General features: G+C 63.3%; 816 protein-coding genes, 5 tRNA genes, 3 rRNA genes, 10 pseudogenes and 1 riboswitch (2 of these 835 cut by a window edge). Of the genes and pseudogenes, 407 read left to right on the forward strand and 427 right to left on the reverse strand.

What is annotated here, in order from left to right; translation table 11 throughout:
- Positions 1–117, forward strand: partial view of a hypothetical protein gene (locus tag CUJ90_RS21085; RefSeq protein WP_090518813.1) — the end only. The gene continues 1,524 nt to the left of window position 1, outside the view; 117 of the gene's 1,641 nt are visible here — the last part of the coding sequence; its start codon lies off the left edge, out of view; it ends in the stop codon at positions 115–117.
- 132 nt (positions 118–249) lie between these two features.
- On the opposite strand, the gene CUJ90_RS21090 is transcribed toward CUJ90_RS21085, so the two are convergent.
- Positions 250–882 carry a LysE family translocator gene (locus CUJ90_RS21090; protein WP_073430873.1) on the reverse strand — a complete coding sequence of 211 codons (633 nt, stop codon included), beginning with the start codon at positions 880–882 and terminating at the stop codon, positions 250–252.
- Between the two features lie 203 nt (positions 883–1,085).
- The gene (locus CUJ90_RS21095) at positions 1,086–1,619 is read right to left on the reverse strand and encodes a GNAT family N-acetyltransferase (protein ID WP_114163848.1); all 534 of its coding nucleotides are present in this window, start codon (positions 1,617–1,619) and stop codon (positions 1,086–1,088) included.
- Positions 1,620–2,245: 626 nt separating this feature from the next.
- Between CUJ90_RS21095 and CUJ90_RS21100 the strand changes: the two genes are divergently transcribed.
- Both CUJ90_RS21100 and CUJ90_RS33040 read left to right on the forward strand, forming a co-directional pair.
- Positions 2,246–6,532: an NACHT domain-containing protein gene (locus CUJ90_RS21100; protein ID WP_208645279.1), complete on the forward strand. Its 4,287-nt coding sequence runs from the start codon at positions 2,246–2,248 to the stop codon at positions 6,530–6,532.
- Entirely contained in the window at positions 6,474–8,414 is a 1,941-nt protein-coding gene (locus CUJ90_RS33040) for a hypothetical protein (RefSeq protein WP_208645280.1), read from the forward strand. Before CUJ90_RS21100 ends, CUJ90_RS33040 begins: the two co-directional genes overlap by 59 nt.
- A gap of 794 nt (positions 8,415–9,208) precedes the next feature.
- Here the strand turns inward: CUJ90_RS33040 and gcvA are convergent.
- Positions 9,209–10,123: a transcriptional regulator GcvA gene (gene gcvA, locus CUJ90_RS21105; RefSeq protein WP_114163849.1), complete on the reverse strand. Its 915-nt coding sequence runs from the start codon at positions 10,121–10,123 to the stop codon at positions 9,209–9,211.
- Between the two features lie 100 nt (positions 10,124–10,223).
- Between gcvA and CUJ90_RS21110 the strand changes: the two genes are divergently transcribed.
- The gene (locus CUJ90_RS21110) at positions 10,224–11,066 is read left to right on the forward strand and encodes a DMT family transporter (RefSeq protein WP_114163850.1); all 843 of its coding nucleotides are present in this window, start codon (positions 10,224–10,226) and stop codon (positions 11,064–11,066) included.
- 100 nt (positions 11,067–11,166) lie between these two features.
- Here CUJ90_RS21110 and CUJ90_RS21115 read toward each other — a convergent pair whose 3' ends face one another.
- From CUJ90_RS21115 to CUJ90_RS21155, 9 genes are all read right to left on the reverse strand, one after another.
- Positions 11,167–11,640 carry a VOC family protein gene (locus CUJ90_RS21115; protein WP_114163851.1) on the reverse strand — a complete coding sequence of 158 codons (474 nt, stop codon included), beginning with the start codon at positions 11,638–11,640 and terminating at the stop codon, positions 11,167–11,169.
- Positions 11,641–11,850: 210 nt separating this feature from the next.
- Entirely contained in the window at positions 11,851–13,284 is a 1,434-nt protein-coding gene (locus CUJ90_RS21120) for an efflux transporter outer membrane subunit (RefSeq protein WP_114164673.1), read from the reverse strand.
- Positions 13,285–13,294: 10 nt separating this feature from the next.
- Positions 13,295–14,866 carry a DHA2 family efflux MFS transporter permease subunit gene (locus tag CUJ90_RS21125; protein ID WP_114164672.1) on the reverse strand — a complete coding sequence of 524 codons (1,572 nt, stop codon included), beginning with the start codon at positions 14,864–14,866 and terminating at the stop codon, positions 13,295–13,297.
- Positions 14,867–14,873: 7 nt separating this feature from the next.
- Positions 14,874–15,965 carry an HlyD family secretion protein gene (locus CUJ90_RS21130; RefSeq protein ID WP_208645281.1) on the reverse strand — a complete coding sequence of 364 codons (1,092 nt, stop codon included), beginning with the start codon at positions 15,963–15,965 and terminating at the stop codon, positions 14,874–14,876.
- Between the two features lie 86 nt (positions 15,966–16,051).
- Positions 16,052–16,474, reverse strand: coding sequence for a MarR family winged helix-turn-helix transcriptional regulator (locus CUJ90_RS21135; protein ID WP_083082620.1), 423 nt, complete (start codon positions 16,472–16,474; stop codon positions 16,052–16,054).
- Positions 16,475–16,553: 79 nt separating this feature from the next.
- Positions 16,554–16,976 (reverse strand): MarR family winged helix-turn-helix transcriptional regulator, encoded by a 423-nt coding sequence (locus tag CUJ90_RS21140; protein ID WP_083082621.1) that lies wholly within the window; start codon positions 16,974–16,976, stop codon positions 16,554–16,556.
- A gap of 156 nt (positions 16,977–17,132) precedes the next feature.
- Complete coding sequence (locus CUJ90_RS21145) at positions 17,133–18,023, reverse strand: transglutaminase family protein (RefSeq protein WP_073430846.1); 891 nt, start codon at positions 18,021–18,023, stop codon at positions 17,133–17,135.
- Entirely contained in the window at positions 18,020–20,698 is a 2,679-nt protein-coding gene (locus CUJ90_RS21150; RefSeq protein ID WP_114163853.1) for a circularly permuted type 2 ATP-grasp protein, read from the reverse strand. Before CUJ90_RS21150 ends, CUJ90_RS21145 begins: the two co-directional genes overlap by 4 nt.
- A 64-nt stretch (positions 20,699–20,762) precedes the next feature.
- Positions 20,763–24,242 (reverse strand): transglutaminase family protein, encoded by a 3,480-nt coding sequence (locus CUJ90_RS21155; RefSeq protein WP_114163854.1) that lies wholly within the window; start codon positions 24,240–24,242, stop codon positions 20,763–20,765.
- A 19-nt stretch (positions 24,243–24,261) separates the two neighbouring features.
- On the opposite strand from CUJ90_RS21155, the gene CUJ90_RS32450 reads away from it, so the two are divergent.
- Positions 24,262–24,615 carry a hypothetical protein gene (locus CUJ90_RS32450; protein WP_143031965.1) on the forward strand — a complete coding sequence of 118 codons (354 nt, stop codon included), beginning with the start codon at positions 24,262–24,264 and terminating at the stop codon, positions 24,613–24,615.
- A pseudogene (locus CUJ90_RS21160) lies at positions 24,612–25,676 on the forward strand (zinc-binding metallopeptidase family protein); the annotation flags it as partial. The gene CUJ90_RS32450 and the pseudogene CUJ90_RS21160, both read left to right, overlap by 4 nt.
- Positions 25,677–26,220: 544 nt before the next feature.
- Here the strand turns inward: CUJ90_RS21160 and CUJ90_RS21165 are convergent.
- Entirely contained in the window at positions 26,221–26,643 is a 423-nt protein-coding gene (locus CUJ90_RS21165; protein WP_114163856.1) for a phasin family protein, read from the reverse strand.
- A 140-nt stretch (positions 26,644–26,783) separates the two neighbouring features.
- On the reverse strand, positions 26,784–26,951 hold the full coding sequence (locus CUJ90_RS32685; RefSeq protein WP_161553713.1) for a hypothetical protein: 168 nt from the start codon (positions 26,949–26,951) through the stop codon (positions 26,784–26,786).
- Positions 26,952–27,068: 117 nt separating this feature from the next.
- Here CUJ90_RS32685 and CUJ90_RS21170 point away from each other — a divergent pair, with 117 nt between their 5' ends.
- Positions 27,069–27,533, forward strand: coding sequence for a tetratricopeptide repeat protein (locus CUJ90_RS21170; RefSeq protein WP_114163857.1), 465 nt, complete (start codon positions 27,069–27,071; stop codon positions 27,531–27,533).
- An 828-nt stretch (positions 27,534–28,361) separates the two neighbouring features.
- Here the strand turns inward: CUJ90_RS21170 and CUJ90_RS21175 are convergent.
- Positions 28,362–29,459 carry an NADH:flavin oxidoreductase/NADH oxidase gene (locus CUJ90_RS21175; RefSeq protein ID WP_114163858.1) on the reverse strand — a complete coding sequence of 366 codons (1,098 nt, stop codon included), beginning with the start codon at positions 29,457–29,459 and terminating at the stop codon, positions 28,362–28,364.
- 86 nt (positions 29,460–29,545) lie between these two features.
- On the opposite strand from CUJ90_RS21175, the gene CUJ90_RS21180 reads away from it, so the two are divergent.
- On the forward strand, positions 29,546–29,875 hold the full coding sequence (locus CUJ90_RS21180; protein WP_073430839.1) for an ArsR/SmtB family transcription factor: 330 nt from the start codon (positions 29,546–29,548) through the stop codon (positions 29,873–29,875).
- Between the two features lie 110 nt (positions 29,876–29,985).
- Here CUJ90_RS21180 and CUJ90_RS21185 read toward each other — a convergent pair whose 3' ends face one another.
- Positions 29,986–30,177: a hypothetical protein gene (locus tag CUJ90_RS21185; RefSeq protein WP_114163859.1), complete on the reverse strand. Its 192-nt coding sequence runs from the start codon at positions 30,175–30,177 to the stop codon at positions 29,986–29,988.
- Positions 30,178–30,251: 74 nt separating this feature from the next.
- Entirely contained in the window at positions 30,252–31,244 is a 993-nt protein-coding gene (locus CUJ90_RS21190; RefSeq protein WP_114163860.1) for a LacI family DNA-binding transcriptional regulator, read from the reverse strand.
- Positions 31,245–31,468: 224 nt separating this feature from the next.
- Between CUJ90_RS21190 and ptsP the strand changes: the two genes are divergently transcribed.
- The 12 genes from ptsP (at position 31,469) to CUJ90_RS21250 (ending at position 46,451) form a co-directional block, all read left to right on the forward strand.
- Positions 31,469–33,982 (forward strand): phosphoenolpyruvate--protein phosphotransferase, encoded by a 2,514-nt coding sequence (ptsP, locus tag CUJ90_RS21195; RefSeq protein ID WP_114163861.1) that lies wholly within the window; start codon positions 31,469–31,471, stop codon positions 33,980–33,982.
- Entirely contained in the window at positions 33,979–34,998 is a 1,020-nt protein-coding gene (locus tag CUJ90_RS21200) for a 1-phosphofructokinase family hexose kinase (RefSeq protein ID WP_114163862.1), read from the forward strand. Before ptsP ends, CUJ90_RS21200 begins: the two co-directional genes overlap by 4 nt.
- Before the next feature lie 13 nt (positions 34,999–35,011).
- Positions 35,012–36,790, forward strand: a complete 1,779-nt coding sequence (locus CUJ90_RS21205) for a PTS fructose-like transporter subunit IIB (protein WP_114163863.1) — start codon at positions 35,012–35,014, stop codon at positions 36,788–36,790.
- Positions 36,791–36,819: 29 nt separating this feature from the next.
- The gene (locus CUJ90_RS21210) at positions 36,820–37,149 is read left to right on the forward strand and encodes a DNA-binding protein (protein WP_114163864.1); all 330 of its coding nucleotides are present in this window, start codon (positions 36,820–36,822) and stop codon (positions 37,147–37,149) included.
- 582 nt (positions 37,150–37,731) lie between these two features.
- Positions 37,732–38,826 (forward strand): ABC transporter ATP-binding protein, encoded by a 1,095-nt coding sequence (locus CUJ90_RS21215; protein ID WP_114163865.1) that lies wholly within the window; start codon positions 37,732–37,734, stop codon positions 38,824–38,826.
- Positions 38,813–39,937, forward strand: a complete 1,125-nt coding sequence (locus tag CUJ90_RS21220; RefSeq protein ID WP_114163866.1) for an ABC transporter ATP-binding protein — start codon at positions 38,813–38,815, stop codon at positions 39,935–39,937. Before CUJ90_RS21215 ends, CUJ90_RS21220 begins: the two co-directional genes overlap by 14 nt.
- Complete coding sequence (locus CUJ90_RS21225) at positions 39,934–40,848, forward strand: carbohydrate ABC transporter permease (RefSeq protein WP_083082646.1); 915 nt, start codon at positions 39,934–39,936, stop codon at positions 40,846–40,848. The genes CUJ90_RS21220 and CUJ90_RS21225 overlap by 4 nt, the downstream gene beginning before the upstream one ends.
- Positions 40,838–41,650, forward strand: coding sequence for a carbohydrate ABC transporter permease (locus tag CUJ90_RS21230; RefSeq protein ID WP_073430829.1), 813 nt, complete (start codon positions 40,838–40,840; stop codon positions 41,648–41,650). The genes CUJ90_RS21225 and CUJ90_RS21230 overlap by 11 nt, the downstream gene beginning before the upstream one ends.
- Positions 41,650–41,931 carry a DUF2160 domain-containing protein gene (locus CUJ90_RS21235; RefSeq protein WP_073430828.1) on the forward strand — a complete coding sequence of 94 codons (282 nt, stop codon included), beginning with the start codon at positions 41,650–41,652 and terminating at the stop codon, positions 41,929–41,931. The genes CUJ90_RS21230 and CUJ90_RS21235 overlap by 1 nt, the downstream gene beginning before the upstream one ends.
- A gap of 95 nt (positions 41,932–42,026) precedes the next feature.
- On the forward strand, positions 42,027–43,769 hold the full coding sequence (locus CUJ90_RS21240; protein ID WP_083082654.1) for an ABC transporter substrate-binding protein: 1,743 nt from the start codon (positions 42,027–42,029) through the stop codon (positions 43,767–43,769).
- A gap of 603 nt (positions 43,770–44,372) precedes the next feature.
- Positions 44,373–45,812, forward strand: a complete 1,440-nt coding sequence (locus tag CUJ90_RS21245; protein ID WP_114163867.1) for a sialidase family protein — start codon at positions 44,373–44,375, stop codon at positions 45,810–45,812.
- Between the two features lie 138 nt (positions 45,813–45,950).
- Complete coding sequence (locus CUJ90_RS21250; RefSeq protein ID WP_114163868.1) at positions 45,951–46,451, forward strand: low affinity iron permease family protein; 501 nt, start codon at positions 45,951–45,953, stop codon at positions 46,449–46,451.
- 27 nt (positions 46,452–46,478) lie between these two features.
- Here CUJ90_RS21250 and CUJ90_RS21255 read toward each other — a convergent pair whose 3' ends face one another.
- From CUJ90_RS21255 to CUJ90_RS21285, 7 genes are all read right to left on the reverse strand, one after another.
- Positions 46,479–46,808 (reverse strand): hypothetical protein, encoded by a 330-nt coding sequence (locus CUJ90_RS21255; RefSeq protein WP_073430824.1) that lies wholly within the window; start codon positions 46,806–46,808, stop codon positions 46,479–46,481.
- A 213-nt stretch (positions 46,809–47,021) separates the two neighbouring features.
- Positions 47,022–47,783, reverse strand: a complete 762-nt coding sequence (locus tag CUJ90_RS21260) for an IclR family transcriptional regulator (RefSeq protein ID WP_114163869.1) — start codon at positions 47,781–47,783, stop codon at positions 47,022–47,024.
- A 30-nt stretch (positions 47,784–47,813) separates the two neighbouring features.
- Positions 47,814–48,566 carry an amino acid ABC transporter ATP-binding protein gene (locus CUJ90_RS21265; protein ID WP_114163870.1) on the reverse strand — a complete coding sequence of 251 codons (753 nt, stop codon included), beginning with the start codon at positions 48,564–48,566 and terminating at the stop codon, positions 47,814–47,816.
- Positions 48,563–49,213, reverse strand: coding sequence for an amino acid ABC transporter permease (locus CUJ90_RS21270; protein WP_083082665.1), 651 nt, complete (start codon positions 49,211–49,213; stop codon positions 48,563–48,565). Before CUJ90_RS21270 ends, CUJ90_RS21265 begins: the two co-directional genes overlap by 4 nt.
- A gap of 22 nt (positions 49,214–49,235) precedes the next feature.
- Positions 49,236–49,952, reverse strand: a complete 717-nt coding sequence (locus CUJ90_RS21275; protein WP_073430820.1) for an amino acid ABC transporter permease — start codon at positions 49,950–49,952, stop codon at positions 49,236–49,238.
- A 40-nt stretch (positions 49,953–49,992) separates the two neighbouring features.
- Positions 49,993–50,829, reverse strand: coding sequence for an ABC transporter substrate-binding protein (locus tag CUJ90_RS21280; protein ID WP_073430819.1), 837 nt, complete (start codon positions 50,827–50,829; stop codon positions 49,993–49,995).
- A gap of 195 nt (positions 50,830–51,024) precedes the next feature.
- A complete protein-coding gene (locus tag CUJ90_RS21285; RefSeq protein WP_073430818.1) occupies positions 51,025–51,951 on the reverse strand; it encodes a LysR family transcriptional regulator in 927 nt (308 codons plus the stop codon).
- A gap of 170 nt (positions 51,952–52,121) precedes the next feature.
- On the opposite strand from CUJ90_RS21285, the gene CUJ90_RS21290 reads away from it, so the two are divergent.
- The 6 genes from CUJ90_RS21290 to CUJ90_RS21315 are packed head-to-tail and all read left to right on the forward strand — an operon-like array spanning position 52,122 to position 58,859.
- A complete protein-coding gene (locus CUJ90_RS21290) occupies positions 52,122–53,648 on the forward strand; it encodes an ABC transporter substrate-binding protein (protein WP_114163871.1) in 1,527 nt (508 codons plus the stop codon).
- A gap of 57 nt (positions 53,649–53,705) precedes the next feature.
- Positions 53,706–54,623, forward strand: coding sequence for an ABC transporter permease (locus CUJ90_RS21295; protein WP_073430816.1), 918 nt, complete (start codon positions 53,706–53,708; stop codon positions 54,621–54,623).
- Positions 54,624–54,632: 9 nt separating this feature from the next.
- Positions 54,633–55,538 (forward strand): ABC transporter permease, encoded by a 906-nt coding sequence (locus CUJ90_RS21300; RefSeq protein ID WP_073430815.1) that lies wholly within the window; start codon positions 54,633–54,635, stop codon positions 55,536–55,538.
- Positions 55,539–55,552: 14 nt separating this feature from the next.
- Positions 55,553–56,542 (forward strand): ABC transporter ATP-binding protein, encoded by a 990-nt coding sequence (locus tag CUJ90_RS21305; RefSeq protein WP_114163872.1) that lies wholly within the window; start codon positions 55,553–55,555, stop codon positions 56,540–56,542.
- Positions 56,539–57,405, forward strand: coding sequence for an ATP-binding cassette domain-containing protein (locus CUJ90_RS21310; protein WP_114163873.1), 867 nt, complete (start codon positions 56,539–56,541; stop codon positions 57,403–57,405). The genes CUJ90_RS21305 and CUJ90_RS21310 overlap by 4 nt, the downstream gene beginning before the upstream one ends.
- 29 nt (positions 57,406–57,434) lie before the next feature.
- Positions 57,435–58,859, forward strand: a complete 1,425-nt coding sequence (locus tag CUJ90_RS21315; RefSeq protein ID WP_114163874.1) for a M20 family metallopeptidase — start codon at positions 57,435–57,437, stop codon at positions 58,857–58,859.
- Positions 58,860–59,013: 154 nt separating this feature from the next.
- On the opposite strand, the gene CUJ90_RS21320 is transcribed toward CUJ90_RS21315, so the two are convergent.
- Together CUJ90_RS21320 and CUJ90_RS32455 are read right to left on the reverse strand one after the other, a co-directional pair.
- Entirely contained in the window at positions 59,014–60,111 is a 1,098-nt protein-coding gene (locus CUJ90_RS21320; protein WP_073432981.1) for an IS5 family transposase, read from the reverse strand.
- A 420-nt stretch (positions 60,112–60,531) separates the two neighbouring features.
- Positions 60,532–61,098 (reverse strand): hypothetical protein, encoded by a 567-nt coding sequence (locus CUJ90_RS32455; RefSeq protein ID WP_152035372.1) that lies wholly within the window; start codon positions 61,096–61,098, stop codon positions 60,532–60,534.
- Positions 61,099–61,518: 420 nt separating this feature from the next.
- Here CUJ90_RS32455 and CUJ90_RS21325 point away from each other — a divergent pair, with 420 nt between their 5' ends.
- Positions 61,519–61,995, forward strand: coding sequence for a cupin domain-containing protein (locus CUJ90_RS21325; protein ID WP_244220105.1), 477 nt, complete (start codon positions 61,519–61,521; stop codon positions 61,993–61,995).
- 98 nt (positions 61,996–62,093) lie between these two features.
- Here the strand turns inward: CUJ90_RS21325 and CUJ90_RS21330 are convergent, their stop codons facing one another.
- The gene (locus CUJ90_RS21330; protein ID WP_114163875.1) at positions 62,094–62,969 is read right to left on the reverse strand and encodes a LysR family transcriptional regulator; all 876 of its coding nucleotides are present in this window, start codon (positions 62,967–62,969) and stop codon (positions 62,094–62,096) included.
- Positions 62,970–63,136: 167 nt separating this feature from the next.
- On the opposite strand from CUJ90_RS21330, the gene CUJ90_RS21335 reads away from it, so the two are divergent.
- The 3 genes from CUJ90_RS21335 (at position 63,137) to CUJ90_RS21345 (ending at position 64,900) form a co-directional block, all read left to right on the forward strand.
- On the forward strand, positions 63,137–64,006 hold the full coding sequence (locus CUJ90_RS21335; protein ID WP_073430802.1) for an NmrA/HSCARG family protein: 870 nt from the start codon (positions 63,137–63,139) through the stop codon (positions 64,004–64,006).
- A gap of 236 nt (positions 64,007–64,242) precedes the next feature.
- Entirely contained in the window at positions 64,243–64,407 is a 165-nt protein-coding gene (locus tag CUJ90_RS21340) for an FmdB family zinc ribbon protein (RefSeq protein WP_073430801.1), read from the forward strand.
- Positions 64,408–64,513: 106 nt separating this feature from the next.
- Entirely contained in the window at positions 64,514–64,900 is a 387-nt protein-coding gene (locus CUJ90_RS21345; RefSeq protein WP_114163876.1) for an ester cyclase, read from the forward strand.
- Positions 64,901–64,938: 38 nt separating this feature from the next.
- Here CUJ90_RS21345 and CUJ90_RS21350 read toward each other — a convergent pair whose 3' ends face one another.
- Positions 64,939–65,382 carry a hypothetical protein gene (locus CUJ90_RS21350; RefSeq protein ID WP_083082685.1) on the reverse strand — a complete coding sequence of 148 codons (444 nt, stop codon included), beginning with the start codon at positions 65,380–65,382 and terminating at the stop codon, positions 64,939–64,941.
- An 86-nt stretch (positions 65,383–65,468) separates the two neighbouring features.
- Here CUJ90_RS21350 and CUJ90_RS21355 point away from each other — a divergent pair.
- Positions 65,469–65,887 (forward strand): annotated as a pseudogene (locus CUJ90_RS21355) (DUF5131 family protein); the annotation flags it as partial.
- Here the strand turns inward: CUJ90_RS21355 and CUJ90_RS32880 are convergent.
- Entirely contained in the window at positions 65,864–66,151 is a 288-nt protein-coding gene (locus CUJ90_RS32880; RefSeq protein ID WP_167449677.1) for a hypothetical protein, read from the reverse strand. The pseudogene CUJ90_RS21355 and the gene CUJ90_RS32880 overlap by 24 nt on opposite strands.
- Here CUJ90_RS32880 and CUJ90_RS21360 point away from each other — a divergent pair.
- The 3 genes from CUJ90_RS21360 to CUJ90_RS21370 all read left to right on the forward strand — a co-directional run bounded on the left by CUJ90_RS21360 (position 66,150) and on the right by CUJ90_RS21370 (position 67,927).
- Positions 66,150–66,533: a DUF2946 domain-containing protein gene (locus CUJ90_RS21360; RefSeq protein ID WP_083082686.1), complete on the forward strand. Its 384-nt coding sequence runs from the start codon at positions 66,150–66,152 to the stop codon at positions 66,531–66,533. The genes CUJ90_RS32880 and CUJ90_RS21360 overlap by 2 nt on opposite strands.
- A gap of 102 nt (positions 66,534–66,635) precedes the next feature.
- Positions 66,636–67,532: a hypothetical protein gene (locus CUJ90_RS21365; RefSeq protein WP_073430398.1), complete on the forward strand. Its 897-nt coding sequence runs from the start codon at positions 66,636–66,638 to the stop codon at positions 67,530–67,532.
- 56 nt (positions 67,533–67,588) lie between these two features.
- Positions 67,589–67,927: a copper resistance CopC family protein gene (locus CUJ90_RS21370; protein ID WP_227470623.1), complete on the forward strand. Its 339-nt coding sequence runs from the start codon at positions 67,589–67,591 to the stop codon at positions 67,925–67,927.
- 363 nt (positions 67,928–68,290) lie between these two features.
- Here the strand turns inward: CUJ90_RS21370 and CUJ90_RS21375 are convergent, their stop codons facing one another.
- Together CUJ90_RS21375 and CUJ90_RS21380 are read right to left on the reverse strand one after the other, a co-directional pair.
- Complete coding sequence (locus tag CUJ90_RS21375) at positions 68,291–68,737, reverse strand: hypothetical protein (protein ID WP_073430400.1); 447 nt, start codon at positions 68,735–68,737, stop codon at positions 68,291–68,293.
- Positions 68,738–68,769: 32 nt separating this feature from the next.
- The gene (locus CUJ90_RS21380) at positions 68,770–69,138 is read right to left on the reverse strand and encodes an antibiotic biosynthesis monooxygenase family protein (RefSeq protein ID WP_073430401.1); all 369 of its coding nucleotides are present in this window, start codon (positions 69,136–69,138) and stop codon (positions 68,770–68,772) included.
- Positions 69,139–69,242: 104 nt separating this feature from the next.
- Here CUJ90_RS21380 and CUJ90_RS21385 point away from each other — a divergent pair, with 104 nt between their 5' ends.
- Positions 69,243–69,719, forward strand: a complete 477-nt coding sequence (locus CUJ90_RS21385; RefSeq protein WP_073430402.1) for a MarR family winged helix-turn-helix transcriptional regulator — start codon at positions 69,243–69,245, stop codon at positions 69,717–69,719.
- Between the two features lie 144 nt (positions 69,720–69,863).
- Here the strand turns inward: CUJ90_RS21385 and CUJ90_RS21390 are convergent, their stop codons facing one another.
- From CUJ90_RS21390 to fae, 6 genes are all read right to left on the reverse strand, one after another.
- A complete protein-coding gene (locus CUJ90_RS21390) occupies positions 69,864–70,811 on the reverse strand; it encodes a quinone oxidoreductase family protein (RefSeq protein ID WP_073430403.1) in 948 nt (315 codons plus the stop codon).
- Positions 70,812–70,858: 47 nt separating this feature from the next.
- Positions 70,859–71,713, reverse strand: coding sequence for an SDR family oxidoreductase (locus CUJ90_RS21395; RefSeq protein ID WP_114163877.1), 855 nt, complete (start codon positions 71,711–71,713; stop codon positions 70,859–70,861).
- A 408-nt stretch (positions 71,714–72,121) separates the two neighbouring features.
- Positions 72,122–72,523 carry a cupin domain-containing protein gene (locus CUJ90_RS21400; RefSeq protein WP_083082691.1) on the reverse strand — a complete coding sequence of 134 codons (402 nt, stop codon included), beginning with the start codon at positions 72,521–72,523 and terminating at the stop codon, positions 72,122–72,124.
- Positions 72,524–72,611: 88 nt separating this feature from the next.
- On the reverse strand, positions 72,612–73,436 hold the full coding sequence (locus tag CUJ90_RS21405; protein WP_114163878.1) for an AraC family transcriptional regulator: 825 nt from the start codon (positions 73,434–73,436) through the stop codon (positions 72,612–72,614).
- Positions 73,437–73,517: 81 nt separating this feature from the next.
- Complete coding sequence (locus CUJ90_RS21410; RefSeq protein WP_114163879.1) at positions 73,518–74,831, reverse strand: MFS transporter; 1,314 nt, start codon at positions 74,829–74,831, stop codon at positions 73,518–73,520.
- Positions 74,832–75,004: 173 nt separating this feature from the next.
- Positions 75,005–75,538, reverse strand: coding sequence for a formaldehyde-activating enzyme (gene fae, locus CUJ90_RS21415; RefSeq protein ID WP_073430408.1), 534 nt, complete (start codon positions 75,536–75,538; stop codon positions 75,005–75,007).
- Positions 75,539–75,886: 348 nt separating this feature from the next.
- On the opposite strand from fae, the gene CUJ90_RS21420 reads away from it, so the two are divergent.
- The 3 genes from CUJ90_RS21420 to CUJ90_RS21430 all read left to right on the forward strand — a co-directional run bounded on the left by CUJ90_RS21420 (position 75,887) and on the right by CUJ90_RS21430 (position 78,917).
- Entirely contained in the window at positions 75,887–76,885 is a 999-nt protein-coding gene (locus CUJ90_RS21420; protein WP_084561445.1) for a quinoprotein relay system zinc metallohydrolase 2, read from the forward strand.
- Between the two features lie 65 nt (positions 76,886–76,950).
- The gene (locus CUJ90_RS21425; RefSeq protein WP_235004902.1) at positions 76,951–77,829 is read left to right on the forward strand and encodes a quinoprotein dehydrogenase-associated SoxYZ-like carrier; all 879 of its coding nucleotides are present in this window, start codon (positions 76,951–76,953) and stop codon (positions 77,827–77,829) included.
- A gap of 11 nt (positions 77,830–77,840) precedes the next feature.
- Positions 77,841–78,917 carry an MBL fold metallo-hydrolase gene (locus tag CUJ90_RS21430; RefSeq protein WP_114163880.1) on the forward strand — a complete coding sequence of 359 codons (1,077 nt, stop codon included), beginning with the start codon at positions 77,841–77,843 and terminating at the stop codon, positions 78,915–78,917.
- A gap of 13 nt (positions 78,918–78,930) precedes the next feature.
- Here CUJ90_RS21430 and CUJ90_RS21435 read toward each other — a convergent pair whose 3' ends face one another.
- Both CUJ90_RS21435 and CUJ90_RS21440 read right to left on the reverse strand, forming a co-directional pair.
- Positions 78,931–79,188, reverse strand: coding sequence for a hypothetical protein (locus CUJ90_RS21435; protein ID WP_073430409.1), 258 nt, complete (start codon positions 79,186–79,188; stop codon positions 78,931–78,933).
- A gap of 191 nt (positions 79,189–79,379) precedes the next feature.
- Positions 79,380–81,101 carry a hypothetical protein gene (locus tag CUJ90_RS21440; RefSeq protein ID WP_244220106.1) on the reverse strand — a complete coding sequence of 574 codons (1,722 nt, stop codon included), beginning with the start codon at positions 81,099–81,101 and terminating at the stop codon, positions 79,380–79,382.
- A 1,043-nt stretch (positions 81,102–82,144) separates the two neighbouring features.
- On the opposite strand from CUJ90_RS21440, the gene pncA reads away from it, so the two are divergent.
- Positions 82,145–82,891 (forward strand): bifunctional nicotinamidase/pyrazinamidase, encoded by a 747-nt coding sequence (gene pncA / locus CUJ90_RS21445; RefSeq protein ID WP_422879726.1) that lies wholly within the window; start codon positions 82,145–82,147, stop codon positions 82,889–82,891.
- 36 nt (positions 82,892–82,927) lie between these two features.
- On the opposite strand, the gene CUJ90_RS21450 is transcribed toward pncA, so the two are convergent.
- Positions 82,928–84,112, reverse strand: coding sequence for an acyltransferase family protein (locus CUJ90_RS21450; protein ID WP_114163883.1), 1,185 nt, complete (start codon positions 84,110–84,112; stop codon positions 82,928–82,930).
- Positions 84,113–84,341: 229 nt separating this feature from the next.
- Here CUJ90_RS21450 and CUJ90_RS21455 point away from each other — a divergent pair, with 229 nt between their 5' ends.
- From CUJ90_RS21455 to CUJ90_RS21465, 3 genes are all read left to right on the forward strand, one after another.
- On the forward strand, positions 84,342–85,667 hold the full coding sequence (locus tag CUJ90_RS21455; RefSeq protein ID WP_114163884.1) for a PQQ-dependent sugar dehydrogenase: 1,326 nt from the start codon (positions 84,342–84,344) through the stop codon (positions 85,665–85,667).
- A gap of 143 nt (positions 85,668–85,810) precedes the next feature.
- Positions 85,811–86,368 carry an inclusion body family protein gene (locus CUJ90_RS21460; RefSeq protein ID WP_114163885.1) on the forward strand — a complete coding sequence of 186 codons (558 nt, stop codon included), beginning with the start codon at positions 85,811–85,813 and terminating at the stop codon, positions 86,366–86,368.
- Between the two features lie 151 nt (positions 86,369–86,519).
- Positions 86,520–87,077: an inclusion body family protein gene (locus tag CUJ90_RS21465; RefSeq protein WP_073430415.1), complete on the forward strand. Its 558-nt coding sequence runs from the start codon at positions 86,520–86,522 to the stop codon at positions 87,075–87,077.
- Positions 87,078–87,171: 94 nt separating this feature from the next.
- On the opposite strand, the gene CUJ90_RS21470 is transcribed toward CUJ90_RS21465, so the two are convergent.
- Entirely contained in the window at positions 87,172–87,795 is a 624-nt protein-coding gene (locus CUJ90_RS21470) for an acyl-homoserine-lactone synthase (RefSeq protein WP_083082706.1), read from the reverse strand.
- 561 nt (positions 87,796–88,356) lie between these two features.
- Here CUJ90_RS21470 and CUJ90_RS21475 point away from each other — a divergent pair.
- The gene (locus CUJ90_RS21475; RefSeq protein ID WP_114163886.1) at positions 88,357–89,067 is read left to right on the forward strand and encodes an autoinducer binding domain-containing protein; all 711 of its coding nucleotides are present in this window, start codon (positions 88,357–88,359) and stop codon (positions 89,065–89,067) included.
- Between the two features lie 32 nt (positions 89,068–89,099).
- Here the strand turns inward: CUJ90_RS21475 and CUJ90_RS21480 are convergent, their stop codons facing one another.
- A complete protein-coding gene (locus CUJ90_RS21480) occupies positions 89,100–89,774 on the reverse strand; it encodes a TetR/AcrR family transcriptional regulator (protein ID WP_073430417.1) in 675 nt (224 codons plus the stop codon).
- A 122-nt stretch (positions 89,775–89,896) separates the two neighbouring features.
- Here CUJ90_RS21480 and CUJ90_RS21485 point away from each other — a divergent pair, with 122 nt between their 5' ends.
- The 4 genes from CUJ90_RS21485 to CUJ90_RS21500 are packed head-to-tail and all read left to right on the forward strand — an operon-like array spanning position 89,897 to position 94,417.
- Positions 89,897–90,853, forward strand: coding sequence for an HlyD family secretion protein (locus CUJ90_RS21485; RefSeq protein ID WP_114163887.1), 957 nt, complete (start codon positions 89,897–89,899; stop codon positions 90,851–90,853).
- Complete coding sequence (locus tag CUJ90_RS21490; RefSeq protein WP_114163888.1) at positions 90,850–91,794, forward strand: ABC transporter ATP-binding protein; 945 nt, start codon at positions 90,850–90,852, stop codon at positions 91,792–91,794. The genes CUJ90_RS21485 and CUJ90_RS21490 overlap by 4 nt, the downstream gene beginning before the upstream one ends.
- Complete coding sequence (locus tag CUJ90_RS21495; protein ID WP_073430420.1) at positions 91,791–92,933, forward strand: ABC transporter permease; 1,143 nt, start codon at positions 91,791–91,793, stop codon at positions 92,931–92,933. The genes CUJ90_RS21490 and CUJ90_RS21495 overlap by 4 nt, the downstream gene beginning before the upstream one ends.
- An 11-nt stretch (positions 92,934–92,944) precedes the next feature.
- Entirely contained in the window at positions 92,945–94,417 is a 1,473-nt protein-coding gene (locus CUJ90_RS21500) for an efflux transporter outer membrane subunit (protein WP_114163889.1), read from the forward strand.
- Positions 94,418–94,446: 29 nt separating this feature from the next.
- Here CUJ90_RS21500 and CUJ90_RS21505 read toward each other — a convergent pair whose 3' ends face one another.
- Positions 94,447–96,111: an alpha-amylase family protein gene (locus CUJ90_RS21505; protein ID WP_114163890.1), complete on the reverse strand. Its 1,665-nt coding sequence runs from the start codon at positions 96,109–96,111 to the stop codon at positions 94,447–94,449.
- 34 nt (positions 96,112–96,145) lie between these two features.
- Between CUJ90_RS21505 and CUJ90_RS21510 the strand changes: the two genes are divergently transcribed.
- From CUJ90_RS21510 to CUJ90_RS32460, 3 genes are all read left to right on the forward strand, one after another.
- Entirely contained in the window at positions 96,146–97,723 is a 1,578-nt protein-coding gene (locus tag CUJ90_RS21510; RefSeq protein ID WP_114163891.1) for an alpha-amylase family glycosyl hydrolase, read from the forward strand.
- A gap of 512 nt (positions 97,724–98,235) precedes the next feature.
- Positions 98,236–98,814 (forward strand): phosphatase PAP2 family protein, encoded by a 579-nt coding sequence (locus tag CUJ90_RS21515; protein ID WP_114163892.1) that lies wholly within the window; start codon positions 98,236–98,238, stop codon positions 98,812–98,814.
- Between the two features lie 296 nt (positions 98,815–99,110).
- On the forward strand, positions 99,111–99,716 hold the full coding sequence (locus tag CUJ90_RS32460) for a hypothetical protein (protein ID WP_152035373.1): 606 nt from the start codon (positions 99,111–99,113) through the stop codon (positions 99,714–99,716).
- A 32-nt stretch (positions 99,717–99,748) separates the two neighbouring features.
- Here the strand turns inward: CUJ90_RS32460 and CUJ90_RS33620 are convergent, their stop codons facing one another.
- The gene (locus CUJ90_RS33620; protein WP_277998138.1) at positions 99,749–99,880 is read right to left on the reverse strand and encodes a hypothetical protein; all 132 of its coding nucleotides are present in this window, start codon (positions 99,878–99,880) and stop codon (positions 99,749–99,751) included.
- Between the two features lie 9 nt (positions 99,881–99,889).
- On the opposite strand from CUJ90_RS33620, the gene CUJ90_RS21520 reads away from it, so the two are divergent.
- The gene (locus tag CUJ90_RS21520) at positions 99,890–100,705 is read left to right on the forward strand and encodes a helix-turn-helix domain-containing protein (protein ID WP_244220107.1); all 816 of its coding nucleotides are present in this window, start codon (positions 99,890–99,892) and stop codon (positions 100,703–100,705) included.
- Between the two features lie 6 nt (positions 100,706–100,711).
- Here the strand turns inward: CUJ90_RS21520 and CUJ90_RS21525 are convergent, their stop codons facing one another.
- The gene (locus CUJ90_RS21525; protein WP_114163894.1) at positions 100,712–102,112 is read right to left on the reverse strand and encodes an MFS transporter; all 1,401 of its coding nucleotides are present in this window, start codon (positions 102,110–102,112) and stop codon (positions 100,712–100,714) included.
- 358 nt (positions 102,113–102,470) lie between these two features.
- Here CUJ90_RS21525 and CUJ90_RS21530 point away from each other — a divergent pair, with 358 nt between their 5' ends.
- Positions 102,471–103,424: a 2-hydroxyacid dehydrogenase gene (locus tag CUJ90_RS21530; RefSeq protein ID WP_114163895.1), complete on the forward strand. Its 954-nt coding sequence runs from the start codon at positions 102,471–102,473 to the stop codon at positions 103,422–103,424.
- A 102-nt stretch (positions 103,425–103,526) separates the two neighbouring features.
- Positions 103,527–104,456 (forward strand): LysR family transcriptional regulator, encoded by a 930-nt coding sequence (locus CUJ90_RS21535; RefSeq protein WP_114163896.1) that lies wholly within the window; start codon positions 103,527–103,529, stop codon positions 104,454–104,456.
- Here CUJ90_RS21535 and CUJ90_RS21540 read toward each other — a convergent pair.
- The 5 genes from CUJ90_RS21540 to CUJ90_RS21560 form a co-directional block, all read right to left on the reverse strand.
- Positions 104,431–105,465, reverse strand: coding sequence for an NAD(P)-dependent alcohol dehydrogenase (locus tag CUJ90_RS21540; protein WP_114163897.1), 1,035 nt, complete (start codon positions 105,463–105,465; stop codon positions 104,431–104,433). The genes CUJ90_RS21535 and CUJ90_RS21540 overlap by 26 nt on opposite strands.
- 108 nt (positions 105,466–105,573) lie before the next feature.
- On the reverse strand, positions 105,574–106,554 hold the full coding sequence (locus CUJ90_RS21545; RefSeq protein WP_114163898.1) for a sugar-binding transcriptional regulator: 981 nt from the start codon (positions 106,552–106,554) through the stop codon (positions 105,574–105,576).
- A gap of 70 nt (positions 106,555–106,624) precedes the next feature.
- Entirely contained in the window at positions 106,625–107,509 is an 885-nt protein-coding gene (locus CUJ90_RS21550; RefSeq protein WP_084561447.1) for a carbohydrate ABC transporter permease, read from the reverse strand.
- The gene (locus CUJ90_RS21555; RefSeq protein WP_244220108.1) at positions 107,506–108,444 is read right to left on the reverse strand and encodes a carbohydrate ABC transporter permease; all 939 of its coding nucleotides are present in this window, start codon (positions 108,442–108,444) and stop codon (positions 107,506–107,508) included. Before CUJ90_RS21555 ends, CUJ90_RS21550 begins: the two co-directional genes overlap by 4 nt.
- A gap of 70 nt (positions 108,445–108,514) precedes the next feature.
- Positions 108,515–109,867, reverse strand: coding sequence for an ABC transporter substrate-binding protein (locus tag CUJ90_RS21560; protein WP_114163899.1), 1,353 nt, complete (start codon positions 109,865–109,867; stop codon positions 108,515–108,517).
- 258 nt (positions 109,868–110,125) lie between these two features.
- Between CUJ90_RS21560 and CUJ90_RS21565 the strand changes: the two genes are divergently transcribed.
- On the forward strand, positions 110,126–111,250 hold the full coding sequence (locus CUJ90_RS21565; protein WP_114163900.1) for an ABC transporter ATP-binding protein: 1,125 nt from the start codon (positions 110,126–110,128) through the stop codon (positions 111,248–111,250).
- A gap of 26 nt (positions 111,251–111,276) precedes the next feature.
- Here the strand turns inward: CUJ90_RS21565 and CUJ90_RS21570 are convergent, their stop codons facing one another.
- From CUJ90_RS21570 to CUJ90_RS21595, 6 genes are all read right to left on the reverse strand, one after another.
- The gene (locus CUJ90_RS21570) at positions 111,277–112,065 is read right to left on the reverse strand and encodes an IclR family transcriptional regulator (RefSeq protein WP_227470627.1); all 789 of its coding nucleotides are present in this window, start codon (positions 112,063–112,065) and stop codon (positions 111,277–111,279) included.
- Positions 112,066–112,196: 131 nt separating this feature from the next.
- Positions 112,197–113,738, reverse strand: a complete 1,542-nt coding sequence (locus CUJ90_RS21575; protein WP_114163901.1) for an AMP-binding protein — start codon at positions 113,736–113,738, stop codon at positions 112,197–112,199.
- 25 nt (positions 113,739–113,763) lie between these two features.
- On the reverse strand, positions 113,764–115,545 hold the full coding sequence (locus tag CUJ90_RS21580; protein WP_114163902.1) for an ABC transporter permease subunit: 1,782 nt from the start codon (positions 115,543–115,545) through the stop codon (positions 113,764–113,766).
- A gap of 19 nt (positions 115,546–115,564) precedes the next feature.
- Positions 115,565–116,635, reverse strand: a complete 1,071-nt coding sequence (locus tag CUJ90_RS21585; RefSeq protein WP_114163903.1) for an ABC transporter ATP-binding protein — start codon at positions 116,633–116,635, stop codon at positions 115,565–115,567.
- Between the two features lie 10 nt (positions 116,636–116,645).
- The gene (locus CUJ90_RS21590) at positions 116,646–117,707 is read right to left on the reverse strand and encodes an ABC transporter substrate-binding protein (protein ID WP_073430438.1); all 1,062 of its coding nucleotides are present in this window, start codon (positions 117,705–117,707) and stop codon (positions 116,646–116,648) included.
- Positions 117,708–117,752: 45 nt separating this feature from the next.
- Positions 117,753–118,514, reverse strand: a complete 762-nt coding sequence (locus CUJ90_RS21595) for an enoyl-CoA hydratase/isomerase family protein (protein WP_083082733.1) — start codon at positions 118,512–118,514, stop codon at positions 117,753–117,755.
- 358 nt (positions 118,515–118,872) lie between these two features.
- On the opposite strand from CUJ90_RS21595, the gene CUJ90_RS21600 reads away from it, so the two are divergent.
- Positions 118,873–119,247 (forward strand): DUF2784 domain-containing protein, encoded by a 375-nt coding sequence (locus CUJ90_RS21600; protein WP_073430440.1) that lies wholly within the window; start codon positions 118,873–118,875, stop codon positions 119,245–119,247.
- A 60-nt stretch (positions 119,248–119,307) separates the two neighbouring features.
- Here CUJ90_RS21600 and CUJ90_RS21605 read toward each other — a convergent pair whose 3' ends face one another.
- A complete protein-coding gene (locus tag CUJ90_RS21605) occupies positions 119,308–119,793 on the reverse strand; it encodes an aminoacyl-tRNA deacylase (RefSeq protein ID WP_073430441.1) in 486 nt (161 codons plus the stop codon).
- 185 nt (positions 119,794–119,978) lie between these two features.
- On the opposite strand from CUJ90_RS21605, the gene fusA reads away from it, so the two are divergent.
- Both fusA and CUJ90_RS21615 read left to right on the forward strand, forming a co-directional pair.
- A complete protein-coding gene (fusA, locus tag CUJ90_RS21610; protein ID WP_114163904.1) occupies positions 119,979–122,030 on the forward strand; it encodes an elongation factor G in 2,052 nt (683 codons plus the stop codon).
- Positions 122,031–122,143: 113 nt separating this feature from the next.
- The gene (locus CUJ90_RS21615) at positions 122,144–122,767 is read left to right on the forward strand and encodes a LysE family translocator (protein WP_073430443.1); all 624 of its coding nucleotides are present in this window, start codon (positions 122,144–122,146) and stop codon (positions 122,765–122,767) included.
- Between the two features lie 14 nt (positions 122,768–122,781).
- Here the strand turns inward: CUJ90_RS21615 and CUJ90_RS21620 are convergent, their stop codons facing one another.
- A complete protein-coding gene (locus CUJ90_RS21620) occupies positions 122,782–124,197 on the reverse strand; it encodes an aminotransferase-like domain-containing protein (RefSeq protein ID WP_073430444.1) in 1,416 nt (471 codons plus the stop codon).
- A gap of 206 nt (positions 124,198–124,403) precedes the next feature.
- Here CUJ90_RS21620 and aptA point away from each other — a divergent pair, with 206 nt between their 5' ends.
- The gene (gene aptA, locus CUJ90_RS21625) at positions 124,404–125,732 is read left to right on the forward strand and encodes an omega-aminotransferase AptA (protein WP_114163905.1); all 1,329 of its coding nucleotides are present in this window, start codon (positions 124,404–124,406) and stop codon (positions 125,730–125,732) included.
- Positions 125,733–125,824: 92 nt separating this feature from the next.
- Here aptA and CUJ90_RS21630 read toward each other — a convergent pair whose 3' ends face one another.
- Positions 125,825–126,349 (reverse strand): DUF6496 domain-containing protein, encoded by a 525-nt coding sequence (locus tag CUJ90_RS21630; RefSeq protein WP_114163906.1) that lies wholly within the window; start codon positions 126,347–126,349, stop codon positions 125,825–125,827.
- 180 nt (positions 126,350–126,529) lie between these two features.
- On the opposite strand from CUJ90_RS21630, the gene CUJ90_RS21635 reads away from it, so the two are divergent.
- A complete protein-coding gene (locus CUJ90_RS21635; protein WP_073430447.1) occupies positions 126,530–126,781 on the forward strand; it encodes a hypothetical protein in 252 nt (83 codons plus the stop codon).
- 103 nt (positions 126,782–126,884) lie between these two features.
- Here the strand turns inward: CUJ90_RS21635 and CUJ90_RS21640 are convergent, their stop codons facing one another.
- From CUJ90_RS21640 to CUJ90_RS21690, 11 genes are all read right to left on the reverse strand, one after another.
- Positions 126,885–128,093: an ABC transporter substrate-binding protein gene (locus tag CUJ90_RS21640; RefSeq protein ID WP_083082743.1), complete on the reverse strand. Its 1,209-nt coding sequence runs from the start codon at positions 128,091–128,093 to the stop codon at positions 126,885–126,887.
- An 81-nt stretch (positions 128,094–128,174) separates the two neighbouring features.
- Positions 128,175–131,786: a molybdopterin cofactor-binding domain-containing protein gene (locus CUJ90_RS21645; RefSeq protein ID WP_114163907.1), complete on the reverse strand. Its 3,612-nt coding sequence runs from the start codon at positions 131,784–131,786 to the stop codon at positions 128,175–128,177.
- Complete coding sequence (locus tag CUJ90_RS21650; protein ID WP_073430450.1) at positions 131,783–132,310, reverse strand: (2Fe-2S)-binding protein; 528 nt, start codon at positions 132,308–132,310, stop codon at positions 131,783–131,785. Before CUJ90_RS21650 ends, CUJ90_RS21645 begins: the two co-directional genes overlap by 4 nt.
- A 16-nt stretch (positions 132,311–132,326) precedes the next feature.
- Positions 132,327–133,526 (reverse strand): amidohydrolase family protein, encoded by a 1,200-nt coding sequence (locus CUJ90_RS21655; RefSeq protein ID WP_083082748.1) that lies wholly within the window; start codon positions 133,524–133,526, stop codon positions 132,327–132,329.
- 37 nt (positions 133,527–133,563) lie between these two features.
- Positions 133,564–134,277, reverse strand: coding sequence for an ABC transporter ATP-binding protein (locus CUJ90_RS21660; protein WP_083082750.1), 714 nt, complete (start codon positions 134,275–134,277; stop codon positions 133,564–133,566).
- Positions 134,274–135,083, reverse strand: a complete 810-nt coding sequence (locus tag CUJ90_RS21665) for an ABC transporter ATP-binding protein (RefSeq protein ID WP_073430453.1) — start codon at positions 135,081–135,083, stop codon at positions 134,274–134,276. The genes CUJ90_RS21660 and CUJ90_RS21665 overlap by 4 nt, the downstream gene beginning before the upstream one ends.
- Entirely contained in the window at positions 135,080–137,020 is a 1,941-nt protein-coding gene (locus CUJ90_RS21670) for an ABC transporter permease (RefSeq protein WP_114163908.1), read from the reverse strand. The genes CUJ90_RS21665 and CUJ90_RS21670 overlap by 4 nt, the downstream gene beginning before the upstream one ends.
- Before the next feature lie 145 nt (positions 137,021–137,165).
- Positions 137,166–137,750 carry an amino acid synthesis family protein gene (locus CUJ90_RS21675; protein WP_114163909.1) on the reverse strand — a complete coding sequence of 195 codons (585 nt, stop codon included), beginning with the start codon at positions 137,748–137,750 and terminating at the stop codon, positions 137,166–137,168.
- Between the two features lie 92 nt (positions 137,751–137,842).
- Positions 137,843–138,433 carry an amino acid synthesis family protein gene (locus CUJ90_RS21680; protein WP_114163910.1) on the reverse strand — a complete coding sequence of 197 codons (591 nt, stop codon included), beginning with the start codon at positions 138,431–138,433 and terminating at the stop codon, positions 137,843–137,845.
- Entirely contained in the window at positions 138,409–139,347 is a 939-nt protein-coding gene (locus CUJ90_RS21685) for a UPF0280 family protein (protein WP_114163911.1), read from the reverse strand. Before CUJ90_RS21685 ends, CUJ90_RS21680 begins: the two co-directional genes overlap by 25 nt.
- Before the next feature lie 48 nt (positions 139,348–139,395).
- Positions 139,396–141,006, reverse strand: a complete 1,611-nt coding sequence (locus CUJ90_RS21690) for a 6-hydroxynicotinate reductase (RefSeq protein WP_114163912.1) — start codon at positions 141,004–141,006, stop codon at positions 139,396–139,398.
- Between the two features lie 374 nt (positions 141,007–141,380).
- On the opposite strand from CUJ90_RS21690, the gene CUJ90_RS21695 reads away from it, so the two are divergent.
- Positions 141,381–142,088 carry a TetR family transcriptional regulator gene (locus CUJ90_RS21695; RefSeq protein ID WP_114163913.1) on the forward strand — a complete coding sequence of 236 codons (708 nt, stop codon included), beginning with the start codon at positions 141,381–141,383 and terminating at the stop codon, positions 142,086–142,088.
- A 60-nt stretch (positions 142,089–142,148) separates the two neighbouring features.
- On the opposite strand, the gene pcaC is transcribed toward CUJ90_RS21695, so the two are convergent.
- From pcaC to CUJ90_RS21720, 5 genes are all read right to left on the reverse strand, one after another.
- A complete protein-coding gene (pcaC, locus tag CUJ90_RS21700; RefSeq protein ID WP_073430461.1) occupies positions 142,149–142,541 on the reverse strand; it encodes a 4-carboxymuconolactone decarboxylase in 393 nt (130 codons plus the stop codon).
- Complete coding sequence (gene pcaD, locus CUJ90_RS21705) at positions 142,538–143,329, reverse strand: 3-oxoadipate enol-lactonase (RefSeq protein WP_114163914.1); 792 nt, start codon at positions 143,327–143,329, stop codon at positions 142,538–142,540. Before pcaD ends, pcaC begins: the two co-directional genes overlap by 4 nt.
- A gap of 5 nt (positions 143,330–143,334) precedes the next feature.
- Positions 143,335–144,714: a 3-carboxy-cis,cis-muconate cycloisomerase gene (locus CUJ90_RS21710; RefSeq protein ID WP_114163915.1), complete on the reverse strand. Its 1,380-nt coding sequence runs from the start codon at positions 144,712–144,714 to the stop codon at positions 143,335–143,337.
- Positions 144,715–144,874: 160 nt separating this feature from the next.
- Positions 144,875–145,534, reverse strand: a complete 660-nt coding sequence (locus CUJ90_RS21715; protein ID WP_114163916.1) for a 3-oxoacid CoA-transferase subunit B — start codon at positions 145,532–145,534, stop codon at positions 144,875–144,877.
- A gap of 13 nt (positions 145,535–145,547) precedes the next feature.
- Positions 145,548–146,243 (reverse strand): 3-oxoacid CoA-transferase subunit A, encoded by a 696-nt coding sequence (locus CUJ90_RS21720; RefSeq protein WP_114163917.1) that lies wholly within the window; start codon positions 146,241–146,243, stop codon positions 145,548–145,550.
- A 380-nt stretch (positions 146,244–146,623) separates the two neighbouring features.
- Between CUJ90_RS21720 and CUJ90_RS21725 the strand changes: the two genes are divergently transcribed.
- Complete coding sequence (locus CUJ90_RS21725) at positions 146,624–147,553, forward strand: LysR family transcriptional regulator (RefSeq protein WP_073430466.1); 930 nt, start codon at positions 146,624–146,626, stop codon at positions 147,551–147,553.
- A 167-nt stretch (positions 147,554–147,720) separates the two neighbouring features.
- A complete protein-coding gene (gene folE / locus CUJ90_RS21730; protein WP_114164675.1) occupies positions 147,721–148,359 on the forward strand; it encodes a GTP cyclohydrolase I FolE in 639 nt (212 codons plus the stop codon).
- Positions 148,360–148,372: 13 nt separating this feature from the next.
- On the opposite strand, the gene CUJ90_RS21735 is transcribed toward folE, so the two are convergent.
- On the reverse strand, positions 148,373–149,278 hold the full coding sequence (locus CUJ90_RS21735) for a DMT family transporter (protein ID WP_114163918.1): 906 nt from the start codon (positions 149,276–149,278) through the stop codon (positions 148,373–148,375).
- Between the two features lie 283 nt (positions 149,279–149,561).
- Here CUJ90_RS21735 and CUJ90_RS21740 point away from each other — a divergent pair, with 283 nt between their 5' ends.
- Complete coding sequence (locus CUJ90_RS21740; protein WP_114163919.1) at positions 149,562–150,605, forward strand: VTT domain-containing protein; 1,044 nt, start codon at positions 149,562–149,564, stop codon at positions 150,603–150,605.
- A gap of 119 nt (positions 150,606–150,724) precedes the next feature.
- On the opposite strand, the gene CUJ90_RS21745 is transcribed toward CUJ90_RS21740, so the two are convergent.
- Positions 150,725–151,585, reverse strand: a complete 861-nt coding sequence (locus CUJ90_RS21745) for a CHAD domain-containing protein (protein ID WP_114163920.1) — start codon at positions 151,583–151,585, stop codon at positions 150,725–150,727.
- 207 nt (positions 151,586–151,792) lie between these two features.
- Here CUJ90_RS21745 and CUJ90_RS21750 point away from each other — a divergent pair, with 207 nt between their 5' ends.
- A complete protein-coding gene (locus tag CUJ90_RS21750; protein WP_083082772.1) occupies positions 151,793–152,392 on the forward strand; it encodes a short chain dehydrogenase in 600 nt (199 codons plus the stop codon).
- A 106-nt stretch (positions 152,393–152,498) separates the two neighbouring features.
- Positions 152,499–154,085 (forward strand): inorganic phosphate transporter, encoded by a 1,587-nt coding sequence (locus CUJ90_RS21755; protein ID WP_114163921.1) that lies wholly within the window; start codon positions 152,499–152,501, stop codon positions 154,083–154,085.
- A gap of 67 nt (positions 154,086–154,152) precedes the next feature.
- Here the strand turns inward: CUJ90_RS21755 and CUJ90_RS21760 are convergent, their stop codons facing one another.
- The 8 genes from CUJ90_RS21760 to ppk2 all read right to left on the reverse strand — a co-directional run bounded on the left by CUJ90_RS21760 (position 154,153) and on the right by ppk2 (position 163,211).
- Entirely contained in the window at positions 154,153–155,499 is a 1,347-nt protein-coding gene (locus tag CUJ90_RS21760; RefSeq protein WP_114163922.1) for an amidase, read from the reverse strand.
- Positions 155,500–155,518: 19 nt separating this feature from the next.
- Positions 155,519–156,499, reverse strand: a complete 981-nt coding sequence (locus tag CUJ90_RS21765; RefSeq protein ID WP_114163923.1) for an ABC transporter substrate-binding protein — start codon at positions 156,497–156,499, stop codon at positions 155,519–155,521.
- A 44-nt stretch (positions 156,500–156,543) separates the two neighbouring features.
- The gene (locus CUJ90_RS21770; RefSeq protein WP_083082777.1) at positions 156,544–157,401 is read right to left on the reverse strand and encodes an ABC transporter permease; all 858 of its coding nucleotides are present in this window, start codon (positions 157,399–157,401) and stop codon (positions 156,544–156,546) included.
- Positions 157,398–158,174 carry an ABC transporter ATP-binding protein gene (locus CUJ90_RS21775; protein ID WP_073430475.1) on the reverse strand — a complete coding sequence of 259 codons (777 nt, stop codon included), beginning with the start codon at positions 158,172–158,174 and terminating at the stop codon, positions 157,398–157,400. Before CUJ90_RS21775 ends, CUJ90_RS21770 begins: the two co-directional genes overlap by 4 nt.
- Before the next feature lie 51 nt (positions 158,175–158,225).
- On the reverse strand, positions 158,226–159,521 hold the full coding sequence (gene oxlT, locus CUJ90_RS21780) for an oxalate/formate MFS antiporter (protein ID WP_083082779.1): 1,296 nt from the start codon (positions 159,519–159,521) through the stop codon (positions 158,226–158,228).
- Positions 159,522–159,630: 109 nt separating this feature from the next.
- Positions 159,631–161,241: a gamma-glutamyltransferase family protein gene (locus tag CUJ90_RS21785; protein WP_114163924.1), complete on the reverse strand. Its 1,611-nt coding sequence runs from the start codon at positions 161,239–161,241 to the stop codon at positions 159,631–159,633.
- Positions 161,242–161,368: 127 nt separating this feature from the next.
- Positions 161,369–162,115: a GntR family transcriptional regulator gene (locus tag CUJ90_RS21790; protein ID WP_114163925.1), complete on the reverse strand. Its 747-nt coding sequence runs from the start codon at positions 162,113–162,115 to the stop codon at positions 161,369–161,371.
- Between the two features lie 169 nt (positions 162,116–162,284).
- Positions 162,285–163,211, reverse strand: a complete 927-nt coding sequence (gene ppk2, locus CUJ90_RS21795) for a polyphosphate kinase 2 (protein WP_073430479.1) — start codon at positions 163,209–163,211, stop codon at positions 162,285–162,287.
- Positions 163,212–163,497: 286 nt separating this feature from the next.
- On the opposite strand from ppk2, the gene CUJ90_RS21800 reads away from it, so the two are divergent.
- Positions 163,498–164,595: an IS5 family transposase gene (locus CUJ90_RS21800; protein WP_073432981.1), complete on the forward strand. Its 1,098-nt coding sequence runs from the start codon at positions 163,498–163,500 to the stop codon at positions 164,593–164,595.
- Positions 164,596–164,816: 221 nt separating this feature from the next.
- On the opposite strand, the gene CUJ90_RS21805 is transcribed toward CUJ90_RS21800, so the two are convergent.
- The 3 genes from CUJ90_RS21805 to CUJ90_RS21810 all read right to left on the reverse strand — a co-directional run bounded on the left by CUJ90_RS21805 (position 164,817) and on the right by CUJ90_RS21810 (position 166,403).
- The gene (locus CUJ90_RS21805) at positions 164,817–165,440 is read right to left on the reverse strand and encodes a hypothetical protein (protein WP_143326548.1); all 624 of its coding nucleotides are present in this window, start codon (positions 165,438–165,440) and stop codon (positions 164,817–164,819) included.
- Between the two features lie 110 nt (positions 165,441–165,550).
- Positions 165,551–165,943: a hypothetical protein gene (locus tag CUJ90_RS32465; protein WP_152035374.1), complete on the reverse strand. Its 393-nt coding sequence runs from the start codon at positions 165,941–165,943 to the stop codon at positions 165,551–165,553.
- Positions 165,944–166,010: 67 nt separating this feature from the next.
- A complete protein-coding gene (locus CUJ90_RS21810) occupies positions 166,011–166,403 on the reverse strand; it encodes a VOC family protein (protein ID WP_073432163.1) in 393 nt (130 codons plus the stop codon).
- Positions 166,404–166,581: 178 nt separating this feature from the next.
- Between CUJ90_RS21810 and CUJ90_RS21815 the strand changes: the two genes are divergently transcribed.
- Positions 166,582–167,628, forward strand: a complete 1,047-nt coding sequence (locus CUJ90_RS21815) for a S1C family serine protease (protein WP_073432162.1) — start codon at positions 166,582–166,584, stop codon at positions 167,626–167,628.
- A 136-nt stretch (positions 167,629–167,764) separates the two neighbouring features.
- Here the strand turns inward: CUJ90_RS21815 and ggt are convergent, their stop codons facing one another.
- The 9 genes from ggt to ehuR all read right to left on the reverse strand — a co-directional run bounded on the left by ggt (position 167,765) and on the right by ehuR (position 179,122).
- Positions 167,765–169,498, reverse strand: coding sequence for a gamma-glutamyltransferase (gene ggt, locus CUJ90_RS21820; protein WP_073432161.1), 1,734 nt, complete (start codon positions 169,496–169,498; stop codon positions 167,765–167,767).
- A gap of 191 nt (positions 169,499–169,689) precedes the next feature.
- A complete protein-coding gene (locus tag CUJ90_RS21825) occupies positions 169,690–171,087 on the reverse strand; it encodes an aspartate aminotransferase family protein (protein ID WP_114163926.1) in 1,398 nt (465 codons plus the stop codon).
- A gap of 41 nt (positions 171,088–171,128) precedes the next feature.
- Positions 171,129–172,649, reverse strand: a complete 1,521-nt coding sequence (locus CUJ90_RS21830; protein WP_114163927.1) for an NAD-dependent succinate-semialdehyde dehydrogenase — start codon at positions 172,647–172,649, stop codon at positions 171,129–171,131.
- Positions 172,650–172,793: 144 nt separating this feature from the next.
- The gene (locus CUJ90_RS21835) at positions 172,794–173,285 is read right to left on the reverse strand and encodes an Lrp/AsnC family transcriptional regulator (RefSeq protein WP_073432158.1); all 492 of its coding nucleotides are present in this window, start codon (positions 173,283–173,285) and stop codon (positions 172,794–172,796) included.
- A 7-nt stretch (positions 173,286–173,292) separates the two neighbouring features.
- Complete coding sequence (doeB, locus tag CUJ90_RS21840; protein ID WP_114163928.1) at positions 173,293–174,321, reverse strand: N(2)-acetyl-L-2,4-diaminobutanoate deacetylase DoeB; 1,029 nt, start codon at positions 174,319–174,321, stop codon at positions 173,293–173,295.
- A gap of 5 nt (positions 174,322–174,326) precedes the next feature.
- Positions 174,327–175,559, reverse strand: coding sequence for an ectoine hydrolase DoeA (gene doeA / locus CUJ90_RS21845; RefSeq protein WP_114163929.1), 1,233 nt, complete (start codon positions 175,557–175,559; stop codon positions 174,327–174,329).
- 9 nt (positions 175,560–175,568) lie between these two features.
- Positions 175,569–176,570, reverse strand: a complete 1,002-nt coding sequence (locus CUJ90_RS21850; RefSeq protein WP_114163930.1) for a cyclodeaminase — start codon at positions 176,568–176,570, stop codon at positions 175,569–175,571.
- On the reverse strand, positions 176,567–177,571 hold the full coding sequence (gene eutB / locus CUJ90_RS21855; protein ID WP_114164676.1) for a hydroxyectoine utilization dehydratase EutB: 1,005 nt from the start codon (positions 177,569–177,571) through the stop codon (positions 176,567–176,569). The genes CUJ90_RS21850 and eutB overlap by 4 nt, the downstream gene beginning before the upstream one ends.
- Before the next feature lie 153 nt (positions 177,572–177,724).
- The gene (ehuR, locus tag CUJ90_RS21860; RefSeq protein ID WP_073432167.1) at positions 177,725–179,122 is read right to left on the reverse strand and encodes a MocR-like ectoine utilization transcription factor EhuR; all 1,398 of its coding nucleotides are present in this window, start codon (positions 179,120–179,122) and stop codon (positions 177,725–177,727) included.
- Positions 179,123–179,354: 232 nt separating this feature from the next.
- On the opposite strand from ehuR, the gene ehuB reads away from it, so the two are divergent.
- The 4 genes from ehuB (at position 179,355) to ehuA (ending at position 182,546) form a co-directional block, all read left to right on the forward strand.
- Positions 179,355–180,209 (forward strand): ectoine/hydroxyectoine ABC transporter substrate-binding protein EhuB, encoded by an 855-nt coding sequence (ehuB, locus tag CUJ90_RS21865; RefSeq protein WP_114163931.1) that lies wholly within the window; start codon positions 179,355–179,357, stop codon positions 180,207–180,209.
- A gap of 134 nt (positions 180,210–180,343) precedes the next feature.
- On the forward strand, positions 180,344–181,003 hold the full coding sequence (gene ehuC / locus CUJ90_RS21870) for an ectoine/hydroxyectoine ABC transporter permease subunit EhuC (protein ID WP_073432153.1): 660 nt from the start codon (positions 180,344–180,346) through the stop codon (positions 181,001–181,003).
- Entirely contained in the window at positions 181,000–181,659 is a 660-nt protein-coding gene (ehuD, locus tag CUJ90_RS21875; protein ID WP_073432152.1) for an ectoine/hydroxyectoine ABC transporter permease subunit EhuD, read from the forward strand. Before ehuC ends, ehuD begins: the two co-directional genes overlap by 4 nt.
- Before the next feature lie 62 nt (positions 181,660–181,721).
- Positions 181,722–182,546, forward strand: coding sequence for an ectoine/hydroxyectoine ABC transporter ATP-binding protein EhuA (gene ehuA / locus CUJ90_RS21880; protein ID WP_083083086.1), 825 nt, complete (start codon positions 181,722–181,724; stop codon positions 182,544–182,546).
- A gap of 58 nt (positions 182,547–182,604) precedes the next feature.
- Here the strand turns inward: ehuA and CUJ90_RS21885 are convergent, their stop codons facing one another.
- The 5 genes from CUJ90_RS21885 to CUJ90_RS21905 all read right to left on the reverse strand — a co-directional run bounded on the left by CUJ90_RS21885 (position 182,605) and on the right by CUJ90_RS21905 (position 187,551).
- On the reverse strand, positions 182,605–184,008 hold the full coding sequence (locus tag CUJ90_RS21885; RefSeq protein WP_073432151.1) for an MFS transporter: 1,404 nt from the start codon (positions 184,006–184,008) through the stop codon (positions 182,605–182,607).
- Between the two features lie 218 nt (positions 184,009–184,226).
- The gene (locus CUJ90_RS21890; RefSeq protein WP_114163933.1) at positions 184,227–184,991 is read right to left on the reverse strand and encodes a phosphocholine cytidylyltransferase family protein; all 765 of its coding nucleotides are present in this window, start codon (positions 184,989–184,991) and stop codon (positions 184,227–184,229) included.
- A 25-nt stretch (positions 184,992–185,016) separates the two neighbouring features.
- Positions 185,017–186,036 carry a flippase-like domain-containing protein gene (locus tag CUJ90_RS21895; RefSeq protein ID WP_073432149.1) on the reverse strand — a complete coding sequence of 340 codons (1,020 nt, stop codon included), beginning with the start codon at positions 186,034–186,036 and terminating at the stop codon, positions 185,017–185,019.
- The gene (locus CUJ90_RS21900) at positions 186,033–186,854 is read right to left on the reverse strand and encodes a HalD/BesD family halogenase (RefSeq protein ID WP_073432148.1); all 822 of its coding nucleotides are present in this window, start codon (positions 186,852–186,854) and stop codon (positions 186,033–186,035) included. Before CUJ90_RS21900 ends, CUJ90_RS21895 begins: the two co-directional genes overlap by 4 nt.
- 4 nt (positions 186,855–186,858) lie before the next feature.
- Positions 186,859–187,551 (reverse strand): CDP-alcohol phosphatidyltransferase family protein, encoded by a 693-nt coding sequence (locus CUJ90_RS21905; protein WP_083082798.1) that lies wholly within the window; start codon positions 187,549–187,551, stop codon positions 186,859–186,861.
- A gap of 240 nt (positions 187,552–187,791) precedes the next feature.
- Between CUJ90_RS21905 and CUJ90_RS21910 the strand changes: the two genes are divergently transcribed.
- On the forward strand, positions 187,792–188,220 hold the full coding sequence (locus CUJ90_RS21910; RefSeq protein ID WP_073432146.1) for a hypothetical protein: 429 nt from the start codon (positions 187,792–187,794) through the stop codon (positions 188,218–188,220).
- Positions 188,221–188,492: 272 nt separating this feature from the next.
- Here the strand turns inward: CUJ90_RS21910 and CUJ90_RS21915 are convergent, their stop codons facing one another.
- The gene (locus CUJ90_RS21915; RefSeq protein ID WP_073432145.1) at positions 188,493–190,445 is read right to left on the reverse strand and encodes a PhoX family protein; all 1,953 of its coding nucleotides are present in this window, start codon (positions 190,443–190,445) and stop codon (positions 188,493–188,495) included.
- 217 nt (positions 190,446–190,662) lie between these two features.
- Positions 190,663–191,193: a hypothetical protein gene (locus CUJ90_RS21920; RefSeq protein ID WP_073432144.1), complete on the reverse strand. Its 531-nt coding sequence runs from the start codon at positions 191,191–191,193 to the stop codon at positions 190,663–190,665.
- Positions 191,194–191,820: 627 nt separating this feature from the next.
- Between CUJ90_RS21920 and CUJ90_RS21925 the strand changes: the two genes are divergently transcribed.
- From CUJ90_RS21925 to CUJ90_RS21935, 3 genes are all read left to right on the forward strand, one after another.
- Positions 191,821–192,972 (forward strand): porin, encoded by a 1,152-nt coding sequence (locus tag CUJ90_RS21925; protein WP_073432143.1) that lies wholly within the window; start codon positions 191,821–191,823, stop codon positions 192,970–192,972.
- A gap of 289 nt (positions 192,973–193,261) precedes the next feature.
- A complete protein-coding gene (locus tag CUJ90_RS21930) occupies positions 193,262–193,618 on the forward strand; it encodes a sugar ABC transporter ATPase (protein ID WP_084561516.1) in 357 nt (118 codons plus the stop codon).
- Positions 193,619–193,759: 141 nt separating this feature from the next.
- Positions 193,760–194,275: a metal-dependent hydrolase gene (locus CUJ90_RS21935; protein WP_073432141.1), complete on the forward strand. Its 516-nt coding sequence runs from the start codon at positions 193,760–193,762 to the stop codon at positions 194,273–194,275.
- A gap of 3 nt (positions 194,276–194,278) precedes the next feature.
- On the opposite strand, the gene CUJ90_RS21940 is transcribed toward CUJ90_RS21935, so the two are convergent.
- The 3 genes from CUJ90_RS21940 to CUJ90_RS21950 form a co-directional block, all read right to left on the reverse strand.
- A complete protein-coding gene (locus tag CUJ90_RS21940) occupies positions 194,279–195,079 on the reverse strand; it encodes an AraC family transcriptional regulator (RefSeq protein WP_235004993.1) in 801 nt (266 codons plus the stop codon).
- Positions 195,080–195,108: 29 nt separating this feature from the next.
- A complete protein-coding gene (epsC, locus tag CUJ90_RS21945; protein ID WP_073432139.1) occupies positions 195,109–196,035 on the reverse strand; it encodes a serine O-acetyltransferase EpsC in 927 nt (308 codons plus the stop codon).
- 131 nt (positions 196,036–196,166) lie between these two features.
- Positions 196,167–196,400: a hypothetical protein gene (locus tag CUJ90_RS21950; RefSeq protein WP_073432138.1), complete on the reverse strand. Its 234-nt coding sequence runs from the start codon at positions 196,398–196,400 to the stop codon at positions 196,167–196,169.
- A 345-nt stretch (positions 196,401–196,745) separates the two neighbouring features.
- Here CUJ90_RS21950 and CUJ90_RS21955 point away from each other — a divergent pair, with 345 nt between their 5' ends.
- Positions 196,746–197,195: a DUF3005 domain-containing protein gene (locus CUJ90_RS21955; protein WP_073432165.1), complete on the forward strand. Its 450-nt coding sequence runs from the start codon at positions 196,746–196,748 to the stop codon at positions 197,193–197,195.
- A 216-nt stretch (positions 197,196–197,411) separates the two neighbouring features.
- Positions 197,412–198,017 (forward strand): short chain dehydrogenase, encoded by a 606-nt coding sequence (locus CUJ90_RS21960; RefSeq protein WP_073432137.1) that lies wholly within the window; start codon positions 197,412–197,414, stop codon positions 198,015–198,017.
- A 34-nt stretch (positions 198,018–198,051) separates the two neighbouring features.
- On the opposite strand, the gene CUJ90_RS21965 is transcribed toward CUJ90_RS21960, so the two are convergent.
- The 6 genes from CUJ90_RS21965 to CUJ90_RS21990 all read right to left on the reverse strand — a co-directional run bounded on the left by CUJ90_RS21965 (position 198,052) and on the right by CUJ90_RS21990 (position 204,436).
- A complete protein-coding gene (locus tag CUJ90_RS21965) occupies positions 198,052–198,981 on the reverse strand; it encodes an ABC transporter permease (RefSeq protein WP_073432136.1) in 930 nt (309 codons plus the stop codon).
- Entirely contained in the window at positions 198,981–199,859 is an 879-nt protein-coding gene (locus tag CUJ90_RS21970; protein ID WP_073432135.1) for an ABC transporter permease, read from the reverse strand. The genes CUJ90_RS21965 and CUJ90_RS21970 overlap by 1 nt, the downstream gene beginning before the upstream one ends.
- A complete protein-coding gene (locus tag CUJ90_RS21975) occupies positions 199,856–200,935 on the reverse strand; it encodes an ABC transporter ATP-binding protein (RefSeq protein WP_114163934.1) in 1,080 nt (359 codons plus the stop codon). Before CUJ90_RS21975 ends, CUJ90_RS21970 begins: the two co-directional genes overlap by 4 nt.
- Positions 200,936–201,052: 117 nt before the next feature.
- On the reverse strand, positions 201,053–202,222 hold the full coding sequence (locus CUJ90_RS21980; protein ID WP_073432133.1) for an ABC transporter substrate-binding protein: 1,170 nt from the start codon (positions 202,220–202,222) through the stop codon (positions 201,053–201,055).
- A gap of 276 nt (positions 202,223–202,498) precedes the next feature.
- Positions 202,499–203,437 (reverse strand): SMP-30/gluconolactonase/LRE family protein, encoded by a 939-nt coding sequence (locus tag CUJ90_RS21985; RefSeq protein WP_114163935.1) that lies wholly within the window; start codon positions 203,435–203,437, stop codon positions 202,499–202,501.
- 63 nt (positions 203,438–203,500) lie between these two features.
- Entirely contained in the window at positions 203,501–204,436 is a 936-nt protein-coding gene (locus CUJ90_RS21990; protein ID WP_114163936.1) for a dihydrodipicolinate synthase family protein, read from the reverse strand.
- A gap of 246 nt (positions 204,437–204,682) precedes the next feature.
- Here CUJ90_RS21990 and CUJ90_RS33045 point away from each other — a divergent pair, with 246 nt between their 5' ends.
- Together CUJ90_RS33045 and CUJ90_RS21995 are read left to right on the forward strand one after the other, a co-directional pair.
- Positions 204,683–204,925 carry a hypothetical protein gene (locus tag CUJ90_RS33045; RefSeq protein ID WP_152035375.1) on the forward strand — a complete coding sequence of 81 codons (243 nt, stop codon included), beginning with the start codon at positions 204,683–204,685 and terminating at the stop codon, positions 204,923–204,925.
- Between the two features lie 36 nt (positions 204,926–204,961).
- Positions 204,962–205,666, forward strand: coding sequence for a helix-turn-helix transcriptional regulator (locus CUJ90_RS21995; RefSeq protein ID WP_114163937.1), 705 nt, complete (start codon positions 204,962–204,964; stop codon positions 205,664–205,666).
- On the opposite strand, the gene CUJ90_RS22000 is transcribed toward CUJ90_RS21995, so the two are convergent.
- The gene (locus tag CUJ90_RS22000; protein ID WP_083082817.1) at positions 205,650–205,967 is read right to left on the reverse strand and encodes a helix-turn-helix domain-containing protein; all 318 of its coding nucleotides are present in this window, start codon (positions 205,965–205,967) and stop codon (positions 205,650–205,652) included. The genes CUJ90_RS21995 and CUJ90_RS22000 overlap by 17 nt on opposite strands.
- Positions 205,968–206,120: 153 nt before the next feature.
- Here CUJ90_RS22000 and CUJ90_RS22005 point away from each other — a divergent pair, with 153 nt between their 5' ends.
- On the forward strand, positions 206,121–206,714 hold the full coding sequence (locus CUJ90_RS22005; protein WP_073431532.1) for an acyl-homoserine-lactone synthase: 594 nt from the start codon (positions 206,121–206,123) through the stop codon (positions 206,712–206,714).
- Between the two features lie 162 nt (positions 206,715–206,876).
- Here the strand turns inward: CUJ90_RS22005 and CUJ90_RS22010 are convergent, their stop codons facing one another.
- Positions 206,877–207,566 (reverse strand): FadR/GntR family transcriptional regulator, encoded by a 690-nt coding sequence (locus CUJ90_RS22010; RefSeq protein ID WP_073431533.1) that lies wholly within the window; start codon positions 207,564–207,566, stop codon positions 206,877–206,879.
- A gap of 288 nt (positions 207,567–207,854) precedes the next feature.
- On the opposite strand from CUJ90_RS22010, the gene CUJ90_RS22015 reads away from it, so the two are divergent.
- The 3 genes from CUJ90_RS22015 to CUJ90_RS22025 all read left to right on the forward strand — a co-directional run bounded on the left by CUJ90_RS22015 (position 207,855) and on the right by CUJ90_RS22025 (position 210,768).
- Positions 207,855–208,334: a universal stress protein gene (locus CUJ90_RS22015; RefSeq protein ID WP_073431534.1), complete on the forward strand. Its 480-nt coding sequence runs from the start codon at positions 207,855–207,857 to the stop codon at positions 208,332–208,334.
- Positions 208,335–208,544: 210 nt separating this feature from the next.
- A complete protein-coding gene (locus CUJ90_RS22020) occupies positions 208,545–209,333 on the forward strand; it encodes a helix-turn-helix domain-containing protein (protein ID WP_422879721.1) in 789 nt (262 codons plus the stop codon).
- Between the two features lie 130 nt (positions 209,334–209,463).
- Positions 209,464–210,768, forward strand: a complete 1,305-nt coding sequence (locus CUJ90_RS22025) for an SUMF1/EgtB/PvdO family nonheme iron enzyme (protein ID WP_073431535.1) — start codon at positions 209,464–209,466, stop codon at positions 210,766–210,768.
- Positions 210,769–210,834: 66 nt separating this feature from the next.
- On the opposite strand, the gene CUJ90_RS22030 is transcribed toward CUJ90_RS22025, so the two are convergent.
- A complete protein-coding gene (locus tag CUJ90_RS22030) occupies positions 210,835–211,461 on the reverse strand; it encodes a TetR/AcrR family transcriptional regulator (RefSeq protein WP_073431536.1) in 627 nt (208 codons plus the stop codon).
- Between the two features lie 135 nt (positions 211,462–211,596).
- Between CUJ90_RS22030 and CUJ90_RS22035 the strand changes: the two genes are divergently transcribed.
- From CUJ90_RS22035 to CUJ90_RS33625, 4 genes are all read left to right on the forward strand, one after another.
- On the forward strand, positions 211,597–211,908 hold the full coding sequence (locus CUJ90_RS22035) for an H-NS histone family protein (protein WP_073431537.1): 312 nt from the start codon (positions 211,597–211,599) through the stop codon (positions 211,906–211,908).
- A 69-nt stretch (positions 211,909–211,977) separates the two neighbouring features.
- Positions 211,978–212,133, forward strand: coding sequence for an NAD-dependent epimerase/dehydratase family protein (locus CUJ90_RS33345; protein ID WP_235004969.1), 156 nt, complete (start codon positions 211,978–211,980; stop codon positions 212,131–212,133).
- A 98-nt stretch (positions 212,134–212,231) separates the two neighbouring features.
- Positions 212,232–212,408, forward strand: coding sequence for a hypothetical protein (locus CUJ90_RS33350; RefSeq protein ID WP_227470565.1), 177 nt, complete (start codon positions 212,232–212,234; stop codon positions 212,406–212,408).
- Between the two features lie 146 nt (positions 212,409–212,554).
- Positions 212,555–213,175 carry a serine O-acetyltransferase gene (locus CUJ90_RS33625; RefSeq protein WP_277998139.1) on the forward strand — a complete coding sequence of 207 codons (621 nt, stop codon included), beginning with the start codon at positions 212,555–212,557 and terminating at the stop codon, positions 213,173–213,175.
- 80 nt (positions 213,176–213,255) lie between these two features.
- On the opposite strand, the gene CUJ90_RS22050 is transcribed toward CUJ90_RS33625, so the two are convergent.
- From CUJ90_RS22050 to CUJ90_RS22080, 7 genes are all read right to left on the reverse strand, one after another.
- Positions 213,256–214,215, reverse strand: a complete 960-nt coding sequence (locus tag CUJ90_RS22050) for a hypothetical protein (protein WP_227470567.1) — start codon at positions 214,213–214,215, stop codon at positions 213,256–213,258.
- Between the two features lie 89 nt (positions 214,216–214,304).
- Positions 214,305–214,559, reverse strand: coding sequence for an RNA-binding protein (locus tag CUJ90_RS22055; RefSeq protein ID WP_073431540.1), 255 nt, complete (start codon positions 214,557–214,559; stop codon positions 214,305–214,307).
- Between the two features lie 23 nt (positions 214,560–214,582).
- Positions 214,583–215,374, reverse strand: a complete 792-nt coding sequence (gene fabI, locus CUJ90_RS22060; RefSeq protein ID WP_073431541.1) for an enoyl-ACP reductase FabI — start codon at positions 215,372–215,374, stop codon at positions 214,583–214,585.
- A gap of 12 nt (positions 215,375–215,386) precedes the next feature.
- Positions 215,387–216,565: an acetate/propionate family kinase gene (locus tag CUJ90_RS22065; RefSeq protein ID WP_073431542.1), complete on the reverse strand. Its 1,179-nt coding sequence runs from the start codon at positions 216,563–216,565 to the stop codon at positions 215,387–215,389.
- A 4-nt stretch (positions 216,566–216,569) separates the two neighbouring features.
- Positions 216,570–217,616: a phosphate acetyltransferase gene (locus tag CUJ90_RS22070; protein WP_176035764.1), complete on the reverse strand. Its 1,047-nt coding sequence runs from the start codon at positions 217,614–217,616 to the stop codon at positions 216,570–216,572.
- The gene (locus tag CUJ90_RS22075; RefSeq protein ID WP_114163938.1) at positions 217,541–219,862 is read right to left on the reverse strand and encodes a DUF3141 domain-containing protein; all 2,322 of its coding nucleotides are present in this window, start codon (positions 219,860–219,862) and stop codon (positions 217,541–217,543) included. The genes CUJ90_RS22070 and CUJ90_RS22075 overlap by 76 nt, the downstream gene beginning before the upstream one ends.
- Positions 219,863–220,315: 453 nt before the next feature.
- Positions 220,316–221,023, reverse strand: a complete 708-nt coding sequence (locus CUJ90_RS22080; protein WP_083082825.1) for a YadA family autotransporter adhesin — start codon at positions 221,021–221,023, stop codon at positions 220,316–220,318.
- Positions 221,024–221,095: 72 nt separating this feature from the next.
- On the opposite strand from CUJ90_RS22080, the gene CUJ90_RS22085 reads away from it, so the two are divergent.
- Positions 221,096–221,800 carry a response regulator gene (locus tag CUJ90_RS22085; protein ID WP_083082827.1) on the forward strand — a complete coding sequence of 235 codons (705 nt, stop codon included), beginning with the start codon at positions 221,096–221,098 and terminating at the stop codon, positions 221,798–221,800.
- A 59-nt stretch (positions 221,801–221,859) separates the two neighbouring features.
- Here CUJ90_RS22085 and CUJ90_RS22090 read toward each other — a convergent pair whose 3' ends face one another.
- Complete coding sequence (locus CUJ90_RS22090) at positions 221,860–222,117, reverse strand: hypothetical protein (protein ID WP_073431545.1); 258 nt, start codon at positions 222,115–222,117, stop codon at positions 221,860–221,862.
- Positions 222,118–222,550: 433 nt separating this feature from the next.
- Between CUJ90_RS22090 and CUJ90_RS22095 the strand changes: the two genes are divergently transcribed.
- Entirely contained in the window at positions 222,551–223,396 is an 846-nt protein-coding gene (locus CUJ90_RS22095) for an autoinducer binding domain-containing protein (protein WP_073431546.1), read from the forward strand.
- Positions 223,397–223,514: 118 nt separating this feature from the next.
- Entirely contained in the window at positions 223,515–224,447 is a 933-nt protein-coding gene (locus tag CUJ90_RS22100) for a helix-turn-helix transcriptional regulator (protein ID WP_073431547.1), read from the forward strand.
- 64 nt (positions 224,448–224,511) lie between these two features.
- Here the strand turns inward: CUJ90_RS22100 and CUJ90_RS22105 are convergent, their stop codons facing one another.
- Positions 224,512–225,408, reverse strand: a complete 897-nt coding sequence (locus tag CUJ90_RS22105; RefSeq protein ID WP_161553715.1) for a helix-turn-helix transcriptional regulator — start codon at positions 225,406–225,408, stop codon at positions 224,512–224,514.
- 123 nt (positions 225,409–225,531) lie between these two features.
- Between CUJ90_RS22105 and CUJ90_RS22110 the strand changes: the two genes are divergently transcribed.
- Positions 225,532–226,383, forward strand: coding sequence for a LysR substrate-binding domain-containing protein (locus CUJ90_RS22110; protein ID WP_073431549.1), 852 nt, complete (start codon positions 225,532–225,534; stop codon positions 226,381–226,383).
- A gap of 49 nt (positions 226,384–226,432) precedes the next feature.
- Here CUJ90_RS22110 and CUJ90_RS22115 read toward each other — a convergent pair whose 3' ends face one another.
- Entirely contained in the window at positions 226,433–227,065 is a 633-nt protein-coding gene (locus CUJ90_RS22115; protein ID WP_073431550.1) for an FMN-dependent NADH-azoreductase, read from the reverse strand.
- Positions 227,066–227,475: 410 nt separating this feature from the next.
- Entirely contained in the window at positions 227,476–228,159 is a 684-nt protein-coding gene (locus CUJ90_RS22120) for a zf-HC2 domain-containing protein (protein ID WP_073431551.1), read from the reverse strand.
- On the opposite strand from CUJ90_RS22120, the gene CUJ90_RS32475 reads away from it, so the two are divergent.
- Together CUJ90_RS32475 and CUJ90_RS22125 are read left to right on the forward strand one after the other, a co-directional pair.
- Positions 228,160–228,678: a hypothetical protein gene (locus tag CUJ90_RS32475; protein WP_143031997.1), complete on the forward strand. Its 519-nt coding sequence runs from the start codon at positions 228,160–228,162 to the stop codon at positions 228,676–228,678.
- A gap of 14 nt (positions 228,679–228,692) precedes the next feature.
- Entirely contained in the window at positions 228,693–229,097 is a 405-nt protein-coding gene (locus CUJ90_RS22125; protein ID WP_073431552.1) for a hypothetical protein, read from the forward strand.
- Positions 229,098–229,213: 116 nt separating this feature from the next.
- On the opposite strand, the gene CUJ90_RS22130 is transcribed toward CUJ90_RS22125, so the two are convergent.
- Positions 229,214–230,152, reverse strand: coding sequence for an SET domain-containing protein (locus tag CUJ90_RS22130; protein WP_114163939.1), 939 nt, complete (start codon positions 230,150–230,152; stop codon positions 229,214–229,216).
- Positions 230,153–230,417: 265 nt separating this feature from the next.
- Here CUJ90_RS22130 and CUJ90_RS22135 point away from each other — a divergent pair, with 265 nt between their 5' ends.
- Positions 230,418–231,764: a hypothetical protein gene (locus CUJ90_RS22135; RefSeq protein ID WP_073431554.1), complete on the forward strand. Its 1,347-nt coding sequence runs from the start codon at positions 230,418–230,420 to the stop codon at positions 231,762–231,764.
- A gap of 112 nt (positions 231,765–231,876) precedes the next feature.
- Here CUJ90_RS22135 and CUJ90_RS22140 read toward each other — a convergent pair whose 3' ends face one another.
- Together CUJ90_RS22140 and CUJ90_RS22145 are read right to left on the reverse strand one after the other, a co-directional pair.
- Positions 231,877–233,604, reverse strand: a complete 1,728-nt coding sequence (locus CUJ90_RS22140) for an amidohydrolase family protein (RefSeq protein ID WP_114163940.1) — start codon at positions 233,602–233,604, stop codon at positions 231,877–231,879.
- Between the two features lie 213 nt (positions 233,605–233,817).
- Positions 233,818–236,571, reverse strand: coding sequence for a hypothetical protein (locus CUJ90_RS22145; protein WP_422879722.1), 2,754 nt, complete (start codon positions 236,569–236,571; stop codon positions 233,818–233,820).
- 907 nt (positions 236,572–237,478) lie between these two features.
- Between CUJ90_RS22145 and CUJ90_RS33765 the strand changes: the two genes are divergently transcribed.
- From CUJ90_RS33765 to CUJ90_RS22180, 5 genes are all read left to right on the forward strand, one after another.
- On the forward strand, positions 237,479–237,979 hold the full coding sequence (locus CUJ90_RS33765) for a hypothetical protein (protein WP_152035378.1): 501 nt from the start codon (positions 237,479–237,481) through the stop codon (positions 237,977–237,979).
- On the forward strand, positions 237,966–241,253 hold the full coding sequence (locus CUJ90_RS22165; RefSeq protein WP_152035379.1) for a hypothetical protein: 3,288 nt from the start codon (positions 237,966–237,968) through the stop codon (positions 241,251–241,253). Before CUJ90_RS33765 ends, CUJ90_RS22165 begins: the two co-directional genes overlap by 14 nt.
- Before the next feature lie 305 nt (positions 241,254–241,558).
- On the forward strand, positions 241,559–242,386 hold the full coding sequence (locus tag CUJ90_RS22170; RefSeq protein ID WP_114163945.1) for a hypothetical protein: 828 nt from the start codon (positions 241,559–241,561) through the stop codon (positions 242,384–242,386).
- Positions 242,387–242,476: 90 nt separating this feature from the next.
- A complete protein-coding gene (locus CUJ90_RS22175) occupies positions 242,477–243,517 on the forward strand; it encodes a hypothetical protein (RefSeq protein ID WP_083082837.1) in 1,041 nt (346 codons plus the stop codon).
- A 307-nt stretch (positions 243,518–243,824) separates the two neighbouring features.
- On the forward strand, positions 243,825–244,721 hold the full coding sequence (locus CUJ90_RS22180) for a DMT family transporter (protein WP_161553717.1): 897 nt from the start codon (positions 243,825–243,827) through the stop codon (positions 244,719–244,721).
- A 75-nt stretch (positions 244,722–244,796) separates the two neighbouring features.
- Here the strand turns inward: CUJ90_RS22180 and sctC are convergent, their stop codons facing one another.
- From sctC to CUJ90_RS22230, 10 genes are all read right to left on the reverse strand, one after another.
- Positions 244,797–246,890: a type III secretion system outer membrane ring subunit SctC gene (sctC, locus tag CUJ90_RS22185; protein WP_083082841.1), complete on the reverse strand. Its 2,094-nt coding sequence runs from the start codon at positions 246,888–246,890 to the stop codon at positions 244,797–244,799.
- Between the two features lie 11 nt (positions 246,891–246,901).
- Positions 246,902–248,350 carry a helix-turn-helix transcriptional regulator gene (locus CUJ90_RS22190; RefSeq protein ID WP_073431563.1) on the reverse strand — a complete coding sequence of 483 codons (1,449 nt, stop codon included), beginning with the start codon at positions 248,348–248,350 and terminating at the stop codon, positions 246,902–246,904.
- A gap of 151 nt (positions 248,351–248,501) precedes the next feature.
- Positions 248,502–249,332, reverse strand: a complete 831-nt coding sequence (sctT, locus tag CUJ90_RS22195) for a type III secretion system export apparatus subunit SctT (protein ID WP_073431564.1) — start codon at positions 249,330–249,332, stop codon at positions 248,502–248,504.
- Between the two features lie 3 nt (positions 249,333–249,335).
- Entirely contained in the window at positions 249,336–249,815 is a 480-nt protein-coding gene (locus tag CUJ90_RS22200) for a hypothetical protein (RefSeq protein ID WP_186813999.1), read from the reverse strand.
- An 8-nt stretch (positions 249,816–249,823) separates the two neighbouring features.
- Positions 249,824–251,146 carry a type III secretion system ATPase SctN gene (sctN, locus tag CUJ90_RS22205; RefSeq protein ID WP_073431566.1) on the reverse strand — a complete coding sequence of 441 codons (1,323 nt, stop codon included), beginning with the start codon at positions 251,144–251,146 and terminating at the stop codon, positions 249,824–249,826.
- Complete coding sequence (gene sctL / locus CUJ90_RS22210; RefSeq protein WP_083082845.1) at positions 251,143–251,964, reverse strand: type III secretion system stator protein SctL; 822 nt, start codon at positions 251,962–251,964, stop codon at positions 251,143–251,145. Before sctL ends, sctN begins: the two co-directional genes overlap by 4 nt.
- Complete coding sequence (locus CUJ90_RS22215) at positions 251,949–252,668, reverse strand: type III secretion protein HrpB4 (protein WP_114163946.1); 720 nt, start codon at positions 252,666–252,668, stop codon at positions 251,949–251,951. Before CUJ90_RS22215 ends, sctL begins: the two co-directional genes overlap by 16 nt.
- Complete coding sequence (gene sctJ / locus CUJ90_RS22220; RefSeq protein WP_083082848.1) at positions 252,665–253,435, reverse strand: type III secretion system inner membrane ring lipoprotein SctJ; 771 nt, start codon at positions 253,433–253,435, stop codon at positions 252,665–252,667. Before sctJ ends, CUJ90_RS22215 begins: the two co-directional genes overlap by 4 nt.
- Before the next feature lie 29 nt (positions 253,436–253,464).
- Positions 253,465–253,896 (reverse strand): hypothetical protein, encoded by a 432-nt coding sequence (locus CUJ90_RS22225; protein ID WP_073431570.1) that lies wholly within the window; start codon positions 253,894–253,896, stop codon positions 253,465–253,467.
- Positions 253,897–253,912: 16 nt separating this feature from the next.
- Entirely contained in the window at positions 253,913–254,380 is a 468-nt protein-coding gene (locus tag CUJ90_RS22230) for an HrpB1 family type III secretion system apparatus protein (protein ID WP_073431571.1), read from the reverse strand.
- Positions 254,381–254,619: 239 nt separating this feature from the next.
- Between CUJ90_RS22230 and sctU the strand changes: the two genes are divergently transcribed.
- From sctU to CUJ90_RS22285, 12 genes are all read left to right on the forward strand, one after another.
- Positions 254,620–255,756 carry a type III secretion system export apparatus subunit SctU gene (gene sctU, locus CUJ90_RS22235; protein ID WP_421376657.1) on the forward strand — a complete coding sequence of 379 codons (1,137 nt, stop codon included), beginning with the start codon at positions 254,620–254,622 and terminating at the stop codon, positions 255,754–255,756.
- Positions 255,757–255,774: 18 nt separating this feature from the next.
- A complete protein-coding gene (locus CUJ90_RS22240; RefSeq protein ID WP_208645282.1) occupies positions 255,775–257,700 on the forward strand; it encodes an FHIPEP family type III secretion protein in 1,926 nt (641 codons plus the stop codon).
- 14 nt (positions 257,701–257,714) lie between these two features.
- A complete protein-coding gene (gene sctP / locus CUJ90_RS22245) occupies positions 257,715–258,545 on the forward strand; it encodes a type III secretion system protein SctP (protein ID WP_083082852.1) in 831 nt (276 codons plus the stop codon).
- 13 nt (positions 258,546–258,558) lie between these two features.
- Positions 258,559–259,635, forward strand: coding sequence for a type III secretion system cytoplasmic ring protein SctQ (gene sctQ, locus CUJ90_RS22250; RefSeq protein WP_114163948.1), 1,077 nt, complete (start codon positions 258,559–258,561; stop codon positions 259,633–259,635).
- Positions 259,619–260,266 carry a type III secretion system export apparatus subunit SctR gene (gene sctR, locus CUJ90_RS22255; RefSeq protein WP_073431575.1) on the forward strand — a complete coding sequence of 216 codons (648 nt, stop codon included), beginning with the start codon at positions 259,619–259,621 and terminating at the stop codon, positions 260,264–260,266. The genes sctQ and sctR overlap by 17 nt, the downstream gene beginning before the upstream one ends.
- 4 nt (positions 260,267–260,270) lie before the next feature.
- On the forward strand, positions 260,271–260,531 hold the full coding sequence (gene sctS, locus CUJ90_RS22260; protein WP_073431576.1) for a type III secretion system export apparatus subunit SctS: 261 nt from the start codon (positions 260,271–260,273) through the stop codon (positions 260,529–260,531).
- Positions 260,528–261,400, forward strand: coding sequence for a hypothetical protein (locus CUJ90_RS22265; RefSeq protein WP_083082855.1), 873 nt, complete (start codon positions 260,528–260,530; stop codon positions 261,398–261,400). The genes sctS and CUJ90_RS22265 overlap by 4 nt, the downstream gene beginning before the upstream one ends.
- Positions 261,401–261,444: 44 nt before the next feature.
- Positions 261,445–262,455 (forward strand): HrpD5 family protein, encoded by a 1,011-nt coding sequence (hrpD5, locus tag CUJ90_RS22270; protein WP_143031994.1) that lies wholly within the window; start codon positions 261,445–261,447, stop codon positions 262,453–262,455.
- A gap of 11 nt (positions 262,456–262,466) precedes the next feature.
- Positions 262,467–262,697, forward strand: coding sequence for a hypothetical protein (locus CUJ90_RS22275; RefSeq protein WP_143031993.1), 231 nt, complete (start codon positions 262,467–262,469; stop codon positions 262,695–262,697).
- Positions 262,698–262,851: 154 nt separating this feature from the next.
- Positions 262,852–263,004, forward strand: coding sequence for a hypothetical protein (locus CUJ90_RS32890; RefSeq protein ID WP_167363307.1), 153 nt, complete (start codon positions 262,852–262,854; stop codon positions 263,002–263,004).
- A 136-nt stretch (positions 263,005–263,140) separates the two neighbouring features.
- Positions 263,141–263,596, forward strand: coding sequence for a CesT family type III secretion system chaperone (locus CUJ90_RS22280; RefSeq protein ID WP_073431580.1), 456 nt, complete (start codon positions 263,141–263,143; stop codon positions 263,594–263,596).
- A gap of 24 nt (positions 263,597–263,620) precedes the next feature.
- A complete protein-coding gene (locus tag CUJ90_RS22285) occupies positions 263,621–263,845 on the forward strand; it encodes a hypothetical protein (protein ID WP_083082857.1) in 225 nt (74 codons plus the stop codon).
- A gap of 98 nt (positions 263,846–263,943) precedes the next feature.
- On the opposite strand, the gene CUJ90_RS22290 is transcribed toward CUJ90_RS22285, so the two are convergent.
- Together CUJ90_RS22290 and CUJ90_RS22295 are read right to left on the reverse strand one after the other, a co-directional pair.
- Positions 263,944–264,810 (reverse strand): response regulator transcription factor, encoded by an 867-nt coding sequence (locus CUJ90_RS22290; protein ID WP_114163949.1) that lies wholly within the window; start codon positions 264,808–264,810, stop codon positions 263,944–263,946.
- A 478-nt stretch (positions 264,811–265,288) separates the two neighbouring features.
- Positions 265,289–265,606 (reverse strand): hypothetical protein, encoded by a 318-nt coding sequence (locus CUJ90_RS22295; protein ID WP_083082860.1) that lies wholly within the window; start codon positions 265,604–265,606, stop codon positions 265,289–265,291.
- Between the two features lie 319 nt (positions 265,607–265,925).
- Here CUJ90_RS22295 and CUJ90_RS22300 point away from each other — a divergent pair, with 319 nt between their 5' ends.
- From CUJ90_RS22300 to CUJ90_RS22310, 3 genes are all read left to right on the forward strand, one after another.
- The gene (locus CUJ90_RS22300) at positions 265,926–266,420 is read left to right on the forward strand and encodes a lytic transglycosylase domain-containing protein (RefSeq protein ID WP_083082863.1); all 495 of its coding nucleotides are present in this window, start codon (positions 265,926–265,928) and stop codon (positions 266,418–266,420) included.
- 333 nt (positions 266,421–266,753) lie between these two features.
- Positions 266,754–268,115 (forward strand): RNA polymerase sigma factor, encoded by a 1,362-nt coding sequence (locus CUJ90_RS22305; RefSeq protein WP_114163950.1) that lies wholly within the window; start codon positions 266,754–266,756, stop codon positions 268,113–268,115.
- Between the two features lie 240 nt (positions 268,116–268,355).
- Positions 268,356–269,183, forward strand: a complete 828-nt coding sequence (locus tag CUJ90_RS22310) for a class I SAM-dependent methyltransferase (RefSeq protein ID WP_114163951.1) — start codon at positions 268,356–268,358, stop codon at positions 269,181–269,183.
- Here the strand turns inward: CUJ90_RS22310 and CUJ90_RS22315 are convergent.
- Positions 269,180–269,908 carry a response regulator transcription factor gene (locus CUJ90_RS22315; protein ID WP_114163952.1) on the reverse strand — a complete coding sequence of 243 codons (729 nt, stop codon included), beginning with the start codon at positions 269,906–269,908 and terminating at the stop codon, positions 269,180–269,182. The two genes, CUJ90_RS22310 and CUJ90_RS22315, sit on opposite strands and share 4 nt — an antisense overlap.
- Positions 269,909–270,332: 424 nt before the next feature.
- Between CUJ90_RS22315 and CUJ90_RS22320 the strand changes: the two genes are divergently transcribed.
- The 4 genes from CUJ90_RS22320 to CUJ90_RS22335 all read left to right on the forward strand — a co-directional run bounded on the left by CUJ90_RS22320 (position 270,333) and on the right by CUJ90_RS22335 (position 274,084).
- Complete coding sequence (locus tag CUJ90_RS22320) at positions 270,333–270,929, forward strand: RNA polymerase sigma factor (protein WP_083083097.1); 597 nt, start codon at positions 270,333–270,335, stop codon at positions 270,927–270,929.
- 2 nt (positions 270,930–270,931) lie between these two features.
- Positions 270,932–271,573, forward strand: coding sequence for an anti-sigma factor (locus CUJ90_RS22325; RefSeq protein WP_143326552.1), 642 nt, complete (start codon positions 270,932–270,934; stop codon positions 271,571–271,573).
- Between the two features lie 279 nt (positions 271,574–271,852).
- On the forward strand, positions 271,853–272,608 hold the full coding sequence (locus CUJ90_RS22330; RefSeq protein ID WP_114163953.1) for a TorF family putative porin: 756 nt from the start codon (positions 271,853–271,855) through the stop codon (positions 272,606–272,608).
- A 66-nt stretch (positions 272,609–272,674) separates the two neighbouring features.
- Positions 272,675–274,084 (forward strand): S8 family peptidase, encoded by a 1,410-nt coding sequence (locus CUJ90_RS22335; RefSeq protein ID WP_114163954.1) that lies wholly within the window; start codon positions 272,675–272,677, stop codon positions 274,082–274,084.
- 43 nt (positions 274,085–274,127) lie between these two features.
- On the opposite strand, the gene CUJ90_RS22340 is transcribed toward CUJ90_RS22335, so the two are convergent.
- From CUJ90_RS22340 to CUJ90_RS22350, 3 genes are all read right to left on the reverse strand, one after another.
- On the reverse strand, positions 274,128–274,433 hold the full coding sequence (locus tag CUJ90_RS22340; RefSeq protein ID WP_114163955.1) for a hypothetical protein: 306 nt from the start codon (positions 274,431–274,433) through the stop codon (positions 274,128–274,130).
- Positions 274,434–274,587: 154 nt separating this feature from the next.
- The gene (locus CUJ90_RS22345; RefSeq protein ID WP_073428660.1) at positions 274,588–275,520 is read right to left on the reverse strand and encodes a LysR family transcriptional regulator; all 933 of its coding nucleotides are present in this window, start codon (positions 275,518–275,520) and stop codon (positions 274,588–274,590) included.
- A 304-nt stretch (positions 275,521–275,824) separates the two neighbouring features.
- Complete coding sequence (locus CUJ90_RS22350) at positions 275,825–276,589, reverse strand: reverse transcriptase domain-containing protein (protein WP_479724651.1); 765 nt, start codon at positions 276,587–276,589, stop codon at positions 275,825–275,827.
- Positions 276,590–276,681: 92 nt separating this feature from the next.
- On the opposite strand from CUJ90_RS22350, the gene CUJ90_RS22355 reads away from it, so the two are divergent.
- Positions 276,682–277,439, forward strand: a protein-coding gene (locus CUJ90_RS22355) for an IS5 family transposase (protein WP_114163956.1) whose coding sequence is annotated in 2 segments (ribosomal slippage) — positions 276,682–277,006 and positions 277,006–277,439 — 759 coding nt in all. Because the reading frame shifts where the segments join, the coding sequence is not laid out codon by codon here.
- On the opposite strand, the gene CUJ90_RS33835 is transcribed toward CUJ90_RS22355, so the two are convergent.
- Complete coding sequence (locus CUJ90_RS33835) at positions 277,432–277,863, reverse strand: reverse transcriptase domain-containing protein (RefSeq protein ID WP_479724652.1); 432 nt, start codon at positions 277,861–277,863, stop codon at positions 277,432–277,434. The two genes, CUJ90_RS22355 and CUJ90_RS33835, sit on opposite strands and share 8 nt — an antisense overlap.
- A 350-nt stretch (positions 277,864–278,213) precedes the next feature.
- Here CUJ90_RS33835 and CUJ90_RS33050 point away from each other — a divergent pair, with 350 nt between their 5' ends.
- From CUJ90_RS33050 to CUJ90_RS22380, 4 genes are all read left to right on the forward strand, one after another.
- Positions 278,214–278,513, forward strand: a complete 300-nt coding sequence (locus CUJ90_RS33050) for a hypothetical protein (RefSeq protein WP_208645283.1) — start codon at positions 278,214–278,216, stop codon at positions 278,511–278,513.
- A gap of 87 nt (positions 278,514–278,600) precedes the next feature.
- Entirely contained in the window at positions 278,601–279,371 is a 771-nt protein-coding gene (locus CUJ90_RS22370) for a putative hydro-lyase (protein ID WP_114163957.1), read from the forward strand.
- Positions 279,372–279,390: 19 nt separating this feature from the next.
- Positions 279,391–280,698, forward strand: a complete 1,308-nt coding sequence (locus CUJ90_RS22375; RefSeq protein ID WP_083082261.1) for an MFS transporter — start codon at positions 279,391–279,393, stop codon at positions 280,696–280,698.
- Positions 280,699–280,729: 31 nt separating this feature from the next.
- A complete protein-coding gene (locus CUJ90_RS22380) occupies positions 280,730–284,380 on the forward strand; it encodes a hydantoinase B/oxoprolinase family protein (protein ID WP_114163958.1) in 3,651 nt (1,216 codons plus the stop codon).
- A gap of 96 nt (positions 284,381–284,476) precedes the next feature.
- Here the strand turns inward: CUJ90_RS22380 and CUJ90_RS22385 are convergent, their stop codons facing one another.
- Complete coding sequence (locus tag CUJ90_RS22385; protein WP_083082256.1) at positions 284,477–284,731, reverse strand: hypothetical protein; 255 nt, start codon at positions 284,729–284,731, stop codon at positions 284,477–284,479.
- A gap of 79 nt (positions 284,732–284,810) precedes the next feature.
- On the opposite strand from CUJ90_RS22385, the gene CUJ90_RS22390 reads away from it, so the two are divergent.
- A complete protein-coding gene (locus tag CUJ90_RS22390; RefSeq protein WP_114163959.1) occupies positions 284,811–287,852 on the forward strand; it encodes a hypothetical protein in 3,042 nt (1,013 codons plus the stop codon).
- Between the two features lie 77 nt (positions 287,853–287,929).
- Here CUJ90_RS22390 and CUJ90_RS22395 read toward each other — a convergent pair whose 3' ends face one another.
- The gene (locus CUJ90_RS22395; protein ID WP_114163960.1) at positions 287,930–290,578 is read right to left on the reverse strand and encodes a sensor histidine kinase; all 2,649 of its coding nucleotides are present in this window, start codon (positions 290,576–290,578) and stop codon (positions 287,930–287,932) included.
- A 478-nt stretch (positions 290,579–291,056) separates the two neighbouring features.
- Between CUJ90_RS22395 and CUJ90_RS22400 the strand changes: the two genes are divergently transcribed.
- The gene (locus CUJ90_RS22400) at positions 291,057–291,269 is read left to right on the forward strand and encodes a hypothetical protein (protein ID WP_310122418.1); all 213 of its coding nucleotides are present in this window, start codon (positions 291,057–291,059) and stop codon (positions 291,267–291,269) included.
- 7 nt (positions 291,270–291,276) lie between these two features.
- Here the strand turns inward: CUJ90_RS22400 and CUJ90_RS22405 are convergent, their stop codons facing one another.
- From CUJ90_RS22405 to CUJ90_RS22450, 10 genes are all read right to left on the reverse strand, one after another.
- Entirely contained in the window at positions 291,277–292,149 is an 873-nt protein-coding gene (locus CUJ90_RS22405; RefSeq protein ID WP_083082249.1) for a hypothetical protein, read from the reverse strand.
- A 163-nt stretch (positions 292,150–292,312) separates the two neighbouring features.
- Entirely contained in the window at positions 292,313–292,522 is a 210-nt protein-coding gene (locus CUJ90_RS22410; protein WP_073428668.1) for a hypothetical protein, read from the reverse strand.
- 31 nt (positions 292,523–292,553) lie between these two features.
- A complete protein-coding gene (locus CUJ90_RS22415; RefSeq protein WP_073428669.1) occupies positions 292,554–292,820 on the reverse strand; it encodes a hypothetical protein in 267 nt (88 codons plus the stop codon).
- Between the two features lie 114 nt (positions 292,821–292,934).
- The gene (locus CUJ90_RS22420) at positions 292,935–293,567 is read right to left on the reverse strand and encodes a response regulator (protein ID WP_073428670.1); all 633 of its coding nucleotides are present in this window, start codon (positions 293,565–293,567) and stop codon (positions 292,935–292,937) included.
- Complete coding sequence (locus tag CUJ90_RS22425) at positions 293,545–295,194, reverse strand: response regulator (RefSeq protein ID WP_073428671.1); 1,650 nt, start codon at positions 295,192–295,194, stop codon at positions 293,545–293,547. Before CUJ90_RS22425 ends, CUJ90_RS22420 begins: the two co-directional genes overlap by 23 nt.
- On the reverse strand, positions 295,191–297,359 hold the full coding sequence (locus CUJ90_RS22430; RefSeq protein WP_114163961.1) for an ATP-binding protein: 2,169 nt from the start codon (positions 297,357–297,359) through the stop codon (positions 295,191–295,193). Before CUJ90_RS22430 ends, CUJ90_RS22425 begins: the two co-directional genes overlap by 4 nt.
- A 113-nt stretch (positions 297,360–297,472) precedes the next feature.
- Entirely contained in the window at positions 297,473–297,778 is a 306-nt protein-coding gene (locus tag CUJ90_RS22435) for a hypothetical protein (RefSeq protein WP_073428673.1), read from the reverse strand.
- Between the two features lie 207 nt (positions 297,779–297,985).
- Positions 297,986–299,434 (reverse strand): MEDS domain-containing protein, encoded by a 1,449-nt coding sequence (locus CUJ90_RS22440; RefSeq protein ID WP_114163962.1) that lies wholly within the window; start codon positions 299,432–299,434, stop codon positions 297,986–297,988.
- 270 nt (positions 299,435–299,704) lie between these two features.
- On the reverse strand, positions 299,705–300,709 hold the full coding sequence (locus tag CUJ90_RS22445; protein WP_073428675.1) for a substrate-binding domain-containing protein: 1,005 nt from the start codon (positions 300,707–300,709) through the stop codon (positions 299,705–299,707).
- Between the two features lie 94 nt (positions 300,710–300,803).
- Entirely contained in the window at positions 300,804–302,141 is a 1,338-nt protein-coding gene (locus CUJ90_RS22450; RefSeq protein ID WP_073428676.1) for a leucine-rich repeat-containing protein kinase family protein, read from the reverse strand.
- A 201-nt stretch (positions 302,142–302,342) separates the two neighbouring features.
- On the opposite strand from CUJ90_RS22450, the gene CUJ90_RS22455 reads away from it, so the two are divergent.
- Positions 302,343–302,966, forward strand: a complete 624-nt coding sequence (locus CUJ90_RS22455; RefSeq protein ID WP_114164678.1) for a methylated-DNA--[protein]-cysteine S-methyltransferase — start codon at positions 302,343–302,345, stop codon at positions 302,964–302,966.
- A 137-nt stretch (positions 302,967–303,103) separates the two neighbouring features.
- Positions 303,104–303,409 (forward strand): panthothenate synthetase, encoded by a 306-nt coding sequence (locus CUJ90_RS22460; protein ID WP_073428677.1) that lies wholly within the window; start codon positions 303,104–303,106, stop codon positions 303,407–303,409.
- 118 nt (positions 303,410–303,527) lie between these two features.
- On the opposite strand, the gene CUJ90_RS22465 is transcribed toward CUJ90_RS22460, so the two are convergent.
- The 4 genes from CUJ90_RS22465 to CUJ90_RS22485 form a co-directional block, all read right to left on the reverse strand.
- The gene (locus CUJ90_RS22465; protein ID WP_114164679.1) at positions 303,528–304,388 is read right to left on the reverse strand and encodes a GNAT family N-acetyltransferase; all 861 of its coding nucleotides are present in this window, start codon (positions 304,386–304,388) and stop codon (positions 303,528–303,530) included.
- 148 nt (positions 304,389–304,536) lie between these two features.
- On the reverse strand, positions 304,537–306,129 hold the full coding sequence (locus CUJ90_RS22475; RefSeq protein WP_114163963.1) for an alpha/beta hydrolase: 1,593 nt from the start codon (positions 306,127–306,129) through the stop codon (positions 304,537–304,539).
- A gap of 121 nt (positions 306,130–306,250) precedes the next feature.
- On the reverse strand, positions 306,251–306,958 hold the full coding sequence (locus CUJ90_RS22480; protein WP_114163964.1) for a dienelactone hydrolase family protein: 708 nt from the start codon (positions 306,956–306,958) through the stop codon (positions 306,251–306,253).
- Positions 306,959–307,101: 143 nt separating this feature from the next.
- On the reverse strand, positions 307,102–307,749 hold the full coding sequence (locus CUJ90_RS22485; protein ID WP_073428815.1) for a helix-turn-helix domain-containing protein: 648 nt from the start codon (positions 307,747–307,749) through the stop codon (positions 307,102–307,104).
- Positions 307,750–307,852: 103 nt separating this feature from the next.
- On the opposite strand from CUJ90_RS22485, the gene CUJ90_RS22490 reads away from it, so the two are divergent.
- Genes CUJ90_RS22490 through CUJ90_RS22505 form a run of 4 tightly spaced genes read left to right on the forward strand, consistent with a single transcriptional unit; the run spans position 307,853 to position 312,319 of the window.
- Positions 307,853–309,142 (forward strand): MFS transporter, encoded by a 1,290-nt coding sequence (locus tag CUJ90_RS22490; RefSeq protein WP_073428680.1) that lies wholly within the window; start codon positions 307,853–307,855, stop codon positions 309,140–309,142.
- A gap of 25 nt (positions 309,143–309,167) precedes the next feature.
- On the forward strand, positions 309,168–310,694 hold the full coding sequence (locus tag CUJ90_RS22495) for an amidase (RefSeq protein ID WP_073428816.1): 1,527 nt from the start codon (positions 309,168–309,170) through the stop codon (positions 310,692–310,694).
- Between the two features lie 4 nt (positions 310,695–310,698).
- The gene (locus CUJ90_RS22500) at positions 310,699–311,055 is read left to right on the forward strand and encodes a RidA family protein (RefSeq protein WP_073428681.1); all 357 of its coding nucleotides are present in this window, start codon (positions 310,699–310,701) and stop codon (positions 311,053–311,055) included.
- A 31-nt stretch (positions 311,056–311,086) separates the two neighbouring features.
- Complete coding sequence (locus CUJ90_RS22505) at positions 311,087–312,319, forward strand: NAD(P)/FAD-dependent oxidoreductase (protein WP_073428682.1); 1,233 nt, start codon at positions 311,087–311,089, stop codon at positions 312,317–312,319.
- Positions 312,320–312,386: 67 nt separating this feature from the next.
- On the opposite strand, the pseudogene CUJ90_RS22510 reads toward CUJ90_RS22505, so the two are convergent.
- A pseudogene (locus CUJ90_RS22510) lies at positions 312,387–313,139 on the reverse strand (DUF899 domain-containing protein); the annotation flags it as partial.
- A 127-nt stretch (positions 313,140–313,266) separates the two neighbouring features.
- On the opposite strand from CUJ90_RS22510, the gene CUJ90_RS22515 reads away from it, so the two are divergent.
- From CUJ90_RS22515 to CUJ90_RS22525, 3 genes are all read left to right on the forward strand, one after another.
- Positions 313,267–314,487: a helix-turn-helix domain-containing protein gene (locus tag CUJ90_RS22515; protein WP_073428684.1), complete on the forward strand. Its 1,221-nt coding sequence runs from the start codon at positions 313,267–313,269 to the stop codon at positions 314,485–314,487.
- A 44-nt stretch (positions 314,488–314,531) separates the two neighbouring features.
- The gene (locus tag CUJ90_RS22520; protein ID WP_114163965.1) at positions 314,532–315,173 is read left to right on the forward strand and encodes a Vgb family protein; all 642 of its coding nucleotides are present in this window, start codon (positions 314,532–314,534) and stop codon (positions 315,171–315,173) included.
- Positions 315,174–315,464: 291 nt separating this feature from the next.
- Positions 315,465–316,973, forward strand: coding sequence for an MFS transporter (locus CUJ90_RS22525; protein WP_073428686.1), 1,509 nt, complete (start codon positions 315,465–315,467; stop codon positions 316,971–316,973).
- 144 nt (positions 316,974–317,117) lie between these two features.
- Here CUJ90_RS22525 and kdgD read toward each other — a convergent pair whose 3' ends face one another.
- The 3 genes from kdgD to CUJ90_RS22540 form a co-directional block, all read right to left on the reverse strand.
- The gene (gene kdgD, locus CUJ90_RS22530; protein WP_114163966.1) at positions 317,118–318,035 is read right to left on the reverse strand and encodes a 5-dehydro-4-deoxyglucarate dehydratase; all 918 of its coding nucleotides are present in this window, start codon (positions 318,033–318,035) and stop codon (positions 317,118–317,120) included.
- Positions 318,036–318,088: 53 nt separating this feature from the next.
- Positions 318,089–319,438 (reverse strand): glucarate dehydratase, encoded by a 1,350-nt coding sequence (gene gudD, locus CUJ90_RS22535; protein ID WP_083082238.1) that lies wholly within the window; start codon positions 319,436–319,438, stop codon positions 318,089–318,091.
- 145 nt (positions 319,439–319,583) lie between these two features.
- The gene (locus CUJ90_RS22540; RefSeq protein WP_073428689.1) at positions 319,584–320,912 is read right to left on the reverse strand and encodes an MFS transporter; all 1,329 of its coding nucleotides are present in this window, start codon (positions 320,910–320,912) and stop codon (positions 319,584–319,586) included.
- A 408-nt stretch (positions 320,913–321,320) separates the two neighbouring features.
- On the opposite strand from CUJ90_RS22540, the gene CUJ90_RS22545 reads away from it, so the two are divergent.
- The 3 genes from CUJ90_RS22545 (at position 321,321) to CUJ90_RS22555 (ending at position 323,523) form a co-directional block, all read left to right on the forward strand.
- Positions 321,321–322,034, forward strand: a complete 714-nt coding sequence (locus tag CUJ90_RS22545) for a FadR/GntR family transcriptional regulator (RefSeq protein WP_073428690.1) — start codon at positions 321,321–321,323, stop codon at positions 322,032–322,034.
- Positions 322,035–322,085: 51 nt separating this feature from the next.
- Complete coding sequence (locus CUJ90_RS22550) at positions 322,086–322,904, forward strand: alpha/beta fold hydrolase (RefSeq protein ID WP_114163967.1); 819 nt, start codon at positions 322,086–322,088, stop codon at positions 322,902–322,904.
- Positions 322,905–323,295: 391 nt separating this feature from the next.
- On the forward strand, positions 323,296–323,523 hold the full coding sequence (locus CUJ90_RS22555; protein WP_073428692.1) for a hypothetical protein: 228 nt from the start codon (positions 323,296–323,298) through the stop codon (positions 323,521–323,523).
- A gap of 101 nt (positions 323,524–323,624) precedes the next feature.
- Here CUJ90_RS22555 and CUJ90_RS22560 read toward each other — a convergent pair whose 3' ends face one another.
- Together CUJ90_RS22560 and CUJ90_RS22565 are read right to left on the reverse strand one after the other, a co-directional pair.
- On the reverse strand, positions 323,625–325,853 hold the full coding sequence (locus CUJ90_RS22560; RefSeq protein WP_114163968.1) for an NADP-dependent isocitrate dehydrogenase: 2,229 nt from the start codon (positions 325,851–325,853) through the stop codon (positions 323,625–323,627).
- Positions 325,854–326,274: 421 nt separating this feature from the next.
- The gene (locus CUJ90_RS22565) at positions 326,275–327,282 is read right to left on the reverse strand and encodes a TauD/TfdA family dioxygenase (protein WP_114163969.1); all 1,008 of its coding nucleotides are present in this window, start codon (positions 327,280–327,282) and stop codon (positions 326,275–326,277) included.
- 576 nt (positions 327,283–327,858) lie between these two features.
- Here CUJ90_RS22565 and CUJ90_RS22570 point away from each other — a divergent pair.
- The gene (locus CUJ90_RS22570; RefSeq protein WP_114163970.1) at positions 327,859–329,022 is read left to right on the forward strand and encodes an iron-containing alcohol dehydrogenase; all 1,164 of its coding nucleotides are present in this window, start codon (positions 327,859–327,861) and stop codon (positions 329,020–329,022) included.
- A 64-nt stretch (positions 329,023–329,086) separates the two neighbouring features.
- Here the strand turns inward: CUJ90_RS22570 and CUJ90_RS22575 are convergent, their stop codons facing one another.
- The 3 genes from CUJ90_RS22575 to CUJ90_RS22585 form a co-directional block, all read right to left on the reverse strand.
- The gene (locus CUJ90_RS22575; protein ID WP_114163971.1) at positions 329,087–330,127 is read right to left on the reverse strand and encodes an ABC transporter substrate-binding protein; all 1,041 of its coding nucleotides are present in this window, start codon (positions 330,125–330,127) and stop codon (positions 329,087–329,089) included.
- Between the two features lie 62 nt (positions 330,128–330,189).
- Entirely contained in the window at positions 330,190–331,584 is a 1,395-nt protein-coding gene (locus tag CUJ90_RS22580; protein ID WP_114163972.1) for a sensor histidine kinase, read from the reverse strand.
- Complete coding sequence (locus tag CUJ90_RS22585) at positions 331,574–332,251, reverse strand: response regulator (RefSeq protein ID WP_073428698.1); 678 nt, start codon at positions 332,249–332,251, stop codon at positions 331,574–331,576. The genes CUJ90_RS22580 and CUJ90_RS22585 overlap by 11 nt, the downstream gene beginning before the upstream one ends.
- Positions 332,252–332,522: 271 nt before the next feature.
- Between CUJ90_RS22585 and CUJ90_RS22590 the strand changes: the two genes are divergently transcribed.
- The 4 genes from CUJ90_RS22590 (at position 332,523) to CUJ90_RS22605 (ending at position 335,903) form a co-directional block, all read left to right on the forward strand.
- Positions 332,523–333,542, forward strand: coding sequence for an ABC transporter substrate-binding protein (locus CUJ90_RS22590; protein ID WP_073428699.1), 1,020 nt, complete (start codon positions 332,523–332,525; stop codon positions 333,540–333,542).
- 51 nt (positions 333,543–333,593) lie between these two features.
- Positions 333,594–334,388, forward strand: a complete 795-nt coding sequence (locus tag CUJ90_RS22595; protein WP_073428700.1) for an ABC transporter ATP-binding protein — start codon at positions 333,594–333,596, stop codon at positions 334,386–334,388.
- 40 nt (positions 334,389–334,428) lie between these two features.
- Complete coding sequence (locus tag CUJ90_RS22600) at positions 334,429–335,271, forward strand: ABC transporter permease (RefSeq protein ID WP_073428701.1); 843 nt, start codon at positions 334,429–334,431, stop codon at positions 335,269–335,271.
- Between the two features lie 314 nt (positions 335,272–335,585).
- Positions 335,586–335,903 carry a DUF4148 domain-containing protein gene (locus tag CUJ90_RS22605; RefSeq protein ID WP_073428702.1) on the forward strand — a complete coding sequence of 106 codons (318 nt, stop codon included), beginning with the start codon at positions 335,586–335,588 and terminating at the stop codon, positions 335,901–335,903.
- Positions 335,904–336,129: 226 nt separating this feature from the next.
- Here CUJ90_RS22605 and CUJ90_RS22610 read toward each other — a convergent pair whose 3' ends face one another.
- The 5 genes from CUJ90_RS22610 to CUJ90_RS22630 form a co-directional block, all read right to left on the reverse strand.
- Positions 336,130–336,378 (reverse strand): hypothetical protein, encoded by a 249-nt coding sequence (locus tag CUJ90_RS22610; RefSeq protein WP_073428703.1) that lies wholly within the window; start codon positions 336,376–336,378, stop codon positions 336,130–336,132.
- A 238-nt stretch (positions 336,379–336,616) separates the two neighbouring features.
- On the reverse strand, positions 336,617–337,663 hold the full coding sequence (locus tag CUJ90_RS22615) for a phytoene/squalene synthase family protein (RefSeq protein ID WP_073428817.1): 1,047 nt from the start codon (positions 337,661–337,663) through the stop codon (positions 336,617–336,619).
- 229 nt (positions 337,664–337,892) lie between these two features.
- Positions 337,893–339,794, reverse strand: a complete 1,902-nt coding sequence (locus CUJ90_RS22620; protein ID WP_208645284.1) for a feruloyl-CoA synthase — start codon at positions 339,792–339,794, stop codon at positions 337,893–337,895.
- Positions 339,795–339,915: 121 nt separating this feature from the next.
- Positions 339,916–341,367 (reverse strand): aldehyde dehydrogenase, encoded by a 1,452-nt coding sequence (locus tag CUJ90_RS22625; RefSeq protein WP_114163973.1) that lies wholly within the window; start codon positions 341,365–341,367, stop codon positions 339,916–339,918.
- Between the two features lie 51 nt (positions 341,368–341,418).
- Positions 341,419–342,246 (reverse strand): p-hydroxycinnamoyl CoA hydratase/lyase, encoded by an 828-nt coding sequence (locus CUJ90_RS22630; RefSeq protein ID WP_073428706.1) that lies wholly within the window; start codon positions 342,244–342,246, stop codon positions 341,419–341,421.
- A gap of 158 nt (positions 342,247–342,404) precedes the next feature.
- On the opposite strand from CUJ90_RS22630, the gene CUJ90_RS22635 reads away from it, so the two are divergent.
- From CUJ90_RS22635 to CUJ90_RS22660, 6 genes are all read left to right on the forward strand, one after another.
- Positions 342,405–342,884 carry a MarR family winged helix-turn-helix transcriptional regulator gene (locus tag CUJ90_RS22635; RefSeq protein ID WP_374709801.1) on the forward strand — a complete coding sequence of 160 codons (480 nt, stop codon included), beginning with the start codon at positions 342,405–342,407 and terminating at the stop codon, positions 342,882–342,884.
- Positions 342,885–343,358: 474 nt separating this feature from the next.
- On the forward strand, positions 343,359–344,531 hold the full coding sequence (mhpT, locus tag CUJ90_RS22640) for a 3-(3-hydroxy-phenyl)propionate transporter MhpT (protein WP_244220122.1): 1,173 nt from the start codon (positions 343,359–343,361) through the stop codon (positions 344,529–344,531).
- Positions 344,532–344,613: 82 nt separating this feature from the next.
- Positions 344,614–345,753 carry a porin gene (locus tag CUJ90_RS22645; RefSeq protein ID WP_114163974.1) on the forward strand — a complete coding sequence of 380 codons (1,140 nt, stop codon included), beginning with the start codon at positions 344,614–344,616 and terminating at the stop codon, positions 345,751–345,753.
- Positions 345,754–345,763: 10 nt separating this feature from the next.
- Positions 345,764–347,497, forward strand: coding sequence for a tannase/feruloyl esterase family alpha/beta hydrolase (locus tag CUJ90_RS22650; protein ID WP_073428710.1), 1,734 nt, complete (start codon positions 345,764–345,766; stop codon positions 347,495–347,497).
- 390 nt (positions 347,498–347,887) lie between these two features.
- A complete protein-coding gene (locus CUJ90_RS22655; RefSeq protein WP_114163975.1) occupies positions 347,888–349,363 on the forward strand; it encodes an ATPase domain-containing protein in 1,476 nt (491 codons plus the stop codon).
- A gap of 6 nt (positions 349,364–349,369) precedes the next feature.
- Entirely contained in the window at positions 349,370–349,720 is a 351-nt protein-coding gene (locus tag CUJ90_RS22660) for a response regulator (RefSeq protein ID WP_073428712.1), read from the forward strand.
- A gap of 41 nt (positions 349,721–349,761) precedes the next feature.
- Here CUJ90_RS22660 and CUJ90_RS22665 read toward each other — a convergent pair whose 3' ends face one another.
- The 11 genes from CUJ90_RS22665 to oxlT (CUJ90_RS22715) all read right to left on the reverse strand — a co-directional run bounded on the left by CUJ90_RS22665 (position 349,762) and on the right by oxlT (CUJ90_RS22715) (position 362,628).
- Positions 349,762–350,736 (reverse strand): HPP family protein, encoded by a 975-nt coding sequence (locus CUJ90_RS22665; RefSeq protein WP_083082203.1) that lies wholly within the window; start codon positions 350,734–350,736, stop codon positions 349,762–349,764.
- An 84-nt stretch (positions 350,737–350,820) separates the two neighbouring features.
- Positions 350,821–352,215, reverse strand: coding sequence for a Re/Si-specific NAD(P)(+) transhydrogenase subunit beta (pntB, locus tag CUJ90_RS22670; RefSeq protein ID WP_073428714.1), 1,395 nt, complete (start codon positions 352,213–352,215; stop codon positions 350,821–350,823).
- 9 nt (positions 352,216–352,224) lie between these two features.
- Positions 352,225–353,799, reverse strand: coding sequence for a Re/Si-specific NAD(P)(+) transhydrogenase subunit alpha (locus CUJ90_RS22675; RefSeq protein WP_083082201.1), 1,575 nt, complete (start codon positions 353,797–353,799; stop codon positions 352,225–352,227).
- Position 353,800: 1 nt separating this feature from the next.
- Entirely contained in the window at positions 353,801–354,580 is a 780-nt protein-coding gene (locus CUJ90_RS22680; RefSeq protein WP_114163976.1) for a fumarylacetoacetate hydrolase family protein, read from the reverse strand.
- A 110-nt stretch (positions 354,581–354,690) separates the two neighbouring features.
- Positions 354,691–355,938: a formyl-CoA transferase gene (gene frc, locus CUJ90_RS22685; protein WP_073428717.1), complete on the reverse strand. Its 1,248-nt coding sequence runs from the start codon at positions 355,936–355,938 to the stop codon at positions 354,691–354,693.
- Positions 355,939–356,018: 80 nt separating this feature from the next.
- Positions 356,019–356,261, reverse strand: a complete 243-nt coding sequence (locus tag CUJ90_RS22690; RefSeq protein WP_073428718.1) for a hypothetical protein — start codon at positions 356,259–356,261, stop codon at positions 356,019–356,021.
- A 22-nt stretch (positions 356,262–356,283) separates the two neighbouring features.
- Entirely contained in the window at positions 356,284–356,718 is a 435-nt protein-coding gene (locus tag CUJ90_RS22695) for a PAS domain-containing protein (protein ID WP_073428719.1), read from the reverse strand.
- A 112-nt stretch (positions 356,719–356,830) separates the two neighbouring features.
- Positions 356,831–358,081: a formyl-CoA transferase gene (gene frc / locus CUJ90_RS22700; protein WP_073428720.1), complete on the reverse strand. Its 1,251-nt coding sequence runs from the start codon at positions 358,079–358,081 to the stop codon at positions 356,831–356,833.
- A gap of 25 nt (positions 358,082–358,106) precedes the next feature.
- Positions 358,107–359,849, reverse strand: coding sequence for an oxalyl-CoA decarboxylase (gene oxc, locus CUJ90_RS22705; RefSeq protein ID WP_083082198.1), 1,743 nt, complete (start codon positions 359,847–359,849; stop codon positions 358,107–358,109).
- A gap of 401 nt (positions 359,850–360,250) precedes the next feature.
- Positions 360,251–360,967: a GntR family transcriptional regulator gene (locus CUJ90_RS22710; protein WP_114163977.1), complete on the reverse strand. Its 717-nt coding sequence runs from the start codon at positions 360,965–360,967 to the stop codon at positions 360,251–360,253.
- Between the two features lie 353 nt (positions 360,968–361,320).
- A complete protein-coding gene (gene oxlT / locus CUJ90_RS22715; RefSeq protein ID WP_083082196.1) occupies positions 361,321–362,628 on the reverse strand; it encodes an oxalate/formate MFS antiporter in 1,308 nt (435 codons plus the stop codon).
- A gap of 296 nt (positions 362,629–362,924) precedes the next feature.
- On the opposite strand from oxlT (CUJ90_RS22715), the gene CUJ90_RS22720 reads away from it, so the two are divergent.
- Entirely contained in the window at positions 362,925–363,893 is a 969-nt protein-coding gene (locus CUJ90_RS22720; protein ID WP_114163978.1) for a LysR family transcriptional regulator, read from the forward strand.
- Positions 363,894–364,013: 120 nt separating this feature from the next.
- Positions 364,014–364,403 (forward strand): hypothetical protein, encoded by a 390-nt coding sequence (locus tag CUJ90_RS22725; RefSeq protein WP_083082180.1) that lies wholly within the window; start codon positions 364,014–364,016, stop codon positions 364,401–364,403.
- A gap of 112 nt (positions 364,404–364,515) precedes the next feature.
- Here CUJ90_RS22725 and bla read toward each other — a convergent pair whose 3' ends face one another.
- Positions 364,516–365,457 carry a class A beta-lactamase gene (gene bla / locus CUJ90_RS22730; protein WP_083082178.1) on the reverse strand — a complete coding sequence of 314 codons (942 nt, stop codon included), beginning with the start codon at positions 365,455–365,457 and terminating at the stop codon, positions 364,516–364,518.
- A 99-nt stretch (positions 365,458–365,556) separates the two neighbouring features.
- On the opposite strand from bla, the gene CUJ90_RS22735 reads away from it, so the two are divergent.
- Positions 365,557–366,465: a LysR family transcriptional regulator gene (locus CUJ90_RS22735; RefSeq protein ID WP_083082164.1), complete on the forward strand. Its 909-nt coding sequence runs from the start codon at positions 365,557–365,559 to the stop codon at positions 366,463–366,465.
- On the opposite strand, the gene CUJ90_RS22740 is transcribed toward CUJ90_RS22735, so the two are convergent.
- Both CUJ90_RS22740 and CUJ90_RS22745 read right to left on the reverse strand, forming a co-directional pair.
- A complete protein-coding gene (locus CUJ90_RS22740) occupies positions 366,462–366,716 on the reverse strand; it encodes a hypothetical protein (RefSeq protein ID WP_073428728.1) in 255 nt (84 codons plus the stop codon). The two genes, CUJ90_RS22735 and CUJ90_RS22740, sit on opposite strands and share 4 nt — an antisense overlap.
- Positions 366,717–366,762: 46 nt before the next feature.
- Positions 366,763–367,260 (reverse strand): lecithin retinol acyltransferase family protein, encoded by a 498-nt coding sequence (locus tag CUJ90_RS22745; RefSeq protein ID WP_083082162.1) that lies wholly within the window; start codon positions 367,258–367,260, stop codon positions 366,763–366,765.
- Positions 367,261–367,719: 459 nt separating this feature from the next.
- On the opposite strand from CUJ90_RS22745, the gene CUJ90_RS22750 reads away from it, so the two are divergent.
- Complete coding sequence (locus tag CUJ90_RS22750; protein ID WP_073428730.1) at positions 367,720–368,007, forward strand: hypothetical protein; 288 nt, start codon at positions 367,720–367,722, stop codon at positions 368,005–368,007.
- A gap of 5 nt (positions 368,008–368,012) precedes the next feature.
- Positions 368,013–368,783 (forward strand): PP2C family protein-serine/threonine phosphatase, encoded by a 771-nt coding sequence (locus tag CUJ90_RS22755; protein ID WP_083082160.1) that lies wholly within the window; start codon positions 368,013–368,015, stop codon positions 368,781–368,783.
- An 18-nt stretch (positions 368,784–368,801) separates the two neighbouring features.
- Here the strand turns inward: CUJ90_RS22755 and CUJ90_RS22760 are convergent, their stop codons facing one another.
- The 9 genes from CUJ90_RS22760 to CUJ90_RS22800 form a co-directional block, all read right to left on the reverse strand.
- Positions 368,802–370,157: a sigma-54 interaction domain-containing protein gene (locus CUJ90_RS22760; protein WP_083082158.1), complete on the reverse strand. Its 1,356-nt coding sequence runs from the start codon at positions 370,155–370,157 to the stop codon at positions 368,802–368,804.
- The gene (locus tag CUJ90_RS22765; RefSeq protein ID WP_083082156.1) at positions 370,157–373,213 is read right to left on the reverse strand and encodes a peptidase domain-containing ABC transporter; all 3,057 of its coding nucleotides are present in this window, start codon (positions 373,211–373,213) and stop codon (positions 370,157–370,159) included. The genes CUJ90_RS22760 and CUJ90_RS22765 overlap by 1 nt, the downstream gene beginning before the upstream one ends.
- A 61-nt stretch (positions 373,214–373,274) precedes the next feature.
- Entirely contained in the window at positions 373,275–374,027 is a 753-nt protein-coding gene (locus CUJ90_RS22770) for a peptidylprolyl isomerase (protein ID WP_073428734.1), read from the reverse strand.
- 37 nt (positions 374,028–374,064) lie between these two features.
- On the reverse strand, positions 374,065–375,438 hold the full coding sequence (locus tag CUJ90_RS22775; protein ID WP_114163979.1) for a beta-barrel domain-containing protein: 1,374 nt from the start codon (positions 375,436–375,438) through the stop codon (positions 374,065–374,067).
- Positions 375,416–378,016 carry an FHA domain-containing protein gene (locus tag CUJ90_RS22780; protein WP_083083042.1) on the reverse strand — a complete coding sequence of 867 codons (2,601 nt, stop codon included), beginning with the start codon at positions 378,014–378,016 and terminating at the stop codon, positions 375,416–375,418. The genes CUJ90_RS22775 and CUJ90_RS22780 overlap by 23 nt, the downstream gene beginning before the upstream one ends.
- A 251-nt stretch (positions 378,017–378,267) precedes the next feature.
- Entirely contained in the window at positions 378,268–379,704 is a 1,437-nt protein-coding gene (locus CUJ90_RS22785; RefSeq protein ID WP_114163980.1) for an efflux transporter outer membrane subunit, read from the reverse strand.
- 293 nt (positions 379,705–379,997) lie between these two features.
- On the reverse strand, positions 379,998–380,273 hold the full coding sequence (locus CUJ90_RS22790) for a hypothetical protein (RefSeq protein WP_073428736.1): 276 nt from the start codon (positions 380,271–380,273) through the stop codon (positions 379,998–380,000).
- Positions 380,274–380,556: 283 nt separating this feature from the next.
- Positions 380,557–380,991 (reverse strand): DUF4399 domain-containing protein, encoded by a 435-nt coding sequence (locus tag CUJ90_RS22795; protein WP_083082152.1) that lies wholly within the window; start codon positions 380,989–380,991, stop codon positions 380,557–380,559.
- Positions 380,992–381,044: 53 nt separating this feature from the next.
- Positions 381,045–381,443, reverse strand: coding sequence for a DUF4399 domain-containing protein (locus tag CUJ90_RS22800; RefSeq protein ID WP_114163981.1), 399 nt, complete (start codon positions 381,441–381,443; stop codon positions 381,045–381,047).
- 394 nt (positions 381,444–381,837) lie between these two features.
- Here CUJ90_RS22800 and CUJ90_RS22805 point away from each other — a divergent pair, with 394 nt between their 5' ends.
- Positions 381,838–383,790: an SUMF1/EgtB/PvdO family nonheme iron enzyme gene (locus CUJ90_RS22805; protein ID WP_083083040.1), complete on the forward strand. Its 1,953-nt coding sequence runs from the start codon at positions 381,838–381,840 to the stop codon at positions 383,788–383,790.
- A gap of 67 nt (positions 383,791–383,857) precedes the next feature.
- Here CUJ90_RS22805 and CUJ90_RS22810 read toward each other — a convergent pair whose 3' ends face one another.
- Positions 383,858–386,062: a serine/threonine protein kinase gene (locus CUJ90_RS22810; RefSeq protein WP_114163982.1), complete on the reverse strand. Its 2,205-nt coding sequence runs from the start codon at positions 386,060–386,062 to the stop codon at positions 383,858–383,860.
- Between the two features lie 415 nt (positions 386,063–386,477).
- Between CUJ90_RS22810 and CUJ90_RS22815 the strand changes: the two genes are divergently transcribed.
- The 6 genes from CUJ90_RS22815 (at position 386,478) to CUJ90_RS22840 (ending at position 389,439) form a co-directional block, all read left to right on the forward strand.
- Positions 386,478–386,750 (forward strand): hypothetical protein, encoded by a 273-nt coding sequence (locus CUJ90_RS22815; protein WP_073428740.1) that lies wholly within the window; start codon positions 386,478–386,480, stop codon positions 386,748–386,750.
- 88 nt (positions 386,751–386,838) lie between these two features.
- Complete coding sequence (locus CUJ90_RS22820; RefSeq protein WP_114163983.1) at positions 386,839–387,117, forward strand: hypothetical protein; 279 nt, start codon at positions 386,839–386,841, stop codon at positions 387,115–387,117.
- 182 nt (positions 387,118–387,299) lie between these two features.
- On the forward strand, positions 387,300–387,521 hold the full coding sequence (locus CUJ90_RS22825; RefSeq protein WP_073428742.1) for a hypothetical protein: 222 nt from the start codon (positions 387,300–387,302) through the stop codon (positions 387,519–387,521).
- A gap of 379 nt (positions 387,522–387,900) precedes the next feature.
- Positions 387,901–388,104, forward strand: a complete 204-nt coding sequence (locus CUJ90_RS22830; protein ID WP_073428743.1) for a hypothetical protein — start codon at positions 387,901–387,903, stop codon at positions 388,102–388,104.
- 243 nt (positions 388,105–388,347) lie between these two features.
- Positions 388,348–388,503, forward strand: coding sequence for a DUF3309 family protein (locus CUJ90_RS22835; protein WP_073428744.1), 156 nt, complete (start codon positions 388,348–388,350; stop codon positions 388,501–388,503).
- A gap of 135 nt (positions 388,504–388,638) precedes the next feature.
- Positions 388,639–389,439 (forward strand): glucose 1-dehydrogenase, encoded by an 801-nt coding sequence (locus CUJ90_RS22840; protein WP_083083037.1) that lies wholly within the window; start codon positions 388,639–388,641, stop codon positions 389,437–389,439.
- On the opposite strand, the gene CUJ90_RS22845 is transcribed toward CUJ90_RS22840, so the two are convergent.
- From CUJ90_RS22845 to CUJ90_RS22865, 5 genes are all read right to left on the reverse strand, one after another.
- Positions 389,436–390,836 (reverse strand): four-carbon acid sugar kinase family protein, encoded by a 1,401-nt coding sequence (locus CUJ90_RS22845; RefSeq protein ID WP_227470522.1) that lies wholly within the window; start codon positions 390,834–390,836, stop codon positions 389,436–389,438. The two genes, CUJ90_RS22840 and CUJ90_RS22845, sit on opposite strands and share 4 nt — an antisense overlap.
- Entirely contained in the window at positions 390,833–392,131 is a 1,299-nt protein-coding gene (locus CUJ90_RS22850) for a ribulose-bisphosphate carboxylase large subunit family protein (RefSeq protein ID WP_083082122.1), read from the reverse strand. The genes CUJ90_RS22845 and CUJ90_RS22850 overlap by 4 nt, the downstream gene beginning before the upstream one ends.
- Complete coding sequence (locus tag CUJ90_RS22855; protein WP_114163984.1) at positions 392,128–392,667, reverse strand: VOC family protein; 540 nt, start codon at positions 392,665–392,667, stop codon at positions 392,128–392,130. Before CUJ90_RS22855 ends, CUJ90_RS22850 begins: the two co-directional genes overlap by 4 nt.
- Before the next feature lie 93 nt (positions 392,668–392,760).
- Positions 392,761–394,647, reverse strand: coding sequence for a TRAP transporter large permease (locus CUJ90_RS22860; RefSeq protein WP_114163985.1), 1,887 nt, complete (start codon positions 394,645–394,647; stop codon positions 392,761–392,763).
- 79 nt (positions 394,648–394,726) lie between these two features.
- Positions 394,727–395,752 carry a TRAP transporter substrate-binding protein gene (locus CUJ90_RS22865; protein WP_083082116.1) on the reverse strand — a complete coding sequence of 342 codons (1,026 nt, stop codon included), beginning with the start codon at positions 395,750–395,752 and terminating at the stop codon, positions 394,727–394,729.
- 195 nt (positions 395,753–395,947) lie between these two features.
- On the opposite strand from CUJ90_RS22865, the gene CUJ90_RS22870 reads away from it, so the two are divergent.
- A complete protein-coding gene (locus CUJ90_RS22870; RefSeq protein WP_114163986.1) occupies positions 395,948–397,003 on the forward strand; it encodes a LacI family DNA-binding transcriptional regulator in 1,056 nt (351 codons plus the stop codon).
- Between the two features lie 602 nt (positions 397,004–397,605).
- Positions 397,606–398,079 carry an Lrp/AsnC family transcriptional regulator gene (locus tag CUJ90_RS22880; protein ID WP_073428750.1) on the forward strand — a complete coding sequence of 158 codons (474 nt, stop codon included), beginning with the start codon at positions 397,606–397,608 and terminating at the stop codon, positions 398,077–398,079.
- A gap of 9 nt (positions 398,080–398,088) precedes the next feature.
- Here CUJ90_RS22880 and CUJ90_RS22885 read toward each other — a convergent pair whose 3' ends face one another.
- Positions 398,089–399,324 carry a YbfB/YjiJ family MFS transporter gene (locus tag CUJ90_RS22885; protein WP_083082110.1) on the reverse strand — a complete coding sequence of 412 codons (1,236 nt, stop codon included), beginning with the start codon at positions 399,322–399,324 and terminating at the stop codon, positions 398,089–398,091.
- 404 nt (positions 399,325–399,728) lie between these two features.
- On the opposite strand from CUJ90_RS22885, the gene CUJ90_RS22890 reads away from it, so the two are divergent.
- Together CUJ90_RS22890 and CUJ90_RS22895 are read left to right on the forward strand one after the other, a co-directional pair.
- Positions 399,729–400,208 (forward strand): hypothetical protein, encoded by a 480-nt coding sequence (locus tag CUJ90_RS22890; RefSeq protein WP_083082108.1) that lies wholly within the window; start codon positions 399,729–399,731, stop codon positions 400,206–400,208.
- A gap of 12 nt (positions 400,209–400,220) precedes the next feature.
- Entirely contained in the window at positions 400,221–401,093 is an 873-nt protein-coding gene (locus CUJ90_RS22895) for a 4'-phosphopantetheinyl transferase family protein (RefSeq protein ID WP_083082106.1), read from the forward strand.
- Here CUJ90_RS22895 and CUJ90_RS22900 read toward each other — a convergent pair.
- The 5 genes from CUJ90_RS22900 to CUJ90_RS22920 all read right to left on the reverse strand — a co-directional run bounded on the left by CUJ90_RS22900 (position 401,090) and on the right by CUJ90_RS22920 (position 406,372).
- Entirely contained in the window at positions 401,090–401,785 is a 696-nt protein-coding gene (locus CUJ90_RS22900; protein ID WP_114163987.1) for a 4'-phosphopantetheinyl transferase family protein, read from the reverse strand. The two genes, CUJ90_RS22895 and CUJ90_RS22900, sit on opposite strands and share 4 nt — an antisense overlap.
- Positions 401,786–401,868: 83 nt before the next feature.
- Complete coding sequence (locus tag CUJ90_RS22905; protein WP_083082102.1) at positions 401,869–403,197, reverse strand: MFS transporter; 1,329 nt, start codon at positions 403,195–403,197, stop codon at positions 401,869–401,871.
- Positions 403,198–403,380: 183 nt separating this feature from the next.
- Complete coding sequence (locus CUJ90_RS22910; RefSeq protein WP_083082100.1) at positions 403,381–403,617, reverse strand: DUF2783 domain-containing protein; 237 nt, start codon at positions 403,615–403,617, stop codon at positions 403,381–403,383.
- 44 nt (positions 403,618–403,661) lie between these two features.
- On the reverse strand, positions 403,662–405,371 hold the full coding sequence (locus CUJ90_RS22915) for an FAD-dependent oxidoreductase (protein WP_114163988.1): 1,710 nt from the start codon (positions 405,369–405,371) through the stop codon (positions 403,662–403,664).
- Between the two features lie 41 nt (positions 405,372–405,412).
- Positions 405,413–406,372 carry an MBL fold metallo-hydrolase gene (locus tag CUJ90_RS22920; protein WP_083082097.1) on the reverse strand — a complete coding sequence of 320 codons (960 nt, stop codon included), beginning with the start codon at positions 406,370–406,372 and terminating at the stop codon, positions 405,413–405,415.
- 235 nt (positions 406,373–406,607) lie between these two features.
- Between CUJ90_RS22920 and CUJ90_RS22925 the strand changes: the two genes are divergently transcribed.
- The gene (locus CUJ90_RS22925) at positions 406,608–407,507 is read left to right on the forward strand and encodes an IclR family transcriptional regulator (protein WP_083082095.1); all 900 of its coding nucleotides are present in this window, start codon (positions 406,608–406,610) and stop codon (positions 407,505–407,507) included.
- Positions 407,504–408,406 (forward strand): IclR family transcriptional regulator, encoded by a 903-nt coding sequence (locus tag CUJ90_RS22930; protein ID WP_083082065.1) that lies wholly within the window; start codon positions 407,504–407,506, stop codon positions 408,404–408,406. The genes CUJ90_RS22925 and CUJ90_RS22930 overlap by 4 nt, the downstream gene beginning before the upstream one ends.
- 133 nt (positions 408,407–408,539) lie before the next feature.
- Here CUJ90_RS22930 and CUJ90_RS22935 read toward each other — a convergent pair whose 3' ends face one another.
- The 3 genes from CUJ90_RS22935 to CUJ90_RS22945 form a co-directional block, all read right to left on the reverse strand.
- On the reverse strand, positions 408,540–409,403 hold the full coding sequence (locus tag CUJ90_RS22935) for a MurR/RpiR family transcriptional regulator (RefSeq protein ID WP_083082063.1): 864 nt from the start codon (positions 409,401–409,403) through the stop codon (positions 408,540–408,542).
- A gap of 94 nt (positions 409,404–409,497) precedes the next feature.
- Positions 409,498–410,580 (reverse strand): ABC transporter ATP-binding protein, encoded by a 1,083-nt coding sequence (locus CUJ90_RS22940; RefSeq protein WP_083082061.1) that lies wholly within the window; start codon positions 410,578–410,580, stop codon positions 409,498–409,500.
- Positions 410,581–410,643: 63 nt separating this feature from the next.
- Entirely contained in the window at positions 410,644–411,417 is a 774-nt protein-coding gene (locus CUJ90_RS22945; protein ID WP_114163989.1) for an SDR family oxidoreductase, read from the reverse strand.
- 434 nt (positions 411,418–411,851) lie between these two features.
- On the opposite strand from CUJ90_RS22945, the gene CUJ90_RS22950 reads away from it, so the two are divergent.
- From CUJ90_RS22950 to CUJ90_RS22985, 7 genes are all read left to right on the forward strand, one after another.
- Positions 411,852–413,084, forward strand: coding sequence for an ABC transporter substrate-binding protein (locus tag CUJ90_RS22950; protein ID WP_083082058.1), 1,233 nt, complete (start codon positions 411,852–411,854; stop codon positions 413,082–413,084).
- 163 nt (positions 413,085–413,247) lie between these two features.
- Positions 413,248–414,138 (forward strand): carbohydrate ABC transporter permease, encoded by an 891-nt coding sequence (locus CUJ90_RS22955; RefSeq protein ID WP_083082056.1) that lies wholly within the window; start codon positions 413,248–413,250, stop codon positions 414,136–414,138.
- The gene (locus CUJ90_RS22960) at positions 414,135–414,986 is read left to right on the forward strand and encodes a carbohydrate ABC transporter permease (RefSeq protein ID WP_073428766.1); all 852 of its coding nucleotides are present in this window, start codon (positions 414,135–414,137) and stop codon (positions 414,984–414,986) included. The genes CUJ90_RS22955 and CUJ90_RS22960 overlap by 4 nt, the downstream gene beginning before the upstream one ends.
- Positions 414,987–415,677: 691 nt before the next feature.
- Entirely contained in the window at positions 415,678–416,148 is a 471-nt protein-coding gene (locus CUJ90_RS22970; protein WP_114163990.1) for a hypothetical protein, read from the forward strand.
- Between the two features lie 277 nt (positions 416,149–416,425).
- The gene (locus tag CUJ90_RS22975) at positions 416,426–417,316 is read left to right on the forward strand and encodes a LysR family transcriptional regulator (protein WP_083082052.1); all 891 of its coding nucleotides are present in this window, start codon (positions 416,426–416,428) and stop codon (positions 417,314–417,316) included.
- A gap of 164 nt (positions 417,317–417,480) precedes the next feature.
- Positions 417,481–418,647, forward strand: coding sequence for a CaiB/BaiF CoA transferase family protein (locus CUJ90_RS22980; protein ID WP_114163991.1), 1,167 nt, complete (start codon positions 417,481–417,483; stop codon positions 418,645–418,647).
- The gene (locus CUJ90_RS22985) at positions 418,644–419,405 is read left to right on the forward strand and encodes an enoyl-CoA hydratase (RefSeq protein ID WP_083082048.1); all 762 of its coding nucleotides are present in this window, start codon (positions 418,644–418,646) and stop codon (positions 419,403–419,405) included. Before CUJ90_RS22980 ends, CUJ90_RS22985 begins: the two co-directional genes overlap by 4 nt.
- Here CUJ90_RS22985 and CUJ90_RS22990 read toward each other — a convergent pair.
- Complete coding sequence (locus CUJ90_RS22990; RefSeq protein ID WP_083082046.1) at positions 419,383–419,976, reverse strand: nucleoside 2-deoxyribosyltransferase; 594 nt, start codon at positions 419,974–419,976, stop codon at positions 419,383–419,385. The genes CUJ90_RS22985 and CUJ90_RS22990 overlap by 23 nt on opposite strands.
- A gap of 191 nt (positions 419,977–420,167) precedes the next feature.
- Between CUJ90_RS22990 and CUJ90_RS22995 the strand changes: the two genes are divergently transcribed.
- Both CUJ90_RS22995 and CUJ90_RS23000 read left to right on the forward strand, forming a co-directional pair.
- Positions 420,168–420,602 carry a YeeE/YedE family protein gene (locus CUJ90_RS22995; RefSeq protein ID WP_083082044.1) on the forward strand — a complete coding sequence of 145 codons (435 nt, stop codon included), beginning with the start codon at positions 420,168–420,170 and terminating at the stop codon, positions 420,600–420,602.
- Between the two features lies 1 nt (position 420,603).
- Positions 420,604–421,038 carry a YeeE/YedE family protein gene (locus CUJ90_RS23000; protein ID WP_083082042.1) on the forward strand — a complete coding sequence of 145 codons (435 nt, stop codon included), beginning with the start codon at positions 420,604–420,606 and terminating at the stop codon, positions 421,036–421,038.
- A gap of 227 nt (positions 421,039–421,265) precedes the next feature.
- Here CUJ90_RS23000 and CUJ90_RS23005 read toward each other — a convergent pair whose 3' ends face one another.
- From CUJ90_RS23005 to CUJ90_RS23020, 4 genes are all read right to left on the reverse strand, one after another.
- The gene (locus CUJ90_RS23005) at positions 421,266–421,706 is read right to left on the reverse strand and encodes a hypothetical protein (protein WP_083082040.1); all 441 of its coding nucleotides are present in this window, start codon (positions 421,704–421,706) and stop codon (positions 421,266–421,268) included.
- Positions 421,707–421,915: 209 nt separating this feature from the next.
- Positions 421,916–423,607 (reverse strand): purple acid phosphatase family protein, encoded by a 1,692-nt coding sequence (locus tag CUJ90_RS23010; protein WP_083082038.1) that lies wholly within the window; start codon positions 423,605–423,607, stop codon positions 421,916–421,918.
- Positions 423,608–423,865: 258 nt separating this feature from the next.
- Positions 423,866–425,218: an MFS transporter gene (locus CUJ90_RS23015; protein WP_083083035.1), complete on the reverse strand. Its 1,353-nt coding sequence runs from the start codon at positions 425,216–425,218 to the stop codon at positions 423,866–423,868.
- 181 nt (positions 425,219–425,399) lie between these two features.
- Positions 425,400–427,142, reverse strand: coding sequence for an IlvD/Edd family dehydratase (locus tag CUJ90_RS23020; RefSeq protein WP_083082036.1), 1,743 nt, complete (start codon positions 427,140–427,142; stop codon positions 425,400–425,402).
- Between the two features lie 152 nt (positions 427,143–427,294).
- On the opposite strand from CUJ90_RS23020, the gene CUJ90_RS23025 reads away from it, so the two are divergent.
- Entirely contained in the window at positions 427,295–428,254 is a 960-nt protein-coding gene (locus CUJ90_RS23025) for a LysR family transcriptional regulator (RefSeq protein WP_083082034.1), read from the forward strand.
- A gap of 19 nt (positions 428,255–428,273) precedes the next feature.
- Here CUJ90_RS23025 and CUJ90_RS23030 read toward each other — a convergent pair whose 3' ends face one another.
- Positions 428,274–428,693, reverse strand: a complete 420-nt coding sequence (locus tag CUJ90_RS23030) for a hypothetical protein (RefSeq protein WP_083082032.1) — start codon at positions 428,691–428,693, stop codon at positions 428,274–428,276.
- Between the two features lie 147 nt (positions 428,694–428,840).
- Between CUJ90_RS23030 and CUJ90_RS23035 the strand changes: the two genes are divergently transcribed.
- Positions 428,841–429,464: a TetR/AcrR family transcriptional regulator gene (locus CUJ90_RS23035; protein WP_073428781.1), complete on the forward strand. Its 624-nt coding sequence runs from the start codon at positions 428,841–428,843 to the stop codon at positions 429,462–429,464.
- A gap of 12 nt (positions 429,465–429,476) precedes the next feature.
- Here CUJ90_RS23035 and CUJ90_RS23040 read toward each other — a convergent pair whose 3' ends face one another.
- The 4 genes from CUJ90_RS23040 to mqo all read right to left on the reverse strand — a co-directional run bounded on the left by CUJ90_RS23040 (position 429,477) and on the right by mqo (position 434,426).
- Positions 429,477–431,411 carry a putative bifunctional diguanylate cyclase/phosphodiesterase gene (locus CUJ90_RS23040; protein ID WP_114163992.1) on the reverse strand — a complete coding sequence of 645 codons (1,935 nt, stop codon included), beginning with the start codon at positions 431,409–431,411 and terminating at the stop codon, positions 429,477–429,479.
- A gap of 167 nt (positions 431,412–431,578) precedes the next feature.
- Complete coding sequence (locus CUJ90_RS32485; protein ID WP_152035380.1) at positions 431,579–431,869, reverse strand: hypothetical protein; 291 nt, start codon at positions 431,867–431,869, stop codon at positions 431,579–431,581.
- 313 nt (positions 431,870–432,182) lie between these two features.
- A complete protein-coding gene (locus tag CUJ90_RS23045; protein WP_114163993.1) occupies positions 432,183–432,665 on the reverse strand; it encodes a lipocalin-like domain-containing protein in 483 nt (160 codons plus the stop codon).
- A gap of 45 nt (positions 432,666–432,710) precedes the next feature.
- On the reverse strand, positions 432,711–434,426 hold the full coding sequence (gene mqo, locus CUJ90_RS23050) for a malate dehydrogenase (quinone) (protein ID WP_114163994.1): 1,716 nt from the start codon (positions 434,424–434,426) through the stop codon (positions 432,711–432,713).
- A 330-nt stretch (positions 434,427–434,756) separates the two neighbouring features.
- Here mqo and CUJ90_RS23055 point away from each other — a divergent pair, with 330 nt between their 5' ends.
- Both CUJ90_RS23055 and CUJ90_RS23060 read left to right on the forward strand, forming a co-directional pair.
- Positions 434,757–435,200, forward strand: a complete 444-nt coding sequence (locus CUJ90_RS23055; RefSeq protein WP_159442554.1) for a VirK family protein — start codon at positions 434,757–434,759, stop codon at positions 435,198–435,200.
- A gap of 135 nt (positions 435,201–435,335) precedes the next feature.
- Positions 435,336–435,854, forward strand: a complete 519-nt coding sequence (locus CUJ90_RS23060) for a hypothetical protein (RefSeq protein WP_143326535.1) — start codon at positions 435,336–435,338, stop codon at positions 435,852–435,854.
- 75 nt (positions 435,855–435,929) lie between these two features.
- Here the strand turns inward: CUJ90_RS23060 and CUJ90_RS23065 are convergent, their stop codons facing one another.
- The 4 genes from CUJ90_RS23065 to CUJ90_RS23080 form a co-directional block, all read right to left on the reverse strand.
- On the reverse strand, positions 435,930–436,685 hold the full coding sequence (locus tag CUJ90_RS23065; RefSeq protein WP_318557855.1) for a carboxypeptidase regulatory-like domain-containing protein: 756 nt from the start codon (positions 436,683–436,685) through the stop codon (positions 435,930–435,932).
- Between the two features lie 112 nt (positions 436,686–436,797).
- Positions 436,798–439,059, reverse strand: a complete 2,262-nt coding sequence (locus tag CUJ90_RS23070) for a YjbH domain-containing protein (RefSeq protein ID WP_114164681.1) — start codon at positions 439,057–439,059, stop codon at positions 436,798–436,800.
- Between the two features lie 810 nt (positions 439,060–439,869).
- Positions 439,870–441,150 carry a DUF3443 domain-containing protein gene (locus tag CUJ90_RS23075; protein WP_114163996.1) on the reverse strand — a complete coding sequence of 427 codons (1,281 nt, stop codon included), beginning with the start codon at positions 441,148–441,150 and terminating at the stop codon, positions 439,870–439,872.
- A gap of 10 nt (positions 441,151–441,160) precedes the next feature.
- Positions 441,161–441,583 (reverse strand): DUF2844 domain-containing protein, encoded by a 423-nt coding sequence (locus CUJ90_RS23080; protein ID WP_073428788.1) that lies wholly within the window; start codon positions 441,581–441,583, stop codon positions 441,161–441,163.
- A 982-nt stretch (positions 441,584–442,565) separates the two neighbouring features.
- Between CUJ90_RS23080 and galU the strand changes: the two genes are divergently transcribed.
- From galU to CUJ90_RS23095, 3 genes are all read left to right on the forward strand, one after another.
- The gene (gene galU / locus CUJ90_RS23085) at positions 442,566–443,447 is read left to right on the forward strand and encodes a UTP--glucose-1-phosphate uridylyltransferase GalU (protein ID WP_114163997.1); all 882 of its coding nucleotides are present in this window, start codon (positions 442,566–442,568) and stop codon (positions 443,445–443,447) included.
- A 185-nt stretch (positions 443,448–443,632) separates the two neighbouring features.
- Entirely contained in the window at positions 443,633–444,055 is a 423-nt protein-coding gene (locus CUJ90_RS23090) for a hypothetical protein (protein ID WP_143326533.1), read from the forward strand.
- Positions 444,056–444,253: 198 nt separating this feature from the next.
- A complete protein-coding gene (locus tag CUJ90_RS23095; protein ID WP_073428791.1) occupies positions 444,254–444,628 on the forward strand; it encodes a hypothetical protein in 375 nt (124 codons plus the stop codon).
- Between the two features lie 871 nt (positions 444,629–445,499).
- Here the strand turns inward: CUJ90_RS23095 and CUJ90_RS23105 are convergent.
- The 10 genes from CUJ90_RS23105 to CUJ90_RS23155 all read right to left on the reverse strand — a co-directional run bounded on the left by CUJ90_RS23105 (position 445,500) and on the right by CUJ90_RS23155 (position 459,825).
- Complete coding sequence (locus CUJ90_RS23105; RefSeq protein ID WP_083083029.1) at positions 445,500–446,429, reverse strand: GlxA family transcriptional regulator; 930 nt, start codon at positions 446,427–446,429, stop codon at positions 445,500–445,502.
- 328 nt (positions 446,430–446,757) lie between these two features.
- Complete coding sequence (locus CUJ90_RS23110) at positions 446,758–448,128, reverse strand: endo-1,3-alpha-glucanase family glycosylhydrolase (protein ID WP_422879723.1); 1,371 nt, start codon at positions 448,126–448,128, stop codon at positions 446,758–446,760.
- The gene (locus CUJ90_RS23115) at positions 448,103–449,422 is read right to left on the reverse strand and encodes a hypothetical protein (RefSeq protein ID WP_227470516.1); all 1,320 of its coding nucleotides are present in this window, start codon (positions 449,420–449,422) and stop codon (positions 448,103–448,105) included. Before CUJ90_RS23115 ends, CUJ90_RS23110 begins: the two co-directional genes overlap by 26 nt.
- Before the next feature lies 1 nt (position 449,423).
- On the reverse strand, positions 449,424–451,667 hold the full coding sequence (locus CUJ90_RS33360) for a glycosyltransferase (RefSeq protein WP_227470514.1): 2,244 nt from the start codon (positions 451,665–451,667) through the stop codon (positions 449,424–449,426).
- On the reverse strand, positions 451,654–452,730 hold the full coding sequence (locus CUJ90_RS23130) for a glycosyltransferase (RefSeq protein ID WP_083082009.1): 1,077 nt from the start codon (positions 452,728–452,730) through the stop codon (positions 451,654–451,656). Before CUJ90_RS23130 ends, CUJ90_RS33360 begins: the two co-directional genes overlap by 14 nt.
- Entirely contained in the window at positions 452,708–454,201 is a 1,494-nt protein-coding gene (locus CUJ90_RS23135) for a hypothetical protein (protein WP_083082008.1), read from the reverse strand. The genes CUJ90_RS23130 and CUJ90_RS23135 overlap by 23 nt, the downstream gene beginning before the upstream one ends.
- Entirely contained in the window at positions 454,198–456,432 is a 2,235-nt protein-coding gene (locus CUJ90_RS23140; protein ID WP_083082006.1) for a polysaccharide biosynthesis tyrosine autokinase, read from the reverse strand. Before CUJ90_RS23140 ends, CUJ90_RS23135 begins: the two co-directional genes overlap by 4 nt.
- Before the next feature lie 12 nt (positions 456,433–456,444).
- Positions 456,445–456,882 carry a low molecular weight protein-tyrosine-phosphatase gene (locus tag CUJ90_RS23145; RefSeq protein ID WP_083082005.1) on the reverse strand — a complete coding sequence of 146 codons (438 nt, stop codon included), beginning with the start codon at positions 456,880–456,882 and terminating at the stop codon, positions 456,445–456,447.
- A complete protein-coding gene (locus CUJ90_RS23150; RefSeq protein WP_422879724.1) occupies positions 456,879–458,036 on the reverse strand; it encodes a polysaccharide biosynthesis/export family protein in 1,158 nt (385 codons plus the stop codon). Before CUJ90_RS23150 ends, CUJ90_RS23145 begins: the two co-directional genes overlap by 4 nt.
- A 409-nt stretch (positions 458,037–458,445) precedes the next feature.
- On the reverse strand, positions 458,446–459,825 hold the full coding sequence (locus CUJ90_RS23155; protein WP_114163998.1) for an undecaprenyl-phosphate glucose phosphotransferase: 1,380 nt from the start codon (positions 459,823–459,825) through the stop codon (positions 458,446–458,448).
- A 1,093-nt stretch (positions 459,826–460,918) separates the two neighbouring features.
- Between CUJ90_RS23155 and rfbC the strand changes: the two genes are divergently transcribed.
- A complete protein-coding gene (gene rfbC, locus CUJ90_RS23160; protein WP_083082000.1) occupies positions 460,919–461,467 on the forward strand; it encodes a dTDP-4-dehydrorhamnose 3,5-epimerase in 549 nt (182 codons plus the stop codon).
- Positions 461,468–462,216: 749 nt separating this feature from the next.
- Here the strand turns inward: rfbC and CUJ90_RS23170 are convergent.
- Positions 462,217–463,215 carry a GlxA family transcriptional regulator gene (locus tag CUJ90_RS23170; RefSeq protein ID WP_083081996.1) on the reverse strand — a complete coding sequence of 333 codons (999 nt, stop codon included), beginning with the start codon at positions 463,213–463,215 and terminating at the stop codon, positions 462,217–462,219.
- A 499-nt stretch (positions 463,216–463,714) separates the two neighbouring features.
- Here CUJ90_RS23170 and CUJ90_RS23175 point away from each other — a divergent pair, with 499 nt between their 5' ends.
- Positions 463,715–463,900, forward strand: a complete 186-nt coding sequence (locus CUJ90_RS23175; protein WP_073428810.1) for a hypothetical protein — start codon at positions 463,715–463,717, stop codon at positions 463,898–463,900.
- A gap of 90 nt (positions 463,901–463,990) precedes the next feature.
- On the opposite strand, the gene CUJ90_RS23180 is transcribed toward CUJ90_RS23175, so the two are convergent.
- Positions 463,991–464,995, reverse strand: coding sequence for a GlxA family transcriptional regulator (locus CUJ90_RS23180; RefSeq protein ID WP_073428811.1), 1,005 nt, complete (start codon positions 464,993–464,995; stop codon positions 463,991–463,993).
- A 672-nt stretch (positions 464,996–465,667) separates the two neighbouring features.
- Between CUJ90_RS23180 and CUJ90_RS23185 the strand changes: the two genes are divergently transcribed.
- From CUJ90_RS23185 to CUJ90_RS23240, 12 genes are all read left to right on the forward strand, one after another.
- Complete coding sequence (locus CUJ90_RS23185) at positions 465,668–468,040, forward strand: bifunctional salicylyl-CoA 5-hydroxylase/oxidoreductase (protein ID WP_114163999.1); 2,373 nt, start codon at positions 465,668–465,670, stop codon at positions 468,038–468,040.
- Positions 468,037–468,810, forward strand: a complete 774-nt coding sequence (locus CUJ90_RS23190) for an SDR family NAD(P)-dependent oxidoreductase (protein WP_114164000.1) — start codon at positions 468,037–468,039, stop codon at positions 468,808–468,810. Before CUJ90_RS23185 ends, CUJ90_RS23190 begins: the two co-directional genes overlap by 4 nt.
- Positions 468,807–469,364, forward strand: a complete 558-nt coding sequence (locus CUJ90_RS23195; protein WP_114164001.1) for a MarR family winged helix-turn-helix transcriptional regulator — start codon at positions 468,807–468,809, stop codon at positions 469,362–469,364. Before CUJ90_RS23190 ends, CUJ90_RS23195 begins: the two co-directional genes overlap by 4 nt.
- Positions 469,365–469,403: 39 nt before the next feature.
- Entirely contained in the window at positions 469,404–470,255 is an 852-nt protein-coding gene (locus tag CUJ90_RS23200) for an enoyl-CoA hydratase family protein (protein ID WP_114164002.1), read from the forward strand.
- 1 nt (position 470,256) lies between these two features.
- Positions 470,257–471,462: an acyl-CoA dehydrogenase family protein gene (locus tag CUJ90_RS23205; RefSeq protein WP_114164003.1), complete on the forward strand. Its 1,206-nt coding sequence runs from the start codon at positions 470,257–470,259 to the stop codon at positions 471,460–471,462.
- A complete protein-coding gene (locus tag CUJ90_RS23210; protein WP_114164004.1) occupies positions 471,459–471,905 on the forward strand; it encodes an acyl-CoA thioesterase in 447 nt (148 codons plus the stop codon). The genes CUJ90_RS23205 and CUJ90_RS23210 overlap by 4 nt, the downstream gene beginning before the upstream one ends.
- Positions 471,902–472,300, forward strand: a complete 399-nt coding sequence (locus CUJ90_RS23215) for a RidA family protein (RefSeq protein ID WP_083081988.1) — start codon at positions 471,902–471,904, stop codon at positions 472,298–472,300. Before CUJ90_RS23210 ends, CUJ90_RS23215 begins: the two co-directional genes overlap by 4 nt.
- 62 nt (positions 472,301–472,362) lie before the next feature.
- The gene (locus tag CUJ90_RS23220) at positions 472,363–474,003 is read left to right on the forward strand and encodes an AMP-binding protein (protein WP_114164682.1); all 1,641 of its coding nucleotides are present in this window, start codon (positions 472,363–472,365) and stop codon (positions 474,001–474,003) included.
- Between the two features lie 73 nt (positions 474,004–474,076).
- Positions 474,077–474,754, forward strand: coding sequence for a glutathione S-transferase family protein (locus CUJ90_RS23225; RefSeq protein WP_114164005.1), 678 nt, complete (start codon positions 474,077–474,079; stop codon positions 474,752–474,754).
- 190 nt (positions 474,755–474,944) lie between these two features.
- Positions 474,945–476,435 carry a DHA2 family efflux MFS transporter permease subunit gene (locus CUJ90_RS23230; RefSeq protein WP_114164006.1) on the forward strand — a complete coding sequence of 497 codons (1,491 nt, stop codon included), beginning with the start codon at positions 474,945–474,947 and terminating at the stop codon, positions 476,433–476,435.
- Between the two features lie 150 nt (positions 476,436–476,585).
- Positions 476,586–477,419 carry an AraC family transcriptional regulator gene (locus CUJ90_RS23235; protein WP_114164007.1) on the forward strand — a complete coding sequence of 278 codons (834 nt, stop codon included), beginning with the start codon at positions 476,586–476,588 and terminating at the stop codon, positions 477,417–477,419.
- Between the two features lie 129 nt (positions 477,420–477,548).
- A complete protein-coding gene (locus CUJ90_RS23240) occupies positions 477,549–477,752 on the forward strand; it encodes a helix-turn-helix domain-containing protein (RefSeq protein WP_244220110.1) in 204 nt (67 codons plus the stop codon).
- An 85-nt stretch (positions 477,753–477,837) separates the two neighbouring features.
- On the opposite strand, the gene CUJ90_RS23245 is transcribed toward CUJ90_RS23240, so the two are convergent.
- Positions 477,838–478,737 (reverse strand): SDR family oxidoreductase, encoded by a 900-nt coding sequence (locus tag CUJ90_RS23245; RefSeq protein WP_114164008.1) that lies wholly within the window; start codon positions 478,735–478,737, stop codon positions 477,838–477,840.
- A 100-nt stretch (positions 478,738–478,837) separates the two neighbouring features.
- On the opposite strand from CUJ90_RS23245, the gene CUJ90_RS23250 reads away from it, so the two are divergent.
- Positions 478,838–479,728 carry a helix-turn-helix transcriptional regulator gene (locus CUJ90_RS23250; protein ID WP_114164009.1) on the forward strand — a complete coding sequence of 297 codons (891 nt, stop codon included), beginning with the start codon at positions 478,838–478,840 and terminating at the stop codon, positions 479,726–479,728.
- Here CUJ90_RS23250 and CUJ90_RS23255 read toward each other — a convergent pair.
- A complete protein-coding gene (locus CUJ90_RS23255; RefSeq protein ID WP_114164010.1) occupies positions 479,725–480,339 on the reverse strand; it encodes a dioxygenase family protein in 615 nt (204 codons plus the stop codon). The two genes, CUJ90_RS23250 and CUJ90_RS23255, sit on opposite strands and share 4 nt — an antisense overlap.
- A gap of 618 nt (positions 480,340–480,957) precedes the next feature.
- Between CUJ90_RS23255 and CUJ90_RS23260 the strand changes: the two genes are divergently transcribed.
- The 3 genes from CUJ90_RS23260 to CUJ90_RS23270 are packed head-to-tail and all read left to right on the forward strand — an operon-like array spanning position 480,958 to position 484,827.
- Positions 480,958–483,039 carry a ferritin-like domain-containing protein gene (locus CUJ90_RS23260; RefSeq protein WP_073429728.1) on the forward strand — a complete coding sequence of 694 codons (2,082 nt, stop codon included), beginning with the start codon at positions 480,958–480,960 and terminating at the stop codon, positions 483,037–483,039.
- Between the two features lie 13 nt (positions 483,040–483,052).
- Positions 483,053–484,006 (forward strand): MNIO family bufferin maturase, encoded by a 954-nt coding sequence (gene bufB / locus CUJ90_RS23265; protein ID WP_114164012.1) that lies wholly within the window; start codon positions 483,053–483,055, stop codon positions 484,004–484,006.
- Positions 484,003–484,827, forward strand: a complete 825-nt coding sequence (locus CUJ90_RS23270) for an HvfC/BufC N-terminal domain-containing protein (RefSeq protein ID WP_114164013.1) — start codon at positions 484,003–484,005, stop codon at positions 484,825–484,827. Before bufB ends, CUJ90_RS23270 begins: the two co-directional genes overlap by 4 nt.
- 115 nt (positions 484,828–484,942) lie before the next feature.
- Here the strand turns inward: CUJ90_RS23270 and CUJ90_RS32690 are convergent, their stop codons facing one another.
- The 5 genes from CUJ90_RS32690 to CUJ90_RS23295 all read right to left on the reverse strand — a co-directional run bounded on the left by CUJ90_RS32690 (position 484,943) and on the right by CUJ90_RS23295 (position 486,926).
- Positions 484,943–485,098: a hypothetical protein gene (locus CUJ90_RS32690; RefSeq protein WP_161553720.1), complete on the reverse strand. Its 156-nt coding sequence runs from the start codon at positions 485,096–485,098 to the stop codon at positions 484,943–484,945.
- A gap of 68 nt (positions 485,099–485,166) precedes the next feature.
- Positions 485,167–485,619, reverse strand: coding sequence for a GNAT family N-acetyltransferase (locus CUJ90_RS23280; RefSeq protein WP_083081966.1), 453 nt, complete (start codon positions 485,617–485,619; stop codon positions 485,167–485,169).
- The gene (locus CUJ90_RS23285; RefSeq protein ID WP_114164015.1) at positions 485,616–486,044 is read right to left on the reverse strand and encodes a VOC family protein; all 429 of its coding nucleotides are present in this window, start codon (positions 486,042–486,044) and stop codon (positions 485,616–485,618) included. Before CUJ90_RS23285 ends, CUJ90_RS23280 begins: the two co-directional genes overlap by 4 nt.
- Positions 486,041–486,544: a helix-turn-helix transcriptional regulator gene (locus CUJ90_RS23290; RefSeq protein ID WP_244220111.1), complete on the reverse strand. Its 504-nt coding sequence runs from the start codon at positions 486,542–486,544 to the stop codon at positions 486,041–486,043. Before CUJ90_RS23290 ends, CUJ90_RS23285 begins: the two co-directional genes overlap by 4 nt.
- The gene (locus CUJ90_RS23295; protein ID WP_073429721.1) at positions 486,531–486,926 is read right to left on the reverse strand and encodes a lysozyme inhibitor LprI family protein; all 396 of its coding nucleotides are present in this window, start codon (positions 486,924–486,926) and stop codon (positions 486,531–486,533) included. Before CUJ90_RS23295 ends, CUJ90_RS23290 begins: the two co-directional genes overlap by 14 nt.
- A gap of 154 nt (positions 486,927–487,080) precedes the next feature.
- Here CUJ90_RS23295 and CUJ90_RS23300 point away from each other — a divergent pair, with 154 nt between their 5' ends.
- Together CUJ90_RS23300 and CUJ90_RS23305 are read left to right on the forward strand one after the other, a co-directional pair.
- Positions 487,081–487,566 carry a GNAT family N-acetyltransferase gene (locus tag CUJ90_RS23300; protein ID WP_073429720.1) on the forward strand — a complete coding sequence of 162 codons (486 nt, stop codon included), beginning with the start codon at positions 487,081–487,083 and terminating at the stop codon, positions 487,564–487,566.
- Positions 487,567–487,624: 58 nt separating this feature from the next.
- Positions 487,625–487,954, forward strand: coding sequence for a low molecular weight protein tyrosine phosphatase family protein (locus CUJ90_RS23305; RefSeq protein ID WP_114164017.1), 330 nt, complete (start codon positions 487,625–487,627; stop codon positions 487,952–487,954).
- A gap of 21 nt (positions 487,955–487,975) precedes the next feature.
- Here CUJ90_RS23305 and CUJ90_RS23310 read toward each other — a convergent pair whose 3' ends face one another.
- The 3 genes from CUJ90_RS23310 to pdxR (CUJ90_RS23320) form a co-directional block, all read right to left on the reverse strand.
- Positions 487,976–488,554, reverse strand: coding sequence for a flavin reductase family protein (locus CUJ90_RS23310; RefSeq protein ID WP_114164018.1), 579 nt, complete (start codon positions 488,552–488,554; stop codon positions 487,976–487,978).
- Positions 488,555–488,724: 170 nt separating this feature from the next.
- Positions 488,725–489,057, reverse strand: coding sequence for a hypothetical protein (locus CUJ90_RS23315; protein WP_073429740.1), 333 nt, complete (start codon positions 489,055–489,057; stop codon positions 488,725–488,727).
- Between the two features lie 222 nt (positions 489,058–489,279).
- Entirely contained in the window at positions 489,280–490,752 is a 1,473-nt protein-coding gene (pdxR, locus tag CUJ90_RS23320; RefSeq protein ID WP_114164019.1) for a MocR-like pyridoxine biosynthesis transcription factor PdxR, read from the reverse strand.
- Between the two features lie 101 nt (positions 490,753–490,853).
- Between pdxR (CUJ90_RS23320) and CUJ90_RS23325 the strand changes: the two genes are divergently transcribed.
- The gene (locus CUJ90_RS23325) at positions 490,854–491,579 is read left to right on the forward strand and encodes a GNAT family N-acetyltransferase (RefSeq protein ID WP_114164020.1); all 726 of its coding nucleotides are present in this window, start codon (positions 490,854–490,856) and stop codon (positions 491,577–491,579) included.
- A gap of 108 nt (positions 491,580–491,687) precedes the next feature.
- On the opposite strand, the gene CUJ90_RS23330 is transcribed toward CUJ90_RS23325, so the two are convergent.
- Positions 491,688–492,221 (reverse strand): GNAT family N-acetyltransferase, encoded by a 534-nt coding sequence (locus CUJ90_RS23330; RefSeq protein WP_114164021.1) that lies wholly within the window; start codon positions 492,219–492,221, stop codon positions 491,688–491,690.
- A gap of 246 nt (positions 492,222–492,467) precedes the next feature.
- Between CUJ90_RS23330 and CUJ90_RS23335 the strand changes: the two genes are divergently transcribed.
- Together CUJ90_RS23335 and CUJ90_RS23340 are read left to right on the forward strand one after the other, a co-directional pair.
- On the forward strand, positions 492,468–493,046 hold the full coding sequence (locus CUJ90_RS23335) for a DUF4337 domain-containing protein (RefSeq protein ID WP_073429715.1): 579 nt from the start codon (positions 492,468–492,470) through the stop codon (positions 493,044–493,046).
- 74 nt (positions 493,047–493,120) lie between these two features.
- Positions 493,121–493,738, forward strand: coding sequence for a LysE family translocator (locus tag CUJ90_RS23340; RefSeq protein WP_114164022.1), 618 nt, complete (start codon positions 493,121–493,123; stop codon positions 493,736–493,738).
- 13 nt (positions 493,739–493,751) lie between these two features.
- Here CUJ90_RS23340 and CUJ90_RS23345 read toward each other — a convergent pair whose 3' ends face one another.
- From CUJ90_RS23345 to CUJ90_RS23370, 6 genes are all read right to left on the reverse strand, one after another.
- The gene (locus CUJ90_RS23345) at positions 493,752–495,026 is read right to left on the reverse strand and encodes an RNA polymerase sigma factor (protein ID WP_073429713.1); all 1,275 of its coding nucleotides are present in this window, start codon (positions 495,024–495,026) and stop codon (positions 493,752–493,754) included.
- A 4-nt stretch (positions 495,027–495,030) separates the two neighbouring features.
- Positions 495,031–495,438: a VOC family protein gene (locus CUJ90_RS23350; protein ID WP_073429739.1), complete on the reverse strand. Its 408-nt coding sequence runs from the start codon at positions 495,436–495,438 to the stop codon at positions 495,031–495,033.
- Positions 495,439–495,534: 96 nt separating this feature from the next.
- Positions 495,535–495,948 (reverse strand): YciI family protein, encoded by a 414-nt coding sequence (locus tag CUJ90_RS23355; RefSeq protein ID WP_083081949.1) that lies wholly within the window; start codon positions 495,946–495,948, stop codon positions 495,535–495,537.
- Between the two features lie 148 nt (positions 495,949–496,096).
- Complete coding sequence (locus CUJ90_RS23360; RefSeq protein ID WP_083081947.1) at positions 496,097–496,450, reverse strand: YciI family protein; 354 nt, start codon at positions 496,448–496,450, stop codon at positions 496,097–496,099.
- 305 nt (positions 496,451–496,755) lie between these two features.
- The gene (locus CUJ90_RS23365; RefSeq protein ID WP_073429710.1) at positions 496,756–497,229 is read right to left on the reverse strand and encodes a hypothetical protein; all 474 of its coding nucleotides are present in this window, start codon (positions 497,227–497,229) and stop codon (positions 496,756–496,758) included.
- Positions 497,230–498,048: 819 nt separating this feature from the next.
- The gene (locus CUJ90_RS23370; protein WP_083083025.1) at positions 498,049–498,321 is read right to left on the reverse strand and encodes a DUF1488 family protein; all 273 of its coding nucleotides are present in this window, start codon (positions 498,319–498,321) and stop codon (positions 498,049–498,051) included.
- A gap of 442 nt (positions 498,322–498,763) precedes the next feature.
- Here CUJ90_RS23370 and CUJ90_RS23375 point away from each other — a divergent pair, with 442 nt between their 5' ends.
- Together CUJ90_RS23375 and CUJ90_RS23380 are read left to right on the forward strand one after the other, a co-directional pair.
- Positions 498,764–499,249 carry a GNAT family N-acetyltransferase gene (locus CUJ90_RS23375; protein WP_114164683.1) on the forward strand — a complete coding sequence of 162 codons (486 nt, stop codon included), beginning with the start codon at positions 498,764–498,766 and terminating at the stop codon, positions 499,247–499,249.
- Positions 499,250–499,286: 37 nt separating this feature from the next.
- A complete protein-coding gene (locus CUJ90_RS23380; protein ID WP_114164023.1) occupies positions 499,287–499,637 on the forward strand; it encodes a DOPA 4,5-dioxygenase family protein in 351 nt (116 codons plus the stop codon).
- Between the two features lie 55 nt (positions 499,638–499,692).
- Here CUJ90_RS23380 and CUJ90_RS23385 read toward each other — a convergent pair whose 3' ends face one another.
- The 5 genes from CUJ90_RS23385 to CUJ90_RS23405 form a co-directional block, all read right to left on the reverse strand.
- Entirely contained in the window at positions 499,693–500,004 is a 312-nt protein-coding gene (locus CUJ90_RS23385) for a high-potential iron-sulfur protein (protein ID WP_083081942.1), read from the reverse strand.
- A 107-nt stretch (positions 500,005–500,111) separates the two neighbouring features.
- Complete coding sequence (locus tag CUJ90_RS23390; RefSeq protein WP_114164024.1) at positions 500,112–500,912, reverse strand: ROK family protein; 801 nt, start codon at positions 500,910–500,912, stop codon at positions 500,112–500,114.
- Positions 500,913–500,952: 40 nt separating this feature from the next.
- Positions 500,953–502,560, reverse strand: a complete 1,608-nt coding sequence (gene zwf, locus CUJ90_RS23395) for a glucose-6-phosphate dehydrogenase (RefSeq protein WP_114164025.1) — start codon at positions 502,558–502,560, stop codon at positions 500,953–500,955.
- A gap of 78 nt (positions 502,561–502,638) precedes the next feature.
- Positions 502,639–505,458 carry an MGH1-like glycoside hydrolase domain-containing protein gene (locus CUJ90_RS23400; protein WP_073429704.1) on the reverse strand — a complete coding sequence of 940 codons (2,820 nt, stop codon included), beginning with the start codon at positions 505,456–505,458 and terminating at the stop codon, positions 502,639–502,641.
- A 71-nt stretch (positions 505,459–505,529) separates the two neighbouring features.
- Positions 505,530–507,530 carry an amylo-alpha-1,6-glucosidase gene (locus tag CUJ90_RS23405; protein WP_114164026.1) on the reverse strand — a complete coding sequence of 667 codons (2,001 nt, stop codon included), beginning with the start codon at positions 507,528–507,530 and terminating at the stop codon, positions 505,530–505,532.
- Positions 507,531–507,741: 211 nt separating this feature from the next.
- Here CUJ90_RS23405 and CUJ90_RS23410 point away from each other — a divergent pair, with 211 nt between their 5' ends.
- Together CUJ90_RS23410 and CUJ90_RS23415 are read left to right on the forward strand one after the other, a co-directional pair.
- Positions 507,742–508,062: a hypothetical protein gene (locus CUJ90_RS23410; protein WP_114164027.1), complete on the forward strand. Its 321-nt coding sequence runs from the start codon at positions 507,742–507,744 to the stop codon at positions 508,060–508,062.
- Positions 508,063–508,129: 67 nt separating this feature from the next.
- Complete coding sequence (locus CUJ90_RS23415) at positions 508,130–510,262, forward strand: phosphocholine-specific phospholipase C (RefSeq protein ID WP_114164028.1); 2,133 nt, start codon at positions 508,130–508,132, stop codon at positions 510,260–510,262.
- Positions 510,263–510,295: 33 nt separating this feature from the next.
- On the opposite strand, the gene CUJ90_RS23420 is transcribed toward CUJ90_RS23415, so the two are convergent.
- Together CUJ90_RS23420 and CUJ90_RS23425 are read right to left on the reverse strand one after the other, a co-directional pair.
- On the reverse strand, positions 510,296–511,411 hold the full coding sequence (locus CUJ90_RS23420) for a succinylglutamate desuccinylase/aspartoacylase family protein (protein ID WP_114164029.1): 1,116 nt from the start codon (positions 511,409–511,411) through the stop codon (positions 510,296–510,298).
- A 45-nt stretch (positions 511,412–511,456) separates the two neighbouring features.
- Positions 511,457–512,224: a transporter substrate-binding domain-containing protein gene (locus CUJ90_RS23425; RefSeq protein ID WP_083081929.1), complete on the reverse strand. Its 768-nt coding sequence runs from the start codon at positions 512,222–512,224 to the stop codon at positions 511,457–511,459.
- A gap of 119 nt (positions 512,225–512,343) precedes the next feature.
- Here CUJ90_RS23425 and CUJ90_RS23430 point away from each other — a divergent pair, with 119 nt between their 5' ends.
- Positions 512,344–513,264, forward strand: a complete 921-nt coding sequence (locus CUJ90_RS23430) for a LysR substrate-binding domain-containing protein (protein ID WP_073429698.1) — start codon at positions 512,344–512,346, stop codon at positions 513,262–513,264.
- Between the two features lie 32 nt (positions 513,265–513,296).
- Here CUJ90_RS23430 and CUJ90_RS23435 read toward each other — a convergent pair whose 3' ends face one another.
- The 3 genes from CUJ90_RS23435 to CUJ90_RS23445 all read right to left on the reverse strand — a co-directional run bounded on the left by CUJ90_RS23435 (position 513,297) and on the right by CUJ90_RS23445 (position 515,387).
- Positions 513,297–513,713: a rubredoxin gene (locus CUJ90_RS23435; protein ID WP_073429697.1), complete on the reverse strand. Its 417-nt coding sequence runs from the start codon at positions 513,711–513,713 to the stop codon at positions 513,297–513,299.
- Positions 513,714–513,772: 59 nt separating this feature from the next.
- Positions 513,773–513,973, reverse strand: a complete 201-nt coding sequence (locus tag CUJ90_RS23440; protein ID WP_073429696.1) for a hypothetical protein — start codon at positions 513,971–513,973, stop codon at positions 513,773–513,775.
- A gap of 175 nt (positions 513,974–514,148) precedes the next feature.
- Positions 514,149–515,387, reverse strand: coding sequence for an aromatic ring-hydroxylating oxygenase subunit alpha (locus CUJ90_RS23445; RefSeq protein WP_114164030.1), 1,239 nt, complete (start codon positions 515,385–515,387; stop codon positions 514,149–514,151).
- 290 nt (positions 515,388–515,677) lie between these two features.
- Here CUJ90_RS23445 and CUJ90_RS23450 point away from each other — a divergent pair, with 290 nt between their 5' ends.
- The 4 genes from CUJ90_RS23450 to CUJ90_RS23465 all read left to right on the forward strand — a co-directional run bounded on the left by CUJ90_RS23450 (position 515,678) and on the right by CUJ90_RS23465 (position 519,159).
- On the forward strand, positions 515,678–516,742 hold the full coding sequence (locus CUJ90_RS23450; RefSeq protein WP_083081923.1) for a DMT family transporter: 1,065 nt from the start codon (positions 515,678–515,680) through the stop codon (positions 516,740–516,742).
- A 176-nt stretch (positions 516,743–516,918) separates the two neighbouring features.
- Positions 516,919–517,122: a DUF3562 domain-containing protein gene (locus tag CUJ90_RS23455; protein WP_073429693.1), complete on the forward strand. Its 204-nt coding sequence runs from the start codon at positions 516,919–516,921 to the stop codon at positions 517,120–517,122.
- Positions 517,123–517,269: 147 nt separating this feature from the next.
- On the forward strand, positions 517,270–518,373 hold the full coding sequence (locus tag CUJ90_RS23460; protein ID WP_114164031.1) for an NAD(P)/FAD-dependent oxidoreductase: 1,104 nt from the start codon (positions 517,270–517,272) through the stop codon (positions 518,371–518,373).
- 324 nt (positions 518,374–518,697) lie between these two features.
- Positions 518,698–519,159 carry a GNAT family N-acetyltransferase gene (locus CUJ90_RS23465; RefSeq protein ID WP_083081920.1) on the forward strand — a complete coding sequence of 154 codons (462 nt, stop codon included), beginning with the start codon at positions 518,698–518,700 and terminating at the stop codon, positions 519,157–519,159.
- 79 nt (positions 519,160–519,238) lie between these two features.
- Here the strand turns inward: CUJ90_RS23465 and CUJ90_RS23470 are convergent, their stop codons facing one another.
- From CUJ90_RS23470 to CUJ90_RS23535, 14 genes are read right to left on the reverse strand one after another with little or no spacing between them, the layout of a single operon-like run.
- The gene (locus tag CUJ90_RS23470; protein ID WP_114164032.1) at positions 519,239–520,642 is read right to left on the reverse strand and encodes an MFS transporter; all 1,404 of its coding nucleotides are present in this window, start codon (positions 520,640–520,642) and stop codon (positions 519,239–519,241) included.
- A 25-nt stretch (positions 520,643–520,667) separates the two neighbouring features.
- Positions 520,668–521,933: an NAD(P)/FAD-dependent oxidoreductase gene (locus tag CUJ90_RS23475; RefSeq protein WP_114164033.1), complete on the reverse strand. Its 1,266-nt coding sequence runs from the start codon at positions 521,931–521,933 to the stop codon at positions 520,668–520,670.
- Complete coding sequence (locus CUJ90_RS23480) at positions 521,926–522,891, reverse strand: VOC family protein (RefSeq protein ID WP_083081915.1); 966 nt, start codon at positions 522,889–522,891, stop codon at positions 521,926–521,928. Before CUJ90_RS23480 ends, CUJ90_RS23475 begins: the two co-directional genes overlap by 8 nt.
- Before the next feature lie 27 nt (positions 522,892–522,918).
- The gene (locus CUJ90_RS23485) at positions 522,919–524,409 is read right to left on the reverse strand and encodes an aldehyde dehydrogenase (protein ID WP_114164034.1); all 1,491 of its coding nucleotides are present in this window, start codon (positions 524,407–524,409) and stop codon (positions 522,919–522,921) included.
- A gap of 32 nt (positions 524,410–524,441) precedes the next feature.
- Positions 524,442–525,272, reverse strand: coding sequence for an aspartate dehydrogenase (locus tag CUJ90_RS23490; protein WP_114164035.1), 831 nt, complete (start codon positions 525,270–525,272; stop codon positions 524,442–524,444).
- Positions 525,265–526,923, reverse strand: a complete 1,659-nt coding sequence (locus CUJ90_RS23495) for a thiamine pyrophosphate-binding protein (RefSeq protein WP_114164684.1) — start codon at positions 526,921–526,923, stop codon at positions 525,265–525,267. Before CUJ90_RS23495 ends, CUJ90_RS23490 begins: the two co-directional genes overlap by 8 nt.
- Complete coding sequence (locus CUJ90_RS23500) at positions 526,916–527,713, reverse strand: SDR family oxidoreductase (protein WP_114164036.1); 798 nt, start codon at positions 527,711–527,713, stop codon at positions 526,916–526,918. The genes CUJ90_RS23495 and CUJ90_RS23500 overlap by 8 nt, the downstream gene beginning before the upstream one ends.
- Positions 527,710–528,618, reverse strand: a complete 909-nt coding sequence (locus CUJ90_RS23505; protein ID WP_227470504.1) for an IclR family transcriptional regulator — start codon at positions 528,616–528,618, stop codon at positions 527,710–527,712. The genes CUJ90_RS23500 and CUJ90_RS23505 overlap by 4 nt, the downstream gene beginning before the upstream one ends.
- Positions 528,619–529,509, reverse strand: coding sequence for an alpha/beta fold hydrolase (locus tag CUJ90_RS23510; protein WP_114164037.1), 891 nt, complete (start codon positions 529,507–529,509; stop codon positions 528,619–528,621).
- A gap of 38 nt (positions 529,510–529,547) precedes the next feature.
- On the reverse strand, positions 529,548–530,075 hold the full coding sequence (locus tag CUJ90_RS23515; RefSeq protein ID WP_073429682.1) for a cupin domain-containing protein: 528 nt from the start codon (positions 530,073–530,075) through the stop codon (positions 529,548–529,550).
- Between the two features lie 26 nt (positions 530,076–530,101).
- The gene (locus CUJ90_RS23520; protein WP_114164038.1) at positions 530,102–530,869 is read right to left on the reverse strand and encodes an SDR family oxidoreductase; all 768 of its coding nucleotides are present in this window, start codon (positions 530,867–530,869) and stop codon (positions 530,102–530,104) included.
- A complete protein-coding gene (locus tag CUJ90_RS23525; protein WP_114164039.1) occupies positions 530,862–531,953 on the reverse strand; it encodes an aromatic ring-hydroxylating dioxygenase subunit alpha in 1,092 nt (363 codons plus the stop codon). Before CUJ90_RS23525 ends, CUJ90_RS23520 begins: the two co-directional genes overlap by 8 nt.
- A 48-nt stretch (positions 531,954–532,001) precedes the next feature.
- Complete coding sequence (locus CUJ90_RS23530) at positions 532,002–532,313, reverse strand: recombinase-like helix-turn-helix domain-containing protein (protein ID WP_073429679.1); 312 nt, start codon at positions 532,311–532,313, stop codon at positions 532,002–532,004.
- Position 532,314: 1 nt separating this feature from the next.
- Positions 532,315–532,629: a non-heme iron oxygenase ferredoxin subunit gene (locus CUJ90_RS23535; RefSeq protein ID WP_073429678.1), complete on the reverse strand. Its 315-nt coding sequence runs from the start codon at positions 532,627–532,629 to the stop codon at positions 532,315–532,317.
- 439 nt (positions 532,630–533,068) lie between these two features.
- On the opposite strand from CUJ90_RS23535, the gene CUJ90_RS23540 reads away from it, so the two are divergent.
- Positions 533,069–534,142 carry a porin gene (locus CUJ90_RS23540; protein WP_114164040.1) on the forward strand — a complete coding sequence of 358 codons (1,074 nt, stop codon included), beginning with the start codon at positions 533,069–533,071 and terminating at the stop codon, positions 534,140–534,142.
- Between the two features lie 72 nt (positions 534,143–534,214).
- Here CUJ90_RS23540 and CUJ90_RS23545 read toward each other — a convergent pair whose 3' ends face one another.
- Entirely contained in the window at positions 534,215–535,195 is a 981-nt protein-coding gene (locus CUJ90_RS23545; RefSeq protein WP_114164041.1) for an IclR family transcriptional regulator, read from the reverse strand.
- A 201-nt stretch (positions 535,196–535,396) separates the two neighbouring features.
- Between CUJ90_RS23545 and CUJ90_RS23550 the strand changes: the two genes are divergently transcribed.
- From CUJ90_RS23550 to CUJ90_RS23580, 7 genes are all read left to right on the forward strand, one after another.
- Positions 535,397–535,684: a hypothetical protein gene (locus CUJ90_RS23550; protein ID WP_114164042.1), complete on the forward strand. Its 288-nt coding sequence runs from the start codon at positions 535,397–535,399 to the stop codon at positions 535,682–535,684.
- A 120-nt stretch (positions 535,685–535,804) separates the two neighbouring features.
- Positions 535,805–537,487, forward strand: coding sequence for an acid phosphatase (locus CUJ90_RS23555; protein WP_114164043.1), 1,683 nt, complete (start codon positions 535,805–535,807; stop codon positions 537,485–537,487).
- Between the two features lie 356 nt (positions 537,488–537,843).
- The gene (locus CUJ90_RS23560; protein ID WP_073429673.1) at positions 537,844–538,203 is read left to right on the forward strand and encodes a DUF3564 domain-containing protein; all 360 of its coding nucleotides are present in this window, start codon (positions 537,844–537,846) and stop codon (positions 538,201–538,203) included.
- Positions 538,204–538,539: 336 nt separating this feature from the next.
- The gene (locus CUJ90_RS23565; protein WP_114164044.1) at positions 538,540–539,289 is read left to right on the forward strand and encodes a DNA/RNA non-specific endonuclease; all 750 of its coding nucleotides are present in this window, start codon (positions 538,540–538,542) and stop codon (positions 539,287–539,289) included.
- Positions 539,282–539,542 carry a hypothetical protein gene (locus tag CUJ90_RS23570; RefSeq protein ID WP_073429671.1) on the forward strand — a complete coding sequence of 87 codons (261 nt, stop codon included), beginning with the start codon at positions 539,282–539,284 and terminating at the stop codon, positions 539,540–539,542. Before CUJ90_RS23565 ends, CUJ90_RS23570 begins: the two co-directional genes overlap by 8 nt.
- A gap of 225 nt (positions 539,543–539,767) precedes the next feature.
- Positions 539,768–540,145, forward strand: a complete 378-nt coding sequence (locus CUJ90_RS23575; protein WP_114164045.1) for a hypothetical protein — start codon at positions 539,768–539,770, stop codon at positions 540,143–540,145.
- A gap of 254 nt (positions 540,146–540,399) precedes the next feature.
- Positions 540,400–540,738 (forward strand): hypothetical protein, encoded by a 339-nt coding sequence (locus tag CUJ90_RS23580; protein ID WP_114164685.1) that lies wholly within the window; start codon positions 540,400–540,402, stop codon positions 540,736–540,738.
- A 91-nt stretch (positions 540,739–540,829) separates the two neighbouring features.
- Here the strand turns inward: CUJ90_RS23580 and CUJ90_RS23585 are convergent.
- A pseudogene (locus tag CUJ90_RS23585) lies at positions 540,830–541,302 on the reverse strand (Crp/Fnr family transcriptional regulator); the annotation flags it as partial.
- Positions 541,303–541,393: 91 nt separating this feature from the next.
- Here CUJ90_RS23585 and CUJ90_RS23590 point away from each other — a divergent pair.
- Positions 541,394–541,933, forward strand: coding sequence for an Mpo1 family 2-hydroxy fatty acid dioxygenase (locus CUJ90_RS23590; protein ID WP_083081895.1), 540 nt, complete (start codon positions 541,394–541,396; stop codon positions 541,931–541,933).
- 26 nt (positions 541,934–541,959) lie between these two features.
- On the opposite strand, the gene rarD is transcribed toward CUJ90_RS23590, so the two are convergent.
- A complete protein-coding gene (gene rarD, locus CUJ90_RS23595; protein ID WP_114164046.1) occupies positions 541,960–542,856 on the reverse strand; it encodes an EamA family transporter RarD in 897 nt (298 codons plus the stop codon).
- A gap of 519 nt (positions 542,857–543,375) precedes the next feature.
- On the opposite strand from rarD, the gene egtD reads away from it, so the two are divergent.
- Positions 543,376–544,356 carry an L-histidine N(alpha)-methyltransferase gene (gene egtD / locus CUJ90_RS23600; RefSeq protein WP_073429667.1) on the forward strand — a complete coding sequence of 327 codons (981 nt, stop codon included), beginning with the start codon at positions 543,376–543,378 and terminating at the stop codon, positions 544,354–544,356.
- Positions 544,357–544,467: 111 nt separating this feature from the next.
- Here the strand turns inward: egtD and CUJ90_RS23605 are convergent, their stop codons facing one another.
- A complete protein-coding gene (locus CUJ90_RS23605) occupies positions 544,468–544,761 on the reverse strand; it encodes an acylphosphatase (protein WP_073429666.1) in 294 nt (97 codons plus the stop codon).
- 169 nt (positions 544,762–544,930) lie between these two features.
- Between CUJ90_RS23605 and hpnA the strand changes: the two genes are divergently transcribed.
- The gene (hpnA, locus tag CUJ90_RS23610) at positions 544,931–545,941 is read left to right on the forward strand and encodes a hopanoid-associated sugar epimerase (RefSeq protein ID WP_073429665.1); all 1,011 of its coding nucleotides are present in this window, start codon (positions 544,931–544,933) and stop codon (positions 545,939–545,941) included.
- A 150-nt stretch (positions 545,942–546,091) separates the two neighbouring features.
- Positions 546,092–546,571, forward strand: coding sequence for a hypothetical protein (locus tag CUJ90_RS23615; RefSeq protein ID WP_073429664.1), 480 nt, complete (start codon positions 546,092–546,094; stop codon positions 546,569–546,571).
- A gap of 70 nt (positions 546,572–546,641) precedes the next feature.
- On the opposite strand, the gene CUJ90_RS23620 is transcribed toward CUJ90_RS23615, so the two are convergent.
- Positions 546,642–547,814 carry a glycosyltransferase gene (locus CUJ90_RS23620; protein WP_114164047.1) on the reverse strand — a complete coding sequence of 391 codons (1,173 nt, stop codon included), beginning with the start codon at positions 547,812–547,814 and terminating at the stop codon, positions 546,642–546,644.
- Positions 547,814–548,680: a squalene synthase HpnC gene (gene hpnC / locus CUJ90_RS23625; RefSeq protein WP_083081889.1), complete on the reverse strand. Its 867-nt coding sequence runs from the start codon at positions 548,678–548,680 to the stop codon at positions 547,814–547,816. Before hpnC ends, CUJ90_RS23620 begins: the two co-directional genes overlap by 1 nt.
- 346 nt (positions 548,681–549,026) lie before the next feature.
- Here hpnC and ispH point away from each other — a divergent pair, with 346 nt between their 5' ends.
- Both ispH and hpnH read left to right on the forward strand, forming a co-directional pair.
- Complete coding sequence (ispH, locus tag CUJ90_RS23630; RefSeq protein WP_073429661.1) at positions 549,027–549,971, forward strand: 4-hydroxy-3-methylbut-2-enyl diphosphate reductase; 945 nt, start codon at positions 549,027–549,029, stop codon at positions 549,969–549,971.
- A 10-nt stretch (positions 549,972–549,981) separates the two neighbouring features.
- Positions 549,982–551,133 carry an adenosyl-hopene transferase HpnH gene (gene hpnH, locus CUJ90_RS23635; RefSeq protein ID WP_073429660.1) on the forward strand — a complete coding sequence of 384 codons (1,152 nt, stop codon included), beginning with the start codon at positions 549,982–549,984 and terminating at the stop codon, positions 551,131–551,133.
- A 119-nt stretch (positions 551,134–551,252) separates the two neighbouring features.
- Here the strand turns inward: hpnH and CUJ90_RS23640 are convergent, their stop codons facing one another.
- The gene (locus CUJ90_RS23640; RefSeq protein WP_114164048.1) at positions 551,253–551,858 is read right to left on the reverse strand and encodes an MlaC/ttg2D family ABC transporter substrate-binding protein; all 606 of its coding nucleotides are present in this window, start codon (positions 551,856–551,858) and stop codon (positions 551,253–551,255) included.
- Between the two features lie 248 nt (positions 551,859–552,106).
- Here CUJ90_RS23640 and hpnN point away from each other — a divergent pair, with 248 nt between their 5' ends.
- Positions 552,107–554,728: a hopanoid transporter HpnN gene (gene hpnN / locus CUJ90_RS23645; protein WP_114164686.1), complete on the forward strand. Its 2,622-nt coding sequence runs from the start codon at positions 552,107–552,109 to the stop codon at positions 554,726–554,728.
- Positions 554,725–555,750: an MlaA family lipoprotein gene (locus CUJ90_RS23650; RefSeq protein WP_114164049.1), complete on the forward strand. Its 1,026-nt coding sequence runs from the start codon at positions 554,725–554,727 to the stop codon at positions 555,748–555,750. The genes hpnN and CUJ90_RS23650 overlap by 4 nt, the downstream gene beginning before the upstream one ends.
- A gap of 172 nt (positions 555,751–555,922) precedes the next feature.
- Here the strand turns inward: CUJ90_RS23650 and CUJ90_RS23655 are convergent, their stop codons facing one another.
- The 7 genes from CUJ90_RS23655 to CUJ90_RS23685 all read right to left on the reverse strand — a co-directional run bounded on the left by CUJ90_RS23655 (position 555,923) and on the right by CUJ90_RS23685 (position 563,033).
- Positions 555,923–556,654 (reverse strand): phosphorylase, encoded by a 732-nt coding sequence (locus CUJ90_RS23655; protein ID WP_114164050.1) that lies wholly within the window; start codon positions 556,652–556,654, stop codon positions 555,923–555,925.
- A 3-nt stretch (positions 556,655–556,657) separates the two neighbouring features.
- Positions 556,658–558,715: a squalene--hopene cyclase gene (gene shc / locus CUJ90_RS23660; RefSeq protein ID WP_114164051.1), complete on the reverse strand. Its 2,058-nt coding sequence runs from the start codon at positions 558,713–558,715 to the stop codon at positions 556,658–556,660.
- Positions 558,712–559,980 (reverse strand): hydroxysqualene dehydroxylase HpnE, encoded by a 1,269-nt coding sequence (hpnE, locus tag CUJ90_RS23665; RefSeq protein WP_114164052.1) that lies wholly within the window; start codon positions 559,978–559,980, stop codon positions 558,712–558,714. The genes shc and hpnE overlap by 4 nt, the downstream gene beginning before the upstream one ends.
- A gap of 4 nt (positions 559,981–559,984) precedes the next feature.
- Positions 559,985–560,833: a presqualene diphosphate synthase HpnD gene (hpnD, locus tag CUJ90_RS23670; protein WP_073429654.1), complete on the reverse strand. Its 849-nt coding sequence runs from the start codon at positions 560,831–560,833 to the stop codon at positions 559,985–559,987.
- 280 nt (positions 560,834–561,113) lie between these two features.
- On the reverse strand, positions 561,114–562,052 hold the full coding sequence (locus CUJ90_RS23675; protein ID WP_073429653.1) for a sensor domain-containing diguanylate cyclase: 939 nt from the start codon (positions 562,050–562,052) through the stop codon (positions 561,114–561,116).
- Positions 562,049–562,672 (reverse strand): chemotaxis protein CheC, encoded by a 624-nt coding sequence (locus CUJ90_RS23680; RefSeq protein WP_073429652.1) that lies wholly within the window; start codon positions 562,670–562,672, stop codon positions 562,049–562,051. The genes CUJ90_RS23675 and CUJ90_RS23680 overlap by 4 nt, the downstream gene beginning before the upstream one ends.
- Positions 562,665–563,033 carry a response regulator gene (locus CUJ90_RS23685; RefSeq protein ID WP_073429651.1) on the reverse strand — a complete coding sequence of 123 codons (369 nt, stop codon included), beginning with the start codon at positions 563,031–563,033 and terminating at the stop codon, positions 562,665–562,667. The genes CUJ90_RS23680 and CUJ90_RS23685 overlap by 8 nt, the downstream gene beginning before the upstream one ends.
- Positions 563,034–563,238: 205 nt before the next feature.
- Between CUJ90_RS23685 and CUJ90_RS32490 the strand changes: the two genes are divergently transcribed.
- The 3 genes from CUJ90_RS32490 (at position 563,239) to CUJ90_RS23695 (ending at position 567,256) form a co-directional block, all read left to right on the forward strand.
- Complete coding sequence (locus tag CUJ90_RS32490) at positions 563,239–563,709, forward strand: hypothetical protein (protein ID WP_152035381.1); 471 nt, start codon at positions 563,239–563,241, stop codon at positions 563,707–563,709.
- Positions 563,710–563,721: 12 nt separating this feature from the next.
- Complete coding sequence (locus CUJ90_RS23690; RefSeq protein ID WP_114164053.1) at positions 563,722–566,004, forward strand: hybrid sensor histidine kinase/response regulator; 2,283 nt, start codon at positions 563,722–563,724, stop codon at positions 566,002–566,004.
- A 208-nt stretch (positions 566,005–566,212) separates the two neighbouring features.
- Positions 566,213–567,256, forward strand: coding sequence for a hypothetical protein (locus CUJ90_RS23695; protein WP_114164054.1), 1,044 nt, complete (start codon positions 566,213–566,215; stop codon positions 567,254–567,256).
- A gap of 81 nt (positions 567,257–567,337) precedes the next feature.
- Here the strand turns inward: CUJ90_RS23695 and CUJ90_RS23700 are convergent, their stop codons facing one another.
- Complete coding sequence (locus tag CUJ90_RS23700; protein ID WP_073429734.1) at positions 567,338–567,892, reverse strand: NADPH-dependent FMN reductase; 555 nt, start codon at positions 567,890–567,892, stop codon at positions 567,338–567,340.
- Between the two features lie 342 nt (positions 567,893–568,234).
- Here CUJ90_RS23700 and CUJ90_RS23705 point away from each other — a divergent pair, with 342 nt between their 5' ends.
- Positions 568,235–568,441: a hypothetical protein gene (locus tag CUJ90_RS23705; protein WP_114164055.1), complete on the forward strand. Its 207-nt coding sequence runs from the start codon at positions 568,235–568,237 to the stop codon at positions 568,439–568,441.
- 126 nt (positions 568,442–568,567) lie between these two features.
- Here CUJ90_RS23705 and CUJ90_RS33770 read toward each other — a convergent pair whose 3' ends face one another.
- The 3 genes from CUJ90_RS33770 to CUJ90_RS33630 form a co-directional block, all read right to left on the reverse strand.
- The gene (locus CUJ90_RS33770) at positions 568,568–568,849 is read right to left on the reverse strand and encodes a DUF6723 family protein (protein WP_073429647.1); all 282 of its coding nucleotides are present in this window, start codon (positions 568,847–568,849) and stop codon (positions 568,568–568,570) included.
- Positions 568,849–569,133: a hypothetical protein gene (locus CUJ90_RS23715; protein ID WP_073429646.1), complete on the reverse strand. Its 285-nt coding sequence runs from the start codon at positions 569,131–569,133 to the stop codon at positions 568,849–568,851. Before CUJ90_RS23715 ends, CUJ90_RS33770 begins: the two co-directional genes overlap by 1 nt.
- Before the next feature lie 554 nt (positions 569,134–569,687).
- Positions 569,688–569,819 carry a hypothetical protein gene (locus CUJ90_RS33630; protein WP_257030615.1) on the reverse strand — a complete coding sequence of 44 codons (132 nt, stop codon included), beginning with the start codon at positions 569,817–569,819 and terminating at the stop codon, positions 569,688–569,690.
- Positions 569,820–570,253: 434 nt separating this feature from the next.
- Here CUJ90_RS33630 and CUJ90_RS23720 point away from each other — a divergent pair, with 434 nt between their 5' ends.
- Together CUJ90_RS23720 and CUJ90_RS23725 are read left to right on the forward strand one after the other, a co-directional pair.
- Positions 570,254–570,862, forward strand: a complete 609-nt coding sequence (locus tag CUJ90_RS23720; RefSeq protein WP_083081874.1) for an RNA polymerase factor sigma-70 — start codon at positions 570,254–570,256, stop codon at positions 570,860–570,862.
- A complete protein-coding gene (locus CUJ90_RS23725) occupies positions 570,843–571,052 on the forward strand; it encodes a zf-HC2 domain-containing protein (RefSeq protein ID WP_176035781.1) in 210 nt (69 codons plus the stop codon). The genes CUJ90_RS23720 and CUJ90_RS23725 overlap by 20 nt, the downstream gene beginning before the upstream one ends.
- Positions 571,053–571,123: 71 nt before the next feature.
- On the opposite strand, the gene CUJ90_RS23730 is transcribed toward CUJ90_RS23725, so the two are convergent.
- Complete coding sequence (locus CUJ90_RS23730) at positions 571,124–571,414, reverse strand: DUF1272 domain-containing protein (protein ID WP_114164056.1); 291 nt, start codon at positions 571,412–571,414, stop codon at positions 571,124–571,126.
- 357 nt (positions 571,415–571,771) lie between these two features.
- Positions 571,772–571,993, reverse strand: a complete 222-nt coding sequence (locus CUJ90_RS32495; RefSeq protein WP_152035382.1) for a hypothetical protein — start codon at positions 571,991–571,993, stop codon at positions 571,772–571,774.
- A gap of 287 nt (positions 571,994–572,280) precedes the next feature.
- Between CUJ90_RS32495 and CUJ90_RS23735 the strand changes: the two are divergent.
- The 3 genes and pseudogenes from CUJ90_RS23735 to CUJ90_RS23745 all read left to right on the forward strand — a co-directional run.
- Positions 572,281–572,944 (forward strand): annotated as a pseudogene (locus CUJ90_RS23735) (twin-arginine translocation signal domain-containing protein); the annotation flags it as partial.
- 919 nt (positions 572,945–573,863) lie between these two features.
- Positions 573,864–574,526: a ParA family partition ATPase gene (gene parA, locus CUJ90_RS23740; RefSeq protein ID WP_073429642.1), complete on the forward strand. Its 663-nt coding sequence runs from the start codon at positions 573,864–573,866 to the stop codon at positions 574,524–574,526.
- A 24-nt stretch (positions 574,527–574,550) separates the two neighbouring features.
- Positions 574,551–575,606: a ParB/RepB/Spo0J family partition protein gene (locus tag CUJ90_RS23745; RefSeq protein ID WP_083081871.1), complete on the forward strand. Its 1,056-nt coding sequence runs from the start codon at positions 574,551–574,553 to the stop codon at positions 575,604–575,606.
- Positions 575,607–575,674: 68 nt separating this feature from the next.
- Here the strand turns inward: CUJ90_RS23745 and CUJ90_RS23750 are convergent, their stop codons facing one another.
- Positions 575,675–577,021, reverse strand: coding sequence for a replication initiation protein (locus CUJ90_RS23750; RefSeq protein WP_073429640.1), 1,347 nt, complete (start codon positions 577,019–577,021; stop codon positions 575,675–575,677).
- A 2,089-nt stretch (positions 577,022–579,110) separates the two neighbouring features.
- Between CUJ90_RS23750 and CUJ90_RS23755 the strand changes: the two genes are divergently transcribed.
- Complete coding sequence (locus tag CUJ90_RS23755; protein ID WP_083081870.1) at positions 579,111–580,316, forward strand: DNA-binding protein; 1,206 nt, start codon at positions 579,111–579,113, stop codon at positions 580,314–580,316.
- 70 nt (positions 580,317–580,386) lie between these two features.
- Here the strand turns inward: CUJ90_RS23755 and CUJ90_RS23760 are convergent, their stop codons facing one another.
- From CUJ90_RS23760 to CUJ90_RS23770, 3 genes are all read right to left on the reverse strand, one after another.
- Positions 580,387–581,469: a tyrosine-type recombinase/integrase gene (locus tag CUJ90_RS23760; protein ID WP_114164057.1), complete on the reverse strand. Its 1,083-nt coding sequence runs from the start codon at positions 581,467–581,469 to the stop codon at positions 580,387–580,389.
- A gap of 55 nt (positions 581,470–581,524) precedes the next feature.
- Entirely contained in the window at positions 581,525–581,923 is a 399-nt protein-coding gene (locus tag CUJ90_RS23765) for a DUF2471 family protein (protein ID WP_114164058.1), read from the reverse strand.
- A gap of 106 nt (positions 581,924–582,029) precedes the next feature.
- A complete protein-coding gene (locus CUJ90_RS23770; protein WP_073429636.1) occupies positions 582,030–582,668 on the reverse strand; it encodes a helix-turn-helix domain-containing protein in 639 nt (212 codons plus the stop codon).
- Between the two features lie 146 nt (positions 582,669–582,814).
- On the opposite strand from CUJ90_RS23770, the gene CUJ90_RS23775 reads away from it, so the two are divergent.
- Complete coding sequence (locus CUJ90_RS23775; protein WP_114164059.1) at positions 582,815–584,014, forward strand: glycine C-acetyltransferase; 1,200 nt, start codon at positions 582,815–582,817, stop codon at positions 584,012–584,014.
- 13 nt (positions 584,015–584,027) lie between these two features.
- Positions 584,028–585,059, forward strand: coding sequence for an L-threonine 3-dehydrogenase (tdh, locus tag CUJ90_RS23780; RefSeq protein ID WP_114164060.1), 1,032 nt, complete (start codon positions 584,028–584,030; stop codon positions 585,057–585,059).
- Positions 585,060–585,105: 46 nt separating this feature from the next.
- On the opposite strand, the gene CUJ90_RS23785 is transcribed toward tdh, so the two are convergent.
- A complete protein-coding gene (locus CUJ90_RS23785; RefSeq protein ID WP_114164061.1) occupies positions 585,106–585,756 on the reverse strand; it encodes a YceI family protein in 651 nt (216 codons plus the stop codon).
- A 114-nt stretch (positions 585,757–585,870) separates the two neighbouring features.
- Between CUJ90_RS23785 and CUJ90_RS23790 the strand changes: the two are divergent.
- From CUJ90_RS23790 to CUJ90_RS23800, 3 genes and pseudogenes are all read left to right on the forward strand, one after another.
- Positions 585,871–586,544, forward strand: a pseudogene (locus CUJ90_RS23790) (TetR/AcrR family transcriptional regulator); the annotation flags it as partial.
- A gap of 16 nt (positions 586,545–586,560) precedes the next feature.
- The gene (locus CUJ90_RS23795; RefSeq protein WP_073429632.1) at positions 586,561–587,040 is read left to right on the forward strand and encodes a nuclear transport factor 2 family protein; all 480 of its coding nucleotides are present in this window, start codon (positions 586,561–586,563) and stop codon (positions 587,038–587,040) included.
- A gap of 225 nt (positions 587,041–587,265) precedes the next feature.
- Complete coding sequence (locus CUJ90_RS23800) at positions 587,266–587,784, forward strand: hypothetical protein (protein ID WP_114164062.1); 519 nt, start codon at positions 587,266–587,268, stop codon at positions 587,782–587,784.
- A 124-nt stretch (positions 587,785–587,908) separates the two neighbouring features.
- Here the strand turns inward: CUJ90_RS23800 and CUJ90_RS23805 are convergent.
- Positions 587,909–588,380: pseudogene (locus CUJ90_RS23805) on the reverse strand (BCCT family transporter); the annotation flags it as partial.
- A 1,015-nt stretch (positions 588,381–589,395) separates the two neighbouring features.
- On the opposite strand from CUJ90_RS23805, the gene CUJ90_RS23815 reads away from it, so the two are divergent.
- A complete protein-coding gene (locus tag CUJ90_RS23815) occupies positions 589,396–590,091 on the forward strand; it encodes a DNA alkylation repair protein (RefSeq protein ID WP_114164063.1) in 696 nt (231 codons plus the stop codon).
- A gap of 21 nt (positions 590,092–590,112) precedes the next feature.
- On the opposite strand, the gene CUJ90_RS23820 is transcribed toward CUJ90_RS23815, so the two are convergent.
- Positions 590,113–591,885, reverse strand: coding sequence for a phospholipase D-like domain-containing protein (locus CUJ90_RS23820; RefSeq protein ID WP_073429733.1), 1,773 nt, complete (start codon positions 591,883–591,885; stop codon positions 590,113–590,115).
- A gap of 277 nt (positions 591,886–592,162) precedes the next feature.
- Between CUJ90_RS23820 and CUJ90_RS23825 the strand changes: the two genes are divergently transcribed.
- Genes CUJ90_RS23825 through CUJ90_RS23840 form a run of 4 tightly spaced genes read left to right on the forward strand, consistent with a single transcriptional unit; the run spans position 592,163 to position 596,264 of the window.
- Positions 592,163–594,553, forward strand: coding sequence for an ATP-binding protein (locus CUJ90_RS23825; protein ID WP_114164064.1), 2,391 nt, complete (start codon positions 592,163–592,165; stop codon positions 594,551–594,553).
- Positions 594,554–594,598: 45 nt separating this feature from the next.
- Positions 594,599–595,321 (forward strand): methyl-accepting chemotaxis protein, encoded by a 723-nt coding sequence (locus CUJ90_RS23830; protein ID WP_073429627.1) that lies wholly within the window; start codon positions 594,599–594,601, stop codon positions 595,319–595,321.
- 8 nt (positions 595,322–595,329) lie between these two features.
- Positions 595,330–595,878, forward strand: coding sequence for a hypothetical protein (locus CUJ90_RS23835; protein ID WP_073429626.1), 549 nt, complete (start codon positions 595,330–595,332; stop codon positions 595,876–595,878).
- Between the two features lie 20 nt (positions 595,879–595,898).
- Positions 595,899–596,264 (forward strand): response regulator, encoded by a 366-nt coding sequence (locus tag CUJ90_RS23840; protein WP_073429625.1) that lies wholly within the window; start codon positions 595,899–595,901, stop codon positions 596,262–596,264.
- Between the two features lie 632 nt (positions 596,265–596,896).
- Here CUJ90_RS23840 and CUJ90_RS23845 read toward each other — a convergent pair.
- Positions 596,897–597,655, reverse strand: coding sequence for an SDR family oxidoreductase (locus CUJ90_RS23845; protein WP_073429624.1), 759 nt, complete (start codon positions 597,653–597,655; stop codon positions 596,897–596,899).
- Positions 597,656–597,859: 204 nt separating this feature from the next.
- Here CUJ90_RS23845 and CUJ90_RS23850 point away from each other — a divergent pair, with 204 nt between their 5' ends.
- The 4 genes from CUJ90_RS23850 to CUJ90_RS23865 all read left to right on the forward strand — a co-directional run bounded on the left by CUJ90_RS23850 (position 597,860) and on the right by CUJ90_RS23865 (position 602,470).
- Positions 597,860–598,810, forward strand: coding sequence for a LysR family transcriptional regulator (locus tag CUJ90_RS23850; RefSeq protein WP_073429623.1), 951 nt, complete (start codon positions 597,860–597,862; stop codon positions 598,808–598,810).
- A 105-nt stretch (positions 598,811–598,915) separates the two neighbouring features.
- Positions 598,916–600,109 (forward strand): CaiB/BaiF CoA transferase family protein, encoded by a 1,194-nt coding sequence (locus CUJ90_RS23855; RefSeq protein ID WP_073429622.1) that lies wholly within the window; start codon positions 598,916–598,918, stop codon positions 600,107–600,109.
- Positions 600,106–601,080 carry a hydroxymethylglutaryl-CoA lyase gene (locus CUJ90_RS23860; RefSeq protein ID WP_073429621.1) on the forward strand — a complete coding sequence of 325 codons (975 nt, stop codon included), beginning with the start codon at positions 600,106–600,108 and terminating at the stop codon, positions 601,078–601,080. Before CUJ90_RS23855 ends, CUJ90_RS23860 begins: the two co-directional genes overlap by 4 nt.
- Before the next feature lie 58 nt (positions 601,081–601,138).
- Positions 601,139–602,470, forward strand: coding sequence for an MFS transporter (locus tag CUJ90_RS23865; RefSeq protein WP_073429620.1), 1,332 nt, complete (start codon positions 601,139–601,141; stop codon positions 602,468–602,470).
- A gap of 453 nt (positions 602,471–602,923) precedes the next feature.
- Here the strand turns inward: CUJ90_RS23865 and CUJ90_RS23870 are convergent, their stop codons facing one another.
- On the reverse strand, positions 602,924–603,649 hold the full coding sequence (locus tag CUJ90_RS23870; protein ID WP_083081850.1) for a GntR family transcriptional regulator: 726 nt from the start codon (positions 603,647–603,649) through the stop codon (positions 602,924–602,926).
- A gap of 162 nt (positions 603,650–603,811) precedes the next feature.
- Here CUJ90_RS23870 and CUJ90_RS23875 point away from each other — a divergent pair, with 162 nt between their 5' ends.
- The 4 genes from CUJ90_RS23875 (at position 603,812) to CUJ90_RS23890 (ending at position 610,411) form a co-directional block, all read left to right on the forward strand.
- On the forward strand, positions 603,812–605,032 hold the full coding sequence (locus tag CUJ90_RS23875; RefSeq protein ID WP_083081849.1) for a pyridoxal-phosphate-dependent aminotransferase family protein: 1,221 nt from the start codon (positions 603,812–603,814) through the stop codon (positions 605,030–605,032).
- A 251-nt stretch (positions 605,033–605,283) separates the two neighbouring features.
- Complete coding sequence (locus CUJ90_RS23880) at positions 605,284–606,570, forward strand: MFS transporter (RefSeq protein WP_083081847.1); 1,287 nt, start codon at positions 605,284–605,286, stop codon at positions 606,568–606,570.
- A gap of 35 nt (positions 606,571–606,605) precedes the next feature.
- Positions 606,606–607,355 carry a 2-keto-4-pentenoate hydratase gene (locus tag CUJ90_RS23885; protein WP_083081845.1) on the forward strand — a complete coding sequence of 250 codons (750 nt, stop codon included), beginning with the start codon at positions 606,606–606,608 and terminating at the stop codon, positions 607,353–607,355.
- A gap of 23 nt (positions 607,356–607,378) precedes the next feature.
- Complete coding sequence (locus tag CUJ90_RS23890; RefSeq protein WP_114164065.1) at positions 607,379–610,411, forward strand: FAD-binding and (Fe-S)-binding domain-containing protein; 3,033 nt, start codon at positions 607,379–607,381, stop codon at positions 610,409–610,411.
- A 24-nt stretch (positions 610,412–610,435) separates the two neighbouring features.
- Here CUJ90_RS23890 and CUJ90_RS23895 read toward each other — a convergent pair whose 3' ends face one another.
- On the reverse strand, positions 610,436–611,311 hold the full coding sequence (locus CUJ90_RS23895) for a helix-turn-helix domain-containing protein (protein ID WP_114164066.1): 876 nt from the start codon (positions 611,309–611,311) through the stop codon (positions 610,436–610,438).
- A gap of 198 nt (positions 611,312–611,509) precedes the next feature.
- On the opposite strand from CUJ90_RS23895, the gene CUJ90_RS23900 reads away from it, so the two are divergent.
- From CUJ90_RS23900 to CUJ90_RS23935, 8 genes are all read left to right on the forward strand, one after another.
- Entirely contained in the window at positions 611,510–612,409 is a 900-nt protein-coding gene (locus CUJ90_RS23900) for a DMT family transporter (RefSeq protein ID WP_073429613.1), read from the forward strand.
- A 494-nt stretch (positions 612,410–612,903) separates the two neighbouring features.
- Positions 612,904–613,620, forward strand: a complete 717-nt coding sequence (locus tag CUJ90_RS23905; protein WP_083081840.1) for an ABC transporter permease — start codon at positions 612,904–612,906, stop codon at positions 613,618–613,620.
- The gene (locus CUJ90_RS23910; protein WP_083081839.1) at positions 613,617–614,513 is read left to right on the forward strand and encodes a glycine betaine ABC transporter substrate-binding protein; all 897 of its coding nucleotides are present in this window, start codon (positions 613,617–613,619) and stop codon (positions 614,511–614,513) included. The genes CUJ90_RS23905 and CUJ90_RS23910 overlap by 4 nt, the downstream gene beginning before the upstream one ends.
- A gap of 13 nt (positions 614,514–614,526) precedes the next feature.
- The gene (locus CUJ90_RS23915) at positions 614,527–615,180 is read left to right on the forward strand and encodes an ABC transporter permease (protein WP_083081837.1); all 654 of its coding nucleotides are present in this window, start codon (positions 614,527–614,529) and stop codon (positions 615,178–615,180) included.
- Entirely contained in the window at positions 615,177–616,382 is a 1,206-nt protein-coding gene (locus tag CUJ90_RS23920; RefSeq protein WP_073429609.1) for an osmoprotectant ABC transporter ATP-binding protein OsmV, read from the forward strand. Before CUJ90_RS23915 ends, CUJ90_RS23920 begins: the two co-directional genes overlap by 4 nt.
- Before the next feature lie 477 nt (positions 616,383–616,859).
- A complete protein-coding gene (locus CUJ90_RS23925) occupies positions 616,860–619,043 on the forward strand; it encodes an NHL repeat-containing protein (RefSeq protein ID WP_073429608.1) in 2,184 nt (727 codons plus the stop codon).
- Positions 619,044–619,153: 110 nt separating this feature from the next.
- Positions 619,154–619,411: a hypothetical protein gene (locus tag CUJ90_RS23930; RefSeq protein ID WP_073429607.1), complete on the forward strand. Its 258-nt coding sequence runs from the start codon at positions 619,154–619,156 to the stop codon at positions 619,409–619,411.
- A gap of 122 nt (positions 619,412–619,533) precedes the next feature.
- Complete coding sequence (locus CUJ90_RS23935) at positions 619,534–620,133, forward strand: LysE family translocator (RefSeq protein WP_114164067.1); 600 nt, start codon at positions 619,534–619,536, stop codon at positions 620,131–620,133.
- A gap of 21 nt (positions 620,134–620,154) precedes the next feature.
- On the opposite strand, the gene CUJ90_RS23940 is transcribed toward CUJ90_RS23935, so the two are convergent.
- The 9 genes from CUJ90_RS23940 to CUJ90_RS23980 all read right to left on the reverse strand — a co-directional run bounded on the left by CUJ90_RS23940 (position 620,155) and on the right by CUJ90_RS23980 (position 630,482).
- Positions 620,155–621,378 (reverse strand): winged helix-turn-helix domain-containing protein, encoded by a 1,224-nt coding sequence (locus CUJ90_RS23940; protein ID WP_114164068.1) that lies wholly within the window; start codon positions 621,376–621,378, stop codon positions 620,155–620,157.
- Between the two features lie 149 nt (positions 621,379–621,527).
- On the reverse strand, positions 621,528–621,833 hold the full coding sequence (locus CUJ90_RS23945) for a hypothetical protein (RefSeq protein WP_073429604.1): 306 nt from the start codon (positions 621,831–621,833) through the stop codon (positions 621,528–621,530).
- A gap of 187 nt (positions 621,834–622,020) precedes the next feature.
- Entirely contained in the window at positions 622,021–623,736 is a 1,716-nt protein-coding gene (locus tag CUJ90_RS23950; protein WP_073429603.1) for an FAD-dependent oxidoreductase, read from the reverse strand.
- A 92-nt stretch (positions 623,737–623,828) separates the two neighbouring features.
- Positions 623,829–624,821: a DedA family protein/thiosulfate sulfurtransferase GlpE gene (locus tag CUJ90_RS23955; protein ID WP_073429602.1), complete on the reverse strand. Its 993-nt coding sequence runs from the start codon at positions 624,819–624,821 to the stop codon at positions 623,829–623,831.
- Positions 624,822–625,196: 375 nt separating this feature from the next.
- Positions 625,197–625,448 (reverse strand): hypothetical protein, encoded by a 252-nt coding sequence (locus CUJ90_RS23960; RefSeq protein WP_035560791.1) that lies wholly within the window; start codon positions 625,446–625,448, stop codon positions 625,197–625,199.
- Positions 625,449–625,781: 333 nt separating this feature from the next.
- Positions 625,782–626,363, reverse strand: a complete 582-nt coding sequence (locus CUJ90_RS23965) for a DinB family protein (protein WP_083081830.1) — start codon at positions 626,361–626,363, stop codon at positions 625,782–625,784.
- A gap of 366 nt (positions 626,364–626,729) precedes the next feature.
- Complete coding sequence (locus CUJ90_RS23970; protein WP_114164069.1) at positions 626,730–628,406, reverse strand: methyl-accepting chemotaxis protein; 1,677 nt, start codon at positions 628,404–628,406, stop codon at positions 626,730–626,732.
- Positions 628,407–628,572: 166 nt separating this feature from the next.
- The gene (locus CUJ90_RS23975; RefSeq protein WP_114164070.1) at positions 628,573–628,974 is read right to left on the reverse strand and encodes a RidA family protein; all 402 of its coding nucleotides are present in this window, start codon (positions 628,972–628,974) and stop codon (positions 628,573–628,575) included.
- Positions 628,975–629,081: 107 nt separating this feature from the next.
- Positions 629,082–630,482, reverse strand: coding sequence for a GntP family permease (locus tag CUJ90_RS23980; protein WP_114164071.1), 1,401 nt, complete (start codon positions 630,480–630,482; stop codon positions 629,082–629,084).
- Positions 630,483–630,792: 310 nt separating this feature from the next.
- Here CUJ90_RS23980 and CUJ90_RS23985 point away from each other — a divergent pair, with 310 nt between their 5' ends.
- Positions 630,793–632,265 carry a sigma-54 interaction domain-containing protein gene (locus CUJ90_RS23985; RefSeq protein ID WP_114164072.1) on the forward strand — a complete coding sequence of 491 codons (1,473 nt, stop codon included), beginning with the start codon at positions 630,793–630,795 and terminating at the stop codon, positions 632,263–632,265.
- 87 nt (positions 632,266–632,352) lie between these two features.
- On the forward strand, positions 632,353–632,613 hold the full coding sequence (locus tag CUJ90_RS23990; RefSeq protein WP_083083017.1) for a YgdI/YgdR family lipoprotein: 261 nt from the start codon (positions 632,353–632,355) through the stop codon (positions 632,611–632,613).
- A 211-nt stretch (positions 632,614–632,824) separates the two neighbouring features.
- Here CUJ90_RS23990 and CUJ90_RS32500 read toward each other — a convergent pair whose 3' ends face one another.
- The gene (locus CUJ90_RS32500) at positions 632,825–633,067 is read right to left on the reverse strand and encodes a hypothetical protein (protein WP_143326529.1); all 243 of its coding nucleotides are present in this window, start codon (positions 633,065–633,067) and stop codon (positions 632,825–632,827) included.
- 56 nt (positions 633,068–633,123) lie between these two features.
- On the opposite strand from CUJ90_RS32500, the gene CUJ90_RS23995 reads away from it, so the two are divergent.
- From CUJ90_RS23995 to CUJ90_RS24015, 6 genes are all read left to right on the forward strand, one after another.
- A complete protein-coding gene (locus CUJ90_RS23995) occupies positions 633,124–633,327 on the forward strand; it encodes a hypothetical protein (RefSeq protein ID WP_073429596.1) in 204 nt (67 codons plus the stop codon).
- Positions 633,328–633,402: 75 nt separating this feature from the next.
- The gene (locus CUJ90_RS24000) at positions 633,403–634,602 is read left to right on the forward strand and encodes a serine hydrolase domain-containing protein (protein WP_083081826.1); all 1,200 of its coding nucleotides are present in this window, start codon (positions 633,403–633,405) and stop codon (positions 634,600–634,602) included.
- Positions 634,603–634,731: 129 nt separating this feature from the next.
- The gene (locus CUJ90_RS24005; RefSeq protein WP_073431298.1) at positions 634,732–635,022 is read left to right on the forward strand and encodes an H-NS histone family protein; all 291 of its coding nucleotides are present in this window, start codon (positions 634,732–634,734) and stop codon (positions 635,020–635,022) included.
- 397 nt (positions 635,023–635,419) lie between these two features.
- On the forward strand, positions 635,420–635,692 hold the full coding sequence (locus CUJ90_RS32505) for a hypothetical protein (protein ID WP_143326528.1): 273 nt from the start codon (positions 635,420–635,422) through the stop codon (positions 635,690–635,692).
- Positions 635,693–635,804: 112 nt separating this feature from the next.
- Positions 635,805–637,406 carry a peptide chain release factor 3 gene (locus CUJ90_RS24010; protein ID WP_073431299.1) on the forward strand — a complete coding sequence of 534 codons (1,602 nt, stop codon included), beginning with the start codon at positions 635,805–635,807 and terminating at the stop codon, positions 637,404–637,406.
- A 232-nt stretch (positions 637,407–637,638) separates the two neighbouring features.
- On the forward strand, positions 637,639–640,017 hold the full coding sequence (locus CUJ90_RS24015; protein WP_114164073.1) for a GNAT family N-acetyltransferase: 2,379 nt from the start codon (positions 637,639–637,641) through the stop codon (positions 640,015–640,017).
- Between the two features lie 119 nt (positions 640,018–640,136).
- Here the strand turns inward: CUJ90_RS24015 and CUJ90_RS24020 are convergent, their stop codons facing one another.
- Entirely contained in the window at positions 640,137–640,682 is a 546-nt protein-coding gene (locus tag CUJ90_RS24020) for a hypothetical protein (RefSeq protein ID WP_073431301.1), read from the reverse strand.
- Between the two features lie 125 nt (positions 640,683–640,807).
- Positions 640,808–641,602 (reverse strand): IclR family transcriptional regulator, encoded by a 795-nt coding sequence (locus CUJ90_RS24025; RefSeq protein ID WP_073431302.1) that lies wholly within the window; start codon positions 641,600–641,602, stop codon positions 640,808–640,810.
- Between the two features lie 266 nt (positions 641,603–641,868).
- On the opposite strand from CUJ90_RS24025, the gene CUJ90_RS24030 reads away from it, so the two are divergent.
- The 9 genes from CUJ90_RS24030 to CUJ90_RS24070 all read left to right on the forward strand — a co-directional run bounded on the left by CUJ90_RS24030 (position 641,869) and on the right by CUJ90_RS24070 (position 650,858).
- Positions 641,869–642,918, forward strand: coding sequence for a sugar ABC transporter substrate-binding protein (locus tag CUJ90_RS24030; protein WP_083081823.1), 1,050 nt, complete (start codon positions 641,869–641,871; stop codon positions 642,916–642,918).
- Complete coding sequence (locus CUJ90_RS24035; protein WP_083081821.1) at positions 642,915–644,435, forward strand: sugar ABC transporter ATP-binding protein; 1,521 nt, start codon at positions 642,915–642,917, stop codon at positions 644,433–644,435. Before CUJ90_RS24030 ends, CUJ90_RS24035 begins: the two co-directional genes overlap by 4 nt.
- Positions 644,425–645,474 (forward strand): ABC transporter permease, encoded by a 1,050-nt coding sequence (locus CUJ90_RS24040; protein WP_083081820.1) that lies wholly within the window; start codon positions 644,425–644,427, stop codon positions 645,472–645,474. The genes CUJ90_RS24035 and CUJ90_RS24040 overlap by 11 nt, the downstream gene beginning before the upstream one ends.
- A gap of 31 nt (positions 645,475–645,505) precedes the next feature.
- Complete coding sequence (locus tag CUJ90_RS24045) at positions 645,506–645,832, forward strand: UxaA family hydrolase (protein WP_083081818.1); 327 nt, start codon at positions 645,506–645,508, stop codon at positions 645,830–645,832.
- Between the two features lie 42 nt (positions 645,833–645,874).
- Positions 645,875–647,188, forward strand: coding sequence for a UxaA family hydrolase (locus tag CUJ90_RS24050; protein WP_083081817.1), 1,314 nt, complete (start codon positions 645,875–645,877; stop codon positions 647,186–647,188).
- Between the two features lie 97 nt (positions 647,189–647,285).
- Positions 647,286–648,326: an aldo/keto reductase gene (locus CUJ90_RS24055; RefSeq protein ID WP_083081815.1), complete on the forward strand. Its 1,041-nt coding sequence runs from the start codon at positions 647,286–647,288 to the stop codon at positions 648,324–648,326.
- A 7-nt stretch (positions 648,327–648,333) separates the two neighbouring features.
- Positions 648,334–649,164, forward strand: a complete 831-nt coding sequence (locus tag CUJ90_RS24060; RefSeq protein WP_083081814.1) for an amidohydrolase family protein — start codon at positions 648,334–648,336, stop codon at positions 649,162–649,164.
- A gap of 41 nt (positions 649,165–649,205) precedes the next feature.
- A complete protein-coding gene (locus CUJ90_RS24065; RefSeq protein ID WP_073431310.1) occupies positions 649,206–649,949 on the forward strand; it encodes an SDR family oxidoreductase in 744 nt (247 codons plus the stop codon).
- 60 nt (positions 649,950–650,009) lie between these two features.
- Positions 650,010–650,858 carry an ureidoglycolate lyase gene (locus CUJ90_RS24070; RefSeq protein WP_114164074.1) on the forward strand — a complete coding sequence of 283 codons (849 nt, stop codon included), beginning with the start codon at positions 650,010–650,012 and terminating at the stop codon, positions 650,856–650,858.
- A 25-nt stretch (positions 650,859–650,883) separates the two neighbouring features.
- On the opposite strand, the gene CUJ90_RS24075 is transcribed toward CUJ90_RS24070, so the two are convergent.
- Positions 650,884–651,318: a PaaI family thioesterase gene (locus tag CUJ90_RS24075; RefSeq protein ID WP_073431312.1), complete on the reverse strand. Its 435-nt coding sequence runs from the start codon at positions 651,316–651,318 to the stop codon at positions 650,884–650,886.
- Positions 651,319–651,590: 272 nt separating this feature from the next.
- Here CUJ90_RS24075 and CUJ90_RS24080 point away from each other — a divergent pair, with 272 nt between their 5' ends.
- Complete coding sequence (locus tag CUJ90_RS24080) at positions 651,591–653,213, forward strand: methyl-accepting chemotaxis protein (RefSeq protein WP_114164687.1); 1,623 nt, start codon at positions 651,591–651,593, stop codon at positions 653,211–653,213.
- A gap of 112 nt (positions 653,214–653,325) precedes the next feature.
- On the opposite strand, the gene CUJ90_RS24085 is transcribed toward CUJ90_RS24080, so the two are convergent.
- A complete protein-coding gene (locus CUJ90_RS24085; protein WP_007178724.1) occupies positions 653,326–653,529 on the reverse strand; it encodes a cold-shock protein in 204 nt (67 codons plus the stop codon).
- Positions 653,530–653,747: 218 nt separating this feature from the next.
- Between CUJ90_RS24085 and CUJ90_RS24090 the strand changes: the two genes are divergently transcribed.
- The gene (locus CUJ90_RS24090; protein ID WP_083081812.1) at positions 653,748–654,023 is read left to right on the forward strand and encodes a hypothetical protein; all 276 of its coding nucleotides are present in this window, start codon (positions 653,748–653,750) and stop codon (positions 654,021–654,023) included.
- Between the two features lie 53 nt (positions 654,024–654,076).
- Here the strand turns inward: CUJ90_RS24090 and CUJ90_RS24095 are convergent, their stop codons facing one another.
- A complete protein-coding gene (locus tag CUJ90_RS24095) occupies positions 654,077–655,192 on the reverse strand; it encodes an AGE family epimerase/isomerase (protein ID WP_083081811.1) in 1,116 nt (371 codons plus the stop codon).
- A 158-nt stretch (positions 655,193–655,350) separates the two neighbouring features.
- On the opposite strand from CUJ90_RS24095, the gene CUJ90_RS24100 reads away from it, so the two are divergent.
- From CUJ90_RS24100 to CUJ90_RS24115, 5 genes are all read left to right on the forward strand, one after another.
- Positions 655,351–656,037 (forward strand): MgtC/SapB family protein, encoded by a 687-nt coding sequence (locus tag CUJ90_RS24100; RefSeq protein ID WP_114164075.1) that lies wholly within the window; start codon positions 655,351–655,353, stop codon positions 656,035–656,037.
- Between the two features lie 131 nt (positions 656,038–656,168).
- Positions 656,169–657,506: a hypothetical protein gene (locus CUJ90_RS24105; protein WP_114164688.1), complete on the forward strand. Its 1,338-nt coding sequence runs from the start codon at positions 656,169–656,171 to the stop codon at positions 657,504–657,506.
- Between the two features lie 219 nt (positions 657,507–657,725).
- Complete coding sequence (locus CUJ90_RS24110) at positions 657,726–658,034, forward strand: hypothetical protein (protein ID WP_083081808.1); 309 nt, start codon at positions 657,726–657,728, stop codon at positions 658,032–658,034.
- Positions 658,035–658,224: 190 nt separating this feature from the next.
- Positions 658,225–658,383 carry a hypothetical protein gene (locus CUJ90_RS32900; protein ID WP_167363282.1) on the forward strand — a complete coding sequence of 53 codons (159 nt, stop codon included), beginning with the start codon at positions 658,225–658,227 and terminating at the stop codon, positions 658,381–658,383.
- Between the two features lie 429 nt (positions 658,384–658,812).
- On the forward strand, positions 658,813–659,127 hold the full coding sequence (locus CUJ90_RS24115) for a hypothetical protein (protein ID WP_083081806.1): 315 nt from the start codon (positions 658,813–658,815) through the stop codon (positions 659,125–659,127).
- Positions 659,128–659,241: 114 nt separating this feature from the next.
- On the opposite strand, the gene CUJ90_RS24120 is transcribed toward CUJ90_RS24115, so the two are convergent.
- Together CUJ90_RS24120 and CUJ90_RS24125 are read right to left on the reverse strand one after the other, a co-directional pair.
- Entirely contained in the window at positions 659,242–659,886 is a 645-nt protein-coding gene (locus tag CUJ90_RS24120; RefSeq protein ID WP_114164076.1) for a helix-turn-helix transcriptional regulator, read from the reverse strand.
- Positions 659,887–660,060: 174 nt separating this feature from the next.
- Entirely contained in the window at positions 660,061–661,029 is a 969-nt protein-coding gene (locus CUJ90_RS24125; RefSeq protein ID WP_114164077.1) for an ornithine cyclodeaminase family protein, read from the reverse strand.
- 231 nt (positions 661,030–661,260) lie between these two features.
- Between CUJ90_RS24125 and CUJ90_RS24130 the strand changes: the two genes are divergently transcribed.
- Together CUJ90_RS24130 and CUJ90_RS24135 are read left to right on the forward strand one after the other, a co-directional pair.
- A complete protein-coding gene (locus CUJ90_RS24130; RefSeq protein WP_114164078.1) occupies positions 661,261–662,040 on the forward strand; it encodes an ABC transporter substrate-binding protein in 780 nt (259 codons plus the stop codon).
- A 31-nt stretch (positions 662,041–662,071) separates the two neighbouring features.
- Positions 662,072–663,313, forward strand: coding sequence for an NAD(P)/FAD-dependent oxidoreductase (locus CUJ90_RS24135; protein WP_114164079.1), 1,242 nt, complete (start codon positions 662,072–662,074; stop codon positions 663,311–663,313).
- Positions 663,314–663,323: 10 nt separating this feature from the next.
- Here CUJ90_RS24135 and CUJ90_RS24140 read toward each other — a convergent pair whose 3' ends face one another.
- Positions 663,324–664,196 carry an endonuclease/exonuclease/phosphatase family protein gene (locus tag CUJ90_RS24140; RefSeq protein ID WP_114164080.1) on the reverse strand — a complete coding sequence of 291 codons (873 nt, stop codon included), beginning with the start codon at positions 664,194–664,196 and terminating at the stop codon, positions 663,324–663,326.
- Positions 664,197–664,318: 122 nt separating this feature from the next.
- On the opposite strand from CUJ90_RS24140, the gene CUJ90_RS24145 reads away from it, so the two are divergent.
- Positions 664,319–664,765 (forward strand): hypothetical protein, encoded by a 447-nt coding sequence (locus tag CUJ90_RS24145; RefSeq protein WP_114164081.1) that lies wholly within the window; start codon positions 664,319–664,321, stop codon positions 664,763–664,765.
- A 22-nt stretch (positions 664,766–664,787) separates the two neighbouring features.
- On the opposite strand, the gene CUJ90_RS24150 is transcribed toward CUJ90_RS24145, so the two are convergent.
- The 3 genes from CUJ90_RS24150 to CUJ90_RS24160 all read right to left on the reverse strand — a co-directional run bounded on the left by CUJ90_RS24150 (position 664,788) and on the right by CUJ90_RS24160 (position 668,441).
- A complete protein-coding gene (locus CUJ90_RS24150) occupies positions 664,788–666,419 on the reverse strand; it encodes a glycoside hydrolase family 32 protein (protein ID WP_083081802.1) in 1,632 nt (543 codons plus the stop codon).
- 95 nt (positions 666,420–666,514) lie between these two features.
- Entirely contained in the window at positions 666,515–666,766 is a 252-nt protein-coding gene (locus CUJ90_RS24155; protein ID WP_073431324.1) for a GntR family transcriptional regulator, read from the reverse strand.
- 85 nt (positions 666,767–666,851) lie between these two features.
- Positions 666,852–668,441, reverse strand: coding sequence for a glycoside hydrolase family 68 protein (locus CUJ90_RS24160; RefSeq protein ID WP_244220112.1), 1,590 nt, complete (start codon positions 668,439–668,441; stop codon positions 666,852–666,854).
- Between the two features lie 456 nt (positions 668,442–668,897).
- On the opposite strand from CUJ90_RS24160, the gene CUJ90_RS24165 reads away from it, so the two are divergent.
- Positions 668,898–669,908, forward strand: coding sequence for a substrate-binding domain-containing protein (locus CUJ90_RS24165; RefSeq protein ID WP_073431325.1), 1,011 nt, complete (start codon positions 668,898–668,900; stop codon positions 669,906–669,908).
- 52 nt (positions 669,909–669,960) lie between these two features.
- Here the strand turns inward: CUJ90_RS24165 and nosR are convergent, their stop codons facing one another.
- Genes nosR through CUJ90_RS24185 form a run of 4 tightly spaced genes read right to left on the reverse strand, consistent with a single transcriptional unit; the run spans position 669,961 to position 673,785 of the window.
- Positions 669,961–671,355, reverse strand: coding sequence for a response regulator c-di-GMP phosphodiesterase, NosR family (gene nosR / locus CUJ90_RS24170; RefSeq protein WP_073431326.1), 1,395 nt, complete (start codon positions 671,353–671,355; stop codon positions 669,961–669,963).
- A 33-nt stretch (positions 671,356–671,388) separates the two neighbouring features.
- Positions 671,389–671,991 (reverse strand): chemotaxis protein CheC, encoded by a 603-nt coding sequence (locus CUJ90_RS24175; protein ID WP_073431327.1) that lies wholly within the window; start codon positions 671,989–671,991, stop codon positions 671,389–671,391.
- Entirely contained in the window at positions 671,984–672,352 is a 369-nt protein-coding gene (locus CUJ90_RS24180; RefSeq protein ID WP_073431328.1) for a response regulator, read from the reverse strand. The genes CUJ90_RS24175 and CUJ90_RS24180 overlap by 8 nt, the downstream gene beginning before the upstream one ends.
- Before the next feature lie 8 nt (positions 672,353–672,360).
- Positions 672,361–673,785, reverse strand: coding sequence for an ATP-binding protein (locus CUJ90_RS24185; protein WP_073431329.1), 1,425 nt, complete (start codon positions 673,783–673,785; stop codon positions 672,361–672,363).
- 332 nt (positions 673,786–674,117) lie between these two features.
- On the opposite strand from CUJ90_RS24185, the gene CUJ90_RS24190 reads away from it, so the two are divergent.
- From CUJ90_RS24190 to CUJ90_RS24205, 4 genes are all read left to right on the forward strand, one after another.
- Positions 674,118–675,236, forward strand: coding sequence for a substrate-binding domain-containing protein (locus CUJ90_RS24190; protein ID WP_083081800.1), 1,119 nt, complete (start codon positions 674,118–674,120; stop codon positions 675,234–675,236).
- Between the two features lie 30 nt (positions 675,237–675,266).
- Complete coding sequence (locus tag CUJ90_RS24195; RefSeq protein WP_083081798.1) at positions 675,267–677,006, forward strand: ATP-binding protein; 1,740 nt, start codon at positions 675,267–675,269, stop codon at positions 677,004–677,006.
- 112 nt (positions 677,007–677,118) lie between these two features.
- Positions 677,119–677,730: a flavin reductase family protein gene (locus tag CUJ90_RS24200; protein WP_073431331.1), complete on the forward strand. Its 612-nt coding sequence runs from the start codon at positions 677,119–677,121 to the stop codon at positions 677,728–677,730.
- 161 nt (positions 677,731–677,891) lie between these two features.
- The gene (locus tag CUJ90_RS24205) at positions 677,892–678,326 is read left to right on the forward strand and encodes a cupin domain-containing protein (RefSeq protein WP_073431332.1); all 435 of its coding nucleotides are present in this window, start codon (positions 677,892–677,894) and stop codon (positions 678,324–678,326) included.
- Positions 678,327–678,415: 89 nt separating this feature from the next.
- Here the strand turns inward: CUJ90_RS24205 and CUJ90_RS24210 are convergent, their stop codons facing one another.
- Positions 678,416–679,882, reverse strand: a complete 1,467-nt coding sequence (locus CUJ90_RS24210) for a polyhydroxyalkanoate depolymerase (RefSeq protein ID WP_083081796.1) — start codon at positions 679,880–679,882, stop codon at positions 678,416–678,418.
- A gap of 215 nt (positions 679,883–680,097) precedes the next feature.
- Between CUJ90_RS24210 and CUJ90_RS24215 the strand changes: the two genes are divergently transcribed.
- Positions 680,098–680,751, forward strand: a complete 654-nt coding sequence (locus CUJ90_RS24215; RefSeq protein WP_114164083.1) for a glutathione S-transferase family protein — start codon at positions 680,098–680,100, stop codon at positions 680,749–680,751.
- A gap of 71 nt (positions 680,752–680,822) precedes the next feature.
- Here CUJ90_RS24215 and CUJ90_RS24220 read toward each other — a convergent pair whose 3' ends face one another.
- Positions 680,823–682,796, reverse strand: coding sequence for a methyl-accepting chemotaxis protein (locus CUJ90_RS24220; RefSeq protein WP_073431335.1), 1,974 nt, complete (start codon positions 682,794–682,796; stop codon positions 680,823–680,825).
- Positions 682,797–682,959: 163 nt separating this feature from the next.
- On the reverse strand, positions 682,960–685,557 hold the full coding sequence (locus CUJ90_RS24225; RefSeq protein WP_083081793.1) for a heavy metal translocating P-type ATPase: 2,598 nt from the start codon (positions 685,555–685,557) through the stop codon (positions 682,960–682,962).
- A gap of 361 nt (positions 685,558–685,918) precedes the next feature.
- Between CUJ90_RS24225 and CUJ90_RS24230 the strand changes: the two genes are divergently transcribed.
- Entirely contained in the window at positions 685,919–687,337 is a 1,419-nt protein-coding gene (locus CUJ90_RS24230) for a DUF1254 domain-containing protein (protein WP_114164084.1), read from the forward strand.
- Between the two features lie 250 nt (positions 687,338–687,587).
- Positions 687,588–691,400, forward strand: a complete 3,813-nt coding sequence (locus CUJ90_RS24235) for a DUF748 domain-containing protein (RefSeq protein WP_114164085.1) — start codon at positions 687,588–687,590, stop codon at positions 691,398–691,400.
- 90 nt (positions 691,401–691,490) lie between these two features.
- Here the strand turns inward: CUJ90_RS24235 and pdxR (CUJ90_RS24240) are convergent, their stop codons facing one another.
- Positions 691,491–693,038, reverse strand: coding sequence for a MocR-like pyridoxine biosynthesis transcription factor PdxR (pdxR, locus tag CUJ90_RS24240; protein WP_083081788.1), 1,548 nt, complete (start codon positions 693,036–693,038; stop codon positions 691,491–691,493).
- Positions 693,039–693,223: 185 nt separating this feature from the next.
- Here pdxR (CUJ90_RS24240) and CUJ90_RS24245 point away from each other — a divergent pair, with 185 nt between their 5' ends.
- The 6 genes from CUJ90_RS24245 (at position 693,224) to CUJ90_RS24270 (ending at position 700,299) form a co-directional block, all read left to right on the forward strand.
- The gene (locus CUJ90_RS24245) at positions 693,224–694,321 is read left to right on the forward strand and encodes an ABC transporter ATP-binding protein (protein ID WP_073431340.1); all 1,098 of its coding nucleotides are present in this window, start codon (positions 693,224–693,226) and stop codon (positions 694,319–694,321) included.
- Positions 694,322–694,429: 108 nt separating this feature from the next.
- The gene (locus CUJ90_RS24250; protein WP_073431341.1) at positions 694,430–695,479 is read left to right on the forward strand and encodes an ABC transporter substrate-binding protein; all 1,050 of its coding nucleotides are present in this window, start codon (positions 694,430–694,432) and stop codon (positions 695,477–695,479) included.
- Positions 695,480–695,653: 174 nt separating this feature from the next.
- Positions 695,654–696,922: an ABC transporter permease gene (locus CUJ90_RS24255; protein ID WP_186814168.1), complete on the forward strand. Its 1,269-nt coding sequence runs from the start codon at positions 695,654–695,656 to the stop codon at positions 696,920–696,922.
- 16 nt (positions 696,923–696,938) lie between these two features.
- Positions 696,939–697,778: an ABC transporter permease gene (locus CUJ90_RS24260; protein ID WP_114164086.1), complete on the forward strand. Its 840-nt coding sequence runs from the start codon at positions 696,939–696,941 to the stop codon at positions 697,776–697,778.
- A gap of 161 nt (positions 697,779–697,939) precedes the next feature.
- Positions 697,940–699,226, forward strand: coding sequence for a sensor histidine kinase (locus CUJ90_RS24265; RefSeq protein WP_227470492.1), 1,287 nt, complete (start codon positions 697,940–697,942; stop codon positions 699,224–699,226).
- Entirely contained in the window at positions 699,223–700,299 is a 1,077-nt protein-coding gene (locus CUJ90_RS24270) for a hypothetical protein (RefSeq protein ID WP_083081781.1), read from the forward strand. The genes CUJ90_RS24265 and CUJ90_RS24270 overlap by 4 nt, the downstream gene beginning before the upstream one ends.
- Positions 700,300–700,449: 150 nt before the next feature.
- Here CUJ90_RS24270 and acnA read toward each other — a convergent pair whose 3' ends face one another.
- From acnA to CUJ90_RS24300, 6 genes are all read right to left on the reverse strand, one after another.
- On the reverse strand, positions 700,450–703,167 hold the full coding sequence (gene acnA, locus CUJ90_RS24275) for an aconitate hydratase AcnA (RefSeq protein ID WP_083081779.1): 2,718 nt from the start codon (positions 703,165–703,167) through the stop codon (positions 700,450–700,452).
- A 46-nt stretch (positions 703,168–703,213) separates the two neighbouring features.
- Positions 703,214–704,665, reverse strand: a complete 1,452-nt coding sequence (locus CUJ90_RS24280) for a bifunctional 2-methylcitrate dehydratase/aconitate hydratase (RefSeq protein WP_114164087.1) — start codon at positions 704,663–704,665, stop codon at positions 703,214–703,216.
- 24 nt (positions 704,666–704,689) lie between these two features.
- A complete protein-coding gene (locus CUJ90_RS24285; RefSeq protein WP_114164088.1) occupies positions 704,690–705,199 on the reverse strand; it encodes a hypothetical protein in 510 nt (169 codons plus the stop codon).
- Positions 705,200–705,302: 103 nt separating this feature from the next.
- Positions 705,303–706,490, reverse strand: coding sequence for a bifunctional 2-methylcitrate synthase/citrate synthase (gene prpC, locus CUJ90_RS24290; protein ID WP_114164089.1), 1,188 nt, complete (start codon positions 706,488–706,490; stop codon positions 705,303–705,305).
- Positions 706,491–706,650: 160 nt separating this feature from the next.
- Entirely contained in the window at positions 706,651–707,667 is a 1,017-nt protein-coding gene (locus tag CUJ90_RS24295) for an HpcH/HpaI aldolase/citrate lyase family protein (RefSeq protein ID WP_114164090.1), read from the reverse strand.
- Positions 707,668–707,961: 294 nt separating this feature from the next.
- A complete protein-coding gene (locus CUJ90_RS24300; RefSeq protein WP_073428566.1) occupies positions 707,962–708,945 on the reverse strand; it encodes a malate dehydrogenase in 984 nt (327 codons plus the stop codon).
- Positions 708,946–709,438: 493 nt separating this feature from the next.
- On the opposite strand from CUJ90_RS24300, the gene CUJ90_RS24305 reads away from it, so the two are divergent.
- The 7 genes from CUJ90_RS24305 (at position 709,439) to gltA (ending at position 715,351) form a co-directional block, all read left to right on the forward strand.
- Entirely contained in the window at positions 709,439–710,242 is an 804-nt protein-coding gene (locus tag CUJ90_RS24305; protein ID WP_114164091.1) for a GntR family transcriptional regulator, read from the forward strand.
- 156 nt (positions 710,243–710,398) lie between these two features.
- Entirely contained in the window at positions 710,399–710,812 is a 414-nt protein-coding gene (gene sdhC / locus CUJ90_RS24310; RefSeq protein WP_073428568.1) for a succinate dehydrogenase, cytochrome b556 subunit, read from the forward strand.
- 4 nt (positions 710,813–710,816) lie between these two features.
- Positions 710,817–711,185: a succinate dehydrogenase, hydrophobic membrane anchor protein gene (gene sdhD, locus CUJ90_RS24315; protein ID WP_114164092.1), complete on the forward strand. Its 369-nt coding sequence runs from the start codon at positions 710,817–710,819 to the stop codon at positions 711,183–711,185.
- Positions 711,186–711,189: 4 nt separating this feature from the next.
- Complete coding sequence (gene sdhA, locus CUJ90_RS24320; RefSeq protein ID WP_073428570.1) at positions 711,190–712,965, forward strand: succinate dehydrogenase flavoprotein subunit; 1,776 nt, start codon at positions 711,190–711,192, stop codon at positions 712,963–712,965.
- Positions 712,966–712,989: 24 nt separating this feature from the next.
- Positions 712,990–713,694 carry a succinate dehydrogenase iron-sulfur subunit gene (locus tag CUJ90_RS24325; RefSeq protein ID WP_073428571.1) on the forward strand — a complete coding sequence of 235 codons (705 nt, stop codon included), beginning with the start codon at positions 712,990–712,992 and terminating at the stop codon, positions 713,692–713,694.
- Position 713,695: 1 nt separating this feature from the next.
- Positions 713,696–713,968: an FAD assembly factor SdhE gene (locus CUJ90_RS24330; protein ID WP_083081771.1), complete on the forward strand. Its 273-nt coding sequence runs from the start codon at positions 713,696–713,698 to the stop codon at positions 713,966–713,968.
- An 81-nt stretch (positions 713,969–714,049) separates the two neighbouring features.
- Positions 714,050–715,351: a citrate synthase gene (gene gltA / locus CUJ90_RS24335; RefSeq protein WP_073428573.1), complete on the forward strand. Its 1,302-nt coding sequence runs from the start codon at positions 714,050–714,052 to the stop codon at positions 715,349–715,351.
- Between the two features lie 155 nt (positions 715,352–715,506).
- On the opposite strand, the gene CUJ90_RS24340 is transcribed toward gltA, so the two are convergent.
- Positions 715,507–716,556, reverse strand: coding sequence for a helix-turn-helix domain-containing protein (locus tag CUJ90_RS24340; protein ID WP_114164689.1), 1,050 nt, complete (start codon positions 716,554–716,556; stop codon positions 715,507–715,509).
- 144 nt (positions 716,557–716,700) lie between these two features.
- On the opposite strand from CUJ90_RS24340, the gene CUJ90_RS24345 reads away from it, so the two are divergent.
- The 18 genes from CUJ90_RS24345 (at position 716,701) to CUJ90_RS24440 (ending at position 737,660) form a co-directional block, all read left to right on the forward strand.
- Positions 716,701–717,951, forward strand: coding sequence for a DUF1479 domain-containing protein (locus tag CUJ90_RS24345; RefSeq protein ID WP_114164093.1), 1,251 nt, complete (start codon positions 716,701–716,703; stop codon positions 717,949–717,951).
- 196 nt (positions 717,952–718,147) lie between these two features.
- Positions 718,148–719,557, forward strand: a complete 1,410-nt coding sequence (gene leuC / locus CUJ90_RS24350; RefSeq protein WP_114164094.1) for a 3-isopropylmalate dehydratase large subunit — start codon at positions 718,148–718,150, stop codon at positions 719,555–719,557.
- A 5-nt stretch (positions 719,558–719,562) separates the two neighbouring features.
- On the forward strand, positions 719,563–719,721 hold the full coding sequence (locus tag CUJ90_RS24355; RefSeq protein ID WP_073428576.1) for an entericidin A/B family lipoprotein: 159 nt from the start codon (positions 719,563–719,565) through the stop codon (positions 719,719–719,721).
- 86 nt (positions 719,722–719,807) lie between these two features.
- Positions 719,808–720,461, forward strand: a complete 654-nt coding sequence (gene leuD, locus CUJ90_RS24360; protein ID WP_114164095.1) for a 3-isopropylmalate dehydratase small subunit — start codon at positions 719,808–719,810, stop codon at positions 720,459–720,461.
- Between the two features lie 56 nt (positions 720,462–720,517).
- Positions 720,518–721,585: a 3-isopropylmalate dehydrogenase gene (gene leuB / locus CUJ90_RS24365; protein ID WP_073428578.1), complete on the forward strand. Its 1,068-nt coding sequence runs from the start codon at positions 720,518–720,520 to the stop codon at positions 721,583–721,585.
- 373 nt (positions 721,586–721,958) lie between these two features.
- The gene (gene asd, locus CUJ90_RS24375) at positions 721,959–723,080 is read left to right on the forward strand and encodes an aspartate-semialdehyde dehydrogenase (protein ID WP_114164097.1); all 1,122 of its coding nucleotides are present in this window, start codon (positions 721,959–721,961) and stop codon (positions 723,078–723,080) included.
- A 138-nt stretch (positions 723,081–723,218) separates the two neighbouring features.
- A complete protein-coding gene (locus tag CUJ90_RS24380; protein WP_114164098.1) occupies positions 723,219–725,921 on the forward strand; it encodes a FimV/HubP family polar landmark protein in 2,703 nt (900 codons plus the stop codon).
- Positions 725,918–726,730 carry a tRNA pseudouridine(38-40) synthase TruA gene (truA, locus tag CUJ90_RS24385; protein WP_073428582.1) on the forward strand — a complete coding sequence of 271 codons (813 nt, stop codon included), beginning with the start codon at positions 725,918–725,920 and terminating at the stop codon, positions 726,728–726,730. The genes CUJ90_RS24380 and truA overlap by 4 nt, the downstream gene beginning before the upstream one ends.
- Positions 726,727–727,425 carry a phosphoribosylanthranilate isomerase gene (locus CUJ90_RS24390; RefSeq protein ID WP_083081762.1) on the forward strand — a complete coding sequence of 233 codons (699 nt, stop codon included), beginning with the start codon at positions 726,727–726,729 and terminating at the stop codon, positions 727,423–727,425. The genes truA and CUJ90_RS24390 overlap by 4 nt, the downstream gene beginning before the upstream one ends.
- 59 nt (positions 727,426–727,484) lie before the next feature.
- On the forward strand, positions 727,485–728,678 hold the full coding sequence (gene trpB, locus CUJ90_RS24395) for a tryptophan synthase subunit beta (RefSeq protein WP_073428584.1): 1,194 nt from the start codon (positions 727,485–727,487) through the stop codon (positions 728,676–728,678).
- Positions 728,679–728,689: 11 nt separating this feature from the next.
- The gene (locus tag CUJ90_RS24400; protein ID WP_073428585.1) at positions 728,690–729,595 is read left to right on the forward strand and encodes a DNA-methyltransferase; all 906 of its coding nucleotides are present in this window, start codon (positions 728,690–728,692) and stop codon (positions 729,593–729,595) included.
- 44 nt (positions 729,596–729,639) lie between these two features.
- Entirely contained in the window at positions 729,640–730,452 is an 813-nt protein-coding gene (trpA, locus tag CUJ90_RS24405) for a tryptophan synthase subunit alpha (protein WP_073428586.1), read from the forward strand.
- Between the two features lie 81 nt (positions 730,453–730,533).
- A complete protein-coding gene (gene accD, locus CUJ90_RS24410; protein WP_073428587.1) occupies positions 730,534–731,406 on the forward strand; it encodes an acetyl-CoA carboxylase, carboxyltransferase subunit beta in 873 nt (290 codons plus the stop codon).
- A 304-nt stretch (positions 731,407–731,710) separates the two neighbouring features.
- Positions 731,711–733,021: a bifunctional tetrahydrofolate synthase/dihydrofolate synthase gene (gene folC / locus CUJ90_RS24420; protein ID WP_114164100.1), complete on the forward strand. Its 1,311-nt coding sequence runs from the start codon at positions 731,711–731,713 to the stop codon at positions 733,019–733,021.
- Positions 733,022–733,050: 29 nt separating this feature from the next.
- Positions 733,051–733,971 (forward strand): SPOR domain-containing protein, encoded by a 921-nt coding sequence (locus tag CUJ90_RS24425; protein ID WP_114164101.1) that lies wholly within the window; start codon positions 733,051–733,053, stop codon positions 733,969–733,971.
- A 7-nt stretch (positions 733,972–733,978) separates the two neighbouring features.
- Positions 733,979–734,473 (forward strand): CvpA family protein, encoded by a 495-nt coding sequence (locus CUJ90_RS24430; protein ID WP_073428590.1) that lies wholly within the window; start codon positions 733,979–733,981, stop codon positions 734,471–734,473.
- A gap of 146 nt (positions 734,474–734,619) precedes the next feature.
- On the forward strand, positions 734,620–736,170 hold the full coding sequence (purF, locus tag CUJ90_RS24435; protein WP_073428591.1) for an amidophosphoribosyltransferase: 1,551 nt from the start codon (positions 734,620–734,622) through the stop codon (positions 736,168–736,170).
- Positions 736,171–736,469: 299 nt separating this feature from the next.
- A complete protein-coding gene (locus CUJ90_RS24440; protein WP_073428592.1) occupies positions 736,470–737,660 on the forward strand; it encodes an O-succinylhomoserine sulfhydrylase in 1,191 nt (396 codons plus the stop codon).
- A 58-nt stretch (positions 737,661–737,718) separates the two neighbouring features.
- On the opposite strand, the gene CUJ90_RS24445 is transcribed toward CUJ90_RS24440, so the two are convergent.
- Together CUJ90_RS24445 and CUJ90_RS24450 are read right to left on the reverse strand one after the other, a co-directional pair.
- Entirely contained in the window at positions 737,719–738,504 is a 786-nt protein-coding gene (locus CUJ90_RS24445) for an AraC family transcriptional regulator (protein ID WP_073428593.1), read from the reverse strand.
- Between the two features lie 45 nt (positions 738,505–738,549).
- Positions 738,550–738,891 (reverse strand): FKBP-type peptidyl-prolyl cis-trans isomerase, encoded by a 342-nt coding sequence (locus CUJ90_RS24450; RefSeq protein WP_027803023.1) that lies wholly within the window; start codon positions 738,889–738,891, stop codon positions 738,550–738,552.
- 185 nt (positions 738,892–739,076) lie between these two features.
- On the opposite strand from CUJ90_RS24450, the gene CUJ90_RS24455 reads away from it, so the two are divergent.
- Both CUJ90_RS24455 and CUJ90_RS24460 read left to right on the forward strand, forming a co-directional pair.
- On the forward strand, positions 739,077–739,883 hold the full coding sequence (locus CUJ90_RS24455; protein WP_083083005.1) for a sensor histidine kinase: 807 nt from the start codon (positions 739,077–739,079) through the stop codon (positions 739,881–739,883).
- Positions 739,884–739,979: 96 nt separating this feature from the next.
- Positions 739,980–741,323 (forward strand): hemolysin family protein, encoded by a 1,344-nt coding sequence (locus tag CUJ90_RS24460; RefSeq protein WP_073428594.1) that lies wholly within the window; start codon positions 739,980–739,982, stop codon positions 741,321–741,323.
- A gap of 24 nt (positions 741,324–741,347) precedes the next feature.
- Here the strand turns inward: CUJ90_RS24460 and treY are convergent, their stop codons facing one another.
- The 8 genes from treY to CUJ90_RS24500 form a co-directional block, all read right to left on the reverse strand.
- A complete protein-coding gene (gene treY / locus CUJ90_RS24465) occupies positions 741,348–744,206 on the reverse strand; it encodes a malto-oligosyltrehalose synthase (RefSeq protein WP_114164102.1) in 2,859 nt (952 codons plus the stop codon).
- Positions 744,203–746,419: a 4-alpha-glucanotransferase gene (gene malQ, locus CUJ90_RS24470; protein ID WP_114164103.1), complete on the reverse strand. Its 2,217-nt coding sequence runs from the start codon at positions 746,417–746,419 to the stop codon at positions 744,203–744,205. Before malQ ends, treY begins: the two co-directional genes overlap by 4 nt.
- On the reverse strand, positions 746,416–748,335 hold the full coding sequence (treZ, locus tag CUJ90_RS24475; protein ID WP_114164104.1) for a malto-oligosyltrehalose trehalohydrolase: 1,920 nt from the start codon (positions 748,333–748,335) through the stop codon (positions 746,416–746,418). Before treZ ends, malQ begins: the two co-directional genes overlap by 4 nt.
- Before the next feature lie 135 nt (positions 748,336–748,470).
- The gene (gene glgX, locus CUJ90_RS24480) at positions 748,471–750,690 is read right to left on the reverse strand and encodes a glycogen debranching protein GlgX (protein WP_073428598.1); all 2,220 of its coding nucleotides are present in this window, start codon (positions 750,688–750,690) and stop codon (positions 748,471–748,473) included.
- A 98-nt stretch (positions 750,691–750,788) separates the two neighbouring features.
- The gene (gene glgB, locus CUJ90_RS24485; protein ID WP_114164105.1) at positions 750,789–752,999 is read right to left on the reverse strand and encodes a 1,4-alpha-glucan branching protein GlgB; all 2,211 of its coding nucleotides are present in this window, start codon (positions 752,997–752,999) and stop codon (positions 750,789–750,791) included.
- A complete protein-coding gene (gene treS, locus CUJ90_RS24490) occupies positions 752,992–756,456 on the reverse strand; it encodes a maltose alpha-D-glucosyltransferase (protein ID WP_114164106.1) in 3,465 nt (1,154 codons plus the stop codon). The genes glgB and treS overlap by 8 nt, the downstream gene beginning before the upstream one ends.
- Positions 756,453–759,893, reverse strand: a complete 3,441-nt coding sequence (locus CUJ90_RS24495; protein ID WP_114164107.1) for a maltotransferase domain-containing protein — start codon at positions 759,891–759,893, stop codon at positions 756,453–756,455. The genes treS and CUJ90_RS24495 overlap by 4 nt, the downstream gene beginning before the upstream one ends.
- A 414-nt stretch (positions 759,894–760,307) precedes the next feature.
- The gene (locus CUJ90_RS24500; RefSeq protein ID WP_083081740.1) at positions 760,308–760,970 is read right to left on the reverse strand and encodes a DUF1345 domain-containing protein; all 663 of its coding nucleotides are present in this window, start codon (positions 760,968–760,970) and stop codon (positions 760,308–760,310) included.
- Between the two features lie 116 nt (positions 760,971–761,086).
- On the opposite strand from CUJ90_RS24500, the gene CUJ90_RS24505 reads away from it, so the two are divergent.
- Positions 761,087–761,824, forward strand: coding sequence for a metallophosphoesterase (locus CUJ90_RS24505; protein ID WP_114164690.1), 738 nt, complete (start codon positions 761,087–761,089; stop codon positions 761,822–761,824).
- Positions 761,825–761,852: 28 nt separating this feature from the next.
- Here CUJ90_RS24505 and CUJ90_RS24510 read toward each other — a convergent pair whose 3' ends face one another.
- Positions 761,853–762,554, reverse strand: a complete 702-nt coding sequence (locus tag CUJ90_RS24510; protein ID WP_083081738.1) for an RES family NAD+ phosphorylase — start codon at positions 762,552–762,554, stop codon at positions 761,853–761,855.
- The gene (locus tag CUJ90_RS24515; protein WP_073428604.1) at positions 762,551–762,988 is read right to left on the reverse strand and encodes an MbcA/ParS/Xre antitoxin family protein; all 438 of its coding nucleotides are present in this window, start codon (positions 762,986–762,988) and stop codon (positions 762,551–762,553) included. Before CUJ90_RS24515 ends, CUJ90_RS24510 begins: the two co-directional genes overlap by 4 nt.
- Before the next feature lie 114 nt (positions 762,989–763,102).
- On the opposite strand from CUJ90_RS24515, the gene CUJ90_RS24520 reads away from it, so the two are divergent.
- Entirely contained in the window at positions 763,103–763,723 is a 621-nt protein-coding gene (locus CUJ90_RS24520) for a hypothetical protein (RefSeq protein ID WP_114164108.1), read from the forward strand.
- A 41-nt stretch (positions 763,724–763,764) separates the two neighbouring features.
- Here the strand turns inward: CUJ90_RS24520 and CUJ90_RS24525 are convergent, their stop codons facing one another.
- Entirely contained in the window at positions 763,765–764,616 is an 852-nt protein-coding gene (locus CUJ90_RS24525; protein WP_083081735.1) for a LysR family transcriptional regulator, read from the reverse strand.
- Positions 764,617–764,717: 101 nt separating this feature from the next.
- Between CUJ90_RS24525 and CUJ90_RS24530 the strand changes: the two genes are divergently transcribed.
- Positions 764,718–765,101: a tautomerase family protein gene (locus tag CUJ90_RS24530; protein ID WP_073428607.1), complete on the forward strand. Its 384-nt coding sequence runs from the start codon at positions 764,718–764,720 to the stop codon at positions 765,099–765,101.
- A gap of 110 nt (positions 765,102–765,211) precedes the next feature.
- Here CUJ90_RS24530 and CUJ90_RS24535 read toward each other — a convergent pair whose 3' ends face one another.
- The gene (locus tag CUJ90_RS24535; protein ID WP_114164109.1) at positions 765,212–766,006 is read right to left on the reverse strand and encodes an SDR family NAD(P)-dependent oxidoreductase; all 795 of its coding nucleotides are present in this window, start codon (positions 766,004–766,006) and stop codon (positions 765,212–765,214) included.
- A gap of 234 nt (positions 766,007–766,240) precedes the next feature.
- Between CUJ90_RS24535 and CUJ90_RS24540 the strand changes: the two genes are divergently transcribed.
- Positions 766,241–767,077, forward strand: a complete 837-nt coding sequence (locus tag CUJ90_RS24540; protein WP_114164110.1) for a TOBE domain-containing protein — start codon at positions 766,241–766,243, stop codon at positions 767,075–767,077.
- Positions 767,078–767,127: 50 nt separating this feature from the next.
- Here the strand turns inward: CUJ90_RS24540 and CUJ90_RS24545 are convergent, their stop codons facing one another.
- The 4 genes from CUJ90_RS24545 to CUJ90_RS24560 form a co-directional block, all read right to left on the reverse strand.
- Positions 767,128–767,829: a sulfate/molybdate ABC transporter ATP-binding protein gene (locus tag CUJ90_RS24545; protein ID WP_114164111.1), complete on the reverse strand. Its 702-nt coding sequence runs from the start codon at positions 767,827–767,829 to the stop codon at positions 767,128–767,130.
- A gap of 1 nt (position 767,830) precedes the next feature.
- Positions 767,831–768,505 carry a molybdate ABC transporter permease subunit gene (gene modB / locus CUJ90_RS24550; RefSeq protein ID WP_083081729.1) on the reverse strand — a complete coding sequence of 225 codons (675 nt, stop codon included), beginning with the start codon at positions 768,503–768,505 and terminating at the stop codon, positions 767,831–767,833.
- A gap of 46 nt (positions 768,506–768,551) precedes the next feature.
- Positions 768,552–769,325, reverse strand: coding sequence for a molybdate ABC transporter substrate-binding protein (gene modA, locus CUJ90_RS24555; RefSeq protein ID WP_114164691.1), 774 nt, complete (start codon positions 769,323–769,325; stop codon positions 768,552–768,554).
- A 137-nt stretch (positions 769,326–769,462) separates the two neighbouring features.
- Positions 769,463–770,164: a phosphatase PAP2 family protein gene (locus tag CUJ90_RS24560; protein ID WP_114164112.1), complete on the reverse strand. Its 702-nt coding sequence runs from the start codon at positions 770,162–770,164 to the stop codon at positions 769,463–769,465.
- A 356-nt stretch (positions 770,165–770,520) separates the two neighbouring features.
- On the opposite strand from CUJ90_RS24560, the gene CUJ90_RS24565 reads away from it, so the two are divergent.
- Entirely contained in the window at positions 770,521–771,714 is a 1,194-nt protein-coding gene (locus tag CUJ90_RS24565; protein ID WP_114164113.1) for an extracellular catalytic domain type 1 short-chain-length polyhydroxyalkanoate depolymerase, read from the forward strand.
- A 107-nt stretch (positions 771,715–771,821) separates the two neighbouring features.
- Entirely contained in the window at positions 771,822–771,998 is a 177-nt protein-coding gene (locus CUJ90_RS24570; RefSeq protein ID WP_073428615.1) for a DUF3563 family protein, read from the forward strand.
- A 92-nt stretch (positions 771,999–772,090) separates the two neighbouring features.
- Here the strand turns inward: CUJ90_RS24570 and CUJ90_RS24575 are convergent.
- The 6 genes and pseudogenes from CUJ90_RS24575 to CUJ90_RS24600 all read right to left on the reverse strand — a co-directional run.
- Positions 772,091–772,354, reverse strand: a pseudogene (locus tag CUJ90_RS24575) (deoxyribodipyrimidine photo-lyase); the annotation flags it as partial.
- A 295-nt stretch (positions 772,355–772,649) separates the two neighbouring features.
- Entirely contained in the window at positions 772,650–773,069 is a 420-nt protein-coding gene (locus CUJ90_RS24580) for an organic hydroperoxide resistance protein (protein ID WP_083081724.1), read from the reverse strand.
- 172 nt (positions 773,070–773,241) lie between these two features.
- Positions 773,242–773,694 (reverse strand): MarR family winged helix-turn-helix transcriptional regulator, encoded by a 453-nt coding sequence (locus tag CUJ90_RS24585; protein ID WP_083081723.1) that lies wholly within the window; start codon positions 773,692–773,694, stop codon positions 773,242–773,244.
- Positions 773,695–773,863: 169 nt separating this feature from the next.
- Positions 773,864–774,670, reverse strand: a complete 807-nt coding sequence (locus tag CUJ90_RS24590) for a BPSS1780 family membrane protein (protein WP_073428618.1) — start codon at positions 774,668–774,670, stop codon at positions 773,864–773,866.
- Complete coding sequence (locus CUJ90_RS24595) at positions 774,661–775,656, reverse strand: homoserine kinase (protein WP_114164114.1); 996 nt, start codon at positions 775,654–775,656, stop codon at positions 774,661–774,663. The genes CUJ90_RS24590 and CUJ90_RS24595 overlap by 10 nt, the downstream gene beginning before the upstream one ends.
- Positions 775,657–775,907: 251 nt before the next feature.
- Positions 775,908–776,303: a hypothetical protein gene (locus CUJ90_RS24600; RefSeq protein WP_083081720.1), complete on the reverse strand. Its 396-nt coding sequence runs from the start codon at positions 776,301–776,303 to the stop codon at positions 775,908–775,910.
- Between the two features lie 200 nt (positions 776,304–776,503).
- Here CUJ90_RS24600 and CUJ90_RS24605 point away from each other — a divergent pair, with 200 nt between their 5' ends.
- On the forward strand, positions 776,504–778,030 hold the full coding sequence (locus CUJ90_RS24605) for an AMP nucleosidase (RefSeq protein WP_083081718.1): 1,527 nt from the start codon (positions 776,504–776,506) through the stop codon (positions 778,028–778,030).
- A 79-nt stretch (positions 778,031–778,109) separates the two neighbouring features.
- Here the strand turns inward: CUJ90_RS24605 and CUJ90_RS24610 are convergent, their stop codons facing one another.
- Both CUJ90_RS24610 and CUJ90_RS24615 read right to left on the reverse strand, forming a co-directional pair.
- Positions 778,110–778,640 (reverse strand): chromate transporter, encoded by a 531-nt coding sequence (locus tag CUJ90_RS24610; RefSeq protein ID WP_083081711.1) that lies wholly within the window; start codon positions 778,638–778,640, stop codon positions 778,110–778,112.
- On the reverse strand, positions 778,637–779,206 hold the full coding sequence (locus tag CUJ90_RS24615) for a chromate transporter (protein ID WP_073428623.1): 570 nt from the start codon (positions 779,204–779,206) through the stop codon (positions 778,637–778,639). Before CUJ90_RS24615 ends, CUJ90_RS24610 begins: the two co-directional genes overlap by 4 nt.
- Positions 779,207–779,302: 96 nt before the next feature.
- On the opposite strand from CUJ90_RS24615, the gene CUJ90_RS24620 reads away from it, so the two are divergent.
- A complete protein-coding gene (locus tag CUJ90_RS24620) occupies positions 779,303–780,220 on the forward strand; it encodes a transcriptional regulator GcvA (protein WP_114164115.1) in 918 nt (305 codons plus the stop codon).
- A gap of 57 nt (positions 780,221–780,277) precedes the next feature.
- Here CUJ90_RS24620 and CUJ90_RS24625 read toward each other — a convergent pair whose 3' ends face one another.
- Positions 780,278–781,021 carry an LOG family protein gene (locus tag CUJ90_RS24625; protein WP_114164116.1) on the reverse strand — a complete coding sequence of 248 codons (744 nt, stop codon included), beginning with the start codon at positions 781,019–781,021 and terminating at the stop codon, positions 780,278–780,280.
- 1 nt (position 781,022) lies between these two features.
- On the opposite strand from CUJ90_RS24625, the gene polA reads away from it, so the two are divergent.
- The 3 genes from polA (at position 781,023) to CUJ90_RS24640 (ending at position 786,278) form a co-directional block, all read left to right on the forward strand.
- Positions 781,023–783,764, forward strand: a complete 2,742-nt coding sequence (gene polA / locus CUJ90_RS24630; RefSeq protein ID WP_114164117.1) for a DNA polymerase I — start codon at positions 781,023–781,025, stop codon at positions 783,762–783,764.
- Positions 783,765–783,952: 188 nt separating this feature from the next.
- Entirely contained in the window at positions 783,953–785,302 is a 1,350-nt protein-coding gene (locus tag CUJ90_RS24635; protein WP_083081707.1) for an NAD(P)/FAD-dependent oxidoreductase, read from the forward strand.
- A gap of 103 nt (positions 785,303–785,405) precedes the next feature.
- The gene (locus CUJ90_RS24640) at positions 785,406–786,278 is read left to right on the forward strand and encodes a dienelactone hydrolase family protein (RefSeq protein WP_073428628.1); all 873 of its coding nucleotides are present in this window, start codon (positions 785,406–785,408) and stop codon (positions 786,276–786,278) included.
- A 137-nt stretch (positions 786,279–786,415) separates the two neighbouring features.
- Here CUJ90_RS24640 and CUJ90_RS24645 read toward each other — a convergent pair whose 3' ends face one another.
- The 3 genes from CUJ90_RS24645 to CUJ90_RS32510 form a co-directional block, all read right to left on the reverse strand.
- A complete protein-coding gene (locus tag CUJ90_RS24645; protein ID WP_083081703.1) occupies positions 786,416–787,285 on the reverse strand; it encodes a sulfurtransferase in 870 nt (289 codons plus the stop codon).
- Between the two features lie 172 nt (positions 787,286–787,457).
- Positions 787,458–788,564 (reverse strand): aromatic ring-hydroxylating oxygenase subunit alpha, encoded by a 1,107-nt coding sequence (locus tag CUJ90_RS24650; RefSeq protein ID WP_114164118.1) that lies wholly within the window; start codon positions 788,562–788,564, stop codon positions 787,458–787,460.
- Between the two features lie 88 nt (positions 788,565–788,652).
- A complete protein-coding gene (locus CUJ90_RS32510; protein WP_143326527.1) occupies positions 788,653–788,853 on the reverse strand; it encodes a hypothetical protein in 201 nt (66 codons plus the stop codon).
- On the opposite strand from CUJ90_RS32510, the gene CUJ90_RS24655 reads away from it, so the two are divergent.
- The 4 genes from CUJ90_RS24655 (at position 788,852) to folE2 (ending at position 793,017) form a co-directional block, all read left to right on the forward strand.
- Complete coding sequence (locus CUJ90_RS24655) at positions 788,852–789,160, forward strand: exodeoxyribonuclease VII small subunit (RefSeq protein WP_073428631.1); 309 nt, start codon at positions 788,852–788,854, stop codon at positions 789,158–789,160. The two genes, CUJ90_RS32510 and CUJ90_RS24655, sit on opposite strands and share 2 nt — an antisense overlap.
- Complete coding sequence (locus CUJ90_RS24660; protein ID WP_073428632.1) at positions 789,157–790,038, forward strand: polyprenyl synthetase family protein; 882 nt, start codon at positions 789,157–789,159, stop codon at positions 790,036–790,038. Before CUJ90_RS24655 ends, CUJ90_RS24660 begins: the two co-directional genes overlap by 4 nt.
- 85 nt (positions 790,039–790,123) lie before the next feature.
- On the forward strand, positions 790,124–792,031 hold the full coding sequence (gene dxs / locus CUJ90_RS24665; RefSeq protein WP_073428633.1) for a 1-deoxy-D-xylulose-5-phosphate synthase: 1,908 nt from the start codon (positions 790,124–790,126) through the stop codon (positions 792,029–792,031).
- Between the two features lie 179 nt (positions 792,032–792,210).
- Positions 792,211–793,017 (forward strand): GTP cyclohydrolase FolE2, encoded by an 807-nt coding sequence (gene folE2, locus CUJ90_RS24670; RefSeq protein ID WP_114164692.1) that lies wholly within the window; start codon positions 792,211–792,213, stop codon positions 793,015–793,017.
- Positions 793,018–793,107: 90 nt separating this feature from the next.
- Here the strand turns inward: folE2 and tsaD are convergent, their stop codons facing one another.
- Entirely contained in the window at positions 793,108–794,136 is a 1,029-nt protein-coding gene (gene tsaD / locus CUJ90_RS24675; RefSeq protein WP_083081702.1) for a tRNA (adenosine(37)-N6)-threonylcarbamoyltransferase complex transferase subunit TsaD, read from the reverse strand.
- 112 nt (positions 794,137–794,248) lie between these two features.
- Here tsaD and CUJ90_RS24680 point away from each other — a divergent pair, with 112 nt between their 5' ends.
- The 8 genes from CUJ90_RS24680 (at position 794,249) to CUJ90_RS24715 (ending at position 803,631) form a co-directional block, all read left to right on the forward strand.
- Complete coding sequence (locus tag CUJ90_RS24680) at positions 794,249–795,466, forward strand: BaiN/RdsA family NAD(P)/FAD-dependent oxidoreductase (RefSeq protein ID WP_083081700.1); 1,218 nt, start codon at positions 794,249–794,251, stop codon at positions 795,464–795,466.
- 68 nt (positions 795,467–795,534) lie between these two features.
- Complete coding sequence (gene rpsU / locus CUJ90_RS24685) at positions 795,535–795,747, forward strand: 30S ribosomal protein S21 (protein WP_073428636.1); 213 nt, start codon at positions 795,535–795,537, stop codon at positions 795,745–795,747.
- Positions 795,748–795,971: 224 nt separating this feature from the next.
- On the forward strand, positions 795,972–796,418 hold the full coding sequence (locus CUJ90_RS24690; RefSeq protein WP_073428637.1) for a GatB/YqeY domain-containing protein: 447 nt from the start codon (positions 795,972–795,974) through the stop codon (positions 796,416–796,418).
- An 82-nt stretch (positions 796,419–796,500) separates the two neighbouring features.
- Complete coding sequence (gene dnaG, locus CUJ90_RS24695; protein WP_114164119.1) at positions 796,501–798,375, forward strand: DNA primase; 1,875 nt, start codon at positions 796,501–796,503, stop codon at positions 798,373–798,375.
- Between the two features lie 92 nt (positions 798,376–798,467).
- Positions 798,468–800,867, forward strand: coding sequence for an RNA polymerase sigma factor RpoD (rpoD, locus tag CUJ90_RS24700; RefSeq protein ID WP_073428639.1), 2,400 nt, complete (start codon positions 798,468–798,470; stop codon positions 800,865–800,867).
- A 153-nt stretch (positions 800,868–801,020) separates the two neighbouring features.
- Positions 801,021–801,108: transfer RNA gene (locus tag CUJ90_RS24705), tRNA-Ile, on the forward strand.
- Positions 801,109–801,406: 298 nt separating this feature from the next.
- Entirely contained in the window at positions 801,407–801,664 is a 258-nt protein-coding gene (locus CUJ90_RS24710; RefSeq protein ID WP_244220115.1) for a hypothetical protein, read from the forward strand.
- 824 nt (positions 801,665–802,488) lie between these two features.
- The gene (locus CUJ90_RS24715) at positions 802,489–803,631 is read left to right on the forward strand and encodes a porin (protein WP_073428641.1); all 1,143 of its coding nucleotides are present in this window, start codon (positions 802,489–802,491) and stop codon (positions 803,629–803,631) included.
- 209 nt (positions 803,632–803,840) lie between these two features.
- On the opposite strand, the gene CUJ90_RS24720 is transcribed toward CUJ90_RS24715, so the two are convergent.
- Together CUJ90_RS24720 and CUJ90_RS24725 are read right to left on the reverse strand one after the other, a co-directional pair.
- Entirely contained in the window at positions 803,841–805,400 is a 1,560-nt protein-coding gene (locus tag CUJ90_RS24720; RefSeq protein WP_073428642.1) for a methyl-accepting chemotaxis protein, read from the reverse strand.
- Between the two features lie 178 nt (positions 805,401–805,578).
- Positions 805,579–806,325 (reverse strand): Crp/Fnr family transcriptional regulator, encoded by a 747-nt coding sequence (locus tag CUJ90_RS24725; protein WP_073428643.1) that lies wholly within the window; start codon positions 806,323–806,325, stop codon positions 805,579–805,581.
- A gap of 159 nt (positions 806,326–806,484) precedes the next feature.
- Here CUJ90_RS24725 and CUJ90_RS24730 point away from each other — a divergent pair, with 159 nt between their 5' ends.
- Complete coding sequence (locus CUJ90_RS24730; protein ID WP_114164120.1) at positions 806,485–808,116, forward strand: acyl-CoA synthetase; 1,632 nt, start codon at positions 806,485–806,487, stop codon at positions 808,114–808,116.
- 105 nt (positions 808,117–808,221) lie between these two features.
- Here the strand turns inward: CUJ90_RS24730 and CUJ90_RS24735 are convergent, their stop codons facing one another.
- From CUJ90_RS24735 to CUJ90_RS24745, 3 genes are all read right to left on the reverse strand, one after another.
- Positions 808,222–808,446 (reverse strand): hypothetical protein, encoded by a 225-nt coding sequence (locus tag CUJ90_RS24735; RefSeq protein WP_073428645.1) that lies wholly within the window; start codon positions 808,444–808,446, stop codon positions 808,222–808,224.
- Between the two features lie 288 nt (positions 808,447–808,734).
- Positions 808,735–808,938, reverse strand: a complete 204-nt coding sequence (locus tag CUJ90_RS24740; protein ID WP_012428559.1) for a cold-shock protein — start codon at positions 808,936–808,938, stop codon at positions 808,735–808,737.
- 305 nt (positions 808,939–809,243) lie between these two features.
- Positions 809,244–809,879, reverse strand: a complete 636-nt coding sequence (locus CUJ90_RS24745; RefSeq protein ID WP_073428646.1) for a LysE family translocator — start codon at positions 809,877–809,879, stop codon at positions 809,244–809,246.
- A 501-nt stretch (positions 809,880–810,380) separates the two neighbouring features.
- Between CUJ90_RS24745 and CUJ90_RS24750 the strand changes: the two genes are divergently transcribed.
- Together CUJ90_RS24750 and CUJ90_RS24755 are read left to right on the forward strand one after the other, a co-directional pair.
- Positions 810,381–810,644 (forward strand): H-NS family nucleoid-associated regulatory protein, encoded by a 264-nt coding sequence (locus tag CUJ90_RS24750; RefSeq protein ID WP_073428647.1) that lies wholly within the window; start codon positions 810,381–810,383, stop codon positions 810,642–810,644.
- Positions 810,645–810,797: 153 nt separating this feature from the next.
- Positions 810,798–812,039 carry a serine hydrolase gene (locus CUJ90_RS24755; protein ID WP_114164121.1) on the forward strand — a complete coding sequence of 414 codons (1,242 nt, stop codon included), beginning with the start codon at positions 810,798–810,800 and terminating at the stop codon, positions 812,037–812,039.
- 129 nt (positions 812,040–812,168) lie between these two features.
- On the opposite strand, the gene pcaG is transcribed toward CUJ90_RS24755, so the two are convergent.
- A complete protein-coding gene (gene pcaG, locus CUJ90_RS24760) occupies positions 812,169–812,756 on the reverse strand; it encodes a protocatechuate 3,4-dioxygenase subunit alpha (RefSeq protein WP_073432927.1) in 588 nt (195 codons plus the stop codon).
- A gap of 3 nt (positions 812,757–812,759) precedes the next feature.
- On the reverse strand, positions 812,760–813,464 hold the full coding sequence (pcaH, locus tag CUJ90_RS24765) for a protocatechuate 3,4-dioxygenase subunit beta (protein WP_073432926.1): 705 nt from the start codon (positions 813,462–813,464) through the stop codon (positions 812,760–812,762).
- A 106-nt stretch (positions 813,465–813,570) separates the two neighbouring features.
- Here pcaH and pcaQ point away from each other — a divergent pair, with 106 nt between their 5' ends.
- Entirely contained in the window at positions 813,571–814,587 is a 1,017-nt protein-coding gene (gene pcaQ / locus CUJ90_RS24770) for a pca operon transcription factor PcaQ (protein WP_114164122.1), read from the forward strand.
- Positions 814,588–814,801: 214 nt separating this feature from the next.
- Positions 814,802–815,935 (forward strand): 4-hydroxyphenylpyruvate dioxygenase family protein, encoded by a 1,134-nt coding sequence (locus CUJ90_RS24775; RefSeq protein WP_114164123.1) that lies wholly within the window; start codon positions 814,802–814,804, stop codon positions 815,933–815,935.
- A gap of 22 nt (positions 815,936–815,957) precedes the next feature.
- On the opposite strand, the gene CUJ90_RS24780 is transcribed toward CUJ90_RS24775, so the two are convergent.
- Positions 815,958–816,890: a LysR substrate-binding domain-containing protein gene (locus tag CUJ90_RS24780; protein ID WP_208645286.1), complete on the reverse strand. Its 933-nt coding sequence runs from the start codon at positions 816,888–816,890 to the stop codon at positions 815,958–815,960.
- Positions 816,891–817,058: 168 nt separating this feature from the next.
- Between CUJ90_RS24780 and CUJ90_RS24785 the strand changes: the two genes are divergently transcribed.
- Positions 817,059–818,096 carry a DUF1338 domain-containing protein gene (locus tag CUJ90_RS24785; protein WP_114164125.1) on the forward strand — a complete coding sequence of 346 codons (1,038 nt, stop codon included), beginning with the start codon at positions 817,059–817,061 and terminating at the stop codon, positions 818,094–818,096.
- Positions 818,097–818,154: 58 nt separating this feature from the next.
- Here CUJ90_RS24785 and CUJ90_RS24790 read toward each other — a convergent pair whose 3' ends face one another.
- From CUJ90_RS24790 to CUJ90_RS24825, 9 genes are all read right to left on the reverse strand, one after another.
- Positions 818,155–818,796: a helix-turn-helix domain-containing protein gene (locus CUJ90_RS24790; protein WP_114164126.1), complete on the reverse strand. Its 642-nt coding sequence runs from the start codon at positions 818,794–818,796 to the stop codon at positions 818,155–818,157.
- Between the two features lie 339 nt (positions 818,797–819,135).
- Entirely contained in the window at positions 819,136–820,098 is a 963-nt protein-coding gene (locus CUJ90_RS24795; RefSeq protein ID WP_340638544.1) for a type VI immunity family protein, read from the reverse strand.
- A gap of 1 nt (position 820,099) precedes the next feature.
- Complete coding sequence (locus CUJ90_RS33380) at positions 820,100–820,450, reverse strand: hypothetical protein (RefSeq protein ID WP_244220116.1); 351 nt, start codon at positions 820,448–820,450, stop codon at positions 820,100–820,102.
- Between the two features lie 20 nt (positions 820,451–820,470).
- A complete protein-coding gene (locus CUJ90_RS24800; RefSeq protein WP_114164127.1) occupies positions 820,471–821,796 on the reverse strand; it encodes a type VI immunity family protein in 1,326 nt (441 codons plus the stop codon).
- Positions 821,797–821,843: 47 nt separating this feature from the next.
- On the reverse strand, positions 821,844–823,088 hold the full coding sequence (locus CUJ90_RS24805) for a VRR-NUC domain-containing protein (protein ID WP_114164128.1): 1,245 nt from the start codon (positions 823,086–823,088) through the stop codon (positions 821,844–821,846).
- 21 nt (positions 823,089–823,109) lie between these two features.
- Entirely contained in the window at positions 823,110–825,872 is a 2,763-nt protein-coding gene (locus CUJ90_RS24810) for a type VI secretion system Vgr family protein (protein ID WP_114164129.1), read from the reverse strand.
- Between the two features lie 920 nt (positions 825,873–826,792).
- Positions 826,793–827,122, reverse strand: a complete 330-nt coding sequence (locus CUJ90_RS24815; protein WP_114164130.1) for a DUF4148 domain-containing protein — start codon at positions 827,120–827,122, stop codon at positions 826,793–826,795.
- A gap of 179 nt (positions 827,123–827,301) precedes the next feature.
- Positions 827,302–828,369 carry an aldose epimerase family protein gene (locus CUJ90_RS24820; RefSeq protein ID WP_073432026.1) on the reverse strand — a complete coding sequence of 356 codons (1,068 nt, stop codon included), beginning with the start codon at positions 828,367–828,369 and terminating at the stop codon, positions 827,302–827,304.
- A 33-nt stretch (positions 828,370–828,402) separates the two neighbouring features.
- Complete coding sequence (locus CUJ90_RS24825) at positions 828,403–829,620, reverse strand: XylR family transcriptional regulator (protein WP_073432047.1); 1,218 nt, start codon at positions 829,618–829,620, stop codon at positions 828,403–828,405.
- A gap of 271 nt (positions 829,621–829,891) precedes the next feature.
- Here CUJ90_RS24825 and xylA point away from each other — a divergent pair, with 271 nt between their 5' ends.
- From xylA to CUJ90_RS24845, 4 genes are all read left to right on the forward strand, one after another.
- A complete protein-coding gene (xylA, locus tag CUJ90_RS24830; RefSeq protein WP_073432027.1) occupies positions 829,892–831,214 on the forward strand; it encodes a xylose isomerase in 1,323 nt (440 codons plus the stop codon).
- Between the two features lie 172 nt (positions 831,215–831,386).
- Entirely contained in the window at positions 831,387–832,415 is a 1,029-nt protein-coding gene (gene xylF, locus CUJ90_RS24835; protein WP_073432028.1) for a D-xylose ABC transporter substrate-binding protein, read from the forward strand.
- 79 nt (positions 832,416–832,494) lie between these two features.
- Positions 832,495–834,054: a D-xylose ABC transporter ATP-binding protein gene (gene xylG / locus CUJ90_RS24840; RefSeq protein WP_073432029.1), complete on the forward strand. Its 1,560-nt coding sequence runs from the start codon at positions 832,495–832,497 to the stop codon at positions 834,052–834,054.
- Positions 834,051–835,250, forward strand: a complete 1,200-nt coding sequence (locus CUJ90_RS24845) for a sugar ABC transporter permease (RefSeq protein WP_073432030.1) — start codon at positions 834,051–834,053, stop codon at positions 835,248–835,250. The genes xylG and CUJ90_RS24845 overlap by 4 nt, the downstream gene beginning before the upstream one ends.
- A 245-nt stretch (positions 835,251–835,495) precedes the next feature.
- Here CUJ90_RS24845 and CUJ90_RS33385 read toward each other — a convergent pair.
- Positions 835,496–835,771 (reverse strand): annotated as a pseudogene (locus tag CUJ90_RS33385) (helix-turn-helix domain-containing protein); the annotation flags it as partial.
- Positions 835,768–836,103, reverse strand: a complete 336-nt coding sequence (locus CUJ90_RS24855) for a type II toxin-antitoxin system RelE/ParE family toxin (protein WP_073432031.1) — start codon at positions 836,101–836,103, stop codon at positions 835,768–835,770. The pseudogene CUJ90_RS33385 and the gene CUJ90_RS24855, both read right to left, overlap by 4 nt.
- Positions 836,104–836,456: 353 nt before the next feature.
- Between CUJ90_RS24855 and CUJ90_RS24860 the strand changes: the two genes are divergently transcribed.
- Together CUJ90_RS24860 and CUJ90_RS24865 are read left to right on the forward strand one after the other, a co-directional pair.
- A complete protein-coding gene (locus CUJ90_RS24860; protein ID WP_114164131.1) occupies positions 836,457–838,727 on the forward strand; it encodes a xanthine dehydrogenase family protein molybdopterin-binding subunit in 2,271 nt (756 codons plus the stop codon).
- A 37-nt stretch (positions 838,728–838,764) separates the two neighbouring features.
- On the forward strand, positions 838,765–839,223 hold the full coding sequence (locus CUJ90_RS24865; RefSeq protein WP_073432033.1) for a (2Fe-2S)-binding protein: 459 nt from the start codon (positions 838,765–838,767) through the stop codon (positions 839,221–839,223).
- Positions 839,224–839,510: 287 nt separating this feature from the next.
- On the opposite strand, the gene CUJ90_RS24870 is transcribed toward CUJ90_RS24865, so the two are convergent.
- Both CUJ90_RS24870 and CUJ90_RS24875 read right to left on the reverse strand, forming a co-directional pair.
- The gene (locus CUJ90_RS24870) at positions 839,511–841,169 is read right to left on the reverse strand and encodes an ATP-binding protein (protein ID WP_073432034.1); all 1,659 of its coding nucleotides are present in this window, start codon (positions 841,167–841,169) and stop codon (positions 839,511–839,513) included.
- Between the two features lie 4 nt (positions 841,170–841,173).
- A complete protein-coding gene (locus tag CUJ90_RS24875; protein ID WP_114164693.1) occupies positions 841,174–842,691 on the reverse strand; it encodes an ATPase domain-containing protein in 1,518 nt (505 codons plus the stop codon).
- A gap of 155 nt (positions 842,692–842,846) precedes the next feature.
- Here CUJ90_RS24875 and CUJ90_RS24880 point away from each other — a divergent pair, with 155 nt between their 5' ends.
- The gene (locus CUJ90_RS24880) at positions 842,847–843,287 is read left to right on the forward strand and encodes a hypothetical protein (RefSeq protein WP_083081664.1); all 441 of its coding nucleotides are present in this window, start codon (positions 842,847–842,849) and stop codon (positions 843,285–843,287) included.
- A gap of 61 nt (positions 843,288–843,348) precedes the next feature.
- Here CUJ90_RS24880 and CUJ90_RS24885 read toward each other — a convergent pair whose 3' ends face one another.
- Positions 843,349–843,960, reverse strand: coding sequence for a histidine phosphatase family protein (locus CUJ90_RS24885; RefSeq protein ID WP_073432036.1), 612 nt, complete (start codon positions 843,958–843,960; stop codon positions 843,349–843,351).
- Between the two features lie 76 nt (positions 843,961–844,036).
- A riboswitch (adenosylcobalamin (AdoCbl) riboswitch) is annotated at positions 844,037–844,175 on the forward strand.
- A 19-nt stretch (positions 844,176–844,194) separates the two neighbouring features.
- On the opposite strand from CUJ90_RS24885, the gene CUJ90_RS24890 reads away from it, so the two are divergent.
- Complete coding sequence (locus CUJ90_RS24890; RefSeq protein WP_073432049.1) at positions 844,195–844,416, forward strand: CbtB domain-containing protein; 222 nt, start codon at positions 844,195–844,197, stop codon at positions 844,414–844,416.
- A gap of 11 nt (positions 844,417–844,427) precedes the next feature.
- On the forward strand, positions 844,428–845,180 hold the full coding sequence (locus tag CUJ90_RS24895; RefSeq protein ID WP_073432037.1) for a CbtA family protein: 753 nt from the start codon (positions 844,428–844,430) through the stop codon (positions 845,178–845,180).
- Positions 845,181–845,320: 140 nt separating this feature from the next.
- On the opposite strand, the gene CUJ90_RS24900 is transcribed toward CUJ90_RS24895, so the two are convergent.
- Both CUJ90_RS24900 and CUJ90_RS24905 read right to left on the reverse strand, forming a co-directional pair.
- A complete protein-coding gene (locus CUJ90_RS24900) occupies positions 845,321–847,276 on the reverse strand; it encodes an FUSC family protein (RefSeq protein ID WP_073432038.1) in 1,956 nt (651 codons plus the stop codon).
- A 185-nt stretch (positions 847,277–847,461) separates the two neighbouring features.
- Complete coding sequence (locus CUJ90_RS24905; RefSeq protein WP_176035746.1) at positions 847,462–848,289, reverse strand: 2OG-Fe(II) oxygenase; 828 nt, start codon at positions 848,287–848,289, stop codon at positions 847,462–847,464.
- 387 nt (positions 848,290–848,676) lie between these two features.
- On the opposite strand from CUJ90_RS24905, the gene amaB reads away from it, so the two are divergent.
- The 8 genes from amaB (at position 848,677) to CUJ90_RS24945 (ending at position 863,023) form a co-directional block, all read left to right on the forward strand.
- Positions 848,677–850,176, forward strand: coding sequence for an L-piperidine-6-carboxylate dehydrogenase (gene amaB, locus CUJ90_RS24910; RefSeq protein ID WP_073432039.1), 1,500 nt, complete (start codon positions 848,677–848,679; stop codon positions 850,174–850,176).
- Between the two features lie 137 nt (positions 850,177–850,313).
- Positions 850,314–851,486, forward strand: a complete 1,173-nt coding sequence (locus tag CUJ90_RS24915) for an NAD(P)/FAD-dependent oxidoreductase (RefSeq protein ID WP_073432040.1) — start codon at positions 850,314–850,316, stop codon at positions 851,484–851,486.
- A gap of 520 nt (positions 851,487–852,006) precedes the next feature.
- On the forward strand, positions 852,007–853,806 hold the full coding sequence (locus tag CUJ90_RS24920) for a DUF2138 domain-containing protein (protein WP_114164132.1): 1,800 nt from the start codon (positions 852,007–852,009) through the stop codon (positions 853,804–853,806).
- Positions 853,807–853,842: 36 nt separating this feature from the next.
- On the forward strand, positions 853,843–854,724 hold the full coding sequence (locus CUJ90_RS24925; protein WP_422879727.1) for a DUF1175 domain-containing protein: 882 nt from the start codon (positions 853,843–853,845) through the stop codon (positions 854,722–854,724).
- Complete coding sequence (locus CUJ90_RS24930; RefSeq protein ID WP_114164133.1) at positions 854,721–859,538, forward strand: alpha-2-macroglobulin family protein; 4,818 nt, start codon at positions 854,721–854,723, stop codon at positions 859,536–859,538. The genes CUJ90_RS24925 and CUJ90_RS24930 overlap by 4 nt, the downstream gene beginning before the upstream one ends.
- Before the next feature lie 10 nt (positions 859,539–859,548).
- Entirely contained in the window at positions 859,549–861,327 is a 1,779-nt protein-coding gene (locus tag CUJ90_RS24935; protein ID WP_073432042.1) for a DUF2300 domain-containing protein, read from the forward strand.
- A 98-nt stretch (positions 861,328–861,425) separates the two neighbouring features.
- On the forward strand, positions 861,426–862,223 hold the full coding sequence (locus CUJ90_RS24940; RefSeq protein ID WP_073432053.1) for a YfaP family protein: 798 nt from the start codon (positions 861,426–861,428) through the stop codon (positions 862,221–862,223).
- A gap of 269 nt (positions 862,224–862,492) precedes the next feature.
- A complete protein-coding gene (locus tag CUJ90_RS24945; protein ID WP_073432043.1) occupies positions 862,493–863,023 on the forward strand; it encodes a hemerythrin domain-containing protein in 531 nt (176 codons plus the stop codon).
- 116 nt (positions 863,024–863,139) lie between these two features.
- Here the strand turns inward: CUJ90_RS24945 and CUJ90_RS24950 are convergent, their stop codons facing one another.
- Entirely contained in the window at positions 863,140–863,583 is a 444-nt protein-coding gene (locus CUJ90_RS24950; RefSeq protein ID WP_073432044.1) for a PRC-barrel domain-containing protein, read from the reverse strand.
- Positions 863,584–863,851: 268 nt separating this feature from the next.
- Between CUJ90_RS24950 and CUJ90_RS24955 the strand changes: the two genes are divergently transcribed.
- Complete coding sequence (locus CUJ90_RS24955) at positions 863,852–864,235, forward strand: hypothetical protein (protein ID WP_073432045.1); 384 nt, start codon at positions 863,852–863,854, stop codon at positions 864,233–864,235.
- Positions 864,236–864,304: 69 nt separating this feature from the next.
- Here CUJ90_RS24955 and rpoD (CUJ90_RS24960) read toward each other — a convergent pair whose 3' ends face one another.
- Entirely contained in the window at positions 864,305–866,302 is a 1,998-nt protein-coding gene (gene rpoD / locus CUJ90_RS24960) for an RNA polymerase sigma factor RpoD (RefSeq protein WP_073432046.1), read from the reverse strand.
- Positions 866,303–867,084: 782 nt separating this feature from the next.
- Here rpoD (CUJ90_RS24960) and CUJ90_RS24965 point away from each other — a divergent pair.
- The 5 genes from CUJ90_RS24965 to rrf all read left to right on the forward strand — a co-directional run bounded on the left by CUJ90_RS24965 (position 867,085) and on the right by rrf (position 872,358).
- A 16S ribosomal RNA gene (locus CUJ90_RS24965) occupies positions 867,085–868,617 on the forward strand.
- A 65-nt stretch (positions 868,618–868,682) separates the two neighbouring features.
- Positions 868,683–868,759: transfer RNA gene (locus tag CUJ90_RS24970), tRNA-Ile, on the forward strand.
- Between the two features lie 53 nt (positions 868,760–868,812).
- A tRNA-Ala gene (locus CUJ90_RS24975) sits at positions 868,813–868,888 on the forward strand.
- Between the two features lie 309 nt (positions 868,889–869,197).
- Positions 869,198–872,077, forward strand: a 23S ribosomal RNA gene (locus CUJ90_RS24980).
- A gap of 167 nt (positions 872,078–872,244) precedes the next feature.
- Positions 872,245–872,358, forward strand: a 5S ribosomal RNA gene (gene rrf / locus CUJ90_RS24985).
- The 16S, 23S and 5S rRNA genes sit together here with 2 tRNA genes alongside, the layout of an rRNA operon.
- 198 nt (positions 872,359–872,556) lie before the next feature.
- Here rrf and CUJ90_RS24990 read toward each other — a convergent pair.
- Positions 872,557–873,021: a hypothetical protein gene (locus tag CUJ90_RS24990; protein ID WP_073430646.1), complete on the reverse strand. Its 465-nt coding sequence runs from the start codon at positions 873,019–873,021 to the stop codon at positions 872,557–872,559.
- 313 nt (positions 873,022–873,334) lie between these two features.
- The gene (locus CUJ90_RS24995; protein ID WP_073430647.1) at positions 873,335–874,180 is read right to left on the reverse strand and encodes a FadR/GntR family transcriptional regulator; all 846 of its coding nucleotides are present in this window, start codon (positions 874,178–874,180) and stop codon (positions 873,335–873,337) included.
- A gap of 277 nt (positions 874,181–874,457) precedes the next feature.
- Between CUJ90_RS24995 and CUJ90_RS25000 the strand changes: the two genes are divergently transcribed.
- The 8 genes from CUJ90_RS25000 to CUJ90_RS25035 all read left to right on the forward strand — a co-directional run bounded on the left by CUJ90_RS25000 (position 874,458) and on the right by CUJ90_RS25035 (position 882,107).
- Positions 874,458–875,666 carry an ABC transporter substrate-binding protein gene (locus CUJ90_RS25000; RefSeq protein WP_073430648.1) on the forward strand — a complete coding sequence of 403 codons (1,209 nt, stop codon included), beginning with the start codon at positions 874,458–874,460 and terminating at the stop codon, positions 875,664–875,666.
- Positions 875,667–875,749: 83 nt separating this feature from the next.
- Positions 875,750–876,610, forward strand: coding sequence for a branched-chain amino acid ABC transporter permease (locus CUJ90_RS25005; RefSeq protein ID WP_073430649.1), 861 nt, complete (start codon positions 875,750–875,752; stop codon positions 876,608–876,610).
- On the forward strand, positions 876,607–877,686 hold the full coding sequence (locus tag CUJ90_RS25010) for a branched-chain amino acid ABC transporter permease (protein ID WP_114164134.1): 1,080 nt from the start codon (positions 876,607–876,609) through the stop codon (positions 877,684–877,686). Before CUJ90_RS25005 ends, CUJ90_RS25010 begins: the two co-directional genes overlap by 4 nt.
- The gene (locus CUJ90_RS25015) at positions 877,683–878,450 is read left to right on the forward strand and encodes an ABC transporter ATP-binding protein (RefSeq protein WP_073430651.1); all 768 of its coding nucleotides are present in this window, start codon (positions 877,683–877,685) and stop codon (positions 878,448–878,450) included. Before CUJ90_RS25010 ends, CUJ90_RS25015 begins: the two co-directional genes overlap by 4 nt.
- Positions 878,447–879,148 (forward strand): ABC transporter ATP-binding protein, encoded by a 702-nt coding sequence (locus CUJ90_RS25020; protein ID WP_073430652.1) that lies wholly within the window; start codon positions 878,447–878,449, stop codon positions 879,146–879,148. The genes CUJ90_RS25015 and CUJ90_RS25020 overlap by 4 nt, the downstream gene beginning before the upstream one ends.
- Before the next feature lie 33 nt (positions 879,149–879,181).
- Entirely contained in the window at positions 879,182–880,465 is a 1,284-nt protein-coding gene (locus CUJ90_RS25025) for a Zn-dependent hydrolase (protein ID WP_073430653.1), read from the forward strand.
- Positions 880,462–881,952 carry a M81 family metallopeptidase gene (locus CUJ90_RS25030; protein WP_073430654.1) on the forward strand — a complete coding sequence of 497 codons (1,491 nt, stop codon included), beginning with the start codon at positions 880,462–880,464 and terminating at the stop codon, positions 881,950–881,952. Before CUJ90_RS25025 ends, CUJ90_RS25030 begins: the two co-directional genes overlap by 4 nt.
- A gap of 78 nt (positions 881,953–882,030) precedes the next feature.
- Positions 882,031–882,107: transfer RNA gene (locus tag CUJ90_RS25035), tRNA-Val, on the forward strand.
- 91 nt (positions 882,108–882,198) lie between these two features.
- On the opposite strand, the gene CUJ90_RS25040 is transcribed toward CUJ90_RS25035, so the two are convergent.
- Positions 882,199–883,083, reverse strand: a complete 885-nt coding sequence (locus tag CUJ90_RS25040; protein WP_073430655.1) for an amidohydrolase family protein — start codon at positions 883,081–883,083, stop codon at positions 882,199–882,201.
- 3 nt (positions 883,084–883,086) lie between these two features.
- Entirely contained in the window at positions 883,087–884,388 is a 1,302-nt protein-coding gene (locus CUJ90_RS25045; RefSeq protein ID WP_114164135.1) for an MFS transporter, read from the reverse strand.
- A gap of 158 nt (positions 884,389–884,546) precedes the next feature.
- On the opposite strand from CUJ90_RS25045, the gene CUJ90_RS25050 reads away from it, so the two are divergent.
- Both CUJ90_RS25050 and CUJ90_RS25055 read left to right on the forward strand, forming a co-directional pair.
- Positions 884,547–885,284, forward strand: coding sequence for a GntR family transcriptional regulator (locus CUJ90_RS25050; RefSeq protein WP_073430657.1), 738 nt, complete (start codon positions 884,547–884,549; stop codon positions 885,282–885,284).
- Positions 885,285–885,520: 236 nt separating this feature from the next.
- Positions 885,521–886,831, forward strand: coding sequence for an MFS transporter (locus CUJ90_RS25055; RefSeq protein WP_073430658.1), 1,311 nt, complete (start codon positions 885,521–885,523; stop codon positions 886,829–886,831).
- Between the two features lie 26 nt (positions 886,832–886,857).
- Here CUJ90_RS25055 and CUJ90_RS33635 read toward each other — a convergent pair whose 3' ends face one another.
- From CUJ90_RS33635 to CUJ90_RS25075, 5 genes are all read right to left on the reverse strand, one after another.
- The gene (locus CUJ90_RS33635) at positions 886,858–886,992 is read right to left on the reverse strand and encodes a hypothetical protein (protein ID WP_268802003.1); all 135 of its coding nucleotides are present in this window, start codon (positions 886,990–886,992) and stop codon (positions 886,858–886,860) included.
- Positions 886,993–887,010: 18 nt separating this feature from the next.
- The gene (locus tag CUJ90_RS25060; protein WP_114164136.1) at positions 887,011–888,066 is read right to left on the reverse strand and encodes a permease; all 1,056 of its coding nucleotides are present in this window, start codon (positions 888,064–888,066) and stop codon (positions 887,011–887,013) included.
- Positions 888,067–888,092: 26 nt separating this feature from the next.
- On the reverse strand, positions 888,093–889,160 hold the full coding sequence (mnmH, locus tag CUJ90_RS25065) for a tRNA 2-selenouridine(34) synthase MnmH (RefSeq protein WP_073430660.1): 1,068 nt from the start codon (positions 889,158–889,160) through the stop codon (positions 888,093–888,095).
- Positions 889,161–889,327: 167 nt separating this feature from the next.
- The gene (gene selD / locus CUJ90_RS25070; protein ID WP_114164137.1) at positions 889,328–890,416 is read right to left on the reverse strand and encodes a selenide, water dikinase SelD; all 1,089 of its coding nucleotides are present in this window, start codon (positions 890,414–890,416) and stop codon (positions 889,328–889,330) included.
- A gap of 138 nt (positions 890,417–890,554) precedes the next feature.
- Positions 890,555–890,881: a beta-xylosidase gene (locus CUJ90_RS25075; RefSeq protein ID WP_073430662.1), complete on the reverse strand. Its 327-nt coding sequence runs from the start codon at positions 890,879–890,881 to the stop codon at positions 890,555–890,557.
- 193 nt (positions 890,882–891,074) lie between these two features.
- On the opposite strand from CUJ90_RS25075, the gene fdnG reads away from it, so the two are divergent.
- The 8 genes from fdnG (at position 891,075) to CUJ90_RS25120 (ending at position 901,673) form a co-directional block, all read left to right on the forward strand.
- On the forward strand, positions 891,075–894,143 hold the full coding sequence (gene fdnG / locus CUJ90_RS25085; RefSeq protein WP_083081618.1) for a formate dehydrogenase-N subunit alpha: 3,069 nt from the start codon (positions 891,075–891,077) through the stop codon (positions 894,141–894,143).
- 9 nt (positions 894,144–894,152) lie between these two features.
- Positions 894,153–895,085 carry a formate dehydrogenase subunit beta gene (gene fdxH, locus CUJ90_RS25090; protein ID WP_073430665.1) on the forward strand — a complete coding sequence of 311 codons (933 nt, stop codon included), beginning with the start codon at positions 894,153–894,155 and terminating at the stop codon, positions 895,083–895,085.
- Positions 895,072–895,728: a formate dehydrogenase subunit gamma gene (locus tag CUJ90_RS25095; RefSeq protein WP_073430666.1), complete on the forward strand. Its 657-nt coding sequence runs from the start codon at positions 895,072–895,074 to the stop codon at positions 895,726–895,728. Before fdxH ends, CUJ90_RS25095 begins: the two co-directional genes overlap by 14 nt.
- A gap of 131 nt (positions 895,729–895,859) precedes the next feature.
- The gene (gene fdhE, locus CUJ90_RS25100; RefSeq protein ID WP_073430720.1) at positions 895,860–896,855 is read left to right on the forward strand and encodes a formate dehydrogenase accessory protein FdhE; all 996 of its coding nucleotides are present in this window, start codon (positions 895,860–895,862) and stop codon (positions 896,853–896,855) included.
- A gap of 32 nt (positions 896,856–896,887) precedes the next feature.
- A complete protein-coding gene (gene selA / locus CUJ90_RS25105) occupies positions 896,888–898,318 on the forward strand; it encodes an L-seryl-tRNA(Sec) selenium transferase (RefSeq protein WP_073430667.1) in 1,431 nt (476 codons plus the stop codon).
- The gene (gene selB, locus CUJ90_RS25110) at positions 898,315–900,225 is read left to right on the forward strand and encodes a selenocysteine-specific translation elongation factor (RefSeq protein WP_114164138.1); all 1,911 of its coding nucleotides are present in this window, start codon (positions 898,315–898,317) and stop codon (positions 900,223–900,225) included. The genes selA and selB overlap by 4 nt, the downstream gene beginning before the upstream one ends.
- A gap of 148 nt (positions 900,226–900,373) precedes the next feature.
- A tRNA-Sec gene (locus CUJ90_RS32515) sits at positions 900,374–900,469 on the forward strand.
- Positions 900,470–900,915: 446 nt separating this feature from the next.
- Positions 900,916–901,673 (forward strand): IS5 family transposase gene (locus tag CUJ90_RS25120; protein WP_114163956.1). Its coding sequence is split into 2 segments (ribosomal slippage): positions 900,916–901,240 and positions 901,240–901,673, totalling 759 coding nucleotides; the frame shifts between segments, so codons are not numbered across the junction.
- 241 nt (positions 901,674–901,914) lie between these two features.
- Here CUJ90_RS25120 and CUJ90_RS25125 read toward each other — a convergent pair.
- From CUJ90_RS25125 to CUJ90_RS25165, 8 genes and pseudogenes are all read right to left on the reverse strand, one after another.
- Positions 901,915–904,128 carry a beta-glucosidase family protein gene (locus tag CUJ90_RS25125; protein ID WP_114164139.1) on the reverse strand — a complete coding sequence of 738 codons (2,214 nt, stop codon included), beginning with the start codon at positions 904,126–904,128 and terminating at the stop codon, positions 901,915–901,917.
- A 681-nt stretch (positions 904,129–904,809) separates the two neighbouring features.
- The gene (locus CUJ90_RS25130) at positions 904,810–905,220 is read right to left on the reverse strand and encodes a DUF3331 domain-containing protein (RefSeq protein ID WP_073430670.1); all 411 of its coding nucleotides are present in this window, start codon (positions 905,218–905,220) and stop codon (positions 904,810–904,812) included.
- Between the two features lie 170 nt (positions 905,221–905,390).
- A pseudogene (locus CUJ90_RS33395) lies at positions 905,391–905,594 on the reverse strand (OsmC family protein); the annotation flags it as partial.
- A 386-nt stretch (positions 905,595–905,980) separates the two neighbouring features.
- On the reverse strand, positions 905,981–906,394 hold the full coding sequence (locus tag CUJ90_RS25145) for a carboxymuconolactone decarboxylase family protein (RefSeq protein ID WP_159442583.1): 414 nt from the start codon (positions 906,392–906,394) through the stop codon (positions 905,981–905,983).
- Positions 906,395–906,412: 18 nt separating this feature from the next.
- Positions 906,413–907,399 carry an alpha/beta fold hydrolase gene (locus CUJ90_RS25150; protein ID WP_073430672.1) on the reverse strand — a complete coding sequence of 329 codons (987 nt, stop codon included), beginning with the start codon at positions 907,397–907,399 and terminating at the stop codon, positions 906,413–906,415.
- Between the two features lie 253 nt (positions 907,400–907,652).
- On the reverse strand, positions 907,653–909,110 hold the full coding sequence (locus CUJ90_RS25155; RefSeq protein ID WP_073430673.1) for a mechanosensitive ion channel domain-containing protein: 1,458 nt from the start codon (positions 909,108–909,110) through the stop codon (positions 907,653–907,655).
- A gap of 100 nt (positions 909,111–909,210) precedes the next feature.
- The gene (locus tag CUJ90_RS25160) at positions 909,211–910,419 is read right to left on the reverse strand and encodes an NAD(P)/FAD-dependent oxidoreductase (RefSeq protein ID WP_073430674.1); all 1,209 of its coding nucleotides are present in this window, start codon (positions 910,417–910,419) and stop codon (positions 909,211–909,213) included.
- A 225-nt stretch (positions 910,420–910,644) separates the two neighbouring features.
- Entirely contained in the window at positions 910,645–911,367 is a 723-nt protein-coding gene (locus tag CUJ90_RS25165; protein ID WP_073430675.1) for a hypothetical protein, read from the reverse strand.
- A gap of 356 nt (positions 911,368–911,723) precedes the next feature.
- Here CUJ90_RS25165 and CUJ90_RS25170 point away from each other — a divergent pair, with 356 nt between their 5' ends.
- On the forward strand, positions 911,724–913,238 hold the full coding sequence (locus tag CUJ90_RS25170; RefSeq protein WP_073430722.1) for an ATP-binding protein: 1,515 nt from the start codon (positions 911,724–911,726) through the stop codon (positions 913,236–913,238).
- 65 nt (positions 913,239–913,303) lie between these two features.
- Here CUJ90_RS25170 and CUJ90_RS25175 read toward each other — a convergent pair whose 3' ends face one another.
- Positions 913,304–914,290: a LysR family transcriptional regulator gene (locus tag CUJ90_RS25175; protein ID WP_318268296.1), complete on the reverse strand. Its 987-nt coding sequence runs from the start codon at positions 914,288–914,290 to the stop codon at positions 913,304–913,306.
- 11 nt (positions 914,291–914,301) lie between these two features.
- Here CUJ90_RS25175 and CUJ90_RS25180 point away from each other — a divergent pair, with 11 nt between their 5' ends.
- Complete coding sequence (locus tag CUJ90_RS25180; protein WP_073430676.1) at positions 914,302–915,051, forward strand: SDR family NAD(P)-dependent oxidoreductase; 750 nt, start codon at positions 914,302–914,304, stop codon at positions 915,049–915,051.
- A gap of 97 nt (positions 915,052–915,148) precedes the next feature.
- Here the strand turns inward: CUJ90_RS25180 and CUJ90_RS25185 are convergent, their stop codons facing one another.
- The 4 genes from CUJ90_RS25185 to CUJ90_RS25205 all read right to left on the reverse strand — a co-directional run bounded on the left by CUJ90_RS25185 (position 915,149) and on the right by CUJ90_RS25205 (position 920,101).
- A complete protein-coding gene (locus CUJ90_RS25185; protein WP_073430677.1) occupies positions 915,149–915,733 on the reverse strand; it encodes a YbhB/YbcL family Raf kinase inhibitor-like protein in 585 nt (194 codons plus the stop codon).
- Between the two features lie 332 nt (positions 915,734–916,065).
- Entirely contained in the window at positions 916,066–916,998 is a 933-nt protein-coding gene (locus tag CUJ90_RS25190; protein ID WP_073430678.1) for an MBL fold metallo-hydrolase, read from the reverse strand.
- Between the two features lie 688 nt (positions 916,999–917,686).
- The gene (locus CUJ90_RS33640) at positions 917,687–918,412 is read right to left on the reverse strand and encodes a fucose-binding lectin II (RefSeq protein ID WP_114164140.1); all 726 of its coding nucleotides are present in this window, start codon (positions 918,410–918,412) and stop codon (positions 917,687–917,689) included.
- 663 nt (positions 918,413–919,075) lie between these two features.
- Positions 919,076–920,101 (reverse strand): LacI family DNA-binding transcriptional regulator, encoded by a 1,026-nt coding sequence (locus CUJ90_RS25205; protein WP_073430724.1) that lies wholly within the window; start codon positions 920,099–920,101, stop codon positions 919,076–919,078.
- A gap of 258 nt (positions 920,102–920,359) precedes the next feature.
- Between CUJ90_RS25205 and CUJ90_RS25210 the strand changes: the two genes are divergently transcribed.
- A protein-coding gene (locus CUJ90_RS25210; RefSeq protein WP_073430680.1) for a fatty acid desaturase crosses the window boundary here: on the forward strand, positions 920,360–920,617 show its start. The gene runs 801 nt beyond the window's last position; only the first 258 of its 1,059 coding nucleotides appear in the window; it begins with the start codon at positions 920,360–920,362; its stop codon lies off the right edge, out of view.

Consider the following 920,617-nt stretch of genomic DNA (forward strand, 5'->3'; position numbering starts at 1 on the left):
GCCCTGCAATACGCGCTCGGCGAGGCGGGCGGCGCTCACTCCTATGCGGAGGAGCTTGGCCTGCCGCCGCGCGCGGCGGATACGGCGCGGCCTGGTTTGTCGCGTGCGCCGGTTTAGCTGATCTCTTACTGGCCGACGTCTACGCAGACCCTCGACCGATCGCCATTCGCTGCGAATGTAAAAAGCAGAAACCGACCCGCTTCGGCCATTCAAATCCCGAATTTCATGGTCCGCTTCCGGGCAAACCCGCTAAGCCGCGTGACGTCGGTACAGTGCCAGAGACCCCGCGAGGGCAACCAGCGCAGCACCACAAGAACGTTCGAGCCATAGTGCGCCCGACTCCTTTAGCAGGCGAATTGCCCGTGCGCCGAGCAGTGAATAGCCGAACATGATCGAGCAATCCAGCATCGCGAACGTTATAGCGAGTGCCAGGTACTGCGGCGCAAGTGGGGCGGACGGCGCTATAAACTGGGGCAGAAATGCGGAGAAGAACAGATATCCTTTCGGGTTCGTGACTGCGGTCAGGAAACTCTTGAGGAAAATCGCCGAGTTGCTGTCGCGGCTTACTTCGCCCTGCATGCTCGCGACGCTCAACGAACCCTTTGACATCAACAGCTTGATGCCAATGTACGCCAGGTAGGCCACGCCCACCCATTTGACGACGTTAAACCAGAATGCCGACGCTGCCAGCAACGCACCAAGGCCAAGCGCCACGGCGAAAATCAACACGAAGTCGGATGCGATTGCGCCAGCGAACCCATACGCGGCACGGCGAAGACCATAGCGCGAGCCATTGGTCAACGCCAGCAGAACTGTCGGTCCGGGAGTTACGATACCTACAAAGGCTACAGCGGCAAAAATTAGCAATGTACTTTCACTCATGATGGCCTTCTCCGTTGTGAGTGAATGGGATATGTCAAATAGCCACCCAGTATAGATCCGCATTCTCACCTGCAAGTCACACATGGCCCCGGTCGCCCTTGCTAGCGTGGAAATGCCATGCAGCTTTTCGCAAGCGGACGTTCACGCGATAATCGGCAACGGCGGCTCGTGGCCGACGGATGTCAGTTGGAAGACTGAACCGCTTATATCTCGCTCGTAACTGGCTGCCGAGGAATTCGGAAAACGACGGACTTGTACTTTGGCGTCACCTGGCTTCCCACGATCACGCCGCCTAACGATTCGGCGATGCGCCGGCTGGGGCGGTTCTCTTCGGCAACCGGATAGGTAAAGCTTTCACAGCCAATGGTTCGCGTTGCCCAACGTGCAATCAGAGTGACGGCTTCGCAACCGAAGCCATTTCGATGACCATCTTCACGAATCCAGATGCCGAGTTCCGGACTCTCAGTACGTACGCGGTGAAGTCCGGCCAAACCAAGGAAACTCCCGTCAGCGCGTTGCCGTATCGCGAATACATAGTCCGACCCGTCGTCTATCGACGGTATCCACGACCGCCAAACACCATCGAAGTCATGCCGTGATGCTGGCGGCTCCCACGCCATGTGGCGAGTGAGCGAAGGGGTGATGCATGCGAACGTGGCATCTGCGTCGTCGGCCGAGAACGGTTTGATCAAGAGCCGGGTTGATTCAATCTGGATTTCTGTCGGCCGCAGCGGCATCTTAAGTTTTCCGTGGAAGTTGTTTGTATTCTCCAATTGTCGACGAATCAGAAACGTGTGTCGAACGTCTCTTCATGACCTGCGGGTCGCCTCATGCAATAGGCATGCGCAGTTTAAACTGCGCATGCCTGCGATCGGCAGCATGCGACCTGCCCATTGCCGTCGTTCGCGACGAGTGCATGTCAATGACGGCTTTCGAGGTACAACAGCCTTGATCCGACATTCGAAAGCGCCGGCAATTCGGCCTTAGCCGACGGTCGCCGGTCTGCCGATGTGCGGCATCTGCTCTTCACTTCGCCGACATTCGCAAACAGGTGCCAACGAAAGTTGGCCCCGTTAGGGACGAGTGAGTCTTTCCCGGACCCGAAGCGGACCGAAAGCAAGAGGTTTACGTATCTGAGAATTCCCTGCAAGGCCGGGCGGGCAGAGGAAGATAGCGTGCCACCCCGTCGGGAGATGGAGCACACCTCCGGCTTGGGACGGGCACGTTCCCTCGCCTAGACTCGTTACGCCATCGGGTCTCTCGGCGGGTGGCGCGATGGCGTTAGGGGGCACCCTCGGCTTATATATAATTGGTGAAATCCCAAAAGTAAGCGCCGCTGAGAAAAAGAGCACAAGTAAGAAAAATGCCGAATATTGACGCAGACATCGATAACGTTCGCGCATCTCGCGCCGGCCACACATTCCACGAGCGGTGGGCCGCCAGGCGAGCGCTGCAGTTGGTCTTCCCGAATGACAATCTATTTGCGATCGCCGTAGAGGGGATTTCATCGACCGAGACTGCGAGCCCCGGAGCTCGGGCCGAAGAGATAGCTGACCTCATCCTCTATTATGGCCGCGGAGACAATTTTCAGACCTGCGAGCGGCTCGAGACCGTTCAATTCAAATACAAGCTTCGCGAAGAGGCTGTCACAGCAGCTTATCTAAAAAAGACGGTCGAGAAGTTCTCCGACACGATCCTCGGCTACGAAAAGGAGTTTTCAGCAGCCGACGTCGACAACAAGGTGTCGTTCATCTTCGTCACGAATTCTGAATTCACGGACAGTCTTTGGGACGCGATACAGTCCCTCATCGAGGGAACGACGCCTTCAGCTCCCGGCTCAGCCACTCAGGCTCGAAACATCAAGAAGTGGTGTGCCGATCGCGGCCTATCTGACGCAAGCCGCCTCTTCTCGAGGATAGTATTTCGAGCCGGAGAGAAGAGCCTTGCCGGTCAAGACAATGCGCTCAGGAGAACACTCACCGACTGGTCTGCCGGCGCGGATTCAGAGGCCAGGCTCCGGCTTCACGGGCTCCAGGATCTCGTCCTGAAGAAGGCGGGCCCAAGCGGTCAGGGCAAGAACCTGATCCGCCGCGAAGATGTCTTGGATGCCCTCGATTGCGAGCCAGAGAATCTTTTTCCGGCCGACACCCGCTTCATCGACGTGGGTGCCGTCGTTGAGCGAGCTGAAATTTCGAAAGTCGGGGATTTGGTCAAGGCGTCGAATCTACCCGTCCTCGTCCACGCCGAGGGTGGGGTGGGCAAAACCGTGTTTATCCAAAGCCTCGCTGAGAGGATGGCGAACGAATTTGAGGTCGTCGTTTTTGACTGCTTCGGTGGTGGCTCATACCGCTCGGACAATCATTCTCGGCACCTCCCGAGAATTGGGCTGGTGCAGATCGTCAACGAGCTGTCATCGCGGACACTATGTGACCCGATGCTGCCAGGCGGCGATGACAATCGCAAAATTATCAAAGCGGCGCGTAGACGACTTGCACAAGCTGCGGCCGCGATCCGAACTCAATCGAAAAAGCTTGATTTGCTTATCATTGTCGATGCTGCGGATAACGCCCAGCTCGAAGCCGATGACCGCCACGAAACAGCATTTCCAAAGCTTCTTCTCTCAGCTATCGATGAAGATCCGATCGATGGCGTGATGTTGCTGCTTACGGCGCGCACGCACCGCAAAGACAAGGTTATTGGTCGCGCCACAGTGAATGAAATCGAGCTAGGACCATTCACCGATTCGGAGGCACGTGAATTTCTGAAAGATCGCAAGCCAAGTGCTTCCGGCCTGGAGATCGCTACCGCCTTAGCGCGCTCTGGTCGGAACGCGCGTGTACTCGACTACGTTGTTCAGACCTGGGACACAAATGTCCTCGGCAAAACTTCGGCTACCCCTATCACTGTCCGCGAAATCATCGCTCAGCGTTGCACCAAGATTGTCTCGGATCTTCATGTTGCAGGATGGCCGGATTCAGAGGTAACCGAGTTCTTCGTCGCGCTGTCACTCCTTCCTCCGCCGATTCCGCTAGAGGAACTGGCAAACGCGCTCGGGTGGTCTGCGCCTCAGGTGAATACTGCAGCATCGGATTTGGCTCCAATGCTCGAGATCACGTCGCACGGTGCGATTTTCAGAGACGAGCCCACGGAGACATATGTTCGGGAGACATACTCTGATCGACCAATGGCTCAAAGTGCCATTGCCGACCGCCTTTTGTCTTCGCAGGCAACATCAACCTATGCCGCCGAAGCACTGCCACACTTTCTAGTCGTTATCAAAGATAGCGATCGAGCATTCGCGCTCGCCGATTCAACCGGCTTCCCAACAACGGTTCAGTCGGAGTTCGGCCGCCGTAGGCTAACGCTTGCACGACTTCGTGCGGCCTTTCGATTGGCGGTATCAGAAGATGACTTCGATCGGGTGCTTGCCCTCAGCATGCGGCTATCTCAGGCCGCAACAGCCAACATGCGAGGAGACGAGTTTATTCGAGGCTGGCCTGCTCTGGCGATCGTACTCGGTGACGCTGACTCCTATCGCCGCCTTGTCTCGGACCGCTCAGGGTGGCGCGGTGCTAGAAGTGCGCGACTGACGGTCGCACATCGATTTGCAGGGGATGCCGAAGAAGCACAAATTCAGTGCGAGAGCACAGTTCGGTGGATTAACTGGCATACAGCGCAGCCGCATGACGAGATACATCGCGACCGCGCCGGTCCTGGGGTTGACGACTATGCAGCGGTGCTATTCCAACATGCCGCCGAAGGCGAGTTCAGCATCGTCGATCGCAATCTCGCTCGCTGGAGTGATCGCTTCTCGCTGTCCGCCAGTTGTGAACTTTTGAAATTGCTAGCGCTGTTTGACCAAGCAAACGGCACAGCGGCGCTCTTGGATTTGGTGTCGTTTGCGGTAAGCGACCACTGCGCATCTCAAGCGCTCAAGCTGCGGCTTCTCTCGTATTCTCGCTATCTCAGTAAAAAGCAGGTGAAGGTGCTCGCGAAGGCGATTGCTAAGCCCGCACCCGACGAAGACGATGAGGATGAAAGCTTCTCCTCCGACGCCGAGCGTGGGAGTAACGATGCCATCGAGTTGGCGGCATTGACAACGCTCTTCCACAGCTCGCGAGCTGCCGCCGCCGCGATCATTCGCCGTGTGCCACGTACCCGTCCGTCGGCTTATGACTACGGCGAGCGTTACGGTCCCTCGAGAGCTTGGTCTCCAATCCTCCGAGCCTGTATTCGCGCCTGGTCTGCTGGAAGGCCGGTTGCCTATCGTGACTTACTCCCGGACGGAATAAAGCTTACCAAGCAGGCAAAGGCTGTCACGACTCGGGCAGCGCTGGTGACGTTTCTGAAGGAACTCCGCGAACCGGCGTCCGGCGGCAATGCCAAGGGTGGAGGCAAAAAGCAACTCAGGGCGAAATTCAACGACCGAGAACGTAAGGACATCAGCGAAGGCATCGAGCTTGCGCGCAAGCTAACCAAGCCAATCGAAGATGCTGTCCTCTCTGGTAATCCTCTCTCAGATGCGAGTGTCACCGACTTCGTAAATGTCTGGAGCAGACATTTGCGCGAGGGCGTGCACTGGAGAGCTGAAAGCGCAGCGGATTCGCTAGTCCGTACCGTTGGGCTCGGTTGTGCCTGCATTGTGCTGAACCACGCGTCCAATATCTCGGCCGACCAGGCCAAGACATTGATTGGTCTGATTTCCGCCGGACGATTCTTCGTTCCAGAGAAGATCGAAGTGTTGGCGCTGCTTGTTAAGCGACCGGTCCTCCATGAGCTTGCGGGCGAATTCGCACGCCACGTCGCGGAACAAATCCGTCAGGATGACAATATCGGAGGACGCGGCGACTCCTACGTAAAACTCGCTGCTTCTCTTGTGCCCATGAGTATCGATGAGGCCCGTGAGTATTATCGGCAAGGTCTGGCCGAGCTGGACCAGATAGGTGGAGAAAGCTACGAGCAGATCTACTCACTGCTTCATTTTGCAAGCGCTCAGCAAGGTGGTTTTTTAAGACCCGCACTGGCGCAACGGCTAATGAACCTTTGCCAAACCATCGTGCGAAACGAACCAAGAAAGTTCGGATGGACGTTGTTCGCGCATGCCGCAGCCAACTCCATTGGTTTTCCGGCAATAGCCAAGCTCGTGCGTTGGTATGACCAAGACGTTGCAGACCTGTCCTACGGATTGCCGCAGCTTGCATGCTTTCTGGCAAAGAATGGAAATCTCGATCCACGCCGTACCGCCTTTGTTCTCACAATTTGTGAGGAGCACGGCTGGTGGGACTGGCGTACCGGCGATGGGGTCGCCGACTTGCTGAAAATGTCCCGGCCTGCGGACCAGAGGCGGATCTTCTTGGCGATCATCACAAAACTGCGCGCTGAGTACCCGTTCGGTGCTTGGCCGTCTCTTTGGGAAGGCTTCCTGGAGACGACGGGTAATCTGTACCCAAACGCAATCACCACCGAAGAGCGGGAGGAGATCGAACGGCTCAGGGCAGAGGCTAAGCGCAAGCAGGATGAGTCTAACAGTCGCAATAACTCGTCGCCGGCCTTCCTGACTACTCAAACCCTAAAGCCAAGCAAAGAGGATATTGACAGCGCCATCGCCGCGTTGGTCTCGCTGCGATCTGGCCTCAGCAACTTCGATTGACGAAAGTCTGAAGGCCATCGCTGCAGACAATAATCTTCGCTACTCTGCTCGACAGCAATTTATCGCCGGATTGCGTGCTGCGTGCCCGTACCCCGAGCGTTTGAACTTTTTGTCCGCGATCTGCTCCGCGTCCCAGCTGAGCCTCACTCAATCATTGGAAATCCTAGCCGAGTGTTTCGCTGCTTGGAACAATTCATCCACGCACCTAATCTCCAAGGCGAAAACGCTGGTTGAGCGACTGTTTGAGTGCAAGAGCGCCGAACTGTTCGAAGGTCAATTTTCCAGTATCGCGCGCGATATCCGCCGACTGTCGGATCTCTGCAATGACAAGGCCTTCGTGCTACAGCTCGTCCTCCGCAAGGTCGCAGAGGATGAAGTCGAACTCGACGGTGATGAGTGGCTTCAACTGGCCACCGTGTTATGCGATGTAACCTCAGGACGAGCCGGTCTCGACGCGTTGGAGTTGCTACTTTCCGGTCCGGCCGCTCGCATCGCCGACGAGATCGGAGAGGGACCATTCCGCCCTGAACAGGAAATCGCGGGAAACGACGCGGAGTTGATTTCAGACGTCACGTGGCACCTCCTTGGCGAGGACGATGCCTATGTCCGCTGGTCGGTCGCGAGGGGACTGAAGACGCTTGTCGAGTTGGGGCTCAACGACGACCTAGCGCTATTGCTTGACCGTTTCGATCAAACAGAAGTCGCGACCCTAGCGTCGGCGGATAAGAAGCTTTCTTTCCAAAATTCCCGGCAGTGGTTGCTGATGGGGTTGGCGCGAGCCGCTTTGCACCATGGACAAGCCATGGGTGCCCTTCGGCCCAAGCTGCTTGCTCTCTCCGGACGAGACGACCTGCACGTCATAGAAAAAGTCCATATCGCTAGATGTCTGGGTCACATTAGCAACGGGGAACGGCGCGACGCAGAGTTGGAGGCGTTGCTTGATGAGATCAACCGGCCTCAGTGCGGCATTGTCATCAGCGACGTCTACCCGAGTGCGGCGAAACCGACATCGGATTTTCGCTTCGATTATGAGTTTGCAAAAATCGAGATCAGCACCCTGGCTCATCTGTTCAATGTCGCACAGGCAACGGTCGAAGACGCAATTGCGGCAGAGATTACGCGCCGATGGCCCGATGCCACCTCGCTAGATTATTTTCCCGGCCGTGAGCGGTACCAGCGGGACCAGAGCGACCGGTACGAAACCTATCGGGAGCATATTCAAAGACACGCATTGCTTAGCGCTGCCAGTAGACTGTCAAAGACACTGCCCGTGGTCGTTCGGAGCTACGAGACCCGAGGCGACTCACCTTGGCTGAAGTGGCGTGATCGCTACGACCTCACGTTCGATGATGGTTCGTGGTTGTCCGACCGGAAGGATTCCGTCCCTCGGCAGGCGAAAGAAGGTCTGTTAGGTGAGAGAATCGGCCAGCAGGAAACGCTACAGGATCAAAATGAAGTGCTGCGGAAATTGGGCTTTGTGGAGACCGCCGCTGATGCACTGCTTCCGCTATATGGATGCTGGTCATCGCCTGACGGCGTGAACGTACGGATCACGTCGGCGCTGACGGAGCGAAAGGGTTCCATAGGTCGCTGTATGGCATTCGCCAAGCGGCCCAGCCATGAGCTTTGGTTACCGGAGTTTTGGGACGAGGGGTACTACGACCACCGCTATCGCCAAGAGAGCCCTTTCGCTCCATTGGTGTGGGCTCCGGAGACCCGCAGTCTCGGTATAGATGTGGGTGACGAGATCGCGGCGAAGGGGCCGGGTGGGCGACCGCGTCTTGGGATCACCCTGACGAAGAGCCTAGAGTTGGCGAATGAGCCAAACTGCGATGATTGGCGTGAGACAGATGGACGTCTCGCTCTGAGAAGCCAGGTTTGAGGTAGTTGGAGGCCCGATCCCGATCACAGCGGACATCGCCATCAGGATGATGGCGCGATTCTATGGGCTTCGCCCGATTGGCTTGACGCAACATTGTCCGCCCTCGACCGGCGACTTGTTTTCACGGTGACGCTGTGGAAGTACCGCTCGTCGCGTGACTACGACCCCTCAAGCGGCGTCAAATCCGTTCTTGTTGGGCTAAGAACTGATAACAGGAGGTTTAGGCTTTGGCAAGCAAAGAAGACTACGAAGCAAGACTATTGAAGCAATCGAATTGAGCCGCCCCCCCTGCGTGTGAACTTCAAAACCGTTGAGTTGACCGAGATCATAGATGAAAGGTATCTCATTGAGTTTGCCGTATCCATTTGAGCTCAAACCGTCATGCGTCTGAGTTAATAGGAGCGGCTGTTCGGGGTCGGGTGCCGTCCTCTGACAGGGCGTAAGGCTGTCACTCGAACTGACATGCAGTCCAACGATCGCAGAGTCGCCCCTTGGCCGAGGATCGGACCAATGACCGCAATAGCCGACGACATGCCTCACATCGCTGGCGGTCGAACGGCTGTTCATGGCGCGAAGCGGCCGCACGAACGTCCATCTGGCAGCCAACGCCTCACGGCAGATCCCCGCCCTTCATCGATCGACGGCAAGCGACCCGAGGGCCCGGATCACCTCCGTATCACCTATCAGCAAACCGCCGACGACTCAGCCGTGCGTCGAATCAAACCACCAACCAAAACCCCACCCCCGCACCCACCCCATTCGCAATTGCCCCGCTCCAACAGCACTCCGCGACCTCACCCCCGAGGACCCGTCTCCGCCAATGAACCCATCCCCTCACGCTCGATCCACGATCGAAACAGCACAACCAGTTCATCGCCGGACTTCCCATCCGGAACATAAGTGCAATAGCTTCGGGACGGCAGACGAGGACCGGAGAACGGCGTGACAAGCCGGCCAGCCGCGAGATCGTCGGATACCAGCGCAGTCGGTCCCATCGCAACGCCTATCCCCTCGATGGCGGCCTGCAAGGTCAGATAGAAGTGATCGAAGGTCAGCGTGGCCGCCGGCCGCAGTTCAGGAATCCCCGCCCGCGTCAGCCAGTCCGGCCAGAGTCGCGGCAGACTCGACGTGTGCAGCAACGTATGCTGCCGCATATCGTCCGGCACCCGAAGCGGCAGTCGATGCAAGAGCGCGGGACTACAAACCGGCAGCCTTTCCTCAGCGAGGAAGAGTCGCATCGAGTAGCCATAGAACGTGTCGGGGCCGCCCCGGATGACGATGTCAAAGGTCTCGGCCAGGCTCTCCACCGACTCGTTCGACGTCTCCACTTTGACATCCACGTCGGGATACTCGGCGCGGAATTGCGCCAGTCTCGGCACCAGCCAGCGCAACGTAAATGTCGCAGGCGCATTCACCGACAGTGTCCGCGAGACGGTTTCCGGAAAACCATATCTTGAGGTTGCCTGCGAGAGCTGCTCGAACAGAGGACCGATTTCCGCGAGGTAGGCCTTTGCCGCTGGCGTCAGCAACACGCGCCGGTTGTGCCGTTCGAATAACGATGCGCCGAGCCACGCCTCGAGCAGCCGCACGTGCTGGCTCACCGCACCATGCGTGACGTGCAATTCCGCAGCGGCTTCCTTGAAACTGCCGAGCCGGCCAGCGGCCTCGAAGGCGCGCAGTGCGTTGAGTGGAGGCAATGCCCGCTTCATTCGAAATAGTTTCTCTAACTCGAACAGGCAATTTATCTGGTTTGTCGATCGGCAACAAGATAGATATTCTCCTTGCAACACAGCTTCCCCGGAACCCCGCATGCTCAGTTACACCGGCGGTCTCGTCCTTCTCGCCGCCCTGCTCCACGCGAGCTGGAACGCGATGCTGCATGGCAACGAAGACCGGTTCCTGTCCATGACATGGATGAGCATCGCCATCGCAGCGGTCTCCACGCTGGTGATCCTGTTCACGCCATTGCCGGCCAGCGCGGCCTGGCCGTACATCGTCGCATCGGGGATCGTGCATATCGTCTACAACGTGACCCTCGTGCGGTCGTACCGCCGCAACGACCTGGCACAAGCGTATCCGATCGCGCGCGGCTCATCGCCGCTGCTCGTTACGCTCGGCGCGGCGCTCTTCGCGCATGAGGTGATTCGCCCCTCGCAGGTACTTGGCATCTTGATGATATCGGGCGGCATCATCGCGATCGCGCTGGAGCGGTTTCATGTATCGCGAGCAGGTTTGCGGGCCGCGCTGACCACCGGCGCGACCATCGCCGTCTATACCGTGATCGACAGCATCGGCGTGCGCTTGTCCGGTGGCGAGGCGCTCGCCTACACCGCATGGATGTTCCTGTTCTATTGGCTGATGCCGCTACTGTTCGTCGCGCTGCGTGGGGTCACGGCGCTGTGGCCGCCGGTACGGTCCGCGCCAGTGTCGATCGGCTCATCGCTCGTCGGCGGCCTGGTGTCCATCGCGGCGTACGGCATCGTGATATGGGCGCTGCAGTCGGGCGCGACGGGAACGATATCGGCGTTGCGCGAGACCAGCGTGGTATTCGCGGTGCTGATCGGGCGAGTGTTTTTACGTGAAGCGGTAAGTGCAAAGCGCTGGATCGCTTGCATGATCGTCGCGGCCGGGGCGGTTTGTCTCGGGCTTTGACATGAGCTCAAGCGGGGCATCCGTGTCGAGCGCACGAACCATCACGATCGCTCGACACTGACAAGGAATTTGCAAACACGTAGGAGATGAAACGTCGCCCCTAACCTGTCGTTCCCGCATACGCGGCTTTCAGCGCCGCAACGTCGAACTTCACCATGGTCAACATGACGTCGGCAACACGCTTGGCCTTGACCGGATCGGGATCAGCCATCATCTGAACGAGATCGTTAGGCACGATCTGCCACGAAACGCCGAAGCGGTCTTTCAGCCAGCCGCACTCCTCGGGCACACCGCCGCCCTCTAGAAGCGCGTTCCAATAGCGATCGAGTTCCGCCTGATCATTGCAGTTGACCATAAGCGATATCGCGTGGTTGAACGGGTCGAGTCGCCCGGCGCTCATGGCGATGAAAGGCTGCCCGAAGAGAACGAACTCGACAACCTTCGTCGAGCCAGCGCTCGGCACCCCGGTGACTCGAACGACGCGCGAATCCGGAAAGATATTCGCATAGAAAGCAGCGGCCTCCTCGGCTTCGTTGGCGTACCAGAGAAAAGGCGTGATCTTCTGAATTGTCATCGCAAATCTCCTGTCAGTTTCCACTGGATGTGGAGGCGAGCCGCACACCGGTAACGCATACGGCAATCTCCTCCGTCTATGCGGGTTCCTTCAATATCGGCCCTGACGGTGGTCGACGCATCTTCGCCCGCAATTGTCGCGATTGTATTCCCGAACCGCTCCGACGAGGAGCCGCGCTCAACGCCGCAAGAACCACGACCGCGGAGATCGTCAGTTTTCCGACGATACCGTCGTGACGGTTTCACGCGCATCCCAGCCGCCGCCGAGCGACCGGTACAACGCCACGGCCGCGAGCGCATGCTCGCGCCTCGCCTGATTCAACGATTCCGCGTCGCGCAGATACGCCTCTTGCGCCGCGAGCACGTCGAGGAAACTCGATGCCCCGCCCTTGTACAGTTCACTCGACAAACGCAGCGCCTGGTTCGATGCATCGAGCGCGCCGCCAAGACGCTCCACCTGTACGGCGCCGTTCACCAGATCGCTGCGGTTGTCCTCGATCTCCTTGAGCGCTTGCAACATGGTCTGCTGCAAGCCGAGTTGCGATTCGCGCATGCGGCTTTCGCTCGCGTCGATGTTCGCGGTAATGCGGCCCGCGTTGAAGATCGGACTCGTCGCGTTCAATGCGGCGCTAAAGAGATTGTCGGTGAGCGTCGGCAGGCCGAGATAGGACGACGCCAACAAGCCGTCGGCGAGATTGAGCCTGAACTGCGGATAGCGCTGCGCTTTCGACACGCCCACTTCCGCCGCGCGCTGTTCGACAGCCGCATACGCATTGCGAACGTCGGGGCGCTGCAGGAGTGCTTCGGACGGCAACACCCGCGGCACGCCTTGCGAGGGCACCGGAATATCGCGAGCATCGGCGAGCGTCAAACCATCCACACTCTCGGGCGTGCGCCCCGAATACACCGCGATTAAACTCAGTTGATGCTGCACCGTCGATTGCATGCGTGGAATCCGCGCCTGCAAATCCTTTAGCTGGTTCTGCGCGCGCGCGACGTCGAGTTGCGTCGACAAGCCGTATCGCAGACGCTGCTGCGTGAGCTTCAACGCGCGGGCACGGATCTGCTCGTTCTCGCTGAGAATCCGCAGTTGCGATTGCGCCCAACGCAGATCGACATATGCCGCTGCCGTGTTCGCCGCGAGCGCGAGGCGCAACTGATTCAAGGCGGACTGACGTCCCGACACCTGCGCCTGCGCCGCGAGCACCGCGAGACGTTCGCCGCCGAATACATCCGGCGTCCAGCTCGCCGCCAAACCGAAGCCGGCCTGGCGTACATAACCGAGCGGCGGCGGCGTGTTCTGGCGCGAATCGGAAGCGCTCGCGCTTGCGTTCAACTCCGGCATCAACGCCGCGCGATCCTGCGTCACGAGGTTCTGCGCCTGCTTCACGCGCTCCGCTGCCGCCTGCACGTCGAGGTTGCCGGTCAATACGGATTCGACCAGTTGATGCAGGACGGGGTCGCCGAATTGCGTCCACCATGTGTCGGCGCTCACGCTGTCTTGCGGCGCATCGACGCTCCACGCGGCCGGAGCGACGGTTTCAACCGTTTTCGGCAAATCCGCGTGCGTTTCCGGTTGCACCGCGCACGCCGCGAGCGTCAGCAGCGCGGCGCTCGCCAGTACCTTGATGATGATCGGTTTCATGTTCAATTCCTCAATGGGCATCGGGCGGCGGCGCATTATGGCCGAACGGCCGCGAGAACAGCACGCTCAGCAAACCGACCGCAAAACATAGCGACACGGCGAGAAACGTGTCGGAGAACGTCAGCACGAGCGCCTCGCGCATCAGCAGCGAATGCAACTCGCTGAGCCCCGCGTTGGCCGCATTCAGCACGTTTCCGCCAACCGCCGCGAAATGCGCGCTCTGCTGCCGCAAGATCGATTCGACCAGCGGGCGGCCCGCGTTCAAATGTTCATCGAGCCGCTCGTAATGCAGATTCAGGCGGTCGTTGAGCATCGTGCTGCTCACCGCGATGCCGATGGCGCCGCCGAGATTGCGCATCAAATTGAACAGGCCGCTCGCCGAGCGAAGCCGCGACGGCGGCAACGAGCCGAGCGCCATCGTCACGATGGGCGCGATGCTGAACTGCTGACCGATGCCGCGCAACGCCTGCGGGATCAGCAGTTCCTGCCAGCCCCATTGATTGGTCAACGGCACGTAGAGATAACAGCCGGCGCCGAACAGCACGAGGCCGAACACCATCAGCAGGCGCATGTCGACAATCCGCGCCAGCGTCGAATACGCGGCCAGCGCGATCAACTGGAAACAACCGACCGACAGCAACGCCAGGCCGATCTGCAACGAATCGAAGCCACGCACGCGCGACAAAAACAACGGCGTGAGGAACACCGTGCAGAAGATGCCAATGCCCGTGATGAACGACAGCAAACTGCCGATACCGAAGTTGCGAACCGCCAACGCACGCAAATCGACGATCGGCTCTTTCGCGGTGAACGCATGCACGAGGAACAAGAAGCCGCAAATGGCCGACACCCACGTGCATAGAATGATGACGTCGTCGCCGAACCAGTTCTTGCGCGGACCCTCTTCGAGCACATATTCGAGGCAGCCGAGAAAGCCGGACATCAGCAGGATGCCGAGGTAGTCGCCTTTTTTCAGCAGCGACAGATCGACGTTGTCGACGTGAACGTATTTCGGCACCATCAGCGTGACGGCGATGCCCGGCACGAGGTTCAGATAGAACAGCCAATGCCACGACCATTGCGACGTGATCCAGCCGCCTATCACCGGCCCGATGGTCGGCGCGAGCGAAGCCAACGCACCGATGGTGGTGGCCGCGATCAGCCGCTGTTTGCCGGGGAACAACACGAACGCCGTGGTGAACACGGTCGGGATCATCGCGGCCCCGAGCGCGCCTTGCAAGCCGCGAAACAGGATCATCGAGTTGATGTCCCATGCGAGGCCGCACAGCATGCTGGTGATCGTGAAGCCGAGTGCGGAAAAGGCGAACAGCCAGCGCGTCGAGAACACGCGCGTGAGCCAGCCGGACATCGGAATCACGAGAATCTCGGCAATCAGATACGACGTCTGCACCCACGAGAGTTCGTCCTGACTCGCGGACAATCCGCCGCCGATGTCCTTGAGGGACGACGCGACGATCTGGATATCGAGCGTCGCCATGAAAAAGCCGAGACACATGAGCGCGAACGCGAAAACCTTGGTGCGCATCGGCTGGTCGGCGGGATTGGCGAGGGGTTGAGTCATGATCGCTTTATCCGCGTGCCGGCGCGTCGACATGTACTTTCACCGTTGCCGAGAGGCCGGGCCGCAGCACGCCCTGCACGTTGCGGGGCACGTCGAGGCGGATGCGAACCGGCACGCGCTGCACGATCTTCGTGAAGTTGCCGGTGGCGTTTTCGGCGGGCAGCACACTGAAGGTCGCGCCGGTGGCCGGCGCAAGGCTCTCCACCACGCCGCGGATCCGCTGGCTCGACGCGTCCAGAGCGACGTCGACGCGATCGCCGACGTGCATCTTCTTCAGTTGGTCTTCCTTGAAGTTGGCGTCGATCCACAGTCCGCTCGCGGGCACGATCGTCAAGAGCGACACGCCCGTGTTCGCCAGCAGGCCGACGCGCGCGGTGCGGTTGCCGACATAACCGTCGATCGGCGAGCGGATCGTCGTGTACTCCACGTTCAATGCCGCGACTCGCTGTGCCGCTTGCGTGGTGGCGATACGCGCCTCGGCGTCGCCGATCTGCGCGTCGAGCACGGCAATCTGACGCTGCGCCGCGATCAGCGCCGCGCCGCTGCGATCGACCGCGGCATGCGCCTTCGTCAGATCGGCCTCGGCCCGCTCGACCACCTGGCTCGACACCGCGTCGTCCTTCACCAGTTCGCGATAGCGCGTGCGATCGGCGGCGCTGCGCGTCAGCTCGGCGCCCGAGGCTCGAACCTCGGCGGCCTGCTGGTTGATCGTCGCGAGTTGCAAGGATTTCTTCGCCTGCAATTCGGTGACCGCCGCTTGCGCGCCGCGCACTTCCGCGCTGGCTTGCGCGAGGCGGGCGTCGTAATCGCGCGCGTCGAGCCGGATCAGCACCTGGTTTGCGTGGACGAACTGATTGTCACGCACGAGTACATCGGTAACGAATCCGTTCACCTTCGGCGCCATCACGGTGACATCGCCGCCCACGTAGGCGTCGTCGGTGGTTTCCACGAAGCGGCCGACGAAGAACCAGTACGACGCCGCCAGTGCCAGCACGGCAAGCACCGAGATGATCGCGAGAAGCATCCAGGGTCTGCGCCGCGCCGATGTGGCCGAGGGCGCCGCACCGGACGGCGCGATAGTCGAAGGGGTAGTGGACATGATGTCGGTGTGTGCGTATGCACTCGTTACGTTAAAAAAAACGGCGCGTTGGATTGCGCCGACCATGCGTTAGCTGATACGAAGCTTCAGACTGAATCTCGAATGATTGCAAACAGTTCACTGCGCAATGCCGCCGCGCGCTGCACGCCGAAACGGTGCTCGAATTCGGCTTGCGCGGCATGCCAATGCTGACGTCCGGCTTGTAACAGTTCTTCGCCTGCACTGGTGAGCGAAATGGACAGTGTGCGCACATCCGCGCCGAGCGCCTCGCTCGCTATCAGGCCGTTGCGCCGCAGCGGCTGAATCGTGCGAACGAGCGTAGTGCGCTGCATGCGCATGGTGTCGGCCAATTGCTTCATCGTCATCGGACCGGCGCGCTTCAGGCGCCCCAGCAGCGAAAACTGCGTGATAGTGAGTCCGACATTCGCCAGATGGCGGTCGTAAAGCTGCGATACGTGACGTGCGGCCTGACGGATCGCAAAGCAGTCGTCGTCGAATGGCCCTTCCATTGCGCGCTTCCCTCACTCAAAGTGCGTATGCACATACACGGATGCAACGATGCTCGCCAAAGCGAACACGCGTGCGTTGTTAACCGGTGATGCCGAATAATTCGGCGCGCAGCACCTTGGCGCGCCCGCGCCCGAACCTGGATTCGAATTCGTCCTGCGCGGCGCGCCATGCAATGGCGGCCTGATCGAAAGTGGCTTCGCCCTTCTCCGTCAAGCTGAACAGATAAGTGCGGCCGTCATGCTCCGCCGATTCGGCGGCGACGAGGCCGTCGCGCTGCAACGGCTTCATGGCGCGGACCAGCGTGGTGCGCTCCATCACCATCGAGTCCGCCAGATCCGCGATGGGCAGGTTCGGCTTGCGCGCGAGCTTGGCGAGAATCGTGAACTGCGCGGCCGTCAGCCCGACCGGGCGAAGATGGCGCTCATACATTTGCGTGACGCGCCGGGCCGCCTGGCGCAGCGCGAAACAGTTGCATTCGTCGTAAGAGAGGGGGCGGTTCATGATCGGCAGTGTAGGTGTGCATACGCACAGCGTCAAGTTCAATTGCAGCACTGCAGTGTTGCAAAAACGGCAAGCGGCGCTTTTTTGGCGAACATGCGCGGGCACGCGAGCGGCGGACAAGCGGCTTGCCGAACCGAAATGAAATACGGCGAAGGGCTAAAGCGCGAGAACGGTCACGCCCACTTCCACCCGATGCGCGCCGCCGCCGAGAATCATCCCGCGCAGCAAGGACACGTCGCTGTAGTCGCGGCCGATCGCGAGCGTCACGTGATCCCTATCTGCGAGCACGTCGTTGGTGGGGTCGAGATCGATCCAGCCGCTCTCGGGACAATGCACCGACACCCACGCATGCGACGCATCCGCGCCGATCAAACGCGGCTGCCCAGGCGGCGGATCGTTGCGCAGATAACCGCTCACATAGCGCGCCGGCAAACCCAGCGAACGCAAGCAGCCGATCATCACCTGCGCGAAATCCTGGCACACGCCGCTCTTCAATTCGAAGGCGCGCTCGGCCGGCGTGTCGAACATCGTCGCCGAAGGTTTGTATGCGAAGTCTTCGTGAATCCGGTGCATCAGATCGATCGCCCCCGCGGCGATCGGCGTGCCAGGCGCAAAGCTCGGCAACGCATACGCGCGCAGCGACGGCCGCGGCACGATATTCGGCGACGCGAAGCAGAACTCGACCTCGGGCCGGAACTGCCCGCCCACGCGAAAGCGCAGCGCGTCGGCCACGTCTTCCCATGGTGGCGTCGCATCGGGATCGAGATCGGTCCAGCGCGGCATGAGCGCCACCGTCGTTTCGCTGACGAGTTGCAGCCGCTCGTGCGGCGCATCGAGCGCGAAGTACAGCACGTCGTTGCCGAACGCGTCGATCCGGCTATGCAGATACGACGGTTCCGGCTCGATGCGTTCCTCGTGCGAGACCACGCGTTGCCAGGCGCACGCGATCGGCCGGATGGTCGCGAGATGCTGCGCCGTTTCCACATACGTGGAGTAATGGTAGGTCGTGCGATGCGAGACGGACAGCACGGTCGGCGTGTGCTTCATGACCACACCTGCGACGCCACCGTACTCGCGTGACTGAAATAGCGCGCGCTGATCTCATGCGCGGCGGCGCCGACAAAACCGCCGATCTGATCGCACATTGCAATCAGATCGACGTAGGCGCCGTTTTCATCGGTTGCGCACAGCGCTTCGAGCGTCGGCAGCGACGCGGCGTGCGGCATCAGTTCCGCGAACGGACGATGCCGCACGCTGCCCGCCGCCACCGCGATCTCATCGAGCTTCTTGCGCAAACGCTCATAGACGCCGTAGATACCGCGCGGATTGGTCGGCTCGATCACCAGCAGATCCAGCAGGGCCGGCACTTCGAAACGGCCTGGATAAAGCGAGCGATACGTCAGCGTGCAGTCGAAGAATTGCAGCAGCAGATCGAAACCGGCGGGCGTCGCGAGTTGGCCTTTATCGGCGACCACGCGGAGAAACGACGTCATCGCCGACACGCGTTCGATATGCCGCCCGACGAACAGCAAACGCCAGGCTTCGTCGCGCGTCATGCGATCGCCTTGCGCGCCGCTGATCGCCGACAACTGCACCGAGAGATGTTCGAGCGCATTCATCAGCGTCACGCGGTCGTAACGATCGTAGCGTTCGCCGCGGCCATTCAGGCCGCCGTTGCCCTGTCCGTTGCCGGAGCCGTTGCTAGACCCGTTGCCATTGCCCTGCGACGCGCCCCCGCTGAAACCAGGCGCCGGCATCAGCATGTGCAACGCATCGCGGAAGTCGTTGCGCGACGCGAGAATCGTGCGCCAATGATCGTTCGACAAGCGCCCGCGTACTTCACCATTCGAGCGCGCCTGGCACTGCAGGTTCTGCCCGATGCTCGACGCGCCGGTGCTCTCGCTCAGATTCGCGACCAGCGCGCGCTCGAAAGCTTGCGGCGAATGCGGCGAGAACATGTCGCCGGACTGCACGAGCCCGCAGTAATTCGCGAGCTCGACGAGCGTGGGGAACATCGCGTCGGCGTCGTTGCCTTCCAGCGAGCCGAGAATCAGCCGCAGCAGCCGCACGTTGTTTTCCGCGCGCTCGCCGTAACGCCCGGCCCAGTAGAGGTTTTCCGCCGCGCGGCTCGACACGGTGCGATGCTTGCGCGCGAGATCGGCGGGCTGCATCGGCGAAGGCAGCAGCGTGAAGGTCGAGGTCGGCTGGCTCGACAGCACCCACGTATCGACACTGCTGCCGCCGTATTGCATCGAGACCGTCGGCTGGCGCTCGGCGGCCATGCGCGTGAAGCCGCCCGGCATCACATGCCAGCCGCCGTTCACGTCGGCGATCGCATAGACGCGCAACACCGACGGACGGCGGCCAATGGTGCCTTCCTCGTAACGCGGCGTGCAGGAGAAACGTTGCGACTGCTGGATCGTGTAGTTGTCAGGCATGGCTTCGATACGTTCGCGCCACGTCGAAAGCCGCTGCCTGCCGTGCTCGATGCCGGGCGGCGCGTCGCGCGCGGCGAGCGGCCACGTCGGCACGATCAACGCTTCGTCCAGGCGCGCGAACGCGTGTTCGCGCGCCGCCTCTTCGCCGCACCACCAGGTCGCCACGCTCGGCAGCAGTAGATCCTCATCGAGCAGCACTTCGGCGATGCCCGGCAGAAACCCGTGCAAGGCCGGCGATTCGACAAAACCCGAGCCCGGCACGTTGGAGACGATCACGTTGCCCGCGCGCATCACCTGCAACAAGCCGGGCACGCCGATGCTCGAATCGGCGCGCAGTTCGACCGGGTCGCAGAACGCATCGTCCAGACGGCGCAGCACGACGTGCACGCGTTCGAGACCGGCGAGCGTCTTCAGATAGAGCATGTCGTCGCGTACCGTGAGGTCCTTGCCCTCCACCAGCGTGACGCCCAGATAACGCGCGAGAAACACGTGCTCGAAGTAAGTTTCGCTGAACGGCCCCGGCGTGAGCAAGGCGATATGCGCCGACGTCTCGGCGCCGTCATGATCGTGCCGCATCGTGGCCTGGGCCGCCTGCGCGAGCGTCGCGATCAGTTGCGAATAGGTCGGCGCGAGGCGGCTCACGCGCATCGCGCGAAACGGATCGGCGAACAGCGCCGACACGATCAGCCGGTTTTCGAGCGCGTAGCCGAGCCCGGAGGGCGCTTCGGTGCGATGCGCCATCACGGTCCAGTCGCCGCCGGGCATGCGCGCGAGATCGACCGCCACCACTTGCAGGAATTGCCCGCCGGGCGGCGCATAGCCCTTCACCGAGCGCAGATAGCCGGGATGACCGAACACCAGCGCGGGCGGCAACTGCCCGCGCTCGAGCAAGGTCTGCGGCCCATAGATATCGGCGACGATCGCATTGAGCAGATGCGCGCGCTGCGTCACGCCACGCTCGATGTGCGCCCACTCGGCCTCGCTGATCAGGAACGGCAGCAGATCGAGCGCCCACGGCCGCGGCTCGCCGTTGTCCGCGTAGACGTTGTAGCTGATGTCGTTATCGCGGATCTGCTGCGCGATGGACGCGCAGTGATCGTCGAGCCGCGCGATGCCGTCTTCGCCCAGCCGCTCGAAGAACTGCCGCCACGGTTCGCGCAAGGCGCCCGACGCGTCGCGCAACTCGTCCCAGTGTCCTTCGTGGGCCGGCAACAGCCGCAGCAAGGACGAAGCGTCCGCGCGCGCCGCGGACGTTTCGAAGGGAAAAGTCGATTGAAAGGCCAAGGTCGTGTCGTTCTTTAGTGTGCCGCGGCGTGCTGGATATGCCGCGGCGTGTCAGTCTACCAGGTTACCAATAGCGCAGGTCCAGCGTGAACGGAAACTCGAGGCTGCGCTGCGGCGTATCGACCGCGAGCGGCCCCGGCGTATGCCCCGATGCGAAGAACCGCGCACGCCGCCGGCTTTCCGCCTCGTAAGCGTTGACCGGGAAGGTCTGGTAGTTGCGCCCGCCCGGATGAGCGACATGATACTGGCATCCGCCGACCGAGCGGCCGCTCCATGTATCGACCAGGTCGAACGTGAGCGGCGCATCCACGCCGATGGTCGGATGCAGCGCCGATGGCTGCGACCACGCGCGAAAGCGCACCCCGGCCACATATTCGCTGACGCGCCCAGTGGGTTGCAACGGAACCGGCACGCCGTTGACCGTCAGCACATGGCGGTTATCGTTCAAACCGAGCGCGCGCACCTCGAGCCGCTCAACGGACGAATCCACGTAACGCACCGTGCCGCCCGGCGAACCCTCCTCGCCCATCACGTGCCAGGGTTCGAGCGCGTTGCGGATCGTCAGCGAGACGCCGTTTACCGTCGCCTCGCCCACCAGCGGGAAGCGGAATTCGAAGTGCGGCGCGAACCAGCCGCTGTCGAACGCGAAGCCCGCGCGGTTCAGTTCGTCGAGCACGTCGTCGAAATCCATCTTCACGAAGGTGCCGAGCATGAAGCGGTCGTGCAGTTCGGTGCCCCAGCGCGTGAGCCGCTGCGTGTACGGCGTGTGCCAGAAGCGCGCCACCAGCGCGCGCAGCAGCAACTGCTGCACGAGACTCATGCGCGCGTGCGGCGGCATTTCGAAGCCGCGCAATTCGAGCAGGCCGAGGCGCCCGGTCGGGCCATCGGGCGAATAGAGCTTGTCGATGCAGAACTCGCTGCGGTGCGTGTTGCCCGTCACGTCGATCAGAATGTTGCGCAACGAGCGGTCGATCATCCACGCCGGCAGGTTCGCGCTGTCGCGGCCGCCGAGCAGATCGATCTGCCGCTGCAATTCGCGGAACGCGACTTCCAGTTCATACACCTGGTCGTTGCGGGCTTCGTCGATACGCGGCGCCTGGCTGGTCGGCCCGATGAAGAGCCCCGAGAACAGATACGACAGCGAAGGATGGTTGTGCCAGTACGCGATCAGGCTCGCGAGCAGATCGGGACGGCGCAGGAACGGACTGTCCGCGGGCGTCGCGCCGCCGAGCACGAAGTGATTGCCGCCGCCGGTTCCGGTATGGCGGCCGTCGGTCATGAACTTCTCGCTGCTCAGATAGCTTTCGGCGGCGGATTGGTACAGGTACTCGGTGTGATCGACCAGTTGCTCCCAGTTCGAAGCCGGATGAATGTTCACCTCGATCACGCCGGGGTCCGGCGTCACCTGCAGCACCTTCAGACGCGCATCGCGCGGCGGCGGATAGCCTTCGATCACCACCTGCATCCGCAACTCGGCCGCCGTGGCCTCGATCGCGGCGAGCAGTTCGAGGTAATCGTCCAGTTCGGTGAGCGGCGGCATGAACACATGCAGGAGCGTGCGGCCGCTGCCGAACGTCTCGGCTTCGGCCTTCGGTCCGGCGGCACGTTTGGGATCGCGCGCCTCGACGCAGATCGCCGTGCGAACCGTGTCCTTCGACGACTCCCCGCGCGCGGGCGGCGACAGGTTTGCCGCGTCGGCGTCGGCTGCATGGCCCAGCGCGCCGCTGCCCGCCATGCCGCTCAACAACTCCGCCGCCGATGACGACAACCCCGCCACACGCCGCGCGTCGGCGGTGGTCATCTTGCGGGAGTCGCCGTCGAACTGCATGCGCAGCTGCGCGGCCGAACGCAACGGCACCGGCGGCGCAAACGGATCGTGCGCGTGCTGATACGGATAGTCGGTTTTCGACACCCACGGCAGCGAGTCGAGCGGCAGCCGATAACCCATCGGCGAGTCGCCGGGAATCAGGAACATGTGCTCGTCGCGCAGAAACCAGCGGCCGGTGACCCATCGGGGCGGCTCGTGCGGCACGTCGCGCTCGCGCGCGAGCGGCAGGACATAGCCGGTCGCGCCGCCCAGGCCCGCGTCGAATACGCGCCGCAAGCGCACGCGCTCCAGCTCGTCGTCGAGTCGCGCGTCGAGCGGATCGACGTTGACCGGCAGACGGCGCTCGCGCCACAGGTAGTACCAGACGTCCTCGAAACCGGCGTGGATGCAGTCCTTGTCGAGCTCCAGCTTCGCGGCCAGGTGCGCGAGGAAGCGTTTCGCGTCGTCGGCGGTATAGGTGCCGGGCTCGCGTTCGTCGGCGAACAGCGTGGCGTCTTGCCAGCACGGCTCGCCGTCGGCGCGCCAGTACAGCGACATCGCCCAGCGCGGCAACTGCTCGCCCGGATACCACTTGCCCTGGCCGGTATGCAGAAAGCCGTTCGCGCCGTAGCGCGAGCGCAGCTTCTCCATCAGCGTGACCGCGTAGCTGCGCTTGGTCGGGCCGAGCGCGTCGGTGTTCCATTCGGCGGCGTCGCGGTCGCGCACCGAGACGAAGGTCGGCTCGCCGCCCATCGTCAGGCGCACGTCCATCTCGGCGAGGCGTTCGTCGACCTGTGCGCCCATCTTCAGCACGTCGCTCCACACGTCCTCGCTGAACGGTTTGGTGACGCGCGGCGTCTCCAGCACGCGTTCGATCGACATGGTGTGCTCGAACTCGACCTCGGACTCGTCGACCGCGCCGGAGATCGGCGCGGCGCTGCCGGGCTCGGGCGTGCAGGCGACGGGAATGTGCCCTTCGCCGGCGAGCAGGCCGGAAGTGGGATCGAGTCCGATCCAGCCCGCGCCCGGCAGATACACCTCGCACCACGCGTGCAGGTCGGTGAAGTCGACTTCGGTGCCGCTCGGGCCGTCGATGGATTTGACGTCCGGCGCGAGTTGCAGCAAATAGCCGGACACGAAACGCGCCGCCAGCCCCAGTTGCCTGAGCGTCTCGACCAGCAGCCAGCCGGAATCGCGGCACGACCCCGCCGCGCTCACCAGCGTCTCCTCGGGCGTCTGCACGCCGGGCTCCATGCGGATCAGGTAGCGAATCTCGCGTTGCAGCCGCTGGTTCAGCGCGACGAGGAAATCGGCGGTGCCTGCCGGCGTGCGGTCGATGCTCGCGACGAACTCCCTGAAGCGCGGCGTCATCGCGCGCTTGACGCGGTACGGCGCGAGTTCGAGCGCGAGGTCGGGCGAATAGTCGAAGGGAAACTGCTCGGCCGATGGTTCCAGAAAGAAATCGAACGGGTTATAGACGGCCATCTCGGCGACCAGGTCCACGGTCACCTTGAATTCGCGCGTTTTCTCGGGAAAGACGAGCCGCGCCTGATAGTTGGCGAACGCATCCTGCTGCCAGTTGATAAAGTGCTCGGCCGGCTCGACCCGCATCGAATAAGACAGAATGGGGGTCCGGCAATGCGGCGCAGGCCTCAGACGCACGACCTGGGGCGACAGCGAAACCAGCCTGTCGTAGCGGTAATGTGTGACATGATTCAACGCGACGCGTATGGACACACGGACTCCTGGACGAAGGATGGCAGCCCGCCAAAAAGCAAGCTTCATGCCGTTTGTGGAACAAGCGCGAAAAACCGCGCGAACCGTCTGCTTTGCTCCGGATGACAGCCTGCTGCAAAGTTTGCCGCGTGCGCCGATCGTCCGGTCGATCGAACAGCGCGTCTTTCCACTGCCTTTTACAAGGCGGCGCACCAAAGCGGCGCAGCGCCGATGCACGATCATGCACGTAATGTGCGTTAAAGCAGTGACCTGTGGCAAATGCGGTACGACGATTGCGACGCTCGAGAAGCGCCGTGGTCGCCGCGCGCCGCCCGCGGCCAAAGCACGCCATGCTCACCATGACCGCCACTCACTACTCGGGCTCGACCCATGAAAACCTTCCACTGCAACCGCTGCTCGCATCTCGTCTTCTACGAAAACGTTCGCTGCGAACGTTGCGAGGCGTTGCTGGGCTACGTGCCTGAACTGGCCGAGATCAGCGCGTTCGAGGACGCCGGCGAGGGACGCTGGCGCAGCCTGCATCCGGGCGCCGAAGGTGCGTTGTTCCGCCAGTGCCACAACTACGCCGTCGAAAACGTCTGCAACTGGATGATCCCCGCCGACTCGCCGGACACGCTGTGCCGCGCCTGTCAGCTAACCCGAACGATTCCGAATCTGAGCGCGCCGGAAAACCGGCTCTACTGGTATCGCCTGGAGGTGGCCAAGCGGCGTCTGCTTTACACGCTGGCCGCGCTCGGCCTCGACGTCAAATCGCGCGAGACCGATCCCGAACGCGGGCTCGCCTTCGAATTCCTCGAGGACAGCGACGACGGTTCGCGCGTGATGACCGGCCACGACAACGGCCTGATCACGCTGAACATCGCTGAAGCCGACGATGCCTACCGCGAGAAAATCCGCAGCGCGATGGGCGAGCCTTACCGGACGCTGCTCGGCCACTTCCGTCACGAGACGGGCCATTACTACTTCAGCCAGCTCGTGGAGAACAACCCGCGCTGGATCGAGCCGTATCGCAAGCTGTTCGGCGACGAGCGCGCCGATTACGGCGAGTCGCTCACCGCCTACTATCGTGACGGCGCGCCGGCCGAATGGCAGGCGTCGTACATCAGCGCGTATGCCACGATGCATCCCTGGGAAGACTGGGCGGAGACGTGGGCGCATTACATGCTGATCGTCGACGTGCTCGACACCGCGACGTCATACGGTGTCGCGCTGCTGCCCGACGACCCAAGCGAACCGACCCTGACCGACCGCACGCCGGTGGAAGACGCGAGCTTCGATAATCTGATGAAGCGCTGGTTTCCGCTCACGTATGCGCTGAACAGCCTGAACCGCAGCCTCGGCATGCCGGATGGCTACCCGTTCACGCTGGCCGCGCCGGTGGTGGGAAAGCTGCGCTTCGTGCATCGGGTGATCGCGGAGGCCGGCGACAAGTCGCAGCCGCGCGAAGCGGCGGCCCCGCCGACGAAGGCGACGCCGCCGTCAGCGCCGCGGCGCGTCGCGCGGACCGGCGCGGGACGCAAGGCGGCTGCGCCGTCCGCGACGCAAACTGCTGCGCAGCCGGTGACGCAGGCTGTGGTGCGGACCGACGTGCAGACGGTCGCGCCGCATGCGCCGTTGCCATTGCCATTGCCATTGCCTTCGGCAAAGCAGCCGGCAACGCCACTGTCGAACGCGGCACCGGTCGCGCCGACGATCGTGGTGCAGGCAGCGGATCGAGCGGTAGTGTCCGAAGCTTCCGTACTGGCGGCACCGCCGTTGCAATCGGAAGACGCAGCCGCCGTCAAGGGAACACGGCCCAAGCGGACAGCGCGGCGCAGCTAGGCCAAAGAGACGCCTTCATGCGAAGCCTTTCATGCGAAACGAAAGCGGCGACATGAATCGTTTCGCCCAATAAAAATGCCGCGGACAACTCGGGGTTATCCGCGGCGTCGGCTTGCCTTCTTCGTGATGCCGACGCGATCGAACGCGCGGGCGCCGGCTACTTTTTCTGCTGATCGAGGAGCGACTTGAGCTCCGCAACATTTTCCTCGACGCGCTTCGCGATCACCGCATACGACTCGGCTTGCGTCTGATAGGCGGCTTGCGCGAGTTGCTGCATGTCGGCGAGCGACTTGTGCAGACTCTGCTGGATCAACTCCGCCGCTTTCGGCGACGGCGCGCCGCCGGCGGACAACTGCCCCGTCAGCGACTGCAACTCGCTCAGCGTGGTGCGCAACATGTCGGCCTGTTTCTGCGCGAGCGACTGCATGCCCTGGAAGGCCGTCTGATTCGCCTGAACCAGTGCTTCCACGTCCTTGCGTCGCGCTTCCATGATGGCGGGTACGTCGAAGCCGGGGAGCTTGAACTGCTCCAGCATTTTGGTGAAATCGCCAAACGGATTGGCGGCGTCAGGTCGGTCCATGCGAAATCCTCCTTCACGGTTGAGTACTCGCCCGCGGTGCATCGCCGCGATGTGCTTCTCTCACGCATGCACCGATGGCCTCGCGTGCGCCGCGCGCCCCGCCGACGCGTGAACGTTGTGGGGTCGGACGGCACATTGCTTCAATCATGCGCCATCCAGGATGATTGCGCCAGCGGGCGCACCCTGGCCTCGATGCCGCGCGCTTCACGGCATTCGCGGTTGCGGTTGCGGTTGCGGTTGCGGTTGCGGTTGCGGTTGCGGTTGCGGTTGCGGTTGCGGTTGCGGTTGCGGTTGCGGTTGCGCGGCATGCAAGGTTCGGTAAGCGATCCGCGCCGCTTTGGTAACGCGGCAAACCGGCACGTCGCTTATCGTTGCTCCCATGCCGACGCACTGTTGCGTCGACGCTGTCCAGAGGGAGCGACATCATGAACAAGAGATTTGCGAGCGCGGCACTGGCCGCCCTGTTGACCGTGTCGGCGACGGCCGCGCTTGCCGAGGAAGCCTCACCGCCGCCAGCCATGTTCACCCCTGCGCATGGCAAGACGGAACGCGGCGACGGCCCGCCGCATGGACCGATGGGTCCGATGATGGGACCGATCGGTCCTGGCTTCGCGGTGATCAACGACCTGGAACAGTTACGCCGCCTGTATGCCATGACCGGCCGTGAAGCCGACATCATCGCGGTGTATCACGAGGTATTGAACAAGACGCAAGATCCGATGCTGCGTCACTTCGTGTACGACTCGCTGGCTCGCGAGCAGTTGAAGCCCGCCAATCCTGACCAGGCGATCGCGACGCTGCGCACCAGTCTCGCGGAAGATCTCGCCGCGGCGAACAAGCTGCCGCGCGGCATGCCGCCAGCGATGCAGCCGCCGGCTCAATCGCAGTGAGAAAACATGCGCGATGAGTTCGCGCCGGAACCGTGCCGCAGCCTGTTTGCGTCGGCGCGCGTCCACGGCAACGCCTTGAAACGAGCCAGGCGCAAACTGGAAGCGCTCCCGCCAACACGCTGCGCAGCCCGTTCGGCGCGCAGCGTTAGCTGTCCCACATAGCCGCTTCACTGCCCACTTTTCATCTTCCGTCAGGTGATTGACGATGAAAGCACTTTAACGTTAGTGCCTGGGTGAAGAAGAATGCGCTACCCACTGAACATGGCCGTTGCCGCCGCCCTACTCATCTTCGTTCTTGGCTGCATCATCAAGCTCGCCCTGAAGTGATGCCCGGAGCCGCTTGCGCGATGACATCGCGCGAAATAATTGTTGAATGGAGTTCGACGAGCGGCTCGCTCATATCTCGTTTCGCTGCCGGCGCGTACAAAACAGAACGCATGAGATCAAGGGTGTTTCACGTGCGAATGAGCTCGCCGACGATCAACGATCCCACGGTTGCCCGATCATCGAAAGCGTCATTCGAAGGCCTTCGACGGAGCATCGTGAGCGGTTGTGAAGCGCGGTGGGTTGAGTGATGTGATGGGTTTCAGCGGTGGGTTTGGGCGGTGGGTCTAAGCGGCTGGTCCCCAGCGATAGTTTTAAGCGGCAAAAGCGCGCGGCGGAGTGAAGCGAACCTCACTGCGCCGCGCGCTTTTTTGCGCTCTCGTATCCTCGGGGCGAACCTATATCGCGCTCCGCTTATTAGCGAACGACAGCGCCGGAGCCATGAACGGGCATCCCATGCGGCCGCGTGCAGTCACGCCCCGGCAAGCGATTTGCGCTCCGGGCTTACGCCACCGCGTATCGTTCGAGCCAATGCGCGTACGGCGCCGGCAGTGTCCACGAAGGCCGTTCGATGCCGAGCTTGCGCGCCGCGTGATACGGCCAGTGCGGGTCGGCCAGATGCGCGCGGCCGACCATCACCAGATCCAGTTGCCCGTTCTTCACCGAGCGGTCCGCGAGTTCCGGCGTATCGATACCCCACGCCGACGACACCGGAATCCCGGCCTCGCGGCGCACGCGCTCGGCGATCGGCGCGAGGAACGCCGGCGCCCACGGAATCGCCGCGCCCGGCGTGGAGAAGCCGACGCTCACGCTCAACATGTCCAGCCCTTCGCGCCGGAAATTCCTCGCCAGTTCGATCGACTCCGCCAGCGTTTCCTCATCGCGTCCGTCGTACTCGATCACGCCGAAGCGCGCGGTCAGCGGCAGATGTTCCGGCCACACCTTGCGCACCGCCGCCAGCGTTTCCAGCAGAAAGCGGCTGCGGTTTTCGAGGCTGCCGCCGTAGGCGTCGTCGCGTTGATTCGAGTGCGTCGAGAAGAAGCTCTGGCCCAGATAGCCGTGCGCGAAGTGCAGTTCGAGCCATTCGAAGCCCGCGTCGCGCGCGCGCCGTGCGGCGGCGACGAAGTCTTCGCGAACCCGGGCGACGTCGTCGAGCGTCATCGCCTTCGGCACCTTGGGCAGATTGCCGCCGAACGCGATCGCCGACGGCGCGATGGTCTGCCAGCCGCGGCTGTCGCCCTCGGCGATATGGTCGTCGCCCTCCCACGGACGATTGGCGCTGGCTTTGCGGCCCGCGTGACCGATCTGGATGCCCGGCACCGCGCCCGCCGCCTTGATGGACGCGACCACGGGCGCGAAGGCCTGCGCCTGCTCGTCCGTCCAGATGCCGGCGCAGCCCGGCGTGATGCGGCCTTCCGGCGACACCGCCGTGGCCTCGACGATCACGAGGCCGGCGCCGCCGCGCGCGAGACCGGCGAGGTGCACGCGGTGCCAGTCGTTGATCAGGCCGTCTTCGGCGGTGTACTGGCACATCGGCGGAATGGCGATGCGGTTGCGCAAGGAGACGTCCTTGAGCTTGTAGGGCTGAAACAATGCGGACATCGGGCTAAACTCCTGTGTATAAGCTCGTACGATAGTTCGATAAACATCGAACTATGAGTATCGCAGAAACCTTTACCATCTGCACAATGCGCACCTATAACCATCCCGCCGCCGAGGACTTGACGCTCGGACGGCTGTTCCATGCTCTCAGCGACCCCGCCCGGCTCGATATCGTCCGGCGGCTCGCCTTGGTCGAAGAAGCCACCTGCGGCGAACTCGACGGCGGGCGCCCCAAGTCGAGCGTGTCCCATCACTTTCGGATCCTGCGTGAAGCGGGGCTGGTGCGCACGCGCGTCGCCGGCACCGTGCATCAGAATTCGCTGCGGCGCGCGGAACTGGACGCCCGCTTTCCGGGCTTGATGCAGGCGATCCTCGAACAGATCGTCAGGGAGCCGGCGTTGAGTGAGTCGGCTTGAGACGCCACGGTTTGAACTAGCTGAAGGGTTCGAACTAGTCGAAGGGGTTGAACTAGCCGAAGGGGTCGAAGAGGCGAACTACGAGGTCGGGCGAGTACCGAGCCTTGCGCTCAGCCTCGTCCCAGCACGCGCATGAACGCGAAGAACGCGCTCGCCGCAAGCGCGAAGCGGAAGCCAAAGCCAAAGCCGCCGGTCACGCCCGCGGCGAATTTCGTCACCAACCCGCGCTCGATGAAATCAGCCCTGCGGCCCACAGCGCGCACAGCGACCGCCGGCCCGACATAACCGAGATCGAACAGCAAAGCGCTCCCAAACACCGACGCGATACAAACGTGGGAAGCGCGTCGAACAGACAAGGCGCCGCCTTACCCCCCACCTACCGCGCCGCCGTCGACCCGCGAATCACCAACTCGCCGGGCAGAACCAGCGAACGCGTCGACATCGACGGGTCCGCGAGCCGCTGTGTCAGCAACTGCATGGCGATCTTGCCGATCTCGTACACCGGCTGCGCGATGACGGTAATGCCCGGCGTCACGAGATCGGTCCACGAGTCGTTGTCGAAACCGGCGAGCGCGATGTCCGCGCCGGGCGTCGCGCCGCGCGCCCGCATTTCACGGTAAGCACCGAGCAGCAGCAAGCCGTTGCTCGCGACGATCGCATCCGGCCGCGACGCCGGATCGTCGGCGAGCCACGCGCCGACATGCCGCAGCGCGCTCTCCGGGCTCGGCTCGACGAACTCCGCCCGCACCGGCAAGCCATGCCGACCCAGCGCCTGCGCAAAACCGTCGTGACGTTCGCGGCCCGTGGTACTGGCGTTGCCGAACAGCCCGGCGATGCGCCGATAGCCCCGCTCTACCAGATGCTCGACGAGACGCGCCGCCGCGTCGCGGTTATCGAGCACCACCGCATCCGCGCTGCCCGCGGGACCGGCGCGGTCGATCATCACCACCGGGAAATCGTAGGCCTGCGCCTTGAAGCGCTGCGCGGCGTCGTGAGTCGGCGAATAGATGCAGCCCGTCACGCGCTCCTCTTCCATGAGCCGCAGATACATCGCCTCCTTTTCGCTGTTTTCGTCCGTGTTGCAGAGAATCACGCGCAGCCCCTGCTGATATGCGGCGTCTTCCACCGCGCGGCTGACCTCGGTAAAGAACGGGTTGCGCACGTCCGACACGATCAGGCCGATGGTGGCCGTGTCGCCCGAACGCAGCCGACGCGCGGCGGCGTTCGGGCGATAACCCAATTGCTCGATTGCGCCGAGCACCCGCTGACGCACCGCATCGCGCACCGGCCCGTTGTTCGACAGCACACGCGAGACGGTCGTGACCGACACTCCTGCCGCTTCGGCAACATCCTTGATTCGTAGATTCATGAAGTGGTATCGATTCCTTGAACCGCTCAGTATTTTCCCTGGATTGCATTCATGCCAGTGAATTCGCCGCGTCGCGGCGAGTACCGGCCAATTGGCGTTTTCCGGCCATTCTACCTGGCTTTCCGCGATTTTCACTGAAATCCGTAACACCGGTTCAGGCTTGACGCGCAAAGTGGTATCGATTCCAATAGGCACACTTCAACGATTCGATTTCAGGAGACGCGATGCCGTCGCTGCTTACCGCAGAGCTGGTTCGACTGAACGCACGTGCAAGCTCGAAACACGAGGCGATCGTCCAGGCCGGCCAGTTGCTGGCCGCCGCCGGTTATATCGAGCCCGCTTACGTCGACAGTCTTCAGGGCCGCGAAAAAGTCTCGAACACGTATCTGGGCAACGGCGTCGCGATTCCGCACGGCATGCAGGAAGACCGCCATCTGATCCGGCGCACCGGCGTGGCCGTGCTGCAATTGCCCGAAGGCGTCGAATGGCACGACGGCGAGCGCGCCAATCTGGTGGTCGCGATCGCCGCGCAATCCGACGAACACATCGCGCTGCTGCAACGTCTCACGCGTCTGATCGGCGATCCGCGGCAATTGCAGGCGCTGGTCGAAGCGCGCGATCCACAGGTGCTGGTCGACGCGCTGAACGGCGCCGCCGCCAACGCCGCCAACGCCGCCGAGGTGATCGACGCGACGCCCGCGGATTTCGAGCAGGGCGTCGAACTGGTGCTGGACTATCCGCACGGCTTGCACGCTCGCCCGGCCAGCGCCTGGGTGGCGACCGCCAAGCGCTATCAGGCCGCCTTGCGCGTGCGCAACGGCAAGCTCGCCGCTGATCCGAAGAACCTCGTCAGCCTGCTGCAACTGGGCGCGACCGCGAATGCGCACCTGGTGTTGTCCGCGCAAGGCGTCGATGCGGCGGACGCGCTGGCCGCGTTGAAACGCACCATCGAAGCGTTGTCGGCGGAAGAACACGAGCGCGCCGCGGCGGCTCGCGCGCGCCGTCAAAAAGCACAGCCTGTATCGTGGACGCCGCTCGACCCGGCGACGGTGTTCGAAGGCGTCAGCGCCGGTCCCGGCTTTTCGATCGGACCGGTACGCGTGCTGCGCACCGCGCGCCTGGAAATTCAGGACCGCCCCGGCGAGACCGTCGAAGCCACGCATCGGCTCGACGAAGCGCTGCGCAAAACCGCCGACGAACTCGACGCCCTCACCCGCGACACCGCCGCGCGCCTCGGCGCGGCGGAAGCCGAAATCTTCGCGGCGCATCGCGAACTGCTGAACGACACGGACCTGTTCACCGAAGCCGCGCGTCTGCTGCTCGACGGCCACGGCGTGGCCTGGTCCTGGCATCAGGCGGCCGAGCAACAGGCCGCGCGCCTCGCCGCCCTGCCCGATCCGCTGCTCGCCTCGCGCGCCACCGATTTGCGCGACGTCGCGCGGCGAGTGCTGAAGCACCTCGGCGAAAACGTGGCGACCGACACGCGGCTCGACACGCCCGCCATCCTGATCGCCGAAGACCTCACGCCCTCCGACACCGCGATGCTCGACCCGGCCGTCACGCTCGGCTTCTGCACGGTGTCGGGCGGACCCACGTCGCACACCGCGATTCTCGCGCGCACGCTCGGCGTGCCGGCGGCGGTCGCGTGCGGCGCGGCGTTGATGGAGATCGCCGACGGCAGCGACGCGGTGCTCGACGGCAGCGGCGGTCGTCTCTATGTCGGCGTGTCGGCGCGCGACCGCGAGCGCGCGCGGCAAACGCAATTGCAACTGGCCGAGGAAGCGCAGCGCGCGGCGGCCAACCGCGCGCTGCCCGCCGCGACGCTCGACGGCCACGTGCTGGAGATCGGCGCGAACATCACGCGACCCGACCAGGTGCGCGACGCGCTCGCCAACGGCGCGGACGGCGTCGGACTCATGCGCACCGAGTTCCTGTTTCTGGAGCGCCACGACGCGCCGAGCGAAGACGAACAATACGATTGCTATCGGCGCATGGTCGAAGCGAGCGGCGGGCGTCAGTTGATCATTCGCACGCTCGACATCGGCGGCGACAAGCAGGTGCCGTATCTGAACCTGCCGCACGAATCGAATCCGTTCCTCGGCGTGCGCGGCGTGCGCCTGTGCCTGCGCCGCCCGGACCTGTTCGTGCCGCAATTGCGCGCGCTCTACCGCGCCGCCAAGGATGGCCCGCTGTGGATCATGTTCCCGATGGTCTCCACGCTCGACGAGGCGCGCCAGGCCATCGCGCTCGCCGAAACCGTGCGCGCCGAACTCGACGCGCCGAAAGTGCCGCTCGGCATCATGGTCGAAACGCCGTCGGCGGCGGCGTTCGCGGATCACTTCGCCGCGCTGGTCGATTTCTTCTCGATCGGCACCAACGATCTGACGCAATACGTGCTGGCCGTGGACCGCGAGCATCCCGAACTCGCGCGCATGGCCGAGAGCCTGCACCCCGCCGTGCTGCGCATGATCAAGCAGACCGTCGACGGCGCGCGCCGCCATCGCAAATGGGTCGGCGTATGCGGCGGTCTCGCGGGCGATCCGCTCGGCGCGTCGATTCTCGCGGGTCTCGGCGTCGACGAACTGTCGATGAGCTCGCGCGATATTCCCGCCGTCAAATCGCGGCTGCGCGCGTCGCGGCTCGACGCGATGCAGGCGCTCGCGCGCCGCGCGCTGGATTGCGAGGACGTCGACGCGGTCCGCGCGCTGGATAACACCGAGATCAAGGCGGCGGCATGAAAACCGTCGTCACCGTCACACCGAATCCGGCGCTCGATCAAACCGTGCGCGTCGCCAACCTCGCGCTCGGCGAGGTGAATCTCGCGGCGTCGCTCGAATTCAACGCGGGCGGCAAGGGCGTGAACGTCGCGGGCTGTCTCGCCGACTACGGCATGACGACGATCGCCACGGGCCTGCTCGGCGCCGAGGACGCCGCCGCATTCGACGCGATGTTCGCCGACAAGCACATCGTCGACCGCTTCGTGCGAATCGCGGGACGTCCGCGCATCAACGTGAAGCTCGTCGATACCGCACGCAACGAAACCACCGACATCAATCTCGCGACCTCGCTGCCGGGCGCGGCCGATGTCGACGCGTTGGAGCGGCGCGTGGTCGAACTCGCCGAGCCTGGGCGCTGGTTCGTGCTGGCGGGCAGTCTGCCGCCGGGTGTCGACGTGTCGTTCTATCGGCGCATCACGCGTGCGTTGCATGCGGCGGGCGCGCGCGTCGCGCTGGATACGAGCGGCGCGCCGCTCGCCGACGCATTGCGCGCCGGCGAGCCGGACGGTCTGCCGGATCTGGTGAAGCCGAATCGCGCGGAACTGGAAGCGGCGCTCGGCCGCTCGCTCGCCGACGACGACGCGCTGATTCATGCGGCCTGCGAACTCGTGGAACGCGGCATTGCGTATGGGGTGGTTTCGCTGGGCGAGCGTGGCGCGCTGGGCGTGACGCGCGCATCGGGCGACAAGACATCAGCCTACGAGGGCTGGCGCGCCGCGCCTTTACGCGTGCCGGTGTCCAGCACGGTCGGCGCGGGCGACGCGCTGGTGGCGGGCCTCGTCGCGAGTCTCATCGAAGCGCGCCCGTGGCCCTCGGTCGGCCAACGGGCCACCGCGTTCGCGGCGGGCAAGCTCGCGCGGGTCGGCCCGCACTTGCCCGATCACGCGAGCCTCGACGCCCTCGCCGCGCAAGTCGAACTCGTCACCTTCAGCGTCGCCGCGAATCCGCCGCGCGTCACCCAACATCAAGCCGTGTAAGCCAGAGAGAGCAATGGACAAGCTGATTGGACTGGTATCGTCCCCGCAACAAAGCGCGTCGCCGATGGTCGCGGCGCAAGCCTTGAACCGCGCGGCGCAAAAACGCGGCGCCTCGCTCGCGGTGGAAACGCGCAGCGCGCTCGGCGTTCACGAGCCGTTGAACGCCGAGCAGATCGACGCGGCGCACGCTGTGCTGATCGCCGCCGACGCGGGCGAGCGCGTCGACGAAACGCCGTTCGCGGGCAAGACGATTCATCGCATTTCGCTCGACGATGCGATCCGCGAAGCCGATGCGGTGCTGGCGCGCGTGGCGGCGAGCGTCGGCGCGGATGCGCCGAGGAACGCCGCGGCCGCGCAAACCTCGCCGCGCGCGCTCAAGATCGTCGCGATTACCTCGTGCCCGACCGGCATCGCGCACACCTTCATGGCCGCCGAGGGACTCGCGCAAGGCGCGAAGTCGCTGGGACACGACATTCACGTCGAAACGCAAGGCTCGGTCGGCGCGCAGAACACGCTGAGCGACGAGCAGATCGCGGCGGCGGACCTCGTGGTGATCGCCGCCGATACGCAGGTCGACAAGAGCCGCTTTCGCGGCAAGCGGCTCTATGAAACGGGCACTAAAGGCGCAATCGGCAAAGGCGCGGCGCTGATCGAAAGGGCGATCGCCGAGGCGACCGTCGACGGAGCCGCTCAGAGCGCAAGCGCGGGCGGTGGCGCCCTCGCAGACCAGGTCGCGGCGGCCAAGAAACAACGCTCGGCGAAGTCGTCCGGCCCCTATCGTCACCTGATGACGGGCGTGTCGTTCATGCTGCCGTTCGTGGTCGCGGGCGGTTTGCTGATCGCGATCTCGTTCGCCCTGGGCGGCATTTACGCATTCGACGACGCTCATAAAGGCACGCTCGCATGGGCGCTGTTCCAGATCGGCGCGAAGTCGGCCTTCGCGTTGATGGTGCCGGTGCTGTCGGGCTACATCGCGTATTCGATCGCCGACCGGCCGGGCATCACGCCGGGCATGGTGGGCGGCATGCTCGCCGCGAGCCTCGGGGCAGGTTTTCTGGGCGGCATCATCTCCGGCTTTCTCGCCGGGTATACGGCCTTGCTGATCAGCCGCAAGCTGAAACTGCACCGCAATCTCGAAGGACTGAAACCCGTGCTGATCATCCCGCTGGTGTCGACGCTCGTGGTCGGCCTGCTGATGATCTACGTGGTCGGCACGCCGGTCGCCACCGCGCTGCACGGCCTCGAAGACTGGCTGCGCTCGATGCAGACCGGCAGCGCGGTCACGCTCGGCCTGCTGCTCGGCGCGATGATGGCGTTCGACATGGGTGGTCCCGTGAACAAGGCGGCCTACGCGTTCAGCACCGGCCTGATCGCGAGTCAGGTGTACACGCCGATGGCGGCCGCAATGGCCGCCGGCATGACGCCGCCGCTCGGCATCGCGCTCGCCACGTGGATCTTCCGCAACCGTTTCGTCACCGACGAACGCGAAGCCGGCAACGCCGCCGCGGTGCTCGGCATGGCCTTCATCACGGAAGGCGCGATTCCGTTCGCCGCGCGCGACCCGATGCGGATTATCCCGGCGTGCGTGATCGGCTCGGCGATCACGGGCGCGATTTCGATGGCGTCGAGCGTCGAACTGAAGGTGCCGCACGGCGGGATTTTCGTGCTGCCGATTCCGAACGCGGTCACGCATCTGGCCATGTACGTGGTGGCGATCGCGGCGGGCACCATCGTGACGGCGCTCGCCGTTGGGCTGCTCAAGCGGCCCGTCGAGGCGGCGGCTGCCGTCTGACGCTCACTCTTCCTGACGACGGCTCGAACATGGCGCAACAACTCAGCGAAACGTATCGCGGATTTCATGTACTGATCGAAGCCGTGCCGCACGACGGCCACGGCCACGGCGTGCGCTTGCGCCGCACGATCACGCGGCAGTTGGGCGGACGCCTGATGGCCGTGCGGGAGCGCGGCGGGACCGGTTTTTCCCACGTCGCGTCGAGCAGCGAGTCTCTGGCCGACGCGTTGCGCGACGCTCGGGAGGCGATCGACCGATTGCTCGGCGGCTGGCATCCCTCCTATACACAAGAGCCGGCCCATACGGACAACGCTCCCCGAGTGAACGGACCGGCTGCCGAGACCCGCATCGGCCTGTAGGGCCGGTTCGCGCCTGCCGGCGCGCTCTCGCGCCGCCCGCGCGCATACCTTCAACACGGTTCGAGGATGGCGATTCGCGGGCTCAAGGGTCTGCGGGACGCCCCACCAAATATCGCATCCCATGCGATCTCCTCTTGCCGCCTCTTTCTGCTACGCTGACCGCCAACTTTCAGACCGCCGCGCATGCATGCCGGCTGCGTAATCCGTTATTCCATCGCTCGTAAGGGGTATCGACCACAAATGTTTCGCATTTGTATGGTTAACCCCGATTTATACGTAAACGAACAAAAAGGAACATCTTATTTGTTGTTTTGATTTCCATTCTGAACATAAGTACCCGCCTCGCATACAGAGCAGCGGCATAAAAAAGCCGGAGACAAATGGATGAGCAACACCACCTCAAGCAAGGTTCCAGCCCGCAACTTTTCGCCTCACGGCGCGCTGAAAGTTCATTTCGCCCGCCGGGCGCGCAGGCGAATGCCGCCCGCTTGAACGGGCCATGAACGCGACGCCGCCAGCGCGGCTATCTGACGTCCAGCAGCAACCGCAGCACCGAAAAGCGACACAAAAAAGGAGAGCAATTTGGTCTTGGAACTGGAGCGGGTCACCGTCGTTTCGGGCGGGCAGACGCATCTGTACGGCGTCGATCTGAGGCTCGTCCCCGGTGCCATCAACGTGCTGCTCGGGCCGACCCAGGCGGGCAAGACCACGCTGATGCGCGTCATGGCAGGACTCGACAAGCCGGCCACGGGCCGCGTGCTGGCCGACGGCCGGGACGTCACCGGCGTGAGCGTGCGGCGACGCAACCTCGCGATGGTCTATCAGCAGTTCATCAACTATCCGGCGATGACGGTGTTCGACAACATCGCATCGCCGCTCAAACTGCAAAAGACCGCCGCCGACGAAGTGACGCGGCGCGTCAATGAAGTCGCGGCGAGACTGCATATCGAACATCTGCTGCAACGGCGTCCGGCCGAACTGTCCGGCGGCCAGCAGCAGCGCTGCGCGCTCGCGCGCGCGCTCGTCAAGCGCGCTTCGCTGGTGCTGCTCGATGAACCGCTGGTGAATCTCGACTACAAGCTGCGCGAGGAATTACGCGTGGAACTCGCCACGCTCTTCGCCGACGGCAAGACGACCGTGGTCTACGCGACCACCGAGCCGCTGGAGGCACTGCTGCTCGGCGGCTATACGGCGATCGTCGACAAGGGACGCGTGTTGCAGCACGGCCCGACGCTCGACGTCTACAACGCGCCCGCCAGCGTCGAAGTGGCCGCCGTTTTCAACGATCCGCCGATGAACATGCTCGTCAGCGATCTGACCGCCCAGGGCACCGCGCGTCTGCCGATCGGCATCGAGGTGCCGGTCAGGCAGGCGGCGAACGGCGCCGGCACGTGCCGCATCGGCATTCGCCCGGGCCACTTGCGGCTCGCGCCGCGCACGGCGCAATCGGTCGCCGTGCCGTGCCGGCTCGAACTCGCCGAACTGAGCGGTTCCGAAACCTTCCTGCACCTGCATACGCACACCGGCGGCATCGACCTGATCGCGCAGTTGCAGGGCGTGCATCAGATCGAACTCGGCACGCAGCTCGACGTGTTCATCGACCCCGACGAACTGTTCATATTCGGCGCGGACACCAAACTGCTGTCCGGCCCGGAGGCGACTCATGGCGCGCATTGAGTTTCAGAATCTCGCGCACGCTTATGGTGTGAAACCCGGTGTGAAACCCGGCGCGCATCACGGCCCCGCTCCCGCCTCGCTCGAGGATTACGCGTTGCAGCCGATGAGCATGGTCTGGGAAGACGGCGGCGCGTATGCGCTGCTGGGGCCCTCCGGTTGCGGCAAGTCCACGCTGCTGAACATCGTCTCGGGACTCGTCACGCCGTCGGAAGGCAAGGTGCTGTTCGACGGACGCGACGTCACCGCGATGAGCCCGCGCGAGCGCAACATCGCGCAGGTGTTCCAGTTCCCGGTGATCTACGACACGATGAGCGTGTTCGACAACCTCGCGTTTCCGCTGCGCAACCGCAAGATCGCCGCCGCCGAAGTGCGCAAGCGCGTGCATGAAGTCGCGGAGATTCTCGACATGACGCGCGAATTGCCGCGCAAGGCGAGCAATCTCTCGGCGGACGCGAAGCAGAAAATTTCGCTCGGGCGCGGGCTCGTGCGCAAGGACGTCGCGGCGATCCTGTTCGACGAACCGCTCACCGTGATCGATCCGCACATGAAGTGGATCCTGCGCCGTCAGCTCAAGAAGATCCATCAGCAACTCAAGCTCACGCTCATTTACGTCACGCACGATCAGGTCGAAGCGCTCACGTTCGCCGACGAAGTGGTCGTGATGACCAATGGCCGCGTCGTGCAGAAAGGCGGACCGGAAGCGCTGTTCCTGCGGCCCGATCATTCGTTCGTGGGCTATTTCATCGGCAGTCCGGGGATGAATCTGTGCCCGGTCGATCTCGATGCCGATGGCGTGAAAGTCGGCTCGCAGCGCCTGCAACTCGACGCGAACACGCTCGCCACGCTCAAGCATGCGAACGGCACGCTGACGCTCGGCATCCGCCCCGAGTTCGTGCGCCTCGCCGGCAGCGGCGAGGCCGGCGCGGTGAAGGCGCAACTGCTGCGCACGCAACAACTCGGCAACTACCAGTTGGTCACCGCGCAATGCGACGGCAATGTGTTCAAGGCGAAGGTGGATCCTCATGTGCAACTGAATGAAGGCTCGCTCTGGCTGCGTCTCGCCGCGCCCGAAACCGTGTTCTTCGCCAACGACGAAAGGATCGCACGATGAACAAGCCCATCAACCAGAAGGCGTGGCTGCTGGTCGTGCCGGTGTTCATCTGCGTCGCGTTCTCCGCGATCCTGCCGCTGATGACCGTGGTCAACTATTCGGTGCAGGACATCATCAGCCCGACGCAGCATGTGTTCGTCGGCACCGAGTGGTTCCGCGCGATCATGAACGACGGCGACCTGCGCGGCGCGCTCGGCCGGCAGATCATCTTTTCGGCGTGCGTGCTGCTGTTCGAGATTCCGCTCGGCGTCGGCCTTGCGCTGGCGATGCCGGCTTCGGGCTGGCGCGCGTCGGCGGCGCTCGTCGTGCTCGCCATGCCCTTGCTGATTCCATGGAACGTGGTCGGCACCATCTGGCAGATTTTCGGCCGCCCGGATATCGGCCTGCTCGGTTACGTGCTCAACGTCTCGGGCATCGAATACAACTACACCGCGAGCCCCACCGCCGCGTGGGTCACCGTGCTGGTGATGGACATCTGGCACTGGACACCGCTCGTCGCCCTGCTCTGCTACGCCGGATTGCGCGCGATTCCCGACGCGTTCTACCAGGCCGCCGAAATCGACGGCGCGAGCCGCTTCGCCGTGTTCCGCTACATCGAGTTGCCGAAGATGCGCGGCGTGCTGATGATCGCGGTGCTGCTGCGCTTCATGGACAGCTTCATGATCTACACCGAGCCCTTCGTGCTGACCGGCGGCGGCCCCGGCGACTCCACCACGTTCCTGAGCCAGTATCTGACGCAAAAAGCGGTCGGCCAATTCGACCTCGGCCCGGCCGCGGCCTTTTCGCTGATCTATTTCCTGATCATCCTGCTGCTGTGTTTCATCCTTTATAACTGGATGGAGCGCGTCGGCAAGGGCGGCCCCGCCACCACGGGCACCGCGGCCGCCACCGGAGACGACCATGCGCAATGACCGCCGCTGGACGCGCACGCTGGTGCTGCTCGTCTACATTCTGTTCGCGCTGATTCCGCTCTACTGGATGCTGTCGATCTCGTTGCGCACCAACGAGGAAACGATGTCGACGTTCGCCATCTGGCCGCATCACGTGACCTTCGAGAACTACAAGGTGATCTTCACCGATCCCTCGTGGTACTGGGGCTACATCAACTCGATCATCTACGTGCTGATGAATACGGTGATGTCGGTGCTGGTCGCGCTGCCCGCCGCGTATGCGTTCTCGCGCTACCGCTTTCTCGGCGACAAGCACATGTTCTTCTGGCTGCTCACCAACCGCATGACGCCGCCCGCCGTGTTCCTGCTGCCGTTCTTCCAGCTCTATTCGAGCGTCGGTTTGATGGACACGTATATCGCCGTCGCGCTCGCCCACATGCTGTTCAACGTGCCGCTCGCGGTGTGGATTCTCGAAGGCTTCATGTCCGGCGTATCGCGTGAAATCGACGAGACCGCTTATATCGACGGCTATACGTTCCCCGCCTTCTTCGTGAAGATTTTCCTGCCGCTGATCAAATCGGGTGTGGGCGTGACGGCGTTTTTCTGCTTCATGTTCAGTTGGGTCGAACTGCTGCTCGCGCGCACGCTGACCACCGTCAACGCGAAACCGATCGCGGCCGTGATGACGCGCACCGTGTCGGCGGCGGGCATGGACTGGGGCGTGCTGTCGGCGGCGGGTGTGCTCACCATCGTGCCGGGCGCGCTGGTGATCTACTTCGTGCGCAACTACATCGCCAAGGGCTTCGCAATGGGGAGAGTGTGATGCTGACGTGGATGTACTGGACGCCCGAGGTGGCGATCTTCTTCGGCTGCGTGGTGCTGATGCTAGCCGGCATGACCGTGTGGGAACTCCGTTCGCCCACCATCGAACGCAAGGGTTTTCTGCCGATCGCCACCACGCGCGGCGACCGGCTGTTCATTGGCCTTCTCACCGCCGCGTACATCAACCTCGCGTGGATCGGCATCGGCGCCGAAGGCGCGAATGCGTGGCCGGGCTTCGCGGCCTCGATGCTCGTGCTTCTGGCGATCATGTGGAAAGGCTGACGCTGCGGCGCAACTGAAAAAATACCGGCTCCCGTTGATGCCCCGGGCGGGCGCAGGAAGATGATCCAAGGGGTGTGGAGACACAGGAGAAGACCATGCAACAGAGGAGACGGATCGTCGCGCTCGCGGTCGCGGGCATTGTCGCGGGGGCCTTTGCGAACCACGCGGCGCTGGCCGGCATGCCCGAGGCGCAGAAATGGGTCGACAGCGAATTTCAGCCGAGCACGCTGTCGAAGCAGCAGCAGATGGACGAAATGAAGTGGTTCGTCGACACGGCCGCGAAACTGAAATCGCAGGGCGTGAAGGAGATTCACGTGGTGTCGGAAACGATCGACACGCACATGTACGAATCGAAAACGCTGGCCAAGGCGTTCACCGAAATCACCGGCATTCAGGTGAAGCACGACATCATCCAGGAAGGCGACGTCGTCGAAAAGCTGCAGACGTCGATGCAATCCGGTCAAAGCATTTACGACGGCTGGATCTCGGATTCGGATCTGATCGGCACGCACTATCGCTATGGCGTGATCGTGCCGCTGTCCGACTACATGGCGGGCGAAGGCAAGCCGTACACGAATCCCGGTCTCGATCTGAAGGATTTCATCGGCACGAGCTTCACGACGGCGCCCGACAAGAAGCTCTATCAGTTGCCCGACCAGCAGTTCGCCAACCTTTACTGGTTCCGCGCCGACTGGTTCGCGCGCAAGGACTTGCAGGACAAGTTCAAGGCGAAATACGGCTACGAACTCGGCGTGCCGGTGAACTGGTCCGCGTATGAGGACATCGCCGATTTCTTCACGAACGAGGTCAAGACGATCGACGGCGAGAAGGTCTACGGGCACATGGATTACGGCAAGAAAGATCCGTCGCTCGGCTGGCGGTTCACCGATGCGTGGCTCTCGATGGCGGGCGAGGCCGACAAAGGCATTCCGAACGGCATGCCGGTCGACGAATGGGGCATTCGCGTGACGCCGGATGGCTGTCATCCGGTCGGGGCATCGGTCTCGCGCGGCGGCGGCACCAACAGCCCGGCCGCCGTCTTCGCGACGACGAAGTACATCGACTGGCTGAAGAAATACGCGCCGCCCGAAGCCTCGGGCATGACGTTCAGCGAAGCGGGCCCCGTGCCGGCGCAAGGCAAGATCGCGCAGCAGATCTTCTGGTACAGCGCGTTCACGGCGTCGATGCTCAAGCCCGGCAACGTGACCAATGCCGACGGTACGCCGAAGTGGCGCATGGCGCCGTCGCCGCACGGTCCGTACTGGAAGGACGGCATGCAGAACGGCTACCAGGACGTCGGCTCGTGGACGTTCTTCAAGTCCACGCCGCCGAACCAGCGCGCCGCCGCGTGGCTGTATGCGCAGTTCGTGACGTCCAAGAGCGTGTCGCTGAAAAAGTCGATCACCGGTCTTACGTTCATTCGCGATTCCGACATTCATAGCGATTACTTCACCAAGAACGCGGACAAGTACGGCGGTTTGATCGAGTTCTACCGCAGCCCGGCGCGGGTCGCGTGGACGCCGACCGGCAACAACGTGCCGGACTATCCGAAGATGGCGCAATTGTGGTGGAAGAACGTCGCGACCGCGGTGGCGGGCGAAAAGACGCCGCAAGCCGCGATGGATAATCTCGCGAAGGAAATGGACCAGGTCATGAGCCGGCTGCAGCGCGCGGGCATGAAGGTGTGCGCGCCGCAGTTGAATGCGGAAAGCGATCCGTCGAAGTGGCTGTCCGATCAGCACGCGCCGTGGAAGAAGCTCGCTAACGAAAAGCCGAAGGGCGAAACGGTGAAGTACGAGCAGTTGCTGTCCGCGTGGAAGGCGGGCAAGGTGCGGTAACCGCGGCGGTATGGCGGGAAGGTTTGAGGGGGCGGCACTTTTGGGTGCCGCCTTTTTTGTTGGCTGAGGCGCACGGGCTTATGCTGCACCGCGCACATTCCCCACTCGGGCCAACGAGCGTTGTCACCGCCACATGTTCCATTCGTTTACTTCGCCGCGTTTCCCCTGGCGTCTGCGCGCTCGCGCGGCCCGTGCATTTTCATTGTTGGACTGGGCCGCCAGCGTTGCGCGCCGCAGCGCCGTGCGGCATGTTACAAAAAATCGCTGGCGGCGCGGTTCGTACGACCTAAATTCTTTTTCAATCCTTGATGGTTGTCCTTGGCGCAAATGGACGCCAAGGCGGACGCACGTCCTTCAGCCAGCAACGCAGACCGTGTTCGTAACGAAGTCCGTAGCCGACGCGCTGACGGTATCCAGCGCTTGCGGCCCGTAGCATTGAAGCGGCAGTAGAACCGACGAAAAAAATGGCGAACCAGGCGGGCGCTTTCGAGACGTTCATCGCGGGCGTATCAGCCGAGCCGAGCAATGCGAATCTCTCCTTTCCAGGCTGCGTGGAAGCTGCCGCTCCAACTGTTATGGGTCGCATATAAAAAGGAGTCTTTCATGCGACGCAACAAGTCTGTTCAGTATCTGGCCGGAATTCCGTTCGCCGTCATGCTGGCGGCCAGCACCACGAGCGGGGCTGCGCCCACGCTTGTTTCGGGCGCCAGTCCGTTTGCAAGCTGCAACATTGGCGGGCCCGGCACGCTCTACGTGAACGCCGAGGTCGAACCGTGGCTGGCCGTGAATCCCACCAATCCTTCCAATCTCATCGGAGTCTGGCAACAGGACCGATGGTCGAACGGCGGCGCGCATGGGCTCGTGGCAGGCTTCTCGTTCGATGGCGGCCTGACGTGGAGACAGACGCCGCTGCCCTTCAGCGCCTGCGCCAACGGTCTCGGATATGAGCGCGCTTCCGACCCGTGGGTGTCCATCGGTCCGGACGGCACCGCCTACTCCGTGTCCATTTCATTTAACCAGTCTAACAACAGCAATGCGGTGGGCGCGGCCGTTTCCCGGGACGGCGGCCAGAGCTGGGGGAATCTGAGTGTTCTCATCGCCGACAATGAGCCGACACTGCAATTCTTCAACGACAAGGAATCGGTGACGGCGAATCCCATCAAGGCCGGGGTGGCCTACGCGGTCTGGGACCGGCTCGAACTGCCGAACGGCAACCCCTACGCCAACCTGCATACCGCCGCCTTCCGGGGCCCGGCGATGTTCGCGAGGACCGTCGACGGCGGCGTGACCTGGAGCTCACCGTCAGTCATCGTGGACACCCCCGCGCGCCAGCAGACGATCGGCAATCAGATCGTGGTCAACTCGCAGGACGGCACGCTGTACAACTTCTTCGATCTGATCAGCCCGCCGTTCAGCAAGGCGGCCGGCAAGGTCGCGTTCGTCAGGTCGACCGACGACGGCGCCACATGGAGCAAGCCGCAGATCATTTCGGGTCTGCAAACCGTTTCGGTCACGGACCCCAACACGGGACAGCCGGTGCGCACCGGCGACATCATCCCCGAACCGGCGATCGATCCGGCGACAGGGCAACTCTATGTCGTCTGGCAGGACTCGCGTTTCAACGGCGGCCAGTACGACGAGATCGCACTGTCGACGTCGACAGATGGCGGGCGGACGTGGAGCGCACCGATTCGCGTGAACACGCCCTCTGGAAAACCCGCGTTCAATCCGTCGGTTCGCGTCAATTCGGCCGGAACAGTCGCCGTCACGTATTACGATTTCCGCGACCTCGCGGCAAGCAACACGACGACGCTGCCGACCAACTACTGGCAGACCACCTCGACCAACGGCGGCGCCAGTTTCGGCAGTGAGTTGAAGCTGTCCGGTCCGTTCGACATGATGACCGCGCCCGTTGCCGGGGGATTCTTCCTCGGTGACTATTCGGGCCTGGATGCAAGAGGCACGTCGTTCCTCTCGTTCTTCGTTCAAACCAACTCGGGCAACACGTCCAATCGCACGGATGTCTTTTTCGTGGCGCCCTAGTTCCTGTCAGTCTGACGAATCGCCGACCGCCCCATGCAACTGGGCGGCCGGTGCCTTGCATGAGCGCCGATAGGAAGGAAAGCCACGCCGCCGTCTATGCCATGATCCCGTATATCAAACCGAATAACGGAGATCAGGATGAACGGCAAATGGTTTTCGAGGTTCTCCAGCTACCTTTCGACAATGACTGGACGGCCCACCACTTTTGTCGTCGCCGTTGGGCTGGTGGTCGCCTGGGGATTGACCGGCCCGCTGTTTCACTTCAGCGACACATGGCAACTGGTGATCAACACATCGACCACGATCGTCACGTTCCTGATGGTGTTCCTCATTCAGAACACGCAGAACCGCGATACGGCCGCCATGCAGATCAAGCTCGACGAACTGATCCGCGCAATGGAAGGCGCGCACAACGCGCTGCTCGATCTCGAGGAACTCGACGAAAAAGATCTACGCCGTTTCCGCAAGCAGTATGAAAAACTGGCCGAGGCCGCGCGCTCGGCGCTGAGCGAAGGGGGCACCGACACCGATTCGCCGTTCATCGACAACAGGAATACCGATGAACATAAGGATCGCGATGAGCGCCGGGACAAAGAGGACCGCGATCGCAAGCCGGGTGCCCCGCCGCCACGCCGCTAGCCGACGCGCCGCGCGTCGCCCGTGCTTCTATGGACAAGCGACATGGTCGCTCTTCGAGCCGACATAGATGCTGTCCACCTTGCATCGGGAAGTGGACTTCGCGCCGTTGACCGTGAAGTGCGCGTCGCCGGGTTGATGACAGCCTTTCGTCACTTCCAGCACGCAGGCCTGTGGACCGTCGATGATCTTCTGAAGCGCCGTGCTCTTGTTCCGCAAATACTCCGTCGCCTCCGACTTCGTGTATTGCGCAACGTTGCTGTTCTCCTGACTGTCCCAACCGTCCTTGAATTGAATCGCCGCGTAGCCGGGCGTGCCGGCGAAAAGCAGTGCAGCGCAAAGAAAGATAAATCTAAGCATGTCGTTCTCCTGGTGGTTGACGCGTCTTTATTGTCTTTTGCGTCGCGGCGCGTTTCCATGGAGCAAACGACATGGGGCGACTACCCATGCCGGGCGACATACTCGTCGATGAAAGGAGAAGATCATGCAAGCGAAGCGGACAAACCCGGCGCAGACCTGACAGCGGCAGCACTCGAGCAATGCTCCGGGCAAAAGTCCAACGGCTCGTGGCCGTTACAACCGCGCGTAAGGCTGCGATAACGCCTTTGCTGAGCGAATGAGATCTTCCAGCATCGTCGCGCGCTTTTCCGGCGCGGTGTCGCGGCTCGTCATGAAGCAAAGCGCGGCCACGGCCAGGCCCGAGCGGTCGCGAATGGGCGCAGCCATGCAGTAGCGAAACGTGTGCGAGAGCCCTTCGGTGCAGCAGTAACCCAATTCGGCCGCGCGTTCGACGTCGCTGAGAAACGCCTCGAATTCAACGCGCCGGCCATTGTCGAGCACGAAGTCTTCGTCTGGAATCAACGCGCGAATCTCGTTCGCGCGCAGGTGCGCGAGCAATAGGCGGCCCGTTGCGGTCCACGGAATCGGCACCTTCACGCCGATGTCGGAACTAATATTGAACGGCCGAGAACTGTTCTCCGACAACACCACCGTGTACTTGTTGCCTTCGAGCATGCACAGTTGCGCGGTCTCGTCGTGATTGCGGACCAGCGCGAGAATCGCCTGATGCGCGCGGCTGATCAGATCGTTGTGCACCGCATAGTCGGACCCGTAGTAATGCATCTCGCGGCCGAAAAACACGCTGCCGTCCGCGGCGGTTTCGAGCCATCCCGCTTCCGTGAGAATCGTGACCAGTTCGTAGATGCTCGAACGCGGCGCACCGGTCGCTTCGATCAACTCGCGCATCGTCAGCGGACGCCGCGCGATATGCAACTGCTTGAGTATGCCGACAACGCGGTGGACTCCCCTCGCCCTCGATGATTCAGGTGCAGGCATGCATTCAACTCCGTCGGCGACAGGTTTTCGTTAGTGGTCGAGTACGCGATGCAGGAACTGGCGCGTGCGCTCGTTCTGCGGATTCACGAAAATCTGTTCGGGAGCGCCCTGCTCCGCGATCACACCCTTGTCCATGAACACGACGCGATCAGCGGTCTTGCGTGCGAAGCCCATCTCGTGCGTGACGACAACCATCGTCATGCCATCGCGCGCCAAGCCGCGCATGACCTCGGTGACTTCGCCGACCAGTTCGGGGTCGAGCGCGGACGTGGCTTCGTCGAAGAACATGATGCCGGGCTCGACGGCCAACGCCCTCGCGATCGCCACGCGCTGCTGCTGTCCGCCCGAAAGCTGGCTCGGGTAATGCTCGGCGCGATCGGCGAGACCCACGCGGTCGAGCGCTTCGAGCCCACGCTTGCGCGCGTCCGCCGCGCTCATCTTGCGCGCCTTGATGAGCGCGAGCGTCACGTTGCCGAGCGCGGTCTTGTGCGGAAACAGGTTGAACTGCTGAAACACCATGCCCACGTGGCCGCGAATGTCGCGCGCGCGGCGCGCGTCGTGCAGCGGTACTTCATTGACCCAGACCTCGCCCGCATCGGCGGTTTCGAGACCGCTCATGATGCGCAGCACCGTGCTTTTTCCGGAACCGGACGCGCCGATCAGCACGAGGACTTCTCCTGGGCTAACGCCGAGGTCGATGCTCTTCAGAACCTGCGTGGCGCCGAACGACTTGCTGACGCCGGCAAGATTGATGATCGGTTTCGACGTAATGACGCTGGTCATGACAACACGCTCCTTCTTCGATCATGGTGGCGCACCCACTGCGATAGCGGAAAGCACACGATGAAATACAGCACGGCGACCAGTCCATAGATTTCGACCGGTTTTCCGACCCGGTCGACGATGGCCTGGCCGCCGTGCATCAACTCCGACATGCCGATCATGCTGACGATCGACGTATCCTTGATGAGCGACAGATACTGGCCGATGAGCGGCGGCATGACGATCTTCCCGGTTTGCGGCAGCGCCACCGAAAAGAACGTTTGCGTCTTGCTGAGGCCGAGAATCTGCGAGACTTCCCATTGGCCCTTGGGGACCGCCTCGATACCCGAGCGGAACACCTCGGCGATATAGGCGCCTTGATAAATGCTCAGGCCCAACGCTCCCGCCGCGAACACGTCGATTGCATAGCCGAAGTACGACACACCGAAATAGATCAGCATCAGCGTGATCAGCACGGGCGTGCCGCGAAACAGTTCCGTGTAGAGCCGCGCGATGCGTGGCGTGCCCCACGGCCCGAATGAGCGCAATACCGCCGCGAGCAGTCCGATCAGCGTGCCGCCGACAATCGATGCCGCTGAAAGCAGCAACGTCATCAATAATCCTTGCAGCAGGATCGACAGGCTGGTCAACAGCAAGTCGCTAGACATGTTCGATCTCCGGTTGAGGCGCTTACGTGCGGTCGGCTTGCCGCGCGGCGAAGAACAGCCGGCGCGCGCGCTTCTTCATGACGAGCGGCGGATGAAAAATCCGCGCGCCGAGCTGGCCCGCCGCCCATGACAGCACGTTGCTCAGCACCAGATACGCGGCGAGCGTGATCGCGAACGTTTGAATGTAGAGCAGCGTGCGCGCATTGATGACGGTCGCGGTTCCGCTCAACTCCGGCAACGCGATTGCGGACAGCAGCGAGGTGCCGAGCAAAAGCTGGATCAGGTTATTCACGATCGCCGGATAAACGGCGCGGGCCGCCTGCGGCAGCACGACCTCCATGAAAATCTGCGAGCGTTCCAACCCGAGAATCGACGCGGCCTCCAACTGGCCGCGCGGCACCGACTGGATACCCGCGCGAAACACTTCAGCCAGATAAGCGCCGACGTTGACGCCCAGCGCGATCACACCGGCCGTATAGGCGTTAAGCGTGACGCCGAGCGAAGGAAGACCGAAGAACACGATGAAGATTTGCAGCAGCACCGGCGTGTTGCGAATCGCCTCGATATAGACACGCGCGGCCACTCGCAACAACCTGATGCGCGCTGCGCCTGCGAGCGCCGTCAGCAAGCCGAGCAGCATGGCGATGGCGAAGGCGAGCAACGTGACCTGGAGCGTCAGCCACGCGGCGCGAACGAAATCGTTCGAATAACCCGCGAGGGTCACCCATTCATAGCTCATGGTTCCTCCGTCTCTCGCGCGGCATTCGGCCCACCGCCGATCAGTATTGCGGATTCAGCGGAAAGCGCGGCTCTGCGCCGAACCACTTCTTGTAGAGTTGCGCGTTCATCTTCGACGCGTTGATCTGGAACAGGAACAGGTTCAGGTAGTTGAGCCAGATCTGATCGCCCGCCTTGACGCCGAATGCGTTGTATTCGAGCGGAACCAGCGCTTCGTCGGTCACGGTCAGGTTCGGATCGAGCGATGCCTGATACGCGAGAAAGTTGTTGTCCTCGATCATCGCGTCGGCCTGGCCCTGCTTCACCGCGAGGATCGCGGCTTGCGAGCTGTCGAATTCCTGGATCTTCACCTTCATGTTCAGCGAGCGCACTTCGTCGCCATTGGTCGAACCCTTGACGGTGGCAATCGTGCGATCCGCCATGTCGTTGACGGACTTGATGCCGCTGCTCTTCTTCACCAGCAGCGCTTCGCTCGCCACCACATACGGATTGGTGAACGCGATTTCCTTCGCCCGTTCCAGATTGCGAGTGAAGTTGCAGAACACCACGTCGACCTTGCTGGTTTGCAGATTCGGAATACGGTTCGCGCTCGTCGTATTCACGACTTCGAGCTTCACGCCCATCTGCTTCGCCAGTTCTTTCGCGAGATCGACGTCGTAGCCATCGGGCTGGCCGTCCTTGTCATAAAAGCCGAACGGCGCAAACGTCAGGCAATCGCCCACTCGCAACGTCCCGCGCTGAAGCACCTGTTTCAGCGTCGAATCGGCCGCGGCCCCAGGCTGATCCGACGGCGCGACCTTCGTGCAACCGGCAAACACCAGCAGACCGGTCACAGCGAACAAACAAGCGAATCTGGCGCTTTCTCTGACAAATCTCATTTTGGGTTCCGCTCGGAAAGAAAGAAGGTCGGCGCGATTGAATCGACGCTGAGGCGCTCATGCGCGGCTGTCCGATATACCGGAATGCAATCCGGCACAGCAGATGGAGCGCAGTGTTTCACGGAAAAAAAACCGTTGCAATGGGGTGGACAACGGGTACGCGATGCCCGCGCAACGCGTGCGAAGCGCGATGCGCTAACGCGTGCTGTCGGCCTCGGCTTCCGCGAAACGGCCGCGCAGAAACTCCAGAAACAGTTGCACGACCTTCGGCAGCGTGCGGCCGACGAGCGTCTGCAATTCGATGCAGCGCGCGTCCATGCCGAGGTCATGAATCGGGATCACCGCCAGTTCGCCGCGCAGTTGCCGGTGTCGAACCGTGACTTCGCCCGCGATCGAAATGGCGTCCGACGCAAGCGCGAAATTATGGAGCGACACGATGTAGTTGCTCACCACGACAGGCTCGATCACGAGGCGCAACTGGCTCGCGACGATATCGAACACTTGCCGGATCGTCGTGCCGGTGTCGGGCAGTGCGAGCGGATAAGCGCTCACTTGCGACAGCGATACCTGTTCGAAGCGCGCGAGCGGATGACCGCGGCGCATCACCGCCATGACGGGCGCCGCCTGCCGGTGCTCGACCTTGATCTCGCTCTGTGGCGTCCGGCTGAACGTCACGCCGATGTCCGCTTCGCCCTTGCGCACGCGCCGCGTCACCTCGGCCGGCGCGCTCACCAGGAGTTGGAAGATCATGCCCGGATACTTTTCGCGGAAGTCCGAGATCACCTGCGGCAAAAACTCGATCGCGAATCCCTCCGAGGTCGCGACCCGCACCAGGCCGCGCCGCAAGCCTTGCAGCGCATCGACGTCCTGCACCAGCCGGTCCGCCTCGAGCGCCATGCGAAACGCGTAAGCGGCGAGCATTTCGCCCGCCGCGCTCGCGACCATGCCGCGCGGCCGGCGCTCGAACAGCGGCGTGCCGAGCGCCTGTTCGAGGTTGGCGATCTGGCGGCTGATCGCCGAGCCGGCAACATTCAACCGCGTCGACGCTTCACTGATCGAGCCGCATCGCACGACCTCGAGAAAATAGCGCAGCGAGGTTTCCTGAAGATGGTGATGTTTCATGCCGGTCGTCCCATGCTGCGTGTGCGATGCCGCGTGTGCGATGCCGTTTCGGCAACGGAGATTTATTGTTTCGATAATAGTCGCAACAAAATTCCCCGATTAGTCTTCTCCTGTGATCGCATGACGTGAATCGTCGCGTCGTGGCGGCAACCTCTTCACGGGAGCTTGCAATGAATCGTCGTGCCGAACCCTTGCGCCTCGCGCTGCTCGCTGTTTGCCTGTCGGTTTCGCTGCATGCCCATGCGGGCAAGTCGAACGACACGCTCATTTACGCGTCCGACAGCGAGCCCGAGAACATCTCGCCCTATCACAACAATTTGCGCGAAGGCGTGATCATCGCGCACATGGTGTGGGACACGCTGGTCTACCGCGACCCCGCCACCGGCAGCTACAAGCCGGAACTGGCCACCGCGTGGAAATGGGAATCGCCGACCGCGCTGCTGGTCGATCTGCGCCGCGACGTGTCGTTCCAGAACGGCGACAAGCTCACCGCCGACGACGTCGTCTTCACGCTCAACTACGTCGTCTCGCCCGACTCGAAGGTCGTCACGCGGCAGAACACCGACTGGATCAGGAGCGCGGAGAAAGTCGGCGACTACCAGGTTCGCATCAACCTGAAGGCGCCGTTCCCGGCGGCGCTCGAATATCTCGCCGGCCCCACGCCCATCTATCCCGCGGCCTACTTCAAGAAGGTCGGCCTCGAAGGCTTCAGCAAGGCGCCGATCGGCACCGGTCCGTACAAGATCACCGCCGTCACGCCGGGCGTCGGCGTGACGATGGTGAAGAACCCCGCTTACTTCAAGGGCAGCCCGCTCGGCACGCCGAAGATCGGCACCGTCAAGTTCGTCGTGATTCCCGATCCCGAAACGCGCTCGGCGCAATTGATGACCGGCGCGGTGGACTGGATCTGGCGCGTGCCCGCCGACCAGGCCGATTCGCTCAAGGCGTCGCCGGATCTGACGGTGATCGGCGGCGAGACCATGCGGGTCGGCTATCTGTCGATGGACGCCGCCGGCACCTCCGCGCCGAACTCGCCGTTCAAGGACGCCCGCGTGCGCCAGGCGGTCAACTATGCGATCAACCGCGCCTCGCTCTCGAAGGACCTGGTGCGCGGCGGCAGCCAGCCGGTCTACGCGGCGTGCTTTCGCACGCAGTTCGGCTGCGATACGTCGGGCGTCGTCAAATACGAATACAACCCCGCGAAAGCCCGCGAGTTGCTGAAGGCCGCCGGTTATCCGAACGGCTTCGAAACGGATCTCTATGCGTATCGCGAGCGCGAATACGCGGAGGCGTTGATCGGCGACTTGCGCAAAGTGGGCATCAACGCGCGGCTGCATTATTTGCAGTACGCCGCGTTGCGCACCGCGCAGCGCTCCGGCAAGACGCCGCTGACGTTCCAGGCGTGGGGTTCGTTCTCGGTCAACGATGCGTCAGCCTTCGTGAGCGTCTATTTCAAGGGCGGCCCCGACGACAGCGCGAAAGACGCGACTGTGGCGAAATGGCTCGATACCGCCGATACGTCGAACGATCCCGCGGTCCGCAAGGCGGATTACGCGCAGGCGCTCAACCGCATCAGCAAGGAAGCGTACTGGGCGCCGCTCTTTTCCTATTCGACGAACTATGCGTTCACGTCGTCGCTGAACTTCAAGGCGTATCCCGACGAGTTGCCGCGCTTTTACGAGGCGAGCTGGAAATAAGCCGCGCGCGCGTTTTGCCGACGCGCTGTTTCGTTACCTCACTTTGCTGGAGCGCTCATGCTTGCCTACGTGCTTCGCCGGCTCGGTCTCGCAATCGCGGTCGCGCTGACCGTGTCGATCGTCAGCTTCGCGCTGCTGCACTTCTCCGGTGACCTGGCGACCGCGATCGCGGGACCGGAAGCGACCGCGGCCCAGGTCGACGCGCTGCGCGTGCAATACGGCCTCGACCGTCCCGTGACCGCGCAATATGTCGACTGGTTGTGGCACGCGGTTCATCTGGACTTCGGCCGCTCGTTCTTCTTCCAGTCGTCGGTGATGGAACTGATCGCCGAGCGCCTGCCGATCACGCTGAAGCTTGGCGGCATCGCGCTGCTGATCGCGGTGCTGGTCGCGATTCCGCTGGGCGTGATCGCGGCGCTCTACCGCGACAGTTGGGTCGACCGCCTCGCGCTGCTGATCGCGGTGATCGGCCAGGCCATGCCGAGCTTCTGGTTCGGCCTCACGCTGATCCTGGTCTTCGCGGTCGGCCTCAAATGGCTGCCGGTGGCGGGCAACGCCAGTTGGCAGCATTTCGTGTTGCCGGCCATCGCGCTCGGCTACTACGCGACGCCCGCGATGATGCGGCTCACGCGCGCCGGCATGCTCGACGTGCTCGGCGCGGACTACATTCGCACCGCGCGCGCCAAGGGTCTGAGCCCGGCTCGCGTCGTGTTCAAGCATGCGCTGCGCAATGCGCTGATTCCGGTGGTCGCGCTCGCCGCCGTGGAACTGGGCTTCATGCTCGGCGGTTCGGTGGTGATCGAATCGGTGTTCTCGCTGCAAGGTCTCGGCCAGCTCGCGTGGGACGCCATCGCCCGCAACGACTTTCCGGTCGTGCAGGCCGTCGTGCTGATCATCGCCATGTTCTATATCGCGCTGACCTTTCTCGCCGACGTCGCCAATGCGGCGCTCGACCCTCGCATCCGCACTCGCTAGGAACGGCTCATGGCATCGCATTCCCCCACCTTGCCCGCGCTGCGCGTCGACACCGCGCCAGTGCCGCCGTGGCGCCGCGCGCTGCGCCGTGTGCTCGGCCAGCACGGTCTGACGATCGGCGCGACGCTCCTCGCGATCATCGTCATGGCCGCGCTGTTCGCACCGCTGCTCGCGCCGCACGATCCCTACGGCCAGGATTTGTCGCGCCGTCTGCTGCCGCCGGTGTGGCACGCCAAGGGCAGTTGGCTGCATGCGCTCGGCACCGACAAACTCGGCCGCGATTATCTGAGCCGGCTGCTGTACGGCGCGCGCGTCTCGCTGATGATCGGCGCGGCCGCGGCAGCCATCTCCGGGCTGATCGGCACGACGCTCGGCGTGCTCGCCGGCTATTTCGGCGGCCGCGTCGACGGCCTGATCAGCTACGTCATCACGACGCGGCTCGCGATGCCGGTCGTGCTGGTCGCGCTCGCCATGTCGTCGCTGATCGGCGGTTCGCTCAAGACCGTGATCCTGCTGCTCGGCCTGCTGCTGTGGGACCGCTTCGCGGTCGTATCGCGCTCCGTCACGCAGCAGTTGCGCGACGCCGAATTCATCGCCGCGGCCAAGGCCGTGGGCGCATCCACGTTCTACATCCTGTTGCGCGAACTGCTGCCGAACATCATGAGCGCGCTGATCGTCGTGGCGACGCTCGAAATGGCGCACGCGATCCTGCTCGAAGCCACGCTGTCGTTTCTCGGTCTCGGCGTGCCGCCGCCGATGCCGTCATGGGGGCTGATGATTTCCGAAGGCAAGGCGTACATGTTCTTCCAGCCGTGGGTGATCCTGATTCCGGGCAGCGCGCTCGCGGTGCTGGTCCTCGCCATCAATCTGGTGGGCGACGGCATGCGCGATCTGACGACCCCCGACGGCCGCTAACGAGGAGACAGACGATGGACGTATTGCTCGACGTCAACAACCTGCAAGTCGATCTGCCCACGCCAAACGGCATGCTGCACGCGGTGCGCGGCATCGACTTCCAGATCGAGCGCGGCGAGATGCTGTGTCTCGTCGGCGAATCCGGCTGCGGCAAATCGATGACCTCGCTCGCGCTGATGGGCCTGCTGCCGCGTCGCGCGACGCGGCGCGCGAACCGGCTCGCGTTCGACGGCATCGACTTACAGACGCTCGACAACCGCGCGATGAGCAAGCTGCGCGGCAACCGCATCGCGATGATCTTCCAGGAGCCGATGACGTCGCTGAATCCGTCGTACACGCTCGGCAACCAGCTTTGCGAAGGACTGCGGCAACACCGCAACGTATCGAGCCGCGAGGCGCGCGACCGCGCTGTCTATCTGCTCGAACGCACGGGCATCGCCAACGCCGCCGAGCGGCTCGGCCAGTATCCGCATCAGCTCTCGGGCGGTCTGCGCCAACGGGTCATGATCGCGATGGCGCTCATGTGCGAACCCGATCTGATCGTCGCCGACGAACCGACCACCGCGCTCGACGTGACCATCCAGGCGCAAATCCTGCGCATGCTGCGCGATTTGCAGCGTGAATTCGGCACCGCCGTGCTGTTCATCACACACGACCTGGGCGTGGTCGCGCGAATCGCCGATCGCGTCGCCGTGATGTACGCGGGACAGGTGGTGGAAACCGCGCCCGTCGCGCAACTTTTCGCGCGGCCGGACCATCCGTACACGCGCGGCCTGCTCAACAGCATTCCCGTGCGCGGCAAGACGGCGCCGGGGAGTCATCTCGATGCGATTCCCGGCGTCGTGCCCTCGCTCGTCGGCGAGATCGACGGCTGCGCGTTTCGCAACCGCTGTTCGCTCGCTCGCGAGGCTTGCGTGCAAACGCAGCCGTTCGTCGAAACAGAGGCCGGTCATCACGCCCGCTGCATGTTGGCCGAAGCGTGCGCCGAGGAGGTGTTGCGATGAATGCCGTCATGCCCTCTCCCGCTGCATCAGCGGGAAACGCTGCGCGAAACGACATCGCGCTCGAGTTGTGCGCGCTCGGCCGCACCTTTGAACTGGGCCGCGGACTGTTTCGCGCGCCGCGCCTGTTCAAGGCCGTGGACGATGTGTCGCTGCGGCTCTATCGCGGCGAGACGCTCGGTCTGGTCGGCGAATCGGGATGCGGCAAGAGCACGCTCGCGAAGATGCTGCTCGGCCTGCTCGCGCCCACCACCGGCAGCGTGCTGATCGACGGCCAGCAGATCGACCCGCGCGCGTCGCTGCAAATGGCGCAAAAGATCCAGCCGATCTTTCAGGACCCTTATTCGTCGCTCAATCCGCGCAAGACCGTCGCGCAGATCGTCGGCCTGCCCTTGCTGCTGCACCGTCGCGGCACACGCGCGAGCCAGGCCGCCGAAGTGAAACGGATGCTCGACCTGGTGGGCATGCCGGAACGCACGCACCGGCAGTATCCGAATCAGTTGTCCGGCGGACAGCGGCAGCGCGTCGCGATTGCCCGCGCGTTGATTTTGCGGCCCGGCATTCTGATTTGCGACGAACCGACTTCCGCGCTCGACGTCTCCGTGCAGGCGCAAATTCTCAACCTGCTGCTCGACCTGAAGGCCGAGTTCGGCTTGAGCTATTTGTTCATCAGCCACGACCTGGGCGTGGTCGAACATCTCGCGGACCGCGTCGCCGTGATGTATCGCGGCAGCATCGTCGAACAGGCGAGCCGCGAAGAAATTTTCGCCAATCCACGCAATCCGTACACGCGGACCCTGCTGTCCTCCGTGCTGACGCCGGAGCCGGGCCTCGGCCTGCCCGAACTGAACCGCGACGCGGCCTGAACACCTACTTTTTCCTGGAGATCGACACGATGAACCGCAGCCACGCCATCGACATGGCTACCTCCTATTTCGACGACGGCCGCTTCATGCACGTACTGGCCGAACGCGTCGCGCTGCATACGGAAAGCCAACTGGCGTCGAGCCGGCCTGCACTCTACGCGTACCTGCATGAGCAGATGGTCCCGGAACTCGAGGCGCTCGGTTTCACCTGGCAGATCGTCGACAACCCGATTCCGGACAAGAGCCCGTTTCTGATCGCCGAAAGAATCGAGGACCCGTCGGCGCTGACCGTGCTGACCTATGGACACGGCGACGTGGTCCCCGGTTACGACGCGCAGTGGCGCGCGGGGCTCGACCCGTGGCGTATCGTCGTGGACGGCGACCGCTGGTATGGACGCGGCACGGCCGACAACAAGGGGCAGCACACGATCAACCTCGCCGCGCTCGCGCAGGTGATCGACGCGCGCGGCGGCCGGCTCGGCTACAACGTCAAGGCGATCATCGAAATGGGCGAGGAAACCGGCTCGCCCGGCCTCGCGAGCGTGTGCGCCGACCATCGCGAGGCGCTCGCGGCGGACCTGTTCATCGCGTCGGATGGTCCGCGCGTGGCGGCGTCGCGGCCGACGATCTTCCTCGGCTCGCGCGGCAATTTCAACTTCACGATGCGGCTGGAATTGCGCGAGGGCGCGCATCATTCGGGCAATTGGGGCGGCCTCCTGCGCAGCCCCGGCATCCGCCTCGCCAACGCGCTCGCCACGATGGTCGACGCGCACGGGCGGATTCTCGTCAAGACGCTGCTGCCGGAATCGCTGCCGCAAAGCGTGCGTGACGCGCTGCGCTCGATCGAGGTCGGCGGCGGTCCGAACGATCCCGAGATCGATCCGAACTGGGGCGAGCCGGGACTCTCGCCCGTCGAGCGGCTGATCGGTTGGAACGCGCTCGAAGTGCTGGCGTTCAAGACCGGCAATCCCGAGTCGCCGGTCAATGCGATTCCGGGCTATGCGTTCGCGCACTGTCAATTGCGCTACGTGGTCGGCAGCGATAGCGAAAACCTGCTGCGGCACATTCGCGAGCACCTGGACATGCACGGTTTCACCGATATCGAGGTCACGACGAGCGGCACGCCGATGCAGGCGACGCGGCTCGATCCCGACGATCCGTGGGTGCGCTGGGGACTCGCCTCGATTCAGGCGACCACAGGGGAGGAGCCGGCGCTTTTGCCTAACCTGGGCGGGTCGCTGCCGAACGACGTGTTCGCGGAGATTCTCGGTTTGCCGACGCTGTGGGTGCCGCATTCGTATGCCGCGTGCTCGCAGCATGCGCCGAATGAGCATTTGCTGGGTAGCGTTGCGCGGCAGGCGTTGCAGATCATGGCGGGGTTGTTTTGGGATCTGGGGGAACAGGGGGCGGGGGTTCGCGAGGGAGTGCGGGTGGCGGGGGCGGTGGTGGGTTAGCAGGCTGCTGAAATACAGTCCGACAGAAGCAGCCTTTCTGCACTTACGCGGCTCTCGCCACAAGGTTTATCGCATTGTGCAATTTCAACGTGAATTCCACGCTTGTTCGGCAGTTTGAGGCCAATTTCTGGCTTCATTGCCGCGTTTTTCGCTGCTACAGACGGACTTGTGTCAGTGAGCGCATGCGCACGAGGTTGTAGGCAGCCATGTTCAACACGAACATCTGGTCCACTTTCTTCAACCCGCGCACCACCACCTGGCGCATGCGCCCCACGGTCTTGGCCCACCCGAAGCCTTGTTCGATCAACTTGCGCTTTTGCTGCGAAATGGCGTAGCCCACGCTCGAGGCAATGGTATCGGGCACGGATGAACGCCGCCCCGAGGTGTTTTGCGCAACGTGCGGTGTGACCTTCATCTGCTGGCACGCCTCGATGAATTCCTGTGCGTCGTAACCCTTGTCTGCGCCCAGCGTGATTTCTGCGCTCGCATCTTCTGCCGCTTGCCGCGCGTCGTTGATCATGACCTTGGCCGCTTCGCGCTCGGCGTGCCCGTCAGCGCGCGTCACGCACGCGTTGACCACCAGACCATGTCGATTGTCGGTCAGCGTGTGGCCCATGTAACGCAATTCGCTGGCCGTATTGCCTTTGCGATAGAGCCGTGCATCGGGATCGGTCCGGGACTCATGCGTCTCGTTGCTGCGCTTCTCGCCTTTAAAGTCGCCTGCGTTGCCGCCGTCGCTGTCCTGATCGTCACTGTCCTTGGGCACGAAGCTCTTGTGCCCCGCCCACGCCTGGATCAGCGTGCCGTCCACGCTGAAGTGCTCTCCCGAGAGCAGGCACTTCTTCTCAGCGATCGCCACCACTTCGTTGAAGAATTCGATCACCGCATCATGCTTGATCAGGCGTTCGCGGTTCTTCGTGAAGACCGTCGGTACCCAAACCTCGTCATCCATCGCCAGGCCGATGAACCAGCGAAACAGCAGGTTGTATTGCACCTGATCCATCAATTGGCGCTCCGAGCGGATGCTGTAGAGCACCTGGATCAGCATGGCTCGCAGCAACTTCTCCGGCGCGATGCTCGGCCGCCCACCCTTGAGGTCGGCCTCGTACATCCCGGCAAACAACCGATCCATCTTCACCAGTGCTTCGTTCGCCATCACCCGGATCGAACGCAACGGATGCGACTTCGGAACGAAGTCGTCCAGCTTGCGCATGGAAAACAAACTCTCGGTGAATGTGTCGGCGCCGCGCATGATCTCCAAGGGGCAAGTGGGGGTCTTCCATCAACGCTTCAGGGGCCTTCAGCGATGACATTACCGCCGATACTTCAGCAGCCTGTTAGGCGGGGAAGCGGCTGCGATTCATCCAGGGAGTAAGGGATGGGCAGGACGGAGAACCCTGGCGCAGACGACGCCGCCAGGGCGCAGAAGATTGGGCAGATCCCATTCACTTCATCATGCTCCCGGCCGGTCGCGTAGCACCCCGTTTTGCCAGGAGCGTGTCCTCGTATGGATTCGGATTTACATTCCTGTTTTGAACGACGCAGAACAAATCAATTAGTGAATCCCATTGCGCTGGTATAGACCCAATTCTGACCAAAGATTCGGTTGAAGTTCGGCGGTCCCCTACGTCTGAATTTTGTGTTTGCATTTAGGTTGGCAGGTCGGATAGCATCAAGCGCAACTGATTCCCTTGGCGCTTATAAATGTCCTGCTGGTTGTTCCGGTCGGAACGACTTCGAGGTTATTTGTCGTATCGGTAAGCAGGACATCGGTGTAGCTTACGCACGCCAGCACTGAACTCTGTCCGGATGGGCAAGAAAAGCTTCCCGGCCCCGGCGGCTCTACTGTGATGCTGGATACGACACGGCCATTCTTCACTTTTACGTTTGTGAGACTGGCGCTGATAGGCGATGGGCCCACCTTGTTGGTGGACTGGGGATGGTTGCCGCCGCCATTGATGCAGGCATACACGGCGGTACCGCTCGCCGTCAGGGTATAGCTGACATCGGCGTTGCCCAGCCCGCGTTCGTCAAAGGCCACGGTCAGTGCTCCGTTGGAACCGACACTCGCGTCCGCACTGAAGAAAAACGCTGCTAAGGCTGAAGCCGCGACAACGGAAAGAGCCGCTGCTACTATCACTTTTTTCATTTCAACCTCACTCGAAAATGAAAATGGAAAGTCATGTATTGTGCTCAACTTCCAATCTATGTTGCTTTCTGCGCTTGCGAAATTCGTCAAAGCTTTTCCCTGCGGCCTAGCGATAGGCAACGCACAGTCGTCGACACTGCTGTCGGAATGAATAAAAGGCTGGTGATAATCTAAATAACGCGAATTGCTGGTCTCCTCCTTTTTGTATTAAAAATATAGATGCTTGTATTTACGGGATTTGCTACGGATAATTTAATTTCCGTCGCCTATATTTCATGACCCAGTATAGGTTTATTGGAAGACCTCTTTTACAGTCGCCTTCGGACAAATCCCCCGTCTGCGACGCCGCTTGTGGCGATGCCGAGCGGCAGCTTCGGCCGATTCGCGATGGCCGCTTATGCGAGTTGCGGAGGTGACTCCAATGGCGACCGAGTACTTTGCTGGGACTAATTCAGGCACAAGAACATTACATTGCCGCGCTCGCAGGTTGGCATGGCGTGCGCGCTTTACGTGCGTGACGCTACCGATTGCTTTTCGGACCCATTCGCCGTTTCATTCTCTTCTGACGATCCTTGGGAGAAGCGCATGGAACATCCACTTCCCGACGCGCCACAGCGCTTCGTTATCAGCCATGACGCCGAGACCGACTTCAAGACCGGCGGCCTGCGCGACTATTCCGCTTATCGAGACCTCGGCGTCGCGGCGGCAACGAATGGGCTCGTCAAGGCGCACGTGATCCGCATGATCGCTCCGTTCCGTCCGGAACTCAGCGTGCGGCATCATCACAACGTGCAATTCCAGTGGGTCTACTGTCTGAAGGGTTGGTTTGAAACCGACTTCGAAGGCATTGGGCCGCAACGGCTCGTGGCCGGATCATGCTGGGTTCAGCCACCGGGCATCCGCCATACCGTTGTCGGCTGGTCAGATGATTGCGAATTGCTCGAGATTTTGATGCCGGCGGAGCACGAAACGATCAACGATCGCTGAGCGGCAGGCCGCGTCGTTCGAGATCGACGCTGGACATTCAGGGCGAGCCGATGCGCAATCCGCGATGGCGGGAATGGCCGTTGTACGTTGGTTGCCTTCTATCCCTTCAGCACGAGCGACGCTTCCGGGAATTGATCGCACATGAAGTCGACAAAAGCACGAACCTTCGGCGAAGAAAGACGCCGCGAGGTGTGCAAGACCCATAGCGCGGCTTCCACCCCCGAAACCGTGCCCCACTGGACCAACTCCCCCCGACTAAGCTGGCTCCATGCAATCGACTGTGGCAGCAGGGCAGCGCCTCCGCCCGCGACAGCCGCGTCGCGGATCATGAGGAACGAGGAAAGTCTGAGCCTTGGGACGGGTTGCAAAACCAGGCGCCCGTCGTCGAGGATCCAGTTGGTGGGTTCGAAGTTCGAAAACACGATGCCGGGAACCGCGCTGACCGCGCCCGGGTCGGGAATGGGTACCGAGGGCGCGGCCACCACGACGAGCCGGTCCTTGGCGAAGCACCGGCCCACCAGACTGCTATCCGGGCTCGGATTGATCCGGATCGCGACATCGAACTGCTCCTCGACGAGGTCGACGACGCGATCCTCAGCCACCAGTTCGATCGTGATCTCCGGATAGGCCGCACAGAACCCGGCGCAAATCCGCCCCATCGCGAGCTGCGAGAACAGCATCGGCGCTGCGACACGCAAGCGTCCGCGCGGCGCCGACAGTCCCTCCCTGGCCGCGGTCATGGCTTCGGCCACCTCGTACATCGGCCCTTCGGTTCGAGCCATCAGCATCTCGCCGGCTTCCGTGAGTTTCAGCCCGCGGACGCCGCGCTCGATGAGCCGCACGCCGAGTTGCTCTTCCAGATCGGCAATGCGCCGGGACAGCGTCGCCTTCGACTTGCCACTTGCACGGCTTGCCTTTCCCAGTCCTCCATGTATTGCGACAAGCGCGAAGTCGGCCAGAGCGTTCAGATCCATGGTGTTTCACTTTTGAAACAAGGTGTCTACATTTTCACGTCTTCGTTTTAAGAGTGCAACAGCTTATCTTCTCGTTACCGCAACTCGATAGAGAGCGCAAACGACTTCCGCAGCGGCGAGGTCGTGGCGGACTTCTCGCGCTAATCCATTCCTTTCTGGAGATTCACATGAGCATTCTGGTTACCGGTGCGAATGGCACCATTGGTTCTCTCATCGTTCAACGCCTGGCCGACGCTGGCGCCGAGGTCAAGGCGCTCGTTCGCCAGCAGGGCAAGCGGAGCTTCCCCGCGGGCGTCACCGAAGTGGTCGGCGACCTGACGGACGTACCCTCGATGCGCGCGGCGCTGTCGTCGGTGCGAACGCTATTCCTGCTGAACGCCGTCACGCCCGACGAGTTGACACAAGGCCTTATCGCGCTGAACCTGGCTCGCGAGGCCGGCATCGAGCGCATCGTGTATCTGTCGGTGATCCATGCGGACAAGTACACGAACGTGCCGCACTTCACGAGCAAGCACACCGTCGAGCGCATGATCGAGAGCCTCGATGTTCCGGCGACCATCCTGCGTCCCGCCTATTTCATGCAGAACGAGCAGATGGTCCAGCAGGTGATCCAAAACCATGGCGTCTATCCGATGCCGATCGGCTCGGCCGGCGTCGCGATGGTCGATACGCGAGATATCGCGGACGTCGCCGTCGCGGAACTCCTGCGCCGTGACCGGGCTCCCGCTCCGCTTGCGCGAACCACGTTGGAACTGGTCGGCCCGGATGCATTGACGGGCGCGTCAGCGGCGCGGATCTGGAGTTCCGCGCTGGGACGCGAGGTGACTTACGGGGGCGATGACGTGGCGGCGTTCGAGGCGCAGATGGCCTCGTGGGGTCCCGCCTGGCTCGCGTACGACATGCGCCTGATGATGGGCGGCATCCAGAAGTTCGGGATGCATGGCGCGCAGGACGCGGTGGATCGCTTGCAGGCGATTCTGGGGCGGCCCTTGCGCACGTACGTCGAGTTTGTGGCGGAGGCCACTACTGCGGGCTAGACGGCGCAGGTGAGGTGAGACGCGGGCACGGTCCGTTCAGCTCATGGATATTGCGGCGACAGGTCGTGAACGGGAATATCGGCGTTGCCTGCGGCGCATACGCTGAGCGCGGCGTGAGACGCGTCCGCCGGCGTTTCCTGCGCGTTCCTGCACTAGAATGGATTATTCTTGGCTGCGGGCCGTCGCCGGCAATATCTGGCCAGCACGACGTGCGGGATTCTCGTTGGAGGAATGCCATGCCGACTTACCAGTACAGGTGCGAGAAGTGCGGTGAAATGTTCGAACATGCCGAGCATCTTGCTGAACATGAAACCGCTCATCCGGCTTGCCCGAAGTGCGGCAGCCAGCAGGTTCAGCACACACCCACGCCATTTGTCGCGAAGACATCCAGAAAGAGCTGAAATCCGGCTGGCCGAGCAAAGGTAAAATCCGGCCAGAACCGGCTGTTCGACGTCATGGCCTGGATCGTTATCACTTAGCTGATCCGTTAAAGCACGGGGGCTTGCGATGGGCGAACCCAATCTTTCGGAAGTCTATCGGGGCTACATTGCCTGCCTTAACGCGCAGGACTGGTCGAAGCTCGGACGCTTTGTTGGCGACAACGTGAAATACAACGGCCAACGGATCGGCTTATCGGGCTATCGCGAGATGCTTGAAAGAGATTTCCGCGAAATTCCGGATTTACGCTTCGAGATTCAGCTCCTCGTTTGCGAGCCGCCGCACATTGCAAGCCGATTGCATTTTGACTGTACGCCGATCGGTACGTTTCTCGGGCTTCCCGTGCAAGGTAGACGAGTGGCGTTCGCAGAAAACGTCTTCTATCAGTTTCGCGGAGAGAAAATTCAGGAAGTCTGGTCGGTTATCGATAAGGCTGCGATTGAGAGGCAGTTGTAGCGGCGCATGGGCGTCGGCGCCGGGTTGGCTGACTTCGGTCAGGCGAGATTCTCGTGCAACCATACGATCCACCAACGCCACATCGGTACCTGATGATAAAGCTGAGTGGTTGTAATAGACATACAGGTCGTGATCTCAGCGTATTTTCCAGCCACCATTCCGAACCGCGAGTCTGGAACTTCGTCCTCTGACCATTGACACCACCAGTTCTTCGTATCGCCAACAAGACAGTATGGGAAGCGCTGGGGTCGGCTCATATCATTCATCCTCCGAGCCGACACGAAATTCTGATCAATCAGAACCTTGTAAGTCATCGGGATGTCGGTCTTTTCGTTGCCGCGGCAAATGCCGTTTACCTGTTCTCCATCACAAGACAACATGTAAACAGTAACTTCATTTTCGAAGGGCATCCAGGTGGCTATCTGGTCGGGTAAAAACCAGAAGCTTGCGGCGACTACGAGATGACCAATAAGTCGATTCATTCTGCAGACACCTCCGTCAGGTGGCCACGACAGCAGCGAAAAGGGCGACCCAGGTCTCGCGGCCCTTGTTGAGGGGCAACCCTGTCATGAGCGAGAACAGCAAAATCGCATGGATTGACCACACGTTCGACCCGTGGGAGGGTTGTCAGGAGGTCGGCCCCGGCTGCGACCACCGCTACGCTCAAACGCACAACGCGCGCTTCTCTGACGGCACGGCCGCGGGCGTACTTGCGGCGCCGCACGTCGGCAGCGAACCGGCGCAAACCGCTGCAGTGGTCCAGACTGGCTTCTGCTCACGAAGCGGATCGGAAATGCAGCGGCAATGATCGAGAAGAGCCTTCGCCTCGTCGGGCGGGACGTCAACGCACCGTGGCCATTGTCGAACGTCTGGCTCCGCGCGACAGTGGTAAACCAAACAGAAGCGGATCTGTGACATCCCCAGTCACTCGCGATGCCGGCGAGCGCGATCCTTTGCGCGGAACTACTGGTCGGTCCGGTCGATGTCGAACGGCCAATGCCCGGGCCGGACCTCGATCGGTGCGGCCGATTGCTTTCCCAGATGCGAGAAAATCAGACGAGGTAGCCGGCAGGCGATATCGGTGAGCATTGCGTGGCAACGCTGACGTACGTCTCGACGGCATGTCGCCAGGATATTGATCTCGCGGAATCGTCCCATCAACAAATGTGATGTACCCCATACGCGCCTTATACGCTGGGTGCCATAATCGCGCACCATGACGACAGCGTCGCCCCAACCGGCCAGACCCATGCTCGCGCGTTTCCACCTGAAGATTGGCAGCCTTCTGGGATTGCTGGCGATCCTGATGGCGACATTCGCGCCGACCGTGTCCCAGACGCTCGCCGCGAGCCGCGATGGGACGGCTCTTTTTTCCGCCACGCTTTGCTCCGCGCAATCGTCGCCAGACGACGCGCCGGATAGCCATGGTGCTTCCCACTCGCTGGCGTCCCACTTGCAGGCCTGCGGATACTGCAACCTGCTTGCGCACATGCCAGCGTTGCCAGGCGTTCAAGTCGCGTTTGCCGTTGTGGTCTGGGCAATCCAGCATCGCATTGCAACCCGGTTCGATAGCATCCGGCGCGTCCTGCCATTCGTCGCTGCCCAGCCCCGCGCCCCGCCAGCGTCATTCTGAATCAAGTCTTAGCGACGCGATGCATTAGCCGCATCGCAGTGTGTCGCGCGCCTGTCACCAGACAGGCGGCGGCCTGACGACGACTTCAAACAGGAATGAATCATGCACACCATTTCAAGGCGCGGCGGTAAACCGCTGTTCGCGGCAGCCATCCTTTCGGCTGCCATCAGTTCACTTCTGCTATTCCCCTCGCTCGCATCTGCTCATGCGATTGCGGGCGACCGCGTCTTTCCGGCCACCATGGCCGTGGATGATCCCGGCGTAGGCGACGAAGCCAACCTTGTATACGGCCACCAGCGCGTGCCCGGTGACGATGGCGATCAGAGTATCAATACCTTTGATTTCGAGTACGACAAGCTGATCACACCAAGGCTGGCCCTCTCGGTCACCGGCTCCTATGAGATGCAAAACAACCCGACCGCCCGTGGTTTCAACAACTTCGGTCTCGGCCTGAAGTACCTGTTGTACGTCAACGAGGCGCACGAGTTCATGACGTCTGTCGGCGTCAATGCCGAATTTGGCGGCACGGGAAGCCGCGCGATTGCCGACAACTTCTCGACCATTTCGCCGACCGTTTATGTCGGCAAGGGCATGGGAGACCTGCCTGATTCGCTGGCCTACCTGCGTCCTATCGCGCTTACCGCCGAAGCCGCACCCGCCCTCACCACGGGCGCGGGACAGCCTAACGCCTTCAACTACGGCTTCACGTTCCAGTACAGCCTGCCGTACCTGCAGCAGCATGTACGTGACCTGGGTTTGCCGCAACCGCTTGCGAATATCATTCCGATAGTCGAGGTTCCGTTGTCGAGAAGCCAGGGGCAGACAACTGGCACGGTCAACCCTGGTTTCATCTGGGTCAACCGCTACGGTCAATTCGGCGTCGAAGCGCAGATCCCAGTGAACCGCGCGAGCGGCTCGCACGTGGGCATTCTCGTACAGGCCCACATCTTCCTCGATGATGTCGCGCCGAGAACACTCGGCAAACCGCTGTTCCAGTGATGAAGGAGTCCACGATGAACCGGAATCGAAGCACCCGGAGACAGGCCATCGTGGGCATGGCCGGCTTCTTCGCCGGCCTTGTTTTCGCCGACACCGCGTTTGCACACGTATTTCCGCAGAAACAGGAACCGGGAGCCGGCGCGAGCGTTGCTGCACCGTCGGGGGTGAAAATCATCTTCGACGGGCCGCTGGAGCCGGCATTTTCATCGCTCACGATCACCAATGCCGCAGGAAAGCAGGTCAACGCCGATAAGTCCCTGGTCGACCCGCATCAGCCAGAAGCGATCACCGTTGCACTGCCTCCTCTGCAGACCGGGCGCTATATCGTGCACTGGGTGGCAGTCGCTTCGGACGGGCATCGCAGCCACGGCGATTACACGTTCGAAGTCAAGTAGGCGTCGGCGGCATCGCAGCATGTCGAATTCTTTCTCGTACAGTTTGCGGTGCCGTCCGGCCTTTAAGGCGTTGAAGACGTGTTCGACTATCGTCTCGTCGAATTTCGTATCGGGGTCGAGGGTCTGCAAAGATCGCGACTTGCGGTTTGTGTGTGACCGTGAGAATTGAGCAGGACATTACTTTATCGCTGACCGATTCATTCGAGCCGGCAAGCGGACGCCCGCCACTTTTAATTGAGAGGCAGCAACGGGTCGGTCGCGTGCCGCGAATCGGCGACAGAGCGGTGACCGCCCAATCTCACCGATTCCACACGCCTGCGCGGATCGCTGACAACCAAAGTCGCTCCATCGCTGTTTGCGTGTTTACGCTGGTCGTCGGCGAAACCGACCTTTCATTCGCAGACCATCGCGCATGTTCAAGCCGAGCAATGCGATATTTGCAGCTCCCGCAAAAAGCTCGAGAGCCTGAACGCTATAGAAGACAGCATCGAACTCGCCCCCCTTCGCCTTGGCCGCGAGGAAAAAGGCCGCGGGCATGAGCACCAGAATGCCGTTGGCGGCGATCAGCTGTGTGCGCCTGATCTTCGCGTCGACCAGCATCGGTCGCCGTCCCCTGGCGGAAGCGAACCCTGAGCCTCCCGTTGCTGCGAGCGCCGGAACAAGTAGCGTGAAGCCCCAGCATATGGCCGCTTTGACTACAGCAACGGTCGCGTGAGACGCGAACAGTTCCGCAAGAACCGTTGACATCCAGAACGCCGCAATCGTGAGAATCGCGAGCATGCCGGCAACTGGATGAATCATTTTGAGCATGGTGTCCTTCCTTTTCCGCAAACCTGTTTTCGCTATGCGACGCAGATGCCCGACACTGCAACTTTCTGGAACAGATGCGGACTGGCAACGGTCGAGGACGGATACGTCGAGAGCTTTGCCCGAAACTCCGGATGTGTAAACGCTGCCCGGAAATGGGAGGTCGTCTCCCAGACGGCATAGTTGAGATAGGCCGGGCTATCGCCGATCGCCCGGTGAAGCTGGGTCGAAATGAAACCCGGTTGCTGCTTCATGAACCCCGCGTCGTCTCGCCAAGCCTGGAGGAATACCTGCTCGTCGCTTCTGTCCAACGTGAACACATTCACCAGGATGACGGGGGAGACGTCGAGGGCGATCTGACGCTCAAGCGGAAAGGCAGCATCCAGAGGGCGGATGGATGGCATGATTGGACTCCGGAAGATGAGTGGATAACGATACGAAGCTTCCTATGTTGACACCATGTTGTCAATTGGTAAACTTTGATTCATATTGGATTTCTGGTAACCAAATGAAAAAAACCAAGCGAACCCGGGCGGGAACGGCTCTGACTGACCTCATCCTCGGCATGTTTCGGGCCAATAATCTTACATTGGCGTGGGGCGACCGCCTTGTCGCTCCTCTTGGACTAACAAGCGCCCGCTGGCAGATTCTCGGCGCCATTGTGGCGGCGGATCGCCCCCAGCCGGTGGCTTGGCTCGCACGCGATCTCGGCGCCAATCGCCAGAACGTGCAGCGCATCGTCAACGATCTGGGTAAGGAAGGGCTTATCAGCTTCGAGCCCAATCCGCATCACCGCCGCGCGCAACTCGTCGTGCTAACCGACAAGGGACAGCGGACATACGACGCCGCCATCAGCCTGTACGACCCTCAGGTGAACGCACTCGCGGACGAATTCACCTTCGAAGACATCGAAATCGCCGGCCGTGTCATGACGGCCTTGCGGAAGAGACTCGAAGGAGATGAAGGTGCGGGAGGAGAAAGCTGAGCCCAGCGGCGCGTACGGCCGCGAAGCGGATGTAGGCAGGCGCTAGACCGGCGCGACTGGCCAGTTCGCTGCCTTGACGACAACGCTGGCGCGCGCGGTGGTGACCGCCATCGCGTCCCGAAGAATGGGGCGCGGTTGGCGGTTTCAGGCACGCAGTACGAGCCGGTAATCGTCCGCGCCGTCTTCCCACGCTTCAGCGACAGCCGAAAGCGGCAACGTTCTAACCGGCGTGTCAAAACCAGCCTCCGGTATCGCGGCAAGCAACTCGCCAGCGCCTGCAACCAGCTCGTTCATCGAGAGGCTTCCGATGCCACATCCGAGAATCTCCAGTCCTGAACTACGCAGGCTGTGAGCGCTGATCGCAATCGACTCTCCCGCGATCGAACCAATCTGGACGTAGCGAAGCCGTGGCTCTCCGGCACTTGAGCCGCGATTGGCCGTCGCAGCAGCGATTATGCGAGTGGCCGGTTCACCCCAAAGGTAGTCCAGCACCACATCGACCCCCTCCAAAAAGGCGCGACGCAGCGCCTCATCCGCATTCTGGTCCAGAGGGATCTTATCGACTGCCTCGGGCAGTGAGGCCAGCTTGGTCTCGTTGCGACCAGTGGCAATAATCCGGCTCGCCCCGAGATTTGTCGCGATCTGGACGGCGAGTGCGCCGGCGGAACCCGTTGCCCCATTGATCAGCACAGTTTCGCCTGCTTGAAATTCGGCGCGGCTTCTGAGCGCAACCCAGGAGGAGAGCCCTGCGGTCACGACGGCCGCCGCGCGCTCGTCGGCGACGCCCTCTGGCACGGGAACGACGGAACTCGTCGCAACGAGCGTTTTCTCCGCCATGGATCCGAACGGCGGCTTTGGAAACAGGAAGTACACCCGCCGACCGGCAGCGTCGGTCCCGACGCCATCGATCCCCGGCACAAAACCGGCCGCGGCACCACTGGCGTAGTGCTTGCCGGCGGCGAGACTTTTCACGATCGGGCTAAGCGGTGCGACACTCACATTGACGACCGTCTCACCCTCACCCGCCTCTGGTTCGTCGTAATGGCCGAAGACGGGTGGCGATCCAAATGCATGAACGACTGCAGCCCGCATTTGCCTATCCTTTTACGAAAAGCATCTCAATTTCATAAAAACCGCCTTCAGCCTTTCAGGGCTTGAGCTACGGCATCGTATAGCGATGTGGTGGAGCGGCCGATCAGACGGCTCAAGCTGTGGCTGTCATCATGCAGGGCGCCTTTTGAGGCGGCGACATCGTATTCCACGAGCTTATTGGCTACCGGTTCGGCCAGACCGGCCCTGATCAGGGCCGTGCGAAACTCCCCTTCGGGCAAATTCGTATAGCCGATGGATCCGCCGGTCTGGCGCGCCACTTCGGCAGCAAGCTCAGCTAGCGTGTAGGGCTCGTCCCCCGCCAGTTCGTAGACCTTTCCAGCCTGTCCCGCCGATGTGAGAACCGCGGCCGCGGCCTCGGCATAATCGCGACGGGTCGCCGAGGCGATCCGGCCGTTGCCGGCGCAGCCGATGAAGGCATTGCGCTGAAGGGCCGACGAGAGCGACGCCAGGTAGTTTTCCGTGTACCAGCCGTTGCGGAGCAGCACATATGGCAAACCGCTTGCCTTGAGCATCGCCTCTGTTTCCCTGTGCGCAGCGGCAAGGCCGAGCGGCGAACTGTCGGCATGCAGCAAGCTTGTATAGGCGATCAGGCCGACCTTGTCCTTATTTGTGGCATCAATCACGTTGCGGTGCTGATGCACACGCTCGCCGGTGTCGGCGGATGAGATCAGAAGCAGCTTGTCCACGCCGGCAAAGGCCCGCTCGAGGCACTGCGCGTTGTCATAGTCTCCCTGACGGACCGTTACACCGTTGGCTTTCAAGACATCGGCCCTGGCGGGACTGCGAACGACGGCAACGATTTCCGCTGCGGGAACGGTCTTCAGAAGAGCGTCGATAACGAGTTTGCCCAGTTGGCCAGTAGCGCCGGTAACTGCGATCAAAGGGCCTCCGAGGTAAATGCCATTCTGAGCAATGTACCCTTGTTGACATCATGATGTCAACAAGGGTACATTGTATCAAATAAGAAAATACCGCACATTCGGGCTGCTATCGCTGATACCGACACGCCAAGGATGGAAGAAGCCTCATATCGCGATTGAGACATTGTTGGTGAAGAGGGGAACGTCCGCTTCCCTCTGCCTCGACCGTTCCTTGTGGATCGTTTCCCCCAACCGCCCTATTCGCCACGATCAACAAACAATCGGACTCGCTTCAGCCCTGGTCCGGCCAACCCCGATCGTTCGCCCACCGTCTTTAGATGCTTGCCCCGCGAGCCCCACATTCCTGAGCGCGAGCCGCCGCCGCGCCCTACGAAACTCGCCCGCTAACCCCCCCTCGCCGGCACCACATCAAACCCACACATCATTCATCACCGTCCGATCGCTCGCCGTATCCCCAGTATTGACAACACCCCGCGGCTCGATAAGCAAAAGCTTGACCTCCGACTCCGCATACGGCTTATGTTCGACGCCCTTCGGCACCACCGCCAGTTCGCCCGCGCGCAGCAGGATGGAACCGTCGCGAAAGTCGATCCGCAATTCGCCCGCGAGCACGATAAAAGTTTCATCGGTTTCAGCGTGCCGATGCCAGAGGAAATCGCCTTCGATCTTCACCACCTTGAACTGATAGTCGTTCATTTCGGCAACCACGCGTGGCTGCCAATGACCGTCGATCAGGCCGATCTTCCCGATCAGATTGATTGCCTCGCCCTGACCACGCGACGCGGGCGCGGGTCCGATTATCTGCGTCATGATCTGCTCCGTCTGCTGTTGAACATGAAGCAGAGAATACGACTCGCAGCGAACCCCGTCTTGAACGATCGTGCGTACCGGCTCGGCGCTAACGCACGCCTTTCGCGATTTGCAGCCAGCGAGCCGGAGGCATGCCGTATGTCTTCGTGAAGTGCCGCGTCATGTGGCTCTGGTCGGCGAAGCCGACGGCTGCGGCCACGTCGGTTAGCGTGACGCCACGCAGCATCATCGCTCGCGCGGCATCGAGCCGGCGCATGGTCAGGTAGCGGTAAGGGCTCGTGCCATAGAACGTCCGAAAATCGCGCGACAGGCTCCAGCGGTCCCGTCCGGTTGCTGTTTCGATTTCCTCCAGCGTGACGACCCGTTGCGAGTGCGCATGCAGATAGTCGCGCGCGAGTCGAGCGCTGGCGAAATCTCCGCCGGCGCGCGGCGACGGCGCGCGGGACACCGCCGCGAGCGCAAGCGCCAGTTCAGCGAGCGCGTCGTGTCGTTCGAGCGGCTCGATGCGATGGGACGGTTGCTGCAGCAGGGTCTCGGTCGCCATCGACAAACGGACGTCCGTCGTCACGCCGCCCTCGATGAACGGCAGCGCCCGGCCGCCGAGGACGTCCTGAAACAGCGCCGGCTCGATATAAACCATCCGGTAATGAAAGCCTTCACCCGTGCCGGCCTGACCGTCGTGCGGTTCGTCGGGATGAAGCACCATCGTATGGCCGGGCAAGCTGTGGCGCATGCCGCGCCGGTAGTTGAACGTTTGCACGCCGGCCAGCGTGCGGCCGATCGCGTAGGTATCGTGCCGATGCAGCGCATAAGCCTTGCCTTCGAAGAAGGCTTCGATGCGTTCGATCCCTTCCATCGGTTCAGCCCGATGCACCCAATCAGCGCGTTTCAGAACATTGTCTCGTTGCTTCATCGCGGTTATCGCACGCCGGCGATCGAAAGTTGAGCCTGTCTCCTAAGGCATTCGATAATAACGCAGCCGCGATTTGCCGCTCTACGCAGCGGCATCGTCCCTGATCGGTTGCCGAGCCATAAACCAGTAGAACAGCGCCGCACACCCCGCGATAGCGCCGCCTGAAATAAACGCGAGCGCATACGATCCCGTCCGGTCGACAATAAAACCCGCGACAACAGGCGAGAAGGCCCCGCCGAAATAACCGCCGAAGTTCTGAATCGCGCTCACCGACGCAATCATCGACGAAGGCGCAATATCCGCCGCGAGCGCCCAGGCCGAACCAATCACCGCGGCAATGAAAGCAAGGCCGATGGTAAACAACACGAGCGTCACACTCAGCGCATGCGTAAACGGTATGGCAATCGCGCAAACGGCGGCGCCCGCCGCGCAGCACGCGATCAACAGCCGCTTCGCGCCGATGGGCGACGCGAGTTCCCGATCGACGATCTTCTTCGCCAGATAGCCCACCGCGATTTCACCCAACGCGCCGCCGACCCAAGGAATACCCGCATACATGCCGAGTTGCGCGAACGAGATATGAAAGCGGTCGAGCAAATACAACGGTAAAAATACGAGGAAAATATTCCACAGCCAGATCGTGCAGAAGTAGCCGAGAATCATCCCCCACACGCTACGGCGAGTGAACAGCGAGCGCCACTTGAGCGACGACGTCGCGAGCGATCGTTCACGGCCGCCGCCGCCCGCCTCGATATAGTCGAGTTCTTCCTTCGACAAGCGTTGGCTGTCGACCGGGTTGCGATAAAGCAGCAGAAACAGCAGCGCGAAGCCGATGCCAAACGCACCCGTCACATGAAACAGCGAGCGCCAGCCGAACGCGATCATCAATGCGACAAGCATGGCCGGCGCGAGCGCCGGTCCCCATTTCGACGACGAGTCCCACACGCCGGTCGCGAAGCCGCGCTCCTTGGCCGGGAACCATGCAGCGGTGATTTTCGCCGAGGTCGGCCAGCACGGCGCCTCGCCCACCGCGAGCAACGCACGCATCACCACTAACCCCGAGATCGACCCGACCACGCCCGTCAACCAGGTCGCCACGCTCCACCAGATCATGCCGAGCGCGTACGCACGCTTCGCGCCGAAGCGGTCGATCACCCATCCGGCCGGCAACTGCATCACCGCGTAAGTCCATGCGAACACGCTGCCGAGCAAGCCGATCTGCGTGCGCGTGAGCCCGAGTTCCTGAATCATTCCGGGCGCGGCGATCGACAGGCTCGCGCGGTCCAGATCGTTGATGATCCCGCCGAGCAGCAGCCAGATCAGCACATGCCAGCGGTAATTGAGGCGAGCGGGCCGCGTTGCGGCGGCCGATGCGGTGATGATGTCCTTGTCCAAATCGCGTCTCCGTTCAGATGGCCTCGCGCGGCCATTTTTGGTCGTGGGTGACTGAACGGAAAGTGTACGAATGGAAACGCTCCGGCTTCAATGTCGAAACCGGATGGGCCGATAGCGTTTGCGTTATCGAATGGCGGCTTTCATCGAGCATTCACAAGCCGGCTCGCCGCCGCTCAACTCCAGTCATCCATATCGTGTTTGATGCTGTGGCGATTGGCGATCAGCGTCTCGACGCTCGGCTCGTTGTTCATCGCGCGCTGGATCGCGAGCTTCGTCGCCTCGTAGTTGGTGCGGTACATGTCCTTCTTGTCGAGGTTGGGGTCCGTCACGCAACGCGGGTCGATCCATACGAGGCTGATGATGCACAGGTCGTTGGCCTGGTCCTTGGGCAGAATGCCCTCGATCAAACAATCGACCACCGCGTCGGCAGTGGCGGACTGCACGACTCCGCCGAACAGATCGATGGTCGCCATGTCCTTCAGCGTGACCTTCGGGACGATGATGGTCGCGGGCCGCACCATCTGATTGCACGCGCGAATCGCGAACATCGCCGTGTGCCCCTTGCTTTGCGCCATCATGCCGGCGAACGCGTGACCGACCGGGCCGTCGACGCGGCCGATCAGGATCTCCGGCATGGCGTCGGTCGCCTGGCCGTCGGCGGCGAACACGGTCGCTTCGCCCGCGCGGAATGTCAGATCGGTACTCATGGGTAAGCTCCTTGGCTGGTTGCAGGGATAAATCGCTGGTCGAAAAGACGGCTGAATGCAAGGACAATGCCCAGGGCGCGCGATCGAGTGCGCGACCGGCGCACATGCCGCTATATCGGTGTGCAGTCGTAGCGCTACGGCGTTTTTTTGTTTCTGACGGCACGACGCACGGATACGCATGACGGGCGGCCGTGGAAGGTGACAGTGAGCAAAGTGTCAGCCTTTCGTTACAGCAAGCCGCGGGAAGTCGCTAGGTTATTCGCGGAAGCCCGCGCTATGATTTCGCCGAGCCTCACTTCTTTATCAACTTACGGTGAAGACCGCAGTGCATCCCATCTCCGGTTCCTTATGGTCGCGGAAATAAACGGCTTGATCCGCCCGGAGATCCGCGCGCTCATCGCAGGGTTATGCGCCGCGTTGCTGTGCGCCGCAGCAACGCCGTCAGCGGATGCGGCGCCATCCACGGCCAAGGCCGTATCCCAGCCGGCCGTGTTGAGCGTCACGCAACTGGCGCCGGGGCTCTACGCCCACCGCGGCCACGACGATGTTGCGACGCGTCAGAACGGCGGCGACATCGCCAACGTCGGCTTCGTGATCGGCACACGCTGCGTCGCGGTAATCGATACCGGCGGCACCGCCGCCGAGGGCCGCGCGCTGCGCGCCGCGATTCGCGCCGTCACGCCGCTGCCGGTGTGTTATGTGATCAATACCCACATGCATCCCGACCACATTCTCGGCAACGCCGCGTTCGTCGACGATCATCCGCAATTCGTCGGCAGCGACAAACTGGCGGAAGCGGAGATGTCGCACGCGGCAAACTATCTGCGCGTGCTGACGCGCGAACTGGGCGACGTCGCCGCCGGCAGCCGCGTGATTCCGCCCACGCTGCCGGTTCACGACACGCTCGATCTCGACCTCGGCTCGCGCGTCCTGACGTTGCGCACGTGGAAAACTGCCCATACGAACAACGATCTGACCGTCTACGATAAAAGAACAGGCACGCTGTGGCTCGCCGATCTGCTGTTTGCGGGCTGTCTGCCGGTGATCGACGGCAGCGTGCTCGGCTGGCTCGACGACCTCGCGACAATCCGCGCACTGCCGGGCGTGCGGCGTGTGGTGCCGGGGCACGGTCCCCTGCGCGTTCAATGGCCCCAGGCGCTGGATGCCGAACGCGACTATCTGGCTCGCCTCGCGCGCGATGTCCGCGCGGCAATCCGTGCCGGCCAGACCATGCAGCAGGCCGTCGATACGATCGGCGTCGATCAGCGCGGCCGGTGGCGGCTGGTCGATGTCTATCACCGCCGCAATGTGACGGCGGCGTATGCCGAACTCGAGTGGGAGCAGTAGCAGTAGCAGGACCCATGAGCGCCGCGCGCATGCCGTGCCCGCGCCGCGAATGAAGGAGACGACAGATGCAAGCCATGAAACCTCACGCGGTGACATGGGCCGCAGGATTCGCGCTCGTCAGCATGCTGACGATGGGCCACGTGACCCAGGCGGCGCAGTCCTCGCCCGACGACGACCCCAACAAGGTGGCCAGTTGGCTGGATTTCCGCGCGGGCACCTTCCAGGACCGGCCGATCGACGCCCACGGCGATGCGGTCATCAAGCTCGACGCGCCGAAGCGCGCCGCCGACGCCGCGATCGTGCCGATCTCGATCACCGCGCAATTCCCGCAAACGCCCACGCGCTACATCCGCAAGATTTATCTGTTCATTGACCAGAACCCCGAACCCTACGCGGGATGGTTCGAGTTCACGCCCGAGTCGGGACGCGCCAGCATCGAAACGCGTGTACGTGTGGAGGATTACACGTTCATGCGCGCCATTGCGGAGACCAACGACGGCCGCCTGTATAGCGCGGTGCGTTTCGTCAAGGCGTCGGGCGGCTGTTCGGCGCCGGCCGGCAAGGACGACGAAGCCGCCGCGGTGAATGTCGGCAAGATGCGTCTGCGCACCGAGGGCGCCGCGCCCGCCGGCCAACCGCAACTCGCGCAGCTGATGATCAGCCATCCCAATCGTACCGGCATGGCGATGAACCAGATCACCCGCATGTATGCGTCCGCCTATTACGTTCGCAAGATCGACGTGACCTACGCGGGCAAGCCGGTGATGACCGCGAACGTGAATTTCTCGATCAGCGAGAATCCGAACTTCCGCTTTTATTTCATGCCGCGCGGCAGCGGCGAACTGAAGGCGGCCGTACAGGACACGCAAAAACACGTCTTCGAAAGCGCGATCAGCGTGCCGGCGCAAGGCGTCGCGGCCCAGCCCGCGCCGGCGCACATGTGACGAAGAAGCGGATGAGCGAGGCACGTCACGCGCGCGCCGCTTCGACCCAGCGCATCTCGCGGTGCATGGCGGCAGCGCTCGCCGGTACATGGCTCGCGTTGCTGATGCTGGTCCTGCCGTTGCGCACCGCGCACGCGCAGCCGGCCGAGGCCGACGCAGCGTCCACGCAAGCGTCGCCCGCGATGGCGGCATCGGGCAGCGCTGTCCTGCCCGCGGTCGCGACGGGGCGTGACATTCCGAAGCCGGTCGAACTCGCGCCGGGCGTCTACGCGATGCTCGGCAACGGCGACGCGGTCGCGCCGCGCAATCATGGCATCGTCGCGAATAACGGCTTTCTGGTGGGCCCGAGCGGCGTGGTGGTGATCGACACCGGCTCGTCGTACCGCTATGGCCGCGCGATGATCGAAGCGATTCATCGCGTCACGCCCTTGCCGATCGAGTTGGTGATCCTCACCCATCAAGCGCCCGAATTCGTGTTCGGCGCGGCCGCGTTTCGCGATGCGGGCGTGCCGATTCTGGCGCACCGCCGCACCGCCGAATTGATCGCCGCACGCTGCGCGATCTGTTTGAAGAATCTGCGCCGCACACTGGGCGAGGACGAAATGGCCGGCTCGCGCGTGACGGTGCCGGACCGCACCGTCGACGATTCGACGCGCCTCCAGGTGGGCGGGCGCGAACTCGAACTGCTCTACTTCGGCACCGCCGCGACGCCGGGCGACCTTGCGGTGCGCGACGTGCAAACCGGCGTGCTGTTCGCCGGCGCGCTCGTGAACATCGGACGTATTCCCGAGCTTCGCAACGAGTCGATCCCCGGCTGGCTCGCTGCGCTCAAGCAGATCGACAATACGCCTGGCGTCGCCAAGGTGGTGCCCGCCTTCGGTCCGGTGGTCGCGCCTGCGCGCATCGGCGAGACCGGCGAGTACCTGCGCGCACTCGATGCGGCGGTGCGTCACGCGTACGCTTCCGGCGACGGACTCGTGAGCGCGAAGGAGCGCACACAAACACCGCGCTTTCGTACATGGAAACTGTATTCGGTGGCGCACCCGCAAAACGTGCAACGGGTTTATCTGGAGTTGGAGCAGCGCTGAGCGATAAGGAAACTCATTGCTTGATCGGTGCTGTCTCGCTCGACGCCGACGCTCCCTCGGGCGACATCGCTTTCGCGCGCTTGTCCATCAGGGTGCCCGACGCGTTGCCATGAACGCCCTTGCCGGCTTCTTCCTGCATCTGCTGTCCGGCCTTTCCCGGTTCCTCGCGTGGCTGGGCCTGCGTGGTCGATTTATCGGTTCCGCCTTGCGCAAACGCGCAGACGCTGGCGGCGATCGCTATCGCGCCGCTCGCTATTCTGATCATGTTCATGGTCGTCTCCCATTCGAAGCTGTCTCGTCGCCGTATAGGCACAGTGATATCAGCATCACGCGTGCCAGCAACCGTTGAGACGAACGGGAAATCCAACCGAGGTTATCGACGCGCCGCCGTTCGCGAGCGGCGCGTCAATGGTTCTGAACGCTCTCCTATTGGCGTTTCTCGTCGGCGTTTATCGTCGGCGTTTATTGACCGGTATAGCCGAGCGGCACCGTCGCATTGCTTTTCGCAATCGTCGCGTTATTCGACACGATGTACTGCGGCACCTCCGTGAGTGTCAGCGCGACCCGGCCGTCGGTATAGGGGAGCGTGCTCGTGTTCCCGTAACCGTCGATCTTCGTCACGTTACCCGACGTCCCCGGACTGTCGACCTGAAGCGAATAACCGGTCGAGTACGTCTGGCTATACACGCCGCCGCTGGTGGGCCACTGCGCGTTGCTGTGCGCCCATGCGGCGGTCACGACCTTGCCGTTGCCGAGTTGCTGGAACGCATACACGAAGGTTCCCGACGGCGCGCCCGTGACCCGGCCCAAGGTGTTGGTGCCGTCCAGAACGCGAGTCATCGTGGCGAAGGCCATCGCTTCGGGCTTCGGCGAAAGATTCGTTGCGCCGAATGCGCCCTGTGCGTTATTCAGGTCGAAGAACGTGCCGTATCCCACTTCGCCCGGATAGTCAGCCCCATAGAAAAACGTGGTGAGCTGTGCGCCGCCGCCGAGCACGATGATGTGCGCCCGCACGCCAACCGCGGCATGCGCGAACAACTGGTTCTGCGACGGCACCGTGGGGCCGTAGCTGAGGCCGGGATCGTAGCTCGCGCCTGCTTCGGTGAAGAAGAGCTTCATGTTCGGCTTGCCCGCCTGCATCACCGAGCGCAACTGCGCCATCTGTTTGTCGAGCGCGTTGGCCTGGTTCGCCGGATCGGGATCGGAATCCTGCAACTCGGGCGGATGAGCCGGATAGGTGCCGGCATTCCAGTAGCCATGCGTCGATACGGCATCGATGTAATTCCACAGACCCAGCGCGCCGAACTTCTTCAGATAGCCGGTGGTGCAGGTGTCGCAATTCGCGGCGAACGGATTGGCCGTGCCCATCACGACTGCGTTCGGATCGGTGGAGTGAATGCCTTCGTAAGCAGCCTTGTACATGGCGACGAAATTCGCGTCGCTATCCGACCAGCCGAGGCTCGGCTCCCACGTCACCTGATAGTAGTTCTTCTGCTGGTTCGGATAGTTTGCCGCGCGGATCAGGCTCGTATCGCTACCGACTCTCGCCATGAAGTTCTGGAACTCGGGCATGTTCAGCGGCGCATAGTAGCTGTCGGTGTACTGGCCGGTCTTCGAATTCCAGGCGGGCAGTCCATCGAGACGCACGATGCGCATCTGATCAGGATTGGCTTTATAGAACGGATCGAGATCGTTCACGCTCGGCGTGTAGGTGTTCGGGCCATTGGGCTCCATGACCGATTGCTGACGATCGTCGATCGTCCACGAGATCCCCAGAGCGCGCAGCGCGGCGATATTGCCGTTGAAACCCTGCATGCCGAAACGGTGTTGATCCTGGTGCGCGTACGTCACGGTGCCCAATACCGGCTTGAGATTGGGCAATACACCGAATGTCGCGATACCCATCGGGCGCGTTCCGCTTCTCGGCAGCGTGCCGCCATTCGCGCGCAGCGTCGCGGTAAGCGCGCCGTAGCCGGACCATGTCGACGTACAGGGAATCGTATTGGTCTGCGCGCCGGCGCTCACCGCGAAACTTCCCTGCGCCTTGATCGCGCCATTCGTGTCGGCAACGGACCAGATCACCGTATCCGCGCTCTGCGAATTTGTCGTGATCGCGAGCTTGAACGGTGCGTTGTTCTGGAAGATGCGCAGGCCGTCGGTGGTGGGGGTGTCCGCGCTGATCAATCCGTTCGCGCTGCCACCCGCCGTTTGGGTCGGCGTGCCGCAGGAGAGTGTCGAGGTTGTTGTTGGTGCGGGCGTTGGTGATGGAGTTGGTGATGGAGTTGGTGATGGAGTTGGTGATGGAGTCGGTGATGGAGTCGGTGATGGCGTTGGCGTTGGCGTTGGCGTTGGCGTTGGTGCCGGTGCCGGTGCCGGTGTCGGCGTGGCGGCGTTAGCCAGCCTCACCCAGCACGATTTGCCGTAGCCGAACGCGGGATCTGTCTGCGAAACCGCGCCGACGTAACAGCCCACCCCATTGCTGAAGGTACGCGGCGCCGTCAGCATGACCGACGGCGAATTGGGCGGAACGGCCCCGAACACCACCGAACCGGTTCCCGAGAATGTGCAATTGCCATTCTCCTGTCCGCACAGCGCGTATTGCAGTCCCGAAACGGTAATCGTGCTGGTTTGAGCCAATGCGTTTTCCGCGCCAAACCACGCCAACGCTGTCGCCGCGGCGACCTGCAGTAATCTTGGATGTCTCATCATCGCCTGTATGTATTCGCTAAAAAGCCGGTTAGCCCCAAGGATTCAGCCGGATCGATCAAAGTCGTCCCGCTTTGGCGTTATCGAGTAGAGAAGTAAAACCAGAGGGCGCGCTGACTGCGCTCTATTGATGGTGAAGCCGGTGTTTAGATGTGTCGTCATCCGCTCGCATGAACATTCCACGAACGGACAGCAATGCGGCAGATAAGCCAAGGGCGGCGCGCTCGCTTTCTTCACGGCACGTGCGGAACGGGCGCACGCAGACGTGCGTCGCCGGCTCCGCTTTGTTCTCGCGCCAGGAAAGATGGGAAATCGCCGAAAGGCAACCGCAGGGGTGTATCGATACCCGATGCTAATTGCAGCGCGAATCTCACGCAGTCAGGAAGCACGGAAAAAAAACGACAGGTATCCGGAATGGCCGCTAGGGATATCCTGACGCCATGCTCGGAATGACGGCAATGCGCGGCATGAATTTGGCGCCGCTATGATTAAGGTTTCGATCAGAATGGAGATTCGCCGTGATAGCAAACCATCGCAGGGCGCTCATCAAATCGACCACCGCGCTTGGTCTGACTCATCTTTTCGGCCTGGGAGGTTTGAGCGCTCTTGCGGCGTCGGCGTCATCGGGAACGACGATCAAGCCCGACAGCAAGTCCGTGTTGATCGTCGTGGACGTCCAGAATTGCTTTATCGAAGGCGGCTCCTTGCCGGTGAAGGGCGGCGCCGAGGTCGTGCCGCTCATCAACCAGTTGGCCGAGAAGTTCGAGAACATTGTCATCACGCAAGACTGGCACACGGCGGGGCACGCGTCGTTCGCCAGCTCCCATTCCGGCAAGAAGCCGTTCGAGACGGCGCAGTTGTCGTACGGCACGCAGGTCTTGTGGCCGGACCACTGCGTGCAAGGCACCGAAGACGCCGCGCTCGAAAAGAATCTCAAGCTGCCCACGGCACAATTGATCATCCGCAAGGGCTTTCACAAGAACATCGACAGCTACTCCGCGTTTGAGGAAGCCGATCACAAGACCAAGACCGGCCTGTCGGGATACCTCAAGCAGCGGCATATCGACACCGTGTTCGTGACGGGCCTGGCAACCGACTTCTGCGTTGCATGGACGGCAATGGACGCCCGCAAGGCGGGATTCAAGGCCTATGTGATCGAAGATGCGACGCGCGCCATCGACCTGAACGGCTCGCTAGCGGCCGCGTGGAAGAACATGGACCGCGCGGGCGTGAAGCGGATTCAATCGAAGGACATTTTGTCGGCCTAGCGGGTGACCTGGCACCAGACCTCGTTGCATCAACCATCACACCCGGCCACCGCCATGAAAGCGCCGGTCCACATGCGCGAGGATGCTGCGTGACAAACGCGTCGCGCGTCCCTGAATCATCCGGTCGGAGACGCGCGAGAACGCATACGACGCGGCGAGCACCGCCAGCACCGTCGCGATGAAGAGCACGAGCGACGTCTTGCGGTCGCTCTGCCCGAACACGCCCTCGAAGAAATGCAACGTCGCATAAACGCAGACGAAGTGCCACAGATAGATGCCGTAGCTTTCGCGGCCAAGCGCGTCCGCACAGCGGCGAATCAACGTGCCGCGCGGTTCGCCGCCACGCGCGTCATGGCGGCGCGAGCAGACGAACAGCAGAAACGCGACCGCGCTGCACGCGGCGAAAATCGGCGCGAGTTCATGGGCTTTCGCAAGCCACACGCCGAGCGCCGCGGTCGCGAGCGCGAAGACCGAAGCGAGCGAGAAAAATAACCACGCCGTGCGCCGCGTCACGCTCGATGCGCCCGTCAGATGCGAGCGGAACGCGTACCACGCCCACATGCCGATGATGAAGCACGGCCCTTGCACCGGCGGCCAGAAATAGCTGAACGAGTTATTGCTCACATGACAAACGAACGTGCCGCGACAATCGCCGATCGACAACGCGAAGAGAGAAAGCGCCAGTAGCAACACCGTGGCGATCAATAAGCGCAGACGGTTCATCGCGACAAAAAACAGCAGCGGCGCGATCAGATAGAACAGCATTTCGACGCCGATCGACCACCCTCCGGGCACCACGTTGTTGATCGCGGTAGGCGACAGCGCGTGCAGAAACAGTACGTTGAGCAGGATGTCCGTTGCGCCGTGCGCGCCGAGCACCCACGCGCGCTCGTAGCCCGACTGCGTCGCGCCGTAGCTGATCAGTCCATAGACGGCGATCGCCGCGTAATACATCGGGGCAATGCGAAAGAAACGCTTGATATAGAAACGCAATGTGACGTGCCGCGCGCCCGCGCAACGCTCATGGTCCGCCTCGAGCGTCATGAAGATCGTGATGGCGCTGATCACGAAGAACAACTGCACGCCGTATTGACCCATGCGCGCCAATAACGTGACGCTATGCGGCAGATTCGGAAACTGAAACGACAGGTGTACTGCAACCACACCGACGATCGCGAGCGCCCGGCCGACGTCGAGCGCGGCAACGCGTCCTTTTTCCATCGATACATCCTCCTCGCGGTTCGTGCCGCCCGGTCAGGGGCCGCGAGCTTCGTGGACAAGACCTGTTCCGCGGAAGTTCCTGTTTTTTTTCGCTAATTTCCACATCCCGACTCTCACGATCCGAAACAGCTTGTGCGACTTGCACACCGGCATGCCTGATGGCCCGAATCGTCGGGCAGATATCTTGCTACCGAGGATGTGAACTCAACGAATCATTCCCGGAGATGCCATGCGGGTGCCTGCTCATCTCATCGCCTTGTTGGCACTGCCCCTGCTGGCGTGCGCAATCGGTCCCTCGGCGTCGGTCGAAACGGGCTTCGGCCCGAATCCTGTCCTGCCGGCCCCGCAGTCGTCCTTGCTGCCGACCCTCAACATCGCGCCCGCCCAACAGCGCACACCCGGCACCGCGCCGGCCGCGCCGCCGGGCTTCACCGTCACGGCATTCGCCGAGGGCCTCGATCATCCACGCTGGCTGTATACCTTGCCGAATGGCGACGTTCTGGTTGCCGAAAGCAATGCGCCGAAGGCGCACGACCAGGGAAGCGGCGTATTCGGCTGGATCACGCGACAGGTGATGAAACGCGCCGGAGCCGGCGTGCCCAGCCCCGACCGGATCATTCTTCTGCGCGCGGCAAGCGGCGGGGCCGCTGCGACAACGCAAGCGGTTTTTCTCAAGGACCTTCACTCGCCCTTCGGCATGGCGCTCGTCGGCGATCAGCTTTATGTCGCCAATACGGATGCATTGCTTCGCTTCCCCTACCGAACCGGCGAAACGACGATCACCTCGCCGGGCGTGAAAGTGGCGGATCTGCCGGCCGGGCCGATCAATCATCACTGGACCAAGAACATTGTCGCGGACCGCGACGGCAAGCATCTGTACGTGACGATCGGATCGAACAGCAATGTCGCCGAAAACGGCATGGAGGCCGAGGCGGACCGCGCACGGATTCTGCAATTCGATATCGTCACGCAGACCCTGCGGCCGTTCGCGACCGGCTTGCGCAATCCCAATGGCTTGTCGTGGCAACCCGAAAGCGGCGCGCTATGGACCGTCGTGAATGAACGCGACGATCTCGGCAATGAACTCGTGCCCGACTACATGACCGCCGTGCACGACGGCGCGTTTTACGGCTTCCCTTATAGCTACTACGGCCAGCATGTCGACACGCGGGTCAAACCGCAACGCCCGGATCTGGTCGCGAAGGCGGTTGTGCCCGATTACGCGCTGGGCAATCACACCGCGTCGCTCGGACTGGTTTTCTATACCGCGCGGCTATTCCCGAAACATTACTGGAACGGCGCATTCATCGGCCAGCATGGCTCGTGGAATCGCAAGCCGCATAGCGGCTACAAAGTCGTGTTCGTGCCGTTTTCGGGCGGACGACCGGGCGCAGGACCCGAAGATTTCCTGACCGGCTTTCTCACACTCGACGGGCATGCACAAGGCAGACCCGTAGGCGTGGCGATCGATGCAAAGGGTGCATTGCTGGTCGCGGACGACGTCGGCAATACCATCTGGCGTGTCGCACCGGCTGGCGCGCGCGGCCAGCCATGAGTAGCGCGGCGAATGGCACGCGGGCCGCGTTCGCCCTGACGATACTGACAGGTTCACAAGAGAGGGCCTAAGCGCAAAATTGGCTCGACACGTTCCACCAGTGTTGTTCACGCCACGGCGAGTGGCGAACCTATCGAGCGCATATGGAATCCGAATATCCGATACGACCGGCCCCGCGGCGCATCAATGTGCTTGTCGTCGTCGACACCGACGAAATCACCAGCGCTTATCGACCCAATCGCGACGCATCGCACCCGAAGGCTTTGGGCCACCATTGCCCGGTTTCGATCTGCACGGACGCGCGAGACGCAATCCGCTTTCAGGCAACAGGAAAGCCGAGGCTCAACGCAAATATTGGCGACATCGTCTCGATTGCGGGCACCTCCAGTTCCGCCAATTCGCAAGACGCCGTGCTGCTCTATTCTTTGCGACCTTCCGTCGACGGAAGCATTGTCGCGCCGCCACAACTCGTCGTTCTCACGAGATCGGGGGCAGTCGAACCTAACCCGGACTCGCAGGATCGCGACGGTTTGCCGCCCACCCACAGGGAAGCCAGTTTCTCGCGCATCTCATCGACCGTTCTCGAACGCGGCGTTGAGACGCTGGAGCTCGCCTTCGCGCTCTATACACTGGCTGACGATGGACAGACCCAGAAGACTTTCGGCTATTACGCCTGTCACTTTGTCATCGCCTCGATATGAAAAAAGTGGTTTGACGGCTGTCGATCTACTCCCTCTCCTGTTTACTTTGCGAGCTGTGTGAACCCGGAAATAAGAGGACATTGCACGTGACACTTAGACCAGGTGTCGCCAGGCAGTCTCGGACAAACAAAGGAAACTGGAGAGGAACATCATGGCTGAAACAGTGTTGAAAGCAAGCGGTGTGGACATCAACGTGCTCGTCGTCGTTGACACCGAATATATCAAGCAAGCGTATCCGAACCCGAGCAAGGACCAGAACACGCCGACCGGTATCGCTCACGATCATCAGTTCATGCTGTGCACGGGTTCGCGAGGCATCATCTCCGGCCAGGGCACGGGCGATCTGGAATTCAGGGCGAACGTGGGGGACAACGTGGCCTTCACCGGCGTTTCGATTTACAACAACTCCGACGACGCCGTGATCGTGTACGACGTCAAGCATTTCTCGGGCGATCAGGTCTTCAATCAGTTCAACGCGGACATGGTCGTGCGAAACGGCGCGGTACAACCCAACGCCGATTCACCCAGCCGGAATGGACTCCCGCCCATTCGGAAGCAGACGAACTTCTCGGTGTTCGATTCGAAAGTCCGGTCGAGCGGCAGGGAAGGATTCGGCATCGCCTTCGGACTTTATAAACTGGCCGACAATGGACAGGACCAGGAACTGTACGGCTACTTCTGGTGGGACCCGTACATTACCGTCGCGTAATGTGCTGAACTAGCGGAGCTTCATAACAATCCGCATGTACCTGTTGGATTCACGAGGACGGATCCAACAGGTTCCAGCGCACGTTGAATTCGCATCAAACGGGCGCGACCAGTTGGCGAATTCCGCCATGCGCGACTTCGACACCGAGCGCTGAAAGCGTTTGATTGTCGATATCTATCCAGCATGCAACGACCATTCTTCCATCAATGCATTGCGCGGGCCCGGCACGGTGCGCCTGCACGCCGATGCGCCGGAATAGCCGCTCCATGCTGAGGTAAGTCACGCCGATCAGGCGCCGCGCGCCCAACTGCGCCGCGCATCGCACGACGGCAGCGAGCATCGGGCGAAACACCCACGCAAGATTGCCGGCCGCCACATGACCGGCGCTAAGCGTACTCGCGGCGAAGCGCGACAGTTCCCACACGTCAGGCGATTCCGGCGCCGACATTCTTTCGGCAAGCAGAAACGGAAACAGGTCTTTGAGAAGATACGGCAGTGTCGTCGGCAAAAGCCTGGCGCAGCCGCAAATCGACCCGGCCTCGTCATTGGCGACGACGTACACCGTGTCGTCACGATCATATTGATCGCGTTCGAAGCCGTCGTGTGCCATGGGCAGGCGCCATCCCAACTGCTTGACGAATACCGCATGCCGATACTGCGCAAGCGCGTCGCCCACGGCCTCAGGCAGCCGTCCATTGTCGTGAACGAAAGTCTCCATCATGCATCCCCGTTTCTTTTTATCGAGCGCATTAAAGCGCGGGGATTGGCGTGGGGTAACTGATAGAGTTGACAGGGCATTACGGCAAAAAAATCGCCATTGCCTGAAATGCTCGGCTAGTAACTACCCATGATTGAAAAGCGATCCGCTTTTGCTTATAAATGAGTGCGGCGACGTTCGAGATCCATGCATTTCAGATGCAACGCTCAGTGTCGGCAAACGGAGGAGACAATGGACTGCGGCTCCTTGACGGTAAGCGGAATCGTGGCCGCCACCGTATGCGGCCAGTTCAAGCGCATGAGCCGGTGTGCAGGCGCTTATGCGGAACCGCCCATTTCCAGATCGGCGCCCATGCGATCAACGCCCATGAGCTTGCTTCGCACGTTGCTTCGCACTTTGTTTCGCACGTCGCCCCAGGCGATCAGGAAAGTGCCTCACGTACCGTCGATATACCCATCCCGCCCAACTGACGCCCGCCCGGTCAATGGAGGGATTGCGCGTTGCCATTCTATGTAGCCCCTGGACGGGCTTGCTCATAAAAACGGTTAGTTCGGGGACGCAATGGAATCGTACTTTGATGATGCTTACCAGCTATTCCGCTCGGCAAAAGACGAATACGAGCTGTTCGAGAAGATTGCGTCATTCGCGGAGCGTCTTGGATTCGAATATTGTTGCTACGGTATTCGCATGCCGTTGCCGGTATCGAAACCCACGGTCGCGATTTTCGATACTTATCCGCCGGGCTGGATGACGCACTACCACGTCAATCGTTTTCTCGACATCGATCCGACCGTACGCGCGGGCATGCGCAGCGCCGATCTGATCGTCTGGCCTCAATCGACGCATGACGAGGCTCAACGTTTGTGGTCCGATGCGCGCGACTTCGGCATCAAGGTCGGCGTCGCCCACCCGAGCTGGACGACGCATGGCGCCTTCGGGTTGCTGACAATGTCGCGCCACGCAGACCCGTTGACGCCCGCGGAGATCGAGCAGTTGCAAATGCCGGCTAACTGGCTGTCGAATGTTTGTCACATGCTGATGAGTCAGTTCCTTCAAAGCAAGCTCGCAGCCGAGGCGAGCATCATGCTGACCGCCCGGGAGCGCGAGGTGCTGCGCTGGACCGGCGACGGCAAGACGTCCTATGAGATAGGGAAAATCCTCAGCATCTCCGAGCGCACGGTCAATTTTCACGTCAACAACGTGCTATCGAAACTGGCTGCCACCAACAAGGTGCAAGCCGTCGTCAAGGCCATCGCAACTGGGCTGATCTAGCCGGCGGGACAATCTCATGCGTTGGCGCGGCGCTAACGATGAGCGGCGGCAATCGCGTCGAGCCCGGCCATCACGAAGCACACGAGATCCTGCTCGAGCGCTTTCGCGTCTTGTGCCACGGCCGGCAGCAAGGCCTCTTTCATCGGCTTCGGCGCGATCATCATTGCGATGCACGGCAGGATCGTGAACATCATTGCGCGCTGCACGACCGGCGCCAGCGGATTCAATCCCAAGACCTCGCTGAGCAAGCCCAACAGGAATACGGCCTTGGGGCGCACGGCTTTCTCGATCAACGCGGGCATGGCGGGCGACGGGGAAAACGCCTCGCGCAGCATCAGCATGAAACCCCACGGCGTGGCGGCGTTGGTTGAAAGACCGACAAACCGCGAAATCACCGCGCGAAGCCTGTCTCTCGGGTCGTCCAATCCCTCAACCAGCGCCGCGAGTTCCTCGAGGCCGACCACCTGCCGGTGCGCCTCGACCAGCGCCGCTTCATAAAGCGCCTCGCGACTGCCGAAGTGATAGTTGACCGAGGCCATCGGCGTGCCGGCGCGCTCGCAGATTTCCTTGCTCGTCGCGTCCGCGAAACCGCGCTCGGCGAACACTTGCCCAGCGGTGTGGAGCAGATGTTGACGCGTGGCCGCGCCGTCGGGCCGCGTGGCGCGCCGTGGCGGTTTCGCTGCGGTTTTTCTCGGGGACGTCGGCATGGTCAGAGCGTCAGGCTGCAAACACTTTGAATACGAATTCAAATTCGCATATGATCGATTCTACTTCGGACGACAACGTCTGTGTGGGAATAGAACCCATGCCCCGCTTCGTGGAGGATGGCATGACCCGTGTTCTCTTCATCGTATTGCCGCTGCTGGTCGGCGGCATGCTTGCGGGTTGCTCGCGTCACGAGACACCTGCGTATCAGGGCTACGTCGAGGGCGAATACGTTTATCTCGGGTCGTCGCAAGCGGGCAAGCTGACACAGTTGCCGGTCGCACGCGGGGACATGGTGAGAGCGGACGCGCCGCTGTTTGCGCTGGAATCCGTGGACGAAACAGCCGCGCTCGAACAAGCCCGGCAGCAGCTCGCGTCGGCGCGCGCGCAACTCGCGGACATCGAGACGGGCAAGCGTGCGCCCGAAGTGAACGTCACGCGGGCGCAGCTCGCCGAGGCCGTCGCCAACGCGCGCAAAGCGTCATTGCAACTCGTGCGCGACGAGGCGCAGTTCAAGGCAGGCGGCATTGCGAAAGCCCAACTCGACGATTCGCGCGCGAACGCGGAAGCCACCGCCGCGCAAGTGCGGGAAATGACCAACCAGGTCGAAGTGGCGCGTTTGCCGGGCCGCGCTCAGCAGATCGCCGCCCAGCGAGCGCAAGTCGCCGCCGCCGAAGCCGCTCTCGCGCAAGCCCAGTGGAAGCTCGATCAAAAACACGTGCGCGCGCCAGCCGAGGGACGGATTTACGACACCCTTTATCGCATCGGTGAGTGGGTGCCCGCCGGCAGCCCCGTCGTGCAGATGTTGCCGCCGCGGAACATCAAGGTGCGTTTCTTCGTTCCCGAGAACATCGTCGGCGGCCTCGCGCCGGGGCGTGCGGTGGCGATACATTGCGACGGCTGCGCAGCCGACATATCCGCGACAATCACCTACCTATCGAACCAGGCGGAATATACGCCGCCCGTCATCTACAGCAACGAGAGCCGCAGCAAACTGGTCTTTCTGATCGAAGCGCACCCGCAGGTTGCGGACGCCGCCATGCTTCATCCGGGGCAACCCGTGACGGTGGTGTTGAAATGACAGAAAAAAAGTACGACTACGCCATCGACGTTCATGATCTGAACAAGCGTTTCGGCGACAAGCATGTGGTCAACGACGTATCCATGCGCGTCGCGCGTGGCGAGATCTTCGGCTTTCTCGGGCCGAACGGCAGCGGCAAGACAACCTGCATCCGGCTGATGTGCGGCCTGCTCACCCCCGACTCCGGCACCGGCACCTGCCTCGGTTACGACATCCAGCGCGAGAGCGGGCAGATCAAACGCAACGTGGGCTACATGACGCAGCGTTTCTCGTATTGGGAAGATCTGACCATCCGCGAGAACCTCGACTTCGTCGCACGCCTCTATCAGATGCGCAACCGGCGCGAAGCCGTCGACCGCTCGCTCGAATCGCTTGGATTGCAAAGCCGCGCGCATCAGTTGACGGGCTCGTTGTCCGGCGGCTGGAAACAACGTCTCGCGCTCGCCGCGTGCATGCTGCACGAGCCCAAACTGCTGCTACTGGATGAACCGACTGCCGGTGTCGATCCCACCGCGCGGCGCGACTTCTGGGAGGAACTGCATCGGCTCGCGGCGCGCGGCATTTCGGTGCTCGTCAGCACGCATTACATGGACGAAGCCGAACGTTGCCACAAGCTCGCGTATATCGCCTATGGCAAGCTGCTGGCGCAAGGCACGTCGAGCGAAGTAATCGAATCGCAGGATCTCGCCACCTGGGCGATTCATGGCGAGCGCCTGAGCGCACTGTCGGAGCAGCTTCGCGCAACGCCCGGCGTCGACCAGACCGTCGTATTCGGTGCGGAACTGCACGCGAGCGGACAAGACCACGCGGCATTGGAACGCGCGGTGAGGCAAGCCACCGAAAACACGCCGCTGCGCATCGAGCCGATCGCCACCGGTCTCGAAGATGTATTCATCTATTTGATGAGCCACGCGAAAGACAATTTCGGAGCGGCATCGTGAGCGAGCGCGTCGTGTTCTCGCTGAGCCGCTGGTGGAGCATCGTGCTCAAGGAGTTTCTTCAATTACGGCGCGATCGCGTTACCTTCGGCATGATCGTCGGCTTGCCGATCGTTCAACTGGCGCTGTTCGGCTTCGCGATCAACACCGACCCGCGGCATCTGCCGACCGCCGTGATCGTTCACGACCAGAGCGAATTCTCGCGCAGCTTCGTCGCCGCGATGAAAAATTCGGCCTATTTCGACATCGTCGAAACCCTGCCCGACGAGCAGGCCGGGCGCCGCGCGCTCGCGCAGGGCCGCGTGCAATTCGTGCTGAACGTACCCGTCGATTTCTCGAAGAGACTGCTGCGCGGCGAGCATCCGTCATTGCTGGTCGAAGCCGATGCCACCGATCCGACCGCGACCAACGCGGCGGTCGCCGCGTTGCCGAATCTGGCCCAGACCGTCGCGCAACGAGACATCACCGGTCCGCTCGCGCCGCTGCGCGGCGGTCAAAGCGCGTTCGGCGTGCAGGTTCACAACCTGTACAACCCGGAAGGCATTACGCAATACAACGTGGTTCCCGGCTTGATGGGCGTGATTCTCACGATGACGCTCGTGATGATGACAGGCCTCGCCGTCACGCGCGAACGCGAGCGCGGCACGATGGAGAACCTGCTCGCCACGCCCGTGCTGCCGGTCGAGGTGATGACGGGCAAGATCGTCCCTTACGTGGCGATCGGCCTGATTCAGGTATCGATCATTCTGGTCGCGACGCGCTTCGTATTTCATGTGCCCTTTGTCGGCAGCACGGTGGCGATCTACCTCGCGGCGTTGCTCTTTATTGCCGCGAACCTGACGGTCGGCATCACGCTCTCGTCGCTCGCGAAAAATCAGTTGCAGGCGGTGCAGCTCACCATCTTCTACTTTCTGCCGAACATCCTGCTGTCGGGCTTCATGTTTCCTTTCGCGGGCATGCCGCAATGGGCGCGCTGGATCGGCAACCTGTTGCCGCTAACGTATTTCAACCGGCTGATTCGCGGCATTCTGCTCAAGGGCAATGGCTGGACGGATCTGTGGCCTTCGGTATGGCCCATGATGCTGTTTACGGTCATCGTGATGGCAATCGCGCTGCGCTTTTATCGCCGCACGCTCGATTAGGAAATACGCCCATGAAACCGCTCGCTATCTTTTACGCATTGGCGCTGTGCGGCTGCGCGGTCGGCCCGGATTTTCAGGCGCCAGCGGCTCCGGACACGCAAGGCTATCTGCATGACACGGCGCCCGGCTCTACCCCGTCGAAGAGCAGCGCAACGGGATCGGCGCAAACATTCAGCACCGCCGGCAATGCGCTACCGATGTGGTGGCGACAGTTCCATTCGGACGCGCTCGATCGCCTGGTCGACCAGGCGCTGCATCAAAGCCCGACCCTCGCGCAAGCTCGCGCGAAACTGATCCAGGCCCGCGAAAACTACACCGCGCAAGCGGGCGCGACGCAGTTTCCGGCGATCGATGCTAGCTTCTCCGCCGCCAGGCAAAAAGTCGACCCCGCTGCCTTCGGCATTCCGAATGTGCAGAATCCGGGGCCGTTTTCGTTGTTCAATGCGTCGGTAAGCGTGTCTTATGTATTCGATCTGTTTGGCGGCAATCGTCGCGCACTCGAAGCGAGTCTCGCGCAAGTGGATTACGAGTCGTTCGAACTCGACGCGGCGCGCTTGTCCATCGCCGGCAATATCGTCTCCGCGGCGGTACGGCGTGCTTCATTGCAGGAGCAGATTACGCTGACCCAGCGCCTCGCCGACGCACAGGCGCTGCAACTTGAAATCATTGAGGCACGTTTGGCGGCCGGCGGCGTTTCGCAACTCGACATTCACAGTCAGCGCACGCTGCTTGCACAGACACGGGCAACGTTGCCGCCGCTCGCGACGCAACTCGCCCAGGCCGATCATCAACTCGCGATCCTGGTGGGCGTCGCGCCGTCGAAGGCGGATTTCAGCGACCTCACGCTGGACGCGCTGCATCTGCCCGACGACGTGCCCGTTACTCTGCCGTCGACACTCGCCCGCGAGCGCCCCGACATTCGAGCCGCCGAAGCGCTGCTGCATCAGGCGAGCGCCAACGTCGGCGTGGCGACCGCGAATCTGTATCCGCGGTTTTCGTTGTCGGCGGGCATCGGCTCCGAGCGAACCCGCATTCAGGACATCGTGAACGGCCTGAACATCTGGAACGTGGGACTCAACCTGACGCAGCCCGTCTTTCGCGGCGGACAACTGCGCGCCGAACGACGCGCGGCCCAGGCGGCTTACGACGCCGCGTTTGCCGGATACCAGCGGACGGTGTTGCAGGCATTGCAGCAAGTAGCCGATTCGTTGACGGCGTTGCAAAACGACGCGCACGAACTCCATGCACGCGACGAAGCCGCCGACGAGGCGCGGGCCAGCCTCGACGTCGCGCGCCGGCGCTATTCCGCTGGCGGCATCAGTCACATTAACCTGCTCGATGCCGAACGCGAGGCGCTGGAAACCGCATTGGATAGAACGCGCGCGCACGCGGGCCGCTTGACGGATACGGCGGCGTTGTTTCAGTCGCTAGGCGGCGGCACCCTGGACACGCAAACGAAAACGACGCTGCAAAGCGCGCCGTGAGGCATCCTGCGCGCCCGCAACGTGTGCGCTTAAAGCTCGCTTCGCTTCAACAGATAATCGAGGCCGCCCACCCGATACCAGCGATACCCATACGGCTCCAGCACCACCGTATGCCGGCCATCATCGCCCTCCTCGCTGTGGTCGTCGGAGAGAAGATTGACGAGGCGGTTCTCGCCTGGCCCGTTGCAGCCCGAGCGGAATTTCACGGTGCAGGCCTCGGCTGCGAAGTTATGCACGCACACCACCGAGTTGTTGCGCCAGTCGTAGCGTAAGGCGAGAACATCGTTGCGCGACGCACGCAATATCGCGAAATCGCCCCAACTGATTTCCGGCACTTCGCGGCGCATGCGGATCATGCGCTCGGTCCAGTTCAGAAACGAATTCGGATCGCGCCGCTGACTCGCGACGTTCACGCGCTCGAACCCGTATGCGCCGCCCGATATGACGCGCGACGAAGGATTGGGGTGCTTCGTGAAGCCGCCGTGGGGTTCGGTCGACCATTGCATCGGCGTGCGCGCGCATTCACGCTCCGGCAAGCTCAGGTCCTCGCCCATGCCGATTTCATCGCCGTAACGAAATACCGGCGTGCCCGGCAAGGTCAGCATCAGGCTGTAAGCGAGTTCGACGCGGCGCCTGTCGCCCGAGAGCATCGGCGCAAGCCTGCGGCGAATGCCGCGCCCGTAGAGCTGCATGTCGGGATCGGGGCCGAACGCGGCGAACACGGCCGCGCGTTGTTCGGGCGTGAGGCGGCCGAGATCGAGTTCATCGTGATTGCGCAGGAATACGCCCCATTGCGCGGTCGCGGGACGCGCTTTCGTCGCTGTCAGCGCTTTCTTCAACGGACCCGTATCGCCGGTCGCGAGCGTGTAAAACGTGTTCTGGTTGACCTGAAAGTTGAACATCATTTGCAGGCGCTCGCCTTCGTCGCCGAAGTAATCGAGGTCGGTATCGGGCAGGACGTTTGCTTCCGCGAGGATGATCGCGTCGCCCGTGCGCCATTGCAGGAACTCGCGGAACGAGCGCAGCATGTCGTATTGCTCGACGGGTTGGCGTACCTTCGCGCCCTTCGTGCCAATCACGAAAGGCACGGCGTCCATGCGGAATCCCGATACGCCCAGTTGAAGCCAGAAGCCCATTATCTTGAGCAGTTCGGCGTGCACTTGCGGGTTCGCGGTATTCAGATCCGGCTGGAAATCGTAGAAGCGATGGAAAAACCAGCGCTTCGCCTGCTTGTCGAAGGTCCAGGTCGACTTCTGAACGCCGGGAAACACGACCCCGTCCCTGGCATGAGGCGGCTGCCTGTCGGCCCATACGTACCAGTCGTGATACTTCGAGGCGGGATCGCTGCGTGCTTCCCTGAACCACGGGTGCTGGTCGGACGTGTGATTGATCACGAGGTCGACCATGACGCGCATGCCTCGCTCGTGGCACGCATGTGTGAACTCGGCGAAGTCGCCCAGCGTGCCGTACTTCGAATCGACGTTGTAGTAATCGGAGATGTCGTAGCCGTTGTCGCGACCGGGCGACGGCTGGAACGGCATTAGCCAGATCGTCGTGACGCCGAGTCCCTGAAGATAAGGCAGCCGGCGCACCAAGCCCTGAAAGTCGCCGACACCATCTCCGTTCGAGTCCATGAAAGTGCCGACGCTGAGGCAATAGACGATTGCATTCTTGTACCAGAGGTCATTTAGCATAGGTCTAAACGATCGATCAGTGAAAGGAACGGCAATGCCCGAACTGACGTGGTGGCAACGCGGCGTGATCTATCAGGTGTATCCGCGCTCGTTTCAGGACAGCAACGGCGACGGCATCGGCGACCTGGCGGGCATTGGCGCGCGTCTCGAGTATCTCGCGGCACTTGGCGTCGATGCAGTCTGGATCTCCCCGATCTACCCTTCGCCGATGGCGGATTTCGGCTACGACGTCGCCGACTATTGCAATATCGACCCGATCTTCGGCACGCTCGACGACTTCCAGCAACTTTTGGACCGCGCCCACGCACTCGGGCTGAAAGTGCTGCTCGACTTCGTGCCGAATCATTCGTCGGAGCGTCATGCGTGGTTCGAGGAAAGCCGATCCTCCCGCGATAACCCGAAGCGCGACTGGTATCTGTGGCGCGATCCCGCGCCCGACGGCGGGCCGCCGAACAACTGGTTGAGCCGCATGGGAGGGTCGGCGTGGCAGTGGGACGCGCATACGGGCCAGTATTACTACCATGCGTTCCTGCGCGAGCAACCCGACCTGAACTGGCGCAATCCCGAAGTGCGCCGGGCGATGGACGAAGTGCTGCGCTTCTGGCTGGCCCGCGGCGTCGACGGGTTCCGCGTGGACGTGTTGTGGCTGCTGATCAAGGACGCCCGGTTCCGCGATAACCCGCCGAACCCTGCTTTCACGCCGGGCGAGCCGGAGCATCATCGGCTATTGCAGACCTATACCGAGGATCAACCGGAGGTACACGAGATCGTGCGCTCGATGCGCGCCACGCTCGATAATTACGGCGAACGTGTGTTGATCGGCGAAATCTATCTGCCCGTGCCGCAGTTGATGCGGTACTACGGCGCGAGCGGCGATGGCGCGAATATGCCGTTCAATTTCCAGCTACTGAACGCAGCGTGGAATGCGGCCGACATCGGCAGAATAATCTGCGATTACGACCGCGCATTGCCGGAACACGCCTGGCCCAACTGGGTACTCGGCAATCACGACAACCCGCGCGTGGCGTCGCGCCTCGGCGCCGCGCAAGCACGCGTGGCCGCGGTGCTGTTGCTGACGCTGCGCGGCACGCCAACGCTCTATTACGGCGACGAGATCGGCATGACCGACAGCGCCATTGCGCCCGAACAGGTGCGGGACCCGGCCGAACTTCGGCAGCCCGGCATCGGCCAGGGCCGCGACCCTGAGCGCACGCCGATGCAATGGGATTCGTCCCTGCCCAATGCGGGTTTCACGAGTGGCCGGCCATGGTTGCCGGTGAACTCGACGACCAGCGTCGCCAGTCAACGCGATGATGCGTCGAGCATGCTGTCGCTGCATCGCCGGCTCTTGTCGATTCGACGCAGCTATACGGCGCTCGTGGACGGCGCGATCGAGCACGTCACCGCGAACGGCGACGTGCTGACTTATGAGCGGCGCTCGGGAACTCAACGGCTTCTGATTGCGCTGAACATGAGCGCCGCCGACGCAGCCGTGCATTTGCCGCGGGGCATCGTGTTGTTGTCGACGATACCGGGCCGCGATAGCGGACCGATTACCGAAGGCGTCGATTGTCTTGCGGGCGGCGAGGCGCTCATTGTCCGGCTCGGCTAGTCGCGCCGGTACTGCCAGGTTTTGACCGCTTCCGCCAAGAACGTGTTCTGTGCCGCCGTCACGTCGTTTTCCACCGGCAACTCGCCTATAGTCCGCCTTGGTCCGTCCAAGAAGCTTCTCTGATTGGAAGTTACCCCGCTTGGACGCTTAGCCTGTCGACACTCCCGTCCGACAGGCTTTTTTTCTTCTCCGCCATACCGGTAGAGTCACGTGCGTCCTGGCGCAGCGTCGATGCGTAGCTGGCACACCCGTTCCGGTCTTTCCGCGAGTGCCTTGCGTTGCGGCCCGCTAGCGGCGATGCCTTGCAACTGACAGATGCAATCCAGTCGTTGCCGACGGACGAGAACGAGCGGCTATTCGCTTACCGGTATGATGGCGCTCGTTTCGACTGCGGCAGCACCCCGAAGTGGCGGCGGATTTCGAACACCACTTCGCTGCCCGCATGGCGACGATGCATATTTGACCGAAAACGGCGGGCGCTTGCAGCGCCGCCCAACCAAAAAGGAATCCGAATGTGGTCTGCTCTCAGCAACCTCGGCGACGCGGCGCTCACGCTGCCGCTCGCCATTGCCTGCGCGGCATGGCTGGCCATGTCGCTGGCCGGCTGGCGCTCGGCGACATCATGGCTGACGCTGCTGGCGGCCGGCGCGTTCATGGTCGGCGTGACGAAGATCCTGTATGCCGGTTGCAGCATACAGATACGCGCTATCGACTTTCGCGTGATCAGCGGCCACACGATGCTCGCGTCCGCCGTGTGGCCGATGGCGCTCATTCTTTGTCTGCCTCGTCGCGATAACGCGCAGCCCCGCCTCGCGCTTACCCTCGGACTCGCACTGGCGGCCGGCATCGGCACCGCGCGCGTGTTCGACGACGCGCATACCGTGTCCGAGGTCATCGCAGGCTGGGGGGTCGGCTCGCTCGTTACCGTGCTGTTCGTGTGCTGGAAGAATGCTCCCGTGCTGCCGGCGCGGTTTCGGCCGCTCGCAATCGCGTCGCTGCTCGGCATCTCGACCCTCGCATATGGACACCACGCGCCGATCCAGGAGGCGATCGATACGTATTCGCCCTTCTTGTGCGGGCGTGGCATTTAGCGCGCCTCGGTCGTTACTTCCTGAATGCGCCTGGCGGAGACGAGAAGCAGGTCGTAATAATCGCGGTTATCCCGCCGATGCAGACGATTGGCAAGATTAACGTCTTCGCGAGGCGCTCTTCATGGATGAGATAAATCTTTGCCCAATTAATTCAGGAAGAGCGCGCATAACTGATATTCAATTCATTGCAAAGTTATTTCTATGTTCTTTTTACGCCAGCGATAAACCGCTGGATGGCGGAATCCGCCACATGAACCGACGCGCCTAAACGCCCGAAACACTAAACACCTGCGGCAATGCAACATAGTCGCATTTACGCGGCGCCCAGCCTTTTCTTACTAAGTGAAAGCGCTCTTGCTTCGCGCAATCTGGTATGGCAATCTGAGGACGATTTGCTGCTCTGCAGCCCCAGCACCGCATGCCCGATGGCGCGACGAACGAACGTTCGCGTACTATCCGAGCGCTTTCCGCTGCGGGCCTGGTCCGATTCAAAACCCGGAATGCCATTTCAAATTGCCATGCATGATATTGCCGGCGTCAATTTAAGCATCGGGCATTCTCAAACCCGCCGTGTCATTGAATTCGGGTGTTTCGAACAATTTATCGGCGTAAAACGTTTGCGAATCGCAACCGGCGCTCTCAATGCATATTTCATATTCCGTTGCAATATAAGGCTAGCAATCGAGGCGCACGCCGATACCTTTGGATGCGTTAAAGCCGGCGTGAAAATCTCCACATCTTCTGCCCGCTTTCCAAGCGCCTTTTTTGCCCCGCAGCGCGTGCTCGCCCACGGCCCCAAAAGTAATTCCGTAGCAATCGCGGTCGTGGACGAAGCGCTGAATCGAGGCGTTAGGCGGCTCAAGCAGGGTAAACCTTGTCACCGGGGAAGTTCATGGGACTGATTCAATATGCGCAATCACACCATGCGCGGCAGTCAGTCGTTTTGCCGCAAACGAGCACCGTCAAACGCATCGAAATCGCAGTGTTCAACGGGTTCTCGCTGCCGGACGCGGCGTCGATTGTCGAACTGTTTCAGGCCGCGAATGCGCTGAATCGTGAGGCGCACGCCGGCTCCGTGCAATACGAGGCGACGCTTCTCTCCGCTTCGGGCGGGCGGATCGCGAGTTCGTCGTCGGTGTTCGTGTGGACCGAAAGTTTCGCTTCGCATGGTCTCACGGGCGAATCCCGTGCCCTCTTCGTCGTGGGAGGGACAGGTGCGGACGGCGCTTTGCGCGACGCTCGCCTGATCGCCTGGCTACGCGAGGCGTCGAGGCGCGGCGAGACGATCCATCCCATCGCGGAGGGCCGCCTGTTGCTCGAGGCGGCGGGTATCGACCGCGCCGGAACAACCGGCTTTTTCGACGACGACGTCACCTGGTCGCGATTTGCCGAGGGGCTGTGCTCGAACGTGCCGCATCGAATACGCGCGGCTCTATGTATTGTCGAAGACGACCTCGGGCCCGCCGTCGCGCGACGGGTTGCCGAGTCGGTAACACGTGGTCACACGGTGCCGGAGGCGCGCGTCAGCGCTCAGATCATGGAGTCCGCGCGCTGGCTGGAAGCGAACATCGGCCGCGCCGTGACCATGGACGAAGCGGCGCGCGTCGCCATGATGAGTGAACGGAACTTCCTGCGGCGTTTCAAGAGCGAGATGGGGAGAACGCCGTCCGATCATCTGCTTCAGGCACGTCTCGACATGAGCCGGCGATTGCTGGTTGAGACGAGCCTGCCGGTCGAGAAGATTGCAAGGCACTGCGGGATCGGCGGTGGCGGCCGACTGGCGAAACTGTTTCGCAAGCATCTGTCGACAACACCGACGCAATACCGCGCGCTCATGGGACAGTGTGGAACTGATCCGCAATGCTGGCCCGTCCAGAACATCGTCCGGTAACGCGGTCTATTTGGGTTTCCGCACTCCGCCACTCGCACCCGTCTCCCCCGCCACCGGCTCCACGACGCTGAGCAACAGCACCGCACACAACAGCGCCGTCCCGACCATATACAGAAACACACTGGTCCAGCTATAGGCATCCAGCAGCATGCCGACGGCCAACGGTGCGCATGCGCCGCCGATTTGCCCGACGCAGTTCACAATGCCGAATGCCGTCGGGTATGTCGATTTAGTGGCAAGGCCCATCGGATAGGCGGAATACCCCGCGAAGCCGATGCCCAGCATGAGACCCGACATCACCAGCACCACGCCAAGAAAGGCGACGCTGTCGGGTGCGTCGATGAGCAGCAACATCATGAGCATTGTTCCCAGCGCGCCGAGAATCATCATCGGCTTGCGTCGTCCGCCAAGGATGCGATCCGAAATGACGCCGCCGAGCATGTTCCCCGCCACTGCGCCAATGAAGGGCGCCGATGCAAGAAAGCCCATTTTCACAGAGGCAAAGCCCTTGACCGTGACGAGGTAGGTTGGCATCCACGACATGAAGATGTTGCTGATGCCGATCATGCAGCCATAGCCGATAGCCACGCCGAAGATATTCCATGAACCGAACACCTGGCGAATCGTCTCGAGTTGCGGTACACGCCTGGTACGATTGAAGGCGTCCAGATACGGAATGGTTGCCCATTGATGACGGCGTAATGACTCTCTGCCGCTGCTCTCAACGGACGCGCCGTCCATGATATAGCGGCGTTCCGCCGGAGAACAAAACCTATTCTCGCTGGGCGAGTTCGTGACCAGCAGCATCCAGACGATCGCAAACAATATTCCCGGTACGGCGAAAACATAAAAGATCTCTCGCCATCCCCACAACTGGATCACGACGATGCACACCGAAGGCACGATCAATGGGCCCAATTTCGATGCGGCAATCCAAAGACCCGTGGCCGTGCCTTTTTCCCTGGCGGGGAACCAGCGATTGATCACATTCGTGCAGCCGATGCCCAGCGGACCTTCGGATAAGCCGAGGCCGACGCGGTACACCTGCATCAGAAAGACCGACGAAGTCGTTCCCATCAGGCCCGTGAAAATCGAAGTGAAGATCATGAAGACCGCGAACAGAAAGCCGGTCGTCTTTTCACTGAGCCGCTTATAAAGCAGGCCGACGGGAATTTGCACGAAGCCGTATGCGAACGAGAAAAGGCTGACGATCAAGCCGGCTTGCGTGTTGGATATGCCGTACTCCTTTTTCAAGTAGGGCAAGGCGATACCGAAGTTGGCCCGGTCGGCACAGGCGATCGCCCAGATACAGAAGATGAGGCCCATGACTATCCAACGGTGGCCCGTGCGTCTTTCCGCGACGGAGCCTGCTTCGGGATTGGCGACAACGCTGTCAGCATTGTTCATTCTGCTTCCCTCCGATTCTCCGGCCGGAATCCGGCACTGTGTTCGAGAACGAAGACCGATAGGGATAGGGATGTACCAAGAGGCGTTGTCACGACGTTGTCTCCGATCTAATTGAAAAGGCTTTTTTAATGATCTTCTCTGATGACAAGACCAATTCTGTTGATCGGCGAGCCCACCGTCCAATCTTTTCTCGCTATTACTTGATGCCCGGATTGAATCGATCGCGAACCACGGCACGGTCCCATCGATTCGTGGATCAATTGATAGACTTTTCGGATTGGACGCGATTCCGCAAATGGCACATCATCCGCGGCGACACTGACTCAAACACGTTGTCCGTCAACAAGGAGCGTCTGAATTGAAGCCGAACATCCTGCAACTGAATCCCATCCTGGTTCCGGCAATCAACGACACATTGGGCGAACGCTACACCGTGCATCGCCTGTTCGAACAGCACGACAAGGATGCCTTCATTCGTGAACACGGCGCCTCGATCAGGGGCGTGATTACCGGCGGACATACCGGCATTTCCAACGATCTGATCGCAAGACTTTCCGCATTGGAAGTGATTGCCGTCAACGGCGTCGGCACGGATGCAGTCGATCTGGCGTTTGCGCGTGCCCGCGGCATTCCGGTCACCGCGACCTTCGGTGCATTGACCGAGGATGTAGCGGATCTCGCCATCGGATTGATGCTGGCTGTTTGCCGCGAAATCTGCACGGGCAATGATTTCGTGAAAACGGGTAACTGGAAAAAAAATCCGCATCCGGGCGCATTGCCGCTGTCCCGTCGTTTCAGCGGAAAACGCGTCGGCATTGTCGGCATGGGAAAAGTCGGCCGCGCTATCGCGCAACGCGCTTGCGCTTTCGGCTGCCCGATCGCGTATACGGATTTGCGCCGCATGGAGGACGTCCCCCATCAATTTGTTCCTGATCTTCTGGCGCTCGCGCGCGGTTGCGACATCCTCGTATTGGCCGCGGCCGCCGACAAGGCGCAAGGCATCGTCGATGCGGCAGTGCTCGACGCGCTCGGGAAAGACGGCTACCTGGTGAATGTAGCGCGCGGAAAACTGGTGGTGGAAAGCGATCTGGTGGAAGCGTTGTCCAAAGGCGCCATTGCCGGCGCGGGCCTGGATGTGTTCGTCGACGAACCGAATGTGCCTGCCGCCCTCTTCGGCATGGATCGCGTGGTGCTTCAGGCGCACCGCGCGAGCGCAACCGTCGAATCGCGCACCGCGATGGGCGAAATGGTGCTGGCGAGTTTATCGCAGGCGCTCGCCGGGCAACGACCCGAAGGCAGCCTGACCACGTAACCGCCGATGAGGCTAGCGCGTCGCGCCGGCGAGGGCCACGTCACGTATTCCAACGTCCGCACCTATAATGACCGTCGACTTATCCCTTCACGTCGACACAGAATGCTCGATCTCGCACAGGTACGTTGCTTCGTCACCGCGGCGACTGAATTGAATTTCAGACGCGCCGCGGCACTGCTGAACATGACACAGCCGCCGTTAAGCAGACAGATTCACTTGCTGGAAGACAATCTGGGCGTCAAGCTGTTTGAGCGGGTTGGCCGCACGGTCAAGCTGACCACGGAAGGGCGCGTGTTCCTCGCGGATGCGACACGGCTGCTGAACCTCTCCGAGCAAGCTGAGAGCACGGTCCGGCGCGCGAGCAAAGGAAAAACGGGCCGCGTGCGGATCGGCTTCACCGGCGCGGCCGGCTACGAATTGATACCGGGGTTATTGGTCGCCGCAAAAAATGTCTTGCCCGACATCGACGTGGTGCTGCTCGAACTGATCTCCGTCGCGCAGATCGAAGCCTTCTCCGCGAATACCATCGATCTGGGATTTCTCCGGCCCATCACTTCGCGGCAGAAACTGGAGTTTCTGCTGGTGGAGGAAGAACCGCTGATTGTCGCTTTACCGAAAGGGCACGCACTCTGCCGGCATAAGCGCATTGAACTCAAACAATTGCACAATCAGCCATTCATCATGCACTCACCCCTCCACGGCAAGTACTTTCATGACCGGATCATGAGCATGCTCGCCGCCGAGGACGTGCAACTCAACATTACCCAGTACATTGATCAGACGCCGACAATCTTGTCCCTGGTTCGCGCGGGGCTGGGTGTGGGAATTCTTCCAGCCTCCGCGCAACGATTCCACTACGACAACGTCGAATTCAGGTCCATTGCCAACAACTCCACTCAGGCCGAAATGAGCATGGCCTGGCGCTCCGATCAGGACAACCCCGCCGTCACCGCCTTCAAACTGATGGCGACGGAGTACTTCGCCGAGAAACGCGCCTTTCACCCGCTCACTCCAGAACGATCTGCACCTTGACGTCGCTGGGGTTGCCGCTTGCCGCTTCCTCGAATGCCTTCACGCCATCCGCAAAAGCGAACGAACGCGAAACGAACGGTTTGACGTCGAGCCGGCCAGAAGCGATCAACTGGATCGCGCGCGGGAACATATTGGCGTAGCGGAACACCGATTCGATGCGCAATTCCTTGACCTGCACCGCCACGATGTCCACGGCCACCGCGCGCTGCGGCATTCCGACGAGCACGAGGCAACCGCCGGGACACAGCAAATCGGCAATGCCATCAAATGCTCGTTCGTTGCCGCTGGCTTCAAAGACGACGTTCGCGCCCCACCCATCGGTGAGTTCCGCGACAACATCCTTCGGCTTCCGGTCGCGAATGTCGACCGCCGTCACGCCCTGGACCTTGCCGATCAGTTCGAGTTTCTCAGGCACCAGATCGCACACGATCGCGCGGCTGCACCCCCCGGCGAGCGCGGCCAGCGCGCACATCATGCCGATGGTGCCCGCGCCCAGAATAACGGCCACGTCCCCCGGTTTTATCTTCGCCTTCGTCGCCGCCTGCATGCCGATCGCCAACGGTTCGACAATCGCGCCTTCGGCAAAGCTGACGTTGTCCGGCAGCTTGAACGTGAATGCGGCGGGATGCACGACGAAGGGCGTGAGGCAGCCATGCACCGGCGGTGTCGCCCAGAAGCGCACGCTCGGATCGAGGTTATACATGCCTTCGCGCGCCGCGCGCGATTCCATGTCAGGCACGCCGGGCTCCATGCAGACGCGGTCGCCCACCTTTAGATGCGTGACCTCGTCGCCGATCTGCACCACGGTGCCGGCCGCTTCGTGGCCGAGCACCATGGGTTCGTTGACGACAAACGGTCCGATACGCCCGTGCTGATAGTAATGAATGTCGCTGCCGCAAATACCCACCGTATTGATACGGATGCGCACGTCGCGCGGACCCACGACTTGCGGCAGCGTGAACGGGCGCAGGCTGATGCGATGCGCTTCTTCGAGAACCAGTGCTTCCATGGCTAAAGCCCTCTACTAAGGGATAAAGGAAATAGAACCGCGTCGAAGGCCGTGCTCTCCTGCATTCGATCCATGCGCCGAATGCACCAAGACCGGTTCATCATTGCTTCAAGGTTCATCGCAGAGACGGCGAGCCGTGTCTTCGTCGGTCACCAGCACCGACGGATATCGTCCGCGCAACGCGGCCCGCGTCACGGCAAACTTTTTCGCGCCGCCGCTCACCAGAATCACGCGGCGGATCTTGCGTAGATCGTCGAGCGTGACGGCAACCGTGCGACGATTCAGCGGATGGTCGATGGCCTCGCCGTCGGCGTCCATGAAGTGGCCGAGCATGTCGCCCACCGCGCCCGCTTTCTTCAGTGCCCGAACCTGCTCGGGATCGGTGATGCCATATGTCACCACCAGCGACTCCGCCAGGTCGCCGCATGTCAGCAGCGCGAGATCCGATTTCCGGGCACGTTCATAGGTCTCGCGAACCGCATCTTCCCGCAGCAGCATGTCACGCACCGCCTGGCTGCTCACGTAGATCGGCGCCGGGAACAGGAAACCATCGGCCTGACATAAGTCGGCGAAGTCGGACACGATGTCGAACGTATTGATGCTCGGACAATGCGACAACCCACCCTGCAACGACACGGCGGATAACGGTCCATAAGCCCGATGCGGCAGCGCCCGCAATACGGCGCGGATCGTGCGGCCCCAACCGAGCCCGATGGTCTGCCCCGCCTCGATCTGCCGCGCCAGGTAATTCGCCGCGCCAATGCCGATCGCGGCCATGTTGCCTTCCGCATCGCCGCCGCTGGGCACCACCACCGCGGCCTCCAGGCCGAAGCGTTTGGCAAGCGACTCTTCCAGCGCCACGCACGGTGCGAGCCGGCTGTTGATGGTGATCTGCACCATTCCCGATTCGCGGCTCGCGGCGAGCAGCCGGTTCACGCGCACGCGATTGCTGCCGATCAGGTGTGCAATCTCCTGTTGCGTGAGGTTGCCCACGTAGTAATGCCATGCGACGCGCGCCTGCAATTCCTCCTCGGTATCGACAGGGAGTTCGGGCAGCGACGCAATAGCGGATGGCGCGGATCTGGTCATGGATAGGTTCGCTTTCGATGCTTTCGATGTAAATAGCGCGATGGTAATTCACCGTCGACCGCGTCAGCGTTCATTTCACCGCGCCCATCGTAAGCCCTTGCACCAGCCGGCCCGATACCGCCAGCGCAAAGACGACCATCGGCAACACAATCAGCGTACCTGTCGCCATGATTTCGCCCCACGGCAACTCGTAGCCGCTCATGTAACTGGTGGCGGCAACCGGTGACGTGATCGCGTCGGTGCGTGTCAGCACCAGTGCATAGAGCAGGTCGTTCCACGAAAAGATGAACGCGAAAATCGCGGACACCACGATGCCCGGCATCGCGAGAGGCAGGTTGATGCGCCAGAACACACGCCACGGCGACGCACCGTCCAGCCGCGCGGCTTCATCGAGTTCGACCGGTATGTTGCGGAACTGGTCGGTGCAGATCCATACGACGATGGGCAGCGAGAACGTCAGATACAGCAGGATCAGAACGATGTGCGTATCGACGAGGTCGAGCTTGGTCGCGATCAGGAAAAACGGCACCGCGAGCACCACGGGGCTCACCATCCGGTTCGAGATAAACCAGAACCACAGGTCTTCCTTGCCGCGAAACTCGAAGCGGGCGAGCGCGTAGGCTGCCGGCGTGCCGAGCAGGATGGAGAGAAACGTCGCGCTGCTCGCCACGATCAGCGAGTTCAACAGGCTCTGCGCCACGTCGTGTTCAAAGAGCGCGTCGGTGTAGTGCGCGATTGTCGGCGTGAAGAACCAGACGGGCGGCACCGCGAGCGCATCGGCCTGGCTCTTCAAGCTGGTCGTGACCATCCAGTAGAACGGGAATACCGACGAGAGGAATACGATCAGCAAGCCGATCGCATGCCAGAGCGTCGCACGGCGACGCGCATTTCTCGCGCGGCGGGCGCGCAGCGACAACGGCAACGCACTGGTGCTGGTATCCGTCGATGTGCTCACACAGCCTCCCGATAAACAAAGCGAATATAAAGCCGCGATAGCATGATCGTGAGGATCAACAGCAAGATTGCCTGGGCCGACGCCATGCCCTGATCGAACAGCCGGAACGCAACGCGCTGAATGTAGATGCTGATGAATTCGGTGGCCGTGCCCGGCCCGCCGCGCGTCATGGTGAACACGGCGTCGAACATCTTGAGCATGTCGGCGGAGCGCAGAATCAGGATCGCGGTGAGCCCCGGCAACAGATAGGGACGCTGCAGGTGCCACAAAATCTTGCTCCACTTCGGGGTTTCGAGCCGCGCCGCTTCTTCCGCTTCCTTCGGGACCATTGCAAGGCCCGCTAGCAGGATCAGTGCACAAAACGGCGTCCATTGCCAGATGTCCATGATCATCACGGAGATCACCGCGAGCGTGGGATCGGCGAGCCAGTCGAGCGGCGGAATACCGAAGAAGCTCAGCAAATAATTGACCACGCCGAACTGGCGATTGAAGATCAGCCGGCCGATCAGTCCGACTACCGCATACGTGGTTGCCATCGGAATCACGAGGCCCACGCGGGCCGCCACGCGCAACCACGGCAACGCCGTGCGGTGCAGCATCAACGCCGCGAACAGACCGAGCGCGATCTCGATCGGCAAGGTCATGCAGAGAAACAGCACGGTACGGCCGAGCGCGCCCCAGAACGATGGATCGGCCAACGTGGCCGTGTAGTTGTCGAGTCCGACGAAGGGCGTGCCCCCGGCGAGATCCGCGAGCTTGTACCGATGAAACGAGTTGTAAAGCGCGAGCAGCAGCGGATAGATGCCGATGATCGCCAGCGCCGCCACCGCGGGGAACAGAAACCAGAACGCAGGCGAGCGCGGCATGAAGCGAAAGCGCGCACGCCGCGGCGCTCGCGCTGCGCCGGTCGCTGGTGGAACCGTGGACTTCAGCATGAATCGTCTCCGCAAGTTGGCTTGCGTCAGCGAGCGAGGCATTGCACACGCTGCCTCGCTCGCCGCGGTGTTACTTCAACAAGGACTTCTTGCCGTCGTAATAACCCGCTTTCTTCAGGATCTCTTCCGTCTTGGCGCCGATGGTCTGCGCACCGTCCTTGACCGAAACCTGCCCGAGCATGATCTTGCTGCCCCACTCGCCGATTACCTCCGACACCGCCGGCCATTCCGGGAAGCGCGGCCGATAGTCGGGGACGCCGCCCTGCCACGACTCCACCATCGGTTTGACGAACGGATACTTGCTTTGCACCGCCGGGTCTTTATAGACCGCCGTGCGGCCGCTGACGCCGCCCGCATCGAGATACGGTTTCGCCATTTCCTCGGAGGTGATCCACTGAATGAAGAGCCACGACGCCGCCTGTTTCTTTGCATTCGACTTGGCATTCACCGCGAGCGAGAAACCGCCGAGCGCGGGTTTGAGTCCGGCGGCTCCCTTCGGCTCAGCCGTGATCGCGAGACAGTTGCCGATCTTCGACTTGCTCGGATCGGTTAGCGTCGGATAAAACGCGGACCACTCGGTGATCATGGCGACCTGCCCTTGCGCGAGCGCGTTCACCGCTTCCGCATGGTCGAAATCGACAATGCCCGGCGGCATGTATTTCATCAGCTTCTGTCGATAATCGAGTCCCGCCTGCGATTGCGGCGACATGAGATTCGATTTGAACTTCGCATCGAGCAATGAGCCGCCGTTCGGCCACAGTACGCGCATGAAGCTATCGGCCGATTGCGTTTCGCCACGGCGCGATTGCAGTGCGAACGCAAACTGGTTTTTCTCGGGCTTCGTGAGCTTGGGCGCATAGACGTTGAGTAGCTCGTCCCAGGTTTTCGGCGGCTCGTTGAAACCCGCGTCCTTCAACATGCATTTGTTGTAGAACATCAGGCCCGAGTAATTATCGAACGGCAGACCGTAGGTGGTCTTGTCCCATGTGCCGAACGAATCGAGCAGGATCGGAAAGAAGCCCGGCAGATTGAGTTTGGGGTCGGCCAGTTTGGGATTGTCGGTGAACGTCTTGATGGGAACCAGCCATTTATTGCTCGCGAACTCGCCGATCCACACCACGTCCACCAGCACCACGTCCTGATCGCCGCCGCCCACGAAGTTGAGCACCTCTTTTTCGCGGGTGCTCTCATAAGGGACCACTTCGGTACGAACCTTGATGCCGGTTTCCTTCTCAAACTGCGGAATCAGTTTCGACGCGGCCTTGTAACCCGGCCGGTCGAGAAATATGGCTTTGATGGTGGTGCCCGAATAGGGCTCGGCTGCCTCCTTCAGCGTCCAGGCGGACGCGTTGGATACCGACAGCAAGGATGCGGTAACGCCCGCGAGCGCGAACGCCGCGGCCTGCGTGCTGTGCTTTTTCATGCCTGTCTCCTGGGTAGTTCTTTTTAAAAGGGCCCAAAGCGGTCAAGGCCGGCTGAGCCGTTCGAAGCATGTCTCACAGGTTCTTACCGACTTCGTTTCACTTGTAATTTCAGTTTTACAATTGTATATTTGGACTCGATCCGGTTGTCAAGAACAAATTCGATAAGGGGTTCATGCTGCGTTGCACGGCACAGGCGCACACGAGTCCGTTACCTTGCGCACGCCGACTCACGGCGCGCGCATCAGCAGGAGACACGCATGAGCGCAGTTCAATTGCATCAGATCCGCAAGACGTTTGCGGGAACGGAAGTGTTGAAGAGCGTCGACATTGCCGTGGCAGATCGTGAATTCATGGTGTTTGTCGGCCCTTCCGGCTGCGGTAAATCCACGTTGCTTCGCACGATTGCCGGACTGGAGCGCTGCGACTCGGGGCAGGTTCTGATCGGCGGAGAAGACGTGACTGAACTGGAGCCGTCGCAACGCGGCGTGGCGATGGTGTTCCAATCGTATGCGCTCTATCCGCATATGTCGGTCTACGAGAACATTGCGTTCGGGCTGCGGATGATCAAGCTCCCCGAAGCGCAAATCAGGCAACGCGTGCAGCGCGCGGCACAGATCCTGCAGATCGAGCAATTGCTGGAGCGCAAACCTCGTGCGCTATCGGGCGGGCAACGTCAGCGCGTCGCCATTGGGCGCTCGATCGTGCGCGAACCCAAGGTGTTTCTGTTCGACGAACCTTTGTCGAATCTGGACGCCGCATTGCGCGTGCAGATGCGGCTCGAGTTGATCAAGCTGCACAAGCAGCTCGAGGCAACGATGATCTACGTCACGCACGATCAAACCGAAGCCATGACCATGGCTGACCGTATCGTCGTGTTGAATCATGGCAAGGTCGAACAGGTCGGCTCGCCGCTCGACCTGTACAGAACGCCCGTGAACCGCTTTGTCGCGGGGTTTATCGGCTCGCCGAAGATGAATTTCCTGCCGGTGAAGGTACTACGCGCGGATGCAGCGGGCGTGACGGTCGGGCTGCCCGGCGACACGCCGGTCACGCTGCCGTTTATCGCGGATGACGTAAAAGCGGGCGACGTCCTGACCTTCGGCATTCGTCCCGAGCATCTGACGGAGAGCGCGGCGGGCGGCATGGAGGGCAAGCTGTCCGGCAAGGTCATCGTCGTCGAGCATTTCGGCGGCGAGACCTTGTTGCACGTCAATCTGGAAGGCGACGTACTGATTCAGGTAAAGGGCTCGGGCGAATCCACCACCACCGACGGCCAATCCATCGAGGCCGGTTTCGGGCTTCGTCACGTGCACCTGTTCCGCGAAAACGGCGAGGCGTTGAAGCGCTTTCAGACAGTGGCGTGGACCGCCGCAACGGCTTGACCCGCCGGCACATCGCCTTACGCTGCTCAGTCGGCCCGCCGCCGCGATGAAATCGCCGACGCCGTCGATATGACCAGATCGGCAAAGCGACGCTCGTCGCGATCCGCTTGCCAGCGCGGCCGCGCAACAGCGATATTGACCGCGCCAATGCCGCGCCCGCGCGAATTCGTCACAGCCGCGGCCGTGGAAATATCGCTGACGAAGTACTCGTCTTCCGTGTGCGCGTACCCCTGCTTGCGAATCTGCGCAATGCGCTCCTTGATCTTGCGAGGCTGATAGACCGTGGCCGAGGTGTACGCGACAAGATTCGTGCGCTGAAGAATGTCGTCGATCTCGCCGTCGTCGAAAGTCGCGAGAATCGCCAGCCCCGGCGCCGTGCAATAGGCCGGCAGGCGCGAGCCCGTGATCACGTGCGCATTGAAGACGTTGCGGCTCACTACGCGCAACACGAAGATAATGTCCGTGCCGTCCAGAACCGTGAGATTCGTGGCCTCCTCGGTCTCCGAACCGAGTTGCTGCAAATACGGCGTGGCGCGGCTTACCAGGTCGTTCGAGGTCAGATAGTGGTAAGTGAAATCGAGCAGCTTGGGCGACAGTTCATATTTGCGGCTTTCGGGATCCTTGAACAGATAGCCGAGCGCCGCAAGCGTGAACGTGAAGCGCTGCGTCGAACTCATGTCGAAGCCGGTGAGCGCGGCGATCTCCGAGAGCGACAACTGCCGCTTGCTGCCGTCAAAAGCGGTGAGCACGGTCATCGCTTTCTCAACCGATTGGACGTACAACGAAGACGCCGTTGGATCGGCCGCAGCTTCCACAAGCGCAGTGGGGTCGCTCTTTTTCTTACGCGGAGTTTTGGGCGGCGCAGTGGTCACGATGGAAACCCGTTGTGCTAACAAGCCTGAATTATCGCATACAGATATTGGCTATCTATATGCGATAGAGCATCTCACGCCGCCACGCTGTTCAATCGGTCCCATGCATCGCTGACATCGCGTGCCAGCAGGTGCTTTTTAATGCGCTCGCTGGGCGTCAGTTCGAAGTGTGTCACCGCGCGATAGTAACGCGGCAACTGGAAGCTCGCGAGACGCTCCGCCGCCCACGCATGCACCGATTCCCAGTCGGGCGCGGCGTCCTTGAACTGCACGTTCAGCAGAATGTCCTGCTCGCCGATCGCCGAGGCCACCCCGATCGCGGCGCTCGCCCTGATCGCCGGATGCTGCGCGAACACGCGCTCGATCTCCCACGCCGAGACGTTCTCACCACGCACACGCATGCTGTCGGTGCGCCTGCCGACGAAGTACAGGTCGCCATCGGCGTCCCGGCGCGCGCTATCGCCGGTGTGCAGTTTGCCATTGCGAAGCGCCCCCCGCGTCGCGTCGTCATTGTTCAGATAGGCCGGCAAGAACGTGCCTTCCACGCGGCTCGACAGGACGATTTCGCCCGCCTCCCCGTCCGCGACCGGCTCGCCGTTCTCGTCGAGCAATTCGACGTCGATCCACGGCAACGCCTTGCCGATCGAACCGGGCTTGCCGCTCGCATTCAGTGTCGCGAAGCTCGAACACTCGGTCATGCCATAGCACTCGCGCAGTCGAACCCGCAAACGCGACTCGATGGCCGCCCACGCGGACGCGCTCACACCCGCGCCCCACGCGACGCGAAGCGTGTGCGCGTGCGGTTGCGCGTCGGCGGGAAGCTGCATCAGGATATCGAGCACGCCGCCCAGGTAATGCAGTTGCGTCGCCCGTGAGCGGGCAATCTGCGCCCAGAACTGCGTGGCCGAAAAGCGCGGCACGACGTGCAACTCGACCGCTTCGAGAAAGGGCAGCAACAGCATCTGCGCGCCGCCGATGTGGCAAAGCGGCTCCCAAAGAAACAGCCTGTCGCCGGCGCGCACGTCCGCCACCTGCAACGCCGCCTCGCTCGCGATTCGCATCATCCGGTGCGTGAACACCACGCCCTTGGGCGCGCCCGTCGTGCCCGACGTATAGATCACACACAGCGGATCGAACGGATCGATGCGCGGCGCGGACAGCGCGGCGCCGCTATCGCCCGCGTCGAACGCCGGCATTCGAACGAGGCGGGTCGGCCCGCACGCCACACCGTCGATCGCTTCGTCGAACATCGGCTCGGAGACGAAGAGCTTCGGCTCCGCATGCTCAAGCAGATATTCGAGCCCGGCACGGCGCAGCTTCGTATTCACCGGCACCCACACGAGACCGCTGACGATCAGCGCATGGATGAGATGGATATGCTCGGCGCTGTTGCCGAGCATTACCGCGACGCGGTCGCCCGCCGTCAGCTTCTGCTGCGCGAACCAGCGTTGCAATTGCGCGATGCGTTGCGCGGACTCGGCACGCGGGACCGCGTGCCCGTCGAAATGCAGTATGGCGTTCGACGCACCATCGCGCAGTCCGGCGACGATCAGCGGCGCGCAGTCCAGCGCGTCTTGCGGGTGACGTTGGGCGAAATACTGGGAATAGCTGTGCATGGGTCGATAGCGTGGAAACGGTACGTTAGCGCGTCGTGCGCCGAAGCCGTGAGGAAATGAAAACGACCAGTGCGATCAGAACGACGAGCGTCGTCGAGACCGCGGCGAGCGTCGGTGTAACGGCAAGCTGGATGTCGTCCCACATCTGCTTGGGCAGCGTGGTGTTGATGCCGCCGCTCACGAAGATCGCGATCGTCAGATCGTCGAACGAAACGATGAAGGCGAACAGGAAAGCCGCGGTGACGCTCGCCATCAACAACGGCAGCACGATCGTCGCAATGCGTCGGACGGGCGACGCGCCCATCACCCGCGCCGCGTCGTCGAGGCGCCAGTCGAACTGGCGAAAGCCGGCCGCGAGCGTGACCACCACATAGGGAATCGCCAGCACGGTGTGGCCGATCACGAGGCCGGCGTTGGTGCCGGTCAGCCCAAAGCGCGCGAACAGATACAGCAGGCCGACCGCGATCACGATGCGCGGCACGATCAGCGGCGCGACGAGCAACGCGAAGAGCGGCTTGCTCGCGCGCTGCGACATGCGGGTCAGCGCAAGCGTCGCGCCGAGACCGAGTGCCAGCGACAGCACCGCGGTGCCGAGCCCGACTTCAAAGGAGCGAATCAATGCGCTCTGCCATACCGGCGATTGCAAAAACGTGCCGAACCATTTGAAGCTGAACAGCTTGGGCGGAAATGCAATGAAGTCGCTGCGCGTGAAGGCATACGGAATGACCGACAACACCGGCGCCACCAGCACCGCAAGGACCGCGAACGTGTAGAGACGCAGCGGCCCGAAGCCTCGCTCGGCAGGCGCCGCGCCCGTCATGCGGCGTTTGACGAGCGGCGCAGTCAAGCGGCCCGCCGCTATCAGCAAGGCCAGCTTCACGCCGTGCGCGCGCGAGCCGCGGCGCTTGTCCCGCACTTCCCCCGTCAACGACGAGAGGCCCACGAGCCGGTCGTAGACGAGAAAGATCACGATCGAGCACACCAGCAAGACCGTGGACAACGCACCGGCGAAGCGCATATCGAACAATTCGAGCACCGACGAGATCACCAGTTGCGCGATCATCGTTTCCTTCGGCGAACCGAGCAGCGCGGGCACGATGAAGAAACCGAGGCTCGAAATGAACACGAGCAGGCCAGCCGCCGCGACGCCGGGCGAGGAGAGCGGCAGAAACACCGTGAAGAAACTCGTGCCGCGCTCGGCACCCAGCGTCTCGGCGGCCTGCGCGAGACGATCGTCGATGCCGCGCATGACCGGCAACATCGTCATGACGGCGAGCGGCAGCATTGCGTGCACCATGCCGATCAGCACACCCGTCAGCGACGGAATCGTGCCGTTGGTCCGGCTAACGAGACCGAGGGCGAGCGCGACCGTCGAAAGCACACCGGTCTTCGACAGCAGCAGCATCCACGCATAGGTTTTCACGAGGTAGCTGGTCCAGAACGGCAGCATGATCCACAGCAGCCACCGCTCGCGCGAGCGCGGCGACAGACGGCTTAGCAAATACGCCACGGGATAGCCGAGCAGCACGGAAATCGCGGCGGTCAGGAACGAGATGGAAAACGTAATCCACAGCACTTTGGCGTAGACCGGCGTGCGCGCGATCCGCTCGAATTGCGCGAGCCCGAACGTGCCGTCCGCGCTGAAGAGACCGCCCTGCAGAATCTCGCCGACCGGCACGATGAAAAACAGCAGCAGGAACAGCAGCGCCGGGACGATCGGCAGCAGACGCATCGAGTGCGCAACCCAGCGGAAACGGCGCGCACGCGCGGCGTCGCGTGGAGGCTGAGCCTGGAGGGCAATGGTCATGGTCGTTCCTTGGCGCTCGTCATGCGGACAGCAACGTGGTGCGATGCGGATCCCACACCAGCCCGACCGTATCGCCGATGCACGGCGACAGGCCGCGCTCGCACCGCACGCTCAGGTGACTGCCGTCGGACAGGGTGAGTTGAACACGCGTATCGCTGCCGAAGAACACGATGTCGGAGATCGTGCCGTCGAGGAAGCCGCTCTTCGGCTCGACGAGACGCGGCGCTTCAGGGCGCAACAGCAGGCAGTGCCTCGCGCCTGGCGAGCCGGGCATGGCGGCGCCACGTTGCGGCAGCGGGACGCGGCCACCCGCGGTCAGCAGAATCGGTTCGCCCGCCGGGCCGCGCTCGTGATCGACAGCGCCTTCAAGCAGATTCGAATGACCGATGAAACCCGCCGCGAAGCGCGTGGCCGGCCGGTCATACAGATCGACCGGCGTGCCCACCTGTTCGATGCGCGCCTGATTCATCAGGCAGATGCGATCCGACAGCGTCAGCGCTTCGTCCTGGTCGTGCGTCACGTACACGAAGGTCGCGCCGAGCTCCTTATGCAAGCGGCGAATCTCCGACTGCATGTGCTCGCGCAATTTCTTGTCGAGCGCACCGAGCGGTTCGTCGAGCAGAATCACCGAAGGCCGGTAAGCGAAGCAGCGCGCCAGCGCGATGCGCTGCTGCTGGCCGCCCGACAGTTCCTGCGGATAACGCTTCGCGTAGTCGTTCATGCGCACCATCGTCAGCGCATCGTCCACCGCGCGTTTGACTTCCTCGCGCGACTGGCGGCGCATGCGCAAACCGTACGCCACGTTGTCCCACACGCTCATGTGCGGGAACAGCGCATAGCTCTGGAACACCATGCCGATGCCGCGCTTGCCGGGTTCCACATGCGTGACGTCGCGGCCGGCGATTTCGATGCGCCCCGCGCTCGGCGCGACTAGTCCGGAAATCATCTGCAACAGCGTGGTCTTGCCCGATCCGGACGGGCCGAGCAGCGTGAGAAATTCGCCGGCCTGCACGGTCAGATCGGTAGGCTGCAACGCAACCGTTTCACCGTAGCTTTTGGCGATGCCGATGGTTTCGAGTTTGGCACTCATCGCGACCTCTTCAGGAAATGATCCAGGTATTGAAGCGCTCGGTCACCTTCTGACGGTTGTCCGCCCACCATTGCGGACTCGGCAGGCGCATTTCGCGCAGATTGTCCGGGGCGGTGGGCAGGATCGCCGCGCGAGCGGCCGGGATCGATTCGAACGATTTGCGATTGGTCGGACCGTAGGCAAGCGTGGCCGTCAGCGTCGCCTGGCGTTTCGCATCGGCGCAAAAGCGCACGAACTGCCTCGCGAATTCGGCGCGCGGCGTGCCTTTCGGAATACCCCATCCCTCGATTGAATAGAGACCTTGATTCCACACGATCGTGACCGGCGCACCGCCGTCGCGGGCGGCCTGAGCACGGCCGTTCCACGTCGAGATCATGTCGACGTCGCCGCTCTGGATCGCCTGCATGGCTTGCGCGCCGGACGTCCACCAGATGTTCACGTGCGGCTTGATCCGGTCGAGACTGCGGAACGCGCGATCGACGTCGAGCGGATACAGCTTGTCGAGCGGCACGCCGTCGGCGAGCAGCGCCTGTTCGAGCGTGTCCAGCGGACTGCGGCGCAGACAGCGGCGGCCCGGAAAGCGCTTGACGTCCCAGAAGTCCGCCCACGACTTGGGACCGTTCTGGCCGAACTTGTCCTGGCGGTACGCGAGCACGGTGGCGTAGACATCGACGCCAAGCCAGTTCGGCGTCACCGCATCGGTCATCAGATCGGGAAAATCGCTCGCCTTCAGACCGATCGGTTCGAGAAAGCCTTTTGATTCGAGGTACGGGATATCGGCGGAAAGCGTGAGCGTGGTGACGTCCCAGACGAAGTTCTTCGTCTGCACCATCGCCGCGAGTTGCGCGACGGGTTGCGATTCGCGCGCGACACTCACCACCTTGATGCCGGTGGCTTTTTCGAACGGAGCGTAAAACGCGTCGCGATAGGCGGTGGTGTAGGGACCGCCGGGATCCGATACGACGATCTGTTTGGACTGCGCGCCGGCCAGTACCGGCATGGCGCCCGCGAGTGCTGCGCCGCCGACGCCCTGCAGAAAGCGGCGCCGGTTCAGGTTGAGGTCTTGCGTCATGCTCGGGTCTCCCGCACAGGATGAAAAGGAACGGCCGCTGCGTGGCTACTTCGCGCGTTCGCGAAAGAACGCTTCCATCATTCGCGCCGGCTCGCCGGAGTCGTAGGCTTCACGCTGGATGCGTGCGCCGGCTGCGATGGCGTCGCGAAAGCCCGGCTCGGTCATCTCGCGAAAACGCTGCTTGTCCAGACGCATTGCGACGGGCGGCTTCGCGGCGAGCTCAGTGGCGATTTCAAGCGCCTTCGCGAACACCTGGTCTGCCGGCACGATGTGATGAATCAGCCCGATGCGGTGACATTCGTCGGCATCCATCAGGCGGCCCGTCAGCGTCAATTCGATCGTGCGCGACATGCCGAGCATTTCGCTCATGATCCACGGCCCGGTAGTGCTCGCAATGCCCGCGTTGATCTCGGGCTGCCCCATGCGCACGCCCGGATGGCCGACGCGAATATCGCCGAGCAACGCAACCTGAAAGGCCGAACCGGCGGCCGTACCGTTCAACGCCATGACGAGAGGCTTCTTCAAGCCGCGCAGCACCGCGTAGTAGCGCTCCCACTCCTTGACCCACGCCACCGCGCGCTCGCCGTCGAAGTCGTGCGCCTCCGACAGATCCTGTCCCGCCGAAAACGCGCGGTCGCCGGCGCCGGTCATGACGATCGCGGCCACGTCGCTGTCCGCGTCGAAACGCTGCAATGCGTCGATGATCATTTCGCGCATCGCGGTAGTCCAGGCATTGAGGCTGGCGGGACGATTCAACGTAATGACGGCGACGCGCCCGTGGCTCGAAACAAGAATGTCTTCGTTCATTTGTTATCTCATAGAGATAGTTGATGGTGTATAGAAATATACGTTTGCCAAAATACACATGCAAGGTGAATGGGCTGGGGGTTTACGCGCAGCGGCAACTCATGCGTGAGTTCGCAACCAGAGGCAGGCTCGTGGGATCGGCTCAATGTCCGGCACAGGTACTTCGCGCCGGTCGAGACGGGGCAGGAGCGATAGCGCGGGACGCAATCGACTCGTCGCCGGGTCGCCGGAAGGTGCGGCGCAGGCGCTTGCGGGAAGGGGGATGCCACCGTGCATCGAGCTCGGCCGGGTCGATGCGGCAACGTCGATACAGTGCGAATTTCAGTCTACAGTTGGCCGTGGATGATGCGAGGACATCATGATCTGGCTCGCCGATGCGGTACTCGTAATGCATGCGCTAATTGCGCTTTTTATCGTGGGCGGACTCGCGGCGATCTGGGTCGGTTCGCTCCTCGATTGGGAATGGGTGCGCCACCGGCTGTTCCGGCTCGCGCATCTGTTCGCGATCGGCCTGGTGGCGATCTTGTCGCTAGTCGGTGTGGTCTGTCCGTTGACCGCGCTGGAAGACTGGCTGCGCGGCGGCTCGGTTGACACGCAAGGCTTCATCCAGCGCTGGGTGAGCCGCCTGCTCTACTACGACGTGCCGGTCTGGATGTTGACGCTCCTATACGTGGTGTTCGCGCTGGCAGTTCTGCTGAGCTGGCGCGCAGTTCCACCTCGCCAACGCACGTAGCGCACGTAGCGCAAAGCCCGCACTGTGTAAGTCTCTCTGCATCCGGCACCCACTCACTAGTCACATCGGCATGCCTTGCATGCGACGCGCGAAACGCGCCCGTTCGGCCTGATCCATCAAATCCAGAAACTGATCCGTGTCCATGTGAATCAGTTCTTCATGATCGCCGGCTTCGAAATAGACGTCCGGCTGCCGCGCGAGGCTCTCGTCGAGAAAGGTCGGCATGCCATAGGCCGCGCATACCGGCGGGAGCGCACCCGCGTCGCAATCCTTGAATAGCTCCCGCAGATCGACCTCTTTCGCCAACACGAGACGGCGTCCGGTCTGCGCCCACAGTTCGGAAAGCCGCACGGCGTAGGTCGATGGCAGCACCGCCGCCACATAGCCGTGCTCGTCTTCGAGCAGCACGGTCTTGACGAGACGGTCGCCGGGAATATGCGCCGCCGCCGCGGTTTCAACGCTGGAATGGCTGTACGGATGGTGCACGATTTCGTACCGGGAACCCTTGTTGCGCAGACAGTCCTGGAGAGTCGCGGACATGGACATGACGCACCTCCTTTGAAAACGAAGGGAACGGAAGATGATTGCGCGAGACTTCTAAAGGATAGGTCGCTTTCGCGCGCATGTGAAAAACATGCGGACGGAAACGATCGTGCGCGATTATCCCGTATGGCATGCGGGCCGGTTTTCGCCAATAATGGCCCGACATCCACTACCGGACGAGGGCGGCCATGCATTACAGCCCCGACGCCATTCGCACGATCGCCCTGGTCGGGCATGCCGGATGCGGCAAGACCTCGCTTGTCGAAGCCCTGCTCCACCAGGGCGGCGCGATCCATGCGCCCGGCAGCGTGGAGCGCGGCACCACGGTCTGCGATTTCGACCCGCTCGAACGCAAATATCAGCACTCGCTGAACTCCGCCGTCGTCCACCTCGACTACCGCGATACGCGCGTCTATCTGCTGGACACCCCCGGCTATCCGGATTTCTGCGGTCTGTCGATCAGCGCGCTGCCCGCCGTGGAAACGGCCGCCGTCGTCGTCAATGCGCAGACCGGCATTGAAATGACCACCCTGCGCATGATGGCGTGGGCACAGGAACGCAAGCTGTGCCGGATGCTCATCGTGAACGGCATCGACGGAGAAAAGGTCGACCTTCCGGCGCTCCTCGCGCAAATCCAGCAGACGTTCGGCACGGGTTGCCTGCCCATCAACCTGCCGGCGCAGAACGGTCGCCAGGTGGTGGACTGCTTTTTCAACCCGGCCGGCGACGCCGATTTTCTGTCGGTTGCGGCTGCGCACAATGCGCTGATCGATCAGGTGATCGAGATCGACCCCGCCCTGATGGAGCTTTACCTCGAACAAGGCGAGGCGATCAGCCCCGAACAGTTGCACGAGCCCTTCGAGCGGGCGCTGCGCGAAGGACATCTGGTGCCGATCTGCTTCACGTCGGCGGCCAACGGCGCGGGCGTCGCGGAATTGCTCGACCTGTTCGTCCGGCTGCTGCCCAATCCGCTGGAAGGCAACCCGCCGCTCTTCTACCGCGACGCCGGTGAACGCCGGCAAGTCGTGCGCGCGGAACCGGTCGCCGACAAGCACGTCCTGGCGCACGCCTTCAAGATCGTGATGGACCCCTACATCGGCAAGATGGCCGTGTTTCGCATCCATCAGGGCACGGTCAGGCGCGACAGCCAACTTTATATCGGCGATGGACGCCAGCCGTTCAAGGTCGCCCATCTGATGCTGCTGCAAGGCAAGGAGCACGTGGAGGTCACGCAGGCCGGCCCCGGCGATATCTGCGCAACGGCCAAGGTCGACGAAATCGGCTTCGACGCCGTGCTGCACGACGCCCCCGAGGACGGCGACATCCACCTGACTCCGCTCGACTTCCCCACGTCCATCTACGGTTTGGCGATCGAGCCCGCGCGGCGCGGCAACGAGCAGCGCCTCTGGGAGGTTCTGCAAAAGCTCAGCGCGGAAGACCCGTGCCTGCGCATCGAGCACCCGGTCGGCACCAACGAAACGGTGGTGCGAGGTCTGGGCGAACTGCACCTGCGCCTCATGCTGGAGCGGCTATCCGACCACTACAAGCTGGAGGTCGTCACGCGGCCGCCGAAGATCGCCTATCGGGAAACCATCGGCGGCGGGGCCGAGGGGCATCATCGCCACAAGAAGCAAACCGGCGGCGCCGGGCAATTCGGCGAAGTGATGCTGCGCGTGGAGCCGTTGCCGCGCGGCGCGGGGTTCGAGTTCGTCGACGCCGTCAAGGGCGGCGCCATTCCCGGGCAATTCATGCCCGCCGTGGAAAAAGGCATCCAGCAGGTTATCGAGAGCGGACCGCTCGCCGGCTTTCCGATGCAGGACGTGCGCGTCACCGTGTTCGACGGCAAGAGCCATTCCGTCGACTCCAAGGAAGTGGCCTTCGTCGCCGCCGGGCGCAAGGCCTTCGTCGATGCGGTGCTGAAGGCCCAGCCCATTCTGCTGGAGCCGATCGTGGGCATCGAGGTGACGACGCCGGAAGCCGCGATGGGCGACATCATCGGCGACCTGTCCGCCAAGCGCGGTCAGGTGCATGGCACGCGCGCGGCCGCCGGCAACGCGGTGGTGGTATCGGGGCAGGTGCCCTTGTCCGAACTCAACGACTATCAGTCGCGCCTGAACGCCATCGCCGGCGGGCACGGCAGCTATAGCATCCAGTTCAGCCACTATGACCCGGTGCCGCCCGCGCAGCAGGAGCGAATGGCGTCGCAGCATAAAAAACAGGGCGACGGCACGGCGCCATGAGCCGCCTGCCCCGCTTCATCGTACCGGACACCATCTCACAAACCGTATAGGTACTGTACCGGGCTGTCTCGCTAGAATGCTCGAAAGCCTCATCGACCGATTCGGAGACGTCCATGTCGTACCTTAGCTTCAGCGCGCTGCCCGCCGGCATTCTGTTCGCGCTCGTCACCAGCATCACGCCCGGCCCGAACAACACCATGTTGCTGGCCTCGGGCGTCAACTTCGGTTTTCGCCGCACGCTGCCGCATGTGTCCGGCATTAGCGTGGGCGTCGTGCTGTTGATGCTGTCGGTCGGAATCGGCCTCGGCGAAGCCTTCGTTCATTTCCCGGTGCTGTACACGGTGCTGGAGGTCGCGAGCGTCGTCTATCTGCTGTACCTGGCGTGGAAAATCGGCACGTCGGGCGAACTGAAGGTGAAGAACGGCGAACGCCGGCCGATGAAATTCCATGAAGCCATCGCCTTCCAGTGGGTCAACCCGAAGGCATGGATGATGGTGCTGACCGCCGCCACGACGATCCACCTCAGCGCGAGCACCAGCATGAACGCCGTCGCCATGGCGGCGGTCTTCTACGTGATCGGCTTTCCGTGCATCTGCCTGTGGGCGGGCTTCGGCACCGCGATGCGGCGCGTGCTGTCGGACCCGAAGCGCCTGCGCGTCTTCAATGTGGCGATGGCGCTGCTGCTGGTGTTCTCGTTGTATCCGATCGCGCTGAAGCTCGTCGGGCTGGACGCGTGAGCGCCTGCGCGCGGCTAGAGCGTGCCCTGCCCGACTCGTTCGATGAACCGCCATAGCGCGTCGTCGGTCGAGTACGGCGCGTTGAAGCGGAACCAGGCGCTCGGGGCGTCGTCGGGACGGAAATAGGAACCGGGCGCGAGCCAGATGCCATGCGCGAGCGCGGCGGTCGCCACTTCGCCGGCGCGCCCGGCGTCGATCGGCAGGCGCGCCCACAGAAACAGGCCGGCGCGCGGCCGGTGAAACACGTCGAGCCCGAGCGAATCGAGCCGCTCCTCCACCGTCGCGTGCGCCAGCTTGAGCCGCTCGTTCACCGCTTCCACGTGACGCGCGTAGCGCCCTTCCAGCAGCACCTTGTCGACGATCCGCTCGATCGCCTCCGACGACGTCAAGCCCACCGCCATCTTCGTGCGCGCCAGTTCGCGCAGCACCGCGCGCTCGGCGACCACGTAGCCGCAGCGCAGCCCCGGCGTCACCGTCTTCGAAAAGCCGCCCACGTACAGCACGCGCTGCAAGCCTTCCATCGCGGCGAACAAGGGCGCGCCGGAGGGTGCAAGCTCGCGGCTCACGTCGTCCTCGATCACCCACATGCGCTGACGCTCGGCGATTTGCAGCAGGCGGAACGCCGCCGACATGCCGAACGTCGCGCCCGTCGGATTCTGCAAGGTGGTGTTGACGAAGATCGCCTTCGGCTTGTGCTGCGCGACCAGCGCTTCGAGCACATCCGTATCGACGCCGGCCGGCGTGCGCGGCACGCCATGCACGACCAGTCCCGCCAGCTTGAGAATCTGCAGCAGATTGCAATAGCCGGGATCTTCGACGATCACGGCGTCGCCCGCGCGCAGCAACGTGCGGACGATCAGGTCGAGCCCTTGTGTCGCGCCTTGCGTGAGCAGCACGTTGGAAACATCGACGGGCAAGCCGCGGCGGTCGAGTTGTTCGGCGATCCGCTCGCGCAACGGCGCGAAGCCGTAGGGATGCCCGTAATCGCCCAGACGCGCCGCCGGCACCCGGCTCATGGCGCGCAGCGCGTGCTGCAAACCGGTCTCGTTGATCCATTCGTTCGGCAGCCAGCCGCCGCCCGCCTTGATCGGCACCGAATGGTCGGCGAATACGTCCGAGAGCAGCCAGGTCGCGGTGAGGCTCGGCGGCTGCCAGTCGGTGGCGGCCACCCGCGTGGATTGCGAGCGCGCCGCCACGCGATAGCCGGAGCCGCGCCGCGCGACCACCAAACCCATGGAAACGAGACGGTTGTAAGCCTCGGTGACGGTGAAGGTGCTCAGTTCGTGGCTGTGCGCCAACTGACGCACCGACGGCAGCAACGCGCCCGCGCGCAGCGATTGCGCCTCGATCGCGCTCGCGAAACCCTGCACGACCTGCTCGACGAGCGTGGGAGCGGCGCGCCGGTCGCGTTCAAGTTGTAGTTCGATCATGGTCGGGATCAGGAGCCTGGCGGCGGCCGATTTAGCGTGACAGGGTGCGAGACGAAGGCGATTCATCGACACAGTTCGCACAGATCCACCAACACAGTTAGCGTCACACTGCGTCAACTGTTTATGCCGCCATTAAACCGCGGACGCTACAGTTTCGCAACGCCCCAAAGGAAGTCGCCTTGGGGGACCACTTCGAGGAGAAACCCATGACTTCGCGCCCCGTCATCGACGACCTGTCGTCTTTCTGGATGCCCTTCACGGCGAACCGCCAGTTCAAGGCCGCGCCGCGCCTGCTGGAATCGGCCAAGGGCATGTACTACCGCAGCACCGACGGGCGCGAGGTGCTCGACGGCTGCGCGGGTCTATGGTGCGTGAACGCCGGCCACGGCCGCGACGAGATCGTCGCCGCGATCACGCGGCAACTGTCCACCATGGACTTCGCGCCGACGTTCCAGATGGGCCACCCGCTCGCGTTCGAAGCCGCCACGAAAGTCGCCGAACTGATGCCGCAAGGCCTCGACCGCATCTTCTTCACGAACTCGGGTTCCGAATCGGTCGACACCGCGCTGAAAATCGCGCTCGCATACCACCGTTCGCGCGGCGAAGGCCAGCGCACGCGTCTGATCGGCCGCGAGCGCGGCTATCACGGCGTGGGCTTCGGCGGCATTTCGGTCGGCGGCATCGCGCCGAACCGCAAGACCTTTTCCGGCGCGCTGCTGCCGGCGGTCGATCATCTGCCGCACACGCACAACCTCGAACACAACGCGTTCTCGAAGGGCCAGCCCGCCTGGGGCGCGCATCTGGCCGAGGACCTGGAGCGCATCGTCACGCTGCACGATGCGTCGACGATCGCGGCCGTGATCGTGGAACCGGTGGCCGGCTCCACGGGCGTGCTGATTCCGCCGCAAGGCTATCTGCAGAAGCTGCGCGAGATCTGCACGAAGCACGGCATCCTGCTGATTTTCGACGAAGTGATCACCGGTTTCGGCCGCGTCGGCAAAGCGACGGCGAGCGAATATTTCGGCGTGACGCCCGACCTGATCACGATGGCGAAGGCCATCAACAACGCCGCGATTCCGATGGGCGCGGTCGCGGCAAGCCGCACGATCCACGACACGATCGTCAACAGCGGCGCGCAAGGCGCAATCGAGTTGTTCCACGGCTACACGTATTCGGCGCATCCGGCAGCGGCTGCCGCCGCGGTCGCGACGCTCGACCTGTATCGCCGTGAAGGTCTGTTCGAGCGCGCCGCGTCGCTAGCGCCGACGTTCGAAGCCGCCGCGCACTCGCTGCGCGGCGCGAAGCACGTGAAGGACATTCGCAACCTCGGCATGATCGCGGGCGTCGAACTCGAACCGCGCGACGGCGCGCCGGGCGCGCGCGCTTACGAGGCGTTCGTCAAGTGCTTCGAGGCGGGTGTGCTGGTGCGCTTTACCGGCGACATTCTCGCGTTCTCGCCGCCGCTCATCATCGATGAAGAGCAGATCGCCCACCTCTTCAAGACCGTGGGCGACGTGCTGGCGACGGTGCAGTAAATCGCTTGAACGGCGGCGGCGGCGCGGCTCCATGCGCTGCGCGCCGCCGCGCCGTTTGTAAAGCACACGCTCGCCGGGCGTTACGCCGTGAGCTAGTGATGCGCGCGTGCAGCCCTTGTCCGCGCGGCTTTCTTGGCGGCTGCGGAGCGTCCCGCGGCACCCTTCGTGGCAGCGGCCTTTTTTGCCGCGGCCGAACGGCTGGCCGCCGGGCGTTTGGCCGCAGCCGACTTGGCCTGTTTCGACATCGCCGCGTGCGACGCGCCCGCGCCGCTTTCACGCTTGAGCACACTCTCCGACACGCGTGAGCGCTTGGCCCTCGTTTCGGTGCTGGCGCTCTTCTTCGCCGTGCTCTTGTGCTGGCCGGCGGCGCTGTCCTTCTCCGCTTTCTTGCGGGTGGCCTCGCTCGTGGTGCCCTTCTTCGGCGGCTTCAGCGCGACACCCGCGCGGCGCGCTTCCGACAAACCAATCGCAATGGCCTGCTTGGCCGATTTGACGCCGTGCTTGCCGGCGCGCACCTTGTCGACCTGTTCCTTGACGAACTCACCGGCCTGAGTGCTGGGTGCCTTGCCGGCGCGTTTATCGGCTTCGGCACGCTTGATGGTTTTCTTTTCGGGCATGACAGTCCTCCAGTTGGCTGTGGGCCTCTGTCATGCAGCAACACCCGTGCCGGGGGTCGACAACCGAGCCGACAGCCGAACCACGTCGCGAAATCGGCTGCGGGACTCGCGCCGCTCACGTGGACGGCGTATGGTAATGGCGAGGGTTGGCGCCGTGGTCCGACCCGCCTGGAGACGCCCATGAAGATACCCACTGTTCGCGCAGGCGTGCATATCGAAGGCGTGCACTGGATCGCCGAATACGCCGAAGACGTTCACGAGATTCGCGTGTTTCGCGAAGGCCAGGAAGTGGACGTGCATGACGCGCCCTCCTCGCTGTTCGGCGACGAGGAGAACGCGGGCTCGAAGAGCACCGCGGATCATCGCGCCGTCGAGGCCGCCGTGCTGGCTTATCTGAGGCGGTTCGTGATCGAGCACGACGCGGAGGAGTAGGCTTGCTGGCCTGTTTGCCTTTTTGGCCTTTGGTCCGCGCCGCATTTCTCCGTAGGCCCGCGGCGCTCGCTGGCCGCCGCGGCGGGCCTACGCACAACCCACCCTACTCCGCGGCCCGCAGCTTCTTCACCTCGGCATCCGACGGCTGAACGCTCGCGCCGTCGATATAACGATACGAAGTCATCACCCCCTTGCCGTCCTTCAAACCCGTCACGCCGACATAAGCGCCCATCGTCGACTGATTGTCCTGCGCGCGAAACGTGACCGGCCCGAACGGCGTCTCCACGCCGAGTCCCTTGAATGCGGCCGCGAGCTTGTCCGAATCGACCGAACCCGCCTTCCTGATGCCAGCCGCGAGCGACATCAGCGCCGAATAACCGACGACCGAGCCGAGCCGCGGATAATCGTGATACCTGGCCTGATACGCATCGACGAACTTCTTGTTGGCCGGCGTATCGATCGAATACCACGGGTAGCCGGTCACGATCCAGCCGCTCGGCGCTTCCGCACCCAACGGGTCGAGATAATCCGGTTCGCCGGTCAGCAGCGAAACCACGCTGCGGTCCTTGAACAAACCGCGCGTATTGCCTTCGCGCACGAACTTGCCGAGATCGGCGCCGAACAGCACGTTGAAGATCGCATCGGGCTTCGCATCGGCGATCGCCTGGCTCACCGCGCCCGCGTCGACGCTGCCGAGCGGCGTGGCCTGTTCCGCGACGAACTGCACGTCCGGCTGCGCTGCCGTCAGCAGCTTCTTGAACGTCGCCACCGCCGATTGCCCGTACTCGTAGTTCGGATACACCAGCGCCCAGCGCTTCTTCTTCAGCTTGACCGCCTCCGGCACCAGCATCGCCACCTGCATATACGTGGAAGGACGCAAACGGTACGTGTATTTATTGCCATCGGCCCACACGATCTTGTCGGTCAGCGGCTCGGCGGCGAGGAAGAAAATCTTCTTCTGCTTGGCGAAGTCGGTAAGCGCGAGGCCGGTGTTCGACAGGAAACCGCCGAACAGCAATTGCACCTGCTCGCGTGCGATCAACTCCTGCGCGACGCGGATCGTGTCGCCGGGGTTGCCGTTGTCGTCGCGCGAGACCACTTCGAGCTGCTTGCCGAGCACGCCGCCCGCCGCATTCACCTGTTCCAGCGCGAGATTCCAGCCGTTCTTGTAAGGCCCGAGAAAGGCGGGCTGCGCCTTGTAGCTGTTGATCTCGCCGATCTTGATGGTCTGCTGGGCGCTCGCGCCCAACGCGGCGAGCGACAACACCGTCGATATCGTGAGGCGGGACATCCATCCTGCGCGCGTGGTCATGCGTTTCTCCGTGATCAAAGGGATTGCGGGAATGCGGGTCGTTGTTATCAGGCACTCGATGCGGCCAATGCTTCACTCGGTTCACTCTGCCCGCGGCGTCGCGCGAATCCGGGCGACGCTCGCCGTCACGTTCTGCCAGGCGGGCTTGCCGCCGGCGAACTGCTGACGCAGATACGTGACGAGTTCGGCGATCTGGGCGTCGTTGAAACTGTCGCGGTAAGCCGGCATCGTACCGAGTTCAGGACGCGCAGGCGAGCCGATGCCGTCGAGAATCACGCGAATCAGGTTGTCAGGCGTCGCGCTGTGCAGGTTCGTGTTGAGCGCGAGCGAGGGATGCGCGCCGAACAATTGCGGCCCGCTGCCGGTGTGATGACAGGCCGCGCACGCGCCGTCGAAAAGCCGCGCGCCGAGGCCCGACGGTGTGCCCGTGATCGCGCTCGCCTGTTCGTACTGACGCGCGAGCGCCGCCGGATCGGCATTCGCTTGCAATGGATTGAGCGACGCGAGATACGCGGCCATCGCGCGAATATCGCTATCCGGCAACGCCGCGAGTTCGCTGACGACGGGCGCCATCGGCCCGGCCGCGACGCCGTGCAGCGGCGCGTGACCCTGCCGCAAATAGCTGAACAATTCGTCCTCGCTCCAGGGCACGGGGGCGTTGGAAAGCGTCGACAAGGCAGGCGCTTCCCACCCTTCCGCCAGGCCGCCGCCCATGAAAGCCGCGCCGGTCTTCTCGGCGCCGAATGCGTTGCGCGGCGTGTGGCACGCGCCGCAATGGCCGAGCCCGTTCACCAGATACGCGCCGCGATTCCATTGCGCGCTTTGCGTCGCGTCGGCGGTGAACGCCGTGCGCTCGAGAAAGAGCCCGTTCCATGCGGCCATCAGCGGACGCACGCTGAACGGAAACGCGAGCCTGGTTTCCGGCGGACGCGAACGCACCGGCGTTTGCGCCATCAGGTACGCGTAGAGCGCTTTGAGATCGTCGTCGGAGGTGTTCCTGAACGACGTGTACGGGAACGCGGGATACAGGTGATGCCCATCGCGGCTGATGCCTTGCCGCATCGCCCGCACGAATGCGTCGAGCGACCATGTGCCGATGCCGGTTTGTGCATCGGGCGTGATGTTGGTGCTGTAGACGATGCCGAACGGCGTATCGAGCGGCTTGCCGCCCGCGTTCGGCACGCCGTTGCGCGCGGTATGGCAAACGGCGCAATTGCCGAGCGACGCCAGCAGTTTGCCGCGCGCCACCCGTTCCGGCGAAAAGGCGCTCGCGAGCGGCGGCGTGATCGGCGCAATGGCTTGCGGCGCGAGCGTCAATGCGCCGAGCCAGCCGGCCGCGCCCGCCGCGAACGCGCCGAGAAAACCCAGACGCCAGCGCTTTTTCTTGCGCGCCGCCGCTTCCTCGGCTTGCGCATCGGCGAGCGCGGCACGGATCGTTTCCGGCGTGAATGGCGGCCGGCGAAAGCGCACACCTGTCGCGTCGTAGAGCGCATTGGCGATCGCCGCCGCGCCGGGCAGCGACGCCGATTCGCCGGTGCCCATCGGCGGCTCGCCGTGGCGCGGCATCATCACCACATCGATGACCGGCACTTCACGGAACGTCAGAATCGGATACGCGCCCCACTCCTGGCTCGTCACCGCGTTTTCGCCGAAGGTCACGCGCTCCTTCAACGCGCGGCTGGTCGCCTGAATCACATTGCCGTGTATCTGATGGCGCACGCCGTCCGGATTGATCATCGTGCCGGTGTCCTGGCCGACCACCACGCGCGTCACGGCGAGTTCGCCGCTCTTGCGATTCACTTCGACGTCCGCGACCCACGCGGACCACGCCGCGCCGAAGCCCGGAAACTTGCTGTGTATATAACGGGCGTAAGCGAAGCCCCGGCCGCGCGCGATGTCGCCTTGTTCCCGCGCCTCTTTCAACGCGGCGTTGCGCGGTTCCCAGCCGGCTTTTTCGGCCACCGCCTTGACCAGATCGATCGCGCGCGGATCGCTCAGATGCCTCAGACGAAACTCGATCGGATCGACGCCCGCCTGCGCCGCGAGTTCGTCGATGAACGATTCATGCGCGAAAGTGTTCGGCACCGCCGACACGCCTCTTAGCCACGACGCCCGCACGATCGGCGGGGTATCGTCGCAAACGATGCGCATCGCGCGATAGTCATACGGCGGCACCGCCGTGCGGTCGCCCATTTCGAACACTTGCGGTTCCGCCGAGATCGCGCCGGTGAGCAGCAGCGCCAGCGTGGGCGCATCGTTCGACGGATAACGCGTCGCGAAGTCATACGCCGCCAATTCGCCTTCCGCGCCTAAAGCGCCGCGCACGTCCATGAGTTGCGCGGCGCCCTTCGGTTCCCACGCATGCTCGTCCTCGCGCGACAGTTGCACGCGCACCGGGCTACCGGTCGCGCGTGAAAGCAGCGCGGCGTCGGCGGCGACATCGTCCGCGCAATTGCGGCCGTAGCAGCCCGCCGCGTCCATGCGCACGATGTCGATCCGTGCTTCGTCCATCGACATCAGCAACGCGAGATCGGCGCGCAGCGAATGCGGATTCTGCGTGCCCGACCAGACCTTCAGCTTGCCCTCGCGGTAATCGGCGACCGCGCACGACGGTCCAATCGACGCATGCATCTGAAACGGCCATACGTACGTGCTTTCGAGCGTGCGCGCGGGGTCTCGCGCCAGCGCCGCGTCCACCTCGCCCTCGATCACCAGATCGCGGCGCTTCGCCGGATTGGCGCGCAACGCGGCTTCCACTTCCGCGCTGGTTTCGAGCGGCGGCAAAGCCTGCACCGTTTTCCACCGCACGTCGAGCCGCTTCGCTGCCTGCTGGGCGACTTCCTCGCGCTCCGCCACGATGCCGACGAAATCGCGAATCACCACCACCTTGACGATGCCCGGCAAATCGCTGACCGAGTTTTCATCGACATGCAGCAGGCTATTGCCGATCAACTCGCCCTGCGCGATGCCCGCATAGGGCGGCCTCACCACACGGCCGTGCAGCATGCCGGGCACGCGCACGTCATGCACGAAGCTCAATTCGCCGGTTGCCTTGGCGGGAATATCGACACGCGGCGCGCTCTTGCCGACGATCTTGTACGCATCCGGCGATTTCAACGGCGCGTCGGTGGCGAGCGTCAATTCCACGCGCCGCCCGGCGATCAGTTCGCCGTAGCCGATGCCTGTGGCCGCATCGCCGCCGCGCGGAAAGACCACGCCGTCGCGCACGTCGAGTTGCTCCACACCGAGATGCAAACGCGCGGCCGCTTCCGCCAGGAGATACTGCCGCGCCTGGGCCGCCGCGTGCCGCAAAGGCACCGCTGAAATCTGAATCGTCGCGCTGGCAATCGTCGGCCCCTGATTCGGCGCTTCGCCGGTATGGCCGAGCACGATCGAAACGCGCGTCAAGGGCACATCCAGTTCTTCCGCGACGACCTGCGCGAGCGCCGTGCCGATGCCGGTGCCGAGATCCACGTGACCGTTGAACGCGACCACGCTGCCGTCGTCGCGCACCACGAGAAACATGTCCGCCTCGGTCGGCACGAACGACGAGCGCGAGCCCGGCTGACCGATCGCGGGCTTTACCGGCGCTTGCGCGGGCCGCGTGACGATCAGCACGTTCCGCGCGTCGTAGAGCTGCCGGCGCGACGGCGGCGCGGCGCGTCGATCGACGCTGAAGTCCGGCCCCGTCATGCGCGCGCTCCCTCATGCGTTCCCTGCTGCGCGGCCGTCGCCGCCGCTTGCGCGGCGAGCAGTTCGGCGGCGCGCTGCACCGCGCGCACGATCTCGACATGCGTGCCGCAACGGCACAGATTGCGCGACAACTCGCGCCGAATCGTCTCGACACCCGGATGCGGATCGCGATCGAGCAGCGCCTTGGCCGTCATGATCATGCCGTTCAGGCAATAGCCGCACTGCGCGGCCTGTTCCTCGATGAACGCCTGCTGTACCGGATGCGGCGCGGTGCGCGTGCCGAGCCCTTCGAGCGTGGTGATTTCGCGGCCTAGCGCGACCTTCGCGGTCGTCACGCATGAACGCGTCGGCACGCCGTCGAGCAAGACTGTGCATGCGCCGCATTCGCCGAGACCGCAACCGAATTTCGGACCATTGAGCGCGAGATCGTTACGCAGTAGATAAAGCAACGGCGTGTCGGCGGCGGCGCTGACGAGATGCGTCGCGCCGTTCACCTTCAGCGTAAGCGGTGCCGGGCGGTTCATGAAGCGCGGCGCGCGTTCAAAGCACGACCGGCACTTCGGTCGCCGGCGGCGTGTTGCGGCTGCGCCGGCAACGGATCAGACCGTCGATCATCACCATGCCCACGCCTGGAATATCGCCGAGTCGCACGCTTTCGAGCAGCGTATCCGCCGCGGTGTGCTGCGCGCGATCCATGAACACGAGGTCGGCGGGACGGCCCACTTCGATCAAACCCTGACGCAGATTGCGTTGCCGCGCGGTGTTGCCGGTTGCGAAGCAGAAGGCGATTTCAGCGGGAATATCGGCGAGGCTCGAAATCAACGCGATCATCCGCAGAATGCCGAGCGGTTGCACGCCGGAACCCGCGGGGCTGTCGGTGCCGAGAATGATCCGGTGCGGGCATTTCAGTTCGATCGCGTGACGCGCGGTGAGCAACGCGATTCGCTCGTTGCCGTTGTGGACGATTTCCAGCGCGCGGCTCGATTGCTCGCACAAGTCGCACACGTGCCGATAGGAAAGCGACGTATGGCCGCCGTTGATATGGCCGATCACGTCGGCGTCGGCGGCAAGCACCACGTCGCGGTCGATCAGCCCGGAGCCGGGAATCGACGGACCGCCCGTGTGAATCGTGCTTTGAATGCCGTATTTGCGCGCCCACGCCACCATTTGCGCGGCTTCCTCGCCGCCCTTCACGCTGCCGAGGCCGACTTCGCCGAGCAGCTTCACGCCCGCTTCCGAGAGTTCCTTGAAGTCCTCTTCGACCATGCCCTTCTCGATCACCGGCGCGCCGGCCATCACCTTCACGCCGCCGCCGACGCCCGCGCCGCGCATTCCCTCGAACGAGCGTTGCGCGGTGATCGCCAGCGCCTTCACGCCGAGCACGTCCTTGGGGCGGCCGGGCAGATGCACCTCGCCGGCGGAGATCATCGTGGTGACGCCGCCGTTCAGATTCGATTCGATCCAGCCCATCTGATTCTGGCGCGGCGTCCAGTCGCCGAATACCGGATGCACGTGCGAGTCGATCAGACCGGGGGCGACGGTCGTGCCCTTGCAATCGACCGTGGTGCGCGCGCCTTCCAGATCGCAGTCTTTCTCCATGCCGATCGCGACGATCACGCCGTCGTCGATCACGAGCGTATTCGCATCGAGAATCGGCTGATCGATGTCGCCGGATAACAGCAGCCCGATGTTCGTTATCGCGACCTTGCCCGACAAGCCTGTCAACGTCTCTGCTGCCATCTGCTTCTCCTTTCGCAATTTCCGCGTGCCGACGCAATCACACGCTCAGATAAGCGCGCCTGACGGTTTCGTTCTTCGTGAGTTCGGCGATCGTGCCGCTGAAACGGATCTGCCCTTTTTCGAGCACATACGCGCGGTCGCTCACCAGTTCCGCGAAATGCAGGTTCTGTTCCGACAACAGAATCGACAGTCCTTCGCGCTTGAGTTCGAGAATCATGTTCGCCATCTGTTCGACGATCACGGGCGCAACGCCCTCCGACGGTTCGTCGAGCAACACCAGATAGGGATTGCCCATCAGCGTGCGCGACACGGTGAGCATCTGCTGCTCGCCGCCGCTCATCTGGCCGCCGGGGCGTTTCGGCATTTCGCCCAGATTCGGAAAGAGGCGGAAGAGTTTTTCCGGCGTCCATTGCGGCGCGCCTTCGCGCGGCGGCTGACGGCCGGTGTCGAGGTTCTCCATCACCGTCAAGTCCGCGAACACGCGGCGGTCTTCGGGAACGAAGCCCATGCCCATGCGGGCGATCTTGTACGACGGCAGCGCCGCGATGTTCTGTCCGCGGAAATGCACCTCGCCCTGACGGCGCGGCAGCAAACCCATCACGGCTTTCATCGTCGTGGATTTGCCCGCACCGTTGCGGCCCATCAGCGCCACCACTTCGCCGCGCCCGACTTCGAGCCCGACGTCGAACAGAATGTGCGCGCGGCCATAGAACGCGTTGAGGCCGGCGACTTTCAGCATCGGCTCGCTCATTGCAGCGCTCCTCGTCCTTGCTCGCCCGCCGCCGCTTCGTGCAGCGGCGCATGCGGCTGGAAGGTCTTGCCGGTGCCGAAATACACTTCCTGCACGCGTGCATCGTTGCGGATCGTCTCGGCGTCGCCCTCGGCGATCAGCTTGCCGCGCGCGAGCACGATCATGCGATCGGCGTAGGCGAACACCACGTCCATGCTGTGCTCGGTGAAGAGCACGCCGATCTTGTGCTCGGTGACGAGACGCTTGGTGAGCGCCATCAACTCGTTGCGTTCCTTCGGCGCCATGCCGGCGGTGGGTTCGTCCATCAGCAACAGCTTCGGTCGGTTGGCGAGCGCAATGGCGAGTTCGACGCGTTTCACGTCGCCGTACGCGAGCACGCCGCAGGCGCGGTTCGCGTCGGCGGCCATGCCGACCTGTTCGAGCAGCGCGAGCGCTTCATCGGCGTAGCGCGAGCCCGCGGGTTTCCACAAGCCGAACGTCTTGCGTTCGCGCGACACCAGCGCCATCTGCACGTTTTCAAGCACGGTCATCGAATTGAAGGTCGCGGCGATCTGGAACGTGCGGCCGACGCCCAGCCGCCAGATATCGCGCGGCCGCATGCCGACCAGTTCATGATCGTTCAGGCGAATCGAGCCGGACGACGGTTGCAACTGGCCGTTGACCATGTTGAAGCAGGTCGACTTGCCCGCGCCGTTCGGGCCGAGCAGCGCCAGCAGTTGACCGGCTTCGAGATCGAAGGACACATCGTCGACCGCTTTCAGGCCGCCGAACGACCTGGAGAGGCCCGAGACGCGCAGCAAGCTCATAGCCCCTCCTTGATCGCCGCGCGCCGCGAAGGCGGCGCGGCGTTCGCTTCGGCCTGGTCGAGGTTGTCGTCGCCGAAACGCTCGCGAATGAAACCGACGATGCCTTGCGGAAACGCGATCACCAGCAGCAGGATCGTCAAGCCCAGCAGCGCCTGCCAATAGTCGGTTTGCCGCGCGACCGTGTCTTGCAGCCACGTGAACACCGCCGCGCCGACGATCGGCCCGGTCAGCGTCTGCAAGCCGCCGAGCAGCACCATCACGAGGCCGTCCACGGAACGGCTCACGCTGATTACCTCCGGGGAAATCGTCCCCTTGGAGAACGCATAGAGCGACCCGGCCAGCCCGCAAAACAGCGACGCGATCACGAAGGCCGCCCACTGCACGCGCTTCACGTCGATGCCGATCGCCTCCGCGCGCAACACCGAATCGCGCGACGCCCGCATCGCGTAACCCAGCGGCGAGAACAGCATCTTGCGCAGCAGCCACACGCCGAGCACCGCGCACGCGAGCGTCAGATAGTAATAAGCCACCGGCGAGGACAACCAGTTCGACGGCCACAAACCGAGAATGCCGTTGCTGCCGCCCGTCACGTCGTCCCACTGGAACACCACCGACCACACGATCTGTGCGAACGCGAGCGTCAGCATGGCGAGATAGACGCCCGAGAGGCGCACGCAGAACCAGCCGAACACCAGCGCGCCGGCCACGGCCAGTAGCGGCCCGAGCAGCAACGCGGCTTCCATCGGCAGATTCAGAACCTTGATGAATAGCGCCGCGCCGTAGGCGCCCAGTCCGAAGTAAGCGGCGTGGCCGAACGAATGCATGCCGCCCGGTCCCATGATGAAGTGCAGACTCGTCGCGAACAGCACGGCGATCAGGATTTCCACCAGCAGCACGGGCATGTAGGGAAACGCGTTGGCCGCGAGCGGCGCGAGCACGAGCACCAGCAGCGCGACCGCGGCGAGCCATTTCAGGCGCTTGCCCGCAGGGCGCAAAGGCGTTTCCGGCGCGGCCATGCCGCGCACCGCGGCGCTCGCCTTGCCTAGCAAACCCCAAGGCCGCACCACCAGCACGACAGCCATCACGACGAACTCGGCCACCAGCGTAAAGCGGCTCAACGAAAGGCCGACGCCGAAGATCGTCACGTGTCCGATGCCGATGCACAGCGCCTTGATCTCCGCGATGATCAGCGCGGCGACGAACGCGCCCGGAATCGAACCCATGCCGCCGACCACCACCACGACGAACGCGTTGCCGATGGTCTCCAGATCGAGCGACAGATTCGCCGACATGCGCGGCCCTTGCAGCGCGCCGCCCAAACCCGCGAGAAACGCGCCGACGAAAAACACGCCGGTAAACAGCCACGCCTGATTGATGCCGAGCGCGCCGAGCATCTCGCGATCCTGGGTCGCGGCGCGCACCAGCGTGCCCCAGCGCGTGCGCGTCAATGCATACCAGAGCAGCAGCAACACCACCGGCCCGATCACGATCAGCGCGATATCGTAGGTGGGCAGCGGATGGCCGAGGAAATCGACCGCGCCGGCAAGATGCGGCGCACGCGGTCCGAACAGGTCTTGCGGACCCCACAGCCACAACGCGGCGTCGCGGAAGATCAGCACCAGCGCGAACGTGGCGAGCAGATGAAACAACTCGGGCGCCTGATAGATGCGCCGCAACACGATCATCTCGACCAGCGCGCCGAGCACCGCGACCACCAGCGCGGCTGCCAGCACCGACAGCCAGAAACCGCCGGCCGTTTGCCCGAAGCGGCTCGCGATGCTATACGCGACGTAGATGCCGAACATATAGAACGAGCCGTGCGCAAAGTTGACGATGCGCGTCACGCCGAAGATCAGCGACAAACCGGCGGCCACGAGAAACAGCGTCGACGCATCGGCGAGTCCGTTGACCAGTTGTACCAGCAAATTCGAAAGCATCGTGCCCCTCGGCAGCTTGCGGTTCGAGCGTCGCGATTGGCCCGCCACGCACGAACAGCAGACGTTATAGCGTGCGGCACCATGCGCGCACGCGTCGACGGCAGGACAATACGCCGGAAGTCCCCTTGGGGGCCAGCGCAACGACTCAGCGCAAACCGTCTTCGCCCTTGATCTCGCTCACCTGCAGGCCGCCGATGCGCGGCAACGGCCGGCCCGAAGCCGTCACCGCGACCGCCACGACGATTTCGTTGGCGCGCGGCGCGTCCGCAACACGCGCTTCGATCGCATCGAAATGACTGCGCACGAAAGCTGCGTCCTTGTGGCCGAGCGGCACGTCGATCGCGGTGCCGAGCGTGCCCATCTTTTTCGCGGACGGCACCAGCGCCGCGCCCTTTTCGACCGCCACCCGCAGCGGCGCGCCGAGCTTGGGATGCAAGATCGCCGCCGCATGTTCCAGTTCGCCCGCCTCGCCGACGATCGCCGCCTTGCCGTAGCTCTGCGCTTCGCCGGGCTCGATGCCCAGCGCCTCGACGCACTTGTTGCCGAGCAGGCCGCCCAGTTCCTCGCCGGCTTCGATCAGCGCGTCGAGCGTCGGCTCGTAGCGGCCCGCATAGGGATTATCGATCACCGCGATGGCGACCGCGCGGCGCGTCGGCGGCTCGATGGCCTGCCCCATTTCAATGCGCGTTTCGTCCACCTGCACGATCAGGTTGCGAAGCTTGATTGCCATGTCGCTCTCCGGTTTCGATGCGTTGTTCCGCGGGTATGTTTCAGCGCGGTGCGGCGGTTCGGTTCGAAGTTTCAGTTCGAATCAAGCGCCGCTCAGCGCAAGCCGTCCTTGCCGACGACCGCCTCTTTCGCGAGACCGCCCACGCGTGCATGCACGCGCTGCCCGGTGCTCATCACGAGGATATAGACCAGTTCATCCGCCGCGGGCGCGCCGGGCACGCGCACCTCGATCGCATCGAAGTGGCTGCGCACATAGCTCGCGTTGACGTGCGTGAGCGGCACGTCGAGCGCGGTGGAAGGCGCGCCGACCTTCTTGGTCGACGGCACGATCGCGTTGGTCGGCACGCCGTTCTTCTCCAGCAATTCGCGCATCGCATAGCCGCCGGGGACGTGCCACAACGCGCCGTGCTCCAGTTCTCCGCGCGAGCCGACAATCGCGCCCTTGCCGTAACCCTCTATCGACGCATGCGGCACCTTCATCGCCGCAAGGAGCCGCTGCGCCATGTCGAGGCCGATCGGCTTGAGCGCTTCCATCGCGTGTTCGATGTTCGCTTCATAGCGGCCGGCGAACGGATTCGTCAGCACCACGGCAATCGCGCCGCGCCTGAGCGGCTGCGCGGGCGCGGGGCCGAACTCGTGAAAGATGTCTTCGACGTGCGTCAGCACGCGGCGTATTTCGAACACGGCGCCTCCTTTGTTATCGACGCGCGCTGCGTGATCCGCGCGCCGCTTTGCTGAATGCCGGCCACACGCACGCGCCCTTGCAGGAACAGTGCGGCGCCTTCGATCGAACCGTCCGCCTGCAAACGCCGCGCGGCTTCGACGCCACGCGCCAGCGCGAAATCGATCAGCGGCTGCGGTAAAGGCGGGACGTCGACGGTGACGAGCCTGTCGCCGAGATCGCTCTCGTCTTTCAACGACGAAGCCGGACGGCGCACGATGCCTGCGTGGTCCACGTTCACGGCGTTGGCGATCATCGTCGCGGCGGCATCGGCGCTCGCGGCGTCGCTGGCGAGCACGGTCACGCTGTCGGCGATACCGAGGCTGAAGCTGCGGCCACGCCAGCCGCTCGTCGCGATGCCGCGAACCGGCATGGCGGCGTCGAGCGTGAGGTTGGCGTCGAGCGGCGGTTCATCCGGCAACCGCGCGCCCGAATATTGCGCGAGGTCCGCGAATACGCCGATGCGGTACTGCTGCCCCTCGGTTAAATATAGTGCGATGTCGCCGCCGTTGTTGATGAACGCGCGCGCGATGCCTGCGCGCGCGAACGCCGCGATCAGTTCGTCCGCGACGCTGCCCGCCACGGCCGCCATGGGGGTGATGAAGCGCGCACGATGACGATGGCACGCCGACCACATGCGGCGCGCGACCGTGCCGTTGAGCGGGCATTCGTTGAACGCGGCGTCGGCGGGCACCGGTTGCCGAAGCAGCTTCAATTCTCCGACCAACTCCGGCAACACTTCGACAAACCGTGTCCAGCACGCTTCATACGCGGCGCGCACCGCGGCGGGCTCGCCGTCCGCGCTGAGGATCAGATCGATCGGGCCGTGCTGCCAATGCCAGCGGGTCGCGTCGAGTCGGGTGCGGGTTGCGTTCATTGTGTCGCCATGATGGTTGCCGTGGTTGCCTTGATCGCCTTGATCGCCTTAGCCGAGCATCGGCGGCATCGCCGGCGGCCACGGGTTGTCGGCATGGCGCGCCAAGGTTCGCCGTGCGAGCGGCGCGCCCTCCGTGTGTTCCGGCCCGTTCGCCAGCACGCTTTCGAGCGAACGCACGGCGTCGAGATGACCGCCGAGATCGCGATACGCGTCGTACGTCATGGTGAATTCGATCGGCGCGACGATCGCGGGCGTCGGCACCGTGCCGAACGAGCGGTCGGGCATGCGCGAGACGTCGACCATCACGGTGATGCCGCCGCCCGGCCACACATAGGCCGGCGCGCCGCCGCACGTGACGTTCACCAGCTTCTGCTTGATGGCGCGCGTAAGCAGCACCGGATTCTCCGTGGCGCCCGCCCGCAGACTGCCGCCCGCGCCGCCGAGAAACAGCACGGTGGCGAGCGACGGCTCGCAGTTCTCGCCGATCCGTTCGACCGTGCGGCGCACCGCGTCGGGCATGGCCGCGAGACGCGGCACGAGGTGCTGATCGAGTTCATACCATTGCGCGTGCTCGCCGGTGGTGGACACCATCAGCAGACGCATGCCCGGTTTCGCGACGGCGGGATCGAAGCCTTCGACAATCGCCAGCGGGTCCTGGATGTCGGTGCCGCCCCAACCGGTGCCGGGATTCGCGACCTGGAAATAGCGGCCCGGCGTGGATTTGCGCCCGCGAATCTTCACACCTGAGCGCGTCATGCCGAGGCAGCGTCCCGCCTGGTGTTCGGTCAGCACGCCCGTGATGTGATCGTCGACCACGACGACTTCGTCCGCATGGCCGAACCATTGCTTCGCGAAGATGCCGATCGTGGCCGAACCGCAACCCACGCGCATGCGCTGCTCTTCGACGCCGTCCACAATCGGCGCGGCGCCCGCGCGAATCACGAGATTCGCGCCGCCGTCGATGCTCAACGCCACCGCTTGCTTGTTGCCGAGCGCGAGCATCATGTCGCAAGTCACGCGGCCTTCCTTCTTGCTGCCGCCGGTCAGATGATGGACGCCGCCTAGGCTCAGCATTTGCGAGCCGTATTCGGCGGTCGTGACATGGCCGACGATTTCGCCCTGGCAACGCACGTTCGATTGCTCCGGCCCGAGAAAGCGGTCGGTGTCGATTTTCACCTTGAAGCTGCAATAGCTGAAAATGCCTTCGGTGACGACGGTGATCATGTCGACGTCGTCGAGCTTCGAGGCCACGATGAACGGCGCGGGCTTGTAGTCGGGATAGGTCGAGGAGGCGCCGACGCCTGTCACGAACAGCGCCTGTTCCACTTGGGCGGAATCGTGGGCTTCGGACGATGCGCCGAACGCGACGGTGGCATTCGTACTACTTTCGCCCGTGTCGGACGAAGCGGCGGCACGCGACAGAAACACCACCGGGTCGACGCGAATCAGCCGCCCCTGCGCATTCGCATAGCGGTCGCATGCACCGGTGCGGCCCTCCGATATCTGACACAGCACCGGGCAGGCATTGCATTCGATCTTGTTCGACGCCATTCGCTCGCTGCGCGGCGCCGCCTTCTCGAGCACGGTCGGACCCGGCGTCGAAGCGGTTTCGCCGTCGACGCGTTCCGCACCGAAATCGACCTTCATATGTTCTGTCATGGTGGGGTTCCCATACGACGACATTACAATCGGTCCCGCTCCGGCTGACGAATAGCCCTTGTTTCAAGGCACTTTCGCGTGATCCGCCTATTTCCGTGTTGCGGTCACTCACCGTTCGTGTAGTATCCGCTACACCAAACTTGCTTGAAATCTACTCGATCAAAATAGACTTCGCAATGAGTTTCCCGGCGGTCGCGGCAATGGTGCGACGCGGCATCGTCGCGTGAATCACCATTCAATCCGCGCCGAAGCACACGATCGCGCAGTGCATTCCGCAACGCGTGATGCGGGCTGTATGATGAAGGCGCGCCCAGGCGTCAGCCGTTGCGGTGCAGGTCGTTCAACCGACGCTAACAAAGAGATTCAAGACCGCCATGAGTCCCATTGCCGTCCGCAAGCCGGGTGCTACCGGCATCCGCGCGAAACAGGCGCAGGACACCCGCGCCAAGATTCTGAAAGCGGCGATCAAGGTCTTCGCGAAACAGGGGTATGCAAGCGGCCGCGTGGAAAGTATCTCGAAGGCCGCGCGTTCGCACGACCGGATGATCTACTACTACTTCGGCAGCAAGGAACAGTTGTTCGTCGAAGTACTGGAAACGATCTACACCCAGTTCAACGAGGCCGAGAGCAAGCTCGATCTCGATCTTGACGACCCCGTGCATGGTCTTGAGCAGATGGTCGAATTCGTCTGGCAGTACTACCTCGATCATCCCGAGTTCGTCACGCTGCTTTCCAGCGAAAATCTGCATCAAGGCAAGCATGCGAGGAAATCGTCGAAGCTCAAGGAGATTTCCGGCTATGCGATTTCGGTGGTGCAAAAGGTATTGGATGCGGGCAAGGCGCAAAACGTGTTTCGCGCCGACGTGAAGGCACGCGATGTTTATCTGACGATTGCATCGCTCGGCTATTTCTATAACGCCAATCAGTACACGCTGGGCGCGTTTCTCGGTGAGCCGCTAATGGATAAAGCGGCGCTCGCGCATTGGCGCGAGGTGATGAAGGATACGGTGTTGCGCGCGGTGCGTTTGCAGTTGCCGAGTGAGGTGGCGGCGGTGAGTGTGAGCGAAAGCGGCGCGGCGTGAAAAAACGCGCGCTGTGTTGCCGGCGCGCGTTTCTTTATCGCATGACGGCAAGCAACAGCGCTACGGATTCGCCGCCGCATCCTCTTCCCGAAACAGCTTGTCCGCAAGATGAAACGCCGAATTGGCCGCCGGCACGCCGCAATAAATCGCCGTTTGCAGCAGTACTTCCTTGATCTGCTCGCGCGTCACGCCGTTGTTTTTCGCGGCGCGCAAATGCAACGCAAGCTCCTCGCTGCGATTGAGCGCAACCATCATCGCGATGGTCAACAGGCTGCGCGTATGACGCGGCAAACCATCACGCGTCCAGATTTCGCCCCACGCATAGCGGGTAATCAGGTTCTGGAATTCTTCCGTCAATTCAGTGCGGTTCGCGAGCGAACGATCGACGTGCGCGTTGCCGAGCACCGCGCGGCGCACACCCATGCCCGCTTCGTAACGATCTTCATCGTTCATTTCGGCTCCGTCAGGAAGTCGAGCACGGTCTTCGTGAAAGACTCGGATTTTTCGATGTTGGAAATATGCGCGGCGTCCAGTTCGACGTAGCGCGCGCCGGGCAACGCCTGCGCCAGTTCGCGCCCTTGCTCCGGCAACGTGGCCACGTCGTGCGTGCCGCTGATCACCAGCGCCGGCACCTTGATGCCGGGCACTTCAGGGCGTAGATCGGTGGCGTCGATGGCCTCGCAATTCAATGCGTAGCCTTCCTTGTCGATATGCACGAACACGTCGCGGATCATCGCGAACACCACCGGTTCCCGTTCGATGAACTCGGCGGTGAACCAGCGCGGCAAGACCGCCTCGGCCAGCGCGACCATGCCTTCGCCGCGAGCCCTCGCGACGCGCGGCGCCCACACTTCCGGCGAGCCGATGCGCGCGGCCGTGTTGGACAGCACCACGCGCTCGAGCCGGTCCGCGTGACGCGCGGCCAACGCGACGCCGGTCAGGCCGCCCATCGATATGCCGCAGAAATTCGCGCGGGCGATCTTCAGCGTATCCATCAGGCCGAGTACGTCGCCGGCCAACTGGTCGATCGTGTACGGGCCTTTCGGCACTTCCGAATGACCGTGGCCGCGCGTGTCGTAGCGCAGCACGCGAAAGTGTTTCGACAGCGGCTCGACTTGCGGCGTCCACATCGACAGATCGCTGCCGAGCGAATTCGACAAGATGATCCACGGCGCGTTGCCGTGACGGTCGCCGTCGATTCGATAATGAAGCTCGGTTCCGTTGACTGCGGCGTAAGGCATGCCGGTTACTCCCTGGAAGTGGCGCGTGTCGCGCGCGCGGTATGAAGCGCCAGCGCGGCATCCACGTAAGCGTGGGCCTGGCCGACGTATTGAGCGGGATCGAGCAGTTGCCGCAAGCGCTCGATCGAAAGATGTTCGGTGACGGCGGTCTCGGACGAAAGCACGTCGAAGAGCGTCTTGCCTTCGGCGATGGCCGTCTTCGACGCGCGCTCGACCAGACGATGCGCGTCGAGCCGGCCGATGCTGTCGCCGAGCGCGAGCATCACCGCCTCGCCGAGAATCAGGCCGTGCGTGACGTCGAGATTCGCGGCAAGGCGCGGCACGTTCACGTTCAGGCCCGCGGCGATCTGTTCGATGTTGGCGAGCGCGCCGCCAGCCAGCCGCGCGAGGTCGGGCAGCGCGTCCCATTCGGCTTGCCAGCCGCCGAGCGCGCGCTCGTGCTCCTGCACCATGCCGGCGAACACCGTGGCGACCAGCCCCGGCGCGCGCGTGGCGGCGGTCAGCACGGCGGCGCAGCCGACCGGATTGCGCTTGTGCGGCATGGTCGACGAACCGCCCTTGCCGGCCGCGGCGGGCTCGGCCAGTTCGTCGACTTCGGTTTGCATCTGCAAGGAGATATCGCGCGCGATCTTGCCGAGCGTGCCGATCAGCATGCCGAATAGCGAGGCGGTGTCCGCCATGCGATCGCGTTGCGTATGCCACGGCAAGGCCGGCACCGCGAGGTCGAGTTCTCGCGCCAGCGACTGCGTGACCTGCGGCGCGGCATCGCGCAGACTCGCGAGCGTGCCCGCCGCGCCGCCGAATTGCAGCACCAGCACGCGCTCGCGCAACGCGTCGAGCCGTTCGCGGTGACGCAGCAGCGCGTCGAGCCATTGCGCGAATTTCAGCCCGAGCGTGATCGGCAGCGCTTGCTGTAACCAGGTGCGGCCGATCATCGGCGTCGAGCGATGCGTGGCCGCGAGTTTCGCGACGGCCTCGCAGGTGGCTTGCAGGCCGGCGTCGAGCAGATCGAAGGTGTCGCGCAGTTGCAGCACCGTTGCCGTGTCGATGATGTCCTGGCTCGTCGCGCCCCAATGGACGTACTTCGACGCTTCGGCGTCGGCCGCCTTCACGCGCGCGGTGAGTTGCTTGACGAGCGGAATCGCGAGGTTGCCGCCGAGCGCGGCGTCGCGCGCAAGGGTTTCGGCGTCGAGCTGGTCGGCGTGGCAGGCGGCTTCGATCGCCGCGACCGCGCGATGAGGAATCACCTGATGCGCCGCCGAAGCGCGCGCGAGCGCCGCTTCCACGTCGAGCATCCGTTGCAGCGTGGCGCGCGGCGACCAGACATCGTTCATCGGCTGGGTGCCGCAAAGAAGGCCGGTCAGACGGGCGCTGGAGTCGAGCATGATGGCGTCGATGATCGAGGATCGAAAGTGAGGTTTGCGCCGCGGCGTGCGCGGCGCTTCTGACGATAAGCGCCTGACGCTGCCCGCCGCTTCCTATCGTACAGACAGCGGACAGCGTAACGCACGCTGCGTTGCGGCGTATTGTGCGCCTCGCGGCGGGTTAAGCCGCGCGAGCCGTCTGCGTGCCGTCGATCAGCGGCACGCCGGTGAGCTTGTGCAGCGCATCGAAGTCGATGTCCGAGAAAATCTCGCGCACCACGAGGCCTTGCGCGGTGACGTCGATCATCGCCAGATCCGTATAGATACGGTTGACGCAGCCCACGCCCGTCACCGGGTACGTGCATTCGGCGGCGATCTTGCTTTCGCCCTGCTTGGTCAGGTGTTCCATCATCACGTAGACCTGCTTCGCGCCGATCGCCAGATCCATCGCGCCGCCGACAGCCGGAATCGCATCGGGCGCGCCGGTATGCCAGTTCGCCAGATCGCCCTTCGCGGAGACCTGGAACGCACCGAGCACGCAGAAGTCCAGATGGCCGCCGCGCATCATCGCGAACGAATCCGCGTGGTGGAAGTAAGCGCCGCCCGTGAGCAGCGTGACGTGCTGCTTGCCGGCGTTGATCAGTTCGTCGTCTTCCTCGCCTTTCGCGGGCGCGGGGCCCATGCCGAGCAAGCCGTTTTCGCTGTGCAGGAAGATTTCCTTGTCGGCGGCGAGGTGGTTCGCCACCAGCGTCGGTACGCCGATGCCGAGGTTCACATAGGCGCCTTCGGGAATATCCAGCGCAACGCGCCTGGCCATTTCATCGCGGGTCAGTTTTTTCATGTCGGTCTCCGGGTCAGGCGGCGGTGGCTGCGGATTGATGCGCCGCTTGCGGCACTTCGATCACGCGCTGCACGAAAATGCCGGGCGTGACGATCGCTTCGGGATCGAGCGCGCCGAGCGGCACCACTTCCGTCACCTGCGCGATCGCGGTTTTAGCCGCGCTCGCCATGATCGGCCCGAAATTGCGCGCCGTCTTGCGATAGACGAGGTTGCCCCAGCGGTCGCCCTTATACGCCTTGATCAACGCGAAGTCCGAATGGAGCGGCGCTTCCAGCACGTAGTGCTTGCCGTCGATCAAGCGGGTTTCCTTGCCCTCGGCGAGCTTCGTGCCGTAACCGGTGGGCGTGAAGAACCCGCCGATGCCCGCGCCCGCCGCGCGGATGCGCTCCGCGAGATTGCCTTGCGGCACCAGTTCGAGTTCGATTTCGCCGGCGCGATAGAGCGCGTCGAAAACATACGAATCGGTTTGACGCGGAAACGAGCAGATGATCTTGCGCACGCGCTTCGCCTTGAGCAGCGCCGCGAGGCCGATGTCGCCGTTGCCCGCGTTGTTGTTGACGATGGTGAGTTCGCGCGCGCCTTGCTCGATGAGCGCGTCGATCAGTTCCGACGGCATGCCGGCCGTGCCGAAGCCGCCGATCATGACGGTGGCGCCGTCGTGGACATCGGCGACCGCCGCTTGAAGTGACTCGAAAATCTTGTTGATCATGTCGAATTCCTGTTGGGGCGCTGCGTGCCGTCGGGCTGGCTGTCCTCGCGGACAGCGCTTCTCGCGGCAACGGTCTCCGGCCTGGGCTCGCGGCGGCATCGCCGGTTGAAGATACGGCGCGCGCCTTCGGTTTATTCGCTGCCGATTTGTTCGTTATATGAACGTCGATTCGTTTAGCGAACGCTCTGGCGATTATGGTTGCGCCGTGGGCGCGTTGTCAAGGCGGGGGCTTTCCCTTAATCATAGGTTCTCGTATTCGGCGTTGCGGTGGTGTTGTTCCCACTATCGCAAGTGCGCATGGTTGGGCTACCCTCTATTCGCCTATTCAATAGCCCCGATTCAATAGCCGATGCGTCCCGCGTCTCGCGGACAAACCCAGCATGTCAGACACCGCCCTGGATCTGAACCTGATCCCCTACCTGGTCGCCATGGAAGACACGCGCAACGTCAGCCGCGCCGCCGAGCAACTCGGCGTGAGCCAGCCGCGCGTGAGCACCGCCTTGGGACGCCTGCGCGAATACTTCGACGACCCGCTATTCGTGCGCACCTCGAAAGGCATGGAGCCCACGCCGCGCGCGCTCGCCATTCTCCCGGCCGCCCGCGACGCGCTGCTGCGCATCGAGAAAGGCATGCTCGATGTGCAGGAGTTCCACCCCGCCACCAGCACGCACACCTTTTCGATCGCGCTCTCCGATGTCGGCGAAATCGTCTTTCTGCCGCGCCTGCTGCAACTCTTCGCCGCACGCGCGCCTCACGCGAATCTGCGCTCGGTTTCGCTGTCGCCGTCGCAAGTGGAACGCGGGCTCGAATCGGGCGACGTCGATCTCGCGGTCGGTTATTTCCCCGACCTGTCGGGCAATAACTTTTTCCAGCAACGGCTCTTCACGCACCGCTTCATCTGCCTGATGCGCACCGGCCATCCGCTTTCCGGCGCGCCGCTCACGCTGCCTCAATACGTGGCCTCGGGTCACGCGGTCGTGCGCGCCGAAGGACGCAGCCAGGAAGTGCTCGAACAATTCCTGGCGAAGAAACGCATCAAGCGCCGCGCGGTGCTCGAAACACCGCATTTCATGAGCTTGCCGTTCATCCTCGCGCGCACCGATCTGCTCGCGACGGTGCCGCACGCGATCGGCTTCGCGTATGTCTCCGAGCATGCGTCGATCACGCTGGTCGAGCCGCCGCTGCCGTTGCCGCGCTTCGATCTGCGCCAGCACTGGCATCGCAAGTTTCATAACGATCCGCGCGGGACCTGGCTGCGCGGCGTGGTCGCGGAACTCTTCAACGACGCTCTGGACGAGTGGCCGAAGTAAAGGGCCAAACTGAGGGCCAAACCCGGGCCGAACTGAGCCCCAAACCAAGCGCCCCGACAGCGACAGGGGAGATCGTCACGATTCGTCGCAAAACATGGAACAATGACCGCACACAACGAACCCGCGCGCTACGCATGACGTCGACGCGCGATCCAGAGGAGCGCCGCATGACCAGCAGCAAGACAAAGAAAATCAAACCCGCGGCCGCCACGGGCCGCCCAAGCCGCGAGGAAGCCGAAGCAGCGGTTCGTGTGCTGCTGCGTTGGGCCGGCGACGATCCCGAACGCGAAGGCCTGCTCGACACGCCGGGGCGCGTGGTGCGCGCTTACGAGGAGTTCTTCGCGGGCTACCAGGTCGACCCGCGCGAAATTCTCGCGCGCACCTTCTCCGAGGTGGACGGCTACGACGAAATGATCGTGCTGAAAGACATCCGCTTCGAAAGCTATTGCGAACATCACATGGTGCCGATCATCGGGCGCGCGCACGTCGCGTATCTGCCCGTGCATCGGGTGGTCGGCATCTCGAAACTGGCGCGCCTCGTCGATGCGTTCGCCAAGCGTCTGCAGATCCAGGAAAAGATGACGGTGCAGATCGCCGATACGCTGAACGACGTACTGCAACCGGCAGGCGTCGGCGTGATTCTCGAAGCCGCGCATCAATGCATGTCCACGCGCGGCGTGCACAAGGCCGGCGTCACGATGGTCACCTCGCGCATGATCGGCACGTTCCGCACCGATCCGTCGACGCGTCGCGAGTTTCTGGCAATCGTCGGCAACCCGGGCGTGGTGGCGGTCGCCAATACGTAAGCAAGCTGAAGCCTTACGCCGCGCCGCGCACGGTACGCATCTGCCCGAACGTCGCGAGCAACACCGCCCCGAGCACGCAAGCCACGCCCGTCAACTGCGCCGCGCTGACCGCCTCGCCCAGCACGAGCGCGGCCAGCGCCACGGTGCTCACCGGCACCAGCGCGGTCATCAGTCCGGCTTCCGCGCCGCTGATACGCGCCGCGCCCGCATACCAGAGCACGAAGCCCGCCACCGTCGGCACCAACGCGTAATACAGCACGCCGACCAGCGCGCTCACGTCGACGGGCATGTTCCACGGCTGCTCGAAGCAGGCCGGCACGATCGACACCGCGAAACCGATGCCGCACATCAACGCCGACAGCGGCAGCGGCGCGACAGGCGTGCGCAGTTTGCGATTGAGCAGAATGAACAGCGCCTCGCAGACGATCGCTGCGAACACGAGCGCGTTGCCGGCGAGCGATCGGGCCGCATGCGGCGCGGTGAAATCGTCGAGCCGCACGGTGCACACCAGCACGCCGGCCGTGGCGAGAACGATCGCGCCGATCAACGCGGGCGCGGGACGCTCGCCGAGCGCGAGCATCGCCACCAGCGCGGACACGGCGGGCAAGGTGCCGGCAATCACGCCGGCATCGGCGGCCGAGGCGAGCTTCATCCCGCTGATGAGCAACACCGTATAGCCGACGCTGCCCGCGCCCGCCTGGGCGATCACGAGCAAGGTGTCGCGTCGATCGAGACGCGGCCAGCGCACGCCGCGCCAACGCATCGCCAGCACGAACAACGGGAACGCGATCGCGAAGCGCAACGCGGTCGCGCTGAAGGGCGGCAGTCCGGCCGCGATCGACTTGCTGACCACGACGGTGCTGCCGACCCCGAGCATGGCCAGCGCGCAAAACAGGTATCCGGCGTAACGCGCATTCATGGTGCTGTCCTTATTCGATGGAACGAGCACGCAGATTAAGCACGCGCGGACGCCGGGTCTTGAACGAAATTGCAGCGCATCCGCAGGTGACGCCCCGCGCTGGCCGGGCGCGAGATCCATCGAGTATCCTGAGCGGCATACGACCTCAGCGGACACGCGAACGAATGGAAGAACGGGCGAACTCAAGGGTCTGCAAGCCGGCCGCTCCAAAACACCTGTCGTCCAGCGACCGCCCAGGCCCCCGCCGCGCGTGCGCTCATTCGCCGGAACGGGAGCGCCTCAATTGATAGAGATTCCGTCCACGGCGGTTTCCACGTGGGGCGGCGCGGCCGTGTTTCTCAACGTGCTGTTGACGCGCCTCGGCGTGCCGATCCCCGCGGTGCCGATGCTGCTGTTCGCCGGCACGGCGATCGCCGCTGGCCATCTGTCGTTCTGGCCGATTCTGTGCGCCGCCGTGCTCGGCGCGCTCATCGGCGACGGCGTCTGGTTCAGCGCCGGCCGCATCTACGGGCGCGGGCTGATCGCCGCGCTCGTCCGGTTCGCCCCGGCCGTCGATGTGAAGCTCGCCAAGGCGCGCTCGCTATTCGAGCGCTTCGGCGTGCCGCTCGTCTCGATCTCGAAGTTCGTGCCGGGGCTCGCGTTCATCACGCCGCCGCTGATGGGCACGACTGTCGTCGATGCCCGCATTTACGCGCTGTGGGATCTTGCGGGCGCCGCGGCATGGGCCACCTTCTGGCTGCTCGGCGGGGCGGCGGCGGAACAGCAGTTGCATATGCTGCTGGCATTCGTCAGAGCGCGCGGCGGCACCGTGATCGACGTGCTGCTGGGCGCGGCGCTGATCTATCTGGTCTACCGCTTGATACAGCGATTCCGTGAACGCCGCCTCGCGCGCGCCGCGTCCGCCGCGGCGTCGCGCACGGAGTCCGGTGGAGCGCGCCCAATCTTGCCGCCCAAGGTGCTCGACGCTCGCCCCGAGGCGCTGGCGCTCGATACACAGCGCCGCATTCCCGGCGCGCTTGCACTCGATCCGCGCTCGCCGGAACAGCTCGACGGCGCGCTGCTCGCTCATGACCTCGTGATTTACTGCATTTGCCCGGACAGCGCGACCGCCGCCGAGATCAAGCAACGGATGCGCCGCCACGGCTATACGCGGATTCGTGCGTTGAAGGGCGATCTGGATGCGTGGCAAAGGCGCGGTTTTCCGATCGAGCCGCTGGAAGCCCAAGGCCAGCCCGGCACCGGCAAGCGCGCACGGCGAGCGCGCGGCGACGCCAGCGAGGCGGTCACGCTGCGCGGCTTCGCGCCACGGCGCAGCCGGAGCGCCTGATTCGCGGATGCGCGTCGCAAGCGCCCGCGGACATGCGAACGCTCGCGAGGCTTACGCATAGCACATAGCTTGAGGGCGCGGCTTTCGATCAATCTGTGCCGGCTCCGACTCCGCAAGCATTACAGTGTGCGCAGCAATCCGGCCGCCGAGCGCATGCGGCGTTTGCGCTCCTTCTTCAGCCATTGCAGTACCGCGTCGGTATCGCCGGAACCGGCCAGCAAGGCGGCGTTGTCACGCAACAGCATTTCGCTGGCGACGATATCGTTCAGCGTCCCGAATCGCTTCTGGATCTGCTTCAGGCGCTTGACCGTGCGTTTGCGGCCGCCCTTGAGCACCGGCCCGAAAAACTCCAGCAGATAGCGCAGTTTCTTGCCCGCCTTCCTGACATCGTGAAAGGCGGTGTAGTTCGAGCGCTTTGCATGCCGCGCGCGTTTCATGCGCTTCTTGAGCGTCCGCTCGGAGGCGGCCACGCGTTGATTGGCGAATTTGCCGAGCGGCACGCGCTCGTGCGCGGTGTTCAGTTCGCGGGTGGCGCTGCTCAAGGCCTCGCGCAGCAGATGTTTGACGTCGGCGTTCGAGAGCGTTTCCCGGCTCGTCGCCAGCGCGTCGCCACGCGCGTCCTCCAGGGTCGGCGTCAGGCCGCGCGCGATGCCGCTCTCCTGTGCAAGCAACTCGATCAGAATGTCCCAGTCGCGGGTCTTGCCGGCCGCCGTGGCGAGATACTTGTACAGCGCCCGTTGGCGCGTGTTCTCGCCCTCCTCGAGCAACGGTTGAAAGGCCCACCATAGCGAGCGTAAACGCCGCAGCGAAACCCGCAACTGGTGGAAATCTTCCGGTGATGGATCCTCGCGCACCGCATTGGCGTATTCGATCGCATGATCGACGAGCGGCGCCGCATACGACGCGAACGCGGTCTGCGCCGAAGGCGCTTCGTCGGCCGGCGTGCTGTCGGCCGGCTCTTTATCGTTTTTCCGATTCATCGTTGGGGCTCTCCCGCTCGATCGGTGGTCCTTCGAATACGCCTTTAGAAAGCGTAGCAAAATTAGTTCCCACCGCGCAAAGGCGCTGCGATTGAATAGTCATAACGCGCGCACACGGCAGGTTCTTTACGTCGATGGCGCGACGTCATGGAGAGACTATCTTGAACACACGCGTCGGCGCGCTTCGTCGATGCATCAGGAGGATGTATGCGAATACTCATTGTCGGTGCAACGGGCCTGCTCGGCGGAGAACTGGTGAAGCTCCTCGCGGCGGAACATGAAATCGTCACCGCGAGCCGCAAGGGCTCCGATTTGCACGTGGATCTGTCCGACAAGGCCAGCATCGAGTCGATGTACCGGCGGGCCGGTACGCTCGACGCGGTGATCTGCGTGGCCGGCACGGCGAAGTTCGCGCCGCTCGCGAGCCTCGCCGACGACGACTTCTCGTTCAGTCTCGCCAACAAGTTGATGGGCCAGGTCAACCTGGTGCGCTGTGGCGCCGCGCACGTGTCGCAAGGCGGCTGCTTCACGCTGACGAGCGGCGTGCTCGCGCAACAACCGATGGAAGGCAGCGCGGCGGTCAGCATCGTGAATGCCGGCGTGGAGGCGTTCGCGCGTTCGGCGGCGCTGGAATTGCGCGGCAAGGCCCGCGTGAACGTGGTGAGTCCGGGGTGGGTCGCCGAAACGCTGAAGTCGATGGGCCGCGATCCGTCGCAAGGCGTGCCCGCCGCCACCGTCGCGCAGGCGTACAAACGCAGCCTGGGCGGCAGCGCGACGGGCGAGGTCATCTCCGCCACGTCGCCGTAAGCGCGGATGCAACGGCGGCGGCGCCGGCGTCACGCCCTCGTCATCATTTCGACACGCAAGCCCCGCAGCATCGGAAGTTCCGCGACCAACTCCTGGGGCACACGTCATGCCGGAACTTTCGTACCCGCAATCGGGCGCTGCAAGCGGCAAGGGCCGTCATCTCGGCCTTGCCGTTTTCGTCGCCGTGATTGTTGTCGGCGCCGTCTATTGCGCCACGCATTTATTGGCCGATTTGCAACCGGTCCGCGAAAGCTCGGTTCTACCTTATCTGCTGCTCGGGACCGCGCTGCTGATCGCGCTCGGCTTCGAATTCGTCAACGGTTTCCATGACACCGCCAACGCGGTCGCCACGGTGATCTACACGCACTCGCTCGCGCCGAACCTCGCGGTGGTGTGGTCGGGCGCATGGAATTTCCTCGGCGTGCTGACGTCGAGCGGCGCGGTCGCGTTCGGCATTCTGCAATTGCTGCCCGTGGAACTGATCCTGCAAGTGGGCAGCAGCGCCGGTTTTTCGATGGTGTTCGCGTTGCTGATCGCCGCCATCATCTGGAACCTCGGCACCTGGTACCTCGGCTTGCCCTCGTCGAGCTCGCACACGCTGATCGGCTCGATCATCGGCGTCGGCCTGATGAATCAGTTGATGCACGGCACCAACGGCACGAGCGGCGTGGACTGGAATCAGGCGCTCGGCGTCGGCAGGTCGCTGCTGTTTTCGCCGCTGGTCGGCTTTCTCGCGGCCAGTTTGCTGCTGCTGATCCTGAAGGCCGTGGTGCGCATTCCCGCGTTGTACGCCGAGCCGAAGGGCAAGGAGCCGCCGCCGTTCTGGATCCGCAGCCTGCTGATTCTGACCTGCACGGGCGTGTCGTTCGCGCATGGTTCGAACGACGGACAGAAAGGCATGGGCCTCATCATGCTGATCCTGATCGGCACCGTGCCGACGGCGTATGCGCTGAACAAGGCGGTCACGCCGGCACAGACGCAGACCTTCGTCGCGGTCGCGCAGCAGACGTCGGCGACGCTCGCGAAATACACGCGGGGCGCCGCGCCGTCGGCCGATCCGCGCGCCGATGTCGAGACGTATGTGCGCACCCGCCAGTTGACGCCCGCCACCTTGCCGGCGCTCCAGCAATTGACCGATGTGATCGGCCGTCAGGTGGGCGCATCGGGATCGATGGCCGCCGTGCCGCAAAACGCCATCGATAACGTGCGCAACAACATGTATGTCGCCTCCGAGGCGATCCGTCTGATAGAGAAGGCGAAGCAACCGCCCTTCGCGCCGGAGGACGCCAAGGTGATCGACAACTTCAAGGCGCAAACCGATCACGCCACCAAGTTCATTCCGACATGGGTCAAGGTTGCGGTCGCGATTGCCCTGGGGCTGGGCACGATGGTGGGCTGGAAACGCATTGTCGTGACGGTCGGCGAGAAGATCGGCAAGCAGCATCTCACTTACGGTCAGGGGGCCTCGGCGGAACTCGTGGCGATGCTGACGATCGGCGCGGCCGACGTGTACGGCTTGCCGGTGTCGACCACGCACGTGCTTTCGTCGGGCGTGGCCGGCACGATGGCGGCCAACGGCTCGGGCTTGCAATGGGCCACCGTGCGCAGCCTGGTCCTCGCGTGGGTGCTCACGCTGCCGGCTTCGATCGCGCTGGCGGCGGGCTTGTACTGGGTGTTCCGCGCGGTGTTCTAGAACTCGAAGAAGGGTCGACGGCGCATCGACGGCCCTTCGGCGTGATCCGCTCAGGCTGTCCGCGTGCTCACGCGCCGCGCCGCTGCACGACCGCCGCTTCCCAGCCCGTGCGCGCCTCGACCCATTCCGCCAACGCCAGCAACCCGGCGTCGCCGTGCGCGGCGCCCACCAGTTGCGCGCCGAGCGGCAGACCCGCCGGCCCGAAGCCGACCGGCACCGTCACGGCGGGCACGCCCAGAAACGTCCACGGCGCGCAGAACGCGGCGTCGCCCGTATAGTCGAGGCCGCGCGGCGGCTCACCCGTGGCGGGCGCAACCAGCAGCGCATCCAGCGCCCAGGTTTGCGCGAGCCACGCCTGAAAGCGCTGCGCCATCGGCACCTGCAGCGCCTTGATCGTCGCGTAGGCGGTGGCCGGCAGCTTGCGCCCATCGTCGACCAGACCGCGCATCGCGGGGCTCACGAGTTCGGGCGTGCGATCGACCAGATCGCCGTGCGTGATCGCCGCTTCCACCGCCATCAATTGCAGCGCGTGCGCCGGCGTCGCGAAGATTTCCTGCGGCAACTCCACCGTGACGATCTCCGCGCCGTCGCGCGCGAGCTGCGCCGCGAGCCGGTCGAGCGCGGCTTGCTGGGCCGGCTCGATCGCGCCGCCGGCCTGCTTCGACAACACGCCGATGCGCCGCGTGCCCGCGCCGCGCGCCGCCGCGGCCACATGCGAAACATGCGAAACATGCGAAACATGCGGATCGGCGGCATCGGCGCCCGCGACGAGTTTCAACACATACGCCACGTCCGCGACGCGCCGCGCGAACAGCCCGACGTGATCCAGCGACCACGCGAGCGGCAACACACCGGTTCGCGCGATCGTGCCGTAGGTGGGCTTGAAACCGACGATGCCGCAATAAGCCGCGGGGCGGATCACCGAGCCCTGCGTCTGGGTGCCGAGCGCGAGCGGCACGATCCCGGCCGCGACCGCCGCCGCCGAACCGCTCGACGATCCGCCCGGCGTGAACGCGCCGTTCCACGGATTGACCGTCGGCCCCGGATGACGCCACGCGAACTCGGTGGTCACCGTCTTGCCGAGAATCGCCGCGCCCGCCGCCCGCAAGCGGGCCACGATCCAGGCATCCCGCTCGGGACGCCGCCCCTTGTAGGCCGCCGAGTTGAATTCGGTGGGCATGTCGGCGGTATCGATGACATCCTTCACCGCGACCGGCACGCCGGCGAGCGGCGCGGTGGCATCGGCGAAGTTGGCCGGCGGCGTATCGGGCAGATAACAGAACGCGTGCAACGCCGCCTGCGAATGTTGCGCGGCATCGTAAGCGCTTGAAATGTACTGCGCCACGGTGGCGTCACCCGCGGCGAGCGCCGCGCGGATCTCGCCGATGGTCGGCGCTTGATTGAAGGTCGTCATGAGAGCGTCGGAAAGCCGTTCATTTCGCGGCAAGCGCGGGCTGGATATAACTGTGGACGATGAACGTATCGTACTTCGGCTGCTGCTTCAGATTGCCGAGCGCGATTTGCGTATCCATCGCAACGGCCAGCGCTTTGGGCGTGATGTCGACGCTCTTCGGATACACGCCTTCGGTCAGCATGCGCTTGACGGCCGCGTCCACCACCGCCGGGTCGAGCGTCGGGAATTCCTTGCGCGCGATCGCCTGGGTTTCGGCCGGATTGCTCTGCATGTAGCGCAGCGCGTTTTGCAGACCCTTCACGAAGCGTGCGGCCGCATCGGGATCGACGCCGCGCTTCGCCGAAATCGACGAGAACGCGTACTCGCCATAGAGCTTCGGAAATCCGAGCACGACCTTCATGCCCTTCGCGACCGCCTGGTCGAGGCCCGGCTCGTACATCACCGCGATCTTCGACTGCCCGGCCACGAGCGGCCCGATCTCCGAGCCGAGCGGCACCTGAATCAGCTTGACGTCGCTCTGCGACATGCCGTTTTCCTTCAGCAGCTTCAGGAACAGCGACGTGCTGGTGGTCGGCATCTGCCCGGACACCACGACCTGATCCTTCACGTCCTTGATGCTGTCGAATTTGACGTCGGGCGCGGCGGCGATCCATACCGCCGCGCCGTTCACGACGTTGGCGATGATATCGACATCAACGCCCTTCTCCGCGGCGACCGCCGTCCACTCGGGTCCGTGCAGCGAGAAATCGGCGCTACCCGACAACACCGCCGAGAGCGCCGCGCTCGGGCTGCCCGCCGTCTGCCTCGTGACGTCGAGCCCTTCCTTCGTGAAGAAGCCGCCGTCGATCGCCACATAGAGCGGCAGATAGAGCATCGACTGGAACGCCTGCGAAATGGTGACTTTCTTGTCGGCGGCCAACGCCGGCAATGAAACGGATGCAACGGTCAGCGCCAAAGCCGTGGTCAGCGCGGCGAGCGCTTTTTTTGCTGTGAATGCCATCGTCCTGTCCTGGGAGAGAAGTGATTGGACTGCCGGGAATGCGTTTAAACCTTCAGCGTGCTCGTATTCGACGCCTGCCGCCACGGCAGCAATTTGCGCTCGACGAGGTCGATCAGGAAGTACAGCACGAAGCCGATCGCCATCAACACGAAGAGTCCCGCCCATACCGTGTTGAGGTCGTACAGGCTCGACGCGGTGAAGATCATGTGCCCGAGCCCTTTCTCCGATGAAATGAATTCGCCCACCACCGCGCCGACCAGGCCGAAGCCGACGTTGATGCGGAACGTGGAGATCACATAGGGCAGCGTGAACGGCACCACCACCTTCATGAACACGTCGTTCTTGTCGGCGCCGAGCGTGACGAGCAGCGCCTGCAGATCGGGATCGGCGTCTTTCGCCGCCTCGTAGGCCGCGATCAGCGCGACGATGGCGGTGAGCGAAATCGCCAGCGCGACCTTCGATATCAAACCAGTGCCGAACCATAAGATCACGATGGGCGCGAACGCGATCTTCGGCACGCTATTGATCGCGACGATGAACGGCTCGATCAGCCGCGCGACGAACGGCGAATACCAGAGCGCGAGCCCGCACACCGAGCCGACCGCCGTGCCGAACACGAAGCCGAGAATGGCTTCGAAGAGCGTGTAGCCGGTATCGACGAATAGCTGATGAGAGCGGATGTCGCGTATCAGCGCGTCGAGAATTTTCGCCGGCGAGCCGACCAGGAAGTTCGACACCCAGCCAAGACGCGCCGCGCCTTCCCAGAGCGCGAAGAACGCGAGCACCGCCGCGAGTTGCAGCAACGAGCGGCCCCAGCCGCTGTCGAGCACGAGCCGCCGCGAGCGTGCGCGCGGAGCGCGCCGCGCCGCCGCGCTTTTATCGATGGAAACGGATTGCGTCATGCTGCCCTCACCTCGGTCTGGATATCCAGCTCGCCGCACAACGCATGGAAATAGCCCGCGAAGTTCGGATCGCTGCGCGCGCCGATCGGCGAACGCGCGGCAATGTCGATGTCGTAGATCTTCTTCACCTGCGAGGGACGCCCGCCGAGCACCACGACGCGTTTGGACAACGCGACGGCTTCGTCGATATCGTGCGTGACCAGCACCACGGTCTTGTGGAACGTCTCGACCGCTTCCATCAGCACGCCCTCCAGATAGAGGCGCGTTTGATAGTCGAGCGCCGAGAACGGCTCGTCGAGCAGGATGATGTCGGGATCGTTGATCAGCGTGCGGATCAGCGCCACACGCTGGCGCATGCCGCCCGACAGCATGCGCGGATAAGCGTTCTCGAAGCCGGCGAGACCATAGGTGTTGAGATACTCCATCGCCATTTCATGCGCCTGCGCCGCCGGCATGTTCGACAGTTCGGGGCCGATCAGCACGTTTTGCAGCACCGTGCGCCACGGCAGCAACAGGTCGCGCTGCATCATGTAGCCGACCTTGCCGCGCAATCCATTCACGGCCTGCCCGCGATAGACGATGTCGCCGCTATCGGCCTCGAGCAGCCCCGCGATCACATTGAACACCGTCGTCTTGCCGCAGCCCGACGGCCCGATGATGCTGACGAAATCACGCTCGTGAATGTCGAACGTGAGGCCGCCGAGCACGTCGACCGAACCCAGTTTGTTCGAAAACGATTTGCGGATGTTGCGTAATGCGAGCTGAACTGACATGCCTGCTCCTCGATCACGATTCATGGTGCGCCGGCACAAACCGCCGCTCCGTCAAAGACCGCGCGGCGTGGCGAGAAAACGGCGGCGCATCGGCTTGAGCACGGCAATCGCGAGCAGCGCGGTCACGATGTCGAGCGTGATCGCGGTGGCGAATACCGGCACCCAGCTTCCGGCATGCTGGTGCATCAGCGCCGCCAGCGGGCCGCCGAAGATCGAACCGATGCCTTGCGAGATGTACAGCCAGCCGTAGTTCTCGGTGGCGTGACGGGTGCCGAAGGTGTCGGTGAGCGTCGAGGGGAACAGCGAAAAAATCTCGCCCCAGCCGAAGAACACCACGCCCGACAGCAGCACGAACAGCACCGCGTTTTCGCGGGTGAGAAGCCATAGCGCCATTGCCACGCCTTCGAGTGCGAACGCGAAGAACATCGTGTTTTCACGGCCGACCTTGTCGGACACCCAGCCGAACAGCGGCCGCGTGAGGCCGTTGGTGAAGCGGTCGATGGTCAGCGCGAGCGGCAGCGCCGCCATGCCGAACACGAGCACCTTGGTCACGCCGAAATCGGCGGCGAAGGTGGCCATTTGCGAGGTGACCATCAGGCCCGAGGTGGACATCATGGTCATCATCGCGAACATCAGCCAGAACACGGGCGTCTTGAGCGTTTGCGAAGGACGCAGATTCGCCACGGCCGATGCGCCGGAACCGGCCGCGCTCGCGGCGACGCTATCGTGCGAAGGCGGCACGCGCAATCCTTGCGAGGCCAGCAAGCCGACCAGCGCGAACGCAATGCCGAACATCCACAACGTGGCGTCGATGCCGCGCGCCTGCAGCGACGTGGCGATCGGAAAGGTCGTGACGATCGCGCCCATGCCGTAGCCGGCCGCCACCGCGCCCGCCGCGAAGCCGCGCTGCTTCGGGAACCAGCGCACCATCAAACCCACCACGCCGACATAGACGATGCCGGTGCCCAAGCCGCCGACCACGCCATAAGTCAGATAGAGCATCGGCGCGCTTTGCACCTGCGCGGCCAGCACCCAGCTCAGGCCCGACATCACGGTGCCGATCGAGATCAGCATGCGCGGACCGAAGCGGTCGATCAGCTTGCCCTGGAACGGCGAGAAGAAAGTTTGCAGAATGATCAGCAGCGAGAACGTCACTTGCAGTTCCGGCAGCGCGACGCCCAGTTTCGCGGCGAGCGGTTTGGTCATCAGCGTCCAGACGTATTGCGGGCTCGAAATCGCCATCATGCAGACGAGACCGAGTCCGAGCTGAAGCCAGCGGTTGTGCGCGGCGGACGTCGAGACGTTCCCGATGTCCGCGGATGTCATGGGTTGAGAGCGTGTGGTCATGATGACTCCAGTTACCGAGCGCATGCCTGCCGGCAAGCGGCAAACGTGCGGCGTCCTCCGTGCCGATAGGCCGGACCTGCGGTTCGATTGAAAAAAAGCGCGCGTGCTTTTACCAGCCCGCGGCAACCCCGTCACTGCGCGGATCGTGGCCCGCTTCGATAAGTCCATCGGGATACCGGACGATCGCGCCGGCATGGCCCATTGCTTCGTCGTAAGCCGGCATCGTCTCGACCTCGTGACCGAGCGCTTCGAGCCGCGCCACGGTGCCGGGCGCAAAGCGCGCCTCCAGCTTGAGCGTGTCGGTCGACTGGCCCCACGTGCGGCCGAGCAGCCAGCGCGGCGCGTCGATCGCGGCTTGCGGATTCCAGCCGAAGTTGGCGATGCGCGAGAACACCGCGCTTTGCGATTGCGGCTGACCGTCGCCGCCCATGTTTCCGTACACCATCGTGCGGCCGTCGTCGAAACGCGCGAGCGCCGGGTTCAGCGTATGGAAGGGTCGGCGCAACGGCATCAGCGGATTCAGCGCGCGCTCGTCGAGCGAGAAACTGCAGCCGCGGTTCTGCCAGTTGATGCCCGACCCCGGCAGCACGATGCCGCTGCCGAACTCGTGATAAATGCTCTGGATGAAGCTCACCGACACGCCGTCGCTATCGGTGACGCCGAGCCACACCGTGTCGCCCGGCCCACGCCCCGCGCCCCACGGCGCAGCCTGCGTCGGCGAGATGCGCGCGGCCATTGCGTCGAGCGCCGCCGGTTCGAGCAGCGCGCGCGGATCCGCGCGCATGTGGTCGGGATCGGTGATCCCGGTATCGCGCACGGCGAAGGCCAGCTTGGTCGCCTCCACGCAGGCATGCACGAACTCGGGACCGAGCGGGTCCATGTCCTTGGTCAGCACCCGGTCGAGCATGCCGAGAATCAGCAGCGAGACGAGTCCTTGCGTGGGCGGCGGCATGTTGTAGATCGTGCCGAGCGAGTGCTTGAGCGCAAGCGGGGTGCGCAGCCGCGCCTCGTGCCGTTCGAGATCCGCGAGCGTCAGCAGCGAGCCGGCCGATTGCAGATCGACCGCGATGCCGCGGGCGAGGTCGCCGCGATAAAAGTCGTCGAGACCGGCGTCGGCGAGACGCTCCAGGGTGGCGGCGAGGCGCGGCGCAACGAAACGCTCGCCGGTAGCGGGCGCGCGATCGTCGTGCAGAAAGGTTTCGGCGAAGCCGGCAACCGGACGCAATTCGTCGAGCCGGCTCGCCACGCACTGCGACAGGCTGCGCGTGACCGGCACGCCGTGCCTCGCGTAATGGATCGCGTCTTCCAGCAAACGCTTGACCGGCACTTTGCCGCCGAGCATGTCCGTCGACCAGCGATGCGCGAGCTGCCAGCCCGACACGGTGCCGGCCACGGTGTTCGCCGCGAGCGGACCGCGCGTCGGAATCGCGGCAAGGCCGCGCGAACGGTATTCATCGATCGTGGCGGCGAGCGCTGCCGCGCCGCATGCCTCGATGCCCACGGGCGCGGCGCCGGGGCGCGCGATCAGCCAGAAACCGTCGCCGCCGATGCTGTTCATGTGCGGATAGACAACCGCGATCGTCGCGGCGGCGCCGATCATCGCTTCGACGGCATTGCCGCCGTCGCGCAGGATCGCGAGGGCGCTCTGCGCGGCGAGCGCATGCGGCGCGACCGCCATGCCGCGGGTTCCGCGGGTCGAATTCAGATAGTCGGCTGACATATTTCCGGCAGAAGTTTGCTTGTATACATGGCGTGCAGTTATGCGAAAACCATGCCAATCCGCATCGCGGACTGAAACGTCCGCTACATAGGGCTTTGGGGCAAATCGGGATGACTAAGGGATGACCCTAGGTGGTGCGCCGCAACCTGGGTGGTGCATACGGAGCGCCGTGCGGCTCCATTGCAGTGCGGGCGCGTTGCAGGCGTTCGGCGGTCAGGCTGCGCACTTCGGCGCGGCTGCCTTCTATATGACGCCCGATCAAGGCGACGCTGCGCTCCGTCTCGAGATGGCGGATCGCGTCGAGAATCGCGATGTGCTCGTCGTAGGTGTCGTCGATGCAGTCGCCGTAGACGAGATCGAGCCGCCGCACCACGCGGATGCGGTCGGTCACGCGCTGCATCGCGGCGCTCAGTTCCGAGTTGTCGGCGGCGATGACGAGCGCCTGGTGGAAGGCTTCGTCGAGCGCCACCATCTCGCAGCCCTCGCGGATACGCTCGGCGCGGGGCACGTTCCAGACGGCGTCGAGCCGGTCGAGCATCTGCTGCACGCTGCCGGATAACGACATGTCGGCGGCAACCAGCCGGCCCACCGCGAAGGTTTCGATCAGCTTGCGCATCTCGTACAGGTCTTCGAAACGCTTGAAATCGATCGGCACGACTTCCCAGCCGCCGCGCACGTAGCCGCGCATCAGGCCGTCGCTTTGCAGGCGCTGCAGCGCCTCGCGCGCGGGTGTGCGCGACACGCCGAAACGCTCGGCGATGCTGCCTTCCGTCAGCCGGTCGCCGGGCAAGAGACGCATGTCGAAGATATCGTCGCGCACGCTGAAATAGACATGGTCAGCGCGCGATGAGGAAGAGCGGGTTGTGTTGTTCACGCACGGAGCCTGGAATTAACGGACCTTTCGGGCCAAGACTATCGGTCAGCCCCAAAACATCCGTCAACGGAAATTAAATCCGCCGCCGCGGGCCGACATCGCATTGTCGGCCAACCCCGCCCGCTTCGCGCGCCTTTCCGGCGGCAAGCGAGCCGTGCGCGCTCAACGCTCAATACACCTCGGGCACGATCATCGACTCCGGCACCGGCTGGCGGCTGTATTCGTCGTGATAGACCCGGTCGGGCAATTCGACACGCGGATGCTCGATCTCGTGATACGGCACCTGGCTCAGCAGATGATGAATGCAGTTCAGGCGCGCGCGCTTCTTGTCGACCGCCTGCACGACCCACCACGGCGCCTCGGGAATGTGCGAACGCTGCAGCATGACTTCCTTGGCGAGCGTGTACGCTTCCCAGCGGCGCCGGCTTTCCAGATCCATCGGACTCAGCTTCCACTGCTTCAGCGGATCGCGAATGCGGTTCTGGAAACGCAGTTCCTGTTCTTCGTCGGTGATCGAAAACCAGTATTTGAGAATCTGCACGCCGCTTCGCGCCAGCATCTTTTCGAATTCGGGCACCGAGCGGAAAAACTCTTCGTACTCTTCCTCGCTGCAAAAATTCATCACGCGTTCGACGCCCGCGCGGTTGTACCAGCTACGATCGAACAGCACCATTTCGCCGCCCGCCGGCAGATGCGAAACATAGCGCTGGAAATACCATTGCGTGCGTTCACGGTTGTTCGGCGCGGGCAGCGCCGCCACGCGGCAGACCCGCGGATTGAGCCGTTGCGTGATGCGCTTGATCGCGCCGCCCTTGCCGGCCGCGTCGCGTCCCTCGAAAATCACGACGAGGCGATGGCCGGTCTGCACGATCCAGTCCTGCAGCTTGACGAGTTCGCCTTGCAGCCGGAACAGTTCGCGGAAATACATCTTGCGCGCCTCGCGATGCTCGAGCGTGAAGCCTTCGGCGCCGTCGATGATGCGGTCGTCGACCTCCATTTCGAGTTCCTCGTCGTACGCATCGATGAGGTCCTCCTCGAAACGGCGTTGCCGCTCTGCCAGCATCTCGGCTTCAGGTCTCGGATCCTGCTCTTTCATTGCGGCTCTCCTGGCAACGGAAACGGTTAAGCGCGCGTCGGCAAGCGCGACGCGGACGCGCTCGATTATCGAAGCGCCAAGTGTCATCCATGTTACCGCCGCGGCGGCGTATTGGTGGTGGCGTTGGTGGTGGCGTTGGTGGTGGCGTTGGTGGTGGCGTTGGTGGTGCGTTGAATCGGCCGCTCGGCCTTTTTGCGCTAGCAGGCTGCTGAAGTATCGGCGGTAATGTCATCGCTGAAGGCCCCTGAAGCGTTGATGGAAGACCCCCACTTGCCCCTTGGAGATCATGCGCGGCGCCGACACATTCACCGAGAGTTTGTTTTCCATGCGCAAGCTGGACGACTTCGTTCCGAAGTCGCATCCGTTGCGTTCGATCCGGGTGATGGCGAACGAAGCACTGGTGAAGATGGATCGGTTGTTTGCCGGGATGTACGAGGCCGACCTCAAGGGTGGGCGGCCGAGCATCGCGCCGGAGAAGTTGCTGCGAGCCATGCTGATCCAGGTGCTCTACAGCATCCGCTCGGAGCGCCAATTGATGGATCAGGTGCAATACAACCTGCTGTTTCGCTGGTTCATCGGCCTGGCGATGGATGACGAGGTTTGGGTACCGACGGTCTTCACGAAGAACCGCGAACGCCTGATCAAGCATGATGCGGTGATCGAATTCTTCAACGAAGTGGTGGCGATCGCTGAGAAGAAGTGCCTGCTCTCGGGAGAGCACTTCAGCGTGGACGGCACGCTGATCCAGGCGTGGGCGGGGCACAAGAGCTTCGTGCCCAAGGACAGTGACGATCAGGACAGCGACGGCGGCAACGCAGGCGACTTTAAAGGCGAGAAGCGCAGCAACGAGACGCATGAGTCCCGGACCGATCCCGATGCACGGCTCTATCGCAAAGGCAATACGGCCAGCGAATTGCGTTACATGGGCCACACGCTGACCGACAATCGACATGGTCTGGTGGTCAACGCGTGCGTGACGCGCGCTGACGGGCACGCCGAGCGCGAAGCGGCCAAGGTCATGATCAACGACGCGCGGCAAGCGGCAGAAGATGCGAGCGCAGAAATCACGCTGGGCGCAGACAAGGGTTACGACGCACAGGAATTCATCGAGGCGTGCCAGCAGATGAAGGTCACACCGCACGTTGCGCAAAACACCTCGGGGCGGCGTTCATCCGTGCCCGATACCATTGCCTCGAGCGTGGGCTACGCCATTTCGCAGCAAAAGCGCAAGTTGATCGAACAAGGCTTCGGGTGGGCCAAGACCGTGGGGCGCATGCGCCAGGTGGTGGTGCGCGGGTTGAAGAAAGTGGACCAGATGTTCGTGTTGAACATGGCTGCCTACAACCTCGTGCGCATGCGCTCACTGACACAAGTCCGTCTGTAGCAGCGAAAAACGCGGCAATGAAGCCAGAAATTGGCCTCAAACTGCCGAACAAGCGTGGAATTCACGTTGAAATTGCACAATGCGATAAACCTTGTGGCGAGAGCCGCGTAAGTGCAGAAAGGCTGCTTCTGTCGGACTGTATTTCAGCAGCCTGCTAGGTGCGCCGCGTGGCGAGTGACAGATTCAGCACGGGTCTACGGTTCGGTTCGAGAAATGAAATATTACTTGCACTTTGCCTTATTGCACTTGAAGAAGGATTTCACGGCGCCTGCAGTCTTATAGGGAAACAAGGTTTGCTCTCCCTCTTGATAGCCATCCATTCCGGTCATTGCGCTGTTGTCGACCACCCTCTTATTTTCGATCAGTCGGCCTTGTTCGTCCGAGGTATATGCAAATATTTGGTAGTATTTTCCGTATGTACCGATTCCGCGAGAATTTACATCCCAATGAACAATGGTGAAAATATTTGGCTTGCCATCGAGATTCATGAAAAACAGGGAGTCGACATTCGGCGCTCCGCCTTCTATAGAGTATTTCGCGAAGACAGTCTTTTCGCAGTCGTTCGAATTCGGTCGGTAAATCGATAAGTTTATCGTGTGATCTGCATCGTTCTTTTCGATCGAAACGACCGAGTTTTTGTATATTTTCTCTGCGGAAAATACACCCATGGATGGCGATACAGCGGGGCAGACAGCACGTTCGTCTCCGTTGGCATTAGCCAACGAGGCGGACGAAAGCAAAAGGCAGCAAGCAAGGCATTCCAAAAAACGTTTAATTCGTTTCTTGCGGAAGCCCCAAAATCGGTGCAACTCTGTTGTACGCAATGAGTCTTTCGGCATGTCCATTTTGTCCTCCGTTGATCTGTTGAGTCACAGCTGCAACATCTCCCGTATCTGCTACCGGATTCACGCTGCGAGTTATGGCCCAATGATTGCATACCCTTTCGCGTATTTGTTCAAATATGGCAGGATCTGCCGGTGATATTCGACTGATCCGGCGGATCCACGGCATTCAGCATCTCGAGCGTAATCAACTCCGCTGCCACCTTAAAATTTCCTACCAATCCAAGCGGATGAATGTGGGAAACAGTGGCGCTCGACGGGAAACCTTCAACCGGTGCGACTTCGTGCCAAAACCGCAGCCCGTCGATACGCGCCTTTTCCGCTTGCCAGACAGTCAAGCCCGCCAGAAAACCATTTTGCAACTCGCTGCCCGAACCGAGACAACTGATAGTGGTGAAGGCAGCCGAACATTTGCGTCCCCTCGATTTGATTGTGCCCGCCGTGATCCTGCTCGCCGCCCGTACCGCGCTTTCGGCCCCGGATAAGCGTGCATGGAATTGCGCCATGACATGCGCACCGACCCAAACGAGAGGTGTTCGTCCCCACGCACACCGGATTGCGAGTGCCCGAGCGCTAGCGCAGCGGTCTCGCGAAGCTGAGTTCGTGGCCGTCAGGATCGGTGATGTGGAAATAGCGCTCGCCCCACGACGCATCGGAGGGTTCGAGCGAGGGCTTCAATCCCGCCGCGAGCGCCTTGCGGTAGAGCGCGTCGACGTCCGACACGTGGACGATCACGCGGCCCCACCAGGCGACCGGCGCGCGTGTGTCGAGAATCAGGTTCAGATACGAACCGCCGAACGCGAACGATGTAAACGCCGCCTGCGGCCCACCGTAGTTCATCGGAAAGCCGAGCGCCTGATAAAACAGCACGGCGCGCGGCATGTCGGCGGTGGCGAGCGTGATCGCGCTGAGCGATTCGATCCGTGGTTCGGCCGGCGCGCTCGATGGCGTCGAAGGTGAGTTCATGGCGGCTTGTCTCCTTGGGTTCGCGGCGCGGCTCGTGACTGCGACCTGCGGGCAGGGTGTCCGGCGTGTGCCTTGGGGAAAGTGTCTCATAGCCACGCCGGCACGCGCCGCCTCGCGCCGCACTTGAAAACCCTGGCCCCGCCCCGCATCTGCATGCCTGTTTATCCGGAGCATCGCCATGGGAAGCCGTCCACGCTTCATCGATGACCTGTCGCGCGCCGCATCCGACGCCCCCGGGCCGAATCCACTCAACCCCTTATCCGACGACGCGCTGCTCGACGCCTATTCCCGCACCGTGATCGGCGCGCTGGAACGCGTGCAGCAGGCGGTCGCCTTCATTGCCGTCGAACGCCGGCTGCCCGGCGAGCCGTCCGCGCGCGACAGACGCGGCGCGCGCGGCGGCACCGGCTCGGGCTTTCTGTTCACGCCCGACGGCTATCTGCTCACCAACAGCCACGTCGTGCACGGCGCGACGCACATTCAGGTGACGCTCGCGGACGGCGCGAAATTCGACGCCGATCTGGTCGGCGACGACCCCGGCAGCGATCTGGCCGTGTTGCGCATCGGCTCGCCGGAACCGTTGCCGCACGTCGAACTGGGCGAATCGTCGAAGCTGCGCGTGGGGCAAATAGCGATCGCCGTCGGCAATCCGCTCGGCCTCGCGCAAACGGTGACGACCGGCGTGGTCTCGGCGCTCGGGCGCTCGCTGCGCTCGAACTCGGGCCGCATGATCTATGACGTGATCCAGACCGACGCGGCGCTCAATCCCGGCAATTCGGGGGGTCCGCTGATCAATTCGGCGGGGCAAGTGATCGGCGTGAATACCGCGATCATTCCGGGCGCGCAGGCGATCTGCTTCGCCACCGCGATCGATACCGCCAAGTGGGTCATCATGCAGATCTTCGCGCACGGCCGCGTGCGGCGCGCCTATATCGGCGTGGCCGGCACCACGACGCCGCTGTCGCGCCGCGTGCAGCGCTATTTCGGCTTGAGCCTGGAAAGCGGCGTACACGTCATGGAGATCGTCAAGGGCAGTCCGGCCGCGCTCGGCGGCCTGCGCACCGACGATACGATCGTCGCGATCGACACGCTTGCCGTGCCCGACGTGGACAGCCTGCAACGCGCGCTCGACGCGTCGCGTATCGACAAGCCCGTCAACGTGACGGTGCTGCGCGGCGCGCAGCGGGTCGAATTGACGTTGACGCCGGTCGAACAGGTGAGTTGACGCGATGGGCTTCCCGTAGACGAAAAAAAGCCCGGCGCTCGATCGGTTCGGGCGCCAGGCCAGGCTTTTTCGTCTCAGTCTTCGTCTTGATACGGCGCGTCCATCGAGACGCGCCGCCCGCCATGCGCAGATCCGCTTACTGAATCACCCGCGTCACACCACGGCCACGCGGATCGGCCGCCGCTTCCGGCGTGTCGCCGTCGATTCTGATCGCCTGAATATCGCCGTTGAAACCCTGCTGCTTCAGCGTATAGCCCTTGGCTTCGACCTCCTTGGCAAGGTCGCCGTCGATCGGCTTATACGACTCCGTGAAAATCGTGTTCGGCGGCAGCAACTGGTGATGGAAACGCATCGCGCCAACCGCTTCCTTCAACGGCATATTGAAGTCGTAGACGTTGTTGATCACCTGGAAGATCGACGTGAAGATGCGCGAGCCGCCCGGCGTGCCGATCACGAGCGACACCTTGCCGTCCTTCGTCAGAATCGTCGGGCTCATCGAAGAAAGCGGGCGCTTCTTCGGTTCGATCGAATTCGCGTCGCTGCCCACCACGCCGAACATGTTGGCGACGCCCGGCTTCGCGGAGAAGTCGTCCATTTCGTCGTTCAGCACGATGCCGGTGCGATCCGCCACCACGCCCGAGCCGAAATAGCCGTTGATGGTGTACGTGTTCGCCACCGCGTTACCCCACTTGTCGACCACCGAGAAATGCGTGGTTTCCGCCTTCTCCGGCATCGAGGTGCCCAGACCCGGCTGCACGCTCTTGGTGTCCGACGGCTCCTTCGGATTGACTTCGGCGGCGCGTTTGGCGATATACGCCTCGTCGGTCAGTTGCGCGACCGGCACCTTGTAGAAGTCGGGATCGCCGAGATATTGCGCGCGGTCGGCGAACACGCGCTTTTCGATTTCCGCGATCAGATGGATGTATTGCGCGGAATTGTGCGGCACGTCCTTGAAGTCGGACGCGAGGTCGGCCTTCATCTTCAGCAGTTGCACGAGCCCGATGCCGCCCGAGCTCGGCGGCGGCGCGGTGTACACGCGATAGCCCTTCCAGTCGGCCTGGATCGGTTGACGCCACACGGCCTTGTACTGTTGCAGATCGGCCTTCGTGATCAGGCCGTGGCCGCGCATGGACTCCGCGATCAGATCCGCCGTCTTGCCTTGATAGAAGTCTTTCGCGCCCTGATCGGAAATGCGCTGCAGCACGGCGGCGAGATCGGGTTGCTTGAAGTTGACGCCCTCTTTCAGATTGCCGAAGTAGGTGTCGAAGTTGGTCTTGCCGGCGAACTCTTTAGCCGCGTCGTCGCGGCGTTTCTGCAATTGCTGGCTCACCTCGAAACCGTCGCGCGCATAGTGGATCGCCGGCGCCAGCACCTGCTTCCATTTGAGCTTGCCGAAGCGGCGCTGCGCCTGCCACATGCCGTCGACGGTGCCCGGCACGCCCACCGCGCGATAGCCGTACAGGCTCATGCCCTTGATGACCTCGCCCTTGTCGTCGAGATACATGTTCTTGGTCGCGGCCAACGGCGCGCGCTCGCGATAGTCGAGGAAGTACGGCTTGCCGTCGACATAAAGCGTCATGAAGCCGCCGCCGCCGATGTTGCCGGCTTCGGGATATGTCACGGCCAGCGTGAAGGCGATCGCAACCGCCGCGTCCACGGCATTGCCGCCTTCCTTGAAAATCTGCTCGGCGGCGTCGGCGCTATATTTATCCGCGACCGCAATGGCGGACGCGGTGAGTACGGCGGGCTGGGCTTTCGCGGGCGGCTTCGCGACGGCCGGCGTGGCCTCGAGAAAGCCGGTGGAAAGGGAAACGAGTGCGACCAGCGCGAATGCACTGGCGGACGATTTGGCGTTGCCGAACAACTTCATTGCATATCCCCCAAGACTCTTTCATCGGACGGTCACGAAAGCTGTCTTGGGCTTATAACATGCGAAGCGCCCGTTTGCGAAGCCGTGCATTCCGTAGTTGCAATGCGCGGTACACAAACGGGCGTGCTGTTAGCCGGGTTCAGGGGCCCGCCTCGGTTAGCCGCCGCCAGGCTGCCAACCGGGCATGCCGCTTAAGCCGAAGCCGCCGGCGTGAGCACCTGCGAAGCGACTTCATCCACCGCCGCGCGCGCGAGCTTCACGATCTCATCCACCTCGCTGCGCGAGGTGACGAGCGGCGGCGCGAAGCCGAGAATGTCGCCGTGCGGCATCGCGCGCGCAATCAAGCCGCGCTCCAACGCGGCGGCCGAGACGCGCGGACCCACCTTCAACGCCGCGGCGAAAGGCTGACGCCCGTCCTTGTCGGCCATGAATTCGAGCGCGGCCAGCATGCCCGCGCCGCGCACTTCGCCGACGAGCGGATGCGAGTCGAATGCGGCATGCAGTTGTTCGAGCAGGTACGCGCCCGTTTGCGCCGCGTTCTGCGTGAGGTTCTCGCGTTCGAGAATATCGAGGTTCGCCAGCGCCGCGGCCGCGCAAATCGGATGACCCGAATAGGTCCAGCCGTGACCCATCGCGCCGAATTCCTGCGAGGCCTTGTCGATCACGTCCCACACGCCTTCGCTGACGATCACGCCCGACAGCGGCGCATAAGCACTGGTCAAGCCCTTCGCCACCGTGATCAGATCCGGCGTGATGCCGTAGTGCTGCGCGCCCATCTTCGAACCGAGCCGGCCGAAACCGCACACCACTTCATCGCAGATCAGCAGAATGTCGTGCTTCTTCAAGACCTGCTGGATCGCCGCCCAGTAACCGGCCGGCGGCGGCAGGATGCCGCCCGTGCCCATCACCGGTTCGGCGATGAAGGCGGCGATCGTATCGGCGCCTTCCTGCGCGATCAGCTTCTCCAGTTCCTCGACGCAATACGCGACGAACTGCGCCTCGTTCATGCCGGCGGGCGCATGCCGATACCAATGCGGGCACACCGTATGTTTGACGCGCTCGATCGGCAAGTCGAAACATTGATGAAAACTCGGCAAGCCGGTCAGGCTGCCCGTGACGATGCCCGAGCCGTGATAGCCGCGCTGGCGCGAGATGATCTTCTTCTTGTTCGGCCGGCCCTTGACGTTGTTGTAATACCAGACGAGCTTGATCTGCGTTTCGTTGGCGTCCGAACCGGACAGGCCGTAGTACACCTTCTTCATGCCCTGCGGCGCCCAGTCGATGATGCGCGACGACAGTTCGATGATCGTGTCGGTCGAGTGGCCGACATAGGTGTGATAGTAGGCAAGCTTCTTCGCCTGCTCGTAGATCGCTTCGGCGACTTCGGTGCGGCCGTAGCCGATGTTCACGCAATACAGGCCCGCGAACGCGTCGATATACGACTTGCCCTGGTGGTCTTCGATGCGGATGCCTTTCGCGCCCGTCACGATGCGGCCCGGCAGCGCGCCGCTCGCATGGTCGTGAGCGTGCGTGGAAGGATGCATGAAATGCGCGCGGTCGGCGTCGAAGAGTTGGTCGAGTTGGGTCATGGGAAGCTCCTTCGTTGAATCGTTGAATGCGTTGTGCGGGTTCAGGCCGCCGCTGCGTGCGGCGCCGTGTTCGTGCGGTGAGCGGGCATGCTGTCGGTCACCGGCAAGCCGAGTTGGCCGAGGCAGAAATAGCGCGTCTCGACGAACGGCTCGAAGCCCTCGGCCCCGCCCTCGCGGCCGAGGCCGGATGCCTTCATGCCGCCGAACGGAATCGGCGCGCCGGTAAACTTCACGCCGTTCACGGAGACCATCGCGAAGTCGAGGCGGCGAATCAGTTGAAACACCGTGTTGAGGTCTCTCGCACACACGTAGGCGGCAAGCCCGTATTCGGTATCGTTCGCGCGTTCGATCACTTCATCGAGCGAATCGAACGGCGAGACGGCCGAGATCGGCGCGAAGTTTTCCTCGTCGTAGATGCGCATGCCCGGCGCGGCGTCGGCGACCACGGTCGGCTGGAAGAACCAGCCGCCGCGTTCATGCGCGGCGCCGCCCACGGTGATGCGCGCGCCCTTCGCGCTGGCGTCCGCCACGCGCGCCGCGGTGGTGTCGAAAGCGGCCTGATGCATGAGCGGGCCGACGTCCACGTTGGCTTCGAATGCGGCGCCCACGTTGAGTTTTTTCACGGCGTCGCTGTATTGCGTGACGAATGCTTCATACACCGCACGCGCGACGAAAATGCGATTCGCCGCGCAGCAGTCCTGCCCCGAGGTTTGAAACTTCGCGGCGATCGCCACGCGCACGGCCTGGTCGAGGTCGGCGTCTTCGGTCACGATGAAGGGCGCGTTGCCGCCCAGTTCCAGCGCCGTTTTCTTGATGCCCGCTTTCGCCGCCGTCTGCATGACCAGCGAACCGACGCGCGTCGAACCGGTGAAGCTCACCGAACGCACCCGCGTATCGCTCACCAGCGTTTCCATCGCCATGTGCGGCTCGCCGAGCACGACGTTGAAGACGCCTGCCGGAAAGCCCGCTTCTTCCGCGAGTTGCGCGAGCGCCAATGCCGAGAACGGCGTTTCATGCGCGGGCTTCACGACGACGGTGCAACCCGCCGCTAGCGCGGCGGCCGCCTTACGCGTAATCATCGCGCAGGGGAAATTCCACGGCGTGATCAACGCGGCCACGCCGACCGGTTCGATCACCGTGCCGAGTTGCGCGCCGTCGATATGCGTGGGAATCGTGCGGCCGTTCAAACGGCGCACTTCATGCGCGAACCACTCGACGAAACTCGCGCCATAAGCGATTTCACCGCGTGCTTCCGCAAGCGGCTTGCCCTGTTCGAGCGACAGAATCGCGGCCAGATCATGCTGATGCCGCAGGATCAGTTCGTGCCAGCGCAGCAGCAGCGCGGACCGTTTTGCGACCGGCAGCCAGCGCCACGTCGAGAACGCGCGTTGCGCGGCGTCGACGGCTTCGGTGATCTGCGACGCGTCGAGCATCGGCACGTGGCCGAGTATCCGCTGATCGGCGGGATTGAGCACGGCGACGCTGGCGGCGCTGGCGCTGTGCACCCAGCGTCCGTCGACGTAGCACAGCGATTTGAAGAGAACCGGATGACCCAGCAACATGACGACCTCCTGTGTGCGATGTATGTCTGTCACTGTACGTTCCGCGGCGACGCGGTTTTTTTGGTTCCGGCGTCCAGAGGTGCGGGTTTTTTCTGGATTTCGCCGTGGCGTGTGGTGAATTTCGGGCCATGCCGCCGCGCTGCTTCAACCGCTTTCGCCAACGGCTTCGTCCGCCCAATCCGGCAAGCCTTCCGGCATGCTCTTCACCACCTTGGTGACGATATACGTGAAATACTTTTCGATGCCTAGCTCATCGGTCAGCAGCGAATCGATGAAGCGCTGATAGTGATCGATGTCGCGCGACATCACGTGCATCACATAATCGACGCCGCCGCCCGTCGCATGGCATTGCACGACTTCGGACGCCGCGCTCACGCGTTCCTCGAAGCGCCGCATGTCCTGCGCGGTATGCCGCGCGAGCGTCACTTCAACCACCACGCGGCTGCCCTTGAACGCGCGCACCCAATCGATATCCGCGCGGTAGCCGCGAATCACGCCGCTCTCTTCAAGACGTTTGACGCGTTCCCACGCCGGCGAAATCGACAGATTGATTTCCTCGGCGAGGCGCGACTTGGTGATGCGTCCGTCGCGCGCGAGGATGCGCAGAATCGCGAGGTCGTAGCGGTCGAGTTTCATCGCGCGATCAAACGCTCACCGGTATGCCGCGCTCGACGACATCCGCCACCACCGCCACCGTATCGCCGATCCGCACGAGCCCGGGAAAATGCCGCGCCGCGAGCAGGCCGCTGCGGCGCGCGCGATATTCAACGGGCGCGACACCCGTGCGCGACGCGTCGTAAATCCGCGCGATCAGTTCGCCGCTTTCGACCATGTCGCCGAGGTCCTTGCACATCTCCAGCAGGCCGTCATGTTCGCTGGTCGTATAGCACGAGCCGTCGGGCATATCGAGCAGCGTGGTGGTGCGAGGCGTGTGCCGGTCCGCTGCTTGACGCCGATCGAGAATGCCCGCATTCAGCAGAAAGCCTTGCACGCCGCGCGAGGCCACCGCCACGCTTTGCGCCGTCGCGGTTCCGCCGCCGCCGAGTTCGGTCGACACGAACACCTTGCCCGCCTCTTCCACCGCCGTATCGAACAGGCCCACGCTATCGAGTTCGAGCATCCGCATCGAATACGGCGCGCCGAACGCGCGCATCGCCGCCTCGCACTGCGCCTGCTGGCGTGCGTCGGCCAGCACGTGAATCGCGGCGAACGGCACGAAGTCGAGCGTGCGGCCGCCCGCGTGCAGATCGAGCACGTAGTCCGCGAGCGGCAACAGGTAGCGCTGGAAATAGTCCGCGATTTTCTCGGTGACCGTGCCGTCCGGCTTGCCCGGAAAACTGCGATTCAGATTGCCGCGGTCGATCGGCGACGTGCGGCTGCCCGCGCGAAACGCCGGGTAGTTCATGAACGGCACGATGATCACGCGGCCCTTCACGTCAGCCGCCTTCAGCGTCGCGGCGAGCTTCGACAACGCGATCGGTCCTTCGTACTCGTCGCCGTGGTTGCCGCCGGTGAGCAGCGCCGTGGGGCCCGCGCCATTGCGAATCACGCTGATCGGGATCATTACCGCGCCCCACGCGGACGCATCGTGCGAATACGGCAGCTTCAGAAAACCATGCTGTTCGCCGTCGGCATCGAAATCGACCGTCGGCTGAATGGGTGATGCCCGCATGTGCGCTACTCCTTCACGAACAGCTTGCGCGGCGTGTTGCAAAAGGTCTCGACGCCGGTCTCGGTAATCAGGATGCTTTCTGTGATTTCGAGTCCCCAATCGTCGAGCCACAGGCCCGGCATGAAGTGGAACGTCATGCCGGGTTCGAGGACGGTCTTGTCCCCAGGGCGCAGGCTCATCGTGCGCTCGCCCCAGTCCGGCGGATAGCTCGCGCCGATCGGATAGCCGCAGCGGCTGTTCTTTTCGATGCCGTATTTGTGCAGCATCGCGAAGAAGGCGTTGGCGATGTCCTCGCAGGTATTGCCGGGTTTGGCCGCGGCAAGCCCGGCTTCGATGCCCTCGATCACCGCGCGTTCGCCTTCGATGAAATGCTTCGGCGGCTTGCCGAGATACACCGTGCGCGACTGCGGGCAGTGATAGCGCTTGAAGCAGCCGGCGATTTCGAAGAAGGTGCCGGCGTTCCTCGCGAACGGCGTGTCGTCCCACGTCAGATGCGGGGCGGCGGCGTCCGCGCCGGTCGGCAGCAAGGGCACGATGGCCGGATAGTCGCCGCCATGTTCGTCCACACCCGTAATCCCCGCCGAGTAGATCTCAGCCACCAGATCGTTCTTGCGCATGCCGGGCTCGATACGCTCGACGATATGCGCGTGCATCTTCTCGACGATGCGGGCGGCGACCCGCATGTATTCGATCTCGCGCGGCGACTTCACCGCGCGCTGCCAGTTGACCAGCGCGGTCGCATCGCGCCATTGCACCTTCGGCAAGTGATTGACGAGCGAGCGATAGGCGGCGGCGCTGAAATAGTAGTTGTCCATTTCCACGCCGATCTTCAACGCGCCCCAGCCGCGCGACTCGATCACCTCACGCGCCAGATGGTCCATCGGGTGACGCTCGGCGGACTGCACGTAATGATCCGGGTAACCGATGATCTGCTCGTGCTGCATGAACACCGTGCGCTTCGCGCCATTGGCGTCCTGGCCGCGGCCGAACCAGACCGGCTCGCCGTCGAGCGCCAGCAGCACGCATTGATGCACATAGAACGACCAGCCGTCGTAGCCGGTCAGCCACGCCATGTTGGTCGGGTCCGACACGATCAGCAATTCGATCCCCGCGGCCTGCATCGCCTTGCGCGTCTTGCCGATACGCGCGGCGTATTCGGCCCGCTCGAACGGCAAACGCACGGCCGGCGCTTGTGCGCTCACGCCCGCCTTTCGTTCCAGTTGTGTTGTCTCAGCCATCGTGCCCTCTCAGCCCTTCACGTCGTTGCGAAAAATCGTTCCCACGCCCGCGCTGCGCGCTCGCTGCAGCGCGAGCGCCGCGATCGCGGTGTCCTGCGCGCCGGTGCCGGTCAGGTCGCAGATCGTCACGTCCGAATCGTCGACGCGGCCCGCGGCCTGTTCGGCGATCACCTGGCCCAGTTCGGTCACGGCGGCGTCGGCGCGCATCGTGCCCGCATTCAGCGCGTGATGCAGTTCGCCGAGCACGCGCGTCTGCTGCGCGCGGTCGCAGATATAACGCGCCGCCGCCAACGCATCGGGCGCGATCTCGTTCTTGTGTTCGGCGTCCGAGCCCATTGCCGTGATGTGCAGACCCGGATGCAGATGCGCCGCTTCGATCAACGGCGTGCGGCTCGGCGTCGTGGTGATGGCTACGTCCGCCTCGGCCAACGCGTGATGAACGTCGCGCGCGACCTCGCAGGGCACGCCCAGCGATGCGCTCATCTCTTCGGCGAAACGCCGCGCATTGGCGGGATTGCGCGCCCACACGCGCACGTGTTCGACGCGGCGTACGAGCGTCAACGCCTGCAACTGCAAACGCGCCTGTTCGCCGGCGCCGAGCACCGCGACTTGCGGCGTGTGCTGCCTCGCGAGCCAGCGCGCGGCGACCGCGCCCGCGGCCGCGGTGCGCACGGCGGTCAGATAGCCGTTGTCGAGCAGCACCGCCTCGGTCAAACCCGTCTTGGCGGAAAGCACCAGCATCAGCCCGTTGAGGCTCGGCAAACCGAGCGCCGGGTTATTGAAAAAGCCGGGGCTCACCTTGATGGCGAAACTGTCGAAGCGCGGCAGGTACGCGGTTTTCACGTCCACTTCGCCGTTGTGTTCGGGCAGATCGAGCCGGAGGATCGGCGGCATCGCGACGGCCTCGGTGGCGAGGGCGAGAAAGGCCGCTTCCACCTGGTCGATCGCGGCGCGATCGAGCGGCACGAGTTCGCGAAGCTGCGCTTCGCCAAGGAGCGTGATCGAGGTCATAGAGGATTGAGCGGGTCGGATTGCACCGGCGTGGATTCGACGATGCGGTGATGCAGCTTCATATCGATGTTGGCGCCCGTCACGATCAGCACGAGCGGACCGCGTTGAATGCGGTCGGCCGGCAATGCGCCGTCGAGCAGCGCGGCGATTCCGACCGCCGCCGCGCCTTCCACGACGAGCCGCTCGTGCCGGTACGCATGGACGATGCCGCGCGCGATCGACGCCTCGTCGAGCAATACCGTCTCGTCGATCAGATCGCGCGTGAGCGCATACGTATAGCGGTTTTCGAGGCCGATGCCGCCGCCGAGCGAATCCGCAAGCGTTTCGACTTCGTCCACGAGGACGGGCCGGCCGGCCGTGAGGCTCGCGTGCATCGCGGCGCCGCGCGCCATCGTCACGCCGGTCAGACCGATCGCGCGATTCGCATTTTTAGCGGCGAATGCAACGCCCGCAAAGAGCCCGCCGCCCGATAGCGGCACGACGATATTCGCGACGTCCGGCAATGCTTCGACGATTTCGAGTCCGATCGTCGCCTGGCCCGCGATCACGTGCAGATCGTCGAACGGCGGCACGTAGGCGAAGCCTTCCTCGCGGACGAGCCGCAGCGCTTCGTGTTCCGCGTCGTCCTGGCTGTTGCCGACAATGCGCACTTGCGCGCCGAGCGAGCGCACCGCCTCGACCTTGTTGCCGGGCACGAGCGCCGACATGCACACCGTTGCTTCGATACCCAGCGCGCGCGCCGCATGCGCGACGGCGCGGCCATGATTGCCCGTGGAGGCGGTGACGACCTTGCGGCAGCCTTGTTCGGCGAGACGCGCGAGCGCGTTGGTCGCGCCGCGCAGTTTGAAACTGCCGGTGGGTTGCACCGTTTCCAGCTTGAGAAAGACCTGCGTACCGGCTGCGGCCGACAGCGTCTGCGATTCGATCAGCGGCGTGCAAACGGCGCGCCCCTCGATACGGCGACGCGCGCGATAGACATCGGCTAGCGACAGTACGGACATGAACTCGGCCTTGCACGAAAGGATTCGGTGCCGATGCCGCCGCGCCTGCATGAGTGGGCTGATTGCGGCCGCATCGTCTTCAATGCAGCCCAGTCTAATGTTCTAAAAAACGATTTCTATTGTCCTAGTTCATTTCGTTTATGTCGCTCGCTCTCACGTGAAATCGTGCACCTGCGGGTACTGCTCGAACACGTCGCGCATGATTTCCAGCGCGCCTTTATAGGTCTCTTCATTCACTTCGGCGCCGACGCAAACGCGCACCGCGTTCGGCCGGTCCGCGCCGCGCACGAGAAAAGGATCGGGCGAGGTCACGGCGATATCGCGGTTGCGCAACTCCCTCACCAGCCTGTCCGCCTGCCAGTGATCCGGCACGCGCAGCCACGCCGACAACGCCTGCGGATGCGCGCCGAGCACGTAGCTGCCGAGCGTCTGCTGCAATTGCGCCTGACGCCGCCCCAAGCGTTCGCGTTGTATCTGCACCAGACGTTCGGCCGTGCCGTCGACGATCCAGCGTGTCGCCACTTCGGCCATCGGCGAGGTCGCCATCCAGCTACTCACGCGCAGCACGCTTTCGGCGCGCAGCGCGAGCCGCCGCGGCGTGGTCAGATAGCCGATGCGCAAACCGGTCAGCACCGATTTGGTCATGCTGGTGCAATAGAACGACAACTCCGGGATCAGGCTCGATATGGGCGTGGCGGCCTTGGCGGGCAAAGGGCCGTAGACGTCGTCCTCGATCACGTACACGCCGTAGCGCTCGGCAATGCGCGCAATCGCGCGGCGCCGCGAATCCGGCATCAGCGCGACGGTGGGATTGTTCAGCGTGGGCGTGCAGACGAGCGCGGTGATGCGCTCGCTGTCGCACATCTCCTCGAAGTGTTCGGGATGAATGCCGTACTCGTCGATCTCGAGACCCTTCAGCGTGAATCCCAGTACATTCGCGGAGCCGATCACGCCGTGGTCGGTGAGGCTTTCGCACAGCACCGTGTCGCCGGGGCCGACGAGCGATGCCAGCGCGAGGAAGATGCCGTGCGCCGCGCCGTTCGTCACGAGCAGCGTGTCGGGCGAGGCGGGCATGCCGAGCGACGCGAGCCACGCCATCCCCGCCTGCCGATGGTGCTCGAAGCCGGCAATCGGCCGGAACGCACGAATCCACGGTTGATCGTCGAGCGTGGAGAGCGTCGCGCACACCTTGCGCCACATGGCGTCGTGCTCCGGCGTATGCACGATGCGCGCGATCGAAAAGTCGACCACCGAGCGCTCGGCCGTATCGAGCATGTAGCTCGACATGGTTTCGGTCACGCGCGCCGCCACGAAGCTGCCGCGCCCCACTTCGCAGCGGATCAGCCCCTGGCGCTCCAGTTCCTTATAAGCGTTGGTGACCGTCTGCACGCTGATCGCCAGTTCCGCGGCCACGTCGCGCTGCGGCGGCAGGCGCGCGCCGGCCGGCAACGACGCGCTCTCGATGTCGCCGGCAATCGCCTTCACCAGCCGTTTATATTTCGATTCCACGCCATGCACCGCGCGCACGGCCTCCCGCCACTGCTCGATCAACGCTGCCTCCACGGTTCCAGGCCCCCGCCCTTGTCTGCTTCGACTTCCATAGTGCGGCCAAACGATACGGGAAAATTATTGTCCTAGAGCAATCGCAAACAAAAAAATGGCTTTGTATGCTGCGTTCACGGGTTCGACGCGATGCAAGCGGATCGCGGGCAACGCAAGCCCTTTCGGCTGCCGCACCGCATGATGCGGCGCGGCATTCACCACGCCACACAATGGGATCGATATGAAAGCGAAGCGCACTTCACGACTGCTGGGAGCCCTCTGCGTCGCGGCAGCGGCTCTGGCGACGCAGGCGCAACATGCGTCGGCGGAAACGACGTTGCAGCGCATCCAGCGCACCGGGGAAGTGCGCATCGGCTATGCGAACGAATCGCCGTTTGCCTACACGACGCCTGACGGCAAGGTGACGGGCGAATCGCCGGAGATCGCCCGCAAGATATTCACCAAGATGGGCGTGAAGAAAGTGGACGGCGTGCTGACCGAATGGGGCTCGCTGATTCCCGGCCTGCGCGCGGGCCGCTTCGACGTGATCGCGGCCGGCATGTACATCACGCCGGAACGCTGCAAGCAGGTCGCGTTCGCCAATCCGCAATACCAGATTCAGGACACGCTGCTGGTGCTGAAGGGCAATCCGAAGAATCTGCATTCCTACGCCGATATCGGCAAACAGTCCGACGTGAAGCTCGCCGTCATGGCCGGCGCGGTGGAACTCGCCAATTCGCGCGATGCGGGCGTGAAGGATGCGCAGCTCATGCAGGTGCCCGACACCACCGCGCAATTGCAGGCGGTGCGCGCACGCCGCGCCGACGCCGCGGCCGGCACCGCGCTGACGATGAAGGGCCTCGCCGCGAAAGCCTCCGACCAGGTCGAGGCGGTCGCCAAATTCACGGACGATCCGAAGCACATCGGCTACGGCGCGCTCGCGTTCCGTCCCGAGGACGCCGATCTGCGCGACGCAGTCAATCAGCAATTGCAGGTATGGCTCGGCACGCCGGATCATCTGCAAACCGTGGCGCCCTTCGGTTTCGACAAGACGAATCTGACCACGCGCACCGCCGCCGAGATTTGCGGCAAGTAATCCTCAACCGAGCGCAACGGCTCGCCCACCGAGCGCGCATTCACCCGAAGTCCGCACGCGCCGGCATGCGCCGGCCGTGAAGTTCCCTCAGGCGCGTGCAACCGCACGCGCCGTCATGCAAGCGAGGAACCGCCATGCGTGAACTGTTTCCCCTGTTGCTCCAGGGCACGCTCGTGACGATCGAGATCGCCGCCTGCGCCACCTTGCTCGCCATCGTCATGGCGTTTGTCGCGACCGCCGCCAAGCTCGCGCCGTGGACGCCGCTGCGCTGGCTCGGCAATGCCTACGTCGAAATTTTTCGCGGCACCTCGTTGCTCGTGCAGCTTTTCTGGTTTTTCTTCGTGCTGCCGCTGCCGCCGTTTCGCATCGAGATGACGCCGTTTACCGTGGCGATCGTCGGCCTGGGTCTGCACTATGGCGCCTACGGTTCGGAGATCCTGCGCGGTGCTCTGCGTTCGGTGCCGGGCGGCCAGTTCGAGGCGGCGCTCGCGCTCAACATGTCGCCGCTTTCCAGAATGCGCCGCATCATCCTGCCGCAAGCGATGATCAACGCGCTGCCGCCCGCCACCAACCTGATGATCGAATTGCTGAAGGGCACCTCGCTGGTGTCGCTGATCACGCTGTCGGACCTGACGTTTCGCGCCCGCCAACTCGACGAGGCGACCTTCAAGACCGCGGAGATTTTCGTGCTCACGCTGGTTATCTACTTCGTGCTCGCGCAAATCCTCGTCGCGCTGATGCGGCATTTCGAGCGCCGCGTGAGTCACGGCATCATTCAGAGGGCCGTCCGATGAACAGCTTCTTCGACCTGCATTACGCGGAGCAGATTCTGCCGGCGCTGCTGCGCGCGTCGATGTACACGATCTTCATCACGCTGATCGGTTTTGCGATCGCGCTGGTGCTGGGGCTCGTGCTGGCGGTGCTGCGGCGCAGCCCGATCAAGCCGCTCGCGCGGACGGTCGGCTTCATCGTCGAATTCATTCGCAGCACGCCGCTGCTGATCCAGGTGTATGTGCTGTTCTATGTGCTGCCGGTGTACGGCATCACGATGTCGGCGCTGACCGCGGGCACGGTCGGGATCGCGCTGCACTATGCGTGCTACACGTCGGAGGTATATCGCGCCGGCTTGAACGGCGTGGCGCGCGGCCAGTGGGAAGCGGCGTGCGCGCTGTCGTTGTCGCCGTGGCGCACCTATAGCGGCGTGATTCTGCCGCAGGCGATTCGTCCCGTGATTCCGGCGCTCGGCAATTATCTGGTGGCGATGTTCAAGGACACGCCGGTGCTCTCCGCGATCACCGTGGTCGAATTGATGCAGCAGGCGAAGAACATCGGTTCGGAAACGTTTCGCTACCTTGAACCGATCACGCTCGCGGGCATTTTCTTCCTGCTCATCAGCGTGAGTTTCGCGCACCTCGTGCGGCGGCTCGAATACAGCTTGAGGCTGCCATGACCGTGAAAACCGACCTCGACATCCCTACCCCGCCGCATGCGGACCTATCCGTGGAGAAACCGATGAAACGAGACGATCCCGCCTCAGTACTTGTCCCGCAGGGCGGCACCCAGGAGGAGCCGATGGTGCGCTTTGCCGGCGTGACGAAGCGCTACGGCGCGCTCACGGTGCTCGACGCGCTCGATCTGGAAATCGGCCGCAACGAGAAGGTCGCGATCATCGGCCCGAGCGGCTCCGGCAAATCGACGCTGTTGCGCGTACTGATGACGCTCGACCCGCTGACCGACGGCATGATCGAAGTGGACGGCGAACCGCTCACGCACATGCGCAAGAACGGTGTGCTGGTGCCCGCCTCGCTCAAGCATTTGCGGCGCGTGCGCAGCAAGATCGGCATGGTGTTTCAGAGCTTCAACCTGTTCCCGCACATGACCGCGCTCGCCAACACGATCGAAGCGCCGATGCAGGTGTTGGGGCTCTCGCGCAAGGAAGCGACCGAGCGTGCGCGCGATCTGCTGTCGCTGGTCGGGCTGGAGGATAAATGCAATCACTATCCGTCGCAGTTGTCGGGCGGTCAGCAGCAGCGGGTGGCGATTGCCCGCGCGCTCGCCATGCGTCCGAAAGTGATGCTGTTCGACGAGGTCACCTCAGCGCTCGATCCCGAGCTGTGCGGCGAGGTGCTGAACGTGATCCGGCGACTCGGCAGCGAGCACAATCTGACGATGCTGATGGTCACGCATCAAATGGGTTTCGCGCGCGAATTCGCGGACCGTGTGTGCTTTTTCTCGCAAGGCAAGATCATCGAGCAGGGGCCGCCGCAGCAGTTCTTCTCCGCGCCCCGGCATGAACGCACGCAGCAGTTCCTGAGAGCGGTGAAGGAAGCGGTTTGATCGAGGTTCCCACCGGGGGCGTCGAGGCTGACAAAAAAACAAAGGCGCCGCTCACGATTCACGCGGTGCCACGGTTGCCGCGCGCGAGTTCATCGCCGGTGCCGTGCGGCAAGCGCGCGGTCACCGGAATCGACATGAACGAGAACAGGCCGACCACGAGAAACGCGGGCCAGAAGTCGGAAAACACGATGGTCGAATGACCCTGCACGTCGTGTGAAATCTGCAGCACGATGCCCGCGATCGTCACGCCGAGTCCCAGCGAAATCTGCTGGATCACGCTCGCGACGCTCGTAGCGCGGCCGATGTCGCGGCTCGGAATGTCCGCATACGCCAGCGAATTCAGCGACGTGAATTGCAGCGACGGGAAGAAGCCGCCGAACAGCACGACGCACCAGATCAGCCAATGCGGCGTACCGGGGAAGAACAATCCATAGACCGCGATGACGAGACCCGCGCAAGCCGCGTTGAACATCAGCACCGTGCGAAAACCGAAGCGCCAGAGAATGCGCGAGGCCGCCGCCTTCATGAAGATCGACCCGAACGCGGACGCGCAGGTGATCGACCCCGACACGAACGCGCTCATGCCCAAGCCTTCCTGCAACGCGAGCGGCAACAGAAACGGCACGGCGCCGAGGCCGATGCGAAACAGCGAACCGCCCGCCACGCTCGCGTGAAAACTCGGAATGCGCAGCAGGCGCAGATCGAGCACCGGCAATTCGACGCGGCTCGCGTAGAGCGCGTAAATCGCCAACAGCAGCACGCCGATCACACACATGCTGACCGATAGGCTGTTCGACACGAGACCGCTGCCGACCAGCGAAAGCCCCAGCATGAACAGCGACGCGCCGCTCGCGGATAACACGAAGCCGGTCCAGTCGAGCCGGCCGGGATGCGCTTCGCGCACGTTGGCGATGTGCCGGTTCGCGAGCCAGATGCCGAGCAGGCCAATCGGAATGTTGATGAAGAAGATCAGACGCCAGTGCAGATACGTCGTGATGAAGCCGCCGAGCGGCGGCCCCATCACCGGCCCGAGCAAGGCCGGCACCGTCAGATAGTTGACCGCGCGGATGAAGTCGGACTTCGGCACCGAACGGAAAATGATGATGCGCCCCACCGGCACCATCATCGCGCCGCCGATGCCTTGCACGAAGCGCGCGGCCACGAACATGCCGAGCGAGGTGGAGGCCGCGCACATCAGCGAGCCGGCCATGAAAATGCCGATGGCCGTGCGAAACACCGTGCGTGAACCGAAGCGGTCGGCAACCCAGCCGCAGATCGGAATGAAGACGCCGAGGCCGATCACATACGCGGTGACGGCCAGCTTGAGGGTGATGGGGTCCTGGCCCAGGTCGCGCGCCAGAACCGGCAGCGACGTCACGATGATCGTGCCGTCCACGTTTTCCATGAACATCGCGCACGCGACGATCAGCGGAACGATGAAAGTGCCTAAAGCGAGAGGCATTGGCATGACGACGGGATGCGAGGCCGTCGGTGTAAAGCCGCGATTATCGCATCGCATCCGCGATATATGCTGCCGAACGCGGCTTCTGAACACGGGTTTTATGCCGCGCGTCGATGCCGCGCGCGAGAGTCAAGCGCGCAAGGAAACTTGAAAGACGAGGTGAGCAGCGAAGCGAGGTGAGCCGGCACGCAGCCGACTCACTCTGCCATGCGGAAGATTTAGCGCGACGTGCTGACCAGCGGTTGCAACTGCGGCAGGATCTCGACGTTCGCACGCGCGACGTCGTTCGGGAAGTCGATTTCGATCCACGGCGCGCCGGTCACGTCGGCGGTGTCGAACACCTGGCTGCGTTCCAGCAGCAGGTCGCGCACCGCTTCTTCGTGCGGCAGGTTCGCGCGGCCACTATCAACGTACCCGGCCACGATCTGCGCAAAACGCCGCGCGGTTTCCTCGCGGAAGCGGAAGAACCCAACCGATTCGCCGATGGTGTCGTACTCGAGATTGACGGCAAGCTGCTTGCGCAATTCGACCGGCACGCCGTCTTTCAGGCACAGCTTGACGGGCTCGTCGCCGGCTTCGAAATCACGGTCGATCAACAGGCGGTTAACGGTTTCGCCCGCCACCAGCGCGTGCAGAATGCGCTCGTCGTAGAGCACGTCGGCGTCCATCAGCAGCACGTCGCCGCCGCGCGTCAGCGCTTCGGCCACCGTGTGCACCGTCAGCACGCTGCCCAGATCGAAACGCGTGTTCAGCACGGTTTCCACCGCGTGCGGCCAGTTGATGCGCTTCAACTCACCCTGCACCGATTCCGGCTGAAAACCCAGCGCCAGCACGGCGTCCGTCACGCCAGCGGTTTCGAGCATGTGCAGATGCCGTTCGAGCAGGCTCATGCCGTCGAACTGCAAGAGGCACTTCGGGAACTGGGCTTCCGGCGGTTGCTGGAGACGCAGGCCGAGGCCCGCCGCGAGGATGATGGCACGCATGCGCGGTCCTTTGAAAAGAAACGGATTAATCGGCAACGGGCACGCGCCGCATGGCGCGCCGCCGTTGCCAGCTTCGTTCGCTGAAGTGCAAGACCAGCAGACCCGGCAAGCCTAGCAGGATTTCACGCGCGCGCTTGCTGAGCGACAAGGCCAGCGCCGCGTCCGACGGCAAGCCGACCAGCGGCGCGAGCAGCAGATAGCCGCCCTCCTGGACGCCGAGCGAGCCCGGAATCATGAACGCCGCGCCGCGAATCGCTTGCCCGAGACTTTCGAGCAGCAGCGCGTCGACCCAGTCGACCGGATGGCCGAGCAGGCGCAGCGCGAGCCACACCTCCACCGTGCCGACGATCCAGCCCGCGAGACTCAACGCGAAGCTGACCGCCACGCGGCCGCGCTCGCGGTACATGGCCTGCACGGCGGCGTCGACGGCTTCGGCGCGCGTCATCAGCGCGGACCAGTCGCGCTTGCCGAACAGCTTGGAGACCACGCCGAGCAGCCGGCCGAACATGCCGCGCCGCTGCGCGAAGTAGAAGCCGACGATCATCGCGCCCAGCACGCCGGTGGCGATCAGCGTCGCGGTTTGCAGGTCGTGCAGCGCGCCGTGCGCCGTGTAGGCGCCGAACAGCAGCAAGCCGAGCAACGCGAAGATGATTTGCGCGAGCGCTTGCGCGGTCGTGCTGACGGTGATCGCGGCGGCCGCGTCGCGCATGGGCATGCCGCGCTGCGAGAGTTGCCGCACCATCACCACGGGCCCGCCGATCTGGCCGGCCGGCAACAGACTGTTCACCGATTCGCCGACCCAGCGCGCGAACAACGCGTCGCGCAGCGACAAATGATGATGCGCGCGCTCGGGATGCCGATGCAGCAGCACTGAGATCGCGCCAGCGTCGAGCGCGAGCGGCACGAGATGGAACGCCGCGACGAGCGCGAGCCCCCAGCCCGCCGCGAGCAGCGTCGAGGCGACCGAACCGAAACCCTGCCACGCGAGCAGCCCGACGAACAGCGCCGTCCCGATCGACAACAGAATCAGAGCCGCGCGAGTCATGCGCGGTCCTTGCGGCGGTGAGTCATTTGACGGAAAACCTGGCGAAAACCGAAGTACGCGATCGCGTCCTTCATGTTCGAGATCAAGCGGCGCCACGGGCGCATGTTCGCGTCGGTGACGTATTCGAAAGTGAGCGACACGCGCATTTCATTCGCGCCGGCCGGCGTGATGCGATGGCGCAGCTTGTCGCCGTCGAAAAACACGAGGCCGCCCGGCGGGATTTGCACCGAGCCCGGTTGGTCCGGCACGTCAGGATTGCGCGTGTGCAGTTCGTAGTCGAGGCGGCACGACGATTCGTCGATCACGCCGAGCAGCAGCGTATAGCGGCGGCCGTCATAGTACGAAGTATCGTAGTGCCAGCCGATGTGATCGCCTGCCCGCGTGTAGTAGTAGAGCGCATATGCGTGCGGGTCGTCGGCGGGCGAGAGTTGCAGCTTGTCGCCGCTTAGTTGCTCCAGCCAGCCGATCAGCTCCTTCGAGCGATACAGCTCCGCGATGAACGGCGCGAGGCGGTCGATCGTATGGCGGCTCACGCTGCCGCCCTGCTTGTGCCCCGGCAGATAGTTGCGGTTCACCTCGTCGAGCAGGCCGTGCGCGCTTTGAATCAACTGGGCGGTGACCTCGGGCGCGAGGAAGTCTTCCAGATAGAGGAAGGCGCCCTGATCGGCGAACTGCCTTGCGAGGCGCGGCGTATCGAACGCGCGCGTGCGGCTTGCGACCGCGCGGTCGGCATTGGGCGCCGGCGCAACCGGCGACGAGGCCGGGGAATCTTCAACTGAAATTGGCGCGATCACGTCGTCTTCGGCGTGCGTACTCATTCACTTAGCCCACATTTGACTGTTTTGGAAAGCCGCTGGCGGCCTCGGCCGGGCGCGCGGCGCGGCGCGTCACGCGCCAGTAGTCGACCACCACCCAGATTGCGAACAGCGGCGCGCCGATCGACGCGGCCACGACGAAGGGCATCACCACGCTCGTCAGCGTGACGAGGGGCAGCAGATACAGCACGTCTTCGGTTTCGAAGCCGCCGACCGATGCCTGCTTCGTGCCCGCCTTGCCGGCCATTTCCTCGATACGCATGCGCAGGAAGAAAATCACCGCGACGGCAATACCGGCCACGGCGCCGAGCCAGCCCGACGATACCGGCAAGCCGCCGATCCGCGTGGCGCCTACACCGATACCCATGCCGACAAACAACAGGATGGTGACGATCGCATCGCTGGCAAGGTCGTAAAAATGACCGATACGGCTCGACTTGCCGCCGATGCGCGCGAGTTCGCCGTCGGTATGGTCGACGAAATTGGACAGTACGATCAGCAACGCGCCCGCATTGGCCCATTCGAATCCGCCACGCGCAAGACAGAGCGCGCCAGCCACACCGATCATCAAACGCAGCGTGGTCAGATGATTGGGCGTGATGCGCGTGTTGACGAGCGGCGTGACGAGCCGGCGGGCAAGCCGCGCGTCCCATGTTCTGGGCGGCGGAACGTTCGTGGGAGGCAGGGGGCTCGAATTCATAACCCGGAAATATATACGGGATCGTGAAATATTGCTTTCTTCCCGTAGGTTTCTTTGAGGTGCGTTCATTACCGCTTCATGTCCGTCGTGAAGCAGGATTTGCCGAACCGGGATAAAGTGCGGGTCGAGTTGCGCCCGCCACGCTGATCGCCTAGATGCGCAACGCTCCTGCGGGTCCAGGCATCCATGCGCTACCCGTTGTGAATACACTACATCGAATAGGGGTCGCCGTTCACGCTCATGAAACGTTTTTTTTCCGTGCTTCTCGCACTCGCCGCCGCGCTGCCGCTCATCGCTTATGCCACCGTCCTCGATGCGCCGCTCGCCTGCAATGAGAGCGGCCATCAGTTCATCGCGGATCTTGCCGAGCAACGTGCCATCGATCCCAAGCCGTGGCGCGTGGAAAGCAATTCGATCAACGCATTTACGCCGGCGTCGGGCGCCGATCTGAGCGCGTTCGGTTTTCATGTGTTCGCGGTGGTCGGCTACGAAAAAGACGACCCGATGTTCCGGGTCGGCGATGGCGAACCGGTCGCCAGTTCGGCCTACGGCGTCGTGGTGTTCGGCAGCGAATCCAAGGTGCGCAACGCCGTGGCCGGCACCGGCAGCACGGCGATCGTGCATCGTGTCGCGCCGCTCGTGACGGCGATTTTTTGCAAGCGGAGTTGAGGGGAGCGGTGGTCGCGGCGTGGCACGAATGGCCGGTTGGCTAGTGTTGCCGCGATCTGCCGGGAAGGCATGGTCGCGGCGGATGGATTTTTCGCGGCCTGCAAGGGCGTCCATCTGCCTCGTGCATTTACCTCATGGTCAGCAGGATCCAGCCGTGCTGGTTGAAGTCGAGTCGGTTCACACCGACCAGGCGCAACCGCGAAGTTATGAGGCCCCGACGCGGGGCCTCACCTCTTTCGTCTCTGCCAGCGCGGGTTTCGCGCCATTCGCCCTTACAACTTGATCCCCGTCGGATCCGCCGTCAGATATCCCACGGTCGCGCCGAAGCGGTCCTTGTAGTTCGCCCGCACCAGCGGATCGAGCGTCGCCTGGACCTTGTCGTGCAGCGGACTTTCCCAGTCGCCGACGTGCTGGAAGTTGCTCATCACGTAGGTCCAGCCGTTGATTTCGTCGACCGCGTGCAAGCCCGTCGATTCCGCGCCCGCCGGACACGACAGCACGCGCGAGAGCGTCTTCGTGTCGACGTTGTACGCCCACAGGAAGTTGTTCACGTGCATGCCGCTGTCCTCGCCGATGAACAGCGTGCGCAGTTTTTCCGAGAACTTGAGGTTGTCCGGGTTCGCAATGCGGTCCGGGTTCGCGGTGTTGCCGAGCGCGTCGGCGGCGGCGAGATCCTGGCCCACCAGCGCCGCGGGCGGCGCCATGTCCACCGGCACCCACTCGCTATTGATCGCGCCGCCGCTGCGATCGAGCTGGCCGCCCTTCATGTTCAGCGCGTACACCGCGCCCGCGCTGATCGCCTTGTCGACGGCGACATCGGTCGACGCGACGTTGCCGCGCACCATCGATTTCTCGACGCGCGACATCGCCGAATACAGCACCTTGTCCTTGATGTCGACCGTCGTGCCCTCGAGTTTCGTGAAACCCATGCTGCCGCCGGCGAGCGCCGCGTAGCGGTGCGTCTCGAGGAAGGTCGCCGCCTTGGTCATGCCCGGCTTGATGCGCACCCAGTTGAAGGTGCCGTTGTAGTTGATCTTCGTGTAGCTCGTATCGAGCGGGTCCTTGGTCGCGACGTCCAGAATGTCGGCCGCGGTGAGCTGATTGGCGAGCGTTTCGATCTCGGCGCTGGTCGCGTGGCCCAGGTTGATCCACGAAAGCGTTGCCGCGCCCGCGCCGCTCGAGGACACCTGCGTCCACTTCGCGACATACAGCGTGCCCGCGGACAAATCGGCTTCGCGATCCGCGATGAACATGAACAGACCGCCGTTGGTCGCGTCGTCGCCCATCAGTACGGTGCGCTTGTCCGGCATCACCTGAATCAGTTCGTGCGAGATGCGGCCGAGGCAATAGTGCTTCCTGATCGTGCCGGTGCCGTCGGGATTCACGGTCACTTCCGGCAAATGCCCGTAGTGGTACGGATTCGCGGTCGTTTCGTTGCCGAAGAGGCTGCGGCTGAAGCCCTTGAACTGGCTATTGGCCGCGATCGTCGTCGCGTCGGGTTCGTACTCTTCGCTCGACAGATGCGTGTTCCACGGCGACAGGCTCGCGCCGCAGGTGATCCACAAGCCGTGCGCCGGCGACGTATCGACGTTGTGATAGCCCACCAGCGTGAGCTTGCCGGTAGCCGGGTCCTGATCGAGCGTCAGCACCGCGATCGGCGACGGCAGTTGGCCGTACATCGACTTGAGGCTTTGATCGCGCGTCGCGTATTCGAACTGCACCACGGCGAACACCGCGTTGCCCTTGAGGCCCTTCACCGTCGGATTGTCGAGTCGAATCAGCGAACTGCCGTCCGGGCAGTCCGAATAGAACTGGCGCTCCTTACCCGCGACCGAGGTGTCGATGATCGGCTGATTGTTGATGTCGAAATAGCCGCCCGCCAGGATCGTGCCGCCCTTGATGTTCGGCACGCTGTCGCCGGTGATGAAGAACGGCTGATAGGCGAGCTTGAAGGTGCGGCTGCTGCCGTCGCTCAGTTGCACGGTGAGAGTCGAGCCGACCGTGGTTTTCGCCATTGCGGCGGGGTCGGCCAGCGTGGGCGCGGCCATGCTGTTGAAGGCGGCCGAGACGAAGTTGGCCACGGGTTTGACCGGCGTCGCCAGGTCGTCGCTGCCGCCGCACGCGGTGAGCATCGACGCCGTGGCGAGACCGCCCAACGGCAGCATCGGTACACCGGCAAGTAGTTTCAGGGCTTTACGGCGGGAAAGATCGAGCGGCTCTGCCATGTTGTCGTGATCCAGGGTTTCGGTAGCGTGGGGAAATGCACAGTCGGCACGCACTCAAAACCGCATGGTTCACGCTCGCGCCGCTATGACGCGAGGATTCTATGAAGCGAATGTGAAAGTATATTGACAGCTTGCGGTAATACCTTGATTCGCCTTTCGTCGGCGATCGGTTGGCTGAACCGGACCACGTCGCCTTTAACCAGGACTTAACCCGGACTCAACCCGGACGGCGAAATCCGTTTTCGACCCAAGCCGCCGCGCTCGCCTTGCTGAGCTTGAAGTTGGGCGCGACCTGCACTTGCGCGAGTTGCTCGCCGAACGTGTCGAGCGCGGTCAGCAGCGCATACGGCTCGTCTTCATCCGGCACGATGTCGAGCGTGACGTCGAGTTCGTCGTTGCCGTCGGCGGTCGCCACCCGCACTTCCTTATGCAGTTGCGCGCGCAGTTGCTGCTCATGGCGGCGCAGCACTTCGGAGGCGGTCTTCACCAGCGTGTTGAACGCCGACGTGTCGAGCGGCTTCGGGTCCTTCTTGTTGCGGCCCATCGTCCACGGCCCGACGAGCGCCGGTTCGGCCTCGCCGTCCTTGATCATCTCGACGGCCCAGCCTTCGTCGTCTTCGTTCTTGATGACGCGCGCGGTCCAGCCGTCGTCGCGCCACAGACGCGCTTCATGCAGCGGTTCGTCCATCGCGGGCGCGCCTTCCGTGATATCAGCGGCGTCGGACGATGGAAGGGGGGTATCGGTCATTGCAGGTTCACTCACGTTCGCGGGGCGGAGACATATTTCGAACCTGCGATTCTACCCGTGCCGCAAGCGCCCGACGCGCTCCCCTGACGAACGGACAAGCCAGGACGGGCATTTCGCCCATCGACATATTCCATTTCGCTATGCGCGGGAACTTATAAACCGGTTATAAAAAAGACGCAAAAAAACGCGGCCCGAAAGCCGCGCGTAAAAATGAAAAAGGCAACCCTTGGTTAGAGGGCAAGCCATTGTAGAACTGCAATTAGCCGCAATAGACCATGCGAATGGGAACACTGCATTGCGCGAAACACAGTGAATGACCCACGCCGCGGCGACATGCGCGACAACCTGCCGCATAAGCACGCCACGTGCGGCGTCGCGAGTCAGCAACACCGCATGCATTGACAAACTCAGCCTCGAATCCACACATGATCGGATTGTTCTTTATTTACTCGCACTTACACAATTCAAATTCGCCATTACCGATTCGAGAATTCATTGTTGCGTCATATGCGATTAAACATCGGAATAGCAGGCATACACTTCGCAGCGGATCGTCAGGCACCCGACGAAGTCGGCGATAAGCACTGGAATGCGATTCTCTATGCACTGTCCCGGAGTTATCTCAACATGAAAAAAACCCTCATCGCAGCAAGCCTCATGGGCGCGTTTGCCATCACCGCTCATGCACAAAGCAGCGTCACGCTGTACGGCACGTTGGACGCCGGTCTCGTGTACTCGAACAACCAGGGCGGCCACAGCAATTGGCAACAAGGTAGCGGTTCGGTGTCGAACACCTACTTCGGCCTGCGCGGCAGCGAAGATCTCGGCGGCGGTCTGCACGCGATCTTCACGTTGGAAAGCGGCTTCAACCTGAACAACGGCCAGTTTTCGGAAAACAGCACGATGTTCAATCGCCAGGCTTACGTCGGCCTGAAGAGCGATCAGTACGGCGCGTTGACGCTCGGCCGTCAATACGATTCGGTGGTCGATTACCTCGCGCCGTTGTCGGAAGCGGGCGCGGGCTACGGCAACAACCTGGCCGCTCATCCGTTCGACAACGACAATCTGGACAACTCGTTCTCGATCAAGAACGCCGTGAAGTACACGAGCGCGAACTACGCGGGCCTCAAGTTCGGTGGCCTGTACGGCTTCAGCAATTCGGCCGGCCAGTTCTCCAATAACCGCGCGTGGAGCGCCGGCGCCTCGTACGATAACGGCCCGTTGAGCTTCGCCGCGGCTTACCTGCAACTGAACAAGTCCGGCAGTTCGAACCTGAGCGGCGCCGTCTCGCAAGGCGACGGCACCGCGGCGATCGCAGCGGATCTGCAACGCACGTACGGCGCGGGCATCAACTACACGTACGGCCCGGCAACGGCAGGTTTCGTGTACACGCATACGCAACTCGACGGCATCAGCGGCGTGAACGTCGGCGGCACGACGCTGCCTGGCATCGCGGGCACGAACCTGCACCTGGACAACTACGAAGTGAACGGCCGTTATGCGCTGACGCCGGCATTGAGCCTCGCTGCTGCTTACACGTTCACCGACGGCAAGCTGTCCGGTTCGAACGGCTCGGGCGATCCGAAGTGGCACACGGTGTCGCTGCAAGGCGACTACTCGCTGAGCAAGCGTACCGACGTGTATGTGGAAGGCGTGTATCAGCATGCATCCGGCGAACTCGGCAACTTCGGTTCGAACGTGGCGGCAATCAATACGCTGGCGCCCTCCTCGACCGGCAATCAGGTTGCCGCGGCTGTGGGCCTGCGTCACCGCTTCTAAGGTCTTTTCGTTTGGCAAGTGCGAGGCGGATATCCATCCGCTTGGCAATCAAAAACCCGCGCGCGACATAATCGCGCGCGGGTTTTTTTCATGGGACCGCGTTTCGACGCGGCAAGGGTGACGCCGCAAGCGTGCGATCGGTATACTGGGTCCGGCTGCCTTCCTTGCCGCGAGTTCGTTGCGGCGGAACGGCGGCTTCGTCGCGAAGCATGGCGTTGTTTCAAATCGCGTCGCGCTTCGCCCGCGCACCAGGTTCCCACGCACCACCGGGGACGCCGACGACCGAACCATGAAAAGACTTCTTCTGCCTGTTGCCGCTGCCGCCGTGATCGCTTCGCTCGCTGCCTGCGGTTCTTCCAGCGGCCCCACCGCTCACGATGCGTCGCAACCGATGATCTACGTATCCTCGCCGCGCGCCCCGGCCTATATCGCCAATTGCCTTGAAAGCCGTTTGTCGCGTGTGCGTATGTCGCGCGTAGGCGGAGCAACCGAGATCGCGGTCGGCTCCGATTCGAACAACTCGTACTTCGTCACGTTGACGCCGTTGAACGCCGGTTCGGTCGTCAAGGTGACGCATCCCGCGAATGCGCCGGATGATCCGCCGGAACCGGAAATGCGCTTCAGCATCGCGCGCTGCGCCACCTGACGTTTGCACCACAGCGCGATGTTTTGAAGGCCACGCCGATACGCCAATTTATATCTGGCGTGTCGGCTATTTTTTTATCCGCTCATCTGCGAACATAGCCGCCCCTTGTCTTTTATGCGGCGGCGCCGTGCCGCGAGTTCGATGGCATCCAGCAAAGCACATCATGCAACCGGTTTTGCAGCCGGCGTCATCGCGGCGGCCATTGTCACGCGCATCGGCGGCGGCGGTTCGTTTCATATCGGCGTGTTGCTGAGCTTTATCGCCGGGATGGCGGGAAGCACGGCGCCGGATTGGCTGGAAGTGGCGTGGTGGTCGCGGGCGCGGCGGCTGTGGATCACGCATCGCACGTTGACGCATTGGGGCCTCGGATGGCTCGCGCTGCTCGCGGTTTCTTATCACTGGCTCGGGCATTCGCTCTATGCCGCGCCGGCGTTCGGCTTCGCTTGCGGCGGGTTGATGCATTTGCTCGCGGATTGGCCGAATCCCCTCGGCGTGCCGTGGATTGCCGGGCGGCATTCGCTCAATCTGTGGAATAGCGGTCGCTGCGATTTGATCGTGGTGGGCGCTTCGTGGGTCGCGGCATGGTTTGTCGGCGCGCACGCCTGGTTGCCTGGCGCACAGGCGGCGGCCTTGCTGCGGCATCTGAGAATCGGCTAGGCGTTACCGCATGGCGGCCGCATAGTTGGCGGGCGTCACGCCCAACAGCCTCACGAACGCCCTCGTCATGTGACTCTGATCGGCGAAACCCGCCGAAGCCGCCGCGTCGGCAAGGGTCGCGCCGCGCGCGATCAACTGCCTCGCCAGCACCACTCGCCGCTGCATCCGGTACGTGTGCGGCGGCAATCCCATCTCATGCGCGAAGGCTCGCAGCAACTGAAAGCGGCTCATGCCGGTATCGGCCGCGAGATCGGCAAGCGTGAGCGGTGACGACGGGTCGTCGTCGATGCGCGCTTTTGCTCGCGCGACCGGCCCGAGCGAACAGGTCGACACCGAACCTGCCGGATGCGTCGCATGCGCTCGCACCAGATGCCCGAGCAGTCCGAGCAACGCTTCCTCGCGCACCAGATCGTCGGGCACTTGCGGCGCTTCCACGGCAACGGCGAACAGCCGCTCGAACAGACGTTTCAGCAACGGATCATGCGCCACCGGCTGCGTGAGTTCGATCTCGCGCGCCGCCGCGCCGGTCAGCTCACGAGCGACGCCGGCCAGCAGCGACGGCTCGAAGTACAACATGCGCCATGCGCGGCCACGCTCGTCGAGCGGACTGCCGTCGTGCACCTCGCCGGGGTTGACCATGATCGCGTCGTTCGCGCGCGCTTCCACCATGCCGCGCCCGCTCGCCGACCGATGCCCGCCGCTGACGATCACGCCCACGCCGAAACGGTCGTGCGAATGGCGCGGAAACGCGTGCGCCGTTTGCGCCACGGTCGCCTCGACGCCGCTAATCGCGCAGCGAGGCATGTGAACGCGGCCGCGCGCCGGGCCCTGCATCACTGACGCCCCTCGTCGGTCCGCTCGCCTTCGCGGACCTTGCCTTGCGACACGCTGCTGCCCGGCGGCACGCTGTGCGTGAGCCACACGTTGCCGCCGATCACCGAGCCGCGCCCGATCGTCACGCGGCCAAGTATCGTGGCGCCTGCATAAATCACCACGTCGTCCTCGACGATCGGATGACGCGCGTTGCCCTTGATCAGCGCGCCGTCGAGATCCGCGGCGAAGCTCTTCGCGCCGAGCGTCACCGCCTGGTACACCCGCACGCGCTCGCCGATGATCGCCGTTTCGCCGATCACCACGCCCGTGCCGTGGTCGATGAAAAAGCTCGGCCCGATGGTTGCGCCGGGGTGAATGTCGATGCCGGTTGCCGAATGCGCGATCTCGTTGATGAAACGCGCCAGCAAGGGCACGCCGAGGCGATGCAGCGCGTGCGCGAGGCGGTGGTGCGTCATCGCCCACACGCCGGGGTAGCACAGCAGAATTTCGGTGATGTGCTGCGCGGCCGGGTCGCCGGTGAAGGCCGCCTGAATGTCGCTGACCAGCAGCGCGCGGATGCCCGGCAACTGCGTGGCGAATTCACGCGCGACGTTGAATGCGCGCTCCTTCAGTTCGGCGTCGGGCGTTCCGGCGAACTCCGGCAGGAATCGCAGGGCGCGCCGGATCTGCTCGGCGAGCAGGCGCAAGGTGCTCTCGAGCGTGTGGCCGACGTAGTAGTCGACGGTTTCGTCAGTCAGATCGGGGGCGCCGTAGTGCGTGGGGAACAGCGCCGCGCGCAGGCCGGTGACGATGCTGACCACCGCTTCGCGCGACGGCAGTTCGCGAATGCCGAGCGGATGCCGCGTGCGATGCAATTCCTCACGCGACGCGCGCAGGTCGGCGACGATCTGTTCGAGACCCCAGTCATGGGAAGGCACGTTAGGCATAGAAGGACAGCGCCGTGCGAAGGCACGGTTCGGAGTGATTGTCCCGAGAGATTACCGCGTTTTAGGGCGGCTCGCGCGGCCCCGCATGCGCACTGCCACCCGCCTTGCGAGTGTTCGCCTGCCGGAGGCGCTCAGATCGTCACGCTGCTCGCGTCGATCCAGCGCACGGCCCAATCGCGAGCGTGGGCGATGGCGGCGGCTTCGTCAGGAAAACGCAAGTCTTGAGGAAAGAAACGGTTGGCGACCAGTTCGCCGTCGCTCGACCGGGAGATGACCACATACGGTTGCCACGTGCCATCGACCGCGCGCGCCGGCGCGCAATTCAGCAAATAGCCGCGATGTGTGAATGCAGCATCGAAGTGCATGTGTCACCCGCCCTGACGGCCCCGTAAATGTTTGAGTAGCGCTGCGCTTTCGCCGGTGTTTGCCGCTTGTTCCGTTCATGCACATCCGTGCCGATGATGTGGAACGTACCGGAAAAAATATAGCCAATGCGACCGCGCTTCGCTCGTCGGAGTAAGATCATACTCTGTAGAAAATACGCGTCCATTAAAAAAAACGAAAAGAATCCCGGACGCAATCGCCATGTGAAATGCCCATCACATGGAGTCGCGACGAACGCCGCGATGCGACTTCAGCGTTAAAGCATTGCGCCAACCGGAATGGGTTTTGCTGTGCTTCGACCATGTCCTCTTCAAGGAGAATGCATGATGAACAGCGATATCGACAAACCAGCGGAGACGACCAGGCAACCGCACGTCGGTCCGCGCACGGCGGAACTGCACAACGACCGCACGCACGACAGCACGGTGGACACCGACGGCAAGAACTACGAAGCCGCCCGCCTCGCGGGCTATGGCCCGATCGCGGCCGATGAAATCACCATGAGCAACGCGACGCTCACCAACAGCGTGCCCGAGGCGCACGACGGCATGGCCGGCTTCGACAGCCGCGTCGGCGGCAATCATCTGCTGCTCGCGCTCGAACCGGGCTATACGGTCATCGACAAAGGCATGGTCGAGCCGCAGGGTCCCCATTCGGCCGATCCCCGGTTCGACGAGCCGCGCGAGGCCGGCAGCCGCGACGAACGCGGCCGCATTCATTACGCTCTTAATCATCTGCGCCCCACGCGAGTGATCGAGTTACACCGGGTGAAATGAGTGTTCGCGTTTCAACGGCGCGTTTGAATTCCGGCGCACGCGCCCGTTAATCAGCGAATCGTCAGCGCGCATCGTTGGCGCGCATCGTTTGAATCATGGCGCGCGCCTGGCCCGATTAGAAACCGGGGGTTGCAAGACCTGCGCATGCACGCGGCTTTTTCTTGCGAGCGGCTGCCCGCACAATCGACCCCACGTTAACCCTCAGCGGAGCAGTCAATGAAAAAGATCGTCGTGATCGGCGCCACCGGCACGCTTGGCCAGGCAGTGAGCGCGGAACTCAAGGCGCGCCACGAAGTCATCGAAGCGGGCGCGACGCGCGGCACGCACCGCGTGGACAGCACCGATCCGGCGAGCATCGAGCGGCTCTTTCGCGAGATCGGCAAGGTGGACGGCGTGGTCACCACCACCGGCAAGCTGCATTTCGGTCCCTTACCGGAAATGAGCATCGAACAGTTCTGGATCGGCCTGCGCGACAAGCTGATGGGCCAGATCAACGTGGTGCTGGCCGCCCAGCAATACGTGAACGACGGCGGCTCGTTCACGCTGACGAGCGGCATTGTCGGCGACGAGCCAATTCGCCTGGGTGCGAACGCCACCACCGTCAACCTGGCGCTCGAAGGCTTCGTGCGCGGCGCGGCGATCGAACTGCCGCGCGGCATTCGCATCAACGTGGTCAGCCCGACCGTGCTGACCGAATCGCTCAACGCTTACGCGCCCTACTTTCGCGGCTTCGAACCGGTGACGGCGCAACGCGCGGCGCTGGCCTATCTGCGCAGCGTGGAAGGCGCGCAGACGGGCCGGGTGTATCGCGTGGGCTATTGAATGCGAGTGCGTGCCGCGTGAAGCGTTGAGCGTTTCAGTGCTTCTGCTCCTTCACGCGCGAGACGATTTGCGTCGGGCTCACGAATTGCAGGGCGATCAGCACCCAGATCAACGTGATCGCCATGTAGATCATCGCCATCGCGTCGATCGATTGCGGCGCTCGCACCCCGGTTGAAAACACCGCGTAGTACAACGCGACCACGAGTGTTTGCGTCGCCGGACCCGCCGTGAAGAACGTCAGTTCGAACATGCCGATGGTGCGCACCAATACCAGCAGCGCCGCCGCGAGCATGCCGGGCACCAGCAGCGGCAGCAGCACGTAGCGGAAATAGCGGAACGTGTTGGCCCCGAAAATACGCGCCGCCGCTTCGAGATTGGGATCGATCTGTTCGATGAACGGCGTCATCACCAGAATCACGAACGGCAGCGCCGGCACGAGGTTCGCAAGAATCACACCGGAGAGCGTGCCGGCCAGGCCGATCTTGTACATCACCGTCGCCATCGGAATGCCGTAGGTGACGGGCGGCACCATCAACGGCAGCAGGAAGATCAGCATCGCCGTGCGCTTGCCCGGAAATTGCACGCGAGCCAGCGCGTAGGCCGCGGGCACGCCGAGCAGCACCGAGAGCAGCACCACCGCGCCGACCACTTCGACCGTGACCCACAACACGCTCGCCAACTGAAAATCGCTCCACGCCTGCGCATACCAATGCAAGGTGAAGCCTTGCGGCAACAGGGTGCCGAACCAGCGCGTCGCCACCGAGTTCACCGCGACGGTTGCGATCAGCAACACCACGTTGACGAGGAAGAACAGCATCGCGCCCCACACCAGCACGCGCCACACACGCCCCGGCACGCTGGCGCGCTGCTTCGCGCGTTTGCCGGGCTGGCGGGCGCCGTCGTCGTGTTCCTTCGATGCGGACGTGGACCAGGAAGGGTGCGCCGCTTGGCGATCGGTCGTCATCAGCCCTTGCCTCCCGTTACCGGACCGCTGTAGAAGAAGCGGCGCGCGCCGAGCATCGCGACCACCACCAGCAATTGCACGAAGCCCATCACCATCGCGATCGCGGAGGCGAGCGAATAGTCGTAGCTTTCGAATGCGGCTTCGGCCGCGGCGATCGACATCACGCGCGTCGGGCCGGCGGGCGCGCCGAGCAGCACCGCCGACGGAAACACCGAGAACGCCTGCACGAACGACAGGCACGCGGCCATCGTCAAGCCCGGCACGAGCAGCGGCAAATAGATGCGGCGAAACTGCTGCCACGGACTTGCGCCGAGCGTCGCCGCCGCGCTCGCGAGCGTGGGGTCGATGCCGGTCACGTAAGACAGCGTCAGCAGAAACGCGAATGGGAACCCCGACACGATCAGCGAGATCAGCACGCCCCAGAAGTTATGCGTGAGCCGCACTTCGCTCGTATAGAGATGCAGGCCCTGCAACGCCTGCGGAAACCAGCCGTTCGGACCGAAGTACGTGAGCATGCCGTCGGCGATCAGCACGGTGCCGAGCGTCACCGGAATCACCAGCAAGGTGGTGATGAACTTCTGATAACGGGAGTGGCGGCGCAGCGCGAACGCGACGGGAACCGACACGCCGACGTTGATGAGCGTGGCGGGCACGGCGAGCTTGAGCGTGACGATGATCGTCGGCCACATCGACGTGTCGGTAAAGAACGTCAGATAGTTGGCCCACGGTCCGCTGCCGTTCATCGGCTGGAACGACAGGATCAGCCCATATGCGAACGGGTAAATGAACAATGCGACGATGAAGATCAGCGCCGGCGCGACGAGCCACGCCTTGGCGTCGCGCGGCGCGAGCGGCGGCGACAGCGTGGGCGTGTTCATGCAGCCTCTCCTTCGTAGACGAGCGTGCGCGACGGCGGCACGCGCAGGCTGATTCGCTCGCCCTCCTGGAATTCACCGCCAACGCGCGCCCACAAATCGCCGAACGCGGTTTTCACGCGCAGCAGCGAATCGCGGCCGCCGTATTCGACGGTGGTCACGAGCGCATCGAAAGCGTTTTCCGCGCCGGGCGCCGCGCGCTCCATATCCTCGGGACGCAGCGCGACGCTCACGCGCTTGCTGTCGAAGCCGGCCATCGGCGTACCGATCAGACGCACACCGTTCGCGCTCACCGCGATGCCTTCGCCTTGCGTGCCTTCGAGCATGAAGTCCGCCACGTTGCGATAGCCCATGAAACGCGCGACATGCAGATTCTGCGGGCGCGTATAGACCTCTTTCGGCGTGGCGATCTGCTGCACCACGCCCTCTTTCATCACGACGATGCGATCGGCCATGGAAAGCGCTTCGTCCTGATCGTGCGTCACGTAGAGCGTCGCGCGTTCGAGCTGACTGTGGATGCGGCGAATCTCGGCGCGCATTTCGATGCGCAGTTTGGTGTCGAGATTCGACAGCGGTTCGTCCATCAGAATGAGCGGCGGCTCGATCACGATCGCGCGCGCAATCGCCACGCGCTGCTGCTGGCCGCCGGACAATTGACCGGGCAGCTTGCGTTCATGCCCGACCAGTTGCACGAGTTGCAACGCTTCGCGCGCGCGGCGCATGGTTTCGCTCCTGCCGACGCCGCGCATTTTCAAACCGAAGCCGACGTTATCGAGCACGCTCATATGCGGAAACAACGCGTAGTTCTGAAACACCATGCCGAAGCCGCGCTTTTCCGGCGGCAAGACGTCGATGCGTTTGTCGTCGAGCCAGATGCCGCCGCCGCTCAAGGGCTGCAAGCCGGCGATGCAGTTGAGCGCCGTCGACTTGCCGCAACCGGAGGGCCCCAGCAACGCGATGAATTCGCCACGCCGGATGTCGAGGTCGAGCCCTTGCAGCGCCGCGACGGCCTGGCCTTCCGCGTTCGTGAAACTGCGGCTCACGGCGTCGAGCCGCAACTGCTCAAAGTGATGCTTCATGGCGAATTTCCTGGCGGTTCCCTGGCGATGTCGTGATGCGCGTCAGACGCGCGATACGCGCGCGCTGCGCGGATCGCATCGGCGCAAACACATAGAAGCGCTGACTCCCGGCGCGAACTACTTGGTCTTCTGCGCGCCGACTTCGGTGTCCCACTTCCTGAATGCCGCGACCATCGCGCTCGCATTCAGCGGCAACACGTGCGGGCGTTCCGCCAGCAGCTTCGCGTACTCCGGCCGGCCGTACTTCTTCAGCACGTCCTGGCTGCGCGCGGGCGCCTGTTCGACCGTCACGCCCTTGATCGCCGGGCCCGGATAGAAGTAACCATCGTCATAGGTCATGGCCTGCTGCGCGGGTTCGAGCATGAAGTTCATCAGCTTGTAGAGCACCTCGATCTTTTCCTTCGGCACGCCCTTCGGAATCACCATGAAGTGCGCGTCGTTCACCCACGTCATGTTGTCGAACGCCTGCACCCTGAATTCAGCCGGCACGATGCCGAGCGCGCGAGGATTGATGTCCCAGCCGGTTACCGTGACGGTCATGTCGCGCGTGCCCTCGCCGAGTTCCTTCATGACCGCCGAGGTGCCGCCCGGATAGTAGGGAATGCATTCGTTCAGTTGCTTGAGGAACGCCCACGTCTTGTCCCAGCCGTGAATCGGGTCTTGCGGATCCTTGTCGCCGAGCACGTAGGGCAGCCCCATCAAAAACGTGCGGCCGGGCCCGGAGTTGGCCGGCCGCGCATAGATGAGCTTGTCGGGATGCGCCTTGCACCATTGCAGCAGTTGCTCGGGCGTTTTCGGTGGATCGCTGACTTTCGCGGGGTTGTATTCGAGCAGCGGACCGGCCGGCATGTACGCGACCTCGAGCCCGTAGCCTTGCGCGAGATCCTGCATCTTGCGCGGACCGGGCGCGTATTTGTCGAGCACGCCGGGGAAAGCCGCCGCATTGTCCGGCAGCAGTTTCGTCCAGAGACCCTGTTCGATGCCGGCCGCCAGCGCGTCGGTGCCGGTGAGCACGAGATCGATATCGGAGCGGCCCGCGGCCTGCATCGCCTTGATCTTGCCGGGCAACTGCGGCGCGGGCGCGTTCGTGAACGTGATGTTGGCGACGAGGTTCGGGTACTTCGCCTTGAAGGCCTCGAAACCCTTTTGCGTGAGTTGAAGATCGCCCGCCACGTCGACGATATTGAGCGTGACCGGATCGGCCGCGTGCGCGGCGGAGGCGAAAGCGGCGCTCGCCGCGAGACATACGGACACCAGCTTGAGCGACAACCTGCGTGAAACAGTCATTGCGTCTCCTCGCTTCTTGGTATGGAAGTCCGCCGGTCAGATGCGCTGCGGGCGGTGATCTACCAGAGGAACATAGCGAAGCGGGACTGCCGATGTCAAGCAAATACTCACGGCGGCGATTTGCTCACGAAATCGCGGGATTTTGGCTGGAATCCTTTTAGCTCAATGGTTTGCGCGCGTCATCCGAGGGCAAACCCGAAGCCCGCGGCCGGCGTTGACGAGCACTTGTCAGGCAAGTCGTCGATGCGCGCCGATGCGCGCGGACGCGCGCCGAACTCAGCCGCCTTGCACGCCCTGCGTGTTGACGTAGAGCGAATAGAGCCCGTGGCTTGCCGCCATGAAGAGCCGGTTGCGATGGCGGCCGCCGAAGCACACATTCGCGCAGCGTTCCGGCAACGCAATGTGGCCGATGGGCTCGCCTTGCGGCGTGAAAACGCGCACGCCGTCGAGTTCGTCGGTGCCCATGCCCCAGCCGCACCACAGATTGCCGTGCACGTCGACGCGAAAGCCGTCGGGCGTGCCGGGGCCGGCGTCGATCAGCACGCGATTGTTCGACAGCGCCAGGCCGTTGCCGTCGACGTCGAACGCGCGGATCTTGCGCGGCTCGCCGCGCGACTCGACGACGTACAGCACGGACTCGTCCGGCGAAAACGCGAGGCCGTTGGGTCCGAGCACGCCGTCGGCGACCACGCTGACTTCGCCGGATTGGCCGTCGATGCGATACACGCATGCCGGCAGTTCCGAGTCCTGCCGCTCGCCCTCGTAAAAGCTGTCGATGCCGAAGGTCGGATCGGTGAACCAGATCGAGCCGTCCGACTTCACGATGACGTCGTTCGGCGAATTGAAGCGCTTGCCGCGATAACGGTCGGCGAGCACGGTGATCGAGCCGTCGTATTCGGTGCGCGTGACGCGGCGCGTCAGATGCTCGCAACTGACGAGTCGGCCCTGGCGATCGCGCGTATGGCCGTTCGCATTGTTCGACGACTGGCGATAGGTCGTGACCGTGCCGCTGGGTTCGTCCCAGCGCAGGATGCGGTCGTTCGGAATGTCGCTCCACAGCAGATAGCGGCCGTCGCCGAACCAGACCGGCCCCTCGGACCAGCGCGTGCCTTGATACAGACACTCGACGGAAGCGGAGGCAAGGATCAGCGACTTGAAGCGCGGATCGAGCACGCGGACGGAGGGATCGGGATAGCGTCGGCTGTTGTCGGTCATGCTGGTGCTTTCTCGTTTCGGGTTGATGGTGTGGTAGGCATGGGCGGGCGTGGCGAGGCGCCGTTATGCATCGGCTTGTGCGAACCGCCGTTCCAACGCAAGCAGTTCCCGCGCGGCGTGCTCGATCTTCGCATGATGTTCGGGCGGCGTCGAACTGAGCAGCGGCAAAATCGGCCCCATGTCGGCGATCTTCGAGAACGTGACCGCGTCGTGCAGCACGCGGATCAGCGAGATATCGTCGCGCAAGGTTTCGAGCGGCAGGAAGGCATCGTGGAGACGCTGCGCCGTGTCCCGATCGCCGGACTTGACGGCGTGCAGCAACGCCATGACCATGCGCGGCGCGATGCATCCCGAACCCGTGGTCCATGCGGCGAGACCGAACTCGCGCACGTGCACGAGCGCCGGCCGCTCGCCCATGCCGGACACCACTTTGGCGGCCGGCACCTGTTGCAGCAGGCGGCGCAGATAAGGATCGTTCGCGGGATCGGCGCGCACGATCGCGTATTTCACGGCCAGCAGCGTGCCACGGTCGACCATGCGCGCCAGCGTGTCGACCTCGACGTAGTCTTCGTTCTTGATGTACAGCGTGAGGGGAATGCCTGCCGTGTCGACGATGCGCGTCAGCCCCGCCTCGACGCCCCCGGAGGTCGTGAAACCGCCGAGCGGCAGCACCATCGCCGTCCGATAACGGCTTTGCGCAAGGATGCGCGCCTGGTCCAGCATTTTTCCGTAGTCGGGACCGATTGCCGGGATCACGCGCGTGCCCGGGCTCGCGGCGTCGGCGAGCAGATCGAGCAAGTCGCGGTATTCGCTGACGGCGACGTGATAAAGATTCGCGTTGCCGCCATACAGCAAGGTGCGCACGCCGCCGGCTTCGATGTGGCGAATCAGCGCCAGGTTTGCGGCGGGATCGAGCGCGTAGTCGGCGCGGCGCGCCAGCGGCGGCACGGCCATGACCGAAGCGGCGAATTCACTGTCGAGTATGGGAGATTCGTTCATGGCGCCTCAAACCCGGTGAACAGGTAGGGGCATTGAAGTTAGCATTGGGCCCGCAAATTTGTCAAACAACTTGCAGGAATCTGAGAATGGTCAGCGACAAAGCCGGAAACGCGTCGTTATATGACAATGAGCGGCCAAAGACACGGAGCCCCGCAAACGGGCAACGAAATCCGACATGTCGAGTGGGAAGGTATCGCCCGATTATGAAGAGGGTTATTAGCCTGAATTAGCTAATAATGCAGGCCGATGAAAAAACAGACCGGTTGCCGCGAAGAGTTTCACCACTTTTATCGGCTTGGAATCGTCGTGGCGTTCAGGGAATTTCGCATGGGCTGCGTTTCATTCGCTCCCTGGCCGCCCCTCGCAACGCCTTTATGCACATTAGATGTCGGCTTTGCGAAGTTATTTTTAGTGTTAGATTGTGAATACACAACAGCCGGACGGAATACCGTACCGCAATTAAACCGCAACGGGACGTTGCGAGCCTGAGAGAGTTGAAAATTGCCGTTACACTTTATCGAGCAGATGGCGCCGCTGCAGAACGCCGTCGACGAAGCGGAATGGTTCAGCGCGATTGTCGACCTTGCCGAAACATGGGGTTTCGACAGGCTTTTGATCGCGATGCTGCCGCGCCCGACCATGCGCCTGGAAGACGCTTACGTGCGCAGCACCTATGCGCCGGCATGGCGCCGCGCCTATGACGATCAGGGACTGGCTCACATCGACCCAACCGTCAGCCATTGCGCGACACGCGCCACGCCATTGATCTGGTCGCCGGACATTTTTACTACCGCCGAGCAGCAGTCAATGTACGAGGAAGCTCGCGGGCATGGCCTGCGTGCCGGGGTGACCTTGCCGATTCACGGACCCAACCAGCAAGCCGGCATGATGTGCTTCGTCAACGACAGCAACCCGACCGACGCCTTCTGGCGTCATATCGACGTTGCGTTGCCGAACCTGGTGTTATTGCGCGACCTGGTGATCGACACCGCCCAGCGCCATTTGAATACCCACACTCAGACCTTATTGCCCAAACTCACGCCGCGTGAACGTGAATGTCTGAAATGGACCGCGCGCGGTAAATCCACATGGGAAATCTCCCACATCCTGAACTGTTCGGAAGCCGTGGTGAACTTCCATATGAAAAACATCAGGACGAAATTCGGTGTGAATTCGCGCCGCGCGGCGGCCGTGATTGCGGCGCAGCTCGGGCTTATTGACCCGGGTTGAACAATGCGGCCGCGTCGCGGCTATACAGCACCCGTTCGGCCCGGCCGAGATCCGCGTCGGACACGGTTTTCGTGAAGTACAGACCCAGCAGGATCGAGACCGGCGCCGGAATCTCAGCGCCCGATTCGAACCGGCTGCCGCGCGACTGCGTTACGCCGAAGCGCGCCCAGAAACGGCGCTGGCTCTCTTTTTTCTTTTTGCGGTAAGCAATGATCAAAACGCGGTCCACGGCCGAGGGAGCCTGCGCGGGGCGCGTTTGAATATCGGTTTGCGGTTTCCAGTGATTTTCGAGGAGTTCCATTGTCGTGTCCCGTCGGTTATGTGCAGATGCTGTCTCGAATTCTGCGTTATCCGATAAGCATGCACACCTATCCAGGTAGGTAGGTAGCGCAAAGATTCAGAATGCATAAGTTTTCCTGCGTATTGGGTACCCCAACACGTTCAGGAGAACGTCATGCAAACAGCAATCCGGATTGGAATGCGGCAGGAATTCGACAACGCCGATATCAACGAAATGTACCGTCTACGAGCCCGCGTTTTTCACGGGCGTCTGGGATGGGACATCCCCACTATCGCGGGCATGGAAATAGACGGCTACGACGCACTCGGGCCGCATTACATGCTGATTCAAGGCGAGGACCGGCAGGTGCGCGGCTGTTGGCGCCTGATGCCCACCGAAGGCCCCAACATGCTCAAGGACACGTTCCCGCAATTGCTGCACGGCGCGGAGGCGCCGGTCGGCAGGCACATCTGGGAACTGAGCCGCTTCGCGATCGAAACCAGCGGCGAGGAGCAGTCGTTCGGCTTTGCCGATGTGACCATGCAGGCGATTCACGAGCTCGTCACGTTCGCGGACCGCATGGGCATCACGCGCTACGTCACGGTGACGACGACGCCGATCGAACGGCTGCTGCGCAAGACCGGCATCGAGATCAGCCGGCTCGGCGCGCCGTTGCAGATCGGTGTGGAGCGGGCCGTCGCGCTGGACATCGCGGTGAGTCCGAAAACCCGTACCGCGCTGTTCGGGCCGATCGCCGCCGCGGCTTAGTGGCTGCTTGGTAGTGCCCGCTTAGTCGTGCCCGCTTGGTGGCAACCAAGCGGGCAAATCGCACGCCCCGGGCCGGGAGCTGGACGGCCCGGTGGTGCGGCGACGCAGTGCCGCTCCATGCTCCGCCCGCAACACTGCGGTGAAGCACGCGAACGTCCCAGCCTAGGAGCCGAACATCCGCTCCAGCGCATTCTCGAGATGCGCCCGCATCGCCCTTCCGGCCGCGGGCGCGTCCTTACGGCGAATCGCGTCGAGCACCGCCATATGCTCGGCCTGCACGAGCCGTTGGCGCTCCACCGTTTTCACGAGCGACAGATTGCGCGACAGGTTCATGCTGAACACGATTTGCTCTTCGATAAACGACATGACCGTGATGAAAAACGGATTCTTCGATGCGCGCGCCACCGCCAGGTGGAACATGAAGTCGTCCTTTGCGCCGATACCCCGTGTTTCGATGATGCGCTCCAGTTGCTCCCACGCGTGCTGGATCGCGGCGATGTCGTCGGCGTCGGCCTTGAGCGCCGCCTGCTCCGCCGCGCCCGCTTCCGTCACGATACGAAACTCATAGCAGCGGCGGATGTCGGACAGCGTTTCGAGCGGCGCGAAACGGCGCACATCCGGATCGGGCCGCCGCGCGACCGTGGTGCCCGAACCATGCCGCGTCATGATGATGCCGTCCGCCCGCAAGCGCGCCAGGGCTTCGCGCACGGTCGGCCGCGAAGTCGCAAAGCGTTCGGCCAACGCATGCTCGGTGGGCAGCCGTTCGCCTTCCTTGTATTCGCCTTCGAGAATGCGATTGAGGATGTCGCCGTAGATTTTGTCGGGCAAGCCCGTCGTTTTGCGCTCGTTCATCAGCGGGGCTGAAGCAGCTTGTCTGAGTAGGTTTTGATTGTAAGGCAAATCATGTTTCACCCTAGCCGGCGATATGCGTCATGGATTGCGATGAAGGCCGCCAGTGCTTGCTGCACGGCGCTCTCGCGTCAGGCGGCGGTGTCGTCGAATTTGACAAGTGTTTGATTTACATCCTGCCGCATGGCCGTTTTTCAGCGATCATTAAAACTCGAAGCGGTCATGCACCGTCAAGCCGCCCGGTCCGCCAAGCGGCTGTGGCAATCCGAATCCTTCTGACACGGAGTCGATATGTACCAACGCATCCTTGTAGCGGTCGATGGCAGCCAAACCTCGCGCCGTGCGTTCGAAGCAGCGCTCGCGCTCGCCAAATCCTCGGGTGCGGTTTTGCAGCCGTTGTATGTGGTCGAGAACACGCCGTTGTACTTCGAAGCGCCGGGCTACGACCCTTCGGTTCTGCGCAATCGTCTCATCGACGAAGGCAAGGAACTCGGCGCGGAGTTCGCCAGGTTCATGGCCGCGCAAGGCGTGAAGGGCGAACTCGTGGTAACCGAAGCGTCGTCGCTCGACGACGTTTCCGCGGTCGTGCTGAAGGCGGCCGCCGATTTCAACGCCGATCTGCTGGTGATGGGCACGCACGGCAGGCGCGGTTTCCAGCGTCTGATTCTCGGCAGCGTGGCCGAGCGTTGCGTACGGCAAGCGAGCTTGCCCGTGCTGCTGATTCCATCCGCCGCGGCCAAGGAAAGCAAGGAAGCCGGCTCGGCGTCGTGACGCGCTTCGCGGCGCATCACGAGTGCGGCGGCGCTGCGTCGACGGCTAGAGCCGCGAGCTCCGCCTTCTCACGACGCGCGGCAATTCGCGACGCCAAACAGTCTGACGTCGCGCAAGCGACCCGACCGTGCGAACGCGTCGTTTTGCCGCTAAGCGGCGCGCATGGCCGGTGGGACAATCCGTTGTCATCCCGATCAATGGCTGCCGAACATGCTGACTCCCACCGTTGCTGCTCGCTCCATCGGCAGTGCCGAACCCGCCGCGCAATCGCCGCTGCGCGGCCGCCACATCGCGCCGCCGAGGGCGACCGCGCGCACCGCCGCGCGCTGTTCGAGCTGTGCGATGCGGCAGCTCTGCATGCCCCAAGGTTTGTCGTCCGCCGAACTGTCGAAGCTCGAAACGCTGATCTGCGCCGCGCGCTCCGTGCGGCGCGGCGAAGCGCTGTATCGCAGCGGCGACCGCTTCGACAACATTTACGCCGTGCGCTCCGGCTCGATGAAAACCGTCATGGCGCATCGTGACGGCCGCGATCAGGTGACCGGCCTGCGCATCGCGGGCGAGGCGCTCGGTCTCGACGGCATCAGCGACGACGTGCATGCATGCAGCGCGCTCGCGCTCGAAGACAGCACCGTTTGCATCGTCCCGTACGACGCGCTCAAATCGTTGTGCCGCGAAAGCGGCCCGATGCAGGAGCGTTTGCATAAGCTGCTCGGCGAGCAGATCGTGCGCGAGGCCGCGCAGATGATCGTGCTCGGTTCGCTGTCGGCGGACGAACGTGTCGCCGCATTCCTGCTCGACGTTTCCGAGCGCAATGCGCAGCGGGGCTATTCATCGGCGGAATTCAACTTGCGCATGACGCGCGAGGACATGGGCAGCTATCTCGGCATGACGCTCGAAACCGTGAGCCGCACCCTGTCAAGATTTCAAAAGCGTGGCCTGATCGACACGCACGGCAAGCGCATCCGCATCGTCGATCTCGAAGGATTGCGGCAGGTCTGAGCCGCGAGCCGGGGACTGGCTCGCGCCGCCGGACCCCCGTCCACATGCTTTTTCAGCGCGCTTTCGCCTTGGCATGGCTGCTGCGACCGGGTACAGTCTTAGTCCGTCCCCCGCAAGGAGACCCGGCGAAATGAATCGCGACCCCGCCCCGCACCACCCGCTCGTCCAGCGTCTCATCGACGCGCGTCAAGTCACCGACGCATTGTTTTCCATCGTCAAACCCGAGTTTCTGTACGAACGGCCGATCCGGGAGCGCCACCGGATCGTGTTTTACATCGGCCATCTGGAAGCGTTCGATCGCAATCTGTTCGATCAGCGTTTGTGCGATCTGCCGGCGTTCGACCCGCGGCTCGATCAGCTCTTCGCTTTCGGCATCGACCCCGTCGACGGCGGTTTTCCGACCGATCAGCCAGGCGACTGGCCGTCGCTCGACACGGTGCGCGCATATGGTTCGCGCGCGCGCGAACAGATCGACCGCGAGCTCGATGCGCTGACCGACTCGGCGCGTGTCGGCCGCGGCGGCACGCAAGCCGACGCGTCGGAGCAGTTGCTGAATGTCGCGATCGAGCATCGGCTGATGCATGCCGAAACGCTCGCGTACATGCTGCATCAGCTACCGCTCGAACAGAAGGTCACGGACTTGCGCGAGCCGGTACGCACACGTGGCGAACGCGGCGGCGAATTGTCTTCGATGGTCGGCGTGCCGGCCGGCGCCGCGCTGCTCGGCATGCCGCGCGACGGCGGCCGCTTCGGCTGGGACAACGAGTTCGGCGAAATGCGCGTCGACGTGCCCGCCTTCGAGATCGATCGCTACATGGTGACGAACGGCGCGTTTCGCGAGTTCATCGAGGCAGGCGGCTATCGCGAGCGCAAATGGTGGTCGGATAACGATTGGGCGTGGAGGCAAGCCGAGCAGATCGAGCACCCCGCCTGCTGGTCGCGGCCCGACGGAGATCAAGGCGCATGGATGCTGCGCACGATGTTCGACGAAGTGCCGCTGCCGCTCGACTGGCCCGTCTACGTGAGCCACGCCGAAGCGAGCGCCTACGCACGCTGGACCGGCAAGGCGCTGCCCACGGAGGCGCAATGGCAACGCGCGGCGCAGGGTGCGCCGCATGCCGCGTCGGGCAATTTCGATTTTCGCAGTTGGGACCCGCAGCCGGTCGACGCGTATCCGGATAACGTCAGCGCGTTCGGTGTCGAAGGTCAATTCGGGAATGGCTGGGAATGGACGTCGACGCTGTTCGACGCACTGCCGGGGTTTGAAGCGTTTCCGTTTTATCCCGGCTATTCGGCCAACTTTTTCGACGGGCAGCACTACGTGATCAAGGGCGGGTCGTCGCGCACCGCGCGGTGCATGTTGCGACCGGCGTTCCGCAACTGGTTTCAGCCGCATTATCAGCATGTGTATGCGGGGTTCCGGTGCGTGAGGTGATGACTCATCAAGCGGAAGTTGGAAACAAACTCCGGCTTCCGCTTTAACGAAGGTCATTCTTGCAGATCAGCGCACCCGCGGCGCCGCGGCCAACAGGCTGCGCAGGAACACCATGATCATGTGTCCAATGGGCGCCTCGGCCAGCATCGACCGCTGCAGCGCGAGGCCTTGTGAGAGACCCATGAAGGCCGCCGCCAATACGGTCGGCGATTCGGGCGGCACTTTTTCCAGCCTGGCGAAAATCTGCCCGATGCAATAGGCAAGGCCATCACGATGAGCGTCCAGCAGCGCCTGTGAGGCCGTTGCAAAAACGGGGTTGCGGCGTCCCTGAAGCTTGAATTCAACGCCCAACACAGACCATTCGGGCTCTGCATCGAGCGTCTGCGCCCAGACCTCCAACGCGTTCAATATGTCGTCCGCAGACGCAGACGGGTCGCTCAACGTTCGGCCAATGTCGCTCACTTGCGTCCTCGACCGCTCTCGCATCAGTTCCACGAACAGATCTTCCTTGCTCGCGAAGTTCGAATAGAAAGCGCCCTGCGTATAACCTGCCTCGGCCGCGATATCCCTGAGAGACGTACCACCGAAACCTTTCTCGACAAACAGCCGCTTCGCCGCAGCAAGCAAATCTGCCCGAGTCTGCAATCGACTTTCTTCGCGGCTCAGCCGCTGGGGTTTGGTCGCCGTGTACATGGCCGGAAGGATATCAGTTGATATTTAAAATTCAACTCGATAGTATTACGATTGCATTTCACATCTCACTTGAAATCTCACAATGTGGTTATCGGACTCTGGCGACAACTTGGTCATGTATTACGGAAAGAGAACATGAGCAGCAGGGTAAAGATGCTGAAGCAGCAGCTCGCGCAACTCGATGAGCGGATATCGGTCGCCTGGCAGCAGGAGCAGAACGCGGCTATCGAACACGTCCGCCAGGTCATGAACTTCTTCAACCTCGTGCCTAACCAGTTACGCGTCGACCGGCGAGGCACCTACAACACCAAACCGCTTCAGATGAAATACCAGGACCCCGTGACCGGTGCCACCTGGAGCGGCCGCGGACGCGCGCCGTCCTGGATCCGGAACCGGAGCTACAACGATTTTCTGGTCAAGCCGTCCGACGACGCCGAATCGGACTAGCCGTGGCCGGTCCTAGCGAGCCCAGCGCAAGACGAGTGCGCCGAGGCGCCGGGCGATCTCGACGAGGCTCTGCCGGTATCGACCACTCATTGCTCGAACAACTACGGCCCCTACCAGCATGAAGAGAAATTCATCCCGACCGTCGTCAGGCGCTGCCTCGAGGGAGCCGATATTCCGGTGTGCGGCAATGGCTCCAACATCCGCGACGGTGGGAGAAACCTATAACGTCGGGGGTGCAACGAATGGAGAAACGTCGATATCGTGGCGCTCATCTGCACGCTGATGGACCGGCTCGACCCGACGGAGCGCCGCATGCGCGTCTCGTGAAATTCGTCGCCGACCGTCCTGGTCATGATTGGCGTTACGCGATCGATGCGAGCAAGACGATGCGCGAACTGCAATGGCGTCCGATCGAGAGCTGTGAAAAAGGGATAGCAAGAACGCTGGAATGGCACCTGAATGGGTCGTCGGCGCTACGGAATGCCGGGCAACGTGGTTGAGTTCCTTGCTGTACCGATGGTGCGATTCGCCGCAAATGGATTCGCCGCATGCTCGTTACGCTAGGGGGCAGGGGCCTGCTTTTACTTCCCACGGATGGTTTTGTACCTCACATATCCTGGCGTCGAATGGGTATAAGGTACCGGAGGTGAAGACTTTTCAACGGTTGCCAAAAACGATGAAAACAACTATTGAACTGATAAAAAGCGACCTCTTTCGCGTGGCGGGGCGAATCGACTTGAAATGCTTCATGAGGAAGTTCATTGGCAACGAGGGCTTCAACTACATGTTCTGGTTTCGCCTGGCGAGCGCTCACCGGAACGGCGTAATCGGTTTCATGCTTCGGGCAAAGTTGCGTGCGACTCAACGAAAATTTGGAATCGTCATTCCCGTTGGAACCACGATTGGTCCGGGCTTCTTCATTTCGCATTTTGGCGGCATCGTGGTCAATGAAACCGCCGTGTTCGGTTCGAATTGCAATATTTCCCAATGCACCACGATTGGCAGCAATCACGGCAAGGCCGCCACGATTGGGAACAACGTATATATCGGCCCTAACGTCTGCATCGTCGAAGCAGTGACTATCGGCGACAACGTCACGATCGGAGCGGGCAGCGTAGTGACGAGAGACGTGGTCGCAGGCGTAACCGTCGCCGGTAGCCCGGCGCGCGTCATGACCAACGACGCGGCGCTGAACCGGGAAGGGCGATACATCACGCGGCGTTGGGTGACGTCGCATCCCGAGCCTCGTCAACGATCAGAGGTTTAGCCGCCGCCCTTCATTCACACATTCGCCCCTTTGACGCTTAAGGCACCCCGACACACGATGCGATAGCGTTCGCGGCGGCGTCAGACCAGGAACTTTCGCTCTTCATCGGCCATGCTGGGCGCCGGCAGTAAATCGACGCGTGCGAATCGCACCAGCGCAAACGCCCGCATCGCACCCGCTGTTTCCGGCATGCTTGCGAGCCTCAATTCGATCGTTGCGCCCTCGCGAGCGTATCCGTTCTCCGCGATCACGTTCATGTGATCGAGCCGCAGTTCCCGCTTGACTACATGCAGGTGTTCCGCAGGCGAGCCGAGTACCTCGGCAATAGTCTCCAGACGACGGTCGATCGCCTCGGTCGCGAGTCCCAGACGCGCCATCTCCGCGTCGTTCTTTTCCAGCTCCGCTTGCAGGTGCGCCACCTCCACGAAACTGGACAACGGCTGCGCGCCCAACACGGCGCTCATCCCGCTGCCTTGCCGCTGCAACAGAGCCAGGCGCGTCTTGAGCAGCGCACGCTCCTGCTCGAGCTCGCCGCGGCGCGACACGTCCGCCCCGATTCGTTCGATGGCGACGAGCACGAGCTGATCCACCACACGGCGCACGATCTCCTCTCGAAGCGTGTCTTCGGTGTCGGCGCATACGCGTGCCCGGTGATCGCTGAAGCTCACGGTGGTGAGTTGCACGTCGGTACGCGCCGTCGATTCGTGTTGCGCCACGCCGAATGTCCGCCGTTCAGTCATCGACATGCCGAGCACGGCGAAGACCTCGTTCGCCAAGGGGTGGGCATCGAAATAGGCATGCAGTTCAGTGGCATGACTCAGGACGCGCGGCACCTCTTCCGGCGTGGCGAAAAAGGCCCGAATATACGGGTCCGTCATCCAGGCGGATGCGCTCGCCTCGCGTGCCGGCGGCATGTCGTCCACCAATGCCCGGACATAGTCGAGCGAAGTCGTGACCGACGCCGCGAGGCGCTCACGATAATGCTCCGCGAGCCGCAACTGCGGAGTCAGTTTTGCAATGCGCTCGATGGTGTCGCTCACCTGTGCGGAATTCCGGGTGTGCTTTTCCGATGCGCCTTCACGATGAAACAGCCTGATCAGAATGCTCATTGGTCGCCCTCTTTTGCGGCTCAGTCTTCCCGTTCCAGCAGGATCTGCGCAGTGATGGTGTGATTCTTCCAGAACATGTTGTGAATTCTCGACCGGAGCAGGTTGAGTGCCTCCGCCGAAAGGTTGCTGAACATTAGCAGCGCGACGGGCCGTCCGATTCCCGCGGGCACGCGCTCGATCGAATCGAACGGAGGGAAGCCGTATCTCTGCAGGAACTCGCTGATTTCCTCGTCCAGAACGCTTTCTTCGACATTACCCAGTAAAAGCTCAGCCATGATGTTTTCTCTCCAAAGCCAGATCAGGCCATGATGTTGACGCCGCCGTCGACATACAGCGTTTCGCCGGAAACCCGCCGCGCGTAGGGCGTGGCGAGAAACGCGCAGGTGTAGCCCACATCCATGATGTCGACCAGCTCGCCGAGCGGCGCGCGTTCGACCGCCTCGTTGAGGAGCAGGTCGAAGTCCTTGAGGCCGGAGGCCGCCCGCGTCTTGAGCGGACCCGGCGAAATCGCATGCACGCGAATGCCCTTCGGTCCGAGCTCATAGGCGAGGTAGCGCGTGCAGGCTTCGAGCGCGGCCTTCACCGGCCCCATCACGCTGTAGTTCGGCACGACCTTGTTGGCGCCGTAATAGCTCATCGTGAGCAGGGTGCCGCCCTGGTCCATGAGCGGCGCGGCAAGCGCCGCCATGCGCACGAATGAATGACACGAAATGTCCATCGCGCGCGCAAAGCCCTCGCTGGAGCAATGCAGCAGTCCGCCATGCAGATCGTCTTTCGGCGCCCACGCGATGGAGTGCAGCAGAATGTCGAGACGTCCCCAGCGCTGCCCGATCTGCCCGAATACCGATTGAAGCTGCGCCGCGTCACCGACATCGAGCGGCAGCAGAAGCTCTGCGCCAAGCTCGCTCGCCAACGGTTCGACATAAGGCTTCGCCTTCTCCGAGGCGTAGGTGATGGCCAGATCCGCGCCGAGCTCGCGAAACGCCTTGGCGCAACCGTATGCAATCGAGTGTTCGTTGGCAATGCCGGTGACCAGCGCTTTCATGCCCGCTAGTACAGGACGTAATCCCTCGGCGGGTTCAGACGACATGACGTTGCTCCTTCATTTGAGAACCTCGCGCGTATGGCGCGCGATCATCAGCTCTTCGTTGGTCGGGATGACCCACGCCGACATCCGGCTCGATGCCGTGGTGATGAGCGCTCCGCCGTTGCGGTTCGCTTCGGCGTCGAGTTCCGCGCCGAGCCAGGCCGCGTGCCGCACCACGCCCTCGCGAATCGCCGCCGCATGCTCGCCGATTCCCGCCGTGAAAACCAGCGCGTCGATCCCGTCCATTGCCGCGGCAAGCGCGCCAAGCTCGCGCGATATGCGGTAGATGTAAAGCTCGATGGCGAAATGGGCGTGAGGATCGTCGCTGGCGAGCAGCACGCGCATGTCGCTCGATACGCCGGATACGCCGAGCAGACCCGAGCGGCGATAGATCAGATCCTCGACGGCATGCGCATCCATTCCGAGCGCTTCCATCAGGTAGAGCACGACGCCGGGGTCCAGGCTGCCGCACCGCGTACCCATCGGCAATCCGTCCACGGCGGTGAAACCCATCGTGCTCGCCACGCTCCTGCCCGCCACGAGCGCGCACATGCTCGCGCCGTTGCCAAGGTGCGCGACCACGGTGCGTCCGCTTGCCGCCTTCGGCGCGACGTCGGGCAGCACACTCGCGATGTACTCGTAGGAAAGCCCATGAAAGCCGTAGCGCCGCACGCCCAGGCCGGTGATCGATCTGGGCAGCGCGAACGCCTGGGCCACCTCGGGTTGCGTGCGATGAAAAGCCGTATCGAAGCACGCCACCTGAGGCACGCCCGGTTGCAATTCGCCGAGAATGCGGACGGCCTTCAGGTTGTGCGGCTGATGCAGCGGCGCGAGCGGCGTAAGCTTCTCCAACTCGTCCGTTATGTCAGGCGTGACTCGCACGGGACCGCTGAAGCGCTGCCCGCCGTGTACGACGCGATGGCCGATCGCGACGAGGCTGTGCCCTTCGCGATGCTCGCTCAGGAACGCGCCGATAATCTCCAATCCTTGCCGGTGGTCCAGCTCGCCGCCGTCGCTCCGTTCACTCGCATGGTGCTCGCCGTGACGGTCGACGGCTTCGAACCGCGCGGTGCTCGTGTACAGGCCCTCGACCTGGCCATGCACGACCAGATCGAGCGCGTCGCCCTGCTCCTCGAATGCGGAGAACTTGATGCTCGACGAGCCTGCGTTCAGAACCAGAATCACATCTGCCATGACGTCACCCGACGATCTTCGCGGCTTCGCGCCGCGCCTGCGCGACGAGCACCGCCACCGCACAGGAGGCGAGTCGCGTAATGAGCGAATCCGCGCGGCTCGTCAGGATGATCGGCACACGCGCTCCGAGCACGATGCCGGCCGCGTCCGCGCCCGCGAGGAACGACAGGCTCTTGGCAAGCATGTTGCCCGCTTCGAGGTCGGGCACCATGAGGACATTGGCGCGCCCGGCCACGGGCGAATCGATCTGCTTGATGCGCGCGGCCTCGGGGTCGATGGCGTTATCGAGCGCAAGCGGGCCGTCGACGAGCGCACCCGTGATCTGCCGCCGATCCACCATCTTGCATAGCGCGGCGGCTTCGATGGTCGAGGGCACCTTTGGGCTGACGGTCTCCATGGCCGAGAGAATCGCCACCCGTACCTCCGGAAACTGAAGCGCGTGCGCAAGGTCGATCGCGTTTTGCAGGATGTCGACCTTTTCCTCCAGCGTCGGCGCGATGTTCACGGCGGCGTCGGTGACGATCAGCGCGTCCGCGTGGGCGGGCACGTCCATCACGAAGCAATGGCTGACGCGCCGGCCGGTGCGCAGCCCCGCATCGCGCCGGACGACCTCGGCCATGAGCTCGTCGGTGTGAAGGCTGCCTTTCATCAGCGCCTCGGCCTTGCCCTCGCGCACCAGTTGCGTGGCCGCGGCTGCCGAGGCCTCGCTGAACGGCGCGTCGACGATCTGATAATCGCTAATCGAAAGCTTGCACTCGGCGGCAAGCGATTCGATGCGAGCGCGCGGCCCGACGAGGATCGGCACGATCAGGCCGCTGCGCGCCGCTTCCACGGCGCCTTCCAGCGAGCTTCTGTCGCATGGATGGACCACGGCCGTGGGCATCGGCGCGAGTGTCTGACAGTGGGCAATGAGCTGGCGATACTTCGCGTGTCTGGGTTCCACGGACGAGTCCTCAGTGGGAAATATGGGCACGCTCATGACAGAGCGTGCTCTGGCCGCACCGCGGGAGCCGCGCCGAGCACCGCGCGAATGCGTTGCAACGCGTCCCATTGGTGCGCGGTCGGCGGCACGCTTTGCACGCGCGTGTCGGCCAGCAGACTGTCCAGCAACGTCAGCAGCCGCTGGCGGTCGTCCGGTTTGGCGAGCAGCGCGGGAAGCGTCGCGATGGCCTGTTGCGGCTCATAAGTCGCGATGAGTTCCTGTTCGCCGCGAACGCGCCGCCACTGATCGGGCGGCAAGCTCGGCAGATATTCGGCGTAGGCTTCAGCCAGTTCACGCTGCGTCGCAAGCCGGGCAAGCGAGAGCGGCTCGCCGCTGCGTCCAAGCAGGAAGGCCGCGCGCGCAACCGCTTCGTCGTAGCCGCCCTGCGCGATTGACGCCAATGCCTCCTTCACGAAAGGCAGTTCGCGCGGATTAGTAGCCGTGGACACGGCGATCTCGCGACTGCGATACCGTTGCGCGAAATGAAGCAGGAAGGGCGCGGTGTAGAGGCTGAAGAACAGCGACTCGGTGCCGGCGTCGCGCATCGCCCGATAGTGGTCGAGCGAGGCGCTGACGATTTCCGCGCCGCGATGTTCGAGCGCGCGCCACGGCGCGATATCGTCGGCATGCTGCCGGTTCGCCTTGACCGCTTCAGCCGCCGGGCGCAGCCAGGCAAGCCACGGATTCAGATCCGAAAAGGCCCAGCGCTGAAAGCGTAGCGGATGAAACTGGCGCAGGCATCGCGCAGTGGTCTCGTTCGACATCCACTGAACGTAGGGCTGCATGAACAATTCATAGGCGCGCTGGTTGAATTCGGAAAGCTCGGCAACGGCTTCGAACGGCTTTTCGTCCTCGCGCTTGAAGCGGTTGAAATGCTGCGCGATTTCTTCGAGACGATGTTCGACGAATGTCACCTCGTAAGCGACCTTCCCGTCGGCGCCGTTCACCTCGTCGATCAGCATCGCGTAGAGGCCCGGCGCGAGCGTCTCGATCATCTCGAGCACGTTGACAATCTGCGCATGCTGCTTCTTCGCCACCTTGCCCGACACGAAAACGCCAAGATGTCCGGCCTCCTGGTCCATCAGCCCGATGATGACCTGGCCGCGCGCCTTGATTTCCTCGGTGCTGCCATAGAGATCGGTCACCCAGTTGAAGGCCTGCTGCGGCGGCGTGATGTTGTCGCCCATCGAGGCGAACAGGATGATCGGCGAGCGGATCTCGCGCAGGTCGAACGCCTCGCCCGAAACGCCGCGCACTTCGCCCGACCAGAGCTTGTTGCCGATGAACAGATTGCGCGTGATCCACTCGATCTCTTCGCGGTTCATCAGGTAGTAGCCGCCCCACCAGCGCTCGAATTCCAGAAAGCGTGGCGGCTCCGTGTCGATGTTGTCGTAGACGTGGTAGTACTTGTCCCACAACGTGTTGGCCGGGTTCAGGTTCTCGAAGTTCTGCACGAGATAGGCGCCATCGAACTTGCCGTTGCCGAGATCGGACGAAAACGACGCGAGCCACGTGCCGCCCAGTATCCCGCCCGCATAGCGCATCGGATTGTCGCCTGCGCCGTCGCTCCACGCGCCGCTCCAGTACGACATCGGCGCGCCGTTGATGACGACGGGACCGGTATCCTCCGCCGACGAACTCGCGAGCATCATCGCGGCCCAGCCGCCCTGGCAGTTGCCGATGATGGCCGGCTTCGCGCTGTCGGGATGCAGCGCACGCACCTTCCTGACGAACTCCTGTTCGGCGGCGCATACGTCGAGCAGGGTCTGGCCGGGTTCGGGGTTCTGGAAGAACACGACGAAGTACACGGGGTGGCCCGCGCGCAGCGCGACGCCGACCTGCGAATCGTCTCTGAAGCCGCCAATGCCCGGACCGTGGCCGGCGCGCGGATCGATGATCAGATAAGGCCGCTTTTTCGCGTCGACGATCACGCCTTCGGGCGGCTTGATATACAGCAGCGCGTAATTGACGGGGCGCGGGAAATGCCTCGCGTCGAGCACGATGTCGTAGTCGAAATGAAGCGCGGGCTTGAGTTCCTGCGAAGCGCGTTCGACGTATTGCGTGCCGCGCTCGCGCATCGTGTCCCAGAACAGCAGCGAGCGCTGTGCGACGTCGACGGCGTAATGCCATGCGCTCAAGGGGTTGAGTTGCGCCGCGAATGAGGTCACGCTCTGGTCGCTGCCGGCGTCGCCGTCGACGGCTGCGCGCAACCGTTTCCCGTATTGCTCCATTGCGTTCTGCGTGCGCTTTTCCAGCACGCACGCGACTTTCCCGGCAATTTCCTGACTGCGCGCCAATTGCGTGGCTGCGTCCATGACACCGTCCTCCGTTGCTACATTGATTGAGCCGCGCTAGCGGCTGCCCCGCAGGCTGCTGGCGGGCTCGATGATTCGTGCGCGCACCGATAACGCATGCAACTCGTGCAGCGTACGCGTGCGGCTTTGGTCTGTTGTGACCTAGATCAATCGTGCGGCTGCCGATAGACGAAGGCAGGATGCCGCACCAATGCGGGGCGCATCTAATGGTGCTGACGAAGTGTCCGCGCCTGCTTCGAAACACGCGGCGGCGTGGTCACGTTTTGAACGACGAAGTCAGCAGTGCCAGCCACGTCGAGGAGGTGGAGGGAATGCACGAGCAGGTAACGCGGGAAACAAGGGGAGCATTGCCGGCACCGCGACAAAACCTCGACTCCATAAAAAAAGGACGCCGATTTCTCGAACGTCCTTGGCCCTGCAATGACTGCATGCAGCAGTCAGGTCATCGGCGAATTACCAGACATACCCGGCACTAGCGCCGACCGCTACCGTGCCGCGCGAGTTGGTCGAACCACCGCCCTTCAGGATCCACTTGCCGTTAGGCGTGTAGGTCGACAGACCGAATGCGACTGCCGACTGTCCGCCATATGTGCCGCCCGACATGCCCACCACGCTCTTTCCGGCAGCCGGTGCCTGCGGCAGCATGCTCAGTGCGACGGCGGACGCCGTTCCCGCGTTCGAGTCGCGGCGATAGCCTTCCATGTCGGAGCGCACGCTGCCGATCTGGTCGTTCATCTGCTGCACGTTGACCGCATCGGTCGGTGCGGTGCCCGCCGCGACGTTGGTGATCTGGCGTTCGTTGCCGATCGAGCCCACCGAGACGCTGTTGTCCCGATCCGCCACCGAACCCGCGCCCAGTGCGACGGAGTTGTTTCCATTCGCGCTGGCGTTCGCGCCCAGTGCCGTGCTGTTCTCACCCGATGCCATTGCGCCCGCACCGTTCGCCGTGCTGCTGCTACCCGACGCCGTCGCGCCGACACCCGTGGCCGTGCTGTTGATGCCCGTTGCCACCGCGCCGTTGCCGAGCGCCGTGCTGTTCGAACCCGACGCGTTCGCGTTTGAGCCCACCTGCACACTGCCATCGCCGCTGCCCGGCAGCGACGGATCGATCGTGCCGCCACCCGACGCGCCGCTTTCGATGTTCGACACACGGTCGTTCATCTGAGGGTCAATTTCGGGTACAGTCACGAGCCAGTCCGCCTACATTCATTCTTATATTCTGCGGGGGTCCACATGAGCACGATGAAGATTCGTGTCGTACTCGCCGACGATCATCCGGCACTGCTTTCGGGTATCAAACATGCGCTGTCCGTGCTTCCCACGCTGGACGTCGTGGGTACCGCCGGAGATTCGGGCGAACGTATCAGGCTGCTGAACGCGGTGCCCTGCGACGTCGTCATCACCGACTACGCAATGCCCGGCGGCGAGTATGGCGACGGCATGACCCTTCTCGCTTACCTGCGAAGGACTTATCCGGCGCTCAAGATCGTGGTCTTCACAACCATAGAAAACCCCGCTATCGCTCAGGAGATCGCCAACCTCGGGGTGCATGGGGTATTGGGCAAATCGCATGACACCGGTCACGTGATCTCGGCGATTCATGCCGTGTACGCGGGCGCCACGTACTTCCGCCTCACGTCGCGCGCGCCCGAGGGCGCACACGCCGAACTCGCCTCTAACGCGAGCGCACGCACGCGCACGCTGACCACGCGTGAAATGGAAGTGGTGCGGCTTTTTGTATCCGGCATGTCCGTCAACGAAATCGCGGAGCGGCTTCATCGCACGAAGCAGACCATCAGCTCGCAGAAGACGCGGGCAATGCGCAAGCTCGGTATCGACCGCGACGCCGATCTGTTCCGGTTTGCGTACGAAACGGGGCTCGCGGTCGCGACCGATGCGCCCGGAACCAGTTCCGCGGGCAACCTCGCCATCGAATGAGCGGCGCGCTTGCGCGCCGCCGCGAAGCCGCGAGGAGAAGGCACAGGCTTCCACTCGCGCTATGAACGGCGCTTCTTCCATGCATAGTCCGCGGGTGGGTCCGCTGCGCCCGAGCGTCCAACCGATTGCGGATTCTCGCTGCACAACGTCACAAAGCTGACGCCGCCGCCTTGCAATTGGGCATTGCGTAAAACCTCGGTGAATTTGAGCGCTTCCGCGAGCGCGCCAGGGTCGAAGCGCCTGAAGCGGGCGGATTCCTGTCCGGGGTTGCCGCTCGCGCTGTCGAGTCCACTTTCGAGCCAATAGACAACGAACATCACAGGCTCCATTTCGAGCGCAATGAGTTAAAGAAACCGCGATCGCACAACCGCGATCATCTGAAGGCACGAACCGCACGCGTCATACCTGAAACCAGAAATGCTTTAATAAAAATGTGGCAAACCGTAAAATCTGCCGAATTAACGGCTTTCGTTAAATCAATCGGCATATCGTTCCCGCGGCGCCTTCGAATTAACTCGCCATTGCGGTTTCGTCACGCGAGTTCGTAGTTTTACGTCACCCGAAACCCCTGCACACTCCGAAAACTACGCGAGTGCCAATTGTCGGACGATTTATTCGCTTCTAGAATTGAGCCACGTCCCGGCGCTCGCTTGCCCGAATCGGCGCGAGCGCGAGCCAGCTCCGCGTAGGCCTGTCGGGCGCTTGCGGAGCGGCAAAACGGAACACGAAGTTCCAGCGGAAAATCAATCAATGAGCGAAACGGGCGAAGAGCACACCGCTTTATTCACCTTCGGCGATACCCAACTCGATCACGAGGGCGCACAGGCGGCGCCGGACACGGCGCTGAGCGCCGGTGGGCAGGGGCTGGCCGGTATCGGCCGGCAGTTGCTCGAAGCACCGGGCAGCGAGGCACGGCAAGCGCTCATGCGTGAAGTGATCCAGCGCGCGGGGTTCGACTCGCTCTGCTATTGCCATATCGTGCGGATTGGCGAATTCGTCAGCCGCGCCGCCTGGTTCGACACTTACTCGCCGCCCGGCTGGGCCGAGCGCTATGGGCGCGAGCAGTTCTTCCAAATCGATCCGCGCGTGGCCTATGCGTGCCGTTTCGAATGGCCGTTCGCGTGGGATCTGGAATCGATGTTTTCCACGCCGATGGCCGAGCGCTGCGAAGCCTTCGCGCGCCGCTTCAGCCATGCGGCGAAGCAGGCGGGCCTGCAGAGCGGCGTGAGTGTCGGCCTCGCCACCGGCAATCCGCTCGAGCACTGCATCATCACGCTGTCGAGCACGCAAACGGGTCGCGGCTGGATCGCGGACACCACGCTCGGCGAAGCGTACGCAATCGGCGTGGGCCTGCACACCTTCATCGAGGCGCGCGCGCGCAGTCTGCTGCCCTCGCTGACGGCCGATACGCTCAACGACGTGCAGCGTTCGATCCTGCGCTTCGTCACGCAGGGCTTGAGCGATCGTGAAATGGCCGAATCCCTGTCGATGTCGGCGCACAACGTCGGCTATCACTTGCGGCAACTGAAGAAAATCTATAACGCGCAGAACCGCGTGCAGCTCGCGTATATCGCGGGCTGCATTCTCGGCGACTGACGCTGTACGCTCGCGGCCGCTGTCACGCGGACGGCCGCACCACCACCTGGCTACGGGACATCCGGCGACACGATTCGCCGGGGCCGAGGTGTGTCCATAACGACAACAGGGGGAGCGTATGACATACGGAACGGAGGTTCTGAACGAGCCTGCGGGCCTCGCGGTGCGCCGCATGGCGATGAGCGGCTACGACCGCAAGCCGTCGGCCTCGGCGAGCGAGGCGGCGGTCACGGCGCGAGCCGTCGACACGCCTGACATCAGCTACTTCGACGAAGCGGAACTGCTGGGCACGATCCGCCGCGACGAACTGGGCGGCGAAACCCATATCGCCGCCAACCTCGGCGCCGCCCGCAATACCGACGAGCGGATGCGCCTCGTGCGCGGCATGCTGCGCCTCGTCGGCTTCAGCGAACTCGGCTATCTGACGGTGAAGCTCGACGCGCAGGGCCGCCCGGAGCGTCTTTATTTTCCGCGCAGCTATCTGTCGGCGAATCTCGCGCCGCACTATTTCGAAGCCGGCTATCACCGTCATGATCCGCGCTTCGCCGCCGCGCTGACAGGCAGCGCGCCGCACGTCTGGGACCGGCGGCGGCTCGTCGAAGCGTGGCGCCGCGCGGGCTCACCGCCGGGCATGCGCGCGATGTTCGACGAGATGCGCGACGGCGGCATCGGCAGCGGCCTGATCTTCGGCCTGCCGATTCCGCACACGCGGCTGCGCTCGATCATCAGTTTCGCCGCGCCGAGCGAGCAGGCGGGATGGATCACCGACAGCGTCGTGGTGCAGTCGTTGACGTTGGGCCTGTCGGTGCATCAGCGCTTTTCGGCGTATGTGCGCGCGATCAACCGGCGCGAATCGGCAGCCGAATTATCGGCGCCGCAGATGCGCATTCTCGGCTTCCTGGCGGCCGGCCTGTCCGACAAGGAAATCGCGTTGCGCATGCATATCACCGCGCACAACGTCGACTACCATCTGCGGCGGCTGCGCCAGAAATGCGGCGTGACCAACCGCACGCAACTGGCTTTTCTGGCGGGGCAGATGCCGACCTCGTGACGTCAGCGCGCTCGTGCGGCGCGTGAGGAGGCCATGCAGCACGATCGCGCACGGACGTTCGCGTTCATCCATTCAAGCGCAAACGTCCCGCCAGATACGCCAGCTCCGAGCGATGGCGAACGCCATACGTTTTGCGCAGCAGCCGCAAGTGATAGTCGACGTTATGCACGCTCGTATGCAGCCGCAACGCGATCTGCTTGTCCGACAGACCGGACGCCACGCACAGCAGAATCTCCCGCTGCCTCTCCGACACCGTCGCCGCCACGGACTGCCGCGCGATCGTGCGCCGGTACGCGGCCGCAAGCTGATGCAGCGATAAACCGAGCCCAAGCGTCTGCGCGAGGATGCTGCTGTCGATCCACTTGTTCCTCGGGTTCATCGACGTGAAACTGACGATCACCTGGAAACCGCTCGATGGAACCGGCAGGCCGAGCATGATGCCCGAGCGCATGCCGTCGGCGTCCATCTCCTGCAGGAAGCGGTTCGCGCGCGGATCGCGGCCGCGGCTCCTGCACGCCTTGTTCAGTTGCGACAGGTCCCACACGACCGGCGGCGCATGCGCACGGCCGATCGCGAGGCGAGGATCGACTTCGAAATAACGTTCGTGGAAGTAATTGCCGCGAAACTGCGCCGGCACCAGGCCCTCCACCATGAACGCGCGCGCCACCCGCTCGTTGACGACTTGCAGCGTCACATAAGCGACCGTATTGAAGCCGATGATCCGCAGCAAGCCCGCGAAAAGCCGCATGCGCTCCGCCGGCGTGGCCGCCGACGCCAGTTCCCGGATCAGATGCGATTGCGCGTCCGGGCGGCGCGCGGTGGAATCCGCCGCGAGATCGCGATCCGTATGCCAGATCAATTCCGGCGGCGCGTCGGCGGTCTGCGCGGCTCCCGCCGCGGCGGGTTGCCCGCCGGCCTGGCGGCGCTCCATGTCGATCAACGGTACCGAAAAGCCATGCATTGGACTGCTCCGGTGAACGTGAGAGTAAAGCGGTAAGCGATCCGTCCTCGTCACACTATCCCAGCCTGTCTTCGTGAATTGAAAGTAACATCGTCGGACTTCAGGGAGCGTTTCGAGTGAACCATGTTTGATACCGTGCTTCTGCGATCCTTCGTGACCGTCGTTCAGGAAGGCGGCTTCACGCGCGCGGCGAACCGTTTGCATCTGACCCAATCCGCGATCAGCGCGCACTTGCGGCGGCTCGAGGAACAGGCCGGAAAAAGCCTGCTGTTTCGCACCACGCGTTCCGTCACGCTGACATCGGACGGCGAATTGCTGATGGGCTACGCGCGCGCCATCCTCGCGCTCAATCAGGACGCGCTCACGCAACTGACCCGCGTGTCGCCCCGAGGTCCGATGCGCATCGGGCTCTCCGAGGACATCGTCAGCGCCGCGTTGATGCAGGCGCTGCAGCGATTCGCCGCCAGCCGCCCCGGCCTGACGGTCGACGTCAGAGTCGGCATTCCCGCGCATCTGCTGCAAATCATGGACGAAGGCGAACTCGATCTCGTGATCGGCGGCCGCTGCCACGACGCGCGCCCCGGCCGCCTGCTGTGGCGCGAACCGCTCGTCTGGGCGTTCGCCGAAGGCGCGGCGCTCGACCCTGCGCTGCCGGTGCCGCTGGCACTCTTTCCCGAGCCCTGCCCCTATCGCGAAGCGGCGCTCACCGCGCTCGCGCAAGCCGGCGTAAGCTGCCGCATCGCGATGGTCTGCCCGAGCAGCGCGGGGCTGCGCGCCGCGGCACTGGCCGGCTTCGCCGTGATGCCGGCCGTGCGCGGCCAGTTGGGAGGCGGACTCCAGACGCTCGCCGGCGAGCCGCGGCTGCCGGCGCTGCCGAAGGTGGAATTCACCGTGTTCGCCGCGCCCCATGCCGCGCCCGCCACCGTCGATGAAATCTGCAACGCGGTGCTGCCTACTCCTGGCGATCCGAACTAACGCAAGTTCGCCCCGACAGCACGCGAGCGCAAGCTGCCAGCATGCCGCGTCAAAAATCGCGCGCCAACGTGCGCGCGGCGCCGAGCGCCGCGGCGCGGTCGGGCTCGCCGTCCGCCCCGAAAAGCGTCTTCTCCACCACGATCGGCTGCACGTCCGTCACGCCGACGAATTTCAGCCACATCTCCATGTACGGCCGTTGCAGGTCGTACTCACGCGCCGGCGTGAAGGACCCCGGCGACGCGTAATCCAGGCCGCGCGCGTAAACAACCGCCGCCTTCTTGCCGGCCAGCTTGCCGCTAAAGCCCGCGCCGTCGAACGTGAACAGCACGTCTTTCTGCGAGATCACGTCGATCAGTTGCTTGAGGCGGTACGGTATGCCGAAATTCCACAGCGGCACGCCGAACAGCAGTTTGTCGGCCTCGTGAAACGGCGCCGCGAGCGCTTCGATTTGCCGCCACGCCGACGCCTGCTGCGGCGTCAATGCGTCGCCACGCAGACCGGCGTACTTGGCCGCCAGCGCGTCGCCGTCGAACTCGGGCAGCGTGAGCGCCCAGATGTCCAGCGTCTCGATCGCGTCGCCGGGATGCGCGGCTCGGTACGCGTCGAGAAACGCATTGCACACTTCAATGGATGCCGAATGCTGCTTGCGCGGCGAGCATTCGATGTACAGCAGCTTGGCCATGACGTTACGCTCCGCTCCTGGGATGAAAGAAGACACCGAGGTCGGGACGACGACGTCGCCCGATGCGTAGAGGGTATGGCCGGAGCGCGGGACGGACAAACGAAGAAAACCGGCCCGATTAAGTGGCTTTGGTGATGAATGGCGCCCAACCCGCCGGGGAGAAGCGTCTCCGAAACGCATCATCTGAACATCTTTGCGACGGAATTAAAACTACGGATCTTCGCTGAAACAGGCGATTGAAACGACGCGCGGCGGGAGAGCGCCCGTCAGGCGGGACCGGACGGCCGCCGGACCCTGCATCTGAAGGCGCGAGGGGGAAGCGCTCAGGAAGCGGCTGCAAAGCGCCGCGCCATTGCACCGCGGGCGCCAGGCTCCGCACCGGAACCCGCGCGGGCCAAGCGTTCACGTCGTCAAGGCGTGGCGGCGGCTCGTCCCACAGGCTCGGCAAAACGCACGCCGGGGGTGGCGCGCAGCACGGCGATCTGCTTCGACGTATCGGCATTGGCCTGCATCGACGCGAGCGAATAGACGCCGGCTTCGCTCGGCCCCGCGACGATCTGCAATTGCAACTGAGCCAGAACGGACTGCAGCCGACCGATCGGCATGGCCGGATCGACCACGAGCCGCACGGTCGGCGCCGCGCTCGTGTCCTCGGCCTGCGACAGCGTGCGATATTGCGAAGGGGGCAGCCGGCTGAACCATTGCCCGCCCAACACGGCCAGCGCGCCGGCCTGGAGCAGCACTGCGGCGGCGAGCCCATACGACAACACCGCGAGGCGCCCGCGCGACGCCCAGCCGGCCAGTTTCGCCGACGGCGCGGGCGAGTGTTGACCGGCATCGTCGAAACGCTGCCAGAAATGCGCAAGACCGCGCTCGGCGGCACTGTCGGCGGCCGCGTCCGTCGACTGTTCCTCCGTCGACATCGCGATGTAAACCTTGCGCTGAAATTCCCACTCGGCCCGGCACCGCGCGCACTCCCGCAGATGCGCCTCGACGGCACGGCGCTGGTGTTCCGACGCGCTGCCGTTGAGCACCCAGGGAATCAACTCCCATGCGTGCCGATGCACAGCGTCCCTATCGACCGGAGGATTCACTTGTCGCTCCTCCTGAAACCGGCCCGCGCCGGCCGGCGGTCGAGCGGTTTTCCCGCGCCGCGCGCGGCGGCTAAAACGCGGCTCTGGTTGACTCCCTGGCTCGGCATGCGGCTGTCCTCGAACGTCCTGATCCCAATGTTTGGACGTAAGTGCCCGCCGCCGCCCCTAAAGTTGCGGCGCGGCAAAAATAAAACGGTGCGGATCGCGGAACGCATCCTTGCCGGAGCGCCACATCGACATCGACGCGCGGCGCGGCGCGTCGTGCTTGCGGTTCGGCTGGATGCGCGGGGGTTCGGTCCCCGTGGCGCGGATGCCAGTGATGCGATGGGACAATCGAGGTTTGCGCTGCCGCGGCGCATCGGCGCCAGGCCGTTGATGAACCTCGCATTGCAGCGCGGCGAACGGGGCTTCTCGCGGGCACGCAAGCTGCGCGGCGCGGCCAACCGATGTATCGTTACGTCGATTGTCGGCTGTCGCGTCGACTGCGAGCCGAGCCCGTTACATATGATGAATTGCTGAATACTCTTCGATACATGAAACCTTTGAAGCGCTCGTCCCGTGCCGGCGAACCGCGCGACGTCGACGGCGATGCGCCCCGGCTCGCACTCACTTATCCGCCGGAGCAGTTTGCCGCGTTGCTCGAAAAACACTTCGAGCAGATTCGCGGCTACTGCGCGCAACTCGACCTGTGTCTGTCCGAACACCGCTATGCGGATGCGCTGTCGATCGCTCGCCAACTCACGGGCACGGCGCAATGCCTCGGAACATCGGGCGACGACATCGCCGTGTTGCGCGAATACGAACGCGCGCTCGAACGCCAGGAGGCCGACGCCGTCGAGCGGGCCGGCGGCGAGGCGCAAATCGTCGCCTTCCGTCTGTGCGTCGCCATCAAGGAAGCGCTCGCGGAGCGGTCGGCGAAACGCGACCGCTCCGACTGACGCATCGTTTCACGCACGCGCGCTTCGGCGCGTGCGCCTTATATCGGCCGACGCGCCGGATCGAAGCACGGCGGCCGGCAGCAACGCTTCCACGAATGAACACGCATGCCCGCGGGTCAGCCCGAATAGAGCTCGCTCGCGCGCACTCGTTGCACTTGCCGCCGCGCGCCGCCAAAGACATGCTCGACGATTTCCGGCGAATAGCGATAGTTCCACCTCAGTTCGGCGCCGGGCCCGATATCTCTTCGCGCAAAGAACGCGCGGATCGAAAAGTGCCGGCCGCAGCGTGACGACGCATCGAACGTCTGCGCCTCCATGTTGTAGCCGTCGTCATCGGCCTGGGCAACCGGCACGCCCTCGGCGTCGTAGGCGAGGGACGTGTTCGCCATCGCCAGAATGTTCTCGCCGTCGATGAAAGCGACGCTATCGCCCGAATTCGCGCTGAGCACGAACGACTCCTCGATGCACGAGAAAAACATCGCCGCGCTCATGAGGCGTCCGCCGTAGACGCCGAGACATTCGCCCGCGCGAATCGCCCGCGCCGCGAACGCGCCGCGCTCGCCGATCAGCGCGTGCTCGCGCGCATCGCGCAAGTCAGCGGGGCTGATCGTGCGACAGTGCATTGCGTTCGCATAGGCTTCGGCGCGCACGCGATCAGGCAGAGCCGGATCGATATAGGGCTGCACCGCGGCGAGACGCGAGTCCGCCGTCGCATCCGTCGTGCCCTGCTTCGAGCGCAGCGCGACGATGTGAACCGGGTTCGCCAACTCATCGCGATACGGATAGCGCGCGTCGATTTGCGGCGAGTACGGCAGACGCGCAATCGCGTGGTCGCGTTTGAACGCTTCGAAGGCTTCGCGCAGCGACTGCAGGGCTTGGCCCGCGGCGAGCGTGTCGCCGGCCAGCGACGCGTCGATTTGCGCCTTCAACGCGGGCACGATGTCGAAGATGGCTTCGTGCCGCGCCGCCAGTCCCGAAACGCGCGCCGCCTCGGCAATGCGCTCGCGAATCGTGTCGACAAGCGCTTGCGCGCGCGGTTGGATTATTGCTGTCATCGGACCTCGCCTTGCCGTATCCGGCTGGAATCGCTTCTATGAATAGCGCGACGTTAGCCAGTTCGACCCTTGTCCGCGCGACACGGCGGCGAAACGGCTGCGCCGGCAGCGAAGTCGTCACGACGCTTCGTTTGCGGCGCCACGGCGTCGCCGCGCGCGCGGGCGGCGCGGGCCGCGCGGGTCTACGCTCCGATATCCGCGCGAGCCGCAAACCGGCCGCTCATCACATCGCGAATGCGCGCATCCGCGGCACAAGGAGCATCCGATGCCCGATCGAATCACTTCCTCGCCCAGCATTTCGACCGTCGATAGACCGGACACGGCGCCGGCTCAGGACCACGCCGCCGCGCGAGGCAATCGGCCTTCGCGCGCCTTGAGCGCCGGCTTGCAGGAGGGGCCCGGAAGCGCGGCTTCGTTGCAGCGGCGAACGCAGGGTGCGCCCGCGCCGCGCACGTTGCGGCGCACGCTGTCGCATAGCGACATCACGAATCGCGTCGCCGCCTTCTCGCGCCGCTTTCAGGCGGATCAGGAAACGCCGCCCGCCGCGCGGTTCAGCGTCGCGCGCGCGCGTGAGGCAGAAGAGCGGCCGGCGCCGCCAACGCAGAGGGATGCAGCGGTGGAGCACCCGGCAACGGCAACGGCGTCGTCGACCGGCAACGCGAGCAATCCGCCAAGCGCAACCAGCGCGACCACAACGGAGACCACGGCGACCACTCCTGCCGCGCCCGGCCAAACCACCGCCGGCTCGCATGAGGCTCAAAGCGGCCACGACGCTCCCGCCTACCCGTATCCGGTGCCGTATTTCGGTCCGCATCTCGGGCCGAGCTATGCGTCTTACGCGTCCTATGCGTACGCGCCGCACATGCAACCGTGGGCGGCGCCGTACCACGCGCCCTATCATTCGAACTGGAACTGGACGGCCCAGCATACGCATCCCGCAACGGCGTCCGCGTTCTCGCCGCACGGATACGCGGCCTACACGCAACCGCAGCACTGGCAACCGCAGCCGACCTGGGGCATGCCCTCCTATCACAGCCGGGTAGTCGGCGCGAACAGCCGGTTCGGCTTCAGCTACGGCTCCGGCGACGGTCCCGTCGGCAAGCAGATGCACATCGGCTTCCATTTCAACGGGCGCTTTCGCACGTTGAGCTTCGGGCTCTATCCGAGCGCGACGCGGCCGTTCTTCGTCTCGACGCAAAGCGGCCGCATGAACGCGATGCCGCCTGCCTGGCCCTCGGCGGCTCCGTGGCACACGCCGCCCGCGTATCACTACGGTCCCGCCGCGCATGCCCATCATGCGGCTTACGCTCCAAGCGGAGCGTCGTCGGCGGCCTCGAACCAGCGCGTTGAAGGCGAACCGGCGCAAGTCGCCGGTCACACCGCCGGTACACATGCGGCGCGCCCTTGGCACACGGTGCTCGGTGTGCCACAAGATCAAGCGACGGTCGAGTTCGTGACGCGGCGCTATTTCAGCAAGAAGCGTGTGCTGAACCCGGAGACGGCCAGCGGCAAGATCGCACTCCTCGAACTCCGTGCGGCCTACGAAAGCGCAATGGAAGCGCTCGCCATTCGCGCGTCGTTGGAAGAGACGCCGCGAGCGAATGTAGGCTGAAGCTCACCGCGTCTTTCATCGTTGCAGGGCTCAAGACGAGAAAACGCGCCCCGCGGGGCGCGTTTCTCATCGACGCCGGCCGACGCGCGAGCGCCGGTCAGCCAGGCAACGCTCAGTGCACCGCGGCGTCCAGCGGACGCCCGTTGTGATCGACACCCGCGTTCGTATACGCTTCATCGCGCGCGGCGCGCAAGGCCTCGGGATCGATATGCGGACCGTCGTTGACGCGGCCGTCGCCCGACGAACGCAAGCCCTTTTCCACGAAGTCGCGAGTCAGCACGTGCTGTTCGAAAGCCCGCACCTTCGGACGCGCCTCCGTGAGCACGCGATCGTAGTTGCCCGTCTTCACCGCGACACGCGCTTCCGGCGTCAATTGGTCGAGCAGCGGCTTATACATGTTGCCGGTTTCCGCCCAGGTGTCCTTGACCTGCGGATTGAGCGCGTCCGAGCCGAACAGGAAACGATCCGGAAACTCGTTGATGAGCGCCGCCCACGCATGCACGGATTCGTGATCCGGCACTTCGGTGCCGTCGGGCTGCGTCTTCATGACGATCTGACGGGCCACGCGCGACCACGAAATGTCGATGTGGATGTGGCTCATCTGCGGATCGGAGAGGATCGTGCGCAGGTTGTTCGCGTGGTCGATCGGCTTGCGCACGAAGCGTCCGATACCGCCGCAATGCGCCCAGATCAGCGTGGTCTTGCTGGTCTCCGGCGACGCGAAAAGCTTCTTGAGATCGTTCAGATACTGCGGCTGGCCGATGCCGTTGGCTCGCTGGTTCTCCGTCGAATCGACGTCGCAATGCAGCACCACCGGCATGCCGATCACGCCGGCCGTCGCCACCAGTTGCTTGAACGACTGCACGTTGTTGGTCAGGTTGGCCTGCCGCGATCCCTCGTATTGCTGCTGCACCAGTTCCTTGTGGATCGTCACCTCGCCCACGCCGGTGAACATGCCGGGATGCGTCGCGAGCTTGAGCAGCAGCGCTTGCGGACTCAGCGGCGAACCGAGGTGCAGGCCGGTCACCATCGGGTCGAGGCGGTCGCGTTCGGCATGCGAGAGCTGCGCGATCTGCATGAACAACGCGGTGTCGGCGTCCACCTGCTGGTTCAGCATCAAGTGCGCGCCCTGCGTGATTTCCTTCTCGACCTCGGGCGTCAATTCATGCGGCTGAATGTTGGTGTGCTTCTGCTGCACGTAGTACGACTCGGCGGGAATCTTGTTGTGGTTCGGCGCGTGCGTGTGCTCGTCATGGCTGCCGCACGGCATCACGTCCGTCGGGATCGGCGACATCACGCTGCGGTGGATGCCGACCTCGTCCATCATCTTCAGCATCTCGCGCGGCACCATGCCCTGCTGCACGTAGTTCGTCGGGTGGAAGTGCGAATCGGACATCCAGTCGCCGGTCGCGTTGCGGCTCGCGTGCGCATTCTCCAGCGGATGCTGCGCGAGGGTGTCGACGGTGGCGGTCAGCATGGCGGACAGCTCGGGCGTGCCGCGCAGCGCCTGCGAAACCGCGCGCTTCTGCCCCGCCGCGCCGGGCCCCGCGGGAGACACGTCGAAGCCCCGCACCGACACGCTGTTGTCGTCGAAAAAGCGTGTGTGAGCGCGCAGCAGCTTGTCCGCGCCGGCCCGCACCGGCGGATTGGCGGTCTCGCCGCCGCCGGTGGCGGCGCGTTTGGGCGCCGACGGCTGCGGGCTGCCGGTGCCGCCCAGCGACGTGGCGCCGCGCTTGCGCGACGTGCCGCCGCGGCGCGCGGCGGGTTGGCCGGCGCCGGACGAGCCGGCCTCCGAGGTGTGATCGGTCGCCGGCGTATGAGCCGAATTGATGCGAGTCATGTCTTTCTCCAAGAGAGTTTCGGGGTGGCGCGCGAAAGCATGCTAGGCGTCACCCGGTGCTCTCCTTCGCAGCGGCAGCGAAACATGGCATCCCTTAACGAAAACCTCGCGAAACCTCGCGCAACCCCGCGAAACCCGAAGAAACGCCGACGCAACCCGGCGCCACTTCGAGGAAACCCGTGCAGACTCATCGATATCCGGCCCTTCGACACCTCACGCTTTCGAGCGCAGCAGTTCACGCTGCGCGAGCACGCTTGCCGAAGCGACGCCGCCGATCGGCGTAATCACGCCCGGTGTGCTGTGCACGCGTCCCGCCACTTCGTTGACCGCGATCCGCTCCGGCAGCCACGACGCGCGCTCGCGCAACATGGCGTCGAGCGGACGCGACCAGTCCTCGCCCTTGCCGCCCGCCCCTTGCGCGGCGGCATCGTGCATGCGTTCGAGCGCGCGATAGACGTCGCCGCGCCGCGCGTACTCCGGCTTCAGGCGACGCCGCACGAGGAACGTGTGATTCGAGCGCTGATGGCTCTGCAGCATCGCGAGGTCGGCGTTCATCTTGACGACCGCCGTCGGATAGTCGCAGTTGTGATTGTTCCGGTACATCTCGATCCATTCTTCGCGCGAACTGTTGACCGCCGCGACAAAGGCGTTGAACGACGCGAACTGCTGGTCCGCGTAGCAGCCGCGATTGAGCAGCCGCCCCTCGCGCTCCGGCAGCATCACGCGCGCGGCAACGAGCCGCTCCGGCAACGCGCCGCCGATGCCGAGCGGCGACGCGCCCGGCAACCCGCCCGTCAGATCGCCCTTGTGCCACGCCGGGCCGACGCCGACCGTGCCCTGCGTGGAGACGCGCACGCTCGATGTCACGGTGCGGCGGTCGTAGCGGAGCGAACCGGTTGCCTCGTTGACGGCCGTGTCGTTGCGGCTGTTCAGGTCCACGGTCACCGTGCCGTCGAGCCCTAAGGTGCCGCGTCCCTTCGACTGCGGACCGGACACCGACGCGCCGCCCGTCGCCTGAATGCCCTGGCGCGACGCCTTGGTCTTACCGTCCTGCCAGCCGATCGAAATATCGGTGCGATCGCCGATGCGCGCCGCGAGACGCTCGAACAGCGAGGTTTCGGCGCCCTTCTCGCGCACCGGTTCGCGCGCTTCCTCGAACAGGAAGTCGACCATGTCGAGCACGGTTTCGGTGGTGCGCGGATCGTCGTACTTCATCGCGACCCAGTCGAGGTTCTCGTCGGTCAGACGCTCGCGCGCGACGCGGATCATCACGCCGCGCGGCTCGCGCAACTCGCGATCGACCGGCGCGATGCGCAGCGAGCCGCCCAGGCGCAAGCCGCAGAGCCAGTCGAGACGCCTGGCGTAGCCGATGCGCGCGCCCACCTTGAGTTGCGAGCGCTTGATATGTTCGGTGCCGATGAAGATATCGAAGCCGACGTTATTGCGCTGCAGGGTCACGAGAGCGCGGCGGCCGCGGTAATGCCCAACCGTGAGTTCGCCTCCGAACGGCAAGTGGTGATGCAGCCCCTTGGTGGCCGAGACCGACAGACCGCGCGTGCTGAAGCCGTAACGCGCGCCGTCCGCGAAGGCGACCTGGGTCGATTGCTGCAGATCGTTGATCAACTGACGCAGCACGGTTCTGACTTCCGCGCGGCCCAATTTCTCGGGCTTGAGCGCCTTGGCCTCGCCGACCTTCTCGGCTTGCGCGAACGCGGTTTTCACGTCTTGCCAGCGATGGACCTGAAAGCGCTTCGCGCAGTCGCGCAACGCGCCGAGGTCGAGCAGCAGGGGCGCGTCGTCGCGTTGCGCGACGCTCGGCACCGGCTCGCGATTTTCCAGCGCGGCCCTGGTGGCTTCGTCCAGTTCGAGGTCGCCGATGTGCGCCGCGGGCCGCGCGGCAATCGCCTCCAGCGCCGCCGCCGCGGCTTCGCGCGCGCGCGCCTCGGGACCGTCCGGTGCGCCGGTCGCGAGACGCGGGTTGCGCAGCGAGGCGGCCAGGGTCGCGCTGGCCGCCTTGAGCGCGCCGGCGTAACGGCTCGCCTCTTTCGTGTACGACGCGAGCGCCGCGCTCGACGTGCCGAGCATCATGCTGCGCAACGCGGACTTCTTCATGCCCCACATGCGCTGGAAAAACCAGTTGGCCTTGTCGAGCCGCAACATCCCGCGCGTCACGAAACGATTCAGCCGCGTTTGCGCCTGCTTCAGCGGACTGCCTGGCGCGTCGCTGCGAAACGCCTGGCGCCACGCGAACAGCGCCGCGGCATCGCGCGGCGTGCTCGAACCCGACAGCGCACGCAGCACGCGTGGAGCGAGGTTGCCTTTGTCGTCGACCGTGGCGTGCGCGGCGGCGAGCGCCGCATCGAGGTCGGCGGGCGGCTGGGGCAACGCTTGCCACGCTTGCAGCACCGCGAGCGCGGTCGCATTCTCGTCGCCCGATGCGCCGCTTTGGGTGAGGTTCTTCAGTACGTCGAAGCCCAGGTGGGTGTTCGCGAGCGAGCGGGCAATGCGCCACGCGTCCGCGTGCGCCTGATTGACCGGCGCGTGAGACGAAGTGGGATCGAGCGTATCGGTCGCGCGGACGTTGCCGTGGTCTTGCGTGATTTCGCCTGCGTCTTCGGACGTGATTTCCTCGGCGGATGCTTCGGCTGCGTAGCTCAGCGGGAGAGGGTTGCCATTCCGCGGTGACTGAGCGGGCGTCGTCGCGGCCGAGGCGTGCTCGGCGTTCGGATCGAACGCCGCGGCCCGCTGCGCGATCTCCTGGATGCTCACTACTTCGGGCAACGCCTGCAATGCCGCCGCCGCGCGCGCCGGTTCGTTCGAGCCGAGCGCGGAGAGCACGGCATAGCCGAGCATCAGCGAAGGCGCGAATCGGTGCGTGCCTTCGGTTGCGGACGGATCGGCTGGCTCGATGACGTCGCCCGTGGCGGCGTGGACGGACCCCGTTGACTGCGCCGCCTGGGCCAGCAATGCGGATAGGGTGGCGACTGGATCGGCTGGTGCGGGGGGGCGGTTGACGTTGTTGTTCTGGTTGACGTCGTCGGTGTCGTGAACGTTATCGCTAACGTGTAGCTCGTCGCTACCGTTGACGTTGTTGCTGCCGTTGACGTCATCGCTTTCGTGTACGTCATCGTCCCCGTGTACGTTATCGCTTCCGTGTACGTCATCGCCCCCGTGTACGTCGTCGCCCCCGTGTACGTCATCGCCCCCGTGTACGTCATCGCCCCCGTGTACGTCATCGCCCCCGTGTACGTCATCGCCCCCGTGTACGTCATCGCCCCCGTGTACGTCATCGCTCTCGTGAACGTCGTCGCTCTCGTGAACATGGTTGCTCCCGTGAACATGGTTGCTCCCGTGAACGTCGTCACCCCCGTCGACTTCACTCCCCTCGTTAACATCACCCTCCTCGCGCACCCCGCTTGCCGTCCCCGCCCCGCTGCCGCGCGCCGCGCTGAAATACTCCCGCACCCAGCTATCCAGCCCCTCCCGATGATTCAGCCAATGCTCGAGTTCGGCCGCATCGCGCGGGCGTCGATTTGCGTGCGCGGCGTCGGCGTTCGCCGACTTGTCCGCGCGCTTCGCCGTGAACTTGCCGATGGTCTTGGCCAGCATGCGCTGCGCCTTCGACGCGCGCCGCTGGGCGGATGCGCTCGTACCCGGCGCCGGGCCCGCCTTGCTCGCCTCGCCCCACGCGCCGGACGGATCGAGCGGACTAGCCGGTTTCTGCGGCGCGATCCGCACGGCTTGTGCCGGAAAGGAGCGCCCGAACCTGTTCGCGCGCACGAACGGCATGCGCCACTCGGTCTCCACGAGCGCGCGGCGATCCGTCGGCACCTTGGGTGACGCGTAGGGCGGACGGCTCAATCCAAGCAGGCTCTTGAAGCGCTCGCGCGTGGCCGAGAAGCCGGCCTTGATGCCCGCGCGCGCGCCGCCCGACGACGACGGTGGCGGCGCGCCCGCTCCCGTCGATCCAACGGGACTCGCGGTCGGCACCACTGTGGTCGACGTGTGCGGCGTGCCGCGCAGCACCGCGGTCGTATTCCTCACGAAGCTCCTGAAGTCCATCGTCGTTCCTCCTCCAATCTCGCCGATTATCGGGACCGTATATGTCACGCCCGGCCCAGCGGCGAAACCATATCGACCGCAACGAAACTTCCGGTTTTTCGGCCGCGCCAACGCATCGCGCGTGATTTCGCCAGCACGCACGGCATTTCGCAGCGGCCGGCCCAAGGTCGATGCTTCACGCCGCTACCCTGTCGATACCCCGGCGCCCTTGCTTCGACCTTGCATTCCTGCGAGCCGCCGCGAGACTCGCGCAAGCCGCGGCCGCCTGCGTGCAACGTCCACTCTTCAACACGACGCCCATGAACCCTCCTAACGTATCCAGTTCGAACCGCGCGCACTCGACCGTCGCCACCGACGAAGTCAGCGTCGACACCGCGCCGAACGCCACCTCTCCCGCGCGACCGGAGCCGACGCGGCCCGCCACGAGCCGGCGCAACGATAGTTTCTGGGCGAACATGAAACGCAAGCTCGCGCCGCGGCCCGTCACGATCTCGAACTCGCTGCTCGGCAGCATCACGCGCACGCGGCCCACGCCCGCGCGCGCGCGCGTCGGGGTGACGCCGGATCAGCGGCATCAGCCCGATCCGAATGCGACGCCGCCCTCGGCCGTCGCGAAGCACAAGCACAACGCCGCCCTCGCGCTGGCGGGCGCGACGAAGGGCGCGCCGGTCGCGAATATCGTCGGCATAGGCGGCGCGGAAGCCACTGCGGCCCAACTGTTCAATCCCGCTGGACCGGCGGCGCAACGCCAGCTCCCGCAGGACATCGCCGGCTATTTGCGGCAGCATCTCGGCGCACCTGATGACGCCGATGCAGGGGCGCAACTCGAAGCGTCAGCCCGGCAGGAACTGGTGCTGCGCCGTCTGCATCAGGCGTTCGGCGCGAACGCCGAGCCCGCGCGCGCGGCGCTCCAGGATCTCACCGGCGCGGCTTCGCTGCTGGAAGTGCAAGGCGGAGCGTTCGAACTGGCGCGCCGGCTCGCCGCGTCATCGCTCGGCTACGGCGCGTTGAGTGAACTGCGCGGCGGCATCGCGACGGATGCGGACCCGGTCGCGCGAGCGGTGCGCGACGACGCGACCAAACTGTCGCTGCGCGCGGCCAACGCGTTGATCGCCGCGCTGCCCGAAGGCCATCCGCCTCCCAGCAACATGGACGACGTGGTGCGCCTCGCTCTCGCCGCGCTCCCCGAGCACGAGCGTCCGACGGGCATCACGGGCGTCCCCGCGCCATTGCGGATGAACGGCGACGTGAGCGTGCCGGCGAAGGCGCTGATCGCGGCGCTGCAACTCGCCGAGGACCCCGCCGCCGAACCGCAGGGACACCTGAAGTCCGCCTATTTCACCTGGCGCTGCGGCTTCACGCACGAGGGACCCGGCACGCCGCTCGCGCGCACCCAGCACCGCCTGATGAAGCTGTCGCGCTACGCGCGGCGCGCGAGCCAGCCGGGCATGCTCGCCAATCTGAGGCGCATGTTCGGCTTCAACAAGTCGCCGATGTCCGCACTTGCGCTCGGCACCGGCGGCGCGAGCCTGCGCCATCCCGAGGACGATTTGCAGAAGGCCGACGTGATCTGGCAGTTGGCCGGCGCGCTGGCGGAGCGCGCGCAAACGCGGAGCGCGGGACCGCTCGAGCCGCGCATTGCCGACGCCGTGCAAGCGGCCACGCTGGAAGCCTGGTATCAGCGCGTGGCGCACAAAGGTTGGCGCGATCAGACGAAGGTGCCGAAGCACATGCGGCACGCGATCGCCGCGCGCGCCGCCGCGTTGGCGGGCGTGAGCGAAGGCGAGATCAAGCTCAGTCCGGAATATGCCGCGCTGAAATCACGCGCCGGCTCGCGGCTCACGACCGATACGCTGACAGGCTTGATCGACCAGTTGGAATCCAGGCAGCCGCGCGAAGCCATCCCGTCCGGCAGACTGCAAATCGTCCCGGAAGAAATGCTGGACCCAGAGCTGGAAGACATCGCGGACGACCCGCATGAGGCATCCGGCCCGGGCGGCCAGATCGCCGCCTCGCGGGAGAGCGCGGCCTCGACGGCCGCCAGGCTGAAAACCGCGCTGACGCAACTCAAGACGCTCGAACGAAACGGCGAGGCGTTGCCCGACACGTCCACGCCGCAAACCGTGCTCGATAACTTCAAGCGCGTGATCACCGAACCGCGCATGACCTACGACGTGCGTCTGTCGGACGGCGGCCAGTTCGGCATCAACACCGGCGTGGCCGAACTGCTCAACTTGCCGGGCGCGAGCAAGCTGCCGTTCGTGCTCGCCGGGCCCGACGTCAAGGTCATCCACGGCCGCCACGCGATGATCAACGGCGGTTCGTCGGCGAATCACGGGCAACTGTTCGTCGGCAGCGATCGACGCTGGGCGTCGCATGCGGGCGTGAGCGCGGCAGGCGGCGTCAATCTGTTTCACAAGAGCTTCCAGGTGATCGGTTCGGCGCAAGTCCTGCCGGCCGTGTTCGACATGTCGCAGCCGAAGGGCGTGATGGTGCGCGCGCGGCTTCAGCCGACCGGCACGTTGCCGGCCGGGCAGCAGCCCGCGGGCGAGCCCGACCCGTGGCGCGCGAAGATGCTCGGCGTGATCGACGCGGCAACCGCGAGCGGATCGAACCACGGTCTGCCGCGCGACGCGGGGTCGATGTGGGACGCCATTGCGCACTCGTTCTACAAGGACCCGGACGTGTCGGTGAACTGGCTCGACTCCAAGGCGCAATCGCTTTCGACGACGGTCAGCGCGTCGGCCGGTGCCCGTTACGAACACGATGGATACAAGATCGGCCCGTCGCTGCAGGCGGGCGGCACGAAGACCTGGTTCACGCGCACGCGCCGCCAGGAAACCGGTCCGTTGAAAGCCGAGTTCGCGGGCAGCAGTAGCTCGCGGATGGCGGCTGCATCGGCGACGCTCGTCGCCGGCCTCGCGCCGCAAGGCAATTTCTCCGACGAGACCGGCCATGTGAAATCGGTCGTGCTGCCCAATGTCTCGATCGTCGGCTTCGGCACCACGGTGCTGCAATCGGAAACCGGCTCGACATGGCGAATCGCCGAGGAAGACGGTCACATCGACGCATCGCTCAGCTATCGCGACACCACCTTCACGAGCATGAAGGAGTTCAAGCGCTATGTGGACAGCCGCCGCGCCTCCTGGGACGACACGTACAACAGGCAGCCCGCGGGCGCCGCGCAACCCGAGCCGATCGACGAGTATCTCGCGCGCGCCGAGCACGACGCCGACCGCGGCAATCAGCTCTTTGCGGAGCGTGTCTGGCTCAAGCCCGACGCCGCGCGCAAGATCAACGTGCTGCGCGAATTGCGCGACGCGGTGGTTCAGCCTGGCGCCAGGCCGGACGCGCGCGAGGCTGCGGAAATCAACACGCGCAATGCGCAGATCGCCACGCTGCTCGAGGCGGACGACAGTTGGGATAACCGCTTCCTGTACACGCTCGAAACGAACGGCACGTCGCGCACGCTCGGACCGAGTTTCCTCGCGACGCTGCAACGCGTCACCGAGGTCTCCCATCCGCGTCAGTTGAGCGTGCTGCGCGCGGAGCGGCCGGTCGCGCCGCCGGAGCCCGAGGGTTCCTGAACGTTCCTGAACGTTCCTGATCGTTGATCGGTTGCCGGTTCACCGGTCATGGCGGCGCCGCGCGTTTCGCGCGGCGCCGCATCGTCTCTCCCCCCGTGGGCTCCTCTGCCCTGCGACGCCATCCCCGTCAATTCGCCGCCACGCTTGGTGTTTCGTTTACCGAAACAGCCCGACCCATCGAGTCTCTTACGCTTGGTTACGGGACGGTTGCCATGCTGCGACCGTCGCGCGGCCACCAGGATTTCATACGCGCAGCGTGCTCAAGCCGCTGCGCTTCTCTCATCGTCTACTGTAAGAGGCTATTCATGAGCAAGGTTACCAACGACTCGGGCAACAGTGCCATTCAGGCCGATATCCAGCAACTGGAGTCGGATCTGCAAGGCGGCGGCAAGCTCAGCAACAACGATATCGAGAAGCTGCTCGAACTGATTCTCGCGATCATCGAACAGAAGCTGGGCGGCAGCTCGCAGAGCGGCAACACGTCCACGGGCGGCGACGATAACTCGACGCAAGATCCGGGCTCCACACAGGATCCGGGCTCGACGCAAGATCCGGGCTCGACGCAAGATCCGAGCTCGACCCAGGACCCTAGTTCGACGCAGGATACGTCGGGCGATAACACCGTCGATTCCAGCAACAATTCGAACGACGTGCAAAGCCAGATCATGTCGCTGTTGCAGCAGATCCTGAAGATGCTGCAACAGTCGTCGCAAAACGGCCAGGGGCTCGACAAGCAGACCGGACAGATCGTCGATGATCTGCTCAAGCTGCTGCAACAGATCGAAGGCGCGCAAGGCGGCAACCAGGCCGGCGGCGGCGGCGACCCGAGCAAGGGCGGCGGCGATCAGACCTCGCAGATCCAGCAGTTGCTGTCCGAAGTGATCCAGTTGTTGCAACAGCTTCAGGGCTCGTCGCAAACCGACGGTTCGGACAGCGGCGACACCGATCCGAGCAGCACGGATGATCCGAGCACCGATCCGGGCAACACCAGCACGAACAGCACGGACGGCTCGAACAACAACACGAACGGCACGACCGATCCGAGCACGCTCACCAACGAGTTGCTCAAGCTGCTGTCGCAATTGCTGCCGCTGCTCACCAAGGCGATGAACGAGCAAACGTCGAAGACCTGAAGCACCTTCATCCACTTCGTCGCGCGGCCTCGCCACGACGCCATCTGAACGGCCCCGCTCGCGTGGGCCGCGCGCATTGAGGAGCACACAATGAGTATATTTTCAAAGATCAAGCATGCGTTCCAGCATCTTGGCCACGATATCGAGAAGGCTGCGAAGGCAGTCGTGCACGGCGTCGAGCATGTGGCCCACTCGCTGGAGAACGACCTCAAGAAGGTGTTCCAGGATGCACTGGCAATGACCGAGGCGTTGATGCAGGGCAATCTGAAGCTGGCGATGCAAGACCTGCTGAAGACGGCCGAGGATGTCGGCAAGACGGCGACGGACGCGGCCACCGCGAGCGCGGAGGCCACGCTCGAGGGTTTGCAGGGACTGCATCTCGGCAAGGGTTTCGACAAGGTGTTGAATAGCGTCGAAAAGGAAGTCGAGACCGTCAAGAGCGATGTCAACAAGGGCCTCGATGCCGCGGCGGAGGACCTGGTGTCGTCCGTCGAAGGTGTCGTGTCGGGTTCCGTGAGCGCATTGAAGGATCTCGCGCATGGCGACCTCCACGGGATGATGAACGACCTCGCGAAGGTCGGCGAGGATGCGATCCAGGTCGCCGCCGACCTGACGCCCGAAGGGCTGGGGGCGACTGTCGTGGCCTCGACGCTCGCCGCGGCGCATATCGGCAACGCCCAGCTCGATGAAACCATCGCGGCCGCCATGCATGGCGGCGTCGGCAAGGTCGTCAAGTCGGTCACCGAACTGGAAGTGGGCCAGGGCGCGCAGAAAGTCGGCGAGAAGCTGATGAGCAGCGGCGGCGACCCCACCACGGCAGCCACCACGGGCGGCGACGTGCTGGCGCTTGCCTCGATGGTGCCTGGCGGCACCGGCCGGCGCGGTGGACGTCGCGGCTCGGAAGGCTCGCATGAAACCCGTTCGGCGGAAGGTGAAACACCGAAGAACGGCGGGGCCGACGGGCACGAGCGCGACGGGAAGACCGAAACCAAGACCGACTCCAAGGAAAAAACGGACGACTCGAAGGAGAAGGAAAAGGACGAGAAGACTCAGCAGGCGGGACCGCCGCCGAACACGCTCGATACGCTGTTGCTCAGTTATCTCGCCGACAACCATCGGCGTATTGCCTGACGATAGATAGATAGGGTTTTTCAGGTCGTAGTAAGAATGCGGCCCGCACATTGTGCGGGCCGCATTCGTTTGGGAAAACGGAAGGCATATTTCGCGGTATTTACGCGACTGCCGGTTCTACTACCGGTTATGTGATGCTCTCCGACAGGAGAAGCAGGAGCGCCTGATTGTTTATGAAAATCGGTGAAGTCAAAGTAGTTCATTGCAACGGTTTTGATCGGCCGCAGCGCGAATCTCACGTTCCCGCCGCACGCAATTGATGACGAGCAAGGCATCCACGGCATTTGCGCAACACGAGACAAAACCAATGAAATATTTCCTGTACATCATCGCCTCGGTCGTCATGCAAGCCTTCTCATACGGCTACGTATCCAGAACAATGGACAGACCGTCGAACCTGCTATTCGTCATCCTCGCGTTTCTCTCCTGCACGGTCTTTTACTTCTTGCTGGCAAGGAAACAAAAACAGAACATCAAGAAAAAAGACATCGCACCATTGGCGTTATTGAACATAGGGACAGCCGTTGCGTTCGTTGCCTTCTACGCCTCTATTTCCCTCACCCAGGCTTCGGTAGCGAGTCTGGTCGAGGCTGCCGTTGGCCCGCTGTGGATCGTGATCTTTTCACGATCTTTGCGGAACGGCAGCGGTCAGTGGCGAGAATTGGCAGTGGCGACGATCGTCCTGGCGTGCGCGGTTTTTTCCGCAACAACGACTATGCAGACGTACACGATTGCAGACGGTCTCGGACTCGCGCTTGCGCTCATGGCGGGCGGCGGTGCGGCACTGGTAGCGATCTGGTCGCGGAAAGCCGACGCGTTGGGCATTTCGCCTCAAATCATCCTCGCACACCGATTTCACGGCACCTATCTCGTCGCATTGGCTTTGCTCATGTTCCATGGCGGCGTGCATATCGATGCAAGCCATCTCGCGCGCGATTTTCTGATCGCCTGCTTCGGCGTCGTTGGTCCCATGTATCTCCTGCAATTGGGCATGCAGCGCTGCGAACCGATTGCGACAATGCTATGCCTCAGCGTCGTTCCTCTCGCCACCTATGGATTCGAGCTTGCATTGGGCGGAGCATTCCACTGGAGCACGCTCCTGTTCCTCTCCTTGGGCGTGACCTGTTCCAGCACCTATCTGATCTTCAAAGGTTCGTTCGAGCGGCGCAATGCAAAGCAAGCGTTAGGGGCCAGCCCAAACTGACCGGCACAACCTTGGCCGGCCCGCCGTACTCAGGCGAGCCCCCACAATCCCACGCGTCTCGCCGACCGCATCGACTCAATGCTTGTCGTCCGAAGCCGTGCTGACGTTGCCGCCCGCACCGCCCGCACCGCCCATTCGCCGCGGCGGCAACCCGACGAGTTGCGCGACACGAGCCGCACCAGACTGACCAGGAAGATTCATCGCACCCGAGGGCGGCGGCGGTGGCGGCGCAAAGCCCGCCCCATCCCCGTTACCGCCAGGCACGCCATCCGCACCACCCGGCGCCCCGTTCGCAGGCCCGCCCGCCGCCGCCGACAACACCCGCGGCGTCAACAGAAACAGCCGCTGAAACCGCTGTCCCTGATGCTTGCGATAGCGGAACAAGCCGCCTATCAACGGAATCTTCGAAAGCCCAGGCACCGCCGTTTCGGTGTGATCGTCCTGATCCACCGAATAGCCCGCGATCAGCAGACTGTCGCCCTCGTTGATCAGCGCCTGCGTGTCGATCGTGCTGTTGCTCACGACCGGCAACTGCCCGACTTGCTGGTCGGTGAGCTTGCCGTCCTCGATATGCACGTCCATGCGAATCTGCTCGCCATTGCCCGCGCTCACGATCGACGGCAGCACGCGCAGCGACACGCCCGCTGAAACGCTATACAGGTCCGCCGACTGATACCCGGACACCTGCACATAGAAAGTCTGCTTGTTGTCCATCAACGCCTCGACATTGTCGAGCGTCTCGACTTTCGGGCTCGCCGTGATGCGCGCCTGGTCGGTCTGCTGCATCGCGCTGATGCGAGTCAGCAGATAGCGTCCCGCGCCGCCGACCACGGCGGTCAGCACACCGCCCGCCGGCGTCGCCAGCACGCCCGCGGTGGCCGCGTCGAGCGGGTTGCCAAAGCCCTGCGGATTGAGCGAACCGGGGTTGCTGGTCTGCGATTGCTGGCCATTGCCGGTCTGAATGTCGACGTGCCCGGAATGCAGCCGCCAGTCGACGCCGAGTTCCTGCAACGCGTTGTCCGTGATCTCGATGATGCTGGCGTCGATTTCGAGAATGCCCGGCCGCGTGTCGAGCGATTCGATGAGCGTGCCGAACGCGGCCATGTTCTCCGCGCGGTCGCGCACCAGGATCGAATTGCTGCGCGAATCCGCCTCGATGGTCGGCGCGCCGCGCGCAGCGGAACTCTGCCTCGCGCGGCCCGCCGTGGACAGCGCCGTGCCGTTGTTGTCGCGCGCCGAGGCGGGCTCCATGCCGGCATCCGCGATATTCCCGGCAGGCGGCGGCACCGCGCCGTCGCCCGAGCCCGCATACGACTGCGCCGCGCCGAGGCCGGGCAGCGTCGGCAACGGCGGCAGGTGCGAGCCCCCTTGCGTTCGCGTCGCGCCGGTCGTCATGCCGTCGTCCTGCATCTCGCGCACGCTCGGCACGCGGTAGGCGTCGCGCCGCGCCGGCGGCGGATCGCCGCCCGCGTCGCCGTTGGCGGGCACCCCCTGGCCATACAGCGTGCGCAGCAACGACGCGACGCCTCGCACGGTCACGCCGCGGCCGTTGATGGTGATGGTCCGGTCGGTCGCCCATGCGTAGTGCAGCGGAAAGCGTTGCACGACCACCTTCGCGCCGGACACCGATTTGTGATCGATCAGATGCGCGACATCGGTCACCAGTTCGACGAAGCGCGGCGGCCCGGACACCACCGCCGTGCCGGACACGCTGTCATAGCGCACCGGAAAGCGCGGATCGTCGATCTGCAAGCGCCCGAGCGCGCGCCGCAAGTCCTCGGTGCCCGCGTGGGTCAGACCGAGCGTCGCGCTGCGGGCTTCGTTGGCGCCGTAGATGCGCAGCACGGAGCCGTCGTAATACCAGAGCACGCCGAACGACTCGGCCATCTGATCGAGAAAGCGCTGCGGCGCGGCGTTGAACCGGCCCGACACGCTGCCTTCGACATGCGGCGAGATCCACGTCATCACATGCTGGCTCGCGCCGAAATCGCGCAGCACGTCCTTCAGGTCTTTATGGTCCGCGACGTATTCGAAGCGTGTGCCCTGCCACGCGACACGTTCTGCATGAGCCGGCAACGACGCAGCCAGCGCGCCGGCTGCGACGAGGGCCGCGCACAGCGTGCGCACACGGAGAGCCGCGCCGCGACGGGCGGAAACGATAGCTTTCATGGCGGCTCCGCTTAACGATGGATCGTCTCGGACGGCGATTCGTTGAACTCGCGGCGATAACCCTTCGCGAGCGCGGAACGGCTTTTCACACCCCAGCGGCTTGCCGTATCGAAAATCGAGCCTTGCATGCGCTCGTCGTTCAACAGGTCGTTGCGAATGCCTTCGAGCCGCAGCTTGCGGATCAGCGCACCGGGCGACATGCCGATCGAACGCTTGAAAGCCAGTTGCAGCGCGCGCTCGGTGACGTCGATCTGCGAGGCGATTTCGCGCGTATTCAAATCGGCGCGATCGAGGTTTTCGATGATGTAGCGATACGCGCGGCGATACTTCGCGGGCAGGCGCGCTGAAACGTCGTCCGCAGGCAGCGCGCGGCTCGCCGGCGATTGAATCGCGCCGAGGCCCGGCGTCTCGCTGCGCAGGCAGCGCAACGCTTCCGACGCGTAGCTCGCGTAAAGCTTGAGCGCCTCGGTCGGATTGCCGCGCCATACCGCGATCTTCGAGACGCAATACAGGTAGTCGAAATTGCAGCGGCGCGTGCCGGTATCGGCTTCGGCGCGGCTGATCTTGGCGAGCACCGAGTCGGCGACATCGTCGAGTCCGCCGGCCAGTCCGGCGAGCACGATGTCCAGCTTCGCGAGAAACGCCTGGCCCGCGCCGCGAAAATGCTGCGGCCGGCTGATCGCGTCGAAGAGCGGCGCGGCCGCAATGCGCTCGCCGCGCGCGAGCGCCGCAAGCTGTTCCAGATACTCGTGGCGCTGCGCGAGAAGCGCGGGCATCGGCGACATCAGGACCGTTGTCTCGGTGAGTTTGCGCGTCACTTCGGCGCGGTCGCCGGCACTTTGCGCACGCGTCACGTGCGCCGAACTCCAGAAGGCGTGATCGCTCAGCGTGGTCGCCGTGCGAATGCGCAATTGCACGTCGAATTCGCGGGCGAGCAGCGCGATCACGAGCCGCCAGCCGGGTTCCTCATGCATGTCGGCGAGTTCGGCGGCTTGCACGAGCGCGTCGTCCGCATCGCGTTGACGTCCCACCTGATGTTGCACCATGGCCGAGGCGATCAATGCTTCGAGAACCTCCGCGGGACTCGCCGCCTCGTCCTGGACGATGCGCGCAAAGCACTTGGCGGTGGCCGCGTAGCGGTCACGCATCATCAATTGCCAGCCGGTGTTGCGGCACGACATGATGCGCAGACGGTCGTCGTCGCCGACGATCGTCTTCTGAGCGCGCCGGTACATCTCTTCGGCATCCTGCTCGTAGCCGAGCAGAAGCGATGCATCGGCTACGGCGACGAGACGCGCGACGTCCGCGTCGTCCAGTTTGTGCGACGGGCGTTCAAGCACGTCGTCGACGAGGCAATAGCCGCGTTCCGACGCGCCGTCGAGCATGGCGGCCGCATACGCCGGCAAACGGTTCTTCTGCGCGAGCCCCGACGACAGAGCGAAATAGATTGTCGAAAACATGATGGTTCCACCTCAGGAGTGACCGATGTGGCGGACCATGCGATCCGCCCTGAGAACCTGTGGCCCCGACAATTCGCCGGGCACGGAAACCATGGTAGAGACATCGTGCTCAACAAAACTCAACAATCCGCAGGGGACTTCACAACAATGTTCAGTGCGCCGGTTCCGGCAGCATGCCTTTCGCCAATGCCGCCGATAGACCACCGAGTTGCACGTCGCCGACAACCTGTGAAGCGAACACCGCGACTAGCGCGATCAGCATCAGCACGCCGATCACGCCGCGCAGCGGCTGACTGAGCGAACTCGGTTCGAGCTTGTCGGCCGCGCGCGCGACGATGCCGAGGCCGAGATCGACCAGCACCAGCACCAGCATCACCGGCGTGCCGAGCTTGGCGAGCGCGGTCCAGATCGTGTCGGTGCGCTGGATCAGAAACGTCTCGGCCGAATTGGAGAGCGACGGATACAACACATACGGCGGCCACCATTTGAACGATTGGAAGAGCGCGCCCAGCACGAACAGCATGCCGCCGCCGACATAGAAGAGCGTCACGACGAGTTGCAGCAGCAGCGTGGAAACCGGCGTGCTTTGATCGCCGCGCAACGGGTTGGTCATCTGCACGTTGTTGAAGCCGGCGAGGTCGTCGATCAAGGTGCCGAGCGACTGCGCGATCCAGAACACCGGCGCGGCGCAATAGCCGAACGCGAAACCGAGAAACGCTTCCTTGCAGGCCAGCACCAGCAGCGCCGCGCTGTTGAGCGAATCGAACGCCTGCGGAACCTGGCCCGCCGCGACGAACATCGTCAGCACGTACACCACGCCGTTGCGCGCGGTGCCGGGCAACGCGGTATCGCTCGTCGCGGGCAGCAGGATGAACGTCACCATGATGCGGATGCCCGTGAGCATCAGCATGATGATGAGGTTGTGATACGCCTCGAAAAAGCCGAGCAGGGCCTCGGACCACGCGTGAAAATCATGTGTCATCGGCTACCTCGCGTAACGGCGCGCCAGCAGGTTTTCCGCGGCTTCCTCGTCGGCGGCGAGTTCGGCGGCCGTGGCGGCGGCCCGCACCAGGGTATCGAGCTTGCGGCGGCATTCGTCCACCGCGGCTTGCGCGCGCGCGAGCGCGGCTTGCACCTCGGCCACCTTCTGCCGCTGACGATCCAGCGCCGTGCGGCGCTTTTGCTCCGCCGCGCGCGCGGCTTCCAGCGCCTCTTTCAGCGGCGCGCGCCAGGCGTCGTGACACAGATAGTCGGAGGTGGCGACGCGCGCCTCGCCGTCGAGCAGGGCCACGATGCGCGCCTCGTGCTCCGCGCGTTTTTGCCGCGCTTCGACATGCGCCTGCGCGGCTTCGTCGAACTGCGCCTCGCGCTCGGCGAGCGCCGCGCGTTCGCGCGCGAGATCGGCCTCGATGCGCTCGCAACGCCGGACCTTGGCGGCGACGATGGTGCGCCACTTGCGAATCACGAGCGCCCTCATGACTGCGCGAAGCCGGAGATGAACGCGTGGCTGTCCTCGCCTTCGGTCAGTTCCTCGGTGCTCTGGCCGAGGAACGATTCGATGGTCTCATGCTGCGCGATCGCTTCGTCGGAGAGCGGGTCGGCGCCCTGCTGATATTCGCCCATCTGCAGCAGCAATTCGACCTCGTCATAGCGGGCGAGCAGCTTGCGCACGTGCCCCGCGCCGCTGCAATGCCCGGGGCTCGCGACCAGCGTCATCACGCGGCTCAGGCTGTGCAATACGTCGATGGCCGGATAACGGTTGCGCGCCGCGATCGCGCGCGACAGCACCAGGTGTCCGTCGAGAATGCCGCGCACTTCCTCGCTGATCGGATCGTTGCCTTCCTCGTCCTCGGCGAGCACCGTGTAGAACGCGGTAATCGACCCCTCCTCGCCCATGCCGGCGCGTTCCAGCAAGCGCGGCAGTTCCGCGAAAATCGACGGCGGAAAACCGCGGCGCGTCGGCGGCTCGCCGGCCGACAGGCCGATCTCCCGCTGCGCGCGCGCGAAGCGCGTCAGCGAGTCCATCATCAGCAGCACGCGCAAGCCGCAATCGCGAAAGTACTCGGCGATCGCGGTGCCCACATAAGCCGCCTTGGCGCGTTCGATCGAAGAGCGATCGGACGTCGCGCACACCACCACGCTGCGGGCCATGCCCGCTTCGCCCAGAATCAGTTCGATGAACTCGCGCACCTCGCGGCCGCGCTCGCCGATCAGCACGATCACGTTGACGTCGCAGGCCGCGCCGCGCGCGAGCATGCCGAGCAGCGTGCTCTTGCCGACGCCTGCGGGCGCGAAGATGCCGACGCGCTGGCCCTCGCCCACCGTCATGAGCCCGTCGATGACCCGCACGCCGGTATGCAGCGGCGTATCGACCATGCGCCGCTTCAGCGGATCGGGCGCGGCGGCCATCACCGGGCGCGGTGCGTCGCAGTGCAACGGCCCAAGGCCGTCGATCGGTTCGCCCAGGCCGTCCACCACGCGTCCGAGCAGCATCTCGCCGACCGGCACCGACAGCGGACGCCCGAGCCCGGTGACGCGCGTGGTGCGCGACAGGCCGGCGACGCTGCCGAACGGCGCGAGCAGCGCGAACTGACGCGTGAAGCCGACCACTTCGGCGCGTTGCAGCAGCACGCCGCGCGCATCGCGCAGCTCGCATTGCTCGCCGAGCGTCGCGTCGAGCCCGCCGACCTTCAGCAAGGTGCCGACGGCTTCGACCACCTTGCCGTGACGCGTCGTACCGTCGGAGACGGCGAGCTCCTGGGTCAACGCGTCGATGAAAGCGGTGACTTCGTTCATTGCGGCGCTCCGGCGGGCTGGTCGGCGAAATGCGGGACATCGAACTGCGGGTCGTCGATTTGCCGATCGTCGAAATGCGGCGCATCGTCGAGCAGTTCGTCGGCGGCGATGTTCACGGCGGCGGCGGTCTGCGGCTCGGTGTCGGTGCGCGTCACGCGTCGTATCGCGCTTGCAATCGCGCGCAACTGCATCGGCAGTCCCGCTTCAATCAGACCGTGGTCCCATTCGCACACGCAACTGCCGGGCTCCGCCTCGGCGTCGCTCACCACCTCGGGATTCACCGGCCAGCGATGCTCGTCGCACACGCGCCGAAACGCGCGCGTCGCCTCGTCGAGGTCGCATTCGGCGACGCGCACGGTGAGAAACGATGTGCCTTCGAGGCTGCGCGACAATCCCACCGCGATCTGCGCGAACAACGCGTCGCGCTCGGCTTCGCCCAACACCCGCGTGACGGTGCGCATGACGATGTCGGCAATGCGCTCGCGCAACGCCACCAGCAGATCGCGCTCGGACGCCGCGCCGTGCAGCATCGCTTCATGCGCTTCGCGGATCGCGCGACGGCGTCCGGCCTCGTAACCCAGGCGCGCGGCGTTGTCGTATTTCGTTTGCGCGGCGCGCAATACGCGCTCAGCCTCTTCCTCGGCCGCGCGCTGTATCGTTTCGGCCTCGCGCCGCGCGCTCGCGAGCAGTTCGTCGGCACGCCGTTCGAAGTGGCCTGACGCGCGATCCAGTTCGATCAACTGCGCCAGTTCCGCTGCTCGCACGACATCGCGCTCGATGCCGATGCCGCCCTGTTGCGCTCTTAGCCAAATAACCATGTCAGCTCCGGAAACAGCATGCAGGCCGCGTATAGAAATTCTTCGGATTGGTCCTCCGCCGCGAGCCCGGCATCGGACGTCGGCGCTTCGCCTGGACGAGCGCAATCGGTGGAATCGGCGTAATCGGTCCCATCATCGGCGTCGGCGTCCAACGTCAAGCCGATCAATCTGCGCGCCGGCGCAAGCGGCCAGGCTTCGTCGCGTTCGAACAGCGCGCGCCCGGCGCCGACCAGCGCATCGACGGACAGATCGGCGGGAAGCGGCGCGCTGGCCGTCGATGCGTTCACGCCCAACTGCGTGAGCGCGGCCAGCGCATGTTCCCCTAACACATCGGCGAGCGCGCGACGCCGCGCGCCCGACACGATCCGGCGCAGCGTGCCGCGCGACGGATAGATCGCGCGCGCAGCGAGCACCGGACGCAGCGACGCCGCGTCGAGCAACGCAAGCCGGTTCGCGCGCGGCGCGTAGGCGCTGAGCGGCAGCGGCGAGCCGAGCCATAGGTCGCGCGCCGCGTAGGCGTCGCGGCGCGCGCGGCCGGTGAACGGCACGCCCCAACGCCGGCATTGCCGCTCGCCGAAGCGGGCCGCCGCGTCGGCAACACGCGCTTCGTAGGAATGCAGCCACCGAAGCTGGCGCCGCGGGTCCGGCATGTCAACGCCGGTCTCGATGGCGGCCGCCGCTGCCTGCGCGCCGCTCACGCTCACGTCGCCGCCCCGCCGGTGCGCCCGCGCAAGCGCGTGCCCATGCCCTTCAGCGCCGCGCCGAAGCGGCGGGCGAGATACGCCAGCGCGGCGGCCAGCGCGGCAGCCCCGGCGATTCCGCCGGCCCACAACCACTCCTGCGGCACGCCCGGCGCAACCGGCGGCGGCGGCTCGGGCGCCGCCGAACCCGGCACCATCGTCACGCTGACGTTGTCGTAGGTGAGCCCCTCGACCGCATGCACGACGAGGTTCTTCAGATTCGGCGTGAGCGTCGACACATCGGTGCCCGGCAGATACTTGATGAACACCGCAGCCGACGACGGCTTGACCGTCGCGGCGAGGGGATCGTTATTCGGCAGCACGATCTGAACGTTCGCATACGCCACCCCGTCGATTCGCGACAGCACCTCGGAGAGTTGCTGCGACACGCCGTAGATAAAGCGCACGCGTTCCTCCGTCGGCGTGGAGATCAGTCCGTCCTTCTTGAACATGTCTCCCAGATTCTGGAAGCGCTGATGCGGCAAGCCATGCGCGCGCAGCACGTCCATCGCCCGGGCGAACTGACCGCTTTCGACCGCCACGCTCCAGGTCTTGCCGCCGTCGTCGCTTTGCTTCGAGACGTCGACCCGCGCGTCGAGCAGCACGGCCAGCATGTCGTTCGCGTCGCTCTCCGACAGTTGCGCGAACAGTTGCTTGCTGCAGCCGGTCATCAACGCGGTCACGCAGCACAGCAGCACGACCGTGCGCGCCAGTTTTGAATAGGAAGCCATTTGAGTCCGTCCTGTCGTTCGCACGCCAACTACTGGTTCTTCATCAGCGTCTGCACGGAGCCCTTGGTGCCCTGAGCAACCGCCTCGCCGACGTAGAGCTTGCCGACCATCTCCGACACCTGAAGCTGCACCTTAATCGACTGAGCCGCCGCTTCCTGCACGGTCATCATCGGCGCTTCGCCGGCGAATCGGTCGACCTCGCCGCGCAGGCTCGCCACCGCATGGTCCTCCTGCGTCACGACTTCCGACAACGCGGACGGACCATGCGTGTGCGAGGCGCTCGGCGGCGACAGACGCGCCGCATCGAGCTTGCTGCGAAACAGGTCGACGAGTTCCGAGGCGGGCTCGGGCAGCGCGCCCGGACCCGACGCGCCGCCGGCTCCCGCGCGGCCGACCGGTTCGTCGGGCCGCACCGCGGAGGCGGCGTCGAGCGGTGGAATGGGTGGGATCGTTGCGTTCATCGCGGTACTCCTTGCACTAGGCGCGCAGATGGCGGTGCTGCATCAACTTCTGAAGCTCGCCGCGGTCGATTTGCACTTCGGCCGCGGGCTTCGCGGCCGAGCCCTGCTTGCCCATCAAGGTCATCACGAGCTCGACGGAATCCGGGTCCTCGTTGCGCGTCGCCACCTCGTTGGCATAGACGCGCCATGCGGGATCGTCGAGACCGCATAGCGACACCGCGAGCAGCGCGGCGACGTAAGGACCGAACGAGCCGCGCAGCGTGCGCTGCTCGAGCGGACGCAGCAGGCGCACGGCCTCGGCGAAATCGCGCCGGCGGATCATCAGCCACGCGTCGTAAGCATGCAATTCGACGAAGTCGGGACGCAGCACGTGCAGCGCGGCAAGCAGCCGCTCCGACTGTTCGATATGGCCGTGCTTCGCGCCGAACATCAGCGCCTCGATCAATGCCGACACAAGCCGGTTACTGCATTTCGTCAGGGACATGGAGCACTCCTTTGGTGATCAGAACGCCGTAGTTCCGCGTGTCTGCCGAGATGGCGGACGACAACGCTGTGGCCGGCGGTGAGCGAACCGTAACGCGGGGTGCTTGCCGCGGCGGCGCGGGACGCCGAACCGCGAGCGCGCCGAACGAACAGGACGCTTCGCCGGCAAGCGGCCCGGAGGCGGGTTCGGCGCCGGACCCATCGCTTCGCCGCGCGCGCGGATCACGGCGGCGCCGGCCGATGACAATCCGCCGCAATCCACTGCAATTCGTTGCAATTCACCGCAATCCACCGCACGAAGGCTTCGCGATGTCCGACGAGAAGACCGAACAGCCCACCGACAAAAAGCTGCGCGACGCGCGCCAGGACGGCGAGACCGTGAAGAGCACGGACCTGCCGTTCGCGGCGATCCTGCTCGCCGCAGCCGTTGGCTTCGGCGTCGGCGGCCCGCGCATGGCGGAACAACTGCGCATCGTGATGCGCAACGGCCTCGACGTGGCGCACTTGCAGACGCCCGATGCGCCGTTGCACGACCTGCTCGCCGAAGCCGGCCTGCACGCGCTGCTGCTGGTCTTTCCGATCGCACTGGGCGCGGCCCTCGTCGGCATCGCCGCGATCGCCGCGCAAGTCGGTTTGCAGATTTCGCTCAAGCCGCTCGAACCCAAGTTCGACGCGATCAATCCCGCGTCCGGTCTGAAGCGCATCTTCTCGGTGCGCTCGCTGATCGATCTCGCCAAGACCGTCATCAAGGCGGTGGTGATCACGGCGGTGCTTTGGAAAACCCTCGTGCTGCTGGTGCCGCTGATGGTCGGCGTGGTGTATGAGCCGATCGGCAGCATCGACAGCATTGCCTGGGGCACGCTGTGCCGCGTGCTCGGCATCTCGGGCGCGCTCTATCTCGTGATCGGCGCAGCGGACTACGGCGTGCAGCATTGGCTGTTCATCCGCGACCACCGCATGAGCAAGGACGAAGTGAAGCGCGAGAACAAGAATTCCGAAGGCGATCCGCACATCAAGGGTCAGCGCCGCAAGCTCGCGCGCGAGTTCGCTTCGTCCGATCAGCAGCAGCCGGTCAAGAACGCGAGCGTGGTGGTGGTGAACCCCACGCACTACGCGGTCGCGCTGCGCTACGTGCCCTCCGAATCCGGCTTGCCGCGCGTGATCGCCAAGGGCGTGGACGCGGAAGCGCGCGTGATCCGCGAGGAAGCGGCGCGGCGCGGCATACCGATCGTCGGCAATCCGCCGCTTGCGCGGGCGCTCTACCGCGTGGCGCTCGAAGACGCGATTCCCGAACCGCTGTTCGATGCGGTCGCCTCGGTGCTCGCCTGGGTGGAAAGCATCGGCGGACGGCGCGACGGCACCGAGGCAACCCCCTGACATCCGATGGAGAAGGCCATGTTGAAGACGCTCCGCCTCAATGAGTTCGGCGGCGAGGTGGCGATCGCGTCGCTGATCGTCGCCGTGATTTCGCTGATGATCCTGCCGCTGCCGCCGTTTCTGATCGACGCGCTGCTTGGGCTCAACATCACGATCAGCGTGGTGCTGCTGATGGTGACGATGTACGTACCGTACGCGACCTCGCTGTATTCGTTTCCGTCGCTGCTGCTGTTCACCACGTTGTTCCGGCTGTCGCTGAACATCGCGTCGACCAAGTCGATCCTGCTGCATGCGGAAGCCGGGCACATCATCGAGAGCTTCGGCGAGCTGGTGGTGGGCGGCAATCTCGTGGTCGGCCTGGTGGTGTTCCTGATCATCGCGACAGTGCAATTCATCGTGATCGCGAAGGGCTCGGAGCGGGTGGCCGAAGTCGGCGCGCGCTTCACGCTCGACGCGATGCCGGGCAAGCAGATGAGCATCGACGCCGACGTGCGCGCCGGCAACATGACCGCCGAGGACGCGCAAAAGCGCCGCGGCATGCTGGCGATCGAAAGCCAGTTGCACGGCGGCATGGACGGCGCGATGAAGTTCGTCAAGGGCGACGCGATCGCCGGCCTCGTCATCACGCTCGTCAACATTCTCGCGGGCATCGTGATCGGCGTGAGCTATCACGGCATGACCGCGGGCGAAGCGGCGAACCGCTTCTCCGTGCTGTCGATCGGCGACGCGATGGTCTCGCAGATTCCCTCGCTGCTGATTTCGGTGGCGGCGGGCATTCTCATCACGCGCGTCGCCGACGAGCACAGCAAGCCCAGTTCGCTCGGCACCGAGATCGTGCGCCAGCTTTCCACCAGTTCGCGCGCGCTGTATAGCGCCGCCGCGCTGCTGGGCGGCTTCGCATTGGTGCCGGGCTTTCCGTCCGCGCTGTTCGTCGTGCTCGCGGTCGCGCTGTTCGGCGCGGGCCACGTGCTGCGCAAGCAGTTGAAGGACAAGCAGCCGCACGCCGGGCCGGAACTGTCGTCGTTGCGTACCGACGGCTACAAGGGACAGCCGCCGACCATCGGCGAGCATCCGCCTTCGTTCGCCGCGCCGCTTTCGGTGCGCCTCGCGCCGCAGCTGGCGACGAAGCTCGACACGGCCGAACTCAACCGCGCGTTCGACGCCGCGCGCCGCGCGCTCGTCGACGAATTGGGGCTGCCGTTTCCGCGCACCGCGGTCTGGACCGCTGCGGCGGTGCCGGACGCTTCCTATCAGATCCTGCTGCACGACGTGCCGCAAGCGCCGGTCGAACTCGCGCCCGCGCGCAGCGGCCGCGAACAGGCGCTCGCCGACGCGGTGGGCAACGCGGTGCGCGAACACGCGCATCTGTTTCTCGGCTTGCAGGAGACGCAATGGATTCTCGAACGCGTCGGCACCGAATATCCGGGGCTCGTTGCCGAGGTGCAGAAGGTGGTGCCGGTGCTGCGCATCGCCGAAGTGCTCAAGCGGCTGCTGGAGGAACACGTGCCGATCCGCAACTTGCGCGCGATTCTCGAAAGCCTGGTGAACTGGGGCGCCAAGGAAAAAGACCTGCTGCTGCTCACCGAATACGTGCGTGGCGATCTGGGCCGCTTCATCGCGCATCGGGCGACGGGCGGCACCGGGCAGTTGCCGGCGATCGTGCTGGACGTGGAGGTCGAGCAGACCATCCGTCAATCGATCAAGCAGACGCCGGCCGGCAACTTTCTCACGCTCGAACCGCAACAGGTCGAACAGTTGCTCGAGACGCTGGAGGAACTGGTCGGCATGCAGCCGCCGCCCAACCTCGCGATCGTCACGTCGATGGATATTCGCCGTTACTTCCGCCGCATGATCGAGCAACGGATGAAGTGGCTGCAGGTGTATTCGTTCCAGGAACTGGGGGATGACGTCGATCTGCGGCCGGTCGGGCGCGTCGCCTTCTGATCGGGAGCGACGCGATGACACGAATTCGCTCCACGCGCGAAGTGCGCATCACGCCGCCGGCTCCGCCGCGTGCATCGGCCACGAGCGCAACTAGCGCAGCAAGCGGCAAAACCGCCGAGGCCGACGCCGATGCGCAACGCTTCGGAGCGCTCTTCGAGACCGCGCGGCTGCGCGTCGGCGAAGGCGAACGCGATGACATGCCCGACCAGGAAGCACCGGACGATTCCACGCCTGACGACGACGGTTCCAGCGACGACACGCAAGATCGTGAAGCGGCCGAGCGCATCGACGCCACCGATGCTCCCCTGTCCCTGCTGCCCGCCGTGCCTCCGCTTCCGCCCCTGCATGCGCTGAACGGCGCATTGCTCGCCATCCGCGAGCAACGCCGCACGTCCGCGTCGGACGCACAAGGCGTGGCGCGCAAGACCGGCGTGCGCGGCGCGACGAGCGCATCCGGCCGGCAGACCGCGCAAGCCACGCAAGACGCGCAAGATACGCGGCACGTGGCCGCCGAACCTTCATTCGACACGCAGATGATTCGCCGCTGCACCCAGGCGATCGAAGGCGATCTTCTCGCCGAGCATCTCGCGGAACGTGTCGCCGGATTTTGCACGAGTCCCGCCGTCGAACGCACGGGCCAGTGGGACGTCGCCGTCGAACTCGACCCGTCCATTTTGCCGCGCACGGAGCTGCGTTTGAGTCTTTCGGGCTGGGGTTTATCGCTTCGTTTCGATAGCCGGGACGCGCGGGCGCGGCAGCTAATCTGTGACAACAGCAACGAGCTTAAGACCCGCCTCGAAACGCGTCTCGGCGGTCGTATCGCGGTGGAAGTCACGGTCATCTGAAGGGTTCGAGATCATGTCAATGCCTCAAGGCTGCACCAGCATCGGCGACCGGTTGCGCTGCTATACACCGGCGCTCGCCGGCGTGTCGCGCGCACTGTTCGATGCGCGCAGCCGGTTTGGCGTGAAACCGGCTGCGGCGCAATCCTCGTCGTCCCGCACGGCGCGTTTGCGTATCGGCAGCGCGCATGGCGAACTGTGCGTGCGTGTCGACGTGAGCGGTCATGCCGCGCTCGAAGCGATTGCCTCGGAGCCGGACCAGGACCGCCGCGCGGCGCTCGGCAATCTGTGGCTCGCCGCGCCGCTCGACACGCTTGCCGGTCACGGCGTCGCGCAACCCTCGGTGCTGGACATTTCGCTCGATGCCGAACAGCCCGGCAACCACGACACCGCGAGCGCGCTCCACTTCGAATTCGGACACGCGGACACCGCCGCCCACACGGCGGCGCTGCTGGAAGTTCCCGCGCCGCTCGCGGCCGCGCTGGAGCGCCGCATAACCGGCACGCGCGCGGCTTCCGCCGCGCTGCCCGACGCGCTTGCCGCCATCGCCGTGCCGACCCGCATCCGCTTGCGCAGCCGCCGTTGCACGACGGCGCTGCTCGCTTCGCTGCGCGTGGGCGACGTGCTGCTCGGCTGGCCGCGTGCGAGCGGCCATGCACAAGGCGCGCCGCTCGAACATGCGAGTGCGCTATGGGGCGCGGCGGATGGCCGCGTCGCCTGCGCGCAGGCCCGCATCGACGGCCACCACCTGATCCTTGAAACGTTCCCTGAGACGATGAGCCACGATCCCGATCTTTCCCTTGAGAGCACTGCCGGGTCCACCGGCGAGACCGCCGCCGCGGAGCGCACCGTCGATCTGAACGATATGGAACTGCCCGTGCATATCGAGGTGGCGACCGTCAATCTGCCGCTCGGGCAAATCGCCGCGCTGCGGCCCGGCTACATCCTGACCTTGCCGCTCAAACTCGCCGATGCGGAGATCCGTCTCGTCGCGCATGGGCAGACGCTCGCGCTCGGCGAACTCGTCGCGGTCGGGGACAACCTCGGCCTCCTCATCCAGCACATTGCGAACTCCGATGAACGGCACACCTGAAATCGCCTCGCTGCTCGTCGCGGCGCTCGCGCTGGCCGTCCTGCCATTCGCCGCGATGGTGGTCACGTCCTACACGAAGATCGTGGTCGTGCTCGGGTTGCTGCGCAACGCGCTGGGCTTGCAGCAGGTGCCGCCCACTTCCGTGCTGAACGGCGTCGCCATCATGGTGTCGTGCTTCATCATGGCGCCGGTCGGCATGGAAGCCATGCACCGCGCGCAGCTCTCCAACGACGCCGGTTCCGGCATGCAGGTGATGCCGCTTCTCGACGCCGCGCGCGAGCCGTTTCGCGTGTTTCTGAAACGTCATGCGTCGGAGCGCGAGAAGGCCTTCTTCCTGCGCTCGGCGCGCGAAATCTGGCCGCCCGAGCGCGCCGCCGAACTCAAGCAGGACGACCTCATCGTGCTCGCGCCCGCCTTCACGCTGAGCGAGCTGACCGCCGCCTTCAAGATGGGCTTCCTGCTGTATCTCGCCTTCATCGTGATCGACCTCGTCATCGCGAACGTGCTGATGGCGCTCGGGCTGTCGCAGGTCAATCCGACCAACGTGGCCATTCCATTCAAGCTGCTGCTGTTCGTTTCGATGGATGGCTGGTCGACGCTGATTCACGGTCTCATCTCCACCTACAGGTAACGCCGTGGAATACGACGCGATCACTCATTTCACCACCCAGGCGCTCACCCTGTGCCTGCTCGTGTCGTTGCCGCCGGTGGCGGTGGCGGCCGTGACCGGCCTGCTCATCGCGTTCCTGCAAGCGGTCACGTCATTGCAGGATTCGAGCATTTCGCAAAGCGTGAAACTGGTGGTGGTCACGGTCGTCATCGTGATCGCCGCGCCGTGGGGCGCGGCCGCGATCCAGAACTTCGCGCGCAACCTCGTGCAGGTGATGTTCACATGAGCATTTCACGCATAGGCGGCGGCTATACGCCGCCCGCCGATCTTTCCGCGGATGCCGATGCCGCCGCCCAGCAGCAGGCGGTGCAGGTCCCCGCGCCTCACCATCATGGGCATGGACTGTCGCGCGCCAAGCGTCAGTCGCTGAGAAAGCGACGCAGCGCCGAAAGCCCCGATGCGAACGACCCGGCCGCCGAGAGTGAAGAACTCTTGATGATGCTGGACCAGCATCTGAAACGAAGCGAAACCGGCCTGACCCGGGTCGAGGCGCGCGAGTCGGGCGGCAATCAGCATGCGTTCGATCAGGACGAGCATGCCGCGAGCGCGGGGCCAAACGACAAACGGGCACGTTCCGACGACACCCGCGACCTGCCAGCGCGCGCGCTGCCGATGCGCTTTGCACCGCGCATGGCGCGTGACGAAACGGCCTTGCTCAAGCACTGGCGCGCGGCCATTCATGGACCGGCACGCCTGCATACCGATCGAACCGGGGCGGCGCTCATCGGCGTGCAAACGGCGACGCGCATCGACGAACCGGCCCCGGCGGGCAAGGATGCCGCGCGTGCGAGCCCGACCTATGCCGTGCTCGCCATCGTCCGCGAATTCCTGCAGATGCCGGACGACAAACGCACCTCGCGCGCCACCCTCGCCCAGATACGCGACGAGCTCGTGTCCGCATCGACGCGAGCAGGACGTGAAACGCACAACGGCATGCGCGGGGCCGCTCAACGCCCGCTCTCCGCCGCGGAGGAATCGATGAATCTGCTGTTGCCCATCGCGCTGCTCAACCTCGGACGCAGCCGCACCCGCGCGGGCCGCGCGATGGGCATGTCCGCGCTTGCTGCACTGATCCGCCGCGGACGCGGATGGTGACGGCGGGCGCCATCCCGTCAATCACAATCGAAGAGGTTTCGTTCATGTCCAAAGAAATTCGCGTACTGACCGGCTTCCATGCCGGCGCTCAAATAGAGTTGAGTACAACAACGATGTCGATCGGCGCCAAACCCGATGCGGACATCCTGATCAACGACTGGAGCGAGTGCACTATGCAGTTGGCAATCGATGCGCAAGACAACGTGACGATCGGCGTGCCGGACGACGCCGACGTCATGTCGATGGACGACTTCATGCCGCGACGCTTCGGTGAAGTCGTGTTGTGCGCGGGCCCTGCCGACGCGCGCTGGCCGTCCGATCTGCAACTGATGGAGTCGATGCTGGCGGCGCATCACGAAGGGCGCAAGTACGACGGCGAAGCCAGCGACGGCGTGTTTCCGGCCGGCCCGCCCTCGACACCGATCGTCATGCGTGCGCGCCGCGCGCCGTGGGTGCATGCCGGCGTCGCGGCCTTGCTGATCGGTTCGATGGGCGCCGCCGCCGTGGTGTTGCCGGCCGGCAAGACGACGCTCGCCGCCGACCGGCCGCAAGCGCGCGCCACGCTCGCCGACGTGCAACAGGCGCTCGCGCAGCTGCACCAGCCGGATATCACGGTGACGCGGCAAGCGGACGGCTTTCTCGTGACGGGCATCGCATCGAACACCGCCGACGCCCGCCGAACGCGCGCCGCGCTTCAGGCACTCGCGGGCAACCGCCTGAACTGGAGCGTGCGCTCCGGTGACGAGATCGCCGGGTCGCTCGCGGAATCGCTGCACGAAGCGAACGTGCGCGTGCGCTACGCCGGCGCAGGCCGCCTGGAAGTGACCGGCAGCGCGCGCCATCCCGGCGAAGTGAGCCAGGTGGTCGAGCGGTTTCGCGGCGACATGGCGCCGCTCGTCGAGCGCATCGACGTGGACGTGACGCGCACCGACGATCTGCGAGTCGCCGGCGACATCGATTCGGTGTTGTCCGCGGACAGCGTGAAATACGTGGAATCGAGCGACGGCACCAAGAATTTCATGGCCGAACTGCCCAGCAACACCACCCTTCATTGAGGATGACCAACATGTACGAAGCGATGACCGACAAACTGATCGACGTGCTTGCCGATCTGCCGCAAGCCGTGGCGCAGCCCCATCGTCAGGGGGAAGTGCGCGAACTGGCGGACGCACTCGATACGGTGGCCAACACCGTGGCATCGCGCTCGACCGATACGGGCAGCACGGAAGCCCAGGCCGGACGTGTCGTCGTAGACGGATTTCGCGCCGCGGCGCAGTTGTGCCGCAGCGCGATGTAGCAGTGCGCGTGCAGCGCGGCGCACCTGATACACGCGGTGCGCTGCACGCGAGCAGTCGTGCGCAGCCCAGCGGGCACGCACTTTTTCCCCGACGTTCCGCATGGGGCGGAATGTTTAGATGCCGTACCAACTGTCTCTTTCGAGGATATTCATCATGAGTGCACCTGTTTCCAGCGCAGCAGCAACCGGCAGCTCCGTTTCCGAGATCTATCAGGCAATGGCTGAAGAAAACGAAATCAACAAGGCCAACACGCTCGCGAAGATTGCGACGATGGGTCTGAAGGCCGCGAAGGACATCGTCGGCTAAGCGCTCCGGCGCGCCATCCGGCCGCGCATGGTGCGCCGGTTGGGAACCGTCCGCGGTTCCTGACCGGCTTTTTTTTTGCTCCACGGCGTGGGCTTACACGCCGGACATAGGCTCGTGAAGCGATTCGACCATAGCGATGAGTATCGAAAGACGTGATGAACTGATCCGCGAGATTTGCGAACTGCGCGACATGCCCGCGCCGGACGCCGCGCTCGAACGCGGTGTGCTGGAGATCGACGGCTTCGACGCGGCGATCGACCATTTCGAGGAAGATCCGGACGCGCTGTACATGACGTTCCAGTTCGGCATCGTCACGGCGGGGCGCACGTTGCGCGTGTTTCGCCTGTTGCTGGAGGCGAATCTCGCCGTCTACGCGCAGGACCAGGCGCAGCTCGGCCTGGAGGCGGATACCGGCGCGATCGTGCTGATCGCGCGCGTGGCGTTGAGCGAGGAAATCACGGGGCAGTGGATGCTGGAGCTGATCGAGCACTATGTCGAGCATGGCCGCTACTGGCGGGACAACATCTTCGTCGCGCGAGACGACATGTTCGAGAATCTCGCGCGTGGCGATTACGTGTGGATCCGCGCATGAACCCTTTTTTCAACGGAGAATGAAATGACGCAAGTCAGCCACAATCACAGCACGACCAGCAATCCGTCGACCCACAAGACGGACGACAAGGACACGAAGAGCAAGGACAAGAAAGACGACCAGGGAGGCAGTCAGAGCGACCTGGATGCGGCGATCCAGGCTTTCGGCTCGCAGGTGATGATGCAGATCTTCCAGGACCAGCAGGAACGCCGGGCGGAGGACCGCGAGGAGGACGAGGACGCCGCCTGAGCGCGTGAGCGCGGGCCGCTCGCGTCATGTGTCGTGACGCGGCGACCCGCCGGCGCCGGCCGCCTCGACAGGCGAGGCGCGACGCAAGCGGACGGCCGCTACGCCGCCGTCACGACGAACTGCGCGGAGGAATCGCACGCGCGCTCGAGCAGCGTTGCGTCGCCAGCGCGCCGCGTGCCGCCCTGCCCCAGGCTTGCCGGCAACCTGTCGAACCCCGGCTGCGCGCCGGCGTCGAAGCCGGACTGCGCCGCCTGAGCGACATCGAGCTTGTAGCCGAGCGCATACACGGTCTTCAGATTCAGCTCGGCGGTGCGCGATAGCTGCAGCTTCTTGCGCAGCTTGTAGATGTGCTGCTCCAGCGTGCGCGCGGCGATCTGCTCCGTCGCACCCCACACGCCGGCTGCGATCTGCGCGCGGCTAAGAAATTTTCCGGGGTTCGAAAAGAACATCCAGGCGATGGAGAACTCGCGCGCTGTCAGCGCAATCTCGACGCCGTCGATCGTCGCGAGACCGAGGTCGCGCTGAAGCACATAGCGGCCGATCTGGATCTGATGCGTGACGGTATCGGAAAAACGCCGCTGCAACGCCACGTGGACGCGAAAGCGGATCTGCTCCATGTCGAAGCGATTCACGACGTCGGTCGCGCCCGCATCGATCCAACGCAACAGACCCGACCAGCTCGACTGGTTCGTCAATACGATCACGGGCGTGCAGACATCGGCATTGCAGTCGCGCCACGACAGCAACGCGCTGGTTGGCGTCGGCTCGGTCTTGGCGTCGATCAGCACCAGGTCATAACGGTTCGCACGCATTGCGCGCAGCAAATCGAGTTCATTCGAGAACGACTCGATGACGACCCCGTCTCCGGCAAAGGCTTCAGAAACAGTCCGTCGAAGCAGCCGGTCGTCAGTTGCAATGGCAAATAGCAGGTTATTGTTCACGGCGGTTCGCATCCAAAAAAGCATCCACGCTTCTCGATTCCAGCCGTCACCCCTCCAGCGGAGACGGCGGCGTTTCCCCAAAGCACAACTTTTTATTCCCTCGCTCGTCTGGTCGTCGTGGTTTTAGTCAATGGCCTTAGCGGCGCGATGCAAGACCCATTGCATTGCGCCACCGGCATTGATCGTATCGAGCGAGGTCTCTCTCTCCGTTAGTGCATCGGGAGCACGCGGTGGATGCGCATGACGCGGATATTTTCATGCGAGGCGCCGGAACTCGATTCGCGAGCCGAGGCATCTTCCGACAACTCTCGTGAATTGCGTGCCATTCCACGCGATACAGTCATGAACCGGCTGGCGCGGCGTCATGCGAAAAAAATCACGGCCTTTATGGCGACTGAAAGTCTCTTGTAGTGTTGATGACCGTTGCCTTACGCCACGCGAACCACGAATCCGTCACGACGGCTGCGCAATAGTGGATTCCGCTGTTGATGCACACGCATGCTTACTGTTCCGGATTGCCAAGCGAGTCCGTCCTGGATGCGCCGCTGTCCGCCAGCAAATGACGTCGCGTGAGCCAATCGATGTTGTGCCGGCCCGGCTCGTCCGCCGCACGCGTTTGCACATGCGCGGCACGCGGCGGCATCGAGGTCTTGCCTGCTGACGCCGCGGCGCTCGCCGGACGTCGCGGCAGCAACAGCGCGCCGGGCGCGGTCAGGCTGCGGGCAACCGGCCTCGGGCTGACGCCTGCCCTCGGCAGCGTGGCCGTGTCCGCGCTGGAACGGGTTCCGTGGAAGAAACGCGAAAGACGGTTGATCGTCATAGAACCCTCGCAATGGAGCCTGTCACTTGAAGCGGTATTGAAGCCTGACTGAAGCCTGACTGAAGCCGTATTGAACGATTCGCCAGGCACCGCGCCGCCATTGCCTTGCGAAAAGCTGAACCCTTGCGCGAATGAACGCCCACGCCAACGTCCTTCACGACCGCGCAAATACTGGGACAACCATCGATACGCGCGCCTCGCGCAACAGGGTTCGCACGCGACCTCATGTTTTCGCGCCGCCGCTTCGAAGCCCATACGGAAGGCGATCACAATCGCGCCGTTCACCGGTACGTACCGGCACGCATTCGAGGAGACCGTCATGCACCACGCCATCCGTTATCGTCCGCCGCTTGCGCGCCGCGCGCTGATCGCCGTCGCCGTCGACCTTGCGCTTGCGCTCGCCGCGCAATCCGCATGGGCCGACTGCTTCGACGACGCCGGGGCGTATCAGCGTGTCAATCCGATGGTGCTGCGCGCGATCGCATGGCAGGAGTCGCATAACCGGCCCAACGCGACGCATCTGAATGCAAACGGCTCGCTCGACTACGGCGTCATGCAGATCAACTCCATTCACCTGCGTGAACTGTCGCGCTACCACATCGATCGCGATGCGCTGATGCAGCCGTGCAAGAACGTGTACATCGCGGCCTGGCATCTGCGCGGCAAGATGGATAAATACGGCAACACGTGGGCCGCGATAGGGGCCTACCATTCGGAGACGCCCGCCGAGCGCGACGTGTACGCGCGCCATATCGCCGCGATTCTCGGGGGCTGGCATCAACTGCGGCAGCCCGAGCACGCCGCTCAAAAATGATGTCCCGAACCGGCCGGCGCCGCCGCGCGATTAAGCGCGCCTTTTGAGGTTTGCGCCGGCAGTTAGCGACGCGATTCATCAACAAGTCATATACTTCCCGATATCTGGAACGAGAAAACGACGCTCCACCTCCCTACAAAACGATTGCAATAATTTTCCGGCTATCAAGGCGGTATCCTCATACCCTGGCAAGCGCGGGCGCAAGCATGCAGGCCGCGCGGCAGCGTATTACGCGACCAGCCCTTGAATCCGCGCCTCGCTTGCCCGCATGACGCACAGCCGTTCTTCGGTTCGGCGTGCGAGAGTCAACGAGGAAAACAATGAGGAACGCTGATGGCGCCAACCCCAGCCCACGACACGCGCGTTTTCTGGTCCAGCTCCGCGGGCCGTTCGATGCCGGCTGTCATGCAGCGTCATGGGGCGCGGGCTTTACGGCCGCCCCATCTGATCGCGGACCCGTCGCCGGCGGTGGTGTTCGTCGATTGCGCCAGCGTCGAGGCCGGCGCGGAGATCGAGAAATTGCGCATCGAGAACGGCGACGAGCACTACCTGATTCCGGTGCTGCCCGAACGCTCGGCGGAGCGCATCGTCTCGCTGATCGCGCGGGGCGCCAACGATGCCGCCGACGACCTCGACCTGCTCGACCCCGAACCGATCATTGCGCGCGCTCTCGATCAAACCCGGCTGCTCTCCTTCGCGCGCGACGGCGCGGTTGATTTTCCCGCCTTGCAGCGTCACGCGGACGGGATGGTCTCCCCCGTCTTCTTCAAGGACGCGAACGGCATTTACACCGGCTGCAACCCCGTATTCGAAAACTTTCTGGGCCTGGATCGCGGCGGCATCCTCGGCAAGTCGGTCTATGACATCGCGCCCTCGGATCTGGCGCTCACCTATCACAAGGCCGATCTCGACCTCGCGTCCGAAGGCGGCACCCAGGTTTATACCGCCGGCGTGCGCCATGCGGCCGGCCTCGTGCGCACCGTGCGCTTCTATAAAGGCGTGGTTCATGACGACAGCGGGCGCATCACCGGCATCGTCGGCGCGATGCACGACATCGGCAACGAGCGCGGCCACGAAGCCGCGCGCCTGGAAATCGACGAAGTCACGCGGCACATGTCCGCGAATGCGTGGAAAAGCAACGGCTTCCCGTCGTCGGTCGATCATGACCGGCCCCTGCTCGATCGCATAGCGGCCGGCGATGCCTCCGCCCTCTCGCGTCTGTACCGGCTCTACCATCGGCGGCTCGCCCGCTTTCTGAACCGGCTCACGTGGAAGAACGAGGTGATCGACGAAATCGTCAACGACACCTTCATGATCGTGTGGCAAAAGGCGGGCGAGTTCCGCGGCGATTCGAACGTGTCCACATGGATCATCGGCATCGCGTATCGCTCCGCCCTGCGTTCGTTGCGCGATCAGCGCCGTTCGGAGTTCGAGCTGCTGGATGCCGATCACGCCGATACCCTGGTTCAGTACTGGCACGACCATGAGCTTTCCGACCTGCTCTCCAAGGCGCTCGATCTGTTGCCGGCCGAACAGCGCCTCGTGATGGCGCTGGCTTACGTTCTCGGGCATTCCGTCGAGGAGATTTCGCAGATCACGGCTTGCCCGGTGACGACGGTCAAGGCGCGCATGCATCGCGCGCGCGCCAAACTGCGGGAAACGATCGACATACTTGGCAAGGCCAAACGTAGCTGAACGCGGCGCGACATCGCCTGGAAACCGCAAGGCGGTGCTCGCGAGCGAAAGCGATCTCGATCCGCCTGACGGCGGCTGAATACCGCACCCTCTCCATCCTCCCTGCTCGCGGTGGCGCAATCGTCGTGGAAAACGTTCGCCCCAAGCCTTGTCGTTTCGGCGTCGTGTCAGCGCGGCCGATCGCGCCGCTTATGATGAGTCAGCACGCAATACGCCCCTGACCTTTCCATCGCGAACGACATGCTGAAACACGACAACCCGGAAGAGATTGACGCCGCCCGAGAAGGACGCTTCGCGCCGCTCACCTTTTCGAAGAGAGACGGGCTGCTCTACATGCACAACGGCGATGAATGGGACTCCACGTTCGGCTGCATGATGCTGCGCCATCCCGCGTTTCTCTGGATGGAGTACCCGCAGAAAATGATGTCGTGGATGCTGTTCGCCGAGCGTTTTTACGAGCAGCCGCGTCTCATCGCGCAACTCGGATTGGGCGCCGGGGCGTTGGCCCGCTTCTGCCACGCGCGCTTTCCGCTCGCGCGTATCGAGGCTGTCGAGATCAATCCCGCGGTAATCGACGCATGCCGCGAGATGTTCCGCATGCCGCCCGAGGGCGAGCGCCTCGGCATCATCGAGGCTAATGCGCTGGACTATGTCAGCGCGCAAGAGCGTCGTGCATCGATCGACATCTTGCAGGTGGACCTTTATCTGAGCGAACGCGACGGGCCGGCGGGGCAAGGGCGCGCATTCTATCGGGCCTGTTGTGAAAGCCTCGCGGCGGACGGCATGATGACGATCAACATCTTCGGCCCGAATCTCGCGGCGCTGACGCGGCAAAACCTGCAATGGCTGTCCGAGCTATTCGACGCCGTTCTGCTGTTGCCGTGCGAGACCAATAACGTGCTCATCTGCTTCAAGCGCGCGCCGGTCATCGATATGCAGCAACTGAAAATGAAAGCCGCCGCGCTCGAAGCGTCCACTGGCATGCCCGCGTCTTCGTGGGCATTTTTTCGCCACGGCGGCGAAGCGCCGGATTGCGAAAAGGCATTGGAACTCGAGGCGGTGATCTAGGCGGGTTGCGCCACGCGCGCCAATGCGTCGGTCGATTCGCCAACCGACGCAACGCAGTCCAGCTTGTAGCCGAGCGCATAGACGGTCTTCAGATTCAGGCCCGATTCCGGCGACAAACGCAGCTTCTTGCGCAGCTTGTAGATGTGCTGCTCGATGGAGCGCGCGGCCACGTCCTCGCATGAACCCCACACGCCGCCGGCGATCTGCGCGCGCGTCACGAACTTGCCCGGATTCGAAAAGAACAGCCACGCCATCGTGAATTCGCGCGGCGTGAGCGGTATCTCGACGCCGTCGAGAGTCAGCACGCCGAGGTCTCTTCGCAACACGTAGCCGCCCAGCGTGACGGTGTCCGCCCCCGCCCGATGATTTTCACGCTGCAGCACGACATGGGCGCGCAGACGCGTCTGCTCCAGATCGAAGCGATACGCCACGTCCGTGGCGCCCGCGTTGATCCACCCGAGCATGGCCGTCCAGTTCGGGAACGGCGTGAGAACGATCACGGGCGTGCAGGCGGTCGCGTTGCAATTGCGCCATGACAGCAACGAATCGAGCAGCAATGAACCGTTCTTCGCGTCGATCAGCACGAGGTCGTAGGCGGTGGCGCGCATCGCACGCACGAGCGGCAGTTCGCCGTCAAACGATTCGACGGCGATCGAATCGGCGGCAAAACAGCCGGCCAGATCGCGAGTCAATAGGGGGTCTTCGGTCACTAGGGCGAATCGCATGTCTTCTCCTGGTCGGCCTGATGTCGATCAATCGTTCATACGGACGAGATGCAAAGTTCTCACTCCCGGTTCCGGTAAGTGTCGCTCCAAGCGAAACCGGATGCGCCCGGGCGCTGGCGATCGGCCCCGTTGCCCGGCACGCCGCCGCGCGGCACGGCCGCCGCATATCGCTGAACCCTCGCAGCCACGGTGCGTCGCGGCGCACGCGTCGGCGCGCCCTTACCGAACGTTCAGGATGTGCTGACACGAGAACCCGCGCTTCCTGACTCGAATTCTGGCGACCGCCCCGGCATGGTTGCAGCATCCGCATCACGTATCGCGGCGCCCCGGCAAATCTTTTGTTTCGTTCGCAACTTTGCTCGCGCTCGACGTCACTTACGGACATCTTTCCAATTTCACTCCGGCGGATTACGAGCACGACCTCATGTCACCTGACCCGATCGCCAAGAGCAGCGTCCCCTATGCCGCGCGCACCGTCGACGCGGACGACGCCGCGTTGCTCAAACGCGTCTCCGACGGAGACAAAGCCGCGCTGGCCGCGCTCTATCGCGAGTATCACCGCCGCCTTGCGCGCTTTCTCGGCCGCTTCACGCGGCGCGACGACATGATCGAGGAAGTCATCAACGACACCTTCATGATCGTCTGGCAGAAAGCGGGCGAATTTCGCAACGAGGCGCGCGTCTCCACGTGGCTCATGGGCATTGCTTATCGCGTCACGCTCAAGGCGCTGCGCCAGGGCAGCTTGCCGTCGGCGCCGCCGTCGCACGATCACGAGGGGCTGACGAGCGAGCCTTTCGTCGCGCACGAACTCATCGACTGGGTGACCAAGGGTCTTACCCGGCTCTCTCCCGAGCAGCGCGCCGTGATGGAGCTGGCCTACGTGATGGGCCACTCGCTCGAAGAGATCGCGGAGATCGCCGACTGCCCGGTCAGCACGGTGAAAGCGCGGATGTTTCACGCGCGGGTCAAATTGCGCAACCTCATGCCGGAGCTTGCCGGCCTTGCCGGGGACGGTCTATGAACATGTCAGGGAAAGGCGAACTCACTCATCTCCACGCGTGGGAACTGCTGCCGTGGATCGTCAACGGGCGCGCGTCGGAGGCCGACGAGCGCCTCGTCGGCGCACACGTGCGCGATTGCGAACAGTGTCGCGATGAACTGGCGGCGCAGCGCCGGCTGCACGCGGCCATGACGCCGCACGAGCATGCCGGGGATCTCGATATCGAGCGCGGTCTCGCGCGTTTGTGGGAGCGCTTCGACGAGGCCGAAGCGCCGGCCGCGCGCGGCGCGGCTTCCGCACCGCGGCGAAGCCGCATGGCGGCGCTGGCCGCCGGGCTCGCGGTGCTCGCGCTGCTGGAAGCGGGCGGACTCGCGATGCTCGGCATCCAGCATGACGACGTCGGCGCGCCGGCGAACTACCGCACGTTGTCCGAGCCCGCCGCCGCGACGCGCGCAACGATCCGGCTCGTCGCCGATCCGGCAATGCCGGTGGGCCGGTTGCAGGCGCTGCTCGCACCGCTGCATTTGCAGATCGTCGGCGGCCCCGGTGAAAACGGCGTCTATTCGCTTGCGCCGAGCGCCGGACATGCGGACGTTGCCGCGCAGTTGTCGGCGTTACGGGCGGCACCGCAGGTCCGCTTCGCTGAGCCTGTCGGCGGCGCCTGAGCAGTCACGCAGGGATAGCGCCCGGCACGCGCGGGCGCGGCGCTGTCCCGCGAATTCGCGGGCATCGACGGTTTCGGCTCAGGAAGCGGCATCAGCAAACGCGCATCGTCACCGCCTTCGAGACGATTTTTTTCGCCGGCTCCCCGAGATTTGTCCGGTCACCTTTATCGGTTAGGATTGGCACGACCCGGTAGCGGCGCATCGTCGTCGCGCCGGGTCATCCAGATGGCTTGACTTTACGGTCACCGTCCCCGATCCACCGGAACGTGAACGATCAATATGGAGTTGCGGCGTCCTTTGTCCCCGCCTTGTCGCGGGGCAGCCAGCTTGCCCGGCCTGATCCGATGCTGCGCGGTACTCGTCACGCTTGCCGTTTTATCCGCGCCGGCCGCGGCCATGAGCGACGATTGGCAGTTCGAGGCGGGACTCGCCACCGACAAGGTCACGCGCGGCATGGACATCAGCGACGGGCAGCCGTCAGTCAGCGCAGGGGCCAACTGGTATCCGGGCAACGGCTTCTTCGCGGGCGCGTCGGCGGGGTCGTTCCGGTTCGTCGGCTCGTCGGGCACGGGCGTGGAAACGGTGCTCAACGGCGGATACGGTTGGCGCCTGGCCGGCGACTGGAGCGCCCAGGCGATGCTGGGGCATTACCAGTTCATCCGCGGGGCGCACACAACGCGCTTCAACTACGACGAACTGGTGCTGACCGCGGGCTGGCGCGACTCCGTATTCGCATCCGTCGCGCTCTCGCCGAACACCGGCTTCGGGCCGTCGCCGAGTTCGCGCGCCGTCGCCTACGATCTGGTCGGCCGCCTGCCGCTCGTGCACGGCTGGACCGCGACGGCCGGCATCGGTTACTACGATCTGCACTCGGTGCTCGGCATCGGCTACGTCTACGGCAACGTCGGACTGACTTACCAGTATCGCGCGTGGCAATTCGACGTGTCGTATATCGCCACCAACAACGAAGCCAAGGCGCACCTCGGACCGGGCGCATCCAATCGCTGGATCGCCGATGCAATCTGGCATTTCTGAGCGGCGGCGTAACTTTTTACACGACGACGCGCACCTACGGCTATTTCCATCATGAATCGAGTTGCCATGACGCCCAAGGACCGCTCCGCCCCGCACCCGCCGTACGACGCGAGCCCGGCAGCGAACGGCGACGAGCGCGGCACGTGGGCCGCCCTGGCGCGGCGCACGCTGCTCTGCTGGCTGTCCCTGTGCGCCGCGTTCGCGATGTCCGCCTGCGCGCTCGTGCCCGCGACGCCCGACCCCGCTGTCGCGACGCAGCAGATGAAGGCGCGTCCCGAACGGATGATCGTGCTGGCCGTCGCCAATCCGCCCGAAACGCTGATGCTGCGCGCCGGCTCGACCGCGGCCGGATACGGCGCGGCCGGCGGCTATTCGCCGGGCGGCAGCGCGCGGGCGCAAGTCGCGGCGCTCGCGCGGCAATACGGCTTGCGTGAGGTGTCGGCCTGGCCGATCCCGTCGCTGAAGGTGCATTGCGCGATGCTGGAGATCATCGGCGATACGCCGCGCGAGGAAGTCGTCGCGCGGCTCGCCGCCGATTCCCGCGTCAGCCTCGCGCAGCCGTTGCAGACCTTCGACTTGCTCGCCGACGCGCCAGCCGGCAACAACGACTACACCGACTTGCAACAGGGCTTCCGCGAAATCGGCGCGGGCGCGGCGCAAAAGGTCACACGCGGCGATTCGGTGCGGGTCGCGGTGATCGACACCGGCGTCGACACCACCCATCCCGATCTGCACGACCGCATTGTCTCGACACGCAATTTCGTTGACGAGGACTGGACGCAATTCAATCGCGACCTGCACGGCACCGCGGTCGCGGGCGTCATCGCGGCGGATCGCGCGGGCGGCGCGGACGGCAAGGCCGGCATCGAAGGCGTCGCGCCGCACGCGAAACTGATCGCGGTCAAGGCCTGCTGGCAAGCGGACAATCGCAGCGGACCTTCGCGCTGCAATTCGTTCACGCTCGCCGAGGCGATCCAGTCGGCGCTCGAAGCGCATGCACAGATCATCAATCTCAGCCTGGGCGGGCCGAAGGATCCGCTGCTCACTCAACTGATCGAACTGTCGGTGAGAAAAGGAGTGATCGTGGTGGGCGCGGTGCTGCCGGACGGCAACCTCAAGGCGTTTCCGGTCGGCGTGCCGGGCGTGATCGCGGTGGACTCCGCACGCGCGTCGGCACGCGCGACGAATGGCCCCGCCTCCGATTCCACCGCGCGCGTGCTCTACGCGCCCGGCCACGACATCCTGACGCTCACGCCCGGCGGACATTACGACTTTGTCTCGGGCTCGTCGTTCGCGACAGCGAATGTGACGGGCACCATCGCGTTGCTGCTCGGCTTGCAGCCCAACCTCGACGCGCGCTCGATCGAAACGTTGCTCGACCAGACGAGCGGTCCGAGCCGGCAGCATGTCCGGGTCATCAACGCATGCCGGGCGGTCGAGGCGCTTCGTCACACGTGCGTGGAGGCGGCCCGTTGAACGGGAACGCGGCGATGCGGCGACCCCGGCGACGCGGCGTTGGTTAATCCTCGCGAAGGCGCTCTTCACGCAAGCGATCGGCGCGCAATCGATCCGAACGTAGCCGCTCTTCACGCAGGCGATCCGAGCGCAACCGCTCGGAACGTAAGCGCTCGGAGCGCAGGCGTTCCTCGCGTAGCTGTTCTTCCCGGTGACGTTCGGCCCGCACATTGTCGTCGTGGGTGCTGATGCGCAGCAAGCTCGCGCAGTCGTCAGCCGTTGGACAGGGCTGTGAAAACGCATTCGCGGAGGCGAGCAACAATGCGCAAGCAACGCCCGCGGTCAGGTTGAGTGAACGCAGCAGCAACATTCCGAATCCCGCTCACGGTTGAAAAAAACCATCCTCGTACCGATGGCCCATCCGCACCGCGCCAATAGCGAATCGGGTTGGCGCGAGACGAAACGCTTTTTTCACCGCGTGAAATGAACCTGCTGCTCAAGCTCGACCAAAGCGATCAAAGCGATCAAAGCGCCTCGACCAGATCCTTGCGCCGCGTCTGACAATACGCCGAGCACGCAAGCTGCGCCGCATTCGCGGCGGCATGAATCATCGGGCTCGCGTCCACCGGCTTGCAAATCGACACGATGATCGGCGGCGGCACGGGTTTGAGCGGCAACTCGATGAATTCGCCGCTCTGCAAGGCCTCCGCGACGAACAGGCCCGGAATGGCGGCGACGCCATAGCCGTCGCGCACCAGTTGAACGATCGCGGCGACCGACGGCGAGCAGGTGATGCGCGTTTGCCCGGCCGGCATGCCGAGCTGCTGCGCGAGCGCATGAACGATGCTTTCGAGCGCGACTTGCGGCGCGGTGCCGCGCCCAAAGGTCAACACCGGACGCTCCAGCACACGCAGCGCGAGCCCTTCGGCGCGTTTCGACAACAAGCCTCGTTTCGCGATCCAGCGAACCGGATAACTGGCGATCGCGCGGGAGACGATCTTCGTGCTGTCGATGCCCTCGACCCGTATCACGAGGTCCAGATCGCCGCTCAGGAGACGCCGTTGCAGCACCGAACTCGAATCGACGGTCAGGTCCACTTCGAGCCGCGGAAAGCTCGCGTTCAACTGCGTGACGTAGTGCGCGAGCCAGCTATGCACGACCGTTTCGATGACGCCCAACCGCAGCTTGCCGCCGACCACGACTTCCTGGCCCGCCGCCTCCCGCAATGCGCGCGCCGCGTTGACGACGTTCTTCGCGGGCCCGAGCAGATTCTGGCCCGAGGGCGTCAGCCGGAAGCCCGTTGTCGAACGGTCGACGAGTTCGGTCTTGAGCTCGTCCTCCAATGAGCGGATGCGCAGCGAAATCGTCGCCGGGGTCGCGTGCAGCACGCGCGCCGTCGCTCGAAAGCTTTCGAGTTGAGCGAGCGTCACGAAGGTTTCGAGAAAGCGCGTGTTCATGGGGCAGGTCTGAAGATTGGCGGATTTTTTTATTGTTTCCGGCTTGCAGTATGCCTTAACAAAAAGCGCCGTTTATACGAAACCGGCCGCTTTTGTGGCCGGTATGACGAAACGACGCGAGGTATTCGCCATGCATTGAAACGCCTCGATCTTGTCCACCCACATTGCCCGTCCATCAATGCTTTCGGGGCGACAAGCAGGCGCTTGCCGCGACGCACCCCCAAGCATCCGATTGCGGTAGGGATGCCCATTACTGAGCACCCCCCGCACAGATCCCGGCGTGCCCAATTCGGGCACCGGGCTCCTACCTCGGGTGTTTGACGGCGAAGCGCCGATCAGGCCACGGATGAAGGATTCGAGGGGGCGGAAGCCAGGCATTGGCGATTCGTCGCATTCGCTCCCACGTCATGGCGTCCTTCTGACTACGCCGCCGGAGCGTGCGCCGCCATAGATCGGTGACGTGATGTCGGAATGCGACGAGTGCCCGCGAGTTGGTAGGCACCGCGTGATACGCGAAGTATCCGCGAACCACCTGCCTGAGCCATTGCCCTTGCACTGGAATCGGTTCGTGCATGCGCTTCCGTAGCGCCTCCTTGATCTGCCTGAGTCTCGCCCGCATGCGATCCCCTCGGGTCTTCCGCTGTAACTGGAAAGCCCCGCGACGGGATCTGCCGCAGATGAAGATGAAACCCAGAAAGGTGAAGGTCTCCGGTCGGCCAAGACCCCGACTCTGGCGGTTGACCGCTGCATAGCGGCCGAACTCCAGCAGCCTCGTCTTGTCCGGATGTAGCTCAAGCGAGAACTCTTCCAGCCTCGATCGCATCGCGTCCCAGAAGCGCCGCGCGTCGGCTTCGTGCTCGAAGCCGACAACGATGTCATCCGCATACCGCAGGATGATCACGTTGCCCTTTGCTTCCCGCCGTCGCCACCGGTTGGCCCAGAGATCAAAGACGTAGTGCAGGTACACATTCGCGAACAGCGGTGAAGCCACTGATCCCTGTGGTGTACCGGTCTCACTGACGCTCAGCTCTCCGTCTTCCAGAACACCCGCCTTGAGCCACTTGCGCACAAGGCGGATGATGCGCTGGTCGCCGATCCGGTGCTCAATGAAACGGACTAGGGCACGTTCACACTAATGATTTTTGCCTGTAAACTTCGGGCATGGAACTCACCGAAGCCCAATTTCGAAAGGTCGAACATTGTTTGCCGCGTCAACGTGGCAACGTCAGCATGTCGAACCTTCAAGTGTTGAATGCAATCCTTTATGTTGCTGAGCATGGTTGCAAGTGGCGTGGTTTGCCCGGGCGTTTTGGTCGGTGGCACACGATCTATACGCGGATGAACCGTTGGTCCAAAAGCGGCGTACTGGATCGCGTATTTACCGAATTGCAGCGTGCCCAGATCGTTCGTGTCAGGATCGAAGCCGTCTCGCTGGATAGCACGATCGTAAAGGTGCATCCAGATGGGACTGGCGCATTAAAAAAAGTGGACCCCAAGCCATCGGCAAGTGCCGAGCCGGATGGACTACCAAGATTCATATGGTTGCCGCGGATGCTCGAACAGCCATAACGTTCGCACTTTCCCCCGGCCAAGCCGGTGATGCGCCCCAGGGACGGGCCTTGCTACAAAGCCTCGGGCCACCGAATCGGCCACTGCACTTGCTGATGGACAAGGCGTATGAGGGCGACGAGACGCGACAACTCGCGCTTGACCTAGGCTTCATCCCAGTTGTCCCGCCAAAAAGCAATCGCCTTGAACCATGGGAATACGATCGGGAAATGTACAAACGTCGAAACGAAGTGGAGCGACTGTTCCGAAGACTCAAAGGCTTCCGCCGCATCTTCTCGCGATTCGACAAACTGGATGTGATGTTCATTGCCTTCATCAATTTCGCGCTTATCGTCGATGGACTCAGATAGTGTGAACACACCCTAGCCAACTCTGGCTAACCGAGTCGAAGAAGCTCCGAAGATCCGCGTCCAGAATCCAGTTCACCGGGGTGTGGGTGATGGCCGTCGCCAACGCATCCAGCGCATCATGTTGACTACGCGCGGGCCGAAACCCGTACGAGAAACCAAGAAAGTCTTCCTCGTATATCGCGTTCAGCACTTCCACCACCGCACGCTGGACGATCTTGTCTTCCAGCGCGGCAATCCCCAGCGGGCGCTGTTTGCCGTCCGGCTTCGGTATGTACTGTCGCCGAACAGGCAGTGCCCGGTACGCTCCGCTCTGTACCTGCGCGAACAGGCGCTGGAGATGCTCTTCCAGTCCTGCCTCGTAGTACCGCCACGTCAGGCCATCCACTCCGGGAGCCGCATTGCGTTTGAGCGCAAAGAATGCCATCCGAAGTCGGTCAACCGTGACGTGGTGTAGAAGCGCAGTGAACCGCTCCTTCTTCCGCTGTCTTGCAGCTTGCCGTACACGTTCCAGCCCCTGTGGCACGCTTGCCCGGTTCTGCGCCCGGTGCGTGTGTGGCTGACCCGTGTTCCCCTTGGTCCCCGCCCTTGGCTCCACCCACTCCGCAGCTGGTTCCCCAGCCTTGTTCGCGGGCTTCATCGCTACTATGGCGGAGTCTGACTTCTCCCGTCCGTTCATCATCGGCTACGGCTCCTCGCCTTCCCGATGCGGACCTGTCCATCCTGCGACAGGCCAGACTGGAGATCTCCCGGTTCCCGAACAAGGAGCGTGCGCACATGCCAGGTTCTACGACCACGCCGGGTCATCCGAGCGCTCGCGTTTGCGCGCTCAGACGTTTTGCCTTCCGCTACACAGACAGCGTCGGCACCCGGAATCAGTTTTCTATCGTGGCTCAATGGCTGGCCTGTACGTACCCCTGCCGACGCTTCGCCGACATCCTCGCGGATGCCTGCGCACGGCTCGGGGCCGATGTGGTTCGCTATTCCTTCATCGCAGTGGACTTGCACCACTTACTCCTTGCCGGTCTCCCGGCGCACCTACGTAAAAACCCGCACGAAACCGTTAAGAAAACCTGAACGCCAGCGGCACGAATAACTCGCTGGCGCAGCTATTTTGTTGATCCTACTCTGCACCCCATCGCACTCACGAACGGAATCGCCGTCATGCCGCACACCTTTCGCCAGCAAGTTCGCAGCAAGGAATTTTCAGGGCCCACGGCCGGTTATTGCGGCGACTTCGCGCAAGCCAACCTCGCCATTCTGCCGAGCGCCTACGCCGAGGACTTCATGCGCTTCTGCCTGCGCAATCCGAAAGCCTGTCCGCTGCTCTGCGTCGGCGAACCGGGGCAATTCGATCTGCCGATGCTGGGCCGCGACCTCGATATCCGCACCGACGTGCCCGGCTACAACGTCTATCGCGACGGCGTGTTGTGCGAGCAGCCCGCCGATATCCGCGACGTATGGCGCGACGATCTGGTCGTATTCGCGATCGGCTGCTCGTTCTCGTTCGAGCAGATGCTCGCGCGCGAACGCATTCCGCTGCGCCACGTGGATGAAGGCGTCAACGTGCCGATGTACCGCACCCACGTCGCGAACCAGGCGGCGGGCCGGTTCGGCGGCCGGCTCGTCGTCTCCATGCGGCCGATGAGCGGCGCCCACGCGATTCGCGCCGTGCAGATCACGAGCCGCTTTCCGGCGGTGCATGGCGCGCCGGTGCATATCGGCAACCCCGCCGTGCTCGGTATCGAGGATCTGTCGAGCCCGGATTTCGGCGATCCGGTATCGATCCATGAACACGAACTGCCGGTCTTCTGGGCCTGCGGCGTGACGCCTCAAAGCGCCATTGAAAGCGCGCGGCTGCCGTTCGCGATCGCGCATCGTCCTGGCCACATGCTGGTCACCGACATCCCCAACGCATCGCTCGCGGTGTTCTGACGCATCTCAGGAGAAACGCATGACTACGGAAGCGCAATACGCAAGCACGCCCGCCGACGACGCAACGGCGGACACCACCGCGAGCCGCGGCATGTTCGGCTGGTATCGGCACACCAACGCGAGCGAGCGGCGGGCATTCTGGAGCTGCAAGGTCGGCTATGCGCTCGATGCGATGGACACGCAATTCCTCAGCTTCGTGATTCCGACGCTGATCGCGACATGGAGTCTCACCAAGGGCGAAGCCGGCCTGATCGGCACGGTCACGCTGCTGACCTCGGCGCTCGGCGGCTGGGTCGCGGGCATTCTTTCCGACCGCATCGGCCGGGTCAAGACGCTGCAGATCACCATCGTCTGGTTCGCGTTTTTCACGCTGCTGTGCGCGTTCGCGCAGAACTACAGCCAGCTTCTGATCGCGCGCGGCTTGATGGGCTTCGGCTTCGGCGGTGAATGGACCGCGGGCGCGGTGCTGATCGGCGAGGTGATCCGGCCGCGCGATCGCGGCAAGGCGGTCGGCATGGTGCAGGCGGGCTGGGCGATTGGCTGGGCGGCGTCGGCGGGACTCTATACGCTGGTGTTTTCGCTGCTGCCCGGCGATATCGCATGGCGCGCGTTGTTCGCGCTCGGCGTGTTGCCCGCGCCGTTCGTGATCTTCATTCGCCGTTTCGTCGAGGAACCGGAAGTCCATCTGCAACAGAAGCAGCGTGACGCCGAAGCCGGCAACACGAGTTCGTTCTTCGAGATCTTCGGCCCCGGCGTCTGGCTGACGACGCTGCGCACCGCGATCCTCGCCACCGGCACGCAAGGCGGCTATTACGCGATCACCACCTGGCTGCCGACGTACCTCAAGACCGAACAGCACCTGAGCGTGGTCGGCACGGGCGGCTATCTCGCGGTCATCATCGCCGGCTCGTATGCGGGCTACCTGTGCGGCGCTTTTCTCAGCGACCGCTTTGGCCGCAAGCTGAACTTCATCGCGTTCTCGATCGCCTCGATGGCGATCGCTCTCGTCTATACCCGCGTGCCGATGAGCAACGCGCTGCTGCTCGTGCTCGGCTTTCCGCTCGGCTTCTTCGCCTCGGGCATCTTCGCCGGGATGGGCGCGTTCATGACCGAACTCTTCCCCACGCGGATTCGCGGTTCGGGCCAGGGCTTTTGCTACAACTTCGGCCGCGCGGTCGGCGCGACCTTCCCGTTTCTGATCGGTTTCGTCGCGCAAAAAATGGCGCTCGGCGTCGCGATCGGCACCTTCGCTGCGGCCGCCTACGGCGTCGTGATTCTCGCGGCGCTGACGCTGCCCGAAACGCGCGGCGCGCAACTCGAATCGTGAGCACCTCAACATTCACCGGAGAACTCTTCTGATGACACATCAAGCCGACACTCAGCTACCGCGTGATCGCCGCTGGCAATTCTGGATCGACCGCGGCGGCACGTTCACCGACATCGTCGCGCGCCGCCCCGATGGACAGATCGTCACGCACAAGGTGCTGTCGGAGAATCCCGAGCGATATCGCGATTCGGCGGTGCAAGGCATTCGCGATCTGCTGGGCGTCGCGGCCCGCGAGCCCGTGCCCGCGCATCTGATCGACAGCGTGCGAATGGGCACGACGGTCGCCACCAACGCCCTGCTCGAACGCAAGGGCGCGCCCACGGTGCTGGCGATCACGAAGGGTTTCGCCGACGCCTTGCGAATCGCGTATCAGAGCCGTCCGAAGCTGTTCGTGCGCGACATCGAATTGCCGACGCTGCTGTATCAGCGCGTGGTGGAAATCGACGAGCGGATCGGCGCGCGCGGCGAAGTGGTGCGCGAACTGGATACGGAGCAGGCTTACGCGGCATTGCGGCAGGCGTATGAGAGCGGCATCCGTTCCTGCGCGATCGTGCTGATGCACGGTTACCGGTACGCCGAACACGAACGCAAGCTCAAGGAAATCGCACAGGACATCGGCTACACGCAAATCTCCGTGAGCCACGAGGTCAGCCCGCTGATGAAGCTGGTGTCGCGCGGCGACACGACCGTCGTGGATGCGTATCTGTCGCCGATTCTGCGCCACTACGTTCAGCAGGTGGAAAGCGATCTGGGCGCGGTGCCGCTGCAATTCATGCAGAGCAACGGCGGCCTCACCGACGCTCACCGCTTCCAGGGCAAGGACGCCATCCTGTCCGGTCCCGCGGGCGGGATCGTGGGCGCGGCGCAAGTGTCGAAGCTCGCGGGCTTCGAGTCGATCATCGGCTTCGACATGGGCGGCACCTCGACCGATGTGACGCACTATGCGGGCGAATACGAGCGCGAGTTCGCCACCGAAGTGGCGGGCGTTCGCATCCGCGCCCCGATGATGAAAATCCACACCGTGGCGGCGGGCGGCGGCTCGATTTGCAGCTTCGACGGCGCACGCTTGCGCGTGGGGCCCGAGAGCGCCGGCGCGAATCCGGGGCCGGCGTCGTATCGGCGCGGCGGCCCGCTGACCGTCACCGATTGCAACGTGATGACCGGCAAGATCAGCGCGCAGTTTTTCCCTCACGTGTTCGGACCGGAAGGTAACTTGCCGCTGGATGCCGCCGTCGTGCAGCGCAAGTTTGCCGACGTCGCGGCGCAGGTCGAAAAAGCGACCGGCGCGCAACGAACGCCGGAAGAAATCGCCGAGGGCTTTCTGAAGATCGCCGTGGAGAACATGGCGAATGCGATCAAGCAGATCTCGGTGCAGCGCGGCTACGACGTGACCCGGTACACGCTCGCCTGCTTCGGCGGCGCGGGCGGTCAGCACGCGTGCCTCGTCGCGGACGCGCTCGGCATGACGCGCGTGTTCATCCACCCGCTCGCGGGCGTGCTGTCGGCGTACGGCATGGGTCTCGCCGACGTGCGCGCGCTGCGTCAGCAAGCCGTCGAAACGCGGCTCGACAGCGCGTCGCTCGCCGCTTGCGAGGACGCGTTCGCGCCGCTGGAAAACGCCGCGCAAGACGAAGTCGCGCAGCAGCGCATCGCGAAAGACTGCATCACGCTGCGCCGCACGCTTCACGTGAAATACGACGGCACCGACACCGCGCTCGAAATCGAATTCAGCAACGACGCACCCGCGATCGTCGCGACGTTCGAGCGTCTGTACCGTGCGCGTTACGGTTTCCTGATGCCGAACAAGGCGCTGGTGATCGAAGCCGTCGCCGTCGAAGCGATCGGCCAGGCGCACGAGGCCGAGGATGAACATTGGCCGCTCGCCGAGGGTGCTTCCGCGAATCCCGAACCGCTCGCCATGACACGCGTGTTTTCCGGCGGCGAGTGGCACGACACGCCCGTGTTCGACCGCGAATCGCTCGCGCCCGGCGCGAGTATCGACGGCCCGGCCATCGTCAGCGAAAAGACCGGGACGACCGTGATCGAGCCGGGCTGGCAAGTCGAGGTCAGCCGGCACAATCACCTGGTGGTCAACCGCACGAGCGCGCTCGTGAACCGTCATGCGATCGGCACCGAAGCCGATCCGGTGTTGCTCGAGGTGTTCAACAACCTGTTCATGTCGATCGCCGAGCAGATGGGCGTGACGCTGGCGAACACGTCGTACTCGGTCAACATCAAGGAACGCCTCGACTTCTCGTGCGCGCTGTTCGACGCCGACGGCAACCTGATCGCCAACGCGCCGCACATGCCGGTCCATCTCGGCTCGATGGGCGAAAGCGTGCAGACGATCATCGAGCGGCGCGCGGGCACCATGCAATCCGGCGATGTCTACGTGCTCAACGCGCCGTATGGCGGCGGCACGCATCTGCCGGACGTGACGGTGGTCATGCCGGTTTTCGTCGAGGACCATGCGACGCCGACGTTCTACGTCGCGGCGCGCGGGCATCATGCGGATATCGGCGGCATTTCGCCGGGCTCGATGCCGCCCGACTCGACGCACGTCGATCAGGAAGGCGTGCTGCTCGATAACGTGCAACTGGTCGCGCAGGGCCGCTTTCTCGAAGGCGAAATGCGCGAGTTGCTGACCTCGGGCCGCTATCCGGTTCGCAACGTCGAACAGAACATGGCGGATTTGCGGGCACAGGTCGCGGCGTGCACGAAGGGCGCGCAGGAGCTTGACCGCATGTGCGGGCAGTTCGGACTCGACGTGGTGCAGGCGTACATGCGGCACGTGCAGGACAACGCCGAAGAAGTCGTGCGGCGCACGCTGTCGGTGCTCAAGGACGGACGCTTCGAATACGAACTTGACGACGGCGCGAAGATCGTCGTCGCGGTGTCGATCGACCGCGACGCGCGCTCGGCGGTGATCGATTTCGCAGGCACGAGCGAACAGCAGCCGAACAATTACAACGCGCCCTCCGCGATCTGCAAGGCGGCCGTGCTGTATGTGTTCCGCACACTCGTCGACGACGACATTCCGCTCAACGCCGGTTGTCTGAAGCCGCTGGACATTCGCATTCCCGCAGGCTCGATGCTCAACCCGCGCTATCCGGCCGCGGTGGTGGCCGGCAACGTCGAGACGTCGCAGGTCGTGACCGATGCGCTCTACGGCGCGCTCGGCGTGATGGCGGGCGCCCAGGGCACGATGAACAACTTCACGTTCGGCAACGAGCAGTACCAGTACTACGAGACCATCTGCGGGGGCTCGGGCGCGAGTGCGTCGGCGGCGGGTTGCAGCGCCGTGCAGACGCACATGACCAACTCGCGGCTCACCGATCCCGAAGTGCTCGAATGGCGCTTCCCGGTTCGCCTCGACGACTTCCGCGTGCGTCACGGCAGCGGCGGCGCGGGGCAATGGCGAGGCGGCGACGGCACCGAGCGGCGCGTCCGCTTTCTCGAACCGATGACCGCCGTCATCCTGTCGAATCGTAGGCGCGTTGCGCCGTTCGGCATGGCGGGCGGATCGCCGGGCAAGGTCGGCGTGAACTGGGTCGAACGAGCCGGTTCGGCGGAGCGTGAAACCTTCGGCGCGCGTCATCAGGTGCAGATGAAGGCCGGCGATGTTTTCGTGATTCAGACGCCTGGCGGTGGCGGATATGGAGCGGCGTCCGAGGTCGAATAAGTCGCGGCCTGCATCCAGCCTCGCACCTTGCGAGGCTGGGTTTGGCGCTTTCGCTGGGCAACCATGAATTTCGGCTGGCTCGGCGCTTGCGCGATGTCATCGCGGTACGGTGAGCGTCTTCGAACGCGGGCAGCATGCCCGCCATGCGGACACGCCCACCATGATTCCTCGCTCTACTCCCGCATCGCCCATCTCGCCCACCTCGACGGACGCGGCCGCGTCGGCTTCCGAAGAGAGCCGCCGCACTGCCGCCGCCACCAGCACCGCGGGCATGAGCGACACACCCGGCGTATCGCGCTCGCACGCATCCGCGCGCGCGGGCTCGCTGGCAGCGTTGCCGGAAGCGCGCACGCGCCGCCCCTCCGGCTCGCCGCCACCGAGGCGCTCTCCCCCTCCGTCGACCCGTGCGCTCGCGGAGCAGCTTCGCGCGATGTGGCCCGCCGAAACGTCATCGGCCGCGCATGGCATGGCGCAATCCGGCGACGCCTCGCCGGATGATGTCAGCGACGCCGAATCGGATTCCAGTGACGACTTCTCCGTGCTCGTCAACGCCGATCCGAACGAACGTACCCGGCGCTTGCACCGCCTGTCCGAAGTCGGCAAGCGATCGAATTCGCCGGCCGATGTCGCGGCGCTCGTCCGCGACGCGCAGGCCTTGCGATCGATTGCAGCCACGCACCACCCGATTACCTCCGCGACACGGTTTAGCAAAGAGTTCGTACCGGCCGACGACAACTTCAAAAGCAACTTCTCTCTGCTCGGCCGAGCCGTGGTGCAATGCGAGGATGCCGCGCGGGCCTGGCAGGCGGCGGCGGATCATTACCAGGCGGCAGTCGAGGTCGCCAGCAAAATCAGCCTGCCCGTTCGGGACATCGCTCGCCTGAACGAGGCGGTCGAGGAGTGCGATGCTCATGTCGCGCGGCTCGACATCAAAGGGGACGTGCTGCGCGGCATTCTTTGCGTGAAGCGCGAGCAAACCCCGTTCGGCGAAGGCTACGTGCGCGCGCTGGAACTGACCATCGAGCCGCTGCGCCGCGCACTCGCGCGCTGCGGGACAGAGGAACTGGCCGCACTGCCGTTGCATGACGCGCCGATCGAAGGCCTCGACGTGGAACTGCGCAACATCGGCGCCAGCGCGCATGATCTGTCCACGGCGATACACCGCCTTGCGCAACAACCGGCCGCACCGCCTCCGCATGATCCATCTGTCGAGGGCGTGGACGTGGAACTGCCCAGCATCGACGCAGACGGGCGTGCTCCACCGCCTGCAACGGAGCGCCGCGTCACCGCGCTGCTGAAGGCGAGTCCGAACCAACGTGAGGCGTTGCGGGCGAGACTCCTCGCTCGCTGTGCTGAACTGGAAAAGCTCACGGGTGACCTGACGTTGGCGCTGCGAGGCGAGTTCGTACAGGCGCCGGTTGTGGAGGCGGTTGTGGAGGCTGTCGCGGAGACGGTTGCCGCGGAGCCGGTTGCGGAGCCAATCGCTCCCGGGCAGGAAGCCGCCGTGGAAGCCATCATGGCCGAACCGCCCGAGGTTGCGCGGCTTGTCGCATTGCAAACCGGCCTCGCGCCGCTCCTCGCGCGCGCCGAAGGCGCGACCCTCTCGGCGAGCGCAAATCACGAGGCCGCGGCGCAGTCTGTCGACAGCGCTCTTGAGGCGATCGTCGCGTGGCATGACGCCGCCGAAGCCTACGACGACGCGGCCCATACATTCGATAGCGCGACCGCGGAATGGTCCCCCGAAGCGCGCGAGACGCCCGAACCGCAGGCGCTCCATGCGCAAATTCGCCAGGGTCGCGCCACGGCCATCACGCAGATGCAGACGGCGGTTGGCGCGGCATTCGCGACCCTGTGGCGCGATATTCCGCAGGTACTCACGGGAAGCCGCGGTGGAATCGGCATCGGCGAACCGCGAGCGATAACGGGCGGATCAGCCGAGCCGTTCATCGAGGACCTGGCGGGCCGCTGCCGTGCACTGCTCGCGTTGGCCGAAGACTCGGCTTTCCTTCGACGAGCGACCGATATCGACGTGGAACGGTTAAGCACGCCCTTTGCGGCACTGGCCGATTTTCTCGACGCGACGAAAAACCGCCCCGCTGACATGCATCGGTTGATGTCCACGGCGGACCGCATCCAACAGGCAGCCGGACTCGCGCGAGGCGCGCTCACCAACGCGGCATCCGCGTTGAACGATACGTTGCGTGCATTCTTGAACTTGTGTTCCGCGCTCAGAACAGAGCTGATCCGAGCCGCATACGCCACTCAGCAGGCCGACGTAAAATCGCTTTGCGTTCGCGTGGCAACCGAGCGGCAAAGCGGAGCGGCGCGTCTCCAGGACATCCTCGGCGAACTTCCTGACCTGCTGCGCGACGACGCGCCCGCGAGCGCCATCGCGAACCCTGGCGATGACGCGCAATTCATCGGTCTTGCACGATCCTTGGCCAGTCGGGTGGATGCCTATCGCGAGACCGTGCTCCAGTTGCCCCCGGATGCGCCGGAAACGATGGTGCACGAGCGGGCGAATACCGTGCTGATGCTGAGCGGTCTCGCCATGTCCTGCCGCCTCACGGCTGACCTGACCGAGTGTTACGGCGAAGCGCGAGAAGCCATCGGCAACGCGCCCTTGTCCCGGCGCGCAAAAGTGACTCACGGCTTTGCCGAGCGCGCACGCGCGGCCGGTGTGAATGCGGGCGCGGTGTTGGGTCAATGCGCGACGCTGAGGCTGGACCTGGGCGCCGGCACGGCGGACCAACTGGCCCAGATTCTCGGCTCCCTGGCATCGCGCAGCGAGCGCCAGGCGGAATGCATGCGACTGAGCTTCGATGTGCTGGGCCGGTTCGCGGATATGCATAACCGCGTGCACAATCTTGCCGGACGTCCGGCGCGGGATGCCGGCAGCTATAAATTCCAAAGCGATGCGTTGGTCAGCCTCAATGAGGACACCGTCGGCAAGATTCGCGAGGTCCATGCAAGACTGACGGAGCAGATCGACGCCTCAAAAGACCAGCCCGGCATGGCCGGCGGAGCCCGGGTGGAGCAGCATGTCGTCGACCAGCTCGCGAACAGCCTCGAATGGCGCGCGACGCTGGAAGTCGACACGGCGCAACGTCAGTGGATGCGCGTCACTCTGGATGCGCTGAAGGCCGTCGTCATGGACACGGGCAGCAACCTGCCGGAGGACGCCAACGATTTGCTCGACCTGCTCAACGAGGACCTCTCCATCAGCACGCAAGGTTTGCTTTACTACGCCACGGAAACGGGCGACAAGGATAGATGCAGGGCGTTGATGCAAGAAAACGTCGCGCTGGGACGGGGGGTGCAGCAATGCAGGGAGCAACTGGAATCGCGGCAGGAAGCGCAACGCGCTCGCCATGCGGCGCGCGAAGCGGCGGCGCAGCAGCCGTCGGCGGCGGCGGGGCCGTCGCAGCCTGGCAAGCGCAAGGGCAATAAAGGCAAGGCGAAGCGCAAGTGAGATGCGGGGGGCGGTCGCCTCGCACGCCGCGGCGCACCTCCCACGCTCGACGTGCCTCAAACAGCCATGCGCCCCACTCACTCCATGCGCCTCCCCGAAGCCTCGTCATCCGCCGGTATCCGCACCGCGATCGACGTGCCGCTGCCCGGCGCGCTATGCACCGATATCTCGCCGCCCAGCATCAGCGCCCGCTCCCGCATGCCGACCAGCCCAAACGATTTGGCGCGCGGCGCCGTCAAATCGAAGCCGCGCCCGTCGTCGCGTATTTCGAGGTTCCAGTATTGCTCGACCTGTTCGAGCGAAATCGTCACCTCGCTAGCGCCGGCGTGGCGCGCGACATTCGTCAATGCTTCCTGCACGATCCGAAACAGCGCCACGGCGCGCTCTTCGTCGAGCACCAGATTGTCGTCGGGAATTCGCAGGCGGCAGACAACGCGCCCGTCGCGCGAGAACTCGGCCGCGAGCCACTCCAGCGCGGCGACGATGCCCGCATCGAGCGCGGCCGGCCGCAGCGAGGCCACCACGTTGCGCACCACCTGCATGGTGCCGTCCGCGAGACTCAGCAGATCCTGAAACCGTTCATCCAGGACGGAATTATCCCTGGCGAACTCGATGCGCATCGCCGACACGCCGAGCCGCAGCGCCGTCAGTTGCTGGCCCAGTTCGTCGTGCATCTCGCGGGCGATGCGCTTGCGCTCCTCCTCGCGCGCCGTTTCGCGCAGCGAGGTCAACTCCTGCAACAGCGCATACGATTCGCGCAAGCGGAGTTCGGCTTCCATGCGCGCCGTGATGTCGGTCCAGATCGTCAGCGCGCCACGCGTCTCGCCGTCGGCGTCGTGCTCGGGAACGGCGCTCACGTGCCAGCCGACCGGCTTGCCGTCGCGCTCCCACGTAAGATCCACCTTCGCGCCGATCCCGCTCGTCATCACCTGATCGAGCGTCGCGGTGATCATTTGCAACTCGGGCATCGCGGCGGCCGACAACTCCGCGGGCGTCTTGCCGACGGCATCCGCCGCGCGAATCCCGTTGATCTGTTCGAACCGCGGGTTGACGTAGCTATAGCGACAGTCGCGGTCGTAGCGGACGATCATCTCCGGCGCGTTCTCGGCCAGCGTGCGAAACGCCACCTCGCTCGCGCGCAAGGCGAGTTCGGTGGTTCGCAGCCGCGTCACGTCGCGCGCCACGCCGAGCACGCTGACCACATCGCCCTCCGCGTCTTTCTCGGGAATATGCCGCACCTCGAAGACATGCCAGCCTTCATCGGTCGCCCATAGCGCTTCGTGGTCAGCCGGTTCACCGGTCGCCACCACGCGGCGAACGCTCGCTTCGAGCAGTTCGTTCTGCGCGCTGCTGCCGCCCGTCTGCAATTCGTGAAGCTGCTTGCCGATGAAGTCTTCCTGCGGCATACCGAATGCCTTCGATACACGCGGATTCACATAGGTGTGACGCCCCTCCCGATCGAAGCGGGCGATGAAGTCCGGAAAGCTCTCGGTGAGCGTGCGGAACAGTTGCTCGCTGCGCTTCAGTTCGTCGATGTCGCGGCAGATGGCGAGCACGGTGGCCACCCGGCCGTCGGCGGCGAACTCGGGCACCATCCGCATATGCCCCCAGCGCACTTCGCCCTTGGCATTGCGGAAGCGGATTTCGTCCATGCGTTCGGTGCCGGTCTCGACGACGCGGCGCAGCCGGTCGCGGTACCGCGGCACGTCGACCACGGGCGAGTCGTCGACCGTGCCCGCGTCGGCGGTTTCGTCGATGCCTTGCGGCAGCAGCGCGCGCAGCGCCGGATTCGCGTAGACGCGCCGGCACTCGCGATCGTAGCGGGCGATGTAGTCGGGAGAATGCTCGACCAGCGCGCGGAACGCCTGTCCGCTTGCGTGCAGATGCGCTTCCGCCTTCTTGCGTTCGGTAATGTCGCGTCCGAGCGCCAGCACGCTCGTGATTTCGTCGCGCAGTCCGCGCTCGGCGAGGATGCGGACATGGTGATAGCTCACGCTGCTCGCGCCGTCTTGCAGCGCGAGTTCGAGCGTGCGTTCGGCGCCCGTTTCGAGCGTCGCCGCCAGGGCGCGCTGATAGACGGCGAACTGCGGATCGGCACTGTGTTCGGTCGGCGTGCCGCCAAGCAGATCCTGCAACGGACGGCGAAGTATCGAGGCGAGTCCGGAGTTCGCGTACACGAGCCGGCACTGCGGGTCATAGCGGCAGATGATATCGGGCGTGCTTTCCGCGAGCCGGCGGAACTGCGCTTCCATCTGAAGTTGGCCGATCAGCAGCGCCTCGGTCCGCTTGCGCTCGGTAATGTCGCGCACGAGCGCCAGGTTGTACGGCTCGCCGTCGAACTCGAAATAGCTTGCGTTGATTTCCACCGGCAAGGTGGTGCCGTCCTGGCGCCGCTGTGTCGACTCGACGAGGAGCGAGCCCTTCTCGCGCAACTCCGCCCAGGCCGTTTGCCAGCGCTCGAGGCTCCACTCGGGATCGACGTCCATCACACGCATTCGCAGCAGTTGCGCGTGGTCGTAACCCAGCGTGCGGCAAGCCTCGTCGTTGGCGTAAATGAAGCGCGCGTTCCGGTCGATCAGATAGGCCGCCTCGCGGACCAGATTGAGCGCGCGATTCTTCAGATAGGCGAGCGCATCCGGCTCGGCCGCGGTTCGCTCGACGCGCCCATCGTCCCGCCGCGTTACGGCATCCAGCCCCTGTGGCGGCTCCCGGCTGATCTTTTTCATCGAGTTCCGTGCATATCAGGTCAGAGATTGCGCGATCATCCACGACCGCCGCCGCATGCGCGCCATGCTGCGCAACACCCTCCCGACGGGCGTCTCCCGGACATTCATCGGGCCGGCGCGCCAGTTGAGTATTGGTCAGCGGAAAGGCCGAGGGCACGGTGCGGCTTACCCGGCAAGCATAGCCCAGGAAGATTTGCAGGTGGCGGCTTCAATGGCGGCAGTTGGGGCAAAACGGCCGCATCGGGGTGCAAGCCGCGTTTAAGGATTTCCCTACCCGAAGATCAGCATCGACCTGAGCTTTTTTCTTCATGTCCTGACAGCACCGCGATAACTGTCCACATACGATGGACACACATCAATCGTCCTGCTTGCGCGTGCCGCCATGGTCCCCTATCTGTCCGAACGAGAAAATGCGGTCGAGCACATCAACGCGATCTGTACGCGCCTGTTCGATCGGTGGTGCGAAAGCAGACGGCTCATGCCGCTTACGTATCTGTTGCGAGGCTGGCCGCTGATCAACAGCGATGCGGAAGCGTTCCGCCGCCTCGGCGGCGCGCTGCGCGAATTGCGGCGGCATCCGCTGCACGGTTTGGACCGCGCATCTTTCCAGCAACTGTGCGAGTTGTCGGATTGCGTCGACGATCTGCTCGTCCCCTCCGCGCCGGCAACATGGGCCGCGCACAACGGGTAGTGGAACGTCAGCTCATCCAGTACGCGGCCGGTATGCGGCGGTCGGCGTCGGAGAGATAGGGATTGTCCAGCTCGAAGGTCTTGCGCGACGCGGGCCTCGCGCGCGCCAGCGCGTCCTGAATGTACGGATGCGAGTTGAAGAGCCGCATGTAGGCGCCGTTGCGATACGCCAGGACGAGTCCGCGCTCGATCGCCCCCGCCAGGGCTTCCTGGCCTGTGGCGACGTAAAAAAGAAAATCGGACCGGTATCTCAGCATCAACCTGTTTTCGACGACGAGATCAGGCTCGCGGCGCCCGCGTGCGTCCAGCTCGGCATACGCTTCCACGATGCCGCGCGGAAAGTAATCGACGCGGCCGCTCTGCGTCATCTCGAACATCGTCTCGTAGGTCGAACTCTGAATCGTCAGACCCGCCGCCTTGAGGATGTCGGTGTCGATCCAGCCGAGTCCCTGCCCGCCCGTGAACGCCTGCAGATCCGACAAGCGCTCGATGCGGTCGAAATCCCGTTGCCGGTCCTTCCTTATGATGAATAACCGGTAGCCGATCAGCCCGCGATGGATCGGAATGCGCACGACATTCAGGCCGCGCTCGGCGCGCGCTTCCATGCTCGTCCAATGCAGATTGATCGCACCGTTGCTGTTCGCCAGTTCGGCGAGCGCGCGGCCGCGCTCCATGACGATTTCGGCCTGACGCACGGAATAGGAGACGTTCGCCGTGCTCAACGCCAGGTCGAGGACGGCGAGAGCGAACGCGGCGTGCACGTCGCCGCCCGGACGAATGCGCGGATAGACGATATCGAAGTGGCCGGCCGGCGCGGCATGCGCGCCAAGCGTGACGCCTGTTGCGCCGAGCGCGGCCAGCAGGAAGCGCCTGCGATGCATGGATGGATAGCGTCTCGACACGGGAGGAATGCCGCGCCGGGATTGGCGCATCTCCGCACAGGCACCGAGCCTGTGCGGTTCCCCATCGTGCCACGCGCCACCTATCCTGACAAACCGTAATATCCCGCTGATGCAACGACGGCGGCAGGACGCCGCCGGCAGGTCAATGCACCACGCCGAAGATCACGTTGGCGCCTTCAGCAGGAGTCAGGCCCACGTTGAAGTAGCCTTCGAGCCTCACCGCGGTTGCATGATTGAGCACGAACGGCGGCTGGATGAAGCCGCTCGCGAATGCATGGTCATACCATTCGCTCATCCATGCCCGCAATTGCGTCTCGTAGTTCGACAGTTCTCCACAGTTGTCCGCGGTCATCCATGATCTCCCTTGTGGCGGAATGTTCATGTCACGCAACGAATGGTTCGAAGCTCATCCTGCACAGGTTGAGTTCCGGCGGGAAGGCATGCCAGCTACCGTCGTCATGTCTGAAGAAGAACAGCACCAACGGGCCGTCGGGCCGGCTGATCTCGATGCAGGCCCGGCATGTCAGGCCGTCCTGCGAACCGTGCAGCGAGAGCACGCGGACCGGCAGGGTGCCCGCCATGGCCTGCAATTTCTCGCGCAGCCCGCGTAGTAAGCTTGTCGTCGCAACCACGTCCGCCCCCTCGACCATCCGATTCGCATTGAATCATCGTGAGCCAATGCAAGGCGCTTTTCAGTCGGCGGCGGCGGATTGTGAAGTCAGGAAATGCTGGTTAAAGGTTCAGGATTCCCCTAAAGGCGTCTGTCACTCCGCAACGAGGCCATGCCGGATCGCATAGCGGATCAACTCGGCGTTGTTGGTGAGGCCGAGTTTCTGCATGAGACGCATCTTGTGGGTGCTGATCGTCTTGGCGCTGAGCGAGCACGATTCGGCGATGTCGTTGATGCTTTGGCCCGCCGACAGCATCCGCAAGACCTGGAATTCGCGGTCCGACAGGATCTCGTGCGGCGGCGCATCGCCCGAATGCGTCTCGAACACCATCGCGTCCACCAGCTTGGGATCGATGAAGCGACCGCCGGCGGCCAGCTTGCGGATCGCGGTGAGCAGCACCTCCGGGTCGCTGTCCTTCGTCACGTAGCCGGTCGCGCCGGCCCGCAGCGCGCGCGACACCACTTGCGCCTCGTTGTGGATGCTCAGCACCAGCACCGGCAGGCGCGGCTCCTCGGCGCGCACCCGACGGATCAGATCGACCCCGCTGATGCCCGGCATCGTCATGTCGAGCAGCATGAGATCGAACTGCCCCGTGCGCAGGCGTTCGAGCACTTCGGAGCCTTGCGCGGCCTCGGCGGCGACGACGATATCGGTGGTCGTCGCGATGATCTGTTTCAGGCCGCCGCGCACAATCGCGTGGTCGTCAGCAATCAGGATGTGGATCATTTTGGGTCCCGCCTGCGAGCGGAATGTGGATGGAAATGGCCGTGCCCATGCCGGGTGCGCTGTCGATCGTCATCTCGCCGCCGATCAGCCGGGCGCGTTCCTGCATGCCGAGCAGGCCGTATGAATAACCCATGTGCGCCTTCTCCGGCTCGAAACCGCAGCCGTCGTCGCTTACGTGAAGGTCGAGTGTCGCCTCGGTGCTGGTCAGCGTCACGTCGGCCCGGGTGGCGTCCGCATGGCGCCCGATGTTGGTGAGCGAAGCCTGAACGATGCGGAATACCGCCGTGGCGTACGCATCCGGCAGCACCGGCTCGCCGCCGTTGATGTGCAACTGGCACGGAATGCTGTTGCGCCGGCCGAAGTCCTCGATCAACCACTCGAGCGCGGAAACGATGCCGAAGTTTAACGCCGCGGGCCGCAGATGGTTAGCGACATTGCGGACCATCCAGATCGTTTTCTCGACCAGCTCGCGCATGTCGTCCGCCTTGCGGATCGCGTCCGGGTCGGCGCCGAGACGCATCTTCAGCAAGGAGACATCCATCTTCAGCGCGGTCAGCAACTGCCCGAGTTCGTCGTGAATCTCCAGCGCGATGCGCTTGCGCTCCTCCTCGCGAATCGCTTCCATGTAGGCGGACAATTCGCGCAATTGCTCGCGCGATTCGAGCAGTTCCTGCTCGATGCGCTTGCGCGCCGTGATGTCGTTCAGCCCCACGTAGATCGCGGGCGAGTCGCCGAACGTCCCCACGCGCGCGGTCGCCATCGCCCAGAACTCGGTGCCGTCCGAGCGCCGCAAATGGACCTCGGAGTTGCGAAAGCTGCCCTCGCGGCGCAAATGCGTCACCAGCCGGTCGCGGTCGCTCGCATTCACATAGAAATCGACGATATTGACGAGCGTGCCGGCGCGCACCTCGAGCCCGAACAGTTCGCGCAGCGGCTCGTTCGCATAGAGGATGACGCCTTCCGGCATCGACGTGATGCACAGCGGGATAGGGCTCGTCTCGACAATCGTTCGAAAGCGCGCCTCGCTGGACAGCAGTTTCGCTTCGGCGCGGCGGCGCTCGTCGACCTGGGCGGACAGCCTTGCATTCGACTGCGCGAGCTGCTGCGTGCGCTGCTCGACCCGCTGTTCGAGTTCATCGCGCGCGCGCGACAGAGCCGCCTCCGCCCGCATGCGCACCGCCACTTCGCTCAGCAGTTGGCGGTTCTGCTCGACCAGTTGCCGGTGCATGCCGCGCAGCGCCAGATGCGTCTCGATGCGCGCCATCATTTCATCGACCTGCACCGGCTTCGTCACATAATCGACGCCGCCGGCCGAAAAGCCCTCGATCATGTCCTCGCTGCCCGTCAACGAGGTCATGAAAATCACCGCGATGTCGCGCGTGCGCTCATCCGCCTTGAGCCGCCTGCAAGTCTCGAAACCGTTGATGCCGGGCATCGTCACGTCGAGCAGGATCAGGTCAGGCTGCGAAAACAATGCGCGCTCCAGCGCCTCCTCGCCGTCGAGCGCGACCAGCACGCGATAGCCGCGGTTCACCAGGCTGTCGACCACCACGCCGAAGTTCGCGGGCGTGTCGTCGGCGATGAGAATCGTCGGCCGCTCGCCGGTATCCGCGCCTTGCTCGCTCATGGCTGTAGCTCGCCGCTCATATGCCGCTCCACCAGTTGCAGGATCGCCCTCGACTGATACCCCCTCGCGAGCGCGCTGAGTTGCGCCGCGAACGGTCGATGGCGCCCATCGAGCGCCGCGATGCCCTCGGACCACGCGACGATGGCCTGCATGTCGCCGAGGCGCGCGAGTCGATGGAGTTCGCTCATCTGCTCGGGCGGCACAGGCAATGACGACGAATGAGCGAACGCCTCCTCGCACGTGGACGGGCACGGCGGCGCATAAATCCAGTGTAGGCGCAGCAGCGTGGCGATCTGCGTCAACAAGGCGTCGAACTCGACCGGCTTCGAGACGAACCCGCTCACGCCGGCAGCGACGCTCATCGCCTTGTCGCTGCCCGACGAACTGGCGGACATCGCAATGATCGGAACGCTCGCGAAGTCGTCCAGCCGACGCAGGCTGCGCGCCAATTCGAGCCCGTTCATGCCGGGCATCACGATGTCGGTGAGGATCAGTTCGGGCCGTTCGCGTTGCGCCTTCTCGAACCCGTCGCGGCCGCTGTGCGCCTCGACGGTGTCGAAGCCGAGGCGGCCTAGCAGATCGACCACCACCGCGCGATTGACCTCCACGTCGTCGACGATCAGCACTTTCCTGCGCGGACCGTCGTAACCGGTGAGCCGATGCGGAAGCGGCGCGGGCGCTATCGTCGGGAACGTGATTGCCGCAACGCCGGCCTGCTCCAGTTCGAACCAGAAGGCGCTGCCCCGCCCTGGCTCGCTTTCGACCGCGATCTCGCCGCCCATCGCGCGCACGAACTGCCGGCTGATCGCGAGGCCGAGGCCGGTCCCGCCGGCGCGCCGCTCAGGCGCGCCCAGTTGCTCGAACGGCTCGAAGATGCTCGCCAACTGGTCGGGACCGATTCCAATGCCGGTATCGCGAATGTCGAAACGAACGCGACCCGACGCGGCTTGGGAGATATGCAGGCTGACGCCGCCGCGATCGGTGAACTTCACCGCGTTCGCCAGCAGGTTGAGCAACACCTGCCGCAAGCGCCGCTCGTCGGCACGCACGCCGGCGGGCGCGTCGGCGTCGATTTCGCAGACGAAAGCGAGCCCCTTCTGCTCCGCCTTCACGCCGATGATGTCCCGAATCACGTCGACGAGCGCCGCCAGCGGCACGTCGCAAATCTCCACGCGCAGCTTGCCCGCTTCGATCCGCGCGAAATCCAGCGCGTCCTCGATCAACGTCAGCAGATGTTCGCCGCTGCGGCGGATCACCGCGACACGCTGCTGCTGCAACTCGTTGAGCGTCGTGTCGCGTCCGAGTATCTGCGCATAGCCGAGAATGCCGTTCAGCGGCGTGCGGAGTTCATGGCTCATATTCGCGAGGAATTCGCCCTTGGCGCGGTTGGCCGCCTCGGCCAGGTGGCGCGCTTCGCGCTCGGCCGCCGCGTCGCGTTCGTCGAGATACGCGTGATGCAGACGCTCGCCCATCGCATTGAACGCGGCCACCATGCGGTCGAGTTCGTCGGGCTCACGCGGCCCGCGGCGCGGCAAGGTGAACGGCCGATGCGGCTCGCGGAAATCGTAGCGTCCCACCGTGCGCGCGATCGCCGCGACATGCCGCATGACGAGGCGCGACAGAATGTAGATCGTGAAGAGCGAAACGAGGAACGTGTTGGCGGCCTGGGTCAGCAGAATCGTCACGGCGGCGTGGGTCAGCTCGTGATAAAGATCGGCAAGCGTCGCCTCGACGTAAAGCCGGCCGATCTCGCGCTCCTTGCCCTGCACGCTGTAGACGAGCGGAAACTCGCGCACGATCACCGGACCGGCGGTGCGCCGCCCGGCGCTCAGGAAAGCGGGCCCGTGCGGCTTGCCCGTCTCGCGAATCTCCACCGCGCGCACATCGGCCATGCGCAAGATGCCGTTCAGTTCCAGTTGGAGTTGCGCATTGTCGAGCCGCCATAGCGCTTCGGCGAGGCTGTCGCGATTGCTGCGCTCGATGTCCGCGAGGCGGTTTTCGATCTGCTCCACGCCGCGGTGGTAGTCGCGGTAAAGCTGCAATCCGGTCAGCAATAGCGTGACCGCGCAACTGAAGAGCAGCACGGTTGCGAAGAGCCGCAACACGACGCTGCTTCGGAAGCGGCCAACCGAATTCCACCATGCGTCGAACATGCTGTCTGCCATACGTCCCCGCGAGTGCTACGGTTCTTGTCTCGTCTATTCTGCACTCGTTGCCAAAGCGGAGTCCATGCACGCCGCTCGTCGCGCCAGCAAAGACGCGGGGTGACGGTTATCGCCTAGTGCAGCATGTTCGGCATGCGCAGCGAGGGATTCGGCAGAATCTCGTCGATACATAAAGCCAGTTCGCAGAATATCGGCCAGATGCGGCCGTCCAATGCCCCCGGGTGCGCCCTGCTCAGTTCGCGCAAGCCGTCGGCCAGCCGCCGCAAGGAGGCGGGTTGATTGTCCGGCAAGGGCCAGCAGTGCAACAGATAGCCAAGCGGTATGACGCTTCTGCTTTCGCACCACGTGTCGAAGAGCCGCAGGCATGCGCTGTTGACCTGCGCAACTGCATCGTCGTGGTCTGCCGGGTGACCGGTCATAACGGGACCGCCGAAAAGAAAATTCGATAGCCCATCCTAGAGGGGCCAAGAGCCGCTCACAGTAAGGAACGCCGGAAAAATGCGCAGGCGGTCTCCTGAATCTGGTGTCAGGAAATCCCGAATGTGAATGCCCGTGCTGGAAGCGGTACCGGCCAGCGCCAGGCGCCGCGAATCGGCGCGCCGGCAGGCACCTGGAATCAAGCGATCTCAGACAGCCGGCGCGGCGCAAACCGCCTGGCGTTCGTTTGCCTCATGCACGGCCGCATCGGCTGAGGTTGTCGTGCTCGCCAACGGCAAGCGCACCACGAACTCCGCGCCGCAACCGGGACCGTCCGAGAACGCCTCGACGGCGCCGCCATGATTCGCGACGATGTCGCGCACCACCGACAATCCCAGCCCGAGACCGTTGGCGCCCGACGCACAAGCGCCGAGTCCGCGCTCGTATGGCTCGAAGATGCTCGCCAGTTCGCCGGGCGCGATGCCGATGCCGTGATCGCGCACGCGGACATAGCAGTAACGTCCGGCGCGAGACACCGCGACGTCGACGGCATGCTCCGCCGCCGAATACTTGAGCGCATTCACCATCAGGTTGCCGAACACCTGCGTGAGCTTGCCGAAGTGGCCCTGCACGACGAGCGGCGCGTGGCCTTTCACCAGACGGATCGGCGCATGGTCGGGAAACCCCGCTTCGGCGACCTGAATGCAATGCGCGATCAGATCGTCGATATCCACAGGCTCGGGCTGAGCGCTTCCTGTCTCCGGCGACGCGCGCGGCGGCTCCGCCAGCGCGGGCGCGTGCACATTGGCGAATTCGGCTTGAGCGGGCTCCATCAATTGCTGGGCCAGTTCGCCAAGCAGGCTGGCTTGCCGCGATAACAGCAGCGCATAGCGCTTGAGTTGGTCGTCGTGGCCGTACTGCGTGTTCAGCAAATGGGCGAGCAAGCCAAGCGGCGTGATTGCATTGCGAATCTCATGACCGATCATCGGACCCATGGAGCGGTCTTTCGCTTCATCGCGCGCGGCGCCGAAGGATGCGATTGGCGGCTGCCGCACGCCTTGCCTCGCGGCCTGCGTGCGTGAACGCTCCAGGGGTTCGACGCGCGGCTCGATGGTCGCATCGTGAAGGCGCGCGATTTCCTGGCTCTGCGCGCTGCGCAGCCGTTGCACGCAGTAAGTGCACAAACCGATGATCGGCCGCGACGCGAGCCTGTCTTTCAATGACGCTTCGTAGTCGAGCAGCGCGATCCAATCGGTGCTTTCGTCGCAAACGGCGTCGCCGGCCACCCGCAGCCCTTCGAAGCCGCGCCCCAGCGCCTCGTTGATCGCGGCTGACCACAAGCCGACGGTGGCGCCGCCATTGAAGCCGCTTTTAGGCCGCGCGTAGAGTTGCGCGCCGTCGAGAATTTGCAGTTGACCCGCATCGATATAGTCCGCGAGCGCGGGCTCGGTTCGCGTGAGCATGTAACGGGCTTTGTCGGGTCCGAGCAAAGCGGGCGCGACCCACACGCCGACTTCGTGATTGGCGAGTCCCGCGTGCAGGAAATCCGCCGTGACGCTGAGTAATTCGCTACGCGATTCGTAGAAGTGACACAGATGGGTGCCCCAGGAAATGGGCCCAAGCGCGGAAAAACCGCTTTGACGAGTTCCGGTGGTCATCGCTTCCCTGAAAGTACGTGGGCCAAGAACCACAGGCGCGCTAAGCCGAAACCAATTGCCCGCGCGCTCGAAAATAAAACAAGGTGGCGGCACCTCGCGCGCGCGTTCACCGCATCCCGAAGAAGAGGATGCGGAAACAGCCGCGTTCGGGCTCCGCTATATGGGATTTACCAGCAGTCTCAAAGTACGTGACGGCGATTGTAGAAAGAATAGTTGTTTTCCCTAGTCACGTTTTTTCATACGAAAAGAATGGATTTATTCATACGCATGTCAATCTGCGCCGCTAGTGCCGGGCAGGGATTGCCGAGGCGTTTCGCGATTCGCGGCGGTGACGAGTTGCAGCGGTGTTTCGATCGTCCTCGACAACTCGCTCTGCTTCTTCAGTTCGGTCACCGCCTTCAACGCCACGTCGATGCCGAACACCGCCTGCCTGTCGGCAAACTGATTGACCGTCGCGAGTACGCGGCCGTCGGCAATCAGCGGCTTGATCGCCGCGATGTCGTTATAGCCGGTGACATAAACGCTGCCGGTTCTGCCGGCGTCGCGAACGGCGTCGGCCGCGCCCATCGCCATGTTGTCGTTGCCGCACAAGAGGCCGCGCATGCGCGGATAGGCGCCGAGCATTTTCGACGCGGCGTCCCGTCCCTTGCCGTATTCCCACTCGCCGGTCTCGACGGCGACGACGTTCACGCCTGCCGCTCGCATCGCATCGTTGTAGCCGGCCGTGCGTTGCTGCGCATTGCGATCCGCCGAACTGCCCTCGATGATGCCGACCTGATCGCCCGCCGCGAGCCGCCTTGCCAGATAGTTTCCCACCAGCATCGCGCCCTTGCGATTGTTCGGGCCGACGAACGGCACGGAAATGCCGGCTGCCTGCTGCGACGCGTCGTCGAGCGGATTGTCGATCGTGACCATGATGATGCCCGCCCTGATTCCCCGCGCGACGACCGACGTCAACGCCTTCGAGTGGGTCGGCGCGATGACGATCGCGCTCATCCTGGCCTTGATCATCTCCTCCACCATTTGAACCTGCGCGGACGTGTCGGTCTCGGTTGCCGTGCCCCGCACGGTCAAGCTGAACTGCGAAGCGAAATGCTGCTGGTAGTTACGCGCGGCCTGCTCCATTGCCACGGTGAACGGATCGGCGAGCGACTTCAGCACGAGCGCGAGGTTGGCCTTGCCGCCCGGAACCGCGCCGACACGCGCCGCGCCAGTCACGCCGGCGGCAGCCAGCGCGCCGGCAAACACCACGCGGCGGCGCATTCTCTGCATCATGGCTTCTCTCCTCGTCGGCACAGCCGGTGAACGGCCGTTTTGCATAGGGGCGAAAGCGGCTTTAACTGTCCGCCACGCCGCGGCGTTCCGCTCATCATTGAACTTGCAGCGCCAGCAAGGCGGAAGCGATTTCATCGAACAACGGGCGGCTGTCGATATCTTCGCTCAGGCAATTGTCCTTCAGTTCGATCAGCTTCGTTGCGGCGTGCGCCTGCGCATCTCGCCAGTCGCAGCGGTCGATCAGTTCTTCGAGCAGGCAACCATACGCCCGCACTTCCAGGCGCTGAAGCGCGACGCCGCCGGCGCGATCGTCGGCGGCATAAAACGATGCCGCGCCGAAATCGCCCAGCAGCGCGCGCCCCTGCCCGCCGTGCAGAATATTGTGCGCGTACAGATCGCCGTGCATCACGCCGCGCGCATGCAAATGACTCGCCGCCGACGCGATGCCGTATGCGATGCCCCATGCGCAGGCGAGGTCGAAGCGTGTGTGCGCGCCATAAATGTCGCGTGTGCATGAATCAAGGCTCGGAGGACCGGCGAGATTGCCGAAGCGCGGATCGATCAATTCCATCACCAGACCATGCGAGCCGGCCGGATGGTCTTGCACTTTTCCCGCTACCGGAATCAGGTTGGGATGATCGCCCGCGCGAATGCAGGCGGCCATCTCGCAGTCGGGCAAACCATCGCTCGTCACCGCGCCCTTGAAGAGTTTGACCGCGACCGGCCGCGGCGCGCCGCTTTCCTGATCGAGAAGCGCCGCACGATAGATCACGCCCGACGCACCCTCGCCCAATTGCTGTTCGAGTTTCAACGCGTCCCATTGAATATCGGCGATCGGCGTGTCGCTCAACGCCGCCGTCTCCAGCGCTTCGCTGAACGGATTGCCGGCATACGCCAGCCACGACAGCCGCGGCAGACGCAATAGCCACGCCGGCAGTCCGTCGAGTCGATTCGCCGCGAGACGCAGCAGTTCGAGCCGCGTGCAGGCGGCCAGTTCATCGGGAAGCGCGCGCAGCCGGTTGCCGGCCAGCATCAGCTTCTGCAACCGCGCACAGCCGCCGATTTCGGGCGGCAGCGCATCGATCTCGTTGTCGGTGAGGATCAGCCAACGCAGTTGCGGCGCAAGCGCCTTGCCCGACACCTGGCGAATGCGGTTCGCCTTGAAGCCGACCATGCTCAATTGCGAGCACTGGCCCAGCACTTCGGGCAACTCGGTGAACGGGTTGTCGGAGGCGAAGAGAATGCGCAACCTGGCGAGTCGCGGCAAATCGTCGGGCAGCGTGGTGAGCGCATTGCCCGACAAGTCGAGAACTTCCAGCGTGTCGGCCAGATCGAAAATCTCGCGTGGAAATTCGCTGAGTCCGCACGCTAGTTTCAGGTGACGCGTGCCCGCCAGTTGTCCGGCCCGCAGTTGTTCGAGTGTCGTGTTCAAAGTCGTGGAAGAGATGTCCGGTTGCCGCTGCGTGTCGTAGCGAAGCTGTCAATTCTACTGAGTCGCGGCCGGCGCAAGAACCGACGTGCGGAATCGACAAGGCTTTTCGCGCATAATCGGCCAATGAACGGACAAATGCGCCGCGCGTGGAGCAGATGCGCGGCGGTCGCAAGAATTGAACGGCAATATTCGGAGCACGCAGTGACCTACGCATTCAAGTTGATGGACTCGCCCGTCGGCCAGTTGAAACTCGTCGCCAGCGGCGAGCGGTTGACCGCCATTTTGTGGGAGAACGACAAGCCGAACCGCGTGCGTCTCGGCGCGATGATCGAAGCGAACGACCGCCCGATCCTGATCGACACCGAGCGTCAATTGAACGAGTACTTTGCCGGCACGCGGCGGAAGTTCGACCTCGCGCTCGACTTTCAGGGAACCGACTTCCAGAAGAAAGTATGGGAGGCGCTGTTGACCATCCCGTTCGGCCAGACGCGCAGCTACACCGAAATCGCACTGCAGGTCGGCAACCTCAACGCGGTGCGCGCCGTCGGCGCGGCGAACGGCAGGAATCCGATTTCCATCATCGCGCCGTGCCATCGCGTGATCGGCGCGTCCGGCGAGTTGACCGGCTTCGCCGGCGGATTGTCGAACAAGATGCTGCTGCTGTCGCTCGAAGCCGGGCAGACTTCGCTGGAAGCGGCGGCTAACGCGGAGGCCGTGGAAGGCAATCGCCACGCACCGCAAACACCGCAAGCGGAACACGCGCCGAAGAAACCCGCGCGCCCGGCGCCGGGTCGCGGAACCCAGGCCTCGTTGTTCGGAAACTGACCACGCGCGGCGGGGCCGTTGCGATGAATCATCGAGCACCCGACAACACAAAGACAGCCTCGGCCATCGCCGCCGCCAGCAGCGTATAAAGCCTCTATCCTTAAGAAGCCCTTTTGGGCATCCACAAGGAGGATGACATGCGCATGCTTCTGAACATACGAATTCCGCACGAACCGTTCAACACGATGGTGCGCGACGGCACCGCCGGCGAGGTGCTGGCGAGAATACTCGAGGACGCAAAACCGGAGGCCGCCTATTTCACCGAACAGAACGGCGCACGCGGCGCGGTGCTCGTGGTGAACGTCGACGACGCATCGCAGATTCCGGCATTCGCGGAACCGTGGTTTCTGAAATTCAACGCCGACTGCGAGTTGCGGATCGCGATGCTGTCAGCCGATCTCATGAAATCCGGGCTGGAGAATCTCGGCACGAAATGGCAATAGCGTGGATCGCGGCGTAGAACCGCGCACAGCGTCATGCGCTTGCCGTCCGCGGTTCGTTTGAGACCATGTGATAGGCCGCCGACGGCAACGCAAATCCAAACGAACCGCCGCGCGCCGATCATCCGAGTTCGAACGAAGTCACGCCGAATACGCGTTCAATGGATAGCGCCGGAGCTTGCCGCGTATACATCCGCGCGGTTTCGAACACGCTCGTCATGCCGCGCCGTTCGGCCAGCGCGAGCGCCGCCGGGTTGGTCTCGGGTACGTCGAGAAAAATCGCCTCACCCGGCATGCGCGCCGCCAGCGCGTCGAACAGATCGCCTGCTATGTCGTCGCTATCGGCGAAGAGCGGGCCGATCTTGCAGCCTGTCCGGCAACGGCGCATGACACCGTAGCCCGCAATCTCGCCTGCTTGCATTGCAACCCATGCAGTCGCATCGGGTTGCGCAAGCCATGCCGCGAGAAAACGCTCACGCGTGGCGGGAAAGCACTGTCGATCGTAATCGAGCAGCCGCTCGAAGGGCAGCGCCGAAGCATTCAGCAGAGTCGAACGCGTCGCCGCGCGCTGGTCGATCTTTTGCGCGACGCCCTGAAAGCGGATGTTCCGATACGCCAGCCGAAAACCGGACTTGCCGTAATTCGCCTGCTGAGCGACAACGCCGTCGAGACCGACGTTGCGATTGCGCAAGTAGTCCATGCCGTGGCGCCAGATGCGCATGCCGAAGCCCTTGCCGCGACACTCCGGCTTCACGATATAGAGCCCGATGAACCCGAAGTCCTCGCCGTAGGCGACCGCGGAGATGCACGCGACCGGCTCCCCACGCCACTCGCCGATGAAAAAACCCTGCGGATCGGCCGCGCGAAAGCATTCGGCATCGTGCAGGCCGGGGTTCCATCCTTCGAGCGCCGCCCATTCGACCGCTAATGCAACCTCGTGCGCCGACATCGTGCGCACGATGAAATCATTCTGCTCGTTCATGCTGGTCATGATCGCCTCGTTCTTGAAACACAGGGTTTTCCGCTGCATGTTCTATCGCGTGAGATGCCGGAAATCGCTCGGCGACATGTCATAGGCCCGGCGAAACGCGCGGCTGAAATCCGATGCGCTGTTGAAGCACCGCGCCCGTTCAAAACTTCGCGAAGAACGCCCGCGCGGCAATCATGCAAAACGACGCGACCAGTCCACCATGATACGAGCGCAGCACCGCGGATGCGCCGCCGTCCGTCGCGCCCCCGGCGACAGCCTCGCTCGCGAGCGCCGCCTTTGCATTCGCGAAACCCTGCTTGACGGGCGCGTAGGGATCGTCGGCTCCGGTGGCGGCCGAGTCCACGTCCAGTACGGAAGTGAGCCCGGCCGGCACGTTCGCGTTCAGCCAGTACGCCTGTTCGATGCGTGCGTTGAAGAAAAACACCGTGGGGTCCGCCTCGCCCCCGCACAGCAGAACCGGCGCACGCGGCGACCAGTTGCGCAGGTCGTTGCGCTTGAATGCCCGACGCAGCGGATGCGCCGGATTCGCTGCCGGCGTCATGGCCGCTGTCGCATTGGGGAACGCGCCATCGGGATTGGCGGCGGCGTCTTGCAACAGGCCTAGACGGTACGCGTTGCGCACGAGGTTCGCGTCGCCGAATCCGCCGGCGAACACGGGCGTCAACGCGGACGGCGTGAGCGGCGGTGAAGCAGGCGGCGTCATCGAGGCGAACTGCGGCGCGGGAGGAACACGGCTGAAGAGCTGCGCGGACGGCAGTTTTCGCTGGGCGAATAAGGTATCGAGCGGTTGCGTGGTGGGCAGAAGATTGTCGATGTCCGGCGCGTAAGCCGCTTCGAAGAAATCGCCGGGCGTGCGGTAGATATTCTCGTAAGCGCGCTGGTAGCCCGTTACGGTCAGTGTCGTGAACAGCGTCGAACCCAGGTTCACGTCGCCTTCGATCAGCGCGTCGGCCATCGCGGCGAGCGCATACGGCCCCGATCCCGGCGCGGACGCCGTCACCTCGACGCCGGCCGCTTGCAGCGCGCGGTGCGTCGCGAGCGCGACGAAACCGCCTTGCGAATAACCGGTGATGAACAGCTTGCCGTTCTGACGCACGCCGCTTGCCGGTTTCGCATCGCTCATCGCGAGGCGTGCCGCGCGAAGCGAGTCGATCACATCGGCGGATTGCTGATCGGCGTTCAGATAAGGGTGATACGGCAGATCGGAGCCGGCGTAGCCCGCATAATTCGTCGCCACCACGATATAGCCGTGCGCCGCGTAGGTGGCGGCAATGGCGAGGCCCTCGCCCGCGCCGCCTCGATTGCCCGGATCGGTTTGCGTAATGTCGGCGAGGTTGTAGTTTCGGTAGGCGGTGGTGCCGTGCGCATAGAGCATCAGCGGACGCGGCCCGCCACACGCAGCGGAAGACCCCTCCGGCATCATCAACGCACCGCTTGCCGTGGTGGGCTCGCCCGCGCCGCCGATGGTCCGGTAGCGGAAGTACACGACCTCGACGCCGCAAACGGGCGCGCCGGCGATCTGCGCGAGTTGCCGGCCGGACGGATTCGCTTCGAGCAATTTTGCAAACGCCGCCGCGCTGAGCTTCGCGGTGACGTGGTGATCGAGCAATTGACCCCGGGTCTTGTCGCTGCATCCCTTACCGCACCCGGCGCCGGCCTGCACGTGAACACAGGCGCCCAGCATGAAGCACGTCAGCAGCCCGAGAGCGGCGTTTCGCATTGCTACAGCCATGTGAGGCTCCGTCTTGTTCGTATTTGCTGCGACGAGGCGGCCTTACAAAAGGGACGAAGGGACCAACGGGACCAACGGACAAAAGCGACGCGGCCAGCGGCGCACCGGCTCGCGCGCCGCTTTACTTCCAGAGCGTGCGGCCGAAGAAAGTCAGCGTGCGATCCCAGGCCTGCTGCGACCAGACCGGATCGAATTGCGTAACGGCGATACGGCCCGGCCCGACCGCCGTTTCGTTCGCGAACGCATGACGCGCGAGATAGCGATGAAACTCGACGTCGACCTTGGCCTCGATCAGCTTTTTCTCCAACGCGTCGACCGTTTCAATGGAGAAAGCCTCGTCTTGCGTGGCCCAATGACCCATGACCGGTGCCTTGATCTTCGACGCGTCGATGTATTCGAGCGGCGGAAAGCCGTACCACACCACGCCGGCCGAAACATCCGGCACATTGCATAGCGCGAGCAACGTGAGCGCACCGCCCATGCAATAGCCGGTCACGCCGACGTTCGCCGCGTGCTGCTTCAGATACTGCACGGCGCCGTACACGTCCTGACTGGCGGCGTCGCCGAAATCGAGGCCGCTCATCAGATGGTGAGCCTCTTCTTCTTCCACCGTCGTTTTGCCGCGAAAGAGATCGGGCACCAGCGCGAGGTAGCCGGCCTGCGCGAGCCGGTCGGCCACGCCGCGAATCTGGTCGTTCAAGCCCCACCACTCCTGAATCACGACGATGGCGGGCGCGCCCTCCAGCTTCGTCGGCTTGGCGAGATAGCCCTGCACCTGCTTGCCGTCGGGGCGGCTGAAGGTGATCATCGAACCGTGTGCCTGTGTCATCACTTGCTCCTTGAGGTAGACCGAATCGCTAGCATAGCGGATGCGTCCAGGCGCTTCAGCCTCGCTGCCATATCCGGCCGGTTCGCCCCGATCCGGCCTCGTTCCGCTCTCGTTCCGCTCTCGTTCCGCTCTCGTCCCGCCAGTCAGATCGCGCCTTTCGGCCGATGCTCGTCCGTATCGACGCAGCACACCAGCACCTCCGCATCCTCCTTGCCGAGGCTCAGGTAGATGTGCCCGACCGAGCTGTCGAAGTACAGGCTGTCGCCGGGCGTCAGCTTGAACGCCTTGCCGTTTTCGAAGCGCAATTCCAGCTTGCCGCTCAGCAGAAACACGAACTCCTCGCCCGAATGCCGGATGTACTCCGGAAAGTCCGACACGGCGCGCGCGTGAATATGCGCGCGCATCGGCACCATTCGCTTGCCGGTGAGGTTGTTGGCGAGCATGCCGTACTCGTAGTTCGGCGTGTCGTAGATTTCCTGCTTGCCGGCGGGCGTGAACGACGGCTTCATCGCGCCGCCCGCCTGCTTGCGGCGCCGCCCGAAAATCGCGTCGAACTCCAGTTCGAGCGAATGCGCGAGCGCCGCGAATTTGTCGTAGGTCAGCGCGATGTCGCCGCGCTCGGCCTTCGAGATCGTCGACACCGCAATGCCCGAGCGCTCCGACAATTCGCTCAGCGTCATGCCGCGCGCCTTGCGCGCCTGGCGCAAGTGCCCGCCCACCAGCTTGTGGTCGAGCGCGGGCGGCGCTTCATGCGCGTTCGCGTCCGGTTGTTTCATCACTGCCTTGGCCATCTTGCTGGATTCCACGCGGAAATTTTCTCGCATACGAGAATTTATTTTTTCTCGTATATGATAACTCACGTCGATTCCACCCTTTTCCTGTGGGAAGCTCATTGTGTCCACGCTCGCACTCAGCAAGTCCGGCCTGACGAAAACTCACGTCATCACCGCCACGACGATCGGCACCGCGCTGGAGTTTTACGACTTCACGATCTACAGCTACTTTGCGATCCAGATCGGCCAGTTGTTCTTTCCGGGCGCATCGCCGGTCAATCAGTTCCTGCTGTCGATCGGCGTGTTCGGCGTCGGTTTCGTGGTGCGGCCGCTCGGCGGCATCGTGATCGGCGCCTATGCGGACCGCGCCGGCCGCAAGAAGGCGATGGTGCTCACCATCATGCTGATGGCGCTCAGTTGCGCGATGATCGCCTTCGCGCCGACTTACGCGGTGGCGGGCTTCGTCGCGCCGTTCATCGTGCTCGCGGCGCGTCTGATCCAGGGCTTCGCGGCCGGCGGCGAATTCGGCCCCGGCACCACGCTGCTGGTGGAATACGCAACCGACAGCACGCGCGCCTTCTTCGCCAGTTGGAACTTCGCGGCCACGGCGGCGGGGCTCGTGCTCGGCGCGGTGGTCGCGACGCTGGTCAACGGCTTGCTGCCGAAGCAGGCGGTACTCGACTGGGGCTGGCGCATTCCGTTTCTGCTCGGCATCGTCGCCGCGCCCGCGGGCATGCTGATCCGCAAGCGGCTCGAGGAAACGCTGGCCGAGCGCAAGCCCGGCGAGGCCGCGCCGCGCGGCGCGTTGAAAGCGGCGCTGACCACGCATCTGAAGCTGACGATCCTCGGCACCTTCGCGGAACTGGGCGGCTCGGTGTCCGTCTACATCACCGCATTTTTTCTGCCGAGCCATGCGGTGCGCTCGCTGCATCTTTCGCCCACGGCTTCGGTCACGTCGGGCATCGTCAGCTCGCTCGTGCTGTTCGCCGCCGCGCCGTTCGCCGGCATGCTCGCGGACCGCTTCAGCCGCAAGCGCGTGCTGGTGACATCGCGTGTCATCATGCTGCTGCTCGTCTATCCCGCGTTCGCGTTTCTCAGCGCGCATCCGTCGATCACGGCGCTGTGCGTCGTCTCGGGGCTGCTCGCGGTGTTCGTCGCGGGGCAGATCGTGCCGGTGCTGGTGATGATCCCCGAACTGTTTCCCAAGCATGTGCGAGCGACCGGCATTGCGTTGACGTATGTCGTGAGCGCATCGTTCTTCGGCGGCTTCTCGCCTTTTATTGCAAGCTGGCTGGTCGCACGGACCGGCAATCCGCTCGCGCCGGCCTGGTACGTCGCCGCCGCGTGCGTCATTTCGCTGGTGCCGGTGATCTGGCTGCGGGACCGTACCGGCGAAGCGCTCGCCGAATGAATCGAATGCGATGAACGAGGATGCAATGAGTCACAACCATGAGTTGGTGGGCCGCAGCGCGGTCGAACTGCGCCGGATGATCGGCGCGAAAGAGATTTCGCCGGTGGAGTTGCTCGAAGCCTGCATCGAGCGCATCGAGGCGGTCAATCCCGCGGTGAACGCGGTCACCGCGACGGACTTTCCCGCTGCCCGACAAGCCGCGAAGCGCGCCGAAAAGCAGGTGCTCGACGGCGCGCCGCTTGGGCTCCTGCACGGTTTGCCGGTCGGCGTGAAAGACCTTGAGAACACAGCCGGCCTGCTCACGACTTACGGCTCGCCGATGTCGCGCGGCAACGTGCCGACACAGGACGCCGTGCTCGTGCAACGGCTGCGCGCCGCCGGCGCGATCGTCACCGCCAAAACCAACGTGCCGGAACTCGGCGCGGGCGCGAACACGCGCAACCCGGTGTGGGGCGCGACCGGCAATCCGTTCAATACCGCGTTGAATGCGGGCGGCTCGTCGGGCGGCTCCGCGGCGGCGCTCGCTTGCGACATGCTGCCGGTTTGCACCGGCTCGGACACCGGCGGCTCGCTGCGCATTCCCGCGTCGAAATGCGGCGTGGTGGGTTTTCGTCCGACGCCCGGACTCGTGCCGAACTCGCGCAAGCTGGTGGGCTGGACGCCGATTTCGGTGGTCGGGCCGATGGGCCGCAGCGTCGCCGAAGCGTGCCTGCAACTCGCGGCAACAGCCGGCATGTCCGCGGGCGATCCGTTGAGCTTTCCGGTCGATCCGCTTGGCTTCGCGATGCCGGAGAACATCGACCTCGGCGCGCTGCGGGTCGGCTGGACGGAAGACTTCGGCAGTTGCGACGTGGACGACGAGATCCGCCAACTGTTCCGCGAACGCATCGCGCTGATCGCGCCGTCGTTCCGTTCCTGCGACGAAGTGCGCTTCGATCTTGGCGACGTGCACCGCTGCTTCGACGTGATCCGCGCCGAGAGTTTCGTCGCCGGTCTGCACGAGGCCTACACGCGCGACCCGAACCAGCTCGGCCCGAACACGCGCTCGAACTACGAACTGGGCGCGGCCATGAGTCTCGCGGACAGCGCATGGGCGCAAGCCGAGCAGACGCGCATCTTCAAGCGCTTCCAGAGCGCGTTCGATCAATACGACGTGATCCTCTCGCCGACCACGCCGGTGTCGCCGTTTCCGTGGCAGCAGTTGTACGCGGCGCAGGTCGGCGGGCGCGAGCAGGACAACTATTACCGCTGGCTCGCGCTGACCTACGTCGTCACGTTGACCACGCACCCGGCGCTGTCGCTGCCGTGCGGCGTCGATCAGGCGGGCATGCCGTTCAGCATGCAGATCGTCGGACCGTTTCATGGCGACCGCAAGACGCTCGCCGTCGCGCACGCCATGGAGCAGGTCTTCGACCAGTCGCCGGTGCTGCGCCGCCCGTGCCCGGATCTGTCAAAGCTCGCGCAGCCGAATCCGTCGCTGAAGTCGATCGTGACTTCGCCGCCTCTTTTCAACGAGTCCGGCGCGCAAGGCGCCGGCGTTTCAACGGTATAAAACCATGTCGAACGAAATCAAACGTCTGCAAACGAATGCGCGCATGAGCCAGGTGGTGATCGCCAACGGCGTCGTTCATCTGGCCGGCCAGGTGCCCGACACGGCGAACGTGTCCATCACCGAACAGGCAAACGAAGTTCTCGCGCGGATCGACCTGTTGCTCGAAGCGGCGGGCGTGGATCGCACGCGGCTCGTGTCCGCGAACATCTGGTTGAGCGATCCGAAGCACTTCGCCGAATTCAACGCGGTGTGGGATGCGTGGGTGCCGCAAGGTCATGCGCCGACCCGCGCCTGCGTGCAGGCCTTGCTGATGAAGCCCGGTTGCGATGTCGAAGTCGCGGTGACGGCGCTCGCGGCATAACCGGCAACGTGTGAGTTCGCTGATGACGAGAATGAAATTCGACACCGTGGTACTCGGCGCGGGCATCGTGGGCGTGTGCGTCGCCGTGCATCTACAGAAGCGCGGACGCCAGGTCGCGCTGGTCGATCGCAAGCTGCCCGGCAACGAGACTTCGTTCGGCAACGCCGGGTTGATCCAGCGCGAAGGCGTCTATCCGTATGCGTTTCCTCGCGGACTCGGCAGCTTGCTTCGCTATGCGCGCAATCGGTCGCCGGATGTTCGCTACCATGCCGACGCGATGCTGCAAGCCGCGCCGTTCCTGTGGCAATACTGGCGCAATTCGCATCCGGCGCGGCACGCCGCGATCGCGAAGTCGTACTCGACGCTGATCGAACACTGCGTCAGCGAGCACCGCGCGCTGGCGGCCGATGCCGGGGCAAGCGCGTTATTGCGGCCAAGCGGCTGGATCAAGGTGTTTCGCAGCGAAGCCGTGCGGGATGCGGAAACGCGGCTCGCTGAACAGTGGCATCGGGAATACGGCGTCGATTTCGAATCGCTCGACGCCGCCCGCCTGCAACAGATGGAACCCGATCTCGACACGACCTTGCTCGGCGGCTTGCGCTATACGGCCTCCGATTCGGTGAGCGATCCGCATGCGCTCGTCACCGCGTACGCCAGGCATTTCGAGTCGCTGGGCGGGCGGTTTTTGATTGGCGATGCGAGTTCGCTGCGCGACGGTTGGGAAGTCGACACGAACGACGGCACGATCGCGGCTTCGTCGGCGGTGGTTGCGCTGGGTCCGTGGTCGGATCGCGTGAGTTCGCGGCTCGGCTACCGGCTGCCGCTTGGCGTCAAGCGCGGCTATCACATGCACTATGCGCCGCGTGGGCAGGCTCGTTTGAATCACCCGGTGCTGGATGCCGAGAAGGGCTACCTGCTCGCGCCGATGGCAAAAGGCATTCGCCTGACCACAGGCGCGGAAATCGCGCGCTGCGATGCGCCCAGGACCCCGACGCAACTCGCCGCGGTCGAGCCGGTCGCGCGCACGCTGTTCCCGTTGGACAAGCGCCTCGACGACGAAGCCTGGATGGGGCGCCGCCCTTGCACGCCCGACATGATGCCGATAATCGGACCCGCGCGAAAACATAAGGACTTGTGGTTCGCGTTCGGCCATGCGCACCACGGGCTGACGTTGGGTCCGGTCACGGGCCGGTTGATCGCGGAGATGATGACCGGCGAAGATACCTTGGTGGACACGCGGCCGTTCAGGGTCGAGCGGTTTTAGACGCGGGGGTTAAAAGCGCGGGTTTGGAAGCGCGCTTTATGAACTCTTCCCGTACAGCGGCAAGACCCTCGCTTCGAGCACGCCACCACACGCCCGTCTCGTTGCGCCCCAGCGGCGCGCGATCGAGCCACTGATACATGCCCCACAGCCCGTCCAGGCCGCGCGCATAAGTGGAATACGTGTGATAGACGACACCATCCTCCAGCACGAACGCGCTCATGCCGGGCCGGTCGCGCGAATACGTCGGGGCGTCGGTTCCGCAGGTGGCCGCGAACTGAACGACCGGCTCCGGGGCCGGCGTCGCATCCATCGCATGGCCGCCGCGCTGATAGTTGTATTCGACGCTGCCTTCGCGCTGCTGCGCCTCCGTGAATGAAACGTTGACGTCGAAGTTGAAGTCGCTGCCGAGCGACGACGCCCACGGAAACGTCCATCCCATTCGCTCTTTGTACGCCTGCAGCTTCGCGAGCGGCGCGCGCGACACGGCCGCAAGCGCGACATCGTGATTCGCGAGGTGAACGACGAGGCCGTCGAATCCGTCCGCGATCGCCGAACACGACGGACATCCCGCCTTGTAGTCCGGCCCGAACATGAAGTGATAGACCAGCAGTTGCGAGCGTCCTCTGAAGAGATCCGCCAGCGAGGCGCTGCCTTCATCGGTCTCGAAGCGATACGCCTTGTCGATCCGCACCCACGGCAATTGCTGACGCCGCCGCGCCAGTTCATCGCTTTGCCGCGTCAGCGCCTTTTCCGCTTCGAGCAATTCGAGCCGCGCGGCCAGCCACTCGTCTCGTGTCCCGGTGATGTGTTTCGTCGTCATGCGTCTCTCCTTGATGTCCTTCGCCGTTCGCGCGGTGCTCGCCACGAAATGCGGGTTGGGGTCGTGCTAGATTAGTCGCCGGCTTCGGACACGGGGAGTGACAAGTGTGGCGCGATTCGAATAAATCATGGACTCGCTAGTCACGGCCGCGGCGCGCGCGCTCGCCGCAGGCGATCCGCTCGGCGCGCTGAACCGGGTTGCCTTGCGCGACGACGCACCCGCGCTCGCGCTGCGAGGCATCGCGATGGCGCAGCTCGGCGATCTCGTTCGAGCGAAGGCGCTATTGCGAAGCGCGGCGCGCGCCTTCGGCGCGAGGGAGCCGGTATCGCGTGCGCGCTGCGTCGTCGCGCAAGCCGAAATCGCGCTCGCTTCGCGTGACCTGGCCTGGCCCGCCAAAGCGCTGGACGCGGCGCGCGTCACGCTCGAAGCGCACGGCGACCGCGTGAACGCCGCGCATGCGCGGTATCTGGACGTGCGACGCCTTCTACTGATCGGCCGTCTCGACGACGCCGAGCGTGCGCTCGCCGCGCTCGACCCCGAACCCTTCCCGCCCGCGTTGCGAGCCGCCCACGAACTGGTCGTGGCGGGGATCGCGATGCGGCGCATCCACACGCAGGCGGCGCGCGCCGCCCTCGCGCGCGCCGTGCAGGCTGCGCACCGCGCAGGTATTCCCGCGCTGACGGCGGAAGCGGAAAGCGCGTCGCGCATGCTGAACACGCCGGCCGCGCGGCTGCTCGCGCATGGCGAAGAGCGGCCGCTGCTGCTCGATGAAGTCGAAGCGTTGCTGGCGTCGAAAGCGCTCGTCGTGGACGCATGCCGTCACGTCGTGCGCCATGAAGACGCCGTGATCTCGCTGGCAAGCCGTCCGGTGCTATTCGTGCTTGCCCGGGCTCTCGCCGAAGCGTGGCCGGCTGACGTGTCGCGAGACACGCTCGTCGCCCGCGCATTCAGGGCGAAGCTCGCCGACGAATCACATCGCGCGCGCTTGCGCGTGGAACTCGGGCGGTTGCGCTCGTTGCTTCGACCGGTGGCCGGCGTAAGCGCGACCAAGCGAGGCTTCGCGCTGGCGCCGCGTCACGCGCGCGAGGTCGTGGTGCTGGCGCGGCCCGTCGAGGACAAGCACGCGGCGACGCTGGCCTTGCTCGCCGACGGCGAATCGTGGTCGAGTTCAGCACTCGCGTTGGCGCTCGGCGCCAGCCAGCGCAGTGCGCAGCGGGCGCTCGATTCGCTCGCGGCGGCGGGCAAGGCGCAGTCGTTCGGAAAGGGGCGCGCGCGTCGCTGGATCACGCCGCCCATGCCGGGATTCACGACCACCTTGTTACTCCCGGCTCCGTTGCCGGGCGATTAGGATGGCCACATGAACCACCCGCAACCGTCGACGAGGATGAAACCATGAACCGATCCGCAGCTGAAATCGTGAATGAATACGGGCCCTTTCCGGGCCTAGAGAGCGTGCATGGCGTCACTTACGACGGTCAGCACGTATGGTTTGCCACCGGCGACAAGCTGAACGCCCTCGACCCGGCGAGCGGCAAGACGGTGCGCTCGCTCGAGGTCGCCGCGCATGCGGGAACGGCCTTCGACGGCGAGCATCTGTTTCAGATCGCCGAGAGCCGCATCCAGAAAATCGATCCGGCGACCGGCCGCGTGCTCGCCACGATCCCGGCGCCCGGCGGCGGCGGTGACTCGGGGCTTGCGTGGGCCGAAGGAACGCTCTGGGTGGGGCAGTACCGCGAGCGCAAAATCCATCAGGTCGATCCGGAGACAGGGGCGGTGCTTCGCACGATCGAGTCGAACCGTTTCGTCACGGGCGTGACGTGGGTCGACGGAGAACTTTGGCACGGCACGTGGGAAGGCGACGAGAGCGAATTGCGGCGAATCGATCCGCGCACGGGCGAGGTCGAGGAGAAGGTTCAGATGCCGGCCGGCGTGGGCATCTCGGGGCTCGAATCCGATGGCGGCGACCGGTTCTTCTGCGACGGCGGAAGCAGCGGAAAGGTGAGAGCCGTTCGCCGGCCGAGGCGAGGCGCGTAGGCAGGCAGCAGGTCTGTTCGCTCGACGGCCAAGCGCGGGTTGGTGGCGCGGCGGTCACCGCGTTGTTGCTTTTCACATTGGCGCAACGCGGTTGTCTGTTTCCTCAGACTGAATAGTTTCAGATAAGGGATAACCCGTATAATTGTTGTCAAGAAGTCAGACAACAAGAAGACGCGAGTCGTCGAGACCGCGGGCCGAGCCTGGCCCCGCAGCGTCTTCCCTGAAAAACTATTCTCCCGATCCGTGAACCCAACAGCGACTGCCCTGCCTTTCCGAAACGCCCTCTTCGCGATGCTCGGCATCGGTCTCGTCAATATGCTGGTCGCACTGGATCAAACAGTCGTCAGCACCGCGCTGCCCTCGATCGTCGCCGAGCTGCACGGCTTCGAGTACTACGCGTGGATCGCCAGCGCCTATCTGCTGGCGTCGGTGGTGACGGTTCCGGTATTCGGCCGGCTCGGCGACTACTTCGGCCGCAAGCGTTTCGTGATCGCCGCGGTCATCACGTTCACGGTGGCGTCGGTGCTCTGCGGCGTCGCCAACGACATGCTGTTTCTGGTGATCGCGCGCGGCCTGCAAGGCATCGGCGGCGGCATGATGGTCGGCACGGCGTTCGCGTCGATACCGGATCTCTTTCCCGATCCGCGCGCGCGGGTTCGCTGGCAGGTGGTGATGGCGGCCGCGTATGGCATCGGCACCGCGGCGGGGCCGTCGCTCGGCGGCTGGATGAGCGAGCACTGGGGCTGGCGCTCCACCTTCCTGATCAATCTGCCGGTGGGCGCCGCGGCGCTCTATTTCATCTGGGCGCATCTGCCGAGCTTCCGGCGTCCGCACGAAGGCGAGGTCAAGATCGACTGGCTCGGCGCGGCGCTCGTCGCCGCCGTGTTGGGCGGCCTGCAGGCTTTCATCGAAGCGGTGCCGAAAGACGGCCTGACCGCCGGCAATCTCACGCTGGCGGCATGCGTGATCGTCGGCACGATTGCATTGCTGGTGTGCGAGAAGCGCGCCACGCATCCGATCATTCCGCTCGACCTGTTCAAGGACGGCCAACTGGTCACGCTCTTCACGCTCGGCATGCTGTCGGGCTTCGTGATGTTCTCGCTGATCTTCTTCGCGCCGCTGCTGCTGCAAGGCGGCTTCGGCCTCTCGCCGCAACAGGCCGGTTTGCTCGCCACGCCGATTGCCGCCTGCATCGCGCTCGGCAGTCTGCTGAATACGCGCATCGTCATTCACATGAAGAAGCCCACGCGCATTCTGTCGATCGGCTTCGCGTTGCTGCTGTTCGCGTCGGTTGCGTTGGCGTTCGCCAATCCGGACACGCCGCACCTGTGGCTCGAATTGCCGATGGCGGCGGTCGGCATCGGTCTGGGTTTCATCCTCAACAATCTGAATGTGTTCGGGCAGGAGATTGCCGGGCGCGAGCGGTTCGGCATCACGACCGCGCTGCTGCAGTCCACGCGAATGGTGGGCGGCATGTTGGGCACGAGCATTGTCGCGACGGTGGTGTCGCATCATTACCGCAACGTGGTCACGCGCACGATGAGCGTGCTCGGCGAGCCGGCCACCTCGCAATGGCTGCCGCGTTTTGTGGATCTGCGTATTCTGATCGATGAGGAACTGCGCCTGAAGCTGATCGCGGATATGAAGCCTTCGGGGCTCAACACGCTCGCCTTGATCGATACGGCTCGCGATGCGCTGGTGCAGTCGATTCATATCGGCGTTTGGCTCACCGCCGTCGCGGCGCTTGCCGCTGCGCTGCTCGTGCAGCGGATCTCGCACGTCGTGTTTCGACGGAGTTGAGCGTGATGGACTGGCCGCTGCGGTTGAGCGGCTAAGCGCTTGCGGTCACGTCTCGCTACGACAGGTCGACGCGACGCCATTGCGGCGGCGTGACGCGCGCCGGACGTTTCGTCGCGGCGCGTCCAGAGATAGCGACCGGCCCGCTTACTGCGCGCCGAGCTTCTTGATGAGGGCGTCGAGCTTGTCCATTTCTTCCTCGGTCAGATCGGTCAGCGGCGCGCGCACCGGACCGGCGCTGCGGCCCACCAGCTTCGCGCCCGCCTTCACGATACTCACCGCGTAGCCCGCGCGGCGGTTGCGGATCGCGAGGTACGGCAGGAAGAATTCATCCAGCAGTCGCGACGTGGTCGCGTGATCGTCCGCGGCAATCGCGCGATAGAACTCCATCGCGGTCTTCGGAATGAAGTTGAATACCGCCGACGAATACACCGGCACGCCCAGCGCCTTATAAGCCGCCGCATAGACTTCCGCGGTCGGCAGGCCGCCGAGATAGGAAAAGCGATCGCCCAGACGGCGGCGGATCGTCACCATCGCTTCGATTTCACCGACGCCGTCCTTGAAGCCGATCAGGTTCGGGCAACGCTCCGCGAGACGTTCGAGCATGTCCGCGTTCAGTTTCGAGTTCGCGCGGTTGTAGATGATCACGCCCATGTTCGGCACGGACTTGCAGACTTCTTCGGCGTGCGCGGCGATGCCCTCCTGGGACGCTTCCGTGAGGTAGTGCGGCATCAGCAGAATGCCGTTCGCACCCAGACGCTCCGCTTCCCGCGCGTATTCGATCGCCACGCGCGTCGGGCCGCCCGCGCCGGCAAGAATCGGCACCTTGCCCTTGCAGACTTCGGTCGCGGTGCGCACCACGTTCGTGTAGTCGCTCCTGGTCAGCGAGAAGAATTCGCCCGTGCCGCCCGCGACGAACAGCGCCGAAGCGCCATAAGGCGCGAGCCATTCGAGACGCGCGGCATAGGTGTCGGCACGGAAATCGCCGTTCGTATCGAAGTCGGTCACGGGGAAAGACAACAGGCCTTCGGAAACAATCGCTTTGAGTTCTTGAGGTGAGGTCATGGTGTGATTAAGGTCAAACGTAGATAAGCGCCGCCGTTCAAATCGCCGGCGACTCAGCGCACGAGACAGGGGCGCTTGTTGTCGAATTTCCAGTTGGGAATCAGGTACTGCATGGCGACGCCGTCGTCGCGCGCGCCCAGGCCGTGTTGCTGATACAGCGCGTGCGCCTTTTCGATCTCGTCCATGTCGATCTCGACGCCGAGTCCCGCCGCCTGCGGCACCTTCACCTTGCCGCCGACGATTTGCAGCGGATCGCGCGTCAGACGCTGGCCGTCCTGCCAGATCCAGTGCGTGTCGATCGCGGTGATCTTGCCGGGCGCCGCGGCCGCGACGTGCGTGAACATCGCGAGCGAAATGTCGAAGTGATTGTTCGAATGCGAGCCCCACGTGAGACCCCAGTCGTTGCACATCTGCGCCACGCGCACCGAGCCCTGCATGGTCCAGAAATGCGGGTCGGCAAGCGGAATATCCACGGACTGCAACTGGATTGCGTGACCCATCTGACGCCAGTCGGTGGCGATCATGTTGGTGGCCGTCGGCAAGCCGGTCGCGCGACGGAATTCCGCCATGACTTCGCGGCCCGAGTAGCCGTTTTCCGCGCCGCATGGGTCTTCCGCGTAAGCGAGCACGTCGTGCTTGTCGCGGCACAGGCGAATGGCTTCCGCCAGCGACCACGCACCGTTCGGATCGAGCGTCACGCGGGCATCGGGAAAGCGTTCGGCGAGCGCCGTCACGGCTTCGATCTCGGCGTCGCCGGGCAGCACGCCGCCCTTCAGCTTGAAGTCGTTGAAGCCGTAACGCGCCTGCGCCGCCTCGGCGAGACGCACGACCGCTTCGGGCGTCATCGCTTCCTCGGTGCGAACGCGCTCCCAGTCGTCGCGCCCTTCAGCGCCACTCGCGTACGGCAGATCGGTCTTGTTGCGATCGCCGATATAAAACAGGTAGCCGAGCATTTCCACTTCGTCGCGTTGCTGGCCTTCGCCGAGCAGGGCCGCAACCGGCACGCCGAGATGCTGGCCGAGCAGGTCGAGCAGCGCGGCTTCGAGCGCGGTGACCGCGTGAATGGTGGTGCGCAGATCGAAGGTTTGCAGGCCGCGCCCGCCCGCGTCGCGGTCGGCGAACTGCGTGCGCGCCTTGTTCAACATTGCTTGCAGATTGCCGATCGACTGGCCGACCACGAACGGACGTGCATCGTCGATCGTCTTGCGGATGCTCTCGCCGCCGGGCACTTCGCCGACGCCGGTATGGCCGGCGCTGTCGCGCAGAATGACGATGTTGCGCGTGAAGAACGGGCCATGCGCGCCGCTCAGATTCATCAACATGCTGTCACGGCCGGCAACGGGGACGACGCGCAATTCGGTGACCGTGGGTGTGGCGTTCAATTGAGTTGTGTTCGTTGGCATAAGAATGGAAGCGGTTGAATGAGTGGGGCGGCAGGGCGAGGATCATTGCGGCGCGCGTTCGCGTTCGCCTTCGCGTTCAACACCCGTGCCGGAGGGAAAAGGAAAGCGCGCGCTTCATGATCGGCGGTTCCAAAGATCATGGTAGTCAATGCGCCTTGCTGTGGAGAACCTCCGGCAGCACGTCGCGATTGACCCGCCGATTGCGCGTCAGGAAACCGGCTGCCGCCGCGATCAGCGAAGCCACGCCCAACGCATAAAGACCGCCGGTAATCGAGCCGGTGTGCTGCTGGAGATAACCGAACGTGGCCGGCGCGAAAAACCCGCCGAGATTACCCACCGAGTTGATCAGCGCGATCACCGCGGCGGCCACGCGCGCATCGAGATAGCCCTGTGGAATCGGCCAGAAGAGCGAAGCCGCCGCCTTGAAGCCGATTGCCGAGAAGCAGATCGCGACGAACGAGAGAACCGGATTGCCCGAGGTCGACGCGAACAACCCGCATGCCGCGATGACGAGCGCCACCGCCAGCCACGCCTGCTGAAAGCGCCACTTCGCCGACAACATAGCAAAGCAGTACATCGCCACCATCGCGATCAGCCAGGGAATCGCATTGAACATCCCGACCTGGAAATCGGACAGCCCGCCCATCTTGCGAATGATCGTCGGCAACCAGAACGTGGCCGCGTAAATGGTCAATTGAATCGAGAAATAGAGGAAGCAGAACAGCAGGATCTGCGGATCCTTCAACAGTTTTATCGCGGGAAGATGCGCGCTGCCGGCGGCCTCGCGCTCGGCTTGCTCCGCCGCGATCGACGATTCGAGCGCGTGTTGTTCGTCAGCGGTCAGCCACGATGCGTCGCGAATGCGCGACTTCAGCAGCATCCAGCTCACGGCGCACAGCGCGACCGAGAAACCGCCTTCGATGAGGAACATCCATTGCCAGCCGTGCAGGCCGAGTCCGCGAATGGACAGCAGACTGCCGGTGATCGGTCCCGACAGCACCGACGCCAGCGCGGAGCCGCCAAGGAACACCGCGATGGCCTTGCCGCGCTCTTTTTGCGGAAGCCATTGCGTGAAGTAGAAAACCACGCCGGGGAAGAAGCCGGCCTCGGCGACGCCGAGCAGGAAACGCAGCACGTAGAAAGACGTGTCGTTCCATACGAAGGCCATGCCGGCCGCGACGAGCCCCCATGTCCCCATGATGCGCGTCAGCCATGCGCGCGCACCGTACTTCTGCATCAACACGTTCGACGGCACCTCGAACAGCGCATAGCCGATGAAGAACAAACCGCTTCCCAAACCATAGGCCGCCGCGCCAATGCCGAGATCGGTCTGCATGTGGGCGTTCGCGAAGCCGATGTTCACGCGGTCGATGTAGTTCGCGATGAACATGATCAGGAAAAGCGGCAGCACGTGCCGCTTGACCTTCGAGACCGCGGAGTCGAGCGGGTTCGTCGTGGTGAGAGCTGGTGTCAAGGGTGGTCTCCGATTGGGGCCGTCAAGCGGCCTGATGTCACGTCACGCGGCGGGTGTCCTGGTGGGATCGCGCCTCGCCGAATTTGTGATACGTTGTCCGACGACAGTCTACAATTTTCGATACAACGATTCCAATGCGGTGTTTACCCTGCCTTCATATGGGCTAAGGCTCCCTGTTGCGACACGCGACAATGGAAAACATCTCGAACTAAGACGTCCGATGACATTTGCGATTCTGCTACCATCCGCCCCCGGGCCTTTGCAGCCCCTCGGCTCATTTCCGGCCGAGAACCCGCGTCGCGATGCACGCGTCGTTCCCAGTTATGATGGCGACGTTGAGCCGTCCAATGAGGCCGCTCGCCCGCGCGTCCTGCGCATTTCCAGTCGATTAGCCAACAAGTCCCAGCAATGAGCAGCCTAACTGAGAAGGTGGTGGCCACCCTTTCCGATGAAATCCGCCGCGGCGCGCTGAGGCCGGGAGACCGCATCCCCACCGAAGTCGCGATGATGAAGCAGCTCTCGGTGAGCCGCTCCGTGGTCCGCGAGGCAATTTCGCGCCTCCAGGCGGCCAAGGTGGTGGAGACGCGTCACGGCATCGGCACATTCGTGCTGGCGCCGTCCGCGGAAAAAACCATGCAGTTGCCCACCGCCGATCTGTCCAACATGCTGGACGCGATGGCGATCATCGAATTCCGTATCGACGTGGAGGCCGCCTCGGCGGCGCTCGCCGCGGCACGCCGCACCGAGCAGAATCTCAAGCAGATCCGCGGCGCGCTGGAGCGGTTCGAAGCGGAACTCGAGCGCGGCAGCACCGACACGCTCGCGCACGACATCGAGTTCCATCTGCAAATCGCGCGCGCCAGCGGCAATCGCTATTTCTTCGATGTGCTCAGTCAACTCGGACGGTCCGTGAGTCCGCGCACGCGGCTCGGCTCGGCGGAGATCGCGGAGCTCGACCATATCGAGCACCTGCGCAATGTACTCAACGAGCATCAGATGATTTATCGGGCGATAGAACGTCAGGACCCGGACGACGCGCGCGCCGCCATGCGCATGCATTTGAGCAACAGCCGCGAAAGACTGCGCCGCGCGCATGAGTTGAGCAAGCCGGGCGGGCAATAAGTCGTTCCGCGCGATTATCTGGCGGCTCCAACGGCAGCGGAGACAACAGCGATGGAACCCACCACGGAATCCCACGACGACAACCTCGAACAGTTCGAAGCACACGGCGCGCCGCCGCTGCCCGTCTCGAACGATCATGGCTACGTCGAGCATGAAGGGGCGCGCATCTGGTACGCGTCATATGGCGTCGGCGCGCCGGTGATTCTGCTGCACGGCGGCCTCGGGCACAGCGGCAACTGGGGCTACCAGGTGCCGGCGCTGCTTGGCGCGGGACATCGCGTGGTGGTCGTCGACAGCCGCGGCCACGGCCGCAGCACGCGCGACGCGCGGCCTTACAAGTACGAGTTGATGGCATCCGACGTACTCGCCGTCATGGATGCGCTGCAAATCGCGCGCGCCGCCATGGTGGGCTGGAGCGACGGCGCCTGCATCGCGATGGTGTTGGGCATCACGGCTCCCGAACGCGTTGCGGGGGTGTTCTTCTTCGGCTGCAACATGGACCCGAGCGGCACGAAGGAATTCGTGCCGACACCGGTGATCGATCGCTGCTTCAGTCGGCACGCCAGAGACTATGCGCAACTCTCCGCGACGCCTCGCGACTTCGACGCATTCGTCGGCGCGGTCAGCGAGATGATGAAGACCGAACCTAACTACGGCGCTCACGATCTGGCTCGGATCGAGGTGCCCGTCGCGGTCGTGCTGAGCGAGCACGACGAGTTCATCAAGCGGGAACACGCCGACTATCTCGCGCAGAGCATTCCAGATGCGGAGTTCGTTCTGCTGCCGGGCGTGAGCCATTTCGCGCCGCTACAGAGGCCGGCTCAATTCAATCGAGTGATGCTCGGCTTTCTGCGCCGTTTGCTTTTCTGATCGCGGACGGCGAGGGCAAGCCGCATGACTTTGCTTTCGCGCTGCAACGCTTCCCCGCAAGACGCCAATATTTCACGATGCGGCATGAGCCATTGCTTCGTAAAAAGTCGTGGTGCGTGGCACAAACCGGCCATTTCGCAATGCCGCCCCACGTTGCACATCGCGGAACAAAGCCTGCAAGCCATTATTTTTAAACAAAATTTTTAGATGGAATTAGCCGTCGAACACCGGCTTGCGCCGCTGCCCGCTGACGTAGACTCCTTTACATGAGTCGGCGGTTCAGGTGGTCAAGCCGGGTTGACGAGACAAAAGCGCAGTCACGCCGTCTCCGGCCGAACGCAGGAAGCCGTCCCGACCTCGCGGTTTTTAATTGGCAATTGGGAGACTAAAAATGAAAGGCTTTCGCTTTGGCTCGACCCAGGGAGCGTTCTACATTTTGCCGGGGCACGGAGGTTGGGAAGCAACCTACGGCAACGAGACGCTCGGAGAGTTTTCCAGCCCGCAACAGGCTGCCGATGAAGTCGCACGCGGCTTGACCTGCCCGCATCTGTCCGAGGTGGATACGTCGACGCTGGAAATTCCGGAAAAACTCAGCGACTGGGAAATCGTTCACGTGTGATGCCCGGCATGACTGGCCATCACCTGAAGGCGGAAACGACGATGGCGCTCGAGAGCGCCATCGTCATATCTACTGCCTGCTTCAATGCGTTACTTCACGGCTTAGGCAACCGCATCCACGATCTTGTTCAGCGTGGCGCTCGGGCGCATGGCCTTGCTCGTGAGCTCGACATTCGGACGGTAGTAACCGCCGATATCCACCGGCTTGCCTTGCGCCGCAGCCAACTCCGCGAGAATCTTCGCTTCGTTGTCGGCCATGGCCTTTGCCACGCCGGCGAACTGCGCCTGCAGCGCGGCGTCCTCGGTTTGCGCGGCCAGCGCTTCAGCCCAGTACATCGCGAGGTAGAAGTGGCTGCCGCGGTTGTCGAGACCGCCCACCTTGCGTGCCGGCGACTTGTCGTTGTCGAGGAACTTGCCGGTTGCCTGATCCAGCGTTTTCGCCAGAATCTGCGCCTTCGGGTTGTGGTACGCGTTGCTCAAATGTTCGAGCGACGCAGCCAACGCCAGGAATTCGCCGAGCGAATCCCAACGGAGGAAGCCTTCCTCGACCAGTTGCTGAACGTGCTTCGGCGCCGAACCGCCTGCGCCCGTTTCGAACATGCCGCCACCGGCCATGAGCGGGACGATCGACAGCATCTTCGCGCTGGTGCCGAGTTCCATGATCGGGAACAGGTCGGTCAGGTAGTCGCGCAGCACGTTGCCGGTCACCGAGATCGTGTCTTTGCCGGCGCGGATACGCTCCAGCGAGAACTTCGTGGCTTCGACCGGCGTCATGATGCGGATGTCCAGACCGCTGATGTCGTGGTCCTTCAGGTACTGCTCGACCTTCTTGATGATCTGCGCATCATGGGCGCGAGCGGAGTCGAGCCAGAACACGGCCGGCGTATTGGTGGCGCGCGCGCGGTTCACCGCGAGCTTGACCCAATCCTGGACCGGTGCGTCCTTGACCTGGCACATGCGCCAGATGTCGCCGGCTTCCACCGCTTGTTCGAGCAGCACCGTGCCGGCTGCGTCGATCACGCGGACCACGCCGTTCGCCGGAATCTGGAACGTCTTGTCGTGTGAACCGTATTCTTCGGCGGCTTGCGCCATCAGGCCGACGTTCGGCACCGTGCCCATCGTGACCGGGTCAAAAGCGCCGTTCTTCTTGCAGTCTTCGATCACAGCCTGGTAGACGCCGGCGTAGCAACGGTCCGGAATCACCGCCTTGGCGTCGTGCAGCGCGCCGTCCGCGCCCCACATCTTGCCCGACTCGCGAATCATGGCCGGCATGGAGGCGTCGACGATCACGTCGCTCGGCACGTGCAGGCTGGTGATGCCCTTGTCAGAGTTGACCATGGCGAGCGGCGGGCGCTGTTCGTACTGCGCCTTGATGTCCGCCTCGATCGCTTCGCGCGTTTCGGCCGGCAGGTCTTTCAGGCGCGCGTACAGATCGCCGATACCGTTGTTCGGGTTGAAGCCGGCTTGCGCGAGCGCGTCGGCATGCTTGGTGAGCACGTCTTTGTAGAACACCGAGACCACGTGACCGAAGATGATCGGATCCGACACCTTCATCATGGTGGCTTTCAGGTGCACCGAGAACAGCACGCCCTTGCTCTTCGCATCGGCGATTTCCGCTTCGATGAAGCTGCGCAGCGCATTCCTGGAGAGCACCGAAGCGTCGATGATCTCGCCCGCCTGCACCGCCGTCTTTTCTTTCAGGACCGTCTTGCTGCCGTCCGCGGCCGCCAGTTCGATCTTCACGCTGCCCGCTGCCGCGATGAGCGCGGACTTTTCGCTGCCGTAGAAATCGCCGCCGCTCATGTGCGAGACGTGCGACTTGGAATCAGCCGACCATGCGCCCATCTTGTGCGGATGCTTGCGCGCGTAGTTCTTCACCGACAACGGCGCGCGGCGGTCCGAATTGCCTTCGCGCAGCACCGGGTTGACGGCGCTGCCCTTGATCTTGTCGTAGCGCGCCTTGACGTCTTTTTCCGCGTCGGTTTTCGCTTCGTCAGGATAGGACGGCAGCTTGTAGCCCTGATCGCGCAGTTCGGTGATCGCCGCCTTCAGTTGCGGCACCGACGCGCTGATGTTCGGCAGCTTGATGATGTTCGCTTCGGGACGCGTGGTGAGTCCGCCCAGTTCCGCCAGATCGTCGGAGCCCTTCTGTTCCGCGGTCAGGTAGTCCGGAAATGCAGCGATGATCCGGCCGGCAAGCGAGATATCGCGCGTTTCAACGATCACGTCGGACGAGCGCGTGAACGCCTTGACGATCGGCAGCAGCGAGTAAGTCGCCAGCGCGGGGGCTTCGTCGGTCAGGGTGTAGATGATCTTCGGCGGTGTGGACATGTTCAATGCTTTGCTAGGTGAAGTGAGGGACAGAGCGTGGATAGCGCTGAGCCAGCGAATTCGCGACGAAGCAGCAAAAACGCAGCGCAACCCGCAGCACTACTTTTTACGGCCCGACCGAGAGTATATGCGCGTTTTCCTCGACTCGCTGCTAAACAAACATATCCCGGAAACATGCCCGACAGGCAAAAGCCCCGCCAGATAAGGCTTTCAGGCGAATGCCCTATGCCGAAATTCAGATGTCTTATAGAGGACTTGGGCGGTGAAACCGATGCCCGCCTGCGAATTGCTCGCATATTGGCCGCCTGGGCCATTGGTCGCGCCGGGGGCGTTCCGAGCCGCGCCCGGACCAGCGGGGCAAGTCCCGCGAAATCCCACGACGAGCGCTTCGAGCCGCTGGCGCGGCCGTCCGCGTGACCGCTTATCCCCGGTCCCGGCCTTCGCTGTGGCTCTGCGCCATCGCCACGACGACCTTGCGCGGTCCTTCGAACGGATCGCGCGCGTGCGCGGTCAGCATGTTGTCGAGCATCAGCACGTCGCCCGTCCGCCACGGAAACACGATCCGCTGCTGATCGAGCACGCCGCGGATTTCGGCAAGCGCCTCGGCCTCCAGCGGCTCGCCGTCGCCGTAATAGACATTGCGCGGCACGTTTTCGAGCCCGACCGAATCGATCAGCGCCTCCTGCATGTCCTCGTCGAGCGATGACAGGTGGAACAGATTTGCCTGGTTGAACCAGACAAGCTCGCCCGTGCGCGGATGACGCGCCACCGCCTGGCAGCGTTCGCGCGTGCGCAACAGCAGTTCGCCGTCGTCGCTGTCGCGCCATTCGCATTCGATGCCGCGAGTCCGGCAAATGCGCTCGACCACGCGCGGATCATCCGAGCCGAAAGCCTGCTCCCACGGCAGATCGAGCCCTTGCCCGAAGTTGCGCACGTAAAGCAGCTCACGTTTGGCAAAGCGCGCGACGAGCGCCGGATCGAGCGCGCCGTGGATCGCGCGGCTGTCCGCAATCGGCGTCGCGCCGCCCGAACGCGCGGCGAGCGCGCAGTGAAACCAGATGCGCAGCGGCCATTCGCGCGTGTACGACTGCTCGTTATGCAACGGAATCGAGCGATGCGGCGGATATTCGGTCGACGTGTAGACCGCGCCCTCCACCTGGCTGCGCGGCGTCGACGCGAATTCATAGCCGATCAGCGGATGCCCGAACGAGCCCGCGAAGCTTTGAAAGGCCTCGATCGAGTCCACGCGAAAGCCGGTGAACAGCACGCCGCCCGCGTGCTCCAGCGTGTCGTCGACGATCGCATGCAGCAGCGACGCAGCCGCTTGCAGAGAAATCTCCGCGCCGGCGCGCGGCGAGACGACGGTCGGCAGTCCCGGCTCGATCGAGAGATCGGCAAGGGTGATCTGCGGCATCGAAAGCGTGGTCATAGGGGATCCTTTTGCGTGAGCGATGGGGTCGGCGGCGCGCCGAAACAAGCGAGGCATCCGGCTTGCGGACCGCTCACGCCGGCTGCGTCGCGCGAGCCGGCTTGAAACGCGGGCGGACAGGCGGTTCCGGCATCGAGAACCGGCGTGGGTGTCGTTGCCAAAGGCTCCCGTCGAATCAGCACTTCGGCCATGAATTCGCTCCGCGTTCTCAAAGGACAGGGCATCAATCTAGCCCAAATGCGAACCGTTCTCAACAAAGACCTCGAATGTCCTGCTGAATCGCATGGTTTTGGCGCTCGACCGTCGGCTTTATGTGGCCGCGTTCGTGGTGTTTGGGCGCTTCACCGCCGTAGTTGGCCGCTTCGTTCGCCCGCCTCATTTGCCCGCTTAATCCAACCGCGCAACATCAAAGGCACGCGAGCAGCCGATCCGAATCTGGTACAACTAACGCCTGCGCTCCAGCTCTCGCTTCCCGCATTTTTCCCGCGAGGCCGCGAGCCTTTACCGCCGCAAAAACACCATTCCGCAGCCCGATCGGCGCAACGCCGCGAGCCATGCGATGCAAGGAGACGCTAAATGACGAACGCATTCCGCTTCCAGACCGTGCCGGCCATGCTGGTCGAGTTCGGCGCCGCGCGCCGCCTCGGCGCTCTATTGCGCGCGCAATTTCCAGCGCTTACGCGCCTGTGCGTCGTCACCGACGCTTTCCTTCACAAGAGCGGGCTCCTGAATCCCGCGCTCGCCGACCTCGCCGCGCACGGCTGGAACGCCACCGTAATCGACGACGTGATCGCCGATCCGCCCGAACACATCGTGCTCGAAGCAACTTCGCGCGCGCGGACGGCGGGTGCGCAGATCGTGCTGGGCCTGGGCGGCGGCTCGTCGATGGACGTGGCGAAGCTGATCGCCGTGCTGGCTCCGCAGGAACAGCAAACACTCGCCGACATGTACGGCGTGAACAAGATCGTGGTCTCCCGCCTGCCGCTCGTGCAGATGCCGACCACCGCGGGCACCGGTTCGGAAGTGACGGCCGTGTCGATCGTGACGGTTGGCGAGGCGAAGAAAATGGGCGTGGTCGCCCCGCAGTTGATCGCCGATCTGGCGATTCTCGACGCCGAACTCACGCTCGGTTTGCCCAAGGCCGCGACCGCCGCAACCGGCATCGACGCGATGGTGCATGCGATCGAGGCGTACACGTCCGCGCATCTGAAGAACCCGATCTCCGACATGCTCGCGATTAAAGCGCTCGAACTGTTGTCGCGCAATCTGCTGCCTGCGTGCGAGAGCGGCCGAAACCGCGAGGCACGCGAAGCCATGCTGCTCGGCGCGACCTTCGCGGGCCAGGCGTTTGCCAATTCGCCGGTGGCCGCGGTGCATGCGCTCGCGTATCCGATCGGCGGCATTTACCACGTGCCGCACGGTCTTTCGAATGCGCTCGTGCTGCCACACGTGTTGCGGTTTAACGCCGAGGCGGCGGCGCATCTGTATGCGGAACTCGCGGACGTGATCATGCCGGGCGCGACCGGCAGCGCCGCCAGCAAGACGCAGGCGCTGATCGAACGGCTCGAACAGATGATCGCCGCGACGGCGATTCCGGCGCGGCTGCGCGATGTCGGCATCGAACGCAGCGGACTCGAACGGATGGCGAGCGACGCCATGTTGCAAACGCGGCTGCTGGTCAACAATCCCCGGTCGCTCACCGAGGACGATGCATTGGCGATTTACAGCGCCGCGTTTTGATCTCGCGCTGGGCGTTATTACAAGGCGGGCGTTGCCGCGGTCTCGCGATACGCACGCATCCAGCTTAGGGCTTCACTTCGTCGACGAACTGATTGGTGAACGTTCTCGACAGATCGACATGGCGCCCCTTCACCGAGGGATTGAAACCCGACAGCACCTTGAGCACGGTGCGCGGGCCGTCGGCCGGCATCCTGCCGTCGACCGTGAACATCGGCAACGACGCCTTCAATGCGCTGACATAAAGCGCCTTGTCGTTGCCGATGAAGTTTTTCGGCATCCGCGCGGCGATTTCCTCGGCGCTGTGCGTATGCAGGTATTGCAGCGTCCTCACGAAAGCACGCGCGAGTTTGGCTGCTTCCCGCGGGTGCGTATCGAGCCATGCGCTCTGCACGTACAGGCTGGAAGCCGGATACGTGCCGCCGAGCGCGGCACGCGTGCCCTCGACGTTGCGCATGTCCACGAGAATCCTCGCATCGCCGGATTTGAGCAGTTGCGACACGGTCGGCTCGGTCGTCATGCCCGCGTCGATGCGGCCTTGCCTGATCGCCGCGATAAAGCTGTTGTCCGCGCCCACCGGCAGCACCGTGTATTGCGAGTTCGGCACGCCCTCGAGTCTCGCCAGATACTGCGTCAGAAAATTGGTCGACGAACCGAGCCCGGTCACGCCGAGCGTCTTGCCCCTGACGTCGGCCATGCTTTTGATCGAATCGGCGGCTCTCGCCGACACCATTTCCACTTCGCCGGGCACCTGGCCGAGCACGACGATGCTCTTTACCTCCTTGCCCTTGCTCTGCAAAACGATGGTGTGGTCGTAGAAACCCACCACCCCTTGCACCGCGCCCGCCAGCAATTCGTTCTCCGCGTCGACGCCCGCCGTTTGCGACAGCAGTTCCACGTCGAGGCCTTCGGCCTTGAAGTAGCCAAGCTGCTCCGTCAGGAACACCGGAAGATAGATGAGCTTGGTGATGCCACCCACCATGATCGCGACTTTCCCGGGCGCATCGTCCTGCGCGGACGCCGCCGCCGGAGCCAGCAGAAAGAGTGTGAAAAACGCCGCGACTGCCGCATGGAACGCGCGCGAAAAGCTCAGTGAGGCGTTGCGCATTGTGTGAGTGTCTCCTTCCTATCGCGCATCCGCGAGAAGCGCTCGATGGGCGATTCAAACTTTTAAACCTTCTCCGCCCGCTGCGCCTTGGCGCGCGGAAACGACACCGTCACGTGCACGCCCTTGCCGCCTTCGCCCGGCTTGAGCGTGATCTCGCCATGATGCGCGTCCGCGATCTCGCGCACGATCGCGAGACCGAGCCCCGTGCCTTCGGTATCCGTCGACGCGCGGAAGAACGGTTCGAACACGCGGCCGCGCGACTCGGCCGGAATGCCGGGGCCGTCGTCCAGCACGCTCACGCTGACCGTATCGACGCCGGCATGCACCGCAACCGTGACATGGCCGCCGCTGCCCGTATAGCGGATCGCGTTCTCGGCCAGGTTGGCGATCAGCGCCTGAAGCATGCCGCGATGCCCGGCCACCGGCGCAACGCCGCTCAATTCCGCACCGAGGTCGATGTCCCGAGCCTGCGCGAGCAGCGCCAGGTCCTCCACCACTTCCATGGCCAGCGCGACGAGATCCACCGTTTCAACGGCCAGTTGCGTGTTGTCGGCGGCTTCGGCCTGCGCCAGCAACAGCAGCTTGTTGGTCAGCCCGACCATCGAACGATTGCTGCGATGCATGGCCGCGAGCGCTTCGTCGAGTGCGGGATTCAAGCCGTCCTGCTGACGCGCGAACTGCAATTGCGTGCCGAGCAGCGTAAGCGGCGTGCGCAACTGGTGGGCGGCGTCGGCAATGAAGCGCCGTTGCGCGGCGACTTGCACGCCGAGCCGCGCAATGCACTGATTGATCGCCTCGACGATCGGCCGCAACTCCGTATGCAGGCGCTCGACGCGAATCGGCTCCAGTTGCATCGGATCGCGGTCGGCGACCTCGTCCTTCACTTTCATCAAGGGCCGCAATTCGAACGTGAGGCCGATGCAAACCAGCGCCACCGCCAGCGCGATCATTTCGATCTGCCGCACGAGTTGCGGCTGCCACAATTCCTGCGCCATCGCATCGCGCGAGTGCACGGTCTTGCCGACCGTCACGCGCACGCGGCGCGTCACGCCATTGTCGTACATGAGACGAACGAGGCCGACCGCGCGCACGGCACGGCCTTGCAAAGCGGCGTCGTAATGATCGGGGGTATCGGGGCGCTGCGCCGGGCGCGGCGGGAAGTCGGGCGTGCCCGCGAGCAGGCGGCCATCGTCGACGCTCACGCTGTAGAACACCTGGTCGCGATAAGGCGACGCGAATATTTCGAGCGCGGCGGGCGGCACGTCCACGCGCAGGAAGCCGTCCACCCATTGCACTTCGCCCGCGATCATGCGCGCCGACGAAATCAACTGGTTATCCTGCACCAGATCCGCGGTGCGCCGCGCGTTGTCGTATTCGGCCTTGCCGGTGACGAACACGTATAGCGCGAGCGGCACGAGCAGCCACCACAACAAACGCACGCGCAAGCTATTGGTCATCTTCTTTCTTGCGCAACAGGTAGCCGAGCCCGCGCAACGTGACGATCGCCGCCGAACTGCCGTCGAGTTTCTTGCGCAGCCGCGAGATGTAGATTTCCACCGCGTCCTCGCTCGGTTCGTCCGCGAGCGTGAAGATCGCGTCGACCAGCGCGGGCTTCGTCACCGTTTTGCCCAGACGCAGGATCAGCGTTTCGAGCACCGAACGCTCGCGCGGCGTGACGTTCAGCGGCGCGCCCTTCAGCGTGAACTGGCGCGTGTCGATGTCGAACGCGAGATCGCCGCACACCACCTCGCTCGCCTTCGAGGGTGACTGGCGGCGGATCGCCACCTTGATGCGCGCGACCAGCTCGCGCACTTCGAACGGCTTGACGAGGTAGTCGTCCGCGCCGGCGCCGAGCAGTTCCACCTTTTCGTCGATGGAGCCGCTCGCCGTCAGGATCAGCACCGGCGTCGAGTCGCCGCGCTGACGCAGACGGCGCAGCACGTTCTTGCCGGACAGTTGCGGCAGATTGAGGTCGAGCAGAATCACGTCGTAATGATTCGTGCGCAATAGACGGTCGGCGGAGTCGCCGTCCTGCACCGCGTCGAGCGCGAACGCCTCCTGTTCCAGCATCCTGGCGAGCCAGTGCGCGAGCGTGGGATTGTCTTCGATGAGCAGCAGCTTCATGGCGGGAACGCGAAAGTCAGATCGTCGATTGTGCCGTAAAACAAGGGCTTTGCGCGCACCGCATGGGGTTCGCGGCAGGCCTTCGAGTATTCGCGGCAAGTCTCTCGGCGGGTGTCTCGGCGGGTTTTCGGCGGGTTTTCGGGTTAACACCCATGATTTAGCCACGTCCCCGAAAGCTGGCAGAAGGTTTGCGATTTCTATACTCGCCTCCATTCACCCAGAAAGCGCCGCATTTTCCACCCAGCGGCGACAAACCTACGGAGACTGCTTCATGCGTACCTTGCGCCAGATTGCCGCTGTGTCAGGTGTTGCGTTCACCCTTGCCGCCGCCTCGGCTGCCGCTCATGCCGAGAAGCTGACGATCATGGTCGGCGGCGCCACCAAGATCATCTATCTGCCGGCCAAGCTCACCGAGCAGCTCGGCTACTTCAAGGACGAAGGCCTCGACGTCGAAATCCTCTCGCAACCGGCGGGCGTCGACGCGGAAAACGAACTGCTCGCGGGCGCGGTGCAAGGCGTGGTGGGTTTCTACGACCACACCATCGATCTGCAGAGCAAGGGCAAGGAAGTGGAGGCGCTGGTGATTTTCGGCCAGGTGCCGGGCGAGGTGGAGATGGTCTCCACCAAGGCCGCGGGCACGCTCAAGAGCATGGCCGACGTCAAGGGCAAGACGCTCGGCGTGACCGGCCTCGGTTCGTCGACGAGCTTCCTCACACAATATCTCGCGCAACGCGGCGGCGTGCCGAGCTCGCAGTACACGTTGCTGCCGGTGGGCGCGGACAACAGCTTTATCGCGGCCATCAAGCAAAGCCGCATCGACGCGGGCATGACGACCGAGCCGACCGTCTCGCAACTGCTGAAGACCGGCGACGCCAAGGTGCTGGTCGACATGCGCACGCTGGAAGGCACGCGCGCCGCGCTCGGCGGAACCTATCCGGCTTCGAGCTTCTACGTGCAGCGCGCGTGGGCCGAGTCGCACAAGGACGACGCCGCGAAACTCTCGCATGCGTTCGCGAAGACGCTGAACTTCATTGCGACGCATAGCGCCGAGGAGATCGCCGCGAAGATGCCGAAGGACTATTACGGCAACAACAAGGACCTCTATGTCGGCGCGCTGAAGGCGTCGCTGCCGATGTTCACGAAGGACGGCAAGATGCCCGCCGACGGCCCCGACACGGTGCTGAAAGTATTGTCGGCATTCAATCCGTCGGTGAAGGGCAAGCATATCGACCTCGCCAAGACGTACACCAACGACTACGTGTCGGCGCCGGTCAAAACCGCGGCGAAGTAACACCCCTTCGACATCACGAGACACATCACGAGAACAGCGAGGCCCCAGCCGATGAATCCATCCATGTCACGCGATACGCCAGCTATCGAGATGCGCAACGTATCGTGCCGTTTCATTTCTCCCGACGGCAAGGCGACGATCGCGTTGCGCGACTTCAGCATGTCGGTGGCGCGCGGCGAATTCGTCGCGATTGTCGGCCCGACGGGTTGCGGCAAGTCGACCACGCTCAGCATGATCACCGGCTTGCTGAAGCCCACCACCGGCGAAGTGCGCGTGATGGGCGCGCCGGTCGACGGCATCGATCCGCGCATCGGCTTCGTGTTTCAGGCGGACGCTGTGTTCCCGTGGCGCTCGGTGCTCGACAACGTGGCGGCCGGTCCGCTGTATCGCGGTCGTTCGAAATCCGCCGCGTACGACGAAGCCAATGAATGGCTGCGCCGCGTGGGCCTCGACAAGTTTGGCAAGCACTACCCGCATCAACTCTCCGGCGGCATGAGAAAGCGCGTGGCGCTCGCGCAAACCTTCATCAACAGGCCCGAAATCCTGCTGATGGACGAGCCCTTCTCGGCGCTCGACATGCAAACCCGCACGCTGATGCAGGACGAGTTGCTGCAACTGTGGGCCGGCGCCGGCTCGGTGGTGTTCGTCACGCACGATCTGGAGGAAGCGATTGCGCTCGCCGACCGCGTGTTCGTGCTGACCGCGCGCCCCGCCACGCTGAAGAAAGTGTATGAAATCGATCTGCCGCGTCCGCGCGTCACGTCGGAGGTCCGCTACGACCCACGCTTTATCGAAATCTCGCGCGACATCTGGCATGACCTGCGCGAAGAAGTGCAGATCGGTTAATCAAGGAACGGCAAACATGTCTACGACTACCTCTGAACAGATGATGCCTTCGGGCATCGACGCCGCGTCGCTCGCTCATGTCGAACGCGTCGCGCAAAAACGCATCCGGCAGCGCCATGCACTGGTGATTTCGCTGCGCATCGTCGTGCTGGTGGTGGTGCTCGGCGGCTGGGAGTTGTCCGCGCGCCTGAAGTGGATCGACCCGTTCTTCTTCTCGATGCCGAGCGCGATCTTCGATCAGATCGTCGACTGGTTCGTGAACGGCACTTCGCAAGGGCCGCTGCTGACGCAGGTATGGGTGACGCTCGAGGAAACCGCGCTCGGTTTCCTTATCGGCTCGGTGGCGGGCGTGTTCTGCGGCATCGTGCTTGGCCGCAACAAGCTGCTCTCCGACGTGTTCAGCCTCTACATCAAGATCGCCAACTCGATTCCGCGCGTGGTGCTCGGCTCGGTGTTCGTGATCGCGCTGGGTCTGGGGATGGCGTCGAAAGTGGCGCTTGCCGTGGTGATGGTGTTCTTCGTCGTGTTCGCCAACGCGTTCCAGGGCGTGCGTGAAGCGGACCGGTTCATGATCGCCAATGCGCAGATTCTCGGTGCGTCGCGCCGCCAGGTGACGACGTCGGTGGTGATTCCGTCGGCGTTGAGCTGGATTCTTGCGAGCTTGCATGTGAGCTTCGGCTTCGCTCTCGTCGGCGCGGTGGTGGGCGAGTTTCTCGGCTCCAAGCAGGGCATCGGCCTGTTGATCTCCACCGCGCAAGGCGCATTCAACGCAAGCGGCGTGTTCGCGGCGATGATCGTGCTGGCGGTGGTCGCACTCGCCGCGGATTATCTGTTGACCGCCGTCGAACATCGCTTGTTGAAGTGGCGGCCGGCCGCGGTTTGAGCGATCGGTTTCAGGTTTGAGCCCGCGTGGAACGCGGGCATTGTGAGCGAATGCCGTTCGGTCTCTGACTGAACGGCATTTTTGTTTTTGCAGCGTGGAAGGCGGCGATTGAAAACAGCACGCGAGGACGCAGCAGCTTGTCGCGTGCCTCTGCCCTGCCATCACAAGATGCCGCTGGTTTGTCTCAAATCCAGCAACAAAGATTACCTGAGTCGGTGGTTACTCCGTCGAAGTCGCAAACCTACAATGCACTCACTGGTTACGAACAACACCGTTCGTAACGCGACAAAGACCCGAACTGGAGGTAGTTCATCATGAAATCGCTCATTCAAGCTGTTGTTATCGCCGCTGCACTGGCCGCTCCCGTTGCCTCGTTTGCACAGTCCAACCAGCCCGTGACCCGCGCGCAAGTGCGCGCCGAACTGATTCAACTCGAAAAGGCCGGTTATCAACCGGGCCGCGACGACCCGCACTACCCGGCTGACATTCAGGCCGCGCAAGCTCGCGTCGATGCGCAAAACGGCACCGCACAGCCGGCGCAAAGCGGTTACGGTGGTGTGGCAGGCGGCTCGTCGCAAGTGGGCCGCGCGGCTGCCGCCAATGGACAGAAGTCGATTTACTTCGGGCAATAAGCGCTAGCTCTTGCGCCAGGCGAGCGCTAATGAAACGCGCGCTTTGACTCAAACGAACTGGCCCGCGACCGAGCATGGCGATCGCGGGCCAGCGGTTTATTCGATACCTCCGTCATCGGGCTCCCGGTGACTTCGCCTGGATCTCCACGGTCCAGGCGCTTTTTCGCGGCGCATCTTTGGCGATGCCCGCCTGCGTGTCTCCGTGATGCACTGTGTAATGAACCGCTCAGTCGCGTGCGACCAGACCGCCCACTTCGCCACGGCCGGTGACAAGACAGCTCGACAGGAAATTTTCCCCCTGACTGCTGGCGCCGACGTCACCGAAGCCTTTTTTCAACGCGTTAGCCTTGACCATCTCCGCGCCCTGGTGACAGGTTATCGTTCCCGTCTCGCCCGCTTGCGCGCGCATCAATGCCCTATCCGCTAGCAGATAGCCCAGCAGCAACACCACGGCAATATTGAAAGCCTGTCTCATGTCCGCCTCCTCTGTCGAAGAGACTAACGCGAACCACCGATGCACGGTGTTAGGGGTTTCCCGATCGATCGCCTTTCAATGATGCAGATTAAATCAAGTGAGATTGCGGCGCGATTGGGCTGGCGTTGTCGGCGGCTTAGGCGACCATCCAGCCAAGATTCATTTTTCAACGAGTAGCCGGGTGCACATCGTATCGGTGTTTCCGCACCGGGCTAGCTACATCTTCATGTCGCCACGTTCAGAGCCGCGCTTCGATCCGTCTGATGCGCTGCTCGATCGAGTTCCGCACCAGCGCGTTCGAAGGCACCATGAACAGCGACGACGCGATGATCTGATACACCCGATTGCGTCGCACTTTCGAGACCTTCTGCGGATCGAGCCAGGCGTCGTTATCCACCAGCAACAGCAGCGTCTCCAGACCGATCAGAATCGGCCACAAGCAGGCGAGCCGCAAACGCACGGAGAACGCGGGAATCGCCAGCGTGTAGTCCAGCGCGTCACGAAAATGATCGAGCGTCTTGCGCAGCAGTTCGACCAGCAGCGGACGCGCGCGTATGGAGTTGCCCGGCAGCAGCAGATCTTGCGCGCTCAGCCCGTGGCGAACCAGCAGCGTCTCGGGAAGATAACAGCGGCCGATCCGCAAGTCCTTGCCGCAATCGCGCAGCACGTTGGTCATCTGCAACGCCTTGCCGAAACGCACGCCGCGGCGCGCCATCGTCTCGGGCCGTTCCTTCAGCGTACCGGGCATGTGCGCATAAGTCATCGTGGTCCAGAATTCGCCGACGCAACCCGCCACCAGATACGTATAGCGATCCAGTTCGTCGTATTCGCGCAGCGCGGCGATCCGGCCGGAACGTTCGTCGGGGAAGGTGCGAAGATCGAATTCCATGCCTTCGGTCAGCGTCGATACGATCTCACGCACCGCCTTGCGATCGGGCTCGCTGAGTTGCGACAAGACTTCGAGCGCGGGTCCGAGCGATTCGAGCAGCACCTTTTCATCCGACTGCGCCTGCTGGCCCGCCACTTCCGCGGCCATGCGCCGGATCAGCGCGCCGTCGTCGGCTGCGCCGTTCACCTGGTCGCGCAACGACAGCAGCAGCGCAAGGCGCTGTTCCGGCGAAATGAGCGACGTGTCGGCGATCGTATCGGCCGCGCGCGCCAACAGATACGCGAGGCCGATGGGGTCGCGCATGCCGGCGGGCAGCACGCGCAGCGTAAGGTAGAAGGAGCGTGAAACGCCTTTCAGGAGCGGACCGAGAAGGAAGGCCCGGGTCGGATTCGGCATGAGTGGGATCAGGTCAGTAGGGGCAAAAATCAGGCGCTGCCGAATTGTATACGGCGAAGCGCTTTCGCCGCGCGGCAGTGGATTGGCGCTGACCCGCGCCAACTTTGTTGCGAGCCCTTCTGCTTAAGTGCCTTTTTTTACCCCAGTAGACCATTCTCTTTCAGAACCAGCGGCTGCCACTTCGTGTTCCTGAAACGCAAGCCGATCACCGATCACGCCGGCGCATGCATTACGCCGCGCCACCCGCGACCGCGTAAATCACCGCGGAATCGCGCCGCGCCGCGTCATACATCGCCTCGACGAGCGCGGCCCGATGCGTCAACACCGCGCGCTGATTGATCGAGCCTTTGTCGGTGATCTCGCCGAGATCGAGCGACGGCGCGACGTCCATGAGCCGCAGGCGCGCGATCGTAGTCGCGCCGCCGGTCGCGCCGCGATTGAGCGTCGCCAGTAAAGCCGCGAAATGCGCCCGCACCGCCGGCGCTTCCACCACTTCGCGCGCGCTCGCCGATTCAGGCAGTCCCGCGAGCCGCCGGCAATCGGCGAGCCGCGGAAACACCAGCAAGCCCACGTCGTCGCGATTCATGCCGGCGACCACCACGTCTTGCACATAGGGCGCGCCCTCGGAAATCACACGCGCCCGCATGGGACCGACGCTCACGAAGGTGCCCGAACTCAGCTTGAAATCCTCGGCAATGCGTCCGTCGAACAGCAAGCCGAGTTCCGGCCGCTCGACATCGACAAAGCGCAACGCGTCGCCGCTGCAAAAGTAGCCTTCCTCGTCGAATGCGTTGTCCGACTCGCCGGCGTTCGCGTGCCAGTAACCGGCCATCACGTGCGGGCCGCGATAGCGCGCTTCGAGTTTGTCGCCGACCGGCGCAAGCTTGACCTCGCAGCCAGGCGCGGGCAAGCCGACATAGCCGGCGCGCATGATCGGCCCGGTGGTGAACAGGCATGACGGCGACGTTTCGGTCATGCCGAGTCCCGCCATGATGCGAATGCGCTCGCCGCAGTATTTTTCCGTGACCCGCTCCAGCCGGTCCCACGCGGCTTGCGAGAGGCCGGCACCCGCAAAGAAATACACCTTCACGCGTGAGAAAAACGTCTCACGCAATTGCGCGTCGTGCTCCAGCGCGATCGCCAGTTCTTCCCAACCCTTCGGCACATTGAAGTAGATGGTCGGTGCGATTTCGCGCAGATTGCGCAACGTTTCCTCGAACTTGCCGTTGACGGGTTTGCCGTCGTCGATATAGATCGTGCCGCCGTTGTAGAGCGCGATGCCGGCGTTATGGCTGCCGCCGAAGGTGTGGTTCCAGGGCAGCCAGTCGACCAGAACCGGCGCTTCCCGCGCGAACTCGGGAAAGGTTTCGAGCAGCATCTGCTGGTTGCTGCACAGCATGCGGTGCGTGGTCGGCACGGCCTTGGGCAGTTTGGTCGAGCCCGACGTGAAAAGAAATTTGGCGATGGTGTCGGGGCTCACCGTTGCGTGAACCGAGTCGACGGTGGTGGGCGTCGTGTTCAGCAGGTCATCGAACGACGTCACGCTATGCGCCGCGCGCACCTCGCGTGGTCCGTTGACCGATACGACTTCGACGTCGGCAGGCACCACCGCCGCGATGGCCCTGGCGAACACATCATAGTCGCTGACGAGAACGAGTCCCGGCGTGAGCAGATCGATCGTATGACGCAGTTTGCCGAAGTCGCCCGAAGCCAGCGCATAGGCCGGCGAAATCGCCGCATACGGAATGCCGGCCCACATTGCGCCCAGCGCCAGTTGCAGATGCTCGAGATCGTTGCCGGAGAGAATCGCGACCGGCCGCTCGACGGAAAGATTGCGGGCCAGCAGAGCCTGCCCGATAGCGCGAGCGCTTTGCAACGCCTTCGCATAGCTCACGCCGATCCATTCGCCGTCGATACCGCGGCGTGCCGCCAGCCAGCGTTCGGGATGCGCTTGCGCACCGCTCGCGAGCCGGTCGGTCATGCGCCGCGGATGTTCGCCGAGCGGCTCGGCCGCGCGCAGATACCACGTATCGCCGCGCCGTTGCGCATGCACCGACGAAGTACCGATCGCCGTGGCGCGATAGCGCGTCGGCGTGCCGGGGGCATTCGATTGTTTTGGCTCGGAATGCAAAGCCTGTCTCCTGTTACGCGCCGCCTATGACGGCATCGGGGGGCGCTCCGCTTCATGCGGCGCAGCCACCTTCTCCATGCGTTGATACGGCTCTGATTGCAGCGTATCAGCCGCACGCGAATCAGATCGGATAGTGCCGCGGTCCGGTTTGAATCGTGATCCAGCGCAGGTCCGTGAATTCGGCAATCGACGCCTTGCTGCCGAAGCGCCCATAGCCGCTCTTCTTCACGCCGCCGAACGGCATCTGCGCTTCGTCGTGCACGGTCGGTCCGTTGATATGGCAAATGCCCGATTCGATGCGCTTGGCCACGTTCAACGCGCGCGACACATCGCGGCTGAATACCGCTGCCGACAAACCGTATTCGCTGTCGTTGGCGACGCGAATCGCTTCATCGTCGCCGTCGACACGCTGCACCGTGACCACGGGACCGAAGGATTCCTCGGCGTAGAGCTTCATCGCGGGCGTTATACCGTCGACTATCGCAGGCTGCATCACCGCGCCCTCCACATGACAACCGACCGGCAGCCTTGCGCCCTTCTCATGCGCGTCCTTGACCAGCGCCTCGATGCGCCGCGCCGCAGCCGCGCTTTCGAGCACGCCAAGCACGGAATCCGCCGCAGCGGGATCGCCCGCTCTCAAAGTGCGCGCCTTGGCCGCGAGCTTTTCCACTAACGCATCGGCGATCTTCCGGTCGACAATCACGCGCTCAGTGGACATGCAGATTTGCCCCTGGTTGAAGAACGCGCCGAACGCAATGCCGGCGACGGCCGCATCCAGATCCGCATCGTCGAGCACGACAACCGGCGCCTTGCCGCCGAGTTCGAGCAAAGCCGGCTTCAAATGCTGCGCGGCATGTTGCGCGACGATGCGCCCCACCCGCGTCGAGCCGGTGAAGTTGACGCGCCGTACCGCCGGATGCGCAATCAGCCGCTCGACGATCGCCGGTGCGTCTTCGGCGGAATGCGTGATGACGTTCACCACGCCCTCGCCCAGGCCCGCTTCCTGCAACACGCCGCCAATCAGCCGATGCACGCCCGGACAGCCTTCCGACGCCTTCAGCACGACTGTATTGCCGCACGCGAGCGGCATGGCGATCGCGCGCGTGCCGAGAATCACCGGCGCATTCCACGGCGCCATGCCGAGCACCACGCCGCACGGCTGACGCACCGCCATCGCGAGACTGCCGGGCACGTCCGAGGGAATCACGTCGCCGTCGATCTGCGTGGTCATGGCGGCGGCTTCGCGCAGCATGTTGGCGGCCAGCATCACATTGAAGCCGTACCAGTTCGGCATCGCGCCGGTTTCGGCGACGCCGGTTTCGATGAATTGCGCGGTGCGCGCATCCATCAGATCGGCGGCGGCCAACAGACGCTTGCGGCGCTCCGTCGGCGCGAGCGCCGACCATGCCGGGAATGCCCGCGCGGCTGCGGCGACTGCCGCGTCGGCATCGGCGAGCGTTGCCGCGGCCGCGCGCGAGGCAGGCTTGCCGCTCGCGGGATTGATGCGCTCGAACGTCTTGCCGTCCGACGCGCCGCGGCTCTCGCCGCCGATCAATAACGTCACTTCATGCATGTTGCTCGTCTCCTCGCTTGTCTTTTCTCGCGCGCATCCGCGCGCGCTCGATCAGCGCTTGTAGGTTTGCAAACCCGGCTTGATCGCCTTGTCGTCGAGGAACTGCTTCAGGCCCTGCTCGCGGCCGCCTTCAGGATCGCGATGCTGCGCCTGATCGAGCTTGGCGTACAGGTAGTCTTCGTTCTGATCCCACGTGAGTTCGCGGCAACGCTTGAAGCCGTTCTTGGCCGCGCGCAGCACCACCGGATTCTTTTCGAGCAGCTTGCCGGCGAGAACGCGCGTGGCTTCGCGCAGTTCGGCACGCGGCACGCTCTTGTTGACGAGGCCCATCTGCGCCGCTTCCTGGCCCGTGAATGTTTCACCCGTCATGATGTAGTACAACGCCTGACGATGCCCGACGGTGTCGGCCATCGCCTTGCTCACCAGATTGCCCGGCGGAATGCCCCAGTTGATTTCGGAGAGGCCGAACACGGCTTCGTCGGCGGCAATCGCGAGATCGCACGCCACCAGCGGCGAGAAGCCGCCGCCGAAACACCAGCCGTTGACCATCGCGATGGTCGGCTTCGCGTACATGCGCAGCAACTGCCATTGCCAGCGGCATGCATCGCGGCGAATCTTTTCCTGCAGGATTTCCGGGCCGGCGTCGACTTCGCGGAAATACTCCTTCAGGTCCATGCCGGCGGTCCATGCGTCGCCCTCGCCCGTCAGCACCAGAACTTGCGCTTCCGCGTCGAGTTCGACCGCTTCCAGAACCTCGATCATTTCCTTGTTCAGCGTCGGGCTCATCGCGTTGCGTTTCTCGGGACGATTGAGCGACACCCACGCGATTCCCTCAGCGACATCGACCTTGACGGTTTTCCAGCGACCTTCGTAACCCATCTGTTTTCTCCATGAACGTTGACCGCCGCAGCGGCCCGATGAGCTTATTTAATATCAGGCTGCCTGATATGTAAAGCGGAAAATCGGCGGCTCGGTGCAAACCCCTAGCGGCGGAATCGGCGGCGAGGCGCGCTAAGATGCGGCATAGACCGAATCTCCTGACGACAATGAGCAAAAAACAGAATTCGCCCGCGGAGCCCGCTGTCACCCGCACTCGCCGACCCAGCCTGCGACTCGCCTATGTGATCGGCAGTCTCGACCGCATCCTGCGGCGGCGCATGACCGAAGCGCTCGCGCCGCTCGGTCTGACGCTCGCGCAGTTCACCGCGCTGTCCGTGCTCGAAGCAAAGGGCCAGGCGTCCAATGCGCAAGTGGCCGAACGCTCGTTCATCACGCCGCAATCCGCCAATGAAGTCATGAACGCGATGGCGAGCCGCAACTGGGTGAGCCGCGAGCCGGACCCGACCCACGGCCGCATCGTGCTGCTGCGATTGACGGACGAAGGACGCGCCGTGCTGCGCGAATGCGAGCAGGCCGTCAAGACAATCGAGAAGCAGATGATGGCGGGCATCGAACTCGAAGCGGCCGGCGCCCTGCAAACCCACCTCGAAACTTTCGTTCGTAATCTACGCGGTTAAATTAACCGCGCCGCCAGATCGCTAGGTGTTTTCACCGAACGATTTGCGCTTGTGTTATCAGCCTACCTGATATTAAATCCACTCCACGATGCAGCGTTTGGAGACGCGCCGCATCGCCTCGAAACAATCGGACAGCCACGCGGGCATCGACTCGATGCGTTGCGCGCTGCGGTGTTCGCTGCGCGGCGTATCGGTGTGCACAACGGGTATGCCGACGCGCACGCCATCGCGAGTTCGACAGTGAACTGAATCCCGCTTCGCCGAAGCCGCCTGAGATCCAGGCGAACTTCGACGCGGGCAAACGCACCGCTCATGCCTCTATCGGGCAAGCAAGACGGCGCTCAAGTGCAGCCGTCCTTCAATGAACCCGGAAAACCACGCATCTTGATAAGGATCGCTAACGTGAAAAGAGCCGGAACACTACCTTCGACCAACGGCGCCGCCGCCCCCGCCGCATCCAGCCGGACGAGCGCCCTGGTCACGCTCGGATTGTGCTTTGCCGTCGCGCTGCTTGAAGGGCTCGACCTGCAATCGGTCGGCGTCGCGGCGCCGCGCATGGCGCGCGAGTTCGGTCTGTCGGTCGGACAGATGGGGCTTGCGTTCAGCGCCGGCACTTTCGGTTTGCTGCCCGGCGCGATGTTCGGCGGACGGCTCGCGGATCGCATCGGCCGCAAACGCGTGCTGGTGATTTCCGCGTGCCTGTTCGGCCTGCTCTCGATCATGACCGCGCTGGTGAGCGACTTCCACATGCTGGTGATCGTGCGCGTGTTGACGGGCATCGGCCTCGGCGGTGCGTTGCCGAACCTGATCGCGTTGTCGTCGGAAGCGGTCGAGCCGCGCTCGCGCAGCACCGCGGTCAGCGTGATGTATTGCGGCATTCCGTTCGGCGGCGTGATCGCCTCGGTGATCGGCCTGATGAGCGCGGGCGATGCCGAGTGGCGTCACATCTTCTATGTCGGCGGTGCGGGCCCGCTGTTGCTGGTGCCGTTGCTGCTAGTGTTTCTCGCGGATTCCAAGGCGTTCACGATGGCCTCGCACGACGGACACGCGAAGCCCGCGCCGGTCGGCGAAGTTCTGTTCGGCGGCACGCGTGGTTTGTCCACCGTGCAGATCTGGATCAGCTACTTCTGCACGCTGATCGTCCTTTACTTCCTCCTCAACTGGCTGCCCTCGCTGATGGCGGCGAGCGGTTTGACGCGCGCACAGGTCGGCTACGTGCAGATCTTCTTCAACGTCGGCGGCGGGATCGGCGCGTTGTGCATCGGCATGTTGATGGATCGCATGCGCTCGGGCGCCGTGGTGGCGGGCATGTATGTCGGCATCATCGCGTCGCTCACCGCGCTCTCGATGGCGCCCGGCTTCGGCGCGCTCGCGGCCTCCGCCTTCTTCGCCGGCATGTTCGTGATCGGCGGGCAATCGGTGCTGTACGCGCTGTCCGCGGCGTTCTATCCGACGGCGATGCGCGGCACCGGCGTCGGCGCGGCGGTCGCGGTGGGCCGCATCGGCTCGGTGGTCGGCCCGCTCGCCGCGGGTCAATTACTGGCGATGGGCCGCAGTTCGTCGACGGTGATCGGCGCGAGTATTCCCGTCACGCTGATCGCGGCGGCGGCCGCGCTGCTGTTGCTGCGCCGCCCGCGCGCCGACTGAGCGGCCGCGCAAGCCGGCGCAAGCCGGCGCAACGATCAACGACAACAACACAAATTCAATCAACGGTTTGGAGACACCCCTCATGCAAGCATCCGCACGTGTTCTTCTTTGCGGCGCGTTGTGCGCCGTCAGCGGCGCCGCAACGGCCCAATCGAGCGTGACGCTCTACGGCATCATCGACACGGGCATCGAATACGTCTCGCACGCGAACGCCGCGGGCAAGAGCGTTTTCCGCATGCCCGGCATCACCGGCGAATTCCCGTCGCGCTGGGGACTGCGCGGCAACGAAGATCTGGGCGGCGGCTACAGCGCGGTATTCACGCTGGAAAGCGGCTTCAACGTGCGCGGCGGCGATCTCGGCCAGGGCGGCAGACTGTTCGGCCGCCAGGCGTTCGTCGGCATCAAGAGTCCGTATGGCACGCTTTCGTTCGGCCGCCAATACACGATGACGTACCTCGCCTTGATGGGCGCGGACCTGATCGGCCCCGACATCTACGGCCTCGGCTCGCTCGACGCCTACGTGCCGAACGCCCGCGCCGACAACTCGGTGGTCTACATGGGCAACTATGCGGGCGTGACGTTCGGCGCGAACTATTCGTTCGGCCGCGACTCGGCGGGCACCGGCAATTCGCCGGGACAAGGCACCTGCACCGGTTCTGTCGCGGGTCATGCAACCGAATGCCGCGAATGGTCCGTGATGCTGAAGTACGACGCGCCGCTGTTCGGCGTCGCGGCCTCGTATGAAGAGCAGCGCGGCGGCAGCACCGCGGCGGCGAATTTCTTCGACGGCGTGACGCCGGCCCGCATCGTCAACGCGGCCGACAAGGACATCCGCACCCACGTCAGCGCCTACGCGAACATCGGCAAAGCGAAGCTCGGCGCCGGCTGGCTCAATCGACGCGTGGAGCCGTCGGCGGGCACGGTCGCGAGCGTGCGCTCGAATCTGTTTTTCGTCGGCGCGTCGTACTTCGTGACGCCGGCTTTCATCGTCGACGGCGAGGTCTATCGCATCGTCAACACCCAGCACGACACGCGCGCCACGATGGGCACCTTGCGCACCACCTATCTGCTCTCGAAGCGCACCGCCGTCTACGCGCAAGCCTCGTATCTCGCCAACAGCGCGAAGGCGCGCTACTCCGTCAGCTCGGGCGGCGGCGGCACGACGCCCACCGCGGGCACCGGCCAGACCGGCGCGATGATCGGCGTCCGGCACTCGTTCTAGGAGACATCGCATGAAGCACACAGCCATTGCGCTCGCCGCAGCCGCGGCACTCACGCTCGCCGCGTGCGGCGGCAACGATACCGGCGGCGCCGGCAATTCCAGCACCAACGCCAACGCGCTGCCGCAACTGAGCGCGGCCACGCCGGGCACCTTGGCGGGCAATTGCACGACGCTCGGCGCGAAGCTCGCGTTCACCAACACGGTCTTTACGTCGGTGACGGACGTGGCGGCGGGCACGCTCAGCGTGGCCGGCAAACCGATCGCCGAACACTGCCTGATTCAAGGCAACATGAACCAGCGCGTGAGCAGCGTGGACGGCAAGACCTATGCGATCGGCTTCGAGATGCGCCTGCCGCTTGCATGGAACGGGCGCTTCTTCTACCAGGCCAATGGCGGGCTGGACGGCAACATCGTCACCGCCAAGGGAGAGATCGGCGGCGGCGGTCCGACCAACGACGCGCTCAACATGGGCTTCGCGGTGATCAGTTCGGACGCCGGGCACAGCGCGTCGCAGAATCCGCTGTTCGGCCTCGATCCGCAAGCGCGTCTCGACTATGGTTACAACGCGGTCGCCACGCTCACGCCGATGGCCAAGCAGGTGATCCGGCTGGCCTATGGCAAGGCGCCAGACCGCAGTTACTTCGACGGTTGCTCGAACGGCGGCCGTCATGCCCTGGTCGCGGCGGCGCGTTCGTCGGCGGAATACGACGGGATCATTGCCGGCGACCCAGGTTTCCATTTGCCGAAAGCGGCCATCGGCGAAATGTGGGGCGCGCAGCAACTGGCGAAAGTGGCGACCGCGACGACGGCAAGCGGCTTACCCGACATCACGACGGGCTTTACCGCCACGGAACGCCAGATGGTCGCGTCGAAGATACTGGCGAAATGCGACGCGCTGGATGGCGCGAGCGACGGCCTCATCCAGGACATCAAGGCATGCCAGGCCAATTTCAGCCTCGCCAATGACGTCCCGACCTGCGCAAGCAACGCACGCGACGGAACCTGTCTGACGAGCGCGCAGAAAGACGCGATCGGCAACGTGTTCTCGGGCGCGCGCAACAGCGCGGGCACCGCTTTGTACGCGAGCTTTCCGTACGATGCGGGTCTCGGCCAGGGCTGGTCGGCGTGGAAGCAGTCGAACTCCATCACGCTCGATCCGGCCGCGGCGGCCTTCACGTTCACCACGCCGCCGCAGAGTGTCTCGGTGTTGAGCCAACTGTCCGCCTACGCGCTCAACTTCAGCATGGACACCGACGCGCCGAAGATCTTCGCCACCAGCGGCGTCTACGGCGAATCGTCGTGGTCGTTCATGACGCCGCCCGACGAGACCAACCTCGGCGCACTGAAGCAACGCGGCGCGAAGCTGATGGTCTATCACGGCACGAGCGACCCGGTGTTTTCATCGAACGACACCACCGACTGGTATCAGCGGCTCATGACGGCCAACGGCGGCGACGCGTCGAACTTCGCGCGCCTTTACACGATCGCCGGCATGAACCATTGCAGCGGCGGCCCGAGCGCCGATCAGTTCGACATGCTCACGCCGATGATCTCGTGGGTCGAGCAGGGCAAGGCGCCGGACAGCGTGATCGCCACGGCGCGCGACGCGAGCAATGTGACGCCGAACACGGACGTCCCCGCGGATTGGGGCGCGGGACGCACGCGGCCGCTGTGTCCGTATCCGAAGGTGGCCCGCTATCGCGGCGGCGACATCAACGCCGCGAGCAGTTTCGCCTGTAGTTGAGATGAGGTGTCCGCGAGCGCGGATGAACACGCAAAAACACATCGCTCGCGCATGATTTGTAGTTTTGCCTGCGCGGGGAGACTTTCTTTCCCGCGCACTTCCTCAACGCCTTCGCAGCGTCGGGTTTGAAAGCCCGCATTCCTTCGCTATACAGCGCGCCCGCTGCGAATCGTTTGCACCGCGCGCCACGCCCATTGCCCACTCACAGCCAGCTCACAGCCCGTTCACGGCGAAGCCCGCAGCCGGTCGAACCATTCCCACGCCAGCCCGCTCCGGTCACGCGCGATCTCCGACAAGGCGGGAACAGCGATTGCTGACTCGTGTTCATTTGAGCGATCGACGGCTCCCCCCCGAGCCGCAGCCTCGCCGCCCTTTGAACGACACCGCGCCATGACCATTCACGAATCGCAGACATCTTCCCGCTCCAACGTGGAAACGGGCGTGCCCGGTTTCGACGAGATCCTTGGCGGCGGTCTGGTGAGCGGCGGCGTGTATCTGCTGGAAGGCATGGCCGGCGCGGGCAAGACGATTCTGTCGAGCCAGATCGGTTTTCATCGTGTGAGCCGGGGCGAGAAGGTGCTGTACATGACCTTGATCGCGGAGTCGCATGACAAGCTGCTTGCGCACCTCAAGGGCCTCGCCTTCTTCGACGAGAAAGCGGTCGCGCAGCAAATGCTGTTCATCTCCGGCTATCACGAGTTGATGCAGGACGGTCTCGACGGTTTTCTCAGGCTGATCGCCTCCAGCATCTACGACTATCGCCCGAGCCTCATGATCATCGACGGCTTTCGCAGCGCGCGTGAATTCAGCGAAACCGAACTGGCGCTGTCGAAGTTCATTCACGAGTTGAACGCGCTGGTCGCGGCCATGAATTGCACGACCTTGTTGCTCGCGCCGCTCTCCGGCAACGAGCCGCATCCCGAACACACGCTCGTCGACGGCCTGATCGAACTGAACCGCCATGGCGACGGCATGCGCCGCGCCCGCGAAATCGAAGTGCACAAGATGCGCGCCCGCAATCACCTGATGGGCAGGCACTTCTTTCGCATCGCCGAAAGCGGGCTGCTGATGTTCCCGCGCCTCGAAGCGCAGTGCGCCGCGCAGCCGGGTCCGGTCGATCTGAAAGCGCGCCTGAGTTTCGGCTTGCCGCATCTGGACAGCCTGCTCGGCGGCGGCTTCGCGCAAGGTTCGACCACCACGCTGATGGGACCGTCGGGCGCGGGCAAGACCCTGCTCGGTCTGCAGTTTCTGGCCGCCGGCGTGGCGCGCGACGAACGCTGCGTCTATCTCGGCTTTTACGAAGGACCGCAGCGGCTCATCGGCAAAGCCGAGGCGGTGTCGATCGCGTTGACCGACGCGTACGACGACGGCCGTCTCGTCATTCAATGGCAACCCGCGATCGAGCTTGCGGTCGATGAACTCGCGGCGACCGCGCTCGCCACGGTCAGGAAGATCGGCGCGTCGCGCATCGTGATCGACGGCATGGAAGGTTTCCGCGATTCGGCGTTGCGCACCGAACGCTTCGGGCTGTTTCTCAACGCCCTGCTGCACCAGCTTCGCGAAGCCGCCGTCACCACGCTGGTGACAGAAGAGCTGCCGCTTTACGCCGACCCCGGCCATGCGAGAGGCGTGCGGGTTTCGGCGTTGACCGAAAACCTGGTGCTGTTGCGTTACGCCGAAACCGAGTCGGGGTTGCGGCGCATGATCTCGGTGGTCAAGCAGCGCGAAAGCGCGCACGAGACGTCCCTGCGCGAACTCGTGATTTCGTCGCAGGGCCTCGATGTAGCGGAGTGCGCGCTCAGTCCCGCGAGCGTGTATTCGAGTCCCGGCCTGTCCGCCACGCTACAGCCGCGACGCATGACGTAGCCGCTCATGAAAACCATCCTGGTCGTGGACGACGAGTTCGACATTCTCACGGTCTGGCGACTGCTGCTGGAGCGGCACGGCTACACGGTGCTGACGGCGTCGAATGGCGCCGCCGCGCTCGAACAGATACGCAAGACTCGCCCCGACGTCGTCGTGTCGGACTGCATGATGCCGGTCATGTCAGGGCTGCAACTGTGCGCGGCGCTGTACGAGGACCCGGAACTGCGCGCCATCCCGATCATTCTGTGCAGCGCGGCGGCGGACATTCCCGTGCAGCCGAATCCCGTGATCGAATACGCGCGCAAGCCGCTTTCATTCGACACGCTGCTGAACATGCTTCGGCGCATGGCGGTCTGATCCGATCCGTTGCGCTGTCCGCGCGGGGTTCGCATTCGAGCCTACGCGGCGCGTCGCGGCGAGCGTTGCGCGTGACGATGCAAGCCGGCGATCACATCGCTCGGCGTCACCATCCCGACGAGTCGCCGCTCGGCGTCCAGCACCGGAATGTGATGATGGCCGTGAGTCGCGAACAGCGGCACGAGTTCGGCGATCGGCGTGTTCACGCTGGCCGCGCGCGGCTCGGCGTGCGCGGTTACCGCGCTTGCCGCGCTTGCCGCGCTGGCCGCTGTCGGCCGCGACATGATGGTGGCGCACGTCAACTGGTTCAGCGCGCGGGTGTAGCCCTGCAATTGCGTTTCGTGCAGCAGCGCTTCGAGATCGTCCGCGTCGATGTCGAGCCATTCGCTGCGTTTGGCGAGCACCGCATCCAGATCGGCCCGTGTGAAACCCGGCGTCGGGGCCGCGCCGGGCTGCGGATTCTGCGCGGGAACGTGCGGATACCGATGCCCCGTCAGCGCATGAAACACGAGCGCCGCGCAGAGCAGCGCGATCGACTGAATCGCAATCGGCTCGAGTACGAAGCGGTAGCCCATTGCATGAATCGCGGGACCGCCCAACACCGCCGTCAACGCAACCGCCCCTGACGGCGGATGCACACAGCGCAGCGCAAACATTGCGCAGATCGCGAGCGACACCGCGAGCGTCGCGGCCGCAACCGGGTTGGCGATCCAGCTCGCACAGGCAACGCCGACCACGGCCGATACCAGATTGCCGCCGATGATCGACCACGGCTGCGCCAGCGGGCTCGCCGGCACGCCGAACAGCAGCACGGCCGATGCGCCCATCGGCGCGACCAGCAGCGGCATCGCCGCGTCCGCGCCGACCAGAAAATACATCGACCCGCCAGTGAACGCGATGCCGAAGAGCGCGCCGACACACGATCGGAAACGCTCCGGCCATTTCGCCGTCACCGGATGCGGCGCGAAGCTCAGCAGCCAGCGCACCGCGGCAGAGGCCAAGTTCTTTTTAGGCACGTTTTTTGTCTCCGTCGTTGGCGGCGGTGGGGCTTCTCGGGCCGCTTTCCGTGTTGTTTTTCGCTGCGTTCCTCGATGCGTTCTTCAGGCGGCCTCTAATTGCCGGAGCAACGCGTCGACGCTGCCCTTCGCATCGCCGAACAGCATCCGCGTGTTGTCCTTGTAAAAGAGCGGATTGTCGACACCCGCGTAACCGGTCGCCATGCTGCGCTTCGACACGACCACCGTGCGCGCCTTCCACACTTCGAGCACCGGCATCCCCGCGATCGGGCTGCCCGGATCTTCGAGCGCGCCGGGGTTGACGATGTCGTTCGCGCCGATCACGAGCACGACGTCCGTGTTGGTGAAGTCCTCGTTGATCTCATCCATTTCGAGCACGATGTCGTACGGCACTTTCGCTTCCGCGAGCAGCACGTTCATGTGGCCCGGCAAGCGCCCCGCCACCGGATGGATGCCGAAGCGCACGCGCACGCCGAGCCCTTCGAGCTTGCGCGTGATGTCGCTGATCGTCGTTTGCGCCTGCGCGACCGCCATGCCGTAGCCCGGCACGATGATCACCTCGGACGCGTCGCGCAGAATCGCGCAGACTTCATCGACGGTGGTCGGCACGACTTCGCCGGCGATATCCGCCGAACTGGTGCCGCTTGCCGCGCCGAAGCCGCCGAGAATCACCGAGATGAAACTGCGGTTCATCGCGCGGCACATGATGTAGCTGAGAATCGCGCCGCTAGAGCCGACCAGCGCGCCGGTCGTGATCAGCAGATCGTTGCTCAGCATGAAGCCGGTGGCGGCCGCCGCCCAGCCGGAATAGCTGTTCAGCATCGAGACGACGACCGGCATATCCGCGCCGCCGATCGCCATCACCAGATGCACGCCGAGCGCGCCGGCCAGCACGATCATTGCGAGCAACGCAACGACGCCGTCGGCACCCGCCGGCACCGCAAGAAAGCGATAGCCGATCGCGATGCACAGCACGAGCACCGCGAGATTCAGCAGATGCCGGCCCGGAATGACGAGCGGCTTGCCGCTCACCGTGCCTTGCAGCTTGAGGAACGCGACGATCGAGCCGGTGAACGTGACCGTGCCGATAAACACGCCGAGGTAGATCTCGATCAGATGGATCGCGCGTTCGGCTCCGCCGAGCTCGCCGGCGGGCATCAGATAATTGGTGACGCCGATCAGCACCGCGGCAAGTCCGACGAAGCTGTGCAGGACCGCGACCAGTTGCGGCATTTGCGTCATCTCGACACGGCGCGCGAGCAATGCGCCGATTGCCGCGCCGATCACGGCTGCGGCGAGCACGACCTCGATGCCCGCGCCTTGCGCGATCAGAAGTGTCGCGACGACCGCGATCAGCATGCCGGCGACGCCGTACAGATTGCCGCGCCGCGCGCTGCTCGGATGACTCAGGCCACGCAGGCTGAGAATGAACAGCGTGCTTGCGCCGAGATACGCGATGTTGCCGATTCCGTTCAGCATGACTTCTCCTTAGTTGCGCTGAAACATCTTCAGCATCCGCTGGGTCACGAGGAACCCGCCGGCGATGTTGATCGTGGCGACCAGCAATGCGATGCCGCCGAGCACGGTGACCAGCGCGTTCGGCGTGCCGAGTTGCAGCAGCGCGCCGATCACGATGATTCCGCTGATCGCGTTGGTCACGCTCATCAGCGGCGTGTGCAACGCGGGCGTCACGTTCCATACCACCTGATAGCCGACGAACACCGCGAGCACGAACACGGTCAGGTGCGCGACGAAGGCGGGCGGCGCGACCGCGCCCAACGCGAGCAGCCCCACGGCGGCGACCGCGAGCAGAATCAGCGACGTAGAGCGCGAGCCGCGAGCCGGTTCCTTCGCATCGGCGGCAATGGCGGCGGCCTTCGCGGGCGCTGGCTTGTGCACCGCGATCGCCGCCTGTTTCGGCGGAGGGGGCGGCCAACTGATTTGCCCTTCGTACACCACGGTCGCGCCGCGCATCACGTCGTCGTTCATGTCGATACGCGCGATGCCGTCTTTTTGCGGCGTCAGATCGGTGAGCAGATGCCGGATGTTGGTGCCGTAAAGCTGACTCGATTGCGTCGCCATCCGGCTCGGCAAGTCGGTGTAGCCGATGATCGTCACGCCGTTGACGGCGGCCACGACGCCCGGCTGCGTCAGTTCGCAATTGCCGCCCTGCTCCGCCGCCATGTCGACGATCACGCTGCCCGGCCGCATGCCCGCCACCATCGCAGCGGTGATCAGCTTCGGCGCCGGCTTGCCGGGAATCAGCGCGGTCGTGATGATGATGTCGACCTCTTTCGCCTGCGCGGCGAACAACGCCATTTCCGCCTCGATGAACTTCGCGCTCATCTGCTTCGCGTAGCCGCCCGCGCCGCTGCCCTCTTCCTCGACGTCAAGCTTGAGGAATTCGGCGCCCATGCTTTCGACCTGCTGCTCGACTTCCGGGCGCGTATCGAACGCCCGCACGATCGCGCCGAGGCCGCGCGCGGCGCCGATCGCCGCCAGCCCCGCGACGCCCGCGCCGATCACCATCACCTTCGCCGGCGGCATCTTGCCCGCCGCGGTGATCTGCCCGGTGAAGACGCGGCCGAAGTGCTGCGCCGCCTCGATCACCGCGCGATAGCCGGCCATGTTCGCCATCGAACTCAGCGCGTCGAGCTTCTGCGCACGCGAGATGCGCGGCACGCTGTCCATCGCCATCGCGTTCACGCCGCGCTCGGCGAGTTGTTCGAGCAGCGCCGCGTTCTGCGCGGGCCAGATGAAACTGATCAGCGTGGCGCCCGCTTTGAGCAGCGAGGTTTCGCTGACGCCGAGCGCGGGGTGATATTCCGGTGCGCGCACCTTGATCACGATATCGGCATCGGCCCACAACGCGCGGGGGTCGCTCACGATCTGCGCGCCCGCCGCGCGGTACGCATCGTCATCGAACGACGCGCGCACGCCGGCTTCGGTTTCCACATTCACCGCGAAGCCGAGCTTCAGCAACTGCCCGACCGTTTCGGGCGTCGCGGCCACCCGCCTTTCGCCGTCGCGGATCTCGCGCGGCACGGCAATCGTCATCGGCATGTCAACTCTCCAGCGCGAGCGTGTTCGAGAGGACGCCGATGCCGTCGATCGCTACGTCGACCGTCGCGCCGTCCTTGATCGAGCCCACGCCGATCGACGTGCCGCACGCGATCACGTCGCCCGGCTCCAGCGTCATGTCCTGCGAAATCAGGCTCACCTGTTCGGCGGGCGAAAAGATCATGTCCGCGAGCGGATAGTTCTGCCGCTCGACGCCGTCGAGCGTCGTCACCACGCGCGCCGCGCGCCAGTCGAACTCGCGCTGGATCGCGGGGCCGATGCAGCTAAACGTGTCGAAGCCCTTCGAGCGGCACCACTGCGCGAAATTGACGTCTTCGTTCAGCAGTTCGCCGGCGGTGACATCGTTGATGCAGGTGTAGCCGAAGATGTGGTCGCTCGCCGCTTCGACCGATACGTTGCCGCAACGCTTGCCGATCACGATGGCGAGCTCGCCTTCGTAGGCGATCTTGCCGCCGTATGCAGGCGGCCGCCGGATCGGTTCGCGTTGACCGATCACCGAGGTCGGCGGCTTGATCAGAAAGAGCGGATGCGCGGGCGGCGCCTTGCCGAGTTTCTCGGAGAGCGCATAGAAGTTATTCCACAACGCGACGACCTTGGTCGGCACGCACGGGCTCAGCAGCGTCAGTTCATCGACGCCGTGCACGTGGCCGGTCGATATGGCATCGCCGAACATGTCGCCGGCGTATTCAGTGACGCTTTCCGCATCGAGTATTCCGAAGCGCGTATGGCCATCGGCAAGACGAAAACGTATCCACGCTGTCATCGGATTGTCTCCTGCAATATTGGTGTTGCGATGACGCGACCGGAAAGGTCGCGCCGCAAGGTCTTGTTATGCGTGCGTCGGAACGCCGTGGGCGGTCGCCGCCGACGCGCTCAAATCGCGCCGACGGTGCGCAAATGAGCGATCTGGTCGGCGGTGTAGCCGAGTTCGGCCATCACCTCGTCGGTGTGTTCGCCGAGGAGCGGCGAGCGCGTGACTTCAGTGGGACTGTCCGACAGCTTGATCGGATTGCCGACCGTCAGATACTTGCCGCGCACCGGATGATCGACTTCGACGATCGTGCCGGTCTTGCGCAGCGACGGCTCTTCCGCGATCTCTTTCATGGAGAGAATCGGGCCGCACGGAATGTCGTATTTGTTGAGGATGGCCATCGCCTCGAACTTCGTCTTGGTCATGGTCCAGCGCTCGACCTCGGCGAAAATGTCTTTCAGATGCGGCAGGCGCGCGGCGGGCGTCGCGTAGTTCGGGTCCGTGGTCCATTCTTCACGGCCGATCACGTTGCAGATTTTGGCCCATACAGGGGCCTGCGCGATGAAGTAGATATACGCGTTCGGGTCGGTTTCCCAGCCCTTGCATTTGAGAATCCAGCCAGGCTGACCGCCGCCGGATGCGTTGCCCGCGCGCGGCACCGCTTCGCCGAATATGCCGTTCGGATGTTGCGGGTACTCTTTCATCACGCCGGTGCGTTCCAGCCGCTGCTGGTCGCGCAACTTCACGCGGCACAGATTGAGCACGCCGTCCTGCATCGCGGCCAGCACATGTTGGCCGCGTCCCGTCGATTTGCGTTGATAGAGCGCCGTGACGATGCCGAGCGCGAGATGCAGGCCCGTGCCGCTGTCGCCGATCTGCGCGCCGGTCACCACGGGCGGGCCATCGTCGAAACCGGTTGTCGAGGCCGCGCCGCCGACGCACTGCGCCACGTTCTCGTACACCTTGCAATCTTCATAGGGACCGGGGCCGAAGCCCTTCACCGAGGCGACGATCATGCGCGGATTGAGTTCCTGGATGCGCTCCCAGGTGAAGCCCATCCGGTCGAGCGCGCCGGGTGCGAAATTCTCCACCAGCACGTCGCACGACTGGATCAGTTCCTCGAGAACCAGCTTGCCTTCAGGATGCTTCGTGTCGATCGTGATCGAGCGCTTGTTGTGGTTGAGCATCGTGAAGTAAAGGCTGTCCGCTTCGGGGATGTCACGCAATTGCTCGCGCGTGATGTCGCCCGCTCCCGCCCGCTCGACCTTGATGACGTCGGCGCCGAACCATGCCAGCAACTGCGTGCAGGTCGGGCCCGACTGCACATGCGTGAAGTCGAGGATTCTCACATCCTCCAATGCTTTGCCCATGTCGGGTCTCCCTGAATTAATCGTGGTTGTTCTGGACGAGCCGGCCGGGCGCGTGCCGCGACGTCGTATGCAATGCGGGCTTAGCGTTTTCGGGCGGCGGGCGTGAGCAATGCCATCGCGACACGGCGCGCCCCGGCAATCGCCGCCGCCTCGCTTTCAAAAATCGCTTCGTCGACCACCTGCTGATACGGCAGCAGATCGGGCTGCGCCGAATGGTTTTCCTCGACCGTGCGAATCGCCACGTAGGCGGCCCAACCGCCGTTGTGAATCCATTGCATCGCGGACAACTCGAGCCGGTACTTGCCCAATACTTCTACGTGCATCGGAATTCTCCTGTGCGACCACTCAAGCGCCTGCCGACGCTTCCAGTTCCGCGAGGCGCTTGCGCAGCGCGCGATCTTCCTGGAAGCGACTGGTTTCGTCGCGAATCACGGCGACGATGCCGGTCAATTCGTTTTGCGGCGAATGCAGCAACGCAACCGTGAAGGCGATCGACAGCGAGCGGCCGTCCTTATGCGCGGCGGGAACGCGTAGCACGTCGTTGCCATAACGGGTTTCGCCCGTTGTCATGGTCTTGTGATAGCCGTCCCAGTGACGGCCGCGCAAACGCTCGGGGATGATCAGATCCAGCGACTTTCCCAACGCCTCGGCTTGCGTGAAGCCGAACATGCGCTCGGCCGCGGGGTTCCATAACGTGATGCTGCCGGTGGCGTCGGAGATGATGATCGCGTCGCCGATTGCGTTGACGAGCTGCTCGAAGTCGATGGTTGTTGTTTGCATGGTTGGCGCTCCCCTCACAAGTTATGACGCTGATCGTTGAGCCGGATACGGCGTCCGCGACAGACGCCGTATCCGCCAGGCGCCGGCATGAAGCCGGCCCTGCGTGACACCGTTAAACCGCTTTCACTTCGCGCAGATTGAAGATTTCCTGCTGACTGTAGCCAAGGCTCGCCAGCACTTCGTCGGTGTGTTCGCCGAGCAGCGGCGACGCGGTGACTTCCGGCTTCAGGTCCGAGAACTTGATCGGGCTGCCGACCGTCAGATACGTGCCGCGTTTCTTGTGCGGCACCTCGACGATCGTGCCGCTCGCGCGCAGCGACGGGTCGTTCGCCAGTTCCTTCATCGTCAGCACCGGCGCGCAGGGAATGTCGAACTTGCGCAGGATGTCGACCGCTTCGAACTTGGTCTTGTCGGCGAGCCAGGTTTCGATGGTGCCGAAGATATCGAAGATATGCGGTTGACGCGCTTCAGCGGTCTTGTAGGCCGGATCGTCGATCCATTCGGGTTTGCCGATTGCCCTGCAGATCGGCTCCCATGCATGGCCCTGGATCGTGAAGTAGATGTATGCGTTCGGATCGGTTTCCCAGCCCTTGCACTTGAGCACCCAGCCCGGCTGGCCGCCGCCGCCCGCATTGCCGCCGCGCGGCACCACGTCGCTGAATTCGCCGTGCGGATATTGCGGATATTCCTCAAGATAGCCCACGCGTTCGAGACGCTGCTGGTCGCGCAACTTCACGCGGCACAGGTTCAGCACGCTGTCCTGCATCGACACCGCGACCTTCTGGCCCTTGCCGGTTTTGTCGCGGCCGATCAGCGCGGTCAGGATGCCGATTGCCAGATGCATGCCGGTGTTGCTGTCGCCCAGCGCCGCGGCGCTGATGGTCGGCGGACCGTCCCAGAAGCCGGTGGTCGACGCCGCGCCGCCCGCGCATTGCGCGACGTTTTCGTAGACCTTCAGGTCGTCGTAATGATGGCCGTCGCTGAAGCCCTTCACCGAAGCCACGATCATCTTCGGATTGAGTTCGTTCAGGCGTTCCCACGAAAAGCCCATGCGGTCCAACGCGCCGGGGCCGAAGTTCTCGACCAGCACGTCCGATTCGCGGACGAGCTTTTCGAGGATCTCCTTGCCCTCGGGTTTTTTCGTGTCCAGCGTCAACGACTTCTTGTTGCTGTTGAGCATCGTGAAGTACAACGCGTCGGCGTCGGGAATGTCGCGCAACTGGTTGCGCGTCACGTCGCCGGAACCCGGCCTTTCAACCTTGATCACGTCGGCTCCGAACCAGGCAAGCAACTGCGTGCACGCGGGACCGGCCTGGACGTGGGTGAAGTCGATGATCTTGATGCCTTCGAGAGGTTTGGTCACTTTGTATCTCCGTGGTTGCTCTGGGTTACTTTTTCATCGCCGCGCTTTGCGGATTCAGATTCGTCAGGCGGCCGCTTTCGGTGCCCGCCGCCTCGTCGATGACGGCATTGATCAAGGTCGGCTTGCCCGATGCGATCGCCTCGAGCAGCGCCTTCGTCAGTTCTTCCGGCGTGGTGGCGTTGTGGCCGATACCGCCGAATGCCTCGATCATCTTGTCGTAGCGCGCGCCCTTCACGAACACGGTCGGCGCGACGTCCTTGCCCCCGGTGGGGTTCACGTCGGTGCCGCGGTACACGCCGTTGTTGTTGAACACGATCGTGCAAACCGGCAAGTCGTAACGGCAGATGGTTTCGAGTTCCATGCCGCTGAAGCCGAACGCGCTGTCGCCTTCGATCGCGACGACCTGCTTGCCGCTCGTCACCGCCGCGCCGATCGCGAAGCCCATGCCGATGCCCATGATTCCCCACGTGCCCGAATCGAAGCGCTTGCGCGGCTCGTACATGTCGATGATGCTGCGCGCGTAGTCGAGCGTATTCGCGCCTTCGTTGACGACGTTGATGTCGGGGCGCGTCTTCAGCACATCGCGGATTGCCCGCAACGCGCTGTGGAAATTCATCGGCGACGGATTCTTGTCGAGCGTCGCGGCCATCTTCGCGAGATTCTTGTTCTTGCGTTCGGCGATCGCACCCGTCCATTCCGTGCCCGGCTTCCTGAAGCCCGCATCGAGCCCGGCGCGCAGCGCCGCCACGCAGGAGCCGATATCGCCGATCACCGGCGCGGCAATCGCGACGTTGCTGTCGATTTCGGTCGGCGAAATATCCACCTGCACGAACTTCTTCGGCTCCGCGCCCCACGTCTTGCCCTTGCCATGCGAGAGCAGCCAGTTCAGGCGCGCGCCGATCAGCACGACCACGTCCGCTTCCTGCAATACGAACGAGCGCGCCGCCGACGCCGATTGCTCGTGCGTATCCGGCAACAGGCCCTTGGCCATCGACATCGGCAGATACGGAATGCCGCTTTGCTCGACGAACGCGCGAATCTCCGCGTCGGCCTGCGCATAGGCCGCGCCCTTGCCGAGCAAAATCAGCGGACGCTTCGCGCTCTTCAACACATCGATCGCGCGCTTGACCGAGTCAGGCGCCGGCAATTGGCGCGGCGCGGCGTCGACTACTTTGATCAGCGACTGCTGGGCCTTCACCGCATCGAGCGTTTGCGCGAGCAGCTTGGCCGGCAGGTCGAGATACACGCCGCCGGGACGCCCGGACACCGCGGCGCGAATCGCGCGCGCCACGCCGACGCCGATGTCTTCCGCGTGCAGCACCCGATAGGCGGCCTTCGCGTAAGGCTTGGCCGCATTCAACTGGTCCATTTCCTCGTAATCGCCTTGCTGCAGATCGACGATTTCACGCTCGCTCGAACCGCTGATCAGGATCATCGGGAAGCAGTTGGTCGTCGCGTTGGCGAGCGCCGTGAGGCCGTTCAGAAAGCCCGGCGCCGACACCGTCAGACAGATGCCCGGCTTCTGCGTCATGAAGCCGGCGATCGCCGCCGCGTTGCCCGCGTGCTGTTCATGACGAAAGCCGATGAAGCGCATGCCTTCCGCTTGCGCGAGCCGTGCGAGATCGGTGATGGGGATACCGACCAGCCCAAAGATGGTGTCGATGTCGTTCAGTTTCAGCGCGTCGATGACGAGATGGAATCCGTCGGTCGTCTCGGTCGCCTGTTGTTTCAATGTCTCTTCTACTGTCGTGCTGTCGGCTTCTGCCATGACGTCTCTCCTCCGTGACGGGGCGTTGTGTGGTTCGTGATATACAATATTCCACACACAGTATTAGTTCAAGCCTATTTTGCGGAAGAGATGGGATTGCTGCATTGCAGCTTGTACGCGAGGTCTGGATTTAAGGCGTATTCGGGGTAGAAGGTTTGCATTGCACAAACCACAAAGACGGCGTTTTTCTCTGTAGCGCCGGCGGGCGAGCGCCGGATGAAAGGAATTTGCAGGCTGCGTTGGTCGCGGGGTACGCCATGCCCGTGGACGCAAAAAAGCACCGCAACGCTCGACGCGTGACAGTGCCTTTAGGGATGCTCTTCAGGGATTCTTATAGGTACGTGCCGACTGCTGGCTTGATACAGCTAGCGGCTACGCCGCCCCACCAACCAGCCGGAAGCTCAGTCGAGGAAATCGCAGTTGGCCTCGACAAACGCCGCCAGCTCGAGCGAATGCTGGCGCACGAGGCTCTCGACCAACTCGGTATCGCGCCGCTCCAACGCCTCGATAATGCGCATGTGATCGACAATCGAGCGCGATGCCCGGTTGCTTTGCGAAATGGTCATTTTGCGGATCGCGCGCACGTGTACGAACAGATTCTTCATCGTGTCGAGCAGAATCTGCGATTGCGAGAGTTGCACGATCGCCTGATGAAACGCGATGTTCGCTTCCGAATACTCGTCGATATGCTCGGCCGGCGTGGTATCGCGGAAGTCGTCGAACATGCGCCTGAGACCGGCAATCTCGCTCTCCGATGCGCGCCGCGTCGCCAGGCGCGCGGCCATGCTTTCGAGCGCCGCCCACATGTAGATCATGTCGACGATCTCTTTCTTCGTCTTGCGCTGAATGTAGATGCCGCGGCGCGGCACCGTGCGCAGAAAACCTTCCTGTTCGAGCAGCGTCATCGCTTCGCGAACCGGCGTGCGGCTTACGCCGAGCGCCTCCGTCAATTCTCTTTCGTCGAGCCGGATCTCTTCGCGCGAGCGATAGATGTCGGCTTCGGCAATCGCCTGCTTCAGCTTTGCGTAGGCCTGGTCGCGCAGCGAAGCCGTCGCGTTGATCGGCTCGAGCGTCAATGGCAACGCCATTGGGCGAACATCGGTTTGCGTATTAGCCATTGACAGTGCTTTCCAGGTTCAAGGTGGCCGTTGTCCGGGGCACCTGTGCTACTCATTGGGCTTTTTATATACCATATATCACATATCTACATAAGTCTAGTGAGTGAGATCCACGCGTATCGACAGACGTGCGGATGCCGCGCGGCCCGCGCTTTACCTATATGAAGAGGGAATGCGGAAAGCGACCCTTGCAGGCGAAGCTGCAAAGGTCGCGACGCGGCGCTGTCGAATAACGCCGTGGAGGGTGTGTTGTCGCCGCCGCAGCTCACGCCACGATGGGACATCACCTTCCGTTGAATCGTGAGCGAGCGACTACAGGCTCACGCGTTGACCCAGGCGAGAGCAGCCAATGGCTACGACCGCGCTTCCGCGACGACCACGCTGGCCGACGCGCTGGAACTGTTCTCGATCCAGCGCTTTCTCATTGGCGCGAGGATGAATTTCGCAGACACGGCCGCCGCGATCGACACCACCGCCGCTGAAATGAACACCGTGCTCCACCCGCCGTTCGCCGACAGCACCGAGGCGATCGGCACCAGCATCGATGCGGTGCCCTTCGCGGTGTAAAGCGTGCCCGCGTTAGCGGCGGCGTATTTACTGCCGAACGTGTCCGCGCAGGTCGCCGGGAAGATCGAGAAGATCTCGCCCCAGCACAGGAACACGGCGGCCGCGAAGAACATGAACGCGTACGGGTTATGGCCGAATTCCATCAGCCCGAGCAGCGCGACGCCTTCGCCGAGAAAGATCATGAACATCGTGTTTTCGCGGCCGATTCGGTCCGACAGAAAACCGCACAACGGACGCGTGAAGCCGTTGCACAGATTGTCGATCGACAGCGTCATCGTCAACAGCGGCAGCGTGATGCCCATCAAATTGACAGGCAGCTTGGCAAAGCCGTATTCCTTCGCGATGGGTCCAAGCTGCGCGGTCGCGATGATGCCGCCGGCGGCAACGAACACGAACATCAGATACAGCACCCAGAAGAGCGGCGAACGGATCATCTGGCCGGGCGTGTAATCGATCTTGGTGGCGACCACGCGCTTGGCCGCGACTGCCGTTGCGGGCGGCTTCGGGCGTATCAGCATGGTGGCGAGCAGCAAAATGCAGACGCCCTGGAAAATGCCGAAGAACATGAACGTGTGCTCGTAGCCCGAGCGCTGAATCATGTTGGCGATCGGAATCACGGTGACGGCCGCGCCCGCGCCGAAACCCGCCGCGGTCAAGCCGGCCGCGAGACCGCGCTTGTCGGGAAACCATTTGAGCGCCGTGCCGACACAGGTGCCATACACGCAACCTGCGCCGATACCGGCGATCACCGCCGCGACGTAAAGCTCGGTGAGACTGCTTGCATGCGCGTCGATGATCCAGCCTAGCGCCGCGCACAACGAGCCACCGATCACAACGGGGCGCGGCCCGAACTTGTCGACGAGCCACCCTTCAACGGGCACGAGCCACGTTTCCGTGACGATGAAAATGGTGAACGCGGTCTGAATCGCGGCCTGGCCCCAATGGTGCGCGTTGTCCATTGGTACGACGAACAGCGTCCACGCATATTGCAGGTTCGCGACTAGCCCCATACACACGATGCCGATTGCCAGTTGCACCCAGCGGTTATGCGTGAATGGCGCGGTGCCTCGCTGGGCTACGTTGGGATATCCCATGTCTCCGTCTCTCCTGTAGATTCCGTCGCGCTCGATCGGCGCGTTGGACTGACTGATCGAATTGCCTCATCGCCGTTTGATCTGCTGCGATGAGACGCCAATGGTCGGCCAGAGGAATTGCATTGATGAAAACCCTTGTCCCCGTTGACCGCGCGGCGACTGGAATAAAAGAGTTGCGCGGGCAGCAGGTCTGAAGGCATGCTGCGCGAGAACAGCAATCAGCGAAAGTTAAAACATTTTATGGTTTGCATTAGGCATCCCTAATACGTGGGGTTTGCCCTTACTGAGTAACGTCCATGAGAAACGCGACGCTGCGCCAACTGAAGATCTTCGAGACGGTCGCCCGGCACCTGAGTTTTTCGCGTGCCGCCGATGAACTGTGCCTCACGCAGCCCGCCGTCTCCACCCAGGTCAAGCAACTCGAAGAGCATGCCGGTCTCGCGCTATTCGAGCAACTCGGCAAAAAAATCTATCTGACGCCGGCGGGCTCGGAAATGCTTCACTACGCGCGCTCGATCATCGAACAGTTCCGGGAAATGGACGGAGCGATGGGCCGCTTGCAAGGCATCGCGGGCGGTCAGCTCAACATCGCGGTAATCAGCGCGGGCGATTATTTTTTCCCGCGCCTGTTAGGCGAATTCACGCGGCGCAATGAAGGCGTGCGGCTCAACCTCGCAGTGCACAATCGCGAGGGACTGCTGCAACAACTCACGCACAACCTGACCGATCTGGCGATCATGGTGCGTCCGCCGCTCGATCTCGACACGCGCAACGAATCGTTCGCGCCGCATCCTTATGTGATCGTTGCGCCGCCCAGGCATCCGCTGGTCGGCAAGAAGCGCATTGCGCTTTCGACGCTCTGCAAGGAGCCGTTCATTGTTCGCGAGAAGGGCTCGGACACCTGGCATTCAATGGAAGAAGGTTTTGCCGGCGGCATGGGGCGCCTCAACATCGCCATGGAAATCCGCAGCACCGAGACGATCAAGCAGGCCGTGATTGCCGGCATGGGTCTCGCGTTTCTCTCCGCGCATACCATCAGCCTCGAATTGCAGGTCGGCAATCTCGCGGTGCTGGATGTGGTCGGCTTTCCTCTGATGCTCGACTGGTACGTGGTGCATCGCAAGAACAAGCGCTTGCCGCCGGTGGCCGCGGCGTTCAAGGACTTTTTGATCAGCGAAGGCGCGGCGCGCATCGCCCAGATCACTCACATCGACGCAAACCTGCTGCATGGGCAGTCCGAAAGTGTCTTGAGGGCGATGGTTTAGAGGGCGCGCATTTCGGGCTGCATAAACAAAACACTATCGTCATTCACAATAACTTTAACTGTTGTTTATTCACCGTCGCTTTTATTCTGGGTTCATGCCACCTGTCTGAAGGAGACGATCATGAACCCCTCTCAATTCGACGCTCACGACAGCGCGCTCGATGCCGACATCCAGGCGCAACTGTGCGCCTATAACACCGCTTTCGATGAACTCGGCCTGCGCTTTCGTTGGGACGTCCACACGCTGACGTCGCTGGCCGCAATCGACGGCGAGCAGGCGCGGATCGCCGCTTACATCGAAGCGCATCATGCCCATTTGCTGAATGCGTACAGCGCGGAGTTTCTGAGCCGCGCGATTCTCGAGAAAAAGAACGCGCGCTATCCGGCGTGCCTGGCGACGCGAGTCGAAAACGCACAGCATGTGAACCACGCGACACGTCCGTCACAAACGACCAACCGCCGCGAGCACCTGTCGTACGGCGTGGAACTGCCGGCGCTGGCGGGCGTTTAACAGCAGCACGCGCTGGCGCACATTGGCTCATCAGCACGGAACCGCGTGCTGCTTGCGTCGGGCCGTCTAAAGCAAGCACGTTCGCTGCACGCCTGATAGGCCCGTTCGCCCGTCAAGCCTGAACCGACGCCACCACCAGCGCGCCCACATTCGCAATCGCCGCATTGCAGCGCGCCGCATTGCCGCTCGTTTCGGTCAGATAGACGGCCACGAGAACCGGACCGCGTCCCGGCGGCCACAGAATCGCCACGTCGTTCGCGGTGCCGCGATCGCCCGTGCCGGTTTTGTCGCCGACGCCCCAATCCTTCGGCAGCTTCGCGCGAATCCGTGCGCCGCCCGTCTCGTTGGCGGCGAGCCACGCCAGCAATTGCGCCTTCGACGACGACGACAAACGCTCGCCCAACACAAGCTCGCGTAGATTGCCGAGCATCGCGTTGGGCGTGGTCGTGTCGCGCGGATCGCCGGGAATGGCTTCGTTCAAGGTCGGCTCGTTGCGATCGAGTCGCGTGATGCCGTCGCCCAGACTGCGCGCGAATGCCGTCAATCCCGCCGGACCGCCCATGCTCGCCAGCAACAGATTGGCCGCCGTGTTGTCGCTGAGCGTGATCGCCGCCTTGCACAATTGCGCGACGCTCATGCCGGCCTCACCGGTACGCTCGCGGATGTGTTGGCTCGTGGCCGGCGAATACGACACGAGATCGCGTTGAGAGAACACGATGCGCCGTTGCAAATCCTCCTGCCCGCGATCCGTGCGTGCCAGCACGGCCGCCGCCGCCAGCAATTTGAACGTACTGCACATCGGAAAGCGTTCATCGGTGCGCAAGCCGGCATGCAAGCCCGACGTCGTATCGACAATCGACACGCCCAGTCGCCCACCACTTTCCGCCTCGATGTCCTTGAGCCGTTGACGAATCAGATCCGCCTTGGCCAAGCCACGCCCCGGCGCCGTCGCGCCTGTCTTCACCACTTTCGCGAACGCGCCGGCACTGCCAACCGCAACCCCAGCTATCGACGCACCCAGCAATGCACCCGCGAATTTCCGTCTGGTTATCATTTGCCGCTCCTTGTGTGAGCCGCAACTATCGGTTTTCCGCGAGCCGCTGACAAACGATGATAAGTTAGCCGACTCACAAGAAAATCTTATGCCTTTGCCATGAGACCTTACCTCCCATTGAACGCGCTGCGCGCCTTCGAATCGTCCGCGCGGCATTTGAGCTTCACGCGCGCCGCGTTTGAACTGAACGTCACCCAGGCGGCCGTCAGCCAGCAGGTCAGAGCGTTGGAGGAGCGCCTGGGCACCGCGCTTTTCAAGCGCCTGCCGCGCGGCCTCGCGATGACCGACGAAGGACTCGCGCTGCGCCCGGTCCTCACCGACGCGTTCGATCGCATCGAGGCCGTGCTCAAGCGCTTCGAAGGCGGCCACTTTCACGAAGTATTGACGGTCGGCGTGGTCGGCACGTTCGCGGTGGGCTGGCTGATGCCGCGCCTCAAATCGTTTCGCGACGCGCATCCGTTCGTCGAATTGCGGCTGCTGACGAATAACAATCGGGTCGACCTCGCCACCGAGGGTCTCGACTTCGCGATCCGCTTCGGCGACGGCACGTGGCCCGGCTCGCTCGCGACCCGGCTGCTCGATGCGCCGCTCGCGCTGCTGTGCACGCCTGAAATCGCCGCGCGTCTATCGGCGCCGGAGGACCTCATCAACGAAACCTTGCTGCGTTCCTATCGCGCCGACGACTGGATGAGCTGGTTCACCGCAGCCGGCATTCCGCCGCGGCCGATTCGCGGACCCGTGTTCGATTCGTCGCGGCTGATGGTGGAAGCGGCGATGCAAGGAGCGGGTATCGCACTCGCGCCCGCACTGATGTTCGATCACGAGATCAACACCGGGCGGCTAGTGCGCCCGTTCGAGGTCGAAGTGCATGCAGGCAGTTACTGGCTCACAGGATTGAAGGGCAAACCGATGACGCCGGCCATGCTGCAGTTCAGTCAGTGGATCATCGGGGAAGCGGCCTCGGATGGGCAAATCCGGCAAACCCCGCAATACCCGCAAAGCGCTTAGGCAAGCGCCCTGCGCAGATGGCCGTTCATCGCAGGCCGCTCGGCTTGCGGCGGGAACACGTTCCACGAACCGTCGTCATGGCGAAAGAAGAAGATCGACAGCAAGCCGCCCGGCCGCAGCGCTTCCACGCAAACGTAACGCTGATGTTGCGAAGCGCGGTGGCAAAACTGCACGACGCGCGCGGGCATCGAGGGGGTCGGTGCGAGCCATTTATCGACGGCCCAGTGCAAGGTTTTTTCCGCTGCTGACATGACGTTCTCCTTGAATCGTTGAATGCCTGAATGCTTTCCTGCTGGTTCACATCAACTGAGCGGCAACCTGAGCACCGTGAGCGCCCTTCGCTCCACTTTCGACAAAAGCCTTCACGAGACACACCAGCGCGAGCACGCCAACGCGCGGATGCCGCAAGCAGCAATGCACCTGTTCGCTGCGGCTTTCGCCGAGCAGGCACCATGCGCAGAAGTGCTCGCAGTTATTGGTCAGCAGGCGATAGTGGTTTTCGCCGAGACGGGAGCGCGCACGGCGCACCGCTTCATCGCCGACGTAGCGAGCGCTCGGCGCGGCGCGCACCGCCAGCGGATGACCGGCGGCGAAGCGTTCCAATTCCACTTCCTCGACCGGGCCGCGATGCGCCGAACCTGCGAAGCCCGAGTAATGCACCACGCGGCCATTGCCCACATAAATGCCGTGGTGTTCGTAACCGCGCCGTTGCGTGACGAGGTGCGCGCCGATCGGCAGGTCGATGGTCGATTCATCGCCGCCTTCGCTGCTCGTCTGAAGAAGATCGGTGTTCATGGCTGGCCTCGCTTCGATTTCCAACACTGTTGCGAGGTTATTTGCATCATCCGGGCCATGCGCCGGAAAGCCTTGATTTAAAGGGCTGAGAGAGAGAATGACGCGCTCAGGGCGAGCCGGGTGTGGGTTGCAAGCCGACAGAATTCGCGCCGATGTGTTGGCGAACGTCGATCATTCATTGCAATCGGCGTCGGCGCTTTTCGTCTAGGGATGACAAGCCGCGAGTCGCCTGAATGTGTTGGGTGTCGCACCGCTTCGAGTTGGATCGTGTTGGCTACAGGCCAACCTGTGAACGCCGCCATGACCCTGCGCGGCGTGCGTCGGCGCGCGCAATCGCCTTGCCATCAACGTGTTGCGAAAACGCGGGGACGTGAGCCGCGAATTGGCATGGCACTTGCACCATCATGCTCAGATCCATTTAGACCGCGCGCGTTGCGCACGCGGCAACCGGAGAACGACATGGCTTCGATTACAGTAAGCGACCTTTCAGTGAACCTCGCGCTCGACCGCAAGGCGATGGCGGCGATTCGCGGCGGCGGCGGTGCGCCGTGGGTATACGGCTGGATTCAACCCTATGTGCGGGAAACGCCTAGCATCGGGCCGGTCGTCAACCTGTACGAGGTCTCCAACAACTTCTATGCTAACCAGATGATCAACCAGTTCCAGTCGGTCGACGTCCGCAACACCGGCGCGAACTCGAACATCACGGTTTCTCCCGACGCCCGCAGTAGAAACGATATGGTGTAGCCGTTGTGACCTGCGCGAGCCAATTTCGCTGGACGTCGTCCGCGCGTTCCGACACGGGACGCATTCGTGAAATCAACGAAGACGCCTGCCTCGACCAGCCCGAACTCGGACGCTGGGCCGTCGCCGATGGCATGGGCGGTCACGCGGTTGGCGATCTGGCGAGCCGGCTCGTGATCGATTCGCTAAGCCGGCTCGCGCCGCCGCTCAGCACGAAGAGCTTCGTCGCCGACGCGCGCACGCGGCTGCAAAAGGCCAACCGCCAGTTGCGCGACGAAGCCGCGCGCCGCCAGGTGCAGCGCATCGGCAGCACGGTTGTCGTCCTGCTTGCGTGCGACCGCTTCTGCGCCTACGTCTGGGCCGGCGACAGCCGCCTCTATCTTTTTCGCGAAGGACGCTTGCGGCAATTGACGCGCGATCATAGCCAGGTGGAAGCGCTGAAGTCGCTCGGCGTCATCACCGACGAAGAGGCGCGGCATCATCCGGCGCAGCATATGATCACGCGCGCGGTGGGCGCCACCGACCTGCTGGAACTCGACGACGACGTGATCGAAGTCGCGGACGGCGATGTCTTTCTGTTATGCAGCGACGGTCTGAGCAACGAGGTCAGCGACGACGAAATGCTGGCGGTGCTGACGGCGGCGGCGTGTGAAAACGCGTGCGAGGAACTGGTCGATCTGGCGCTCGCGCGAGGCGGCCGCGATAACATCACCGCCGTCGTGGTGCGGGCCGAAGATCCGTATGCATCCGACAAAACCTTGTTGAATCCCGCGCCTTGAATGCGCCGCTTCCAGGCTTCAACTCTCGCTGTCATCCTCGTCGCCTTCATCAACGCCGTTCCTGCCTGTAGATGGCATGTTCCGATTGCGAAAGTCCTTCGAATGCAGGCCGTGCTTCTTCAGCAGCATCTGCAAGTGCGAGCGGTTCATGTCGATGCGCCGCGCCAGTTCGGCCACGGTGCCGCTCACTTCGCGAAGGCCGCGTTCGAGAAAGGCTTTTTCGGCGTCGTCGCTGGCGGCACGCTTGGCATCGCTCAACGACATCAGATTCGCCACGCTGATCGGCTGCTGACCGGCCGCCGACGCATTCGATAGAGCAGCAGCCGAACCCGGCGCCGCGGGCCGCATATCCACCGGCAGATGATCGACATCCGCCATGTCGCCGGCCAGGCACGACACGCGATACATCACGTTGCGCAGTTCGCGGATATTGCCGGGGTACGCATAATTCAGCAGAAAGTCGCGCAGACGCGGGGTTAATCGCACGGGCCGGCGCTTCAACGTGCCGGCGGCCTCGTCGCCGAACCATGCGATCAACAGCGGTATTTCGTCGCGACGCTCGCGCAGCGGCGGCAACGTAACGTGGATCACGCTGAGCCGGTAGAACAGGTCCTCGCGAAATTTTCCCTCTTCGCTGAGCTGCCGCAGATTGCGATTGGTCGCCGCGACAATGCGCGTATCGACGGCAATCGTTTCGTCGGAGCCCACGCGTTGAATCTCGTGCGCTTCCAACACGCGCAGCAATTTCACTTGGCCGGCCAACGGCAACTCGCCGATTTCGTCGAGAAAGATCGTACCCGTATGCGCGCTTTCGAATTTGCCCTTGCGGTCATTCGAGGCACCCGTGAACGCACCCTTGCGATGCCCGAACAACTCCGACTCCAGCAGATTGTCAGGAATCGCGCCGCAGTTCACGGAGATGAACGGCTTGTCCGAACGCGAGCCGTTCGCGTGAATCACTTTCGCCATCAACTCCTTGCCGGTGCCGCTTTCGCCGTCGATCAACACCGGCAAATCGGTGGGCGCGGCTTTCTCGGCGATTTCGAGCGATTCGAGCAGGCGCGGATTGTCGCCGAACGTCCCTTCGAAAATAAAACTGCGTTCGAGCAGCGCCTTCCTGCGCGCGCCGCGCGACTGGTCGACGCGTTCCTCGGGTTCGGCGGCGACCGCCGCTTGCACGAAGCGCTCCTTGTGCGAAAGCTGCATGACCTCGTCGCGCAGCGAAGTGGCTTGCCTGAGCAGCTTGTCGATATCGGCCCGCTCCAGCCGCGACGACCAGCGCAGCGTCGAGCGCAAAATCTCGATCCGCTCGATCAGGCCCGCGTACGAAATCGCGGGGCTGGCCTCCTCAATCTGGTCGAGTATCTTCATCATCATGCACTCAACTGTTTCTGGACCAGTTGGTAATACATGCCGCCGCGTTGAATCAGTTCCTCGTGACGGCCCTGCTCCACGATTGCGCCTTCGTATAGCACGAGAATCTTGTCCGCCCGCATGATGGTGCTGAGCCGATGCGCGATGATCACGGCCGTGCGGCCCTTCAGAATGTCGTGCATATTGCCGAGGATATTGCTTTCCGATTGCGAATCCAGCGCGGAGGTGGCTTCGTCGAATACGAGTAGACGCGGATCGTGATACAGCGCGCGCGCAATGCACAGCCGCTGAATCTGTCCGCCGGACAAACCGATTCCGCGTTCGCCGACGATCTGCTCGTAGCCGAGCGGCATCTTGCTGATAAACGCATGCGCGTCGGCCATCTTCGCCACTTCCTCGATGCGGCGCCGATCGGGCGAATCGTCGCCGCTCGCGATGTTCTCCGCGATCGTGCCGGAAAAGAGCAGATTGCTTTGCATCACATAGCCGATCTGCGCGCGGTAATAACTTTTATCGACCACGCCGAGATCGTAGCCGTCGATGCTCATCTTGCCCTCGCTCGGCGTGTAGAAGCCGACCAGCAATTTGGCGAGCGTCGTCTTGCCCGAACCGCTGCGGCCGACGATCGCCACCAGCTCGCCGGGCTTGATGTCGAAGCTGATGTTTTCCAGCACGTAGGCCGAATCGTTGTCGCCGTAACGGAAATAGACGCCGCTGAAGCTGATTTCGCCTTGCAGTTCCGGCAACATCACGCGCGAAGGCAAGTCCTGCGGCTTTTGCTCGGGCTCGATGTCGAGCACGTCGCCCAGGCGCTCCATCGCCACACCCGCGTCGTTCAGCATGCTCCATAAGCCGACGAGTCCCATCAGCGGACCCAGCACACTGCCCATGAACGCATTGAACGCGATCAACTGGCCGATCGTCATTTCGCGCGCGAGCACCAGATTCGCGCCGACCCAGAGAATCGCAATCGTCGTCGCCGCATTCAGCAACTGGCTGCCGAGTCCGACGAGAATGTTGAAGGCGTGCGCGCGGTACTGCACTTCCAGCGCTTTCGCGTACTTCTTCTCCCAGCGCAATCGCACCGGCCGCTCGATACCCATGCCCTTGATGGTCTCAACGCCCGCTAAAGCTTCCATCAGGAACGACTTCGAATCGGTCGACGCGGTGAACACCTCGCGCGCATAGTTCTTGATCTTCGGCGTGGCGAGCAAGGTCAGCGCCATGATCGGAATGACGAATGCGATCAATACCAGCGTCATCTTCACGTTGTAGACGAACATGATCGTGAAGTAGATGAACACCATCAGCAGATTCAACGCGGTCGTCACCGTGGATTCAGTGAGGAACGCCCGAATAGTCTGGTTTTCCTGGAAGCGCGCGAAGATGTCGCCGGTCTTGCGCTTCGCGAAGAACGAAAACGGCAGCGACATGGTGTGCTTGAAGAACTGCGACATCATCGCGAAGTCCATGTTGCGCACCATGAAGTTCGCGAGATATGCGCGAATCGTCGACATCAGTTGCGAAAATACGTTGGCGATGATCAAGCCGCCTATCAGCAGATGCAGCAGGCTCACGTTCTGATGCACGATCACGCCGTCCAGAATGTTCTGGATGATCAGCGGCGGAATCACGCCGAGTACCTGAATCACGAACGTGGCGAGAAACAGATGACCCAGAATTTTTTTGTACGGCCTGAGGTAACCGACAAAGCGTATCCACGGCGAACGCGAGGCCGACATTTGCAGCAGATGCGGCCCGCCGGTAAACAGCAGGCACGTCCCGCTCCAGCCGCGCTCGAAATCCTCGACGGCCATTTTTCTGAAGCCGATCGCCGGGTCGGCCACCCATACGTATTCCTTGGAGAGACCGTACACCACGACGTAGTGGTAACCCTCCCAATGCACGATGAACGGCAGATCGAAGCCGCGCAACGAATCGAACGTGCACTGCACGCCGCGCGCCGTGAAGCCGAGCGATTCGCCCGCGCGCGCGAGACTGTCGAGCGTCGCGCCCTGAGTCGTCACATTGGCGAGCTCGCGCAGTTTGCCGAGCGTCATCGGAATGTTGTAGTGCCGGCACACCATGGCAAGGCAGGCGGCGCCGCAGTCCATTTCCTCGGCCTGCTCGACCAGCGCAAAACGCTTGATCACCTTCTCGCCGAATTCCGGCTTGCTTTGCAGATCGAGCATCAGCGGCAGCTTGCGCCGCTGTTCGAGCCGCTTTTGCCGCTGCAATTCGCGGTCGCCGTAACGAATCCGCTCGTCCAGTACTTCGCGCAGTTTCGGATTGCGTTCGAGAATGAAATGAACAGTGCGCTCGGGAATCACCAGCAAGCGCGTATCGGTGCTCGCCACCACCGAGGCCATTTGCTCCTGGCGCATCAAACACGCCTTCTCGCCAAAAATCTCGCCTTCGCCGAGCGTGGCGAGCGTGTAGTCGTGGCCTTCCTCATGACGGACGATGCGCACTTCGCCTTGCCGCACCACGTAGAGCCGCCGGTCGTCGCGTCCGTCCTGCTTGAGAATCTCCTTGCCCGCGGATACCCGTTTCACGCCGACACTGCGCACATACTCTTCGAGTTCCGCCTTGTTCAGTTTGCCGCGCAAGTCGAACAACTGCGCGACGAAGCCGCCCGCCGAATTGATCGCCACATAGCTGGCGACAAACGCCAGCGCGGCGGGATTGCCCGCCATCACCGGTTCGATCGCGGCGCGCGGAATGAACAGCAACTCGGTTTTCGCCGACGCCCGCACCGACGCTTCGTGAACATAGGCGCGCAACATCGCGATGTCGGCGAAAATCTCGCCGGCCTTGCGCACGCCCATGCTGGTTTCCTTGCCGTGTTCCTCGGTGAAGATGCGCACGGAACCCGAGCGAACCACGTACAGACCATCGGCCGTCTCGCCCGCCGAGCACACGGTTTCGCCGAACGAATAGAAGCGCGCCTGCGCATATTCGGCAAGACGCTCGATTTCGTCGCGCGAAAACGGCGAGAGAATTTCCACCGAGGTGAGAAACTCCGCGGCGGAGGGCGCGGTCTGGGGTGCATCCATGTGCTTGCGGACCTCGATTCGGCTTTGCGTTGCGTCGTTGTTTAAAAAGCGCGCGGATCGGCTAGCGCGCTTCGATCACGTGTTCCTGGGCGCGCGCGATCAGCCAGCTTTCGCGCAACAGCCGCTTCACCTCCGAGGCGACGTCCGCATCGAGCGTGGCCGGGTACTTGGCGGTCACGGCGAAAATCTCGAAGCACGAGCGATCCGCCGACGGAAACGGCCCAAGCAGATCGCCCACCGCCGCATTGAAAATCTTCGCCTCGATATCCGGCTTCAACGAGCCGCGCAGCACCTTGCCGATCACGCCGCCCGCTTCGCGCGTATCCGCAATGGAATGCTCGCGCGCCATGTCGGCGAAACTATCGGGATCGTCGCGCAGATACGAGATCATTTCCTTCGCCTTGCCCTCGCTGTCGAGCACGATGTGGCTCACCTCGATCGCATCGAACTTCGGCGAGTTCAGCGCGAAGTAATCCCTGATCGCCGCCTCGTTGCCGACCTGGTCGAGCATCTTCTCCTGATACAGCCCGTCGGTAATGAACGCCTCGAATTCATCGAGACTCACATTCAGCGCATCGAGGTACTGATTCATATCCGTCGCGCGATGCAAGCCGCGCACGCGGCGAAACTGATCGGCGCGCTCCTGGATTTCTTCCGCGCTCACGGCAATGCCCTGCTTTTTTGCCGCATGCACCGTGAGCTTGTCGCGCACGATCTGTTCGATGAGGCTCTCGAACTGGCCGGTCAATTTCAAAAGACGGATGAATTCGCCCACGCACACCACCTCGTCATCGATTCGCACTATCTCGGTCATGTCATCCGCTCCTTTAATTGACGTGTGATCCGCGCGGTCAACCCGCAACCTGTCTGAACGGATCGAGACCCAGATCGATCAGGCGGCGCTCGCGCACCACGATCTCCGCGCTGGCCGTCATGCCGTAGCGCAACGGATAACGCGTGTCGGCGATCTGGTAGTAGTTCTTTTCGAGTGTGACGCGGCCTTCGTACACCGGCTGCTTGTCCTGCAAGGACGGCTTGGTGGCCGGCGAAATATAGGCGAGCGTGCCGCTGATCAAGCCATAACGCTGGTACGGAAACGCATTGAATTTCAGCTTGACCGGCAAACCTTCGTGCAAAAAGGCCCGGTCGTGTTCGGCGATCTCGATCTTCAGCACGGGCCGCGCGTCTTTCGGCGCAATGCCGCCGAGCGGCGCGTTCGCCTGGATCTTGTCGCCGCGCTGGGTCGACGTGACGTCGGTGATGACGCCCGCGACCGGCGCGAGAATCAGCAGAAAATTGTCCTTGTCGATGTTCTCGAAGCGAATTCGCGCGGCGGCCTCCGACACGAGGCGCGCCGTTTGCAATTGCAGACGCAGCTTGTCTTGCGCGTCGGTGATGTCGCGCACCGCCGCGTCGTATTGAAGTTGCAGATCGACGGTTTGCTGCCCGCTGGTTTCGAGTTGCGCGTTGGCCTGCGCGTATTGATGGCTCAGGCGGAAATCCAGTTCCGCGAGTTTCGATTGCGCGACGCGGTATGCGTTGTCCGCTTCCATCGCGGCGGTGCGTTTCTGCTCCACCTGCAATTCGGCGATGCCGCCACCGCCTGGCTGCACGAACAACCGCGAGTAGCGGTCCAGTTCCTGACGCGCCGCCTCGCGCGTGCGGCGAGCGTTGTCGAGCACGCTGCGCGCTTCGTCGAGCTCGGCCTTCTGTCCTTCGGCGAGCTTGGTCGTGCCTTCGGAGAGACGGTTTTCGTGCTGGCGCGCCTCCACTTCCAACTGCGCTTTCAGCGCGGCCGCCTTGCGCTCCATGAGCGCCTTCTTCTCGGGAAACTGTTTCCAGTCGCGCTCGGCGTCCTCGAGTTTCAACTGCGCTTGCAGCGCGTTGCTGGCCGCCTCGATCGCGCCGCGCGCATTCAGCCGCGCCAGCACGTCGCCTTTCGACACGGGTTGGCCCTCGGCGATATACAGGTCGGCCAGTTCGCCGTCGATCGGCGCATAGATGCGGCGCACTTCCGATTCCGGCGACAACGTGCCCTGGGCGCTGACGATCACGTCCGCGCGCCCCACGAACGACCACAGCAAGCCGGCCAGCACCAGCGCGACCATCGCCCAGATCAGCGCGCGCGCGAGCCGCACCGGTTCGGCGGTGAGAATGGCGATGCCTTCGACGCTGTGATCCTCCAGCGCCTCCGACAACGGTCTAGGGTGACTGTCGCGTTTCACTCTGCTCGCCTCCGATCAACGCCAGCTTCGCCTTCAACAGTCCGGGGTCCAGCACCATGCGCAGTTCCGTCAGTGAACGGCGCTGCAAATTCGTTTCGGCTTCGACGTCAGCCAGCAGGCGGTCGAAGTCGGCGGGATGGTCGGCCTTCAGTTGCGTGTAGATGCGCATGCCTTGCTGCGCCGCGGCCTGCGCCTCCGAGAGCAGACGCGCCTCGTTGCGGAAACCGGCTGAAATCCCGGCTTCAAGCCGTTGCGTGCCGCCAATCGAACCACTCGCGCGGTATTGCTTCCACAGACTTTGTGCGCGCAGCAGCAGATCTTGCGCGCGAGCCAGCGCTTTGTCGTGCAACGCGGCGACGTCTTTCTGGATCGACTGCACGAACCACGCGTCCGTCGTCGGATCGAGACTCGCGTAAAACGACAGCAGGCGTTGGTCGTAATCCTTGCCGCCGCGCGTTTTCTGCAAGTCCGCGAATTGATCGAGCAGCGCTTTCTTGTGCGCCAGTTCCGCCGCGAGCACGTCCGACCACTGACCGGCGGGCATCGCCTGCAAGCCGTTCAATGCCTGCTGCGCGTCGCCGCGCTGCCACGCCGCGCTCAACGCGTCATGACGCGCAATGACATCCGCTGAAGGCAGCCGGCTTGCCGACAGTTGCGCGAACTGCGCCTGAAACGGCGGTGTGCTGAAGCGAGCCTTCTTCAACATCGCGAGCAAGGGTGTCAGTTGACGGCTGACCGCCGCGTTCAGCAAGTCGGTGTAGACGCGCAAGTCCTCGCGCAAGCGGTCGAGCCCCGCGAGACGCGGATAGCGCTGCGCATAATCGTCGAGCACAGGCGGCAGCGCATCGGGTTTGTCGCGCGCCAGTTCGGTGTGGATCGTTCCGTTCAAGCGGTCGATGGCGGCGAGGTACACCGAATCGTCGCTTTCCAGTTTGCGCAGATGGCTCAGCGCCTGCGCGTACGGCTCCGCGAACACGGGCACATATGAGGCGATCCGGTCGAGCGTGCGCTGATGGTTCTTCGCGTCGTCTTCCCAGCGTTGCAGCAGGCCGCTAATGACGGTCTCGTCCGCGTACATGCGGATCGGCGCATCCACGCCGCCGCGCCCGGCGACGAAGCGTTCGAGATCGCCCACCCATTGCAATTCGCCGACGAGGGATGCGGCGTCCGCATTGTTCGCGCTCAACGATCTCATCTGCTTCAACTGTGCGTCGGCCTCGTCGAACTGCGCCTTTTGCAGTGTGTTCAGCCAGGCGGGGAGCTTCGCCTTCAGCAGCGCCTCGCTCGCGAGCGCGCTGATTTTCGTGTCCGTCGGATGGCTCGCGAGATAGCCGTTCGCCGCCGCCACCGCGCTGGTATAGTCGCCGCTCGCCAGCAGGTTCTTCAATTCCCGCTCCGACGATCCGCGCATGTACAGCGCCGCCGATATCGCGAGCAGCACGACGACGCCCACGCCGCCCCATCCCGCGATGCGCTTCAGCATCGCCCGATCGCTGCCAGCGAAAGCCTTGGCGAGTTCGCCCGTCAGCAAGCGCCAGCGCCGCGTTGCGCCTTTTCCAGCGTGCGCGCTGTTCGCTACGTTCGCGCCACCCGGGCTTTTGGCATCGTGGGCGCCATTCGTGCCGTGCGCCCCTCGCGCGGCGCCGGTCGGCGCGTCACGCTTCGCATGCGCGGAGACGGACTGCGCCGCCTCGTTGACTTCGTCCTCGCGCTGCAGCCCTGGGTCCACGCAAAAGATATCGAGGAACGAATGCGCCGCGCCGACGAATGTTGTCTTGTCGGCATCGGCAGCTTCTTCGACGGCGGGGTTGAGCAATAGCTGGGTCACGGTGGGCTCGACTTCAGGCGCTTTGTGCAGCGACACCCTGTAGACGAAGTGGTCGCCGCCAAATGCAACGACGTCGCCCTCCGCCAGCGGCACGGCCGATTCGTCCAGGCGTTTTCCGCCAACGAACGTACCGTTGGTGCTGCCGAGATCCTCGACGTACAGCTCGCCGCCCTTCATGAAGATGTGCGCGTGACGCCGCGAGATGTAATTGACCTGATGCGGATAGCGCTCTTTATAGCGCGAGAAGATCTCATCGGCCTTGCTGACGAGGAACGGAAACGCATGCACCTCGACCGGTTGCAGCCCGAGATCGTCACGCTGCGGCACGAGCAGCAAGCCGGGCACGGGCGCTGAACTTGCCGCCGCCACGATGCGCGCGCGCGGCTCGATGCCTACCCTGTAGCAAAGCTCGCCGCCGAAGCACAATTCGTCGCCGGCGCGCACGCGGGCCGGTGTTTGCCGCACGGCGTTGCCGTTCAACGTCGTGCCGTTCTTGCTGCCGAGGTCGGCGACGTATACCGCGCCATGCTCCGTGAAAACCCGCGCATGGCGGCGGGACAGGCGCGCGATCCGTTCAGTGGGATAGTCGGTGAACGGCGCCTCGCTGCGGCCGATCGCGAACAGACTGTCTACGATACGGATCGCGTCGAGCGGCGGACGCTGCGCGCACGCAACCGGCGACAACACCACGTCGAACGCAGCGTCTACTGTCGCGCGCATCTCAGCAATCGGAGCTTCGCCGGCGGCCATTTTATGCGGATCGCTAATCGTCTTCGCGCTGCGTGAGGAACGCGGCGAAAACGGAATAAGGGACGACGGCGAAAAGACAATGTTGTTGGTGTGAGCCGAACACAATTCGGCCCCTCAATGATTGTAAGTCACGCATCGCAAGAGTCAATTTCGAATGTGGTTGATGAAAGCGACGAGCGCGCCACATCGAGCCGACATGCTCTCGCTGCGCGCCGCATCGCGGGTCGGCTCGGTGTTTCCTCGGTGTTCCCTCAGTGTTCCTTTACTTCGGCCTGTACATCGACGCTCGGCCAGCCGCCGCCCAGCGCCTTATAAAGCAGCACCGTGTCGGACAGAATCAGTTGGTGATTGGCAAGCAGTTGCTGTTGCGCTTCGAGCAACGTCCGCTCGGTTTCGAAAACTTCGAGTTGCGACACCACGCCAAGGCGCAATTGCGACTGAATCTGATCGGCGACGATTTGCAGACGCGACACTTCCTCCTGCAACTCCACGCGCTGCGCCTTGTGCGAATTCAGATTGACCAGCGCGTTTTCCACTTCCTCGAATGCGCCCATCACGGCCACGCGATATTGCTGTTCGGCAACCGTCGATTGCGCTTTCGTGACCTTCACATGCGCCCTCACGCCAGGATCGAGCAACGGAATGTTGATGCTGGGCATGAAGCCGTAGGTGAACGACTTCAGCAGGTCGGTCAACGCGAAGCTGGCGGTGCCGCCGTGCCCGGTGAGGCTGATGGTCGGCAGTTGCGCGAGCTTGGCCTGGCCGACGAGGTCGTAGGCTTCCAGCACTCTGAATTCCGCGGCCACCACGTCGGGACGGCGTGCGAGCAGTTGCGCGGGCAAGCCGCCGGGTACGGGAGGCAGTTGCACACGTTGCTGCAAATGACCCTTGGGTAGCTGGAATTCACCCGCCGGCACGCCGAGCAGCGTGGAGAGCGCGTTGTTGGCAAGGTCGCGCGAGCGGCGCAGTTCGAGCAACTGATTCGTCAAGCGGTTGATTTCCGCCTGCTGGCGTAACACCTGAGTTTGCGGCACGAGTCCGCTGCGGCGCTGGCCGTCGTAAATGGCGAGAATCTGTCGGTTCGTGACGAGTGTTTTCTGCTGCTGCTCGATCTGATCGTCGAATTGCAGGATCTGGAAATAGGTGCTGGACACATTCGACACGAGTTCCAGATAGCCGGCACGCCAATCCGCCTCGCTTGCGTGGAATTCGGCCTTTTGCGCCTGCACGCCCTTGGCGACCTTGCCCCAGATGTCGATGTCCCAGTTCACCTGGGTCCCGAGGTTGTACTGCTTGGCGAAGGTTTGTCCGGTGGTCTTCTGGAAGCTGGCGCCGGCGCCGAGGTCCATGGTCGGCAACGCGCCGGCTCTCGCTTCGCCGATCTGCGTGCTGGCGACCTCGATACGCGCGGCCAGCACCTTGATGTCGAAGTTGCCGGCGATCGCTTTGCCGATCAGCGTGTCGAGATACGGATCGTGGAAGCCCTTCCACCAATCCGGTTCGATGGTCGCCGTGGCCGACACGGGCGCGCCTTGCCGATCCGACCACGAGGTCTTCTCCGGCGTGTCGGGCCGCTTGTAATCGGGCATGCTGACATCGACACACGCAGACAGCGAGAGCGCGCATAGCGTTGCCGCGCAGAGCCCGCGAAACGCCTGAACCGCGCGCTTTGAATTCGCCGGCCGCATTGCCGGACAGCATGGCGCCGATGTCGCGAAGAAGCGCTGACGAACCGATGAATCAAGCAACGCTGACACGATTTTCTCCGATGACACCGGCTTCGCTGCACGAGGAGAACGCACGCTTCAAGTAAAGCATCTCCCGCGCGGCTTCACCATCGAAGCGATGCAGGAAGATGAAGCGCGGGGATCGGCGGTGACGCGAGGTCGTATGAAAAGAACGATTGGTGCGAGAACTTTTTCAGCTATTACCGGTGCGCGATCCGCGGAGGCCTTAAAGCCTCCGCGGCGGCGTGCGCCGTTCAGGACACGAAGATGTTGTTGCTCGACGTCACATGCGGGTTGATCGTGGTCGAGACGCCCGCGACGAACGCTGCGTTGTTGCCGTTCGCGCTCTGGATGTTCATCGTCGTGTTGATCAGCTGGGTGGCGTCGACGGTCTTGCTGTTGTTCGGCGCGTACACCGGCGTGAAGTTGAAGTACGACGAGGAGGGGCCGAAGCCGCCGCGCACGGCGCTCATGGCCTTGCTGTCGAGTTGTTCGGTGATGGACAGGTCTTTGATCATCAGTGCGTTCATGGTAAATCTCCTGGAAGGGGTCACTGCACAGTGCTTCGGTTGGGTTCGAGCAACTTGTCTGCTCGAGTGTCACTAACGCATGGGCTGTGCCAGTCTTGCTTCCCGATCCTAAGAAATTTGCCGGAATGCTTTAGATAAAGGGCTTGCGGTACGATCCGCCGCGAGCGCCGATACAACGAGGGGGAAACGATCAGCCGCGAGTGGTGGATTGCAGCCAACAACGTGTGAGAACTTGTTGGCTGCGGCGAGACAGCGGCATCGGCAAGTCGTGTCTCGCGCCGGCTCACCGCGCAATGACCGTGATTTTCTTCGAGTACACCGGCGGATTGTGCGGAACATGCGCGGCGTCGCCCATCAACAGTTGCAACGTGTGCTTGCCCGGCGGCAGTTGAATCGTGGTTTCCGTTTCGCCCGCGCCGAAATGCAGGTGATTGCGGTCAGAGGGAATTTCCTGATCCGGCGGCGGCAGATCGGCGTCGATCAACAGATGATGGTGGCCGGTGTTCGGAAATTTGACGCCTTTCGGCGCGACGCCCATGTAGCGCAAGCCGAACCATACCTTGAACGGCCTGTTGGCCGGCACCACCTGGCCGTCGTTCGGATAGCCGATATACGCATACGCGCCGGCCGGCGCCGCCGTCGGCCCGGCTGTGGCGAGAGTCGGCGACGCCAGGGCCGACAGCGTCATGAACGCGGCGGCCGCGATGATCTTGTACATATTGGTCTCTCCGTCCTGACGGACCCGTTTTGAATAAACGGCTCGCGCTGGTCTTATTGCACGGTGATGGTGATCTTTTTCGAGTGCACGGGCGGTGCGTGCGGCACGTGGTTGTGATCGCCGAGAACGAGTTGCAACGTATGCTTGCCCGGCGGCAACTCGATGCGCGCGTCCGTTTCGCCCGCGCCGAAGTGCAGGTGATTGCGGTCCGACGGAATTTCCTGATCGAACGGCGGCAGATCGGTGTCGATCAGCAGATGGTGATGCCCCGAGTTCGGAAACGCGACGCCCTTCGGGCACACGCCCATGTTGCGCAGTCCCATGCGCACCCATAGCTTGCCGCCGTGAATCACCGCGCCGTCCGCCGGCCAGATGATGTACTCCTCGGCAGTCTGCGGCGAGGCGGTTTGCTCGGCGAGCACGGGCCCGCAGAACACCGCGCCGCCTAGCATCGCGAGAACGACGAGTGTGTTGGTTCTTCTCATTGCGCACTCTCCCGAAGAGTGGTCATGGCCGCCTCGGCCGCAAGGCTGCCGGGCGTCCTGCTGGATGTCGCGAGCGCGCGCGTTGTTGAACGGCCGCCTGATTAAAACGACATGCCGCGTTACTTTGTGAATCAGCTTAGGACGTAACTTGCCAAAAAGATACGCAATGCTCGTTAACCGTATAACGCACTGAGGATAAGCGACAGTTGTGGCGCTCGAAGCGCGTGCTATCGTTGTTAGCAGGTTGCAGATGGATAGTCGTGGCGGCGTCGATACTTCTCTCCGGTTCACTCTGGCGGTTGCCGCGAGCGGCGCGGTGCTCGAATGCCTGGGTTCTGTCCGGAACAAACAGGATGTGAAGATGTGGCGAATATTCGTGCTGGTGTGCGTGGCCGGGGTCATGCAGGCGCATTGGGGCAGTGCTTGCGCGACTGCGCCAAATGTCCGGGCGGAACATATCGCGGCGGCGCCCGGCATGACGGTCTCCGCGTTCGCGCCACACGAGAACAATGCGGCTTCTCCCCGCGTCGCGCTCGTGATCGGCAACGGCGCGAATGGCGATCGAGCGGACCCGCTTCGCGATAACGCACCGCGCGATGCCGAAGCCATGCGCGATACATTGCGCGCGCTCGGCTTCGATGTGATCTTGCGCACCAATGCGACACCTCGGCAAATGCAGCAGGCCATTGGTGAATTCCATCGGCGTTTGCGCGCGGGCGGCACCGGTCTGTTCTATTTCGCCGGGCATGGCGTGCAAGTCGGCCGGCAGACGCTGCTCATTCCCGCCGGACTCGATGCGCGCTCGCCCGCTTCGCTCATCAACGAAGGTGTCGACCTGAATAGCGTGCTTCAGGCGATGCATACAGGTGGATTCAATCTCGCGATCCTCGATGCCTGCCTGAATAATCCCTTTTCAACTGACGTCACGTTCGCCGGACCGGCACTTTCCGCCAACACACTGGTTGCCTATGCCACCGCGCCCGGCGGTTTTGCCGCGGACGGCATGCGTCATGGCGTCTACACCAACGCATTGCTGCGCGCGCTCGACGGCGCTTCGTCGCAGGATTTTTCCGCGCTGCTGGAGCGCGTCGCCGCTCGGGTCCGCGACGTGACCGGCGGCGAGCAACAGCCGTGGATGGCTTCGTCGCTGACCGAGCCATTTCGCCTCGCGGGGAATGTCCTTCCCGCATCGCTCCTGGCCGTCAACGAAACCGACCACGTCGTGACACTGCGCAGCCGAGGCATTCTCCCGAAAGACAGCAGCGAGCAATACGAAATCACGTTCTGGAATTCGATCAAGGACAGCAACTACCCCGCCGATTACGAGGCCTACCTGAAGGCGTATCCGAACGGCCGCTTCGCCACGCTCGCGCATGCACGCATCGACCGGTTGCGCGCGGCGGCGTCGAATGCGCCGGCTACCGCGCCCGCGCCGCAAGCCGCGCGTCCAACCGCCCCAACCGCTCCAATCGCTCCGGCCAGCGCGCCACCGCAAGAACGCCCGCGCGCGACGCCCACGCCAGGCGCAAGCGCGGCGCCGGCTACGGCTCCGCCCGCTGCATCGGCCGCGCAAAAGCCCGCAACGCGTCCGCCGAGCGCGGGCGAGAGCCGTGATTGCGCCACCTGCCCGATCATGATCGCGTTGCCGGCCGGCTCGTTCCCGATGGGCAGCGGCACCGACGATCCTTCCGAAAAACCCGTGCATCACGTGAACATCGGCGCGCCGTTCGCCATCGGCAAATACGAGGTGACGGTGGAGCAATGGAACGCGTGCGTCGCCGCCAACGCCTGTCCGAAGCTGACACCCGAGAGCAACGCGAACAAAGCGGCGCCGGCACGCGACATCAGTTGGGACGACGCGCAGCAATACGTGAAGTGGCTGAGCAAGACCACCGGCAAACCGTACCGCTTGCCGACCGAGGCGGAATGGGAATACGCGGTCCGTGGCGGCACGGCGACCGCCTACTGGTGGGGCGATCAGATGCGCAAGGGCAACGCCAATTGCAAAGACTGCGGCGACCCGTGGCATAAGGAAGGACCCGAGGCCGCCGGTTCGTTCGCGCCGAATCCGTTCGGCCTGTACGACATGAACGGCAGCGTCTGGGAATGGACGGCCGATTGCTGGCACAACTCCTACCAGGGCGCGCCCGCCGATGGCCGCGCGTGGGAGAACCCCGCTTGCGACATGCGCGTGATTCGCGGCGGTTCGTGGCGTGAAGGCGGCGGCTACATGCTGAGCGCGACGCGCTTCAAATACAGCGCGGGCGTGCGGCAATCGCAGGATGGCTTTCGGGTCGTGAAAGACCTCAAGTGAGGCGGGCGATTTGCGGCTCGAATCATCGGCGCGCGGCGAAATCCGGGCGCGCCGGGTTCGCGCTTGCTCACGGCGCACGCGGCTTCGTCGTGATCGGCGCGAAGTCGGCGACGATCCGCTCCTGCCCATATTTGCCGGCGATCTGCGCGAGCCGCGCATCGAGCGCGCGCAGATAATCGGCGCGCGATTCGCTCTCCGGACGCGGCTTGTCGAATAGCGGCGCCGGCGTGATGAGCAGCACCACCATCTCCGATCCGAACGGTTTCGAAATCACCCAGTCGCCCGCGCTGCCGACCGTCGCCGCATAGCGCGGCGGCGCCTGATTATCCTTCGCGCGCGGACTCGGCACCATGTGCACGACGTTGCCGTCGAGCTGGTAGTAGTCGAGGTTCACGTAGGAATCGTAGGCGGGCGTGGTGACGTCGACGACGAGCGAGTCGCCTTCGCTCAACTGTCCGCCGGGCGGCCGCACATGCAGCGCCGCCACGCGGCCGGCTTGCCAGTTGTGAATCCAGTACGGTGCGAGCGCCTTGACGGTGTCGCATTTGTCGTCGGCAACCGGCTCGACTTCGAGCGCGACGGTATCGACGCCTGGCAAGGCGCTGAGGGTGTCCTTCAGACGCGCAGCGCCATGGCGTTGCGACACGTAGCCACGCACGGTCAACGCGTGGTCCTGCGCGGAAGCGGCGAGCGCCGAACACGGCACTTGCGCGAGTACCGGCGTGACGGCGGCGAGCGTCAGCGCCGGTTTGGGAGCGGGTGGTGTTGCAACGGGTGGCGAGGCCGGTGCGGCGGCGGACCCAGCGGTGGGCTCCGTAGTGGAACCCGCAGTGGACCCCGCGGTGGACCCCGCAGTGGACCCTACCGTCGCCGCTGGCGCGGGCTCCACCTTACCTCCTGCAGCCTCACTCGACGACGACGAAGCCGCCCGATCCGCCAACGCCTGCGAAGCACCCTCGACCGGCTGCGCGCCTTTCTGCCGATCCGGCGCCGAGCGCAGCGCGAACACGCCGACCGCCGCCGCGCATACCACCGCGAAACCCGCGAGCCCCACCTTCGCCAGCTTGCCGGACTTCTCCGCGCGCGCTTCGTTGTCGAACTCCGCGATGAAGCGCACCACGCTCGGCATGCGCGTGTTGCGGTCGAACGAGAGCGCGGCACGCAACGCGCGCCACTGTCGCGCGTCCAGGTTCGGCGGCCGTTGCGGCTTGAAGTCGGCGTTGCGGGCCTGCGTCGCCGATAAACGGTCGAACGGATGGTGGCCCGTCAACAACTCGTAGGTGATGCAGCCGAGCGCATAAATATCGTCGCGCGGATCGGGCTCGCGATGCTCGATCATTTCCGGGCTCGCATACGCCGGCGTCAGCGCGCCGAGGCTGCCGGGATCGAACACGGTGGCGTCGCTCTCCTCCTCCGGCCGCTGGAACACGCGGGCAATGCCGAAGTCGATCACCTTCACTTCGGCGTTCGTCGTCAGAAATACATTGGCGGGTTTGAAATCGCAGTGCACGAAGCCGCGTTCATGCGCGTAGGCGAGCGCGCCGCACATGCCGCGCACGATCGGCAGCGCGGCGCGCACCGGCATGCCTTGATAGCCCGGCGTGCGCAGCAACTGGCTGAGCGGCTTGCCGCTCAGGTACTCCATCGTCAGATAGACGATCGGGCCGTCGCGGTCGAAGTCGTACACCGTGATGATGTTGCGATGCGCGAGCACCTGCGCCTTGCGCGCCTCGCGTTGCAGCGCGACGAGCGAATTCGGATTGCCGCGGAACTGCACGTTGAGCACCTTGACCGCGAGATACGGCTTGCGATCGGACGCCTCCAGCTTGCGCAAGTCGAGCGCCTTGTACACCGTGCCCATGCCGCCGACGCCGAGACATTCCTCCAGCACGAAGCGGTTGTTCAACGTGTCGCCGGTGCCTTTGATCTGGTCGTGGCCGGGAGGATTCGCGGCGCCCGGCGTACTTGCGCCACCCGGCTTTTGGCCCGCGCCTGCGGAGCGTGCCGACGGAATATCGACCGTGGTCTGAATGCCGGTTTCCTCGCCGCCCGCGGCCACGTTCGAGACGCGCAACTGCTCGATGCGCCGCCGCACTTCCGCGTAAAGATCCTCGGGGAGCGGTGTCTTGCGATGCGCCGTGCCGAGCATCTCCAGCAGCTGCGTGGGACCGAGACCTTCGGTCGTCAACGTGCTGTCGAGTTGAGCGACGAGCTCGTCACGCGACAGCTCGCCGCTCTGGAAGTCGTGAATCACACGCGCAAGGCTAGCCATTTGTGCGAAGCGCCGCCGCTGCCGTTGGGCCGGATCGCATGCGACCGAAACCGCTCGGGCTGATAGAAAACCTGTCGTAACCAGTTACATGTGCCGCTTCGATACTAGCCCCCGGCCCACGCTTTCGCAAACCAGGATTGCCCCGCTGCGTGCGCGCCGTGACGGTGTCGCGCGGCATCCAACAGCATGCGGTGGTCTGTCGGGCGCCTCCCACCAGTAGCGAGAGGCGGAAGCGCGTCCATGGATCGGCTCGAACGCGTGAGTGCGGCTCGAAAGCCCCATGCAGCAAGCCTGCGCAAACTTTCTTTGGATGCCAGAATAAAACTGGCACAGGCCGTGCATTAGTGACACTCGAGCAGACAAGTTGCTCGAACCCAATCGCAAAACTCTCATTTTTTCTTCCAGGAGATTTACCATGAACGCACTGATGATCAAAGACCTGTCCATCACCGAACAACTCGACAGCAAAGCCATGAGCGCCGTGCGCGGCGGTTTCGGTCCCTCGACCTCGTACTACAACTTCAGCCCGGTCTTCGCCCCGAACAACAGCAAGAAGGTCGACGCGACGCAACTGATCAACACGTCGATGGACATCCAGAACGCCAACGGCAACAACGTCGCGTTCGCCGCCGGCATCCATTCGACGATCGATCCGAGCATCACGTCGAGCAACAACATCCACGTGTAAAGCACGACGAGGCGAAGCGCCCGTGCTCACGGGTCTCTTCGCCTCGCGTCGTCCACGCCCGTCTTCCGCGCACCCTTGGAGATTCACCATGTCATCCCTCATGATTCGCGATCTGTCTCGCACCTGTTATCTCGACCGCCGTGCCATGTCGGCGGTGGCCGGCGGCACCGGCACGCCCGGTCTGCCGTCCGTGGCCGGCCTCGGCACCATTGCCAACGTCAACGTCGCGATAAACCAGAACCTCGCCCAGTTCCAGACCGTCAACGTCGCCGCGCTCAACAACATCGGCGTGATCGGCGCGGGCGTGGTGCCGCTGCACCTGAACGTCAGCCCGGAACTCTTTGGCGGCAACTTCGCTGCCGTGTGACGGCGTGCGGTAGCGAAGGACCGGGGGCTTCCCTACTGCCGCCTCTTCATAATGAAGCGGCGCGCTGCAAGCAGATTTCCTATACTCATAGTGCGACGAGACCACCGCACACTTAACGACATATCGAAGCGGCGACCGGACAATCGCACCGGCCGCCCGCTCGGCATTTCTCCGGAGCCCTCATGGCCAAGCTCATGATCAAGGATCTCACCGACAGCGTCGAACTCGACCGCCAGGCGATGGCCGCCATTGTTGGCGGAGCACGCATCGGTGCGCGATTGAATGGCGCGGTGCCACTCGTGCCGGCCTCGGCGCGCGTCGTCGAATATCCGCCCGGCTTTCCCGCCGCGCACCAGACGGTTGTCACGGCGGCGATGCAGCGCAGGGCATTGCGCCGCTACTAGACTTCGATTCCACTGTTGTCCGCAACGGCACGCGCTCGATGCGCGTGCCGTTCGCGTTTTGAGCGGCGGGCGCGTGTGCGCCCGCGTTCCTCGCATCCTTCGCATCCCTCGCATCCGGTCGCCATCCGCAACCGCCGCATGGAGCGCCGCCAGCCAACAACCGGCGCGCGAGCTGTGGGACCGCGCCGCACACTCCGATTCAATCCCGGGTCGATCGAACGCGGCGTTTGACGGGGTCATCTCGCGCCGCCCAGACAGGACGCGCGTTGCCGAACCGCCCGTGTTTTCCGCGCCGGCCGCACGCAAAATGGCATAGCCCTTGCAGAAGTCAGGCTGAGCACCGCATCGTGCTCGCCCGTCCACTTTCTGGAGTAACGCCATGAAATCCACTGTCATCATCAAAGACCTGCCGCGTTCAGCGGACCCCGCCCACGACGACACGCTCACCGCCGAACAGATGAAAGCGCTGCACGGCGGCCGTTCGGTTGTCGTCACCGTCGACAAGGGCGGCCTGGGCCAGGTCGACGATTGGGAAATCAACACCGCCATCTTCGAAGGCCGCATCAAAGGGTCCTACCTGTAGGACGCGCGAGATGTCCGCAATTGGAAACACCCCTGCGCCAGCAAACGCGCAGGGGCGTCAGACCGCCCGTCAATAATGGATGTCGCGGCGTATCGACTTCAAACGGCTCCGTTTTGACATCCCTCCTGGGCACGCGCCTTGCTCAATCACGACATCGATGCCGCCTTTCGCCAGGCGCCCCGAGGGCGCGCCTTGCGTGGCTGTCGTGAAAGAAGGTCCGTCAACCAAGCGGAGGTCTTTAACATGCTGGGAACCATTCTTCTGATTGTGCTGATTCTTCTCCTCCTCGGCGCACTGCCGACCTGGCCGCATAGCCGTTCATGGGGCTATGCGCCTACCGGCGGTATCGGCGTCGTGCTCATCGTCGTGATCGTGCTGCTGGTCGCCGGGGTGATATAGCCCGATCGAAACGCCCGGTTCGATACTTCGAACCAGGCCGGCCGCCGCTGTCGATGCAGGTCGCCGCATCGATATCCGGCGGCTTTGCCATGTCGATTGCCGGTTTGAATTCACATGGCGAAGCCGGAGAATGCGATGGAAAAGCTACTCGAGAATCAGGTTGCGCTGGTGACCGGCGCCAGTTCCGGCATTGGATACGGCGTTGCACAAGCGCTTGCGAACGCGGGCGCGGCGGTGGTCCTGAACTATCACACCCATGCCGAATCAGCCGAAAAGCTCGCCGACGAGATTGAAAAGGCGGGTGGCGCAGCGCTCGCGGTTGGGGCCGATGTGGCCGATCGCGATCAGGTCGAGAGCATGTTCGATGCGTGCCGCGCGCGATTCGGCACCGTCGATATCGTGGTTGCGAATTCGGGCTTGCAGAGAGACAGCGCATTTGCCGAGATGACGCTGGAAGACTGGCAAACGGTATTGGCGACCAATCTGACCGGGCAATTTCTCACGGCGCAATCAGCCGTGAAGGAATTCCGGCGACGCGGGCCACGGCCCGTGTCAAAAGCGCTCGGCAAGCTCATCTGCATGAGCTCGGTGCACGAAGTGATTCCCTGGGCGAGGCGTGTCAATTACGCCGCGTCCAAAGGCGGCGTGCTGATGTTCATGAAATCCCTCGCGCAAGAAGTGGCGCCCGAGCGCATTCGCGTCAATTCGATCGCGCCGGGCGCGATTCGCACACGGATCAACAAGGACGCCTGGGAGTCGAAGCCCGAGCAGGACAGGCTGCTTCAGTTGATTCCCTACGGTCGCGTCGGCAACCCGGACGATATCGGCAAGGCCACCGTTTGGCTCGCTTCCGATGAAAGCGATTACGTGGTCGGCACGACCTTGTTCGTCGACGGCGGCATGACGCTTTATCCGGAGTTCGCCGACAACGGCTAACGTCCAGGTGCTTTCTCGCCGTCGACACCGGCGAGCAGTTGCTCGAAAAGATCCGCGTCGCCCATCTGTCCGCCTTTCAGCATGATCTCCATGCCGTCGAGTTCAGCACGGTCGGCGTGAAGGCGGCATACGGTGACGCCTGCCGGGAGCGGCGCGAGATAGGACAAGCCCCAGGCGCCGAGCGCGCGCACGGCGAAGCTGGACGTATCGCCGCCCGCAATGCCGATGCGTCGCAAGTGCGCGTTGCCGAGCACCTGTTGCAGCAGCGCGGCGCATGCGTGCGTGAGCCGCGGCAACGCGCCTGCCGTGTGTTCGGCACGGCGCGTCGTGAAGGCGAGGACGTTGCGTCCGTCGCGCAATGGTCCCGTTATCGCCGCGGCGCGCGTTGCCAGATAGTCGGACGCGCTATCGCCGGTCATTTGCAGCGGGTCCAGTTCCACGCGCAGATACGAATGCGCGGCGGCAATCTGCACTTCGGTCAATGGCGAGAGGCTGCCTGCCAGCACGAACACCGGTCCTTGTGCGCGCGCCAGCGTTACGTGCTCGCGCGCTTCGGCGTGTTGATGTTCAGCGCGCGGATCCAGCGCCAGCGAATAAGCCTGCGCGACGCTGCTCGCGCCTACCGCGAGCAAGGGCGCCGATTCCGCCGCGTGATGCGCGATCACGCGGCCAATCGCGTGCAGATGCGAGTCGTCGAGCACGTCGAACAGCAATGCGTCGGGTTTCGAATCGAGCCGACGCCGCACCTCGGTTTGCAACGCGGCATCGCCGGCCGTGTAGCAGCGCCAATCGACCGATTGCACGTTTTCCACGCCCTGCCGTTGCAAATGCACACGCAAGTCCGCTTCGTGCATCGGCGTCACCGGATGACGGCTCATCGTCGGATGACGGTCGATCCGGTAGATCGACTGTTGATGATCGTCCGCGCCCGCCGCCGCGAACAGTTCGGCGAACACGCAATAGCGCCGCAAATTCGGCTGCCCGCCGACCACCGCCACGAGCGGATTCGCGCAGTGCGCGCGCAGCGTGCGAATCGCCACGCCGATGCTGCCGATCTCCGGCGCGCTATCGAATGTCGAGCACACTTTGTAGTGCATCACGCGCACGCCGAGCGCGGCAAATGCGGCGCCGGCGCGCGACAGCTCCGCTTGCTGTTCAGCCGGCGACATCGTCCGCGCCGCGCCGGCAACGCCGAGCGCGTCGAGACGGCCTAGCGTCGAAAGACGCGCGGCATCGGGTGGCGCGAAGAACAGCATGGTGCGCAGACCGGCGCGGGCGAGATGCGCAAGCGTGTCGGTCGCGCCTGTGAAGTCGTCGCCATAGAAGGCGTAATGCGGACCGTTGCCATGCAACCGGCGCGAGTCGCTGCTCTCTTTGATGACCTGTGCCTCGCTCACGCTCGCCCGCCGAAAAATGCCAATGCGCGCCGCAGTTCCGGCATATGCTCCGCGAACACCGGCAACGGCGTGTGTTCCTGCACGGCCGCCCATGCCTGACGCACGCTCGTCACGCCTGCCGCCGGACCATCGGGATGCGCGAGGATGCCGCCGCCCGACATGAACAGCAAGTCGGTGGAGCGCACCGCGTCGAACGTGGCTTGCGCGGTGCCGGCCCACTGGCCCGAGGAAAACGCCGGCAGCACCGGGTCGTCGCAACCCGACGCAAGCGGCGTGGCGCAATCGCGCGCCGACTCGATCACTTCGGCGTCGCTCTGCGCGAATTTGCCGGCGAGGCCGTGCACGTGCATGTGATCCACGCCGGTCAAACGCCATAGCGTCTGATAAGCCTGAAACGACATGCCGAGCGCCGGATCGCGCGACATCATCCCGTAGCCGTTGCGGTGCGCGTGCAGCACGAGCGGCGTGGCGCGGCGCAGCGCCTCTATCGCGGAAAAACCGCACCAGTTGATGCTCGCCATCACGCAGGTGCCGCCCTCACGCTCGACCAGTTCCGCATGACGGCGCATCGCGTCGAGTCCGTCGGTGATATTGAACGCGACCATCACGCGGCGGCCGCTGCGCTCGCGGTAGCGGCGCACTTCCGCCATCACCGCTCGCACGCGCTCGGCGAGCGGCGCATGCGCGGGGTTCGCGCAGACTTCATCGTCCTTGATGAAATCGACGCCCGCTTCGCACAACTCGCGCACCAGCGCCGCCGTTTGCGCCGCGCTCAAGCCCACGTTCGGCTTGATGATGGTGCCGATCATCGGCCCGCCCGTCACTTCGGTCAGCACGCGCGTGCCCGCCACGCCATGACGCGGCAGTTCGAAACGCGCGCGATAGGCGACAGGCAAGCGCAGCGAGAGCAGCCGCATGCCGGTGACCTCGCCCAGATCGTACAGATTGCCGGCGACGGTGGCGGCAAGCGTCGGCAGATTCGCGCCGATGTTGGCGAGCGGAAACGACAGCGTCACGCGCGCGCGACGCCACGGTCCCGGCGTGCCCTGGCGCGCGAGCCATGCGCTCGGCAAGCTGGGTTGCGACGCGGGTTCGAGTTCCTCGATGCGCAGCACGCCCGCGCGGCTGCGTGCGCGCAGCGCATCCGATTCGTTGGCGACGCGCACGAATGTGCCGCTCGACTGCTCGCCCGCCATCACGTCGGCAACGCGGGCGGGATCGAGCGGCGTCTCGATCAGGTAGTCGGCTTCGAGCGTGTCGTCGTGAACGGTGTTCCGTTGCAGCGTGGCGTTCATAGCGCGTTCAGATCAGGAAAGCGGCGCACGGGCTCACGGCCGTCCCAATCGCGCGACGCCGCGTAGATCATGTCGAACAGCCTGCCTTTCGGCCCGGCGATCTCCGAGAGTTCGATGACGGTACCCGGATGATCCTCGGTGTCGAAGTAGACAAAGCGCCCGTTGCGGCCCACCTCGCCGCTCATCGCGACCTCGAAGCCCTGCTCCCGCAAGCGCGCGAGGTCCGCGTCGAACGAGGTGGTCCAGTATGCGTTGTGCTGCAAGCCGGTGTTGCCGGCGGCGAGAAAGTCGCGGTACATCGAGGGTGCGTCGTTGCGCGTCTGGATCAGTTCGACCTGCAACGGCCCCGAGTTCGCCAACGCCACGGAGTTGTGCACCTCGTACGATTGGCCGCGATACACGTAGTTCTCGATCGGCACGCGTTCGTTGTAGAACCACGGGCCCACGCCGAGCACGCGGCTCCAGTAGTCCATCGCGGCCTCGATATCGCGCACCACGTATCCGGCCTGACGAATCTCGCCAAAGAAACGACTCATGAAACTCTCCCGCTGCTGCCAGTTTTTAAAGGACGAGCGACGCCCCGGCGCGGCGGCAATGCAGCGCCCGAGTGTCGAACCTGTGAAGAAAGCCTAGAGAAACCCGATCGAAATCCAGGGAATCGCCGCGACCAGAATCAGGCCGACGATCAGCGCGCCCATGTAGCCGACGATCGGGCGAATGCCCGCATCGGGATTGACCTTGCTGATCGCGCACGCCGAGTAGTATCCGACGCCGAACGGCGGCGAGAAAAGCCCCACGCCCATCGACAGAATCACGACGATCGCGTAGTGCACTTCATGCACGCCCGCGAGCCGCGCGATCGGAAACAGCAGCGGACCGAACAGCACGATCGCGGGAATCCCTTCGAGCACGCTGCCGAGCATCACGAACACGACGATCGACACCGCGAGGAAACCATACGCGCCGCCGGGCATCGCAGCGATCCATTGCGCGAGGTCCTGCGAGAAACCCGATTGAGTGAGCGCCCACGCCATCGAGGTCGCGCAGCCGATGATGAACAGAATCGCGCCCGACAAAGTCGCCGCATCCACCAGCATGCGGCCGAGCCGCCGCCATTCGAAACGGCGATAGACCAGCAGACCGATCAGCATCGAATAGGCGATGCCGATGGTCGATACTTCGGTCGCCGTCGCCACGCCTTCGACCACCGCCATGCGAATCACGAACGGCAGCGCCAGCGCCGGCAGCGACACGACGAACAACCGCGCGATCTGCTGCTTGCTGAAACGCTGCGCGCCGCTCAGGTCTTCGTTGCGGTAGCGCCACCACACCACCACGCACAGAATCAGCGCGAGCACGGCGCCCGGCAGCATGCCCGCGGTGAAGAGCGCGGCGATCGACACGCCCGTGACCGAGCCGATCGTGATCAGCACGATGCTCGGCGGAATCGTTTCGCTTTGCGCGCCGGTCGTGGCGAGCAGCGCGACGAGATCGCCTTCCGACGCGCCGCGTTTTTTCATCTCCGGGAACAGCACCGGCGCAATCGCCGCCATGTCCGCCACTTTCGAACCGGAGATGCCCGACACCAGATACATCGCGCCGATCAGCACGAACGACAAACCGCCATGCACGTGACCGACGAGGCTCGCGAGGAATTCGATCATCGCGCGCGCCATGCCGGTCATTTCGATCAGCAAGCCGAGGAACACGAAGAGCGGCACGGCCAGCAGCACGAGATGCGACATGCCCTCGTCCATGCGGCCGACCACCACTTCGAGCGGCGTGAAAGTCGAGAGGCCGAGATAGCCGAACGTGGCCAGCGCGAAAGAAAACCCGATCGGCACGCCCGAAAAAATGCCGATCGCCACCACGCCGACGAAGAAGATCACGAGATTGATCTTGCCAAGGCTCTGGAACCACGGCCCGGCGAATACGGCGACGAGACCCAATAGCGCGGCAATCGCAAGCACGATCACGACGTCGCGCGCGCGGCTCACCTGCGCGAGACGAATCAAGCCGACCAGCAGCATGAGCGCGGCGCCGACCGGCAACGCGAGCGCGCGCCACGCGTTGCTGATCTGCAAGGCGGGCGTGACGATCGCCGCCTCACCGGACGCGTAGTTGTACGCGGGCACGATCAACAGCGCGAGCAACGCAATCGACGCCGCGATCGCCAGCGTATCGACGAATGCGCGCCGCCGCGGCGACAAGCGGCTGACCAGCGCCGTCATTCGCATATGTTCGCCGCGCCGCAACGCCAGCACCGCGCCGAGCATGGCGAGCCACAGGAACAGAATCCCCGCCAGTTCATCCGACCACACCAGCGGCTGATGCAGCGCGTAACGGCTCACCACGCCAGCGAGCATCACGACCATTTCCATCGCGAGCAGCGCCGCCGCACAGGCTTCCACCAGCGCGATCAAACCGCGATCGAAGCTGCTCAGCCAGCGGCGCGGCGTGCTCGCCGCGGGCAGCGCAACCGCTGCGTCCGCTGGATTCAATGCGTGATTCGACATCCTGAAGTCTCCTCGCGACGGGCCGCCGCGCTTCGTCTCTTGCGCACTCACCGCTCGTGCTCGCTGGCGTAAGCCGAACTCAAGCGAGCTTGCCGACCGATTGTTCGAGCAGGTCCCACGCCTCATTGCCGAACTTGCCTTTCCATTGCGCGTAAAAACCCGCTTGACGCAGCGCCGCGCGGAACGTATCCGGCGAAGTGCGGTTGATCGCAAGGCCCTTGCCTTGCAGATCGGCGATAGCCGCGTCGTTGAGCTTGCGCACATCCTCGCGCTGTTTCAACGCGCCTTGATTGAAGGCGTCGCTGGCAATGCCTTGCAGGTCTTTCGGCAAGCGTTGCCAGGCGCGCGGGTTCAATACGAACCAGTAGCCGTCCCACATGTGATTGGTCAGCGAGCAGTACTTCTGCACTTCATAGAGCTTCGCGACTTGCACGATCGGCAGCGGGTTCTCCTGCGCATCGACGATATGCGTTTGCAGCGACGAATACACTTCGCTGAATTGCAAGCTGGTCGGCGCGGCGCCGAGACCCTTGAACATGTCGATGCTGAGCGGGCTCACCGGCACGCGAATCTTCAGGCCGCGCATGTTCTGCGCGCTCGTGATCGGGCCGTTGCTGGTGGTGGTCTGACGGAAGCCGTTGTCCCACATCTTCTCGAACGATTCGAGACCGGCTTTTTGCATCGCCGCGCGCACATAGGCGCCGAGCTTGCCGTCCATCGCGCTCCATACCTGGTTGTAGTCGCTGAACGCGAAGCCGACCGCGTTGATCGCAACGGATGGCGCGAGCGTCGACACCACGAGCGCCGACGGCGTGAACATCTCGATGCCGCCGCTGCGCACCTGCGCGAGCATGTCGGTATCGCCGCCCAACTGGTTGTTGGGGAATATGCGGATCTCCATGCGCCCTTTGGACGCTTCCTTGATCTGATTCGCCGCTTCCTGCGCGCGCACGTTCAATGGATGCGTGAGGGGCAAGTTGTTGCCGTACTTGAACACGAACTCCGGGCCGGACGCGGCGCGCACGATCGACGGAAAGCCCAGCGCGCCCGCCACCGGTACGGCGGCTACGGCACGCAGCAGCGTGCGTCTCGCGAGGTTGGCCATTTGAGTGTCTCCTTGCTTATAATTGATGTGACTGTCGAATCCATCAAAAACCCTCATCGCTCTGAACAACGCCTTGATTTCCTGTCGCTGGTGTTGAGTCGTCGCGTGATAGCTGCAAGACTAGGCGTGCGCGGCAACCGCTGTCAAACCGCGAACTTGATGTTTTTTGATGGACTTCCCCTGCGAAGGACTGCCATGTCCGAACCGCTTCACCTCACCGCCGCCGCGCGCGCCCGCATTCCCGACATTGCGCGCGCCGCCGGTGTGTCGACCGCCACCGTGGATCGTGTGCTCAATGGCCGCGAAGGCGTGCGCGCCGTCACCGCGCAACGCGTGATGCACGCGGCCGCGCAACTCGGCTATCTGCTCACGCCTGGCGCGCCTGCCGCGTCCGCTTCCAAACCGATGCGTATAGCGTTTCTGCTGCCTGCCGGCACCAATCGCTACTTGCTCATGCTCGGCGACTATATCGACTTCGCTCACGCTCAGTGGAACGCGTTGGACATGAAGTGCCGCGTGCATTACGTCGAGAGTTTCAATCCCAGGGAACTGGCCGACCGTCTTCTGCATTACGGACAACGCGCGGACGGCGTGGTGTTCATGGCGCTCGAGCATCCCGTGGTGCGCGACGCGGTGAATGCGCTCGCGGACCAGGGCGTGCCGGCGATCACGTTGATTTCGGATCTATCGAATGCGCGGCGGCTCGCTTATGTGGGCATCGACAATCGTTCCGCCGGACGCACGGCCGCGTTGCTGCTGGGGCGTTTCATGGGGCCGCGGCCGAGCGGCAAGATTGCGATGCTTGCGGGCAGCCTCAACTATCGCGGGCATGAAGAACGCGAGATCGGCTTTCTGCATCTGATCGAATCGACCTTTCCGCAAGTGCGCGTGATCGGACTGCGCGAAGGACACGACGACAGCGAGCGCAACCACATGCAGACGCGCAAGCTACTGGAGCAGCATCCCGATCTCGCCGGCATTTACAACAGCGGCGGTGGATCGGATGGCGTCGCGCGCGCGATTGTCGAAGCGCGTTCCGAGCAGAAGATTCTGTTCGTCGGTCACGGCTTGACGCCCGATACGCGAGCGCTATTGATCGACGGAACGATGGACGCGTTGATTACGCAAACGCCGCAAGCGATGGTGGGAAATTGTCTGCGGATTTTCCGCAACGTGCGGGACAAACGCGAGGCGATGAGCGATGTGAAGCCCGTGCAATTCAGTATCGTTCTACGGGAGAATTTGCCTTGAGGTGCGAGGCTTTCGCTTCTTGTACGAGAAGGGTTTGTGGGCGCGGATATGTCGGGCACGACAGATGCTGAATTACGAGCGTCTTCAAACTTCCACAAGGAGAACCATCATGCCTTATCTACTCGGCTGGCTTCTCGGCGTTCCGCTGATCGTACTGGTGATCCTGTACCTCATTTTCCATTAACGCTCGACCCACGCAGTGGGTCCGAAGAGGGTCCTGGCGCGGCGCCACGTCTTTACGTCGCCGCGCATTTCTCGACGTCCGCATGCGGGCGTTTCTTCTCCTGTTTCCTTCCGCATACAGCGGCGAGGAACATGCGTCCATGCCCGGCGAGCGCCGTCTTCAGGCGAGGGTCGATGCCGGAATTCGCCCGCGTGCCGCCTTGGGTAAAAGCAGCGAGAACACCGGAGCGCGGCTTGTGGCCGCGACGCCGCAGGCTTGCCGCCTTGCGGACCAGTTGGTTGTCCCGAGCACGAATGCACCCTGAAAATATACCTGGACGCGGGCTGGATAGGCTTCTTAAAGCAGTTGACGCGTCGGCGGGTATTAGAACGATCTTCCGCTAGAATGGCGTTTATCCGAACAAGCTTCCGAAAATGCGATGACTGCCCGTAATCGTCCACTGGATAACCAGGATCGAAAGATCATGCGCGAGCTGCAGAAGAACGCGCGCCTGAGCAATGCCGAACTCGCGGAACTGGTCGGCATGTCGACCACCGCGTGCTGGAATCGCACGCGTCAATTGGAAACCGAGGGGTATATCCGCGGCTATGTCGCGTTGCTCGATCAGCAGAAGCTCGGTTTCGCGGACGTGGTGCTGCTGGAGGTCACGCTCGATCGCCACGACGATGACGCCCTCGCCCGCTTCGGCGCCGAACTGGCGACGCTGACTGAAGTGCTCGAAGCGTATCTCGTCTCGGGCGACTACGACTATCTGGTGAAAGTGGCGGTCGACGGCACAGCGGGCTATGAGCGCTTTCTGCGCGAGAAGCTCTACAAGATCGCCGGCATTCGTCACAGCCGCTCGATGTTCGCGCTGCGCTGCATGAAGAGCATTCCTTCCGTGCAGGTTTGAAACGACGGCTCACACTTCACGCAACGGCTTTTGACACGCGGCGAGCACCGCGCCGGCCGCGAGCAGCAGCGCGGAATAAATCAAACCGCGCGCGAGGCCCGCGCCGTCCGATACCCAACCGATCACCATCGGCCCGACGATCTGTCCGAACGCGAACACGATCGTGAATGCGCTAATGCCCTTGGCCCAGTGACTCGCGGGCAGATTGTGGCGCACGAAAGCCGTGGTCGATGCAACGGCCGAGAGAAACGTCGCGCCGAACAGCACGCCCGAGACGAACGCCACCCACGGCTGCGCGAACAGCGCGGGCAACAGCGTCGCTATCGCAAGCAATGCGTTGAGCACCGCGAGCGCCTGGCCGCCGCGCATGCGGTCCAGCAAGCCCGACCATACGCGTGCCGAGACCACCGTCGCCACGCCGAGCAGCAAATAAAAGCCGGTCACGACCGACGCGCTCATGCCCGCGTTGCGCAGGAGCGCCACGATGAAGGTCATGTAGCCGATATAGCCGACGCCGAACAACGTGTAGCCCGCGAGCGCCGCAATGAAGCGCGGCCAACGCGGCGCATCCGCGGCGTTGGCCGACTGCGCTGCCGTATGCACTGTCGCGTGCACGCTTTCGATTTTTTTGGCCGCGCCTATCGCCACGATCGAGAACGCCATGCACGCCGCGGCCAGCGCGAACCAGGCGAACTGCCAGCCGTGCGCGACGTTGAAGATCGTCAGCGGCACGAGCAGCGATGAAGCCACGATGCCCCATCCCGTGCCGCCGTAATACAAGCCGAGGACGAACCCCGCATCACGTGGTCTCGCCGATGCGAGCCGCGCCGCCAGCACGCCGCCGCTGATGAAAATCGCCGCGCTGCTTGCACCGGTGATCACGCGCAAGACGAGCAGCGAATGCGTATCGGCGAGCAGGCCGCTGCACGCCATCAGCAACGCCGTGGCGATGCAACCGGCGCCGAACAATGCGCCGGCCGACCAGCGGCGCGCAAGCCGTGGAAAAGCCAACGCGCCGAGCAGATAGCCGAGCGCATTGGCCGTGTTCATCGCGCCGGCTTCGGCGAAGCTCCAGCCGAGATCGAGTTTCATCGACGGCAACAGCAGTGCGTAAGCGAAGCGGGCGAACCCGAGCGCTATCGCGCTGCCGAGCGATAGCGCGGCGGCGAGCGCCAGCGTCGGCAGACGTTGGGCCGTTTCGATGGCGGTGGAGGTCGATGCGGTGTCGATTGATTTTGTCGGCATTGGCTGGCGCGATAGACAACAATTGTCTGGAGACCGATTGCGGCGGGCGTGTGGAACGGCCGCTTCGTCATCATATCCGTGGACGCCTGGCGGGGCTGACAGTTAGTTGCAGGGCAACGAACCGTCGAACACCCTCCAAATGAGAATGATTTGCATCTAGACGCAAATTACTCCATCATGAAGCCCTTGCCGCAAACCGAACACACGAATTCATGACCACGCCGAACGTCAGCCGCGCCGAGGCCGAACGCCTACGCCGCGCAATTGCAGCGGTAGCCGCAAGCAGCTGAACAGAGGCCGCGTCATCGCCTATCCGTCGCACGCAACAAGCGCTGGCCTGCGACGCGGCACTCATCCGCTCAGGCCGGCGCGACGCATTGGACCGTGTCCACTCAGGAGCATCGATGAACTTCCGCTCTCACTACAGCAGCCGTCCCGAACTGATCGACGATCATCTGGCCGACAGCACCGACGCCCCCGACCGCACGGTCCTCAGCGCGGTACGCACATGGCTTCGGCCGGCTTGCGAAACCGCGCGCGGCGGCGTGCACTGGCGCGACATTCTGAGCGGCGTGGGCTTGCGGCAAGACGGCATCGAGCACTTCGACCTGTTGATGCGTTCGCTGATGCATGTGTCGTATCGTCCGCTCGACATGCGCTGCCGCTGCGCAAGCGACCTCGGCAAGGACGAAGCCGTGATTCTGCAAACCATCGCGCTGCTGCAAAAAACGCATAGCGGCGCCGCGTTGCGCATGCTGAGCGAGTGGCTGCCTGGGCCTGCCGTCAGCGGCGTGTTGAAGCTGATCCGCTGGTTCGCGATCGATCTGCTCGACGCCGGCGTGGAACTCGACGTGCAAGCGCGCCGCGTCACGTATATGCATTGAGGAGCGGAGCGCATGCCGTTGGAACTTGAACCGGAATTAGCGTCCGCGGCGCCGCCCGTGTCGAAGCATGCGCGGGACGCCGACAGCGGCAACCCACGCGCGGCCGACGTGGACGATGCGTCCGCCGATGCCAGCATCGAACGCATCGCGCAGCCCGCGCGAATCGCTCGCGTCATCGCCTCCGCGGCCGCGCCCGCATTCGTATCGCACCCGCTGACGCGCCACTATCCGCGCAGCCTTGCCGCGCCGCGCGCGGGCGAGCTGCATCTGTGGCGATTCCGCTGTGAATGGCTGCCCGTGCCGGTGCAGGAAGGCGACAGTTGGCTCTCGAAGACCGAGCGCGAGCGCGCGCGGCTGCATCCGAACGCCGCGCTGCGCAAACGCTTTATCGTCGCGCGCGTGGTGGCGCGCTGGATCGTCGGGAATCTGTTCGACTGCGAGCCTCGCAGCATCGATCTCCTCGACGATGGCGAAGAGAAGCTGCGCGCGCGTCATCCGCATGATGGCCGCGGCATCGTCATCGATATTGCGTATGGCGGCATCTGGATCGTCGTCGGCATTGCGTCGACGGCGCTTGGACTGAGCGTGATCGCGCCGTCGCCTGGCAATGCGATTGGCGAGCTGCCCGAAGCCTCACGCCGACATGTGCGCTACAGCAGCCTGTGCAATGCGTTGCGCCATGCGCCCGTCGATCTGGATGCGGACCTGCTCCTGAGCGATGCCACAGCGCACGCGTTCGATCTCGCGGAGCATGGCCGCTGGCATGTGCTCGATCTGCCGATGCCCGGCAAGATTCGCGCGGCGGTCGCGCTCGCGCAACCAGTCACGCAGGTGCATACGTTTGGCTGGCCGAAGGCTTCGGCGTTCGATCCGGCGAGCGCCTAGCCGCGCGTTTTCGTCGACCACGCCGCGCACGCGGCATATCCATCCGGCGCCGCGATCCAGCATGCGGCGATCTCGCGCATGTCGTCCGCAATCCGGTTGCGCAGCGTCACTTGAGTACGCTCGCGCGGCAACACCGTCAAATGCTGCAACCCGCGCGTGACGCCCACGCCCGTCGTTTTCACGAGCGCTTCTTTCGCGACCCAGGCGTCGTAAAAGGCGTCGATCTGCTGGCTCATGTCCAGACGCTCGATCCACGCGGCCTCGTCCGGCGCGAGCGTCAACGACGCAATCGAACGCCAATCGAATTCATCGCTGCGCTGCTCGATGTCCACGCCGACGCGCCGAACCGCCGACATCGCGATGAGCCCATGCGCGCCCGCATGCGATACGTTGAAGTCGTACGCATTGGAATCCGCGAGACGGGGACGGCGGTTTGCATCGGGCGTAAAACGGACGGCGTTAGCCGCGATGCCGAGCCGCGGCGCAAGCTGCTCACGCAGCGCGACGCGAACGCTCGCAAAGCGCAATGCATCCTCATGGCGGCGGAAGTTGCCGGCACGCGCGCGCTCCTCGCCGCTGAGCGGCGCGAAGGCCGCGTCATCCAGCGACGCGGCGAAAGCGAAATCGACCCGCCACAACATCATGTCGGACGGGCCCTCGTGCGGCAATGGAACAGCTTCGATCGAATACATCGCAAAGGTTCGGACGTGATACACGCGCTCGCAAGACAATAATCGCGACTCTACCCGAACTGACGCCCGAAGCCACTCGATCTTTAGATGCGCTTCATCTCCTTCGGCACGCCGATCAGCAATGCAGCGCCGCTGACGAACAGCAACGCGGTCAACACATAAAGCGCGTTATCCATGCTGCCGGTGTGCGTCTTGATGAGACCGATCACCCAAGGGCTCACGATGCCACTCGTAATGCCGATGCTGCTGATCAACGCAATCCCGGCCGCGGCCACGGTGCCCGACAGATAGCTCGATGGCACGGTCCAGAAGATCGGCAGCGCGGCGAAGATCAACACCGCGGCCAGCGAGAGAATCGCGAGCATCGCCGGGAAGCTGCTCAGATGCAGCGTCAACAGCGAGAGTGCGATGCCACCGCCGATCGTGCACGCCGCAAAATGGCGGCGGCGTTCGCCGCGGCGATCCGAGTGACGCGCAATCAGAATCAGCCCCACCGCGCCGACAGCGTTCGGAACCACGCTATACAGGCTGATCGCCAATACGTCGTGAATGCCGAAGTCGCGAATCATCAGCGGCATCCAGAAGCTCAGCGTCAACGACGCACACGTCAGCGAGAAATAGATGAACGCGAACAGATAAACCCGCGGATTGCGCAGCGCCTGCATGAGCGCACGCGACGAATGCGCGTCGGAGATCGGCCGGCGGTCCTCGTCACGTTGCGCGATCAGTTGCGCTTTTTCCTCGGCGTTGAGCCAGCTTGCGTGCTGCGGGCCGTCCACCAGATAGAACGCCGCGATCAGACCCAGCACGATGGCGGGCGCACCTTCGATGATGAACATCCACTGCCAGCCGAACATGCCCCACACGCCGCCCATGTCGCGCATGATCCAGCCGGACACCAGTCCGCCGAGCACGCCGGCCACCGCGACGCCCGCGAAGAAGATCGACAGCACCGCCGCACGCCTGCGCGCCGGATACCAGTAAGTCAGATACAGCACGATGCCGGGAAAGAAGCCCGCTTCGAATACGCCCAGCATGAAGCGCAGCAAATAGAAGTGCGCGGGCTTCGACACCAGCATCATGCCGACCGACGCGACGCCCCACAGCAGCATGATCCGCGTGAACGTGCGGCGTGCGCCGAAACGCGCGAGCAGCAAGTTGCTCGGCACTTCGCAGAGCACGTAGCCGACGTAGAACACCGCCGCGCCGAGACCGTACATTGCGTCGCTAAAACCGAGGTCATGCTTCATCTGCAATTGCGCGAAGCCGATATTGATGCGGTCGAGAAACGACACCACGTAGCAGACGAATAGAAACGGAATGATCCGCAGCGAGACCTTGCGATACAGCAGATCGTCGTGCGCAGCAGCGGATGCGCCCGGCTTGAGCGCGGGGGCGAGGGATTGGCTCATCGGTTATCTCCAAACGTGAGGGTCCAACGGACCCGCTGGGTCCGGCGTCTTGATGCGCCGCGTTGTGTCTTCTGCTGGAACGGCAGGCGTTGGCGCGGATGCGCAGCGCTGCCGTGGTGGAATGCGCGTGAGCTTTGAAATGGCCACGCGCGTGCTTGCTCTCCTGGTCGCTACGTTGCCGGCTTACGCCGCCAAAGGATGCGCTTCGCCGCCGCGCGGCGACGTGTCTGCCGCGCCTTCGTGCGCGTAACGCATGGCTTCGAGCAGCGTCGCGTGATCGCCGATATGGTTGGCGAGCAACAGGATCAGTTGCGCATTGGCCGACTGGCTCTGCGCGTCGTCCAGATCGCGATGCATGTCGATCAGCGCCTCGTAGAAATCGTCGGGGCGTTCGAGATTGGGTCGCGTGTTCAGTGCCATGTTCGTCTCCTGCTATTTTCTATTCGTGCTTTTGCGTGCTGTTTTCAGGCGGTGCCTTCGACGCACAATGCGCGCTTCAATGCATGCGCCACGGCGTCCACGTCGAGTTGCCGCCAACGCGCGCAGACGTGCTGGTCCGGGCGGATCAGATAGAACGTGCCGGGTTTCGCGTCGTAGCGCGCGCTTGCAAGACCTTCGGCGTCGTGCACGATTTGCACGCCGGTGGAGGACGCGGCCTTTGCATTGCCGCTCGTCACTACAACGAGCTTCAACGGAATCGGACTCGCTTGCAACGCATCCAACGCGGCCTGCGTCGCGTGATCGATGCCTTGCTCACCGCGGAACAACACGCCGGTGAACTGCTGGCCGAGTTGCTGCAACAGCCACGCCGGTTGTCCTTCCTGCTGCACAGGCGCATCGACGCACGACGCGCCCGGCACCATCGCGCCTTCGAAGCTGTCGCTGTCCGCGGTATTCAGCGGGGAATCGCGCAACACCGCCGGCACGGAGAGCCGGCCGCTATTCGTCAACTGCCGCGCAAACGGATGATGGCGCGCGAGCTTCAGCACGGCGTCGCGGAACACGCGGCTCACCGGGCTTTTCGGCGTAATGAAATCGGTTGAGCGCGTGGAGTTGCGGATGTTCTCGTCGGCGGCGAATTCGCGCTCGCTTGCATAGGTATCGAGCAAGGTGTCCGGCGCTTTGCCTTCGAGCACCATCGCCAGTTTCCAGGCGAGATTTTCAGCATCCTGCACGCCGCTATTCGCGCCGCGCGCGCCGAACGGCGACACGCCGTGCGCGGAATCGCCCGCGAACAGCACGTTGCCGTGCCGGAAACGCTCCATGCGCAAGCACGAAAACGTATAGACGCTCACCCATTCCAGTTCGAACTTCGCGTCCGGTCCGAGCAAGGCGCGCACACGCGGAATCACGCGCTCCGGCGTTTTTTCCAGTACAGGGTCAGCGTCCCAGCCGAGCTGGAAATCGATCCGCCACACGTTGTCCGGTTGACGATGCAACAAGACCGACTGATTCGGATGAAACGGCGGATCGAACCAGAACCAGCGCTCGGTCGGAAAGTCCGCTTCCATTTTCACGTCGGCAATCAGGAAGCGATCCTTGAACGTGACGCCCTTGCTGTCGAGTCCCAGCAGATTGCGGATTGGACTGCGCGAACCGTCGGCGGCGACGACATAACGGCCGCGCAGATCATATGGACCGTCGGGTGTGTCGATCGTCAGCGAGACGCCGGCGTCTCGAGCACCCGGCGCACCGTTCTGCGCTACACCGACAACCTTGCTCTTCCAGCGGATCTCGATGTTCGGCATTTCCTGCGCACGTTCGAGCAGGAAACCTTCGACGTAATACTGTTGAAGGTTGATGAACGCGGGCCGATTGTGACCCGCCTCCGGTTGCAGATTGAACGTGTACACCAGCTCGTCTTTCAGGAACACCTTGCCGACATTCCAGCTAATGCCCTTGTCCACCATGCGCTGACCGCAGCCCAGGCGATCGAAGATATCGAGCGAGCGCTTCGAGAAACAGATCGCCCGCGAACCAGCGGACAGCGAGCAATCGTCGTCGACCAGCACGACCGGCACGCCCTGCTGCGCAAGGTCGATCGCGGTGGCGAGACCCACCGGGCCCGCGCCGACCACGATCACGGGATAGGCCGCCTGGTCCGCGCCGCCGCGCTCGGACTGCTCGCGGCACGGCTTGTATTCGAACGACAGCGTCTGGTAGTTGGTGCTCATGTTGTGTCTCCGTCCTTCTCTACTCTGGTGCGCTTTTCTTATCAGGCTTGCAGCGCGTCCCACATTTCCTTGTCGCGCTGCGCGGTCCAGATGCGCGGATGCGTGATGCCGCTGGCTTCGTCGAACGCACGCGAGACGTCGAACGGCAGGCAATGCTCATAGATGAACACATGGCCGAACTTCGGATCCATTGCCTTGCGCGTGTGCGCCATCGCGGCCTTCAGATCGAGCTTCTGTTCGACGGCTTCACGGCCCTGTTGCAGCAGCGTGGTGACGAAGTCCTTCGTGTAATCGAGGCCTTTGTCGACGTCTTCCGGCGTGGTCAGCGCGGGGCCGCGGCCCGGCACCAGCTTGTCCGCTTTTAGCGCGCGCAGCGCTTCGAGCGTGGCCGGCCATTGTTCGAGCTGCGCGTCGCCGCAATAGCACGCCGCGTCGTACTCGACCAGGTCACCGGAGAACAGCACCTTCTGCGACGGCAGCCACACCACCGTGTCGCCCTTCGTATGGCCGGCGCCCAGATGCGCGATGCGCACTTCGAGCTTGCCGAGGAACAGTGTCATTTCCTTTTCGAACACGAGCGTCGGCCACGTCAAGCCGGGCACCGTTTCGACGCCGGCGAACAAACGCGGGAAGCGTTCGATTTCCGACTTCATATCCGCTTCGCCGCGCTCGACGATCATTTCGTAGGTGCCGCGGCTCGCGATCACCTCTTGCGCGCCTTCCTTGAAATACGCGGAGGCGCCGAGCACGCGCACCGCGTGGTAATGCGAGAGCACGACGTATTTGATCGGTTTATCCGTGACGCTGCGGATGCGGGCGATGAGGTCTTGCGCCATCGCCGGCGTGGCGGTGGTGTCGACGATCAGCACGCCGTCGTCGCCGATGATCACGCCGGAATTCGGATCGCCCTCGGCGGTGTACGCGTAGGCGTTCTCGGACAATTGCGTCCATGTGACTTTCTTGACTTCCAGATCGGCCTGGGATGCGAATGCCTTTGCCATGCTTGTCTCCCTCGAGAATTGGATATGAGGCGAGACGGCCGACCGCGCGCGACTGCGCTGGCTGCGGTATTGGAGGATTGTCTCGCCCCGTTTTGACTCTGTGACTGCGCCGGTATGTCGGGGTGAATGCATCTTATGGCTGCGTCCGTTTATTTGTCAATAGCGAAGTGTATCGCCATACGCAAATTCATCGAGGACTAAGATGAGGACAGGAAGACGCACGCCTTCGGTTAACATGAACCCTTTTTCACAGACGAGCTCGGGTGTGAGCAAAGCAGCGAAACCAGCCACCGGCAAAAACGCCGGCGGCAACGAGACGGCGGACGGCGGCAAGACGCAGCGCGGCATTCAGAGCGTCGAGGTCGGTGGCCGCGTGTTGCTGGCGCTCGCGCAGGCGCGCGGTCCGCTGGCGTTGTCGGATCTCGCCGCCGCCGCACAGATCGCGCCGGGGCAGGCGCATGCGTATCTGGTGAGTTTGAGCCGCTTAGGTCTGATCAAACGCGACGAGTTATCCGGCCGATACGAACCGGGGCCGCTTTCCTTGCGGCTCGGTTTGCTGCATCTGGAGAATCAGCCGGCGTTTCGCGCCGCCGTGCCGCGCGTGGCGGCGTTGGCCGAAGCGATCGGCTTGAGCGTCGCGATTTGCATTGCGGGACCGCAAGGGCCGACCATCGTTCGCTATGAACATGCGGGGTTTCCGTTGCACGTGAATCTGCATGTGGGCACGGTGATGTCGCTGCCGGCCACGTCGACGGGTCGCGTGTTTTGCGCTTATCTGCCGCGCGAGGCGGTTGAGGCGATGTGGGCGAATCAGTCGGGCGGGGCGTCGTCAGGGAAAATCGCGGCCATGATGCCGGCCGATGAACGCGCCGCTTTTGAGGCGACGCTGGTCGCGATTCGCACGCGCGGACTGGAAACCAGCGTGGATGCGCCGAGTCCGGGCATCAGCAGTTTGAGTGCGCCGGTGCTGGATACCGACGGCCGCTTATCGCTCGCGTTGACCGTGATCGGCTCGACCGGCGCGATCGACGTCGCGGCCGATGGTGCGATCGCTCGCGCGTTGCTCGCCGCGGCTCATGACATCGGCGCCGAGTTGGCGGCAGCGCCTTCCTTATTGGCTACTTCCGCATCGTGACTGATTCTCTCGACACTTCGCACACCGCCGCCGCTTCCACGGATACGAAACCGCAGCGCGGCATTCAATCGCTCGATAGCACGGGCGAGCTGCTCGCGGCGCTGGTCGCGGCCGCGCGGCCCTTGACCTTGCGCGACCTGGCGGCGGCTGCGGGCATGCCGCCGGCGAAGGCGTTTCCGCATCTGGTGAGTCTGCTGAAAATCGGCTTGCTCGATCGCGATGCGGCGGGCTGTTTCCTGGCGGGGCCGCTTGCGCTGGAGCTTGGGTTGATCGGCTTGCAGCGCTTGTCGCCGACGCGGGAGGCCGAGCCGGAAGTGGTGGAACTGGCGGCGTCGACGGCGATGAGCGTCGCGATGGCCGTGCTCGGGCCGCTCGGGCCAACCGTCGTGCGGCTCGAGGAATCGGCGCGGCCGCTGCATGTGAGCTTGCGGGTCGGCACCGTGATGTCGCTGGTGAATACGGCGATTGGACGCGTGTTCGCGGCCTATGTCGCGGACGATGTGCGCGTTGGGCTGTTGGCGCAGGATCATTTGCGGCTGGCGGGGGCTCAGGCTGCCGAGGTTTTCGTGGGGAAGGTGCTTGACGATCCGGCGGCGCTGAAAGGCGCAGGTCGTAAGAACGCCGCGCCACCGCTGCCGCAGTTGAGCAAAGCCTACGCGCAGCGCCTTGCGCAAATCCGCGCGGACGGCATCGATACTGCTCTCAGCCGCCCTGTGCCTGGTATCGACACGCTGGCCGCGCCGGTGTTCGACCATACCGGCAGCATTTGCCTCGTGCTCGCGCTGATGGGGCCGAGCGGCAGCTTCGATAGCGAGCCGGCCGGTGCGCCAGCGCAGACGTTGCGGGCGGCGGCGTCGAGGTTGTCGCGGCGGTTTGGGTGGATGGCGGGGGCGGGGTGAACGCTTGCCAGGCAGGCGGCGGCTGGCGGAAACAATCGTTTTGGCAGTCGAATAATCGAATGGCGTAAACCGCACCCTTCTCACACGGCTGGCTCGCTCATTCCGAACAACCGACTAAACGCCACTCACCGCATCAATCCCCCGCCGCCTCCGGCTCATGCGACGCCAACCGCGCTTTCGCATGCCGCACCTTCTCCAGGGTTTTGGGACCCGCTTTAAGCGCGACGCCGATAGCCAGCGCATCCATGATGCACAAATGCACGAGCCGCGACACGCCCGGCGTGTTCGGATCAATCGGACTCGGCACGCGCAATAACAGCGGAATATCGACCAGCCACGCCAACCGCGAACCGACATTAGTCAGCGCAATCGTGGTCGCCCCACGCTCTTTGGCGATCTGAATGCTTTCATTCACTTCGACGCTGCGCCCCGAATGCGAAATCGCAAAGGCCACATCGCCCGGCTCCATCAGCCCCGCATAAAGCCGCTGCAAATGGCCGTCGGTAAAAGCCGTCGACGCGATATCGAGCCGCAAGAACCTCAACGCCGCATCCTGCGCAACGAGCCCCGACCCCGAGCCGACGCCAAAGAAAAACACCCGCCGCGCGCTCGACAACGCCGCAATCGCACTCTCGACCACCGCCGGATCGAGCGCAGCTTGCGCATGCGTGATTCCATCGACGGCAGCCTCGCCGACCTTGTCGATCAACGTCTTCACATCGTCGTCACGCGCGACCGCCGTGGACGCATACGGCACCCCGCCCGCCACGCTCTGCGCCAGTTGCATCTTGAAGTCGCGCAAACCATGCGCACCGATCGCGCGACAAAACCGCGTAACGGAAGGCTCGGAAACCTCCGCGCGCTGCGCGAGTTCAGTGATGCTCGCGCGCATCGCGAAGTCGACATCGCTCAGCACCATCTCGGCGACCTTGCGCTCGGCGGGCCGCAGATTAGCCAGTGCGCTGCGGATGTGAGGAATCAAGTTCGGTGCGGACACCCGGTGTTCCTTATGGGTTAAATGAATCCGCGTCGCGTCGCAGCTTCAATCACTTTCATTCGGCTCGAATCATGCTCGAGCGGCAACGCGCGGTTCAGACCAGCCTGCGTCCACTCTGCGTATCGAACAGATGAATATGCTCGGCCGGCAGACGCAGCGTGACGCGCTGACCGGGCTCGACCTTCGAGCGCTGGCGAGTCGTCACGCACCACATGCCGCCGCCTATTTTCCCGTACAAGTGGGTCTCGGCGCCAGTCGGCTCGACGACTTCCACTGCCATCGTGGCGTCCGGCGTTTGCGTCATGGTCTCGATGTGTTCGGGCCGCACGCCGAGCGTGACCTTCGCGCCGACCACCGCCGACGCGGGCGCGCCCTCCAGCACGATCTCGCCGCCGTCGTTCAGTTTCAACGCGAGGCCCTGCCCTTGCGCGCGACGCTCCAGCACGCCTTCGGCGAAATTCATCGACGGCGAACCAAGAAAGCTCGCGACGAACAGGTTCGCCGGATGGTCATACAGTTCCAACGGACGCCCGATCTGCTCGATCCGCCCCGCGTTCATCACGACGATGCGATCGGCCATCGTCATCGCTTCGATCTGGTCGTGCGTGACGTAGATCACCGTGTTCTTCAACCGCTGATGCAGTGCCTTGATTTCCGTGCGCATCTGCACGCGCAATTTCGCGTCGAGATTGGACAGCGGTTCGTCGAACAGGAACAGCGACGGTTCGCGCACCACCGCGCGCCCCATTGCCACACGTTGCCGCTGACCACCGGAAAGCGCACGTGGCAAGCGGTCCAGATAACCGCCGAGGTTCAGCATCTTCGCGGCGGCTTCAATGCGCGGCTTGAAATTCGCCGCCGCTTCCTTGCGAATCCGCGGCCCGAAAGCAATGTTCTCGTAGACCGAAAGATGCGGATAAAGCGCGTAGCTCTGAAACACCATCGAGATATTGCGCTGCTGCGGCGGCAGCGTATTCGCACGCGTGCCGCCGATCATCAGATCGCCGCCGCTGATTTCCTCGAGCCCCGCCACCATGCGCATCAGCGTGCTCTTGCCGCAGCCCGACGGACCGACGAGCACGACGAACTCGCCGTCGTCGATATGCAGATCGATGCCGTGCACCACTTGCGTGTCGCCATAGCGTTTGAAGATGCCGCTCAGTTGCACTGCTGCCATGCTGTCCTCATCGTCGTGCTTCGTTGGTTCCACTTCGCGCGGGGTTCGACGTGCTCAAACCTCTTACAGCGATTCGAGCGTCAGTTCTTCCGCCATCAGACGATTGCCCGCCATCAGGCCGCCGTCGACCGGCAACGCGACGCCGGTAATCACCCGCGCCATCGGCGACGCAAGGAACAACACCGCATCCGCTATATCGTCAGGCGTCGCGAAGTCGCGCAACGGGTACCACTTCTTCAGATCCTCGAACACTTGCGGGTTTCGATCGACGCGCGCCTGCCACGCTTGCGTCTTCACCGTGCCCGGACAGACGATATTCGCGCGAATCCCGTAGCGGCCGAGTTCAACCGCGAGCGCCTTCGCGTAACTGATGAGCCCGGCCTTCGCCGCGCTATACGCCGGATGACCGAGCGCGGCCATGCCGTTCACCGAGCCGATCAACACGAGCGCGCCCTGGCGCCGCTCGATCATCGACGCGCGCACCGCTTCCACCGTGTGATACGTGCCGTTCAGATTCAAATGAATGTCGCGTTGCCAGCTCGCGGCATCGGTTGTGGCGAGCGTGAGCCCTTCCGCCGCGCCCGCGTTGGCGACCAGCACGTCCACCGGACCGCGCGACTTGACCGCGCCGGCCACCGCTTGCTGCACCGCGGCGGCGTCGCAGAGATCGGCTGTAATCGGCGTGACGTGCGCCGCGCCGAGTTGCGCGGCCAAGCCGTGAAGCGCGACCGCGTCGATGTCGAGCGCGAGCACCGTATCGCCCTGCTCCACGAAACGCCTGCACAACACGCTGCCGATGCCGCCGCAAGCGCCCGTGACCAACACCACACGATTCATGTCTGCCCTCGCTCCTGATTCGCTGCCGGGGATCGCATCTGGCCTGTAAATTTATTACACACTGACTTTCAATGCGGTTGCCTAGCCATCCCGAAGATTGGGTATCCGTGACTTCGCGCAATACAGAATACCCCTTGGTTTAGAGCATCTTATGCACAAACACGGCTGAGAAGAAATATCGCAGACCCTACGTGACAAGCTATTTTGCGTCCTGTAGGATTTTTTCAAACAATTCAACCGCAGCGGCCGGCGACGGCAGCGGACCACCCCCAACCATCGTTGGATGGACCGGCGTAAGCGTTAAAGCACTAACTCCGATCGACACGTTGGTTGGGACCGGAGTAAACGCTCAAGCGCTAACTCCGATCGACACCGCTGGTTGGGACCGGAGTAAGCGCTAAAGCGCTAACTCCGATCGACACAGGAGAGAGAGAATGTCGTTGCATGCCCGTGCTTCCCTCGCGCTAGGCAAAGTTGCCGTGGCGCTCGCGTTTGCAGGTATCGCCGTGGCGGCTCATGCCGACACGGTCCGCGTCACCGTCGCGCATTACAGCGACGCCACCGCGCCGTACTTCGAAAAAATGGCCCGCAACTTCGAGAAGGCCAATCCCGGCACGACCATCAAGATCGAAGACGTGAACTGGGACACGCTGCAACAGAAACTCCAAACCGACATTTCCGGTGGCGCCAACGCCGACCTCGCGATCGTCGGCACGCGCTGGCTGCTCGACTTCGTGAAGGACGACGTCGCCGAACCGCTCGACGGCTACATGGACGCGAGCTTCAAGGGCCGCTTCATCGGCCCGTTCCTCGCACCGGGCGAAATCAACGGCAAGGTGTACGGCTTGCCGATCGCCGCATCCGCGCGCGCGCTCTATTACAACAAAGACCTGCTCGCGAAGGTCGGCTATCCCGACGGCCCGAAAACCTGGAACGACGTGATAGAAGCGTCGAAGAAACTGAAGGCTCAAGGCGTTGCCGGCTTCGGCCTGCAAGGCAAGGAAATCGAAACGGACGTCTACTATTACTACGCGCTGTGGACCAACGGCGGCGACGTCGTCGGCAAGGACAGCAAGGCCGCGTTCAATTCGGCGGCCGGCATCAAGGCGGCCACGCTCTATAAGACGATGATCGATCAGGGTCTGACGCAACCGGGCGTGACCGGCTTCAGCCGCGAGGACGTGCAGAACCTGTTCAAGCAGGGCCGCGTCGCGATGATGATCTCCGCGCCGTTCCTCGCGAAGCAGATCAAGAAGGAAGCGCCGAACCTGAAGTACGGCATCGATCCGATTCCGATGGGCACGACGCACGCCACCTATGCGGTGACGGACTCGATCGTGATGTTCAAGAACTCCAAGGTGAAGAAGTCCGCGTGGAAGTTCCTCGACTATCTGTTCACGAAAGAACCGCGTGTGGAGTTCACGACGACCGAAGGCTTCCTGCCGACCACCAAGGCGGAATCGAGCGATCCGGCGTTCAACGATCCCGACACCAAGGCTTTCGTCGCGTTGCTGCCGACGGCCCGCTTCGCACCGACCGTGACCGGCTGGGAAGACACCGCGAAGGCCGTGACCGATGCGATGCAATCGGTCTACCTGGGCAAGGCGAAACCGGCGGATGCGTTGAACGCGGCGGCCACGCAAGCGAACAAGTCGCTCGGTCATTGATCGCTGTGTGGTTGCGCAGCGATTTCTTTGTAAGTTGCTGAACACGAAACGCGCGCCGCCGTTGCGAAGGCGGCGCGCGTTTCGCTCGTATTGCACGAATGCAGTATCCGGCCCATCCCGTCGCGTGCGCTGATTGACGCACGCCTCTTACGATCGAGCACGCATGAGCCGTTCCGCTTCTTCGCGCCTGCAAGCGCCCTGGTTGCTGATTGCGCCGAGCCTGGTGTTGGCGCTGTTCATCATCAGCTATCCGATTTTCAACATCGTGTGGCAATCGCTGCACGAGGTATCGCGCTTCGGCGCGATTCGCGGCTTCACCGGTCTGCAAAACTTCTACACCGTCTTTACCGATCCCACGTTTCTCTCGGCGGCTCGCCGGACGATTGTCTGGACCGTGTTCGTGGTGGGCGGCACGGTGTTGATTTCGGTGCCGGTTGCGCTGGTGCTGAATCAGGATTTCCATGGACGCGGCGTGGCGCGCACGATCGTGATGCTGCCGTGGTCCGTCTCGCTGACAATGACCGCCGTCGTGTGGCGCTGGTCCTTCAACGATGACTACGGCATGGTCAACGTGACGTTGCAGCGCTTGGGGTTGATCAACGGCCCGATCCATTGGCTGGCGACGCCGGAGCTCGCGTTTCCCGTGGAGATCGCGGTGGGCATTCTGGTGTCGATTCCCTTTACGGTGACGATTCTGCTGGGCGGGTTGTCGTCGGTGCCGGGCGATATTTACGAAGCGGCGCGCATGGATGGCGCGAGCGCCTGGCAGCAGTTTCGCAAGCTGACGATGCCGCTGTTGCGGCCGTTCATCAACATGGCGATTCTGTTGAACGTGATCTATGTGTTCAACTCGTTTCCGATTATCTGGGTCATGACGCAAGGCGGGCCGGATAACAGCACGCATATTCTCGTCACGTATCTGTACGAGCTAGGATTCCGGCTGGGGCGTCCCGGCGAAGCCGCGGCGGTGTCGCTGATCATGCTCGTCATGCTGTTCGTTTTTTCGATCGCCTATCTGCGCTTGCAGCCCGCGAAAGAAGGAGATCCGATATGAGCCTCAGCTTGAAGACCAAGCGCTCGCTGTGGTGCTGGTTGGCGTTGTCGCCGCTGGTTGTGGTGGTGTTGTTTCCGTTTGCCGTGATGTTGTTTACTGCGTTGAAGCCGGCTTCGGAAATCTTTGTTTATCCGGCGCGGTGGTTGCCGGTGCATTGGCAGTGGAGCAATTTTGTCGATATGTGGAAGGCGGCTAATTTCGGTGTGGCTTTGCGGAACAGCACCGTGATCAGTTTGCTGTCGACGTTGCTTGCGCTGGCGGTGAGCTTGCCGTCGGCTTATGCGTTGGCGCGGTTTCCGTTTCGCGGGCGAGGGTTGTATCGACAGTTTCTTCTGGTGACGCAGATGTTGTCGCCGATCTTGCTGGTGGTGGGCCTGTTCCGGCTCGCCGCGATGATTCCTTATGGCGATGGGAATCTGGTTGACTCCAAGATTGGGGTTATCGTTTCTTATGCGGCTTTTAATATCGCATTTGCTGTTTGGATGTTGTCTTCTTACTTTCAGACTGTGCCGCGAGATCTCGAGGAAGCGGCTTGGCTCGAGGGGTGCGGGAGGACGAGGGCTGTTTTCAAGGTGTTCTTGCCGTTAGCCGTGCCTGCGATTGTCGTTACAGCGATCTTTACTTTTATCAATGCGTGGAATGAGTTTGCTGTTGTTTATACGTTGATTCGGTCGCCGGAGAATAAGACGCTTACCGTGCAAGTGACTGATATGGTCGCAGGGAAGTATGTTGTCGAGTGGCATCTTGTGATGGCCGCCACGCTTTGTGCGACTTTGCCGGTCTCGGTGGTGTTTGCGTGGTTGCAGAGGTATTTGGTTAAGGGGTTGGCGTTGGGAGGGGTGAAGTAGGGGTCTTTATTGCCGTGGTTGAAGGTCTCGCGTTTTTCAGCGGTTCAGCAAGGCAATGAGGATCCATGCGATGAACAACGCGATGATGAAACTCGCCACGAGCAGCACGCCCACTATTACGTCTTTCATGCCCTTCAACGCCCACGGCGCCGAATAGGCGGAAAAGCGGCGCGAGTAGCCGATAGCCGTTCTCGCTGTACAACCAATCCAGAAGCGGGCTAATCCTCGTGATGCCCAAAAGACCGGCACAGTTAGCCGAGGCCAATAGGACGCGCAGCAGTACCTTTTCTTAGAAACTTGAGAACTAACTGGGATTATTTAAGAAATACGGCATCCGAGCATGCAGTGCTTTTGACGCGAGCCCGCCAATCAAATCCTTATCCAATCAGCGAAACCCGACCATTTATCCCACCCAGTTGAACATTACCCTCTCACCCCGCTTATAATCACCAAGCCCTCGGAAAAACACCCAAGGGCCGGGTTTGGAAGCCTGTTGTTCTAACCGCACATCCGCCCACGCGGGTCGTGCGTCTACCCTGCACGTCCTCAACAATGGGCGGGCCGTGGTGGGAGAGCCGCGAGGCTCGCCGGCTCGTTAGAACACCGGTCTTCCAATCCCATCACGTGCCCGCTCACCACCTTAAAGCGAGTGTCGGGCACCCCAAAGCAAGTCAAAAAGGGAGATCGCATCATGACCAAAACCACAAAACAACAACCCGCATCACGCCCGCCAGTCGACGCACTCCAATACGAAAAGCTCGCCCTATCCGCCTTCGACTTATGCGACCGGCAGATGAGCAAACTGGAAACGCTAATCGCACTAGCAGCCACGCTCTGTAAAAACCCGGCAATCACCAGCGACGAACGTCGCCGCCAGCGAACCATGCTCGAATTACTCGTCCAAACAGGCGAGCAATACCAGCAGGAACTTGCCTGCGACCGCGAACTTTTTCAGGTTATCGCCCTGGACGCCAAGGGCATCGCTCACACGCGCATCACGGCCGGCCAGGCCACGCGCCTACTAGCGGACGCATCGAAGATAGCGGCGGAAACCCCGACGCCGGCCAAAACCACGCCACGCAAACGCACGCCCGTCAAAGTCAAAAGCGCGTCGAGCGTGAGCGCGGACATCGCGCGTCAGCCGATCCGACTCAAGCACTAACTCACCACCCGCGCCCAACGTCCCGGACAAACAAACGAAAGAGAAGCGACAAACACCAATCCGTCCAGACCTCAAGCCGGCGAGAAAACCGCAAAACAGCCCGCGGATCGATACCCCCTTTATCGACGCGGGCTCACCAATGCCCACGCACTCAGCCCAACTCCACCCCCGGCTATCATGTGCAAAACGCGGCATCGCGAAACAACACCCGGCGCGTCCAGCGCCGCAACAAAACCACCCAACGCTCAAGCCCGAAAAGCCACGCCCGGAGCCCCCGTTGAAATTCGACACCACCACCGTCCGACTGATCCTCGCCATCGTGGAAGAAGGCAGCATCTCGCGCGCCGCCGACAAACTCGGCCTCGCGGTAGCGGCCGCCTCCCGCCGCGTGTCGGACCTGGAAGAACAACTCGGCGCCAAGCTATTCAAGCGCGTGCCGCACGGCGTCGAAGTCACGGAATCGGGCGCGAAGCTGCTGCAATACATCCGGCAAATCGACAACCTCATCGACCGCCTCGAAGGCGACGCACAAGCGCTCAATCATGGCCTCGACGGGCGCATCATCATCGGCGCGCCGAAAGCCGTCGTCATCCAGTTTCTGGCGCGCGAGATTGCCGACATTCAGCGCAAGTATCCCGGCATCACGTTGAAGATCGTCGAGGAGAACAGCAAGATCGTGCAGCAACTGCTGCGCGACAAAGTAATCGACGTGGGCATCTACGAAAAGAAAAGCGGCTTTCTCGATCTCGCCAAATCGCCGTACAAGGAAGACCGCCTGGTGCTGGTCTATAGCCGCGCGCATTTCCAGTTTCACGACGACCCGGTCGGCATCGACGATATCCTCGACCTTCCCATCGTGAGCCTCGGCAAAGGCTCGGCGGTTCTATCCGCGGTGCAACGCGCGTATCGCAGCCGCGGGCGGCTGTTCCCCGACAATTTCACCGTCAGCGGCTTCGACACCATGCTCGCGATGGTGCGTCATGGCCTCGGCGTCGGCTTGATGCCGCCCGACGTCTTAAGCAGTTTCCATCCCGAGAAAGCGCTTGCAGCGGCGGAACTCCAGGGCGACTGGCACCAGCGCGGCTACGTTCTCTCCTTCGTCGAGGGGCACGCGCAGGAACAGACGCTGCGCAACGTCGTCGCCGAATTGCTCGGCAAACCCGCGTAGTCGACAAACCCTCTCCGGTTTCGCGAGCCACGAAACCAGACATGACCCAGCCATTCTTGCGGCGACCCTGTCAGTAGCGGACAGTGAGGCAAAGAGCCGGCGACCGCGTCCAAAGCGTGATCGACCGGTTCACGAAACTCACTGCCCTACAGAGGAACCCCGCAATGAGCGAATCGAAGCATCTGCCGCTGCAAGACATCCGCGTGCTGGACGTGAGCCAGGTCATGGCGGGCCCGTTCGCCTGCATGCTGCTGGCGGACCTGGGCGCGGACGTCATCAAGGTGGAGCCGCCCGAAGGCGATCAGACGCGCGGCGCAATGGGCTTCAAGATGAAGGGGCCCGACAGCCTGGGCTTCCTGAACCTGAACCGCAACAAGCGCTCGGTGACGCTGGACCTCAAGAGCGAAGAAGGTCGCGAACTCTTCTACAAGCTCGCCAGGACCGCTGACGTAGTCATCGAAAACTATCGGCCCGGCGTGGTGCAGCGCCTGCGTATCGACTACGAAGCGATCAAGGCAATCAACCCGAAGATCGTCTACGTCAGCATTTCCGGCTTCGGACAAAGCGGGCCGTGGGCCTCGCGCCCAGGCTTCGACCTCATGGCGCAAGCCATGTCCGGCGTCATGAGCGTGACCGGCTACAAGGGCGGCAAACCCGTCAAGGCCGGCGTGCCCGTCGCGGACATCGGCTGCGCGCTGTTCGCGGTGTACGGTCTGTTGTCGGCGTATATCGGCGCGCAGAAAACGGGCGAGGGTCAGCACATCGACGCGTCGCTGTTCGATTCGGTCATGGCCTTCTCGATCTGGGACATGTCGGATTACTGGGGCACCGGCGTGCCGCCGACGCCGCTCGGCACCAGCAACAAGATGAGCGCGCCCTATCAGGCGGTCAAGGCGCGCGACGGCTACTTCGTGATGGGCGCGACGAATCAGAAGCTTTGGACGAAGCTGTGTGAACTGCTGGAGCGCCCGGACCTCATCCATCACGCGGACTATGCAACCGTGTCGTTGCGCCTGAAGAATCGCGAAGCAATGATCGAAGTACTGGAGCACGAATTCGCCAGGCGCGACAGCGCCGACTGGGTCGACGCGATGCTCGCCACCGGCATTCCGGCTGGCCCGATTCTGTCCTATCCCGAAGCGTTCGACAGCGAGCACGCCAGGCACCGCGGCATGTGCATGGAGATCGATCACCCCAACGAAGGCAAGGTGAAGAACATCGGCTTTGCCGTCAAACTGCTCGGCACGCCGCCGCAGGTGCGTCGTCATCCGCCGCTATTGGGCGAGCACAACGACGAGATCTTCGCCGAAATCAACGGGACGGCATCATGAGCGAGCCAGTCAAACTCACACTGCATCCGTCAGGCGCGGCGGAGATCCTAATCGACCGCCCCGAGCGGCATAACGCGATGACGCTCGACATGTACGAGTCGCTACTCGCGTCGATCGGCGAGTGCGAGCACAACCGCGACGTGCGCTGCCTTCTGTTTCGCGGCGCGGGCGGCAAGTCTTTTATTTCCGGCACCGACATCGCGTACTTCAAAAACTTCCGCGACGGACGCGATGGCATCGCCTACGAGGCGTTCGTCGAACGCGTGATCGATACGGTCGAACGCATTGCGATTCCGACGATCGCCGTGATCGACGGATGGGCCGTCGGCGGCGGCCTCGCACTCGCGACCGCGTGCGACTTCCGCCTCTGCACCGACGCTTCGCGCTTCGGCGCGCCGATCGCAAAGACGCTCTCCAACACGCTGTCGTCGCGCAACATCGCACGCTTGCAGGCGGCGCTCGGCGTGCCGCGCGTCAAGAAGATGTTGTTGCTCGCCGATTACCTCACGGCGCAAGAGGCGTCGGCATGCGGCTTTGTCTATGACGTGTGCCCGCAAGACGCATTGCAAGACGCCGCTCATGCGCTCGCGCAGCGGCTCATCGCGCTTTCGCCGGTCACGCAAAAGGCCGTGAAGGAAAGCGTGCGCCGCATCGTCGTTGAACAGCGGCTCGATGACGAAGATCTGATCGAAGAGGTTTACGGCAGCGCCCGGTTCAAGGACGCCGTAATCGCCTTCACGTCGGGATCGCGTTCCTGAAAGCGCCGTACAAGGTCTTCGCGAGCGCGGTCATGTCATCGCCGCCCTCGCGAAGCGATGCAATTTCGGCGCCTCTGCTCAACGTTTCCTCGACTCTGCGCGCGCGATCCCGCGCAATGGCTTCATCAACGGCTCGCGGCAACGCCGACAGTCGATCGATCACGTCGAACTCGCCCAAGCCGGTCAGCATGGGATTATCGGAACCACCGAGCATCGACCGCGCGTCGGCCTTGAAGAGCACGAGCGGCTTGCCCGCATGCCAGGCGAGCGACGCCTCGACCACCGTGCCCTCGTCGGCCACGCGTCCGTTCAGATTGGCGACGACCACATCGCAGCGCCTGAGCAACTGATACGTGTCGAGACTGAAAATCGCACGGTCGAGAATGCGCGCGGCTTCGTCGGCCGACGCGCCCAGCTTCTCCAGTTCCGGCTTCAGTCTCGCGAACTCCAGGCCGTCGCGATGCGGAAGGAAGGTCGCGTAACCCGCGGCTTCCAGCGTGCGGGCGATCGAATCCATTTCCGCGCGCTCGGCGGCATTGAAGAGCGGGCCGGCGCAATAGGCTCGTGGCATCTTCCACGTCTCCTTGAGGGATGATCGAGACCGGCGGCAGGCGGTCCCTTCGAAGACACCGATTATAGGAGCGCAGGCGCGCAGCCGACGCCACGTTGACTATGACCGATATCGCCCGTTCGCACCGGCACATTGGAATACACTAGATTGCTTTCCAGCCTCTCCAGCGGCCAATTCAAACGACGCCAGAAATGAACATCGACCTCGCCCACTTCACGCCATTTCCTTCCCTCGTCGGCGGCTTACTGATCGGTTTCTCGGCGGCGCTGCTCGTACTCGGCAACGGCCGCGTTGCGGGTATCAGCGGGATTCTGGGCGGTCTGCTCGACACGACGTCTCGTGATCGCTTGTGGCGCGCCGCATTCGTGCTCGGACTATTCGCCGCACCTTGGGCATTCAAGTTTTTCGCGTCGCTACCGGCGGTCACCATCGCGGCATCGCCGCCTGTGCTGATCGTGGCCGGCCTGCTCGTCGGCATCGGCACGCGCTATGCGTCCGGTTGCACCAGCGGTCATGGCGTATGCGGCCTCTCACGCGGATCGGTGCGATCGCTTGCCGCCACCGCGACGTTCATGGCCGCGGGCTTTCTCACCGTTTTCGTCACCCGTCATCTGCTGGGGCTTTGACATGCTGATTCTCAACGCGCTGCTCGCCGGGCTGATATTCGGCGTCGGTCTGATCGTTTCGGGCATGGCGAATCCCGCGAAGGTGCTGGGCTTTCTCGACCTCGCCGGCAACTGGGACGCGTCCTTGGCGTTCGTCATGGGCGGTGCGATCACTATCGGCGTGGTGGGTTTCGCGATTGCGCGCCGGCTCAAGCGCAGTGTGTTGGGTGCGCCGATGTCGTTGCCGAAGGCAACGCGTATCGACCGTCGCCTGCTTGCGGGCAGCGCACTGTTCGGCGCGGGTTGGGGGCTGGCGGGTTTCTGCCCTGGCCCCGCGCTTGTGAGCGCGGGCAGCGGCGAGCCCAAGGCGGTGCTGTTCGTCGCCGCCATGCTGGTTGGGATGCAGATTTTTTCTCTGCTTGAGAGACGCTTCGCCGGAACAGAGAAACCGGCCTGACTACCGTTCGAAGCGCCGACGCCGCCGTGGGATGGCCGCGACGCGTCAACTATCGGGAGATAGTTCATCGCAACCAACGCATCGTCCCGCTGAATTCTTTTCAAACGAAAACAGTCCGCTGCGAATGCGGAATTCGGTAACGGCAGCGCGTTCGCCCCAACTTGCTGAACATTTGCAGCGAGCCCGAGGTTTGCCCTCGAGCCAACCGCGCCGCCTTCACGTGCTGCTTAATCGTAGTGGCGATGCTTGTGACGGCGCTTGCCCGAACGGCTGCCGCGCGAATAGTCGTCCGCGTACGAGTTCGAGCGCGAGATGTTGCCGCCGAGCGCCGAGCCCGCGCCGCCGCCCACGGCTGCGCCGACCAGGCCACCGGTACGGCCGCCCATCGCATTGCCTGCCGCCGTGCCCGCGCCGCCGCCCAGTGCGCCGCCGATGATGGCGCCCGTGCGTTCGCGGCGATTCGAGGTGACCGCGCCACCGGCGCCGCCGCCCACCGCACCGCCGATCACGGCGCCCGTGCTGCCGCCCACCGCGCCGCCCAGTGCGGCGCCAGCGACACCGCCGACCGCGCCGCCAAGCGCATTGTTCAAATCGCCGGCCACGGCCGACATCGATGCCGCAGCGGTGAGCGCTGCAATCGCAACCATCTGGATGAGTTTGTTCGACATAGTTAGGTCTTTCGTTTTTTAGGATGGCGCCGAGTATAACCGGCCATTCGAAAGCCCTCTGTAACTTGCCGCGTCTGGGTCCGTAAGAGGTGTAACAAAAATGATCGGGCGACCAGGTCGGCTCGCGCCCTGCCTGGCGCCCGGTTCGGGGCATCGGCGGGCCGCCGCCTTGACGCAGCGGCAGCGGCCCGCAGCGCTTCGACCAGACTTCAGCGCCGCCGCTTCTTCTTCAACTCGATCGTTTCGAACAGTTCATAGCTCTGCGTCGGCGTCTGATCCGCGCCGGGCGCGTGGTAGTAGTTCATCGTGATCGTCGTCTCACCGCCAGGCTGCCCCGGATCATGATCGAACACCGCAATGCCGTAGCCGGTTCCGGTATCGCGTTGCGCCGACCAGATCGCGTCTTCCACCGCGTCCGCACTGGCACGCACGAAGGTGCCCGCCGTCGTGCCGGGAGCCGGGCGGTTGGGCCGCGTGAAAATCCGCGCTTGCGGCATCCCCGTGCCGATATTCACGCCGTACACGTCGAGCGGCGCGCTGGTTCCGCCACCGCCGAGAATCAGGTGGATCGTGCCGTGGCTCGTATCGAATGTGGACGCCCCCGGCGACACCGCCGACATCACCGGCTTCGGCTGCAACGTATCGACCGGCCTTCCCGTGGCGATATCGGTGCCCTTGTTGTGATGGCAACCGCGCACGGGATAGCTGCGCTCGTAGTCGTGATCGTGGCCGCACAACACGAGATCGACGCCGTAGCGGTCGAACAGCGGCAGCCAGGCTTCGCGGATGCCCTTGTCCGAACCGTTGCCGGTTTTCGATGAACTCAGCGCGTCCTGGTGCATCTGCACGACGATCCAGTCCACCTCCTCGTCTTCGGCCGCGCGGCGCAGTGTCCTTTCGAGCCAGCGCGTTTGCTCGCCGTCGCTATAGCCGCGCACGTACAGCGACGTGCCCGGTTGAATCGGCGGATTGCCCGTGCTCGCAGCCGGCACCAGCGGACTCGGGCCGGCCACGAAAGCCGCCGCGTCCTGATAGACGACATCGTCGGCGTCGAGCGAAATGAACAGCACCGAACTCACGCGGAAGCTGTACCAGCGCCCCTGAAAACGCGTGTGATTGTCGGGCAGCGTGTAGCGCGCGAGATACGACGCGAGCCCTTGTTCGCCGTTGTGGAATTCGATTTCGTGATTGCCGGGGCACGGCATCCACGGGCGGTTCGACGCGGACGTCTGGCAGTTGTTGCCGAAGTCGCGCCACACCTCGGGCTGATGCGCCGGGTTCAGATTGGCGTAGCACAGGTCGCCGTTGAGCAGGTGGAACAGCGGCTGAAAACGCTCGACGGCCTGCACCGCGAAACGGCTTTGCGGCGACGACAGCACCCAGCCGGTGTTGGGCGTCGCGAGATCGCCGTAGCTCGTCCAGCGGAACGGCGCGCGGCCGCGCGGCGCGGTGCGGAAACTCGCGGTGAAAGGCTGCGCCGTGTTGCCGGCATTCTCGGCCGTCACCTCGTACTCGTAGCTCGTATCGGGCTTCAGATCGTGCAGACGCGCGTGATACGTGAACACGACCTCGCCGTTGAGGCCATCGGTATACGTGCTTTGAACGCCATGCACCGTGCGTTTCGCCTCGCCCACCGCGCCGATGCGCACATGCGGATTCACCGCCTGCGCCGGCGACGCCCACGACACGGTGACCTCGCGCGTCGGATCGTTGCCCCAGGTGAGATGGACCTGCTCGGGTGTGCCGTCGGGTGTGCCGCCTGCGGCCCGCGCCGTCGAGGAAAGCGTGCCCGCGGCGGTGGCGAGACTGGATGCGCCGGCCAGCTTCAAGAACCCGCGTCGCGAAACGATGCTGGCGCCCTGATCGGCCGCCGAAGCCTTATCGGTTTTTCTGTTCGACATGTCTGGTGTTTTGTACGGTGGTGGAAGGAGGTCGACGCGTACGTCGGCTGCACCGTGCAAAATGGACCGCGAGTGCATCGCTCTACTCGTGCGCGACGGATGTGACCGTTGATCCTAGTCGCGAAGCCATGACAAGCGGATGAAACGGCCCAACCGCTCAAGCGTGGCGAGGCGAGCGATGCGGACACCAGAGCGTTGCGGGCGACCTTTGCGCGGCGAGCGGAGACGCCGCGAACATAGGCCGCACAGCGCAAAAAGTTATATCGATCCCTTCGGCGCCGGCAACGCGCGGCGCACGACGAAGGTCATCGCGGCGGCGAACAGCAGCGTCGCCGCCAGGAAGTACAGACCGGCGGCGAGATTGCCCGTCGCGTCCTTGATGAGGCCGATGCCATACGGCCCGACGTAGCCGCCCAGGTTCGCGAGCGAATTGATCGTCGCGATGCCGACCGCCGCGCTTGCGCCCGTCAGGAACTGGCCGGGCAGCGCCCACACCACCGCCTGAATCGAATACAGCGAGAACGCCGTCAAGCAGATGAACAGGAATTGCAGCGCGGCCACATGCGTCCATGCGCTCGCGGCCATCGTGATCGCGGCCAGCGTCGAGACGACGACGATGTGCCAGTAACGCTCGCCCTTGCGGTCCGAATGACGCGGCACCAGAAACAAACCGGCGACCGCGAACAGATACGGCACGGCGGACAGCAAACCGGTGGTCGAATCGCTGACGCCGAACGCCTTGATGATCGTCGGCAGCCACAGCGAGAGCCCATAGATGCTCAGCGGAAACGGCAGGAACAGCAGCGCGAGCAGCAGCACGCGCTTGTCCTTCAGCGCGGCAAGCGGATTGCCATGCGGCTTCAACGCATACGACGCCGTGTCCACCGCCAGTTCGCGTTCGATCCAGGCGCGATCCGCCGGTTCGAGCCAGCGCGCATTGGCCGGCGACTCGGGCAACAGACGCAGCGTGGGCACGCACAGCAGCACGGCGGGCAAGCCGCTCAACACGAACAGCGTCTGCCAGTTCGACATGCCGAGCGCGCCATGCGTCGACAGAACCAGGCCCGCAATCGGCCCGACGATGATGCCGGCGATCGGCTGCGCGAGCACCAGCAAGCCGATGATGCGCGCGCGATGGCGCATCGGAAACCACTTCGTGAGGAAATAAAGAATGCCGGGGTACAGCCCCGCTTCGGCGGCGCCGAGCAGAAAACGCAGCGTGTAGAAACTCGCCGGGCCGCGCACGAACGCCATCGCCATCGTGATGACGCCCCACGTGACCAGGATGCGGGCGAACCACACGCGCGCGCCGTACCGTTCGAGCGCAAGGTTGCTCGGCACTTCGCACAGGAAATAGCCGATGAAGAAGAGCCCCGCGCCCAGGCCATAAGCCGCGTCGCTCAGGCCGACCGCGGCGTTCATGTGCAGCTTCGCGAAGCCGACGACCGAGCGGTCGATATAGGCGACCACGTAGATCAACGCGAGGAACGGAATGAGCCGCCGCGTCAGCAGGCCGATGATGCGCTGTTCGTCGCGCGTCGCATCGCTCGACGGCGCACCCGCGATGGGAGCGGGCGCCGCGTGCTGCGCATGGGCGGTTTGTGTTGTCATGAGCATGTCTCCGGTTGGGCGGATTGCGCCGTGCAAGGCGGCAGCGTCGAACACCGCCGCCCGTGGCGTCTGTTTTTTCAATGCGCTTGCGCGGCTTCCATGCGGCCCCACGCGGCCCGTTATCCGTTGTCGCGTCTAGTCGCGAATCAACAGCGCGCGCGTCGGGCTCGCCGCGCTCTTCTCAATGCGAATGGCGCGGCACGGCGGCGCCCCGGCAGCCGACCAGGAAGTCGAGGTCGCAGCCTTCGTCCGCCTGCAATACGTGGTCGATATAAAGACGCTGGTAGCCGCCTTCAGCGGGCGCCGGCGGCGGCGTGTGACGTTCGAGACGGCGCGCGAGTTCGGCGTCGCTGATGTCGAGGTGCAACGAACCGGCGTCGCAATCGAGCTCGATCCAGTCGCCGTCCTGCACCGCGGCGAGCGGGCCGCCCGCCGCCGCTTCCGGCGTGACGTGCAGCACGACCGTGCCGTAGGCGGTGCCGCTCATGCGCGCGTCGGAGATGCGCACCATGTCCTTCACGCCCTGGCGCAGCAGCTTCGGCGGCAGGCCCATGTTGCCGACTTCCGCCATGCCCGGATAGCCTTTCGGCCCGCAGTTCTTCATCACGAGAACGGAGTCCGCGTCGACGTCGAGCGTCTCGTCCACGATGCGCGCCTTGTAGTGATCGAAGTCCTCGAACACCACGGCGCGCCCGCGATGCTTCAACAGCGCGGGCGTCGCGGCCGAGGGCTTGAGCACCGCGCCGCGCGGCGCGAGATTGCCGCGCAGCACGCGAATGCCGCCGTCCGCGAGCAGCGGATTGTCGAGCGTGCGAATGACCTCGCTATCCGTGATCGGCGCGTCTTTCACGTTGTCCCACAGCGCCTTGCCGTTCACCGTCAACGCGCCCGGATGCGGCAGCAGGTCCGCTTCGCCGAGGCGGCGCAGCACGGCCGGCAAGCCGCCCGCGTAATAGAACTCTTCCATCAGGAAGCGGCCCGAGGGCATCAGGTCGACGATGGTCGGCGTATTGCGGCCCACGCGCACCCAGTCGTCCAGATCGAGTTGCACGCCCATGCGGCCGGCAATCGCCTTCAGATGGATCACGGCATTGGTCGAGCCGCCAATCGCGGCGTTCACGCGAATCGCGTTCATGAACGCTTCACGCGTCAAGATTTTCGACAGCGTCAAACCTTCATGCGCCATCTCGACAATGCGAATCCCCGACATATGCGCGAGCACGTAGCGGCGCGAATCGACGGCGGGAATCGCGGCGTTGTGCGGCAGCGAGGTGCCGAGCGCCTCGGCCATGCAGGCCATGGTCGAGGCCGTGCCCATCGTGTTGCAGGTGCCCGCGGAGCGCGACATGCCCGCTTCCGCCGAGAGGAACTGGTGCAGATTGATCTCGCCCGCCTTCAGCGATTCGTGCAGTTGCCACACAGCCGTGCCCGAGCCGATGTTCTTGCCGTCGAGCTTGCCGTTCAGCATCGGCCCGCCCGTCACGACGATGGCCGGCACGTCGCAGCTTGCCGCGCCCATCAGCAAGGCGGGCGTGGTCTTGTCGCAGCCGGTGAGCAGCACCACCGCGTCAATGGGGTTGCCGCGAATCGCTTCCTCCACGTCCATGGCCGCGAGATTGCGCGTGAGCATCGCGGTGGGCCGCAGGTTCGATTCGCCGTTCGAGAACACCGGGAATTCGACGGGAAAACCGCCCGCTTCGTAAATGCCGCGCTTCACGTGCTCGGCGAGCTTGCGAAAGTGCGCATTGCACGGCGTGAGTTCGGACCAGGTATTGCAGATGCCGATCACCGGACGGCCATCGAACGCGTGATCGGGAATGCCCTGATTCTTCATCCAGCTTCGGTACATGAAGCCGTTCTTGTCGGCCGTGCCGAACCATTGCGCGGAGCGCAGTTTGTGTTTCTTATCCGTGTTATCCGACATGCTCGCTTCCTGAATGCTGGTGCCTGCTCGACTGCCGCCCCTTATTCGTGGATGGGGCGCTTCTGGAATGACGAGTGTACGGATCGGCCTGATATCCTTCTAATGAAACTTTGAGCCGAACCGATATCGTTTTATGGATTGATGTAAACCCTATGCTCGAATCGAATCCCTGGTATGTGCGAACCCGCCTGAAGACGCGGCAACTCCTGCTGCTCGTCGCGCTCGACGAGGAAGGCAACATTCACCGCGCGGCGGCCACGCTCAATATGACGCAGCCGGCCGCGTCGAAGCTGCTGCGCGAACTCGAAGAGATGGTCGACGCGCCGCTCTTCGAGCGCATGCCGCGCGGCATGCGGCCCACGCTTTACGGCGACGTGATGATCCGCCACGCGCGCGCGGTGGTCGGCAGTCTCGATCAGGCGCGCGAAGAAGTGCTCGCGTTGAAGTCGGGCCAACTCGGGCGCGTCGCGGTCGGCACGATTACGTCGCCGGCCGTCAGCCTGCTGCCGGCGGCGATCGCGCAAATCAAGCTGGAGCATCCGGGCCTGAGCGTGAGCGTCGAGATGGAGAACAGCAACGTGCTGCTCGAAAGCCTCGCGCAAGACAAGCTCGATCTGGTGATCGGCCGGCTTTCCGCCGAGCACGACAAGCTGCACTTGCGCTACGAACCGCTCGCCGACGAACAGGTTTGCGCGGTGGTGCGGCCGGGGCATCCTTTGCTCGGCGCGGCGTCGCTGGCCTTGTCCGACGTGGCCGGCGCGTCGTGGGTCGTGCCGCCCGCGCAGAGCGTGCTGCGGCATCGCTTCGAGTTGATGTTTCAGCGGGAAAGCCTGGCGCCCCCATCCGATGTGGTCGAGAGCGCGGCGCTGCTGGTCGTGACGAGTCTGCTGGAACAAAGCGACATGGTCGCGGTGCTGGCCGCCGAAGTCGCTCACTACTATGCCGGGCACGGCATGCTGTCGATCCTGCCGCTGCGCATGCCGCTGCGAATGGACGACTTCGGCATCATCACGCGCACCGGCAAGCTGTTGTCGCCGGCGGCGGCGCAGGTCGTGCGCGGGTTGAAGCGAGCGGCGGGCGAGTTGTACAAGGGCGCTGAAAGGTCGATGTAAGCGGACCCTGGCGCGGACCTTAACGTTGGGGCGGCTGCGGATTATTCGCCGGATTGGAATCGAACCTCGATACACTTCGAATCGCGCCCTCGCCCGTCAACGCGAGCAATTCGGCTTCGATGACGTCCGCGACTTCCTTGTCGTAGACTTCCTCGCCATTCACGTAGACGGTAAAGGACTGCAAGTACTTCGCCTTTTTCTCCGGATTCTCGATGGTCGCCCGCGTCCATTGATGCAGCGGAAAGTTTTCGGTGCCCAGTCTTTCGGCTTCGCTCACGTAGTCGGCGAACGCGTCGAACTGGCATTTCAACGTCGCGTCATGCCTGCGTAGAATCCCGCGAAGCGCCGCGTGCGGCGGGTTCGCAGGCTCGCGGCGCAAGGCGTCCGCCAGTTCGGGCGAGACGGTGATCCTCAACTGGAATTGCCATGCGGGCTCCATGCCTACCTCCGTGTCGGAATCGAGCGACCTGCAGTCGGCACGCTCATGGACTGTAAAATAAAGAGTAACCGACATCGCGGCCCGGCAGAAGACCGTCGATCACTACAACATCAACCGCGCACATCCGCACCACGCACCACACACTTCATGGACAACCCCACTCGTTCCGAACGCTCCCGCCGAGCGGCGCTTCAGGCGGCGCTCACCATCATCGCTCGCGACGGTCCGGGTCAGCTCACGTTCGACGCGATGTCGCGCGAGAGCGGCATTAGCAAGGGCGGGTTGATGCATCAGTTCCGCACCAAGACGGACGTGCTGAAGGCGCTGCTCGAGCACGACATCGCGCATTTCGAAAACTTCTCGCAGCGCTACCTCGCGCAAGCCGGCGACACGACGCCCGAGGCCAATCTCGCCGCCGAGATCGCGACCATGCGCGAAGCCGCCGAGAATCCCCAGGCCGGCGGGTTTGCCGTTCTCGCCGCGCTGGTCGAGGACCCCACGCTGTTGTCCGTCACGAAGGAAATGAGCGCACAGAAGGTCAAGCGGATCAAGGCCGAGGCGGCCGATCCCGATCTGGCGCTGCTGCGCTGGTCGGCGGCCCGCGGTCTCGTGTTTACGACGCTGTTGGGGCTTAGCCCGCTTTCGGAGAAAGAGCGCGGCCGTCTGTTCGATCGCCTGCTCGACGATAGCCAATGGCCCGCGGCTGCCGAAACCAAAACGAAGCCGCGTGCCGCACGCGCGCCGCGTGCCGTGAAGAAAAGCAGCCTGTAGGTTCGCCGCCGCTCAAGCCTTATTGGCGGAATGGGCGGCGATTTTTTCCTCGATCTGCGCAATCTCGCTGCTGCGTACCGGCTTGCCGAGAAGAAAACCCTGAGCGTGCGTGCATCCGCACGCGCGCACGAAATCCAGTTGCTCCTGTGTCTCGATGCCTTCGGCCGTGGTGGGCATGCCGATTTCTCGCGCGAGGGCCACGATCCCGCGCACCACCGCGGCGGATTCGCGTCGATGCGCGGACTCCTTGACGAACGAGCTGTCGATCTTCAGCTTGTCGAACGAGAAACGCACCAGCGTCGACATGGTCGAAAAACCGGTGCCGAAATCGTCGAGCGCGAGTCCGATGCCCAACGCGCGAAGCCTCGCGACGTTGCGGCGTGTGACGGTATCGTCGCTCAACAGCACGGTTTCCGTGACCTCGATATTCAGGCGCGTAGGCGAGAGCCTCGTCTTGCGAAGAATCGCAGCCACGCTCGATGCGAACGTTTCCTCGCGCAATTGCACCGGCGATACGTTGACGGCGACCGGCACGCGGTCGCGCCATGTCGCCGCTTCCTTGCATGACTGCAACAACGCCCATTCGCCCAACGCGAGGATGAGCCCGGTACGTTCGGCGGTGGGAATGAACGCCGACGGTGCGAGTTCGCCGCGAGTCGGGTGCGTCCACCGCATCAGCGCCTCGCGGCCGGAAATCGCACCGTTGCCGAGATCGACGATCGGCTGATACTCCATGCGCAAACCGGTCAACGACCTCAGCGCGCCCTCCAGATCGCTTCGCAAAAGGCTCAAGCTTTCGTCGGATACGTGCTTCTCGGCGTCGAAGAGGGTGAACGCGCTCTTGCCGCTACGCTTGACCGCGTACAACGCGCGATCGGCGCAAATCAGCAGTTGCGGGCCTGTTCGTGCATGTTCGGGATAGCGCGAGACGCCCACGCTCGCGCCGATATGCACCAGCGCGTCGCTCAGCGTGAATGGGCGCGCCAGTTCTTTCACGACGCGATCGCCCAGCAGACGTATGTCGCGGGCCTCGCCAGTCGTGCCGCAAATCGCCACGAATTCATCGCCCGCCAGGCGTCCGACCACATCGCCTTCCGGCAGGACGTCGCGCAATCGAATCGCGACTTCCTGAAGAATCCGATCGCCCGCGGCGTGGCCGAGACTGTCATTGATGGCCTTGAAACCGTCGAGATCGATCAGCAGAACGGCAAACGATTGATTCTGGCGCAACGGGTCCGCTTCCGTGCGCTCCAGCAGCAGTTCGTTGATGCGCGCGCGATTGGGCAGGCCGGTCAGGCTGTCCTGGCGCGCAAGGCGATGACTGTTTTCGCGCGCGAGAAGCAACGCGACCGTGTCGCGATTGCTGCGCAGTGCGACCGCAAAAAAACCGGCGGCGCAAAAGGGCGCCTGAAATAACAGCACCAGTTTGCCGGAGCCGGGAGAAAGCGCCGCACCTAAACCTAATAGCCCGAGAATGAAGGTGATCTGCAGCAACACGAGCCGCGGTATGCCGGCATTGCGTCCGGCTAGCCCACCGATCACGCCTACCGCGCAAACGTTGCCGAGTAGAAAGAGCGTCTGGTCTCCGCTGGTATTGCACAAAAAAGCACCGTAGCCGAATAGCGCGCTCCACAGCAGGCTTGCGAACAGAAACGCGGACGTGGGCGTGGGTCGCCCTTCGGCGCTGCGCCGGCAGCATAGCCAGATCAACAGCAGACGCGCTGTCAGCAACGCGACAACGGCGCTGCCCCACGCCGCATAAAGCGCGGTGGGATAAAGGTAGTAAGCGGTAACGCAGACGCTGATTTCGCAAATCGACGCGAAGACGATGGACGCGGTTCGCGTGAATAGATTGGCCAGCAATATTTGCCGGTTGTCCGCGCTCAGATGCTGGGCGGAAGAAACGACCCACTTGAAAAATGGAGACCTTGGTTCGCTGAAAGCCATGACCTGCGCATCTTTGACGGTTAGTGAGTCGAAATGGTGCGCAGCAATTATTACGTAAACATTAGACCTGAGGTGGGTTTCGCTCCGCGAAGATGCTAAGGGACTTCACGCACCACGATGAATGCGGAATTGCAGGGCAGTGGTTCGACCGCCCTGCAAAAATGGCTTCAGCCTGGAAAGGCTCCGCATCTTGCGCCGCCGTCTATGGAACCGCGCATGTCGATTTGCACTCGGTGCATACGGCCATCGCATGCGCTTTCGTAGTCGATATGTACCGCTCGCGCGGCCGGAGATGAGGTGGTCGGCCGACCGGGCGTGTCGTCGTCGACGCCAACCGGCCGCGAGTCACTGACCGTGACGGCAATGACGCGCGACTCGGTGACTACTGCCTGTGAATAGCTCAGCGTCGGAGCCGCCAATACAACGAAGATGCTAGAAAGCACCGCGGTTTTGAACATGATTCGCCTCGCAGGAGACTTTGAAAAATTAGGTCTTCGACCCGTGAGCGCCCCCTGCCATTGACCCGTTCCGATGTGCCGGCTTCGACTTGAATTTTGGTTATTGCAATGCAGCATTAACGCTGCGCCTGTCAGAAAGACGTGTCAAGCGCGGTCACGGGGGCGGCTAATGAATAGCGGTCCGCGCTCGACCATCCGATAATCAAACGATCGAACAAGGATGCAAATAAAGTGAGGGGCCGTTGACTCGTTGCTCATCGGAATGCGTCGTGCGGTGAAGGCGGAGACGGCGCCGCTGCTTTACTACAACCGATCATGGCGTGATCGATCTGTCGCGCTCGAAAGTGATAATCGACCGTGTCGTGCCGGGCCAGTTCGGCATCTGCCGCCACGGCGTCAGCACTTCCAGGCGGTCGCCGGCGAGATGGAATTCACGACACTGCGTCGTGCCGACCCACTCGGGGTTCCAGGCCGCCTCGACGTTGGTGCACCACTGATTGTTCTCGGTACGCTCGACGCCGGTGTAGGCCACGAGGCTGTTCAGGAGGGCCGCCTTCTCCGCGTCGCTCTTGCCGGCCTTGCGACCGTCGCCGGTCAATACGAACGCGACACGATGGTCGGCCGCGAAAATCACTCGACCGCTCGGATGCTCGCCCATCGCCGGGATCTTGCCGCCGGTGTCCTTCGATTCGACCTCGTAGGAAATCAGATGCCACGAGCCCGACAGTGCGGAGGGTTCTGCCCGCGCCGCGCCGGACGCGCCTGCGATGGAGATAAGGACGGCGACAGCCGCCATCGACCATGAATTCATCATTTACCTTTTACGAACGCTTGCTGTGGTTTATAGCGCCACGTCAGTTGCGGCCTTGGCGGCGTGCGGTGCCGCGGGATCGGGCTTTAAGGCGGGTGTTGAATCGGGCTTCGAAGCGGGCTTTAATGCGGGCTTTAATGCGGGCTTCGCCGCGACGCCGATCGCAGGCGGTGGCGCGAGCTGCAACACGGCGCTGGTGTACGTCCATTCCTCATGGACCTTCGCCGGACTGTCATTGAGTTTCGTGCCGTAGCTCGGGACGATCTGACGAATCCTGGCCTGCCATGACGGCGTGGCGACCTTGTCCTTGAACACCTGCTCCAGCACGCCGAGCATGATCGGCGCCGCAGTCGATGCGCCAGGCGACGCACCGAGCAGGCCGGCAATGCTGCCGTCTTTCGAACTGACGATCTCTGTACCGAGTTTCAGCACACCGCCTTTCGCGCTATCGCGCTTGATGATCTGCACGCGCTGTCCTGCTTGCCATAGGCGCCAGTCTTCCTTCTTCGCCAGAGGAAAGTACGCCTTCAACGCATTGAAGCGGTCTTCGTCCGAGAGCATGAGCTGGCCCGCCAGGTATTCGACGAGTGGAAATTCATCGATGCCTACGTGCGCCATCGGCATGACGTTGTTCGTGTTAGTGCTTTTCAGAAGATCGAGGTATGAGCCATTCTTCAGGAACTTCGTCGAGAAGGTCGCGAAGGGGCCGAACAGAATGATTTTCTTGCCGTCGATGATTCGTGTGTCGAGGTGAGGAACCGACATCGGCGGCGAACCCACGGACGCCTTGCCGTAGGCCTTCGCCAGGTGCCGATTCACGACCTCGGGATTTTCCGTCACGAGGAACGAGCCGCCGACGGGGAACCCGGCATAGTCCCTGGCCTCGGGAATGCCGGATGCCTGTAGCAGTTTCAGCGCACCGCCGCCTGCGCCGATGAACACAAATTTCGCGTCGACGTCGTGTTGCGGGCCATCGGAATGGGTTGTCACATACGACACCCGCCAGCTGCCGTCACCGTTGCGCGTGATGCTTCGAACCTCGCTGGACAGCGACAGACTGAAATTAGGCTGGCTTTGCAGGTAGCCGACGAACTGACGCGTGATTTCGCCGAAGTTCACGTCTGTACCCACCGGGGACCAGGTCGCCGCGACCTTCTGCTGCGGATCGCGGCCTTCCATCATCAGCGGCACCCACTGCTTGATCTGCTCGACGTCTTCAGAATACTTCATCCCGCGAAATAGCGGACTTGCCTGCAGCGCGTCGTAGCGCTTCCTGAGGTAACGCACATTGTCGTCGCCCCACACAAAGCTCATATGCGGCGTCGAATTGATGAATGAATGGGGGTTTCGGAGTACGCCGTTCGTGACTTGCCATGACCAGAACTGTCGCGACACCTGAAACGCCTCGTTGATTTCGACGGCTTTCGAAATGTCGATCTCGCCGTCCGGTTTCTCCGGCGTGTAGTTGAGCTCGGCGAGCGCCGAATGTCCAGTGCCCGCATTGTTCCAGCCGTTCGAGCTTTCCTGCGCCACGCCGTCGAGACGCTCGACCATCATCATCGACCATTCGGGTTCGAGTTCATGAAGCCAGATGCCGAGCGTCGAACTCATGATGCCGCCGCCGACCAGCAGCACGTCGACCTTTTTGATCTCGGCGGCATGCGCGGACAGTGCCGCCACGGAAATAACGAGCCCCGATAAAAGTACGCGTATCGACGGCAAGTTACTGTGGAATCGGCTACCCATGACGCACTCTCTCTTAATGATGAGTTGCGCATCGTAGCGGCATGGATGAGATGCTCGGCCTCGACGGGGCGAAACGAGTAAGCCGGTGACGAAACAGAAAATGGTCTCGCGGATTCCGGCCGCCGGCCGGAACGAACCGCTGACTTTTATGGCCCGTTTCTTCGTTTGCGAGGACACCGGTTCTGTTTAACGTGACACCCGACGATGAAGCGCACCGTAAACTCTTCGGCGACGCCCACTTTCAACCTTCCTCTCCCGGGCCAAAGAAGTTCGTTTACAGCCGAATCATCGCCAATTCGTTTCATCCATTCCGATTGCGAGGTCCTTATCTTGAACTTGAAGAAGCTGCTTGTTGTGCTGTCGCTCATCGCTCCCACTCTCTCTGCGCATGCCGGGCAGACCGTCCAGCTATCCAGCCTGGACGATGTGGAAAACGCCCTGAACCGGGGCGCCGACGTATCGGTAACGGTCGACCTGACGAAGTGCGCCCCTACAGGCACCACGACTTCTCCCGGTACCACGCGCGGCGGCCTGAAGATCAATGCCTTCCGAATCACCCCGGACGGCACCCTCAGCTTTGCCGACGAGCACGCCACGGTCGATTCCAGCGGTCAGCCGATCTGGCAATTCATCCGCTATCGCGTGAAGCCCGACCAGACCATCGCCTTTTCGACCGATCTGTTTTCGCTGCCGTCGTATAGCCGGCTGATGCCGGAGATCAACTACGCGTGCGCGGTTAATCAAGGCGTCGCGTTTTTCACGGAACGTCACTAGACGGTTCGACGATGTGCGTTTCGGGCCGGTTCGCGACGCCCGAACGCCCAGGGAAGTGGCCCGGCCTCGCCGCCTCCTTCGCTTGGCCGCGTATGGCCGCGCCATAGCGTATGCAACGGTAGCTAAGAATTCACCATGTCGAAGGTATTGGCGGGAAGCGGCACCCAGGCGCTGACTGACTCTCTAACAGCAGAAACCCCCGAGGAAACTGCTACACGGTCGCCTGCGCATCTCAAGGCAAGGATCGGTCAAGGACTGGACGACTTGAAGTCGACAGCCGCGCACCGCAAGCCGTCCTCGATGGACCGGCCAAAGCTCATGCGCGCACTGCAGACGCGGCAGCGGCTTCATCGCTTGCGCCACGAACTCGGCCAGATCAATCCTTCGCCATCGAGTTCAGAGGAGGCGCGCGACGAAATCATCAAGGCAATGGCACGGGCGAGTCTCGACAACTGGAGCGTGCCAGAATTGACTGACGAGTCAGCCGTGCATTATCCGGACGGATCGATATGCATCCGCCTCGTGGCCCATACGATCTTCTTTAATCCCACTGGCGCGTTCGGGATCGTGGATAGGCATCCGCCCGGGAGGCTGTACTTCGACATGGCAGGACAAGGCGGCGTCGGCTTTGTGCTGCCTTTCGACGCACAATAAACGGCACCCGCAGGCCCTCCTGATTGAACGAGTCCAATCGGAATGAACCTGCCGGCCTCCGCCGACGAAAGCTGGCTACGTCCCCGTTCCGCCTGTTCCGCCCGTGCCACCCGTACCGCCAGTCGGCGTAGGTGAGCCGCCGCCGCCCGAAATGGGTGCTGCCGCGCCAGCGGCAAGCGCCGCGGTGGCGAGCGATGCGACAGGCTGACCATTATTCGTAATCGCTCCGGCGGCCAGCAGCGCGTCGAGATCCGCGTCCGCCCCAGGTTGGCCCGGCGTGAACGACACAGTCAAGAACGAATTCGTGGACAACGTCACGCCATACAGACTCTTTATCAGTTGCGCCACCGCGTTCTCGGCATTCGTTATTACCGTGCTATTCGTCAGTGCGCTCTGGTAAGTCGAATTGGTCGTAATGCCGCTAATCAAACCATTGAGCGTCGTGCCGAGCTGTCCGGCCAGGTAGGTCAGAAGCAGTTGGGTAAGCGGCGTGATGTTATAAGTGCCCGCGGCGATGGCAAATGAATTGAGGGAGATCGAGCCACTTGTGACCGTCAGCAGACATGGACCGTCGAAGTGGAAGGTACTCGAAAATGCTCCGTTCGAATCGGAATTCACGTTACTGGAGCCGTTCTTGCAGCTTATACGGATCGCCCCGTTGGCCACCGGATCGCCGACCGCCGCCGTTCCCTTGATCGTGGCAGTCGGCGAATCGCCGCCGCCTCCACATGCAACGAGCACGCCGCTCGCAAGCACAATCGATCCAAGCTGCAACGCGCGCCACGCGCGGGTGTTAACTAGCTTCATGGTTTCTCTCCGAGAGAAAGTCACTCACAATTTCACAGGCGGATAAGCCTGCACTGTCGCTACTTCCTGCAAACTGGCTTCGCAAACAACCCGCGGCGCTTTCTGTGGCAGTGGAAGAACCGGTTGGTTCGCCATGTCAATCCTGCTTCGACGGCCTGTCGTCCGGTCGCGCATAACGGACGTACGCGTCACGCATGCGATACATCTGCGTCGAAAAATAGGCCGCGCTAAAACGTCCCTGGTTCAGCAGCAATTGCCCGGTGCTATAGGGAAAACTGATGTTTTGCGTTACACCAGGCGAGAGGTAGTTGGTCGATCCAACGCGCGTGCGGAAATCCAATGCAAACGACTGAGGCCCATCGACCTGGGTAATGCCCGGCTTCATACCTTGACGCGGCGTGAGCGGGAAGCTGATGCTTGCACCCACGAAGCTGGCCCGGCCGCTGTGTTCGCCATGCACACTCACGGAGACATCGTCGAACCAGCGGGTCAGCGTGATCAGGGGACCCTTGTCGCCCCCCACATAGCGCGCCACCCCGGCCTCGATCCATAGGTTCCACGATGGCTGAACCCATCGGTAGGTGAGCATTGCGTTTTCCTGGTGCGGCAGCGAATCTTCACCCGGTTGCTGGCGTAGATACGCGAGGCGTAGTCGCACGAGGTCCGGGCGGCCGGGGACGAATGCAGTCGTTTCGTTCTCGATGCCGACGTAGCGGTAGTTGAACCGGCCTACGGCGGCCACGTTCAGCACCCCCGGCATGATCCAGAAACTCTGTGCCAACGCCGCAGTGGCCAGGCCGCCGCGCAGACGGTATTGGCTGAACACCCGGCCGTTGTCCATGTTCTTCGTGTTGTACAACGGTGCGATGTAGCTTGCGTACAGTTCAGCGCCCCGCCAGAGCGGCACGAATCCTTGAATATTCGCCCCGAAAGAAATATCGAAGTTGCCGTACTCGGTGCCATAGAGATAACTCGTCACGGGCGAGATCTGAATGCGCGTGAGCCCGTGACGCCGATCATCGCCGTGCCATGCAATCGAGTCCGCGTCATAAGTCGGTCGCGTTCGCATCGTCATCGATGCGCTCGCCGCCGTGGGCGATCCACCGGCGACGAACTGCTGGTACGCTTCACGATCGACGGCGATATCGGCGAGCGGCTCATTGGCCTTCTTGACGACCGCGCGTATCCGCTCGATGCCATGCGGTGCATTGATGCTCGCCACGCCCAGCACGATGCCAAGCGCGTCAGCCTCGTTCTGGTTGTACCGGTGGTTCTCGTATTCGACGATGAGGTCCCGGCCGCTGATCCCCACGCGCACGCGTTCGAGGCCTGCCGCAAAGAGCTGCGCGGCAATCGAATCGAGCGCGGACGCGTCCAGCGGCTCGGAGATAGCCGGCGCGTCCTTAGCGGACACCGCAGCCGCTGCATTCGCCATGACGACAGACGCGTAGGATCGCGACGGCGGCGCAAATGGAACCGCCTCTCCCGCAAGCGGATGTGCCTGGTCCGCCGTCTCTGGCTCGTGATGCGGCTGCACGTCATGCGACGCGATCGCTTCGCTCGCGCCTGGGTCCGTTTGCGCCTGTTGAACTGGAGCGCTGGTTCCGTCGCACAAACCGTCTGCGCAGCGCTCTGAACCAAACCGCTTGCCGAACGGTATCTGAATCCCGACCGAGATCGACGTGCGCGGCGACACGCCGTCTGTCGATCTGACCGCGCGCATTATCGTGGCAATCACGTTGGCATCCGCCAGCCAACTGATGCGGGGCGACTGATAGCGCATGCCTACGTAGGGCGTCTTCGAGTCGTGTTCCGCCAGCAGCGAGAGTCCCGTGTGCCAAAGCGACAACTGGGCGCCGCCAAACGGGCCATCGAGCCGGTCGCCTTGTCCATAGCCGACTGTCAGGTTGAGCGGCCCGAACGGTTGCGATACCGCGCCATACTTCGAGCGAAAGAAATGGGTTTGACCGCCGACGTCGACCATGCCGAACGCAATGGCCGGTTGATATTTGAAGAACTTCGGCACGGTCAATTTGACATCGGCCATCAAATGACGAAGGACTAGATGATCCTGTCCGGCGAATCGCGACGACACCTCCGCCGGATAGTTCGCCAGCCCACCGGCCACCTCGACATACGGAAAGAGCCCGACCGCACCCCAGTAGATCTGGGAACCCGTCGCGCGCGCACCGTACCGGGGATCGATGTAGTTGTTGAACTGTCCTTCGCCGACTCCCTCCGGCAATGGGAACGCATACGGAATCACCAGGCCGCCTGCCTGGCCGAGCGCGTTCAGTGCCGGGTCGACAGCATGCGCCGACGCCGAAAATGCCAGTGCCGCGCCGAGTGCCAGCGCTTGCGGCGCGAATTGAGGTCGATATGCGCGCAATGTCCACAGTCCCTTTTGTGATGAAGCCGTTGACGGATGGTTTAACCAAACAGGGATCACATGACAGGACCGATCGACTCCCTGGACTTCTCCACACAATCAGCTTCTCTCGACGCATCAGAGAATTTCGTCAGCACGCACGAAAGCGTGCAACCCAGCCTCGCGCGACTGTTGCTCTGCAAATAGACAAATGCTGTACGGGCTGGGAAGATGCGGTGCCCGCATGAAGCACCAACGGAATCCGCATGAGCGGTGTCGGGCAGACCCTGCTGGCAAGGTGGAAGGTCGCCATGAGCGTTCCGGCGCATCTAATGACGGCGAGCAGCGGCAAGGCGGTCTTCGTATCGGCACGCCGCCCTTTTCGATTCGCAATTGCCTTGCGTTGAGCGCGGCGGCAGCCCATCGGCCCGCAACACCTGCTCACCACCGCAGACTTGCTTCACGCACGATTGCACGATTGCAACGAAGCGCTTCTGCAAAAAGATTCAAGCGCCGCCCGCCACTCGCCCCTGCTTCCCGATCTGCCGCCCGCATCACATCTTTATCGTTTAACTGTCTGGAACTTCACACTGAAGCGCTTTCGTCATCAGAGTCGATCCTATAGAACAATTAAAACTTTCGACACCGCGTGTCCGAATGAGACCCAATGTTGGCGAATGCAGTCATGCGTGAGGGCGGCGCATCGTTGCGTCGCGTGTACAGGTAATCGGTGGAATGCTAATTGGTTTTTTTAGTTCTTGAAGGTATTCAATCGAGCCAACCAGGTATCGGCATTGAATGATCGATCCGCCGCAAGACGCCAGATGATCGCGGCGTCTCTCAATACGCGATATAGGGACCCGCTCCGCCGGGCGTCGGTTGTTGCTCGACAGCGGCATAGACGCTACGCCCGTAGAAGAATGGCATGCCCCAAACGAAGATCGTCGAAGAGACGAATGCCGGACCGGCGAGCAGCGGCATCACTGAATTGCCGCCGCGACTCAGCTTGAGCTCCGCGGCATTGCCGACGGCAAACGAGACAGCGCTCGTCGTGCCATTTACACCTTCAATCATCGCGCTTAATTGCTGGGTAGATAAGGGGCAATAATACAAGTCGTTCGGACTCGCGCAGACAGGCAGCGCGCTGGTTTGAAAGAATAGCCCGTTCGAGCCGCTGTCCATCATGCCCCTCGAATAGCTCGTGCCATTCAACACCGTTCTGAACGTGCCGTTGGACGGACTGAGCCCGATCACCTGCGCACTGCCCAAGCCGTTATTGCTCTGCGTACCAATGCCGAACACCAGTTGCCCGGTAAGCGAGGTTTCGCCGCTCGGCGACGCAGCCGGCAACGTCAAGATCGACCCGTTGTTATTGGTCGCGAAGTAGGGAATCGGATTGCCAACCTGCAGGTTTTCGGCGACGGCGATCGACGTGCAAGTGTTTTCCACGCAGCCGTAATAGGTCGCCGGCACGGCACTGCGCACGCAAGCCGGACCGCAATCGCGCTTGAACACGCCAATGCCGAGCACTCCGTTGGCTGCGAGACTCACGGGTGAGTTGCGTGACGCGCCGAGACTGCTGCAGTCGGATGGTATCGCGCCGTAGTTCGGGTCGATTACCTGAATGGGCAGCGACGCCGCTTTTTCACCGCCGATCAGTACATCGGCAAGCTGTACCGAACCCCACGTATAACCATCGAAGAACTGCATGCATTCGGCGAGCAGATTGCCCGCACCGTCCTTCTGCCGCGGCAGTACCAACGAGGGCGGCAGTTGCGAGGCGAACACGCGCAGCCCCGACGAGCCGGTGTCGACCTGGACGTGATCGATGGTTTGACACTGCGTCGTGCCCGGCACGCACAGCGTGATGCTGACGAAGGGCATATTCGGCACACCGATCACGCCGAAATCGACGGTCACCGCGGTGGTGTTAGATGCCGGCAGTTGCGACGCAGGCGGTGTACTCGTGAGCGACTGCGCTGGCGCCGTTGCGCTGGATGAATTGCTGCTCCCGCCGCCGCCGCCGCCTCCCCCGCATCCTGCCATTAACACCGCGAGCAATGTGGCCGCGAGCAACTTGAGAAGCGGACCTGAGCCAAGGAGCGAATCCGGATCGCGCATGATTGCCCCGCTATTGAATGACGCTGGCGTCGACGCCAGCCGGGACCGCTTGCGGCAAATACGCGTAGCCCGCGAATGCACGTAAATGGCCGGCCGAGAAGACCACCAGGGCATCGGTCGAGACGGCGAGCGGGGTTGTCCGGCGCATCGCGGTGGCGGCGACGTATCGATCGAAAGCTTCACCCAGCGTGGCCTTCAAATCAGGCAAGGTCGGTCCTTCCCAGGCGACGCCGAATACGATTCCGTTCCCCGCGACATACTCGCGCACCACGGTGCCGGACGGCAGCGTAATCAAATGCACGGTGTATGCGATCCGCGAAGCGACGCTGTGTGCGGTGGCACGCATTCGAACCTGGTCGCCGCCTACGCTGCTGACCTTCTCGCCAAGCGTGGCGTGCGCGGATAAAGACAAGGCGCAAGTCGCCACAAGCATTGCGCAAGCAATGCCAGTCCGATATATCGTTTTCACGAGTCCCCCCTGAAAACAGCCGGATCGGCCGTTCTCACCCTCTTTAATTAATATCTAATGCAAACCACCTGTCGGTCTTTCATGGTTTGATCGTGAATCTCATACTGCAACGACTGTGCCATCAGGGCGCAAACGCTTGCTACGCGACAAACAGCGTTGCTCCACTGCTGCCGGCGAATGCTGGAAAGGCTCCCGATGTTTCGCAACCGTTACACGCGCGGGGGACGATCTGGTTGGAAATGCGCGTCTTTCAAAGGGGGGCATGGCGCTGCTGACAGTCGCACCTCCAGCGCGCACGAGCGCTGACGCGGGGGTCCGTCGAATGTTCAGGCGCGGCGAGGCGGAAACGAACAGGAAGTGACGTGCCGCAAAACCTGTTTCAACATTGAGACGGGATGGGGACCGCTGACGTCGCCAACATCCGCGATCTGGTTGGAGATACCGCATGGACCCTTTACGCGGACGCAGGTCTTTTTGATTCGCGAGCTTCGTCGACGGGTCGCTTGCGCCAGCGAAACGCTTTCACCAACACATGTCGGGTCCAGTTCGGTCAACAGCTTGATCCAATCCGCCACCGCCATCCGCCGACCGCTTCCGTAGACTAAACTCCGCTTCGGTCTTCGAGGGCCGCTTCCTGGAGGCAACCCCACCCTCGATCTTTCTGGCCTGCCGCTCCCTCGGGTGGCAGGCTTTTTTTTCGCGCAACGGCGCAGCCCTTCTTGCGAAATAAAAAGCGGACATGTATTCGCTTTAGACAAAAACGGGGCTTCTTCCGCCACCTCGCGTCAGGCAGTGTCGTCCTCTCTTATGCTTGCTTTCGGGCATGCCAAAAGATGATCTCGTTGGCTCGCGCGAGCGCACCTGGATCGACTTCGAACTACCGCCCGCCTTCTCCACAGCTCAGGCTCCCTTTTTTGCGTCGCTATGACGAACACCGGAATCGCTCATGCTTAAAGTTACCAAGGCGGTATTCCCAGTCGCGGGTCTCGGCACCCGGTTCCTCCCTGCCACGAAGGCGAGCCCGAAAGAGATGCTGCCGATCGTCGACAAGCCGCTGATCCAATACGCGGTGGAAGAGGCGATGGCGGCCGGCATCACCGAAATGATCTTCGTGACGGGCCGCAGCAAGCGCGCGATCGAAGACCATTTCGACAAGTCGTATGAGATCGAGGCGGAACTCGAGGCGCGCGGCAAAGACAAGCTGCTCGAACTGGTGCGCAGCATCAAGCCGAGCCACGTCGACTGTTTCTACGTGCGCCAGGCGGAAGCGCTGGGTCTCGGCCACGCGGTGCTGTGCGCGGAAAAGCTGGTGGGCGACAACCCGTTCGCCGTGATTCTCGCGGACGATCTGCTATACGGCAAGCCGCCCGTGATGACGCAGATGATCGAGGTGTTCGACCACTATCACAGCTCGGTGATCGGGGTCGAAGAGATCCCGGCGCACGAAACCAGGTCGTACGGCATTGTCGACGGCAAGGAGTGGGAAAAGTCGATCATCAAGATGTCGGGCATCGTCGAAAAGCCGGAGCCGAGCGTGGCGCCGTCGAATCTCGGCGTGGTGGGACGCTACGTGCTCAAGCCACGTATCTTCAAACACCTTCGCTCGGTCAAGCCCGGCGCCGGCGGCGAATTGCAGCTGACGGACGCGATTCAGTCGTTGCTGGCCGATGAACAGGTGCTGGCGTACAAGTACCACGGCACGCGTTTCGACTGCGGCAGCAAGCTCGGCTACCTGAAGGCGACGGTGGAATTCGCGCTGCGTCATCCGGAAGTGTCGGCGGAGTTCGACGCGTATCTGCGCGCGCTTTCGGTTGAATTCGCTTGCTGACGCGCGTTCGCATCCACTCTCACCCGAGCGTCGGTCCGCTTCACGAATCCCCGGACGCGGCGATCTAACCAATACCCATCATGAGCCACGACAGCACGTTTAGACCCCTCACTCGCGCGGTCAGCACAAGCTCTCGCTCACACGGCGACGTGTTGCGTGCCACGCATTCTAAGCTTCGAGTCGGCTTGCGATTGTGGGGATTTGCCGAACATGAAGTGGAACGCTGGATCGGGAACCTTCCGACTTTGGGCGCACGCCTATCGTGGCAGATCGTGCACGATCGGGATGGCGAGGGCGCCGACATGATGATCCATCTCGTGAGATCGTCCGCCGACGCGCTCAGTCCGTTTTGTTGGAATTGTGTCGGCGCAAATCGGGCAATCCGCCGCGCGCAAGGCGGACCTGCGTTGCACGTCGCCCTCTTTTCCGGTGATGCCCGCCGCCTGCCCACGCCGCGCCACGGCCTATGGGCAATGGCCGGGCCGCTCTCGGAAGAAGACACGCTTCACGAGATCATCCGGACGCTGGTGTTTCCGCGTATGAGCAAACATGATGGCGTGAGCCGCATCGCGCTCGCGAGTGCTCGAAACCCCTCGGCTGGCGAGTAGCACTCAGCGGAATCCGCCACGGTTTTGACGGAACGGATAAATTGGAGCGAGGATCATATGCTTTGAGGATTATCCGATCTCGTGATGACGTCCTCTGCGGCCGCCCCGCGAAACGGGTGACCATTTTTGTGCGCTCTTCCAGCCTAAGCATGCTCGTTGTGCGCAACGCGCGGAACTTCGCCTCTCTCCACATTTCCGATGCCCTGGTCAAGTTATCCCGACATTAATGCGCGCGTCGATCTGCTGACCTATCTGGTCGTGTCTCAATTGCTGAGGCATCGTCTGATTGGAAAGTGGCTCACGACGCAGCACGTGGTCGAATCAACGCATCTATGGATGCATGTCAACGGCGAGTTGAATCTGCTGCAGCGCGTAGCGCTGGCCAGCAGGGCACAAGAACTGGCGGCGCATGTGATACGAGTGTCGAAGATACGATTTGACGTCAAAGCCTTGGCAGACGCGTTTGCCGATTATCCTCGCCTCGACTATAAATCGCCTGCCGTCGTCGAGGTCTACAGCGCCTGCATGGCCCACGTCACGCTCTCATTCCCAGGCAAATCGAGCGCAACCTGACAGCCGATACAGGGGACAAGGCGACTCAGCAATTCACTTTGGCGGGGTGGTACAAAAGGATGTCGGATTCACGTAGCGGTTATCGGCGAATATCTTCTTTGGCTTCCGGCAATGACCTCGGAAAAGCCGGAGGTTTTTCGGCCGACACTTTGTGTCGGCCTTTTTTTGCGCATGCCGGCATGTCATTTAATGCTGATACGCGGGTTGTGCGGAACAGGACTGCGGAAGAAACGACCGCCCGATGAGTCCCAACGCATGAATGTGCGCACGCGACCGCGCGCCGCCGATCGGCTTTTCCAGGCAGACGTTCGCGCCACTCATTAGCCCAGCGTTAATCACGTGCTGCTGTGTATGAGGCATCGCGCACAGAATCACGGGTATCGCGGGTTCATGCCCGCACAGAACGCGCAAAGTATCGTATCGGAGCGCATCTGGATTCGCCCAATCGAGTATGACCAGATCGACAGACACTTCTGCGAGTAGTACCCGAAGCGTTTTGTCGCATAGCGCACCGAAAGGGAAATGCCCTGCGGATGACAGTACTTCGAGCGCATGATCTAGCGCCACAATATCGGGTTCGAGGACGGCGATTCTCATGTAAGCGAATGGGCAGGTAGGTTCGCCCAGCGTAGCGAAGACAGGTGTTAATGAGGGACCAGTCGGCTGATTGACGGGTAACGCCCATCAGGATGAATGCGCGTCGCGCGGGCAAGTCTACATGAATGCGATTTTTGAAATTGTTAAGTAATTTCAAATTTGGACAAGAGGATGCGCTATGCAGTGGAGCGGCAATTAACCCGATGGAAGTCATTTAAGCGCCGCATGCCGGGCGGTTCACCATTAGCCGGCATGCCCTGAACGGAAAGAGAGGTCATTTCGAATCAGTTGATTTGCGCCTGCTTGCGCGGTATTCAATGGGCGTTACGCCGAGATGTTTGCGCAGAACCTTGGAGAGACGGCCGCCGCTACTGATTCCACAACGCCGCGCGACCTTGTCGACCGGTAGATCCGTTTCAGCGAGTAGATGGCAGCATCTGGATAAGCGCACCAACAGGAGATAGTCCGAAGGGGTCTTGCCCATTTCCAGTTTGAAGCGCCGCAAGAAGTTTCGTTCGCTCATCGACGCAACCTGGGCTACCTCTTCCATCGCAATCGGACGGTAGGCGTTCATTTCCAACCAGCGCGCCGATGCCCGGATCTGGTCACTGACAATGATCGAGGTATCTTTGCGCACTATAGCGAGCGACTGGTCCTCGAGCCGCTGCTCGAGTCGCTGAGCGATTTGACGCGCGGCTTCAACGCCGAGATCATTCCCAATTAGTGAGAGCGCGGCTTGGAGTGGGTCGCTGTCGCCTGGGTGGAAACCTGCGGCTTGGAGTAGTAAGCGTCCGCCGTCAATGGGGAATATTCGCTGGCTATGAGGTTGGATTCGCTGCAGCCAGGCGATAAGGCGATTATCGCGTAGCGCATCTTGTACACCCACGCCACCGGCGACGAACAGTGCATGAAAATCGCCTGCATGAACAGGTGAATCGACGCTGTCGGTCCATACGAAGACCGATGAGGAACTGGCGATCTTGCCACCTGCAACGGAAAGCAGAGAGACATCGAAGCGGATTCCGTCGGCTCCATCAGCCTTGACGCGCGCATTCGCACAATGAAATGCTTCCAATATCAAGGCCGCTTCCGGTAACGAAAAGCCGTTAAATAGCGTAAGTCCGACACGCCTAACGGTGTGTTCGTCAGTCAAGCCGCGAGGCTGCGTCGCATAGCGACGGTAGTCTCTCGAATAGTTTTTCATCAAACTGTCCATCGAAGACTAGTCCATTTTTCGAACTGTTTTTATTCGTTTTTGCGTTTGATCGATCCTACACACGCCCGAGGAAAACTGATTTATGCGGCTTAATACGCCAGTATTTTGACGGACACAGGAAAGCATTACGAGCGGAATGCCAAGTCGGCCGATATATACACTGGACATGGAATCGAAAAGAAGACGATGGCGCTGTTCGTTCGGGCAGTCTTCCGGAACTTAAACTGGAACCTGCCCAAAGTCACGTTGCCGTTTTGATCGCAGGCAACATCACGAGTAGTTTCACTATCAACATCAGGAATCTTGCAGACGTTCCTTAATTCTGAGCCGATGATCCGCTGAAGTAGTTGAATGCACCGCTGAAGTCATTCGTGCGGATAGGCTCCTCGCCCGTTTTGTCGGCGATTGTCTTGCCATTGCGAATCAGCGTAAACCTCGGGGTGCCGGGTATTGACGGCACGGCGACTTCGCTCATGCCGGCCGGCAGATCGCGCGTCGTTCGTGCGTTGCCCTGTGTGACGATGAGGATCGCCCGCTCCGTCAGGAACATCGTTACGTGGATTTGCGCTGTCATTAGTGTGCGGGAGCGTGGAGCGGTCGCGTTGCCAACCGACGTGCCAATGCTCGCCATTGCACTCACTCCCACCGGATGTAGGCGATAGAAATAATAGAACCTGTCTTGAGTAATCGCCGGCGCGGCGCCGCGCTTGAACCACTCGATGAAATACCGGCTAGCGTCGAGATAGGCACTGTGGCTCAACAATCCGCCGAAGCGCGGGTTATAGACCTGCGCGCGCGCGCTGCTGCCGATGGGCGCGACATACGTGGATTCGGCCCAGTCGTTCCAGGTGACGATCTGCACCCAATCGACATTCGCATGAATTGCGGCGAGCCATTCGGTCGCCATGCCCGAAAAGCCGTTGGTTTCGAATGCGCGGTAGTTCGTGCCGCTCGCCAGACCGCGATAGTACGGCGTGACGGGCGCCATGAACACTTTGCCGGCCGATTTAAGCGCGGTAGCCAGATGTTTGATGGAGCGAGCCAGCGAGTCCGGTGCACCGGCCGCGCCGAAATAAAAGTAGCCTTGCGCGGCTTGGCAGCGATTCGCGACTTCGCTCGCGACGCTGTCGCCAATTTCCGCTTCGCCTGAGGAAGGCACGAAGTGCGGTACAAAATACGCGTCCAGCGATTCCGCTTCTAAAATCAGCGCTCGACAACGCTCAGCGTCATTTCCGCCCAATGCATATGAAGAGACGACCGGCTTCCCGTCGACCGTCAACTGCGCCGGAAGACGGGCAGTGGTCTGCACGATGTCGTCGAGTTCGTCCTGAGCTTTTCCGTCCGCCGATACGAACAGCTTAAAGCCGCCGAACTGCTCGGCGGCACGATACATCGTCAGCACGCGTGCGCGATAAAGCGGCTCGCTGCGATGCCAGCCGCCACAGTTCAGCGCGAAGCCGTCAATACCACGCTGCTGCGCGTCGCGGAACTCCGCGATGTAATCGTCGATGCCCGCATTCCGGCCGCCGCGCGGCCACGCGACCATGTAGTGCGCAAACACCCGCTTGCCCACTGGCGACGCAGCCGCGAGCGTCGCTCCAGTTGGCACGCTCATGGCCATCAATGCGGGCGGTACGCCCATGCATCCCAGAAGCAACGTTCTACGCCTCATTCTTGCAAGTCCCATGCCATTTTCCGACCACCGGCGCGTCGGTAGTCTGTATCGACGCGAGCGTGTGCCGCGCCGCGCTTCGGCTGATCGTCAGCGACGCCGCGAGCACGAGCAGACCCGCGCACACGATGCCGGTCAGCGCGCCGATCACCCCAAAGCCATGCGACAACACCGAGACGAACAGCAACGACGCACCGACTTCGAGCGTCGAAATCGCGACAAACGATGCACGGTTTGCGGAGAACACCAGCAGCGACAGCACGCGACACACGAAGATCAACGCGGCGCCAAAAAACGCGACGAACATGAAGCCGAATTGCACCGCATGGGAGCCGAGCGCGGCAATCGGAAACAGGTGAATGCGGCATGCGAGCCAGCTCGCAAGCGACACCAGCGCGAAGAGGACGACTACACCCGCCGCCATCACGCGCCCCTGCGGCAGACGCAAGAGCGCAACCGTGACCCGCTTCAGGCGTCCGCTCAGCACGAGTGCCACCCCCTGCCCGCAATTGAACGCAAGGTTGTGCACACTCTTCACGCCTCGATACAGCGATCCCGCCGCCGGTCCGACGATGAACGCGACAATCATGATGTCGACATGCTTCGCGCCCGAGAAGATCGCGTTCCCGTACCAGCTGCCGAGAATCTCCTTTCGGTTCTGCATGAAGAACGCCTTATAGTCGAACATACGGAAGTTGAATTTTTCTGCTTCCGGCAGAAAGAACTCAGAGTCGCGTGGCGGCCCGCGCCGTAGCGAATGCAGATACGCCATTAGCAGCATCGCTCCATACACGGCCTCGACAAGCAGCAGCAGATCCGGCAGATACGCGTCGAGCGAGCGCCTTTCGATCAGCAGCACGATAATCAACACGCGGCTCAGCGCGGACACCGTCGAAATCGCGCAGATCGTGCCGCTGCGCCCATAAAAGCGCAACACGCCTAACGAGAAATGCGACAGCCCATAGAACATCGGCGCAAGCACCATCACCATGCCGAACTGCGTGCGCGCAAACAGGCCGTAATTGATGAGCAACGTACCGACAGTCGCGAACACCATCGTCGAGCCGAGTGCACTCAGACAATCGAGAAAGATCAGCGTCGATGCCTGCGAGCGCACCTTGTCGACAGTGAATATCCGAGGCGAGCCAAAATTGAACAGATCGATTGCGACGAAGAAGAATGCGATCAACGCGTACGACTTGCCCAACCACTCCGCGTCCAGATAGCGCAACGCAAGCGCCACTGCGACGAAATTGCCGAACGCCGGCAATGCGGACGCAAGCACCACGTAGATGACGTCCCTTTTCATGTCAGCCATATGCTTTCAACGCCTCGCAATAGTGGCGGTACTGCGCTTGCACGTTCGAATAGCGAAAACGACGCACCGTTTCGCGCTGGGACTGCGTCTGCCGTTCGCGCCACCGTGCATCAGAAATGATGTGCGCAATTTTGTCGCTTAACGCGTCGATATCGGCTGGCGGCACGAGACTCGCGGGCTCAAGCACTTCCGCGACACCGCCCACGTGCGTCGCTATGACCGGCACGCCCAGCGCCATGGCTTCGAGCAGCGCCCGTGGCATGCCCTCCTGCAGCGATGGCAGCACGAAGAGCGCATGCTGGCTCACTGTGCGCAGCACTTCGTCCCCGTCCAACGCTCCCACGAATCGCACACTGTCGCCAAGTCCGAGCCGCCCGGCGAGTCGTTCGAGTTCGGCGCGCAGTATGCCGTCGCCGATAAGCGTGAGTTCGACGTCGAGTTGATGTGCACGCAGCGCGGCCATCGCGCGCAGCAGGATCCCGTGGCCCTTGCTTTCATTGTGCATCATCGCGACGTTGACGATGCGGAATACACCGCTACCGGCGTCATGCTTGCCGCGTGCCTCGTCGCGGCGGTCGAACAACTCGTCGGGCAGATACACATCGCTAAAGCCGAACGACCGCGCGAGCACGCGCGGCGGATACGCCTCCTGCAACGCGCCAGCCGTCACATAGCGCACGGTTCGGCCGTGCTTTGCAGCATGACGCGTAGCCCAGCAATGTACACGGCGAGCGATATGCCGCAGCGGATGACGCGAGGCCGCATCACTGAAATAGTCGGCCGGATCGGCGACGATCTCCGCGGAAAACGGCTTGCCTGTCGCGCGGCACAACAGCATCGCAAGGAGCGTCAGGTTGCCGGGAAAACGCAACAGCAGCAGGTCCGCATCGTGAATCACCCGCCAGATGCGCCACACGAGCCGCGGCAGATGCCTGATCAATGCCTTTACGCCCCGAGAAGCGCCGAGGTCGATGAATTCCGTGTCCGCGCCGGTAACGAGTTCGCCATGTGCGTTCTGCGCCGGAAAAGAACGGGCCGCGATACGCACACGCGCGAAACTTTCCGTGAAGCGAGCCGCGAACTTGCGATGTCCCATGTGTGGACTAAAGATCTGGTCGCCGACCTTCGAGAAGTTGCCGTCGATCAATAGTGTGATTGAGGAACCCGTTTCGGCTCTGACCAACCCAACCAGTTCCGCATGGCGATTCACAGATACGCTGGCCAATTTCTGCCAGAACGGTGCCGGGTCGCGCCGAAGTTTTTCGATTGACGCAGCGACCGCTTCTGGATCGAAGCTCTCAGCATGGAACGCGTATTCGGACAAGCCGAGGTCTCCATACGCAGCCTGCCCTTTTCGCTCGTAGGCGATGTGGATGCTCGGTAACCCGCCGAGCACGCTTTCGAGGCTGCCGTGCAGTCGAACTGACACGACGATCGCATCCTCAGACCGGATTACATCGCGCAGCGCAGGCGCCGACCCGACGCCGAAAACGCGCTGATAGAACAGATCGTCGCTATTGCCGCGCCCGGCGCTCTGCACCGCGAAACTCGCATCCGGCGTCAGTTCGACCAGGCGCCGCAGTTTTGCGATGTAGGCGTCCGCATACGGCTTGTCGTTCAGGTCGCGAAACACAAAGTACACCTTGCGCGGCGCCCCACGCACGGAGGATTCGTTGTCTGTAAATCGTGGTGCATGCGGCCGTTTGCTGATTTCCAGCACGACCAGATCGCCTATCCGCACCGCATGCCGATGATTCAGTTCGTGCACGCTCTTGTCGTCGCGCAGGAACATCGTATCGACATGACGGCGCACGAGCCATTTGAGCACGCGGCCCGGCGCCGTCGAAAACGGCCCGACGCTTTGCGGCAAATAAATCCGCGAACGGGATCCCCGTAGAGACGCGCACACGATCTGCAAGCCATGCGCAACCAGCGTCTTGCAACCCTCCTTCCATGTGCCGGCGCGCAGATACCCGCCGCCGACACCGAAGAACACCGGCGCGCGCCGGAGCCATGCATGCGTGAGCGTCCCCGCGACAAACTGCCAGAGAGAAATCAGTTCGATTTGCGGATCATCGAGATAGCCAACGAACGACGCCGGATCCAGACACACGACCGTGATGCGCTGGCTGAAACCTGCCTCGCGAATCGCACGCAAGCTCAGCTTGACCAGCAACCCGTCGCCGCTGTTGTGCGAGCTGTACGCGTGCAGAAGATAGACGTCAGGCGTTTTCATAGCAGGTCATGAGAGATTTGAAGAATTTCTCGGCGTTGAACGCCTGATCGAATACGTGACGCGAGTTCGCGCCCATCCGGTGGCATTCGTCAATGGACAGCGAGTTGAGCTGCTCGGCAAGGCACGCACCCGTGAGCTGCCGCAGCATCAGGCCGTTGTAGCCATGAATGACCTGTTCCGGCAGCGAGCTTTCGCTCGATACCACCAGCACCTTGCCGGCTCGCATCGCCTCGATCGGCACAAGTGCAAGCCCTTCCCAGCGGGACGGAACCACGACCACGTCCATACTGTGCATCGCGTGATTCGTCTCTTCAGGACCGAGCCAGCCGTGACAGGTGACGCGCGGCGACTCGCTCGGCATCGTCAAGCCGCCACGCACCGCGGTGCCGAACACATGCACATGCAGGTTGTCCTTGAGTAGCGGCAATGCATCAACAAGGATGTCGAAACCTTTCTGATAGTCGAGCCGGCCAAAGTAGCCGATCTGGATCTGTTGCGACGGCTGCGCGGCAGCTTCCCTTTCACCAGTGATCCGCTCGGCCGCAACGACCGTGGGAATGCCCGTGTAGACAAGCTCGATTTTGTCGGGCGCGATGCCGTGTCTGCGCGCAGCGCGCACCTCGTCGAACGACATGCAGAGAATGCGGGCGCAATGCCGCGCCAGCCATTTCTCCACGAGCGCAAAGACGAACGCGGTCGTGTGCGAGATGTCCTTCTTCATGAACGACCATGCGTGCGGCGTGTACAGCACTTTTTCAGTGTCGAAGCGGTGGAGGCGCACGTATACGCCCGGATAGGTGCTATGGCAATGAATCACGTCCGCATGCAGCGTCTTGACGAGCCGACGTACTGTGCGCGCAATCGCGGCGACCCTGAAGGGATTGCGGCTCGACCGGTACGGTACGACGCGAATGCCGTCGACGTTGAGCTTCGCGACATCCATGTTGCGTGGATCGCATAGAAGCACGACGTCATGCCCGCGATTGCGTTGCTCGATCATCAGCGCCGTCACATAATTGGCGACGCCCCCAATCCATGTTTCAACTACGTGGACTATTCTCATTACGCACCCCGGCGTTTCGATGAAAAAGGCGCAAGCTGGTTTTTTTGCGTTTCAGCAAAAGCGCCATCGGCAAAGCGAACAGCACGATCCATCGCATCCCGTAGTAAGCGAGGACGTTCGAGTCGAACAGGAAAAACAGGAACGGCAGCGGATACGACACCACCTTCACGGGCAGCCATCGCCAGTTCGCACCGAGACCCATCCGGTCGATCCGCACAATCAACCACGCCACCACCACGAACGACAGCAAATAGCCAAATACGCCGAAATTGACGAGGAATTCACCGGGCATACCGAACAGCAGCGTCGTCTCGTCTGACTGGTTTGTCTCTGCTCCGCGAACGATGTCGCTCTTCTCGCGAGCGAAGGTTTCCGGCTTGTCTTTCCAGATCGCCTTAGGAACGACCGCCGCCACCGCGCCGACGAAGCTGCGGCCCATGCTGAGCGTATAGCCAGGCGTCACCACCGAGTCGAGCGCCTGCACTTGCACATCGAAGCGCGACAGGTCGCGAAACAGGAAGAAACTGAGCGGTCCCATCGACAACTGCAGCATCCGTTGATCCGCGAAGTTTTGCGACAGGTCGCCGATCTCCGAGTAGTCGATGCCGAACTTCAGTGGAATCATTGCGAGGCCGCCGACGGCGACGCAGATGGCGACGATCTTCGCGGCGCGCCGGCTGATGAGCGCAACGAACGCGTGATAGATGAGGCAAGCGAACAGCAAGACGAAAACGATGCCCTGCCGGTTGCCAAATACGCCGGACGACAGCCATCCGAGCACGATCAATTGCGCAAAAGCCGCGATTTTCATGACGCGACTGCGCCAGGGCCGGAGCATCACGCATGCGAAAACCCAGAGCGGCGCTGTGTTGGCGAGTGCCTGCACGACGCCGAGCCCTTCCAGCGGATCGTTTTGCGTGACGGACGTTTCGAGGCGATCGGCATAGAGTTGCTCGATTTGCCGATAGCCTCCCAGCTTCAGGTAGATGAATGCGAGCGCCGCCAGCGCCAGTAGCGCGAACGCATAGGCCCAGCGGCTCACGACGACAGTCCGGTGCATGTCCGGCATCGCGGCAGGCGTCGCGCGCTTGCCGCGCATCGCGATAAACATCAAGTTCATCAGCCAGATGCCAACGATGTTCAGCATGAACCAGGCGATGGTCGCGGGGTTCTGTTCGGGCAGCAGCGTCAGATAGATCTCGTCGCGCGCGATCAGCTGACAGGCCGGCAGCACGCAGAAATACGCGAGCGCGAACAGCCGCCACAACCGCAGCAGCTCGCTGTCGGCCTTGACGCACCAGATGCTCACGGCCCCAAGCAGCAACATGCAGGCAGTCACCGTATTCGTGCCGCCAACATAGAGCGCGGCGAAGAGCCCCGCCATTGCCGAGCCGCCGGCTAGCAGCCAGAGAAACGGCAGCTTCTCGCGTCTTCGCGGCGCCCGGCGCCACGTCGCTCGCGCCGCGCTCATTTCGCCAGCCTCTTCTGGCTCTCATATTGATAGGCGACGTAGCGGTAAGCGCCATACTTCGACCGATAGCCGAACGCGCGCGCATCGACACCGTTGAAGATCACGCCTTTGAGCGGCGCGTTCGCGCGTTGCAGTTGCCGCGCGCTTTCGGTGAGCTCGCCGATCGCCGTCTTCTGAAAGCGCGCGACCAGGAGGACCGTACCGGCGATGGCCGCCATCAGTGGCGCATCGGCGACCGCCAGCACCGGCGGTGTATCGATGACCACCATGTCATAGCGCTCGCCGAGCGATTCCATCAGGCGGTTCATCCGATCGCTGAACAAAAGCTCCGATGCATTGGGCGGAATGCTACCGGTTGTTAACAGATCGAGTCCCGGCGAAACCGCGTGCTGAATCGCGGCCTCGACCGTCGCCTGACCGGCGAGCACGTTCGACAGCCCCTGGCCACGTGCGCAGCCGAAGTACTGATGCAGGTGGCCGCGTCGCATGTCCGCATCCACTAGCAGCACACGCTTGTTGCCACCGCAGAGCACAGCTGCAAGGTTTGCAGAGGTGAAGGACTTGCCGACCCCCGGCGTGGGGCCGGTCAGCAGCAGGCGATTGTTCGGCGCCTCGAGCATTGCGAAGCTTAGTGCAGTGCGTAGGCTGCGCAGACTCTCGATCGACGGGTCGCCCGGATTCGATTCCGCGAGCAGGTATCTGGATGCCTTGCCCGATAGCATGCCCATGTTTAACGACTTCTGCGCCTGAGAAAGCGGAATGGCGCCGTACACGTTGAGGCCGGCGTAGCGCTCGATGTCCTGCGCATCCGTTACGCCGCCGTACAGCATTTCCCGGGCAAAGGCGGTGCCGATGCCGAGCATGAGTCCGGCGATCGCGGCAAGGCCGATGACGAGCGGCTTCTTCGGCCATACCGGTTCTTCCGGCTGGCGTGCCTCGTCCACCTGACGAACGTTACCTACCTTGCCCGCCGCAACGAGCTTCAGCTGCTGGATGTTGTTCAGCGTGCCGACGTAGATCTCCTGAGCAACCTGCACATCGCGCATCAGTGACACGGCGTCCTGCTCGAGGTTTGGCAGACGCTTCATGCGACCGTTCACGTCGCCTAGCTTGGCCTTCATCGCGTCGATCTGCTGACCGAGCGCGACGATCGCGGGATGGCCCGGCGCATAACGCGTCGCGAGATCGGCACGCTTTTGCTGCAGGTCGAGCAGGCCGCTCTGCGCCGCGACGCTTTCTTGCAGGAAGGTTTGCGCTTCGAGGCCCACGTCGAACGTGCCGCGCCGGTTGCGCATTGCGTTGTAGCGCTTTTCCGCACCTTCCAGTTCGTGCTTGAGTCCCGGCAACAAGCCTTCGAGGAATTGCGACGACTTCTCCGCTTCGGCAGCCTTGCGCTTCACATTCTGCGCAACGTACGCATCCCCGATCTGAGTCAGGATCGCCGATATCTGCTGCGGATCACCGCCGCGCAGTGTGCCGGTGATGATGTCGCTCTGCTTGCCCTTCTGCTGCATATTGAGCTTTTGTTGCAGATCGGTTAGCGTCTGAAGCTTCGATTCGCGCGTCAGGTTGAATACCGCACCCGGCTTCGCGTTCACGCCGGCCACGAGTAGGTGAATACGGCCGACGCCTTGGTCGACGTCGACCGGTATCCCAATCACGCCTTCAATCGGTGCGTCGAGATCGGACTGCACCAGGCGGAAGCGGTGATTTTCGAGCAGAGTCAACTTGAAGCGTTCGCCCTCGAGCGTCTTAGGCACTTCGAATTCACGCACGTCGATCGACTCGGTACCCCAACAGAAACCACCCCACCCCAGAAGACCCGGATCTGACAACGACTTCGCACTGTCGGCGATGCGCCAGCCGATCAGCGGGAAATAGCGTGGCCGGGCGTCGATATAGAGACGCAGGTTATTCACCGCCTGATCGACAACCATCCGCGATCTTAGGATTTCGAGCTCGCCTTCGGCCTCCGTCTTCACGTCGAACAGCGACGAGACGCCGCCGAGCAGCGAGGTCGCGCTCGTCGGGTTGTCTTCCTCGACCTGGATCATGATGTCCGCTTCGTACGTCGGCTTTGCCAGAAACGTATAAGCCGCTCCCAGCAGCACGACGACGGCGAAGATGCTCCCGATGAGCCAGCGGTTCGCAACCACTATATCCAGATATCGGATGAGGTCGCTGTCCGCTTCTGCGTGATCCTCGGCCATCAGGTCTAATCGGTTGTTCATGTTGTTCTCTCGTTAGGCCATTGCTTTTATACGTGGCGCCCATGCGTCGACGCCGATTCGGATCAATTCGAACGCATCGTAGAAGTGCTCAATCGGCTTCGTGTATGGATCGGGCACGTCGAAGCGACCGATTTCTCCGAGCCGAAACACTTTGCCCGACGCGCCCGGATGCCGGCGCATGATCTCGTACTTGTGCGCCGCTTCCATCGCCAGAATCAGATCGGCGCCGCTGACGAGACTCACATTCAACTGTTGCGCGCGATGCGCGGTAATGTCGAGGCCCGACTGCGCGGTGATACGGATCGCCAATGGATCGGGCGCCGACCCTGCTACCGCATCGAGCCCCGCGGACAGCACCGTGACGCCGCTGATCTCACGATCGATCAGGTATTGCGCCATCGGGCTGCGACAGATATTGCCGACGCAAACGACCAATATCGTCTTGATCATTTGGTCACGATCGCCCCGGTTAGCGCTGCGTTGACGGCAGGCAGCAGTAGGCTCAGCACTCGGGAGAAGCGCACGAGACCGTTGCCGTCGACATAGACGATGTCGCGCGGATTCATCTCGAACTGATTCGCGAGCAGCATCGAGACCGGCGAGCGCGCTGCGAGGTGATAAACCTGCGGATGCGATCCGAGCGAATTGCGGATCACGTAGACCTCGGAGGCATCGGCGGTATTGCTGTTCAGGCTGCCCGCCTGAGCGATAGCCTCACTCAGTGTGAGCCGGCCGTTCCGCAGCGGAATCGCCGTTATCGGCTTGTTGACTTCACCCATCACGTACACGCCGCTTTCGTCGCGTGCCAATACGCGCAGCAGATCGCCATCGCGCAGCACGATCTTCGCGGGATTGGCACCCGTGTCGAGCATGCCGGTGAGGCTGACCGGATACGAACGTCCGTCTCGCACGAGCACGAGGCGGCTCTGGTCAGCGGTATCGCTGAAGCCGCCGGCGCGATTGATCGCGTCATAGAGCGTCATCGGAATATCGTTCAGCGGCAGCGCGCCCGGCGTATGCACCTGGCCGTCGACGAACACCTGCTTCGCCCGGAAGGATGCGACGCGCACCGTCACCTGCGGCTTGATAAAGGTGTTGGCGAGTCGCGTCGTCAGTTCTCGCTGTACTTCCGCGGGTCTGAGTCCCTCGACGTGCAGACTGCCGACATAGGGAAACTGAAGGTTGCCGTCCTCATCGATTACAAAACCGGGCACGGGATCGGATGCGCGCGTCGCGGTCTGACCAGAGGGCGCCTGCGCGGCGGCCAGTTCCGGGTGGTCCCACAACGTGATCTGCAACACGTCACCCTTGCCGAGCCGATAGGCAGCGGTAGCGGACATGAGATCTCGAAGCTGGTCGGAGCGTGCCTGTGCGAGTTGGCCCTGCATTTTGGCGATCAACGCGACGTTGATGTCTTCAATCTGTACCGGCACACTGGCGGGCGGCGTCTGCGCGTCGCCGCTCGTCAACTGAAGCGTCGCTGGCGCGGTCATCTTCATGCCCGGCGCTGCCGCGCAGGCAACCAGACCAGTGCATGCGGCGATGGTGCACACGCCTCTCGCCATCCTCAGGTTTTTGCCGATCGCCTTAACATCCACTCTCATCTCACTGCTCCGTAAAACCCGTTGGCTAGCGTGCTTGACGCCGTCGCTTGCAGTTTCGTGCGGCAGCTGTCTCACGTTTTGTGTTGGTCGAACCCTGTACTTTCGATGCCGCGCCGACCGGGAGCGCGCATCAGCCAAGCGCATGCAGCGCCCGTGCGTAATGATTCGAGCTGGCGACAGTACACGGCCTCCAGGCGCATCCCTTAAGTCGCCAGTCCGAATGCCTGCGCCACTACGCCGTATTTCGTATTGAAGAAATGTGTCTGCCGAAAAATATCAGTCACGCCTAACGCAATGCTCGGCCGACACCCGAAAGCTTCGAGACCACAAGCTCCACGTCACCGATATGCCGAAACAGGACGTACTCTGTTTTGCTAAGTGCGTGCGAATTTTTTGTTGTGTGCTGGTGTCAGTACGCGTTGCTATGAACCAGACCCTTGGCGATCGTCGCTGCGACAATTTTCATATCGAGCCCAAACGACCAGTTCCGCAGGTAATACAGATCATGTTCGACACGTCCTTGCATCTTCTCGATCTCGTCTGTCTCCCCTCTGAAGCCGTTGATCTGAGCCCATCCGGTGATGCCGGGCTTTATCCGGTAACGGTGGATATAGCCATTCACCACATTCTGATAAAGCTGATCATGTTCAATCGCATGCGGCCGAGGTCCCACGACCGACATGTCTCCTCGCAGGACATTGATGAATTGCGGGAGCTCGTCGAGGCTAGTACGCCTGAGAAACGCGCCTACTCGCGTAATACGCGGGTCACCCCGAGTGGCCTGTTTCACCACGCCCATCTCTACTGCATGAGGACGCATCGAGCGGAATTTATAGATCTTGAAGATGCGCCCATCCGCACCCTTGCGTTTCTGCGTAAAAAACACCGGCCCGCGCGAAGACAGCTTCACGGCAATCGCGATTGCAATAAATAGCGGAGCAAGCCCGAGCAGCGCGCAGGCGGCAAACGCGCGGTCGAAGATCTCTTTCTTCACTAAGGCGCGCGCCGGCACCGGTGACGCCATCAGGTTGATCGCTGGCATTCCAATTAGATCGGTCATGCCGCTATCGAACAGCGCAACACTCCGCACGTCCGGTATGAGACGGATATTCACAAGTTCATCGCGGAACTCAGTGACGATACTCAGGATCGTCGACTCTTCCGATAGAGGCAATGCCAGCCAAATCTCTTGTACCCCGTTACTTCGCACATACTCGTAAAACTTTTGCAGTTCATCGAACATCGGCACGCCGTCCAAGTCACGCTCCAGTGACGAATGCACATCGAACATTGCATATGCGCGGAAGCCGCTAGAGGGTGAATCCTGGAGCTTGCGTACGGCGTGGAGGCAATGTGCGCCAGAACCAACCACAGCCACGTTGCGCAAGTTCAGGCCAGCGTAGCGCACGCTACGGAGCACCGCATGGGTCGCGAGACGCGATACGATGAACGCGCCTCCCGCGATTGCGGTCCAATATCCGAACCAAAGCCGCGAGATGACGTCTGTTCGATGCAGCGAAAACATCAATACCAAGCCACACGTCTGCACGATCATCCATGCCAGCGACAACTGCCCGATTAGTCTCCACATCGAACGGCCACGCCACGATTCATACAGCCCGAAGATTGGAAACAACGCGAGCGCTAGCGCAACAGTGAATGTGATTAACGCTCCATCAATCCGACTCTGCGCGAGGCTTTCAAAGCGGACATGCGATGCGACTAAGGCTCCACCGACAATGAGTGCAACGTCCACAAGTCGTGCCAGCACCCCGTTCATCCCCGGCATTTTCGATTCTCCAGTCTGAAACCAGGCCGCGTGATTCGGCGAGCGTTTATGCCCGACCGCACGTATCACCAAGCGAGCAATGTCGTTCTCTCCGAATGCGATTCGGAGAACGATGAGCACCTGAACTTAAAACACAACATCTACCGCCGTCGCGCGCTATGCAAACACCCTTCAAGCTGATCGAATCCCGCTTTCAGTACTCGACGGTGTCTGTGCCACGCATTTGCCAAGTCACTTCCCCAGCCTGTCTCCATCCTCCTTTCGACCTTGACATTTTCGATTGGCGACTATTTCATCGTGAATACCTAGTTGCAGCACTTTCAGTTCGCTGATGTCTAGTGGAACGGTTGTGTTGCAATTTTTTCCAGGCGTAGATTCGGTTAGCTTTTAGCGCAACTACGACTGGCGTACAGAGCACTTTTTCGTTTCCCCAATTTAAGTCTTCTCGTTTCTCCGAATTGTCGAAATAGATGCAGGGTGTAACTTGCTACTCAAGTCGCGTCGTGACACTTCTTTGTAGCGACGAAAAGAGATCTGGGCTCCGGTTGAAATGCATCATACCCAGAGTGCCATGTGACTTAATGTGCCTGACGGAAACCGCCAACATGTTGGCGGTTTAGCCCATTCGCCTCTTTTACGTCCGCATATCGTCGCTGCGTCTTTCATGCGTTGTGTGTTACCCATGGCGTGGCGATCAGTAAAAGACATGAGCTTGCACCTCCCGCTCCAGGACTATTGAAGAGCTTTGCTAGCACTGAACTGGTCCTCGCATGCGTACCTGAGAGGGACGCTTCACGCAGTGGCGTGAGTGAAGAAATCGAGCAGATTTCGATTAGGCAAAGGCGTGCAAATTTAATTGGCGGATTACGCCAATTAAATTGCCGAATTCATCAAAGGTCTCCTCGTAACATACCCACTTTCATCGGACCGATTTCATGCGTCACCGCATGCACGATCTGGAACGCGCAGCCGACTGTTGACCCGCGATTCCGCGAACACTTTATGCAAGTTGACGAATCACGCGGCGACGTCAAAGCCCTCACTGAACCCGGTAACGAGAACTACTCGGCCCTTCTATGTCGATCATTGCCCAATGACCATTCAAGTCGTGCATACCGCTCTTCGTGACGTCAAGCTGATCGCGCCACCCATTTCGAATGATGGAGCCGGAGTATTTTTTGCGAGCTTCGATCAGGATGAATTCGAGGAAAAAGTCGCTCGCGGCTACACGTTCGTCCAGGACCATCACTTGGTGTCGGCTCGACATGTATTACGCGGTTTGCATTACCAGATCCGCCAACCCCAAGGCAGGCTAGTACGCGTCGTCGTGGGTGATGTCTTCAATGCAGTGGTCGATCTGCGACGTTGGTCTCCGACTTTCGGCCGGTGGCTCGGAGTGGGGTTGTCTGCCTCCGACTGTCGGCAGCTGTGGATTCCTCCGGGGTTTGCCCACGGCTTCGTGGTGTTGTCCGAGGTCTCGGAGCTACTCTACAAAGCCACCGAGCGCTCCCATCCTGAGAATGAACGTACGCTGCGCTGGGACGACCCATACATCGGCATTGAATGGGGACTCGACGAACCACCGATCGTCTCCCGCAAGGATGCTGCCGGGGTAAGTTTCAGCATGGCCGAGGTCTATTGACGAGTATCGTCGGCACAGCGCATGCGCATTGCATGTGCCATTCACACTGCAATTCCAAGAATTCCGTGTCGGCGGCTAAGACACATGTGCAGGTGGTCTACCCCATTTGCGAGCCCGCCTGGATCGGTCGACAAACATCCAAAAAAGACGACGGATAAAGACAAAAGTTTGTCAGCAAAATTGCTGCTTCGCTCTGTAGTCTCCACATATCAGATTGTCAAATAGACTTAATTAACGGGGGCAGTATGCAGACGGCTCTTTCGCTTCTTTCCAAATTTTGTCTCGCGTGGACCCTCGTCTATCTGATCTTCAGCTTCTTCTCCGCCTTGGAGGTCGGAAGGCGACACTATCAAAGGCTGGTATTCCTCGAGTTTCAGCCGCGTCGGGCGCGTGGATCGTGGGAGGCTGCGAGAACCAGATGGATGAAGCGGATGAGACTATCCACGATTTTTCTAGTGCCGATCGGCATAGCATCGTTCATCGCATCCGCCATCGTTTCCTGATCCACAGCCACCGATCTCACGGCCGGGACGGAGCGATTCAAACCACCACCGATACCTGCTTCAAGACCACCGAAGCGCTGGCGGCAAGCGCATCGACCAACGCTTTTGCGGCTTCATCGGTTCGGCCAATGACGTCGACTTCTATTAATCGTTTGGCGGCTTCGCCCCGACCCGGCATTAACCATCGCCGTTCCAACTCCGCCGCCGAGGCGCGGCGATCCGCCTGCAGATTTGAGAAATCCGCGCTCAGGACAAATTGCCTGAAGACGCTTCTTCGCGTAGTCGATAGTCGGTAGGTGTCGTGTCCAGATACTTTCTGAACAACTTGGCCAACTGACCGCCGCTGCCGATCCCGCAACGCCGCGCGATCTTGTCGATTGGCAAACGCGATTCAACGAGCATCCGGCAGCTCATGTTCAGACGCGCACGAAGCAGATACTCGGAGGGCGTCATGCCAATTTCGCTCTTGAAGCGGCGCAGAAAATTGCGCTCGCTCATTGCCGCGACTTGCGCGGCGTCGTCGATCGAGATAGGCCGATCGACGTTCGCGTCCAGCCAGCGCGCCGACGCCAGAATCTTCTCGCTGACCCGATGCGCCCCGCTGCGTGTAATGGATGAGTCGAAGGGCGTCTCGTGCCGCGGCTCGACCGATTCGGCAACCCGCCGCGCCAGTTCAAAGCCGAGATCCTCTTCGACAATGCGCAGTGCCGTCGCCACCGCATCGGGCGCTTCGCTCAGCGGCAGTGCCGGATGAAGGCCGCGCGCTTCATTGCGGCCGTAGAGAAGCGGAGAGTATCGGCTGGGAAGCCCGGCTGCCTCCAGAAGCAGTTGTCCTTCCGAGATCGGATGAACAATCTCGCTGAACGGATGCCTGCGGCGCAGCCAGTTGCCGAGGCGTTCGTCGCGGCACGCCTGCTGCACGCCGGCGCCGCCCGCGATGAACAGCAGGTGCGTGTCGTTCGTGCCGCGGTGCGACTCGACGCCCTCGGTCCAGACGAACATCGACGACGAACTCGCGATGCGGCCACCCGAAGCCGAAAGCAGCGAGACGTCATAGCGTGCGGAACCCGATCGCGGAGAGACGCTGAGCGCGTTCGCCTTCTGGAAGATCTCGATGATCGCTGCGACCTTTGGCAGCGCAAAGCCATTGAACAACGCTACGTCGACGCGTGTCGTTTCGCTCGTTTGCTCCGGCGCGGTTGTTTGCCGCGAGCAGCACGGCGGCGGACTATGAACCAGTTCCATTCTTTTCCCCCGGAATATTGTGGCCTGCAAAACTCTCTGAAGACTGTTTCATTTTCTTTTGGCCCATCCTATACAAATGACTCTCGCGCCGTTATTACATGGCCGAAATAGCCAACACATTGGCCGCTCAGGACATTGAACCACGACACCTGGCGCGACGCTTCCAGATGAAAACGAAAAACTGAGACGGAATGTATATAACCTGATTCAAATTGAGTTATATGCGGTTTGATATAAAGAAGGCGTTGAGGAATCGAAGCCGACCTATTCCGGCGCGGCGTTTGTTCACGTCAAGATCGATTCGGAATTTTGGAGGTAGGGCTTTCCTGAGTTTGTACTGACAGATGCCGCCGTTATTATATGAGCGACTGCCAGTCAGTTAGCATCGAGTTGCGGGCTGAACGTCTCGTTCAGACAGGATTTATCGGGGCCGCCATACTTTCAGCAAACGATTGCGCGCGGGGCTAAAAAAGCCGGACGCGCAGCCGTTAACGCATTCATGCACAAAAAAGACATTCAGGCAATCGTTGATGCCGCCCTCGAAACCGCCAATACCATTGTAGGCGCGAGAGAGTGGAATTCGGTCGAAGATGCCAGCGCGATGCACGACGTGATCTTTTGGGACATGATCGTCAAGCGCTTGCCCGATATGACCATGGCCGATCTTTTGTCGATTCTGGATTGAGCGCTTCGCGCGTAGTGCTGGCCGCGCATTGTCCGCAGCCCGACCGGCCGATATTCCGATAAAGCGCAACGCATACGTTTAAATCAGCGGTTATGACGACATCCGTGAATGCCGTTTGCTGGAGCGGTACTCGGTAGGTGTTTTCCCTAGATACTTGCGAAAAAGTTTCGAAAGTCGGCCGCCGCTGCCGATTCCACTGCGGCGCGCTATTTTGTCGACCGGCAAACTGGTTTCAATAAGCAGTCGGCAACTCATGTTTAGTCGCACATACAGAAGATAGTCAGAGGGCGTGACGCCCATTTCGATCTTGAAGCGCCGAAGAAAATTTCTCTCACTCATGGCCGCGACCTGCGCCGCCTCGTCGATCACGATCGGTCGATCACCGTTTGCTTCCAACCACCGCGCTGCCGCCTGAATTTTTTCGCTGACGGACGCCGACGCGCTTTTACTTAAAATCGCGGTGAACTGTGTCTCGGCGGGCGGCGCCACCCAGCCTGCGATTTGGCCCGCGATTGCGGTACCCAAATCGGCTTCGACAACGCTCAATGCAGCTTGCAGTGGGCTGAACGGAACGGTCAAAACGCCAGCAACCGGAGCGTTCCGCACGGTTTGATAATGACTTTCGCCGTAGTGCCGAGCGCTGAAGCTCTGTCCGAATCCGGCGGCTTCCAGAACAACGCGCCCTTCGCCGGTTGGAAAGACCAGTTCGCTGCGCAGGTAGGCCAAACGCAGCCAGGTAATCAGTCGTTCGTCGCGCAGTGCGTTGTGCGCCTCCGTACCGCCTACGACAAATAGTGCCCGGAAATTGTCGGCGGGGCGGAACGTTTCAATGCTCTCGCTCCAGACGAACACCGACGACGAACTTGCGACTCTGCCACCGGAAGCCGATAAAAGACCCACGTCATAAGGTGTTCGGCCAGACCGCTCGATTCCGGCAAGCGCGTTTGCCGACTGGAATACCTCGATGATCGCGGCAGCCTCCGGGAGCGCGAAACCATCGAACAAAACGATGCCGATATGTCCGACCGGTCGAGGACTGAGTAGCGCTTCCGGGCTCACCGCCTTGTCACTGTGAACTTCCGCAGAACACGCCATCGTAGTTTTCCCTCAGAATTGGTCGCAATATTCCGGCTGACCTGGAACCGGATTTGTTCGGTCCGATCCTACATAAGCATTAATGACGTTGCTAAGTGGCGTCTGAATTCGCCAATATGTTGGCGTGCAAGGTCAATGCCGGGCTTTACCTTCGATGCGTTTTGGGAGGGATTCGTCTTTTCAGAAAAATGCATTTATAATTAACCGATGCCATGCAATCGTTAATTGACAGATTAATTCTGGCAATTTATCCAATTAACGATTTCTGATGCACTGGGAGTCGGAATCCCACCCGCATGCTCCCACCCCATGCGGCCTCGAGTCGATCTGGTAGGTTTCGTCGGCCCGCCGCGACTGTCCCTGGGCGCCTATATACATCCGTCCACGTTCCCGCATGGTTCTTGCTGCACACAAGAGCCTGACGGCGTTGGCCGCTCTTGACGACGGGCTGATACGGATGCCCGTTCAGGGCAAGTCCCCATCGAGATACGGCTTGCCTGCTGGCGAGCGAGCACCCGCTCCTGCCTTACGTTCCAGGAGCCCCCTGACCGATGCTCGTTTGAGTGAATACGGCACCCGCATGCACGCGCCCCCCGCGCCGATGTTTACTTGACATCTAAATTATCTACGCCTAAATTAACTCCAAAGCAGAATCCACTTTGGAGACTCAGCATGCGCATTGTCTGTATCGGCGGCGGCCCTGCCGGCTTGTATTTCGGCTTGTTGATGAAGAGCCGCAACCCGGCTTACGACGTTACGGTCGTGGAGCGCAACCGTCCGTACGACACCTTCGGCTGGGGCGTGGTGTTCTCCGACCAGACGCTCGGCAATCTGCGCGCCGCCGACGCCCCCAGCGCCGACGCCATCCTCGACGCCTTCAATCACTGGGACGACATCGAAATCAATTTTCGCGGCAGGCAGATCCGTTCGTCGGGTCATGGCTTCTGCGGCATCGGCCGCAAGCGTCTGCTGAACATCCTGCAAGCGCGCTGCGAAGCGCTTGGCGTCAAGCTGGTATTCGAAACCCAGGTCACGGACGACACCGTCTACCAAGCCGACCTGGTCGTCGCGTGCGACGGCGCCAACAGCGCGATTCGCCAAAAATATGCGGCTACGTATAAGCCCAGCATCGACATGCGCGATTGCCGCTTCGTCTGGCTCGGCACGAAAAAACTTTTCGACGCCTTCACCTTCGCCTTCGAGGAAACGGAGTTCGGCTGGTTTCAGGCACACGCGTATCGTTTCGACGATCAAACGTCCACGTTCATCGTGGAAACGCCGGAGCGCGTATGGCGCGCCGCCGGTCTCGACGAAATGAGCAAGGAAGACAGCATCGCCTTCTGTGAAAAGCTGTTCGCCAAGTATCTGGACGGCAACGCGTTGCTGTCGAACGCCGCGCATTTGCGCGGGTCGTCGCAATGGATCCGCTTTCCGCGTGTCGTCAACGAGGAATGGGTGCATTGGCGCCGCAACGCCGACGGCACGCAAACGCCGGTCGTTCTGATGGGTGACGCCGCGCACACCGCGCACTTCTCGATCGGCTCCGGCACCAAGCTCGCGCTTGAAGACTCCATCGAACTGGCGAACAGCATCGGCGCGCATCCCGGCGATTTGCCCGCCGCGCTGAGGCACTACACGAACGTGCGCAGCGTCGACGTACTACGCATCCAGAACGCCGCGCGCAATTCAACGGAATGGTTCGAGCATGTCGACCGCTATACGTCGTTCGAACCCGAACAGTTCGCGTATTCGCTGCTCACGCGCTCGCAGCGCATTTCGCACGAGAACTTGCGCGAGCGCGACGCGCGCTATCTGTCCGGCTTCGAAAACTGGCTCGCGCAGCGCGCCGGCGTCGAACCCGCACCGCACAAGCACTCGATTCCGCCCATGTTCACGCCCTTCACGCTGCGCGGCGTCACGTTGAAGAACCGTGTGGTGGTTTCGCCGATGGCGCAATATTCAGCCGTCGACGGTATCGCCGGCGACTATCACCTGATGCATCTCGGCGCGCGCGCGATGGGCGGCGCCGCGCTGGTCATGACGGAAATGACCTGCGTATCGCCCGAAGCGCGCATCACGCCCGGGTGCCCTGGCATGTACGCGCCCGAGCATCTGGCGGCGTGGAAACGTATTGTCGATCTCGTGCATCGTCAGTCGGATGCCAGGATCGGCATTCAACTCGGCCACTCCGGCGCAAAGGGATCGACACGAGTGGCATGGGAAGGCATCGACCAGCCGCTCGCCGAAGGCAACTGGCCGCTCGTTTCAGCCTCGCCGCAACAATATCTGCTCGGCGTCAGCCAGCATTCGCGCGAAGCCACTCGCGAGGAATTGCGCGAGATCGAAGCGCAATTCGTGCGCGCCGCGCATATGTCCGCCGAAGCCGGTTTCGACTGGCTCGAACTGCATTGCGCGCATGGCTATTTCCTCTCCAGCTTCCTGTCGCCACTGACCAACCATCGCACGGACGAATACGGCGGTTCGCTCGAAAACCGCCTGCGCTATCCGTTACAGGTGTTCAAGGCGATCCGTGCGGCATGGCCGCAAGACAAGCCGATTTCCGTGCGCATTTCCGCGAACGATTGGGTTGAAGGCGGCACCACGCCCGACGACGCCGTGCAGATCGCGCGCGCGTTCAAGGCAGCGGGCGCCGACATGATCGACGTGTCGTCGGGTCAGGTCAGCAAGGAGGAAAAACCGGTGTACGGCCGCATGTTCCAGACACCGTTCGCCGACCGCGTGCGCAACGAAGCGGGCATCGCAACGATCGCCGTGGGCGCGATCTCCGAGGCCGATCACGTGAACAGCATCATCGCGGCGGGCCGCGCCGATCTGTGCGCGATTGCGCGTCCGCATCTGGCGAATCCGTCGTGGACGTTGAATGAAGCCGCCAGGATCGGCTACCTCGATGTGGCCTGGCCCAAGCCTTACATCGCCGCGAAGTCGCAACTCGAACGCAACCTGGAACGCGAGCGCGCGCAGGCGGCGGCCAACGCAGGCCTGTCGCCGCAAGAACGCGCGCAACGCGCGGAAGGAACCACATGAATACGCTGAACTCATCGCTCGCGGGACAACACGCCGTGGTCACCGGCGGCGGCAGTGGCATTGGCGCGGCCGTGGCGGAAACGCTGCTGCGCGCCGGCGCGCGCGTCACGTTGATGGGCCGCAGCCCGCAACGGCTCGACGCGCAGCGCGACAAACTCGCCGCGCTCGGCGAGGTCGCCTGCGTCAGCGCCGATGTCACGCAGGAAAGCTCCATTGCCGATGCGTTCGCTCAGGCCGGCGCAGTCGACATCCTCATCAACAACGCCGGCCAGGCGCAAGCCGCGCCGTTCACACACACCGACATGGCGCTCTGGCAGCGCATGCTCGACGTGAACCTCACCGGCGTGTTCCTCGGCACGCGCGCGGTGTTGCCCGGCATGCTCGAACGCGGTCATGGCCGCATCGTCAACGTGGCAAGCACGGCGGGACAAATCGGCTACGCCTACGTCGCCGCGTATTGCGCCGCGAAACACGGCGTGATCGGTCTCACGCGTTCGCTCGCGCTCGAAGTCGCGACCAAAGGCGTCACCGTCAACGCGGTTTGTCCCGGCTACACGGAAACCGAATTGCTGCACGCATCCCTCGAACAGATCACCAGCAAGACCTCGCGCACCGAACAGCAGGCGCGCGAAACCTTGCTGCGCTCGAATCCGCAGCGTCGCTTCGTGAGCCCCGAACAGGTCGCCAATGCCGTGCTGTGGCTTTGCCAGCCGGGCTCGGAAGCCGTGACGGGTCAATCCATTTCCATCTCCGGTGGAGAAGTAATGTGACGAAATCATCGAACATCAAAAAGCCCGTGGCTAGTGACGCAAAACCGCCGCGCAAAGGCATCGCGAAACCCGCGGAGAACGTCGTGGATCTGGAAATGAGCACCGGCGCCGATAGTCACATGGGCCTGCGTCTGTGGCTGCGCATGCTGACCACCACCAATCTCGTGCAAGCCGAGTTGCGCAAGCGTCTGCGCAACGAATTCGACACCACGCTGCCGCGTTTCGATCTGATGGCGCAACTTGAGCGGCACCCCGAAGGCTTGAAGATGACCGAGCTATCGCGCCGTTTGATGGTGACGGGCGGCAACGTCACCGGCATTACGGATCAGCTCGAAAAAGAAGGCCTCGTTTCGCGCGACAACGATCCGAACGATCGCCGCTCGATCAGCGTATGCCTCACGCCTGCGGGCCGCAAGGCGTTCGACAAGATGGCGGTGGCGCACGAGCAATGGGTGGTCGAACTGTTCGGCGGCTTGAGTCTCGATGAAAAATCGCGCACGCATCAGCGCCTCGGCAAGCTCAAGAAACATCTGCTCGACAGTCTGAAAGACTGATCCGCCCTGAACCGCAACACCATCCTGCATGGAACGCTCATGACACGATCCAACGCCGACGCACTGCTGGACGGCAACCGCCTGACGCTCGCCAGCTACGAGGCGCGACACTTCGGCTGGTCGGTCGCCGGCAAGGTCGCGACGATCACGCTGAACCGCCCGGAGCGCAAGAACCCGCTAACGTTCGAATCGTACGCGGAGTTGCGCGATCTGTTCCGGCAACTCGCGTATGCCACCGACATCAAGGCCGTCGTGATTCACGGCGCGGGAGACAACTTCTGCTCCGGTGGCGACGTGCACGACATCATCGCGCCGCTGATCGATTTGCCGATGCCGGAACTGCTGCTTTTCACGCGCATGACCGGCGACCTGGTCAAGGCCATGCGCCACTGTCCGCAACCGGTGATCGCCGCCGTCGACGGCGTTTGCGCCGGCGCGGGCGCGATTCTCGCCATGGCGTCCGACATGCGGCTCGGCACCGCGCGCAGCAAGCTCGCGTTTCTGTTCTCGCGCGTCGGCCTGGCGGGCTGCGATATGGGCGCTTGCGCGATTCTGCCGCGCATCATCGGGCAGGGGCGCGCCGCCGAATTGCTCTTCACCGGACGCTCCGCAAGCGGCGACGAAGGCCACGCATGGGGCTTCTATAACCGCCTGTGCGACCCCGCGGCGCTCCTCGAGGAAGCGCACAAGCTCGCCGCCGATCTCGTCGCCGGCCCGACGTTCGCGCACGGCATCACGAAGAAGATGCTGCATCAGGAATGGAGCATGAGCATCGACGAAGCGATCGAGTCCGAAGCGCAAGCACAGGCCATCTGCATGAGCACACGCGATTTCGAACGGGCGTACAAGGCATTCGCCGCGAAGTCGCGGCCCGTGTTCGAGGGAGACTGAGTTGAACGCCAACAGCGATGCGGATCTGCATGGCGCGCTGGCCTGGCCGTTCTTCGAGCCACGCCACCGCGAACTCGCGGCGGGTATCGAGGCATGGTGCCGCGCGAATCTTTCGCACGGCGAGCATAGGGATGTCGATGCGACCTGCCGTCGTCTGGTGCGCGAACTCGGCGCGGCGGGCTGGCTGAAATACGGCGTGGGCGGTGTCGCTTACGGCGGTCACGGCGACACGATCGACACGCGTGCCGTTTGCCTGCTGCGCGAAACGCTCGCCAAACATTCCGGCCTCGCGGACTTCGCGCTCGCCATGCAAGGGCTCGGCTCCGGTGCGATTTCGCTCGGCGGCACGCACGAGCAGAAGGCGCACTACCTGCCGCGCGTCGCCAACGGTACGGCCATTGCCGCGTTTGCGTTGTCGGAGCCGGAAGCGGGATCGGACGTCGCCGCCATGACGCTCGCCGCTCGCGAAGACGGCGACGCCTACGTGCTCGACGGCGACAAGACGTGGATCTCCAACGGCGGCATCGCCGACTTTTACGTCGTGTTCGCCAGAACCGGCGAGGCACCGGGCGCGCGCGGCATCACGGCATTCATCGTCGACGCGGATACGCCGGGGCTTGAAATCGCCGAACGCATCGACGTGATCGCGCCGCATCCGCTCGCGCGCCTGCATTTTGCGGGCGCGCGCGTGCCGCGCAGCCAGATGCTCGGCGCAACCGGCGAAGGCTTCAAGCTCGCGATGCGCACGCTGGATATTTTCCGCACGTCGGTGGCGGCCGCGTCGCTCGGATTCGCGCGTCACGCGATGGCGGAAGGTCTCACGCGCGCCGCGTCGCGCAAGATGTTCGGGCAGACGCTCGGCGATTTTCAACTGACGCAGGCGAAGCTCGCGCAGATGGCGTTGACCATCGACAGCAGCGCGCTACTGGTTTATCGCGCCGCCTGGCTGCGCGATCAGGGCGAAAGCGTCACGCGTGAAGCGGCGATGGCGAAGTGGCATGCCAGCGAAGGCGCGCAACAGGTGATCGACGCCGCCGTGCAGCTTTTTGGCGGCATGGGCGTGCAAAGCGGCACGGCCGTCGAAATGCTGTATCGCGAGATTCGCGCGCTGCGCATTTACGAAGGCGCGACCGAAGTGCAGCAATTGATCGTGGGGCGCGATTTGCTGAAAGCGCACGCGGCCGCGACCGGGGGCAGCGCGAAATGAGTACGCCTTCGTTCGACAGGCAGGTACGCATTCGCTTCTCGCACTGCGACCCCGCGGGCATCGTGTTCTTTCCGCAATACCTGGTGATGACCAATGCTTTGGTCGAAGACTGGTTCAACGAAGGCCTGCATATCGACTACGCGCAGATGATCGCGCAGCGCCGCGTCGGCCTGCCGATCGTCAAGCTCGACTGCGAGTTTTCGCGGCCGAGCCAGATGGGCGAGACGATCACGTTGACGCTGGGTGTCGTCGCGATTGGACGGCGCTCGATCAGCATCGAGATCGTCGGTCATTGCCGCGGCGAAACCCGCTTTCGCGCCAAACAGGTGCTCGTCACCACGTCGATCGAAAGCGGACAGTCGATTGAAATTCCCGCGGACATCGCGAGCGCGCTCGCGACGTTCGCCCCACAAGTCGAATCCATCGAGACGCATCGCTCATGAAAAAAGCTCTTCTCCCCAACGGTTGGATCAAGCCGCGCGGCTATGCGAACGGCGTCGCGGCCACCGGCACGCAGGTGTTCATTGCCGGCCAGATTGGCTGGGATGAACAGGCGCGCTTCCAGACCACCGACTTCGCCGCCCAAGCCATTCAGGCGCTGAAAAACGTCGTGGCCGTGCTGCGCGAAGCGGGCGGCGAACCGCGCGATCTGGTGCGTCTCACCTGGTATGTCACCGACAAGCGCGAATACCTGGCCTCACTCAGAGATATCGGCCGCGGGTTTCGCGAGCTGATCGGCGACTACGACATCGCGATGAGCGCGGTGCAGGTCGTTGCGTTGATCGAGGACGAAGCGAAGGTGGAAATCGAAGCGACCGCGGTGATTCCGCGGCAGTGATTCCACGATAAATACAGCAAGCCAACCGCAATGCAGCCGGCTCGACGCCGGGGGAGAGGATGATGGAACCGTCAGCACACGTCGACACCTTCGCGCGCGACAATCTTCCGCCGCAGGATCAATGGCCTGTCCTGCTTCTCGACAACCCGGACGTTGCGTACCCGTCGCGCTTTAACTGCGCTTCGGAGTTGCTGGACCGAACCATCGAAGCGGGTCATCGCGACCATCCGGCGATCTGGTCCGATGTGGACGGCGAACCACGCGCCACCACCTACGGCGAACTGCTTGCATTGGTTAATCGCAGCGCGCACGTGCTGGTCGACGAAATGGGCTTGCAGCCTGGCAACCGGGTGCTGCTGCGTGGACCGAACAGCCTGAACATGGCGGTGATGGCGCTGGCGGCGCTGAAAGCCGGACTCGTTCTCGTGCCGACCATGCCGCTTTTGCGCGCCAAGGAACTGAAGCAGATCATCGAGAAAGCGCAGGTGAGCGCGGCATTATGCGACGCCCGTCTGATCGCGGAACTGGCGCGCTGCAACGATCCTCAGAACGAGTTCTACTGCGCCGGTCTGAAGCAAACGCGCCTGTTTCACGACGACGACGCCGAGTCGATCGACACACTCGCGATCAACAAACCGGACCGCTTCGCCGCGTGCGACACCGCCGCCGACGACGTCTGCCTGATCGCCTTCACCAGCGGCACGACCGGCGCGCCGAAAGGCTGCATGCACTTTCATCGCGACGTACTGGCCATGTGCGATCTGTTCCCGCGCCATGTGTTGAAACCGTCGTCCAGTGACGTTTTTTGCGGCACACCACCGCTCGCGTTCACGTTCGGCCTGGGCGGCCTGTTGTGTTTTCCGCTGCGCGTGGGCGCATCCACGGTGCTGATCGAGAAGCTCACGCCCGAGACCTTGCTGGACACCGTCGAACGCTTTCACGCGACCATCATGTTCACCGCGCCGACCTTCTACCGGCAAATGGCACCGCTCGTCGCGCGCCACGACGTGTCGAGCCTGCAAAAGACGGTGTCGGCGGGCGAAGCGTTGCCCGACTCCACGCGTCGCCTGTGGCACGAGGCGACCGGCATCGAGATGATCGACGGCATCGGCGGCACCGAGCTGATTCATATCTTCATCTCGGCGACCGATGACGCGATTCGCCCGCACGCCATCGGGCGCGCGGTGCCGGGTTACGTCGTGCAAGCCGTGGACGACGCCATGCAGCCGGTTCCGCCTGGCACGATCGGCAAGCTCGCGGTGCGCGGCCCGACCGGCTGCCGCTACCTCGCCGACGAACGGCAAGTGAAGTTCGTGCGCGACGGCTGGAACCTGCCGGGCGATTCCGTCTATCTGGACGAGGACGGCTACGTGTTCTATCAGGCGCGCGCCGACGACATGATCGTCTCCGCGGGCTACAACATCTCCGGCCCCGAAGTGGAAAGCGTGCTGCTGCAACACGAGGCGGTCGCCGAATGCGGCGTGGTCGGCGCGCCGCACGAAACACGCGGGCAGATCGTCAAGGCCTTCGTCGTGCTCAATCCAGGTCATGAACCCAACGACCAACTGGTCTCGCAACTGCAGGACTTCGTGAAAAACAGCGTGGCGCCGTATAAATATCCGCGTGAAATCGTGTTCGTCGACTCGCTGCCGCGCACGGAAACCGGCAAGCTCAAGCGCTTCGAGTTGCGTTCGTTGAAGTAGAGGGGCGGCTAGAGCCACGCCTCGGCGCAACATCTCTATGATGTGGCACTTCACAGGCCAACTTCCCTCGCCCATGCTGACCGTCCATCACCTGAACAACTCGCGCTCGCAACGCGTGTTGTGGTTGCTCGAAGAACTCGGCGCGCCCTACGAGATCAAGCGCTACCAGCGCGATCCGAAAACGATGCTGGCGCCGCCCGAATTGCGCGCGGTGCATCCGCTCGGCAAGTCGCCCGTGATGACCGACAATGGGCAGACCCTTGCCGAGTCGGGCGCGATCATCGAGTATCTGATCGACAAATACGGTCAGGGGCGTTTCGCGCCTGCAATGGGCACGCCGGAGCGGCCGCGTTACACCTACTGGCTGCACTACGCGGAAGGCTCGGCCATGCCGCCGTTGCTGCTGAAGCTGATTGCGCTGCGTATCGCCGGTGCGCCGATGCCGTTCTTCGCCAAGCCGATCGCGCGCAAGATTGCCGCCACGCTGCAATCGAGCTTTGTCGATCCGCAGTTGAAGCTGCACCTCGGCTATATCGACAAGGAACTGAGCGCGACCGGCTGGTTTGTCGGCAACGATTTCACAGCGGCCGACGTGCAGATGAGCTTTCCGCTCGAAGCTGCCACCGCGCGCGGCGGCATGGAAAACAAGCTTCCCGCGATCGCCGACTTTCTGAAGCGCATTCATGCGCGGCCGGCTTATCAACGGGCGCTGGAGCGCGGCGGCAAGTACGAAATCGTCGGCGGAGATTGAGCGGCGTGCCCGCCCAGGAACTCGTAGTTGTACCCCAAAAGTCGCGGGTGCTAGACTGAAAAATTCATTGCCATCAACGGGTTGCAAACCGCTTTGCCAACCGCTTCGCCGACCAGGTCGGCAAGATCGCGCCGAACGGCGGCACGGAGCGGAGCGGCAACCGATCGATTGATGCAAAGGAGCGCACTGCATGACCCATTCCATCCACGGCAACAAACGCTGGCTGGCGCTGATCGTTCTCTGCCTCGGCGTGCTGATGATCGTGCTCGACACCACGATCGTGAACGTCGCGTTGCCGTCGATCGCGGCGGATCTCCGCTTTACCGAGACCTCGCTGGTGTGGGTGGTCAACGCGTACATGCTCACGTTCGGCGGCTGTCTGCTGCTGGGCGGACGGCTCGGCGATCTGTACGGCCACCGCAAGCTGTTCCTCGGCGGCATCACGCTGTTCACGGTGGCGTCGCTCGCCTGCGGCATCGCGAACTCGCAAATCCTGCTGGTATGCGCGCGCGCCGTGCAGGGCTTGGGCGGCGCGATCGTCTCGGCTGTTTCGCTGTCGCTCATCATGAATCTGTTCACCGAACCCGGCGAGCGCGCCAAGGCAATGGGCGTGTACGGCTTCGTGTGCGCGGGCGGCGGCAGCATCGGCGTATTGCTCGGCGGCCTGCTCACCAACCTGCTGAGCTGGCACTGGATCTTTCTCGTCAATCTGCCGATCGGCATCGCCGTCTATGCGCTTTGCGTCGCGCTGCTGCCGTCCGCGCGCGGCCATGCTCACGGCGAGCGGCTCGACGTGGCCGGCGCCGTGACGGTCACCGCCTCGCTGATGCTGGCCGTCTATGCGGTCGTGAACGGCAACGAGGCCGGCTGGACCTCGGCGCAAACGCTCGGCTTGCTGTTCGCCGCACTCGTGCTGCTCGGCGCGTTTCTCGTTATCGAGGCGCGCGTCCAGCATCCGTTGATGCCGCTCGGGCTGTTCCGCCTGCGCAACGTGGCGACCGCGAATGTGGTGGGCGTGCTGTGGGCCGCGGCCATGTTCGCGTGGTTCTTCATCTCCGCGCTGTATCTGCAACGCGTGCTCGGCTACCGGCCGTTGCAGGTCGGGCTCGCGTTCCTGCCCGCCAATCTGATCATGGCGTTCTTTTCGCTGGGGCTGTCGGCGCGCGTGGTGATGCGTTTCGGTTTGCGTGTTCCGCTTGCCGTCGGTCTGCTGGTCGCCGCGCTAGGGCTCGCGCTGTTCGCGCGCGCGCCGGTCAATGGCAGCTTCGTGGTCGACGTCTTGCCGGGCATGATCCTGCTCGGCTTCGGCGCGGGCATCGCCTTCAATCCGATGTTGCTGGCCGCGATGAGCGACGTCGATCCGGGCGATTCGGGCCTTGCGTCCGGCATCGTCAATACGTCGTTCATGATGGGCGGGGCGCTCGGTCTCGCGGTGCTCGCCAGTCTCGCCGCCGCGCGCAGCGACGCGATGCTGGCTTCCGGCAGTGCCATCGCGGCGCTCAATAGCGGCTATCACGTGGCGTTTCTGTTCGGTGCGATTTTCGCTGCGGCGGCGGGCGTGCTCGGTGGCTTGCTGTTGCGTCCGGGGCAACAGGGCGGGGCCGATGCGCACGCGCATGATGCAGCGGCGTCGGAACAGCGTCGCGCCACCGGCAACGAGGCGGCGACGGAAAACTACTGACCCGTCTGCGGCGGTTCGCAGTGTTGCGCGACCAAGGCTCATGCCCGCCGCCGCGGCTCAAGATCGAGGTCCGCAGCAAAACCGCAAGCGCGATCAAATGAGCCGGTTCGCGGCTGGCTATGCTGGCTTCGTGCTGACTTGAGACCCGATATGAACCCCGTTGGAAAGGCGCTCTGGTTTATCGAAAGCCACTTTGCCGGCGAGTTGACGCTCGACGATATCGCCAACTGCGGATGCGTGTCGCGCTTTCATCTGGCGCGCGCTTTTGAAGCGGCTACGGGGCTTTCGGTCATGCGCTACGTTCGCGCGCGCCGTTTGAGCGAAGCGGCGCGCCGCCTCGCCAGCGGCGCACCCGACATCCTGGCGGTTGCCCTCGACGCCGGTTACGGTTCTCACGAAGCATTCACGCGTGCGTTTCGCGAGCAATTCGGCATCACACCCGAAGCGCTGCGCGCGCGTGGTCATCTCGACACTATCGTCATCGTGGAGCCGATCAAAATGGACGAAACCCTTCTCACCCATCTGGAACCGCCGCGCTTTGAAGACGGCAAAGCGTTTCTCGTCGCGGGCCTCAGCGAACGGTATACGAGCGAAACCTCCGCCGCGATTCCGTCGCAGTGGCAGCGCTTTAACGACTGGTTCGGCAAAGTGCCGGGACAGGTTGGCAACGTGGCGTATGGCGTCTGCTACAACGCCGACGACGCCGGCAACATCGACTATTTGTGCGGTGTCGAAGTGAACGACTTTTCGGCGCTGCCTGCGGAGATGAGCCGCTTGCGCATTGCCGCGCAGCGCTATGCGGTGTTCAGCCACCGCGAGCATATCTCGACGGTGCGGCGCACCTGGAACACGATCTGGAATCAGTGGCTGCCGGCATCGGGACATATTCCCGCCGATGCGCCGAACTTCGAGCGCTATGACGAGAAGTTCGATCCGGTCAGCGGAATGGGTGGGCTCGAGATCTGGTTGCCGTTGAAGGCTTGATTCGAGGGTGGCCGGCTTGCCTTTGGCCGTCGCCGGAACGATCCACCGGAACCATGGCGAGACTGCCGCCTTCACGGCCAGTCCCGCCGAGCGCGGCGAGTGGTTAGGAACGAGCGAACGCTGGCGCGCGTGCTCACCCGTCAAACGGGCATGAGCTTCGGCCGCTGGCGACAGCAGCTACCGCTCATGCTGGCCGTGAGATGGCTGGGCGCGGGGGCATCGGTGCAGCAGGTCGCCGACGACCTCGGCTATGAAAGCGCAAGCAGTTGCGTCTCGACGTTCCGCAAAAACCTCGGCTCCCCACCCGCGCGCTATATGTCGGAGCGTGCGTGATAGGGAGCGGCTTCGAGCAGACGTGAGCGAAGCGCGGCGCCGAATGCCAGATTGCGGCAGTCCGGGCCGACAGCGATGGCCGAGGCTACGTCAGCACCTCGACGTAACGCGCTTCGTTGAGATCGGCGATGAGCGTCGGGCCTGTCGGTTGCCAGCCCAAACGCGCTTGTGTCTGCGCACTCGACGCCGGCATATCGAGTGCCGCGAACATCGCCATCCATCCGAAGTGCGCCTGCACTTGCTCACGCGCGATCGACACGACCGGCATCTTGAGGCCGCGCCCTAACGCCTCGGCAATCTCGCGGGCGCTCACGCCTTCTTCGCCGACCGCGTGATAGCGCGCACCGCGTTCTCCCTTCTCGATCGCGAGCCGGTATAGCCGCACGACGTCCGACAGATGCCCCGCGGGCCAGCGGTTACGGCCCTCCTCCACGTAGGCGCACACGCCTTTCTCGCGCACGATCTGGATGAGGGGCGTGATGAGGCCCTGGCGGAACGGGTTATGCACTTGCGGCAGGCGCATCACCGACACGTTGACGCCTGCCTCCAGCAGCGCATTGCTGGCCAGCTCGCTGGCGAGGCGCGGATTCGGGTGCGCGGTGTTGAACACGTCCTCGGTCGCGGGTTGACCGTCGTCGCGACTGCCAGCGCCCGTGCCCGAGGTGACGAGCAGCGGACGATCGGAGCCGGCCAGCGCCGAGCCGAGAGCCTCGATCGCGCGCTTGTCCTTCGCGCAGTTGTCCACGAAGCGCGAGAAGTCGTGGTCGAACGCGAGGTGGATGACGGCGTCCGCCTTCGCGGCGCCGCTGCGCAGGCTGTCGGTGTCTTCAAGCGTGCCGCGATGGACTTCGGCGCCCGCCGCGCTCAGCGCTTGCGCGCCCGCATCGGATCGTGTCATGCCGATCACCTGATGACCGGCTTCGATGAGTTCGGGCACCAGAGCCGAGCCGATGAAGCCCGTTGCGCCCGTCAGAAAGATACGCATCGTGAAGTCTCCTTGGGTTAATCACCCAGGCACTATGCGATCATCCGCTATCCTGTTGAAGTAGTGACTTTATCCCGGTAAAACGACTAACAGGCTCAGCATGTCAGTGAACGCCGCCCAAACGCTCGGGGACTTTTTGCGCAGCCGTCGCACGCGGCTCGATCCGGCCAGCTTCGGCTTCTCGGGCCGCAGGCGCACGCCGGGACTGCGCCGCGAAGAAGTGGCTCAGCGCGCCAACATCAGTTCCACCTGGTACACCTGGCTCGAACAGGGCCGCGGCGGCGCGCCTTCGGCGGTGGTGCTGGAGCGCATCTGCGCAGCGCTGATGCTGACGGATGCCGAGCGCGAACACCTCTTCATGCTGGGCCTCGGGCGGCCGCCGGAAGTGCGCTACCGGTCCGTCGATGGCGTGAACCCGCGGTTGCAGCGCGTGCTCGATTCGCTCGACGCCAGCCCGTCGATCGTCAAGACCGCGATGTGGGACGTGGTGGCGTGGAATCAAGCCGCGGCCGTCGTGCTCACCGACTACAGCACCCTGCCGGCCGGCCAGCGCAACATCTTGCGCTTTCTGTTCGGCGACCCGGCCGTTCGCGCGAAACAGCACGACTGGGAGAGCGTCGCGCGCTTCGTCGTGGGGACATTCCGCGCGGACGTGGCGCGCGCGGGGCTCGCTTCCGAAGTGGGCGATCTCGTGGACGATCTGCGCCGCGCCAACCCCGACTTCGACCGCATGTGGCGCGAAAACCAGGTGCTGAGCCATGGGGACGGCGAGAACGTGAAGCGCCTGCTGCATCCCACGCTAGGGTCCATCGAGATGGAGTATTCGCTGTTCGCTGTCGATGGTCGGCCGGACCTCAGCATGCTCGTGTACACGCCGCTGGACGCGCTCACCGCGGAGCGCATCCGCGCCGCCGCTGCGCAACGTCGATCGACGGCAGCGCAGAAAGCCTCGACTCTCAACGCGCCGCGGCTTCACGACGAATTGCGCTAGGTGAACGCGAGCACGAAATCGAACCGGGCCGACTTTCGCTCGCCGTCGTCGTCGATCGTCATCAGCAGCCGGCCATCGAACAGGGAATCGCGAGCATTGCGCCGCTCGCCGGGAAAGTACAGTTGGGTGGTGAGCATCGGCCCGTTGGGCGGCTGCACCGTCACATGGAAGTGTCGTGTGCGTCCCGGATAGAGCCCCGGCACGATGGTCTCGAGACGGTAGCGTCCCTCGTTGTCGGCGAATTGATGGCCGCGCAGCCGGAACCCGTCGACGTCGTACTCCCCGGCGTCATTCGCGTGCCAGAAATCGAGCAACGCCCCGGACACCGCCCTGCATCGTGTCGACCACACCCGTCCGGTCAAGACGATCTTTGTTCCAGTGATGCCGGGTTCGAGCAGCGATACGCGTTGCGGCGAGTGCGGCAGGAAGAACGGACCTGCCGTCTGCCGCCGGGTCGGTTCCTGTCCATCGGTGCAGGCGGGTGTCGCTGACACTTCCTCGGCCCGGCCACGGTTTGCCTTTCCGAGGGCCAACAGCAGCAACGTGGACGGCACCGTAGCCGACCTGCGAAGAAAATCGCGCCGTCCCTGGCTCATGCTTGGTGTGCGCATCGTGACCGCTCCTTGCTTCCCGCTTGATCGGCATGCTGCGCTGCGCACGCTGCCGAACCGACGAACTTCCGCGTTGGCTCCGTTGCATCCAACGAGGCACAGCATCCTGTGCCAACCATGGTAGGCCGAAACTTCAGGTCGGGATGCAAATACATTCTTGCCAACAGAATCCGCGATAGACGGGCACAAACACGTCAGGCGCATTCAACCGATTGATGCAATGCACTAGCGTCTGCGCGAGGCCGTGATAATCGCCTCCCGGTACAGCCACCTATCAATATTGATAGCTACATTTTTATCCCTGTAACGAGTGGAATGGAAATGGCCGTGAGTGTGCGGCTTGGCTCCAAGATCATTCAATCCAACACCGGTAACCAGCCTTTATGGTGGGCAAATGCACGGGGATTTCCATCGCCAATGGAATCGGTGCGCTCAGCACTATCGGCTTCGAACGACAGTCAGCAATGTCGCCCGCTACGACTTCACCTGGCGGGCGCAAACCAGTCAGACCATCGCGCTGCTGCTACGAGTACGTGGCGGCCCCGTGTCCCTCCCCCATGTGACGGTCAACACGTCGACGAAGAAATCTTCGTGACCGCCCGATCAGGAAAAACGAACATGTCCGAGCACGATTCCAGAAACGCAGGTCTTCCCGTCCGCCCCCTCACCGAAGCAGAGCAACGCCTGGTGCGCCATATCGACGAGCATTGGGATCGCGCCCGCGCATTGACGGAATTGCGCGACGGATTGCAGACCGCCGTCGAGATCGAACTGGCAACGGTGCCGCTCTATCTCTTCGCTTATTACTCCATCAACCGTACCCCTCAAGGATTCCCGGCGACCGATCTGTCCCGCTTCGCCGATCAGGCGGGGGGCATCATGATGAGCGTGGCTGTCGAGGAAATGCTTCACTTGTCCTTGTCGTCCAACATGCTGTTTTCGCTCGGCGTGCAGCCCCAGCTCTATTTGCGCTCGCCCTCGCCGTATCCGACCGATCTGCCCGGTCATGCGAGGCTCGGGCCGGACAGCAAGCCGATGGCCCTTCCGCTGGCCAAGTTCTCGTCCGAGCAGTTATGGCAGTTCCTCGAAATCGAATACCCGGCGGCGGCGGACGCCCCGCCTGAGCTGAATAATTGGCAGACGATCGGCCAGATATATTCGTTTCTGCGCTGCATCATCAGCTCGCGCCACATCACCGACGACGACTTCAAGGCGGGCCGCGCGCCAGCCCAGATCCAGCCGTCCAACTATTCGCCCAACAACATCGACTCGGTGTATCCGACTGCCGGCTTCAATTACGGCTGCCCGGTACCGGCTCCGGTCAACGGCTCGGCGGCCGCCACGGCCGCCTATGCGAGCCGCGGCGATAGCCATGCGAGCCGCAGCGCGCTGATGACGATTGCCTCGCGCGAAAACGCCATGCAGGCGATCCAGACGATCGACGCGGAAGGCGAGGGCTTCGGCCCTCACAAGTTCGACGATCTGTCACACCACGAACTCTCGCATTACTACAAATTCCTGACGCTGCAATCGCAACTGGCGGGCTACGATCCCAAGGACGAGAAGTTGCGGAACATGCCGCCCCCGCCGCCCGCGGCGGCACGTCAGTTCAGCCGGGAAGAACTGGCGAGAATCATGTTCGATTTTCCCGACAACCCGGTTGCCGCCGCCTACCCGCCCGGACGCCGCGAACTCGCCGACATCGTCAGCGGCCTGTACCAGTACATGCTGATCATGACCGAGAGCATCTTCCTCATCGAACCGAGTCAGCAAAAGCTGTATTTCAACCAGACGCTGCACCGATCGATGATCTGGATCCTCGACAAGATGATCCAGGCCATGCGGAAAATCTCGTTGTACGGCACCGATGGCTACCCGAGTACCCTCCAATTGGCGCCCACTTTCGAAAACATCAATCTGGGCCCGCGTCACCAGGCCTTCGCGACCCTAGTCGCCATGTGCAACGGCATGAACGCCAAATACGGCAGCGAGTCCTGGTACAGCAGCGACGCGCAATATTTCGTCGAGATGATCCCTTCCTTGCCGGAGGTGAGCGGCCTATGGCAGACGCCGCCCGATCAACCGACATTGGGCAAGCCTGGCTGCGACGTCAGTCAATATCAGGGCATTCCGATGTTCACGGAACTGCCGCCCGCGCCCGGCGTACTACTGGCTGGCGAGGTGCGGCATGCGTGCATGGGACTGAACCAATGCAAGGGACAAGGCCGCAGCCGCGATAACGAATGCGCCGGCCAAGGCTATTGCTCTACCGCGCTGGAATTCAATTTCGCTGACCCGGCCTCGCCGCTGATATCGGATCACACCTGCCGCGTGCAAAACGCTTGCGCCGGTCAAGGCGGTTGCGGCCTGTATGGCACGGGACACGAGCAGGAAGCGCCGGGCGCGAATGCCTGCGCCACGCAAGGCTGCTGCGCCACGCCGATCAATGCGGAGCGCTTCAGCACCGACGGCCGCAACCGCGGCAAGAGCGTATGGCTGCGTGCACGCGAAGTGTTCGCCGAGCAAACCTGGCCGGAACTGCGCAAAAAGAACCCGTCGCTGCCGGCCCAGCCGCCTGAGCCGCCGCATGCGGAATTATTCAAGTACGGTCCGACCATCGAGTGGATCCAGGAATATAGCGGTCATGGCATGACGGCTTGCGGGGCTAGCGGCATGAGCGGCGCGGGTAGCTGCAGCTAAGGAATGCCCGGACATGACTGAACTTCGAGGGGACACAGCCGGACATCGGCTGGGGGTTGGCGTCGGGCTGCGCAATCAGCATTTCGATCATATTTTGGCAACGCGGCCGCCGGTGGATTGGTTCGAAGCCATCTCGGAGAATTTCATGGATTCGGGAGGACGGCCGCGCGCCGTCCTGCGCCGGATCGCCGAACATTATCCGGTCGCGCTGCACGGCGTTTCGCTGTCGATCGGCAGTACCGACCCGCTCGATCGTGACTATCTGGCCCGCTTGCGGCGGCTAGCCGACGAGGTATCGGCCCGCTGGGTCAGCGACCATTTGTGCTGGACCGGCGCGCTGGGGGTCAACAGCCACGACCTCCTGCCGCTGCCGCTGAACGAAAGAACACTGGAACATGTGAGCGCCCGGGTCACCCAGGCGCAGGAGTTACTGGGACGGCCGTTGGTGTTGGAGAATCCCAGCACCTATGTCCGCTTCCGCCAGTCGACGCTGGACGAGCCGGCCTTTTTGCGCGAGCTAAGCCGCGTGACGGGTTGCTGGCTGCTGCTGGATGTCAACAATGTTTATGTCAGCTGCTTCAATGCCGGGACCGATCCATTGGATTACCTGAATCAGTTCCCATTCGATCGCGTTGTGCAATTGCATCTGGCCGGACATCAGCATTGCGGCACCCATATCGTCGACACTCACGACCGTCCGGTTTCCGCAGCCGTGTGGCAACTGTTCCGCCTGGCTTGGCAGCGCAGCGAACAAGCCGCGACCTTGCTCGAATGGGATGGCGATGTGCCTGCCTTCGAGCGCGTGCACGCCGAGTTGATGCGGGCGCGACAGATCATCGATGGCGACGCGCCCGCCGAGGTCGAAGCCGCCCCGCGGCCGCGGCCGGACACCGCCGAGGCGGTGTCCACGCCAGTCGCGTTCCTGGTGCCCGAGATCATGAGCAACAGCGTCGTGTGCCCGTCATGAGCGTCGATCAGGATCGCCTGGACTCGCTGCAACGCTGGATGATCGAGGCACTGATCGCGCCGGATGGCGTCGACGTCGACACCATCGCCGCCACCTTTTTGCCGGGGCCGAAGCTGTCCTCCTCGGCTTGCCTGGCCATCTATCAGCGCAGCTATATCCTGCGGTTGCGGAAATGCCTGGAAGAGCAGTTCCCCGCCAGCTACCACGCGCTGGGGGCGACTCTTTTCGCCGATTTCGCCGACGAATATCTGCGGGCCTGCCCGTCCGACAGCTACACGCTGCACGAGCTCGGCGGGCGTTTTCCGGAATGGCTCGAGGACAATCGCCCGGATCGGGACCAGCCGCCGGAACAACGCGAGTCATGGATCGATTTCATGGTGGACCTGGCCAGTTACGAGCGCGATCTGTATCGCCTGTTCGACGCACAGGGCCACGAGGGACGGCCCTGGCCCGATGTGTCAGCCGACGATGGCGCACTGGTCCTCCAGCCTTGCCTGGCGCTGGTCGCGTACCGCTATCCTGTGGCCTGGTATTACCACGAGGTTCGCGCCGGGCGCTCGCCACAGTTACCGGTTGCCATGCGCTCCTACGCGGTGATCCTGCGCCGCGATTTTCTGACCCACACTTATCCGGTCACTCGCCTGCACTATGAATTCCTGTCGCTCGTGAGACGGACCCGCGATCTGCCGGCGTCGGTGGAAGCGATTGCCGCCGAGGCTGGGTATCCCGTTGACGCGGTATGGCGATCCTGGCGCCATGAGGTGCGCCGGCCTTGGATCGAAGCGGGGTTCTTTGTCGAGAGAGCGGTGATCGGGGACTAGCCAGGGTGTTGCGGTTGACCTCGTGGCGGGGTCGTTCTGAGCGAAGGCGCAAACGCGCGGCTTTCGCCGCCAAGACCGTCATCTAGCAATCCTTGCATTGATAGGATTGGCCCACTCAGGCTCGATTGATTTCCCCAGTGGGAACCCATTCAAATTCGATCTCGACTTGCTTCACATCTGCCGCTCGCTTCAATGCAAGCGGAATAGCCTGGTGCGCCGGCACCGAGTGGTCGAAGTCCCCAACCAGACCCATTGTGACTGCTTTTCCCATTACCGTTATCCTCCTTGCCTCGTTCGACACCGCCTGGCGGGAGGCCGAGGCAAATATCCGGTGGAAATTCATGCCCGGTGCGGTTCCCGAACATAGTAGATATCCCACTCCGACTCAGTCGTTTTTAAAAACCCGTGTCGTTGATAGAAACGGTTCGAGTCACTATCGCGAAGCGCTCCCAGTCTGATCGAAACCGACTGGGAGTCCGCGTCCGCGAGAATCGCCGAGAGTACTGTCGAACCAATACCTTTGCCCTGGTACTCCGGTAGAACATAGAAATGTTCGAGCAACAGGTGATCGGCCGCGGGCTTTATTTGCACGAAGCCAACGGATACGCCGTCAACCACAATGAACTTGCACAACGCCGAATCGAACGACGACACGAAACGATCGCGTGCACGCCGCGGCTCGAAGCGGCCGATACGCTCAAGGCTCTCTCGCATCGCGTCGATACGCATCTGAACCAGCGTTTCGATGTCGTCGTGCGTTGTGCTCGCGAGCGTCGGGTTCACCTGTCTCATGCCTCGTTAATATTTCCCGCAGCCGCAGCCTGGATCATCTTCCAGCCATTGCCGGCAGGATCGCGGAAACCGGCATCGACGCTGCCGTAGCGGTCTACCGGCTCCTGGGTGAATTCCACGCCGTTGGCCTTCAGCCTGGCGTAGCTGGCGCGGCAGTCGGCCACAGTAAGCACCAGCGGCGGCATGGCGCCCTTCGCGACCATCGCCCGCAGCGTTTGCGCGGTGGCTTCGTCGTGGATCGGCGGGCCCGGCGTGAAAAGACCGAGCTGGAACGAGGGCTGATCGGGATGCTGGACCGTGAGCCAGCGGTAAGCACCGTTGCGCACGTCCGTGTGGACGCGAAAGCCAAGCTTCTCGACGTAGAACGTGAGCGCTTCGTCCTGGTTATCCACGTACAAGCCCACTACATTGATACCTTGATTCATGACACCTCCCTGGTTGATGGGCGGAATGTACCTTTGCCCACGCGGCGGCGCTTCTCCAAAACTGCGGTGGTGAGGTCGGGGCGCTGCGCGGCCCTCAGGACGCAGGCGGGCACGCGGTCGAATTCAGGCATGTCGGCCCGGGCCTCGACGCGCATGGCGCTGGGGCTTCGCCCGGTGATGTCGTGGAAAGTGCGGCCGAAGGTCCCCAAGCTTTCCCACCCGGTGGCGAAGGCAATTTCCGTGATGCTGAGTTCGGTGTCGCGCAGTAAGGTGGTGGCCTGCTCGATGCGCCGCGTCAGCAAATAGCGATGCGGCGGGATGCCGAAGGCCTGCTTGAAGGACCGCGCGAAATGGGCTTCGGACACACCACTGACCACGGCCAACCGCCTGACGGGCCAGGCTTCGTGCGAAGCGGCGTCCATGCGGTCCCTGGCGCGTAACAGGCGGCGCAGCAACGCCGGAGCTTGCAATGCGTCGGCGCCGGCCTCACTGCTGCCCACAACCCACGTCCCCTTCTTCACAATGCAACTGTTCGTCGAGCAGTCTCGTTTGCGCTTGCGTGAGCCGGCTCAAACAGGACGAATGAATCATGGGCTGCGCGCTATACGGCCCAGCCGATGAGCTTAAAAAATCGCATTGGGCATCACGATAAGCAACCCACGCGCGCTCGGCCTTCTGCAAGCGCGGCTTGCCCTGCGGACTCACTTTTGCCAGCAGCTTGCCGTAGGTCTCGTTGAGCTTTTTGTCGGCGGCCTGGTAGCTAAGGTCGGCGCAACGATTCAGCGAATTCTGGTCCGACGCCTTCTTGCAATCGATCTTTTCCGCGTAGGCATTGCCGCACAACCACAGAGACGTCACCGCCAGAATCGACACTCGCTTCATAGAAAACCCTCGGGCGTTGTTTCGTCAAATGGAGTGGTGAGCGGCAGTCCGCTCGCCAGTACAGCAGGATAAACGATACGATGCATCTCTGATCCGAAGCCGTCGCGTTTCCGCCAAACTTCGATTCACCGTTTAACCCGATTGAGCATCTACCTTGACTATTCACATCCGCCCCGCTCACGCATCCGACGCCGCGCTGATTCTGCGCTTCATCACCGAACTCGCGGTCTACGAGAAAGCCGAGCATGAAGTCGTCGCAACCGTTCGAGACATCGAGGCCAGTCTGTTCTCCGCAAGTTCAAGCGCCAAGGCTTTGATCTGCGAGATGAACGGCGAGCCGATCGGCTTTTGCGTCTACTTCTTCTCCTATTCGACGTGGCTCGGCAAGCAAGGGCTTTATCTGGAAGACCTGTACGTGTCGCCGACATCGCGCGGCAGCGGCGCGGGCAAACAGATGTTGCGCCACCTCGCCCGCATTGCCTGCGACACCGGCTGCGGCCGCTTCGAATGGAGCGTGCTGGACTGGAACGAGCCGGCAATCGGCTTCTATGAATCGATCGGCGCGAGCGCGCAAAGCGAATGGGTGCGTTACCGGTTGGCGGGGGACGCGCTCAAGGCGTTTGCCGCGGGTGACGCATGAGCGAGGCTCGCGTCCGAACGGATGCATGGCCGCATGGCCGCTCGATCGGTAATCGCCCGTGATACACGCCCTTTTTATCTGCGGCAAGAACCGTCTGCGCAGCCCGACGGCCGAGCAGGTGTTCGCCAGTTGGCCCAACGTCGAGACCGATTCGGCCGGTCTCGGCGCGGACGCCGACGTCGCGCTTTCCTCCGAGCAGGTTCGCTGGGCCGACATTGTCTTCGTGATGGAAAAAGCGCATCGCGCGAGGCTGTCCGCGAAATTCCGCGCATGCGTGAACGGCAAGAAAGTCGTTTGCCTCGACATTCCCGACGACTACGCCTTCATGCAGCCCGAACTTGTCGCCCTGCTGGAACAGAAAGCCGGCAAATTTCTCCGGCGGAAATAGTCCGGACGCGCCGCCCATCGATCATCGCCCCGCTCCCACCGGCTCCGCCTCGAACGCATCGCCGGTGGCAAAAAACGTCCCGCCGGCCACGTAATGGCATGTGCGCAGATCGGGATCGTCGCCGAAATGCCAGCGGTTGTTCGAATACACGCGACTGTCCGCATACGCGGCCACCACTTCGCCGATGATCAGGTCGTGCCGCTGGCTATCGTCCGGAATCACCTTGCATTCCATCCACGTGATGCAGCCGGCCAGCATCGGCACGTCGATGTTTTGCGCGGGGAACGTTTCGAGGTCGAAGGCCGAGAACTTGTCGAGTTCCGCGCCGGCGTTCGTGCCCACCGCCAGCGTTTGCGCAGCGAATCCGCGGCTCGGCAATTGCAGCCCGAACACGCCGCTCGCCTCGATCAGTTGCCGCGTGAGCGTGCGGCTGTCCACCACGACGACTACCTTCGGCGGATTGAAATCGAGCGGCATCGCCCACGATGCCGCCATCACGTTCGCGCGGCCGCCGTGCGCGCTGGTAATGATCGTGACCGGTCCATGATTCAGCAACTGCGTCGCCCGCGACAACGCCACGGGTTCTCGTGAGACTTTCATACGTCGTTTCCGCTTCAAAGGGATGAAGGCGATTGTAGCGAGGCTGCGCGAAGCGGGTGCGGGTGAGCGAGGGCGCCCAGGCGCTCGAGCGGAAAGTCGGGCAATCAAGGCAGGGATTCAAAACGAAGATGCAGGGCGGCAGCCGGGAAGCGCCGCCGCCCAGGCGCGCATCAATGTGGCGCTTTACCGTTGGGTACGGCGTCCAGCGGTTTGTGCTGTTCCTCGCCCAGGCCGGGGAAGAAAGCGTTCCAGGCAGCGCGTACGCCTTGAGCCGCGGTGGCCTCGGCCTGGACCGACTGCGATTCGCCGTCGGCTGCCTCCGAGGGATCGGCGGTCAGGCCGCGCCAGTGCGTGAACGTCAGCAATGGCTTCTCGGTCCATGCGCCGTCGCCAAACTTCGCAAATGCCGTGTCCCCGCTCGTCAGTTGCACCTCGTACCAGCCTTCGCGGACGGGCGTGTGGTCGGCAAGCTCAAACCAGGGGGTCGGTTCGATTTCCTTCATGTCGTCTCCGGTCGGATAAATCGTCATAGATAACCACAACAAAGGCATTCTTCATACTCACGCGACCACGGCCCGAGCGGCGCGCGGCATGTCCGCGCGAAGTTGTGCAGTGCGGTGCGTCGAGTATGACCTGCGGGCGATCCGTCCACGTCGCGCATTTCAGGATAGCCGCGCATAAACGACACGATAGCGCGACATGGGCCACGCGGACAAACGCAAAACTTATCGGCCGCGCCGAGCGATCAATGACAACGTGCGGATGGCCGGCGCCAGTTGTTCGGCGGGCGTATTGCCGTAGCCGATCACCAGCCCGTTGGTCTGCGCGCGCGGCCGCAACGCGAAACCGGACAGCGCGCGCGGGTTGAGCCCCTGGGCGAGCGCGCGTTCAGCCAGCGACCGATCGGCGATCCGCGGCGGCAAACACAGCGTCAGATGCATGCCGCACTCGCCGCCCAGAATGGAAGCCGGCGCGAAATGCGCGGTGAGGGCGTCGCGCAACGCCTGCTGGCGCTCCCGATACAGCCGCCGCATGCGCCCGAGGTGCCGCCCGAACTCGCCGCTTTCGATGAAATGCGCGAGCGCCAGTTGCTCCAGACGATGCCCGCCGCGCAGCATCTCGTGCAGCGCGACGGCCGCGCGCTCCGCGATCGCGCGCGGCAGCACCACGAAGCCGATGCGCAGCGCCGGAAACATCGTCTTGCTGAACGAGCCGACGTAGAGAACCGGCGCGTCGTCGACCAGTCCCTGCATGCTGGCGATCGGCTCGCCGGTGTGCCGGAACTCGCCGTCGTAGTCGTCCTCGATCAGCCAGGCGCCGCTGCGGCGCGCCTGCGCGATCAAGTCCAGCCGCCGCGCCACCGACAACACCGCGCCCGTCGGATACTGGTGCGCCGGCGACGTGTAAATCAGCTTCGGCGGATGCGCGGCCCATGCTTTGGGCGGCACGACGATGCCTTCCGCGTCGACCGGCATCGGCAGCGTCGTGAGATCGCCCAGATTGAAGGCGGCCTTCGCGCCGCGATAGCCGGGATCCTCGACCCAGGCGACGTCGCCGGGATTGGTGAAAAGCCGCACGCACAGGCTCAACGCCTCCTGCGCGCCCTCGGTGATCACCACCTGCGAGCCCTCGCAGCGCACGCCGCGCGCCATCCGCAGATGCGCGGCGATCGCGTCGCGCAACGCCGGTTCGCCCGCCGGCGTGCCGTAGCCGAGCGCCTGGGGCAACGCGCGCTCCATCGAACGTTCCTGCGCGCGCCGCCACGCGGACAGCGGAAAGCGGTCCAGCGCGGGCGTGCCGGGCGTGAGAGGAAGGCTGTTGTCGGCCGGGGCGTGCGCCGCCGCGAACTGCCCGACTCGCGCCGCGTAAGTCGCCTCGTAGGCGGCGGGGTTGGCGGACGGTTCGCCGCGCGCAGCGGGGCTCGACAGCGGACTGACGCGGGTGCCTTTCTTGTCGGCCACGACATAGCCGACCGCGGCCAGATGCTCGTAAGCGATCACTACCGTGTTGCGCGAGACGCCCATTTCGGTCGCCAGCAAGCGCGACGAAGGCAGCAGCGAACCAGCCGGCAAACGCCCGGCGAGAATCGCCTGCTGCAAACGCTCGATCAACTGCTTTTGCAGCGGTGCGGTTTTTTCGGCGCTGCGAGCACGATTCGCGGCGGCTGGATTGGCGAGCGGGCCAATGATCTCGATCATCGCGGCTGGACCCATCAAATATGTTTGTCTTGGATCTTTTTAACATACCACGTTTGCCGTATCGTTCTTCGTAAGCTAACGACCCGCTTTGGAGAGTAGAGATGGAACCCAGACGTAACGCGTTCGAACAACCCATCGGCACACCCGTGCCGGACTGGAACGGCGCCGGGGCGCCCGGCCGCGAGCCGCTCGCGGGCCGCTATTGCCGGATCGAACCGGTGAACGTCGAGCGCCACGCCGCGGACCTGCACGACGCCTACCGTTCGGCGGCCGATGGCCGGGACTGGACGTATCTGACGATCGGCCCGTTCGACAGCCTCGACGCGTATCGCGAGTATCTGACGCGCGCCGCCGCTTCGGCCGATCCGCTGCACTATGCGGTGATCGATCTGGCGACCGGCAAGGCGGTCGGCACGCTGGCGCTGATGCGCATCGATCGCGCGAACGGCGTGATCGAAGTCGGCCACGTGATTTATTCGCCGCGTCTGAAGCGCACGCGCATCGCCACCGAAGCGATGTTTCTGCTGATGAAGCACGTGTTTGACGAACTCGGCTATCGGCGCTTCGAATGGAAGTGCGATTCGCTGAACGGTCCGTCGCGGGCCGCCGCGTTGCGCTACGGCTTCACGTTCGAAGGCATCTTTCGCCAGGCGATCGTGTATCGCGAACGCAATCGCGACACCGCGTGGTTTTCGATCATCGATAGCGAATGGCCGGCGCTGCGTTCGAGCTACACGCGCTGGCTGGATGCGGGCAACTTCGATGCGGAGGGCCAGCAGGTCGAGCGGCTGGTGGATCTGATCGCGCAGCAGCGGGCGGCAAGTTAGCGAAGGCGATCGATAAGCGCTCGCGAGTTGGATGCATCGAGCCGTCGACCGGATTGCAACGAGGCGCTCAACCGCCGACGCGCCCACCGCCCACCGCGCGCCACCGGCTCAAGCCGCGTCTGCCGCGCGACGCAGCACGATGGTCGGCTTGCCTTTGTAGGTGGTGCGAAGGTGCTCGCGATAGCCGCACTTGTCGGCGACGCGCAGCGAAGGCTGATTGTCCGGCGCGACGATACAGGCCGTTTCAGCGCCGGGCCAGTGCGTGTCGGCCCAACGCAAGGCGGCGCGCACGGCTTCGGTCGCGTAGCCGCGGCCATGCGCCGCCGGGTCCAGGGCCCAGCCGATTTCAGGCGTGCCCAACGAAGGTTCGATCTCGCGGTGATAGTCGGCGAAGCCGACCTCGCCGAGAAACCGGCCGCTCTGCGTCTCGCGCACCACCCAGTAGCCGTAACCCAGCATCGCCCAATGTCCGGCGTAACGCAGCAGACGCGCCCAGACTTCCTCGCGCGTGAACGGTTTGCCGCCGATATAGCGGATCACCTCGGGATCGGACCACATCGCATAGCTATCGAGGAAATCGTCACGGGTGTGCGGACGCAGGGTCAGGCGGTCGGTGGTGAGGTGGGTGGAGTGAGTGGACATTTGAAGGGCGAAGGTGCGGGAACGCCTGAAAGTTAAGGAGCGTTGAGAGTGCGAGCGATGATCGCAGATTTTGTGCGCGTATGCCCAGCGGCCCCAACCCAACGCCTTCCCCCTCCCCCCTCGCCACACGCTAAGATTGAGGCCCGCCGGCCCCGCAACCCGCGCATCGCAGCGCGGCTTGCACGCATGTCGCCAGCACGCGCGCCGCCCGCACATCAAAAGAAAAGCCCTGCCTCGGAGAATCGGATGTCTGAAGAATATGAAGTCCACGGTCCGCACGACCATGCCGTTCAGCACGCCGGCCATCATGACGCGGACCCCTTTGCGGGCCGCATGGCCGTGATAACGGCGGTCCTCGCGACGATCGGCGCGCTGTGCGCCTATCAGAGCGGCAACAGCGAAAACCTGGCGCTGTACTACAAGAACGAAGCCGCCATCAAGAAGACCGAAGCGTCGAACCAATGGAATTACTACCAGGCCAAGGGCGAAAAGCAGAACCTCGCCGAACTCGGCGAGGCGCTCTCGCCCGGCAACACCGATGCCCACGCGAAGTTCGCCGCGGATGTCGACAAGTACAAGCAGCAGAAAGAACCGATCCGCGCGAAGGCCGAGGCGATCGAAAAGGAAGTGCTGGACAACGACGCCAAGAGTGAAGCCCTTCTGCACGGCCATCATCGCTGGGCGCAGGCCACGACGTTGATCCAGGTCGCGATCGCCCTTTGCGCGATCACCTTGCTGACTCGCAAGAGATGGCTGCGCAATCTGTCGTTCGTGGTGGCGACGGCCGGCGTGGTAATGGGCGCGGTGGCGTTTTTCTCGGCTTGATTCGATGCAACAACGGCTAGCGGACGTATCCTCGGATTGCGCCGCGCCGTACTGTCCGCGATAAGGAGTGGTGTGTGATCGATAGCTCTGCCGTTCTAGGCGTTTTCTCCGTATATGTGGCCGGTGTCGTGATCCCCGGGCCGAACTTCGTCGCCGTTGCGCACAAGGCCGCGTCGGCCACGCGCGTCGAAGCGCTCGCGATGGTCGCCGGCATCGTGCTGGTCAACCTGCTCTGGGCAAGCTGCGCGATTCTCGGTGTCGGCATCGTATTCACCGCGTTTCCGTGGCTCGCGTTGGTCGTGAAAGTGGCAGGCGCGGCTTATCTGATCTGGTTCGGCGGCCGGCTGATCGTCAACGCGTCGGCGGGCAAGCCGGCGCAAAGCGTGAAGGCGTCGGCGGGCGGCTTCCGGCAGGCCTTCGCGCAAGGTTTCGCGACCAACATCGCGAATCCGAAGTCGATGGCGTTCTTCGCCGCCGTGTTCTCTTCGGCCGCGCCGGCGCATGTGAGCGTGGGAACCTTTGCCGCGATGCTCGGCATGGTGGGCGTCGTCGCGAGCAGTTGGTATGGATTCGTCGCGCTGACGTTGTCGCACGCACGCATCGCAACGGCGTACCGGCGCTGCAAGGCGTGGATCGATCGCGTGTGCGGCGGCCTGATCGTCGCGCTGGGCGTGCGTCAGTTGATTCGCTAGCGGCTCATACGATTCAATGCGCACCGCCGCGCGCACGTTCGAGCAGCAACTCGCGCTCGCGCGCATTGCGCGTCATCGTGGCCGCGCGTTCGAATTCGGCGCGCGCCTCTTCCGTGCGCCCCAGTTTCGCCAGCAGATCGCCGCGCACGCTCGGCAGCCAGTGATAGTTGGCGAGCGCGGGATCGGCGGCGAGCGCGTCGACGATCTCCAGACCGGCAGCCGGCCCGAACGCCATGCCCACCGCCACCGCCCGATTCAGTTCGACCACCGGCGACGGCGCCACCTGGGCCAGCGCGTCGTAGAGCGCGACGATCTGCGCCCAGTCGGTGTCGTCGGCGCGGCGCGCGCGCGCGTGACACGCGGCCAGCGCCGCCTGCAACGCATAGGGACCGCTCGCGCCGCCGAGCGCGTGCGCGGCGTCGAGCGCGGCCAGTCCGCGGCGAATCAGAAGCGGATCCCAGCGGCTGCGATCCTGATCGAGCAGCAGCACCGGACGGCCCTCGGCATCGGTGCGCGCATGCGTGCGCGACGCCTGAATCTCCATCAACGCGACGAGGCCATGCACTTCGCTTTCGTCGGGCACGAGACCGCTCAACACCCGCCCAAGCCGCAGCGCTTCCTCGCATAGCGCGGGACGCATCCAGTCGTCGCCGGCGGTGGCCGAATAACCTTCGTTGAAAATCAGGTAGATCACCTGCAGCACCGACGCGAGCCGCGGCGCGCGCGCGTCGGCCTGCGGCACCTCGAACGGCACCTTGGCCGCCGACAGCGTGCGCTTGGCCCGCACGATGCGCTGCGCGATGGTCGGCTCGGGCACGAGAAACGCCCGCGCGATTTCGTCGGTGGTGAGGCCGCCGAGCAGCCGCAGCGTCAGCGCGACGCGCGCGTCGGTGGACAACACCGGGTGACACGCGGTGAACACCAGCCGCAGCAGATCGTCGCCGATATCGTCGGCACGCGCGGCATCGAGGGCATCGACGAAATCGGGCACGAGGTGAGCCTCCAGCGCGTCGAGATCGTGGCCCAATTCTTCGCGCTTGCGGGCATGCAGCGCTTCCTGCCGCCAGCGGTCGAGCGCACGGTTTTTCGCGGTCGCCATTAGCCATGCTCCCGGATTGTCGGGCACGCCGGCCTCCGGCCAATGCTCGAGCGCGGCCACCAGCGCGTCTTGCGCCAGCTCCTCGGCGAGCCCGACGTCGCGCACGATCCGCGCGACGTGGGCAATGACCTTGGCGGATTCGATCCGCCAGACGGCCTCGATGGCACGATGGGTGGCCGGTATCGTCACGAGTTCAGCCCGCCGCCTGGGCGTTCGGGTCCATGTAGATCAGCTCCCAGACGTGACCGTCGATGTCCTCGAAGCCGTGGCCGTACATGAAGCCGTAGTCCTGCGGCGCGCGGGGCGCCGTGCCGCCCGCGGCGAGCGCCCTCGCGACCAGCGCATCCACCTCGCCCCGGCTTTCGCATGACAGGCCCACCAGCACCTCGGTGCTTTCCTTCGGGTGGCAAAGCGCCTTATGCGTAAACGACTTGAACAGCGCCTTGACGAGCAGCATCGCGTAGAGGTTCTCGCCGAGGATCAGGCACGCCGCCTGGTCGTTGGTGAATCGCGGCTCGAAGCTGAAACCGATCGCGCTGAAGAAGGCCTTCGACCGTTCGAGATTGTCGACGGCGAGATTGACGTAAATCTGCTTGTGCATGGTGAGCATCCGTTGGTCAGGTGGTGCTGCGCGGCGACCGCGCGTTTGGGCAGGTGCCGCCGCGCATGCGGCGCGGCGTTCGGATCGACGCGCGGCTCAGCGCCTGGCCGCTTCCAGTTCGCGGAATCGCTCGACTTGCGGGCCGGGTTCGAAGTCGTCGAGTTGAAATAGCTGGCGCACTTCGATTTCGCCCTCGGCCTGCTCACCGAAGGGCGCCGGAAAGCGCCGCGCCCATTCCATCGCTTCCTCGCGCGAGCGGACCTGAATCAATGTGTAGCCGGCGATCAGTTCCTTCGTTTCCGCGAACGGACCTTCCACCACGGTCTGCTTGCCGCCGCTGTAGTGAACGCGCCAGCCCTTCGAACTCGGTTGCAAGCCGGTGGCGTCGAGCAGCACGCCGGCCCTGGCCAGTTCTTCGTGATAGGTCGCCATCGCGGCCAGCAGCGCTTCGTCGGGCATGTCGCCGGCTTCACTGGCGGCCGTCGCCTTGACCAGGATCATGAATCGCATCCCCGTTACTCCTTTTCGTGGTGAGAGGGAGAGCCGTGCAGCCTTGCTGGCTCCTTACTCACACGACGAGCGATGCACGACCGGATCGACACCCCTAGCGACGCGCCAGGGAAAACCCCCGGTCAATGCCAACGGATGCGCCTATCGCTTATGCGAAACAAGGTCCGAGCTTGCGAACCTCGACGGTGCACCACGACGCCGCCGGACAGGCTTGCGCGATCGCCACGGCTTCGTCACGGCTTTCGCAATCGAGCAGGAAGAAACCGCCGATCATTTCCTTGGCTTCGGCAAACGGGCCGTCGAGCAGTTTCGGCTGGCCGTTGCGCACCTGCACGCGCACGGCGTCTTTCGTCGAGGTGAGCGATTCGACGGCGAGCAGTTTGCCGCGTTCTTTCAGGTCGGCGGCGAAACGCACCATCTGGTCGTAGACTTCGCGCCCAGCGGCTTCGCCGCGCTCGATGCGTTGATGCGGGGGTTCGACGATGAGCAGCATGTAAGACATGGCGTCTCCGATTGATCGCGCCGCGGACGTGAACGCCCGGTACGCGTATGAACGCAAACAACGCGCTTGCGGTAGGTAGGGTGAGGCAGTCTAGCAAGCGCGGATCACTCCGGCAAACGCTGCCCGACGCCGGCGTGGCGGTCGATTGGGATCTTTACGGAGACTCGTCGTCTCCGCGCGGCACGAGAGGCTTTTTTGCGTCGATCGCCGGTTTTCGCTGCACGGCGCGAAGCCGCTGCAATGCAAAAACGCCCCATGCGGGGCGTTTTCGTTGGCGCAGTATCGGAGCGAGACTGCCGTACCGATCAGACCGCCGCTTCGGCGATCGCCCGCATCTGCGCGGAGCGCATCAAGCCTTCGATCATTCGCGCTTCGGCGCTCGCAATCTCACTCAATGATGCGACGGACAATTGCCCGTCCAGAATCGCCAGCGCCGCGCACAGGCGGGCGTATTCGTCGTCCTCGACGGTCCACGCGCCGTCGCGATGCTCGCGGGCGTCGACCTGAACCATCGCGGCATGCGCGCTTTCGATGTCGGCCAGCAAGTCCTCGCCGAGCCCAAGCCGCGCAAGCTCTTGCGAGACCAGCAAATGCCGGCTCAACGTCGTGTGGAGCGTCCGCGAGCCGTGGCTGTGCCGGAACGCGTCGAGCGCGCTATAGGCCTGCAGGACCATCGCCGTGGTGACCGGCTCGTGTGCGGTGCGGCTAAAGGTCAGCGCGCGCAACAGCGGGGACATGGCCGACTGGCTGTGCTTGCGGACTCGCGACTTACTGGACATATCGTTCAACCTCCTTCGCTGACTTTCAGCTTGACCACCGAATTCTGCACGACTTCGGCGATAAGCGCCGCCGAAACGCCGGCGGCTTGACAGGGCTCGACTGCGAGACCGTGTCGCCATCATGGCAAGCAACTATTAAGGCCGGCTTAAACGTCGGAGGAGTGGTTCAAACGAAAAAGAGACCCTGTTCCCGCGAGAGAACAGGGCCGGACAGGATGGAAGGGTCGTGCATGCGCGTGGATGCCTGCCGACCTGTCACCACCGCAAACCAATCAAGCTGTTGCTACCTCAACTGCTGCTGCAAAAAGCGATTACCGACTGAACTGCTATTGCTGCTGTTGCTGCCGTGCTTGTTGTTCCTACTGCTACTGCAAAAGCGGGTGCTGCCTTGTACTGCGACTGCATCGCAGCCGGGTCCTTCGCCTTCAACTACGCCTGGCTGCAACCCCCTACTGATTCGCGCGCTTCTTGCGTGGATCGCGCGCCGTTTGCATTGCTTCTACTTCCTACTGCTTTACTGCCCTGCCGCATTCGACAACGCGGCACACTGCCATCAACGGTACGGTTCAAAACAACGCGGGGGGAGACCGCGTCGATGGGGCTCGGTGTTTTGTCGCTCCATGGAAAACAGTGTAGGCGAGGGCATGCGACGGCAATTGGTCGAAGCGAGGGGAATTGGCAGGCTAATTTGACGAATCGGCGTAACGCGGCGCTTTCATCCGATGTCAGAGGCGTGCGGGCCGGTTACGCCGTGGTGAGTGTGGTGAGTTAACTGGCGGACGGGCCGGTGCCGAGCGACGCTCGACCCGGCGAAAAACATCAACCTCGCGCGGCGAAGTCGCTGATCGTCAACAGGACTTTTTCGCCGGGCCGCGCCAGCATCTTTCGTTCGGCGACGGCGATGATGCGCTTGCGTCCGTCCGCGAAGGTCTTCAGTACGCGTTCCTCGCCGGCGTCGCGTTGCAGCCAGAAGTGCTGTTCCAGCGCCTCGCGCGTCACAGCGCATTCGAGCTCCCGCCCTCGCGCCGAAAGCTGGAAAATCACCGCGCGTCCGTCTGCCGAGACGCTAGGTTCAAGCTCGATAATCTCCATAGCCCACCTCGCAAAGTTCATTAAGCCATTCGCCGTGTTGAACGAACGACGCCGGAAGAAACTGAACGAAACGCCGGCCGCGCGGCGGTTCGCCGCCTGGCGCGAGCAGGCATCGAAATTGCGCACTCCCCGGTTCGCGGGTGAGACAAAAGCAAAGCGCATGCCAATTTGCATACCAAGGCGCGGCGGGTCGCTGCGCCTGATGACGCCCACTGAGGCCGTACCTCGTCTCACAAGCTGCAAAGTCCGGCAGTGCCTGAGACGGCGCGCGCGGCGATATGCTGATCCGCATCGATAAGAGCATCGGTCGATGACATCGGCGTGTGCTTCGAGCAATGAAGTCGAGAGGCGACAACCTGACCGCGTGGTAAAAAAGCGCTGCTGGCTCGACAATTCACGCCAATTTTTACTGACCGTCGCCCTCGCCGGAAACGTTACCGACATGTCCGATCACGAACCCGCCCTCACCCTGCGCCCGGCGCTGAGCGCCGACGAGGCCTTTCTGTTCGACCTGCGCAAGGCGACCATGACCGAACACCTCGCACGCGCCGGCGACGCTTCGGACGACGCCGAACATCGCGCGCGCGTGCTGCATCGTTACGACACAGCGCGCGTGATCTGCATCGACGGCGCGCCGGCCGGCTTGCTCAAAGCACACCGCACCGACACCGAGTGGGTCGTCGTGCAATTGCAAATCTCGCCTGAACACCAAGGGCGCGGCATCGGCGAACGCGTGCTGCATACCGTCCTGCAAGCCGCGCAGATGGAAGCGCTGCCGGTCACGCTGAACGTGCTCAAAGGCAATCCCGCGAAGCGCCTGTACGAGCGCCTGGGCTTCGAAACCATCGGCGAAGATGACAGACAGTTTCACATGAGGCGTGCGCCGCGCGCGTCGGCGGAAAACCGAAGCAGAATAAATGGCGGATAAAGACTGCCCCGACGCGTCGAACCCAACGGACTTTGTTATGACCTTTCGCGACACCTCAGTAATTGCCAACTGGCACGCTCACGTTTATTTCGATTCGAGCAGCCGCGACGCCGCGTGGGCCTTTCGCGAGCAAATCGAAGCGCGTTGGAACGGCAAGCTGCAAATGGGCCGTTTCCACGAACGGCCTGTCGGACCGCATCCCATGTGGTCGTATCAGCTCGCGTTCGCGCACGAGCAGTTCGCCGAACTGGTCGGCTGGCTCGCGTTGAATCACGGCGCGCTGGATGTTTTCCTGCATCCGAATACCGGCGACGCCTTGCGCGATCATCGCGACGCCGCGGTATGGATCGGCCATTCGCACGAACTGGCGCTGGGCGCGTTGCGCTGAAGCGCGCCGAATCCGCGCGCGCCCGCAGCGCGTGTTCAATCAACGAACGCGCCGCTCACATATTCGTATACGAACCGCACCAGCCGCGCGCGGCCACCTGCTTGTCGCCGAACAGCGTGCAGCCGCCGTAGGCGTCGGTGGCTTTGCCCTGGAACAGCGAGCAATTGCCGCAGGTTTGCCCGGCGGCATAGCCGGGGAATTTCGCTTTATCGACCTTCGACGCATCTTCTTTATAGCCGACGGCTTGCGCCTTCGGATCGGCTTCGCTGAGCGCGTTGGCGGTGTCGGCGAACGCGGCGCGCGACAGCACGAGCGATGAGCCCACGCCCACGCTCAGCAGCAGGAAATGACGGCGCGATGTTTTCATTGTTGATCCGTTGGAAAGTGGGGTGCCCGTCGACGGCAAACGTTTAGACCGAGCGCTTTATTCCGTCGACATGTTCTTATTCCGCCAGGTGCCGCTTGTGGACCCGGTCATTTGAAACGCCCGATCCGTTCATTCGCCTCGGGCAATTGCCGCGTTTCGCGCACGGACTTCGGATGCCATAGCCGCGCGCCGCCCTGAATACCCGCATCGTTCGAAACGGTTGCGACGTTGGCCGGCAACTCGATCGTGAGACGCGCCGCGTTGCCGCCGCCGATCCACAACCTGTCGTAATTCACCAGCGAGTTCAGTATGCCGATCACCTTCTGCACGCGCCGGTTCCAGCGCTTATTCCCCACCTGTTCACGCGCGGCCTCGCCGATGTACTCGTCGTATGCGACGCCCTTCCTGCTCACCGGATGATGCGCAAGCTCCAGGTGCGGCATCAGCTCGCCGTCGCGAAAGAGCGCGGTGCCCGCGCCCGTGCCGAGCGTCAGCACGAATTCGATGCCGTGGCCTTCGATCACGGCAAAGCCCTGCATCTCGGCGTCGTTGATCATGCGAACCGGCAAACCGCCCAGGCGTTGCGCCAACGCATCCGCGAGCGGAATGTCGTGCCAGCCCTCGACGCCGAAGTGCGGCGCCGTGAGAATGCGGTTGTTACGCACCACGCCGGGAAAACCGATCGACATCAGCGAAGGCGGCGCCTGTTTGATGAGCGGCTCGACCAGTTTCGCCAGCGCATCCACCAACTGATCCGGCGTGCACGGATGCGGCGTCGCCACGCGCACGCGCTCGGTTTGCATCTGACCGTCCGCACCGATGATCGCGGCTTTCAGGCCGCTGCCGCCAACGTCGATCGCGAGAATCCGCTCGGTGCTGTCTTTTACTTTCGCCCTACGTGTCGCCACGGTGTCCCCCGGTTGTGTCGTATTGAAGCGTTGGATCGCGTCACTTCTTCTCGATTGCGTTCTTTTTCAATGGCCGCCATGCATGGCCGTTGCGCGCCAGCAGCGCATCCGCCTGCGCGGGTCCGTCGCTACCGGCCGCATAACCGTGCACCGCAAGCGCGCCGCCGGTTTTCGGATGCAGCACGTCGTCCACCGCGCACCAGGTCGTTTCGATGCTGTCCGCACGCTGGAACAACGTCTCGTCGCCGAGCATGCAGTCGTACAGCAAGGTTTCATAACCGACGTTGGCACGTTCCGCGAAGAAGTCGCCGTAATCGAACGACGACTGCACCGCGCCGATCCGCATCACCGGCCCCGGCGTTTTCACGTTGAAGTCGAAGCTCGTGCCGTGCGCCGGATCGATGCGCAAGGTCAGCACGTTCGGCGTCAATGCGTCGACGGGTGTGTCGCGGAACAGGCGGAACGGCACGGGTTTCAATTGCACTGCAATCTCCGTGCGGCGCGCGGCGAGCCGCTTGCCGGTGCGCAGATAGAACGGCACGCCGGCCCAGCGCCAGTTCTCGATGAACACGCGGGCCGCCGCGTAGGTTTCGGTCGTGCTGTTCGGCGCGACGTCCGGCTCCTCGCGGTAACCGATGCCCGCCGGGCCGTTTTCGTATTGACCGAACACGACGTCGTCCGGCTTCAGCGGCTGGATCGCGTCGAAGATCTCGGCCTTCTTGTCGCGTACGGCTTCGGCGTCGAACGAATTGGGCGGTTCCATCGCGACCATGCCGAGCAACTGGAACAGATGGTTCGGCACCATGTCGCGAAACGCGCCGGTCTGCTCGTAGAACTTGCCGCGCCCTTCCACGCCGAGGGTCTCGGCCGCGCTGATCTGCACGTTGTCGATGTACTCGCGCCGCCACATCGGCTCGAACAGCGCATTCGCGAAGCGCACGGCGAGAATGCTCTGCACGGTGTCCTTGCCGAGAAAGTGATCGATGCGATACACCTGCGATTCCCTCGCATACGACAGAATGTGCGCGTTCAGATCGCGCGCCGAGGCGAGATCGGTGCCGAACGGTTTCTCGATCACGATGCGGCGAAAGCCGCCGCTCGCGCCCTCGCCTTCTTTCAGCAAGCCCGCCTGGCCGAGATGCTCGACGATCGGTTCGAAGAAGCGCGAGCCGACCGCGAGATAGAAGATCACGTTGCCGCCCGGCGTTTGATCGAGCTTCTGCTTGAGCTTCGCAAACGTCTCGTCCGATTCGAATTCGCCGGCCATGTAGTCGAGGCGTTGCGCGACCCAGTCCCACGCTGTGTCGTCGAGCTTGCCGGCGTGGAAGGTGCTCGCTTTGTCCGCCGCGAACTGCCGCAGCGACGCGTGCAAATCGTCGCGCCACTTGCTCGTCTCACGCGCGCCATGATTCACGCCGACGATTTTCATGCCGCCGTCGAGCAGGCCGTCCACCGCGAGGTTGTACAGCGCGGGCATCAGGAGCCGTTTCGTCAGATCGCCGGCCGCGCCGAAGATCACCAGCGTGCAAGGCGGCGCGGGCCGCTTGCCGGCCGGCGAGGCGGGCGCATCGTGCGCCCGCGCGCTGATCTTGCAACTAAGTTCGCGGCCGGGGCTATCGGATGGCGGGGTATTCGGTGTAGTCGACATGGGATTCACGTTCGAAAAGCAATGAAAAGAACCTGGCGATACAGGAAAGACCGCGCCTAACCCGGCCGCAGCCGGCGTTCAGGTGCGCAGCCGGGCACGCCATACAGGCGCCGATGCGGAAGCCAGGACCGGCTCACGTTCGGGCTCCGGTTCCGGCATGGCCGGCGTGGGCGCGGTCGGAATCGGCGCGCGCTCCGGTTCGCCCGCCAGCGGCACATTGCCCGACGCGGCCATGGCGCGCGGTTGCAGCAACAATGCAACGAGCCCGCTCCACCCGGTTTGATGCGAAGCGCCCACGCCGCGCCCGTTGTCGCCGTGGAAATACTCGTGGAACAGAATCAGATCGCGCGACCGGGGGTCGGCTTGCAACAGCGGATACGCGCCCATCACCGGACGCTCGCCGTCCCTGTTCTTGAGGAACAGCGTGGTGGCACGGCGCGCCAGTTCGTCGGCGATCTCGCTGAGCGAGAACTTTTGCCCCGAGCCGGTTGGATACTCGACGCGAAACTCGTCGCCGTAATAGCGGTGAAATTCGTATAGCGATTCGATCAGCAGATAGTTCACCGGCATCCACACCGGACCGCGCCAGTTCGAGTTGCCGCCGAACACGCGCGTATCCGATTCGGCCGGCAGATACTTGACGCAAAAGCTGTTGCCGTTGTGGTTGAACACGAACGGATGGTCGCGATGGAATCGCGAGAGCGCGCGCACGCCGTGGTCGGAGAGGAATTCGCTTTCGTCGAGCGCCCGGCGCAGCAAAGCTTTCATGCGATGCCCGCGCAATACCGAGAGCAGCAGCGCATTGCCCTTGCCCGGCTCGTTCCAGCGCGAGACCAGCTTCGCCAGATCGGGGCGATGTTCGAGGAACCAGACGAGCCGCTCGCGCAGACACGGCAAGTGGCCATGCAAGCGTTCTTCAAGCACGTGCACGGCGAAGAGCGGAATCAGACCGACGATCGAGCGCACGCGCATCGGCACGCTGCTGCCGTCGGGCAGGCGCAGCTTGTCGTAGAAGAATTCGTCCTCGCTGTCCCACAGGCCCGTATCGCAGCCGTCGTCGCAACTCACGGCTTCGGCGATATACAGGAAGTGCTCAAAGAACTTCACGCCGATATCGACGAACACGTGATTCGCATACGCGAGTTCGAGCGCGATGCGCATCAGGTCGAGCGCGTAGGCGGCCATCCACGCGGTGCCGTCGGCCTGATCGATGTGGCCGCCGGTCGGCAAAGGCGAAGAGCGGTCGAAGATGCCGACGTTGTCCAGCCCGAGAAAGCCGCCCTGAAAAATATTGCGGCCGTCGGCGTCCTTGCGGTTTACCCACCACGAGAAATTCAGCAGGAGCTTGTGAAAGACCAGTTCCAGAAAATCGCGATCCGCCTTGCCCGTGAGCGCGCGGTCGATCTCGTAGACACGCCACGCGGCCCACGCATGCACGGGCGGATTGGCGTCGCTGAGCGCCCATTCGTAGGCGGGCAACTGGCCGTTGGGGTGCTGATAGCGGTCTTTCACCAGCAGCAGCAACTGACGCTTCGCAAACGCCGGATCGATCAGCGCGAAAGCGGCCGCATGAAACGCCAGGTCCCACGATGCGTACCACGGGTATTCCCACTTGTCCGGCATCGACACGATGTCCGCATTGCACAGGTGCCGCCAGTCCGCATTGCGGCCGTGTTTGCGCGAGGCGGCCGGCTTGGGTTGCAGCGGATCGCCGTCCAGCCAGCGCTGCACGTCGTACTGGTAGTACTGCTTGGACCACAGCATGCCGGCGAGCGCCTGACGCTGCACGAGACGCGCGTCGGGGTCGTGGATTTCGTGTTGCAGGGCGCCGTAGAATTCGTCGGCCTCGGCGATGCGGTGCGCGAACACCGCATCGGCGTCGAGTTGCGCGTCGCCCAGGTTGCCCTGCGGACACCAGCGCATGTACACCACGGCCCGCCCATGCGGCCCGAGTTCGATCGGCGCATGCGCCGCGGCCCGGGTGCCCGCGTCGCGGCGTATCGCCTGTTCGTCGCCGTGCACGAGGTAATCGTTGAAGCCGTCCTTGAACGGACCCGTGCCTTCCATGTTGAAAAGGCGCTTGACGTTGGTATCGTTCTCGCAGAACAGCCACGTGATGCGCGGCGCGTCTTTCGACCATGCCGTCACCACGATCGGGTCGTGGACGCGATGATGCCCGAGCACATGCGCTTCGCCGTTGTGATCCGTGCGGATGGCGAGCGACGGCTTCTCCTTGTTTTCCTTCCATGACCACGAATTGCGCGCCCAGATTTGCGGCAGCACGTCGAGCGAGGCCGCCTCGTCCGCGCGATTCTCGATCGTCACGCGCATCAGAATATCGTCGGGCGCATGTTTCGCGTATTCGACCTGCACGTCGAAATAACGCAAGTCGTCGAATACGCCGGTGTCGAGAATTTCATACTCCGGCATGTCGCCGCCGCGGCGCGCGTTTTCCTCGATCAGGTCCTGGTACGGAAACGCGGCGTGCGGGTACTTGTAGAGCATTCGCATGTACGAATGCGTGGGCGTGCCGTCGAGGTAGAAGTACAGCTCCTTCACGTCCTCGCCATGATTACCCTGCGCGTTGGTGAGGCCGAAAAGACGCTCTTTCAGAATCGGATCGCGGCGATTCCACAGCGCGAGCGACACGCACCAGCTCAGCGTGTCGTCACCGAAACCGGCGATGCCGTCCTCGCCCCAACGGTAGGCGCGGCTGCGCGCATGGTCGTGCGGAAAGTAATCCCAGGCGGTGCCGTCCGCGCTGTAATCCTCGCGCACGGTGCCCCACTGACGCTCGCTGAGATACGGTCCCCAGCGTTGCCAATGTGCACAGTCGGCCGAATGCAGGCGTGAACCCTCAACGGTGGCGAGCAGATTGGCGGCGCGAAGCGGTGGCATGACGACGTCCTTGCATCAGGCTTGCGGTGGGACTCACATCCTAGCGCGGTTTGCGTAACCTTGGGCTTCAACTAGGCAAGCAGCTTCTCCACGCGCAGCAACTCGCCGAGCGACCACGCCTGGAACGGCGTGCCGCCAGGCGCATGCGGAGCGTCGCCGCCGGCGATCTCCGAGAGATGATCGAGGCCGGCGTGGTCGAGATGCGCATGAAGCGGATCGAGAAAACGCGCCTTGGCTTCGGCGCGAGCGTCCGCCGCATTGCCGCGCACCCGCAGCCATGCTTCGACGAACGGGCCCAGCAGCCACGGCCACACGGTTCCTTGATGATAGGCGCCATCGCGCTCCAGCGGCGGACCGCCGTAATACGCGCGATAGGCGGGATCGGACGGCGCCAGCGTTCTCAGGCCAAGCGGCGTGAGCAGATGCGCCTCGACCTGGTCGAGCACCGCGCGCGCCGCCGCGCCTTCGAGCAACGGAAACGGCAGACCGCCCACGGCAAAAATCTGATTCGGGCGGATCGAGCGATCGACGCGGCCTTCAATGAAATCCACGTCGACGTTATCGAACAGCGCCTGCGTGGACGAATCGACGAAGCGCTCGCGAAACGCTTGCAACGCTCGCTCGGCGGGCGGCAGCCACAGCGGATTCCACGTTGCTGCAATGCGCAATGCGTTGATCCACAGCGCCTGTACTTCGACCGGTTTGCCGATGCGCGGCGTGACGACCCAGTCGCCGACCTTGGCATCCATCCACGTGAGTTGCATGCCGGGGACGCCGGCGTTCAACAGGCCATCGGCGGCGGAAGCCTGGATGTTGAAGCGCGTGCCGTTCGTATAGCCCACGAGGATGGCTTCGGCGGCTCGCTGCAGACGCGTTCGCGTAGCGGCGCTCGCGTGTCCCGTCGCCAGATAGTCGTGCAGGGCGACGATGAACCACAACGACGCATCCACCGAGTTGTATTCGGGCGCGTCGCCGTAGTCGGGAAAACGGTTCGGCAGCATGCCTTCCGATAGCGTGCCCGACCATTCGAGCAGGATCGCTTCGGCCTCGTCGAGTCGGCCCGATGCGATCAGCAAGCCGCGCATCGCGATGAACGTGTCGCGGCCCCAGTCGGTGAACCACGGAAAGCCGGCGAGGATCGTGCGGCCTTCGTTGCGCGTGACCACGTAGGCATCGGCGGAGCGTTGCAGCCGCGAGCCGAGTGCGCTGCGGCGTTGCTCCTCGATGCGCGCCAACTCCGCGGCATGCGCGGTTGGTGGTCGCGCGCCTGGCTGCGCTGTCGGCTCGGTGGCGGATGCGGCCGTGCATGCGGTCGTGACGCTCGGCGCGCTGAGGATCATCACCGCCTCGCTCGCCGCCAGATCGAAGCTGAATACGCCGGGCGTCGCGAGATCCTCGCTGAAGTCGAGGCCACGCTCGCGCTCGCGAACGTAGCAGAAGTTCCGATACCAATCGGGCGCGTGCGTGTAGACGCCGTTCGTGACTGCGCTGATCAGCGGCACGTCGCCGTAGGGTTGCCAACTCACGCATGCGTCGCCGTTGCTGATCCGCGCGTTGAAATTGAACGCGGGATTTTCGTGGTGCAACGCGTGATAGTCGCGGCCCGATAGCAACGGTCTCACTTTCAAGGTGAATGCGCGCATCGCGGGTAACGCCTGAACGCCGTTGATCGCGCCATCGAGCCGCCAACGCAACACCGTTTCGCACGTCGCCTTGGTCACGAATACCTCGGCGGTGAGCACCCTCTGCGTATCAAGCTGAAACCGCCACGTCGGCCACGGCACGGTGTCGAATTGAAGAAGGCTCGGCGCCAGGTCGGGATAGACCACGTCCGGCACATAGCGCTGCATGCTCAGCGGATAACGCGCGCCATCGGTTTCGAGCCACGCCTCCACGCCATTGACGAGCGCGATGCGCCCTCCCGGCGCTCGCGTCGCGGTGAGCAGCAACGCATGATAGCGGCGCGTGCGCAGCGTGCCGACCGTGCCCGATGCGAATCCGCCGAAGCCATCCGCTTCGAGCCATTCGTCTTCGAGACGCGTGATGTCGAAAGGTCTTTCGATGCGTGTCATGAATTTACCGGAATAGGCCAAGCCGTGATCTTTCGATACGCCAAAACGACCGGACATATGGCGCTGCGGTGAACATTGTCCTGCTGATCGCTTTCCATCGCCTTTCGAAGAACCGACGCATCGAACAAGTTTCACTGACTCTCAAACGTTTCACAAATATTTCTCGGAAGGATTAGAGACTGCATCCGCTTTCACGAAACCGGATGCGGACATGAGAAGAGACAAACGCCTCGCGAGTGCGCTGTTTATCGCGCTTGCAATGTATGCGTTGAGCGGCTGCGGCGCGGATGATTCGCCACCGGCTGCCACTGCTTCAACAACCTCGGCATCTTCGTCGCCCACGATTGCGAACAACAGCGATGTTGCGCAAAACGCGGGGACGTCATCCGCGGCGTCCACACCGCTCGCGGAGAACCCGTTCGCCGCTTCCGACGCAATCACGCAAAACATGCAAGCCAGTCTCGCCGCCGACAGCCGGCAAGTCGCGCCCGTGATGCGTTACGCACCAGGCGACAGCGCCGGCAGCAACTAACTCCCCAAGCCCATTCCCCCGGCGCGCGAGGCGCGCTATTCTTTCCCCCCGCAGAAGGTGATATTCGATGACATCAAATAGCCGTCGCCGTTTCCTGCAGACCGTGGCATCGTCCGCCGGCGCTGCCGCCGCGCTAACCGCGCTGCCCGAGTCGATTCGCAATGCGCTTGCCGTGCCCGCGTTTTCGCGCACGGGCACGATTCGCGACGTCGAGCACATCGTCGTGTTCATGCAGGAGAACCGGTCGTTCGACCACTACTTCGGCCACCTGCGCGGTGTGCGTGGCTACAACGACCGCTTCCCGATTCCGCTGCCGAACGGCAAGCCGGTGTGGTATCAGCCGTCGAAGGCCGACCCCACGAAGCCGGTGCTGCCGTTCCATCTGGATACGTCCACGACCAGCGCGCAATGCGTCGGCGATCTCGATCACTCCTGGTACAAGACCCATGCCGCGATCGGCGGCGGCCGCTACGACCAGTGGCCGGCCACCAAGACCGACATGACGATGGGCTATCACCTGCGCAGCGACATTCCATTCCACTACGCGCTGGCCGATGCCTTCACCGTCTGCGATGCTTACTTCTGCTCGCTGCCGGGACCGACGCACCCGAACCGTTCATATCTGATGACCGGCATGGTCGATCCGACCGGCACGCTGGGCGGTCCGCTGCTCGACAACAACGATTTCGTCGACGGCGACGGTCCGCCGAATTATCAGTTGCTCTCGTGGACCACGTACCCGGAACGCCTGCAAGCCGCGGGCATTTCGTGGCAGGTGTATCAGCAGGGTCTGACGGGCGCCGATCCGCTGAACGGCAACTACGGCACCAACGTCTTGCAGAACTTCACGAACTTCATCAACGCGCAGCCGGGCTCGCCTTTGTATGAGCGTGCGCAAACCGTTCGCACGATCGCCGATCTGAAGGCCGACGTGCTGGCGAACAAGCTGCCGCAAGTCTCGTGGCTGTGCCCGCCCGCCGCGTACTCGGAACACCCGAGCTATACGCCCGCGTATGGCGCGGAGTACACGTCGCAGGTGCTCGATGCGCTGACGTCGAATCCCGAGGTGTGGAGCAAGACCGTGCTGTTCATCATGTACGACGAGAACGACGGCTTCTTCGATCACCTCGTGCCGCCGCAACCGGCGACGACGCCCGCGCAAGGCAAATCGACGGTGAGCACCGAGGGCGAAATCCATAACGTGGTGAATCCCGCGCGCGGCGGCAGCTATACCGCCGACGGTTTGCCGTATGGCCTCGGACCACGTGTGCCGATGACCATCGTGTCGCCGTGGAGCAAGGGCGGTTTTGTATGCTCGCAGGTGTTCGATCATACGTCGGTGATTCGCTTCATCGAAACGCGGTTCGGTGTGGTTGAGCCGAACATCACGGCATGGCGCCGCGCGGTCTGCGGCGATCTGACGGCTGCATTCGATTTCCGCACGCCGGACTCCAAGGTGCCGCCGCTGCCGGACACGAGCAACTACAAGAGCATCGCCGACAATCAGTGCGCGACCCAGCCGAAGCCGACTGTACCCGCGGCGCCTGGCGCGATCGATCCGCAGGAAAGCGGGATTCGTTTCGCGCGCGCGTTGCCGTATGAGTTGCATGTGAACGGTCACGCGGATGTGAAGAAGAACACGTTCGAGATTTCGTTCGGCAATTCCGGCGACCAGGGCGCGCATTTCTACGTGTATGCGACGAATCGCACGGATGGTCCGTGGCGTTACACGGTCGAGGCGGGCAAGTCGCTCAAGGAAACGTTCGACCTGACTACGACGAATGGCGCCTATACCTTCGAAGTGTTCGGGCCGAATGGTTTCGTTCGGAAGTTCGCGGGCGACACGCAGAAGGCTGCGAGTTCTCGCGGCAACGACAAGCCGGCGCAGCCTGAGGTGAAGGTGCAATACGACGTGGCGAACGGCAACGTGTTTCTGAGTTTCAGCAACAAGGGCGGTGGCGTGGCTCGCTTGACGGTGACCGACAATGCTTACGGTGCGCGCGTGCGTCCGGTGCTGGTGCCGGCCGGCGCACATATCGAAGAGGCGTGGGTGCTGGCGTCGAGCCATCACTGGTACGACTTGACGGTGACGAATAACGACGACGCGAGTTTCTCGCGTCGCTTGGCGGGTCACGTCGAAAATGGGCGGCCGAGCATCAGCGATCCGGCTGCGGTCGCGCCGGTTCTGGTTACCGGTTAAGTCGCGTTGGGAGCGCTGGGGGACGCAAAACCTTCACGCTCCCAGCAAAACCCCCGTCCTGAACGGCCGCGTGCCCGTCACACGCCCCAGCGGCGCGCCGGCCGTCACGAACCGGATCGCCCGCCGCATATAAAACACGCCTTCGGTATTGCTCGACACCGTGGTTGTCTCATCGGTCAACGGATCGACGATATCGAACAAAGCCTGGCCGACGCGAATCCTGTCACCAATCTTCGCGCGATGAATCAGGATTCCGCTCACCGGCGCATAAAACTGCTCACTGCCGGCGAGCGGCGTCGCAGGCGTCGGCAGTTCGGGCAGCGGCTTCGCGTCGATCAGAATCGCCTTGCGCCACGCGAGATAATCGACAAGCGCGTCGGCATCTTCTTGCGCCGCTTCATAACAAACATCGCGCTGCCCGCGGCATTCAACCGTCACCGCAATCGTTCCAGTCGGCACCGGTTTATCCGCCGGCATGTCCTGCTGCAACTTCCACCACAACAAGCCATGCGTCTCATCGAACGACTCGCCGCCTGAGTTAGTGGCAAGCAGCGACGCTTGCGCGCCGAGATACCGGGCCAATGGTTCGAACTCAGGCCACGCTGCTTCGCTCGTATAGAGATGCATTGCCGCTTCCAGGGAACAATGCAAATCGATCACGACATCCGCGTCGAAAGAGAGCTTCAGCAAAGCCAATTGCAAGGACTCGAATTCAGTCAACGGCTTCTGTTCCGTCAACTCAGCCGCAATCAGTTCACGCACGATCCGCCGATTTTCTTCCGCGTCGGAACCGAGCACCTCCTTCGCCCGCGTCGCCAGTTTCGGGAACTGCATGAAGTGCCGATTGAAGTTCTTGCCGCTGCCTAAATCGAATCGTCCAAGAAATTGACCCAGCAGGTACTGGCCGAGTCCAACCGGATTCGCCACCGGCACCAGCACGATTTCCGCATTCAGCGCGCCCCGCTTTTCGAGTTCTAGCAATCGACGCTTGAGCAAAACAGTCGTCAGCATCGCGGGCGTTTCGTCGGCATGCAGCGACGACTGGATATAGATCTTCTGTCCGCTCCCAGCCGGACCGAAGTGAAACGACACCAGTTCGCGGTGCGTGCCGATAGCCGGCGACAAGAGCGGAATCGATTGCCTGTTCATGAGCGGATGATCTGAAGAAGATAGAAAGAGTAAGAAGCTAAACGATCAATTGCCGTAGGGATCGAAGTCGAAGTACTTCCTCGCGATCCGCGCATACGTGCCGTCCTTGAGCATCGAAGCGATCGCCGCGTTCATGGACGCCTGCACCGCGGTCTCATCCTTGCGCAAACCGATGCCCACGCCGCGGTCGCCCATCGAAAGCGGTTCGCCGACAAACGCAAAACCCTTGCCCGCCGGCGTGCGCAAAAAGCCGATGTCCGCTTCCACCGAACCGAGCAGCGCGCCGTCGAGCCGGCCATTGCGCAGGTCGGCGAATACTTCGTCCTGACTCTTATAGGCGACCACGTGCGCGCCGATCGGCGCCCAGTTTTTCAGCGCGTAGCCTTCGAACTGCGTGCCGGACTGCACGCCGATCTGCTTGCCGGCCAGCGCATTCAAGCCGCCCGCGAGCGCGGAACCCTCTCGGGCGATCAAGCGCGACTTGAATTGAAAGAGCTTCGACGAAAAGAGAATCTGTTGTTCGCGCTTCTCGGTGATCGCCATCGACGACAGAATCGCATCGATCTTGCGCGCCTGCAGCGCCGGAATCATCCCCGCGAATTCGAGTTCCACCCACTCACAACGCGCGTGGATGCGCCGGCAGATTTCGTTGCCGAGATCGACGTCGAAGCCTTTGAAGGTGCCGTCAGGCGCCTTGACGTCCATCGGCGGATAGCTCGGATCGATACCGAGGCGCAGCGTGTCGGGCTCGGCGGCAAACGCGCCGCCGCTAAAAATCAGCGCGGCGCTCAGGATCATCAGCGGAATTTTCATGGACGGGAAAAGTGGATGGGGTGGAGGACGACAAACCGATCCTATGCCGCACCCGCGCTTTGAAACAGTCCCATCCGGACTATCATGATCACCTTTCCCGATCACCAACAGAAGCTTTCATGGCGCTGACGATTTCCCAACTGCGCGCGTTCACCGCCATTGCCGAGCACGGCAGCATCCGCGCGGCGTCGCGAGCGCTCGGCATCGCGCAGAGCGGCATCACGCAGCAATTGCAGAACCTGGAATCGATGCTGGGCGCGACCTTGTTCACGCGCACGAATCGCGGCATCGCGTTGACCGCGCTCGGCCAGCGCCTGTTGCAGCGGGCCGGCGCCATCATCGGCGAATGCGAGCGTGCGGAGCAGGAAGTGCGGCAATTGCGTGGCGACTACATCGGCGAGGTCACCTTCGGCATGACCACCGAGCCGCTGGTCGACGCGTTCGCGCCGGTGCTGATGGAATTTCGCTCACGCTTCGAGCGGGTCGCGGTGCATCTGCGTACCGGCACCTCGCGGATGATGATCTCGTGGATTCGCGAAGGCTCGCTCGACTTCGCGGTCGCGCTGGTGTCGAAGCACACCGATACGGCCGATCTGTCGGTGACGCCGCTTTATGCGTCGGATCCGGTGATCGTTTGCCGCCAGGGTCATCCGAAAGCCGGTGCGACGTCGCTGGCCGAACTGGTCGATTGCACGTGGGCGGCGACGCGCTCGCCGAATCTCACGGACGATCCGCAAATCAACCGGCTCAGTCATCTGTTTGAAAGCCACGGCCTGCCGCCGCCGAAAATCGTCGCGACCGTGGAAGGTTTGTACGAGACGCTGCATCTGGTCGGCGCGACGGATTGCCTGTCGCTGGAAGCGTCGGTCGTCGCGAAACGCGGGCCGTTCGCAAGCACGCTCACGTCGATCGATGTGCGCGAGCGCGCGGTCGAACAGAACGTGTGCCTGCTGCAACGCGCGGCCATTCCGCTCACGCCCGCCGCGCAGGAACTGGCGACGATGATTGCATCGTACACGCGCACCGTGCGGGCGCGGTGAGTGCCGGCTTTAATGCCTTATGTTGGTCGAGTTCAAAACTCGACCAGCGCGAAATCTTCCTTGCCCACGTCGCAGAGCGGGCAGCGCCAGTCGGCCGGAACATCCGCCCAGCGCGTGCCGGGCGCGATGCCTTCATCGGGCAAGCCCGCGGCTTCATCGTAGACCCAGCCGCAGATCACACAGACCCATTGCTTGAAGTCATCCGCCGAGGCTGCGGTTTCGCCCGCTGCATCCGGCGCATCGGCTGCTTGCGATGCGGGCGTCTCATCGAGGCTCACCACGAGCGGCGCGGCAGTGCCCGCGCCACTTTCCGCAAGGCGCGCTTGCAAGCTCTGCAGCAACCGCTGCGCTTCGGCCCGCGTCAGATCGATCCAGTAGGGATCGCCGGCGCCGTCGTTGAGCCGCTCGGGGGAAAACTGGATCTCGACGGCTACGCCCTTCTTGTACATGGCAAATCGGAATAGCGATGAAGCCGGCAGCGCGTGCCGGCGTGCGTCTTAAGCGTGGACTAGAGCAGCTGATTCAGCAGGATGGAAGCAATCAGGCCGGCGGCGCCGATGATGCCGAGCACTTGCAGCAGAGTGAGGGATTTGCGGGAGGCGGTGGGGATGTGTTGCGTCGTCACGAGGTGTTCTTGAAAATGAGGAAAAGCGAAATGGTACACGGGCGCGCGGCTTGCGGATGTCGAATGGCGCAAACCTTCACGCATGAGATGCCATTATCGCTGCCCGAAGGTGGCCGAAGATGGCCGATTGCCTACCGAGCGGAGATGGATTAGTTCGTCGCGCGGTGCAAAGTTCGCTGACGTTCGCTTATGCGCGATTGCAGCTATTCATTGCATTGGCGTGGCGTGGCGCCGCGGCCCGCGGCGCCAGAACCGCCTATCAGCTTTTCGCCAGCGGACTGCCCTGACGCGAATCCCAGAAGCGAATCACGGCGGTGTCGCCGGTGCCGGCGCCCACCCGTTGATCCGGCGCGCCGCGCTCGCGCAGCAAGGCCCGCAGTTCGTTGATAACCGGAAACACCTCGTGATTCCAGTCGGCGCCCTGTAAATCGTGCGCGCGCTGTTCGGCTTCGACGATCTCGCGGTCTTCCTTGAAGATGCGCTCGGTGAACCACACGAGCAACGGCCACGCGAGATTCAGCACACCGGGAATCCCCGGCTTGCGGATCGACAGCAGCCCGAACGTGCGATTGGTGCGCTGCTCGCGATCGAGCGGCACGTAGACAATCCACAAATCCATCACCAGCGTCTGCTCCGACGTACGGATTTGCAGCGTCTGATACGGATACTCGGTGCGGATCGTCATGACGTCCTTGTCGTTGTCGCCGCCGGTCTTGCGGCTCTGGCCGAATACGATCGCCTCGCCGATCGGCTGCTGGCCGGCCATGCGCGCGAACGTGTAATCGACCTCGACCCAGCCGTCGCCGTGACGCCGCCCCAACGAACGCGCGCGCATCTGCCCCATTTGCCGGCGATGCAGGAACTGATGGTTCATGTCCATCAGGTTCTCGTGCATGAACGAGTAGTGGCAATTCACCGGACGGCCGAAACGGCGCGTCTTGTACTTCTTGTCCGACACCGAGCCGAACGCGGGCAGCGGCCTTTCATCGGCCAGCTCGGCATTGCCGGGGAACACGAAAATCAGCCCTTCGACTTCGCGGCATGGATAGGAACGCACGCCGTTCGGCAGACGCTCGCGGCCCAGATACGGCACGTCGATGCACTTGCCCGAGCAGTCGTAAGTCCAGCCGTGATAGCCGCAGCGAATCGACTCGCCATCCACCACGCCCTGATGCAACGGCACCTGACGATGCGCGCAGCGGTCTTCCAGCGCGAACACCTTGCCGCCCTCGGTGCGCGCCAGCACGATCGGATCGCCGGCGAACGTGACGCCATGCGTCTTGCCTCGCTTCACCTCATGCGACCACGCGAGCGGATACCAATAGTCAGGGTGAATACCGACGCGGCGCAGATCGCGCACCGGCGCCTGATTGGCCCCCTGACCCGGCGCGTGGGCGTTCGCGGGTGCGTGGGTGGAATTCGGCGCGGCCGCATGAGCGAGCGTCGCGTCAGCCGGTGCATCGACCGCATCTTGTTCGAGCGGGGGAACAGCATGCATAAACGGAGCCTCCGTGCACGAGCGGATAGAAGGTTGCCGCCCTGCTAGTCGCGGGCGGCATCGTCGCACAGTCTACTCGAACCGGAAGCGGCATGGGGTCGATGCGGACCGCGCGGGCCAGCCTTGGCCGCGCCTGCTTCTGGCGCGAGCGCGTCGGCCGGCCGCTTTGCGCGCCGCCACGAACGCGCGCCGCGGCGGGCTTTAGTCGCCCGGCGCGGGAGCGCCAGGCATCGCCCCCGGGATAGCGGTATCGTGTCGGCATCGCCCGTTTCCACTCGAATCGTCCGCTTATGCCTAGCCGTTCCAACGCCGCCTTCACCGCCTTGCTCGCCGCCGCCCTGTTCGGCGCGACTACCCCGCTCGCCAAGGCGCTGCTCGGCTCGCTGTCGCCGTTTCTGCTCGCCGGCCTCTTCTACCTGGGCAGCGGCATCGGTCTCGCCGCGGTGATCCTGGCGCGCCGGCTCAAGGCAAGCGCCGCCGCGCGGCAGAGCGATGGTGGGCATTTTCCATTGCGCGAAGTACCGTGGCTCGCCGGCGCGATCGTGGCGGGCGGCGTCGCGGGGCCGGCCCTGCTGATGCTGGGTCTGCAAACCACGCCGGCCGCCACGGGCTCGCTGCTGCTGAACCTCGAAGGCGTCTTTACCGCGCTGATCGCGTGGATCGTGTTCCGCGAGAACGTCGACGTGCAGGTGTTCCTCGGCATGGCCGCGATCGTCGCGGGCGGCGTGGCGCTGTCGTGGCAGCCGGGCGCGGCCGGACTGCCGCCCGGCACGCTGCTGCTGGCCGGCGCATGCGCGTGCTGGGCCGTCGACAACAATCTCACCCGCAAGGTATCCACCCACGATGCGATGTTCATTGCCTGCGTGAAAGGACTCGTGGCCGGTTCGGTCAACGTCGCGCTTGCGCTCTCGCTCGGCGCCGCCTGGCCGAATGTCCCGACCCTCGCGCTCGCGATGCTGACCGGTTTTGCGGGCTATGGCGTGAGCCTCGTGCTGTTCGTCGTGGCGCTGCGCAATCTCGGCACCGCGCGTACCGGCGCCTATTTCTCGGTCGCGCCGCTGTTCGGCGTGACCTTGTCGTGGCTGCTGTGGCCGGACATGCCGCCGCCGCTATTCTGGGTCGCCGCCGCGCTCATGACGCTGGGCGTCTGGTTGCATATCCGCGAACGGCACGAGCATCCGCACACGCATCACGCGCTGGATCACACGCATCGGCATCGGCACGACGCGCATCATCAGCATGAGCACGACTTCGCCTGGGACGGCAAAGAGCCGCACAGCCATCCGCATCGGCATGCACCGATTACGCACACGCATGCGCATTTTCCTGACATACATCATCGTCACACCCATTGATTTTCCGCGTCACCGCGTGGCTCGCGCGTTTGCCGCACTGCAAGACAAAAATCTCTGTGGAATGAGTCCTGCGATAGACCGATTCAATTTGCATCGCCGCCGATCGCATCCTCTAATGACTGCTGGTGTCCGAGCGTCCTGGTGTCCAACCCGCCTCCCTTGCGTGGAGAAGTCCTATGTCACAACCCGAGCCTAACGTTGACGAAGTGGTGAAAAGCATCGCCGAGGAAACCGACACGCCCCCGGAAACCGTCTCGAAGATGTACGCGGACACGCTCGCCGACTATCGGCACGACGCCCGCGTGTTCGATTACGTGCCGCTCTTCGCGGCGAAGAAAGTGCGCGACCAACTGCGCCACGGTTCGAATCGCAAGCACTGACACGGCGGCGCGCGGAGACCACCGCCTGCCCGATTGGTGTTTGCACCAGGCTGGTTCATTCGAGTGCCGATTCGCACGAACGCGCACCGATTCTTTATTTTCCGCTGCTAGACTCTGACCCGGAACCATCGACTCGGGGGAGCTGGTATGCGAGTGACAATCGTAGGCGCGGGCATCGCCGGCTTGAGCACGGCGTGGTCGCTCGCAAAACTCGGACACGACGTCACGCTGATCGAGCAAGGCTCGATTCCCAATCCGCTCGCCGCGTCGGGCGACCGGCATCGCATGATCCGCCGTGCATATGGCGATGCCGATGGTTATGCGCGCAACCTCGCCGAGGCATTCGATAGTTGGGATCTGGTGTGGAACGACCTGGGCGTGTCCCACTATGCGAATTGCGGCGTGCTCGGCATTTCGCAATACGCGGGCGATGGCGCCGAACGATGCCGCGCCGGCCTCGACCGGATGGAATTCGAATACGAACGGCTCGAACCGCGTGAAGCAGCCGAGCGTTATCCTTTTCTCGACCCCGAGACGTTTCGCTACGGCTACCTCGATCGCGAAGGCGGCGTGCTCTTTAGCGAACGCATCGCCCGCGATATGAAAGCGTGGCTGAAGATGCGCGGCGCCGATATTCGCATGCACGTCAAGGCGCTTTCCGTCGATCCGCATGGCGCTTGGGTGCGGCTCGACGATGAGACCGTGGTGCGCGCCGACCGGCTCGTGGTCGCCGCGGGTGCCTGGACGCTGCAACTGTTCCCGGAGTTTGCGGAAGAACTCGTGACCTATCGCAATGCCGTTGCTTATCTGGAACCGCCCGCGGATCTGGAGGACGCGTGGTCGAATGCGCCCGCGATCGTCGATATTGGCGGCGATAGCGACGGCTATGTGCTGCCGCCCGTCGATGGCGTCGGTTTGAAAATCGGCGCCGGCGTGCATAAGGTGCGCGCGCCGGACCCTGACGTCGATCGTGTGGCGGGGCCCGGCGAGGGCGACAGCTTGCTTAGGCTGTTTGCGCCGCCGCTCAGCCGGATCGACGAATATACCGTTGCCGAAGTGAAAACCTGCGCGTACACCTTCACGGCGGACAAACGCTTCTTTTCGAAACGCATCGGCAATACGCTGGTGGTGTCGGCATGCTCGGGCCACGGTTATAAATTCGGCGCGGCGGTGGGAAGGCGCGTCGCGCAGGCCTTGGAGACGGGTGATGATGCGATGCTCGCGCGGTGGTTGAGAGCGGAGAGGGTTTAGGTCATGGTGGCGGGGCGTGTTGGCGGATCAGTCGGCGTACCGCGAAACGCATGCGCTTCGTGCGGCTCGATGCCCGCGTAGTTGAGCGTGAACCCCGGCGATAGTGGCTCCAAGTTTCCAGCACATGCTGGAGCTAACAATAGCGCCGCAAATTTCTTATGCTGTCGGAGCTAAAGCCGTCGCCTGGATACCGCCAGGCGGGAAGGCGCTGAAGGGCGCAAGGAGGCGTTGAGCGCGACCGTCTACGTCTGCGCCCGCTCAATTCGCCCTTGGCAGAAGCATGCGACTGCTGCCCGCCACCATCACCCACAAGGAACCGCGCTGATGTCCGACACGATTCAAATCCGCCCCGCCACGCCCGACGACTTCGACGCCTGGCTCCCGCTCTGGGACGCTTACAACGCGTTCTATGGACGCTCCGGCGAAACCGCGTTGCCGCGCGAGATCACGCTGATTACGTGGGGCCGTTTCTTCGACGGTTATGAGCCGATGCACGCGATGGTCGCCGAACGCAACGGCCAATTGCTCGGCCTCGTGCATTTTCTGTATCACCGTCACACGACGATGGCGGGACCGACCTGTTATCTGCAAGATCTCTATACGCTTGAAACCGAGCGCGGCAAAGGTATCGGCCGCGCGCTGATCGAAGCGGTGTATGCGCGGGCGAAGGCCGACGGTGCGCAACGCGTGTACTGGCAGACGCATGAGACCAATCAGACCGCGATGAAGCTTTATGACAAGGTTGCTGAACGGTCGGGGTTTGTGATTTATCGGAAGGGGTTGTGATTGACCCGCACCCCAAAAGTCGAACACCGATCCGATCTTTGGGGCGCAGTTCACCACCAACGCCTTCGCGCCGAAAGCATCAAGCCTCCAACTGCTCCAACACCTTGCCCTTGGTCTCGATCCCAAGAAAGTGCACCACCACCGCGGCAAGAAAAGGCACCGCCGCCAGAACATAAAACGCCACCTGCAAATTGCCGCCGATCATCGTCTTCGACACGATGGCCGGCGCGAAGATCGCCGCCACCTTCAGCCACGCGCCGCCGATACCGCAGCCCGTCGCGCGGATACTGGTCGGATACAACTCCGGCGTGTACACATAAGCCGTGATAAATCCGCAAGCGAGAAAGCCCAACGAAAACGCACAGAACGTCGCGACCACATACACCGACGATTCATGAAACACGCCTGCCAGCAGCAGCGAAAGCGTGCACGCAAGGAACGACAGGTTGATGATCGGCTTGCGCCCCACCTTATCGACCAGCAACGCGCAAGTCAGCGAACCCAGCACGCCCAGCACCGAAGCCGCCACCGCCAGATTCAGCGCCAGTTGCAGCGGCGCGTGATAAACCGTGCGATAGATCGTCGGCAGCCAGGTCGAGAGACCGTATTGAATGAACCCGCAGGTAATCCACAGCATCGCCACCGCCAGCGTGCGCTTCAAATAAGCCGGGCCGAACAGGTCGCGCATGCGGCGCTTCGGATGGCGATTCGCCATTGCTTCGAATTCGGCGGAATGGGTCACCGGCGGCAGCGGTCCTTTCGCGGTGCGTTCGAACGCGTGCACGGCGGCGTCGGCATCGGCCATGCGTTCGCGCTCGGCGAGCCAGCGCGGCGATTCCGGCACCAGCTTGCGCAATACGAAGAACAGAATCAACGGCATGCCGCCGATCCAGTACATGGCTTGCCAGCCGAAACGCGGCACGATCCACGCACCCAACGCATTGGAAGCCAACAGGCCCACCGGAAACACAATCTCGTACAACAGCACGAAACGCCCACGGCCATGCGCACGGCTGATCTCGTTGATGTACGTCGCGGCCACCGGCAATTCGCCGCCGAGTCCCACGCCTTGAATCACGCGCAACGCCACGAACGCCGCGAAGGTCGGCGCGAAACCGCACGCGATACTGGTGATGCCGATGATCCCCGAGCTCAATGCAATCGCGCGCACGCGGCCCTTGCGCTCGGCGTACCACGGAAACAGGAACGCGCCGAGCAATTGGCCGACCGACCCGGAGCCGATCAGAAAGCCGATTTCCCACGGCGTCAGATGCCACTTCGCGATCAGGACCGGCAGCGTGGCCGCGATCGCGATCACGTCGAAGCCGTCGAAGAACGTCGCGAGCCCGATCAGAATCCGCGCGCGCACCTGCATCGCGTTCCTCGGCAGGCGCTCGAGCCGCGCGATGATCGAGCCCCGGGTCACAGGGCCGGAGACACCGGCGCTGCTGCGGTCCCCCATGATGTTGTCGATGGTTCTCATGCCGTTGTCCCGTCCGTAGGTGTAGTTAGGCAAGCGCCGTGGTGGCGTCGGTCAGTGTGGCAAGGTCGATAGTCCGGCCTTGGTTCATCCACTTGCGCGAGAGCTTCAGTTCGCGTGGATTGTTGATGGCGATCACGCCGCGAATCGCGTTGTCTTCCAGATGGAAAAGCGTGGCGTGCTTGCCCGGCAGGTCGCCGCGTACAGCCAGTTGCGCGTCGCCCGGAATGTCGCCGAGAATTTGCAGATTCACGTCGTACTGATCGGACCAGAACCACGGAATGTCCGCATACGGTTCGAACGTGCCGAGCAGCGCCTTTGCCGCGGCGATCGCCTGGTTCTGCGCATTGGCCCACGATTCGAGCCGCACGCGGCGCTTGAGCCACGCGCTCGGATGATTGGCGACGTCGCCGCACGCGAAGATGCGCGGGTCGTCGGTCGCGCCGAAATGATCGACCACGATGCCGTCTTCCACCTTCACGCCCGCGGCTTCCGCCAGCGCCGTGTGCGGCGTGAGACCGATACCGGCGACCGCGAAATCGGCATCCACGGTCGAGCCGTCCGCGAACGTCGCGCGGATGCGGCTGGCGTCGTTCGGATGATCCGCGATCGACACCAGCGATGCGTGCAAACGCACGTCCACGCCGTTCGCGCGATGCAGGTCGAGCAGGAAGTCGGACACCATTGGCGGCAACGAGCGGGCGCACAGACGCCGCGCGCCCTCCACCACGGTTGCATTCACGCCGAGCTTGCGCGCGGTGGCCGCGACTTCGAGGCCGATCCAGCCGCCGCCCACGACGAGCACGCGCTTGCTTGCGCGCAGCCGTTCGCCTAACGCGACGGCTTCGTCGAGCGTCCGCAGATAGGCGATGTGCGAGGTCTTGACGAGCGAGTCCGGCAAGCGGCGCGCCGCGCCGCCCGTGGCGATCACCAGACGGTCGTATTGCACTTCACGGCCCGCTTGCGTGCGCACGATGCGTTGCTCGCGATCGATCGACGTCGCGCGATCGGGTTGCCATGCCTCGACGTTGAGCGCGGCGAAATCGTCGGGCTTGACGAGCCGCACGGTGTCGATATCCGCCTCGCCCGCCAGCACGGCCTTCGACAACGGCGGGCGCTCGTACGGCAGATGAACCTCGTCGGCGATCATCACGAGGCGGCCGTCGAAGCCTTCCTTGCGCAATGTCTTCACGACCCAACCGGCCGCCTGGCCGCCGCCGATCACGACGATGGTGCGCGGCGCTTCGAGTCCGGCGTGCGCGGCCTGGGCCTTTTCCGTGGCAGCGTCAGTCATTTTTGCGCTCCGTCATGAACTTGCCCTCCGGCGCTTGCGCGTTTTTCTGGCGACGCGTATTGCCGTCGATGCCGCCGTCGATCGCCCATTCGGCGAACACGGTCGGGCCGGGTTCGAAATCGCGCGGCTGCCATTCGGGCGTGAGCTGGTCTTCGTCGGCGTAGTACTCGATCAGGCCGCCGGCCGGATTCTGGAAGTACCAGAAGTACGCCGACGAAACCGGATGACGTCCCGGCCCGAGTTGCGTATCCCAACCGCAACGGCTGATGTGCATGCCGCCGCCGAATACTTCGTGGATATCGCGCACGGTGAACGCGACGTGATTCAAACCGCGTTTGCCGCCCGGCAGCGCCAGCAGGAAAATATCGTGGTGGCCGCCGTGCGGCGCGCAGCGCATGAATGCGCCGCGGCCCGGATAGCGATCCGACGTCTCGAAGCCGAGCAGGTCCTGGTAGAACTTTTCCTGTTCCGCGAGACAGTTCGTGAAGAATACGACGTGACCCACTTCGACCGGTTCGGCACGCTCGTAAATCGGCGACGGTTGATCGACGCGCAGCGTTTGGCCCCATACGTTCGAGGGCGAACCGTGAATATCGAGCACCCGTTTGCGAGTCACTTCCACGCGAATCGCCATGCCGTTCGGGTCGATGCAACCGACGGCGTCGCCGGTTTCGAAGTGGCCGGGCTGGCCGGCGAAGCGGCCGCGCAGTTCGTCGAGTTCCGCTTGCGTCGCGACACCCCACGTCACTTCGCGCAGCGTCGGCCCTTCTTCGAACGCGGGCGGCAGCGAGGGATCGTTCGCACCGGCCAGGAGAACCGTGCAGCCGTTCAGCGTTTCGAAGCGCGCATGCGTTTCATCGTGCGCGACTTCCTTCAAGCCCCAGTCCGCGAAAAAGCGGCGACAGGTAGCGAGATCCGTCACGCCGTAAATAATCTGTTCAATGCCGAGAATCGTCATAACGTGCCTCTTGCGTATCTTGCGTCTTCAATTCGCCCACGCCAGCGGCGCGTCGTTCAAGCCCCAGTAGAGGCTCTTCTGCTGCATGTATTCGCGGATGCCGAGACGGCCCTTCTCGCGCCCCATGCCGCTCTCTTTCCAGCCGCTGAACGGTGTGGAGATCGAGAACAGCTTGTAGGTGTTGATCCAGATGGTGCCGGCTTCGAGCGCGCGGGCGACCCGGTAAGCGCGCTTGTAATCGCGCGTCCAGATGCCGGCGGCGAGACCGAATACGCTGTCGTTCGCTTCTTCCAGCAGCGACGCTTCGTCGTCGAACGGCATCGCGACCAGCACCGGGCCGAAGATTTCTTCCTGGCAGATGCGGGCGTGATTCGTGAGGCCTTCGAGAATGGTCGGCTGAAAGTACGTGCCTTGCTCGCGGCCCTCGCCGACCGGACGCTCGCCGCCGCACAACAAGCGGCCGCCTTCTTCCAGGCCCAACGCGACGTATCGCTCGACCGTTTCGCGATGCGCCGCGGTAATGAGCGGCCCCATCTGCGTTTCCGCACGCGACGGATCACCCACGCGCAGCTTGCGCGCGCCCTCGACGAGACGCTTCATGAACGCGTCGTAAATCGAGCGCTGCACGAACAGACGCGATCCCGCGATGCACGCCTCGCCCGACGAACTGAAGATGCCATACAGCACGCCGTTCACCGCATGATCGAAATCGGCGTCGTCGAACACGATGGTCGGCGACTTGCCGCCGAGTTCGAGCGACACCGGCATCAGCTTGTCCGCCGCAATGCGCGCGATGCCGCGGCCCACTTCGGTGCCGCCCGTGAACGACACTTTCTTCACCAGCGGATGACGCACCAGCACGTCGCCGATCACCGAGCCCTTGCCCGGCAGCACGCTTACGACGCCCTTCGGCACACCGGCTTCCTCGCAGAGGCGAGCCAGCGCCAGGGAGATCAGCGGCGTCACTTCGGCGGGCTTCAACACCACCGCATTACCACCGGCCAGCGCCGGCGCGAGCTTTTGCGCATCCGATGCGATCGGCGAATTCCACGGCGTAATCGCGGCGATCACGCCGATCGGTTCGTAAATGCTCATCGTCAGATAGTCGCCGCGCGAGGGCGTGACTTCCTCATCGAGCGTTTCGAGGCATGCGGCGAAGTAGCGGAACGTGTTGGCCGCGCTTGCCACCAGCACACGCGTTTCACCGATCGGTTTGCCGTTGTCGCGACGCTGCAATTGCGCGAGCGCTTCGTGACGCGCCATGATCAGATCGGCGATGCGGTACAGAATCAGCGCATGCTGATGCGGCTTCAAGCCCGACCAATCCGCCTTGCGCCACGCGGCGTCGGCGGCTTCCACGGCTTCGCGGGCGTCGTCGGCATTGGCCGTCGAGATTTCCATGTTGACCGACTGATCCGCCGGATACAGGCTTTGGTACGGCTTGCCGCGCCCTTGCCGCCATTCCCCGCCGATGAAAATATCGCCGCTAGGCACGAGACGGGTATCGAAGTGAGTCATGTCGGTCGTTCCGGTTTGCTTCAGCCAGGGTCTTAAATCACGCAGCGCGCCGCGCGATTGCGTAATGCACGGATCGCGCTGTACGCGGTCAATGCGGACGTCTTGGGGTTGTCCGGCAGCGGCTTGCCGCACATTTCCAGCGACATTTCGCCGAATGCGCCGCGCGCCACGATGCGATGCACGTTGCGCGTCACCTTCGGATCGGCGATCAGCCGCACCGAGGTGTGGTCGAGACCGAGGCCGGCCAACGCAATCGTTGCGGCGACGTTGGCGTTCTTCGGGTACAGGCGCGCCGCTTCGCGTGCGCTGCCTTCGAAGATCACCTGCTGTTCGCTTAGCGCATGCAGATCGCAGACCTGTTCCGCGGGCGTGCCGAGCCAGCCGGTGGGCGGCTTGCGCCCGGTGTACAGCACTTCGTCGAGGCCGCCGAGCCTGGCCGCCGCCAGCGCATCCATGCCGCCGATCGCGCCGGAGAGCAGCGTCAAGGTTGCGTCGCCTTCATCGGCGGCGGCGGACAACGCGTCCAGCAGCATCATGTCGGAGAGCGCGCCGATCGACGCCACCGCGCAGTCCGTGCCGCCCCTGAGCAACGGCACCACGTGATCGATCAACGCGCCATGTCCCGCGCATTCGAGCGCGAAGTGCGGCTGGCTGCTCAATGCGGAGACGGACGCCACCACATCCACGGATGCGCCCACCACTTCGCGCACCGCCGCCATATGCCGCTGCGGCACGATCACGTGCGACACCCGCACGGCCGGGTCGGCTGCAACCGAGCGGTACACCGCCTGGCCGATCGCGCCGAAGCCGATCATGGCGACATCGACGGGAGCGTGGCGCCCGGCGTAATCGGCCTCACGCATGCTGCGGCTCCTGTTCCTTGACCGGCGGACCGGCGAACGCGCTGGCGAACGAACCGACCGACAGCATGTCCACCTCCACGAGCACGGGGCCGGTTTTCGCCATGCCCTCGCGAATGATCTCCTCGGCCTGATCGAGCGATTGGATGCGGTAGTGCGTGAGCTTCAGGCTCTCGCAGAACTGCGCGAAATCCGGCTGGTGCAGATCGACATAGCAGCGGCGGCCGCCGTATTGCGCGTCCTGAATGTTGCGGATCACGCCGTAGCACTGGTCGTTCATCAGCACGATCATCACGTTGGCGTTTTCCTGCACGGCCGTCGCGAGTTCGCCGACGTTCACCATCAAGCCGCCGTCGCCGACGAGGCACACGGTTTTCGCGGCGCTGCCCGCGAGCGCCGCGCCGATGCCCATCTGCATGCCCTGGCCGATACCGCCGCCGAGCGCGTGAACGCCCGCGCGCGGCGAGAAGATCTTCAGCATGCGGTTGCCCCACGTGCTGTTCGAGATCGTCACGTCGCGCACCCAGTTGTAGTCGCGGCCCACGGCCTTTTGAAGCGCGTCGACGAGGCGCTTGTACGGGCCGAGCCCTCGCGCCACATCGGCGAGCGCGCTTTCGCGCGCCGCCGCGAGATCCTGTGCGAAGGCCGGATCGACCTTCACGCGCCCTTCGAGCAGCGTCGCGAGTTCCTCCAGCACCGCCGACGCGTCGCCGTGCACGAACATGTCGTTGCGGTAGCCGCGGTTGTCGGCGAGCGCGTCGGCGTCGATGCGATACAGCGGCTGCGGCAGCGCCAGCCTGTACTTCAGCGTTTCATTGCCGCGCAGACGCGAACCGACCACCAGCAGCGCGTCGCACGTCTTGTAAAAGCTTTCGACCGCGGCATGCACGTTGAAAGCGCCGAGCGTTGCCGGGTGATCTTCCGGCAGCACGCCGCGGCCCTGCACGCTGGTCACGACGCCAAAGCCCAACGCGACCATGCGCTCGACCGCCGCGCGCGCATGGCGCGTGCCGCCGCCGAGCCACAAGAGCGGACGTTTCGCCTTCGCCAGTTGCTCGGCGAGTTGCGCGACGCGCTCGCTGGAATGCCTGAGCGTGCTGACGTGCGGCGCGGCCAGATCGGCGGGCCATTCGATTTGGGCGGCCTGAATGTCGATGGGAATCTCGACGCTGACCGGGCCGCTCGGCGCGGTTTGCGCGACGCGCACGGCTTCGCGGATGGTCGGCAACGCGGTTTCAACGGAACGCACGCGAAACGCGGCCTTCGAGATCGATTGCAGCATCGACAGTTGATCGGGCGCTTCGTGGATATACGCGAGATCTTTATCGAGGTATTCGGTTTCGATCTGACCGGTGATGTGCAGCAGCGCGGTGCCCGCGGTCAATGCTTCGACCATCGCACCCGCTGCGTTGCCCGCGGCCGTGCCCGTGCTGGTGAACGCGACGCCGAGTCCGCCGGAAACGCGCGCGAGACCATCGGCCATGTTCACCGCGCCCGCTTCGCCGCGCGCGCCGACGTAGCGGATCTGGCCGCGTTGATGGATCGCGTCGAGGATCGGCATGTTGTGGATCGAGATCACGCCGAATGCGGTATGCACCCCGCACTGCTCGAGAAAAGCGGCGATCAGTTCGCCGACGGTGGTTGTGTTAGACATGTCGTGCAACGCCTCCAGAAACATCGATGTGGCTGCCCGTCGTATAGGACGACAGCGTCGTAGCCAGATAAAAGAGCGCTTGAGCGGCTTCTTCGGGTTTGCCGAAGCGGCCCAGCGGAATGTTTTTCTTGCGCGCCAGTTCGGCGGTCCAGTCGTCCCAGCTCTGGCCCGGCTGCGCCTCTTTCGCGTAGCGGCGGCGCCATTGCCCCGATTCGACGATGCCGATCAGAATCGAATTCACGCGGATGCGTTGCGGCGCGAGTTCCGCCGCGAGCGACTTGATGAGGCTCAGCACGCCCGCACGCGCCGACGATGTCGCGACCATGTGCGGTTCCGGTTGCAGCGCGAGCAGCGAGTTCACGCACACCACCGAAGGGTTGGCCGCGTCGCGCAGCATCGGCAGGAACGCGCGAGTCGGGCGGATCACGCTGAAGTACTTCAGATCGAGCTCTTCGCGCCAGGCTTCGTCGGTGGTGTCGGCGAAGGTCGACACGCGGCCCTGGCCCGCGTTGTTCACCAGCATGTCGGTACGGCCGAAGCGCGCTTGCACGGCTTGCGCGAACGCGTTCACGTCGCCGGCATTCAGTACGTTGCAGGCTTGCGCCAGCAGTTGCGCTTGCGGGAACCGGGTGTTCAGCGCGGCTTCCGCTTGCGCGAGACGTTCGCTGTCGCGGCCGCAAATCGCAACCGATGCGCCTGAGCGCAGAAACAGTTCGGCGGTTGCGAGGCCGATGCCGGACGAACCGCCCGTCACCACCGCGACCTGCCCGGTCAAATCGATTTCAATCATCGGAGCCCCAATGCCTTCATGTATTTGCTGCCCGCATCCGGCCCGCTCTTGGGCCGGTGATTGAGCCGCTGCGAGAGTTCGCCGGCGGCGCGGCGGACCTTGTCGATCAACCCGCTGTCGAGCAGCGACGCGCCGATCTCGTGGCGCGGAATCGTTGTCGTGATCACGGCGACGATGCGGCCCGTGTCGTTGCGCACCGGCGCGCTGACCACTGAAATGCCGCGCTCGAACGACGACTCGCTGATCGCGAAACCGCGCCGTGCGTCGTCGCGAATGCGCTCGTATAAATCGTCGACGGTGACGGGCGTCTGTTTGGTGAAGCGTTCGAGTTCGGGCTCGGGATAGAGCTTCTTCAACTCGTCGAGCGTCATGTCGCCCATCAGCACCTGACCATGCGTCGTGGCGTGAGCCGGCAAACGGGTGCCGACGTTGACCTTCACCGAACTGAAAATCGGCGCGTGGCTTTGCGCCTTGGCGACGAACACGACGTCGCGTCCATCGCGAATCACGATATGGCTGGTCAAGCCGGTTTCGTCGCGCAAGGCTTCGATGATCGGCAGGCCGAGGTCGGTCAATTCGAGCGAGCTCAGATATTCGAAACCGAGCCGCAGCACCGCGACGCCGAGGCGATAGTTGCGGTCCTTATCGGCGCGTTCGAGAAAGCCGAGCGATTCGAGTGTTTGCAGCAGACGGAACACCGTCGTGCGAGGAATCTTCAGGCGCTTCGATAGTTCCGGTGCGCCGAGAACCGGCTCGCGCGGCGAAAACTCCGTGAGAATCCTCAGGCCGCGTTCGAGACCGGGCACGCGATAGCCGGTGTCATTGTTGGTATCGCTGTCGTTGCCGATGCGGTCGTCGTCCGCAGCGCGGCTGACGTTCGTGGTGTCGGGCAGGTCGGGCTTCATTCATTGGCTCCGTTGTCCGTCGCTCGCGCGGCAGAACGTGTCGATGATCGCGGTGTACGCGGCGGGTGCTTCGATATAGCCGGCGTGCCCCGCGCGTGGCACGACTTGCAATGGGGTGCCCGCCGCCAGTGCGAGTCGTTCGCAGGCTGCGGGCGTCGTAATGGTGTCGTCGGCGCCGACGGCCACGTTGACGCGGCCGCTGTAACGCACGAGGTCGGCGGCGAGGTCGGCGTTGGCGAGCAGATGGGTCGCCTGGGCGTAGCCATGCGGAATCACGCGCGACATGTTCCAGCGCACCCACGCGCGCGCTTCGTCGCTCGCGTAAGCGGACAACATAGCGGCGCTGCGTTTTTCGGCGAGTCCTTGCGGGCCCAACGCCTCGAGCATCGCGAGGCGTTGAGCGCGCTTCGTCTCGCGTACCGCCGCGGATGCCGCGCCATAACCGCCCGCCGGCGACAGCAACAGCAAACCGGCCACACGCCGCGGATACGTCATGGCGAACGCACCCGCGATGATCGCGCCGAGTGAATGGCCGAGCAGCACACAACGTTCGATGGCGAGCGCGTCGAGCCATTCGTTCAATACCGCGGCGTAATCTGCCGCCGCGGGCGATTCAGGCGTGACCGGCGTGGAGGCGCCATAACCCGGCGCATCCCACGCAATCACGCGGCGCGTGTCGCCGAGCGTTTCGAATTGCTGCACCCACGAAGCCGCGCCCGAACCGATACCGTGCAGCAACACGAGCGGCAGCGCGTTCGTTGCGGCGCTGTTCGCTTCGCGATAGCTCACCGCGCGTTGCGATGCAAGCCAGATCTGCTGCGCGGGAAAGCGCGCAAGACGCGCTTCGAGCGTGGCGTTCTGATCGGCGGTAGCGGACGGGACTGCGGACATGGTTTCCTTCGCGAGTGAATACGAACTACGTTGACGGCTTAACGCTTGAGCGCGGCCAACGGCGAATCGGGCGGATACGTCGGCGTGACCGGCTTCGGCGAGCCGAGCATCACGCACATCAACGCGTCTTCCTGGCCGATGTTGATTTCCGTGCGATACACGCCCGGCGGCACCGAAATCAGATCGCGTTCGCCGAGCACGGCTTCCCACGTTTCGCCGTCTTTCTCGCAGATCACTTTCATCTTGCCGCGCATCACGAAGAAGATTTCCTCGACGTCCATGTGGATATGACTCGGGCCGATGTTGCCGGCGGGGATCAACATCGTCGAGAACGTGAAGCCGCCCGCGGGCACCGTGTTCACGTCTTTCGCGACGCCGGTGCCGCCCGTGCCGACATAGCGCATTTGCGCGCGGCGATACTTCGGGTCGTAGTCGGCCTGGAACTTCAGCGCGTCCCAGTCATAGCGACGCGTGGCGAGCCGCGCAACGCGGCTGTCCAGCCACTGGGTAAAGGTCTTGTCCGCGGGTTGGTCCCACGATTTGCGTTCGATATCGACATCCGCCATCTCTTTCTCCTTTCGATTCGGCAAGATCAATTCATCACGAAGCCGCCGTTGACCGGCAGCAACTGGCCGGTCACGAAGCGCGCGGCGTCGGACAACAGGAACAGCACCGGCCCGGTTACGTCGTCGGGCAGTTGGGCGCGCGCGAGCGCGCGGCCTTGCTGGTAATACTGGTGACGCTCGGCGGGCACGTAGGCGGTGGCTTCCACTTCGGTGAGGCCCGGCGCGACCGCGTTGACCGTCACGCCATGAGCGCCGAATTCGCGCGCGAGCGAACGCGTCATCGAAATCACCGCGCCCTTGCTCGCGACATACGCGAGCAGTTTCGGTGCGCCCCACACCGCCGTATCCGACGCGATATTGACGACGCTGCCGCGCCCCGAGTCACGCAGATAAGGCAGCGCGGCCGTACTCATCAGCCAGGTGCCGCGCACGTTGACGTTCATCACGGCGTCCCACGTCTCGACCGACAATTCGTCGGCCGATTTGCCGCCGGAGTTGGTGATCGCCGCGTTGTTGATCAACGCATCCAGACCGCCGAGACGCGCCGCGCCCTGCTCGGCGAATTGCCGGATGCTGGCGGGCTCGGCGAGATCGAGCGGCAGATACGTGACCTCGTGGCCCTGGCCGTTGAGCGATGCGGCGAGCGCTTCGGCTTCGTCGTGCAGCACGTCGCCGAACACCACTCGCGCGCCGGCTTGCACCAGCGCGCGGACGAACGCCGCGCCGAGACCGCGCGCGCCGCCCGTCACGAGGACGCGCCGGCCGTTGAGTGCGACAACCGCTTCGTCATGCATGGCTGTGGCCCGTGGCAGAGGTGGCGGACGCGGCGCCGGCCGCTTGCTCGCGGTAGGCGTCGAGTTCGGCGAAATGCTGTTGCGCGCGCTGGCGCAGCATGCGGCGCACACGCGTCATGCCGACGTCGTGTTGATAAAGGAATTCATGTTGGCGCGCGTTCGGCGCCATGCTTTCGAGCACGTAGCGGTCTTGTTCGAGCACGGCCCAATGCAGCCCCTCCAGCCGGTTGCGGTACAGGAAGCGCCACGCGTCGCGCTGCCAGCCCGACACCTTGCGAGCGCGCCAGAAGTAAACCTGGCAGTTGTTTTCGTCGACGGGCACGGCGAAGCCGACGATCCCGAAGCTGCCGCCGGGGCCGAACTTCTTCTGGTACGGAATCGCGAGGCGCATCCACAGCGCGCCGGTTTCGCCGAGTTCGACCCAGTCGAAGTTCACGTCGCGCTGGCCGATCTTTTCGAACATCAGGCCGGTCTCGGTCTTGCGCACGCGCATGTCGGCCTGCTTGTCGCCTTCGGCCATCGAATGCGACGTCGCGTGCAAATACGCGCCGTGCATCGGGTCCATCACGTTGTCGATCGCGTACTGGTAATTGCACTTCCAGTTCGACATGCACACGAAGTTCGCGTATTCGTCACCGACCAGTTCATCCGGCAACTTGAGCGGCGCAGGTTCCTTGTGCGCGTCGTCGCCGAACCACAGGAAGATCGCGCCGGCGTGTTCTTCGACCGGATACGACTTCACGCACTGCTGGCCTTCGAGCGGGCAGTTCGATACCGCCGGCACCTTGACGACCGTGCCGCCGCCGTCGACTTCGATGCCGTGATACCAGCACGCGACGCTGCCGCCGAGATTCCAGCCGAGCGACAAACGCGCGCCGCGATGCGGGCAGCGGTCTTCGAGCGCGCGGACTTTGCCTTCCTTGTCGCGCCACAGCACGATCTGGTCGCCCAGTCGCGTGATGCCGATGGGCGCGTCGCCGACTTGCCAGCTCGGCGCGACGGGATACCAGTAGTTGCGCAGGCCTTTGTCCAGATAAGACTGGATCGGATCGGCCGCGCCCTGAGTTGTATTGGGGGACGTCATGAAAAGACTCCGGATGCGAAAGCGGTGAGACGTGTTCGGAAAGCGCGCCTATTCGGCGAGCAGGCGGAATTCGGCGGCGAGGCGTTCGGCGTTCCACGCATTGCCTTCCGGCGTGCGGAAACCCACGCGATTCAAACCGTCGACCACCTCGTGCAATTCCGTCGCGCCGGCTTCGAAAACTTTTTCGAGCGCGTCGCCGAAGTCGTTCTCGTACTGGGTCGGCTCCGCCTTACGCGTTTGCCAGATGAAGTTCTCGCTCTCGCCCGGCTTTTCGATCACGCCCTTGCCGGCCACGTTGTTGGGCTGCGGCGCGAGCCACGGCTTCAGGAAGGGATTGAAGTTCACGGCTACCTCTCGCATGTCATTCCACCTTGATCTGGATTTCTTCGCCGGCGAGACGCACCGAGTACGTCTTCAGGTCGCGGCCACCGGGCTCTTTCAGGCATTTGCCGGTCGGGATATGGAACACGGCTTCATGCAGCGGGCACTCGACGGTGTCGCCGTCGACAAACCCCTGCGTGAGCAGCGCATACGCATGGGGGCAGACGTTTTCGAGCGCGTACAGCGCGTCGCCCACCTTGTAGATGCCGATCTCGGTGCCGTCGAGCTTGAACTCGAGCGGCGCGTCTTCGGACAGATCGCCGGCATGGCCGGCGCAGCGCCATTGGTCAGTCATTTCTCGCCTTTCTCCTGAAGCCTTATGTTCCATATAAGGAACAGTGGTTCGTGTATGGATAAGTATAGGATCGGCTTCGACGAGAAGAAATAAAAATCTCCACCGGTAGGGGAAAACACCGAGCGTGACACCCCGGAACACTGCGCCGCGTGGATTGCGAAGACGCCATTTGTGGCTGCGTGCCCTGATGGGCTTGGCTTTACGGTGACTCCCGCACTCCTTGCGACAGCCTTCATGCGGGTTTATCCCGAGCCCGAAAATTTATTTTGACCGCTGTTTGAGTCACTATAATTTTCCATAGGCGATACAAACGCCCATATATGGAACAAATAGCGCAGTAGTTTGGCGTATGAGCCAGAGCTGCATTCAATCCAAAAGCACGGATCAGGGACGGCGAAATCGGCGCGAGCCATCCGCCGCGCGATCAGGAGGACCAACGGTGAAGCACATCATTGCAGCCGGTTTGACGGCAGCCTGCGCAACGACAGGCGCATGGGCGCAAAGCAGCGTGACGCTATACGGCAGCCTGGATGCCGGCATTGCGTATATCAGCAATGCAGGCGGTCATTCGAAGTGGATCATGGAGCAAGGCAACATGCAGCCGGACCGCTGGGGCCTGAAAGGCGTGGAAGATCTGGGCGGCGGTTTGAAGGCGGTTTTCCAGTTGGAAAACGGCTTCTATACGAACACCGGCAACTTCGCGAAATCCGGCACGCTGTTCAATCGCCACGCTTTTGTGGGCCTGAGCTCGGACAAGATCGGCACGGTCACGTTCGGCCATCAAACGCCGTTCAGCTTCGACGTGTTGGGTCCGTTGAGCACGGCCTACCTGGGGGCGAGCTGGTACGCGTTTCACCCCGGCAATATCGACGAGCTCGCCGACACCGGCGTCGTGCCGTTCGACAATTCGATGAAATTCCGCTCGGCGAGTTTCTACGGCTTCACGGTCGGCGCGATGATGGGTCTCGGCAACACGACGAACTTCTCGACGGGCAAGACGCTGAGTTTCGCGCTCAGCTATGCGAACGGCCCGTTCAAGGCCGGCGCCACGTATGCGAACGAGCACAACCGCACGCCGTCGATCGTCACCACGGGCATCACCAACTTCCAGGGCGTGGCGGCAGGGAACTACAGCGCCAGCAAGGTCGAAAACATGGGCGCGGGCGCGTCATACCAGTTCGGCAAACTGCTGGTGCATGGTCTGTACACGCGTGTGAAGCTGGAATCGGCGGGACACTCCGACACCTATCAGAGCTACGACGTCGGCGCGAATTATCAGTTCACGCCGTTCAACAGCGTTTCCGGCGGCGCCGCGACGACGACGCTGGCCGGCCGTCGCTGGACGCAGTTCGAGATCGGCGACATCTATGCGCTGTCGAAGTCGACGCAGCTCTACGTGAATGCGCTGTACCAGCATGCCAATTCGAATGCGCATGCCGCGTTCTTCACGGCGGGCGTGTCGAGCGGCCGGAACCAGACGATCGTTCTGACCGGCATCCATCACTCGTTCTGATGTGAACGAAGCCGGCCAGGCAAACGGCCCGGCGGTGGAAACCGCCGGGCCGTTGCACGACATCCAGCGGAATCAGTGCGCCGCGACCGGCTTGCGGCGCGCCAGAACCGCAGTCGGATCGTCAGGCCGCGGGCGATAACTGAGTCGCTCGGACAGTTCGAGCGCCGCCTGGCAAACCGCGATGACGAGCGGTTCGCGCTCTTCAGCCTCGCCGATATCCGAACGAGGAATGGTGACGGTCAACGCGGCCGCGATCTTGCCGCTTTGATCCCGCACTGGCGCGCTCACCACGGAAATGCCCCGCTCGAACGATGCCTCGCTCAACGCGTAGCCGAGCGCCGCGCTTTCGCGCACGCGTCCATAGAGTTCTTCGACGGTGGCCGGCGTGCGTTCAGTGAAACGCTCCAGTTGCGGCTCGGGATAGAGTTGACGCAATTCCTCGAAACTCATATCGCCCATCAGCACCTGGCCGTGCACGGTGGCGTGCGCGGGCAGACGCGTGCCGACATGCACCTTCACCGAACTGAACATCGGCGCATGGGTTTGCGCCTTGGCGACGAATACGACGTCGCGCTGGTCGCGAATCAGCAGATGCGTACTCAGACCGGTGGCATCGCGTAAGCGTTCGAGGATCGGCGTGCCGACGTCGGTCAGTTCCAGCGAATTCAGGTATTCAAAGCCGAGCCGCAGCACCGCGACACTCAGGCGGAAATAACGGTCGCCGTTCACCCGTTCGAGAAAGCCGAGTGCTTCGAGCGTCTGCAATAAACGGAAGGTGGTGGTGCGCGGAATGCCGATGCGCTTAGACAATTCGGGCGCGCCGAGTACCGGTTCGCGCGCGCTGAATTCGGCGAGGATGCGCAAGCCGCGCTCGAGGCCCGGCACGAGGTAAGTCGATCCGCTGGCGTTGTCTTCCTCCGCGGAGTCGGCGGCATCGCTGGAAGCGATGCGCTCCGAATGGGACATCGCCACGTCATCCTGCGAAGCCGGGGCCGCCGCGTTACGCGGCTTCGCGCGCTTGCGTCCCGCTCCTGTCTGCTCTTCTTTTGCCATCTTGGCTGCCGTTTCTACTGTCATCGTCGTTAGATCAGCATGATAGCGCGAAGGAATCATGGATCACGCCTCGCGTGCGACGTTGCAATTCGCGTCACGGATGCATAACAATCGTGGGTCCCGGTGCTATTCTTTCCTCCGGTCGGTTGCGCGAGGTCTCACCGCCGCGCTTTCGCTCACCAGCGTTTGGAGGCCACGCCCATGTCCGCATCCATTCAGGTTCAGGTTGCCGATTCGCACCTTTACCCCGGCTGCTCGGTGCGCATCGCGCATCTACCCGAGCCGACCCGTGCGGCCGAGGCGATCGTCGAATTCGCGGACGGGTCCGGCGCGCATGCCACCTGCCATCGGCGCGCATTCGACGAACTCGAATTATCCGTGGACGGTTACGCCACGCAAAAACGCCATCCGGTCGACGCAAAACATTGGCTTCTGCTCGCCGTTGACGCAACGCACAACAGTTGGCGCGTGAAGCGTCGATTGCCTTAGCTGTTCGCTTGGCCCACCCCTCGCCGGCGTCTTCCGGCCACCTCTCGAACCCGCAACGCGTACCAGGCGCGCCGCCCCAGCGGCGATCGATGTCTGTCACGCACAATTCGAAACCTACCGATGAACGACAACGACTCCACCCTGCCGCCCAACCCCGACGACGCCCCCAACGATCCCGAACGCCGCCGCGTCCTGACCGGTCTCGCGGCAGTCGGCATCGGACTCGCGCTGACCGGCTGCAAGACCGGGCAAACCGCGGCGGGCGACGCGACACGCAGTGCCGCCGACTTGCGGCTCGACGCGGCGTTGCGCGATCAGGTCAAGCATATCGTGGTGATCTACGCCGAGAACCGCAGCTTTGCGAACCTGTACGGTAACTTTCCAGGCATTCAGCATCCGCTCGATGCGGTCAGCGCCGAGCGCTATCTGCAACTCGACCGTGACGGCAGAACACCGCTGCCGCGCCTGCCCGCCATCTGGGGCGGGCTCGTGCCGCAAGCGCAGGAAGTGGACGGCAAGCGCTACATGATCGGCCAGAAGGACATCGGCAATCTGCGAAACGGGCCGTTCCATCTCACCGACGCGCAAGGCGCGCCGCTGCCGGCCGGCGTGATCACGCGCGACCTCGTGCATCGCTTCTATCAGAACCAGATGCAGATCAATGCCGGCCGCAACAACCAGTTCGCCGCATGGGGCGATTCGGGCGGCCTCGTGATGGGGCACTACCGCAATTCCGCCGACACGTTGCGGCTGTGGAGTCTCGCGCAGCAGTACACGCTGTGCGACAACTTCTTCATGGCGGCCTTCGGCGGCTCGTGGCTCAATCACATCTTTCTGATCTCGGCGCAGGCGCCGTTCTATCCCGACATCCACAACAGCCCGGCGAAGAAACTGGTGTCGGTGATCGAAGGCGACGATCCGACCGGCACGCGGCTGAAGCAGGCGGCCGACTCGCCCGCCTCCGCGCTCGACGGCCCGCCGAAATTCGTCAACGACGGCACGTTCACCGCCGACGGCTATGCCGTCAACACGATGGCGCCGCCCTATCAGCCGAGCAACGTGCGGCCGGCCGAAGGCGGCAATCCGGCCCTTGCGGACTTCTCGAATCCGCGCGTGCTGCCGCCGCAACGCTATGCGACGATCGGCGACCGTCTGACGGACAAGGGCGTCGATTGGGCCTGGTACAGCGGGGCGTGGCAATACGCGTTGGAGCATCAGGACACGGGCGCGGTGCCCGACTTCCAGTATCACCATCAACCGTTCAACTACTTCGCCAATTACGCGCCGGGCACGGCGGCACGCCGCAAATATCTGCGCGACGCGGGCCCCGGCAACGACGCGTCGAGTAATCACCTGATCGCGGACATCGACGCGGGACGTCTCCCGGCCGTCACGTTCTACAAGCCGCAAGGCGATCTGAATATGCATGCCGGCTATGCGGACGTCGAATCGGGCGACCGTCACATCGCGAACGTGATCGAGCATATTCAGCGCGGCCCGCAGTGGGCGAATACCGTGGTGATCGTCACCGTCGATGAAAACGGCGGCTGGTGGGATCCCGTCTCACCGCCGAAAGGCGACCGCTGGGGTCCGGGATCGCGGATTCCCGCGCTGGTGATTTCGCCGCTGGCGAGGAAGGGGTATGTCGATCACACGGTGTACGACACCAACTCGATTCTTCGCCTGATCAGTCGCGTGCATGGACTGGCGCCGCTCGAAGGCGTGGCGGCGCGCGATCGGGCGTTCGCGAGCAACGGACTCGCGCCGCTCGGGGATTTGACGGCGCCGTTGGATCTGCTTTAAGCGCTCGTCGCGCGTAATGTGTTCGCGGAGCCGCTCGCGGTTGGCGGCGGCTCTGCCGCGGCTAGCTGGTGAGTCTCGCCAACCGCCGCGAATCACTGAGCCGCCGCATGCACCGATGCGCTGTCCGTTGCGCGCAGAACGTTGCCGTAGTCAGGCATCCCATGCATGCCGCGAGTTGTAGAAATCGATGCCCGCATGGCTCGGCTGCGCGAACGACGATGACGACGCGGCAATCGTACAGCCGTGCGCTTCATGGCGTCCGCATTTTTTTGTGCGCCGCTCACACACCCGGCTTGCATAACACGCGCAGCGACGTAGACTCTTAAAGCCCCACTCTGTAATTGCACGGAACTGCCATGCGACTGACCATCCTGATCAACGGTTCCGATCCCACCGTGAACCACGATTACGCTGTGCTATGGCTCGATACCGACGAACATCGGTGGTCGAGAGAAGCACATCAGGGGATCGATCTGCCCCCGTGGGGCGAGTTGCACGATGAAGACGGCGTCACCACGCTCTGTGCGCCCAGCACGGATGCGCCGCTGTGCACGCTGCGCGGCTTGCACGTCGACCGCAAGCAGCGCGTGAGCGCGGCGCAAGGCGCCGCCGCATGGACTGCCTTGCCGACGCGCGCAAAAACCAGCGGCTTCTGGCGCCTGCAAGCGGTCGATCGTCAAACGGTCCACGCTGAACACAGCGTATTCGGAAATTAATATCCGGCGCTTTCTTCCATTCGGTCGAAATTCCCGCTCACGTCCACGAATGCGCGCAAGCGCGCGCATTCGCTCGCCGGGCGATACGTCATGCTCCGTTCTCCATGTGTTTAAGCTCGATTTAAGCTGACGTGCGTAGAGTCGGAAATCCACGCATTGGGGTCGCTGAAAAGCGGCCCGTTTTTTTTGTGCGGCGCATGCGCAGGATTGTTCGCGCTGCACGCCCGCTTCCCTTCCCGCCACCGCGTTCCCCCGCCTTTTTTCCGCGTTCAGCGCCGCTCGATTCGGAGTCGCGACGCTATACTTGCGCCCCCAATCCCCTCGACTGACTGACACATGAAGAAGTGGTTTGCCTGTCTGTTATTCGCCGTCGCCGCTCACGCGAGCGCGGCGTCTTCCTGCACCCAGTTCACACCGAATGCGCAATGGCCGGTTCTGATCAATCAGAAGATGGCGCCGAAAGCGCGCATGCTTTGCTATAGCGATTTCGCGGTTCTGCATTCGGGCATCACGCACGGTCCGCTGTGGTCCGCCGAGCTTTTGACGCGCGACCACATCGAAGCCGCGAAAGACATGGTGCGCACCAACAAATTCTTCGAGGACAGGCGTCTGCCCGACGGCGAAGGCGCGACGCTCGCGGACTACAAACGCAGCGGCTTCGATCGTGGTCATATGAGTCCGGCGGGCAATCGCTGGAATCAGCAAGCGATGGCACAATCGTTCTCGCTGGCGAACGTCGTGCCGCAAAACCGTGAGAACAATCAGCGCTTGTGGTCGCGCATCGAAACGGCGGTGCGCAAGATCGCCATGTCGTATGACGATACCTACGTGGTCACCGGGCCGATTTTCAGCGGCCAGCAGTTGCAGACCATCGGGCCGACGCGCGTGTTCGTGCCGACGCAGTTATTCAAGGCCATTTATGTGCCTTCGCGGCAACTGGCGTTCGCCGTGGTGGTGGAGAATGTCTCGACCAGCCGTTACGAGATCAGGACGATTCACGAACTCGAAGCGGCATCGGGCATCCGCTTTCCGGGCATACCGAAGAATCTCAAGGATCAGCGACCGGGAGGACTGAAAGGTGTTTAAACCCTATTCGAACGATGACGACGTGCTCAACATTCAGGGCGACGCGCTGACCGTGAGCAACGGCACCACGCGCGTCGTCGTGAACGGCACGCTCGAACTGACCAGGGACCAGCGTGGACTGAAGGCGGCGCTCGCGCTGAAGGACGCGGTGGACGCGATCGTCGCCGCATTGCAGGCGGACAGCCAATTGCCCGCGAAAGTGAAAGACGAGCCGGATGCGAAACCGGGCGTCGTGCGGAACCCGTTTCAATAACGCGCTCGCCGCGACGGTCACGCGAAGGCGGAAAGACGCGCGCCGCCTTCGCCCTGATCCAACCTGTTTCATAGCTTACGTTTTGTCACCACGGCGCCGTCAACTCCTGTCTTCCGGTCAACGTTAAACCGGCAGCGCTGAACATTCCAGTTCGGCCGCCGAAGACGAAACCACCGTAAGACCGAAGAACCAATCGGTTAGATCGGTTAAAACAGGAGTTACACCATGAAGACGCTTTTCACCGCTGTTGCTTCCGCCCTGCTCGTGTCGACCGCTTTTGCACAAACGGCCGCACCGTCGACCACCGAATCCGCACAACCCGCGCAAACGCAAGCCGCCGGTCAGGCGAATCTGAAGGCGAACACCGCCGCGCAAACCGGCGCCGCGGACGAAAGCACCGCCACGAGCAAAGCGCCCACGAAGGCCGCGAGCAAGGCGCATGTGAAAAAGACCTCCACCACGCACAAGGCAAAGACGCATAAAGCCACGAAGAAGACCGTTGAAACCGGCGCTGCCAAGGACAAGACGGAGAGCGCGAACGAGGCCAGCACTGCCCCGGTAAAAACCGACGGCGCAACGACCGACACGACGAAAACGCAATAACACGTGTACGGTTTCGGCACGCAGCGGCCACGCAGACGTAAATAACTCAGGCTGAGCTGTGCCGTTCAGGGAGGGGCGAGTCTGACGACTCGCCTTTTTTCATGCGCGTTCGACACGCAATTCCGTGAAGCCGACCAACGCGGCGACCGCATGATTTTTGCGGCGAGCCCCGCAATTTTTGCGCTGCGTTTACTCGCATGCATCTAATCTGACACTGTCTCGACTCACCACGGCATCAACCCATGCCGCGTCATATGGCTCTCACCCAATCGAACAACAGCTTCGCCGCGCAGCCGCTCAGCGCGCCGCCGGTTCAGCATAACAACGTCATTCCCTTCCGCTCGTCGCGCGCCCGCTTGCAGGTAACGCTGCCGCACTCGTCGCGCGAACTTCCAGCAACGCATCTGCGCGCACTGCTTCACTCCCCGCTTGGCGTGTATGTCGTCAGCATGGAAACCGTCCGCGAAGAAATTCGCGTGGAGCTCGACATTGCGCGCGACGACGTCGATTTCACGCTGCATACACTGATCTCGACGCTTCCGGCAGCACTGATCGGACCGTTGAGGCAGCGCACGCTCGCAAAGGCACGCTGACGAAGGCGATGCTCGCGTTCGATCACCCGCTCACCGACGAAACGCGCATGCCGATCACGCGCGCCTCGGCGCACTCATCGAACGTCTGGGCACGGCGCGCGACAAGCTGCAAGGCCGCCTCTTCAATGGCATCGAAGGCGAGGCGCAGCTTTTGCGTCAGCAGCAAACCGAACGCGTGCCAGTACTCGGGGTGCGTTCGAGCAATGCGCCGAGCGCGGCGCGCGGCACATGAAACAGCGCGGAATCGCGTTCGGCATGCGCGTCGTGGGTTCGCGCGCGATTGTCGAACAACGCGATCTCGCCGAACCAGTTCACCGGCTCGATCACGGCGAGCAACGCTTCCTTGCCGCTCGCACTGGCCGCGCCGATTCTCATCAGGCCGTCGAGCACGCAATAGAGGCCATCGTCGAAATCGCCGCGTGTGAAGAGCCGCTCGCCCGGCGCGAGATGTTCGACGCGGCCCGCTTCCAGCAACGGTGCCCGCATGGCGGCAGGCGCGGAGCGAAACCACGCGCTGCGCGCAAGCAACGCGGCAAGCTCATTCGATGCAAATCTCGCAGTCATGCGACGACGTCCCTGTCCGATTGTCGGCTAACCGATGGTTTCAAATTCCGCCGCCCGCGATTATGCTGACTTTGACAAAGGAGCGGCATCCATGAGAACGCTGACGCAACAGCTTACGCAATACGCGGCCTATCATCGCGACCGGCGCAACATCGCCACTCATTTCATCGGTATTCCGCTAATCGTGCTGGCTCTCGGGGTGTTGTCGAGCCGGCCCGCATTCGCCGCCGGCGCGCTACCGTTTGCGTTGTCGCCGGCGTGGATCTTGTTTGGCGCGGCGACCGTCTATTACCTCGTGCTCGACGCGCCGCTCGGCGTGATGATGGCGCTCGTGTCGGTGCTGTGCGTTGCGTTCGGCCAGTGGCTCGGCGCGCAATCCACGCTCATGTGGCTCGCCACCGGCATCGGCCTCTTCGTGGTCGGCTGGGTATTTCAGTTCATCGGTCACGTGGCCTACGAACATCGCAAGCCGGCGTTCGTCGACGACGTAATCGGCCTGTTGATCGGCCCGCTATTCGTTCTCGCCGAAGCGCTGTTCGCTTTCGGCTGGCGGCCTGCGCTGCGCGAAGCGATCGAGGCGCAAGTCGGCCCGACTCGCATCAATGCGGATCATGCGGCGGCGCATCGTTGAGCAACGCGGCAGGACCCGGCGAAGTCCTAGGTCGGCGCGAGCCGAACGAGCCGCACGCTATGCAAGGCGGTCAGCGCGACCGCGATCCAGATCGGAATATAGGTGGCCAATTGCTCGGCGCGCAGTGTTTCGCCGAGCAACGTGATCGAAACGAGCACGAGCAACACGGGCTCGACATAGCCGAGAACGCCGAACAATGCGACCGGCAACAGACGGCTCGCCTTCAGGTACGAAGCCAGCGCAAGGGTGCTGAGCGCGCCGAGGCCCGGCAAGAACAGGCACCACATGTCGAGGCGGCCGCCGATCACCGTCAGCGAATCGCCGCTGACGATAAAGACCGCCGCCGCCGGCAACAGAAGCGCCATCTCCACCGTGAAGATCGCGAGCGAATCGTGCTGGATCTTGCGGCGCAACACGAAATACGGCGGATAGCCGAGCACGACGAGCAAGGTGGGCCACGAAAAAGCGCGTGTCATCCACAGTTCATGACCCACGCCCACGGCGGCGCAGATAACGGCGAGCCACTGCAAGCCGTCGAGGCGCTCGCGATAGTAGAAGCGCCCCACCAGCACCATCGCAAGCGGCAACAGGAAATAGCCGAGCGAGACTTCGAGCATGCGGCCATGTAACGGCGCCCACAGAAACACCCACAGTTGCGCGCCGAGCAGCGCGGCGCTCACGACCATCGCGGCGGCAATCTTCGGCTCGGTCACCATGCGGTAAACAAGTTGCCGGAAAATCGGCATGCGTTGGCGTAGCACGATCAGCAACAGCGCGCCGGGCACGGTCCACACGATGCGCCACGCGAATATGTCGAGGCCGCTCAGCGGCGCGAGCAGTTTCGCGTAAACCGAGAGCAAGGCGAACATCGCCGATGCACCCACCGACAATGCGATACCGCGTCTGAGGTCGTACTGGTTCATCGCGCGAACCGTTGCGCATGCGATGCGCGCGCAGGCGCGAACGCGGATGTGTGCAGCGCAACATCGCGCGGTCCGGCGGCTATTGTTGTCATTGGATGTATTCGACAGATCACGAGGCAAGCGGCATTCTAGACGGGTTATCCGCTTGCCGCTTCGCGCGTTGTCGAGCCGCAGGCCGCAATTTATTTCGTGCGCATCGCGCGTCGATGCACTAGAACATAACTTCACGCGCGATGGGCGAATCGGAGACATTTCACCCGCAACGTCGCGCGCCATGCCTCAAGCGCGAATCTTGCTAGACGGTCTGTCGCGGCATCGTTTGCCGACGACACGCTTCTCGACTTCGTTTGCAACGCCGTTTGAACGCATTTGCCACCTCAACGAGCCGGGCCGGCTACAACATGGTCAACACGGACCGAGCCCCTTCTTTCCCTGCGGCATGCATCAACGTTTCGTCGAATCCGCATGCCGCCGCCCGGCCAGCAATCCTGCTCATCGAATGTGACTACTGGAGCCAGCATGACCCAGCCAGCCCTCTCGCACGACGCATCCCCCGACCTGCGCTCAGCCTTCGCCGCCGAGGTCCGCGCGGGACTCACCCATACGCCGCAGAAAGAGCTGCCGTCGAAGTATCTGTATGACGAAGTAGGCTCCGCGCTGTTCGAGGTCATCACCGTGCTGCCCGAATACGGTGTGACGCGCGCCGAGGAGCGACTGCTCGCGAGGCATGCCGCCGACATCGTCGCCCATTTGCCGCATGACGTGACGGTCGCCGAACTCGGCAGCGGCAGCGGCCGTAAAACACGGCGCATTCTGGAAGCACTGTGTAAAAAGCGCCCTACTTCTTACTGTCCGATTGAAATTTCTCGCAGCGCGTTGCAGTTGTGCAGGCGCGAACTCGGCGACATCGAGCGGATTTCGATCGTCGGTTATGAACGCGATTACCTGGCCGGTCTCGCCGAAGTCAGCAAGAAACGCGCGGCGGACGAAAGGCTGCTCGTGCTGTTTCTGGGCAGCACGATCGGCAATTTCGGCAGACTCGCTGCGACGCGTTTTCTGCGCGATATCCGCACCATGCTCGCGCCCGGCGACGCGCTGCTGCTCGGCACCGATCTCATCAAACCGACGCCGGTGCTGATCGCGGCCTATGACGATTCGATCGGCGTGACGGCATCGTTCAATCTGAATCTGCTCGCGCGCATCAATCGCGAACTCGACGGCGATTTCCCGCTCGATGCGTTCGAGCACGTCGCACGCTTCAACCCCGACGCGCGCAGCATCGAGATGCATTTGCGCGCCACACGCGACCTCATCGTGCGCGTGGGCGCGGCGGAGTTGACGGTGTCGCTCAAGGCGGGCGAAACCATCTGGACCGAGAGCAGCCACAAATATCGCGCGGAAGAAATGCACCCGATCGCCGACGATGCCGGCTTCGCGTGTACCCATCAGTGGGTCGAAAAGGAATGGGGATTCGCGGAGAGTTTGCTGGTAGCGCAATAGGCCAATAGGCGGTCAGCGCTTCCGAGACGCGGGACGCTCAAACACTAACGCGGCAGGCCATCAACCCGATGGCCCGCCGCCTTTGCCTTTACGGATCTTCGTAATGGCCGCTCAGTGCTGCTCGAAACGCTCGAAGCGTTTTTCGGTCGCGCGCTCCTCGCCGGCCACCTCGGTCACGCGCGCCGCCGGCGGGCCGTGACGCAGCCACGACAGCATCCGGTCGACCTGATTGGCCGAACCCTGCAGCATCGCTTCGACGGAACCGTCGTCGAGGTTCGCCACCCATCCCTTGATACCGAGCGCGTGAGCCTGGCGCACGGTCGCGTGGCGAAAGCCGACGCCCTGCACGATGCCGCGCACCCGCACGTAATATGTTTCGATCCGCTGATCCAGATCCGGGGCCATGCCGTCCTCGCTACACGAAACTTTCAAGCCGGCATTCTAGTCGCGTCGCGGCGAGCTTGCTCGGCGGCTTGCCGGTTTGCCTTGCGCACGCGCCCGGCACGCATCGCGCGACACGCGGCGCGCGCGCCACGTACAATCCGTCGACTGTCACGCGGGAAATGGAAACAGAATGTCCGAACAGAATCGCGATCTCGTGCTCGTGACCGGCGCATCCGGCTTCGTCGGCTCGTCGGTGGCGCGCATCGCGCAACAAAAGGGTTTCAAGGTGCGCGTGCTGGTGCGTGCCACCAGTCCGCGCAAGAACGTCGAGGCGCTGGACGCGGAAATCGTCGTGGGCGATATGCGCGACGAAGCGTCGATGCGCGTCGCGTTGCGCGGCGTGCGTTACCTGCTGCACGTCGCCGCCGACTATCGCCTGTGGGCGCCGGACCCAAGCGAAATCGAGCGCGCGAATCTGGAAGGCACCGAAGCGACCATGCGCGCGGCATTGCACGAAGGCGTGGAGCGCATCGTCTATACGAGCAGCGTGGCGACGCTGAAAGTCACCAGCTCGGGCCAGTCCGCGGACGAGACCTCGCCGCTCAAGGCTGATCAGGCCATCGGCGTGTACAAGCGCAGCAAGGTGCTGGCCGAGCGCGCGGTGGAGCGGATGATCGCCGAGGACGGGCTGCCGGCGGTAATCGTCAATCCATCCACGCCGATCGGTCCGCGCGACGTGAAGCCCACGCCGACCGGGCGCATCATCGTCGAGGCGGCGCTCGGCAAGATTCCGGCGTTCGTCGATACGGGGCTGAACCTCGTGCACGTGGACGACGTGGCGGCCGGCCATTTTCTCGCGCTCGAACGCGGCAAGATCGGCGAGCGCTACGTGCTCGGCGGCGAGAATCTGCCGCTTCAGCAAATGCTCGCCGACATTGCGGCGCTGACCGGCCGCAAGGCGCCCACGCTGAGCTTGCCGCGCTGGCCGCTCTATCCGCTCGCGATGGGCGCGGAAGCGGTCGCGAGATTCACGAAGCGCGAACCGTTCGTCACCGTCGACGGCCTGAAGATGTCGAAGAACAAGATGTACTTCACATCGGCGAAGGCGGAACGCGAACTCGGCTATCGCGCGCGGCCCTATCGTGAAGGCTTGAGCGATGCGCTCGAATGGTTCCGGCAAGCCGGCTTCCTGAAGCCCTGACAAACGCGCTGACGCGCGCATGAACGATCACGCCCGCGCCGCACGACCCGGCGCGGGCGTCAGCATTTTGTTACAACGTCAACGTGGTTGCGACAGGTAAAAGCCTACGCGCAGCAGGTAAAATCGCGGGTCTTACCAGAGAAACCTCGCATGAACCTTCACGAACAGCTCGGCGCACTGGAAACGGGCGTCGATCAGCTCATTCAGGCTGTCGTGGCCCCGCAGGCCGAAAACATCCCCGAGACACCCGCACCTGCCGCCGTGGAGCAAGCGCCGGCGTCCGTGGAGGAGTCCGCCGCGCAGCTTCAGCCCACGCTCGAAATCAATCGCCCCGCGCAGAACGAGATCACCATGACGATCGGCGGCCAGACGGTCGCGTTGCGTGCTGACCAGATCGGCAAGCTGATCGAGGAATTGTCGAACGCGCGCGCGTCGATGACGCCCGAGCCGCCGCCTGGCATCCCGCCGGGTTGGCGCTTCGTGTCGACCAGGAATCCGGTCATGGCGGTGCAAAAACAGTCGAATGGCGACCGTTTGCTGGTCATGCGCCACACCGGCCACGGCTGGGTGCCGTTCACGTTCTCGCCCGACATGGTGATCCAGCTTTACATGATGCTCACCAAGGGTTGAGATGAAAAAGCGGCGCTCCCGGGCGCCGCTTTTCGTTCAAGCCGTTCTTCGCAAACCGCGACGCGACGCCTCAACGCTCCTGCACCGGCGCCTGCACGCGCGCCTTCCATTGCCCGCCCTTGCCGCGCCAGTAGCGCACCGCCGACGCGAACGTCGCGCCGACATAAAACAATGCCACCAGCGGCAGAAACGGCGCCCACAACGGCGAGCGGCGATAGTAGCCGAGCATCGGCGCGTAGGCGCAGCACATGGCCGCCCACGCCAGCCACGCGGGCCAGCCCACCGGACCGAGCACGAGCGCGGCCACGGGCGGCATCAGGTAAATGATCGTCATGCCGGCCAGCGTGCCCACCAGCAGCAGCGGCGAGTAATGCAACTGCGTGAAGGCGGTGCGCGCGATCATGTTCCAGATGTCACGCCAGCTATCGTACGGACGCAGCGACACGCTGCGCGCCGCCACGTCCAGACGAATCGGATGACGCCCCGTGCCGCGATGCTTGATCCGCGCGGCGAGACTGCAGTCGTCGATCAGCTCGGCACGGATCGACTCGATGCCGCCCGCTTCCTCCAGCGCGCCGCGGCGCACCAGCATGCAGCCGCCCGCCGCCGCCGCCGTGCGATTGCGCGGGTTGTTGACCCATGCGAACGGATACAGCTTGGCGAAGAAAAACACGAACGCCGGAATCAGCGCCTTTTCCCAGAACGAATCGCAGCGCAGACGCACCATCAGCGAGACGAGGTCGCGCTGTTCCGCATCCGCGCGAGCCACGAGTTGCGCGAGCGCATCCGCCGGATGGCCGATGTCGGCGTCGGTCAGCAGCAGAAAGTCGGCGGGCACGCCGAGCGTGCGCACCGCCTCGATGCCTTGCGACTGCGCCCACACCTTGCCGGACCAGCCAGGCGGCAGCGGTTTCGCGGCGAGCACCGTCAAGCGGTCGGGGCATTGCAGTTGCAGCGCGGCGGCACGGGCGGCGTCGGCGGTGCCGTCGGTGCTGTGGTCGTCGACGACGATCACGTGGAAATCGCCCGCATAGTCCTGCTGAAGCAGCGTGCTGACCGCCTGGGCGATCACGTCGACTTCATTGCGGGCGGGCACCACGGCGGCGACCGCCGGCCACGTTTCGCGCGGCGCGAGCGCGAGCGGCGCGGCGGGACGCGCGCGCCAGAAACCGCCGCGCGCGAACAGCAGCAGACACCAGATCAACAGCGAAAGACACGAAAGAAGAAACAGAACCGCCGCCATTAAGCATTACCCTCGATTGAACGCGCTTGCCCGCCGACGCGCCGCGACAGGCGCATCACCACCGTGCGTACCGCGACGACGCACCAGTCGAACGTGTTGAGCTCGGGACGCGCGCGAAACACGTCGTAGCCCGCCCCCTCGATTCGCTCCAGAAAGCGCAGGCCGCCGTGGACGGCGCCGCACAGCTCGATACCCAGCCGCCCCGGAATGCGCAACGCGAGCGGCGCGCCGCGCACCAGCATCTCGCGCGCGAACGCGACTTCGTGCGCCATGAGTTCGCGCCACGCGTCGTCGACGACGCCGTTGGCGATGTGCGCCTCGGTCACGTTAAAGCGCTGCAGATCGGCGAGCGGCAGATACAGGCGGTTCTGTTTCCAGTCGGCCGCGACGTCGAGCCAGAAGCTGATCAACTGCGACGCCGTGCAGATCGCGTCGGCGTCGGCGAGATTCTCCGGCGTGGCGGCGTCCATCAGATGCAGCAGCAGATGCCCGATCGGGTTCGCCGAATGCCGGCAATAATCGAGCAATGCGGCGCGGTCGGCGTAACGGTTGGCGTCGATGTCCTGCCCGCACGCAAGCAGCAGGTCGTACAACGGCGCGAGCGGCAGCCTGTATTGCGCCACCACGCCGGCCAGCTTGCCGAACAGCAGCGGATGCACGCGAGCGGCGCGGCGCGCCGCCACCGCGTCGAGACCGGCGCGGAAGTCGGCAAGGCGCGCGTGCCGCTCGGCCGCGCTCCAGTCGCCTTCGTCCACGATGTCGGCGGCGGTGCGCACCACCTGATAGAGAATGCCGGCGGGCGCGCGCAGCGCCTTCGGCAGCAACACGCTCGGGACCGGAAAGTTTTCGTATTGATCGACGTCCATCCAGCGAGCCTCGATTCCAGTCTGTAATGCGGCCGCGAAACCGCGCCGCGGGACCACGTAGTTTAAGGGTTCCGATAATCCGGTGCAGCGTGTAATCATTGCCGCGCATTGCCGCGCGCGCAGCCAATATGCCGCCTGGCGGCAACCGCTCCACTGCGGCGTGCGCCCAACGCCTGGCGGGCCTGGCAAAGCAAAGCCGGCCTGATAGCGTTAGAATGCGCGTTTGGTTTTGCTACCCGGCGGCATGGCGCCGGCGTTCAAGACGTCAACTAATTAGATGATCGCGGCGATAAAGTCAGATTTACCGGCTTCTTCGAATCCCGCGTCAGTCGGAGTTCGCCAACTTATGCGAGTCATCCTTGCTCAACCCCGGGGCTTTTGTGCGGGCGTTGTTCGTGCAATCGAGATTGTCGATCGCGCGCTACAGCAACACGGCGCGCCCGTGTATGTGCGCCACGAGATCGTCCACAATCGGCACGTGGTCGACAATCTGCGCCAGAAGGGCGCGCGCTTCGTCGAGGAACTCGATGAAGTGCCGCAAGGCGCCGTGGCGATCTTCAGCGCTCACGGTGTCGCGCAAACCGTCGAACGCGACGCCGAGGCACGCGGCCTCGACGTGCTCGACGCGACCTGCCCGCTCGTCACCAAGGTGCACGTGCAAGGGCGCCAGTATGTGGGCGCGGGGCGCACGCTGATTCTGATCGGCCACGCCGGGCATCCCGAAGTGGAAGGCACGATCGGCCAGATCCCGGGCAAGGTGCTGCTGGTGCAGAGCGAAGCCGAAGTCGCGCATCTCGACCTGCCGCTCGACACGCCGCTCGCTTATGTGACGCAAACCACGCTGTCGGTGGACGATACCCGCGGCATCATCGACGCCCTGCTGCGCCGTTTTACCGACATCGTCGGTCCCGATACGCGCGACATCTGCTATGCCACGCAAAATCGCCAGGCGGCGGTGCGCGAGTTGAGCAAGCAGGTCGACGTGCTGCTCGTGGTGGGCGCAACCAATAGTTCGAACTCGAACCGGCTGCGCGAGATCGGCAGCGAAAGCGGCGTGGCGAGTTATCTCGTCGCCGACGGTTCGGAAGTGAAGCCGGAATGGTTTGCCAACGTGCAGACCGTCGGCATCACGGCGGGCGCTTCGGCGCCGGAAGAGATGGTGAAGAACGTGATCGATGCGCTGAGCGCATTGGGGCCTGTCGATGTCACGACGATGGCGGGCCGTGAAGAAAAAGTCGAATTCAAGTTGCCATCGAAGCTGATGCAACCACTCGCTGCACGCGAAGTTTAAGGAGGACGTCTTGTCTATTCCGCTGCTACAGAAAGTTCGGGTCGGCGCATACATCATGCGTCAGCATCTCTCAGGCAACAAACGCTACCCGCTCGCATTGATGCTGGAACCGCTGTTCCGCTGCAATCTCGCCTGCAATGGCTGCGGCAAGATCGACTATCCGGATCCCATCCTGAATCAGCGCCTGTCGCTGGAAGAGTGCCTGGGCGCAGTCGACGAATGCGGCGCGCCGGTGGTGTCGATCGCAGGCGGCGAGCCGTTGCTGCACAAGGAAATGCCGCAGATCGTGAAGGGCATCATCGCGCGCAAGAAGTTCGTGTACCTGTGCACGAATGCGCTGCTGATGGAAAAGAAAATGGACGACTACGAGCCGAATCCGTACTTCGTCTGGTCGGTTCACCTGGACGGCGACCAGCAGATGCACGATCACTCGGTCTCGCAGGACGGCGTCTACGAGAAGGCGGTCGCGGCGATCAAGGAAGCCAAGCGCCGCGGTTTCCGCGTGAACATCAACTGCACGCTGTTCAACGACGCCGTGCCGGAACGCGTGGCCGCGTTCTTCGATACGGTCGGTCCGATGGGCGTGGACGGCATCACCGTTTCGCCGGGCTATGCGTATGAACGCGCGCCGGATCAGCAGCACTTCCTGAACCGCGACAAGACCAAGCATTTGTTCCGCGAGATTTTCAAGCGCGGCAACAACGGCAAGAACTGGTCGTTCAGCCAGTCGGCCATGTTCCTCGACTTCCTGGCCGGCAACCAGACCTACGAATGCACGCCGTGGGGCAACCCGGCGCGTACCGTGTTCGGCTGGCAAAAGCCGTGCTATCTGGTCGGCGAAGGCTATGTGAAGACCTTCAAGGAATTGATGGAAACCACGGAGTGGGAAAAGTACGGCACCGGCAACTACGAGAAGTGCGCTGACTGCATGGTGCACTGCGGCTTCGAGGCAACGGCCGTGATGGACACGGTGGCGCATCCGCTGAAGGCACTCAAGGTCAGCTTGCGCGGTCCGAAAACGGAAGGCGCGTTCACCAAGGACATTCCGCTGGACAAGCAACGCCCCGCCGATTACGTGTTTTCCCGCCACGTCGAGATCAAGCTGGAAGAGATTCAGCGCAGCGGCAAGGGCAAGAAGGTGCAGACGGCTACTGCGCACTGAGAGGGTTGGTTCAGGGGCGGTGTCGCGCCGCCCCGTATAGGGGTTATAAAGGGTTATAAAAAAAGCGCGGTGGCAATCAAAGCCACCGCGCTTTTTTATCTGCAGCCAAGGAAGAGGGCCTAACCTGCGCCGCGCGCATTGTGCGCGGCCAGGAACTTGATCAGCCCGTCGACCCCGCCCTTCGAAAGCTGATCGGCGAACTGCGTTTGATAGACCTGAATCAGCCAGGCGCCCATCATGTTGATGTCGTAAATCTTCCAGCCGGAGGGACCCTTGGTCAGCCGGTAGTCGATGGCGTCGTCGCCGCCGCGACTGAGTACATGCGACTGCACCACGACGTCCCTAGCGCCGGCCGGAACATTGGCCGGCAAGAACTTGAACTTCACATCCTGATCGCGCAGCTGCGAAAGCGAGGAAGCGTAAGTGCGCACGAGCAGCAGCGTGAATTGCTCATATAACTGCTTTTGCTGCTCGGGCGTCGCGGTGCTCCAGGCCTTTCCGACAGCAATGCGCGTGGTGCGCTGAAAGTCCGTTGCCGGCACGAACCGCGTTTCGACCAGCTGGGTGATCTTCGCCATGTCGCCGCCGCGCGCCTGCGGATCGGCCTTCATGGCGCTCACCGTGCCCTCGACGGCACTCTTCACCAACGCATCGGGCGCGCTTTGCGCATAGGCCGCCGTGGACACCACGGCCGCAGCCAGAAAAGCAGACAGATAACGTTTCATACGCTCGCCAGAACTGGAAGAAGTCAGCGCCGCGAAGTTCGCAAGTCCGCGGCGAAAACAGGATAGACCAGTATACCGATATTGCGTTCCCGCTCGGCATGGCCGGACCGGGAGCCGCATTTGCTACCTCGATTTGTTGCGCCGGGTTGCCAACGGTTGCCGACGAACCTGAGTCAGATCGCTTCGGCTCTGTATACTTGTGCTCTTTCGTCAAGAACAACACCCGCGATAAGGCCCGTCTCGCCTACATGCTGAAGTCATCCATCGTCCGTCTCGTCGCCTATTCGGTGCGTCATCCGCTATGGATCATCGCCCTGTCGCTCGTGCTCGCCGTTTTGAGCGGCATCTACGTCGCTCATCACTTCAAGATCAACACGGACATCAGCCGTCTCATCGAGACGGACCCGCAATGGTCGGCGCTCGAACATGCCATGAGCGAGGCCTTCCCGGATCGCGGCGAAACCGTGCTGGTGGTGGTCGAAGCGCGCGCTCCCGAATTCGCCGACGCCGCGGCTGGCGCGCTCACCGCCGCGCTCAAAGCCGATCCGAAGGAGTTCGTGGCGGTTTCGCAGCCAGCGGGCGGTCCGTTCTTCGAACACAACGGCCTGCTGTTTCCGTCAACCGAAGAAGTCCTGTCGACCACTTCGCAACTCGTTCAGTCGCGCCCGCTCGTCAACGCCCTTGCGCACGATCCGAGCCTGACCGGCCTCGCCGGCACGCTCACCACGAGCCTGTTGCTGCCGCTTCAACTCGGCCAGGTGAAGCTCGCCGACATGAGCCATCTGCTGGCGCAAAGCGCGACCACGCTCGATCGCGTACTGGCCGGCCAGCCGGCCGCCTTCTCGTGGCGCGCGCTGGTCGACAAGAGCGCCGCCACCCATCCGGCGCGCGCTTTCGTCGTCGTGCAGCCGGTTGTGAATTACGACGCGTTGGAGCCGGGCGCGAGCGCGTCGAAGGCGATCCGCGACACCGCCGCCTCGCTGCACCTCGACTCACGCTATGGCGCCACCGTCCGCCTGACCGGCGAACAGCCGCTCGCCGACGAAGAATTCGCCTCGGTCAAGGACGGCGCGGTGCTCAACGGCATCGGCACGTTTATTGTCGTTCTCATCATCTTGTGGCTCGCGCTGCGCTCGGGCCGCATGATCGCGGCCGTGTTCATCACGCTGTTCGTCGGGCTCGCGATCACCGCGGCGCTCGGCCTGATGCTGGTGGACGCGCTCAACATGATCTCGGTCGCGTTCATGGTGCTGTTCGTCGGACTCGGGGTCGATTTCGGCGTGCAGTTCGGGGTCAAGTATCGTGAGGAGCGCAATCGCGACGACCGCCTTTCGGCGGCCCTCATGCACACGTCGCACAGCATCGGCGTGCCGCTCACGCTCGCGGCGGTCGCCGTCGCGTTGAGCTTCTTCTCGTTCCTGCCGACGGCTTATCGCGGCGTGTCGGAGTTGGGCGAGATCGCGGGCGTCGGCATGTTCGTCGCGTACTTCACCAACATGACGTTGCTGCCCGCGCTGCTGAAAGTCTTCAGTCCACCGGGCGAACCCGCTTCGCCGGGCTTCAAGCAACTTGCTCCCGTCGACGATTTCCTCGATCAAAACCGCAAGCCGGTGTTGATCGGCACGCTGATCGTCGTGCTCGGCGCGACGCCCTTGCTCGCGCACTTGCGTTTCGACTTCAACCCGCTGCATCTGAAAGACCCGCATACGGAGTCCATGGCGACGCTGATCTCGCTGAAGGATTCGCCGGAAGCCGCCGTCAACAACGTGCATGCGCTCGCCGCCTCGCAAGCCGACGCCAACCGCATGGCCGCGCATTTGCGCACGCTGCCGGAAGTGGGCCGCGTCACCACGCTCGACACGTTCATTCCCACCGAGCAGCAGCAAAAGCTGATGCTGGTCGCGAGCGCCGCGCAGCAACTGTTGCCCGCGTTGCAGCAGACCCCCGCGCCGCAAGCCACGGACGCGCTGCGCGTCGCGGCGTTAAAGCGCGCGTCGAATCAGCTCGCGCTCGCCGCCGAGGACCATCCGGGCCCCGGCGCCGCCGAGGCCAAGCATCTGTCGGCGACGCTGCAAAAGCTGGCCGCCGCCGACGCCGCCGTGCGCGAGCGCGCCGAAACCGCGATGTCCGAGCCGCTGCGCATCGCGCTGAAGCAGTTGGAAAATCTGTTGCAGCCGACTCAGATCACTCGCGAGAACCTGCCCAAGGAAATCTCGGCGGGCTGGATCTCGAAAGACGGCCGCGCGCTGGTCGACATCGCGCCGAAGGTCCAGGCCGGCACCGATCCGAACGACGACGCGATGCTCGCCCGCTTCGCCCATGCGGTGAAGAAGGCGGAGCCCGGCGCGATCGGCGGGCCGATTTCGATCCTGCATTCGGCGGACACGATCATCAAGGCGTTCCTGCAGGCGGCGGGCTGGGCGCTGCTGTCGATCGCGATCCTGCTGTGGATCGCGCTGCGGCGCTTCGGCGACATGCTGCGCACGCTGGTGCCGCTGCTGGTGTCGGCGCTCGTCACGCTGGAACTGTGCGTGGTGTTCGGCATGCCGCTGAACTTCGCGAATATCATCGCGTTGCCGCTCATGCTGGGGGTCGGCGTCGCATTCAAGATCTACTTCGTGATGGCGTGGCGCAACGGCCAAACCGGCCTCTTGCAATCGAGCCTCACGCACGCGGTGCTGTTCAGCGCGGCGACCACCGCGACCGCATTCGGCAGCCTCTGGCTGTCGCATCATCCGGGAACCTCGAGCATGGGACGCCTGCTGGCGCTCTCGTTGTTTTGCACACTGATCGGCGCGGTGGTGTTCCAACCCGTGCTGATGGGCAAGCCGCGCGCCCGTCGCGCGAAGCACAAAGGAATATCAGAATGAAGCTGCGTACCACCGTGCTGGCGCTCGCCGCCACCGGTCTGATCTCGGGCTGCGCGACCGGCCCCGACCGCAAGCCGGGCGACCCGTTCGAACCGGTGAACCGGGCCGTGTTCAACTTCAACGACGGGGTGGACCGCTACATCGCCGTGCCGGTTGCAAAGGGCTATCAGAAGGTCACGCCGCAGCCGCTGCGCACCGCCGTGAGCAACTTCTTCTCGAACCTGGGCGACCTGAGCAACGCCGCCAACGCCCTGTTGCAATTGAAGATCACCGACGCGACGGAAGACCTCGTCCGCTTCGCGTTCAATTCCACTTTCGGCCTGGGCGGTCTGCTCGATTGGGCGACGCCGGCCGGCCTGCCGAAACACCATCAGGACTTCGGGCTGACGCTCGGCCACTGGGGCATTCCGTCGGGCCCGTATCTCGTACTGCCGCTGTTCGGCCCGAGCACGGTGCGCGACAGCATGGGTCTCGTGGTCGATGTGAAATTCAATCCGTTGAACTACATCGAGCCGGCGGAGCGCAATCCGCTGTACGTGCTGCAATTCGTGAGCGTGCGCTCCGACCTGCTGGGCGCGACCGATCTGCTGCAACAGGCCGCGCTGGACAAATACTCGTTCGTGCGCGATGCGTACACGCAGCAGCGCCGGGCGCGTCTGCGCGGCACGGGCGACAACGCCGCGCCGCTGCCGGACTACGAGGACCAGGGCGATTCCGGCACGCCGGCGATCCCGGCCAAGGGCGCGGCCGCCGGTGCGCCCGCCGGCCTGCCGAACTACGCCGACCCGGGCGATACGGCAGAAGCCCCGAACGCAGCCTCGGGAAGCGCCACAGGCGCTCCGGCGGGGGTGCCTAACTACACCGATCCCGGCGACGCGCCTGCGCCCGCCAGCGGCGCAGCGGGCGTAACGCCGGCGACGCCGGCCGCGGCACCCGCGGGCGCGTCAGGAGAGGTTGCGCCGGCACCCCAAGTTGCGCCGGTCGGTGAGAAACAGCCGGCCGCCGCGCCCGCGGCGCAGTAACGATTCGGTAGCGGCGTGCAATGCGCCGCCGTGGTGCGCTTCACATGAGCGCACCACGGAGACAGGACAGAACCTAGAAGAATTGCGGCCTACGCATGCGGCGCAGCGTGGGAAAGAAAACGCGCTCGATCAGCTCGACGTCGCGGCGGCTCGGCTCCGGCTCGCAGCCGCTTCAGCCTGCTGTCGGCAGCAACGCGCCAGCCACGGCCATCGCGCGCCGGGCCTGCACCAGCGAAGTCCGCGCGGCCCGCGCATCGGCGGCGACCTGGATCAGTGCTCCGATCTGCGACGGTTGCCGCATCAATTCCCGCAGAATCGGCGCGAGCGCCGTGCTGCCGTCGTCCCGCAGACCGGCCGTGGCGGCCGACGGCAACGTGCGCCACGCCGGATCGACGATGGCCCGGCACACGGCGAACGGCACGCCATGCGCGGCGGCGGTCGCGCCGGCAATGTGCGATTCCATATCCACCGCCAACGCGCCGCTCGAACGATGCAGCACGCGCTTGTCGTCCGCGCTCACCAACGGTGCGGTGACAGCGGCCACGAGGCCGCGCCGTAGACGCGCCGCCAGCGGCCCGCTGGCGAATGCGGCGGCGAGCCTGTCAGCCCACGGACGATCGGTCGCCAGACGTCCAAACGGTCCCTCGACGGCCTCGGCGACGATCAGCGCGCCCGGCGCCAGATCCGGCGCCAAACCGCCCGCGGTGCCGAAACTGACGATCCCCGAACAGCCGCGCGCGACCGCCGCGCTCAACGCGCGCTCGAGCAGATCGGCGCGCGCCGCATAGACCACCTCCACGCCCTGGCCGCGCGCGATGCGCGCCTCGAACGCCATCCCCGTCACGAAGATCACCGGCAAGCTGCCGCCGCCCGCCTCGGTTGACGGCGTTGTCGAAAGCGGCATCCGTCAGATCCCGACCGCGACGCGCGTGAGCCCGTTGCGCTTCAGATGACGGAAGCGCGCCAGCGCCCACAGCGGGAAGAACTTGCGATACCCGTGATAGCGCAGATAGAACACGCGCGGGAAACCCGTGGCGGTGAAACGTGTTTCGTCCCACAGGCCGTGCTCGCGCTGTTCGCGCCGCAGATAGGCGACGCCGCGCGCCACCGCTTCGTGATTGACCTCGCCCGCGGCCATCAGGCCCATCAGCGCCCAGGCGGTTTGCGATGCCGTGCTCGGCGCGCGCTCGTAGCCGCGGTAGTCGAGCTTGTAACTCTCGCCGCCCTCGCCCCAGCCGCCGTCTTCGTTCTGGATCGACAGCAGCCACTGCACCGCGCGCTTGATGCGCGGGTCGTCGTGCGGCATGCCGGCGGCGTTCAGCGAACAGAGCGCCGTCCACGTGCCGTAGATGTAGTTCAGGCCCCAGCGGCCGTACCAGCTGCCGTCCGATTCCTGCTCTTTCAGCATGTAGGCGAACGCGCGCTGCGCCGGCTCGCTGCCCTGCGGCAGTTCGCCGAGTTGCGCGAGCATCGACAGACAGCGGCCCGACACGTCGGCGGTCGGCGGATCGAGCAACGCGCCGTGATCGGAGAACGGAATGTTGTTCAGGTAGTACTGCGTGTTTTCCGGCTCGAACGCGCCCCAGCCGCCATCGCTGCTTTGCATGCCGACCACCCATTCGCGCGCGCGCGCAATGGCTTCGCGGTCGACGTCGGATTGCGTGAGCGCCGCCGAGCGATGCATCGCCATCGCCACCACCGCCGTGTCGTCGACGTCCGGGTAATACGCGTTGTTGTACTGGAACGCCCAGCCGCCAGGCCGCACGTTCGGGCGGCGCGAGATCCAGTCGCCGCGCACGTCGAGAATCTGGAGCGGACGCAGCCACGCGAGCCCGCGCTCGGCCGCCTGTTCGGCACGCGCCTCGCCGGTTTCGAGCAATGCGTGCGCGGCGAGCGACGTGTCCCATACCGGCGACAGACAAGGCTGGCAATACGCCTCGTCATCCTTGACGACGAGCAGTTTTTCGATCGACTGGCGGGCAATCGCGCGGTTCGGATGATCGGCCGGATAGCCGAGCGCGTCGTACATCATCACCGAGTTGGCCATTGCCGGGAAAATCGCGCCGAGGCCGTCCTCGCCGTTCAGCCGTTCATCGACGAAAGCGACCGCCGCGCGCACCGCGCGTTCGCGCTGCGGATGCGGGAACAGGCCGTCGACCGCGCGCAGCAGCACGTCCACGCCACGGAAAAAGCGGAACCAGCCGACATGCTGATGCGGCGCGCGCGCCGGCATGCCGGTGTTGACCGGCGCGCCGCGGAACAATTCGTCGATGCGCACGCGGCGCGGATTGCGCGCGAGGGGCCGCTTCGCGTTCAGCACCAGCAACGGCACGATCACGGTTCGCGCCCAGTACGACACCTTCGACAGATGGAACGGAAACCACATGGGCAACAGCATGATTTCGACGGGCATCATCGGCACCGCGCGCCACGACACCACGCCGAACAGCGCGAGCAGAATCCGCGTGAACACGTTCGCCTGTTCCGCGCCGCCATGCGCGAGAATCGCCTCGCGCGCGCGGACCATGTGCTCGGCGTCGACGGGGTCGCCGATCATCTTCAGCGCGAAATACGCCTTCACGCTCGCGCTGATGTCGAGCGCGCCGTCGGTGAAAAGCGGCCAGCCGCCGTTGGGCAACTGGATGCGGCGCAGATAACGCGCGATCTTCTGCTCCAGTTCCACGTTCGGCGTTTCGCCGAGATAGTGGACGAGCAGCACGTATTCGGCGGGAATCGTCGCGTCGGCTTCGAGTTCGTAGACCCAGTGGCCGTCGGGTTTCTGCGCGGCGAGAATCGCATCGGTGGCGCGCGTGATCGTGGCGTCGAGGGCGGCGTCGAGCGAAACATCGGGCGAGGCATGCTCTACAGCCGCTTGCGGCGCGGCGGCGGGCGCATCGAGCGCCGGCTCGGTGGCGAATTCTGGCGGGACGGCGCCCAACTGCTGGGCTTGGGATAAATCGTTCATCGGCGTTCCATCGGTTGATTCAGCAGCGTGTCCGCGGCCTTCTGGCCGGAGCGGATCGCGCCTTCGATCGTCGCGGGCAGGCCGGTGGCCGTCCAGTCGCCCGCGAGCATCAAATTGTTCCAGCGAGTACGCGTGCCGGGACGCAGCGTTTCCTGATCCGGCAGCGCGGCGAATGTCGCGTGTTTTTCCAGCGTGACTTGCCACGGCGGCATCGGTTCGGCCGGCAGGTTGGCGGCTTGGGCCACTTCGGCCCAGACGGTTTGCGCCAGCGTTTCTTGCGGTGTGTCGAGCAGGCGGTCAGCGGCGTAGACGGTCGCCGATACGCGGCCGTCGAACGCAAACAGCCAGTCGGCCGTGGCGTTCAGCAGCGCCGTGACCGGCGACAAGCCGAATGGCGGCTCGACGGCGAAGTGCACGCTGAGCGTCGCCGCGAAGCGATTCGGCGTGCGCACGTTGGGCACGAGCGTCTGCGCGGTCTGCGGCGGCACCGCGAGAATCACGGCGTGATTCGCTTCGATCGCGATGGTCTCGTCCGCGAAATTCAGCGCGTGCACGCGGCGGTTATCGGCGGCAAACGCCATCTCTTGCAGACGCGAGCCGAGCCGGATCGCCGCGCCGCCGTGTTGCAGCAGCCGCAGTGCCGGATCGACGAACGCACTGCCGAGTCCGTTGCGCGCCATCAGAGGCCGGCACGCGAGGCCGCCGGCAAGCAGCGTTTCGCGAACCATCGCGCTCGTGAGTTCGGCCGACGCCTCGCGTGGCTCGACGTTCAGCATCGCGAGAAATAGCGGCCGCAGCAGACGGTCCCACAACGGGCCATTGCAGCACATGGTCTGCACGAGACGGCGTCCGGGCTTGGCGAACAGCAGCGGTATCAGCGACAGGTACTCGCCCGGCCCGGTATTGGGCACGCGCGCATTCGGATCGAAGATCCACCAGGGCAGGCGTCCCGGCGACATCCGCACGGTCCAGCGCGCCCGCGTCGCGAGATCCACGAACGGAAAGTCGGGCTGCGCCGGGCCGACGAGTTCGTCGGCGGCGCCGATCGCGCGCGCGTAGTTGAGCGTGGCGGCGTTGCCCGACAGCACCATGTGATTGCCGCTGTCGAGGGTCGCGCCCAGCTTGGCGTCGTAGTACGAACGGCAGCGCCCGCCCGCCTGGCCGGCGGCCTCGTGCAGCACGACTTGCGCGCCGCGCCGCTGCAATTGCACCGCGGCGGCGAGGCCGGCGAGGCCCGCGCCGACCACATGTACGAGCTTTTGCATCAGGTCAGAAGAACGCGTAACGCGCGACGATCCACAGCATGCGCAGCTTCGGCTTGCTGACCTTCGTGCGCGGAATGTCGAAGCCGCGATCGAGCGTGCGATCGAGCAGTACGCGATAGACGCCCGACATGATGCGCGGCGCGCGCACCTGAGCGCGCGGCTCGCGGTTCATGATGGCGTCGGAGGCGGCGAAGTGTTCCTTGGCGCGCTCGGCGAGCGTCGCGCAGACGCGCGGCAGCGACGGGTCGTCGGCGATCTGCGCCGGGCTCTCGATGGCGATGCCTTCGCGCGCCAGCAACTCACGCGGCAGATAGCAGCGGTTGATGCCGGCGTCTTCGTCGATATCACGCAGGATGTTGGTGAGTTGCAGCGCGCGGCCGAGATGGTGCGCGAGCAGGCGGCCCGGCTCGTCCTGCATCCCGAATATCCTCACCGATAGACGGCCCGCCGCGCTTGCCACGCGGTCGCAGTAGAGGTCGAGCGTGGCTTCGTTGGGCGCGCAGAGGTCGGCGGCGGCGTCCATCGCCATGCCGTCGATCATCGCGTGGAAATCCTCGCGTTGCAGATGGAACGTGTGAATGTGCCGCGTCAGCGCGCGCAACGAAGCGCGCGGCGCGCCGGCGTAGCACGCGTCGATGTCGGCGCGCCAGCGCTCGAGCGCGGCGGCGCGTTCGGCGCGCGGCAGATCGCTGTCGGCGATGTCGTCGACGGCGCGGCAGAAAGCGTAGACCTGATACATCGCGTCGCGCTGCGCGGCCGGCAGGATGCGCATTGCGATATAGAACGAGCTGCCGGAGGTGGCGGCAGCGGCGTCGATTTCTGTATCGTCCACGACAAGATTGGAAACAGCCAAGACGATCTCCGCTGGAGGCGCCCGCTGAAAGGCGTTCAAGAAGTTTTAATGCCTACCCGCAGGGCACGCGGCCCGCGCGCGCGGACACGCGCGAAACACCCGGCAGGGACGCCGGAAACGGCGAAAAGTATAGCAACGTTTCTGAGATGCCGCAGAATCGCGGGGTCAATACAGGGCTGGAAGCCGAGCACGACCGAAAGGCCGTCCGGCCGTAGCGCGATACTACCCTTGTGCAGGGTGTCGGCTTACGGCACCCGCCACGCACGCAAACGCCGCGCCGTCAGACGAACGCCACCGAGCGGTTGCGCCCTTGCCGCTTCGCGCTGTAAAGCGCGGCGTCGGCTTCGTTGATGAGCACGTCGTAGGCCGGCGCGCCCACGCGCGCCGCCGCCACGCCGACGCTCGCCGTCACCGGCACGCTCGTGCCCTGCACTTCGACCGGCGTATCGGCGATCGTGCAGCGGATCTTTTCGGCGACCCGCATGGCGTCGTCGAGCGGCGTACAGGGCAACAGCAACGCGAACTCCTCGCCGCCGAAACGCCCGAACGTGTCCTGGGCCCGCACCACCCCGGCGACCCGCTGCGCCATGACACGCAGCACCGTATCGCCGACGCCGTGGCCGAACTGGTCGTTGATCTTCTTGAAGTGATCGAGATCGAACAGCAGCACCGACATGTCGCCGCCGTAGCGCTGCCAGCGCGTGTATTCGTCGCGCAGGCGCGCTTCGAAGAAACGCCGGTTGGCGATGCCCGTGAGACCGTCGCGGTCCGCGTATTCCTGAAGCTTGGCGACCGCCTCCTCGCGTTCGCGCTGCACGATGCTCACGTGCGTGACGTCGGAGATGGTCACGCACACGGCCACCACTTCGCGATCACGCATGAGCGGCATGAAGGTGCAGTCCTGCTGCATGAAATCGACGCCGCCCGTGATCGGCCGGTCGTGATCGAACTTGAACAGATACGGGCGCTGCTCCCACGAACTGAACGCGAAGCTGCCGAGCTGGAACACGCTTTCGATCTTGCGCGCGAGCCACACGCGCGGCAGTTCCGGAAAGTGCGTGAAGAGCGACTTGCCGACCATCTGCTCCGCGGGCAAGCCACTGTGGTCCTGCATGAAGCGGTTCCACATGAGCACGTTCATCTCGCGATCGAGCACGAAGATGCCGAAGCCGACACGTTCAACCACGAGATCGCTGAGCGAATCCACGGACACAGTCATAGGCTGGACAACAGCGCGTCGAGCGCTCCGTTCATATGGCGAATCGATTCTTCGGCCATCAACATCACGAGGTGCGCGCGAAAACTCTGGTCCTCGAGCGCGAAGTTCACTTCGACGAGCAATGCCACTTCCCATTGCAGCACGCCCGGCTGAAACACTTCCTCGAGCGTCATGGCCTCGCCGAGCAGGCCGGGCGCCGAGAACACCGGCGTGCGGCCGAGCTGGTCGAGAATGCTGGACACACACGCGCCCGTCAGCACGTTGGCGACGTCGAACACGAGTTCCTGCTGGCTCACCGCCTCGTAGGCCGAACGCGAGTACGGATCGCTGACGAGCGAACACAATTGCTCGATGCTGTCGCTGCGGCAGATCACCAGCGCCTCGCCCTTGATGTCCGAGCGAAAGCCCTGGCGCACCGCGCTCACCGTGTCCTGAATGCCGGTCATCTCGCGCAGCGTTTGCGCCGCTTCGCTGACGCCGACCACCCGCACGCGCGGCACCGACAATTCGATGAACGCATCGAGCAGCCGCGCGAGACGCGTCGCGGCCTGGCCCATCGCCAGATTGGCGACCTCTTGCAGCGCGTCGCGCTGATCTTCAGTGAGGGCTCGCTCAGACATACAACCCGTACTCCTTGAGGATCGGAAGTACCGCCGCGGGCGTCACCGGCTTGGCGATGAACGCGGCGGCGCCGAGCGCGCGCACGCGCGATTGGGCCATCGGCTGAACATCGGCGGACACGACGATGACGAATGTGTTGAGATCCTCATGCTGCAACGCTTCGAGCACCTGGTAGCCGTTCATGTCCGGCATCGTCAGGTCGAGGAACATCACCGACGCCTTGCCTTCGCGATAGAGGCGCAGCGCTTCGCGTCCGTTCGACGCGTACGACACGTCGACATCCCAGTCCGGCGGCAATGCCTTGGTGAGCACTTTGCGGGCAAGCAGCGAATCATCGGCGATCACGATAGGCAAAGGCATGGGCGGTGGGCGTGCGGTATTAGCTCTTGCGTGTTATCGGCGGATGGGGCGTTTTCTTTAGCGCGTGATGTGCCGGTCGGCGGCAAGATGCGCCGCGGCTTGCGGGAATGCACGTTGCGGGCGAGCGGGGCGCGCGTGCGGCGGGATGCGCATGGCGGAACCGTCGGGCATGCAGGGATGCGTGCGCGCACGGTGGACGACGGCGATGACCGGCATGTTCGAAGCCTACCCCGTAGAGGAATCCCGCGCGGCTCGATGGATCGGATGGTCTCTTGCCGCGCGCGTGTTTCCGCGAACGCCTTCCCTCACGCGTTGTACGCATGGTGCGGCGGCCCTCGCGGCAGATGCGTCCGAACATGGCGGGCGCATTTTTTATCGTGGCGTCGATTTTCGAAGCAAATCAGCGGAAAGGCAACACGACAATTCGATGTTCGCTAATCGTTTTTTCCTGCTTCAAGCGAATTTTGAACATATTTTATTAGCATCGGATGCCAATTTTTTATATTTATACTTTTGTGTACGTTTGCGCTTCCCGATTCGTCACTGTTTAAAAAAACAGACAAATAGCTGCGGACCGAATGCATGCTGGGTCATCGCGGTAACTTCTACCGCCGTTGCGCGTCTATGCTTCTCGTATCATGCCGACTCACCGCCTCCTCGCGCCGAACGCATTTAGCACGATCGAAAAATGACACCTGACCGGTTCGACCCGTCTCAAGCGAGCCGCCTTTCCGCTGACCGGCAGGACGAGGCGTTGTTCCCCGCCGTGCCGGAACAGAACTTCCAGGTGCGGCGCCTCACCCTGATCGCGCTTCTGATCGCCGCGATCGTGTTGCCGTGCGTGTATGTCGCGGCCATGGCGTTCAGCGACTTCCGCGCGCGCGAGGCCGACGCCACCGACATGGCGCTGCGCACGGTGCGGGTGGCGGAAGAACATGCGCTGAAGGTGTTCGACATGAACGAAACGCTCGACTCGCGCATCGTCGATCTCGCACAGGATCTGGACGACGACGGCATCAGCGCGCGCGAGGCCGACATTCACGAGAAGCTGCGCGTGATGGGCGGCGGCTATCCGCAGGTGGCCGCGGTGTCGATCTTCGGGCGCGATGGCCGCTTGCTCGCGAGCAGCCGTTTCTATCCCGTGCCGACGCTCTCGGTGGCCGGGCGCGAGGATTTCACCGGCATTCGCGACGGGCGCGACCTCGAACACGTGTCGAAGGTCATGACGGGGCACGTCGCCGGTGAACAGGTGTTCAACATGGGCGTCGAGCGGCGCGGCGCCGACGGCGCGTTCGCGGGCATGGTCTCGGTGGCGCTGCGGCCCAGCTATTTCAGCGCGTTTTACCGCGAACTGCTCGGCGGCAGCGACGGCATGGCCATGACGATGACTCTGGTGCGCATGGACGGCGCGATCCTCGCTCACTATCCGCGCAGCCCGCGCGAGCCGAGCGCCATGCCGGCGCAATCGCCGCTCGCCGCAGCGTTCGCGCAAGGGCGGCGGGCCGGCGTCGTGCGCACGCATTCCGACATCGACGGCGAGAAATTGATCGTCGCTTACCGGCACGTCGGTTCGTATCCGGTGTACGTGCTGTGCGGCTATCGCGCGTCGGCGATCTGGGCGGCGTGGTACCGGCATCTGAGCGTGCTGCTGCTGTCGCTGTTCACGCCGTCGATCGCGCTGTGGTGCGTGATCTGGCTGTCGCTGCGGCGCCTCGGGGCCGAGGAGGAAGCGTGGGAGCGCTGGCAGGCCGAAGCGTCGATGCGCCGCTCGATCGAATCCGCGTATCGGCAATCGCGCAAGATGGAAGCGCTCGGCACGCTGGTCGGCAGCGTCGCGCACGATTTCAACAATCTGCTGATGATCGTCTCGGCCAACCTGCAGATCGCGCGGCGGCGCGGCGCGCCCGGCCTCGATCGTGAACTGTCGGCGATGGAGCGGGCGCTCAAGAGCGGTCAGTCGCTGACCCGGCAATTGCTAGGCGTCGCCCGCAAACAGCCTTTGCGCAACGAGACGCTGGCGCTCGAACGCTGGCTGCCGGCCTGCCGCGAATTGCTGCGCGCGTCGCTCGGCGCGAAGATTTCGCTGGTGATCGACGTCGCCGCCGGCATCTGGCCGATGCGCGTCGACGTGGCGGAGCTCGAACTGGCGCTGATCAACATCGCCGTGAATGCGCGCGACGCCATGCCCAACGGCGGGCGCTTCACCGTGCGGGCCACCAACCTCCATTTCCGTCATGAAGACGGCTTTCCGCTGACCGGCGACTTCGTGCAACTCTCGCTCGAGGACACCGGCGCCGGCATGGCGCCCGACGTGCTTGCGCGCGCCTTCGAGCCGCTCTTCACGACCAAGGCCAAGGGCATGGGCACGGGCCTCGGGCTGCCGCAGGTTTTCGCGTTCTGCGAGCGCTCGGGCGGCCTTGCCGCGATCGACAGCGCGGTCGGCGCGGGCACCTCGGTGCGTCTCTATCTGCCGCGCGCCACGGCCGAGCCGGAAGCCGAGGGACCGGCCGAAGCGCGCGCCGAGGACAGCGGCGCGCCGCATGGCTTGCGCATTCTGCTCGTCGAGGATAACGAGGAGGTGGCCGCGGGCACCGAAGCTTTACTGCAGATGATGGGTCACCAGGTCACCTGCGTCTTCAACGCCGATACGGCGCTGCGTCTGTTCGACGACGCGCATGCGAAGCAGGCTCGCACCGGCGAGCCGCTGCCGTTCGATCTCGTGCTGTCGGACATCCACATGCCGGGCAAGATGAACGGCATCGATCTCGCGGAAGCCGTTCTCGCGTTCGATACGCGGCTGCCGGTCATTCTGATGACCGGCTACGCGGAAGAACTCGACCGCGCGCGTCATGTGAACGTGCGAGTGCTGTCGAAGCCGTTCGATATCGCGTTGCTGGACCAGCTTTTGCAAGCGATCCAGCGCGACCTCGCGCAACCGGACACCGATCCGGCGCCGCATCCGGCGCCATAGAACCGGCTCGAGCCGGCGCTAGCGCCATTTACCGGGCGTTGTAAAAGCGCGGAAGCGGCATGGCGTGCCCATTTGCCCGACATATTGATCGGCGGGCTCACAGCGGGCGCGCGGCCGCATCGGCAGATGCCGGCACGATCGTTGCAAGGCAGAGGAAATAGAAGGGCGGCGCGTTCCGCCGCTCGCCTCAATATGTCGGGAGACAGCCATGCGACACGCCGTGATTGGTTTATTCGACACCTATTCTCAAGCGGAAGCCGCCCGCGACACGCTCGTGCAAACCGGCTTCGCACGCGACACCATCGAATTGCAGGCGAACGAGGGGCCGTCCGTCGGATCGGCCACCGGCGAAGTCGCGGGCTCGGGCGTGCTCGCTAACATCGAACGCTTTCTGTCCAGCCTGTTCTCAAGCGGTTCGCGTGAGGCGGAGAAGTCGCGTTACGCCGAAGCCGTTCGGCGCGGCGCCGTGCTGGTCTGCGTGAACGCGGCGAGCGAATCGCACGCGGAACTCGCCCGCAACACGTTCAGGCGGCTCGGCGCAACCGACGTCGGCGAACGCTCGCCGGATCAGGATGTGTCACCGGAGGCCGCGCGCGAGCATTCGGTGCTCGACGAACTGGGCATCGGCACCGCGGCGCGTGGCGCGCAGCGTACACCGAACGCATCGGGCGCGGCCGCGCCCGGCGTGACGACGCCCGGCGAAGCGATGCCGGGAAGCACCGCGCGGTCCACATCGACGGCCGATCCGATGTACACCTCGCCCTCGCGCAGTACCGAGGCTGAACGGTTCGTGCCGCCGCCGCCCAACGAACGGCCGACGGCGGACCCGGTCAACGAGCCGGTCAGGGAGCCGCTGACGGGCGACGCGGGACGCAGCGCGATCGCCGCCGGTTCCGTGCCCGGTTCGGGCGCGGTCATGCGTCCGTCGGAAGTCGTCCCTAACGCTGATCAGCCGACCGCCGGTTTGGGCGGCCAGGTTCCGAACGAATATCTGGAATACGAGGAAGACTTCCGCAACCACTACGACGAGCAATACGCAGCCGAAAATTCGCGCTACGAAGACTACGTGCCCGCTTATCGCTATGGCGCGGAGATCGGCAACGACATGCGTTTCCGCGACAGGCCGTGGGACGACATCGAGCCGGAGGCCCGGCGTCATTGGGAAACCACGTCGACGGAAAGCACGTGGGAGCGCTTCAAGCTCGCCGTGCGCCACGGCTGGGAACGGGTGACGGGGCATCACCACGTATAGGGAAGGCGGTCGCGGCGGCGTGCCTGAGGTGCGGCAACGCCGCCGCATCGGTCAACGGCGGGTCCGGCGCTGGCGGAATCGTCAGGCGGCGGTATGCCGCTTGACCCACGCGACGTAACGGTCGACGAAGGTCTGCAGGAACTTGCGCGTGCCGTCGTTCAGGATCTCGCCTTTTTCGTTGATGACCGCCGGGTCGTGCTTGATGAACACTTCGGGCTGACCCAGCGTCGCGACGTCGAGATACGCCAGCACATTGCGCAGATGCTGTTGCGCGAGCGCCGAGCCGGTCGCGCCGACCGACGTGCCGATCACCGCGCCGGGCTTGTTGCCCCACGAATTGGTGCCCCACGGGCGCGATGCCCAGTCGATCGCGTTCTTCAGCACGCCGGGTATCGAGCGGTTGTACTCGGGCGTGACGAACAGCAGGCCGTCGGCGGCTTCGACGCGCTGCTTCAAGTGCTTGCCGGCCTCGGGGTAGTCGGCGTCGTATTCCTGGCTGTAAAGCGGCAACGAACCGATGTCGATGAATTCGAACGTGAAATCGGCCGGCGCGAGGGACACCACGGCTTGCGCCAACTGGCGGTTGAACGACTCGCGGCGCAGACTGCCGACGACGACTGCGATGTGATAGGCCATGTTCACTTCCTCAACGAAAGGCGCTTGACGCGCGAAAGGGATGAACTGTCCATCATAGGCAAAGCCGCGCCGGATGACGTCGCCAAGGGCAAAAAAGGCGCGTTGTTGACGGCGCGGGAAGTGTCCTGCAAGACCACCGGTGGATAACCCCGCTGCCGATAAAGTTATCCACAGATTTACTGAATAACCTTGTGGATAACTCGTACTTTTGCCTTGTCAATCAAGCGTGCTTTCGGGGTTGGACGATTCGAGGCAAATGGCTCGATCGGCGGCGGATGGGCGCGCGGCAAGAACGGCGCTTGCTGGATGGTTGCGGTAAGCCACTCAATGGAGGAACCCACGATGACTACGGACTACGCGGGTAAGTCGCACGATGAAGCGTTGGCGGCCCGGAAGAAGCAGAAGCAGCGGTCGCAGGAACAGCCCGGCGGCGACATGGCCGTCGACGATACGCAAGCGGATGCAACGCACAGCAGCGGCGAGCTGTCCGAACGCGGCAAGGAAGTATGGCGTCAGGGACACGGCATGGACGGCGGCGGAAAAATCTGAGCGGCGATGACCCCGCGCGAGTGTGCTGCGTGCGACGCGGGATCGATGAAACCGCAAGACATGCATGCTGCGCGCGGGACGCCAGGGCAGGCGCCTGCCGCCGGGTTCAGGCGCGGGCGTTCGCGCTCACTCCGGAACCGCGATGTCGCCATCCACAAGCTGCCAGCCATAGGCTTCCGCATAGGACTGCGCCGCGCCGGCTTCGGCGAAAAAGGGCATATCCGCATGACCCTGGAACGGGTAGATCACCCGTTCGTCGCTCAAGCGGAGCACTTTGAGCGTCGGCACCGTGCCGCTCGAGGTACGGCGTGACGACGCCGTCACCTGATAGTTCGCGCGGCCTGTGAGAGCGGGAAGCGGCGCGCTCTGGGAGCGCCTGGAAACGGGACTTGCCATTGTCGCGCGCATCAAAGGCCGGCGATCGACTGGCCGGCTACCATGCCGTCGATCACCTGTTCAGCGTAGTTGGCGGAGGCAATGCGGGCGTCGCCGGCCGCGCCGAAAGGCGAACGGCTCGGCACGCGAAACACCCGGCTGCCGGTCACCGTGTCGTCGGCTCCGCGCCGGCTGATTCGCACGGCCGCATCGAAGCCCGCATCGTAATGGCGAACGCGATCGAGACCGCTCGGCTGGTGCGGATAAACCAGCGGATAAATCTCAAGGCCGCGGTAACTTCTGATCGTATTGCTCATGTGCGGATCTCCGTAAAGGCTTTCGTGAACCGTGTCGCAGTGGCGTAACGCCGGCCGGATTGCGGCGCTTCTGCAAAAACAATGTGAGCGACGGGTGCGTGTGAACAGCAGCCGCGTCAGTTGGGCCGGGCTGACGGCACTGCAAACCAGGTAGGAGGAAGGGACCTGCTCGATCCAGGGCGCCGTGGCGAGGGACGTTTGCGTCGGTGACTGCGCGAGGCGCGCAGGAGAACTGCAGGCTGTTGGCCCACTGTAACACGTTAGAGGACGAGTGTTAGGCGCATTTACGAGACGGGCGCGCCTGTTGCTTCAGCCCGCTCGCGGCGTCGTGTCTCGTGGGAGCGCTCTCTATCTCTTTGCTCTGTTCTTGCGCGGTGTCGGGCGAGTCCGCGAGGCGTCGCGGGCTGGCGCTTGCTGCGTAGGGCAGCGTCGCATTTCGCTCCACGGTGGCTTGAATGCACGAAGGGCGCCGATAGCGGCGCCCTTCTTCCAAGGCTTTCTTATCCTAGCGCTGCGCGCCGGACGAGCGTCCGTGCAGCGCGCAGCCGGCCGGATCAGTTACCGAAGAACACATTGCAGTAGGATGCCGGGCCGTTGCATTGCGCGGGAGCGGCGGCGTGAGCTGCGCCGGAGGCGGCGGCGAACAGAGCAACCGAAGCGATCAGGGCGGAAAGAATGCGTTTCATGGTGCTACTCCTTGGCATTGGGTTCGCGATCTGGGCGATCGAATGAGCGAAGGATAGCGATTCAGCGTCGGCCTAAAAACCGCGAAGCCAAGAAGACATTTTTTCAAGGAATGAAATAATCGCCCGTCCGAATCGATTGGGGGTGCCGCTCTGGCCCGCCAATGGCCGCTTCGCTTACAGCCTGCTGACGTGTGTATGCCCCACACGCCCGTTTTTCGATTTGCGCAATAATCTATTTTCGATTGTCATAACGTCCCGTCCGGCGCGACCAAGCTCATCGGTCAGCGCTTGTCGGCGGGAATATGCTCGATACCGTTTCGCTTGTGCAAGGACGTGCGGGAGAATGGCGCACGATCCCGGAGAACGCGCGAGCAAAAGCACCCCCTTATGAACCGCAACGATTCAACAAGAAATGCCCGGCCGTGGAGCATGTCATGGCGCGTATAAATGGGCCGGCGCTCGACGATCCCGTTTATCTCACGCAATTGCGGCGCGACCTGGTTCGCTTCGCCCGACTGCAATTGCGTGATGCCGCCGCCGCCGAAGACGCCGTGCAGGAAGCGCTCGCCGCCGCATGGACGCAAGCCGACCGGTTCGCCGCGCAATCGGAGCATAAGACCTGGGTGTTCGGCATCCTGCGTCACAAGCTCGTCGACACGTTGCGAGCACGGCAACGCACGGTGAACCTGTCCGCGCTGGAGTCTGAACTCGACGGCGAGGCGCTGCTCGATCGCGAACTGTTCAAGGACAACGGCCACTGGTCGAGCGAAACCAAGCCGCGGCCCTGGCCCACGCCCGAAACCGCGCTGCGTCAGCAGCAGTTCTGGACCTTGTTCGAGATGTGTCTCGAACATCTGCCGGAACACATCGGACGCGTGTTCATGATGCGCGAATTTCTCGACCTGGAGACCGAGGCGATCTGCGCGGAACTCAAGATGACCGCCAATCATTGCAGCGTGCTGATCTACCGCGCGCGGCTGCGCTTACGCACTTGTCTGAGCGAAAAGGGTTTGTCGAGGGAGGATGCGAATGGGGAAGTGTAAGAACATCACGCGCCTGTTGTCCGACGCGCTCGACCGTCCTCTAAAAACCGGCGAATGGGTGGCGATCCGGCTGCATCTGCCGACCTGCAGCGGCTGTCGCAATTACCGCAAGCAGATCCGTCTGTTGCGTGTAGCGGCGCGTTCGATGAGCGGGATTGCGACGCCGGACTCTACGGGTAGTGACGATTGAAGTGCGTGACCGCGCATCGAGTGTTGATCATCGACTGTTGAACGCAATTGGCGGCGCAAACGCAGGCTCTTTTAGCGCTCGCCGGGCGGCGCGCTCCGATAGCGTTCAAAGAAACTAGCGTGCGACGCTTCGTCGATGGAGACGGGATGCGGTTCGGTACAAGCCGGATGTTTCGCGAGTTGCTCGCGGGTACGGATCGGCCGGCGCTGGAAATTGCCGCCGCAATTCGGACATACGTTGCGCAGCCTGGTGAGCGCGCACATTTCACAGAACGTGCATTCGTACGTGCAGATCATTGCGTCGGAGGCGTTCGGCGGCAGTGACTTGCCGCATCCTTCGCACGATGGTCTCAGTTCAAGCATGATGGCTCCGCGTGACTAGGGAGTGAGGTACGGGTCGTACGCTCATGTACAGGGCTGCAGTGTAAGCGGCGCGGGTCATGCGGAATGGACAGCCAGGCGTCAATTCCTGCCACGGCGGGGGCTGGTGCTGTGCTGTCGGGTTCAGCACGGTTCGCAATCGGCGCGGCGCGGTAAGGCCAGCGGTGGGCATGATTTGTTTGTATATCGGGCGCACGAGTATTTGTCGTGCTTTTTGAAGAAACCCGAAATGTTTTCGCATAGTTTGGAAGTTTTCGCATCGTTCAGAACGCTGGATCGATCATGTCGGGTTGGCGACCACCGGTGCGACGATGCCGGCCGTCGCGACTGGGGTGATGGTCATGCGGAGGGGCGCCGAGCCGGCAGCCAGCCGTGTGCGGCAGGAGTCAGCGAAGCCGACAGAATCAGCGGCATTGGGGCGTCGGCCGCGACCTCGGTAATCGTCGTGCGGATGCCGGCAACTATCAGCGCTGTTTGTGACCGCCGCTGGCGACGATGGTGAGCACGCGTACCGGCCATCGACAGCATTTTTTTTTCGCGCCGAATGCCGTCTCCGGTCATGCGTCATGCCAGCGTCAGCAGCCGGGTTCACCGCGTTGCGGTGAGCGTGAGCGCGGCCAACGGCTCACCGCAGCGTATTGAAAAGGACGTTCTGCTTGAAGCAGCAATCTGGCGACCGTGTAGCTGGGTCCGGACCGATACGGGTGGACCGCGCACCAGCAGGTTCCTCGTTCCGTCCATGGACATGATTTGCTTATGCGAATTTGTCGTTCATCTAGGCTTGCGGACGAATTATCGTCGCGGCCAGTCGGACCGTTTTGCGCTCGTTTTTTTTGACGAGCATTTTTATGTCCCATCATTCGCTGCTCACGCGCCGTTCGTTTATCGCCGGCGTGGGGTGCCGCGCTAGCCGCTGCCGCCCTACCCGCCATCTCCCCTTCCGTCTTTGCCGACGACTGTCCACGAAGGATTTTCGCATCGGCTATCGGAAAGCCGCCAATACGCCTGTGCTGCTGAACTCGCACGGCACGCTCGAAAAGCGGCTCGTGCCTCTCGACGTAACCATCTGGTGGACCGAGTTTCCTGCGGGACCGCAGTTGCTCGAAGGACTGAACGTGGGCGCCATCGGCTTCGGCTATGTCGGCGAGGCGCCGGCGGTGTTTGCGCAGGTAGCCGGCCCAAACTTCGTCTATACCGCCTATGAGATTCCGACACCGCGTGCCGAAGGCATTCTTGTGCATCGAGAGACGCCGATCAAAACGCAGGCCGATCCGAAAGACAGAAAATCGCGCTCAACAAAGGTTCCGATGTTCACTGGTTACTCGTCTCAGCACTACAGAAGAGCGGCGTGAAATACAGCGACGTCCAGCCGGTCTTTCTGCCGCCCGCGACGCGCGCGCCGCTTCAGCGAGGCGCAATTGAAGCATGGGCGATCTGGGATCCGTTCCTCGAAGCGGGAAGCGGCAGTCGAATGCGCTCTTGCTCGTCGACGGAGTGGGAATCGCGAATCACCTTGCGGACGGTACAACCGATTGCGCGTTGAGTTGCGCCAGTTGGGCGACCGTTAACGGCTGCTTCAAATATTCGATGACTTCGATCACCCCTCATTGGCGGTGTTGTAGGTGCTGGCGACGAAGTCGCATGTGACGCGCGATTTTGAGCAGCGGGGGTCGTGGTAGATGGTGATCATGCGTTGTTTGGCGTGGCGTCGGATGGATCGATGGAGCCGTGGCCTTTTCTTTATGTTTTAGCGCCGAGCTGAAGCGCCGGCTTCGCGCCCACCTGCGACCGTTGGCAAGTTGGCTGCCTCAACATCGTTGGGATATCCACGGTTTATGCGCATAAAGCGCTTGCGGGGGTTTCCGATGAGGACGGGGTTGGGCATTCCTAGTAGGAGATCGCGGACGGCTTCCACGTCAGCGTCATCACCGAGTTGCTATCAGCGCCCTTATGGCGTTCGCCTACGCGTTGAGCCATAGACCTTCCTGTTGGCGCAACGATATGCAGCAGCCGATCCAGCACAAGCGAACGGGCAAACAATCTCTTCGTCCGGAGCTTTATGCGCATAAAGCTCCCCGCGCGAACCCTTGCGGTGTATGCGCGCGTTAGAGGCCGCGGCAATGATATGAGGCCGCCCAGGAAGTGCACCGTCAACGAACATCAATCAAACGTCGCCTCGCCCACACACAACATGCGGTAGCCCTAAGCGGCGCGCCCACAGCGCGCAGTGTCGCGGCTTAACGCATTGACCGCCCAGCCCGCCGGTATGCGCCGGACCGGGATCGTCGCAAAGGGGAGTCTAATCGCCCGACCACCTTTATGCGCATAAACCTAGGCCAAATGGCTATTTCTTCTCGCGTTTACACAAATTGATTGAAATGCCAATTCATCCAGGTAAAATCCATTTGCGTCTAAAAAGAGGAGGTGAAGATTGGCAGCAGAAATCATCGCGGTAACTCAGCAGAAGGGAGGAGTCGGGAAAAGCACAATCGCGATGCACCTGGGCGCCGCATTCCATGAGAAAGGGAAACGCGTCCTCGTTGTAGACGCAGACGGTCAAAACACGCTGATCCATTGGGCCAGTGCATCGTCAGACGGCGACACCGGCATCCCGTTTCCGGTCGTCAATCTTTCCGAGGCCGGTAGCCAGATCCATCGCGAGATCAAGAAGTTCGTCGCTGACTACGACATCATCGTCGTCGATTGCCCACCTTCTATCACAGAGAAAGTCTCTGGCGTCGTATTGCTCGCAGCTAGCGTCGCGGTAATTCCGACGTCGTCATCGCCTGCCGACTATTGGTCGAGCGTTGGATTGGTGAAGCTGGTCCAGCAAGCTCAAGTAATGAACGAGGACCTCCGGGCGGTCTTTCTGCTCAACAAGACGGAAGAGAAACGGATGCTCACGCGCGAACTGAAGCGTGCGTTGGAAGAGCTTGGATTCCCGTTACTCAAAACCCAGATTCCGACACGCGAGGCCTACAAGCAGGCAATGGCGTTAGGGCAGACAGTGCTTCAAATGAACGATCGCGGTGCCAAGCTCGCCGCCATCGAAGTACGGGCGTGCGCCAACGAGATCGCCGCCCTGCTCCCGTGAATTTATGCGCATAAAGGACCCTGAATGAAACCCTCCCAATTCGCCAAAGGCTTTCAAGCACGTCCTGACACGACCAGCAGCGAAAAACGAACCGCGCTCGACCGTCTGAATGCAATCGACGGTCTGGTCAAGAACGGCCCGACGGGCAACCAGGCAGCGGGGCGCCCAGTTTCACCGGTCGTGCCGCAAAGCGACGTAGAAATCGACGCTGACGAGGTGTCCAATGAGTCCGCAGCCTATCGCGCATGGCGAATCGAGCATGGCTATCGGCCAGGCCAGGTAATCGACCTCGCGCTCAAAACGATCAAGCCGAGCCCCTTCAATCCCCGGCATTTTTACCTAAAGCCGTCCATTGCCGAGCTTGCCGTCAATCTCGCAAGGCAGGGGCAGCAGCAGGCGATTCACGTCATTCCCGATTACGACAATCCCGGCACCTACTTCGTCAGCGACGGAGGGCGGCGCGTGCGGGCGCTGAAAGAAGCGAACAAGGAATCGGTCAAGGCGGTCGTCATCGACCTGCCGATCGGGATCCAGAGCTATAAGCTTGGTTATGACCTCAACGTCCAACGCGATTCGCAGACGGTATTTGACAACGCAGTCGTATGGAAACGCTTTCTCGATGATCGGCATTTCCAGAGCCAAAAGGAGCTCGCCGAACATCTCGGACTGGACGAGTCGACCGTTGCCGTTGCCTTGTCGATCGCCAAGTTGCCAGAGGCCGTCATGCATGAAATGGTCGCGCGGCCTGACCGTTTTGGCTCGAACATGGCGTATCAGGTGGGTCGCTATCACACCGCTCGCGGCGCCGATGCAACGCTGCGCCTGATCAACAAAATCATTTCCGATGACCTTAGCACGCGGCAAGTCGCCGACATCGTGAAGGGCCGAGCCACCGCCCAGGAAAGCAGCAAACCGGCGGGCCGGCAACGCTATGCTCAACGTCTCGAAATCAAGCTTGGGGGCGTTTCGGTGGGCGATCTCAAATCGTACGGTGACGATCGAATCGAATTGCGACTGAAGGGGCTCACGCGCGAAAAGCGCGACGACATCCTCCGGCAGATCGAAAAGATGCTGAAGTAAGAGATGCCGGAATGAGCGCGGAACACGATACTGCGGCACATGATCGTGTCCGCCGTCTCAATGAATGATTACGCCGCGCGCGATTGACTTAGCGTAAAGGCGAGCAAATCGCCATCGGTCGGCTCGCCCCAGGTCTTGCGCGCCAGCCAGTCGAAGAATGCCGTCTCGACAATCTTCGAGTCCAGGCCGCGACGGCGCCAGTCGTCGCGCATGTGCGTGCCGAGCCCCGGCAGCTCGTCTTCTTCAAACGACTGTCGCGCGATCTCCCGCTCAGACTCACCCTGCTCGTCGTACAGCTCGCGTGCTTCCTTGCGACGGTATGCCGAGTATTCACCAAGCAGCCGGGCTTTGAGGTCGTCGGCCGGCGCAGTCATCGCGGCCTTGCCGCCACCCGACGGCAGTGCCTCGACCGGCGGCGCGTAGCCTTTTTTCAATGCGTCCTTGAACAGTGCGGGCGCACTGCGCACAGGCGGCAAGGATGTGCTGCGCATGCGCTGTTCGGTCATTTGCAAAGCCGCGCGAATACGGTTTTCCTCGCTATCGGCATACAGCGTTTGCGCTTCCTTCAGCGGGATGCCGATCTTCACCATCCGGTCGACCAGTGTGCTGTCGAACACATTCGGATGCTCATCGAGTGCAAGCATGGGCTGCTTGCGCTCGGTCACGCGGAACTGGATCTCGGCAACGCGCCGTCCTTCCCGGTGCTCGATCAATTCGACGAAGATATTGGTAACCGCGTTGACTTCCGCGATCGCCGGGCGCAAGTAATCACGTTTGAAGTACTTGTATTCGCGCTTCGCCTCGTCACCGGCCTCCGTATCCGGCGTGCCGGACAGGATAGGGCGCCACCATTCCCACGATTCCCGCATGGTCAGATGACTCGGGTTGGTCAGGTAGCGCACGCAAATCTCATACAGCGCAAGCCCCGCGCTACTGCGCAACTGGCTCTGAAACTGGAGACTCAGACGCGCGTATTGAACGGGATCAAGCAGTTTCTTCTTGATCTTCGGCGCGAAGGAAAACTCCACCCAAACGCGGCGGGTGGTGGGATCTTCGAGAATTTCCGCGTCGGCGATCAGCGTGGAGATGCCCCATTTCCGGCCCGGCTTCTGACTCGACGTGCCGGTGCTCCATTCGACCTGTACCGACACCATGCGCCGCAGGTGCTCCTTGACGAGCGCGGTATCGTTCGAGTCGAATGCGGAATTCGCGACGATGTCGGACAGCAATGCCCGGTAAGTGTCGCCAGATTCGTCGGCTTGCTGTGCCACGGCGAGCAGCACGTTGAACAGCTTGCGGGTAAGCAGCGTGATTTTGCCGCTTTTGGGCTGAATCGCGATCGCCTCGACGGCCTTGCGCAATTCGGCGGAGCTCGGGCTGACAACGTCGGTCTTCTTCGCGCGCTTCGTGGCCATGCGTCTGAATCGAGGAGGGGATTTGGCGAGAGCATACCGACTGTGGTGATACGCGTCTATAGCGCCAATCTCACCGTTCGGGGTGAAGCAAGTTTACGAGGCGAAACTCACCTCGAGTAGCTCCCGAAAACCCTCACCTCAACCGTCTGGCGCCAGGTTCGGGCCATCCTTGCAGGCTGCGGCCTGGAGAAAATAGGCGCTATTTTGGCGGGGAAACGAACCGGAGCCAACCAATCCCGAATCTTCTCACCTTAAAAAATTTTGGATATTTCGCGACCCTGACGTGAAAGTCCGATTGATTCACGCCGCCCGGAGGGAGAGAACCGCTCGGATTGTCTGCAAACCGAACGAGAGCACGGGCAAACCGGCAGCGCGGCAAAACGCACTGTCGAACCGCCACCGCGCTGACAAGCAGCGTCCGAATTCGTGCGCCGAGCAAGAAACGCGTGTGCCGAGCCGGCGGGAACGCCCGCTGCTGCTTTGAACAATGGGCAGCAGATCGCACGCAGGGGCGACACGCCTGCAACCGCGGCCTGCTCGACAAGATGGGCATATCAGAATGCAAGGCGATACAGAGCGCGAATGCCGCTCGCCAGCCGCGCGGCCATGAAAACCGTGCTCGCATGAATGGTCCTGAAATCCTTTGCGCGGAAGTCGCCACATGGACTGACCGGGGCGCCCAGGCGATTGCATCAAGTCAGCCGTCAAAGCTCCCGAAAAGGCTCACCTTAATCCACAGCCAGCCCTTGCAACGGCGCGGCCTTCCGACCGTCGTTGCAAGTGAACCGCCGAGAAACCCTCCCGAAAAACCTCACCTTTCCTTCGCTTGAAGTTCCAACCGGGCGCAATGATACGCTCCTGAAAAACCTCACCTCAACGAACATCGCTACAATTTCTCAATGATTTCATGGGCTTGGATCAACCGCATTGGCGTAGATCTCGCCTGGCGCTCCCGTAGATCCTCACCTCAAGCAGCCTTTCCATGAAATTCTGGATATCAACCGCTGTCCCCAGAGTCCCGAAAAACCTCACCATCGCAATCCGGCAGACAATAAAGACCGGACTCTCCGACGGCCTCCGTCGCGCCTTTCCGAGCTATCGCAGCTAGTTTCTTCCCGTATTGACTCACCTGATCGATCAGAATGCTACGCAACAGCTCCCGAAAAACCTCACCTTTTGCCTCGAGCCAGAGGATTTCGCCGACCGATAATCGACGCGATTTACTGCCTCCCGAATTTCCTCACCTCTGGCGACGACAACAGTAGCGACATCGATGTTCCCATTTGAACCGCATCCCCGATACGCCGCCCGACTCCCGCAAACGCTCACCTTAAGCCCTGGATGCCCTTAATCTGGGCAAAAAAACCACGCAAGCCCTGTAAAGTCTCACCTCCGGCTCCCGTTTTCTCCCGTCTTGACTCACCAATCGCACTGCCAGGATCGAAATGAGGGTAAAAACCGGCGTACAAGGCTGTCCCGAAAGCGCTCACCTTCGGCATTCCTCCCTTCCAGGCGAGCGTCGAGCCCTGGCGGGCAGTCTCCCAGATCCAGCTCCCGCAAAACCTCACCTTTGGAAAGCCGGCATTTTTAGGCGGTTCCTGAACTCGCTCACGTTCTGTCCCGCACCTGCTCACCGAGTCCCCCGAACCTCATCACTCAACGGTCCCGAGATACCTCACCCTGGCTCCCGAAAAGCTTCACCTCATCGGGCGCGAACGCCCGTCCCGCAAGGGTTTGCCGTGGCGTTAACGTCTTTAACTAGGGTTCAAGGGTGTTTACTTTTATTACTCTCTAGCTTTACCCCGCGTGTCCATGGACAGAACAGATCGACCCTGGCCACCACCCGGCGCTGGATCCGTGAAACAGTGCACAATCGTTTGGAAACGGATCAATTCTTTTATACAACAATGACTTATCGGCTATTCTTCGTTTTGTTTCACGGAAAAACCCCGTTAGGCCTAGTCCATCAATCCACCTTCACCCCAAAAGCCGGGCAATTCGCCTCACAGCGTTGGTTAGCGCTAAATACGTAGCAAATATTACGTAAATTGTTATGATTCATCCCATTTACGCAAGATCGGGGGCACATATGAATCTGGACGAGGAAAAGCAGGCCATCCGCAATGAGCTTGAAGCGATGCGAAATACCGGGGCTCGACGGCAAGAACTTTCGCTGCATGCATGCAAGCGACTTTTCTTCGATCTGGGCATCCGTCCGTCGATGGCCGCAGTCCGCGATCTGACCCAGACCGGCAGCGCAAGCGATATTCCAAAAGACATCGACCATTTCTGGGAGCGCCTGCGCAACGTATCGCGTGTCAGGGTCGGCGCCGGCGCCATCCCGAAAGCGCTGGAAGATCGTGCCGGTGAACTGCTAGGCACGCTCTTCGAAGAAGCGGTTGTCCATGCACGCACGGCGCTCGACGACGAACGCGCGGAAATTCGCGCCCAACTTTCCGCCGCCGACCAGCGAGCGCGAGATGCGGAAATTCGACAACATGCGTCGGAGGAAGCGATCCAGCGCAGCGAAATGCGGGCCGAGGCCGCATGGGAACGTGTCCGCGCGCTCGAGGCCGAGCTATCCAGCACGACCACGCATGGCAACGCCCACCAGGAAGGTTTGCAGGCAACGGTGCGGCGACTCGATCAGGAAAACGAGACGCTTCGTCAACGCCTTGATAATGAATTGGCGACCAATGCGACGCTGCGTGACCGGATCGACGCATTGCACATGGAACTGCGGCAAAGCACGGAACACTATGCGCAACAGATCAAAGACGCGGTGACCGAGGCCGAGCGGCGCGTGAAACCGATGCTGGTCGAACTCGACTCATTGCGAAGCATGGCGGCGACGTATCAGTCCGGGGTACGTGACGCGAGCCGCAAGGAGTTCGAGTTCATTCAACAACTCGCCGCGGCCAAGGCGCGCGGCGACCGGCTCGATGCCCAATTGCGCGAGCAATCCGACGAAGTGGATGCGTTGACCAAAGAAGTCGCCGTGCTGCGCGGCCAGCAAGGCATCGATCCGGCAATTGCAACCCTGCTTTGTTCGCTTGTCGAAGCGGGCCGGCTCACACACGACGAATTGAAGGCAATCGGCACGGCAGCGGACGGCCATGTCAGATTGCCCCTGCGATGCCCGAAGTGTGTGGAAGGCGAGCCGGAGTTGTCGCAAGTGGATCGCCACTTTGAATTGCAGTGTCCCGAATGCGACCATTCATCGGGACCGGGCGATTCCAGGCTGGAGGCGGTTAGCCGATTCCTGTCGAAGGGTTCCATCGCGGCATCCGCATGACGATTCATGTGATGCAATCGCGGACAAATCGTCAAAGGTGAGGAAATTCGGGAGCCAAGGCGTGGGGCTTTCAGGCCTTGCGCGCTGCCGCTTTCCTCGTCAAACGCCCATCGCGCCTGGGTGCCGGTAATGGCGAGGATGCGGGATCCGGCTCATTCACGTTTAACGAATCCTGCTGATCCGTCCATATTTCCCAAGCACGATACAAGCGGTTCGCCGAAACCGCCTGTACAAAGCCCAGCCATTGCCCGACCAGTTCAGCCTCCACACCGCTCTCAAACAGATCCGCGGCAAAACTATTGCGCAAGGTCTGCGGACTCGCTCGTGACACCCGCGATTTCGCGATTCCGGCTGCGTCGATCAATGCGTCGACCGCGCGCAGCATGGTGGCTTTATGCATGGGCCGCCCACACGACGACGCTGGAAAAACCAGGTTCCCGGCTAAGTCGGACAAACGCCGCTCGGCGAGCCATGCGTCCAGAATGGCCACCGCAAACGGCGCGAGGCGAGTGCGCCGCATCAGCATGGGATTGGCCGACTCGATTCTCACCCAGGGCGACCCGCCCCTCACGCAACTCATCGTTAGCGCCGCAGCTTCGCCCGTCTTGAGCCCGCCGCCGAGAAACACGGCGATCAATGCGCGGTCACGCCGCGCTCTCCGGCGCTGCGTCGCGGACAAAGCCGGCAACGGCGAAAACAGATGCGCGACGAGCGCGGCCCGTTCGGCATGGTTCAGAAAACCGGTGGGTTCGTTGTCCCGGGCATTTCGCCATGCCGCTTCGCCATCCTGAGCAATGAAGCGCGCCGGATTGGTCGACGCGGTTTCGATTTCGCTCACGTGATCGAGCACTCGCTCGATCAGCCGCAAATACCGGACGCGCTGCGGTTTGCGGATGTCGAGGCTGGCGACGAAGTCCGCAATGGTCTGCGTATCGACGCTAGTCAAATTCTTTTGCCGCACGCTCAACCAGTCGAGAAAAAGCCCCCATTGAGCCTGATAGACCTCAGCGGAAGAGCGTCTGAAATGCTGTTTGGCGAGCCACGCGTCGAAAGCGATTTGCGGGTCACGACGCCAGTCCTCTCGCTTCTGATCGAAAAGATCGGTGGAAGGCGCGGGGCGCGGAACCGGATCAGACAGATGGGGAGGCGACATGAGCTGCTCTTCCGTCGTTGCGCGGGTAGATGGCAACCGGTCAAAAACGCAGCATTCAGTCGCCCCAAGCGCGCGCGCGTTTCAGAGGCGCGTCTTTGGCAGGCGGTTGCGCTGCGCGACGCGCTGCTTCTTCATAAGCGGAGACGGCGAACGCGAATACCGCAGGCAAGGCGGTGGATGTGCCGAAGTCCACCGCCTCGTCCGTCTCCGGGTAAGGCAGATCGGATGGCCGTTGAAAGAGGCCCAGCATCAGCGCGTCGTGCCGGCTTGCAAAGCCGAGATCCGCCAGCGCCTCGGCTTCGACTGCATGCAGCAAGCGCCAGGTGAGCGGCACCTGCTGCACGATGTAGCGCGCGGCGATATTGCGCACGATGCGTTCGAGATCCCGCGCCGCGGTTTGATAGCGCAGCGCGGCCAGAGCGTGGTCGGCATGGTCGGTTGTCAGGTCGTTCATTGTCGGCTCCAGTCGATACCCTGTACTGTACAAATATACAGTGACGGACGCAACCTCCGACCGACGGCGCGGTTCCGCCGACGCACGCCAATGGCGCATCCGCGAGTCAGCCGTGAATCACCACCAGCAGCGCTTTCGCCTCGCCCTTTCCCGCATTGCGGATGGCATGCGGCTCGTCCGCGACATAGCGCGCGGTGTCCGCTGACTTGAGCCGCTTCGTCGTGCCCGCGGCCTCGATCTCGATCGATCCTTGCAGCACGGTCAGATGCTCGCGCGTGCCAGGCTCGTGCGCATTCGACACTAGCGCTCCGCCCGCCTGCAGCGTCAGCTCGTACCACTCGAACTTGCCGGCCAGTTCGATCGGCCCCCACACACGTAACTGATATTTGGCGTCGTGCCCGCTCAAGGTGGGAATGTCATGCGGACCGGAGACGGCGATCGCTTCGGGCGCCTTTTGTGGCGCGAACAGCGAATCGAGACTGACGCCGAGCGCATTGGTCAGACGCCACGCAACCGCGATGGTTGGATTAGCCTTGTCACGTTCGATCTCGGAGAGCATCGATTTGGACACACCGGCCGCGCGCGACAAATCGTCGAGCGTCATGCGCCGTTCGGCGCGCAGACGCTGAATCTGCTCGCCGACGCGCGGCGGCGCCGCGGTCGCCGCGACGGACGTTGCACCGGCGGTAGGCGCCGCGTTGGCCGCGGCACGGCGGATACCCGAACTTGCCATTTGCTGACCCATCGTTTAGAGTTGTTCGATATACCGGATTTTAGTTCGAAAAAACGAAAATATCCGGTAAAACTGATAGCAGACTATAACAGGCCGCCCCGTGCCGAACCTGCACGATACGTTGACGCGGGCGCCTCCACTTCTCAGGAGTCTGGTTCATGCGTGACCTTTACCTCGCTCATCTGCGTGGCACTCTCGAGCAGATCCGCGCCGACGGCTTCTACAAGAACGAGCGCGTGATCGCCAGCCCGCAATCGGCGGACGTGCGGCTCGCCAACGGCCGCGACGTGCTGAATTTCTGCGCGAACAACTATCTGGGCCTGGCCGACGACGCACGCCTGATCGAAGCCGCGAAACAGGGTCTGGATAATGACGGCTTCGGCATGGCCTCGGTGCGTTTCATCTGCGGCACGCAGACCGTGCACAAGGAACTCGAAACCGCGCTCGCCGCGTTCCTGCAAACCGACGACTGCATCCTCTACTCGAGCTGTTTCGATGCGAACGGCGGCCTGTTCGAAACGCTGCTCGACGACAACGACGCAATCATCAGCGACGAGCTGAATCACGCGAGCATCATCGACGGCGTGCGGCTTTCAAAGGCAAAGCGCTTACGCTACAAAAACAACGACCTCGCCGATCTCGAAGCCCGTCTGAAAGAAGCCGACGCCGCTGGAGCACGCTTCAAACTGATCGCGACCGACGGCGTGTTCTCGATGGACGGCATCATCGCCAACCTCGCCGGGATTTGCGATCTCGCCGACCGCTACGGCGCACTGGTGATGGTCGACGACTCGCACGCGGTGGGCTTCGTCGGCGAACACGGGCGCGGCACGCCGGAACATTGCGGGGTGCTGTCGCGCGTGGACATCCTCACCGGCACGCTCGGCAAAGCGCTGGGCGGAGCATCGGGCGGCTACGTCGCGGCGCGCAGGGAGATCGTGGAATTGCTGCGGCAGCGTTCGCGTCCGTATCTGTTTTCAAACACGCTCACGCCGAGCATTGCCGCCGCGTCGCTGAAAGTACTCGAACTGCTGGCAAGCGAAGAAGGCGCCCAACTGCGCGCCCGCGTGCGGGAAAACGGCGCGCATTTTCGTAGCGCGATGAACGCGCTCGGCTTCACGCTCGTGCCCGGCGAACACCCGATCATTCCCGTGATGCTCGGCGACGCGCAACTCGCGTCGAACATGGCCGATGCGCTGTTGAAGGAAGGCGTCTACGTGATCGGCTTCTCGTTCCCGGTGGTGCCCAAAGGCCGCGCACGCATCCGCACGCAGATGAGCGCAGCGCACACGTCGGAACAGATCGACCGCGCCGTGAATGCATTTGCGCGCGTCGGCCGTCAACTCGGCGTGATCTGAAGCAGAGGCGCATATGAAAGCATTGGCGAAACTCGAACGCGCACCGGGCCTTACGCTCACGGACGTCGAGAAACCCGAAGTCGGCCATAACGACGTGATGATCCGCATCACGCGCACGGCGATTTGCGGCACCGATATTCACATCTGGAAATGGGACGACTGGGCGCAAAAAACGATTCCCGTGCCGATGCACGTCGGGCACGAATACGTGGGTGAAATCGTCGAAATGGGCCAGGAAGTACGGGGCTTTGCGATCGGCGATCGGGTGTCGGGAGAAGGACATATCACATGCGGCTTCTGCCGTAACTGTCGCGCGGGACGCCGGCATTTGTGCCGCAATACGGTGGGCGTCGGCGTGAATCGCGAAGGCGCGTTTGCCGAATATCTGGTGATACCGGCGTTCAACGCATTCAAGATTCCGCCGGAAATCTCCGACGACCTCGCCGCGATTTTCGACCCGTTCGGCAACGCCACGCATACGGCGCTGTCGTTCAATCTGGTCGGCGAAGACGTGCTGATTACCGGCGCCGGACCGATCGGCATCATGGCGGTGGCGATCGCCAAACATGTGGGCGCGCGTAACGTGGTGATCACCGATGTCAACGACTATCGCCTCGAACTCGCGCGCAAGGTGGGCGCGACACGTGCGGTGAATGTGTCGCGCGAATCGTTGCGCGACGTCATGGCCGATCTGCACATGGCCGAAGGATTCGATGTCGGGCTGGAAATGTCGGGCGTACCGAGCGCGTTCACGAGCATGCTCGAAGCGATGAACCACGGCGGCAAGATCGCGTTGCTCGGCATTCCGCCCGCGCAGACCGCGATCGACTGGACCCAGGTGATCTTCAAGGGCCTCGAAATCAAGGGCATTTACGGCCGCGAGATGTTCGAGACCTGGTACAAGATGGTGGCGATGTTGCAAAGCGGTCTCGATCTGTCGCCGATCCTCACACACCATTTCAAGGTCGACGACTATCAGCAGGCATTCGCCACGATGCTCTCGGGCGAGAGCGGCAAGGTGATTCTCGACTGGACGGCCGCATAGAACGAAACGGCCACGAACGGCTAGCGATCAAACGCCCGCACCGCGCTCACCCGCCTGCGGGCGCTCTTCCGAACTCGGCCTGAATCCGCACGTGGATATCGTCGCCGACGGCCGGATACCACGTCGACAAACCAAACTTCGCGCGGCTGAAGCGACCGTCGGCCGAAAAACCGAGCGTGTCTTTTTTCGTGAGCGGATCGCGCGCGAAGCCGTTGAAAGTGACATCGAGCGTGACCGGCTGCGCGACGCCGTGAATCGTCAGATCGCCGGTCAATGTGCCGCGCGATTCGCCGGTGCGCTCGAACCGCGTGCTGACAAAACGGATCTCCGGATAACGCGCTACGTCGAGCATGCTGGTGCTTTTCACCATTTTGTCGAGCAGCGGCACGTTCGTATCGATGCTCGCGGCGTCGATCGTTATCGCCGCGGTGCTCTTCTGCAAACCGCCTTCGTTCCAGTCGAGCTGACCTTGCTTGCGATCGAAGCGCATCGTAAAGCGCGAGTACTTGAAGTGATCGACGTCGAAGGTGATGCTGCAATGATCATGGTCCAGATCGTAGCGCCCGGCCGGCACGCGCGTTTCGTTCTGGCTGACCGAGTGCGTGAGCACCTGTACGGGGGTGCAGGCCATCGCCGTCAGCAACGCTGCGCCCAGCAGCGCGCGCACGAGCGTGGCGCGAAGGATAAGGAGGCTCATGAATGAAGTCCGTTCCGGTTGACCGATCCTGCTCACGATAGCAGTTCGCGTGCTCGATCCGCAAAACCCGCGGAAAAACTTGACGAAGGAGAATGATCGTTCTACCCTTCGGGCATGCCTACCGAATCTCATCCTGATCCCGTGGCGCCCGGCAGTGCGCGTGATCGTCTGCTGGACGCTGCCGAAGCGCTGATCTACACCGGCGGCATCCACGCAACCGGCGTGGATGCGATCGTCAAGCAGTCCGGCACCGCGCGCAAGAGCTTTTACACGCATTTCGGATCGAAAGACGCGCTCATCGCAGCGGCACTTGAGCGGCGCGACGAACGCTGGATGAACTGGTTCATCGCGGGCACCGAGCGGCAGGGCAAGCGTGCGCGAAAACGCCTGCTCGGCATGTTCGATGTGCTGCGCGAGTGGTTTGCGTCAGCGGACTTTCATGGCTGCGCGTTTCTGAACGCCGCCGGTGAAACCGCTTCCGCCGACGATCCGATCCGGATCGTTGCGCGCGACCACAAGGAGCGCTTGCTTGCTTTCGTGCGAACTCAATGCGATGCATACGCTGCGGAGTCGCAAATGGACGCCCGCCGCGCCGCGCGTGTGTCGCGCCAGTGGTTGATCCTGCTCGACGGCGCTATCGCCGTCGCGCTGGTAAGCGGCGAGGCCGACGCCGCGCTCGACGCGCGCGCTACCGCCGAGGTTCTGCTCGACGCCGGGTGTCCCGGCGAGTCACGCCGATCCATAAGCAAGTCCCGAGGAAACCACCGCCATCACGGCGAACCGCAACCAGACTGAGGAACCATCATGGCCGATCCAATCGACACCCGCCCGCCGCTGCCGCCGTTCACGCGCGAAACCGCGATCCAGAAAGTGCGCGCCGCTGAAGACGGCTGGAACACCCGCGACCCCGAGCGCGTGTCGCTCGCCTACACACCGGACAGCGTGTGGCGCAACCGTGCCGAATTCACGCACGGCCGCGCGGAGATCGTCGGACTGTTGCGCCGCAAATGGGCAAAGGAACTCGACTATCGCCTCATCAAGGAATTGTGGGCGTTCACTGATAACCGCATCGCCGTGCGTTTTGCCTACGAATGGCACGACGATTCGAACAACTGGTTTCGCTCCTACGGCAACGAGAACTGGGAGTTCGACGGGCACGGGCTGATGGCGCGCCGCCACGCGAGCATTAACGACCTGCCGATCCGCGAAGCGGACCGTCTCTATCACTGGCCTCTCGGCCGCCGCCCCGATGATCATCCGGGGCTGACCGATCTTGGTCTTTGAACCTTTCCTGAACGATTGGAGGTGAACGCGTGCCGCGCGTTCATCGCTCTGCCATCGGTTCTCCGTCAATGTTGTGTTTCCAGACTGAGGGCACGTCTTGTGCCCGCGTTTCCGGGCGCGTCCTCAACCTCGCCCATGCGGCTTGAGGTACAGTGCGCGACGGATGGCACGCACTCGTACCCGTAACATAGATGACGCCGGCGCGCGACCGGTGGCGGAGAAAACATGCATTTCCGGCAAATAAGAAAGCACATTCGACGCACGGCTCTCGCGCTCGTCGCAAGCGTGGCCGGCGCGTCTGCCGCGCATGCAGGCAACTGGTGCGAGGGCGGCGTATGGGTCGACGCCATGATCGGCTCGTATCACATCAAACCGGACGCAGGCACCGATTTCGAACCGTTCAATCCGGGCCTCGGCGTGGAATGCTGGCTCAACAATCAATGGGCGCTGACTGGCGGCGGCTTTCGCAACTCGCTGCGGCGGCCTTCCTATTATGGCGGCGGTGTGTGGGCGCCGGAGTTCGCGCACTGGGGCATCGTGCGAATCGCGGCGATGGGCGGAATCATTTCGGGCTACAACTACGGCGACTGGGGCCTCGGCCGCGACCATACGGTCGGACCGGTGCTCGCGCCACTCGTGATGGTGGAATACAAGCGCGTCGGGGCTAACTTAATCGTGATTCCACCGATCCCCTCGGACAACCTTCCGTTCACGATCGGGTTTCAGTTGAAGGTGAAGTTCTGAAGGCTGATCCCGATTCGCAAAACAGGTCGCGAGTTCTGGAAAACACTGGCGCTGGGCGTGGTCAGTTGTGATCGCCCATGCGCTCAGGCGGTAGATCTTTTGAGTAACGGTTAGTCTGTTCGCCGACTACATCAATCACGTCGTAGACGGCCCACGCGTGGAAGCCCCAATGAAAGAACGTGATCAGCATGGCTTCACGCGTCGCCGCGGGCGTGTCGCCAAGTGCGGTGGGCGGCTTCAGATAGTGCTGCATCGGCTCGCCGACACCGAAGTACATCAATCCGATACCCATACCTGCCGCAAATAGCATCGCGGTCCATGACTCAAAACTGAACTCTGGCCCGGCATCATCGGGGCCGAGGCGGATGTCGCCAAAACGGCTCGCGGGCACCACGATCAGGAATACGAGGAAGAGGGTGACGGCCAGCGTATAGAACCAGTCGAACTGACGGCTTATCCAGGCCCTGCGCATGCGCCCATAGCACGTTGGCTTCCTCTGGCCAGACAGCGCAGCGCAACAGCAATCCGCCGATGACCAGCAGCGAGGGAACGACGACGGGTGCGGACAGCGTAGTCGTGATACGCGCATTTTTGATGCCCTGATTCTGCACGATGAGCGATCTCCGTATGATGCCGTTTCGGACAGACAGCACCAGCGAGTTCAAGGCAGTCCAAATAATCTTGGATGATAGTGCTTCTGCACTACGTAAAAAGCATGGCAAGCGACGATATTAATTTGAGGTATACGGGACTCGTTGCGCCCCCCTCGGCTTCCCAAAGGTGAGCCATTCCAGGAGGTGAAGAATCGCCGCGATCGGCGCGCACCTTCGATAAGGTGAAGATCTCCAGGGAGTGCGCCTCCCAGCCGCTGAGGGTGATTCGCCGCGCGTTCAAAAACGCACTCGAGCGCGTCCCGGTGCACCGCCGATATCGTTGTTCCCCTTACATCCTCTTCCATATGCAAACAAAGCGTGAGCGCGCCGCACCGCGCCGAAAGGCGCACCCATACCGCCTGCGCTTTGCTGGACGCCGACGCTTGCCGCAGCCGGTTGCCACAACGATCGTTTTTCACACCGAGGTTGTAACGGCTCCGTAAAACATGATCTTTCGCGGATTGATACGTTGCGGGTGACACGTGCCGCCGCCAATCGGGAGACGGGTTCGCGTGACTATAGATATAGCGAAGGAGCAAAGCATGAAGAAGCTGTTGGCAATTGCGGCCCTGGCCGTGTTGAGCGCAACCTTGAGTGGATGTTGGTGGGGACCGCCGCCGGGTGGTGGCGGCGGTGGGCCTGGCGGCGGTGGCCCGGGCGGCGGCCGCGGCGATGGGCCGCATGGCGCGATCGTTATTCCTGACAGAGTTGGCAACGTCGCTCAGGGCTAGCCAGTCGGTAACCGATAGCGAGGGGTGTTCCGGTTCAAACGGAAGCTCAAAGGTGAGAAGGTTCGGGAGTCCGCGCGGTGAGAATAACGCTACCTGTCTGCGCACTTTGAAGTCAAAGGTGAGGGAATCCGGGAGCACTTGCCCGTCTCGATCAAATCGGCGATCGTTAACCGCAAACAGATAGACCATGCGATCCAACGCGGTTCAGATCGGGCAGTCATCGCGCAATGACACCCCACGCTTTCGGCAAGGAAATCAAGGCGGCGCTCGCCCCGCACGCCGACGCGCAGCGCTCGCTCGCGATGCGCGCCTGCATGCGAAACCAGTTCGCGTTCATCGGCGTGCCGGCGCCGTTGCGGCGGCAAGCGGTATCGCCGGTGTTCAAGCGGCTTCCCGCGGACAATGCCGGGCACTTGCTGGCCTGCGCCAATGTCTTATGGTCCATGCCGCAACGCGAATACCAATACGTTGCCACCGACCTGTTGGCGCGCAAATGGCAGGCGCTCGGAATTGCGGATATCGCGCATCTACTGGCAATCGCTCAACGAAACGCCTGGTGGGATTCGATCGATCCGCTCGCGGGCGTGGTCGGCGACGTGTTGAAAGCGGCGCGAGCACAGACCCCGCAGGCGCAGGCCGCGATGGTCGCGGCGCTCGAGCATGAATTCCTGTGGGTTCGGCGCATCGCGATGCTTCATCAACTCGGCTGGCGCGAGCATACCGACGAAGCACGTCTGTTCGGCTACGCCCGTTCGTTGGCATCGGAAAGCGACTTCTTCATCCGCAAGGCGATCGGTTGGGCTTTGCGCGATTACGCGCGGCACGCTCCGGAGGCGGTGAGCGGCTTTCTGTCCGCTTCGCGCGACCTCATCTCACCGCTCACTGTGCGCGAGGCGTCAAAGCATCTGCCATCAATCCGCTGACGCCTCGCGTGCTGACCCAACTCAATCCGCGCCGTGCGCCAACGCGACGCGCGCCTTCGCCTCCGGGCTATCCGCGACGAAGTACTTCTTCGCCCATGAGCCGTTCGGCGCCAGCATCAAGCGCTGATGGGTGCCGCTGTTCTTTTCACGTATCGCCAACGCGCGCGCCCGATAGTGCTCGTAGAGCCGCAGGAATTCGGCGAGATAGGTGCCGGCAAGGCGGCGGTCGCGAATTTCCAGCAGGTTTTCGTCGTTGAAGTGTTCCGAGTTGTTGCTCATATTGGCGGAACCCGTGTAGACGACCGGATTCGCGCCTTCGGCGTCGATCACGAGAAACTTGTGGTGGATGATCACGGGCGCGTAGCCCGGCGCGCTCTCGCCGGGAAAGAGCCGCAGTTCGGGTTCGAATCCAGCGGGCACGGTGGCCGGCGAAAAGTATTCGGCATCGATCACATCGCGCTTATCGCGGCCGCGGTGATAAAGCTCCATGTTGGCCAATGCCGTGCTCGTGACGATCTGCCCGTTCTGCTGAGCCTTTTCCGCCGCTTCGGCGGATTGCGCGCTGATGTGATTTACGAGGCCGAACATCATTCGCCCTTTGTCGCCTGCCGCGAAACAGGCATCGCGCAGCGGCGCGTCGGTCGGCATGAAGAGACAAAACAACACGGAGTGCTTCGCCTTGCTGATTGCGTCGACGATGGTGTCGATCTGCAAACGCGAGTCCTTCGGTTCCGGCGAAAAACAGACGCGGACCTTCGCGGTGCCGATTTCGATCGAATCGGACCAGCCCGGCGCGAGCTTCGCCGTGGCGGCGATACTCGGGTTGGCGGCGAGGCTCTTCGCACGATCGCTGTAAAGCGCGGCGAGTTGCGGCGAATCGAACAGATGAAGCACGTTGGCCTGCTCGGTGATGCCTTCGGTGGTGAAGTTCGCCGACCCCGTCAGCACGCGCGCCGGCGTTGCCTCGCCGTTGCCGTCGTCCACGGCGACGAACTTGTCGTGCATGATGTGCGTCTTGTCGCGCGGCGCGAAGGTGGCGAGGTCGGCGAGCTGATCGACCGCTGGCTGATTCGGCGAAGGCGCGGGCGGCTTGCCCTTGCGCGCCACTTCATGCGAATCGTAGACGATCGCGAGCGACGCCTTGCCCTGCTGCTTGCCGAACGCTTCGAAAGCAGGAATCGCCCATAGCGGATCGGTGAGGTGATACACGGCCGAAGCCGCACGCCGCGCGTGAGCGAGCGTCAGGTCGAAAACGTCCTGCAAATCGTTCGCGAGCCACGTGCGCAGGCGCAACGCCTGGTCCGTCGTGGGAGCCGCATGCGGCGCAAGATGCAGCGCCGCGACTTTGCGCGCGAACGCCTGCGAACTGACCACGGCGCGGTTGAACCAGGTGCCGACCTTCGATTCGATATGCGCGGGCAGCGTTAACCTGCATTCGCCCTTTTGCGTGTCGAGCAATTGCGGCGCATCGGGCGTGCCGACAAACGGATAGACGAGATAAGTGAATGACGTTTCCCGATCGGGCTCGTCGATGCGCGCGTCCCACCACATGAATTTTTGAATCGGCGCCTCGTTCGAAGGCGCGTCTTTCTGCGTGTCCGGCACGGCGCCCTGGAACGTCAGGCGGTTCGGCAACCAACTGCTGGCTTCGCGCTCCTGTCCGTCGGCCGCGAAAAAACCCGGGCTCCGTTTGATTGCGAAGCCGAGGAAGTCTTCACGCGTGCCGCCTTCCGGCCAGTCGAAGGCAAGCAGCACGAGTGTCGGAGATAGATAGCTGCGAACGCTGACGCTCATCATTAGGCTCCTCGGTGACGGATGGTGAAGCTTTCAGTCTGGGCGCGCATTTTGTTGGAACGGTGACAGACACGAATAAAGCGGCATCCATTAACGGCGCGGCATGCGAAAACTTTAGAAATTTATTCGGCGCTTTCGACCGCGCGCAAAACTCCGTAGTCATCGCTTAGTAACATGCGTCAGCAATACTCGGCGACGCTGCAAGTACGACCCATTTCGTAAAAAACGCGCTGCTCCGACGAGAGCCGACGCAAAGGCCACACCCCGGGGGTTTCACATGACTATCCGTCATCGCATCACGCTATTGGTGCTGTTGATGTTCGTCGCGTTGTCCGCGATCGGCGCTTACGCCGTCTATCAGACGCGCGGCAGCGCAGCAGAAGTGCGCAAGGTAACTGAAGGCGTGGTGCCCAGCGCGCTTGCCTCCGCCGACCTGGTATCGCAGGTCAAGGACGTGCAACTGGCCACGATGACGCTCGTGTATGCGCCCGACGGCGACGTGGTTGCGCAGGCTCGGGACGAACTCAGCAAGAAAAGAGTCTCGCTGCAACAGGCGCTCGCGCTCCAGGCCAGGGACGCCGCGAGCCACGCGCAAAAGGGTCTCGTCGACCAGGCCAACGACAGCCTGCGGAATTACTTTTCCGCCATCGCCGAGACGGCGAAAATGAAGGCCGCCGGCAAGAACGAACTCGCACAGGCGTATCTGTTCGCGAACGTCGCGCAGTATCGCGATGAGCTTGAAGGCATTGTCGAAACGTTGCGGGTCGAGAAAAACCGCGAGAAAGACGAAGCGATCACCGCGCTGAACGCCACGCTCGCGACCACCACGACGGCCATCGCGATCGTTACCGGCATCGCGATCATTCTGCTGACTTTGATCGGCTCGCTGCTTTACCGTCAGATCACGTGCCCGCTCAGCCGCATGCAGGCAATGATGAGCGAGATCGCATCGAGCCAGGATTTCACGCGGCGCGTGCCGGTAGGCCGGCTCGACGAGATCGGCCATTCGATCGTCGCCTTCAATGGAATGATCGAAAAGATCCGGGAAAGCTCCGCGCAACTCAAGCAGAAAACTGCCGACATTCAGGCGATGTTGCAGAACATGCAGCAGGGCATTCTGACGGTGATCGACGGCGCCGTGATCCACGCGGAGTACTCCGCGTATCTGGAAGACATCTTCGAAACGAAGGAGATCGCCGGCCGTGGCCTCATGGATCTGGCGTTCTCGGAGACCGATATCGGCCTGGACGCGCTTTCGCGAATCGATGCCGCGGTGCATGCGTGCCTTGGCGAGGATTGCATCAACTTCACGTTCAATCAGCATTTGCTGGTAGGCGAGATTTCGAAGCGCATGCCCGACGGCCGCGTGAAGATTCTCGACCTGAGCTGGTCGGCGATCACCGACGAAAACGACGTCATCGTGCGCCTGATGCTCTGCGTGCGCGACGTCACCGAACTGCGCAAGCTCGCGGCTGAAGCGAGCGAACAGCGCCGCCGTCTCGACATGATCGGCGAGATTCTCGCGGTGAGCGAAGAGAAGTTCCATCACTTCATTGAAAGCTCCGCAGGCTTCATTAGCGAGAACGAGCGGATCATCCGCAAGCATTCCGAGGCGGACCACGCGGCGATTGCCGAACTGTTCCGCAACATGCACACGATCAAGGGCAACGCACGCATCTACAACCTGCAGCATCTGACCAACGTCGTTCATGAAACGGAGCAGAGCTATCACGAACTGCGCCAGCCGGATGCGGACCGCCCGTGGGACCAGGAGCATTTGATGCGGGAGTTGACGCGCGTGCGCGAGGCCATCGAGAGCTACGCGAGGATCAACGAACAGAGTCTCGGCCGCAAGGGCAAAACCGGCGTGAACGATGCCGGTCACGCCGGACGCTATGTGATGGTCGAGAAGGAGCACATCCAGCGCACGCTGGGCATGCTGGATCGAACCGACGCGAACGAGCTTCAGGAATTGCAATCGATGCGCGACGCGATGCGCAAGACCTTGCTCGCGCTAGGCAGCGAAAGCGTGCGTGACGCGCTGTCCGGCGTGCTGGATTCGCTGCCGTCGCTCGCGAGCGAACTGGGCAAGCCGGCGCCGGTCGTGCACATCGACGACAACGGGTATCGTCTGCGCGGCGCGGCGGGCCGCACGCTGAACGACGTGTTCATGCACCTGCTGCGCAATTCGATGGACCACGGCATCGAAACCGCCGAGACTCGCAGCGCTCAAGGCAAGACACCGGCCGGCACGATCGGCATCGACGTGGGCGTGGACCGCGGCGCCCTACAGATCACACTTAGCGACGACGGCCGCGGCCTCGCGCTGGAACGCATTCGCGGCATCGCACTCGAGCGCGGCTGGATTCGCGCGGACGAACCGCTGGGCGACGAAGCAATCGCCGAATTCATTTTCCGGCCCGGCTTCTCGACTGCGGAAACGATCACGGAGGTTTCGGGCCGCGGCGTCGGCATGGACGCGGTCCGCGATTTCCTCGAGCGCGAAAACGGCCGCATCGAATTGCGTTTCACCGACGATCGAAAGGGCGCAGCGTTCCGCCAATTCCAGACGATCGTGTGCCTGCCGGATAGCGTCGCCGTCGATACGCTCGGCGCGGACGCGCGCGGCGCCGCCAGCGAACTGCGACTCGGTGCGATCGCCGGCTGAGCGCCCAATGCGATTGCGTCGCGACGAACTACAAAAGGATGAGCGGTGATTCAACAGTATGTATTGGCGACCGTGGCAGGCAGCGCGGTGACCGCGCTGTTGGCGTTGGCCGCGCACAAGCTGCAATCCGCGCGGCTGATAGCCCGCCTGCGCGCCGAAGCGCAAGCCAGCGCCGATACGCTCAAGGCCGAACAGTCGGACCGCGCCGAAGCGATCCGCGAACCCGAGCAGGCCGCGCAACACCTGGAAGCGTTGGCCGCGCAATTGCGCGACGAGCTTGCGCAGCAGTCCGCAAGCGCGGACGAACTGCGCGCGGCGCTGAAAGCCGCCACCGACGATAAGGACCAGTGGGCCGGTCAGGCGCAACGGATCGCGGGCGAAGCGGCGCGACTGAAGCATCTCGGCGCGACGTTCGAGCGCTGGCACGAACAGATGATCTCGCTGATGACGCAGAACCACGACATGCACGCGAAGAACCAGGAGCTGTCGTCGATCGTTCGGCATGTGGTGATCGTGTCGCTGAACGCGTCGATCGAAGCCGCGCGCGCGGGGCCGGCCGGCCGTGGCTTCGCGGTGGTGGCGAGTGAGGTGCGGGCGCTGGCTGCACGCTCCGAAGAACTTTCAAAGAGCTATCGCGACAGCCTGCATCGCAACGATTTGACCATCACGTCGACGTTTCAGGACATTCAGGCGGGCGGCAAGATGATCGCGGCGTCGCTGGCCAGCGTCGAGTCGCTGGCCAACCGGTTTAGCTCGACCTTGCATTAGGGGCGGATGTGATTACGGCACAAGCCAGGGACAGCTTCGAGCGCATTTTCCGCAAGGCCGCGCAGGCCCGCTTGCCGATCGAGCCGGGCGATACGTGCGAGATCGCGCCGGTCGGCGCCGGCGACGCCACGCGCACGGATGCGATGAAGGGCGCTCAGGTGGTCGTGCTGACCATCTCGTCGATCGTGTTCCGGCTGCTGCTGATCCTGCACTTCGACGAAAACGACGCCACGCGCGGCTATTACCTGAAAGACGACGTCGAGCGGCCTTTCCAGGAAGTCTTTCTGGAAATCTGCAATCTATGTTGTGGCGCGATGAATCAGGAACTGCTGCGCTATTTCCCCGACCTCGGCATGTCCACGCCCTATGTGCTCAGCGCGCACTGCTTGCCGTATCTGCGGGAATTGAACCCGGACTTCGTGTCGGCGTATTCGGTCACGCTCAACGGCTCCATGCAACTCGCCGCGACGATCTGCGTGTGCGCCGATGCGCCGGTCGACTTCGTCGCGGATACGAGTGCGATGGAAGAAACCAGCGGCGAGCTGGAGTTGTTCTAGGTGTAGTCATAGGAAAAAACATGTCGAAAATTCTGGTGGTGGATGATTCGAGCACGGTGCGCGATGAAGTGGCCGGCTTCCTGAAGAAGAACGGTCTGGACGCCGACACGGCGGTGGACGGCAAGGACGGCCTCGCCAAACTCAAGGCGAGCCCCGGCATCAAGCTGGTGATCAGCGACGTCAACATGCCGAACATGGACGGCCTGACGATGGTCGAGAAGATTCGCGGCGAGCTCGCGAACAAGACCGTCAACGTCATCATGCTGACTACCGAAAGCAGCCCGGCGATGAAAGAGCGCGGCAAGGCGGCCGGTGTGAAAGGCTGGATCGTGAAGCCGTTCAAGGGCGATGCGGTGTTGGAAACGTTCCGCAAACTGGCGAGCTAAACGCCGCTGGCGCGGCGACGCGGCGCAAAGGTGAGAGTTTTCGGGAGCCGTGCGCCGAGGGGTCTGCAACACGCGGTTCCCGGTGACGATAGCCGCTAAAACACGCTGATTGCGTGGATAAACCGGCTCACGCGATCGTCATGGCCGGCCTTTGTATTGCGTCCGCTCGCTCAAAGGTGAGGATATTCGGGACCTGCGAGTGATCGGCCAATCCGTGAGCCGCGCGCGCCATTCATCCTCACCTTCCAGATGTGAACAGCGCCGGCTGACACATCGTCCGATTCATCGTTCGACGAGCCGCCGCTTACCTGGGGATGCAGATTACTCACGCGGCCTTAAAGGTGAGGGTTTGCGGGAGTGGCCCGTTTGGAACCATCGGTGCCCAGCCCAGCATGCCTTTGCGGCCTGCCACCAAGTTCGAAAGGTGAGGGTTTTCGGGAGCGGTCCGATGCGTGGCTTGCGTCGGACCCCAATCGCCGCGTGCCAAAGGTGAGGGTTTTCGGGAGCACGTTCGGCGATCGGTTTCGAACTTCGGAAGCCGCCAGGCGCGACGCGAATAGTGCGCCCGGCGTGTTTGGTTGTCGGCATGTCAGCCGGAAGGTGAGGATTTTCGGGAGCGCTGCTTGCGCTCTTCAAGCCTGCTTCGCGAGCTCGCGAATGTCGGCCACCGGCGTTTGCCCGAATGCATCGCTGAATGCGTAATCGAGCAATTGCATCGCGCATTGCTCGGGCGTCGACAGTTGACCGTTGCGCTTGAGGTCTTCGAATTTTTCGCGCATGGGGAACTGCTCGGTGCCGCTATCGCGAATCTGCGCCTGCATGTTCGTATCGATCACACCCGGCGCGAGACTGCAAATACGCAGCGCGCGATTCCTGTCGAGTGCAACAGCGCGCGCGTGGTGATCGAGCGCGGCCTTGGTCGCGCAGTAGATGCTCCAGCCGGCATACGCGTTGCGGGCCGCGCCGCTGGAGATATGCACGATGCGCCGATCATTCGCGTCGACGCTCGCCGCGGCCAGCGCGCTCGCGAGGATCAGCGGCGTAGCCACGTTCAGGCTCACCGCGCTTGCGATGACCGCTGCGTCCTGCCCTTCGAGCGGACCGATCGGCTGCACCATGCCCGCGTTGTTGATCAGCAAGATGGATTGCGCGCCGCTCACGAATGCACGTAGCGCATCGGTTGCGACCCATTGCGCGACGCGGACCGGGTCGGCCAGTTCCAGTTCGATTTCCTCGAGTTGTGCCGGAAAGCGCGCCTTGAGTGCCGCGTGACGCGAGCGCGACAGGCCCAGTACCGTGACATCGCGCGCGAGCAGTTGTTCGGCAAGCGCCGCGCCCAGACCACGCGTGTGGCCGGTGACAATCGCGCGAATCGGAAAAGAGGCAGTCATGGCGTTCCTTGTGATCGATGGCATGAGGAGCCTGTGATTTTCTCATGCAACATCGGGATGCGTGCGGCGGCGCTGCGCATCGATCCGCGCGTTCATGCGGCATTCATTGAGAGCGGAAGCGCTCGCGATACTGCATTGGCGTTACCCCGCGGCGTTACCCCGATGTCAAAATAGACGGATCGCACAACCGCCCGGCGCTTCGCCATGGTCATCAAAAACCTTCTACGAAAGCTCGACCTCACCACGCTGCAACTCTTCCTTGCCGTCTATGAGGAAGGCACGCTCACGCGTGCCGCCGAGCGCGAAGCGATTGCCGTCTCCGCCGCGAGCAAGCGCCTGCTCGAGCTCGAACAGGCCGTGGGCGCCACATTGTTCAAGCGCAACGCGCGCGGCATGACGCTCACGCCGGCCGGCGAAACGCTGCTGCATCATGCGCGCCGCGTCATGCGCGACATCGAAAATATCGGCATCGAACTGGCCGGCCATGCGAGCGGCGTGCGAGGCTATGTGCGGATGATGGCCAATCTGTCGGCGATCGTCGAATTTCTGCCCGAGGACTTGCGCGCGTTCCAGTTGCAGCACGAGCGCGTCAAGCTCGACCTCGAAGAGCGGCCGAGCGGCGGCGTCCTCGAAGCGGTCGACGACAGCCTCGCGGACCTCGGCATCTGTTCCGGCGACGCCGACACGCGCGATCTGCACGTCGTGCACTATCGGCGCGATTCGCTGGTGCTCGTGACGCGCGACGACCATCCGCTGGCCGCGCGCGCCAGCGTCGCGTTCGCCGAAACGCTGGACGGCGATCACGTCGGCCTGCACGCGGCCAGTTCGATCAATGCCCGCACTCACATGGCCGCGCGCCAGGCCGGCAAGCCGTTGCGGCTACGTATCCACGTGCCGGGTTTCGACGCGGTCTGCCGGATGGTGCAGGCCGGCATGGGCGTCGGCGTGTTGCCGCTGAAGGTGTATCAACTGATGGGGCGTTCGCTAGGACTGGTCGGGGTGCCGCTCGAGGACGACTGGTCCGAACGCAGCCTCGTGCTGGTGGTGCGCGACGTCGAGGCGCTTTCGCCGGTGAGCCGCCTGCTGTTCGAGCATCTGCGCTCGATCGAAGCCTCGGAAGCCACTGAAGCCCCACCCGCCGACGCTGCAAGCTGAGCGTTCGCCGTTCGCGAACGGTCGTTGGCGAATTGCGGTTGGACGCCGCCGCGGCGTCGCTTCTAAGCTGTCTCTCAACACGAAATCAGCTTGGGAGACAGCACAATGGGTGGACCCCTCCAGGGTATCCGCGTTGTCGAGATCGGAACCCTCATCGCCGCGCCGTTTGCCGCGCGTCTCATGGCCGAGTTCGGCGCCGACGTCATCAAGATCGAAGCCCCGCAAACCGGCGACCCCCTTCGCAAATGGCGCAAGCTGCACGAGGGCACCTCGCTCTGGTGGTATCTGCAGTCGCGCAACAAGAAGTCCGTGTGCGTGAACCTGAAGTCGGCCGACGGCGTCGATATCGTCAAACGGCTCGCCGCCGATGCCGACGTCGTGATCGAAAACCTGCGCCCCGGCGCGCTCGAAAAGCTCGGCCTCGGCTGGGACGTGCTGCACGCGATCAACCCGAAACTGACGATGGTCCGCATCTCCGGCTACGGCCAGTCCGGCCCGTATCGCGACCGGCCGGGCTTCGGCGCGATCGGCGAAGCGATGGGCGGCATCCGCTATACGACCGGCGAAATGGATGGCGCGCCGGCGCGCGTCGGCGTGAGTCTCGGTGATTCGCTCGCGTCGCTGCATGGCGTGATCGGCGCGTTGATGTCGCTGCTGCGCGTGAAGACAGGGCAGGGCGAAGGCCAGGTGGTGGACGTCTCGCTCGTCGAAAGCGTGTTCAATCTGATGGAAAGCCTCGTGCCCGAATACGATCTGCTCGGTCACGTGCGGGAACGCAGCGGCGGCGCATTGCCGGGCATCGCGCCGTCGAACACGTATCGCACGGAAGACGAGGGCTTCGTCGTGATCGCCGGCAACAGCGATCCGATTTTCAAACGCCTGATGCATGTGATCGGCCGCGCCGATCTCGCCGACGATCCCGCACTGGCGCATAACGACGGCCGCGCGAAGCAATGCGCGATGCTCGATCAGGCGATCACCGCATGGACCTCGCACCACGCCACCGACGACGTGCTGGCCGCGCTCGAACGCGCGGAAGTGCCGGCGGGGCGCATCTACTCGGTGGCCGACATCGTGGCCGACCCGCATTACCAGGCGCGCGACATGTTGTTGCAAGCGCAATTGCCCGGTGGCGCATCCGTGAAGATGCCGGGCATCGTGCCAAAGCTCTCGGACACACCCGGCGAAGTGCGCTGGTCGGGCCCGGCGCTCGGCGAACATACCGGCAGCGTGCTGAGCGAACTGGGTTTCGCCAGCGATGACATCGAGCGGCTGCGCCGCGAAGGAGCCGTGCAATGAACGACGCAAGCCATGCAATGAGCCATGCAATGAGCGCCCCGCATTTCGACAAGCTGATCGTGCAGGAAGTGGCGCCGCGCGACGGCTTGCAAATCGAGCCCACCTGGGTCGACACCGCCGACAAGATCGCACTGATCAACGCGCTTTCCACCGCGGGCTTCACGCGTATCGAGGCGGGCTCGTTCGTCTCGCCGAAAGCGATTCCCGCTTTGCGCGACGGCGAGGCCGTGTTCCAGCAGATCGGGCGGCATCCGGGCGTGATCTATGTCGCGCTGGTGCCGAACCTGAAGGGCGCGGAACGCGCGCTCGCATCGCGCGCCGACGAACTCAACCTCGTGATGTCGGCGAGCCAGGCGCACAACCGCGCGAACATGCGGATGAGCTGCGAGTCGTCGCTGATTGCGTTCGGCGATATCGTGCGGCACGTTCAGGGTTCCGGCGTGCTGCTGAACGCAACGGTGGCGACCGCGTTCGGCTGTCCGTTCGAAGGCAGGATCGACGAAGACCGGGTGATCGGCATTGTCGATGCCTATCGCGAGATGGGCATCGAGAGCGTCACGCTGGCCGATACGACCGGCATGGCGAACCCGCGCCAGGTGGCGCGGCTCGTCGCGCGCGTGCTCGAACGGCTGCCTGCCTCGGCGCTCACGCTGCACTTTCACAACACGCGCGGCCTGGGTCTCGCCAATGTGCTGGCCGCGTATGACGCGGGCGCGCGCCGTTTCGACGCGGCGCTCGGCGGTCTCGGTGGATGTCCGTTCGCGCCGGGCGCGTCGGGCAACATCTGCACGGAAGACCTCGTGAACCTGTGCGATGAAATGGGCATTCCCACGGCGATTGACCTGGAAAAGCTGCTCGTGTTGTCGCGCGCATTGCCTGCCTTGCTCGGCCACGACGTGCCCGGGCAACTGGCGAAGGCCGGCCGCAACCGCGACCTGCATGCAGTGCCCGAATACGTTCTACAGATCTAAACCCCCTAACCGATTACACGACCGGACGGCATCGCCGAATCCGGCATTGGAGACAAACATGAGTGACCTTGGCGCAGTCGCATCCGGCAATCGTGAGCGCAACGCGGACGATGCCGCGGCCATCATCCGCAAAGTCGCGTGGCGGCTCATGCCGCTGATCATGATCTGCTATCTGTTCGCATTCTTCGACCGCATCAACATCAGCTTCGCGAAGTTCCAGTTGCAGAGCGACCTCGGGCTGTCGGACACCGCCTATGGTCTTGGCGCGAGCCTGTTCGTGATCGGCTATGTCCTCTTTGAAGTACCGAGCAACCTGTTTCTCTACAAGGTCGGCGCGCGGCGCTGGATCGCGCGGATCATGATTTCCTGGGGACTGGCGACGGCGGCGATGGTGTTCGTCAGCAACGAATGGCAGTTCTACGGGCTGCGTTTTCTGATCGGCGCAATGGAAGCGGGCTTCGCGCCCGGCGTGCTGTATTACCTGACGCTGTGGTTTCCGCCGAGCTATCGCGGGCGTATTACGTCGATGCTGTTTCTGGCGTCTGCGTTTTCCGGGCTGGTCGGCGCGCCGGCGGCGGGTCTCGTGATCGGCCATATGAACGGCGTGCTGGGCATGCCGGGTTGGCACTGGCTGTTTCTGCTCGGCGGCCTGCCGTGCGTCGTGCTGGGATTCCTGGTGTTGAAGCTGCTGAAGGATCGTATCGACGAAGCGGGCTGGCTGTCGCCGAAAGAGAAGTCTTTTCTGACGGCGCAGATTGCTCAGCAAAGCCGTCATCCCGAGACGGGGCATTCATTGTTGGGCGCGATCAGGACACCGGGATTCCTGACGCTGGGCCTCGTGTACTTTCTGATCCAGGTGGGTTCGTATGGCTTGAATTTCTGGGCGCCGCATCTGATTCGCGTGGCGGGAACCCACAATCCGACTGTGATCGGCCTGCTGACGGCGGTGCCGTATGTGTGCGGCGCGATTTGCATGGTGGTGGTGGGGCGCTTATCCGACGCGAGCGGCGAGCGGCGCAAGTTTGTGTTCGGCTTGCTGGTGATGTCGGCGATCGGGTTCTTTGCCGCGGGCTTCTTCGACAAGCAGACTGCGTTGCTGATCGTCGCGCTGGCCGTGATGGGAGCGGGGGTGGTGGCTTCGATCCCCGCGTTCTGGGCCCTGCCGCCCAAGCTCGTGACGGGCGCCGGCGCGGCCGGCGGAATTGCTTTGATCAATACGCTCGGGCAGTTGGGCGGGATCGTGAGTCCGATCATGGTGGGACGCGTGAGGGATCTGACGGGGAGTACGACGCCGGCTTTGTATGTGATCGGCGCAATGAGCCTGGTTTGCGCGCTGATTGTGTTGTGTGGCTTGCCGGAGTCGCTGCGTCAGAAGGATGCGCGGCATTGAAGCGGCCCTCTGCCTGCTGTTGAGCCGGGGGGCAATAGGCCTGCCGCATCAATCACCTGGCATCGCTGTGCGCAGGTTGTCCACAAGCTTGTTCCCAGTTTGTGTGGACAACTGGAGCCGGGAGCGCGCGCCGGTTGGAGCGGCGGCCTTCCGGCGGGGGCTGGCGTGTTCCGGGGTCGCTAGCGACACGCGATGCCTACTCATGAACCGCAAGGCGATACCGCTGACGCATCAATCACTTGGCTGGCCTATGCGAACGTTGTCCACAGGCTTGCAAACAGAAACGGGGGACAACTTTCGGAGAGCGGCTGGGCCTTACGAAGGTTAGCCCGGTCGGGTCGTCATCGTTCAATTGCGTTTCACTTGAGCGCTGCGCGCTCCGACTGTACCAAGGCCGGCCCGTACCCGATTACTTTTATGCAGGATCGGTCAGGCCGTCCAGTTACTCCCAATCTAGGCCTTCAACCCGCCCCCCGCCACCTCTTCCTGCGACTGCACCTGCAAAACCGCATCCCGCTTGTCGAGCAAATGCTGCCGAAGAATCGCGCTCAACTTCTTGCCATCTCGCGCCTCTAGCGCCTTCAACATCTCGTCGTGATCGTGAATCGCGCGATCCCACTTGGGAATCTGGAAATTCGACCGGAACCTCAGCGCCTGCAAGCGCCGATTCACCGCGATATACGTTTGCCGCAACGCCGAATTCCTGGCCGCTTCATTGATCTTGTCGTGAATCGCCTGATTGCGGCTGTAATACCCCGGCAGATCGTTCTGCGTGCGGCAGGCGAGCATCGCATAGTGCAGCGCCTTGATCTCGGCCAGCTCCGCCGCCGTCATCCGCTCGGCCGCCAGCTCGCCGGAAAACGCTTCGAGTCCGCTCATCAATTCGAAGGTCTCGCGCAACTCCGCTTCCGACATCTTCGACACCGAGGCGCCCCGGTTCGGCGAAATCTCGATCAGCCCTTCGGCGGCCAGCACCTTCAGCGCCTCACGCAGCGGCGTGCGTGAAATCCCGAGCGTTTCGCACAGTTCGCGCTCGTTCAGTTTCTTGCCCGGCTCGAGTACGCCTTCGACGATAAAGCGCCGAATATGCTCCACCACCGTGTCGTGCAGGCGTTGCCGCTCGACCTTCGGCATGAGCTGCGAAGCCCTCACGCCGGCATCAAAATCCGAATTTTGCATACAAAAATCCTCAACATCGCACTGCATGCAATTTTATCGGAAGCCCGCGGAATAGGTAAGCACGCGGGTAAACACCGGTGCCGGCAGGCGAATTTCGCCTTGGGATTGTCAAAGTTTGTCTGATATAGTTTTTTGAATGCAAAATTCAATCGGGGAATCCCAATGCTCAAGCTAGACTTTCATCCCGCTGGCCGCCACTTCCTGCAAATTCCGGGGCCGAGCCCGGTGCCGGACCGCATCCTCCGCGCGATGAGCTATCCCACCATCGACCACCGCGGCCCGGAGTTCGGCGAACTCGGCCTGAAAGTGCTCGAAGGCATCAAGAAAATCTTCAAGACGCAGCAACCGGTGGTGATCTACCCGGCTTCGGGCACGGGCGCATGGGAAGCGGCGCTGTCCAACACGCTGAGCCCCGGCGATCACGTATTGATGTTCGAAACCGGCCACTTCGCCACGCTGTGGAAAAAGATGGCGGAAAGCCTTGGCCTCAAGCCTGAATTCCTCGGCCTGCCGGGCATTGAAGGCTGGCGGCGCGGAGTGCAGCCGCAGATGATCGAGGAACGCCTGCGCGCCGACACCCAACACGCAATCAAGGCGGTGTGCGTCGTCCACAACGAAACCTCCACGGGCGTCACCTCCGACATCGCCGCCGTGCGTCGCGCAATCGACGCCGCCGGTCACCCGGCGCTGTTCCTCGTCGACACGATCTCGGGTCTCGCCTGCGCCGACTATCGCCACGACGAATGGGGCGTGGACGTCACGGTGTCGGGCTCGCAAAAAGGTTTGATGCTGCCGCCCGGCATCAGCTTCAACGCGATTTCGCCGAAAGCCCTTGCCGCCGGCAAGCAGGCGAAACTGCCGCGCAGCTTCTGGGACTGGACGGAAATCGTCGAGATGAACGAGACCGGCTACTGGCCGTACACGCCGAACACGAACCTGCTTTACGGGCTCTACGAAGCGCTCGACATGATTCTCGGCGAAGGGCTCGACAATGTGTTCGCCCGTCACGAGCGTCTCGCCGAAGCGACCCGCCGCGCGGTGCGCGCGTGGGGTCTGGAAATCCAATGCGCCGACCCGGCCGTGTACAGCCCGGTGCTCACCGGCGTGATGATGCCCGACGGCGTCGATGCGGACAGCGTGCGCAAGCTCATCTACGAACGCTTCGACATGTCGCTCGGCACGGGGCTCGGCAAGATGAAAGGCCGCATGTTCCGCATCGGTCATCTGGGCGATTGCAACGACCTGACGCTGCTCGCCACGCTGGCCGGTTGCGAAATGGGTCTGCGGCTCGCGGGCGTATCGCTCAAGGAAAGCGGTTTGCCTGCCGCTATGGAGTGGTTGCGCGAGCCGACGCATGCGTCGGGTCTGAAAGCCGCGGCCTGAACACGACACGCATCGACGCTCGAAAAAGCAACCAGCGACAGCGTTAGGCAACAAGCAGCAGACAAACAAACAGCAGGCAGCAAGCGATTCGCAGCAAGGGAAGGCGGGGGCACTTCCCTCACGAAAGCCGCGCATAGAACGCGGCTTGAAATAACAAACATGCGATGTGCCCGCGGCGCGTGCCGTCGATGGGCGAGGACGCAGCGCGCCATTCCGGGCGCGCCGTCGACAGACTGCAACGGAGAGAGACGATGAAGCGGTTTCGTGTGACCAGTGCGACCAGTATCGTTCTAGTGATGCTATGCATCATGTACTTCATCACCTACCTCGACCGCGTCAACGTCAGTACCGCGGCCGCGGGTTTCGGCAAGGAATTCCATCTCTCGCATACGGAAGTGGGCCTGGTGTTCTCGGCGTTCGCGTATCCGTATCTGCTGTTTCAGATCATCGGCGGCTGGGTGAGCGACCGCTTCGGCGCGAGGCGCACGCTGCTTTTTTGCGGCGCGGTGTGGGGCGTTGCAACCTTGCTGACCGGTTTCGCCGGCGGCCTGATCTCGTTGCTGGCCGCGCGCGTGTTGCTCGGCTTCGGCGAGGGCGCCACGTTTCCCGCCGCCACGTCCGCGATGGCGCGCTGGGTCGCGAAGGAGAAGCGCGGCTTCGCGCAGGGCATCACCCACGCGGCGTCGCGTATCGGCAACGCGGTTGCGCCGGGCCTGATCGTGCTCGTGATGGCGACGTGGGGCTGGCGCGAGTCGTTCTATATCTGCGGCATCTTCAGCTTGCTGTGGGTCGTCGTGTGGGCCTTCACCTTCACCGAACATCCGAAAGATCATCCGCGTATCACGAGCGAGGAACTCGCGGTGTTGCCGACGCCGAAGCCCAAAGCGGCCGGCGTGCCGTGGGGAAAACTGTTTCGCCGCATGGCGCCGGTCACGGTCGTCTACTTCTGCTATGGCTGGACCCTGTGGCTGTTCCTGAGCTGGATTCCGCAGTACTTCCTGCACAGCTATCACCTGGATCTGAAGAAGTCGGCGATCTTCGCGTCGGTGGTGTTCCTCGCCGGCGTGATCGGCGACACGCTCGGCGGCATCGTGACCGACTGGATCTTCACGCGCACCGGCAGCCTGAAGCGCGCGCGTAGCTGGATGGTGTCGGTCTGCATGCTGTTCTGCCTGCTCTCGCTCATTCCGCTGATGTTCACGCACAGCGTGTATCTGTCGATGGCGTGCCTCGCATCCGGCTTCTTCTTCGCCGAAATGACGATCGGCCCGATGTGGGCGATCCCGATGGACATCGCACCGGAATGCTCCGGCACCGCGAGCGGCATGATGAATACCGGCTCGGCCCTGGCCGCGATCATCTCGCCTGTGGTCGGCGGTTTCCTGATCGACTATTCCGGCAGCTGGGAATTGCCGTTCGTCGGCAGCATGCTGTTGATGGCGATCGGCGTGGTGCTCGCGTTCCGCATGCAGCCGGAAAGCCGGTTCGCGCTCGGCGCGGCGGACACGACACATGCGACCACGAGCGTAGGTGTGTAAGCGCCATGCGTGGTTTTACTCTCGCCCTTAAAGACATGGCCACATCACTGAGCCGGCGTCTCGCCGACGCCCGCCGCGATCATACGACGCTCGACGCGTTGACGCCGGCGCAAATACCCGCCAGCGCCGACGCGGCCTATGCGATCCAGCACGAAATCCTCAACGTGTTCGGCGCGCGCATCGGCGGCTGGAAAATTGGCGCGAAGTCCGACAGCGGACCGGTCCAGGGCGCGCCCTTGCCTCACGTCGATTTGCATGCCGATGGCGCGCGGCTGCGGCGCAAAGCCTTCGCGCCGTTGGGACTCGAACTGGAGATTGCGTTTCGCTTCGGGCGCCGCTTCGATCCTTCGGCCACGCCCTATGGCGAAGCCGAAGTGCGCGCGGGCATCGGCTCGATCGGCGCGACCATCGAAATCGTCGCGAGCCGTTATGCCGCGTGGCCCGACGTCGACAAGCTCGCGCAACTCGCGGACTTGCAGAACCACGGCGCGCTGATCGTCGGCGAATTCACGCCGTATCGCGAGGACTTTCCGTTCGTCGCGCCGTCGCTGCGTTTCAGTTTCGACGGGCACGACGTGCTGGAAATGGCGCCCGCCAATCCGGCCGGCGATCCGCGGCGCTTGCTGACATGGCTCGTCAATCACGCCACCTCGCGCGGCATTGCGGTGACGCCGGAGATGATCGTCACGACCGGTTCCTACACCGGCATGTTCTTTCCGCGCAGCGCGGGCACCGCGAGCGGGCGCATCGAAGGGCTTGCGCCCGTCAGCGTCACGCTGTACTAGCCGGTTTTCGATAGGCCGACGATATGACGAATCCCACTTCCGCCTTGCTCGTCAAGCCGATCCATCTGGTTCCCAGCGCCGCGCGTCCGTCGAGTCCGCTCGCGCAACATCTGCGCAAATCGTTGCGCGGCGACGTGCTGTTCGATGCGGCGAGCCGCGGTCGCTACGCTACCGATGCGTCGATCTATCAGATCACGCCGATCGGCGTGGTCGTGCCGCGCGATCAGGACGATCTGCGCATCGCGCTCGACATTGCCCGCAGCGAGAAAGTGCCGCTGCTCGCGCGCGGCGCGGGCACGAGCCAATGCGGTCAGACGGTCGGCGAAGCGCTGGTGATCGACACGAGCAAGTGGCTGAACAGCGTCGTCGCGTTCGATGCGGAGGCGCGCACGGTGACGGTCGAACCCGGCGTCGTGCTGGATCATCTGAACGCATGGCTCAAGCCGCACGGTCTATGGTTTCCGGTCGACGTCTCGACGGCCGCGCAATGCACGATCGGCGGCATGGCCGGCAACAACTCGTGCGGCTCGCGTTCGATCGAATACGGCAACATGGTGCACAACGTCGAGGCGATCGACGCGATTCTCGCCGACGGCGGCGAAGCGCGTTTCGCCTCGTTGCGCGAGCCGCCGCAAAGCGCGCGTTTGCAGCAGATACTCGCCGGCGTGACGCAGATCGCGCAACGCGAGCGCGATGAAATCGTCGCGCGCGTGCCGAAGGTTTTGCGCCGCGTGGCGGGCTACAACATCGACCTGTTCGATTGCCAGAATCCGCGCGCCTATACCGATGACGGCTTCGCGAATCTCGCGCATCTGCTGGTCGGCTCGGAAGGCACGCTCGCGTTCAGCCGGCAACTGACGCTCAAGCTCGCGCCGCTGCCCGCGCATAAAACGCTCGGCGTGGTCAACTTTCCGACCTTCTGGCAGGCGATGGATCTGACGCAGCACATCGTCAGGCTGAAACCCGTCGCAGTGGAACTGGTCGATCGCACGATGATCGATCTGGCGATGAGCAATCCGGCGTTTCGTCCGGTGATCGAAAAGGCGCTGGTCGGTCAGCCGCAAGCGATTCTTCTGGTGGAGTTCGCAGGCGAGGAGCGCGACGCGCAACTCGCGTCGCTCAAGCAGCTCGGCGAATTGATGGCCGATCTCGGCTTGCCCGATTCGGTCGTCGAGATGCCGGATGCGAACGAACAGAAAGCGTTGTGGGAAGTCCGCAAGGCCGGGCTGAACATCATGATGAGCATGAAGGGCGACGGCAAGCCGGTCTCCTTCATCGAAGATTGCGCCGTGCCGCCCGAACATCTGGCCGAATACACGAGCCGTCTGACCGAAGTGTTCCACCGCAACGGCACCGAAGGCACGTGGTACGCCCATGCGAGCGTCGGCACGCTGCACGTGCGGCCGATTCTCGACATGCGGCGCGACGGCGCGGTGAAGATGCGGGCGATCGCCGAGGAAGCGGCGGCACTGGTGCGTGAATACAAGGGCGCGTTTTCGGGCGAACACGGCGACGGCCTGTGCCGCGGCGAATGGGTCGCGTGGCAATACGGGCCGCGCCTGAACCAGGCGTTCGGCGAGATCAAGGCGCTGTTCGATCCCGACAACCGCTTCAATCCCGACAAGATGGTGCGTCCGCCGAAAATGGACGACGCGCGCAATTTTCGTTTCGCGCCCGGTTACGAGGCTCGGAAGATCGACACGGCGCTCGACTGGTCCGCATGGAACGTCGAGCGCGATCCGCTGACCGGGCAGGAGACGGCGCCGGGCAGCGGCAACGATCTGTCCGGCGGACTCGCGAAAGCCGTGGAGATGTGCAACAACAACGGCCATTGCCGCAAATTCGACGCGGGCACGATGTGCCCGAGCTATCGCGTGACGAAGGACGAGCAGCACGTCACGCGCGGACGCGCGAATACCTTGCGCCTCGCGATCTCGGGTCAACTGGGCGAGGCGGGCCTTGCCAGCGACGACGTGAAGGACACGCTCGATCTATGCGTGTCGTGCAAGGGCTGCAAGCGCGATTGCCCGACCGGCATCGACATGGCGAAGTTCAAGATCGAGGCGCGGGCGGCGCGCGTGAAGCGGCATGGTCTGCGTCTGCGTGACAGGCTGGTCGCCTTCATGCCGCGCTACGCGGCAACGGCGAGCCGCCTGCCGGGCTTGATGGCCCTGGCCGATAACGTGCCGGTGTTGTCGGCGTGGTTCAAGCGGACCGTGGGCTTCGCGCCGGAACGGCGCTTGCCGCGGTTCAGGAAGTCGTTTTTATCCGGCATGGCAACAACGGCTGCGGCTGCGAAGCCTGCTAAAACCGGTGCGCTGAAAGAAGTGCTGTTGTTCGTCGATACGTTCAACAACAACATGGAGCCGGAGAATGCGCGTGCCGCGCAGCAGGTGCTGGAGGCCGCCGGTTACACCGTGCACTTCAACACGCGCCAGGGCGAGAGGCCGGTATGCTGCGGCCGCACGTTTCTCGCGGCCGGCCTCGTCGACGAAGCGAAGCAGGAAGCGCGGCGCATGCTCGATCTGTTCGGGCCGTTCGTGGAGCGGGGCGTGCCGATCGTCGGTCTGGAGCCTTCCTGTTTGCTGTCGTTGCGCGACGAGTTCCTGCACTACGGCTTCGGCGAGGAGGCACAGCGGCTTTCGAAACAGGCGTTTCTATTCGAAGAGTTTCTGGTGCGCGAGGAAAAGGCCGGACGCTTGCAGCTTGCGCTAAAGCCGTTGGCCAAACAGCAGGCGCTGGTGCATGGTCATTGCCATCAGAAGGCTTTCGACGTGTTCACGCCCGTGCAAACCGTGCTGAAGTGGATTCCCGGGTTGACGGTGTCGACGGTCGAATCGTCGTGCTGCGGCATGGCCGGTAGTTTCGGCTACGAGGCCGAGCATTACGCGAGCTCGCAAGCCATGGCGGAATTGTCGCTGCTGCCGGCGGTGCGCAAGATCGACAGCAACACGGTGATGGTGGCCGACGGCACGAGCTGCCGGCATCAGATTCACGACGGCGCGGGCGTCGACGCGATCCACGTGGCGCGCGTGCTGGCAATGGCGTTGCAGTAAAGCCTGGCGCGCCAGCCCACGCGGTTAAACGCCGACCGCCTGCCGAAACGCGGTCGGCGCGACGCCGACGCTTTCGCGAAAACGGTGGCTGAAATGGCTGGCGTTCGCATAGCCGCATTGCTCCGCGATTTGCGCGAGCGGCAGTGCGGTGGTGCGCAACAGCGTGCGGGCGCGTTCGAGCCGCTGCTGCGCGATCCACGCAGCGGGCGGCAGCCCGAACGACGTGCGGAACATGCGCGCAAGATGAAACTCCGACAACGCCGCGACGCCGGCGAGTTCGCCAAGTGTGAGCGTTTGCGCAAGATGGCTGTCGATGTAGTCGCGCAAGCGCCGGCGTGTCGCGACCGACAGGCCGCCCTTGAGTACCGCGTCGGTGCGGCGCACGCCTTGCGCACGCAACAGCAGACTCAGCACCTGATGCGCGGTCTCATTCGTGCGCAGCAGGCCGTCCGGGTCCTGCCAGTTCTCATTGGCGAGCGATTGGCACAGGCTCGCGATGCGGGTGTCTTCGAAATAGGTGCGATCGGCGAGCGTGAGTTCGCGCGGCTCGCGGTCGAGTTCCTGAACGGCGCGCTGCGTGAAGTGTTCCGGCAGGAAATACAGGTGCATGAAGTGCATGTGCCCGCGCACCCACCAGCGTGATTCGTGATCGCCGGGCAACGCGCAGAGCCGGGACGGCGCACCGTAGCGTCCGGGCATTTTCTGACGCTCGGTGCGATAGCCGCCGTCCAGGTAGCATGACAGCGTGTGATGGCCGGGCCGCTCATAGGCGGTTTCGGCTTCTTCTATGTCGCGTGTCCAGACGGCAATGGCAAGCCGGTCGCCAAGCCACGCGAAGCGCTCGAGATTCGCGTTGGCGCTGCTCAGCGTGTGACAAACCGACTGAAGGCCGAACGGCATTTCAGTGGAATTCAACACGAGGGCGGGCGGTGTGGGGTCCACGGAACGAGCGAATCTTTCGACGACTGAACAGGCGCCAGTATACGGTGCGTCATTCGCGGCTGCTTGCCGCCGCGAAAAAGTGCGCAATCCTGGACAAGTGCGGCGCGCGGGCCTCCGGCATAGTCGAGTTCCCGTTTTCGCTGCCGTGCGCTTGCCATGAATCTTTCGCTCTATGCCGTCACCGTGCTCATTTGGGGCACCACCTGGATCGCGATCAAGTGGCAATTGGGCGTGGTGCCGCCGCCCGTCTCGATTGCGTGGCGCTTCTGGATCGCGGCACTGGTCCTGTTCGCTTTGCTGCGCATCATGCGCCGGCCGATCATGCCGCCGCGCGCCGCATGGCGATTTCTCGCCGCGCAGGGGCTGGCGCTTTTCTGCGTCAATTTTCTGTGTTTCTACTACGCCGAACAGGTCGTGCCGAGCGGTCTCGTGGCCGTGGTGTTTTCCACCGCGCCGCTGCTGAATTCCATCAACGGCCGGCTTTTCATGGGCCGGCCGTTGCAGCCGTCGGCGATTGCGGGCGCGCTGCTGGGCCTCGTCGGCATCGTGTGTCTGTTCGTCCAGCAGATGGCGGGGCACCTGGGCGACCACGCCGCATGGTTGGGATTGGCGATCGCGTTCCTCGGCACGCTGTGCTTTTCGGCCGGCAATCTGCTGTCGAGCCGCATGCAATCGATGGGCTTGCACCCCTTCGCCACGAATAGCTGGGCGATGCTGATCGGCGCGAGCGTATTGACGGTGGGCAGCCTGCTGGCCGGCTTTTCGTTCGCGGTCGAGCCGTCGGCGCGTTATCTCGGCGCGCTCGCTTATCTGGCGGTGTTCGGCTCGGTGATCGGCTTCACGGCGTACCTGATGCTGGTCGGACGCATCGGCCCGGAACGGGCTGCTTACAGCACGGTGCTGTTTCCGATCGTGGCGCTGGCCGCGTCGACGATATTCGAAGGCTATCAGTGGTCCGGATTGGCGGTGGTCGGGCTGCTGCTGGTCGTGGCCGGCAACCTGGTGGCGTTCGATTTGACGCGGCGAATCTTCGTGCGGCGCGTGAAGGTTTCGTGAGCACGCGGCTCGCCGGCGAGCGTTCAAGGTGAGGGTTTTCGGGGGCCGCGCATGCGGCCGGTCAACCCGTGGATTAACCACTTGGGTAGACGTACCACACTCGCATCCGTATAATCCCTACACCCTAACCGCGACATCGCAGCTAGATAGCCCAAGTTAGAAGGGGTTGAATGCAAGCTGGCAGCATTGCGCATTCATCCCTTCGCCGGTGGAAAGACCGGTATTCAAGAGGGGCCCTCAAGCCCCGTCGGAAAGCGGCCTCGCGCAGCTATCCAAACATCATCGATGGATCTGGCGTCCAGTTCTAATCACTGGCACGTCACCGAAGGCGAAAGCAAACCACCGCCCTCGCGCCGGGCAAGACAAAACCCCGGCACCACTCGGTTCACCTCGCGGCACCTGCCGCGTCCCGAACTTCCCATTCGCAGCGTCGTCACGACGCCTGTGCGGCGTGGCTATTTGCGCGCGCCGCTCGAACAAGGAGGCGCATCTTCATGATTCAACGTCCTGCCAGGCTGATCGGCAGTCTTGTCGCCATCGGTATCGTCGTCGCATTACTGTGGCGCGCGATCGACCCCGGCGCACTGCATCAGTACGCGCCCGATCTCGTCTACTACACGAAACGGCACCTGCTGCTGGTCGGTTACTCGATGGCCCTCGCGTTGCTGGTCGGCATTCCGGCCGGCGTGCTGCTGAGCCGCCCGTCGTTCGCGCGGCATGCCGAACGCTTCATGCAGATCTTCAACATCGGCAATACGATTCCGTCGCTGGCCGTGCTGGCGATCGCGCTCGGCATCTTCGGTATCGGCGACATTCCGGCGCTCGTCGCGCTGTTTCTTGCGTCGTTGCTGCCGATCACGCGCAATGCCTACGAAGGCATGAAAAACGTCTCGCCCGCGCTGCGCGAAGCGGCGCGCGGTCTCGGCATGACGCCCTGGCAGTCGCTGGTGCGCGCCGAGTTGCCCAACGCGATGCCGATCATCATCGGCGGCGTGCGTACCGCGCTCGCGATCAACGTGGGCAGCGCGCCGCTCGCCTATCTGATCGGCGCGGACAGCCTCGGCACGCTGATTTTCCCCGGCATCTACCTGGACAATCAGCAGCAGCTTCTGCTTGGCGCGGCGGCTACCGCGATGCTCGCGCTGGTGCTCGACGGCATCGTTTCCGCTAGCAGCCGCTATCTGCTCGCGCGACGCGGGGTGACGGCATGATGAATCGGTTCAAACGCAGCCGCTGGATCGCAGCCGGCGCATTGCTTCTAGCGAGTCTGCACGCGGGCGCGGCGACGCTCGTGCTCGGCGGCAAGAACTTCACCGAGCAATACGTGCTGACGGAAATCACGTCGCAATATCTGCGCTCGAAGGGCTACACGATCGACGCACGCACCGGCCTCGGCAGCACGCTGTTGCGCAGCGCGCAGGAGAACGGCCAGGTCGACGTGGTGTGGGAATACACCGGCACCGCGGCCATCGTCTACAACAAGATCGCCGAGAAGCTCGACCCGAAGACGATGTACGAACGCGTGAAAGCGCTCGATGCGAAGCGCGGTCTCGTATGGCTGCATGCGTCGCCGCTGAATAATACGTACGCACTCGGCTTGCCGCAGCAACTGGCGCAGCAGACCGGCATCCGCACGATTTCGCAGCTCGCGGCGAAGATCGCGGCGGAGCCGAAAAAGAAGCACGTGTTCGCGATGGACGCGGAGTTCGCCAATCGTCCCGATGGTTTGAAGCCGCTCGAAGCGGCGTACGGCATGGCGTTCAGCCGCGCGGAAACGCGTCAGATGGATCCGGGGCTCGTCTACACCGCGCTGCATAACAACCAGGTGCCGATCGGTCTGATCTACACGACGGACGGCCGCGTGAAGGGCTTCAACATCGTGCCGCTCGAAGACGACCGCCACTACTTCCCCGCGTACAACGCGACGCCGGTGGTGCGCAAGGCGACGCTCGACCAGAACCCGCAACTCGCGACGCAATTGAACGCACTCTCCGACGCGCTGAACAACGACACCATGCTCGACATGAACAAGCAGGTCGACATCGACGGCAAGCCGGTGCGCGAAGTCGCGGCGCAATTCCTGCGCACGCACGAGTTGCCCTGAGCGGAGACCATTTATGACTGTATTCGACTATCTGTCGGCCAACTGGCCTGAACTGCTGCAACTCACCGCGCAACACGTGTGGCTGGTGGGGATCGCCGTGGGCTGCGCGATCGTCGTCGGCGTGCCCTTGGGTATCGTGATCAACCGCCACGAGTGGCTTGCCACGCCCTTATTGAGCATTGCGACGGTGGTGCTGACCTTGCCGTCCATCGCGCTGTTCGGTTTGATGATTCCGGTGTTCTCGCGCTTCGGCCAGGGCATCGGCTCGGTACCCGCGATCACCGCCGTGTTTCTCTATTCGCTGCTGCCGATCATGCGCAACACCTACCTCGCGCTGCGCAACGTCGACGCCGGCATCAAGGAAGCCGGCATCGGTATCGGCATGACGGTCTGGCAACGGCTGCGCCTCGTCGACTTGCCGCTCGCGGTGCCCGTGATTCTGGGCGGCGTGCGTACCGCGGTGGTGATGAACATCGGCGTGATGACGATTGCCGCGGTGATCGGCGCGGGCGGCCTCGGCACGCTGATCGTTCGCGCGATCGGCCAGAGCAACATGATGAAACTGTTGGTGGGCGCGGTGCTCGTGAGCGTGCTCGCGATCGTCGCCGACCTGCTGCTGCAAGCGCTGCAACGCTTGCTGACACCGAAGGGAGTGCAAAAGACATGATCGAACTCGACAAACTGACCAAGACGTTTACGCAGAAGGACGGCCAGCAGGTACGCGCCGTCGACTCGGTGAGCCTCACGGTGGGCGCGGGCGAAATCTGCGTGTTTCTCGGCCCCTCGGGCTGCGGCAAAACCACCACGCTGAAGATGATCAATCGCCTGATCACGCCGACTTCGGGCCGCGTGCTGATCGACGGCGAGGACACGTCGGGCCTGAACGAAGTCGAACTTCGGCGTCACATCGGCTATGTGATCCAGCAGATCGGCCTGTTCCCGAACATGACGATCGAGGAGAACATCACGGTCGTGCCGCGTCTGCTCGGCTGGGACAAGAAGCGTTGCCGCGAGCGCGCAACGGAGTTGATGTCGATGGTCGCACTCGATCCGAAGCAGTATTTGAAGCGCTATCCGCGCGAGTTGTCGGGCGGCCAGCAACAGCGTATCGGCGTGATCCGCGCATTGGCCGCCGACCCGCCGGTGTTGCTGATGGACGAGCCGTTCGGCGCGGTCGATCCGATCAATCGCGAGTCGATCCAGAACGAGTTCTTCCAGATGCAGCGTCAGTTGAACAAGACGGTGATCATGGTGAGCCACGATATCGACGAGGCGATCAAGTTGGGCGATCGCGTGGCCGTGTTCCGTCGTGGTCAACTGGTGCAATACGATCATCCCGATACGCTGCTCGCGCACCCGCGCGACGAATTCGTCGGCGCGTTCGTCGGGCAGGACAGCACGTTGAAGCGTCTCTTGCTGGTGAAGGCCGGCGACGCGGCCACGCAACCGGAAACCGCGCGTGCGGATACGCCGATCGCGCGCGCGTTCCAGATGATGGACGACAGCGACAGCCGCTATCTGACCATCGTCGACCAAAACCGCCAGGCATTGGGTTATGTGACGCGCCGCGCGGCGCGCGCGGGGCAGGGCGTGTGCGGCGATCATCTGAGCGCGTTCAAGGCGACGGTCAGCGCCGACGAGCATTTGCGCATCGTGCTATCGAAGATGTACCAGTTCAACTCGTCATGGATGCCGGTAATGGACGGCGACGGACGTTACGTCGGCGAAGTCACGCAGGATTCGATTGCCGATTATCTGAGTTCAGGCCGTTCGCGCCGGCAGACGGGGCAGCCGGCGATCGTGTCGCCGGCCGTCACGGCTGCGGAAAGTGCCGCTGCCGCGCAAGCCGCGGTTGCCGTTCAAGCCTGAAGTTCGCGGCGGCGCGAGCGTCGAGCCGCACCGCGGTTTTCGCCGCGCAATGGAGTGGAGCGAGGGCCGCGAACGCGGCCAGCCTCCGCCGCGCTCGCATACATCACGCAGGCCAGCGCGGCCGTCCGCCACACCGCCATCGGCTCGTTGAGCCCGCTGATCGCTACCAGACCACGCGTAGGCAAGTGCTGATTGCGGCGGCGGCCGAGGAATTCGCTCACGCTAATTGAAAAGCCAATAACGCTCGAATTGCCGCGCCGAATTGCCGCACAAGTGGTATGCCGATCAAATACCCATTCGGCCGCTTAAAAAATTACCCGAATTTTTTTACCAATAAATTTCCGCGTTTTCTATGCGACGATCAACGCCAACGTCTACCGTGCACGATAGTTGCGACACGCCAAGCTATCCGCATACACGCGAAAGCGCGCCGGATACGCTGGCTGTGCGCTTTCGCACTTCGCAAGGAATATCGTCGTGAAATTATTCACTCGCTTAGGCGGAGTTGTCTTTTTTTTACTCGGCCTGCTTCCCCTTGGTGCATTTGCCCAATCGCAACTGAATTACACCACTTCATGGATCGGCAATAGTTTCGGCTTTGGCGACGGCAAATGGGTGCAGCAGGATATTCAGGCCATTAGCGTGGGTGCCGACGGCACCGTTTACACCAATGCGCCGTGGGACGAAAGCGGCAGTGAAATCGCCGCTTATCGCGCCGGCGACAAGATCGCCGTGGCCGGCTCGACGCATGGCTGGGGCGCCGCGGGCGGCGATGCGGTCGCGGTGAATCGTACGTACCTGTACGCGGCGATGTCGATCGGCAGCGAAAACAACAGGCTGGTCGGCGCCGACTATCCGCCGGCGGGACAGACATGGTTCGGCATCACGCGCCGCACGCTGGGCAATATCGCGGTCGGCGCGCCGTTCACCGGCGGCATCGGCAACAGCGCCAATGCGACGAAGAACAGTTTTCTGCTGCTCGACACGGTGACGACCGGCACCGACGCCGGCATTCGCGGCCTGGCCGCCACCGAGAGCGAGTTGTACGTGGCGGATACCTACGCGAACCGGATCGTCGTATTCGATGCGGTCTCGATGCAGCGCTTGCGCTCGTGGAGCGCGAACTCGCCGGGACGTATCGCGGTGGACACCGATTCGACGCTCTGGGTGATCGGCGGCGTTTCATCGGGAACGCCGGTCATTTCGCACTACGCCGCCAACGGCGCTCCGCTTTCAGGCACCTTGACGTTGCCGGCGGGCGCGGTGCCGGCCGACATCACGGTCACGCCGTCCGGGCAGATTCTCGTGGCCGACATCGGGCCATCGCAGCAGATTCTCGTCTTCACCAAGGACGCCAACGGCAAGCCGCAAGCCGCCGCGCCGCTCGGCACTCGCAATGGCATCTTCCATGTGATCAAGGGCGTGCCCGGCAACGGGCGCTTCAATGGCGTGACGGGCATCGGCGTCGATCCGGCGGGCAATCTCTATGTGGCGCAGAACGGCGAAGGGCCGAGGCCGATCGGCTCGGCGTCGGTCGGTCAGGGCGCGGTGCTCGAAAGCTATGTGTCGAGTTCGCGCACGCTCAACTGGCGTCTGTACGGCCTGACCTTCCTCGATAGCGCAGCCTTCGATCCGGCCAACCCCGGCTCGGTGTACACCGGCTCCAAGCGTTTCACGCTCGACTACAGTCAGCCGCCCGGCCGCGAATGGTCGTATGCGGCATTTACGCTCAATCGCTTCGATTATCCCGGCGACCCCACGTTTCACCAGCCGCGCGGCGTGCGCGGCGAGCCGATGGTGCGGCGAATCAACGGCCAGCCGTTTCTCTATACGCTCGATCCGGGCGCGCATTATCTGAACGTCTACCGGTTCGACTCCGCGCATGGGGAGATGGCGATTCCCTCCGGTCTGCTCGCGCAGAATCCGCTGCCGGGCACGTGGCCCTCGGGGCAGCCGACGTATGGCGAATGGTTGTGGCGCGACGGCAATGGCAACGGCACGGTCGACGCCAGCGAGATCAGCAGCAATCCGTCGACGGGCAGCACGGTCGGCAACGGCTTCTGGTGGGTCGATACGCCGGGCAACGTGTGGCTCGCCACGCCGACGAGCGGCATCCGCGAGATGCCGTTGCAGGGTCTCGATTCCGCCGGCAATCCGATCTACACGTATGCGAGTTCGAAGATGTTCGCGATGCCGCAGCCGTTCACGCGGATCGCGCGAATGGTCTACATCGCGGAGACCGACACCATGTACATCTCCGGCTTCACGAGCGCGATCCCGTGGGATTCGACGCACTGGAAGGAGGCCGGTCCGGTGCTCGCGCGTTACGACAACTGGAGTTCCGGCACGCCGTCGCAGCAGTACACGGTTTCGCTGCCGTGGAACACGCAGAGCACGCCGCAGACGACTACGGTGGGCGTCGCGGTGGCGGGCAATTACATTTTCGTCGCGGAGTTGTACACGGCAAAGGTGGACGTGTACGACGCGCGTACCGGCCAGGCGGTCGGCTACATGACGCCGGGCGCGAGTGTCGGCAACACCAGCGGCTGGGTGGACGTGTATCTCGGCATCAGCGCCGTGCAGCGCGGCAACGGCGAGTACGTCGTGCTGCTCGAAGACGACGCCCGCGCAAAAATCCTGATGTATCGATGGACGCCTTGACGTGGATCGCGCTCATGCCCATCACGAATGGACGGCAACGCACGATCGGTATATAACAACGTGAAAGGATGACGGGTTCATCGATGCTTCAACAGGAGAGATGTTTCATCATGACGCAAGACGTATCGCCTAAGCCGCCCCCGGACGACCGGCCCGACCTGGAACACCTCGACGCAGCGCTGAGCCACGTGAATCAGCAGGTATCGTCAGGCGGCATTGCTTCGGGTGCTGCAAGAGGCATTCTGTATAGCCTGATCGAGACGCTCGGCACGTTGGTCGGCGATCCCGATCTGCCGGAGCATGCGCGTTCCGGCTATGAAGGGCTGCTGGAAGCCGCTCGCGAATTACGCGCGAAGCTCGATCGCTGAACGCGGCGCCTGTCGGCGCCTCGCGGTTCCCGGGTTCAGGAGCGGGCATGAGCGCTGAATTTCGGCGCACTCGCTCCGTGTGATAAAAAGGCGCACTGTTTCCAACATTGCGCCTTTTTTCTATGCTTTCCGCCTCCGCTATCGCATTGCTGGCCATCGGTATCGTCGTCGTGCTGATGACGCCGGGGCTCACCAATACGCTGCTTGCCGCGGCCGGCTTGCGCCAGGGCGTGCGGCGCTCGTTGCCGCTGATCGCCGCCGAGCTGGGTGGCTATTTCGTGTCGATCTCCGTGTGGGGGCGGTTTCTCGCGCAAGCCGCGCACGCGCTGCCCTGGTTGCCCTCGCTGCTGCGCGTGGCGGCCGGCCTGTACGTCGCCTATCTTGCCGTCGACATGTGGCGCGCGGCGGTCGCCTTGCCCGACTCGACGCAGCGGGCGAACGGCATGCGCACGCTATTCGTCGCGACGCTGCTGAATCCGAAAGGCCTGCTGTTCGCCGGCACGATCTTTCCGGCGATCGCCTTCGCGCATCTGCCGGCTTATGTCTTCTCGATGCTGATGTTCGCGTGCCTGCTGGTGCCGATCGCGCTCGCCTGGATCGCGTTCGGCGCGGCGCTCGGCAGCGGCAAGCTCGGCTGGCTCAATCCGGTGAAGATGCAGCGCGGCGCGTCGATCGTGCTGGGCGTGTTTTCCTTGTCGCTCGCGTGGACGGCGCTGCATTGAGCGTGTGCCGTTGCCGTCCGCTCAGGCTGGCGCGCCGCTGTCCGCGCTTAGCGCCGCTAGCCACTCCGGCGGCGCGGACGTGATTTGAAGTTGCGGCGTGCCGTGCCAGTCGGCGCAACGCTGCAACGCGCGGCGCAGATCGGCGGCGAGACGCGCACTCGCGCGCACGCCCGGTTCGACGTGCAGCGACTTCAGTTCGAACACGCCTTGCGTGCGATGCGCCTTCGCATCCACGCGGCCGACCAGGCGTCCCCGGCTCAGCAGCGGCAATACGAAGTAACCGTATTTGCGCTTCGCGGCGGGCGTATAGCATTCGATCGCGTAGTCGAAGTCGAACAGCGCGGCGGCGCGCTTGCGGTCCCACACCACCGGATCGAAGGGCGACAGCACCGTGGTGACCGTGGAAGCGAGCTTGCCGCTCGCGGCGTCGTCGAGCATCGCGGCGAACTCGTGATGGACGAACGTGTCCTGCTTCCAGCCGTCCACTTTCACCGGGATCAACTCGCCGGCGTCGGCGAGCGCATGCAGTTCGTCCCGATACGGGCGGCGCGGCAGCCGGTAGTAATCGGCGACCCAATCGGCGCGCGCGACGCCGAGCGCGCGGCAGGTGCGGCGTAGCGCTTCCTCGGTCACGGTGTGCGCCGGCGGCAGATCGCGCGCGTCGTCCCAGTCCGGCAACACGCGCTCGGTCAGATCGTAGACGCGATGAAAATTGCGCCGCTCCGCGACCATCAATTGTCCGATCGCGAACAGCACTTCCAGGTGACGCTTTTCCGGTTTCCAGTCCCACCAGCCGTTGCTCTTGCCGGCTTCGCGGGCGAAATCCGCCGAACGCACGGGACCGGTCGCGCGGATATGCGCGAGCAGCTTCTCGATGTCCTTGCGATGCTTCTTGTGCCACTCGGCCGCGTATTTCCAGCCCATGCCGCTCGGGTCGAGCATGCGGTGACGCAGCAGGCCGTAATCCTCGACCGGCACGAAACAGGCTTCGTGCGACCAGTATTCGAACAGCTTGCCCTCGGCGAGATGCTCGTCGAGCCATTGCTGCGGATACGCGCCGAGCCGGCTGAACAGCACGAGGTAGGGACTGCGCGCGACGACGTGAATCGTGTCGATCTGCAGTTGCGTCATGCGGCGGATGGCGTCGAGCACATCGGCCTTGGCGGCCTTGCGGCGCGGCGGCGTCAGCAAGCCTTGCGCGGCCAGATGCAGGGTGCGTGCTGCGGATAGCGGAAGCATCTTCACGCGGATTGTGGTCAGTGAGTGACGGCGAGGGGAGCGGACACAGGGTCCGGCATGGGTCGGCAGCCGCTACTTTAGCGTGAATTACCGCAGATGAACCGGCGCGAGGATCAAGCAAACCCGGCCAACCGCGGGGCAACGCGATAGACGCGTTACCAGCCCCGCCCATGCTTATCCCAGCCGCGATGATGACCGTGGTCATGATGCCAGCGGCGCTCGCGGTAGTAATCGCCCCGATACCCGTGGCCGTCGCCGTAGCTATAAACCGGCTGAGGCGCGTAGACGACGGGCGGCGAGTAGACCACCGGCGGCGGCGGCGCGTAGATCACCGGCGGCGGCGCATACATGGGTCCGGGCGTATTGACGAACACGCCCACGTCCACGCCGGCCAGGGCGGCAGTCGACGCGCCGGCGGCCGCGAGGCCGAGGGCGGCAAATACGATTGCGCGTTTGAGCATGGCTTGTCTCCTGTTCCGAAAGAGCGGGCCATTCGCTGTCGAATGGCTAACGACAATCTTACGAAGTAGAAAGAGAAGCAGGTGCTACCAGTTGAACGCGTGTGTAACAGGCAGTAACCCAGGCAGTAACCCCGTCGATAACCGGGCCGTTACCCGCCAGTTCATTGCCTTACCCGCGGCGTGCCGCTCAGGCCCCCAAGGCCACCGCTTCCCCGGCCGACGCCGCCAGCATCTGATGGATCTGCGCAACCACGGCCGCCCCTTCTCCGACGGCGGCCGCCACACGCTTCGTCGACCCCGCGCGCGCGTCGCCGATCGCGTACACACCGTCGACCGTCGTGGCGAGATCGCAGACGGACGCGCCGTCCCGGCCGGTGCCCGTGATCACGAAGCCCTTTTCATCCAGCTTCACGCCGCAGGTGCGCAGCCAGTCGGTATTCGGGTCCGCGCCGGTGAAGAGGAACAGATGCCGCGTGTCGAAATGATCGGTGCCGTCCGGCAAAGGCCGTTTCAGACTCACCGACGCGAGCCCGCTGTCGTCCGCCGCCAGCCGGCCGATCTCCGAGTTCGGATGCACGAACACATTCGGCAGCGAGCGGATGCGGTCGATCAGATAGCGCGACATGGTGGCCTCAAAGCCGCTCCGGCGAATCAGCACGTGCACATTGGCCGCGTGCGTCGCCAGATAGACGATCGCCTGGCCGGCCGAATTGCCGCCGCCCACCAGCACGACGTCCTGGCGCTTGCACAGCTTGGCTTCGACCGGCGACGCCCAGTAATAGACGCCGCGCCCTTCGAAGCGGTCGAGCCCCTCGAGCGTGGGCCGCCGATAGACCGCGCCGCTTGCGATCACGATGGCGCGGGCCGTGATATGGCCGCCGCACTTCAGTTCGAGCTGATACGGCGACTGCTCGCAGCGCAGCGCCTTCACGTGAACCGGAATCGCGACATGCGCGCCGAACTTCTGCGCCTGCACGAACGCGCGGCCCGCCAACGCCTGGCCGGAGATGCCGGTCGGAAAGCCGAGGTAGTTTTCGATCCGCGAACTGGCGCCCGCCTGGCCGCCCGGCGCGCGGCTGTCTAGCACGATCACCGACAGTCCCTCGGACGCGGCGTACACGGCGGTGGCGAGGCCGGCCGGTCCGGCGCCGACGATCGCGACGTCGTACACGTGAGAATCGTCGAGATCGGGCAGCAAGCCCAGGCAGGTGGCGAGTTCCGGCATGCTCGGATGATGCAGCACCGAGCCGTCCGGGCAAATCGCCAGCGGCATGTCTTCCTTGCGCGCGGCGAATTGCTCGATCAGATGCAGCGCGTCTTCATCGCGCTCGTCGATGACGGAATGGGGATGCCCGTTGCGCGACAGGAAGCCTTGCAGCATGACGAGCCGCGGGTCGGTGCTGTTGCCGATCAGGATCGGGCCGCCCGCGCCTTTTTCGATCAGCCCCACGCGCCGCAGGATCAGCGCGCGCATGATGCGCTCGCCGAGTTCCGCTTCGGCGACGATCAGCGCGCGCAGCCCTTCCGGCGGAATCAGCAGCGCGTCCACCGCGGAAAGCGCCATGGCGTTGACCAGCGCGGGCCGCCCCGACAACTGGCCGACCTCGGCAAGAAAACGCCCGGCGCCATGCTCGCCGATCAGCAGTTCGCGCCCGATGCCGTCGCGCTGATAGATCTTCACGCGTCCTTCCAGCAGCACGAACATGCCGGGACCGGGCCGGCCCGTTTCGAACAGCAGTTCACCGGTTTCCCAGTGACCCACTTCGCCGAACCGGCGCAGGCGATCGATTTCCGCGGCCGTGAGCGTGGGATACATCTGGTGCGTGCGGGTGGAGAGCGACGAAAACGGCGCATCGGCGACGACCGCCTGCTGTTGCCCTTCAGCTTCTTGAGTCGAAAGCATTGAACCGCTCCTACGGGAGTTCATTTGATTGGTCGAACGGGATCAAGCGGCGCGGCGCGCCGAGCGCGCGAAAATGCGGATGCGCCGCCGCGCTACACGGCCTTGGGCGCGACGTCCTCGACCGCCACTTCGGGCGGCGGCACGTGGGCCAGCGCTTCAACCGGCTTGCCCGAGTCGCGCCAGGCTTCCATGCCGCCGCGCAGCGGCAGCACGTCGGAGAAGCCGGCTCCGTTCAACTGCTTGGCCATCCATGCCGCAGAAATCTCGTTCGGGCACGAACAGTAGATCACCATCTTCTGATCGCGCGGATAGGCCGCGATGATCGCTTCGAGCTGCCGTTCGTCGGCGAATTGCGAGCCCGGAATCACGAACGGATCGAGTTTGCGCTTTTCGTGCGAACGGATGTCGAACAGCACCGGCGTGTTGCCCGCCGCAACCAGCGAGGCCAGCTCGTCGATTTCCATGCGTGCGGACGCGAGCTTCGAAATCAACTGACGCCGGCGCACCCACCGATAAGTCCCGTACAGCAGCAGCAACGCGACGGCCACGAGGCCCGCCGTTCGGCCGAGGCGCCCGGCGGCGGCGAACAGCATGTCGATCTGCTCGGCGAACAATGCGCCGATGATCAGACCCGTGCCGGACCACAGCGCGGCGCCGATGCTGTCGTAAGTGAGAAACGTGCGATAGCGGGTGCCCATTGCGCCGGCCATCGGAATCGACACGATCGCGAGGCCGGGGACGAACTTCGCCACGGCCAGCACGCGCACACCCCAGCGGCCGAAAAAGCGCTCGGTCTTCTTCACGCAGGTGTCACGCGAGAGCGACAGGCGGCAGATCGCCTTCAGCGTGTTGCCGCCGTACACGCGGCCGGCGAGATACCACGCGCTGTCGCCGATCAGCGTGGCGAAGATCGACAGGATGAGGACCGGCATCAACTGCGTGCCCACCGAGCCGGGATGCATGGCCGCCATCGCGCCGAACAGCACGAGCGACGGCATCGCCGGCACCGGCAACCCGAGGGAGGCGGCCAGCACGTTGACGAAAATGAGCGCCGGCCCGTATTGCTCGACGAGGTCATGTAGCATCGGCTTACATCCGCAGCCCTTTCGGGAGCGGCGCAGGTAGGGAATGCAAAGGGAGAATTCAGGAATTATGGACGCATTTTCAAGGCGTGCAAACGCTCTGAAACGATGCCCGTTATTCGTGGGGTGAAAGCGCTATCGCGGTGTTGCCGAAGCAACTAGAAGCGTGGATTCGAAGCGCGAGCAAAACAAGTAAAAGGATTGACGCCGGCGCGCGATGCAAGTGGCGGAAATAAAAGCACGAGTGCGTTGACGACTTGTTACCGCGCTCGACTCGGGCGGCGACACTCATGCCGCATGCGGCGTACTGCCTGCAACGCACGACATACGGCATCAGGCCATGAGGCGCTCGCGCGCGAACGCCGCGCGCTCCCAAACTCATTGACGATGATTATGCTGTTCGCCGGGTAATTCGGCGCCATGCGCGCGAATCGCGGCAATCAACTCGGCGGGCGTGATTTCATAGCGCACTTCACGATGAATGCCAGGCTTGCGCTCGTCGACTTCGACCAGAAGAATGCCTTTGCCGTCTTCTGTCGATTCGAGGCGCAGCGAGCGGAGTTCGCGCGCCGTTGCGTCGTCGTATTCGGTGAGCAGGGCCATTGACCCGGAGGACCCGGTAGTGCGCATCGAAGTTGTCCTTGTTCCGTTGTTGATCGAATCATTGTACGGGCAGGATAGCGCGCCGTCTGTCGCGCCATGTTCACGCTTGCTCGTGCGCCCGTTCATTTGCCGCTTGCCGTGACGCCGCCCTTGCGCCGTGCGCAGCGCGTTGGCTGGCGCGGCTCGCCGGGCAGCGGGAGAGGTGACATGCGGCTGTGACAACCAGTTTAACGCGACTCCCGCGAGAGGCGGACGCATTTTTCGTGCCCCTCGGCGGTGCAATCGTTCTGCCCGGCTGTCATGCGCATGACGCGCGCTTCGGTTAGGCGCAGGCGGGTCTATCGGGGTATGCGTTGCGACTCATGCAGACTCACGCATGCTGTTCAGATCGCGCAATTCGGCGACGCGCAACGGCGCGTCGGCAGCGAGGAAAAACTCGTCGAGTTGCGGCGGCGCGGCCGTCGTGCCGCTCAACATCGCGTGGACTTGCCCGCGATGATGAATCTGGTGGACGAAAACATGCGGCAGCACGCCGCCGATTTTCTCGCGCTGCACGCCGACCGCTGGTCCGCGATCGATGCGCACTTCGCGGTGCAAATCCTCGTCGCGAAGCGATTCGCAAAAAGCCAGCAGTTGCTGGTCGCTTCGCGCTTGTGCATCCCACAGCTCGGCTGCGCGAGGATAGGGCAGTTCGTTGTCGAAAATGGTGAGGCCCTCGCCGCCGTCGACGAGCGCATCGAAGTAATACCGGTCCACCAGAAGAATGTGATTCAACGTGAGTTGCAGCGACGGGAAGAAACTCACCCGGTGTTCGGCGAACGCCTGGTCAGTCAAGGTGAGACAAGCGCGGTAAAGGCGCAAATTCGACCACGCGTTGTTGCGCGCCATGTCGGCGAAGTGCGCGGACAGCAGGTTGGTTGCCGGAGCGTCGGATGGGGTCACGTCGGCCTCCTGTTACGGGGATCGGTGGAAGGTTCGCGCTCCGTGCAACCCTGTGCGCGCGTGGCGCATGTGGCTCGAAGGTGGCTCGAAGCGCTGCCTGCGTAGCGTAGCATCGCGCGGCGATCCGCGGCCGACGGCTCCCGTATTCCCTCACCACTAGCCTCGCCGCCTGGCCTGCCGGCAAAGCCGAACTTCAACGATTACGGCAGGCGCCGCGACGTGGCAAAAAAATAGCCCGTCCGGAATGGGACGGGCCGTTAAACGCCGTTGTTACTCGGGTCAGCCGGCCCGTTGCAAATTGGGCGCTGACGGGTCAATCCTGAGGCGTCGCTACCCCCCTGTCGAGATGGGACTAATGCCGATCTATCAGACCAATGTGGCTTCGGCTCGCTCCGCATCGCGTGCGATTCCGGGCGCGGGCTTGTGTGTCCCGTTCGACGCGAGCGCTTGACGCTTCGGCGTGGCGGCGCGTTGCGCGGGCGCTGCCTCGGCGACGGTGAATAGACGCACCGCTTCATCGAGCACGTCGGCCTGTTCCGCGAGGCGCTGCGCGGTGGCCGCGGCCTGCTCGACGAGCGCCGCATTCTGCTGCGTGGCGCCGTCCAGATGCGAGACCGCCTGATTCACCTGGCGGATGCCTTCAGCCTGTTCGCTACTCGCATTCGCCACTTCCACGATGATCGACGACACGCGGCTTACCGCCTCGTCGATCACACGCATTTGCGACGTGGTGCGAGCAACCAGTTCGGTGCCCGCCGCCATTTCGGTCGCGCTTGCCTCGACCACCGATTTGATTTCCTTCGACGACGCCGCGCAACGTTGCGCGAGCGTGCGCACCTCGCCCGCGACGACCGCGAACGAGCGGCCCGCCTCGCCCGCGCGCGCTGCTTCGACGGCGGCATTCAGCGCCAGAATATTAGTCTGGAATGCGATGCCGTCGATTACGCCCGTGATGTCCGCAATGCGCCTCGACGCCGCGGTGATGCCGGCCATCGTCTGCTCGACCTGGCCCGCGATCTTGCCGCCGACGGCGGCCGCCGCTTGCGCCTCCTTTGCCAGATCGAGCGCGCGCACGCTGGCGTCGGCATTGGCCTGCACGGTGGTGGTCAACTCTTCCATGGTGGCGGCGGTTTCCTCCAGCGAGGCCGCCTGCAATTCGGTGCGGCGCGCGAGATCGACATTGCCGCTGGAAATCTCGCGCGCGTTCTCGAGCATGCCGGTGATCTGCGCGCGCACGTCGTAGACGATCGCCGCGAGATTCGCCTTCAACTGGTTCAAGGCCTGCATCACCTCGCCGAGGTCGTCATGACGCGCGATCTCCAGATCGGCCGTCAGATCGCCGGCGGCGATACGGGTCGCGAAACCGGACACGTCGCGGATCGGCGCGGCGAGTTGCCGGTCCAGCAACCGCCACGACACGATACTGAGCGCCGTCGTGACGCCGAACGCGAGCCAGAACGGCGCGGGCGGCGCGCCTTGCCAGGCCGCGAGGCCGGTCAGCAGCAGCGCCAGCGGCGTGACCGCATAGCCGGCCGCCGCGCGCGTGGCGACCGGCAGACGCATCAGCGCCTGCAAACGTCCGGCCAGGCCGGTGCGCACCACCACGCCGCGACGCAACTTCACGCCAGGCGACTCGCCGCCGCGCATGCGCGCATACAGCGCCTCGGCGGCGCGCACCGCGTCGCGCTCCGGCTTCACGCGCACGCTGAGATAGCCGACCACGGCGCCTTTCTCCACGACCGGCGTGACGTTTGCCTTGACCCAGTAATGGTCGCCGTTCTTGCGGCGGTTCTTGACGAGGGCGGTCCACGGACGGCCGTCGCGGATCGTCGTCCACAGGTCGGCGAAGGCTTCGCGCGGCATGTCCGGATGACGGATCAGGTTATGCGGTTGACCGATCAGCTCGTCGCGCGTGAAGCCCGAGACGGCCATGAAGGCGGGATTGCAATACTGGATGCGGCCGGTGAGGTCGGTCGCGGAAACGAGCATTTGCGACGAGGGGTATTCGTACTCGTGCCCGGTGACAGGCTGGTTATTGCGCATGGCTTTCCTTGCTGGTGCTCACCGAGGAGGTGAGCGTGGTGCTTACGTCTTGCCAGCAATAACGACAATTAACCTCGCGCGCTTGAGGGTTTCCCAGTAAACCACTCAGGTTTATACCGCCGTGCGCCGTTAACGCAGGGTTGTTTTATGCGGGGCGGATGGCCGATCAGGCCGGTCGCCTGGCGATGAAGTCGATCTCGACCAGCGCGTCGCGCGCCAACGCCGTGACGCCGATGCAGGTTCGCGCGGGCAGCGCGTCGGCGGGGAAATAGGCGCGGTAGGTGTCGTTCATGGCCGCGTAGTCGCGCTTGAACTCGGTCAGGAAGATGCGCGCGGCAACCACGTTCGGCAGACCGAGGCCGAGTCCTTCGAGGACCAGCACGAGGTTGTCCATCACGCGCCGGGTCTGGGCGACGACGCCGTCGGGCAGCGGGGCGGTGTCGTCGGTCGGCCAGGTCGGCATCTGGCCGGTGAGGAATACCCAGCCGTCGGCTTCGGTGGCATGGGAAAACGGACCGACCGGAGTCGGTGCCGCGGGGATCATCCAGAAAGCGGGGGTTGAGCTCATGCAATGCGCGCCGGTTGGGTTGAGAAAGCAGGGTGACAAAGTAACCGATCAAAACTCCTGACGCCGTTACTTTGCCCCGCCTTCACGCCGCGGCCACGCATGTCCGCTCAAACCAGTCCGGTCAGGTAATAAACCGCGATCACGAAGAACACCGCCAGCGTCTTGATCACCGTCACCGCGAAGATGTCGCGATACGACTGACGGTGCGTCAAGCCCGTCACCGCCAGCAGCGTGATGACCGCGCCGTTGTGCGGCAGCGTGTCCATGCCGCCGCTCGCCATTGCGACGACCCGGTGCAGCACTTCCATCGGGATATGCGCGGCTTCCGCGCCCTTGATGAACACGTCGGACATGGCCGCGAGCGCGATGCTCATGCCGCCCGACGCCGAACCCGTGATACCCGCCAGCGAACTCACCGACACCGCTGCGTTGACGAGCGGATTGGGAATGCTCTTCAACGCGTCGCTAACCACCAGAAAGCCCGGCAAGGCCGCGATCACCCCGCCGAAGCCGTACTCCGACGCGGTATTCAACGAAGCCAGCAGCGCGCCCGCCACCGCGGCCTTGGTGCCGATCGCGAAACGCTCGCGCACGCGGCCGAACGCCGTCGCCACGACCATGACGATGCCGAGCAGCAGCGCGCCTTCGACGGCCCAGATCGCGACCACGCTCTTGATCGTCGTCGTGATGGGTGCATGCACGCCCGGCAGGATTTCCGGCGGAACCGAGTACGACGCGCCGTACCAGTTCGGAATCCAGCGGGTCAGCAGGAAGTTCGCGACGCCGACCAGCACCAGCGGCGCGAGCGCCAGCAGCGGATGCGGCAATTGCTTCGATTCGACGCGCTCCGGCTCGTTGACGAGTTCCGTGCCGTAACCTTCGCCGGCCGCCATCGCCGCGCGGCGGCGCCACTCCAGATACGAAAGGCCCACCACGATGATGAACAGCGAACCGATCACGCCGAGCGCGGGCGCGGCCCACGAGGTGGTCTTGAAGAACGTGGTGGGGATGATGTTCTGGATCTGCGGCGTGCCCGGCAGCGAATCCATCGTGAACGAGAACGCGCCGAGCGCGATCGCGCCAGGCATCAGGCGCTTCGGAATGTTGCTCTGACGGTAGAGTTCGGCGGCGAACGGATACACCGCGAACACCACCACGAACAGCGAGACGCCGCCGTAGGTGAGCAGCGCGCACACCGCGACGATCACCGCATTGGCGCGCGAGCGGCCGATATAGCGGATCGCGGCGGCCACGATCGACTCCGAGAACCCCGACAGTTCGATGACCTTGCCGAACACGGCGCCCAACAGAAACACGGGGAAGTACAGCTTCACGAAGCCGACCATTTTCTCCATGAAGATGCCGGAGAACACCGGAGCGACGGCGGAAGGGTCGGTCAGCAGAACGGCGCCGAGCGCGGCGACCGGCGCGAACAGAATGACGCTGTAGCCGCGATAGGCGGCAAACATCAGAAACGCCAGCGCGGCGAGGACGATAACAAAGGACATTGAGTCTCCAAAGCTTGGTTGTTCTACGTGTACGCCGTCCCGATGGCGACGGCATGGCGGCGTGGGAATGCAGGTTCCATGCCACACACGCCGCAGCGGCCCGCCTGGTGATTCCGCCGGCCGAAGTTCGAAACGCGCTGCGGGCGATTGTACCCAAACGTCTCCAAATCGGGACGCAAATCAGCTGAACATACGCGCATTACAGGTTAAACCCTTATGCAACAAGCTTGCTGGCGATCTCGTGGATGAGATAAGCTCGTCTCCGAATTGAGACAGCCACAATAGAACGATACCTGGAGACAGCGACACGATGATGAACGACTGGGCGGGCCTTCCCGCCGCCTATGGCGACGTACTGCGCCGCGCGATGGATTCGCTGTTCCGCACGTTCGAAAATTTCAGCGAAGGCACGTTCATCGTCGATGCGGACGCGCGCGTGGTCTGGATCAACAAGCGCTATGCGGCGCGTTTCGGTTTTGCCGACCCCGAGCAGGCCATTGGCCGCGATTGCGAAGCGGTGATTCCGAACAGCCTGATGCGCGAAGTCGTGACCACCGGCAAGCCGATCCTGCTCGATATTCTCGAAACCGACCGCGAGCCGCTCGTCGTCACGCGTCTGCCGCTGAAGGACGATGCGGGACAAACCGTCGGCGCGGTCGGCTTCGCGCTGTTCGACGAACTCAAGGCGCTGACACCGCTTTTTTCCCACTACTCGCGCGTGCAGCAGGAACTGATCGCGACGCGTCAGTCACTCGCGCAGGCGCGGCGCGCCAAATATACGTTCGGCAGTTTCGTCGGCACGAGCCCGGCGAGCCTCGAAGTGAAGCGCCAGGCGCGCCGCGCGGCGCAACTCGAATCGCCCGTGCTGCTGCTGGGCGAAACCGGCACCGGCAAGGAGTTGCTCGCGCATGCGATTCACGGCGGCTCGGCGCGGGCCAATCAGCCGCTCGTGACCGTCAACGTCGCGGCGATTCCGGATAGTTTGCTCGAAGTCGAATTCTTCGGCGCCGCGCCCGGTGCCTACACCGGCGCGGACCGTAAAGGGCGCGTCGGCAAGTTCGAGCTGGCGAACGGCGGCACGCTGTTTCTCGACGAGATCGGCGACATGCCCCTGCCTTTGCAGGGCAAGCTGTTGCGCGTGTTGCAGGACAAGGAGTTCGAGCCGCTCGGCTCGAACCGGATCGTGCGCGCGGACGTGCGCATCATCGCCGCGACGTCGGCTGATCTGCCGGCGCTGGTCGCGGCGGGGCGCTTTCGCGCGGACCTGTTTTACCGGCTCAATGTGCTGACGATCCACGCGCCCGCATTGCGCGAGCGTCTCGCCGATATCGAGGCGCTGGCCTACGCGATGCTCGAAGAGCTATCGATGCAGGCGCGCGGCGGCCGTCACTTCGAATTGCAGGACGATGCGCTGCGGCTGCTGTGTTCGTACGCATGGCCCGGCAACGTGCGCGAATTGCGCAATACGCTGGAGCGAGCCGTGATGCTTGCCGACAGCGAGCGGATCGACGCGCGCGCGCTCGCGCCGTTTGCCGGCTCCGCGCAGGGCGGCGGCCACCGTCCCTACGTGCCCGAGGCGGTCTCTGTTGCGCGCGCCGCGAACGAGGCCACGGGCGCGCCCGAACCGGCGTCATGGAGCGACGCAATGGCGGCGTTCGAGAAACGCTTCCTGAGCGACGCCTTGCGCGCCAACGGCGGACGCGTGATCGACACGGCAACGCAGATCGGCATGGGCCGCGCGACCCTCTACAAGAAGATCGCGGCATACGGCATCGAGGTGTGACGAAGTCCCGCGACATCGAGTCAGCGCAGCGTAATGGCCACATGGCACAATCGCGTGATCGAAAAACAAGATGTTTCGGGGTTTCCAATGAAGCGCAGTCTTTCCTCATTCGCGCGCCGGGCTTGCGCGACGCTGGCAGTGAGCGCGCTCGCCGCGCTGAACGGTTGCAGCAGCCCCACGCCGCTGTTTCTGTCCGATGGCCGCGCCACCACGCTGGTTCAATGCCCGGCCCGCTCCGACTCGTGCGCGCAGCAGGCCACCGCCAGCTGCGGCGGTGCATTCGACGTCGTGCGTCAATCCACTGAGAATGGCACGCTTAGCCTGATTTACGCCTGTCGCGCGAAATGACTGCACGCCGGCTTCATGCCGGCACGGCGGCTTTCGCAGATTGCCTTTCGTTGGTTCGCGGCCCAGCCGCGGCGGCGGCATTTCCATTGCTGAGATTTATTCTCAACCAAACAAATGTTGTCCCTGTTTGGAGCAAGGTATGAATTCTGTTTCAGGCATAAACGCGCGGCCGTCATAAAACGGACGCCAATGTATGCCGTCGACGGGCAATTCATGCAGTGGGCATTATTTCAAAGTGGAACTTTTCGTTTATCCTTCTTTCCTCCGGCGCCTGCGCGCGCGCTCGCATGGGCCGTGCGCAAGTCGGTGCGGCAGCCAACGGAAGTGCGCGATTAGCCGCTGTATTCTGTTTCAGCCGGCTCGCGATTTTAGCGTCGGACAGATTTGCCGATTGAGCATCGCCGCAAATAGCATTTAAGAAATATTTTCGCGTCGCCGAGATAACCAGCGGCATGGTTTATGCTTCGATTCACGCTTTGTATTAGTTCGATCTGAATCCCGGGGAAAGCAATGAATCACCACCAACTCGAAAAAGATATTGAACACCTTGAGCATGTCATCTCGCATCTTTCGGCTGAAGACCGCATCCCGCTTTCGTATTGGCGTAATCGGATCGACTCGGTTTCCGGCGCGGTTCGCGTGCCGGCGCAGGCCAGCCGGCTCAAGCGTCTGAACGCCGCCCTTTCGGCGCTGGAGGCGCGGCAAAAAGCCTAGGCGCTCGCCACGGCGGGCCGCTGCGCATACCGTCCGGGCGAACGACGGTTTCGGTGGAAACGATTCAGGACAATCATGCGACGAGCGGGATTTTCAGCGGCTCGGCTGACGGCGCTGACGAACGCCATGCAGGGCTACGTGCAACGGGGCGAAGTGGCGGGCGTGGTGTCGATGGTTTGGCGGCGCGGCGAAACCGGCTATTTCGAGCCGCTCGGCTGGCGCGACGAAACCTCGCAACTGCCGATGGAGCGCGACACGCTGTTCCGCATTGCGTCGATGACCAAACCTGTGACGAGCGCCGCGATCCTGATGCTGATCGAGGAGGATCGGCTCGCGCTCGATACACCGCTCTCGACGTGGCTGCCCGAACTCGCCGCGCCTCGCGTGCTGCGCGACCCCACCGGTCCGCTCGACGAAACCGATCCGGCGAGCGCGCCGCTTACCGTGCTCGATCTGCTTACGCATCGCGCCGGCTTTGCCTATCACTTCACCGCCGAGGGGCCGTTGGCCGAAGCTTATGCGGCCGCGTTCAACGGCCTCGAAGCGGGCGCCGGCAACAACGCGTGGCTGGCTCACATCGCGCGGCTGCCGTTGATGTTCCAGCCCGGTTTGCGCTGGCACTACGGCATTGCCACGGACGTGCTCGGCGTGCTGATCGAGCGTGTGAGCAGCATGTCGCTCGGCGAGTTTTTCCGCACGCGGATTTTCGAACCGCTCGGCATGCGCGATACCGGTTTCTCGGTGCCCGATGCGCAGCTCGCGCGGCTGGCGACGGCTTACGGCGTCCAGCCGGGCACGGGGCGGCGCGTGGTCGAGGATCATCCTTCGTCGAGCCGCTGGGCCAACCCTGACCGTTTCCAGAGCGGTGGCGGCGGCCTCGTTTCCACGGCGCAAGACTATCTGCAATTCGCGCAGCTGCTGCTTGGGCGCGGGCGTGTCGGCACGACGCGTTTGCTGTCGCATCGCTCGGTCGATCTGATGCGCTCGAACTTTCTCACGCGCGACCAGCGCCGCGTTCCGGCCTTCGGTCATGTGCTCTGGGCCGGCCAGGGGTTCGGGCTCGGCTTGTCGATCGTGGACGACCCCGCGCAGCAGTTGCCGCACGGCTATCGTTCGATGGGCTCGTTCGGCTGGCCGGGCGCGTTCGGCACGAGCTGGTTCGCCGATCCTGTGGAAGAGCTAATTGGTTTGATGCTGATTCAGCGCCGCGCGGTTGAACCGTTTCCAATGGCGGTCGATTTCGAACGCCGCGTGTACGATGCAATTGACGATTGAGTACATTGGGTTCGTCAGGCCGGGCCAAGGGATCGAACGGCGGCAATGCGCGGTTCGCTATCCGGCACGTTTTTCGTCTGCTAGTGTGCGCACAGCATGCAGTTCGTCAAACCGATTGGAGCATCTGTCATGGCCTCGTACAAACAGTTGACTACCCAGCTCGAAAAGCTCCACAAGGAGGTAGCGGCAGCCCGCGAAAAGGAAATCGCGCAGGCGATCGCCGAGATCAAACAGAAGGTGGCTGAATACGACCTCACGGCCGAGGAACTGGGTTTCACGGTCAAGCGTGCGCCGGCGCGCAAACCGGCTCTGGCCGCCAAGTACCGCAATCCGAAAACCGGCGAGACGTGGAGCGGCCGCGGCCGCTCGCCGGCCTGGCTCGCCGGCAAGAATCGCGAGCGCTTTCTGATCGACGCCTGAAGCGCGGTACTGCATGGCGCCTTCGTTCTGAGGGCGCCCATTGTTCTGAAGTGAGGCCGCGAGCGGATTTTTTCGCACCGCGAGCCGGGTCCCGAAAACGCTCACCTTTGGTTTGAAATCGCCTCGCGAGCCGCGCGTTTTCCGGAGCGGCTGACGCGGGGCTACTTTGCTTCGGGCGACCCCGGTTTTGTCGAACGATGCGGCTGGTGATTCCTTGGATGCTGCCGCTCGTCACTACGGCACGAAGTCCGGTGAAATCCGCGCGAGCCTTTGCCAGCGGGCGTTTCCAGGCTCCGCGAAAAATTGCATCGACGATAGTTCGATGACGTGCGCAGCGATTTCGCGAAGCTCGATCAACTCCCGGACTTCATGGTGATGGTGCGCGAGCGGACCTTCGATGCGTTCACCTTTTGCCTCGATTCGAGGTGCGCCGCCGCAAGTCCCGAAAACTCTCACCTTTGCCTTTGCCCGAGCGCGCCGAACCCTGTGCTCAGGTCAAACCGTGTCGTTGACCGGCATGCTCGTGCTGGTCGCGTGCGCGCCAGCATTTCCCAACGCCTCTCCCCATGACGTGTATCATTCGTTCCCTGCGCTGTTCTGCGCCGGTGATTCCCGTATTGTCGAACGCTCGTTCGTGACCTTGTTCCGACGCAACCGGGTTGCCATGTGACGCGGGTCTCCAACCCGGCTTCCGCAGTTCGGCGCCGCCGCGCAACGCGTGGCAGAGCGGCCGCACCAGCAGCCGTTGACCGCCCGAACCCCTATCCGTGACCGCCAGCCCGATGTCAGTCTCCGAACTCAAACGCCGCCGCACGTTCGCGGTTATTTCCCACCCGGACGCGGGCAAAACCACGCTCACTGAAAAGCTGCTGCTGTTCTCGGGCGCGATCCAGATCGCCGGCACCGTGAAGGGCCGCAAGAGCAACCGTTACGCGACGTCCGACTGGATGGAGATCGAAAAGCAGCGCGGCATTTCCGTCGCCAGTTCGGTGATGCAGTTCGAGTACGGCGACGCCGTGATCAACCTGCTCGATACGCCGGGCCACGAAGACTTCTCCGAAGACACGTACCGCGTGCTCACGGCGGTCGACGCCGCCGTGATGGTGATCGACGGCGCGAACGGCGTGGAAGCGCAAACGCTGAAACTGCTGGAAGTGTGCCGCAGCCGCAAGACGCCGATCGTCACCTTCATCAACAAGCTCGACCGCGAAGTGCGCGAGCCGCTCGAACTGCTCGACGAAATCGAGCAGCATCTGGGCGTGGCCGCCGTGCCTTTCACCTGGCCGATCGGCATGGGCAAGGAATTCCAGGGCGTCTACGACATCCAGCGCGACCAGGTGCGCGTATTCCGCGCCGGGCAGGATACCGCCGGCGGCGCGGTCGAAACGCTGCAAGCGTTGAGCGACGAGGAAGGCGAACGCCGCTTCGGGCATAGCTGGATCAAGGCGAAGGACGAGATCGATCTGATCACGGGCGCCACGCCCGACTTCGATCGCGAGCAGTTCCTCGCCGGCCAGCAGTCGCCGGTGCTGTTCGGCTCGGCGATCAACAACTTCGGCGTGAAGGAAATTCTCGACGCGCTGGTCGACCTCGCGCCGCCGCCTTCGATGCGCATGACCGTGCAGCGTCCGGTGATGCCGGACGAGCCGAAGTTCACCGGCGTGGTGTTCAAGGTGCAGGCGAACATGGATCTGGCGCACCGCGACCGCGTGGCGTTCATCCGCGTGTGCTCGGGGCGTTTTGAGCGCGGCATGGCCGTCAAGGTGACGCGTTCGAACAAGACGTTCCGCGCCAACAACGTGGTGACGTTCCTGTCGCAGCGCCGCGAGACGGTGAGCGAGGCGTATCCCGGCGACATCATCGGTATCCCGAATCACGGCACGCTGAGTCTCGGCGATACGCTGACCGAAGGCGAGCAGTTGCAATTCGTCGGCTTGCCGTTCTTCGCGCCGGAAATTTTTCAGACCGTCGAAGTGGTCGACCCGATGCGCGCCAAGCAACTCGGCGAAGCGCTCAAGCAGCTCGGCGAGGAAGGCGCGATTCAGGTGTTTCGTCCCGAAGTGGGCGGCTTGATGATTCTCGGCGCGGTGGGTCAGTTGCAGTTCGAAGTGGTGTCGCATCGTTTGTCGACGGAATACAAGGTCGACGTGCGCATGGCGCCGGCGCGTTACCGGATGTCGCGCTGGGTGACCTCCGACGACCCGGCCGAACTGCGCCGTTTCACCGATTCATACGCGGCGCGGATCGCGCTCGATGCATCCGATGCGCCGACTTATCTCGCGTCGCACGTGTCGGAGATCGAAGTCGCGCAGAAGGCGTGGCCGAAAATCGTCTTCAACGAATTGCGCGAGCATTCGGGCGCGCCGTTCAAGAAGGCGATGTAGGTCGCGCTGGCCGCGCGCTTATCGGCGAACGGCACGGGGTGAAACAGAGAACCGCGTCGATCGACGCGGTTTTTTTACGCGCTGAGTTTGTCGCCAGCGCTTTCGGGCAACGACGTTGGCATCTCGCATGAGCCGCGGTTCGAGAAGCCCCCGCGCAAGCCGCCGACTTCGCCTATCCTGACGAAGACATGCGCCTGCCTCCGGCGCGCCACTCTCCATTCGCGGAGCGCCCGTGACCGTTCGCAATCTCGATGCCTTGTTCCGACCCAAATCCGTCGCCGTGATCGGCGCGTCCGAGCGGCCGGGCAGCACCGGCGCGATGGTGTGGTCGCGCGTGCTGGAAGGCGGCTTTGGCGGCCCGCTCTGGCCGGTCAACCCGAAGTACGAAACGCTCGGCGGCCACCCGGTTTTCGGCGACACCGGCGATCTGCCGCAAGCGCCCACCGTCGCGCTGATCTGCACGCCGCCCGATACGTGGCCCGGCATCATCCACAAGCTCGGCGGGCTCGGCACGCGCGCGGCGATCATCGTCGGCGAGGCGCGTTGCGATGCCGACCGGCTGCATCTGCGGCACGCGCTTTCGGCGGCGCGGCCGAATCTGCTGCGCATCGTCGGGCCGGGCAGCCTCGGCGTGGTGTCGCCGGCGCTGCGCGCGTATTTCGGCGCGCCTTCGTGCACGGTCAAGGCGGGCGGCGTCGCGTGGGTGTCGCAATCGAACGCGCTGACCAATGCCGTGCTCGGCTGGGCGCACGCGCGCGGGCTCGGTTTTTCGCATGCGGTGGCGCTCGGCGGCGAGGCCGATGTGGACGCCGGCGACGTGCTCGACTATCTGGCGAGCGACCCCGGCACGCGCGCGATTCTGCTCGAACTGGATACGGTGCGCGCGGCGCGCAAGTTCATGTCGGCGGCGCGCGCGGCGGCGCGTAACAAGCCGGTGCTGGCGTTGCGCTCGGGCCGTGCCGATCCCGCCGACGGCCTCTACACCGCCGCATTCCGCCGCGCGGGCATGGTGCGCGTCGACGCGCTCGACGATCTGCTCGACGAGATCGAGACGCTCGGCGTGGGCCGCGTCGCGGCCGGCGCCACGGCGACGCTGATCACGAGCGACCGCGGCCTTGCGACGCTCGCTTGCGACGCCTTCGCCGCCGCAGGCGACACGCTCGCCGCATGGCCCGCCGCCGCCGACGCGGCATTCGCCGAAGCGCTGCCGTATGCGGTGACGGGCAATCCGCTGCGACTCGGCGACGACGCGCGGCCCGAGCATTTCGGCACCACGCTAAAGATACTCGCGGACCACCGCGGCGCGGGCACGGCGTTCGTCGTTCATGCGTCGACGCATGGCGCGCCGGTCGGCGAGGTCGCGCAGGCGTTGATCGCGAATCAGCGCTTTGCGTATCGCGGCTTGCTGGCATGTTTCTTCGGCGGCGTGGACGCGGCGACGCGCGACGCGCTGCATGCGCAAGGCATTCCGGTTCATACGACGCCACAGCGGCTCGCGCGCGCCTTCGCCCGTCTGGTCGACTACCGGATGGGCCGCGAGTTGCTGATGCAGACGCCGGAGGGACTGCCGGCGCGGATTCCCGAGGCGATCGACGCCGCTCAGGCGCAGGCGCGCGCGGCGCTTGCCGCGAATGCGGATCGACTCGCCGGCGAGGCGGCGGCGCAGTTGCTCGAACGCTTCGGGCTGCGCGTGGAAGCGGCGGAAAGCGCGGCGGCCGCCGCGCCGAATTCCATTGTCGACATCACCGTCGAACTTCACGACGACGACAACTTCGGCCCGGTGTTCCGTTTTACGGCGCCGTCGGCCGACGGCGTGTCCGAGCCGCTGCGCGTCTACGGTTTGCCGCCGCTCAATCCGACACTCGCGCGGGACATCGTCACGCGCTCGCCTTATGCGCGGCTGGTAGCACCCGAGCCGGTATTGGCCGCGCTCACCGCGCTGTCGCAGGCGGTGTGCGACGTCAAGGAAATCGTCGGCCTTGCGCTGACGCTGCGCGTATTCCGCGACCACGTCACGGTGCTTGCCCCGACGCTCAGCATCGCGTCGACGCGCAGCCGTCTCGCCATCGTGCCGTATCCGCGCCGCTTCGAGGAGACGTTGGAGTGGCAAGGCGTGCGCATGACGGTGCGGCCGATCCGCCCGGAAGACGAGGCGGCGCATCACGATTTCGTCGAGGCGATGACGCCCGAGGATTTGAGGCTGCGTTTTTTCGGCGCGGTGGGCAGCTTCGATCATTCGCAACTCGCGCGCATGACGCAGATCGACTACGACCGCGAAATGGCGCTCATCGCCACCGTGCAAACCGACGAAGGTTTCGCGCGGACGTTGGGCGTGGTGCGCGCGGTTGCCGATCCCGATAACGAAACCGCGGAGTTCGCGGTTGCAGTGCGCTCGGACCAGAAAGGCCGGCGCCTTGGACAATTGCTGATGGACCGCATCGTCAACTACGCAAGGGTGCGTGGCATCCATTGGCTGGTGGGCGAGGCGCTGCGGGAGAACACGCCGATGATCGCGTTGGCGAAAGCCAGTGGCTTCACCGTGACGCCGACGGAGGATCCGGGTGTGGTGGGCTTCAGGATGGCGTTGGATGAGCCCGGTTCGCAGCAGTAACCGGCGGCGCGGCGCGCTCTTGAGAGATGCTCAGCGCCGTGCCGCTTCTGGAACGCGGCAATGACGCCGATAGGACCGTCCGCGACGAATCGCGGACTTGCACGCGTGAATGCCTGAACTTACGCGGCCAGCTTCCCCGCCGCTTCCTCAACCTGCGTGCGCGTCACCGACAACTCTTCCAGCCACGCATCCGCATACACAGCGCCGGTCTCGCGTTCCAGGCGCGCGATCGTCGCCGCGCAACGGTTTGCATCCTTCGGCGTTGCGATGAACGACTTCACCGATTCACCCGCCTTGAACGCATCGAACAGCGGCACGCGAATCTCGTCCGGCAGCGCACGCGTCGTCCACTGGTACGGCTTGCCGTTGAACGTGAACGACGGCGGCAGCACGCGCTCTTTCCTGGCCGCCGGAATCAGGCCGTAAGTGCGCGCGGCGTCGCCGATCTGCTCGGCTGAAAACAGCTCGTCCGGGCTGATGTCGAATTGCTGAATGAAGGTTTCGATGCTTTGCATCGCCGCGGCGCGGTCGTCGCGGCGCTTTTGCGCATGAGCGACGATGTCGCGCAGTTCGTCGGCTTCTTCAGGCGTGATCGTGAAGCTCGACTGCTTCTGCTGGAGTTCGGAAAAACGCTGGAATTCGGAATCGGTCAGAAGTTTCGCCATTGCTTATCGATGAGCGGCATGAGGAACCCCATGCGGCGTGATTTTTGAGGGGTCGCCATTCTAAACCATGCGCGAATGCACGCGATGTTCAACGGCTTGCCGTGCGCATGCTGCGTGCGCGAGCATCACGCTAGACGGACACTCTCCCGAAACATCGACAGCGCCTGCACCGTCTCGCGCAGCAGCGCGGTCGCGACTTCGAGCGTCGGCGCGACGTATTCGTCGATGCGCCGCAGATACGGGCAGGTCAGCGCCGCGATCGCCTGCCCGGACGGTCCTTGGATCGGAAACGTGAGATCGGTCACGCCGAAGATCTGCTGGCTGTCCTTCTGCGAAAAACCCGCCGCGCGAATCCGCTCGCACGCCTCTTCCAACGCCTCACGGTCGATCGTGACCTCGCCCTTCACCTTGGTGTGTTCGGCGAGCATCTGTTCGCGTTGCTCGATGCTTTGAAACGCGAGCATCACACGGCCCGAGCCGGTGTCGATCAGGCCCACCCGCGAACCGAGCCGCACCGACATGCCCCACGTGCCCGGTCCATCCACTTGCGCGATCACCAGCAGATTGCCGCGGTCGTACACGACGAGATGACATGACTGCTCGGCGGCATCGGCAAAGCGCAGCATCAACGGCAGCGCTTCGGAGATGAGCCGGTTCATCGGCGGATGACGATGCGCGAGCGCGTACAGCTTCAGGCTCAGCGAATAGCGGTCGCCCGCCGCCGAGCGCACGACATACTGCCGCGCGACCAGCCGTTCGAGCATCCGATACATCTCGCTCGCGTTGCGTCCGAGCAGCTTGGTGATCTCGGCGCGCGTCAGCCCCTCTTTCTGCTCGGCGAGCAGTTCGAGGATGTCGAGACCCTTATCGAGCGCGGGGGCGCGATAACGGTCGGCGTCGTCTTTGTCTTCTACGTCCATCGTGAGCGAGTTCTCGTGTCGTTTTCGCATTATCTGGCGCGAGAGGGTCGGTGCGTACTGAATCTTGTGCGATGCAGCGCTTGTCCAGGGAAAATACGGACGATTGGTGCAGTGCACTTCGCTTGACTTGGGAAAGTTCGTATATGAATAATACGTTCATTGGTGAATGAGCGCACGCCAATACTTCATAAAAGCGCAGGACGCAGTGTCGGCCATCCTCGGCCGGATCACGCAGTTCAACAACGCATATAGGACAGGAGACAACCATGTCGTTTGTGAAAAGGCCGCTCGCGGCCCGTCGTTCATTCAGGAGTTCGCTCTTCACCGTGGCGGCGGCAGCGTGCGTCGCCAGCTTCGGCTTCACCGGCGCTGCGCAAGCCGCCGAGACCGGCAAGATCGGTCTCGATCTGCCGCTGCTGACCTCGCCGTTCTGGCAGTCGTACAACACCTATTTGCCCAAGTACGCGAAAGACATGGGGCTCGACATCCTCGCGCCCGTCAATTCGAACGGCGATCCGGTGCAGCAGATCACCGACATGAACAACCTGTTGAACCTCGGTTCGAAGGGCATCGTGGTCGGCCCGCTGGATTCGGCGGCGATCAGCCGCGCGCTCGATTCCGCCGCGGCCAGGAATGTGCCCGTCGTCGCCGTGGACGTCGCGCCGACGCAAGGCAAGGTCGCGATGGTGGTGCGCGCGGACAATCGCGCGTACGGCGAGAAAGCGTGCAAGTACATCGGCGAACACGTGAAGTCGGGCAAGGTCGTGCAGATCATGGGCGACCTCGCATCGGTGAACGGGCGTGACCGCTCGGAAGCATTCCGCTCCTGTGTGAAAGGCTATCCCGGCTTGACGCTGCTGGAAATTCCGGCGAGCTGGAAGGGCGACGTCGCGGCCACCGCGCTCGACAGTCTGCTTACCGCCAATCCCGACGTGAAGGGCATCTACATGCAGGCGGGCGGCGTTTATCTGTCGCCCACCCTGCAAACCCTGCGGCGCAAGCAGATGCTGTTTCCCGCCGGCGACGCGAAGCACGTCGTGATCGTCAGCAACGACGGCATTCCCCAGGAGTTCGACGCGATTCGCCGCGGCGACATCGACGCAACGGTTTCGCAGCCGGCCGATTCGTATGCGAAATACGGCCTCTTCTACATCAAGGCCGCGTTGGCCGGACAAACCTTCAAGCCGGGCCCGACCGATCACGGCAGCAACATCATCCAGCTGGCGCCGGGCATTCTCGAAGATCAATTGCCCGCGCCGCTCGTCACGAAGTCGAATGTCGACGACAAGGCGTTGTGGGGCAACACGGTCAAATGAACGCGCCGACGCCCTCCGTGCCGGTCGTCGAAGCGTTCGAAGTCACCAAACGCTTCGGCTCCACGCCCGCGCTGAAAGACGTGAGCATCCGCGTGATGCCCGGCGAGTCGCATGCGCTCGTCGGGCGCAACGGGGCCGGCAAATCGACGCTGGTGTCGATCCTCACCGGCCTGCGCAAGCCCGATACCGGCGAGGTCCGTTTCAGCGGCGCGGCCGCGCCGTCGATCGCGGATCGCGACGCGTGGCGCGAGCGCGTCGCCTGCGTTTATCAGCATTCGACGATCATCCGCGATCTGAGCGTCGCGGAGAACCTGTTCATCAACCGGCAGCCGTTGCGCGGCGGCGTGATCGACTGGCAAGCGATGCGCCGCGACGCACGCAAGCTGCTCGACCACTGGAAGATCGACGTGCGCGAGGACGCGCGCGCCGGCGATCTGACGGTGGAAGCGCGGCAACTCGTGGAAATCGCGCGGGCGCTGTCGTACGGCGCGCGCTTCATCATTCTCGACGAACCCACCGCGCAGCTCGACGGCGACGAGATCAAGCGCCTGTTCCGGCGCATCAGCGAGTTGCAGCGCGAAGGCGTGACCTTCCTGTTCATCTCGCACCATCTGCAAGAGGTCTATGAGATTTGCCAGGCGGTGACGGTGCTGCGCGACGCGCGGCATATCGTCAGCGCGCCGGTTTCCGCGTTGCCGCGTGAGCAGTTGATCGAAGCGATGACCGGCGAACGCGGCGGCCTCTCGGTCGCCGACGCGGCGGCGCGCGACGCGTTGCCCGCCGATACGGCCGTCGCGCTGGAAGTGAAGGAGTTGGCCGGTTCCGATTACGAAGACGTGTCGTTCACGGTCAAGCGCGGCGAAGTGGTCGGCCTGACCGGCGCAACGAGCAGCGGCCGCACGAGCGTGGCCGAAGCGATTGCCGGTTTGCGCGCCGCGAAGCGCGGCACGATCAGCGTGGATGGCGCAAGCCTGCCGCCCGGCGACGTGCCTGCGGCTTTGGCGCGCGGCATCGGCTGCGTGCCGAAGGACCGTCATCACGAAGGCCTGGTGCTGACGCAATCGGTGGCGGAAAACGCGTCCATGACGATCGCGCGCATGCTCGGCAAATTCGGCATCGCGCCGCCCGCGAAGAAGAACGCCTTCGGCCAGAAGATGATCGACGCGCTCGGCATCGTCGCGCAAGGCCCCGAGCATGTCGTATCCGGGCTGTCGGGCGGCAATCAGCAGAAGGTGGTGATGGCGCGCGCGCTAGCCACCGACCCGAACGTGCTCGTGCTGATCGACCCCACCGCGGGCGTCGACGTGAAATCGAAAGAAGCGTTGCTCTCCGTCGTGGACCGCGTGCGCGAGGAAGGCAAGGCCGTGCTCGTCGTGTCCGGCGAACTCGACGATCTGCGCACCTGTGACCGTGTGCTGGTCATGTTCCGTGGCCGTGTCGCGGCCGAATTTCCCGCCGGTTGGCAGGACCACGATCTGATCGCATCCGTTGAAGGAGTCAGTCTCCATGAAGAATAGTGTGCCCAGTCCCGCGTTCGCCGCGGCTCCCGGCCAAACGCAGCCGGCCGTGAAAGCGACGCGCGGCAAGCGCGCCCGCAGCGAATTGGCGCGCTTGCGCGAGCTGGCGTTGCTGCCCGCGCTTGCCTTGCTGATCGTGATCGGCGCGTTCGTCAGTCCGAGTTTTTTGACCAGGGCGAATCTGATCAGCGTGCTGGGCGCCTCGGCGGCTCTCGCGCTGGTCGTGCTCGCCGAATCGCTGATCGTGCTGACCGGCAAGTTCGATTTGTCGCTCGAATCGACCGTCGGCATCGCGCCCGCCGTCGGCGCGATGCTGGTGATGCCGGCAATGTCCGCGGGATTCGGCACGCAATGGCCCGCGGCGGCCGGCCTGCTCGCGATCCTCGCTGTCGGCGCCGTGATCGGCTTCATCAACGGCTTTCTGGTGGTGCGTTTGCGGCTGAATGCGTTCATCGTCACGCTGGCCATGCTGATCGTGCTGCGCGGCATGCTGGTGGGCGCGACCAAGGGCGGCACGCTGTTCGACATGCCGCCGTCGTTCTTCTCGCTCGCCACCACGATCGTGCTCGGCCTGCCGCTGTCGGTATGGCTCGCGGCGGTGGCGTTCGCGATCGCGGCGTTCATGTTGCGCTATCACCGCCTCGGCCGCGCGTTGTATGCGATCGGCGGCAATCCGGAAGCGGCGCGCGCGGCGGGCATTCGCGTCGAGCGCATCACGTGGGGCGTGTTCGTGCTCGGCAGCATGCTCGCGGCGGTGGGCGGCTTGATCGTGACCGGCTATGTCGGCGCGATCAACGCGAACCAGGGCAACGGCATGATTTTCACGGTGTTCGCGGCGGCGGTGATCGGCGGTATTTCGCTCGACGGCGGCAAGGGCTCGATGCTCGGCGCGCTTTCCGGCGTGCTGCTGCTCGGCGTCGTGCAGAACCTGCTGACGCTCGCCCAGGTGCCGTCGTTCTGGATCCAGGCGATTTACGGCGCGATCATCCTCGGCTCGCTGATGGTGGCGCGGCTTGCCAGCGGCGAAGGCCAGAACTAATTCGAAAGACGATGCCTGACGGAGAACTCACTTGACCAGCCGCCCATTGCAAACCGATCCACGCCTGATCCTGCTCAGTCCCGCCGATAACTGCCTGATCGCGGCGGCGCGTCTCGATGCGGGCACGCAAGTGGAGATCGAAGGCGCGCTCGTAACGCTTACGAAAACCATCGAGCTCGGTCACAAGGTGGCGCGCCGCGAACTCGCGAAAGACGACAAGGTGCTGCGCTACGGCGCGGTCATCGGCCACGTGACCGAAGCGGTCGCGCCCGGCGCGCATCTGCATACGCACAACCTCGAAAGCGATTACCTGCCGACGTACACGCACGACGCGGGACACGAGTTCGTACATCACTGATTTGCGCTCAATGACGCGGCCTTGCGCCGCGCTGGAACGATCATGACTGACACTTCCGTAGCATCTGTCGCCGCACAGCAACCCATGCTGCAAGGCTATCCGCGCCGGGACGGCCGCAAGGGCATCCGCAATGTGGTCGCGGTGGCGTATCTGGTGGAGTGCGCGCATCACGTCGCGCGCGAGATCGTCACGCAGTTTCGCGAGCCGTTCGACGCCTTCGACGACGCTTCCGCCGAGCGCGAACCGCCGGTGCATCTGATCGGCTTTCCCGGCTGCTATCCGAACAGCTACGCCGAAAAGATGCTGGAGCGGCTTGCCACGCATCCGAACGTGGGCGCGGTGTTGTTCGTGTCGCTCGGTTGCGAGAGCATGAACAAGCATTACCTCGTGGACGTGGTGCGCGCGAGCGGCCGTCCCGTCGAGGTGCTGACGATCCAGGAAAAGGGCGGCACGCGCAGCACGATTCAATACGGCGTCGACTGGATTCGCGATGTGCGCAAGGAGCTCGCCGCGCAACGAAAAGTGCCGATGGCGCTCTCCGAACTGGTGGTCGGCACCATTTGCGGCGGCTCGGACGGCACCAGCGGCATCACGGCGAACCCGGCGGTGGGCCGGGCGTTCGATCATCTGATCGACGCGGGCGCGACCTGCCTCTTCGAGGAAACCGGCGAGCTGGTGGGCTGCGAGTTTCATATGAAAACGCGCGCGGCACGGCCCGACCTTGGTGACGCCATCGTTGCGTGCGTCGCGAAGGCCGCGCGCTACTACTCGATTCTCGGGCACGGCAGTTTTGCGGTCGGCAATGCGGACGGCGGCCTCACCACCCAGGAAGAAAAGTCGTTGGGCGCGTATGCGAAGAGCGGCGCGTCGCCGATTGTCGGCATCATCAAACCCGGCGATATTCCGCCGACCGGCGGCCTTTATCTGCTCGACGTGGTGCCCGACGGCGAGCCGCGCTTCGGCTTTCCGAACATCAGCGACAACGCGGAGATCGGCGAACTGATCGCCTGCGGCGCGCATGTGATTCTCTTCACGACCGGACGCGGCTCGGTGGTCGGCTCGGCGATTTCGCCGGTCATCAAGGTCTGCGCGAATCCGGCGACGTACCGCAACCTCGCCGGCGACATGGACGTCGACGCGGGCCGTATTCTCGAAGGCCGCGGCACGCTCGACGAGGTTGGCCGCGAGGTGTTCGAGCAAACGGTGGCGGTGTCGCTCGGCGCGGCGTCGAAATCGGAAACGCTCGGTCATCAGGAATTCATCCTGACGTACAAGACTTTTGAACCGGTTGGGCCGGCGTGCTTGCCGTCGAGCGCCGCGGCGCCGCATCGCGTGGTTGCGATCGAGCCGCATTGAGCGGCCGGACCGCGGTCCCTCCGCAGGCGGTTCGCACGCGCGGCGGGCATATTTGGCTCGCGCGTGCTAAAACACGGTGAAACAGGAGACAGCTTCAATGACGGCAGCGATCGGTTCGAAGGTCGGGCGGCGGCGCGGCGTTGGCCGCACCGCCTTGCAAGTGACAGGATTGGGACTCGGCACGGCGCCCCTGGGCGGCCTCTATCGCGATCTGTCCGACGAGGAAGCGCACGCGACCGTCGCCGCCGCGTGGGACGCCGGCGTGCGTTACTTCGATACCGCGCCGCATTACGGCAACACCAAGGCCGAGCATCGGCTGGGCGACGCGTTGCGCCGCTATCCGCGCGGCGACTATGTGTTGTCCACCAAGGTGGGCCGCCGCTTCGTGCCGCGCACCACGCCTTACGAGGGCAAGGAAGGCTGGCAAAACCCGCTGCCCTTCGAAGCGATCTACGACTACACGCACGACGGCATTCTGCGTTCGTTCGAGGACAGCCAGCAGCGCCTCGGCATCGTCGATATCGACATTCTGCTGGTGCACGATATCGGCCGGGCCACGCACGGCGACGAGAACCCCCATTACTGGCGGCAACTGACCGAAGGCGGCGGCTTCCGCGCATTGGACGAGCTGCGCTCGGCGGGCGCGATCAAGGCCGTCGGTCTCGGCGTGAATGAAGGCGCGGTAATTCTGGAAGCGATGGCCGAGTTCGATATCGATTGCGCGTTGCTTGCAGGCCGGTATACGCTCCTCGAGCAGACCACGCTCGACGATCTCTTGCCGGCCTGCGAGAAGCGCGGCGTCAGCATTCTGTTAGGCGGCGCGTTCAACTCGGGCATTCTGGCCCGCGGCGTCGAGGGCGATCTGAAATTCAACTACGGCGATGCGCCGCGCGCGGTGATCGAGCGCGTCGCACGGCTGCAAGCGGTGTGCCGCGAACACGGCGTGCCGCTCGCGGCCGCCGCCTTGCAGTTTCCGTATGCGCATCCGGCGGTCGCCACCGTGCTGACCGGCGCGCGCAGTGCCGACGAATTGCGCGAGAACGCCGCGTCGTTCGAGCAGCCGATCCCCGCGGAATTGTGGTCCGCGTTGCACGACCAGGGCTTGCTCGACCACCGCGCGCCCGCGCCAGAGGATTGATCCGACGATGCATATCGATGCCCACCAGCACTACTGGGACCCCGCCCGCGGCGACTACGAGTGGCTCACGCCGGAACTGCAGATTCTTTACCGGACGTTCGGCCCAACGGACCTCAAACCATTGCGCGAAAGGGTGGGCATCGAGCGAACGGTGGTCGTGCAGGCGGCGCCGACCATCGACGAGACGCGTTATCTGCTGGACATGGCGCGCAACGAGCCGTCGATCGCCGGCGTGGTGGGCTGGGTGCCGTTGCTCTTGCCGACCGCGCCGGCCGTCATCGACGCCTTCGCGCATGAACCGAAGTTCAAGGGCGTGCGGCCGATGCTGCAGGACTTGCCGGACGACACGTGGATCGCCAATCCCGACCTCGCGCCGGCGATCGAAGCGCTGATCGCGCACGACCTCGCATTCGACGCGCTGATTTACGCGCGCCACGTCGAGCCGATCGAAGCCTTCACGGCGCGCTTTCCGGCGCTGCGCATCGTGGTCGATCACGGCGCCAAGCCGCCGATCCGCTACGGCCGCGCCGCTTGGCAAGCATGGGCCGACGCGATCACGCGGCTCGCAAGGCTGCCGCAGGTGCATTGCAAGCTGTCGGGCCTCGCCACCGAAGCCTCGCCCGGCTGGACCGAGGAAACGCTGCAACCGTATGTCGAGCATCTGCTCGCCGCGTTCGGTCCGGCGCGTTTGATGTGGGGCAGCGACTGGCCCGTGCTCGATCTGAACGGCGACTATCTGCTGTGGCACTCGGTGGCGAGTACCTTGCTCGCGTCCTTGAGCGACGCCGAGCGTGAAGCGGTTTTCGGCGGCAACGCCGCCGCGTTTTATCGGCTTTGAGCATACGAAGACACAAGAAGCCCATTCAACTGGAGTCGTAGATGACACAAAGACTGGCCGGCAAGACGGCCCTGATTACCGCAGCGGGACAAGGCATCGGTCTCGCCACCGCGGAACTGTTCGCGCGCGAAGGCGCGCGCGTGATCGCCACCGATATCCGCATCGACGGACTCGCCGGCAAGCCGGTCGAAGCGCGCAAGCTCGACGTGCGCGACGACGCGGCGATCAAGGCGCTGGCCGCGGAAGTCGGCGCGATCGACGTGCTGTTCAACTGCGCGGGCTTCGTGCACGCCGGCACGATTCTCGAATGCACGGACGAAGACTGGGATTTCGCCTTCGATCTGAATGCGAAGGCGATGTACCGCATGATCCGCGCGTTCCTGCCGGCGATGCTGGAAAAGGGCGGCGGCTCGATCATCAATATGTCGTCGGCGGCGTCGAGCGTAAAGGGCGTGCCGAACCGCTTCGTGTACAGCGCGTCGAAGGCGGCCGTGCTCGGCTTGACCAAGTCCGTCGCGGCGGATTTCATCACGCGTGGTGTACGCTGTAACGCGATCTGCCCCGGCACGGTGGCTTCGCCGTCGCTCGAACAGCGGATCGCCGAGCAGGCCGCGGCGCAGGGCGCGACGATCGAGGCGGTGCAAGCCGCCTTTGTCGCGCGCCAGCCGATGGGCCGTATCGGCAAGCCCGAGGAGATCGCCGCGCTGGCGCTGTATCTCGCGTCCGACGAATCGTCGTTCACCACGGGTCACGCGCATGTGATCGACGGCGGCTGGTCGAACTGACCCGCACCGGCACCGAGATTCGAACCGAATATCACTGAACGTATAAAGGGAAGTGCACCGATGAAACTGCTTCGTTATGGGCCGAAGGGCCAGGAAAAGCCGGGCTTGCTCGACGCGCAAGGCAAGCTTCGCGATCTGTCGAACGTGGTCGCCGATATCGACGGCGCCGCGCTGACCGACGCGGGCCTCGCCAAACTGCGCGCGCTCGATCCGGCTTCGTTGCCGCTGGTGGAGGGCAATCCGCGCATGGGCCCGTGTGTCGGCAAGATCGGCAAGTTCATCTGCATCGGCTTGAACTACGCGGACCATGCCGCCGAATCGAATCTGCCGGTGCCGCCCGAACCGGTGATTTTCAACAAGTGGACGAGCGCGATTTCCGGCCCCAACGACGACATCGAAATTCCGCGCGGCTCGAAGAAAACCGATTGGGAAGTGGAACTGGGCGTGGTGATCGGCAAGCCGGCGAAATACGTCGACGAAGCCAACGCGCTCGATTACGTCGCGGGTTACTGCGTGATCAACGACGTGTCGGAACGCGAATGGCAGATCGAGCGCGGCGGCACGTGGGACAAGGGCAAGGGCTTCGACACATTCGGCCCGATCGGCCCGTGGATGGTCACGCGCGACGAAGTCGCCGATCCGCAGAACCTTAGCCTGTGGCTCGAAGTGGACGGCCACCGCTATCAGAACGGCAACACCAGGACGATGGTGTTCGGCGTCGCCAAGCTCGTGTCGTATGTGTCGCAGTGCATGAGCCTGCAACCGGGCGACGTGATTTCGACCGGCACGCCGCCGGGCGTCGGCATGGGCGTGAAGCCGGATGCGGTGTATCTGAAGCCGGGGCAGACAGTGCACCTGGGTATCGAAGGATTGGGCGAGCAGACGCAGCGCACTTACGCGGCGGAGTAAGCCGTCGGCCGGCGCGTGGATTTTTTCAACCCGCCGGCTCGTGCTCGCCGCTGTCGCTGATCCGGTTGACCGTGCCTTGCGCCACGGCGATCAACTTTTCACGGTCGCCTTCCATCACATAGACGTTGCACTGGCAGGTCGCCTGATAGCGGCCTGCGTAGACCACCTTCGCCCGCGCGATCAGCGTGCCGTTCATTGCCGGCCGCAAATAGTTGATCTTGAATTCGCCGGTCACCACCTTCGGCCCTAGCGACAACGCCCCGGCGAACGTCAGCGCGTTATCGGCGAGGTAGCTGATGACGCCGCCATGCACGAAGCCATGCTGCTGCCGCAAGTCGTCGCGGATCGGCAGGCACAACGTCAGTTCGCTGGTGCCCGTGTGCATCAGGTCAGCGCCCAGCAGCATGCTGAACGGCTGGGCATGCAGTGCGCCGCGCGCCCGGTCGAGTAGGTCGGTCATCGTGATTCCTTCGGTGAGCCCCGCGGTGGTGGGTACTTGCACTGGCCTGCGTCATGCAGTTCCCTACCCACTCTAGGAAGCGCCGACGCACCGCGTCAAGCTGAATCGGAAATATGTGCTCGACACGCGTGCGCAAAGTGACGCGAATTTCGAAGTTAGCCGAGGTAAGGAGGATGTAAGGCGATTTTTGACGACATTGGCCTTAAGCAAGGCGTTGCTGTGCCGTTAACCCTGACGTAGCTCCCGTTATTCTCTGCTTTCAGGTGTTCTCGATGTTCAGCAAGATCAAGGTCGCCTCTGGCCTGTTGTGTGTTCTGGCCGCGTTCTGCGTATTCCAGCTTGTTACCGTGGGTTTGGGTTTCTGGTCGCTTACCCGCTCCCATGACGACGTCGGCGACCTGTCGAACATCGCGTTGAAGCAGGTGGACGCGGTCAATGAAACGACCCAGCATTTGATGGACGCGCGGATCAACCTCTCGCGCGCCGGTACGCGCATGGTGCGCGGCGGCGCCGAGCCGACCGACATCGTCCAGCATGCCCGCGAACAGCTCGCGGCCGCCGATCAGTCGTTCGGTGCGTTCATGAACGCGCGCAAGACCAGCGATGAAAACAGCACTCGCGCCACCGCGCTCGCCGATCGCTATAAAAAGCTGCATGACGCGCTGGCCGAACTCGTGCAGTTTCTCGATGCGAACAATATTCAGGCTTTCCTCGATCAGCCGACCCAGTCGTTCCAGGACGCGTATCTCGTCGAACTGCGCAACTTCGTGCAATTCGGCGACGCGGCGAGTCGTGTGTCGCTCGATTCGATCGACGCGCGCATGGAGATGTTCCGCGGCGTGAGCCTCGTTATCCTGCTGCTGCTGGTGGTCGGCACGGCTGCGGTGTATGCGGCGCTGCGGCGCGGCGTGGTGGCGCCGCTGGAGGAAGCCGGCCGTCACTTCGAGCGCATCGCGCAAGGACGACTCGACCAGCCGATCGCCGCGCGTGGCACCAATGAAATCGGCCGTCTGTTCTCGGGCCTCGCGAGAATGCAGGCGAGCGTCGCGCGCACCGTGCAAACCGTGCGCGAATCCGCCGACTCGATTCACCTGGGCGCCGACGAAATCGCGACCGGCAACGCGGATCTGTCCGCGCGCACCGAAAACCAGGCGGCGTCGCTCGAGGAAACCGCGTCGAGCATGGAAGAGTTGACCGCCACCGTGCGCCAGAACGCGGAGCACGCCCGCGAGGCCAATGCGCTCGCCTCGACCGCGCTCGAGGCGACCTCGCGCGGCAGCGAAGTGGTCAACGAGGTGGTCGACAAGATGCGCGGCATCGCGCAAAGCTCCGACAAGATCGCCGAGATCATTTCGGTGATCGACGGCATTGCGTTCCAGACCAATATTCTTGCGTTGAACGCGGCGGTGGAAGCGGCGCGCGCCGGTGAGCAGGGGCGCGGCTTCGCCGTGGTGGCGGGCGAGGTGCGCGGGCTGGCCCAGCGCAGTGCGCAGTCGGCGAAGGAGATCAAGACGCTGATCAGCGAATCGGTCGCCGAGATTCAGGGCGGCTCGGCGCTCGTCGAGCATGCCGGCGAAGCGATGAGCAACGTGTCGGCATCCATCTCCCGTGTCACGCAGATGATGGCGGAAATCAGCGCGTCGTCGCTCGAGCAAAGCACGGGCATCGAGCAGGTGAACCAGGCGGTGGTGCAGATGGATGAGATGACGCAGCAGAACGCGGCGCTCGTTGAAGAGGCGGCAGCAGCGGCAGCTTCGCTGCATCAGCAGACGCAGGAATTGAAAAAGGCGGTTGCCGTGTTCGAAATTTCTGAATCTGTGTTGCGCACGCAACAAATCGAGGGACCGCGCGGACAGACGGCGGGGTTCGAGTTGGCCGGAATGCGCGCAATTTAACCGCGCAGGCGCTCAAAAAGAAGGCAATGAACCAAAGAAAATGGCCCGCGTTCGCGGGCCATTTTGCATCAGACGCAAGCGCCTAAGGGTGCCTCAAAGTACCTGACGGTACTTAGGCCGGCTGGATGTTCGCAGCCTGCTTGCCCTTCGGGCCTTGCTTAACTTCGAACGTCACCTTCTGGTTTTCCTGCAGGGACTTGAAGCCGCTGCCTTGAACTTCCGAAAAGTGCGCGAACAGGTCTTCGCCGCCGTCGTCCGGCGTGATGAAGCCAAAGCCCTTTGCATCGTTAAACCACTTCACAGTACCTGTTGCCATTTTTAATCCAGTAAATGTTGTGTATTGCATTCGCGACCGCTATTTCTCAACACGAGATCGAGCGCGAAGTACGAGTTGTATCACGTCTTTATGACGGATGCCAATCAACCAGTATTCGGGTATTCCCAGGTTCGTGCCTTTTGGGAGCCCTGAAAGCGTTTTCAGGAGCGCTTCGGCTGGTAGGGTAAACTGGTCGCCTTACTCTTCCAGGAAAAACATTGACACATTATCTGCAGGAAGAACTCACCTCGTTCTGGAGTCGTTTGACCCCCTATCTGGCGATATTGGAGTCCAAATCACCTCAAGAGGGCGCACCGGACCCGGTCGGCCGCATCACCGTCGACAGCGAGGAACGTCAGGCCTTTGCCCTTCACACCACCGACCGGAAGCCGCACGGCGACACGTCGGATACCCCCACCGGACACAGCGCGACTTATATGCGTTTTAAATCCGCCGACGCGACCTGGGGACCGTGGCAGCGCGAAGAGTACTGATCGACTGGCGGGCGGCGGCGCGAGTACCCGCCGCCTGGTCTGATCGACTTTGCTCAGTCCGGTAACGCCTCGTAGGCGGTTGCGAGGTGATACGGCGTGGTCGACGGCATGTCGGCGCGCGCCACCTCCCCGGCCGGCGTCTTGCACTCGAACCAGCCCTGCGAACGCAGGAAGCGTTGCTGGAACAACTCGATTTGCCGCGGCAGCGCGGCGAGCGAGGCTGGGTTGTCATGACTTGCCAGCGCGCGCAAGTATTCCGTTTGAGCCCAGATGCGCTGGGTCGCGTCCTTGATCGTGCCGGTTTCGTCGAGCGATGCGTACACGCCCCCCGTTTGCGGGTCCACGCCACATTGCTGCGCGAAGGCGAAGGCGCGCGCGAGTGCTTCGTCAAGCCCTGAAGCTTCGAACAGGTCGGGCGCCTGCTTGACCAGCCAGTACCACTCGAACTGATGACCCGGCTCCAACCGGTTATCGTCGGCGCCGATCGGCAATTCGGCGATGCAACCCGTGGGCGCATGCACGAAATGACGCGCGACGGCGCCGGCCAGGCGATGCAGCGCGGCGTCGAACGCGTTGTCGCGCGTGGCCTCGCGTGCGGCCAGCCAGGCTTCGGTCAGATGCATCAAGGGATTCTGGATCGGCGTGCCGCTCACCCCGGCGAAGTCCGCGGTGAGCGCGGCGTTGAACAGATCGTCTTCGGCGAGGAAGTTCGACTGAATCAGCGCTGACGTGCGATGCACGGCTTCCAGCGCGTCGCGATTGCCGGAGCGCCGGCCGTATTGCGCGCACGCGAATACGATGAACGCATGCGTGTAAAGGTCTTTGGTAGTGTCGAGCGGCGCGCCTTGCGCGTCGACGCTATAGAACCATCCGCCGTGGCGTGTGTCCTGAAAGGTGTGCATCAGCGAGTCGAACAGCACCTGCGCATGGGCCGCATCGCCTGCTTGCGAGAACACGAACAATTGTCGCGCGCATGCCATTGCCCGATAGCGTTCGGCGGGCAGCGGCCGGTGGTCGTCGGCGCTGACGGCTTCGTAGGGCAGCTTCAACCCGGCGTTGAAACCCGGTCCGCGCCACAGCGGCAGCACGACGTTCGTAAAGTGATCGCGCAGCGCACCTGCAAGAGCGGTCGTGGAGGTGGCGGTGGCGGAAGTTTTCGTGCTCGGCATGGTCAGGTGGATCAAACGCGGTGTTTCAAAGCGCCCACGGACGTGGGCGGTCGCTGTCGTTGCGACGTGCGGCCTAGGATAAAGCAAACGCGTTCCACTGACACTCCGTAACGGGGGCACAAACGCTTCGAATAATTTCAGGCAAGGAGGACAGAACAATGTTGCCGAACCTCGAACTCCTCTCCCGTCTGGTGTTGGCCGCGGCGCTCGGCAGCGTGATCGGCTTCGAGCGCGAGCGGCTTTCGTGGGCCGCCGGCTTGCGCACGCACATGCTGGTGTGCGTCGGTTCGGCGCTCATCATGATCGTCTCGGCATACGGCTTCGCCGACGTGCTGAACAACGAACACGTCGTGCTGGATCCGTCGCGGATGGCCGCCCAGGTCGTGTCCGGCATCGGCTTTCTCGGCGCGGGCTCGATCCTGCTGCGCGGCGAGATCGTGCGCGGACTGACCACGGCGGCGAGCCTCTGGTCGGTCGCGGCAATCGGCCTCGCGGTGGGCGGCGGACTGTACACGGCATCGATCGCGGCGACCATCATCATTCTGATCATCCTCGCCGGCATCAAGCCGCTCGAGCGCCGCTTCATCACCGTCAAGCAGCGGCGTCAATTGACGATGATCGTCGAGCGCGGCGCCATGACGTTCCATTCGCTGCACGACGAACTCGGCGCCGCGAGTCCGCGTGTCAAGCAGTTCGTGATGCAGCAAAGCGACGACGAACCCGAGTGCGACGAGGTGATCATCACCTTGCACCGCGTATCGAACGCCGAATACGAGGCGATCTGCTCACGCTTGCGGCAATTGCGTGGCGTCAAGCACTTCAGGCAGGACGACGCGTCGTCCTGAAGCGCAAAATCGTCGGCGAATGGCTTCAGGACGTGCGGGCGGCCATGCGACAATGCGGGCTCGAAAAATTCCAATGGCATTCACGAGCGGTGCCCGGCGCCCGCTTTCCGGCGACGACCGCTTTTTTCTTTATGGCAGATTCCGCAGCATCCACGCAGTCCCGGCCTCCGCGCGCCGCTTCCAGGAAGCGGCGTCAGGCCACCGTCTCGACCGAAACCGAAAACAAGCTGGCACGCGCCGCGCGTTCGGCACAACGCCTCGCGCAACTGAGCGACGCCACCCGCGACGACAGCACGCTCGACCTGTTCCCCGACGACCCCACCCGCGCCACGCTGGAAGCGATGAACATCGACATCCGCCAAGGCACGCTGCATGGTTTCGAATTGCCCGACGTGGTGTTGGCGGCGGTCGGCGCAATTGAAGCCGGCGACGGCGCGCCGCTGGACGCGAAGGCGGCGCGCCGCGCGCCTCGCGCCGCGAAGTCCGATGAACCGGTGCCGGTGAATGCGCAATTGAGCGGACTGGAAACGGAGCCGTTGCCAGTGACGGGTTCGTCGGCTGACGGGCTGACCGTTGCTGATGTGACGCCGATCGCGGGCTTGACCGCTGAAGAAAGATCAGCGACATCGGCGGCGGCGCGCGACGCGGCGCCGCTCACGCCAGCCATGGCGGCAGCGACTGTGGCGCGCAGCGTGACCGCGCTGCGCCAGGCGGCCGAGCCGGGCGCGACGGCGGCGGATCATGTGCGTGAATCGGTCACGCGCGGCGGTCAACCGCAGCCGCGGTCCGCGGCGGCTGCGGCTGCGACCAAAGTGGCGGCCGCCTCGCTGGAAACGTCCGATGCCGAAGTTGCGAGCGCGCCTGCCGACCGTACTTCGCCGGAATCAGGCGCGGTGGCTGCGGAGCGCAAGCCGTCGGTCAACGCATTCGCCTCCGCACGCATGAATGCCAGCGCCAGCGCCAACTCAGCCTATGCCGCACCCTTGTGGGAAGCCCAACGCGCCGAAGCATCGGCAGCCGCACAGCGCGCCGCGCCCGAACTCGACCGCGCGCGGGCGACCGCCTTCGCCGATACCGTCGACGCCCTGTATGGCGTGATCGCCGATCAGCGTCGCGCCGCGACCGACCACTCGCGTCGTATGAAATGGATGTTGTCGATCGTGGTGGGCGCGTTGCTCGTCACGGTCGCCATTGGCATTACGCAGACCGCGCTCCTGATGCGTCTGACGCGCGAGACCACCGCCCAGCAGCATCGCATCGAAGCGTTGATGCAGAACCAGCAGGCGGCCATGACCAGCCTGCTCGACACACACATGGCAATGGCCAGGGCAGCGGCAAGCGAAGCCGCATCGGCCGCCGCAGTCGCGGCAGCGCCCGCCGCGACTCAGCAGGCTGCGGCCACGCCGGCTCAGGCGAAGCGTGCCGCGCGAGCGCACGCGCATAAGCCGAAAGCAGCCATCTCCCACTGAAAATGGGACGCCGCGCCGGCGACAAGCCGGCCGCGGCCGCCCATTTCAACGCCCCGTCTGATCGCAGGTTCTGCCGCTTAACGCGTTCGTCGCCGGATAGGCGCCGTAAGGCGCCGCCCGCCGCCGGCGCATCGCTCCTGCAAATCCCCGCGTTTACACTCCTAGTGCTGTTGCGAAGCCGGACCGGATACGCCAGCGCCTCTTCTGACGGGAGCCACCATGCCGACTAGCGAACACAAATTTTCCATTGAGGAACTGTTGACCGCGCTCATCCGCGACAAGGGCATCCACGAAGGGTTTTGGGCCTTGAACGTGGAATTTTCCGCGACCGGCGCCACGGTCAAGCCGCAAGACAACCCCGCGCGGACGCTGCCGGGACTGATCGTGTCGATGAATAGCGCCACGCTGATACCGGCTGCAAGCGCGGCGGCGGGCGCCGTCGACGCCGCGGTGGTCAATCCGCGCAAGAGTATGGAGAGCGCAAAACCGGTTCGCGCCAAAAGGCAGCCGGCAAGGACGCTTCAGTAGGCCATCCTTTTCGCCCCGGATTAGGAAAACAGGGACGTTGTCATGATGCAACGCATCATTGCTTGGAAGCCCGTGGCAGCGCACCGCGCCCCGAAGATTGTTGCATTGCACTAGCTTTTGCCTAGGGAAAACCCTATAATTATTCTTAAGGGAAAACCCTAGCAAATGCAGTAACTAACCGGGAGTCGCCATGAGCTTCATTTTTGCACTGTTCCAAAAGGTCAGCGACCTCTTTGCGTCGCCCCATCTGCCGCTCGATTCGGACTATTCGTACGCAGCGCGTAGCCGCGAAGCCGAGCGTGTTCGCAAGGCACAAGCTACGTTGTTCGGCATCAAGCTGAGCGACTAAGAGCCAAGCCTCAAAGCCCAGCGCGGAGCGCCGCGCATGGGTCGCGCACCCGGGTGCGCTCGCATCACTGAAGCCACGGCCCGCGAAACGCGGGCCGTGGCTTTTGTTTATGCGGCGGATTCCGCTGCGAATATTTCCCTGCGGAAATGAATGTAACGGCGGAACGTCGCGGGGCTTTCTACAGGGCCGCCGTGCGGCGCGGACGTTTCACCGCGCACGGCGTTGCAGCGGGGTATTGAACCTGAAAACGGGCGCTACCCTCGGTCACCGCCTTTGAAATGTGCGCTTACACGTGCTCACGTATTCACGCGGTTCGTCCCGTTAAAGTTGGTCTCAAGCGCACGGCGTCCGATTTGGGCTCGACATGGCGGTTAAAGGTCGACCGAACCCCAACGCCGGCTTGATACGAAACCTTGACGGGAGCTCACTATGAAAACCTTCAACAAGACATCGCGTTCGATTATTGCGACCCTGCTCGCGGGCGGCACATTGCTCGCGGCCGGCAGCGCGTTCGCGCAGGAACGCGTGGTCATCGGGAATGGCCCGGCACCTGTGGTTTATGGTCAGCCGCACATGATGCCGGTAGGCGTGTCGATCGACATCGGCTGGCACGGCGATCGTTACTACGACGGTCGTCGCTACTGGGATCACGACGAGTGGATGCGCCATCATCCGCGCGACTACGATCCGCGCCACCACGGCCGCGACGATCACAACGATCATCGCCCGCCGCCGCGCTATTAATGCGCGCATAACGACGCCGCTCGAAGCGGCGCGAAGTCCGCAAAGCCGGTCTCGCCGCGCAAGACCGGCTTTGTCACGCTTGGATTGGAAGAGGCGTGATCAACGCCTCCATTTTCAAGCTGCCGCGCCCCGCAAATCTCTGATGTGTTGGTACACGGTCGCGCGCCCCATCCCCAGCACGTTGGCGACATAGTTTGCCGCGCTCTTCCCCTTGAACGCCCCTTCGGCCCATAACGCTTCGACCAGTTCGCGGCGGTGATCGCGCGTCAGCGAGTTCAATGCCAACTGGCGTTCCTGAAGCCACGCGTGAAGAAAGGTGTTGATGCGTTCCTGCCAGTCGTCCTTGAACAGCTCCTCGGGCTGCCTGATCACGCCGGCGCCGGAAATCACGCGGTCGATCACATGTTTCACGTCCTCGAAAACCGCTATGTTGTAGTTGACGCACATCACGCCGACGGCGCTTCCCGCGTCGTCGAAGAGCACCGTGCTGACACAGCGCATCCGCCTGCCATCCCAGTTGATCTTTTCGTATGGACCGATCGTGCCCGACTCGGCTGAATGGTCGATTTCCTCGAGTGCCGATTCGTCGCCGAGTTCGCGCTTGGACAGATTGTTCGCGATGTAGGCGATCGTCTGGCTTTGCAAGTCGTGAATGACGATCTCGACGTAAGGGAAAAAGAGCAGCGCGATACCGTCGGCGACACGGCCGTATCGATCCAGAAGAAGCCGGCGTGCGGCCGTTGTCTTGGTCTTTCGCATGGGGATGGGTCGAATTCCAGTTTTCGGAAACTCTGGCAACGTGTTGCGCCACGTGCCGCGAGCTTTGCGTTCCACGATTATTTTGCCACGCGGAACCACGCCGCCATTAGCCACACGCTTTTGCCGCATTCATCCCGAACCGAACGAAACGCTCGAACTGCGACAGCGTCTTTGTCACGTTGACGGGCGGCGAAGGTGCCGGAACAACTCGAAGGCGATTGCAACATCTTCGAGCCCGAGTCCGATCGAACGAAAAAAAGCGTGCTTCTGGTAAGACGGCTTTAAAGCCACGCCGGAGACAAGTTCGGGCAGATCGCCGAGCACGCTTTGCGCAGACCAGCCGTGCTGCTGCGCGGCCAGCTTCAATTCGCCCGCGCTCGCCGGCGTGGTTTGCCGGTAATCGCAATAGACATCTACGTGCGGAATCCAGGCGGGCGGAATCTCATGCGCGTTGGCGGCGTTCGTGCTGATCGACGTGATGAGCGCCGGTTTTGTCAGCATGCTTTCCGACAAGACAGGCGTAGCCGAGGATGTGCACAAGGCCACGACATCGGCATCGCTCAGGCAATCTTCCATCTTCGTGCAAATCGTCACGCGCTCGTCGAGCGCCGCAACCGTTGCGCGCTTTGCCTCGTCCTTATCGAGCGCCGGGGAAAACACGCGGATCGAGTCCCACGCCCGCAGCGGTGCGAGATGACGCACGTGCGCTTGAGCGACCGCACCCGCGCCGACGATAGCAAGCCGGCGCGCGTTCGATGCCGCCAGGTGCTCGACGGCCAACGCAGTCGTGCCGGCGGTTCGCTCGACGGTGAGCAGCGCGGAGTCGCACCACATCAGAGGCTGTCCGGTTTCCATCGACATCAATGCCGTCCACGCCGTGATGACCGGCTTCGATTCGGTCACGATGTACGGCGACAACTTCGCTCCGAACACCTTGGCGTGCGCCATCGCACCGAGGTAGGTGATGAAGTCTCCCTGACCCTGGGGAAACGGACTCAGCGTTTGAGGTGGTTGGACGGCCGTGTCGTTGCCCAGCGAGTGAAACACCCGCGTCAGTGCACGTCGCACATCCAGGTGGGGTAGCGCCTCGCGTACCGCGTCCTCGTGGACTATCAACGGGCTTGTCTTGTCTGCGTTGCTCATTGGCCTGCTCTCCCAGATCGCCTTCGGGCGTTGCTGCGATTCTATGTTCAAAATGTCCAGTCTGGACAAGTATTTTGAAAATCGCTTGCATTTGGGAGTGTCCAGAATAGACTGTGGGTCCAGGGCGAGCTGTTTCCTATCTCGACCTCGCAGCGAAGTTGTCTCGAAGTTGTCTGTCAATCAGCGACCGCGGCGACCCGGATTTGCTATCCAACCCATCAGGTGACCACCATGCGTCTGAAGTTTCCGCTCTCAGTTTTCCTTGCCGTCGCCCTGGCCGGCGCTGCCAGCGCCCAGGCGCAATCCACTTTGCGCTTCGGCGTCGAGGCAGCGTATCCGCCGTTCGAAAGCAAGACGCCCTCGGGGCAGTTGCAGGGATTCGACATCGATGTCGGCAACGCGGTCTGCGCCAAGCTGGAAATGAAATGTGTGTGGGTCGAGAATTCGTTCGACGGATTGATTCCCGCGTTGCAGGCACGCAAATTCGACGTGATCAATTCCGCGATGAACATCACCGAAAAGCGTAAGCAGAGCATTGATTTCACACGGCCCATCTACGTCGTGCCGATCGTGATGGTGGCGAAGCGCGGCGCCCCCTTGCTGCCCGATGTGAAGAGCCTTCAGGGCAAGCGCGTAGGTGTTCTGCAGGGATCGTCGCAGGAAGATTTCCTCAAGCGCCATTGGGCGAATGCCGGCGTGTCGGTCGTCTCTTATGCGGACCAGGACCAGGTCTACGCCGATCTCACCGCGGGTCGCCTGGATGCGGCTGTTCAGGAAGCGCAGACCGTTCAGGACGGTTTTCTGAACAAGCCCGAGGGCCACGACTATGCGATCGTCGGCGAGCCGCTTTCCGATCCGGCAACGCTCGGTGAAGGTACGGGTTTCGGTTTGCGCAAGAGCGATAAGGCGCTGGCCAAAAAGATCGACACCGCGCTCGCCGCGCTGAAGAAGGACGGCACGCTGAGCAGTCTCTCGCAGAAGTACTTCAAGCGCGACATCATTGCCAAGTAACGGGCACGGATAGCGAAAGCAGAGCGAGTTTATGGACTTCGATGTGATCGTGCTCGGCGCCGGCATTGTCGGCGTGTCGTCCGCGCTGCACTTGCAGGATCGCGGACGCCGCGTGGCGCTCGTCGACCGGCGCGGTCCGGGTGAGGAAACGAGTTTCGGCAACGCCGGCCTGATCGAGTGTTCGTCTGTGGTCCCTTATGCGTTCCCGCGCGAGCTCGGCACCTTGCTGCGCTATCTGCGCAATCAGTCGACCGATCTTTACTGGGACTACAGGGCGCTGCCGTCGTTTGCGACATGGCTGGCACGCTTCTGGTGGGAGTCGTCTCCCGAACGGCTCGCGGCGGCGGCGCGCGACATGCTGCCCTTGATTCGGCAAAGCGTGGCCGAGCACGATGCGCTGATCGAGCGGGCGCGCCTCGCGCATCTCGTCAGCAACAAGGGCTGGATGGAAGCGTTCCGCACGCCGGCGGAATTCGCGAAACACGTCGCCGCCGCCGAGGTCATCGCACGCACGCATGGTCTGCACGTGGCGCCGCTCGATTCGGCGGCGCTCGTCGCGCGCGAGCCCGGTCTCGAAGCGGGATTTTGTGGCGCGTTGCATTGGCAGGACCCGAGGAGCATCGTCAATCCCGGTGCGTTGACGAAGGGTTACGCGCGTTTGTTCGAGGAAGGCGGCGGCACGCTGCTGATCGGCGAGGCGACCACCTTGCGGGCGGAAGCAGGGGCATGGACGGTGCAGACAGCGTCGGGCAGGCTCAGTGCGAGCGAGGTCGTGATAGCGCTCGGACCGTGGTCGGATCGGGTGTTCGCGCCGCTGGGGTATCGCATCCCGCTACGGGCGAAACGCGGGTATCACATGCATTATCAGCCCACGAAGCCGATGCTCTCGGTGCCATTCGTGGACGCTCAGGAGGGATACGTGATCGCGCCGATGGAAGGCCGGCTTCGGTTGACCACGGGCGTTGAAATCGCGCGGCGCGACGCGGCGCCAACCGGTGTTCAACTGGAGCGGGCGGAGGCCGTCGCCAGGTCCACCTTCGGTCTGGGCAAGCGGCTCGACCCCGCACCGTGGCTTGGCTTGCGTCCCTGTACGCCGGATATGCGCCCGGTCATCGGCCAGGCGCCCCGGCATCGTGGGCTCTGGTTCGCGTTCGGGCATAACCATCATGGATTGACGCTCGGCCCGGTAACGGGCCGTCTGCTGGCGGAAATGATGACGGGCGCAACGCCTTTCACCCCTGCCTATCCGTTCCGCCCGGAGCGATTCGGATAGTTGCGAAGCGTTAGCGCAACTCGAGCCACATCGGCTGATGATCGGACGAGCGGCTATTCTGATCCACGCCGCAACTCGCAATGCGCGGCTTCAAATCTTCAGTGACGAAAACGAAGTCGCATGCGAACGGTCCGTCTTCCCACTGTTCATGATCGTATAGACCGACGGTGGCGGCGCGCGGCGCATTCGGGTGCGCGCAAGCCCAGGCGTCGGCGAACGCGGGCGCGTCCGGAATCGGTTCGAGCATCCTGCAATAAGCAGAGCCTTCAAACGCGCTGTTGAAATCACCGCAGACAATGGCGCTCAGCGGGCGTGCCGTATCGGCGAACGGACTGTCCGGTTTCTCCGCTTTCGCCGGACGGCGCGCATGGTCGCATGCCTCCTTGTGCAATTCGCGCAGCCTTGCCACCTGTGCCAGCCGTTGCGCTTCCGAATAGAACTCGAGATGCGTGCTGATGACGCGCAGCGGGCCGATGTCCGTTTCGATCACCGCTTCGAGCGCGACACGCAGCATCGACGGCTGGGCAGGGTCGGCCGGCCAGGGCAGCGAATGACGCAGCACCTGTCGGACAGGCAGAGGGGTCACGATCGCATTGCCGAACTGACGCCGCTGTCGCGCCGCTCCGACGGGGGGAAGATCGGAGCCGATCGCCTCGATCACCTTCGCGTGCGGCAGCAACGCGGCAAGCTCGGCGAACTGATCGGCAGAGGGGCCGCCTGCCAGTCCACCCGCGGCCGGACCCTCGTGAAAACCGCGCGTCACTTCCTGAAGGCAAAGAATGTCGAAATCGCACAGTGCTTTTGCTTCGCGCACGATGCGAGCGAGGTCGACGCGGCCATCCACGCCGCGTCCCCACTGAATGTTCCAGTCAACGAGACGCATGACGTTCTCCCGTCAAAAAGCCATGCTTGCAGTTTACTGCTGCGACGTCCCACCTTCCATGCAAACAGCCCCCTCAATAAACGGTATATACTGTTTATACCATTACAAACCTGGAGGCCTACATGAACGCACCCGTCGTCCGGAAAGCCGGCAAGAAAGCATCTCGCTCCACTGAAAATTCGAACGGCGTCGCGGCAGGCGACGGCAACATCGTCGTTCAATCCGAGCAACCGGTTGTAGACAAGCCTGTCACCACGAAGAAAACCGCGAAACCGAAACAGCAGGTTGTTGCCGATGTTGCGTCCGCGCCGGCCGTCGCCTCTGCGGAATCACGAGCAAAGCGGGCCAAGAAAGACAAGGTGGTGCGAGACAGTTTCACCATGCCGAAATCCGATTACGACAAAATCGCGGCGCTGAAAAAGAAGTGTCTGGATGCCGGTGTTTCGGTCAAGAAGAGCGAGCTGTTGCGCGCCGGGCTGCTGATGCTCGAGTCCGCCGCGCCGAAACGGCTTCTCGCCGCGGTGTCGTCGGTGGAAGCGGTAAAGACGGGGCGGCCCGCGAAGGCATAAGCGCTGTCGGCCGCTGTCTAAGTTAGCGCTTGAGAGCGGAGAGGTCGGTAATCGCCAAATCGCTGAACGTTGCGTTGCCGCCTTCGGCGAAAACCGAAACGCGGTTGTCGTCCTCGCCCGGAAAGACGAGATCCGTGATGACAGTGCGGCCATGATCCGCGAATACTTCCACGGAATCCCTGTCGACCACCACGGTGAGATGCAGCTTCCCGTCCACTAACGGCAAGTCGACGATGTGCGCTTTGCTGAACGCATTCGAGAACCCGCTCTCGCCGGACTTTGAGCGATCGAGCGTCAGTGTCCGACGCTCGGTGTCGTAGACAATCCGCGTGCCCACCTCGCCGTTCGCCGAGCCTCTGACGACCAGGCCCGCACGCCGCGCCGAGTGCGGACTGATCGTCACGTCGATGTTTTGCACCACACCACGTGTGGAGGGCGCGAGTTCTTCCACACGCGAGGAAACGCTGAGTTCGTTAATGCGCGTGGTCGAACCTGTGCTGACGAACCGCGTGTATTGCTCCACTGGCCCGGATATCAATCGCGGCACGCCGTCGACCGTTTTCAGCGCGAGTACGCGAGGCAGCGCGGTTGCGCCTTTCCACGGCGTGGTCGGTATGCGTTCGGCGTAGTCCCAGTTGCTCATCCAGCCGATCGTGACCGCCTCGCCGCCCGGCGCATTCGCGAATGTTCCGGCTGCATAGTAATCGGCGCCGTGATCGAGCCACTGGAAGCGCGAAGGATCGGAACCGGCCGGCGCCACGTTTTCCGGCGTGAACGTTCTGCCGTCGAAGCTGCCGACGAAATACATCGCGCCGGACCCGCCCGCGATCGACCACGGGTTGACGTTCACGATCATCACCCACTTCTGCTTGCGACTGTCGCCGTCGAGGGGCAAGGGGAACAGATCGGGCATCTCCCAGAGCGCCCCTCGATGAGGAATGTCGGGGAGAGTGAAGTCGCTGAGAAAATCCCAGTCGATCAGATTATTCGAGCGGTACATCTTGACGACGTGCGCGTCCGCGACCACGGTGGTCATGAGCCAGTAACCCCCCGGCGCGTACCACGACACCTTCGGGTCACGAAAGTTTTGCGATTCGGGATCGAGCGTCAGCACCGGATTGCCCGCGTATTTGCGCCACGTCTTGCCGTCGTCGGTACTGTAGGCGAGCGATTGCGCCTGCGTGCCTGGTCGATGTCCCGAGCCGGCCTTATACACGCTGGTATAAAGCGCGATCAGCGGCGAGGAATTCGCCGGGCCCAAGCCGGACGTGTTGTGTGTATCCACCACGATGGAACCGGAAAAGATCTCCTCGGTTGCATTGACGTGCATCGCAACCGGTTGCTCGCTCCAATGAAGGAGATCGGAACTCGTGGCATGTCCCCATGACATATTGCCCCACGAATTCCCGTTCGGATTGTATTGATAGAACAGGTGATAAAGACCGTTGTGGAAGACGAGTCCGTTGGGATCGTTCATCCAGTTTCGTTGCGGCGTGTAGTGAAACGCGGAGCGCCATTGCGGCGTGCCGGCATCGGCGGTGTGCGGCGAGGCGGGCGGCGCCGCGAACGCGCTGAACGAAACGTTTAGCGATGCAAGCAGACACGTCGCCAGTGCGCTCATTTTTGAAGCGAAGGGACGTTGCGGGTCGTACATGGAATGGCTTTGCCCTATCTACGCACGCGAACGAACGGCGAATGCCGTCACGTCCGCGAGTGCAGTCAATGAGTATTCATCGGCTTGGCCGACGATCAGGCGGAAAGCCTGAGAATGATGGTCCCCTTGCGCCTGCTGCCGATCGTCAGGCCGCGGCGCGCGGTCTCGCGCAGTGCGCGATTGACCGTGTTCACGTGCAAGCCGAGGAAGTCGGCCAGCATCCGTTGCGAAGGCAAGGTGTCGCCGGGTTGGAGACGGCCGGTCCCGATCGCCGTTTCGATTTCGTCGACCACGGCGAGATAGACCGGGCCCCGGTACGAGGACAAGTCGGGAATCCAGGATTTCATGGCTGCCGTTCTTCGCCCGCTTCGAATGTCGCCGGGTCGAGTGCGAGCGGAAAGCTTCCGCTCGCACTGCATCCAACCGTCCGGCTTACTGACCGTTGTTCGCGCCGCCCTGGCCGGGAGCCGCGCGAGTGGCGGAAATGTCGCCGTAACCGCCCAGACCACCCTTGCCGTAAGTCCGGTCGATGTCGGTCGAATCGCCGTGAATGTTCAGCTTCACGGTCGGCGCCAGGGTGCCGCCGCGACGCGGGCCGACGGCGTCGATGAACGATTCGACGAGGCCGCCCGGCATCACGTAATGCGAGTACGACTGGAATGCCCGGGGATTCTGGTTCGGGTCCAGCGCGTACGGCGCACCGATCGGCTGGTCGAAATCGGTCGGGTTGCCGAGCACGAGGCCGCTACCCTTGTTCAACGGCAGGAAGTCGCTGCGGATACCGTTGCCGACGAAACCGTACACGCCGTCAGGACCGTCGACGCCCGCCGCGTAGGTCGGCCGGTGGCTGATCGTGAACAGGTAGTACTTGCCGTCCTTGATATAGATTTGCGGCCGCTCGGTCTGATCGTTGACGCAGTTGGCCGACAGCAGCGGCGGAAGAAACTTCCACTCCGTGAGCTGCTTGTTCGTCGCCACCGCGAGACCGACGTTCGCCTTCTGGTAGGTCGCGCCGGAGTTCATCACCGCATTGAGATCCTCCTTGTACGGATCGTTGGGCGCATAACCCAGATCGGCCTCGGTGCAGGTGCGCGCGCCGCGCGGGCCGCCCGTGTTGCCTTCGAACACCATGAAGGTCTTGCCCGGATGCGCCGGATCGGTGAACACGAACGGATCGCGGAACGAGTAGTACGTGTTCTGCTCGCGCGACTGGTACAGCTTGCCGTCCGGTTCGAGCAGCGCGTCGTGCTTGTCGAATCCGTCGAACCAGACGTGCGTGTCGTCCGCGTGAATGTGCCCGTCGGTGCGCGTGATGATCGCGATCGGCGGCGTGATGTCCTGGCCGCCCTCGGCCGAGCGGTTGAAGGACAGCGCGGTGTAGTAGAGGCTGAGGTTGTTGCCGTTCGTCAGCCGCGCGGAGCCCGACCATTCCGCGTTCTGCGTCATCGGCGCGGTGCCGAAGACCTTCGCGCTCGTGCCGTCCGGGAACAGATGTCCGCCGTAGGTCCACCCGCCGTTCGCCGGGCGCTGTGACGCCGGAATCCCCGCCCGGCGATAGAAGAAGCCGATGCGAGCGTGCACGTGGCGATCGTCGAACGAATAGCCCGCGTGCGGATCGGCGGTCAGCGAGAAAATGACTTCCCAGCCCTTGTAGCTCAGGTTGTCCGCTTTGACATCCGACAGCGGCCATGTGTCCCACACCCACACGTTCGAGTTGATCAGCGGGAAGTCCGCCGGAATGTCCGGCATGGTCAGTGCCGCGGGCAGCGAGTTCTTGTCGGCGGCGGTCGCCGTGTGCGATTGCGCCTTGATTTGCCGGACATCGGCGCGCGTCCAGCGCATCGTGAAACTGCTCTCGGGGTCGTAGGCCTGCTGCGTATGCGGCGTCGGCGCGGGGAAGCCCGGCGCGGACGATTGGGCCAGCGCGGGAGCCGCCGCGGCGGCGAGCAGCGTGCCGCACACCGCGGTCGAGCGCAGGCGGGCGCGAGTTGACGGGAATTGCGGGGATCGAAGTCTGTTCATCGGGTTCACATCCTGGAAGAGTGCGCAACGAGGGCCGTGGGAAACCGCCGGAGCGTTGCCGTTTGACTTGTTGGTACGAAATATCTGCTTAGAACCTGGTGATGCCGGAGACGCCTGTGACGCTGGCGCCGGATTGCGGAAAGCTCATTGCCGGAAACAGCAATAGGAAACGACGTTTGTCGGCCGACCTTGCCCGTGTTGCTCATCGGGCAAGGACCTGCCGGACGTCTGTTTTAGGAACTACGAATGGTCTCTCGCGGGCCCCAAGGAACAGCCGTGACTCCAATACGTCGGAGATACGACATACCCAAACCGGTTTGGATCATAGTCCAAACCGGTTTGGATTGTCAAAGGATTGGTAAGTTTTGAGGTACCATGACGCTTGCCCAACCGGCGCCAAATCCCCGCCACGCAAGGCCGCCCCAGGGGAAAACCGAGCAACGCCAAGGTGGAAACGTGAAGGTGAATCTAAAGACGCTGTCCGACTCGCTCGGACTTTCCCGCACGACCGTTAGCCGGGCGCTCAACGGCTATGACGACGTGAATGAAGCAACCCGCCTGCGAGTAATCGAGGCGGCGCGCGAACTCGGCTACCACCCTGACCCAACCGCGCGGCGGCTCGCCACCGGCCGCGCCGAAGCGGTGGGCATGGTCTATCCGTTCGGTACGGGCGACCTCGGCGATCCGCGTCTGGGTGAGGTCGTGGCCGGCATGACCGAGCGCCTCGGCGAAAGCGACCTCGATCTGATCATTGTTTCCGCACGGCCAAACGCGGAACTCGAGACGTACCGTCGGCTGGTCGAAGGCAAACTGGTCGACGGTCTGATCGTGGCGCGCACGCTCGTCGACGATCCGCGCATCCGGTTTCTTCAGGCGCGTCAGTTTCCCTTCGTCGCTTATGGGCGGACCAACAGCCCCACGCCTTATGGCTGGTTCGACTTCGACAACGAGGCGGGAGCGCGGGCCGCCGCGCAACGTCTGATCGCATTCGGGCACCGACGAATCGGCTTGCTCAGTGCGCCGCTGACGATGAGCTTTGCCGCTCAACGGCGCGCGGGTTTCGTCAGCGCGCTGCAAGAGGCCGGCATTCAGCCGGAGGCGTCGCTCATGATCGAATGTGCGTTCAACCGGACGGGCGGGTATGAAGCGGCGCGAGCGCTGCTCGAACTTGCCGAGCCGCCGACGGCATTGGTGGTGGACAACAACCTCGCGGGCGCCGGCGCGTGTCGCGCGATCGTCGAGAGCGGCAAGCAACTGGGTACGGAAATCTCGCTGATCGTCTATGACGGCGTGCCGCCGGACGTCGCTTCGTCACACACGGTGACATCCGTCGTGCAGCCGACCGGGGAGTCGTCCGGCAGGGTCATCGCCGAACTGATTCTGGCGACGATAGCCGGCAAGGAGCCCGAGCCGCGGCTCGCGCAGCCGCGTATCGAGCCGGGCGATACGGACGGGCCACCGCGTTGACGGCCGGTGGCCTCGCCCAAACACGCGTTTCCCGCCGAAAGCGGACAGCACGTCACGCCGCCCGCGTCGCGGCGGTAGCCACCAGGCTTCGCTCCACAAGGATGACGAAGCGCTCTTCCTCATGAATCTCGAAGCGCCGGATCTGTGCGATCTGATCCGCGGAAAGCACCTTGCCTTTCGTCATCAGCAGCGTGCCGCGTGAAGTGCGGAGGTCTTCCGCGAGCTTCATTCCCTCTTTCAGATGCGACGCGTCGACCGTGTCGGGCACGCCTTCCGGCGACAGTTCGGCGTGGCTCGTGACCAGCTCGATGTATTTGTCGGCGATGGCCGGGTCATAGCGAATGCCCGACTGCGAACGCACGGTGGACACGATTTGCGCGTCGGTCATCTTTTGCGGCGCAATCGCGCCGATGCGCAAATCTTCCACGTCGCGGGCCAGCGCGAGAATGCGAGCGCCGATCGGAATGGAACTGCCGGCGAGGCCATCGGGCGCGCCGCGTCCGTCGAAGCGCTCATATTGATGGCGAATCATCGCCTGCACATTGGCGAGTTGCGACACGGGGCTCAGCGCCATTTGTCCATGCAGCGGATGCAGGTGATAAAGCTTGGCTTCCTGCGGCTGCATCTTCGCGATGGGCGTCTTCAGCAACGCGTCGGGAAGAAAGAGCTTGCCGATGCCGTGCAACAGGCCCGCCATCAACAATTCGCCACACGCGTAGTCGCTCATTCCAATCGACGCGCCGAGTTGTTTCGCCAGTTCGCCGATTCTCGCGGAATGACCGGGAAGACCGCAGCGCATCTCGACCATGTTCGCGCAGACCTTCACCATCGTTAGAAAATTGCTTTTCAGATCTTGCTGGGCGCCTTCGAGAAACATGACCGTTTGGCGGATTTCCTCCGTCCGCGCATGAACGTCGCGCTCGAGTTCCGTGTTGAAGCTCGCCAGCCTTTCGTTCTGCCGTTGCAGCAATTCAGTCAGGCGCACGGTTTCGCGTTGCAGCCGCAGTTGTTCGAGCGCGCGCTGGATGGTCAGCAGCAGGTCCTGGTCGTCCCACGGCTTGTGCAGGTAGTGATAGACGTGCCCTTCGTTCACCGCGCGCACCACGGCCTCCACCTCCGAATATCCGGTCAGCAGAATCCTGATCGCGTCGGGCGCGATCGAGCGTGAGCGGGACAGGAATTCGGCGCCGTCCATGTTCGGCATGCGCATGTCGGAGATGATCACATCCACGCGCGCCGTTTCGAGTAACTGAAGCGCGTCGGCGCCGCTGTACGCCGAGAGCACCTCGTACTTGAGCGGCCGGAACAGCCGCTTGAGCGATGAGACGACCCCTGGCTCGTCATCCACCAGCAACAGCGTGGGGACCGGCGCTTCGAGGGGTTCTTGCGATGCCGCCGGCGATTCGCTCGCGCCGGGCATCTGGTCGGTTACCTGAAGTTCGGACATGGATTTCCTTGGTGATTGTTCGCCGGCATTGCACTAGATCGAGCTGAGAAACTGGTCGAGCGCATGCTTCATTCCGCGGATGGCTTCGTCGGGCAGCAACATCACCATGCGTGCGCCGAAGCCGCCTTTTTCGAGCGTGAAGTGAATTTCCAGCAGCAGCGCGAGGCCCCAGCGGCCGTTCTCGAAGTGGCCAAGGTTGGACCCTTCCGTCACCGGCAGTAGCGTCGGGCTCGAAAAGCTGATGCGCCTGCCGAGTTGTTCGAAGACGCTTTGAACACAAGCGCCCACCAGCAGGTTGGCGATGTCGCACAGCGCTTCGTTGCCGGCGTCGCTGTTTTCGAGGTCGTAGTCCAGCAATTGCCGGAGTTCGCGTTGACCGTCCGCGCCGAACAGCACGATGGTTTCCCCCGAAATATCCGACTGGAAAGCCTGGCGCACAGGCGGCAACTGACTGACGCCATGCCCTCGCAATGCTTCAGGCAACTGGGCGGTGCTCACCAGCCTGATGCCCGGCACCGATAACGTGACGAATGCGCCGAGTAGCGTTGCCAGCGCGGCGGCTGCCTTTCCCATTCCGACATTGCAGATCTCCTGCAGAGCATCGCGCTGGTCTTCGTTAAGACCCTGTTCATTCATGGAGACCATACTCCCTCAGGATTGCCCCGATCGCTTCGGGCGAAACGGGTTTGCAGACAAAGCCGATCGCGCCGAGCGCTTTCGCACGCTCGACCGCACCCGACTGAATGTCCGCCGATACGACAATGACAAAGGCATCGAGTCCTTCGTGCTGGATTGCCTCGAGTACTTCGAATCCGGTCATGTGCGGCATCGTCAGATCGAGAAAGATCACGGCGCCTTTGCCGGCCCGATAGGATTCGAGTGCCGCGGCGCCGTCCGACGCCTGCGTGATGTCCACCTCCCAGTCATCGGGCAAGGATTTAATGAGCAATTTCCTGGCGAGCGCCGAATCGTCGGCAACGAGTATTGGCAGAGCCATAGGGTCCTCTATCTGCCGGTTGAAGCCAGCGTGGATTGGGTTCGGGCATCCGGCGCGCTCGCATGCGCGACGACCGGCTCCGTCTTGCCGGGTTGGGGCGACTCTTCCGCTGCGTCCACCGGTAGCGTGACGCGGAATGTCGTGCCGGCGCCGACCGTGCTGGTCACGGAAATCTGCCCGTGATGCGCATTGACGATGCCGTAGCTGACCGATAGCCCGAGGCCGGTTCCCTGGCCCACCGGCTTGGTGGTGAAGAACGGATCGAAGATGCGGCTCAGGTGCTCGGCGGGTATGCCGCACCCCGCGTCCGCCACCTCGAACCAGATGCGTGACGGATCGGCGTCGTCGATGCCGGTGCGGATCGTGATCTTGCCCTGCGCCGCGCTGTGCTGATCCTGTTTCCCGGCATACGCCTGCGCCGCGTTCACGACGAGATTCAACGCCACCTGGCTGATCTGCGAGGGGATGCACCGCACGAGCGGTATCTCGGCGTAATCGCGAACCAGATCGGCGCGATACTTCACCTCGTTATGCACGATGTTCAGCGTCGACTCGATACAGCGGTGCAGATCGCACCATTCCCAGACGTGCGTGCTGTCGATGCGGGAGAAGTCCCTCAGATCGACCACGATGGTGCGAACTCTGGCGAGACCTTCCCGGGATTCCTGCACGAGCGCGGGCGCATCGTCCAGCAGATAGTCCAGGTCGGCGCTTGCGGTCAATGCGCGCAAGTCGGGCTCGATGGACGGCGCGGTTCGCGCGACGAGCTGATTCATATCTTCTGCATAGCGGATCAGTGTCTTGATGTAGCCCTCGAGGGTGTTCAGGTTTGAAAGCACGAAGCCGACAGGGTTGTTGATCTCATGGGCAACGCCTGCCGCGAGTTGACCGATCGCGGCGAGTTTTTCCGATTGCAGCAGTTGCTGGTGCGCATGCGCCAATTCGTCATTGAGCTCGGTGAGCTGGCTATTGCGCACGGTCAATTCGGCCAATGCATTCGCCACGGTCTGTTCGCGCTTCTGCAATTCGCCGTATGCAATGCAAACATCCGTCGCATCGACGATGGTGACCGCCACCGCCGTCACCTCGCGCTCGGCGTTCTCGATCGGAATGAAGCTGCAGTTCTGCCGCATCGCGTCGATTGGCCCGGTAATGGGGCGCGAGTGCTCGAAGTGAAACAGAAACGGGCGATGCTCCCACGACGAATAAGCGGGCGTGCCCAGCACGAAAACGCCCTCGACTTTTCTCTTCAGCCACTCTCTCGGCAATTCGGGGAACACGTCGAGAAGCTCCAGGCCAATCACCTCCTCGGCGGAACGGCCGCTATGAGATTGCATGAAGCGGTTCCAGGCGAGGATGCGCAGATCGCGGTCCAGAGCGAAGACCCCGCAATTCACGAGTTCGACGATGGATTCCGACAGATTGGTCGTCACGAAACGCCCCTTATATTTGCAGGGTGCGGAATGCTGTTTCCCGCGGTAGTAAGCAATGGATTCATGTTGCCGCTCTCTTGGAATAACGGCCTCACGAACGCTTCCCGTATCGGGGTCACCCCTGGGCGATAAGGCATAAAAAAACCGGCCTGTCAGGGCCGGCTCCGAAGCGCGTTGAAGATCGGTAAGGGTTTCCGCTATCGATTCCGCTATCAACTGGCATAGCCTTCGCGCCGTTAACAAGTCACTCCCGGCGTGTTCGCGTATTCGCTTCACGTCGACCTCGTGCCTCGTAATCTGGGGGAAGCATGCTCTCGAGTTGCAAACGAACAATGGGGGCGTTAGCACTTTGCTGGTGTTCGATCCAGCCCGTCTACACGCTGGCCGCGTCGCCAAACCCGGAAGGCAATGAACCGCGCGCCGCAATGAGCATGGCTCAGATGCAGCATGCGGTCGACAAGGCGTCCGAGCGCAGTTCGCGCTGGAGCGGACCGGCGTCGGGACCGGCGGCGGTGTCCGGCGCGACCATTGCCATCGTCAGCGAGGATTTGCGCAACGGCGGCATCCTCGGCGTGGCGAAAGGCATCAAGGAAGCCGCGGACGTCATCGGTTGGAAAACGCGCGTCTACGACGCGAGCGGCACGTCGGAGGGCCGGCGCAACGCGGTCGCCGCCGCGCTCGCGCTGCGGCCCGACGGCGTGATACTCGTCGGCGTGGACGCCGGTGAGATGAAGCCGCAGCTCTTGCCGTTCGCGGCGCAAAAGATTCCGATGGTCGGCTGGCACGTCGGTTCTCGCGCCGGCGTGATGCCGGACAGTCCCGTTGCGGTGAACGTCTCCACGAATCCTCTGGACGTGGCGCGCATCACGGCCATGGCGGCGGTCACGCAATCGGCGGGGCACGGCGGGATCGTGGTCTTCACCGACAGCAATTTCCAGATCGCCAAGGCCAAGACAGATGCGATGCTGGAGGTAATCCGCGCATGCGAGGATTGCACGCTATTGGCCGTGCAGGATCTCGCCATTTCGAAAAGCGCCGGACTGATGCCGGCCGTCACGGACCGGCTGCTCGCTCGACACGGAAAGAACTGGACGTATGCGCTCGCCATCAACGATATCTACTTCGACTATGCGGCTGCCGAACTCACGCGCGCCGGGCGCGCGAGCCGAAGCCTCAGCATGCTGTCGGCCGGCGACGGCAGCGCCGCCGCGTTCCTGCGCATCCAGGCCGGCACGTTTCAGACCGGCACGGTCGCCGAGCCGCTCAATCTCCAGGGCTGGCAACTCGTCGACGAGTTAAACCGTCTGCTCGCGCATCAGCAGGTCACCGGCTATGTGTCGCCGGTTCATCTGGTGACGGCGCGCAATATCGAATTCGACGGCGGATTGCTTGGCCAATATGACCCGGACAACGGTTACCGGACCATCTACCGCGGCATCTGGAAGCGATAGCCTCCGGCGGCGAATGCACAGGAACCGACTATGAATTTGCGGGACGTCCGCGCCGCAATGCTGCCACGATCACTGCGCTCGCAATTCATCTGGGCCGCGGTGGTACTGGCCGTGCTCATCGCGACCTGCGGGATTACCGCGGTGTACGCGCTGCGGGCGTCGACCAGCGCGACCCGGCTGCTGGCCAACGATCAGCTCGTTCTCATGGACGTCGCGCACGAACTGGTTCAGCAAACGCTGCTGATCGAGCGCGAATCCTCGCAACTGGAAACGGCCGGGTCGGTCGAGACGACGCGAGCCAGCTACGCCGATATCCTCAAGCAACTGGAAGCGTTCGATCATCTGTCGGGCCGCCTTGCCGCCGCCAACAACGACGTCAGCGTGCTCGACCTGCATCAGTCGAGCCAGTTGTTCCGCAATACCGTGAATATCGTCGCGCAATTGCGGGAGAGCCAACTGGGTTCGGATGACGCGCGCATTCCGGCTGCTTCGCATCACGGGCCGGGAGTCGCCGGGTCAGAGGCCGGCGCTAAAAAGATCGACGACCGGTTCAGCGAAGCGCTGCGCCGGCAGGCAGCCGTCATGGTGGAATCCGCCGAGCTTCAATCGGACCGTTACACGCGCGACTTTCAGGAGGCGGTGCAGCGGTTGGCCGATACGTCGGCTGACAATCAGCGCTGGATCACGGCGATGATCGCGAGCTGTCTTGCGTTCGCATGGCTCGTCGCGCACGCATTTCTCGGCAAGCATGTGCTTTCGCGGCTGGAACTGGTCAGCAGCAACCTGCGGTTTGACGATGTTGGCCGCGAACACGTGCCGGTTCCCGTTCAGGGCCGCGACGAGATCGGCGAGATGGCGCGAGCGGTCGAACAGTTTCAGCGGGACCGCCGGCAGCTTGCACTGGCCAACGTCGCACTTCAAGAGGAGAGGGCGCGCCAGGAAGAACTGATCCACGAACTCGCGCACGCTCACGGCCAGTTGCTGCAATCGGAAAAGCTGGCGTCGATCGGGCAGCTTGCAGCAGGCGTCGCGCATGAAATCAACAATCCGGTCGGCTTCGTCAACGCAAATCTGGGTACGTTCAAACGGTATGTGGCCGATCTGTTCGCCGCGCTCTCCGCTTACGAGAAAGTCGAATCGGAAATGACGCCCGCGTCGCGCGCGGCGATCCACGAATTGAAACGCGAGCTCGATCTCGACTACTTGCGAACCGACATCGCGACACTGCTGACCGAATCCGTCGACGGCATGCAGCGAGTCAAGCGCATCGTGCAGGGTCTCAGGGATTTCTCGCAGCAGGAGGCGACGGAGCGGCGGTGGGCCTGCCTCGAAAGCACCCTCGATACGACGCTCGATATCGTCTGGAACGAACTCAAGCACAAGGCGGAAGTGAAGAAGGAGTACGGCGCCATTCCGCAAGTGGAATGTATTCCGTCGCAACTGGGCCAGGTGTTCATGAATCTGCTCGTCAACGCGGCCCAGGCGATCGAGGGGCATGGGTGCATCACCGTGCGAACAGGTCACGATGAACAGCACGTGTGGGTGGAAGTGGAAGATACCGGAAGCGGCATCAAGCCCGAGCACCGCGGCAGGATCTTCGATCCCTTCTTTACGACCAAGCCCGTTGGCGGCGGAACCGGGCTGGGTCTGTCGATCTCATACGGCGTTGTCAAAAAGCAGGGCGGCCGGATCGACGTGCAAACGGAAATCGGCAAAGGCTCGTCATTCAGAGTGGTGTTGCCGAGGCACGTGCAGGAAGCGCTGGTGTGATCGGACTTGATTAGCCGCGGCGACGAATCGCGCGCGCCGGCAGTTGGAGCGAGTCTGCGGTATAAAGACCGCTCGCCCGTCCGCCAACAAAAACGCACTCCAACGCCAACCCATGTCCCATTACTTCTACGACCCCGCTGCCGGTCACGGCCTCCCGCACGATCCGTTCAAGGCGATCGTCGCCCCGCGCCTGATCGGCTGGATTTCCTCGCGCGACACGGATGGCACGCTGAATCTCGCGCCCTACAGTTTCTTCGGCGCGTTCGCCAGTTCTCCGCCGATCATCGGTTTTTGCAGCGAAGGTCGCAAGGACAGCATCGCCAACATCGAGGCAACCGGCGAGTTCGTCTGGAATCTCGCCAGCAGGCCGCTCGCTGAACAGATGAACCGCTCTTCAGCGCCCGTGCCGCCGCATGTCGACGAATTCGCACTCGCGGGGCTGACGCCCGCCGCGGGCTGCAACGTCGGCGTGCCGCACGTCGCCGAAGCGCCGGCCGCGCTCGAATGCAAGCTGCTGCAAGTGGTGCGCCTGCATACCCTCGACGGTAAGCCGATGGACAACTACCTGTCGCTCGGCCAGGTGGTCGGCGTGCACATCGACGAGGCGTATCTGAAAGACGGCCTGTTCGATACCCACGCCGCGCAGCCGATCATGCGCGCGGGTTACCGCGCCGACTACGCGGCCATCGGCGACATGTTCCAGATGTTCCGCCCGAGCGCATAGACACTGCCGCGTTGCAAGCGCATCGTGCCGCGCAATGCGGCGCGACACCCATCGCACGTCTCGCGCAAGATCGAAGCGCAACGACTGGCCCGCTTGATGCTTGCCACCGACGCTCCAACGCGTCGTTTTCAACCGCCGGCTCACTGTCCAGGAGCGCGATCATGTCCACCGAATTCGCCACGCAATTCAGTCATGTCCGTCCGCAAGATACGTCCTACGTGGATCAGGGCTTACGCGATTTTTTTCTTTACCGCGACTTGGGCATCGCGCAAGCGACCGACGGCAAGGTGCTCGCGCAACTCGTGAAGGCGAATCACGCACCAGAGCAAGGCACCGGCTGGCACCGGCATGAGGCCGATTTCCACATCGTGATCATGTTGAAGGGCTGGGCGCGCTTCATGTACGGCGACAAGGAGACGCTCGTCGCCGCTGGCGACTGCGTGCATCAGGCGCCGGGCATCGTCCATTATCTGTTCGATTACTCAGAGGATATGGAGTACCTCGAGATCGTTTCGCCGGCCGATTTCAAGTCGCTCGAAGTGGAAGGTCCGTGCGACGTGCCGGCGGTGACGCCGTGGAAAAGCGTCGAGGCATGAGCGGAAACGGGGGCAAAACGAGGCGCGGATCGAGCGCGGCTCCGCATCACCTGATGCGAGCGTGAAGCGAGCCGCCGCCCGTTAAACACTCATGGCGTGGCGGGAGGCCGTCTGCGTATCGGGCGCGATGCCTGCGACGCCTGGGGCTTCGCGGCGGCACGGGAGCCGGCGCCGTTGTCCGCGCCGTTCGGCGCCGAACCCAGCGCGCCTTCCACTTCGACCTCGACCACCGCCGTCGCGGCCGGCGCTGCTCGATTGACCTCGGCGGCAGCGGTGATATGCACCGGCGCGATCGTGCGCGCCCGCGAACTCACGAGGACCGCGCGCGGTTCGTTGTCGTAAATCACGGCCCGCACGCGCGGATAAATCTGCCGCTCCCAGCGGCGTCCGTTGAATACACCGTAGTGCCCCACGCCGGTTTGCACATGATGCGTCTTCAGATACGGCCGCAATTTATCGCACATGTCCTGCGCGGCGAGCGTTTGGCCGACCGCGCAAATGTCGTCCTTTTCGCCCTCCACGGTGAGCAATGCCGTGCGGCGAATCCTTGAGGGATCGACCAGGCGCCCTTGCACTTCGAGTTCATTCAACGGCAGGGCGTGCCGCTGAAAAACGGTATCGACGGTTTCCAGATAGAAATCGGCGGTCAGGTCCATCGTCGCGAAGTATTCTTCATAGAACGTGCGGATAGTGTCGGCTTTCCCGGGATCGCCCTTGGCGCGCTCGTAGTGCATGGTTTCGAACGACTCGAGGTGGCGGCCGAGATTCATCGACATGAACGCGCTCAGTTGCACGAAGCCCGGGTACACGCGCCGGTGAGCGCCCGCGAAACCGAACGGCACCGCGCTGATCAGGTTCTGCTCGAACCATTCGATCGGTTTGCTTTTGGCCAGATCGTTGACGCGCGTCGGGTTGATGCGGGTATCGATCGGGCCGGCCATCAGCGTCATGCTGGCGGGCTGCGCGGGGTGATCGTCGTCGGCCATCAGCGCGACCGCGGCCAATGCGGCGACCGTCGGCTGGCACACCGCCAAAAGGTGCGCGCCGGGGCCGATCGTTTCGGTGAAGTCGATCACGTGCTGCACGAATTCGTCGAAGCCGAAACGCCCCTGACTCAACGGCACGTCGCGCGGGTTGTGCCAATCGGTGACGTACACATCGTGCTCGGCCAGCATGGTGCGCACAGTGCCACGCAACAGCGTGGCAAAGTGGCCTGACATCGGCGCAATCACCAGCACGCGCGGTTGGGGTGAGGAGAGCGTAGTGTCCTTGCGGAAATGCAGCAGCGAGCAGAACGGCGTGTGCGCCGCGATCTCCTCGACGATCGCAACGGGCTTGCCTTCCGCCACCACGCTGTCGATGCCGAAGGGCGGCCGCACGGGCGTAAGGCCCGCCAGCGTCAACAGATCGCAGGCCGCGCCGAGGGAGCGGCCACGCGAGGTTTCGCCGAACGCGGGCCACGCGTTGAGCGAATGATTCACCAGTGCCGCGCCGTGCCGAATCGGCAGCATCATGTCGGCGAAAGCCTGGTAAGTAGGGTATGCGAACAGGTTCATAACCTTCGCACGAATGCGTAAGAGGAAAAAGAGCACGAATATAGGCAAGTCATGTGCCAATGATAGGCGCGCACGGGCGGCGGTGCCCCGCGTTGGCATAGCATTTGCGCGCCTTAAACGAGCGCGCCCGGATTGCCGCGCTTTGGTGCGCCCGCGCACGGCAGCGTGCATGGCATCGCCCGGCGTCGACGAACGCCTCATCGGAGGAGAAACGTATGACGAAAACGACGCTCACCATCAGCAGCAAGAACTATTCGTCATGGTCGCTGCGCGGCTGGTTGCTGACGAAATTCAGTGGCTTGCCGTTCGAAGAGATCGTGACGCCGATCGACGACCCTGTGGCACGCGCCGAACTGCTGCTGCTGTCGCCGTCGATCCTCGTGCCGTGTCTCGTGCACGACGGCATCAAGGTCTGGGACACGCTGGCGATCGCCGAATATCTGAACGAACTGAAACCCGAAGCGGCGCTGTTGCCGAAAGACATTCGCGCGCGAGCGCATTGCCGCTCGATCTGCGGCGAGATGCACTCGGGTTTCGCTTCGTTGCGCTCGGCGTTGCCGATGAACCTCAAGGCGCATTTTCCGGGCTTCAAGGTATGGGCGCGCGCGCAATCGGATATCGACCGGATCGTGGCGATCTGGGGCGAGTGCCTGAAGGAGTACGGCGGTCCGTTTCTGTTCGGCGAGCGCACCGCGGCGGATGCGATGTACGCGCCGGTGGTGACGCGCTTCGTCACCTACGACGTGAAGCTCGACCCTGAGATCGTCGAATACGGGCAACGCATCATGGCGCTGCCCGAAATGCGGCAGTGGATCGTCGACGCGCAGCAGGAAGTGGAAGAGATCGACGAACTGGACGTCGAGTTCTGAGGCACGGCGACAGCGAAAACGGGCGACGATAACGGCGCGTGAGAAGCAACGCGCCGTCGCTTCGGCAGGGTTCAATCGCGCCCGCTTCCCAGCTTGAACACGCTCACCACCTGCGCGAGACGCGCGGCCTGCTCGCGCAACTCGGCCGCGGCGAGTTCCGCTTCGCCGACGATCGTCGCATTCTGCTGGGTCGCCTCGCCGATCTGCGTGACGGCGAGATTGACCTGTTCGATGCCGCCCGATTGCTCGCGCGACGCCACGCTGATCTCGCCCATGATCGCGCGCACCTGGCCGACCTGTTGAACGATGCCTTGCATCGTGGCGCTGGCTTCCTCGGCGATGCGAAAACCGCTGTCGACGGTCGCCGTGGAGGCCGCGATCAAACTCTCGATCTCCTTCACCGAAGCCGCGCTGCGCTGCGCGAGCGCGCGCACTTCCGAGGCCACCACCGCGAAGCCCCTGCCGTGTTCGCCGGCGCGCGCCGCTTCCACCGCGGCGTTCAAGGCGAGGATATTGGTCTGGAACGCGATGCCTTCGATCACGCTGGTGATCTCCGATATCTTCTGCGACGAGCGGCTGATTTCACCCATCGTCGAGACCACGCGTTCGACGGCGCGGCCGCCTTCGAGCGCGGCATCGGCGGCGCGCGTGACGAGCGTGTTGGCTTGCACGGCGTGGTCGGCGTTCTGCTGCACCGTCGACGTGATCTGCTCCATGCTGGCCGCCGTTTCCTCCAGGCTGCTTGCCTGCGTGGCGATGCGCGCGGCGATGTTGCCGCTGCCGGTGGCGATCTTTTCGGTGCCGTGCGACATGTCGGCCGACGCGTTGCGCACCTGCGAGACGATGCGCGCAAGACCTTCGCCGATGCCGTCGATCGACTGCATCAGGCGGCCGATCTCATCGGCGCGCGCGTTGCCGGCTTGCGCCACGCGCACGCTCAGATCGCCCGCCGCGAAACGCTCGGACGCCTTGGCGGCTTCATCGAGCGGACGGCTCACGAGGCGGCGCACCGCGAACAGGAACACCACGGCGAACACGCCGACCAGCGCGAAGCCGATCAGCAGGAACTGATTGCGGGTGGCGGTGACGTCGGCCATCACCTCGTCGCGCGGCGCGACGCCGCCCACCAGCCATTGCCATTCCGGCACGGTGACGAACGACACGAACTTGTCGCGCGCGCCGCTCTCGCCGAGCGTCGCGTCGGCCGAGCTGTATTCGAGCCGGCCTTCCTTCATGTCGAGCATCTGCTGATACGGCGCGTTCGCGTTGTCCGCGTTCTGGCCGGCGGCGGCCGGATGAACGATCAGCTTGCCGCGATCCGCGCCTTTCGACGCGTTGAGCACGAAGTAATAACCGCTGTCGCCGATCTTCAGCTTGCGAATGCCTTCCTCGACCGACTGGATTTCCTTGTCCACCTCCACGCCGACGAACAGCGCGCCGATCACGCGGCCGCTTGCATCGGTGACGGGGCGATATTGCGTGATGTAGCGTTTGCCGAAGAGCGCGGCGAGTCCCGTATAGGACTTGTTCGCGACGACCAGCGCATACGCCGGTCCCTTGCGGTCGAGCAGCGTGCCGATCGCGCGTGAGCCGTCCTGTTTCTTCAGCGATGTGGTCACGCGCACGAAGTCGTCGCCGCTGCGTGCGAACACGGTGGCGATCGCGCCGCTGCGTTCCAGAAACTGGTCGGGGATCGTGAAGTCCATGTTCAGAACTTTGTCGCCGGCCTTCATGGTGGGAGCGGCGACGCCGTTGACGTCGATCTTCTGCGTTTCGTCGAGCGTATAGGTGGGAGGCAGGAAGCTCGCGAACAGCGACGTCGAGCGATCGACTTCGGTCGATAGCGCCTTGTCGAACAGCGTGATCATCGCCGCGATGGAGCGGTCCTTATCGGCAATGCGTTCGAGCACCTGATCGCTGACCTGCTTGCCGGCGGTGCGCGTGAGCGCCAGCGCGAAGGCGGCGAAAATCAACGCCACCAGCACGCAGGAGAGCACGGCGAGCCGGGCGCCGACGCTGGCGCGGCGCAATGAGAGAAGTTCCATGGGCGGTTGCGGAGTAAGGGAAGAGAAGCGCTGCGCGGACCATGCGTAGGCATATCCGGCATCGGTGTCTTGTTTACGACCGCACCGCCCGTTTTCTTTAGCTAATCGAAAGCGTCGGGTCATTGCGGAACATCGCTTACGAGATGTTCCGCGCTTGCTCGCTTCAGCGGCCCGGTGCGCCGCGCCAGCCGCGCAGCAGCAGCGCGTTGGTGACCACGCTCACGCTCGAAAACGCCATTGCCGCGCCCGCCAGCATCGGGTTCAGCAAACCGAAGGCGGCGAGCGGAATGCCGATCAGGTTGTAGACGAAAGCCCAGAACAGGTTCTGCTGGATCTTGCGCCAGGTCTTGCGCGAGATGTCGATGGCGTCGGCCACCAGCGCCGGGTCGCCGCGCATCAGCGTGATGCCGGCCGCGTGCATCGCGACGTCGGTGCCGGTCGCCATCGCAATGCCGATGTCGGCGGCGGCGAGCGCGGGCGCGTCGTTGATGCCGTCGCCGGCCATCGCGACGATGCCGGCGCTGTTGATTTTCAGGTCGCGAATCACGCGGGCTTTGTCGTCGGGCAATACCTCGGCGTGGAACTCGTCGATGCCGAGCGCTCTCGCGACGCTTGCCGCGCTGCCGTGGTTGTCGCCGGTGACGAGCACGCTCCTGATGCCCATCCGCGCGAGACGTTCGACGGCGGCGCGCGCGGTCGGTTTGACGGTGTCGCCGAAAGCGATCAGCGCGAGCGCGGCGGGCGCTTGCGAATCGCGCCGCATCAGCCAGGAGACGGTGTTGCCGTCGGCTTCGAGTTGTTTGGCGCGTGCGGCGAGTTCCGGCTGCGACGCGATGCCCAGTTCGTTGAGCCAGCGTGTGCTGCCAAGCGCCAGCGTGTGGCCGTCGATGTCCGCTTCGACGCCGCGGCCCGGGACCGCGCGTGCGGCGCTGGCGGCGAGCGCCATAGCCAACGCGGGTGCCGCGACGGCGGCGGAGTCGGAGGCGGCAGCCTCGTCGCTCGTCGACGGCTCCTCAGCCGACGCCGACATCGCCGCTTCATACGCCTTCACCACGGCCCGCGCCAACGGATGATCGCTGTGCCGTTGCACCGCGGCGGCGAGCGCGAGCGCCTCGTCGCGGCCCATGCCGCCGATCGGTTCGAACGCCGTCACCGACGGTTGGCCGAGCGTCAACGTGCCGGTCTTGTCGAACGCGACGATATTCACGCGATGCGCGGTTTCCAGCGCCTCGGCGTCCTTGATCAGCACGCCGTGCTTCGCCGCCACGCCGGTGCCGGCCATGATCGCGGCCGGCGTCGCGAGCCCGAGCGCGCACGGGCACGCGATCACCAGCACGGCAACTGCGTTCAGGATCGCGGTTTCGCCGCCCGCGCCGGCGATCAGCCAGCCCGCCAGCGTGAATGCCGCGATCGCCAGAATCGCCGGCACGAAGATTTCGCTGACCCGGTCGACCAGCCGCTGGATCGGCGCCTTGTCGGCCTGCGCGCTTTCCACGAGCCGGATGATTCGCGCGAGCGTCGTTTCCGCGCCGATCGCGGTGGTCGTCACGGCAATCGCGCCTTCGCCGTTGATCGAGCCGGCCGTGACCGGATCGGCCGCCTGCTTCGGCACCGGCAGGCTTTCGCCGGTGATCAGCGATTCGTCGATGTGGGTGCGGCCTTCGAGCACCGCGCCGTCGACCGGCACGCGCTCGCCGGGCCGCACGATCACTACCGTGCCGACGCGCACCTGCGCGAGCGGCACGTCGCGTTCATCCGCGCCGACGCGGATGCGCGCGCGATCCGGGCGCAGCGCGTTGAGCGCGCGGATGGCGTCGGTGGTCTGGCGCTTGGCGCGCGCCTCGAGCCACTTGCCGAAGCGCACCAGCGTGATGACCACCGCCGAAGCCTCGAAGTACAGATGCATCATGTCGCCCGGATGGGTCGCCAGTTCGTAGACGCTGATGCCATAAGCCGCCGACGTGCCGAGCGCCACCAGCAAATCCATGTTGCCCGCGCCGGCCCGCACGGCGCGATAGGCCGCGCGATAGAAGCGCGCGCCGAACACGAACTGCACGATCGAGGCGAGGCCGAATTGCAGCCACGGCGCAAGCATGACGTGAACGCCGAACCATTCGCCGATCATCGGCGCGGCGAGCGGCAGCGTCAGCACGGCGGACGCGAGCACGGCCGCGAGTTCGCGGCGAGTCTGCTCGCGTTTGCGGTCGGCGGGGAGGGCGCTGCCGGCGTTGTCCTCGGCCGGTGCTGTGTCCGGCGGCGCGATCAAGGACGCTTCGTAGCCCGCTTTCGTGACGGCGGCGATCAGCGCCTCCGCTTCGGTGGCCGCGTCGCTCAGATTGACGGTTGCCGTTTCGGTCGCGAGATTCACCGACGCGCTAGCGACGCCCGGCACCTTCGCCAACGCTTTTTCGACGCGCATCGCGCACGACGCGCAGGTCATGCCGCCGATCGTCAGCTCCGCGGTTTGCGGCGTTTGGACGGACGCCGCGTCGTCGGCGCGTGCTGACGGCGTGGCTTCGTAGCCCGCCTTGCGCACGGCGTTCGCGAGCGTTTCGAGTTCGACGGTGGCGTCGCTGTCGATGCGGGCTCTTTCAGTGGCGAGATTCACCGACGCGCGCACGACACCCGGCACTTTGGCCAGCGCCTTTTCGACGCGCATCGCACACGAGGCGCAGGTCATGCCGCCGATGTCGAGTTCGGCGGTGCGGGCGGGCGTGGCGGCAGCCTCGGCGGAGCGCTGTGGGTTGGCAAGTTCAGTCATGGTGGAAGGCTCGTGGCGGCATGAGGCCGCGTTCTGAACCCAGTATTAACCTTCCTATGATGGCAAGGTCAAGGAGGAATCATGGGTGGACCGAGGCAGCGGTGAACGAAAAAGAATCTCGGCGGCGCGCGCCGGGCGGGCTGACAAAAATCGTCAACCGCACCGCAAATGCACGTTGTTCGCTCGTTACAACCGCTATTGCGACCTTTGCGCTTGCCTGGCGGACAAGGATACGATACAACCCCGATGTTGTCGGCATCGCCACCGCGGACTGGCTGCGCTGGGTCTTGCGAGACCACGCGGACAGATTCGCTGCGTACCGACGTCTCCCTTAGGGCAGCACGTTCCGCCACCTGAACGAATGATAAAAAATCGCCGAGAACTGTTTACGCTTCACTGGACCTGCGCATCGCTCGCGGGCCTCGCACTTCTGGCGGGGTGCGCGTCCACCCCGTCCGCGACGCAAAAAAATACTGGCTGGATCAAGGACGAAGTCGCCGATTCTTATGTGTTCGGCTATCCGCTGGTGCTGATGGGCGTCGCACGCGACGCGGCGGTCGGCACCGATCCGGGCCAGGCGCCGCTCAATACGTTGCGCCACGCCCAGGCATTGCCGCCGATCGGCGCGGCGTATCCGTTGCAGCCGAGCCTCGATACGCTGGATTCGACTGGTTGGCTGGACGTGGGCAGCGAGCCGGTGATCGTGTCATTGCCCGACTCGCGCGGCCGTTACGTCGACGCCCGCGTGCTCGACATGTGGACCAACGTCGTCTGGTCGACCAGTTCGCAGTTCGCCACCCGCGCCGCGGGCATCAAGGCGCAAACGATTGCGTTCGTGAGCCCCGGCTGGCAGGGCGACTTGCCCAAGGGCGTGAAGCGCGTCGACGTGCCGACCCGCAACGCGTGGGTGAGCGTGCGCATTCAGTCGAACGGCACGCGCGACCTGACGGCGGTGCGCAAGCTGCAGCGCGCCATTCGCGTCGCGCCGCTGAGCGTCTATGCAGGCGACACGCGCTCGGTGTCGATCGCTGCGCCACGCGTGAGTGCCGCCGATGCCGCAGTGGGCGCCTCCGGCACGCCGGCCGCGCAGGTCGCCGCGCTCGACGCCAACGGTTTCTTCAACCGGCTCGCGCAGGCCTTGCCGGACAATCCGCCGACGCCGGCCGACCCGCATGCACTGAAATTCCTTTCGGACCTGGGCGTGACGCCAGGCGAGCCCGTGAAGCTGCCGAACGCGCCCGAGGCCGTCGCGGCCGGTCTCGCCGATGGTCACGAGCGCGTCGTCACGCAGCCGTCCAATCTGCTGACCGGCAACGGCTGGAACTGGTTCGGCGACGGCGTGGGCAACTACGGTCCCGATTACGCGCTGCGCGCTTATGCCGCCGCCACGCAACCGGGCATCGGCACGAAGGACGACGAAGTGCGCGCGGTCGTCACCCAGGACAGCGACGGCCATGCGCTCAACGGCGCGAACCGCTACGTGATTCACTTCGCGCCGAACCAGTTGCCGCCGGTGCGCGGCTTCTGGTCGATCACCGCCTATACGAAGGATGGCGCGTTGGGCGAAAGCGCGCCGGCGCGTCTCGCGGTCGGCGACCGCAATGGCGCGCGCCGCAATCGCGACGGTTCGCTCGACGTGATCGTGTCGTCCACGCGCGGCAAGAGCGGCAACTGGCTGCCCGCGCCGCGCGCGGATCTGCAACTGGTGCTGCGTCTGTACGCACCCAGGCCGGAAGCCACCGACGGCAGTTGGCAACCGCCGGCCGTCGTGCGTCAGTAGACCGCTTCAGTCGACTCCTTCAGCGGCATGCATCGCTGCCATGCGGCAGCGATGTGACAGCAACGCATGAGCGGGGTATGAAGCGCCGCATGTCCGCCGCTGTGGCGCGACGCACATGCGGCGCTGTCGCGTGGAGCATTGTGTAAGCACGCTTTACATTGCTGTCTCGTGCGAGGTTCCAGACTTATACTGCCGCTTGCGGGATTTTCGTTTCGCGGCGGGCTTGCCGCCGCATTACCCAAGACCGAGCATGGCAAGCCTCAATAAAGCGTCACTAGCCTCTTCCATTCAGACCGTGCGCGAGGTCGCGCAGTCACGCCGCACTCGGCGCGTTATCATGGGTCTGCTGATTTTCCTCGTAGCGTTCGGCCTGTTGGGTTTTTTCGCGGCGCCGCCGCTGATTCGCCATATCGCCGAACAACAGCTCAGCAAACAACTCGACCGGCCGGCCAGCATCGGCCGCATCGCGCTCAATCCCTACACGCTCACGCTCGAAGCCGACCGCGTGCATATCGGCGAGCGCGGCGGCGCGGGCGATTTCGTGGATATCGCGCGGCTCGTCGTGCGGGCGTCGTGGAGTTCGCTGTTTCGCGCCGCGCCGATCGTCGATGAAGTGCAACTCGATTCGCCGCGCTTTCATATCGTGCGCTACGACGCGCAACGCTTCAATTTCACCGACCTGATCGAGAAGTTCGCGAGCCAGCCGAGCGCGCCCGATAGCAAGCCGACGCTCTTCTCGGTGTCGAACATTCGTCTGGAAAACGGCCAGATCACGTTCGACGACAAGCTGCTCGGCGCGACCCACGTGATCGATCAGTGGAAGCTCGGCATTCCGTTCATCGCCACGCTGCCTTCGAAAACCGATATCTTCGTCGAACCGCTGCTGCGCGCGCGCATCGACGGCAGTCCGCTTGCCATCGACGGCAAGACCAAGCCGTTCGCGGCGTCGCGCGAGTCGGAAGTGTCGCTGCGTTTCGACGGGCTCGATGTGCCGCGGCTCATGTCGTACGCGCCGGCCAGGCTGCCGGTGATCGTGCAATCCGGCAAGCTCTCCACCGACCTCAAGCTCAACTTCGTGATGTCCCACGACGCGCCTTCGTTGCGCGTGGCGGGCACCGTCGATATGAACGACGTGGACGTGCGGGACCCGGGCAAGGCGCCGTTCTTCGCCGCGCGCACGGTGCATGTGGCCGCCGCGACGCTCGAGCCGCTCAAGAGCCTTTATCACTTCGACGATATTCGTATCGACGCGCCGAGCGCCAATCTGGCGCGCGACAAAAACGGTGTGCTGAGTGTGGAGCGGATGTTCGCGCCGACGCCGGCGGCTTCGGGAAGCGCGGCTGCATCCGCATCCGACGCGACTGCGGCGAAGCCCGCCGCTAGCGCGCCGGCCGCGGCATCAGGCGCCAGCGCCACGCTAACGGTCGGTGCAAAGGCCGCCCCGCCGCTGGATCTGTCGATCAAACGCTTCGCGCTCAACGACGGCGTAGTGAACGTCCACGACGAAGCCGGCTCGCGGCCTGTCGACCTCGGCCTGCAAAAGCTGGCCGTCACGCTGACCGATTTTTCGACGCTCGCCACCGCGCCCGCGCATTACACGCTGAACACGGACTTCAAGGGCGATGGCGGCTCGCTCGGCGCGGCGGGCGCGTTCGGCCTCGTCGCTCAAACGGCCAGCGCCAAGCTCGACCTGAAGTCATTGAAATTGCCGCTGCTGCAACCGTATCTCGACACCGCGACTGCCACGCAAGTGCTGGACGGCGCGCTCTCCGCCAGCGCGAATGTCGGCGCGAACTGGTCCAGATCGCCGGTGGCCGTGATGGTCGCGGATACGCAACTGGATCTGCAATCGCTGAAGCTGGCGGCGCGCGGCAGCAAGGAGCCGGTCATCTCGCTCGCGCAAGGCCGCGTGACGGTCAAGCAGGTGGACGTGGCGGCACGCACGGCCGACATCACGGGCGTCGACACGACCGGCCTCTTGGTCAACGCGGCGCGGCTGAAAGACGGCAGCATCGACCTGGCTTCGCTCGCTGGTCCGCATGAAACGGAGCAGCGGCGCACGGCGACGCACGCGGTCACGAAAGCGCAGGCGGAAGCGCCCGTATGGCGTTACAAGATCGGCGAGTTGAGCCTGAAGGACGCCACGGCCAATTTCACCGACAACACCACGCCGCAGCCGGTCAAGCTGAACATCGCGCCGCTGCAACTCAAGGTGCGGCAGATCAGCGACGACCTCAGCCGTGCGCTGCCAATCGAGCTCCAGGCAACACTCAACAAGAAAGGCACGCTCGGCTTGACGGGCAACGTCACGGCCACGCCGCTCAAGCTGGCCGTCAAGGTGAACGCGAACCGGCTCGACGCCGCGGCCTTCGAACCGTATTTCGGCAGTCAGTTGAATGCGGTGATCGCGAGCGCGCTGCTCAATGCAAACGGCGAACTCGCGGTGACTCAGGCGAAGACGTTGAAGGCGAGCTACCACGGCGACATGGCGCTGGTCGACGTGCGAATGCTCGACAAGGCGACTTCCGACCGGTTCGCCGGCTGGGGCTCGCTCGCGCTGTCCAATCTGAAAGCCGACTACGACGAGCGCGGCACCGTGGTGGACGCGGGCCGTGTCACGTTCACCAGGTTCTACGGGCGCGTGCTGCTCGACGCGCAAGGCAAGCTCAACCTCAATCAGGTGGTCGCCCATGAAGGTGGCGCCGCCCAATCGCTCACGCGCGACGGCAGCGGCGCCGATCCGGTGCCGTTGACGCCGCAAGCGTCGTCGGCCGTGGCGGCGGCGTCCGCGCCGGTCCCGGCTTCGGCGGCCACGCCCGCGATCGTGCCGGTGGCGACGGCGACCGTCACGGCCGCCGCGCCGCCGCAAAGCCCGGTGAAGCTGCACTTCGGCCAACTGGTGTTGCAGCAGGGCCGCGTGACGTACACGGACAACTTCGTCAAGCCGAATTTCACGGCCAACCTGGTCGGCATTCAGGGCACGGTGGGCGCGTTCGGCACGCAATCGACCACGCCCGCGCCGGTGGACATCGCCGCGAAACTGGCGGCCAACGGTCCGCTGTCGATTCGCGGCACGGTCAATCCGCTGGTTGCGAAGCCGTCGCTCGACCTGACCGCCAGCGCGCACGATATCGAGCTGACCAACCTCACGCCGTATTCGGCGAAATACGCCGGTTATCCGATCACCAAGGGCAAGCTGAACGTCGACCTGCATTACACGCTCGAGAACGACCAGTTGAACGCGAACAATCACCTGTTCATCGATCAGCTAACGTTCGGCGATCACGTCGAAAACGATACGGCGACCAAACTGCCGGTGCGTCTCGCCATCTCGCTGCTGAAAAATTCGCGCGGCGAAATCGACGTGAATCTGCCCGTGTCCGGTTCGTTGTCGAATCCCGAGTTCAGCATTGGCGGCCTGATCTGGCACGCGGTGCTCAACCTGTTGCAGAAGGCGGTAACGTCGCCGTTCTCGCTGATCGCCAATGCCTTCGGCGGCAACGGCGAGGAATTGGGTTACGTCGAGTTCGAGCCGGGCTCGGCGAAGCTCTCGGACGCCGACAGCAAGAAGCTGGACACGATCGTGAAGGTGCTCGCCGACAAGTCGTCGATCCGGATGGACGTGATCGGCCGGGTCGACCCGGCCATCGACGAGCCCGCCTTGCGGATGCGCTATGTCGATCGCCTCGTCAGGCAGCAGAAGATCAAGGATGTGGTGGGCAACGGCGAGAGTGTCGATGTCTCGACCATGACCGTCGATCCGCAGGAATACGACAAGTATCTGACCAAAGCCTACAAGTCGGCGGACTTCAAGAAGCCGCGCAACTTTGTCGGCCTGACCAGGAGCCTGCCGGACGACGACATGAAGAACGCGCTCGCCGCCAACGCACCGATCGACGAGGCCAGCTTGCGCCAGCTCGCGCAGCAGCGTGCGCAAAGCGTGCAGCAGTATCTGGAGGGCAAGATCGACAGCAGTCGTGTGTTTATCGTCGCGCCGAAGCTGAACGCCGAGGGCATCAAGGACAAGGGCGCGACGACGCGGGTGGATTTCGGCTTGAACTGAGGTGTGTTGTAAGCGCCCGCTCGCCGCTCGACAGGGGCGGCGGCGCGCGCTTCAGTGCGAATCGACCGGCGATCCGCGCGGCCGCGCCGATCAGGCCGCGCGCGTCGGCGCCTTCAACGCGGTTCGCTCGATCACGCGCGCGAGCGTGTCGAACGCCGGCCCGATCTTTTCGTTCGCCACGCACGCATAACCCAGCAGCAGTCCGCGCCGCGCGGGGGTGGCGCTGCTGTAGTAGGCGGCGAGCGGCCGCACGATCACGCCGGCATCGAAAGCCGCGACTGTCACCGCGCGATCGTCCGCGTGATCCGGCAGGCAGAGCACCAGATGCAGGCCGGCTTCGTCGCCTATCACCGGCAGTTCGTTGCCGAAACGCGCGGTGATCGCGTCGATCAGAATCTGCCTGCGTTCGCCGTAGAGCGCGCGCATGCGGCGAACGTGCGAGGTGAGATGGCCGTCCATGATGAAGTCGGTCATTACCGCCTGCTGCATCAATTGCCCTTCACGATAAAGCTCGGCCACGCCGGTGCGAAACGTGTCCACCAGATGCTCCGGCGCGATCATGTAGCCGATCCGCAAACCCGGAAACAGCATCTTCCCCAGGCTGCCCACGTAGATCACCTGGCCCGCGTCGTCGAGCCCTTGCAGCGAGGCGAGCGGCCGGCTGCCGTAGCGGAACTCGCTGTCGTAGTCGTCCTCGATGATCCAGACGTTGTGCTGGCGCGCGTATTCCAGCAGCGTGCGGCGGCGCGCGAGACTCATCACCATGCCGAGCGGATATTGATGCGACGGCGTGACGAGCGCCAGGCGCGGCGGCTGTTGCAAATCCTGCTCGCTGGGGTTCAGGCCTTCGTCGTCGACCGGGACCGGCACCAGCGTGATCCCCGACGATTGCAGCACGCTGCGTGCGCCCCAATAGCACGGCTCCTCGACCCACGCGCGATCGCCGACGTCGGTCAACAAACGCACGGCCAGATCGATCGATTGATGAATGCCCGTCGTGATGATGATCTGATCCGGCGTGCAATTCACCGAGCGCGCGACGCGCAGGTAATCCGACAGCGCCCGCCGCAACGGCCGGTAGCCGCCGCCCGGCGCATAGGTGAGCAGATCGGGATTGGCTTCTTTCCACAACCTCGCCTGCAAGCGGCTCCACGTGCGCGCCGGGAACTCCGCGACGTCGGGCACGCCCGGCATGAACGCGCCCCACTGCTTGGCGGAGACGCCGGCCTGATCGATCAGGCGCCGCCCGCGAGTCGAGAGGTCGCTGAGACCGCGTTTTGGCGGTTTCGGAGCCTCCGCGGCCGGATCGCCCGGCGCATCGGCACGGGCCACCGCCGGCTTCTTGCGCGCGTTCACCGCCGCGGCGTCCGGCCGCGTGTCAGCCACATACGTGCCGCTGCCGGTGGTCGAGATCACGTAGCCTTCGGCGGTCAACTGATCGTAGACGTGCAGCACGGTATTGCGCGCGATGCCGAGGTCTTCGGCCAGCGTGCGGGAGCTCGGCAGCTTGGTGCCGGGCGGTAGCTGGCCGGTCAGAATCGCCTGCTGCATGAGCCGCAGCGTCTGCCGGTAGACCGGCTCGGCGGCGGTGCGGTCGAGTCGCGCGGCGAGCCAATCCGACAAAATCACGGTGTCCAAGTGGTTCTATCCGGAATAATGAAATGGTTCCATATTGTAGAACCGTAAGAGACTATAGTGGGCCACGCAATTGACGCTATCCCTCTGTTTTGCAGGGGGAACCGGCCGGAGCGCAGCAACCATCTTGCATGGGACCGGAGCTGGCGCTTCAGCGCTTACTCCGGTCGACAGAGGAGACTAGGGCGATGAAAACCGATGACGTGATCGTCAGCTTTCGAGGTGTGCGCAAGACCTATGACGGCGAAACGCTGGTCGTCAAGCAACTCGATCTGGATATCTATCAGGGCGAATTCCTGACGCTGCTCGGGCCGTCGGGTTCGGGCAAGACAACTTGTCTGATGATGCTGGCGGGCTTTGAATTTCCCACCGGCGGCGAGATCTGGCTCGACGGCACGCTGCTCAACACCGTGCCGCCGCATAAGCGCAACATCGGCATGGTGTTTCAGAACTACGCGTTGTTCCCGCATTTGACGGTCGAGCAGAACGTCGCGTACCCGCTTACCGTGCGCAAGCTTTCTGCCGAAGAACGCGCACATCGTACGAATAACGCGCTGAAGATGGTGCGCATGGAGAGCTTCGCCAAGCGTTATCCGGCGCAGCTTTCCGGCGGCCAGCAGCAGCGTATCGCGCTGGCGCGGGCGCTGGTGTTCGAGCCGAAGCTCGTGCTGATGGACGAACCGCTCGGCGCGCTCGACAAGCAGTTGCGCGAACACATGCAGTACGAGCTCAAATCGCTGCACGAGAAGCTCGGCGTCACATTCGTCTACGTTACGCACGATCAGGGCGAAGCCTTGACCATGTCGGACCGCGTCGCGGTGTTCGATAAAGGCATCGTGCAGCAACTGGATACCGTCGACCGTCTCTATGAATCGCCGTGCAATGAGTTCGTCGCCAATTTCATCGGCGACAGCAACAAGCTGCGCGGCACGATCGCGAACGTGGACGGCGAGTACTGCGAGTTTCATCTGATTGACGGCACGCGGCTGACGGGCCGCAATATCGGAGGGGCGCGGGCGGGCACGCCGGCCGTCGCGTGTATCCGGCCCGAGCGCATGAAGCTTGCGAACGGCGTGTCGCGCGCGGGCGCCAATGCGCTGAGCGGCGAGGCGCGCGGGCTGATCTATTTCGGCGACCACGTGCGCATGCGTTGCGGTCTGCCGGAACAGGACGAGTGCTTCGTCAAGGTGCCGCTCGGCACGGAATTGCTCGATACATTCGCGCCCGGCGCACCGGTTGCGCTGGAGTTTGCGCCCGAGCATCTGCGGGTTTTCGCGGGGGCGTGAGCGCGGTCAACGCATGATTCGTCGGACGCACGCAGTCGAAGTCAGCCGCACATAACAAGCCGCACCGTACCTAGCTTCACGCATACCACCAAAGGAGAGCAACACACCATGAGCAAGATCGGGAAATCGCGCTGCGCCATCGCTGTCGGTGCTGTGGCGCTCGCGCTGGGAGCCGCGCAAGTCAATGCCGCCGAACTGACGGTCGTCAATTTCGGTGGCGCGAACGGCGACGCGCAAAAGGCCGCGTTCAACCAGCCGTTCGAATCGCAAACGGGCAACAAGGTGACCGCCGTCGAATACAACGGCGAGCAGGCCAAGGTCAAGGCGATGGTCGAAGCCAAGCACGTGAACTGGGACGTGGTGGAGGTCGAATCGGGCGACATCGGCCGTGGCTGCGACGAAGGGCTGTACGAGAAGCTCGACTGGTCGAAGATCGGCAAGAAGTCGGATCTGATTCCTGAAGCGCCGCAAACCTGCGGCGTGGGTTTCTTCGTGTGGTCGACGGCGCTCGCGTATAACGCCGACAAGCTGAAAACCGCGCCGGCCGGCTGGGCCGATTTCTGGGACGTCAAGAAATTCCCGGGCAAGCGCGCCATGCGCAAGGGTGCGCGCTACAACCTGGAGTTCGCGCTGATGGCGGATGGCGTCGCGCCGAAGGATGTCTACAAGGTGCTCGCCACCAAGGCGGGTCAGGACCGCGCGTTCAAGAAGCTCGACGAACTGAAGCCGAACATCCAGTGGTGGGAAGCGGGTGCGCAGCCGCCGCAGTTCCTCGTCGCGGGCGACGTGGTGATGTCCACCGCGTACAACGGCCGGATCGACGCCGCGCAACGGGAAGGCAAGAACCTGAAGGTGGTGTGGAACGGCAGCATCTATGACCTCGACTATTGGGGCATTCCGAAGGGTTCGCCGAACAAGGCGCTGGCTGAGAAGTACATCGCCTATTCGATCTCACCGAAGCCGCAGGCGGAATACGCGCATCACATCGCCTATGGTCCGGTGAACGTGGCGGCGATCAAGGCGCTCGATTCGAAGACGCTCGCGAATCTGCCGAACTCGCCGGAAAACGGCAAGAATGCGGTGCTGCAGAATCTCGGGTTCTGGACCGATCATGGCGATGAACTGGAGCAGCGTTTTTCGTCGTGGGCTTCGAAGTGATTTGTTAGTTTTGGGTGGGACCAGAGTTAAGCGTTGAAGCGCTCACTCTGGTCGATAGCTCTGCATGGGGTGGGAGTAAGCGCTAAAGCGCTAACTTCCATCGACAGCTTTGCATGGGACCAGAGTAAGCGCTGAAGCGCTAACTCTGGTCGACAGGAGACGGGTGTGACTACGATGACGATTGCCGCCGATTCGACGCCTGAATCAACCGGCCGACTCAAGCGCGAACTGAAAGCCGCGGAATCCAGAAAGCGTGCAATGGCGCTGCTGCTGATCGCGCCGCTCGCGATTTTTCTGCTGCTGATTTTCGTCGTGCCGATCGGCGCGCTGTTGACCCGTGCCGCGCAGAATCCCGAAGTGGTTAGCGCTCTGCCGCATACGCTAGGCGCGTTGAGCGGTTGGGATCGCAAATCTCCGCCGCCGGATACCGCGTATGCCGCATTGGCCGTCGACCTCACCGCGGTCGCCGATAGCGACGGCATGGGTGCGCTGGCGCGGCGCCTCAACGTGGAGATTCCCGGCTATCGCTCACTGGTTGCAAAATCCGCGCGCGCCATGCCGTTCGTCGACGATAACAGCCAGCCGTTGAAACTGACGCCCGCCCAGATTCATGCGAAATTCGTCGAACTGGACGAGCGCTGGAACGACATTGCGTACTGGCAGGCCATCGCAAAGAATGCCAGCGTGTATTCGCCGTTCTATTTACTCGCTTCGCTGGACCATAAGCAGGACGCGTTCGGTCACATCATCCCGACCGATCCCGATCAGCAGATTTATCTCGCCGTGTTCAGCCGCACCTTTGTGATCGGCGCGGCCGTGACGTTTTTTGCGCTGCTGCTGGGCTATCCGCTCGCGTACTGGATCTCGACGCTCTCCGAGCGCCGCGCGAACCTGGTGATGATTCTCGTGCTGATTCCGTTCTGGACGTCGATCCTCGTGCGCGTCGCGGCATGGATCGTGATCCTGCAAAGCGAAGGGCTGGTGAATAAAGCGCTGATCGGCAGCGGACTGCTGCACGATCCGCTTTCGCTGCTGTTCAACCGCACCGGCGTGTACATCTCGATGACGCACATTCTGCTGCCGTTCATGATCCTGCCGCTGTACAGCGTGATGAAATCGATCCCGCCGACCTACCAGCGCGCCGCGATCTCGCTCGGCAGCCATCCGTTCGCCGCGTTCTGGCGCGTGTACGTGCCGCAGACTTATCCGGGCATCGGCGCGGGCGCGCTGCTGGTGTTCATCCTGGCGATCGGCTACTACATCACGCCGGCCTTGCTCGGCGGACCGAACGATCAGATGGTCAGCTATTACGTCGCGTACTTCACCAACGTGACGATCAACTGGGGCATGGCGTGCGCGCTAGGCGGCTTGCTGCTCGCCGCGACACTCGTGCTGTACGTGATTTACGGGCGCTTCACGCGTTCTTCATTGAGCCTCGGCTGAACCGGAGCCTACTGCGATGAAACTTGCCAAGCCCCTGTTCGCGCCGCATACGTCGTGGGTCGAGCGCGTGTGGTATTTCGCATTGCGCGCGCTTGCCGTGCTGACGCTGCTGTATCTCATTCTGCCCGTGTTGGCGATCGTGCCGCTGTCGTTCTCGTCGAGCACGTTCCTGGTGTATCCGATTCCGGGTTGGTCGCTGCGCTGGTATCAAAACCTGGTGGCGTCCGATGAATGGCGCATGGCCGCCAAGAACAGTTTTATCGTGGCGCCGTCCGCGACGGTGGTCGCGACCGTGCTCGGCACGTTGGCCGCGATCGGGCTGACCAAGGCGAACTTTCGTGGTAAGGCGCTGCTAATGGCCGTCCTGATCTCGCCGATGATCGTGCCCGTGGTGGTGGTCGGTGTCGGCATGTATCTGTTCTTTGCGCCGCTCGGGTTGGCGAACACGTATGTTGGCCTGATTCTGGCGCATGCCTCGCTCGGCGTGCCTTTTGTCGTAACCACGGTGGCGGCGACCTTGCAGGGATTCAATTACAACCTCGTGCGCGCCAGTTTGTCGCTGGGTGCCAATCCGGTCACGACGTTTTTCCGCATCACGTTGCCCGTGATTGCGCCGGGCGTGATTTCGGGCGCGCTGTTCGCTTTCGCGACGTCATTCGATGAAGTGGTCGTGACGCTGTTCCTCGCGGGCGCTGACCAGACGACATTGCCGCGGCAAATGTTCACCGGTATCCGCGAGAACATCAGCCCGACCATCGCTGCGCTTGCGACGATTCTGATCGTGTTTTCTACTTGCCTTTTGCTGGCGCTCGAGTGGCTGCGCGGAAGAAACGCGGCGCGGGCGGTGAAAGCGTGAACATCGGCTTGAATGGATGACCGCCAGTCGAGTAGCAAGAGGAAGTCGCTGCCGGGACGCCTTTGGTACTCGCTTCGCGTAACAGTGACAGTGGGAATGCCTCGCCTAGCCAACTGGAGTGGACCGAACACGCAACCTCGGTCGGAAAACGAGCGTGGCAATTGACACTCGCAGCGCTGGCGTTCGCCGTACTGGCTGGCGTGTGTTTGTCGCGAGCCGCGCTAACGCGCATTGCCAAAAACAACAAACTGATTGTCTCCGAGTGGGCCCGCCGATGCGAAGCAATCGAGGCGCGGGAGCGGACCACACGCGCCGCGGCTTCGCAGCAGGCGAGCGCTGACCTAATGCGAGAGCGGCGCAGATTCCTGGGCGTGGTGCGTTTCTATATCGAAGCGCCATTGAGCGCGGTTGCGGATTTATTCGAGCCGCTTCAAGTGGTAACCAAGCCGTCCGCACAATCCGCACAGTTGCAGGCGATTCAATCCGCAATGCGCATCTGGCGCCAAACCCTTCGTGATCTGTTCGACAATTCACCTCTGGAATCGCGCGCTTTCGTTCTCGACGAAAGCGCGACGAACGTGCGCGAGTTCATCAAGAGTGTGATCACGCTCCTTACACCATCGACTACGCATCAAGGCGTGCGCTTGAGCGCGAGCGTCGACCAAACGGTGGCGGCGGTGATTATCGTCGACGGCACCCGTCTCGGTCAGATCCTTTTCCATTTGCTGAACCGTGCGATCCAGTCGGGCATGCACAAAGAGATTGCGCTTGTGGTGCGGGCCGACTCATTGAACCTGGGTTCGCAGCGCATTTTTTTCAGCATAAGGGTCGGCGGCGGCAAGCTTGGCGGCACTGATGCTGATGAATCGCGCACGAGCGAAGGTTTCGGTGACGCTGATGCTTCCCTGCCGCTTTGCCAGTTGCTCGCTCAGCGCATGCGAGGTGAACTTTCCGTCGCGAGCAGCGCGGAGGCTGGCGTTTTCGCGACCTTCAATGCGCCGTTCGCCGTCGAGCAATGGGAATCGGAGCGAGAGGCAGATGGCAATACACCGTTGCCTGCAACGTGCAATGCCGTGCATGCCGATGCCGCTTCAACAGTTGCTTCCCATGAACCTTTCGGGCGCCGGTATCTGACCGCGCTGTCAGAAGAAGGTGTCGATCTGCCCTCGTTTCTGGATGGCTGGCGTCGTGCAATGAATGACGACCTCACACGCCTCGCCACATTGCGTCGCCCGGAAGACGATGAGCACCTGCCTGCCTTGCTGCATCGATTGAGCGGCGCCGTCGGTCTGGTCGGCGCGCGTGGTTTGATGGAAGCGCTGCGGCGCGCTAGCGCCTCGCCGCGGGAACGCAACGCCGGCGCGATCGACGCGCTCGCGGAACGCACCCGAACCCTTGTCATGCAACTCGGCGCAGCGCATGACCCACAACGGAGCACCGTACGATGAACAGACCGCTGGCCTTGATCGAAGGCGATCTGGCGCTTCCCAGCGCGCGGTCGCTCGCGGGCTTGCCGCCGCCTTACGGCTCGGGCCGTCGGCCGGTACAGGCGCGGCGAGAGCCGCAGCCTGCGGCGCTCACCGCGGCGCAACGGGCGATCCAGCACGCCGTGCAACGTGCGGAGCCATTGGCATCCCGCAGCCGGCTTCCGTCAGACGCGAAGTATATTTTTCTCTATAAGGCGCCACAGCGACGCGACTATTCCTATAGTTTCGACGCGCAGTTGGCCGAAGCCAGGCGTTATCTCGATGCGGGTAAGCAGCGCTCGTCTTCGTCTCGTGCAGATCATGTGGCCGGCGCGGCGATCTTCGTGAGTTGCAGCATTGCGCTGGCCTGGCTGTTGATCACAAGTGCGACGCCCGACGCCGATAGCGCGACCACGCTGGCCGCGACGCTGGATCCCGTCACGAGGGCCGACGTGCGGCATTCCGAAGGTGCTGTCAAGCTGACGCAACCGGTGGTTGAAACAGCGTCGACAAGTGCGGAGCGCGCGCCCGCAGCGGCCAGCTCGGTGCCGACGACAACGTTGGCAAACTCCAGTGCGGCGGCCATGGCGCCTGCAACTCGCGCGAAGAACGATTCCGTTGCCGCGAAGGCAGTACCGCCAGCCAAGCCAGCACAATTGGTGCGGGCTGACGCGCCGCGTGTAAAGCAGCCACTCGTCGCACGCGCGACGACACATGGCACGACGACGAATCGTTTTGCAACGGTCGATCGCAAAGCTGCAATCGCGCGCTTGAGCGAGACGCAAGTCGACAAGCGCCTTGCATTGACCCGATCCGCTCGTCCGGCCAGCCAGCCTTCGATCTCGCAGCAACCCGAGTGGATTGCGCGAGCGTCGGCTAACCACGATTCCGCCGAACAGGCGGCCCTGCTCGACTGGGCGAAGCAGCAGCGCGCGAAGGTTACAACGCGGGCGTCGACGCCAGTGCCGGGCAACACGGACTGGAACGCCCGCATGATTCAGCGCAGGATCACCGACAACCCCGACGCTTTTCGGTCAGACTTCGGTCCAAAGTAGTCGCCGCATTCAACGGCCGGTTGTCCGCGGTTGCTATTTCGAGCAACGAAAAAAAAGCCCGGCCATTTGGCCGGGCTTCTAAAGTCGGCTGCATCCTCCACAGAATGCAGCCCCTGCAAAACAGCAAAGCCGTTTGCGCTACCGCCGAAGTTAGGCAGCCAGCAGCGAGCGCAGTACGAACGGCAGAATTCCACCGTGCTTGTAGTAATCGACTTCGATCGGCGTGTCGATACGCAGCAGCACCGGAACGCGCTTTTCCTTGCCGTCCTTGCCGCGAATCACCAGCGTCACTTCTTGTTGCGGCTTGAAGTCCGCGCCCAGGCCTTCGATGTCGTACGTTTCCTCGCCGGTGATGCCGAGCGATTGCACGCTATCCGAGCCCTTGAACTGCAGCGGCAGAACGCCCATGCCGACCAGGTTCGAACGGTGGATCCGCTCGAAGCTGCGTGCGACCACGGCCTTCACGCCTAGCAGTTGCGTACCCTTCGCAGCCCAGTCACGTGACGAACCCGTGCCGTACTCTTCGCCTGCGAATACGATGGTCGGCGTGCCGGCGTCGATGTACTTCATCGCTGCGTCGTAAATCGACAGCTGTTCGCCACTCGGCTGGTGAATCGTCAGGCCGCCTTCCACACGCGAGCCGTCTGCCTTCGCCGGGATCATCAGGTTCTTGATCCGGACGTTTGCGAACGTGCCGCGCATCATCACGTCGTGGTTGCCGCGGCGGGAGCCGTAGCTGTTGAAGTCGGCCTTCTGCACGCCGTTTTCCTTCAGCCACTTGCCTGCCGGCGAGTCTTCCTTGATCGAGCCAGCCGGGCTGATGTGGTCGGTCGTGACCGAGTCACCGAAAATGCCCAATGCGCGCGCGTTCTTCACGGCTGCGATGCTGTCGGCCGGCGTCATCGAGAAATCGTTGCCAAAGAACGGCGGCTCGGCGATGTAGGTCGACTTCGGCCAATCGTAGACCTGGCCTTCTTCGCCTTCGATCTTGCTCCACAGGTCGCCCTTCTTGGTCAGCGACGAGTAGTTCTTGCGGAACGCGTCCGCATCCAGCGCGAACTTGAGCAGTGCGTTGACTTCTTCGCTGGTCGGCCAGATGTCGCCCAGGTAGATGTCCTTGCCGTTCTTGCCCTTGCCGACCGGTTCGGTCATCAGGTCGCGCGTGATGTTGCCGGCGATCGCATAAGCGACAACCAGCGGCGGCGAGGCCAGGAAGTTCGCGCGGATGTTCGGGTGAATACGCGCTTCGAAGTTACGGTTGCCCGACAGAACCGCTGCCGCGACGATGTCGTTCTTCGTGATCGCTTCGTTCAGTTCCGGCGTCAGGTCGCCTGCATTACCGATACAGGTCGTGCAGCCGTAAGCGGCAAGCGTGAAACCGAGCTTGTCGAGGTACGGCAGCAAGCCGGTCTTCGTCAGATATTCGGTGACGATGCGCGATCCCGGCGCAAGCGAGGTCTTGATGTGCGGCGCGACCGTCAGGCCCGCTTCCACCGCTTTCTTCGCCAGCAGGCCGGCGGCCAGCAGCACGCTCGGGTTCGACGTGTTCGTGCACGACGTGATCGCGGCGATCAGCACGTCGCCGTTCTTCACGTTCACGCCGTTGCTCGTCGTGTATTGCGCGTCCAGATCGGCTTCCTTCTTCGCAAAGCCGTTTTCCGCCACTGGCTTCGAGAACAGGTCGCTGAAGGTCGACTTCACGTGACCGATTTCGATGCGGTCTTGCGGGCGCTTCGGGCCTGCCAGCGACGGAGCCACCGTGCCGAGATCCAGCGTAACGACCTTGGTGTAGTCGATATCGCCGTCCTTTGGAATACCGAACAGGTTTTGCGCCTTGAAGTAGTTCTCGAAGGCCGAGATTTCCGCGTCTGTGCGGCCCGTGCCCTTGAAGTAGTCGATGGTTTTTTCGTCGACCGGGAAGAAGCCCATGGTTGCGCCGTATTCCGGCGCCATGTTGCCGATCGTGGCGCGGTCCGGCAGCGACAGCGAGCGCGTGCCTTCGCCGAAGAACTCGACGAACTTGCCGACCACCTTTTCCTTGCGCAGCAGTTCGGTGATGGTCAGCACCAGGTCGGTCGCCGTCACGCCTTCGCGCAGCTTGCCCTTCAGGTTCACGCCGACCACGTCCGGCGTCAGGAAGTACACCGGCTGACCGAGCATGCCGGCTTCAGCTTCGATACCGCCCACGCCCCAGCCCACCACGCCGATGCCGTTGATCATCGTGGTATGGCTGTCGGTGCCGACCAGCGAATCCGGGTAGTACACGGTATCCGCGCCTTCGGCTTTCTTGTGCACGCCGCGTGCGAGATATTCCAGGTTTACCTGGTGAACGATGCCGACGCCCGGCGGCACGACCTTGAACGTGTCGAAGGCCTGCATGCCCCACTTCATGAACTGGTAGCGCTCGTTGTTGCGCTGGAATTCCAGCTTCATGTTCAGGTCGAGCGCGTTCTTTTCGCGGAAGTGATCGATCTGCACCGAGTGGTCAACCACCAGATCGACCGGGACCAGCGGCTCGATCGACTTGGGGTTCTTGCCGACGCGTTGCGCGACACCGCGCATTGCAGCGATGTCGGCGAGCAGCGGCACGCCGGTAAAGTCCTGCAGCACGACGCGCGACACCACGAACGGGATTTCGTCGACGCGCGCGGCGCTCGGCTTCCAGTTAGCGAGTTGCGTGATGTGTTCTTCGGCGATCTTCTTGCCGTCGTAGTTACGCAGCACCGATTCCAGCACGATACGGATCGAGACCGGCAGACGCTCGATCTTGATGTTCAATGCCTTGCCGAGTTGCGGCAGGGAGTAGAACTTGCCTTTGCCGGAACCGCTGTCGAATTCCTTGAGCGTTTTGTGGAGGTTGTGGGCCATGGTGTTTTCCTTGGTTTGATCGCGGAACTACAGTACTTAACTTTGACTAGATGATGTACAGATCGACGTACTCATGAACCGGCATGGCTTCGAGCCTTGCCTGATCCAGCGATACGTCGAGAATCGCCAGTTGTTGCTTGACCGGAAAGCGGCGCGCGAGGTTGGTCCTGAACTTCTCGACCAGCAACGGAATTCCGTCTTCGCGACGACGCTTGTGACCGATCGGGTATTCGACCACGACTTCGTCGAACTTCGATCCGTCGTTGAATTCGACCGTCAGTGCATTGGCGATCGAACGCTTCTCGGGATCGTGGTAATCCTGCGTGAACCGCGCGTCTTCGACGCATTCCATCCTGGCGCGCAGCACATCGATACGCGCGTCCTGCGCGATCGAATCTTCGTAATCCGCGGCCGTCAAGCGGCCATGGATCAGCGGCACGGCGATCATGTACTGGATGCAATGATCGCGGTCGGCCGGATTGTTCAATGGACCCTTCTTGTCGATGATGCGGATCGCGGCCTCGTGAGTGCGGATCGTGATCTTCCTGATATCTTCCACGCGCCTGCCTTGGGCGGAGAGTTGCGCATGCAGCGTCATCGCGGCTTCCACCGCGGTTTGCGCGTGGAACTCAGCGGGGAACGAGATCTTGAACAGCACGTTTTCCATGACGTAAGAGCCATACGGGCGCTGGAATCTGAACGCATTGCCCTTGAAGAGCACGTCGTAAAAGCCCCACGTTTTGGCCGTCAGCACCGACGGATAGCCCATCTCGCCGGTCTTCGACATCAGCGCGAGACGCACGGCGCGCGACGTCGCATCGCCCGCGGCCCACGATTTGCGCGAACCGGTGTTCGGCGCGTGACGGTAGGTACGCAGCGGGTGTCCATCGACAAATGCCTGCGATACCGCGTTGATCAACTCGTCGCGGCTTAGGCCGATCAACTGGCCGACCACGGCGGTCGAGGCCAGCTTCACCAGCAGCACATGGTCGAGCCCGACCTTGTTGAAGGAGTTTTCGAGCGCGATACAGCCTTGAATTTCGTGCGCCTTGATCATGGCGATCAAAACGTCTTTCATCGTCAGCGGCGCTTTGCCCGCTGCGACGGCACTGCGCGAGAGCCAGTCGGCCGTGGCCAGGATTCCGCCGAGGTTATCGGATGGATGGCCCCATTCGGCCGCAAGCCATGTGTCGTTGAAGTCCAGCCAGCGGATCATTGCGCCGATGTTGAAGGCGGCCTGAACCGGGTCCAGCTGGAACGACGTGCCCGGCACCTTCGCGCCGTTGGGGACGATCGTGCCCGGCACGATCGGTCCCATCAGCTTGGTGCAAGCCGGGTAGGTGAGCGCCTCGAGTCCGCAGCCAAGCGTATCGATCAGGCAGTGACGCGCGGTTTCCAGCGCGAGCGTGCTACCGATCTGTTCATTCCGCACGTAATCGACGATATCGACCAGGACTTTGTCCGGGGCGGGTCGCACGTTGGAAATGGGAGCGGACATCGAGGCCTTTCCTGGTGAGGAAAATTAGTTGCTGGTCTTGTCGATCGCGTTCGATTGCGTCGGAGCCGGCGCGCCTTCCAGCATCGCCGCCGTCTTGCATTCGTCGGCGAGGCGCGAGCTGTCCTTATCCGAGAACAACATGGCTTTGGTCGGGATCACGATCAGATCCATACCCGACGCAGCATCGTGGAAACGGTCCGCGCCCGTGGTGGTCGTTGCGCGCGGCAAGTTGTAGTTCTTGTTCGCCCAGTGAACCGTGACGATCTGGTCACGCTTCATGTCGCCCTTGAGCTGGAAGGCCAGACCTTCGTTGCACAACCACTTTTCCGCACCTTCCGGAATCGGGTCGATCTTCGCTTCCTTCGCGGGATTCGGCTTGCGCTTGATCAGGCGCTTGGGTTGCGGCTTTTTCGGCGTGGCTTTCGTGGCAGCGGGCTTCGTGGTCGTCGCCGTTTGCGCAGCGGCGTCAGTCGCGACGGTCAACACCGTCGTGGACAGGGCGCCAATCACGGCGGCGATCATCAGCTTTTTCATGGAGAAAACCTTTCTATCTAATTTCAGTTGAACGGTGCGGGCTACCGGTCCAGGCCGACCGCAAGGGTTGAACTGCACGCGCTTTGGAAGCGCACAGCGACCGCTATTTTCTCCTATTTAGCGGCACGAACTTCAAATTCTCAGGTCCGGTGTAATTGGCGCTCGGACGGATGATCTTGTTGTCGATGCGCTGCTCGATGATGTGCGCGCTCCAGCCTGCCGTGCGCGAGATCACGAAGAGCGGCGTGAACATCGCCGTCGGCACGCCCATCATGTGGTACGAAACCGCGCTGAACCAGTCGAGATTTGGAAACATCCTTTTCACTTCAGCCATCACTGTTTCAAGTCGCTCCGCGATGCTGAACAGCTTGGTGTTGCCCGCTTCCTTCGAGAGCTTCCGCGCGACTTCCTTGATCACCTTGTTGCGCGGATCGGAAATCGTGTACACCGGGTGGCCGAAACCGATCACCACTTCCTTGTTCTCCACGCGACGGCGGATGTCCGCCTCGGCTTCGTCGGGTGTCGGGTAGCGCGACTGGATGTCGAACGCGGCTTCGTTCGCGCCGCCGTGCTTCGGTCCGCGCAGCGCGCCGATCGCGCCGGTGATCGCCGAATAGATGTCCGAGCCCGTGCCCGCGATCACGCGGCCGGTGAAGGTCGACGCGTTGAATTCATGCTCCGCGTACAGGTTCAGCGATACATGCATCGCGTCGACCCACGACTTCGACGGCGCGACGCCATGCAGCAGATGCAGGAAATGGCCGCCGATCGAGTCGTCGTCAGTTTCGACCTCGATGCGCCTGCCGTTGTGCGAGTAGTGATACCAGTAGAGCAGCATCGAGCCGAGCGAGGCCATCAGTTTGTCGGCGATGTCGCGCGCGCCCGGCAGGTTGTGATCGTCCTTTTCCGGCAGCACGGTGCCGAGCACCGAGACGCCCGTGCGCATCACGTCCATCGGATGCGCGGCGGCGGGAATCCATTCGAGCGCGGCCTTCACGTTCGCGGGCAGGCCGCGCAGCGCCTTGAGCTTCGTCTTGTAGGCGCCCAGTTCGGCCTGGGTCGGCAGTTTCTCGTGGACCAGCAGGTACGCGATTTCCTCGAATTCGCACGCGCCGGCGAGATCGAGAATGTCGTAGCCCCGGTAGTGCAGGTCGTTGCCGGTCTTGCCGACCGTGCACAGCGCCGTATTCCCCGCGGTCACGCCGGACAGCGCCACGGATTTTTTCGGTTTGAAGCCGCTTTGGGCTTCGTTCCCGCCTTGTGCGCCGGCGGTTTGCGTCGTATCGCTCATCTCCCGCTGTCTCCTTGGTGCCTCTGTGCCGCTTGCGGTCGTCTTGCAGCGTGGGTGCCTGCTTTGCGCCGCGGCAGGTCATGCCGTGATCCGGCCGAATCGCAGTGCATATGGGCGCCGTTGAACGCTGCGGCGCCGGCTGTCGCATTGGTCATCGCCTTCATGAAGCGGTTTGCACGTTAGCGCCCACTTTCGCAAAGAGCGGCGCGGCGTCTTGCGGAACGGCGCGGCCAGTGGATTGCGCTCGGCGAAGTACGGACCAGTAGTAGCGGTAGCTGGCGCGGTCGTGCAGCGTGTCGTGATGGCGCGTCGGTCCCCACTGCGCGGACTGCGCGGCCAGCAGGATTTCGGTTGCGGTGGCGATTTCTTCGTCGCGCGGTGCGAACGCGGCTACGATCGCCTCGATCTGCGCCGGGTGGATGCTCCACATGCGCGTGTAACCGAACTCGCTGCGGGCGCGGGCGGCATCGTTGGCGACCACGCCCATGTCGCGCACTTCGGTGCTGACGTTGTGCGATGGCACTTTGCCGTACGCATGGCAGGCTGCCGAAATTTCCAGCTTCGCGCGCCGCACCAGCGGGTGATCGAACTGGCCGGGGGAGCGCATCGCGGTATCGGGAATTGCGCCGTCGTGCGCGGAGACGAAGTCCATCAGGCCGAAGCTCAGTGCTTCCACGCCTGGTAGCGCGGCCAGATCGAACACACGCATGAGCGCGCCGTGGGTCTCGACCAGTAATTGCACCGGCACCGGCTGGGCGATGCCGAGTTCGCATCGCGTCGCCTCGATGAACGCGACCATCTCGGCGGCGTCGGGCAGGTTGCGGATCTTCGGCAGGGTGATGTAAGCGGGTGCTCGTCTCGCCGCACGCAGAATGAGGCGGACGTCGTCGCGCCAGTGCGCGTGATCGAAGTCGTGAATGCGCACGCCGACCCGGCCGAAGCGGTCATGCTCGCTTCCCAGCAGGGAAGCGACCAGCTCAGCGTGTTCCGCCTCCCTGCCGACCTGCGCGCCGTCCTCGCAATCGAGCGTGATGTCGAACACCGGGCCCAGTTGTTGCTGCCACGCGAGCGATTTCAGCATCAGCTTTTCGCTGCCGGCGTAGTGATCGCAGGCAGGCAGCACAGCGGGCGGCACTTCGCCGTCAAACAGCACTTCGGCGGGTGTGAGGGCGCGCATCTTCGGCGTCAGGGTTTGGGGTGGTCGTGTTTAGGGAATCTGATTCGGGCGCGCTCTGCTGACGCTCATTGCGCAGCGGCGCAAAACGCGCTCGGATCAGATGCGAATAGCTGCATTCGCACGTAAAAAACCGGAACTCACTCGCTGAGGCGACGCCCGGGAGTGCCCCCGGACATGGCGTTTCGCGGTGCGCCGCCGAGGGGACCGCCATGCTCAAGAGGATCCCAGCAGAGCGAAAAAACTTCGGGCGGCCCAGCGTTTTCTCACGAGTTCCGGTTTGCCTGCATCAGGCGCTTAGCCGAGCAGATGCTGAACGCCTTCGCGCTCTTCCAGCAGTTCCTGCAGCGTGCCGTCCATCTTTTCGCGCGAGAACGCGTCGATTGCCAGGCCTTCGACGCGCTTGTACTCGCCGTTTTCGCACGTGACCGGCACACCGTAGATGATGTCTTCGGGAATGCCGTACGAGCCGTCCGACGGGATGCCCATCGTGACCCACTTGCCGTTCGTGCCGAGCACCCAGTCGCGGACGTGGTCGATTGCAGCGTTAGCCGCCGACGCCGCCGATGACAGGCCGCGCGCTTCGATGATCGCCGCGCCGCGCTTGCCGACGGTCGGGATGAACGTGTTGCGGTTCCATTCGTCGTCGTTGATCAGCTTGGTCAGGTCTTGACCTTCCGCGGTGGCGAAACGGAAGTCCGGGTACATGGTCGGCGAGTGGTTGCCCCACACAGCCAGCTTTTCGATCGAAGCGACCGGCTTGCCCGACTTGGCCGCCAGTTGCGACAGCGCGCGGTTGTGGTCCAGACGCAGCATGGCTGTGAAATTCTTCTTCGGCAGATCCGGCGCCGACTTCATGGCGATGTAGGCGTTCGTGTTGGCCGGGTTGCCGACCACCAGCACTTTCACGTCGCGGCTGGCGACTTCGTTCAGCGCCTTGCCTTGGACGGTGAAAATCTCGGCGTTGGCCGACAGCAGGTCCTTGCGTTCCATGCCTTTCGAACGCGGACGCGCGCCGACCAGCAGGGCTACGTCGGCGTCCTTGAATGCAACCTTCGGATCGTCGGTGATCACGACGCCCGACAGCAGCGGGAATGCGCAATCATCCAGTTCCATCACGACGCCTTTCACGGCGCCTTGCGCTTGCGGCAGATCGAGCAGTTGCAGGACAACCGGTTGATCCTTGCCGAGCAGGTCGCCATTGGCGATGCGGAACAGCAGGGAGTAAGCGATTTGACCTGCGGCGCCGGTGACGGCAACGCGCTTTGCGGGCTTAGCCATTGAGAAATCTCCAGGACGATGCGTTAGACGCTAGGGAAAACGCCATTCTATATGGGCGTTCAGCGAAGCGTTGTGAAACACGGCGGAATTCACTACTCGCGGACAGCCCCGAAATGCCGAGGCCGTGCGGCGCGCTGCGGCAAGACCGCCATGCCGGAAACCTTACTCACGAGCAGGGGGTGGATAGGGGTAGCGCCGGATAGCCGCTGCACGGTGCGGGCTCCTGCAAACAGCGCGTTTCGGCACGCGTCTGGCCAACGAATGGCGGCGAATCGAAACCGGGACTGCGTGGGAACAGCATGGTGCAGAGTGACTGCCGGTGCGCTACGGCGCGGCCTGAAAAGATGCGCCGAAAAACCCGCAAACCCTTGCTCGGAAGGGAGTGTAGGAGTCGTCAGACACAAAGTCAACATTATCTTATGTCTTATATAAGACATATCTATTGAGGGGAAAACCCTAGACGTGGCCCAGCCCTTTATGATGAAATGCGCGCATGAATTCGAACCCGGCGAACACCACGAATCCGAATGGCTCCAGCGCCACGGGAGAAGGTGTATCCGCTGCCGTGCCCGCCGCTGCGTCGCCCACCTTCAGCCCGTTGTATCAGCAGATCAAGGGCTTGATTACGCAGAGCCTCGAAAGTGGCGAATGGAAACCCGGCGAGATCATTCCTAGTGAAGTCGAATTGGCGGCCAGATACAAGGTCAGCCAGGGAACGGTGCGCAAAGCGATCGACGAACTCGCCGCCGACAACCTGCTGGTGCGCCGCCAGGGCAAGGGCACGTTTGTCGCAACGCACAACGAAGACCGCGCCCAGTTTCGCTTCCTTAGATTGCTGGCCGATGACGGCGCGGAACATCCGCACGTCAGCCGCCTGCTGGAATGCCGGCGTTTGCGAGCATCGGCGGATATCGCCCGGCAGCTCGATCTGAAACCCGCCGATCCCGTGGTGCTGATCAAGCGTTTGCTGCAGTTCGATGGCGAAGTCACCGTACTCGACGAAATCTGGCTGCCCGGCGCGGTATTTCGCGGACTCACACTCGAGCGGCTGTCGGAGTACAAGGGTCCGCTCTACGCGATGTTCGAGACGGAATTCGGCACGCGCATGATCCGCGCAACGGAAAAAATCCGCGCGGTGGCGGCCGAGCCAACGGTTGCGGATCTCCTGCGCGTGCCTGCGGGCTTCCCGCTGCTGTCGGTCGAGCGGGTGTCGTATACGTATGGGGATCGGCCGGTGGAAGTGCGGCGAGGTTGGTATGTCACAACCGGGTATTACTATCAGAACGACCTGAGCTGAGTCGGGCTGAACGAGGCGCGGCGTCCCACACGCACGCCTGTTTGAAGGCACCTTTATCGCGCACGCTGTAACGGACCTGTCGTGGTTTTCGCTGCAGCGCGATATAAAAAGGCGCTAAAATCGCGGATTAGTGTGACTACATAGTAGGGGTCTAGCATGGCTGAAGCCGTAAAAAAACCGAGGCCGGAGTTCCGGAACATCGGTATCGGGCAGATATTGACGGCATACCGTCTCCCGCTAGCGGGGCGAGTTTCGATCTTGCATCGCTTAAGCGGTGGTCTGCTTTTTGTTTTTCTTCCGTTCCTGCTGTACCTCTTCGATCAAAGCCTGACTTCCGAACTGAGTTTCGAGGTCTTCAAAGGTTTCCTCTCCAACGTCATCGTCAAGCTCATCACGCTCGTTCTTGCGTGGGCCTTCCTGTTTCACTTCTGCGCGGGCGTCCGTCACCTCGTGATGGACACGCACCGCGCGGTCACGAAGGAAGGCGGCAAGCAAACCTCCATCGTCGTTCTCGTCGTGTCGTCGCTTCTTACGATTGCATTCGCGGCAAAACTGTTCGGAGTTTTTTAAAAAAATGACAGCTAATAACCGAATCGGTCCGAAGCGTCTCGTCGTCGGCGCACATTACGGTCTGCGCGACTGGCTCGCCCAGCGCATTACCGCCTGCGTGATGGCGATCTACACGGTGATCCTGCTCGCATGGTTCTTCGGCGCGCGCGATTTCTCGTACGAAGGCTGGGCCTCGATCTTCGCCACGCAATGGATGAAGCTCGCCACGTTTGTCACGCTGCTCTCGCTGTTCTATCACGCGTGGGTCGGTATCCGCGACATCTGGATGGACTATGTGAAGCCCGTGGGCATGCGCCTGTTCCTTCAGGCGCTGACGATCGTCTGGCTGCTCGCATGTGCGGGCTACGCTGCGCAGATTCTCTGGAGAGTGTAAAAGAATGGCTGCAATCAAGAATTCTCTGCCGCGTCGCAAGTTTGACGTGGTTATCGTCGGCGCGGGCGGCTCGGGAATGCGTGCTTCGCTGCAACTGGCGCGCGCCGGTCTGTCGGTCTGCGTGCTGTCCAAGGTGTTCCCCACGCGCTCACACACGGTTGCTGCTCAAGGCGGCATCGGCGCCTCGCTCGGCAACATGAGCGAAGACAACTGGCACTATCACTTCTACGACACGATCAAGGGTTCCGACTGGCTCGGCGACCAGGACGCGATCGAGTTCATGTGCCGCGAGGCACCGAACGCAGTCTACGAACTCGAACACTTCGGCATGCCGTTCGACCGTAACGCCGACGGCACGATTTACCAACGCCCGTTCGGCGGCCACACCGCGAACTACGGCGAAAAGCCGGTGCAACGCGCTTGCGCGGCTGCTGACCGTACCGGTCACGCGCTGCTGCACACGCTGTATCAGCAGAACGTGGCGGCCAAGACGCAGTTCTTCGTCGAATGGATGGCGCTGGACCTGATCCGCGACGCCGAGGGCGACGTGCTCGGCGTGACCGCGCTGGAAATGGAAACCGGCGACGTCTACATTCTCGAAGGCAAGACCACGCTGTTCGCCACGGGCGGCGCGGGCCGGATCTTCGCGGCATCCACGAATGCGTTCATCAACACCGGTGACGGCCTGGGCATGGCCGCGCGTTCGGGCATCGCGCTGCAAGACATGGAATTCTGGCAATTCCACCCCACCGGCGTGGCCGGTGCGGGCGTGCTGATTACCGAAGGCGTGCGCGGCGAAGGCGGCATTCTGCGCAACTCGAACGGCGAGCGTTTCATGGAGCGCTACGCGCCCACGCTGAAGGATCTGGCGCCGCGCGATTTCGTCTCGCGTTCGATGGACCAGGAGATCAAGGAAGGCCGCGGCGTCGGTCCGAACAAGGACCACGTGCTGCTCGACCTGTCGCACATCGGCGCGGAGACGATCATGAAGCGTCTGCCGTCGATCCGCGAAATCGCGCTGAAGTTCGCGAACGTCGACTGCATCAAAGAGCCGATTCCGGTCGTGCCGACCATTCACTATCAGATGGGCGGCATTCCGACGAATATTCACGGCCAGGTCGTGGGCACGTCGAAGGGGCACGAAGAGCCGGTGAACGGTTTCTACGCAGTGGGCGAATGCTCGTGCGTGTCGGTGCACGGCGCGAACCGTCTCGGCACGAACTCGCTGCTCGACCTCGTGGTGTTCGGGCGTGCCGCCGGTAACCACATCGTCAAGCACGTCAAGGAAATCAAGGAGCACAAGCCGCTGCCGGCCGACGCCGCCGATTTCGCGCTGTCGCGCCTCGACAAGCTCGAGAAGTCGTCGTCGGGCGAGTATACGCAAAACGTCGCGAACGACATTCGCGCGACCATGCAGAAGCATGCCGGCGTGTTCCGTACTTCGGCATTGCTGTCCGAGGGCGTTGAACGCATCCGCGAAGTGGCTGAGCGGGTCGACAGCATCCACCTGAAAGACAAGTCGAAGGTGTTCAACACGGCACGTGTCGAAGCGCTGGAAGTGGCGAACCTGATCGAAGTGGCGCGCGCCACGATGGTCTCCGCCGAAGCGCGCAAGGAAAGCCGCGGCGCCCACGCGCAAAACGACTTCGAACATCGCGACGACGAAAACTGGCTGCGCCATACGCTGTGGTTCAGTGAAGGCGATCGCCTCGACTACAAGCCGGTTCACATGCAACCGCTGACGGTCGAATCGGTTCCGCCGAAAGCGCGGACCTTCTAAGGCACAAGTCAAAGGAATTCAGAAATGGCTAAGCGTACATTTGAAATCTACCGCTACGATCCGGACAAGGATGCAGCGCCGCGCATGCAGTCGTACGACATCGAAATCGACTCGCACGAACGCATGCTGCTCGACGCGCTCGTCAAGCTGAAGGCTATGGACGAAACGCTGTCGTTCCGCCGTTCGTGCCGTGAAGGCGTGTGCGGTTCGGACGCAATGAACATCAACGGCAAGAACGGCCTGGCGTGCCTCACGAACCTGAACGACCTGCCGCAAAAAATCGTGCTGCGTCCGCTGCCGGGCTTGCCGGTCGTGCGCGACCTGATCTGCGACTTCACGCAGTTCTTCAACCAGTATCACTCGATCAAGCCGTACCTGATCAACGATACGCCGCCGCCGGAAAAGGAACGTCTGCAGTCGCCCGAAGAGCGCGACGAACTCGACGGTCTGTACGAATGTATCCTGTGCGCTAGCTGCTCGACCTCGTGCCCGAGCTTCTGGTGGAACCCGGATAAGTTCGTCGGTCCGGCCGGCCTGTTGCAAGCCTATCGTTTCATCGCGGACAGCCGCGACGAGGCGACGGGTGAACGCCTCGACAACCTGGAAGATCCGTACCGTCTGTTCCGTTGCCATACCATCATGAATTGCGTCGACGTTTGCCCGAAGGGCCTTAACCCGACCAAGGCGATTGGCAAGATCAAGGAATTGATGGTTCGCCGCGCTGTCTGAGATGGACGAATCATCACATCAGTCCGACCCTCTTCGCCGCGCGCGCCTTCGCTGGCGCGCACGGCGGGGCTTGCTGGAAAACGATCTGATCTTTGAGCGTTTCTTCAGCCGATATGAGCATGACCTCAGCGACGCCGACGTAGGCGCACTCACCCGCCTGCTAGAGCTGAGCGATAACGACCTGATGGACTTGCTGCTCGCGCGCAAGGAACCTGAGGGCGACCTTGCCGACCCGGATGTGATCCGGGTGCTGGAGCTGCTGCGCAACGCCTAACCGGCTTGAGCGCCGCTTGTCCGTTGTTCCAGGCGTGCAATTATCGAAACCCTGTTTCCATACTTCGATTGAGGATGTGCTATGACCCCGTCAGATGTTAAAGCCACGCTATCGTTCAGCGACAATTCGCCGAGCGTTGAAATGCCGATCTACAAGGGCACTCTCGGCCCGGACGTGATCGACATCCGGAAACTGTACGGCCAGACCGGCAAATTTACGTACGATCCGGGCTTCATGTCGACGGCGGCCTGCAACTCGGCGATCACGTACATCGACGGCGACAAGGGCGAACTGCTATACCGCGGCTACCCGATCGACAACCTCGCGGAAAACGCCGACTTCCTCGAAACCTGCTACCTGCTGCTGAAGGGCGAACTGCCGAACGAACAGCAAAAAGCGGAGTTCGTGAAGACCGTTACGAATCACACGATGGTGCATGAGCAAATGCACTTCTTCTTCCGCGGTTTCCGTCGCGACGCACATCCGATGGCGATTCTGGTCGCGGCAGTCGGCGCGCTGTCGGCGTTCTACCACGACTCGCTCGACATCAACAATCCGCGTCACCGTGACGTGTCGGCCATTCGCATGATCGCGAAGCTGCCCACGCTGGTCGCGATGGCGTACAAGTACAGCATCGGCCAGCCGTTTGCGTACCCGAGGAACAACCTCTCGTACAGCGCGAACTTCATGCACATGATGTTCTCGAACCCGTGCGAAGACTACAAGGTCAACGACGTGCTGGTGCGCGCGCTCGACCGTATCCTGATTCTTCACGCAGACCACGAGCAGAACGCATCCACCTCGACCGTGCGTCTCGCCGGTTCGTCGGGCGCCAATCCGTTCGCGTGTATCGCGGCCGGTATCGCTTGTCTGTGGGGCCCGGCGCACGGCGGCGCGAACGAAGCCGCGCTGAACATGCTGGAAGAAATCGGCTCGGTCGACAACATTCCTGAGTTCATCAAGCAGGTGAAGGACAAGAACTCGGGCGTGAAGCTGATGGGCTTCGGTCACCGCGTCTACAAGAACTACGATCCGCGCGCGAAGCTGATGCGCGAAACCTGCCACGAAGTGCTGAACGAACTCGGCCTGCACGACGACCCGCTGTTCAAGCTGGCCATGGCGCTGGAAAAAATCGCGCTGGAAGACGAATACTTCGTGTCGCGCAAGCTGTACCCGAACGTCGACTTCTACTCGGGCATCGTGCAGCGCGCACTGGGTATTCCGACGTCGATGTTCACGTGTATCTTCGCGATGGCGCGTACCGTCGGCTGGATTGCACAGTGGAATGAAATGATCGCCGATCCGGAACAGAAGATTGGCCGTCCGCGTCAGCTGTTCATTGGCGATACGCAGCGTGAGGCGAAGCCGATTGCGCAGCGTTAAGCGGTCGCGTCACCGCGCGGCACGCACGCTGTGAAGCCTGCGAGCCGCGCGGCTGCAAGTGGTAAGAAAAACGCCTCAACGGAGCTTCCTTTGAGGCGTTTTGCTTCTGTCCTGAGCGGTGGCCGACGTGGATCAACCTTGCAGTGAACGGCGCATCAAGCGGCCGAACGTGCTTTACGTCGCGAACCGTTAGCTTTCGTACGCTCCAGTGACGGCGAGCGCACCCCAAGCGCTTGCGGTTCCGCTGAGATTTGCGGCGCATGCCCATAGGTTTCGAAGAAGCGCCGGTACGCACTCGGCGTCGTGCCTCGCGCCGAAAGAAACTGTCGATTGAAATTCGCCAGATTCGGAAACCCGGCCTTGGTGGCGATTAGCGCGATGGGCCAGCTTGTGTCGGTCAATTGCCGCGTTGCGTAACCGATGCGCAGCCGGTTCAGATAACGTCCCACGCTTTCGCCGACGTGCCGCACGAAGTAACGGTGCAGCGAGCGCTCCGAGAGATTGGCTACCTCGCATAATTCAGCGATACGCAACCGTTCGTGGAAGCGTCGATCGAGCAGATCCAGTACGCGATTCAGCCGTTCCGCGTCTGATGAGCTGCCGCCGGCAGAGGCCGTGGGCACCAGATCAGCCTGTTGAGCGGTTCGCGCCGGTTGCGCGCCGCTGCCCCGTTGTTGTCGTCCGTTCCGCCCATGCGCAGCCGGTGACGCCAACGGCTCCGACTTTGCGTCGGCGAGACAGGCGAGCACGTCCAACGCGGCACCCAGCCGCACACGCGGCGACTCATTCAGCAACGCACCCAACTGCGCGCGCATGAGCGCCGCGGCTTCGGGCGCAAACCGCAATCCTGGCGCGCCGCGTCTCAGCAGCGTACGCAATGACGCAAACTCCGGACAACAATCCGCCACCCGTCGCGCCCAGTCGCCGCTGAACCATATGACAACCGCCACTTGCGGCTCGCGCGCATCGATAGGCTCCGTCGACGCCCACGTGTGCGGCATATCCGGCGGCACGAGCACGAGATCGTCGCCGCTGTAATCAGCGCTGTGATCGCCGACGAAACGACGGCCGCGGCTATTCATCGTCAGCGTGAGTTCGTACTCGGGATGGTGATGCCATTCGAACGGGATCTGCGCGAGCTGCCGGTGGTAGACGCGAATCGAACAGCCGTCCGGGATGGTGACGCGTTCGTACTGAGGTTTCACGGGACGCAACCTGGCCGCGCGTGGGGTAAGCGGCGAATGTCCAAATTGTATCGATAATTGGCCGGATGAGATGCATGCTGGGCGCCAAAGATGCCTAATCTGGACGCACCCCATCCCGACAAAACCGATGCAAGGAGACAGGCCATGCCGCTCGTGATCGACAATCTTCCCGACGCGATCCGCGCTACGAAGCGCGCGCTGCAAACGGCGTTACCGAACCACAGGCAGGTGTTCGACGAAGTCGATAGCGCGATCAGGCAGCAAGTCGACGCCATCCGTCGCGAGCACGACCAAGGGCGTGACGCGATTCCCGTTTTCGACTATTCGGCGATCGTTTCCGGCGACGTCGACCAGGCCGCCATCGCCCGCATCAAGACGCGCGGCGCATGCGTCGTGCGACGCGTGTTCGATCCGCAGCAGGCAAGCGACTGGAACGACGAAATCGCCGACTACGTGCAGCGCAACAAGCTCGACGACAAGCTCGCGCACCGCGCCGAAGACAAATACTTCGGCAACCTGTCGTCGAGCAAGCCGCAGATCTATGGCGTCTACTGGTCGAGGCCGCAGACGCTGGCGCGTCAATCGCAGCAACTCACCAACACGCGCGTGTTCCTGAACCGCCTCTGGACGTCGGAGAGCGCAGGCAGGCAGCACTTCGATCCCGAGCGCATACCGGTCTACGCCGACCGGATTCGTCGCCGGCCGCCCGGATCGGAATCGCTGGGTTTGTCGCCGCACGTGGATGGCGGCTCCGTCGAGCGCTGGCTCGATCCGAATTTCCGCAAGGTGTATCGGCACGTGCTGTCGGGCAACTGGCGCGCGTACGATCCGTTCGACGCCGCATTCCGTCCCGACGTGCAGGAGATTCCCTCCCCGGCGGTCTGCTCGATGTTCCGCACCTTCCAGGGCTGGACCGCGCTGACGCCGCAAGGGCCCGGCGACGGCACGCTGCAATTGATCCCGATCGCCAACGCGATGGCCTACGTGATCCTGCGCGCGCTGCAAGACGACGTGCCCGACGACGGGCTCTGCGGCGCCCAACCGGCCCGCGCGCTGTCGATCCAACCGGCGTGGCACAGCCTGCTGCTCGAAGCGGTCACGCCGATTCCGCACATGCAGGCCGGAGACGCCGTGTTCTGGCATAGCGACGTCGTGCATTCCGTGGAAGACGCGCACCGCGGCAACGGCTACAGCAACGTGATGTACATCTCGTCCGCGCCCTGGTGCGCGAAAAACGAGGCGTATCTCAAGCGCCAGTTGCCGAGCTTCCTGCGCGGCGAGAGCCCGCCGGATTTTCCGGCCGATCACTTCGAAACCGACTTCATCGGACGCGCGGAAGAAAGCGACCTGACTCCGCTGGGACGTGCGCAATTCGGTTTCGATCTCGCACGCTAAGCGTTCGCACGCACGGGGGCGGCGCGTGGGGCGCCACTCCGCACCCTTGCCGGGTAACGCCAATACAGGTATCGACACTACCACCCAACTCACTGTTTTTTATCGGTTTTTTCGATGGCGTGGGGCACAATGCGAGCCGCTGCATGGCATAATCGACCGACACGGTCAGTCCGCAGTCACTACTACCCCGCATACCATGGCACAGACTCTCTACGACAAATTGTGGAACACACACGTGGTCCACACGGAAGAAGACGGTACGACGATTCTTTATATCGACCGTCACCTGCTGCACGAAGTGACCAGCCCACAGGCGTTCGAGGGCCTGAAGCTGGCTGAGCGTCCGGTGTGGCGCATCAGCGCGAATCTGGCGGTGTCGGACCACAACGTCCCCACCACGGATCGCAGCCACGGCATCGCCGATCCGGTTTCCAGGCTGCAAGTCGACACGCTCGATTCGAACTGCGACGCCTACGGCATCACGCAGTTCAAGATGAACGACCTGCGCCAAGGCATCGTGCACATCATCGGGCCGGAGCAGGGCGCTACCTTGCCGGGCATGACGATCGTCTGCGGCGACTCGCACACGTCCACGCACGGCGCGTTCGGCGCGCTCGCGCATGGCATCGGCACCTCGGAAGTCGAGCATGTGCTCGCCACGCAAACGCTCTTGCAGAAGAAGAGCAAGAACATGCTGGTCAAGGTGGAAGGTCCGTTGCCACGCGGCTGTACCGCGAAAGACATCGTGCTCGCGATCATCGGCAAGATCGGCACGGCGGGCGGCACCGGCTACGCGATCGAATTCGGCGGTTCGACGATTCGCGCGTTGTCCATGGAAGGCCGCATGACGGTCTGCAACATGGCGATCGAGGCGGGCGCGCGCGCTGGCATGGTCGCGGTGGACGACACCACCATCGAATATTTGAAAGGCCGCCCGTTCTCGCCGGAAGGCGTCGAGTGGGATCACGCGGTCGAGTACTGGAAGCAGTTCAAGTCGGACGAAGGCGCGCAGTTCGATCGCGTGGTCGAGCTGAACGCTGCCGAAATCGTGCCGCAAGTCACGTGGGGCACGTCGCCGGAAATGGTCACGGCAGTAGACGGCCGCGTGCCGGACCCGGAACGCGAGAAGGACCCGGTCAAGCGCGACGCCATGGAGCGCGCGCTGAAATACATGGCGCTCGAACCGAATGCGCCGATCGAGTCGATCAAGCCGGATAAAATCTTCATTGGGTCATGCACCAACGCGCGCATTGAAGACATTCGCGCCGCGGCTTACGTCGTCAAGAAGCTCGGTCGCCGCGTTGCGCCGAACATCCGCCTCGCCATGGTCGTGCCGGGCTCGGGTCTGGTGAAGGCGCAAGCGGAGCGGGAAGGGCTGGACAAGGTCTTTACCGACGCCGGTTTCGAATGGCGCGAGCCGGGTTGCTCGATGTGTCTCGCGATGAACGCCGACCGGTTGGATCCGGGCGAGCGTTGCGCGTCCACGTCGAATCGTAATTTCGAAGGTCGTCAGGGCGCCGGTGGCCGTACCCACCTCGTGAGCCCCGCAATGGCCGCAGCCGCGGCCATTGAAGGGCATTTCGTCGATATTCGCAAGCTTGGATAAAACGCATCATGAAGAACATGAATCGCATCACTCTACTGCGCCGCTTCGCGCTCGGTACGCTGGCTGGGTTGCTGCTCGGTCTGACGGGCTGCAACACGGTGCACGGATTCGGCGAGGACATGTCGCACCTCGGCAATTCGATCAGCAACCACGCTGACAAATAAGCGGTTTTTGATTTTTGCCGGCGATGCGCCGAGCGGTTCGACAGCCGCCACGCGCATCGCCCGGTCTTGAAACAGGCGCAAGCGTCATGGATAAATTCATCGTACACACCGGCGTCGTGGCGCCGCTCGATCGTGAGAACGTCGACACGGACGCGATCATTCCGAAGCAATTCCTGAAGTCGATCAAGCGCACCGGTTTCGGGCCGAACGCGTTCGACGAATGGCGCTACCTCGACCACGGCGAGCCGGGTCAGGACAATTCGAAGCGCCCGCTGAATCCGGATTTCGTGCTGAATCAGCCGCGTTATCAAGGCGCGTCCGTGTTGCTGGCGCGCAAGAATTTCGGCTGCGGCAGCTCGCGTGAACACGCGCCGTGGGCGCTGCAGCAATACGGTTTCCGCGCGATCATCGCGCCGAGCTTCGCCGATATCTTCTACAACAACTGCTTCAAGAACGGCCTGTTGCCGATCGTGTTGACCGAACAGCAAGTCGATCACCTGTTCAACGAAACGTACGCGTTCAACGGCTTCAAGCTGACCATCGATCTGGAAGCGCAAGTGGTGCGCACCTCGGACGGCGGCGCGGAGTATCCGTTCGAAGTCGCGGGCTTTCGCAAGTACTGCCTGCTGAACGGTTTCGACGATATCGGCCTGACGCTGCGTCACGCGGACAAGATTCGCCAGTTCGAAGCGGAGCGTATTGCGAAGCAGCCTTGGCTGGCTCATCGCATTGTCGGTTAAAGCGCCGCTCGCTGATTCGCGCTTGAACGTCCCAAGAAAATCATCAAGGAATTCGCATGAAGATCGCAGTGTTGCCGGGTGACGGCATCGGCCCCGAAATCGTCAAGGAGGCCGTCAAGGTCCTGAACGTACTCGGCGAAAAGTTCGAACTCGAAGAGGCGCCGGTCGGCGGCGCGGGCTACGAAGCGAAGGGCCACCCGCTGCCCGATTCAACGCTGGCGCTGGCGAAGGAAGCCGACGCGATTCTGTTCGGCGCCGTCGGCGACTGGAAGTACGACAAGCTCGAACGCGCGCTGCGCCCCGAACAGGCGATTCTCGGTCTGCGCAAGCATCTGCAACTGTTCGCGAACTTCCGCCCGGCGATCTGCTATCCGCAACTCACCGGCGCTTCGTCGTTGAAGGAAGAGATCGTTTCGGGTCTGGACATCCTGATCGTGCGTGAACTGAACGGCGACATCTACTTCGGCGCGCCGCGCGGCGTGCGTGAAGCGCCGGATGGTCTCTTTGCCGGCTCGAAGGAAGGCTTCGACACGATGCGCTATTCGGAGCCCGAAGTGCGCCGCATCGCGCACGTCGCGTTTCAGGCGGCGCAAAAGCGCGGCAGGAAGCTGACCTCGGTGGACAAGGCCAACGTGCTCGAAACGTCGCAATTCTGGAAAGACGTGATGATCGACGTGTCGAAGGAATACGCCGACGTCGAGTTGTCGCATATGTATGTCGACAATGCCGCGATGCAGTTGGTGAAGGCGCCCAAGTCGTTCGACGTGATCGTCACCGGCAACATGTTCGGCGACATTCTTTCGGACGAAGCGGCGATGCTCACGGGCTCGATCGGCATGCTGCCGTCGGCGTCGCTGGACAAGAACAACAAGGGCTTGTACGAACCGTCGCACGGTTCGGCGCCCGACATCGCCGGCAAGGGCGTGGCCAATCCGCTGGCGACGATCCTCTCGGCCGCCATGATGCTGCGCTATTCGCTGAACAAGGCGGAGCAGGCGGACCGCATCGAAACCGCGGTGAAAAAGGTGCTCGAACAGGGGTATCGCACCGGCGATATTCTCACGCCGGGTTGCAAGCAGGTCGGCACAGTGGCAATGGGCGATGCGGTGGTTGCCGCGCTGTAAAAACAATGTCGCCGGTCTGAAGCAATAGTCGGATTGTCAAACGGGCTGTCAAGCAACCTTTAAAGCGTGAATCCGCCTCGAAATGGGTGGATTCGCGCGCAATTCGGACGATAGCGGCGACTGGCGTCGCCAAATTTCGGTTTTCGTGTATATTGTAGCGATGGCGCGGATCTCTCAAATCTCCTCGATTTCGACCATTCACGGTCAAATCCACGGCAAAACGGCACGTGTGGTTGAGCTCGCCATTACTACCAAAACGATTACCCCGAAAACGATCACGAAACGCTGATCGTCCGTCGTGCCCGCTCATCTTCCCCGCGCGGTCACTGCGGGCAAAGATGCGGGGAAGTCTCCATTCGAAGGGTATGAAGTCATGAACGTAGGTCTCGTAGGTTGGCGCGGCATGGTCGGCAGCGTCCTGATGCAGCGTATGCAGCAGGAAGGCGATTTCGACTTGATCGAACCGGTGTTTTTCAGCACCAGCAATGCGGGCGGCAACGCGCCGTCGTTCGCCAAAAACGAGACCAAGCTCAAAGATGCGACAAGCATCGAAGACCTGAAGAAGTGTGAAGCGATCATCTCCTGTCAGGGCGGCGATTACACGAACGAAGTGTTCCCCAAGCTGCGTGCGGCGGGCTGGAATGGCTACTGGATCGACGCGGCTTCGTCGCTGCGCATGAAGGATGACGCGGTCATCATTCTCGATCCGGTCAATCTCGACGTAATCAAAAACGCACTGGTCAAGGGCCAGAAGAATTTCATCGGCGGCAACTGCACGGTCAGCCTGATGCTGATGGCGCTGGGCGGCCTGTTCCGCGAAAACCTCGTCGACTGGATGACGGCCATGACGTATCAGGCCGCTTCGGGCGCGGGCGCGCAGAACATGCGCGAACTGCTGCAGCAAATGGGCACGCTCTACGGTGCGGCCAAGGAAGATCTGGCGGATCCGTCGTCGGCGATTCTCGACATCGACCGTCGCGTGCTGAGCGCGATGAACAGCGACCGCATGCCGACAGACAACTTCGGCGTGCCGCTCGCCGGTTCGCTGATTCCGTGGATCGACAGGGATCTCGGCAACGGCATGTCGAAGGAAGAGTGGAAGGGCGGCGCGGAAACCAACAAGATTCTCGGCAAGCCGGCCATGGGCACGCCGGGCTCGATCCCCGTAGACGGCCTGTGCGTGCGGATTGGCGCGATGCGCTGCCACTCGCAGGCGCTCACCATCAAGCTGAACAAGGATGTGCCGCTGGACGAAGTGAACAGCATCCTCGCCTCGGGCAACGACTGGGTCAAGGTCGTGCCGAACGAACGTGAAGCATCCATGCGCGATCTGTCGCCCGCAGTGGTGACGGGCACGCTGACCGTGCCGGTCGGCCGCGTGCGCAAACTGGCGATGGGCGGCGAATACCTGTCGGCCTTCACGGTCGGTGACCAGTTGCTGTGGGGCGCAGCCGAACCATTGCGTCGTATGCTTCGCATTGTGCTCGACAAGTAAAGTAAACTACGCGCTCACGACGCGTAGAAAACTCAAGAAGCGTCGCGCTTGCGCGGCGCTTTTTCATTGTGTGCTCCGATTATCTTGTCTCCTTCCAACCGCAAAAAAGGGCTGCGCGCTGAAGCGCCAGGAGTCCCGATGAATCTTCGACTCTCTTCCCTTCGGGCTATGTTCATTCATCGAGTTACCGGCCGATTGACGGGTCGATTGGCGGCTGCCGTCGTTTTGGCGCTTGCGCTGACTAGCGGTGGCGTCAGCGGCGCAATCGCGGCGCCCGCCGAGGCGGCGAGCGCGCCGGACGCCGCTTCAGTTTCCTATGCGGCCGGCGGCCAATATACGGTGAAGCCCGGACAGTCGTTGAACGACGTCGCGATCGCCGTCACCCAGTCCCGCGACCGCGCGACGCTCGCACGCGCGACGCGCGCGTTGTTCGACGCGAATCCGGGCGCTTTCATGGGGCATGACCCGAGCCGGATGCGTGTGGGTGCGGTGTTGACCGTGCCGGCACTGGATGCGTCGGGTGCGCTGGCGGCTTCTGCGGCGGCTGCGGGCTCTGGCGCGTCGGCGACCACGGCGGCGTCGGCCGCTTCGGCTCCCGTGGCCGCGGCTGCTTCGGCGCCGAATGCAGCGGTGGCGGTCGGGGCGGCGAGCGGCGCTTCGCAGGTCAATGCGGCTGCGGCGCCGGTCACGCCCGCGGTTTCGGCAACAGGCAGTGCGGCGAGCGAGGCAAGCCCGACGACGTCGGGCGGCGCGGCGGTGAGCGGAGCCGCGTCGTCGGCGCCGCTCGCAGGTTCGCAGACGGCGGCGTCGGCCGCCGGCGGCGCGCATGTCTGGTCCGGATCGATCCAGCCGTCGGCCAGCGAGGCTGCCGAAGGCGCATCGGCAGCCATCACAGGCGCCGCCCCGGTGGCGTCAGCCGTGCAATCCGCGTCGCAGCCTCGCGCGCAGGTGTCGAGCCTGCAGCAATTGCTGGCGTTGAAAAACCGCGTGTTGATGGAGTTGCAAAAGCATGGCATCGGTGGCGCGCCGGCGGCCACGGGCACTGCGTCGACGAGCGGCGCGCAGCCGGCGGCTGGCGCTTCAGCCGCCGCGGTGGTGTCGGGCCACGGCGGCGCGGCGATCCCGGCATCGAACGAAGCTGGCATGTCTCAAACGAGTTTGAGCGTGGCGGCAGCGATTGGCGCTGCGCTGGTCGTGCTGCTGGGAGCCTTGCGTCTGCGGCGGGCTAAGCGCGAGCGGCTTGCCGGGGCGGAAGCTGCGTCGGCGGATGCCGAAGCCGCGGCGCCGGCATCGGCGAAAAGCGCGGATTTGCATCAGGTCGAGTCGGCCCATGAGCCGACTCCGGTACGTGAGGCGTCGGATGTAAGCGACGACGACGCGGTGCGGCAGGCGGCGGCGCTTGCCGCCGCTGAACGCGAAGCCGCCGAGGGCGAGGCGGCGGCGCGCGAGATGGCGGAGCGGATCGCAGCGGAGCGCGAGGCGGAAATTCTCCGGGCGGCCTCCAGGGAGGCGGCGGCACGCGAAGCTGCTGAGCGGGCGGAGGCAGAGCGCCTTGCGGCGGAGGCGGCGTCGGTGGAACAAGCAGCGGCGGCGGAGCGAGCTGCGGCGGAACGTGCGTTGGCGGAGCAGGCGGCTGCGGAGCGAGTTGCGGCGGAACGTGCGCAGGCCGAGCAGGTGGCTGCGGAGCGTGCGGCTGAGGAACACGCACTCGCGGAACGAGCGGCGGCAGAGCGAGTTGAGGCGGAGAAGGCAGCGGCGGAACAAGCGGCGAGAGAGCAGGCGGCCGCAGAGCGTGCTGAGGCGGAACGTGCTGAGGCGGAACGTGCTGAGGCGGAGCGTGCTGAGGCGGAGCGTGCTGAGGCGGAGCGTGCTGAGGCGGAGCGTGCTGAGGCGGAGCGTGCTGAGGCGGAGCGTGCTGAGGCGGAGCGTGCTGAGGCGGAACGTGCTGAGGCGGAACGTGCTGAGGCGGAACGTGCTGAGGCAGAGCGTGCAGCAGCAGAACACGCAGCAGCAGAACACGTCGCAACTGACGAACCCACACCGGGCGCGCCAGCTACAACGCAGGATGCAGATACACGGTTGTCGAGCGAACCGCACGAGCCTCTGAACGTACAGTCACAGGCGACCGGCTTCGCGAAGCAACACGTCGAGCCGCATACGACTTCGCTGTCCGGCGAGCCGTACAGCGAGACCTCAGCGCCTCCGCTGTCCGAGAGCGCCCCGCCAGCGCATCAGGAAACAGCGCACGTCGCCCCCCCCTATCAACCGTCCGACGAGCAACCACCGTCGACGCAAACAGCGACGCCAGGCGGCGCGCCGGCGTTCGAGCCCGCGCCCGTGTCGCAAGCTCAGCCCGCGCCGGCCATGCCGACCGAATTCCCGCGCGACGCTGTCGACGCATTCGGCAGTCTCGACATGCCGTTGCCGCCTCGCGCCGAACCGGGTGCGGAAAGCGTGCGTGCCGCGACTTCGCCGGAAGCGGCCCCACAGCATCCGGCCGTACCGCACGACGAGGAAGACGCCCCACATATCGCCGACGAAATTGCCGCCGGCACCGGGCGTCACGCCGCCATCGCGGGTCTCGGCGCGGCCGGCTTCGGGGCGTTGAAGCTCGATTTCGACCTCGAGTTGCCGCCGAGTCCGGCTCAGCCGTTGCCGGCGTTTACCCAGGCCGATCTCGTCCGCATCGCCCGCAACAAGCTCGACCTTGCCGCCGAGTACATCGAACTCGGCGATCTGTCCGGCGCCCGCGCGCTCATCAACGAAGTCATCGAGGCAAACGACCCGGCCACGCGCACCGAGGCCCGCGCGTTGCTCTCGACGCTCGCACCGTTGTCGTGAAGCGTATTGCACTAGGCGTCCAGTACGACGGTTCGGCATTCTTCGGCTGGCAGTCGCAGCCGCACGGCCAGACCGTGCAGGACGAACTCGAACGGGCGCTGCGCGAATTCGCGCAGACGCGGGTGCAAACCGTCGTCGCGGGTCGCACGGACACGGGCGTGCATGGTCTCGGCCAGATCGTGCATTTCGATACCGAACTCGATCGCGCGGACGTTTCCTGGGTTCGCGGCACCAATTCGTTCTTGCCGAAGACGATTGCGGTGCAGTGGGCCAAGCCGATGCCCGACGAATTCCACGCGCGTTTCTCGGCGTTCGAGCGGACTTATTACTACGTTCTGTATGTTCATCCGGTGCGCTCGCCCATGCTGGCGACGCGGGCCGGCTGGGTGCACACGCCGCTCGACGTGGACGCGATGCGCGCTGCCGCCGCGTATGTGATCGGCGAGCACGATTTTTCGGCGTTCCGTTCGTCGCAATGTCAGTCGAAGACGCCGTTCAAGCATCTGTATCAGATCGACGTCGTGCGGCAGGGCGACTTCATCCATTTCCGCTTCCGGGCGAACGCGTTCCTGCATCATATGGTGCGCAACCTGATGGGCTGTCTGGTCTACATCGGCCGTGGCCGTCGCCCGGCCGAATGGATGGCCGAGGTTCTGGCGAGCCGCGACCGCGAATACGCCGCACCGACCTTCATGCCGGACGGCTTGTATCTCGCGCAGGTGGGCTATCCTGAGCATTTCGCCGTGCCCGCGCCGCAAACGGGCAGCGTGCCGTGGAGCACCGTATGGACCGAGCAACCGAAGACATGAACTCAACCGACAAACTACCAGACGAAACCGGCGCCGCCGTGCCTCATCGCACGCGCATCAAACTGTGCGGGTTGTCCAGGCCGGAGGATGTGACCCACGCGATCGAACTCGGCGCCGACGCAATCGGCCTCGTCTTTTATCCGCCGAGCCCGCGCTCGGTGAGCGTCGCGCAGGCCGTCGAACTGGTGCGCGATGTGCCGCCGTTCGTGTCGGTGGTGGGTTTGTTCGTCAACGCCACGCCCGACTGGATTCGCGAAGTCGCGAGCAACGTCGGGCTGACATTGTTGCAATTTCACGGCGACGAGACGGCGGAACAGTGCGAATCGCTCGCCGGCGTTGCGGGTTTGCCTTGGTTGCGTGCGCTGCGCGTTGCGGCGGATACTCAGCCGGCCGATTTGGTAAAATCGGCGCTTAACTATTCAGCAGCCAGCAGCTTTCTCTTCGACACCCATGTCGAGGGCTATGGCGGCGGCGGGAAGGTTTTCGATTGGTCACTTATTCCAGCAGAGCTCGCGCGTCGGGCCGTTTTGAGTGGTGGGTTGAACGCGCAAAACGTCAGTGATGCGATCCATCACGTGCGCCCGTACGCGGTCGATGTCTCGAGCGGCATCGAAGTGCCGGGCGCCAAGGGCGTGAAGGATCACGCCCGGATGGCGGCGTTCGTACGCGCGGTGCGCGCAGCGGACGCCGAATGACTCCGGCGGCGCGGCTTTCGCATAGCAAGGCCGCGCGCCACACTGAGAAGAGTGATCACATGTACAACTTGCCTGATGAAAGAGGCCATTTCGGCCAATTTGGCGGCGTGTTCGTCGCCGAAACGCTGGTTCACGCACTTGACGAGCTGCGCACCGCCTACGAGAAATATCAGAAAGACCCCGAATTCGTCGCCGAGTATGAGCGCGAATTGAAGTATTTCGTCGGCCGTCCGTCGCCGATTTATCACGCGCAGCGCTGGAGCGAAATGCTGGGTGGCGCGCAAGTTTTTCTCAAGCGGGAAGACTTGAATCACACCGGCGCCCACAAAATCAACAACGTGATTGGCCAGGCGCTACTCGCCAAGCGGATGGGTAAACCGCGCGTGATAGCGGAAACCGGCGCGGGCCAGCATGGCGTCGCCACGGCGACCATCGCAGCGCGCTTCGGCATGGAGTGCGTGGTCTACATGGGGTCGGAAGACGTCCGCCGCCAGGCTGCGAACGTGTACCGCATGAAGCTGCTCGGCGCGACCGTCGTGCCGGTCGAGTCGGGCTCGCGTACGTTGAAGGACGCGCTCAACGAAGCGATGCGCGACTGGGTGACGAACGTCGAAAGCACGTTCTACATCATCGGCACAGTGGCGGGACCGCACCCGTATCCGATGATGGTGCGCGACTTCCAGCGGGTAATCGGTGACGAATGCAAGGTGCAAATGCCCGAACTCGTCGGCCGCCAGCCGGACGCCGTCATCGCGTGCGTTGGCGGAGGTTCGAATGCGATGGGTATCTTTTACCCGTACATCGACGACGCTTCGGTGAAGCTGATCGGCGTGGAAGCGGCCGGCGACGGCCTCGAAACCGGTCGTCACGCAGCCTCTCTGATCGGCGGCAGTCCCGGCGTGCTGCACGGCAACCGCACCTATCTGCTACAAGACGAGAACGGTCAGATCATCGAGACGCATTCGGTATCGGCGGGTCTCGACTATCCGGGCGTCGGCCCGGAGCATGCCTGGCTAAAAGAGAGCAATCGCGCGCAATACGTCGGCATCACCGACGAGGAAGCGCTCAAGGCGTTTCACGATTGCTGCCGCATCGAGGGCATCATTCCGGCGCTGGAATCCAGCCATGCGCTGGCCTACGCCGCGAAACTCGCGCCGACGTTGCCCAAGGACAAAGTGCTGCTAGTCAATTTGTCGGGCCGTGGCGACAAGGACATGCATACGGTCGCCGAGCGATCGGGCATTCAGTTCTGAGCGCCGCGACGATGCGCGACGAGTTCGACGAGCCGCAGCCGGCGCTTGAAACCACGCCGGCCGCCGGGACACCGGCGGCCGAGGCCCCTGCATCCTTGCTACCGCAGGTGCCGGCCGGCATCCAGCTGTTGAACCGCGATTTCCTGACCGATGTGGCGAACATTCCCGACGGGTCGATCGACCTGATCCTTTGCGATCCGCCCTACGGGCTCGGCAAGGATTATGGCAACGACTCCGACATGCGAAGCGGCGACGATTTTCTCGCCTGGACGCGTGGCTGGCTCGAGCTGGCTATTCCGAAGCTCAAGCCGTCGGGTTCGCTCTATATCTTCTGCACCTGGCAGTACGCCCCGGAAATCTTCAGCTATCTGAAGACCAAACTCACGATGATCAACGAAATCATCTGGGACCGGCGCGTGCCGAGCATGGGCGGGACGGTGCGCCGATTTACCTCGGTGCATGACAACATCGGCTTTTTCGCGGTGTCGAAGGATTACTACTTCGACCTCGATCCCGTCCGTATCCCGTACGATGCCGTCACGAAGAAGGCACGTTCGCGTAAGTTGTTTGAAGGCAGCAAATGGCTGGAGCTTGGCTATAACCCGAAGGACGTCTGGTCGGTATCGCGGCTGCATCGGCAACATGCCGAGCGCGTTGATCACCCTACCCAGAAACCTCTGGAAATTGTCGAGCGCATGGTGCTGGCAAGCTGCCCAAAGGGCGGGCGCGTTCTCGACCCGTTCATGGGCAGCGGCACCACCGCAGTCGCTTGCGCCCGTCAGCAGCGCGAATTCGTCGGCTATGAGATCAATGAAAGTTACTGCGCGATAGCGCGTGAACGCGTCAGTGCCGCGGCAGCCCCTGCCGCGCCCCGCTCGGTTAAAGCCAGGGCTCAACGGCAGACCGAAGTGCAATGAGCAACGTGCAATAAGCGCAGTAGCCCAAAACCGAGAATATTTCCATGTCCCGTATCAAGAATACGTTTGCCGCACTGTCCGCCCAAGGCAAGAAAGGCCTGATTCCGTTCATGACGGCCGGCGATCCAGACCCGGCACGTACAGTCGAATTCATGCACGCGCTTGCCGCTGGCGGTGCGGACGTCATCGAGCTCGGCGTGCCCTTTTCCGACCCGATGGCCGATGGCCCGGTCATCCAGCAATCGTCCGAGCGCGCGTTGGCGCAGGGCGTCTCGCTGCGCCATGTAATCGCCGACGTCAAGCGTTTCCGTGAGACCAACGACAAGACGCCCGTCGTCTTGATGGGCTACGCCAATCCGATTGAGCGCATGGGCACCGAGGCCTTTGCCAAGGCGGCGAAGGAAGCCGGTGTCGACGGTGTGCTGGTGGTCGACTACCCGCCTGAAGAGTGCGTCAAGTTCGCCGAACAGATGCGCTCCTCAGGCATCGATCCGATCTTTTTGCTTGCGCCCACCTCGACGGATGAGCGCATCGCGGAAGTCGGCAAGATCGCCAGCGGCTACGTCTACTATGTCTCGCTGAAAGGCGTGACCGGAGCGGCAAATCTGGACGTTTCCAGCATCGCGAGTAAAATCCCGGCCATCAAGTCGCGCGTGCCCTTGCCGGTGGGCGTCGGTTTCGGGATCCGCGACGCGCAAACAGCGCGTCTGGTGGCGGAGGTGTCCGATGCCGTCGTGATCGGTAGCCGTATCGTGCAATTGCTCGAACAAGCGGCCCCGGAAGCTGCCGCCGAGGCGCTCACGCGTTTCGTCGCCGAAGTGCGCGAAGCGCTCGATAGCGTCGCGACTGCCCGATAACAGTCATTTTTTGTCGTCTGAAGTGTGAGCGGCGGGTCCGTCCCGCCGTTTGCGCAACCGCTGACCCCAGAAGGATTCAATATGAGCTGGCTCGACAAGCTGCTGCCGCCGAAAATCAAACAAACCGACCCGAAGAACCGCAAGGGGATTCCGGAAGGCCTGTGGATCAAGTGCCCGTCGTGCGAAGCCGTGCTGTATCGCAACGACGTCGAGGCCAATCTGCACGTTTGCCCGAAGTGCGAGCATCACATGCGCATCGGCGCGCGTGAGCGGCTCGACGGCCTGCTCGACGCCGAAGGCCGCTATGAAATCGGCCAGGAAGTCGTCCCGGTGGACGCGCTCAAGTTCAAGGACAGCCGCAAGTACCCGGATCGCCTGAAAGAGGCGATGGACGACACCGACGAAACCGACGCAATGGTCGTGATGGGCGGCGCCATCCACACGTTGCCGGTGGTGGTCGCATGCTTCGAGTTCTCGTTCATGGGCGGCTCGATGGGTTCGGTGGTCGGCGAACGGTTCGTGCGCGGCGCGCAGAACGCGCTCGAACAGAAAGTGCCGTTCATCTGCTTCACCGCTTCGGGCGGCGCGCGCATGCAGGAAAGCCTGTTGTCGTTGATGCAAATGGCGAAAACCACGGCCATGCTCACCAAGCTCGCCGAAGCCAAGCTGCCGTTCATCTCCGTGCTGACCGATCCGACCATGGGCGGCGTGTCGGCAAGCTTCGCGTTCCTCGGCGACGTCGTGATCGCAGAGCCGAAGGCGCTGATCGGCTTTGCCGGCCCGCGCGTGATCGAACAAACCGTGCGTGAAAAATTGCCGGAAGGTTTCCAGCGCGCCGAGTTCCTGCTAACGAAGGGCGCGATCGACATGATCGTCGACCGTCGCAAGCTGCGCGAGGAACTGGCGCAACTGATGGCACTGTTGAGCCATCAACCGGCGGACGCGGTCGCCTAAGCCGCGATCGCCATTGGCCGCCGCGCCGTGCGAGCGCGGTCATCGTCAGGAAGCAGTCAAAAAATAGCGCGCCGCATGAGCAATCAAGCGGCGCGCTGTCATTTCCGCGATAATCACGGTCTCGCCATCGAGCGCCGAGCGCCGGTTGCTCGCGCGGCCAGATGCGGTTTTGTGCGCATAAAGTCTGCGAAACAGGCGCTGCCGAGCGATTGTTCGAGCGCCGCCATGGCGCGCCGCGCCGGGCAATCGGCCGACCCGCGCACCTCCATCACACTGCCTAACCGATTCACTCGCGATTCACCCGATGACCACATTCCCCACCCTCGACGCGTGGCTCACGCACCTCGAATCCGCGCATCCGGTCGGCATCGACATGGGATTGGCGCGCATCAGCCAGGTTCGCGACGCGATGCAGTTGTCGTTCGCGTGCCCGGTCATCACGGTGGGCGGCACGAACGGCAAGGGTTCCACCTGCGCGATCCTCGAATCGATTCTGCTGCGCGCGGGTTTCACGGTGGGCTGCCACACGTCGCCCCATTTGCTGTCGTTCAACGAGCGGGCGCGCGTGAACGGTGAAATGGCGAGCGACGCCGATCTGCTCGCGCACTTCGAAGCTGTCGAAGCCGCGCGCACGAGCCTCGCCGAACCGGTCTCACTGACTTACTTCGAATTCACGACGCTGGCGATCATGAGCCTGTTCGCCTCGCGCGGACTGGACGCGGTGATTTTCGAGGTCGGTCTGGGCGGCCGGCTGGACGCCGTCAATATCATCGATACGGACTGCGCGATCATCACCAGCATCGATATCGATCACGCGGACTATCTCGGCGATACGCGCGAGAAAATCGCTTTCGAAAAAGCCGGCATTTTCCGCCCCGGCAAGCCGGCGATCTGCGCGGACCCGGTGCCGCCGCAAACGCTGATCGATCATGCCGAAAAGATCGGCGCCGAACTGTGGCTGTTCGGCCGCGATTTTCGCTACGAAGGGCAGGCCGGCAGCGAGCGGCAGCAATGGAGCTACGTCGGCCCGACCATGCGCCGCTCGGCGCTTGCCTACCCGGCATTGCGCGGCGCGAATCAGCTGATCAACACGTCGGCCGCGCTGGCCGGTCTGGAGGCGCTGCGCGACCGTTTGCCGGTTTCCGCGCAGGACATCCGGCTCGGCCTTGCCAATGTCGAATTGCCGGGGCGCTTCCAGGTCCTGCCCGGCAAGCCGGCCATCGTGCTGGACGTCGGCCATAACCCGCATGCGGCCGCCGTGTTGACGCAGAATCTCGGCAACATGGGCTTCTTTCCCTATACCTACGCGGTATTCGGCGCCATGCGCGACAAGGACATCGCCGGCATCCTGACGCATCTGAAAGGCGAGATCGACCATTGGTGCGTGACCGATCTGCCGACTCCGCGCGCGGCGTCGGCCGAACAACTGGAAGCAGCCTTGCGTGACCTCGGCGTCAGCGACGACGCGGACAGCAGCGTGACGCGCTACGCAACACCGGCCGAGGCTTTCCAAGACGCGCTAAAACGAGCGTCAGAGAATGATAGAATCGTGGTTTTCGGCAGTTTCTATACGGTAGCTGGCGTCATGTCCTACCGTAAATCGCAGCAACACTGAACGAGCGCCAGGCTCGAACCAAGCGATTCATGGGAATTTTCTCGTTCGGCAAGAAAGACGACGCGCCTAGCCGGCGTGGCGCAAACACCAGTTCCACTCGTGCGGCCCGGGGCGAGCGCGTGGAGCGGCGAACCCGCCGCACGGAGCGCACCGTCGATGCCGATGCGATGCTGCTTGACCCCACATTGCCGGAAAAACAGCGTGCGCGGCGCCGGCTCGTCGGCGCGATCGCGATGGTAGTAGCGGCGGTGGTCATCCTGCCGATGGTGCTGGACTCGCATCCCAAACCCGTCACCGACGACATTTCGATCGACATCCCCAGCCGTCCGGCGCCGAAGGCCACGAGGACCAACGAGGACACGCAGGCCGGCGTAGCACCCGACAATCCGACGCCCGACGCGGCGGCTGCCGCTTCCAGCCTCACACCGGCGCCGGCAACGGCCGCCACGCAACGTGAGCAATCCGGCGCGGCGCGACAGCAAACCGGGCAGAGCGCCGAAACAAACGCGGCGTCCGCAGCCAAACCGTCAGCGAAACCGCAAACACCGGCCGTCGCCGCCAACATCGCGCCTGCGGCCCCCGCCAAGCCGGCGGCCAAACCGCCGGCCACGCGCGGCGCGGCGACCGCTGCCGCCGCTAACACAGACGACTCGAACACCACCGCCGCCAGCGCTGACGCCAATTCCGGCACGCCGGCATCGCCGCCGGGCAGCCGCTTTGCCGTCCAGTTGGGCGCATTTGCGAACGACGCCAGCGCGCGTAATTGGGCAACCAAGTTGAAAGCGGCGGGTGTGCCCGCATATATCGAACATGGAAAGCAGGCCGACGGTACGACGCTCACGCTATTGCGCGCCGGTCCGTTCGCCGACCGTGCGGCCGCCAGCGCTGCGATTGCAAAAGTTCGCGAGGCCGGCTTGACGTCGGGCGCGAACAGCGGCGCCGCACAGTAAGCGAGCGATGTTCACTGCATTCGACTACGCTGTAATGGCGGTGATTGGTTTGTCGGCCTTGCGCGGCACGTGGCGCGGGTTTCTGTCCGAGATATTCGGGCTGATCGGCTGGATCGCGGCATTTTTCATTGCTTGCCGCTTCGTCGGTTATGTCGTGCCGTACATTCCGTCCACCTGGCCGGGCGGTGCGTTGACTCAATGGCTGCTGGCCTTCGCGCTGGTCGCGATCGGTGTGGTGCTGGTGGCGAGCGTGCTGAATGCGTTGCTGAGCCGTATCGTGCAGGCAACCGGCTTGAGCGGCGTGGACCGCTCGCTCGGTTTGATGTTCGGCCTCGCGCGCGGGGTCGTTCTGGTGGTGATTCTGGTCGCCCTTGCAGGCTTGACCGAACTGCCGCAACAGGAATTCTGGCGCAACGCCTTGCTTCGGCCCTATGCGGTCGAGGGCGTGCACGTAATGAAACCGCTGCTTCCGGAAACGCTTGCTGCCTACGTCCGTGTTTGACGATCAGCCGAGCAGTCGAGGGAACGCAGCAGGACTCCGGCGCAAACCGGTTGCCCTAAGTACCGGCGCATAGCAACGCGCACCATTGCGTAACACCGTGGGCACCCGGCGGCCATGACGAATTTCGTACCTTTGAAGGACATGCCATGTGCGGCATCGTAGGCGTAGTTTCCCATTCTCCGGTCAATCAGCTGATCTATGACAGCCTGCTGCTTTTGCAGCACCGCGGTCAGGACGCCGCCGGCATCGCCACCGCGAACGGTAGCAATTTCCACATGCACAAGGCTAACGGCATGGTGCGCGACGTGTTCCGCACGCGCAACATGCGCAGCCTGCCCGGCACGACCGGTATCGGCCAGGTCCGCTACCCGACCGCCGGTTCCGCGTCGAGCGAAGAAGAAGCCCAGCCGTTCTACGTGAACGCGCCGTTCGGCATCATCCTCGCGCACAACGGCAACCTGACCAACTGGCAGCAACTGAAAGATGAGATGTTCCGCATCGATCGCCGCCACATCAACACCAATTCCGACACCGAAGTGATGCTCAACGTGCTCGCGCACGAATTGCAGCTCTCCAGTTCTGGCCTGCAACTCGATCCGGCCGCGCTGTTCAAGGCGGTCTCGGGCGTGCATCGCCGGGTGCGGGGTTCGTATGCGATCGTCTCGCTGATCGCCGGCTACGGCCTGCTCGGTTTCCGCGACCCGTTCGGCATCCGCCCGCTGTGCCTCGGCAAGCAGGAAACGCCGGAAGGCGTCGAGTGGATTCTGGCTTCGGAATCGGTGGCGATCGAAGGTATCGGCTTCGAGTTCGTCCGCGACATCGCGCCGGGCGAAGCGATCTTCATCGACCTCGACGGCAATCTGCACTCGCAGCAATGCGCGACGAACCCGAGCCTGAACCCGTGCATTTTCGAACTCGTGTACCTCGCACGTCCCGATTCGGTGCTGGACGGCGTGCCGGTCTACAACGTGCGTCTGCGCATGGGCGACTATCTCGCCGAAAAGATCAAGCGCGAGCTGCCCGACGTCGCGATCGACGTCGTGATGCCGATTCCGGATTCGTCGCGTCCGGCCGCGATGCAGGTCGCGAAGAAGCTGGGCGTCGAATACCGCGAGGGCTTCTTCAAGAACCGCTACGTGGGCCGCACCTTCATCATGCCGGGCCAGGCGGTGCGCAAGAAGTCGGTGCGCCAGAAGCTGAACGCGATGGGCATCGAGTTCAAGGGCAAGAACGTGCTGATCGTCGACGACTCGATCGTGCGCGGCACCACCTCGCATGAAATCGTGCAGATGGCGCGCGATGCCGGCGCGAACAAGGTGATCTTCGCTTCGGCGGCGCCCCCGGTGAAGTTCCCGAACGTCTACGGTATCGACATGCCGACCCGTGGCGAACTCGTCGCCCATGGCCGCTCGGACGACGAAGTCGCGCGCATGATCGGCGCCGATCATCTCGTCTATCAGGACGTCGATGCGCTCAAGCAGGCGGTGCGCGACATCAACCCGGCGTTGAAGGAATTCGAAGCGTCCTGCTTCGACGGCAACTACGTGACCGGCGACGTCACCACCGAGTATCTCGATCGCATCGAAACCGCGCGTCTCGCACCGTCCTCGCAATCGGACCGCGACGCCGCGAGCGAAGCGATCGACGGCGGCGGCCCGGCACGTTCGCAACTGCATCTGCAACTGTCGGTGGGTTGAACGGTTGCGCTCGCGGCATGGCATGGCAGTGGCGCACTGCACGCCGCGCCGCGAGCGTGTTAGCATGACGGCTTGCGTCGATTTGATCTCAGCTTGCGGACGCGGGGCAACCCGAAACAGCTAAAGCGAATGGTGGAAAAGCCGCAGTCATCCGCCTCCGCTCCAGCTTTCCCCGCACATGAAGCCCGCTTATGCCGACGCAAAAGCGGGCTTTTTTGTTGCTGCCGTTCGCGCACAGTTCATTCACCTGAGCCACGCGCGCCGAACGCAGCCACGGAACATTGGAAACCAGAACCAACATGGACGACTCCCTGAACTTCGACACGCTGGCAGTCCGCTCGGGCACTGTGCGCAGCGGCTTCAACGAACATTCGGAAGCGATTTTCCTGACCTCGAGCTTTATGTTCACGAGTGCCGCGGACGCCGCCGAACGCTTCAAGAATTCCGAAGAGAACTACACGTATTCGCGCTTCACGAACCCGACCGTCACGATGTTCCAGGACCGGCTGGCCGCGCTCGAAGGTGGCGAGGCGTGCATGGCCACGGCTTCGGGCATGGCCGCGATCATGTCGGTGGTGATGTCGACGTTGCAGGCGGGCGACCATCTGGTGAGCTCGCAGGCGCTATTTGGCTCGACGCTCGGCATGTTCTCGCAGATCTTCAGCAGGTTTGGCATCGCGACCACGTTCGTCGATCCGACCAATCTGGATGCGTGGAAAAATGCCGTGCGTCCCGAAACGAAGATGTTCTTCCTCGAAACGCCGTCGAACCCGTTGACCGAAGTCGCCGACATCGAAGCGATCAGCAAGATTGCGAAAGCGGCGAACGCGCTGTTCGTGGTCGACAACTGCTTCTGCAGCCCGGCGTTGCAGCAGCCGCTGAAGCTCGGCGCGGACGTCGTGATGCATTCGGCCACCAAGTTCCTCGACGGCCAGGGCCGCGTGCTCGGCGGCGCGCTGGTCGGCTCGAAGAAATTCATCATGGAAAAGGTCTTCCCGTTCGTGCGCAGCACCGGACCGACGCTGTCCGCGTTCAACGCCTGGGTATTGTTGAAGGGCATGGAAACGCTGTCGCTGCGTGTCGAAAAACAGTCGGCGAATGCGCTCGAAATCGCGCGCTGGCTCGAAACGCATCCCGCCGTGAACCGCGTGTTCCACCCTGGGCTCGAATCGCATCCGCAGCATGCGCTGGCGATGCGTCAGCAGAAGGCGGGCGGCGCGATTCTCTCGTTCGAACTGAAGGGCGACACGCCCGAGCAGATGCGCGCGAACGCCTGGCGCGTGATCGACAACACGAAGATCTGCTCGATCACCGGCAATCTCGGCGACACGCGCACGACCATCACGCATCCGGCCACCACCACGCACGCTCGCGTGACGCCGGAAGCGCGCGCGGCCGCGGGCATCAGCGAAGGCTTGATCCGTTTGGCAGTGGGTCTGGAAAACGCTGGCGACATTCGCGGCGATCTGGCGCGCGGCCTGGCAGGTTGATCGAGCGGTTTGAACGCGGGGAGCGGGTCGCCTCAGCCGGCGGCTCGCGCAGTGAAACTCAGTGGCGCAACGCGCGCCACTGACCGGGCGCCAGCCCGAAACGCCGCGTGAAGGCGTGCGTATAAGCGCTTTGATCGCCGAAGCCGATTTCCAATGCGATATCGGTCAACGAGAGGCGTGGATCGGAAAGCAGCGTGAGCGACGTGTCGAGCCGCAGGCGCTGCAAATAGCGATGCGGCGTTTCGCCGAACGCTTCAATAAAAAGCTGATGAAAGCGCCGCATGCCGAAGCCGCAATGTGCGGCGAGATCGGCGATACGCAGCGGTTCCGATAGATGCGCGCGAAGCCAGCGGTCGATTCGCGCGAAGTCCAGACCGGCGCCAGGTGCAGGGACACCCGCGGCTGTCGTGCCCGCGTCGGCCACCAATGCGGCACCGAGTCGCGCGGCCGCGTCCCAATGAAAGCGCCTGGTATGCAGGTGATCGTCGCCTGCCGCACCGCCGGTGGCGTGCGCCGCGATCCGATGCACCAGTTGCGTGAGCGACGGGTCCACCGCAACGGCTCGCGCGCGGTCGAACAAACGCTCCGGCACGGCCAGCGAGGCGGCCGGCAAATCCAGCACCAACTGCCGGTTCTCGCCGACGCCCGCATAGTCGTGCCGCGCACCCGCCGGGATCAGCCAGGCGGAGCCGGCGTCGATCTGTTGCGCGACGCCGTCCACCGCCATCACCATCGCGCCGTCGAGCCCGAGCACGACCTGATGAAAGTCGTGCACGTCCGACGCTTCGACCGCGCCGTAGCGGCGCAGCGAAACGCTGGGTGCGGTGACGGCGGCGTGGCCCATCGGCGTGACTCGTTGGCGATGCGCAATTACAAAACAGCGAAAAACTTAAACGCCGAGCAATTCGACTTCGAACACGAGCGTCGCATTCGGCGGAATCACACCGCCCGCGCCGCGCACGCCGTAGCCGAGTTGCGGCGGAATCGTCAGCTTGCGCGTGCCGCCGACCTTCATGCCTTGCACGCCTTCATCCCAGCCCTTGATGACCATGCCGCCGCCGAGCACGAAAGCGAACGGGTCGTTGCGGTCCTTGCTCGAATCGAACTTCTGACCGTCGGTCAGCCAGCCGGTGTAGTGCACGCTGACGGTCTTGCCGGCCACGGCTTCGGCGCCGGTGCCTTCGACGATGTCTTCGTACTTCAGGCCGGATTCGGTTGTTACTGTCGACATAGTCGCTCCTCAGGTCAAAAACGTAAAAACCGACATTGTAGGCGCGTTGGCGCCGCATGCCGAGGATTGCCGCGTGGCATGCCGATTGCGACCAGACTGGCCATCCGGCCAGGCTGGCTGCGCCAGGCCGCATGCCTATAATGGGGCTTCTTCAAACCATTCATGCAACGCCTGAGGGCTCGATCGTGACCACGTCTTACGCCGGCTCCGCCGGCGAACAGCCGGCTCCTTCCGGCTTCGCCGTCTCCGAACGCACTGCCCGCCTTCGTGCGGAAACCGCGCTGTTCATGCGCGATCATGTGCTCTCGCTGGTTTCGCACGACTTGCGCGGTCCGTTGAACGCCATTCATAGCTGGGCCTACGTGCTCGAGCGCAAGCTCGACGCGAACGACGCCAATGCGCAACGCGCCGTCACCGGCATTCGTAACGGCGTGGACCAGCAGGTGAAGCTGCTCGAGACGATCGTCGACGCCACGCGCGCCGAGACGAAATCGCTGGCGCTCGCATGCGCGCCATTTCCGCTGCATCCGCTGATCGACGAAACCGTGGAAGAGGTCCGCTCGGGATTGGCTCGCGCGCGCGGCGTGGAGGTCAAGGTCGATTCGCAACTCGCCACCGAGCAGCTCAACGGCGACCGCGAGCGACTCGCCGGCGCCTTGTGGGTGATGCTGACCTTCGCGGTCGAAGCAAGCGCGCAGGGCGCCACGGCCGCATTGGCCACACGCGCGGACGCGACGAATTGGCACGCCACCGTCACGTACGACACGAACGCTACCGCGCTGAACGATCCGTCGTTGCCTCATGTGCTCGAAGCCTTTGCGCGCAAGCAGGCGCGCGAGCCGCGCGAAGCCAAGCGGATCGCGTGGGTGCTGGCGCTCTGCAAACGCGTGGCGGAAGCGCACGGCGGCAGCTTCGAGCAAAGCGACGCAACCGAGAGCGCAGCGGCCACGCTCGCGCTGAAGGTGCCGCTAAGCGCGGCCGCAGCGAGGTGAGCGACCGCCGACTGCGGCGCTTTCCCACGCGCCATTGAGGTTTCAACGAGCTTTCACCCTCTATACTGACAACTTTTGTTGCCGGAGCCCCCAGCTTTGATCCAGGTCGTCGCCCTTATCGGTGCGTTGTTGCTCGTTGCCCTCAATGGTTTTTTTGTCGCCGCGGAATTCGGCCTGGTCAAGTTGCGGCAGACGCGGGTGCAAAGCCTCGCCAACCGGCACGGCCTGCGCGGACGGCTGCTGGCAAAAGTTCACGGGCGTCTCGACGCGTATCTGTCCGCCTGCCAGCTCGGCATTACGCTCGCTTCGCTCGGGCTCGGCTGGATCGGCGAGCCGGCGTTCGCCGAACTGCTCATGCCGGTCTTCAGCCTGATCGGCGTGGAGTCGGAAAAGCTGATCCACGGCATCTCGCTGTTCTTCGCGTTCTCGTGCATTTCCTTTCTGCATATCGTGGTGGGCGAACTCGCGCCCAAGTCGCTGGCGATTCGCGAGGCGGAGAAAGTTTCGCTGTGGACCGCCATGCCGCTGTACGGTTTCTACTGGGCGATGTACCCGGCGATCTGGGTGCTCAATAGCAGCGCCAACGCGGTGCTGAAATTCGCGGGACTCGCCGAGGACCACGGTCACGACTCGCACTATTCAACCGACGAACTCAAGCTGATTTTGCGCGGCCGCCGCACCAACGTCGCGAGCGAGCTGGGTTCGCCGGAGGGCGCATACAGTCAGGACGAGTGGAACACCATCGCGCATTCGCTCGATTTCTCGCGCATGACTGTGTCCGACCTGATGCGTCCGGCCTATGAAATGATCGGCTTGCGGCTCGATCTGCCCACGCGCGAAAACATGCACGTCGTGGCGCAGCATCGCTTCAGCCGCTATCCCCTGTTCGAAGACGCATCCGGCGAGCGCGTGGCCGGCATGATCCATCTGAAAGACCTGCTGCTGGCGCGGCACGCGGGCAGCACGCTCGACGACCTCTCCAAGTACGCCCGCCCCGTGCAGTATGTGAAGCCGGAGATGCCGGCGCTCGAACTGTTTCGCCGCTTCCGCAAGGGTGCGCCGCATTTCGCGCTGGTCGGTCACAAGAACTCGAAGCCGATCGGCTTTCTCACGCTCGACAACCTGCTCGGCGCGCTGGTCGGCCAGATTCACGACGAATTCCGTCAGGGCGACGCCGACTGGTCGCGCATGGACGACGGCACGTTGATGGGCAAGGGCAGCTTGCCGGTGGTGTCGCTGGAGCGCGCGCTGGGCATCGATATCGACGAGGGCAAGGCCGAATCGGTCGGCGGCCTCGTGATTCAGGCGCTGAACGATCTGCCGTCTGAAGGGCAGAGAGTGGAGTTCGACCGCTTCGACGTGGTGGTCAAGAAAATGAAGGGACCGCGCATCGTGCTCGTGCGCGTGTACCCGAAAATCTTCGACGACGAAGGCGGCTGAGTCACGAGGCGGTGAACCGCCGCCCTAACTGCGCGGCACGCCATCCTCCACCAGCAGCGCAATCGGCATCGCCGCCAGCGCGTCGCGCAGATACAGCAAGCCGTTCTCTCCCGCCTTCGGCGCGGCCGGACTCAGCCAGTCGAACAACGCCCTCGCCGAAAGGTCGGAGGGCACCTCCACCGCCGTATCCTCCCATTTCGCCGGTTCGACGAGCGGCAAATCGCTATCCTCGCCGAGCAGGCCGGCGGCGAGCCGGCTAGCCACCACCACCGCCCACGCGTTGCCATGCCGTCGCGCAAACGCGATCACATGCGACGCATGCGCGCCACGCACCGCGAGCGGCAGATACGCACTCTGACTCAGCAACTCCGGCAGATGCGCGCGCAATGCCAGCACGCGCTGCACCACCGCGAGCTTCACGCGTCCATCGCGCCAACCCGGCAGAAATTCGGACGGCGGCGTCTGCGCGAGCCACCCCTCGCGTTTCGCGAAATCGACGGGACGGCGGTTGTCGGGATCGACCAGACTGAAGTCCCACAACTCGGTGCCTTGATAAAGATCGGGGATGCCAGGCGACGCCAGCCGCAAGACCGTCTGCTGCAAGCTGTTGAGCGCACCGGCTCGGCCGATCCGCGCGACGAACCCGGACAACTCCGCGAGGAACCCGTCGCGCCGCTGCGGCGCCAGGATGTCGAACAGAAAATCGCGGCAGCCGGCTTCATATCCTTCGTCGGGCGCGAGCCAGCCGGTTTGCAGCTTCGCCTCGCGCAGCGCCTTCAACTGCCACTGTGCGACGCGCTCGGCCAATGCCTTGATGCCGGCCTCGTCGTCCGGCTGCAGATCGGGCGGCCAGCAGCCCACCAGCGTCTGGTACAGCATCGCCTCGGCGGCGGGGCCGGGCGCCCAGTCATAGCTCATATCCTGGCCGACGCTGCTGACCGGTGTGCCGTCGAGCGCGCGGCGGTGCGGCGCGTTCAACGTGGACCACGCGCGCAAGGTCGAGCCCCAGTCGTGCGCGATCTCGCTCAAGACCGCGAGTCGCGCGCGCACGTCCTCGCCGCGTTTGTGATCGTGCGTGGCGGTGGCGAGCATCGCATGAGGAAAGCGCTGCGAGCGCTCCAGGTTGGCCGCATGAAATTCCTCGACCGACAGCGCGAACTCGCCGGGATCCGCGCCAACTTCATTGCGCGACAACAGACGGCCATAGCGATAGCACGCCGTGTCCTCGACCGCCTTCGCGGCGACCGGCGCGGTCAATTGCGAAAACAGGATCTGCGCGGTGCGCCGCGCGGAACCCGAGTGACCCGGCGGCCCGCCGTTCTGGCCCTGCTGCGGTTGCGCGCCGGCCCGCGCGGCGGGCGCTTCCTCGGCGCTGCCGCCCAGCCATGCGTTCACGCGATCGAGTGCGACATGGTCCGCGCGCGGCAGCGTCTCGTTCGCGCCGGCGAGCGCCTGCTCGAAATACACGTTGTCGGCGGCGCTGCGCAAACCGTTCTGCGGATAGATGCGATACACCGGAAAATGCACGACCAGTTCGGTCAGCACGCGGCGCAGCGTGGTGAAGGTGAAATCGCGTGTGCTCAGCGAATCGCGGGCGATGCGATGGAGCGCCCGTGCCGCGCGGTCCAGTTCCGCCGACAGGTTTTCGACCAGAATCTTGCGCCGTGCCGCCAGCGCTTCGTCGGCAAAGCGCGGGCTGCGGCCGGTGAGTTCGGCCCACGTTTGCGCGAGCGGTTCCGCGCCGGCCGGATCGTGCAGAAGCGCGCCCACGTCGTTCATGAAGTCATAGCCGGTCGTGCCGTCCACCGGCCAGTCGTCGCGCAAGCGTTCGCCGCGCCCGAGGATCTTTTCGACCACCACATACGGCGCGGTGTCGCGCAGTTCCGTGAGACGTTGCCGCACGCGCTGACAGTACTCGCGCGGCTCGGCCAGGCCGTCGACGTGATCGATCCGCAAGCCGTCCACCACGCCTTCCTGATACAGCCGGAAAACCAGCGCGTGCACCGCGTCGAACACTTCGGGCCGTTCCGCGCGCACGCCGGCCAGCGTCGAGATGTCGAAGAAGCGCCGCCAGTTCACTTCATCGGAAGCCGTGCGCCACCATGCGAGGCGAAAGTGCTGCCGTTCGATCAGCCGATGCAGGCGGTCGCGCGTGACGGGTTCCTCGGGCGCGTAGGTCTGCAACACGAACTCGAGCGCCGACGTGCCGTTTCGCGCGACGAACTCGCGCAGCATCTCGCGCGCCTCGGCGGCGCGCGGCTGATCGGCGGGCTGGGTGGTCAATCCCTGGAAGCGCTCGGCAAGCGCGCTGAGATCGGCGCGGTCCGCGCTTTGCAGCATCGACGCGTAATCGGTCGGACACACCGGAAACACATGCGGCCCGTAGCCGATATGAAAGCGCCCGCTGTCAGCGGAAAAACGCAGCGCGATGCGGCCCGCCGCGAGCTCGTCGCCATACGGCGCGCCGAGCGTCGGCACCAGCACCTTGCCGCGCAAGGCCGGATCGGGCGAATGCCAGTCGACATCGAAATGGCGCGCATACGCGCTGTGGCGGCCCCATTCGAGAATGTCGAGCCACCATGCGTTGCTCGACCCGCCCACGCCCATATGGTTCGGCACGATATCGACGATCAGTCCCATGCCGTGCGCGCGCAGCTTGTCGGCGAGACGCCTGAGGCCCGCTTCGCCGCCGCATTCGGCGTTGACCCGCGTGTAGTCGACGGTGTCGTAGCCGTGCATCGACCCCGGCTCGGCGGTCGTGACGGGCGACGCGTACACGTGGCTGACGCCGAGCGCGGCGAAATAGTCGACGTGCCTCGCGGCATCGTCGAAGGTGAAGCCTCGATGGAACTGGAGGCGCAGCGTGGAGCGTGGGACGGTCATGGCGTATCAGGCTCCGGGGAAGCGCTGGAAGCGTTGGAGGCGCTGGAGGAGGGAACGGTTGCGGCGCCACGCGCGCGGTCCACCGCGAGCAGACGATCGCAGAAGGTGTCGTCCGTGAACAGCGCGTCGACGGGCAAGCTCATGCGGCGGCGCCAGTTCGGATGCTCGTCGATCGAGCCCGGCAGATTCGGCTGCTCGACCTGCGCGAGCAAATCCTCGAGCGGAAACGTGACGAGCGGTCCCGGCGTGGCGGCGACGAACGCGAGCGCTTCGTCCACGGGCGCTTCATCCGGCGGCGGCGCGGCCACGTCGGGCGCGGCCACGCCGGCCTGCTGGAACGCGCGCCACAGCGCGGCGCGGTCGTTCGCGCGGTCTTCATGCGCGGCTTGCTCGGGATCGCGGCCGTCGGCGCGCGCCATCGTCTGGCCGATCCGGTTGCGCCACGTGATGTCGCTGCCGCGCCACCAGCCGGCCACGGTCGGCAGATCATGCGTGGTGGTGGTGCCGACCGCGTTGCGGTCCCATTCGCGCGGCGGCTTGAAACCCTTGCCGTCGTGCCCGCCCTCGAACCACAGCACGCGAATCCCGGCGATGCCGTGCTCGTCGAGCCGTTCGCGAAAGCCGGGCGGCACGGTGCCCAGATCCTCGCCGATCACGATCGCGCGATGCCGCCACGATTCGAGCGCGATGAGGCGCAGCAGATCTTCGAGCGGATAGCGCAGATACGCGCCGTTGCGCGCGCTTTCGCCCTCGGGCACGAGCCATAGGCGGCGCAAACCGAGAATGTGGTCGATGCGGATGCCGCCCGCGTGCGCGAACGCGGCGCGCAGCATGTCGATGAAGGCCGAAAAACCTTGCGTGCGCATTGCGCGCGGCGAGAACGTGGTGAGGCCCCACGCCTGCCCCGCCTGATTGAACAGATCGGGCGGCGCGCCCACCGACACCCCTTGCAGCATGTCGTCGCAGTACGACCACGCATGACTGCCGGCGCTATCGCAACCCACGGCGAGATCGGCGATCAGGCCGACGGCCATGCCCGCATCGCGCGCCGCATGCTGGGCGTGCGACAAACCCTTCGCGGCGAGCCATTGCAGAAACAGATGAAAGTCGACTTCATGACGATTCGCTTCGGCGAAGGCCTCGACTTCCGGGCTGCGCGGATCGCGCAACGCGGCAGGCCAGTTGCGCCAATGACCGTTGCCGCCTTCCTGCGCAAGTTGCCACGCTTGCAGCGCTTCGAAACGCGCGTGGTCTTCGAGCGCGCGTCCGGCCCGCTCGCAGAAGCCGTGAAATTCCAGCGCGCGCGGCGCATTCCGCGCGCGTTCGTGCGCGCAGAAATTTTCGTAGAGCGTGCGCAAGACCTTCAGCTTCAGCGTGACGGCGTTCGGCCAGTCGATCAGCGGCAAGGCTTCGAGATTCGACCACGCGTCGCTGGCTCCAGCGGCTTCGAGCGCGGCGCGCGCCGCGTCCGCACCGAACACGGCAGCGGGATCGATATGCGTGACGTTCAGCCACAAACGCGACGACGGCGAATACGGACTGAAGCGGTTCGGCTCCGCGCTGAACATCGCGTGCGTCGGGCTGACGGCGAGCGCATGCGCGCCGCGCTTCGCGCTGCCGATCGCCAGTTGCGCGAGCGCCGAATAGTCGCCGATGCCGCCATCGCCCGCGCGTCGCAAGCCATATAGCTGCGCGGCGATGCTCCACAGCAGCGGTGTGTGCGCGGCGCTGTCGCCATGCAGCGTGCGCCACGCGTCGGCGATGGTATAGCTGCGCCGCGGCGCCACCGCCAGCGTCACGCGTTGCTCGTTGATTACCAGCGTGTGATAGCCGGGCTCGTCGATCGGCGCGAGCAAGGCTTCCTCGCCTTTGGGCGCCGTGAAGCGGCCGTCGATGATCGAGCCGCTTTCGAGCTCGATCCGATAGTGGCTGCCGGATTTGATCGGCGCGGCGGGAAACGCGATGCCGCGGCCGACCTGCGCGGTCATCAGCGGCGGCAGTTTGCGGCCGGATAACTCGGCTTCCAACGCGGCGGCGCTCTGGCGGATTTGCGTCGCGTTGGCGCACGGCAGACCCATCCGTTCGAGCAGCACCGTGAGCGTGTTCTCGGGCACGTGTTGCGTCTTACGATGCGCATCCTGCCACTCCACCTCGAAGCCGGCGCGCGTGGCGAGCGTCACGATCGTGTCGCTGGGGCGTCGGGTGCTGTTCACGCGTGGTGCTCCTGTTGGCCGACAACGCGGGCATCGTGGCCGATCGCGTAGTCGCTCACGTCGCCGGTCAGCCATGCAACGAACGCATTCGGCGGCAGCACGTTGACGTCGACCTGTTCGCGCACGCGCGGCGGCGTTTCGAAAATCACCTTGCCGGCGGGCACGTCGTTGAACGGCACGCTCTCCTTCGAAAGATTCAACGCCACCGACAAGGTCTCGCCGTCGCCGAGTTGCCAGCGCGCGACCAGCGCATGGGCGTCGGCGCCGCCTTCGGTGCTCAGCACGGCCGCGCCGAGCGCCTTGCCGTGCCTCAGACGTGGCGTGATCAATTTCGCCCGCACGGTGAGCGCCGATTTGTAGAAGTGCATCCAGTCGAGCCGATCCTTCGCCTCGTCGGTTTGCGCGGGCGGCTGAACGGGCTCCGGCGGCGACGAAGCGATGAACGTCTGTTCATCGTTCGGATCGGGAATCTGCTCGCGCCGCCTGGCGTCGCTGAACGCGGAGAAGCGTGCGAACTCGCGGCGCCGTCCTTCGCGCACGGCGTTGGCGAGCTCGCCGGTGTAGTCGGTGAAAAACAGGAACGGCTGCGTGGAGCCGTATTCCTCGTCCATGAAGAGCAGTGGAATGTGCGGCGACAGCAGCAGCAAACCGGTGGCGGCGCGCAATGCGTCGTCCGACGTCAGCTTGCGCAGACGCTCGCCGAATGCGCGGTTGCCGATCTGATCGTGGTTCTGCAGGAACATCACGAACGACGTGGGCGGCAGATGCCTGCTCGATTCGCCGCGCGGCGCGCCGTCGTGCAGCGGCGACGGATCGCCCTGATACGCGAAGCCTTCCGACAGCACACGCGCCAGCCGGCGGATCGGCTGATCTTCATACGCGTGGTAATAGCCTTCGGTTTCGCCGGTCAGCAAAACGTGCAGCGTGTTGTGCGCATCGTCGTTCCACTGTGCGCTGAAATGGGTTTCCAGCAGGCTCGCGCTGTTGTGTTCGTTTTCCAGCACCAGATGCACATGCCGGCCATGCTGCACCCGCGCGCGAATGTGGTCGGAGAGTTCGCGCAGCCACGCATGACTGTCGATCGCGTGCACCGCATCGAAACGCAGACCGTCGATGCGATATTCGTTGATCCAGTAGACCGCGTTGTCCGTGAAGAAGTCGCTCACTTCACAGCGCTCGAAATCGATCGCCGGACCCCAGGGCGTATGCGTGCCGTCGCGGAAGAACGAGCGGGCGTATTCGTGCAGATAGTTGCCGTCCGGCCCGAAGTGGTTGTAGACCACGTCGAGAAACACCATCAGGCCGAGACCGTGCGCGGCGTCGATCAGCGCTTTCAGTTCCTCGGGGCGGCCATAGGCGGAATCCGGCGCATACGGCAGCACGCCGTCATAGCCCCAATTGCGCTTGCCGGGAAAATCGTTCAACGGCATCAACTCGATGGCGCTCACGCCGAGTGCGACGAGCGCCGGCAAGCGCTTCTTCACGCCCGCATAGCCGCCCATCGCGCCGACATGCAATTCGTACAGCACCGTTTCTTCCCACGGCCGGCCATGCCAGTCGGCGTGTTCCCAGCGATACGCGCGCGGGTCGATGACCTCGCTCGGCCCATGCACATCGTGCGGCTGAAAGCGCGACGCCGGATCGGGCACCGCATGCTCGCCATCCAGCCGGAAGCGGTACAGCGTGCCCGCGCCGCCGTTGACCGTGGCTTCGAACCAGCCGTTGCCGGTGGGCGCCATGTCGTGCGCGCCGGCGGCCGGTCCGCTTTCGATTTCCACCTGGACGCTCTTGCACGACGGCGCCCAGAAACGGAAGCGGGTGCAGGGATTGGTCCCCGCGGCGCCCACCAACTGAGCGCCGAAGGGCAGACAATGCGCGTGATGATGCGCGTGAGGATCAATCGGGCTTTCTGACATGAGTCGTCACCATTCGGTTTTGCCTGCGTGCCGCGTGTTACCTGTCCGTCGTGTCTCTCCGGGCTCCGGGGGCGGCTCGACGCTGCCGCCTTTTTCACGCCATGCATGCCGTGCCTGTCGCGACGCGCTTGCCGCCTAGGCGGTCGGCGACGTATCGCTGCTGGGCGCATGCGCACCCGGATCGGGCGGCAGCGCGGTCAACAGCCGCGGCCCATGTTGCGCGCCGGCCTTCCAGCCCGCCTGCCAATCGGCCTCGCCCACCGGTTGCGCGGCCAGCATCACGAGGCTATGCGCGGCCACCTCCACCTCGGGAACCGCCAGTCGATGCGGCGCGCTGTCCGGCTCGGCAGTGTCTAGCAGCACATGCCATTCCAGGTGTGGTGGCGGCGGCGCGAAGCGCAGCGTTTCGTCGCCCGCGTTGAGCATCATCAACAATACTTCGGTTTCGCCGTTCAGGCCCGGGCCCGCGCGCCGCAGCGTGAACGCGCGGCCTTCGGGGTCCTCCCAGGCTTCGATCGTGAGCGGGTCGCCGTTTTCGTCGAACCAGCCGACGTCGAACAGGCCCGGCAACACTTCACGATCGCCGAACAGAAAGCGTGTCTCGCGCAGCAGCGGATGATGCTTGCGCAACGCGATCACGCGCGCGACGAACTCGGTCATCTGACGGCCGTCCGGCGCTTGCGCGCGTTCCCAGTCGATCCATGATAAGTCGTTGTCCTGGCAGTACGCGTTGTTGTTGCCGTTCTGCGTGCGCAAGGATTCGTCGCCGGCCAGCATCATCGGCGTGCCGAGCGCGATCAGCAGCGTGGCGATCAGCGAGCGCGCCACGCGCTTGCGCGTTTCCAGCATCTCGGGATCGTCGGTCGGGCCCTCGACGCCCCAGTTGCGGCTGCAGTTTTCATTGTGACCGTCGTTGTTGTCTTCCTGATTGGCTTCGTTGTGCTTCTGCTCGTAAGCGGTGATGTCGGCCAACGTGAAACCGTCATGCGACGCCACGAAATTGATCGACGCCCACGGTTTTCTGAAGCGCCGGTTGAACAGATCGGCTGAGCCCGTGAGACGCGCGGCGAGATCGGGCCGCAAGCCCGCGTCGCCGCGCCAGAAACGGCGCACGGTGTCGCGAAAACGGTCGTTCCATTCCGCGAAGCCCGGTGGATGATTGCCGAGCTGATAGCCGCCGGGGCCGATGTCCCACGGTTCGGAAATCAGCTTGCGTTGCGACAGGATCGGGTCCTGGCGCAAGGCGTCGAAGAAACCCGAGCCGGGATCGAAACCGTGTTGCTCGCGGCCGAGCGTCACGCCGAGATCGAAACGGAAACCGTCGATGTTGAACGCCGTCGACCAGTAGCGCAGCGAATCCATCACCATTTGCAGCACGCGCGGATGCGGCAGATTGAGCGTGTTGCCGCAGCCGGTGTCGTTGATATGGTGGCGCTCGTCGCCGGGAATCAGGCGGTAGTAGCTCGCGTTGTCGAGGCCGCGCCATGAGACGGTGGGCCCCATCGCGTTGCCTTCGCAGGTGTGGTTGTAGACCACGTCGAGAATCACCTCGATGCCGGCCGCGTGCAACTGCCGCACGGCAATGCGCATTTCATCGAGCCGGTGCGTGCTCAGGTACGAGGGCTCCGGCGCGAAAAACGCCGCGGTGTTGTAACCCCAGTAGTTGCGCAGCCCGCGCTCCACCAGAAAGCGGTCGTTGAGAAACGCATGCACCGGCAGCAATTCGACGGCGGTCACGCCCAGTTTCAGCAAATGCTCGATGAACTCGGGCGAAGCCAGCGCGGCGAAGGTGCCGCGCTCGTGCTGCCGCAAGTCGGCGCGCAACATCGAGGCGCCCCGCACATGCGTTTCGTAGATCACGGTCTCGCCCCAAGGCACGTTCGGGCGCTTGTCGTGCGACCAGTCGAACGCTTCGTCGATCACGACGCACTTGGGCATGGCCGGCGCCGAATCGCGCCGGTCGATGGAAAGGTCGGCGCGATTCGAATGCACGCGATAACCGAACAGCGCATCCGACCAGCGAAACTGCCCGACGAGCTTGCGCGCGTACGGATCGAGCAACAGCTTGTGCGGATTGAAGCGATGCCCGTGCTGCGGTTGATACGGCCCATGCGCGCGGAAACCGTAGGCGGTGCCCGGATGCGCATTCGGCAGATAGCCGTGCCAGATTTCGTCGGTGCATTCGGGCAGCGGGAAGCGGCGGAGTTCCTTGCGGCCGGTCGGCTCGAACAGGCAAAGCTCGATTTTCTGCGCGTTCGCCGAGAACACCGCGAAGTTGACGCCGAGTCCATCCCAATGGGCGCCGAGCGGATAAGGCGAGCCCGGCAACAGCCGGTCGGGCATTGCATGCGACATGTTCCCCTTCCTTGTTCTGATTGATGAGCGCCTATCCTGGTCCTGATGCGACGAGCGCGCGGCCGTTGGCCGCGCGCTCGTCCTTGCAGCATCCGCAATCAATCCGCGCGCAATACGATGGTCGCGAGCGGCGGCAGCGTGAGCGATGCCGAATGCGGCCAGCCGTGGCTCGGCATGGCCTCGGTATGGATCACGCCGCCGTTGCCCATGTTCGAGCCGCCGTACACGCTGGCATCCGTGTTCAGCACCTCCGACCAGCGGCCGCTCTGCGGCATGCCCATCCGGTAACCGAGCCGCGGCACCGGCGTCATGTTGCAGACGACCACGACTTCGCGGCCCGCGCGATCCGTGCGGCGCCACGCGAACACGCTGTTGCCGCTGTCGTCGCCGATCAGCCATTCGAAGCCGCCCGGCTCGCTGTCGAGCAGGTACAGCGCGGGCTCTTCCCGATAGAGCCGGTTGAGATCGCGCACCAGCATCTGCACGCCGTGATGGTTCGGATCGTCGAGCAGATTCCAATGCGGCGACGCGTCGTGATCGAACTCCGCGAACTGGCCGAATTCGCCGCCCATGAACAGCAGCTTCTTGCCCGGATGCGTCCACATGAAGCCGAAATACGCGCGCAGATTGGCGAAGCGCTGCCACGTATCGCCCGGCATCTTGCCGAGCAGCGAGCCTTTGCCGTGCACCACTTCGTCGTGCGAGAGCGGCAACACGAAGCGCTCGGAATACGCGTACACCATCCCGAAGGTCATGTTGTGGTGATGGTACTGTCGATAGACGGGGTCTTCGGCCATGTAGTGCAGCGTGTCGTGCATCCAGCCCATGTTCCACTTGAACTGGAAGCCGAGCCCGCCGTCTTCCACGCGCGCCGTCACGCCGGGCCAGGCGGTCGATTCCTCGGCGATCGTGATCGCGCCCGGCACACCCGGCACGTAGCCCACTTCGTGATTGAGCCGCTTCAGAAACGCGATCGATTCGAGATTCTCCCGGCCGCCGTAGATGTTCGGCACCCATTCATCGGCGGCGCGCGAATAGTCGCGATACAGCATCGAGGCGACCGCATCCACGCGCAGGCCGTCGACGTGATAGCGCTTGAGCCACGCCAGGCCCGAGGCGATCAGGAACGCGCTCACCTCGTGGCGGCCGAGGTTGTAGATCATCGTGTTCCAGTCCTGGTGATAGCCTTCGCGCGGATCAGCGTGCTCGTAAAGCGGCGTGCCGTCGAAGTCGACGAGACCGTGCGCGTCGTTCGGAAAATGCGCGGGCACCCAGTCGAGAATCACGCCGAGTCCGGCTTCGTGCGCCTTGTTGACGAAGCCGGCGAACTGCTCCGGCTTGCCGAAGCGCGCGGACGGCGCGAACTGCCCGAGCGGCTGATAGCCCCACGAACCGCCGAATGGATGCTCCGCGACCGGCATGAATTCGACGTGCGTGAAGCCCATGCTCTTCACGTAGGGAATCAGCCGCTCGGCGAGCTCTTCCCAGTCGAGGCCGCGCTGACCTTCCTCGGCGATGCGCAGCCACGATTCGGCATGCACTTCGTAGATGGAGATCGGCGCGCGCGGCGTCTGCTTGCCGGCGCGTGACTGAATCCAGTCCTGATCGGTCCACGGAAACTGCTCGACCTCGTCGACGTGCGCGACCACCGAGGCGGTGCCGGGCGGCTTCTCGGTTTGCATCGCGCAGGGGTCCGCCTTCAGCGGCAACGGATGGCCGTCGCGAGAGAGCAACTCGTATTTGTAGCGCGTGCCGGCGCCGACCCGCGGCACGAACAACTCCCACACGCCTGCCTGGTGGCGCAGCCGCATCGGATGACGGCGGCCGTCCCATGCATTGAAGTCGCCCACCACCGAGACGCGCCGCGCGTTCGGCGCCCACACGGCGAAGCGCACGCCCGGCACGCCGTCGATTTCCATCGGCCGGGAGCCGAGGCATTCGAGCACCGCATACGGATCGCCGCCGGCGAGACGCCCCAACGGTTCGTCGCCGAGAACCGGGCCGAATGAATACGTGTCCTCGATTTCCTGCACCACGCCGTGCCAGTCGATGCGCAAGCGATACGGCGCCGCCGAGGCGACGCGCCCCGTGAACAGCCCGGGCCGCAATTGCTGGAGTTCGCCGAGCGGCGAACCGTCGGCGCGCGAGATCACGCTGACGTGCGCGGCGTTCGGCAACAGCGCGCGCACCATCGGACCCGCGTCCGTCTGATGCAAGCCTAGCTGCGAGAAGGGATCGGGATGGCGCGCTTCGACGAGCGCGTCGATGTCGAGCGGTTGAAGGCCCACGGCCGGATCGTGCTCACTCATAATCGCCCTCGGCCGGATGAGGCGGTGTGGCGGCGCCAGGCGCCTGGGTTGGGGCGTCGTGCGCGGGCGGTGCGCCGGTGTCGCCGAGCAAACGGCTGGTGAGCGCGGCGAGGCCGCGTACCGGCAAACTGAGCCACGTCGGACGGTTGGCCGCTTCATAACGGATTTCGTAGGCGGCTTTCTCGATCAGGAACAGATCGAGCAAGGCCTGTTCGGCCTCGGGCGCCACCAGCGGCGCCGGAGCGTTCGCGGCGGCGGCGCGATATTCGTTGAGGAACGCCTCGGTGGCGTGCGCGCGGAAACGGTCGAACAGCGCGCGCTTGCGATCGGCGGTCTGCTGCGGCGCGCTTTCCGTGGTGGACTGCGCCGCCGCGCTCGCATACGACAGCGAGCGCAGCAGGCCGGCGACATCGCGCAACGGACTCGACTTCTGCCGCCGCTCCTCGAGCGAACGCGCGGGCTCGCCTTCGAAATCGATCAGATACGCGTCGCCCTGCGCGACCAGCACCTGGCCCAGGTGGAAGTCGCCGTGAATGCGGATGCGCAGCGCCTGCGCGTCGTCCTGCACGAGTTTGTCGACCGCCTCGACGAGCGCCGCGCGCCGGTCGATCAGGCTTTGCGCCAGCGCCTGGGTTTCGGGGTCCAGCATCTGCGGGATGCGCGGCGCGAGCAGATCGAGCGCGGCGGCGAGCATCGCCTGCGTGCCGTCGATCCAGGCCTTCACCTGTTCGGCGCTGGCGGGCTCCGGCGCGAACGCCGGGTCGTCGGAAGCCGAGGCGAGCGCCACGTGCAACTCGCCGAGCCGCCTGCCGATGATGCCGGTCAACGCGCTGTAGCCTTCCACCAGGATCGCTTCGTTGTCGCGGTCGGGCACTTGCGCTTCCGTGTCGACGGCGACGGCGAGTTCGTCCACCGAGCGGCGCAGGTAGTCGAGCGACCAGTTCCAGGCGTCGCCCTGATTCTCGATAAAGCCTTGCAGGATGGCGAGCGTGTGCGGCACGCCTTCGGGATCCACGCGCACCACTTCGCCGTACAGCGGCGCGGTGTTCGCGTAGCCGAGCTGGGTCAGGTAGCGGCTGATTTCCGCTTCGGGATGCACGCCGCTCACGAGGCGGCGCACCAGCTTCAGCACCGCGGCATCCGCGATGATCAGCGAACTGTTGCTTTGCTCGGCCGCCAGCCAGCGGATGTCGGGCCGCTCGCCGAGATTGTCGAGTTCGGCGAAACGCTCGGTCGGGATGAACTGGATCTCGCTCTTCTGCACGGTCGGCACGACAGCGCGTTCGCGCAGCTTGCGCAACACGCCGTGCGCGAAGATCGGCAGCGCGAACGCGTCGGTCAGATGGCCGACGTTGCGGCCGCGCCGCACGCGCGCCAACGCCAGTTGAATGAACAGCGGCGTGGTGGTTTCGCCGCCCCACGTGATCGCGATCGGCACCACGTAGCGCTCGGTGTGCTTGCCCACGTCCGCTTCGATTTCGGTGAACGCGAAGCCGCCGTTCGGAATCGTGGTCAACGCGGCGAGGCGCACCGCGTGCATCTTCTGATCCTTCGACGCGAACCAGCGGCGCCGGCTCAGCCATGACGGCAACACTTCGGATTCGAGCAGCCGCACGTTCTCCGGCGTCGGCCCGGCCTGGCCCTCGCGGATCACGATCGTGACGAATTCGGGCAGCGGTTCCGAATGCGCTTGCGCCCACGTCGGACGTTGACCGCCGGGGCACAGCATGAACCACAGGAAGCCATACGGCGGGAAGGTCAGCAGATACGTGAGTTGGCCGATGGCCGGGAACACGGAATCGGCGGTCATTTCGATCGGCACCGCGCCGTTGAATTCCGACAGATCCAGTTCCACCGCTTGCGGCGCGCGCGACAGATTCGCCACGCAGAGAATCGGCGGCTCGTCCGGCAGCTCGCGCAGATACGCGAGTATCTTGCGGTTTTCCGGCTTCAGAAAACGCACCGTGCCGCGTCCGAACGTCTGCTTGGCGCGCCGGGTGGCGAGCATACGCCGGGTCCAGTTGAGCAGCGAATGCGGATCGCGGCTTTGCGCTTCCACGTTCACCGCGTCGAAGCCGTACAGCGAACCCATCACCGGCGGCAGCACCAGTTGCTCGGGATCGGCGCGCGAGAAGCCGCCGTTGCGATCGGACGACCACTGCATCGGCGTGCGAACGCCGTCGCGGTCGCCGAGGTGGATGTTGTCGCCCATGCCGAGTTCGTCGCCGTAATAGATCACGGGCGTGCCCGGCATCGACAGCAGCAGCGAATTGATCAGTTCGATGCGGCGGCGGTCGCGCTCCATCAGCGGGGCGAGACGGCGGCGAATGCCGAGGTTCAGCCGCGCGCGGCGATCGCTCGCATAGGTGTTCCACAAGTAGTCGCGCTCGGAATCCGTGACCATTTCCAGCGTCAGTTCATCGTGATTGCGCAGGAAAATCGCCCACTGGTTCGACGGAGCGAGGTCAGGCGTTTGCCGCATGATGTCGGTGATCGGGAAGCGGTCCTCGCTCGCGATCGACATGTAGATGCGCGGCATCAGCGGGAAGTGGAATGCCATGTGGCATTCGTCTTCTTCGCCGAAGTATTCCTTCACGTCTTCCGGCCATTGGTTGGCTTCCGCGAGCAGCATCCGGTTCGGGTATTCCGCGTCGATGGTCGCGCGGATCTTCTTCAGCACCGAATGCGTTTCGGGCAGGTTTTCGTTGTTGGTGCCTTCGCGTTCGACCAGATACGGCACCGCGTCGAGCCGCAGACCGTCGATGCCCATGTCGAGCCAGAAGCGCATGACCTGCAACACCTCGCGCAGCACGGACGGATTGTCGAAGTTCAGATCGGGCTGGTGCGAATAGAAACGGTGCCAGTAATAAGCGCCCGCCACCGGATCGTGCGTCCAGTTCGACGGCTCCGAATCGATGAAGATGATCCGCGTTTCAAGGTACTTCTGATCGGTGTCCGACCACACGTAGTAGTTGCGATGATTCGAGCCGGGCTTCGCGCGGCGCGCGCGCTGGAACCACGGGTGCTGATCCGAGGTGTGGTTGATCACCAGTTCGGTAATCACGCGGATGCCGCGTGCGTGCGCTTCCTGAATGAAGCGCTTGACGTCGGAGAGCTGTCCGTAATCCGGGTGCACGTTGCGGTAATCCGCGATGTCGTAACCATCGTCGCGTCGCGGCGACGGATAGAACGGCAGCAGCCAGATCGCATTCACGCCGAGCTCGGCGATGTAATCGAGCTTCGCGATCAGGCCCGGAAAATCGCCGACGCCGTCGTTGTTCGCGTCGAAGAACGACTTGATGTGCACCTGATAGATGATCGCGTCCTTATACCAGAGCGGATCGTCGCTGAGCGCGGCGGGCTTGCCGCGCCGCGACGTCCGCGTTCTGGCCGCGCCGCCGGTGGCCGCGCTCGTATGAGCTTGCGACGTGGTTTGGGCTGGGTCGTCACGCTTCATGTCGCACCTTCCGTTGGGATTGGGTTGCCAGCGTCTGCGTGATAGTCGCTGTCGGCTTCATCCGGCCGGTCGGCGGGCAGGCCGCCGAGCGGCGCGATGCGCCAGATCGAGAACGGCTGGCCCGAGCCGAGCTGGACGTGCTGCCAGCGGCCATGCCATTCGAAGCGCGCGCCGGTCATCTGATCGGTGACTTCCAGCGCGGCGTGCTCGTGCAGGTTCCAGCGCCGGAATGTCTCCCACGACAGTTCGATATCCGCGCCCTGCTCGTTGAGCGGGTCGAGGTTGATCGCGACCACGATCACGTTATCGCGTGCCTCGGTCGCCTTCTCGAAGAACAGCACGTGGTCGTTGTGCGCGGGCAGGAAGGTGAGACCCAGATGCGTTTGCAGCGCCGGATTCGCCCGGCGGATCCGGTTCAACGCGCTGATCTCGCCGACGATGTTGCCCGGCCGGTGCCAGTCCCACGCGCGCAGTTGATACTTCTCGGAGTCGAGATATTCCTCGCTGTTCGGCAGCGCGGCGGCCTCGCACAATTCAAAGCCGCTATACACGCCCCACAGGCCGGCCAACGTCGACGCCAGGGCCGCGCGAATCAGAAAGCCCGTGCGTCCCTGCGACTGCAAATGCCGCGGGTTGATGTCCGGCGTATTGACGAAGAAGTTCGGCCGGTAGGAATCGCGCGCATCGGTTTGCGTCAGCTCGCTCAGGTACTCGATGAAGTCGCGCTTCGACTCGCGCCACGTGAAATACGTGTACGACTGCGAGAAGCCGATCTTGCCGAGCCGGTTCATCATGCGTGGCCGCGTGAAGGCTTCCGCGAGGAAGATCGTGTCGGGGTAGCGCGCGCGCACGTCGTCGATCATCCATTCCCAGAACGGCAACGGCTTGGTGTGCGGATTGTCGACCCGGAAAATATGCACGCCCGCTTCGATCCAGAACAGGATCACGTCGCGCAGCGCGAGCCACAAGGCGGGCTTGGCGTCGTGCGCATAGAAGTCGGGATTGACGATGTCCTGATACTTCTTCGGCGGATTCTCCGCGTAACGCAGCGTGCCGTCGGGACGCCAGGCGAACCACGTCGGATGCTCCTTGAGCCACGGATGATCCGGCGAACACTGGATCGCGAAGTCGAGCGCGATTTCGAGGCCGTGCGCGTGCGCGGCGGCGAGCATCTGCTTGAAGTCGTCGAGCGTGCCGAGCTGCGGATGCACGGCGGTGTGCCCGCCTTCGGCCGCGCCGATCGCATATGGGCTGCCCACGTCGCCCGGCTGCGCGTTCAGCGTGTTGTTGCGCCCCTTGCGATTCGCGAGGCCGATCGGATGAATCGGCGGGAAGTACAACACGTCGAAGCCCATGTCGCGGATGCGCGGCAGTTTCTTCGTGACGTCGGCGAAGGTGCCGTGACGCGATTCGTCGTCGCTCATCGAACGCGGGAAGATCTCGTACCAGCTCGCGAAGCGCGCGGCGGCGCGGTCCGCGTCGATCTTGTAGACCACCGGGTCGCGGCTCAGGAACGGGCGGTGGCGCGCGGCGGTCATCGCTTTCGCCGTGGCCGGCGCGAGAATCAGCGCGAGCTTGGTTTCGACGTCGGCCTTCGTGAACTGCGTGACGATCCGTTCGAGCGGCTCGGTCACCGCGCCTTCCGCCGTTTCCACTTCGGCCAGCACCAGCGCGAACAGATGCGCGGCTTCGTCGAGTTCGAGCTCGACGGTTTGGCCCGCCTTCAGCTTCTTCTCGATGTGCTCGACCAGCGACGCGAAGTCGTCGCGCCACGCGATCACGGTGAACTCGTGACGGCCGAGGCGTTCGAGCGGAATGCGCGCCTTCCAGATGTCGAGGCCGGCGGGCTGCGCCGGAGTCATCAGCACTTCGTGCCAGGCGGTTTCGTCGGCGGCGCGCCAGATCACGGCTGCCGCGATCTTGTCGTGACCTTCGGCGAAAATCGCCGCGCTGATTTCGGCGCGCTCGCCCACCGAGCGCTTGGCCGCGAAACGGCCATGATCGACCGAAGGCGTCACGCTCTCGATCGCCACGCGCGGCGCATTGAGCGCTTCGAGCACGGTCTTGTGGCCGCTGCGCTTGCTGTTCGGCTTGTCGATCGGCGGCGCGAGACAGATCGGCTTTTCGGTTACCGCGCGGAACAGGCGCGCCGCGCCGGGCGCGAGCGTGAAGGGCGTCAAGGTGGCGGGCGTGACGTGGCCGGGCGCGTCGAGCGGCATGAAGCGCGTGAAGTTGCCCGGCACGCCGGCGAGAAAGCGCGCCGGATCGACGCGCACCGGCGCGCCGAGTTCGGGATTGATCGCGATCAGGATCGCCTCGCCGGCATCGCGCAGGTCGGCGTGATCGGCGCGCAGCAGGACGGCCGCGGGCGCCCCGGGTCCGCTGAGCGGGCGCAGTTCGCCGTTGGCTTGCAGCGACGAGGTATGGCGCACGATCTCGTTCAGACGCGCGATCGGCTCGGAGAGATCGAATTTTTTTGCCTGGCAGGCGAGTGCGTACTGCGAGGCGTCGCCGCGTGTTTGCGACATCGGTTCGGTCACGCCGTATTCGAAGCCCATCGGCATCATCCAGCCGGTGCCGATCGAGGCCGCCGTCAACAATGCGCGACGGTAGGCGCGTTCGACGATGGCGGCGTCGTGCGCATCGCTGAACTCGGTGGCGAGGCGCGTGCCGTACGGCGCTTCGGAAAACGCGACCGGCCCGGCGATGCGCGCGAGCGCGGCGTGCTCCTCGACCATCCAGCTCGAACGAAAGTCCCACCAGCGCACCGATGAGAACACGCTGTCGAAGCCCGCGCCTTCGAGGTCCGGCAGATCGCTGCGCGAGAGACCCGGCGTCGCGGCGAGAAAACGCACGTTGGGATGCTTCAGGCGCACGGCATCGCCGAGTTGGCGCCAGACGGCGCCAGGCACGCGATGCGGCGAGTCGAAGCGAAAGCCGCCCACGCCGGCGTCGGCCAGCGCGAGCAGTTGCCGCGTCCACCAGTCGGCCAGCGCGGCGCGGCTGCCGGCATCGTTGAAGTTCGCATACGCGACGTTGTCCTCGCGATGCACATGGCGCGGATCGAGCCGCGCCTCGTCAGACTCGAACGGATGGAACCAGTCGGCGTGTTCGGCGTATAGCGCGCCGTCGGCGGCCATCCGGTCGATCACGAGATCGACCAGCAAAGTCAGGCCGTTCTGGCGCGCGGCGTCCGCGAGCGTGCGGATCGCGTCGGCGGCGGCTTGCTGAGTCTTGAACGCCGGATGCAGCCGGGCGTGATTGCCGACCACCTGTCCGTGGCCGGCCTGCCCAGGCTCGAAGAGGCTGCCGATCAGCGCGTGATCGAAGCCCAGCGAGGCCGCGTGAGCGAACCGCGCAGGCCACGCGTCGAGCGGACCAACTAGAAGTGAATGAAAAAAGTAGATCCGCGGCGCGTACCTGTTCGGAGATTCCATCGGTCGTTTCCAGATTCGTCCTGCTGCGGTGTGGATGCAATGGGCATGCGATCACAACGCTCGTTGGGCTTCCAGGGCCGGGTACCGCGCGATGAATGAAGCGTAGGCGCGTATCGGTCAATGTAGTGCAAAGATCGTCACGCCGCTGGCCAAGTGAAGCGCATTTTGACGCCAGGCGTCGGACGCACGGGTGGGCCAGTTCAATGCGCGTAGGCGCAGCAAGGCTTGTGCCAAGCGTGTCGCGAGCGGAACGTGGGATGCGCGAACGTGCGCCCTGTCGGGAAGCGCGCTGAAAGGTGGAAGCGAAGCGGCGTTCGCTGGCGGGGACGGCCTGCGTGTAAAACGGGCGAGGTGGTCCGGGTTTTACACGAGACGGTTGAGACGGGGATGGTTACTGCCGCGCGCGAGGCGCGGTCACGAACCGAGCAGCCCCGCCGCGATATTCACGCAAAGCCCAAGCACCGCGACGTTGAAGTAGAACGACAGAATGGATTGCGCGAGCGCGGCGCGGCGAATCGAGCGCGAGCGCAGCACCACGTCGGCGGTCTGCGAGGCCACGGCGATGGTGAAGGAGAAGTACAGGAAGTCCCAATAGTCCGGCTCGAGCGCATGGTCGGGAAACAGGAGCGCGGTTTCCGTGGCGTCGGTGTCGTAGTAGAGCCGCGCGTAGTGCAGCGCGAAAATGGTCGGGATCATGAACCACGCGCCCATCAGCGTGAGTCCGGTGAGCACGTAGTGCCATACGGTCGAGGCGCCGGCCGTGCCTTTTATCGAGGCCAGTTCGAGCACGATCGCGGCAATGCTCGCGACCGTCGCCACGCAGATCACGAACAGCACCACGCCCGCGTTTTCATCGTCGCGTCGGGCGAAGGCGCGGACCCGGCTTTCGTCGGCCGCGGCCATGTGCACCCAGATCAGCAGCAGATAGCTCCAGACGGCTGCGTCCCAGCCGGCCAGTATGCGGACCATCGGCCGCGCCGGCTCGGGCACGAACAGCGTCGCCACGATGCCGACGACGAGGCCGGCCAGCATGCGCGGGCGATTGCGAAAAACCTGCGGATAATATTTTGCGGGCATGGAATAGAGGTGGGGAGACGTCCGTGCCGCGGATTCTACGCGGCCTGGAGCGCTCGCCGTGCGTTAGGATCGGCAACGCGCATACGTATTCGCCCACGCGGCATTATCATGAACACATGGCTTCCGTACTCGTCAACTCCGTTCAGCATCATTCGGCCAACCAGAGCGGCCGCGACTTTGTAGTCGGCGACCTGCATGGCTGTGTCGATGCGTTGCGCTATCTGCTGCGCACGATCGCGTTCGACCCGGCTTGCGACCGGCTCTTTTCGGTGGGCGATCTGGTGGACCGCGGCGCGCATTCCGAGCAGGCGTTGGCGCTGCTCGACAAGCCGTGGTTCTTCGCCGTGCTCGGCAATCACGAAGACGCGTTATGCGCCGTCGCGGACGGCCGCTTGCGGCGTCAGTGGTGGTATGGAATCGGTGGAACGTGGGCGGCGGATTTGCCCGACGAACGCTTGCAGCACTACGCGGAACGTCTGCGCACGCTGCCGCTCGTGCGCGTGGTCGGCAGCGGCAAGGAGCGCTTCAACATTTTGCACGCTGAATTCTTCGGCACCGACGCCGATCTCGACGCCGGCAACTATTCCGCCGAAACGCGCCAGCAATTGCTGTGGGGCCGCGAACTGGCGTTGGGCAACGGCGATCCGTCGCTGCAACGCGGGCTTTCGCTCACCTATTGCGGCCATACGCCGATGCGCGACATTCAGCAGATCGGCTCGCAGGTATTCATCGACACCGGCGCATTCGGACCGGGCGGCAAGCTGACAATTGTCGAGCCGTTGGCGTTGCAGCGCTGGTCGATCTCGGTCGAAGCCGCGCTCGCCGAGGGCGCCGACGCGCTCGCCTTGCCTTGATGGCTTGCCGCGGCGCTTGCCGGGTCCATCAGCCGACCTGGCTGAGCTCGAACACCATGTCGACGCTCGCGCCGTTCCAGTTGTATTCCAGATACGCCGCGTGGTGGCAGTCGCGCAGCAGCGTCGTTTTGAACGCGGCGAGGCACTCGCCGCCGTCGTCCCGCACCGACGGATACGCGATGCCCGGCGCGCCCGCCTCGCGCACGGCCCGGCCGAGCGACTGTCCGGCGAGATAATCGTCCGGCGACAGCACCGCGAGATCGAGCGAAGCGTCGTCGCGGATGTCGACCACCTCGCCTTGCGCGAGCACCGTGTAGAGGCGCATTTGCTGGCGCATCGGCGGCTCGGCGGTCGCCTCCAGAAATTTTCCCGTGTGGTAGCGCGTTTCGGCGATAGCCGTGGCGCGCGAGCGGGCGCAATAGAACACGCCGTAGGTGCCGTCGGAGAAACGGCTGCCGAGCGGATTCAGATGGGTGAGCGCGGCCATGATCGGCCCGTAGCCGGGCCCGAAGCGGCGCTCTTCGCGCGGCACCAGATCGAGTTCGCCGATTTCGGTGCGCAGACGGTCGTTGGTCATGGCCTCGAGCGCGTATAGCGCGTCGAAGTCTTCCGGCGAAGCCACCCGGTCGAACAGATTGACGGCCGGAAAGCGCGTGGGAATCACGCGATACGCGGGCGACCAGTCGAGCGGCGCGGTGCGCCAGCGGTCCTGCCAATACGGTTGTGTCACGCCCAGCCGCCTCGCATTGCGTCGAGATACTGGCGCACGGCCACGAGGTCGCTGATGTTGCCGGCCAGCATGCGGTCCAGCGCGCGGCGTCCGCCGAACGGCGGGGCGCTATTGGGGCGCTTGATCCATGCGTCGGCGGCGCTGGGTTGCGGCAGCAGGATTTGCAGCGCCTTGTAGATGCCGAGCAGCAGCGACAGGCGCTCCAGCGTGTCGCGCCCGAGGCGGGCCGTTTCGGGCGCCGACTTCCATTTGAAGTACGTGGAGCGGCCGGGCGAGCCGAGCAGCACGATTTGCTCGTCGGCGCTCAGGTTCCAGTCGCGCGCGATGTTGAAGAACGCGCGTAGGCCCGCCGCGGACATTTCCGTGAGCGTGGGTTCCGAAACGGGCCGGTGGATCGGCGGTTCGGACTGCGTGGCGCGGGCGGCATGAGGCATGAGCGGGTAAGTCCTTATCTGTACTTAAAACCAATACTAGTCTAAAAAGGGATTTTTGCAAGGGAATATAATCCCGGCTCGTTATGAGACGCCGAAAATTAGGAGAAGCGGGAGATGTGGGTTCGAGCAGTAGCAACGGCGGTTGCCGTGTGGTGCGTGTCGGGTGTGGCAATGGCAGCCGGCTATCAGGAGGTGTGGAACCCGCCGGAGGCGAGCGCGCATGGCGCGAAGCCGGCGAGGAAAGCGGCCGGCGCGGGCAAGGGCAACCCGGCGGCCGGTTCAAGGGCTGCGGTCAAGTCAGGTTCGAAGCATGCGACGAGTGGTCGGCACACGACGCAACGCATCGCTTCGTCTACACAGGGCGGCAAGAAGGCCGCAACGCATGGCAGCGTGAAAAAGGCGGCAGCCAAAGGCGCGACGAAAGGCGCGACAGGCGCGATCAAGGGGCCGGCCGCGGGCAAGCCCAAGTCGCCGCAAAAGACTGCCGTGATGGCACAGGCCAACAAGCCGCACGCACAAGTCGCTCAAGCGAAATCGGCCCAGCCGAAGCTCATGCATGCCAACGTGGCCCAGGATCGTCCGGCACATGCCCAGGCGGTCGAGGTCGCGGCGAAGCCGGCCGCACCTCAGGCGACCGCACCGGCCAAATCGGTCAACGTCAGCGCCAATCCGGCCGACGCCGCGACCAACCCGGCCACCGCCAGCAGCGGCTCGCTGCCGCCGATTCTTCGCTGAATTCGGATCGACCCGCGCGGTGATGACGCGCGGCGCATGCCTCAGACGCTCGCCAATCCATTCGCCACCAACCGCAAGGTTTCCGCCGACCGCGTGTCCCTGACCCGCGAATGCAGCGTCACGCGCGACTGCGGCAGCGGCGGCAAGCCTAGCCGCGCGCCGACATCGGCCAAACCGGGGGGCGCCACCCTGCGCGCCAGCGGCGACACGGCGAGCCCCGCCGCGACCGCCGCTCCAACGGCCGCCACACCGCCGCCGACGAACACTTCCTGCCACGCAATGCCCGCCGCCGTCAGCGTGCGCAGCGCGACGTCGCGCACATTGCACGGCGGGCTCAACAGAGCCAGCGCCAACGGCTCGCCGACGCGAGGCAACCATTCCGGCGTGGCGAGCCAGCCGAGCGGCTCGCTGAACAGCACCTGCGCGTCGTCGCGCGGCGGCTGGTCGACGCCGTAGCGAACGATGACCGCGTCGAGGCGGCGCTCATCGAATTGCGCGAGCAGCGACGCGGACGTCCCCATGTGCAATTCCACGATCAAACCCGGATCGTGCGCGTTGAGTCTCGCGAGCAAGCGTGGCAGGTCCGCGCCGGCGACGTGCTCGCTCAGTCCGAGCGCGAGCCGTCTGCGCTCCACGGACAGCGCACCCAGCGCGCGTTCATGCGCGTTCAGCAGATCGCGCGCGGCGCCGAGAAACGCGTTGCCGTCCGCGGAAAGGCGCACGACGCGCGGCGTGCGCTCCAGCAACTGCTTGCCGAGGTGCGCCTCCAGCCGCTTGAGCTTCAGGCTGACGGCCGATTGCGTGGTGTCGAGCGCATCCGCGGCGCGCGTGAAACTGCGCAGATCGGCAACCAGAACGAACGCTCGCACGGCATCCAGATCGAGAACTTTCATTTTGAATGGATATGAATGAAATGATCAACGATGTCTGTTCATTATGAATCAGTGCGCCTAAGCTGGGTTTATCCAATCAACCGCAGCGAAGGAGTTTGACCATGCCGCTCACACGAATCGCCCTGCGCGCCGGCAAACCGGCCGAATACCGGAAGGCGCTGACCGACAGCATCCAGCGCGCGCTGGTCGGCACGTTCAACGTCCCGAAGGACGACGTCTTCATGCTTCTCAGCGAGCACGAGGCCGGCAATCTGATTTACGACAGGCAGTATCTGAACATCGAGCGCAGCGATGATTTCGTCGCGATTCAACTCACGGTGAGCAACACGCGCACGCTCGAGCAGAAGAGGGCGCTGTACCAGCGCATCGCGGATGAACTCGCGCAGTCGCCGGGGCTGCGGCGAGAAGATGTGTTCATCAGTCTCGTCGAGGTGGACAAGGAGAACTGGTCGTTCGGCAACGGGATCGCGCAGTACGCGGTTTGAATGCCGGGACCAAACTCACCGCGTGTGAGATGCACGCGTGCTGAACGGGCGGGGTCTATTTCACTTGACCATGCCGCCGCCCGTTGATCTTTAGAAGCGGCGCGCGGCCGTCAAGCGATCGTATCGACCACGCCGCCGTCCACGCGCAACGCCGCGCCGGTGGTCGCCGAGGCTTGCGGCGAGCAGACGTAGACGACCATGTTCGCGACTTCCTCGGTGGTGGCCGGCCGCTGGATGATCGAGCTGCCGCGATGCGCGCGCACGAACTCGGTGCCGACCTGCTCGACGGTCTTGCCTTGCTCCTTCGCCGTCTCTTCCACCATCGAGCGGAAGCCGGCCGACAGCGTCGGTCCCGGCAGCACGGAATTCACGGTCACGCCGCTGCCGGCGGCGTGCTTGGCGATGCCGCGCGCGATGCTCAGTTGCGCGGTCTTCGAGAAGCCGTAAGCGAGCATATCCGCCGGAATATTCAGGCCGGACTCCGACGAGATGAACACCACGCGGCCCCATTTGCGTTCCATCATTCCCTTCAGGTAATGGCGCGTGAGCCGAACGCCCGACATCACGTTGACCTGGAAGTAGCGCTCCCAATCGTCGTCCTCGGTGGTGAAGATGTCGCCGGAGCCGAACACGCCGAGGTTGTTCACGAGAATGTCCGTCTGCGGCACGGCTTTCGCCAACGCGTCGCAGCCCTCGCGCGTGCCGAGGTCGCCGGCGAAGCCGCGCAGCTTCGCGTGCGGCGCGGTCTTGCGGATGGTGTCGATGGCGCGCTCCACGGCGTCCTGCTTGCGTCCGTTGATGAGCGTTTCCGCGCCGGACGCTGCAATGCCGGTGGCGATCGCGAGGCCGATGCCCGCCGTGGATGCGCTGACAATCGCGGTCTTGCCCGATAGATCGATATTCACTGTCTTGCTCCTTGCTGAAGTTGCGGCGCACGGATTCAAGCGAAGGCCCAGGCCCGCCGCGCCGAAAATGGAAAGGGCGAGGTGTTCGATGCTTCGCGCTCGAGTATCCCATCTATCCGTTTTCGAGTTCGGCTCGCTGCCATTGGCGTATCGCTGCGTGCGCGTCCGGTCGCTCACGTGCGCGTCGTTATAATGATTCGCTGCCTTTCTCCCGCTCATCAAGCGGTCTCAGCCATGACGTCCAAGTCCACCGATTCTTCCCACGAACCGCTCGAACTGGGCGGCTCCGTCTGGTTTCAGGCGGGCGAGCAAACGCTCGGCGGCGCGTCGCGGATCGCGCTGCTTGCGGCGATCGGCGAGACCGGTTCGATCACCAGCGCCGCAAAGGCGGTCGGCATGAGCTACAAAGGCGCGTGGGACGCCATCGACACGATGAACAACCTCGCCGGCGAGCCGCTCGTCGTGCGGCTGACCGGCGGCAAGGGCGGTGGCGGCACCACGCTCACGCCGCGCGCCGTGAAGCTGATCGAGACGTTTCGCGCGGTGGAGCGCGAGCATCGGCGCTTTCTCGAACGTGCGGGGGCGGCGATTGAAGGTTTCGCGATGGATTGGGATCTGATCGGCCGCATCGGTGTAAAGACGAGCGCGCGCAATCAACTCTATGGCACGGTGTCGGCGATCACGCGCGGCACGGTGAACGATGAGGTGTCGCTGGCGCTGCCCGGCGGCCAGTCGATCGTCGCGGTGCTGACGCATGAAAGCGCCGAGACGCTGGGGCTCGTCGAGGGTACGGCGGCGTTTGCGTTGATCAAGGCTTCGTGGGTGGTGCTGCTCATCGAGGACGAACGCGGCGCGCCGCTGAAACTTTCGGCGCGCAATCAGTTGCGCGGCACGGTGCAGAGCGTGAAACGTGGCGCTGTTAATGCCGAGGTGTCGCTGCTGCTGGACGGCGGCGCGGTGATCACCGCGGTCGTCACCAATGAGAGCGTCGACACGCTCGGCCTCGCGGAAGGAAAAAGCGCCGTGGCCGCGTTCAAGGCGTCGAGTGTGATTCTTGGCGTGAGGGATTGAGGCGCGGACGGTTTGAAAGGCTCGCAAGGCCGCGAAAACCGCGCGCCCGGTCAAGGCTCGCTGCGCACGTAGCCGGTGAACGGCTGATTCTCACGCACGCAGCCGTCGGTCGCCTGCACGACCTGGTCGCCGAACGCGGCGACGTCATCGGGATCGTGCGTGATCAGCACCATCGGAATATCGAGCCGCGTTTGCAGATCCGACAGTTCGCGCCGCATGTGCTGACGCAGCACGCTATCGAGCGCCGAAAACGGTTCGTCGAGCAACAGCAGGCGCGGTTGCGCGACAAGCGCTCGCGCCAGCGCCACGCGCTGCTTTTGTCCGCCTGAAAGCTGGGCGGGATGATTGCCCGCGACGCTTCTCAGTTCCAGCGCGTCGAGCCAGTAATCGACCTGCGGATGCGCGATCCGCGCACGCGGATTGAGCCAGCCTTGCTGCAAACCGAAGCCGATGTTTTGCCGCACGTTCAGATGCGGAAACAGCGCGTAATCCTGAAACAGATACGCGATCTTGCGCGCTTGCGGTCTCAGGTCGACGCCGCGCGCGCTGTCGAACAAGGCGTCGCCGTTCAGCGTGATCTTGCCTTCGTCGGGACGCAGCAGGCCGGCGATGGCCTGCAAGGTCAGCGTTTTTCCCGCGCCGGACGGCCCGAACAGCACGACGCGCTGCGTGCTCGCCTTGAACGAGACGTCGAGCGTGAAACGGCGCTCGGCGCTCTCGAAAGTTTTGCGGATATCGACGGCGAGCGGCATGTCAACGCGAAGCGAAAAGCGTGTGCTGCGGCACGAGGCGGCCCGCGAGCAGCAGGATCGCGACGCACGTCACCGAAGTCACGAGCACGAGGAAATTCGCGGTGCCGTCGTCGCCCGCTTGCACGGCAGAATAGACCGCCACCGACAGCGTTTGCGTGCGCCCCGGCAAATTGCCCGCGATCATCAGCGTCGCGCCGAATTCGCCGAGCGCCCGGGCGAACGCCAGCAGGCCGCCGGCCAGAATGCCGCGCGCGGCGAGCGGCAGCGTCACGCGAAAAAACACCGCCGTCTCGCTGACGCCGAGCGTGCGCGCGGCCCGCTCGAGTTGCGGATCGACGGCTTCGAAGGCGGCGCGCGCCGATTTCAGCACGAGCGGAAAGGCGACCACCGTCGACGCGATTACCGCGCCCTGCCAGGTGAACACCAACTGAATATCGAAGCGGTCGAGCCAGGCGCCGATCACGCCGCGCCGTCCGAGCAGCACCAGCAGGTAGTAGCCGAGCACGGTGGGCGGCATCACGAGCGGCAGCATCAGCAGCGAATCGATCACGTCGCGCGCGCCCGAGCGCCAGCGCGACAAACCGAAGCCCGCCGCGACGCCGAACACCAGATTGAGCGCGGTGGCCCAGCCCGCCACTTTGAGCGACAGCAAGAGCGGAATCCAGGCCTGTTGCATGAGCGTGCGGTGCTTGCGTGAGGTTAATGGAGGTTAATGCTGGAAGTTAATGCGCCGGCTTGAAACCGTACTTCGCCAGCACGGCCTGGCCGGCGGGCGACAGCACGAAGCGCGTGAAAGCCTGCGCGTCGGCGGCATGGCGGCTGCCTTCGACTTGCGCGATCGGGTAGGTGATCGGCGTTTGCGTCGGCACGGTCATCGCGATCTTGACCTTGTCCGGCATGACCGCGGCGTCGGTGCCGAACACGAAGCCGGCGTCGACTTCGCCGCGCGACACGTAGTCGAGGCTTTGGCGCACGTTCGCGGCGAGCACCGCCTTGGCGCTGACCGCATCCCAAATGCCCGCGGCCTGCAGCGCGCCTTGCGTGTAGCGGCCGACCGGCACGGACGCCGGGTCGCCGTACGCGATGCGCTTGACGTTCGCCGAAGCCAGTTCATTCAGTCTGATGGGCGCGAAATGGCTGTCCGTTGGCACGATCAGCACCAGAGAGTTGGCGGCGAAATCCTTGCGCGTGGCGGGCACGATCACTTTTTCGGCGGCCGCCTTGTCCATGGCTTTCTGATCCGCGGACGCGAACACGTCGGCGGGTGCGCCCTTGACGATCTGCTGCATCAATACGTCGGAGGCCCCGAAGTTAAGCAGCACCTTGGTGCCGGGATGCTGCTGCTCGAAGGCCTCGCTGACCGCCTTGAACGCGTTGGTCAGGCTGGCGGCGGCGGAGACGACGAGTTCGTCGGCGCGTGCATTGGCGCTGACGGCAATGGAGACGGCGCTGACGGCGAACAGCGCATGTTTCGCAAGGCGACGGGACAGGGTCATGAAAGCTTGGATGTCCGACATGGGCCGGAGCGGCGGGTTAAAACGCTATCGTAATATAGACGCCGTTATAGCGGTAGGCATGACGCTGCTTCGGCGGGCCGCGGCAAGCGGCGAGTAAGTCAGCGACAGCGTATTTTTCAGGCGTCGGAAGAACGCGGCCGCGTGAGCCTGTTGAGTGTTTGCGAGAGCGGCGCCGTGGCGGGGCGGACATCGCGCACGGCTTTCCATTTCGCGCGAATGAACGGCCTCTCATGTCCGGACACCTTCAGTGCGATGTGCGTGACCCAGCGGTGCGTGGGCACGTGCACGCCGTGCATGAGCACCGCGAGAACCATCAGGCTCGCAGTGACCCCCAGGGCGGAAAGCCGGCCGGGCTCCGCATTCCACGCCATGCGCACGAATATCAGCGCGGCGAGCGCGCCGACCAGACAGCCGGTGACGGCCTCGGACGGCGAGTGAGCGCTCAACACGACTCGCGACAACCCCACCGCGATACCGGCGGCGAGGCCGAGCGCAACGCCGAGCAGCCGCGGCACCGTGCGTGTGGGCAACAGCATCAGGAACAGAGCGACCGGATAAACGGCGGTGGACAGCATCGCATGGCCGCTGACGCCGGTGAAATCCAGTTCGCGCACGCCGACACCCCAGCCGAGGAACGCCAGCTTGGTTACGGTCACGACGCCGATGGCGGTGCCGAGCAACAGCAACCAGCCGGCGGCCATGCGCCAGGTGTAGCCGAGCGCCAGCCAAAGCGCGATGGCAAACGCAAGCGGCAGCGTCATACCGGCGCCGCCGAGGCTGGTGATCGAATACCACAGGTTGGCAGGCAAATCGGGCATGGCAAAAAGGCGCGACCAAGGCCGCGTAGAATTGGTTGTATGAATTAACGCGTGAACGGCTTGAATCGCCGACGCGGGAAAGGCCTGCGCATCAAGATCAACTGCCAGTATAGACGCGGCGCCGCACTGCGGTCTCGCTGCGCGTCGCGCGTTTTATCCGCGGACGTTGGCTGGCGAACATGTCTTGCCGCGATTGGACGCCTGGTCCGCCGCAAGGTTCGCCGGTGACGAAATTTCCGACTTGGGCATCGCTTTATGCTGTCAGCATCGCATGAGGATTGGTGTTATTGTGCATTGCACAACAAAATGCCGTTCTAGCGAACGGACCCCGTCCCTTTTTGCGAGGTTATCCGCCGATGGCAAAAAGTCTATCGAAAATCTGGCTGCGCGGCCTCAAGCGATTGCTCGCGATCCAGACCGAACACGCTCACAAAACGACCAAGCGCATTGCCACGCGGCCGGCGCGGCCCGCCACCAGCAAGCCCTCGGCGAAAGTTCGTCCGATCAAGCCGACGGAAGCGCTGCGCGCGCCCGCCAAACGCGAAGCGCCGCGCACCGCGCGTGAATCGCGCGTTCGTCCGCGCGCCTCGGCATGGGCCAGCGGCTCATGGACGCGTTCGTTTCACTCCGCGCCCGCGGCGCCGGGGCGGCTCGTCAACCACCTTCAGTACGGGCTGTATATCCCTTCCGGCCATGCGCTCGAGGCCATGCCGCTGGTGGTCATGCTCCACGGCTGCACGCAATCGATCGACGAATTCGCCGCGGGCACGCGCATGAACGTGTTGGCGGACCGCTTTGGCTTTGCCGTGGTTTATCCGGAGCAGTCGAAGCATGCGCATTCGCATCGTTGCTGGCACTGGTACGACTCCAGCGACAGCGCCGGCGGCGCCGAGACGCGCGCGGTGGTTTCGCTGGTGGACGCGCTGGTTGCCGAGCATGGTTTCGACAGCGAGCGCGTGTATGTCGCCGGGATCTCCGCCGGAGCCGGCCTGACGGCGCTCCTCGCCATCAACTATCCGGAACGTTTTGCCGCGGTCGCGCTGCACTCGGGCCCGGCTTTCGGCGAGGCTCACTCCGGCATCACGGCAATGGACGTGATGCGGCGCGGCGCGCGCGGCGAACCGGCCGAACTCGTCGACGAAATCGCCGATATGAAGCAATACCCCGGCATGCCGGCGCTGATCATCCATGGCGACGCTGATCATGTGGTCGCGCCCGTCAATGCCGAGCAATTGGCGGTGCAGTTTCTCCGCCTGAACCGGATCGTCGACGAAAGCGGCGCGCGCAAATCCGGCGACATACGCGAAGAACGCAAGGGCGGGATGGTGATGCGCGATTATGTGCGCGGCGGACGGCGAGTGGTTCGGCTATGCCGGGTGCAAGGGCTCGCTCACGCCTGGAGCGGCGGCGACGACGCGTTGCCGTTTCACTCCGCCAAAGGTCCGGACGCGAGCGCGTTGGTGTGGGAGTTTTTCAGGCACCAGCGCCGCACGGGCGCAGGCCGGGCGGCGGAAAGCACCGCCACAGCGGCTTCTGCGGACGCACGGTGACTTACGAACAACGCTTCGAAATGAAATGTTGGCTAAGCCTAGGGTTTTCCCTATAATACGGGTTATCCCCTAGGCGTTAACGCCTAACATCATTGCCGAGGTCGACCATGTACCTGCTTACCCGCCTTTTCCTGTTTCTGACCAAGTCGCCCGATCAACTCGCGAAGGAACGCGCTGACGCGTTTCTCGCCGAGGCAACCGATCTCTACGATCTCGAATTCCGCATGCGCAAGCTCGACCGTGACATGAACGTCCGTCAGCCGTCGTGGATGACCCAGCACTAAGCTGCGTAGGTTGAAGCACCGGGTATCGAAACGCCGGTGCTTGCGGTGCGGCTACCGAGTTACAGCGGCGTGAGTGTCAGCCGCCGAGACTAGGCGCGTAGCGCTTTGTCTAATTCGTCCAGCGCCGCAAGAATGAACTCGATGCGGCGGTCTTGCGGCTGTGCATCGGCATGGCGAGCCTGCCAACTGTCGATCAGCGGTTGCAGGATCGCCGTGTCGAACATAAATACGCACCAGACGCGCTCGCAATGCTTGAGCGCCTGGTAGAGCGCGTCGTTGTCCGTGCTGCGCAGGTCGCGGTGAATCCAGACCAGACCAGTACTGAAAGTGTCGCTCGGTCGTCGAACGCGTGTCATCGGAGATTCGCGGGTTGGGGGCGATGGTCGCGGGGCGGGAAAGTCGACCGCGCAAAAAAGACCCACATCAGGCGACGACGTTACTGATCGCCTTGATGATTCGCAAAGCCGGTCGCGCGCGACCGACCCAGCAAATTAGCGGCAACAGTCGGTGCCGCACATTACATGCCGCGTTCGCGACAAGAAAACGGCGTCCGCGCCGGTACTGCCGGGCGCGGGCGCCGCTAGTCACGATGCGGTTTTGCCGCGCCATGTCCACAAATCACATCTATCCGCGATTCACGCGGTCGGCAATTTACGCAACCTGCAAACGAACCGCGACGTTGTTGCGCGTAGCGTTCGAATACGGGCAGACCTGATGGGCCGCATCAACCAGTTCCTTGGCAGCGTCCGCGGCGAGGCCCGGCAGCGAGATTCGCAAATCGATGTCGAGTGCGAAGCCGCCGTTGTCGTTCGGACCGATGCCCACTTCGGCGCTGACTTGCGTATCGGCCGGCAAGGTCTGCTTGCGCTGGCCGGCGACGAACTTCATCGCGCTCAGGAAACAGGCCGAGTAGCCCGCCGCAAACAGTTGCTCTGGATTAGTGCCCGCCGCGCCGTTACCGCCGAGTTCGCGCGGCGCCGCGAGCTTCACGTCCAACGCATTGTCCGACGACACTGCACGACCGTCACGGCCACCGGTGCTGGTTGCGCTTGCTTTGTAGAGGATGTTCATTGTGCTGCTCCTTTATTTGGGTGGTCAGGGTCCGCATGTTTGCCGCTGATGCTTTGCCCGCCTTCTGACGGACGCGTGTTGAAGCGGCATGCGACTAAGATAGTACACAAATGATTAGTGTGCAAATGAAATTTCGCATCACGGCGATAGCATGCCTTTAGCAGCAGACCAACTATTGGTCCATGTAATCGCTGAGAGTGGTGCGCAGGCGTGTCAGATCATCGCGCAGACGCAGCAGGAATTCCGGCGTCTGCTGGGTCGCGCAAAAGATTTCCGCCGGCACTTCACGTGCCTGACGCTTGAGTGCGGTGCCGGTTTTGGTGAGCCGTATGTACACGAGCCGTTCGTCGTCGACACCGCGTACCCGTTCCACCAATCCTTGCGCCTCGAGACGTTTGAGCAGCGGCGTGACCGTCGCCGAATCGAGGTTCAGGCGCGTGGCCATGTCCTTGACCGTGACGTCATCGGTCTCCCAGAGCACCAGCATCGCCAGATATTGCGGATACGTGAGGCCGAGCTTGTCGAGCAACGGCTTGTACGCTTTCGTCATCGCGAGCGAGGTCGAATAGAGGGCGAAGCAGAGTTGTTCGTCGAGCGTGAAGGGCAGAGCGGGGCGCTGAGTCATGATGCATCTCGTGTAAAAGAGCGTGCAAATGGATTGCGTGCGAACCATTGTGCCGCAAATCGGCGTGTGTTGACGAATGCTGGAGGGCAGATGGAAGCGGCACAGAGGTGTGCCGAGCGGACGGAGCGCGTGGGCGGGCGCCGCGACGCGCGCCCGCGGAGGATATCGTTCAAGCCGCCGGCGTGGTCGGCAAATCCGGCGCTTCGGGCGTCTGCACGCCGAAGCAACCGCGGTACGTTGCGTAGAACGAGCAATACAGCATGGTCGTGACGATCATCGTGGCGGGCATCAGGATCGCGAACGCATAGTCGCCGGCGCCCAGCGCCTGCATCAACGCAGACAAACCAAGCGATACCGTCATCGCCACCGCGAACCACAGCGCGCCGAATACGATGAACGCCCCGCGATTGCGCCAGCAACTGACGAAGCTGAAGAACATCGCCTTGATGGGCGGCACGTCATGCCACGCGGCGAGAATCGGTGAGAACCAGAACAGCATCGCCGCCGGAATGTAGAACGCGAAGGCGGTGAGAACCGCAAGCGGCATATTGCTGTTGGCGATTGCTTCCTGATCCATCGTCGCGCCGCCGAGCATCACCTTCAGCAGCATGCCGCCGTCGGCGAGCGCGGAACCGGCCAGCACCAGCGCCATCGCGACGACATACAGCACGCCGAGCACGAGCAGCCGTTTGGCGACCACTGGGCCGTAAGAGTGAAAGCCGTCGACGAGGATCGTCGGGAACACGGGTTTGCCCGCGATCGTATTGCGGCATGCCGCCATGAAGCCGACCGCGACGCCCGGAATAAACACCAGCGGCAGCACGCTGCCGATCACCGGAATCTGCGACACCAGCGTCATCACCAGCAGGTACGTGAAGAACAGCGTCAGAAACGCGAGCGGGTTCTTGCGGAACAGCCAGATACCCTGCCGGAACCACACATAGCCGGTTTTCGCGGGAACTTCGATCAGTTGCATGAGGTATGAATGCCTGGAAGTGGAACGCCGCAAAGGCGTTCGCGCAGAATGCGCTCGAAATGGCCGGGGTCGTGCGGTTTGAGGAGTTCGGCCGCGCGCGGCAAATGAAAATCATACAGGCGCGAGACCCAGAAACGGTACGCGCCCGCACGCAGCATATCGCCCCAATGGCGGTTTTCTTCGACGGTGAAGGGGCGCACCGTTTGATAGGCGCGCAGCATCGCTTCGGTGCGCGCGTCGTCCAGCTTGCCGGTGGCGAGGTCGACGCACCAGTCGTTGACCGTCACGGCGACGTCGAACAGCCACTTGTCGCAGCCGGCGAAATAGAAGTCGAAGAAGCCCCCGAGCCGTACTTCGTGGCCCGTATCCGGCGCGGCATGCGCGAACAGCGCGTTGTCACGGAACAGATCGGCGTGGCATGGGCCTTCGGGCAGCGCGGCGTAATCCGGGGAGGCGAAGAAGGCTTCCTGATGCGCCAGTTCGGTTGACAGCAGGTCGCGTTGCGCGCCTTCCAGAAACGGCAGGACGATCGGCACGGTTTCCCGCCACCACGGCAGACTGCGCAGATTCGGCTGATAACGTGCGTAATCGCGTCCCGCCAGATGCATGCGCGCGAGCATCTGCCCGACCTCGATGCAGTGTTCGACACGCGGCGCCAACTCCGGCGCGCCCTCGAGCTTGGTCACGATGGCGGCGGGCTTGCCATGCAAGGTGCCGAACAGCGCACCGTCTTCGCGCGGCATGGGGTCCGGCACCGGCACGCGGTGCGACGCCAGATGCCGCATCAGGTCGAGATAGAACGGCAGTTGTTCGGCCGTCAGCTTTTCGAAAATCGTGAGGACGTATTCGCCGCGCGTCGTCGTCAGAAAAAAATTGCTGTTCTCGATACCGGACGGGATGCCGCGAAACTCGACGACTTCGCCGAGATCGTAATGGCGCATCCATTCTGCGAGTTGGGGTTCGGTGACAGCGGTGAAGACAGCCATGCGGGAAACGTCGGATCAGGTTGGTCGGGCTGGCATGGTTCGGCCAGTGCTGAATGTGGCAAGTGTGGTGGCAATGCCGTGACAGATGCGGTGCCGAAGGCGTTGTGAACGGAGTACCGGTTTGAAAGACGTTCCGGCGTCGCACTCCCGGAGGAACCCCGACGCCGCATGAAGCAAGGCATGCAGCCCAGGACGCCAACACGACGCCCCAAGCAACAACGGCACGGTCCGGCCACCGTGCCGACGATACATCAATACCTGAGATTCACCGACGGCAAACGCGTGCTCGCACGACCGTTATCACGCACGGTGGGCGAAGTATCGAGCGGCGCGCTCATCTGGTAGCGCGTGCCGAGATTCGAGCGCACGTTGATCTCAACGGGCTTGCCTTTGTCGCGGTATTCGGTGATTTCGGTGCCGTTGGCGCTACGTTCGTGGAAGCTCGGGGTGCGCGGAACATTGATTTCGACCTTCGAGCTGACCTGCGCGGCCGGACGATTGATCTTCTCCAGATCGGGCAGACCGGCCCGTTCATTGGCGGACTGGGGCGCGCCGGCGGGCGGAGTGTCATCGACGGGCTGGGCAGCCATCGCGGCGTTGCCAAAGGCAAGGGCCAGTGCCACGGCGACGGGAAGGAGCGGCTTCATGGTGATTCTCCAATAGGTGCCCGCGATTCTAGCAAATCCAGGCCAGCTTCCGGGCGCGACAGCCTTATTTTGCGCCGCTTCGGCGCGGCGCGCCGCCCCTGTCGCGACCGCTGTTGCAGCGGTGGAAACAAGCGCCGCGCGGTCATTTGGCGATCGCGGGTTCCGTGGTAATGTCGTCTCATCAATCGAGGCCAACGAAGATGAAAAACGATACCAACCAACGCGCGGTGCAGACTCCCGCGCACAGCTTTCCAACTGAATCCTTCGACGACGCCACCGAGGCCGTCACGCGGCTGTCGGCGATCTACGAAGCGAACACCTCGTTCCTGCGCGACGCCTTCGCACGCTATCGCCGCAACGAGCTGTTCGAGAGCCGGGTGCGCGCGTGCTACCCGTTCGTTCGCGTATGCACCGAGGTCAACACGCATATCGACTCGCGCCGCTCGTATGGTTTCGTCGCGGGCCCAGGCGTGTTCGAGACCACCGTGACGCGCCCGGACCTGTTCGGCAACTACTATCGCGAGCAATTGCGATTGTTGGCGAAAAACCATCACGTGCAGATCGAAGTGGGCGTGTCCGACCAGCCGATTCCGATTCACTTCGCGTTTGCGGAGGGCATTCATCTCGAAGGCGATCTGGACCGCGAGCGCCTGTTCCTGATGCGCGACGTGTTCGACACGCCCGACCTCGCATTGCTCGACGACCGCATCGTCAACGGCACCTATGAGCCGCCGCCGGGCGAGCCGCATCCGCTGGCGCTGTTCACGGCGGCGCGGGTCGATTTCTCGCTGCATCGGCTGAAGCACTATACGGCCACGTCGCCCACGCATTGCCAGAACTACGTGCTGTACACGAACTACCAGTTCTATATCGACGAGTTCGTCAAGCTCGGCCGCACCATGATGGCCCATACCGACGACGAGGAACTGCGCGCCTATCGCAGCGAATACACGTCGTTCGTCGAACCCGGCGACGTGGTTACGTACAACGAGAATCTCGGCGAGCAGGCGCAGGAAGGCACCGCGCCGCCGCGTCTGCCGCAGATGCCCGCGTATCACCTCAAGCGCGCGGACGGCAGCGGCATCACGATGATCAACATCGGCGTGGGGCCGTCGAACGCGAAAACGATCACCGATCACATCGCGGTGCTGCGTCCGCATGCGTGGATCATGCTCGGCCACTGCGCGGGTCTGCGTAATACGCAACGTCTCGGCGACTACGTCCTCGCCCACGGCTACGTGCGCGAGGATCACGTGCTCGACGACGACTTGCCGCTGTGGGTGCCGATTCCGGCGCTCGCCGAAGTGCAGGTGGCGCTGGAGCGCGCGGTCGCGCAAGTCACGCAACTGGACGGCGTCGAGTTGAAGCGCGTGATGCGCACGGGCACCGTGGCGAGCGTGGACAACCGTAACTGGGAGCTGCGCGATCATCGCGAGCCGGTGCAGCGGCTCTCGCAAAGCCGCGCGATCGCGCTCGATATGGAAAGCGCGACGATCGCCGCGAACGGCTTCCGGTTCCGTGTGCCTTACGGCACCTTACTGTGCGTGTCGGACAAGCCTCTGCATGGCGAGCTGAAACTGCCCGGCATGGCGGATCAGTTTTATCGCGCGCAAGTGGATCAGCATCTGCAGATCGGCGTGAAAGCGATGGAGTTGTTGCGGATGAACGGGCTGCATCGTCTGCATAGCCGCAAGCTGCGGAGTTTCGCGGAAGTGGCGTTTCAGTAAGCAGCGGGTTTTCAGTTCAGGCGGCGCGGGCGAGCGCAAGCGCGCCCCGCTGGCATTATTTGCGCGCCGCGCGAAATGCTCAAGGCTGCCCAAATCCGGTCAGCCCGATCAAGCTCCCGGCCGCCAGCAGCCACAGTGGATGAATGCGCGTTTTCAACGCCATGACGGCGGTGAAAGCGGTAATCGCCCACGCAATCGCCGTCGGGTTCGACGCCTCGGCGATCAGGGCCGCGCTTGCCGCGACGATGCCGGCCGTCACCGGCACCAGCCCCATTTGCGCGTGACGCCGCCACGGACGGTCCTTGAAGCGGTCCCACGCATGCAGCGCGAGTATCGTCACGATCGACGACGGCCCGAACTTCGCCACCGACGTCACGAGCATCCCAGCCCATCCGGCCACGTGCCAGCCGACCAGCGTGACGACCATCAGATTCGGCCCCGGCGCGGCTTGAGCGAGTGCGAACAACGCGCTGAATTCGCTGGCCGGCATCCAGTGATGCACCTCGACCACCTGACGCTGCATCTCCGGAAGAATCGTGTTGCCGCCGCCGAACGCGAGCAACGAAAGCTGGCTGAAGATGATGGCGAGGGAAACGAGCGTGTCGGTCATTGTGCATTCCTCGCCGCGAGGTAGATGCTGAGCGGCGTCAGCACGAGCATGGTGGGCAGAAGCGGCAGGCGCATGATCGCGATCGCGATGAAACCCAGCGCCGCGATGAGGGCGCCCATCGGCTTGTTGCGCAGCGGCAGCAGGATTTTCACGGCCATCGAGATCAGCAGGCCCGCCGCGGCGGCGGCGAGCCCGGCGAACAGATGGCGAACGTGCGGGTCGTTTTGCGTGTTCTCGTACAGCACGCCAAGGCCGATGACCACCAGCGACGGTCCCGCGATCAATCCGAGCAGGCCGGCCAGCGCGCCGGGCACGCCGCGAAAGCGCATGCCCATTGCCACCGAAAGATTGATCACGTTGCCGCCCGGCAGGAATTGGCAGAGGCCCAGCAAGTCGGTGAATTCCTCGGCGCTCAGCCAGCGGCGCTGCTCGACCAGCGCGCGCCGTGCCAATGGCAGCGCGCCGCCGAACGAGATCAGCCCAAGGCCGAGAAAGCCGCTGAAAATTTCCCGCACCGTGGGCGTGGGCGCGAGTGCGGATTCGGGCGAGGTCAGTTTGTGGTCCATGTCGCTAGCTTCCAGGTGAAGCTCACGAGGTTAGCGCCGAAGCGGCGGCCAGCAAAACGATTTTTGAGCGCGCCTTTGTGATCTAGAATCACAAGCATGTCCCGTAATCTTCCTCCTTTTCCAGCGCTGCGTGCCTTTGAGGCCGCCGCGCGGCACGAAAGCTTCACCGCTGCCGCGAACGAACTGCATGTGACGCACGGTGCAATCAGCCGTCAGGTCGCGGCTTTCGAAACGTGGCTCGGCGTGCAAGTGTTCCAGCGTCGCGGCAAACGCGTGCGTCTAACCGAAGACGGCCGCCGTTATCTCGGCACCGTGCAGGCGGCGTTCGACAGCATCGCGCTCGCCACGGATCAATTGCGCGACACCGGCGTCGTTCATGTGCTGCGCGTGAGTGCGTTGCCGACCTTCGCGATGAAATGGCTGCTGCCGCGTCTGCATCAGTTTCAGCGCAAGGTGCCGAATGTGGAGTTGAGGTTGTCGACCTCGAACGCGCCGGTGGAAACGCTGGACAGCTTCGACGTCGCCGTGCGGCGCGGGCCGGCTCATTGGGCGAACTGCGTGAGCGGGCATTTTCTCGGCGAAAGCGAGCTGCCGGTGTGCAGTCCCGCGCTGCTGCAGCGCCTGCCGATCAACACAGCCGACGACCTCGCCAAACACGTGCTGCTGCATTCCGACACGCGCCCCGACGCCTGGCGCCACTGGCTATCGGCAGCCGGCGTGACGGCGAAGTGCCGCAAGAAGCAGTCGTTCGATCACTTCTATCTGGCCTTGCAGGCGGCGGTGGACGGGCTCGGCGTGGCGCTCGGCCCGTTGCCGTTGCTGGCGGACGAACTTGCGTCGGGGCGGCTCGTCGTGCCGCTGGCCGCCCCGCGTATCGACGCACGCGGCTATTGGTGGGTGGCAAGGCGCGAGGTCGCGCATGCGCCGTTGGTGGCGCAATTCTGCGAGTGGCTGCAAGCGCAAGGCGACCAGACCGATGAAACGGAAACGGGCGGCCTGGAAGCCGCCCGCTAGCGCGCGTGTGCTGATTGGCTATTCAATTCGCGCGGTTGAGGCGCGAAAAGCAGGCCATCACAGATAGAACATCCGGTCTTCATCCGACTTGGCCGGATGCGGTTCGGCTTCTTCGCGGTCTTCGTAGAACTTCAGCACCGCCTCGAGCACCTGGTCCGGATCGTCGATCACCTGCATCAAGTCCATATCGGTCGGATTGATCAGGCCCATCGGCGTGAGCGAATTCTTGAACCACGCGAGCAGACCTTCCCAGAACTCGGCGCCCACCAGGATGATCGGCACGTGACGCGACTTCTTGGTTTGGATCAGCGTGAGCACTTCGGCGAGCTCGTCGAGTGTGCCGAAGCCGCCCGGCATCACGATCACCGCATCCGAATTCTTCACGAAGGTCACCTTGCGCGTGAAGAAATGACGGAAGCGCAGCGAGATGTCTTGCCACTGATTGCCCGATTGCTCGTGCGGCAGTTCGATGTTCAGGCCGACCGACGGTGCCTTGCCTGCATGTGCGCCTCTATTGGCCGCTTCCATGATGCCGGGGCCGCCGCCGGAGATCACCGCGAAGCCCGCGTCGGACAGCTTGCGCGCGATTTGCGTGGCCAGTTTGTAGTACGGCGAGTTCGGTTTCAGGCGCGCCGAACCATAGATGCTGACAGCCGGGCGAATCTCCGAGAGGTACTCGGTCGCCTCGATAAACTCTGCCATAATCGTGAACATCTGCCACGATGCGCGGGCCTTTTTTGCCGTTGCGCGCTCTTGATCTGCGAGTGATCGCAGACTCGGAATCACTTTTCTCTTAGTCATAATGCCTGAAGAACGAAGCCTTGAAGGTAAGACCCTGCTATTGGTCGACGGTTCGAGTTATCTGTACCGGGCCTACCATGCGATGCCTGATCTGCGCGGGCCCGAAGGTGGTCCGACGGGTGCGCTCTATGGAATGATCAACATGCTGCGGCGCATGCGCAAGGAAGTCACAGCAGAGTATAGCGCGTGCGTGTTCGACGCCAAGGGCAAAACGTTTCGCGACGACTGGTACGCCGACTATAAGGCGAATCGCGCGGCGATGCCGGACGATCTCTCGCGCCAGATCGAGCCGATTCACGTCGCCGTGCGCGCGCTCGGCTGGCCCTTGCTGATGATCGACGGCGTCGAGGCCGACGACGTGATCGGCACGCTCAGCACCGAGGCGGAAAAGCGCGGCATGAAGGTGATCGTGTCGACGGGTGACAAGGATCTGGCGCAGCTCGTGTCGGATTATGTCACCCTCATCAATACGATGACCAACGAAACGCTCGATCGCGCCGGCGTGCTCGCCAAGTTCGGCGTGCCGCCCGAGCGCATCGTCGACTACCTGTCGTTGATCGGCGATACCGTCGACAACGTGCCGGGTGTCGAGAAATGCGGGCCGAAAACCGCGCTCAAATGGCTCGCGCAATACGAGACGCTGGATGGCATCGTCGCACATGCGGACGAAATCAAAGGTGCGGTAGGAGACAATCTGCGGCGAGCGCTCGATTTTCTGCCAATGGCGAAGAAACTCGTCACCGTCGAGCGCAATTGCGATCTGACCGACCATATCGTGTCGATCGAGGAAAGCCTGCAAAGCCAGCCGGAATCGCGCGCGGAGTTGCGCGAGGTATTCACGCGCCACGGCTTCAAGACCTGGCTGCGCGAAGTGGAAATCGCGGACGCGGTGGAAGGTCCGGAAACGGACGTGTCGCCGGCGCTTACCGTCGACCACGAACGCCACTATGAAGCCGTGCAGACGTGGGAGCAATTCGACGCGTGGCTCGAAAGGCTCAACGCGGCCGAGCTGACCTCGTTCGACACGGAAACCACCTCGCTCGATCCGATGACCGCTCAGATCGTCGGTCTGTCGTTCTCGGTGGAAGCCGGGCGTGCCGCTTATGTGCCGCTCGCGCATCGCGGCCCGGACGCGCCCGTGCAATTGCCGCGCGACGAAGTGCTCGGCAAGCTCAAGCCGTGGCTCGAAAGCGCTGAACACAAGAAGGTCGGTCAGCATGTGAAATACGACGAGCAGGTGCTGGCCAACTACGGCATCGAAATGCGCGGCATCGAACACGACACGCTGCTGCAATCGTACGTGCTGGAATCGCACCGCACGCACGACATGGACAGCCTCGCGCTGCGCCATCTCGGCGTCAAGACGATCAAATACGAAGAGGTGGCGGGCAAGGGCGCGCAGCAGATCGGTTTCGACGAAGTCGCGTTAGACAAGGCCGCCGAATACGCGGCCGAAGACGCCGACATCACCTTGCGTTTGCACCAGACCTTGTATCCGCAAGTGGCCGCCGAGAAAACGCTCGAGCACGTCTATCGCGACATCGAGGTGCCGACCTCGCGCGTGTTGCGCAAGATGGAGCGCACCGGCGTATTGATCGACGCTGAAAAGCTGCGTCAGCAAAGCAGTGAAATCGCCACGCGGCTGATCCAGCTCGAAAGCGAAGCCTACGTGCTGGCCGGCGGCGAATTCAACCTCGGCTCGCCGAAGCAGATCGGTCAGATCTTTTTTGAAAAGCTCGAATTGCCGGTGGTCAAGAAGACCCCGAGCGGCGCGCCGTCCACCGACGAAGAGGTGCTGCAAAAACTCGCCGAAGACTATCCGCTGCCGAAGATCCTGCTTGAACACCGCGGTTTGTCGAAGCTGAAATCGACCTACACCGACAAGCTGCCGCGCATGGTCAACGCCACCACGGGCCGCGTGCACACGAATTACGCGCAGGCCGTCGCGGTCACGGGCCGGCTGGCGTCGAACGACCCGAATCTGCAGAACATCCCCGTGCGAACCGGCGAAGGCCGTCGGATTCGCGAGGCGTTCATCGCGCCGCCGGGCCACAAGCTCGTGTCCGCGGACTACTCGCAGATCGAGTTGCGCATCATGGCGCACATTTCCGGCGACGAATCGTTGCTGCGCGCGTTCTCGCAGGGTGAAGACATTCACCGCGCCACCGCCGCGGAAATTTTCAGCGTGACGCCGCTCGAAGTCTCGAACGATCAGCGGCGCGTGGCCAAGGTCATCAACTTCGGCCTGATCTACGGCATGAGCTCGTTCGGTCTCGCCTCGAATCTCGGCATTACGCGCGATGCGGCCAAGCTGTATATCGACCGCTATTTCGCACGGTATCCGGGCGTCGCGCGTTATATGGACGAAACGCGCGTGAGCGCGAAGGCCAAGGGCTACGTCGAGACCGTGTTCGGCCGCCGCCTGTGGTTGCCGGAGATCAACGGCGGCAACGGTCCGCGCCGCCAGGCCGCCGAGCGCGCCGCGATCAACGCGCCGATGCAAGGCACGGCTGCCGACCTCATCAAGCTGTCGATGATCGCGGTGCAGAAGTGGATCGAGGACTCGAAGATCGGCACGCGCATGATCATGCAGGTGCATGACGAATTGATTCTCGAAGTACCGGACGAAGAGTTGTCCGACGTGCGCAAGCGCTTGCCCGAGTTGATGTGCGGTGTCGCCGACCTGAAGGTGCCGCTGGTCGCCGAGGTGGGCGCCGGCCTGAACTGGGAAGAAGCGCATTGACAAGCCTGTGACGGCGCGCGCGATAGCGGTGGGTATCGGAGATACCGGGCGATATCGTCGTGCGCATGTCACACATCCGTATTGATGGCTTGTGACAAACCGTGCGGCTCGCGGACAATCGCTGAAAGACAGCGCGTTTCACGCGCGCCGTCGCGACGCATAACCCATCGGCAAACACGGAGAGTTCAATGCATCGTTTCATCGTCGTTGGCGGAGGCGCGGGGGGGCTGGAGTTGGCGACACGCCTGGGTGATCGCTATGCGCCCCACAAGAACAAGGGCGGCGTGCGGGCGCAGGTCACGCTCGTCGACCGCTATCCCACCCACATCTGGAAGCCGCTGCTGCATGAAGTCGCGGCCGGCAGCATGGACCCGTTCACGCAGGAGCTCGAATACGCGGCGCAGGCGCGCTGGCATGGTTTCGAGTTTCAGCAGGGCGACCTGACGGGACTCGACCGCGCGAACAAACGCATCACGCTCGGCACCGTGCTCGACGACGATGGCGCTGAGCTGCTGCCGGAACGCCAGCTCGAATACGACACGCTGATCATTGCGATTGGCAGCACCACGGCATTCTTCGGCGTGAAAGGCGCGCCCGAATTCTCCCTCGCGCTCGATACGGTCGGCCAGGCCGAGCGTTTCCGCAAGCGGCTGATCGCGGCATGCATGCGCGCCGAGCATCAGGTGCATGAACCCGTCGAATCGGGACCGGGCACCTCGCCATCCACGGAGCCGCGCATCCAGGTGGCGATCGTCGGCGGTGGCGCGACGGGCGTCGAACTATCGGCTGAACTGCGTAACACGGCGCAGGTGTTGTCCGCGTATGGCTTGCATAAGCTCGATCCGCGGCACGACGTCGGCATCGTGCTGATCGAGGCGGGACCGCGCATCTTGCCGGCCTTGCAGGAACGTGTCTCGACAGCCACGGCCGAACTGCTCACCAAGCTCGGCGTGAAGCTGATGACCGGCGAGACGGTGGCCGAGGTCGCGCCCGGCATCATCCGCACGGCCAGCGGCAAAACCGTGCGCGCCGATCTGACGGTGTGGGCGGCGGGCATCAAGGCGCCGCCGATTCTGAGCGAACTCGACGGCCTGCCGGTCAATCGGCTGGGCCAGCTGAACGTGCGCCGCACGCTGCAAACCGAAATCGACGACAACATCTTCGCGCTCGGCGATTGCGCCGCCTGCCCGTGGCCGGGCAATGAGCGCAACGTGCCGCCGCGCGCGCAGGCGGCGCACCAGCAGGCGAGCTTTCTGCTGAAGGCGCTGGCGGCGCGGCTCGACAATAAGCCGCTGCCGGAGTTCACGTACCGCGACTTCGGCTCGCTGGTGTCGCTCGGGCACTTCAGCGCGGTCGGCAATCTGATGGGCGGCGTGATCGGCGGCAATATGCTGATCGAGGGGCTGTTCGCGCGCTTCATGTACATGTCGCTGTACCGGCTGCACATCGCCGCCCTGCACGGCTATGCGCGGATGGTGCTCGATACCTTCGCGCACTGGCTGCGGCGCACCACGCTGCCGCGGGTCAAGCTGCACTGACGGCGCTCGGGAACGTTGCAGATGCAACAGGACGCGCGCGAGGCGTATCCTGTTGCCTCCAACGTTCAACCGACTCACACGAGTCAACCGCGAGGAGCGCCGCATGCTGAAACCCGATATCGACAGCCTGGTCCCGCACGTTCCCTTCAATCGACGCACCTTCATCAAGGCCGCGCTCGGCACCGGTTTTGCCGCGGCTGTGTTGCCGGTGTCGGCGCAAACCATCCATACCGATAGCGACGGCCTCGAAGCCGGCGAAGTGTCCGTGCGTTCGGGCGATACGATCGTGCCGGCGTATCGCGCTCAGCCGAAAGGCAAGACGCATTTGCCGGTGATCATCGTCGTGCACGAGATTTTCGGCGTCCATGAACATATCGCCGACGTGTGCCGGCGCTTCGCCAAGCAGGGTTATCTGGCGATCGCGCCGAATCTGTATGAGCGGCAGGGCGATCCCATGGTTTACAAAAGCATGCAGCAGCTCAACGAGCAACTCGTCAGCAAGGTGCCCGACGAGCAGGTGCTGGGCGATCTCGATGCGGCTGTCGCGTGGGCCGGCGAGCATGGCGGCGATCTGAATCGGGTTGGCGTGAACGGGTTCTGCTGGGGCGGGCGGATTGCGTGGCTGTACGCCGAGCACAACCCGAAGCTGAAGGCGGGCGTCGCCTGGTACGGCCGCGTGACGGGCGACAAGAGCGCGATGACGCCGGCTAATCCACTCGATCGCGTGGCGGACCTGCACGCGCCGGTGCTTGGCCTCTATGGGCGGCAGGATCAAAGCATCCCGCAAGACACGCTTGAGCAGATGAAGCAGGCGATCGCGCAAGGTCCGCAGGCGGGGCGCGGTTCACAATTCGTCGTCTATGACGACGCGGGTCACGCGTTTTTCGCGGATTACCGGCCGAGCTACAAGAAGGCCGATGCCGAAGACGGCTGGCGCCGGGCGCTCGCCTGGTTCAAACAGCATGGGGTGGGTTGAGGCTCAAGCTTGAGGCGTTTGGCCGAAGCGGGCGCCCGCGATGAACGTCGGGTCATTTTTGCCCTGCATGAATTGAAAAGGCCGTTGCTGCGTAAAAGCAGCAACGGCCTTTTGCCAACAACCGGCTCAGTTCACGTTCAAGGATTCGGCCCGGTGGCAACCGGCCGCTTCGGATCCGAACTCCATTCGCTCCACGATCCGGCATACAACGCCGCGCCGTGCAGACCGGCGACTTCCATCGCCAGCGCGTTCACGCATGCGGTCACACCCGAGCCGCATTGCAGGACCACATGTTCCGGCGGCGTGTCGGCGAGCAGCGCATGGAATTCCTCACGCAGCGTGTGGGCCGGCTTGAAGCGGCCGTCGGCGGTGAGGTTGTCCTTGAAGAAGCGGTTGAGCGCGCCGGGGATATGGCCGCCGACCGGATCCAGCGTTTCGTTCTCGCCGCGATAGCGATCGGGCGCGCGCGCGTCGACCACCACGCGTTCCTTCGAGCCGAGGTTGCGCTCGACCGTTTGCACGTCGACCGTGACCGACAGCGGCGCGCCGGCTTTGAAATCGCCGGTGTTCTGTGCCGGCGCGTCTTGCGTCAGCGGTTGGCCGGCGGCTTGCCAGGCTTGCAGCCCGCCGTCGAGCAGCGCGACCGCGTCATGTCCGAGCCAGCGTAGCAGCCACCAGGCACGGGCGGCGTACATGCCGCCTTGCGCGTCGTAGGCGACCACTTGCTGGCCTTGCTTCAGACCGCGCGATTCCAGTGTTTCGACCAGCCGCGCGCGATCCGGCAACGGATGACGCCCGTTCGTGCCGTTCTTCGGCCCCGACAGATCGCGATCCAGGTGCAGATAATGAGCACCCGGTAGATGTCCTGCGAGATAAGCCTTTTCGCCCGCTTCGGTGTCGGCCAGATCGAAACGGCAATCGACGACGAATACGCTGCCCGGCGCGGCGGCCAGCCGCTCCGCGAGATTGGCCGCGGAGATCAGAGTGGTGTAGTGAGTGTGGGGCATGACGTCGTCTCCTCGATACAGGCGATGGCGGCTGCTTCCGGCGGCTTGACGCCGTTGGCGGATGGCAGGGCTATGTTGTTAGTCTAAACAAAAAAAGACGGACCGAAGTCCGTCTTTCCATGCATTGCTGGTGCCCGCGCAAGAATCGGATCGAGCGTGGGGCGAGCACCGGTCAGATCGCGCCGAGCTCACGCCGTAAGAACTCGTGGAAGTGCTGCATGCCGTCTTCCATCGGGCTCTGATACGGGCCGACCTGCGATTCGCCGCGTTCCATCAGCGCGCGGCGGCCGGCGTCCATGCGCTCGGCGATTTCGTCATCTTCGCGGGCTGTTTCCATATAGGCGGCGCGCTCGGCTTCGACGAACTCGCGTTCGAACAGCGCGATTTCCTCAGGGTAATAGAACTCCACCACATTGGTGGTCTTCTGCGGACCGCGCGGAATCAGCCATGACACCACCAGCACGTGCGGATACCACTCGATCATGATGCCGGGGTAGTACACCATCCAGATCGCGCCGAATTCGGGCGGCTGTCCGCCGCGGAAGCGCAGCACTTCGTCGTGCCATTTGCGGTAGGTCGGGCTGCCCGGCTGTTCGAGCGACTTGTGCACGCCCACCGTTTGGACGCTGTACCAGTCGCCGAACTCCCACGTCAGGTCGTCGCAATTGACGAAGCTGCCGAGGCCCGGATGGAACGGCGCGACGTGGTAGTCCTCCAGATAGACCTCGATGAAGGTCTTCCAGTTGTAGTTGCACTCGTGTACTTCGACGTGATCGAACATGAAGCCCGAAAAGTCGAAATGTTGCCGCGTGCCGAGCCGCGCAAGATCGCGCGCGACGTCGCGCCCCTGCGCTTCGAACAGCAGGCCTTGCCAGTTTTGCAGCGGCGTGGCGCCGAGATTCAGGCAGGGGTTGTCCGCGAAATGAGGTGCGCCGAGAAGCTGGCCGTTCAGATCGTACGTCCAGCGATGCAGGGGGCAGACGATATTCTCCGTCTGGCCGCGGCCGTTGAGCATGATGGCCTGCCGGTGACGGCACACGTTCGACAGCAGCTCGACTTGCGACTGCTGGTTACGGACGAGTACACGCCCCTCGCTCTCGCTGGGCAAGGCAAAATAATTCCCCGCTTCCGGCACCATGAGTTCGTGCCCGATGTAGCGTGGACCTTTCTTGAAAAGGGTGTCGATTTCGCGCGTTAGAAGCGCTTCGTCAAAGTAAGCCGTGACTGGCAGCTGGCTGTGAACAGACCGCAACTGCAATGCATTGCTCAGATTGGACATTCCCACTCCCGATGAAGACGTGAAAGCAGTGAACAACCCAACCATCGAAGATTCGATTTAGGGAGCCCGCAATTATACCCGTTTCCCCTTATGTGGGGCGCTTAAGTGCCTGATTTGGGTCAAAAATGTCAAGGAAGTTCGCGCTTTTCGCCGCAGACCGATCGTTTTTTTTCTGCGAGACTGCAAGGGCGGCGCGTTGGGCGCAGGCGGGACGCAGGGTGGCGAGCGGATCGGAAATTGCGCTTTTGCCGTAGAATGTCCGACTTGTTTTAATTTTGCGATTATTCATGGCGAAGACCGCGTCGAACGATCCTGCTGCCGCGCCTGCCGAGGGCGTCGACACCACGCCGCTGCCCGGGAATTACGAGGCTGCGCAGGCCGAACTGGAAGGGCTTGTCGCGCGCATGGAAGGCGGCAATCTCAGCCTCGAGGAATCGCTCGCCGCTTATCGGCGCGGCGCGGCGCTGGTGGCGTTTTGCCAGCAGCAGCTCGAAAAGGTCGAGCAGCAGGTGCGCGTGCTCGACGGCGAGACGCTCAAGCCGCTGCCTATGAATAACGCAGGCACAGCCGCTGCTGAAAGCGGGGACGACTTATGACATTCGAACAATGGACCCGCTCGGTGCTCGAGCGCGTCGAAACGGCACTGGAACACTACCTGCCCACCGAGGCAACCGAGCCCGCCAGGCTGCACGAAGCGATGCGTTATGCGGTGCTGGGCGGCGGCAAGCGGGTTCGTCCGCTGCTGTGCCACGCGGCGGGCGAACTGACCGGCGCGCGCGCCGAGTGCCTCGGCGCGGCGGCGGCGGCGCTGGAAATGATCCATGTGTACTCGCTCGTGCATGACGACATGCCCTGCATGGACGACGACGCATTGCGTCGCGGCAAGCCCACGGTACACGTCAAATATGACGAAGCAACGGCATTGCTGGTCGGCGACGCACTGCAATCGCAGGCTTTCGTTGCGCTGACATCGGACGTTCTGCCGCCCGCGCAGCAGGCATCGCTCGTGCGCGAACTGGCGTTGGCGAGCGGCTCGATCGGCATGTGCGGCGGTCAGGCGATCGACCTCGCAAGCGTCGGTCATACGCTCACGCGCGCGCAACTGGAAACCATGCACCGGATGAAGACCGGCGCGCTGCTGCGCGCCTCGGTGCGCATGGGCGCGCTCGCCGGCGAAACGCCGGGCGCCGAGGCGATGCGTTCGCTCGATGCCTATGCAGCCGCCGTGGGCCTCGCGTTCCAGGTCGTCGACGACATTCTCGACGTGACGACCGATTCCGCGACGCTCGGCAAGACCGCAGGTAAAGACGCGAAGGACGGCAAGCCGACCTACGTGTCGATTATTGGCCTCGACGCGTCGCGATCGCTCGCAGCACAGCTGCGCAGCGACGCCCATGCTGCCCTCGCGCCGTTTGGCGCGCGCGCACAGCGTCTTGCCGAATTGGCCGACCTGGTGGTGAACCGGGTTAGCTGAGCGCGAAAGCCCGCCGCCGCGCACCTTTGCTACGGGGTGCATGTATGAAGTGCGGGCGCGTAAGTTTTCCTACAATGGAACGACGATGTACGACTTGCTGAAAACCATCGACGACCCGGCAGCCCTGCGCCGCCTCGATCGCCGCCAATTGCAACCGCTTGCAGACGAGTTGCGCGCCTTTGTGCTCGACAGCGTATCGCAGACGGGCGGCCATCTTTCGTCCAACCTCGGCACGGTCGAGTTGACCATTGCTCTGCACTACGTGTTCGATACGCCGCATGACCGCATCGTGTGGGACGTCGGCCATCAAACGTATCCGCACAAGATCCTGACGGGCCGCCGCGACCAGATGCACACGCTGCGCCAGTTGGGCGGCATCTCGGGCTTCCCGAAGCGCGACGAGTCGGCATACGACACCTTCGGCACCGCTCACTCCAGCACCTCGATCTCGGCCGCGCTCGGCATGGCGATCGCGAGCAAGCTGCAAGGCGACAACCGCATGGGCATCGCCGTGATCGGCGATGGCGCGATGACGGCCGGCATGGCCTTCGAGGCGATGAACAACGCCGGCGTCGAAGACGACGTGCCGCTGCTCGTCATCCTCAACGACAACGATATGTCGATCTCGCCGCCGGTCGGCGCGCTGAATCGCCATCTGGCGCGTCTGATGTCGGGCCGCTTCTATGCGGCCGCGCGTGCGGGCGTGGAGCGCGTGCTGCGCGTCGCGCCGCCCATGCTCGATCTTGCTCGCAAGCTCGAGGAGCACGCGAAGGGCATGATCGTGCCGGCCACGCTGTTCGAGGAGTTCGGCTTCAACTACATCGGCCCGATCGACGGTCACGACCTCGATTCGCTGATCCCCACGCTGCAGAACATCAAGGAATTGCGCGGTCCGCAATTCCTGCACGTCGTCACGAAGAAGGGCCAAGGCTACAAGCTGGCCGAAGCCGATCCCGTGCTGTACCACGGCCCGGGCAAGTTCAATCCGGCTGAGGGCATCAAGCCCGCCACCACGCCGTCGAAGAAAACCTACACGCAGGTGTTCGGCGAATGGCTGTGCGACGCGGCCGAACTGGACGCGCGCGTGATCGGCATCACGCCGGCCATGCGTGAAGGCTCCGGCATGGTCGAGTTCGAGAAGCGCTTCCCGGACCGCTACTTCGACGTCGGTATCGCCGAACAGCACGCGGTGACGTTCGCCGGCGGCCTGGCCGCGGACGGCATGAAGCCGGTGGTCGCGATCTACTCGACCTTCCTGCAACGCGCTTACGACCAGCTGATCCACGACGTCGCGCTGCAGAACCTGCCGGTGGTCTTCGCGATCGACCGCGCGGGTCTCGTCGGCGCGGACGGCGCCACGCACGCGGGCGCTTACGATCTCGCGTTCCTGCGCTGCATCCCGAACATGACGGTGATGGCCGCATCCGACGAAAACGAATGCCGGCAGATGCTGTACACGGCACTCCAGCAGCCGAACCCGACGGCGGTGCGCTATCCGCGCGGCGCCGGCACGGGTGTGGCGACCATCAAGCAGATGGCCGCCCTGCCACTCGGCAAGGGCGAGATTCGTCGCGAGACGTCGCAGCCGGCCGGCAAGCGCATTGCGATTCTGGCGTTCGGCACGATGGTGGCGCCGTCGCTCGCCGCCGCCGAACAACTCGACGCCACGGTCGCGAACATGCGCTTCGTGAAGCCGTTGGACGCCGACCTGGTCCGTGAACTGGCCGACACGCACGACGCTATCGTCACGGTCGAGGAAGGCTGCGTGATGGGCGGGGCGGGCTCGGCTTGCGTCGAAGCCCTGCTCGCGAGTGGGGTTATGCGGCCCGTACTACAATTGGGCCTCCCGGATCGCTTCATCGATCATGGGGATCCGGCCAAGCTGCTGGCGGCGTGCGGTCTTGACGGCGCGGGCATCGCCAGGTCGATTCGCGAGCGCTTTCTTTCCAGCGGCGCGATGGCCGGTCAATCATCGGTGAAGCGGGTCGCTTAGCCTGGTTGAGTCGCTGGTTGCGTCGCTCGTCCGTCCTGCGGTGCGCTATGCCGCGGCGATAGCGGCCCAAGCAATCTCCAACTTGAATCGATGGGCCATCGGGCCCATCACCCAACGCCGGCAGGAGCCGGCGTTCGCCATTGCGCGTCGAGATCCGCATGGCATGTGAGGACAAAAAGATGAATCAGATGAATCCCGCCTTCGTGATGCCCGATGTGCAAAGCACGCCCGATACCCGTCAGATTCCCATTCAGCGGGTCGGCGTCAAGGCGGTGCGTCATCCGCTGACGGTGCGTACGCAAGACGGCGAGGTACAGCCGACGGTCGGTATGTGGAATCTCGATGTGCATCTGCCGGCCGATCAGAAGGGCACGCATATGTCGCGTTTCGTGGCGCTGCTCGAAGAGAACAAGGCGCCGCTCGAGGCGGCCACGTTCCGCACCATGCTTGCCGCGATGCTCGAAAAGCTCGAAGCCGAGGCGGGCCGCATCGAGGTGTCGTTTCCTTACTTCGTGAACAAGACCGCGCCGGTCTCCGGCGTGCAAAGCCTGCTCGACTACGAAGTCACGTTGACGGGCGAGATTCGTAATGGCGCGACGCGTCTGTTCATCAAGGTATTGGTGCCGGTCACGAGCCTGTGCCCGTGCTCGAAGAAGATCTCGCAGTACGGCGCGCATAACCAGCGCTCGCACGTCACGATCAACGCCGAACTGGCGGGCGAGGTGGCGGTGGAAGACCTGATCCGTATCGCGGAGGAAGAGGCGTCGTGCGAATTGTGGGGCTTGCTCAAGCGTCCGGACGAGAAGTTCGTCACCGAGCGTGCGTATGAAAACCCGAAGTTCGTTGAAGACCTGGTGCGCGACGTCGCGCAGCGTCTGAATGCCGATGAGCGGATCGTCGCGTATGTGCTCGAAGCGGAGAACTTCGAGTCGATTCACAATCACAGCGCGTATGCGGTGATCGAGCGGGATAAGCGCGTGCCTTGATGCACGAGTTCGGCTAGCCGCTCGCCGGATTCAACGAAAAGCCGCTGTCAGAAGCGGCTTTTTTAATGGTGTCGCGGTTTTGCCGCGGCATTAGCGCGCCAAGGAAGTCAGGTCCCAACGCGGCTTGACGGTGAACGCGTAGTCTTTTCCCGATTGATCGGGCCAGCGTTGCAGCCTCAGTGCGCCGGCGAGCGCGATCATCGCGCCGTTGTCCGTGCACAGCGACAAGTCCGGGTAGTGCACATAGAAATTGCGCTTCTTCGCGGCAGCGGAAAGCGCCTCGCGCAACTGCCGGTTCGCGCCCACGCCGCCCGCCACGACCAGCCGGTTGAGCCTGGTCCGCTTGAGCGCGGCCAGCGACTTGGACGCCAGCACCTCGACCGCCGCGTCGACGAAAGCGCGCGCCAGGTCGGCCTTCGCCTGCTCGCAGATGTTCGCGCCGCCAAGTTTTTTTGCGTGCGTAAGCACGGCGGTCTTCAGGCCGCTAAAGCTGAAATCGAGGTCGCCGGAATGCAGCATCGGGCGCGGCAGGACCACGGCGCCGGGCGTGCCGAACTCCGCCATGCGCGAGACTTCCGGGCCGCCCGGATAACCGAGACCAAGCAGCTTGGCGGTTTTGTCGAAGGCTTCGCCGGCGGCGTCGTCGAGCGTTTCGCCGAGCGTTTCGTAGACGCCCACGTCCGTCACGCGCATCAACTGCGTATGACCGCCGGACACCAGCAGCGCGACGAACGGAAACGGCGGCGGTTCATCCACCAGCAGCGGCGACAGCAAGTGCCCTTCAAGATGGTGAATGCCGATGGTCGGCTTGTCCCATGCCATCGCCAGCGAATTGGCGATGCTCGCGCCCACCAGCAGCGCGCCCGCGAGGCCGGGGCCCTGGGTATAAGCGATCGCGTCGATGTCGCCACGCGCCGCGCCCGCACGCTCCATCACCTCTTCGAGCAGGGGCAGCGCGCGCCGGATATGGTCGCGCGACGCCAGTTCCGGCACCACGCCGCCGTACTCCCGATGCATCGCGATCTGCGAATGCAGCGCGTGCGCGAGCAGGCCGCGCTCCGTGTCGTAGAGCGCGAGACCGGTTTCGTCGCAGGAGCTTTCGATGCCGAGAACGAGCATGGTGAGGTGAACCTGAAAGGACGCGCGGCAGGCGTCCGCAAGTGAAAAAGCAAGCCTGAAAGTATAGCAGCGCGGGCAGGCGGCCGCGGACGCGCAGGTACAATGCGGCCCCATGGAATCCTTCGATATCGCAGTGATCGGCGCGGGCGCGGCCGGGATGATGTGCGCGGCCGTGGCCGGGCAACTCGGCCGCCGCGTGGTGCTGATCGACCACTCGCAGCGTCTCGCGGAAAAAATCCGGATCTCCGGCGGCGGCCGCTGCAACTTCACGAATCTGTATGCCGGGCCGGCCAATTATCTGTCGGCGAATCCGCATTTTTGCCGCTCGGCACTGGCGCGCTACACGCCGCGCGACTTCATGGCGCTGCTCAAGCGCCATCACGTGACATGGCATGAGAAGCACAAGGGGCAACTGTTCTGCGACCAGACGAGTGACGCCGTCATCAATGTGCTGAAGAACGAGTGCGACGCGGGCGGCATTGCATGGCGCGCCCCGCTGTCGGTCGAACAGGTGCGGCAGGATGCCGAAGGACGGTTCACGCTGGACACGCACTCGGGTCCGATCATGGCGCGCGCCCTCGTGATCGCGACCGGCGGTTTGTCGATTCCGAAGATCGGCGCCACCGATTTCGCCTACCGTCTCGCCAAGCAATTCGGCCACAAACTGATCGACACGCGCCCAGCACTGGTTCCGCTGACCTTCGCGCCCGCCGACTGGGAGCCGTTCGCGGCGCTTTCCGGGGTGTCGCTGGAAGTGCGGCTGGCGACCGGCGATAAAAAGACCGGCGCCGAATTCAACGAAGACCTGCTGTTGACGCACCGCGGCCTGTCCGGCCCCGGCGTTCTGCAAATCTCGAGCTACTGGCAGCCCGGCGAGCCGATTCACATCGACCTGCTGCCGGAGCAGCAGGCCGTGACGGCATTGCTCGAAGCGAAAACCGGCACGAAGCGTCAGATTGCGAATCTGTTGTCGGACTGGGTGCCGCAGCGGCTCGCTCATGTGTGGCTGGAGACCCACCAGATACCCGCCGAAGCGCGCGTCGCCGACTTGCCCGACAAGACCCTGCGCCGCATCGGCGAGGCTTTGTCGCGCTGGACGCTCACCCCGAACGGCACCGAAGGCTACCGCAAGGCCGAAGTGACGCGCGGCGGCGTCGACACGCGCGACCTGTCGTCGTCGACGATGATGAGCGCCCGCGCGCCCGGTCTGTACTTCATCGGCGAAGCGGTGGACGTGACCGGCTGGCTCGGCGGCTACAACTTTCAATGGGCGTGGGCGTCGGGCGTGGCGGCCGGCCAGGCGGCCGCGGAGTACGTCCGCGGGGCTTGACGGCGCCATGGCTTTATGAGAAAGCTCTGCTATACTCCTGAACCTTTACAAAGTTCCGTTATTGAAAAATGACGACCATCCGCGTAAAAGACAACGAGCCGTTTGAAGTTGCCATGCGCCGTTTCAAGCGCACCATGGAGAAAGCCGGCTTGTTGACGGAACTTCGCGCCCGCGAGTTTTACGAAAAGCCTACGGCTGAGCGCAAGCGCAAGAAGGCGGCTGCGGTGAAGCGTCATTTCAAGCGTCTGCGGAGCCAGATGCTGCCAAGGAAGTTCTACTGATTCTGGCGTTGCCGCGGTTCCTGTCGAACGGAGCGGCGACATCCAACGGTGAAGGCGCAACTGGCGCCATCACGGAAAACACGGCCCTTCGGGCCAGCCGGCAGGGTCGCATCCACTACGCACATTGCGCCAACCCGCTTGAGGAAGCAGTCCCAAGCGGGTATCTGTGTTGATGCAATTGGCGGCGCGGCCGGTTTTTCAATTCCAACGCATTCAGGTGAGTGATGAGTCTCAAAGACCAGATCAACGACGATATGAAGGCCGCCATGCGGGCGCGCGAGACCGAGCGTCTCGGCACGATCCGTCTGCTGCTGGCCGCGATCAAGCAGCGTGAAGTCGATGAGCGCGTCACGCTCGACGACGCTGCCATCACCGCTGTCATCGACAAGATGATCAAGCAGCGCAAGGACTCGATCAGCCAGTTCGAAGCGGCCGGCCGCACGGATCTCGCCGACAAGGAAAAGGCCGAACTGGCCATCCTGTCCGCTTACATGCCGGAGCAGATGTCCGAGGCGGAGATCGTCGCCGAAGTCCAGGCCGCCGTCGCGCAAACCGGCGCGGCCGGCCCGCAGGACATGGGCAAGGTCATGGGCGTGCTCAAGCCGAAACTCGCCGGCCGTGCCGACATGACCGCCGTCTCGGCGCAAGTCAAAGCCGCGCTCGCGAAGTAATTCCCTATTTCCAGTCCGCGCCTGCCGCCGCCCGACGGCTCGGCTCGCGCGGCCTCGAGCTTTTCAGGCAGCGTCATTTACTGTGATTCCACCGTCATTCCTGCAGGACCTGCTGAACCGCGTCGATATCGTCGACGTGGTCGGCCGGTATGTGCAGTTGAAAAAGGGCGGCGCGAACTTCATGGGGCTGTGCCCGTTTCACAACGAGAAGAGCCCTTCGTTTACCGTTAGCCCGACCAAGCAGTTCTATCACTGCTTCGGCTGCGGCGCGCATGGTACGGCCATCGGTTTCCTGATGGAGCATGTGGGCTCCTCGTTTCCCGAGGCGGTCAACGAACTCGCGCAGTCGGTGGGTCTGACCGTGCCGAACGAGCCTTCGCCGGGGTATGGCGGCGGCGGTGGGGGTTCCGGCGGTTATGCGCCGGCGGCGTCAAAGGCGGTGACCACGGCGCTCTCCGAGGTCATGCAGAGCGCCTGCGACTTTTACCGCAAGCAATTGCGCGGCGCGCCGGTCGCGATCCAGTATCTGAAGAAGCGCGGCCTGACGGGCGAGATCGCGGCCCGCTTCGGGCTCGGCTACGCGCCGGACGGCTGGCAGAACCTCGAAGCCGCTTTCCCGAACTACCGTGACGACGCGCTGGTCGAGTCCGGCCTTGTAATCGTCAGCGAAAAGTCCGACGCACAGGGTCAGAACCGTCGATACGACCGCTTTCGCGAACGGATCATGTTCCCGATACGCAATGTGAAGGGGCAGGTGATCGGCTTCGGCGGCCGCGTGCTGGACGGTGGCGAGCCGAAATATTTGAATTCCCCGGAAACGCCTCTATTTAACAAGGGCAGCGAGCTGTACGGGCTATTCGAGGCGCGCCTGGCAATTCGCGAACAGCATTACGTGCTGGTGGTTGAAGGTTATATGGACGTGGTTGCGCTGGCCCAGCTAGGGTTCCAGAACGCGGTCGCCACGCTCGGCACGGCCTGCACGCCGATTCATGTCCAGAAACTGATGCGCCAGACCGACACGGTCATCTTCAGTTTCGACGGCGATTCGGCGGGACGGCGCGCGGCGCGCCGTGCGCTCGATGCCTGTCTGCCGCATGCGGCGGACAACCGGACGATCCGGTTCCTTTTTTTACCGTCCGAGCACGATCCGGACAGCTACGTGCGTGAATTCGGCACCGAGGCGTTCGCCGAGCAGGTCGAGCGTGCCATGCCGCTCTCCCAGTTCATGCTGAACGAAGTACTGACAGGCAAGGAGCTGGACCAGCCGGAAGGCCGCGCCCGCGCGCTATTCGACGCCAAGCCCCTGCTGCAGGCGCTGCCGGCCAATGCGTTGCGCGCCCAGGTCATGCATATGTTCGCCGACCGGCTGGACGTGCCGTTCGACGAAGTGGCGGCGCTGTGCGAGGTCGATTCACGCATCGCGGCGGCGGCCCGTTCGGCCCCGGCACGCAAGGACCGGCGCAGCGTGACCGGGATCGAAGAGAAAACGCTGCGCAATCTGGTGATGTACCCGCGCACGGTGGCGGTGCTCGACGAAGAGTCGGAACAGGCGCTTCTGAGCGTCACCCGGCACGGAGAGCTGTTCGAGGAAGTGACGACGCATGCACGCGCGCTGGGCGATTCGGCGGAATTTCAATTGTTGTCGGATCTGTTGCGCAACGGCGCAAACGCCCCAACTTTCGAGGAAATCTTTCGCAAAATTCTAGACTATGATGAAAACGTCCGGGATTTGCTGCTGAAGGATCCGGAAGATGCGACCGTCATCGAGGAACGGCGCGAGCAGGAACGGATCGTTGGCGAAGAACTGAAGGCGGCGATTCTGAAGATGCGTTACGACGCTTACTGCGATCGTCTCGAGCAGCTTTCGCGGCAATCCCGGCATACGCCGGAGGAGTTCGCGGAACTCTCGGAGCTGAATCGGAAGCGGGCTGACATGAAGCGTCAGCTTGGGTTGTAGGCGGAACGCCGGAAACCTGGGTGGTATAATTAAAGGTTTCCAGCGGTTTGTTTTTCAAAGGGTTTTCCTAGCAAAGGCGAAAAGGCGATGCGATGGCAAAGACTTCAGACGGGACCACGGGCGGAAAGAAAGCGGCAGGCACGCGCTCCAGGGAGCGGACCGGAAAGGTCACCGAAGCCAAGTTAGCTTCTTCCGCCAAGAAGGCGTCTGCCGTCAGCGTTGCGCCGGCTGCGGGGAAGAAATCCTCGACCACTTCAGCTGCGCGAGCGGAGCCGGTCAGGGCGGCGAAAGCTGTATCACCCGCGGCCAGGCGGCCGGGTGTCAGAAGCGCAAGGGAAGCGGCTGCCGCGAAGGACGATGCGGTAGTGCGCGAGACTCCAGTATCCACGGTTCAACCGGCTGTTGTCCACCAGCCGCGAGTCGAGACTACAGCCGGTACGGCGAACTCCATGACGAAAAAGCTGAATGAAGTACCCGTCGATGACGACGCAACCCAGAGCGAAGAAACCCCTGCAGCCGTTCCCGGCAAGGTGGAAAAGGTCAAGGCTCGCGATCGCCGTGCCAAGGAAAAAGCGCTGCTGAAAGACGCGTTCGCGTCGTCGCAGCCCGGCACGGTCGAGGAAATCGAGGAGCGCCGCTCCAAACTGCGCGCGCTGATCAAGCTCGGCAAGGAGCGTGGTTTCCTGACCTACGCTGAAATCAACGATCACCTCCCGGACAACTTCACGGAAACCGAGGCGATCGAAGGCATCATCAGCACGTTCAACGACATGGGCGTGGCGGTGTACGAGCAGGCGCCGGACGCTGAAACGCTGCTGCTGAACGACAACGCGCCGGCAGCTTCGTCGGACGACGAAGTGGAAGAGGAAGCGGAAGTCGCGCTTTCCACCGTCGACTCGGAATTCGGCCGCACCACCGACCCGGTCCGCATGTATATGCGTGAAATGGGTACGGTCGAACTGCTTACGCGTGAAGGCGAAATCGAAATCGCCAAGCGGATCGAAGACGGCCTGAAGCACATGGTCATGGCGATCTCCGCGTGTCCGACCACGATCGCCGACATTCTGGCGATGGCTGAACGCGTCGCGAACGAGGAAATCCGTATCGACGAACTGGTCGACGGTCTGATCGACGCCAACGCGGAAGATGCGGACGGCTTCTCCGCGCAAGAGGCCGAGGCGATCGAGAGCGAGGACGAGGAAGTCGAGGAAGAAGCCGAAGAGGACGAGGAAGAAGACGACGGCACGGCGCAAGCCACGGCCAACGCGGCGCAGATGGAAGCGCTCAGGCGTGCGTCGCTCGAAAAATTCGCCCTCATCAGCGAATGGTTCGACAAGATGCGCCGCGCGTTCGAGAAGGAAGGCTACAAGTCCAAGTCTTACCTGAAGGCGCAGGAAACGATCCAGAACGAACTGATGACGATCCGCTTCACCGCGCGTACCGTCGAGCGTCTGTGCGACACGCTGCGCGCGCAGGTGGACGAAGTGCGTCAGGTCGAGCGTCAGATTCTGCATACGGTGGTCGACAAGTGCGGCATGCCGCGCGCCGAGTTCATCGCACGCTTCCCCGGCAGCGAAACGGATCTCGAATGGGCCGACAAGATCGTTGCCGAAGGTCACGCGTACAGCGCGATCCTCACGCGTAACATTCCGGCGATCCGCGAACAGCAGCAACGTCTGCTGGATCTGCAAGCACGCGTGGTGCTGCCGCTGAAGGACCTGAAGGAAACCAACCGTCAGATGGCGGCGGGCGAGTTGAAGGCGCGGCAGGCGAAGCGCGAGATGACCGAGGCGAACTTGCGTCTCGTGATCTCGATCGCGAAGAAGTACACGAACCGTGGTCTGCAATTCCTCGACCTGATTCAGGAAGGCAACATCGGTCTGATGAAGGCGGTGGACAAGTTCGAATATCGCCGCGGCTACAAGTTCTCCACGTACGCAACGTGGTGGATTCGCCAGGCCATCACGCGTTCGATTGCGGACCAGGCGCGTACGATCCGGATTCCGGTTCACATGATCGAAACGATCAACAAGATGAACCGCATTTCGCGTCAGATTTTGCAGGAAACCGGTCTCGAGCCGGATCCGGCAACGCTGGCGGAAAAGATGGAAATGCCGGAAGACAAGATCCGCAAGATCATGAAGATCGCGAAAGAGCCGATCTCGATGGAAACGCCGATCGGCGACGACGACGATTCGCATCTGGGCGACTTCATCGAGGATACGAACACGGTCGCGCCGGCGGATGCGGCGTTGCACGCCAGCATGCGCGACGTCGTGAAAGACGTGCTCGACTCGCTGACGCCGCGCGAAGCGAAAGTGCTGCGCATGCGTTTCGGTATCGAAATGAGCACCGATCACACGCTCGAGGAAGTCGGCAAGCAGTTCGACGTGACGCGTGAACGGATCCGTCAGATCGAGGCAAAGGCGCTGCGCAAGCTGCGTCATCCGAGCCGCTCGGACAAGCTGAAGTCGTTCCTCGAAGGGAATTGACCGAAGCGCGCGACGTGCGGCTGGCGATCTAGCGCTGTGAAGGGGCTGTTGCGGTTGTTTCGCGCCGGCGAAGCGGTTGCGCAGACCCCTTTTTCGTGTAGTATGTCGGCCAATCAGCGAATAGGCCCGGCCTTGAGACCGGGTCTTTTTCTTGGGCCGGACGCCGTGCTGGTTGCAGGCAGCGGACTCATAATCCGCCTCCGAAAGGACATCGTCGGTTCGACTCCGACCCGGCCCACCAAGGATGTAAAAGAAGGGTTCCGAGATTTCGGAGCCCTTTTTTATTGCATGAAGCCGGCTATCAAGCGCGGCAATATGCCACTTCTATGGCGGTGTCAATCGGGCTGAGCAATTTGATTCGGTTATTTAGAAGGCGGCCTTTATCCGTCGTCTTCTCACCGACACCGCGAATTGCCGCTGATTTGATTCCCGACTGCGTCGTCCTACTGCCCGCTCAAGGTTCTTCGCAACCGCTGCCCGGGAATATTCGTTGCGCGTGGAACGGCGGGAGGCATTCCCATCCAGAGGACGTTCCCGTCATGCAAACCGATCCCACCATTGATCCCATCGCCGATCCCGCCGGCCAGCCGCTCGATGAGCCAGATGAGCCAGATGAGCAACCGCGTCCGTCGCCAGACAGACCGGACACGCAGCCGGAAACCGATCCGCTCGCACCAGGCAGTTCGCCCGAAGACGAAGAGACGCTTGGCCGATCGCAAGACCAAACCATAAGGCTGGCCAGACTGAAAGTAGGGGAAACTCCCTGTAAAAAAGGGTACGGCAGCGCCGTTAAGTAAATCAGGAAGGCTGTTAGATGTTTGCCGTCCGCTCTCAGCACGGGTTTTGTCACGCGGCGGCCGGCGCCGCAATTCACCTCCGGGCAACGCCCGTGCTGAAGGCTTCCCTCTTTCAGCGCATTGGCTTTTTCCAAGCAAAGTGATGTCCGCTTTAGCTCAGGAATGCGTGACCGCCTAAAACGGCGGTTCTTATCCGCGCCGCCCCATGTGCGGCGCCGACCGCCACCGGGGCCCGGTCCACAGACTGCCGAGCGGCTAAGATCAAATTGTCGGTCTTAGAAGAAGAGCCGGAATTCAATCAAAAAATGATTGCAAGGCAATCCACGGCGATAAGATCGCGCCCTTTCTTTATCCAGATGATGGCGACTGTCTCAAATCTATTAAGTTCCAAAGTTTCTAAAATAAATTTATGCCGCATTCGAACGGCAGAGCAATTGGCGATGTTCTTTAGCGAATCAAACTTCTTACTTCGGCCCGATTAAGTCTGGAGTGTTAAAACGCTGTTGCAGACGCACAACTTTTATATTGATTGGTTGCGGATAATTTACGTCTCAGGCAGACGCGAGACATCTTCTCTCTTGCGCTAAATGGCTGAAATACAAGGACTATTACTCATTGCAGGTTGATTGTTGCTGATTCGGAAAAATCATGTTGTGCGAATTGCAGGCGTCGATACCAGGGTGTCCACCTACACTCACGCTTCGTTTCAGAGGGTGCCTGGCTGATCCGAAGCGGTTCAGCAAACGGGGCGGCGGCGTGTGATGCAGGCGCCGTTGAGGCAGGTCCCGCTCCCCGCGTAAATTATCGAACCTGGAGTCCCACGCATGAAAAAGAGTCTCATCGTCGTTGCGGTTGCCGCATCGTTCGCTTCCGTCGCTCACGCACAAAGCAGCGTGACCCTGTATGGTCTGCTGGACGCCGGCCTGACCTACACCAGCAACGTCAACCACAGTTCGAAGTGGGCCGCTGGCAGCGGTGGCATCAATCAAAGCATGTTCGGTCTGCGCGGCTCGGAAGACCTGGGCGGCGGTCTGAAGGCAATCTTCACGTTGGAAAGCGGCTTCAACATCAACAACGGCAAGTTCGCTAACAACAACGGTATGTTCAACCGTCAGGCGTTCGTCGGTCTGGCGAGCGACCAGTTCGGTTCGGTCACGCTGGGTCGTCAATACGATGCTGCGCAAGACTACCTGGCACCGCTGACCGCAACGGGCAGCTGGGGCGGCACGTACTTCGCGCATCCGTTCAACAACGACAACCTGAACACGAACGGCGGCTACTCCGTCAACAACTCGATCAAGTACTCGAGCGCTAACTACGCTGGCTTCACGTTCGGCGGCACGTACGGTTTCTCGAACCAGGCTGGCGCATTCGCGAACAACCGTGAATACAGCGTTGGTGCTGCATACCAGTTCCAAGGTCTGCGTTTGGGCGCGGCTTACGCACAGCAAAACAATCCGGCGGCAAACGCCACCGGTGCTTCGGACGGCGTACTGGCGAACAACTCCGGCGTCATTACCGGCAACTTCCGTCAACGTGAGTTCGGCGCAGCTGCTTCGTACGCATTCGGCCCGGCTACCGTCGGTCTCGCATGGACGCAATCGCGCGTGGACAACCTCGTCGGCGCCGCAGTGGGCCAACGCCAAGGCCGCTCGAACAACTACGAAGTCAACGGCAAGTACAACGTGACGCCGGCTCTGGGCCTGGGCATCGCTTACACGTTCACGGACGCACGCGGTTACGGTACCAACGCGGACGGCAACGATCTGAAGACCCGTTACCACCAGATCGGCCTGCAAGCCGACTACTCGCTGTCGCGTCGTACGGACGTCTACGCTCAAGCCGTGTACCAGCACGCAATGGGCGACGGCGGTGTCGCGTCGATCTACAGCGGCGACGTGTCGCAACTGCCGTCGTCGTCGAAGAACCAGACGGCTGCTACGGTCGGTCTGCGTCACCGCTTCTAAGCTTCAGCAGAAGCTGGTTGTCGTACGAAAAGGTGCCGTTCGCGGCACCTTTTTTTATGGACGCGCGGTTTGGACCGATGGCTGACACCCGCACCGTTTGCATCGATTGCGGGCCTCCCTCACCGCGCAGAAAAGCGCAAAAACAAAGGCCGTCACCGGATCAGCCCGTGACGGCCTTTTTCAATCGAAGCGGAAAGTGCCCCGCTCAATCAGGCATGTTGCTCGACCTTGAACACGGCAACGGCATGCCGGAGCCGTTCCGTCTGTTCATCGAGCGAACCGGCTGCGGCCGCGGCCTGCTCGACGAGCGCCGCGTTACGCTGCGTCACGTCGTCCATTTGCCGGATCGCGAGATTGATCTCGCCGATGCCCGAACTCTGTTCCTTCGAAGCCGCCGAAATCTCGTTGATGATCGCCGTCACGCGGTGCACCGCGTCGACCACCTCGCCGATCGTGCTGCCCGCCCTCCCGGCCAGCGTCGAGCCCTCGCCGACTTGCGCCACCGACTGGTCGATCAGCACCTTGATCTCCTTGGCCGCCGTCGCGCTGCGCTGAGCGAGATTGCGCACTTCGCCCGCGACCACCGCGAAGCCGCGGCCCTCTTCGCCGGCGCGCGCCGCTTCCACCGCGGCGTTCAGCGCGAGGATATTGGTCTGGAACGCGATGCCTTCGATCACGCTGATGATCTCGCCGATCTTGCGCGAACCCTCGGTGATGCCCGCCATTTTCTCGACCACGTCGTTGACCACCTGACCGCCGCGCGCGGCGATATTCGATGCATCGGTCGCCAGTTCGGACGCGGTCGCCGCATTGTCGGCATTCTGTGTGACGGTCTTCGTCAGTTCGTCCATGCTGGCGGCCGTTTGCTGCAACGAAGCCGCCTGTTCCTCGGTGCGGCTCGACAGATCGAGGTTGCCTGCCGCAATCTCCTTCGAGGCGACGGTGATCGTCTCGGCGGAGGTCTTGATTCGCGCGACCGTGGCGGCAAGCTGATTGCGCATCTCATGCAGCGAGAACAACAGGCTCGACGTGTCGTCGCGGCGCAGGTCGATGTGCGTGGCGAGATCGCCTTGGGCGATCTGCATGGCGATGGCCGCCGCGCTGGAAGGCTCGCCGCCGATCGAGCGCGACACATTGCGCACCACGCGCGACGCCACGAACGACACCAGCACGCCAAGCAGCACGAGCATGCCGGCCGAACGCCCGAGGGTTGCATAGAACTGCGCCTGGATGTCGTCCATATAGGCGCCGGCGATGAAATCCCAATTCCACGGAACGAAGCGCTTCACGTAGCCGATCTTTTCGCTCGGCGCCGTTGCGCCGGGTTTAGGCCACCAGTAGCGCAGATATCCGGCGCCCGCCGCCGAGCCGCCGGCCTGGGCGATGTCCTGATACAGCGCGTTGCCCTTGGCGTCGCGAAAGGCGCTCATGTCCTTGCCGTTCAGCTTCGGGCTCATCGGATGCGTGATCATCACCGAATCGCCGCGCACGATCGTCACGTAGCCGGACGTGCCATAGCGCTGCGCATTGATGCGGGCGATGGCCTGCTGTTTCGCTTCGTCGACGGAGAGCTTGCCGGCGTCGGCCTGCTTCGCGTAGTCGGCGACGATCGATACCGCCATGTCGGTGACGTCGGCCAGATCCGCGCGCCGCGCGTCCATTTGAGCGCTACGCGCTTCCAGCGCGTTCACAACGGTCACGATCAGGAGCGCCACCCAGCAAAGCAGCAACGGGACCCACAACTTCTGTTTGAGTGTCAGACGGTTCATTATCAGCTTGGCCAGGACGTTGAGCTCGGAATGGGGAAGGGCTGCAATCTGCGCTGCATAGCTCGCATAACGGCTTTTGCGGTGCTTTCTTTATCCTGATGCTCAAAATGTGGGCTGATAGAAGGCGGGTCGCCGCTGAACGCGCGGCGAAACCGTGCATGGAAAATGCGCGTAAGCGCTAGATCTGTTCACGGCCGAACGCGTACAGGCGTTCGAGATCGAGCACCTCGATCTGGTTGTACGAGAGGCGCAGAATCCGCAGCTTTTCCAGGTTTTGCAGCGCCTGATTGATCCGCTGGCGCGATACGCCCGCCAGGAGGCCGACTTCTTCCTGCGAAATGGCGAGCGTTCGGCCCGTGTCGGGATAGAGATCGGGATTGAATAATTGCGCGAGCGACTGCGCGACGCGCGCATCCACATCCAGCAACCGGCTGTTCTGGATCGAGGCGATGAATTCGCCCATGCGGTTGTTCAGTTGCCGGATCACGAAGCCGGTGAACGGCAGACTCGATTCCAGAAGTGCATGGAATGTGTCGGACGGCACGAACATCGCGAGCGAAGGCTGAATCGCAGCCACATCGTATTTGCGCAATTCGCGCTTGATCACGCTGCCTTCGCCGAACCAGCCGCCGGGCGGCACGCCGGAGAGCGTGCAACTGCGGCCCGACGCGTTGTAGATCGCGAGCTTGATGAGGCCGGAATGCACGCCGATCCAGTAGTTCGACGGTTCCTGGCGGCGCGCGACCCACGCGCCGGCTTCCAGGTGCTCCGCGTGCGCGCTGGAGAGCACCATGGCCTGGTGCTCGGCGGCGAGCGCGCGAAACCAGGCGCAGGTGGCGAATAGCCGCGGCAGGTCGGCGCACGCTACCCGCGCCGGCCGGTGCGAGCGAGCGTCCGACGGGGCGGTGAGAGGAGCGTCGTTCATGAGCGGTTAAGGATACGTATGCCGGCAAAGCCGATTCACAAAAGCCGGCGCGCGCTACTCTGTCATTTGAATGACAGACAGTTCACCATGACAGTTGCTAGGCTTGAATCATCAATCAAAACAATCGACGGCGCGGCCCGCGCCTCAGGAGACGACGTGATGAAGCACATGTTCGAAGAAGGCCTCGAGCGGCGCGAGGCCAATTATGTCCCGCTGACGCCCATCGATTTCATCGTACGCGCAGCCGAAGTCTACGGTGAGCGGCCGGCGGTCGTCCACGGGGAGATTCGCCGCAACTGGCGCGAGACCTATGAACGCGCGCGGCGTCTTGCCAGCGCGTTGCGGCAGGCCGGCATAGAACGCGGTGACACGGTCGCCGCCTTGCTGCCCAACATTCCTCCGATGATAGAAGCGCACTTCGGCGTGCCGATGGCCGGTGCCGTGCTCAACACGCTGAATACGCGGCTCGACGTGCCGTCGCTGCTGTTCATGTTGCGTCACGGCGAGGCGAAGGCGCTGATCGTCGATACCGAGTACGGCGAATTCGCGCATCGCGCCGCGCTGGAGTTCCCCGATCTTCACGTCATCAGCGTGGCGGACGCGATGCCCGCCGACCCCGGCAAATTCATCCGCGCGACCGACTACGAAGCGTTGCTGCAATCGGGCGATCCGCAATTCGCGTGGACCATGCCGGCCGACGAGTGGGACGCCGTCGCGCTGAATTACACGTCGGGCACGACTGGCGATCCCAAAGGCGTGGTCTACCACCATCGCGGCGCTTATCTGAATGCGCTCAGCAATATCCTCGAATGGGATATGCCCAGGCATGCAATTTACCTGTGGACCTTGCCGCTTTTCCACTGCAACGGCTGGTGTTTTCCGTGGACGGTGGCGGCGCGCGCCGGCGTCAACGTCTGTCTGCGCAAGTTCGACGCGAAGACGGTGTTCGACCTGATCCGCCGCGAATGCGTCACGCACTATTGCGGCGCGCCGATCGTGCAGAGCGCACTGGCGAATGCGCCGGCCGAATGGCGAGACGGCATCGAGCATCGCGTGTCGACCATGGTGGCCGGCGCGGCCCCGCCACCGGCCGTGATCGCGAAGATGAAGGAAATCGGTTTCGATCTGACGCACGTGTACGGACTCACCGAGACCTATGGGCCGGCCGCCGTCTGTGCGAAACAGGAGGAGTGGGAAGCGCTCGGCGACAGCGAACGCGCCGAACTGAACGCGCGGCAAGGTGTGCGCTACCACCTGCAAGCGGCCGTGACGGTGCTCGACCCGGACACGCTCGCGCCCGTGCCTGACGACGGCGAGACGATCGGCGAGATCATGTTCCGCGGCAACATCTGCATGAAGGGCTATCTGAAGAACGAGCGCGCCACCGAGGCCACGTTCAGCGGCGGCTGGTTCCACACCGGCGACCTGGGCGTGCGGATGCCCGATGGCTACATTCGCATTCGCGATCGCAGCAAGGACATCATCATTTCAGGCGGCGAGAACATTTCGAGCATCGAGGTCGAGGACACGCTGTACCGTCACCCCGCGGTATCGGTTGCCGCCGTGGTGGCGATGGCCGATCCGAAATGGGGCGAGGTGCCGTGCGCATTCGTCGAACTCAAGGAAGGCGCTCAGGTGAGCGCGGAAGAGATCATCGCGCACTGCCGGCTCTTTCTTGCGGGATACAAGTTGCCGAAAGCGGTGCGCTTCGGCGAATTGCCGAAGACGTCGACGGGAAAAATTCAGAAGTTTGAACTGCGCGCGCGAATCAAGGCGGAGCAGGGCGAGTAAGGCCGCCTGCGATTGCAAAGCGTGTCGCATGGCGCACTACGTCATGTCGCGAGATGCGCGCGCAAATCATGCGCGCGTCATCGCGTAGAGCCGTGGGCCGCGCGCTTAACCGCGCGTGTCGACCCAGTTGCGTGCCCAGCTTGCCGAGTGCTGCAAAGCCTGTTCTTCGTTCGTGAAGTAATCGAGCGAATAGAACTGGTAGCGCCCTTCGGCACGCGCGCTGTCAGCGCGTTCGAGCAACAGGTTGGATGAAAAGCTGCCGTCGGGCAAACGATGCGCCGAGGGTTGGACGGCATAGCCGTTGTAGTGATGCCTATGTTTGTTTGTCATTTTATTTTAATGATGTACGAGTGCGTGCCTGCCGGGCGGACCGTTGTACGAGTCACGCGGACGAGCCGATTCAAGCCATTGCAAGCCGAATCACGACGCAGTCGGAAAGCGAAAAAAGGGCGTTGAAGCCAGAGGGAGAATGAGAGGTGCAACGAGGCGTTTGGCGCTTTGGGCTTGCTGCGAAAAACACGTGCAGCTAAAAGCGATCGCGCCAACTGTGGGAGACGAAGCTCCGCGAGGATGTCGCTGCAGCCCGATGCCCGTTGCCGGACACCGAGCCCTTCAAACTTACAGCGGCTTGATGTTAGCCGCTTGCAGACCCTTCGGGCCTTGCTTCGTTTCGAAGCTCACCTTCTGATTTTCAGCGAGCGTCTTGAAGCCGTCGCCGCTGATTTCGGAGAAGTGCGCGAACAGGTCGTCGCCGCCCTTGTCCGGGGTGATGAAGCCAAAGCCCTTGCTGTCGTTGAACCACTTAACGGTACCGGTATCCATGAAGAATCCTTGAGGAAAAAATAGAAAGATTTGCTCTGTTGAGGAGCGCTTGAAGCGTCAAGGAGGGAGAGGACAACGAATACCGCTGAGGAGCGAACATTGATGAACAGCAATCGAACTTCTTGAACTTCGATCGCCACAGTAACCGCCGGGGCATGCCAGCGTCAACACTTAACTTGTAACTGTTTCGGAAAGGGCCTATTGCTCCTCGCCGGGGCATACCTTGCGGCCGTGGTTCGGCGTGTCGCGCGATGCGGCACCATAAGCGGCTCGGCGCGCCAAGCCGAACGACGGCAAGCGAGCTTTCAGATGCCGACTTTATGTGCCGTCAAAACGAGGCGCAGTCCAAGCGCCGCAACCGCGCCCGCCGCGACGCGATCGATCCACGCTTTCCACCGCAAATAGACTTCGCGCGGCCGCTTGCTCGAAAAGCACAGCGCGACGATCGTGTACCAGCCGGCTTCGATAGCGAAGATCGCGGGCGGCAATGCGAAGTAGGACCACAGCGGCGGATGTTGCGGAAGCAGGGCCGCGAAGATACTGCCGTAGTAGACGGCTGTTTTCGGATTGCTGAGTTGCGTGCTCAGGCCGATCCAGAAAGATTTGCGCACATTGGCCGGGGCGGCTTGGGCTGCATCGAATGCGAGCGGTTTGGCCGCGCCGCGCCAGATTTTCGACGCCAGGTAGATCAGGTAGAGACCGCCCGCCACTTTCAGGCCGATGTACAGCCATTCGACAGTGGCGAGCAACGTGTATAGGCCGAGCAACGCCACGCCGCTAAAGAACACGCCGCCGATGCCCATGCCGAGCGCGGTGGCGAGACCGTCGCCGCGCGATAGCCCGATGGCATTGCGGGCCACGATGACAAAGCTCGGGCCGGGGCTCATCGCACCGAGCAGCAGCGCGGCGAGAATCGTGACGATAGCGGTCGATGCGGGCATGTTGTGTGTCTCCTGTACGCTCGGATGTTAATCAATGAAACATAGCATGAGTGGGTGTGGTCTTGCATTTGCGTTTTTCCGTGCGGATTGTGTTTAGCTTTGCGCCAGTATCTATCCTTGCTGTCTCAAGGTTAATTAACTGCGCACCTGCGCGGGCGGCCCTAATAACCCAATAAGAATTTGAAAACCCCCACATCGCGGGCAAAGCAAACCCTCGCTGCAAACATAAGAAATTGGATGCTAGAATTGCCTTCCATACGCTGAAGCAGCCTCGGAACACTGAGGCAAGTCGTGGGCCGAATTCGAGCCGTTTGCCGGCCAATTCCCCGAAATCCAGGATTTGTTGGGCATGATTTCCAGGTGCGAGTTTCCCCGCATCGGGAGAGGCGTCGCGAGTTCGATTCGCACGTGCCTATCTGAATCACGCATAAGCTTCGCGTTGTTTTAGCGAACTCTTTGTATATCCAACGCGAGCATTATCAGCCGCGAAACCGGTACGTTATGAAAGAGCGAGAAGAACAAAGGCTGTTCGACCTCGACGGGAATGCGCGTGAGCGCTTGATCCTGTGGATACGCCGACGCATGGACGAATACGGCATTACGACGGAAGCGCTAGCCGAGGCGATCGAGGCCGACGCAGCCAAGACGCGAGCCGTGATGTATCGCGACGCCTTCGGCAATACGTGGGACGGTCACGGCGACAAGCCGGACTGGCTCGCGCGCGCGATTTACGCTGGGCAGAACATCGATCACTTCCGTTGTTGAGGTCTGCGTTTCGGCGCTCGCATAACGGCGATGAATCAGCCGGCATATGCCTTCGCCGTTGATCGGGTGCGTGAACTGCCTTAAGATCGGCGACTCGTTGCCGACTCCGTGTCCAATCAATTCGGGCTCACACGGCACAGAACCGGAAGCTGCATGCCGTACGATCGTCGAACTCCTTCATTCGAATTTCCTGTCTATCGTTTTCCCGCGTGGTTCCGCTACGTCGCGTTGTTCGGCCTGTTGTGGCTGAACATCGGCTGGTCGTTTGCGGCGGGCCACGAGCCTGCGCGGCATACCTCTGCTGGCGTGAGCCGGCAGCTCGCACCGTCCATCGGACACGCGTCGAAAGCGCAGACCAGAACTTCAGTCAAAGCCAGGAAGCCAACCGTCCGCAAGGCGCGGCGACGTATCGCGCACAAGCGCAAGCCTGCGGCGAGCGCGCAGCGGCCGATGCATGTCGGCAGGCTCACGCTCAAGCATCGCCGGCAGGCTGCGCGTATTGCACGTATTGCGCGAGAGCCGCGCGCCGCGAGGCGCCCACAAGCGACAGCGGAACGGCGCGATGCGCGGCCGCGTGCGTCAGCGCCGCGGAACCCTTCGCATGCGTCGCTGCGTCTATTGGCGCGCTGCGGCTACACGCCTAAATCGCGAGCGTTGCTTCATGCAAAGGCTGTCTATGTCGTGGACGAGCGAACGCATACCGTTCTCGCCGAAAAGCAGGCCGACCGAGTCATGCCGATTGCTTCGATATCCAAGCTGATGACGGCCGTGGTGTCACTCGATGCAAGGCACAAGCTGAACGCGCCGCTCAACGTCACGGTCCAGGATCAGGATTTCGACAAGTTCACCGGCTCACGCCTGGGCGTCGGTTCGACCTTGTCGCGGCATGACATGTTGCACATTGCGTTGATGTCGTCGGAGAACCGCGCCGCGGCTGCGCTCAGCCGCGATTACGCCGGCGGCCGGCCGGGTTTCGTCGCCGCGATGAACGCGAAGGCTCGCGCGCTGGGCATGCGGCATACGTCGTTTGTGAACGGTACGGGCTTGTCGCCGCAGAACGTTTCGACCGCGCGGGACTTGTCATTGCTGGTGGAGGCGGCGAGCCGTTATCCGTTGATTCGCGCTTACTCCACTGATCGCAAGCAAATCGTCTTGCCCGGCAGCGGCCGCGCGCGGCTGAGTTATCACAACTCGAATGCGCTGGTGCGAGGCGGTGACCGGTCGATCGTGTTGCAGAAAACCGGTTTCATCAACGAGGCGGGGCACTGTGTCGTCGTGCGGATGATCGTGCATGGCCGGCCCGTCGATATCGTGGTGTTGGGTGCGTCCGGCGCGCGCGATCACATTGCCGACGTCGCGAGAATCAGCCGCTGGCTGCGGTGCTCGTTGAAGTAACTGCTCTCGACGGGCGCAAAAAAAAGCCCGCGCGAGGCGGGCTTAACTACTCGGAGTTTCGTGATCCAGTCGCCAGACGGATCAACGTCAGTGTAAGTGAAAGCAATCTGAAAGTATAGAAATTCTGCTTCACAGGTCGAAAAATACGGTTTCCCGATCGCCTTGCATGTGGATGTCGAACCGGTACACGTTGGCCATGTTCGGTTCGCGGCGCGCGATCAGCGTGCCGCTCCGCTCCGCCGGAACCGCTGCCAACACGGCATCGTGCTCGTTTGCCTCGGCTTCGTCCTCGAAATAGATGCGGGTAAACGTGTGCAGCAGCATGCCTCGCATCGTCACGATCACATTCAGATGCGGCGCTTGATCCGGGCTCACGCGGCCCGGTTTGACCGTTTCCACGATAAAGCGCTGCTGCGGATCCGTACCCGTGCCGACGCGTGCGAAGCCGCGAAAACCGGTCTTCAGGATTTCCTCGCGCGATTCCGGAAAGCGGCCGTCGGCATCCACTTGCGACATTTCCAGCATGGCGTCGCCGATCACCTTGCCGTCGCCATCGAACACCTGGCCGACGATCGTGACGTGCTCGCCGGCCGCTTCACGGTCGGCCAGAACGGGCGTGAACAAGCTCCTGAAGTCGAAATCGTATTGCTGCGGGCACAGACCGTAAGCGAAGTACGGCCCAACCGTTTGCGAAGGCGTTTGCTTGAGAGTGGTCATGGTTTAACGCTCCATCGGCGTTTCGTTGCGGCCGCGCAGCACGATGTCGAAGTCGTAGCCGAGCGCGTAGGCTTCCTGCGTGGTGTCGAGCGAGAAGTTCGCAATCAGGCGATCACGCGCATGCTCCGGCGTGCCCTGAAAAATCGGATCGAAGGCCAGCAGCGGGTCGCCGGGAAAATACATCTGCGTGACGAGACGCGAGCCGAAATGCTCGCCGAATAGCGAGAAATGAATGTGGTTCGGACGCCATGCGTTCGGATGATTGCCCCACGGATAAGCGCCCGGCTTGATAGTCAGAAAGCGATAACGGCCTTCGTTGTCGGTGAGGCAGCGGCCGGCGCCGAGAAAATTCGGATCGAGCGGCGCGTCGTGCTGATCGTTTTTGTGCACGTAGCGGCCAGCGGCATTAGCTTGCCAGATTTCCACCAGCGTATTGCGCACCGGACGGCCGCCCTCGTCGAGCACACGCCCCGTCACGATGATGCGCTCGCCGAGCGGCTCGCCGTTGCGCACCGCATTGCGCGTCAGATCGTGGTCGAGGGCGCCGAGGTCTTCGGTGCCGTAGACAGGCACGCGCTGGTCGCGCAGCTTTTCCTTCAGCGGAATGAGCGGACGCGTCGGGCCACGTTTGACCGATGAGCCGTAGCCGGGATAGATGTACCCGGGGTGGGACGCGAAATCGCGCGCGGTGAGAAAGGACTCATCCATGAGTGTCTCCTTCGAGGAATTGTGGGTGCAACTTATGGAGCGACTTTATCCAACCGGTGCGGTTATGCAAAGTGACGTTTTCGCCCCTTTCGTATAACCTTTCGTTATGCAACGAAGCCTCGCGGACAGCCGCGTCAAATTCCGTCATCTCCAGTGCTTTCTCGCCGTCGCGCAGTTCGGCAGCGTGCAGCGGGCCGCCGAAAGTCTTTCCATTACGCAGCCGGCGGTATCCAAGACCGTCGCCGAACTCGAGGCGATTCTCGGCGTGAAGCTGTTCGAGCGCGGCCGTCACGGCGCGGTGCCGACCCGCGAGGGCCAGCTCTTCATGCCCCATGCGAGCGCCTGCGTCAGTGCGCTGCGGCAGGGCGTCGACTTGTTGGCGCGCCCGGAAGGCGCGGCCGCGGCCACGCTGGAAATCGGCGTCTTGCCGACCGTCGCCGCCGCGCTTATTCCGCCGGTGCTCAAGCGGTTCGCCGCGCTATGGCCGCGCGTGATCGTGCGTCTCGCGACCGGCGCCAACCCCGAATTGCTCGAACGCCTGAAAGCAGGCACGATCGAATTTGCGATTGGGCGTCTCGCGGACCCGGAGCGAATGGTCGGTCTCAGCTTCGAACAGCTTTTCAGCGAGCCGTTGATCGCAGTGGTGCGGGCCGGGCATCCGCTGGCATTGGGCGCCGGTTTGCCAGCCACCTCGCTGGAAGATTTTCCGGTGGTCCTGCCGCCGTTCGGCACGCTCATCCGGCAATCGGCGGAAAGCTTGTTGAGCGCGTGGGGCGTGCCGCCGCTGTCGGCGTTTGTCGAGGTGCTGTCGGTATCGACGGGCCGCGCGTTGACGCTCGAAAACGACGCCGTGTGGTTCGTGCCGCTGAGCGCGGTGGAGTACGAACTGGCGCGCGGCATGCTGGTGCGTTTGCCGTTGCCGTTCGCCGGCACCGACGAGCCGGTTGGACTGATCCGGCGCTCGGACACGCAGCCGTCGCCGGTGGGGCGCGCGCTGATCGACGCCGTGCGTGAAGTCGCGCAATTGCGCATGGCCGCCGCCGTCGAAGGCAAGCCAAAGCCCGCGACAAAGGCAAAAAAGGCGAAACGTACACGTGGAACCGCAACGCCCACGGCACGCTGAAAACCTGACCCGCCGCGCTCGTGGCCATGCACGCGGCCCGTCGATTCGCTGCAAGTGAACCGTCCGGTACAAAATGAAGGTTGCGAACGCTCGACTAGCCGGTGTACAAACACGGTGCAAAAACCGTCGCCGACCGCGTTGCCCCACTGCGGATGCCCGACGGCTCGCACCGAACATCGGAAAAAGCGTCGAAAGACTGCACAAGGAGATTGCCATGCCCAGCGACTTGCCCACTCCAGACGCCGCGCTGCGCGCCGTGTCGGCGCCTGAGCATAATCCGCTCGGCACAGCCGGCCTCGAATTCGTCGAGTTCGCCGCACGCGAGCCGAAGGCGCTCGGCGAGACCTTCACGAAACTCGGCTTCAAGGCGATTGCGCGCCACATCAGCAAGGACGTCACGCTGTATCGCCAGGGCGAGATGCATTTGCTGATCAACGCCGAACCCGATTCGTTCGCCGCGCGCTACGCCGAGGAATACGGCGCGGGCATCTGCGCGATCGGTATTCGCGTGGCCGACGCGCAGCGCGCGTTCGATCGCGCGATCGAACTCGGCGCGTGGGCGTTCGAAGGCGAGCGCCTCGGCGCGGGCGAACTGCTGATTCCGGCGATCCAGGGCATTGGCGACTCGCACATCTATTTCGTCGACCGTTGGCGCGGCCGCGGCGGTCAGCGCGGCGGCCTCGGCGACATTTCGATCTTCGACATCGACTTCCGGCCCATCGAGATCGACACCGCGCACGCCGATTTGAGTCACGTGGGCACCGGCCTCGTCGCGGTCGACCATCTCACGCAGACGGTAGGCGAGGGCCGCATGCAGGAATGGCTCGACTTCTATCGCGACCTGCTCAACTTCCGCGAGATTCACGAACTGCACGCGAACTGGCATGTGTCGGCGGAATCGCGCGTGATGGTGTCGCCATGCGGCGCGATCCGTGTTCCCTTGTATGAAGAGGGCACGCGCCGGACCAATCTGATGCACGAGTATCTGCCCGATCATCCGGGCGAGGGCGTGCAGCACATCGCGCTCGCCACTGACGATATCTTCGCGTGCGTCGAGCAACTGCTGGCGAACGGCGTTGAATTTGTCGAGCCGCCGCCGCGCTACTACGAGCAACTGGACACACGGCTACCGGGCCATGGGCTCGATGTCGAGCGGCTCAAGCGCACGCATGTGCTGGTGGACGGCGAGATCGGCGCGGACGGCGTGCCGCTGCTGTTCTTTCAGACTTTCGTGCGACGTAACGCCGGCGAGATCTTCTTCGAGATCGTTCAGCGGCAAGGGCATCACGGTTTTGGCGAGGGCAACCTCAGCGCGCTCGCGCAGGCGCGTGAGCAAACGGGCGCGTAACGCTCCAAGGCTTGGCGCTTGATCAATCGGTATCGGGATTGCCGGCCAAGCCCGGATTGACCGCGCCATACGCAGCCGCTTCCCCGAGCAGCCATTCGCGGAAGCTGGCGAGCGGCTTGCCGTGACTCAACTCGGTCGGATAGACGAGGTAGTACGCCGAGTCGGCAACCGCAGGCGCGTCGAGCGGTATCGCTAGTCCAAGCTGTTCGAGCTGCGCATCGACAAAAAAGCGTGGCACCAGCGCAATGCCGAGACCCGCCGCGGCCGCGCTGATCAGCATCGTATGAAGTTCGTAGCGCACGCCTTGCATCGTCCGGTTATCGTCGACGCCGAGGTTGGCGAACCATGCCGCCCAGCCATCGGGGCGCGTGGTGGAATGCAGCAACGGGTAATCCAGCAGATCGGCGGCGTTGCGAACAGGCCGCGTCAGCAGACTCGCCGCGCACACCGGCACGACTTCCTCACTGAACAGAAAATCCGCCGACGTGCCCGGCCATGTCGGTTTGCCGTAGTGAATCGCGGCTTCGAAATGCGTATCGCCGAACGGAAACGTGCCCGTGCGCACGCCCATATTGACGCGTACATCGGGATACTGTTCGTTGAATGCCGCGAGCCGTGGAATCAGCCATTGCGACGCGAAAGTCGGCAGCACCGCCAATTCCAGATAACCGCCGCCGCTGCCATGCGCGATGATCGACAGCGTGTCGCGATCCAGCTGCTCCAGCGCGCGCCGCACCTGCGCGCTATACACCTTGCCCGCCTTCGTCAGCACCACGCGCTGTTTGGCGCGCGCGAACAGCCGCACGCCGAGATTGCTCTCCAACGTATTGATCTGCCGGGACACCGCGCTTTCGGTGAGGAACAACTCACGCGCCGCATGCGTGAAGCTCTCGTGTCGCGCGGCGGCTTCGAAAGCGAGCAGCGCGCCCATGTTGGGGATCTTGAACTTTCGCACGTTGATTCCGAAAACGCATCAAGTGGCGATTTTATCTCGCTTTACGGCGCCGCCGCGGCTCTAAATAATCTCGCCTTCGGCGATGCCGCGCATAGACCTTGAAGCCACGCCGGCATGCCGTCCTCCAAATACACGAACGCGTCTCACCGCACGCCGCCCGGAACCGATATGCGAAACATCAAGAATGCGAATGTCGAACGACTGCTGCTGAAACTGCTCGGCGTCGACCAAACCGCGCGGCTGTTCGCCACGCTGAACCATCCGCGAATCCTCAGCGAATGCGAAGAAGGCACCGTGACGCGTGCGGAAGTCGCGCAGGCACTGAACATGGCGTTGTTCGACGACTTGCTGGCGCGCTCCGCGAATGGCCGCGAGTACACGCAGGAGACGATCGCCGCGGGCGGCGGCGTGTACTTCGACCACGGCGCATTGCGCACCGTGCGCTGGCATGAGAACGGCGCGCTGCCGCCGGGCGAAGCCGCGTTCGCGCGCATTCTGCGTCCGCTCGGCTTCAGCATCAACGGCCGCTATCCGCTTGACCGTCTCGGCATGACCGGCCGCGCGTGGGCGCACGACGACGCGCCCGATGAGATCGCGCAATTCTTCGTCAGCGAATTGCATCCCGAGCGTTTCTCGGCGGAATTCCAGCAGGCGGTGACGAATGTGATCGGCGCGTCGCGCGATCCGCTGACGCCGCAAGCCGTCGGCCATTTGTGGGAGCTCGAACGCGAAGGCGTGCTGCCGCTCGAGGCGGCGCATGCGTTGCTACCGGTGATCGTCGGCGCGTTCGCGCGTCAGCACGAGACGCCATGCGAGGCCGATTACGACGTGTTGTTGAAGGAGTCGGCGGAAATGGCGTGGATCGCGACTGAAGGCAACGCCTTCAATCACGCCACCGATCGCGTCGCGGACGTGTTCAAACTCGCCGACGACGAAAAAGCCAAGGGTCGTCCGATGAAGCTGGAAGTGGAGCGTTCGCGTTCGGGCCGCGTGTTCCAGACCGCGTATCGCGCGGACATCGTGCGGCGCGAATTCCGCGCGGCCGACGGCAGCATCGTGACGCGCGACGTGCCGGGCTCGTTCTACGAGTTCATCACGCGCAAGCGGACGTTCGATCAGGACGCGCGCCGCTGGCAAACGGATCTGCGTTTCGACGCGGGCAACGCACAGGGCATCTTCAAGATGACCGCGAACCAGGCGGCTTGACGTATCGTCGCCAGGCGAGTGCCGCGGACGTTGGCGGCGCGTCGCCAAGGCGCTTTCGTTATTTCTTGCCCGGTTCCGCGAGCGGTACGGTTGCCGGTGCTTGCGGGATGTCGGCGCTGGTCGCCATCCACAACACCTCGGCGTCTTCTTCGCTGGTGGACACCGCGGCGTGGCCGGTGCGGCTATCGAAGTACAGGCTGTCGCCGGCGTTCAGATGCGTTGGCGCGTACAACTCGGAATAGAGGCACACGCTGCCGCTGATGACGTACAGGAATTCTTCGCCTTCGTGACGGCCCCAGTCGTCGAACGCGTCGAGCGTGTGCGCGGAGATGCGGATGCGAAACGGCAGCATCGCTTTGTGCGCGAGGTCGGTGGCGAGCAGTTCCATCTGGTAGCCGCGATAGGCGTGACGCTGGCCTTCGTTTTTGCGGGTCAATGCGCGACGGCCGTTGGCGCTGACTTTGGGCGTCGAGCCGAACAACTCGCCGATTTCGATTTTCAAACCGACGACGATTTTCTGCAGCACGTCGAATGTGGGGGACATCAGGCCGTTTTCGACTTTGGAGAGCGTCGAGCGGGAGACGCCGCAGAGACGGCTCGCGGTTTCCAGCGTCAGGTCCTGTGCCTGGCGCGCGGCGCGCACGCGCCGGCCGAGGTCGGTGGTGGATGCGTCGGCGGGTTTGGTGAGGTGGGTGTCCATGGGGCCAGCGGGTTGGTAGCGCGCCTCGGGCGGGCGGGTCGTGTTTCCGATAATAACATTGGGTGAAGGGGTGGGGGGTTCTTCGGAATCCGCTGTAGAGCTAATGCCGCGTGGCGGACGCGCTGCCTGGAGTTCGATAACTTTTCTCATCAGAAACATCGCGTGCTGGGGTGGATAAAGCGTGCCAGCCATGGATGCGCGTGCTCGATATCTGCACTAAGCAAATCGGGGAGATAGGTGAGTTAGGCGTTCGGTTTTTTTACCATGCTGGCGCAGGCGCAAGTTTCATTCGAATGCATGCTTAAGGCGCGTTGCTGGATTCGCAACAAGGCAAAGCTGCTAACGCTCGCTTGGCGACCAATGCCAGTACGTCTCACCCCACGGGCTTCCTTCGATCGCGGGCATGATTTCGCCCGCTTCGAAATAGCGACGGCTCCCCGCTTTCGCTGGCGTATGCCACCAGCCCGCTTCCGGGCAAGGGCTACCGCCGCGGACATTGAGACGGACGGGCTCACGTTTCACCGGCTGCGGTACGACAGTCGGGGGCTCGGGAATCGGTGCGGCGCCGGGCAGGTCAAAGCGTGCTGCCCACGCGCGCGCGTTCTTCGTATCCGCGCTCGGCAAGTCCGGGATATAGGTATGCAAGGCGTCGGGCCCTGGATCGCGTAGCACGCGCAATACGCTGTTCACGAACACGTAGGGTTCGGGTAGACCTTCCTCGGGGGCGCCGAGACGCGGGAAATCCCCGGCGCGGATCAGCAGGCACGAGCCGATGCGTTCGATGTGAATGTCAGGACGATTCAGCGCTTCGCGTATGGCGGCCTCTCCACCCAGGCGGTCGACGAATAACTCGCCCAGGATCGTGTACCAGTTCACGCCCTTGATGAAACCCCATCGGCCGACTTTTGCGCCGGGATGTAAGCCCGGATAAAACGCCGTCATGTGGTCAACAGACTCGCCTTCGTATGAGACGGGGTCGTATTCTTTGGATTGCAGGTGCGCGGTGCTATCTATTTCCAATCCGCTAAAGCGCTCAGCAAGTGCCCATTCCTGCGGCATGTAACGGTGATAGCTGTAGGCAAGGACCGGAGACAGGCCTCCATAGCCGCCCTGCACCACGAGTTTTCCGCACACGTAACGCAGGAAGTTCTCGTACTGCGCGATACCATCGTCAATCGCAATCAGGTCCATCGGCACATTGAATTTCAGGTACGACAGGCCGGATTCCTGACCCCTGTATGCCTTCCAACCTTTTGGCGAAACATAGTCCTCGTCTGCTGCGATTCCGGTTAGCGTCTGGATGCTATTCCGCGGCTGTGTCCTGGTCGGTAGAACTGGAACGAATCACGCTCACTTCGAGATATGACGGTGTATCGACAATAGCTCGTCGTATCTTCTCCACACCTGCCGGGGCCCGCTTGGTGAACTTGCCCAGGTCGGTGTCTTTGCCTCCTTTGAGATGCTCGCCGAACAACTCGTCGAAGCGATCGAAGCAGTCGAGGATGCCTTGACGCACTTCGGGTTGAGAACCGCGTTCAAAGTACACCGTCCCAATCACGCCCGGTAGCACGCCCATGCGGTTGTCGGCAAGCCGCACGCTCAAATCTTCCTTGTAGCGTGCGAGTGCTTGCGCGGGCGTCAAGATGGTCGTCACGGGAGTCACAAACAAAGCTGCTAACTCTCGCTTGGCGACCAATGCCAGTACGTCTCACCCCACGGGCTTCCTTCGATCGCGGGCATGATTTCGCCCGCTTCGAAATAGCGACGGCTCCCCGCTTTCGCTGGCGTATGCCACCAGCCCGCTTCCGGGCAAGGGCTACCGCCGCGGACATTGAGACGGACGGGCTCACGTTTCACCGGCTGCGGTACGACAGTCGGGGGCTCGGGAATCGGTGCGGCGTCGGGCAGGTCAAAGCGCGCTGCCCACGCGCGCGCGTTCTTCGTATCCGCGCTCGGCAAGTCCGGGATATAGGTATGCAAGGCGTCGGGCCCTGGATCGCGTAGCACGCGCAATACGCTGTTCACGAACACGTAGGGTTCGGGTAGACCTTCCTCGGGGGCGCCGAGACGCGGGAAATCCCCGGCGCGGATCAGCAGGCACGAGCCGATGCGTTCGATGTGAATGTCAGGACGATTCAGTGCTTCGCGTATGGCGGCCTCTCCCCCCAGGCGGTCCACGAATAACTCGCCCAGGATCGTGTACCAGTTCACACCCTTGATGAAACCCCATCGACCGACTTTTGCGCCGGGATGAAGATGATCGTAAAAGGCTGTCATCTCCGACGAAGATGGTCCCTCATAGGAAACCGGGTCGAAGTCATCCTTGAGTAAATGCGCGGTGCTATCGATCTCCAATCCACTAAAGCGCTCAGCAAGCGCCCATTCCTGCGGCATGTATCGGTGATAGCTATAGGGGAGAATGGGCGATAAACCGCCATAACCACCACGCACGATCAATCGTTGGCAAACGTAACGCAAAAAGCTTTCGTATTGCGCGATGCCATCGGTCGTTGTGACCAACTCCATTGGGACGTTAAATTTCAAATATGACAGGCCTGCCTCCCTACCCTTTGATACGGTCCATCCAGTAGGTGCGGTGTAGTCCTCCGGTACAACAATATTCGTTAGCGTCTTAATGTTGTACTCTGCGGCGGTGTCTTGATCGGTGGCGCTGGAACGCACCACTCCGACTTGAAGATGTGACGGCGTTTCAACAATGGCTCGCCGGATCTTCTCAATACCAGTACGCTTCGAAAACTTACCGAGATCGGTGTCCTTGCCTCCGTTTAGATGTTCGCCGAACAACTGTTCGAAGCGGTCGAAGCAATCGAGGATGCGTTGCCGACCTTCTGGATTTCCACCACGCTCAAAAAAAATCGTACCAATGACACCCGGTAGCACGCCCATGCGGTTATCGGCAAGCCGCACACTCAGATCTTCCTTGTACCGTGCGAGCGCTTGCGCGGGCGTCAAGGTGGTTTTTGAATCACGAAGCGTCATATTTTGTTCTGCGTCTGTTGTTCAATCGAAAACCGCAAGCGGAAAGACTAACCGGCCGACGCCACCGCCGTCACGCCCAGCGACACAGCGAGCACAGCCAGCGCTTCTGCGCCAGCTGTTGCAATGATCGCAATCAGCGCTGCAAGGATCGCGACCAACGCTTCGGCCAGTACGATGACGACTGCAACGGCGGCGACCACGACGACGATCACAGCCAATGCTTTCACGATGGTCATGCCCACCTGCGCCCAGTCGATCTGCTTGAGCAACTCCCACGTCATATCGGTTTGGCGAACGATTTCCTGCCAACCGGCCTTGAGCTGGGCGGTGGTGTAGCGATAAAGCTCGCGTCCTTTCTCGTCGACCCATACCCACGCGTCGCTTGCTTTATCCGCAATCCAGCGACCAGCGGTAAATATCCAGGGCGCGTGCTGATGGAGAAATGCGCTGGTTTCGGCGGACACATAAGAATAGCCACGGTGAATCGCATCCCATACCGGTGCAACCGCTTCGGCGGCTTCTTCGCCGTGCCGTTCAGCCCACGACCACCATTCCTCGTACCAAGCGGGCTCTGGGATCGGCTTAACTGTACGAATGGGTACACGCTGTCGTTGCTTCTCGTCGTCAGTTTGTGGCGCTGGTAGAGGCACTGGTACCGGCACTTTCTTGAGTTCCCCATTGCAATCGCTTACATCAATAACTGTCATGCGATTTTTATAGTCACCCGCAATTTTCTGATATGCATCTTCTTGGCCTTCATTCCATGTATCGCCGGGAAATTTTACTTCTACCAGCCGAAGCATATTGTCAACATGGGGCGCGCCATCACGATCGACGGTGCCGCGACCGGGCCAGCGGTCCATTGGATTCTTTACGATAATCACATCGGGGCGCCGTAAAAATCCGGGTTTCATACCGGGCGGGAACGGGTTCAGGCTGTGGCGCCTCCCTGGTCCCTGAGACTTGTCGCTGCTTAGAAACGGAATCGGCGGTGCAAATCCATTGGATAGGGCAGTTGCCCACATATCGAAGCTCACCTCCGCCTTGTACTGCCAGAAGTAATTCGCGACTTTCTCATCGACGCGAATCGCTGAGGTCATCGCGAGCTGTTTCAGCAATCTGACAATCGTCGAGCCGTCGGGCAAGAGGACGGAAACGATCTTCGGCATCTTTAACGCGTATTCGATTTTCTCTTGCAAGTAACCCTTCGAGAACGGCGGCAACATTGCATACGTCGGTTCTTCGTTGATTATCGTGCAGGTCGAGCCCGCCGGTTGAAGTGTCGATCCCATTCGGTCAAACTCCTTTGGTGCTCAAGCTTCGTCGGCGTCGTCGAGATAATCGGCGCGGATGTCGGGTTGCCCGCCGCCTGCAAACTTCCACGGCTTGACTTCTATCTTGTCTTGTTTGAACGCCCGCAGATTCACATCCTGCGCGCTGGGCGTAAAAACCCGTACCGTTTCGCCGAAGTCGTTCGTGTGGCCGAGCAAGGTACGCCCGGAGGGTAATTTCAGTTCGTAGGCGTGCTGGATCATCGGCGTCCCGTCAGCTTCGTTTTGCAAAACGTACTGCGCCTGATAGGACGGTTGGAATTGCGGTAGCGGATAGGCTTGACTGGCCGGTCCATTGAAACTATGTTGGCTGCCCTTGAAATCTACCTTTCCAGGCGCGTGAATTTCGATGTTGCCGCCCGTCATGCGGATATAGGCACCGCCCGATGTCAGAAGAATTTCCTGTTTCGCGGCCGCTTCGATCTTCTCTGTTGCGGACAGCAGCTTCATCGTCTTCTGCGCCGTCAGTTCGAGGTTGTCCGAGTGCGCCTGAACTTCGACCTTACCCTTGCCCGCGAACAGCTTCATCCCCGCGTTCTGTACGAACAGGCTGAGTTTTCCGGCCACGCTCGCAATCAGCGATTTGCCGGTCGCGAGGTGCGTGCCCTGACCGCTTACGAAGTTGATGTGCTCGTCCGCCGATACATGGACCGATTTCTGCGTGGACAACGCGATGCCCGACGGGCTGGCGAACAGCATGACCGGCTCCCTGAACGCATTGGCACTGCCCGTTCCACCGCCCGCCGTCCTGCCACCCGACGACGAACCCGAAACATTGTTCCGGGTAGCATCGGTGAACGACTTCAGTGCCGCGTGTCCGTCCCCGAGGCTTTCAGCCTGATGCGTGGTGCTCGCCCCGGACAGCGCTTCCAGCACGCTTTCCGCATTCACCAGTTGCAAGTTCGCCTCGCGCACGTCGAGTTGCTGGCCCGCTGCCGGTTTCGCATGCGTGGAAACGTACAGACCCTGACCGGCGCGCACCGCACCGTAGGCGTCGGACTTCAGGTCGAAACCGCTGCCCAGATACGCGCCGCGTGTGTTGCCGGTCTGCGCGATCAGATAACCCAGGTGCAGATGCGCATTCGTGCTGCTGCTATAGAGGTGAACGCGGTTCTGGCCGGTCGCATCGTCCATCACCATCTGGTTGTAGCCGCTGCCCTGATATTCCTTCGACCTGTAGCCCGACAGCAGACCGTTCGAATGCCAGGGCGGTTGCGTCGCGCCGTTATACACCCGGCCCGTGACGAGCGGCCTGTCGCAGTCGCCATCCACCCATTCGATCAGCACTTCCTCGCCGATCCTCGGCACATGCACGCCGCCATAGCCGCCGCCCGTATCCGACATCGCGACCCGCAGCCAGCATGACGCCTTCTCGTCGCCGTCGTTGAGCCGGTCCCAGTGGAAGCGCACCTTGATGCGGTTGAGCGCGTCGGTGTAGACCTCCTCGTTCGCCGGGCCGACGACGATTGCCGACTGCAGATGCATCTCCGGCTTGTGATGCTCGAACGGACTGCGGTAGGGCACGGCCTTGCGTTGCGCCTCGATCTCAACGAGGAAGAAGCCTTCGCTGCCATCGGCGTGGGCGACCTTCAACGCACTGGCTGTGCTTTCATGATTCGCCCGGACCATCGCCAGTTCGCCTTTCAGGCTATGCGGGAAATCGGCGGCCTGACTCGAAACCGGCAGGTTGTTTTCAATGAACCACGACGTTGCGATCATGGCGAACTGCCGGTTCTGTTCACTGTCGGTGGCGTGCCCGGGGTGATCGTCCAGTTCGAACCAGCGGCCCGCATCCGCCTGCCTCACACCGCCTGAACCGAAGAAGCGCTTCGCCCGCGACTCCCATTCCTCCATGCGGATCTTCGACAGGTGATCGCCCCGGTCCTGGCTGCCGTAGGTGTAGGCGCCGGTGTATTCGTAGACTTCGGCCTGTTGCGGCAGGTCGCCCTGTGTGGCAAGTGTCGGCACGGTCGTGCCCTTCGGACTGGCGGACGAACCCGGTGCCTTGTAATCGAAGGTGCGCGTCGTGAGCGTGGTGCTCTGAAGCGTTCTTGTGCCCGACCACTGAACCAGTGCATCGGTTTCGCTGTTCGTACCCGCTCGATAGAACCGGATCGTCTTGGGTGAAAGCGGCCAGAACGCGTCGAGGTTGTCCGTGACGATGAGCGTATGTGACTGGCCGTCGCCAGCCTGCTCGAAACAGCCGAACAGCCCTTCGTTTTCCATCAGCCGGTGCACGAAGTTCCAGTCGTCCTCGTATTGCATGCAGAACGAACGCGCGGGCAGGGGCCGGCTCAGCGCAAAGCGGAATGCGCCCTGGGCCTGTGGATGCAGATTGAAGACATCGGTGAGGATTTCGTCGGCGGGTTTGTCCTGCCAGATCCGCGCGTCCTTGCGAAAGCGCAGGAAGTGCATCCATGAGGCAAAGCCGAGCTGATAACTCGTGAGTCCGTTATCCGAGCCGAGGCGTCGCGCGGTATGCACATAGCCGTGATGAGGCAGATAGGATTTGTCGGTCTGCTGGATCCACAGCGTGACGGGCTGGGCGATCAGCGTCTTCAGTTCAATGGCACCGGAAGTGGAAACGACATCGACCGTGAATTCATAATGGCGGCCAATCCGTGAATGGCCGATAACCCGCTGCGGCAGAAGAACATTACCGCCCAGCGGACTATCCAGTTTCAGCAGCCGGTCGCTTTGAGCGAGTCCGCCCTTTATTGCCCCGATTATGTCCTGCGCTCCCATTGCCGCCTCTTCTTGTTAGCCGACTGATTGACCGCGCTCCGCGCGATTTTACGGAACTTCAGACGAATCGACCAGAACTTGAATGTCAGTCAATGTGAGACGGCATTAATTCCCGAATTTCAATTATGCGCTTTGGATATCGGTAAAACCTATCGTGGTCTTGGCAGCTGACGGCGAGCAAAAGTCGGCCCGATTCGGTTTTGTGCTCGCGTTCACGTAGCGCGTCGTGAAGCCGCGACGTGTTGAGAGTCGAGCCTGGCTCTGGAGCGACGATGACAAAAAGCGCGTAGCCGGAACTGCAAAGTAGAACCTGATTACGCTGGATGCAGCGCCCGCCGACAACGCGGATGGCGTTTGCTCGCCTTTTGCGGCAAATACTCGCATGTGCAGCGCGTCGGTTTTTCGTGACCCTGGCCCATTAGGCGTTTGGCCGCGACGCTTGCCCAGTCCAAGGACAAAAGCCCACGCGCACTGAAAATACGCGTAGTCAAAAAACGGATCGCGTGTACCGGTTCCTACGTACGCCCGTCAGAACCGCATTGAATAATTTTTCGGCGGTGCGCTCTCTAAGCAGCAGCTATTCGATAAAGAAGATGTTATGAAAAATGGACTTCGCATAATGCGACGACTGTGCCCGTTTCGATAATCAGATCGGCGTCTCGAAAGCTTTCGCCTTTCTTTCCTATCAAAGAGACCAGAACCAAGAACAAAAACAAGCGCATGTCATCCAATTATCGTGCGGCACTAAACCACTCGATAACGGCGCAATACAAAACGTCGCGCCAATAACAAAGAGAGGCGCATCAGCGCCTCTCCTCAATCAAAGCATTCCCGCTCATCCAGCCAAACCCTCAACCCAGCGTACGCCCGAACAAACCCATGACCCACAACCCCCAAAAAACATCACCACCAAAAGCGCCTCACTCCCCACCCAAAGGCTGCGGATACGGATTCACAACCGCCGTATTCCCACCAGTCTGCGACGTCTGCGACGACCCCCCACCCGAAGAACCATACCCGGTCACATCCGCTTGAGCCGTAGCATTCTGCGCAGCGATCCTTGCTTCCGCAGCCTGAATATCCGCCGGATAATTCGCATCGACAGCGGCAGCCGGGTTATATCCAGCCTGTTCAATCTGCCGCAATTCCGCCTTCACCTGCGCGCGCGTAAGCGGCTGCGCCTGTGCGAACGAAGCCACAGGCGCAACGAAAACCACGGCGAGCGTTACAACCTTGATCAGCGATTTCATGATGCTTCCCTCCGAAAACTGTCTGTAAGGCGCCGCAGCACGTGTGCGGCAACCAATGAACAGATTCTAGGAAGCGAAAAACCTAGGGGTAAGCCCTGATCCCGTAATTCAGTCTTGCAGAAAACGATAAGTCGGAATCGTAAGAAACGCACGCCGAAACCCTGAACAAACGAAACGGCTCAAACGCCGCTGCGCACACCGACCCGATACCGAGTCACTTGCCGATACGTATCGCCGGCCTGCACGATCACCGCATCCTGCTCATCAGCCATATTCACCTGATTCGGAAAGCCGCCCGCTTCGAGGCAAAGCCCCGCATGCGGTTGATACGCAATGCCGCCGCGTCCCTTGTTGCCATTCAGCGCGTTGCCGCTATAAAACTGCAAGCCGCGCTGATCGGTGAACACAGTCAGTTCGCGTCCACTGCCGGGGTCATACGCACAAGCAACCTCGCGTATCCCCGGCGCGCTCGCCTCCCCCAACACATAGCAATGATCGAATCCGCCCGCCCGCGCAAGCTGCGCATGCGGCCAATCCAACCTTGCGCCAATCGGCGCGCTCTGCCGGAAGTCGAACGCATTGCCCGCCACTTCGGCGAGTCTGGTGGGAATCAGCGCCGCGTCGACTTCAAAGAACCGGTCCGCATCGATCGACAACACATGTCCGCGAATATCCGCGCCCGGCCGCCCCGTCAGATTGAAATACGGATGACTCGTCAGATTCAGCGGCGTCGCCGCATCGGTGATCGCTTCATAGTCGATGGTCAGCGTGCCGTCGTCGTCGAGCGAGTAACGCACTTGCGTCGTCACGTTGCCGGGAAAACCGGCGTCGCCTTCGGGCGACTCCAGGCGCATGACCAGCGCGCCATTGTCCTCGCTCACGTCCCACAGCGCGCGATGAAAACCCTGCGTGCCGCCGTGCAATAGATTCGCGCCTTCATTGCGGTCGAGCGTGTACTCGATGCCGTCGAGCGTGAAGCGCGCATCGGCAATGCGGTTCGCCCATCGGCCGATCAATCCGCCCATGTAGGTGGTGGCCGCCACGTATTCGGCGGGCGTGTCATGGCCGAGCAGAATATCGCCGAGACGTCCCGCGCGATCCGGCGCATGCCACGAGACCAGCGTCGCGCCCAGGTCGCTGATGGCGATTTTCATGCCGTGTGCGTTGCGCAGCGTAAAGAGCCGCACCGGATCGCCGCCGGGCAGCGTGCCCCACGGCTCAGAGGAGAGTTGTTCAATGCTGATCATGTCGTCGGTGGAAAAGAAAGTAAAAAGGCATGCTCAGCCAGGCGCGACCGTTGAATTGGCGCGTTCCTGATACTCGCGCGGCGTGCAACCGAGTTCACGACGAAACACCGCGTACATGTATTGCAGCGACGTGAAGCCGCAACGAATCGCCACCTCCGCGCTCGACGCATCGCGCTTCGCCAGCAGCGCTTTCGCGACATCGAGTTTATGACGCAAGATTTCCTGATGCACGGTGCACTGCCGCTCGCGCCGAAAGTACTCTTCTAGCGACGAACGCGACACGCCCACATAATCGGCAACCTGTTCGGTGCGAATGCCCTGGCACGCGTACTGGCGAATGAAATGCCGCGCGCGCATCACATATGGGCTCGCGAGCGGCTGATGCTTGGTCGATTCGAGTACGTTGATGCCGACCGGCGGCACGAGAATGCGCCGCCCCGGAAAACGCGCGCCGCGCAGCATTTGATGCAACAAGTGAGCGGCGGTGCGTCCCATTTCCCCGGTGCCTTGAATCACCGAGGAAAGCGGAATGCGCGTCAACGTGCGCGTCAACGGATCGTTGTCGATGCCGATGATCGCCACTTCTTCCGGCACTGGAATACCCGCGATCAAACACGCTTGCAGCAAATGCCGCGCGCGCGCGTCAGTCACGGCGATGATGCCGACCGGCTTCGGCAGTTGGCGCAGCCATGCGGTGAGCTGCTCGGTCGCCTGGTTCCATGACGGCGCGCTGGTCGACAGGCCGCGATAAATCTCGCTGCGGATTTGCTCGTCGCCGTGGCCGTCCGCGTGACGCAAATGCTCGAATGCCAATTCGCGCTGCTGCGCCCAGCGGTTTTCCTGCGCTTGCGGCAGGCTATACAGCGCGAAGTGTTCGAGTCCCGCGCCGATCAGATGCGTATACGCGAGCGAGACGAGCTTGCTGTTATCGGTGGCGATATAGGGTAAGTCCGGGGGATAGTGCGCCGGGTCTTCAAACGATGACCCCACCGCGACGACCGGCAACGGACAATCGCGCAGCGCTTCGCCCACGGCGGGGTCGTCGAAATCCGCGATGATGCCGTCGCCGTCGAAACGCTCGATGCCGGTCAGCCGGCAGCGAAAGTCTTCTTCGAGAAAGAGATCCCATGCCACGCGCGTGGACAGCAGGTAATTGCCGATGCCGGTAATGATCTCGCGGTCGTAGACCTTGTTCGCGTTGAACAGCAGCGCGATCCGATGGGTCGTCTGTGGTGTTTGCGGACGGGTCATGGCAATGGGCGGCGTGCAAATCGGCGGGACTCGCAACGCCATCGTCTCCTGTTGGGCGCGCCTTGCAGGCCGCGCTTTTTAAGCGTCCGGTTATTCTAGGCCGCGAATCTCGCGACGGTGCGAAACAAACGCGTGGGCGGTAAGAAACATCAAGCACGCTGCGCAATTTCGCAATTGCCGATGCATCAGGCAAGCGGCAGCATGGCGTCACCTTGTCGACCGGAGCGGCAACGTCGCGCGGTTGCAGTGCAGCATAAAACAGGAGACGCTGATGTCCTACTTCGAACACATTCCCGAGATCCGCTACGAAGGTCCGCAATCGGATAACCCGCTTGCGTACCGCCATTACGACAAGAGTAAACGCGTGCTCGGCAAGACACTCGAAGAACATCTGCGCATTGCCGTGTGCTACTGGCATACGTTCGTGTGGCCCGGCGTCGACATCTTCGGGCAAGGGACGTTTCAGCGCCCCTGGCAGCAAGCCGGCAATGCAATGGAACGCGCGCAACAAAAGGCCGATGCCGCCTTCGAGTTCTTCTCCAGGCTCGGTACGCCGTACTACACCTTTCACGATACGGACGTGGCGCCGGAAGGCGAGAGCCTGAAGGAATACAGCGAGAACTTCACGCGCATTGCGGACTATCTGGCGCGCAAGCAACAGGATACCGGCATCAAATTGCTGTGGGGCACGGCCAATCTGTTTTCGCATCCGCGTTATGCGGCCGGCGCGGCGACCAGCCCAAATCCTGAGATTTTCGCGTTTGCCGCGACGCAGGTCCGTCATGCGCTCGACGCAACCCAACGGCTGGGCGGCGAGAATTATGTGTTGTGGGGCGGCCGCGAAGGTTACGATACGCTGCTCAATACGGACCTCGTGCGTGAACGCGATCAACTCGCTCGCTTTCTCCATATGGTGGTCGACCATAAGCACAAGATGGGTTTCAAAGGCGCACTGCTGATCGAACCGAAGCCGCAAGAGCCGACCAAGCATCAATACGATTACGACGTCGCGAGCGTGCACGGTTTCCTGCTGCAATACGGGCTGGAGAAAGAGATTCGCGTGAACATCGAGGCGAATCACGCGACGCTCGCGGGGCACTCGTTTCATCACGAGATCGCAACCGCTTACGCGCTTGGCATTTTCGGCAGCGTCGATGCGAATCGCGGTGATCCGCAAAACGGTTGGGATACGGATCAGTTTCCGAATAGCGTGGAGGAACTGACGCTGGCCTTCTACGAGATTCTCAAGCATGGCGGCTTTACCACGGGCGGAATGAATTTCGACTCGAAGGTGCGGCGGCAAAGTGTTGATGCGGAAGATCTTTTCCACGGCCACGTCGGCGCGATCGATAACCTCGCGCTCGCCGTCGAGCGTGCAGCCACGCTGATCGAAAACGACCGTCTCGAACAATTCAAGCGTCAGCGTTACGCGGGCTGGAACTCGGAGCTAGGCCGCAAGATCCTGTCGGGCGACTATTCGCTGTCGACGCTGGCCTCGGATGCGCTACAGCACGATCTGAATCCGCAACACGCAAGTGGCCGTCAGGAGCATCTGGAAAACGTCGTGAATCAGGCGATTTACAGCGGGCGCTAATCAGGCGCACGCAAAGAGGCAAAGCCCGCGAAAACAGCGGGCGTGAATAAAAATCGCGCGGCCACGTCGACCGCGCGAAATAGAAGCTTTGGGTTGTCGCTTGTCCGGTCTTGCGGCTCGCAGCGCAGGCCGTCCAATCCGGTATTCCGGCTATCAGAAGAAGGAGAGAGACATGAAATTCGCAATGCGTCGTACCCTACTGAGTTCGCTCGTATGTGGAGCGGTGCTCGCCAGCCTGTCGCTTGTCGCGCCGCTCGCGCACGCAAGCAAGGATCATCCCGAGATTGGTTTCTGTATCGACGATCTGCGCGTCGAGCGCTGGTCGCGCGATCGCGACTATTTCGTCGCGGCAGCGGAAAAGCTCGGTGCGAAAGTGTCGGTGCAATCCGCCGATGCGAGCGAAGCGCGACAAATCTCGCAGATCGAAAACCTGATTTCGCGCGGCGTGGATGTGATCGTCATCGTGCCGTTCAATTCGAAAACGCTCGGCAATGTGGTCGCCGAAGCGAAGAAAGCGGGCATCAAGGTTGTCTCGTATGACCGGCTGATTCTCGATGCCGATGTGGACGGCTATATCTCGTTCGACAACGAGAAGGTCGGCGAACTGCAAGCACAAGGCGTCTACAACGCGCAGCCGAAGGGCAACTACTTCCTGCTAGGCGGCGCGCCCACCGACAACAACGCGAAGATGCTGCGCGAAGGCCAGCTCAAGGTACTGAAGCCCGCAATCGACAAGGGCGATATCAAGGTCGTCGGTCAGCAGTGGGTGCCGGAGTGGAGCGCGTCGACGGCGCTGCGCATCGTCGAGGATGCGTTGACCGCGAACAACAACAAGATCGACGCAATCGTCGCCTCGAACGACGGCACCGCAGGCGGCGCGATTCAGGCGCTGGCCGCTCAACACATGGCGGGCAAGGTGCCGGTTTCTGGTCAGGACGCGGACCTCGCCGCGGTGAAGCGCGTGATCGCCGGCACGCAAACCATGACCGTCTACAAGCCGCTGAAACTGATCGCGGGCGAAGCGGCGAAACTTTCCGTTGCGCTCGCGAAGGGCCAGAAGCCTGCCTATAACGCGCAGTATGACAACGGCAAGAAGAAGGTCGATACGGTTCTTCTGCAACCCACGTTGCTTACCAGGAGCAATGTCGATGTGGTCGTCAAGGACGGCTTCTACACCCAGGCCCAGCTCGCGAGCCAATGAGCGTAACGAGTGCGCGGTTTGCGCCGATGGGCAGGATGCGCATCGGCGCAGCCGCGCGCCTTGCAGCGAGGCATAGCGAATGACGCAACCATTGCTGACGATGCGCGGCATCGTCAAGGCGTTTTCCGGCGTGAAGGCGCTCGACGGCATCGACCTGACGGTCTCTCCGGGCGAGTGCGTCGGCTTGTGCGGCGAGAACGGCGCGGGCAAATCGACGCTGATGAAAGTGCTGTCCGGTGTCTATCCGCACGGCACGTGGGACGGCGAAATCATCTGGGAAGGCGAGCCGCTGAAGGCCGCGAACGTGCGCGACACCGAACGCGCCGGCATCATCATCATTCACCAGGAGTTGATGCTGGTGCCCGAGCTATCCGTTGCCGAGAACATCTTTCTCGGCAACGAAATCACGCTGCCCGGCGGCCGGATGAATTACGCCGCGATGTACCAGCGCGCCGATGAATTGCTGCGCGAACTCGGCATTAGCGGAATCAATGCCGCGCAGCCGGTAATGAACTATGGCGGCGGCCATCAGCAGTTGATCGAAATCGCGAAGGCGCTGAACAAGCGCGCGAAGCTGTTGATTCTGGACGAACCGTCGTCGTCGCTGACCTCATCGGAAATACGCATTCTGCTGGACATCGTGCGCGATCTGAAACGACGCGGCGTTGCCTGCGTGTACATCTCGCACAAGCTCGACGAAGTGGCGGCGGTGTGCGACACGATCAGCGTGATTCGCGATGGCCGACACGTCGCGACCGAACCGATGCACGCGCTCACCACCGACCGCATCATCTCCCTGATGGTGGGCCGTGAAATCAAGAACCTCTTTCCGCGCGAGCCGCATCCGATCGGCGACGTGATTTTCGAAGCGCGCCACGTGACCTGTTTCGACGTCACCAATCCGCGCCGCAAGCGGGTGAACGACGTGTCGTTTTCGCTGCGGCGGGGCGAGATTCTCGGTGTTGCGGGTTTGGTGGGCGCGGGGCGCACGGAGTTGATGCAGGCGATTTTCGGCGCGTATCCCGGCGTGAGCGAAGCGACGGTGGTGATGAACGGCAAGCCGTTGAAGATTCGCGCGCCCGTCGAGGCGATTCGCGCGGGCATCGGCATGGTGCCGGAAGATCGCAAGCGTCATGGCATCGTGCCGGGCTTGAGCGTGGGTCACAACATCACCCTCGCGGTGTTGCAACGCTTCGCATCGGGCGGCCGGATCGACTCCGCCGCGGAACTCGACACGATTCACACGGAGATGAAGCGGCTTTCGGTGCGCGCCGCGCATCCGATGCTCTCCATTGCGAGCTTGTCGGGCGGCAATCAGCAGAAGGCCGTGCTGACGCGCATGTTGCTCACCGACCCGAAGGTGCTGATTCTCGACGAGCCGACGCGCGGTGTCGACGTCGGCGCGAAGTTCGAAATCTACAAACTGATTTTTCAACTGGCGCAGCGCGGCATGTCGATCGTGATGGTGTCCTCCGAATTGCCCGAAGTACTCGGCATTAGCGACCGCGTATTGGTGATCGGCGAGGGCGAATTGCGAGGCGACTTCGTCAACGACGGTCTGACGCAAGAGGACATTCTCAGCGCCGCGATCCGTCCCGTGCAGCGATCCCCGAACCCAACCGCAGCGAGTGCCGCATGACGCCCGACGTTACTTCCCAACGCGCCGACGATTCAGCGCCGCGAGGCGCTTTCGGCGGTCCCCAGCGTATTCAGCAATTGTTCTCGCGCTACAAGATTCTCGCGTTGCTGATCGCCGTGGCCGCGATCTGGATTTTCTTTTCGTTGCTCACGCACGGCGCATTTGTCACGCCGCGCAATCTGTCGAATCTGCTGCGGCAGATGTCGATTACCGGCATGCTCGCGTGCGGCATGGTGTTCGTGATCATCGCCGGCGAAATCGATCTGTCGGTCGGCTCGCTGCTCGGCTTGCTCGGCGGCGTGGCGGCGATACTCGACGTGAACCGGCATTGGCCGATCGGCGTCACCTTGCCGGTGGTGATGTTGCTCGGCGTGCTTGTCGGCATGTTCAATGGATGGTGGTCGACCTACCTGCGCGTGCCTTCGTTCATTGTCGGGCTGGGCGGCATGCTCGCGTATCGCGGCATTCTGCTGGGCGTCACGGGCGGTTCGACGATCGCGCCGGTCTCCGATAGTTTTGTTTTTGTCGGCCAGGGGTATTTACCCAGGCTCGCGGGCGACACGCTCGCCGTGGTGCTGTTTCTGCTGTTGGCGTTTCTGACGGTGCGGCAGCGGCGCAACCGCGAGCGCTATCAACTGACCGTCGTGCCGGTTTGGCAGGATGTCGTGAAGGTGGTCGGCGCGGGCGTGATTCTGGCCGGCTTCGTCGCCACGCTCGACCGTTACGGCGGCATTCCGGTGCCGGTTCTGCTGCTGCTTGCGCTGCTCGGCATCTTCACGTGGATCGCCACGCAGACGGTATTCGGGCGGCGCATCTATGCCGTGGGCTCCAATCTCGAAGCGACGCGTCTCTCAGGTGTGAACACAAATCGAGTGAAGCTCGCGATCTTCGCGCTGATGGGGCTGATGTGCGCATTCGGCGGCATCGTGAATACGGCGCGCCTCGCCGCGGGTTCGCCGTCGGCGGGCTCGATGGGCGAACTCGATGCAATCGCCGCGTGCTTTATCGGCGGGACGTCGATGCGCGGCGGCTCCGGCACGGTCTACGGCGCATTGATCGGGGCACTGGTGATGGCGAGCCTCGATAACGGCATGTCGATGCTCGACGTCGACGCCTATTGGCAGATGATCGTGAAGGGCAGCATTCTCGTGCTGGCCGTGTGGATCGATGTGGTGTCGGGGTCGAACCGGCGCTGAGGTGTTGGGGGGTGCGTCAGGCGAGCGCCGACGCACCGTGCGGTGCATCGGCTGAAGTGCTTGCGGTGCCGCGCGGAAATGGCGGCTCAGCGAGCATGCGCGAGAACCGCGGTACCGCCCTTGCTGCGTCGCACTGATGCCTTTGCGGTCGGCTTCTTCGTTGCCGCAGGTTTTTTTGCAGGTGCTGCGGGCTGCTTGGGCGTGGTCGACTTGAGGTTCGCATTTGCAGCACGCCGTTTCACTGGCGCATCCGACACGCGCATCTCCACACGCATGTTTGCCGCTACCGCCATATTGACCAATGCATCGAGCGCGAACAGATTGATCTTGCCGCGCATAAGATCGGACACGCGTGGTTGCGTGACGCCGAAATGCCTGGCGGCCTCTGCCTGGCTCATGCCGGTGCGGGTGATATGGTCTTTGAGCGCCATCATCAACACCGACCGAAGTTTCATGTTCTCCGCCTGTTCCGGCGTATCTTCGATGGCATCCCAGACGCTCAGAAATTTTTGATTGCTCATGGCTTGACCTCTTTCAATTCGCGATAGCGCTTGGTGGCAAGATCCAGATCGGCTTTGCTGGTTTTCGGGGTCTTCTTCTGGAAGCAATGAAGCACGTAAACCGCATCGGCTAACTTGGCCAGGTAAATGATCCGGAATGCCCCATTTGCGTCCCGAATCCGTATTTCCCGTACCCCTTGGCCTATCGTGTTCATTGGCTTCCAGTCGTCCGGGTCGCGGCCACGCTGGACTTGATCGAGTTGATAGCCGGCGTCACGCCGCGCCGAGAGTGGAAACTCGCGCAAGTCGTCTAATGAACTACCGCAGAACGTTAGTGGCTTTGCATCGATCATACGTGAAATTATATAAAGGTTTGTATGTTGCGGCAATCGATCGAAACGACGTCGTACGAGGTTTCATGTAAACGATCCACCTGCCATTCCGCAAAATCGGCCTCACTTCACTGCCCTGACTGCTCACCCCCGCTGCACTGCAGCGTGCCGCCGCCCCGCGAATAACATTTAATGAACTGACAGACGGGCTTGAGCGCAGCGCCCACGCACCCACCATCGCGCTCGCTGCAGAACGCGCCTTTCAGTCCACCACCCACTTTCCCGTCTTATTGCTGTCCAGAAGAACAAACCCCGAGGCGCCCGCCAGCGCCTTTCGCCGCTTCCCAGCCACCGCCAGGCCGATCGACCATGTCATGTTAAAGCGCAGAACCTTCCTGCTCGGCGGCGCCGGCGCTGTCGGCGCGTTGCTGGTCGGCTGGTCGGTGCTGCCGCCGGGCCAGCGTCTGACCACCGCCGCGCCGCTGCGCATACAAGGCTCGCAGGTGGCGCTCAACGGCTGGGTCAAGATCGCCGCCGACAACAGCGTGACGATCATGATGTGCAAGGCGGAAATGGGGCAGGGCATCCACACCGGCCTCGCGATGCTGCTGGCCGAGGAACTGGATGCCGACTGGTCGCAGGTGCGGGTCGAGGACTCGCCGATCGACAAGATCTACAACAGCCTGCAAACCGTCGTCGACGACTTGCCGTTCCGTCCCGACGACGACAGCGCCGTGAAGCGCGCCACGGTCTGGATCACCCGCAAACTGGTGCGCGAGGCCGGCACGATGATGACGGGCGGTTCATCGAGCATCAACGATCTATGGCTGCCGATGCGCGAAGCGGGCGCGTCGGCGCGCGCGATGCTGATCGGCGCGGCCGCCGCGCAATGGAAAGTGCCGCCCGGCGAATGCCGTACGGAAAGCGGTCAGGTGCTGCACCCGTCGGGGCGTAAGGCGAGTTTTGGCGAATTGTCCGCGCTGGCCGCGCAGCAGCCGCTGCCGCGCAAGATTGCGCTGAAGGACCCGGGCGAATTCAAACTCATCGGCAAACCGGTGCGCCGCGTCGAAGCCGCGCCGAAAATCAACGGCACGGCGCGCTTCGGTATCGACGCATTGCCGGACGGCCTGTTGTACGCCAGCGTCACGATGTGTCCCACGCTCGGCGGCAGGGTGGCGAATTTCGACGCCACGTCCGCCGCGAACATGCCGGGCTTCATCAAGGCGTTCGCGGTCGCGCCGTACAACGGCGGCAGCGGCGCGGTCGCGGTGATCGCCGACAACCCGTTCCGCGCAATGAACGCGGTCAAAGCGATCAAGGTGGATTGGCATGAGGGCGCGGCGTCCAAGGTGTCGAGCGCGAGCGTGAACAGCCGGCTCGCGCAAGCATTGGACGACAGCGACGGCCACGCCTACTACCATCGCGGCGACGTGGATGCCGCCTTGCACGGCGCGGCGCGAACCCTCACCGCCGAGTATCGCGCGCCGTATCTCGCGCATGGCGCGGTCGAACCGGTCAATTGCACGGTGCAGGTCACGGACGGCGCGGCCACCGTCTGGGTCTCCACGCAAGTGCCCGCGCTCGCGCGCCAGCACGTCGCCAAGGTGCTGGACCTCGACGCCGATAAGGTCGACATGCACACGCTGCTGCTCGGCGGCGCGTTCGGCCGGCGGCTGGAACTCGACTTCGTCGCGCAGGCCGCGGCGATCGCGCGCGAGGGCGGCGGCCGTCCCGTGCAAACGCTCTGGTCGCGGGCGCAGGACTTCACGCACGATTTCTATCGTCCGGCGTGCGTGTCGCGGCTCAAAGCCGGTCTCGACAAGGACGGCAAACTGGTCGCCTGGCAGAGCACGTCGGCGAGTCAGGCGATCGTGCCGGAATCGCTCGCGCGCTACTACGCCGTGCCGCGCATTCCCATCGACAAAACCACCAGCGAAGGCGCGTTCGACCAGCCCTACGAATGGCCGGCCGCGCGCGTGGCGCACAAGATCGTCGAGCTGCCGGTGCCGGTCGGGTTCTGGCGCTCGGTCGGCCATTCGCATCAGGCTTTCTTCACCGAAAGTTTCACCGACGAACTCGCCGCCGCCACGGGCCAGGATCCGATTGCGTTTCGCGCCGCGCTGCTCGCGCGGCATCCGCGGCATCTTGCGGTGCTAAAGCGCGTCGCGGCGTTGTCGGAGTGGGGGCATCCGTTGACGCATGCCGCTGACGGCGCGCCTCGCGCGCGCGGCGTCGCGTTGCATGAGGCGTTCGGCAGCGTGGTCGCGCAGGTGGCGGAGGTGTCGCTCGGGCCGAACCAGCAGATTCGCGTGCATCGGGTGGTCTGCGTGATCGATTGCGGCTTGCCGGTCAATCCGAACCTGATCCGTCAGCAGATGGAGAGCGGCATCGTGTTCGGCCTGTCGAGCGCGTTGCAGAACGAGATCACCATCGAGGAAGGCAAGGTGAAGCAGGAGAACTTCGTGGATTTCCCGGTCGTGCGGATGAACGATTGCCCGGTGATCGAAACCGACATCATGCCGAGCCAACTACATCCGCAAGGCGTCGGCGAACCGGGCGTGCCGCCCATCGCGCCGGCGGTGGCCAACGCGGTGTTCGCTCTGACCGGCAAGCGCTTGCGCGCGTTGCCGCTCAAGCTCGCGTGAGATTCGCGTGAAGCCCATCGGACTCAGGGGGAAAAGCATGACATCGCTGAACATCAACGGCCGCGCGGTGGCGGTGCACGCGGAGCCGGACATGCCGTTGCTGTGGGTGCTGCGTTGCGAACTCGGGTTGACGGGCACGAAGTTCGGTTGCGGCGTGGGTATTTGCGGCGCGTGCACGGTTCACCTGGACGGCAAGGCGTCGCTCTCGTGTCAGACGCTCATGGCAGGTTTGCAGACGCAGAAGATCACGACGATTGAAGGCGTGCAGGGCAAGGAAGCGCAAGCGCTAAAGGCGGCGTGGATCGATCTCGACGTGGTGCAGTGCGGCTATTGCCAGAGCGCGCAATTGATGGCGGCCTGCGCGTTGCTCAAGCAGAAACCCAATCCCACCGATGCGGACATCGACGCGGCCATGTCCAACATCGTGTGCCGTTGCGGCACATATCCGCGGGTGCGGGCGGCGATTCACCAGGCGGCGAAGCGCCGGCCCGCTTGAGGCCACGCGGGCTCAGTTCGTCAGCATTTCCACCACGGCGACCACCACCGTGAAAATGCCGATGCATCCGCCCAATGTAGCCGCGCCCTGCATGAAGTTGGACATACGTGACCCCGTAACGTGTAGTTGAGGCACGTATTTAACCGTAAGTGAAAGGCAAAAGAAAGCTTGTCAAAAATAAATCGTAAGCTTCCAGGAGCGCGCTGGTCGCTGCGGTCGGAACGGCTTTGGCGAGCGCCGAGCGCCGAGGGCTTGGCCGCGGAGCGCAGCGTGATCGCGTGGATCGCTCAGGCCGCGAGCCCGAGCCGCACGGTCCGCGCCAGGTCGTCGAGTTGGAAGGGCTTGCGCAGGATCGTGCAGCGCTTCACGGCCAGGCCGGAGATATCCACGTCCGCATAGCCGGTTGCGAGGATCACCGGCAGATCCTCGTGCATCTTGCGCGCCGCGGCGATCACGTCGATGCCGTTCATGCCCGGCATCGCGAAGTCGACCATCAGCAAGTCGGGCTTGTCGTCCTGCAAGCGGTTCAGGCCGGCGGGTCCGTCCGCGGCTTCGGTCACGGTATAGCCGAGCATTCGCAGCGACTCGACCAGCATCGCGCGGACCTCGCCGTCGTCCTCGACCACCAGCACGCGTTTTTCGCCGACAGCGTTCGCTTCCGCATCGGCTACCGCTTCGGCCCGCGAGTCCACGCGTTCGCGCAGCGGCAGCCACACTTCCACGGTCGTGCCGACGCCTTCCTCGCTGAAGAGACGCGCGGTGCCGCCGGCCTGTCTCGCGATGCCGTAGACCTGGCTCAAGCCGAGTCCGGTGCCCTTGCCGATCGGCTTGGTGGTGAAGAACGGATCGAACACGCGCGAGACGACGTCGGCGGGAATGCCCAAACCGGTATCGACCACTTCGACCACCACATAACGGCCTTCCCCGAGTGTCGGATCGGGCGCCGCGCGTTCCTTCACGCGAATGCTGAGCTGGCCGCCGCCCGGCATCGCATCGCGCGCGTTGATCGCGAGATTGAGGATCGCCAGTTCGAGCTGATTCGCGTCGGCCTGGGTCCACATCTCGTCGCCGTGGAACTCGGTGGCGTAGTGGATGCCGGAACCGAGCGAGACGGTAATGATGTCGCGCATGCCTTGCAGCAAGGCCACCACGTCCACCGCTTTCAGATCGAGGTTGCTGTTGCGCGAGAAGGCCAGCAACTGGCCCGTCAGCTTCGCGCCGCGTTCGGTCGCGCGCCTGACGGTGGCGGCCATCGCGCGAATGCGCTCGTCGTTGGCGACCCGCCCGATCAACTCCGCGTTGACCATGATGACGTTCAGCAGATTATTGAAGTCGTGCGCGATGCCGCCGGTGAGTTGCCCGAGCGCTTCCATCTTCTGCGATTGGACCAGCACCGCCTGCACCTTGGCACGCTCGTGTATCTCCGTCATCAGCCGGTTGTTGGCGGAGGCGAGCTCGTGGGTGCGCTCGGCGATGCGGCCTTCCAGCGAATCGTTCAGATGCACCAGCGCCTCTTGCGCTTCCATGCGTTCGGCCAGATGCCGGCGCGACTCGTATTGCCGTGCGCGCGCCCGCAGCGAGGACGCGACCGCGCGCCGCAGCGTTTCCGAATTCAGCGGACGTTCGAGCACCACCACGTTGCCGAGCCGCTCGAGCACTTCGAGTCCGCGAGCGGAGCGATGCCCGACGCGATTCGCGGCGAGCAGGATGAAGGGCAAGTCGGACCATGCCGGCTGCCGTGCGAGCCAACCGAACAGATGCGAGGCGTGGCCGTCCGCGAGTGCTTCCTCGGCAATCAACGCGCTGCCCGCGCCGGCGTCCAGCGCTTCGGTCAGCGCGTCGGCATCGCGGCAGACGACGCAGGCGCGCTCGTCTTTATGCAGGACTTCGGCGATCACCTCGGCGTCGCGGCCGAACGGCGCCAGGATGAGAACGCGCTGCTCCATGACCTCACTGCCCGGACGTGTCGATGAGGTGATCCCGCGCGCCGAGCAGGGCCGTGGTGCCACGGTATGCCGGCAGGCCGGAGAGCACGCCCTCGAAGTCGCGCAGCGCCTCGCCGACTTCCACGCCGCCGTGCGCGAGCCGGAACTGGCGGATCGAGCGCTGGTGTTCGTTGGCGCGGCTCTTGACGGCGGTGACGGCCGTCAACACTTCGCCGTGATGCTCGAAGTAGCGGAACAGCACGACCACGTCGCTGAGATAGCTGATGTCGATATCGCTCTGAATTTCGCCGATGATGCCGTGCTGGCCCAGCACCAGCATCGTGATGATGCCCTGCTGGTTCAGGTAGCCGAGCAGCTCATGCATTTGCAGCAGCAGGTAGCGCTCGCCGGGCATCGCCTGGAGATAGGCGTTCAGGCTGTCGATCGCGACATACCGGGCGCCCTTGTTTTCGACCGACTGGCGCACGTCGGTCGCGAATTCGCCGGGCGAGATTTCCGCCGGATCGATCTGGCGCAGCGTGAGCAGGCCGCTTTCGACGTGCGGCGCCAGATCCATGCCGAGCGCCGCGCAGCGGATCATCAGCGTGGTGAGCGTTTCGTCGAATACGTAGTAGACGCAGCGCTGGCCGCGTTCGAGCGCCCTCAGCAGGCACGACACGACGGTGGTGGTCTTGCCCACGCCGGACGGTCCGATCATCAGCGCATTGGTGCCGGGGATCAGGCCGCCGCCCAGCAGCGCGTCGAGGCCCGGCGTGCCCGTGCTGAGCGGGTTCGGGTCGAATTCCGCGTGATGTTCCGCGGCGACGAGGCGCGGATACACACGAATGCCGCCGGTGTCGAGCGTGAAGTCGTGATACCCCTCGCGGAACTTGATGCCGCGCATCTTGGCGATGCGCAGCCGCCGCCGGTTGCCGCCGTAGTCGTGCACGATGTTGTCGAGGCTGATCACGCCGTGCGCGATGCTGTGCAACTGCACGTCGCCGGTGTCGGAGGTGTTGTCGTCGAGCAGCAGCACCGTGCATTCGCGGGTCGCGAAAAAGCGCTTGAGCGCGAGAATCTGCCGCCGGTAGCGCAGCGGGTTCTGCGACAGCAGACGCAGTTCCGAGAGACTGTCGAGCACGATGCGCGTGGGCTTGACATCATTGACCTGTTGAATGACGTTGTGCACGGTCTCGCCGAGTTCGACTTCGGCCGGGTGCAGCACGGATTGCTCGTATTGCGGGTCGAGGCCCTCGTCGGAGAGCAATTCGAGAATCGAGAAGCGGCTGAGATCCCAGCCGTGGCTGTCCGCGACCGAGATCAGTTCGGAGCGGGTCTCGGAGAGCGTGATGTAGAGGCCGGCTTGCCCTTCGTCGACACCCTTGAGTAAAAACTGCAAGGCTAGGGTAGTTTTACCTGTGCCGGGCGCGCCCTCGATGAGATACATGCGGCGGGGCGTGAAGCCGCCGCCCAGGATGTTGTCGACCCCTTCGATCCCTGATGAAAGGCGGGCCGGCGTGTCGGTGACAGGTTTCGTTGACATGGCTTGGCGATTCACGTCGATTGAGTGGCGGCATTTGGTGGGCCGGTACGGCGGGCGCGCAAGATGCGTGCCCAACCGTCGCGTGCCTCGGTCCGAGCGCCACGGGTACGGACAGTGCTGTCAGCCTGTCGACCGCTTTCAGGGATCGCGCCGATATGAACCCCGCCCGCTTCCTCGCCGCCACGTTTGCAGCCGCGTCGCTAGGCGCCGTGCTGCCCGGCAGCGCGAATGCCGACGATGCGCCCAGTCCGTGCGCATCGCTCAAACGCATCGTGGCGGCTGCGCCAGGCGGCCTGGCCTCGTTGACGCCCGACGACGGCAAGGGCGTCGCGCAACCTTACGGCGACGATGCGCAATGCTCGGCGAGCGGGGGCAGCTACCAATGCACGTGGACGCCGCATCATGACGCCGGGTCGAGCGCGGACGCGCTGCAGGCCGTCGCGGCGGATATCGCGTCGTGTCTGCCCGAAGCGACCCACGATCAGAATTCGCCGGGACGTCAGCACTTTTATTTAGGCGCGCCGGGTAAGCGGACCGAAATCACGCTGGCGCCGGCGGGTTCAGCGAGGCTGCGCCTGGTGGTGTCGGGTCAATGAGCGGCAAGCGGGCCGATATGCGTGGATTTCAAATCCGACGGCGGGCGTCGCGCTGGTGTTGTCAGTGCGACGCGGGCCACCATGTCCAGCCGCGCGATGAACGCCGTAATTCGACCGCCGACAGCGGGGCGATTTCGATGCGTGGAAATACGGCGGGCGATGCTCCGAGTGCGTGAACGAGCGCCGCGCGAATCACCGGCGCGTGCGTAATGGCGACCACGTTGCGCGGGTTTTGACGCGGGGCGCTTGTTGTACCGGTCGTTCCTTCGCTGATCGCGCCGTCCAGCGCATCGAGCCATTCTCCCAGGCGCTTCACGAGTTGACTGAACGACTCGCCGCCGTGCGCCGCGAAGTCGGGATCGCGCAGCCAGGCAGCGAGGTGCTGCGGCGCTTCATTCGCGAGATCGGCGAGGCGGCGTCCCTGCCAATCGCCGTAGTCGATCTCCGCCAACGCTGTGTGGACCGTCGCGGCGAGGCCCAACGCCAGCGCTGTATCGCGCGCGCAAACTGCGGGGCTGACGAAGACCGCGGCGGCGTCGGCAATCGCCAGGCGCTGGCGTGCGGCCTGGGCTTCGGCGAGGCCGCGAGCGTCGAGCGGATCGTCGGCGGGAAAGCGGCCCGCGCGCATGGCGGGGGTCGATGCGTGGCTGACCAGTAACAGCCTTGTGTCCATTCGATGACTTCCATAGAGGCACGCCAAGGCAGAACGCCCGCATGGACGCGTTGCGCTACCGAGTGCCGGAGTTTAGCGCGTAGAATAGCGGCACTGCGAAGTGCGGAAGCCGGTGAGAGCCCGGCGCGGTCGCGCCACTGTAATCGGCATCACGAGCCGAAAGCCAGACCTGAGCTTCGCAGCCTTCCTTTGCAATCGACTATCGGGGCGCGCTACCCCCAGGAGATGTCCATCATGACCGAAGCTGTTTTCGATCCCGCCAACCCGCCCGCCGCTCAACCCACGCCGATTCCGCTGCGCGAGTTGTTGCCTTGGGTCGTGTTCGGCGGCTTGCTGCTGTTGCTCGCGCTTTACTTCGTTGGAGCGGAACAGGGCGCCACGTCGCTGGTGCCCGGCATGTACGTGCATGAGTTCGTGCACGACGGTCGCCATCTGCTCGGCTTTCCCTGCCACTAACGGAGTTCGACATGGTTGGTAAGTTGTTATTGCGCGGGATGCTCGCAGGCATCGCCGCGGGACTGCTCACGTTCGGCTTCGCCCGGCTCGCGGGCGAGCCGCAGGTCGATCAGGCGATTTCCTTCGAGGAAAAGGCCGCGGCGGCGGCCGAGGGCGGCGAGGCGCATGAACACGAAGACCTCGTTAGCCGCGATACGCAGGCGGGCCTGGGGCTGTTGACCGGCGTGGTCACGTATGGCGCGGCGTTCGGCGGATTGTTCGCGCTCGTATTCGCCTACGCCTATGGACGGGTGGGCGCATTGAGCGCGCGTGCGTTGTCGGCATGGCTTGCGCTCGGCGCGTTCATCGCGCTGGTGATCGTCCCGAACATCAAGTACCCGGCGAATCCGCCGGCGGTGGGCGACCCCGACACGATCGGAACGCGCACCGGCTTGTTCTTCCTGATGATCGCGATCTCGCTGACCGCGATGGTGTTTTCGCTGAAGGTGCGGCGTCGCGCGGTAATGAAACTGGGCGCGTGGAATGGCTCGATCGTGGGCGGCGTGGTGTTCGTCGCGATCATCGCTGCCGTGCAATTGTCGATGCCGACAATCAACGAAGTGCCGGCGGCTTTCCCGGCCGTGCTGCTGTGGAAGTTCCGCGTCGCGGCGATCGGCATGCAGGTGATCATGTGGACGACGATCGGACTGCTGTTCGGCGCGCTGGTGGAGCACAGCGGATTGACGCGGATAGGCGCGGGGCGGGCGGCGGTGAAGTCCGTTTGATGGTTTTCTGTTGATGAAGAGTGTGGGCTCCGTCGACTGCGCCGGTTGACGTATGCCTGCTGGCTGTAGCCCGCCTCGTGCGGGCTTTTTATTGCCTGTGTGGGCCAACTGGTTACCACCGTCCTCGCGGCTTCGCTGAACTAGTCGCCAGGGCTTCGAGGGCTGTTCGACGCCACAGCGTACGCCCTGCGCGCTCCAACCCTTAACACCCAATCGAACACCCCGCGCCTTTCCCCGACCGGCTGGGTCAGCCGCTCAAACAATTGCGCAACGGCGCCGTCGAGTTGCGCAAGCACTGGCGCCTGAGCCGCCGCCTCCAAATCGAAAACCGGCAACACCGGCACACGCTCATCCAACCCGCCATCCACAGAACCAGTAGCCGCACCGCTATAACGCGCGATCAACGAATCAAGCCGCGCCACGATCGATTCCACATGCGCCGCGCGCACATTCGCGGCATTGAGCGCCACTTCACCCGACACCCCGTGCCGAGCAGAATCACTCAACACCCGCGCCCAGTGCAAACAGCACAGCAGCGATCCGGTGGCCAACTCGACACCAGAATTCCACGCCACCACGCGCTGCATTTGCAGCGGCTTCAGCGCGATTCGCAACTCATGCCAACCGCGGTCGAGCTTGCGCATGGCGACAGCGGCATCCGCCGCCAGCGCAGCGGACCCGCCCAGCCGCACGACCTCGCGCAACGCACCCAGCACAGCCGCAAGCCTCATCTCCACATGACGGCTCGCCGCGAGCGGCATCATCAGGACCGCCACCGCGAACGACACGAGACAACCCACCAGCACTTCCTCGATCCGCAATTCGACCAACGGCCCCATCGCGAAGCCCAACTCGCCATACACCAGTCCGACGAGCACGGTAATGAAGAACACGCCCGGCACATACGCGCTCAGGATGTAATAAGCCCAGCCGAACACGCAGAGCACCATGGCGGCCACAAGCAGCATCGGCGAATCGTGCAGCGGCGCGACGAGCAACACGCTGGCGAGCGCGCCGGCCAGCGTTCCCGCCAGCCGCTGCGCACCGCGATAAATCGTGTCCGCGCGTGAGCGTGTGCCGAGAAATACCACGAACGTCGTGATGACCGCCCAGAACCAGCGCTCGGGAGACAGCGACTGGCCGATCAGCATCGCGAGAAACGCGGCTGTCGTGGCGCGGGTGGCGGGCAACCAGCAGAGCCTGGCGCGCAGGTCCGCGAATCGTTGCACTGCTGAAGCCGGAGCGTCGCCGGACGCAGGCTCAAAGCGCCGCCGCTCTCGACAGTGCGCGATCTCCTCGAGCCGTTCGATCGCTTGACGCAGCACGTCCGCATTCGCTTGCCCGCGGCCATACGCAGACGCCGACACCAACGCATGCTGTCCCGCCGCGACTTCCACTTCGACGATGCGCTCGCGAATCGTGTCGGCGTCGGGTGGGTTCAGCAACGCCAGTTGCTCTTCGAGCGCGAGCGCGGCTTCGTTCAACACCGAGAGTCGTGCCGCATCCGGCGCATGCAGCACGCGCGACGCGCGCAGCGTCACCGCATGAATCGCAAGCCGGAAACTGGCGGCGGGTCGCGTCGGCACGATCGCGCGGCCGACCAGCGCGACCATCAACGGGCCGAAAGCGGAGAGCAACAGCGATTGCACGAGGTGCAGCCGCGAAGGGTGCAGATACAACCCAAGATAAAAGCACACCACGCCGAGCAGCGCGCAACCGAGCGCACGCGGACCACAGGCCTGGCAGAGCATGCCGGCGAACATCACGACGAGAAAGCCGGCATCTCCGGCGAGCGGATAAGGACTCAGCACGCTCGCCGCGGCGAAGCACACGCAGGCGCACAAATACAGAGAGAAGAGCGAGCCGAACCATGCGGACCGCCTTGCATCGCGCACGAACAGCGGCGCGACCATCGCGAACAGGACGCCGGGCGCGGCAAGGGTGATCGGTTGATGATGGAAGACCGTCCACGCGATGCTGGCCATGCCGGTGAGCAGGCAGGCGAGCGCGACACGCAGCGCGGTATGGAGACGCACGAGTCCCGGGTCCGCGGCGAGCAGGCGGTCGGCGACGCGCGAAAACGCGGCAGCAATCATGATCGATGATATCCAGGCTAAATGGTCGCGACCGGCTTGTGGCCGATTGCGACAGACCGGACGCGCGGCTGAAGGTGGCGCTGCGCGTCCGGTGGATTCGGGTTTTCCCGGATGATATCTAGCCAAAATTGCAGGAGTCGGGTTTTCGCGGCGGCGGCGGCGCAGCGGCGCTGCGCGCGCCCGCATCACGTCGCGTCGTGAAAAATCACGCCGAGCGTGTGCCGCTGTCCCGACCGCAAACGGCTCACGCCATGCCGCAAGTTCACGCGGTACGGTCCACGCGTGCCTTGCACCGGCCGATGATGCACCGCGAACACGACGGCGTCGCCCTTGCCGAGCGGCACGACTTCCGTGCGCGACTGCATCCGCGGACGCTGCTCGGTCATCACGAACTCGCCGCCGGTGAAATCCTCCCCCGGCTCGGACAACAGAATCGCAACCTGAAGCGGAAACACGTGTTCGCCATAGAGGTCTTGATGCAGGCAGTTGTAGTCATCCGTGGCGTATTGCAGCATCAATGGAGTGGGGCGCGTCTGCCCGGCGGCATGGCATCGCTCGATGAATTCCGCATGCGCGGCCGGATAACGGACGTCGATTCCCATCGCCCCGTTCCAGCGATTCGCCACCGGCGCGAGACGCGGGTAAAGCTCGCTGCGCAACGCCGCGACGAGCGGCGGGAGCGGGTAAGCAAAGTACTTGTATTCGCCTCGGCCGAAACCATGCCGCGCCATCACCACGCGGCTGCGAAACAATGCATCGCGCGGATACAGCGCAGTCAGTGCATCGCATGCCTGCGCGGTGAGCAGATTGCGCAGCATCGCGCAGCCATACGCGTTCAGTTCTTCCTCGGCGTCGAACCAGTCGATCTGGTCGATGCGTTGCGCAAGCGAGCCAATAGAGGAATTTGCATCGGGCGCGGCGGCGCGTTCAGGTTTTGGCCGCATTGCCAACGCCGATTCCGCCGATTCCGCCGATTCCGCATCCGGGTGTCGATCCTTCGCAATTGTGCTCATGAGCCGTCTCCGTCAAGCGATCATCGAGTCATCATCAAGTGTAAGCAGGCGCCCCACGCCGCGCACTCCGACTCTTGCTGTCCAATTCCTCGCTCGTCTGCGTTCGGGCAAGCGCGCAGTCGCGTGCCGGATCATTGCGGCTGTCGGCAACTCGTATTTCCAATAAGAAACGAATAGGGGCAATGCGCGCCTGCCGTCGCAAGAGCATGCGCGGGCATCGGCGGCATTCGTGCGCCACGATGGATTCGGTCCGCTATTCAAGCCCAGCAAGCGCACGCGACGGTTCCCGCGCGTCACTTCCGGGCAAACGCCCTTGCCGCCATGAAAGCCCGCGTGTATAGTTTCCTAACTTACTCTTGTTTCGCATCGGAAATTAAAGGGATTCACATGAACGCTTCCACCATCCTCGCCGACCTCGGCATCGCCCACGCGGCGCAGGCCGGCGACATCGCGGTTCATTCGCCCATCACCGGCGAACTCATTGGCCGCGTGGCCAGCAACACGGTGGCGGAAGTCGATTCGGCCCTGGCCCAGGCGAAACAGGCGTACACCGCCTGGCGCGACGTCCCGGCGCCGCGCCGTGGCGAACTGGTGCGTTTGCTCGGCAACCGTCTGCGCGAAAAGAAGCAGGCGCTCGGCAGCATCATCACGCTTGAAACCGGCAAGATCCTCCAGGAAGGCATGGGCGAGGTGCAGGAGATGATCGACATCTGCGATTTCGCGGTCGGTCTGTCGCGTCAACTGTATGGCCTCACGATCGCGTCCGAGCGACCGGGCCATCGCATGGCCGAGACCTGGCACCCGATGGGCACCTGCGTCGTGATCTCGGCGTTCAATTTTCCTGCGGCCGTGTGGTCGTGGAATGCGGCGCTCGCGCTGGTGTGCGGCAACGCGGTGATCTGGAAGCCGTCGGAGAAAACGCCGTTGACCGCGCTCGCCGTCAATCAGATTCTCAACGAGGCGTTGCAGGAATTCGGCGACGCGCCGGCCGGCCTGACCGCGTTGATCAACGGCGGCCGCGAGGTGGGCGCGAAGCTGGTGGCCGATCCGCGCGCGTCGATCGTCAGCGCGACGGGCAGCACGGAAATGGGCCGCACGGTGGGCGTGGAAGTGGCGAAGCGCTTCGGCCGCTCGCTGCTCGAACTCGGCGGCAACAACGCGGGCATCGTCACGCAAACGGCGGATCACGAACTCGCGATGCGCGGCATTCTGTTTTCGGCGGTGGGCACGGCGGGGCAACGCTGCACGTCGCTGCGGCGTCTGTTCGTGCATGAGAGCGTGTACGACAAGACCATCGAGCGTCTGAAGCAGTTGTACAGCAAGGTGCCGATCGGCAATCCGCTCGAAAAGGGCACGCTGATGGGTCCGCTGATCGACAAGCAAGCGTATGCCCGCATGCAGGAAGCGTTGCAGCAGGCCACCGCTGAAGGCGGCAAGGTGTTCGGCGGTGAGCGCGTCGAGGTGAAGGGTCATGAAGGCGGTTACTACGTGCGGCCGGCCATCGTCGAAATGCCGTCGCAAACGCCGGTGGTTCTGAAGGAAACGTTCGCGCCGATTCTCTACGTGCTGCGCTATGCGGATTTCGCCGAGGCGGTCGAGGCGAACAATGCGGCGGTTCACGGTTTGTCGTCGTGCGTATTCACAACCGATCTGCGCGAAGCGGAGCGCTTCCTGTCCGACGCGGGCAGCGATTGCGGCATCGCGAACGTGAACATCGGGCCGAGCGGCGCGGAAATCGGCGGCGCGTTCGGCGGCGAGAAGGAAACCGGCGGCGGCCGCGAGTCGGGGTCGGACGCGTGGAAGGCGTACATGCGCCGCGCCACCAACACGGTCAACTACTCGTCGGCATTGCCGCTCGCGCAGGGCATCGACTTCAATATCGGCTAAGCCCGGCAGACCGGTAGCGCATTCAGTAAAAAGCACAAAGCAGCGGCGCATTCACGCGCCGCTGTCCGCATTTTTTCAGCAATCCGTTTGCGCCGCCCGCCGTTTCAAGAGCGGCCACGCTACTCGTGGGGTAAGACGTGAGTTCCAAGGTCGTGATCGTCGGCGGTGGGGTGATCGGCAGTTCGATTGCGTATTTTCTGCGGCTCGCCGATCCGACAGTCGGCGTCACCGTGATCGAACGCGATCCGACTTATGCGCGCTCGTCGTCGGCGCTATCGGCGGCGTCGATCCGTCAGCAATTCTCCACACCGCTTTCCATTCAGATGTCGCTGTTCGGTATCGAGTTTCTGCGCTCGATCGGCGAGCGGCTGTGCGTCGACGGCGTGAAACCGTCGATCGATCTGCACGAAGGCGGTTATCTCTTTCTCGCGACGTCCGTCGGCGAGACGACGCTGCGTGAGAATCACGCGCTGCAAACAAGTCTTGGCGCCGATATCAGCCTGCTCGACAGAAGCGCGTTGCAAGCGCGCTTTCCCTGGCTCAATACGGAAGACCTCGTCGCCGGTACATTCGGCGAAAGCGGGGAAGGCTGGTTCGACGGCTATGGTCTCGTGCAGGCGCTGCGCAAGAAAGCACGGGCGCTCGGCGCGCATTATGTCGCCGCCGACGTTACCGCGCTGCATCGCGACGGCAGGCGTGTCACGCAAGTGCAAACCGCGAACGGCGAGACCCATGCGTGCGACGTGGTCGTGAACGCGGCGGGCGCCTGGTCGCGCAAGGTCGCGCAAATGATCGGCATCGACCTTCCGGTCCACGCGCGGCGTCGCAGTATTTTCAATGTCACGTCGCCCGCGCGGCTCGAACGCTGCCCGTTGCTCATCGATCCGAGCGGCGTGTATTTCCGGCCCGAGGGCCAATCGTTCATTTGCGGCACATCACCTTCCGCGGACAACGACCCCGACGATCTGCCGCTCGACGAAGTCGATCACACACTGTTCGACGACGTGATCTGGCCGACGCTCGCGCACCGCGTGCCGCAATTCGAAGCGCTGCGCGTGCAGAACTGCTGGTCCGGCTATTACGAATACAACGTGCTGGATCAGAACGCGATCATTGGTTATCACCCCGACGTCGACAACTGCGTCTTTGCCAATGGCTTTAGCGGGCATGGTTTGCAACAAGGGCCGGCAACGGGCCGCGGCGTTAGCGAACTGATTCTGAACGGGCGTTATACGACGCTCGATCTCGGCTCGTTGAGCTTCGCTCGCGTGCTCGAGAACCGGCCGATCGTGGAGAAGAACGTGGTCTAGCGTGCGCCGCGGTGATGCGGATTAATGCAACACGTAGTGCATGGATATCGGCTGCGATTGAACGGCGGCCAACATGCTCCCGATCATTTGCGCGTTTGCGCGTTTGTATTGAACACAACGTGATGTTTGCGGCTAGCTTCCTGCAGAGCGGCCAGCGCGGTATTTGCCTCAAACCCTAAGAGCGTGCCTGAAAGAACCCGGCCAGCCAATGCGGCTCGGCCGGGTTCTTTTTTATGTCGATAGAAGAAACGTGATGATTTGGCATAAAGCCTCGATCTGGTAATGCCGCGGATAAACTCCGCGCTATTTAGATTCCCGTTTGACTCAAGCCCGCCTCTCCAAAATGAAAACCCGGTTTCTAATATTTTTAATCAGAGGCATGCCGGATCGTTAAATGCGGAGAGTCACTGGTATCAGGCCAGGCATATCGGTTATCATCGCTGCCATTCGAAGAATGCCCCGAGGGATTATTCGCCGAATGTCAACTTAATGCCGTCGCATCGAACCAGAAGAAAATCAGATGAAGATGTCGCGAAGAAACATTGCAATCCTGGTAGTCGGTCTTCTGGTCGTGGCCGGCGTCGTCATTCAGGCGGTGTGGCGGCCTTTCGCACATCGCAAAGCCGCCGAAAGCGGCGAAATCATTCTCGATATTCACCACCCGGACGCCGTGATCGACAGCGAAGCGCTCTCGCGCTTGCCGCGTGACATGTTGCGCGTGCCGCTGCTGCACGACCTGCTGACTCAGGACTTCGTCGACTATTACGAATCGGGCAATACGCGCCTTTCCGCGGAAGGCGCACTGCGGCGTCTCGCCTTCGAACATCAACTCGATTGGCGCGACGAGTTGATCCGCCGCGTGTTCGACGAACCCGCGCACGTGCTGCTGTGGCGCTCACCGGATGGCCGGCTCGGCTACTGGGCAATGTCGATGCGCCGCAACGGCCTAGCCAAACTGCTGCAAGGCTTGGGCAACGTCGCGGCGAGCGACGCGCAACTGAGCCAGGTCGGCAAGCTTTCCGGCGACGTGCCGGTGTACGCGTTGAAGCTGGCGGTGGGTCGCACGCTGTTGTTCGCGGCGAAAGGCGATCGCCTCGTGGTGCTATCCGCGCCCGGCGTGCTGCTCGACGCGAACGGCGGCTTGCTGAGCGAACGCGCTGACGCGGTTTCCGACATGCTCGCCTCGGGCCATGACGACGCGGCGCGCGCTTATCGCCTGGATGCAAGCCCGGATGCAGGCGGCGATGCGCCGAAGGGCCACCGTCTGGTGGTGTCGGCCAATTACCTCTCGTTCGGTTATCAGGCATTCTTCTCCGGTATCGACGCGCTGCGCTTCGATTTCTCGCCGAACGGCGGCGCCGCTGCGAACTGGCAGACCTCGGCGCTCATCGAGCCGGGCAAGCTGCCGCAGCAGTGGAACAGCGCCGACCTGTGGCGCGCGCTGCCGGCCAATCCGGCGGCGTGCACGAGCTTGCCGGCGGACTGGAAAGCGGCGTCCGCGCTGCTCGGCAAGGTGGCCGACGGCGGCACGGATAACGCCGCCGCGATCGGCGATCAACTGGCTGGCCCTGCGGCTGTCTGCTGGTATGCGAAGTCGACGCTGGTCGCGCCGGTGTTCGTCGCTCGCCTGAAGACGCAGGACGCGGCGCGCACCGCCGCGTTGAAGGCCGCGCTCGGCAAGACCTTCGGCGACGTGATCGGCGCGTATGAAGCGAAGGCCGCGAAAGCCGATGGCGATACCGCGAGCTATCGCCGCTTGCCGGTCACCACGCGCGATCAGGGCGCCGACGTGACCGTGTGGCAACGTCCGGTTAGCGCGCGCTCGGGAACCGCGTTGACGAGCAAGGCGGCATTCGCGTCGCAGCTTTCGGCGGAACGCTATTTTCCGGTCACGCTCGCGTTGGCGCATGGCTATCTGATCTTCTCGCCGGATGCGCGTCTCGTCGACGATACGCTCGCCGTGCTCGACAAGCGCTATCCGGCGCTCGCCGATACGCTCGCGCCGCAGCGTCTGCCGCGCACGATTCTGACGCTCACGCCTTCGTCGGCGGCCGCGTTGATCGAACGCGAAGCGGGCGCGGCGTTGCCGGCCGATCAGGAGGCGGTGTTCCGCAACGCGTCGCGCACCCATCTCGCGCCGAAGCTGCACGCTTTTGCGCGCTATCCCGCGGTGTCGTTGACGCTGCCGCAGAACTTGCCGGGCTCGACCGGCTGGGTGCCGGTGGAGTGGTGGTTCGATCGCGCGAAGGCCGGTGCGGGTTCGGATGCGGCGGGCGTTGTGGAGACGCCAGCCGATCAGCCTGGCACCGAGGGCGATTAAGTGCGTCGCTTTCGTTTCCCCGGCGTGGCGTTTGCGATGGAGGCGAGTGGGCCTCGGCGCATCGTCGCGGCGCGTGCGGCCTCAACGCAAACCCCCGCAGCGCAAACCCCCGCAGCGCAAACCCCCGCAGCGCAAACCCCCGCAGCGCAAACCCCCGCAGCGCAAACCCCCGCAGCGCAAACCCCCGCAGCGCAAACCCCCGCAGCGCAAACCCCCGCCCACGACACACCTGTCATCGCACGCCGACTCTGGCTGGCACGCACTGCCTCTGCATTCGCACTAGCGACCCTGGCGCACCACGCCCACGCACTCACCGGCACCGCCGCCACGCCTGACCCCGACAGCCTCTCGCCCCGGCAATCCGCCGCCTTTCGCGCATGGTTCGCGCGCATCGTCGACCAGCAACTGCGGCGCGGCCCCACGCCACGCTGGACGCAGCGCGATTGCGCGGGCCTCGTGCGTTTCGCTGTCGGCGAGACGCTCAAGCCGCACGACGGCAAATGGCTGCGTGCAAACGGCATGACCAGCCTCGCGGACACGAGCAGCATGCCGCCCGAACTGCAACTGTCCGCGTCGCAGCGCACAATCGCCAATCGCTGGACCCAGCTCGACGGTTCAACCGGCGCCTACGCGTCGGCGATCGCACTGATTCAACGCAACAGCCGTTTTGTTTCGAAGGACGTGAACCAGGCGCTGCCCGGCGACCTGCTGTTCTTCGACCAGGGCGACGACCAGCATCTGATGATCTGGCTGGATCGCTACATCGCTTATCACACTGGCACCGTTACGCCGACCGATACCGGTCTGCGCGCCGTGGCCGTCTCCGACCTGATGCAATGGAAAGATTCCCGCTGGCAGCCGCGCGACGGCAATCCGAATTTCGTCGGCGTGTTTCGTTTGGACTTTCTGACACCATGACCCGAATGAATTCCGTCACCGCGTCGAGCGGCTGGTTTGGCAACGCGCGGCGGCGCATGGCATTCACGTTGGCCGCGCTGCTCGCGTTCATGACGCTCGCCATCGCACCGGCAGCGTATGCGGACGACGCAGCCGAGTCCAACATCGCCGCGAACCCGACGCTGCATCCAACGCCGTCGAGCAACTTCGCCTCGCAGAAGGTGGACGGCCAGCCGTTCTTTCTGCTCTCGGACGCGAGTTTCGGCAGCGATCAACTGGCGCAGGTGCGTCTCGAAGCGCCGGGCCGCGATTTCAAGGACGCGCTGCAAGCGTATGGCGGCGCGGACATCGTCGTGTATCGCGTGCCCAAACCGCTCGACTTCTTGAAGGCGCAAAAGAATCTGCACCGGCTGAACGTCGCGCCGAATTATCAGGGCGAAGGACTGGCGAACACGCTCGCGTATCTATGGGACCGCTGGTTCAGCGAAGCGCGCCGCGCATGGCAGCGCGTGTTGTCGTTCGCGACGCGCAGCAAGGCGACCGAAGCCGCGCCGCAATTCAAGCTCGGCGAACAGACGGGCAAGCCGACGCAGTTCGAGCAAAACTCGCAGTTCGCGCCGCTGCAAGGCTATGACATGGTCGCGCGTTTCCGTTATCCGATCTGGGACGCGAAGGTCATCCAGCCGCCGAAGGGCGTGAACCTCGAAGGCAGCAGCAGTAACTTCATTGAAGCCAGTTCGGGCAACGTGATGATCCCTGTCGGCAAGCTGCCGCCGGGGCTGTATATCGTCGAGGCGGTGATCGGCAACTATCGCGCGCATACGCTGCTGTTCGTGTCGGACACGGTCGCGGTCGTGAAGGCGGCATCGAGCGGCATGCTGGTGTGGACCGCGCGGCGCGATAACGGCAAGCCGGTTGCCAATACCGAGGTGAGCTGGACCGATGGCGTCGGCGTATTGCAAAGCGGCGCGACCGGCGGCGACGGTGCGCTCATGCTGCAACACGTGAGCCCCGAGCGCAGCTATGTGCTCGGCACCGATCCGCGGGGCGGCGTGTTCGTCTCCGAGAATTTCTACTACGACAGCGAGATCTACAACACCAAGATCTACGCGGTGACCGACCGTCCAATGTACCGGCCCGGCGATCCGGTGCATGTGAAGTTCATCGGCCGCACGTTCCAGAACGCGACGCAGTCGTCCGCGCCCGCCGAGGCCGACGTCAAACTCGACGTGCTCGATCCGAACGGCGCGCCGGTGGCGACCAGCAAGGTGCATTTCGCGTCCGCGACGGGCGCGGAGGCGTCGTTCACGCTGCCCGCCGATGCCACCGCCGGCGGCTACACGCTGCACTTCGATTACAACGGCGATGTGTACGGCAGCGCGTTTCGCGTCGCCGACTATGTGAAGCCGCATTTCGACGTGAACCTGTCGATGGACAAAGCCGATTACGCCACCGGCGAGCCGCTGAAGGGCAAGATCCAGTTGCGCTATCCGGACGGCAAGCCGGTGCGCGACAGCAAGATTTCGCTCACGCTGCGCGCGCAGAAAGTGACGATCGTCGACGGCGAATTGCGGTACGCCGGCTTGTTCCCGGTCAAGCTCGAACAGCAGGAGTTGAAAACCGATAGCGAGGGCAACGCAAGTCTCACGCTGCCGGCGGCGAAAGAGCCGAGCCGTTACGCGTTGACGCTGTTCGCGCAAGACGGCGCGGCGTACAAGGTGCGCGTGACACGTGAAGTGCTGATCGCGCGCGGCGCGACGCCGTATCGTCTGTCGACGGCGAAGTCGTTCTCGCAGCCGAAGGAAGCGGTCAGCTTCGAATTGCAAGCGCTCGGTGCGCTCGATCCGTCGTCGCATGCGCCGGCAAGATGGGAATGGACGCGCCTCGAATCGCAGACGCACGGCGAAGGCGCGTTGAAGAGCGGGGCGGCAAGCGGCAAGCTCTCGTTCCCGGTGCAATTCGACCAACCGGGTTCATACATGCTGTCGGTCAAGGACGACACCGGCAATCTGCTCGCCGCCGCGAGCCACTGGGTCGCGGGCGATGGCCTGAAGGCGATTCCGGGCAGCGTCGAGATCGTGTTCGATCGCGACAGGTACAAGATCGGCGACACCGCCGAAGCGCTGATCACGTTCCCGATGCCCGTCGACGATGCGTTGCTGACGCTCGAACGCGACAACGTCGAGCGCCGCGCGTTGTTGACGGCGGGCGGCGACTGGCTGCAACTTCAACGCGTGGCGCCGTCGCAATGGAAAGCGCGCATCAAGGTGAGCGACGAGTTCGCGCCGAACATGACCTTCTCGGTGCTCTACGTGCATGCGGGCGAGTACGTGTTTCAAAACGCGGGCATCGTGGTCGCGCAGCCGCAAATCGAACTGAACGTGAGAAGCGACAAGCCGGTGTACGGCCCCGGCGATACGGTGACGCTGAACTTCGACAGCACACTGAACGGCAAGCCGGAAGCGGCGAACCTGACCGTGAGCGTGGTCGATGAAATGGTGTACGTTTTGCAGCCGGAAATCGCGCCGAACATCGTCGACTTTTTCTATCATCCGCGCCGCAACAACGTGCGCACTTCGTCGAGCCTGTCGTTCATCACGTATGACCTCGCGCGTTCGCCGTTGAAGGGCGCGCCGGGCGGCCCGCAACGCGCGAACTACAACGAGCGCGGCGTGAAGGTGCTGGAGCGGCCGCGCCGCGACGATCAGGACACGGCGGCGTGGGAAGGCAATCTGAAAACCGACGCCAACGGTCATGCCGCCATGACCTTCAAGATGCCCGACTCGCTGGCGCGCTGGCGCATCACCGTGCGCGCGGCGGCGCCGAACGGCATGGTGGGTCAACGCACCGCTTACGTGCGCTCGGACAAGGCGCTGTATCTGAAGTGGAGCGGGCCGACGCATTTTCGCGTCAACGATCAGCCGGCCATCGACATGATCGCGTTCAACCAGACCGACACGGAGATGGACGCGCAATGGCTGGTCGACGGCGGCGGTCTCTCGTTGAATCAGAAAGTCACGCTCAAGCGCGGTGCGAACTATCTGCGGCTGCCGGGCGGCGCGCTGAAGGCCGGCGTGATCAATGCGACGTTGCGGCGTGCGGATAAAGACGTGGACCGCTTGCAGACCACCATCAATCTCGATGCGGGCGGCTGGCTCGATCTGCATCAGAACACCGTGGCGCTCGACGGTTCGAACAAGCCGCTCAATCTGCCAACCGACGCTCAGGATGTGAGCGTGCGGTTCATCGGCAACGCGGCGAGTCAATTCGCGCGCGTCGCCGACGATCTGATCGACTATCCGTACGGTTGCGCCGAACAGACTTCGAGCCGCCTGATTCCGCTCGCGCTCGCTCACGATGCGCTCGGCCGTGGCGACAACGCGAGTTCGACGCAAGGGCTCGACGCGCTGCTGCGCAATCAGCGGCAGCGTCTTGCGATGCTGGCGGGCGTCGGCGGCACGTTCGGCTGGTGGGGCGACACAACCGGCGGCAGCGCGCTGATGACCGCTTACGCGTATTACGCGGACTGGCTCGCGAGCCGCAGCCTCGGCATCGGCCTGCCCGCGGGCAACTGGCAGCACGCGATGGACGTCTATCGCGATGCCGGCGCGAAGGAACCGCTGCTGCATCGCGCGCTGGCGTTGTGGTTCATGCAGCAGATGGGCTTGCCGGTGGCTACGCCCGTGTCGGGCGTCGCCGCCGATTTGCTGAGCGATGCGGCTGCGATGTCGGGCAACGCGAACAACGCGGGCAAGGCGCCCGCGCGCAGCGGCGCGTATGGCGCGTCGGACAGCATCGTGTTCGCACAAGCCGATTCGCCGCGCGGCAAGCAGATGGCGACGCTGCTGGTGGCCGGCATGGCGCGCGGCACGGGCGCTCAACTGCCGGAAGCTTTCGACGCAGCCGCGAGCGCCGCACGCAGCGCGTTGAGCAACGATCCCGCGCCGCTCGTGCAAAGTCTGCTTTACCTGACGGGCGATGGCGGCGCCGCGATCGATGCATCGACGTTGCTCGCGAAAAGCAGCGCCGATTACCCGACGCTCGATCGCGCATTGACGCTGCTGTGGCTGCGCAAGGCGCTCGGCGGCGAGGCGGCGCCGGCTTCGCCGCCGTCGTTGCAAGGAGTGGGCTGGACGCGCACCGCGACGCCGACCGGCGCACCGCTCTGGAAGTGGACCGGCACAGCACGCCCCGAAGGAAATCCCGTTGGGGGACTACCCGCCACACTCGATGCCGGCGCCACTCGCACCGACGTCAACGCACTCGTGTCGTTCCGCAGTCATACGAGCGAGGACAGCCGGTTGAACATCACCGTCGAACGGCGGTTCTACAAGCTGGAACCGCTCGACGTGAAGCCTGATCCGAAGAAGCAAGCCGCGCCTGAAAGCCAGTTGGGACGCGCCGCGTTCACCGCGCGTCTGATGAAGCAGGGCGATGCGATCGACAGCAACGCGCTGTATGTGGACGAAGTCACGCTCACGCCGCGCTCGGGCAACGCCTACCACTACGGTCTGCTCGACGTGCCGCTGCCGCCGGGCGGCAATGTCGAGGCGACCAGCTGGGGCGTGTCGATCGACGGCTTGCCTGGCGCGAAGGAAGGCGGCAGCGGTCCGCAGCCGTTCCAGCGCGTCGCTTCGTATGAGATGGGTGAACTGGCGTATCACCAGCCCGTACCGTTGCTCGATCGACCCGTGACGCTGCGGCAACTGGTGCGCTTCGCATTGCCGGGTACGTTCGCGTTGCCGCCCGCGCGCTACTTCCGCATGTATCAGCCGGACGCGAAGGCGTTCGAAGGCGGCAAGAGCGATCGCGTGACGACGCTGCGCATCCAGTAGCGAGGCCGCCATGTTCAGCGCGCTTCGGCACACGCGTGATCGCCTGGCGGCGGTGCTGCGGATCGCGCTCGCCCTGAGCGTGGGCTGTGCCTGCGTCGATGGCGTGAAGGCGTATGCGGCGGCATCGTCGGTTGAAACGCCTGTTGTCGCTTCGGCGCGGAGGCTGCGCTTCGCGTGGTTGCGCGACGGCGAGAGTCAGCTTTGGCAAGTCGATGCGGGGAGCGCCGGCGTCGCCGTTTCGGCGCAGTCCGCGCGCCCCTTGCCGGCGACGCTCGAAACGCCGCTCGGCAGCGTGTGGAAGCTGTTCGTCTACGGCTATCTCGTGGACCGCAACATCGCCACGCCGGATTACACGTGCAGCGGCGGCGATCCCGAAGAAGCGTATTGCTGCATGACGGGCGGCCGCATCGACCGCGAACATGCACTGGTGCAATCGTGCGGACGTTTTTTCGAACCCGCGCGCCTGCAACTCGACGCCGCCGACTGGCGCAAGTATTGGACGGCCGCGCACGCACCCGCGTGGCTGCGCAACCTCCATGCGATGACGCCGACGCAGCGCGTCCCGGTGATCGATCTACTCGCCGCCTTGCAAGCCATGCCCGCGCGGCCGCGCGAAGCGGCGGCGAGCACGCTGGTATCGGTGCTGACGAGCGGACGCGGCGAGGGCACGGTGTCGCTGTACGGCAGCGTATTGCGCGCCAAGACGTGGACGATGCCGGACCCGGCGCGGCCCGGCGCATCCATCGGCGGCGCGGCGGGCTGGCTCGTCGACGGCACGCCGGTGTGGCTGGGCGGCCCGGGCGGCAGCGCGCGCGTGCTCGCCGCCGCCGCGCCGCGCATCGCGCCGCTGCTCACGCAAGTCACCGTGCCGGATGACGGCGCCTGCGTGCTGGTCGATTTTTTCAGCCGTTATCCGATTCGTGAAGTGCTCGGCGACCGCGGGCCGGCGGCGGCGCCGGACGGTCCGCTGCGGGGCGAGTTCCGCGTGGGCTTCGTCAACGGCAATTGGGCGCGCGTGCAAAGCCGCGGCGAATTGCGGCTCGATCGCAGCGCAACCGGAGCGCCGCAAATTGTCGGCCGCTTCGGCATGAACGATTACGTTGCTCGCGTGGTCGAGCGGGAGGGCGACACGAGCCAGCCGGAAGCGGCCAAGGCACTGGCGGTGGCGGCGCGTACCTACGTGGTGCAGCACGGCAGTCACGATCACGGTTGCTTGCGTATCGACGACAGCAGCGGCACGCAGCGCGTTCTACCGCGCGCGCCAGGCGCCGCCGCGCGCCGTGCCGCCGATCTGACGGACGCGCTCGTGCTGACCGGCGTGCCGGTTCAGTATCACCACGACAAGGCGGCAGCGGGGCAGATGAGTTGGCTCGCCGCGAAGGCGTCCGCGCAAGGCGGCCTCACGTTCGACGCGATTCTCGCGCGCACCTGGCCGCAGGCGACGTTGACTGCGTTCCAGAGTCCGCTGTCCGGCGATTGCATCGCGGTGGCCGGCGCGCAGCAATGGCTGCGGCGCAATGCGCCGTCGTGGGCGCGGCGCATGGACGGCGCGGCGGGCTACGAGACGCCCGATCTGCCCGCCGTGTGCGCCGTGCGCGAAGGGCGGCCGTATGCGGACGCGCAGCGCAATCGCGTGTACGTGTATCGCTTGCAGACGGAGGAAGACCGTATCGCGCTGGCGCACGAGTATGTTCACCTCGCGTTCCAGCATCATCCGCGTGGCGTCGATGAGACGTTCGTCGAGCGTACCGCTCGCACGCTGATCCGTACCGACAATCCGATCCAATGAATCACGACATGTGTTCTTTTTCAGTCATGTCGTGCTGGACGCGTTTCAATCAAAACACGCCGGACGAACGGCATGACAGCGGGACAGGAGCGGTAACGATGAAGGTCAAGACGACAGGGTGGGTGAAGGGCGGCTGCAGGGTGCTCGTCGTTGCGTGTTTGCAGGCCGTGCCGGCGGCGCACGCGAGCGATGTCGACTTCGCCGCGCCGTTGAACGGCTGGCGCAACACGGGCGGCGACAACGAGCGTTATACGCAGGACGTGCACTACCCCGCGGTATCCGTGTCGACGCCGGAAGGCCAGTCGAAATTCGCGCTGATCGAAGGACACATCCGCAACGCGCCGAAGAAGAAGGGCAACATGGTGGCGACGCTGGTGGTCGACGGCACGCCGTTGCCGCAGCGCGTGGAGGAAGATGGCAGGTTCTCGCGGCCCTACGCGTTTCCTTCCGGCAGCAACGGCGTCGAACTGCGCGCGCCGGACGGCAGCCGCAAGCGCGTGCAGTTCTACGACGCCTACAGCGGCAAGACCCAGCCGAAGCTGCGCGTGGTGCTCGCGTGGGACACCGACGGCACCGATCTGGATCTGCACGTCGTGTCGCCCGACGGCGCGCATACCTGGTACGGGGAACGCGTCGCGCCGAACGGCGGCGCGCTCGACGTCGACGTGACGACCGGCTATGGGCCGGAGATTTATTCGTCCGCCGCGCCGCTGAAGGGCACGTATCTGGTGTTCGTGAATTACTACGGCAGCGGCAACAGCGGCAGCGACATGACCGTCGCCCAGGTGAGCATCATCACGAATGAAAATACGCCGAACGAAAAGAGCGAAACGATGCGGGTGCCGCTGCGAAAGGCCGGCGAATTGACGCTCGTGAAAACCTTTGTCATGCCGTGAGGCGGCGTGTGTTTGCCGCTCGAGACCCCGGTGCGGTCAGCGGCTCGAATCTCAATTCGCTCAATGACTTGCGCAAGTCTTGCCCAGGATATCCACAGGCTTGCGCACGGTTTCTGTGGACAAACCGACATGGCCGGTCCCGCTGCCGATAGTCCGGGAATGCAAACGGGCGGGGGCAATCGTCGGCGTGCGCGCGGCCACACGACTCCTCGCTTCGGGCATGGCCGATGCTGTGGCAGAAGTGCTGCTGTTCTAACGGGAGAACCGACATGGCACAAGCTGAAACCACTACGAAGTCCGCTACTCAACCGCCGGGCGAGCAAGATGCGCTGGCGCTGCTCGAAGCGGACCATCGCGCAGTCGAGAAGCTTTTCGAGGCATTCGAAAAGGCGGGCGACGATCTGGAAGAGAAAGCGACGCTGGCCCAACGTGCGTGCGAGGAATTGACCGTGCACACGATCATCGAGGAAGAACTGCTGTACCCGGCGGCGCAAGCAGCACTGCCGGAGGACGGCAAGCTCGATGTCGAGGAAGCTTATGTCGAACACTTTCTGGTCAAGACACTCATCACGAAGTTCGAGACGCTGAAAGCCGGTGACAAGGGATTCAATGCGACCTTCAAGGTGATGTCGGAGATGGTGCTGCATCACGTCGAGGAAGAAGAAGGCGAACTGTTTCCGGAGTTGCGGCGCACGAAGTGCGATCTGGTCGCGCTCGGCAAGAAGATCGCCGCGCGCAAGGAAGCCTTGCAGAGCAAGCTCGATGCAGCGGGCAGCCGCTCCGTTGGCGATAAGACGTAAGCGGGTCCGCAAGATTTCCCTTGCCGGATGTCGCGTTGGGACAGGCACTGCGTTTTTTAGAGCAGTGCCTGCGTTCGTATGAAGTTTGTGATCCCCGCTCGCGTTTTTCCACGACGTCAGGCGTCGCAAGTCCAATACGGTGCCCGGTTGTAGTACGCGTGTAGGGACGTGCCCCATTGCGTATCCGTCATCGCCGGCCAGTTGTCCCTATCGAAGCCCGGCGCGCTTCCGATGCGCTCGGCGGGTGCGTCGAGCACGAAGCATTTGTCGTCGGTGTCGAGCGTGAGCGCGTTCCAGGGTATTGCATGGAGCGTGTCGCCCACGCCGAGAAAGCCGCCGCTCGAGAGCACCGCATAAGCGATACGTCCGCCGCGGACGTCGAGCATGATGTCGGAGATCTTGCCGATATATTCGCCGTCCGATGACATCACCTTGTTTCCATCTAGCGTGGAAGCGGCCATCACATCCGGACCGGGACCTTCGCCGATGCCGGTTCCAACGATCTTTGCACCTTGCCTGGCTGCCGCGGGTGCCGGTTCCTTGGGATCGAGCGTGGTCATGGTGTGCTCCTGGGAGAAACCTGGGCACAGAGCGCGCAAGGAGTATGCCCCATGCGCGTCGGCGATCGCGCCGGTAATCTCGGCAACCGTTACTGGTCGAAATTACGCAACCGTCGGCGAGGTGCGGCCGGTGCTCGCGCTTACTGTTCCTTACTGTTGCTCAAGATTCGCGCCGTGGGCGTCGATAGAACTTGTAACCCGCCGTGCTGTTGAACTTCCGCGACGGGTTGGGCAATGCATGCCTTGAGCGAAATGAACGGAGATTGCTATGCAAATCGACAGTGCGTTGTCGTCCACACTGCCGGAACCGGGACGCGCGGCGATGAAAAACTCGCGCGCGGCCGACGATGCGGCGGTTCAAACCAGGGCGACGGCTGAAACGTCCGCGCAGGACGAGGCCGTCCATATCTCTGCGGAGGGCGCGGCAACGGCGGCACAAGAGGGGAAGGCGGTCAACGACGACGCAGCAGGCGATTCAGCGGCAGAAGATGCCGCGGCGCCCAATGTTTCGGCGGTTCAGTCGTTTGCATACGGCACGCTCGGTCTCGAGCGTCCGGACGAGCCTCATGAGGAACACAACGCGTTTTATACGGCGGGTCGTTGGCTGGCAGCGGGAATCACCATCGGCGGGATCATCTCGCTGCTGGTTTGAATGGGTGTCGAGGCGGGTTTGAGGCGGAGGGGGCGCTTGCCGTGCGTGAGGCACGGCAAGCGCTGTTTCTTAGCGGTCGAGGAACGACTTCAGTCGATCGGCGCGGCTCGGGTGCATCAGCTTGCGCATGGCCTTGCTCTCGATCTGACGAATCCGCTCGCGCGTGACGTCGAACTGCTTGCCCACTTCTTCAAGCGTATGGTCCGACTTCGTGTTGATGCCATAACGCATGCGCAGCACCTTCGCTTCGCGCGGCGACAGCGAGTCGAGCGCGTCGTCGATGGCGGCGCGCAAATCGGCTTGCATGGCCGCGTCGGCCGGCGATGACGCCGCCGAATCCTCGATCATGTCGCCGAGCGTGGCGTCGCCGTCGTCGCCCACCGGCGTTTCCATCGACACCGGCTGCTTGGCGATCTTCAGAATGCCGCGCACTTTCTCTTCCGACAGCTCCATGCGTTCGGCCAGCACGGAAGGATGCGCTTCCTGACCGGTTTGCTGGAGGATCTCGCGCGAGATGCGGTTGAGCTTGTTGATCGTCTCGATCATGTGCACCGGCACGCGGATCGTGCGGGCCTGGTCGGCGAGCGAACGCGTGACGGCCTGACGAACCCACCACGTTGCATACGTGGAGAATTTCCAGCCGCGCCGGTATTCGAACTTGTCCACGGCTTTCATCAAGCCGATGTTGCCTTCCTGGATCAGATCGAGGAATAGCATGCCGCGGTTCACGTATTTCTTCGCGATCGAGATCACGAGACGCAAATTTGCCTCGATCATCTCGCTCTTGGCCTTGCGCATCTTCGATTCGGCCGCGACCATCTGGCGGTTGATCTCTTTCAGATGCTTGAGCGGCAGGGAGACGGTTGCCTCGATGTCGATCAGCTTTTGCTGTTCCGCCTGGATCGCCGGCAGATGGCGCTCCAGCGCCGCACCGTATGCCGACGCGCCGCGCGCCGCGCGTTCCGTCCAGCCGAGATCGGCTTCGTGACCGCCAAACGATTCGATGAACTTCTCGCGCGGCATGCCGCTCTTCGTCACCGCGATTTGCAGAATGTTGCGCTCGATCGCGCGAACCTGCGCGACCTGGTGTTGCACGTCGCCACACAGGCGGTCGATGGTGCGCGCCGTGAAGCGGATCTTCGCGAGGTGCTGCTGGATCTCCTCGCGTGCGCGCTGATAGGCTTTCGAGCTGACGTCGCCGCGCGTGTGCGAGGCGTTCATCTGGTCGGACAGCATGCCGACCTGAGCGAAGATCTCGAGGCAGTCGCTCGTGAGTTGCTTCAGGCGTGCTTCGTCGGCAGCCGAGGAATCGGCCGGGGCGATGTCGTCGTCGTTATCGCTGTCGTCATCGTCGCTCGTGTCCGTGTCGACGTCCGCTGCTGCGTCCGGGGCGGCGTTGTCTTCTTCGGCCGCGAGCGTGTCTTCATTCAGACCGTCGACCAGTTCGTCGATGCGCAACTCGCCGTCGGCAACCTGCTGCGCGCTCGCCAGAATCGCGGAGATCGCGAGCGGGCAAGCGGCGATCGCCTGCACCATTTCGTGCAGACCGTCTTCGATGCGCTTGGCAATCGCGATTTCGCCGGCGCGGGTCAACAGTTCGGTTGCGCCCATTTCGCGCATGTACATGCGCACGGGGTCCGTCGTGCGGCCGAATTCCGAATCGACCGTCGACAACGCGACTTCGGTTTCCTCGTCTGCCTGATCGTCCGACACCACGGCAGGGGTGTTCGAGTTGAGCAGCAGCGTTTCCGCGTCCGGGGCCTGCTCGTAGACCTGCACGCCCATGTCGTTGAACGCGCTGACGATGCTGTCGATCGCCGCCGTTTGCGTGAAGTTGTCGGGCAGGTGGTCGTTGATCTGCGCGTGGGTCAGGTAGCCTTGCTCCTTGCCCAACTGGATGAGCGCACGCATCTGGCGCTGACGTTCTTCAGCCTGCTGCGGCGGCAATTCTGCCGCCACGGGGATCGCTTTGCCCGCGCCCTTGCCCTTGGCCGTGCGGCCCGAGGGCGCCTTGGGCGTGTAGCTGGCGGCTTCGTGTTGCGAATCTTCGCGATCAAAAGGGTTCACGTATTCTCCTCTAGAGGCTTCGCTATGAGACGCAAGACGCTACCGTCAGGCGTTTCGAGCATGGCTCAACATCACCTGAGTGACTCAACGCGGTTGTTTGGGTGTGCTCTGGGGAGCAAAAAAGATGAGCCCGCTCGAAGCGGGCCGATAGACATGTGCGAAATTCGCGCGGCTCGCATTATATACGAGCTTGCGCCTTCGCGCGCGTTGTGCGCAGGTCAATTTGTCGTGCACGTTTGTCGCAGGCCCGTTTTCTGGCCCGCCGGCTACGCGGGCAGTTGCGTGTGTGGGTTTTTGATGATGATCGGCGCGCCGTGGTCAAGGGCGAGTCTCTCACTATAGACGAAGTCGTTCGTCCTCACATGCGACAGAGTCGTTTCCGCGATCTCGCTACATATAGACGAGGTGTGTTTGTGGCGACGATTGGCGCTTGCCGGAAAGAAAATTCACCAAAGGGGGTTGACGACGTGTCAGTCGTTCTCCATAATCTCGTTTCTCTGCTGCAGATGCAGCGACGCAGAACGAAGCGGTGCCGGGTGGTTGAAGTGGGCGTCGTGACGGTGGTGAATGCGTAAGCGATCTTTAAAAACTAACAGCCGATAAGTGTGGGCGCTTGATGCGCGGCGCGCGGTGGATTCTTCGGGGTCTGCCGGAAGCGAAAGTATCAAGTCTCACACAGTAATGAAAGGAAGGTTTTCCTGTTGAAAGACAGGATGATCATTCGTCAGTACGTTGAGTGAGCGACCGGTTGGTAAAACAACCGAAAAACAGTAACAGGCATTGAACTGAAGAGTTTGATCCTGGCTCAGATTGAACGCTGGCGGCATGCCTTACACATGCAAGTCGAACGGCAGCACGGGGGCAACCCTGGTGGCGAGTGGCGAACGGGTGAGTAATACATCGGAACGTGTCCTGTAGTGGGGGATAGCCCGGCGAAAGCCGGATTAATACCGCATACGCTCTGCGGAGGAAAGCGGGGGCTCCTTCGGGACCTCGCGCTACAGGGGCGGCCGATGGCAGATTAGCTAGTTGGTGGGGTAAAGGCCTACCAAGGCGACGATCTGTAGCTGGTCTGAGAGGACGACCAGCCACACTGGGACTGAGACACGGCCCAGACTCCTACGGGAGGCAGCAGTGGGGAATTTTGGACAATGGGCGCAAGCCTGATCCAGCAATGCCGCGTGTGTGAAGAAGGCCTTCGGGTTGTAAAGCACTTTTGTCCGGAAAGAAAACCTCTGCCCTAATACGGCGGGGGGATGACGGTACCGGAAGAATAAGCACCGGCTAACTACGTGCCAGCAGCCGCGGTAATACGTAGGGTGCAAGCGTTAATCGGAATTACTGGGCGTAAAGCGTGCGCAGGCGGTCCGCTAAGACAGATGTGAAATCCCCGGGCTTAACCTGGGAACTGCATTTGTGACTGGCGGGCTAGAGTATGGCAGAGGGGGGTAGAATTCCACGTGTAGCAGTGAAATGCGTAGAGATGTGGAGGAATACCGATGGCGAAGGCAGCCCCCTGGGCCAATACTGACGCTCATGCACGAAAGCGTGGGGAGCAAACAGGATTAGATACCCTGGTAGTCCACGCCCTAAACGATGTCAACTAGTTGTCGGGCCTTCATTGGCTTGGTAACGTAGCTAACGCGTGAAGTTGACCGCCTGGGGAGTACGGTCGCAAGATTAAAACTCAAAGGAATTGACGGGGACCCGCACAAGCGGTGGATGATGTGGATTAATTCGATGCAACGCGAAAAACCTTACCTACCCTTGACATGTACGGAATCCTGCTGAGAGGTGGGAGTGCCCGAAAGGGAGCCGTAACACAGGTGCTGCATGGCTGTCGTCAGCTCGTGTCGTGAGATGTTGGGTTAAGTCCCGCAACGAGCGCAACCCTTGTCCCTAGTTGCTACGCAAGAGCACTCCAGGGAGACTGCCGGTGACAAACCGGAGGAAGGTGGGGATGACGTCAAGTCCTCATGGCCCTTATGGGTAGGGCTTCACACGTCATACAATGGTCGGAACAGAGGGTCGCCAAGCCGCGAGGTGGAGCCAATCCCAGAAAACCGATCGTAGTCCGGATCGCACTCTGCAACTCGAGTGCGTGAAGCTGGAATCGCTAGTAATCGCGGATCAGCATGCCGCGGTGAATACGTTCCCGGGTCTTGTACACACCGCCCGTCACACCATGGGAGTGGGTTTTACCAGAAGTGGCTAGTCTAACCGCAAGGAGGACGGTCACCACGGTAGGATTCATGACTGGGGTGAAGTCGTAACAAGGTAGCCGTATCGGAAGGTGCGGCTGGATCACCTCCTTTCTCGAGCTAACGCGTCCAAGTGTTGAGCGCTCACGCTTATCGGCTGTGAAATCAGGCAGACTCAGGGGTCTGTAGCTCAGCTGGTTAGAGCACCGTCTTGATAAGGCGGGGGTCGATGGTTCGAACCCATCCAGACCCACCATTGTCTTGTCTGGTGTGCTGAATGCAACCCCTCTGGCGCATCTGCATGATCCCGGGGGATTAGCTCAGCTGGGAGAGCACCTGCTTTGCAAGCAGGGGGTCGTCGGTTCGATCCCGTCATCCTCCACCAATCCTCAATGCGCAGTGTTCTGTGTACGGCACAGAGCGTTTTGCATTGGCGATTGAGCCAGTCAGAGTGATACGCGGTTATGGCAACTGCGATATCGGCTGTCGTTCTTTAACAATCAGGAAGAAGTAGTAAAGAGATTCACGAAAGGGTACCTCGAGATGGGTGTCCGAGTAGGTGAATCAGGGTTGTGATTGTATCAATGTATGAAAGGGGAATCGGAAGATTGCCCTGGAATACGGCGCAACACGAATACTCAACCTGTAGCGAGCTCAACGGATCCGCAAGGACCGGGAGACACACTCGTTATAGGGTCAAGCGAACAAGTGCATGTGGTGGATGCCTTGGCGATCACAGGCGATGAAGGACGCGGTAGCCTGCGAAAAGCGGTGGGGAGCTGGCAAACGAGCTTTGATCCACCGATATCCGAATGGGGAAACCCACTCCTTATGGAGTATCCGTAGCTGAATACATAGGCTACGTGAAGCGAACGCGGTGAACTGAAACATCTAAGTAACCGCAGGAAAAGAAATCAACCGAGATTCCCAGAGTAGTGGCGAGCGAAATGGGAGCAGCCTGTACTCTTTATCTTCATTGTTAGTCGAACGCTCTGGAAAGTGCGGCCATAGCAGGTGATAGCCCTGTAGACGAAAACAGCGAGGAAGAACTAGGTGTACGACAAGTAGGGCGGGACACGTGAAATCCTGTCTGAAGATGGGGGGACCATCCTCCAAGGCTAAATACTCGTGATCGACCGATAGTGAACCAGTACCGTGAGGGAAAGGCGAAAAGAACCCCGGGAGGGGAGTGAAACAGATCCTGAAACCGCATGCATACAAACAGTCGGAGCCTCGCAAGGGGTGACGGCGTACCTTTTGTATAATGGGTCAGCGACTTACATTCAGTGGCAAGCTTAACCGATTAGGGCAGGCGTAGCGAAAGCGAGTCCGAACAGGGCGATTCAGTCGCTGGGTGTAGACCCGAAACCAGGTGATCTATCCATGGCCAGGATGAAGGTGCGGTAACACGTACTGGAGGTCCGAACCCACTAACGTTGAAAAGTTAGGGGATGAGCTGTGGATAGGGGTGAAAGGCTAAACAAACCTGGAAATAGCTGGTTCTCTCCGAAAACTATTTAGGTAGTGCCTCGTGTATCACCTTCGGGGTAGAGCACTGTCATGGTTGTGGGGTCCATTGCGGATTACTACGCCATAGCAAACTCCGAATACCGAAGAGTGCAATCACGGGAGACAGACATCGGGTGCTAACGTCCGGTGTCAAGAGGGAAACAACCCAGACCGCCAGCTAAGGTCCCCAAATATTGCTAAGTGGGAAACGAAGTGGGAAGGCTAAAACAGTCAGGAGGTTGGCTTAGAAGCAGCCATCCTTTAAAGAAAGCGTAATAGCTCACTGATCGAGTCGTCCTGCGCGGAAGATGTAACGGGGCTAAGCAATATACCGAAGCTGCGGATGCATATTTATATGCATGGTAGGAGAGCGTTCCGTAAGCCTGCGAAGGTGCACTGGAAAGTGTGCTGGAGGTATCGGAAGTGCGAATGCTGACATGAGTAGCGATAAAGGGGGTGAAAGGCCCCCTCGCCGTAAGCCCAAGGTTTCCTACGCAACGTTCATCGGCGTAGGGTGAGTCGGCCCCTAAGGCGAGGCAGAAATGCGTAGCTGATGGGAAGCAGGTTAATATTCCTGCACCATTGTTGAATGCGATGGGGGGACGGATCGCGGAAGGTTGTCCGGGTGTTGGAAGTCCCGGTCCTTGCATTGGAGAAGGCGCTTTGGCAAATCCGGGCGCGTAATTCAAGGGTGTGAGGCCAGTCACTTCGGTGACGAAGCAATCGGAAGTGGTTCCAGGAAAAGCCTCTAAGCTTCAGTTCAACAAGACCGTACCGCAAACCGACACAGGTGGGCGAGATGAGTATTCTAAGGCGCTTGAGAGAACTCGGGAGAAGGAACTCGGCAAATTGGTACCGTAACTTCGGGATAAGGTACGCCCCTGTAGCTTGATGCGCCTGCGCGCAAAGGGTGAAGGGGTTGCAATAAACTGGTGGCTGCGACTGTTTAATAAAAACACAGCACTCTGCAAACACGAAAGTGGACGTATAGGGTGTGACGCCTGCCCGGTGCCGGAAGATTAAATGATGGGGTGCAAGCTCCTGATTGAAGTCCCGGTAAACGGCGGCCGTAACTATAACGGTCCTAAGGTAGCGAAATTCCTTGTCGGGTAAGTTCCGACCTGCACGAATGGCGTAACGATGGCCACACTGTCTCCTCCCGAGACTCAGCGAAGTTGAAGTGTTTGTGATGATGCAATCTCCCCGCGGCTAGACGGAAAGACCCCATGAACCTTTACTGTAGCTTTGCATTGGACTTTGAACCGGTCTGTGTAGGATAGGTGGGAGGCTTTGAAGCGTGAACGCCAGTTTGCGTGGAGCCATCCTTGAAATACCACCCTGATCTGTTTGAGGTTCTAACCCTGGTCCGTGAATCCGGACCGGGGACAGTGCATGGTAGGCAGTTTGACTGGGGCGGTCTCCTCCCAAAGTGTAACGGAGGAGTACGAAGGTACGCTAGGTACGGTCGGAAATCGTGCTGATAGTGCAATGGCATAAGCGTGCTTGACTGCGAGACCGACAAGTCGAGCAGGTGCGAAAGCAGGTCATAGTGATCCGGTGGTTCTGTATGGAAGGGCCATCGCTCAACGGATAAAAGGTACTCTGGGGATAACAGGCTGATACCGCCCAAGAGTTCATATCGACGGCGGTGTTTGGCACCTCGATGTCGGCTCATCTCATCCTGGGGCTGTAGCCGGTCCCAAGGGTATGGCTGTTCGCCATTTAAAGAGGTACGTGAGCTGGGTTTAAAACGTCGTGAGACAGTTTGGTCCCTATCTGCCGTGGGCGCTGGATATTTGAAGGGGGCTGCTCCTAGTACGAGAGGACCGGAGTGGACGAACCTCTGGTGTACCGGTTGTCACGCCAGTGGCATCGCCGGGTAGCTATGTTCGGAAGAGATAACCGCTGAAAGCATCTAAGCGGGAAACTCGCCTTAAGATGAGATATCCCCGGGGCTTCGAGCCCCTTGAAGGGTCGTTCAAGACCAGGACGTTGATAGGTCAGGTGTGTAAGCGCAGTAATGCGTTGAGCTAACTGATACTAATTGCCCGTAAGGCTTGATCCTATAACCAGTGTGTTTCCGGTGGCGCCTCCCCGCGCCGCCACGCACGGTTGAGATCCGCGTTGTGCCCGATACACTCACCACCCCATTCCCCCTGGTGCGATGCACCAGACACTACTTCTTCCAGATTGGTCGTGTTGACCCCCGCGTCAACCTGACAACAAGTCATGCCTGATGACCATAGCGAGTCGGTACCACCCCTTCCCATCCCGAACAGGACCGTGAAACGACTCCACGCCGATGATAGTGCGGATTGCCCGTGTGAAAGTAGGTAATCGTCAGGCTCCCATGCAGAAACACAGACCCCACCCCACACCGGTGGGGTTTGTGCGTTTACGCGCGGTCAAAAGCAAGCCAACAGAGACTAGCAACCGCACCACCAAGGAACGGTTTGCTACCGCGCGAAATACGTCCATCCTCACAGCCGGTAACTCCCGGAGAAATCGGAAAGCTTTCCCTCGCCGCCTGCGCGATCCAATCCGTCAGGCCCGCTTCCGTACCGGCGTCTGATACGACATACCTGCGGTAAACCGGTCGAGTCGTTCGCTAGCATCGGTGACCGCCCAAAGAGGCGCGCTGTGCAACAGCTTGTCGTAATTCGTTGCGATTGCGGCAAAAAGCGCGAACCCTGCGCTATCCAATCCCCATTCGCCGGTTTCCCTTCCGATATCGAACACCGCCGACACCGCGCGCTCCGCCGCACCGAGTTGCTCGCCGGTCGCCGAGCCGAAGCCCGACTCCGCCAGGAAGCCGGTCAACAGCATGATCTGTGTAAGTGTCTGGGCGTCGGTCATGCTGCCGGTGCCCCGGCGCAAGGCGTCGAGCGCCAGATGCACCCGCAACGCCAGCTCATCGGCGGTCTGCCGGGCCATCGGCAGCAGCATGGTTTTGGCATGCCGCGCACGCGCAGCGCCAGTGTGCCGGGAAAACGGAATCGGTTGTGCCATGACGGTCCAATGTTTATGCCTATGCAGATGCAATAACGGCGCGAGCCGCAAAAGGTTGAGCCCTCGCTATGCATGCGCCGCAGCCGGCCGGCTCAAACGCAGTCGGGTGGCGGCTCCACGCCAATCGTCATGATCCTGCAGCGCACCCTGTGCAACTCGTGCGATCGCGCCTTCGATTCGCTTTATACCGTCGGTCGTCTCGCCAACAGCCTGCCCCATCGTTGCCCCGCGTTGGATCGCAAGCGCGCCACGCGCACCCATCCCGCGTGTCCGGACATCGAGCCATCCATACGATCCGTGACACGCGCGGCGCTCACGTTTGCTCCGCTTCATCCGATGGCGCGACACTGCGCGCCCTGACGCGTCGCCGGATCTCCGAATCCAGAATCAGACGCCCGCGCAGTTTTCCCTTCATCCGCTTCACGTAGCGTGGCGCTTCGGTCATGTGGATCACCATCAATTCACGTACCTTCTCGACGTTACGCTCGCGCGCCGCCTTCGTAATCGCCTTATGTATTTTCACGTTTGCCTGACCGAACCGTTCGTGTTCGGCTTGCGGCGTGTCGTTACGAAACTCGATCAGTTGCCTGATCATTTCGTTGATGAGCTCGCAACTGAAACGCAGGAACGGATTCGGATTCGCCGCTGCGAGGATGTCGTGAAAATTGACGTCTTCCTGTCGTTGCCGAACGATGTCGTGACCCCCGTGCGATGAACCCGGCCGGTCGCAGCACGCAATGTTCGCTTCGAGCGCCTCGAAGTCCTGCTCCGTCAGATGCGGCACCGCTCCCGCCGCCAGTTCCGGTTCCAGCAATTTGCGCACGGTGTAAATATCGTCGATCGACACATCCTTGAAGAACAGATAGTTCTGCAACAGCTGCAACGTGCGGTCGAGCGGCACTTCCACCACCATGCCGCCGCCGCTCGGGCCGGTCGTCACCTTGATCAGACCTTGCACCTCCAGGGACTTCAGTGCTTCCCTGATCGTGCTCTTGCTCACCGAAAAAAGCTGTTGCAGTTCAACCTCGCGCGGCAGCCGGTCGCCCGGTTTCAGGTCCTTCTCCGTGATGAGCCGCTTGATTTCCTCCGCGACCAGATCGCCACGCTTCTGCTGTTTGATCTCAATCGCGGCGCCCGCCTTGGCGCGGTCCATGGCCATATTCGATGCTCCTAGTTTGTCCCTGCACGATCTTTCATCGGTCCGCTCGTTCTATCACGGCTAGCGAGATCGCCCTCGATGCTGCCAGGAATTTTGCCTTATTGACACTCGAATTTATTGTACATACGATCCAATCCAGTCTATTTATCATGATAAATAGAACAAAGCCGGCGAGGTGAAAAAACTTCGCGGCGACCAGCAACTGGCGTACTCGTGTGCGCGGTGCGGTCAGTTTCGCAGTCGGTCAGTGCGTGTCTCTTTCTTAAGGAGCGTCATTTTGAATCGCCGAAATATGTTGAAGCTGGCCGCGTTGTCGGCTGTTCCGGGGACGTTGGGCTCGCTGGTCGCGCGCAGCGCGTTCGCGCAGGCCGGCACCTTGCAGTTCGCTTGTCCGGTGCCGATGTCGGGGCCGTTCGCCGCGAACGGCAAATATGCCGACCTCGGCATGAAGCTCGCGATCGAACAATACGGCAAGGTCCTCGGCGAACCGCTCGCGTATACCGTGCTCGATACGGAAGGCAAGCCGGCGACGGCAGTGCGTCGTGTGCAGGAAATCGCGCAGCAGAAGAATGCGCGCTTCTTCGCGGGAGGCATTCTGTCTTCCGAAGCATTGGCGATGGGCAAGGAAGTCCAGAAGGCCGACGGCGTTTTCATCACCACGGCCGGCGCCGATGAAATCACGGGCAAGGACTGCAATGACGCGACGTTCCGTTGGTCGGTGCCGACTTACGGTGCGATCGAGCAGACAGTGCGCCCGTTGACGCAGATGCTGCCGAAAGCAAAACGCTGGTACACCATCACGCCGCAATACGTTTTCGGCGAGGGCTTGTTGACCGCCGCCAAGGCGATATTCAAGGAGAAGGGCATCGAGCATGTGGGCAACAGCTACCACTCGCTCAATGAAAAGGAATTCAGCGGCTATTTGACGAACGCAGTCGCCGCCAAGCCCGACGTCCTGCTGATCCTGAACTTCGGTTCGCAATCGTCGGATACGCTGCGCCAGGCCGTGAGCTTCGGCATGAAGAACAATTGCACGATCCTGTTGGCGTGGGCGTCCGGCCTCGAGCAATTCGAAGCGCTCGGCGCGGATCTGTGCGAAGGCGTCTATTTCGGCGCGCAGTATTGGCACGACATCGATTCGCCGCTCAATCGCGATCTCGTCAAACGGACCAAAGCGGCATTCAAGACCAATCCCAACTACAGCCTCGCGGGTTCCTATATCTGCACGAAGATCCTGCTCGACGGCATCGTCAAAGCGGGCAACGTCGATCCGAAGAAAGTGGTCGCGGCGCTCGAAGGCATGAAGTACGACGGGTTGACGGGCCCGGAGGAAGTCCGCAAGGGCGATCATCAGGTGCTGAAGAACTACTATCTGTTGAAGGGCAAGGCGAAGAACAAGATGAAAAACGCCGACGATTACGCCGATATCGTCAGTTCGGGGCAATCCTTCCTGCCGCTCGACAAGACCGGCTGCAAGATGGTTTGACGCCTCAAACGCCGCGCGCGAGCGCGTGCGGCATGGCACGGCGCTCGCATAGCGCCTCCTCGGCACACCTTTAAACGGACGCCATGAACGTTTATCTCCTGCAGATCGTCAACGGCATCGGAGTAGGGATGCTGTATTTCCTGCTCGCGGTTGGTTTGTCGATCGTGTTTGGCCTGCTGCGCTTCGTGAATTTCGCGCACGGCGCGTTCTATCTGCTCGGTGCCTACTTCTGCTATCAGGCGATGCAGTGGTCGATGAGTTTCTGGGCCGCGCTCGTGGTCGTGCCGATCGTGGTCGGCGCGCTTGCATGGGTCGTCGAGAAACTGATTTTGCGGCACGTCTACGCGCAACAACACGAGTTTCATATTCTCGCGACGGTGGGTCTTGCACTCGTCGTGCAGGAATGCGCGATTCTCGTGTGGGGTCCGCTCGGCGATAACGTGCCGGTTCCCGACTTGCTCAACGGCGTGGTGATCTGGGGCAGCTTCGTGTATCCGAAGTATCGGTTGTTCGTGATCGGCTTCACAGCGGTATTGGCCGCGCTTCTGTGGTGGGTGTTGGAGGGCACGCGGCTCGGCAGCGCGGTGCGCGCCGGCAGCGAATCGACCGAGATGGTGTCGCTGCTCGGCATCAACGTATTGCGTGTTTTCAGCCTCGTTTTCGCGCTCGGCGCGGCAACGGCCGCATTGGCCGGCGTACTCGCCGCGCCGATTCGCGGCGTCGATCCCTTCATGGGCATCGAGGCATTGAGCGTCGCGTTCGTCGTGGTGGTGGTCGGCGGGATGGGCAATTTTCTCGGCGCGCTGGTAGGTGGACTGCTGGTCGGCATCGTGCAAAGCGTGATGAGCACGTTGTGGCCCGAAGGCGCGCGGTTGATGATCTACGTCGCGATGGCCGCCGTTCTGTTGCTGCGACCGAACGGTTTGCTCGGGAGGGCGTCATGATCGACACGTCAAAGCCAATCGTGCGGAGCGCTGCTTCCACGGCGACCCGATCGGGCGCACAGCACTCGTTGCATCGCTATCGCTTTCTGCTGCTGGCATTGCTGGTCGTGTGCGTATTGCCGTTGACGTTGCGCTCAGGCTCACTCGCCACCGAGGTGCTGGTATTCGCTCTCGCTGCACTCGGCTGCAATCTGCTGCTCGGCCACACGGGCCTGTTGTCCTTCGGGCAGGGCATTTTCTTCGGGCTCGGCAGCTATTGCGCTGGCCTCGTCCTGACTAAAACCGCATTGCCCGTGCCGGTCGCGCTGCTCGCGTCGATCGTAATCGGCGCGGCGGCTGCTGCGCTGGTCGGCTGGTTTTCGATTCGTCAGCGCGGCACGTACTTCGTGATGTTGACGCTGGCATTCGGCCAGCTATTCTATTTTCTCGCTTACACCACGCCCGATCTGACCGGCGGCGACAACGGCCTGCTCGACATTCCGCGTCCCGCGCTCGGCCTGTTCGGCAAAGCGCTGCTGCCGTTGACCTCGCCGTGGCAATACTACGGCTTCGTCGCCGTGCTATTTCTCGCTGTGTTCTGGCTCCTGATGCGCGTGTCCCATTCGGTATTCGGCCGTACGTTGCTTGCGATTCGCGACAACGAGGTACGCGCGGCCGCGGTCGGCTACGACGTCAAACGCTTCAAGCTGATGGCGTTCGTGATTTCCGGCGCGGTGACGGGTCTTGCCGGCGCGCTGCATGCGCTGATGACCGGCATTGCGCCGCTCTCCAACATCGACTATCACACGAGCGAGATGATCCTCGTGATGACGGTGATCGGCGGCACGGGCAATCTGTTCGCCTCGGTATTGGGCGCCGCGTTTTACGTGCTGTTCGCCGATTGGCTCTCGACGCTGTGGCCGCGCTGGCTGCTGCTGCTCGGCATCGTGCTGATCGCCGTCAGCCTGTTCATGCAGCGCGGACTGTGGGGCCTGGGCGAACGCATCGGGCAATCGCTGCGCCGCAAGCCTTCCGCCGAGCCAGACAACGACACAGACAACGACACGGACAACGACGCAGGCAAGGAGCCGATATGAGCGAGCCGATTCTGCGCGCAAGCGGCGTAGTAAAGCGCTACGGCAAGTTCACGGCGCTCTCCGAAGTCAATCTGCGCATCATGCCGCGCACCGTGCATTCGGTGATCGGCCCGAACGGCGCGGGCAAGACGACGTTGTTTCATGTGCTGACCGGCACCGTGCCGCTTACGGCGGGAACGATCGTATTCGACGGTCACGACGTCACGCACGAGCCGGACCATAAGCGCGTACGCCGTGGCGTCGCGCGCTCGTTTCAGGTGACGAGCCTGTTCGCCAATCTGAGCGTGCGTGAAAACCTGCGGCTCGCCGCGCAAGGTGTCGACGCGGTTCGCGCACTGAATGCGTGGACCCCGCCGCGCGGCGCGCTCACGCAAGCCGACACCGTCGACAGCGTGCTCGAACGCCTCGCGCTACAGCGCTTTAGCGAAGTGTCGGCAGGCGCGCTGTCGCATGGTCAGCAGCGGCGGCTCGAAGTCGGCATGGCGCTTGCTGCGCGACCCAAGGCGATCTTTCTCGATGAGCCGACTTCCGGCATGGGTATCGACGACCTCGACGACATGAAGCAACTGATCCGCGGCCTGCGCGACGATTACACCGTCGTGCTGATCGAACACAACATGGGCATCGTGATGGACATCTCCGACACGATCACCGTCATGCAGCAAGGGCGCGTGCTGGTGGAAGGGCGGCCGGACGACATTCGCGGCGACGAGCGGGTGCGCAGCGCCTATCTCGGCAACATGATCACCGGAGGCCGCGCATGATTCTCGACGTGCAGCAGATTCACGGTTTCTATGGCAAGAGTCACATCCTGCAAGGCGTCACGCTGCAAGTCGACGACGGCGAAACGGTCACACTATTGGGCCGCAACGGCGCGGGCAAATCGACCACGCTCAAGGCGATTGCCGGCGTCGTCGCGCCACGGCGCGGCAGCGTGACGTTCAACGGCGCCGAGATAGGCGGCATGCCGCCGCACAAGATCGCCGCACGCGGCGTGTGCTTCGTGCCCGAGCATCGCGGCGTCTTTCGTCTGCTGAGCGTCGAGGAAAACTTGCGGCTTGGCGCGCGCAAGGATTCGCCGTGGCAGCTCGACGATATCTACCGCATTTTTCCGCGTCTGAAAGAACGGCGCACCAACGGTGGCGGGCAATTGTCCGGCGGCGAGCAGCAAATGCTCGCGATTGGCCGCGCGTTGATGAACCATCCACGGCTTTTGATGCTCGACGAACCGGTCGAGGGTCTCGCGCCGGTGATCGTCGAAGAGATCGTCGCGCAGCTCAAGCTGATTCGCGCAGCGGGCGTTGCGATTCTGCTGGTCGAGCAGAACCTCGAAGTCTGCACGCAACTCGCGGATCGTCACTACATCATCGAGCAGGGCGTCATCGTCTATTCGGGCGATAACGCGTCGTTCGCCGCGGACGAGTCGATCAAGGACCGCTATCTCGGCGTCGGCGTCGCCTGACGCGCGCTTTGTCTTCAACACGAGGAAGCATCGATGCAAGCTCACGAATCAACGACCATCGCGACGCCCGCCGATCTGCGCGTGGACGGCGCGCGCCTTTGGGACAGTCTCATGCAACTCGCGCGCATTGGCGCGACCGAGAAAGGCGGTGTGTGCCGGCTCGCCCTGACCGAGTTGGACCGGAAAGCGCGCGATCTTTTCATCGCTTGGGCAAAGGAAATCGGCTGCAGCGTGCGGGTCGACGCGATCGGCAATATCTTCGCGCGTCGCGCGGGTCTGCGTGATGATTTGCCGCCGGTGATGACCGGCAGCCACATCGACACGCAACCCACGGGCGGCAAGTTCGACGGCAATTACGGCGTGCTGGCGGGCCTCGAAGTATTGCGCACGCTGGCGGAGGTCAACGTGCAGACGCTCGCCCCGCTGGAGGTCGCGGTGTGGACCAACGAAGAGGGCTCACGCTTCGTGCCCGTGATGATGGGCTCCGGCGTGTTCTCGGGCGCGTTCACGCTTGAGCATGCGTTGGAACAACGCGATCGCGATGGCGTCTCGGTGCGCGACGCGCTCACGGCGATCGGTTATGTCGGCGAGCATGACAAGCCGCACGCCGTCGGCGCCTATTTCGAAGCGCATATCGAACAAGGGCCGGTACTGGAAGCGCACGACAAGACGATCGGCGTGGTGCAAGGCGCGCTGGGTCAACGCTGGTACGACGTGACGGTGCACGGCATGGAGGCGCACGCGGGGCCCACGCCGATGGAACTGCGCCGCGACGCGCTGCTCGTGGCAGCCGATCTGATTCACGCCGTCAATCGCATCGCGTTGGACCACGCGCCGCATGGACGCGGCACGGTGGGCTGGCTCGACGTGCATCCGAATTCGCGCAACGTCATTCCGGGCCGCGTGACGCTCACGGTCGATCTGCGCGCGGCGGACGACGCGACGCTCACGGCGATGGATACCGCGTTGCGCGCCGCATGCTCGAACGCGGCCGCGAAAGCCGGCATCGCCGTGGATGTCGAGCAAGTGGTGTACTTTTCGCCTCAACCGTTCGCCGCCGAACTGGTTGCAGCCGTGAAGCGGGGCGCGGACACGCTGGGTTTTTCATCGATGGACGTGATCAGCGGCGCGGGCCACGATGCCGTCTATCTCGCGCGAGTCGCGCCCGCCGCGATGATCTTCGTGCCGTGCAAGGACGGCATCAGCCACAACGAAATCGAGGATGCGCGCGCGGACCATCTGGAAGCCGGTTGCAACGTGCTGTTGCAGGCGATGTTGAACGCCGCGGCGCGGCCGGCAGGGAGCGTCGAATCATGAAGATCCTGATTGCAAGGATGAACCACGAGACGAACACGTTTTCGCCGGTGCCCACGCCGCTCGCCGCGTTCGGCCGCAACGGTCCGAGCCGCGGCGAAGACGCGTTCAACGCGAACAAGGGCATGCAGACGGCGATGGCCGCGTTCATCGACGCAGCCGGGCGTGAGCATGCGGAGATCGTCACGCCGATTTCCGCATCCGCGAATCCGAGCGGACCGGTCGATGCGGCGGCCTATGACGCGATCTGCGAGGCGATCGTTGCGGCGGCACCGGGTTGCGATGCAGTGATGCTCGATCTGCACGGCGCAATGGTCGCCGAGAATTCGGATGACGGCGAGGGCGATCTGCTCGAACGCGTGCGCGCGGCGCTGCCGCATGCACCGATCGCGGTCGCGCTCGATCTGCACGGCAACGTCACGCAAAAGATGATCGACCACGCCGACGTGATCGTCAGTTTCAAAACCTATCCGCACGTCGATATGTACGAGACCGGCGCGCACGCGGCGCGCCTGCTGTTCGATCTCGTGCACGGCAAGGCCAGGCCGGTGATCGCGTGGCGCCAGCCGCCGCTGCTCACGCACACGTTGCGCAGCGCGACCGCCGAGGGCGCGATGAAACGCGCCGTGGACGCCGCGCGCGCGGCCGAGGCCGACGGCATGCTCGCGGTGTCGGTGCTGTCCGGCTTTTCGCTCGCCGATATCGAGGCGCCGTGCATCAGCGTCGTCGTGGTGGGCAATGGCGAGCGTGCGCAAGCCGAGGCGGTGGCAGAGCGCATCGCGCGGCAGATCTGGCGCGAGCGCGACGATTTCGTCTATCGCAGCGCGCCGCTGGCCGAATCGGTCGCGCAGGCGGCCGCGCTCGCGCAGGGCGCCGACAAGCCGGTGCTGCTGCTCGATCACGGCGATAACTGCATGTCGGGCGGCACGTGCGACACGATGGATCTGCTCGAGGAAGCGCTCACGCAGAAGCTCGACGGCATCGTGAGCGGGCCGCTGTGCGACCCGCAAGCCGTGGCGGCGTTGATGGCGGCGGGCGTCGGCAGCACGGTGACGGTGACCATCGGCAACAAGGTTGCGAGCAATGCGGTGACGCCGCGGCCGCCCGTCGCGGTGACCGGCGTCGTGCGCGCGCTGACCGACGGCGAGTACGTGATCAGCGGCCCGACCTACACCGGCCAGCGCGCCTTCATGGGACGCGCCGCGGTGCTCGACACAGGCACCGTGAAACTCGTGATGACCGAGCACACGCACGAACCGTGGGACCTCGGCGTGTTCGAAAGCGTGGGCATCGATCCGCGACGCGCGCGTTTCCTGTTGCTCAAATCGCGCATGTACTGCCGGCCGGTTTTCGTGCCGATCGCCGCGGGGCTGGTGGAATGCGATAGCCGCGGCGTAACGAGCTCCGACTACGCGCTATTCAAATTCGAGCATGTGAAGCGGCCGGTTTATCCGCTGGATACGCGGACGGAGTGGACGTCCGCGAACTGAAGGAAAGGTGTTGATGAATCGAGGTGTCGTCCGAGGCTTGTGCTGCGCGGGTGGAGTCTTTATAATTCGCGCCTCTAAAGGCTCGTAGCTCAGTTGGTTAGAGCACCACCTTGACATGGTGGGGGTCGTTGGTTCGAATCCAATCGAGCCTACCAACGCAAAAGTGGCGTGGACGAAAGCGGCTCCGCTTTCGTCCACCGTCATGTTCTCGCATCACCTCTCGAATCCACCCGCAACGCCCTTAGTTCAGGTAACTGCCGATGCCGTTGCCGACGACGCGCCGCGGTCGGGTAACTCGTCTTCAAAACCATAGAACGACTGCGGAGTCGTGCACAGGATCGCGTCGATTGCCGCTGCATCGAGGCCGAGTTCCATTAGCATCGACAGCGACTGGCCGTAGTCCGTCATCCGTTCATGCTGCGTATGAGGCCAGTCGCTGCCCCACATCAGACGCCCAGCGCCGAAATGTTCGAGCAATTGCTTCGTCGCCTCGCGGACAAAGCTTGAATCGCCAGCCGCGCAACGGTACGCGGCCGATAGCTTGACCCAAATGCGGCCGCTCTTGCCATAACGCAGCAATGCCTCGAAGCCGGGGTCTCCGATGCCTTGGTCCGGGTCGGGTCTTCCAAAATGATCGACGACGACTGGTACGCCGGCCTCCAGCAGCCGGTCGAGCATGGGCGCAAGGTCGCGCGCAGCGCGGTGCAGTTCGACATGCCAACTCAGTTGCGAGAGCCGATCGAGCAGAAGCGTCCACGATTTCGCTCGCAGATCCGGCAGCGCCTGTTCGATCAGGTTCAGCCGTATGCCGGTTACGCCTCGGCCCTGCATCTCGGCGAGCGATTCATCGGAAGCATCGGGCGCGATCACCGCGACACCTCTCAAGCGGTGCGTGTCGCGCGACAGCGCCTGCAACAGATAGCGATTGTCCGTGCCAAGAAAACTCGGCTGCACGAGAACCGCGCGCCCGATGCCGTGTGCGTCGAGCAATTGCAGATACGTGTCGAGCGTTGCATCGTAGCCAGGCGAGTAACGCCTGCCATCCACCAACGGCAAGCCTTGCTCGAAGACGTGCGCATGGGTATCGACGCAACGCGAGCGGGACTGAACGGGCGATGCCGGCGCAATCATGGTTCAGCTCCGCGGCGGATTCAGCGTCAAGCGCGCAGCGTCGCCGCTGTCGTTCGCCGATTCGGACGCCACCACGCCACGCAGACGTTTGCCACGCGTTTCGGGCAGCAGCAACACGGCGATCATCGCGAGTCCGTAGGCAATGGCCGCGTCGATGCCGATCGCGATGCCGAGCGACATCGAATGACTCATGTAGCCCACGAGAACCGGGAAACTCGCTGACGCAATGCGTCCAAAGTTGTAGCAGAAGCCGACGCCCGTACCGCGCATATCCGCCGGATACAGTTCATTGAAAAGCGGCCCGAGGCTCGCCGGAATACCGGCTGCGAACAGTCCGAGCGGGAAGCCCAGCACGAGCATTTGCGTGTTGGTCAGCGGCAGCATGACGTAGGCGAGAACCGTGACGACGCAACAGAACGCGAACAACGCAATGTTGCGCCGGCGGCCGATGCGGTCGAGCAGGTACGCGCTCAACATGCAGCCGCACCAGAAGGCCACGATCACCACGGCCAGATAGCCGCCCGTATGTAGAACCGACAGGTGCCGCTCTTTCGCAAGAAAGGTGGGTAGCCACGTCATGATCGCGTAGTAGCCGCCATGAGCGCCGGTGCCCAGCACCGCGCCGATAATGGTCGTGCGGAGCACGCGCGGCTGGAAGACCTGCATGATTTGCCCGAGCGCGGAGACCTTGGGCGCGGCGCTGGCCGGCGCGATGCGGGCCGGTTCCTTCAGATTGCGTCGAACGAACAGGACAAGGCCGGCCGGCAACAGGCCGACGGCGAACATCACGCGCCATGCGGTGTCCGATGGCAACCACGAGAACGCCGCGGCATACACCAGCACGGCCGCGCCCCATCCAACCGCCCACGCGCTTTGCACGGCGCCCATCGCCTTGCCGCGGTGTTCGGTACGGATGGTTTCCGCCATCAGCACCGCGCCGGCCGCCCATTCGCCGCCGAATCCGAAGCCTTGAAGCGCTTTGAGCACCAGCAGTTGCGGGAAGTTTTGCGCGAACGCGCAAAGAAACGTGAAGCCGGCGAACCAGAGGATCGTCATTTGCAGCGTTCGGACACGGCCGAAGCGGTCCGATAACGCCCCGGCAATCCAGCCGCCGAGCGCGGACGAAACGAGCGTCACGCCGCTGATCGCACCCGCCTGCGTATGGTCGATGCCATACGCCGCGATGATCGCGGGGATGGCGAGGGTGAACATCTGCACGTCGAGCGCGTCGAGCCCCCAACCAGCAAAGCAGCCCCAGAAGGTGTTGCGTTCGAGTTGCGAGCCTTGCTTGTACCACGTGAACATAGCCGTCTCCGTTCCCTTGCAATTCATTCAGTCATATATATGAATGCCTGAATGATCGAGGCAATGCCGCTAAAAGTCAGTGGGTAAAAACCCTCGCTCACGGTGGCCCTCTTCGATGCGGTACAGTAGTTACTCCTCTGAACAACTGTATGAATGCCATGGACACGGCCTCTTTCAAGCTGGACGACCGATTGCCCCGTTATCATCAATTGCGTGACGACCTGCTTAGCCGCATTGCCGCGGGCGAATGGACGCCGACGCAAGCGATCGCCACCGAGGCGGAACTGGGACAGTTCTACAACGTCTCCACGGGCACCGTTCGCAAGGCGATCGACCTGTTGGTGGCCGACGGTGTGCTCACGCGCAGTCAGGGCAGAGGGACGTTCATCCGCCGGCCCCGTTTCGATTCCTCGCTGTTTCGCTTCTTTCGTTTCAAGTCGCGCGACGGACAACCCGTGCGCCCCACCGCGCGCGTGTTCAAGCGCGAAATCGTGAAGCCCAGCGCGGAAATCCGCGCCGCCCTGAAGATGAAAGCCACCGAGAAGGCGATTCACCTTTCGCGCGTGCGTCTGATAGAAGGGCAGGCGGTGCTCTCCGAGGAAATCTGGCTGCCGCGCGCGCGTTTCGAGCCGTTGGCCACGCTGCCGCTCGATGATTTCGAAGATTTACTGTACCCGCTGTACGAGCGTCTTTGCCGGCAAATCGTGGCGTCCGCCACCGAAATTCTAAGAGTCGAGCAAGCCACGCCTGATGACGCCTCGGTCCTCGGTCTAGCGACCGGGAGTCCCGTCATTCTGGTGCACCGTGTCGCGTCGGATTTCGCGGGCACGCCGTTCGAATGGCGCAGCACGCGTGGGGCTGCCACCACGTTTCAATACCAGGTGGAAATTCGCTGAACCGTCTGCTTGCGCCATCGGCGCCAGCATCGCCTCTGCTGTTCACCCTACCGCATACCGGATCGACAAACCGGATAGACGCTAACCGCTCCTATCCGGGTATCACCTCATGGCGCGCGTCGCCGATTCGTACAAACATATATATGACTACATCAATTCGGCCGTTGCTATCGACGTAGCGGCCGCCGTGCCGCCCGTCGAATATCGAGAACGGCCGGCGCGGAAACGGAGCGGACATGTCCACGCAGACAGGATTTGAGCAGCAGGTAATGAAGAAAATGGCGTGGCGGCTGATGCCGCTTCTGATCGTCATGTTTCTCATCGCGTTTATCGACCGGCAGAACGTCGGCTTCGCCAAGCTGGAGATGGTGCACGATCTCGGCATGACGGAAGCCTCCTACGGCCTTGGCGCATCGTTGTTCTTCATCGGCTACCTGCTCTTCGAGGTGCCGAGCACGTTGGCGCTTCATCGCTTCGGCGCGCGGACCTGGCTCGCGCGCATCATGCTCACATGGGGCGTGGTGACGGTTTTGATGGCGTTCGCGCGCTCGCTGCCGGTGTTCTATTCATTCCGTTTCGCGTTGGGTGTCGCTGAAGCGGGTTTTTATCCCGGCGTCATCTATTACCTCACGCAGTGGTTCCCGCAGAGCTATCGCACCAGGGTACTCGGGTTCTTCACGCTGGGCAGTTCGCTTGCCAATATGCTGGGCTCGCTGGTCGGCGGCCTGCTGCTGACGCTCGGCGGCACCTGGGGATTCGCGGGATGGCAGTGGGTGTTCATCGCCACCGGTATCCCGGCCATTCTGGTAGCGTTCGTCGCGCTCAAATTCCTGCCGAATTCGGTCAAGGAAGCGCCGTTTCTCTCGCAGCAGGAGAAGGACGTGGTGATCGCCGCGCTCAAGCGCGAAGCATCGGATGAAGCCAAGGCGACACGGCCCTGGGGCGCGCTGCTCGACCCGAAGGTGCTGATGTTCGCGCTGACCTACATGCTGATGTCGACTTCGCTGTACGGCGTCACGTACTGGATGCCGACGCTCGTGAAAAGCTACGGTGTGTCCTCGTCGGTGAACGGCGTGCTGAACATGATTCCGTGGGCGCTGGCGACGCTGCTTCTGCTGTGGCTGCCGGGCAAGCTCAAGCGCGAGCGCGTGGTGCTCAAGGCGATGAGTGTGGTAGCGGGTATCGGCGTGATGTGTTTCGCGTCGAGCCTCGTATTGCCGACCGCGTCGCTGCGGTTTGCCGCGCTGTGTCTGGGCGGGGCGTGCATTCCGCTACTGTATCCGTGCTTCTGGTCGCTTCCGCCGCGCTTCTTCGCGGGCGCGAGAGCGGCGGCCAGCGTGGCGGCGATCAACGCGATCGGCAATCTGGGCGGATTCGCCGGACAGAATCTGATGCCCTATGTCGGCAAGGCGGCGCAGAGCCATGTCGCGCCGATGCTGGTGCCCACGGCGTGTCTGCTTGCGTTGGGCGTCGGCACCGGTGTCGCCGCGCTCATCGGCGCGCGTCGCAGGATGACGCTGGAGTCCGCGCCGGTCCGTTCGATCTGATCGCCTCGCGGCTAACTACTCCGCCGTCAAGGACGAAGCAGATCGAAGCCGGCCAGCACGACGACGCCGCTGACCACGATCAGCGATACCGAGTGCTGTCCGAAGTAGAGCAGGGCGGCGGCCGACCAGCTCGCCACGGAAAATGCCGCGACACGTTTCATGCTTCAAACTCCAAAAACTCAGAACCCCAAGGCTGCGGCCAGCAACCCGCTCACCACGCCGCAAGCCACCACCGCCAGCGCCACCATCGTCAGCACGCGCCGGGGGAACGAACGCCCGAGCATCGCCATCGACGGCACGCTGATCAGCGGCAGCGTCATCAGCAGGGCGCCGGCCGGACCGGCCGCCATGCCGAAGGCAAGCATCGCCTGAATGATCGGCACTTCGCCCGCGGTGGGAATGACGAACAAGGTTCCCGCGATCGATAGCGCGATGATCCACAGCAGGCTGTTGTCGATGCCCGGCCCAATGTGCGGAAACAGCCATGCGCGCGCGGCGCCGAGCGCCAGCACCAGCACGATGTATTCGGGAATCAGGCGCAGCGTCATCGTGCCGAGAATTTTTACCCAGCGTGCGAACGCGGTGCCCGGCACGTCGGCGGCGACCAGTTGCGCCATGGCCTCGCGCGAGGCTTCGGCTTCCCTCGGCGTGACCATCCGGTTCACCAGATAGCCGAGGCCGAACACCATCACGATCCCCAACGCGAGCCGCAGGCCCATCCATTGCCAGCCGAGCACGAAGCCCATGAAGATCAGCGTGGCCGGATTGAGCGCGGTATTGCCGAGCCAGAACGCGATCGCCGCGCCCGGCGCGGCCTGGCGGGCGCGCAAGCCGGCCACGACCGGCGCCGCGCAGCAGGTGCACATCATGCCGGGCAGCGACATCAGGCCGCCCTTCACCACGCTGCTGAAATCGGTTCGGCCGAGCGCACGCGCGACCCACTGCGGCGGAATCAGCGCCTGCACCGCCGAGCCGAGCAGCAGGCCGAGCACCATGGCCTGCCAGATCGCCTTGCCGTAGGCGAGCGCGTAATCGATCGCCGCTTGCCATGACGGCGCCGGCGCGCTCGCCGAGGTGCCCATCAGGATCGACTTGCCGATGGAATGCTGGCTCGCGGCGACGAAGGCGCGGTTGTAGTAGGGAAACCACTTCACGTAGAAGAGGCCGACGACGGCGATCAGCAGAAACACGATCCAGCCAAGGGCGACACGGGGTTGCCTGAGGGTTGATTGCATGATGGTTTTTAAACGTTTCTTTTTGGTCAGATGACAGCGAGCGCGCGCTTGTCGAGCTGCGCCAGCAGGGTTTTCGCCTGGTCGACGACATCCGCGTCGTTGGGCCGGAAATGCAGTTGCAATGCGTGAGGCAACTGGACGAAATGTTGATGGCTGCTGCGCGCATACGCCGGATCGTAGTGCCGCTCGATCAGTTCGTTCGCGAGTTCCGCGCGCCGGTTTTCGTCGACGAGCCGTTGCCAGCCGGTGACACGTTCGCGGCTATGCAAACCGATCATTCGCTCCAGTTGCCCCTTGAGCGAAGCCGGATCGTCGAACAGATGCGCATAGTCGTGCAGCAGAAACGCCGCGCGATCCTCGCGGCTCGACTGCACCTCGACGCAGGCGCCGCGATGGAACGTTTCGAGCAGCGAAAGCGGCAGCGAGACCGAGCCGATGCGCCGGCTTTCCGCTTCCACGAACACCGGCCGCGCGCGATCGAGCGCGCGCAGCGCGCAAACCAGCAGCGTGTCGAAACGCTTTTGCGACGGCTGCGGCACGCCGGCCCAGGCGCCGAGCAGCGAGCCGCGGTGCGAGGCCAGCGCCTCGAGGTCGAGCGTCTGCGCGCCCGCCTCGCTCAAGGCCGCGAGCAGGCGCGTCTTGCCGCTGCCGGTCGGGCCCACCAGCGCGATGTAGTCGAACTGCTTCGGCAAGGAACCGAGCGTTTCGAGCGTTGTGTGCCGATAGCTTTTGTAGCCGCCTTCGAGCTGCCGCGCCTGCCAGCCGATCATATTGAAGAGCGTCGTAACCGAGCCTGAACGCTTGCCGCCGCGCCAGCAATAAATCAGCGGACGCCAGTTGCGCGGCCGGTCGGCGAAAGTCGTTTCCAGATGGTGCGCGATGTTGCGCGCGACCAGCGCCGCGCCGATGCGGGTGCCCTCGAACGGCGATACCTGCTTGTACGTCGTGCCGACCAGCACCCGCTCCTCGTTGCTGAGCACGGGGGCGTTCAGCGCGCCCGGAATGTGGTCCTCGGCAAACTCGAGGGGCGTGCGTACGTCGATGATTTCGTCGAAATCAGCGGCTTGATCGAGTCTGACGAGTAGATTTTTCAAGGGTTACGGACAAAACGGACCGGCGGGGAAGAGTGAAATTATCGCATGCGCCGCAAACGCCGGCCGCCGAGGCTCCCAGCGCCGCTTTCGAGCTTCCGGCTCCACCTGGTGTCGTCTCTGCCGCGCCCTCGCTTGCCCCCTCGCTCGTGCCTCGATCCGCCGAAGCGTCAGACGACTTCGACGCGTCTTTCGCCGCTCACCATCTCGCCGATCACGCGCGCCTCGCCGAAACCGTCGGCGTGGAATAGGGCGAGCACTTCGTCGACGGCCTCGGGCGCGCACGACACCAGCAGACCGCCCGAGGTTTGCGGGTCGGTGAGCAGCGTGCGCGCGGTCGACGGCAAGGAGGACGGCAGCACGACGTCCTTGCCGTAAGCGTCCCAGTTGCGCCCGGACGCGCCGGTGAAAATACCGGCTTCCGCCAGCCCGATCACATCCGGCAGCCACGGCAGGTCCGCATAGCGCACGCGGGCGGTCAGATTCGAGCCGCGCGCCAATTCCAGCGTGTGGCCCAGCAGGCCGAAACCGGTGATGTCGGTCAGCGCGTGCACGCCGTCCAGCCTGGCCAGTTCCGCGCCGGGGCGGTTGAGCTTGGTGGTCGCGCCGATCATCGCGGCGTAGCCGGCGGCGTCGAGGCGGTTTTTCTTCAGCGCCGCCGAGAGAATGCCGACGCCCAGCGGCTTGCCGAGAATCAGCACGTCGCCGGCCTGCGCGCCCGCATTGCGCTTCACGCGCTTCGGATCGACCACGCCGATCGCGACCAGGCCGTAAATGGGCTCCACGGAATCGATCGAATGGCCGCCCGCGAGCGGAATGCCGGCTTCGGCGCAGACGGATTCGCCGCCTTTGAGCACGGCTGCGATCACGTCGTGCGGCAGCACGTTGATCGGCATGCCGACGATCGCCAGCGCCATGATCGGTTTGCCGCCCATCGCATAGACGTCGGACAGCGCATTGGTCGCGGCGATGCGGCCGAAGTCGAACGGGTCGTCGACGACCGGCATGAAGAAGTCGGTGGTGGCGACGATCGCCTGCGCGTCGTTCAGTTTGTAGACGGCGGCGTCGTCGGCGGTATCGTTGCCGACCAGCAAGTCGGGAAAGAACGGCAGCGGCGCGCTGCGTTTGAGCAGGTCGGCGAGCACGCCGGGCGCGATCTTGCAGCCGCAGCCGCCGCCATGCGACAGGCTGGTGAGGCGGGGCGACGCGGTTGGGGTTTCGCTTGTGGTTTGGCTCGTGGTGGCGTGGGTATCGGTCATCGTGGTGCGGATCTGAGGCTTCGAATGACCGCATTATGCGGGTTGTTCGGGCGCGGCGCAGCGACCGGCCGGCGCAACCCGGCGCCAAGGCGTCGAGCCCAGCGAGGGCCACGGCCGGTCACGTCTTATGACCGGCGCTTATTTGTTACTGCCGGCTCCCGTGCCGTACAGCCCGTTGTCGAAGCCACCGTTTCCCTGCGCTGTGTGACCTTTGCTAACGCTTTTGCCACGCGAAGTGGCCGAGCCGCCGTCCCTGGTTTGCGGCTTGTGCGACTCATGCACAGCGGAGGCCGCCGGATCGGGCGCCGAACCCATCGCGGAGGCGCGATTTTCCTGTTGCTCCGAGCCGCTGCCCTGGGTGGTCTGCGCGAAGCCGCATGGGCTCGCAACCAGCACCCCGCTGCCGAAAGCGAGCGAGACGATGAATCTGGATGGACGCGAATGGGCAAGAAGTCGGGGAGTCATAAGTCAGCCTAATGATCAGGGAGTGAGCGGGATTCACGCAGAACAAATGCAGCAGGAACGATGCCCGCTTCCCGCTCACCGGCTGCGGTGTTTCATATTTGCCCGCGCGGGCGAGGGGGTACAGTCTCGCTGCAGGACTTGATACTGACCTCTATAATCAATATCAGTACCCCACAAGAGCCGAGGCCATTAAATGCCGCATATGTCCCGGCGACAATTTCTGAAGGTCTCCGCCACCACGCTTGCCGGATCGAGTCTCGCCCTCATGGGCTTCTCCCCGGCTCCCGCGCTAGCGGAAGTCCGTCAGTACAAGTTGTCGCGTACCACTGAAACCCGCAATACCTGCCCGTACTGCTCCGTAGGCTGCGGCATCCTGATGTACGGACTCGGCGACAACGCCAAGAACGCCAAGTCCAGCATCATCCATATCGAAGGCGATCCCGATCATCCAGTGAATCGCGGCACGTTGTGCCCGAAGGGCGCGAGCCTGATCGACTTCATTCATAGTCCGAGCCGTCTGAAGCACCCCGAGCATCGCGCGGCCGGATCGAATGAATGGACGCGGATTTCCTGGGAAGATGCGCTCGACCGCATCGCCAAGCTGATGAAGGAAGACCGCGACGCCAATTTCGTCGAGGCCACGCCGGACGGCAAGAAGGTCAACCGCTGGCTGACCACCGGCATGCTGGCGGCCTCGGCCGGCAGCAATGAAGTGGGTTATCTGACGCACAAGACTGTCCGCAGTCTTGGCATGCTCGCGTTCGACAATCAGGCGCGTGTCTGACATGGCCCGACGGTGGCAGGTCTTGCCCCGACGTTTGGCCGTGGAGCGATGACGAACCATTGGGTCGACATCAAGAACGCGGATGTGATTCTCGTGATGGGCGGCAATGCGGCCGAGGCGCACCCGTGCGGCTTCAAATGGGTCACGGAAGCCAAGGCGCATCGCAAGGCAAGGTTGATCGTGGTCGATCCGCGCTTCACGCGCACGGCTTCGGTCGCGGACTATTACGCGCAGATTCGAACCGGCTCGGACATCGTGTTCCTCGGCGGGGTGATCAACTATTTGCTCACCAACGACAAGATCCAGCACGAATATGTGAAGAATTACACGGACATGCCGTTCATCGTCCGTGAGGATTTTTCATTTACCGACGGTCTGTATTCCGGTTACAACGCCGACAAGCGCAGCTACGACAAGAGCACGTGGGACTACGAACGCGGCGACGACGGTTTCGCGAAAGTGGACCCGACGCTGCAGGACCCGCGCTGCGTCTATCAGCTCATGAAGCAGCACTACTCGCGCTACACGCCCGAGCAGGTCGAGAAGATTTGCGGCACGCCGAAAGAGAAATTCCTCAAGGTGTGCGAGATGCTCGCGTCGACGGCGGTGCCGGGGCGCGCCGGCACGATCCTGTACGCGCTCGGCTGGACCCATCACTCGGTCGGCTCGCAAATGATCCGCACCGGCGCGATGGTGCAACTGCTGCTGGGCAACATCGGCGTTGCCGGCGGCGGCATGAACGCGTTGCGCGGCCACTCGAACATTCAGGGCTTGACGGACCTCGGCCTGATGTCGAATCTGCTGCCCGGCTACATGACGCTGCCCATGGAGGCCGAGCAGGACTACGAGGCGTACATCACGAAGCGCGCCACCCAGCCGCTGCGGCCCAATCAACTCAGCTACTGGCGCAATTACCGCGCTTTCCACGTCAGCTTCATGAAGTCGTGGTGGGGCGATAACGCGAACGCCGGGAACAACTTCGGCTTCGACTATCTGCCGAAGCTCGACAAGCCGTACGACATGCTGCAGGTCTTCGAACTGATGAATCAGGGCAAGATGACCGGCTACATCGCGCAGGGCTTCAACCCGCTTGCCGCGGCGCCGAACAAGGCGAAGATCGGCGCGAGTCTCGCCAAGCTGAAGTGGCTCGTCATCATGGACCCGCTCGCCACCGAGACCTCCGAGTTCTGGAAAAACCACGGCGAATTCAACGACGTCGATGCGTCGGCGATCCAGACCGAGGTGTTCCGTCTGCCGACCACCTGTTTCGCGGAAGAACGCGGCTCGCTGGTCAGTTCGAGCCGGGTCCTGCAGTGGCACTGGCAGGGCGCGAACGGCCCCGGTGAAGCGAAGAGCGATCTCGAGATCATGTCGGGGCTGTGGCTGCGCATCCGCAAGGCCTACAAGGAGAACGGCGGCAAGTATCCCGATCCGATTCTCAACATGAGCTGGCCGTACGCCGACCCGGAAAGCCCCACGCCTGAAGAACTCGCGATGGAGTTCAACGGAAAGGCGCTCGCCGACGTCACCGATCCCACCGACAAAACCAAGGTGCTCGCGAAGAAGGGCGAGCAACTGGCCAGCTTCGCGCAACTGCGCGACGACGGCAGCACCGCGAGCGGTTGCTGGATTTTTTGCGGCTCGTGGACCCAGGCCGGCAACCAGATGGGCCGCCGCGACAACGCCGACCCGACCGGCATCGGCAATACGCTGAACTGGGCGTGGGCGTGGCCCGCGAACCGGCGGATTCTGTACAACCGTGCTTCATGCGACGTCAGCGGCAAGCCGTTCGACCCCACGCGCAAGCTGATCGCGTGGAACGGCAAGACATGGAGCGGCGCGGACATTCCCGACTTCAAGGCGGACGAACCGCCCGAAAACGGCATGAATCCGTTCATCATGAATCCGGAGGGCGTCGCGCGCTTCTTCTCGCGCGACGGTCTGGTGGAAGGACCGTTCCCCGAGCATTACGAACCGTTTGAAACGCCGATCGGCTACAACCCGCTGCATCCGAACAACAAGGCGGTCGTCAGCAATCCGGCGGCGCGCGTGTTCCCGGACGACCGCGCCGCGTTCGGCACGCACGACAAGTTTCCGCATACGGCGACCACCTATCGTCTGACCGAACACTTCCACTACTGGACCAAGCACGCGCGCCTGAACGCGATCGTGCAGCCGCAACAGTTCGTGGAGATCGGCGAGGATCTGGCGAAGGAAGTGGGCGTGGTCGCGGGCGATCGCGTCAAGGTGTCGTCCAATCGTGGTCATATCGTTGCGGTGGCGCTCGTCACCAAGCGGATCAAACCGCTGATGATCGAGGGGAAAAAGGTGCAGACAGTCGGGTTGCCGTTGCATTGGGGCTTCAAGGGGCTCACGAAGCCGGGTTATCTCATCAATACGCTGACGCCTTCCGTGGGCGACGGGAATTCGCAAACACCGGAATTCAAGTCGTTCCTCGTCAAGGTCGAAAAGGCATAAGGAGCTGAGATGGCACTGCAATCACTCGATATCAAACGCCTCTCCGCCACCACGCTGCCGGAGCCGCAGATTCGCGAGCCGGCCACGGGAACGGTCGCCAAGCTCATCGACGTCTCCAAGTGCATCGGCTGCAAGGCGTGTCAGACGGCCTGCATGGAATGGAACGACTTGCGCGACGAGGTCGGCGACACCACCGGCGTCTACGACAACCCGCGCGATCTGACCGAGCATTCATGGACCGTCATGCGCTTCTCGGAGTACGAGAACACCGAAGGCGATCTCGAATGGCTGATCCGCAAGGACGGCTGCATGCACTGCGAGGACCCCGGCTGTCTGAAGGCCTGCCCGGCGCCGGGCGCGATCGTGCAGTACACGAACGGTATCGTGGATTTTCACGAGGAAAACTGCATCGGCTGCGGCTATTGCGTGACCGGTTGCCCGTTCAACGTGCCGCGCATTTCGAAGAAGGACAACCGCGCGTACAAGTGCACGCTGTGCTCGGACCGTGTGGCCGTCGGTCAGGAACCCGCTTGCGTCAAGACCTGCCCGACCGGCGCGATCATGTTCGGCACCAAGGAGGACATGAAGCAGCAGGCGGCGGAGCGGGTCGTGGATCTGAAGGAGCGCGGTTTTCAGAACGCCGGCTTGTACGATCCCGCCGGCGTGGGCGGCACGCATGTGATGTACGTGCTGCATCACGCCGACAAGGCCAATCTGTACCACGGCTTGCCGCAGGATCCGAAGATCAGCGCGATGGTTTCTCTGTGGAAGGGCCTCTCGAAGCCGCTGGCGCTGGCCGGTATCGCGTTCGCGGCGGTGGCGGGTTTCTTCCATTACACACGCGTTGGCCCCAACGAGGTGACGGAGGCGGAAGAACTCGAAGCCCAGCGTGAAGTCGACGAAGTACGCCGTTCGCGGGAGGCATCCGATGAAACACCCTGAACACACCACGCTGAGAGACGTGAAGGGCAACGGCCTGATCGTGCGCTACACGCCGAACGAGCGCACGAATCACTGGATCACCGCCATTACGTTCGTCCTGCTGGCGCTCTCCGGTCTCGCCATGTTTCATCCCGCCATGGCGTGGCTCTATGCGCTTTTAGGCGGCGGGCAGTGGACGCGGATTCTGCATCCGTTCATCGGCTGCGTGATGTTCGTCTCGTTCCTGATTCTTGCGTTGCGCTTCTGGCATCACAATTATCTCGACAAGGCCGACATGCAGTGGATGAGGCAGTTCGACGACGTGCTCAACAATCGCGAGGACAAACTGCCGCCGATCGGAAAGTACAACGCCGGTCAAAAGCTGCTATTTTTCACGATGGTGATTTGCCTCGTGCTGTTGCTGCTCAGCGGCATCGTGATCTGGCGGCGTTATTTCTCGTTCTATTTCCCGATCGAGATCATCCGGCTTGCGGCGGTCGTGCATGCGGTAACGGCGTTCGTGCTGATCGTCGGCATCATCGTGCATATCTATGCGGCGCTGTGGGTCAAGGGATCGATCGGCGCGATGACGCGCGGCACGGTGACTTACGGCTGGGCGAGAAAGCATCATCCGAACTGGTTCAAGGAAACCATCGGCAAGTGAGAGGCAAATAAGAAGCAAACAAGCGGTACGGCTTTTAGCGCACCGCACCCGAGCCGCCGCTCTTGTTCATGGAACCGCGGCGGCTCTTCAGTTTTAGCGCAATGGCAGCGCAATTGTCAGAGGTCGATACCTTGGTTCAACGCATTCTTGAAGCCGGCGATATCGAGTCGCTCGATCACTCGGCGATTCCCCGCATCCGCACGCCTGAACGGCTCGCGGTGTTCGCGCCGCGTGCCGCGCGGCTGCGTCAGTTGGCGGCGCTCGACAATCCGATCGCCGGCTATTTGCGCCTGATGGCCGTGCTGGCCGACGCGCAGCAAGCGGTGATGGCGGGCTTCAAGGCGAAGCCGCCCAGCCCCGAATTGATCGCGAGCGCGCAACAGCATTCCATGCCGCTGATTCCCGCGCTGTCGGGCGCGCGCGATCCGGCGTGGCGCGATGTCTTGCGTCAGTTGCTCGACAAGGTCGAAGCCGCGGGGCCGCTCACGCCGCCGCTCGAAGCGCTCATCGGCCGGTTGCGCACGCTCGACACCGCCGCGCTCGAATCGCAGGCCGACGCGATCTTCGCGCAGCGCTTCGGCGAGGTGGACCCGGCGAGCGCGCCGTTCATCGTGGCCGCGCTGCAAGTGGTGTGGACCGATCTCGCCGCCGATATCGACAAGCGCGAGGTGCCGTACCTCGAAACGCTCGGCCTATGCCCCGTATGCGGCTCTCACCCGGTGGCGAGCACGGTGCGCGTGGGCGGTGTGTATGACAATTACCGCTACCTGCAATGCGGCTTGTGCGCGACCGAGTGGCACATGGTGCGCTCGAAATGCTCGAACTGCGATTCGACCAAGGGCATCGCCTATCACGCGGTCGGCTCGCCGGACGTCGACGACGCCACGCGGGAAGCCGAATCGCGGAACGCGGCGTTAAAGGCGGAGTCGTGCGACGAATGCCATACTTATCGGAAGATCGGCATTCAGTCGAAAGACTACGATTTCGATCCGTTCGCGGACGATCTCGCCAGCCTCACGCTGGACCTGCTGATGGGGGCGGAGGGATACCGGCGTGCGTCGCCGCATCCGTGGCTGTGGCCGGAGCAGGCCGACGCCTCGGCTGAGCCTTCCGGCGAATCCGCTTAAAAGCGACTGAAACGACTGGAAGGGATTGCCTCGTGAGCGATGTAAGCGGCTCTGAATTGCGGGCGCTGATGGCGCGCGTGCCGTCGGTGGAAAAGGTCATGGCGTCGGCGGAATTCGCCGCGCTCCTGAACGAATTCGGCCGCACCCAGGTGTTGACCGCGCTGCGCGAGGCGCTCGATCAGTGGCGCGTGAGCGCGCAATCGGGCAGCGCGTCCGTGAGCGCGCTCGACGCCGCGCAACTTCAGGCATCGGTGGAAGCCACGCTGCGCCGGCGCAACCAGTCCCGCTTGCGCAGCGTCTTCAATCTGACCGGCACGGTGCTGCATACGAATCTCGGCCGCGCGTTGTTGCCGGACGAAGCGGTGCAAGCCGTTGTGAAGGCGCTCACGCAGCCCGCCAACCTGGAATTCGATCTTGGCACGGGCAAGCGTGGCGACCGAGACGATTTGATCGACGAACTGATCTGCGAACTGACCGGCGCGGAAGCGGCCACGGTGGTCAATAACAATGCCGCCGCGGTGCTGCTCACGCTGTCCGCGCTGGCTGCGAGGAAAGACGTCATCGTGTCGCGCGGCGAACTGGTCGAAATCGGCGGCGCGTTTCGCATTCCCGACATCATGAGCCGCGCGGGCGCGAAGCTGCGCGAGGTCGGCACCACGAATCGCACGCATCTGAAAGACTATGCGGAAGCCATCGGCCCGCAAACCGCGCTGCTGATGAAGGTGCACACGAGCAACTACGCGATCCACGGCTTCACCAAGGAGGTCGGGGTCGGCGCCATCGCGCCGCTCGCGCATTCGCATGGCCTGCCGGTTGCCGTCGATCTCGGCAGCGGCACGCTGGTCGATCTGAGCCAGTGGGGGCTGCCGCACGAAGCGACGGTGCGTGAAACCGTGGAAGCCGGCGCCGATCTCGTCACATTCAGCGGCGACAAGTTGCTTGGCGGTCCGCAGGCCGGATTGATCGTCGGCCGGCGCAATCTGATCGCCAGAATCAAGAAGCATCCGCTCAAGCGTGCGCTGCGCGTCGGCAAGCTGACGCTCGGGGCGCTCGAACCCGTGTTGCAGCTTTACCGCGCGCCGGAAAAACTGGTCGAGCGGCTGACCACGCTGCGCTTGCTCACGCGTCCCGCCGACGAAATCCGCTTGGCCGCCGAGCGCGTGCAGCCGTTCCTGCAGCGCGCGATCGGCGAACGCTACGCCGTGGCGACGGAGCCGATGTTCAGCCAGATCGGCAGCGGCGCATTGCCCGTGGATGTGTTGCCGAGCTACGGCCTCGTGATCAGAACGGCTGACGGCAAGCGCGGCGGCCGTCAGTTGATCGCGCTCGAAAAGCTGTTGCGCGAGATGGCGCGGCCGGTGATCGGCCGTATCGCGGACGATGCGTTGCGCCTCGACCTGCGTTGTCTCGAAGCCGCCGACGAAGCACAGTTGGTCGAGCAACTGAAGGGCACGCACGCATGATCGTCGGCACGGCGGGGCACATCGATCACGGCAAGACGAGTCTCGTGAGAGCGCTGTCGGGCGTCGATACCGATCGTCTCAAGGAAGAAAAGGCGCGCGGCATTTCGATCGAGTTGGGCTACGCATACGTACCGCTCGAGAACGGCGACGTGCTCGGCATGATCGACGTGCCGGGACACGAAAAGCTGGTCCACACCATGACGGCGGGCGCGAGCGGCATCGATTTCGCGCTGCTCGTGATCGCCGCCGACGACGGCGTGATGCCGCAAACGCGCGAGCATCTGGCGATTGTGGAACTGCTCGGCATCGAGCGGGGCGCCGTCGCGTTGACGAAGATAGACCGTGTGGATGCGCAACGTCTGCGGGAAGCGCGCGCCGAGGTGGCGGCGTTTCTGAGCGGCGGCGTATTGCAGGACGCACCCGTGTTCGATACCTGCGCGACCTGTGCCGACGATCCCGGCGTGGCCGCATTGAAAGCGCATCTGCATGCAGCGGCGGCAGCGTGGCGTATGAAGCGCGACGACGGCCTGTTCCGTCTTGCGGTCGACCGGGTTTTCACGCTGGCGGGGCAAGGCACGATCGTGACGGGAACGGTGGTGTCCGGCAGGGTGGATGTCGGCGATACGATGCTGCTCGCGCCGAAGAATCAACCTGTGCGCGTGCGCGGCATTCATGCGCAGAACCGGCCCGCTACGCGCGGACGCGCAGGGGAGCGCTGCGCGCTGAATCTCGCGGGCATCGAGAAAAGCGCGATCGATCGCGGCGACTGGGTCGTCGATCCGCGCTTGTCGCAAGCGTCGGAACGTCTCGACGTCATACTGACGCTGCTCGCCGATGCACCGCTCACGCTGGAACATTGGGCGCCGCTGCACGTGCATCTCGGCACCCAGCATCAGGTTGCGCATGTCGCGCTGCTCGACGGCGACACGCTAGCAGCCGGTCAGCGCGCGCGCGTGCAACTGGTGTTCGAGCGGCCGGTGTGCGCGCTTCCCGGCGACCGTTTTGTCGTGCGTAACGCGCAGGCGAATCGCACGGTCGGCGGCGGACACGTGCTCGATCCGTTTGCGCCTTCCCGCAAGCGTCGCTCGGCGGAGCGGCTGGCATGGCTGGACGCGATTCAAGGCATGCTCGACACGGGTACGCTGGATGCGCTGCTCGCGAGGGCGCCGCATGGATTGTCGCGCTCGTTGCTGGAACGGCTGACCGGCATGCCGGCGGCCGCGCTTGAATTGCCGCCGGATACGCACGCGGTGGAATTGCCCGGCCATGACGCCTTGCTGGTCGCCGATGCGGCGTGGCGGGCGTTGGCGTCGCGGCTGATTGCCACGCTCGCGCAGTACCACGAGCGCTCGCCGGATGAACTGGGCCCGGACGTGTCGCGTCTGCGGCGCATCGCTGCGCCGCTCGCGAGCGACGCGTTGTGGCGCGCGCTGGTGGACGACGCGGCGGCGCGCGGCGAGGTCGTGAAGCAGGGGCCGTGGCTGCATCTGCCGGATCACGCGGTGACGCTCGACGACGCCGATCGCGCGCTCGCGGCGGCGGTGCTGCCGGCGGTGAAAGCAGGGCGCTTCGATCCGCCGTGGGTGCGCGATCTGGCGAGCGCACATGGGGTCACGGAGGACCGCATGCGTCAGTTGATGCGCAAGCTTGCGCGGCAGGGCGAGCTTTTTCAGGTCGTGCGCGATCTCTTTTATCACGCTGACGTGATTCGTGAACTGGCTTCGATCGCGGCGGACGAAGCGCGGAAAAACGCGGGTACGGTTGCCGCCGGGCCTTTTCGCGACGTGACCGGTCTTGGCCGGAAACGTGCGATCCAACTACTGGAGTTCTTCGACCGCGTTGGGTATACGCGCTTTCACCGTGGGCTGCATTTGATGCGCACCGATAGCCGTTGGCTGGTTGGCTGAACGCCTGTCCGTGAGACGGTCAGGTGGTGCGCGCGAGCGAGCACGGAGTGGTTCGAAGCGAATATAATTTGCGCGGCTGTGACGATGCCAGTCGGCGTCGATGTCGCTGCTAGTAGCCAGGCATTGTCATGGCAGTTCAATCACCGTAGGAAGGCATTCGTATCCGGTGGTGCGGCTGGGCTTCAAACCCAGTTGAGGGCGTCAGCCGCTCTCAGGTCGGTTCGACTCCGGCTGCCTTCCGCCAGTCAAATTTCCCGGGCATTTCCACACTTTCCCGGAAGCGCCACATCGTCGCAATATGTCGGCTATGCGCCATTGGCGTGCTACGGCGGCCGTCCGCGGTTGCGCGGAAAATGGAAGCGGTCCGGGCAACCGGGCCGGCCGCGCGCGCAGTTGCTCAGAACCCCACACCTACGCCGACGCCTACCCCACCGCCGAGGCTGCCGCCTCCCACGCCCACGCCTATGCTGGGGCCCGGCGGGTAGTAGCCAGGCCCATACGCAGGATCGCTGTAACCGTACGGCGGGGCAGCAACACATCCCGAGACGGCCGCCACCATCGCCAGGATGCCGAAAAGTCTGAGCATGATCATCTCCCTTGCACGAACTGCGCAGCAAGAGATGATCCCGTTTACGGCGGGGTTAACTAGGGCACGTTCACACTAATGATTTTTGCCTGTAAACTTCGGGCATGGAACTCACCGAAGCCCAATTTCGAAAGGTCGAACATTGTTTGCCGCGTCAACGTGGCAACGTCAGCATGTCGAACCTTCAAGTGTTGAATGCAATCCTTTATGTTGCTGAGCATGGTTGCAAGTGGCGTGGTTTGCCCGGGCGTTTTGGTCGGTGGCACACGATCTATACGCGGATGAACCGTTGGTCCAAAAGCGGCGTACTGGATCGCGTATTTACCGAATTGCAGCGTGCCCAGATCGTTCGTGTCAGGATCGAAGCCGTCTCGCTGGATAGCACGATCGTAAAGGTGCATCCAGATGGGACTGGCGCATTAAAAAAAGTGGACCCCAAGCCATCGGCAAGTGCCGAGCCGGATGGACTACCAAGATTCATATGGTTGCCGCGGATGCTCGAACAGCCATAACGTTCGCACTTTCCCCCGGCCAAGCCGGTGATGCGCCCCAGGGACGGGCCTTGCTACAAAGCCTCGGGCCACCGAATCGGCCACTGCACTTGCTGATGGACAAGGCGTATGAGGGCGACGAGACGCGACAACTCGCGCTTGACCTAGGCTTCATCCCAGTTGTCCCGCCAAAAAGCAATCGCCTTGAACCATGGGAATACGATCGGGAAATGTACAAACGTCGAAACGAAGTGGAGCGACTGTTCCGAAGACTCAAAGGCTTCCGCCGCATCTTCTCGCGATTCGACAAACTGGATGTGATGTTCATTGCCTTCATCAATTTCGCGCTTATCGTCGATGGACTCAGATAGTGTGAACACACCCTAGAACCCCCGGCAATACCTCGCAAGCGCCGTCAGCAGAGTGCGCTCGTCAAGGTCGTGACAACGACCTGGGGCACGCTCCGGCCATGAACGGTCGTTTGGCAGTGTGAGCCAAATCGTCGATGGCCCGCGGCGCTCGCCGCTCGCCATATCCTGTCGGCAAGCGGTTCAACCCGATGCGCCGGGCGCAGAACATCCCGCGCCCGGGTGCGTGACGGGAGTACGAGGTTCAGCTCCCTTGCAACCGGATGTCACGCGACGACGCTCCGACATACACCGTCCCGCCAGGCACATATCGCCAGCCATTGCGCGACGTGTCCCACACGCTCTGCATCCGCGGCGTGACCGTGATGCGAACGTGGCGTGCCTCGCCGGGATTCAGGCCGATCTTCTCCCAGCCGACCAGACGTCGCGGCGGCTCGTCGCGGTAGGGCACGCCGAGATACACCTGCGGCACTTCCGCGCCCGCCATACGGCCATCGTTGCGCACCGTAAACGACACGTCGATCGCGCCGTCAGGGCGATGTTTGACCGAAAGCCCCGAATACGAGAAATGCGTGTACGACAGCCCGTATCCGAACTCGAACATCGGCGTGATGTTTTTCGCGTCGTACCAGCGGTAGCCCATGTTCAGCTTCTCTGCGTAGACGGGATCCGGCTCGAACGCGCCGCTTTGCCCCCACGTCGGCGTATCCTGATCACGCACCGGGAAGGTGACGGGCAGCTTGCCGGAAGGATTGACCTTGCCGAACAGCACGTTCGCGATCGCATTGCCGCCGCCTTCACCCGGATACCAGGCCTCCACGATTGCCGCCACGCGATGCTTCCACGGCATCAGCACCGGGTTACCGCTTTCCACGACGACGATCGTGCGGGGATTGGCGTGCGCGACCGCGTCGACGAGTGCATCCTGGTTCGACGGATTCGCAAGGCTCAGGCTTTGCAAATCGCCAAAATCTTCACCCGCCGGCTGCGCGACGACGACAATTGCGACATCCGAGCGGGCTGCGAGCGCCGCCGCCTGATCGATCTCCTGTTGCGTGTACGCGCGAAACGGCGTCTGCTGATCGCTGTTGCCGGCAAAGCTCACCTGCGCCGACGGCGCGAGCGCGCGAATCGCTGCAACAATGGGCGTGTTCAACTTCAGCCACGGATTGGTCCACCAACTGCACCCGGTCGATGTGCCGAACGTCAAGCCGCCGCAACCCGCGAATGCCCCGGTGACCGGATCACGTGTATTGCCTGACCCGCCGCCGGTCAGCACGGCTGCATCAGCGTGTCCCCCAATCACCGCGATCCGTGAGAGCGAGGCTGCGGAGAGCGGCAACTGGTTGTTGTCGTTCTTGAGCAGCACCATCGACTGCTCAGCAACCGCCTGCACGAATGCATTCGCGCCAGCGAAGTCGATGGCGGCGCCCCCCTTTGGAGGATCGTCCATCACGCCCGTGCGGATCATCACGTACAGCTTGCGTCGCACCATGTCATCGAGTCGCGCGGTCGAAACCGAGCCGTTCGCAATCGCCTGCCGAACCGCGTCCGGCGTCAGATAAACGGTCGAGCCGACATCCTCTTCCTCGTCGAGACCGGCGTTGATCGCTTTCGCCGTGCTGTGCGTCGCCCCCCAATCCGATTGCACCTGCCCTTCAAAGCGCCATTCGTTCTTGAGCACGTCGTTGAGCAGATGCGCGTTCTCGCACGCATAGTCGCCATTGAGCCGGTTGTAGCTGCACATCACGCTGCCCGGCTGTGCGCGCCTTGCGGCGATTTCAAACGGCAACAGATACAGCTCGCGCAGTGTGCGCTCGTCGATCTGGCTGTTGCCGCCCCCCCGGTTATGTTCCTGCTCGTTGCCGGCGTAGTGCTTGATCGTGGCGATGACCTTCTGGCGCTGCGTGCCGTCGGTGCGCTCGGCGAGCATCTCCCCGGCGAGCAGCGGATCTTCGCCGAGATACTCGAACAGCCGGCCGCCGCGCGGCTCGCGCGCGAGATTGGTTCCGCCACCGAGTCCCATCCCGAAGCCCTGGGCGCGCAGTTGTATCGCCACCTGTTTGCCGAAATCGGAAGACAGGCGGCGATCCCAGCTTGCCGCAAGCGCGATCGTTGCCGGGAAGGTCGTGCTGGCCTGCGATGTGCTGCCGGAGCCTGCCGCGGAGTCGACCATGTTCAGATCAGGAATGCCGAGACGCGGTACGCCCTGAATGTAGCCCGCGCCACCTCCCGGCACGGCCGACATTGCGTATTTCGAATGAATGAACTGGAGCTTTTCGTCGAGCGTCATCCTGCTGACGAGGGTATCGGCGCGCCGATGCGCGGCCGCCGATCCGAACGCGTTCATCGCAATTGAAGTGGGTAGGAAATCGAGTGGAAAGTCGGGTACATCCGCACGCGCAGCGGCGCACACGGCCGCCGCTAAAGCGGCCGCCAGCCATAGTTTCTTCTGCATATCTGTCTCTCCGGGGATTCTGCTTTTGTTGGAATGCGGAAGCGGAGCGAGTCCGGCAGGTTCACGCCGGACACGAAGGCTGGCGACGCAGGGTAGCTGCGCAAACGTTTGCCTGCCCGGACGGAATCGGGACCATCGGATGGACTGTAGCGACTCTCCGTACTCAACAATTTAAGAATGTAGTCTGACTACAGCATCAGTACTTTTACCGATACGACGCGTTTTTATGCCGAATGAAGGCTATCCGTTAAAACGATTGGCGATTAAACGCAATGAATGCGCAAGCTCCAATGCATTGAGCACGACGAGTGCTGATTATCCTGTTGGCATTGTTTGAAGCGGCGATTGCGTGCTTCCTGCCGGCTCGACCAAGATGCGCTCCAGAAACCGGTAGACAAGTTCGAGTGGGTTCGCGTCAGCAGCTCGAACTCGAACACGCCCAAGCGGGGCGGCTCGAAACGTAGAAGCGTTAGCTCTATGGGTAGACTTCTGCGACCGACACGGCCGCGAGCATCGCCGGAGTCGGATGAGTCACGGTATCGCCGCGCGAATCCATCTTTCTACAAGCGGTGCTTGGCCAATGTGCGAAGTGGATGCCTGCAAGGACGGCCCGCGTGCCATCGGCGGTTCGGCCAGATGGCGCCGTATCGCGGGTGGAGTGCAAACGATCTTCGCCACACATCAGGCCGGCACGAGCTGGCCCTCTGAATATCTTGTCAGCACAGAAGCAAGGATCATGTCGAACGCGTTCGACGGCGCTGCGGCGCCGCGGTGGAACGGCCGGAACACCACGTCGCCCCGTTTGACCGACATGCCGCTGAGCGCGCAAACACCCCTGACGCGGGCATAGCCGGCGCGCCAGGTCTGATCAAGATAGCTGCCGCGCGTAGCGTCGCTCCAGGAAACGAGCACGGTCGTGTCGGTTTGCCATTCGATGCTTCGAATCGTAGAGTCCCTAAGCGCCGCATGCGCAACCACCGTGCGGCTGGGTCGCTCGCGGCGCCGCGAAGCCTGGTAAACCGCCGATGCAGTCTCATGCCAATGCGCGTTCAGCCGTCCGATAATCTGCGACCATGGGTCGAGTCCACACATCTCCGGTTCTCCTGCGACTTCCAGCGGCGATCGCATGCAAAGTGCAGCGCCTCTGGGTTTAAAGTCTCATGGCTGCGGGGCTCACACGAACATTACCGGGTCAAGTTGCCGTCGCTAACGGCTCGATCGTTCGCATGAAATGCGCATGCCGGCTTACAGCTTTGGCACGCTATCTCCGCCTTTGCGGCGAGCAGGCTCAAGGCACTGTGAAAGCGGGCGGCATAGGCGGCAGCAAACAACTGCTCGGGATTCGTCCCGCCGCACGGACCGCCGAGCGGTGCAGGCAAGCGCAGGTCGAGATCGAATTGGCCGTCGTCCGATCGGACTACGCCTGATGCTGGACCATGGCCTGCATCGCCGCCCGTGGCGGTCACGGTCGTCGAGTACGATGGCCACCTTCGATAGCAATGATCGTCGTGATTGTTCTCCGCGGATAGTGCGCCGGGCCGGCCTCGATGCGCCGTCAACGCATGGGTGCATCGTAGGTGCGCGGCGGCCCGTCGGGAAGGCTTGCGCGGCGACGCACCGTGTTGCTTCCAAAGCACCAATCAGAGCGCCGGCGCCGACGTCATGGTGGTCAGGCATTGCAGGTCGAGCGCGCGCGTTCGTTCAGCCATGTAGTCGATGAACACGTGGGCATAGCGGCACAGGTAGAACGAGCGACGCGCCAGGCACACTCAGGAATACGACCAGCGCGCCATCTTGCGCGATGAGTTCATGGGAAAACACGTTGCCTTGTGAGCCCCAGAGCGGGCGGGGCCTATTGGGCGTGCCAATCGACAGCCGGGTTGACCGTCTTGCCGGCAGTGCAACAACGGATGACCTCGTCGGTCGACCACAATGCGCTGCTGCTCCAGTACTTGAACAGCTCTGAAATTTGCGTCTCGTTGAAGTACTTCCGCATACGCGCCCAGATTTCATCGGACGCCGATTGTTCACTGACACCCGAAAGGTGTTCCATCCAGGCCAACGCGGCCTTCTCCGCACTACAGAAAACATCGGCGCACCGCCAGCTTCCGATATGCTCAATCTTCGATGTGGGCACGGCAGCATGAAGCGCCAAGCGAAGGCCATACTGAACGCACAACAGACAGCCGTTGATTTGCGATGCGCGCAGATCGAGAAGCGCGATCAGGCCCGCGTCGAGCGGGCCACTCTGAATAGGGGGCGTCACGATCACGCTCTTCGCAAGCTAGCTGCGCAGGAAAGACAAAAGATCCTCATTAAGCTGATCCTTGTGGGTATCCGTCAATCCATGCGGCGCGCCGGGATAAATCTTCAGGATCGCGTGAGGGACGAGTTTCTTACTCGAACGGGCGCCAATATCCACGGGAACGACCTGGTCGTCGTCGCCGTGAATGATCAGTGTCGGTCTGTCGAACTTCAACAGATCCGCCGTGAAATCCGTTTCGGAATAGGCTTTGACCGATTCGTAGACGTTCTTTAAACCACCGGTCATTCCCTGGCGCCACCATGCGTCGATCAGACCTTGCGACACCTTGGCGCCCGGTCGGTTAAAGCCGTAGAACGGGCCTGCGGGGATGTCCTTGAACAATTGGGAGCGATTGGCGATTATTGCAGCCCGAACGCTATCGAACGATTCAATAGGTACCCCAGATGGATTGCCTGGCGTTTTTACCATCAACGGCGGCACGGCTGAAATCAGCCCGATCTTCGATACGCGGGACGTACCGTGCCGGCCCACGTAACGCGCGACTTCGCCCCCTCCGGTCGAAAACCCGATAACGGCAACATCGCGCAGACCGAGCGTCTGGATGACTGTCGCGAGATCGTCCGCGTAGTGGTCCATGTCGTTGCCGTCCCACGGTTGGCTCGAGCGACCGTGCCCGCGGCGATCATGTGTAATGACTCGAAACCCGTGGGATGCCAGAAAGAAAGCCTGGTTTTCCCAGCTATCCGAGCTGAGCGGCCAACCATGGCTCAGCGTTACGACGGGACCGTCTTTCGCGCCCCAATCCTTGAAGTACAGGCTCACTCCGTCTCGGGTACGGATAACGTCACCGGTATGACCTGCGGACGACATCTGCCCGGTCGTGCCGGGTCCTGACTGCTTGCTGGCAGCCGATGCCACAGTTGTCGTCAACGTTGCGGCGATCCCGCCAATCAGCAGGTTTCGGCGTTTTGCATCGGGGGAAACATGTCCCAGGTTTTTAGTCATGGCTCAAGTCCAGGAATTATTCGACCGGGAGATGGGGGAATTGGCTTGCTTACCGGTCGAGTCATCACAATAACCACGAAGCAGTCATTGGCCTAGTTAAGCGATGCAAAACGCCGTTGATTGCTCTACGTTCACTCTATTAGAAGATCGCGGTTATTTAACGGCGCTTAACATCTACGCTAGCTAATTATGTTTGGCAAAGGCAGAGGGTGAACGGGAGCATATGAGGAGTAACCAATCCGTAACCGCAAGATCAGAACTTCAGCGCATGCAACTGATGAATCTTGTCCAGAAGCCAGTGGAAGCTAGCGTGCTCATCGGCTCCAGGCGCGGCGTTTTTCATCGCCATTTTATGCAACATGTCTTGCCGTTGTGAAAGTAGCCGGCACATTCGATGAGTCACCTCCTGGCTATCCCTCAATAGAGGTGTTACATCGTCCTTGTTCAATCTGTAAATGACGCTCCTCGTGAGCGTCACGATCTTCACCTGAACCGGCAAACCCGCGAGTAGCCCGGTCTCCCCCATCGTATCGCCGGGCCCGAGACGCACCACTTCGACCGCCCCGGCAGGTTGCTCCGTTGAAACACTGAGCACGCCCGAGCCGACGATTGCGAGACTGTCGGGCACCACTTCCGGCGTGAAAATCACCTGCCCGGCGTCGTATTCATGCCGCACCATGCAACTGGACAGCAACTTCAACTCCTCGTCGCCGATGGCGGCGAATAGTTCGATGCGTCTAAGCAGGCGCTCCTCTGCTTTTGCCACGATGGCCGTGACCGATGGCACGCCTCGTGGTTGGAGATCGACCCCCGCGGCGATAAGGTGTCGATAACAGAGGTCGTACAGCTCGTTTGTCAATGGCGTTTTTTTTGCCGTGTCGTCGACGAAGGCCGTCGCTTCGTACTGGATGGAATGCAGGGTGGATTTTCTTGCCTGCACGAAGGGAGCCGGCGCCGTCAGGATCGAACGAGCTCCAGCCAGCGCGCATTCAAGCGCGGCAATCACCGTTGCGGGCCGCTCGTCCGGCGAGATTTCCAGAGAGACAGTCACGCCATGCAAAGCGTGCGGCCGGTTGGTATTGGTGATATTTGCCTTTGCCGCCGCAGCATTGGGAATGATAGTCACATTGCCGTGCGAATTGAGCAGATGCGTTGCTCTCCAATTCATCTCGATCACCTTGCCTTCCGCGCCATCAATCGAGATCCAGTCACCCACGCGGTACGGCTCTGTGGAATTCAGCACGATCCCTGCAAAGACATCGTGCAAAGTGCTTTGAATAGCTAAACCGAGAATAACGGCCAATGTCCCCGACGTCGCGATCAGGCCGCGAACGGGTATTTCCAGAACAAACCCGGTCGCGGCTACCGCCGCGGCAAGAAACACTACAGCACCGAACACGTCCTGAAAGAGTCTTTGCTTGCGCCACGTCTGTGGCAGGAGAAGTGTGTCGAGAGCAAGAGTGAGCAGGCGGGCACCTGTCAGCCACCAGAATATCTTCAGTGCCTGCGCCGCTTCGTGAAACAGCGACGCTTCAAAATGCGTAGCCTGTCTGAAGGGGCTGAGGCCCGCGGTGAAAATGCTCCCCGTGAACACGGCGAAAATCGTGAGCCGGAGCAAGAGACGTGAAACGTCTTGCTTCGGCACTTTGAAACGCCACAGCGCCACGTCGATCAGGACGACGGCATAACCGAACACCAGGGAATCGCTCACGGAGGCTCCGAGGGGAAGAACGCGCCTGGCGGGTACTCATGCCGCTCCCGCCGGAGCCATTGTGAACGGCTAACCGCGATGCCCGAGGCTGGCTGACACACTAGCCAAATGACGCCAGCGGGTCGCCTGCCGCCAATGCATCGGCGCGATTCGGCGCCGGTGGATAGATCCACTGCGTATTGATCATCTGCTTGCGCGCTTTTCCTTCCGCGTGCGTCAGCTTTATCTGGCGATCCCAGCCTTCCGAATAGACCGCTCCCCATTCGCCGAGATCCAGACAGGTGGCATAAAACGGCTGGCTATACGCCAGCGTCGATGCGCCGATCAGGTCGGCGGCCACGTTGTGGCCGCCGAATTTCCCCATCACCATTGCGTGCTGACAAGACATCAACGCGTAGTGCCCTTCATCGTCGCTGCGCACTCGCGCCACATCGCCTGCCACAAACACGCCGGGCGCCTCTTCCACACGCAGATCGGGGGCGATTTCGACACGGCCAAGCGGGTCCAGACGCGACGAAACCTGTGCTGCAAGCGTACTCGCTCGCATCCCGCCCGCCCATACCACCGTGTGCGCTTCGATATGCGCACCTGAAGCAGTTCGGACTCCACTCGCGTCGACCGATACGACACCGGATCCCAATACCGCTTCGATGCCGAGCGAATCGAATGCCTCGGCGACGAAAGGCCGCGGATTAGGCCCGAGATCGGGACCGATCTCAGCCTGCGACCCTACGACGACCACTTTGATCGCCGCATCGGGGCCGAATAGCGCGCGCATCCGTTTAGGCAATTCGGTTGCGATCTCGATGCCGGTAAAGCCACATCCCACCACGGCAACGGTATTTCGGGCGCTTGAATCGGGAAGCTTCGCGAGCTTCCTGAGATGCTCTTCAAGTGCCGATGCGTCCTCCATGCAATCGACCGAGAACGCATACTCGGCGAGCCCTGGAATCGGCGGCCGGCTCAGCTTGCTGCCGCTCGTCAAGAGCAACCGGTCGTAACCGAGCGAGCGGGTTTCGCCGCTCGCGGCCGTCACACGCACGGTCTTGTCGCGAACAGCGATTTCGTCGACACTCCCCTCGACGTAGTTCACACCGACGGCGTCAAGCAGGGGCAAAAGCGGCGCGAACATCAAATGCGGCTCGCTTTCGTACATCCGTGGCCGGATCTGCAACTCGGGTTTCGGTGAGATAAGCGTAATGTCGATGTCGCTAGCCGTTGCGCCGGCGCGGTCGCGCACGCGAGCCGCCCCGAGTGCGCCCCACACTCCGGCAAAGCCGGCACCCACAATCAAGATCTTCTGCGACATGATTCTTGCCTTAAGTTTTCAAATTACCCAGTTGACGATGTGCGCCGGAACCCACGACAAACCGAGCCCTGTTGCACTGCGCGACGATCGCTGACGATCGCGGCGGCCGACCCATCTGCCGCCCGCCTCACGACAAATCGTAGACTTCGTCTGCGAATGGCAGTAGGCACTCAAAGGAGATCATTGTGTTGTCCCGGCGACAACAATCGACGGGCTTAAACGTCGTCAAACAATCCTGGCGAGCGCATCTTCGAGCGTCGGCCAGGAATGTTTGTCACCTTCGAAGGCAAGATTCACGATTGTGCGAATGCTCCATGGCCCTTCTGATGTGCAAGCGTATTGTTGAGCCGCAGTCACCTGTTCCTCCATTGCCTGCTTTACTCCATCGGGAAAGGCATTCCTCGCGTCTTCGACCGCCGTCTGCAATACGTGCAATACGGCTTGGCCAAAGGTCACACATTCTTCGCGCCTCGGTATTTTTCCTTTTTGCATCACCGAGTCTTTCCAGTCGTTCTGATCGGGGGTGAGGAGAACGGGAGGTCGGGCGCAGAAGTTCCGGTAGTTCAGTAAGTAGGCTTCGTGGCGATTTCGTGGATTGATCCCCAACAGCTTCCAGGCGGCATCGAAACGCTCTTTCTTTATTCCGTTCTGGTACGCCATCGCGCGCAGAAAAAATTCGTGAAAGTCTTCGAGACTGGCGGTGCAGGACGAGACCGAGTGTCGATAGTGTCCGTCCCGTATCGCGCAAGCGGCAAGTTCGAAAAGAATCTCGAACTTCTGCTGGCGCAACGCCACGATTCGCTGATGGCCGCGCGAGCATTCCGACATATACCTTCCGTCGCCGTCGGGTCGAAGATCCAGCAAAACAGAAGAAAGAACGGAATTCCCTACGGAACCTCCGTCCGGGTTGCATTCTAGGCAGACAATGGGAACCGATATCTTTGTCATGGAAATGTCTCACAGTTGGAGGTTGTTTATCGCTTTTTTCCGCATCAACTCTTCTCGCCTCATCAACAGACCACACCCGGCGGTGCGGACCTGGTTCGAGACCAGGTCTCGCTGGCACTCTATGCCCAATCGACCGCTCCTGCAGAAGAGGTGGGGTGAACCGGTTTGTACGCCAATGACTCGATGGTCTTGATGTTGTCCTGGCAGCAACACCGTGATATCCCGTTGGAGTCTTCCATGTTCGGGGTGACGCAACTACGATTGCTCGTGACGTAATGTTTCGCCGTGGAGAGATCGAGGCAATCGGTCTATTCCAATACGCACCTGAATCCGGGAATTCGGAGTCTGCTGTGAAGATGAATGCTGAGGAAAATGTCTTGCGCTCCGGCGTGATGGCAAATACCGACCGGCACGCGTGCCGCGAAGCGGTATCGTTTGGTCCGTTCACACTTTTTCCTGAAGAGAGACGCCTCGAACGATCAGGTTCATTCGTGCCACTAGGCAGCCGCGCACTGGATATTCTTATCGCGCTTATCCAGCACGCCGGACAGGTCGTGGACCGGCGCATGTTGATGTCGCGCGCGTGGAGGAATATCGTCGTGGACGAAAGCAACCTGCGCGTCAACATTGCGGGACTGCGCAAAGCACTAGGTGACGGAGAGGGCGGTGTGCGCTACGTGAAAAACGTCCCGGGTATCGGCTACTGTTTCGTTGGACAGCTTACCCGTGAACGCGTGGTTGTCGAATCCAGTTTCCAATGTGCTAAACCGTCTGCTTTAGCACATTCTGGCTGCTTCGCAACGGGAGCGGCCTGCCCGCAAGGTCGCGACGAGGTCTTGCGGACTCTTGCGTCCGACTTGGGCAGACATCGGCTTATGTCTATCGTAGGACCCGGAGGCATCGGCAAGACAACAGTGGCCATTGCTCTCGCGAAGAGACTGTCCGGCGTGTTTCCTTCGGAGATTCACCTCGCCGACCTCGGCGAAGTTGCTGATGGCGACACGGTAGCGCTTACGCTGGCTCGTCTGCTCGGGTTGGGCGATTTTCACGACATGCCCGTCACGTGCATCACGAATTATCTTTCGGCCAGGCGCGCGCTGATCATCCTGGATAACTGCGAGCATGTCATCGACGAGGTGACGTCGCTTACAACGCAGATCCTCGCGGTCTCATCCGCGACCTATTTCGTTCTGACAAGCCGCGAGGCGCTACGTGTCAGATACGAATACGTCTGCCGCCTGTCTGCGCTCGACGTCCCTCCAGGACCGGAGGCGATTTCGATTGAACACGCGCATACTTATCCAGCCGTGCAGGTATTCATTCAACGCGCACTGGAAGCGGGCGCCAGGTTTCCGCAGACAAGCAAGAGCTATGCAGCCATTGCGAAGATTTGCCGCGAACTGGAAGGCGTCGCGCTTGCGATCGAGTTTGCCGCGGCGCGCGTCGCGACATTTGGACTGGCCGGCACCATGGCGCTGCTCGGAACCCGCTCACGCCTTCAATGGCAGGGATGCCGCAACGCCCCTGCGAGGCATCGGAGTCTCGAGGCATCCATTGGATGGAGTTACGCGCTGCTGTCGGAGCAGGAGAGGTCCGCTTTCCGTCGCCTGTCGTCGTTTGAACAGCCCGCAACGCTCGAGGCCGTCCTTGCGGCGGTGGCAAACGGAACGGGCGATCTTTCGAATGCGATCGCCGTAATTGAAGGGTTGGTTGCAAAGCACATGCTGCAGGTCCAGCTTGGAGACGACGACTTGCCTCGCTATCGGCTCCCGGTTTCCGAAAGGATCTATGCACGGGAACAACTCAAACAAACTACGCTCGATAAGCGGAGCGTCGTCCAACTGAACGGCCTGCAAGGGATTTTCATCTGAAATTCGGCTGCGCCGTGTCCCCAGTGACGCTTTGAGCTACAAACGCGGGCGTGTAGCGAGAAAGATCATTTCATTAACTGCGCGAATTGCTTCTCCGCAAAATCGATAAATATCTTCGTGCGCGGTGGCATGTTCCTTCCGAATCCGTGCAGGACATGAAGAGGAACGGGTCTCAGCGCCAACTCCGGCAAGACGCGACACAAACGTCCTGCGTCGACATCTTCCTGAACCATTGCTTTCAGAACCTGTGCGATACCGAGTCCATTCAATGTCGCCAGTCTCATGGCCTCACCGCTGTCGGTATCGAATGCTCCTTCCGGCTGCACGCTGACACCGTCAGCAAACGTGACGGGCACCACGCGTCCGGCAAGTCTGTAACGAACATGGCGATGCGTACCGAGATCGGATATCGATTCCGGCACGCCGTGGCGGTTCAGGTAGTCGGGGGAGGCCACGAGCGCCAGCGGCAAATGGCCCAATTTCCGCGCATGCAAAGCGCTGTCGATGACCTCTCCCGCTCTGATGACCAGATCGAAACCCTCGCGGATGACGTCGACATGATGGTCGCTCACGTTCACATCGAACAGCAGGCCTGGATGATGCGCCATCAAGTGCCGGGTGAGCGGGTCGAGCAGAATGCGCGCTAACGCGCCGGGCACACTGATACGCAGTTTGCCGACCGCGGCCAGCGGCGTAGTCAACGCGTTGCCTGCCTCCTCGATGCCACGTATGAGCGGCGCGATGCGCTCGTAGTAGGTGCGCCCCTCTATTGTCAGGACGGTCGCCCTTGTCGAGCGCCGGAAAAGCCTGATGCCGAGACGCCTCTCCAATCTTCCAACGCTTCTCGACACAGCGGACGGCGTCGTGCCGAGCAAGCGCGCCGCTCCGGTGAACGAACCGGCCTCGACCGCTCGAACAAAGGCAGATAAGCCGTTCAGGTTCTCAACCGACATTAGTGACCCTTCGGCAAAACTGATAGCTCCGCTGGAGAACTGGGCTGTCGTCTCACCTATAGCTAAATTAGCGTTCAACGCGACGTTCGCGTGGAACAACGGAGATTCAAATGAACAGACTCACAAATAAAGTCGCCGTCATCACCGGCGGCAATAGCGGCATTGGCTTTGCGATGGCAAGGGTGTTTGTGGCCGAGGGTGCACATGTGCTGATCGTCGGACGGCGTCTGGCCGCGGTGAATGCCGCAGTGTCCGAACTTGGGGATCGGGCAACGGGCCTGACCGGCGACCTCGCCGATCCCGCAACGCATGACCGCGTCGCGTCATTGGTTGAAGAACGGTTCGGCGGCCTGGACATTTATGTCGCCAACGCTGGCGTAAACACGATCGCCCGCTCGGATCAGGTGAGTCTCGAAGCGTACGATGCACAATTCGCTACCAACACGCGGTCGGTTTTCTTCGGCGTTCAGAAAGTCGCGCCTCAACTTCGCAACGGAGGCGCCATTCTGTTGACGAGTTCGATCGCGAGTTCGAAAGTATTCGAAGGCCACGCGGCGTATGCGGGCAGTAAAGCGGCAATCGAAGCTTTCGCCCGCAGTTGGGCGCTCGAATTCAAAGAGCGCCGCATCAGGGTCAACGTGATCAGCCCAGGCCCCGTGGACACACCCATTCTTTCGAAACTGGGTATCGCCGTTGCCGATCGCCCGGCATTCGAGACCGCCGTTGCGGAGAAGATTCCGCTGGGCCGGCTGGGCCGCGCGGAAGAGCTGGCCCATGCCGCGCTCTTTCTTGTTAGTGACGAAAGCAGCTTCGTTACCGGTGTCAATCTGCACGTCGATGGCGGAATGTCGTTGGCGTGATTCGTGACCGTTTAACGGGACAACGCGAATACGTGAATCGTTCTACCGGCAGCCGATCTGCCGGGAACGGTTGCCGATATCCCAGTTCTGGCGCCCGTCAATCGTTAGTCAATGGGCGACGATATCTGGCGACATACTTCGCCTGAGCAATGACTTTCCCATGCATCTGATAGGCGACGACTGCGGGGCTCGCGGCAGGAGCCACGTCGATTTGCGCCACGTCGAGCGCGGAGGCCGTCACCACATATCGATGCGACTCCCCCTGGGGAGGACAGGGGCCACCGTATCTGGATTCGCCAAAGTCCGTCAACGTCTCAACCGCGCCTGCCGGCAAGAGCTTTGGATTGCCGGAAGCTCCTCTTTCGAGCGACGATTCAGAAGGTGGAATATTCGCGATTTCCCAGTGCGTCCAGCCGAGCCCTCCGGTCGGCGCATCCGGGTCGAAAATCGTCACGACAATGCTCTTCGTGCCGCGCGGAACGTGAGTCCATGAAATGCGCGGCGAGATGTTGTTACCGTGACAGCCAAAGCCTCCGTACACCTGCTCGTTCGAAAAGCGCCCGTTACGCAGATCGTCGACTTTGATCGTGAACGGCTCCGCGCTGGCTATCGCCGGAATGAGCGCCAGCGCCAGCGCCATTGACGCGCATAACATCGCGGGCAAACAGGTCCTCAATCTCATGATGTGCTCCTTTGAAGGATGAAAGATGCGCACAACCGGTATCAACGGCAGCGTTCGGCGATTCGTCCGGGAAGGCGGATTCGGGAACGATGGTGCGACTGCTACAGTCGCGCGCACTGCGAAGCTCGATGACCTGGAGAGTCGGTCCACCGAACTCGCGTGTCAGGCGGGCGGTCAGGATGAGGTCTTCGCACGTACCGATCTCATCGAATGCCGGTGGCGCGGGCAAGTGATCGTTTGCAAAAAACCGCCGCGAGTCTTGCGCCCTCCCGGCGGTTTTCTGGCAATCGTCAGTGCGATCTATACGACGATGGCTGATAGCCGAGCATCAATCAATAGTCCCACAGCACCGGCACGAAACGGAAGCCTCCACCGTTCTTTGCAATGTGACCGATGGAGGGGAACGCGACATGCGCCGCGGCCAGCAGGGCGCCGGTTTCAGCGGCTTCGTTGAGCAGCGCGATACGCACGTCCGCAGCGACTTCAGGCTCGTGCTCGAAACCATTTTGCCATTCGGGATGGTCGAAGTTGACTTCGAAAATCGCGTCGCCCACGAACGTCAGTTTTTCGCCGTTCGATGCGACGTCCACGACGCAGTGCCCCGGCGTGTGCCCACCCGTCACGCGAGCCGACACGCCCTGGGCAACTTCCACGGTCTGATCGAACTGCACGATGTTTTCGCTGTAGAGTTTCACGAACGTTTCAGCAGCCTTGCGGAGCGCGGGAGGAACCGTTTCCGGCATCACCGTCTTGCTGAAGTCCGGATTTTTCCAGAACGCTACTTCCCTGGCCGACACGTGAATGCGCACGTCCGGGCTCAGCTTGGCCTTGACGCCATCGACGTTCAGCCCGCCGACGTGGTCCATGTGCATATGCGTAACCACGATATCGGTGATCGCAGCCAGGTCGATGCCCGCCGATTCCAGGCGCATCACCGACTGACCGGCGCGCGTGAAGTATTCGAAACCGTCGCCCACGCCCGAGTCGATCAGGATCAGGCGTTCGCCGCTCCGCACGAGCGCGATATTCAACGCCCAATCGAACATGTCACGTTGCAGGAAACGACCATCGAACCATTCGTTGCGGTCCGCTTCGCTCACGTTCGTGGACATGGTGGAGGTCGGCAGGGGTAGAACGCCATCGCTGATCAGCACGACGTCGACGTCGCCCACGCGCACGGCGTAGCGTGAAGGCACGAGTTCGCCTGAACCTTCTTTGCCAAGGTTGGCGATAACCGGCTGCACATTGCGGGTTGTTTGGCTCATTTTCGATAGTCCTGTTGATTAGGTGGGGGTAAGCCGCACTGCGTGGTGCGGTTCACGAGCACGAATTTCGCGCGCTTGGTTTGGCTCGCGGTTCGACCGAGCGTGTGACCGATTGTAGTCAGCGGGGCGAACGGCAGTAGCATCGCGAATGCGTACACCATGTTGTCCGAAGGGCAACAATCGACGACGGACAGGCGATGAGAGGCAAGGCGAGTGACAGGCTTATTGATCCGCCGGCGCGATTCTCACAGGCGTAGTGGCGATGGCACCCGCGCACCTGAGGGCCACTTCGAACGCGCGTGGTGATTATCTGAACCAGTGTCGATCGGTTGGCGGCGACCAGAAGCGTTCCGTCAACTCGAAATGTGGCAGTGTTGAGAGCGGTCCTTGAAACCAGTCTTTCAGCCCGGCACGTAGCTTCGTGAGTGCCTGGTTTCACCGTCGCCGCTCGCGTTGGCGACGTTTTTTTTATGCCGCATGACGACGTAACGTCTGCAAAAAAATCATGTGGAGACCCATCGAAGGGCTGTCGACTCGGACCATCCCATCTTCCATCAGCCTGCACAGCATGTCGTTGACCTGTGCGGTCGACGATTCAAAACGGGCAGCCGCGCCGGCCGCATTCTACGGTTCGAGCGGCAAGATGCGGCGGCGTAGTCCACCGCATCTTGCCGGAATGCCGGACCGGTCAGCCCAACGGCCAGTTCAACACAACAAGGCTGTCGTTGTAGTCATTATCCGTACCGTCTTCCGATCCGACCAAGCCGAAGTAGGTTTTCTTGAATATGTCGACCTGCCTCGAGCCGACTTTCGATGTTTTGCCGTTCGCTGATACGACGACCCGTACTTTGCCCTTACCGGAGTTCAGAACTTGCGTCTGCAGATTTTTGTCTTGCGTGCCGTTTCCCTGGAATGTCGCTGCGGGGTTCTGATTGTCGTCGATGTAGACGTTTATCGTCTGTTCGGCAGCCGAATTGACGAGCGAGGTCACGCCGAATGCGATATTCGGCGGCAGGCTAAACACACCGTCCCGCTCGCCGCCAGAAGCCGGCTCCGGTTGCACTTGCGACGTGGCCTTCGCAAAGTAGGTGACCACGCAGCCGATGCCGAGGTTAGACGCTCCCGCCGGAAGCACGCCGGGAGCGCCCGCCCATGTCACCGTGCACGCTTCGATCTGTCCCGTGGAATCGGTCTTCACCTTGTTCATCCAACTGCCGACGTCGAAGCTGTAGGGCGAGACGGAGATATGGATAAAGACGTTGTACTGTGGCAGCGTCTCTGCCAGTTGCGCGGTCATGAATTGCCGCATCCTGTCCACCACGGCCTGTGCGCCGCTGGACTGCACCGCGGTGGCATCCGTGGCAGCGCGCTGCAGCAAAGCATAAAGATCGTCATGCGTAAATGGCTGTTGCATCTCGGTCCTCTCAGTTGGGCGTGCCTTGCTGGACAGTGACGGCGGATCGCGTCATCGCGCAGCCGGCGATTGGGGCGTGGCATGGTGCGCGCTGTAATCACCGTGACCCGCAGCAGTGACGAAACTCATGTCGCATCTATCCCACGCGAGAAGCTTACGTTTGGCACTATCGCAAGCGAACTGTCCGCTCTGGGAGCTATACAAAAACGGACAGCGGCGCTAACATCGGGCGGCCGCCGGTGGACAGCGGTCAGCTTCGTCAAGCCGCTCCATGGGGCGATGCCTGCGCTCGGCGGCCGAGGCAATCCGCTGTGCGAAAACAGCGGATTGCCTGGAACGTTGTACGGATGAATTGACTGCCTGGTGTCCGTCATCGGGGTAGTGACGCGGCTACCCCGAACAGGTCCGCGACTGTTCGTTCTTCGACGGTGGCCTTCTGTGCGACCGTACACGTCTGTGAACGACAAAGGCATGTTCGGGCGGGCGTCTGTCGGCAGGATCGCTACTTCAAGCCTCGAGGCGCTGCCTTCGAATATCGTACTTCCGGCTTCGGCCTTTCAGCGGATTCACGTGACCGTCCGTTTACCTGACGAGAAGCGACGGCGGGTGCCGGCCCGAAACGGGCGATCGAGACCTTGAGACTCGCGCTTCGTCCATGCAAGCCTAATACAGCGAATAACGGGAATGCATCTCTATCGGGATGATCGTTTGCGCGGGAACGCCTCGTCCCTCGCGCACGGACTTCAAATGCACGACAGCCGTACGTAGCAGCAGTCGAAGGTCCTGTGTCAGTAGATAGTCGATTGCGTCGGAACGCAGGAGCGGTTCCGTTATCCGGTTGACTTCGTGGGTCACGTAGATCGTTCGGCCCGTCAGGTTGGATTCGCGCAGCGCCGCAGCCAGACCTTCGTTTCCGCCCGCCACGTTGTAAACGCCATCGAGCTTCTCGTGCTCGTCCAGAAAACGCATGGTCGCTTCATAGGTCGCGGCACCGGAATCGGCGCCCTTGATGACTTCGATGAGGTTCACATTGGGGAAGCGCTGTCTTAGCAGTGAGCGGAACCCGATCTCGCGGTCTTCGTGACAGGTATAAGAGAACGTAGCAACGACCACCGCCACGTCGGGGCAAGCATGCGCCTGCAGATGCCGTCCAATGAGAAATGCAGCCGACTGTCCGGCTGCCCGGTTATTCACCCCAATATACGTATGACGTGCGTCGGCATCGACGTCGGTAATGAGCGCAACAACCGGCTTGCCTGCCGCCATGCATTCGCGTAGTGCGGCGGTCGTCGTCGCGGTGTTCGTGCAGATGATGCCGATGCCGTCGGCGGCGTCGGCCGCCTCGCGGACTCTGGCGGCAACCTCGTCGTCGGAGGCGCCGACGCACCGTACGACTGCGAGATTCGCCCCGGTTGCGGCAAATTCTGGTTCGAGCTCAGCCGCGGTTCGTGTGAGTTCGTCCGTGAATGCGTCACCTGCCTGGGCCAGCAATCTGAAGTCGTAAGTACGGTGCTTTGCGCGGGGCGACGATCGTGTCGGCGAGTTCGAGCCCAATTGCCTCAATGCCGCTTCAACGGCGCTTCGCGTGCGCGGATGCACGCCGGGCCGATCGTTCAGTGCGCGATCAATCGTCGCCCTGCTGAGCTGCGTGATCTCCATCAGTTGTTTGAGCGTCGGCTTCTCTTTCATACGCATCCCCAGACTTGCATGCGGGCCGAGGTGCCCGCATGTCCGTTATTTTGCCTCAAATTGAGGCAATCGAGGCTTTTTCATGTTTAGGGCGTAGAGAATGCACCGCCGCATCCTCTGGAATACCCTCGATACCTCAGAATGAGTCATTTTAATCTTTGACCGATGCTCATTAAGAGTCTTTAATCGGCTCAGCGATGATCAATGCTTAGTTTGGTTCATCGCTCGGTCAAACATCAAAGCACTGGAGTGCAGCTCATGTCCGTACCGCAAGACAACACGAAAACGATCACCATGGACGACTGGTACAAATGTCGCCTCGACCGGAAGGTGCTCAAGGCAGTCACGCGGCGCAACGATCGCGATGCGCTATTGCATTTCAGCGGTTTCATTTCTCTGGTCGTGGCAAGCGGCGTGCTCGCATGGCTGTCGCTCGGCACGCTGTGGTGCGTGCCGGCATTCCTGCTGTACGGAACGATCTACGCGTTCGCCGAAGCGATCGAACACGAGTTGCGC

Origin of the sequence: Paraburkholderia terricola (assembly GCF_003330825.1) — a bacterium.
GTDB lineage: Bacteria > Pseudomonadota > Gammaproteobacteria > Burkholderiales > Burkholderiaceae > Paraburkholderia > Paraburkholderia terricola.

Excerpts from the sequence above, each read along its gene's own strand:
- CUJ90_RS21090 (WP_073430873.1), bottom strand. The coding sequence starts at position 882 with ATGAGTGAAAGTACATTGCTAATTTTTGCCGCTGTAGCCTTTGTAGGT.
- CUJ90_RS21095 (WP_114163848.1), bottom strand. The coding sequence starts at position 1,619 with ATGCCGCTGCGGCCGACAGAAATCCAGATTGAATCAACCCGGCTCTTG.
- CUJ90_RS21100 (WP_208645279.1), top strand. The coding sequence starts at position 2,246 with ATGCCGAATATTGACGCAGACATCGATAACGTTCGCGCATCTCGCGCC.
- gcvA (WP_114163849.1), bottom strand. The coding sequence starts at position 10,123 with ATGAAGCGGGCATTGCCTCCACTCAACGCACTGCGCGCCTTCGAGGCC.
- CUJ90_RS21110 (WP_114163850.1), top strand. The coding sequence starts at position 10,224 with ATGCTCAGTTACACCGGCGGTCTCGTCCTTCTCGCCGCCCTGCTCCAC.
- CUJ90_RS21115 (WP_114163851.1), bottom strand. The coding sequence starts at position 11,640 with ATGACAATTCAGAAGATCACGCCTTTTCTCTGGTACGCCAACGAAGCC.
- CUJ90_RS21120 (WP_114164673.1), bottom strand. The coding sequence starts at position 13,284 with ATGAAACCGATCATCATCAAGGTACTGGCGAGCGCCGCGCTGCTGACG.
- CUJ90_RS21125 (WP_114164672.1), bottom strand. The coding sequence starts at position 14,866 with ATGACTCAACCCCTCGCCAATCCCGCCGACCAGCCGATGCGCACCAAG.
- CUJ90_RS21130 (WP_208645281.1), bottom strand. The coding sequence starts at position 15,965 with ATGTCCACTACCCCTTCGACTATCGCGCCGTCCGGTGCGGCGCCCTCG.
- CUJ90_RS21135 (WP_083082620.1), bottom strand. The coding sequence starts at position 16,474 with ATGGAAGGGCCATTCGACGACGACTGCTTTGCGATCCGTCAGGCCGCA.
- CUJ90_RS21140 (WP_083082621.1), bottom strand. The coding sequence starts at position 16,976 with ATGAACCGCCCCCTCTCTTACGACGAATGCAACTGTTTCGCGCTGCGC.
- CUJ90_RS21145 (WP_073430846.1), bottom strand. The coding sequence starts at position 18,023 with ATGAAGCACACGCCGACCGTGCTGTCCGTCTCGCATCGCACGACCTAC.
- CUJ90_RS32450 (WP_143031965.1), top strand. The coding sequence starts at position 24,262 with ATGGCAGCCCGCCAAAAAGCAAGCTTCATGCCGTTTGTGGAACAAGCG.
- CUJ90_RS21165 (WP_114163856.1), bottom strand. The coding sequence starts at position 26,643 with ATGGACCGACCTGACGCCGCCAATCCGTTTGGCGATTTCACCAAAATG.
- CUJ90_RS32685 (WP_161553713.1), bottom strand. The coding sequence starts at position 26,951 with ATGCCGCGCAACCGCAACCGCAACCGCAACCGCAACCGCAACCGCAAC.
- CUJ90_RS21170 (WP_114163857.1), top strand. The coding sequence starts at position 27,069 with ATGAACAAGAGATTTGCGAGCGCGGCACTGGCCGCCCTGTTGACCGTG.
- CUJ90_RS21175 (WP_114163858.1), bottom strand. The coding sequence starts at position 29,459 with ATGTCCGCATTGTTTCAGCCCTACAAGCTCAAGGACGTCTCCTTGCGC.
- CUJ90_RS21180 (WP_073430839.1), top strand. The coding sequence starts at position 29,546 with ATGCGCACCTATAACCATCCCGCCGCCGAGGACTTGACGCTCGGACGG.
- CUJ90_RS21190 (WP_114163860.1), bottom strand. The coding sequence starts at position 31,244 with ATGAATCTACGAATCAAGGATGTTGCCGAAGCGGCAGGAGTGTCGGTC.
- ptsP (WP_114163861.1), top strand. The coding sequence starts at position 31,469 with ATGCCGTCGCTGCTTACCGCAGAGCTGGTTCGACTGAACGCACGTGCA.
- CUJ90_RS21200 (WP_114163862.1), top strand. The coding sequence starts at position 33,979 with ATGAAAACCGTCGTCACCGTCACACCGAATCCGGCGCTCGATCAAACC.
- CUJ90_RS21205 (WP_114163863.1), top strand. The coding sequence starts at position 35,012 with ATGGACAAGCTGATTGGACTGGTATCGTCCCCGCAACAAAGCGCGTCG.
- CUJ90_RS21210 (WP_114163864.1), top strand. The coding sequence starts at position 36,820 with ATGGCGCAACAACTCAGCGAAACGTATCGCGGATTTCATGTACTGATC.
- CUJ90_RS21220 (WP_114163866.1), top strand. The coding sequence starts at position 38,813 with ATGGCGCGCATTGAGTTTCAGAATCTCGCGCACGCTTATGGTGTGAAA.
- CUJ90_RS21225 (WP_083082646.1), top strand. The coding sequence starts at position 39,934 with ATGAACAAGCCCATCAACCAGAAGGCGTGGCTGCTGGTCGTGCCGGTG.
- CUJ90_RS21230 (WP_073430829.1), top strand. The coding sequence starts at position 40,838 with ATGCGCAATGACCGCCGCTGGACGCGCACGCTGGTGCTGCTCGTCTAC.
- CUJ90_RS21235 (WP_073430828.1), top strand. The coding sequence starts at position 41,650 with ATGCTGACGTGGATGTACTGGACGCCCGAGGTGGCGATCTTCTTCGGC.
- CUJ90_RS21240 (WP_083082654.1), top strand. The coding sequence starts at position 42,027 with ATGCAACAGAGGAGACGGATCGTCGCGCTCGCGGTCGCGGGCATTGTC.
- CUJ90_RS21245 (WP_114163867.1), top strand. The coding sequence starts at position 44,373 with ATGCGACGCAACAAGTCTGTTCAGTATCTGGCCGGAATTCCGTTCGCC.
- CUJ90_RS21250 (WP_114163868.1), top strand. The coding sequence starts at position 45,951 with ATGAACGGCAAATGGTTTTCGAGGTTCTCCAGCTACCTTTCGACAATG.
- CUJ90_RS21255 (WP_073430824.1), bottom strand. The coding sequence starts at position 46,808 with ATGCTTAGATTTATCTTTCTTTGCGCTGCACTGCTTTTCGCCGGCACG.
- CUJ90_RS21260 (WP_114163869.1), bottom strand. The coding sequence starts at position 47,783 with ATGCCTGCACCTGAATCATCGAGGGCGAGGGGAGTCCACCGCGTTGTC.
- CUJ90_RS21265 (WP_114163870.1), bottom strand. The coding sequence starts at position 48,566 with ATGACCAGCGTCATTACGTCGAAACCGATCATCAATCTTGCCGGCGTC.
- CUJ90_RS21270 (WP_083082665.1), bottom strand. The coding sequence starts at position 49,213 with ATGTCTAGCGACTTGCTGTTGACCAGCCTGTCGATCCTGCTGCAAGGA.
- CUJ90_RS21275 (WP_073430820.1), bottom strand. The coding sequence starts at position 49,952 with ATGAGCTATGAATGGGTGACCCTCGCGGGTTATTCGAACGATTTCGTT.
- CUJ90_RS21280 (WP_073430819.1), bottom strand. The coding sequence starts at position 50,829 with ATGAGATTTGTCAGAGAAAGCGCCAGATTCGCTTGTTTGTTCGCTGTG.
- CUJ90_RS21285 (WP_073430818.1), bottom strand. The coding sequence starts at position 51,951 with ATGAAACATCACCATCTTCAGGAAACCTCGCTGCGCTATTTTCTCGAG.
- CUJ90_RS21290 (WP_114163871.1), top strand. The coding sequence starts at position 52,122 with ATGAATCGTCGTGCCGAACCCTTGCGCCTCGCGCTGCTCGCTGTTTGC.
- CUJ90_RS21295 (WP_073430816.1), top strand. The coding sequence starts at position 53,706 with ATGCTTGCCTACGTGCTTCGCCGGCTCGGTCTCGCAATCGCGGTCGCG.
- CUJ90_RS21300 (WP_073430815.1), top strand. The coding sequence starts at position 54,633 with ATGGCATCGCATTCCCCCACCTTGCCCGCGCTGCGCGTCGACACCGCG.
- CUJ90_RS21305 (WP_114163872.1), top strand. The coding sequence starts at position 55,553 with ATGGACGTATTGCTCGACGTCAACAACCTGCAAGTCGATCTGCCCACG.
- CUJ90_RS21310 (WP_114163873.1), top strand. The coding sequence starts at position 56,539 with ATGAATGCCGTCATGCCCTCTCCCGCTGCATCAGCGGGAAACGCTGCG.
- CUJ90_RS21315 (WP_114163874.1), top strand. The coding sequence starts at position 57,435 with ATGAACCGCAGCCACGCCATCGACATGGCTACCTCCTATTTCGACGAC.
- CUJ90_RS21320 (WP_073432981.1), bottom strand. The coding sequence starts at position 60,111 with ATGCGCGGCGCCGACACATTCACCGAGAGTTTGTTTTCCATGCGCAAG.
- CUJ90_RS21330 (WP_114163875.1), bottom strand. The coding sequence starts at position 62,969 with ATGGATCTGAACGCTCTGGCCGACTTCGCGCTTGTCGCAATACATGGA.
- CUJ90_RS21335 (WP_073430802.1), top strand. The coding sequence starts at position 63,137 with ATGAGCATTCTGGTTACCGGTGCGAATGGCACCATTGGTTCTCTCATC.
- CUJ90_RS21340 (WP_073430801.1), top strand. The coding sequence starts at position 64,243 with ATGCCGACTTACCAGTACAGGTGCGAGAAGTGCGGTGAAATGTTCGAA.
- CUJ90_RS21345 (WP_114163876.1), top strand. The coding sequence starts at position 64,514 with ATGGGCGAACCCAATCTTTCGGAAGTCTATCGGGGCTACATTGCCTGC.
- CUJ90_RS21350 (WP_083082685.1), bottom strand. The coding sequence starts at position 65,382 with ATGAATCGACTTATTGGTCATCTCGTAGTCGCCGCAAGCTTCTGGTTT.
- CUJ90_RS21360 (WP_083082686.1), top strand. The coding sequence starts at position 66,150 with ATGCTCGCGCGTTTCCACCTGAAGATTGGCAGCCTTCTGGGATTGCTG.
- CUJ90_RS32880 (WP_167449677.1), bottom strand. The coding sequence starts at position 66,151 with ATGGGTCTGGCCGGTTGGGGCGACGCTGTCGTCATGGTGCGCGATTAT.
- CUJ90_RS21365 (WP_073430398.1), top strand. The coding sequence starts at position 66,636 with ATGCACACCATTTCAAGGCGCGGCGGTAAACCGCTGTTCGCGGCAGCC.
- CUJ90_RS21370 (WP_227470623.1), top strand. The coding sequence starts at position 67,589 with ATGGCCGGCTTCTTCGCCGGCCTTGTTTTCGCCGACACCGCGTTTGCA.
- CUJ90_RS21375 (WP_073430400.1), bottom strand. The coding sequence starts at position 68,737 with ATGCTCAAAATGATTCATCCAGTTGCCGGCATGCTCGCGATTCTCACG.
- CUJ90_RS21380 (WP_073430401.1), bottom strand. The coding sequence starts at position 69,138 with ATGCCATCCATCCGCCCTCTGGATGCTGCCTTTCCGCTTGAGCGTCAG.
- CUJ90_RS21385 (WP_073430402.1), top strand. The coding sequence starts at position 69,243 with ATGAAAAAAACCAAGCGAACCCGGGCGGGAACGGCTCTGACTGACCTC.
- CUJ90_RS21390 (WP_073430403.1), bottom strand. The coding sequence starts at position 70,811 with ATGCGGGCTGCAGTCGTTCATGCATTTGGATCGCCACCCGTCTTCGGC.
- CUJ90_RS21400 (WP_083082691.1), bottom strand. The coding sequence starts at position 72,523 with ATGACGCAGATAATCGGACCCGCGCCCGCGTCGCGTGGTCAGGGCGAG.
- CUJ90_RS21405 (WP_114163878.1), bottom strand. The coding sequence starts at position 73,436 with ATGAAGCAACGAGACAATGTTCTGAAACGCGCTGATTGGGTGCATCGG.
- fae (WP_073430408.1), bottom strand. The coding sequence starts at position 75,538 with ATGAGTACCGATCTGACATTCCGCGCGGGCGAAGCGACCGTGTTCGCC.
- CUJ90_RS21420 (WP_084561445.1), top strand. The coding sequence starts at position 75,887 with ATGGTCGCGGAAATAAACGGCTTGATCCGCCCGGAGATCCGCGCGCTC.
- CUJ90_RS21425 (WP_235004902.1), top strand. The coding sequence starts at position 76,951 with ATGCAAGCCATGAAACCTCACGCGGTGACATGGGCCGCAGGATTCGCG.
- CUJ90_RS21430 (WP_114163880.1), top strand. The coding sequence starts at position 77,841 with ATGAGCGAGGCACGTCACGCGCGCGCCGCTTCGACCCAGCGCATCTCG.
- CUJ90_RS21435 (WP_073430409.1), bottom strand. The coding sequence starts at position 79,188 with ATGAACATGATCAGAATAGCGAGCGGCGCGATAGCGATCGCCGCCAGC.
- CUJ90_RS21450 (WP_114163883.1), bottom strand. The coding sequence starts at position 84,112 with ATGGAAAAAGGACGCGTTGCCGCGCTCGACGTCGGCCGGGCGCTCGCG.
- CUJ90_RS21455 (WP_114163884.1), top strand. The coding sequence starts at position 84,342 with ATGCGGGTGCCTGCTCATCTCATCGCCTTGTTGGCACTGCCCCTGCTG.
- CUJ90_RS21460 (WP_114163885.1), top strand. The coding sequence starts at position 85,811 with ATGGAATCCGAATATCCGATACGACCGGCCCCGCGGCGCATCAATGTG.
- CUJ90_RS21465 (WP_073430415.1), top strand. The coding sequence starts at position 86,520 with ATGGCTGAAACAGTGTTGAAAGCAAGCGGTGTGGACATCAACGTGCTC.
- CUJ90_RS21470 (WP_083082706.1), bottom strand. The coding sequence starts at position 87,795 with ATGGAGACTTTCGTTCACGACAATGGACGGCTGCCTGAGGCCGTGGGC.
- CUJ90_RS21475 (WP_114163886.1), top strand. The coding sequence starts at position 88,357 with ATGGAATCGTACTTTGATGATGCTTACCAGCTATTCCGCTCGGCAAAA.
- CUJ90_RS21480 (WP_073430417.1), bottom strand. The coding sequence starts at position 89,774 with ATGCCGACGTCCCCGAGAAAAACCGCAGCGAAACCGCCACGGCGCGCC.
- CUJ90_RS21485 (WP_114163887.1), top strand. The coding sequence starts at position 89,897 with ATGACCCGTGTTCTCTTCATCGTATTGCCGCTGCTGGTCGGCGGCATG.
- CUJ90_RS21490 (WP_114163888.1), top strand. The coding sequence starts at position 90,850 with ATGACAGAAAAAAAGTACGACTACGCCATCGACGTTCATGATCTGAAC.
- CUJ90_RS21500 (WP_114163889.1), top strand. The coding sequence starts at position 92,945 with ATGAAACCGCTCGCTATCTTTTACGCATTGGCGCTGTGCGGCTGCGCG.
- CUJ90_RS21505 (WP_114163890.1), bottom strand. The coding sequence starts at position 96,111 with ATGCTAAATGACCTCTGGTACAAGAATGCAATCGTCTATTGCCTCAGC.
- CUJ90_RS21510 (WP_114163891.1), top strand. The coding sequence starts at position 96,146 with ATGCCCGAACTGACGTGGTGGCAACGCGGCGTGATCTATCAGGTGTAT.
- CUJ90_RS21515 (WP_114163892.1), top strand. The coding sequence starts at position 98,236 with ATGTGGTCTGCTCTCAGCAACCTCGGCGACGCGGCGCTCACGCTGCCG.
- CUJ90_RS32460 (WP_152035373.1), top strand. The coding sequence starts at position 99,111 with ATGCAACATAGTCGCATTTACGCGGCGCCCAGCCTTTTCTTACTAAGT.
- CUJ90_RS21525 (WP_114163894.1), bottom strand. The coding sequence starts at position 102,112 with ATGAACAATGCTGACAGCGTTGTCGCCAATCCCGAAGCAGGCTCCGTC.
- CUJ90_RS21535 (WP_114163896.1), top strand. The coding sequence starts at position 103,527 with ATGCTCGATCTCGCACAGGTACGTTGCTTCGTCACCGCGGCGACTGAA.
- CUJ90_RS21540 (WP_114163897.1), bottom strand. The coding sequence starts at position 105,465 with ATGGAAGCACTGGTTCTCGAAGAAGCGCATCGCATCAGCCTGCGCCCG.
- CUJ90_RS21545 (WP_114163898.1), bottom strand. The coding sequence starts at position 106,554 with ATGACCAGATCCGCGCCATCCGCTATTGCGTCGCTGCCCGAACTCCCT.
- CUJ90_RS21555 (WP_244220108.1), bottom strand. The coding sequence starts at position 108,444 with ATGCTGAAGTCCACGGTTCCACCAGCGACCGGCGCAGCGCGAGCGCCG.
- CUJ90_RS21560 (WP_114163899.1), bottom strand. The coding sequence starts at position 109,867 with ATGAAAAAGCACAGCACGCAGGCCGCGGCGTTCGCGCTCGCGGGCGTT.
- CUJ90_RS21565 (WP_114163900.1), top strand. The coding sequence starts at position 110,126 with ATGAGCGCAGTTCAATTGCATCAGATCCGCAAGACGTTTGCGGGAACG.
- CUJ90_RS21575 (WP_114163901.1), bottom strand. The coding sequence starts at position 113,738 with ATGCACAGCTATTCCCAGTATTTCGCCCAACGTCACCCGCAAGACGCG.
- CUJ90_RS21580 (WP_114163902.1), bottom strand. The coding sequence starts at position 115,545 with ATGACCATTGCCCTCCAGGCTCAGCCTCCACGCGACGCCGCGCGTGCG.
- CUJ90_RS21585 (WP_114163903.1), bottom strand. The coding sequence starts at position 116,635 with ATGAGTGCCAAACTCGAAACCATCGGCATCGCCAAAAGCTACGGTGAA.
- CUJ90_RS21590 (WP_073430438.1), bottom strand. The coding sequence starts at position 117,707 with ATGACGCAAGACCTCAACCTGAACCGGCGCCGCTTTCTGCAGGGCGTC.
- CUJ90_RS21595 (WP_083082733.1), bottom strand. The coding sequence starts at position 118,514 with ATGAACGAAGACATTCTTGTTTCGAGCCACGGGCGCGTCGCCGTCATT.
- CUJ90_RS21600 (WP_073430440.1), top strand. The coding sequence starts at position 118,873 with ATGATCTGGCTCGCCGATGCGGTACTCGTAATGCATGCGCTAATTGCG.
- CUJ90_RS21605 (WP_073430441.1), bottom strand. The coding sequence starts at position 119,793 with ATGTCCATGTCCGCGACTCTCCAGGACTGTCTGCGCAACAAGGGTTCC.
- fusA (WP_114163904.1), top strand. The coding sequence starts at position 119,979 with ATGCATTACAGCCCCGACGCCATTCGCACGATCGCCCTGGTCGGGCAT.
- CUJ90_RS21615 (WP_073430443.1), top strand. The coding sequence starts at position 122,144 with ATGTCGTACCTTAGCTTCAGCGCGCTGCCCGCCGGCATTCTGTTCGCG.
- CUJ90_RS21620 (WP_073430444.1), bottom strand. The coding sequence starts at position 124,197 with ATGATCGAACTACAACTTGAACGCGACCGGCGCGCCGCTCCCACGCTC.
- aptA (WP_114163905.1), top strand. The coding sequence starts at position 124,404 with ATGACTTCGCGCCCCGTCATCGACGACCTGTCGTCTTTCTGGATGCCC.
- CUJ90_RS21630 (WP_114163906.1), bottom strand. The coding sequence starts at position 126,349 with ATGCCCGAAAAGAAAACCATCAAGCGTGCCGAAGCCGATAAACGCGCC.
- CUJ90_RS21635 (WP_073430447.1), top strand. The coding sequence starts at position 126,530 with ATGAAGATACCCACTGTTCGCGCAGGCGTGCATATCGAAGGCGTGCAC.
- CUJ90_RS21640 (WP_083082743.1), bottom strand. The coding sequence starts at position 128,093 with ATGACCACGCGCGCAGGATGGATGTCCCGCCTCACGATATCGACGGTG.
- CUJ90_RS21645 (WP_114163907.1), bottom strand. The coding sequence starts at position 131,786 with ATGACGGGGCCGGACTTCAGCGTCGATCGACGCGCCGCGCCGCCGTCG.
- CUJ90_RS21650 (WP_073430450.1), bottom strand. The coding sequence starts at position 132,310 with ATGAACCGCCCGGCACCGCTTACGCTGAAGGTGAACGGCGCGACGCAT.
- CUJ90_RS21655 (WP_083082748.1), bottom strand. The coding sequence starts at position 133,526 with ATGGCAGCAGAGACGTTGACAGGCTTGTCGGGCAAGGTCGCGATAACG.
- CUJ90_RS21660 (WP_083082750.1), bottom strand. The coding sequence starts at position 134,277 with ATGAGCGAGCCGATGCTGAAAGTCGCCGGCCTCAACGCGTTCTATGGC.
- CUJ90_RS21665 (WP_073430453.1), bottom strand. The coding sequence starts at position 135,083 with ATGAGCTTGCTGCGCGTCTCGGGCCTCTCCAGGTCGTTCGGCGGCCTG.
- CUJ90_RS21670 (WP_114163908.1), bottom strand. The coding sequence starts at position 137,020 with ATGCTTTCGAATTTGCTGGTACAACTGGTCAACGGACTCGCCGATGCG.
- CUJ90_RS21675 (WP_114163909.1), bottom strand. The coding sequence starts at position 137,750 with ATGGCAATCAAGCTTCGCAACCTGATCGTGCAGGTGGACGAAACGCGC.
- CUJ90_RS21685 (WP_114163911.1), bottom strand. The coding sequence starts at position 139,347 with ATGAACGCAACCCGCACCCGACTCGACGCGACCCGCTGGCATTGGCAG.
- CUJ90_RS21690 (WP_114163912.1), bottom strand. The coding sequence starts at position 141,006 with ATGACAGAACATATGAAGGTCGATTTCGGTGCGGAACGCGTCGACGGC.
- CUJ90_RS21695 (WP_114163913.1), top strand. The coding sequence starts at position 141,381 with ATGAGTCCCATTGCCGTCCGCAAGCCGGGTGCTACCGGCATCCGCGCG.
- pcaC (WP_073430461.1), bottom strand. The coding sequence starts at position 142,541 with ATGAACGATGAAGATCGTTACGAAGCGGGCATGGGTGTGCGCCGCGCG.
- pcaD (WP_114163914.1), bottom strand. The coding sequence starts at position 143,329 with ATGCCTTACGCCGCAGTCAACGGAACCGAGCTTCATTATCGAATCGAC.
- CUJ90_RS21710 (WP_114163915.1), bottom strand. The coding sequence starts at position 144,714 with ATGCTCGACTCCAGCGCCCGTCTGACCGGCCTTCTTTGCGGCACCCAG.
- CUJ90_RS21715 (WP_114163916.1), bottom strand. The coding sequence starts at position 145,534 with ATGAAAAAACTGACCCGCGATGAAATGGCCAGGCGCGTTGCGCTGGAT.
- CUJ90_RS21720 (WP_114163917.1), bottom strand. The coding sequence starts at position 146,243 with ATGATCAACAAGATTTTCGAGTCACTTCAAGCGGCGGTCGCCGATGTC.
- CUJ90_RS21725 (WP_073430466.1), top strand. The coding sequence starts at position 146,624 with ATGTCAGACACCGCCCTGGATCTGAACCTGATCCCCTACCTGGTCGCC.
- folE (WP_114164675.1), top strand. The coding sequence starts at position 147,721 with ATGACCAGCAGCAAGACAAAGAAAATCAAACCCGCGGCCGCCACGGGC.
- CUJ90_RS21735 (WP_114163918.1), bottom strand. The coding sequence starts at position 149,278 with ATGAATGCGCGTTACGCCGGATACCTGTTTTGCGCGCTGGCCATGCTC.
- CUJ90_RS21745 (WP_114163920.1), bottom strand. The coding sequence starts at position 151,585 with ATGAATCGGAAAAACGATAAAGAGCCGGCCGACAGCACGCCGGCCGAC.
- CUJ90_RS21750 (WP_083082772.1), top strand. The coding sequence starts at position 151,793 with ATGCGAATACTCATTGTCGGTGCAACGGGCCTGCTCGGCGGAGAACTG.
- CUJ90_RS21755 (WP_114163921.1), top strand. The coding sequence starts at position 152,499 with ATGCCGGAACTTTCGTACCCGCAATCGGGCGCTGCAAGCGGCAAGGGC.
- CUJ90_RS21760 (WP_114163922.1), bottom strand. The coding sequence starts at position 155,499 with ATGACGACCTTCAATCAAGCGCCGACCATCGGCGAGATCCGCGCGGCG.
- CUJ90_RS21765 (WP_114163923.1), bottom strand. The coding sequence starts at position 156,499 with ATGGCATTCACAGCAAAAAAAGCGCTCGCCGCGCTGACCACGGCTTTG.
- CUJ90_RS21770 (WP_083082777.1), bottom strand. The coding sequence starts at position 157,401 with ATGACGCAATCCGTTTCCATCGATAAAAGCGCGGCGGCGCGGCGCGCT.
- CUJ90_RS21775 (WP_073430475.1), bottom strand. The coding sequence starts at position 158,174 with ATGTCAGTTCAGCTCGCATTACGCAACATCCGCAAATCGTTTTCGAAC.
- oxlT (WP_083082779.1), bottom strand. The coding sequence starts at position 159,521 with ATGACCACACGCTCTCAACCCATGACATCCGCGGACATCGGGAACGTC.
- CUJ90_RS21785 (WP_114163924.1), bottom strand. The coding sequence starts at position 161,241 with ATGTCAGCCGACTATCTGAATTCGACCCGCGGAACCCGCGGCATGGCG.
- ppk2 (WP_073430479.1), bottom strand. The coding sequence starts at position 163,211 with ATGAAAGAGCAGGATCCGAGACCTGAAGCCGAGATGCTGGCAGAGCGG.
- CUJ90_RS21800 (WP_073432981.1), top strand. The coding sequence starts at position 163,498 with ATGCGCGGCGCCGACACATTCACCGAGAGTTTGTTTTCCATGCGCAAG.
- CUJ90_RS21805 (WP_143326548.1), bottom strand. The coding sequence starts at position 165,440 with ATGGACATGCCGAAAGACTCATTGCGTACAACAGAGTTGCACCGATTT.
- CUJ90_RS32465 (WP_152035374.1), bottom strand. The coding sequence starts at position 165,943 with ATGGCGCAATTCCATGCACGCTTATCCGGGGCCGAAAGCGCGGTACGG.
- CUJ90_RS21810 (WP_073432163.1), bottom strand. The coding sequence starts at position 166,403 with ATGAACTCACCTTCGACGCCATCGAGCGCGCCGGCCGAACCACGGATC.
- CUJ90_RS21815 (WP_073432162.1), top strand. The coding sequence starts at position 166,582 with ATGGGAAGCCGTCCACGCTTCATCGATGACCTGTCGCGCGCCGCATCC.
- ggt (WP_073432161.1), bottom strand. The coding sequence starts at position 169,498 with ATGAAGTTGTTCGGCAACGCCAAATCGTCCGCCAGTGCATTCGCGCTG.
- CUJ90_RS21825 (WP_114163926.1), bottom strand. The coding sequence starts at position 171,087 with ATGACCCAACTCGACCAACTCTTCGACGCCGACCGCGCGCATTTCATG.
- CUJ90_RS21830 (WP_114163927.1), bottom strand. The coding sequence starts at position 172,649 with ATGTTGCTGGGTCATCCGGTTCTCTTCAAATCGCTGTGCTACGTCGAC.
- CUJ90_RS21835 (WP_073432158.1), bottom strand. The coding sequence starts at position 173,285 with ATGAAACTCGACCGCTACGACCTCGCGATTCTGCGCATCCTCGCGCGC.
- doeB (WP_114163928.1), bottom strand. The coding sequence starts at position 174,321 with ATGCGGGCATCACCCATTCAGCCGACGGTCGATTTCGATGCCGACGGC.
- doeA (WP_114163929.1), bottom strand. The coding sequence starts at position 175,559 with ATGGCTGAGACAACACAACTGGAACGAAAGGCGGGCGTGAGCGCACAA.
- CUJ90_RS21850 (WP_114163930.1), bottom strand. The coding sequence starts at position 176,570 with ATGACCTCGATCACGCTCCTTGGCGAAGCGCAGCTTCGCGAACTCGTG.
- eutB (WP_114164676.1), bottom strand. The coding sequence starts at position 177,571 with ATGTCCGTACTGTCGCTAGCCGATGTCTATCGCGCGCGTCGCCGTATC.
- ehuB (WP_114163931.1), top strand. The coding sequence starts at position 179,355 with ATGAAAGCGAAGCGCACTTCACGACTGCTGGGAGCCCTCTGCGTCGCG.
- ehuC (WP_073432153.1), top strand. The coding sequence starts at position 180,344 with ATGCGTGAACTGTTTCCCCTGTTGCTCCAGGGCACGCTCGTGACGATC.
- ehuD (WP_073432152.1), top strand. The coding sequence starts at position 181,000 with ATGAACAGCTTCTTCGACCTGCATTACGCGGAGCAGATTCTGCCGGCG.
- ehuA (WP_083083086.1), top strand. The coding sequence starts at position 181,722 with ATGAAACGAGACGATCCCGCCTCAGTACTTGTCCCGCAGGGCGGCACC.
- CUJ90_RS21885 (WP_073432151.1), bottom strand. The coding sequence starts at position 184,008 with ATGCCTCTCGCTTTAGGCACTTTCATCGTTCCGCTGATCGTCGCGTGC.
- CUJ90_RS21890 (WP_114163933.1), bottom strand. The coding sequence starts at position 184,991 with ATGCGTGCCATCATCCTCGCGGCGGGCCTCGGCCTGCGTCTCCAGCAA.
- CUJ90_RS21895 (WP_073432149.1), bottom strand. The coding sequence starts at position 186,036 with ATGACTCGCGCGGCTCTGATTCTGTTGTCGATCGGGACGGCGCTGTTC.
- CUJ90_RS21900 (WP_073432148.1), bottom strand. The coding sequence starts at position 186,854 with ATGAGTACGCACGCCGAAGACGACGTGATCGCGCCAATTTCAGTTGAA.
- CUJ90_RS21905 (WP_083082798.1), bottom strand. The coding sequence starts at position 187,551 with ATGAATTCGAGCCCCCTGCCTCCCACGAACGTTCCGCCGCCCAGAACA.
- CUJ90_RS21910 (WP_073432146.1), top strand. The coding sequence starts at position 187,792 with ATGAAACGTTTTTTTTCCGTGCTTCTCGCACTCGCCGCCGCGCTGCCG.
- CUJ90_RS21915 (WP_073432145.1), bottom strand. The coding sequence starts at position 190,445 with ATGGCAGAGCCGCTCGATCTTTCCCGCCGTAAAGCCCTGAAACTACTT.
- CUJ90_RS21920 (WP_073432144.1), bottom strand. The coding sequence starts at position 191,193 with ATGACCGATACCCCCCTTCCATCGTCCGACGCCGCTGATATCACGGAA.
- CUJ90_RS21925 (WP_073432143.1), top strand. The coding sequence starts at position 191,821 with ATGAAAAAAACCCTCATCGCAGCAAGCCTCATGGGCGCGTTTGCCATC.
- CUJ90_RS21930 (WP_084561516.1), top strand. The coding sequence starts at position 193,262 with ATGAAAAGACTTCTTCTGCCTGTTGCCGCTGCCGCCGTGATCGCTTCG.
- CUJ90_RS21935 (WP_073432141.1), top strand. The coding sequence starts at position 193,760 with ATGGCATCCAGCAAAGCACATCATGCAACCGGTTTTGCAGCCGGCGTC.
- CUJ90_RS21940 (WP_235004993.1), bottom strand. The coding sequence starts at position 195,079 with ATGCCTCGCTGCGCGATTAGCGGCGTCGAGGCGACCGTGGCGCAAACG.
- epsC (WP_073432139.1), bottom strand. The coding sequence starts at position 196,035 with ATGCCTAACGTGCCTTCCCATGACTGGGGTCTCGAACAGATCGTCGCC.
- CUJ90_RS21950 (WP_073432138.1), bottom strand. The coding sequence starts at position 196,400 with ATGCACTTCGATGCTGCATTCACACATCGCGGCTATTTGCTGAATTGC.
- CUJ90_RS21955 (WP_073432165.1), top strand. The coding sequence starts at position 196,746 with ATGAACAGCGATATCGACAAACCAGCGGAGACGACCAGGCAACCGCAC.
- CUJ90_RS21960 (WP_073432137.1), top strand. The coding sequence starts at position 197,412 with ATGAAAAAGATCGTCGTGATCGGCGCCACCGGCACGCTTGGCCAGGCA.
- CUJ90_RS21965 (WP_073432136.1), bottom strand. The coding sequence starts at position 198,981 with ATGACGACCGATCGCCAAGCGGCGCACCCTTCCTGGTCCACGTCCGCA.
- CUJ90_RS21970 (WP_073432135.1), bottom strand. The coding sequence starts at position 199,859 with ATGAACACGCCCACGCTGTCGCCGCCGCTCGCGCCGCGCGACGCCAAG.
- CUJ90_RS21975 (WP_114163934.1), bottom strand. The coding sequence starts at position 200,935 with ATGAAGCATCACTTTGAGCAGTTGCGGCTCGACGCCGTGAGCCGCAGT.
- CUJ90_RS21980 (WP_073432133.1), bottom strand. The coding sequence starts at position 202,222 with ATGACTGTTTCACGCAGGTTGTCGCTCAAGCTGGTGTCCGTATGTCTC.
- CUJ90_RS21985 (WP_114163935.1), bottom strand. The coding sequence starts at position 203,437 with ATGACCGACAACAGCCGACGCTATCCCGATCCCTCCGTCCGCGTGCTC.
- CUJ90_RS21990 (WP_114163936.1), bottom strand. The coding sequence starts at position 204,436 with ATGAACGAATCTCCCATACTCGACAGTGAATTCGCCGCTTCGGTCATG.
- CUJ90_RS33045 (WP_152035375.1), top strand. The coding sequence starts at position 204,683 with ATGAAAAAACAGACCGGTTGCCGCGAAGAGTTTCACCACTTTTATCGG.
- CUJ90_RS21995 (WP_114163937.1), top strand. The coding sequence starts at position 204,962 with ATGGCGCCGCTGCAGAACGCCGTCGACGAAGCGGAATGGTTCAGCGCG.
- CUJ90_RS22000 (WP_083082817.1), bottom strand. The coding sequence starts at position 205,967 with ATGGAACTCCTCGAAAATCACTGGAAACCGCAAACCGATATTCAAACG.
- CUJ90_RS22005 (WP_073431532.1), top strand. The coding sequence starts at position 206,121 with ATGCAAACAGCAATCCGGATTGGAATGCGGCAGGAATTCGACAACGCC.
- CUJ90_RS22010 (WP_073431533.1), bottom strand. The coding sequence starts at position 207,566 with ATGAACGAGCGCAAAACGACGGGCTTGCCCGACAAAATCTACGGCGAC.
- CUJ90_RS22015 (WP_073431534.1), top strand. The coding sequence starts at position 207,855 with ATGTACCAACGCATCCTTGTAGCGGTCGATGGCAGCCAAACCTCGCGC.
- CUJ90_RS22020 (WP_422879721.1), top strand. The coding sequence starts at position 208,545 with ATGCTGACTCCCACCGTTGCTGCTCGCTCCATCGGCAGTGCCGAACCC.
- CUJ90_RS22025 (WP_073431535.1), top strand. The coding sequence starts at position 209,464 with ATGAATCGCGACCCCGCCCCGCACCACCCGCTCGTCCAGCGTCTCATC.
- CUJ90_RS22030 (WP_073431536.1), bottom strand. The coding sequence starts at position 211,461 with ATGTACACGGCGACCAAACCCCAGCGGCTGAGCCGCGAAGAAAGTCGA.
- CUJ90_RS22035 (WP_073431537.1), top strand. The coding sequence starts at position 211,597 with ATGAGCAGCAGGGTAAAGATGCTGAAGCAGCAGCTCGCGCAACTCGAT.
- CUJ90_RS22055 (WP_073431540.1), bottom strand. The coding sequence starts at position 214,559 with ATGGCTGAGCTTTTACTGGGTAATGTCGAAGAAAGCGTTCTGGACGAG.
- fabI (WP_073431541.1), bottom strand. The coding sequence starts at position 215,374 with ATGTCGTCTGAACCCGCCGAGGGATTACGTCCTGTACTAGCGGGCATG.
- CUJ90_RS22065 (WP_073431542.1), bottom strand. The coding sequence starts at position 216,565 with ATGGCAGATGTGATTCTGGTTCTGAACGCAGGCTCGTCGAGCATCAAG.
- CUJ90_RS22070 (WP_176035764.1), bottom strand. The coding sequence starts at position 217,616 with ATGGGACGCGTTGCAACGCATTCGCGCGGTGCTCGGCGCGGCTCCCGC.
- CUJ90_RS22075 (WP_114163938.1), bottom strand. The coding sequence starts at position 219,862 with ATGGACGCAGCCACGCAATTGGCGCGCAGTCAGGAAATTGCCGGGAAA.
- CUJ90_RS22080 (WP_083082825.1), bottom strand. The coding sequence starts at position 221,023 with ATGAACGACCGTGTGTCGAACATCGAAAGCGGCGCGTCGGGTGGCGGC.
- CUJ90_RS22085 (WP_083082827.1), top strand. The coding sequence starts at position 221,096 with ATGAGCACGATGAAGATTCGTGTCGTACTCGCCGACGATCATCCGGCA.
- CUJ90_RS22090 (WP_073431545.1), bottom strand. The coding sequence starts at position 222,117 with ATGTTCGTTGTCTATTGGCTCGAAAGTGGACTCGACAGCGCGAGCGGC.
- CUJ90_RS22095 (WP_073431546.1), top strand. The coding sequence starts at position 222,551 with ATGAGCGAAACGGGCGAAGAGCACACCGCTTTATTCACCTTCGGCGAT.
- CUJ90_RS22100 (WP_073431547.1), top strand. The coding sequence starts at position 223,515 with ATGACATACGGAACGGAGGTTCTGAACGAGCCTGCGGGCCTCGCGGTG.
- CUJ90_RS22105 (WP_161553715.1), bottom strand. The coding sequence starts at position 225,408 with ATGCATGGCTTTTCGGTACCGTTGATCGACATGGAGCGCCGCCAGGCC.
- CUJ90_RS22110 (WP_073431549.1), top strand. The coding sequence starts at position 225,532 with ATGTTTGATACCGTGCTTCTGCGATCCTTCGTGACCGTCGTTCAGGAA.
- CUJ90_RS22115 (WP_073431550.1), bottom strand. The coding sequence starts at position 227,065 with ATGGCCAAGCTGCTGTACATCGAATGCTCGCCGCGCAAGCAGCATTCG.
- CUJ90_RS22125 (WP_073431552.1), top strand. The coding sequence starts at position 228,693 with ATGAAACCTTTGAAGCGCTCGTCCCGTGCCGGCGAACCGCGCGACGTC.
- CUJ90_RS22130 (WP_114163939.1), bottom strand. The coding sequence starts at position 230,152 with ATGACAGCAATAATCCAACCGCGCGCGCAAGCGCTTGTCGACACGATT.
- CUJ90_RS22135 (WP_073431554.1), top strand. The coding sequence starts at position 230,418 with ATGCCCGATCGAATCACTTCCTCGCCCAGCATTTCGACCGTCGATAGA.
- CUJ90_RS22140 (WP_114163940.1), bottom strand. The coding sequence starts at position 233,604 with ATGACTCGCATCAATTCGGCTCATACGCCGGCGACCGATCACACCTCG.
- CUJ90_RS22165 (WP_152035379.1), top strand. The coding sequence starts at position 237,966 with ATGAACCCTCCTAACGTATCCAGTTCGAACCGCGCGCACTCGACCGTC.
- CUJ90_RS22170 (WP_114163945.1), top strand. The coding sequence starts at position 241,559 with ATGAGCAAGGTTACCAACGACTCGGGCAACAGTGCCATTCAGGCCGAT.
- CUJ90_RS22175 (WP_083082837.1), top strand. The coding sequence starts at position 242,477 with ATGAGTATATTTTCAAAGATCAAGCATGCGTTCCAGCATCTTGGCCAC.
- CUJ90_RS22180 (WP_161553717.1), top strand. The coding sequence starts at position 243,825 with ATGAAATATTTCCTGTACATCATCGCCTCGGTCGTCATGCAAGCCTTC.
- sctC (WP_083082841.1), bottom strand. The coding sequence starts at position 246,890 with ATGAAAGCTATCGTTTCCGCCCGTCGCGGCGCGGCTCTCCGTGTGCGC.
- CUJ90_RS22190 (WP_073431563.1), bottom strand. The coding sequence starts at position 248,350 with ATGTTTTCGACAATCTATTTCGCTCTGTCGTCGGGGCTCGCGCAGAAG.
- sctT (WP_073431564.1), bottom strand. The coding sequence starts at position 249,332 with ATGACACATGATTTTCACGCGTGGTCCGAGGCCCTGCTCGGCTTTTTC.
- sctN (WP_073431566.1), bottom strand. The coding sequence starts at position 251,146 with ATGAACGAAGTCACCGCTTTCATCGACGCGTTGACCCAGGAGCTCGCC.
- sctL (WP_083082845.1), bottom strand. The coding sequence starts at position 251,964 with ATGGTTATTTGGCTAAGAGCGCAACAGGGCGGCATCGGCATCGAGCGC.
- sctJ (WP_083082848.1), bottom strand. The coding sequence starts at position 253,435 with ATGGCTTCCTATTCAAAACTGGCGCGCACGGTCGTGCTGCTGTGCTGC.
- CUJ90_RS22225 (WP_073431570.1), bottom strand. The coding sequence starts at position 253,896 with ATGAACGCAACGATCCCACCCATTCCACCGCTCGACGCCGCCTCCGCG.
- CUJ90_RS22230 (WP_073431571.1), bottom strand. The coding sequence starts at position 254,380 with ATGTCCCTGACGAAATGCAGTAACCGGCTTGTGTCGGCATTGATCGAG.
- sctU (WP_421376657.1), top strand. The coding sequence starts at position 254,620 with ATGACAATCCGCCGCAATCCACTGCAATTCGTTGCAATTCACCGCAAT.
- CUJ90_RS22240 (WP_208645282.1), top strand. The coding sequence starts at position 255,775 with ATGTTGAAGACGCTCCGCCTCAATGAGTTCGGCGGCGAGGTGGCGATC.
- sctP (WP_083082852.1), top strand. The coding sequence starts at position 257,715 with ATGACACGAATTCGCTCCACGCGCGAAGTGCGCATCACGCCGCCGGCT.
- sctQ (WP_114163948.1), top strand. The coding sequence starts at position 258,559 with ATGTCAATGCCTCAAGGCTGCACCAGCATCGGCGACCGGTTGCGCTGC.
- sctR (WP_073431575.1), top strand. The coding sequence starts at position 259,619 with ATGAACGGCACACCTGAAATCGCCTCGCTGCTCGTCGCGGCGCTCGCG.
- CUJ90_RS22265 (WP_083082855.1), top strand. The coding sequence starts at position 260,528 with ATGAGCATTTCACGCATAGGCGGCGGCTATACGCCGCCCGCCGATCTT.
- hrpD5 (WP_143031994.1), top strand. The coding sequence starts at position 261,445 with ATGTCCAAAGAAATTCGCGTACTGACCGGCTTCCATGCCGGCGCTCAA.
- CUJ90_RS22275 (WP_143031993.1), top strand. The coding sequence starts at position 262,467 with ATGTACGAAGCGATGACCGACAAACTGATCGACGTGCTTGCCGATCTG.
- CUJ90_RS32890 (WP_167363307.1), top strand. The coding sequence starts at position 262,852 with ATGAGTGCACCTGTTTCCAGCGCAGCAGCAACCGGCAGCTCCGTTTCC.
- CUJ90_RS22280 (WP_073431580.1), top strand. The coding sequence starts at position 263,141 with ATGAGTATCGAAAGACGTGATGAACTGATCCGCGAGATTTGCGAACTG.
- CUJ90_RS22285 (WP_083082857.1), top strand. The coding sequence starts at position 263,621 with ATGACGCAAGTCAGCCACAATCACAGCACGACCAGCAATCCGTCGACC.
- CUJ90_RS22290 (WP_114163949.1), bottom strand. The coding sequence starts at position 264,810 with ATGCTTTTTTGGATGCGAACCGCCGTGAACAATAACCTGCTATTTGCC.
- CUJ90_RS22295 (WP_083082860.1), bottom strand. The coding sequence starts at position 265,606 with ATGACGATCAACCGTCTTTCGCGTTTCTTCCACGGAACCCGTTCCAGC.
- CUJ90_RS22300 (WP_083082863.1), top strand. The coding sequence starts at position 265,926 with ATGCACCACGCCATCCGTTATCGTCCGCCGCTTGCGCGCCGCGCGCTG.
- CUJ90_RS22305 (WP_114163950.1), top strand. The coding sequence starts at position 266,754 with ATGGCGCCAACCCCAGCCCACGACACGCGCGTTTTCTGGTCCAGCTCC.
- CUJ90_RS22310 (WP_114163951.1), top strand. The coding sequence starts at position 268,356 with ATGCTGAAACACGACAACCCGGAAGAGATTGACGCCGCCCGAGAAGGA.
- CUJ90_RS22315 (WP_114163952.1), bottom strand. The coding sequence starts at position 269,908 with ATGCGATTCGCCCTAGTGACCGAAGACCCCCTATTGACTCGCGATCTG.
- CUJ90_RS22320 (WP_083083097.1), top strand. The coding sequence starts at position 270,333 with ATGTCACCTGACCCGATCGCCAAGAGCAGCGTCCCCTATGCCGCGCGC.
- CUJ90_RS22325 (WP_143326552.1), top strand. The coding sequence starts at position 270,932 with ATGTCAGGGAAAGGCGAACTCACTCATCTCCACGCGTGGGAACTGCTG.
- CUJ90_RS22330 (WP_114163953.1), top strand. The coding sequence starts at position 271,853 with ATGGAGTTGCGGCGTCCTTTGTCCCCGCCTTGTCGCGGGGCAGCCAGC.
- CUJ90_RS22335 (WP_114163954.1), top strand. The coding sequence starts at position 272,675 with ATGACGCCCAAGGACCGCTCCGCCCCGCACCCGCCGTACGACGCGAGC.
- CUJ90_RS22340 (WP_114163955.1), bottom strand. The coding sequence starts at position 274,433 with ATGTTGCTGCTGCGTTCACTCAACCTGACCGCGGGCGTTGCTTGCGCA.
- CUJ90_RS22345 (WP_073428660.1), bottom strand. The coding sequence starts at position 275,520 with ATGAACACGCGCTTTCTCGAAACCTTCGTGACGCTCGCTCAACTCGAA.
- CUJ90_RS33835 (WP_479724652.1), bottom strand. The coding sequence starts at position 277,863 with ATGGCATTCTTTGCGCTCAAACGCAATGCGGCTCCCGGAGTGGATGGC.
- CUJ90_RS33050 (WP_208645283.1), top strand. The coding sequence starts at position 278,214 with ATGCCAGGTTCTACGACCACGCCGGGTCATCCGAGCGCTCGCGTTTGC.
- CUJ90_RS22370 (WP_114163957.1), top strand. The coding sequence starts at position 278,601 with ATGCCGCACACCTTTCGCCAGCAAGTTCGCAGCAAGGAATTTTCAGGG.
- CUJ90_RS22375 (WP_083082261.1), top strand. The coding sequence starts at position 279,391 with ATGACTACGGAAGCGCAATACGCAAGCACGCCCGCCGACGACGCAACG.
- CUJ90_RS22380 (WP_114163958.1), top strand. The coding sequence starts at position 280,730 with ATGACACATCAAGCCGACACTCAGCTACCGCGTGATCGCCGCTGGCAA.
- CUJ90_RS22390 (WP_114163959.1), top strand. The coding sequence starts at position 284,811 with ATGTGGCCCGCCGAAACGTCATCGGCCGCGCATGGCATGGCGCAATCC.
- CUJ90_RS22395 (WP_114163960.1), bottom strand. The coding sequence starts at position 290,578 with ATGAAAAAGATCAGCCGGGAGCCGCCACAGGGGCTGGATGCCGTAACG.
- CUJ90_RS22400 (WP_310122418.1), top strand. The coding sequence starts at position 291,057 with ATGCCGCTTACGTATCTGTTGCGAGGCTGGCCGCTGATCAACAGCGAT.
- CUJ90_RS22405 (WP_083082249.1), bottom strand. The coding sequence starts at position 292,149 with ATGCATCGCAGGCGCTTCCTGCTGGCCGCGCTCGGCGCAACAGGCGTC.
- CUJ90_RS22410 (WP_073428668.1), bottom strand. The coding sequence starts at position 292,522 with ATGACCGCGGACAACTGTGGAGAACTGTCGAACTACGAGACGCAATTG.
- CUJ90_RS22415 (WP_073428669.1), bottom strand. The coding sequence starts at position 292,820 with ATGGTCGAGGGGGCGGACGTGGTTGCGACGACAAGCTTACTACGCGGG.
- CUJ90_RS22420 (WP_073428670.1), bottom strand. The coding sequence starts at position 293,567 with ATGATCCACATCCTGATTGCTGACGACCACGCGATTGTGCGCGGCGGC.
- CUJ90_RS22425 (WP_073428671.1), bottom strand. The coding sequence starts at position 295,194 with ATGAGCGAGCAAGGCGCGGATACCGGCGAGCGGCCGACGATTCTCATC.
- CUJ90_RS22430 (WP_114163961.1), bottom strand. The coding sequence starts at position 297,359 with ATGGCAGACAGCATGTTCGACGCATGGTGGAATTCGGTTGGCCGCTTC.
- CUJ90_RS22435 (WP_073428673.1), bottom strand. The coding sequence starts at position 297,778 with ATGACCGGTCACCCGGCAGACCACGACGATGCAGTTGCGCAGGTCAAC.
- CUJ90_RS22440 (WP_114163962.1), bottom strand. The coding sequence starts at position 299,434 with ATGACCACCGGAACTCGTCAAAGCGGTTTTTCCGCGCTTGGGCCCATT.
- CUJ90_RS22445 (WP_073428675.1), bottom strand. The coding sequence starts at position 300,709 with ATGATGCAGAGAATGCGCCGCCGCGTGGTGTTTGCCGGCGCGCTGGCT.
- CUJ90_RS22460 (WP_073428677.1), top strand. The coding sequence starts at position 303,104 with ATGCGCATGCTTCTGAACATACGAATTCCGCACGAACCGTTCAACACG.
- CUJ90_RS22465 (WP_114164679.1), bottom strand. The coding sequence starts at position 304,388 with ATGAACGAGCAGAATGATTTCATCGTGCGCACGATGTCGGCGCACGAG.
- CUJ90_RS22475 (WP_114163963.1), bottom strand. The coding sequence starts at position 306,129 with ATGGCTGTAGCAATGCGAAACGCCGCTCTCGGGCTGCTGACGTGCTTC.
- CUJ90_RS22480 (WP_114163964.1), bottom strand. The coding sequence starts at position 306,958 with ATGACACAGGCACACGGTTCGATGATCACCTTCAGCCGCCCCGACGGC.
- CUJ90_RS22485 (WP_073428815.1), bottom strand. The coding sequence starts at position 307,749 with ATGGCCAAGGCAGTGATGAAACAACCGGACGCGAACGCGCATGAAGCG.
- CUJ90_RS22495 (WP_073428816.1), top strand. The coding sequence starts at position 309,168 with ATGAGTCACAACCATGAGTTGGTGGGCCGCAGCGCGGTCGAACTGCGC.
- CUJ90_RS22500 (WP_073428681.1), top strand. The coding sequence starts at position 310,699 with ATGTCGAACGAAATCAAACGTCTGCAAACGAATGCGCGCATGAGCCAG.
- CUJ90_RS22505 (WP_073428682.1), top strand. The coding sequence starts at position 311,087 with ATGAAATTCGACACCGTGGTACTCGGCGCGGGCATCGTGGGCGTGTGC.
- CUJ90_RS22515 (WP_073428684.1), top strand. The coding sequence starts at position 313,267 with ATGGACTCGCTAGTCACGGCCGCGGCGCGCGCGCTCGCCGCAGGCGAT.
- CUJ90_RS22520 (WP_114163965.1), top strand. The coding sequence starts at position 314,532 with ATGAACCGATCCGCAGCTGAAATCGTGAATGAATACGGGCCCTTTCCG.
- CUJ90_RS22525 (WP_073428686.1), top strand. The coding sequence starts at position 315,465 with ATGCTCGGCATCGGTCTCGTCAATATGCTGGTCGCACTGGATCAAACA.
- kdgD (WP_114163966.1), bottom strand. The coding sequence starts at position 318,035 with ATGACCTCACCTCAAGAACTCAAAGCGATTGTTTCCGAAGGCCTGTTG.
- gudD (WP_083082238.1), bottom strand. The coding sequence starts at position 319,438 with ATGCCAACGAACACAACTCAATTGAACGCCACACCCACGGTCACCGAA.
- CUJ90_RS22545 (WP_073428690.1), top strand. The coding sequence starts at position 321,321 with ATGAGCAGCCTAACTGAGAAGGTGGTGGCCACCCTTTCCGATGAAATC.
- CUJ90_RS22550 (WP_114163967.1), top strand. The coding sequence starts at position 322,086 with ATGGAACCCACCACGGAATCCCACGACGACAACCTCGAACAGTTCGAA.
- CUJ90_RS22555 (WP_073428692.1), top strand. The coding sequence starts at position 323,296 with ATGAAAGGCTTTCGCTTTGGCTCGACCCAGGGAGCGTTCTACATTTTG.
- CUJ90_RS22560 (WP_114163968.1), bottom strand. The coding sequence starts at position 325,853 with ATGTCCACACCGCCGAAGATCATCTACACCCTGACCGACGAAGCCCCC.
- CUJ90_RS22565 (WP_114163969.1), bottom strand. The coding sequence starts at position 327,282 with ATGACCACGCTTTCGATGCCGCAGATCACCCTTGCCGATCTCTCGATC.
- CUJ90_RS22570 (WP_114163970.1), top strand. The coding sequence starts at position 327,859 with ATGACGAACGCATTCCGCTTCCAGACCGTGCCGGCCATGCTGGTCGAG.
- CUJ90_RS22575 (WP_114163971.1), bottom strand. The coding sequence starts at position 330,127 with ATGCGCAACGCCTCACTGAGCTTTTCGCGCGCGTTCCATGCGGCAGTC.
- CUJ90_RS22580 (WP_114163972.1), bottom strand. The coding sequence starts at position 331,584 with ATGACCAATAGCTTGCGCGTGCGTTTGTTGTGGTGGCTGCTCGTGCCG.
- CUJ90_RS22585 (WP_073428698.1), bottom strand. The coding sequence starts at position 332,251 with ATGAAGCTGCTGCTCATCGAAGACAATCCCACGCTCGCGCACTGGCTC.
- CUJ90_RS22590 (WP_073428699.1), top strand. The coding sequence starts at position 332,523 with ATGCGTACCTTGCGCCAGATTGCCGCTGTGTCAGGTGTTGCGTTCACC.
- CUJ90_RS22595 (WP_073428700.1), top strand. The coding sequence starts at position 333,594 with ATGAATCCATCCATGTCACGCGATACGCCAGCTATCGAGATGCGCAAC.
- CUJ90_RS22600 (WP_073428701.1), top strand. The coding sequence starts at position 334,429 with ATGATGCCTTCGGGCATCGACGCCGCGTCGCTCGCTCATGTCGAACGC.
- CUJ90_RS22605 (WP_073428702.1), top strand. The coding sequence starts at position 335,586 with ATGAAATCGCTCATTCAAGCTGTTGTTATCGCCGCTGCACTGGCCGCT.
- CUJ90_RS22610 (WP_073428703.1), bottom strand. The coding sequence starts at position 336,378 with ATGAGACAGGCTTTCAATATTGCCGTGGTGTTGCTGCTGGGCTATCTG.
- CUJ90_RS22615 (WP_073428817.1), bottom strand. The coding sequence starts at position 337,663 with ATGCCGAATCCGACCCGGGCCTTCCTTCTCGGTCCGCTCCTGAAAGGC.
- CUJ90_RS22625 (WP_114163973.1), bottom strand. The coding sequence starts at position 341,367 with ATGCATGAAGTGACGTTATTGATCGGCGGCGAGAGCCGCGGCGCGTCG.
- CUJ90_RS22630 (WP_073428706.1), bottom strand. The coding sequence starts at position 342,246 with ATGGGTTACGAAGGTCGCTGGAAAACCGTCAAGGTCGATGTCGCTGAG.
- CUJ90_RS22645 (WP_114163974.1), top strand. The coding sequence starts at position 344,614 with ATGCAAGCATCCGCACGTGTTCTTCTTTGCGGCGCGTTGTGCGCCGTC.
- CUJ90_RS22650 (WP_073428710.1), top strand. The coding sequence starts at position 345,764 with ATGAAGCACACAGCCATTGCGCTCGCCGCAGCCGCGGCACTCACGCTC.
- CUJ90_RS22655 (WP_114163975.1), top strand. The coding sequence starts at position 347,888 with ATGACCATTCACGAATCGCAGACATCTTCCCGCTCCAACGTGGAAACG.
- CUJ90_RS22660 (WP_073428712.1), top strand. The coding sequence starts at position 349,370 with ATGAAAACCATCCTGGTCGTGGACGACGAGTTCGACATTCTCACGGTC.
- pntB (WP_073428714.1), bottom strand. The coding sequence starts at position 352,215 with ATGCTGAACGGAATCGGCAACATCGCGTATCTCGGCGCAAGCACGCTG.
- CUJ90_RS22675 (WP_083082201.1), bottom strand. The coding sequence starts at position 353,799 with ATGCCGATGACGATTGCCGTGCCGCGCGAGATCCGCGACGGCGAAAGG.
- CUJ90_RS22680 (WP_114163976.1), bottom strand. The coding sequence starts at position 354,580 with ATGACAGCGTGGATACGTTTTCGTCTTGCCGATGGCCATACGCGCTTC.
- frc (WP_073428717.1), bottom strand. The coding sequence starts at position 355,938 with ATGGGCAAAGCATTGGAGGATGTGAGAATCCTCGACTTCACGCATGTG.
- CUJ90_RS22690 (WP_073428718.1), bottom strand. The coding sequence starts at position 356,261 with ATGCACGTAGAAGTATTGGGCAAGTACCGGCTCGAGTTGTCCGCGATG.
- CUJ90_RS22695 (WP_073428719.1), bottom strand. The coding sequence starts at position 356,718 with ATGCAAACAACAACCATCGACTTCGAGCAGCTCGTCAACGCAATCGGC.
- oxc (WP_083082198.1), bottom strand. The coding sequence starts at position 359,849 with ATGGCAGAAGCCGACAGCACGACAGTAGAAGAGACATTGAAACAACAG.
- CUJ90_RS22710 (WP_114163977.1), bottom strand. The coding sequence starts at position 360,967 with ATGGCTAATACGCAAACCGATGTTCGCCCAATGGCGTTGCCATTGACG.
- oxlT (WP_083082196.1), bottom strand. The coding sequence starts at position 362,628 with ATGGGATATCCCAACGTAGCCCAGCGAGGCACCGCGCCATTCACGCAT.
- CUJ90_RS22720 (WP_114163978.1), top strand. The coding sequence starts at position 362,925 with ATGAGAAACGCGACGCTGCGCCAACTGAAGATCTTCGAGACGGTCGCC.
- CUJ90_RS22725 (WP_083082180.1), top strand. The coding sequence starts at position 364,014 with ATGAACCCCTCTCAATTCGACGCTCACGACAGCGCGCTCGATGCCGAC.
- bla (WP_083082178.1), bottom strand. The coding sequence starts at position 365,457 with ATGATAACCAGACGGAAATTCGCGGGTGCATTGCTGGGTGCGTCGATA.
- CUJ90_RS22735 (WP_083082164.1), top strand. The coding sequence starts at position 365,557 with ATGAGACCTTACCTCCCATTGAACGCGCTGCGCGCCTTCGAATCGTCC.
- CUJ90_RS22740 (WP_073428728.1), bottom strand. The coding sequence starts at position 366,716 with ATGTCAGCAGCGGAAAAAACCTTGCACTGGGCCGTCGATAAATGGCTC.
- CUJ90_RS22745 (WP_083082162.1), bottom strand. The coding sequence starts at position 367,260 with ATGAACACCGATCTTCTTCAGACGAGCAGCGAAGGCGGCGATGAATCG.
- CUJ90_RS22750 (WP_073428730.1), top strand. The coding sequence starts at position 367,720 with ATGGCTTCGATTACAGTAAGCGACCTTTCAGTGAACCTCGCGCTCGAC.
- CUJ90_RS22760 (WP_083082158.1), bottom strand. The coding sequence starts at position 370,157 with ATGATGAAGATACTCGACCAGATTGAGGAGGCCAGCCCCGCGATTTCG.
- CUJ90_RS22765 (WP_083082156.1), bottom strand. The coding sequence starts at position 373,213 with ATGGATGCACCCCAGACCGCGCCCTCCGCCGCGGAGTTTCTCACCTCG.
- CUJ90_RS22770 (WP_073428734.1), bottom strand. The coding sequence starts at position 374,027 with ATGACCGAGATAGTGCGAATCGATGACGAGGTGGTGTGCGTGGGCGAA.
- CUJ90_RS22780 (WP_083083042.1), bottom strand. The coding sequence starts at position 378,016 with ATGGCCGCCGGCGAAGCTCCGATTGCTGAGATGCGCGCGACAGTAGAC.
- CUJ90_RS22785 (WP_114163980.1), bottom strand. The coding sequence starts at position 379,704 with ATGCGGCCGGCGAATTCAAAGCGCGCGGTTCAGGCGTTTCGCGGGCTC.
- CUJ90_RS22790 (WP_073428736.1), bottom strand. The coding sequence starts at position 380,273 with ATGAACGCACTGATGATCAAAGACCTGTCCATCACCGAACAACTCGAC.
- CUJ90_RS22795 (WP_083082152.1), bottom strand. The coding sequence starts at position 380,991 with ATGTACAAGATCATCGCGGCCGCCGCGTTCATGACGCTGTCGGCCCTG.
- CUJ90_RS22800 (WP_114163981.1), bottom strand. The coding sequence starts at position 381,443 with ATGCTAGGCGGCGCGGTGTTCTGCGGGCCCGTGCTCGCCGAGCAAACC.
- CUJ90_RS22805 (WP_083083040.1), top strand. The coding sequence starts at position 381,838 with ATGTGGCGAATATTCGTGCTGGTGTGCGTGGCCGGGGTCATGCAGGCG.
- CUJ90_RS22810 (WP_114163982.1), bottom strand. The coding sequence starts at position 386,062 with ATGGCTAGCCTTGCGCGTGTGATTCACGACTTCCAGAGCGGCGAGCTG.
- CUJ90_RS22815 (WP_073428740.1), top strand. The coding sequence starts at position 386,478 with ATGAACGCACTGATGATCAAAGACCTGTCCATCACCGAACAACTCGAC.
- CUJ90_RS22820 (WP_114163983.1), top strand. The coding sequence starts at position 386,839 with ATGTCATCCCTCATGATTCGCGATCTGTCTCGCACCTGTTATCTCGAC.
- CUJ90_RS22825 (WP_073428742.1), top strand. The coding sequence starts at position 387,300 with ATGGCCAAGCTCATGATCAAGGATCTCACCGACAGCGTCGAACTCGAC.
- CUJ90_RS22830 (WP_073428743.1), top strand. The coding sequence starts at position 387,901 with ATGAAATCCACTGTCATCATCAAAGACCTGCCGCGTTCAGCGGACCCC.
- CUJ90_RS22835 (WP_073428744.1), top strand. The coding sequence starts at position 388,348 with ATGCTGGGAACCATTCTTCTGATTGTGCTGATTCTTCTCCTCCTCGGC.
- CUJ90_RS22840 (WP_083083037.1), top strand. The coding sequence starts at position 388,639 with ATGGAAAAGCTACTCGAGAATCAGGTTGCGCTGGTGACCGGCGCCAGT.
- CUJ90_RS22850 (WP_083082122.1), bottom strand. The coding sequence starts at position 392,131 with ATGAACGCCACGCTGCAACGGAACACCGTTCACGACGACACGCTCGAA.
- CUJ90_RS22855 (WP_114163984.1), bottom strand. The coding sequence starts at position 392,667 with ATGAGTCGTTTCTTTGGCGAGATTCGTCAGGCCGGATACGTGGTGCGC.
- CUJ90_RS22860 (WP_114163985.1), bottom strand. The coding sequence starts at position 394,647 with ATGTCGAATCACGCATTGAATCCAGCGGACGCAGCGGTTGCGCTGCCC.
- CUJ90_RS22865 (WP_083082116.1), bottom strand. The coding sequence starts at position 395,752 with ATGGCCAACCTCGCGAGACGCACGCTGCTGCGTGCCGTAGCCGCCGTA.
- CUJ90_RS22870 (WP_114163986.1), top strand. The coding sequence starts at position 395,948 with ATGTCCGAACCGCTTCACCTCACCGCCGCCGCGCGCGCCCGCATTCCC.
- CUJ90_RS22880 (WP_073428750.1), top strand. The coding sequence starts at position 397,606 with ATGACTGCCCGTAATCGTCCACTGGATAACCAGGATCGAAAGATCATG.
- CUJ90_RS22885 (WP_083082110.1), bottom strand. The coding sequence starts at position 399,324 with ATGCCGACAAAATCAATCGACACCGCATCGACCTCCACCGCCATCGAA.
- CUJ90_RS22890 (WP_083082108.1), top strand. The coding sequence starts at position 399,729 with ATGAACTTCCGCTCTCACTACAGCAGCCGTCCCGAACTGATCGACGAT.
- CUJ90_RS22895 (WP_083082106.1), top strand. The coding sequence starts at position 400,221 with ATGCCGTTGGAACTTGAACCGGAATTAGCGTCCGCGGCGCCGCCCGTG.
- CUJ90_RS22900 (WP_114163987.1), bottom strand. The coding sequence starts at position 401,785 with ATGTATTCGATCGAAGCTGTTCCATTGCCGCACGAGGGCCCGTCCGAC.
- CUJ90_RS22905 (WP_083082102.1), bottom strand. The coding sequence starts at position 403,197 with ATGAGCCAATCCCTCGCCCCCGCGCTCAAGCCGGGCGCATCCGCTGCT.
- CUJ90_RS22910 (WP_083082100.1), bottom strand. The coding sequence starts at position 403,617 with ATGGCACTGAACACGCGACCCAATCTCGAACGCCCCGACGATTTCTAC.
- CUJ90_RS22915 (WP_114163988.1), bottom strand. The coding sequence starts at position 405,371 with ATGAGCACCAACTACCAGACGCTGTCGTTCGAATACAAGCCGTGCCGC.
- CUJ90_RS22920 (WP_083082097.1), bottom strand. The coding sequence starts at position 406,372 with ATGGCAAAGGCATTCGCATCCCAGGCCGATCTGGAAGTCAAGAAAGTC.
- CUJ90_RS22925 (WP_083082095.1), top strand. The coding sequence starts at position 406,608 with ATGAACCCTTTTTCACAGACGAGCTCGGGTGTGAGCAAAGCAGCGAAA.
- CUJ90_RS22940 (WP_083082061.1), bottom strand. The coding sequence starts at position 410,580 with ATGGCAGCAGTGCAACTGAGCGGCATCTTCAAACGCTATGGCGACACG.
- CUJ90_RS22945 (WP_114163989.1), bottom strand. The coding sequence starts at position 411,417 with ATGAATCGTGTGGTGTTGGTCACGGGCGCTTGCGGCGGCATCGGCAGC.
- CUJ90_RS22950 (WP_083082058.1), top strand. The coding sequence starts at position 411,852 with ATGTCGTTGCATGCCCGTGCTTCCCTCGCGCTAGGCAAAGTTGCCGTG.
- CUJ90_RS22955 (WP_083082056.1), top strand. The coding sequence starts at position 413,248 with ATGAGCCGTTCCGCTTCTTCGCGCCTGCAAGCGCCCTGGTTGCTGATT.
- CUJ90_RS22960 (WP_073428766.1), top strand. The coding sequence starts at position 414,135 with ATGAGCCTCAGCTTGAAGACCAAGCGCTCGCTGTGGTGCTGGTTGGCG.
- CUJ90_RS22970 (WP_114163990.1), top strand. The coding sequence starts at position 415,678 with ATGACCAAAACCACAAAACAACAACCCGCATCACGCCCGCCAGTCGAC.
- CUJ90_RS22980 (WP_114163991.1), top strand. The coding sequence starts at position 417,481 with ATGAGCGAATCGAAGCATCTGCCGCTGCAAGACATCCGCGTGCTGGAC.
- CUJ90_RS22985 (WP_083082048.1), top strand. The coding sequence starts at position 418,644 with ATGAGCGAGCCAGTCAAACTCACACTGCATCCGTCAGGCGCGGCGGAG.
- CUJ90_RS22990 (WP_083082046.1), bottom strand. The coding sequence starts at position 419,976 with ATGCCACGAGCCTATTGCGCCGGCCCGCTCTTCAATGCCGCCGAGCGC.
- CUJ90_RS22995 (WP_083082044.1), top strand. The coding sequence starts at position 420,168 with ATGAACATCGACCTCGCCCACTTCACGCCATTTCCTTCCCTCGTCGGC.
- CUJ90_RS23000 (WP_083082042.1), top strand. The coding sequence starts at position 420,604 with ATGCTGATTCTCAACGCGCTGCTCGCCGGGCTGATATTCGGCGTCGGT.
- CUJ90_RS23005 (WP_083082040.1), bottom strand. The coding sequence starts at position 421,706 with ATGTCGAACAAACTCATCCAGATGGTTGCGATTGCAGCGCTCACCGCT.
- CUJ90_RS23010 (WP_083082038.1), bottom strand. The coding sequence starts at position 423,607 with ATGTCGAACAGAAAAACCGATAAGGCTTCGGCGGCCGATCAGGGCGCC.
- CUJ90_RS23015 (WP_083083035.1), bottom strand. The coding sequence starts at position 425,218 with ATGACAACACAAACCGCCCATGCGCAGCACGCGGCGCCCGCTCCCATC.
- CUJ90_RS23020 (WP_083082036.1), bottom strand. The coding sequence starts at position 427,142 with ATGTCGGATAACACGGATAAGAAACACAAACTGCGCTCCGCGCAATGG.
- CUJ90_RS23025 (WP_083082034.1), top strand. The coding sequence starts at position 427,295 with ATGCTCGAATCGAATCCCTGGTATGTGCGAACCCGCCTGAAGACGCGG.
- CUJ90_RS23030 (WP_083082032.1), bottom strand. The coding sequence starts at position 428,693 with ATGGAGCCCGCATGGCAATTCCAGTTGAGGATCACCGTCTCGCCCGAA.
- CUJ90_RS23035 (WP_073428781.1), top strand. The coding sequence starts at position 428,841 with ATGGACAACCCCACTCGTTCCGAACGCTCCCGCCGAGCGGCGCTTCAG.
- CUJ90_RS23040 (WP_114163992.1), bottom strand. The coding sequence starts at position 431,411 with ATGGCTTTCAGCGAACCAAGGTCTCCATTTTTCAAGTGGGTCGTTTCT.
- CUJ90_RS32485 (WP_152035380.1), bottom strand. The coding sequence starts at position 431,869 with ATGTTCAAAACCGCGGTGCTTTCTAGCATCTTCGTTGTATTGGCGGCT.
- CUJ90_RS23045 (WP_114163993.1), bottom strand. The coding sequence starts at position 432,665 with ATGGCGGCTGTCGCCGTCCTTATCTCCATCGCAGGCGCGTCCGGCGCG.
- mqo (WP_114163994.1), bottom strand. The coding sequence starts at position 434,426 with ATGGGTAGCCGATTCCACAGTAACTTGCCGTCGATACGCGTACTTTTA.
- CUJ90_RS23060 (WP_143326535.1), top strand. The coding sequence starts at position 435,336 with ATGTCGAAGGTATTGGCGGGAAGCGGCACCCAGGCGCTGACTGACTCT.
- CUJ90_RS23075 (WP_114163996.1), bottom strand. The coding sequence starts at position 441,150 with ATGCGCGATCCGGATTCGCTCCTTGGCTCAGGTCCGCTTCTCAAGTTG.
- CUJ90_RS23080 (WP_073428788.1), bottom strand. The coding sequence starts at position 441,583 with ATGCTTGTGGCGACTTGCGCCTTGTCTTTATCCGCGCACGCCACGCTT.
- galU (WP_114163997.1), top strand. The coding sequence starts at position 442,566 with ATGCTTAAAGTTACCAAGGCGGTATTCCCAGTCGCGGGTCTCGGCACC.
- CUJ90_RS23095 (WP_073428791.1), top strand. The coding sequence starts at position 444,254 with ATGCCCTGGTCAAGTTATCCCGACATTAATGCGCGCGTCGATCTGCTG.
- CUJ90_RS23105 (WP_083083029.1), bottom strand. The coding sequence starts at position 446,429 with ATGAAAAACTATTCGAGAGACTACCGTCGCTATGCGACGCAGCCTCGC.
- CUJ90_RS23110 (WP_422879723.1), bottom strand. The coding sequence starts at position 448,128 with ATGGGACTTGCAAGAATGAGGCGTAGAACGTTGCTTCTGGGATGCATG.
- CUJ90_RS23115 (WP_227470516.1), bottom strand. The coding sequence starts at position 449,422 with ATGAAAAGGGACGTCATCTACGTGGTGCTTGCGTCCGCATTGCCGGCG.
- CUJ90_RS33360 (WP_227470514.1), bottom strand. The coding sequence starts at position 451,667 with ATGAAAACGCCTGACGTCTATCTTCTGCACGCGTACAGCTCGCACAAC.
- CUJ90_RS23130 (WP_083082009.1), bottom strand. The coding sequence starts at position 452,730 with ATGAGAATAGTCCACGTAGTTGAAACATGGATTGGGGGCGTCGCCAAT.
- CUJ90_RS23135 (WP_083082008.1), bottom strand. The coding sequence starts at position 454,201 with ATGAGCGCGGCGCGAGCGACGTGGCGCCGGGCGCCGCGAAGACGCGAG.
- CUJ90_RS23140 (WP_083082006.1), bottom strand. The coding sequence starts at position 456,432 with ATGAACAACCGATTAGACCTGATGGCCGAGGATCACGCAGAAGCGGAC.
- CUJ90_RS23145 (WP_083082005.1), bottom strand. The coding sequence starts at position 456,882 with ATGATCAAGACGATATTGGTCGTTTGCGTCGGCAATATCTGTCGCAGC.
- CUJ90_RS23150 (WP_422879724.1), bottom strand. The coding sequence starts at position 458,036 with ATGAGAGTGGATGTTAAGGCGATCGGCAAAAACCTGAGGATGGCGAGA.
- CUJ90_RS23155 (WP_114163998.1), bottom strand. The coding sequence starts at position 459,825 with ATGCCGGGGATGAACGGGGTGCTGGCACGACTTGTGGACGTTGCACTC.
- rfbC (WP_083082000.1), top strand. The coding sequence starts at position 460,919 with ATGACCATTCAAGTCGTGCATACCGCTCTTCGTGACGTCAAGCTGATC.
- CUJ90_RS23170 (WP_083081996.1), bottom strand. The coding sequence starts at position 463,215 with ATGGAACTGGTTCATAGTCCGCCGCCGTGCTGCTCGCGGCAAACAACC.
- CUJ90_RS23175 (WP_073428810.1), top strand. The coding sequence starts at position 463,715 with ATGCACAAAAAAGACATTCAGGCAATCGTTGATGCCGCCCTCGAAACC.
- CUJ90_RS23180 (WP_073428811.1), bottom strand. The coding sequence starts at position 464,995 with ATGGCGTGTTCTGCGGAAGTTCACAGTGACAAGGCGGTGAGCCCGGAA.
- CUJ90_RS23185 (WP_114163999.1), top strand. The coding sequence starts at position 465,668 with ATGCGCATTGTCTGTATCGGCGGCGGCCCTGCCGGCTTGTATTTCGGC.
- CUJ90_RS23190 (WP_114164000.1), top strand. The coding sequence starts at position 468,037 with ATGAATACGCTGAACTCATCGCTCGCGGGACAACACGCCGTGGTCACC.
- CUJ90_RS23200 (WP_114164002.1), top strand. The coding sequence starts at position 469,404 with ATGACACGATCCAACGCCGACGCACTGCTGGACGGCAACCGCCTGACG.
- CUJ90_RS23210 (WP_114164004.1), top strand. The coding sequence starts at position 471,459 with ATGAGTACGCCTTCGTTCGACAGGCAGGTACGCATTCGCTTCTCGCAC.
- CUJ90_RS23215 (WP_083081988.1), top strand. The coding sequence starts at position 471,902 with ATGAAAAAAGCTCTTCTCCCCAACGGTTGGATCAAGCCGCGCGGCTAT.
- CUJ90_RS23220 (WP_114164682.1), top strand. The coding sequence starts at position 472,363 with ATGGAACCGTCAGCACACGTCGACACCTTCGCGCGCGACAATCTTCCG.
- CUJ90_RS23225 (WP_114164005.1), top strand. The coding sequence starts at position 474,077 with ATGCTGACCGTCCATCACCTGAACAACTCGCGCTCGCAACGCGTGTTG.
- CUJ90_RS23230 (WP_114164006.1), top strand. The coding sequence starts at position 474,945 with ATGACCCATTCCATCCACGGCAACAAACGCTGGCTGGCGCTGATCGTT.
- CUJ90_RS23235 (WP_114164007.1), top strand. The coding sequence starts at position 476,586 with ATGAACCCCGTTGGAAAGGCGCTCTGGTTTATCGAAAGCCACTTTGCC.
- CUJ90_RS23245 (WP_114164008.1), bottom strand. The coding sequence starts at position 478,737 with ATGCGTATCTTTCTGACGGGCGCAACGGGCTTCATCGGCTCGGCTCTG.
- CUJ90_RS23250 (WP_114164009.1), top strand. The coding sequence starts at position 478,838 with ATGTCAGTGAACGCCGCCCAAACGCTCGGGGACTTTTTGCGCAGCCGT.
- CUJ90_RS23255 (WP_114164010.1), bottom strand. The coding sequence starts at position 480,339 with ATGCGCACACCAAGCATGAGCCAGGGACGGCGCGATTTTCTTCGCAGG.
- CUJ90_RS23260 (WP_073429728.1), top strand. The coding sequence starts at position 480,958 with ATGTCCGAGCACGATTCCAGAAACGCAGGTCTTCCCGTCCGCCCCCTC.
- bufB (WP_114164012.1), top strand. The coding sequence starts at position 483,053 with ATGACTGAACTTCGAGGGGACACAGCCGGACATCGGCTGGGGGTTGGC.
- CUJ90_RS23270 (WP_114164013.1), top strand. The coding sequence starts at position 484,003 with ATGAGCGTCGATCAGGATCGCCTGGACTCGCTGCAACGCTGGATGATC.
- CUJ90_RS32690 (WP_161553720.1), bottom strand. The coding sequence starts at position 485,098 with ATGGGAAAAGCAGTCACAATGGGTCTGGTTGGGGACTTCGACCACTCG.
- CUJ90_RS23280 (WP_083081966.1), bottom strand. The coding sequence starts at position 485,619 with ATGAGACAGGTGAACCCGACGCTCGCGAGCACAACGCACGACGACATC.
- CUJ90_RS23285 (WP_114164015.1), bottom strand. The coding sequence starts at position 486,044 with ATGAATCAAGGTATCAATGTAGTGGGCTTGTACGTGGATAACCAGGAC.
- CUJ90_RS23295 (WP_073429721.1), bottom strand. The coding sequence starts at position 486,926 with ATGAAGCGAGTGTCGATTCTGGCGGTGACGTCTCTGTGGTTGTGCGGC.
- CUJ90_RS23310 (WP_114164018.1), bottom strand. The coding sequence starts at position 488,554 with ATGAAAGTCTCACGAGAACCCGTGGCGTTGTCGCGGGCGACGCAGTTG.
- CUJ90_RS23315 (WP_073429740.1), bottom strand. The coding sequence starts at position 489,057 with ATGAAGGAAATCGAACCGACCCCCTGGTTTGAGCTTGCCGACCACACG.
- pdxR (WP_114164019.1), bottom strand. The coding sequence starts at position 490,752 with ATGATCGAGATCATTGGCCCGCTCGCCAATCCAGCCGCCGCGAATCGT.
- CUJ90_RS23325 (WP_114164020.1), top strand. The coding sequence starts at position 490,854 with ATGGAACCCAGACGTAACGCGTTCGAACAACCCATCGGCACACCCGTG.
- CUJ90_RS23330 (WP_114164021.1), bottom strand. The coding sequence starts at position 492,221 with ATGTCCACTCACTCCACCCACCTCACCACCGACCGCCTGACCCTGCGT.
- CUJ90_RS23335 (WP_073429715.1), top strand. The coding sequence starts at position 492,468 with ATGTCTGAAGAATATGAAGTCCACGGTCCGCACGACCATGCCGTTCAG.
- CUJ90_RS23350 (WP_073429739.1), bottom strand. The coding sequence starts at position 495,438 with ATGCACAAGCAGATTTACGTCAATCTCGCCGTCGACAATCTCGAACGG.
- CUJ90_RS23355 (WP_083081949.1), bottom strand. The coding sequence starts at position 495,948 with ATGCGATTCATGATCCTGGTCAAGGCGACGGCCGCCAGTGAAGCCGGC.
- CUJ90_RS23360 (WP_083081947.1), bottom strand. The coding sequence starts at position 496,450 with ATGTCTTACATGCTGCTCATCGTCGAACCCCCGCATCAACGCATCGAG.
- CUJ90_RS23365 (WP_073429710.1), bottom strand. The coding sequence starts at position 497,229 with ATGTCCAGTAAGTCGCGAGTCCGCAAGCACAGCCAGTCGGCCATGTCC.
- CUJ90_RS23370 (WP_083083025.1), bottom strand. The coding sequence starts at position 498,321 with ATGGAGATTATCGAGCTTGAACCTAGCGTCTCGGCAGACGGACGCGCG.
- CUJ90_RS23375 (WP_114164683.1), top strand. The coding sequence starts at position 498,764 with ATGTCCGATCACGAACCCGCCCTCACCCTGCGCCCGGCGCTGAGCGCC.
- CUJ90_RS23380 (WP_114164023.1), top strand. The coding sequence starts at position 499,287 with ATGACCTTTCGCGACACCTCAGTAATTGCCAACTGGCACGCTCACGTT.
- CUJ90_RS23385 (WP_083081942.1), bottom strand. The coding sequence starts at position 500,004 with ATGAAAACATCGCGCCGTCATTTCCTGCTGCTGAGCGTGGGCGTGGGC.
- zwf (WP_114164025.1), bottom strand. The coding sequence starts at position 502,560 with ATGTCGACTACACCGAATACCCCGCCATCCGATAGCCCCGGCCGCGAA.
- CUJ90_RS23400 (WP_073429704.1), bottom strand. The coding sequence starts at position 505,458 with ATGCCACCGCTTCGCGCCGCCAATCTGCTCGCCACCGTTGAGGGTTCA.
- CUJ90_RS23405 (WP_114164026.1), bottom strand. The coding sequence starts at position 507,530 with ATGACACGCATCGAAAGACCTTTCGACATCACGCGTCTCGAAGACGAA.
- CUJ90_RS23410 (WP_114164027.1), top strand. The coding sequence starts at position 507,742 with ATGAGAAGAGACAAACGCCTCGCGAGTGCGCTGTTTATCGCGCTTGCA.
- CUJ90_RS23415 (WP_114164028.1), top strand. The coding sequence starts at position 508,130 with ATGACATCAAATAGCCGTCGCCGTTTCCTGCAGACCGTGGCATCGTCC.
- CUJ90_RS23420 (WP_114164029.1), bottom strand. The coding sequence starts at position 511,411 with ATGAACAGGCAATCGATTCCGCTCTTGTCGCCGGCTATCGGCACGCAC.
- CUJ90_RS23425 (WP_083081929.1), bottom strand. The coding sequence starts at position 512,224 with ATGAAAATTCCGCTGATGATCCTGAGCGCCGCGCTGATTTTTAGCGGC.
- CUJ90_RS23430 (WP_073429698.1), top strand. The coding sequence starts at position 512,344 with ATGGCGCTGACGATTTCCCAACTGCGCGCGTTCACCGCCATTGCCGAG.
- CUJ90_RS23435 (WP_073429697.1), bottom strand. The coding sequence starts at position 513,713 with ATGTACAAGAAGGGCGTAGCCGTCGAGATCCAGTTTTCCCCCGAGCGG.
- CUJ90_RS23440 (WP_073429696.1), bottom strand. The coding sequence starts at position 513,973 with ATGCGTGAAGGTTTGCGCCATTCGACATCCGCAAGCCGCGCGCCCGTG.
- CUJ90_RS23445 (WP_114164030.1), bottom strand. The coding sequence starts at position 515,387 with ATGCATGCTGTTCCCCCGCTCGAACAAGATGCGGTCGATGCACCGGCT.
- CUJ90_RS23450 (WP_083081923.1), top strand. The coding sequence starts at position 515,678 with ATGCCTAGCCGTTCCAACGCCGCCTTCACCGCCTTGCTCGCCGCCGCC.
- CUJ90_RS23455 (WP_073429693.1), top strand. The coding sequence starts at position 516,919 with ATGTCACAACCCGAGCCTAACGTTGACGAAGTGGTGAAAAGCATCGCC.
- CUJ90_RS23460 (WP_114164031.1), top strand. The coding sequence starts at position 517,270 with ATGCGAGTGACAATCGTAGGCGCGGGCATCGCCGGCTTGAGCACGGCG.
- CUJ90_RS23465 (WP_083081920.1), top strand. The coding sequence starts at position 518,698 with ATGTCCGACACGATTCAAATCCGCCCCGCCACGCCCGACGACTTCGAC.
- CUJ90_RS23470 (WP_114164032.1), bottom strand. The coding sequence starts at position 520,642 with ATGAGAACCATCGACAACATCATGGGGGACCGCAGCAGCGCCGGTGTC.
- CUJ90_RS23475 (WP_114164033.1), bottom strand. The coding sequence starts at position 521,933 with ATGACTGACGCTGCCACGGAAAAGGCCCAGGCCGCGCACGCCGGACTC.
- CUJ90_RS23480 (WP_083081915.1), bottom strand. The coding sequence starts at position 522,891 with ATGACGATTCTCGGCATTGAACAGATTATTTACGGCGTGACGGATCTC.
- CUJ90_RS23485 (WP_114164034.1), bottom strand. The coding sequence starts at position 524,409 with ATGACTCACTTCGATACCCGTCTCGTGCCTAGCGGCGATATTTTCATC.
- CUJ90_RS23490 (WP_114164035.1), bottom strand. The coding sequence starts at position 525,272 with ATGCGTGAGGCCGATTACGCCGGGCGCCACGCTCCCGTCGATGTCGCC.
- CUJ90_RS23495 (WP_114164684.1), bottom strand. The coding sequence starts at position 526,923 with ATGTCTAACACAACCACCGTCGGCGAACTGATCGCCGCTTTTCTCGAG.
- CUJ90_RS23500 (WP_114164036.1), bottom strand. The coding sequence starts at position 527,713 with ATGATTGAAATCGATTTGACCGGGCAGGTCGCGGTGGTGACGGGCGGT.
- CUJ90_RS23505 (WP_227470504.1), bottom strand. The coding sequence starts at position 528,618 with ATGAAGCCCGACCTGCCCGACACCACGAACGTCAGCCGCGCTGCGGAC.
- CUJ90_RS23510 (WP_114164037.1), bottom strand. The coding sequence starts at position 529,509 with ATGTCCGCAGTCCCGTCCGCTACCGCCGATCAGAACGCCACGCTCGAA.
- CUJ90_RS23515 (WP_073429682.1), bottom strand. The coding sequence starts at position 530,075 with ATGGCGGATGTCGATATCGAACGCAAATCGTGGGACCAACCCGCGGAC.
- CUJ90_RS23520 (WP_114164038.1), bottom strand. The coding sequence starts at position 530,869 with ATGCATGACGAAGCGGTTGTCGCACTCAACGGCCGGCGCGTCCTCGTG.
- CUJ90_RS23525 (WP_114164039.1), bottom strand. The coding sequence starts at position 531,953 with ATGACGTCCCCCAATACAACTCAGGGCGCGGCCGATCCGATCCAGTCT.
- CUJ90_RS23530 (WP_073429679.1), bottom strand. The coding sequence starts at position 532,313 with ATGCGAGAGGTAGCCGTGAACTTCAATCCCTTCCTGAAGCCGTGGCTC.
- CUJ90_RS23535 (WP_073429678.1), bottom strand. The coding sequence starts at position 532,629 with ATGACTGACCAATGGCGCTGCGCCGGCCATGCCGGCGATCTGTCCGAA.
- CUJ90_RS23545 (WP_114164041.1), bottom strand. The coding sequence starts at position 535,195 with ATGGCAAAAGAAGAGCAGACAGGAGCGGGACGCAAGCGCGCGAAGCCG.
- CUJ90_RS23550 (WP_114164042.1), top strand. The coding sequence starts at position 535,397 with ATGTCCGCATCCATTCAGGTTCAGGTTGCCGATTCGCACCTTTACCCC.
- CUJ90_RS23555 (WP_114164043.1), top strand. The coding sequence starts at position 535,805 with ATGAACGACAACGACTCCACCCTGCCGCCCAACCCCGACGACGCCCCC.
- CUJ90_RS23560 (WP_073429673.1), top strand. The coding sequence starts at position 537,844 with ATGCGACTGACCATCCTGATCAACGGTTCCGATCCCACCGTGAACCAC.
- CUJ90_RS23565 (WP_114164044.1), top strand. The coding sequence starts at position 538,540 with ATGAAGAAGTGGTTTGCCTGTCTGTTATTCGCCGTCGCCGCTCACGCG.
- CUJ90_RS23575 (WP_114164045.1), top strand. The coding sequence starts at position 539,768 with ATGAAGACGCTTTTCACCGCTGTTGCTTCCGCCCTGCTCGTGTCGACC.
- CUJ90_RS23580 (WP_114164685.1), top strand. The coding sequence starts at position 540,400 with ATGGCTCTCACCCAATCGAACAACAGCTTCGCCGCGCAGCCGCTCAGC.
- CUJ90_RS23590 (WP_083081895.1), top strand. The coding sequence starts at position 541,394 with ATGAGAACGCTGACGCAACAGCTTACGCAATACGCGGCCTATCATCGC.
- rarD (WP_114164046.1), bottom strand. The coding sequence starts at position 542,856 with ATGAACCAGTACGACCTCAGACGCGGTATCGCATTGTCGGTGGGTGCA.
- egtD (WP_073429667.1), top strand. The coding sequence starts at position 543,376 with ATGACCCAGCCAGCCCTCTCGCACGACGCATCCCCCGACCTGCGCTCA.
- CUJ90_RS23605 (WP_073429666.1), bottom strand. The coding sequence starts at position 544,761 with ATGGCCCCGGATCTGGATCAGCGGATCGAAACATATTACGTGCGGGTG.
- hpnA (WP_073429665.1), top strand. The coding sequence starts at position 544,931 with ATGTCCGAACAGAATCGCGATCTCGTGCTCGTGACCGGCGCATCCGGC.
- CUJ90_RS23615 (WP_073429664.1), top strand. The coding sequence starts at position 546,092 with ATGAACCTTCACGAACAGCTCGGCGCACTGGAAACGGGCGTCGATCAG.
- CUJ90_RS23620 (WP_114164047.1), bottom strand. The coding sequence starts at position 547,814 with ATGGCGGCGGTTCTGTTTCTTCTTTCGTGTCTTTCGCTGTTGATCTGG.
- hpnC (WP_083081889.1), bottom strand. The coding sequence starts at position 548,680 with ATGGACGTCGATCAATACGAAAACTTTCCGGTCCCGAGCGTGTTGCTG.
- ispH (WP_073429661.1), top strand. The coding sequence starts at position 549,027 with ATGCGAGTCATCCTTGCTCAACCCCGGGGCTTTTGTGCGGGCGTTGTT.
- CUJ90_RS23640 (WP_114164048.1), bottom strand. The coding sequence starts at position 551,858 with ATGAAACGTTATCTGTCTGCTTTTCTGGCTGCGGCCGTGGTGTCCACG.
- hpnN (WP_114164686.1), top strand. The coding sequence starts at position 552,107 with ATGCTGAAGTCATCCATCGTCCGTCTCGTCGCCTATTCGGTGCGTCAT.
- CUJ90_RS23650 (WP_114164049.1), top strand. The coding sequence starts at position 554,725 with ATGAAGCTGCGTACCACCGTGCTGGCGCTCGCCGCCACCGGTCTGATC.
- CUJ90_RS23655 (WP_114164050.1), bottom strand. The coding sequence starts at position 556,654 with ATGCCGCTTTCGACAACGCCGTCAACCGAGGCGGGCGGCGGCAGCTTG.
- shc (WP_114164051.1), bottom strand. The coding sequence starts at position 558,715 with ATGAACGATTTATCCCAAGCCCAGCAGTTGGGCGCCGTCCCGCCAGAA.
- hpnE (WP_114164052.1), bottom strand. The coding sequence starts at position 559,980 with ATGCAAAAGCTCGTACATGTGGTCGGCGCGGGCCTCGCCGGCCTCGCC.
- CUJ90_RS23675 (WP_073429653.1), bottom strand. The coding sequence starts at position 562,052 with ATGACTGTGTCCGTGGATTCGCTCAGCGATCTCGTGGTTGAACGTGTC.
- CUJ90_RS23680 (WP_073429652.1), bottom strand. The coding sequence starts at position 562,672 with ATGTCTGAGCGAGCCCTCACTGAAGATCAGCGCGACGCGCTGCAAGAG.
- CUJ90_RS23685 (WP_073429651.1), bottom strand. The coding sequence starts at position 563,033 with ATGCCTTTGCCTATCGTGATCGCCGATGATTCGCTGCTTGCCCGCAAA.
- CUJ90_RS32490 (WP_152035381.1), top strand. The coding sequence starts at position 563,239 with ATGACCGGCATGTTCGAAGCCTACCCCGTAGAGGAATCCCGCGCGGCT.
- CUJ90_RS23690 (WP_114164053.1), top strand. The coding sequence starts at position 563,722 with ATGACACCTGACCGGTTCGACCCGTCTCAAGCGAGCCGCCTTTCCGCT.
- CUJ90_RS23695 (WP_114164054.1), top strand. The coding sequence starts at position 566,213 with ATGCGACACGCCGTGATTGGTTTATTCGACACCTATTCTCAAGCGGAA.
- CUJ90_RS23700 (WP_073429734.1), bottom strand. The coding sequence starts at position 567,892 with ATGGCCTATCACATCGCAGTCGTCGTCGGCAGTCTGCGCCGCGAGTCG.
- CUJ90_RS23705 (WP_114164055.1), top strand. The coding sequence starts at position 568,235 with ATGACTACGGACTACGCGGGTAAGTCGCACGATGAAGCGTTGGCGGCC.
- CUJ90_RS33770 (WP_073429647.1), bottom strand. The coding sequence starts at position 568,849 with ATGCGCGCGACAATGGCAAGTCCCGTTTCCAGGCGCTCCCAGAGCGCG.
- CUJ90_RS23715 (WP_073429646.1), bottom strand. The coding sequence starts at position 569,133 with ATGAGCAATACGATCAGAAGTTACCGCGGCCTTGAGATTTATCCGCTG.
- CUJ90_RS33630 (WP_257030615.1), bottom strand. The coding sequence starts at position 569,819 with ATGAAACGCATTCTTTCCGCCCTGATCGCTTCGGTTGCTCTGTTCGCC.
- CUJ90_RS23720 (WP_083081874.1), top strand. The coding sequence starts at position 570,254 with ATGGCGCGTATAAATGGGCCGGCGCTCGACGATCCCGTTTATCTCACG.
- CUJ90_RS23725 (WP_176035781.1), top strand. The coding sequence starts at position 570,843 with ATGCGAATGGGGAAGTGTAAGAACATCACGCGCCTGTTGTCCGACGCG.
- CUJ90_RS23730 (WP_114164056.1), bottom strand. The coding sequence starts at position 571,414 with ATGCTTGAACTGAGACCATCGTGCGAAGGATGCGGCAAGTCACTGCCG.
- CUJ90_RS32495 (WP_152035382.1), bottom strand. The coding sequence starts at position 571,993 with ATGACCGGAGACGGCATTCGGCGCGAAAAAAAAATGCTGTCGATGGCC.
- CUJ90_RS23745 (WP_083081871.1), top strand. The coding sequence starts at position 574,551 with ATGAAACCCTCCCAATTCGCCAAAGGCTTTCAAGCACGTCCTGACACG.
- CUJ90_RS23750 (WP_073429640.1), bottom strand. The coding sequence starts at position 577,021 with ATGGCCACGAAGCGCGCGAAGAAGACCGACGTTGTCAGCCCGAGCTCC.
- CUJ90_RS23755 (WP_083081870.1), top strand. The coding sequence starts at position 579,111 with ATGAATCTGGACGAGGAAAAGCAGGCCATCCGCAATGAGCTTGAAGCG.
- CUJ90_RS23760 (WP_114164057.1), bottom strand. The coding sequence starts at position 581,469 with ATGTCGCCTCCCCATCTGTCTGATCCGGTTCCGCGCCCCGCGCCTTCC.
- CUJ90_RS23765 (WP_114164058.1), bottom strand. The coding sequence starts at position 581,923 with ATGAACGACCTGACAACCGACCATGCCGACCACGCTCTGGCCGCGCTG.
- CUJ90_RS23770 (WP_073429636.1), bottom strand. The coding sequence starts at position 582,668 with ATGGGTCAGCAAATGGCAAGTTCGGGTATCCGCCGTGCCGCGGCCAAC.
- CUJ90_RS23775 (WP_114164059.1), top strand. The coding sequence starts at position 582,815 with ATGCGTGACCTTTACCTCGCTCATCTGCGTGGCACTCTCGAGCAGATC.
- tdh (WP_114164060.1), top strand. The coding sequence starts at position 584,028 with ATGAAAGCATTGGCGAAACTCGAACGCGCACCGGGCCTTACGCTCACG.
- CUJ90_RS23785 (WP_114164061.1), bottom strand. The coding sequence starts at position 585,756 with ATGAGCCTCCTTATCCTTCGCGCCACGCTCGTGCGCGCGCTGCTGGGC.
- CUJ90_RS23795 (WP_073429632.1), top strand. The coding sequence starts at position 586,561 with ATGGCCGATCCAATCGACACCCGCCCGCCGCTGCCGCCGTTCACGCGC.
- CUJ90_RS23800 (WP_114164062.1), top strand. The coding sequence starts at position 587,266 with ATGCATTTCCGGCAAATAAGAAAGCACATTCGACGCACGGCTCTCGCG.
- CUJ90_RS23815 (WP_114164063.1), top strand. The coding sequence starts at position 589,396 with ATGACACCCCACGCTTTCGGCAAGGAAATCAAGGCGGCGCTCGCCCCG.
- CUJ90_RS23820 (WP_073429733.1), bottom strand. The coding sequence starts at position 591,885 with ATGAGCGTCAGCGTTCGCAGCTATCTATCTCCGACACTCGTGCTGCTT.
- CUJ90_RS23825 (WP_114164064.1), top strand. The coding sequence starts at position 592,163 with ATGACTATCCGTCATCGCATCACGCTATTGGTGCTGTTGATGTTCGTC.
- CUJ90_RS23840 (WP_073429625.1), top strand. The coding sequence starts at position 595,899 with ATGTCGAAAATTCTGGTGGTGGATGATTCGAGCACGGTGCGCGATGAA.
- CUJ90_RS23845 (WP_073429624.1), bottom strand. The coding sequence starts at position 597,655 with ATGACTGCCTCTTTTCCGATTCGCGCGATTGTCACCGGCCACACGCGT.
- CUJ90_RS23850 (WP_073429623.1), top strand. The coding sequence starts at position 597,860 with ATGGTCATCAAAAACCTTCTACGAAAGCTCGACCTCACCACGCTGCAA.
- CUJ90_RS23855 (WP_073429622.1), top strand. The coding sequence starts at position 598,916 with ATGGGTGGACCCCTCCAGGGTATCCGCGTTGTCGAGATCGGAACCCTC.
- CUJ90_RS23860 (WP_073429621.1), top strand. The coding sequence starts at position 600,106 with ATGAACGACGCAAGCCATGCAATGAGCCATGCAATGAGCGCCCCGCAT.
- CUJ90_RS23865 (WP_073429620.1), top strand. The coding sequence starts at position 601,139 with ATGAGTGACCTTGGCGCAGTCGCATCCGGCAATCGTGAGCGCAACGCG.
- CUJ90_RS23870 (WP_083081850.1), bottom strand. The coding sequence starts at position 603,649 with ATGCAAAATTCGGATTTTGATGCCGGCGTGAGGGCTTCGCAGCTCATG.
- CUJ90_RS23875 (WP_083081849.1), top strand. The coding sequence starts at position 603,812 with ATGCTCAAGCTAGACTTTCATCCCGCTGGCCGCCACTTCCTGCAAATT.
- CUJ90_RS23880 (WP_083081847.1), top strand. The coding sequence starts at position 605,284 with ATGAAGCGGTTTCGTGTGACCAGTGCGACCAGTATCGTTCTAGTGATG.
- CUJ90_RS23885 (WP_083081845.1), top strand. The coding sequence starts at position 606,606 with ATGGCCACATCACTGAGCCGGCGTCTCGCCGACGCCCGCCGCGATCAT.
- CUJ90_RS23890 (WP_114164065.1), top strand. The coding sequence starts at position 607,379 with ATGACGAATCCCACTTCCGCCTTGCTCGTCAAGCCGATCCATCTGGTT.
- CUJ90_RS23895 (WP_114164066.1), bottom strand. The coding sequence starts at position 611,311 with ATGCCGTTCGGCCTTCAGTCGGTTTGTCACACGCTGAGCAGCGCCAAC.
- CUJ90_RS23900 (WP_073429613.1), top strand. The coding sequence starts at position 611,510 with ATGAATCTTTCGCTCTATGCCGTCACCGTGCTCATTTGGGGCACCACC.
- CUJ90_RS23905 (WP_083081840.1), top strand. The coding sequence starts at position 612,904 with ATGATTCAACGTCCTGCCAGGCTGATCGGCAGTCTTGTCGCCATCGGT.
- CUJ90_RS23910 (WP_083081839.1), top strand. The coding sequence starts at position 613,617 with ATGATGAATCGGTTCAAACGCAGCCGCTGGATCGCAGCCGGCGCATTG.
- CUJ90_RS23915 (WP_083081837.1), top strand. The coding sequence starts at position 614,527 with ATGACTGTATTCGACTATCTGTCGGCCAACTGGCCTGAACTGCTGCAA.
- CUJ90_RS23920 (WP_073429609.1), top strand. The coding sequence starts at position 615,177 with ATGATCGAACTCGACAAACTGACCAAGACGTTTACGCAGAAGGACGGC.
- CUJ90_RS23930 (WP_073429607.1), top strand. The coding sequence starts at position 619,154 with ATGACGCAAGACGTATCGCCTAAGCCGCCCCCGGACGACCGGCCCGAC.
- CUJ90_RS23935 (WP_114164067.1), top strand. The coding sequence starts at position 619,534 with ATGCTTTCCGCCTCCGCTATCGCATTGCTGGCCATCGGTATCGTCGTC.
- CUJ90_RS23945 (WP_073429604.1), bottom strand. The coding sequence starts at position 621,833 with ATGCTCAAACGCGCAATCGTATTTGCCGCCCTCGGCCTCGCGGCCGCC.
- CUJ90_RS23950 (WP_073429603.1), bottom strand. The coding sequence starts at position 623,736 with ATGCTTTCGACTCAAGAAGCTGAAGGGCAACAGCAGGCGGTCGTCGCC.
- CUJ90_RS23955 (WP_073429602.1), bottom strand. The coding sequence starts at position 624,821 with ATGCTACATGACCTCGTCGAGCAATACGGGCCGGCGCTCATTTTCGTC.
- CUJ90_RS23960 (WP_035560791.1), bottom strand. The coding sequence starts at position 625,448 with ATGCGCACTACCGGGTCCTCCGGGTCAATGGCCCTGCTCACCGAATAC.
- CUJ90_RS23970 (WP_114164069.1), bottom strand. The coding sequence starts at position 628,406 with ATGCGCAATAACCAGCCTGTCACCGGGCACGAGTACGAATACCCCTCG.
- CUJ90_RS23975 (WP_114164070.1), bottom strand. The coding sequence starts at position 628,974 with ATGAGCTCAACCCCCGCTTTCTGGATGATCCCCGCGGCACCGACTCCG.
- CUJ90_RS23980 (WP_114164071.1), bottom strand. The coding sequence starts at position 630,482 with ATGTCCTTTGTTATCGTCCTCGCCGCGCTGGCGTTTCTGATGTTTGCC.
- CUJ90_RS23985 (WP_114164072.1), top strand. The coding sequence starts at position 630,793 with ATGATGAACGACTGGGCGGGCCTTCCCGCCGCCTATGGCGACGTACTG.
- CUJ90_RS23990 (WP_083083017.1), top strand. The coding sequence starts at position 632,353 with ATGAAGCGCAGTCTTTCCTCATTCGCGCGCCGGGCTTGCGCGACGCTG.
- CUJ90_RS32500 (WP_143326529.1), bottom strand. The coding sequence starts at position 633,067 with ATGCCGCTGGTTATCTCGGCGACGCGAAAATATTTCTTAAATGCTATT.
- CUJ90_RS23995 (WP_073429596.1), top strand. The coding sequence starts at position 633,124 with ATGAATCACCACCAACTCGAAAAAGATATTGAACACCTTGAGCATGTC.
- CUJ90_RS24000 (WP_083081826.1), top strand. The coding sequence starts at position 633,403 with ATGCGACGAGCGGGATTTTCAGCGGCTCGGCTGACGGCGCTGACGAAC.
- CUJ90_RS24005 (WP_073431298.1), top strand. The coding sequence starts at position 634,732 with ATGGCCTCGTACAAACAGTTGACTACCCAGCTCGAAAAGCTCCACAAG.
- CUJ90_RS32505 (WP_143326528.1), top strand. The coding sequence starts at position 635,420 with ATGCGTTCACCTTTTGCCTCGATTCGAGGTGCGCCGCCGCAAGTCCCG.
- CUJ90_RS24010 (WP_073431299.1), top strand. The coding sequence starts at position 635,805 with ATGTCAGTCTCCGAACTCAAACGCCGCCGCACGTTCGCGGTTATTTCC.
- CUJ90_RS24020 (WP_073431301.1), bottom strand. The coding sequence starts at position 640,682 with ATGGCGAAACTTCTGACCGATTCCGAATTCCAGCGTTTTTCCGAACTC.
- CUJ90_RS24025 (WP_073431302.1), bottom strand. The coding sequence starts at position 641,602 with ATGGACGTAGAAGACAAAGACGACGCCGACCGTTATCGCGCCCCCGCG.
- CUJ90_RS24030 (WP_083081823.1), top strand. The coding sequence starts at position 641,869 with ATGTCGTTTGTGAAAAGGCCGCTCGCGGCCCGTCGTTCATTCAGGAGT.
- CUJ90_RS24035 (WP_083081821.1), top strand. The coding sequence starts at position 642,915 with ATGAACGCGCCGACGCCCTCCGTGCCGGTCGTCGAAGCGTTCGAAGTC.
- CUJ90_RS24040 (WP_083081820.1), top strand. The coding sequence starts at position 644,425 with ATGAAGAATAGTGTGCCCAGTCCCGCGTTCGCCGCGGCTCCCGGCCAA.
- CUJ90_RS24050 (WP_083081817.1), top strand. The coding sequence starts at position 645,875 with ATGACTGACACTTCCGTAGCATCTGTCGCCGCACAGCAACCCATGCTG.
- CUJ90_RS24055 (WP_083081815.1), top strand. The coding sequence starts at position 647,286 with ATGACGGCAGCGATCGGTTCGAAGGTCGGGCGGCGGCGCGGCGTTGGC.
- CUJ90_RS24060 (WP_083081814.1), top strand. The coding sequence starts at position 648,334 with ATGCATATCGATGCCCACCAGCACTACTGGGACCCCGCCCGCGGCGAC.
- CUJ90_RS24065 (WP_073431310.1), top strand. The coding sequence starts at position 649,206 with ATGACACAAAGACTGGCCGGCAAGACGGCCCTGATTACCGCAGCGGGA.
- CUJ90_RS24070 (WP_114164074.1), top strand. The coding sequence starts at position 650,010 with ATGAAACTGCTTCGTTATGGGCCGAAGGGCCAGGAAAAGCCGGGCTTG.
- CUJ90_RS24075 (WP_073431312.1), bottom strand. The coding sequence starts at position 651,318 with ATGACCGACCTACTCGACCGGGCGCGCGGCGCACTGCATGCCCAGCCG.
- CUJ90_RS24080 (WP_114164687.1), top strand. The coding sequence starts at position 651,591 with ATGTTCAGCAAGATCAAGGTCGCCTCTGGCCTGTTGTGTGTTCTGGCC.
- CUJ90_RS24085 (WP_007178724.1), bottom strand. The coding sequence starts at position 653,529 with ATGGCAACAGGTACTGTGAAGTGGTTTAACGATGCAAAGGGCTTTGGC.
- CUJ90_RS24095 (WP_083081811.1), bottom strand. The coding sequence starts at position 655,192 with ATGCCGAGCACGAAAACTTCCGCCACCGCCACCTCCACGACCGCTCTT.
- CUJ90_RS24100 (WP_114164075.1), top strand. The coding sequence starts at position 655,351 with ATGTTGCCGAACCTCGAACTCCTCTCCCGTCTGGTGTTGGCCGCGGCG.
- CUJ90_RS24105 (WP_114164688.1), top strand. The coding sequence starts at position 656,169 with ATGGCAGATTCCGCAGCATCCACGCAGTCCCGGCCTCCGCGCGCCGCT.
- CUJ90_RS24110 (WP_083081808.1), top strand. The coding sequence starts at position 657,726 with ATGCCGACTAGCGAACACAAATTTTCCATTGAGGAACTGTTGACCGCG.
- CUJ90_RS32900 (WP_167363282.1), top strand. The coding sequence starts at position 658,225 with ATGAGCTTCATTTTTGCACTGTTCCAAAAGGTCAGCGACCTCTTTGCG.
- CUJ90_RS24115 (WP_083081806.1), top strand. The coding sequence starts at position 658,813 with ATGAAAACCTTCAACAAGACATCGCGTTCGATTATTGCGACCCTGCTC.
- CUJ90_RS24120 (WP_114164076.1), bottom strand. The coding sequence starts at position 659,886 with ATGCGAAAGACCAAGACAACGGCCGCACGCCGGCTTCTTCTGGATCGA.
- CUJ90_RS24125 (WP_114164077.1), bottom strand. The coding sequence starts at position 661,029 with ATGAGCAACGCAGACAAGACAAGCCCGTTGATAGTCCACGAGGACGCG.
- CUJ90_RS24130 (WP_114164078.1), top strand. The coding sequence starts at position 661,261 with ATGCGTCTGAAGTTTCCGCTCTCAGTTTTCCTTGCCGTCGCCCTGGCC.
- CUJ90_RS24135 (WP_114164079.1), top strand. The coding sequence starts at position 662,072 with ATGGACTTCGATGTGATCGTGCTCGGCGCCGGCATTGTCGGCGTGTCG.
- CUJ90_RS24140 (WP_114164080.1), bottom strand. The coding sequence starts at position 664,196 with ATGCGTCTCGTTGACTGGAACATTCAGTGGGGACGCGGCGTGGATGGC.
- CUJ90_RS24145 (WP_114164081.1), top strand. The coding sequence starts at position 664,319 with ATGAACGCACCCGTCGTCCGGAAAGCCGGCAAGAAAGCATCTCGCTCC.
- CUJ90_RS24150 (WP_083081802.1), bottom strand. The coding sequence starts at position 666,419 with ATGTACGACCCGCAACGTCCCTTCGCTTCAAAAATGAGCGCACTGGCG.
- CUJ90_RS24155 (WP_073431324.1), bottom strand. The coding sequence starts at position 666,766 with ATGAAATCCTGGATTCCCGACTTGTCCTCGTACCGGGGCCCGGTCTAT.
- CUJ90_RS24160 (WP_244220112.1), bottom strand. The coding sequence starts at position 668,441 with ATGAACAGACTTCGATCCCCGCAATTCCCGTCAACTCGCGCCCGCCTG.
- nosR (WP_073431326.1), bottom strand. The coding sequence starts at position 671,355 with ATGTCCGAACTTCAGGTAACCGACCAGATGCCCGGCGCGAGCGAATCG.
- CUJ90_RS24175 (WP_073431327.1), bottom strand. The coding sequence starts at position 671,991 with ATGAATGAACAGGGTCTTAACGAAGACCAGCGCGATGCTCTGCAGGAG.
- CUJ90_RS24180 (WP_073431328.1), bottom strand. The coding sequence starts at position 672,352 with ATGGCTCTGCCAATACTCGTTGCCGACGATTCGGCGCTCGCCAGGAAA.
- CUJ90_RS24190 (WP_083081800.1), top strand. The coding sequence starts at position 674,118 with ATGGGGGCGTTAGCACTTTGCTGGTGTTCGATCCAGCCCGTCTACACG.
- CUJ90_RS24195 (WP_083081798.1), top strand. The coding sequence starts at position 675,267 with ATGAATTTGCGGGACGTCCGCGCCGCAATGCTGCCACGATCACTGCGC.
- CUJ90_RS24200 (WP_073431331.1), top strand. The coding sequence starts at position 677,119 with ATGTCCCATTACTTCTACGACCCCGCTGCCGGTCACGGCCTCCCGCAC.
- CUJ90_RS24205 (WP_073431332.1), top strand. The coding sequence starts at position 677,892 with ATGTCCACCGAATTCGCCACGCAATTCAGTCATGTCCGTCCGCAAGAT.
- CUJ90_RS24210 (WP_083081796.1), bottom strand. The coding sequence starts at position 679,882 with ATGAACCTGTTCGCATACCCTACTTACCAGGCTTTCGCCGACATGATG.
- CUJ90_RS24215 (WP_114164083.1), top strand. The coding sequence starts at position 680,098 with ATGACGAAAACGACGCTCACCATCAGCAGCAAGAACTATTCGTCATGG.
- CUJ90_RS24220 (WP_073431335.1), bottom strand. The coding sequence starts at position 682,796 with ATGGAACTTCTCTCATTGCGCCGCGCCAGCGTCGGCGCCCGGCTCGCC.
- CUJ90_RS24225 (WP_083081793.1), bottom strand. The coding sequence starts at position 685,557 with ATGACTGAACTTGCCAACCCACAGCGCTCCGCCGAGGCTGCCGCCACG.
- CUJ90_RS24230 (WP_114164084.1), top strand. The coding sequence starts at position 685,919 with ATGATAAAAAATCGCCGAGAACTGTTTACGCTTCACTGGACCTGCGCA.
- CUJ90_RS24235 (WP_114164085.1), top strand. The coding sequence starts at position 687,588 with ATGGCAAGCCTCAATAAAGCGTCACTAGCCTCTTCCATTCAGACCGTG.
- CUJ90_RS24245 (WP_073431340.1), top strand. The coding sequence starts at position 693,224 with ATGAAAACCGATGACGTGATCGTCAGCTTTCGAGGTGTGCGCAAGACC.
- CUJ90_RS24250 (WP_073431341.1), top strand. The coding sequence starts at position 694,430 with ATGAGCAAGATCGGGAAATCGCGCTGCGCCATCGCTGTCGGTGCTGTG.
- CUJ90_RS24255 (WP_186814168.1), top strand. The coding sequence starts at position 695,654 with ATGACGATTGCCGCCGATTCGACGCCTGAATCAACCGGCCGACTCAAG.
- CUJ90_RS24260 (WP_114164086.1), top strand. The coding sequence starts at position 696,939 with ATGAAACTTGCCAAGCCCCTGTTCGCGCCGCATACGTCGTGGGTCGAG.
- CUJ90_RS24270 (WP_083081781.1), top strand. The coding sequence starts at position 699,223 with ATGAACAGACCGCTGGCCTTGATCGAAGGCGATCTGGCGCTTCCCAGC.
- acnA (WP_083081779.1), bottom strand. The coding sequence starts at position 703,167 with ATGGCCCACAACCTCCACAAAACGCTCAAGGAATTCGACAGCGGTTCC.
- CUJ90_RS24280 (WP_114164087.1), bottom strand. The coding sequence starts at position 704,665 with ATGTCCGCTCCCATTTCCAACGTGCGACCCGCCCCGGACAAAGTCCTG.
- CUJ90_RS24285 (WP_114164088.1), bottom strand. The coding sequence starts at position 705,199 with ATGAAAAAGCTGATGATCGCCGCCGTGATTGGCGCCCTGTCCACGACG.
- prpC (WP_114164089.1), bottom strand. The coding sequence starts at position 706,490 with ATGAGCGATACGACGCAAACCGCCGGCGCACAAGGCGGGAACGAAGCC.
- CUJ90_RS24295 (WP_114164090.1), bottom strand. The coding sequence starts at position 707,667 with ATGCGCGCCCTCACACCCGCCGAAGTGCTGTTTGACGGCGAAGTGCCG.
- CUJ90_RS24300 (WP_073428566.1), bottom strand. The coding sequence starts at position 708,945 with ATGGCTAAGCCCGCAAAGCGCGTTGCCGTCACCGGCGCCGCAGGTCAA.
- CUJ90_RS24305 (WP_114164091.1), top strand. The coding sequence starts at position 709,439 with ATGAATTCGAACCCGGCGAACACCACGAATCCGAATGGCTCCAGCGCC.
- sdhC (WP_073428568.1), top strand. The coding sequence starts at position 710,399 with ATGGCTGAAGCCGTAAAAAAACCGAGGCCGGAGTTCCGGAACATCGGT.
- sdhD (WP_114164092.1), top strand. The coding sequence starts at position 710,817 with ATGACAGCTAATAACCGAATCGGTCCGAAGCGTCTCGTCGTCGGCGCA.
- sdhA (WP_073428570.1), top strand. The coding sequence starts at position 711,190 with ATGGCTGCAATCAAGAATTCTCTGCCGCGTCGCAAGTTTGACGTGGTT.
- CUJ90_RS24325 (WP_073428571.1), top strand. The coding sequence starts at position 712,990 with ATGGCTAAGCGTACATTTGAAATCTACCGCTACGATCCGGACAAGGAT.
- CUJ90_RS24330 (WP_083081771.1), top strand. The coding sequence starts at position 713,696 with ATGGACGAATCATCACATCAGTCCGACCCTCTTCGCCGCGCGCGCCTT.
- gltA (WP_073428573.1), top strand. The coding sequence starts at position 714,050 with ATGACCCCGTCAGATGTTAAAGCCACGCTATCGTTCAGCGACAATTCG.
- CUJ90_RS24345 (WP_114164093.1), top strand. The coding sequence starts at position 716,701 with ATGCCGCTCGTGATCGACAATCTTCCCGACGCGATCCGCGCTACGAAG.
- leuC (WP_114164094.1), top strand. The coding sequence starts at position 718,148 with ATGGCACAGACTCTCTACGACAAATTGTGGAACACACACGTGGTCCAC.
- leuD (WP_114164095.1), top strand. The coding sequence starts at position 719,808 with ATGGATAAATTCATCGTACACACCGGCGTCGTGGCGCCGCTCGATCGT.
- leuB (WP_073428578.1), top strand. The coding sequence starts at position 720,518 with ATGAAGATCGCAGTGTTGCCGGGTGACGGCATCGGCCCCGAAATCGTC.
- asd (WP_114164097.1), top strand. The coding sequence starts at position 721,959 with ATGAACGTAGGTCTCGTAGGTTGGCGCGGCATGGTCGGCAGCGTCCTG.
- CUJ90_RS24380 (WP_114164098.1), top strand. The coding sequence starts at position 723,219 with ATGAATCTTCGACTCTCTTCCCTTCGGGCTATGTTCATTCATCGAGTT.
- CUJ90_RS24390 (WP_083081762.1), top strand. The coding sequence starts at position 726,727 with ATGAACTCAACCGACAAACTACCAGACGAAACCGGCGCCGCCGTGCCT.
- trpB (WP_073428584.1), top strand. The coding sequence starts at position 727,485 with ATGTACAACTTGCCTGATGAAAGAGGCCATTTCGGCCAATTTGGCGGC.
- CUJ90_RS24400 (WP_073428585.1), top strand. The coding sequence starts at position 728,690 with ATGCGCGACGAGTTCGACGAGCCGCAGCCGGCGCTTGAAACCACGCCG.
- trpA (WP_073428586.1), top strand. The coding sequence starts at position 729,640 with ATGTCCCGTATCAAGAATACGTTTGCCGCACTGTCCGCCCAAGGCAAG.
- accD (WP_073428587.1), top strand. The coding sequence starts at position 730,534 with ATGAGCTGGCTCGACAAGCTGCTGCCGCCGAAAATCAAACAAACCGAC.
- folC (WP_114164100.1), top strand. The coding sequence starts at position 731,711 with ATGACCACATTCCCCACCCTCGACGCGTGGCTCACGCACCTCGAATCC.
- CUJ90_RS24425 (WP_114164101.1), top strand. The coding sequence starts at position 733,051 with ATGGGAATTTTCTCGTTCGGCAAGAAAGACGACGCGCCTAGCCGGCGT.
- CUJ90_RS24430 (WP_073428590.1), top strand. The coding sequence starts at position 733,979 with ATGTTCACTGCATTCGACTACGCTGTAATGGCGGTGATTGGTTTGTCG.
- purF (WP_073428591.1), top strand. The coding sequence starts at position 734,620 with ATGTGCGGCATCGTAGGCGTAGTTTCCCATTCTCCGGTCAATCAGCTG.
- CUJ90_RS24440 (WP_073428592.1), top strand. The coding sequence starts at position 736,470 with ATGGACGACTCCCTGAACTTCGACACGCTGGCAGTCCGCTCGGGCACT.
- CUJ90_RS24445 (WP_073428593.1), bottom strand. The coding sequence starts at position 738,504 with ATGGGCCACGCCGCCGTCACCGCACCCAGCGTTTCGCTGCGCCGCTAC.
- CUJ90_RS24450 (WP_027803023.1), bottom strand. The coding sequence starts at position 738,891 with ATGTCGACAGTAACAACCGAATCCGGCCTGAAGTACGAAGACATCGTC.
- treY (WP_114164102.1), bottom strand. The coding sequence starts at position 744,206 with ATGACCGTCCCACGCTCCACGCTGCGCCTCCAGTTCCATCGAGGCTTC.
- treZ (WP_114164104.1), bottom strand. The coding sequence starts at position 748,335 with ATGTCAGAAAGCCCGATTGATCCTCACGCGCATCATCACGCGCATTGT.
- glgX (WP_073428598.1), bottom strand. The coding sequence starts at position 750,690 with ATGTCGCATGCAATGCCCGACCGGCTGTTGCCGGGCTCGCCTTATCCG.
- glgB (WP_114164105.1), bottom strand. The coding sequence starts at position 752,999 with ATGAGTGAGCACGATCCGGCCGTGGGCCTTCAACCGCTCGACATCGAC.
- treS (WP_114164106.1), bottom strand. The coding sequence starts at position 756,456 with ATGAAGCGTGACGACCCAGCCCAAACCACGTCGCAAGCTCATACGAGC.
- CUJ90_RS24495 (WP_114164107.1), bottom strand. The coding sequence starts at position 759,893 with ATGGAATCTCCGAACAGGTACGCGCCGCGGATCTACTTTTTTCATTCA.
- CUJ90_RS24500 (WP_083081740.1), bottom strand. The coding sequence starts at position 760,970 with ATGCCCGCAAAATATTATCCGCAGGTTTTTCGCAATCGCCCGCGCATG.
- CUJ90_RS24505 (WP_114164690.1), top strand. The coding sequence starts at position 761,087 with ATGGCTTCCGTACTCGTCAACTCCGTTCAGCATCATTCGGCCAACCAG.
- CUJ90_RS24515 (WP_073428604.1), bottom strand. The coding sequence starts at position 762,988 with ATGCCTCATGCCGCCCGCGCCACGCAGTCCGAACCGCCGATCCACCGG.
- CUJ90_RS24520 (WP_114164108.1), top strand. The coding sequence starts at position 763,103 with ATGTGGGTTCGAGCAGTAGCAACGGCGGTTGCCGTGTGGTGCGTGTCG.
- CUJ90_RS24525 (WP_083081735.1), bottom strand. The coding sequence starts at position 764,616 with ATGAAAGTTCTCGATCTGGATGCCGTGCGAGCGTTCGTTCTGGTTGCC.
- CUJ90_RS24530 (WP_073428607.1), top strand. The coding sequence starts at position 764,718 with ATGCCGCTCACACGAATCGCCCTGCGCGCCGGCAAACCGGCCGAATAC.
- CUJ90_RS24540 (WP_114164110.1), top strand. The coding sequence starts at position 766,241 with ATGACGTCCAAGTCCACCGATTCTTCCCACGAACCGCTCGAACTGGGC.
- CUJ90_RS24545 (WP_114164111.1), bottom strand. The coding sequence starts at position 767,829 with ATGCCGCTCGCCGTCGATATCCGCAAAACTTTCGAGAGCGCCGAGCGC.
- modB (WP_083081729.1), bottom strand. The coding sequence starts at position 768,505 with ATGCAACAGGCCTGGATTCCGCTCTTGCTGTCGCTCAAAGTGGCGGGC.
- modA (WP_114164691.1), bottom strand. The coding sequence starts at position 769,325 with ATGACCCTGTCCCGTCGCCTTGCGAAACATGCGCTGTTCGCCGTCAGC.
- CUJ90_RS24560 (WP_114164112.1), bottom strand. The coding sequence starts at position 770,164 with ATGCCCGATTTGCCTGCCAACCTGTGGTATTCGATCACCAGCCTCGGC.
- CUJ90_RS24565 (WP_114164113.1), top strand. The coding sequence starts at position 770,521 with ATGGCAAAAAGTCTATCGAAAATCTGGCTGCGCGGCCTCAAGCGATTG.
- CUJ90_RS24570 (WP_073428615.1), top strand. The coding sequence starts at position 771,822 with ATGTACCTGCTTACCCGCCTTTTCCTGTTTCTGACCAAGTCGCCCGAT.
- CUJ90_RS24580 (WP_083081724.1), bottom strand. The coding sequence starts at position 773,069 with ATGAACATCCTCTACAAAGCAAGCGCAACCAGCACCGGTGGCCGTGAC.
- CUJ90_RS24585 (WP_083081723.1), bottom strand. The coding sequence starts at position 773,694 with ATGACTCAGCGCCCCGCTCTGCCCTTCACGCTCGACGAACAACTCTGC.
- CUJ90_RS24590 (WP_073428618.1), bottom strand. The coding sequence starts at position 774,670 with ATGCAACTGATCGAAGTTCCCGCGAAAACCGGCTATGTGTGGTTCCGG.
- CUJ90_RS24595 (WP_114164114.1), bottom strand. The coding sequence starts at position 775,656 with ATGGCTGTCTTCACCGCTGTCACCGAACCCCAACTCGCAGAATGGATG.
- CUJ90_RS24600 (WP_083081720.1), bottom strand. The coding sequence starts at position 776,303 with ATGAAGCCGCTCCTTCCCGTCGCCGTGGCACTGGCCCTTGCCTTTGGC.
- CUJ90_RS24605 (WP_083081718.1), top strand. The coding sequence starts at position 776,504 with ATGAAAAACGATACCAACCAACGCGCGGTGCAGACTCCCGCGCACAGC.
- CUJ90_RS24610 (WP_083081711.1), bottom strand. The coding sequence starts at position 778,640 with ATGACCGACACGCTCGTTTCCCTCGCCATCATCTTCAGCCAGCTTTCG.
- CUJ90_RS24615 (WP_073428623.1), bottom strand. The coding sequence starts at position 779,206 with ATGGACCACAAACTGACCTCGCCCGAATCCGCACTCGCGCCCACGCCC.
- CUJ90_RS24620 (WP_114164115.1), top strand. The coding sequence starts at position 779,303 with ATGTCCCGTAATCTTCCTCCTTTTCCAGCGCTGCGTGCCTTTGAGGCC.
- CUJ90_RS24625 (WP_114164116.1), bottom strand. The coding sequence starts at position 781,021 with ATGACTAAGAGAAAAGTGATTCCGAGTCTGCGATCACTCGCAGATCAA.
- polA (WP_114164117.1), top strand. The coding sequence starts at position 781,023 with ATGCCTGAAGAACGAAGCCTTGAAGGTAAGACCCTGCTATTGGTCGAC.
- CUJ90_RS24635 (WP_083081707.1), top strand. The coding sequence starts at position 783,953 with ATGCATCGTTTCATCGTCGTTGGCGGAGGCGCGGGGGGGCTGGAGTTG.
- CUJ90_RS24640 (WP_073428628.1), top strand. The coding sequence starts at position 785,406 with ATGCTGAAACCCGATATCGACAGCCTGGTCCCGCACGTTCCCTTCAAT.
- CUJ90_RS24645 (WP_083081703.1), bottom strand. The coding sequence starts at position 787,285 with ATGCCCCACACTCACTACACCACTCTGATCTCCGCGGCCAATCTCGCG.
- CUJ90_RS24650 (WP_114164118.1), bottom strand. The coding sequence starts at position 788,564 with ATGTCCAATCTGAGCAATGCATTGCAGTTGCGGTCTGTTCACAGCCAG.
- CUJ90_RS24655 (WP_073428631.1), top strand. The coding sequence starts at position 788,852 with ATGGCGAAGACCGCGTCGAACGATCCTGCTGCCGCGCCTGCCGAGGGC.
- CUJ90_RS32510 (WP_143326527.1), bottom strand. The coding sequence starts at position 788,853 with ATGAATAATCGCAAAATTAAAACAAGTCGGACATTCTACGGCAAAAGC.
- CUJ90_RS24660 (WP_073428632.1), top strand. The coding sequence starts at position 789,157 with ATGACATTCGAACAATGGACCCGCTCGGTGCTCGAGCGCGTCGAAACG.
- dxs (WP_073428633.1), top strand. The coding sequence starts at position 790,124 with ATGTACGACTTGCTGAAAACCATCGACGACCCGGCAGCCCTGCGCCGC.
- folE2 (WP_114164692.1), top strand. The coding sequence starts at position 792,211 with ATGAATCAGATGAATCCCGCCTTCGTGATGCCCGATGTGCAAAGCACG.
- tsaD (WP_083081702.1), bottom strand. The coding sequence starts at position 794,136 with ATGCTCGTTCTCGGCATCGAAAGCTCCTGCGACGAAACCGGTCTCGCG.
- CUJ90_RS24680 (WP_083081700.1), top strand. The coding sequence starts at position 794,249 with ATGGAATCCTTCGATATCGCAGTGATCGGCGCGGGCGCGGCCGGGATG.
- rpsU (WP_073428636.1), top strand. The coding sequence starts at position 795,535 with ATGACGACCATCCGCGTAAAAGACAACGAGCCGTTTGAAGTTGCCATG.
- CUJ90_RS24690 (WP_073428637.1), top strand. The coding sequence starts at position 795,972 with ATGAGTCTCAAAGACCAGATCAACGACGATATGAAGGCCGCCATGCGG.
- rpoD (WP_073428639.1), top strand. The coding sequence starts at position 798,468 with ATGGCAAAGACTTCAGACGGGACCACGGGCGGAAAGAAAGCGGCAGGC.
- CUJ90_RS24710 (WP_244220115.1), top strand. The coding sequence starts at position 801,407 with ATGCAAACCGATCCCACCATTGATCCCATCGCCGATCCCGCCGGCCAG.
- CUJ90_RS24715 (WP_073428641.1), top strand. The coding sequence starts at position 802,489 with ATGAAAAAGAGTCTCATCGTCGTTGCGGTTGCCGCATCGTTCGCTTCC.
- CUJ90_RS24720 (WP_073428642.1), bottom strand. The coding sequence starts at position 805,400 with ATGAACCGTCTGACACTCAAACAGAAGTTGTGGGTCCCGTTGCTGCTT.
- CUJ90_RS24725 (WP_073428643.1), bottom strand. The coding sequence starts at position 806,325 with ATGAACGACGCTCCTCTCACCGCCCCGTCGGACGCTCGCTCGCACCGG.
- CUJ90_RS24730 (WP_114164120.1), top strand. The coding sequence starts at position 806,485 with ATGAAGCACATGTTCGAAGAAGGCCTCGAGCGGCGCGAGGCCAATTAT.
- CUJ90_RS24735 (WP_073428645.1), bottom strand. The coding sequence starts at position 808,446 with ATGACAAACAAACATAGGCATCACTACAACGGCTATGCCGTCCAACCC.
- CUJ90_RS24740 (WP_012428559.1), bottom strand. The coding sequence starts at position 808,938 with ATGGATACCGGTACCGTTAAGTGGTTCAACGACAGCAAGGGCTTTGGC.
- CUJ90_RS24745 (WP_073428646.1), bottom strand. The coding sequence starts at position 809,879 with ATGCCCGCATCGACCGCTATCGTCACGATTCTCGCCGCGCTGCTGCTC.
- CUJ90_RS24750 (WP_073428647.1), top strand. The coding sequence starts at position 810,381 with ATGAAAGAGCGAGAAGAACAAAGGCTGTTCGACCTCGACGGGAATGCG.
- CUJ90_RS24755 (WP_114164121.1), top strand. The coding sequence starts at position 810,798 with ATGCCGTACGATCGTCGAACTCCTTCATTCGAATTTCCTGTCTATCGT.
- pcaG (WP_073432927.1), bottom strand. The coding sequence starts at position 812,756 with ATGACCACTCTCAAGCAAACGCCTTCGCAAACGGTTGGGCCGTACTTC.
- pcaH (WP_073432926.1), bottom strand. The coding sequence starts at position 813,464 with ATGGATGAGTCCTTTCTCACCGCGCGCGATTTCGCGTCCCACCCCGGG.
- pcaQ (WP_114164122.1), top strand. The coding sequence starts at position 813,571 with ATGCAACGAAGCCTCGCGGACAGCCGCGTCAAATTCCGTCATCTCCAG.
- CUJ90_RS24775 (WP_114164123.1), top strand. The coding sequence starts at position 814,802 with ATGCCCAGCGACTTGCCCACTCCAGACGCCGCGCTGCGCGCCGTGTCG.
- CUJ90_RS24785 (WP_114164125.1), top strand. The coding sequence starts at position 817,059 with ATGCGAAACATCAAGAATGCGAATGTCGAACGACTGCTGCTGAAACTG.
- CUJ90_RS24790 (WP_114164126.1), bottom strand. The coding sequence starts at position 818,796 with ATGGACACCCACCTCACCAAACCCGCCGACGCATCCACCACCGACCTC.
- CUJ90_RS24800 (WP_114164127.1), bottom strand. The coding sequence starts at position 821,796 with ATGACGCTTCGTGATTCAAAAACCACCTTGACGCCCGCGCAAGCGCTC.
- CUJ90_RS24805 (WP_114164128.1), bottom strand. The coding sequence starts at position 823,088 with ATGGGATCGACACTTCAACCGGCGGGCTCGACCTGCACGATAATCAAC.
- CUJ90_RS24810 (WP_114164129.1), bottom strand. The coding sequence starts at position 825,872 with ATGGGAGCGCAGGACATAATCGGGGCAATAAAGGGCGGACTCGCTCAA.
- CUJ90_RS24815 (WP_114164130.1), bottom strand. The coding sequence starts at position 827,122 with ATGAAATCGCTGATCAAGGTTGTAACGCTCGCCGTGGTTTTCGTTGCG.
- CUJ90_RS24820 (WP_073432026.1), bottom strand. The coding sequence starts at position 828,369 with ATGATCAGCATTGAACAACTCTCCTCTGAGCCGTGGGGCACGCTGCCC.
- CUJ90_RS24825 (WP_073432047.1), bottom strand. The coding sequence starts at position 829,620 with ATGACCCGTCCGCAAACACCACAGACGACCCATCGGATCGCGCTGCTG.
- xylA (WP_073432027.1), top strand. The coding sequence starts at position 829,892 with ATGTCCTACTTCGAACACATTCCCGAGATCCGCTACGAAGGTCCGCAA.
- xylF (WP_073432028.1), top strand. The coding sequence starts at position 831,387 with ATGAAATTCGCAATGCGTCGTACCCTACTGAGTTCGCTCGTATGTGGA.
- xylG (WP_073432029.1), top strand. The coding sequence starts at position 832,495 with ATGACGCAACCATTGCTGACGATGCGCGGCATCGTCAAGGCGTTTTCC.
- CUJ90_RS24845 (WP_073432030.1), top strand. The coding sequence starts at position 834,051 with ATGACGCCCGACGTTACTTCCCAACGCGCCGACGATTCAGCGCCGCGA.
- CUJ90_RS24855 (WP_073432031.1), bottom strand. The coding sequence starts at position 836,103 with ATGATCGATGCAAAGCCACTAACGTTCTGCGGTAGTTCATTAGACGAC.
- CUJ90_RS24860 (WP_114164131.1), top strand. The coding sequence starts at position 836,457 with ATGTTAAAGCGCAGAACCTTCCTGCTCGGCGGCGCCGGCGCTGTCGGC.
- CUJ90_RS24865 (WP_073432033.1), top strand. The coding sequence starts at position 838,765 with ATGACATCGCTGAACATCAACGGCCGCGCGGTGGCGGTGCACGCGGAG.
- CUJ90_RS24870 (WP_073432034.1), bottom strand. The coding sequence starts at position 841,169 with ATGGAGCAGCGCGTTCTCATCCTGGCGCCGTTCGGCCGCGACGCCGAG.
- CUJ90_RS24875 (WP_114164693.1), bottom strand. The coding sequence starts at position 842,691 with ATGTCAACGAAACCTGTCACCGACACGCCGGCCCGCCTTTCATCAGGG.
- CUJ90_RS24880 (WP_083081664.1), top strand. The coding sequence starts at position 842,847 with ATGAACCCCGCCCGCTTCCTCGCCGCCACGTTTGCAGCCGCGTCGCTA.
- CUJ90_RS24885 (WP_073432036.1), bottom strand. The coding sequence starts at position 843,960 with ATGGACACAAGGCTGTTACTGGTCAGCCACGCATCGACCCCCGCCATG.
- CUJ90_RS24890 (WP_073432049.1), top strand. The coding sequence starts at position 844,195 with ATGACCGAAGCTGTTTTCGATCCCGCCAACCCGCCCGCCGCTCAACCC.
- CUJ90_RS24895 (WP_073432037.1), top strand. The coding sequence starts at position 844,428 with ATGGTTGGTAAGTTGTTATTGCGCGGGATGCTCGCAGGCATCGCCGCG.
- CUJ90_RS24900 (WP_073432038.1), bottom strand. The coding sequence starts at position 847,276 with ATGATTGCTGCCGCGTTTTCGCGCGTCGCCGACCGCCTGCTCGCCGCG.
- CUJ90_RS24905 (WP_176035746.1), bottom strand. The coding sequence starts at position 848,289 with ATGAGCACAATTGCGAAGGATCGACACCCGGATGCGGAATCGGCGGAA.
- amaB (WP_073432039.1), top strand. The coding sequence starts at position 848,677 with ATGAACGCTTCCACCATCCTCGCCGACCTCGGCATCGCCCACGCGGCG.
- CUJ90_RS24920 (WP_114164132.1), top strand. The coding sequence starts at position 852,007 with ATGAAGATGTCGCGAAGAAACATTGCAATCCTGGTAGTCGGTCTTCTG.
- CUJ90_RS24925 (WP_422879727.1), top strand. The coding sequence starts at position 853,843 with ATGGAGGCGAGTGGGCCTCGGCGCATCGTCGCGGCGCGTGCGGCCTCA.
- CUJ90_RS24930 (WP_114164133.1), top strand. The coding sequence starts at position 854,721 with ATGACCCGAATGAATTCCGTCACCGCGTCGAGCGGCTGGTTTGGCAAC.
- CUJ90_RS24935 (WP_073432042.1), top strand. The coding sequence starts at position 859,549 with ATGTTCAGCGCGCTTCGGCACACGCGTGATCGCCTGGCGGCGGTGCTG.
- CUJ90_RS24940 (WP_073432053.1), top strand. The coding sequence starts at position 861,426 with ATGAAGGTCAAGACGACAGGGTGGGTGAAGGGCGGCTGCAGGGTGCTC.
- CUJ90_RS24945 (WP_073432043.1), top strand. The coding sequence starts at position 862,493 with ATGGCACAAGCTGAAACCACTACGAAGTCCGCTACTCAACCGCCGGGC.
- CUJ90_RS24950 (WP_073432044.1), bottom strand. The coding sequence starts at position 863,583 with ATGACCACGCTCGATCCCAAGGAACCGGCACCCGCGGCAGCCAGGCAA.
- CUJ90_RS24955 (WP_073432045.1), top strand. The coding sequence starts at position 863,852 with ATGCAAATCGACAGTGCGTTGTCGTCCACACTGCCGGAACCGGGACGC.
- CUJ90_RS24990 (WP_073430646.1), bottom strand. The coding sequence starts at position 873,021 with ATGGCACAACCGATTCCGTTTTCCCGGCACACTGGCGCTGCGCGTGCG.
- CUJ90_RS24995 (WP_073430647.1), bottom strand. The coding sequence starts at position 874,180 with ATGGCCATGGACCGCGCCAAGGCGGGCGCCGCGATTGAGATCAAACAG.
- CUJ90_RS25005 (WP_073430649.1), top strand. The coding sequence starts at position 875,750 with ATGAACGTTTATCTCCTGCAGATCGTCAACGGCATCGGAGTAGGGATG.
- CUJ90_RS25010 (WP_114164134.1), top strand. The coding sequence starts at position 876,607 with ATGATCGACACGTCAAAGCCAATCGTGCGGAGCGCTGCTTCCACGGCG.
- CUJ90_RS25015 (WP_073430651.1), top strand. The coding sequence starts at position 877,683 with ATGAGCGAGCCGATTCTGCGCGCAAGCGGCGTAGTAAAGCGCTACGGC.
- CUJ90_RS25020 (WP_073430652.1), top strand. The coding sequence starts at position 878,447 with ATGATTCTCGACGTGCAGCAGATTCACGGTTTCTATGGCAAGAGTCAC.
- CUJ90_RS25025 (WP_073430653.1), top strand. The coding sequence starts at position 879,182 with ATGCAAGCTCACGAATCAACGACCATCGCGACGCCCGCCGATCTGCGC.
- CUJ90_RS25030 (WP_073430654.1), top strand. The coding sequence starts at position 880,462 with ATGAAGATCCTGATTGCAAGGATGAACCACGAGACGAACACGTTTTCG.
- CUJ90_RS25040 (WP_073430655.1), bottom strand. The coding sequence starts at position 883,083 with ATGATTGCGCCGGCATCGCCCGTTCAGTCCCGCTCGCGTTGCGTCGAT.
- CUJ90_RS25045 (WP_114164135.1), bottom strand. The coding sequence starts at position 884,388 with ATGTTCACGTGGTACAAGCAAGGCTCGCAACTCGAACGCAACACCTTC.
- CUJ90_RS25050 (WP_073430657.1), top strand. The coding sequence starts at position 884,547 with ATGGACACGGCCTCTTTCAAGCTGGACGACCGATTGCCCCGTTATCAT.
- CUJ90_RS25055 (WP_073430658.1), top strand. The coding sequence starts at position 885,521 with ATGTCCACGCAGACAGGATTTGAGCAGCAGGTAATGAAGAAAATGGCG.
- CUJ90_RS33635 (WP_268802003.1), bottom strand. The coding sequence starts at position 886,992 with ATGAAACGTGTCGCGGCATTTTCCGTGGCGAGCTGGTCGGCCGCCGCC.
- CUJ90_RS25060 (WP_114164136.1), bottom strand. The coding sequence starts at position 888,066 with ATGCAATCAACCCTCAGGCAACCCCGTGTCGCCCTTGGCTGGATCGTG.
- selD (WP_114164137.1), bottom strand. The coding sequence starts at position 890,416 with ATGACCGATACCCACGCCACCACGAGCCAAACCACAAGCGAAACCCCA.
- CUJ90_RS25075 (WP_073430662.1), bottom strand. The coding sequence starts at position 890,881 with ATGACTCCCCGACTTCTTGCCCATTCGCGTCCATCCAGATTCATCGTC.
- fdxH (WP_073430665.1), top strand. The coding sequence starts at position 894,153 with ATGGCACTGCAATCACTCGATATCAAACGCCTCTCCGCCACCACGCTG.
- CUJ90_RS25095 (WP_073430666.1), top strand. The coding sequence starts at position 895,072 with ATGAAACACCCTGAACACACCACGCTGAGAGACGTGAAGGGCAACGGC.
- selB (WP_114164138.1), top strand. The coding sequence starts at position 898,315 with ATGATCGTCGGCACGGCGGGGCACATCGATCACGGCAAGACGAGTCTC.
- CUJ90_RS25125 (WP_114164139.1), bottom strand. The coding sequence starts at position 904,128 with ATGCAGAAGAAACTATGGCTGGCGGCCGCTTTAGCGGCGGCCGTGTGC.
- CUJ90_RS25130 (WP_073430670.1), bottom strand. The coding sequence starts at position 905,220 with ATGTGTGGACTCGACCCATGGTCGCAGATTATCGGACGGCTGAACGCG.
- CUJ90_RS25150 (WP_073430672.1), bottom strand. The coding sequence starts at position 907,399 with ATGACTAAAAACCTGGGACATGTTTCCCCCGATGCAAAACGCCGAAAC.
- CUJ90_RS25160 (WP_073430674.1), bottom strand. The coding sequence starts at position 910,419 with ATGTCGCAGAAGATCTTGATTGTGGGTGCCGGCTTTGCCGGAGTGTGG.
- CUJ90_RS25165 (WP_073430675.1), bottom strand. The coding sequence starts at position 911,367 with ATGACAAAGATATCGGTTCCCATTGTCTGCCTAGAATGCAACCCGGAC.
- CUJ90_RS25170 (WP_073430722.1), top strand. The coding sequence starts at position 911,724 with ATGAATGCTGAGGAAAATGTCTTGCGCTCCGGCGTGATGGCAAATACC.
- CUJ90_RS25180 (WP_073430676.1), top strand. The coding sequence starts at position 914,302 with ATGAACAGACTCACAAATAAAGTCGCCGTCATCACCGGCGGCAATAGC.
- CUJ90_RS25185 (WP_073430677.1), bottom strand. The coding sequence starts at position 915,733 with ATGAGATTGAGGACCTGTTTGCCCGCGATGTTATGCGCGTCAATGGCG.
- CUJ90_RS25190 (WP_073430678.1), bottom strand. The coding sequence starts at position 916,998 with ATGAGCCAAACAACCCGCAATGTGCAGCCGGTTATCGCCAACCTTGGC.
- CUJ90_RS33640 (WP_114164140.1), bottom strand. The coding sequence starts at position 918,412 with ATGCAACAGCCATTTACGCATGACGATCTTTATGCTTTGCTGCAGCGC.
- CUJ90_RS25205 (WP_073430724.1), bottom strand. The coding sequence starts at position 920,101 with ATGAAAGAGAAGCCGACGCTCAAACAACTGATGGAGATCACGCAGCTC.